863 protein-coding genes, 13 tRNA genes, 3 rRNA genes and 9 pseudogenes (2 of these 888 only partly in view) are annotated in these 922746 nt (G+C 64.5%); 562 read left to right on the forward strand and 326 right to left on the reverse strand.

Annotated elements, in window-relative coordinates; all coding sequences use genetic code 11:
* Positions 1-427, reverse strand: partial view of a mechanosensitive ion channel family protein gene (locus GMOLON4_RS00535; protein ID WP_051266943.1) — the start only. The gene continues 557 nt to the left of window position 1, outside the view; only the first 427 of its 984 coding nucleotides appear in the window; its start codon is at positions 425-427; its stop codon lies off the left edge, out of view.
* 146 nt (positions 428-573) lie between these two features.
* On the opposite strand from GMOLON4_RS00535, the gene GMOLON4_RS00540 reads away from it, so the two are divergent.
* Both GMOLON4_RS00540 and GMOLON4_RS00545 read left to right on the forward strand, forming a co-directional pair.
* The gene (locus tag GMOLON4_RS00540) at positions 574-753 is read left to right on the forward strand and encodes a hypothetical protein (RefSeq protein WP_035732962.1); all 180 of its coding nucleotides are present in this window, start codon (positions 574-576) and stop codon (positions 751-753) included.
* Positions 753-1976, forward strand: a complete 1224-nt coding sequence (locus tag GMOLON4_RS00545) for a YeiH family protein (RefSeq protein WP_051266941.1) — start codon at positions 753-755, stop codon at positions 1974-1976. The genes GMOLON4_RS00540 and GMOLON4_RS00545 overlap by 1 nt, the downstream gene beginning before the upstream one ends.
* 128 nt (positions 1977-2104) lie before the next feature.
* Here the strand turns inward: GMOLON4_RS00545 and pepN are convergent, their stop codons facing one another.
* Complete coding sequence (pepN, locus tag GMOLON4_RS00550) at positions 2105-4654, reverse strand: aminopeptidase N (protein WP_026937135.1); 2550 nt, start codon at positions 4652-4654, stop codon at positions 2105-2107.
* A 154-nt stretch (positions 4655-4808) separates the two neighbouring features.
* Here pepN and GMOLON4_RS00555 point away from each other — a divergent pair, with 154 nt between their 5' ends.
* On the forward strand, positions 4809-5360 hold the full coding sequence (locus tag GMOLON4_RS00555) for a ribose-5-phosphate isomerase (protein ID WP_026937134.1): 552 nt from the start codon (positions 4809-4811) through the stop codon (positions 5358-5360).
* Complete coding sequence (locus tag GMOLON4_RS00560) at positions 5353-6306, forward strand: Fpg/Nei family DNA glycosylase (protein ID WP_026937133.1); 954 nt, start codon at positions 5353-5355, stop codon at positions 6304-6306. Before GMOLON4_RS00555 ends, GMOLON4_RS00560 begins: the two co-directional genes overlap by 8 nt.
* 16 nt (positions 6307-6322) lie before the next feature.
* Here the strand turns inward: GMOLON4_RS00560 and GMOLON4_RS00565 are convergent, their stop codons facing one another.
* On the reverse strand, positions 6323-10996 hold the full coding sequence (locus GMOLON4_RS00565; RefSeq protein WP_146137453.1) for an SCO7613 C-terminal domain-containing membrane protein: 4674 nt from the start codon (positions 10994-10996) through the stop codon (positions 6323-6325).
* Positions 10997-11357: 361 nt separating this feature from the next.
* Between GMOLON4_RS00565 and GMOLON4_RS00570 the strand changes: the two genes are divergently transcribed.
* A tRNA-Gly gene (locus GMOLON4_RS00570) sits at positions 11358-11431 on the forward strand.
* Positions 11432-11522: 91 nt separating this feature from the next.
* Here the strand turns inward: GMOLON4_RS00570 and GMOLON4_RS00575 are convergent.
* The gene (locus tag GMOLON4_RS00575; RefSeq protein ID WP_169516520.1) at positions 11523-12158 is read right to left on the reverse strand and encodes an MBL fold metallo-hydrolase; all 636 of its coding nucleotides are present in this window, start codon (positions 12156-12158) and stop codon (positions 11523-11525) included.
* Between the two features lie 148 nt (positions 12159-12306).
* Between GMOLON4_RS00575 and GMOLON4_RS00580 the strand changes: the two genes are divergently transcribed.
* A tRNA-Pro gene (locus GMOLON4_RS00580) sits at positions 12307-12380 on the forward strand.
* A 62-nt stretch (positions 12381-12442) separates the two neighbouring features.
* Here GMOLON4_RS00580 and GMOLON4_RS00585 read toward each other — a convergent pair.
* Genes GMOLON4_RS00585 through GMOLON4_RS00600 form a run of 4 tightly spaced genes read right to left on the reverse strand, consistent with a single transcriptional unit; the run spans position 12443 to position 15362 of the window.
* Positions 12443-13759 carry a tyrosine-type recombinase/integrase gene (locus tag GMOLON4_RS00585; protein WP_051266937.1) on the reverse strand — a complete coding sequence of 439 codons (1317 nt, stop codon included), beginning with the start codon at positions 13757-13759 and terminating at the stop codon, positions 12443-12445.
* A gap of 1 nt (position 13760) precedes the next feature.
* The gene (locus tag GMOLON4_RS00590) at positions 13761-14474 is read right to left on the reverse strand and encodes a hypothetical protein (protein WP_026937131.1); all 714 of its coding nucleotides are present in this window, start codon (positions 14472-14474) and stop codon (positions 13761-13763) included.
* A complete protein-coding gene (locus GMOLON4_RS00595; RefSeq protein WP_035732961.1) occupies positions 14471-14860 on the reverse strand; it encodes an ImmA/IrrE family metallo-endopeptidase in 390 nt (129 codons plus the stop codon). Before GMOLON4_RS00595 ends, GMOLON4_RS00590 begins: the two co-directional genes overlap by 4 nt.
* 28 nt (positions 14861-14888) lie before the next feature.
* Positions 14889-15362, reverse strand: coding sequence for a helix-turn-helix domain-containing protein (locus tag GMOLON4_RS00600; protein ID WP_035732959.1), 474 nt, complete (start codon positions 15360-15362; stop codon positions 14889-14891).
* Positions 15363-15490: 128 nt separating this feature from the next.
* Between GMOLON4_RS00600 and GMOLON4_RS00605 the strand changes: the two genes are divergently transcribed.
* From GMOLON4_RS00605 to GMOLON4_RS00755, 31 genes are all read left to right on the forward strand, one after another.
* Positions 15491-15742 carry a transcriptional regulator gene (locus GMOLON4_RS00605; protein WP_026937130.1) on the forward strand — a complete coding sequence of 84 codons (252 nt, stop codon included), beginning with the start codon at positions 15491-15493 and terminating at the stop codon, positions 15740-15742.
* Positions 15743-16041: 299 nt separating this feature from the next.
* Positions 16042-16236 (forward strand): hypothetical protein, encoded by a 195-nt coding sequence (locus GMOLON4_RS00610; protein ID WP_026937129.1) that lies wholly within the window; start codon positions 16042-16044, stop codon positions 16234-16236.
* Positions 16233-17171, forward strand: coding sequence for a ParB N-terminal domain-containing protein (locus GMOLON4_RS00615; RefSeq protein ID WP_051266935.1), 939 nt, complete (start codon positions 16233-16235; stop codon positions 17169-17171). Before GMOLON4_RS00610 ends, GMOLON4_RS00615 begins: the two co-directional genes overlap by 4 nt.
* Positions 17171-17677 carry a hypothetical protein gene (locus GMOLON4_RS00620; protein WP_026937128.1) on the forward strand — a complete coding sequence of 169 codons (507 nt, stop codon included), beginning with the start codon at positions 17171-17173 and terminating at the stop codon, positions 17675-17677. The genes GMOLON4_RS00615 and GMOLON4_RS00620 overlap by 1 nt, the downstream gene beginning before the upstream one ends.
* Complete coding sequence (locus GMOLON4_RS00625; RefSeq protein ID WP_026937127.1) at positions 17677-17910, forward strand: hypothetical protein; 234 nt, start codon at positions 17677-17679, stop codon at positions 17908-17910. The genes GMOLON4_RS00620 and GMOLON4_RS00625 overlap by 1 nt, the downstream gene beginning before the upstream one ends.
* 58 nt (positions 17911-17968) lie before the next feature.
* Positions 17969-18217 carry a helix-turn-helix transcriptional regulator gene (locus tag GMOLON4_RS00630; protein WP_035732958.1) on the forward strand — a complete coding sequence of 83 codons (249 nt, stop codon included), beginning with the start codon at positions 17969-17971 and terminating at the stop codon, positions 18215-18217.
* Positions 18218-18298: 81 nt separating this feature from the next.
* Complete coding sequence (locus GMOLON4_RS00635; protein ID WP_026937125.1) at positions 18299-18727, forward strand: hypothetical protein; 429 nt, start codon at positions 18299-18301, stop codon at positions 18725-18727.
* A gap of 194 nt (positions 18728-18921) precedes the next feature.
* Positions 18922-19335 (forward strand): RusA family crossover junction endodeoxyribonuclease, encoded by a 414-nt coding sequence (locus tag GMOLON4_RS00640; RefSeq protein ID WP_051266933.1) that lies wholly within the window; start codon positions 18922-18924, stop codon positions 19333-19335.
* Complete coding sequence (locus GMOLON4_RS00645; protein ID WP_026937123.1) at positions 19335-19703, forward strand: hypothetical protein; 369 nt, start codon at positions 19335-19337, stop codon at positions 19701-19703. Before GMOLON4_RS00640 ends, GMOLON4_RS00645 begins: the two co-directional genes overlap by 1 nt.
* Positions 19703-20512, forward strand: a complete 810-nt coding sequence (locus GMOLON4_RS00650) for a hypothetical protein (RefSeq protein WP_026937122.1) — start codon at positions 19703-19705, stop codon at positions 20510-20512. The genes GMOLON4_RS00645 and GMOLON4_RS00650 overlap by 1 nt, the downstream gene beginning before the upstream one ends.
* Entirely contained in the window at positions 20509-21408 is a 900-nt protein-coding gene (locus GMOLON4_RS00655; protein WP_051266930.1) for a hypothetical protein, read from the forward strand. The genes GMOLON4_RS00650 and GMOLON4_RS00655 overlap by 4 nt, the downstream gene beginning before the upstream one ends.
* Positions 21405-21752 (forward strand): hypothetical protein, encoded by a 348-nt coding sequence (locus GMOLON4_RS00660; RefSeq protein ID WP_026937121.1) that lies wholly within the window; start codon positions 21405-21407, stop codon positions 21750-21752. Before GMOLON4_RS00655 ends, GMOLON4_RS00660 begins: the two co-directional genes overlap by 4 nt.
* Entirely contained in the window at positions 21752-22402 is a 651-nt protein-coding gene (locus GMOLON4_RS00665; RefSeq protein ID WP_026937120.1) for a hypothetical protein, read from the forward strand. The genes GMOLON4_RS00660 and GMOLON4_RS00665 overlap by 1 nt, the downstream gene beginning before the upstream one ends.
* A gap of 134 nt (positions 22403-22536) precedes the next feature.
* Positions 22537-22800 carry a hypothetical protein gene (locus GMOLON4_RS00670; RefSeq protein WP_026937119.1) on the forward strand — a complete coding sequence of 88 codons (264 nt, stop codon included), beginning with the start codon at positions 22537-22539 and terminating at the stop codon, positions 22798-22800.
* Positions 22797-23033, forward strand: coding sequence for a hypothetical protein (locus tag GMOLON4_RS00675; RefSeq protein ID WP_026937118.1), 237 nt, complete (start codon positions 22797-22799; stop codon positions 23031-23033). The genes GMOLON4_RS00670 and GMOLON4_RS00675 overlap by 4 nt, the downstream gene beginning before the upstream one ends.
* Positions 23030-23782, forward strand: coding sequence for a helix-turn-helix domain-containing protein (locus GMOLON4_RS00680; RefSeq protein WP_026937117.1), 753 nt, complete (start codon positions 23030-23032; stop codon positions 23780-23782). Before GMOLON4_RS00675 ends, GMOLON4_RS00680 begins: the two co-directional genes overlap by 4 nt.
* 19 nt (positions 23783-23801) lie before the next feature.
* On the forward strand, positions 23802-23969 hold the full coding sequence (locus GMOLON4_RS00685; RefSeq protein ID WP_156892045.1) for a hypothetical protein: 168 nt from the start codon (positions 23802-23804) through the stop codon (positions 23967-23969).
* Positions 23966-25129 (forward strand): AAA family ATPase, encoded by a 1164-nt coding sequence (locus tag GMOLON4_RS00690; protein ID WP_169516517.1) that lies wholly within the window; start codon positions 23966-23968, stop codon positions 25127-25129. Before GMOLON4_RS00685 ends, GMOLON4_RS00690 begins: the two co-directional genes overlap by 4 nt.
* Complete coding sequence (locus GMOLON4_RS00695; protein WP_265415384.1) at positions 25126-25272, forward strand: hypothetical protein; 147 nt, start codon at positions 25126-25128, stop codon at positions 25270-25272. Before GMOLON4_RS00690 ends, GMOLON4_RS00695 begins: the two co-directional genes overlap by 4 nt.
* Before the next feature lie 149 nt (positions 25273-25421).
* Positions 25422-25898 (forward strand): hypothetical protein, encoded by a 477-nt coding sequence (locus tag GMOLON4_RS00700; RefSeq protein ID WP_026937114.1) that lies wholly within the window; start codon positions 25422-25424, stop codon positions 25896-25898.
* The gene (locus GMOLON4_RS00705; RefSeq protein ID WP_026937113.1) at positions 25882-26148 is read left to right on the forward strand and encodes a hypothetical protein; all 267 of its coding nucleotides are present in this window, start codon (positions 25882-25884) and stop codon (positions 26146-26148) included. Before GMOLON4_RS00700 ends, GMOLON4_RS00705 begins: the two co-directional genes overlap by 17 nt.
* A gap of 393 nt (positions 26149-26541) precedes the next feature.
* The gene (locus GMOLON4_RS00710) at positions 26542-27090 is read left to right on the forward strand and encodes a hypothetical protein (RefSeq protein WP_026937892.1); all 549 of its coding nucleotides are present in this window, start codon (positions 26542-26544) and stop codon (positions 27088-27090) included.
* On the forward strand, positions 27083-27340 hold the full coding sequence (locus GMOLON4_RS00715; RefSeq protein WP_026937893.1) for a hypothetical protein: 258 nt from the start codon (positions 27083-27085) through the stop codon (positions 27338-27340). The genes GMOLON4_RS00710 and GMOLON4_RS00715 overlap by 8 nt, the downstream gene beginning before the upstream one ends.
* A 335-nt stretch (positions 27341-27675) precedes the next feature.
* Positions 27676-28092 (forward strand): ead/Ea22-like family protein, encoded by a 417-nt coding sequence (locus tag GMOLON4_RS00720; protein ID WP_106486593.1) that lies wholly within the window; start codon positions 27676-27678, stop codon positions 28090-28092.
* Positions 28085-28384 carry a hypothetical protein gene (locus GMOLON4_RS00725; protein ID WP_245575568.1) on the forward strand — a complete coding sequence of 100 codons (300 nt, stop codon included), beginning with the start codon at positions 28085-28087 and terminating at the stop codon, positions 28382-28384. The genes GMOLON4_RS00720 and GMOLON4_RS00725 overlap by 8 nt, the downstream gene beginning before the upstream one ends.
* Positions 28374-28748, forward strand: a complete 375-nt coding sequence (locus GMOLON4_RS00730; RefSeq protein ID WP_026937882.1) for a hypothetical protein — start codon at positions 28374-28376, stop codon at positions 28746-28748. The genes GMOLON4_RS00725 and GMOLON4_RS00730 overlap by 11 nt, the downstream gene beginning before the upstream one ends.
* The gene (locus tag GMOLON4_RS00735; RefSeq protein ID WP_026937881.1) at positions 28738-29037 is read left to right on the forward strand and encodes a hypothetical protein; all 300 of its coding nucleotides are present in this window, start codon (positions 28738-28740) and stop codon (positions 29035-29037) included. Before GMOLON4_RS00730 ends, GMOLON4_RS00735 begins: the two co-directional genes overlap by 11 nt.
* Entirely contained in the window at positions 29034-29171 is a 138-nt protein-coding gene (locus tag GMOLON4_RS00740; protein WP_156892078.1) for a hypothetical protein, read from the forward strand. Before GMOLON4_RS00735 ends, GMOLON4_RS00740 begins: the two co-directional genes overlap by 4 nt.
* Positions 29172-29235: 64 nt before the next feature.
* On the forward strand, positions 29236-29376 hold the full coding sequence (locus GMOLON4_RS00745) for a hypothetical protein (protein WP_181244098.1): 141 nt from the start codon (positions 29236-29238) through the stop codon (positions 29374-29376).
* Positions 29369-29572, forward strand: coding sequence for a hypothetical protein (locus GMOLON4_RS00750; RefSeq protein ID WP_026937860.1), 204 nt, complete (start codon positions 29369-29371; stop codon positions 29570-29572). The genes GMOLON4_RS00745 and GMOLON4_RS00750 overlap by 8 nt, the downstream gene beginning before the upstream one ends.
* 111 nt (positions 29573-29683) lie before the next feature.
* Positions 29684-29827 carry a hypothetical protein gene (locus tag GMOLON4_RS00755; protein ID WP_156892071.1) on the forward strand — a complete coding sequence of 48 codons (144 nt, stop codon included), beginning with the start codon at positions 29684-29686 and terminating at the stop codon, positions 29825-29827.
* Positions 29828-30083: 256 nt separating this feature from the next.
* On the opposite strand, the gene GMOLON4_RS00760 is transcribed toward GMOLON4_RS00755, so the two are convergent.
* Positions 30084-30248, reverse strand: a complete 165-nt coding sequence (locus GMOLON4_RS00760) for a hypothetical protein (protein WP_156892070.1) — start codon at positions 30246-30248, stop codon at positions 30084-30086.
* Positions 30249-30385: 137 nt separating this feature from the next.
* Between GMOLON4_RS00760 and GMOLON4_RS00765 the strand changes: the two genes are divergently transcribed.
* The 26 genes from GMOLON4_RS00765 to GMOLON4_RS00885 all read left to right on the forward strand — a co-directional run bounded on the left by GMOLON4_RS00765 (position 30386) and on the right by GMOLON4_RS00885 (position 50775).
* Complete coding sequence (locus tag GMOLON4_RS00765) at positions 30386-30688, forward strand: HNH endonuclease (RefSeq protein ID WP_265415385.1); 303 nt, start codon at positions 30386-30388, stop codon at positions 30686-30688.
* A complete protein-coding gene (locus tag GMOLON4_RS00770; RefSeq protein WP_146137456.1) occupies positions 30685-31338 on the forward strand; it encodes a hypothetical protein in 654 nt (217 codons plus the stop codon). The genes GMOLON4_RS00765 and GMOLON4_RS00770 overlap by 4 nt, the downstream gene beginning before the upstream one ends.
* The gene (locus tag GMOLON4_RS00775; protein ID WP_106486597.1) at positions 31335-31541 is read left to right on the forward strand and encodes a hypothetical protein; all 207 of its coding nucleotides are present in this window, start codon (positions 31335-31337) and stop codon (positions 31539-31541) included. Before GMOLON4_RS00770 ends, GMOLON4_RS00775 begins: the two co-directional genes overlap by 4 nt.
* 415 nt (positions 31542-31956) lie before the next feature.
* Entirely contained in the window at positions 31957-32160 is a 204-nt protein-coding gene (locus tag GMOLON4_RS00780) for a hypothetical protein (protein WP_026937850.1), read from the forward strand.
* A 52-nt stretch (positions 32161-32212) separates the two neighbouring features.
* Positions 32213-33667, forward strand: a complete 1455-nt coding sequence (locus GMOLON4_RS00785; RefSeq protein ID WP_026937849.1) for a hypothetical protein — start codon at positions 32213-32215, stop codon at positions 33665-33667.
* A gap of 14 nt (positions 33668-33681) precedes the next feature.
* Positions 33682-34959, forward strand: coding sequence for a phage portal protein family protein (locus tag GMOLON4_RS00790; RefSeq protein ID WP_265415386.1), 1278 nt, complete (start codon positions 33682-33684; stop codon positions 34957-34959).
* Complete coding sequence (locus GMOLON4_RS00795; protein WP_106486775.1) at positions 34956-36119, forward strand: head maturation protease, ClpP-related; 1164 nt, start codon at positions 34956-34958, stop codon at positions 36117-36119. The genes GMOLON4_RS00790 and GMOLON4_RS00795 overlap by 4 nt, the downstream gene beginning before the upstream one ends.
* A gap of 2 nt (positions 36120-36121) precedes the next feature.
* Positions 36122-36484: a capsid cement protein gene (locus GMOLON4_RS00800; RefSeq protein WP_106486774.1), complete on the forward strand. Its 363-nt coding sequence runs from the start codon at positions 36122-36124 to the stop codon at positions 36482-36484.
* 12 nt (positions 36485-36496) lie between these two features.
* Positions 36497-37429, forward strand: coding sequence for a phage major capsid protein (locus GMOLON4_RS00805; RefSeq protein ID WP_265415387.1), 933 nt, complete (start codon positions 36497-36499; stop codon positions 37427-37429).
* Positions 37429-37710 (forward strand): hypothetical protein, encoded by a 282-nt coding sequence (locus GMOLON4_RS00810; RefSeq protein WP_106486736.1) that lies wholly within the window; start codon positions 37429-37431, stop codon positions 37708-37710. Before GMOLON4_RS00805 ends, GMOLON4_RS00810 begins: the two co-directional genes overlap by 1 nt.
* Before the next feature lie 13 nt (positions 37711-37723).
* Positions 37724-38071, forward strand: coding sequence for a hypothetical protein (locus GMOLON4_RS00815; RefSeq protein ID WP_106486737.1), 348 nt, complete (start codon positions 37724-37726; stop codon positions 38069-38071).
* Between the two features lie 23 nt (positions 38072-38094).
* The gene (locus GMOLON4_RS00820) at positions 38095-38418 is read left to right on the forward strand and encodes a hypothetical protein (protein WP_146137583.1); all 324 of its coding nucleotides are present in this window, start codon (positions 38095-38097) and stop codon (positions 38416-38418) included.
* Positions 38418-38687 (forward strand): HK97 gp10 family phage protein, encoded by a 270-nt coding sequence (locus GMOLON4_RS16350; RefSeq protein ID WP_169516550.1) that lies wholly within the window; start codon positions 38418-38420, stop codon positions 38685-38687. The genes GMOLON4_RS00820 and GMOLON4_RS16350 overlap by 1 nt, the downstream gene beginning before the upstream one ends.
* A 128-nt stretch (positions 38688-38815) precedes the next feature.
* On the forward strand, positions 38816-39100 hold the full coding sequence (locus GMOLON4_RS00825; RefSeq protein ID WP_211222718.1) for a hypothetical protein: 285 nt from the start codon (positions 38816-38818) through the stop codon (positions 39098-39100).
* 27 nt (positions 39101-39127) lie between these two features.
* A complete protein-coding gene (locus GMOLON4_RS00830; RefSeq protein ID WP_026937856.1) occupies positions 39128-39718 on the forward strand; it encodes a hypothetical protein in 591 nt (196 codons plus the stop codon).
* Positions 39719-39777: 59 nt separating this feature from the next.
* A complete protein-coding gene (locus GMOLON4_RS00835) occupies positions 39778-40131 on the forward strand; it encodes a hypothetical protein (RefSeq protein WP_026937857.1) in 354 nt (117 codons plus the stop codon).
* A gap of 20 nt (positions 40132-40151) precedes the next feature.
* A complete protein-coding gene (locus GMOLON4_RS00840) occupies positions 40152-40487 on the forward strand; it encodes a hypothetical protein (protein WP_146137584.1) in 336 nt (111 codons plus the stop codon).
* A gap of 51 nt (positions 40488-40538) precedes the next feature.
* Positions 40539-43562 (forward strand): hypothetical protein, encoded by a 3024-nt coding sequence (locus GMOLON4_RS00845; RefSeq protein ID WP_265415388.1) that lies wholly within the window; start codon positions 40539-40541, stop codon positions 43560-43562.
* Positions 43559-44341, forward strand: a complete 783-nt coding sequence (locus GMOLON4_RS00850) for a phage tail family protein (RefSeq protein ID WP_265415389.1) — start codon at positions 43559-43561, stop codon at positions 44339-44341. The genes GMOLON4_RS00845 and GMOLON4_RS00850 overlap by 4 nt, the downstream gene beginning before the upstream one ends.
* A gap of 10 nt (positions 44342-44351) precedes the next feature.
* The gene (locus GMOLON4_RS00855; RefSeq protein ID WP_265415390.1) at positions 44352-45485 is read left to right on the forward strand and encodes a hypothetical protein; all 1134 of its coding nucleotides are present in this window, start codon (positions 44352-44354) and stop codon (positions 45483-45485) included.
* Positions 45485-46534: a M23 family metallopeptidase gene (locus GMOLON4_RS16295; protein WP_106486767.1), complete on the forward strand. Its 1050-nt coding sequence runs from the start codon at positions 45485-45487 to the stop codon at positions 46532-46534. The genes GMOLON4_RS00855 and GMOLON4_RS16295 overlap by 1 nt, the downstream gene beginning before the upstream one ends.
* A gap of 178 nt (positions 46535-46712) precedes the next feature.
* On the forward strand, positions 46713-47054 hold the full coding sequence (locus GMOLON4_RS00865) for a hypothetical protein (protein ID WP_146137592.1): 342 nt from the start codon (positions 46713-46715) through the stop codon (positions 47052-47054).
* Entirely contained in the window at positions 47051-48439 is a 1389-nt protein-coding gene (locus GMOLON4_RS00870; RefSeq protein ID WP_265415391.1) for an SGNH/GDSL hydrolase family protein, read from the forward strand. The genes GMOLON4_RS00865 and GMOLON4_RS00870 overlap by 4 nt, the downstream gene beginning before the upstream one ends.
* Before the next feature lie 132 nt (positions 48440-48571).
* The gene (locus tag GMOLON4_RS00875) at positions 48572-50017 is read left to right on the forward strand and encodes a peptidoglycan-binding protein (protein ID WP_265415392.1); all 1446 of its coding nucleotides are present in this window, start codon (positions 48572-48574) and stop codon (positions 50015-50017) included.
* Between the two features lie 3 nt (positions 50018-50020).
* Entirely contained in the window at positions 50021-50461 is a 441-nt protein-coding gene (locus GMOLON4_RS00880) for a hypothetical protein (RefSeq protein WP_026937367.1), read from the forward strand.
* Entirely contained in the window at positions 50458-50775 is a 318-nt protein-coding gene (locus GMOLON4_RS00885) for a hypothetical protein (RefSeq protein WP_026937368.1), read from the forward strand. The genes GMOLON4_RS00880 and GMOLON4_RS00885 overlap by 4 nt, the downstream gene beginning before the upstream one ends.
* A gap of 2 nt (positions 50776-50777) precedes the next feature.
* Here the strand turns inward: GMOLON4_RS00885 and GMOLON4_RS00890 are convergent, their stop codons facing one another.
* The 4 genes from GMOLON4_RS00890 to GMOLON4_RS00905 form a co-directional block, all read right to left on the reverse strand.
* Positions 50778-51512: a MucR family transcriptional regulator gene (locus tag GMOLON4_RS00890; RefSeq protein WP_026937369.1), complete on the reverse strand. Its 735-nt coding sequence runs from the start codon at positions 51510-51512 to the stop codon at positions 50778-50780.
* Positions 51509-51838 carry a helix-turn-helix domain-containing protein gene (locus GMOLON4_RS00895; protein ID WP_026937370.1) on the reverse strand — a complete coding sequence of 110 codons (330 nt, stop codon included), beginning with the start codon at positions 51836-51838 and terminating at the stop codon, positions 51509-51511. Before GMOLON4_RS00895 ends, GMOLON4_RS00890 begins: the two co-directional genes overlap by 4 nt.
* 51 nt (positions 51839-51889) lie before the next feature.
* Positions 51890-52108, reverse strand: a complete 219-nt coding sequence (locus GMOLON4_RS00900) for a hypothetical protein (protein ID WP_026937371.1) — start codon at positions 52106-52108, stop codon at positions 51890-51892.
* A gap of 409 nt (positions 52109-52517) precedes the next feature.
* Positions 52518-52862, reverse strand: coding sequence for a hypothetical protein (locus tag GMOLON4_RS00905; protein WP_146137474.1), 345 nt, complete (start codon positions 52860-52862; stop codon positions 52518-52520).
* A gap of 449 nt (positions 52863-53311) precedes the next feature.
* Between GMOLON4_RS00905 and GMOLON4_RS00910 the strand changes: the two genes are divergently transcribed.
* From GMOLON4_RS00910 to GMOLON4_RS00945, 8 genes are all read left to right on the forward strand, one after another.
* Positions 53312-53827 (forward strand): methylated-DNA--[protein]-cysteine S-methyltransferase, encoded by a 516-nt coding sequence (locus GMOLON4_RS00910; RefSeq protein WP_026937373.1) that lies wholly within the window; start codon positions 53312-53314, stop codon positions 53825-53827.
* A 51-nt stretch (positions 53828-53878) separates the two neighbouring features.
* A complete protein-coding gene (locus GMOLON4_RS00915; protein WP_035733210.1) occupies positions 53879-54376 on the forward strand; it encodes an RNA polymerase sigma factor in 498 nt (165 codons plus the stop codon).
* A complete protein-coding gene (locus GMOLON4_RS00920) occupies positions 54373-55017 on the forward strand; it encodes a methylated-DNA--[protein]-cysteine S-methyltransferase (RefSeq protein WP_035733179.1) in 645 nt (214 codons plus the stop codon). Before GMOLON4_RS00915 ends, GMOLON4_RS00920 begins: the two co-directional genes overlap by 4 nt.
* On the forward strand, positions 55014-55745 hold the full coding sequence (locus tag GMOLON4_RS00925) for a 2OG-Fe(II) oxygenase (protein WP_026937376.1): 732 nt from the start codon (positions 55014-55016) through the stop codon (positions 55743-55745). Before GMOLON4_RS00920 ends, GMOLON4_RS00925 begins: the two co-directional genes overlap by 4 nt.
* Complete coding sequence (locus tag GMOLON4_RS00930) at positions 55732-56025, forward strand: Ada metal-binding domain-containing protein (RefSeq protein ID WP_026937377.1); 294 nt, start codon at positions 55732-55734, stop codon at positions 56023-56025. Before GMOLON4_RS00925 ends, GMOLON4_RS00930 begins: the two co-directional genes overlap by 14 nt.
* Positions 56022-56693, forward strand: coding sequence for an alpha-ketoglutarate-dependent dioxygenase AlkB family protein (locus tag GMOLON4_RS00935; protein WP_026937378.1), 672 nt, complete (start codon positions 56022-56024; stop codon positions 56691-56693). The genes GMOLON4_RS00930 and GMOLON4_RS00935 overlap by 4 nt, the downstream gene beginning before the upstream one ends.
* 47 nt (positions 56694-56740) lie before the next feature.
* On the forward strand, positions 56741-57376 hold the full coding sequence (locus GMOLON4_RS00940; protein WP_026937379.1) for a DNA-3-methyladenine glycosylase I: 636 nt from the start codon (positions 56741-56743) through the stop codon (positions 57374-57376).
* A 114-nt stretch (positions 57377-57490) separates the two neighbouring features.
* Positions 57491-58507, forward strand: coding sequence for a hypothetical protein (locus GMOLON4_RS00945; RefSeq protein WP_146137475.1), 1017 nt, complete (start codon positions 57491-57493; stop codon positions 58505-58507).
* Between the two features lie 12 nt (positions 58508-58519).
* Here the strand turns inward: GMOLON4_RS00945 and GMOLON4_RS00950 are convergent, their stop codons facing one another.
* Genes GMOLON4_RS00950 through GMOLON4_RS00965 form a run of 4 tightly spaced genes read right to left on the reverse strand, consistent with a single transcriptional unit; the run spans position 58520 to position 63396 of the window.
* Positions 58520-59371: an NADPH-dependent oxidoreductase gene (locus tag GMOLON4_RS00950; protein WP_084147577.1), complete on the reverse strand. Its 852-nt coding sequence runs from the start codon at positions 59369-59371 to the stop codon at positions 58520-58522.
* 28 nt (positions 59372-59399) lie between these two features.
* Positions 59400-60572: an acyl-CoA dehydrogenase family protein gene (locus GMOLON4_RS00955; protein ID WP_026937382.1), complete on the reverse strand. Its 1173-nt coding sequence runs from the start codon at positions 60570-60572 to the stop codon at positions 59400-59402.
* A 35-nt stretch (positions 60573-60607) separates the two neighbouring features.
* A complete protein-coding gene (locus GMOLON4_RS00960) occupies positions 60608-61867 on the reverse strand; it encodes a beta-ketoacyl-[acyl-carrier-protein] synthase family protein (RefSeq protein WP_026937383.1) in 1260 nt (419 codons plus the stop codon).
* A complete protein-coding gene (locus tag GMOLON4_RS00965) occupies positions 61864-63396 on the reverse strand; it encodes a class I adenylate-forming enzyme family protein (protein ID WP_026937384.1) in 1533 nt (510 codons plus the stop codon). The genes GMOLON4_RS00960 and GMOLON4_RS00965 overlap by 4 nt, the downstream gene beginning before the upstream one ends.
* A 144-nt stretch (positions 63397-63540) precedes the next feature.
* Between GMOLON4_RS00965 and GMOLON4_RS00970 the strand changes: the two are divergent.
* The 4 genes and pseudogenes from GMOLON4_RS00970 (at position 63541) to GMOLON4_RS00985 (ending at position 70454) form a co-directional block, all read left to right on the forward strand.
* Positions 63541-65033, forward strand: a pseudogene (locus GMOLON4_RS00970) (DHA2 family efflux MFS transporter permease subunit).
* Between the two features lie 41 nt (positions 65034-65074).
* Positions 65075-65395, forward strand: coding sequence for a putative quinol monooxygenase (locus GMOLON4_RS00975; RefSeq protein WP_026937386.1), 321 nt, complete (start codon positions 65075-65077; stop codon positions 65393-65395).
* A 146-nt stretch (positions 65396-65541) separates the two neighbouring features.
* The gene (locus tag GMOLON4_RS00980) at positions 65542-67950 is read left to right on the forward strand and encodes an ADP-ribosylglycohydrolase family protein (protein ID WP_051267061.1); all 2409 of its coding nucleotides are present in this window, start codon (positions 65542-65544) and stop codon (positions 67948-67950) included.
* Between the two features lie 284 nt (positions 67951-68234).
* Positions 68235-70454, forward strand: a complete 2220-nt coding sequence (locus GMOLON4_RS00985) for a metallophosphoesterase (protein WP_026937388.1) — start codon at positions 68235-68237, stop codon at positions 70452-70454.
* A 125-nt stretch (positions 70455-70579) separates the two neighbouring features.
* On the opposite strand, the gene GMOLON4_RS00990 is transcribed toward GMOLON4_RS00985, so the two are convergent.
* Entirely contained in the window at positions 70580-71479 is a 900-nt protein-coding gene (locus GMOLON4_RS00990; protein ID WP_026937389.1) for a TIGR01777 family oxidoreductase, read from the reverse strand.
* Positions 71480-71486: 7 nt separating this feature from the next.
* Positions 71487-72521, reverse strand: coding sequence for a fatty acid desaturase family protein (locus GMOLON4_RS00995; RefSeq protein ID WP_407648501.1), 1035 nt, complete (start codon positions 72519-72521; stop codon positions 71487-71489).
* A 321-nt stretch (positions 72522-72842) separates the two neighbouring features.
* On the opposite strand from GMOLON4_RS00995, the gene GMOLON4_RS01000 reads away from it, so the two are divergent.
* On the forward strand, positions 72843-73223 hold the full coding sequence (locus GMOLON4_RS01000; RefSeq protein ID WP_051267064.1) for a hypothetical protein: 381 nt from the start codon (positions 72843-72845) through the stop codon (positions 73221-73223).
* A 31-nt stretch (positions 73224-73254) separates the two neighbouring features.
* Here GMOLON4_RS01000 and GMOLON4_RS01005 read toward each other — a convergent pair whose 3' ends face one another.
* Complete coding sequence (locus tag GMOLON4_RS01005; RefSeq protein ID WP_245575497.1) at positions 73255-74286, reverse strand: FUSC family protein; 1032 nt, start codon at positions 74284-74286, stop codon at positions 73255-73257.
* A gap of 559 nt (positions 74287-74845) precedes the next feature.
* Here GMOLON4_RS01005 and GMOLON4_RS01010 point away from each other — a divergent pair.
* From GMOLON4_RS01010 to GMOLON4_RS01050, 9 genes are all read left to right on the forward strand, one after another.
* A complete protein-coding gene (locus GMOLON4_RS01010; RefSeq protein ID WP_035733190.1) occupies positions 74846-76123 on the forward strand; it encodes a quaternary amine ABC transporter ATP-binding protein in 1278 nt (425 codons plus the stop codon).
* Entirely contained in the window at positions 76123-77046 is a 924-nt protein-coding gene (locus GMOLON4_RS01015) for an ABC transporter permease (protein WP_051267066.1), read from the forward strand. The genes GMOLON4_RS01010 and GMOLON4_RS01015 overlap by 1 nt, the downstream gene beginning before the upstream one ends.
* An 81-nt stretch (positions 77047-77127) precedes the next feature.
* The gene (locus tag GMOLON4_RS01020; protein ID WP_026937392.1) at positions 77128-78024 is read left to right on the forward strand and encodes a glycine betaine ABC transporter substrate-binding protein; all 897 of its coding nucleotides are present in this window, start codon (positions 77128-77130) and stop codon (positions 78022-78024) included.
* Between the two features lie 190 nt (positions 78025-78214).
* Complete coding sequence (gene tig / locus GMOLON4_RS01025; RefSeq protein WP_026937393.1) at positions 78215-79573, forward strand: trigger factor; 1359 nt, start codon at positions 78215-78217, stop codon at positions 79571-79573.
* A gap of 160 nt (positions 79574-79733) precedes the next feature.
* Entirely contained in the window at positions 79734-80360 is a 627-nt protein-coding gene (locus GMOLON4_RS01030) for an ATP-dependent Clp protease proteolytic subunit (RefSeq protein ID WP_106486619.1), read from the forward strand.
* A gap of 29 nt (positions 80361-80389) precedes the next feature.
* Positions 80390-81061 (forward strand): ATP-dependent Clp protease proteolytic subunit, encoded by a 672-nt coding sequence (locus tag GMOLON4_RS01035; protein ID WP_035733227.1) that lies wholly within the window; start codon positions 80390-80392, stop codon positions 81059-81061.
* 158 nt (positions 81062-81219) lie between these two features.
* The gene (gene clpX / locus GMOLON4_RS01040) at positions 81220-82515 is read left to right on the forward strand and encodes an ATP-dependent Clp protease ATP-binding subunit ClpX (protein ID WP_026937395.1); all 1296 of its coding nucleotides are present in this window, start codon (positions 81220-81222) and stop codon (positions 82513-82515) included.
* A gap of 36 nt (positions 82516-82551) precedes the next feature.
* Positions 82552-83175, forward strand: a complete 624-nt coding sequence (locus GMOLON4_RS01045; RefSeq protein WP_146137476.1) for a hypothetical protein — start codon at positions 82552-82554, stop codon at positions 83173-83175.
* Between the two features lie 144 nt (positions 83176-83319).
* Entirely contained in the window at positions 83320-84003 is a 684-nt protein-coding gene (locus GMOLON4_RS01050; RefSeq protein WP_026937397.1) for a lipoprotein LpqH, read from the forward strand.
* Here the strand turns inward: GMOLON4_RS01050 and GMOLON4_RS01055 are convergent.
* Complete coding sequence (locus GMOLON4_RS01055) at positions 84000-85667, reverse strand: MBL fold metallo-hydrolase (RefSeq protein WP_084147579.1); 1668 nt, start codon at positions 85665-85667, stop codon at positions 84000-84002. The two genes, GMOLON4_RS01050 and GMOLON4_RS01055, sit on opposite strands and share 4 nt — an antisense overlap.
* Positions 85668-85774: 107 nt before the next feature.
* Between GMOLON4_RS01055 and GMOLON4_RS01060 the strand changes: the two genes are divergently transcribed.
* From GMOLON4_RS01060 to GMOLON4_RS01075, 4 genes are all read left to right on the forward strand, one after another.
* Positions 85775-86158: a GntR family transcriptional regulator gene (locus GMOLON4_RS01060; RefSeq protein WP_026937398.1), complete on the forward strand. Its 384-nt coding sequence runs from the start codon at positions 85775-85777 to the stop codon at positions 86156-86158.
* Positions 86155-87030 carry an ATP-binding cassette domain-containing protein gene (locus GMOLON4_RS01065; protein WP_051267070.1) on the forward strand — a complete coding sequence of 292 codons (876 nt, stop codon included), beginning with the start codon at positions 86155-86157 and terminating at the stop codon, positions 87028-87030. The genes GMOLON4_RS01060 and GMOLON4_RS01065 overlap by 4 nt, the downstream gene beginning before the upstream one ends.
* A complete protein-coding gene (locus GMOLON4_RS01070; protein WP_026937399.1) occupies positions 87027-87788 on the forward strand; it encodes a hypothetical protein in 762 nt (253 codons plus the stop codon). The genes GMOLON4_RS01065 and GMOLON4_RS01070 overlap by 4 nt, the downstream gene beginning before the upstream one ends.
* Before the next feature lie 110 nt (positions 87789-87898).
* Positions 87899-89254: a dihydrolipoyl dehydrogenase family protein gene (locus GMOLON4_RS01075; protein ID WP_245575498.1), complete on the forward strand. Its 1356-nt coding sequence runs from the start codon at positions 87899-87901 to the stop codon at positions 89252-89254.
* A 78-nt stretch (positions 89255-89332) separates the two neighbouring features.
* Here GMOLON4_RS01075 and GMOLON4_RS01080 read toward each other — a convergent pair whose 3' ends face one another.
* The 12 genes from GMOLON4_RS01080 to GMOLON4_RS01135 form a co-directional block, all read right to left on the reverse strand.
* Positions 89333-89755 (reverse strand): VOC family protein, encoded by a 423-nt coding sequence (locus GMOLON4_RS01080; RefSeq protein WP_026937401.1) that lies wholly within the window; start codon positions 89753-89755, stop codon positions 89333-89335.
* 140 nt (positions 89756-89895) lie between these two features.
* A complete protein-coding gene (locus GMOLON4_RS01085) occupies positions 89896-91977 on the reverse strand; it encodes a M3 family metallopeptidase (protein WP_051267073.1) in 2082 nt (693 codons plus the stop codon).
* Between the two features lie 19 nt (positions 91978-91996).
* Positions 91997-92254: a hypothetical protein gene (locus GMOLON4_RS01090; protein ID WP_026937402.1), complete on the reverse strand. Its 258-nt coding sequence runs from the start codon at positions 92252-92254 to the stop codon at positions 91997-91999.
* Between the two features lie 6 nt (positions 92255-92260).
* Positions 92261-92767, reverse strand: a complete 507-nt coding sequence (locus GMOLON4_RS01095; RefSeq protein ID WP_146137477.1) for a GNAT family N-acetyltransferase — start codon at positions 92765-92767, stop codon at positions 92261-92263.
* A 284-nt stretch (positions 92768-93051) separates the two neighbouring features.
* Positions 93052-95649, reverse strand: coding sequence for a valine--tRNA ligase (valS, locus tag GMOLON4_RS01100; RefSeq protein ID WP_035733197.1), 2598 nt, complete (start codon positions 95647-95649; stop codon positions 93052-93054).
* Between the two features lie 109 nt (positions 95650-95758).
* The gene (locus GMOLON4_RS01105) at positions 95759-96328 is read right to left on the reverse strand and encodes a TetR/AcrR family transcriptional regulator (RefSeq protein WP_026937405.1); all 570 of its coding nucleotides are present in this window, start codon (positions 96326-96328) and stop codon (positions 95759-95761) included.
* A gap of 49 nt (positions 96329-96377) precedes the next feature.
* Complete coding sequence (locus GMOLON4_RS01110; RefSeq protein ID WP_051267077.1) at positions 96378-97832, reverse strand: NCS2 family permease; 1455 nt, start codon at positions 97830-97832, stop codon at positions 96378-96380.
* A 100-nt stretch (positions 97833-97932) separates the two neighbouring features.
* Positions 97933-99768 carry a phosphoenolpyruvate carboxykinase (GTP) gene (locus tag GMOLON4_RS01115; protein ID WP_026937407.1) on the reverse strand — a complete coding sequence of 612 codons (1836 nt, stop codon included), beginning with the start codon at positions 99766-99768 and terminating at the stop codon, positions 97933-97935.
* A 126-nt stretch (positions 99769-99894) separates the two neighbouring features.
* Positions 99895-101478: an ATP-binding cassette domain-containing protein gene (locus GMOLON4_RS01120; RefSeq protein ID WP_026937408.1), complete on the reverse strand. Its 1584-nt coding sequence runs from the start codon at positions 101476-101478 to the stop codon at positions 99895-99897.
* On the reverse strand, positions 101475-102290 hold the full coding sequence (locus tag GMOLON4_RS01125; protein WP_035733199.1) for an ABC transporter permease: 816 nt from the start codon (positions 102288-102290) through the stop codon (positions 101475-101477). The genes GMOLON4_RS01120 and GMOLON4_RS01125 overlap by 4 nt, the downstream gene beginning before the upstream one ends.
* On the reverse strand, positions 102287-103234 hold the full coding sequence (locus tag GMOLON4_RS01130; protein WP_026937409.1) for an ABC transporter permease: 948 nt from the start codon (positions 103232-103234) through the stop codon (positions 102287-102289). The genes GMOLON4_RS01125 and GMOLON4_RS01130 overlap by 4 nt, the downstream gene beginning before the upstream one ends.
* Positions 103235-103360: 126 nt before the next feature.
* The gene (locus GMOLON4_RS01135; RefSeq protein WP_035733201.1) at positions 103361-104983 is read right to left on the reverse strand and encodes an ABC transporter substrate-binding protein; all 1623 of its coding nucleotides are present in this window, start codon (positions 104981-104983) and stop codon (positions 103361-103363) included.
* A 131-nt stretch (positions 104984-105114) separates the two neighbouring features.
* On the opposite strand from GMOLON4_RS01135, the gene GMOLON4_RS01140 reads away from it, so the two are divergent.
* From GMOLON4_RS01140 to GMOLON4_RS01170, 7 genes are all read left to right on the forward strand, one after another.
* Complete coding sequence (locus GMOLON4_RS01140; protein WP_026937410.1) at positions 105115-106344, forward strand: sensor histidine kinase; 1230 nt, start codon at positions 105115-105117, stop codon at positions 106342-106344.
* Entirely contained in the window at positions 106332-107003 is a 672-nt protein-coding gene (locus GMOLON4_RS01145; protein WP_026937411.1) for a LuxR C-terminal-related transcriptional regulator, read from the forward strand. The genes GMOLON4_RS01140 and GMOLON4_RS01145 overlap by 13 nt, the downstream gene beginning before the upstream one ends.
* The gene (locus GMOLON4_RS01150) at positions 107000-108034 is read left to right on the forward strand and encodes a hypothetical protein (RefSeq protein ID WP_026937412.1); all 1035 of its coding nucleotides are present in this window, start codon (positions 107000-107002) and stop codon (positions 108032-108034) included. Before GMOLON4_RS01145 ends, GMOLON4_RS01150 begins: the two co-directional genes overlap by 4 nt.
* Before the next feature lie 103 nt (positions 108035-108137).
* Positions 108138-108701 carry a TetR/AcrR family transcriptional regulator gene (locus GMOLON4_RS01155; RefSeq protein WP_051267079.1) on the forward strand — a complete coding sequence of 188 codons (564 nt, stop codon included), beginning with the start codon at positions 108138-108140 and terminating at the stop codon, positions 108699-108701.
* 527 nt (positions 108702-109228) lie between these two features.
* Positions 109229-112507, forward strand: coding sequence for an isoleucine--tRNA ligase (gene ileS / locus GMOLON4_RS01160; protein ID WP_026937413.1), 3279 nt, complete (start codon positions 109229-109231; stop codon positions 112505-112507).
* A gap of 19 nt (positions 112508-112526) precedes the next feature.
* Positions 112527-114152 carry a bifunctional folylpolyglutamate synthase/dihydrofolate synthase gene (locus tag GMOLON4_RS01165; RefSeq protein WP_084147582.1) on the forward strand — a complete coding sequence of 542 codons (1626 nt, stop codon included), beginning with the start codon at positions 112527-112529 and terminating at the stop codon, positions 114150-114152.
* On the forward strand, positions 114146-114562 hold the full coding sequence (locus GMOLON4_RS01170) for a DUF4233 domain-containing protein (RefSeq protein WP_051267081.1): 417 nt from the start codon (positions 114146-114148) through the stop codon (positions 114560-114562). Before GMOLON4_RS01165 ends, GMOLON4_RS01170 begins: the two co-directional genes overlap by 7 nt.
* Positions 114563-114707: 145 nt before the next feature.
* Here GMOLON4_RS01170 and speB read toward each other — a convergent pair whose 3' ends face one another.
* Positions 114708-115679, reverse strand: coding sequence for an agmatinase (gene speB, locus GMOLON4_RS01175; protein ID WP_026937414.1), 972 nt, complete (start codon positions 115677-115679; stop codon positions 114708-114710).
* Between the two features lie 169 nt (positions 115680-115848).
* On the opposite strand from speB, the gene ndk reads away from it, so the two are divergent.
* Positions 115849-116271 carry a nucleoside-diphosphate kinase gene (gene ndk / locus GMOLON4_RS01180; protein WP_026937415.1) on the forward strand — a complete coding sequence of 141 codons (423 nt, stop codon included), beginning with the start codon at positions 115849-115851 and terminating at the stop codon, positions 116269-116271.
* On the opposite strand, the gene GMOLON4_RS01185 is transcribed toward ndk, so the two are convergent.
* Entirely contained in the window at positions 116268-116747 is a 480-nt protein-coding gene (locus GMOLON4_RS01185; RefSeq protein WP_026937416.1) for a DUF3237 domain-containing protein, read from the reverse strand. The two genes, ndk and GMOLON4_RS01185, sit on opposite strands and share 4 nt — an antisense overlap.
* Before the next feature lie 357 nt (positions 116748-117104).
* Between GMOLON4_RS01185 and GMOLON4_RS01190 the strand changes: the two genes are divergently transcribed.
* From GMOLON4_RS01190 to rsfS, 7 genes are all read left to right on the forward strand, one after another.
* On the forward strand, positions 117105-119975 hold the full coding sequence (locus tag GMOLON4_RS01190; RefSeq protein WP_051267083.1) for an Rne/Rng family ribonuclease: 2871 nt from the start codon (positions 117105-117107) through the stop codon (positions 119973-119975).
* Between the two features lie 184 nt (positions 119976-120159).
* Entirely contained in the window at positions 120160-120468 is a 309-nt protein-coding gene (rplU, locus tag GMOLON4_RS01195) for a 50S ribosomal protein L21 (protein ID WP_026937417.1), read from the forward strand.
* An 18-nt stretch (positions 120469-120486) separates the two neighbouring features.
* The gene (rpmA, locus tag GMOLON4_RS01200; protein WP_026937418.1) at positions 120487-120741 is read left to right on the forward strand and encodes a 50S ribosomal protein L27; all 255 of its coding nucleotides are present in this window, start codon (positions 120487-120489) and stop codon (positions 120739-120741) included.
* A gap of 171 nt (positions 120742-120912) precedes the next feature.
* Positions 120913-122430, forward strand: a complete 1518-nt coding sequence (obgE, locus tag GMOLON4_RS01205; RefSeq protein WP_026937419.1) for a GTPase ObgE — start codon at positions 120913-120915, stop codon at positions 122428-122430.
* A 10-nt stretch (positions 122431-122440) separates the two neighbouring features.
* Positions 122441-122686, forward strand: coding sequence for a hypothetical protein (locus GMOLON4_RS01210; protein WP_035733203.1), 246 nt, complete (start codon positions 122441-122443; stop codon positions 122684-122686).
* Positions 122687-122771: 85 nt separating this feature from the next.
* The gene (gene nadD, locus GMOLON4_RS01215) at positions 122772-123344 is read left to right on the forward strand and encodes a nicotinate-nucleotide adenylyltransferase (RefSeq protein WP_026937420.1); all 573 of its coding nucleotides are present in this window, start codon (positions 122772-122774) and stop codon (positions 123342-123344) included.
* Positions 123345-123389: 45 nt separating this feature from the next.
* Complete coding sequence (gene rsfS / locus GMOLON4_RS01220) at positions 123390-123803, forward strand: ribosome silencing factor (RefSeq protein WP_026937421.1); 414 nt, start codon at positions 123390-123392, stop codon at positions 123801-123803.
* On the opposite strand, the gene GMOLON4_RS01225 is transcribed toward rsfS, so the two are convergent.
* Together GMOLON4_RS01225 and GMOLON4_RS01230 are read right to left on the reverse strand one after the other, a co-directional pair.
* A complete protein-coding gene (locus tag GMOLON4_RS01225; protein WP_026937422.1) occupies positions 123800-124672 on the reverse strand; it encodes a DMT family transporter in 873 nt (290 codons plus the stop codon). The two genes, rsfS and GMOLON4_RS01225, sit on opposite strands and share 4 nt — an antisense overlap.
* 8 nt (positions 124673-124680) lie before the next feature.
* Positions 124681-126048: an FAD-binding oxidoreductase gene (locus tag GMOLON4_RS01230; RefSeq protein WP_026937423.1), complete on the reverse strand. Its 1368-nt coding sequence runs from the start codon at positions 126046-126048 to the stop codon at positions 124681-124683.
* A gap of 77 nt (positions 126049-126125) precedes the next feature.
* Here GMOLON4_RS01230 and GMOLON4_RS01235 point away from each other — a divergent pair, with 77 nt between their 5' ends.
* Positions 126126-126923, forward strand: coding sequence for a sulfite exporter TauE/SafE family protein (locus tag GMOLON4_RS01235; RefSeq protein ID WP_026937424.1), 798 nt, complete (start codon positions 126126-126128; stop codon positions 126921-126923).
* Between the two features lie 43 nt (positions 126924-126966).
* On the opposite strand, the gene GMOLON4_RS01240 is transcribed toward GMOLON4_RS01235, so the two are convergent.
* Entirely contained in the window at positions 126967-128115 is a 1149-nt protein-coding gene (locus GMOLON4_RS01240; protein ID WP_106486788.1) for an ISAs1 family transposase, read from the reverse strand.
* 184 nt (positions 128116-128299) lie between these two features.
* On the opposite strand from GMOLON4_RS01240, the gene GMOLON4_RS01245 reads away from it, so the two are divergent.
* Positions 128300-128372: transfer RNA gene (locus GMOLON4_RS01245), tRNA-Ala, on the forward strand.
* A 139-nt stretch (positions 128373-128511) separates the two neighbouring features.
* Here the strand turns inward: GMOLON4_RS01245 and GMOLON4_RS01250 are convergent.
* Both GMOLON4_RS01250 and GMOLON4_RS01255 read right to left on the reverse strand, forming a co-directional pair.
* The gene (locus GMOLON4_RS01250; RefSeq protein WP_051267375.1) at positions 128512-129099 is read right to left on the reverse strand and encodes a DUF1990 family protein; all 588 of its coding nucleotides are present in this window, start codon (positions 129097-129099) and stop codon (positions 128512-128514) included.
* 23 nt (positions 129100-129122) lie between these two features.
* A complete protein-coding gene (locus GMOLON4_RS01255) occupies positions 129123-129500 on the reverse strand; it encodes a nuclear transport factor 2 family protein (RefSeq protein ID WP_026937787.1) in 378 nt (125 codons plus the stop codon).
* A 324-nt stretch (positions 129501-129824) separates the two neighbouring features.
* Here GMOLON4_RS01255 and GMOLON4_RS01260 point away from each other — a divergent pair, with 324 nt between their 5' ends.
* From GMOLON4_RS01260 to GMOLON4_RS01280, 5 genes are all read left to right on the forward strand, one after another.
* Complete coding sequence (locus GMOLON4_RS01260; RefSeq protein ID WP_146137569.1) at positions 129825-131027, forward strand: sensor histidine kinase; 1203 nt, start codon at positions 129825-129827, stop codon at positions 131025-131027.
* Entirely contained in the window at positions 131024-131683 is a 660-nt protein-coding gene (locus GMOLON4_RS01265; protein WP_026937785.1) for a response regulator, read from the forward strand. Before GMOLON4_RS01260 ends, GMOLON4_RS01265 begins: the two co-directional genes overlap by 4 nt.
* Before the next feature lie 88 nt (positions 131684-131771).
* Positions 131772-133421: an MDR family MFS transporter gene (locus GMOLON4_RS01270; RefSeq protein ID WP_245575557.1), complete on the forward strand. Its 1650-nt coding sequence runs from the start codon at positions 131772-131774 to the stop codon at positions 133419-133421.
* A gap of 480 nt (positions 133422-133901) precedes the next feature.
* On the forward strand, positions 133902-134243 hold the full coding sequence (locus GMOLON4_RS01275; protein WP_051267373.1) for an LppP/LprE family lipoprotein: 342 nt from the start codon (positions 133902-133904) through the stop codon (positions 134241-134243).
* A gap of 85 nt (positions 134244-134328) precedes the next feature.
* The gene (locus tag GMOLON4_RS01280) at positions 134329-134781 is read left to right on the forward strand and encodes a hypothetical protein (RefSeq protein ID WP_026937783.1); all 453 of its coding nucleotides are present in this window, start codon (positions 134329-134331) and stop codon (positions 134779-134781) included.
* Positions 134782-134867: 86 nt separating this feature from the next.
* Here GMOLON4_RS01280 and GMOLON4_RS01285 read toward each other — a convergent pair whose 3' ends face one another.
* The gene (locus GMOLON4_RS01285) at positions 134868-135242 is read right to left on the reverse strand and encodes a YccF domain-containing protein (RefSeq protein ID WP_026937782.1); all 375 of its coding nucleotides are present in this window, start codon (positions 135240-135242) and stop codon (positions 134868-134870) included.
* Between the two features lie 35 nt (positions 135243-135277).
* On the opposite strand from GMOLON4_RS01285, the gene GMOLON4_RS01290 reads away from it, so the two are divergent.
* Positions 135278-136015 carry an EI24 domain-containing protein gene (locus GMOLON4_RS01290; protein ID WP_245575554.1) on the forward strand — a complete coding sequence of 246 codons (738 nt, stop codon included), beginning with the start codon at positions 135278-135280 and terminating at the stop codon, positions 136013-136015.
* Between the two features lie 72 nt (positions 136016-136087).
* Here GMOLON4_RS01290 and GMOLON4_RS01295 read toward each other — a convergent pair whose 3' ends face one another.
* Positions 136088-136522 carry a helix-turn-helix transcriptional regulator gene (locus GMOLON4_RS01295; protein WP_026937780.1) on the reverse strand — a complete coding sequence of 145 codons (435 nt, stop codon included), beginning with the start codon at positions 136520-136522 and terminating at the stop codon, positions 136088-136090.
* A gap of 41 nt (positions 136523-136563) precedes the next feature.
* Entirely contained in the window at positions 136564-136974 is a 411-nt protein-coding gene (locus tag GMOLON4_RS01300; RefSeq protein WP_026937779.1) for a VOC family protein, read from the reverse strand.
* 144 nt (positions 136975-137118) lie between these two features.
* On the opposite strand from GMOLON4_RS01300, the gene GMOLON4_RS01305 reads away from it, so the two are divergent.
* A complete protein-coding gene (locus tag GMOLON4_RS01305; protein WP_051267371.1) occupies positions 137119-137412 on the forward strand; it encodes a 4a-hydroxytetrahydrobiopterin dehydratase in 294 nt (97 codons plus the stop codon).
* A 77-nt stretch (positions 137413-137489) separates the two neighbouring features.
* On the forward strand, positions 137490-138245 hold the full coding sequence (locus tag GMOLON4_RS01310; protein ID WP_026937777.1) for a MerR family transcriptional regulator: 756 nt from the start codon (positions 137490-137492) through the stop codon (positions 138243-138245).
* Positions 138246-138294: 49 nt separating this feature from the next.
* Here GMOLON4_RS01310 and GMOLON4_RS01315 read toward each other — a convergent pair whose 3' ends face one another.
* Positions 138295-138984, reverse strand: a complete 690-nt coding sequence (locus GMOLON4_RS01315; protein ID WP_211222712.1) for an SRPBCC domain-containing protein — start codon at positions 138982-138984, stop codon at positions 138295-138297.
* Between the two features lie 75 nt (positions 138985-139059).
* On the opposite strand from GMOLON4_RS01315, the gene chrA (GMOLON4_RS01320) reads away from it, so the two are divergent.
* Positions 139060-140277, forward strand: a complete 1218-nt coding sequence (gene chrA, locus GMOLON4_RS01320; RefSeq protein ID WP_051267369.1) for a chromate efflux transporter — start codon at positions 139060-139062, stop codon at positions 140275-140277.
* Between the two features lie 69 nt (positions 140278-140346).
* On the forward strand, positions 140347-140925 hold the full coding sequence (locus GMOLON4_RS01325; protein ID WP_026937773.1) for a DNA-3-methyladenine glycosylase: 579 nt from the start codon (positions 140347-140349) through the stop codon (positions 140923-140925).
* Between the two features lie 107 nt (positions 140926-141032).
* On the opposite strand, the gene GMOLON4_RS01330 is transcribed toward GMOLON4_RS01325, so the two are convergent.
* Both GMOLON4_RS01330 and GMOLON4_RS01335 read right to left on the reverse strand, forming a co-directional pair.
* On the reverse strand, positions 141033-142007 hold the full coding sequence (locus tag GMOLON4_RS01330; protein ID WP_245575552.1) for an MsnO8 family LLM class oxidoreductase: 975 nt from the start codon (positions 142005-142007) through the stop codon (positions 141033-141035).
* Positions 142008-142181: 174 nt separating this feature from the next.
* Entirely contained in the window at positions 142182-142796 is a 615-nt protein-coding gene (locus GMOLON4_RS01335) for an Lrp/AsnC family transcriptional regulator (protein ID WP_146137570.1), read from the reverse strand.
* A gap of 139 nt (positions 142797-142935) precedes the next feature.
* Between GMOLON4_RS01335 and GMOLON4_RS01340 the strand changes: the two genes are divergently transcribed.
* Positions 142936-144177 carry a DDE-type integrase/transposase/recombinase gene (locus GMOLON4_RS01340; RefSeq protein ID WP_181244158.1) on the forward strand — a complete coding sequence of 414 codons (1242 nt, stop codon included), beginning with the start codon at positions 142936-142938 and terminating at the stop codon, positions 144175-144177.
* On the opposite strand, the gene GMOLON4_RS01345 is transcribed toward GMOLON4_RS01340, so the two are convergent.
* A complete protein-coding gene (locus tag GMOLON4_RS01345) occupies positions 144174-144524 on the reverse strand; it encodes an Lrp/AsnC family transcriptional regulator (RefSeq protein ID WP_026936963.1) in 351 nt (116 codons plus the stop codon). The two genes, GMOLON4_RS01340 and GMOLON4_RS01345, sit on opposite strands and share 4 nt — an antisense overlap.
* Before the next feature lie 171 nt (positions 144525-144695).
* Positions 144696-145592 carry an Lrp/AsnC family transcriptional regulator gene (locus GMOLON4_RS01350; protein WP_026936964.1) on the reverse strand — a complete coding sequence of 299 codons (897 nt, stop codon included), beginning with the start codon at positions 145590-145592 and terminating at the stop codon, positions 144696-144698.
* 244 nt (positions 145593-145836) lie between these two features.
* On the opposite strand from GMOLON4_RS01350, the gene GMOLON4_RS01355 reads away from it, so the two are divergent.
* The 3 genes from GMOLON4_RS01355 to GMOLON4_RS01365 are packed head-to-tail and all read left to right on the forward strand — an operon-like array spanning position 145837 to position 147349.
* Complete coding sequence (locus GMOLON4_RS01355; RefSeq protein ID WP_146137445.1) at positions 145837-146658, forward strand: oxygenase MpaB family protein; 822 nt, start codon at positions 145837-145839, stop codon at positions 146656-146658.
* 8 nt (positions 146659-146666) lie between these two features.
* The gene (locus GMOLON4_RS01360) at positions 146667-146903 is read left to right on the forward strand and encodes a trimeric intracellular cation channel family protein (protein ID WP_265415393.1); all 237 of its coding nucleotides are present in this window, start codon (positions 146667-146669) and stop codon (positions 146901-146903) included.
* Positions 146882-147349: a trimeric intracellular cation channel family protein gene (locus GMOLON4_RS01365; protein ID WP_265415394.1), complete on the forward strand. Its 468-nt coding sequence runs from the start codon at positions 146882-146884 to the stop codon at positions 147347-147349. The genes GMOLON4_RS01360 and GMOLON4_RS01365 overlap by 22 nt, the downstream gene beginning before the upstream one ends.
* A 92-nt stretch (positions 147350-147441) precedes the next feature.
* Here GMOLON4_RS01365 and GMOLON4_RS01370 read toward each other — a convergent pair whose 3' ends face one another.
* Complete coding sequence (locus tag GMOLON4_RS01370; RefSeq protein ID WP_026936965.1) at positions 147442-147789, reverse strand: histone-like nucleoid-structuring protein Lsr2; 348 nt, start codon at positions 147787-147789, stop codon at positions 147442-147444.
* A gap of 838 nt (positions 147790-148627) precedes the next feature.
* Between GMOLON4_RS01370 and GMOLON4_RS01375 the strand changes: the two genes are divergently transcribed.
* The 5 genes from GMOLON4_RS01375 to GMOLON4_RS01395 are packed head-to-tail and all read left to right on the forward strand — an operon-like array spanning position 148628 to position 152063.
* Positions 148628-149431 carry a cupin domain-containing protein gene (locus GMOLON4_RS01375; RefSeq protein ID WP_084147514.1) on the forward strand — a complete coding sequence of 268 codons (804 nt, stop codon included), beginning with the start codon at positions 148628-148630 and terminating at the stop codon, positions 149429-149431.
* Positions 149428-149598 (forward strand): helix-turn-helix domain-containing protein, encoded by a 171-nt coding sequence (locus GMOLON4_RS01380; protein WP_169516511.1) that lies wholly within the window; start codon positions 149428-149430, stop codon positions 149596-149598. Before GMOLON4_RS01375 ends, GMOLON4_RS01380 begins: the two co-directional genes overlap by 4 nt.
* Positions 149599-149654: 56 nt before the next feature.
* The gene (locus tag GMOLON4_RS01385) at positions 149655-150587 is read left to right on the forward strand and encodes an AEC family transporter (RefSeq protein WP_026936966.1); all 933 of its coding nucleotides are present in this window, start codon (positions 149655-149657) and stop codon (positions 150585-150587) included.
* A 60-nt stretch (positions 150588-150647) separates the two neighbouring features.
* Positions 150648-151139: a beta-class carbonic anhydrase gene (locus tag GMOLON4_RS01390; RefSeq protein WP_026936967.1), complete on the forward strand. Its 492-nt coding sequence runs from the start codon at positions 150648-150650 to the stop codon at positions 151137-151139.
* Positions 151140-151166: 27 nt separating this feature from the next.
* Entirely contained in the window at positions 151167-152063 is an 897-nt protein-coding gene (locus GMOLON4_RS01395) for an esterase/lipase family protein (RefSeq protein ID WP_026936968.1), read from the forward strand.
* On the opposite strand, the gene GMOLON4_RS01400 is transcribed toward GMOLON4_RS01395, so the two are convergent.
* The gene (locus tag GMOLON4_RS01400; RefSeq protein ID WP_026936969.1) at positions 151993-155448 is read right to left on the reverse strand and encodes a DNA polymerase III subunit alpha; all 3456 of its coding nucleotides are present in this window, start codon (positions 155446-155448) and stop codon (positions 151993-151995) included. The genes GMOLON4_RS01395 and GMOLON4_RS01400 overlap by 71 nt on opposite strands.
* A 1-nt stretch (position 155449) precedes the next feature.
* Positions 155450-155770 carry a DUF6504 family protein gene (locus GMOLON4_RS01405; protein WP_026936970.1) on the reverse strand — a complete coding sequence of 107 codons (321 nt, stop codon included), beginning with the start codon at positions 155768-155770 and terminating at the stop codon, positions 155450-155452.
* 192 nt (positions 155771-155962) lie between these two features.
* Here GMOLON4_RS01405 and GMOLON4_RS01410 point away from each other — a divergent pair, with 192 nt between their 5' ends.
* Together GMOLON4_RS01410 and GMOLON4_RS01415 are read left to right on the forward strand one after the other, a co-directional pair.
* Positions 155963-156691, forward strand: a complete 729-nt coding sequence (locus tag GMOLON4_RS01410; RefSeq protein ID WP_026936971.1) for a response regulator transcription factor — start codon at positions 155963-155965, stop codon at positions 156689-156691.
* Positions 156688-158196 (forward strand): sensor histidine kinase, encoded by a 1509-nt coding sequence (locus tag GMOLON4_RS01415; protein WP_051266842.1) that lies wholly within the window; start codon positions 156688-156690, stop codon positions 158194-158196. The genes GMOLON4_RS01410 and GMOLON4_RS01415 overlap by 4 nt, the downstream gene beginning before the upstream one ends.
* Here GMOLON4_RS01415 and GMOLON4_RS01420 read toward each other — a convergent pair.
* Genes GMOLON4_RS01420 through GMOLON4_RS01430 form a run of 3 tightly spaced genes read right to left on the reverse strand, consistent with a single transcriptional unit; the run spans position 158173 to position 160868 of the window.
* The gene (locus tag GMOLON4_RS01420; RefSeq protein WP_245575450.1) at positions 158173-159450 is read right to left on the reverse strand and encodes an App1 family protein; all 1278 of its coding nucleotides are present in this window, start codon (positions 159448-159450) and stop codon (positions 158173-158175) included. The genes GMOLON4_RS01415 and GMOLON4_RS01420 overlap by 24 nt on opposite strands.
* Positions 159451-159454: 4 nt before the next feature.
* The gene (locus GMOLON4_RS01425; RefSeq protein ID WP_035732840.1) at positions 159455-160129 is read right to left on the reverse strand and encodes an SOS response-associated peptidase; all 675 of its coding nucleotides are present in this window, start codon (positions 160127-160129) and stop codon (positions 159455-159457) included.
* 52 nt (positions 160130-160181) lie between these two features.
* Positions 160182-160868, reverse strand: a complete 687-nt coding sequence (locus tag GMOLON4_RS01430; RefSeq protein WP_026936973.1) for a DedA family protein — start codon at positions 160866-160868, stop codon at positions 160182-160184.
* A gap of 158 nt (positions 160869-161026) precedes the next feature.
* On the opposite strand from GMOLON4_RS01430, the gene GMOLON4_RS01435 reads away from it, so the two are divergent.
* From GMOLON4_RS01435 to GMOLON4_RS01485, 11 genes are all read left to right on the forward strand, one after another.
* Entirely contained in the window at positions 161027-161845 is an 819-nt protein-coding gene (locus tag GMOLON4_RS01435) for a DUF3800 domain-containing protein (RefSeq protein ID WP_026936974.1), read from the forward strand.
* A 105-nt stretch (positions 161846-161950) separates the two neighbouring features.
* The gene (locus GMOLON4_RS01440; RefSeq protein WP_026936975.1) at positions 161951-162847 is read left to right on the forward strand and encodes a dihydrodipicolinate synthase family protein; all 897 of its coding nucleotides are present in this window, start codon (positions 161951-161953) and stop codon (positions 162845-162847) included.
* Positions 162848-162986: 139 nt separating this feature from the next.
* Positions 162987-165500 carry a leucine--tRNA ligase gene (leuS, locus tag GMOLON4_RS01445; RefSeq protein WP_026936976.1) on the forward strand — a complete coding sequence of 838 codons (2514 nt, stop codon included), beginning with the start codon at positions 162987-162989 and terminating at the stop codon, positions 165498-165500.
* Between the two features lie 120 nt (positions 165501-165620).
* On the forward strand, positions 165621-166154 hold the full coding sequence (locus GMOLON4_RS01450) for an SRPBCC domain-containing protein (protein WP_106486584.1): 534 nt from the start codon (positions 165621-165623) through the stop codon (positions 166152-166154).
* A 191-nt stretch (positions 166155-166345) separates the two neighbouring features.
* Complete coding sequence (locus GMOLON4_RS01455; RefSeq protein WP_245575452.1) at positions 166346-167098, forward strand: helix-hairpin-helix domain-containing protein; 753 nt, start codon at positions 166346-166348, stop codon at positions 167096-167098.
* Between the two features lie 68 nt (positions 167099-167166).
* Complete coding sequence (locus tag GMOLON4_RS01460; protein WP_169516513.1) at positions 167167-169395, forward strand: ComEC/Rec2 family competence protein; 2229 nt, start codon at positions 167167-167169, stop codon at positions 169393-169395.
* Between the two features lie 116 nt (positions 169396-169511).
* On the forward strand, positions 169512-170417 hold the full coding sequence (locus GMOLON4_RS01465; RefSeq protein ID WP_026936979.1) for a LysR family transcriptional regulator: 906 nt from the start codon (positions 169512-169514) through the stop codon (positions 170415-170417).
* Positions 170418-170463: 46 nt separating this feature from the next.
* Entirely contained in the window at positions 170464-171963 is a 1500-nt protein-coding gene (locus tag GMOLON4_RS01470; RefSeq protein WP_265576763.1) for an MFS transporter, read from the forward strand.
* 34 nt (positions 171964-171997) lie between these two features.
* Positions 171998-172909, forward strand: coding sequence for a CoA transferase subunit A (locus tag GMOLON4_RS01475; RefSeq protein ID WP_026936981.1), 912 nt, complete (start codon positions 171998-172000; stop codon positions 172907-172909).
* Positions 172909-173718 (forward strand): CoA-transferase subunit beta, encoded by an 810-nt coding sequence (locus tag GMOLON4_RS01480; RefSeq protein WP_051266846.1) that lies wholly within the window; start codon positions 172909-172911, stop codon positions 173716-173718. The genes GMOLON4_RS01475 and GMOLON4_RS01480 overlap by 1 nt, the downstream gene beginning before the upstream one ends.
* Before the next feature lie 66 nt (positions 173719-173784).
* Positions 173785-174288 carry a VOC family protein gene (locus GMOLON4_RS01485; RefSeq protein ID WP_026936983.1) on the forward strand — a complete coding sequence of 168 codons (504 nt, stop codon included), beginning with the start codon at positions 173785-173787 and terminating at the stop codon, positions 174286-174288.
* A 141-nt stretch (positions 174289-174429) separates the two neighbouring features.
* On the opposite strand, the gene GMOLON4_RS01490 is transcribed toward GMOLON4_RS01485, so the two are convergent.
* A complete protein-coding gene (locus GMOLON4_RS01490) occupies positions 174430-175608 on the reverse strand; it encodes an acyl-CoA dehydrogenase family protein (protein ID WP_026936984.1) in 1179 nt (392 codons plus the stop codon).
* Positions 175609-175812: 204 nt separating this feature from the next.
* Here GMOLON4_RS01490 and holA point away from each other — a divergent pair, with 204 nt between their 5' ends.
* The gene (gene holA, locus GMOLON4_RS01495) at positions 175813-176841 is read left to right on the forward strand and encodes a DNA polymerase III subunit delta (protein WP_026936985.1); all 1029 of its coding nucleotides are present in this window, start codon (positions 175813-175815) and stop codon (positions 176839-176841) included.
* A 30-nt stretch (positions 176842-176871) separates the two neighbouring features.
* Entirely contained in the window at positions 176872-177561 is a 690-nt protein-coding gene (locus GMOLON4_RS01500; RefSeq protein WP_026936986.1) for an NUDIX hydrolase, read from the forward strand.
* A 193-nt stretch (positions 177562-177754) separates the two neighbouring features.
* Here GMOLON4_RS01500 and rpsT read toward each other — a convergent pair whose 3' ends face one another.
* The 4 genes from rpsT to GMOLON4_RS01520 form a co-directional block, all read right to left on the reverse strand.
* On the reverse strand, positions 177755-178021 hold the full coding sequence (gene rpsT, locus GMOLON4_RS01505; RefSeq protein ID WP_026936987.1) for a 30S ribosomal protein S20: 267 nt from the start codon (positions 178019-178021) through the stop codon (positions 177755-177757).
* Between the two features lie 137 nt (positions 178022-178158).
* Positions 178159-179670, reverse strand: coding sequence for a PTS ascorbate transporter subunit IIC (locus GMOLON4_RS01510; protein WP_026936988.1), 1512 nt, complete (start codon positions 179668-179670; stop codon positions 178159-178161).
* Between the two features lie 51 nt (positions 179671-179721).
* On the reverse strand, positions 179722-179997 hold the full coding sequence (locus GMOLON4_RS01515; RefSeq protein ID WP_026936989.1) for a PTS sugar transporter subunit IIB: 276 nt from the start codon (positions 179995-179997) through the stop codon (positions 179722-179724).
* Positions 179998-180019: 22 nt separating this feature from the next.
* Positions 180020-180463 (reverse strand): PTS sugar transporter subunit IIA, encoded by a 444-nt coding sequence (locus tag GMOLON4_RS01520; protein ID WP_026936990.1) that lies wholly within the window; start codon positions 180461-180463, stop codon positions 180020-180022.
* Positions 180464-180587: 124 nt separating this feature from the next.
* Here GMOLON4_RS01520 and lepA point away from each other — a divergent pair, with 124 nt between their 5' ends.
* Positions 180588-182429: a translation elongation factor 4 gene (gene lepA, locus GMOLON4_RS01525; protein WP_026936991.1), complete on the forward strand. Its 1842-nt coding sequence runs from the start codon at positions 180588-180590 to the stop codon at positions 182427-182429.
* Between the two features lie 121 nt (positions 182430-182550).
* Here lepA and GMOLON4_RS01530 read toward each other — a convergent pair whose 3' ends face one another.
* Positions 182551-183558 (reverse strand): M56 family metallopeptidase, encoded by a 1008-nt coding sequence (locus GMOLON4_RS01530; protein ID WP_026936992.1) that lies wholly within the window; start codon positions 183556-183558, stop codon positions 182551-182553.
* A gap of 6 nt (positions 183559-183564) precedes the next feature.
* Positions 183565-183978 (reverse strand): BlaI/MecI/CopY family transcriptional regulator, encoded by a 414-nt coding sequence (locus tag GMOLON4_RS01535; RefSeq protein WP_051266848.1) that lies wholly within the window; start codon positions 183976-183978, stop codon positions 183565-183567.
* A 235-nt stretch (positions 183979-184213) separates the two neighbouring features.
* Between GMOLON4_RS01535 and GMOLON4_RS01540 the strand changes: the two genes are divergently transcribed.
* Genes GMOLON4_RS01540 through GMOLON4_RS01555 form a run of 4 tightly spaced genes read left to right on the forward strand, consistent with a single transcriptional unit; the run spans position 184214 to position 192093 of the window.
* A complete protein-coding gene (locus tag GMOLON4_RS01540; protein ID WP_051266884.1) occupies positions 184214-185773 on the forward strand; it encodes a cytochrome ubiquinol oxidase subunit I in 1560 nt (519 codons plus the stop codon).
* 27 nt (positions 185774-185800) lie between these two features.
* Positions 185801-186829, forward strand: coding sequence for a cytochrome d ubiquinol oxidase subunit II (gene cydB / locus GMOLON4_RS01545; RefSeq protein WP_026936995.1), 1029 nt, complete (start codon positions 185801-185803; stop codon positions 186827-186829).
* Between the two features lie 2 nt (positions 186830-186831).
* Positions 186832-190572: a thiol reductant ABC exporter subunit CydC gene (cydC, locus tag GMOLON4_RS01550; protein WP_051266850.1), complete on the forward strand. Its 3741-nt coding sequence runs from the start codon at positions 186832-186834 to the stop codon at positions 190570-190572.
* 30 nt (positions 190573-190602) lie between these two features.
* Positions 190603-192093, forward strand: a complete 1491-nt coding sequence (locus tag GMOLON4_RS01555) for an Hsp70 family protein (RefSeq protein WP_026936996.1) — start codon at positions 190603-190605, stop codon at positions 192091-192093.
* A gap of 145 nt (positions 192094-192238) precedes the next feature.
* Here the strand turns inward: GMOLON4_RS01555 and trmB are convergent, their stop codons facing one another.
* On the reverse strand, positions 192239-193147 hold the full coding sequence (gene trmB, locus GMOLON4_RS01560) for a tRNA (guanine(46)-N(7))-methyltransferase TrmB (RefSeq protein ID WP_035732842.1): 909 nt from the start codon (positions 193145-193147) through the stop codon (positions 192239-192241).
* A gap of 137 nt (positions 193148-193284) precedes the next feature.
* Between trmB and dapA the strand changes: the two genes are divergently transcribed.
* The 10 genes from dapA to GMOLON4_RS01610 all read left to right on the forward strand — a co-directional run bounded on the left by dapA (position 193285) and on the right by GMOLON4_RS01610 (position 204945).
* Entirely contained in the window at positions 193285-194208 is a 924-nt protein-coding gene (gene dapA, locus GMOLON4_RS01565; RefSeq protein ID WP_051266852.1) for a 4-hydroxy-tetrahydrodipicolinate synthase, read from the forward strand.
* Between the two features lie 40 nt (positions 194209-194248).
* Complete coding sequence (locus GMOLON4_RS01570; RefSeq protein ID WP_084147517.1) at positions 194249-195961, forward strand: ribonuclease J; 1713 nt, start codon at positions 194249-194251, stop codon at positions 195959-195961.
* Between the two features lie 163 nt (positions 195962-196124).
* Positions 196125-198935 (forward strand): DNA translocase FtsK, encoded by a 2811-nt coding sequence (locus tag GMOLON4_RS01575; RefSeq protein WP_026936999.1) that lies wholly within the window; start codon positions 196125-196127, stop codon positions 198933-198935.
* Between the two features lie 16 nt (positions 198936-198951).
* A complete protein-coding gene (gene pgsA, locus GMOLON4_RS01580; RefSeq protein ID WP_051266856.1) occupies positions 198952-199554 on the forward strand; it encodes a CDP-diacylglycerol--glycerol-3-phosphate 3-phosphatidyltransferase in 603 nt (200 codons plus the stop codon).
* A 16-nt stretch (positions 199555-199570) separates the two neighbouring features.
* Positions 199571-200296: a CinA family protein gene (locus tag GMOLON4_RS01585; protein ID WP_051266858.1), complete on the forward strand. Its 726-nt coding sequence runs from the start codon at positions 199571-199573 to the stop codon at positions 200294-200296.
* Between the two features lie 93 nt (positions 200297-200389).
* Positions 200390-200722 carry a helix-turn-helix domain-containing protein gene (locus GMOLON4_RS01590; RefSeq protein ID WP_026937001.1) on the forward strand — a complete coding sequence of 111 codons (333 nt, stop codon included), beginning with the start codon at positions 200390-200392 and terminating at the stop codon, positions 200720-200722.
* A gap of 85 nt (positions 200723-200807) precedes the next feature.
* Complete coding sequence (locus GMOLON4_RS01595) at positions 200808-201038, forward strand: DUF3046 domain-containing protein (RefSeq protein ID WP_026937002.1); 231 nt, start codon at positions 200808-200810, stop codon at positions 201036-201038.
* Positions 201039-201296: 258 nt separating this feature from the next.
* Positions 201297-202352, forward strand: coding sequence for a recombinase RecA (gene recA / locus GMOLON4_RS01600; protein ID WP_026937003.1), 1056 nt, complete (start codon positions 201297-201299; stop codon positions 202350-202352).
* A 9-nt stretch (positions 202353-202361) separates the two neighbouring features.
* Positions 202362-203186, forward strand: a complete 825-nt coding sequence (locus GMOLON4_RS01605) for a regulatory protein RecX (protein ID WP_051266860.1) — start codon at positions 202362-202364, stop codon at positions 203184-203186.
* A gap of 130 nt (positions 203187-203316) precedes the next feature.
* Positions 203317-204945, forward strand: coding sequence for a SulP family inorganic anion transporter (locus GMOLON4_RS01610; RefSeq protein WP_245575455.1), 1629 nt, complete (start codon positions 203317-203319; stop codon positions 204943-204945).
* Here GMOLON4_RS01610 and GMOLON4_RS01615 read toward each other — a convergent pair.
* Positions 204942-206648 (reverse strand): ABC-F family ATP-binding cassette domain-containing protein, encoded by a 1707-nt coding sequence (locus tag GMOLON4_RS01615; RefSeq protein WP_035732844.1) that lies wholly within the window; start codon positions 206646-206648, stop codon positions 204942-204944. The genes GMOLON4_RS01610 and GMOLON4_RS01615 overlap by 4 nt on opposite strands.
* 433 nt (positions 206649-207081) lie before the next feature.
* Between GMOLON4_RS01615 and GMOLON4_RS01620 the strand changes: the two genes are divergently transcribed.
* From GMOLON4_RS01620 to GMOLON4_RS01645, 6 genes are read left to right on the forward strand one after another with little or no spacing between them, the layout of a single operon-like run.
* The gene (locus tag GMOLON4_RS01620; RefSeq protein ID WP_026937005.1) at positions 207082-208974 is read left to right on the forward strand and encodes a beta-glucoside-specific PTS transporter subunit IIABC; all 1893 of its coding nucleotides are present in this window, start codon (positions 207082-207084) and stop codon (positions 208972-208974) included.
* Positions 208975-209003: 29 nt separating this feature from the next.
* Entirely contained in the window at positions 209004-210449 is a 1446-nt protein-coding gene (locus GMOLON4_RS01625; RefSeq protein ID WP_026937006.1) for a glycoside hydrolase family 1 protein, read from the forward strand.
* Complete coding sequence (locus GMOLON4_RS01630; protein WP_026937007.1) at positions 210446-211327, forward strand: Cof-type HAD-IIB family hydrolase; 882 nt, start codon at positions 210446-210448, stop codon at positions 211325-211327. Before GMOLON4_RS01625 ends, GMOLON4_RS01630 begins: the two co-directional genes overlap by 4 nt.
* 23 nt (positions 211328-211350) lie before the next feature.
* Positions 211351-212904: a tRNA (N6-isopentenyl adenosine(37)-C2)-methylthiotransferase MiaB gene (gene miaB / locus GMOLON4_RS01635; RefSeq protein WP_026937008.1), complete on the forward strand. Its 1554-nt coding sequence runs from the start codon at positions 211351-211353 to the stop codon at positions 212902-212904.
* The gene (miaA, locus tag GMOLON4_RS01640; protein WP_035732845.1) at positions 212901-213821 is read left to right on the forward strand and encodes a tRNA (adenosine(37)-N6)-dimethylallyltransferase MiaA; all 921 of its coding nucleotides are present in this window, start codon (positions 212901-212903) and stop codon (positions 213819-213821) included. Before miaB ends, miaA begins: the two co-directional genes overlap by 4 nt.
* A 59-nt stretch (positions 213822-213880) precedes the next feature.
* The gene (locus tag GMOLON4_RS01645; protein WP_026937010.1) at positions 213881-214759 is read left to right on the forward strand and encodes a diaminopimelate epimerase; all 879 of its coding nucleotides are present in this window, start codon (positions 213881-213883) and stop codon (positions 214757-214759) included.
* Between the two features lie 64 nt (positions 214760-214823).
* Here the strand turns inward: GMOLON4_RS01645 and GMOLON4_RS01650 are convergent, their stop codons facing one another.
* Positions 214824-215429 carry a class I SAM-dependent methyltransferase gene (locus GMOLON4_RS01650; protein WP_051266866.1) on the reverse strand — a complete coding sequence of 202 codons (606 nt, stop codon included), beginning with the start codon at positions 215427-215429 and terminating at the stop codon, positions 214824-214826.
* A gap of 38 nt (positions 215430-215467) precedes the next feature.
* On the opposite strand from GMOLON4_RS01650, the gene hflX reads away from it, so the two are divergent.
* Positions 215468-217126 (forward strand): GTPase HflX, encoded by a 1659-nt coding sequence (gene hflX / locus GMOLON4_RS01655; protein ID WP_084147518.1) that lies wholly within the window; start codon positions 215468-215470, stop codon positions 217124-217126.
* 140 nt (positions 217127-217266) lie between these two features.
* Here hflX and lexA read toward each other — a convergent pair whose 3' ends face one another.
* A complete protein-coding gene (gene lexA, locus GMOLON4_RS01660) occupies positions 217267-217905 on the reverse strand; it encodes a transcriptional repressor LexA (protein ID WP_026937012.1) in 639 nt (212 codons plus the stop codon).
* Positions 217906-218202: 297 nt separating this feature from the next.
* Between lexA and GMOLON4_RS01665 the strand changes: the two genes are divergently transcribed.
* From GMOLON4_RS01665 to GMOLON4_RS01695, 7 genes are all read left to right on the forward strand, one after another.
* Positions 218203-218565, forward strand: a complete 363-nt coding sequence (locus GMOLON4_RS01665; RefSeq protein ID WP_026937013.1) for a LysM peptidoglycan-binding domain-containing protein — start codon at positions 218203-218205, stop codon at positions 218563-218565.
* A gap of 114 nt (positions 218566-218679) precedes the next feature.
* Positions 218680-219792: a histidinol-phosphate transaminase gene (locus GMOLON4_RS01670; protein WP_026937014.1), complete on the forward strand. Its 1113-nt coding sequence runs from the start codon at positions 218680-218682 to the stop codon at positions 219790-219792.
* Positions 219789-220394 carry an imidazoleglycerol-phosphate dehydratase HisB gene (gene hisB, locus GMOLON4_RS01675; RefSeq protein ID WP_026937015.1) on the forward strand — a complete coding sequence of 202 codons (606 nt, stop codon included), beginning with the start codon at positions 219789-219791 and terminating at the stop codon, positions 220392-220394. Before GMOLON4_RS01670 ends, hisB begins: the two co-directional genes overlap by 4 nt.
* A complete protein-coding gene (locus tag GMOLON4_RS01680; protein WP_026937016.1) occupies positions 220391-221131 on the forward strand; it encodes an imidazole glycerol phosphate synthase subunit HisH in 741 nt (246 codons plus the stop codon). Before hisB ends, GMOLON4_RS01680 begins: the two co-directional genes overlap by 4 nt.
* 69 nt (positions 221132-221200) lie before the next feature.
* The gene (gene priA, locus GMOLON4_RS01685) at positions 221201-221956 is read left to right on the forward strand and encodes a bifunctional 1-(5-phosphoribosyl)-5-((5-phosphoribosylamino)methylideneamino)imidazole-4-carboxamide isomerase/phosphoribosylanthranilate isomerase PriA (RefSeq protein ID WP_407648505.1); all 756 of its coding nucleotides are present in this window, start codon (positions 221201-221203) and stop codon (positions 221954-221956) included.
* Positions 221957-221959: 3 nt separating this feature from the next.
* Positions 221960-222814 carry an SseB family protein gene (locus GMOLON4_RS01690; RefSeq protein WP_051266869.1) on the forward strand — a complete coding sequence of 285 codons (855 nt, stop codon included), beginning with the start codon at positions 221960-221962 and terminating at the stop codon, positions 222812-222814.
* Between the two features lie 9 nt (positions 222815-222823).
* Entirely contained in the window at positions 222824-225283 is a 2460-nt protein-coding gene (locus tag GMOLON4_RS01695; protein ID WP_051266871.1) for an HAD-IC family P-type ATPase, read from the forward strand.
* A 153-nt stretch (positions 225284-225436) separates the two neighbouring features.
* Here the strand turns inward: GMOLON4_RS01695 and GMOLON4_RS01700 are convergent, their stop codons facing one another.
* The gene (locus tag GMOLON4_RS01700) at positions 225437-225772 is read right to left on the reverse strand and encodes a DUF1844 domain-containing protein (protein ID WP_026937018.1); all 336 of its coding nucleotides are present in this window, start codon (positions 225770-225772) and stop codon (positions 225437-225439) included.
* Between the two features lie 320 nt (positions 225773-226092).
* On the opposite strand from GMOLON4_RS01700, the gene infC reads away from it, so the two are divergent.
* From infC to pheT, 10 genes are all read left to right on the forward strand, one after another.
* A complete protein-coding gene (infC, locus tag GMOLON4_RS01705) occupies positions 226093-226725 on the forward strand; it encodes a translation initiation factor IF-3 (protein ID WP_084147519.1) in 633 nt (210 codons plus the stop codon).
* Positions 226725-226919, forward strand: a complete 195-nt coding sequence (rpmI, locus tag GMOLON4_RS01710) for a 50S ribosomal protein L35 (RefSeq protein ID WP_026937020.1) — start codon at positions 226725-226727, stop codon at positions 226917-226919. Before infC ends, rpmI begins: the two co-directional genes overlap by 1 nt.
* Positions 226920-226983: 64 nt before the next feature.
* A complete protein-coding gene (gene rplT / locus GMOLON4_RS01715; RefSeq protein WP_026937021.1) occupies positions 226984-227370 on the forward strand; it encodes a 50S ribosomal protein L20 in 387 nt (128 codons plus the stop codon).
* 90 nt (positions 227371-227460) lie between these two features.
* On the forward strand, positions 227461-228285 hold the full coding sequence (locus GMOLON4_RS01720; RefSeq protein ID WP_026937022.1) for a TrmH family RNA methyltransferase: 825 nt from the start codon (positions 227461-227463) through the stop codon (positions 228283-228285).
* Between the two features lie 130 nt (positions 228286-228415).
* Positions 228416-229186, forward strand: a complete 771-nt coding sequence (locus tag GMOLON4_RS01725; RefSeq protein WP_051266873.1) for an amino acid ABC transporter ATP-binding protein — start codon at positions 228416-228418, stop codon at positions 229184-229186.
* A 148-nt stretch (positions 229187-229334) separates the two neighbouring features.
* Positions 229335-230105 carry a glutamate ABC transporter substrate-binding protein gene (locus tag GMOLON4_RS01730; RefSeq protein ID WP_245575456.1) on the forward strand — a complete coding sequence of 257 codons (771 nt, stop codon included), beginning with the start codon at positions 229335-229337 and terminating at the stop codon, positions 230103-230105.
* 76 nt (positions 230106-230181) lie between these two features.
* The gene (locus tag GMOLON4_RS01735) at positions 230182-230829 is read left to right on the forward strand and encodes an amino acid ABC transporter permease (protein WP_026937025.1); all 648 of its coding nucleotides are present in this window, start codon (positions 230182-230184) and stop codon (positions 230827-230829) included.
* A complete protein-coding gene (locus GMOLON4_RS01740) occupies positions 230826-231797 on the forward strand; it encodes an amino acid ABC transporter permease (protein ID WP_026937026.1) in 972 nt (323 codons plus the stop codon). The genes GMOLON4_RS01735 and GMOLON4_RS01740 overlap by 4 nt, the downstream gene beginning before the upstream one ends.
* A gap of 26 nt (positions 231798-231823) precedes the next feature.
* Complete coding sequence (gene pheS / locus GMOLON4_RS01745) at positions 231824-232876, forward strand: phenylalanine--tRNA ligase subunit alpha (protein WP_026937027.1); 1053 nt, start codon at positions 231824-231826, stop codon at positions 232874-232876.
* A gap of 2 nt (positions 232877-232878) precedes the next feature.
* Positions 232879-235452 carry a phenylalanine--tRNA ligase subunit beta gene (gene pheT / locus GMOLON4_RS01750; RefSeq protein WP_026937028.1) on the forward strand — a complete coding sequence of 858 codons (2574 nt, stop codon included), beginning with the start codon at positions 232879-232881 and terminating at the stop codon, positions 235450-235452.
* Positions 235453-235556: 104 nt separating this feature from the next.
* On the opposite strand, the gene sufU is transcribed toward pheT, so the two are convergent.
* Entirely contained in the window at positions 235557-236012 is a 456-nt protein-coding gene (sufU, locus tag GMOLON4_RS01755; RefSeq protein WP_026937029.1) for a Fe-S cluster assembly sulfur transfer protein SufU, read from the reverse strand.
* The gene (locus GMOLON4_RS01760) at positions 236009-237316 is read right to left on the reverse strand and encodes an aminotransferase class V-fold PLP-dependent enzyme (RefSeq protein ID WP_084147520.1); all 1308 of its coding nucleotides are present in this window, start codon (positions 237314-237316) and stop codon (positions 236009-236011) included. The genes sufU and GMOLON4_RS01760 overlap by 4 nt, the downstream gene beginning before the upstream one ends.
* A gap of 69 nt (positions 237317-237385) precedes the next feature.
* Between GMOLON4_RS01760 and argC the strand changes: the two genes are divergently transcribed.
* The 16 genes from argC to rrf all read left to right on the forward strand — a co-directional run bounded on the left by argC (position 237386) and on the right by rrf (position 260068).
* Positions 237386-238432 (forward strand): N-acetyl-gamma-glutamyl-phosphate reductase, encoded by a 1047-nt coding sequence (gene argC / locus GMOLON4_RS01765; protein ID WP_026937031.1) that lies wholly within the window; start codon positions 237386-237388, stop codon positions 238430-238432.
* Positions 238429-239592, forward strand: coding sequence for a bifunctional glutamate N-acetyltransferase/amino-acid acetyltransferase ArgJ (gene argJ, locus GMOLON4_RS01770; protein WP_026937032.1), 1164 nt, complete (start codon positions 238429-238431; stop codon positions 239590-239592). The genes argC and argJ overlap by 4 nt, the downstream gene beginning before the upstream one ends.
* A gap of 26 nt (positions 239593-239618) precedes the next feature.
* Positions 239619-240542 (forward strand): acetylglutamate kinase, encoded by a 924-nt coding sequence (argB, locus tag GMOLON4_RS01775; protein WP_026937033.1) that lies wholly within the window; start codon positions 239619-239621, stop codon positions 240540-240542.
* 19 nt (positions 240543-240561) lie between these two features.
* Positions 240562-241512 carry an ornithine carbamoyltransferase gene (gene argF, locus GMOLON4_RS01780; RefSeq protein ID WP_026937034.1) on the forward strand — a complete coding sequence of 317 codons (951 nt, stop codon included), beginning with the start codon at positions 240562-240564 and terminating at the stop codon, positions 241510-241512.
* Positions 241513-241603: 91 nt separating this feature from the next.
* Complete coding sequence (gene argH, locus GMOLON4_RS01785; RefSeq protein ID WP_026937035.1) at positions 241604-243025, forward strand: argininosuccinate lyase; 1422 nt, start codon at positions 241604-241606, stop codon at positions 243023-243025.
* A 256-nt stretch (positions 243026-243281) separates the two neighbouring features.
* Entirely contained in the window at positions 243282-244721 is a 1440-nt protein-coding gene (locus GMOLON4_RS01790; RefSeq protein ID WP_026937036.1) for an APC family permease, read from the forward strand.
* The gene (locus GMOLON4_RS01795; RefSeq protein ID WP_026937037.1) at positions 244718-246016 is read left to right on the forward strand and encodes a type I glutamate--ammonia ligase; all 1299 of its coding nucleotides are present in this window, start codon (positions 244718-244720) and stop codon (positions 246014-246016) included. The genes GMOLON4_RS01790 and GMOLON4_RS01795 overlap by 4 nt, the downstream gene beginning before the upstream one ends.
* Positions 246006-247178 (forward strand): amidohydrolase family protein, encoded by a 1173-nt coding sequence (locus GMOLON4_RS01800; protein WP_026937038.1) that lies wholly within the window; start codon positions 246006-246008, stop codon positions 247176-247178. Before GMOLON4_RS01795 ends, GMOLON4_RS01800 begins: the two co-directional genes overlap by 11 nt.
* The gene (locus tag GMOLON4_RS01805) at positions 247175-248356 is read left to right on the forward strand and encodes a M20 metallopeptidase family protein (protein ID WP_026937039.1); all 1182 of its coding nucleotides are present in this window, start codon (positions 247175-247177) and stop codon (positions 248354-248356) included. Before GMOLON4_RS01800 ends, GMOLON4_RS01805 begins: the two co-directional genes overlap by 4 nt.
* Complete coding sequence (locus tag GMOLON4_RS01810; RefSeq protein WP_051266875.1) at positions 248353-249291, forward strand: MurR/RpiR family transcriptional regulator; 939 nt, start codon at positions 248353-248355, stop codon at positions 249289-249291. The genes GMOLON4_RS01805 and GMOLON4_RS01810 overlap by 4 nt, the downstream gene beginning before the upstream one ends.
* On the forward strand, positions 249269-250600 hold the full coding sequence (locus tag GMOLON4_RS01815; RefSeq protein WP_051266877.1) for an aminotransferase class III-fold pyridoxal phosphate-dependent enzyme: 1332 nt from the start codon (positions 249269-249271) through the stop codon (positions 250598-250600). The genes GMOLON4_RS01810 and GMOLON4_RS01815 overlap by 23 nt, the downstream gene beginning before the upstream one ends.
* Positions 250601-250642: 42 nt before the next feature.
* Complete coding sequence (locus tag GMOLON4_RS01820; RefSeq protein WP_026937040.1) at positions 250643-252883, forward strand: Orn/Lys/Arg family decarboxylase; 2241 nt, start codon at positions 250643-250645, stop codon at positions 252881-252883.
* A gap of 20 nt (positions 252884-252903) precedes the next feature.
* Positions 252904-254238 (forward strand): tyrosine--tRNA ligase, encoded by a 1335-nt coding sequence (gene tyrS / locus GMOLON4_RS01825; protein WP_051266886.1) that lies wholly within the window; start codon positions 252904-252906, stop codon positions 254236-254238.
* Positions 254239-254861: 623 nt separating this feature from the next.
* A 16S ribosomal RNA gene (locus GMOLON4_RS01830) occupies positions 254862-256389 on the forward strand.
* 361 nt (positions 256390-256750) lie between these two features.
* Positions 256751-259827, forward strand: a 23S ribosomal RNA gene (locus GMOLON4_RS01835).
* Positions 259828-259951: 124 nt separating this feature from the next.
* Positions 259952-260068, forward strand: a 5S ribosomal RNA gene (rrf, locus tag GMOLON4_RS01840).
* The 16S, 23S and 5S rRNA genes sit together here, the layout of an rRNA operon.
* A gap of 124 nt (positions 260069-260192) precedes the next feature.
* Here the strand turns inward: rrf and GMOLON4_RS01845 are convergent.
* Positions 260193-261209, reverse strand: coding sequence for a hypothetical protein (locus GMOLON4_RS01845; RefSeq protein WP_265415418.1), 1017 nt, complete (start codon positions 261207-261209; stop codon positions 260193-260195).
* A gap of 84 nt (positions 261210-261293) precedes the next feature.
* On the opposite strand from GMOLON4_RS01845, the gene GMOLON4_RS01850 reads away from it, so the two are divergent.
* From GMOLON4_RS01850 to xerD, 9 genes are read left to right on the forward strand one after another with little or no spacing between them, the layout of a single operon-like run.
* Complete coding sequence (locus tag GMOLON4_RS01850) at positions 261294-262466, forward strand: hypothetical protein (protein ID WP_181244143.1); 1173 nt, start codon at positions 261294-261296, stop codon at positions 262464-262466.
* Positions 262467-262490: 24 nt separating this feature from the next.
* Positions 262491-263534 carry an HAD-IIA family hydrolase gene (locus tag GMOLON4_RS01855; RefSeq protein ID WP_026937923.1) on the forward strand — a complete coding sequence of 348 codons (1044 nt, stop codon included), beginning with the start codon at positions 262491-262493 and terminating at the stop codon, positions 263532-263534.
* Positions 263531-263680, forward strand: a complete 150-nt coding sequence (locus GMOLON4_RS01860) for a hypothetical protein (RefSeq protein WP_156892079.1) — start codon at positions 263531-263533, stop codon at positions 263678-263680. Before GMOLON4_RS01855 ends, GMOLON4_RS01860 begins: the two co-directional genes overlap by 4 nt.
* Positions 263681-263683: 3 nt before the next feature.
* Positions 263684-264514, forward strand: a complete 831-nt coding sequence (locus GMOLON4_RS01865; RefSeq protein ID WP_026937922.1) for a TlyA family RNA methyltransferase — start codon at positions 263684-263686, stop codon at positions 264512-264514.
* On the forward strand, positions 264511-265440 hold the full coding sequence (locus GMOLON4_RS01870; protein ID WP_026937921.1) for an NAD kinase: 930 nt from the start codon (positions 264511-264513) through the stop codon (positions 265438-265440). The genes GMOLON4_RS01865 and GMOLON4_RS01870 overlap by 4 nt, the downstream gene beginning before the upstream one ends.
* Positions 265440-267170 (forward strand): DNA repair protein RecN, encoded by a 1731-nt coding sequence (gene recN, locus GMOLON4_RS01875; RefSeq protein WP_026937920.1) that lies wholly within the window; start codon positions 265440-265442, stop codon positions 267168-267170. The genes GMOLON4_RS01870 and recN overlap by 1 nt, the downstream gene beginning before the upstream one ends.
* 16 nt (positions 267171-267186) lie before the next feature.
* A complete protein-coding gene (locus GMOLON4_RS01880; protein WP_026937919.1) occupies positions 267187-268896 on the forward strand; it encodes a CTP synthase in 1710 nt (569 codons plus the stop codon).
* Between the two features lie 3 nt (positions 268897-268899).
* Entirely contained in the window at positions 268900-269595 is a 696-nt protein-coding gene (locus GMOLON4_RS01885; protein WP_084147726.1) for an NUDIX domain-containing protein, read from the forward strand.
* Entirely contained in the window at positions 269529-270521 is a 993-nt protein-coding gene (gene xerD / locus GMOLON4_RS01890; protein WP_084147724.1) for a site-specific tyrosine recombinase XerD, read from the forward strand. Before GMOLON4_RS01885 ends, xerD begins: the two co-directional genes overlap by 67 nt.
* Before the next feature lie 74 nt (positions 270522-270595).
* On the opposite strand, the gene GMOLON4_RS01895 is transcribed toward xerD, so the two are convergent.
* Positions 270596-271960 (reverse strand): hypothetical protein, encoded by a 1365-nt coding sequence (locus GMOLON4_RS01895; RefSeq protein ID WP_146137563.1) that lies wholly within the window; start codon positions 271958-271960, stop codon positions 270596-270598.
* A gap of 200 nt (positions 271961-272160) precedes the next feature.
* Between GMOLON4_RS01895 and GMOLON4_RS01900 the strand changes: the two genes are divergently transcribed.
* From GMOLON4_RS01900 to scpB, 3 genes are read left to right on the forward strand one after another with little or no spacing between them, the layout of a single operon-like run.
* Positions 272161-273141: a ParA family protein gene (locus tag GMOLON4_RS01900; protein WP_245575578.1), complete on the forward strand. Its 981-nt coding sequence runs from the start codon at positions 272161-272163 to the stop codon at positions 273139-273141.
* Positions 273128-273976: a segregation and condensation protein A gene (locus GMOLON4_RS01905; RefSeq protein ID WP_026937914.1), complete on the forward strand. Its 849-nt coding sequence runs from the start codon at positions 273128-273130 to the stop codon at positions 273974-273976. Before GMOLON4_RS01900 ends, GMOLON4_RS01905 begins: the two co-directional genes overlap by 14 nt.
* Positions 273966-274613, forward strand: a complete 648-nt coding sequence (gene scpB, locus GMOLON4_RS01910; protein WP_026937913.1) for an SMC-Scp complex subunit ScpB — start codon at positions 273966-273968, stop codon at positions 274611-274613. The genes GMOLON4_RS01905 and scpB overlap by 11 nt, the downstream gene beginning before the upstream one ends.
* 13 nt (positions 274614-274626) lie before the next feature.
* Here scpB and GMOLON4_RS01915 read toward each other — a convergent pair whose 3' ends face one another.
* A complete protein-coding gene (locus GMOLON4_RS01915; protein ID WP_265576784.1) occupies positions 274627-275661 on the reverse strand; it encodes a hypothetical protein in 1035 nt (344 codons plus the stop codon).
* A gap of 93 nt (positions 275662-275754) precedes the next feature.
* Here GMOLON4_RS01915 and GMOLON4_RS01920 point away from each other — a divergent pair, with 93 nt between their 5' ends.
* From GMOLON4_RS01920 to GMOLON4_RS01955, 8 genes and pseudogenes are all read left to right on the forward strand, one after another.
* Complete coding sequence (locus GMOLON4_RS01920) at positions 275755-276540, forward strand: pseudouridine synthase (protein ID WP_407648506.1); 786 nt, start codon at positions 275755-275757, stop codon at positions 276538-276540.
* On the forward strand, positions 276537-277643 hold the full coding sequence (locus GMOLON4_RS01925; RefSeq protein ID WP_026937912.1) for a prephenate dehydrogenase: 1107 nt from the start codon (positions 276537-276539) through the stop codon (positions 277641-277643). The genes GMOLON4_RS01920 and GMOLON4_RS01925 overlap by 4 nt, the downstream gene beginning before the upstream one ends.
* Positions 277640-278326 carry a (d)CMP kinase gene (gene cmk, locus GMOLON4_RS01930; protein WP_026937911.1) on the forward strand — a complete coding sequence of 229 codons (687 nt, stop codon included), beginning with the start codon at positions 277640-277642 and terminating at the stop codon, positions 278324-278326. The genes GMOLON4_RS01925 and cmk overlap by 4 nt, the downstream gene beginning before the upstream one ends.
* Positions 278323-279885 (forward strand): ribosome biogenesis GTPase Der, encoded by a 1563-nt coding sequence (der, locus tag GMOLON4_RS01935; RefSeq protein ID WP_084147720.1) that lies wholly within the window; start codon positions 278323-278325, stop codon positions 279883-279885. The genes cmk and der overlap by 4 nt, the downstream gene beginning before the upstream one ends.
* A gap of 117 nt (positions 279886-280002) precedes the next feature.
* Positions 280003-281459 (forward strand): annotated as a pseudogene (locus GMOLON4_RS01940) (glyceraldehyde-3-phosphate dehydrogenase).
* A 139-nt stretch (positions 281460-281598) separates the two neighbouring features.
* On the forward strand, positions 281599-283377 hold the full coding sequence (locus tag GMOLON4_RS01945) for a SulP family inorganic anion transporter (RefSeq protein WP_245575574.1): 1779 nt from the start codon (positions 281599-281601) through the stop codon (positions 283375-283377).
* Positions 283378-283554: 177 nt separating this feature from the next.
* Positions 283555-284976, forward strand: coding sequence for a hemolysin family protein (locus GMOLON4_RS01950; RefSeq protein WP_026937908.1), 1422 nt, complete (start codon positions 283555-283557; stop codon positions 284974-284976).
* Between the two features lie 3 nt (positions 284977-284979).
* Positions 284980-286044, forward strand: coding sequence for a CNNM domain-containing protein (locus GMOLON4_RS01955; protein WP_026937907.1), 1065 nt, complete (start codon positions 284980-284982; stop codon positions 286042-286044).
* 94 nt (positions 286045-286138) lie between these two features.
* Here GMOLON4_RS01955 and GMOLON4_RS01960 read toward each other — a convergent pair whose 3' ends face one another.
* Both GMOLON4_RS01960 and GMOLON4_RS01965 read right to left on the reverse strand, forming a co-directional pair.
* Positions 286139-286408: a hypothetical protein gene (locus tag GMOLON4_RS01960; RefSeq protein ID WP_026937906.1), complete on the reverse strand. Its 270-nt coding sequence runs from the start codon at positions 286406-286408 to the stop codon at positions 286139-286141.
* A 24-nt stretch (positions 286409-286432) separates the two neighbouring features.
* A complete protein-coding gene (locus tag GMOLON4_RS01965; RefSeq protein ID WP_181244134.1) occupies positions 286433-287173 on the reverse strand; it encodes a 3-methyladenine DNA glycosylase in 741 nt (246 codons plus the stop codon).
* A gap of 296 nt (positions 287174-287469) precedes the next feature.
* Here GMOLON4_RS01965 and GMOLON4_RS01970 point away from each other — a divergent pair, with 296 nt between their 5' ends.
* Entirely contained in the window at positions 287470-288018 is a 549-nt protein-coding gene (locus GMOLON4_RS01970; RefSeq protein ID WP_169516554.1) for an NUDIX hydrolase, read from the forward strand.
* Positions 288019-288059: 41 nt separating this feature from the next.
* Here the strand turns inward: GMOLON4_RS01970 and GMOLON4_RS01975 are convergent, their stop codons facing one another.
* Both GMOLON4_RS01975 and GMOLON4_RS01980 read right to left on the reverse strand, forming a co-directional pair.
* Positions 288060-288764 (reverse strand): DUF4386 family protein, encoded by a 705-nt coding sequence (locus GMOLON4_RS01975; protein WP_026937905.1) that lies wholly within the window; start codon positions 288762-288764, stop codon positions 288060-288062.
* 80 nt (positions 288765-288844) lie between these two features.
* Positions 288845-289351 carry a SixA phosphatase family protein gene (locus GMOLON4_RS01980; RefSeq protein WP_026937904.1) on the reverse strand — a complete coding sequence of 169 codons (507 nt, stop codon included), beginning with the start codon at positions 289349-289351 and terminating at the stop codon, positions 288845-288847.
* Between the two features lie 245 nt (positions 289352-289596).
* Here GMOLON4_RS01980 and GMOLON4_RS01985 point away from each other — a divergent pair.
* Positions 289597-289670 (forward strand) — tRNA-Pro (locus GMOLON4_RS01985).
* Between the two features lie 197 nt (positions 289671-289867).
* Here the strand turns inward: GMOLON4_RS01985 and GMOLON4_RS01990 are convergent.
* The 13 genes from GMOLON4_RS01990 to GMOLON4_RS02050 all read right to left on the reverse strand — a co-directional run bounded on the left by GMOLON4_RS01990 (position 289868) and on the right by GMOLON4_RS02050 (position 304653).
* Positions 289868-291097: a tyrosine-type recombinase/integrase gene (locus tag GMOLON4_RS01990; RefSeq protein ID WP_026937903.1), complete on the reverse strand. Its 1230-nt coding sequence runs from the start codon at positions 291095-291097 to the stop codon at positions 289868-289870.
* Positions 291081-291296 (reverse strand): helix-turn-helix transcriptional regulator, encoded by a 216-nt coding sequence (locus GMOLON4_RS01995; RefSeq protein WP_026937902.1) that lies wholly within the window; start codon positions 291294-291296, stop codon positions 291081-291083. Before GMOLON4_RS01995 ends, GMOLON4_RS01990 begins: the two co-directional genes overlap by 17 nt.
* Positions 291293-291862, reverse strand: a complete 570-nt coding sequence (locus GMOLON4_RS02000) for a hypothetical protein (protein ID WP_026937901.1) — start codon at positions 291860-291862, stop codon at positions 291293-291295. Before GMOLON4_RS02000 ends, GMOLON4_RS01995 begins: the two co-directional genes overlap by 4 nt.
* Before the next feature lie 14 nt (positions 291863-291876).
* Positions 291877-292335, reverse strand: a complete 459-nt coding sequence (locus tag GMOLON4_RS02005) for a single-stranded DNA-binding protein (protein WP_026937900.1) — start codon at positions 292333-292335, stop codon at positions 291877-291879.
* An 82-nt stretch (positions 292336-292417) separates the two neighbouring features.
* Positions 292418-294193, reverse strand: a complete 1776-nt coding sequence (locus GMOLON4_RS02010) for a type IV secretory system conjugative DNA transfer family protein (protein WP_026937899.1) — start codon at positions 294191-294193, stop codon at positions 292418-292420.
* A complete protein-coding gene (locus GMOLON4_RS02015) occupies positions 294190-294768 on the reverse strand; it encodes a hypothetical protein (protein WP_245575573.1) in 579 nt (192 codons plus the stop codon). Before GMOLON4_RS02015 ends, GMOLON4_RS02010 begins: the two co-directional genes overlap by 4 nt.
* A 156-nt stretch (positions 294769-294924) precedes the next feature.
* Positions 294925-297882, reverse strand: coding sequence for a hypothetical protein (locus GMOLON4_RS02020; RefSeq protein WP_026937897.1), 2958 nt, complete (start codon positions 297880-297882; stop codon positions 294925-294927).
* A gap of 138 nt (positions 297883-298020) precedes the next feature.
* Positions 298021-299034, reverse strand: coding sequence for a DNA-processing protein DprA (dprA, locus tag GMOLON4_RS02025; protein ID WP_051267446.1), 1014 nt, complete (start codon positions 299032-299034; stop codon positions 298021-298023).
* A 158-nt stretch (positions 299035-299192) separates the two neighbouring features.
* Entirely contained in the window at positions 299193-300692 is a 1500-nt protein-coding gene (locus GMOLON4_RS02030; RefSeq protein ID WP_026937896.1) for an ATP-binding protein, read from the reverse strand.
* Positions 300689-301471: a hypothetical protein gene (locus GMOLON4_RS02035; RefSeq protein ID WP_026937895.1), complete on the reverse strand. Its 783-nt coding sequence runs from the start codon at positions 301469-301471 to the stop codon at positions 300689-300691. The genes GMOLON4_RS02030 and GMOLON4_RS02035 overlap by 4 nt, the downstream gene beginning before the upstream one ends.
* 10 nt (positions 301472-301481) lie before the next feature.
* Positions 301482-302945, reverse strand: coding sequence for an SCO6880 family protein (locus GMOLON4_RS02040; RefSeq protein WP_035734029.1), 1464 nt, complete (start codon positions 302943-302945; stop codon positions 301482-301484).
* A gap of 3 nt (positions 302946-302948) precedes the next feature.
* Positions 302949-304355, reverse strand: a complete 1407-nt coding sequence (locus tag GMOLON4_RS02045) for a conjugal transfer protein TrbL (protein ID WP_265415395.1) — start codon at positions 304353-304355, stop codon at positions 302949-302951.
* Positions 304356-304383: 28 nt separating this feature from the next.
* Positions 304384-304653 (reverse strand): DUF6112 family protein, encoded by a 270-nt coding sequence (locus GMOLON4_RS02050; protein WP_024355940.1) that lies wholly within the window; start codon positions 304651-304653, stop codon positions 304384-304386.
* Between the two features lie 102 nt (positions 304654-304755).
* Between GMOLON4_RS02050 and GMOLON4_RS02055 the strand changes: the two genes are divergently transcribed.
* On the forward strand, positions 304756-305841 hold the full coding sequence (locus GMOLON4_RS02055) for a hypothetical protein (RefSeq protein ID WP_265415396.1): 1086 nt from the start codon (positions 304756-304758) through the stop codon (positions 305839-305841).
* Between the two features lie 307 nt (positions 305842-306148).
* Here the strand turns inward: GMOLON4_RS02055 and GMOLON4_RS02060 are convergent, their stop codons facing one another.
* From GMOLON4_RS02060 to GMOLON4_RS02125, 14 genes are all read right to left on the reverse strand, one after another.
* On the reverse strand, positions 306149-306415 hold the full coding sequence (locus GMOLON4_RS02060; protein ID WP_026937851.1) for a DUF6112 family protein: 267 nt from the start codon (positions 306413-306415) through the stop codon (positions 306149-306151).
* Positions 306412-307596, reverse strand: a complete 1185-nt coding sequence (locus GMOLON4_RS02065; RefSeq protein WP_106486789.1) for a M23 family metallopeptidase — start codon at positions 307594-307596, stop codon at positions 306412-306414. Before GMOLON4_RS02065 ends, GMOLON4_RS02060 begins: the two co-directional genes overlap by 4 nt.
* A 7-nt stretch (positions 307597-307603) precedes the next feature.
* Positions 307604-308299, reverse strand: a complete 696-nt coding sequence (locus tag GMOLON4_RS02070; protein ID WP_026937589.1) for a hypothetical protein — start codon at positions 308297-308299, stop codon at positions 307604-307606.
* 78 nt (positions 308300-308377) lie between these two features.
* Complete coding sequence (locus tag GMOLON4_RS02075) at positions 308378-309445, reverse strand: ParB N-terminal domain-containing protein (RefSeq protein WP_051267222.1); 1068 nt, start codon at positions 309443-309445, stop codon at positions 308378-308380.
* On the reverse strand, positions 309442-310308 hold the full coding sequence (locus tag GMOLON4_RS02080) for a hypothetical protein (protein WP_035733489.1): 867 nt from the start codon (positions 310306-310308) through the stop codon (positions 309442-309444). The genes GMOLON4_RS02075 and GMOLON4_RS02080 overlap by 4 nt, the downstream gene beginning before the upstream one ends.
* A gap of 78 nt (positions 310309-310386) precedes the next feature.
* Positions 310387-310818 (reverse strand): hypothetical protein, encoded by a 432-nt coding sequence (locus GMOLON4_RS02085; RefSeq protein WP_051267223.1) that lies wholly within the window; start codon positions 310816-310818, stop codon positions 310387-310389.
* Complete coding sequence (locus GMOLON4_RS02090) at positions 310815-311507, reverse strand: DUF2637 domain-containing protein (RefSeq protein ID WP_026937590.1); 693 nt, start codon at positions 311505-311507, stop codon at positions 310815-310817. The genes GMOLON4_RS02085 and GMOLON4_RS02090 overlap by 4 nt, the downstream gene beginning before the upstream one ends.
* A complete protein-coding gene (locus tag GMOLON4_RS02095; RefSeq protein ID WP_051267225.1) occupies positions 311504-312409 on the reverse strand; it encodes a bifunctional DNA primase/polymerase in 906 nt (301 codons plus the stop codon). Before GMOLON4_RS02095 ends, GMOLON4_RS02090 begins: the two co-directional genes overlap by 4 nt.
* Positions 312409-313404, reverse strand: coding sequence for an ArdC-like ssDNA-binding domain-containing protein (locus tag GMOLON4_RS02100; protein WP_245575524.1), 996 nt, complete (start codon positions 313402-313404; stop codon positions 312409-312411). The genes GMOLON4_RS02095 and GMOLON4_RS02100 overlap by 1 nt, the downstream gene beginning before the upstream one ends.
* A gap of 313 nt (positions 313405-313717) precedes the next feature.
* Positions 313718-314488 carry a helix-turn-helix domain-containing protein gene (locus tag GMOLON4_RS02105; RefSeq protein WP_265576764.1) on the reverse strand — a complete coding sequence of 257 codons (771 nt, stop codon included), beginning with the start codon at positions 314486-314488 and terminating at the stop codon, positions 313718-313720.
* A gap of 332 nt (positions 314489-314820) precedes the next feature.
* Positions 314821-315216 carry a hypothetical protein gene (locus GMOLON4_RS02110; protein WP_026937592.1) on the reverse strand — a complete coding sequence of 132 codons (396 nt, stop codon included), beginning with the start codon at positions 315214-315216 and terminating at the stop codon, positions 314821-314823.
* Between the two features lie 22 nt (positions 315217-315238).
* Complete coding sequence (locus GMOLON4_RS02115) at positions 315239-315931, reverse strand: response regulator (RefSeq protein WP_026937593.1); 693 nt, start codon at positions 315929-315931, stop codon at positions 315239-315241.
* Positions 315928-317235, reverse strand: a complete 1308-nt coding sequence (locus GMOLON4_RS02120; protein ID WP_051267229.1) for a sensor histidine kinase — start codon at positions 317233-317235, stop codon at positions 315928-315930. Before GMOLON4_RS02120 ends, GMOLON4_RS02115 begins: the two co-directional genes overlap by 4 nt.
* A gap of 29 nt (positions 317236-317264) precedes the next feature.
* Entirely contained in the window at positions 317265-318290 is a 1026-nt protein-coding gene (locus tag GMOLON4_RS02125; RefSeq protein ID WP_026937594.1) for an agmatine deiminase family protein, read from the reverse strand.
* A gap of 381 nt (positions 318291-318671) precedes the next feature.
* On the opposite strand from GMOLON4_RS02125, the gene GMOLON4_RS02130 reads away from it, so the two are divergent.
* The 3 genes from GMOLON4_RS02130 (at position 318672) to GMOLON4_RS02140 (ending at position 321646) form a co-directional block, all read left to right on the forward strand.
* Complete coding sequence (locus GMOLON4_RS02130; protein WP_026937595.1) at positions 318672-319028, forward strand: cupin domain-containing protein; 357 nt, start codon at positions 318672-318674, stop codon at positions 319026-319028.
* Positions 319029-319267: 239 nt separating this feature from the next.
* Positions 319268-320764 (forward strand): APC family permease, encoded by a 1497-nt coding sequence (locus GMOLON4_RS02135; protein WP_026937596.1) that lies wholly within the window; start codon positions 319268-319270, stop codon positions 320762-320764.
* A gap of 102 nt (positions 320765-320866) precedes the next feature.
* Positions 320867-321646, forward strand: a complete 780-nt coding sequence (locus tag GMOLON4_RS02140; RefSeq protein ID WP_026937597.1) for a gamma-glutamyl-gamma-aminobutyrate hydrolase family protein — start codon at positions 320867-320869, stop codon at positions 321644-321646.
* A gap of 138 nt (positions 321647-321784) precedes the next feature.
* Here GMOLON4_RS02140 and GMOLON4_RS02145 read toward each other — a convergent pair whose 3' ends face one another.
* Positions 321785-322243, reverse strand: coding sequence for a flavodoxin domain-containing protein (locus GMOLON4_RS02145; protein WP_026937598.1), 459 nt, complete (start codon positions 322241-322243; stop codon positions 321785-321787).
* Between the two features lie 66 nt (positions 322244-322309).
* Positions 322310-323587 carry an FAD-dependent oxidoreductase gene (locus GMOLON4_RS02150; protein ID WP_026937599.1) on the reverse strand — a complete coding sequence of 426 codons (1278 nt, stop codon included), beginning with the start codon at positions 323585-323587 and terminating at the stop codon, positions 322310-322312.
* 252 nt (positions 323588-323839) lie between these two features.
* Between GMOLON4_RS02150 and GMOLON4_RS02155 the strand changes: the two genes are divergently transcribed.
* From GMOLON4_RS02155 to GMOLON4_RS02175, 5 genes are all read left to right on the forward strand, one after another.
* Entirely contained in the window at positions 323840-325078 is a 1239-nt protein-coding gene (locus GMOLON4_RS02155; RefSeq protein WP_026937600.1) for a cytochrome P450, read from the forward strand.
* 121 nt (positions 325079-325199) lie between these two features.
* Positions 325200-326636, forward strand: a complete 1437-nt coding sequence (locus GMOLON4_RS02160) for a glutamine synthetase family protein (protein ID WP_084147633.1) — start codon at positions 325200-325202, stop codon at positions 326634-326636.
* Entirely contained in the window at positions 326633-327358 is a 726-nt protein-coding gene (locus GMOLON4_RS02165; protein ID WP_026937602.1) for a substrate-binding periplasmic protein, read from the forward strand. Before GMOLON4_RS02160 ends, GMOLON4_RS02165 begins: the two co-directional genes overlap by 4 nt.
* Entirely contained in the window at positions 327358-328083 is a 726-nt protein-coding gene (locus tag GMOLON4_RS02170) for a gamma-glutamyl-gamma-aminobutyrate hydrolase family protein (protein WP_026937603.1), read from the forward strand. Before GMOLON4_RS02165 ends, GMOLON4_RS02170 begins: the two co-directional genes overlap by 1 nt.
* A 124-nt stretch (positions 328084-328207) precedes the next feature.
* On the forward strand, positions 328208-328933 hold the full coding sequence (locus GMOLON4_RS02175) for a type 1 glutamine amidotransferase (protein ID WP_035733492.1): 726 nt from the start codon (positions 328208-328210) through the stop codon (positions 328931-328933).
* Positions 328934-329102: 169 nt separating this feature from the next.
* On the opposite strand, the gene GMOLON4_RS02180 is transcribed toward GMOLON4_RS02175, so the two are convergent.
* The 3 genes and pseudogenes from GMOLON4_RS02180 to GMOLON4_RS02190 all read right to left on the reverse strand — a co-directional run.
* Complete coding sequence (locus GMOLON4_RS02180; protein ID WP_035733496.1) at positions 329103-329822, reverse strand: cache domain-containing protein; 720 nt, start codon at positions 329820-329822, stop codon at positions 329103-329105.
* Positions 329819-330472 (reverse strand): FadR/GntR family transcriptional regulator, encoded by a 654-nt coding sequence (locus GMOLON4_RS02185; protein WP_245575529.1) that lies wholly within the window; start codon positions 330470-330472, stop codon positions 329819-329821. Before GMOLON4_RS02185 ends, GMOLON4_RS02180 begins: the two co-directional genes overlap by 4 nt.
* A 114-nt stretch (positions 330473-330586) precedes the next feature.
* Positions 330587-332314, reverse strand: a pseudogene (locus GMOLON4_RS02190) (multifunctional oxoglutarate decarboxylase/oxoglutarate dehydrogenase thiamine pyrophosphate-binding subunit/dihydrolipoyllysine-residue succinyltransferase subunit); the annotation flags it as partial.
* Positions 332315-332326: 12 nt separating this feature from the next.
* On the opposite strand from GMOLON4_RS02190, the gene GMOLON4_RS02195 reads away from it, so the two are divergent.
* The gene (locus GMOLON4_RS02195; protein WP_211222709.1) at positions 332327-332536 is read left to right on the forward strand and encodes a hypothetical protein; all 210 of its coding nucleotides are present in this window, start codon (positions 332327-332329) and stop codon (positions 332534-332536) included.
* Between the two features lie 82 nt (positions 332537-332618).
* Here GMOLON4_RS02195 and GMOLON4_RS02200 read toward each other — a convergent pair whose 3' ends face one another.
* Positions 332619-334535 (reverse strand): heavy metal translocating P-type ATPase, encoded by a 1917-nt coding sequence (locus GMOLON4_RS02200; RefSeq protein WP_181244124.1) that lies wholly within the window; start codon positions 334533-334535, stop codon positions 332619-332621.
* Entirely contained in the window at positions 334532-334891 is a 360-nt protein-coding gene (gene cmtR, locus GMOLON4_RS02205; RefSeq protein WP_017883886.1) for a Cd(II)/Pb(II)-sensing metalloregulatory transcriptional regulator CmtR, read from the reverse strand. Before cmtR ends, GMOLON4_RS02200 begins: the two co-directional genes overlap by 4 nt.
* A 404-nt stretch (positions 334892-335295) precedes the next feature.
* On the opposite strand from cmtR, the gene GMOLON4_RS02210 reads away from it, so the two are divergent.
* From GMOLON4_RS02210 to GMOLON4_RS02255, 10 genes are all read left to right on the forward strand, one after another.
* Positions 335296-336375, forward strand: a complete 1080-nt coding sequence (locus GMOLON4_RS02210) for a tyrosine-type recombinase/integrase (RefSeq protein ID WP_026937607.1) — start codon at positions 335296-335298, stop codon at positions 336373-336375.
* A 3-nt stretch (positions 336376-336378) separates the two neighbouring features.
* Positions 336379-336708: a helix-turn-helix domain-containing protein gene (locus tag GMOLON4_RS02215; protein ID WP_026937608.1), complete on the forward strand. Its 330-nt coding sequence runs from the start codon at positions 336379-336381 to the stop codon at positions 336706-336708.
* Between the two features lie 389 nt (positions 336709-337097).
* A complete protein-coding gene (locus GMOLON4_RS02220; RefSeq protein ID WP_051267231.1) occupies positions 337098-338468 on the forward strand; it encodes a hypothetical protein in 1371 nt (456 codons plus the stop codon).
* A gap of 73 nt (positions 338469-338541) precedes the next feature.
* Positions 338542-339510 carry a thioredoxin-disulfide reductase gene (gene trxB / locus GMOLON4_RS02225; RefSeq protein ID WP_026937609.1) on the forward strand — a complete coding sequence of 323 codons (969 nt, stop codon included), beginning with the start codon at positions 338542-338544 and terminating at the stop codon, positions 339508-339510.
* Complete coding sequence (gene trxA / locus GMOLON4_RS02230; RefSeq protein WP_026937610.1) at positions 339507-339833, forward strand: thioredoxin; 327 nt, start codon at positions 339507-339509, stop codon at positions 339831-339833. The genes trxB and trxA overlap by 4 nt, the downstream gene beginning before the upstream one ends.
* On the forward strand, positions 339830-340933 hold the full coding sequence (gene arsB / locus GMOLON4_RS02235; protein WP_026937611.1) for an ACR3 family arsenite efflux transporter: 1104 nt from the start codon (positions 339830-339832) through the stop codon (positions 340931-340933). Before trxA ends, arsB begins: the two co-directional genes overlap by 4 nt.
* Positions 340930-341934, forward strand: a complete 1005-nt coding sequence (locus tag GMOLON4_RS02240) for a metalloregulator ArsR/SmtB family transcription factor (RefSeq protein WP_026937612.1) — start codon at positions 340930-340932, stop codon at positions 341932-341934. The genes arsB and GMOLON4_RS02240 overlap by 4 nt, the downstream gene beginning before the upstream one ends.
* Positions 341931-343145, forward strand: a complete 1215-nt coding sequence (gene chrA, locus GMOLON4_RS02245; RefSeq protein ID WP_026937613.1) for a chromate efflux transporter — start codon at positions 341931-341933, stop codon at positions 343143-343145. The genes GMOLON4_RS02240 and chrA (GMOLON4_RS02245) overlap by 4 nt, the downstream gene beginning before the upstream one ends.
* A 27-nt stretch (positions 343146-343172) precedes the next feature.
* Positions 343173-343595, forward strand: coding sequence for an arsenate reductase ArsC (locus tag GMOLON4_RS02250; RefSeq protein WP_026937614.1), 423 nt, complete (start codon positions 343173-343175; stop codon positions 343593-343595).
* A complete protein-coding gene (locus GMOLON4_RS02255; RefSeq protein WP_026937615.1) occupies positions 343592-344011 on the forward strand; it encodes an arsenate-mycothiol transferase ArsC in 420 nt (139 codons plus the stop codon). The genes GMOLON4_RS02250 and GMOLON4_RS02255 overlap by 4 nt, the downstream gene beginning before the upstream one ends.
* 92 nt (positions 344012-344103) lie before the next feature.
* On the opposite strand, the gene GMOLON4_RS02260 is transcribed toward GMOLON4_RS02255, so the two are convergent.
* Complete coding sequence (locus GMOLON4_RS02260; protein ID WP_026937616.1) at positions 344104-345609, reverse strand: SulP family inorganic anion transporter; 1506 nt, start codon at positions 345607-345609, stop codon at positions 344104-344106.
* Positions 345610-345727: 118 nt separating this feature from the next.
* On the opposite strand from GMOLON4_RS02260, the gene GMOLON4_RS02265 reads away from it, so the two are divergent.
* Positions 345728-346093 (forward strand): helix-turn-helix domain-containing protein, encoded by a 366-nt coding sequence (locus GMOLON4_RS02265; protein ID WP_035733502.1) that lies wholly within the window; start codon positions 345728-345730, stop codon positions 346091-346093.
* 113 nt (positions 346094-346206) lie between these two features.
* On the opposite strand, the gene GMOLON4_RS02270 is transcribed toward GMOLON4_RS02265, so the two are convergent.
* Genes GMOLON4_RS02270 through GMOLON4_RS02290 form a run of 5 tightly spaced genes read right to left on the reverse strand, consistent with a single transcriptional unit; the run spans position 346207 to position 351678 of the window.
* On the reverse strand, positions 346207-347682 hold the full coding sequence (locus GMOLON4_RS02270; RefSeq protein WP_407648509.1) for an ATP-binding protein: 1476 nt from the start codon (positions 347680-347682) through the stop codon (positions 346207-346209).
* Positions 347683-347711: 29 nt separating this feature from the next.
* The gene (locus GMOLON4_RS02275; protein WP_026937619.1) at positions 347712-348494 is read right to left on the reverse strand and encodes a hypothetical protein; all 783 of its coding nucleotides are present in this window, start codon (positions 348492-348494) and stop codon (positions 347712-347714) included.
* A gap of 10 nt (positions 348495-348504) precedes the next feature.
* Positions 348505-349968, reverse strand: coding sequence for an SCO6880 family protein (locus tag GMOLON4_RS02280; protein ID WP_265415397.1), 1464 nt, complete (start codon positions 349966-349968; stop codon positions 348505-348507).
* A 3-nt stretch (positions 349969-349971) separates the two neighbouring features.
* Entirely contained in the window at positions 349972-351378 is a 1407-nt protein-coding gene (locus GMOLON4_RS02285) for a conjugal transfer protein TrbL (protein WP_265415398.1), read from the reverse strand.
* Positions 351379-351408: 30 nt separating this feature from the next.
* A complete protein-coding gene (locus GMOLON4_RS02290) occupies positions 351409-351678 on the reverse strand; it encodes a DUF6112 family protein (RefSeq protein ID WP_024355940.1) in 270 nt (89 codons plus the stop codon).
* An 86-nt stretch (positions 351679-351764) separates the two neighbouring features.
* On the opposite strand from GMOLON4_RS02290, the gene GMOLON4_RS02295 reads away from it, so the two are divergent.
* A complete protein-coding gene (locus tag GMOLON4_RS02295; protein WP_146137601.1) occupies positions 351765-352670 on the forward strand; it encodes a hypothetical protein in 906 nt (301 codons plus the stop codon).
* Between the two features lie 25 nt (positions 352671-352695).
* On the opposite strand, the gene GMOLON4_RS02300 is transcribed toward GMOLON4_RS02295, so the two are convergent.
* From GMOLON4_RS02300 to GMOLON4_RS02350, 11 genes are all read right to left on the reverse strand, one after another.
* A complete protein-coding gene (locus tag GMOLON4_RS02300; protein ID WP_026937873.1) occupies positions 352696-352962 on the reverse strand; it encodes a DUF6112 family protein in 267 nt (88 codons plus the stop codon).
* On the reverse strand, positions 352959-354143 hold the full coding sequence (locus GMOLON4_RS02305) for a M23 family metallopeptidase (RefSeq protein ID WP_265415399.1): 1185 nt from the start codon (positions 354141-354143) through the stop codon (positions 352959-352961). The genes GMOLON4_RS02300 and GMOLON4_RS02305 overlap by 4 nt, the downstream gene beginning before the upstream one ends.
* A 7-nt stretch (positions 354144-354150) precedes the next feature.
* Positions 354151-354846 carry a hypothetical protein gene (locus GMOLON4_RS02310; protein WP_035733555.1) on the reverse strand — a complete coding sequence of 232 codons (696 nt, stop codon included), beginning with the start codon at positions 354844-354846 and terminating at the stop codon, positions 354151-354153.
* A 79-nt stretch (positions 354847-354925) separates the two neighbouring features.
* A complete protein-coding gene (locus GMOLON4_RS02315; protein WP_026937642.1) occupies positions 354926-356002 on the reverse strand; it encodes a ParB N-terminal domain-containing protein in 1077 nt (358 codons plus the stop codon).
* Positions 355999-356865, reverse strand: a complete 867-nt coding sequence (locus tag GMOLON4_RS02320; protein ID WP_035733550.1) for a hypothetical protein — start codon at positions 356863-356865, stop codon at positions 355999-356001. The genes GMOLON4_RS02315 and GMOLON4_RS02320 overlap by 4 nt, the downstream gene beginning before the upstream one ends.
* Positions 356866-356940: 75 nt before the next feature.
* A complete protein-coding gene (locus tag GMOLON4_RS02325; RefSeq protein ID WP_051267263.1) occupies positions 356941-357363 on the reverse strand; it encodes a hypothetical protein in 423 nt (140 codons plus the stop codon).
* Positions 357360-358052, reverse strand: a complete 693-nt coding sequence (locus GMOLON4_RS02330; protein ID WP_051267264.1) for a DUF2637 domain-containing protein — start codon at positions 358050-358052, stop codon at positions 357360-357362. Before GMOLON4_RS02330 ends, GMOLON4_RS02325 begins: the two co-directional genes overlap by 4 nt.
* Positions 358049-358945: a bifunctional DNA primase/polymerase gene (locus tag GMOLON4_RS02335; RefSeq protein WP_026937643.1), complete on the reverse strand. Its 897-nt coding sequence runs from the start codon at positions 358943-358945 to the stop codon at positions 358049-358051. Before GMOLON4_RS02335 ends, GMOLON4_RS02330 begins: the two co-directional genes overlap by 4 nt.
* Positions 358945-360027: an ArdC-like ssDNA-binding domain-containing protein gene (locus tag GMOLON4_RS02340; protein WP_026937644.1), complete on the reverse strand. Its 1083-nt coding sequence runs from the start codon at positions 360025-360027 to the stop codon at positions 358945-358947. Before GMOLON4_RS02340 ends, GMOLON4_RS02335 begins: the two co-directional genes overlap by 1 nt.
* A 223-nt stretch (positions 360028-360250) precedes the next feature.
* The gene (locus GMOLON4_RS02345) at positions 360251-360760 is read right to left on the reverse strand and encodes a helix-turn-helix transcriptional regulator (RefSeq protein ID WP_169516540.1); all 510 of its coding nucleotides are present in this window, start codon (positions 360758-360760) and stop codon (positions 360251-360253) included.
* 615 nt (positions 360761-361375) lie between these two features.
* Positions 361376-362308 carry an alpha-isopropylmalate synthase regulatory domain-containing protein gene (locus GMOLON4_RS02350; RefSeq protein ID WP_245575536.1) on the reverse strand — a complete coding sequence of 311 codons (933 nt, stop codon included), beginning with the start codon at positions 362306-362308 and terminating at the stop codon, positions 361376-361378.
* Here GMOLON4_RS02350 and GMOLON4_RS02355 point away from each other — a divergent pair.
* Positions 362280-362978: an ABC transporter ATP-binding protein gene (locus GMOLON4_RS02355; protein WP_245575537.1), complete on the forward strand. Its 699-nt coding sequence runs from the start codon at positions 362280-362282 to the stop codon at positions 362976-362978. The genes GMOLON4_RS02350 and GMOLON4_RS02355 overlap by 29 nt on opposite strands.
* Positions 362979-362984: 6 nt before the next feature.
* Here the strand turns inward: GMOLON4_RS02355 and GMOLON4_RS16305 are convergent, their stop codons facing one another.
* The 4 genes from GMOLON4_RS16305 to GMOLON4_RS02370 form a co-directional block, all read right to left on the reverse strand.
* Complete coding sequence (locus GMOLON4_RS16305; protein WP_322745127.1) at positions 362985-363119, reverse strand: YbaK/EbsC family protein; 135 nt, start codon at positions 363117-363119, stop codon at positions 362985-362987.
* Positions 363109-363474 carry a YbaK/EbsC family protein gene (locus tag GMOLON4_RS02360; RefSeq protein ID WP_322745128.1) on the reverse strand — a complete coding sequence of 122 codons (366 nt, stop codon included), beginning with the start codon at positions 363472-363474 and terminating at the stop codon, positions 363109-363111. Before GMOLON4_RS02360 ends, GMOLON4_RS16305 begins: the two co-directional genes overlap by 11 nt.
* A 19-nt stretch (positions 363475-363493) precedes the next feature.
* Positions 363494-364012 (reverse strand): helix-turn-helix domain-containing protein, encoded by a 519-nt coding sequence (locus GMOLON4_RS02365; protein WP_026937646.1) that lies wholly within the window; start codon positions 364010-364012, stop codon positions 363494-363496.
* A 96-nt stretch (positions 364013-364108) separates the two neighbouring features.
* Complete coding sequence (locus tag GMOLON4_RS02370) at positions 364109-365206, reverse strand: DNA cytosine methyltransferase (protein WP_051267268.1); 1098 nt, start codon at positions 365204-365206, stop codon at positions 364109-364111.
* 296 nt (positions 365207-365502) lie between these two features.
* On the opposite strand from GMOLON4_RS02370, the gene mobF (GMOLON4_RS02375) reads away from it, so the two are divergent.
* The 6 genes from mobF (GMOLON4_RS02375) (at position 365503) to GMOLON4_RS02400 (ending at position 375632) form a co-directional block, all read left to right on the forward strand.
* A complete protein-coding gene (mobF, locus tag GMOLON4_RS02375) occupies positions 365503-369039 on the forward strand; it encodes a MobF family relaxase (RefSeq protein WP_035733575.1) in 3537 nt (1178 codons plus the stop codon).
* 171 nt (positions 369040-369210) lie between these two features.
* Complete coding sequence (locus GMOLON4_RS02380) at positions 369211-369543, forward strand: hypothetical protein (RefSeq protein WP_026937649.1); 333 nt, start codon at positions 369211-369213, stop codon at positions 369541-369543.
* Positions 369544-369743: 200 nt separating this feature from the next.
* Positions 369744-371567 carry a DNA cytosine methyltransferase gene (locus tag GMOLON4_RS02385; protein WP_084147646.1) on the forward strand — a complete coding sequence of 608 codons (1824 nt, stop codon included), beginning with the start codon at positions 369744-369746 and terminating at the stop codon, positions 371565-371567.
* Positions 371564-373813 carry a sensor histidine kinase gene (locus GMOLON4_RS02390; protein ID WP_035733553.1) on the forward strand — a complete coding sequence of 750 codons (2250 nt, stop codon included), beginning with the start codon at positions 371564-371566 and terminating at the stop codon, positions 373811-373813. The genes GMOLON4_RS02385 and GMOLON4_RS02390 overlap by 4 nt, the downstream gene beginning before the upstream one ends.
* Positions 373813-374910, forward strand: a complete 1098-nt coding sequence (locus tag GMOLON4_RS02395) for a response regulator (RefSeq protein WP_026937651.1) — start codon at positions 373813-373815, stop codon at positions 374908-374910. Before GMOLON4_RS02390 ends, GMOLON4_RS02395 begins: the two co-directional genes overlap by 1 nt.
* A gap of 20 nt (positions 374911-374930) precedes the next feature.
* A complete protein-coding gene (locus tag GMOLON4_RS02400; protein ID WP_146137540.1) occupies positions 374931-375632 on the forward strand; it encodes a hypothetical protein in 702 nt (233 codons plus the stop codon).
* Here GMOLON4_RS02400 and GMOLON4_RS02405 read toward each other — a convergent pair.
* Positions 375520-376269, reverse strand: coding sequence for a tyrosine-type recombinase/integrase (locus GMOLON4_RS02405; protein ID WP_322745129.1), 750 nt, complete (start codon positions 376267-376269; stop codon positions 375520-375522). The genes GMOLON4_RS02400 and GMOLON4_RS02405 overlap by 113 nt on opposite strands.
* Before the next feature lie 66 nt (positions 376270-376335).
* On the opposite strand from GMOLON4_RS02405, the gene GMOLON4_RS02410 reads away from it, so the two are divergent.
* The 10 genes from GMOLON4_RS02410 (at position 376336) to GMOLON4_RS02455 (ending at position 389163) form a co-directional block, all read left to right on the forward strand.
* Positions 376336-376833: a PIN domain-containing protein gene (locus tag GMOLON4_RS02410; RefSeq protein WP_146137541.1), complete on the forward strand. Its 498-nt coding sequence runs from the start codon at positions 376336-376338 to the stop codon at positions 376831-376833.
* Positions 376834-376887: 54 nt separating this feature from the next.
* Positions 376888-377619: a hypothetical protein gene (locus GMOLON4_RS02415; RefSeq protein ID WP_146137542.1), complete on the forward strand. Its 732-nt coding sequence runs from the start codon at positions 376888-376890 to the stop codon at positions 377617-377619.
* Between the two features lie 664 nt (positions 377620-378283).
* Positions 378284-378511: a helix-turn-helix transcriptional regulator gene (locus GMOLON4_RS02420; RefSeq protein ID WP_051267274.1), complete on the forward strand. Its 228-nt coding sequence runs from the start codon at positions 378284-378286 to the stop codon at positions 378509-378511.
* A 16-nt stretch (positions 378512-378527) separates the two neighbouring features.
* On the forward strand, positions 378528-379709 hold the full coding sequence (locus GMOLON4_RS02425; protein ID WP_026937656.1) for a tyrosine-type recombinase/integrase: 1182 nt from the start codon (positions 378528-378530) through the stop codon (positions 379707-379709).
* A gap of 468 nt (positions 379710-380177) precedes the next feature.
* Entirely contained in the window at positions 380178-382958 is a 2781-nt protein-coding gene (locus tag GMOLON4_RS02430) for a type I restriction endonuclease subunit R (protein WP_026937657.1), read from the forward strand.
* Positions 382955-384217, forward strand: coding sequence for a restriction endonuclease subunit S (locus GMOLON4_RS02435; protein WP_026937658.1), 1263 nt, complete (start codon positions 382955-382957; stop codon positions 384215-384217). The genes GMOLON4_RS02430 and GMOLON4_RS02435 overlap by 4 nt, the downstream gene beginning before the upstream one ends.
* Positions 384214-385119 (forward strand): GIY-YIG nuclease family protein, encoded by a 906-nt coding sequence (locus GMOLON4_RS02440; RefSeq protein ID WP_026937659.1) that lies wholly within the window; start codon positions 384214-384216, stop codon positions 385117-385119. The genes GMOLON4_RS02435 and GMOLON4_RS02440 overlap by 4 nt, the downstream gene beginning before the upstream one ends.
* Before the next feature lie 77 nt (positions 385120-385196).
* Entirely contained in the window at positions 385197-386159 is a 963-nt protein-coding gene (locus tag GMOLON4_RS02445; RefSeq protein WP_026937660.1) for an Abi family protein, read from the forward strand.
* The gene (locus tag GMOLON4_RS02450; RefSeq protein WP_026937661.1) at positions 386156-387631 is read left to right on the forward strand and encodes a class I SAM-dependent DNA methyltransferase; all 1476 of its coding nucleotides are present in this window, start codon (positions 386156-386158) and stop codon (positions 387629-387631) included. The genes GMOLON4_RS02445 and GMOLON4_RS02450 overlap by 4 nt, the downstream gene beginning before the upstream one ends.
* Before the next feature lie 194 nt (positions 387632-387825).
* Positions 387826-389163 (forward strand): ApeA N-terminal domain 1-containing protein, encoded by a 1338-nt coding sequence (locus GMOLON4_RS02455; RefSeq protein WP_146137543.1) that lies wholly within the window; start codon positions 387826-387828, stop codon positions 389161-389163.
* A 357-nt stretch (positions 389164-389520) separates the two neighbouring features.
* On the opposite strand, the gene GMOLON4_RS02460 is transcribed toward GMOLON4_RS02455, so the two are convergent.
* The 4 genes from GMOLON4_RS02460 to GMOLON4_RS02475 form a co-directional block, all read right to left on the reverse strand.
* Positions 389521-390668, reverse strand: a protein-coding gene (locus tag GMOLON4_RS02460; RefSeq protein WP_106486790.1) for an IS3 family transposase whose coding sequence is annotated in 2 segments (ribosomal slippage) — positions 389521-390398 and positions 390398-390668 — 1149 coding nt in all. Because the reading frame shifts where the segments join, the coding sequence is not laid out codon by codon here.
* Between the two features lie 56 nt (positions 390669-390724).
* Complete coding sequence (locus GMOLON4_RS02465; RefSeq protein WP_026936109.1) at positions 390725-392215, reverse strand: nucleobase:cation symporter-2 family protein; 1491 nt, start codon at positions 392213-392215, stop codon at positions 390725-390727.
* Positions 392212-393549, reverse strand: coding sequence for a glycosyltransferase (locus tag GMOLON4_RS02470; protein WP_051266239.1), 1338 nt, complete (start codon positions 393547-393549; stop codon positions 392212-392214). Before GMOLON4_RS02470 ends, GMOLON4_RS02465 begins: the two co-directional genes overlap by 4 nt.
* The gene (locus GMOLON4_RS02475; RefSeq protein WP_035731876.1) at positions 393524-395413 is read right to left on the reverse strand and encodes a glycosyltransferase; all 1890 of its coding nucleotides are present in this window, start codon (positions 395411-395413) and stop codon (positions 393524-393526) included. Before GMOLON4_RS02475 ends, GMOLON4_RS02470 begins: the two co-directional genes overlap by 26 nt.
* Positions 395414-395644: 231 nt before the next feature.
* Between GMOLON4_RS02475 and GMOLON4_RS02480 the strand changes: the two genes are divergently transcribed.
* The 7 genes from GMOLON4_RS02480 (at position 395645) to GMOLON4_RS02505 (ending at position 401570) form a co-directional block, all read left to right on the forward strand.
* Positions 395645-396382, forward strand: coding sequence for a VIT1/CCC1 transporter family protein (locus GMOLON4_RS02480; protein ID WP_026936107.1), 738 nt, complete (start codon positions 395645-395647; stop codon positions 396380-396382).
* 120 nt (positions 396383-396502) lie between these two features.
* Positions 396503-398164 (forward strand): MFS transporter, encoded by a 1662-nt coding sequence (locus GMOLON4_RS02485; RefSeq protein ID WP_322745130.1) that lies wholly within the window; start codon positions 396503-396505, stop codon positions 398162-398164.
* A gap of 71 nt (positions 398165-398235) precedes the next feature.
* The gene (locus GMOLON4_RS02490; protein ID WP_035731874.1) at positions 398236-399231 is read left to right on the forward strand and encodes a patatin-like phospholipase family protein; all 996 of its coding nucleotides are present in this window, start codon (positions 398236-398238) and stop codon (positions 399229-399231) included.
* Between the two features lie 84 nt (positions 399232-399315).
* The gene (locus tag GMOLON4_RS02495; RefSeq protein ID WP_026936104.1) at positions 399316-399720 is read left to right on the forward strand and encodes a DUF1622 domain-containing protein; all 405 of its coding nucleotides are present in this window, start codon (positions 399316-399318) and stop codon (positions 399718-399720) included.
* Between the two features lie 47 nt (positions 399721-399767).
* Entirely contained in the window at positions 399768-399905 is a 138-nt protein-coding gene (locus GMOLON4_RS16310; RefSeq protein ID WP_322745131.1) for a hypothetical protein, read from the forward strand.
* Positions 399906-399932: 27 nt separating this feature from the next.
* Positions 399933-400862, forward strand: coding sequence for an ABC transporter permease (locus tag GMOLON4_RS02500; RefSeq protein WP_322745132.1), 930 nt, complete (start codon positions 399933-399935; stop codon positions 400860-400862).
* 9 nt (positions 400863-400871) lie between these two features.
* Positions 400872-401570: an ABC transporter ATP-binding protein gene (locus tag GMOLON4_RS02505; RefSeq protein WP_026936103.1), complete on the forward strand. Its 699-nt coding sequence runs from the start codon at positions 400872-400874 to the stop codon at positions 401568-401570.
* A gap of 7 nt (positions 401571-401577) precedes the next feature.
* On the opposite strand, the gene GMOLON4_RS02510 is transcribed toward GMOLON4_RS02505, so the two are convergent.
* The 5 genes from GMOLON4_RS02510 to GMOLON4_RS02530 form a co-directional block, all read right to left on the reverse strand.
* Positions 401578-402159: a TetR/AcrR family transcriptional regulator gene (locus tag GMOLON4_RS02510; RefSeq protein WP_026936102.1), complete on the reverse strand. Its 582-nt coding sequence runs from the start codon at positions 402157-402159 to the stop codon at positions 401578-401580.
* A gap of 78 nt (positions 402160-402237) precedes the next feature.
* Complete coding sequence (locus GMOLON4_RS02515) at positions 402238-403224, reverse strand: zinc-dependent alcohol dehydrogenase family protein (protein ID WP_026936101.1); 987 nt, start codon at positions 403222-403224, stop codon at positions 402238-402240.
* Between the two features lie 82 nt (positions 403225-403306).
* The gene (locus tag GMOLON4_RS02520; protein ID WP_322745133.1) at positions 403307-403897 is read right to left on the reverse strand and encodes a DUF6320 domain-containing protein; all 591 of its coding nucleotides are present in this window, start codon (positions 403895-403897) and stop codon (positions 403307-403309) included.
* A 71-nt stretch (positions 403898-403968) separates the two neighbouring features.
* Positions 403969-405411, reverse strand: coding sequence for a hypothetical protein (locus GMOLON4_RS02525; RefSeq protein WP_026936099.1), 1443 nt, complete (start codon positions 405409-405411; stop codon positions 403969-403971).
* Positions 405408-406379: an alpha/beta hydrolase gene (locus GMOLON4_RS02530; RefSeq protein ID WP_026936098.1), complete on the reverse strand. Its 972-nt coding sequence runs from the start codon at positions 406377-406379 to the stop codon at positions 405408-405410. The genes GMOLON4_RS02525 and GMOLON4_RS02530 overlap by 4 nt, the downstream gene beginning before the upstream one ends.
* A gap of 121 nt (positions 406380-406500) precedes the next feature.
* Between GMOLON4_RS02530 and GMOLON4_RS02535 the strand changes: the two genes are divergently transcribed.
* Positions 406501-407679 carry a TRAFAC clade GTPase domain-containing protein gene (locus GMOLON4_RS02535; RefSeq protein WP_026936097.1) on the forward strand — a complete coding sequence of 393 codons (1179 nt, stop codon included), beginning with the start codon at positions 406501-406503 and terminating at the stop codon, positions 407677-407679.
* Entirely contained in the window at positions 407676-408020 is a 345-nt protein-coding gene (locus GMOLON4_RS02540) for a hypothetical protein (RefSeq protein ID WP_026936096.1), read from the forward strand. The genes GMOLON4_RS02535 and GMOLON4_RS02540 overlap by 4 nt, the downstream gene beginning before the upstream one ends.
* Positions 408021-408075: 55 nt before the next feature.
* Here the strand turns inward: GMOLON4_RS02540 and GMOLON4_RS02545 are convergent, their stop codons facing one another.
* Together GMOLON4_RS02545 and GMOLON4_RS02550 are read right to left on the reverse strand one after the other, a co-directional pair.
* On the reverse strand, positions 408076-409461 hold the full coding sequence (locus tag GMOLON4_RS02545; RefSeq protein WP_026936095.1) for an MFS transporter: 1386 nt from the start codon (positions 409459-409461) through the stop codon (positions 408076-408078).
* Positions 409454-409888: a MarR family winged helix-turn-helix transcriptional regulator gene (locus tag GMOLON4_RS02550; RefSeq protein ID WP_051266236.1), complete on the reverse strand. Its 435-nt coding sequence runs from the start codon at positions 409886-409888 to the stop codon at positions 409454-409456. The genes GMOLON4_RS02545 and GMOLON4_RS02550 overlap by 8 nt, the downstream gene beginning before the upstream one ends.
* Before the next feature lie 242 nt (positions 409889-410130).
* On the opposite strand from GMOLON4_RS02550, the pseudogene GMOLON4_RS16355 reads away from it, so the two are divergent.
* Positions 410131-410418 (forward strand): annotated as a pseudogene (locus tag GMOLON4_RS16355) (cyclase family protein); the annotation flags it as partial.
* A 138-nt stretch (positions 410419-410556) separates the two neighbouring features.
* Here the strand turns inward: GMOLON4_RS16355 and GMOLON4_RS02560 are convergent.
* The 7 genes from GMOLON4_RS02560 to GMOLON4_RS02590 are packed head-to-tail and all read right to left on the reverse strand — an operon-like array spanning position 410557 to position 416327.
* Positions 410557-411477 carry an ABC transporter substrate-binding protein gene (locus GMOLON4_RS02560; RefSeq protein ID WP_026936092.1) on the reverse strand — a complete coding sequence of 307 codons (921 nt, stop codon included), beginning with the start codon at positions 411475-411477 and terminating at the stop codon, positions 410557-410559.
* 33 nt (positions 411478-411510) lie between these two features.
* The gene (locus GMOLON4_RS02565; RefSeq protein WP_051266233.1) at positions 411511-412215 is read right to left on the reverse strand and encodes an ABC transporter permease; all 705 of its coding nucleotides are present in this window, start codon (positions 412213-412215) and stop codon (positions 411511-411513) included.
* Positions 412212-412886 carry an ABC transporter permease gene (locus tag GMOLON4_RS02570; RefSeq protein WP_026936091.1) on the reverse strand — a complete coding sequence of 225 codons (675 nt, stop codon included), beginning with the start codon at positions 412884-412886 and terminating at the stop codon, positions 412212-412214. The genes GMOLON4_RS02565 and GMOLON4_RS02570 overlap by 4 nt, the downstream gene beginning before the upstream one ends.
* Entirely contained in the window at positions 412883-413695 is an 813-nt protein-coding gene (locus GMOLON4_RS02575) for an ABC transporter ATP-binding protein (RefSeq protein ID WP_026936090.1), read from the reverse strand. Before GMOLON4_RS02575 ends, GMOLON4_RS02570 begins: the two co-directional genes overlap by 4 nt.
* A 54-nt stretch (positions 413696-413749) precedes the next feature.
* Complete coding sequence (locus tag GMOLON4_RS02580) at positions 413750-414550, reverse strand: ABC transporter ATP-binding protein (RefSeq protein ID WP_051266230.1); 801 nt, start codon at positions 414548-414550, stop codon at positions 413750-413752.
* Positions 414547-415362 carry an ABC transporter permease gene (locus tag GMOLON4_RS02585; RefSeq protein WP_245575356.1) on the reverse strand — a complete coding sequence of 272 codons (816 nt, stop codon included), beginning with the start codon at positions 415360-415362 and terminating at the stop codon, positions 414547-414549. Before GMOLON4_RS02585 ends, GMOLON4_RS02580 begins: the two co-directional genes overlap by 4 nt.
* A complete protein-coding gene (locus tag GMOLON4_RS02590; protein WP_051266265.1) occupies positions 415359-416327 on the reverse strand; it encodes an ABC transporter substrate-binding protein in 969 nt (322 codons plus the stop codon). Before GMOLON4_RS02590 ends, GMOLON4_RS02585 begins: the two co-directional genes overlap by 4 nt.
* Positions 416328-416677: 350 nt before the next feature.
* On the opposite strand from GMOLON4_RS02590, the gene GMOLON4_RS02595 reads away from it, so the two are divergent.
* The 5 genes and pseudogenes from GMOLON4_RS02595 to GMOLON4_RS02620 all read left to right on the forward strand — a co-directional run bounded on the left by GMOLON4_RS02595 (position 416678) and on the right by GMOLON4_RS02620 (position 419934).
* Positions 416678-417322 (forward strand): YkoF family thiamine/hydroxymethylpyrimidine-binding protein, encoded by a 645-nt coding sequence (locus GMOLON4_RS02595; RefSeq protein WP_026936089.1) that lies wholly within the window; start codon positions 416678-416680, stop codon positions 417320-417322.
* 66 nt (positions 417323-417388) lie between these two features.
* Positions 417389-417793, forward strand: coding sequence for a hypothetical protein (locus tag GMOLON4_RS02600; protein WP_146137443.1), 405 nt, complete (start codon positions 417389-417391; stop codon positions 417791-417793).
* Positions 417794-417902: 109 nt separating this feature from the next.
* Positions 417903-418744: pseudogene (locus GMOLON4_RS16480) on the forward strand (metalloregulator ArsR/SmtB family transcription factor).
* A 21-nt stretch (positions 418745-418765) separates the two neighbouring features.
* Positions 418766-419200, forward strand: coding sequence for an arsenate reductase ArsC (locus tag GMOLON4_RS02615; protein ID WP_026936087.1), 435 nt, complete (start codon positions 418766-418768; stop codon positions 419198-419200).
* Between the two features lie 14 nt (positions 419201-419214).
* Positions 419215-419934 (forward strand): aquaporin, encoded by a 720-nt coding sequence (locus tag GMOLON4_RS02620; RefSeq protein ID WP_245575355.1) that lies wholly within the window; start codon positions 419215-419217, stop codon positions 419932-419934.
* Here the strand turns inward: GMOLON4_RS02620 and GMOLON4_RS02625 are convergent.
* Positions 419931-420743, reverse strand: a complete 813-nt coding sequence (locus tag GMOLON4_RS02625; RefSeq protein WP_026936086.1) for a methyltransferase domain-containing protein — start codon at positions 420741-420743, stop codon at positions 419931-419933. The genes GMOLON4_RS02620 and GMOLON4_RS02625 overlap by 4 nt on opposite strands.
* A 147-nt stretch (positions 420744-420890) precedes the next feature.
* Between GMOLON4_RS02625 and GMOLON4_RS02630 the strand changes: the two genes are divergently transcribed.
* A complete protein-coding gene (locus GMOLON4_RS02630) occupies positions 420891-421823 on the forward strand; it encodes a DNA topoisomerase IB (RefSeq protein ID WP_245575354.1) in 933 nt (310 codons plus the stop codon).
* Between the two features lie 12 nt (positions 421824-421835).
* Here the strand turns inward: GMOLON4_RS02630 and GMOLON4_RS02635 are convergent, their stop codons facing one another.
* The gene (locus GMOLON4_RS02635) at positions 421836-423197 is read right to left on the reverse strand and encodes a M20/M25/M40 family metallo-hydrolase (RefSeq protein WP_051266227.1); all 1362 of its coding nucleotides are present in this window, start codon (positions 423195-423197) and stop codon (positions 421836-421838) included.
* Positions 423198-423345: 148 nt separating this feature from the next.
* Here GMOLON4_RS02635 and GMOLON4_RS02640 point away from each other — a divergent pair, with 148 nt between their 5' ends.
* From GMOLON4_RS02640 to ppk2, 4 genes are all read left to right on the forward strand, one after another.
* The gene (locus GMOLON4_RS02640) at positions 423346-424449 is read left to right on the forward strand and encodes a carboxylate-amine ligase (RefSeq protein ID WP_026936083.1); all 1104 of its coding nucleotides are present in this window, start codon (positions 423346-423348) and stop codon (positions 424447-424449) included.
* Between the two features lie 80 nt (positions 424450-424529).
* On the forward strand, positions 424530-425954 hold the full coding sequence (gene argG, locus GMOLON4_RS02645) for an argininosuccinate synthase (RefSeq protein ID WP_026936082.1): 1425 nt from the start codon (positions 424530-424532) through the stop codon (positions 425952-425954).
* Between the two features lie 155 nt (positions 425955-426109).
* The gene (locus tag GMOLON4_RS02650) at positions 426110-426466 is read left to right on the forward strand and encodes a VOC family protein (protein WP_026936081.1); all 357 of its coding nucleotides are present in this window, start codon (positions 426110-426112) and stop codon (positions 426464-426466) included.
* A 43-nt stretch (positions 426467-426509) separates the two neighbouring features.
* Positions 426510-427346: a polyphosphate kinase 2 gene (gene ppk2 / locus GMOLON4_RS02655; RefSeq protein WP_026936080.1), complete on the forward strand. Its 837-nt coding sequence runs from the start codon at positions 426510-426512 to the stop codon at positions 427344-427346.
* A 12-nt stretch (positions 427347-427358) separates the two neighbouring features.
* On the opposite strand, the gene GMOLON4_RS02660 is transcribed toward ppk2, so the two are convergent.
* The gene (locus GMOLON4_RS02660; protein ID WP_026936079.1) at positions 427359-427874 is read right to left on the reverse strand and encodes a bifunctional nuclease family protein; all 516 of its coding nucleotides are present in this window, start codon (positions 427872-427874) and stop codon (positions 427359-427361) included.
* A gap of 252 nt (positions 427875-428126) precedes the next feature.
* On the opposite strand from GMOLON4_RS02660, the gene GMOLON4_RS02665 reads away from it, so the two are divergent.
* Both GMOLON4_RS02665 and GMOLON4_RS02670 read left to right on the forward strand, forming a co-directional pair.
* A complete protein-coding gene (locus GMOLON4_RS02665; protein ID WP_106486583.1) occupies positions 428127-428825 on the forward strand; it encodes a helix-turn-helix domain-containing protein in 699 nt (232 codons plus the stop codon).
* A 9-nt stretch (positions 428826-428834) separates the two neighbouring features.
* Positions 428835-430010, forward strand: a complete 1176-nt coding sequence (locus tag GMOLON4_RS02670) for an aminotransferase class I/II-fold pyridoxal phosphate-dependent enzyme (RefSeq protein ID WP_026936078.1) — start codon at positions 428835-428837, stop codon at positions 430008-430010.
* Positions 430011-430022: 12 nt separating this feature from the next.
* Here GMOLON4_RS02670 and GMOLON4_RS02675 read toward each other — a convergent pair whose 3' ends face one another.
* Positions 430023-430361, reverse strand: coding sequence for a P-II family nitrogen regulator (locus GMOLON4_RS02675; RefSeq protein ID WP_026936077.1), 339 nt, complete (start codon positions 430359-430361; stop codon positions 430023-430025).
* A complete protein-coding gene (locus tag GMOLON4_RS02680) occupies positions 430358-431692 on the reverse strand; it encodes an ammonium transporter (RefSeq protein WP_026936076.1) in 1335 nt (444 codons plus the stop codon). The genes GMOLON4_RS02675 and GMOLON4_RS02680 overlap by 4 nt, the downstream gene beginning before the upstream one ends.
* A 185-nt stretch (positions 431693-431877) precedes the next feature.
* Here GMOLON4_RS02680 and GMOLON4_RS02685 point away from each other — a divergent pair, with 185 nt between their 5' ends.
* The 5 genes from GMOLON4_RS02685 (at position 431878) to GMOLON4_RS02705 (ending at position 436028) form a co-directional block, all read left to right on the forward strand.
* Positions 431878-432303, forward strand: coding sequence for an RNA-binding S4 domain-containing protein (locus GMOLON4_RS02685; RefSeq protein ID WP_051266224.1), 426 nt, complete (start codon positions 431878-431880; stop codon positions 432301-432303).
* A gap of 42 nt (positions 432304-432345) precedes the next feature.
* A complete protein-coding gene (locus GMOLON4_RS02690) occupies positions 432346-433863 on the forward strand; it encodes a CYTH and CHAD domain-containing protein (RefSeq protein ID WP_026936075.1) in 1518 nt (505 codons plus the stop codon).
* A gap of 90 nt (positions 433864-433953) precedes the next feature.
* Positions 433954-434316 carry an ArsR/SmtB family transcription factor gene (locus GMOLON4_RS02695; protein WP_051266220.1) on the forward strand — a complete coding sequence of 121 codons (363 nt, stop codon included), beginning with the start codon at positions 433954-433956 and terminating at the stop codon, positions 434314-434316.
* A 71-nt stretch (positions 434317-434387) separates the two neighbouring features.
* Positions 434388-435323, forward strand: a complete 936-nt coding sequence (locus tag GMOLON4_RS02700; protein ID WP_322745134.1) for an SRPBCC family protein — start codon at positions 434388-434390, stop codon at positions 435321-435323.
* Positions 435324-435461: 138 nt separating this feature from the next.
* Positions 435462-436028 carry a CDP-alcohol phosphatidyltransferase family protein gene (locus GMOLON4_RS02705; RefSeq protein ID WP_051266215.1) on the forward strand — a complete coding sequence of 189 codons (567 nt, stop codon included), beginning with the start codon at positions 435462-435464 and terminating at the stop codon, positions 436026-436028.
* Here GMOLON4_RS02705 and GMOLON4_RS02710 read toward each other — a convergent pair.
* Positions 436025-436657 (reverse strand): DNA-3-methyladenine glycosylase I, encoded by a 633-nt coding sequence (locus tag GMOLON4_RS02710; protein WP_106486582.1) that lies wholly within the window; start codon positions 436655-436657, stop codon positions 436025-436027. The genes GMOLON4_RS02705 and GMOLON4_RS02710 overlap by 4 nt on opposite strands.
* Before the next feature lie 102 nt (positions 436658-436759).
* Positions 436760-437656: a VOC family protein gene (locus tag GMOLON4_RS02715; protein ID WP_026936072.1), complete on the reverse strand. Its 897-nt coding sequence runs from the start codon at positions 437654-437656 to the stop codon at positions 436760-436762.
* 166 nt (positions 437657-437822) lie between these two features.
* On the opposite strand from GMOLON4_RS02715, the gene GMOLON4_RS02720 reads away from it, so the two are divergent.
* Entirely contained in the window at positions 437823-438446 is a 624-nt protein-coding gene (locus tag GMOLON4_RS02720) for a TetR/AcrR family transcriptional regulator (protein WP_084147329.1), read from the forward strand.
* Positions 438447-438528: 82 nt separating this feature from the next.
* On the opposite strand, the gene hpaD is transcribed toward GMOLON4_RS02720, so the two are convergent.
* Positions 438529-439524 carry a 3,4-dihydroxyphenylacetate 2,3-dioxygenase gene (hpaD, locus tag GMOLON4_RS02725; RefSeq protein ID WP_026936071.1) on the reverse strand — a complete coding sequence of 332 codons (996 nt, stop codon included), beginning with the start codon at positions 439522-439524 and terminating at the stop codon, positions 438529-438531.
* A gap of 151 nt (positions 439525-439675) precedes the next feature.
* On the opposite strand from hpaD, the gene GMOLON4_RS02730 reads away from it, so the two are divergent.
* Both GMOLON4_RS02730 and GMOLON4_RS02735 read left to right on the forward strand, forming a co-directional pair.
* Positions 439676-440602, forward strand: coding sequence for a LysR family transcriptional regulator (locus tag GMOLON4_RS02730; protein WP_051266209.1), 927 nt, complete (start codon positions 439676-439678; stop codon positions 440600-440602).
* 30 nt (positions 440603-440632) lie between these two features.
* The gene (locus GMOLON4_RS02735; RefSeq protein ID WP_026936070.1) at positions 440633-441037 is read left to right on the forward strand and encodes a RidA family protein; all 405 of its coding nucleotides are present in this window, start codon (positions 440633-440635) and stop codon (positions 441035-441037) included.
* A 56-nt stretch (positions 441038-441093) separates the two neighbouring features.
* On the opposite strand, the gene GMOLON4_RS02740 is transcribed toward GMOLON4_RS02735, so the two are convergent.
* The 3 genes from GMOLON4_RS02740 to GMOLON4_RS02750 form a co-directional block, all read right to left on the reverse strand.
* Complete coding sequence (locus GMOLON4_RS02740) at positions 441094-443442, reverse strand: excinuclease ABC subunit UvrA (RefSeq protein WP_035731872.1); 2349 nt, start codon at positions 443440-443442, stop codon at positions 441094-441096.
* A 67-nt stretch (positions 443443-443509) separates the two neighbouring features.
* The gene (locus tag GMOLON4_RS02745) at positions 443510-444619 is read right to left on the reverse strand and encodes a hypothetical protein (protein ID WP_026936068.1); all 1110 of its coding nucleotides are present in this window, start codon (positions 444617-444619) and stop codon (positions 443510-443512) included.
* 46 nt (positions 444620-444665) lie between these two features.
* Complete coding sequence (locus GMOLON4_RS02750; RefSeq protein ID WP_146137441.1) at positions 444666-445832, reverse strand: MFS transporter; 1167 nt, start codon at positions 445830-445832, stop codon at positions 444666-444668.
* Positions 445833-445910: 78 nt separating this feature from the next.
* Between GMOLON4_RS02750 and GMOLON4_RS02755 the strand changes: the two genes are divergently transcribed.
* The 3 genes from GMOLON4_RS02755 to GMOLON4_RS02765 all read left to right on the forward strand — a co-directional run bounded on the left by GMOLON4_RS02755 (position 445911) and on the right by GMOLON4_RS02765 (position 449121).
* On the forward strand, positions 445911-446993 hold the full coding sequence (locus GMOLON4_RS02755) for a pirin family protein (RefSeq protein WP_051266203.1): 1083 nt from the start codon (positions 445911-445913) through the stop codon (positions 446991-446993).
* A complete protein-coding gene (locus tag GMOLON4_RS02760; RefSeq protein ID WP_084147328.1) occupies positions 446986-448119 on the forward strand; it encodes a heparan-alpha-glucosaminide N-acetyltransferase domain-containing protein in 1134 nt (377 codons plus the stop codon). Before GMOLON4_RS02755 ends, GMOLON4_RS02760 begins: the two co-directional genes overlap by 8 nt.
* A 129-nt stretch (positions 448120-448248) precedes the next feature.
* Complete coding sequence (locus tag GMOLON4_RS02765; RefSeq protein ID WP_106486581.1) at positions 448249-449121, forward strand: VOC family protein; 873 nt, start codon at positions 448249-448251, stop codon at positions 449119-449121.
* A gap of 111 nt (positions 449122-449232) precedes the next feature.
* On the opposite strand, the gene GMOLON4_RS02770 is transcribed toward GMOLON4_RS02765, so the two are convergent.
* The 3 genes from GMOLON4_RS02770 to hrpB form a co-directional block, all read right to left on the reverse strand.
* On the reverse strand, positions 449233-451026 hold the full coding sequence (locus GMOLON4_RS02770) for a DEAD/DEAH box helicase (RefSeq protein WP_035731870.1): 1794 nt from the start codon (positions 451024-451026) through the stop codon (positions 449233-449235).
* A 38-nt stretch (positions 451027-451064) separates the two neighbouring features.
* A complete protein-coding gene (locus GMOLON4_RS02775; RefSeq protein ID WP_026936066.1) occupies positions 451065-452204 on the reverse strand; it encodes a baeRF11 domain-containing protein in 1140 nt (379 codons plus the stop codon).
* A gap of 81 nt (positions 452205-452285) precedes the next feature.
* A complete protein-coding gene (gene hrpB, locus GMOLON4_RS02780; protein ID WP_035731868.1) occupies positions 452286-454817 on the reverse strand; it encodes an ATP-dependent helicase HrpB in 2532 nt (843 codons plus the stop codon).
* 150 nt (positions 454818-454967) lie between these two features.
* On the opposite strand from hrpB, the gene GMOLON4_RS02785 reads away from it, so the two are divergent.
* Both GMOLON4_RS02785 and GMOLON4_RS02790 read left to right on the forward strand, forming a co-directional pair.
* Positions 454968-456434 (forward strand): SPFH domain-containing protein, encoded by a 1467-nt coding sequence (locus GMOLON4_RS02785; RefSeq protein WP_026936064.1) that lies wholly within the window; start codon positions 454968-454970, stop codon positions 456432-456434.
* Positions 456435-456620: 186 nt separating this feature from the next.
* Positions 456621-457280 (forward strand): alpha/beta hydrolase, encoded by a 660-nt coding sequence (locus tag GMOLON4_RS02790; RefSeq protein ID WP_051266197.1) that lies wholly within the window; start codon positions 456621-456623, stop codon positions 457278-457280.
* Here the strand turns inward: GMOLON4_RS02790 and GMOLON4_RS02795 are convergent.
* The 4 genes from GMOLON4_RS02795 to GMOLON4_RS02810 all read right to left on the reverse strand — a co-directional run bounded on the left by GMOLON4_RS02795 (position 457277) and on the right by GMOLON4_RS02810 (position 463005).
* Positions 457277-460420 carry an AAA family ATPase gene (locus GMOLON4_RS02795; protein WP_026936063.1) on the reverse strand — a complete coding sequence of 1048 codons (3144 nt, stop codon included), beginning with the start codon at positions 460418-460420 and terminating at the stop codon, positions 457277-457279. The genes GMOLON4_RS02790 and GMOLON4_RS02795 overlap by 4 nt on opposite strands.
* Positions 460417-461583, reverse strand: coding sequence for an exonuclease SbcCD subunit D (locus GMOLON4_RS02800; protein ID WP_026936062.1), 1167 nt, complete (start codon positions 461581-461583; stop codon positions 460417-460419). Before GMOLON4_RS02800 ends, GMOLON4_RS02795 begins: the two co-directional genes overlap by 4 nt.
* Before the next feature lie 34 nt (positions 461584-461617).
* Positions 461618-462079 carry a hypothetical protein gene (locus tag GMOLON4_RS02805; RefSeq protein ID WP_026936061.1) on the reverse strand — a complete coding sequence of 154 codons (462 nt, stop codon included), beginning with the start codon at positions 462077-462079 and terminating at the stop codon, positions 461618-461620.
* Between the two features lie 80 nt (positions 462080-462159).
* The gene (locus GMOLON4_RS02810; protein ID WP_051266194.1) at positions 462160-463005 is read right to left on the reverse strand and encodes a DUF3097 family protein; all 846 of its coding nucleotides are present in this window, start codon (positions 463003-463005) and stop codon (positions 462160-462162) included.
* Positions 463006-463152: 147 nt separating this feature from the next.
* Here GMOLON4_RS02810 and GMOLON4_RS02815 point away from each other — a divergent pair, with 147 nt between their 5' ends.
* The 6 genes from GMOLON4_RS02815 (at position 463153) to GMOLON4_RS02840 (ending at position 470742) form a co-directional block, all read left to right on the forward strand.
* Positions 463153-463653 (forward strand): FHA domain-containing protein, encoded by a 501-nt coding sequence (locus tag GMOLON4_RS02815; protein WP_035731865.1) that lies wholly within the window; start codon positions 463153-463155, stop codon positions 463651-463653.
* 5 nt (positions 463654-463658) lie between these two features.
* The gene (gene ftsR / locus GMOLON4_RS02820; RefSeq protein WP_035731862.1) at positions 463659-464378 is read left to right on the forward strand and encodes a transcriptional regulator FtsR; all 720 of its coding nucleotides are present in this window, start codon (positions 463659-463661) and stop codon (positions 464376-464378) included.
* Between the two features lie 327 nt (positions 464379-464705).
* On the forward strand, positions 464706-465251 hold the full coding sequence (locus GMOLON4_RS02825) for a MerR family transcriptional regulator (RefSeq protein ID WP_026936058.1): 546 nt from the start codon (positions 464706-464708) through the stop codon (positions 465249-465251).
* Positions 465252-465361: 110 nt separating this feature from the next.
* Positions 465362-468790, forward strand: a complete 3429-nt coding sequence (locus tag GMOLON4_RS02830) for a pyruvate carboxylase (protein WP_026936057.1) — start codon at positions 465362-465364, stop codon at positions 468788-468790.
* Between the two features lie 42 nt (positions 468791-468832).
* Entirely contained in the window at positions 468833-470254 is a 1422-nt protein-coding gene (locus tag GMOLON4_RS02835; protein ID WP_035731859.1) for a mycothione reductase, read from the forward strand.
* On the forward strand, positions 470251-470742 hold the full coding sequence (locus tag GMOLON4_RS02840) for a peptide deformylase (protein ID WP_026936055.1): 492 nt from the start codon (positions 470251-470253) through the stop codon (positions 470740-470742). The genes GMOLON4_RS02835 and GMOLON4_RS02840 overlap by 4 nt, the downstream gene beginning before the upstream one ends.
* A 38-nt stretch (positions 470743-470780) precedes the next feature.
* Here the strand turns inward: GMOLON4_RS02840 and GMOLON4_RS02845 are convergent, their stop codons facing one another.
* Entirely contained in the window at positions 470781-472634 is a 1854-nt protein-coding gene (locus GMOLON4_RS02845) for an AMP-dependent synthetase/ligase (protein WP_051266191.1), read from the reverse strand.
* A gap of 228 nt (positions 472635-472862) precedes the next feature.
* Here GMOLON4_RS02845 and GMOLON4_RS02850 point away from each other — a divergent pair, with 228 nt between their 5' ends.
* Entirely contained in the window at positions 472863-473555 is a 693-nt protein-coding gene (locus tag GMOLON4_RS02850) for a lysophospholipid acyltransferase family protein (RefSeq protein WP_035731856.1), read from the forward strand.
* Between the two features lie 86 nt (positions 473556-473641).
* Positions 473642-475039: a class II 3-deoxy-7-phosphoheptulonate synthase gene (locus GMOLON4_RS02855; protein WP_051266189.1), complete on the forward strand. Its 1398-nt coding sequence runs from the start codon at positions 473642-473644 to the stop codon at positions 475037-475039.
* Positions 475040-475182: 143 nt separating this feature from the next.
* On the opposite strand, the gene pknB is transcribed toward GMOLON4_RS02855, so the two are convergent.
* On the reverse strand, positions 475183-477210 hold the full coding sequence (gene pknB, locus GMOLON4_RS02860; protein WP_035731929.1) for a Stk1 family PASTA domain-containing Ser/Thr kinase: 2028 nt from the start codon (positions 477208-477210) through the stop codon (positions 475183-475185).
* 90 nt (positions 477211-477300) lie between these two features.
* On the opposite strand from pknB, the gene GMOLON4_RS02865 reads away from it, so the two are divergent.
* Complete coding sequence (locus tag GMOLON4_RS02865; protein WP_026936052.1) at positions 477301-477645, forward strand: Rv2175c family DNA-binding protein; 345 nt, start codon at positions 477301-477303, stop codon at positions 477643-477645.
* Positions 477646-477698: 53 nt separating this feature from the next.
* Here the strand turns inward: GMOLON4_RS02865 and GMOLON4_RS02870 are convergent, their stop codons facing one another.
* Complete coding sequence (locus tag GMOLON4_RS02870; protein WP_026936051.1) at positions 477699-478787, reverse strand: polyprenyl synthetase family protein; 1089 nt, start codon at positions 478785-478787, stop codon at positions 477699-477701.
* Positions 478788-478872: 85 nt separating this feature from the next.
* On the opposite strand from GMOLON4_RS02870, the gene GMOLON4_RS02875 reads away from it, so the two are divergent.
* The 24 genes from GMOLON4_RS02875 to GMOLON4_RS02990 all read left to right on the forward strand — a co-directional run bounded on the left by GMOLON4_RS02875 (position 478873) and on the right by GMOLON4_RS02990 (position 505663).
* On the forward strand, positions 478873-479277 hold the full coding sequence (locus GMOLON4_RS02875; RefSeq protein WP_026936050.1) for a DUF3040 domain-containing protein: 405 nt from the start codon (positions 478873-478875) through the stop codon (positions 479275-479277).
* A 261-nt stretch (positions 479278-479538) separates the two neighbouring features.
* The gene (gene mraZ / locus GMOLON4_RS02880) at positions 479539-479970 is read left to right on the forward strand and encodes a division/cell wall cluster transcriptional repressor MraZ (protein ID WP_026936049.1); all 432 of its coding nucleotides are present in this window, start codon (positions 479539-479541) and stop codon (positions 479968-479970) included.
* Between the two features lie 102 nt (positions 479971-480072).
* Entirely contained in the window at positions 480073-481041 is a 969-nt protein-coding gene (gene rsmH, locus GMOLON4_RS02885) for a 16S rRNA (cytosine(1402)-N(4))-methyltransferase RsmH (protein ID WP_026936048.1), read from the forward strand.
* Positions 481038-481577 (forward strand): hypothetical protein, encoded by a 540-nt coding sequence (locus tag GMOLON4_RS02890; RefSeq protein WP_051266180.1) that lies wholly within the window; start codon positions 481038-481040, stop codon positions 481575-481577. Before rsmH ends, GMOLON4_RS02890 begins: the two co-directional genes overlap by 4 nt.
* A 48-nt stretch (positions 481578-481625) precedes the next feature.
* Positions 481626-483422 carry a peptidoglycan D,D-transpeptidase FtsI family protein gene (locus GMOLON4_RS02895; RefSeq protein ID WP_084147327.1) on the forward strand — a complete coding sequence of 599 codons (1797 nt, stop codon included), beginning with the start codon at positions 481626-481628 and terminating at the stop codon, positions 483420-483422.
* Between the two features lie 69 nt (positions 483423-483491).
* The gene (locus tag GMOLON4_RS02900) at positions 483492-484547 is read left to right on the forward strand and encodes a Mur ligase family protein (RefSeq protein WP_026936045.1); all 1056 of its coding nucleotides are present in this window, start codon (positions 483492-483494) and stop codon (positions 484545-484547) included.
* A 3-nt stretch (positions 484548-484550) separates the two neighbouring features.
* On the forward strand, positions 484551-485969 hold the full coding sequence (locus GMOLON4_RS02905) for a UDP-N-acetylmuramoyl-tripeptide--D-alanyl-D-alanine ligase (protein WP_026936044.1): 1419 nt from the start codon (positions 484551-484553) through the stop codon (positions 485967-485969).
* The gene (gene mraY, locus GMOLON4_RS02910; protein ID WP_026936043.1) at positions 485966-487075 is read left to right on the forward strand and encodes a phospho-N-acetylmuramoyl-pentapeptide-transferase; all 1110 of its coding nucleotides are present in this window, start codon (positions 485966-485968) and stop codon (positions 487073-487075) included. Before GMOLON4_RS02905 ends, mraY begins: the two co-directional genes overlap by 4 nt.
* The gene (murD, locus tag GMOLON4_RS02915; RefSeq protein ID WP_026936042.1) at positions 487075-488583 is read left to right on the forward strand and encodes a UDP-N-acetylmuramoyl-L-alanine--D-glutamate ligase; all 1509 of its coding nucleotides are present in this window, start codon (positions 487075-487077) and stop codon (positions 488581-488583) included. Before mraY ends, murD begins: the two co-directional genes overlap by 1 nt.
* Complete coding sequence (ftsW, locus tag GMOLON4_RS02920; RefSeq protein ID WP_084147325.1) at positions 488552-489889, forward strand: putative lipid II flippase FtsW; 1338 nt, start codon at positions 488552-488554, stop codon at positions 489887-489889. The genes murD and ftsW overlap by 32 nt, the downstream gene beginning before the upstream one ends.
* A gap of 8 nt (positions 489890-489897) precedes the next feature.
* Positions 489898-490980 (forward strand): UDP-N-acetylglucosamine--N-acetylmuramyl-(pentapeptide) pyrophosphoryl-undecaprenol N-acetylglucosamine transferase, encoded by a 1083-nt coding sequence (locus tag GMOLON4_RS02925; protein WP_026936041.1) that lies wholly within the window; start codon positions 489898-489900, stop codon positions 490978-490980.
* A 34-nt stretch (positions 490981-491014) separates the two neighbouring features.
* A complete protein-coding gene (gene murC / locus GMOLON4_RS02930; RefSeq protein ID WP_026936040.1) occupies positions 491015-492424 on the forward strand; it encodes a UDP-N-acetylmuramate--L-alanine ligase in 1410 nt (469 codons plus the stop codon).
* Positions 492425-492429: 5 nt separating this feature from the next.
* Positions 492430-493218 (forward strand): FtsQ-type POTRA domain-containing protein, encoded by a 789-nt coding sequence (locus GMOLON4_RS02935; RefSeq protein WP_051266172.1) that lies wholly within the window; start codon positions 492430-492432, stop codon positions 493216-493218.
* A gap of 226 nt (positions 493219-493444) precedes the next feature.
* Complete coding sequence (ftsZ, locus tag GMOLON4_RS02940; protein WP_026936039.1) at positions 493445-494791, forward strand: cell division protein FtsZ; 1347 nt, start codon at positions 493445-493447, stop codon at positions 494789-494791.
* A 15-nt stretch (positions 494792-494806) separates the two neighbouring features.
* Positions 494807-495529, forward strand: a complete 723-nt coding sequence (locus tag GMOLON4_RS02945; protein WP_245575352.1) for a YggS family pyridoxal phosphate-dependent enzyme — start codon at positions 494807-494809, stop codon at positions 495527-495529.
* Between the two features lie 40 nt (positions 495530-495569).
* The gene (locus GMOLON4_RS02950; RefSeq protein ID WP_026936037.1) at positions 495570-496091 is read left to right on the forward strand and encodes a cell division protein SepF; all 522 of its coding nucleotides are present in this window, start codon (positions 495570-495572) and stop codon (positions 496089-496091) included.
* A gap of 174 nt (positions 496092-496265) precedes the next feature.
* Positions 496266-496562: a YggT family protein gene (locus GMOLON4_RS02955; protein WP_026936036.1), complete on the forward strand. Its 297-nt coding sequence runs from the start codon at positions 496266-496268 to the stop codon at positions 496560-496562.
* A 180-nt stretch (positions 496563-496742) separates the two neighbouring features.
* Positions 496743-497477 (forward strand): DivIVA domain-containing protein, encoded by a 735-nt coding sequence (locus GMOLON4_RS02960; RefSeq protein ID WP_035731853.1) that lies wholly within the window; start codon positions 496743-496745, stop codon positions 497475-497477.
* 60 nt (positions 497478-497537) lie between these two features.
* Positions 497538-498110: a signal peptidase II gene (gene lspA / locus GMOLON4_RS02965; RefSeq protein WP_035731845.1), complete on the forward strand. Its 573-nt coding sequence runs from the start codon at positions 497538-497540 to the stop codon at positions 498108-498110.
* Positions 498107-499036 carry an RluA family pseudouridine synthase gene (locus tag GMOLON4_RS02970; RefSeq protein ID WP_035731843.1) on the forward strand — a complete coding sequence of 310 codons (930 nt, stop codon included), beginning with the start codon at positions 498107-498109 and terminating at the stop codon, positions 499034-499036. Before lspA ends, GMOLON4_RS02970 begins: the two co-directional genes overlap by 4 nt.
* 80 nt (positions 499037-499116) lie before the next feature.
* Positions 499117-502623, forward strand: a complete 3507-nt coding sequence (gene dnaE / locus GMOLON4_RS02975) for a DNA polymerase III subunit alpha (RefSeq protein WP_026936034.1) — start codon at positions 499117-499119, stop codon at positions 502621-502623.
* Positions 502624-502645: 22 nt separating this feature from the next.
* Entirely contained in the window at positions 502646-503965 is a 1320-nt protein-coding gene (gene hisD / locus GMOLON4_RS02980) for a histidinol dehydrogenase (protein WP_084147324.1), read from the forward strand.
* A gap of 8 nt (positions 503966-503973) precedes the next feature.
* Complete coding sequence (gene nrdR / locus GMOLON4_RS02985) at positions 503974-504483, forward strand: transcriptional regulator NrdR (protein ID WP_035731841.1); 510 nt, start codon at positions 503974-503976, stop codon at positions 504481-504483.
* Positions 504484-504610: 127 nt separating this feature from the next.
* On the forward strand, positions 504611-505663 hold the full coding sequence (locus tag GMOLON4_RS02990) for a quinone-dependent dihydroorotate dehydrogenase (protein WP_051266168.1): 1053 nt from the start codon (positions 504611-504613) through the stop codon (positions 505661-505663).
* 110 nt (positions 505664-505773) lie between these two features.
* On the opposite strand, the gene GMOLON4_RS02995 is transcribed toward GMOLON4_RS02990, so the two are convergent.
* Positions 505774-506373, reverse strand: coding sequence for a DUF3043 domain-containing protein (locus tag GMOLON4_RS02995; protein WP_035731837.1), 600 nt, complete (start codon positions 506371-506373; stop codon positions 505774-505776).
* 296 nt (positions 506374-506669) lie between these two features.
* Between GMOLON4_RS02995 and GMOLON4_RS03000 the strand changes: the two genes are divergently transcribed.
* The 13 genes from GMOLON4_RS03000 (at position 506670) to GMOLON4_RS03060 (ending at position 522813) form a co-directional block, all read left to right on the forward strand.
* The gene (locus GMOLON4_RS03000; RefSeq protein WP_026936031.1) at positions 506670-508268 is read left to right on the forward strand and encodes an ABC transporter substrate-binding protein; all 1599 of its coding nucleotides are present in this window, start codon (positions 506670-506672) and stop codon (positions 508266-508268) included.
* 3 nt (positions 508269-508271) lie between these two features.
* Positions 508272-509216, forward strand: coding sequence for an ABC transporter permease (locus GMOLON4_RS03005; RefSeq protein WP_026936030.1), 945 nt, complete (start codon positions 508272-508274; stop codon positions 509214-509216).
* A 13-nt stretch (positions 509217-509229) separates the two neighbouring features.
* Positions 509230-510135: an ABC transporter permease gene (locus tag GMOLON4_RS03010; RefSeq protein WP_026936029.1), complete on the forward strand. Its 906-nt coding sequence runs from the start codon at positions 509230-509232 to the stop codon at positions 510133-510135.
* A complete protein-coding gene (locus tag GMOLON4_RS03015) occupies positions 510132-511820 on the forward strand; it encodes a dipeptide ABC transporter ATP-binding protein (RefSeq protein WP_051266165.1) in 1689 nt (562 codons plus the stop codon). Before GMOLON4_RS03010 ends, GMOLON4_RS03015 begins: the two co-directional genes overlap by 4 nt.
* Complete coding sequence (locus GMOLON4_RS03020; RefSeq protein ID WP_026936028.1) at positions 511817-513025, forward strand: LLM class flavin-dependent oxidoreductase; 1209 nt, start codon at positions 511817-511819, stop codon at positions 513023-513025. The genes GMOLON4_RS03015 and GMOLON4_RS03020 overlap by 4 nt, the downstream gene beginning before the upstream one ends.
* The gene (locus GMOLON4_RS03025; protein WP_026936027.1) at positions 513022-514359 is read left to right on the forward strand and encodes an LLM class flavin-dependent oxidoreductase; all 1338 of its coding nucleotides are present in this window, start codon (positions 513022-513024) and stop codon (positions 514357-514359) included. The genes GMOLON4_RS03020 and GMOLON4_RS03025 overlap by 4 nt, the downstream gene beginning before the upstream one ends.
* On the forward strand, positions 514356-516437 hold the full coding sequence (locus GMOLON4_RS03030; RefSeq protein ID WP_051266162.1) for an FAD/NAD(P)-binding protein: 2082 nt from the start codon (positions 514356-514358) through the stop codon (positions 516435-516437). Before GMOLON4_RS03025 ends, GMOLON4_RS03030 begins: the two co-directional genes overlap by 4 nt.
* A 46-nt stretch (positions 516438-516483) precedes the next feature.
* Positions 516484-517926 carry a M20/M25/M40 family metallo-hydrolase gene (locus GMOLON4_RS03035; protein ID WP_035731829.1) on the forward strand — a complete coding sequence of 481 codons (1443 nt, stop codon included), beginning with the start codon at positions 516484-516486 and terminating at the stop codon, positions 517924-517926.
* Between the two features lie 71 nt (positions 517927-517997).
* Positions 517998-518363, forward strand: a complete 366-nt coding sequence (gene erpA / locus GMOLON4_RS03040) for an iron-sulfur cluster insertion protein ErpA (protein WP_051266159.1) — start codon at positions 517998-518000, stop codon at positions 518361-518363.
* A gap of 185 nt (positions 518364-518548) precedes the next feature.
* Entirely contained in the window at positions 518549-519469 is a 921-nt protein-coding gene (gene ctaC, locus GMOLON4_RS03045; protein ID WP_026936025.1) for an aa3-type cytochrome oxidase subunit II, read from the forward strand.
* An 11-nt stretch (positions 519470-519480) separates the two neighbouring features.
* Positions 519481-521199 carry an aa3-type cytochrome oxidase subunit I gene (gene ctaD / locus GMOLON4_RS03050; protein WP_035731819.1) on the forward strand — a complete coding sequence of 573 codons (1719 nt, stop codon included), beginning with the start codon at positions 519481-519483 and terminating at the stop codon, positions 521197-521199.
* 9 nt (positions 521200-521208) lie between these two features.
* Positions 521209-521628: an aa3-type cytochrome oxidase subunit IV gene (ctaF, locus tag GMOLON4_RS03055; RefSeq protein WP_026936023.1), complete on the forward strand. Its 420-nt coding sequence runs from the start codon at positions 521209-521211 to the stop codon at positions 521626-521628.
* 63 nt (positions 521629-521691) lie between these two features.
* A complete protein-coding gene (locus tag GMOLON4_RS03060; protein WP_035731809.1) occupies positions 521692-522813 on the forward strand; it encodes a winged helix DNA-binding domain-containing protein in 1122 nt (373 codons plus the stop codon).
* A 121-nt stretch (positions 522814-522934) separates the two neighbouring features.
* Here the strand turns inward: GMOLON4_RS03060 and qcrB are convergent, their stop codons facing one another.
* The 4 genes from qcrB to ctaE are packed head-to-tail and all read right to left on the reverse strand — an operon-like array spanning position 522935 to position 527169.
* Complete coding sequence (gene qcrB / locus GMOLON4_RS03065; protein WP_026936021.1) at positions 522935-524545, reverse strand: cytochrome bc1 complex cytochrome b subunit; 1611 nt, start codon at positions 524543-524545, stop codon at positions 522935-522937.
* A complete protein-coding gene (gene qcrA / locus GMOLON4_RS03070; protein ID WP_026936020.1) occupies positions 524529-525611 on the reverse strand; it encodes a cytochrome bc1 complex Rieske iron-sulfur subunit in 1083 nt (360 codons plus the stop codon). Before qcrA ends, qcrB begins: the two co-directional genes overlap by 17 nt.
* 53 nt (positions 525612-525664) lie before the next feature.
* Positions 525665-526501, reverse strand: a complete 837-nt coding sequence (qcrC, locus tag GMOLON4_RS03075; protein ID WP_026936019.1) for a cytochrome bc1 complex diheme cytochrome c subunit — start codon at positions 526499-526501, stop codon at positions 525665-525667.
* Positions 526502-526533: 32 nt separating this feature from the next.
* Positions 526534-527169, reverse strand: a complete 636-nt coding sequence (gene ctaE, locus GMOLON4_RS03080) for an aa3-type cytochrome oxidase subunit III (RefSeq protein ID WP_026936018.1) — start codon at positions 527167-527169, stop codon at positions 526534-526536.
* 104 nt (positions 527170-527273) lie between these two features.
* Between ctaE and trpD the strand changes: the two genes are divergently transcribed.
* From trpD to paaZ, 8 genes are all read left to right on the forward strand, one after another.
* The gene (gene trpD / locus GMOLON4_RS03085) at positions 527274-528344 is read left to right on the forward strand and encodes an anthranilate phosphoribosyltransferase (protein WP_026936017.1); all 1071 of its coding nucleotides are present in this window, start codon (positions 527274-527276) and stop codon (positions 528342-528344) included.
* 69 nt (positions 528345-528413) lie between these two features.
* Positions 528414-528674: an HPr family phosphocarrier protein gene (locus GMOLON4_RS03090; RefSeq protein ID WP_026936016.1), complete on the forward strand. Its 261-nt coding sequence runs from the start codon at positions 528414-528416 to the stop codon at positions 528672-528674.
* A 15-nt stretch (positions 528675-528689) separates the two neighbouring features.
* Entirely contained in the window at positions 528690-529199 is a 510-nt protein-coding gene (locus GMOLON4_RS03095; RefSeq protein WP_026936015.1) for a hypothetical protein, read from the forward strand.
* Entirely contained in the window at positions 529189-530319 is a 1131-nt protein-coding gene (locus GMOLON4_RS03100; protein WP_026936014.1) for an MFS transporter, read from the forward strand. The genes GMOLON4_RS03095 and GMOLON4_RS03100 overlap by 11 nt, the downstream gene beginning before the upstream one ends.
* A gap of 195 nt (positions 530320-530514) precedes the next feature.
* A complete protein-coding gene (locus GMOLON4_RS03105; RefSeq protein WP_026936013.1) occupies positions 530515-530790 on the forward strand; it encodes a GlsB/YeaQ/YmgE family stress response membrane protein in 276 nt (91 codons plus the stop codon).
* 204 nt (positions 530791-530994) lie between these two features.
* A complete protein-coding gene (locus tag GMOLON4_RS03110; RefSeq protein ID WP_026936012.1) occupies positions 530995-532209 on the forward strand; it encodes a thiolase family protein in 1215 nt (404 codons plus the stop codon).
* A gap of 18 nt (positions 532210-532227) precedes the next feature.
* Entirely contained in the window at positions 532228-533088 is an 861-nt protein-coding gene (locus GMOLON4_RS03115; RefSeq protein WP_026936011.1) for a 3-hydroxyacyl-CoA dehydrogenase family protein, read from the forward strand.
* Between the two features lie 122 nt (positions 533089-533210).
* Complete coding sequence (gene paaZ / locus GMOLON4_RS03120) at positions 533211-535319, forward strand: phenylacetic acid degradation bifunctional protein PaaZ (RefSeq protein ID WP_245575349.1); 2109 nt, start codon at positions 533211-533213, stop codon at positions 535317-535319.
* Positions 535320-535436: 117 nt separating this feature from the next.
* Here paaZ and GMOLON4_RS03125 read toward each other — a convergent pair whose 3' ends face one another.
* From GMOLON4_RS03125 to GMOLON4_RS03135, 3 genes are all read right to left on the reverse strand, one after another.
* Positions 535437-536045 carry a TetR/AcrR family transcriptional regulator gene (locus GMOLON4_RS03125; protein WP_026936009.1) on the reverse strand — a complete coding sequence of 203 codons (609 nt, stop codon included), beginning with the start codon at positions 536043-536045 and terminating at the stop codon, positions 535437-535439.
* Between the two features lie 85 nt (positions 536046-536130).
* Complete coding sequence (locus tag GMOLON4_RS03130; RefSeq protein ID WP_084147335.1) at positions 536131-537435, reverse strand: AMP-binding protein; 1305 nt, start codon at positions 537433-537435, stop codon at positions 536131-536133.
* 111 nt (positions 537436-537546) lie between these two features.
* Complete coding sequence (locus tag GMOLON4_RS03135) at positions 537547-538008, reverse strand: PaaI family thioesterase (protein ID WP_026936008.1); 462 nt, start codon at positions 538006-538008, stop codon at positions 537547-537549.
* 219 nt (positions 538009-538227) lie between these two features.
* Between GMOLON4_RS03135 and paaA the strand changes: the two genes are divergently transcribed.
* The 6 genes from paaA (at position 538228) to GMOLON4_RS03165 (ending at position 543001) form a co-directional block, all read left to right on the forward strand.
* Positions 538228-539220 (forward strand): 1,2-phenylacetyl-CoA epoxidase subunit PaaA, encoded by a 993-nt coding sequence (gene paaA, locus GMOLON4_RS03140; protein WP_026936007.1) that lies wholly within the window; start codon positions 538228-538230, stop codon positions 539218-539220.
* 69 nt (positions 539221-539289) lie between these two features.
* On the forward strand, positions 539290-539607 hold the full coding sequence (paaB, locus tag GMOLON4_RS03145) for a 1,2-phenylacetyl-CoA epoxidase subunit PaaB (protein WP_026936006.1): 318 nt from the start codon (positions 539290-539292) through the stop codon (positions 539605-539607).
* Complete coding sequence (gene paaC, locus GMOLON4_RS03150) at positions 539604-540434, forward strand: 1,2-phenylacetyl-CoA epoxidase subunit PaaC (RefSeq protein WP_026936005.1); 831 nt, start codon at positions 539604-539606, stop codon at positions 540432-540434. Before paaB ends, paaC begins: the two co-directional genes overlap by 4 nt.
* A gap of 6 nt (positions 540435-540440) precedes the next feature.
* Positions 540441-540977: a 1,2-phenylacetyl-CoA epoxidase subunit PaaD gene (gene paaD / locus GMOLON4_RS03155; RefSeq protein WP_026936004.1), complete on the forward strand. Its 537-nt coding sequence runs from the start codon at positions 540441-540443 to the stop codon at positions 540975-540977.
* Entirely contained in the window at positions 540977-542161 is a 1185-nt protein-coding gene (paaE, locus tag GMOLON4_RS03160) for a 1,2-phenylacetyl-CoA epoxidase subunit PaaE (RefSeq protein ID WP_051266152.1), read from the forward strand. The genes paaD and paaE overlap by 1 nt, the downstream gene beginning before the upstream one ends.
* Before the next feature lie 69 nt (positions 542162-542230).
* A complete protein-coding gene (locus GMOLON4_RS03165; RefSeq protein ID WP_026936002.1) occupies positions 542231-543001 on the forward strand; it encodes an enoyl-CoA hydratase/isomerase family protein in 771 nt (256 codons plus the stop codon).
* A 22-nt stretch (positions 543002-543023) separates the two neighbouring features.
* Here the strand turns inward: GMOLON4_RS03165 and GMOLON4_RS03170 are convergent, their stop codons facing one another.
* On the reverse strand, positions 543024-545513 hold the full coding sequence (locus tag GMOLON4_RS03170; RefSeq protein ID WP_026936001.1) for a DNA gyrase/topoisomerase IV subunit A: 2490 nt from the start codon (positions 545511-545513) through the stop codon (positions 543024-543026).
* An 88-nt stretch (positions 545514-545601) separates the two neighbouring features.
* On the opposite strand from GMOLON4_RS03170, the gene GMOLON4_RS03175 reads away from it, so the two are divergent.
* Positions 545602-546729: an alkaline phosphatase family protein gene (locus GMOLON4_RS03175; RefSeq protein ID WP_026936000.1), complete on the forward strand. Its 1128-nt coding sequence runs from the start codon at positions 545602-545604 to the stop codon at positions 546727-546729.
* Positions 546730-546760: 31 nt separating this feature from the next.
* Here GMOLON4_RS03175 and sepH read toward each other — a convergent pair whose 3' ends face one another.
* Positions 546761-547996 carry a septation protein SepH gene (gene sepH, locus GMOLON4_RS03180; RefSeq protein WP_051266149.1) on the reverse strand — a complete coding sequence of 412 codons (1236 nt, stop codon included), beginning with the start codon at positions 547994-547996 and terminating at the stop codon, positions 546761-546763.
* A gap of 191 nt (positions 547997-548187) precedes the next feature.
* Between sepH and GMOLON4_RS03185 the strand changes: the two genes are divergently transcribed.
* Complete coding sequence (locus tag GMOLON4_RS03185; RefSeq protein WP_026935999.1) at positions 548188-548484, forward strand: DUF4193 domain-containing protein; 297 nt, start codon at positions 548188-548190, stop codon at positions 548482-548484.
* Between the two features lie 37 nt (positions 548485-548521).
* On the opposite strand, the gene GMOLON4_RS03190 is transcribed toward GMOLON4_RS03185, so the two are convergent.
* Positions 548522-548926 (reverse strand): DUF3093 domain-containing protein, encoded by a 405-nt coding sequence (locus GMOLON4_RS03190; RefSeq protein ID WP_051266146.1) that lies wholly within the window; start codon positions 548924-548926, stop codon positions 548522-548524.
* Between the two features lie 122 nt (positions 548927-549048).
* On the opposite strand from GMOLON4_RS03190, the gene dut reads away from it, so the two are divergent.
* The 5 genes from dut (at position 549049) to dxs (ending at position 556120) form a co-directional block, all read left to right on the forward strand.
* Complete coding sequence (gene dut, locus GMOLON4_RS03195) at positions 549049-549483, forward strand: dUTP diphosphatase (RefSeq protein ID WP_026935997.1); 435 nt, start codon at positions 549049-549051, stop codon at positions 549481-549483.
* 11 nt (positions 549484-549494) lie between these two features.
* On the forward strand, positions 549495-550265 hold the full coding sequence (locus GMOLON4_RS03200) for a DUF3710 domain-containing protein (protein WP_084147322.1): 771 nt from the start codon (positions 549495-549497) through the stop codon (positions 550263-550265).
* 3 nt (positions 550266-550268) lie between these two features.
* On the forward strand, positions 550269-551096 hold the full coding sequence (locus GMOLON4_RS03205; protein ID WP_245575348.1) for a DUF3159 domain-containing protein: 828 nt from the start codon (positions 550269-550271) through the stop codon (positions 551094-551096).
* A gap of 34 nt (positions 551097-551130) precedes the next feature.
* Positions 551131-553947: an aconitate hydratase AcnA gene (gene acnA, locus GMOLON4_RS03210; RefSeq protein WP_026935996.1), complete on the forward strand. Its 2817-nt coding sequence runs from the start codon at positions 551131-551133 to the stop codon at positions 553945-553947.
* Positions 553948-554122: 175 nt separating this feature from the next.
* Complete coding sequence (gene dxs, locus GMOLON4_RS03215; RefSeq protein ID WP_051266143.1) at positions 554123-556120, forward strand: 1-deoxy-D-xylulose-5-phosphate synthase; 1998 nt, start codon at positions 554123-554125, stop codon at positions 556118-556120.
* Here dxs and GMOLON4_RS03220 read toward each other — a convergent pair.
* Together GMOLON4_RS03220 and GMOLON4_RS03225 are read right to left on the reverse strand one after the other, a co-directional pair.
* Positions 556068-557222, reverse strand: a complete 1155-nt coding sequence (locus GMOLON4_RS03220) for an SPFH domain-containing protein (RefSeq protein WP_051266140.1) — start codon at positions 557220-557222, stop codon at positions 556068-556070. The genes dxs and GMOLON4_RS03220 overlap by 53 nt on opposite strands.
* Positions 557222-557671, reverse strand: a complete 450-nt coding sequence (locus GMOLON4_RS03225; RefSeq protein ID WP_026935995.1) for an NfeD family protein — start codon at positions 557669-557671, stop codon at positions 557222-557224. The genes GMOLON4_RS03220 and GMOLON4_RS03225 overlap by 1 nt, the downstream gene beginning before the upstream one ends.
* A gap of 96 nt (positions 557672-557767) precedes the next feature.
* On the opposite strand from GMOLON4_RS03225, the gene GMOLON4_RS03230 reads away from it, so the two are divergent.
* Positions 557768-558400 (forward strand): GyrI-like domain-containing protein, encoded by a 633-nt coding sequence (locus GMOLON4_RS03230; protein ID WP_322745135.1) that lies wholly within the window; start codon positions 557768-557770, stop codon positions 558398-558400.
* A 75-nt stretch (positions 558401-558475) separates the two neighbouring features.
* Here GMOLON4_RS03230 and GMOLON4_RS03235 read toward each other — a convergent pair.
* The 4 genes and pseudogenes from GMOLON4_RS03235 to GMOLON4_RS03250 all read right to left on the reverse strand — a co-directional run bounded on the left by GMOLON4_RS03235 (position 558476) and on the right by GMOLON4_RS03250 (position 563738).
* Positions 558476-560625 (reverse strand): annotated as a pseudogene (locus GMOLON4_RS03235) (3-hydroxyacyl-CoA dehydrogenase NAD-binding domain-containing protein).
* Between the two features lie 14 nt (positions 560626-560639).
* Positions 560640-561782 carry a thiolase family protein gene (locus GMOLON4_RS03240; RefSeq protein WP_245575358.1) on the reverse strand — a complete coding sequence of 381 codons (1143 nt, stop codon included), beginning with the start codon at positions 561780-561782 and terminating at the stop codon, positions 560640-560642.
* A 158-nt stretch (positions 561783-561940) separates the two neighbouring features.
* Entirely contained in the window at positions 561941-563134 is a 1194-nt protein-coding gene (locus GMOLON4_RS03245) for an HRDC domain-containing protein (protein ID WP_026935991.1), read from the reverse strand.
* Complete coding sequence (locus tag GMOLON4_RS03250) at positions 563121-563738, reverse strand: DUF3000 domain-containing protein (RefSeq protein WP_265576766.1); 618 nt, start codon at positions 563736-563738, stop codon at positions 563121-563123. Before GMOLON4_RS03250 ends, GMOLON4_RS03245 begins: the two co-directional genes overlap by 14 nt.
* Before the next feature lie 56 nt (positions 563739-563794).
* On the opposite strand from GMOLON4_RS03250, the gene GMOLON4_RS03255 reads away from it, so the two are divergent.
* Positions 563795-564973: an alpha/beta hydrolase family protein gene (locus GMOLON4_RS03255; protein ID WP_051266134.1), complete on the forward strand. Its 1179-nt coding sequence runs from the start codon at positions 563795-563797 to the stop codon at positions 564971-564973.
* A gap of 13 nt (positions 564974-564986) precedes the next feature.
* On the opposite strand, the gene GMOLON4_RS03260 is transcribed toward GMOLON4_RS03255, so the two are convergent.
* Genes GMOLON4_RS03260 through GMOLON4_RS03270 form a run of 3 tightly spaced genes read right to left on the reverse strand, consistent with a single transcriptional unit; the run spans position 564987 to position 567103 of the window.
* Complete coding sequence (locus GMOLON4_RS03260) at positions 564987-565739, reverse strand: dihydrofolate reductase family protein (RefSeq protein ID WP_051266131.1); 753 nt, start codon at positions 565737-565739, stop codon at positions 564987-564989.
* A gap of 21 nt (positions 565740-565760) precedes the next feature.
* Positions 565761-566201, reverse strand: coding sequence for a SufE family protein (locus tag GMOLON4_RS03265; protein WP_026935989.1), 441 nt, complete (start codon positions 566199-566201; stop codon positions 565761-565763).
* Entirely contained in the window at positions 566198-567103 is a 906-nt protein-coding gene (locus GMOLON4_RS03270) for a sulfurtransferase (protein ID WP_026935988.1), read from the reverse strand. Before GMOLON4_RS03270 ends, GMOLON4_RS03265 begins: the two co-directional genes overlap by 4 nt.
* Before the next feature lie 203 nt (positions 567104-567306).
* Here GMOLON4_RS03270 and zapE point away from each other — a divergent pair, with 203 nt between their 5' ends.
* Positions 567307-568329 carry a cell division protein ZapE gene (gene zapE / locus GMOLON4_RS03275; RefSeq protein WP_245575357.1) on the forward strand — a complete coding sequence of 341 codons (1023 nt, stop codon included), beginning with the start codon at positions 567307-567309 and terminating at the stop codon, positions 568327-568329.
* Positions 568330-568551: 222 nt separating this feature from the next.
* On the opposite strand, the gene aqpZ is transcribed toward zapE, so the two are convergent.
* Both aqpZ and GMOLON4_RS03285 read right to left on the reverse strand, forming a co-directional pair.
* Positions 568552-569322 carry an aquaporin Z gene (aqpZ, locus tag GMOLON4_RS03280; protein WP_035731793.1) on the reverse strand — a complete coding sequence of 257 codons (771 nt, stop codon included), beginning with the start codon at positions 569320-569322 and terminating at the stop codon, positions 568552-568554.
* 303 nt (positions 569323-569625) lie between these two features.
* Positions 569626-569700, reverse strand: a tRNA-Val gene (locus GMOLON4_RS03285).
* A 214-nt stretch (positions 569701-569914) separates the two neighbouring features.
* On the opposite strand from GMOLON4_RS03285, the gene GMOLON4_RS03290 reads away from it, so the two are divergent.
* The 3 genes from GMOLON4_RS03290 (at position 569915) to GMOLON4_RS03300 (ending at position 570241) form a co-directional block, all read left to right on the forward strand.
* Positions 569915-569987 (forward strand) — tRNA-Gly (locus GMOLON4_RS03290).
* Between the two features lie 63 nt (positions 569988-570050).
* Positions 570051-570121: transfer RNA gene (locus tag GMOLON4_RS03295), tRNA-Cys, on the forward strand.
* A gap of 48 nt (positions 570122-570169) precedes the next feature.
* Positions 570170-570241: transfer RNA gene (locus GMOLON4_RS03300), tRNA-Val, on the forward strand.
* Positions 570242-570366: 125 nt separating this feature from the next.
* On the opposite strand, the gene GMOLON4_RS03305 is transcribed toward GMOLON4_RS03300, so the two are convergent.
* Both GMOLON4_RS03305 and GMOLON4_RS03310 read right to left on the reverse strand, forming a co-directional pair.
* Complete coding sequence (locus GMOLON4_RS03305; RefSeq protein WP_051267421.1) at positions 570367-571842, reverse strand: HNH endonuclease signature motif containing protein; 1476 nt, start codon at positions 571840-571842, stop codon at positions 570367-570369.
* A 496-nt stretch (positions 571843-572338) separates the two neighbouring features.
* The gene (locus GMOLON4_RS03310; RefSeq protein ID WP_106486788.1) at positions 572339-573487 is read right to left on the reverse strand and encodes an ISAs1 family transposase; all 1149 of its coding nucleotides are present in this window, start codon (positions 573485-573487) and stop codon (positions 572339-572341) included.
* 198 nt (positions 573488-573685) lie between these two features.
* Here GMOLON4_RS03310 and GMOLON4_RS03315 point away from each other — a divergent pair.
* From GMOLON4_RS03315 to GMOLON4_RS03330, 4 genes are all read left to right on the forward strand, one after another.
* A tRNA-Gly gene (locus GMOLON4_RS03315) sits at positions 573686-573758 on the forward strand.
* Positions 573759-573821: 63 nt separating this feature from the next.
* Positions 573822-573892: transfer RNA gene (locus tag GMOLON4_RS03320), tRNA-Cys, on the forward strand.
* Positions 573893-573940: 48 nt separating this feature from the next.
* A tRNA-Val gene (locus tag GMOLON4_RS03325) sits at positions 573941-574012 on the forward strand.
* A gap of 263 nt (positions 574013-574275) precedes the next feature.
* On the forward strand, positions 574276-575367 hold the full coding sequence (locus GMOLON4_RS03330) for an IS630 family transposase (RefSeq protein ID WP_265415400.1): 1092 nt from the start codon (positions 574276-574278) through the stop codon (positions 575365-575367).
* On the opposite strand, the gene GMOLON4_RS03335 is transcribed toward GMOLON4_RS03330, so the two are convergent.
* Together GMOLON4_RS03335 and GMOLON4_RS03340 are read right to left on the reverse strand one after the other, a co-directional pair.
* Entirely contained in the window at positions 575364-576773 is a 1410-nt protein-coding gene (locus tag GMOLON4_RS03335) for a glutamate decarboxylase (protein WP_026936595.1), read from the reverse strand. The two genes, GMOLON4_RS03330 and GMOLON4_RS03335, sit on opposite strands and share 4 nt — an antisense overlap.
* A gap of 59 nt (positions 576774-576832) precedes the next feature.
* Positions 576833-577699: a helix-turn-helix transcriptional regulator gene (locus GMOLON4_RS03340; protein WP_026936596.1), complete on the reverse strand. Its 867-nt coding sequence runs from the start codon at positions 577697-577699 to the stop codon at positions 576833-576835.
* 158 nt (positions 577700-577857) lie between these two features.
* On the opposite strand from GMOLON4_RS03340, the gene GMOLON4_RS03345 reads away from it, so the two are divergent.
* Together GMOLON4_RS03345 and GMOLON4_RS03350 are read left to right on the forward strand one after the other, a co-directional pair.
* Positions 577858-578445 carry a protoglobin domain-containing protein gene (locus tag GMOLON4_RS03345; RefSeq protein WP_026936597.1) on the forward strand — a complete coding sequence of 196 codons (588 nt, stop codon included), beginning with the start codon at positions 577858-577860 and terminating at the stop codon, positions 578443-578445.
* Between the two features lie 418 nt (positions 578446-578863).
* A complete protein-coding gene (locus tag GMOLON4_RS03350) occupies positions 578864-579703 on the forward strand; it encodes a Cof-type HAD-IIB family hydrolase (protein ID WP_026936598.1) in 840 nt (279 codons plus the stop codon).
* Positions 579704-579743: 40 nt separating this feature from the next.
* Here the strand turns inward: GMOLON4_RS03350 and GMOLON4_RS03355 are convergent, their stop codons facing one another.
* Entirely contained in the window at positions 579744-580442 is a 699-nt protein-coding gene (locus tag GMOLON4_RS03355; RefSeq protein ID WP_026936599.1) for a response regulator, read from the reverse strand.
* Between the two features lie 38 nt (positions 580443-580480).
* Positions 580481-581743 carry a sensor histidine kinase gene (locus tag GMOLON4_RS03360; RefSeq protein WP_026936600.1) on the reverse strand — a complete coding sequence of 421 codons (1263 nt, stop codon included), beginning with the start codon at positions 581741-581743 and terminating at the stop codon, positions 580481-580483.
* A gap of 157 nt (positions 581744-581900) precedes the next feature.
* Here GMOLON4_RS03360 and GMOLON4_RS03365 point away from each other — a divergent pair, with 157 nt between their 5' ends.
* The 14 genes from GMOLON4_RS03365 to GMOLON4_RS03430 all read left to right on the forward strand — a co-directional run bounded on the left by GMOLON4_RS03365 (position 581901) and on the right by GMOLON4_RS03430 (position 598480).
* Complete coding sequence (locus GMOLON4_RS03365) at positions 581901-582665, forward strand: ABC transporter ATP-binding protein (RefSeq protein WP_051266643.1); 765 nt, start codon at positions 581901-581903, stop codon at positions 582663-582665.
* The gene (locus GMOLON4_RS03370; RefSeq protein WP_026936601.1) at positions 582662-585121 is read left to right on the forward strand and encodes an ABC transporter permease; all 2460 of its coding nucleotides are present in this window, start codon (positions 582662-582664) and stop codon (positions 585119-585121) included. Before GMOLON4_RS03365 ends, GMOLON4_RS03370 begins: the two co-directional genes overlap by 4 nt.
* Positions 585122-585236: 115 nt before the next feature.
* Positions 585237-585653, forward strand: coding sequence for a hypothetical protein (locus GMOLON4_RS03375; protein ID WP_146137431.1), 417 nt, complete (start codon positions 585237-585239; stop codon positions 585651-585653).
* Between the two features lie 221 nt (positions 585654-585874).
* Entirely contained in the window at positions 585875-587794 is a 1920-nt protein-coding gene (thrS, locus tag GMOLON4_RS03380; protein WP_051266680.1) for a threonine--tRNA ligase, read from the forward strand.
* The gene (locus GMOLON4_RS03385) at positions 587794-588429 is read left to right on the forward strand and encodes an HIT family protein (RefSeq protein ID WP_407648513.1); all 636 of its coding nucleotides are present in this window, start codon (positions 587794-587796) and stop codon (positions 588427-588429) included. Before thrS ends, GMOLON4_RS03385 begins: the two co-directional genes overlap by 1 nt.
* Positions 588430-588503: 74 nt before the next feature.
* Positions 588504-589772 carry a M18 family aminopeptidase gene (locus GMOLON4_RS03390; RefSeq protein ID WP_026936604.1) on the forward strand — a complete coding sequence of 423 codons (1269 nt, stop codon included), beginning with the start codon at positions 588504-588506 and terminating at the stop codon, positions 589770-589772.
* A 61-nt stretch (positions 589773-589833) separates the two neighbouring features.
* Entirely contained in the window at positions 589834-590589 is a 756-nt protein-coding gene (locus tag GMOLON4_RS03395; RefSeq protein ID WP_026936605.1) for a YebC/PmpR family DNA-binding transcriptional regulator, read from the forward strand.
* Positions 590590-590597: 8 nt separating this feature from the next.
* Positions 590598-591224 carry a crossover junction endodeoxyribonuclease RuvC gene (ruvC, locus tag GMOLON4_RS03400; protein WP_026936606.1) on the forward strand — a complete coding sequence of 209 codons (627 nt, stop codon included), beginning with the start codon at positions 590598-590600 and terminating at the stop codon, positions 591222-591224.
* 4 nt (positions 591225-591228) lie between these two features.
* Positions 591229-591852, forward strand: a complete 624-nt coding sequence (gene ruvA, locus GMOLON4_RS03405) for a Holliday junction branch migration protein RuvA (protein WP_026936607.1) — start codon at positions 591229-591231, stop codon at positions 591850-591852.
* Positions 591849-592853, forward strand: a complete 1005-nt coding sequence (ruvB, locus tag GMOLON4_RS03410; protein WP_026936608.1) for a Holliday junction branch migration DNA helicase RuvB — start codon at positions 591849-591851, stop codon at positions 592851-592853. The genes ruvA and ruvB overlap by 4 nt, the downstream gene beginning before the upstream one ends.
* A gap of 50 nt (positions 592854-592903) precedes the next feature.
* A complete protein-coding gene (gene yajC / locus GMOLON4_RS03415; protein WP_051266646.1) occupies positions 592904-593335 on the forward strand; it encodes a preprotein translocase subunit YajC in 432 nt (143 codons plus the stop codon).
* Positions 593336-593442: 107 nt separating this feature from the next.
* A complete protein-coding gene (gene secD / locus GMOLON4_RS03420; protein WP_245575415.1) occupies positions 593443-595137 on the forward strand; it encodes a protein translocase subunit SecD in 1695 nt (564 codons plus the stop codon).
* Positions 595134-596147 carry a protein translocase subunit SecF gene (gene secF / locus GMOLON4_RS03425; RefSeq protein ID WP_026936610.1) on the forward strand — a complete coding sequence of 338 codons (1014 nt, stop codon included), beginning with the start codon at positions 595134-595136 and terminating at the stop codon, positions 596145-596147. Before secD ends, secF begins: the two co-directional genes overlap by 4 nt.
* 83 nt (positions 596148-596230) lie before the next feature.
* The gene (locus GMOLON4_RS03430; protein WP_026936611.1) at positions 596231-598480 is read left to right on the forward strand and encodes a RelA/SpoT family protein; all 2250 of its coding nucleotides are present in this window, start codon (positions 596231-596233) and stop codon (positions 598478-598480) included.
* Here GMOLON4_RS03430 and GMOLON4_RS03435 read toward each other — a convergent pair.
* The 3 genes from GMOLON4_RS03435 to GMOLON4_RS03445 all read right to left on the reverse strand — a co-directional run bounded on the left by GMOLON4_RS03435 (position 598477) and on the right by GMOLON4_RS03445 (position 601196).
* A complete protein-coding gene (locus GMOLON4_RS03435) occupies positions 598477-598950 on the reverse strand; it encodes a hypothetical protein (protein WP_146137432.1) in 474 nt (157 codons plus the stop codon). The two genes, GMOLON4_RS03430 and GMOLON4_RS03435, sit on opposite strands and share 4 nt — an antisense overlap.
* Positions 598951-599055: 105 nt before the next feature.
* The gene (locus tag GMOLON4_RS03440) at positions 599056-600288 is read right to left on the reverse strand and encodes a DUF349 domain-containing protein (RefSeq protein ID WP_026936613.1); all 1233 of its coding nucleotides are present in this window, start codon (positions 600286-600288) and stop codon (positions 599056-599058) included.
* A gap of 119 nt (positions 600289-600407) precedes the next feature.
* Positions 600408-601196, reverse strand: coding sequence for a peptidylprolyl isomerase (locus tag GMOLON4_RS03445; RefSeq protein ID WP_026936614.1), 789 nt, complete (start codon positions 601194-601196; stop codon positions 600408-600410).
* Positions 601197-601274: 78 nt separating this feature from the next.
* Between GMOLON4_RS03445 and GMOLON4_RS03450 the strand changes: the two genes are divergently transcribed.
* The 39 genes from GMOLON4_RS03450 (at position 601275) to pyk (ending at position 640508) form a co-directional block, all read left to right on the forward strand.
* Positions 601275-602594, forward strand: coding sequence for a replication-associated recombination protein A (locus GMOLON4_RS03450; protein ID WP_026936615.1), 1320 nt, complete (start codon positions 601275-601277; stop codon positions 602592-602594).
* 269 nt (positions 602595-602863) lie between these two features.
* Entirely contained in the window at positions 602864-603493 is a 630-nt protein-coding gene (rpsD, locus tag GMOLON4_RS03455) for a 30S ribosomal protein S4 (protein ID WP_026936616.1), read from the forward strand.
* A gap of 109 nt (positions 603494-603602) precedes the next feature.
* Complete coding sequence (locus tag GMOLON4_RS03460) at positions 603603-603971, forward strand: DUF948 domain-containing protein (RefSeq protein WP_026936617.1); 369 nt, start codon at positions 603603-603605, stop codon at positions 603969-603971.
* A gap of 38 nt (positions 603972-604009) precedes the next feature.
* A complete protein-coding gene (locus GMOLON4_RS03465) occupies positions 604010-604216 on the forward strand; it encodes a hypothetical protein (RefSeq protein WP_026936618.1) in 207 nt (68 codons plus the stop codon).
* An 80-nt stretch (positions 604217-604296) separates the two neighbouring features.
* Positions 604297-606966: an alanine--tRNA ligase gene (gene alaS, locus GMOLON4_RS03470; protein WP_026936619.1), complete on the forward strand. Its 2670-nt coding sequence runs from the start codon at positions 604297-604299 to the stop codon at positions 606964-606966.
* Positions 606966-607427, forward strand: coding sequence for a Holliday junction resolvase RuvX (gene ruvX / locus GMOLON4_RS03475; protein WP_026936620.1), 462 nt, complete (start codon positions 606966-606968; stop codon positions 607425-607427). Before alaS ends, ruvX begins: the two co-directional genes overlap by 1 nt.
* Positions 607428-607440: 13 nt before the next feature.
* Positions 607441-608886 carry an endolytic transglycosylase MltG gene (mltG, locus tag GMOLON4_RS03480; protein WP_169516495.1) on the forward strand — a complete coding sequence of 482 codons (1446 nt, stop codon included), beginning with the start codon at positions 607441-607443 and terminating at the stop codon, positions 608884-608886.
* Positions 608879-609823: a shikimate dehydrogenase family protein gene (locus GMOLON4_RS03485; RefSeq protein WP_051266648.1), complete on the forward strand. Its 945-nt coding sequence runs from the start codon at positions 608879-608881 to the stop codon at positions 609821-609823. The genes mltG and GMOLON4_RS03485 overlap by 8 nt, the downstream gene beginning before the upstream one ends.
* Positions 609824-609889: 66 nt before the next feature.
* On the forward strand, positions 609890-611161 hold the full coding sequence (gene aroC / locus GMOLON4_RS03490) for a chorismate synthase (RefSeq protein WP_026936621.1): 1272 nt from the start codon (positions 609890-609892) through the stop codon (positions 611159-611161).
* Complete coding sequence (locus GMOLON4_RS03495; RefSeq protein WP_051266650.1) at positions 611158-611727, forward strand: shikimate kinase; 570 nt, start codon at positions 611158-611160, stop codon at positions 611725-611727. Before aroC ends, GMOLON4_RS03495 begins: the two co-directional genes overlap by 4 nt.
* Positions 611720-612808 carry a 3-dehydroquinate synthase gene (gene aroB, locus GMOLON4_RS03500; protein ID WP_026936622.1) on the forward strand — a complete coding sequence of 363 codons (1089 nt, stop codon included), beginning with the start codon at positions 611720-611722 and terminating at the stop codon, positions 612806-612808. Before GMOLON4_RS03495 ends, aroB begins: the two co-directional genes overlap by 8 nt.
* 58 nt (positions 612809-612866) lie before the next feature.
* Entirely contained in the window at positions 612867-613430 is a 564-nt protein-coding gene (efp, locus tag GMOLON4_RS03505; protein ID WP_026936623.1) for an elongation factor P, read from the forward strand.
* Entirely contained in the window at positions 613430-613846 is a 417-nt protein-coding gene (gene nusB / locus GMOLON4_RS03510) for a transcription antitermination factor NusB (RefSeq protein WP_026936624.1), read from the forward strand. Before efp ends, nusB begins: the two co-directional genes overlap by 1 nt.
* A gap of 71 nt (positions 613847-613917) precedes the next feature.
* A complete protein-coding gene (gene pyrR, locus GMOLON4_RS03515; protein WP_106486569.1) occupies positions 613918-614553 on the forward strand; it encodes a bifunctional pyr operon transcriptional regulator/uracil phosphoribosyltransferase PyrR in 636 nt (211 codons plus the stop codon).
* A complete protein-coding gene (locus GMOLON4_RS03520) occupies positions 614550-615605 on the forward strand; it encodes an aspartate carbamoyltransferase catalytic subunit (protein WP_084147447.1) in 1056 nt (351 codons plus the stop codon). Before pyrR ends, GMOLON4_RS03520 begins: the two co-directional genes overlap by 4 nt.
* On the forward strand, positions 615602-616951 hold the full coding sequence (locus tag GMOLON4_RS03525) for a dihydroorotase (RefSeq protein WP_051266652.1): 1350 nt from the start codon (positions 615602-615604) through the stop codon (positions 616949-616951). The genes GMOLON4_RS03520 and GMOLON4_RS03525 overlap by 4 nt, the downstream gene beginning before the upstream one ends.
* Positions 616952-616953: 2 nt before the next feature.
* Entirely contained in the window at positions 616954-617484 is a 531-nt protein-coding gene (locus tag GMOLON4_RS03530) for a PH-like domain-containing protein (protein WP_026936625.1), read from the forward strand.
* Entirely contained in the window at positions 617481-618635 is a 1155-nt protein-coding gene (gene carA, locus GMOLON4_RS03535) for a glutamine-hydrolyzing carbamoyl-phosphate synthase small subunit (RefSeq protein WP_026936626.1), read from the forward strand. The genes GMOLON4_RS03530 and carA overlap by 4 nt, the downstream gene beginning before the upstream one ends.
* Before the next feature lie 15 nt (positions 618636-618650).
* The gene (gene carB, locus GMOLON4_RS03540; protein ID WP_026936627.1) at positions 618651-621983 is read left to right on the forward strand and encodes a carbamoyl-phosphate synthase large subunit; all 3333 of its coding nucleotides are present in this window, start codon (positions 618651-618653) and stop codon (positions 621981-621983) included.
* Complete coding sequence (gene pyrF, locus GMOLON4_RS03545) at positions 621980-622870, forward strand: orotidine-5'-phosphate decarboxylase (protein ID WP_245575406.1); 891 nt, start codon at positions 621980-621982, stop codon at positions 622868-622870. The genes carB and pyrF overlap by 4 nt, the downstream gene beginning before the upstream one ends.
* The gene (gmk, locus tag GMOLON4_RS03550) at positions 622867-623781 is read left to right on the forward strand and encodes a guanylate kinase (protein ID WP_026936629.1); all 915 of its coding nucleotides are present in this window, start codon (positions 622867-622869) and stop codon (positions 623779-623781) included. The genes pyrF and gmk overlap by 4 nt, the downstream gene beginning before the upstream one ends.
* A complete protein-coding gene (rpoZ, locus tag GMOLON4_RS03555) occupies positions 623778-624116 on the forward strand; it encodes a DNA-directed RNA polymerase subunit omega (protein ID WP_026936630.1) in 339 nt (112 codons plus the stop codon). Before gmk ends, rpoZ begins: the two co-directional genes overlap by 4 nt.
* Positions 624117-624122: 6 nt before the next feature.
* Positions 624123-625373, forward strand: coding sequence for a bifunctional phosphopantothenoylcysteine decarboxylase/phosphopantothenate--cysteine ligase CoaBC (coaBC, locus tag GMOLON4_RS03560; protein WP_051266654.1), 1251 nt, complete (start codon positions 624123-624125; stop codon positions 625371-625373).
* 92 nt (positions 625374-625465) lie between these two features.
* A complete protein-coding gene (gene metK / locus GMOLON4_RS03565) occupies positions 625466-626656 on the forward strand; it encodes a methionine adenosyltransferase (protein ID WP_026936632.1) in 1191 nt (396 codons plus the stop codon).
* A gap of 2 nt (positions 626657-626658) precedes the next feature.
* Positions 626659-628692: a primosomal protein N' family DNA-binding protein gene (locus GMOLON4_RS03570; protein WP_051266656.1), complete on the forward strand. Its 2034-nt coding sequence runs from the start codon at positions 626659-626661 to the stop codon at positions 628690-628692.
* 34 nt (positions 628693-628726) lie between these two features.
* On the forward strand, positions 628727-629641 hold the full coding sequence (fmt, locus tag GMOLON4_RS03575; RefSeq protein WP_026936634.1) for a methionyl-tRNA formyltransferase: 915 nt from the start codon (positions 628727-628729) through the stop codon (positions 629639-629641).
* Positions 629638-631107 (forward strand): RsmB/NOP family class I SAM-dependent RNA methyltransferase, encoded by a 1470-nt coding sequence (locus GMOLON4_RS03580; protein ID WP_035732531.1) that lies wholly within the window; start codon positions 629638-629640, stop codon positions 631105-631107. The genes fmt and GMOLON4_RS03580 overlap by 4 nt, the downstream gene beginning before the upstream one ends.
* Positions 631108-631118: 11 nt before the next feature.
* Entirely contained in the window at positions 631119-631781 is a 663-nt protein-coding gene (gene rpe / locus GMOLON4_RS03585) for a ribulose-phosphate 3-epimerase (RefSeq protein WP_026936636.1), read from the forward strand.
* 35 nt (positions 631782-631816) lie between these two features.
* Positions 631817-632080: a phosphoribosyl-ATP diphosphatase gene (locus GMOLON4_RS03590; RefSeq protein ID WP_026936637.1), complete on the forward strand. Its 264-nt coding sequence runs from the start codon at positions 631817-631819 to the stop codon at positions 632078-632080.
* Positions 632081-632157: 77 nt separating this feature from the next.
* On the forward strand, positions 632158-632997 hold the full coding sequence (hisG, locus tag GMOLON4_RS03595) for an ATP phosphoribosyltransferase (protein ID WP_026936638.1): 840 nt from the start codon (positions 632158-632160) through the stop codon (positions 632995-632997).
* Between the two features lie 5 nt (positions 632998-633002).
* The gene (gene hisF / locus GMOLON4_RS03600) at positions 633003-633794 is read left to right on the forward strand and encodes an imidazole glycerol phosphate synthase subunit HisF (RefSeq protein WP_026936639.1); all 792 of its coding nucleotides are present in this window, start codon (positions 633003-633005) and stop codon (positions 633792-633794) included.
* Entirely contained in the window at positions 633787-634188 is a 402-nt protein-coding gene (hisI, locus tag GMOLON4_RS03605; RefSeq protein WP_026936640.1) for a phosphoribosyl-AMP cyclohydrolase, read from the forward strand. The genes hisF and hisI overlap by 8 nt, the downstream gene beginning before the upstream one ends.
* On the forward strand, positions 634178-634837 hold the full coding sequence (locus GMOLON4_RS03610; protein ID WP_026936641.1) for a Trp biosynthesis-associated membrane protein: 660 nt from the start codon (positions 634178-634180) through the stop codon (positions 634835-634837). Before hisI ends, GMOLON4_RS03610 begins: the two co-directional genes overlap by 11 nt.
* Before the next feature lie 45 nt (positions 634838-634882).
* A complete protein-coding gene (locus GMOLON4_RS03615) occupies positions 634883-635116 on the forward strand; it encodes an HGxxPAAW family protein (RefSeq protein ID WP_026936642.1) in 234 nt (77 codons plus the stop codon).
* Positions 635117-635118: 2 nt separating this feature from the next.
* On the forward strand, positions 635119-635892 hold the full coding sequence (trpC, locus tag GMOLON4_RS03620; RefSeq protein WP_026936643.1) for an indole-3-glycerol phosphate synthase TrpC: 774 nt from the start codon (positions 635119-635121) through the stop codon (positions 635890-635892).
* A 1-nt stretch (position 635893) separates the two neighbouring features.
* Entirely contained in the window at positions 635894-637117 is a 1224-nt protein-coding gene (gene trpB / locus GMOLON4_RS03625) for a tryptophan synthase subunit beta (protein WP_026936644.1), read from the forward strand.
* Entirely contained in the window at positions 637114-637908 is a 795-nt protein-coding gene (gene trpA, locus GMOLON4_RS03630; RefSeq protein ID WP_026936645.1) for a tryptophan synthase subunit alpha, read from the forward strand. Before trpB ends, trpA begins: the two co-directional genes overlap by 4 nt.
* Before the next feature lie 3 nt (positions 637909-637911).
* The gene (gene lgt, locus GMOLON4_RS03635) at positions 637912-638946 is read left to right on the forward strand and encodes a prolipoprotein diacylglyceryl transferase (protein ID WP_035732533.1); all 1035 of its coding nucleotides are present in this window, start codon (positions 637912-637914) and stop codon (positions 638944-638946) included.
* Positions 638947-639050: 104 nt separating this feature from the next.
* Positions 639051-640508 (forward strand): pyruvate kinase, encoded by a 1458-nt coding sequence (pyk, locus tag GMOLON4_RS03640; RefSeq protein WP_026936646.1) that lies wholly within the window; start codon positions 639051-639053, stop codon positions 640506-640508.
* Positions 640509-640594: 86 nt separating this feature from the next.
* On the opposite strand, the gene GMOLON4_RS03645 is transcribed toward pyk, so the two are convergent.
* From GMOLON4_RS03645 to GMOLON4_RS03655, 3 genes are all read right to left on the reverse strand, one after another.
* Positions 640595-641641: an iron chelate uptake ABC transporter family permease subunit gene (locus GMOLON4_RS03645; RefSeq protein ID WP_051266658.1), complete on the reverse strand. Its 1047-nt coding sequence runs from the start codon at positions 641639-641641 to the stop codon at positions 640595-640597.
* Positions 641634-642626 (reverse strand): ABC transporter permease, encoded by a 993-nt coding sequence (locus GMOLON4_RS03650; protein WP_026936648.1) that lies wholly within the window; start codon positions 642624-642626, stop codon positions 641634-641636. The genes GMOLON4_RS03645 and GMOLON4_RS03650 overlap by 8 nt, the downstream gene beginning before the upstream one ends.
* A 92-nt stretch (positions 642627-642718) precedes the next feature.
* Positions 642719-643708 (reverse strand): siderophore ABC transporter substrate-binding protein, encoded by a 990-nt coding sequence (locus tag GMOLON4_RS03655; protein ID WP_026936649.1) that lies wholly within the window; start codon positions 643706-643708, stop codon positions 642719-642721.
* A 212-nt stretch (positions 643709-643920) separates the two neighbouring features.
* On the opposite strand from GMOLON4_RS03655, the gene GMOLON4_RS03660 reads away from it, so the two are divergent.
* Positions 643921-644802 carry an iron ABC transporter ATP-binding protein gene (locus tag GMOLON4_RS03660; RefSeq protein ID WP_084147453.1) on the forward strand — a complete coding sequence of 294 codons (882 nt, stop codon included), beginning with the start codon at positions 643921-643923 and terminating at the stop codon, positions 644800-644802.
* A gap of 102 nt (positions 644803-644904) precedes the next feature.
* Here the strand turns inward: GMOLON4_RS03660 and GMOLON4_RS03665 are convergent.
* Positions 644905-644987, reverse strand: a tRNA-Leu gene (locus GMOLON4_RS03665).
* Between the two features lie 36 nt (positions 644988-645023).
* On the opposite strand from GMOLON4_RS03665, the gene GMOLON4_RS03670 reads away from it, so the two are divergent.
* Positions 645024-645650: an ANTAR domain-containing response regulator gene (locus GMOLON4_RS03670; RefSeq protein WP_026936650.1), complete on the forward strand. Its 627-nt coding sequence runs from the start codon at positions 645024-645026 to the stop codon at positions 645648-645650.
* Between the two features lie 23 nt (positions 645651-645673).
* Here the strand turns inward: GMOLON4_RS03670 and GMOLON4_RS03675 are convergent, their stop codons facing one another.
* The gene (locus GMOLON4_RS03675) at positions 645674-646153 is read right to left on the reverse strand and encodes a PaaI family thioesterase (RefSeq protein WP_084147448.1); all 480 of its coding nucleotides are present in this window, start codon (positions 646151-646153) and stop codon (positions 645674-645676) included.
* Positions 646154-646268: 115 nt separating this feature from the next.
* Here GMOLON4_RS03675 and polA point away from each other — a divergent pair, with 115 nt between their 5' ends.
* The 5 genes from polA (at position 646269) to coaE (ending at position 653652) form a co-directional block, all read left to right on the forward strand.
* Complete coding sequence (polA, locus tag GMOLON4_RS03680) at positions 646269-648905, forward strand: DNA polymerase I (protein WP_026936652.1); 2637 nt, start codon at positions 646269-646271, stop codon at positions 648903-648905.
* Positions 648906-649071: 166 nt separating this feature from the next.
* The gene (exaC, locus tag GMOLON4_RS03685; RefSeq protein WP_026936653.1) at positions 649072-650598 is read left to right on the forward strand and encodes an acetaldehyde dehydrogenase ExaC; all 1527 of its coding nucleotides are present in this window, start codon (positions 649072-649074) and stop codon (positions 650596-650598) included.
* An 89-nt stretch (positions 650599-650687) separates the two neighbouring features.
* Positions 650688-651128, forward strand: coding sequence for a DUF779 domain-containing protein (locus tag GMOLON4_RS03690; protein ID WP_051266661.1), 441 nt, complete (start codon positions 650688-650690; stop codon positions 651126-651128).
* Between the two features lie 195 nt (positions 651129-651323).
* The gene (rpsA, locus tag GMOLON4_RS03695) at positions 651324-652790 is read left to right on the forward strand and encodes a 30S ribosomal protein S1 (protein WP_026936655.1); all 1467 of its coding nucleotides are present in this window, start codon (positions 651324-651326) and stop codon (positions 652788-652790) included.
* Between the two features lie 184 nt (positions 652791-652974).
* Positions 652975-653652 carry a dephospho-CoA kinase gene (coaE, locus tag GMOLON4_RS03700; RefSeq protein ID WP_084147449.1) on the forward strand — a complete coding sequence of 226 codons (678 nt, stop codon included), beginning with the start codon at positions 652975-652977 and terminating at the stop codon, positions 653650-653652.
* A 46-nt stretch (positions 653653-653698) separates the two neighbouring features.
* On the opposite strand, the gene GMOLON4_RS03705 is transcribed toward coaE, so the two are convergent.
* Entirely contained in the window at positions 653699-654379 is a 681-nt protein-coding gene (locus tag GMOLON4_RS03705) for a YigZ family protein (RefSeq protein ID WP_026936656.1), read from the reverse strand.
* Positions 654380-654511: 132 nt separating this feature from the next.
* Here GMOLON4_RS03705 and uvrB point away from each other — a divergent pair, with 132 nt between their 5' ends.
* The 10 genes from uvrB to secG all read left to right on the forward strand — a co-directional run bounded on the left by uvrB (position 654512) and on the right by secG (position 668026).
* Positions 654512-656584, forward strand: a complete 2073-nt coding sequence (gene uvrB / locus GMOLON4_RS03710; RefSeq protein ID WP_026936657.1) for an excinuclease ABC subunit UvrB — start codon at positions 654512-654514, stop codon at positions 656582-656584.
* Between the two features lie 33 nt (positions 656585-656617).
* Positions 656618-657559: a hypothetical protein gene (locus tag GMOLON4_RS03715; RefSeq protein WP_026936658.1), complete on the forward strand. Its 942-nt coding sequence runs from the start codon at positions 656618-656620 to the stop codon at positions 657557-657559.
* 99 nt (positions 657560-657658) lie between these two features.
* Positions 657659-660553 (forward strand): excinuclease ABC subunit UvrA, encoded by a 2895-nt coding sequence (gene uvrA, locus GMOLON4_RS03720; protein ID WP_051266684.1) that lies wholly within the window; start codon positions 657659-657661, stop codon positions 660551-660553.
* Complete coding sequence (gene uvrC, locus GMOLON4_RS03725; RefSeq protein ID WP_026936660.1) at positions 660550-662490, forward strand: excinuclease ABC subunit UvrC; 1941 nt, start codon at positions 660550-660552, stop codon at positions 662488-662490. Before uvrA ends, uvrC begins: the two co-directional genes overlap by 4 nt.
* Positions 662491-662554: 64 nt before the next feature.
* Complete coding sequence (gene rapZ / locus GMOLON4_RS03730) at positions 662555-663457, forward strand: RNase adapter RapZ (protein WP_035732536.1); 903 nt, start codon at positions 662555-662557, stop codon at positions 663455-663457.
* A gap of 78 nt (positions 663458-663535) precedes the next feature.
* Entirely contained in the window at positions 663536-664513 is a 978-nt protein-coding gene (whiA, locus tag GMOLON4_RS03735) for a DNA-binding protein WhiA (protein ID WP_026936662.1), read from the forward strand.
* A 127-nt stretch (positions 664514-664640) separates the two neighbouring features.
* On the forward strand, positions 664641-665645 hold the full coding sequence (gene gap, locus GMOLON4_RS03740) for a type I glyceraldehyde-3-phosphate dehydrogenase (RefSeq protein WP_026936663.1): 1005 nt from the start codon (positions 664641-664643) through the stop codon (positions 665643-665645).
* A gap of 53 nt (positions 665646-665698) precedes the next feature.
* Complete coding sequence (locus GMOLON4_RS03745; RefSeq protein WP_026936664.1) at positions 665699-666910, forward strand: phosphoglycerate kinase; 1212 nt, start codon at positions 665699-665701, stop codon at positions 666908-666910.
* Positions 666904-667695 (forward strand): triose-phosphate isomerase, encoded by a 792-nt coding sequence (tpiA, locus tag GMOLON4_RS03750; RefSeq protein WP_035732538.1) that lies wholly within the window; start codon positions 666904-666906, stop codon positions 667693-667695. Before GMOLON4_RS03745 ends, tpiA begins: the two co-directional genes overlap by 7 nt.
* Positions 667696-667768: 73 nt before the next feature.
* Positions 667769-668026 (forward strand): preprotein translocase subunit SecG, encoded by a 258-nt coding sequence (secG, locus tag GMOLON4_RS03755; RefSeq protein ID WP_026936666.1) that lies wholly within the window; start codon positions 667769-667771, stop codon positions 668024-668026.
* 97 nt (positions 668027-668123) lie between these two features.
* On the opposite strand, the gene pgl is transcribed toward secG, so the two are convergent.
* The 6 genes from pgl to tkt all read right to left on the reverse strand — a co-directional run bounded on the left by pgl (position 668124) and on the right by tkt (position 676321).
* On the reverse strand, positions 668124-668876 hold the full coding sequence (gene pgl / locus GMOLON4_RS03760; protein ID WP_051266663.1) for a 6-phosphogluconolactonase: 753 nt from the start codon (positions 668874-668876) through the stop codon (positions 668124-668126).
* Positions 668877-668890: 14 nt separating this feature from the next.
* On the reverse strand, positions 668891-669826 hold the full coding sequence (locus GMOLON4_RS03765) for a glucose-6-phosphate dehydrogenase assembly protein OpcA (protein ID WP_026936667.1): 936 nt from the start codon (positions 669824-669826) through the stop codon (positions 668891-668893).
* Positions 669823-671361, reverse strand: a complete 1539-nt coding sequence (gene zwf / locus GMOLON4_RS03770; RefSeq protein ID WP_026936668.1) for a glucose-6-phosphate dehydrogenase — start codon at positions 671359-671361, stop codon at positions 669823-669825. The genes GMOLON4_RS03765 and zwf overlap by 4 nt, the downstream gene beginning before the upstream one ends.
* 68 nt (positions 671362-671429) lie before the next feature.
* A complete protein-coding gene (locus GMOLON4_RS03775) occupies positions 671430-673031 on the reverse strand; it encodes a hypothetical protein (RefSeq protein ID WP_026936669.1) in 1602 nt (533 codons plus the stop codon).
* A gap of 45 nt (positions 673032-673076) precedes the next feature.
* On the reverse strand, positions 673077-674186 hold the full coding sequence (gene tal / locus GMOLON4_RS03780; protein ID WP_026936670.1) for a transaldolase: 1110 nt from the start codon (positions 674184-674186) through the stop codon (positions 673077-673079).
* 41 nt (positions 674187-674227) lie between these two features.
* The gene (gene tkt, locus GMOLON4_RS03785; RefSeq protein WP_026936671.1) at positions 674228-676321 is read right to left on the reverse strand and encodes a transketolase; all 2094 of its coding nucleotides are present in this window, start codon (positions 676319-676321) and stop codon (positions 674228-674230) included.
* A 162-nt stretch (positions 676322-676483) separates the two neighbouring features.
* Here tkt and GMOLON4_RS03790 point away from each other — a divergent pair, with 162 nt between their 5' ends.
* Positions 676484-677440, forward strand: coding sequence for a heme o synthase (locus tag GMOLON4_RS03790; RefSeq protein WP_106486571.1), 957 nt, complete (start codon positions 676484-676486; stop codon positions 677438-677440).
* A gap of 17 nt (positions 677441-677457) precedes the next feature.
* Here the strand turns inward: GMOLON4_RS03790 and GMOLON4_RS03795 are convergent, their stop codons facing one another.
* Positions 677458-679308 (reverse strand): pyruvate kinase, encoded by a 1851-nt coding sequence (locus GMOLON4_RS03795; RefSeq protein ID WP_051266665.1) that lies wholly within the window; start codon positions 679306-679308, stop codon positions 677458-677460.
* A 14-nt stretch (positions 679309-679322) separates the two neighbouring features.
* On the reverse strand, positions 679323-680294 hold the full coding sequence (locus GMOLON4_RS03800) for a COX15/CtaA family protein (RefSeq protein WP_026936673.1): 972 nt from the start codon (positions 680292-680294) through the stop codon (positions 679323-679325).
* Positions 680295-680485: 191 nt separating this feature from the next.
* Here GMOLON4_RS03800 and sufB point away from each other — a divergent pair, with 191 nt between their 5' ends.
* The 6 genes from sufB to GMOLON4_RS03830 all read left to right on the forward strand — a co-directional run bounded on the left by sufB (position 680486) and on the right by GMOLON4_RS03830 (position 685718).
* Positions 680486-681904, forward strand: a complete 1419-nt coding sequence (sufB, locus tag GMOLON4_RS03805; protein ID WP_026936674.1) for a Fe-S cluster assembly protein SufB — start codon at positions 680486-680488, stop codon at positions 681902-681904.
* 4 nt (positions 681905-681908) lie between these two features.
* A complete protein-coding gene (sufD, locus tag GMOLON4_RS03810) occupies positions 681909-683087 on the forward strand; it encodes a Fe-S cluster assembly protein SufD (protein ID WP_035732542.1) in 1179 nt (392 codons plus the stop codon).
* Positions 683087-683419, forward strand: coding sequence for a non-heme iron oxygenase ferredoxin subunit (locus GMOLON4_RS03815; RefSeq protein WP_026936676.1), 333 nt, complete (start codon positions 683087-683089; stop codon positions 683417-683419). The genes sufD and GMOLON4_RS03815 overlap by 1 nt, the downstream gene beginning before the upstream one ends.
* Positions 683420-683421: 2 nt before the next feature.
* Positions 683422-684189, forward strand: a complete 768-nt coding sequence (sufC, locus tag GMOLON4_RS03820; RefSeq protein WP_026936677.1) for a Fe-S cluster assembly ATPase SufC — start codon at positions 683422-683424, stop codon at positions 684187-684189.
* 11 nt (positions 684190-684200) lie between these two features.
* Entirely contained in the window at positions 684201-684533 is a 333-nt protein-coding gene (locus GMOLON4_RS03825) for a metal-sulfur cluster assembly factor (protein WP_026936678.1), read from the forward strand.
* Between the two features lie 111 nt (positions 684534-684644).
* On the forward strand, positions 684645-685718 hold the full coding sequence (locus tag GMOLON4_RS03830; protein ID WP_026936679.1) for an NADH:flavin oxidoreductase/NADH oxidase: 1074 nt from the start codon (positions 684645-684647) through the stop codon (positions 685716-685718).
* Positions 685719-685773: 55 nt separating this feature from the next.
* On the opposite strand, the gene GMOLON4_RS03835 is transcribed toward GMOLON4_RS03830, so the two are convergent.
* From GMOLON4_RS03835 to GMOLON4_RS03845, 3 genes are read right to left on the reverse strand one after another with little or no spacing between them, the layout of a single operon-like run.
* Positions 685774-686370, reverse strand: a complete 597-nt coding sequence (locus GMOLON4_RS03835) for an energy-coupling factor transporter transmembrane component T family protein (RefSeq protein WP_026936680.1) — start codon at positions 686368-686370, stop codon at positions 685774-685776.
* The gene (locus tag GMOLON4_RS03840; protein WP_035732544.1) at positions 686367-687059 is read right to left on the reverse strand and encodes an energy-coupling factor ABC transporter ATP-binding protein; all 693 of its coding nucleotides are present in this window, start codon (positions 687057-687059) and stop codon (positions 686367-686369) included. The genes GMOLON4_RS03835 and GMOLON4_RS03840 overlap by 4 nt, the downstream gene beginning before the upstream one ends.
* A 19-nt stretch (positions 687060-687078) precedes the next feature.
* Positions 687079-687687 carry a biotin transporter BioY gene (locus GMOLON4_RS03845; protein WP_026936682.1) on the reverse strand — a complete coding sequence of 203 codons (609 nt, stop codon included), beginning with the start codon at positions 687685-687687 and terminating at the stop codon, positions 687079-687081.
* Positions 687688-687826: 139 nt separating this feature from the next.
* On the opposite strand from GMOLON4_RS03845, the gene GMOLON4_RS03850 reads away from it, so the two are divergent.
* Together GMOLON4_RS03850 and abc-f are read left to right on the forward strand one after the other, a co-directional pair.
* Complete coding sequence (locus tag GMOLON4_RS03850) at positions 687827-688363, forward strand: helix-turn-helix domain-containing protein (protein ID WP_035732546.1); 537 nt, start codon at positions 687827-687829, stop codon at positions 688361-688363.
* Positions 688364-688401: 38 nt separating this feature from the next.
* Complete coding sequence (abc-f, locus tag GMOLON4_RS03855) at positions 688402-690003, forward strand: ribosomal protection-like ABC-F family protein (protein ID WP_026936684.1); 1602 nt, start codon at positions 688402-688404, stop codon at positions 690001-690003.
* Here abc-f and GMOLON4_RS03860 read toward each other — a convergent pair.
* The 3 genes from GMOLON4_RS03860 to GMOLON4_RS03875 all read right to left on the reverse strand — a co-directional run bounded on the left by GMOLON4_RS03860 (position 690000) and on the right by GMOLON4_RS03875 (position 692819).
* Complete coding sequence (locus GMOLON4_RS03860) at positions 690000-691274, reverse strand: glutaminase (protein ID WP_026936685.1); 1275 nt, start codon at positions 691272-691274, stop codon at positions 690000-690002. The two genes, abc-f and GMOLON4_RS03860, sit on opposite strands and share 4 nt — an antisense overlap.
* 14 nt (positions 691275-691288) lie before the next feature.
* Positions 691289-692164, reverse strand: coding sequence for an SURF1 family cytochrome oxidase biogenesis protein (locus GMOLON4_RS03865; protein WP_245575409.1), 876 nt, complete (start codon positions 692162-692164; stop codon positions 691289-691291).
* Between the two features lie 268 nt (positions 692165-692432).
* Complete coding sequence (locus GMOLON4_RS03875; RefSeq protein ID WP_169516496.1) at positions 692433-692819, reverse strand: DUF3099 domain-containing protein; 387 nt, start codon at positions 692817-692819, stop codon at positions 692433-692435.
* Between the two features lie 88 nt (positions 692820-692907).
* On the opposite strand from GMOLON4_RS03875, the gene fabG reads away from it, so the two are divergent.
* Positions 692908-693621, forward strand: coding sequence for a 3-oxoacyl-ACP reductase FabG (gene fabG, locus GMOLON4_RS03880; RefSeq protein ID WP_026936687.1), 714 nt, complete (start codon positions 692908-692910; stop codon positions 693619-693621).
* Between the two features lie 96 nt (positions 693622-693717).
* Here the strand turns inward: fabG and serB are convergent, their stop codons facing one another.
* On the reverse strand, positions 693718-694386 hold the full coding sequence (serB, locus tag GMOLON4_RS03885) for a phosphoserine phosphatase SerB (protein WP_051266671.1): 669 nt from the start codon (positions 694384-694386) through the stop codon (positions 693718-693720).
* Between the two features lie 26 nt (positions 694387-694412).
* A complete protein-coding gene (locus GMOLON4_RS03890) occupies positions 694413-695660 on the reverse strand; it encodes a glucose-1-phosphate adenylyltransferase (protein WP_026936689.1) in 1248 nt (415 codons plus the stop codon).
* A 61-nt stretch (positions 695661-695721) separates the two neighbouring features.
* Between GMOLON4_RS03890 and glgA the strand changes: the two genes are divergently transcribed.
* The 3 genes from glgA to GMOLON4_RS03905 all read left to right on the forward strand — a co-directional run bounded on the left by glgA (position 695722) and on the right by GMOLON4_RS03905 (position 698196).
* On the forward strand, positions 695722-696909 hold the full coding sequence (glgA, locus tag GMOLON4_RS03895) for a glycogen synthase (protein WP_026936690.1): 1188 nt from the start codon (positions 695722-695724) through the stop codon (positions 696907-696909).
* An 80-nt stretch (positions 696910-696989) separates the two neighbouring features.
* Positions 696990-697775, forward strand: a complete 786-nt coding sequence (locus GMOLON4_RS03900; protein WP_026936691.1) for an ABC transporter ATP-binding protein — start codon at positions 696990-696992, stop codon at positions 697773-697775.
* A gap of 163 nt (positions 697776-697938) precedes the next feature.
* Positions 697939-698196: a type B 50S ribosomal protein L31 gene (locus GMOLON4_RS03905; RefSeq protein WP_026936692.1), complete on the forward strand. Its 258-nt coding sequence runs from the start codon at positions 697939-697941 to the stop codon at positions 698194-698196.
* Between the two features lie 109 nt (positions 698197-698305).
* On the opposite strand, the gene GMOLON4_RS03910 is transcribed toward GMOLON4_RS03905, so the two are convergent.
* Entirely contained in the window at positions 698306-698992 is a 687-nt protein-coding gene (locus tag GMOLON4_RS03910; protein ID WP_026936693.1) for an exonuclease domain-containing protein, read from the reverse strand.
* A 64-nt stretch (positions 698993-699056) separates the two neighbouring features.
* Here GMOLON4_RS03910 and GMOLON4_RS03915 point away from each other — a divergent pair, with 64 nt between their 5' ends.
* Both GMOLON4_RS03915 and GMOLON4_RS03920 read left to right on the forward strand, forming a co-directional pair.
* Positions 699057-699965, forward strand: a complete 909-nt coding sequence (locus GMOLON4_RS03915) for an alpha/beta fold hydrolase (protein WP_026936694.1) — start codon at positions 699057-699059, stop codon at positions 699963-699965.
* Complete coding sequence (locus GMOLON4_RS03920; protein ID WP_211222687.1) at positions 699958-700677, forward strand: NAD(P)H-binding protein; 720 nt, start codon at positions 699958-699960, stop codon at positions 700675-700677. Before GMOLON4_RS03915 ends, GMOLON4_RS03920 begins: the two co-directional genes overlap by 8 nt.
* Positions 700678-700688: 11 nt before the next feature.
* Here the strand turns inward: GMOLON4_RS03920 and GMOLON4_RS03925 are convergent, their stop codons facing one another.
* The gene (locus tag GMOLON4_RS03925; RefSeq protein ID WP_026936696.1) at positions 700689-701531 is read right to left on the reverse strand and encodes a Sir2 family NAD-dependent protein deacetylase; all 843 of its coding nucleotides are present in this window, start codon (positions 701529-701531) and stop codon (positions 700689-700691) included.
* A gap of 82 nt (positions 701532-701613) precedes the next feature.
* Between GMOLON4_RS03925 and GMOLON4_RS03930 the strand changes: the two genes are divergently transcribed.
* The 3 genes from GMOLON4_RS03930 to GMOLON4_RS03940 all read left to right on the forward strand — a co-directional run bounded on the left by GMOLON4_RS03930 (position 701614) and on the right by GMOLON4_RS03940 (position 705695).
* Entirely contained in the window at positions 701614-702465 is an 852-nt protein-coding gene (locus GMOLON4_RS03930) for a TrmH family RNA methyltransferase (protein ID WP_051266675.1), read from the forward strand.
* Between the two features lie 50 nt (positions 702466-702515).
* On the forward strand, positions 702516-704315 hold the full coding sequence (locus tag GMOLON4_RS03935) for a DEAD/DEAH box helicase (protein ID WP_026936697.1): 1800 nt from the start codon (positions 702516-702518) through the stop codon (positions 704313-704315).
* Between the two features lie 165 nt (positions 704316-704480).
* Entirely contained in the window at positions 704481-705695 is a 1215-nt protein-coding gene (locus tag GMOLON4_RS03940; RefSeq protein WP_026937887.1) for an IS4 family transposase, read from the forward strand.
* Positions 705696-705907: 212 nt separating this feature from the next.
* Here GMOLON4_RS03940 and GMOLON4_RS03945 read toward each other — a convergent pair whose 3' ends face one another.
* Together GMOLON4_RS03945 and GMOLON4_RS03950 are read right to left on the reverse strand one after the other, a co-directional pair.
* Complete coding sequence (locus tag GMOLON4_RS03945; RefSeq protein WP_026937711.1) at positions 705908-706588, reverse strand: DedA family protein; 681 nt, start codon at positions 706586-706588, stop codon at positions 705908-705910.
* An 89-nt stretch (positions 706589-706677) separates the two neighbouring features.
* Positions 706678-708165 (reverse strand): RNB domain-containing ribonuclease, encoded by a 1488-nt coding sequence (locus tag GMOLON4_RS03950; RefSeq protein ID WP_051267316.1) that lies wholly within the window; start codon positions 708163-708165, stop codon positions 706678-706680.
* A gap of 244 nt (positions 708166-708409) precedes the next feature.
* On the opposite strand from GMOLON4_RS03950, the gene GMOLON4_RS03955 reads away from it, so the two are divergent.
* Both GMOLON4_RS03955 and GMOLON4_RS03960 read left to right on the forward strand, forming a co-directional pair.
* The gene (locus tag GMOLON4_RS03955; RefSeq protein WP_051267318.1) at positions 708410-708757 is read left to right on the forward strand and encodes a helix-turn-helix domain-containing protein; all 348 of its coding nucleotides are present in this window, start codon (positions 708410-708412) and stop codon (positions 708755-708757) included.
* 29 nt (positions 708758-708786) lie between these two features.
* Positions 708787-709239, forward strand: coding sequence for a recombinase family protein (locus GMOLON4_RS03960; protein ID WP_051267320.1), 453 nt, complete (start codon positions 708787-708789; stop codon positions 709237-709239).
* A 108-nt stretch (positions 709240-709347) separates the two neighbouring features.
* Here the strand turns inward: GMOLON4_RS03960 and GMOLON4_RS03965 are convergent, their stop codons facing one another.
* From GMOLON4_RS03965 to GMOLON4_RS03980, 4 genes and pseudogenes are all read right to left on the reverse strand, one after another.
* Entirely contained in the window at positions 709348-709704 is a 357-nt protein-coding gene (locus GMOLON4_RS03965; protein WP_035733657.1) for a hypothetical protein, read from the reverse strand.
* A 202-nt stretch (positions 709705-709906) separates the two neighbouring features.
* Complete coding sequence (locus GMOLON4_RS03970) at positions 709907-712417, reverse strand: ATP-dependent DNA helicase (RefSeq protein WP_265576767.1); 2511 nt, start codon at positions 712415-712417, stop codon at positions 709907-709909.
* Entirely contained in the window at positions 712357-713445 is a 1089-nt protein-coding gene (gene mobF, locus GMOLON4_RS03975) for a MobF family relaxase (RefSeq protein WP_265576768.1), read from the reverse strand. The genes GMOLON4_RS03970 and mobF (GMOLON4_RS03975) overlap by 61 nt, the downstream gene beginning before the upstream one ends.
* Before the next feature lie 482 nt (positions 713446-713927).
* A pseudogene (locus GMOLON4_RS03980) lies at positions 713928-714149 on the reverse strand (MMPL family transporter); the annotation flags it as partial.
* Between the two features lie 70 nt (positions 714150-714219).
* Between GMOLON4_RS03980 and GMOLON4_RS03985 the strand changes: the two are divergent.
* Entirely contained in the window at positions 714220-714564 is a 345-nt protein-coding gene (locus tag GMOLON4_RS03985) for a nuclear transport factor 2 family protein (RefSeq protein WP_026937716.1), read from the forward strand.
* 233 nt (positions 714565-714797) lie between these two features.
* Here the strand turns inward: GMOLON4_RS03985 and GMOLON4_RS16370 are convergent, their stop codons facing one another.
* Positions 714798-715088, reverse strand: coding sequence for a winged helix-turn-helix transcriptional regulator (locus GMOLON4_RS16370; RefSeq protein ID WP_051267322.1), 291 nt, complete (start codon positions 715086-715088; stop codon positions 714798-714800).
* A gap of 192 nt (positions 715089-715280) precedes the next feature.
* Entirely contained in the window at positions 715281-716363 is a 1083-nt protein-coding gene (locus GMOLON4_RS03990) for a Zn-dependent alcohol dehydrogenase (RefSeq protein ID WP_026937717.1), read from the reverse strand.
* 209 nt (positions 716364-716572) lie between these two features.
* Between GMOLON4_RS03990 and GMOLON4_RS03995 the strand changes: the two genes are divergently transcribed.
* Positions 716573-717190, forward strand: a complete 618-nt coding sequence (locus GMOLON4_RS03995; RefSeq protein ID WP_169516541.1) for a TetR/AcrR family transcriptional regulator — start codon at positions 716573-716575, stop codon at positions 717188-717190.
* Positions 717191-717411: 221 nt separating this feature from the next.
* Here GMOLON4_RS03995 and GMOLON4_RS04000 read toward each other — a convergent pair whose 3' ends face one another.
* Entirely contained in the window at positions 717412-719712 is a 2301-nt protein-coding gene (locus tag GMOLON4_RS04000) for an MMPL family transporter (protein WP_026937719.1), read from the reverse strand.
* 189 nt (positions 719713-719901) lie between these two features.
* Here GMOLON4_RS04000 and GMOLON4_RS04005 point away from each other — a divergent pair, with 189 nt between their 5' ends.
* The 7 genes from GMOLON4_RS04005 to GMOLON4_RS04035 all read left to right on the forward strand — a co-directional run bounded on the left by GMOLON4_RS04005 (position 719902) and on the right by GMOLON4_RS04035 (position 727373).
* The gene (locus GMOLON4_RS04005) at positions 719902-721062 is read left to right on the forward strand and encodes a thiamine pyrophosphate-dependent enzyme (RefSeq protein WP_245575546.1); all 1161 of its coding nucleotides are present in this window, start codon (positions 719902-719904) and stop codon (positions 721060-721062) included.
* 143 nt (positions 721063-721205) lie between these two features.
* Entirely contained in the window at positions 721206-721754 is a 549-nt protein-coding gene (locus tag GMOLON4_RS04010) for a TetR/AcrR family transcriptional regulator (RefSeq protein ID WP_265576769.1), read from the forward strand.
* A 36-nt stretch (positions 721755-721790) separates the two neighbouring features.
* Entirely contained in the window at positions 721791-722537 is a 747-nt protein-coding gene (locus GMOLON4_RS04015) for a patatin-like phospholipase family protein (protein WP_051267326.1), read from the forward strand.
* Entirely contained in the window at positions 722524-723732 is a 1209-nt protein-coding gene (locus GMOLON4_RS04020; RefSeq protein WP_265415402.1) for a glycosyltransferase, read from the forward strand. Before GMOLON4_RS04015 ends, GMOLON4_RS04020 begins: the two co-directional genes overlap by 14 nt.
* Positions 723733-723962: 230 nt before the next feature.
* The gene (locus GMOLON4_RS04025) at positions 723963-724859 is read left to right on the forward strand and encodes a helix-turn-helix transcriptional regulator (RefSeq protein ID WP_169516542.1); all 897 of its coding nucleotides are present in this window, start codon (positions 723963-723965) and stop codon (positions 724857-724859) included.
* 311 nt (positions 724860-725170) lie between these two features.
* The gene (locus GMOLON4_RS04030; protein WP_051267329.1) at positions 725171-726235 is read left to right on the forward strand and encodes a DNA-methyltransferase; all 1065 of its coding nucleotides are present in this window, start codon (positions 725171-725173) and stop codon (positions 726233-726235) included.
* A 256-nt stretch (positions 726236-726491) separates the two neighbouring features.
* Positions 726492-727373: an MFS transporter gene (locus tag GMOLON4_RS04035; protein WP_051267331.1), complete on the forward strand. Its 882-nt coding sequence runs from the start codon at positions 726492-726494 to the stop codon at positions 727371-727373.
* Between the two features lie 16 nt (positions 727374-727389).
* On the opposite strand, the gene GMOLON4_RS04040 is transcribed toward GMOLON4_RS04035, so the two are convergent.
* Positions 727390-728579 (reverse strand): IS3-like element ISGmo1 family transposase gene (locus GMOLON4_RS04040; RefSeq protein WP_156892064.1). Its coding sequence is split into 2 segments (ribosomal slippage): positions 727390-728321 and positions 728321-728579, totalling 1191 coding nucleotides; the frame shifts between segments, so codons are not numbered across the junction.
* A gap of 87 nt (positions 728580-728666) precedes the next feature.
* On the opposite strand from GMOLON4_RS04040, the gene GMOLON4_RS04045 reads away from it, so the two are divergent.
* The 7 genes from GMOLON4_RS04045 (at position 728667) to GMOLON4_RS04065 (ending at position 733894) form a co-directional block, all read left to right on the forward strand.
* Positions 728667-728948, forward strand: coding sequence for a hypothetical protein (locus GMOLON4_RS04045; protein WP_156892063.1), 282 nt, complete (start codon positions 728667-728669; stop codon positions 728946-728948).
* 23 nt (positions 728949-728971) lie between these two features.
* The gene (locus tag GMOLON4_RS16375) at positions 728972-729580 is read left to right on the forward strand and encodes an AraC family ligand binding domain-containing protein (protein WP_407648552.1); all 609 of its coding nucleotides are present in this window, start codon (positions 728972-728974) and stop codon (positions 729578-729580) included.
* Between the two features lie 9 nt (positions 729581-729589).
* The gene (locus GMOLON4_RS16380; protein ID WP_407648553.1) at positions 729590-729823 is read left to right on the forward strand and encodes a helix-turn-helix domain-containing protein; all 234 of its coding nucleotides are present in this window, start codon (positions 729590-729592) and stop codon (positions 729821-729823) included.
* A 72-nt stretch (positions 729824-729895) separates the two neighbouring features.
* Entirely contained in the window at positions 729896-730396 is a 501-nt protein-coding gene (locus tag GMOLON4_RS04050; RefSeq protein WP_146137585.1) for a hypothetical protein, read from the forward strand.
* Between the two features lie 176 nt (positions 730397-730572).
* Positions 730573-731928, forward strand: a complete 1356-nt coding sequence (locus GMOLON4_RS04055) for a hypothetical protein (protein ID WP_146137586.1) — start codon at positions 730573-730575, stop codon at positions 731926-731928.
* Positions 731929-732176: 248 nt separating this feature from the next.
* The gene (locus GMOLON4_RS04060) at positions 732177-733064 is read left to right on the forward strand and encodes a bifunctional DNA primase/polymerase (RefSeq protein ID WP_051267335.1); all 888 of its coding nucleotides are present in this window, start codon (positions 732177-732179) and stop codon (positions 733062-733064) included.
* A 2-nt stretch (positions 733065-733066) separates the two neighbouring features.
* Complete coding sequence (locus tag GMOLON4_RS04065) at positions 733067-733894, forward strand: DUF2637 domain-containing protein (protein ID WP_084147670.1); 828 nt, start codon at positions 733067-733069, stop codon at positions 733892-733894.
* 78 nt (positions 733895-733972) lie between these two features.
* Here the strand turns inward: GMOLON4_RS04065 and GMOLON4_RS04070 are convergent.
* The 3 genes from GMOLON4_RS04070 to GMOLON4_RS04080 form a co-directional block, all read right to left on the reverse strand.
* Positions 733973-735159, reverse strand: a protein-coding gene (locus GMOLON4_RS04070) for an IS3 family transposase (protein ID WP_265415403.1) whose coding sequence is annotated in 2 segments (ribosomal slippage) — positions 733973-734889 and positions 734889-735159 — 1188 coding nt in all. Because the reading frame shifts where the segments join, the coding sequence is not laid out codon by codon here.
* Between the two features lie 385 nt (positions 735160-735544).
* Positions 735545-735964 carry a hypothetical protein gene (locus tag GMOLON4_RS04075; RefSeq protein ID WP_026935831.1) on the reverse strand — a complete coding sequence of 140 codons (420 nt, stop codon included), beginning with the start codon at positions 735962-735964 and terminating at the stop codon, positions 735545-735547.
* Positions 735938-736023 (reverse strand) — tRNA-Leu (locus tag GMOLON4_RS04080). The genes GMOLON4_RS04075 and GMOLON4_RS04080 overlap by 27 nt, the downstream gene beginning before the upstream one ends.
* Before the next feature lie 146 nt (positions 736024-736169).
* Between GMOLON4_RS04080 and GMOLON4_RS04085 the strand changes: the two genes are divergently transcribed.
* Genes GMOLON4_RS04085 through mshC form a run of 3 tightly spaced genes read left to right on the forward strand, consistent with a single transcriptional unit; the run spans position 736170 to position 739656 of the window.
* Positions 736170-737486: a M20/M25/M40 family metallo-hydrolase gene (locus GMOLON4_RS04085; RefSeq protein ID WP_026935830.1), complete on the forward strand. Its 1317-nt coding sequence runs from the start codon at positions 736170-736172 to the stop codon at positions 737484-737486.
* A gap of 47 nt (positions 737487-737533) precedes the next feature.
* Positions 737534-738379 (forward strand): undecaprenyl-diphosphate phosphatase, encoded by an 846-nt coding sequence (locus GMOLON4_RS04090; RefSeq protein ID WP_026935829.1) that lies wholly within the window; start codon positions 737534-737536, stop codon positions 738377-738379.
* A gap of 20 nt (positions 738380-738399) precedes the next feature.
* Positions 738400-739656, forward strand: coding sequence for a cysteine--1-D-myo-inosityl 2-amino-2-deoxy-alpha-D-glucopyranoside ligase (gene mshC, locus GMOLON4_RS04095; protein WP_026935828.1), 1257 nt, complete (start codon positions 738400-738402; stop codon positions 739654-739656).
* Positions 739657-739760: 104 nt separating this feature from the next.
* On the opposite strand, the gene GMOLON4_RS04100 is transcribed toward mshC, so the two are convergent.
* Complete coding sequence (locus tag GMOLON4_RS04100) at positions 739761-740681, reverse strand: PAC2 family protein (protein WP_026935827.1); 921 nt, start codon at positions 740679-740681, stop codon at positions 739761-739763.
* 76 nt (positions 740682-740757) lie between these two features.
* On the opposite strand from GMOLON4_RS04100, the gene GMOLON4_RS04105 reads away from it, so the two are divergent.
* Genes GMOLON4_RS04105 through lnt form a run of 11 tightly spaced genes read left to right on the forward strand, consistent with a single transcriptional unit; the run spans position 740758 to position 752225 of the window.
* Entirely contained in the window at positions 740758-741441 is a 684-nt protein-coding gene (locus tag GMOLON4_RS04105) for an HAD family hydrolase (protein ID WP_026935826.1), read from the forward strand.
* A 56-nt stretch (positions 741442-741497) separates the two neighbouring features.
* A complete protein-coding gene (locus GMOLON4_RS04110; protein WP_084147287.1) occupies positions 741498-742613 on the forward strand; it encodes a tRNA (adenine-N1)-methyltransferase in 1116 nt (371 codons plus the stop codon).
* Entirely contained in the window at positions 742610-743551 is a 942-nt protein-coding gene (locus tag GMOLON4_RS04115) for a hypothetical protein (RefSeq protein WP_026935825.1), read from the forward strand. The genes GMOLON4_RS04110 and GMOLON4_RS04115 overlap by 4 nt, the downstream gene beginning before the upstream one ends.
* Positions 743552-743601: 50 nt before the next feature.
* Positions 743602-744576: an FKBP-type peptidyl-prolyl cis-trans isomerase gene (locus GMOLON4_RS04120; RefSeq protein WP_026935824.1), complete on the forward strand. Its 975-nt coding sequence runs from the start codon at positions 743602-743604 to the stop codon at positions 744574-744576.
* A 9-nt stretch (positions 744577-744585) separates the two neighbouring features.
* Complete coding sequence (locus tag GMOLON4_RS04125) at positions 744586-745614, forward strand: helix-turn-helix transcriptional regulator (protein ID WP_026935823.1); 1029 nt, start codon at positions 744586-744588, stop codon at positions 745612-745614.
* Positions 745615-745618: 4 nt separating this feature from the next.
* Positions 745619-746593: a helix-turn-helix transcriptional regulator gene (locus tag GMOLON4_RS04130; RefSeq protein WP_026935822.1), complete on the forward strand. Its 975-nt coding sequence runs from the start codon at positions 745619-745621 to the stop codon at positions 746591-746593.
* Between the two features lie 11 nt (positions 746594-746604).
* Entirely contained in the window at positions 746605-746970 is a 366-nt protein-coding gene (locus tag GMOLON4_RS04135; RefSeq protein ID WP_035731483.1) for a hypothetical protein, read from the forward strand.
* Positions 746971-746973: 3 nt separating this feature from the next.
* Positions 746974-747273: a Sec-independent protein translocase subunit TatA gene (gene tatA / locus GMOLON4_RS04140; RefSeq protein ID WP_035731480.1), complete on the forward strand. Its 300-nt coding sequence runs from the start codon at positions 746974-746976 to the stop codon at positions 747271-747273.
* Positions 747274-747278: 5 nt separating this feature from the next.
* Complete coding sequence (gene tatC, locus GMOLON4_RS04145; RefSeq protein ID WP_245575332.1) at positions 747279-748115, forward strand: twin-arginine translocase subunit TatC; 837 nt, start codon at positions 747279-747281, stop codon at positions 748113-748115.
* A 1-nt stretch (position 748116) separates the two neighbouring features.
* The gene (locus tag GMOLON4_RS04150) at positions 748117-750546 is read left to right on the forward strand and encodes a DEAD/DEAH box helicase (protein WP_026935820.1); all 2430 of its coding nucleotides are present in this window, start codon (positions 748117-748119) and stop codon (positions 750544-750546) included.
* Positions 750543-752225, forward strand: coding sequence for an apolipoprotein N-acyltransferase (gene lnt, locus GMOLON4_RS04155; protein WP_051265970.1), 1683 nt, complete (start codon positions 750543-750545; stop codon positions 752223-752225). The genes GMOLON4_RS04150 and lnt overlap by 4 nt, the downstream gene beginning before the upstream one ends.
* A gap of 323 nt (positions 752226-752548) precedes the next feature.
* On the opposite strand, the pseudogene GMOLON4_RS04160 reads toward lnt, so the two are convergent.
* Positions 752549-752902, reverse strand: a pseudogene (locus tag GMOLON4_RS04160) (RNA polymerase-binding protein RbpA); the annotation flags it as partial.
* Between the two features lie 114 nt (positions 752903-753016).
* The gene (locus GMOLON4_RS04165) at positions 753017-753754 is read right to left on the reverse strand and encodes a glycerophosphodiester phosphodiesterase family protein (protein ID WP_035731477.1); all 738 of its coding nucleotides are present in this window, start codon (positions 753752-753754) and stop codon (positions 753017-753019) included.
* A gap of 84 nt (positions 753755-753838) precedes the next feature.
* On the opposite strand from GMOLON4_RS04165, the gene GMOLON4_RS04170 reads away from it, so the two are divergent.
* Positions 753839-754615, forward strand: a complete 777-nt coding sequence (locus GMOLON4_RS04170; RefSeq protein WP_026935817.1) for an SDR family oxidoreductase — start codon at positions 753839-753841, stop codon at positions 754613-754615.
* A gap of 238 nt (positions 754616-754853) precedes the next feature.
* On the opposite strand, the gene GMOLON4_RS04175 is transcribed toward GMOLON4_RS04170, so the two are convergent.
* Together GMOLON4_RS04175 and GMOLON4_RS04180 are read right to left on the reverse strand one after the other, a co-directional pair.
* Positions 754854-755285: an SRPBCC family protein gene (locus GMOLON4_RS04175; protein ID WP_084147284.1), complete on the reverse strand. Its 432-nt coding sequence runs from the start codon at positions 755283-755285 to the stop codon at positions 754854-754856.
* A gap of 142 nt (positions 755286-755427) precedes the next feature.
* Positions 755428-755607, reverse strand: coding sequence for a hypothetical protein (locus GMOLON4_RS04180; protein WP_026935815.1), 180 nt, complete (start codon positions 755605-755607; stop codon positions 755428-755430).
* A 237-nt stretch (positions 755608-755844) separates the two neighbouring features.
* Here GMOLON4_RS04180 and GMOLON4_RS04185 point away from each other — a divergent pair, with 237 nt between their 5' ends.
* Positions 755845-757947: an acyltransferase family protein gene (locus GMOLON4_RS04185; protein ID WP_026935814.1), complete on the forward strand. Its 2103-nt coding sequence runs from the start codon at positions 755845-755847 to the stop codon at positions 757945-757947.
* Between the two features lie 23 nt (positions 757948-757970).
* Here GMOLON4_RS04185 and GMOLON4_RS04190 read toward each other — a convergent pair whose 3' ends face one another.
* Positions 757971-758717 (reverse strand): M50 family metallopeptidase, encoded by a 747-nt coding sequence (locus GMOLON4_RS04190; RefSeq protein ID WP_245575331.1) that lies wholly within the window; start codon positions 758715-758717, stop codon positions 757971-757973.
* A gap of 106 nt (positions 758718-758823) precedes the next feature.
* Here GMOLON4_RS04190 and GMOLON4_RS04195 point away from each other — a divergent pair, with 106 nt between their 5' ends.
* Positions 758824-759750 (forward strand): DUF4031 domain-containing protein, encoded by a 927-nt coding sequence (locus tag GMOLON4_RS04195; protein WP_026935812.1) that lies wholly within the window; start codon positions 758824-758826, stop codon positions 759748-759750.
* A gap of 189 nt (positions 759751-759939) precedes the next feature.
* Here the strand turns inward: GMOLON4_RS04195 and GMOLON4_RS04200 are convergent, their stop codons facing one another.
* Positions 759940-760191: a hypothetical protein gene (locus GMOLON4_RS04200; RefSeq protein ID WP_051265964.1), complete on the reverse strand. Its 252-nt coding sequence runs from the start codon at positions 760189-760191 to the stop codon at positions 759940-759942.
* Positions 760192-760290: 99 nt separating this feature from the next.
* Between GMOLON4_RS04200 and GMOLON4_RS04205 the strand changes: the two genes are divergently transcribed.
* From GMOLON4_RS04205 to GMOLON4_RS04220, 4 genes are all read left to right on the forward strand, one after another.
* Positions 760291-760575 (forward strand): hypothetical protein, encoded by a 285-nt coding sequence (locus GMOLON4_RS04205; protein WP_026935811.1) that lies wholly within the window; start codon positions 760291-760293, stop codon positions 760573-760575.
* Between the two features lie 47 nt (positions 760576-760622).
* Entirely contained in the window at positions 760623-762038 is a 1416-nt protein-coding gene (locus GMOLON4_RS04210) for a S1C family serine protease (RefSeq protein WP_245575330.1), read from the forward strand.
* A 41-nt stretch (positions 762039-762079) separates the two neighbouring features.
* Positions 762080-763003: a cation diffusion facilitator family transporter gene (locus GMOLON4_RS04215; protein ID WP_026935810.1), complete on the forward strand. Its 924-nt coding sequence runs from the start codon at positions 762080-762082 to the stop codon at positions 763001-763003.
* Positions 763004-763109: 106 nt separating this feature from the next.
* Complete coding sequence (locus GMOLON4_RS04220) at positions 763110-763733, forward strand: HAD family hydrolase (protein WP_026935809.1); 624 nt, start codon at positions 763110-763112, stop codon at positions 763731-763733.
* Positions 763734-763807: 74 nt separating this feature from the next.
* On the opposite strand, the gene GMOLON4_RS04225 is transcribed toward GMOLON4_RS04220, so the two are convergent.
* Together GMOLON4_RS04225 and GMOLON4_RS04230 are read right to left on the reverse strand one after the other, a co-directional pair.
* Positions 763808-765907: a DNA gyrase/topoisomerase IV subunit B gene (locus GMOLON4_RS04225; protein WP_026935808.1), complete on the reverse strand. Its 2100-nt coding sequence runs from the start codon at positions 765905-765907 to the stop codon at positions 763808-763810.
* Positions 765908-766062: 155 nt separating this feature from the next.
* Positions 766063-767766, reverse strand: coding sequence for an alanine racemase (locus GMOLON4_RS04230; RefSeq protein WP_026935807.1), 1704 nt, complete (start codon positions 767764-767766; stop codon positions 766063-766065).
* A 123-nt stretch (positions 767767-767889) separates the two neighbouring features.
* On the opposite strand from GMOLON4_RS04230, the gene GMOLON4_RS04235 reads away from it, so the two are divergent.
* Positions 767890-768909, forward strand: coding sequence for a sugar-transfer associated ATP-grasp domain-containing protein (locus tag GMOLON4_RS04235; protein ID WP_026935806.1), 1020 nt, complete (start codon positions 767890-767892; stop codon positions 768907-768909).
* 98 nt (positions 768910-769007) lie between these two features.
* On the opposite strand, the gene GMOLON4_RS04240 is transcribed toward GMOLON4_RS04235, so the two are convergent.
* The 4 genes from GMOLON4_RS04240 to GMOLON4_RS04255 form a co-directional block, all read right to left on the reverse strand.
* A complete protein-coding gene (locus tag GMOLON4_RS04240; protein WP_026935805.1) occupies positions 769008-769700 on the reverse strand; it encodes a coenzyme F420-0:L-glutamate ligase in 693 nt (230 codons plus the stop codon).
* Between the two features lie 47 nt (positions 769701-769747).
* A complete protein-coding gene (locus GMOLON4_RS04245; protein WP_026935804.1) occupies positions 769748-771187 on the reverse strand; it encodes an RNA polymerase sigma factor in 1440 nt (479 codons plus the stop codon).
* Positions 771188-771318: 131 nt separating this feature from the next.
* Positions 771319-772662 carry an MFS transporter gene (locus tag GMOLON4_RS04250; protein ID WP_051265953.1) on the reverse strand — a complete coding sequence of 448 codons (1344 nt, stop codon included), beginning with the start codon at positions 772660-772662 and terminating at the stop codon, positions 771319-771321.
* A gap of 38 nt (positions 772663-772700) precedes the next feature.
* Positions 772701-773618: a proteasome assembly chaperone family protein gene (locus GMOLON4_RS04255; RefSeq protein WP_026935802.1), complete on the reverse strand. Its 918-nt coding sequence runs from the start codon at positions 773616-773618 to the stop codon at positions 772701-772703.
* Between the two features lie 104 nt (positions 773619-773722).
* Between GMOLON4_RS04255 and GMOLON4_RS04260 the strand changes: the two genes are divergently transcribed.
* The 3 genes from GMOLON4_RS04260 (at position 773723) to sucB (ending at position 778611) form a co-directional block, all read left to right on the forward strand.
* Positions 773723-775201 (forward strand): leucyl aminopeptidase, encoded by a 1479-nt coding sequence (locus GMOLON4_RS04260; RefSeq protein WP_035731474.1) that lies wholly within the window; start codon positions 773723-773725, stop codon positions 775199-775201.
* Between the two features lie 188 nt (positions 775202-775389).
* A complete protein-coding gene (gene lpdA / locus GMOLON4_RS04265; RefSeq protein ID WP_026935801.1) occupies positions 775390-776763 on the forward strand; it encodes a dihydrolipoyl dehydrogenase in 1374 nt (457 codons plus the stop codon).
* Between the two features lie 39 nt (positions 776764-776802).
* A complete protein-coding gene (gene sucB, locus GMOLON4_RS04270) occupies positions 776803-778611 on the forward strand; it encodes a 2-oxoglutarate dehydrogenase, E2 component, dihydrolipoamide succinyltransferase (protein WP_026935800.1) in 1809 nt (602 codons plus the stop codon).
* A 208-nt stretch (positions 778612-778819) separates the two neighbouring features.
* Here sucB and GMOLON4_RS04275 read toward each other — a convergent pair whose 3' ends face one another.
* Together GMOLON4_RS04275 and GMOLON4_RS04280 are read right to left on the reverse strand one after the other, a co-directional pair.
* On the reverse strand, positions 778820-780745 hold the full coding sequence (locus tag GMOLON4_RS04275) for an FAD-dependent monooxygenase (RefSeq protein ID WP_026935799.1): 1926 nt from the start codon (positions 780743-780745) through the stop codon (positions 778820-778822).
* A 153-nt stretch (positions 780746-780898) separates the two neighbouring features.
* The gene (locus tag GMOLON4_RS04280; protein WP_146137486.1) at positions 780899-782455 is read right to left on the reverse strand and encodes a hypothetical protein; all 1557 of its coding nucleotides are present in this window, start codon (positions 782453-782455) and stop codon (positions 780899-780901) included.
* Positions 782456-782570: 115 nt separating this feature from the next.
* Here GMOLON4_RS04280 and GMOLON4_RS04285 point away from each other — a divergent pair, with 115 nt between their 5' ends.
* Positions 782571-783278: a DUF4191 domain-containing protein gene (locus tag GMOLON4_RS04285; RefSeq protein WP_026935797.1), complete on the forward strand. Its 708-nt coding sequence runs from the start codon at positions 782571-782573 to the stop codon at positions 783276-783278.
* A gap of 30 nt (positions 783279-783308) precedes the next feature.
* On the opposite strand, the gene GMOLON4_RS04290 is transcribed toward GMOLON4_RS04285, so the two are convergent.
* A complete protein-coding gene (locus tag GMOLON4_RS04290) occupies positions 783309-783731 on the reverse strand; it encodes a hypothetical protein (protein WP_026935796.1) in 423 nt (140 codons plus the stop codon).
* 166 nt (positions 783732-783897) lie between these two features.
* Between GMOLON4_RS04290 and glnA the strand changes: the two genes are divergently transcribed.
* Positions 783898-785322 (forward strand): type I glutamate--ammonia ligase, encoded by a 1425-nt coding sequence (gene glnA, locus GMOLON4_RS04295; RefSeq protein WP_026935795.1) that lies wholly within the window; start codon positions 783898-783900, stop codon positions 785320-785322.
* Positions 785323-785999: 677 nt separating this feature from the next.
* Positions 786000-786242 carry a hypothetical protein gene (locus GMOLON4_RS04300; protein WP_146137485.1) on the forward strand — a complete coding sequence of 81 codons (243 nt, stop codon included), beginning with the start codon at positions 786000-786002 and terminating at the stop codon, positions 786240-786242.
* A 138-nt stretch (positions 786243-786380) separates the two neighbouring features.
* Here GMOLON4_RS04300 and GMOLON4_RS04305 read toward each other — a convergent pair whose 3' ends face one another.
* Positions 786381-786692 (reverse strand): hypothetical protein, encoded by a 312-nt coding sequence (locus tag GMOLON4_RS04305; RefSeq protein ID WP_051265950.1) that lies wholly within the window; start codon positions 786690-786692, stop codon positions 786381-786383.
* 270 nt (positions 786693-786962) lie between these two features.
* Between GMOLON4_RS04305 and GMOLON4_RS04310 the strand changes: the two genes are divergently transcribed.
* A complete protein-coding gene (locus tag GMOLON4_RS04310; protein ID WP_026935793.1) occupies positions 786963-787403 on the forward strand; it encodes a hypothetical protein in 441 nt (146 codons plus the stop codon).
* 14 nt (positions 787404-787417) lie between these two features.
* On the opposite strand, the gene mobF (GMOLON4_RS04315) is transcribed toward GMOLON4_RS04310, so the two are convergent.
* Both mobF (GMOLON4_RS04315) and GMOLON4_RS04320 read right to left on the reverse strand, forming a co-directional pair.
* Entirely contained in the window at positions 787418-790945 is a 3528-nt protein-coding gene (mobF, locus tag GMOLON4_RS04315; RefSeq protein ID WP_051265998.1) for a MobF family relaxase, read from the reverse strand.
* 100 nt (positions 790946-791045) lie between these two features.
* A complete protein-coding gene (locus GMOLON4_RS04320; protein WP_146137483.1) occupies positions 791046-791780 on the reverse strand; it encodes a hypothetical protein in 735 nt (244 codons plus the stop codon).
* Between the two features lie 225 nt (positions 791781-792005).
* On the opposite strand from GMOLON4_RS04320, the gene GMOLON4_RS04325 reads away from it, so the two are divergent.
* The 9 genes from GMOLON4_RS04325 to GMOLON4_RS04365 all read left to right on the forward strand — a co-directional run bounded on the left by GMOLON4_RS04325 (position 792006) and on the right by GMOLON4_RS04365 (position 803588).
* The gene (locus GMOLON4_RS04325) at positions 792006-795056 is read left to right on the forward strand and encodes an RHS repeat domain-containing protein (RefSeq protein ID WP_035731471.1); all 3051 of its coding nucleotides are present in this window, start codon (positions 792006-792008) and stop codon (positions 795054-795056) included.
* A gap of 211 nt (positions 795057-795267) precedes the next feature.
* A complete protein-coding gene (locus GMOLON4_RS04330) occupies positions 795268-795435 on the forward strand; it encodes a hypothetical protein (RefSeq protein WP_156198513.1) in 168 nt (55 codons plus the stop codon).
* Positions 795432-795521, forward strand: a complete 90-nt coding sequence (locus GMOLON4_RS04335) for a potassium-transporting ATPase subunit F (RefSeq protein ID WP_035731468.1) — start codon at positions 795432-795434, stop codon at positions 795519-795521. The genes GMOLON4_RS04330 and GMOLON4_RS04335 overlap by 4 nt, the downstream gene beginning before the upstream one ends.
* Positions 795521-797194, forward strand: a complete 1674-nt coding sequence (gene kdpA / locus GMOLON4_RS04340) for a potassium-transporting ATPase subunit KdpA (protein ID WP_026935790.1) — start codon at positions 795521-795523, stop codon at positions 797192-797194. Before GMOLON4_RS04335 ends, kdpA begins: the two co-directional genes overlap by 1 nt.
* A gap of 3 nt (positions 797195-797197) precedes the next feature.
* The gene (kdpB, locus tag GMOLON4_RS04345) at positions 797198-799345 is read left to right on the forward strand and encodes a potassium-transporting ATPase subunit KdpB (protein ID WP_035731465.1); all 2148 of its coding nucleotides are present in this window, start codon (positions 797198-797200) and stop codon (positions 799343-799345) included.
* Positions 799346-799371: 26 nt separating this feature from the next.
* The gene (gene kdpC / locus GMOLON4_RS04350; RefSeq protein WP_026935788.1) at positions 799372-799986 is read left to right on the forward strand and encodes a potassium-transporting ATPase subunit KdpC; all 615 of its coding nucleotides are present in this window, start codon (positions 799372-799374) and stop codon (positions 799984-799986) included.
* Between the two features lie 2 nt (positions 799987-799988).
* Positions 799989-802484, forward strand: coding sequence for an ATP-binding protein (locus GMOLON4_RS04355; RefSeq protein WP_026935787.1), 2496 nt, complete (start codon positions 799989-799991; stop codon positions 802482-802484).
* Positions 802481-803173, forward strand: coding sequence for a response regulator (locus GMOLON4_RS04360; protein WP_026935786.1), 693 nt, complete (start codon positions 802481-802483; stop codon positions 803171-803173). Before GMOLON4_RS04355 ends, GMOLON4_RS04360 begins: the two co-directional genes overlap by 4 nt.
* Positions 803174-803192: 19 nt before the next feature.
* Complete coding sequence (locus GMOLON4_RS04365) at positions 803193-803588, forward strand: hypothetical protein (RefSeq protein ID WP_026935785.1); 396 nt, start codon at positions 803193-803195, stop codon at positions 803586-803588.
* A gap of 250 nt (positions 803589-803838) precedes the next feature.
* Here GMOLON4_RS04365 and GMOLON4_RS04370 read toward each other — a convergent pair whose 3' ends face one another.
* From GMOLON4_RS04370 to GMOLON4_RS04385, 4 genes are all read right to left on the reverse strand, one after another.
* On the reverse strand, positions 803839-805458 hold the full coding sequence (locus tag GMOLON4_RS04370; protein WP_026935784.1) for an amidohydrolase: 1620 nt from the start codon (positions 805456-805458) through the stop codon (positions 803839-803841).
* A gap of 104 nt (positions 805459-805562) precedes the next feature.
* Positions 805563-806738, reverse strand: coding sequence for a thiolase family protein (locus GMOLON4_RS04375; RefSeq protein ID WP_026935783.1), 1176 nt, complete (start codon positions 806736-806738; stop codon positions 805563-805565).
* Positions 806739-806854: 116 nt separating this feature from the next.
* Positions 806855-808057, reverse strand: coding sequence for an acyl-CoA dehydrogenase family protein (locus GMOLON4_RS04380; RefSeq protein ID WP_026935782.1), 1203 nt, complete (start codon positions 808055-808057; stop codon positions 806855-806857).
* Complete coding sequence (locus GMOLON4_RS04385; RefSeq protein WP_051265948.1) at positions 808054-809274, reverse strand: CaiB/BaiF CoA transferase family protein; 1221 nt, start codon at positions 809272-809274, stop codon at positions 808054-808056. The genes GMOLON4_RS04380 and GMOLON4_RS04385 overlap by 4 nt, the downstream gene beginning before the upstream one ends.
* A 200-nt stretch (positions 809275-809474) precedes the next feature.
* Here GMOLON4_RS04385 and GMOLON4_RS04390 point away from each other — a divergent pair, with 200 nt between their 5' ends.
* Positions 809475-810359, forward strand: a complete 885-nt coding sequence (locus tag GMOLON4_RS04390) for a LysR family transcriptional regulator (protein WP_026935781.1) — start codon at positions 809475-809477, stop codon at positions 810357-810359.
* A gap of 39 nt (positions 810360-810398) precedes the next feature.
* Here the strand turns inward: GMOLON4_RS04390 and GMOLON4_RS04395 are convergent, their stop codons facing one another.
* Both GMOLON4_RS04395 and GMOLON4_RS04400 read right to left on the reverse strand, forming a co-directional pair.
* The gene (locus GMOLON4_RS04395) at positions 810399-811802 is read right to left on the reverse strand and encodes an APC family permease (protein ID WP_026935780.1); all 1404 of its coding nucleotides are present in this window, start codon (positions 811800-811802) and stop codon (positions 810399-810401) included.
* A 74-nt stretch (positions 811803-811876) separates the two neighbouring features.
* Positions 811877-812986 carry an alcohol dehydrogenase catalytic domain-containing protein gene (locus GMOLON4_RS04400; protein WP_026935779.1) on the reverse strand — a complete coding sequence of 370 codons (1110 nt, stop codon included), beginning with the start codon at positions 812984-812986 and terminating at the stop codon, positions 811877-811879.
* A gap of 142 nt (positions 812987-813128) precedes the next feature.
* On the opposite strand from GMOLON4_RS04400, the gene GMOLON4_RS04405 reads away from it, so the two are divergent.
* Positions 813129-814574, forward strand: coding sequence for a PucR family transcriptional regulator (locus GMOLON4_RS04405; RefSeq protein WP_035731460.1), 1446 nt, complete (start codon positions 813129-813131; stop codon positions 814572-814574).
* Positions 814575-814630: 56 nt separating this feature from the next.
* Here GMOLON4_RS04405 and GMOLON4_RS04410 read toward each other — a convergent pair whose 3' ends face one another.
* Together GMOLON4_RS04410 and GMOLON4_RS04415 are read right to left on the reverse strand one after the other, a co-directional pair.
* The gene (locus tag GMOLON4_RS04410; protein ID WP_026935778.1) at positions 814631-816274 is read right to left on the reverse strand and encodes an amidohydrolase; all 1644 of its coding nucleotides are present in this window, start codon (positions 816272-816274) and stop codon (positions 814631-814633) included.
* A 40-nt stretch (positions 816275-816314) separates the two neighbouring features.
* A complete protein-coding gene (locus GMOLON4_RS04415; protein WP_026935777.1) occupies positions 816315-817643 on the reverse strand; it encodes an MFS transporter in 1329 nt (442 codons plus the stop codon).
* 228 nt (positions 817644-817871) lie between these two features.
* On the opposite strand from GMOLON4_RS04415, the gene GMOLON4_RS04420 reads away from it, so the two are divergent.
* Entirely contained in the window at positions 817872-818951 is a 1080-nt protein-coding gene (locus tag GMOLON4_RS04420) for a PucR family transcriptional regulator (protein ID WP_169516440.1), read from the forward strand.
* Between the two features lie 5 nt (positions 818952-818956).
* On the opposite strand, the gene GMOLON4_RS04425 is transcribed toward GMOLON4_RS04420, so the two are convergent.
* A complete protein-coding gene (locus GMOLON4_RS04425) occupies positions 818957-820549 on the reverse strand; it encodes a PucR family transcriptional regulator (RefSeq protein WP_084147282.1) in 1593 nt (530 codons plus the stop codon).
* A 142-nt stretch (positions 820550-820691) separates the two neighbouring features.
* Here GMOLON4_RS04425 and GMOLON4_RS04430 point away from each other — a divergent pair, with 142 nt between their 5' ends.
* The 5 genes from GMOLON4_RS04430 (at position 820692) to GMOLON4_RS04450 (ending at position 826419) form a co-directional block, all read left to right on the forward strand.
* Complete coding sequence (locus tag GMOLON4_RS04430) at positions 820692-821642, forward strand: ABC transporter substrate-binding protein (RefSeq protein WP_245575327.1); 951 nt, start codon at positions 820692-820694, stop codon at positions 821640-821642.
* 86 nt (positions 821643-821728) lie between these two features.
* Complete coding sequence (lysA, locus tag GMOLON4_RS04435) at positions 821729-822985, forward strand: diaminopimelate decarboxylase (protein WP_265576770.1); 1257 nt, start codon at positions 821729-821731, stop codon at positions 822983-822985.
* Entirely contained in the window at positions 822978-823952 is a 975-nt protein-coding gene (locus tag GMOLON4_RS04440) for an amino acid ABC transporter permease (protein WP_026935772.1), read from the forward strand. The genes lysA and GMOLON4_RS04440 overlap by 8 nt, the downstream gene beginning before the upstream one ends.
* Positions 823949-824749 (forward strand): amino acid ABC transporter ATP-binding protein, encoded by an 801-nt coding sequence (locus GMOLON4_RS04445; protein ID WP_051265939.1) that lies wholly within the window; start codon positions 823949-823951, stop codon positions 824747-824749. Before GMOLON4_RS04440 ends, GMOLON4_RS04445 begins: the two co-directional genes overlap by 4 nt.
* Positions 824750-825000: 251 nt before the next feature.
* Positions 825001-826419, forward strand: a complete 1419-nt coding sequence (locus tag GMOLON4_RS04450) for an aminotransferase class I/II-fold pyridoxal phosphate-dependent enzyme (protein WP_035731574.1) — start codon at positions 825001-825003, stop codon at positions 826417-826419.
* 57 nt (positions 826420-826476) lie between these two features.
* On the opposite strand, the gene GMOLON4_RS04455 is transcribed toward GMOLON4_RS04450, so the two are convergent.
* The 10 genes from GMOLON4_RS04455 to GMOLON4_RS04500 all read right to left on the reverse strand — a co-directional run bounded on the left by GMOLON4_RS04455 (position 826477) and on the right by GMOLON4_RS04500 (position 837113).
* Positions 826477-827394: an AEC family transporter gene (locus tag GMOLON4_RS04455; protein ID WP_026935769.1), complete on the reverse strand. Its 918-nt coding sequence runs from the start codon at positions 827392-827394 to the stop codon at positions 826477-826479.
* Between the two features lie 145 nt (positions 827395-827539).
* Positions 827540-829171, reverse strand: coding sequence for a thiamine pyrophosphate-binding protein (locus tag GMOLON4_RS04460; protein ID WP_035731454.1), 1632 nt, complete (start codon positions 829169-829171; stop codon positions 827540-827542).
* The gene (locus tag GMOLON4_RS04465) at positions 829168-830202 is read right to left on the reverse strand and encodes a C-terminal binding protein (RefSeq protein WP_106486668.1); all 1035 of its coding nucleotides are present in this window, start codon (positions 830200-830202) and stop codon (positions 829168-829170) included. Before GMOLON4_RS04465 ends, GMOLON4_RS04460 begins: the two co-directional genes overlap by 4 nt.
* An 18-nt stretch (positions 830203-830220) precedes the next feature.
* A complete protein-coding gene (locus tag GMOLON4_RS04470) occupies positions 830221-831318 on the reverse strand; it encodes an ABC transporter ATP-binding protein (RefSeq protein ID WP_035731451.1) in 1098 nt (365 codons plus the stop codon).
* Positions 831315-832151 (reverse strand): ABC transporter permease, encoded by an 837-nt coding sequence (locus GMOLON4_RS04475; RefSeq protein ID WP_026935767.1) that lies wholly within the window; start codon positions 832149-832151, stop codon positions 831315-831317. Before GMOLON4_RS04475 ends, GMOLON4_RS04470 begins: the two co-directional genes overlap by 4 nt.
* The gene (locus GMOLON4_RS04480; protein ID WP_211222667.1) at positions 832148-833029 is read right to left on the reverse strand and encodes an ABC transporter permease; all 882 of its coding nucleotides are present in this window, start codon (positions 833027-833029) and stop codon (positions 832148-832150) included. Before GMOLON4_RS04480 ends, GMOLON4_RS04475 begins: the two co-directional genes overlap by 4 nt.
* A 2-nt stretch (positions 833030-833031) precedes the next feature.
* Entirely contained in the window at positions 833032-834105 is a 1074-nt protein-coding gene (locus tag GMOLON4_RS04485) for an extracellular solute-binding protein (protein WP_026935766.1), read from the reverse strand.
* 85 nt (positions 834106-834190) lie between these two features.
* Positions 834191-835444 carry an aminotransferase family protein gene (locus tag GMOLON4_RS04490; RefSeq protein ID WP_026935765.1) on the reverse strand — a complete coding sequence of 418 codons (1254 nt, stop codon included), beginning with the start codon at positions 835442-835444 and terminating at the stop codon, positions 834191-834193.
* Positions 835445-835502: 58 nt separating this feature from the next.
* Positions 835503-836309: a 3-hydroxyacyl-CoA dehydrogenase family protein gene (locus GMOLON4_RS04495; protein ID WP_245575325.1), complete on the reverse strand. Its 807-nt coding sequence runs from the start codon at positions 836307-836309 to the stop codon at positions 835503-835505.
* 45 nt (positions 836310-836354) lie between these two features.
* Complete coding sequence (locus GMOLON4_RS04500; RefSeq protein ID WP_026935763.1) at positions 836355-837113, reverse strand: enoyl-CoA hydratase/isomerase family protein; 759 nt, start codon at positions 837111-837113, stop codon at positions 836355-836357.
* Between the two features lie 266 nt (positions 837114-837379).
* On the opposite strand from GMOLON4_RS04500, the gene GMOLON4_RS04505 reads away from it, so the two are divergent.
* Positions 837380-838810, forward strand: coding sequence for an NAD-dependent succinate-semialdehyde dehydrogenase (locus GMOLON4_RS04505; protein ID WP_265576771.1), 1431 nt, complete (start codon positions 837380-837382; stop codon positions 838808-838810).
* Between the two features lie 77 nt (positions 838811-838887).
* On the opposite strand, the gene GMOLON4_RS04510 is transcribed toward GMOLON4_RS04505, so the two are convergent.
* On the reverse strand, positions 838888-840024 hold the full coding sequence (locus tag GMOLON4_RS04510; RefSeq protein ID WP_026935761.1) for a tyramine oxidase subunit B: 1137 nt from the start codon (positions 840022-840024) through the stop codon (positions 838888-838890).
* 307 nt (positions 840025-840331) lie between these two features.
* Between GMOLON4_RS04510 and solA the strand changes: the two genes are divergently transcribed.
* From solA to GMOLON4_RS04530, 4 genes are all read left to right on the forward strand, one after another.
* The gene (gene solA, locus GMOLON4_RS04515; RefSeq protein ID WP_265576772.1) at positions 840332-841435 is read left to right on the forward strand and encodes an N-methyl-L-tryptophan oxidase; all 1104 of its coding nucleotides are present in this window, start codon (positions 840332-840334) and stop codon (positions 841433-841435) included.
* Between the two features lie 99 nt (positions 841436-841534).
* Positions 841535-842926, forward strand: coding sequence for a flavin monoamine oxidase family protein (locus GMOLON4_RS04520; protein WP_026935759.1), 1392 nt, complete (start codon positions 841535-841537; stop codon positions 842924-842926).
* Between the two features lie 8 nt (positions 842927-842934).
* The gene (locus GMOLON4_RS04525; protein ID WP_084147291.1) at positions 842935-844563 is read left to right on the forward strand and encodes an APC family permease; all 1629 of its coding nucleotides are present in this window, start codon (positions 842935-842937) and stop codon (positions 844561-844563) included.
* A gap of 889 nt (positions 844564-845452) precedes the next feature.
* A complete protein-coding gene (locus tag GMOLON4_RS04530) occupies positions 845453-846202 on the forward strand; it encodes a GntR family transcriptional regulator (RefSeq protein WP_026935757.1) in 750 nt (249 codons plus the stop codon).
* Between the two features lie 6 nt (positions 846203-846208).
* On the opposite strand, the gene GMOLON4_RS04535 is transcribed toward GMOLON4_RS04530, so the two are convergent.
* Genes GMOLON4_RS04535 through GMOLON4_RS04570 form a run of 8 tightly spaced genes read right to left on the reverse strand, consistent with a single transcriptional unit; the run spans position 846209 to position 855206 of the window.
* Positions 846209-847720: an FGGY-family carbohydrate kinase gene (locus GMOLON4_RS04535; RefSeq protein WP_106486670.1), complete on the reverse strand. Its 1512-nt coding sequence runs from the start codon at positions 847718-847720 to the stop codon at positions 846209-846211.
* Positions 847621-849051 (reverse strand): FGGY family carbohydrate kinase, encoded by a 1431-nt coding sequence (locus GMOLON4_RS04540; RefSeq protein WP_026935755.1) that lies wholly within the window; start codon positions 849049-849051, stop codon positions 847621-847623. Before GMOLON4_RS04540 ends, GMOLON4_RS04535 begins: the two co-directional genes overlap by 100 nt.
* On the reverse strand, positions 849048-850490 hold the full coding sequence (locus GMOLON4_RS04545) for an FGGY-family carbohydrate kinase (RefSeq protein WP_169516438.1): 1443 nt from the start codon (positions 850488-850490) through the stop codon (positions 849048-849050). Before GMOLON4_RS04545 ends, GMOLON4_RS04540 begins: the two co-directional genes overlap by 4 nt.
* A gap of 30 nt (positions 850491-850520) precedes the next feature.
* A complete protein-coding gene (locus GMOLON4_RS04550; protein ID WP_322745140.1) occupies positions 850521-851447 on the reverse strand; it encodes a class II fructose-bisphosphate aldolase in 927 nt (308 codons plus the stop codon).
* Between the two features lie 35 nt (positions 851448-851482).
* Complete coding sequence (locus GMOLON4_RS04555) at positions 851483-852523, reverse strand: ABC transporter substrate-binding protein (protein ID WP_026935752.1); 1041 nt, start codon at positions 852521-852523, stop codon at positions 851483-851485.
* 42 nt (positions 852524-852565) lie between these two features.
* Positions 852566-853654, reverse strand: coding sequence for an ABC transporter permease (locus GMOLON4_RS04560; RefSeq protein ID WP_026935751.1), 1089 nt, complete (start codon positions 853652-853654; stop codon positions 852566-852568).
* A complete protein-coding gene (locus GMOLON4_RS04565; RefSeq protein WP_026935750.1) occupies positions 853651-854415 on the reverse strand; it encodes an ATP-binding cassette domain-containing protein in 765 nt (254 codons plus the stop codon). Before GMOLON4_RS04565 ends, GMOLON4_RS04560 begins: the two co-directional genes overlap by 4 nt.
* Positions 854415-855206 (reverse strand): class I mannose-6-phosphate isomerase, encoded by a 792-nt coding sequence (locus tag GMOLON4_RS04570; RefSeq protein WP_265415405.1) that lies wholly within the window; start codon positions 855204-855206, stop codon positions 854415-854417. The genes GMOLON4_RS04565 and GMOLON4_RS04570 overlap by 1 nt, the downstream gene beginning before the upstream one ends.
* A 982-nt stretch (positions 855207-856188) precedes the next feature.
* On the opposite strand from GMOLON4_RS04570, the gene GMOLON4_RS04575 reads away from it, so the two are divergent.
* A complete protein-coding gene (locus GMOLON4_RS04575; protein WP_026935748.1) occupies positions 856189-857259 on the forward strand; it encodes an IS110 family RNA-guided transposase in 1071 nt (356 codons plus the stop codon).
* Between the two features lie 270 nt (positions 857260-857529).
* On the opposite strand, the gene GMOLON4_RS16385 is transcribed toward GMOLON4_RS04575, so the two are convergent.
* Both GMOLON4_RS16385 and GMOLON4_RS04580 read right to left on the reverse strand, forming a co-directional pair.
* The gene (locus GMOLON4_RS16385) at positions 857530-857958 is read right to left on the reverse strand and encodes an alpha/beta fold hydrolase (RefSeq protein ID WP_407648554.1); all 429 of its coding nucleotides are present in this window, start codon (positions 857956-857958) and stop codon (positions 857530-857532) included.
* A gap of 7 nt (positions 857959-857965) precedes the next feature.
* Positions 857966-858331, reverse strand: a complete 366-nt coding sequence (locus GMOLON4_RS04580; RefSeq protein ID WP_026935747.1) for a DoxX family protein — start codon at positions 858329-858331, stop codon at positions 857966-857968.
* Between the two features lie 488 nt (positions 858332-858819).
* Here GMOLON4_RS04580 and GMOLON4_RS04585 point away from each other — a divergent pair, with 488 nt between their 5' ends.
* A complete protein-coding gene (locus GMOLON4_RS04585; RefSeq protein ID WP_211222665.1) occupies positions 858820-859296 on the forward strand; it encodes a LysE family translocator in 477 nt (158 codons plus the stop codon).
* A 107-nt stretch (positions 859297-859403) separates the two neighbouring features.
* A complete protein-coding gene (locus GMOLON4_RS04590; RefSeq protein WP_265415406.1) occupies positions 859404-859850 on the forward strand; it encodes a phenylalanine--tRNA ligase beta subunit-related protein in 447 nt (148 codons plus the stop codon).
* On the opposite strand, the gene GMOLON4_RS04595 is transcribed toward GMOLON4_RS04590, so the two are convergent.
* The 3 genes from GMOLON4_RS04595 to GMOLON4_RS04605 all read right to left on the reverse strand — a co-directional run bounded on the left by GMOLON4_RS04595 (position 859803) and on the right by GMOLON4_RS04605 (position 861983).
* Positions 859803-860615 (reverse strand): SDR family oxidoreductase, encoded by an 813-nt coding sequence (locus GMOLON4_RS04595; RefSeq protein WP_035731445.1) that lies wholly within the window; start codon positions 860613-860615, stop codon positions 859803-859805. The two genes, GMOLON4_RS04590 and GMOLON4_RS04595, sit on opposite strands and share 48 nt — an antisense overlap.
* Positions 860616-860776: 161 nt before the next feature.
* A complete protein-coding gene (locus tag GMOLON4_RS04600; RefSeq protein WP_156892030.1) occupies positions 860777-860947 on the reverse strand; it encodes a hypothetical protein in 171 nt (56 codons plus the stop codon).
* Between the two features lie 4 nt (positions 860948-860951).
* Complete coding sequence (locus GMOLON4_RS04605; RefSeq protein WP_211222663.1) at positions 860952-861983, reverse strand: LLM class flavin-dependent oxidoreductase; 1032 nt, start codon at positions 861981-861983, stop codon at positions 860952-860954.
* A 381-nt stretch (positions 861984-862364) separates the two neighbouring features.
* Between GMOLON4_RS04605 and GMOLON4_RS04610 the strand changes: the two genes are divergently transcribed.
* On the forward strand, positions 862365-863039 hold the full coding sequence (locus tag GMOLON4_RS04610) for an SDR family NAD(P)-dependent oxidoreductase (protein WP_026935744.1): 675 nt from the start codon (positions 862365-862367) through the stop codon (positions 863037-863039).
* 157 nt (positions 863040-863196) lie between these two features.
* Here the strand turns inward: GMOLON4_RS04610 and GMOLON4_RS04615 are convergent, their stop codons facing one another.
* From GMOLON4_RS04615 to GMOLON4_RS04630, 4 genes are all read right to left on the reverse strand, one after another.
* Positions 863197-864099: an SDR family NAD(P)-dependent oxidoreductase gene (locus GMOLON4_RS04615; RefSeq protein WP_051265921.1), complete on the reverse strand. Its 903-nt coding sequence runs from the start codon at positions 864097-864099 to the stop codon at positions 863197-863199.
* Positions 864096-864776, reverse strand: a complete 681-nt coding sequence (locus tag GMOLON4_RS04620; RefSeq protein WP_026935743.1) for an SDR family NAD(P)-dependent oxidoreductase — start codon at positions 864774-864776, stop codon at positions 864096-864098. Before GMOLON4_RS04620 ends, GMOLON4_RS04615 begins: the two co-directional genes overlap by 4 nt.
* A gap of 100 nt (positions 864777-864876) precedes the next feature.
* Complete coding sequence (locus GMOLON4_RS04625; protein WP_181244110.1) at positions 864877-865371, reverse strand: MarR family winged helix-turn-helix transcriptional regulator; 495 nt, start codon at positions 865369-865371, stop codon at positions 864877-864879.
* Positions 865372-865439: 68 nt separating this feature from the next.
* Positions 865440-865853, reverse strand: coding sequence for an ester cyclase (locus tag GMOLON4_RS04630; protein ID WP_084147277.1), 414 nt, complete (start codon positions 865851-865853; stop codon positions 865440-865442).
* A 263-nt stretch (positions 865854-866116) separates the two neighbouring features.
* Between GMOLON4_RS04630 and GMOLON4_RS04635 the strand changes: the two genes are divergently transcribed.
* Positions 866117-866794 (forward strand): metal-dependent transcriptional regulator, encoded by a 678-nt coding sequence (locus GMOLON4_RS04635; protein ID WP_084147276.1) that lies wholly within the window; start codon positions 866117-866119, stop codon positions 866792-866794.
* On the opposite strand, the gene GMOLON4_RS04640 is transcribed toward GMOLON4_RS04635, so the two are convergent.
* Genes GMOLON4_RS04640 through GMOLON4_RS04665 form a run of 6 tightly spaced genes read right to left on the reverse strand, consistent with a single transcriptional unit; the run spans position 866695 to position 872999 of the window.
* Positions 866695-867480 (reverse strand): metal-dependent transcriptional regulator, encoded by a 786-nt coding sequence (locus GMOLON4_RS04640; RefSeq protein ID WP_026935741.1) that lies wholly within the window; start codon positions 867478-867480, stop codon positions 866695-866697. The genes GMOLON4_RS04635 and GMOLON4_RS04640 overlap by 100 nt on opposite strands.
* A gap of 10 nt (positions 867481-867490) precedes the next feature.
* Positions 867491-868375: a metal ABC transporter permease gene (locus GMOLON4_RS04645; RefSeq protein ID WP_026935740.1), complete on the reverse strand. Its 885-nt coding sequence runs from the start codon at positions 868373-868375 to the stop codon at positions 867491-867493.
* A complete protein-coding gene (locus tag GMOLON4_RS04650; protein WP_051265915.1) occupies positions 868372-869322 on the reverse strand; it encodes a metal ABC transporter permease in 951 nt (316 codons plus the stop codon). Before GMOLON4_RS04650 ends, GMOLON4_RS04645 begins: the two co-directional genes overlap by 4 nt.
* The gene (locus tag GMOLON4_RS04655) at positions 869319-870119 is read right to left on the reverse strand and encodes a metal ABC transporter ATP-binding protein (RefSeq protein ID WP_084147290.1); all 801 of its coding nucleotides are present in this window, start codon (positions 870117-870119) and stop codon (positions 869319-869321) included. Before GMOLON4_RS04655 ends, GMOLON4_RS04650 begins: the two co-directional genes overlap by 4 nt.
* A 2-nt stretch (positions 870120-870121) precedes the next feature.
* Positions 870122-871081, reverse strand: a complete 960-nt coding sequence (locus GMOLON4_RS04660) for a metal ABC transporter substrate-binding protein (RefSeq protein WP_245575320.1) — start codon at positions 871079-871081, stop codon at positions 870122-870124.
* A gap of 55 nt (positions 871082-871136) precedes the next feature.
* Entirely contained in the window at positions 871137-872999 is a 1863-nt protein-coding gene (locus tag GMOLON4_RS04665) for a phosphoenolpyruvate carboxykinase (GTP) (RefSeq protein WP_026935738.1), read from the reverse strand.
* Positions 873000-873269: 270 nt separating this feature from the next.
* On the opposite strand from GMOLON4_RS04665, the gene nrdI reads away from it, so the two are divergent.
* From nrdI to GMOLON4_RS04690, 5 genes are read left to right on the forward strand one after another with little or no spacing between them, the layout of a single operon-like run.
* The gene (gene nrdI / locus GMOLON4_RS04670; protein ID WP_026935737.1) at positions 873270-873740 is read left to right on the forward strand and encodes a class Ib ribonucleoside-diphosphate reductase assembly flavoprotein NrdI; all 471 of its coding nucleotides are present in this window, start codon (positions 873270-873272) and stop codon (positions 873738-873740) included.
* A complete protein-coding gene (gene nrdE, locus GMOLON4_RS04675; protein WP_026935736.1) occupies positions 873737-875914 on the forward strand; it encodes a class 1b ribonucleoside-diphosphate reductase subunit alpha in 2178 nt (725 codons plus the stop codon). The genes nrdI and nrdE overlap by 4 nt, the downstream gene beginning before the upstream one ends.
* 33 nt (positions 875915-875947) lie before the next feature.
* Positions 875948-876973, forward strand: a complete 1026-nt coding sequence (gene nrdF / locus GMOLON4_RS04680; RefSeq protein WP_084147273.1) for a class 1b ribonucleoside-diphosphate reductase subunit beta — start codon at positions 875948-875950, stop codon at positions 876971-876973.
* Complete coding sequence (locus GMOLON4_RS04685; RefSeq protein WP_026935734.1) at positions 876954-877262, forward strand: hypothetical protein; 309 nt, start codon at positions 876954-876956, stop codon at positions 877260-877262. The genes nrdF and GMOLON4_RS04685 overlap by 20 nt, the downstream gene beginning before the upstream one ends.
* Before the next feature lie 48 nt (positions 877263-877310).
* Entirely contained in the window at positions 877311-877889 is a 579-nt protein-coding gene (locus GMOLON4_RS04690) for an NADPH-dependent FMN reductase (RefSeq protein WP_026935733.1), read from the forward strand.
* Positions 877890-877917: 28 nt separating this feature from the next.
* Here the strand turns inward: GMOLON4_RS04690 and GMOLON4_RS04695 are convergent, their stop codons facing one another.
* Both GMOLON4_RS04695 and GMOLON4_RS04700 read right to left on the reverse strand, forming a co-directional pair.
* Positions 877918-878316 carry a hypothetical protein gene (locus GMOLON4_RS04695; RefSeq protein WP_026935732.1) on the reverse strand — a complete coding sequence of 133 codons (399 nt, stop codon included), beginning with the start codon at positions 878314-878316 and terminating at the stop codon, positions 877918-877920.
* A 67-nt stretch (positions 878317-878383) separates the two neighbouring features.
* Positions 878384-879262 (reverse strand): SDR family NAD(P)-dependent oxidoreductase, encoded by an 879-nt coding sequence (locus GMOLON4_RS04700; RefSeq protein WP_211222662.1) that lies wholly within the window; start codon positions 879260-879262, stop codon positions 878384-878386.
* 228 nt (positions 879263-879490) lie between these two features.
* Between GMOLON4_RS04700 and GMOLON4_RS04705 the strand changes: the two genes are divergently transcribed.
* Positions 879491-880168 (forward strand): Pr6Pr family membrane protein, encoded by a 678-nt coding sequence (locus GMOLON4_RS04705; protein WP_051265910.1) that lies wholly within the window; start codon positions 879491-879493, stop codon positions 880166-880168.
* Positions 880169-880385: 217 nt separating this feature from the next.
* Here GMOLON4_RS04705 and GMOLON4_RS04710 read toward each other — a convergent pair whose 3' ends face one another.
* From GMOLON4_RS04710 to GMOLON4_RS04825, 24 genes and pseudogenes are all read right to left on the reverse strand, one after another.
* On the reverse strand, positions 880386-881114 hold the full coding sequence (locus tag GMOLON4_RS04710; protein ID WP_146137502.1) for a hypothetical protein: 729 nt from the start codon (positions 881112-881114) through the stop codon (positions 880386-880388).
* 23 nt (positions 881115-881137) lie between these two features.
* Positions 881138-881455 (reverse strand): hypothetical protein, encoded by a 318-nt coding sequence (locus GMOLON4_RS04715; RefSeq protein ID WP_026935729.1) that lies wholly within the window; start codon positions 881453-881455, stop codon positions 881138-881140.
* A 65-nt stretch (positions 881456-881520) separates the two neighbouring features.
* Positions 881521-882600: a hypothetical protein gene (locus GMOLON4_RS04720; RefSeq protein ID WP_026935728.1), complete on the reverse strand. Its 1080-nt coding sequence runs from the start codon at positions 882598-882600 to the stop codon at positions 881521-881523.
* Positions 882601-882620: 20 nt separating this feature from the next.
* Positions 882621-882824, reverse strand: coding sequence for a P-loop NTPase family protein (locus tag GMOLON4_RS04725; protein ID WP_245575333.1), 204 nt, complete (start codon positions 882822-882824; stop codon positions 882621-882623).
* A pseudogene (locus GMOLON4_RS04730) lies at positions 882825-883223 on the reverse strand (ATP-binding cassette domain-containing protein); the annotation flags it as partial.
* Positions 883214-884329, reverse strand: a complete 1116-nt coding sequence (locus GMOLON4_RS04735; RefSeq protein ID WP_026935727.1) for a peptidoglycan-binding domain-containing protein — start codon at positions 884327-884329, stop codon at positions 883214-883216. The pseudogene GMOLON4_RS04730 and the gene GMOLON4_RS04735, both read right to left, overlap by 10 nt.
* A gap of 156 nt (positions 884330-884485) precedes the next feature.
* Positions 884486-885679: a sensor histidine kinase gene (locus GMOLON4_RS04740; RefSeq protein WP_026935726.1), complete on the reverse strand. Its 1194-nt coding sequence runs from the start codon at positions 885677-885679 to the stop codon at positions 884486-884488.
* Position 885680: 1 nt separating this feature from the next.
* Entirely contained in the window at positions 885681-886343 is a 663-nt protein-coding gene (locus tag GMOLON4_RS04745) for a response regulator transcription factor (RefSeq protein ID WP_035731441.1), read from the reverse strand.
* A gap of 255 nt (positions 886344-886598) precedes the next feature.
* Complete coding sequence (locus tag GMOLON4_RS04750; protein WP_026935724.1) at positions 886599-887366, reverse strand: DNA alkylation repair protein; 768 nt, start codon at positions 887364-887366, stop codon at positions 886599-886601.
* Positions 887363-887842, reverse strand: coding sequence for a MarR family winged helix-turn-helix transcriptional regulator (locus tag GMOLON4_RS04755; protein WP_051265907.1), 480 nt, complete (start codon positions 887840-887842; stop codon positions 887363-887365). The genes GMOLON4_RS04750 and GMOLON4_RS04755 overlap by 4 nt, the downstream gene beginning before the upstream one ends.
* Positions 887843-888158: 316 nt before the next feature.
* Positions 888159-888965, reverse strand: coding sequence for a Fic/DOC family protein (locus GMOLON4_RS04760; RefSeq protein WP_026935723.1), 807 nt, complete (start codon positions 888963-888965; stop codon positions 888159-888161).
* A 15-nt stretch (positions 888966-888980) separates the two neighbouring features.
* Complete coding sequence (locus tag GMOLON4_RS04765; protein ID WP_026935722.1) at positions 888981-889178, reverse strand: hypothetical protein; 198 nt, start codon at positions 889176-889178, stop codon at positions 888981-888983.
* A gap of 77 nt (positions 889179-889255) precedes the next feature.
* Complete coding sequence (locus tag GMOLON4_RS04770) at positions 889256-889741, reverse strand: DUF192 domain-containing protein (RefSeq protein WP_245575317.1); 486 nt, start codon at positions 889739-889741, stop codon at positions 889256-889258.
* Between the two features lie 54 nt (positions 889742-889795).
* A complete protein-coding gene (locus GMOLON4_RS04775; protein WP_146137501.1) occupies positions 889796-890158 on the reverse strand; it encodes a hypothetical protein in 363 nt (120 codons plus the stop codon).
* A gap of 40 nt (positions 890159-890198) precedes the next feature.
* Entirely contained in the window at positions 890199-890540 is a 342-nt protein-coding gene (locus tag GMOLON4_RS04780) for a hypothetical protein (protein WP_026935719.1), read from the reverse strand.
* A gap of 2 nt (positions 890541-890542) precedes the next feature.
* Positions 890543-891199 (reverse strand): DUF6349 family protein, encoded by a 657-nt coding sequence (locus GMOLON4_RS04785; RefSeq protein ID WP_051265904.1) that lies wholly within the window; start codon positions 891197-891199, stop codon positions 890543-890545.
* Complete coding sequence (locus tag GMOLON4_RS04790) at positions 891196-891519, reverse strand: hypothetical protein (RefSeq protein ID WP_026935718.1); 324 nt, start codon at positions 891517-891519, stop codon at positions 891196-891198. The genes GMOLON4_RS04785 and GMOLON4_RS04790 overlap by 4 nt, the downstream gene beginning before the upstream one ends.
* Positions 891516-891905, reverse strand: coding sequence for a hypothetical protein (locus GMOLON4_RS04795; protein WP_051265901.1), 390 nt, complete (start codon positions 891903-891905; stop codon positions 891516-891518). Before GMOLON4_RS04795 ends, GMOLON4_RS04790 begins: the two co-directional genes overlap by 4 nt.
* Positions 891902-892258 (reverse strand): hypothetical protein, encoded by a 357-nt coding sequence (locus GMOLON4_RS04800; protein WP_026935717.1) that lies wholly within the window; start codon positions 892256-892258, stop codon positions 891902-891904. The genes GMOLON4_RS04795 and GMOLON4_RS04800 overlap by 4 nt, the downstream gene beginning before the upstream one ends.
* Before the next feature lie 2 nt (positions 892259-892260).
* On the reverse strand, positions 892261-892494 hold the full coding sequence (locus tag GMOLON4_RS04805) for a hypothetical protein (RefSeq protein ID WP_026935716.1): 234 nt from the start codon (positions 892492-892494) through the stop codon (positions 892261-892263).
* A gap of 26 nt (positions 892495-892520) precedes the next feature.
* Complete coding sequence (locus GMOLON4_RS04810; RefSeq protein ID WP_035731439.1) at positions 892521-892832, reverse strand: hypothetical protein; 312 nt, start codon at positions 892830-892832, stop codon at positions 892521-892523.
* Between the two features lie 13 nt (positions 892833-892845).
* The gene (locus tag GMOLON4_RS04815) at positions 892846-893103 is read right to left on the reverse strand and encodes a thioredoxin domain-containing protein (protein WP_026935715.1); all 258 of its coding nucleotides are present in this window, start codon (positions 893101-893103) and stop codon (positions 892846-892848) included.
* Between the two features lie 317 nt (positions 893104-893420).
* Positions 893421-894608 carry a DNA-processing protein DprA gene (locus GMOLON4_RS04820; protein WP_051265897.1) on the reverse strand — a complete coding sequence of 396 codons (1188 nt, stop codon included), beginning with the start codon at positions 894606-894608 and terminating at the stop codon, positions 893421-893423.
* A 74-nt stretch (positions 894609-894682) separates the two neighbouring features.
* Positions 894683-895063 (reverse strand): hypothetical protein, encoded by a 381-nt coding sequence (locus tag GMOLON4_RS04825; RefSeq protein WP_026935714.1) that lies wholly within the window; start codon positions 895061-895063, stop codon positions 894683-894685.
* Positions 895064-895564: 501 nt separating this feature from the next.
* On the opposite strand from GMOLON4_RS04825, the gene GMOLON4_RS04830 reads away from it, so the two are divergent.
* From GMOLON4_RS04830 to GMOLON4_RS04945, 24 genes are all read left to right on the forward strand, one after another.
* Positions 895565-896446, forward strand: a complete 882-nt coding sequence (locus GMOLON4_RS04830) for a helix-turn-helix transcriptional regulator (protein WP_146137500.1) — start codon at positions 895565-895567, stop codon at positions 896444-896446.
* 206 nt (positions 896447-896652) lie between these two features.
* Positions 896653-897582 carry a bifunctional DNA primase/polymerase gene (locus tag GMOLON4_RS04835; RefSeq protein WP_026935712.1) on the forward strand — a complete coding sequence of 310 codons (930 nt, stop codon included), beginning with the start codon at positions 896653-896655 and terminating at the stop codon, positions 897580-897582.
* Positions 897579-898508: a DUF2637 domain-containing protein gene (locus tag GMOLON4_RS04840; RefSeq protein ID WP_051265894.1), complete on the forward strand. Its 930-nt coding sequence runs from the start codon at positions 897579-897581 to the stop codon at positions 898506-898508. Before GMOLON4_RS04835 ends, GMOLON4_RS04840 begins: the two co-directional genes overlap by 4 nt.
* Positions 898505-898927 carry a hypothetical protein gene (locus GMOLON4_RS04845; protein ID WP_026935711.1) on the forward strand — a complete coding sequence of 141 codons (423 nt, stop codon included), beginning with the start codon at positions 898505-898507 and terminating at the stop codon, positions 898925-898927. Before GMOLON4_RS04840 ends, GMOLON4_RS04845 begins: the two co-directional genes overlap by 4 nt.
* A gap of 93 nt (positions 898928-899020) precedes the next feature.
* Entirely contained in the window at positions 899021-899854 is an 834-nt protein-coding gene (locus GMOLON4_RS04850) for a hypothetical protein (RefSeq protein ID WP_026935710.1), read from the forward strand.
* Positions 899847-900890 (forward strand): ParB/RepB/Spo0J family partition protein, encoded by a 1044-nt coding sequence (locus GMOLON4_RS04855; RefSeq protein WP_026935709.1) that lies wholly within the window; start codon positions 899847-899849, stop codon positions 900888-900890. The genes GMOLON4_RS04850 and GMOLON4_RS04855 overlap by 8 nt, the downstream gene beginning before the upstream one ends.
* Positions 900891-900935: 45 nt before the next feature.
* Positions 900936-901598 (forward strand): hypothetical protein, encoded by a 663-nt coding sequence (locus GMOLON4_RS04860; protein WP_026935708.1) that lies wholly within the window; start codon positions 900936-900938, stop codon positions 901596-901598.
* A gap of 4 nt (positions 901599-901602) precedes the next feature.
* Positions 901603-902775, forward strand: coding sequence for a M23 family metallopeptidase (locus GMOLON4_RS04865; protein ID WP_035731436.1), 1173 nt, complete (start codon positions 901603-901605; stop codon positions 902773-902775).
* A 28-nt stretch (positions 902776-902803) separates the two neighbouring features.
* Complete coding sequence (locus GMOLON4_RS04870) at positions 902804-903067, forward strand: DUF6112 family protein (RefSeq protein WP_026935707.1); 264 nt, start codon at positions 902804-902806, stop codon at positions 903065-903067.
* 138 nt (positions 903068-903205) lie between these two features.
* Positions 903206-903520: a DUF6112 family protein gene (locus tag GMOLON4_RS04875; RefSeq protein ID WP_026935706.1), complete on the forward strand. Its 315-nt coding sequence runs from the start codon at positions 903206-903208 to the stop codon at positions 903518-903520.
* Between the two features lie 36 nt (positions 903521-903556).
* A complete protein-coding gene (locus GMOLON4_RS04880; RefSeq protein ID WP_026935705.1) occupies positions 903557-904990 on the forward strand; it encodes a conjugal transfer protein TrbL in 1434 nt (477 codons plus the stop codon).
* Positions 904991-905003: 13 nt separating this feature from the next.
* The gene (locus GMOLON4_RS04885) at positions 905004-906452 is read left to right on the forward strand and encodes an SCO6880 family protein (protein ID WP_026935704.1); all 1449 of its coding nucleotides are present in this window, start codon (positions 905004-905006) and stop codon (positions 906450-906452) included.
* 573 nt (positions 906453-907025) lie between these two features.
* The gene (locus tag GMOLON4_RS04890) at positions 907026-907880 is read left to right on the forward strand and encodes an AAA family ATPase (protein ID WP_051265891.1); all 855 of its coding nucleotides are present in this window, start codon (positions 907026-907028) and stop codon (positions 907878-907880) included.
* Positions 907881-907890: 10 nt separating this feature from the next.
* Positions 907891-908412 (forward strand): hypothetical protein, encoded by a 522-nt coding sequence (locus GMOLON4_RS04895; RefSeq protein ID WP_026935703.1) that lies wholly within the window; start codon positions 907891-907893, stop codon positions 908410-908412.
* Positions 908413-908426: 14 nt separating this feature from the next.
* Positions 908427-908975: a TIR domain-containing protein gene (locus GMOLON4_RS04900; RefSeq protein WP_051265887.1), complete on the forward strand. Its 549-nt coding sequence runs from the start codon at positions 908427-908429 to the stop codon at positions 908973-908975.
* Positions 908976-909016: 41 nt separating this feature from the next.
* Positions 909017-910228 carry a TIR domain-containing protein gene (locus GMOLON4_RS04905; RefSeq protein ID WP_026935702.1) on the forward strand — a complete coding sequence of 404 codons (1212 nt, stop codon included), beginning with the start codon at positions 909017-909019 and terminating at the stop codon, positions 910226-910228.
* A complete protein-coding gene (locus tag GMOLON4_RS04910; protein WP_026935701.1) occupies positions 910225-911049 on the forward strand; it encodes a hypothetical protein in 825 nt (274 codons plus the stop codon). The genes GMOLON4_RS04905 and GMOLON4_RS04910 overlap by 4 nt, the downstream gene beginning before the upstream one ends.
* Before the next feature lie 747 nt (positions 911050-911796).
* Entirely contained in the window at positions 911797-913272 is a 1476-nt protein-coding gene (locus GMOLON4_RS04915) for an ATP-binding protein (RefSeq protein WP_026935700.1), read from the forward strand.
* 71 nt (positions 913273-913343) lie between these two features.
* On the forward strand, positions 913344-913811 hold the full coding sequence (locus GMOLON4_RS04920; protein WP_265576773.1) for a hypothetical protein: 468 nt from the start codon (positions 913344-913346) through the stop codon (positions 913809-913811).
* Positions 913808-915565: a type IV secretory system conjugative DNA transfer family protein gene (locus GMOLON4_RS04925; protein WP_026935698.1), complete on the forward strand. Its 1758-nt coding sequence runs from the start codon at positions 913808-913810 to the stop codon at positions 915563-915565. Before GMOLON4_RS04920 ends, GMOLON4_RS04925 begins: the two co-directional genes overlap by 4 nt.
* 95 nt (positions 915566-915660) lie before the next feature.
* Positions 915661-916185 carry a single-stranded DNA-binding protein gene (locus GMOLON4_RS04930; protein ID WP_181244109.1) on the forward strand — a complete coding sequence of 175 codons (525 nt, stop codon included), beginning with the start codon at positions 915661-915663 and terminating at the stop codon, positions 916183-916185.
* A gap of 402 nt (positions 916186-916587) precedes the next feature.
* Positions 916588-917109: a hypothetical protein gene (locus GMOLON4_RS04935; RefSeq protein WP_026935697.1), complete on the forward strand. Its 522-nt coding sequence runs from the start codon at positions 916588-916590 to the stop codon at positions 917107-917109.
* A gap of 56 nt (positions 917110-917165) precedes the next feature.
* Entirely contained in the window at positions 917166-922250 is a 5085-nt protein-coding gene (locus GMOLON4_RS04940; RefSeq protein ID WP_156892029.1) for a helicase, read from the forward strand.
* A 115-nt stretch (positions 922251-922365) separates the two neighbouring features.
* Positions 922366-922746: the 5' portion of a hypothetical protein gene (locus GMOLON4_RS04945; RefSeq protein ID WP_051265884.1), read on the forward strand. It continues 216 nt past the right edge of the window; only the first 381 of its 597 coding nucleotides appear in the window; its start codon is at positions 922366-922368; the stop codon falls past the right edge of the window.

A 922746-nucleotide genomic window follows, 5' to 3' on the forward strand; every position in this document is an offset into this window, starting at 1 on the left:
CAACCACCATGAGGAGGCCGTTCAGCACGTCGCCGACGATCTTCTGCGCGCCGAAACCGAGGCCGGCACCGACCGCGGCGGATAGCACCGTGAGGGATGCGAGGAAGTTCGCGTTGATGATCCCGATCGCCCACAGGGTCGCGACGATCCAGATCGTTGCCTTCAGAATGACGGTCAGTACCTGGCCAATCGTGCGCGTTCGTTGCACGGTTCGCACCGAGGCGAGTGGCGATTTGAGCGCGAGCATTTGCGTGTCGTCGACGCCGCGCTTCTTCTTCACGCCCTGCACGATTTGGTCGGCGGACCGGCGAATGACCCAGGACAGGAGCTTGGTGAGGAGCCATGCGCCGATGAGAACGAGCGCTGCTTCAACGAAGGGGAGGAAGGGGCCGAGGAAATCGGCCACAGAATCAAAAAATGCCTGCATATCGCAGCCGAGTGTATTGAGCGTCGCCGAACGCTAGCTGTTCACCTGTGGGATGCTACCTGTGGTTACAATTCCACCCTGTTGGGTCACCGTGTTTTGTTGTAACTAATGACCCGACTCCATAGCAGCTGATTTTGAGGATGCACATGTCTCACTCTGACGCGCGGGATCGCGATTATGTCGACATTCCGCCCACTGATGTTGAAGCACCCAATGAACACGGCAAGTTCTCACTGAACGAGGACTGGTGGGCCACGATCGTCGGTACCGCGCTGATGCTTCTGTGCCTCGCAGGCATCATGCCCAACATTGGCGGGTGGTTCTGATGGCCTCGCAACCGCAACCGCAACCGCAACCGCAACCGCAACCGCGACCACAGGCGCAAGCCGCGACTACAACCGCGGCCGGGAACGCGCAGCCGACCTCGCAAAGCACCGGCTGGTGGACCGCCGCGGGACTTCTGATCCTGCTCGGGCTCGCGATCGTCGTGCAGATCCTTACCTCGAACATGCCGGACTGGACCGAGGGCACCTGGTTCGGCCCGCTCGCGAAATCCGTGGAGTTCCCCGTCTACGCGATCGCGCTCGGCTTCCTCTTTAACGGCGTGCTGTCGCTACTCGGCGTGCGCGACAAGATGTCCGCCGGGTTCCGCACCGAGTTCTTCATCAAGATCGGCCTCGTGCTGCTCGGTACGACCGTGAACATCAATGTGATCCTCGAGATGGGCCTGCCCGCGATCATCCAGGCACTCCTGCTCATCACGATCGTGTTCTTCTTCACGTGGTGGTTCGCGGGCATCCTCGGCCTCGAGCCGCACCTGCGTGCCCTGCTCGCATCCGCGCTGTCGATCTGTGGTGTCTCGGCGGCCGTGGCCGCAGCAGGTGCCGTGCACGCGAAAAAGGAGCAGCTCGCCTACGTTGCAGGGCTCGTGATCGTCTTCGCCCTGCCGGCGATCTTCCTGCTGCCGTGGCTCGCGAACCTCATGGGTCTGTCGCCGGTCGTTACCGGTGCGTGGATCGGCGGCAACATCGACACGACCGCGGCCGTGACCGCTGCCGGTGCGATGGCGAGCGACGAGGTGCTGCAGTATGCGTCGGTGGTCAAGATGATCCAGAACGCGCTGATCGGATTCGTCGCGGTTGCTCTATCGGTGTACTTCACGCTGAAGGTGGATCGCCCGGCCGCTGGGGTGGACGGCAAGGTCGTCGCGAAGGCGAGCTGGGGTCAGGTCTGGGATCGCTTCCCCAAGTTCGTGCTCGGTTTCCTCTTCGCCTCGATCCTCGTGTCGGTGCTCGCCGCGATCTTCCCTGCCGCGATGGCCGATGACGGCTGGCTCGACAGCGGCGTGAGCGCGGCGAAGTCGCTGCAGACAATGTTCTTCACCCTCGCCTTCGTGTCGATCGGGCTCGAGTTCAAGTTCGGCGCGCTCCGCGAGGCGGGCTGGAAGCCGGTGCTCGTCTTCTTTGCCGGGACGATCGTCAACCTCATCGCCGGTCTGCTGCTGTCCTGGCTGCTCTTCGGCGTACTCTTTGCGGGGAACTTCTCGTAGCGATTGGGCACGAAAAAGGGCGTGGATTCGGTTCGAATCCACGCCCTTTTCTCATTTCGATACGCGCGTCGCGCTGCTCAATGAGCGAAGCGCTCCTCGAGTAGGCCAGAGGCCGTATCGAGAGGCGCCTAGTCGGCGTCGCGCTGCTTGACGGCGAGCGCTCGGGCGGTGTCGTCCAGGCCCTCCGCGATCAGGCGACGGAGCGCATCCGGTGCATCCTGGTTCTGCTCGAGCCAGGCGCTCGCCGCATCGGCAACCTCCTGCGTCACGATGCTGCGCGGGAAGAAGCCCTCGACGAGGTACTCCGCGATGTGGAAGCTGCGCGAGTCCCAGATTTCGCGCAGCCCCTCGAAGTACGGCGCGATGTATGGGCGGACGAGATCGTCATCGTGCGTCGTCCAGAACCCGGCGAACGTCGCGCGGACGATCTCGTTGGCGGCGCCGGAGGTGGTCCACACCGAGTCCCACGCAGCGCGCTTGCCCTCCACGGTGGGGATCGCGGCGCGGGCGTGGGCTGCGGAGCGCTCGCCATCGGACGTACGGTCCTCCTCGAGGCGCGCGGCGATCTCGGCCTCGCCCGCACGACCACCGGCGACGAGCGAGAACAGCAGCTCCCAACCGAGGTCAGTGTCGATGTTGAGGCCGGGCAGCGTTCGTGCGCCCGTGAAGAGGTCCGCGACGACCTGCAGTTGGGCGTCGGTACGGGCGAACTGCGCGAACGAGCGCACGAACGCGAACTGCGCATCCGAGCCGTTCTCTGCCTCGGTCGCGAGCACGAGCAGCTCGTCGCCGACGACCTCGAGAACCTCGTCGCGGTCCTCGTCCGAGACGTAGCGCGTTGCCGCGGTGGTGAGCTGGCCGAGCAGCTGGCGGCGGGTCGTCGACTCGGTCTCCGGCGCGATGTGTTCGAGGATGAGGCGCACGTAATCGCGGGCGCGGTACTCCCCGTCACGGGTCGCATCCCACAGGCTCGCGAGCACGAGGCCGCGCGCGAGCGGATCGGCGATCCGGCTCGCGTGGCGGGTCGCGGTGGCGAGCGACTGCTCGTCGAGTCGGATCTTTGCGTACGCGAGATCCTCGTCGTTGATCAACACGAGGTCGCCGCGGTGCTGGCCGATGAGCTCGGGCACCTCGGTACGGGCGCCGTCGACGTCGAGCTCAACCTTGTGCGCGCGGGTGAGGTTCTCGTCGGCGTCGAGCGAGTAAATGCCAACCGCGAGGCGGTGGGGGCGCAGCGTCGGGTACTTCTCCGGCGCATCCTGGGTGATGGCGAACGCGGTGAAGCGACCCTCCGCATCTACCTCGAACTCGGGGCGCAGGGTGTTGACGCCCGCGGTCTCGAGCCACTGCTGCGACCACTCGCCGAGGTCACGGCCGGACGCCGCCTCGAGCTCCACGAGCAGATCGCGCAGCTCGGTGTTGCCCCACGCGTGCTTCTTGAAGTACTCGCCGACGCCCTTGAAGAACGCCTCGCGACCGACCCAGAAGAACAGCTGCTTGAGGACGGATCCGCCCTTCGCGTAGGTGATGCCGTCGAAGTTGACGAGGACGTCGTCCAGGTCGCGGATCTCGGCGACGATCGGGTGGGTCGAGGGGAGCTGGTCCTGGCGGTAGGCCCACGTCTTTTCGCTCGCGAGGAACGTGACCCAGTTGTTCTGCCACTCGGTCGCCTCGGCGGTCGCGATCGTCGAGATGAACTCGGCGAACGACTCGTTGAGCCAGAGGTCGTTCCACCACTTCATCGTGACGAGGTCGCCGAACCACATGTGGCCGAGCTCGTGCAGGATCGTGACGACGCGGCGCTCGCGAACCGCATCCGGAACGCGCGAGCGGAAGACGTAGTTCTCGGTGAACGTGACGCAGCCCGCGTTTTCCATCGCGCCCATGTTGTATTCGGGCACGAACAGCTGGTCGTACTTCTCGAACGGGTAGGGCACGCCGAAGTGCGACTCGTAATACTCGAAGCCCTGCTTCGTCGTCGTGAAGACGTTGTCCGCATCCATGAACTCGGCGAGGGAGGAGCGCACGAACACGCCGAGGGGAATCGTGCGGCCGTCGATCGAGGTGAGCTCGTCGCGGTACTCGACGTAGGGGCCGGCCACGAGTGCCGTGATGTAGGTCGAGATGCGCGGGGTCGCGGGGAACGCCCACGTCGACGTCTTGTCATCGACCGGCTGCGGCTGCGGCGTCGGCTCGTTCGAGACGACCTGCCAGTGACTCGGCGCGGTCACGGTGAACGCGAACGTCGCCTTGAGATCCGGCTGCTCGAAGCACGGGTACATGCGCCGCGCATCCGGCACCTCGAACTGCGAATAGAGGTAGACCTCGCCATCGGCGGGGTCGACGAACCGGTGTAGCCCCTCGCCGGTGTTCATGAAGTGCATGTTGGCATCGATCTCGAGGGTGTTCTCGGCCTGCAGCTCGTCGAGCTGGATGCGCGAGTCGGCAAATACCTCGGCCGGGTCGAGGGTGCGGCCATTGAGGACGACCGAGTGAACCTCGCTCGCGATCGCATCAATGAACGTGCTCGCACCGGGGATCGCAGAGAAGGTGACCTTCGTGGCGGAACGGAACACCTCGGGTGACACGGTCAGATCGAGCGCGATGTCGTAGTGGTCCACGTTGATGATGCCGCTACGCTCTTGCGCCTCGACTCGGGTCAGGTTCTCTCCCGGCATGCTGCTCCTGTACTCGTGACTATTTCAGCGCCGCCAGTGTTGACGGTGACTGTCGCAGCCTAGCGCCGCAGCGGTGAGGATCAAGGCGCGACATGGTCTTTTCGGGCGCGGAGGCCTTCGCTGGGCGCGAACGAAACGCGGTAACCTGGTCCTTATGGCTGAGAACACCGCTAGCAACGTAACGCGCATCCACATCGCCACTGACCACGCGGGGCTCGAGTTCTCGCAGCAACTTCAGGAGCACCTGGCGAAGGCGGGCCACGAGGTCATCGACCACGGGCCGCAGGAGTACGACCCCGTCGACGACTACCCGTCGTTCTGCATTAACGCGGCGCAGGCCGTCGCGAATGACTGGGCCGACGGCATCGAGTCCCTGGGCGTCGTCTTTGGCGGCTCGGGCAATGGCGAGCAGATCGCGGCGAACAAGGTCGAGGGCGTGCGCGCCGCGCTCGTGTGGAGTGACGCGACCGCGAAGCTCGCGCGCGAACACAACAACGCAAACGTGATCTCGATCGGCGCGCGCCAGCACGAGCTCGAGGAAGCCATCCGCTTCATCGACCTCTTCATTGCCGAGCCGTTTCCCGGCGACGAGCGCCACGTGCGCCGCATCTCGCAGCTGTCGGAGTACGAGCGCACCGAGAAGATCGCGGGCAAGGATTTGCTGGCCGCCTCGGGAGCAGAGGTGCCGGTGACGCTGAATGCCTGAGGGGCATTCCGTACACCGTATCGCAAGGCAATTCCAGACGAATTTCGTCGGCCACGTCTGTGAGGCGTCGAGCCCGCAGGGGCGCTTCTCGGATGGTGCCGTCGCGCTCACCGGCCGCGTCATGGAGGAGTGCTTCGCGGTCGGCAAACACATGTTCGCGCAGTTCGAGGACGACTTCTGGCTTCGCGTGCACCTCGGCATCTACGGGGCGTGGGATTTCACCGGCCAGGTGACGACGACGCTCGGGCAGACGGGGGAGTACTCCCGGCCTAAGATCGAGGATTCCCGGGGCGAGAATTCGCTCACCTCGATTGGTGCGCCGCGCCTGTCCCGGGTGCGCATGGCCGAGCAGGAATCGACGAGCGACATTGGCGAACAGTGGCCTCCCGAACCGGTCGGCGCGGTGCGCCTGCGGCTCCTTACCGACACGATTTGCGGCGATCTGCGCGGACCGACCGCGTGCGAGCTACTCGATCGCACCGGGGTAAACAAGGTGCTCGACCGCCTCGGCCCCGATCCGTTGATCGTCGACTACGACGATGGTGAGCGGGCATTCATCGAGAACATCCAGCGCCGCAACGTGCCGATCGGTCAGCTCCTGATGGACCAGTCCGTCGTCGCGGGCATCGGCAACATCTATCGCGCCGAGATCCTCTACCGGGCGGGCCTCGACCCATACACCCCGGGTAAGCAGGTGCCGACCGACACGCTCCGTCTCATCTGGGCGGACTGGTGGAAACTGCTGCGCATCGGCGTCGAAGTGGGCCAGATGATGACCATCGACGGGCTCGAGGGCGAGGCCTACGATCGCGCGCTGCTGCACCGCGAGGACCGGCACTGGGTGTACGGCCGCGCGGGCGAACCGTGCCGGACGTGCGGCACGCCGATCATGATTGCGGAGATGCAGAACCGCAAGCTCTACTGGTGCCCCACCTGCCAGAAGTAGCGGCGATGCCGGCGAACTAGCGCAGCTGCGCGATGGAGCGCACGAGCAGCTTCGCGTTGCGCAGCCGCGACTCGTAGGTCGCGGCCACGAAGATGAGGATCGCGCCCGCGGAGCCGAGCCACACCCACCACGGCACTGAGAGCTCCGGCAGCATCCAGCGAATCGCGACGATGACGTGGGCGATGGCCGCAATCGTGCCAAGGAGCAGCGGCGCCTGGAGTTTCCCGAGCGCACCCACGAGCACGGCCGCGAGTACGAGCACGGTGTAGATGCCGATTCGCGTTGCCGTCGGTGTGCTCGCCTCGAGGTACCACAGCGGCAGGAGCGTGAGGATAAGCCCCGGGCCGAGCGCCGGGAAACTGCGCAGTCGTGGCCGCGCGCGCATCCAGAGTGCTCCGGTTGCGGTCGCGGCGAGACCGAACGCCACGTAATAGACGTCGACCGGAACGTCGGCATCGCCCACGACCGCGGCAACGAGGTGAATGATGGCCGCGATCGCGCTGCTGGCGGACAAAAGCAGCAGCGGCAGTTGGGCCGCATGGCGTTGGAGCGCACCCGAGGTCACCCCGGCGGTAGCGAGAACGGAGAGGACGAGCATCCCGACGAGGGCGACGACGTGGGTCGTCCCCGGCACTGCATCCGCGGCCGCAATCGCGATCGCCGCGAACCAAAGCGGGATCGCGGCGGCGTAAGCGCCCGTTTCGATGCGACGTGAGTCCGCCGTGCTTCGAGCCGTCGCGATGGCCATGCCCGCGAGCACCGCGCATCCCGGAATTGAGACGAGTAGCGCCGCCGCGGACGACTCGGCAGGCCACAATAATGTCGCCGAGGACACGAGCGCGAGCAGCGTGCCGGAACCGCGCATGATCGGGCCGAGGATGCCACTCACAGCGAAACCGAGGGCAAGGAGAGCCACGCCGATCGTGAGCCAAGTGTAGGGCCACACGCGGATTGAGTCATCGGCGACGAACAGCGCAGTGACCAGGGGCAAGACGACGGTGTCGCCCGCCGCGATGCGCATCGCGAGATCGGCGCGTCGGGGAAGGATCGCCGCGCCGAGCGTTGCCGCGACCGTGATGGCGCTCGTCGCCACGAGCATCCACCACGGCCAAGCGACCGGGGCGGCGAGGAGTGCCGCCCAGATCGCGACCGGCACGGTCACGAGGGTGAGGATGCGCGCGGTGAGCAGCCGGGCCGTGGCAGGATGCGCGGTGCGGCGTTCCTGGTACGCCAGGATGCAGCCGACCGCGATGCCGAAGACTGTCACGCCGAGTGCGACGATCGGGGTTTCGAGTTGCTGGCCGGATGTGGTCGCGGCGAGGGTGCCACCAGCGGCGATCAGCACGGTGGCCGACGTGACCGAGCGCGACACGATTGCATCCACGATCGCCGGTAGCTTTTGAATGGTGAGCACGAGCACCAGCCCGAAGACCCACGCCGCGAGGCTCAGGTCGAGTGCTCGTGTCGAGAGCGTGAGCGCCGCGAAGGCGACTACCGCGATGACGCTCAGACTGATTCGCTGGAGAGTACGGATCGGTGCGCTTGCTGTCGCGAGCGCGCCGCGCTGCGCGAAGAAAACCCCCGCGGCGGTGGCCACTGCGATGGCGATGGCGAGGGCGTAAGCCTGAATTTCGAGGCCGAGGGCGGGCGCTCGGCCCAGCCCCTCGCCACCCAACCCGTATCTCGCTGCAGTGATGAGGGCATAGCTGCCGAATGGTGCGAGCACGGTGGCAAGGAGCGCACGCGTCGGTAGCCAGTGAACCGAAGTGCGCGTGAACGTGGCGGTCGCGAGGAGGAAGATCGAGAGGGCAGCGCCGAGCGCCGCGAGCATCCAGCCCTGGGTGACTCCCGCGGCACCACGGCTGGCGACGAGTGTGACGAGTGCCAGCGCAGCGCCGATCGTGACGAGCGCTGCGAGAACCCATGCGCCTCGTGGCATGCGGCTCGCCTGCCCCGAGAGCTGGAAAACAGCGGCCGCGATCGCGAATGCGAGGGCAGCGGGGGCTGCGACGAGTACGGGCCACGCTTGCTCGACGATGATGAACACGAGCAGCGGCCCGAAGGCCGCGAGCGTCGCCGCGGCGAGCCAGGGGAAGGCGCCGCGGATGCGTCCGGCGGGGACCGCGGGTTTTGAACGGACCGACGCGGTGAGCGGCACGGCGATGGCAATGGCGAGCGCGACAAAGGCGAACGGACGCACTGCAATTTCGTCGGCCGCGACGAGAAGCACGTGCTGCGTCATCGCGAGCCAGGCGGCGACGATCGCGAGTGCCTCGGAGGTCGTCGTCCACGGCTCGGGCACTGACAGTCGTCGCAGCAGGAGGACGAGTCCCGCGCTCGTGAGGGCGGTGAGCACGGGGGCCCAGGCAAAGAGGACCTCGGATGTCTCGACGATGGTTTGGCTCGTGGCGGCTTGCAGCAGCGGGTTGATAACGATGTACGTGAGCGGCAGGATCGCGACGAGTGAGACCGCGCGGGCCAGCGCATCCGCCCAGCCCTGGGCATCCGGCTGCGGAGTCGCGCCGCGCGCTGCGACGAGCGTTCCGATCACGAGGGCGACGAGGCCGACAAACGCGATGGCGAGGGCGAGATACATCGCGCCTGTGCTTTGCGGTGCGACGGCACCGTCCGTGAACGACAGCGGCAGTTGCTGGAGTGCGCTGAGGAAGAGGAGTGGCGTCGCGGTCCATGTGAGGATGCGGCGGTCGGTGCATTCGATCGCGCGCCACCAGGTCGACACGAGCAGGAGCAGCAGCGGCGCGATCAAGGCGACCGCCGTGTGAACCGTCGGGTAGTTGCCAGGCAGCCAGCCCAACACTGTGGTCGTGATTGCGGCGATGGCTGTGGCCAGCGTGAGCGGGATGGAACCCGCGTCACCACGAAGCAGGCGCAGGGTGAGGAATCCGGCGGTGACCGCGAGGAAGCTCACGGCTGCGTGCGGCGTATGGAGGACGGTCGTGAGCACGAGCGCGATTGCGGTCGCGACGTATGCCGCCTGCAAGACGAAGCGAAGCGACTCGCTGCTTCGTCGACGGAACACGCCAACGGCGACCGTGCTCGTGACCATCAGCAGGCCGAGGGCGATGACAGCGGGAACGAGCGGCAGCGCCATGGCAATGACGGCCAGGCCCGCGGCGCCCACGACCCAGGCGATCACGCTGCGACGTGCGACCCCGGATTGCGAGCTGGCGAGCCACTGGTAGACGGCAACCGCGATTCCCGCGGCGACGGTGAGGGAGAGGCCCGCGATGAGGACCGGAAGATCGATTTCGTCGGTGCTGCGGTCAATCGTTGCCGAGCGGAGGTAGGGCAGCCGGAATACCTCGGTGAGGAGCCAGAACGCGGGCGCGAGTGTGAGGGCGCCCGTCGTGACGAGCCCCGTGAGCCATCGGGGGCGGTCCCGACGATTCGAGCGAAGGTAGAGCACATCCCAGGCCACCGCGGCGAGTGCGATGAAGGGCGCCACGTTCCAGAACCGAGTCGCCGTGTCGGCCGTGTCGCCGGCGATTGCCGCGGGTAGATCCACGAGGCCGATGACGATCGCGAAGCCCCACAAGACGGTCGCGAGAATCGTGGCGCTGATGCGCTGCCAACGGATCCGTTGCAACGTACCGTCGCGCTCGAGCTGCCGCAGTTGTCCGATCAGGGCGGTGACCGCGATGAGGCATGTCGCGAGTCCTGCTGTCGCCTCTTCGATGGACTTCCCGCTGCCGGTAATGACCGTTGATATCGCGAGTAACAGCGCCGCCAGCTGACCGAAGCCGAACACGAGGCCGACCTCGAGCGCATCCGACCGTCCGTTCCGCCGATGCACGATCGGAGCGATGAGCGATGCCGTCGTGACGCCGGCGAGTCCGATCAGGATGCTCGAGTATTCCCCGAGCCCCCAGTCGAAGATCCAGCGCGCGAGGGCGAAGACTCCGGGGCCAAACGCGAATGTGCTCGCGATGCGGGGCGCCCGAACGTTGGCGAGCCTGCCCCAGATCAGCAGTATGGCCGTGAGGAGGAGCAGGCCGACGCCCCAGAACAGGGTGCCATCGATGCGTTCGAGGCCGAACAGGTTCATCGCGCGGGCTGCCCAGAGATCGAGCCCGAGCAGGACGGCGCCGAGGATAGCGACGCCCTCAGCCGTCGAGGTGAGCCGTCGTCGCTTCAGCCAACTCGCGAGCGCGATCACGGCCGCGGTGACGCCGACGGTGATGATCGACTTGACCGTGAGATCGAACAGCACGAACGCGACGGTGAGGAACACGATCGCCGCGATGCTCACGAACGAGACGCCGATGGCGAGCAGCAAGACCTGGATGCCCGAGCGGCGTGGCGTCGCCTCGGGCGCAGGGCCCGGGGGAGTGGATGCGTGGTCTACTTGGCCGTTCGGCTCGCCAGAACTCTTGGCGGGTTGCGGCGGCGCGGGTTGTGGGGGTGCTGGCTGCGACGGTGCAGGTTGCCAGGGATGCTGGGCTTGTTCGGCCTGCAACGGCTGCGGGGCCTGCGCTTGGGCCACTTGGGGAGCATCCGGAACTGCCGGAGTTCGAGCATCCTGCCAGATCGTGGCGAGGAGCGTTCCGCGGGTCACCAGCGCATCCGCCGCGATGATCGACTGTTCGAAGACGGCGCCGAGAGCAGGGTTTGCGAGGTCGAGTCCGCAATTTGGGCAAACTCGCGCGTGGCCGGTCGGTTCAAGACACATCGGGCACTTCTCGGTACTGCGCAAGTCGTCGAGCCCGGCGGGGAATTTCGGCACGCGCGTGGAATCCCAAATGGGCGAATCCGATGGGTGATTTTGCGCATCCACGGTGGCTCCCTTTGCTGGTTCAACTCTTGGCCTGGACTTGGCTCCCAGACAATCAGAGATCGCCTCATCGTCCGGGGGTTATGCACAGAATTGCAACCTGGGGATCACTCGGCACTATCCGGTAAGCGCAGCGCGGAAAGAAAAAATTGAGCGGTGTGCGCGGGAGCAGCGATCGTCCGCTACAATTGCTAAGTCCTGTTCAACCAGGGCGACCGAACGGCCACGTGCTTCTCAGAACGAAGTACTCCGGCGGCTCGGGGGTGTAGCTCAATGGTAGAGCCTCAGTCTTCCAAACTGATAGTGCGGGTTCGATTCCCGTCACCCCCTCCATTTCGAGCGACGAACGAGAGCCCGGAACAGTGCGTTCCGGGCTCTCGTTGCGAAACCGTGCTCGGCTACGAACCGAAGCTCCGCCCCGAGGCTAAGTCCAGAGCGTCTCGTCCTTGCGAATCCGTCGATAGGCGCGCTCTTCGAACCGCGAGCGAAGCACGCCGTCGGTGATGCCGATGCCCGCATCCGAGAGGATCGCATCGTGAATCGGCACGATATCCGCGTCGGGATGCGCGTGGATGAAGTCCATCGTCTCGGCGAGTTTCAGCCATGGCGCGGCGATGGGGGTGAATAGGACCTTGACCAGTGCGGGGTCGGGCGCGGTCGTGAATGAGTCGCCCGGATGGAATAGCTCCTCGTCAACGAGGTACGCGTTGTTCTGCAGCACCTTCATGCCCGGGAACACAGCGGCGTGCTGTCCGCCGAACGCCGTCACACTGAATCCCGCGGGGGAGAAGGTGTCGCCCGGGGCAACCACGTGAATCCGCGTCGTCGCGATGCCGTCCCGAACCAGCACATCCGCGACCTCCTGCGGGCCCCAGACCTCCGCAGCGCTGCCATCAAGCGCATCCACCACGATGTGATCAGGATGCGCGTGTGTCACGATCACAGCTTCAGCATCGCGAACTCGATCGTGCGGGCTGAGATTCCCGGGGTCGATGACGAGGATGCGCTCGTCTTTCTCGAGCGCGATGGATGAATGGCCCAGTTTCGTTATTGCCGTCACGATGATTCCTTTCGTCCCTGGTGCCACACCGTATGCGTCGTGCGTGCAAGGGACCTCCGCGTCGATCTCGTGAAGGTTGCGATTGAGCGTGTGTCCGACGTCGGCCAAAATCCGGGCTAGACTTGCACAGGTCGATTTAGTTCGACGCCGGGAATTAGCTCAGCTTGGTAGAGCGCTCGTTTTGGGGGCGAGAAGTCGCAGGTTCAAATCCTGTATTCCCGACAAGCAATGCCCCGACTTGCCAGTAAAGCACTGGTGAGTCGGGGCCTTTTCTGTTTCCCAGGTTAGGAGCCGATTTGCTCCGAGTATCCATTCGGTATCGGTGGCACGGCAGATATGAGCGCGCGGCGTCGCTGTCTCGTGAGTGCGTCCGCTACCTCGTCGAGGCGATCGGGCCAGAGGTGGCCGTAGACGTCGAGGGTGATTGATGCTGATTTGTGGCCCGCCATGCGTTGAATCAGTTTCACGTCCGCACCTGCTGCGATCGCGAGCGAGATGCCGGTGTGGCGTAGGCCGTGGATCTTGAAGCCGTCCAGGCCGATTGCTTTCGTCGCGGGTGACCAGACTCGGTTGCGCCAGTTCTTGTCGTCCATCGCCCCACCGCGGGACGCTTTGAACACCCAGCCTGGACTCTCGATGGATTTGAGGAGGGGGATGAGGAAGTCGGGGATTGGGACTTCTCGGCGTTCCCAGGTCTTCGGGTAGTCGAGGGTTTTCTTTCCTTCTCGATCGACAGTCCATGTGCGGTTTACTTTGATGCGTTTCTTGCGGAGGTTCACGTCACGTCCCCAGTCGAGCGCGAGTGCTTCGTTGATGCGGAGACAGGTGTAGGTGAGGGTCTGCACGAGCACGAAGCTGGTGAGGCCTTCGGTCTCTTTGCGTGCCCGCTTGGGGTTGGGTACCGCTTGGACGGCTTTGGCGAGCGCTTCGATTTCCTTGTGGTTGAGGAACTCCATGTCTTCGGGGAGGTCCTCGGGTGGGAGCTCAACGTTTTGGAGGGGGGATTTTGCGAGCCAACCTTCCTGGACCGCGAAGCGGAGGGGTGCACCGAACGCGATCGAGACAATGCCGTGGATCGTTTTCGGGGCGAGCCCACCTTTGTGGATGCGTTCGGCGTCGTCTGTGATTGTCGCGGTACCTTCGATGAGTTGTCCTACCCAGTCGTCGATAGCGTCTCGGGTGATTGACGAGATTGGTTTGTGGCCCCATTGTGGGAGCACCCACCGGTCGAGGTCGCGTCGGTATCGCCAGATGGTTGCGCCTTTGAGTTTGCGTTTCGATTCGAGCCAGCGTTCAGCGGCCGTCTTGAAGAGCTTGTCGCCGTTCGAGGGGTCGATGTAGCGGCCTGAACGGATGTCGTCTTCGAGGGACGCTTTGAGTTCTTCGGCGTCGGCTTTCGTGGCGAAGCTTCGTGTTTTTCGTTTCGAGGTTTGCGGGTCGTCCCACGACACTCGCCACCGGTTGCCCTTGTCGAATCGACTGGTGCGGAACTCTTCGGGGAGGGAGCGGAGCTTACGAAGCTGCGTGGCGGTGGGTGACACTCTCTCGCCGTTGACGATGGTGTCTTTCGTCCAGAGGTCGGTGATCCAGGCTTTCGGCATTTTAGGCCCGGTCTCTGATCGCAAACCACCTGTTCGCGGCGGTCTTGAACGCTTCGATTTCCGACGCGGGAAGTTCGTTCTCTTCGGCGTGCTTGTAGATCCTCCACCAGCCGCGGCCATAAGCATCCGCTGCGGTGGGGTCGGCGTCACCCGTCGCAGGAGGAACCACCGGGTAGCCCTCCGGGAATGGGCCTACGTCGCCCACTGGGAGGCCGACAGCGAGACGAGCGTGGTCAAGCCAGGCTTCTTCTTCTGCGGCTCTCTCGGCGGCGGCTGCGATCATCTCTTCATCGGTAATTTTGCGGAGGACGGATTTGAGTTCGATTCCCTCGGGGGCTTTGTCGAACCCGACGATCATCGCGAGCTTGGGTTCTTCACCTTCGACGGGGGCGAGCACGAAGTCACCCACCTTTGGGAGCTCGCTCAATCCCCACGTGTACGAGTACCCCATTCCGCCGGTCGACTGGTCGGTGACGCTCTCGACGTAGGTGACCTGGACAACGTTCGGCTTCTTTGTGTAGCCGTACTCGTCGAGCATGACCTGTCGACGTTTTTGCCGCGCCGGGATCCAGATCATGCACCAGAGGATGATCGCGGCGAGACCGAGTATCCCCATGACTGGGTCGAGGAATGGCGGGTTGCCGGTGAGGTTGCTGATGATGGCGACCAGGATGGTGAGGCCGGTGAAGATCCAGGCGAGGGTTTTCTTGGTCATGGTTCTCTCGTTTCAGTTAAGGCGCGCCAGAGGAATTCGGCGCGGTCGTAATTGTGGGGGTTGGTGAGCCACACCTTGAGCATGCGGGGAATTACTCGCAGCTGGTCGGCCCAAGTCTCTGGGTGGTCGGGGAAGTCGAGTGCGCACTGGGCTACGCGCTCGGCGGTGATCAGAAAGCCTGCAGCCCACTCGTCGGCTCTCGCCTCGCTCGACCCCCTGTAGTGGTGGCCGAGCTCGTGAGCGAGCGTGCAACGCTCTGTGACGGCGTGGAGGCCGTGACGGAGGACGATGAGCCGATGGCCGGGGTAGTAGCGACCACGCTCTTCGATGTCGGCGTGAACGACTTCGAGGCCGAGGTCGGCGGCGTGATCGTACGGGCTCCACATGCCTGCATGATCACGCCAGCCTCCGACATCAGTCCTCTATCGGGTCGTCTTCGTGGTCACGTCGGGTGTCGGCGGCGTACGGTTCGCCCTCGAGGTCGGCGAGCACGGACACGGGCATCGAGAAGCGAGAGTCGGCGGGGATCACGTTGCCGTCATACTCCGACCGAGCGCGTGCAGCCTCGCTCACAGGGAGGCCCATCTGCTCAGAGTCTTCGGCGCGGCGAAGAATCTCGCGCGCGATCTCCACGTCGGAGGCCGACTCGAGTGCCGCGGCGATTGGTGGAATGTTCGCTTCTTCGGAGGTGATGAAGCCTGCCGCGACGAGCGCATCGAGGACGCTGAGGTTGTATGCGCGAGCGATCTTGACGACGAGGGCTGCGTCAAGCGAGGACGAGCCGGAGAGTTGGCGGCTGAGGGTGCTCTGGGCGACGTCTGCCTTGGCGGCGATATCGCGGGTGGATGCGCCATTGGTGTGGATGCTGAGCCATGTGTTGTAAGTCACGCCTCTAGTGTGACTCACTTTTGCATCAGTAGCAATAGTGATTCACTACTTGCAAACTTGGATCAAGTGATGCACTATTGATTTCACCGATCCGAAACCGGGTCGAGGAACTTAGCCAAGGAGGCGATATGCCAAAGCTCAAACTGCGAGTCGGGGTGATCGACCGCGTGAAGGAACTGCGGAGCATCCCGTCCGATGCGGTTATGGCTCGCATGATCGGCGTTGACCGCGCAACTCTCAATCGAGTGCGGAACGGGCAGGAGCCCACCGGCCGGTTCGTGGCTGGCGCGGTGGATGCGTTCGGTATGGGCATCGGAGAACTGTTCGAGGTTGTCGCTTCTGACGACGCAGACCAGGTCGACGACGACCTCGCGGCCTAGCCGCCACCGGCACCTCTGAGCGTGCCTCTCTCGCTGCCCCTATCGGGGCGGTAATCGTCGCGCCATCGCGACCCCTACAACTCCATAGCTCGCACCAGGCGGAAACGCTGACCGGACACCACGCCGGTCGGTGGTCATAGCCACAGCAACTGCTGGCAGGTAGCGGAAAGCCCCGAAGACGGTAGCGAGCTCACAAATCCCATCCCCGGTAGGTCCCGGAGAGATGGAACACAGACGCAAGAGAACGGCCCCGCGCAGGTGCAACTGCCGGGGCCACGAACGAATTGAAAGGACTCGTCATGACGAATCTTACCGAGCGCGACCTACGCGCAATCAACCAGCGCAATCAGAAAAACCCGATCCAGGCAAACGCTGACCAGTTCCCCGACAAGGGCGACGGGCTCGGGCGAGGCCTTCAAGACATCCGTGCAGACCTCTCGACTCGCAAGGATCGCGGGCTCAGCTCGCTCATCCCGAACGGAGAGACGAAGTGACGGTTGCTGAAATAATCGCGCACCCACTCGCTGACCGGTTCCCGATGCTCCCTGACGATGAGCTGCATCGGCTCGCTGATGACATTCGAGAGAACGGTCTACAGAATCCGATCATCGTGGATGACTCAGGTCGCATCCTCGACGGCAGGAATCGCGCGGCAGCGTGCAAGCTCGCCGGGGTTGAGCCGAGCGTTGAACCGTTCGAGGGTGCAGAGGACGAGGCCGCGGCGTTCGTGCTTTCGCAGAACGTCTCACGCAGGCACATGACCACGGGCCAGCAGGCGATGAGCACCGCGCTCGTGCTCGCTGACACCGGCAAACGTGAGAACGGTCGGTGGGCGCGTAATGCGGTTCCATCCGATACTTCCGGATCCGGAAGTAGGCAGTGGGCGCAACGCATGGCGGAGGCTGGCGCGATCCTCGACCACGCTCCCGACATTGCAGAGCAGGTTGTCAACGGTGGCATGGCGCTCGACGCTGCCTATAAAGAGGTCGAGCGTCGCCGTGACGTGGAGCGTCGCAACCTCGAAGAGCAGGAGCGGATGGAGGCCGAAGAGGCTGACCGGCTCGCTCACCTGCTAGAGGCCGCTCCCGACTACGCGGCGCGCATCGGCACCGACTTCCCCACGGCACGGCAGGCATACGCGGCCTGGGAGGACGACCACAAGCGGGAAGCTGCGCAGCGTCGCCGCGAGCAGATGGAGCGCGAGCAGCAGGAGCGCGAAGCTCGCAAGGGCCGCATATCCCTGTTCACTTCCATTGCCAAATCAATCGCGACCTGTTCGGGATATGGCAATTACGCGAACCTCGACAAGCTCAGGGCTGAATACAGGCCGGACGAGCTTGACCGGAATATCACATCCGAATTTTCAAACGGTCAGCTCGATAAGGGGATTCGGTTCCTCACCTTGCTGAAGGAATGGAACGAAAGCTAATGTCCAATTTTTTTGAGAACGTTTACGACAACATCGTCTTGGGTGCGAACGGCGCGATAAGCAAGGCCGCGGCACGGGAAGCGTTTCAGGCCGAACTTGCTCGGATCGTTCGCGATGGCGAATTGCCGGGCACCGTAGAGCTTGAGATGAACGCCGACATCTGGGCGACCTATATCTACCACGAGCGGATCACGAAGATGCGCGACCGACGTAGAGCGAGTCTCCTGCGTGAGTGCCAAAACATTGGCTCTGCACTGTTTGGCCGCGAGATCGACCCGACGACACTCAACCAGGCATACCCGGACGGCTACGGCAATGATCTTTCGCTGCGGTATTGGTCGCGCGAAACGTATGCCGGGTCGAAATCGACACGTCAAGAAAAAGCGCTTGAGGCTACTGAGAAGGCGAATGAGTTCGCTATGGCCGTGCAGCCAATCCTCGACGCATTCGACAGGTCGGGGGCCGTGTTCACGTGGCAGCTATTCGAGAAGGCGGAGGTCAAGTAATGCTCGTCAAGGAACTTATTGCAGAACTGCTCGAGCACGACGGTGATGACGAAGTGCAGCTCGGTCTTACGTTTGGGCCTGGCGTGCAGTACGTCGGGTTCGGCGTATCGAGCGAGCTAGACGGGTTCTACGGAAACATCATGCAGCTCGCGCTCCGGTCGAGTATCGAGATCGATGTGGCGCAGATGAAGGCCGATCACGCATTCAAAGCCGACTTCGGAGGGCACCTCTAATGCGCACCCTCGACAAGCTCTACTTCCTCCTGACCCGCAAGCAGGGGAGGCGGGGCAAATGACTGTCATCCCAATCGGCACATTCGCGGAACCCGAAGAGCACCAGCACATTAACCGCCCGCTCGTGGTGTCCCCGGAAACCCTCGGGAAGCTGATCGAAGTATCCCCGCAAACCCTCTCCGACTGGCGCAAGACATGGCGTGACGGGAAGACAGGGGAGGGGCCGCGGTTCTTCAAAGTCGGTCGACTCGTGAGGTATCGACTCGAGGTGGTGGAGACGTGGCTGAGCGACCTCGAGAGCAAGTGAACGACGTAATCGGCCACCTCTGCGAAGACGAATACGACTCCCTCGACGAGGCCCTCGAAGCATTCAAGGAAAGGATCCGTGATGCCGAGCTATTCGATTGAGCACTGCGAGGAACAACTCGCGAAGGTCGACGCCGATCTTGCGGCGCTCGAAGATCGCCCGCGGTTCGACCACGGGATGCTCAACATCCCCTTATCCAAGCGGGTCGACATCAACGCCCAACTCGACAAGTACAAGAAGCTGATGGAGCGCCGGAAGTATTGGGCGAACCGCCTGTCGATCGAGAAGGCACGCCTCGCGGCACCCGTCAGGCAGGCGGAGAAAGAACGCGACGCGGCGGCCTATCGAGCACTTGACTTGCGGGCCCTGCTCGAGGGAAAGACTGAGGTCCTTTGGTCGTTCATGACGGATAAATGGCTGCCGATCGTGAAGATCAATAAGAAAACCGTGCGAGTGAAAGGCGCGAGCGACTTTCTTATTCCGGCTGACCAGATTTACCGGGCTCGTTAGAAAGGGCATCGAATGGAGGATCGTTTGGCGACGCTGAAAACAATCCAATTGATATTGATTTGGGTGGCGGTTATCGCAATTGCAATTCTCGGGATGGTTGGGCTTTGGTTCAATCCAACGAATTTGTTTTGCACGCTGCTCATGTGGCCGGTCGTCTTGTGGGCTGCGATCGCTCCTAGCGGGAGCGAGCCACGGTGATCACGTTCAGAGTCGACGGCGTGCCAATCGCCCAAGGCTCGAAGAGTGCGTATATCGCGGGCAACAGGGCGGTGATGTTCGACCAGAAAGCCTCTCGCTTGAACCCGTGGCGCAAGAAGGTTGCGGACGCTGCGAGAGCTACCGGAGTGACTCATGAAGCGCATGCCCCCCTGGTAGTTCAGATCGTGTTCATTCTCCCGCGGGGGAAGACGGTAAAGCGAGAGCACCCAACGACAAAGCCGGACGGGGATAAGACCGAGAGGGCGATATGGGATGCGCTCACACAATCGGGGTTGATTCACGACGATGCGCAGATCGTCGAATGGTCTGGGCGAAAACGCTATCAATTGGCAAATGAAGAACCGGGCGTGGTTATTCGCGTCTATCGGATTGAGGAAAAGGAATTGTAATGGGAACTGAATTTCAACTAAGTGGCCGTCTCCCGAAGGCGGAGCGGAACGGGCTGGATGCGCACGCGGAGGAATTCCTCGATGTCGCTGCACCTGCATCTCTCATCGGGATTGTTCGTATCGACCGGAAGTTTCGGAAGGTCGATGACGACACCGAAGAGGTCTCGGCTATGGCGAAGATTTCGCACATCGAGATTGTCGGGGATGAGGTGGAGGCTGATCGGCTCGCGGAGTATATGACCGCGCTGGCTGATTCTCGTTCGGGTGACACTCCACTCCCGGTGGTGGTCGAGGGTGAGGTTGATTTCGATGCGCCTCTCAACGAGGGGTTCGCGGAGTTGGACGATTCGTTTGGGGCTGAGAAGTAATGGCCGACAAGCCTCGCTTCAAGCGAAGGAATTACGGGAAGGGTCACGGCTACCAGTACCTCGATGAGGCTGGGCAGTACCAGAAGATGGACGGCGTTACGACGCTGCTGTCGAACGGCCTGCCGAAGCCAGCACTGATCAACTGGGCGGCGAACACCACAGCTGAGTATGCCGTAAACATGTGGGACGAGCTGGGCGAGATGCCGATCGCGACTCGCCTCAAGGAGTTGAAGAACGCACGCTACGCCGATAGAGACGCTGCAGCTAAACGAGGTACGGAAGTTCACGACCTCGCGGAGAAGCTCGCACACGGCGAAGAGGTAGACGTCCCGGATGAGATTCGGGGGCATGTTGAGTCGGCGGCGCAGTTCTTGGATGACTTCGAAGTTGAAGTGATTCTCACTGAAACCCCGTGCTTCCACGATCAGGCCCTGTACGGCGGCACGTTCGACCTGCTGCTTCGCAGTGGGAAGTTTCCGGACAAGGTGATTCTCGCGGACTGGAAGACGAACCGCTCGGGGATCTACCCAGAGACCGCCCTACAGCTCACCGCTTACGCGAAGAGCACGCACTACACGGCAGCGAATGGCGAACTTGCCTTGACTGCGGATCTCGGCATCACGGATCTCTGGGCGATCTGGATTCGCTCGGACGGCTTCAGCGTGTTCCCGATGGAGTTTTCGCCCGTGACTTGGTCGGCCTTTGGGCACATCGCGACGGTCGCGCGGACTGCATCTAACCGCGATGTCGCGGACACATGGAAGGGGCCGGAGCTGCACGCACCGGCGAGCAAGGAGGAAGCAGCATGAACGAGCAAGAACCGAACTGGGACGAGATTGAAGCGCAGGCTAAGGCGAATGCTGAGGCGATGCGTGAAGACGAGCTAGACGGCGAGGTCGTCGAAGAGCCAGAGCCCGAGAAGGTGGAGCAAGCCGTTGAGCGTCGACGTGAACCTGAACAGGGCGTCGCGCCGTCAAGGGATCAGGCGGTGGAGCGTGGGAGTGAAGAGCTTGTCCGCTTCGTGTCTGATCTTCGACTTGCCTACAACGCTTCGCTGAGTCTGACGACGACGAACTTCGTGCCGGGGTCGTTCAAGGGCCGACCTGATCAGGCCGCGGCCGCGATTGTCACGGGCCTGGAACTTGGCCTAACCCCGATGGCTGCACTGCGGTCGATCGACATCATTCAGGGCACGCCAGCACTTAGGGCGAACACTCTCCGAGCTATCGCCTTGGCGAAGGGTCACGAGGTGTGGATCGAAGAATCCACCTCACAGCGAGCAATCGTGAAGGGCCGTCGACGTGGGTCTGATCGCATCCAAGAGTCAGTGTGGGACATGGACCGGGCTCGGCAGCTTGGGCTTGTCAGTAAGGACAACTGGAAGAAACAGCCTCAAGCGATGCTGATTGCTCGTGCAACGACAGAGCTTGTGCGGTTGATCGCTGCGGACGACATCCTCGGTCTCTCGTACACCGCCGAGGAATTGGACGACGACGGGCCGACTTCAGAGGCGGCACCGGTGAAGCGTTCGACCTCGAAGGTGCAGCGCAAGTCGCGGAGCGTGACGCCGAAGCCAACCGAGAAGCCACAGGAGCCCGCACAAGAGGCCGAACAGTCCGGGGCTGACCAATCACCAGCCGAGGAAGTTTCAGTCGCTCCTGAGGGGCTTGACGGTTTCGCCGATCTGCCGGATGGCTTCCAGTGACCAACCCCGTCGAGGTCGAGCAGCAGATTATCGCGCTGTCGAACGAGCTCGATAACGGGGTGGGGATCGTGTCCGGTCGGCAAGCAACCTACGAGAAGTTGCAGCGCGAGTACGACCGCGAGTACGCGAAGGAGTACTTGAAGGCGGACGGCCCCCAGCAGGAGAAGAAATATCGGGCGGAGCTTGAGACGGCTCAGTTGCGCTCGGACATGGAGATTGCTCGCTTGGCGTGGAAGCACGCTGAGCGGCAACTCCGATCACTTGAGACACGCCTTTCCGCGTGGCAGTCACTCAACAAGTCAATGACTGCCGCGTATGGGGCGACGACGGGAAGGGGCCGGTAATGGCCGAGATTCATAACCACAGCAGCGTCGAGTCTGTCGCGGAGATTGCAGGCGCGGTGCGAAAGCTACTCGAGCGCAACACCGAGATCATGACTGACCTTGAGAGCGAGCGACAGCGGAACGAAAGGCTCGACCGGGCGTTCGACCGGAAGTTCGTGGATTGCGAGGAGGCTCTGGAAGAGCGAGACCGCGCACGGAACACTGCCGTACTGCTCGAGCAGGCACTAGCCGATTCGGAACGCGAGGTCGACAAGTGGAAGGCGATCTATAACGCCTCGAATGCTGATCAGGATGACCAGCGGGAAAGGATCTTGGATCTTGAGGGGAAGATCAGCGAGTACGACGACCTGCTGATCAAGGCAGAGCTGGAACTCGAAGCGCTGCGAGGCAAGCCAAGCGATGCGTTCAAGGACATCGAGTTTGTGTCGGAGCTAACCACTCTGCACCTCGGCGCGCTCGTGATGGTCGACATCTCCGACGAGGTGGTGGTGACTGATCGAATCCAGTTCCTCGAGTCGCGGAGGGATGCATTCGGAGACATCAAGATCGGCATCAGGTTCGATCGCATCGGTAGGGCATTTGAGCTTTCAGCCGACGCCGCGGTGAAAGTAGTCGGGGAAGCGCTCGAGGTCGAAAGCGCACCGTTCTAGTGGCTGCTCCAACAACGCTCGAGCGGGAGAGAACTTATACCCGCGATGAGTCCCGGTGCGCTGCATGCGGAACATTCAACGGCCTGTCGTTTCAACATCGGCAGGCCGTTGGCATGGGTGGCTCGAAACACCGCGTGCCACTCACCGGCGCACTCACCATGTGCACGGTCTGCAACAACATGGCCGAGGCCGAGCTACAACGTTCGGCCTTGGCGTGGGGCTGGAAGGTTCCCCGCTGGGTGAAGAACGCCGCAAACGTCCCGGTGTTCTACCGGTGGAAGAGAACTTGGTGCCTGCTCGACGGATTGCAGGCGATTGAGATTACGGCTCGTGAGGCGATGGCGTTGATGCGTCAGTTGTACGGCGAGCAGTACGAGAAATGGAAGGAAGAGGAATGAAGAAGCTCAACAACATGAAAGTCGCATCGGCGGTCCTGGATCTTCGCTCGCAAATCGCACACGAGCACGGGCACCCTGATGAGGCTGGACACCTCGAGAGGTTCAGCCAGATCGCCGCGCATCTCTCTGGCGCTCCGTATCTCTTCAAGGATTCGCCGGTGATTGAGATCGCCGAAATCCTGATGGAGGTAGCCGAGCTCGGGGATCTTGCCGACGAGGTGGAGGGGAGATGAGCTTCCACACGGTCCCGTGGGCGTGGTCGGTCGACGGGATCACGCCCACCCAGAAGCTCGTGCTCATGGGCCTCGCGAGCTACGCCGATGAGCGCAACTCTTGCTTCCCAGGACAGCAGCTCTTGGCGGACCGTGCGGGGGTATCGACTCGCACGGTCCGCCGAGCCCTCGACGACCTCGAGGACAAGGGGCTGATCCAACGTGAACAGCGGCGTGACAACAGAGGGATGCGCACCTCTGACCGGTATGTGCTGAACGTCAGCAGAAAGCAAGTGGACATATTGGCCGCTAGTGAATCTCACCGGACATCTGAGACAACCTCACCGGACATTGACGACAGCCTCACCGGACACCCATGTCCTGGTAACTATCCAGAGAACAGTAAGAGTGAACTACCAGTAACCCCTATAGTCCCCACGTTCGACGACTTCTATTCGATCTACCCATTGAAGAAGTCGAAGGACGCTGCGCGTAGGGCATGGGATAAGGCGATCAAGCGGGAGTCTCCCGACGTAATCATGGCCGGTGTTCGTCGGTTCGTTGCTGACCCGAACATTCCCGACAAGCAGTTCATGAAGCACCCATCGACGTGGCTGAACGGGGGGTGCTGGGCGGATGAGCCAGAAGCGCCACGCAACAACACCATGTCGCCGCTCGAGCGGAACATGCAGGCGTTCAACGACATCTACGGAGGTGGTGAACTTGCAGGCTCAGGAAGCATTCAAGCTCTTGACGCTGGCGTCCGCTAGAGACGGGCGCACTGTCGACATGGGTACGGCGAGAGTGTGGGCTGACGACCTCGAGGACATCACCTTCGAGGAAGGCGTCGACGCCCTCAAGCGTCACTACCAGGAGTCGAGTCTGAGGGTGATGCCCGCGGACATTCTCCGCCATGCGCGACCTCGCATGTTCGACGAGTGGGGGTGGGCGAATTGATCGAACACGAACGCACTGTGATTGGTGCCGTCCTGCTCGACTCGAGGTATATCGGGGATGCGATGCAGGCCGTGACGGGGGGTGACTTCCAAGACGAACGTCTCGGGAGGATCTTCTCCGGCATGGTGGACATGCATGGTCATGGTGAGCCGATCGACGTGCTGACGGTCACGCCGAAGTTGAAGGCGTGGGACATTCGAGGGATCGACCCGGCCGAGCTGCACGAGATGGTGGGTGAAGTCCCCACTGCATCGAACGTGAAGCATTACGCGGAGCTCGTTTCTCAGGAGTCGCTACAGCGCGGCGTGGTGAAGGTCGCTACTTCCATGAGAGACGCGGCGGAGGGTGACCCGGCGCAGGCTATTCGCGAAGCGATGCAGTCTCTCGAGGGATTGCAGAAGCGGAAGTCTGACGACTACGAGATGCTCTCGGTCGACGATCTGCTGAAAGTGGATGTGTCGCATGACTGGCTCGTCCCTGGGCTGATCGAACGGCAAGACCGTCTGATGTTGACGGGCTTCGAGGGGCTCGGAAAGTCGACTCTGCTGCAGCAATTGCTTTTCGCTGTCGCTGCGGGGGTGCATCCGTTCCGGGATTGGCAGAGCATCACGCCTCGGAAGTGTCTGGTGATTGACGCGGAGAACACGAAGCGTCAATGGTCGCGCAAGACCAGGGGTTTCGTCTCGGCGGTGTCGAACCTCTCGGCAGGTGGGGCGCTATCGGAGAACCTCACGGTGGTTCCTGTCCCTCGTTTCGACATCACTCGACCGGATGAGCTGATGCGCTTGCACACGATGGTCGACAAGGTGAAGCCGGACGTGATCATGATCGGCCCGCTCTACCGACTGACTGCTGGTGCGATTCAGACAGACGACGAGGCCGCCCCGGTACTCGCTGCGCTCGACACGCTTCGAGACAGAGGCATTGCTCTGCTGATTGAGGCGCACGCGGGCAAGGCGACATCGAAGTCAGGCGAACGCAAGTTGTCACCTCGAGGTTCATCCGCGTTGCAGGGCTGGCCTGAGTTCGGCCTTGGGCTTGCACCTGGGAAAGGCAACGAAGTGGAACTTGTCCGCTGGCGTGGCGACCGCGAAGAGCGCATGTGGCCGAAGCGTCTCGTGAAATCAACTACTGGTCTGCCGTTTCAGGAGGTGTCATGAAGTGGAAAATAGCCCGCCTGCCCTTGTGGGTGGATACCAGGTTCCCCTGGTTCGCGGTCGGCCATGACGCAGAGATCAATCTGACTGTCATGGCCGTCTTTGCTTCGCACGCTGACGCGATCAAACACACGGAGGCATGGTGAGTGAAGGGTGTGTCAGACGATGCGTCTACGGGCCTCCTGAGGCTCTACGGGTACGCCCTGCCATGTACGGGAGGTTGTGCACGACCTGCTACCGGCGACTTCGAGATCATCTCGCGGTCGCCGGACCTGTTCTCACGCTCATGCAAAGCATGGTCGGCAAATCCTTGCAGGCAGTGGCGTACGGCGACAAGGTGCAGACATCGCGGAGTCACAGTCTGCCGTTTCACGTGGAGCAGGCCGAGGCAGTCGACGAGCTCGAGCAGGCTTTGAAGGGCTGGGCGAAGGAAGCGTTTCGAGTGCTGCCCTTGAACCTCAAGGATGACCTGCCTGATGTGGACTCGGGTCAAGGCGCGGTCGAGTACATGCGGCATCGCCTCGACGACCTCGTTGGCCTCCCGTTCATTGCGGAGATTCACGACGAACTGATTCCACTCATCCGCGCTGGCCTGAAACGTACAGGCCAGGAGCGGATGCCACTCGAGGCCCTGGACGCGATGTGCCCAATCTGCCTCGAACGCACTACTCAAGTCGACTGGGTTGGCGACGATTCCGACCCGCAACTACTGGTGACATGCAAGAAGTGTCGCCTCGTGATTGATGGAGGAACCAATGGCAACCACAACTGAAATGGAAACGACAATCACGTACGACCATGCGGAGCAGAAGTACCGCGTTTGGTCGTCCTATCGCCCGCATATCTCTCGTTTCAAAAAGGACGAGCGCGCGCGCCTAACTGGAGAGGGCGAGGACTGGGCGTCTTTTGAAATCCCTGCATCGCAATACGACATTCGGAATGCGTTCAAGCGCAAGGTCACGATGTCGGACGAGCAGCGTGAGGCCGCGGCGGAACGTCTACGGAAAGCGAGAGCCGCGTGATGGATAACGACGACTACAACGACTATCGAATCAAAGCGCAGAAAGAGCGCGACGACGCCGACCTTCGGGATTGGACGATCCCGGAGCTACATCCCCGTTCCCGCATGTGCGAGCTGGACAATCACCGGCCCTGCACGGGGCGCATACAAGGGCTGCACGCGAGGGCTTGCGGGTGCTGGTGCCATGACGAGGCGGTGGCGGCATGAGTGACCAGAGGGGGTGTGCGCGGGAGGCGAATCGGCGCTACTACGAGCGGACGCGGGGCGAGAGGCGGTCTTCGTATCAGCGGGTGTGTAAGCGCTGCGGTGGCGATTTCTATAGCGAGCGGGCGCTCGTCTGGTGTCGGGATTGTCGGGACGTGTACCCGGCTGAGTACAAGGAAGCGAGAGCGGCGTGAGCGGCTATATCGAATTGGAAGAGGGAGAGATGAACAACGTTGAGGTCGAGGTGCACCCGAGTGGTGTGATTACGGTAAACAATGCAAAAGACAACGTGAGCACGGCACTTGACTCAGAGGAGGTCACTGCCCTCCGAGCGTATTTCCAGGCGGAGCGTGACGAGCAGCTCGGGCTATGGCATGACCCGGAGGATGCCCACAAGGTCGTCTACCGAGTGCCTGGCGAGGACGACGGCGACGGGCGTGCGATTGGAATCCTGGATCTGCGCACCGGAGAGACTGAGTGCTTGTGGGAACACCTGTCGACGGATATCGGAGCCGCTGACCGCTATTTCGCTGCGCATCCCCCGGCGCGTGAGCTACCGACCGCGCTGGGCGCGATTGTGGAGGGCAATGGGCTGCGCATGCATCTTGTCGCGCCTGGCGCTGAGGACGGTGACGCTTGGGTCACGACGAGTGGCTATTGGCGGTCGCCGAGCGAGACGTTGAAGGTACTCGGCCCTGACTGGAAGCTCGTACACGAGGGGATGCAGAGCGATGAGTGAGTTGTCGATATTTCAGGATCAGCAGCTCGCGGCGACATCGATCGTCCCGGCTGCGGCGGTGCGTGAAATCTATCGGGTTCGGGACGCGTATCAGGCTGACCTTGATAAGGCGTTGCGGGAGATTCGTGCGGGCGGCAGCTTGCAGGACATGGAGCGGTGGACGCGAGTCGCGCGGCAGTTCGTGGAGCTGATCATTTCGTTGAACATGGCGGCGGAGCGACTAGTCGAGACAGGAGACGGCGATGAGTAACCCATTACGAGAGCAGATCGCGCGGGCGGCGGAGGCAATGGTCGCGCACCGTTTGCCCTGGGCATCGACGCAATGCAGGTGTGGTGAAGCTTATCCGACCGAGTCGTTCGGGTCAGCCCACGCGGAACATCGTCTCAGGGCCATGTTCCGGGCCGCGTTCGGAGGGGAGCGAGACGATGTTTAGGCGTGACCCGAAATCGTGCCGCTGGTTCCACTCGTGGGCGGACACGGACAAGTTCTACGACATTTTCAGCATCGTGGATCAATGCCGGAAGTGCGGCTTGTACCGCATCACGAACTTGTTTACCGAGCAGACAACTTTCAGGAGGTAGGCCATGTCTGATTTTGATTTGTCTGGGCTGCGAGAGATCGCGGAAGCGGCGACACCAGGACCGTGGAGGCAGTGGAACCCTGCTACGGGGCCATCACACATCACTATCGGCGGCAAAGTTGCGTTCGAGTCTTTGCAGAGCGCTACACGGTTCGCTGACGACGAGGTGATCCCGCATTGGTGCGACGCCACACATATCGCCGCGTTCGATCCTGAAACCGTGCTCGCCATGCTTGACCTCATCGAAGAGCAGGCCGCGGGCTTCGAGACACTACGGCAGTTGCATCGCCCTGTCGAGATTGAGCCAAGCGGAACAATCTGCGGAGAGTGCTCCATGAGGCTCCCCAACGGCAAGTATTTCGGGCGGCTAGAGGAATGGCCGTGCCCTACCCTGCAAGCGATAGGAGAGAGCGATGACTGAACCAATGAAGTTTCGCAAGAAGCCGGTAGTGATCGAGGCGATGCATTTCGACAGAGGGGCCGCGTCTGGTGTCGGATACGAGATCGCCAGGTGGTGCGGTGGCAGGTTCAACACGGACGTAAAGCCGTCTGACCGTACCGACGTGCGCTACTCGATCAGCATCCCGACGTTGGAGGGCGTGATGACCGCGAATGAGGGCGACTACGTGATTCGCGGCGTGGAGGGCGAGTTCTATCCGTGCAAGCCGGACATTTTCGAGGCGACCTACGAGGTGGTGTCTGATGTCGAGTGAACGCATTACCGATGAGCGGCTCGCGGAGTGCATGGAGTATGCGACGCACGAGGCGGACATGGCGGGGAATGCCGCGCGTGTGAACCCGGATCATGTCGACGATGCGCGGTTCTACCGGAACCTCGAAGCGGCACTGGCCGAGCTGCAAGCGTTCCGGGCGCGGGAGGCAGGCCGGGATGAACACGGTCTGCCGACCCGGCTCGGTGCCGCGATCAAGTTCGAGGGGCTGGCGAACGTGTTTGTTCGGCATTCGACGTATCAGCCGTACCCGTGGACTGATGGGCAGGCGTTCTTGGACTCGGAAGAGGTGCTCGAAATTGGAGAGGGCTGTGGCCCGTGGAAGGTGGTGCAGGATGATGACTGAGCTAGAGCTGACCGATGCCGAGTGGCGTGAGTTCCAGGCGATTCCAGAGCAGGGTTTCTCGCATCGTGATTGGGTGAACGCGCGGATTCGTGACCGTGCGGCTCGGCAGCATGCCGACGAGTCGGACACGCTCAAGGTCGCGGGCAAGCGGATTGCGGAGCTTGAGGCGAAGCTTGCGGGGGTACGAAAGCACTGCGTTGAGCGCATCCAAGATTACCCGGACGACCCGTTTGACTATGCGTTTCAGGAATGCAAGCGCATCCTCGCGATTCTGGACGGTGGCTCGTGACCCGGGATGAGGCGGCTCGTGAGGCCGCACAGAGGTACGTGGAGTCGGGTGCACCGTCGTCGGAGCAGCAGGAGCTGTTGCAGGCCGCGTATATCGAGAAATGCGGGCTGATCGCGGAGGTTGGAGATGAGTAGCGGTCAGAGGCCTCGCACGCGGGAGCACTTCCCGAAGATGAAGGATCGAGCAGGGAGACGGCGGGTGAGGCGTGCGGAGCAGTTCGGTTGGAAGCTCGTCGCGTTCACGGAGGCCGCAATCGGGGCGAGCCTCTCGGTCCAGCAGCTAGCGCTATCGATGGCCGCATTCCAGGCCGCATACGAAAGGAGCCACGAGCGTGACTGAGCGTGTTATCTGGGAGGCATCGAGTCTGCCGTACCTCGTGCAGGAGCGGCGGTTGATTCCGACGCGGCTGGCGCGGCCGAAATATGACATCGAATGGGAGACCGTCGCGCGGTTCCAGTTCGAGAAGCTCGCAGAGGACGACGCGATCAGCAGGGCGAAAAGCGGGGCGTATACGAGAGTCATCCGAGAGGAATAGCTGGGACAATAGACGCGGGAGGTCACAGTGTCAGAAACGCTCACCACACGACAGGCCGCCAGGCGAGTCAACCGGCACATCCGCACAATCCACCGATGGCGATCAGAAGGCATGGAAGTCGACTTCGACAAGGTAGGTCACATGCACGTCGACCTCGACGAACTACTCGACTGGTACCGCCACAAGACCGTCGCGAATCCCGTACACAAATACCGACTCCGAAAAAAGATTCAGAGTATGGAGTTGACACCCTAGCGTTGTCAACCCGAATATAAGAATCGGCACCAAAGACAAGCGCCCCGGCACTCACGTGCACGGGGCGTTCGTCGTTTTCGGGGTTACTGATCTCGGTGGAGCGACTTAGCCAACTCCTCAACCGCATTCGCTAGGTTGCCGAGGGCACGAGCCATCTCCTTCTCGTAATCCGACTCGGCATACACCTCAGACTGAATTGCCTGAGCATGAGCACGTCCTGCAAGTTCACTCACCCGCGTGTACGACACGATTCCCCCTAGCTCTGCTTAACCGTGACACTTGGCGACGCAGTTCCCGACGCGAGCGCATACGCCTCAGCGAGCGCGCGTAAAGCCGGGACGCCGTTGTAGCCATGCTCCTTCGACTCATACCCAGCAAGCTCCACCTTCGCTGCGGCGTGTATCGCTTTGTACAAAGTCACGGCAGCATCCCTCTGCGCATCGAACACATCTCTATTACTCGGTGCAGTACTCACTGCGCTCCTTCCTGCCACCGACCTTCGGCAGCACTCGCATCATCACACGAGCCTGCGACATTGACTCGAAACCGGACCAGATCATGACCCGTGAAATTCGCAACGGCAAAGGCCACCGAGCCTACCGACGCAAACAAGCAGCGTTGAAACGCCGCACAGCACGCGAAAACCTCCCCTGCGGATGGGGCTCAGACTTCGGCTGCGGGCAACCAATCGACACCACACTGCCGTGGAAGGACAGGTTGGCGTTCACCGCCGACCATCCAGTAGCGCTCGCCAACGGTGGGCACCTCGTCAAACAAGACCTAGTGCCGTTCCACCGCGGATGCAATTCGCGCAAGGGCGACGCGGAAGAACTCGACATCGAACTATGGGGGGCAACATGAACAAGTACATCGTCTACACCGAAACAGGCGAGGTCCGGGCGGAAGCGTCGACGCATTCAATCCACGACGGTCACCTACACCTCGAAGACGACAATGGCACCACGGCACTATTTGCCGCATACAGCTGGACACACTTCGTCGTCCAGCGCGAGCGGACAGTTAGCGGCATCCAGGAGAGAGTGAAGAAACTCGAAGTCAACCTGCCAGCAGTGGCCGACACGATCGACTTCGGCACCCTGACGATCCGCGAGGGTGGCAGCGTAAAGGTTGCGCGGAGCGATGAAATCCGCGAAACACTGGCTGCGCCGCTATCAGGCAACATCAACACCACCGGGCAATTCAAACACGCCGTTGAAATCGCATCCAACGGCCACACAGTTGCCGTCACCGGGGACGGGTACCTCCATGGTTTCAGCGACGCCATTGCCGAAGCCAAAGCGGCTGGCCTTGAAATCGCAGTGAACCGAGCTAATGGGGAGAGAGAGATCCGTTTCCACGGCGGCGGGCGCATCCTATTCCGACCAGCCAGCGAGTTCCGAGGCGTCACCGTCGAAGTGGCATACCTCATCGGTAAGTGGGACCAGGACGTTGCAGACACGATAGCCCCATGCTTCGGCAACAGGCCTAAGCGAATCGGAGTCCTGCTATGAGCACCATCGGAACACTCACGGCCACCATCCTCGTCAAGGTCGGAGACCAGACCACCGATGTCGGTTCGATCACAACCGACATCGACGGCACGCTCACCGAACACGACAGTGGGTACGCCGTGCGGGCAGAAGTCAAACGATACCGCTGGCGACTCGCACGCCTCTTCCTCACCGCCGCATGGGCCGCGGTCACCTCAAAGTAGGGGTCGAGCGCGAAAAGCCGCGCGACGAGCGCGAGAGGCCGCGCGAAGTCGGTCGGAGGCTCGAGAGGGTCGAAAAAATCCAGAAACCTTGATCCGATGCCAGTCTCCCGCTCGCTGTCTGGCATCTCTCTCTCCCGGCTTTTTGAAGAATCTGCGCAATTTGCGCGGCGCGTGAATTGGGGTCAATTCGATGGCACGTCAAAAGGCTCCCTGCGGCACGTATTCGGCCTACCGTCGTCATCGGCGGGAGGGGTCGGAGCCGTGCGCGGCGTGTGTCCGCGCGAAGAATAAGCACAATGCGAGCCGGTCGGTTTCGGCGTCTGCGCGGGAGCGTTCGGAGCCGGTTGTTCGGGCTCAAGAGTCGGTTCCGGTTGAGGTCAATTCGTTTGATCGTCATGCCGAGTTGCTGCGGACGTTGGAGCTTGTTGATACGGCGATTGATGCGGCGATTGATGACGATCCGGTGAAGCTTGCGCCGTTGATTCGTGAGCGGCGCGAGTTGATTGCTGAGCTTGGCCCGGTTGAGGTTGTCGAGGAGGTTGACCCGTTCGATGAGTTCCTCGCTGGAGAAGGAAATGTTGTTCGGTTCGACTCGGCCAAGGGTCGAGAAGCGTCCTAAGGCGGCGGGGTCTCATGCGGATCGCGCGCTTCGTTTTCTTGATGCGTGCGGGTTGACGCTTGACGAGTGGCAGCGGTATGTCGTGTCGGCGCTTGTTGAGGTTGATGATGAGGGTCGTTGGGCGTCGTCGGAGTTTGGCCTGCTGGTGGCTCGGCAGAACGGTAAGGGTGAGATCTTGCTTGCCTACGATTTACTGCACCTGTTCATGTTTCCGCGCGCGGACAAGAAGCGTAAAACGATCTTGCATTCTGCGCATGAGGTGAAGACTGCCGTGGATGCGTTTGAGCGTCTGGCGGGCGTTGTCGAGTCGGTGCCGCAACTTATGAGCCGCGTGGACAATATTTATACGGCGAACGGCAAAGAGGGTATTGTCCTGAAGCGTCGTGAGGGTCAGCGCAATGGCGACCGGCTGCGGTTTATTGCTCGGACGAAGAAGTCTGGGCGTGGTTTTACGGCTGATATTCGGATTGACGATGAGGCTCAGGAAGAGTCGTTGCAGGCGAATAACGCTTTGGCGTATACGCAGTCGCAGATCACGAATCCTCAGGCGTTGTTCACTGGGACTGTGCCTGAGGATGGCGTGAATGATTCCGAGGTGTGGGAGGCGTTGCGGGATCGTGGCCGCAAGGGTATCGGTGCGCGCACGGGCTGGATGGAGTGGTCGCCGGAAGGGTCGGATGATCCAGACATTGCGGATGCGATCGAGCCTGGTGATCTTGACGCGCTTGTCGAGTCGAATCCGTCACTTGGCTGGCGGATGCCGATCGAGACGGTGATTGATCAGCTCGAGCGGGCAAACACTGACCCGGACGGGTACTTGCGCGAGCGGTTTTCTGTGTGGCCGAACCGTCGCCCTGTTGAGGCGCAAGCGTTGTCTGAACTGGATCTTGACCGGTGGCGGGATAGTGAAGAGCCTGACGCGTCTCTTGGGGATGTTTCGGTGATTGCGATTGCTGCGGCTCGGAACGCGGCGTATTGCTCAGTGTCGGCCGCGTCGAGGTTCGACGATGACACGATCTTTGTTGAGCACGTTCGTACTGATCGCGGAACGATGTGGGTCGCGGAGTTCGTGAAGTCGTTGAAGGCGGATCTTGGCGATGCGCTTGTGGTGCTCGACTCAAAGAACGCGGCGATGATCCTTGTCGATCTTGAGCGCGCCGGGGTGAAGTTCCTTTCGATGGATATGAACGAGGTTGCTGCGGCGCATGCGATGTTCGTTGAGGGCGCGAATCTTGGCCTGATTGTCCATCGTGGGCAGGAAGAGCTCACGCAGTCGTTGTCGTCTGCGACGACTCGGAAGATTGGGCAGGCGGGGATGACGTGGGATGCGTCCGATCCAAAGGTGCCGGTGTCTCATGCGCAGTCTGTGACGTGGGCTGCGTGGGGTTTGCGGAAGCAGGAGGCAAGGCCGAAGCGTGAGCCTGCCCCACCGCCGCCGAAGCCTGCTGTGTTGACTCGCGATTCTGTCGCTCGGGATGAAACGAATTTGAACCATGTGAGGTTCTAGAAGAGGGGTCTGTCTTGGTTGAGATTGGTTACCAGTCGGGCTCTGGCGTGAGCGGTTGGGGTGCGCTTGCTGCGGAGACGCATGAGACGAATCCTGATTTGCAGTGGCCGAATTCGATTGACGTGTTTGATCGGATGCGGCGCGAGGATACGCAGGTCAAGTCTGTTCTTCGTGCGGTGACGTTGCCGATTATGCGTACCGAGTGGGTGATCGACGGGACGGGTTGCCGGCCGGAGGTTGTGGAGCATGTTGCGCGTGATCTTGGTCTGAAGGTGAAAGGTGAGGCGTTCCAGGCTCCTGTTCGCTCGAAGGGTCGGTTTTCGTTTCAGGAGTTTCTTCGTCTTGCATTGCTCGAGCTGGTGTATGGGCACTCGTTTTTCGAGCAGGTGTATGACCAGTCGGATGGCGAGACGCACCTGCGGAAATTGGCTTGGCGTCCGCCGCGGACGATTGCGGATATTGAGACTGCCCCTGACGGTGGTCTTGTCGCGATCAAGCAGTTTGGGGCGAACGGCAAAGACGATGTTGTGATTCCGGTTGACCGGCTTGTGGTGTTCACGAATGAGCGTGAGGGCGCGAACTGGCTCGGTGAATCGCTATTGCGTTCGGCGTACAAGATGTGGGTGTTGAAGGATCGTGTCTTACGCATCCAGGCACTCACGGCGGAACGTAACGGCCTCGGTATGCCGGTGGCGACGTCTGCACCTCCTCCTGAGGATGCGTCGTTTGACGAGCTGAAGGCGTGGATGGATGAGCAGATCGCGGCGAATCTTGAGCTGGTGAAGAACGCTCGAGCGGGTGAGTCTGCTGGTGCGTCGATCGCGAATGGCGCGAAGTTCGAGTTCGTTGGGGTGTCGGGTGATCTGCCTGATACGGATAAGCCGATTCGGTATTACGACGAGCAGATTGCTCGTGGTGTGCTGGCGCACTTCTTGAACCTTGGTACTGAGACGGGTTCTTGGGCTTTGGGGTCGACGTTCGCGAATTTCTTCACGGACTCGTTGAATGCGGTGGCGCAGCATATTGCTGAGGTCACGAATCAGCATGTGATCGAAGATCTTGTGGATCTTGCTTTCTCGGAGGATGAGCCCGCGCCGAAGCTAGTTCCTGCGGCGATTGGTGAGCAACAGCCGGTGACGGCGGAGTCGATTCGCGCGCTCGTGGATTGCGGCGCGATTGAGGTTGATGAGCGTCTTGAGGCGTGGCTGCGTGAACGTTTTGGCGCGCCGGTGAAAGACAGCGCCACAACGAGAGTGAGACCTGCACAAGTGAGAGCCGAGGGGGCTGCATGAATGAGAAATCGCGGCCTTGGTTCCGCATTGAGATGAAGGCTGAAGTTGAGGATGCTCCGGCGTCGGCTGATGTGTATATCTATGACGAGATTGGCGAGTCCTGGTGGGGCGGCGTGTCCCCGAAGGCGTTGATTGATGAGATCCAGGCGCTCGAGGTCGATGACCTGAATGTCTACGTCAATAGCCCTGGTGGTGCGGCGTGGGATGGGATCGCGATCATGAATGCGCTTCGTCGGCATAAGGCGAAGGTGCATGTGACGGTTGATGCTCTTGCGGCGTCGGCGGCGTCGATGATCGCGATGGCGGGCGACCGGATCACGATGAATCGTGGCGCGCAGTTGATGATTCACGACGCGTCGGGTTTCGCGATGGGTAACGCGCAGACGATGGACGAGACTGCGCAGGTGCTCAACAAACTGTCTGACAGCTATGCGGACGCGTATGCGGCGCGCGCTGGTGGCTCGCGTGAGCATTGGCGTGAGCTGATGCAGGCGGAGACCTGGTATACGGCGGAGGAGGCTGTTGAGGCTGGCCTGGCTGATGACTGGGTGGATGCCGAGCCTGAGGCTACCGCGGCGTTTGATCTGTCGCGTTTCAAGTTTCGAGGTCGAGCGATGGCCCCAGCGCCGGTGCTCGCCCGAATAGACCTCTCGGCCAACCGGTCGGGTGAAAGTTCCGCCGAGGCGGACGTACAGAAGGAGGGCCTTGTGGCTTATCTGGACGATGTAATCGAAGCTCTCGGCATGGACGAGGGCACGACTGAGGAAGAGACGATCACTGAGATTAACCGTCTGGTGGATCTTGCGACGACTCCTGTAGAGCCGGAGTCGAAGCTCCCTGCTGGTGTGCAGGCTGTGGACGCGAATGTGTTCGCGCAGCTCCAGGCTGATGCTGCTGCTGGCCGTGAGGCGCTCGAGGCGCAGGCTGAGGCTCGCCGGGAGGGCATCGTGAAGGCCGCGATGGCTGATGGCCGCATCACTGCCGCATCGAAGGCCACTTGGCTTTCGGCGCTCGAGAAGGACGAAGAGGGCGCGAAGGCGCTCATCGAATCGTTCCCGAAGAACACTATTCCGGTGGCTGAAATTGGCCACTCGGACGACATTCAGACCGCCGAGGACGCGCTCCTTGACCGGTTCAACGGCAAGACTCAGGAGGTCTAGAAATGGCTGACTACATCCCCAAGTTTCCCGCTGGCGCGGTCGTGACGCTCACTACGTCGGCAGATGTTACCGGCGGTCACGTTGTCGAGCTTTCGGCGGCTGGCACGGTCGCTCACGCTGCGGCTGATTCGGCGAAGGTCGTCGGTGTTGCTGCGCGTGACTCGAAGTCGGGCGAGCAGGTCGCTGTTTTCGTCGGCAAGGGCACTGTCCACCGTCTTGTTGCGTCGGCTGCAATTGCTGCGGGCGCGAAGGTCATCACCGCCACTGGCGGGAAGGTCGCGACCATCGGCGCTGGCACTAATCCTGTCGGCCTCGCACTCACCGCGGCGACTAACGCCGATGACGTCATTGAAGTTCTGGTCTAGGAGGATCGAAAAATGGGCTACACATACCCTGTGCGTCACCAGACTGGGACGCTTACTACGGAGCAGCTTCACCTGCTGCTGAAGAATCCGCGGCTGATTGCGCGTCAGGTTGCGTCGCTCACGAACGAGAAGTTCCTCGCGGACTATCTCCTGAGCGGCCGCTATGACGCTGCTGGTGGCGGGGTCTACTACGAGACCGAGACTGGTGACCTGTACACGGGCACTGACCCGGAGGCGATTGAGCCTGCTGGTGACTACCCGCTGATTCAGCTTGACGAGGGTGTGCCGTCTGCGGCGCGCACTGTGAAGTTCGGTCAGGGCTCGGTCATCACGGATGAGAAGATCAGCCGCGAGGGCAATCAGTATGTGCAGAAGGCGCTCATGCGTGTCGGTAACCAGATGGTTCGCTACGTCGACACGGTTGCGTGGGGCGTTATCGCGTCGCGTGTCTCGTCGACCTCGGCTGCGACCTCAGATGGCGTTGGCGCGTGGACTACCGCGGGTAACGTGCTCGGGCACCTCATGACGGTTCGTGAGGCTCGCGCCGAGCTCGCTACGGGTCTTGACCTGGACACTGTGGTGCTGCCGTCTGCGAAGTGGGCGAAGCTTGTCGGCATGCTTGTCGACGACGGCGCTCTTCCTCGCGAGCAGGGCAATATCGCTCTCTCGGGCACTGCACCGGTGAGCGCGTTCGGTATGACGTGGCTCACGTCGCCGCACATCACCGGCACGGACCCGTGGCTTTTCGACACTGCGCAGCTTGGCGGTATGGCGGACGAGAAGCTTCTCTCGGAGGAGTTCGCGGCTGCTGGACAGACCGGTGTGGAGGCGTCGACTACTCGTATCTCGGATAACGACTCGTACCTTGTGCGTGGTCGCCGCGTCACGGTGCCGATTGTCACTGAACCTCAGGCTGGCGTGAAGCTCACCGGGACGGGGCTGTAATGGCTGACGTGAAGCCCGGTGAGGGTACTTATGCGGTGACTGCTGCGGTGGCCGTGGTGCGCCTGCTGGACGGCTCGGAGCGTTACGTGTACCGAAACGGTCGTTTCGATGCGGCTGGCGCTGACGCGGCGAGCGTCGCGCACCTCGAGTCGGTTGGTCTCGTGCGCAAGGAGCCCGTCCCGGTCGAAGAGGCGGAGACTACCGAGACTCCTAAGGAGCCAGAGAAGTCCGAAGCGCCTGAGGATCCGAAGCCAGCGACTCGATCGCGCACGACGAAGTAAGGGGTAAGGGGCGATGATTCTTCCAATCGAGATTGGCGAGGATGATGATCTTGCTCGCGAGATTCTTGTGATCGGTCGAGTCATTGCCCCTTGCATCTCGTCGCTTGAGGGTGAGGGTCGAGCGGATGCGCTCGCGATCCTCAAGCGGGTCTATAAGGACACTCGTACTCGTGGGCAGCGGTTCGTGAAGTCGCAGTCGATTGGTCCGGCGAGGGTGGATTACACGGATGTGCAGTCCATGTTTGACGGCGCTCCGACGATGGCCCTGCGGGCGCTGTGCGGCGGATCTAGTGTCGGTGGGCTGTCCAAGGGGAGCTTCCCGAAGGATCGCCCTGTGGGCAAGATTTGGCCGGAGGAATGATGGATTTTCCGTTCGGTAGGTCTGTGACGAGACTTCGGGCTGGGGTGCAGGTTGACCCGTATTCGGGTGAGGAAACGTTCTCGGATTGGTCTAACCCGTCCTCGCTCGTGATCGAGGGCGCGTTTGTCGCGCACACGTCTACTTCGATGCTTGCCACGGCGACTCGCGAGCAGGCGCTTGAAGCGAAGTCGCTGTTTTGTGGCGAGGCGGATATTCGTAAGGGTGACCGCATTGTCGACGGTGACTATACGTACACGATTGACGGGATTCCCCCGGCTGCGGACACGAACCCGTTCACAAATTGGACGCCGCCGCGGGAGATCCCGTTGACGAGATACGAGGGATGATGGCGAAGAACTACGTCAATAGTCCGGGGTTCATTGAATCCTTGTATGACGATCCTGGTTTGAACGCTGAGCTGCAAGCCGCGGCTGAACGTGTCGCGGCGAGGGTTCGCGCTACTGCGCCTGTCGGGGATAGTGGCGAGTACAAGGGTTCAATCCATGTCGAGAAGTCCCCTCGAGGGGGTAGGCCGGTCTATCGTGTGGTTGCTGACGCACCTCACGCGATGCTGGTCGAGTCTCGCACCGGGAATCTTGCTCGGGGCGTCCGATGACCTATATACGCCCGGATATCGAATTGTGGTTGACCGGGTATCTGCGGGGGAAGTTCCCGCACTGCACGGTCACGAATAAAGAGCCGCCTGAGCTTGGGCGGCTCTTGCCGTTAACGAAGCCTTTGATCGTGGTGCGGGACGATTCCGGGCCGCGGCTGGATTTCATGCTGTTTCAGAACGCGGTCGGCGTCTCTGTGCTTGCTGGCACGAAGGCGAACGACAAGCCCGCGAATGACCTTGCTCGTGAGGTTGCCGCGGCCCTGTTCGATGACGGGATTACCGGTATCGGGCAGTCACCTGTCACTCGGGTTGAGTGGGACGGATGCAACGGACCGTATGCCGTTGATGAATCAAGTGATGTTGCTCGCCGCTATATGACGGTCGAGTACGTAACCGCGGCTGTCGGCTATTAGACAGCCCTATTTTGGATGGAGTAAATAATGGCCGACGTAGATTTTGATGTTGAGAAGGCGAAGGTCTACCAGACCGGGCTTGCGTTTATCAACCGGTCACCGAGCGCGACTCTCCTTAGTGAGAGTGAAATGAAGGCGATGGTCGGCAGTGACGGCAAGATCACTCCACCTACAGGATACGAAAGCCTAGGGCTGTGGGCGAAGGATAGCGGCCCGGAGTTCGCGCGAGAAGCTGGCGATAGCACCGAGTTCTATCAGCCCGGTTTCGAGCTCGTGGGCGAGGTGTCGCGCACCGTGGGCCTGACGCTCGCGGAGGATCGCGAGATCGTGCAGTGGCTTGACCACGGCAAGACTCCGGGCGCCGAAGGTGCGGTTACTGTAGGCGGTGCTAATGGCGAACGATTCCCACTACTGCTGATTATGAAGCGGCGCGATGGCCTGATTGACGCGACAAACGGGTTTGCCCGCGTGCAAGAGTTCGCGCCTGGATCGGCGGAGCGCGGGACGCTCGAAACATCGGTATCAACGTTCAAGTGGTCTGCTGCCGACGAGCTTGGCGGCGACCTCTATCGGCGCGTGCCGATCGTTCCAGCTGTTCCGACTCCGCCGGCTGGCTAGTCGTGTTGTTGAGGGGCAGGTGACCGCCTGCCCCTTTTTCGTTGTATTGAGAGGGAATTGTGACCAGCACTGATCTGGATAAGTTTTTTGAGGGCGCTTTCGATGAAGAGGAAGCGCTTGCGGAGATTGCCGAGAATCCCGGCATTGAGACTCGGTTTAGCCGCGATTTTTTCGCGGCCGAGTTCGAGGACGGCACTCGTATCGGTGTTCCGTTGAAGCTCACTCGCGAGCTTTACGCGGATGTGACCGAGCGGTTCGATGACCCGTTCGACCAGCTCGAGGCGCTGCTCATTGCTCTCGGGCTTGAGGATGAGCTTGGCAAGATCCCTGATGACATTCGCCTGCAAGCCGTATTCGTTGAACGCTATTTCGATGCGCTCACGAAGGTGCAGAACGCTTCACTGGGGAAATAGCGTACGTCGCCAACGTCAGCTTGGAGCATCCGGCCGCGTTTGCGGCGACGATGCGCAAGTACGGGGTTTCCCCGGGTGATATTGGCGACGGTGTGACGTTCGGTGAGGCATATGACCTTGTGGTTGCGGCGATGGGCGACACGGCCACGCCACTCTATGCGGCCGTGCAGGGGTGGGCTTTCCCGGCGTCGTTCCCTGAGTTGGTGCAGTTGGCGTCGTCGGCTGGGTCGCCTGATGCGGCGAGGAAGCTGATGCCGTGGACGTTGGGGGCGGAGAACCGTCGCCGTGAGGCGTTGTCGGTGTCTACGGCTGAACGGGCTGAGGCGTTGGCGGAGTTGCAGGCAATGTTTGCGTAGGGGCTGAGAGGCCCCTTTTTTGCGCTCTGAGCGCGGAAGGTGGTGTCTCTCGTGAAGCAAGTCGGCGCGGGTTTCGTGATGGTCACGCCCCGTTTCAGCGGTTTCCGCAAGGCGGTCGCTGCCGAGTCCACCGCCGCGGGCCGCGAGGGTGGCCGCAACTTGCAGTCCTCGATGGGCGGGGCCGGTCGGTCGGCTGGGTCGAAGCTCGGTAAGGACATGAAGTCGGCGTTTTCGTCGGCGTCGGCTGGGCTCGGTGGTACGTCGCTCAAGACGCTTACTCGTGAGGTGCAGTCGGCGCAGGACAAGCTGACGGCGGCGCGGTTGAAGCAGCAGGACGCTGCGGGGACCGTGCGGACGGCTGAGGCGAAGCTAGCTGAGGTTATCCGTAAGTCGGGTGAGGATTCGGCGGCTGCGGTTGCTGCGAGCGAGAAGCTCGAGTCGGCTCGTCGTAAAGAGAAGGTCGCGGCTGACAATTTGGCGACGGCTTCGACGAAGCTGAAGGATGCCCAGTCGGCGGTGAAGGACGCGTCGAAGGATGCCGGGGATTCTGCCGCTAGCTCGGTGACTGGGTTCGACCGCCTGAAGGACGCTGCTGGGAATGCTCTTACGGGCATCGGGGATAAGGCTGGCAGTGCCGGTAAAGCCATCCTGGATGGTATCGGTGCTGGTATCCAGGCGGCGTCTCAGATGGCCGCTGCGGGGCTTGCAGCGCTCGCTACGCAGGCTGTTGCGATCACGAAGTCTGCCGTGTCGGAGTATGCGACGTGGGAGCAGGTCACTGGCGGTATCGACACGCTGTTCAAGGATGCATCGGGAACCGTGCAGGGGTTTGCAGACGAGGCGTTCCAGACCGCGGGTGTGTCCGCGAATGAGTACATGACGCAGGTCACGTCTTTCTCGGCGTCGCTGATTTCGTCGCTTGATGGTGACACGACTGCTGCTGCGGGTGCCGCGAATCAGGCGATGATCGACATGTCGGACAACGCCAACAAAATGGGTACCGACATTGCTTCGATTCAGAACACGTATCAGGGGTTCGCGAAGCAGAACTACACGATGCTTGACAACCTCAAGCTGGGGTATGGCGGCACGAAGCAGGAGATGGAGCGCCTGCTTGAGGATGCCGCGAAACTGTCGGGTGTCGAGTACAACATTGACTCGTTTGCGGATGTGACTGAGGCGATTCACGTTGTGCAGACGGAGCTTGGGATCACTGGGACGACTGCCGAGGAGGCGGCGTCCACGATCGAGGGTTCCGTTGGCGCGATGAAGGCATCGTGGTCGAACTGGCTCACCGAGTTGGGTAAGACCGATGGTGATGTTGAGGGGATGACGGACAATCTTGTCCAGTCGGTTGGCACGGCGCTGAGCAACATTGTTCCGCGTGTGGGGCAGATCCTTCAGAGTCTCGTGCAGTCGATCCCATCGTTCCTGTCGAGCATCGTCACGATTCTTCCGCAACCGTTCCAGGATGGTCTTGACAAGATCAGTGAGTCGGTTGGCGGGTTGGATAATCTGCTCGGCCCATTGGGCGCTTCGTTTGGTGCGATTGGTGCGATTGGTCTCGTGCCGTTGCTGTCGAAGCTGCCGATTGTGGGGAGCCTGTTTTCTGGGCTCGCGACGAAGCTGCCGATTGTGGGGAGCCTGTTTTCTGGGCTCGCGACGAAGCTGCCGTTGCTGACGAATCCGTTGTTTATTGCGGCGGCAGGTCTTGGCGCTTTTGCTGCGGCTGGTGGGGATTTCGGGCAGATCGGTGACCTCGTGTCGGGGTTTGTTGACACGATCGTTTCAGCCCTGCCGGGTGTGATTGATGCGATTGTGTCGGCAATCCCTGAGCTGGTGGACGGCATTCTGTCGGCGGTGCCTCAGCTGCTGGAGGCGGCGACGCAGATCGTGCAAGCGCTGATTGACGGCATCGTTGTTGCGGTGCCGCTGCTGGTTGAGGGTGCGGTGACGCTGGTCACGGGGCTGCTGGATGCGATCGTGGCGAATCTGCCGATGATCATCCAAGCTGCGCTGACGCTCGTCACGACACTGCTGCAAGGAATCATCCAAGCACTACCGGTGCTGATTCAGGCTGGCATTTCACTGCTGATGGGGCTGATTCAGGGCATCATCGAAAACCTTCCGATGATTATCGAGGCGGCACTGTCGCTGATCAATGGCCTACTGACGGCGATTGTCGAGAACCTGCCGCTCATCATCCAGGCTGGTATTGATCTGCTGATGGCGCTCGTCACCGGTCTGATTGATGCGCTGCCGATGCTGCTCGATGGCGCGCTGCAGTTGCTTATTGGGCTGGTGACGGCGATCACGGAAAACCTTCCGTTAATTATCGAGGCCGGTATTTCGCTGATCATGTCGCTGATCCTCGGCATCATCGGGGCGCTGCCTGACCTGATCACGTCGGCGGTGGGCATGATTTCGACGATTGTTGAAACGCTGCTCGAAAACCTGCCGATGATTATCGAGGCGGCGATTCAGATCATCCTCGCGATCGTGGAGGGTCTTGTTGTCGCGATCCCTGACCTGATTGCGGCGATTCCTCAGATCATTGAGGCGATCTGGAACGCGATTACTGAGGTCGACTGGCTCGAACTCGGAAAGACCATCATCCAAGGACTGATCGACGGTATCGCGTCGATGGTGTCGGGCGTGGGTGACGCAATCGGCGGTGTTGTGGATGAGATCTCGTCGTGGCTGCCTCAGTCCCCGGCGAAGAAGGGCCCGTTCTCGGGCCGTGGTTGGACTCCGCACCGTGGTAAGTCGCTCGTTGAGGGGTTCGCGGATGGCATGCGGGATTCGCAATCTGACGTTGAGTCCGCTGCTGACCAGCTTGCTCGCGGTGCGGTGATTGACCCGCAACAGTATGCGTCGGATGCGGCGAATGCTGTTGAGGCGCGTGCGCGGATGGCGGTTGATGCGTCGTTTGCTGCTGCACCTCAGCAGACGGCCACGGCGGTCATGGAGCGGCCTGCGGTCGGTGACGTGCGTATCACGATCAACGCGACGGATGGTCAGTCTGCGCGGGATATTGCGCTTGAGGTTGACAAGATTCTGAGGGGTGGCTTGTGAGTCAGATCTATGTGGAGATGGATGGGCTCACGGTGTGGGGTCGCGGGAAGGCGACTCCACATGACCTTTCAGGGTTCGGTATCAAGCGGAACGGGCTCGAGCAGTTTGACGATTCTGCGAGCCGTTCGGGCGAGGTCGCGAAGCGCGATGTTGGTGACGGCTCCTATTGGGGTGATTCCTCGCTTGATGGGATTGTCCGCACGTTGCAGGGTGTCGCGCACGCGCCGACTCATCGTGAGCTGGAGGCGATGCACGACCGGCTGATGGCGTTGAACGCCTCGTCTGCGTACCGGCCGCTCACGTACCGGTCGGAGCGTGGCTACCGGTATGCGATGGCTCGCGTTGAGGGCGCTGTCACGTGGCTGCATGACCGGTGGATCAACAAGCCTCGCGCAGAGTTCACGATTGCTTTCCGATGTGCGGATGCGCATTGGAATGGTGAGTCGCGAAAGTACACGCTCACTCCTGGGCAGACGGTCACGGTTGAGAATCGCGGCACTCTCCCCGCTTGGCCGATGGTAGACGTTCGCGGCCCGCTCGGGGTGAACTGGGGTCTCGGTGTCGGCTCGTCCCGGCTGTATGTCGATCGTGCGGTTGGATCTGGCGAGACGGTGACAGTCGATCATGAAAACGGCTGGGTCAAGTCGTCGTCTTCGGGGTTCATTACCGAGGGCATCAGCGGGTACGAGTCGAATCTTGCGCCTGGCGTTGGCACGGTCACCTTCACCGGGTCGGGTTCGGGCTCGGCGACGGTGACGTTTACTGACCGGTTCGTGTAGGGGGGGTTTGATGGTTGAGCGCATTGTCCCCGTGCATACGGTGACTGGGGAGCGGATCTTCACGAAGATCGGCGGCACGGTCGGTTCGTGGACTACTTCACTCACGACGCCGGGGACTGGGTCGGTGACGATCTACGCGCGGGATCAGAAACGCAAGCTCGACTTCGAGTCGGTGCGCTTGCTGCGGCGTACCGCCGCGACAACGATCGTCATCGAAGAAGTCAAGCACGAAGTGTTTTCCGGGCCGGGGCATATCCAATATGCCGGGTATGTGACGGACTCGGAGTGGGACGACTCCACGGGAATGCTGTCGCTGAATCTCGTGGAGATCAAGAAGCTCGGCGATAAACGTCAAATGTGGGTGCCTGGTGAGGGCGGCGCGAACGAGCTTACGATCACGGGTGCGTCCATGTATCGGATCGTGCGTGAGGTGCTGTGGCGGGCGTTTGGTCGCGAGATTGGCACCAGGTATGCGTTGCCGTTCTTGTGGCCGGAGGAGAAGCCTGGGCAGCTCACATATGAATTGTTTCGGTACCACTACAAGAGCCTCACTCAGGTCATGTCTGATCTTGATGCTACGGGCGGCCCGGACTGGAACCTTCGCCCGCGGTGGGTCGGTGGCCTACTGAAGTGGGATGTGCATATTGGTTCGCCCACGTTCGACTGGGGCGAGGTGCGGATGCGTGCAGCGACGCCCGAAAATCCTGTCCGCACTCCCGTATCGAAGCTGAAAGAGCTACAGGATGGTTCGGAGCAAGCATCTGACGTGTGGGTGATCGGCGCTGGCTCTGAGGCTTCCATGCGCGTTGGCTGGGCTGGGCCGGACCAGCTGCCGATGATCGAGGGCGTTCCGCGGCAGATCGTCACAGAGTCGCACAAGCACGTGGACGTCAATACACAGTTGAATCAGATCGCGTTGACAACACTGTTGGACAGTCGGGGGCCCCGCCGTCAGTTCTCGTTTGAGCTGCAGTTTGAGCAGGGCGGCTGGCTTACGCCGGACATGGTGCGTATCGGGATGCGGATCAGGTTGGCGCATCCGGGCTCGGAGGGTATCTCTCGCGGCGAATATCTGCTGTATGTGCTGTCGGTTTCGCGTGCCGGTAAGGGCCGGGTCCGAGTGGAGACGCAGGAGGTCGAGTAATGGCGCGCTGGCGGAATTTGAAAGACCCGGCGATCCCGGACACGAATCGGCGTGTGCGCGACCTCGAAGCTGGCTCGCCGATCGGCTTTAGCTCTGTGGAGCGTGGCGGGCTGCGAATCGCGTCAGATCAGGGTCTGCTCATCGAAGGTCAAGGGCTCGTGACGGGGCTGTTCGATGTTACGGGCACGCTGTCGGGGTCGGGCACGCTCGACTGGTCGGGTACGTCGAAGTTCACTGGGCAGACGAATGTTGTCGGCCCGCTCGACGTGTCGGGGCTGTCGGACTTCACGGGCAACATGGGCATATCCGGCGACATGGACGTGTCTGGTGACGCGGACTTCACGGGTGCAGTTCACGCGCGGAGCTTCGTTGTCGAAGGCTCGGACTCGTATGTGCAGATGGGTGAGTCTGGATTCGCGCTCATGAATGGCAGTCTTTCGGGTGGTGGTGCGACGTTCGCCATCACGCTGAATAAGAACGGCGTGTCGTTCAATGAGGGCACGATCAAGATGGGTGCGCTCGAGCTTGCAGCGAGCGCAAACAACTACCACGTCCTCGTGCTGAACGAAGCCGATAACAAGGTGTACCTCGGGCCAACCGTTGGTGGTATTGGTACCGGGCCGGGGCCGATCAACCCTGGCGACCCGGAGGCCACTGGCCTGATCACGCCGTTCCCGTGGTCGACGGTGACAAGCGAGTTCGGGCCGCGTGAATCACCGGGCGGGATCGGGTCAACCGACCACTTGGGAATCGACTACGGCTGGTATCCCGCCGTGAACGGCGCACCTATCCCAGCATCGGGAGCTGGCACGGTCGATTTCGCTGGCTGGGCTGGTGGCTACGGCAACGCAGTCCAGATCGATCACGGCGACGGGATTAAGACCTACTACGCCCACCAGTCGAGCATCATCGTTAGTGCCGGGCAGACGGTGAATCAAGGCCAGACGATCGGCTATATCGGCTCTACCGGAAACTCGACGGGGCCGCACCTGCACTTCGAAGTGATCGTGAATGGTGTGCCGCAAAACCCGCGTAACTGGGTAACCTAAGCGATATCTCGCTCATCCCCTAAATCACTCCATCAGGGGTGGTTTTTCTCGTTAAGGAGACTCTTTTGGTTGTCTATTCCGGTTATGTTGCGACTCCGGCGAATGAGGTGCATCCGACGTCGCTCAAGCCTCGGTTGGAGGTGCGTTTGTTGGAGGCGTGTCACCACGGGGGACGCTCGTGAATACGGATACGAAGCTTGTGGATGTCACGTCGTCGGGTGCGTATTCGGTGGATTTGATTCCTAGCGATCAGTTGCGTTCGCGGTCGGGTGCGCTCGCCCTGTATGAGGTGGTTGAGTCGTGGTTTGGTGAGGGCGGTCAGCCGGTGAAACGGTCGGATTGGGGCACGTTCTTTCTCACCTCGTCGGGAGGTTCGTTGTCTGATCATGCGACGCTCCCGGCAACAGTCGGGGGCGTGTTCGTGGTCGAGACTGCGGCGGAGATTCCCGAGACGCTGAAAACGGGCGACATCGTAATTATCACCTCGACGGGGGAAATCATGCAGGAGGTAGCGGAATGACACTCGTAACTATTGGGATGCTGCCGGTTGCAACGGTGGCGTGGGTCGCGAGCCAACTGTCTACTTCAACGGCTGCGCGGAACGCGGTGGATGCGCGTATTCGTGTCCAGGCTGAGGGCATGGTGGGTGATGTGATCGCGTCGAATCCTGAGGTGACTCAGGCGGTGATTGACGGTATTAATGACGATCCGCTGCTGCTTGGTGAGTTGTCGTATTACAAGGGTCAGGCGACGGCAGATAGCCTCGATTCTCTGCCGGGTGGTACGCATTGGATCTCTACCGCAAAGGCGACCGAAATGGGCCTCCCAGCCGCGGGCTCGTTACTGCTCGTCAACCGGGATAGTTCATACAAAACAGCGGTTCTCGTCGCGCTGAACCCGACTCGGGTTTGGGCTGCGGATCGTAACGGCGCCGCTGGATGGTCCATCTTCAGTGAAGTCACATCTCGTGTTCGGCAACTCACCACTGAGAATCTGGATACGCTCACGACAACCGGAAGTTTTTACCAGAACTCGCCAACGTTTGCGACAAGCGAACGCAACTACCCGTTCCCAACGATGTGCACCATCGACGTGAAACCTTGGTCTGCAAACAATGCTCACGTCACTCAGGTCGCGATCCCGGACGCGACGGGCTACAGCGCGTTCGCGATCCGCTCACTGCTACAGGGGACCTGGTCAGACTGGGACCACTACTTTTCGGACGCGGCGAATGCCCAGAAATATGCGTTGAAGAGTGAGCTCTCGGGTCGTGTCAGCGTATGGGCTGGTGGATCATTCATCGTGCTTGGTGATTCGGTCATGGCGAATGGCGCGGCCGCGCTCAATGCTGTCCGTGACGAACTTGGGTTTTCCTCGGTTGAGAACGCAGCAGTAGCGGGCCGCCCCATGTCGGATGGTTCCGCAAACGGTGTCGGGACAGTAACGACTGCTCTGACGAAAAGCTTTGTTGGTCATGACCTTGCGATTGTCGCGGCGGGCACTAATGATTTCCGGCTGGACATGCCGGTCGGAACGCTCGGGCAAATCGGTGACGCATCGTTCGATCGAGCTACGTTCTTGGGCGCCTACCGCACAACGATCGAGCACATTCTGACTCAGAACCCGACTATCCGCATCATGCTTTCCACACCGCTGCAGCGCGATAACGCGTCGTATGACGTGAACCACGTCAACGCGGTGGGGCACAAGCTTTTGGATTATGTCGACGCGGTGAAGGAGGTAGGCGGCCTGTACGGCCTCCCGGTGTACGACGCGTACGCGAACTCGGGGTTCACAAAACTCACTCTGGCCACGCTCACCTCGGATGGTCTCCACCCGAACGCGGCTGGGTATGAGCGTCTCGCATCAGCATTCTCTGGGTTCCTCTGGACGGTAGGGAGTTAGCCGAGTAAGGCGCAACTTCGCGCACAACCTGATCCACGAGATTTCCAGCCGCCTCTACCGGGGTGGATTTTTCTCCGCCCTTTCGCCAATACCGGTGGGGGGCTTTTTTATGCCCAAAAGGAGGGCAAAGAAATGGCTTACGAGTACACGAATATTGACGGTCACCGGGTCGAGGTGAACGTTGCAAAAGCGTTCCGCGAGATGGCCGCAGATTTCCAGAAGGCGACCGGCTATTCCCTGCATGTCTCGGATGGGACGCGCACGTGGGATGAGCAGCTCGACTTCTGGGAGGACTACCAGGCAGGCAAGGGGAACCTTGCACTGCATCCGTCGTCACCGTTGGCGTACCACGTGGAGACGAATCCTTCTGGCCCTCGAGCTCTCGACATTCATGACAGTGGGGATGACGCGGGCGTGACCGTCGCCGGGAATGTCCGCTCGCACTGGATCAAGGCGAACGCGTCGAAGTACGGTTTCGATCCTGCTGGGTATGGGTTCTCGCAGGTGGAGCCGTGGCACATCGAGTACCGCGGACAGATCGGCGGGAAGGTCGATACACCGAAGCCCTCGGCGGCGCAGGTGCTTGAAGCTGGCGGGCTGGTCAACTCGACCATCATCGTGAAGGCTGCGTCTGCGGTCGGCCTGGATCTCGCGATCGCGGCCGCGGTAATTCAGAAAGAGTCCGGCGGTCGCAACGTGTTCGGTCACGACGCGGGCGGCGCGTATCACGGCGGCGGCGAGGTCACCGAAGCGAAATACAAAGACTTCATCAAGCAGGTGCGAGGCGGCAAGACATCGAACGGCGTCGGCCCTGCACAGATCACGTGGCCAGCGTTCTTCGATGAGATGGAGAAGGCTGGACTCAAGCCGTGGGTGCCGCTGGACAACATGAAGTACGGCTTCCGGTTGATGGTGGATTACCTCGGCGGTAAGACCACTGACGCGGCGATCCGTAACGCTGGCAAGCGCTACAACGGCAACGCTTCGTACGGTGACGACTTGCTCGTGAAGGTCAAGGAGTGGCGTCAGCGACTCGCGGGCCGGAACGTTTCGTCGGCGCCCGCGCAGGGCGACGAGCGCATGGCGTCGCGCCAGCGGTTCCTCAGGCACGACCGCGGCGAAGACATCACTGTGGACGGTTGGGACGGTCCCGAGACTCAGGCTGCGGTGAAGCGCTACCAGACGTTCCTTGGCGTGACCGCGGACGGTATTTGGGGCGACGCGACCGAGGCTGCGCACCTGGTGTTCAAGCAGACCGGGAAGAGTCCGAAGGTGTCGAGCTCGAATCCGTTCGGCATCGTGAACGTTGAGGGCTTGCAGAAGATCGCGGCGCTCTACGGCTACACGGGCCGGATCGACAACATTTGGGGATCGGGTTCAGCTGCGGGGTTCGCGAAGTTCCTGCGAGGAAATCACGGCTACCCGGCGAACCAGAACGACGTGCTCGGCCCGGTCATGTGGGCCGCTATCGCCCGCTGGCTGCGTGGCCGTTGGGGCTACGTCGGGAATGATGTTCCCGGCCCGGTGATGCGTGCCGCGCTCACGAAGGCGAACGACGCGAACAAGCGGGAACTGTAGGGCATGACCGAGTTCGATCCCGCCCCGTGGCTCGCAGCCCTGGGGCTAACCGGTACGGGCACGGGCGCGATCGGGTTCTTCGCGGGGCGTCGCAAAAGCAAAGCGGATGCCGCGCTCGCTGAGGTGCAGGTTGTCGCCGGTGCCCTCGAAGTGTGGAAGTCCACCGTGCAGCAGCAGGATCAGGACATGCGGGAGATGCGCGCCGAAATCGTGGAGATGCGTGGAGAACTCCGGGAGCTGCGGCTTGCGGAGCGTGTGCACGCGAACGCTAACGCCGTCCTTGTCGAGTATGTGCGGGAGGGCTGGCGGTTCAAGCGGGATAACCCGGGGAAGCCGTGGCCGCTCGCTGTGGAGGGCGGTATCCCGTCGCACGTGTACGCGATCGTGCACCCGGAATTGGCGAAAACGTTGACATCAGAGATACCGATCCAGGAGGAATCATGACCGACAATCCAGGCGAGCGTTCGGCAGCCATCGAAGCGGAGCGTTCCACTCAATCCCAATTCCCGTGGCGTGCCGCGATCCGTACCGGCACGCAGGTAGCGGTCTCGCTCATAGCGGTGCTGCTCGTCGCCATCCCGATCCTCGTAGACACGGTGGGGGTGTATTTGCCCGACGCGTGGATTGCGTGGCTCCTCGGCGCATCAGGTGTGCTGACGGCACTCTCCACGTTCCTCGCGCGACTCATGGCCGCGCAGCCCGTCGTCGATTTCGTGGCACGGTTCCTGCCGTGGCTCGCACCGGACTCGCACCCCTAGACTCACGCCCCGTCCCGGCTTCGGCTGGGGCGGGGCGCATTTCTCGTTTCCTGCGCGAGGTAGCGCCGCCTCCACCTCGTGACGGTGGCCTGCCCGATGCCGAGCGCGCGGGCTGCACCGCGGATAGTCAGGTGGGCAGTGGCGCGGATCGCAGCCTCAAAGTCCGTATACCCGAGCGCCTGCACCAGCTCGTCCATGACGCGACGCTTGCGGGCGTGCATCGCGGCAACACCTTTCGCCTGCCCTGGCGCGCGAACCTCGGGCACTCCTGCGCGTTGGTGCGCGACGCGGGTGTGCTCGGCAGCTTTCTTCGACCGCGCGGCCTGATCACGATGGGAGAGCTGCGCGCGGCCTTGGGGCGTGAGGGCGCGGCCGTGCGCCGAGCGAGCATGACGCGACTGCAGCGCCGTCGTTCTGGGGAGATTGTGCCGCTCAATGTACTCAGGGGCGGTCAGCCCGTGCATGCGCTGGAGGTGCTGCGCGAGTGACTGCCTGCGTGCTCCGCATTCGAGGCAGGTGATCGCGGCGCCGTCATCGTGACGCTCAGCGCGCTTGTTTGAAACGGCGGGCGCCTCGTCCCGGCGCAGGTACGCGCGGAGTTCGTCGAGGTTGTAGAGCATCGCGTCGCCCCGCATTTTGACGTGAGCGGGAAAGTCTGCGCGCCGCTGCCGGTAGGTGAGGAGTGTGCGGTGAGAGAAGCCGAGCTCGTCGGCAGCCTCGCGGAGGGTGACGATCATTCCTCGTACCAGGCGAGCATCGCGTCCGGTACGGCGTCGAGCACGCGTGCACCGAGTGCGAGGTACCAGCCTTGTGGTTTCGGGCCTCGGGGTAGCTCGATGATCACGCCGTCCTCGGCACCGCCGATCAGCCGCGAGGTTTCCTGGTCATGCTGGGCGCGGATCGCGAGGAGCTCGGTGATCACGCCTTCACGGGCCTGGAATTTCCCGGCCTCCCAGTCTTTGATGGTGTGCGGGTTCACCTTGAGCATCCCAGCGAGGTCGGTGCGGGTGAGGCCGAGCAGGTGGCGGGTCGCGGCGATCTCGGCGCCGGTCATAGTCGTCATTTCGTCTCCTAAAGATGAGAGTGCCCCGACACTTGGCCGGGGCACTTGGGGTTAGAGGGCGTGCTTCTGGACGATGGCCCAGAACTCTTCGGTGTCGGGCTTGATGTAGAAGCCCTGGCGGTCGAGGTGGTAGACGTTCTTCTCGGCGTCGTATGCGTCGTCGTACTCGATTACCTCGTCGGCGATGGCGTCGATGTCGTGCTCGTCGGCGAACTCTCCGAGGGCTTCGATGATGGACTCGATGGCTTCGGTGCGGGTGGTGTAGAACATTTGCTTGCCTTCCTGGCGGTGCTGGGAGCTGGTCTCCCTTGCTTGTATCTATAGCTTAGCACCCAAAAAGTGGGGGCGCAACCTCCGGGGGAAACTTTCCTCAAAACACTTTCCCCACCCTTATCCCGCCGCTTCGGTATCCCTCGGGTATCGACGGCACGCAACCCTAGCCAATTCTCGCCGTATCTCACCGGACGAGATTTGTGAGCGATTTACCTGGTCAGGCTCTCATTCACCGCATTCACCGATGCTCACCGCATTCGCCCGTATCCACGCCCTGTTGATCGAGAAGTCGCAGGTTCAAATCCTGTATTCCCGACCATGTGAAGTCTCGGAACATCGTTCACGCGATGTCCCGAGACTTCTTTGGTTTTGGCGCGGGGGTCCAAGAAACCTGTCGAGGGGCCGATCATCGCGGCATGGCGCCTGTCATCTGGCTGGTGGCCGGGCCTTGTTGACCGGTCGCACTCCGAAAAGATTGTTCGAGCAGCTTGGTCTGGCGTCGGTTCCAATCGTGCTGCTGCTCGAAATGCGCCGCGACTCCATACAAGACAAGTGCAACGGCGACGACGAACAACAAGATTGACACGACGCTGGTCGCCATCACCACAATGAGTAGAACGTTCATGCTCTCCGGGTCGGTGTTCGGCGGCACCACGAAGTTCAGCACTAGGGCGAGCGCAGCCAAGATGAAGTCGAGCACGAACAAAGCAGCGGCGCTGCGAAGCTTTCCAGAAGCACGATTTTCAGGCATGAACGTACATTAACCGCGCTGACGACGGCCGTCGGGAACCTGCGGACGAACGTTGTGTACCTGTAATGCTGCCCATTGAGCATGTTGGCGATATCGCACCGCGTTGCGGAGAAGTTGCAAACCTTGGTGTGGATGTTGTGAACCACGAAGTGGACGGCAGCGAACCATGGTGCGAGTTCGTTCCATCTGGGTGAACGCGACGAGCCGTGGTGACGGGACTCCCTGGTTCGTCAGGGCCACCTTGGAGGGTGCCGGAACTACCCTGGTTCACGGTAGAGGTCCCCTCAAACGCGACCGCAGCAATTTGGTCCGCATCTCAAACACCTCACAGCGACATGCAGCGGGAGCTGCCGTGGTCCGGCACTTGAGCGGAACATGGAAGAGTCGAGCGCATCTCACGTTTCGCCACGCTGGTGCGTCTTCATAGCGAGCAAGAAGAGGTGATGATCATGACTACGGTTCGACATGCACTGGTCGAGACAACGTTGGGAGAAGTGACGCTGGTCGCTGACGGCGATGATCTTACGGGGCTGTATTTTCCGGAGCATTGGCACCTACCCGATGAAACGACCTTCGGCGTTCGTGTGGATGCTGAGGAAGACGATGTGCTCGCGCGAGCGAAGGCGGAACTCGACGAGTTTTTCGTGGGCGACCGCGAGTCGTTCGACGTGTCGGTCCAAACTTGGGGGAACGAGTTCTCCGAGCGTGTGTGGGCAATGTTGCGTGAGATTCCTTATGGGCAAACCACGACATATGGCGCGCTGGCCGAGAGGCTTGGGGATCGGAGACTTGCACAGCGCGTGGGGCAGGCGGTCGGGAGGAACCCGGTGTGCGTGTTCATTCCGTGTCATCGCGTCGTCGGTGCCGATGGATCGCTGACGGGGTATGCGGGTGGTCTGGACCGCAAGCGATTCCTACTGGAGTTGGAAGAGCCAGCCGAGGCGTCAGGCTCGCGGCTGTTTTAGAAAGTCTGATCTCACGTTTGAACCGACTGATGCGTTTACCGTGTGATGAAGATGAAGCATCCATTCGAGCAGGCGGTCAAGCGGCACGGGGAGACTGTGCTGCGGGTCTGTCGCGCCGTGCTGGGGCCAGGCGCGGATGCTGACGACGCGTGGTCTGAGACGTTCCTCGCCGCACTGAAGTCTTGGCCGGACCTGCCGGAGGACACGAACGTTGAAGCGTGGTTGGTGCGCGTGGCCCGTCGAAAGGCGATCGACGTAACCCGAGCGCGCGCTCGGCGCGCGATTCCGAGCGATTCCCTCCCAGAACAGGTCTCGACGTTGGGCATCCCCGGCCGTGACGAGTACGGGGTGTGGGCGGCGGTCGCCGTGCTCCCGGAACGACAGCGCCTCGCGGTCGCCTATCACTATCTCGGCGGGCTGCCGCACGCCGAGACCGCCGAGATCATCGGCGGCAGCCCGGATGCGGTGCGCCGCGCCGCGGCCGACGGTATGAAGACCTTGCGACAGATCTATCACTCGGGCGAGCACACGAAGGGAGCGCCCCGATGAGCGACATCACACCATCCGGCCTGAACCTCGCGGCCGATCGTAACCAGGGGGCCGAGCACGCCGCACTATTCCCGATCGAGCCCGGCACGATGACCGACCTGCACACGCGACTGGCGGCCATTGCCGGTGAGCACGGCTTGCTCGACGTCGCCTACCGTACGATCGACACCCCAGTCGGCCCGCTGCTGTTGGCTGCGACCGAGAAGGGTCTCGTGCGCGTCGCGTTCGAACGCGAAGGCTTCGACACGGTACTCGAAACCTTGGCGAAGAAGATCAGCCCTCGCGTGTTGGAAGCCCCGCGTCGCTTGGATGCGGTCGCCGAGGAAATCGAGGAGTACTTCGCCGGTACGCGGCACGCGTTCGATCTGCCGCTCGATTACGCGATGTCCTCGGGGTTCCGGCAGATCGTGCAGCGTTACTTGCCGCACATCGGCTACGGGCGCACCGAGTCGTACAAGGAGGTTGCGGAGCACGTCGGCAATCCGAAAGCGGTGCGGGCTGTGGGTACGGCGTGCGCGACGAACCCGTTGCCGGTGGTGGTGCCCTGCCACCGGGTGCTGCGCACCGACGGCAGTCTCGGCGGGTACATCGGCGGCCTGGACGCGAAGACGACGCTACTGACATTGGAGAAGGCAGCATGAACACGAAACAAACCAAGCCAGACGTCTACGCTCAGCGCGTGGACTCCGGGAACTGGGAGGCGATCACCGCCGAGGTGAACGAGTACGGCGGGGCGCTGCTGCCGCAGTTGCTCACACCGGAGGAGGCCGAGGAGATTCGTGGCCTCTACGAGGTGGATGCGATGTTCCGGCAGACGGTCAACATGGGGCGAGTGCGTTTCGGCGAGGGCCAATACAAGTATTTCCATGCCCCGTATCCGGAGCCGATCGAGCGACTCAAACAGGCCCTGTACCCACATCTGCTGCCCATCGCGCGCGACTGGTGGGGGAAGCTTGGCCGAGACGCGATCTGGCCGGACACCCTGGACGAGTGGCTTCAGATGTGCCATGAGGCGGGACAGGACAAGTCAACCGCGATCCTGCTGAAGTATGGCGAAAAGGACTGGAACGCGTTGCACCGCGATCTCTACGGGGACCGGGTGTTTCCGCTGCAGGTGGTAATCAATCTCAATAATCCGGGTGTGGACCACACCGGTGGTGAGTTCTTGTTGTTGGAGCAGCGGCCCCGGGCGCAATCGCGTGGCTCGGCGTTCTTGTTGCCGCAGGGGCACGGGTACGTGTTCACGACGCGGGACCGGCCCGTGGAGTCTAGGCGGGGCTGGTCGGCGGCGCCGGTACGCCACGGAGTGTCCGCAATCCGTTCGGGGGAGCGGTTCACGCTTGCGCTGGTCTTCCATGACGCCGCGTGAGGGCATGATGACCGGTAAGACGTATACGCTCCTCGGCGCGGACCGCAGCCCGTATGAGAGCGTGACTCCCGGGATCCTGGGCGGGCACCGTGGCGGACGGATCTATGGCCGACTGGATTGCCCGGCGGCGCTGCGGGCGATCGCGAAGGGCGGTTACGTGAAGAACCGGGTGTTCTTCGCCAACGAGGCCATCGCGATCGCCGCGGGGTTCCGCCCCTGCGGCGCGTGCCTGCCGGAGAAGTATGCCTTGTGGAAACGGTCACGCGAGGCGGCCCGATGAGCACTCTCTTCGGAGACGACATGCTGGACCGGGCTGCACCCGAGCTGCCCGAAGGGGCACACTTTGTGCCAAGCTGGCTCACACTCGAGCAGCAGCGGTGGATCGTGGCTCGCTTCCATGAGTGGACCAAGGGCCCCGTTCCTATCAGGGCCGCGAAGGTTCGAGGGCACGAGATGAGCGTGCGCACGGTGTGCCTTGGTTGGCATTGGCGACCCTACGAATACACCCGAGAGGCCGTTGATGTGAACGGTAACCGGGTACTCGATTTCCCAGACTGGATGGTGCGCCTCGGCCGCAAAGCGCTTGTCGCCACGTCGGGCGACCCGCACGCGGGCGATGACTACACGCCGGACACGGCGCTGGTGAACTACTACGACGACACCGCGCGGATGGGGATGCACCAAGACAAGGATGAACGCGCCCGGGCCCCTGTGGTGTCGCTGTCAATCGGCGACACCTGTCGATTCCGATTCGGCAACACCGAGACGCGGGGCAGGCCTTATCAGGACATCGACCTGGCATCCGGCGACCTGTTCGTCTTCGGCGGCCCGTCGAGGCTGGCCTACCACGGCATCCCGAAGGTGTACCCCGGCACCGCACCTGCGGGCTGCGGGCTCGAGACCGGACGAATCAACATCACGATGCGGGTTACCGGCCTCGACGGTTGAACTGAAACACGCATCCGCACCGAAGCAGCGAAAGAAGCAGATTGAGCATACCGACCACCGCAGCATCCAAAACCACCGATGCCACCGATGATCCAGGCATTGTCGTCGGTGATGACGGACTGGCCCGTCCGGCATGGGCGAGCGTCGACCCGATGCTTCGGGAGTACTACGACACCGAGTGGGGCATGCCTATCCGCGACGAGCAGGGCATGTACGAGCGAATCAGTCTCGAGGCGTTTCAAGCGGGCCTGTCCTGGGCCACGATCCTGCGCAAGCGGCCCGCCTTTCGCGCCGCATTCAACGACTTCGAACCGGAACAGGTCGCTGGCTACGGTGAAACAGAGATAGAACGGCTCATGGCCGACACCGGTATCGTGCGAAACAAGGCGAAGATCCATGCCGCGATCACCAATGCGAATGCGACCATTCGGCTTCGCGAACGAGGGGGTCTGGTTAGCTTCGTGTGGTCGTTCCAGCCCGCTGAGACACCGATGCCGCGCACGTTCGCGGAGATTCCCACGAAATCACCTGAATCCTTCGCTTTGTCAAAGGCACTTCGCAAGGAAGGATTCTCGTTCGTCGGCCCCACGACGATGTACGCGCTGATGGAGGCGGTGGGGATCATCGACACGCATCTGCTCGGCTCGCACCGCCGTGGCTCGTCGGGTGTCTGGCCCGCATGAGATAAGCGGCAGCACGGATGCCTCTGTGCACGCTCGCGCTGGATTAGCGCACGAACGCCGAAAGCGAACCGCTCACCACCCCGATCTCAGGGTTCGGCTGAGATAATTCTTGAAATGGATGCGCTGGGATGGAACTCGACCGGAAGTGACGGGGCTATTGAGCGCGCCCGTCCAGGATCAGGCGTGCAGTGGCGCCGCCGCGGACCGGCGCTCGAACTGAACTTTGAGAAGCCCATCGGCGACAAGATGTGGCGCAAGAACGCGTTCTCCCCGGGCGCGATCCCGTGGCTGTGGGGCATCGGCTGGGGTGTCGCGGGCATCGCCGGATACGCCGCACTCGCGGTGATCGGCGGCGTCATCTCGCTGTTCGCGGGCGCGGCCATCCTGCCGCCGCTCGCGGTACTCATCGGCGGCCTCGTGGTCGGCCCCGCCGCGGGCATCGCGGGATTCCTCGCGGGCCGGAAGAAGCAGGATTCCGTCCGTGAACGTCAGGCCACCGAATACCGCTACACGGAGGCGATCACTGACGCCGTCGGCAACGAGTATCGCGGGGCCGGCGCCAAGACGTTCCTGAACAAGATCGCGGAGGTCATGCGCACAGGCAGGCCGCTGCGCGCAAACGTGCTGTCCGTCAACGGCTACGCCGAATTCAGCATCGAGCCGATCGGTCCGTCGAGCATCCGCATCCAGCCGCTCGAAATCCCGGCCGAGGGCAAGCTCTACAACAAGCTCGCGCGGCAATTCGTGAGTAAGCCGGTCGATGAATCGCTCGTCACCGCGCCGGTCGACAAGAAGATGGCCGTACTCGAGGAGCGGCTCGAGGCCATCCGTAAGGTCGGCAACATCGACTCGCGACACCAGGCATACCCGCAGTTCTCGATGCTCCAGGTCGATCGCATCAGCGAGTATCGGCAGCTCGCATCGCGCGCCAACCGGGTCGCGTCGATCAACAGCCCCGAGGCACAGGCAACTGCGATGGAGCTGCTCGAGAACCTCGACCACGTCGTGGACCTCATGAAGGTCGGCGTCGATGAGCTCGAGGTCAACGTCCTCAAGGACGCCGAGATCCGCTCAGACGCCCACCTCATCTTCCTGCGCGACAAGTACAACCGCCTCGAGCGCGAGGAATAGCTCGCAGCGCAGTTACTCCGAGTCGAAGCCCTTCGCCGCGAGCCACTCGCGGATCTGGTGCCGGCCGTGCATCCCCTCGACCGAACCGATGCGGCGGTTGAGCGTGAACGCCCAGCTGTAGTTCTCGCGACCGTAATCGGCGTAATAGTCGGCGAGGTGCTGTTCGTACTCGCGCGAGGCCGATTCCCACGCTCCGGCGTCGTATTGCTCGTGGTGCAAGACCGCGCGCTGCGGCAGCCGGGGCTTGGTGGATGCGCGCTCGGTCGGGTCGGGGACGCCAACCGCGAGCCCCACAACGGGAAAGACGTACTCCGGTAGATTCAGCTCGCGCGAGAGCTCGAGCGGATTGTTACGCACCGAGCCGACGAACACCCCGCCGAGGCCGAGCGACTCGGCGGCAAGCAACGCGTTCTGCCCCGCGATCCCGGAGTCGACGAACGACACGAGCGTGTTTTCGAGATAGCCGACCGAATCCACCTCGGTGCCGTGCGCGGCCTCGACGATGCGGGTGTTGCGGTTGAAATCGGCGGTCCACACGAGAAACACCGAGCAGTGCTCGATATAGGGATGCCCGCCGAGCGCCGCCGAGATCCGGTCCTTCCGCGCCTGGTCGCGCACCGCGACGACGCTCCAGACCTGCAGATTGGAGGACTGCGAACCCGACTGCGCGGCCGCGACGATCAACTCGAGCTGCGCATCCGTCACCTCTGCCGGCAGAAACTTGCGCACCGAACGGTGCCGCAACTGCAAGTTGATGGTCGCGTTGCCGTCGGCAAGCGGGCCAGGATGCGCAGCACCGTATCGGCGCTCTACCAGCTCGTTGGTCGAAGGGTCGGACTCGCGGGCGGCGTCGTGGTTCGTCATAGAACGAATCTACTTGCTTGGTGCCTGACTATTGATCCAGGTAGGCCCCGGCGAACAGCGGCCGCGCGCCGTCCCAGCCGGAGGGGTGGAACATCCCCGCGAGCGCGTCGCGGTAGAGCCGGTTCAGTTCCGAGGAATTGTCGAAGGCCGCGCCGCCAGCGCACCGGAACGCATCCTCGACCACCCGCCGCGCCATCTCGGTGGCCCGCAGCTTTGCGCCGACGAAGCGTCGCGGCCAACCCGCGCCGTGGTCGACGAGGTCGTCGAAGTCGCGCGTGTAGCTGTCGAGCTGGGGCGGCACCGACTCGTAGAGGATCGCGGCGTCGGCGACGCGGTCGCGGAACTCGGGCAGCTCCGCGTAAGTCACCTCGTTCTTGCGCGACGCCCGCTTGTGGAGCGCCTCGCCCGCCAGCTCGAGGGCGCGGGCGGCGAGACCGGTGTAGACCGAGGCGATGAGCAGCTGGAAGTGCGCGTTGATCGCGAACGTGAGCGAGTCCGGGGTCATGCCGTCGGGGATGCGCCGGGTCACGCGGTCCGCGCGCATCGGCACGTCGGTGAGGGTAGTCGAGCGGCTCTGCGTGGCGCGCATCCCCATCGGGTCCCAGTGCTCGGAGACCGCGATGCCGTCCTCGCCGCGCTCGATGAAGCCGTAGACGATCCGCTTATCCTCGGGGTCGATCTCGTCGAGGCCGTGGGCGCCGAGCCGCGTCCAGACGGGTGAGAGCGACGTGAAGATCTTCTTGCCGGTGAAGCGGTAGCCGCCATCGCCGGTGGGGACGGCGGCGGTGGTCGAGCCGTAGAGCACGAGGTCGTTGCCGGGCTCGCTCACGCCGAACGCGAACACCTCGCCGGCCGCGGTCTCCTCGAGCACGAACCGGTGCGAGTCGTCGCCTCGCTCGAGCAGGGCGCGGGCGACGCCGGTCCACACGAGGTGCATGTTAATGCCCAACGCTGTCGCGGGCGCCGCCTTCGCGAGCACCTGCTGGAGCCGCGAGACCTCGTTCATGCCGAGCCCCGGCCCACCCATGTCCTTCGGCACGAAGAGCTTCAGGTAGCCGTGCTCGACGAGCTCGTCGAAGTCCTCCTGGAAGAAGCGGTTCTCGCGGTCATACGCCGCGGCCCGCCCCCGGATGCGCTCGAGCAGGTCGTCGGGAAGAAACTCGGCTTGGATCTCGGCGAAGCGGATCTCGCGGTCGGTCATGGGGCTCCTTCTATGGTGAAACCGGTTGGGGATGGTCAGGAGATCGCGCGCAGCAGCACCGAGGCGTTGTGCCCGCCGAACCCGAAGGAGTTCGACAGCACGGCACGAACGCGGGCTTCGCGCGGCTCGGTCACGAAGTCGAAGCCGAGGAATTCGGGATGCTCGAGATTAATCGTCGGTGGAAGCACCTGGTCGCGCAGCGTCAGGGTCGCGATGACCGCCTCGAGCACTCCGCCTGCGCCGAGCATGTGCCCGGTCGAGGACTTCGTCGCGCTGATGGGAACGGCGCGCGCGTGGTCGCCGAGGGCGCCTTCGAGCGCGCGCAGTTCCATCTCGTCGTTGAGTTTCGTGCTCGTGCCGTGCGCGTTGACGTGATCGACGTCGGCCGACGATACCCCGGCATCGGCGAGGCATTCGGCGATCGCCGCGATCGCACCCCGGGCCTCGGGATGCGGCGCGGTCGCGTGGTGCGCGTCGCTCGCCGCGCCGAACCCCGCGAGTTCGGCGAGCGGGGTCGCACCGCGATCGCTCGCGACCTCCTCGGCCTCGAGCAGGATCGCGCTCGCCCCGGCCGCCATCACGAATCCCGACCGATCGCGGTCGAAAGGCCGGGATGCGCGCTCCGGCATCGACTCGTAGCCGCTCGCGAGCGCGCGCATGTTCGCGTTCGAGGAGAAGTTCACCGGGTTCACGCAGTCCTCGTAGCCGACGACGAGCGCGGCATCGGCGTATCCGTGGCGGATCCGCCGCATCGCCTCGCCGAGCGCAACGGTGCCGCTCGCGCACGTCGCCGAGATCGCGAGGGCGGCGCCGTGGGCGCCATACCGCTGGCTGAGCAGCGCGCCCGCCGCATCCGGTGCTCCGTGCATCGAAAGAAACGGCGTGACGCGGCGCGCGCCCTGTTCGTCGAAGGTGCGGGTCGCATCCTGCATCGCCTCGATCGGGCCGGAGCCCGAGCCCGTCACGATCGCGAAGCGGCTGGATGCGACCGGCAGTGGCCAGCCCGTCGCCGCGTCCGCAAGCCCCGCGTCCCGCATCGCCTCGTCTGCGGCGCCGATCGCGTACCAGAGCACGCGGCTGAGCCGCCGCGATTCGCGCGGCTCGAGGACGATATCGGGATCGAAGCCCCGCACCTGGCCGCCGATCCGCACCGCAATACCGTCGAATTCCTCCCCGTCGAGGAGCCGAATTCCGCTGCGACCGTGACGCACCGCATCCCAGGTGCTCGGGGCATCGAGCCCCGAGGGAGTGACGGCACCGAGTCCGGTGACGACGACGCGGCGTAGCCTGGTCATAAGCGAATCAACCCTTCTGCATCTGCCTCGCCGTCAGACAATAGCGCGGCGGTCTCGGCTCGGCGAATCTTGCCGCCAACCGTGCGGGGGAGACTGTCGATGCGATAAAAGCGGCGCGGCACGAACTGGGGCGCGAGCTGCTCGCGAGCGTGCGCGAGCAGCTCGGCCTTGCCGGGCACCGCATTCCCCTCGAGCACGAGCGCGACGACGGCGCCGAGCCGTTCGTGTGGGACGCCGACGGCGCAGCAGACCTCGGCACCAGGCAAGGAGTGGAACGCGCGCTCCACCTCCGGCAGCGAAATCTTGTGGCCGCCCGACACGACGATGTCGCCCGAGCGGCCGACAAGCGTGAGCTTCCGGCCATTCAGGCTGCCCTGGTCGTGCACGGTGGCCCAGCCGTGCTCGCCGCGCAGCTGCGCATCCGTGGTCGAGGCGACGTAGCAGAGGGCGGTCGAGGCGACCCGAATCCACAGCGTGCCCACCTCGCCGTCGGCAAGCGGCAGACCCGCGCCATCTCGAATCTCGGCCTCGACGCCGTCGTACAGCGTTATCTTGGTGCCGTCGCTGTCGCGGCTGTCGCCGATGAAACCGATCTCGGCCGCGCCGTAGTAGCTAATGAGCCGCGAGCCGGGCAGCTGCGTCGCGAACGCATCCCGAATCTGCGCCGACAGGTTCGCGCCGCCGGTCACCGCGAGCTTGAGCGAGCTGAGTCGCTGCGGATCCCGCTTCGCCGCCTCCGCGAGCCCCTGGATAACGGCCGGCACAGCGACGACGCGAGAGATGCGCTCCTCGCCAATGCGGCGGGATGCGCGCAGCACGTCGAACTGATCGGCCACGTGGCACGTGCCGCATGAATAGAGGCATTCGACGAGAGCGAAGAGGGTGAGGCTATAGGAGAGGGGGCCGGGGGCGAGCGTCGCGACGCCGGGGCTCGCCTCGAGGTAGTGGCTCGAGGCCTTCGCGTTGTACCGGTACTCGTGGCGCAGCCGCATGAAGGCCTTCGGGGCGCTCGTGGTTCCCGAAGAAAAAAGGAGTAGGAAGGCCTCGTCCGGATCCCGCACCTCCGGCGCACCTGCCGGTGGCAGTGCATCCTCGAGCGCGAGGAACTCGGCGAGGGTCACGATCGTGCCCGTCCAGCGAGCCTGCGCGAGCGCCTCGCGCAACTCGACCGAGTCGCTGATCACGAGGCCGATGCCGACCTTTAGGATGATCCCGACCTGGTGCTCGAGCGGCCAGCGAGGGTCGATCGTCGCCGAGACAGCGCGGAATCCCGCGAGACCCGCGAGGATTCTGGCGGTGTGGAACGCATCCGTGAGGCTGATTGCCGTGATGGGGATGCCCTGTGCCTCGGGTGCCGGGACGGGTCGCGCATCCTTCGGTTGCCTCGCCTGCAGGTGTTCGACCGCCGCACGCACGCGCGCACCGTCGGCCACCAAGTCGCGGTAGGTGAGCCGCTCATGATCACCGACAATCGCGAGCCGGTCCGGATGCGTTGCCGCCACCTCGAGAATCGTGCGGGTGATCGGCATGGTTGCGCTCCTCCAACGGGGATTATTGGATCTCGGGTAAGTATATGCGGCGCCGGAATATCGCTACACTGGACCGTTCGCATTCGCGGCCACCGGACTACAATCGCGTGTTCCGTCACCTTATTGCCTCTTCAGGAGACCTTCTTGTCGTCCCCGGATACTGCTCCCACTCGCCCCGGTAATTCCGGAACCAGCGCCGACTCACTTCCTCCCGGCGCGACCCCCGTCATCTGGCTGCTGATCGTCGCCGCGTTCGTCGCGATATTGAATGAGACGACGATGGCGATCGCGATCCCGCACCTCAATGCGGATCTTGGCATCCCGCCCGAACTCGGGCAGTGGTTCACGAGCGCCTTCATGCTCACAATGGCGGTCGTTATCCCGACGACCGGGTACATCCTCCAGCGATTCACCACGCGGCAGATTTTCCTCGCCGCGATGACGGCGTTCGCAATCGGTACGCTCGTGTGTCTCGTCGCGCCAGGGTTTACCGCCTTGCTCGTCGGCCGCGTGATTCAGGCGGCAGGCACCGGCGTCATGATGCCACTACTGATGACCACGCTCATGAACGTCGTGCCGGCGAGCCAGCGTGGGCGCTGGATGGGCATGGTCAGCATGGTGATCTCGCTCGCCCCGGCACTCGGGCCGAGCCTCTCCGGCGCCGTGCTCGACTCGCTCCACTGGCGCTGGCTCTTCGGCATCGTGCTGCCAATCGCGCTCGTGTCGCTCGCGATGGGCGCCAAGTGGATGACTAACCTCGGCGAGCCGTCCAAGGCGCCGTTCGACCTGCTCTCGGTAGTGCTCGCAGCGCTCGCGTTCGGCGGGCTGGTCTTCGGCCTGAGCCAGTTCGGGGCGGATACGTCGCAGCCGTCGGCCGGGCAGCTCTCGCCAGTCGTGCTCGGCACCATCGTGACGGTGGCGGGTGCCGTGATGCTCGGCCTGTTCGTCTGGCGACAGCTGGCGCTGCAGCGGGATGATCGGGCGTTGCTCGATCTTCGCACGTTCAAGTCGCGGAACTTCACGATCTCGGTCATCACGATGACGGTCATCGCGATCGCGATGTTCGGCACGCTCACGCTCCTTCCTCTGTACCTGCAGAACGTTGCGGGCCTGGATGCGCTGCAGGCCGGCCTCGTGCTGATGCCGGGTTCCCTGCTGATGGGTCTGCTCGGGCCGTTCATGGGACGGATCTATGACGCCAAGGGGCCCCGCGCGCTGCTCGTCCCCGGGACGATCCTCATCTCTGTCGCGCTGTTCGTCTACTCGACGGGGGGGAGTCGACCCCGGTTTGGCTGCTCGTGGCGGTCCAGGCCGTGATGTCGGTTGGGCTCGCGATGTCCTTCACGCCGCTGTTCTCGGCGTCCCTCGGCTCACTGCCAGTGAAGCTGTACTCGCACGGTTCCGCCGCGCTGAACACGATGCAGCAGGTCGGCGGCGCAGTCGGTGTTGCCGTCCTCATCGCCGTGTACTCGAGCATCCTGCACCGTGGCGAGGCAGCGGGGATTGCGACCGCGGCCGCTGGGGCGCCCGGAGCGCGAATGGCATTCCTAATCGCGGCGCTCATCGGCCTGGTGCCCGTGGTGCTTGCCTGGTTCGTGCGTAAGCCCGCCGATCAGGAGGTCGCGCCGGCTCCGTGACGCGTTGACGTTCGGACGAATTGACGTGAAAGGATCGGGCCATGATTTTTATCGTGGTCAAGTATGACGTCAAGCCCGAATTCGCCGACACATTCATCGAACTCACCCGCGAGTTCACGCAAGCGACCCGGGCGGAGCCCGGCAACAAGTGGTTCGAGTGGAGCCGCAGCGTTGAGAACGCGAATGAATTCGTGCTCGTCGAGGCGTTCGACGACAACGCGGGCGAAGCTCACGTCAGCTCCCCGCACTTCAAGCAGGGGCTCGATGCGATGCGCCCGGTGCTCGCTAGCACGCCCAAGATCGTCAGCCGCTTGATCGAGGGCGAAGACTGGGATGAGATGGGCGAACTCAAGATCGACTAGTTCGACGCACTCCGGCGGATCCGGCTCTTCGACTGGCTGTACTGGCCAGTTGACGGGTCGGATTTCTGCATGTCGTAGGCTCCGGATACTTTGTCCTGGTTCCGAAACGGTGGATTTCGGGTTGGTTGAGACAAAGGAGCCTGCAGATGAGTGAGCAACGAATTGCAGACCGATTTACCTTGCAGCAGTCATGGTGGATCGCGAGCGAGATGACGCGACGGCACCCCGAGATCCTGATTTCGCGTGTCGACGTGGAAGACCTCGGGCCGCTGTTGATCGCGAACGACCGACGTTCGGACGTCCAGATCCTGTTCCACGCCGAGGGCGGTATTCGAATCACCACCGCAACTGGCGAAAACACCGCGTTGCCCTGGAATACGGTGTTCTCGTTCCAGAACGCGCACAAGGCAGTCAAGCTGATGGAGATCGCGACTGACCTCGGCCAGCCAGTGACTTCCCCCGAAACGACTGAGCGAACGATCGTCTACCGTCTCATCGCCCGCTGGCTCACTCGCGAGCTCGACGGCCGGCACACCTGGGAGGCACTGCCAGTGGCCAATCCCGGGCTTTCCGCCACGAAGGCCGAGCGGAACGCGCAGAGACTCCTGTCGCCCTTTCCGAGTGCAGTGCGAGCCGCGCAAGATCGTACGGTCAACGAGCACGGCGGCCACAGCGTTCGCATCACCGACCACGGCTATGAGCCCATGTGGTATTTCTTGCGCGACTCCGAGCCGATATTCGTCCTCGACGACGCCGGATTCGCGCACCTGCAGTCGGACGCGCAGATCGATCTCCTTCGCCTCTATCGCGTGTTCGGCCACAGAATTGATGCCGTCGTGGATGTCCTTTCGGCGTCGCCACCACGCGTCATAGAAATTGCGAAGCAGCACGACGCATTGGTCGAACCGGGGCCCGACTTTCGCATTGGTCTGGCGCCGAATGGGGGAGTAGCGGTGATGACAAAGGAAGCCTTTGAGCGATGGATGAGCGAAGCAGAATCTGTAGCCAGCGCGTCTGCAGCAAGCACGCCTGCAGCAGGCAGCTCGGTCGACGCACCTGAAACGCCGGAGGTACCCGTCTACAGATCGGACGACACGCGAGCCGTCACACACGACAATGGGCGGCTGCGGCTCTCGAACGCACAGCGCGATCGAGCAATCGGCACCATGATCGGATCCGCCGCGGGTGACGCGCGCGGCTCGCAGTACGAGTTCGGCACCGCAATACCCCAAACCACGGAACTCGAGTTCGGTATCGGTGCCTTCGGGCACGAGGTTGGCGAATGGACCGATGACACCTCCATGGCAATGCCCATCCTGGATGCGCTGGCCAGGAACGAGAGCCTCAACGACGCTAAGACGCTAGGCAAGATTGTTCAAGAGTGGAAGACCTGGGCAAGGCATTCGAAGGACGTCGGAGCGCAGACGCACACCATCCTCAGCGCAGTGGGGGCACACGCGACGGAGGCGGACGCGCGTACGGCATCGGAGGAGCTCCACGCGCGATCTGGCCGGAGCGCTGGCAACGGTTCGCTCATGCGCACGAGCCCCATTGCGCTCGGCTACCTCGCTGAGGGCAGGGAGCCTGCGCTCATCGACGCGAGCAGCCGAATCGCCCAGCTGACCCACTGGGAAGAGGACAACATCGACGCGTGCGCGCTCTGGAATCTCGCGATTCGCCACGCGATTCTGCACGGCGAGCTGAACCTGCACGACCAGTTGCAGTGGTTGCCAGAGTCCCGTCGCGACAAGTGGCGGGGCCTGATCGGTGAGGCGCTCAGCCCGGACAAGAATCCGGTCGACTTCGCGCACAAGAATGGCTGGGTCGTCCTTGCGTTCCAAGCCGCACTGAGCGCGGTGGCGCAGAGCTCGAACGCGGCCGACGCGATCGACCGCGCGATCCGCGGTGGTGGCGACACCGACACCGTGGCCGCTATCGCTGGCGCGCTCGCGGGTGCGCGCTACGGGAGCACCTCGGTCCCCGTTGACTGGCAGGTGAAGCTGCACGGTTACCCCGGAATCGATGCGGCTGAACTGGCGCGACGCTCAGTTCGCGCGTTCGCGGGCGCTGACGATCAGGGATGGCCGAATAGTGCGCGCCAGGATCCGGTGGGCTACGTGGACTACATCGCGCAACACCCGCACGATGACGGGCTGTGGATCGGTTCGCTCGCTGGGCTCGACCGGCTGACGGACGTCGTACCCGAGGTCAGCGCGGTGGTTTCCCTCTGCCGCGTCGGCACCGAGCAGGTGCCCGAGGGCATGAAATCGGTACAGGTGCGGCTCATCGACTCGAGCGATGCCAACCCCCAGCTCGACACCACGTTGCGCAGTACGGCGATGGCGATCGCAGACTTGCGCGCCGCGGGGCACAAGGTCTACCTGCACTGCGTCGAGGGCCGCTCGCGCACGCCGTCCGTCGCCGCGCTCTACTCGGCCCTGCATCGAGGAGTTCCGGTGCAGGATGCGTTCGCCGACATCGAGCGGGCGATTCCGGTATTTGGCCCGCAACGCTTCCTGGTGTCGGCCGTCGAACGGATCGCTGCCGACCGCTAGTCAAACCTTCAGGCGATGGCCGCAGAACCCCCTGGGATCTGCGGCCATCGCCTTTCCGCACTGCAGTGGTGCGGCAGCGAATCTGGGGTTCCACACACCGACTGACAGCGCGGTACACCAAATTTGTGTCAGTTCACCGGGGATTTACCGCGAGTTGTCCTCGAGGCCCCCCAGGCCTCGCCTCGGGGCAATGAGGGCGACATATGTTACCGAATTGTGTCCTCCCCGCGGGCACCGAACTGACACGGATACGCAAACGAAGGTGAATCTTGAAGAAACGTCATTTGTACACTCCGCTGGCGGCCAGCCTGATCTGCGGCAGCCTGCTACTCGGCGTTGGCCCGGCCATGGCCGTCACGACGACGCCCGAGGTCGCATACTCCAACATGGTGCTCAACGTCGGTGCCACCCCCACTGACCGCAACTTCGTCTGGTACACGGACGCCGACTCGACGCAGCCGACGCAGATTCGCCTCACCAACACTGCCACCTCGGAAGAGGCCCTGCTGGACGCGACCGCATCCGGAACCTCGCTTGACCAGCCTGAACTCACCTGGAACCAGGCATCCGCAACGGGGCTCGAGCCCGGCGCGACCTACGAGTGGCAGGCCGGTTCTGACGCGCTTGGTTGGTCGGAGCCCTACAGCTTCACAGTTCAGAGCGACAACAAGCTCGACGTGCTCGTCTTCGGTGACACGCAGATCGGCTCGGGCGGCGGCGTCCCCACTGACGCTGGCGCGTGGGACAACACCCTCGGCACCGCGCTGAACCAGGTTCCGAACCCCGACTTCCTCCTGTCGGTCGGAGACCAGGTCGACAACCACGACTCGGCGAGCGAGTACACCGACTATCTCGCTCCCGACGGGCTGCGCGAGAACGCCCTCGCCACGAACATCGGTAACCACGACGATGGTTCGAGCGATGACGCTCAGCACTCCTACGCCGAGCACTTCAACATGCCCAACCGCACCGCCAACCCCGGCTGGAACAACGAGATGGGTAACTACTGGTACATCCAGAACGACACCCTCTTCGTCTCGCTGAACTCCAACGAGCAGGACCCGGATGCCCACTCGCAGTGGGTACGCGACGTCGTCGCCGCACACGGTCAGGACGTGACCTGGAAGGTCGCAACCTGGCACCACTCGCTCTACTCGACCGCGTCGCACGCGACCGACCGCGACATCGAAGAGCGTCGCGAGTGGTTGCCGCCGCTCATGAGCGAACTCGACTTCGACCTCGTGCTTTCCGGCCACGACCACGTGTACAACCGCACGCACCTACTCAACGCAGGTCACCCGGTGGGTGACCTCACCGCGCCTTCGGAGCTCACGAAGTACGAGGACGAGGTGCTCTACATCACGAACCAGTCGTCGACCGGCTCGAAGTACTACGAGATTCAGAGCGGACCGAACTTCACGTTCAACGCGGTGGAAGTACAGAACCGCGTCCCCGCATACTCGCACCTCGAGATTGACGGCGGTGAGCTCACCGTCACGACTCACCAGACCGACGGCGCGGTCATCGACACCGTGACGCTCTCGAAGGCCGAGGCGGGCGCCACGAAGCCTGCGGCAAACGAGATCCCGGCGGAGCCGGCGCAGACCGTCTTCCGTAACGAAGGCCCGCTCGTGTACGACACACCCGTCGACACCGTCTACCGCGAAGAAACGGACGACTACCTAGTTGAGGCGCTCGTCCTCAACGAGAACGACGACGTCGAGGAAGGCCTCTCGAACGGTGGTGCCCTCGACATGACCTCGTCTGACCTTGAGCTCACCGATGAGAGCCCGGGCGAGGAAGACCTGGATCCGCAGAACGTCGGCATCCGCTTCTCGCTGCTCGACATCCCTGCCGGTGCCAAGATCACCGGTGCCTACCTGCAGTTCACCACGGACGAGCCGGACAAGACCAGCGACCACTTCAATGTCGCAATCAGCGTCGAGGACTCGGGCCACGCGGAACAGTTCGACGAATTTGAGGACTACAACGTCTCGAACCGTACGTACGTCGACTCGAACGTGTCGTGGGTGGATGCACCCCAGTGGACGACCGCGGGTGAAGCTGGCGAAGCACAGCGCACCCCGGACGTATCCTCGCTCGTGCAGGCCGTCGTCGACCGTGACGACTGGCAGGCTGGCAACTCGATGGTCTTCATGCTGAACGGCGAAGGCACCCGCACCGCGGAGTCCTACAACGGCGGCGGCTCGGCCGAGGCGCCGAAGCTGATGGTGACCTACGAGCTCGTTGAGGACGAATCTGCCGCGACCGAGACCGAGGCTCCCGTCGACACCGAGGCTCCGACCGACACCGCAGCACCTGTTGACACGACCGCTCCGGCAGCGACCACCGCCGACGGCGGCACCACGACCGACGGTGGCACGGACGCTGGCGCAGACAACCTGGCACAGACTGGCTCCGCTGGTCTCATCGCCATGCTTGTGGCTGCCCTCGCCGGTATCGGCGCAGGTAGTGTGTTGCTCGCGAAGCGACGCCGCGCATAGCACTCGCTAATCGCGTCGGAGCATGAGCCGACACGCGATACTGACACAAACCGGCCTCCCACAGTGTTCCTTACTGTGGGAGGCCGGTCTGTTCGAGGGGACGGTTCGGAACCGGCACCAAGGAGCTACCGCAGGGCTGCAGCGACCGCTTCGCGCACAGTCGGATGCCGGAATACGTAACCCGAGTCGAGGAGCCGCTGCGGGACGGCCGTGACATCGCACGTGAGCAACGCTTCGGCGGGCTCTCGGCCAATGACGAGCTTCACCGCGAATCCCGGTGCCGGTGCGAAATACGGCCGCCGCAGCCCCTTCGCCAGCCAGCGCCCGAGTTCATTCGAGCTTGCGGGGACCGGGGCGACGAGGTTGAACGGGCCGGTCAGCTGATGATCGATGATGTGCCGAATCGCGCCGACCTCGTCGGCGAGGGAAATGATCGGCCAGACCTGTTTTCCGCCCGCGATCGGCCCGCCGAGGCCGAGTTTGGTGAGCAGGATGAGCGGCTTCAGTACGCCGTCGCGGTGGATGACAGGTGAGGTGCGTAGGAGAGCGACCCGTGCATCCTTGCCCGACGAACGGGCTGCCGCTTCCCAGTCCACGCAGAGCTCAGGCAGAAATCCGTCGCCTGGCAGAGACTGCTCGTCAACCGGGCCAGGCACCGTCGTCCCGTAATAGCCCACGGCCGATGCCGAGACAAAGAGCGGGGCATCAGCGCCGAGTGCTCGAATCGCATCCGCGAGCTGTTGCGTCGGTTCCAAGCGCGAGGAGCGAAGGACGCGTCGGTACGCCTTAGTCCAGGGGAACTTCCCGATGCTCGCCCCGTTTAACCCCACGACGGCAAGTGCGCCGCGCAGCACTTCTGGGTCGAGCGGGCCGTCCTCAGCGCGGAGCCAGGCAACCTCATCCGGGCCGTGCGGTTGGCGTCGCACGAGCTGGATGACGCGGTAGTCGTCTTCGAGGAACGACCGCCGAAGCGCGCTGCCGATGAGCCCTGATGCACCCGCGACGACGATCGTTCCCTTAGCCATCCCTGAGCTATACGCGACGCAGCTGGGAAGCAGCGGGGCAGTCGAACGGGTCACGGGCCGAGAGGCCGACGCGATTGAGATATTCGATGACGATTGCGTACGACTTGATCAGCGAAGTTTCGGTGTAGGGGATGTTGTGGGTCGCGCAGTACTCTCGCACGATGCTGCTCGCCCGTCCGAGGAAAGGGCGTGCCATGCTCGGGAACAGGTGGTGTTCGATTTGGTAGTTGAGGCCACCCATGAGCGCGGTCGCCCACCAGCCGCCCCGGATATTTCGGGAGGTGCGAACCTGTTTCGAGAAGAAATCTAGCTTCGCGTCCTTGGCGATAACGGGCATGCCCTTGTGGTTTGGGGCGAAGGATGCGCCCATGTAGACCCCGAAAACCGCAAGTTGGACGCCGAGGAACGCGAAGCCCATGCCGATCGGCAACACACTGAAGATGGCTGACAAGTACAGGGCGTGCCGCGTCGTCATGAGGGCCAGCTCGACCCAGCGCTTCTTGGGCTGCTGGTTGCGGGAGAGCAAATGGCGGTAGCTGTGCGCATGCAGGTTCAACCCCTCGAGGGTGAGGAGCGGGAAGAACAGCCAGCCCTGCTTGCGCGTGATGAGTCGCCGAAGCCCGCGCGCGGTGGCCGCATCCTCACTCACGAACGAGATGGTGTCGATCTCGATGTCGGGATCCTTGCCGACGCGGTTCGGGTTGGAGTGGTGGCGGGAGTGCTTCGAATCCCACCATGCGTAACTCAGCCCAACGACTCCGGCAGCGAGGATGAGCGCCAGTCGTGCGTTTTTCGTGTTGCCCAGGAAGATTTGGCGGTGGGCGGCTTCATGGGTGATGAACGCGACCTGCGTCAAGATGATGCCCAAGGCTCCGGCGATGAGCAGCTGGAACCAGCTGTTGCCAAGGAGGATGAAGCCAGCCACGGCACCGCTGAAACACAGTGCGAGGACGATGCCAAGAATGAGGTAGAAGCGGGTCGCGCGTCGGAAGAGTCCCGACTCCCGCGTCACCCGGGTAACTTGCTGAAATGCCTTCGCCATCGGCGGGAAGGTGTCACTGCTGGCGTATGTCGTGCGCAACGCACCCATGGTGCCGCCAAATGGATTGACGGTCTTTTCGGTGATCGGAATGGTGCAACCTGTTTCCCTTGGGCGGGGAGCAACAGCCCCTAGCCGCGAAAGCCAAAGGCGGGCGCCGATCGCTCCGGTCACAGTATCGGCCGAACCTGGGCGCCGTTCAGGCTCCGATGCGACACGACCCTTCACCGAGACTCGTGGGTCGACTAAAGTAGGGGACGCTCCCGCTCGCACTCGGGCCCGAGCACGAGGGCACCGCGGGAATCGCCCGCGAATGGAGTACGAATGCAGAAATCACTCGCGGAACTGAGAGAACTCGCGCAGATCGAGCGTGACTCAATTATCGAAGGCCGCGTCCGCGGGGGAGAAGACCCCGCACAGGTTTTCGAGGAAATTCCCGACACCGACGAATACCTCGTGTTGCTGCTGCGGGACGAAGAACTCGACCAACGCGGACTCACCGCCGAATATGCACTTGCACGACTCGCAGAGCAAACCCAGCAAGAGGGCGCAGCGGACCTGCGCCGAACCGCAAACGGGATCGACGCCAAGCTCTTCCGTGGCATTGCCCGCGAATACCCGCAACTTAGCCGCGCCGTGTGGCGGATGCTTGGCGACGTCGAAGAGGTCGGCTCGCTCGTCGAGCCCGCAAAGTCTGCGGACTAAACCCGTAGCCTCGGTTCCGGGGGGTCGGCCCTCAGTCGTCGTCCTCGATCGCGCGCAGGTCGATCGACCGCGTTGGGTGTTCGCTGCGGAGCACCCACTTGCGCCACGCCCACGGCAGCAGCACGCAGATCACGCCAACCACCGAGCCAATGATGGTCTCGATCGCACGGTCTTTCAATAGCTGCCAGTTGTCGATGACCACGCCGCCAGCCGTCGTCGCAAGCACGGTCGACATCAGCGCAAGCGGGGTCGTGACAAGCTGCGCGAGCATGTATGAGCGGCCGACGAGCATCTCGGCGCCGAACTGCAGAACGGCGATGATCAGGATCATCTGCCAGGGCTCGAGCGGCACGAGGAGTAAGAGGGCGACGAGGGCGACGCCGAAGAAGGTGCCGATCGTGCGCTGGAGCCCCCTACTGATGCGGTAGCTCGTCGAGTGCCCCACGATCGGCACAACCGCCGCGACCATCGCCCAGTAGTTGTGCTCCATCCCGAGCACCGGACCGAGCGCGGTCGCGATCGAGCCCGCGGCACCGGCGGCGATAAAGTGCCAGGCCCCGTCCACCCAGAATTGGATGCGCTGCTCACGCTTGAAGATTTGGCGTTCGGGCCAGCGAAACGGCTTTCGGCGCCACGGGAAAAGTACTCGAGAGCTCATCCCCACCAACAGTGCGAAAATGACGGTGCTGACGGTGACCACCATCGAGTCGAACAGCGGGGGCTGGGTGGGCACCGAGGCGACCGCGGCAAACGCGAAGATCTGGAACAGTGAACCGGCCGGACGAAGCTGCCAGTACCCCGCGAACACGGCGACTGTGCCGGCGACGATAGTCGTGGCTGCCACAAGCGCCCAAGGATTGTCCTGCTCCGAAACGCCATTTCGACCCGCGAGCGTCGCGAGGAAGAGAATCACGATCATGAGGAGCCCGACGCGCAGCTGCATTTGTAGCCGTTGGCCGTGCTCGAGGTTGCGCCCATACAGTGCGGTGAAGGCGGCAAAGGACGCGAAGATCGCGAGATCGATCCGGTCTAGGAGAAGGAGCGTCAGGAGCGGGACAAACACCGTGATTCCACAGCGAATTGCGACTTCGTGATCGCGATTCCCGGGCCCGATGGTAAACAGGTGCGGGAATGGATTGATTTCAGAAAAGCTCTGGTTCGCTCGACCTGTGCTCACTCGATTCCCTTCGCGTTCGATGTGTCAATAATGCGCCCCGATGCCATCGAGCGCGCGCCTAAATGAGGCAATTGACAATCCAAGGATAACGATCGTGCAACGGTGGACGATAATCCGCGGTCTCGCCCAGCATCATGCCGATCCCCGTTGTCGAGGCTTGTCCAAATTGGGGCGCGCAGCGGCGGAAAACCGCCAATCTTGGCCGAAAATCATTGACCCGACCCGGTAGGGTGGGTTTCTGGCGCTTCCCTTGGCCCGATGATTTTGGGCCCACGGAATGCGCAGTAAGTACGCCAGCTTGAAAGTAGGTCGTGCGTGTGTGTTGCTGTTTAATTTGCCCCTTTGCGTAGCCAGACCGAGTGTTATCGCAATTTCACACGACCTCTCGGCTGGGAATATGTGACACCTCTACTCGAGCGTTTCGAGATATCGAAGGAGTCTTCTTTTGACGACTACTGCAATTACGGTCGAGCACCTCTACAAGGTGTTCGGCAGAAATCCGCGCGAGGGCGTTCGACGCCTGAAGAATGGCGAAAGCCGCGCAGATCTCGCGCCTTCCGCCACCGCCGCGGTAATTGACGCCTCTTTCGAGGTGAAGACCGGCGAAATCTTCGTCGTTATGGGGCTCTCGGGATCGGGTAAATCGACACTCATTCGAATGCTGAATGGGTTGCTTGAGTCCACGGCGGGTTCTATTAAGGTGCAGGGCACCGAAATTATTGGCGCAACGCCCGTGACGATTCGTGAAGTGCGCCGAAATCACATGTCCATGGTGTTTCAGCACTTCGCGTTGCTGCCGCACCGCACCGTTCTTGAGAACGTCGCGTTTGGCCTCGAAATTCAAGGCGTCGACCGTGCCGACCGCGAGGCTCGAGCACGCGAGGTGCTCGAGACGGTGAGCCTCGACCAGTGGGCGGACCACTACCCGAACGAGCTGTCGGGCGGTATGCAGCAGCGCGTTGGTATTGCTCGCGCGCTGTGCGCCGAGACCGAGATCCTGCTCATGGACGAGGCGTTCAGCGCGCTCGACCCGCTCATCCGGCGTGAGATGCAGGAAGAACTCGTCGAGATGCAGCAGAAGTTTGGCAAGACCATCGTGTTCATCACGCACGACCTCAACGAGGCGATGTTCCTCGGCGACCGGATCGCCGTCATGCGTGACGGCGAGATCGTTCAGATCGGCAGCCCGGAAGAGATCCTGACAGAGCCCGCGAACGAGTACGTCGAGCAGTTCGTACAGGATGTCGACCGTTCCCGGGTGCTCACCGCTTCGGCCGTCATGCAACCGGCGCGTGCGGTCTTGCCGGTGTCGGCGGGTATCGCCGGAGTCGAGAAGATGATGCGCGAACTGCAGATCAACGGGGTATTTCTCATCGAGCAGGGCAAACTCGTGGGCAGCGTCAACGAGGTGCAAATTGGTCGAGCCCGCCGGAGTGGCAAGCGCGACTTGAGCGCCATCATTGACCGCGACATCCTCACTGTCGAGCCGGACACCGTGCTCAGCGAGCTCTTCGAGCCGTCGGTCGATAACACCATGCCGCTGCCCGTCGTCAACGACGCGGGGCGCCTCCTCGGCGTCGTGCCGCGCGTCGCGCTGTTGAGTTCGATGACGACCACCACCGGCACAATCGACCTGCCCGCTGACGCGGGCGTCGCCGACCCCCAGGTGCCGCTCGAACTCACAAATAATGAGCCTGTCGTCGAAGGGAGCGCTGCACAGTAATGCTTGACATCAACTTCTCAATCCCATTCGGCACTTGGGTCGAAACCGCGACGCGCTGGGTCGTCGACGTCTTCGGCGTCTTCTTCGACATCGTCGGCGCGATCCTCAAATTCCCGTACGACTTTTTCTACCTGATCCTCTCCTCGGTGCCGAACTGGGTCGTCATGCTCGTCATCGTCGCCCTCGCGCTGCTCGCGAAGGGGCGAAAGGGAATTGTGCTTGCGGTCGGCAGCCTCATCGGACTCCTGTTCATCGTTTCGGTGGGGCAGTGGGACAACGCGATGCGGACGCTTTCGCTCGTGCTCGTCGCGAGCATCCTCTCGCTCGTCATTGCCATCCCGACGGGAATCTGGGCTGCAAAGTCGGAGCGAGCATCACGCGTCATCCGACCCATCCTCGACTTCTTCCAGACGATGCCGGCGATGGTCTACCTGATCCCGGCGCTGCTGCTGTTCGGCGTTGGCGTCGTCCCGGGTATCTTCGCGACGGTCATCTTCTCGCTCCCGCCGGGAGTGCGAATGACGGAGTTGGGCATCCGCGGCGTGGATAAGGAAGTCGTCGAGGCAGGTCGCGCGTTTGGCGCGACGCCGGGCCGCATCCTGCGCCAGATCGAGTTGCCCCTCGCAATGCCGTCGATCATGGCCGGTGTGAACCAGGTCATCATGTTGTCGCTGTCGATGGTCGTTATCGCCGGTATGGTCGGCGCGGCTGGCCTCGGCCAGCAGGTGACGCAGGCGCTGCAGAGCATCGACCTCTCGCTTGGCTTTGAGGCTGGACTCTCAGTTGTCGTCCTCGCGATGATCCTCGACCGACTCACCGGCGGCATCGGCTCGCGCAAGGTCCGCAAAGCCGCGAGCACGAAGGCGGCGAGCGACGAAGAAACCGACCAAGAGACCAAGTCGTTGCCCGCGGTAGCGAACTAGCTCACAGGTTCGCCTTCCCGGTCACCGCAACACCAATCTCTCACTACAGAACCGACTGAATACAAAACGAAGAAGGAACGAATGCGTAAAGGAATTCTTACGAAGGCAATCGCCTTGGCCGGAGTCGCCGGCCTGGCTCTGACTGGCTGCTCCGCATCCGGCGGCGGCTCGACGGTTGAAAACGGCGACGAGGCCGACGTTACGATCGCCGTATTCAACGGCTGGGACGAGGGCATCGCGGTGAGCGAGCTCTGGAAGCACGTCCTCGAGAACGAGGGCTACTCAGTCACCCTCGAGTACGCCGACCCCGCTCCGGTCTTTACCGGTGTTGCCGATGGCGACTATGACCTCACACTCGACACGTGGCTGCCACTCACGCACGCCTCGTATGTCGAGGAATACGGGGACAACATGGTTGACCTCGGTGCGTGGAACGATGAAGCCGCGCTCACCATCGCGGTGAATGAGGATGCGCCGATCACCTCGCTGGCGGAGCTCGCGGACAACGCGGACCAGTTCAACAACCAGATCATCGGTATTGACCCGGGCGCTGGCCTGACGAAGACGACCCAGGAGCAGGTCATTCCGACCTACGGACTCGAAGATATGGAGTTCGTCATCTCCTCGACCCCGGGCATGCTCTCGGAGCTCGAGTCGGCGACCGCCGCTGGTGAAAACATCGTCGTGACACTGTGGCGTCCGCACTGGGCCTACGACGAGTACCCGATTCGAGACCTCGAGGACCCGGAGGGCGCGCTTGGCGGTGCAGAGGGAATGCACACCTACTCGAGCACTGACTTCGGCACGACGCACCCGACCGCGGCGCAGTGGCTGAGCAACTTCAAGATGGACTCGGAGACGCTGTACTCGCTCGAGAACGCGATGTTCAACGAGAACGACACGACCGACTACGGTCCGATCGTGGAGCAGTGGGCATCGGAGAACCAGGAGTTCGTGGACGGCCTGACCACCGAGTAGTCCCACCCACGCAATTTCACGCCCCGGGGCCTGACAATTTCGCCGCGAATTGGCGACTGTCGGGCCCCGGGGCGTATCGTTAAGGTTTGTTTGTGTCTTGTCATGCCGTTTTTAGGCTGATAACCATCGCCACAACTGATCGTCCGGTCGCCAAGATGTGGCGCCACCCAACCCGCAGGAGTACCCGCACGTGAAGACTTCGGTCGAAAAGATCAACCCGACCCACGCCAAGCTGACCATCAACGTGGCGCCGGAAGACCTCAAGCCCTACCTCGATGGCGCCTACCGCACCATCGCGAACCAGGTTCAGATTCCTGGCTTCCGCAAGGGTAAGGTGCCCAACCAGCTGATCGATCAGCGCGTTGGTCGCGAGGTTGTCCTCGACCAGGCCATCTCGGACGGTCTCGACACTTTCTACCAGCAGGCGCTGGCCGAGAATGAGCTGCAGCCGCTCAGCCGCCCCGAGGCAGACGTCACCGAGACCCCGGACGTCAAGGACTTCTCGGGCGACGTCGTTATCGTCATCGAGGTCGACATCCGCCCCGAGGTCGAGATCAAGGACTGGAAGGGCCTCAAGATCGAGGTCGAGGCAGCAGAGGTTACCGACGAGGACCTCGAGGCCGAGCTGCAGTCGCTCCGTGAGCGCTTCGGCACCCTCACAACCGTCGACCGCGCCATCCAGAACGGTGACTTCGCCACCATCGACCTTATTGCCAAGGTCAACGGCGAGACCGTCGACGAGGCAAACGGCATCTCGCACGAGGTTGGCTCGGGCGAGCTCCTCGAGGGCACCGACGAGGCGCTGCTCACGCTGACCGCCGGTGAAGAGACCACCTTCAACTCGACCCTCCTCGGTGGCGACCACGCCGGCGAAGAGGCTGAGATTACCATCACCGTCCAGTCGGTTAAGGAGCGCGAACTTCCCGAGGTGGACGACGACTTCGCGCAGCTCGCGAGCGAGTTCGACACCGTCGACGAGCTTCGCGACGACCTGCGCGAGCAGGCCGCCAAGTCGAAGACCTTCGCGCAGGTCGACGAGGCCCGCCAGAAGGTCGTTGACCAGCTGATCGAGGCGAACGCGATCCCCGTCCCCGAGAACATGGTTGAGGATGAGGTCAAGCGCCACCTCGAGCAGGAGGGCAAGGAACTCGACGACCCGCACGGTGATGAGGTGCGCGAAAGCGCGCAGCGTTCGTTCCAGCAGCAGGTCATCCTCGACGAGATCATCAAGGTCGAGGACGTCCAAGTTGAGCAGAACGAGTTCACCGAGTTCCTGTTCCAGCAGTCGCAGCAGTACGGCATCTCGCCGCAGCAGTTCGTCGAGGTCATGCAGCAGAACAACCAGATGCCGCAGATGATCGGCGAGGTTGCCCGCTCGAAGGCGATCCTCTACGTCCTGGAGGACGCCGAAGTCGTCGACACGAACGGCAACGCCGTTGACATCTCGGAGTTCACGGCCGTCGTGAAGCAGGCCCGCGAAAAGGCCACCGAGGAAGACAACGCCGAGGAAGCAACCGAAGCTAAGGAAAGCGTCGAAGACGCGAAGTAACCAGCCTCGAAACGGGCGGCCGGTTGGATGCGCGAAATGCGCATCCAACCGGCCTCTCTCATCTCACGCCCAGGGCGAACAGTACCCGCAATCCAAGCTTCCCTCGGATAGATTCATTGCGACACCTGACGAAGGAGAAGTACCCGTGGCTGAACAGCAAATGCCCAATAGTGTCTTCGACCGACTCCTCAAGGACCGAATCATTTGGCTCGGCGAGGAAGTTCGCGACAACAACTCCAACGAGATCTGCGCGAAGATGCTTCTGCTCTCGGCTGAAGACCCAGAGGCAGACATCTATCTCTACATCAACTCTCCGGGCGGTTCGGTGACGGCTGGTATGGCCATCTACGACACCATGCAGCTCGTGCCGAACGACATCGTAACGGTGGGCATCGGTATGGCCGCCTCGATGGGGCAGCTCCTGCTGACCTCGGGCGCACCGGGCAAGCGCTACATCACTCCAAACACGCGCGTGCTATTGCACCAGCCGCTCGGCGGCTTCGGCGGTACGCAGTCGGACATTCAGCGTCAGGCGCAGCTCATCCTCGACATGAAGCAGCGCCTCGCCGAGATCACCGCATCGCGTACCGGTAAGACCGTCGAGCAGGTCAACGAAGACGGTGACCGTGACCGCTGGTTCAGCGCCGAGGAGGCGCTCGAATACGGCTTCGTCGATCACATCTCCGAGTCGGCAAGCACCGTCGTCGGTGGCGGTGGCACCGACCGTCGCATTTCGAATAGGCCGGATGAGGCAGCCGGCAACGGCTCAGAAAATTCGGACAACTAGGCGTCGAGGAACGAAGGACAATCACTATGATGAATCTCCCCACTGGCATGCCCGCGGGCATCTCGCTCGACCCGGCCGCCGAATCGCGCTACATTCTTCCGTCGTTCGAAGAGCGCACGGCCTACGGTTTCAAGCGCCAGGACCCGTACGCGAAGCTGTTCGAAGACCGCATCGTCTTCCTCGGCGTGCAGATTGACGACGCATCGGCGGACGACGTCATGGCCCAGCTGCTCGTGCTCGAGTCGCAGGACCCGGACCGCGACATCACGATGTACATCAACTCGCCCGGTGGCTCGTTCACCGCGATGACGGCGATCTACGACACGATGCAGTACATCCGCCCCGAGGTGCAGACCGTGTGCCTCGGCCAGGCCGCGTCGGCAGCCGCCGTGCTCCTCGCCGCCGGTCAGCCAGGTAAGCGCCTTGCGCTGCCGAACGCTCGCGTGCTCATCCACCAGCCCGCCGCTGGCGGTCAGGGCCAGGGTCAGGCTTCGGACATCGAGATCCAAGCCCGTGAGATCCTGCGCATGCGTGAGTGGCTCGAAGAAGCACTCGCAACCCACTCGGGTAAGGACGCTGCGGAAATCTCGAAGGACATCGAGCGCGACAAGATCCTGTCGGCGCACGAAGCCCTCGAGTACGGACTGATCGACCAGGTGCTCACGAGCCGCAAGGGCGCGACGCCCGTTATCGTCGACTAATCGGCCGCGATTCGCTGACGTAATCAAAGCCGCTCGGATGCTGACCCCAGCAACCGGGCGGCTTTGCTTTGCAGGCGTAGGCGTCACAAAGCGTGCGTCACTGGGGCGTATGTCGGTGGGGGACGTTAGGCTGTATCGAACTCGCTTAAGGAGGATCCATGGCACGCATCGGTGAAAGCGGCGACCTACTGAAGTGCTCATTCTGCGGAAAGAGCCAGAAGCAGGTGAAGCAGCTTATCGCTGGCCCCGGGGTGTACATCTGCGACGAATGCGTCGAGCTCTGCAACGAAATTATTCGTGAGCGGATGGATGAACAGGCTCCGGAGGAGGTGCTCGGCTTCGACCTGCCGAAGCCCCGCGACATCTTCGAGTTCCTGCAGCAGTACGTGGTCGGCCAGGAAGACGCGAAGCGCGCACTCTCGGTTGCCGTCTACAACCATTACAAGCGCATCCGCGCCCACGGCGAGCTGAGCGCCGTCGAAAGCAAGGATGAGGAGTCTGACGACGACGTCGAGATCGCGAAGTCGAACATCCTGCTCATTGGTCCGACGGGTACTGGCAAGACCTACCTCGCGCAGTCCCTCGCTCGACGCCTGAACGTGCCGTTCGCGGTGGCGGATGCGACCTCGCTGACGGAGGCGGGGTACGTCGGTGAGGATGTCGAGAACATTCTGCTGAAGCTGCTGCAGGCTGCCGACTACGACGTCCAGCGTGCCGAGACGGGCATCGTCTATATCGACGAGATCGACAAGATCGCGCGCAAGGCCGAGAACCCCTCGATCACGCGCGACGTGTCGGGCGAGGGCGTGCAACAGGCACTCCTCAAGATCCTCGAGGGGACGACAGCGTCCGTGCCGCCGCAGGGCGGGCGCAAGCACCCGCAGCAGGAATTCATCGAGATCGACACGACTAACGTCCTGTTCATCTGCGCTGGCGCATTTGCGGGCCTCGAGGACATCATTTCCTCACGCGCAGGGAAGAAGGGCATCGGCTTTGGGTCCCCGCTCAGCACCCCGGGTATCACCGAGGACGTGTTCGCGGATGTCCAGCCGGAGGACCTGCACAAGTTTGGCCTCATTCCGGAGTTCATCGGCCGTCTGCCGGTGATCACGACGGTGGAACCGCTCGACCAGGATGCCCTGGTGCGCATCCTGACGGAGCCGAAGAATGCGCTCGTGAGCCAGTACAAGAAGATGTTCGAGCTCGATGGCGTCGAACTCCACTTCGAGCAGGATGCGCTCGATGCGATCGCGGAGCTCGCGGTGGAGCGCAAGACCGGTGCGCGTGGCCTCCGCGCGATCCTCGAGGAAGTGCTCGGCCCGATAATGTTCGACATCCCGTCTCGCGATGACGTGGAGCGAGTGGAGATCACGGCGGACGTGGTGCAGAAAAACGCGGCCCCGAGCATCCTGCCGAAGAAGGCCAAGCCGTTCCGAAACGAGAAGACCGCGTAGCGGGTATTCGCTAGCGGGCAACGGGTAGGAACCCTCTTGCGGGTAGGGGTCAAGCTGACGCCACGGCACGTCATCGTTTTGGCGGTCGTGCTCGTCACGTTGACGGGGTGCCAAGCGGGTGCTGGCCCGGCGGGGGAGGGAACGCCAACCCCACCGACGCAGACCGCTCCGGCGGATACCGGGACGTTTGGACCAAACGAGGGCCGCCCGGTGCCGACGGGCGGCGAACCATCGACCGAGCCTGCGCCCACGGCGACGCCGTCGCCGACCGAGGCCTCGGTCGCACATGCGATTGAGGTGCGAATTGGCGATGTGGACCACTCGGCCCTCGACTGGACGGTGAGCTGCTCTGGTTTGGATGCGAGCCCTACCGTGATTGCGACCGCCTCGGATGACAAGGCGACCGATTACGTCGTCGTCGTGGTCGGATCCGGAACCAGCGCCCTCGCGAGCTTCACCTTCACGCAGACCTCGGACACCAATGCTGGTCGCGAACGATCGGGCCTCACGGTGAATCCCGGTGCAGACCAGGGCAACGGCTCGCTGTACGTGACGGAGACGACCCTCACCTCGACCGGGCGGGGAATCGCGTATGACGCGACCACGGTGCAACCCAAAGCGGACACGACCTACGCGGTCCAGTTCGATTGCGGGGGTTAGGCCTCGGTTACCGCTGAGGATTACCGTTCGCGGAAGTCATTCCGCGGTTGCAGATGGGGTAGCGTGCATAGGGATGAACCGAGGCGCGAAAGCCAATACGCTGGTGACGTCCTCCCCGCCCCTCTCTGCAGAATCGAGCCGTAGATGCCTAGCATTCCTCGTGTCCTTCGCAAGGGATTTGCCCTTGCCGCGATTCTCCCGATCGCGATGGTTGGCCTGGCGGGCTGCGCCAGCGGTGGCGACAGCTTGACCGAGCGGACCCGCGAGCCGAAGGCGACGAGTCCCGAGGTGGAAAACTCGCCGGAGGCGGATGGCGGCGGGTTGCCGTTCCCGTTCCCCGATGGCAACGAGGACGGTTCCGCGAACCCGACCGAGACCTCGGCCCCGAGCCCGAGCTCGAGCCCGAGTGCCACGACGGAGAACAACTCGGGTACCGGCAACTCCGGTGGCAGCTCGGATGGCACGAGCGTCGTGAAGTATGACGATGTCGATCTTTCGAGCGTGAACTGGTCGACGATTTGCTCGACGACCTCTGGGGCGAAGTACATCATCGCGTCCGACGACGATGTTGCGGCAGGCGAGACTGGGCCGACCCTCATGGTTTCCTCGGACGAGTCGGATAAGCCCGACTATCTCTTCATCAGCCCCGGCGGCTCCGATTCCTCGAAGTCGCTGTACTGGTCGGACACCTCCACCGCGGGTTCGGTCAGCATGAGCTTCAACGGCGACGAATTCACCGCGACGGGCGAGGCGTTCACGTTCAACGATTACAACTACGAGAACCCCATCTCGTTCGAGGTGAAACTCACCTGCGACATCACCTACTAGTGGCGCCGCACGACCGCCTGCAGATACACGGCTGAACCGTCCACAGTGCCCACGCTTGGTGCGCCGAACGGGGCGAAGCCCTTGGCCAGCGCATCCGTGACGTGCTGTGACAACTGGTCGGGAGACTCGCCCGACAACAGTTCGTAGCTGCCGATGGGCTCGCTGGTTTCCGGGTGTCGCGCCGTTGCGGTGACTGCAGGCGCAGGCACGTGACGCTCGACCGGCCGCGCGGTCTCGGGCCTCGCGACTGGCACGGTACCCGAGTCGAGCACGATCACTTCGCCCTGGGTCGGGACGATCGCGTCGATGCCGGGATAGTGCTCTTCGATACGCTTCGCGAGGGCGTTCGCGGCCTGGACCTCGCCGTGCACACAGAATACGACCTCGGGCCTCGGGTCCAGTTCACCGATCCATTCGAGGAGATCGCCGCGGTCGCCGTGGACCGAAAAGCCGTGGTCCTGGTAAATCTCGGCGTTGACGTGGATGTATCGCCCGCGCATCTTGAGCTTGTCGGCGCCCTCCGCGAGCTGTCGTCCGCGGGTCCCGATGGCCTGGTACCCGGTGAGCACGACCGAGTTCTTCGCATCCGGCAACATCGCCTCGAGGTGGTGAACGACGCGGCCGCCGGTGGCCATCCCGGATGCCGCGATGATGATTGACGGCTCGCGACGACTCGCCTGGGTCAGTGCCTTCGACTCGTCGACGGAGCGGATCGGGCGTAGCCCCGGGAACTCGAGAAAGTCCTCGGGATGCATGTCGGAGCGGAGCTCCTCGGGCATAGACAGATAGGTCTGCAGCGCGGCGTTTGCCATGGGGGAGTCGATGTACACCGGTACGTGCGGGATGCGGTCGGCGCGGCGGAAATCGCTCAGCGTCTTCAGCACGACCTCGGTACGGTCCACCGCGAAAGCGGGGACGAGGACGCTCCCGCCGCGTTCGATCGTGCGGCGAATGATGTCGGCGAACTCCTCGTGCGGGCGGCCATCCTCCTCCGGGTGATCGCGGTCGCCATAGGTCGACTCGATCAGCGCGAACGGCGCGCCCGGAGGCGCCTCCCTGCTGCGCAGGACCGGGTGCTCCTTCGAACCGATGTCGCCGGAAAACGTGACGGACGCCTGTTCCGTCCAGACAGTGATCGAGGCGGAGCCAAGAATGTGTGCGGCTCGCGTGAATCGCGCGACGATGCCGTCATCGAGGTCGATGTCCTCGTCATAGGGGACGGAGACGAGCAAGGGCAGCGTGTTCTCGACGTCCTCGGTCGTGTAGAGCGGCAGCGCGGGGTGGTGCTTCGAGTAGCCGTGCTTGTTCGCATCCTCGGCATCTTGCTCCTGAATCTTCGCGCCGTCGCGAAGCACGATCTCCGCGAGGCGTGCCGTGCCCTCGGTGCAGAGCACTGGCCCCCGGAACCCCTCGCGCACGAGCCGCGGGAGAAGACCGACGTGATCCATGTGCGCGTGGGTGAGCAGCACATCCGAAATCTCGGCGGGGTCGAACGGGAAACGCTCCCAATTGCGATCGCGGAGCTCCTTACGCCCTTGGAACATGCCGAAATCGACGAGGATGCGCCGCTCGGCAACTCGCAGGAGGTACTTAGAACCGGTTACCGTTTCGGCCGCGCCCAGGAACTGCAGTGTCGTGTGGGCCTCGGATGTATAGCTCGCCATGGCCTAACACTGCCAGGTCGGAATGTGGGAACTCCGAGGAAGACCCTATTGAAGCTTCGCTGCATATGTGGTTCATTAGTAAAGTAAAGAACCAAGGGGGTGCAGCGGTGGAGTTCAACGATCGCGAACCGATTTATCGACAAATAGCGAATGACCTCCGGCGGCAGATCGTCGCGGGGGTGCTCGCGGAAGGGGATCGCATCATGTCAACAAATGAGTACGCGGCCGCGTATCGCATCAATCCGGCCACAGCGGCGAAGGCGTTCGCCGAACTCGTCGCCGATGGCCTCGTCGAACGGCGGCGCGGGATCGGCATGTTTGTGGCGCCGGGCGCTCGCGCGCAGCTGCAGTCAGAGGGCCGCGAACACTACCTCGCCGACACACTCAAGCCCGCCGTTGAGGCCGGCGTCGCCCTCGGCCTTAGCGAAGACGAGATCCTGCGGCACATCAAGGCGATTCTCGCTGCCGCCCAGCGGAAGGAAGCGAAATGATCACCATTCAGAACCTGACGAAGAAGTACCGCGGGGGAGATGAGTTGGCGCTGAACGGTCTGACGGCCAAGATCCGGCCCGGCAGTATCACCGCGGTGCTCGGACCGAACGGCTCGGGAAAGACCACGCTCTTCCGACTCCTCGCCGGCCACGATTTCGCGACCGATGGCGATATTCGCATCGGCGGTCGGTCGATCGCGACGGATGCGCGCATCCCGTACTTTGCGGTCGCGCACGAGGGCAATAATTTCGGTGAGGCGAGGATGCGCGACTACCTCGCGTTCGCGCGCACTCGGCCGGGCTGGAACGAATCGGAGTACGGCCGGCTCGCAGAGCGGTTCTCGGTGCCCGCGCCTCGGAAGCAAGTGAGCAAGCTGTCGCTTGGGCAGCAGTCGAGCTTCGCGATCGCGGTCGCGCTTGCCTCGGGAGCGCCCATCGTGCTGATCGACGAGGCCCACGCCGGTATGGATGTGCCGAAGCGGAATGCCCTTTACGAGGAACTCATCCGGGCGAACGCCGAGCAGGGTCGCACCATCGTCATCGCGTCGCACCACGTGGGTGAGCTCGAGCGGGTTGTCGAAGACGTGCTCATCATCGATCGCGGCCGGATTGCTGAGGCAACGACGGCGGAGGCCGTGTCACGTCGCTTCGCTCGGGTTCTCGGCCCTCGCGAGCAAGTCCTCGCCGCCGTTGGCGCGCGACCCGTTCGCTCGACGCGTCAGCTCGGCCCGACCGAGGAATGGGTCGTGGATGTCGCGGCGGAACCGCTGACGCAAGTTCCCGGCGGCGTGATGGTCTCGCCGGTTGATTTTCAGGATGCTTTCGTCGCTCTCATCGAGAGCGGCAACGATCTCAAGGAGGAATCACGATGACCGACACCATGGCAATTCAGCCGCCATCATCGACGTTCGCGACGCGGCTGCGGGCCGCAATGCGAATCGACATTGGTCCGACACTTGTGGGCGGCGCGATTGCGATAGTGCTGCTCATTGCGGCGCAGATCTTGCTTCCGCTCGTACTGTCGGCAATCGACGGTATGGGCTCGGCCAATGTGATCAACCCGCCCACCGTCGCCGCATCCGTTCTCCTCGTGTTGACGATCATCATGACCGGTGAAGCGGCGCCTGGCCGACGAGAGGGCGTCGCTGGCGGGTGGACTCGAGCCGAGCGGTTACAGATGGTCACGGCAATCGGTGCCGGGATGGGCGTGCTCAATGGTGTCGTGTGGCTCGCCCTTGCTGCAGCTTCACCGGCACTGCAGCGGCTGGCGGATGGCATCTCTTACGGGTCGGGATTCGCCGTCTCGCTCGGAGGCGCCACACCTTCGGTCGTCGCAGCGCTGATGGTCGCACTCATGACCTTCGGTGCGGCGTTCGTCCCCGGCTTTTTCGGCTGGCTCGCGCGAGTCCACTGGTCGCTCGTCGTGCTGGGTGCGGGGCTACTCTATGTCGTCGCCCAGGTGGCGTTCATCCCGTACGCGCTGTTCGCTGAACCCACCTGGACGCTCTTCGACAACGTCGCACATACCCCGGTGCTGTGGGCCGTACTCGCGGTAATTGTGGTGGGTCTCTTCGTGGCCGGATGCGCGTGGCTGGCACTGCGCGCCCCCGTGAGCCGATATCGACCGTAAGGGAACGCAATAGGTAAGAGAAGGATGACGATGACGCGCTCGCGCAGATCAGAGGGTTCGTACGGGAATTTGTCATCCCCGCGATCATTGCCGAGGACTAAAGTTCGAGCGTGCAAAACAATCGAGTGGGGGACAACGTGGAGCAATTGCAGACGGACATTCTCGTCATTGGCTGGGGTAAAGGCGGCAAGACGCTCGCGAAAACCCTTGGGGCATCCGGACGAGACGTGACCATGGTGGAGCAATCGGACGAGATGGTTGGTGGTACGTGCATCAACGTCGCGTGTGTGCCGACCAAGTCGCTCGTGACGAGCGCCTCGCGTCGTCGGGAAGCGGATGATGCCGATACGTGGTTCGCCGAGTCGGTCGATCGCCGAGACACGCTCATCGAGAAGCTCCGTGCCGCGAATCACGCGATGCTCGACACGCTAGCTTCCGTCTGCCTCGTTTCGGGACGAGCCACGTTCGTCGGTCCGAAGCGCATCCTGGTTCAAGCCGGCGAAGACCAGCTCGAGATCTCCGCCGAGACGGTCCTCATCAACACTGGCACCGTCCCGGCGGTTCCGGACATCCCGGGTGTGGACGATCCGCGAGTCTTTGACTCGACCACGATTCAGCACGCCGATCCGATGCCGAAGCACTTGCGCATCATCGGCGCGGGTCCGATCGGCCTCGAGTTCGCGGGCATGTTCCGCGGATTCGGCGCGGAGGTCACGGTGGTGAACTCCCGCGACGTGCTCCTCCCCAAGGAGGACCGCGACGTCGCCGAGGCGCTCGAGGCCGCGATGGCGGCAGACGGCATCCGATTCGTGCACGGGACGCGCGCCGACAAGATCGCGTTCGAAGACGGCGAAGACGCGGTCTTGCTCGCCGCCGGCCGCACCCCGACGACTTCCGGACTCGGCCTCGAAACCGCCGGGGTCGAGCTCGATGAGCGCGGCTATATCAAGGTGGATGAGCGACTCCGCACGAGCGCGGAGGGCGTCTGGGCGATTGGCGACATTCACGGCGGGCCGCAGCAGACCTACCTGTCGCTCGACGACTCGCGGATCATCGGCGCGCAGCTAAGCGGGGAGGATAGCCGCACGACGACCGACCGCGTCGCCGTCCCCACGACGGTGTTCACCACGCCGCCCTACGCGACCGTGGGGATGACCGAGGCCGAGGCGCGCGAGGCGGGGCACCGCATCCTCGTGGCGAAGAAGGAAGTCGCAAAGATCGCGGCGGCACCGCGGCCGAAGATCGTCGGTGACCCGCGCGGCATCGTGAAGTTCATCGTGGATGCGGACACGGACCTGATTCTGGGTGCCCGGCTCATCGTCGTCGATGCGCAGGAACTTATCAACCTGATCGCGCTTGCGATGCGCGCGGGTGTGACCGCGACCGAGCTGCGCAACGGCATCTGGACGCATCCATCCACGACCGAGCTGCTCAACGAGGTGCTGGGCGAGCTCAGCCTCGCGTAGGCGAACGAGCCGGGCCGCGAGTAACAGGAAGGAGCCGGCCGCGAGGACTTCGCGGCCGGCTCCTTGGGCTTGGTGAGACTACTGCGCGGCAGGCACATTCAACGCCCACATGACGCCGAACTTGTCGAAGACCTGCCCGTAGTGGTCACCCCAGGGGGCCTGCTCGAAGGGCATCCCGACGCGGCCACCCGCGGCCACGAACTTGTCGATGATCGCCTGGGCGTCTTCGACGGTGTCGACTTGGTAAAGCAGCGAGTACGCGCTGCCCTCGATGTTGTAGGTCTCGTCGTCCATCGCGTCGCCGCCGGCGAGGTGCCCGCCTGGGAGGTCAAGCGTGACGTGCGCGACGGCGTTCGGGTCGGGCTCAAACGGCATGCCCGGCATCGGGGTGTCGCCGTACTTCTGCATCTTGAGCTCGCCGCCGAGCACCTCGTGCCAGTGCTCGAACGCTTCAGCGGTAGTGCCGGGGAGAGCGATGTAAGTCGCGAGGATCTGGGCCATTGGGTTCTCCTTCATCGAGGACAGATTGTGTGCCGCAATGTGCGTACGCTGCAGTCTGTCGCAGCGACGTTGGCGTTACCAGGGAAACCCGCACGAGGTCCTTGAGTAGGCGGGCGTAGCCCGGTGTATCGAAAGGCCGGTCAGCCCCACCCGGTAAGCCCGCGCCTGCGTAGCAGCGGCTCGATCCGCGCATCCTCACCGAGGAACTCGCGCACGAGCTGCTGCGGTGGGCGGGAGCCTCCCGGCTGAAGGATTGCGAGACGGAAGCGCTCACCGGTGCCTCGAACTTCATCCGATGCCTCGAAGACCTCGACCGAGGCCGCATCGAACACCTCGCTCCAGATGTAGCCGTAGTAACCGGCCGAGTAGCCGCCGCCGAAGATGTGCTGGAAGTACGTGGACGAGTACCGCGTGGGCACCGTCTCGACGAGCAGTCCCGCGCGCTCGAGCGCATCCCGCTCGAAGGCGACGACGTCGGTGACGGCGTTAGCCTCAGCTGCGGAGAGCTTGTGCCAGGCCATGTCGAGCACGGAAGCAGCCAGATATTCCGTGGTCGAGAACCCCTGATTGAACAGGCCGGCGGCCTTCAGCTTCTCCCGCTGGGTCTCGGGGAGTGGCTCGCCGGTTTCGTAGTGGCGCGCGTAATTTGCAAGTACGACCGGATGCGTGAGCCACATTTCGTTGACCTGGCTCGGGAACTCGACGAAGTCGCGCAGGACGTTCGTGCCGCCGAAGTGCGGGTAGGTGACGTGGGCGAGCAGTCCGTGGAGCGCGTGGCCGAACTCGTGGAACAGCGTCTCGACCTCGTCGAGCGTGAGGAGCGTAGGCGCGCCCGCGGGCGGCTTCGGCACGTTGAGCACGTTGAACACGACCGTCGACTCGCCGCCCAGCTCGTTCTGCTGCCGATAAGTCGACATCCAGGCGCCGCCGCGCTTAATATCGCGCGTGTAGAGGTCAAGGATGTAGAGTCCGAGCGCGCTGCCATCGGCGTCGAAAACCTCGAAGACCTGAGCATCCGGGTGGTGAGCGACGAGCTCCTCGCGCGGCGCAAAGGTGATCCCGTAGACGAGCTCCGCCGCATGGAACACGCCGTCGTGAAGCACCCGCTCGGCCTCGAAATATGGCCGCAGCGCCGCTTCGTCGACGTCGTAGTCGCGTGCTCGTACCTGCTCCGCATAGAACGCCCAGTCCCAGGGCTCGAGTGCGAACGGATCAGCGCCGCTCGCACGCTGCTGCTCTTCCGCGAGCCGTTGGAGAACCTCAAGCTCTCGACCCGCATTGCGAACCGCAGGGCCCGAGAGGGTCGCGAGCCGCTCGTCGATTGCGGCGACGGAGCCTGCGGTGGAGTTGGCGGCCACGAGCGCGGCGTGGCTCGAGAACCCGAGCAGCTCTGCGCGTTCGGCCCGAAGCCGCACCGATTCAAGCACCGTCTCTCGGTTGTCGTGCTCGCCTCCGCGGGATCCGCGCGCCCGGGATGCGGTGAAGATTCGTTCGCGCAGGCCCCGATTGCGAAGTTGGGCGAGCCAGGGATGGCCGGTGTAGAGCGGGAGGGTGATGCGATACTTGCCGTCGAGCCCCGCTTCGGTCGCGGCGGCGCGAGCCGCAGCGATCTCGGATTCGGCGAGCCCGTCGAGTTCCCCGACATCGTCGACCACGACGGCGAGCGCATTTGTATCGCCCTGGAGATTGCGCACGAACAGCGAGTCGAGGCTCGCGAGCTGCTGGTTGAGTTCCTTCAGCCGGGCCTTGCCGGACTCGTCAAGGCCAGCACCGTCGAGCCGGTACTCGAGCTCGTAGCGCTCCACGAGGTAGCGCTGCTCCTGCGTGAGGTCCTGGCCTTCGCGCTGGTCGAACACCGCACGGATGCGCGAGTACAGCGCCGAGTTCAGGCTGATCGCGTCGTAGTGGGCGGCGATGCGGGGCGAGAACTCTTCCTCGAGCGATTCCATTTCCTCGGTCGCATCAGAAGAGGTGAGCGCGAAGAACACCTCCAGCACTCGGTCGAGCAGCCGTCCCGAGCGTTCGAGCGCCTCGATCGTGTTGGTGAAGGTCGCGGGCTCGTCGTTCGCGGTGATCGCGTCGACCTCGGCGAGATGTTCGGTAAATCCCGCCTCGATGGCGGGCGCGAAGTGCTCGGTCCGGATGCGCGCAAACGGCGGGAGGTCGTGGGGGAGCGAAGACGGGGATGCGAAGGGGTTATCGGGAGCAAGCGAACCGGTCATCGGCTCAGCCTACGACGCCCTAGCTGAGCCAATCGTCGTCGTCATCGGTGTCGATGGCACTTGAATCGGATTCGGTCGACACCGTGCCATCGGCGCGCAGCGCGACGCGAACTCCGCCCGGATGCTCGGCAACCGGGCGTCCCTCGAGCCACGTGAGCGTCCACGCACCCAGGGTGAGACCGTGCGCATCCTCGGCCAACGAAACGGCCTTGACGAACGGCTCGGACAGTGTGGCGGGCGCGGGGCCTCCAACAGGCCACCGGGTTCCGATTTGCACGGTGACCTAGTTGTGCACCGGCATCGCAAACGTGCCGTCTTCGGTCAGCGTCCCAAAACTCCGGCTAATCCGGGTGTACAGCCCGTTCGCGGAAGGGGCGCGCCACAACAACCTCGAAGCGCCGATCGACGCGGCGTGGTCGTTCAGCGACTCGAAGAGCGCCTCGAGCGAAGCACCGTCGGCCTCCATTTGCTCGACGTAGATCGCACCAATTTCGAGCTGGAGAAATCCGTCAAGGGCATTGAGATGCGGGGTCGCGAACGCGAATCCGCCGATGTGACCGGAGCGCTCGACCACGAGCGACTTGAGGTCGGTAATCCGGTGCATGGACTGCCAAGTCCGCAGCGCGCGTTCATCCGTGAATTTTGCGCCCTGATCCTGGAGATACTGACTATAGAGGCCCACCCACGTGAAGAAATCGGAGTCGGACAGCGGCCGAACCGTGGGCGTCGGGCGGGATGGAGCCGTCGCACGCGCGCTTCGGCGGGAGGAGCGTGAAAGTGATTCAGTCATACCTTGCCGTAGTCGTAGTGAGATAAGAATTCTACGCTGTGGTCTGTGAGATCACCGAAGAAATTTAGGTGATACCTCATCGCCTGGGTGTACGGGTCGTCCTCATTGGGATGCACGTGAGGTGGCCGGATGGACGACGCGCGTTAGGTACACATCCCATAGTCTTTCGATGCGCACGTGGCTTTCCGCCACTGCGCTCCCGGAATTTTCTTACCGGGACCCTGGGGAGGGAATCCGCGGGTGACTGGTTCGGGGGATCCAGTCACCCGCTACCCCGGCAGGAACTAGTCCTGCTTCTTCTGCGGTGGCTCGCCGAGCTCGACGTCGCGAATCGCGAATGCCTCACCCTCGGCGAGATTCATCGCCTCGACGCGGCCGACTGCCTTCAGGTCCTCCGCGATACCGCGCAGCTGCTCGAGCTGCTCGGCGGGTGCCTCGATCGTCATGCCCAGGATCGGCGTCTTCTGCGAGACCTTCTCGGTCGTCTTCGCGCCGCGGATCGAAATGAGGGCCTGGGATGCGAGGGCGAGCACGGCAGGCACGCCGCACTCGGGCAGGTCGGCGACCTGCGGCCACGCGGCCTCGTGTACCGAACCGTCCTGCCACCACGACCACACCTCTTCGGTCGCAAACGGGATTACCGGCGCGAACAGGCGCAGTAGCACCGAGGTGGCCAGGCGCATTGCCGCGACGGCCGACTGACGGCCAGCCGTATCCTCTTCGCTGTAGGCGCGGTCCTTCACGAGCTCGAGGTAGTCGTCACAGAACGTCCAGAAGAACGTCTCCGAGACCTCGAGTGCGCGGGCGTGGTTGTATTCGTCGAGGGCCGCGGTTGCGGTCTCGACGACCTGGCGGAGCTCGGCGAGCATCGCGAGGTCGAGCGGGTTGGTGATCGACGCCACCTCGGCACCCGACGCATCGAACCCGAGCACGAGCTTGGCCGCGTTCAGCACCTTGATCGCGAGGCGTCGACCGATCTTGATCTGCGTGGGTCGCTGCGGGTCGAAGGCAGCGTCGGTGCCGAGGCGGCTCGACGCTGCCCAGTACCGAACCGCATCCGAACCGTGCTGGTCGAGCAGGCCCGCGGGCGTGACCACGTTGCCCTTCGACTTCGACATCTTCTTGCGATCTGGGTCAACAATGAAGCCCGAGAGCGTCGCGTTTTCCCAAGGCAGGGTCTGTGCCTCGAGCTCGCTGCGCAGCAGCGTCGAGAATAGCCAGGTGCGGATGATGTCCTGACCCTGCGGGCGCAGGTCGAACGGGTAGACGAGCTCGAAGAGCTCGTTGTCGCGCTCCCAGCCGCCGACAAGCTGCGGGGTGAGGGACGAGGTCATCCAGGTGTCCATGACGTCGACTTCGCCGAGGAAACCACCCGCCTGGCCGCGCTGCGATTCCTCGTATCCTGACGGCGCATCCGAAGACGGGTCGACGGGGAGCTGGTCTTCGGCAGGGATGATCGGGGTCTCGTACTGCACGGTGCCCTCGGCGTCGATCGGGTACCAAACCGGGATCGGCACGCCGAAGAAGCGCTGACGCGAGATGAGCCAGTCGCCGGAGAGGCCCTCGACCCAGTTCTCGTAGCGCACGCGCATGAAGTCGGGCCAGAACTTGAGGTTCTTGCCGTGCTCGAGGAGGCGAGCGCGGAGGTCCTTGTCGTTCGCACCGTTCTTCACGTACCACTGGCGGGTCGAGACGATCTCGAGCGGCTTGTCGCCCTTCTCGAAGAACTTTACGGGGTGGGTAATCGTCTTGATCTCCCCCTCGAGCTCGCCCGACTCGGTCAGCGCATCCACGACGATCTTCTTCGCCGAGAACACGGTCTTGCCCGCCATCTCGTCGAAGATGGCCTTGCCGGTCTCGCTCGTGATGACCTCGGGGCGCTCGGCAATGATGCGGCCGTCCTCGCCGATGATCGAGCGGTTCGGGAGCTTCAGCTCGCGCCACCAGATCACGTCGGTGACGTCACCGAAGGTACAGATCATCGCGATACCCGAGCCCTTGTCCGGCTGCGCGAGCTGGTGGGAGAGCACCGGCACCTCGACGTCGAAGAGCGGGGTGCGCACGGTCTTGCCGAAGTAGGGCTGGTAGCGCTCGTCGTCAGGATGCGCGACCAGGGCCACACACGCCGGCAGCAGCTCGGGGCGCGTGGTTTCGATGTGGATGTCGCCGTCCTCGGCGTGGAAGGCGAGGCGGTGGTATGCGCCGGGCTGGTCGCGGTCCTCGAGCTCGGCCTGGGCCACGGCCGTGCGGAAGGTCACGTCCCACAGCGTCGGCGCCATGTCCTGGTACGCCTCGCCGCGGGCGATGTTGCGAATGAAGCCGAGCTGGGATGCGCGGCGCGAGTTATCGTCGATCGTGCGGTAGGTCTGTTGCCAGTCGACCGACAGGCCGAGCTGTCGCCACAGGTCCTCGAAGGACTTCTCGTCCTCCTGTGTCAGCTCGAGGCACAGCTCGATGAAGTTCTGGCGCGAGATCGGCTGCTGGTCGGCGGCCTTGATGCTCTTGCCCTCGCCACCGCGGTGCGGCGGTTCAAAACCCTCGACGTAGGGGAGCGACGGGTCGCAGCGAACGCCGTAGTAGTTCTGCACACGACGCTCGGTCGGCAGGCCGTTGTCGTCCCAACCCATCGGGTAGAACACGCGTTTTCCCTGCATCCGCTTGTAGCGGGCGACGACGTCGGTGTGCGTGTACGAGAACACGTGGCCGATGTGTAGCGAGCCGGATGCGGTCGGCGGGGGAGTGTCGATCGAGTAGACGTCCTCGCGCGTCGCGCCCTCGCGCTTGAAACGGTACGTTCCCTGGTCTTCCCACACCTCTTCCCACTTGGCTTCGAGCCCTTCGAGGGCCGGCTTGTCTGGGATGTTTGCGGGCGTGGCCGTCATGCATACTCCGTTTCAATATGGGCGGCACCGAGTCTGGGGTGCCTGCTGTGACCCAGCCATGGTACCCGTTTCCCGCGCCAGAAGACACCCGAGGAAACGGCGATGCTCGCTAGTCCAGCTCTCCCCACCAGCCGGGCATCGAGGCGAGCACCGACTCCAATAGCGCTTTCTCGCTGACGTTGTCGTTCATCACCCACACCTCGATGGCACCGACGAGCGCGTATGCGACAAAGTGGGCCGCGATATCGCGGTTGAGTTCCTCTGGGAATGCTGGCTGTCGGTCGATGACCTGGCGGATCGACACCGTGAAGTGCTTCGTGAGAACGTTCTGCGAGACTCCGTCGGAAGTGTTGTCGAACGAGCGGCGGTAGATCGGTTCGAACTTGCGGATGTGTGCCACGACGCCCTCGAGCGAATCGCGCAGCACGTCGAGGCGAGGTCGCGAGCGGTCGGCGCGACGCTCGATGTCGAGGTAGCGAAGCACATCCAGATCCCTCGTTAGGGCCGCGAACAACACATCCTGCACCGAGGAATAGTGATCGTAGAAGGTCGCGCGGTTGATGCCGGCGAGCTGGGTGATAGCGGCGACGTTGAACGACTTCGCTTCGTCGCCCATCGCGAGCTCGAGCGCCGCGGCCTGCATCGACTCGCGGGTCCGCAATACTCGCGGATCAGTCATGGCGTCCTCGTTTCTATCTGACCAGTAAATGTACCGCTATTGCCTGCAGCTAGCCGAGCAGCGACTCGAGTGGCGTCCTCGCGAAGAAGATGATGAATCCGGCGGCAACCACCCAGAGCAGCCAGTGCACCTGACGGGCGCGCCCGGAGAACGCGTGGATGATGACCCAGGAGACGAAGCCCACGCCGATGCCGTTCGCGATCGAGTAGGTAAGCGGCATCGTGATGATCGTGAGGAAGGTGGGGATGGCCACGGCGATGTCGTGCCATTCGATGTCCGAGACTCCGGCCATCATCATGGCGCCGACGACCACGAGGGCGGCTGAGCCGACCTCCATCGGGACGACGACGGCGAGCGGGGTGAAGAACATCGCAATCACGAACAGCAACCCCGTTACAACCGACGCCAGACCGGTGCGAGCACCCTCACCGATGCCCGACGCGGAGTCGACATAGATCGTGTTCGAGGAGGTGGAGGTCGCGCCACCGACCACGGCGCCGAGACCCTCGATGATGAACGCCTGGCGGATGCGCGGGAACGTGCCGTCTTCGTTCGCAAGTCCGGCGTTTCGGGCGAGGCCCGTCATCGCCCCCATCGCGTCGAAGAAGTTCATGAACACGAGCGTGAGGAGCAGCATGAGGGCGGCGACCGGGCCGATGCGCGCGAACGAGCCGAAGAGATCGAACTCGCCGATGAGGCCGAGATCGGGCACCGAGACGATCGTCTTCGGCAGTGTCGGGACGGTGAGCCCCCAGCCACCGGGATTCTCCGCTCCAGCGGCGCCGATGTGCCAGATGGCTTCGACCACCAGCGCGATGACGGTGCCGACGACCATACCGATCAGGATGGCGCCGGGCACTTTTCGTACGAGCAGGATCGCCATGAGCAGCAGGGTTACGACGAAGATGACCGTGGGAACGGTCGTGATCGAGCCACCGAAGCCGAGCTGCACAGGTGTGCCCTCGGCGCGCGTGACAAAGCCGGAATTGACGAGCCCGACGAACGCGATGAACATGCCGATGCCGACGGTGATCGCGGATTTCAAGGCGGCCGGCACGGCATGGAAGATCGCGGTGCGCGCCCCGGTGGCGCCGAGAATCACGATGATCACGCCGTTGAGGAACACGAGCCCCATGGCCTCCGGCCACGTGACCTGATGGACCATCGAGACCGCGAGGAACGAGTTGATACCGAGACCCGCGGACAGCGCGAACGGCAGGTTGGCGACGAGGCCGAACAGGATCGTGAGGAGCCCGGACGCGAGTGCCGTCGCGGATGCAACCTGGACCGCGTCGAGGAAGTTCCCCTCGACGTCGGGGGAGGAGCTACCGGCGAGGATGATCGGGTTGAGCACCAGGATGTACGAGATTGTGATGAAGGTGACGACGCCACCCCGGATCTCGCGGCTCACGGTCGAACGTCGATCACTCAGCTGGAATAGCCGCTCGAGGAGACCCGGAGTCGAAGGATTGGGCGTACGCGTGGATGCCGTCTGGTTGCTCACGGCGCAATGCTACTCGCAATGCTACGCGGGTTTGCGCGACAGAAAAGGCGGTGGCCGGGGGATAAACCCCGACCACCGCCTTCTCTAGGTTGCCGCGTGGTTACTTCGTGAAGCCCTCGCGAACCTGCTTGAGCTGCTCGTGCAGCTGCGCGGGCACCTTGTCGCCGATCTTGCCGAAGTACTCTTCGGTGTCGTCGAGCTCGGCGAGCCAACCCTCGGTCGGCACGTCGAAGATCGCCTCGAGCGTGGCCTGGTCGATGTCGAGGCCGTCGACGTCGACATCCTCGAGCTTCGGGAGGTTACCGATCGGCTGCTCTACGGCATCGACCTTGCCCTCGACGCGCTGCGTGGCCCACTCAATCGCGCGGATGTTCTCGCCGAAGCCCGGCCAGAGGAACGAGCCGTCGGCGCCGCGACGGAACCAGTTCACCTGGAAGATCGCGGGCGCCTTGTCGCCAAGGACCTCGCCCATCTCGAGCCAGTGGCCCCAGTAGTCGGCCATGTGGTAGCCAGCGAACGGCTGCATCGCGAACGGGTCGCGGCGAAGCTCGCCGACCTTGCCTTCGGCTGCCGCGGTGCGCTCGGAACCGAGCGTTGCGCCGAGGAAGCAGCCGTGCTCCCAGCTCTTCGACTGGTAAACGAGCGGCACGTTGGTGCGGCGGCGGCCACCGAACAGGATGATGTCGACGGGAACACCGTCGGCTGCCTGCCAGTCATCCGAGATAGTCGGGCACTGCTCGGCGCGCACGGTGAATCGTGCATTCGGGTGCGCGGCCGGGGCGTCGGACTCGGGCGTCCAGTCGTTGCCCTGCCAATCGATCAGGTGCGCGGGTGCCTCGTCGGTCATACCCTCCCACCACACGTCGCCGTCATCGGTGAGCGCCACGTTGGTGAAGATGGTGTTCGAAGCGATGGTTTCCATCGCGACGGGGTTCGTCGAGTAGCCGGAGCCGGGCGCGACGCCGAAGAACCCGAACTCGGGGTTGATTGCGTACAGGCGGCCGTCGTCGCCGGGGCGCATCCACGCGATGTCGTCGCCGAGGGTCTCGACCTTCCAGCCCGGAAGCTTCGGACGCATCATCGCGAGGTTGGTCTTACCCGTCGCCGACGGGAACGCGCCGGTGATCGTGAACTTGCGACCCTCCGGGTTGGTGGCCTGGATGAGCAGCATGTGCTCGGCCATCCAGCCCTCGTCGCGTGCCATTACCGAGGCGATGCGCAGGGCGAAGCACTTCTTCCCGAGCAGCGCGTTGCCGCCGTAGCCCGAGCCGTACGAGATGATCTCGAGGTCGTCGGGGAAGTGCGTGATGTACTTGTTGTCGTTGCAGGGCCACTCGACGTCCGGGCGAGCGTTGCCTTCCGCATCCACGAGCGGGTAGCCGACCGAGTGCAGGGCCTTGACCCACTCGCGGCCGGGCTTGATGTAGGAGAGGGCCTCGCTGCCCGAGCGGGTCATGATCGCCATCGAGAGTACGACATAGGGTGAGTCGGTGATCTCGACGCCGTACTGCGTGATCTTGCCGCCGAGGGGGCCCATCGCGAACGGCACGACGTACATCGTGCGGCCGCGCATCGAGCCCTCGAACAGGCCGTTGAGTTCGGCACGCATCTCGGCAGGTGCGCGCCAGTTGTTCGTGGGGCCAGCGTCCTCTTCCTTCTCCGAGCAGATGAAGGTGCGGCTCTCGACACGGGCGACGTCGGCGGCGTCCGAGCGGGCGAGGAATGAGTTCGGGCGAAGCTCGGGGTTCAGGCGAATGAGGGTTCCGGCCTCGACCATTTCGTTGGCGATGCGGTTGTATTCTTCTTCGCTGCCATCGCACCAAACCACCTCAGCAGGCTGAGTGAGCTCTGCGGTTTCCACCACCCAAGCGTTGACTTCCGCATTTTCGGACAACTGTGGGATGTCTGTAGCGTTCACGGGCGAGGGTGAGGTCATTGCGCAGCTGCTTTCACGTCTTCGATATGGATGGAGCTATCAGCCCTGGGCCAATTAGCACGCGGCTAAAGTCCCGGTGAATTAATTGTTGCACTCCCAGTATTCCATGGGTATTGGCTCGAAGCCTCACGAAGCTTCAAGATCACGACCGAGAAGGAGTGTCCGGGAGGCGGGATGTTGGGGGTTGGTGAACAGGTCGAGGGTCAGGGCGGTCTCGACGATGCGGCCGGAGTCCACCACCGCAACGCGGTCGGCGATCTCGCCCACGACATCAAGGTCGTGCGAGATGAAGATGCATGCAAGGGCACGCTCTCGCCGGATTTCGTCGATGAGATCGAGTACCGAGCGCCGTACGGTGGCGTCGAGGGCAGACACGGCCTCGTCACAGATCAGCACGCTGGGGCTCCCCGCGAGGGCGCGGGCAATCGCCACGCGTTGGCGTTCACCGCCGGAGAGCGCGATTGGTCGCGCGGTGAGGTGCTGTTCGCCAAGACCTACCTCCTCGAGGAGCTCGATGAGCCTCGGCCGGAGTTTGTTCGAACTGCGCACGCGTCCGCCAGAAACGGCGTCGGCAAGAATGGCCCCCACGCGTAGTCGCGGGTCGAACGTCGACAGCGGATCCTGCGCCACCATGCCCATGAGGTGTCGACGGGGTCGTCGCGCCGATTCTCGAGCGGGGGACCACTGGGCGCCATCGAAGGTCACGCTGCCCGCATCGGGTGGGTCGAGCGCGAGCAATAGCCGGGCCAGCGTCGACTTGCCGGAGCCGGACGCACCGACCACGCCGAGTGTCTCGCCCGCACGGAGCTCGAGCGACGCATCCTGCAAAGCGGTGAATTTGCTCCCGTCGGGCCGCCGGTATTTCCGCTCGAGTCCCTCGGCAGCCAGCAAAATCGGGCCCTCGTGCGGGGGACGCGCCCGGGGCGGCTGGGGCAGGGCCTCGACGAGGGCCTTGCCCGCGGCAGAATCCGGGGCGGTCAGGATGCGCTCAGTCGCGGCCGTCTCGACGATGCGGCCGTCGTCGATCACCGCGACTCGATCGCACAGGATGCGCACCGACGCGAGATCGTGCGAGACGAACAGGATGCCGAGGCCGTCGTCCGCCAGGGATCGGAGGAGTGCGAGGAGGTCACGTCGGGCACCCGCGTCGAGCGCGGTCGTGGGCTCGTCGGCAATAAGCAGCTCGGGATCGCCAGCGAGCGCGATGGCGATGAGCGCGCGCTGCCGCTGTCCGCCCGAGAGCGCGCCCGCGCGCTGTTTCATTCGCACCTCGGGTTCGGGCAGCCCGACCCGGGTGAGCAGTTCGAGGGCGCGTTCGCGACGCTCGCTGGTGGATGCGCGGCTGTGCAGTTTGATGGCGTCGTCAAGCTCGGCGCCGATCGTGCGGGCCGGATCGAGGGAGACGAGCGCATCCTGCAGCACAAGACCGATTCGCCCGCCACGGACCTTGCGCAGCTGCCGCTCCGAAAGCGCGAGCAGGTCGGTTTCCCCGAGGCGCATCCGCTCGGCGTCAACGGTCGCACCCTCACCCGCGAGGCCCATGAGCGCGCGGGCGGTGAGCGACTTGCCCGAGCCGGACGATCCGATCAAGCCGAGCGCCTCGCCCTTGGCGATCTCGAGGTCGAGGCCGCGGACGACGTGGTCGCGGCCGAACCGGATGCGCAGGTCACGTACCTCGAGTAACTGCAATTGTTGTTCGCTGGCAGTCATCGGGCCTGCCTCCGTTCGGCGTTATAGAGGCGACCGAGGACTGTGCCGGTGACCGCGACAAGCGCGATCGCGCTGCCGGGGAAGACCGACATCCACCAGCCGCCCGTGGAGAGATAGGTCGCACCGGCATTCAGCATCGCGCCCCACTCGGGGCTGGGCGGCGGGGCGCCGAGGCCGAGGTAGCTCAGCGCCGAGGCCCAGACCACGGACTGGCCGATGCCGAGGGTCGCGAGCGCGAACAGGGGCTGGAACGCGTTGGGCAGGATCGTGCGAGTGAGGCGGAACCAGGCGCCGCGGCCCATGACGCGATCGGCCTCGATATAAGCGGACTCCTTGACCCGCAGGAACTGGGTGCGCAGCAGCCGCGCGTATCCAGGGGCGGTCGAAAGTCCCACGGCGATCGTCGTCGGCAGGATGCCCGGTCCGGTTAGCGAGAGCAGCAAGAGTGCGAGCAGGATGCCAGGGAAGGCATAGAGCGTCTCGACGATTCGCGTCGATACCCAGTCGCCAATTCGGCCGCCCACTCCCGAGACCGTTGCAAGCAGCACGCCGAGGACGAGCCCGATCGCCGTTGCGGCGATGCCGATCGTGAGCGAATCGGCGGCGCCGTGAACGATGCGGGTGTAGATATCGCGGCCGGACTCGTCCGTCCCGAAAACGTGGGCCAGGCTGGGGGCTTGGTACGCATCCGCCGGTGAGATGGCGAACGGGTCGCCCGGGGCAAGGATGCGCGGGAACAGGGCCGCGCTGAGGAACCAGGCGGCAACGCCCAGGCAGACGAGGATGCCGATGCGTCGGAGTCTGCGGCTCATACTGCGGCCTCCGTGCGTGGCGAGAGAGCCTGCTCGATGACGTCGGTCACGAGGGTGATGAGGACGTAGGCTGCGGCCACCACGATGAGCACGCCGATGACGAGCGGCACATCCCGGGCGACGACCGCATCCACGAGCGAGCGGCCGAGGCCCGGCCGGGCGAAGAGCTTCTCGACCACGACCGCGCCAGAGATGAGCGAACCGAAGGCCCAACCGGTGAGTCCCACGGCGGGGAGTGCGGCTCGGCGAAGCAAGTGTTTGCGGAAGACCCCGTTTGGAGACTCGCCGCGGGCGCGAGCGGCCAGGACGAATGGCTTGTCGAGCGCATCGAGGGTCGAGTCGCGCATCACCTGCGCGAGGTAGCCGCCGAGCGGAATCGCGAGGGTGAGGGCGGGGAGGATGAGCCCGGTGAATCCGGGGCCGGAGAGCGCGACCGGGAGCCCAAGGCCGGTCGCGAAGATCGTGATGAGCACCGCGCCGAGCCAGAAGTGGGGGAGCGCGGCACCGACGATGCCGAGAAAGTCGGTGACGACGCCAGCGACGCGACCGCCGCGGGTCGAGAGCCAGACGAGCAGGAGCGCGATCGCCCACCCGAGCACGAGGGCTGCACCCGCGAGCTGCAGCGTATTCGGCAGCAGGTCGCCGATGATCGTCGTGACGTCGTCGTGGAGCCGGTAGCTCACGCCGAGGTCGCCGCGCAGCAGCTGCCCGAGGTAGGCGAAGTACTGCTCGCCGAGGGGGCGATCAAGCCCGTAGTCGGCCCGGGCCTGGGCGACCGCCTCGGCGGAGGCCTGCGAGCCGGGGCCGCCTAGGATCGCCTGCACGGGGTCACCCGGTACGGCGCGCACGGCAAAGAAGGTGATCGTGGCGACGACCCAGATCACGGTGATGGCGGCGCCCAGCCGTGACAGTGCACGGAGGGCGACGCGCCTTACCTTTGACATACAAGCTTTCTTTGAAGTCGCTCGCTGAGTGTGTGTCGATCCGTGAGTAGCGGCAAAGCCGTGTATCGAACGGTGGTGCTCATTTCGATACACGGCCTGCAGCCGCACTCAATGAGCGGGAGTGACCTACTTGAACGAGGCGTTCGTGAACGTGATCAGGTTGAGCGACGGGTCGAGGCGCAGGCCCTCGAGGGTCGGGGTGTAGGCGAACTGCACCATCTGATCGTAGAGCGGCACGATGAGGTGCTCGCTCACGATGAACTCCTGCGCCTGCGCGTAGAGGTCCGCGCGCTCGGCCCGGTCGGTCGTCGTGCCGGCCTGCTCGAGCATGGCGTCAAGCTCGGGGCTTTCGATGCCCGTGTTGTTCGCATGGTAGCCCGACGGCGCGGGAACGTTGCCGGCCGAGTGGTAGACGATGCGCAGCACGTCGGCGGAGGACTTCGAGTACGGCGCGATGATCGCGTCGAACGCCCACTCGCCCGAGGCGGCGTACCAGGAGCCGATGTCGAGCAGCTCGATCTGTACGTCGAACCCGACCGCGCCTGCACTCGCGGCAATCTGCTCGACGAGCGAGACCTCGGCGGGGATCGACTGGTTCGTCGAGAGCGGGAAGACGACGGTGAGCGGCTGGCCGTCCTTGATGCGGATGCCCGCGTCGTTCCGCTCGGTCCACCCGGCCTCATCGAGAAGCTGATTCGCCTGGTCGACGTCGACGCCCAGCAGCTCGGGGAACCCGACCGACTCGGGAAGCGCGGAGGACAGGGGCGAGTAGGACCGATCGAGGGTGCCGAAGTAGAGCGACTCGACGGCCGCATCGATGTCGGTCGAGCGCGTGAATGCCTCGCGCACCAGCGGGTCATCGAACGGCGCGCGGGTCGTGTTGAGCTCGATGCGCGCGGTCGTGCCGGGGCGCGGGCCAACAAGCGTCGAGAACTCGTCGGTCTCCTGGAAGCCTGAAAGCGCATCCGGCTGCACCTGGTCGATCACGTCGACCTGGCCGGACTGCAGGGCGGCTGTGCGGGTCGCGGCGTCGGGGATGAAGCGCCACTCGATGCGCTCGATGCGCTCGCCCTCGGGTGGGGTCGCCTCGCCGGGCATTGCCTCGGTGTGGGTCTCGTTGCGAACGAAGACGATGCGATCCTGCTTCGTCCACGAGTCGACCTGGAACGCACCGGTACCGATCGGCGCCTCGCAGTTTGCCTGCTCGCCGCGCTCGAGGCCGGCGGGCGACATGATCGCGAGCCAGGACTGTGCGAGCGACTCGAGGAGGGCCGAGTCGGGCGTGTTCAGCTGGAACTCGACGGTGTGATCGTCGGTCGCCACGATCGCGTCGACCTTTTCGAGGGCGAGGATGCCGGTCGAGGACTTCGTATTCGGGTCGCGCACGTGCTCCATGTTGGCGACCACGGCAGCCGCATTAAAAGGAGTGCCGTCCGAGAACTCGATGCCTTCCTTGAGGCCGATCGTCCAGGTGAGGCCGTCTTCGCTCACCTCGCTCGAGTCTGCGAGCCACGGCACAATCTCGCCGCTGTCGTCTCGAGCGAAGAGCGATTCGAGGAACTGGTGGGCAGACTCGGCCTGGGGCCAGTTCCCGCCGACGTGCGGGTCAAGGCAGTCGGGCTCCGACTGGCCGGTCGCGAACGTGAGTGTGGTCTTCGATTCGGCGGGGGTTGCAGAGCATGCGGCGAGGGGCACAAGAAGTGCGAGGCCAGCGACTGCTCCGACGAGCCGGAGTGATTGCTTAAGCATTCAACCAATATAGCCTTGTTGAACGCTGTCGAACAATGAGCCGCGTGCCGGCCAACATCCGGGGGAAAACCACCGTAAGCGCTCGTGACAGCTGCGTCGTTTTGGCTGATTGTGCCGCGTAACTTGAAAGTATGAAATCCAAAGCACTCCAAATCGTAGCCGCGATACCGCAGCTAGTGCTCTACGGCATCCTTGCCCTGCCGATGTTCGGGCTGTTCGTCGCCACGGTCGCCACCGGCATGGGGCTGATGTTCGTCTTCCTGATCGGCATCGTCGTGTTCGCGCTGCTCGGTGTCGTCATGTATCTCCTCGCACGCTTCGAGGAGGCGCGCGCCGGGTGGACGTTCGACCTCGACATACCGCGCCACGAGTTCCGGCAGTCGCCCCGCACCGACGGGTGGAAGTTCTTCCACACCCTCGCGTTGCAGTGGGCCGACTCGCGAACCTGGATCGGCATCCTGCACGGCGCGGTCGTGTCGCTGCTCGGTCTGATCGCCGTGTTCGCACTCCACTGGTTGGCTACCGGCATCGCCTGGCTCTTCGCGCCACTCCAGGGGCCGACCTACGTGCTTGGCGACTTCTGGCTGGGGGAGCAGCCGAGCTGGCTCGCACTGCTGCTCGGACTCGCCCTCATCGTCATCGGCGCGATCGTCATCGTCAGCCTCGCCTTCGCCCACCGCGCCTTGTCAAAGCAGTTGCTCGTACCGAACCGCGAGGCCGAGTTGCAGTCGGAGGCGCGGGTGCAGTCACAGCACCGCCAGCAGGCGATCTCGGCGGCCGACATCGAGCGGGCCCGCATCGAGCGTGACCTGCATGACGGCGTCCAGCCGCGGCTCGTTGCCGTGGGCATGACCCTCGGCATGGCCAAGCGCAAGCTGAAGACCGACCCGGAACGCGCATCCGAACTCATCGACGAGGCCCACGAATCCACGATGGTGGCGGTCACTGAGCTCCGTCAGCTCGTGCGTGGCTTCCAGCCCGCCGTGCTGCAGGACCGCGGTCTTGACGCCGCGCTCTCGGCACTCATCGGTCGCAGCGCCATCCCGGTTGATATTCAGGTGAACCTCCCGAACCGCTACAGCGATCGGGCCGAAGCGACCATGTACTTTGCGGTCGCCGAGGCAATGACGAATGCCGCGAAGCACGCGGGCGCGACCCACATCCTGGTGCGCATCCACGAAGAAAACGGCTACCTGTTCGCCCACATTGAGGACAATGGCCGAGGCGGCGCGAATCGCAGTCCAGGCGGCGGAATCGACGGCGTCATGAACCGCGTGACCGCAGCGGGCGGCACATACAACTTCTCCAGCCCCGAGGGTGGACCTACCGTGATTGAGGTGACCGTGCCATGCGCATCGTGATCTGTGAAGACAATGCACTGCTTCGAGCCGGGCTCAGTCGCCTGCTGAGCGACGAAGGTCACGAGATCGTCGCGGCGCTCCCCGACGCCATCGAGCTGCAGGACAGGGTGACCGAAACATCCCCGGACCTCGTGCTGCTCGATGTCCGACTCCCACCCACCTTTACCGACGAGGGAGTCCGCGCCGCGATCTCGCTCCGAGAGCAGACCCCGGGCCTGCCGATCCTCGTGCTCTCGCAGTACGTGGAGGAGCGGTACGCGACCGAGCTCATCGCTCGCAGCAAAGGGGCGCTTGGCTACCTGCTGAAGGATCGCGTCGCGGATGTCGCAGAGTTCCTCGACTCGGTCGAGCAGGTCGCCGACGGCGGCACGGTCCTCGACCCCGAGGTGGTCGGCCAGCTGCTCGGCCGCCGCTCGCGCGATTCGCAGTTGGATGCGTTGACCGAGCGTGAGCGCACCGTGCTCGGGCTCATGGCTGAGGGCAAATCCAATGCGGCAATCGCATCCCAGCTTTATATCTCTGAGGGTTCTGTCGAGAAGCACATTTCGCAGGTGTTCCAGAAGCTCGGCCTCGGTGCCGAGACTGGTGGCAACCGACGCGTGCTCGCAGTTCTCGCCTACCTCGGTGTCGAGATTGACGAAACAGGAGACGCGCGATGAACACGACAAATGACCACGACACGCTGCCGGTGCAACCGGCAACCGACGCGGGCTCGGCCCCGCCGCCCACGTCCCCGCCATCCAACCGGGCGCCCGAAGGCCCGAAGTCCGCGCCAGGAGCGCGCCGATACAGCTGGGTAGGCATTGTCGCGACCGTCATCGGCGGCATCCTGCTGATCGGCCTGCTCGTCTCGACGATCTTCACACAGGTCTGGAGCGGATCGGTCAAGCCCTTCTCGGAGGAGTTCTCGGCTCCAGCGGTCAGCAATGTCAGGGTGGATGCAGACTACGGCCAGTACACGATCCAGTTCAGCGACAGCGTGACGGAAGCTCAGTTGGCGGTCGAGGGCAATTGGGCAGGCGGTAACTCGCCCGTGTCGCTCGAGACGAGCGGAGACGAGCTCGTCGTTGAGAGCAGCGTGCGAGTGCCCTGGTACATGCGCGACCCGCAGGTGCGCGGCACCTTGACGCTGCCCAGCTCGCTCGAGGGCGAAGTCGATCTCACGGCCCACGTGGGTGTCGGCTCGCTCAAGATCGACGGCGACACGAACTCGATCGATGGCAACGTCAGCACCGGCGAACTCATCGTCAACGGTCGCTTCGAAACTGGCGAATTCCGTGGCGACGTCGGCCAGGTGGTCCTGAATGGCGACGGCGGCAGTGCCATGCTCACGAGCGGGGCGGGACAGATTGAGGCCTATGGCAGCTACGACTCGATCGTCATGAGCTCCGACGTCGGGACCCTGTCGTTCGCGGGGAACGTGAAAGACTCCGCTGAATTCACCGTCGACGCGGGCGGTGGGACAATCCGGTACGAGGAAATCATGCCGGCGAATACCGTCGTCAATGTCAGCTTCGGCGACGTCGAATTCCAGCTGCCTGGCGAGCCGTTCCAGCTCAATGCGCCGAACGATGTGCGCGATTCTGCGGAGCGCGCCGGCTACGACACGAGCGGCGGCGCAGGCGCGCCGCAGGTCTCAGTGTCGGTCGAAATCGGCGACGTCAGCTTCGCTCCGAACACGGGCAACTAAGTTCCGCTAAGGCCCGCTAAGTTCCGCGGCCACAGACCCGGCGTGCCAGAATGAACACGGATCATTTTGCATGCCGGGTCTTTGGCGTGCCGGGAGGAAATACATGACCGCGTTAAAGCGGAGGGCGGGCGCGGGGCGCCCCGCGGCGTCGAGCCACACGGCGCTCGAGGAAGCGGCGTGCGAGCTCGCGCTCGAGCAGGGCTGGGACAACGTTTCGGCGAACGACATCGCCCAGCGCGCGGGCGTGAGTCGCTCATCCTTCTTCAACTACTTCGCCTCGAAGGCGGATGTGCTGTGGCGCAACGTGGATGTCGCACTCGATTCCGCGGCGTCGCTGCGCGAATTCGTCGCGCGACTCGAAGAGATCGGGCCGCCGACCGCGCTCACCTACATCGACGCGATGGGCGCGCGCGGGGCGGCCGAGGAATCCTCGGTCGCGCGCGCAAACCGCCTCGCCGCGATGCTTCGGGGTGGGCCGACGCTCGGCACGGTTTCGAGCCAGGTTGATGCCGACCAGGCCGCGGCTCTCGCGACGTCGATTCAGCGCATCCGGTCCGCATCCCTCGCCTCGGGCACCCTCACCGCGATCGTGGATTGGGCCGCGTCGGGCCTCGGTCGGGCTCCTCTGCATCGCTACCTCGACGCCGCCTTCGGCGACAACTGGTAGCCCGCGCATCCGCTGCGCCTGCGCATTTCCGCTAGCGCTCACCATTGTGGCTGGCGCGCGCAATTGTGGCTGGCGCGCGCAATCATTGCCCGCAGCGCTTGTCATGGCCTGTGCTCCGGCAGGGGTGTGCGTTAGCGGCAATGGCTGCCGCAGTGTGTGGAGCTAATCATTGCCCGCAGCGCTTGTCATGGCCTGTGCTCCGGCAGGGGTGTGCGTTAGCGGCAATGGTCGCCGAGAGCGCGGCCCGCAACAACGCGCCGCTGTTCGCTCAGAGCCACCCAAAGCGGCCGCGGGAGAGGTTCCACGGCTTACCGAACCGCGCTACGATTGGGCCATTGACAACGATCCGCCATCAACGGGGAGTCTTCGGAAGAACGGTTCGCGAAAGCGCGCTCATTAGACCCGAACGGGTACGCCCGTCACAGCGTTGAATGAGTGGTGATCCTAGCGGGTTGCAATCGGGGTGGTACCGCGTGAAAGCGTCCCTGAATATTCCAACGAGCCGCATATCTCCAGGAGACCACCGCATGTCCTACCCGAAGTCCGCCTTCGGCCCCGGGGCCGAGTCCGTTCCGGCCAGCCCTTCGTTTCCGAATCTCGAGACGCAGGTGCTCGACTTCTGGCGAGAGGACAACACGTTCCAGGAGTCGATTGACCAGCGCGAGGGCTCGCCCGAGTGGGTCTTCTATGACGGCCCGCCGTTCGCGAACGGCCTGCCGCACTACGGTCACCTCCTCACGGGCTACGCGAAGGATGTGTTCCCCCGCTTCAACACGATGCGCGGCAGGCAGGTCAATCGCGTCTTCGGCTGGGACACCCATGGGCTACCCGCCGAGCTCGAGGCGATGAAGCAGCTCGGGATCTCGACGAAGGAAGAGATCGACGAGATGGGCATCGGCAACTTCAACGCCGCGGCCAAGAAGTCCGTCCTGCGTTATATGGACGAGTGGCAGGAATATGTCGAGCGTCAGGGCCGCTGGGTCGACTTCGAGAACGGCTACAAGACGCTCGATATCACCTACATGGAGTCGGTGATCTGGGCGTTCAAGACGCTGTACGACCAGGGCCTCGCGTACGAGGGCTTCCGGGTCCTGCCGTACTGCTGGAACGACGAGACGCCGCTGTCGAACCACGAGCTGCGCATGGATGACGACGTCTACCAGATGCGACAGGACAACACGGTAACCGTGACGTTCCCCCTGACCGGCGAAAAGGCTTTCAACCTCGGCCTCGACGGCGTGCGCGCACTCGCCTGGACGACCACGCCCTGGACCCTGCCGACGAACCTCGCGCTCGCCGTGGGCCCCGAGGTCGAGTACGCCCTCGTGCCAGCCGGCCCGAACGGTGCCGCCGACGGTGCGGCCGAGGCCCTCTACCTGCTCGCGACGGCGCGCATCCCCGCCTACGCGAAGGAGCTCGGCTATTCCGAGCTCAAGGATGCGGAGGCCGCAGTCATCCGCACGTTCACGGGCGAGCAGCTGCGCGGCGTGCGCTACGCGCCGCTGTGGGATTACTACGCCGATACCGATGCCTATGGCACCGAGAACGCCTGGCAGATTCTCGTCGCCGACTACGTCACGACCACCGACGGTACCGGTATCGTCCACCAGGCTCCGGCCTACGGTGAGGACGACAAGGTCGCGTGTGACGCGGCGGGCATCCCGACGATCCTCTCGGTGGATGCGCACGGTCGCTTCCTCGACAACATCACGCCGGTGGCGGGCCAGCAGGTCTTCGACGCGAACCGCACGCTCATCCAGCAGTTGAAATCGGATGGCCGTCTGCTGCAGCAGAAGTCGTACGAGCACTCGTACCCGCACTGCTGGCGCTGCAAGCAGCCGCTCATCTACAAGGCCGTTTCGAGCTGGTTCGTGAAGGTCACCGACTACCGCGACGAAATGCTCGAGCTCAACGAGCAGATCGAGTGGGTTCCCGAGAACGTCAAGCACGGCCAGTTCGGCAAGTGGCTCGAGGGCGCGCGCGACTGGTCGATCTCCCGCAACCGCTATTGGGGCAGCCCCATCCCGGTGTGGAAGAGTGACGACCCGAACTACCCGCGCGTCGACGTCTACGGTTCACTTGAGGAGCTCGAGCGCGACTTTGGCGTGGAGGTCACCGACCTCCACCGCCCGTTCATCGACGAGCTGACCCGCCCGAACCCGGACGATCCGACGGGGAAGTCGACGATGCGCCGCATCGAAGACGTTCTCGACGTGTGGTTCGACTCGGGCTCGATGCCGTTCGCGCAGGTGCACTACCCGTTCGAGAATCGCGACTGGTTTGACACGCACTCGCCCGCGGACTTCATCGTCGAGTACATCGGCCAGACCCGCGGCTGGTTCTACGTGATGCACGCGCTGTCGACGCCGCTGTTCCACCGCCCGGCCTACAAACGAGTCGTGTCGCACGGCATCGTGCTCGGTTCGGACGGCCGCAAGATGTCCAAGTCACTGCAGAATTACCCCGACGTGAACGAGGTCTTCGATCGCGACGGTTCGGATGCGATGCGCTGGTTCCTGATGTCGAGCTCGGTGCTGCGTGGCGGCAACCTCATCGTCACCGAGGAGGCCATTCGCGAGTCGACGCGTCAGTTCCTCCTACCGCTGTGGTCGACGTACTACTTCTTCACGACGTATGCGAACACCGCGAACGGCCCCGACGCGGCCGGGTACGAGGCGAAGTTCCGCACCGACTCGACGAACCTCCTCGACCGCTACATCCTGGCGAAACTGCGGGAGACCGTCGAGGCCTTCACGAACGACCTCGAGGCACTGGATGCATCCAACGCGACCGCGCGCCTGCGCGACTTCGCCGACGTGCTCACGAACTGGTACGTGCGCCGCTCGCGCGACCGCTTCTGGGTGGGTACGACGGATGCGCAGGGCGAGGTTTCCGACGCCGGTCGCGAGGCCTTCGACACGCTCTACACCGTGCTCGAGACGGTCTGCCGCCTCGCGGCACCCCTCGCCCCGTTCACGACCGAAACGGTGTGGCGCGGGCTGACCGGCGAGCGCTCGGTGCACCTGACGGACTTCCCGGAAGCCGCGGACTACCCGGCCGATGAGGCGCTTGTCGTGTCGATGGATGCGGTGCGCGAGGTCGTCTCGGCGGGCCAGAGCCTGCGCAAGCAGCACCACCTGCGTGTGCGCCTGCCGCTCGGCAAGCTCACGGTGCTCGTGACCGATGCCGCGACGCTGAGCGACTTCAGGCCGATCATCGGTGACGAGCTCAACGTCCGCGAGGTCGAGCTTCAGGAGCGCACCGAGGAGGCCGCCTCGCAGTACGGCGTCTCGCGCGTGCTGCGCGTCAACGCCCGTGCCGCCGGCCCGCGCATCGGCAAGCAGGTGCAGCAGGTCATCAAGGCGTCGAAGTCGGGCGACTGGACGGAAGAAGACGGCCAGGTCGTGGCCGGCGGCGTGCCGCTCGAGCCCTCGGAGTACGAGGTCGATCTCGAGATCAGCGAGGGGGAGGGCGACGACGTGCTCGGCCTTCTGCCGAACGGCGGCATCCTCGTGCTCGATACCGAGATCACGCCCGAGCTCGCCGCGGAAGGCGCCGCTCGCGACGCGATCCGCGCGGTACAGGATGCGCGCAAGGCCGCGGGGCTCGAGGTGAGCGACCGCATCCACCTCACCCTCGCGACCGACGCGGCATCGCTCGCCGCGCTGCAATCGCAGGCCGAGCTCATCGCGGGCGAGACGCTCGCGACCGATATTTCGATCACCGATGGTCTCGAGCCGGATGCGGATCGCGCGTCGATCCCGCACAGCTACGGGGCACTCGACATTCAGCTGCGAAAGGCATAGGGCTCGAAAGGGCAGAAGCATGAGCAACGAACGCGAAAATAACCTCGACGACGAGTTCGATCCGAACGAGGAACTCACCGCTGAATATCTCATCAAGATGTTTGGCGGGGCCCCGTTTGATGAGGGGCACGAAGAAGAGGGCGTAACCGACGAAGAACTCAGCGAGCGCGAACTCGCCGAGCGCGAGCGCCTCGATAACACCGACTGGCGGGCCGAGGCCGACGAGGTCTACGAGGAGCTGATGACCCGCGTCGGCGAGGCCCAGCCCGAACCCCGGCTGGGACCGACGCGGCGTGCCTGCCAGCTGCTTGGTGACATTCACGAGGCGTGGCCGATGATTCACATCACCGGCACGAACGGGAAGTCGTCGACGGCCCGGCTCACCGAGTCGATCCTGCGCGCGCACGGCCTGCGCACCGGCCTGCTCACGAGCCCGCACCTGATTCGCCTCAACGAGCGGATAGGCATCGACGGCGCCCCGATTACTGACGAGCGACTCGTCGCGAACTGGCGCGACATCGAGCCATTCATCGCGATCGTCGACAACGAACTCGAGGTTGCGGGGGAGCCGCGGCTCACCTTCTTCGAGGCACTCACCGTGCTCGCATTTGCGTGCTTCACGGATGCGCCGATCGACGTCGCGGTGGTCGAGGTCGGGATGGGCGGCGAGTGGGATTCGACGAACGTGGCCGACGGTTCGGTCGCGGTATTCACGCCGATCTCGCTCGACCACCAGGACCGCCTCGGCAACACTGTGGCCGAGATCGCGTCGACCAAGGCGGGCATCATCAAGCCCTCCGCTGCGGTTGTGACCGCCGCCCAGGTGCCGGAGGTCATGGACCAGCTGCGTCGCGCAGCCCAGCTGCAGGAAGCCACGCTCTACTCGGAACCCGAGAAGTTTGCCGTGACCGCGGACCAGATGGCGGTTGGCGGCCGACTCGTGTCGGTGCGCGGCATCGCGGGCCAGTACGACGACCTGCCGGTGGCGCTCGCGGGCGACTACCAGGCGCATAACGCGGCCCTCGCGATCGCGGCGGTCGAGGCCTTCTTCGGCGGCGAACGCCAGCTCGACTACGACACGGTCGCCCAGGGCACCGCGTCGGCGGTCTCGCCCGGACGCCTCGATCTGATCGGCACCGACCCCGCCGTCATCATCGACGCCGCGCACAACCCGCACGGCGCCGCGCACCTCGCGCAGGCGATGACGGAGACGTACAACTTTGACGAGCTGACCGTCGTGCTGGGCGTCCTGCAGGGCAAGTCCGTCGCCGGCATCATCAAGCCGCTCGCGAGCATCGCGAGCCGCCTCATCATCACCGAGTCGGATTCGCCCCGTGCGATTCCCGCGTGGGAGCTTGCGGACGAAGTTCGCGAAATCATCGGCGAGGAGGCATCGGCGCAGAAGCGCCTCGAGATCATCGAGCGTGCTCAGGATGCGTTCGACACGGCTCGGCGCGAGGCTACGGATGCGGCCGTGCTCGCCGACCGTGAGGGGCGGCCGCTGTCGGCAGGCGTGCTCATCACAGGGTCGATCACCCTCGTTGGTGAGGCCGCCGCGCTCGCGCTCGAAGACGGCTGGAAAGCGCAGGCAACGCCACCCGACGACGAAACAGAGCAGCTCGACGAGCAGGAGGATGAGTGGTGAAACAGCGCCGATACCGGACGATGACCGAGCAGCTCGGCACGATCCTCATCGCGTTCGAAGTCATCGTGGTGTTCCTCGGGGCGCTCGCGCTCTTCGGGCTCAAGGTGCTGCCGCCGATGGTGGCCCTGGGTGGGGGCGCGATCTTCATCGTGCTGTTCTTGGCGGGAATCTACGCGCTTCGCAAGCCGTGGGGCGTCTGGTACGTCCTCGCGCTGCAGATCGCGCTCACGTTGACGGGGTTCATCCACGGCGCGATGTTCCTCGTGGGCGGGCTCTTCCTCGCGCTCTGGATCTACTGCCAGTACCAGGGCGGCAAGATCGACGCGGAGCGCGCGCCGGTCATCGAGGCCTACGAGCGCGAGATGGCCGCGCGAAAGGAAGCAGAGGAGCGCGGCACGGTCGCCGAGTAGTCGCGGAGGTGCGGCACCATACGGTCGCCGAGTAGGTGCGGAGGTGCGGCACCATACGGTCGCCGAGTAGGTGCGGAGCACCGTATCGAGGTGCGGCGCGCTTCGATATGCGCGTTCGGCGCAACTCACCGCGCGAGCTGGCGACTCACCGAGCGGTTTGGTCGGCGAGCGCAGTGACGATTTCGTAGACCACGTGCGCGGCGGCGATCCCCGTGATCTGCGCGTGGTCATACGCCGGGGCAACCTCGACGACGTCTGCCCCAACGAGGTTGAGCGCCGAAAACTCCCGCAGCATCCGCAGCAGCTCGCGGCTCGCGAGGCCGCCAGCTTCTGGCGTGCCGGTGCCCGGCGCGAAGGCGGGATCGAGCACATCGATGTCCACCGAAAGGTAGACCGGGCGCGTGCCAACCCTGGTGCGCATCCGCGCGATTGCCGCGGGTACGCCCTCGTCGGCAATCTCGTTGGACGTGATGATCGCGAAACCGAGCCGTTCGTCATCGCGTAGGTCCTGGCGGTTGAACAGCGGCCCGCGGATGCCGACGTGCAGGCTCGCCTGGCGATCGATGAGCCCCTCGCGAGACGCAACGCGGAACGGATCGCTGTGCGTGATCGGTGCACCGAAGTCGGTGTCCCACGTGTCGAGGTGGGCATCGAAGTGGATGACCGCGACGGGGCCATGCTGTTTCGCGACCGATCGCAGCATCGGAAGCGCGATGGTGTGGTCACCACCGATGGTCACGAGCCTCGCGCCGTCCGCCCGGAGCGCATCCGTACCCCGCTCCATCTCGGCAACCGCGGTCGCGATATCGAATGGCGTCACGGCGATATCTCCCGCATCTACCACCTGGGCCTGGGCGAACGGATCCGAGTCGGTGGCGGGGTTGTGCGGCCGAAGTAGCCGCGAAGACTCGCGCACGTGCGCGGGGCCGAAGCGCGCGCCGGGACGGTAACTCGCGCCGCTATCGAAGGGGATGCCCACGATCACGATGTCGGGGTGCTCCACCTCGTCGAGCCGAGGGAGGCGTGCGAACGTCGCGATACCAGCGAATCGCGGAGTCATGCTCGCGTCAACAGGTCCGACCGTCCCCGATTCGAATCGCTCATACTCCGCGCTCATATCCACCGCCTCCGCTCCAGTGCCGAATGCCGCTTGAAGGAAACTATGACGGATCAACTCGGGCAACAGCTTGGCACATGCCGGTGCGCCGAAACTTGGCACCGTCGAGCCGCGAGCGAATGGGAACCGAGTAACGTTGTCATCAACCCAACACGAAGGAGCCTTCAGCATGTCCTCGCAACAGGAACAGACCCTCGTCCTTGTTAAGCCCGATGGCGTTCGCCGCAACCTGATCGGCGAGGTCCTCGCACGAATCGAGCGCAAGGGCTACGTCGTCACCGGCCTCAAGCTGGTGCAGGCAGAGCGCGCGACGCTCGAACAGCACTACGAGGAGCACGTGGGGAAGCCCTTCTACGAGCCGCTCGTCGAGTTCATGATGTCCGGCCCCATTGTCGCGGCGCGCGTCGAGGGTAACGGTGTGATCGAGGGCTTCCGTTCACTCGCCGGTGCGACGAACCCGACCTCGGCCGCCCCTGGCACCATTCGCGGTGACCTCGGACGTGACTGGGGCGCGAAGGTCATGGAGAACATCGTCCACGGTTCGGACTCCGTCGAGTCAGCCGAGCGCGAGCTCGGCATCTGGTTCGCCTAGTCGACCGCGAAGAAATCGAGGCGGACGGTATCCGGTTGCCGGGTACCGGAGCCAACGAACACGCGCGAGTTCACCCACGCAAAGGGTGAGCTCGCGTCGGTGCTTAACCGTGCCGCGAACCGGAAATAGATGCGCGCCGGGTCGACCTCTTTGCCGCTGACGAGGGCCTCGAGGTCCTCGGCAGATCCGGTGCGAATCGCATGGTTGTCGACGAATATCTTGGTGCCGTCCTCGGCCTCGATGACGTACATCGCCGAGAGCTCGGCGACATGCGGGCTCGGATAAAGCTGGAAGTCTGCGCCGGCGTCGAGCAACTTTCCGGACCAGCCGTCTCCGGTGACGGTGCCACCCCGAATTGGGATGATCTTGCGTGCACCGTGCAGGGTCTCACCGACCGTGATCGGGTCGTCGACCTCGACGGTGAGGGATGCGAAGAACGTCAGGGCGGGTGGTTCCGGAATGGGGTGAGCGGCCATGTCAGCCACGATAGGGGCTAGTTCTGACCGGCCCTGTGAGGTGTCGGCGTCCCAAGAAACCTGTCCAGGAGTGCGGCCAAGACACGCGCGGGCGTCTGGCGTAAACCGTCGTGCGGAGTAATGCACACTCCACTTGTAGCGAAATCATTCTCGGGAAGTCTGGCCTGCGTGCCATACTGTACGAGTGCGCGAGAGCGCATGAAGACTTTTTTGAGTGTCGCCCAGGCGAAGACTCAGCACTGCCGCACCGTGCGGCGACGCCACACCAAGGCGAGAAGGATTTCCCGCGTGCAATATTGCCGCGGACAGATTACCGGCCAGGACCGCACCGCGACTGGCTGGGGCAGGAGTACCCACGTGACCGTGGAAAACGAACAGCAGAACACCCCCGAAGCGCAGTCCAACGAGAACGCGGAGGCGGCCGAAAACGTCGAAGCGACCGAGCCCGAAACGACCGAGTCGGAAGCGACCGAGTCAGAAGCGACAGAGGCGGAAGAAGCCGAGGCCGACTCCGATCAGCCGAAGCGCGACCCGCGCATCCCCGAGGTCATCACGACCCGCACTCTGTTCTTCCTCGCACCCGACCTGCCCCCTGCATCCGAACGCCAGGCGCCGAGCCGCCGCCCGCGTGAGGAACCGGAAGAGGACGACACCGATGAAGAGCAGGAGTACGGCGGCCGCCGCTCTGGTCGTGGCCGCGGGCGTTCGCGCCGGGGGAGTCGCGGGCAGGAGCGCCGTGACGGTCGTGACTCGAACCAGCGCGACAACGGTCAGCGCGAAGATGACCGCGTCGAAGAGGTAGAAGAGAAGGAACCGATCACCGAGCCGCAGAAGGTTCAGGGATCGACCCGTCTCGCCGCGAAGCGTGCGCGCCGACGCGAGGGCCGCGACTCCGGTCGCCGTCGCGTGGCCGTCACCGAGAGCGAGTTCCAGGCACGCCGCGAGTCGGTTGACCGCAAGATGCTTGTCCGCTCGAAGAACAACCGCGTGCAGATCGGCGTGCTTGAGGACGACATCCTCGTCGAGCACTACGTCGCACGCAACGAGGACGTCTCGCTGATCGGCAACGTCTATGTCGGCCGCGTGCAGAACGTGCTGCCGAGCATGGAGGCCGCGTTCATCGACATCGGCGGCGCGCGCAACGCCGTGCTCTACTCGGGCGAGGTCGACTGGGCCGCCGCCGAGATGGGTGCGAACCAGCCGCGCAAGATTGAGAACGCGCTGAAGTCCGGCGACAAGGTGCTCGTCCAGGTCACGAAGGACCCGGTCGGTCACAAGGGCGCCCGCCTAACGAGCCAGGTCTCGCTTCCCGGCCGCTACCTCGTGTACGTCCCCGGCAACACGATGAACGGCATTAGCCGCAAGCTCCCCGACACAGAGCGCGCGCGCCTGAAGAAGATCCTCAAGGAGGTCCTGCCCGAGGGCGTGGGCGTCATCGTGCGCACCGCCGCGGAAGGCGCCACCCAGGAGCAGCTGCAGCTTGACGTCGAGCGCCTCACCAAGCAGTGGGAGGACATTCAGCGCAAGGCGAAGAACTCCGCGAAGGCGCCGCAGACGCTGCACGCCGAGTCGGACATGCTCGTGAAGATCGTCCGTGACGTGTTCAACGAGGACTTCGACAAGCTGATCGTCCAGGGCCAGTCGGAACTCGACACGATCAAGACCTACCTGGGCCAGGTTGCCCCGGACCTCGTCGACCGGGTCGAGCGCTACAACGGCGGCAACGACGACATCTTCGGCGAGTACCGCGTCAACGACATGATCGACAAGGCCCTCGCGCGGAAGGTCTGGCTGCCCTCGGGCGGCTCGCTCGTGATCGACCGCACCGAGGCGATGACGGTCGTCGACGTCAACACCGGCAAATTCGTCGGCACCGGTGGCAACCTCGAAGAGACCGTCACCAAGAACAACCTTGAGGCGGCGGAAGAGATCGTTCGCCAGCTGCGCCTGCGCGATATCGGCGGCATCATCGTGATCGACTTCATCGACATGGTGCTCGAATCGAACCGCGACCTCGTGCAGCGGCGCCTCGTCGAGGGCCTCTCGCGAGACCGCACGAAGCACCAGGTAGCGGAGCTCACGAGCCTCGGGCTCGTGCAGATGACGCGAAAGAAGATCGGGCTGGGCCTGCTCGAGACCTTCTCGGAGCCGTGCACCCACTGCGACGGCCGCGGCGTCGTGATCCACGGCGAGCCCGTGAGCAGCAACAACAATGGCGGCCAGTCCTCCGGCGGCGGTCGCAAGGGCCGTGGCTCCCGCAACCGCGGCAAAGGCCAGCAGCAGAACAGCCAGCAGCAGGACTCGAAGCCGCAGAATGGCCACGAGCACCACCACAACAATGGTGCGACGCACGAGATCACCGAGGACACGCGCAACGCGCTGACCAAGATTGCGTCGTCCACCATCGGTGGGGCCGGCGAAGCACACGCGCAGGCTCCCGAGGTGCAGGAAGTCGTCGACGCCGCGACGAAGGAAATCGTCAAGGTCGTCAAGGAACTCGAGTCGAACAAGTCGGCTCAGCGCGACAACGAGCGCGATGGCCGCTCGAAGGATGCTGGGGCTAGGTCGAAGCGCCAGCGCGGCGAGTCCTCGGGGTCGTCGGACGAACAGCGTTCTTCGGAAGGCCAGGGTTCGTTGAAGGGGCAAGACCGTGACAAGGGCCAGCGCTCTGAGCAGGGCCAGGGCCACGAGGATGGTCAGGGCTCTGAACGGAGTCACGGCTCGGATCGGGGCCAAGGCAGCGAGAAGGGCTCGTCGCGTCGTTCGCGCCGGAACCGTCGGGTTCGCACCGAGGCACCGAGTGCGCGAGTCGAGGCCGGTGGCGATGACGCAAAGGGTGACGAGCAGCCGCAGCAGGAGCGCTCCGATCGCGCGTCGGATGCATCCCTCACGATCGATCTCCCGGCACCCGTCGAGCACGAGGCAGACGCGCCGCGTGACCCGCAGCAGGTTGAAGCCGCGCTGAGCTCGCTTGACGCCGCACTCGACTCGCTCATTAGCCCGAGCGGTGACAGCCCGCGCGATGACTCCGCGGATGCGAAGTCGACCGCAGAGGCACCTGTCGAAGCGGAAGCACCTACCGAAGCGCAGGCCCCTGTCGCGGAGGCCAAGCCGGAATCTGCTAAGCAGGAAACCGCATCCTCGTCGACCAGTTCGCGCCGGAAGCGCGGGGCGCGTCGCCGGATCACGACCGGGCCGATTTCGACCGGGTCGGGCGAGGAATCCTAAAGAGTGCGGTGACGCTTGACGTCACTGTAATTTCTCGAGTAGGATAAATCGCTGTTGCACGTTACTCATTGCATGCGGCATCTGTCGCGTAGCTGAGTTTGAATGTGTGTTGTTCTCTCCGGTGTTACGCCGGATCAATCCGCTCTGGACGACCGTCCAGAGCACAGAGAAAAAGGTAGCTGAAGTGGTATTCGCAGTTGTGCGCGCCGGTGGCCGGCAAGAAAAGGTCGAAGTCGGCTCGGTTGTCACGATGAACCGTGTCGTCGCAGACGACAAGGGCAACGTGAACCTTCCCGCCGTGCTGCTCGTTGATGGTGACAAGATCACCAGCGACGCAGACAAGCTCGCGAAGGTGACCGTGACGGCCGAGGTCGTTGAAGACCTGCGCGGTCCCAAGATCCGCATCCAGAAGTACAAGAACAAGACGGGGTACAAGAAGCGCCAGGGTCACCGCCAGGAGCTCACCACCGTCAAGATCACTGACATCAAGTAGTCCGAGGAGCGATTCAGGATGGCAAGCAAGAAGGGCGCAAGCTCAACTAAGAACGGTCGTGACTCGAACGCGCAGCGCCTCGGCGTCAAGCGCTTTGCTGGTCAGGACGTAAACGCAGGCGAGATCCTCGTGCGTCAGCGTGGAACTAAGTTCCACCCGGGCGTCAACGTGGGCCGCGGCGGCGACGACACCCTCTTCGCACTCGCCGGTGGCACCGTCGAGTTCGGCAACAAGGGTCGCCGCAAGGTCGTCAACATCGTCACTGGTGAGTAATCACCGAGTCGAGACGACTTCACACCCCGCATCGGCGTAAATACGCTAGCTAGGGGCACATAGGTTCCGAAGAGGGGCGGAGAATTCTCCGCCCCTCTTTGCTACTTACAGAACAGGGCTAATCACCCGTAGGCGCACGAAACACTGGGCGCAAGAGTAAATGGAGAATCGATGACCACGTTTGTTGACGAGGTAAAGCTGTATTTGCGTGCCGGAGACGGCGGCAATGGCTGCATGTCGATTCGCCGCGAAAAGTTCAAGCCCCTCGCCGGCCCAGACGGCGGCAACGGGGGAGACGGCGGCGACATCACGATCGTGGCCAACCCTGACGTCACCACGCTGCTGAGCTATCACCACTCACCCCACCGCCGCAGCGAGTCGGGTGAGTTTGGCATGGGTGACTACCGCCATGGCGGCAAGGCCGTCGATCTTGAGCTGCCTGTGCCGGTCGGCACCGTGGTTCGCGACGCCGACGGCGAGGTGCTCGCCGACCTCAGTGAGCCCGGGATGACCTTCCTCGCGGCCGAGGGCGGCCAGGGTGGCCTGGGTAACAACGCCCTCGCGAACAGCCGCCGCAAGGCGCCCGGCTTCGCGCTGCTCGGCACGCCCGGTGACGAGGTGGAGATTCACCTCGAATTGAAGACGGTCGCCGACGTCGCGCTCGTGGGCTACCCGTCCGCGGGGAAGTCCTCGCTGATCGCGGCGATGAGCGCCGCGCGTCCGAAGATCGCCGACTACCCGTTCACGACGCTGCACCCAAACCTCGGGGTGGTCGATTCCGGTAACACCCGCTTTACGATCGCGGATGTGCCCGGGCTGATTGAGGGCGCAGCCGAGGGCCGCGGCCTCGGCCTCGAATTCTTGCGCCACGTCGAGCGCTGCTCCGTGCTTGTGCACGTCCTCGATACCGCGACGCTCGAGCCGGGCCGTGACCCGCTGAGCGACCTCGACATCATCCTGAACGAACTTAACTCATACGACGTGCCCGAGGGGCAGGTGCCGCTCACCGAGCGTCCGTCGCTCGTCGTGCTCAACAAGGTGGACATCCCGGACGGTCGCGAACTTGCTGAGTTCGTGAAGCCCGAGCTCGAAGCGCGAGGATTCCGCGTGTTCGAAATCTCAGCCGTCGCCCACGAGGGTCTGCGCGAGCTTGGCTTCGCGCTGGGCCAGATCGTCGAGGAGGCACGTGCCGAGCGGGCAACCGAGCTCGAGAATCGTCCGCGCATCGTGATCCGCCCGAAGACAAAGCGCGAGGAATCGTTCCAGATTCGCGTCGAGGGTGGCACGTGGGGCAATATCTACCGCATCCTCGGTCGCAAGCCCGAGCTGTGGGTCAAGCAGTGCGACTTCACGAATGACGAGGCCGTCGGCTACCTCGCCGATCGGCTCGCGAAGCTCGGCATCGAAGAGGCGCTCGTCAAGGCGGGTGCGCAGGCCGGCTCGATGGTTGTTGTCGGTGAAGGTGACGGGCAGATTTTCGACTGGGAGCCGACTCTGTCCTCGGCCGCCGAGGTCATGACCGCGCACGGCACCGACCCACGTCTCGACGAGAGCACTCGCGCCACGCGCAAGGAGCGCAAGGAGGCCTACCACGAGTGGATGGACGCCAAGGCGGCCGCTCGTGCCGAGCTCGAAACCGAGCGCGAGGCGGGCATCTGGACGGAAACCGCCGACGAAAAGAACGGCTAGGATAAAGACTATGTTTGAGCTTCCGACCGTTATTCAGGCTGCCGAGGAAATGATCGTGACCCCCGGGCCGATGATCTTCCCGCCGATCGTTTTCGGCATCGCAATGTTTGCGCTCCTCATGGTGGTCGCGCTGATCACCTTCTCGTTCCGCAACATGTCGGCACGCCACGACTCGCCGGGACGCGTCTACCGTCACGACCCCGTCGGTCACCCCGGTCAGCCCATCCTTGAGTCGGGGCACAACGACACCCACTAGGGTGCCGCTGTTTCTTTAGTACCTCGTGACGCCACCGAATTCGGAGCCGGACTTCAGCGTCCACCATCGGCGTCGAATCGGGATCATGGGTGGCACCTTTGATCCCATTCACAATGGTCACCTCGTTGCAGCGAGCGAAGTTGCGCAGCACTTCCTCCTCGACGAGGTGTACTTCGTTCCTACCGGAACGCCCTACATGAAATCCGGCGTGAGCGACGCCGAACACCGGTACCTGATGACGGTTATCGCGACCGCCTCAAATCCGCGGTTCAAGACGAGCCGCGTCGACATCGACCGGGCCGGTCCCACGTACACGATCGACACGCTTCGGGACATCAACACGCTCGCGCCGAACGCCGATCTCTTCTTCATCACCGGTGCGGATGCCGTGACGCAGATCCTCGAGTGGAAAGACTCGAGCGAGCTGTTCCGGTACGCCCACTTCGTCGCGGTATCGCGGCCCGGCCATGAGATCGACCTCGAGGGGCTGCCTCCAGAGCACGTCTCGACGCTCGAGATACCGGCACTTGCGATCTCATCCACCGACTGCCGCGCGCGCGTGCGCAAGGGGTACCAGGTCTGGTACCTCACGCCCGACGGGGTGCAGCAGTACATCGCGAAAAACCAGCTCTATCGCCAATCCGAAACCAATCAATAGGCTGCTCCGAGCATCCACCTCACACTCACTAGGAGAACCTTCTTTATGACGGCAAGCGAGCTCGCTCTCGAACTCACCCAACTTGCGGCCAAGGCGGCCGACGAACGATCTGCCTTTGACCTCGTCGCCCTGGATGTGAGCGCGAACATGCCGTTCGCCGACGTCTTCCTCCTCGCTTCTGGGCGCAACGAGCGGATGGTGCTCTCGATTGCCGAGGAGATCGAGGATCAGCTCCGTGAGGAGAAGGACCTCAAGGCGAAGCGCCGCGAAGGCACCGACAACGGTCGCTGGGTGCTCATCGACTTCGGCGATCTCGTCGTGCACGTCTTCCACGAAGAAGATCGCGTCTACTACGGTCTCGAGCGGATCTGGGCGGATGCGCCGGTCGTCGAGCTCGACGTGCTGACGCAGGCTCCGGCCGAGGATGCATCGGCAGAGGATGCGCCTGCCGAAGACTAGCTCGCTGGTTGGGTCCCTGATCGCCGCTGCGACAGGGTAACCAGCACCGCACCCAGGAACACGAGCGCGCATCCACCCGCCTGCGGGAGGGTGAACCGCTCGCCGAGAAACGCGACCCCCGCGATGACCGCCACGATGGGTGCCGTGTAGGTGATGAGCGAGGCGAGGGTCGGACCCGCCGCCTTGATCAGCCCGAAATACGCCACGAACGCGAGCGAGGTGCAGAGCACCCCGAGCACGGCGATGGCGATGCCGGTTGGCGGCGAAATCGACGTGACCGGACCTTCGGCGATGAACATGATCGCCGCGAGGACGGGCGCCGCCGTCAGCAGCATCGCCGCGGTCAGCACGAGCGGATCGGTGTCGGCAAACCAGCGGGCGATCAGCACCGTGCTGAATGCATAGGACAGTGACGCGCCGATGAGCATGTAGACGCCCGGCCCCGCCGACTGCACGCCGAGAATACCGGCGACCCCAGCCAGGCCGATCACGAGCCCCACCCAGCCGAGGGCGCGCATCCGCGGTTTCTTCGCGAGGAGCGGGGCGAGCACCGCGATGAACATCGGCTCGGTGGCGATGAGGATCCCGGCGGTACCCGATGGGACGGTGAGCTGGCCGGTCGCGATCAGGATGAACGGGATCACGACCTGCAGGAGCGCGATCGCGGGCAGATGGATCGGATGCCGCTGGAACACGCGCCACCGACCCTTGGTGAGCAGCACCGGCGCCAGTACGAGGGCAGCGAGAACGACGCGCAGCGTCGCGACCGAAATTGGTCCCAGCTCGCGCAGCGCTACCTCATTGAAGAGGTAAGGGATGCCCCAGAGGATTGAAACGGTGAGGAAGAGCGCAATCGCGGTGCGGTTCAAGTCGGCGCTCAGAACACTTTGCCGGGGTTGAGCAGGCCCTGCGGGTCGAACACGGCCTTGATCTGCCGCTGCAGGTCGAACTGATCCTGGCCCAGCTCATCCTTGAGCCAGCGCCGCTTCAGCAGGCCGATGCCGTGCTCGCCGCTGAGCGTCCCGCCGAGCTTCAGCGCGAGCGCGAACACCTCGCTCGCGGCCTCCCAGATGTGCACCGGCACCTCCTCACCCTGAAACACGAACGTGGGGTGCAGGTTGCCGTCACCGGCGTGGCAGGACGTGGCAATGATCACGTCGTACTTCGCCTCAATCTCGCGGATCGCGGAGAATGCGGCGACCGTCTGATCCCGCGGCACCGCGATGTCCTCAATGAGCAGCGTCCCCTTTGCCTCGAGGGCGGGGAACGCATTGCGGCGGATGTTCACGAGCCGGGCGCTCTCGACCGGATCCGTGGTGGTCTCGACGATCGACCCCGGCATTGTGAGGAGCTCCGCGACCCGCGCCGCGGTCGCGTGCGAGTCCGGGCCGTCGCACTGCACGAGCAGGTAGGCGTCGCTGCCGCGACTGATCGACTCCCCGAAGAAGTCGTCGAGGGCCTCGAGCGTGCGGAGGTCGACGAGCTCCATGATCGCGGGCACGAGACCGTCGCGCGTGATCGCAGCCGCGCCGGCCGCCGCATCCTCGAGCCGCTCAAAATAGGCGCCCAGCGTCACCGTCTCGCCGACCACGAGCGGTTGCAGCTTGAGTGTGCATTCGACGATCACGCCGAGCGTGCCCTCGGAACCGATCATGAGCGCGCACAGGTCGTATCCCGTGACACCCTTGACGGTGCGGTGGCCGACCTCGATGAGTCGCCCGTCGCCGAGCACGACCTTGAGCGCGAGGACGGCCTCGCGGGTCACGCCGTACTTCGCGCAGAGCAGTCCGCCCGCGTTCATCGCCACGTTGCCGCCGACGGTCGAGATGTCCTTGCTCGCGGGGTCGGGCGCCCACCACATCCCGTGCTCCTGGAGCGCCGCGTTGAGTGCGCCGTTCAGGATGCCCGGCTGCACAACCGCGAGCCGGTTGTCTTGCGAGATTTTAAGGATGCGATTCATCCGCATCAGCGAAAGCACTATTTCGCCGGGGCCGGCGACCGCGCCACCGGCAAGTCCAGTGCCTGCGCCACGGGTCACGATCGGCGTGTTCGTTTCGGAAGCGATGCGGCAGACCGTCTGCACCTCCTCGATCGACTCGGGGTAAACGGCGATGAGGGGGAGACCTGCGGATTCGTGCCCAGAGCGGTCAACCGTAAACTCGGCAATGTTCGTGGCCTCTGACTCGACCCGTCCGGGGAGCGCTTCGGTCAGGGCGGTGACGACGTCGTCAGTGGGCAGCGGCATTGGTTCCTTCTTTGCGAGCGAAAGCCTGGTGGTACCGTCATCCTATTCGCCCACGAATCACCCGATCGGAAGAGCCTTTGAATACGACTGCCCCCGCACCCCACCGAAACTGGCTCGGCCTCATCATCACCGGCCTCGTGGTCGGCATCGCTTCGGGACTGTTCGGGGTCGGCGGCGGCATCCTCATCGTTCCGGTGCTCGTGTACCTGCTCCGTTACGACGCGAAGATCGCCTCCGGAACGTCACTGCTCGCGATCGTGCTTCCGTCAGTTGTGGGTGTGACTTCGTACGCGCTCCAGGGCAACGTGGATGTGCTTCTCGCGGCACTGCTCGCCGTCGGGTCGATCGTCGGGGCCCCGATCGGATCGTGGCTCTTGACGAAGGTGAACCGGCGCGTATTGCAGTGGATCTTCATCGGGTTCCTCATCATCGTGATCGTCTCGCTCTTCCTGGTGATTCCCTCGCGTGATGCCATCGTCCACATCAATGTGTGGACCGGAGTGCTGCTGGTGCTCGTCGGCCTCTTCACCGGCGTCGCCTCGGGGCTGCTCGGTATCGGCGGCGGAGTCATCGTCGTGCCGGTCTTGGTCTTGTTGTTCGGCGCGAGCGACCTCGTCGCGAAGGGGTCGTCGCTGCTGATGATCATCGCGACCGGCATCTCCGGCACTGTCGCAAACGTCCGCAACAAGAACGTCGACCTGCCCGGCGCGCTCGCGATTGGGCTCGGCGCCGCGGTCGTCACCCCGCTCGGGGTGTGGCTCGCCGGGGCACTGAGCCCCCAGGCCGCGAACATCACGTTCGCTTGCTTCCTCGTGCTCGTCATCGCTCGCATGGCGGTGGATGCGTGGCCACGCAAGAAGGGCCGCGGCGCGTAATCGGGTTTGGCTGCGTCCGCGTGGCTGGATTTGCAGGGCTCTTTCAAAGTCCGGTGATGGTTCTGATCGTGTTCGGGCGTGTGCCAGCATGGCGCAGGGCCGCGGTGATGTTCGTCGCGCCAGCCAAACGGTGCACGGTGATCGCTAGGTTTCGGATCGTGGCCATCAAGTGCGCGGCGTTGCCGGTACGGACCTGGGAAGCATCTTCGCGGTAGGCGGTATCGCGGATCCAATGCAACCGGTTCTCGATACCCCAATGCCCGCGAATGTAGCTCGCTAGGGCGGCGGGGCTGGCCTGTTCGGGTGGCAGCGAGGTGATCACGAACACGTGCTCGCGCGTGGACTCGCGGGTGCGGGGGTTGGTGCGGTCGCGCGTCAATCGCATTGTTTGTGCCGCGTGCGGGAACCTGATTCGCGTCGGGGCGGGCAGGCAGGTCGCTTCCCAGCGAGTGATCCTGCCGTGTTTCTTCTCGGTGTCGAGAAAGCCGGGTTGGTGGTGGGCCCAGTTCTGCTGCATGATCCGATCGCGCAGTGCTCGCTGGTTCGATTTCACGGTGAAGACATAGTGTGCGCCGTGCTCGTGTAACCAGTGTGCGTGGGATGTTTGGGTGTGGAGCGCGTCCGCAGTGACGATCATCCCCTGCAGGTCACCGAGCCTGGCGAGCAGGATCGGGAAGTGCGGGATCTCGTTCGTTTTCTCCGGGATGGGTTCTTGCTCGATCACACAGCCGGTACCGTGATCGAACGCGGCCATCAGGAACACGCGTTGCCCGTTGGCGTGTTTCGCGCCGCGGACTTCTTTGCCGTCGATGGCGACGACCTTGCTGGTGACGGAGTGCTGGTTGCGGGTCCACGCGCCTAAGTGTTCGTCGAGCCAGACCGGGTCGGCGCTGGTCGCGACGCGGTGCATCGTGGCGAGGGAGGGGGTTCGTCCTGATGGGAACGGCCGGGTTTGGGCTTGGTGGGCGGCCCATTCGGTGATCATGGTGAGGGATTTTGCGCCGCAGAGTACCGCGGCCACGAAGATGCTGAGGAGTTCCGCGAATTCGTACCGGCAGCCGCGTCGGGAGCGTGGGTCTGGGGTGGTCGCGAGGAGATTGCGGAGGGCCTCGAAATCGATTTCGGGGACAGCCTCGAAGTCGGTCGGAGCAGTGGTGGTGGCGCAAATCAGGTCGATCAACGATGATGACATGTGAGAACTCCTGTGTTCCAACGGTTGTGGTAACCACCGGATTAACAGGAGTTCTCATCGGTTAAAAGCGGCCACGCCGCGCGCACGCCTCATCCAGGACTTTGAAAGAGCCCTGCTGGATTTGCGAGCTTTGCAGAAAGTGGGCTATAGTCGTTGAGTTGCTCGCCTCCGGGAGAGCGAAATTGGGGCTATGGCGCAGCTGGTAGCGCACCTGCATGGCATGCAGGGGGTCAGGGGTTCGAATCCCCTTAGCTCCACAGTGGACAATGACCCCGACTTCGGCACTACGGTGAGGAAGTCGGGGTCATTCGCCGTTTTCAATATTTAGCTCCGCTCGCGGCCGCCCACGTTCTGCGTTCCACTCCCGTGAGCAGGCGGGGCGTTGGAACTGTCGCGTCAGCAGAGCGGTCCCGCGAGCGATTCGAGGTAGGTGTTTTTGAGCCCGCCACGAAAGAGCAAGACGATCGGGTAGGCGAGTGCCCAAATGCCCTTGCCCGGTCCGCTGTAGGTGCGGAGCAAGAAATGCACGGAATCGTCCGCCCTGTGTTCGACGATAAAGGCGACTTCGCCGCTCACAGGGTGCCCGCTCAGCGTCCCGAAGGCGAAACCCTTTCGATGCGGCTCATCGACAACGTAAACCACGCGAACTGGCATCGTCATGATGAGTGGGCCGAATCGACGTCGTAACCGGACGGTCATCCCTTGCTGCATTTGAGCGTAAGGCTCTTCAGCGTCACCAAGACTGACGTCGCCTCCTTCGGACGTATCCGGAACGGGAAGAATTGCGTATCCCGCGTGCCGCTGGATGCCCCAGGACAGCGTCTGCGTCCACGCATGTTTCCAGCGTGCCTCACCGCGGCCGATCTGCACGACCTCGTCGGTGACTCGCCCACGACGACTCCGATCGGCCGTGGTGTCGCGACCTCCGGTGATGCCAACTTCAGCGTAATTAAAGCGCTTCTCGTGAATCCGTCGCTGTCGCATGATCGGCCTAGTTTTCTTGCGGGCTAGAACATGCCGTTGTCGTTGGCTGCTTCGGCCGGGACGTCCTGGATAACGTCCCAGTGCTCGACGACCTTGCCGTTTTCAAGGCGGAAGATGTCAGCGAGTGCGCGGCCTGGTTCGCCCGCGCGCAGCACGAGCTGGGAATGGGTGAAGACGAGGTCGCCCTCCGCCATGACGCGCTTGATGTTCAGCTGCAGCTCGGGGTTATCGCCACGGAGCCACTCGACAAAGCCGATGAATGCCTCAGGTCCATCCGGGGCCTGCGGGTTGTGCTGGATGTACCGGTCGCCAATGTGGTCGGCCACGGCCTTCGCGGGGTCACCGTCGAAGGCAGTCTGGTAGAAGTCGACGACAATCTGCTTGTTCTGTTCGAGATCCATTTTCCTCTTCCATTCTCGTTGTGAAAGGGGCCTGTTAGCGATGTGGAATCACCATCTAGGGACATCCGAGGCCCGGTACTGCTGGAGTGCCACGTGCTTCGTGGCATGTGCAAAATTACGACCAGGGCAAATGCGTCAACAAGGTGCCAATGCGCCTTGGTACGGTGAAAAACGGACAACTTCAGATTTCGTCGGTCTGGGTCCGTAATCCTCACAGCGCCGTCCTCCGTGTGGTGGAATGCATCCCAAGCACTGCGATCGCAGTACACGCCGATACTGCGACTGGAGGACACAGCTGGGAAGCAGCACTGCGACAATGGATGAGTGACCTCTCCCGCCAGCTCGACCGATATACCTTCGGATCCGCACGCTCGGATGCCCCGCTGGCTGCCGGATGCGTTGGTGACGCTACTGATCCTGGGCACCCCATTCGTCCAGGCACCGGTTCAAGAATTTACGCCCGCGAACCCAGCGGGTTGGGTGCTCTCCCTAATCCCCGCGGCGATCTTGCCGTTTCGAAGGAAGTGGCCGCACACTATCCTCGTGGTGCTGCTGGCAATCTTCGGTGCCGCGGCGGCGACGGGAACGCTGTCGCCGGGTGCCGGCGTCGCCGTGGCCGTGGCGATGTACCACGTCGCAAGTCGCACCTCGCGGCGCCGGGGGTTCATTATTGTCGCGATGGTAGCGCCAGTCATTGTTTTGCTCGGTCTGCTCGCGACCAAGGGGAGCGTGTTTGACCCGAGGGTCCTCCAATTCGGCTTCATCGTGGCCTTCGGTGCCGCCGCCGGGGATGGGTCGCGGTCGCGCCGTGAGTACATCGCCGCGATCGTCGAGCGAGCGCAGCGTGCGGAAGAGACCCGCGATGCCGAAGCGAAGCGGCGAGTGAGCGAGGAACGATTGCGGATCGCCCGCGACCTCCACGACGCGGTCGCGCACCAGATAGCCGTGATCAACCTCAACGCGGGTGTCGCATCCTCGGCCATCGATACCCGACCTGAGAAAGCCAAGCACGCCCTGGCCACGATCCGCACCGCGGGACGCGCCGTACTCGGCGAGATCGGTGATCTCCTCTCGATGCTGCGTTCGGCGGATGAGCCGCCCGCCATCGCGCCGCAGGCCAGCCTCGACCGGCTCGATGACCTCGTCACCCAGTTTCGTGCCGTCCGGATGGAGACCACCGTGCACGTCGACGGCGACCTCGCCCGGGCCGGGGACGCAACGAGTCGGGTCGCGTATCGGGTGATCCAGGAGTCCCTGACCAACGCGCACAAGCACGGCACCGAACACCGCGCGCACGTGCTCGTCGAGGTGGGCGTTGACGTGCTCACCGTGGTGGTCACCAATCCCGTCGCGCCGGACGGCGTTGAACAAAAGGATCCGGAGTGCGCAGTTAACGGCTCGGGGTTTGGGCTTGCCGGACTGCGCGAGCGGGTTGCGAGCGTCCGCGGCAGTATTGAGGCGGGACCGGATGCCGAGGGCTGGAAGGTCACCGCCCGGCTCCCAGTGACGAAGGACACCACCGTATGATTACCGTTCTCGTGGTCGACGACCAAGTCTTGATCAGGCAGGCCGTCGTGGATCTCTTCGATGCCGTAGACGACATTACGGTCGTTGGTCAGGCCGAGAACGGCCGTGAAGCGGTCGAGCTCGCCCTGTCGCTGCGCCCCGACATCGTGCTCATGGACATCCGGATGCCTGAGCTCGACGGTATCTCGGCGACCGAGCAGATCTGCGCCGAACCCGCGGCAGGAAAAATCCGGGTGCTGATCCTGACCACATTCGAGGAGGATGAATACGTGGTCAGCGCGATGCGCGCCGGGGCCAGCGGCTTTATCGGCAAAGGTGCGGAGCCCGAGGATATCGTCCGGGCAGTCCAATCCATTCACGCGGGCGACTCGCTGCTATCCGCAACCGCGACACGGGCGCTGATCGCTCGGCACGTGCCGCAATCGGTCGACCTCGACGCAAGCGAGCTCGCGAATCTTACCGACCGCGAGCGGGAAGTGCTCCTGTTGGTCGCCCGGGGGAAGACCAATCAGGACATCGCCGAAGAACTGTTCATCTCTCCGTTGACGGCGAAGACCCACGTGAACAGAATCATGGCAAAGCTCAACGCGCACGATCGGGCGCAGTTGGTGATCGTGGCCTACGAAACCGGCCTCATCTCGCCTGGTGTGCCGTAGGTTCGGGCCGCCGCTACTGCGATCGCAGTACGCCAAAATGCTGTGGCTGCAGGATGTGCCGGGCACCCCGGGCGGGAAATATAGGAAGGTGACTACTTCGACTGCCTCCCCAACGAACCTGGATGTTGACAACGCATCCACGCCAACCGACAAGCGCCGCATCCTGCTCGTCTTTGCGGGCCTGCTGGTGGCGATGCTGCTCTCCTCGCTCGACCAGACGATCTTTTCCACGGCCCTGCCGACGATCGTCGGTGAGCTGAACGGTGTCAACCACATGCTGTGGGTGACCACGGCGTATCTGGTCGCGGCAACGATCATGATGCCGATCTACGGCAAACTGGGCGATCTGATCGGGCGCAAGGGACTCTTCATCGGGGCCCTCTCGGTCTTCCTCGTCGGCTCGGTGATCGGCGGGCTCTCGCAGGACATGACGTGGCTCATCATTGGTCGGGCAGTGCAGGGTATCGGTGGCGGCGGACTGATGATCCTGTCGCAGGCGATCATCGCCGACGTCGTGCCCGTGCGGGAACGCTCGAAGTACATGGGCGTGATGGGTGCCGTCTTCGGTATCTCGGCAGTTGCTGGCCCGCTGCTCGGTGGCTGGTTCACCGAGAGCATCGGTTGGCGGTGGGCGTTCTGGATGAACATTCCCCTCGGCATCATCGCGATCATTCTCGCCGCGGTATTCCTGAAGCTCCCGAAGCACGACACCAAGGTGAAGTTCGATATCTGGGGAACCATCACGATGGCAATCGCCGTCACGGCCGTCATTCTCGTCGCATCCTGGGGCGGCACCGAGTACGAGTGGAACTCGCCGACCATCATCTGGCTAAGCGTGATTGCGGTGATATTCAGCGCACTGTTCGTGTTCGCCGAGTCCAAGGCAGCCGAGCCGATCATCCCGCTGTCGCTTTTCCGCAGCCGTAACTTCGTGGCTGCTACCGCTGCCGGGCTGTTCATCAGCGTGGCCATGTTCGGCGCCGTCTCGTACCTGCCCACCTACCTGCAGATCGTGGCTGGTGTCAATGCGACCATCTCCGGTTTCATGCTTCTTCCAATGATCCTTGGACTCACGCTGACTGCCATTGTCACCGGGTTCATCGCGTCAAAGACCGGCCGGTATAAGTGGATGCCGATCGCGAGCATGATTGTCCTTGGCATTGGGCTGTGGCTGCTGTCGACACTCACCGTGGAGACCCCGACGTGGGTGCTTCTGAGCTACCTGTTCGTCCTTGGTGCGGGCGTTGGTCTGGGCATGCAGATCCTCGTGCTGGTCGTGCAGAACTCGTTCCCCGACAGCCAGGTTGGCACGGCGACCGCAGCCAACAACTTCTTCCGCGAGATCGGCGCATCCCTGGGTGGTGCGGTCGTCGGCGCGCTGTTCACTTCTCGACTTACCGACTTGTTTGCGGAACGGATGCCCGCCACGGGTCAGGTCGGCGACGTGAATTCGTTCACCCCCGAGAGCGTTAGCGACCTGCCGACCGCGCTCTACGACATCGTCGTCGGCGCGTACAACGACGCGCTCACCCCGGTGTTCGCGATGCTCATCCCGATGGTGGTGCTCGGCCTCGTGATCGTGCTGTTCATCAAGGAAGTACCGCTGCGCGCTGCGCTTGAGCCTGGTGAGGTAACGGCCGACGGCGAGGAGGCGTACGCCGAGGGGTCTGCCTTGGGTGCCGCTGACGCCGTCGCACCGGCTGACGCAACCGTGAATAAGGGCGCTGCCCAGTCCTAGCAAATCCCCGGCTTCGGCACTCCGGTGCCGGAGTCGGGGATCTTTGTTCTGCGCTACATTTGGTGACGCGCGCGGAGAATTCCTGGTTTCATCATCACTACGAATGGGTGACACAAGGCCAAGACTCCATAGGGTGAAATCATGCGAAACACGAGCGGTAGAAATCTCTTGTTACTCCCCGCCATCGTTCTGGCAGGCACGTTGCTTCTAGCAGGGTGCACCGGCTCGAGCAGTGGAGCAGGGCCGACGAATTTCGCCAGTCAGTCAGCTCAATCGACGGGGTCCGACGAGAACCGATCTGGTACGGGCTCCACCTCGGAACCGGAGCCGGACGTCGCCCCAGCGCCTGAGCAGGAATCAGCGACTGCCGCACCTTCAACGCCAGTCGCTGAAGAAACGTCGAGCGATGCCTGTGCGGATTCGAGTCCCGAGGTCGCCCTCGACTCGGCGATGCCCTACCTGCCTCCCGTGGTTGAAGGGATGGATTTCGAGTGGGCGCCCGAGCAGGCCGAACTCGAGAATTACGACAACTGTGCGGCGCTTTCCTGGATTCTGATTACCGCCCGAGGCGGCACGGTTTCGACGCCGTGGCAGATCATCCTGTTTCACCAAGGCGAGTTCATCGGGACTGCGACCTATACCTCGTTCGGGTTCTACCCGAACGTCTCGCGAATCGACGACGCGTCGATCGAGGTCGACTACCGGTATCCGCTCGAGGGCGAAGGCAATGCCGGTGCGTCAGGAAGCGCAATCTCGACGTTCACATACGACGAAGCCACCGGTGAGGTCATTCACGCGGGGGAGTTCCCGCCGACTCAGTAGCGAAACGGTCTTATGAAGCGCCGCTTGCTCATAGAATTGTGACTTTGCATGATTTTGTACGGCAGCCACTCGGGGATAGGACCACATGAACAGCACAGAAACGGACATCCCCGCGGACGCGGACGAGGCGAAGACCGCGAACCGTCGGTATGCCAACCTCGACGAGGCACTGCAAGCGCAGGGCGTGCCCGAGTCGAACCACGAGTTCATTCGCAAGTTCGTCGACGGGCTCGACGTGATCGGGTTCTACGCTCGCAGCGGCTACATCAAGGCGATTCGGCGATCGCTGGGTCCAGCCATTCAAATCCATTCGGGATACTCGACCGGTTTTCGATCGGAGATGGAGATTTATGCGGTGCTCGGCGACGTCGAACATTCGGAGGGAAAGCGCGGCTGGACGGTCACGCATCCACGCCGAAAGGTGCCGGTGACCGACAGCGGCAAGGCACCCAAGCAGCGCGAGATCGAATATCCGATCTGCCCCGAGTGCTTCATGACGCTGCCCGCCACGGGAAAGTGTGACGACTGTGACGTCTGAGTAGTTCTAGAAAGGCTGGGGAGCTCAACGTAGCCCCGGCACGACGTCGGCGTGCTCAGCAGGTAACGAAAAACGGGAAGAGCTCGCTAGCGACGCTCCACAATCTCCTTGCCGAGCGGCATGAGAGAAACGGGTACGAGCTTGAAGTTCGCGATGCCGAGCGGAATGCCGATGATCGTGATGCACAGCGCGATGCCGGTGACGATGTGCTCGAGCGCGAGCCACCAGCCGGCGAGCAACACCCAGATAATGTTCCCCAGCAGGGCACCGACGCCAGCGCCGGGCTTCTCCACCACCTCGCGGCCGAACGGCCACAGGGCATAGACGCCGATTCGCGCGGCGGCGATGCCCCACGGGATCGTGACGATCAGGATGCACATGATCAGCGCCGCGAGCATGTAGCCGAGGAACAACCAGAACCCGGAGAGCACGAGCCAGATGATGTTCAAGAGCGTCTTCATAGCCCTAGTTTGACAGGGTTTGAAATAATCGCCGGATGCGTGGCTTTTGGCAGGGTGTTCGGATGCTCCTTCGCGGCTTCGGGTGGTGGAAGATCAACCCGGGGGTCATGGCGGCGGGGCTGATCCCCGCGCTCATCGTCGCGATACTGCTCACTGCGGCGCTCGTCTGGCTCGGGTTTTCGCTCCCCGACATCGTCGCGTGGCTCACGCCCTGGACGAGTGGCTGGGTCGATTGGCTCGCGAACGTCACCCAATTCGTGGTCGGCGCGGCAGTCTTCATCGGTGCGCTCATCATCGCGGGATTCACGTTCACCGCAGTCACCCTCGTCGTTGGCGAACCGTTCTACGACCGCATCTGGAAGAGCGTCGAGCGGCACGAATTCGGTACCGTCCCAGAGAGCGGATACAGCTTCTGGGGGAGCGTTGGCGATTCGCTCCTGCTGATCCTCAAAGGTATTGGGATCGCGATCGTGACGGCGCTCTTGGGCCTCATCCCGGTCGTCGGTGGCTTGATCGGCGCGGCCGTCGGCCTCCTGCTCGGAGGCTGGGTCTTGGCGGATGAGCTCACTTCGCGGGCACTCACGGCGCGCGGCATCGAGCCGGGCGATCGAGCGCAGCTGCGGGGTGCGAAGCGAGGCAAGACTCTGGGCTTCGGTGCCGCGACGAGCGCGTGCTTCCTCATCCCGCTCGGCGCGGTGTTCACGATGCCCGCAGCCGTCGCCGGCAGCACGCTCCTCGCGCACGACCTGCTGCAACCAGAACCTGAGGCCTAGCCGAGAACGCCAGACGCGGTGCTCCGAGGCAATTTGCTCCGGGGCAAAGCGCTCCGCGCGTCAGGTCGATTGCTAGCGCATCGATTCCGAGCGCTGCCGAATCGGGCGCGTGACCTGCTTCGCGAGGCAAGACGGGATGCCGACCACCGCATCCGCATCCTCCGCGGCATATGCGCTCGGTGACTTACCGACGAGCTCCGAGAAACGCGTGCTGAAGGTGCCGAGGGAAGAGAACCCGACCTCGAAGCACACCTCGGTGACGCTGAGGTCGCCACGACGCAGCAGCGCCATCGCGCGCTCGATACGACGGGTCATGAGATAGGAATACGGCGACTCGCCAAACACGCGCTTGAACTCGCGGCTGAGGTGGCGGCCGGACATGTTCGAGCCGCGCGCGAGCGCCTCGACGTCGAGCGGCGAGGCGTACTCGCGATCAATGCGATCGCGCACGCGGCGGAGCGTCACGAGGGTCTGACGCTTCTCTTCGTCGCTGCGAGAACTGGGCACTACCCGATTCTCCCACGCGGCGCTCCACCACGGGTCGCACATTAGGCGTTCTGGTTGATACGGATGAGGTTGCCCGAGGGGTCGCGGAAGGCGCAGTCGCGCACGCCGTAGAACTGCTCCGTCGGCTCCTGCACGACCTCGGCACCGGCGGCCTCGAGCTTCGCGAACAGCCCGTCGAGGTCGTCGGTCGCGAGGGTCAGCGCAGAGTACGCGCCCTTGGCAATCACGTCGAGGATCACTCGGCGCTCGTCGTCGGTCAAACCCGGGTCGATGGCAGGGGGAGTGAGCACGATGCTGGTTTCGGGGTGGTTGGCGGGGCCGACGGTGAGCCAGCGCATGTTGCCCTCGCCAACATCCTGGCGAACCTCGAATTCGAGGGCGTCGCGGTAGAACTTCAGCGAAGCCTCTGGGTCAGTGTGGGGCAGAAATGCGTAGTGAATGGTGATATCCATGACGCCAACGCTAGGCCCGCGCGATGGGTATCGCTTCTTGATTCCTGCCAAGTCGGCGAGAGCACCTCGACACCATTTGGCTGCGGTGTGAGACTGGCGTCAGCACCGCACCCGATACTGCCGCACTCGACGAGGAGAGAAGTCATGTCTGAAATCACGGAAGCCGAGGCCGCGAACGCATTGCCGAACTGGCGAGTCGTCGACGGCGGACTCGAGGTCGACCTCAAGGCGAAGGATTTCAAGGCCGGGTTCGCGTTCCTCACGCAGCTCGCCGACCTCGCGGAGGCGCAACAGCACCACCCAGACTTCGACGTCCGCTACAACCGCATCCACCTGCGCGTGTCGAGTCACGATGTCGGCGCAATCACCGACCGCGACGTGAAATTCGCGACCGCGGCGGACGCGCTCATCGACGCGGCTGGCCTCGAGCGTAGCTAGGCCAAAGCCGCTTACAAAAACTGCTCGCAAAACTACCGCTTGACATTGACGTTGCGTCAACCTCTAGCGTGGAACGCATGGAGTGGTCAATACAGGAACTCGCGCGGCTGGCCGCGACGACGAGCCGCACGCTGCGGCACTACGACAGCATCGGGCTGCTTCCGCCGAAGCGAATCGGCGGGAACGGGTATGGCTACTACGGCGAGGCCGAGCTGGTGCGGTTGCAGCGCATCCTGCTGCTGCGCGAGCTCGGACTCGGGCTCGCGCAGATCGGCGAGGTGCTCGAACGCGAGACGAACGAGGCCGAGGTCCTGACCACCCATCTCGAGCTGCTCCGGCAGGAGCAGCGCAGGCTCGACCGGCAGATCGCCGCCGTCGAGCACACGATCCATGCGTTAGAGGGAAAGGAAGCGCTCATGGCCGAGCAGATGTTTGATGGTTTCGACCACACGCAGTATCAAGAGGAGGTCGAGCAGCGGTGGGGCAAGGATGCGTATGCCCGCGGAGATTCGTGGTGGCGCAAGTTGAGCCAGGCCGAACAGGACGAATTCAAGGCGAGCACCGCATCCCTGATGGCTGAGTGGAAGGCGGCCGCCGAGGACCCGTCGACCGACCCCGAGTCAGAGGCCGCGCAGGACCTCGCGCGCCGGCACGTGGCGTGGCTCGCGGGCGTGCCCGGTGCGAAGTCGGGCACCTCCGAGGCCGACTTCGAGGCCTACGTGTTGGCGCTCGCCGACATGTACGTGGCCGACGAACGATTCGCCGCAAACTTCGGCGGTGCTGAAGGCGCGACCTTCGTTCGGGAAGCGCTGCGCAAGCGCGTGCAGGTATAGCGGCTGGGCAACCGCAAGGTCAACGAGACGAGACGGCGGCGGCACGAAGTCACTCGTGCCGCCGCCGTCTCGTGACTTCAGGCCTGGTTAGTCTTGCGCCGGTGCCTCGGATGCGCCGGTGTAGAACGCGTAGGTGTTCGCGGCCGCGGCCTTGGCCTCCTCCGGATCCTCCCCGGCGGCGATCGAGGCATCCGCCCAGCCGTCCGCCATGTGTTGAATCATCGGGTGTGCCTCCGCGCTTGCACTCCACGCGCCGACGTCCTCCGGATCGATTACCGAGGTCGCATCCACATACACGCTCAGCGCGAGCAGCCCGAGCTCCCCGGCCCACGCCGGTCGCGCCCGGGCCGTACTGCTTCCAGAACGCGCCGTCGCCGATGGGTGCCTCGTGAATGAGCGCGAGTTCGGTGCCGTCTTCGGCGGGGGAGAGCTCGACCCGAACCCACGAGGACTGCCCACCGAACTCCCACGTGATCGCGTAAGAGTTCGGCGCGTCGCAGGCCTCGATCGTGCCGCCCGCGTTTCCCTCGGTCTGGTAGTGACCGCCGACCTCGAGGTTCCCCGTGATCGGCAAGAACCATTCGGGGATGCGCTCGCTCGAGGAAACCGCATCCCACACCTCTGCCTGCGACGCCGGGAACACGCTGCGGATCACCGCGGTCTTGGTGGCGACGCCGTCGCGCTCGCTGGCATGCAGCTCACGCACGGTGTTAGCGAAAACCTGAGGGTCGATGGACATGTGCAGCTCCGATCGGGTCGGCGATTAGTTGAGAAGTTAAGCAAACTGTAACCCCGACCGCTGAGACTCGGGTTCATGTCGCAAGAGTCCACGATCGAGCCCACGACCGGTCAGGCTCGACGCACCGGTGAAGTGTTCGCCGCGTTCCTCAGGCTCGGCCTGACGTCCTTCGGCGGACCGACCGCCCACCTCGGCTATTTCCGCGAGGCGTTTGTCGAAAAGCGAAAGTGGCTCTCCGACCGGGCGTACGCCGACCTCGTTGCCCTCTGCCAGTTCCTTCCCGGCCCAGCCTCGAGCCAGGTGGGCATGGCACTGGGGCTGCACCGCGCGGGTCCGCTAGGGATGCTCGCGGCCTGGCTCGCATTCACCCTGCCGTCGGCGATCGTCCTCGTCATCTTCGCATTCGGCGCCGATGCGCTGCTCGGCCAGGGCGCAACCGGCTGGCTCGACGGGCTGAAGGCTGTGGCCGTCGCGGTCGTCGCGCAGGCCGTGTTCGGCATGGCGAAATCGCTGACTCCGGATGCGGCGCGCGCGACCATCGCGGTCGGTGTTGTCGTCGCGGTGCTATTGCTGCCAAGCGCCCTCACCCAGATCGGCGTGATCATCGTCAGCGGGCTCATCGGGCTCTTCTTTCTCCGAACCGAGGCGACCACCGCGGGGGACGATGCCCTGCACATCCGCCTGCCGAAGTGGTTTGGCGTGGCGTGCCTCGTGGTTTTCTTCGTGCTGCTGTTCGGGCTCCCGGCCCTGTATCTCGCGACCGGCGATAGCACCTTGCGCCTGGTCGACATGTTCTATCGCGCGGGCGCGCTCGTGTTCGGCGGCGGTCACGTCGTGCTGCCACTGCTCGAAGCCGAGGTCGTGCAGGGCGGCCTCGTGGGTCAGGATGCATTCCTCGCCGGCTATGGCGCGGCGCAGGCGGTCCCGGGGCCGCTGTTCACCTTCGCGGCGTACCTCGGTGCCGTCACGAACGAGCCGCCGACCGGCGTCACCGGAGCCGCAATCGCGCTCGTCGCGATCTTCCTGCCGAGCGCCTTGCTGCTGCTCGGGGTCCTGCCGTTCTGGGAGCAGCTGCGCGCGAACCCGAAGATGCGCCGGGCGCTCACCGGAGTGAATGCGGGCGTCGTTGGCCTGCTCGGGGCGGCGCTGTACTCGCCGGTGTTTACGTCGGGCGTGACGTCAATCATGTCGTTCTGCATCGCGCTCGTGGCGTGGCTGGCGCTCGCGAAATGGAAGGTTCCGGCCTGGGCGGTCGTCATCGGTGGCGCGCTCCTCGGTGCCATCCTGTTGTAACCGGCTGGCCTCTCTGACCGGCATCGTCCGGTAACCGACCAGTCGGCCGACCACAGATAGAGTGGCGAGATGCTGCACCTTCACGACTCGGCCATCGAAACGGCGCCACTGCTGCTCGGTGCCGTGCTGCGTCGCGGGCCCGTCGCCGTATCGATTACCGAGGTTGAGGCGTACGAGGGTACACGCGATCCGGCGTCGCACGCCTATCGCGGACCCACCGCGCGCAACCGGGTAATGTTCGGCCCGGCGGGTCACCTCTACTGCTATTCGATGCACGGGCACACGTGCTGCAACGTGGTGTGCAGCCCGGAAGGCGACGCGGCCGCCGTCTTGGTACGCGCGGGGCGGGTCATCGACGGTCTCGAACTCGCGCGCGAACGACGCCCGGGCGTGAAGGATGCGTGGCTCGCGCGAGGCCCGGGCTGCCTCACGCGGGCCCTCGGCATCACGATGGCCGATTACGGGACGCCGCTGCTGAACCCCACGAGCGAGGTCACGCTCACGATGGGAGACGAGGCCGTCGCCGAGATTGCGAGCGGACCGCGCGTTGGGGTATCGCGGGCGCACGACCGGCCCTGGCGGTTCTGGGTCGCGGGCGACGCATCCGTCTCGGCATACAAGCGCGCCCGCGTGCTGCGCGACGACTAGCCGCTAGCAGCGAGTGCCCACCCGGGCGCAGTCAGCCGAGAGCCGTCAGCCGAAGACCCCGGTAGCAGCCAGCGCTCGGCCGGTAGCCAGCCCTCAGCCAATAACCATTAGCCGAAGAGTCCGGCCAGGAGTTCGTCGGAGCGCTGCTGGCCCTCGAGGTCGTGCATCCCCCCGCTCGCCAAGACCTCCGTTGAGCCGGTGTAGCCAAGCAGGGTCAGGATGCGCTCCCGCACCTTGTCCGGGGTGCCGTAGATCGCCGATGCAAAATTCGCTTCGACGCGCTCGCGCTCGCGATCACCGAGTAACGACTCGTCGAGGTTCGCCGCGGGCTGGAGGGGATCGAACGATCCTGTCGTCCGGGAGACCGCCAGCGTCCAGGCCTCGGGCAACAGCAGCTCGCGGGCACGCTCGGTCGAGTCGGCAATTGCGATGGGGACGGAGACCACCACCGATGGCTCGGCAAACCAGCGGGACGGCGCGAACGTGCGACGATACCGCTCGAGTCCGGCATGCTTATCGCCAGGCTGGGAGTGCAGCAGCGACGGTCCGCCGACGACAACACCGAGACCCGCGGCGGCGGCGAAATCGAGGCTCGCGCCGTGGGCCAGCACGTAGAGGGGAGTGGCCGCGTTATTGGGCGGCTGCATCGTGATCTCGGCTCGGCCCGCAAGGTACCCCTGCACCTCGGCGAGGTCCTCCGGGAAGCTGCTGCCCGCATCCTTTCTCTGGCGGAGCGCCTCGCGCACCGACTGTGTGAAGCCGACCGAGCGGCCGAGCCCCACGTCGATGCGTCCGGGGTAGAGCGCCTCGAGCGTCGAGATTCGTTCGGCGACCGAGAGCGGCGAGTGCGCGGGCAACATGAAACCGGCCGAGCCAACGCGAATGTCGCTCGTGCTCGCGCAGATCGCGCCCATCAGCAGCGCGGGCTCGGAGCCAACGATGCCCGGCACGCCGTGATGTTCGGCGACCCAGATCCTCGAATAGCCGAGTGACTCGAGGCGCTGCGCGCGGGCGATCACGTCCCACATGACTTCCGATTCGTCAGCGCCCGCCCGGGCGTTTGCGCGATCGAGGACTGACACTCTGACTACTTCTGCGGATGGGGACATAGCCCCATTGTGACGAATAGACACGAGGATTCACCGAACGTACAGAATTCCGTAACGTGCGCCGAATGTGGCGCTGATCAGAGCCGTCGCGTAAGAGCAGTCGAGCCAGGACACCCGCGTCAGGACAGTTACGTCAAGAAAGTGGCGTCAGAGCAAACGCGCGAATACTTCCTTCGGGTGCTGCAGTTGGCTACGGGTCTCGAGCTTTGTTACGCCGGGGACTGCGCGAATTCGTTCGAGCAGCTCGAACAGCGATCCCTGCGAGCGGGCTCGAATGACGATGACCGCATCACACTTGCCGATCGCCGTGAGCGCAAATTCGATCTCTTCCTCGGCTGCGATCGTCTCGAGCACCTTTTCGCTCTCCTGACTGAGCGTCAGGGTGGCCGTGATCGAAATAATGCGACCGTACTGCCCGCCACGTTCCATGACAACGATCCGCAGCGCGTTGGCGTCGAGGAGGCGATTCACACGGGTGCGGACCGCCGAGGGCGATAGATTTACGATGTCCGCGAGATCCTGCCACGACATGCGGCCGTCCTCGCCGAGCGCGGCAATGAGCTGGTGGTCCTTGTCATCGAGGGCGATTTCCTCGAGCACCTTGTGGGAGAGGTAGCCCTTGATAACGCGGCCGTAGGTGAGCGTCTCGATCTTCGCGACCGAAGAATGCGACCGGACCTGGTCGAGAATTTCGAGCAATTCCGCCTGCGTCGAAACGCGCACCTCCATCACGATCTCGAAGGGGCCCGTGACCGTTGACACATACACAGCCTGCTTGATCGGGGTCACGAATTCGAGGACGCGACAAGACTCACTTCAAGTGCCCGCGAAACACCCTCGATGCCTCACATAAAAAGGCCCGTGAAACGGTGACGCTCAAGGCATGGGAAGTGAGTTGTCAATGGCCGCCCGAATAGAGATCACCCGGAAGTATGCCCGGCAGTACGCCAACGCCTCGAAAAAGGACCGTGGCCGGCTGTTGGACGAGGTCGTCGCGGTCACGGGCTGGTCCCGCGATAACGCCCGACGCCGACTCGCGAAAGCCTCCAAACCAGGACCACGGGCCGTTACGACCGAACGCAAACCACGGCCACGGAAGTATTCCTACGACGCGACCAAGGTACTGCAGCGGGTGTGGGCCGCGACCGGCGGCCAGTGCGGCAAATACCTCGCCGTCTCCATGCCACTACAGCTCGATGCCCTCGAACGCCACCACGAACTCGTTCACGGCCAGCAGCGGTACTCGCCCGACGTACGCGAAGAGTTGCTCGCGATGAGCGCGGCCACGATCGACCGGTACCTCGCCCCGGCCCGCGCCAGCGACCCGCTGCGCGGGATCAGCACCACAAAACCCTCACCCTTGCTGCGTTCCTCGATCCAGATCCGCAAAGCCGGTGACGAAGTCGAGGACGAGCCCGGGTTCTTCGAGGGCGACACCGTCGCGCACTGCGGCCCCACGCTGAAGGGCGAGTTCGCACGGACATTGAACCTGACCGACATGCGCACGGGGTGGGGGTTCACCCGCTCGATCCGGAACAACGCGACTATCCACATCCTCGCCGCGCTCGACGCAGGTGTCACCAGCATCCCGTTCGAAGTCACCGGCTTAGACTTCGATAACGGCAGCGAGTTCATCAACCACGAAGTGATCGGTTGGGCCGCGGACCGGAAGATTTTCTTCACCCGCTCACGCCCGTATAAGAAAAACGATCAGGCCACGATCGAGTCGAAGAACAACCATCTCGTGCGGCACTACGGCTTCTACTGGCGGTATGACACCCCCGAAGCGCTGACGCTACTGAACCAGCTGTGGCCGCTGGTCAATGACCGGTTGAACTATTTCACACCCACGATCAAACCCACCGGCTACAGCACCGACCGCGTCGGCCGCCGCAAACGGGTGTACGACGACCCGCGAACCCCGTTCGATCGGCTCCTGGACGCGGAAGTGCTCGCTCCCGCGCAGATCGCGGAATTGACCGCGTACCGCGACAGCCTGAACCCCGCCGAACTCGCCCGCCGGATCGTGTCCCTCCAACGCCGGTTGACCGGCCTCGCGCAGCGCCCGACGCTGGAGTTGGAAGCCGCGACCGTGAAGCCACTGCCTGACACCAGTCGTGGGGTGCGTCGCAAAGCGAGCTAACCCGTGCCCGCGAAACCCTGGCCCGGGTTGGGCACGATTTCGCGGGCATTCACAAGTGAGGCATGGAGATCATTTCGCGGGCATATTGACATGAGGCATCTCGGGACGGGGGCGATCGGGCCCTGCACCGAGATCGACACGACCGCGACGGTCTGTGTGTTCGAAAGCTCCGGATGTGTCGCGCCGACGATGCGCAGGTCGTTCGATTCCTGCAGGTCCTTCAGCCTCGTTGCGACGACCGCGCGCGGAAAGCCGGTCGACTGTGCCAACGACAGGACCGTTGCTCTTGGTTCGATTTTCAGCGCGGCAATGAGCCGATCATCGAGCTCGGTCCGGGATTCTGGCATGGTGACACCTCAATGGATTAGTTCCGTCTCGGTACGGACCACGTACCAGAACCGGCCTTGCTGGGAGCGCAAGGGACTCGAAAATGATACTCGGTCATTTCTCCCTGGCAACCTTATCGACGAGTGGCGAGTTTTTTGGGGCCTCCGCGGCGGACGCGCGGGCGATCTTCCTTAATCGATCCGGCGGGCGAAATTTTCCTTGATGGTGTGGAGGTGGGCCCACAATTCGAGGCCAATGATTTCGGGATGTGCACGAACGGATTCAATCGCTTCGTGGAGCGCGCGTGGCGTCACCGCTCGGAGGGTAAGCAGCGCGTCGTAGCGCCCGATGGTGGACACCGCGAACTCCACAAACGGCTCATCGCTCAGCCGCGGCAGCACGACCGCTGCCGAATCGCGCAGCGAAAGCCCGACCCCGCAAGTGATCGCGGAGCCCTGGGAGTCGCGTTCGCGAAGCAGTACAATTTGGGCCGCCCCGGCTTCCAGCATTCGACGCACCCTGGTGCGAACCGCAGACGGTGACAGCCCGACGACCTCGGCGAGTTCTTGCCAACTCTTGCGACCGTCCGTCTCGAGCTCGTGCAAGAGCCGCTGATCCAATGCATCCAGGTGGATGGGCGTAAGCGCGTCGTGCTCGAAATACCCCTTATAGACCTGCGCGAACACGAGCGTGTCTGTGTTCGCAACATCGGGGCGGATCCGAATCTGCGTCAGCACCGCTCGCAGGTGATCCCGGTCACGAACACGCATTTCGATAATGAGGTCGTGTTCGCCGGCGACGCTGGCGACAAAAACTGTCTCGGGAATTCGCGCGGCGAATTCCGCAACCGGTCCGACAATGTCGTCTGTCGATACTGAGACGTGCGCGAGCAGGGTTAGGCCGGTCAATTGTGGATGCACGACGCTGACGATCCGAATGAATTCTTCGTCGAGCAGTGCCTGTAGACGCGTCGAAATGAGTGCCCGCGGGAAACCGATGGTGCGCGCGAGCGACAATACGCTGGCTCGCGGCTCCGTCTGCAGTGCAGAGATAAGCGGTTCGTCAATATCGACGCGAAAACGGGACATGGTGCTCCTCGAAACGCACTGGAGAAGCGCAACTTTGCGCCGACAGATGAGTTTCTACGCGCACCAATTGTCCCATGAGGCCACCGTTATGTCGGGTATTTGCGTCGAGTCGTGCGCGCTGGTGAATCAATCCGGTCGGTGATTTTGAAGCGCATACCCATCGGCAGCTCGACTCTTGGTTTACGCAGCGAGTGCGGTGCCGAAGCTGCGCATCGCCGAGGTTCGTCAGAGTAGTGTTCATCGGGTGACGGGAACTTCGCTTACTGCAGGTCGCCGGATGTCGGCGGAAGCGATCGTGTTGATCGGCGGGGGAGCGGCGATTCTGTTGCAAATTTCGCATCCCGCGGTCGCCGCCGGGGTCGCCCGACACAGTGATTTCGCGGCGGCGCCATTACGGCGGCTCGAAGGCACGCTCGATTTTGTGATTGCGGTGGTGCACGGAAACGAATCCGAACGCCAATTCGTGACGAAGCGCGTAAACACAATTCACCGCTCTGTGCGTGGTCGCTCGGGCGATATTCGTTATGACGCGCGAGATCCCGAATTGCAACTGTGGGTTGCATCCACGCTGTATTACGCGGCCCGCGCGGCACACGAGCGAGTTTTTGGGAAAGCTTCGTCGGCCGACGAGGAAAGTCTGCTCGCATGCTTTGCGGCGATTAGCGAGGTGCTGCAAGTTCCGGCGGCAAGGTGGCACGGAAGCGTTAGAGAATTTGATCGCTGGTGGGATGCCGAACTCGCGTCGAAGCGGGCCGGTCAGGATGCGCGTGTGATCTTTCAGCAGCTTCGATATGCCGCGGGCGCCCCGGCATATCTTCGAATCCTGCTGCCGGTCGTTTGGCGTATTGCACTCGCGATGTTACCGGCCCGACTGCGGAGGGAATTTTATCCCGAATGGTCGAAACGCGACCGGTTCGTGGCAGAGCTGTATTGGGCCATGGTCGTGCTTGTATATCGGCTGCTTCCCCGGCGTGTGAGGACGCTCACCGTCGCGTGGCAGCTCCGTCACGTGCGAAAGACTATGCGGCGAGAGCGCGAGTCTAATCGGCAAGAGAACGGCTGGTGACAACACTAATGACGGGCCCTGAAATCTTCGTGTTGGTCATTGACCTGCTCGGCACATTCGCCTTTGCGCTGAATGGCTCGCTCACGGCAGCGAAAATCGTTCGTCTCGATATTGTCGGTGTCGTTGTGCTCGGGCTAATCACGGCTGTGGGCGGCGGCATCGTCCGTGATGTCTTGCTTGGGGATATCCCCCGGTTGCGTTTACGAACTGGTATTACCTCACGGTGGCGCTTGCGGGTGCGCTGATCGCTTTCTTCATCACACGACCCCACCGGGTATTCAATCGCTTGGTGATGCTATTCGACACCGTCGGGCTGAGCCTCTTTTGCGTCGTCGGGGCGGTGAAGGCGCTGGACTACGGGCTTGGCCCGTTCGCGGCGATCTTGCTCGGCACAATTACCGCGGTGGGTGGCGGCACGATTCGGGATGTGATGACGGCGAAGGTGCCAACAATCTTGACAAGTTCAAGCGGGCTCTACGCGATTCCGGCGCTACTCGGAGCCGGGCTCGTGGTCGGCCTAATACTGCTGACCGGCGGGGCCAGGTCGGTGATCGGCATCCCGTTTGAGCTTCTCGGAGCAGCGCTCTGCTTTGCTATTCGTGCCATCGGGATTCGATTCAATATCAATGCCCCGGCCTCGAGGTTGATCGCCGAAATCGGCGATGGCGGCGGCAGTAATAGCCAGAAATAAGGGCAATCGGTACGGAAAACGCCACATCGCGCAGACTCTATTGCTGTGTCTGCGCGATGCGGTGGTTCTGGATTGAAGGGGGCTAAAGAGATTTAGCTGTTTGCCTCGTCGTATGCCTCGAGGATCGAGTGCGGGACGCGACCGCGGTCAGCGACGTCATATCCGTTAGCGTTTGCCCACTTGCGAATAGCGGCGAGATCGCGCTTTGGGCCGGTGGCGGGAAGCTGGGTGCGGGTGCCACGCTGTGCGCGGCCCCCAACGCGGCGTGCAGTGCGAATGTACTGACCGAGCTGTTCGCGAAATTCTTCCGCATTTTCGCTGCTCAAGTCGATTTCGTATTCCACACCGTCAAGGCCAAACTTGACGGTTTCACCGAGGCCGTCCGGGAGGACGGAGCCGTCGAGGTCGTCGATAATCTGATACACGACTTTGCGCGCCATATTGAACTGCTCCTAAGCTAGATTCGCTTGATAGATTCGAAGTCTCTGCACCACGAAAGATTCTCGTGTTGGCTTCGTTATATTCTTTGCAATTCCTGGCGTAATTGCAAATCGAAACGCAGTGAACATCCTGAGACTGGCCGATTGAATTATTGATTCATGGTCCAGAAATTCGCTCGATACTCGATCGCGTGGCGGTTGATGCTCTATTTCAGGTGCTCCGACTGTGGTGGTGACTCCTATGGTGGGACGCGGATCTGCACGCGTCCCGGTGCAAGGCTGAATCTGGGGTGGTCGCGCGATTCAAGGTGAATTGGGGCGCTGATCGACCAGGGATTAAAACCTACAGTTGTTGTAATAGCTTGTCGGCTTTGTGTGCGATGGCGTTGGTCTGGTGCTTCGCGTCATTGGCGTTCTGCTGGAATATGGCGTCACGCGGGTGGTGCTAAGCGTTTCGCTCCGGGTGTTCATGAGCTGGGGCGCGCATCCTCAACTATGGATTCGGGTGAAAGTGGTGACAAAAGCGCAGTCAGGTTGGTGCTCGTACCTGGCTCGATGGCGCGATACTTTGCGGCCAGCGAACCGTTTGGTGCAAGTGTTGCGCGGTTGGTCGGCGGTTGGATCGCGGTGAAGTCACGCAACGAGCCGATCTTGGAATTTTCGCAACCACCTGATGGGGGTGACCGTAGACGCACGGTTGATGCGATAGGGCGCTAACGTCGGTATGCTTTTCCGGCATAGTGGGACCGGGTTCAGTTTGGTTTTTGACTGTGGTGGCGCCTGCGTTTTCAACGAAGTTTTTCCTACAATGGACTAATGCCCCAGCAAGGGAGGCGCTATGTCAGAACAATCGAAATTGGTCGAGCTTGATATCCACAGCGTGGAGGATTGGCGAGTAGCAGCAACGTCGCTGCGGCTTCCGCTTGCAATCGAGTCGACGAACGGGAAATTCCGCGCGCGGATGCGAAGCCTCACGGTTGGCGGAGTTCGTTTCTTCACCATGTCGGCCACGGAGCACCGGTCGGCACCACTCGAGCAGCTGACGCAGCAGGGCGGCGAGCCCTATTACGTCGTCGTGCATCAGGTGACTGGCCGTTCGCGGCTGTTCCAAGCGCAGCGATCCGCCGACCTCGAACGTGGTGACGTGGCGATCTTCGACACGCTGATGCCGTACCGCCGGGAATTCTTCGAGGGCAACACCCTGCTCATGATGGTTCCGCAGCAACTCATTTCTCTGCCGCCACACGGATTCGCGCAGATTGGCGGACTCCACATTTCGGGTCACGCTGGGCTGGGCGCAATCATCTCCCCACTCTTGACCGGCGTATCCGCAAATCTCAGTGCGCTTGAAAAGCCGGGCGGCATTGTGGTCGTGCAGTCGATAATCGACATGATCTCGGCCGCTGTAATGGAGCGCCTGAATTTGCGTGTCTCGGGTCGCTCGAATTCGCAAGTCGAATTGCTCATGAAGATTCGCGAGTACATCATGGCGAACCTCGGGGACCTCGACCTCAACCCACAGCGAATCGCGGATGCCCACTATATTTCGGTGCGGACCCTCCACGCGCTGTTCAAGGAACAGGGCGCGACCGTGTCAACTTGGGGCGTGAACGCAGGCTTGAGATGGCCAGGCGCGATTTGATCGATCCGCTGTGCAAAGACCCGATTCGGCAAATCGGGCTGCGCTGGGGATTCGCGGATGCGACCCACTTCTCGAACGCATTCCGCCTCGCCTACGAAAAGTCGCCGCGCGAGTACCGTAAGTTTGCTCGCGAGGCTGCTCAATCAGCAGACCTGCAGCGGGGATAATTCGCGCGGTCGCTGACTTCACTCGGTAGCCTCGGGCGAGTGGAGCGGAGGCGTGCGTGCTAGGAGTGCTCGAGGGCTTTAGCGTCATCGGCATCATCATCGTGATCGGTGTGCTGATCGACCGCACCGGGTGGCTCGGGCCCCAGGGGCGCCAGGTGCTGAACGGGCTGGCCTTTCACGTCGCGACTCCCGCGCTGCTCTTCGGCCTCATGTTTCAGGCCGAGCTCTCCGTGCTGTTTAGCGATCAGTTTGTCGCGACTGCGCTCGGCATGCTCATCGTCGCTGGCATGTATTGCGTGCTTGGCGTGATTTTCAAGTGGGGCGTTGGGCCGACCACGATCGGCGCGATGAACTCGAGCTACGTCAACTCCGGCAATCTGGGAATCCCGATCGCGGTGTACGTGCTGGGTGACGGCTCCCTTGTGGCGCCGGTCATGCTGGTCCAGCAGCTCATCATGGGGCCCGTCATGCTTGGGATTCTCGACGTGACCTCCGCGACTCGTAAGGGTCGGAAGCTCAAGTGGTGGCAGCTGGTGGTTCGACCGTTCACGAACCCGGTGGTGATCGGCGCGCTCTCAGGCCTGCTCCTGAACATCCTGAACGTGAATCCGCCGAGCTTCATTCTTGAGCCGATCGCGCTCGTCGGCGGGATGAGCGTGCCGGCGGTGCTGCTGGCGTTCGGCATGTCGCTGCGCGATAACGCGCTGCCGTTTCGGGGCGAGGACAAGTGGCAAGTGGCGGCGGGCACGGTGCTGAAGTCGTTCATCCACCCGGCCATCGCGTGGCTGCTCGGGGCGTTCGTGTTTCACCTCAACGACGCGATGCTCCTCGCCGTCGTCGTCACCGCGGCACTCCCGACGGCGCAAAACATCTATACCTATGCGGCGAATTATCGCGTGGGGGAGTCGCTCGCGCGCGAGACCATCCTCGTCACGACGATCCTCTCGGTGCCGGTCATTTTCCTCGTGACGATCTTGCTGCATCCATAACCGCGCCGTGAGAAGTTGTACGGCGGTTTACACTCGAGAGAAAATCGAAAGGGGCAGCGAATGTCAGAGACCGACATCATGCTTGATGCCAATAAGCAGTACGCCAGCACATACCCGGGCCCGATGGATCTTCGTCCGTCCCGCAAGGTCGCGGTCGTGACGTGCATGGACTCCCGCCTGCGAGTATTCGGCTTGCTCGGCCTCGAGCTCGGTGACGCGCACATCATTCGTAACGCGGGCGGCGTCGTGACGGATGACATTATCCGTTCCGTGACGATTTCGCAGCGCATGCTCGGTACCGAAGAAATCATCCTGATTCACCACACCAATTGCGGCCTGTCGACGTTCTCGGAGGACGAGTTCGACGACCTGCTGATGAGCGAGACCGGGGCTCGCGCACACTGGAAGGCCGAGTCCTTCAAGGATGTGGATGCGAGCGTTCGCGAGTCGATCCGCCGCATCGCGCAGTCGCCGTTTATTGAGCACAAGAACGTGCGCGGTTTCGTGGCGGACGTGGACACTGGTCTGCTCCGCGAGGTGCTCCCCGCGTAGTCCACGAGCCGAAAGGGAGCCCGCGGAATGGCGAAGCCGAAGCGCCGGAGTGTGCGTCACGAGGCGAAGCAGTGGTATCGGTTCGTGCGGTGGCAGGGGTTCCAAGTCCTGAAACAGGTGCCGAAGTGGCGGCGGCAGGCTCGCGGTCAGGCGATCCGCGCGTGGACTTCGGTCGCCGATAGCAGCTATTGGGTGGTGTGGCAGGTGCGCGCGCACGAGATGCGCGTGACTCGGCAGCTGTTTGGCCGTCGCGCCACGCTGCTCGCGCGCCCCGAGGAGGCCGATCCGGCCAAGCCCGTGGTCGTCTCGCTCGCCGGGCTCTTGACCTCGTGGGAGTTCCTCACACCGCTGAACGACGCGCTCGTTGAGCGTGGCTTTCAAGTGGCGGTCGTGCCGCAGCTTGGTCTCAACACCAAGTCGGTGCAATACCTCGCGGAGCACGTCAAGCGGTTCTTGCGCACCCACGGCGACCTCACACCCGTGGTGTTTGTGTCGCACTCGAAGGGTGGGCTGGTTGCGAAGCGCGTGCTGCTCGATGACCCGGACTTTCGCTACGCGGTGGGCGCGGTGACCCTGGCCGCGCCGTTCGCCGGCGCGACGACGGCGAAGTATGTGCGTGGGCTCACGCCGTTGACCCGCGAGGTCGTAACGCTGCGGCCGGGCACTCCGGCGCAGCTCGAGCTTGAGCACATGGATGCGCAGGACCGCCGAATCTCTGCGATCTCGCCGATCTACGACGAGATCGTGGGCCTGCGCGGCAAAGTGCGTGGCGGTTCGAACCGCGCGGTGAGCACGCTTGGCCACAATCGGCTCTTGAGCGATCCGCGCATCCACGGGCTGGTGGAGCGAGAAATCATTCGCCTGTGGGATGAGTGGCAAGCACACTCGAACGCATCGAAGACCAGTCCTCCCACACCCGCTTGAGATCCTGCGCGGCATCGGCCTGCACCGAGACACCGCGGTCGCCCGTGCGGCGCACTTTCCCCTGAATCAGGAGGAGGGGCGTGCCGAAGAGCACGCTGCCGCTGCGCTCTTGCGCATCCTCGAAGAAGGTCGCGTCGGCGCAGCCCGTGCCGTCGTCGACGCTGATGAACACGACCCGCTTGCCCGAGCGCATCGGCGGGGTCTGGGTCGCGACCCGCACGCCGGCGACGGTCACCTCGGTGCCCCCGCGCATCCCGAGCAGCTCGCCCGCGGGGGTGACCCCGAGTTCGTCGAGCAGCGGCCGATAGCTGTCGATGACGTGCTCGGAGAGGTCGAGCGCGAGGACATCGAGCTCGGCCTGCATGCGTTCGCGCGACGTGAGCTCGGGCTCGCCGGTGTGCTCGACCGGCGCGTGGCCGTGGTGTCCCAGCGTGAGTGGGAGCTCGAGCGCATCGGGGGCCGCGGGCTTCGGGCGGATGCGGGGCCGGCGGCGGATCGCGGCGAGCAGCTCGCCCCTGGTCGGGTGCCCCGGCTCGAGCGTGTCGAGCGCGCCGATGAGCGCGAGCCGCTCCGCGAGCGGGCGCGACGGCCTCGCCCGGGTGAGGAAATCGCCGAGGCTCTCATAGGGCGCCTCGGCGATGATGCGCTTGCGCTCGGCCTCATTCATCCCCCGAATCTCCGCGAGGGCGAGGCGGATGCCGAGGTCGCCTGTGCGCGTCGCCCACCCCGGCGGGGTGTTCCGGACGCGCTCGACGACGAAGTGTTCGGTTGAGACCTGCACGTCGACAGGCAGGATGGGCACCCCGATTCTGCGCGCGTCGCCGAGTAGCAGCCGCTTGGGATACATCCCCGGATCGTGGGTCAGGAGCCCCGCGAAGAACTCGGCGGGGTAGTGCGTCTTCAGCCACGCGCTCTGCCAGGTCGGCAGCGCGAAGGCCGCGGCGTGCGCCTTGCAGAAGCCGAAGGAGCCGAAGCCCTTCAGCACATCCCAGATCTCGTCGATCTGCCGGTCGGTGAACTTCCGCTTGCCCGACGCATCCAGGTTCCGAGAGGTCTTCGCGCGGAACTGTTCCTCGATGCCCTCGGCGGAGCGCTCCATGCGCCGGCGCAGCTCGTCGGCCTCGGCGAGGCTGATGCCCATGCACGCGTGGAAAATGCGCAGCACCTGCTCGTGATAGACGACGACGCCGTAGGTCTCGTGCAGGAACGGGCGGAAATCGGGGTGCAGCCACTTCGGCGAGGCGAAGCCGTGCTTCACGTCGAGGAAGGGTCCGACCATGTTGCCTTTCATCGGGCCGGGCCGGAACAGCGAGATATCGGCGATGAGGTCCTCGTACACGTCGGGCTGCATCTTGCCGATGAGCTCGCGCTGGCCGGGCGACTCGATCTGGAACATCCCGAGCGTGTGGGTCGAGCGGATCGCCTCGAACGTGCGCTCGTCGTCCTTGGGAATCTCATCGAGGACGATGTGGCCGGTCGGGGAGACGTAGGACACGTCGGGGCTGAGCCCGCCGCGCACCGCGGCCTGGGCGCCGTGCACCCGCTCGACCTCCTTGACCGCGTACGCGAGGGAGGACTGCATCCGCACCCCGAGCACATCGAGCTTGAGCAGGCCCATGTCGTCGATGTCGTCCTTGTCGTACTGGCTCATCGGCAGGCCGATGCCACTCGGCTGCACCGGGGTGGTCGAGAGCATAGTCGCGTCGCCGAGCAGCACGCCGCACGGATGCATCGAGAGGTGGCGGGGGAGGCGATCGAGCCGCTCGGCGAGGTCGATGAGTAGGTTAAGGTCGCGGTCGGTCTGCGCCTTCTCGGCGAGCTCGGCAAGCTCGGGCTTCTCGGCGAGCACCTCGCGGAACTGGCCCGCGTTGAAGCGCCAGAGCGACTTCGCGATCTCGTCGACGCGGTGGTCCTCGAGCCCGAGCGCGAGGCCGGCGTCGCGTGCCGCCCCGCGCGCTCGGTAGGTCGAGTGCATTGACAGCAGCGTGACGCGCTCGCTGCCGTAGCGGTTGAAGATCGCGCGGTAGATCTCGTGGCGGCGGTCGGACTCGACGTCGATATCGATATCGGGCAGGGTCGAGCGCTTGTTGCCGAGGAAGCGCTCGAACACGAGGTCATGCTCGATCGGGTTCACGTTGGAGACGCGCAGGAGGTAGTTCACGAGGCTCGAGGCGCCCGAGCCGCGCGCCTGATTGCGGATGCCCATGTCGCGGATGAGCTCGGAGACGTTCGCGACCGCGAGGAAATAGGTCGCGAAGCCGAACCCCGAGATCGTGTCGAGCTCCTGGTAGAGCCTGCGCTCGAGCGTCTCGCGCTGGGCGCCGACGGGGGAGTCGAAGCGTTCGTTGAGCGCCGCGAGGCAGCGGTTTCGCAGCACGCGGTCGCTATCGCCGGTGATGCCGAGCACGCCCTGCTCGGGCACCTTCGGCTGGCGCCAGCGCACATCCAGCTCCGGGTCGAGCCGGCAGCGGGCCGCGAGCTCGGCGGTCTGCCCGAGCAGGCGTTCGCGCGCGGCCGAGCCGAGGGATGTGCGGGAGACGATGAGATCGGCGAGGGCGCGCATCCGCTCGGGCGGTTTGAGCCACGCCTGACCGTTTGGCTGGGGCTGAAATTCGCCGAGGGGCTTGAGCGCCTCGGCGGCGTCGAGGACATCCCCGGTGACCGCGTCGTCGGGCTCGAGATAGCGCGCCTGATTCGTGAGGACGGCGGGTACCCGCACGTCGTGCGCGAGCTCGAGCATCGCGGCGGCGTGCGAGAGGGATGCGCTCGTCCCCGGCTCGGTGAGGTGGCAGACGATCTCGACGGCGATCGCGCCGCGCAGGCGCCGCTGCCACTGCCCGAGGCGCTCGCGGGCGCGCTCCTTGTGGCCTGCGGCGAGGGCGCGGCCGACGTCGGAGTGCGGCCCGAGCAGGACGGTGCCGAGCTGCTCGCTACCGTCTCGCCCTGCACCTTGCTGTTCGGTCTCGGCAAGGAGGAAGGGCGCGAACCGCCTCGGCTCGAGGGAGGCGCGGTGCTCGCGCTTCGCCGTCGCGCTCGCTTTGCGCGGCGGCACGTGCGCGGCCGAGATGAGTCGGCACAGGGCCGCCCACCCGAGCCCCGCGTTCGAGCCCAGCGCATCACTGCCGTGCGCGAGCACCGTGACCCGGGCATCCGTCGTGATTCCCTCAGCCGAGCGCAGCGCGAGGTCGACCCCGACGACGGGTGCAATTCCCGCACTGATGCAGGCACGGATGTGCCGGACCGCGCCGTAGAGGCCGTCGCGATCGGTGATCGCCGCTTCGGTCGCACCCCATTCTGCGACCCGGGCGACGAGCTCTTCGGGCCGTGCCGTGCCGTAGTGGTTGGAGTGCGCCGAGGCGACGTGCAGGTGCGGGAACACGCTCATGTCAGGCGAATAACCTCATTTCCAATTCGTCATCCCACGCTTCGGCGAGCTGCCAACTGCCGTCGGGCAGGCGCGTGAGATCGAAGCTGCCGTCGAGCCGAACCCGCGTGCCCTGCAGCGGCACGGCATCCACCCGCCACATTTCGCGTTCGAGCGGGACACCCCCGCCGCGTGGGGCGCGGGCGGCCGAATGCCACCACGCCGTGCGCCCGAGCCACGGCTCAGGCGCGCTCGTGACGCCGTACCAGACGCTCCGCCAGATGAAGCGCACAGGCGCCCCGTCCGACGAGAGGTCGACTTCAATGGGTTCGCTCACAATCATGGTCAAGCCCCTCCATGGTTCTCGAATGGATGTTCGAGAAAGAAGCTAGGTTGAGCCTACGACATACTCGAAAAAGTCACCAGTACCGGTTGCTGTGGACTCGGTTTCAACCGTGCCGATCGCGTTCACAGCCCGGCCATAGCGCAGTCATAGGAAGAGGATGCGCAATGGCACATGATGTTGAATAAGGCCATGAGTCCCGTACCCACGCCCATGAGCAGACCGGACGGCACCCCGATCCGAGCGCTCGTGGCTGACGATGAGGAATACCTCGCCGACCTCCTGCGGATGACGCTCCGCGCCGAGGGCTGGGAGGTGCGCGTCGCGGCCACCGGCAGGCAGGCGCTCGACGCGGTGCGGGAGTTCGTGCCCGACATCATCGTGCTCGACATCATGATGCCCGGCATCGACGGTATGGAGGTGCTGCGGCGGCTCCGAGATGCGAAAGATGACACCCCGGTGCTCTTTCTCACCGCGAAGGAAGACCTCGATGACCGGATCGCGGGAATCGCGGAGGGCGGGGACGACTACGTCACCAAGCCGTTCAGCCTCGAAGAGGTGGTGGTGCGGCTTCGGGCCCTCGTGCGTCGCCACATCAAGGTGCTGTCGGCAGAAGACGAGCACATCCTGCGAGTCGCCGATCTCGAGCTGAACGAGGACACCTACGAGGTCTTCCGCAGCGGTGAGCGGATCACGCTTACCTCGACCGAGTTCGAGCTGCTGCGTTACCTCATGAAAAATCCCCGACACGTGCTCTCGAAGAGCCAGCTGCTTGACGAGGTGTGGGGCTACGACTTCGGCGGGAAGTCGAGCATCGTCGAGCTCTATATTTCCTATCTTCGCAAGAAAATCGACTCGAACGGGGCACCGCTCATCCACACGGTTCGCGGCGTCGGATACACGATCCGCGAGGAAGCATGAGCCAGTCGCCGAAGCCCCCGAAGTCCGAGAAGTCCGAGAAGCCCGCGAGGCGGCCGATGACGCTGCGCCGCAAGCTCGTGCTGAGCTTCGTCGGGCTGCTCGCGCTGTTTGCGATCGTCGTGGGCGCGTTCTCGGTGACGGCGCTGCACCGGGATCAGTTCGATCGGCTCGACGATCAGCTTGCGCAGTCGCTGCGGGCGCAGTTCACGAACCCGCCGCCGGACGGTAATTTCGGGGATGCGGTGGGCGGCAGCCAGCACGAATCGAGGCTCGGCACGCTCGTGCTGATGGCGCTCGACGGCCAGGTGATTCGCGCCGAGTACACCGGCGAGGATGGCGCGGTCACGACCCTCACACAGTCACAGGCGGTCGCCGTGGTGAAGCAGGTGGAGGCCGCGCCGAAGACCGTCTCGGTGCCGGGACTCGGGGCGATGCGCGTGCAGTCCGAGACGCTGACCGATGCGAGCGGAACGCGACTTGTAGTGATCGCCGGGCTGGACGCATCCGACGCCCAAGCAACCACGCGAAACCTCATGATCGTGTATGCGATCGTTGCCGCCATCGCGATCGCCCTGTTCGCGCTGTTCGCATCCAACCTCGTGAGCCGGGCGCTGCGCCCGCTCGGCCGGGTGGCATCGACCGCAGTGAAGGTGTCCGCGCGGCCGCTGGCGGCGGGCGAGGGCACGATCCCAGATCGGGTGCCCGAGGTCGACACCGATCCTCGCACCGAGGTCGGGCAGGTCGGTTCCGCGCTCAATCACCTCCTCGATAGCGTCGAGGATGCGCTGGTCGCCCGCGAGCAAAGCGAACGGCGGCTGCGGCAGTTTGTGGCGGATGCGAGCCACGAGCTTCGTACGCCGCTCGCCGCAATCCGTGGCTATTCCGAGCTGGTTCAGCGCGGGGACGCGAACCTCGACGAATCGCAGCAGCGCTCACTCGAGCGGATCAACTCGGCGTCGGTGCGGATGACCGACCTCGTCGAGGACCTGCTGCTCCTCGCGCGGCTGGATGCGGGGCAGCAGCTACGGCTCGATGAGACGGATCTCACCCGAATCGTGCTGGATGCGATCGCAGATGCGCAGGCCACGCATCCAGACCACGAGTGGGTGCTCGATGCTGAACCCGAAGAACTCCTGGTGCACGGGGACGCCCTGCGACTGCACCAGGTGCTCGCAAACCTGCTGCGCAATGCCGGCACCCACACCCCCGCGGGGACGACCGTCACGGTGTCGACGCGGCGCGACGAAGGCGCGCTTGAGGTCAGTGTGACCGACAACGGGCCGGGGATCGATCCCGACGTGATGCCGAGCATCTTCGGGCGCTTCGTGCGCGGCGACACCGCGCGCGAACGAGGGGCCGAGGGGTCTGGCGGCACTGGGTCGACCGGGCTTGGGCTCGCGATTAGTCAGGCGATCGCGACGGCGCACGGCGGCGAGATTCGCGCGGAGAGCGAGCCCGGGCAGACCAGGTTTACGCTGCGGCTACCGGGCCTCGGTGGCGCCTGACGCGTGGTCCGGCTCGTGCGCCTGGTCGAGCTCCAGCTTGTACTCGTGCTCAACCTCGGCTGGCGGGAAGGGGACGGCCCGTGACGTGTTCGCGAGCGACTCGGAGAGGCCAACCAGCTCGGCGGCCGCGGGGTCCGGATCAAGGATGCCGATGCGTGCGAGTTCTTGGATGAGTTTCGCGCCGTTCGGGCCGTGCACCCACGGCACGTTGCGGTGGTGCCGACGCCAGCGCGCCGAGGTGCTCGCGCGGCCACCGGCGAGCACCGACTCGGTGTTCGACAGCTGGCGAATCGCGATGGCGAGTACGGAGTCGGGAAAGTCGCGGGCGAACTCGCCGTAGAGCTTCTCATCGTGCTGGCCGTCATCGCCGATGAGCAGCCATTTCACGTCGGGGAAGTCTTCGGCGAGGCGGCGCAAGTTCGCGCGCTTGTGGTCGGTGCCCGAGCGGAAAAGGCGCTGCGGTACCGGCCCCCAGTCGGTCAGCAGCAGCGGGCCGAACGGGTAGAGATTTCGTCCGAGAAAGCGATTGAGCGTCGGCGCGACGTTCCACGACCCGGTCGAGAGGTAGACGACCGGCGTGGTCTCTTGCCCGAATTTCGAGACGAGGCGCTGGTACAAAACGTTCATGCCAGGCACCGCCACACGCGCGTGCTCGTCGAGCACGAACGTATTCCACGCCGCGAGGAGCGGGCGGGGAAGCGAGGTCACCATCACGGTGTCGTCGATATCCGACACGATGCCGTAGCGCTGTTCCTTTGGCTTGATGAACACCGGCGCCTCGGAGATTTGCCCGTCGACGCTCTCGAGATGGATGGTGTGCCAGCCCGGTTCGAGGTTCACCTCGATCGTCTGGTCGATGATGCCGCCGCGGTCCGACTCGAACTGGTGGGTTGAGCCGTTGATGTGCACGGTCACCTGGCTATAGGGCACCGCGACACGCACGAAGCTGCGCCAGCCGCGCACGAGCTGTTCCTTATTCCGCCGCAAGAGGAGCGTTGGGAAACGCCGCCGGCCGGTGCGTCGGAGGGCAGCCGGGATCATCTGCACGCGGCCGAGTACCCGCACTCGCGTGTTCGAGCCAATGCCCGTGTACGTCTCGACAACTTCGAGGTGCCCGCGTTCCCGTGCCCGACGCATCCGAAACCGCTTGATCGAGTCCTCGACTCGGAAAGCATTATTGACGAAGACACGAATGAACGGGATGCTCGCGATGAGCTCGCCAAGGGTGCGGCGTGGGCGGTGCTTCGGATTCACCCAATCAGTCTTCCACGACTGGGGAAACCAAATCTTGGCCAGACTCCCGAACGTTCCCAACTCGACGGTCTACGGGATGCATCGTGAGCGACCGCGCGACCGTTGCGGCCCGATCGGCAAAGTCCGACACGAGCTGCTGATCGCCCGGAGTGTCCTCGGCAAGCCACGTCGGCACATCCTGCTTCGTCATAAAGACCGGCATGCGATCGTGCAGATTCTTCATCTCGTCGCCGGCGGAGTCGCGGGTGAGGATGGTCGCGGAAAGCAGCCACTCATCCTCGGGCGTGCGCCACCACTCGTAGAGCCCGGCGAACAGCATCAACGAGCGGTCCTCGGGGTAGATGAAGTACGGCTGCTTGGTGCCGTCAGCTCGCTTGCGCCACTCGTAGTAGCCGTCGACAGGGATGACCCCACGGCGCTTGACGACCGCATCCCGAAACGTCGGCTTCGACGCGGCGGTCTCGCTGCGCGCGTTGATCGCCCGCACGCCCACCGAGATGTCCTTTGCCCAGCGCGGGACGAGCCCCCAGCGCGCGAGCTCGAGTCGGCGGATGCCCTTTGACTCGACGACGAGGGGGATGCGGTTGGTCGGCGCGACGTTATAGGACTCCGGGATCGGTTCTTCCGGAACCTGCTCAATGTCGAGCTCCACCGCGAGATCCGCGCTCGCCCTTGCCACTACAAACCTGCCGCACACACGCTCAGGTTAGACCGCGATCTCGAGAGGGCGCTTAGTGGTCCGACTTCTCGATGCCGTCGGACTTCTCGATGCCGTCGGACTCCTCGATGTCCTCGGAGAAGCGGCGGCCGAGCCACCGTTTGCCGAGCCACACGATGAAGAGGAAGACACCGATGATGGCGATGAAGATATAGCCCGCCCAGCTCAGCTGCGAGCTGAGCTGCTGGTAGCTCGCGGTCGCCGCGGCGCCCACCGAGACGTAGGCGAATGCCCAGATGATGCACGCTGGCGCGGTCCATTTCATGAACGTGCGATACCGCATCCCGGCGATGCCGGCCGTGGCCGGCACGATCGAGTGCAGCACGGGGAGGAAACGGGATACGAAGACCGCGAGGCCACCGCGATTCTGGAGGAAGTTCTCCGCGGCCTGCCAGTTCCTCGCGCCAATCTTTCGGCCGAGCCAGGATTTCTTGATCGGCTCACCGAGGAGCCGCCCGAGCCAGTAGCCGAGCGATTCACCGATGAGCGCACCGACAATCGCCGCCGCTACAAGTCCACCCCACATGCCCCAGCTCGTGACCGCGGTGGAGGCGACGAGCAGCACGGAGTCGCCAGGAATGACGAGCCCGATAAGGATGCTCGTCTCGAGCATGATCGCGAGTCCGGCCACCAATACGACGAGAACCGGGTTCATCTGCTGCACGGCGCCAATCAACCAGTCGAGCAGATTATTGACCATCCCTGCAGCTTAAAAGCGAAACCTGAACAGTTTCGGTGGCTCGGGGCCGGGTGGCTCGGTGGCTGGGGCCGCGGTCGACGCGCGATGTCGGAGGCCGCTGGCAGACTTTCGATAATTCGTTCGAATGTTGCTCGTGCGGCTCGCTCCGGAGGTATCCCGTGGTCACCAGCTCAGCTCGTGAAGTCCGTCGGCCGCTACTGGAGCGCGCGTATGCGCAATCGAAGTCCTCCCACGTCGCATTCGTCGACGAGAGCTACCTCGCCCCTGCCGCACTGGAGCGTCGCGGGTGGGCCGGGAGCCAGCCGTTTTATTTGCTCACCGCCTTCGTCGCGCCATTCGCCGAGGCGGATGCGATTCGTTCCGGTCTCCGCGAGCTGGTCGGCGGCGACTTCTGGCGCTCTAGCGAGGCGAATCGCAGCCCGGCGGGGCGAGCGAGGCTGCGTCGGCTCATCGAGCATGTGGCGCATGGTCCGCGCGGCACGGTTTCCTTGGTCGCGGTGAAGGCGCCGGTGTCGGCGGAGGATGCGAATGCGGAGGTGGCGCGGTCGGAATGCATGGCGCGACTCTTCGCGACGCTGTTTGCCGGCACCCACGCGCCGCAACTTGACCTCGTCGTGGCTGAGGAACGCCACCGGGCGTCGGTGCGATCTGCCGATGAGCGCACCGTCAAGCAGCTGCGCAAGGCGGGGCACATCGGTCGCAACGATCGCGTGTTCTGGGCGTCTCCCGCCGACGAGCAGCTCCTGTGGGCGCCAGACATCGTCTCCTACGCCCTCTACCGACAGCTCACGGTCGGCGGTGGTGAATACCTCACCCGCGCCCTGCACTCCAGAATCAAGACGGTGACCGTCGACGGTATGCACGGCCGAGAAGAGGCGGCGGAGGTGAGAGCGGCCCCCGCGTGCCGTAGCACTCAAGGCGGGGGCCACATCCGTAGTCGGGCCGAAACGACTGGAGCACGGACGATTGCTCAGTGACAGCCTATTCGAGGGGAAAACGCGGTGCAAGCAGCCGAGCCGCGCCGGCCAGCGTTGTGCGGGGAAACAGTTCGCTTGGCAGGCCTGCCTGCCAGGATGTGACGCATGTTCACCGGAATGATTGCCTTCCCACTGACGCCACTTCGCGAAGACTCGATCGACGAGGATGCATACCGTCGCATCATCTCGCGGCTCGCGGCCGCCGGGGTGGATGCCATCGGCGCCCTCGGGTCGACCGGCTCCTATGCCTACCTTGACCGTGAAGAGCGGCGGCAGGTGGCAATAGCCACGGTCGAGGAGGCGGGGGAAGTCCCAGCCATTGTCGGCATCGGCGCGACCCGCACCTCACACGTGCAGGCGCTCGCGGAGGATGCGCAGGAGGCGGGCGCCGACGCGGTGCTGTTGGCTCCCGTGAGCTATCAAGCGCTCACCGGGGACGACGTGTTTGCACTTTATGAGCGGGTCACGGCCGGGCTCTCGGTGCCGCTTGTCGTGTACGACAACCCCGGCACCACGCACTTCACCTTTTCGACCGACCTCTACGCGCGAATCGCCGCGCTGCCGAACGTCGCCGCGATCAAGATTCCACCGCCACCCGCCGACGAGGTGGCAGGCCGGATCGCGACGATTCGCGCGGCCGTGCCCGAACACATCCGTATTGGTATCTCGGGGGACAACCGTGCCGCCGCGGCGATGAACGCGGGCGCCGACTCCTGGTTCTCGGTGATCGGCGGCACCCTGCCGCAGCCTGCGCTCGAGATTACGCGTGCCGCGCTCGCGGGCGATGCCGCTCTCGCCGAGGTCGAATCCGCGCGCCTGCAACCGCTGTGGGACCTCTTCGGCGCGCACGGCAGCTACCGCGTCACGGCGGCGCTCGCGGAGCACCTTGGCCTCGTCCCACAGCGCAGCCTCCCGCATCCGATCCTGGGGCTCGGGGATGCGGATCGTGCCCGACTCGGGGACGTGATTGACGAGCTTGACCTCGGGACGCGCATCCGCTGACCCCACCCGAATCTGGGCCCCGCGCATCCGCTGACCCCACCCGAATCTCGGCCCCGCGCATCCGTGTCGCCTCCTCGCTAAACTGGGGAGGTTGCATCCGCACCTGCCGAAAGCCGCTTTCGTCGAAAGAAGAACCGCAGTGACCGTTGAACGAGACGACGTCCAGCCCGAGGACACGTACGATTTCCGCCGCCTCGAGGCAAAATGGCGTCCGATCTGGGACGAGCTCGACCCCTTTAATACCTCGAAGAACGAGGACGACCGCCCCCGGAAGTACGTGCTGGACATGTTCCCGTACCCCTCGGGCGATCTGCACATGGGGCACGCGGAGCAGTACGCGCTCGGCGACGCGGTCGCGCGCTACTGGCGCCACCGCGGCTTCCAGGTGCTGCACCCGATCGGCTGGGACTCCTTCGGACTGCCTGCCGAGAATGCCGCGATCAAGCGTGGCGGCGACCCCCGAGAATGGACCTACGAGAACATTGCCCAGCAGCGTGACTCGATGCAACGCTATGCCGCGAGTTTCGACTGGAGCCGGGTGCTCCACACCTCCGACCCCGAGTACTACAAGTGGAACCAATGGCTCTTCCTCAAGATGTACGAGAAGGGCCTCGCATACCGCAAGGAATCCAGCGTTAACTGGGACCCGGTCGACCAGACCGTGCTCGCAAACGAGCAGGTCCTCGCCGACGGCACGAGCGAGCGCTCGGGCGCGATCGTCGTCAAGAAGAAGCTGACCCAGTGGTTCCTGCGCATCACCGACTACGCCGACCGGCTGCTCGAGGACCTCGACGCACTCGAGGGCAAGTGGCCGCACAAGGTCCTCACGATGCAGCGCAACTGGATCGGTCGCTCGTACGGCGCCGACGTCGAGTTCGCGATCGAGGGCCGCGACGAACCCGTCTCGGTCTTCACGACCCGCCCCGACACGCTCTATGGCGCGACCTTCATGGTGGTCGCTCCGGATAGTGACCTCGCGGAGGAACTCGCTGCCACCGCATCCGCCGAAACCCAGGAGCGCTTCCGCGAGTATCTCGTCGAGACGCAGTCGATGGGTGCGATCGACCGCCAGAACGCGGATCGTCCGAAGACTGGCGTGTTCCTCGAGCGCTACGGCATCAACCCGCTGGACGGCTCGCGGCTGCCGATCTGGACCTCCGACTACGTGCTCGCCGACTACGGCCACGGTGCGATTATGGCCGTGCCCGCGCACGACCAGCGCGACCTCGACTTCGCGCGCGCCTTCGACTTGCCGATTCAGGTTGTGGTCGAGCCGGTCGACCCCGAAGAGGGTGTCGAATACGACCCGGCCGTGACCGGCGTGGCGCTCGCGGGCGACGGCCAGCTCAGCAACTCCGGCGAACTTGACGGGCTCACGAAGGATGCGGCGATCGCGAAGGCGATCGAGCTCCTCGGCGAGCGTGGCACCGGCCGTGCGGCGAAGAACTACCGTCTGCGCGACTGGCTCATCTCGCGCCAGCGTTACTGGGGCACGCCCATCCCGATCGTCTACGACGAGGATGGCAACGAGGTGCCCGTGCCCGAGTCGGAGCTGCCGGTGCGCCTGCCCGACGGTGCTGGCCTCGACCTCAAGCCCAAGGGCTCTTCGCCCCTCGGCGCCGCGACCGAGTGGAAGACCACGACGACGCCCGATGGCCGCCCCGCGGTGCGCGACACCGACACGATGGACACGTTCGTCGACTCGTCCTGGTACTTCCTGCGCTTCCTATCACCGAAGAACGACGAGGTGGCGTTCGACCAGGAGGAGCTCGCGAAGTGGGCTCCGGTTGACCAGTACATCGGCGGTGTGGAGCACGCGATCCTGCACCTGCTTTACGCGCGCTTCATCACGAAGGTGCTCTACGACCTCGGCTACGTCTCCTTCACCGAGCCGTTTACCGCGCTGCTCAACCAGGGCATGGTCGTGCTGAACGGCGCGAAGATGTCGAAGTCGAAGGGCAACTTCATCAAGCTCGGCGACGAGCTCAACGAACACGGGGTGGATGCGGTGCGCACCACGATGCTCTTCGCCTCGCCTCCTGAGGAGGACGTCGACTGGGCGGATGTGTCGGTCTCGGGCTCCGGGAAGTTCCTCGCCCGCGCGTGGCGACTCGCGGACGACGTGACCTCTGAGCCCGGCGCTGATTTCGCATCCGGCAACAGCGACCTGCGTCGCGTCACCGCGCGTGTGCTCGATGAGGTGCCGAAGCTCGGCGAGACGTTCAAGTACAACGTGATGATTGCGCGCCTCATGGAACTCACGAACGCGACGCGGAAGGCGATCGACGGTGGTGTTGGTGCGGCCGATCCCGCCGTGCGCGAGGCGACCGAGACGGTCGCGATGATGCTCGACATGTTTGCGCCGTACGTTGCCGAGGAGATGTGGGCGAAGCTCGGGCACGAGCCCTCGGTCGCCCTGGTCGAATGGCCGGTGGCCGACCCGGCGCTGCTCGTAGAGGACTCCGTCACCGCCGTGGTGCAGATCAACGGCAAGGTGCGCGACTCGTTCGATGTCGCGCCCGACATCGACGAGGAGACGTTCAAGCAGCTCGCGCTCGAGACGCAGGGCGCGCAGCGCAACATCGAGGGCAAGGAGATCGTGAAGATCATCGCGAAGGCGCCGAAGTTCGTGAACGTGGTCGTGAAGGGTTAATCGGGCTAATCGGCCGACGCTTCTTGGCGTGGCAGCGGGTCGCTTTCGGCTCACTACCACGCCGTTTGCGTATCGTGGCCGGGCCGGATATTTCGGCGCCAGACAGACGATGGAGGGGCCATGATCGACGATCACACACGCGAACGAGTGTCCGAAGCGATCGGCTCGCTGCCGGTGACGGCGACGATTCAGGATGCACCGAACGGGCTATCGCTCCACATGACGCTGCCACTTGCGCACACGCGAGACGAGGTCTGGGCCGCAATCACGGAGCCGGCCGTGCTCGCGGGCTGGTCGCCGATCGTGCCGGACCGGCCGCTATCGGCGGTCGGACCCGCGGTATCGCACGAGAACCCGGAGGACGAGCCGGTTGATGCCTCGGTGCTTAGCGTGGTCGCGGGCGAGGAACTCCGGCACCGCTGGGGCGACGGGCAGGTCAGTTGGCGCGTCGATGCGGTCGAGGGCGGCGTGACGCTCGTCTTGGAGCAGGAATTCGACTCCCGCGAAATGGCCGCGATGACGGCCGCGGGCTGGCACGTGTGCTTCGCCGTCCTCTCGCTGCAGCTCGACGGCGAGGCCGTCGGCCGGGTCGTCGGGATGGATGCGATGGCGGTCGGTTGGGAGGGTCTGCGGGATCGGTACGCCGCGGTGTAGGTGCGCGCCGCGTGGGTGCCTAGGTCTGCATATGTGCGTGTCGCGTGTGACTGTGATGGCGCATCCTGCCGGATTTGCTGGAGCGCGCTCGTTGGCCTGGGTGGTCGCGATGACGGCTGTGGATAGCGGGTTACGCACAGCCATGACGTGATCCCGACGACCTTCACCGCACGGCTCGCTACATTGCCCGCGTGGAAGAGATCACGAAGGCGAGTGACGAGGAGCTGGCTCGGCTCTTCGCGGAACCGCAGCGCCCGCGGATCAAGGTCGGCGCTGGCGCCGCGGTGGTGCTCGGGCTCGTCGCCTGCGCCGTGGTCGTGCTCATGCTGGCGCTGCAGCCCCGTTCAGCGATTGGCGTGCCCTCGGACGCGGCGATGCCGACGCCTTCCCCGACGTCGACTGCGGCACCCGAGTCGGCGGCTGAGACTGCAGTCGAGGTGCCGACTTCCGGAACGCTCGTCCACGTGCTCGGGGCCGTCGTATCGCCGGGCGTGTACGAGCTGGGGCCGAACGCTCGCGTGGTCGATGCGATCACGGCGGCCGGTGGACTGCAGGATGAGGCGGATACCGCCCAGATCAACCTCGCCCGGCCCGCGATTGACGGCGAGCAGATCTACGTGCCGAAGGTGGGGGAGACGCCGCCTGCAGTCTCCGACGTGGCTGCCGAGCCGGGTGCCGGGGATGCGAGCGGGTCCGGGGGAGCTGTTGGCGGTTCGAGCGGTGGCGGCGGCTCGAGCGGCGGTTCCAGCGGCGGCCTGGTCAACATCAACACCGCAAGCTCGGCGGAGCTCGAGACACTCCCTCGCATCGGCCCGGCAATGAGTCAAAGGATCATCGACTTTCGCGAGCTCAACGGCGGCTTCACCTCGATCGAGGAGCTGAAGCAAGTCAGCGGCATCGGGGATACGACGTATGAACAGCTCGCACCGCTCGTCACGGTATGAACGCGGCGCCGAGGCAGGCCGACTGGCGCCTGATTTTGCCGGCCGTTAGCGCGTGGTGCGCGGGCTGGGTGGCGACGGAGTTTCTGACCGCCGCGGCCGGTATTGCGTTGGGACTCCTCGCCGCGACACTCGTGGCGGTGTGCTTCGTTCGGCGCGCCGCCTGGGTCGCGATTACCTGCGTGCTCCTCGCAGCCGCTGCCCTCGTGGCGGCGTCGGCCGCGGCGCGAGGTGACTCGCGCGTCCCCGAACCTGTCGCTGTGGCGATCGATGGCGGCGAGCGAGTGACGCTGGATTTTGTGCTGGCCGGACTGCCGCGCGAGGGCGCCTACGGCCATCGACTCCCGGCGACGCTCACGGCGATTGACGGTGTTCCCGCGACGGCCCCGGTACTCGTGTTCGCCGACCTCCCGGAGGGCTCCCCGGGGATTGGCGTTGCGATGCGAGTCACTGCCGCCCTCGAGCCCACAAGCTCGGGCGACGACGTCGTCGCGCTCGCGTTCGCGAAGGGACCGGTCGAGCTCGTGGCGGGTGCGCATCCCGTACTGGAGGTTGGAAACCACTTGCGCGCGAAGTTCATCGAGACTGCGAGACAGCTGCCCGGTTCTGGCGCGATGCTCGTTCCGGGCCTCGCCGTCGGGGACGAGTCCCTTGTCGACGACGAACTGGATCGCGCGATGAAGGCGAGCTCGATCACACACCTGACGGCAGTTTCTGGCTCAAACATCGCGATCATCGTCGTGGGGGTGGTCGGCCTCGGGCGACTGTGCGGGTGGTCAAGGCCGGTGCGAATCGCCGCGGCGGGGTTCGTGCTCGCCGGATTCGTGCTGCTCGTCACGCCGCAGGGCTCGGTGATTCGCGCCGCAGCAATGGCCGTGATCGTCCTGGCGCTCGAGGCGGTGTCTCGGCCGGTCGCCGGGGTGCCGGTGCTCGCACTCGCGGTGATCGTGTTGTTGGTTGCGGATCCGTGGTTGTCTCACGATTACGGCTTTGCACTCTCCGCGGCGGCCACTGGCGGACTCCTCATCGGCACGCGCCCGGTTGCGAAGTGGCTCGAGCTGTGGCTGCCACCGCCGATCGCGCTGCTCATTGCGGTGCCGATGGTGGCGCAGCTCGCGTGCCAACCCATCCTGCTCATGCTGGATGCGACGCTGCCGGTCTATGGCGTCGTTGCGAATCTCCTGGCCGCACCAGCCGCGCCGATCGCGACGGTGGTGGGGCTCGGCGCGTGTCTCATCGGCGCCATCGCACCGCCGGTCGGGCTCGCGATCGCGTGGGTCGCGTGGCTACCGGCGCAATGGATCGCGCTGATCGCCGAGACCGTGGACCAACTGCCGGCGGCGAGCGTGCCGTGGCTTGCGGGGCCGTTTGGCGTGCTCTCGTGGGTCGCGCTGTGCGTTGCGGTCTGGCTGGCCTTGCGACGCCGCACGCCCCTGCCGGTGAGGAAGGCTCTCGCGGTCGGACTCGCATTTGCGCTCCTCTTCGCGACGACGCAAATCACGCTGACCAATTTGCGGCGTCCCGTCGACTGGCGGGTCGTCGCGTGCGATATCGGGCAGGGGGATGCGCTGCTCGTGCGCAGCGGCGATGCCACGGTGTTGATCGATACCGGCGAGGATACGGAATTGCTCCACGCTTGTTTCGCCGAGTTCGGCATCGACCGAATCGATCTGCTTGTGCTGAGCCATTTCGACATCGATCACTCAGGAGCGGTGGGGGAGCTGCGCATCCCGGTGACGGCCGCGTGGCTGCCGGACACAGAGGAGGCTCGCCGGGAACCCGTCACGACGTTACTCGAGGGCGCAGGCATCGCCGTGTACTTCGGCGCGCGCGGCGACTCGCTCGAGCTGGGCGACCTGCAGTGGCGGGTACTGAGCCCGAAACGCAGCAGCGACGGCGGCCCGTCATTCGCGGAAGGTAATGACTCCAGCCTGACGCTCCTGGCTGAACCCACCGCATCCTGCGTGGCGTCTTGCCTCAGCCTGATCGTCCTTGGCGACCTGGGGGAGTCAGCGCAATCGCCGCTGCTCGGCGAACCCGTCGCTGCCGACATCGTCAAGGTCTCACACCACGGCTCGCGGGACCAGAACGCCGCGCTCTATGCCGAGATCTCCGCGGCGGTCGGCCTGATTTCAGTCGGCGAAGGAAACGGTTACGGCCACCCCACTGAAGACGCACTCGGGATGCTCGCCACCTCTGGCACTGCCTCGTTCCGTACCGACACCCAGGGCCACCTCGCGGTCTTCGGCGACCGCGACAACATCCAGATCTGGACGAGCCGCAGCGAGCTGTCTAGGTGACCTAAATTCGGCGTCACCCGTGGTCGGGTGAGTCAGCTGACGAAATTGCGAGCTCTCCGCGCTACGCGAACGCGACGGTCCCGGTGGGCTGATGACTCGCTTGTAGGATCCCGGACATGGAGATACGGCATATTCGAGCCTTTGTGGCCTTGGCCCAGGAGCTACATTTCGGTCGCGCGGCGGAGCGCTTGCACCTCGCGCAGCCTTACTTGAGCCGACAGATTTCCCAACTCGAACGCTCCCTCGACGCGACACTGTTTGACCGTTCGACTCGAACGGTCACGCTTTCCTCGGTTGGCGAGGCCTTCTTGCCTGCCGCGAAGCAGGCGCTCAACAGCTTTGATGCGGCGAAAGCCATCGTCGCGCAAGCAAGGGACGGCGAGATCGGGCTTGTCCACATTGGTATTGGTGGAATCGCCATGCAATCGCTCCTTCCGATCGCGGCCTCATCCCTGCGGGAACGGAAGCCTGGTATCACGCTGTCCATTACGTCGGGGGTATTCTCGCGTGACGGACTGCACCGCGTCCTGGACGGCGATCTGGATATCGCATTCGTTCGCGGGCCAGACCAGATCGAAGGGGTTTCGAGTCGGGTGGTTGAGAACGAGCGACTTGTCCTGGCTGTTCCGCCTAATCACCAGCTTGCCAGTAGCGAGGGAGTGCCACTTACTGAACTCGCAAACGAAGAATTCGTCGGCTATCCGCAAAATGAGTCATCGACTACGCTCCGAGATTTCGTTAATTACGCGTGCATGGACAACGGTTTTACTCCGAAGTACGTGCAGTTTGGTTCCGAGACAAGCGCCATCCTTTCGATGGTCGCCGCCGGTCTGGGAGTGGCACTGACGGTGAGTTCAGTGGTTGGTCACGTAGCGCACAACGTGAAGTTCGTGCCGCTTGCAGGGAAACAGTATGTGAGCCCCTCCACGATTGCTTGGAATCCCCAGCGGCTGACGCCCGCAACGAAAGCTGTCTTGGAAGTCCTCAATGAGGTGATGCCGACGCCGGATGAAGACTTATAACCAATGTCTTCTAAATATTCGCACAACTAGGTATTGGCATGCATAGGTGGAGTCGGGTGACTATGGATGCAGGTCCCCAAACCGGTCACTCTCGTCGCGAAGTTGCGGCCTGTGCCAACGTCCGGGACCGTCCTGGAACCTGATCTACCTGGAGAATCCAAAGACGTCTATATCGAAGGCGGAGACAGTGCAGTCACCGCACTCTGAACAATCGAATTCCTCGTCGGTGCAGGCATTGCCCAAAAAAGAGATGCGGCGAACCTCGTGGTCGACCTGGCTGGGAACGTCGATGGAGTACTACGACCTGACGCTCTACGGTCTCGCCGCGGCGCTCGTGTTCGGGCCGCAGTTCTTCCCCGAGCAGGATCCAGCGGTAGCGCTCCTATCTAGCTTCGCTATTTATGGCTCCGGCTTCCTCATCCGTCCGCTTGGTGGGATCTATTTCGGCTACCTTGGCGACAAGTTGGGCCGCAAGTTCGTGCTCGTCGTGACAATTGCCATGATGGGAATCGGGACCGCCGCAATCGGCCTGCTGCCGACGTATGCGCAAGCCGGACTCTGGGCGCCGGCCCTGCTCGTTGTGCTTCGACTCGTTCAGGGATTCGGGTCCGGCGCGGAGCTCGCCGGCGCTTCACTGCTCATGGTCGAGTCTGCGCCCACACACAAGCGCGGTCTCTTCGGCGCGATCGTCGGGCTCGGTACCAATTCCGGTACTCTGCTGGCTACGGCGAGCTGGACTGCCATCAGCCTCTTGCCTCAAGACGTGTTGATGGACTGGGGCTGGCGAATCCCATTCGTCGCAAGCATCATCACCACCGCTGTTGCGATGTATCTGCGAGTCGCAGTGAAGGAATCGCCGGTTTTCGTCGAAATTCGTCAAAATCGAGCCGAAAACGTCGCGGCAACGAAAGCACAGACTTCGCTCTGGGCCGACGTCAAGGCATCGAAACGAACCTTTATTGTCACGCTCGCGATCCGAATTGCCGAGAATTCCGGTCCCTATCTCATCAAGACCTTTCTCGTCGGGTACGTTGCAGCGACCATCGGGATTCATGGCAGCGCCGCGACCACAGGCATCCTCATCGGTACTCTGTTGGGATTCGCCGTCATACCTCTGACTGGCCACCTCACTGACCGCTTTGGTCGCAAACCCGTGTATCTCTTCTGGACAATCTTCCAGTTCCTCTTTATCGTGCCTGCCCTTGCGCTGATCCACACGGAGAACGCGTTCTGGATTTCAGCGGTGTTCGTAGTCTTTATCTGCGGCTCGACGCCCGGCCCATTCGTCGTGGAAACGTCTTGGTTTGTCGAAATCTTCGGGGCAAAGCGCCGCTACACCTTCATGTCGTTGGTGAAGGAAGTGGGTTCAATCTTTGCAGGGGGTCTTGCTCCCTTCATCGCCGCTGCAGTTGTGGCAGCGAGCACGGATAGCTGGCTGCCTATCGCAATCGTGATGATGGCCTACCCACTGATCGGCATCATCGGCGCAATCTTCGCGCCGGAAACCCGCGGCCGCGACCTGACCCTCGAGCAGGATGCATTCTGACGTCGGTAGTTCTGCTACTCGAAAGGACACCATCGTGGATAAAACCACTTCACTTCATGACGCAATTGCCAAGTATGTTCGCCCGGGAATGACCATCGCGCTGGAAGGATTTGGACACCTCGTCCCGGTCGCCGCCGCGCACGAAATCATCAGGCAACGAATCCAAGGACTCACGCTTGCGCGCATGTCCGGCGAATTGTTCATCGACCAATTACTGGCGGGCGAATGCCTTGACAAGATCATCATCTCGTTCATGGGGAATAGCTCTGCCGGGTCGCTGCAAGAAGTGCGCAGGCGGGTTGAAAAGCAGTATCCACGATCGCTTGAGATTGAGGAATACAGCCATGGTGGCCTCGTTGCCCGTTACCTCGCTGGTGCGTCGAAACTACCGTTCATGCCGACCAAGTCCTATCGCGGTAGCGACATGGTTGTAGGGCACGAAGGTATTCGCGAGGTCATCGACCCATTCACGGGTGAGTCTTTCTATGCGGTAGCGCCGTTGAACCCGGACGTGTCGATAATTCATGCGCAGCGCGCGGACCGCCACGGGAACGTGCAGGCCTGGGGCATCCTCGGTATGCAGCAGGAAGTTGCGTTCGCCGGACGCAAAGTGATTGTGACCGTGGAAGAGATCGTGGATGACGAGGTCATCCGATCCGACCCGAATCGCACGATTGTGCCAGCCACGATTGTCGATGCCGTTGTTGAGGTGCCGTGGGGCTCCTTTCCTTCGTCCGTCCAGGGCTACTACAGCCGAGACGATGCGTTCATCCGCCAATGGGCAGAGCTCGCGCGCGACCACGATCAGATTGTGGAGTGGCTTGACACGAACATCCACGCGACGGCGTCATATGCGGAGTGGGTCGCGCTACAAGAACCGCAGCGCTGGCGTGAACTCGCCGTCACGCCCCAATACTCGCAACCAGTCAATTACGGGAGTCGATAATGAGCACAATCGAACTTCAGGAGCATCCTGACCTGGCCGTTTCGAGGCCCTATACGAACACCGAGCTGTTGTCGGTCGTGGCGGCCCGTGAGCTCGCCGGTCGTCGCGTCGTATTCGCGGGGCACGGCCTGCCAACATTGGCCGTTGCTCTCGCCCAACAGACCGTTTCGCCCGAGGTCGAGATCGTCTACGAATCCGGCATCACGGGCGCTCATCCGCAAGAACTCCCGCGGGCCGTATCGGACTCGGTTCTCGTGTCAGGCGCGGAATGCGTCATGGGGATGCCCGCCCTGTTCAATTACATGCTGCAGGGAAACCGGATTGAAGTCGGGTTCCTCGGCGCCGCCCAGGTCGACCGCTACGGGAGTCTCAACTCATCCATCATCGGTTCCGATGTCGACGCTCCTGCGGCTCGCTTGCCGGGATCAGGGGGAGCGGTCGAGGTAATGGCGAATTGCGGGGAGGCGTTCCTCGTCATGCGTCGACACACCGCGCGAACCTTCGTCGAACGACTGGACTATTGCACGTCACCGAGTCCACATCGCGCAGCGGAGCACGCGACTGGACCGATGCCATCCGGCCGGGGTGTGACCCGGGTCATCACCGATCTGGGAATCATGTCGAGAGAACCTCCGGACGAGGAACTGCGGCTTACGAGCATCCACCCCGGTGTGCAGGTCGAAGAGGTGCGGCGCGCAACGGGCTGGGACCTACAGATTGCAGCGGACCTCGTCACAACACCGGAACCCACAGAAAGCGAACTCGCCATTCTGCGAGAGCTTGACCACGACCGAGTTTATTTGCGCTAGCAACACAACGAGCCAATTGTTTCGGACACCATTTTTCAACCTACTCACTCATCTATGGAGGAACTCATGACTAGCACTACGATCGATCCACTTGCCACCGCCGAGCTGGAATATCCGCGCGAACGCTATCCGCACAATTCACCAGCTCGATATCACCTCCAGCACGCGCATCTTCTTTCTCACGACCTCGACGCAGCAGTTGAATTTTGGACCAAATGGTTTGACGCCGAGGTCAAATGGGACGGTGGATATGCCGGCGCACGAAATGTCTTCATGAAGATCGGAATCGGTGCGCTGCATTTCTACGAACAGCCCCCGAAAGACGAAGGCAAAGGGGCGATTCACCACCTTGGGGTTCAGGTTGTCGGGATCGAGGACCTATTCGCTCGCATGTCGGCTGCCGGGCTCGACATGGGACCGAAACCTGGAATCCGCGAATCTGTTGGGTCGAAGTACTTCATGTTTATGGCGCCGGACAATATTCTCTTGGAACTCTTTGAAGTGAGCGCGGGCCGAGACGATGCCGTGCTCGAGTATTACGGAATGCCGAAAACGGACGCCGCTGAATAACCGCGCGCCGATTCGCAGCGCCATCAGGCACCGCTCGAGAACCGCGCATGGTGAGAGGTCTGGTCGAACACACACGAGGATGTTGGTTCGGCCAGACCTCTTCGCAGTTGGTGGATCACGAGATGATCAGCGCGTGACGCGCTATACGAACGCGCCCATCCCGGTGAGTTGGCGGCCGACGATGAGCGACTGCATCGTGTCGGTGCCCTCGTAGGTGTGGATCGCCTCGATATCGACCATGTGGCGGATCACATCGCGCGTCAGCAGGATGCCGTTGCCGCCGAGCATGTCGCGGGCGTCGGCCGCGATCGCCCGGGCAAGGCGGGTGTTGTTCACCTTCGCCATGGATGCCTGAGTCGCGTCGAGCTTCCCGGCCGACTCGAGTTCGGCGAGGCGACGGCAGTGCAGCTGCATCGTGGTGATCTGCATTGACATATTCGCGAGCCGCTGCTGGATGATCTGCGACTTCGCGAGCGGCCGACCGAACTGCACGCGGGTCTTGGCATGCTCGAGCGCTTCTTGGTAGCAGGCGAGTGCGTGGCCGAGCGCCGACCAGGCGACGCCGACTCGGGTCGCCGACAGGACGGCGGCGGTGTCCTTGAACGAGGTCGCGCCGGGTAGCCGCGCCGAGTCGGGCACGCGCACGTCGCGGAAGGTGATCGCGGCCTGGTGAATCGCGCGCATAGCCGCCTTGTCTTCGATTACTTCGGCTTCGTATCCCGGGGTGTCCTGCTGAACGATGAATCCGCCGACCTCACCGGTGTCGGACCTTCGCGCCCACACGACGGTGATGCCGCCGGATGCGCCGTTGCCGATCCAACGCTTCTCGCCGTTCAGTATCCAGCTGTCGCCATCGCGTACGGCGGTGGTCGCGAGGCTCACCGAGTCGGAGCCGTGGTCGGGTTCGGTCAGCGCGAATGCCCCGAGCACTTCACCCGTGGCGAGCGGCTCGGTCCAGCGCTCTCGCTGCTCGTCGCTGCCGTAGAGCACGACGCAGCGGAGCGCGAGCCCACCCTGCACCGCGAGCGCGGTACTGATGGAGCCATCGATGCGCGACAGCTCCATGTTGACCAGGCCGGCGCCGAGCGGCGAGAGCTTGGCATGCCCAGGGACGTCGAGACCGTCGGTGAAGAGATCCAACTCGCCCGCGCGACGCACGAGGTCGAGCGGGTACTCGGCGCGCTGCCAGTAGTCGTTGATCTCGGGGAGTACTTCGTCACCGAATGCGCGGGCGCGCGCCCAGGCCTCCGCATCGGCGCCCGAGACCTCGGAGAAGAGCTCGTAGTAGTCGCTGGCCGCATTGAGTAAGGGATCGGTCACTGTGTTTCGCCTACCTTCATTGGTCGGAAGTTGCCTGCGTTCGGGCCGGTGGTGAACCGGTCTCGAGCAATGTCCATCACCGTAGCGCCGAATCCTGGGTCTCTCGATTTCGAGAGACCGGATTTTCGGGAACGCACAATCGGTGCGGCACCGAGCGCCGACATCTCCCACCTCCCGTACGATTGAGGTCGGCTAGGAGGTCGTGTGGCAGCTACGAAGGGGCGCGCTAAGGCGAGCGCGAAATCGCGCATCCCGCAGGTGCATTGGCGCGAGGTCCGACCGGCACCGGTGGTGCTCGTTTCGGGGGCTGAGGACTTCTTCGCATCGGAGGCCATCACTGGCCTGCGCACGATGCTCCGCACCGAGGACCCGTCGCTCGAAGTCCACGACCTCGATGCATCCTCCTACGCGCCGGGCGAGCTGACCACCCTCGTGAGCCCTTCGCTGTTCATGGAGCCGCGGCTCGTGGTCGCCGAGCGGGTGCACCAGACGGTCGACGCCTTCTTGCAGGAGGCACTCGATTACGTCGCGGCACCCATCGAGGGCACGACCCTCGTGCTGCGTCACGCCTCGGGGGTGCGCGGGAAGAAGCTGCTCGACGCCGTGCGCGCGATGCCCGACGCGATCGAAATCGCATGTGTGCCGCTCAAGGCGAACGAGTACTTCGGCTTCGCGATGGCGGAGTTTCGGATGCAAGGTCGCCGCGCGCAGCCACAGGCGGTGCAGGCGCTCGTCGCCGCATTCAGCACCGATATCGCCGAGCTCGCGGCAGCGTGCCGGCAGCTCATGAGTGTGTCGGGCGATGAAGAAATTTCTCCCGAACTCGTGGAGCGCTATTACGGCGGCCGCGTCGAGACCACCGGATTCAAGATCGCCGACAGCGCGATCGCGGGTCGCTTCGCCGAGGCGATGCTGCTCGTGCGCTCCGGGCTCGACACCGGCCTCAACGCCGTGCCGATTGTCGCGGCGTTTGCGATGAAGCTGCGGATGATGGCGAAGGTGTATGGGCTCGCGGGGTCGGATGCGCAGCTCGCTAAGACCGTCGGCGGCGCACCCTGGCAGATCGGTCAGGCGCGGCGTGAAACTCGCGGCTGGAGCGAGCTCGAGCTCGCGAGCGCGATCATGCTTGTCGCGGAGACCGATCACCTCGTGAAGGGTGGCTCGCGCTCGCCCGAGTACGCGGTCGAGCGGCTCGTGCGCTGCGTGGCCGCCCGCGACTTCAGCGGCGTCTAGCCTCTCGGTAGCGAGCATTAGGGTGGGGGAGTGACCACCAGCAGACCCGAGGCCCGCATCCAGCTCGAAGACGCGCTGACGCGCGGGTTCGACATCAACTTCTCGATTCCGAAGAAGCCGAGCGACGTGCCGCCACGGAACTCCGCGGTGCTCATCCTCTTTGGCGAGCTCGACGACGTGCCGGCGGATGCGCAGATCAGCGCGGTCTCGGATGGCCTCGACGTGCTGCTGACCCGGCGATCGGCGAACATGCGGCACCACCCCGGACAGATTGCGTTTCCCGGCGGCGGGGCGGAAGCGGGGGACCGAGACGAGGCCGCCACGGCGCTTCGCGAGGCGAATGAGGAGACGGGGCTCGACCCGGCGGGCGTGGACGTACTCGGATCGCTGCCCGCGATCTACATGGAGGTCAGCAATAACCTCGTCACGCCGGTCATCGGGTGGTGGCGCGAGACGAGTGCTGTGCGGGCAGACGGCACCGAATCCAACGAGGTCATGCGTGTGCCGGTCGCCGATCTGCTGACGCCCGAGGCGCGCGGTGTCTCGGTGTTGCGGCATAAGAGCATGACGTTCCGCGGTGCTGCGTTCGAGCTGCCCGCACGCTTCGGCGGCGACCTCGTGTGGGGCTTCACGGGAATGCTGTTGTCGAGCGTGCTCGACGGGGTCGGCTGGACTGTGCCCTGGTCGCGAGAGCGCGAATTCCCACTACAGCCGCGCTAGCCAGCCGCGCAGCGCCTTCGCGCGCCGGGACCGCCTGCGAATTCCGGCACGGGTAGCGAACCAGGAGGGAAATATAACCTCGAAGAGTGCTCGGCGTGCTCGGTATTGCGGGGCAGCCAGCAAACCGGCCGCGCTAGCGGGAAAACGAATGGGGCCCGATCACCGAAGTGATCGAGCCCCATTGACGTATCGGTTACTTGCTGAGCGAAGCAACCTGCTTGCCGATAGCCGACTTGCGGTTCGCGGCCTGGTTCTTGTGGATGACGCCCTTCGAAACTGCCTTGTCGATCTTCTTCGACGCGAGGGCGAGAGCCGACTGTGCCTTCTCGGCGTCGCCAGCCTCAACGGCACGGCGGACGTTGCGGATGACGGTGCGGAGCTCCGACTTGTAAGCGCGGTTACGCTCGGTTGCCTTGCGGTTGGTACCGATGCGCTTGATCTTCGACTTGATGTTTGCCAACGTTAAATCTTTCCTGGAAGTGAAATATGAACTTCACGCCGTGCGGGTAGAGGGGCCGCCAGGCGCATCGCGTCGAGTGGGGTACGCGTAAGCCAAAGAGAAATCTTACCAGTACCCCAGCCCGATGCAATGCTTTCTTAGGCCTGAGTTTTCTTTGCTGCTGCCACAGCGGCCTTTTCCGCTTCCTTCGCCGCCGCGCGCTGCTCATCCACGAACTTCTGGTGCTCTTCGCCAGGGACCCAGCCCTTGTCGACGACGCGCACCTGCCAGAGGATCGCGAGCACGAGCAGCACCACGCCGATCGCGATCGCGAGGACCGCGCCGACCGCCGTGGAATCGACCTGCACCGAGAGACCGATGAGCGAACCGAACCAGCCGAAGTCGGCGTCGCCGAAGGTGGAGCCGGACAGACCCACGCTCGCCATGACCTGGTAGAGGATCGCCGGGAGGATCGTGATCAGCAGGCCGTTCACGAAGCCGCCGAGCATCGCACCACGTCGACCGCCGGTCGCGTTGCCGTAGACGCCGGCGCCACCACCGGTGAAGAAGTGGGGCACCATGCCGGGCAGGATGAGCGCCAGGCCGAAAGCCGGGCCGAGCCAGAGCGCGAGCACGAGCAGCATGACGAGTCCGCCGACGAACGAGGAGATAAATCCGATCAGCACCGCGTTCTGGCCGTAGGGGAACACGATCGGCACGTCGAGGGCAGCCTTCGCGCCCGGGACGACCTTCTTCGCGATGCCCTGGAAGGCGGGGATCAGCTCACCAAGGAACGTGCGCACACCGTAGAGGATGATCGAGACACCGACACCAAACATGAGGCCCTGCATGAGCGCGTTCATGATGAAGGCGCCGCCGTCCTCTGAACCCGGCATGTACTGGTATGCGTCCGGTCCGAGTGCGATGAGGCCCCAGATCGCGAACACGAGGTAGATCAGCACCATCGAGAGCGCGGTGGCGACCATCGAATCGCGCAGGAACGAAAGCCCCTTCGGGAACTTGATGTCCTCAGTCGACTTCGAGTGCTTACCCACGGCCTGACCAACCGCACCCGCGGCGATGTAGCCGACGGTGCCGAAGTGGCCGATCGCGACCGTGTCATTCCCAGTGACGCGTTTCGTCCACGGGTGCGCGAAGGCCGGCATGACGACCATCATCACGGCGAGGAGGAATGCGCCAACCAGCACCGTGAGCCAGAGGTTCTGATCGCCGAAGCCGATCGAAAGGAGCACCGCGAGCATCATGGCCATGAAGACCATGTGGTGGCCCGTGAGGAACACGTAGCTCAAAGGCGTAAATCGCGCGATCACGAGCATGAGTACGAAGCCGATCGCGAGGATGTAGGCGCTCGCCGCACCGAACTGGTCGGCCGCCATGGCGGTAATGACCTCGTTCGTGGGCACAACGCCTTCCGCGCCGGTCACGGCGAGGACGAGGCCACCGAGCGGATCCAGGGCTGCAACCACGACGCCCGCACCGGCATTCAGAATCAGGAAGCCAAGTGTGGCCTTGAGAGCGCCGCCAATCACCTGGCCCGCGCTCTTCTTCAGCGCGATCAGACCGATGGCGACGATGATGCCGACGAGGTACGCCGGCACGTTGAGAATTTGTTTACCGATGAAATCCAGGACTACGACTAGCCAGTCCATCCCGATCACCTTACTTTCCGGCGCGGGCGCCCCGCGCCGCTAGACGCGGAGTTAGAGTTCGAGCCCCTGCTGGAGCTTTTCTTGCACCTCTGCCTGGTCGACGAAGTTATCGACGACGATGACGGGGGTGTCGATGTCGCCGAGCTGTTCAACCAGCTCTGCGCTCGTCATCACGAGGTCGGCGCTCGCCGCAGCCCCTCGTGCCGACGAGATGTCGGCGGCCTCGACGTCACCCTCGAGTCCGAGGTTGTCGAGCGCCTGGTCGATGTTCATTTTGAGGAGTACCGAGGTGCCGATACCCATGCCGCAGACCGCGATGATCTTCATTAGTTCTCCTTTTGCTGTCCCGTTAGTCACCGAGCAGGGCTGCGCGGATTTCTTCCGGGTCGGTGGATGCGCGTAGTTGCGCAAGGACTTCGGCGTTCGCGAGGACGCCGGCAAGCTTTGACATCACCTGGATGTGCGAGTCGTGGTCGAGGGCCGCAAGGCCGACGACGAGATCGACCGGGTCGTTCGCCTGACTGCCGAACTCGACCGGCTCGGCCAGCGTGACCCAGCTCAGGCCAGTGCGCTTCACGGCCTCGGAAGGGCGGGAGTGCGCGAGCGCGAAACCGGGAGCGATCACCATGTAGGGGCCGAGCTCCTCGACGGTTTTCACCATCGCTTCGGTGTATTCGTCGGTCGTGGCGCCGCTCGCGACGAGCAGGTCACCGCTGATCGTTATTGCTTCGCGCCAGTCGGCGGCCTCCGCCTTGAATCGAATTGCGGATACGGGAAGAACATCGTTGGACATGACGGTCCTATTCGCCGTTGATCGGGGGTAATTAACACCAAGTGTACGCCGTTCATACAGTTTCAACCCGGCTTATGGCGCGATGATTTCGCGCGCGTCAGTTCGTGGGACAATGGCAGGCACCATGCCGAACACGCCGAAAATCTTGCAGCCGCTCGAAACACCCGCCGAGCGCATCCGTAACTTCTGCATCATCGCCCACATCGACCACGGGAAGTCGACGCTGGCCGACCGGATGCTGCAGTTAACGGGTTCCGTCGAGGACCGCGTGATGCGCGCCCAGTACCTCGACAAGATGGACCTCGAGCGCGAGCGTGGCATCACGATCAAGTCGCAGGCCGTGCGCATGCCGTGGCACATCGACGGCGAGGACTACATCCTCAACATGATCGACACTCCGGGCCACGTCGACTTCTCATACGAAGTTTCGCGCTCGCTCGCAGCGTGCGAGGGCGCGATTTTGCTCGTGGATGCGGCGCAGGGCATCGAGGCCCAGACGCTCGCGAACCTCTACCTCGCGCTCGAGAACGACCTCGAGGTCATCCCGGTGCTGAACAAGATCGACCTGCCCTCGGCCGACCCCGAGCGTTACGCGGCCGAGATCGCGAACCTGATCGGTGGCGAGCCCGAAGACGTGCTTCGTGTGTCGGGCAAGACCGGCGACGGCGTCAAGGAGCTTCTCGACGTGATCGTCGACCGCCTGCCCGCGCCGAAGGGTGACTTGGATGCAGCCCCTCGCGCGATGATCTTCGACTCGGTCTACGACACCTACCGCGGCGTCGTGACATACGTGCGCATGGTCGACGGCAAGCTGCGCAATGGCGAGAAGATCCAGATGATCTCGACCGGCGCATCCCACGACCTGCTCGAGATGGGTGTCTCGGCTCCCGAGCCGCGCACGGCGAAGGGGCTCGCGGTGGGCGAGGTGGGCTACCTCATTACCGGTGTGAAGGATGTGCGCCAGTCGCGTGTGGGTGACACGGTCACCTCCGCGAAGAACCCGGCGACGGATGCGCTCGAGGGCTTCGTTGAGCCGAAACCAATGGTGTACTCGGGTCTCTACCCCATTGACGCGGGCGACTACCCCGAGCTTCGCGAGGCGCTCGACAAGCTCAAGCTCGAGGATGCGGCGCTCCACTACGAGCCCGAGACCTCCGTCGCGCTTGGGTTCGGTTTCCGCGTCGGCTTCCTTGGCCTGCTTCACCTCGAGATCATCACCGAGCGACTCTCGCGCGAGTTCGACCTCGACATCATCACGACCGCGCCCTCGGTGACCTACGACGTCGTGACCGAGGACGGCAACGTGCACCACGTCACGAACCCGTCCGAGTTCCCCGAGGGCAAGATCGAGGAGGTTCGCGAGCCAATCGTGCGCGCATCCATCCTCGTGCCGAAGGAGTACATCGGCAAGGTCATGGAGCTGTGCGAGTCCCGACGTGGCAGCCTCATCTCGATGGACTACCTCTCGGAGGAGCGCGTCGAGCTGCGCTACACACTGCCGCTCGGCGAGATCGTCTTCGACTTCTTCGATCAGCTCAAGTCGCGCACGCAGGGTTACGCCTCGCTCGACTACGAGCCGATCGGTGACCAGGCGGCCGACCTCGTGAAGGTCGACATCCTGCTGCAGGGCGAGAAGGTGGATGCATTCAGCGCGATCGTGCACCGCGACAACGCGTACTCGTACGGCACGATGATGGCCGAGCGGCTGCGGAAGCTGATTCCGCGGCAGCAGTTCGAGGTGCCCATCCAAGCCGCGATCGGCGCGCGCATCATCGCGCGCGAGAACATTCGGGCGATCCGTAAGGATGTGCTGGCCAAGTGCTACGGCGGTGACATTTCCCGTAAGCGCAAGCTGCTCGAGAAGCAGAAGGAAGGCAAGAAGCGCATGAAGATGGTCGGCCGCGTCGAGGTGCCGCAGGAGGCGTTCATCGCGGCCCTGTCTGGCGACGTCGAGACGAAGAAGTAGGTCCCGTTCGTGCCGGTCGGTGAGTAGCCGCGCAGCGGCCCTTTCGATACGGGGCTTCGCCGCTACTCAAGGTCCTTTGGACTTTCGATACGCGGCTTTGCCGCTACTCAAGGTCCTTGCGCTAGAAGATGGCGAGGGGCGGCAGCACGAGCAGCAGGCCCGAACCCGCAATCGCGCTCACGCGAGCCGGGATGCTGAGGGGCCGCGGCGCATCCAGCAAACGCCGCACGCGAGCCTCGACCGGGTTGGTCTTTGGGACAGCCGAGCCCCACAGAAAATCGAACGTGCGACGGAACCAACCGGCACGAGGGGCCGGCACAGAGGCCGACATGACAGCCCCGACCGGCGCGCCCGGCGCATCCTGCTGCCCGAGCGCGGTGACGCGAATGGCGGCGACGAGGTCGTCGCGCGACACGCTGCGCAGCGCGAGATCGTCGGCGAGCATCTCGATGAGCACCGCGACGGAGGCTTGCGCGCGGCTCGCGATGGGGAACCACGGCAGGGCGCTCGCCCAGGCCTCGAACACCGTCAGCACCACGGTGTGCTTCTGCGTGAGGTGCGCCTCTTCGTGCGCGATGACGGCACCCAGCTGCCCGGGAGAAAGGCGACGCACGAGGCCCTCGGAGACGATCGTCATGTCCGACATGAGGCCGGGGAGGCAGTAGGCGAAGGGCGCGTCCACGGCGATCTGGTGCGTGTGGCGCCTGCCAGGCACGGGCGTGCTCAACAGCTCAATGAGCTGGCGGTGCCGGTGATGCTGCCGCACGGTGCGCGTCGTCGTGACGGCGAGGTTCAGGATGAGGTGGGCGAAGAGCATCGCGGCGAAGCACAGCGCGAGCGCGTCGAGGATGCCGAAGCCTGCGGGAAAATCGCCGACCCATAGGCGCCCGTCGAACGTCCTCGCGAGGAAGTTTGCCGCCGCGCCCGAGAGCGAATCGCCGAAGCTGCGCAGGCCGAACAACAGCAGCGAGCTGATCATCGAGAATCCACCGGCGAGCGCGATGGCCTGCCAGAGCACGAGCGTGAAGACGGGGGAGCGGCGCGTCCACTTCGCGCCTGCCAGCGAGATCGGTACCGGCCACGCGAGCGCGACCGCGAGTGAGGCGAGTCCGAACGAGAGCGCGAGCAAGCGGCGCTACTTCGAGAGCAGCTGTCGGAGGGTTTCAGCCTCACTGGGGTCGACGCGGCCGATAAATCGCGCGAGCACGGCATCCCGCTGGCCGCTGGCGGAGAGCGCCTCGTGCATGAGGTCGGCGACGTAGTCGGCCTGCGAACGCACGGGCTGGTAGCGGTGGGGGCGGGTGTCGCGTTCGCGCTTCACGAGCTGCTTCTTCTCGAGGCGGCTCAGTACGGTCAGGACGGTGGTGATTGCGGGATACGGCTTGCCGTTGGCGCCGGGCTCGCCGGTGTCGAGCCCGGCGCGCAGTTCGATCGCCGTTTGCGGGCCGTCCGCCGCCCAGAGCAGCTCCATCAGCCGCTTCTCCAACTCGCCCAAGTGTGCCTCCCGTGTTCCTCGGCGCCTTGCTTGTGGCGCGCCGAGGTAATTCATCCCAACAGCCCCGCTATCGGGCCGCAGCTGCATATCTCAATTCTACGTGTTGTAGAAAAAAGGTGCCAGATGCGGTAGAAAAGAATCTGTCTTCGACAAAGCGTAGAACAAATCCCGTTCGTGGCCAAGGGCTTCGGGCGGGTTCCGACGCATTCTTGAGAGGAAGCCCGTGGAGCTCGATCCCGTTCTCATTGCCCGGTGGCAATTCGGCATTACTACCGTCTACCACTACTGGATGGTGCCGCTGACGCTCGGGCTGGGCCCGATTCTCGTGTTCATGCAGTGGCGTTGGCTGCGTACCGGGAACGAGTTGTTCCTGCGCATGACGAAGTTCTGGGGCAAGATCTACGTCATCAACTTCATCATGGGCGTGGCGACCGGGCTCGTCCAGGAGTTCCAGTTCGGGCTCGCGTGGAGCGAATACTCCCGCTTCGTCGGCGACGTGTTCGGCGCGCCGCTCGCGATGGAGGGACTGCTCGCGTTCTTCTTCGAGTCGATCTACCTCGGGATGTGGATCTTCGGCTGGAAGCGGCTCAATAAGCACGTCCACCTGTATGCGCTCGCGAGCGCGGTCGTCGCGAGCATGCTCTCCGCCTTCTTCATCATCGTGGCGAACTCATGGATGCAGCACCCGGTCGGTGTCGAGCTCATTGACGGCCGGGCCGTGATGAATGACGTCTGGGCCGTGCTGACCAACAACACCGCACTCGCCGCCTACGCGCACGCGATCTTCGGCGCGCTCTCGGTGGCCGCCGGCGTGATTGTCGGCGTCTCGTTCTACCACCTCTGGCGCCGCCGCCATGACGGCATCGACACGGTGGATGCGCAGGGTCGCGTTGTCGTCGGCGAGGCACCCGAGATCGCTGGTCGCGACAAGCTAGACCACCGCGTGTGGCTGAAGTCGCTTCGGATCGCCGGTGTCGTGAGCATCGCGGCGTTCATCGGACTCGTCGGTACGGGTGACGGGCTCGGCAAGCTGATGTACGAGCAGCAGCCGCTCAAGATGGCGAGTGCGGAGGGTGCCTGCCACACCGGCACGTCGTTCTCGGTGCTCAGCGTCGGCAGCCTCGGCTCGAAGGACTGTGAAGACATCGTCCCGATCCTCGAAATCCCCGGCGTGCTGTCCTTCCTCGCGAAGGGCGATTTCACGACCGACGTGCCGGGCATCAACGAGCTGCTGCCCGTGTACGAGGAGCTCTACGGCACCAACCTGCCCGACGACCCGATGTACGGCGACCGCGCGGGCGAGGAAATCGAGTACCTGCCGATCGTCGAGGTGACGTACTGGGGCTTCCGCATCATGATCGGCTTCGGCGGCGTCGCGACGTTCGCCGCCGTCCTCGCGCTCTGGCTGACGCGCAAGGGCACCGTCCCGAAGTCCAAGCTGCTCATGCAGGCCGCCGTCGCATCCATCGCCCTGTCGTTTATTGCGAACTCGAGCGGTTGGGTGTTTACCGAAATGGGGCGCCAGCCGTTCGTGGTCGTGCCGAACCCCGAGGCACTTGACGGCGTGTTCATGTTCACGGCGGCCGCAATCTCACCGGGAGTTAGCACGGGCGAGCTGCTGTTCAGCCTGATCTCGTTCACGGTCCTGTACGGCGTGCTGCTTCTGGTCGAGCTCTTTCTCATGCGCAATTACGTCCGTGGCGGCGTCGCGAGCGCGATGCCGGAGCTCGCGCACCGTGACGACGACACGGATGAGGATGCATCCGGCGAGGACTCAACGGACGAGACCGGCAGGACGAAGACGGCCCGCAAGACGAGCGAAGACGACGTCCTCGACTTCGCCTTCTGACCCGACTGAGATTCGAGGAGACAACTAATGGATCTGCCAACTCTCTGGTTCGTAGTCATTGCCGTGCTTTGGTTCGGGTACCTGATGCTCGAGAGCTTCGACATGGGCGTGCTCATGCACTTCTTCGGCATCGCGCGCACGCCCACTGAGCGTCGCGTGCTGCTCAACACGATCGGCCCGGTCTGGGACGGGAACGAGGTGTGGCTCATTGTTGCGGGTGCCGCGACCTTCGCCGCCTTCCCGTACTGGTACGCGTCACTGTTCTCGGGCCTGTACATCCCGCTGGTCTTCGCGCTATTCGCACTCATCGTGCGCGCCATCGCGATCGAATACCGCAGTAAGCACCACACCGAACGGTGGACGGCGACGTGGGACCGGCTCATGGCCATTGCGTCGCTGCTCGCATCCTTCCTCGTGGGCGCGCTCCTCGCAGTCACCACGACCGGCCTGCCGCTCAACGAGAACGGCGACCGCGTCGGGGGACCCTGGGCCTGGTTCAGCTGGCCCGCGGTCATCGGGGGACTCGCACTGGTCGGCTTCAGCCTCATCCACGGCGCCAACTTCCTCGCGCTGCGCACCGAGGGCGAGCTGCGCGAGCGGTCGCGCGCGTTCGTGCTGCGGTGGACGCCGCTGCTCATCCTGCCGCTACTCGCCTGGGTCATTATCGTGCAGGTGCAGTCCGGCAGCGCGTTCACCTGGACCCTCGTGGTGCTGGCCGCGATCGCGCTCGTGGCTGCCTACCTGCTGATTCGTGCCAAGCGACAGAAGGCCGGGTTCATCACGATGGGGGTCTTCCTCGCATTCGGTGTGGCGGCAATCTTCGCGGCGGTGTTCCCGGTTGTGTTGCCGTCGACCATCGACCCGGCATTCAACCTCACGGTGTGGAACGCGGCGAGCGGTGACTACACCCTCGGGGTGATGACGGTGATCGCGCTCCTGGGCCTGCCCGCCGTGATCATCACGCAGGCCTGGAGCTACCGCACGTTCTCGAAGCGGCTCGCGACGAAGCACATCCCCGAGATCCACGAGATCGTGCCGGCGGTTCGCAAGAAGTGAGCATGAAAGAGCGCCGTCGGCGGTCACCGATCGCCGGCCTCGGCACGGAGGGCAAGCGCGCCCTCGGTGTCCTCGCCGTCGTCGCAGCCATGAACGCGGCGGGCCTCGTGCTTGTCGCCGAGGCACTCGCGCGCTCGATCGCCACGGTGTTCCATCAGGAAAGCCTCGAGCTGTCGTTCCTCTGGGTCGGTCTCCTCGGCCTCGCGTTGCAGGCCATCGCGACGTGGGCGAACCGAACCTATTCGGCGCGCGCAGTCGCTGCGAGCAAGATTGAGCTGCGGCAAGGGCTCGTGCGCCGGGTATTGCGCGGCAGTGACGCGCCGACGGGCGCGATGGGCACGCTCGGAACGCGCGGGCTCGACGACCTCGACGAGTACTTCACCACGTTCCTGCCCGCGATGGTCTCGGCCGCGATCATCCCGCTCACGCTGATCATCCGCATCCTCTTCGCCGACTGGCTGAGCGCCCTCATCATCGTGCTTACGATCCCGCTGGTCCCGCTGTTCATGATCCTGATCGGCCTGACGACGCGCGACGCGGTCGACAAAGCGCAGGATGCGCTGCTGCGGATGTCGGGACACCTCGTCGAGCTCGCTCGCGGCCTCCCGGTGCTCGTCGGCCTCGGCCGGGTGCGCGAGCAGGTGGGCGCGCTCGATAAGCTCTCGGACGACTATCGCTCGCGGACGATGCAGACGCTGCGGACGGTATTCATGTCGTCCCTTGCGATGGAGCTCATTTCCACCATTTCGATCGCGGTCGTCGCGGTCTTCATTGGCGTGCGGCTCGTGTACGGCGGCCTCGACCTCGAGGTCGGTCTGCTTGTGCTCATCCTCGCGCCCGACTGCTACACACCGTTCCGGCAGGCCGGCTCTGCCTACCACTCCGCCGAGGACGGCGTTGTGGCGCTGCAGCGGGTCGAGGAAGCGACCAGCGAGCCAGAGGCGCGGCCGCTGTGGCGCGTTGACGAGGCCACGCGTGCTTCGACCGAGCCGCAGCCGGTGGCAGTCCGGGGGCTGCACGTCGCCTATCCGGGGCGAGAACCGGTGTTCGATGAGTTCGAGTTCACGGCAACCGCGGGGGAATCGACGCTCCTCGACGGCCCGAGCGGCGCGGGCAAGACGACCCTGCTCGCGGCGCTCGCGGGCCGGCTTGGCAGCGGGCAGGATGCGCGCGGCGGCGCCGATCAGGTTGGCGATGCGGATCGGGCCGATGCTGCCGATCAGGTCGAGGTTGCCGGACAGAGCGACGCTGCTGATCAGGCCGAGGCTACTGGTCCGGCCGAAGCTCTGGTTTCGGGCGCGGTTACCGGCATCGATCCCGATCGGCTGGCGTGGCTGCCCCAGCATCCGCATGCCTACGGTGAGACCGTCATGGATGAGCTGCTGCTGCATGCCCGCGTCGCGCCAGCAGCAGGATTTTCGACCGCGGAGGCCGCAGGGTCGGTCGGCGAAGCAGACCCGGCAGCAGACACTGAAACTGACACGGGATTCGACGTGGATGCGGCGGCGCGCCGGGCTGTGCTGCGCGTGTTGGGGGAGCTCGGGCTCCTCGAGTCGGTCACAGACCCCGCAAACACCCCGCCCCACGCGCTGAGCCCGGGCGAGCTTCGCCGACTGGGGGTGGCCCGCGTGCTGCTGCGCATCGATGGCGGCGCGACCACCGCGCTGCTCGATGAGCCGACGGCGCACCTCGATCCACGCTCGGCCGAGCTCGTCCGCCGCGCACTCCGAGCGCGGCGCGGCAAGGCGACCATGCTGTTTGCCTCCCACGACCCGCTTGTGCACGCGATGTGCGAGCACCGGGTGAACGTGGTCGGCGCGTCGACGAGCGGTTCGATGGCGACGAGCGAAGCGGCGAATAACGTGTGGAGCGACCTAACCGCCGTGGCGGCACCAGACCGGGGCATGCATCCGGAACCCGGAGACGACGCGGCACGCGCCGACGACTCGGTCACCGAGGACTTCGGCAGCGGAGACTCCGGCACGCCGGACCTCGCCGACCTGCGGGCAGGCAAGCGTCGGCCGATGCTTCCGCAGTTGGCGCGACTGCTGCGTCCCGCCGGTTGGGGCTTCGCGTTGGGCATCCTGCTCGCGCTCCTCGCCGTCGTCTTCAGCGTGACGCAGACGTCCATCTCGGGATGGCTGATCGTTCGCGCGGCGGAACAGCCGCCGATCTTGCTGCTGATGGTCGCGATCGTCGGGGTCCGATTCTTCGGCATCGGTCGCGCGGTGTTGCGCTACCTCGAGCGCTTGCAGGTGCACGACGCGGTCTTCCGGCTCGCCGGGCGCCTGCGCCACCGCCTCTGGACGACCCTCGCCACCACGGCGCTGCGCTTCAAGAAGCTTCGCACCGGTCCCGCCGCGCTCGACCTGCTCGTGCGCGAAGTGGATGCGATCCGCGACGAGGTGCCGCGTGTGGTCGTGCCGCCCGTGGTTGCGTTCCTCACACTCGTGCTCGCAGTGATCGCCGCCGCGATCTGGCTCCCCGCCGCGATCGCGCCGCTCATCCTGCTTGGGATCCTGTCGCTCGTCGTGGCTCCGGCCCTCGCCTTGGTCGCCGATCGCCGCGCGACCAGCGAAGAAGAGCGGCTGCGCTCGCGACTCTCGCAGCGCTTCACCGCGCTGCTCGAGGCAGGGCGCGAACTCTCGGTGCACCGCGTCGAGGGCGAGCCACTTCGCGAACTCTCCGCCCTCGAATCCGATGCAATGCGGCTGACCCGTCGCGCCGCGTGGGCCCAGGGCGCGGCGCACGCGCTCGTGATCGTCGCAACAGTGGGGAGCACGCTGTGGCTCGTGGCTAGTGTGTGGGCCTCAGCCTCAGCGCCGCTCGGCGCCGCGGTGGATGCGAAGCTCCTCGCGGCGTTCGCGCTCGGTATGCTCGCGCTCGCCGAGCCCCTCACCGACGGCGTCACCGCGATTCAGCGCTGGCCGCGGCTGCGACTGCTGCTCGAGTCGGTGCAACGGGTGCTCGGTGCGGACGTCTCCGCGGATCTGTCAGCCGGAGCGGACATCGCGGACACCGTGGACCGCTCGTACGAGCAAGCAGACAATGGCAAAGTTGGTGCGGCTCTCGACGAGAGCGCGCCCGCCCTCGAGTTACGCAATGTCAGCGCGGGCTGGCCCGACCAGACACGTCCCGTCTTCGAAGACCTCAGCCTCACGGTTGAGCGAGGCGAATGGCTCACCGTTACCGGGCCATCCGGATCGGGGAAATCCACGATGCTCGCGACGATGATGGGGCACCTGCCACCGCTCTCGGGCGAGGTGCTCGTCGGCGGCCGTCCGGTGCTTGCCGACACTGTGGGGCGCATCGCCTGGTGCCCGCAGGAGGGACACCTCTTCAACTCGACCCTCCGCGGAAACCTCATGCTCGCGCGTTCGGTCGACGACAGGCCGACCGATGTCGAATTCGAGGCGGTCCTGCGTCGAGTCGGCCTCGGCGAATTCCTCGACTCCCTCGACGGTGGGCTCGACACGCGCATCGGCGCCGACGGCAGTTGGCTCTCCGGCGGACAGCGCCAGCGCGTGGCGATCGCGCGGACGCTGCTCACGAGCGCGCCGGTTGTCCTGCTCGACGAGCCGACCGCGCACCTGGACGAAGAGGCGGCCGAGTCCTTGCTGCGGGATTTGCGTGCCGCGCTCGCGGACCGCGCCGTCGTCTGCGTCACGCACCGGGCTGGGGATCGCGCCGCAACCGATCGGGAGTTGCGGCTGCCTGCGCGCGCCGCGCTCGTGGCTGGTTAGTCGTTTCTTCGTCTTGCTAGCGTTTGCGACATGCGATTTGGCATTGATTTCGGGACCACACGCACGATCATTGCCGCGGCAGACCGCGGCAACTATCCGGTATTGACGGTTGACGACAGCGAGGGGGACACGCAGGACTACATTCCGACGCAGATCGCCCTCGACGGCGACCGGATCGTCGCCGGGTGGGATGCGGTCGAGCTCGCCCGGGCGGGTGTGCCCGTCGCTCGCTCGTTCAAGCGCCTGCTCGCAGCTCCCGGCAGTACTGCCGCGACGCCGGTGCGCATCGGCGAAGAGCAGATCACCCTGGGCGAGGCCATGTCCGCCTTCGCGAACCACATCGCCGAGGTGATTCGCCGCAGCGAGCTTGCGACCGGTCCACTGCAGGCGGTCGTTGGCGTGCCAGCGAACGCGCACTCGGGGCAGCGGCTGCTGACGCTCGACGCGTTTTCGCGCGCGGGCATCGAGGTCCTCGCCCTCGTGAACGAGCCGAGCGCCGCGGCGTTCGAGTACACCCACCGTCACCCACGCGGAATCAACTCAAAGCGCTCGACCGTCGTCGTCTTCGACCTCGGCGGCGGCACCTTCGACACTTCGATGGTGCAGATTGCCGGTACCCGGCACGAGATCGTCCGCTCGCTCGGCGTCAACCACCTCGGCGGCGACGACTTTGACGAGGTCCTCGCGCTGCTCGCGCGCCGCGCCGGGGATTTCGAACACGACGCGATGGGGGAGCGCGCCTACGCGCGGCTACTCGACGAGGCCCGCAGCGCGAAGGAACGCATCGCCCCGCAGTCGCGCCGCATCTTCCTCGAGTTCGGGGATCAGGACATCACCGTGCCCGTCGATGAGTATTACGAGGCGTCGAGTGAACTCGTTGAGCGCGCGATCGCGACGGTCGCGGAGCTCCTCGGCGACGACTCGATCGAGACCCTCGCTGGCACCGACATCGCCGGGATCTACCTGGTGGGTGGCGCATCCGGCCTGCCGCTCATCCCGCGCCTCCTGCGCGAGCGCTTCGGCCGGCGCGTGCATCGCTCGCCGCACCCGGGCGCATCCACCGCGATCGGTCTCGCGATCGCGGCCGACCCGGATTCGGGTTACGCCCTGCGCGACCGGCTCGCGCGAGGAATCGGCGTGTTTCGGGAACACGATGGTGGCCGCGAGGTCACCTTCGACCCACAGATCGCGCCGACCGAAGCGCCGGATGCGAACGGCGAGATCATCGTGCGGCGTCGATACCCGGCCGCGCACAACGTGGGTTGGTTCCGGTTTGTCGAGTACTCGGCCCTGGATGCCCAGGGCGAGCCGACCGGCGATCTCTCGCCACTCGTCGATATCGTCATGCCGTTCGACCCGGAGCTGCAGGGTCGCGACGACCTGCGCGACATGCCCGTCGTGCGCCGTGAAGGCGGGCCGCTGATCGAAGAGACCGTGCGCGTGGACACGAACGGCATCACCTCGATCCGGATCGCGGACCTCGACACGGGCTTCGCGGTAGAGGCCACCGCGACCCGCTGAGGACCCAAATGGTCGTTGAGTAGCCGCGAAGCGGCGTATCGAAATGACCGGCACACCCCCGATCCGTGAGTAGGTGACGGAGTCGCCATATCGAACGGTGCTGACCTCGATACGCCTTCGGCTACTCGGCCATCGGCGTGCTTCGCTACTCGGCGAGCGGCTCCGGGCGGCGGATGCCGACGATATCGTGCGGGGGACGCCCGGCGTTGTGGCCGCGCTCCTCGAAGTGCGTGAGCAGGCGCCCCTCGTAGCGCGGCGCAAACCCGCCGCGCTCGGGCTCGCGGTCGTCGGGGTCGGGCCGCTCACCGAGGTGCGGGTTATCGAACCACGCCGAGTCTTCGATGACGTCGCGCATCTGCCACGCGTAGTTCTCCCAGTCGGTCGCCATCCGCCAGATCCCGCCCGGCTCGAGCACGCCCGCGGCGGTGTAGGTAAAGAGGTCGCTCACGAGGCGGCGCTTGTGGTGGCGAGCCTTACGCCACGGGTCGGGGAAGAACGTCCAGAGCTCGTGTGCGCGAGGATTCCCCGCATTCGGATGTGACGCATCCACCCGACCGGTCGCGACGCCCGTGCCGTCGACACCGACGCCTGAACCACCCTGCACAGCGCGCTCGTCGTGGGCCACCTCGAGCCCGAAAACGATCGGCAGTGCCTGCGCGACGTCCGCCTCGATGATGCGCACATTCTCGAGCCCCGCGCGGGCAAAGTTGCCGACGCACTTTGCCACACCGGGATGCCATGCCTCGAACGCGAGGAAGTTCCACTCCGGATGCGCGGCGGCGGCGTGGGTGAGCTGCTCGCCATTGCCCGGACCAATCTCGACGACGAGGGGCGCCTCACGGCCGAACTCCTCGTTCAAATCGATCACGGCGTCAGGTGAGATCGTCGCGGTCGCGGGTCCCTCATCCGCGTAAATGATGTACGTGCCGCCGTGGTATTCGAGGACGTCGTCGTAGTCCTTGGCCATTCGATTGTGGCCACGCATCGAAAACGAACGGATGCGGTACTTCGCCCGTGACTCGGGGTTCGAGCGGGACTCCTGCGGATTTTCCATGGCTACTATCTTCGCAGCCGCACGCGGGCGCGCCGAATCGATTGGCCGCGAATGCCGTTCCTCGGTATCAGCGGTACGCTGGGGGAGTGACTCTAGAGAATCCATTTGGCCAGGTGCTCGTTGCCCTCATTACTCCCATGGACCACGAAGGCGAGGTCGTGTGGGAGGACGTCGAGCGGCACGTCGACTCACTCGTTTCGCAAGGCGTTGACGGCATCGTCGTCTCCGGTACGACCGGTGAGACCTCGACGCTGACCGACGAGGAAAAACTCAAGCTCATCAAGGTGGCGAAGTCGGTCGCAGGTGACCGCGCGAAGATCATCCAGGGTGGCCCGTCGAACGAGACCGCGCACGCGATCAAGCTCGCGAAGCAGTCGGCCGAGGCCGGCGCCGACGCGATCATGGCCGTCACTCCGTATTACAACAAGCCGACTCAGGCCGGCCTCCTCACGCACTTCCGGATGGTCGCCGACGCGACCGATCTGCCGATGATTGTCTACGACATTCCCGGCCGCGCCGGCGTGCCCGTCAAGTACGAAACGATCCTGCGGCTCGCGAAGCACCCGAACATCCTCGCGGTGAAGGATGCGAAGGGTGACCTCGCCGAGGTCTCGCGCGTGCTCAACGAGACCGATCTGCTGTATTTCTCGGGTGACGACCCGATGGTTCTGCCCGCGCTTTCCATCGGCGCGATCGGCCTGATCGGTGTCACTGCAAACATCGCTCCGCAGCCGTACCGTACAATTGTGGACGCAGTCAACCGCGGCGACCTCGCCGCAGCCACCGCTGAACACAAGCTTCTCGAGCCACTTGCCCGTGCGACGATGACACATATCCCGGGTACGGTGTCGACCAAATACATCCTTCACGGACTCGGCCGAATCTCGACTCCTCGCGTGCGTTTGCCGCTCGTTGGGCCGGAAGAGTCGGAGGCGACGCTCATCGAAAATGACGTCGCTCAGGTGCGTGGACTTGCGGGTGTTGACTTCTCAAACTTCCGCCCAGACCGGAACGCCGCCGCCGGCGGCGCACTCCCCAAGGTCGCGGGCACCACTCGGTAGCCACCGCTAGCGGGTGTTATCGCCAAATGACAGGTACTGAATGACCGATACTTCTACCCAGGCCGCACCCGCGGTAAATCTTCCTAAGCTGAAGCGCGACACCATGCGCATCATCCCGCACGGCGGGCTCGGCGAGGTTGGCCGCAACATGACCTCGTTCGAGGTCAACGGCAAGATCCTCATCATCGACTGCGGTGTGCTCTTCCCCGAGTCCACCCAGCCGGGTGTGGATCTCATCCTCCCGGACATCGAGTCGGTCATGGACCGCCTCGACGACATCGTCGGCATCTTCCTGACCCACGGTCACGAGGACCACATCGGCGGTGTCCCGTATCTCCTGAAGCGCAAGCCGGACATCCCCCTCATCGGGTCGAAGCTGACGCTCGCGCTCGTCGAGGCGAAGCTGCGCGAACACCGCATTAAGCCTTACACCCTGACCGTCGCCGAGGGCGACATCGAGGAGTTCGGCCCGTTTACCTGCGAGTTCATCGCGATCAACCACTCGATCCCGGACTCGCTCGGTGTGCACGTCTCCACGGCGGCCGGTAACTTCATCCACACCGCCGACCTCAAGATGGACCCGACGCCGATGGACGGTCGACTGACCGACCTCCGCGCGTTCGCGCGCCTCGGTGAGCAGGGCGTCGACCTCTTCCTGTGCGACTCGACCAACGCCGAGGTCAAGGGACACTCCGGCAGCGAGATGAGCGTGGGCCCCGCGATCCACGAGGCGGTGCGCACGAGCCGCGGCCGCGTCGTCGTCTCCAGTTTCGCGAGTCACATCCACCGCATCCAGCACGTGGTGAATGCGGCCGTCGCGAATCGTCGCAAGGTCGCCCTCGTTGGCCGCTCGATGACCCGCAACATGGGCATCGCGATGGACCTCGGTTACCTCGATGTGCCGGACGGGACGCTCGTCGACTACAAGAAGGCGCTCGGCATGCGCCGCAACGAGGTCGTCTTCATCTGCACGGGCTCGCAGGGTGAGACGCTCGCGGTGCTCAACCGCATCGCGCAGCACGACCACGCGATCGAGGTGGGGGAGGGCGACCGCGTCGTGCTCGCATCCAGCCTCGTCCCCGGCAACGAGGTTGCTGTGTCGAATATGATCAACAACCTCATGAAGGCCGGCGCCGATGTCGTGCACAAGGGCAACGCCCACGTGCACGTGTCGGGCCACGGCTTCGCCGACGAACTGCTCGCTTGCTACAACGTCATCCAGCCGAACTTCGCGATGCCGGTGCACGGTGAATACCGCCACCTCGTCGCGAACTCCAAGATTGCGCTGAGCTCGGGCGTGCACGAAGACAATCTGATCATCACCGAGAACGGTGGGGTCATCGACATGTTCAAGGGTGTGCCACGCAAGGTCGGCGAAGTGCCGGTCGGCTTCGTCTATGTCGACGGCAAGACCGTCGGTTCGGTGACCGAGGACGACATCAAGGACCGTCGCGTGCTCTCGGAGGAGGGCTTCATCTCGGTCTTCGCGGTGATCGACCCGACCGACGCCACGATCGTCGCGGGCCCGGAGATCCACGCCCGCGCCTTTGCTCCGGACGACCAGGTTCTCGAGCCGCTCATCCCGCAGGTGCGCAAGGCACTCGAGGATGCGCTGGACGACGGTGTGCGCGACAAGTACCGTCTCTCGCAGGCCGTGCGCCGCGTTGTTGGCCGCTGGGCTGGCACCAAGCAGCGCCGCCGGCCGATGATCGTGCCGGTCGTGACCTTCGCGAACCCCTCGGAAACCGAGTAGCTTGCACTGAGTTTCAAGGCCGGGGCCGCATCTCCACACGGGGATGCGGCCCCGGCCTTTCGCGTGCCTGGCGGGTCCCGGCCGTGATCCGATTGAGACGGTAGTTTCGGGCACTCCGGCGGATGTTGCGGCCAAGTCGGAGCCGCCGGGTACCGTTGTAGCCATGTCTACCTCGACGCCGAAGCGTGCCCAAAACCGGAGCACGGGCTCCAATTCAGGGTCCCGTGGCCGGTCGGCGAAGTCTTCCTCCAAGCAGCAAGACACAAAAGTTCAGCTCACGATCGAAGAGCAGGCTCTCGGCACTCGTGCCTGGAACGGCCTCGCGCACGCCGTGGGCGGTGCCGTTCGCGCGGTCGGCCCCGAGCGGATTGCCAAGGAAGATCGCCGCGACACGTTCCCGATGATCCTCTTCCTGCTGGCCATCGCCGGCGCAGTGACCGTGTGGTTCTTCCCTGGAAACGTCGTCGCGATGAACCTCAACGCGTACACCTTCGGTGGCCTGTTCGGCCTCGTCGCATACGCGCTACCGGTCGTGCTCATGGGGCTGTCGTTCTGGCTTTTCCGTCACCCCGCCTCCGTGGACGACAATAACCGGGTAATGCTCGGACTCGCGATGGCACTGTTCAGTGCTTGCGCGATCTGTCACCTGCACGCGGGCCAGCCGCAGCCGGCGATGGGCATGCCGGAGCTCGCCAAGGCGGGTGGCGTATTTGGGTGGATGATCGGGGCACCCCTCGGGTTTCTCATCACGCCGATTCCCGCGACCGTTCTGCTCGCGCTGATTTTCATCCTTTCCCTCTTTGTCATCACGAAGACCCCGCCCAGGCAGCTGCCGCGGCGCATCCGCGACGGCTGGAACTGGCTCGTGGGCGTGGACCATGCCGACACCAAGGGCTCATCGAAGGCTTCGGGCGAGGGCGAGGAGGACGCCGCGCGTCCGGATCGCGAGCGAGAGCAGGTGCCCTGGTGGCGCCGAAACGAATCGGGCCGCGAAGTCGATCCTGCCTACGACACCCCGCTGGTGGACCCGGACAATCGCGAGGGCGCCGACGAGCTCACCGATCTGTTCGGCGCCGACGACGCGGCGACCAGGGTCATGCCGAGCGGCAAGGGTCGCGGCAAGAAGCGCAAGCAGCAGCCTGAGTCGGAGCCGACGCTCGATTTCCAGGCCGAGCAAGAGCAGCCGACCGAGGTGCTGTCGACCTCGGCGCAGACCCTCGCGCAGAGCCCAACGGACACGGCCGAACTTCCGCCGCGACCTGCGGAGGCGGCAGGTGGAAGCGCATCCGGTGAGCCGAGTGAGGCCGACGCCCTCGCCGCGGTTGAAGAAGACGAGACCGCGAACTGGGACACCCGCGCCGAGGAAGCGGACGACGAATACGAGCTGCCCGAGACGCAGCAGTTCCTCAAGCGCGGCGAGCCCGCGCGCACCCGCACCGAGGCGAACGATGAGACGATCGCCGCGCTCAACCAGACGTTCCAGTCCTTCAAGGTGGATGCGAAGGTCACCGGCTTCTCTCGCGGACCGACGGTCACGCGCTATGAGGTCGAGGTGGCGCCGGGCACCAAGGTCGAGAAGGTCACCCAACTGACCAAGAACATCGCGTATGCCGTGCGCTCGAATCAGGTGCGCATCCTCTCGCCGATTCCGGGGAAGTCGGCCATCGGCGTAGAGATCCCGAATAGCGACCGCGAGGTTGTCCGGCTCGGTGACGTGCTGAGCTCGCAGAAGGCGATCAAGGCGACGCACCCCATGACCATCGGCGTGGGTAAGGATGTTGAGGGCGGGTTTGTGCTCGCGAACCTCGCGAAGATGCCGCACTTGCTCGTCGCCGGTTCCACAGGTTCCGGTAAGTCGAGCTTCGTGAACTCGATGATCGTGTCGCTCCTGACGCGATCGAAGCCCTCCGAGGTGCGCATGGTGCTGGTCGACCCGAAGCGCGTGGAACTTACGCCGTATTCGGGTGTGCCGCACCTTATTACTCCGATCATCACGAATCCCAAGAAGGCCGCGGAGGCGCTGCAGTGGGTCGTGAAGGAAATGGAGATGCGCTACGACGACCTCGAGAACTTCGGTTTCCGCCACGTCGACGACTTCAACGCCGCGATTCGCGCGGGCGAGGTTCAGGTCCCGGAAGGCTCGAAGCGAAAACTCAAGCCGTACCCGTACCTCCTCGTGGTCGTCGATGAGCTTGCCGAGCTCATGATGGTCGCGCCGCGCGATGTTGAAGACTCGATCGTGCGCATCACGCAGCTCGCGCGTGCGGCCGGAATCCACCTTGTGCTTGCGACGCAGCGCCCGTCGGTCGACGTCGTCACGGGTCTGATCAAGGCCAACGTGCCGTCGCGCCTCGCGTTCGCGGTGACGAGTTCGACCGACTCGCGAGTCATCCTCGACCAGGTCGGCGCGGAGGCGCTCATCGGTCAGGGTGACGCGCTGTTCTCGCCCGCGGGCCAGAAGCCGATCCGTGTGCAGGGTGCGTGGGTCGACGACGACGAGATCAACAAGGTCGTCCGCCACGTCAAGGAGCAGGCACAGCCCGAGTACCGCACCGATATCAACGCGCCCGCCGAGAAGCGTGAGATCGATTCGGACATCGGCGACGATCTCGAGCCGCTGCTCGCCGCAGCGGAGCTCGTGATCACCTCGCAGTTCGGGTCGACATCGATGCTGCAGCGGAAACTGCGCGTTGGCTTCGCGAAGGCCGGCCGACTCATGGACCTCATGGAATCCCGCGAGATCGTCGGGCCCTCCGAGGGCTCGAAGGCGCGCGAGGTTTTGCGCACGCCCGAGGAGCTCCCGCAGGTGCTCGCGATGATTCGCGGCGACGAGCCGCCGGCGAGCGCTGCCGAACCCGAGTACGAGGGCCCCGAGGATCTCGTGGCCGCCCAATACGAGGGTCTCGAGGAGGTTGAGGGCGGTTCGGATTCGGAAGACAACGAAGACGCCTGGGGCCTCACGGGACGCGAATAGCGCGAGGAGCAGCGCATTGACTAGGCGCGTGTGGAGCCGTGGCGAGGGCCCGGTCAGTGTGTGGGCCGTGCCCAACATCATCACGATCGTGCGCATCCTCTTTGTGCCCGCCCTCGTGTGGGCCATGGTCGCGGATGCGGGTGCTGGCGGTCCGTTGCGCTGGGTCGCGCTCGCCCTCTTCGTGGTTGGCATTGGGTCGGATGCGATCGACGGGCACCTCGCCCGCAGCCGGAACCTGATCAGTGACTTCGGCAAGATCCTCGACCCGATCGCGGACAAGGCGCTCACCGGGGCGGCGCTCATCGTGCTGTCCTACCTCGGCGAGCTGCCCTGGTGGGTGACCGGGCTCATCCTGCTGCGCGAGATTGGCATCACGATCTGGCGCCTGATCGAGGTGCGTCGCATCGTGCTCCCCGCGGGCCGCGGCGGCAAGCTCAAGACGGTCGTCCAGGCGGTCGCGATCTCGCTCGCGATCGCGCCGTTCCCAGCGCTGCTCGGCGACTGGATGCACTGGGTCAATACGGCCCTCATGTCGCTCGCGTTCATCCTCACGATTTGGTCGGGAATCGACTATCTCGTGCGGGCATACTTTCCCAAGAAGTCCAACGAAGTGAACTGAGCCGAGAGGGATTGCCTTGACATCAGACCACGCATTCGAGCCGAACGCGGGACACTCCGAAGAAGCCAAAGTTATACCGGCGATCACCACCGATGACATGGCCGCCGAGGGCGATGCCCAAGCGGCTGCCGACGCGAGTGGGGTTGAGCCCGTCCAGGAAGCAGCGGGGGAGGTCACTCCTCCCGAGCGTCCGACGCACAGCACCGTGAATGAACCGTCTGCGCAGACGCTCGAGCTCGCGAAACTCCTGCTCGAGGCGAACCTGACGATCGCGGTCGCGGAGTCGCTGACAGGTGGCGCCCTCGGTGCTGAGATCGTCCGCGTGCCGGGCATTTCGGGGTCGTTTCTCGGCGGCATCATCTCGTACCAGGACGACATCAAGCACGACCTGCTCGGCGTGGACAAGCGGTTGCTCAAGGAACACGGCGCGGTGCATCGAGACGTGGCCTTGCAGATGGCGCAGGGCGTGCGAAAGAAATTCAAGATGTTTGGTCGGAACGCAGACATCGGTGTCTCGACTACTGGCGTTGCAGGCCCCGAACCCTCGTCGAAGGATCAGCCCGCCGGAACCGTGTTCGTTGGCGTGTCGTCGCTGTGGGGCGATCACGTCTCCCAGCTGGACTTTTCTAATCTCGTGCGCGAGAACGATCCGGTCGGCTCGCGGCAGCGCATCCGCTTCGCCACGATCGAGTCCGCGATCTTTAACGTCATCGAGCATCTTGCGAATCAAGCAGAACTCTGAACATTCGCCGGTGGCAGGGAATGTTTTTTGTCGGGGCCCCGTTGTACACTCCATGAGCCTCAGCAATGCAACTTCGAGAAAAGGAGGTTCCGCATGGTGCTAGTCCGTCATGAAATGGGAGAGGTGCTCCGGAACGTCCGTCTGCGTAAGGGCGCAACACTCCGGCAAGTCGCTGGTCGCGCATCCGTCGCGCTTGGGTATCTCTCTGAGATCGAGCGCGGTCAGAAGGAAGCGTCGAGCGAGATTCTTGCTTCGGTAGCGAGCGCGCTTGACACGCCCCTGTCCCAGATCTATCACGAGGTAGGTAACCGCCTCCTCGCGCACGAGGAACACGAGCTTCGCGAGCAGCGCCTCGCCGGTGTCATCCCTGACACCGTGCCCGACGACCTCCTCCGTTCGCACAAGGAACCCGTCGGCGCTCACTGAGAGCGACGCCGGTCCTAATGGTCGAAAGCGCTTCGTTGCGATTCCCGCAACGGAGCGCTTTCGCGTTTCCCAGTACGATGGCTGGATGCGATTGAGCGAGTTCCAGCGTGCCGTCACCGACGAGTTCGGTGAGGTTTACGGCGCGAGCGTGGTCCGCGATGTCGTGCTCGATCGGCTCCAGGACCGCACCGCGAAGGAAGCACTCGACGAAGGCGTCGACGCACGCACGGTCTGGGAGGCGCTGTGCGCTGGCATGGGCGTGCCCAAGGAGCGCTGGTATGGCGTCGGTCGGTTGGATCCGCGGGGCCGCGGCTAGCGCTGACCAGTCACTTATCAATTTCGACACGCCTGCCGAAATTCATCGAACAGCTGTTCGAGTAGGTGTAGTGTCATGCGTGTGGTTTGTGGATGACGTGTTCTCCACAGCGGCGGATCCCGCAGACGGAAATGTCGGTGGCTAAATCTACGCTGTGGGCACAGGTCGAAAGCGGACCGCCCGCCTTGTCGGAACGCTCTCTATCAGCGAAAGACAGCCTGTAGGCGACAACACCGAAAGCCCTTAAGGAGCAAGATCATGGCCGCAGCAAAAGATCGTGAAAAGGCACTCGAATCCGCCCTCACCCAGATTGACCGCCACTTCGGCAAGGGATCGGTGATGCGCCTCGGTAGCGAGGAACGCGCCCCGGTCGACGCGATCCCGACTGGCTCGATTGCGCTGGATGCAGCACTCGGTATCGGTGGTCTGCCGCGGGGCCGCGTCGTGGAGATCTACGGACCGGAATCCTCAGGTAAGACGACGGTCGCACTCCACGCGATCGCGAATGTGCAGCGCGAAGGCGGCATCGCGGCGTTCATCGACGCCGAGCACGCGCTCGACCCGGAATACGCCAAGAAGCTCGGCGTCAATATCGACGAACTGCTTGTATCGCAGCCCGACACGGGTGAGCAGGCGCTTGAGATCACCGACATGCTCGTGCGCTCCGGGGCGATTGACCTCATTGTCATCGACTCGGTGGCCGCGCTCGTGCCCCGCGCCGAGATCGAGGGCGAGATGGGTGACTCGCACGTTGGCCTGCAGGCACGCCTCATGTCGCAGGCGCTGCGTAAGCTCACCGGTGGCCTCAACACCAGCAAGACAACCGCGATCTTCATCAACCAGCTCCGTGAGAAAATCGGTGTCTTCTTCGGCAGCCCCGAGACGACGGCCGGTGGTAAGGCCCTCAAGTTCTATGCTTCGGTGCGCCTCGACATTCGTCGCATCGAGACGCTGAAGGACTCGGGTGACGCCGTCGGTAACCGCACCCGCGTGAAGGTCGTGAAGAACAAGATGGCTCCGCCGTTCAAGCAGGCCGAGTTCGACATTCTGTTCGGCCACGGCATCTCTCGCGAAGGTTCGCTAATCGACTTCGGCGTGGAACACGGCATCGTGCAGAAGTCGGGCTCGTGGTTCACCTATGACGGCGACCAGCTCGGGCAGGGCAAGGAAAACGTGCGCCGCTTCCTGGTTGAAAACGCGGACGTTGCCGACGAGATCGAGCACAAGATTCTCGTGCAGCTCGGCATCCGCGAGGGCGAGGCCGAGCCCATCGTGGATAGCGAGACCGGCGAGATCGTCGAACTCGGCGCCTAATCGTCCGCGATGCGAAACGAACAAGACGGCCTCGCCGAGGTCATCGCGTTCCCCGGCAACAAAGCTGCGTCAGGCGATCGACAGGATCGCCTGGCGCAGCTGCGTGCTCGGATGCTCGAAACCGAGAACGATTTTGTGCCGAACGCCCCCAAGGATGCGCGTGACGGTGCCCCTGAGATCGGGCCGGAGTCGAGCGAGACAAGTGTCACGCCAGAGACGCGCGACAAAAGGGACACGCGCATCACGCGCGACACGCGTCCGGCCAGTCCGGGCCCGCGATTCGTGCCCACCAGCTCGCTGCGCGCAGACTCGTCTCCGTCGGCTTCACGCCACTCAAACGTCGCGCGAATGCCGGGTGTGTCAGAGCACGACGAGATTGATGCTGATGCCGCGAACGACCTCCTCGTGCGCGCGCTCGCGCGCAGCCCGAAATCGGTGAGTGAAGCGGACCGCTTCCTGGCCGAACGGACCGAGCTTGGGGCTCGTGAACGCGAAGCGATCATCAACCGGATGCTCGACCTCGGTTACCTTGACGACGCGCGACTTGCCGAGCAGTTGGTGTCGGGTTCACTGAGCCGAAAGGGCCTTGGGCACGGCGGCATGACCCGCGAGCTGCGCAAGCGCGGCATCGACGACGGCATCATCCGGGAGGCCCTCGGCAGCATGGACGGTGACGAGGAATTCGAGCGCGCGCTCGAGCTCGCACGGGAGCGCGCGGGACGGTTCCGAGGGCTGGATTACGAGACGGCCGAGCGCAGGCTCTACGGCTACCTTGCCCGACGCGGTTTCGGCGGCGAGATTGTTCGTCGTGCGGTAAACGCCGCGCTCACGTAGTTTGGGCCGTCGATGCCGCGGGTCGGTCCTATGCTAGGGGTCTAACACCTTCGAGCGACGGATTTGAGGCGAAGCTGAATTGGCCCAGCGTGCGGCAGGCAATGTTTTTGGCACGATAGCGCGGAGAATCTTGCCCCGCGCATCCGACTACAAGGGCCTTCGCCACAGCTGGCGATTTGACCTGACCGCGGGACTCACCGTGGCCATCGTGGCGCTCCCGCTTGCCCTCGCGTTCGGGATCAGCTCGGGACTTTCGGCATCGGCAGGGCTCGTGACCGCGGTAGTGGCGGGCTTCGTCGCAGCCATCTTCGGCGGTTCGAATGTCCAGGTGTCGGGGCCGACCGGGGCGATGGCCGTGATCCTCGCGCCCGTCGTCGCGACGTACGGGGCCGAGTCGGTCCCGCTCCTCGCGATCATGGCTGGCGGGATGCTCGTGATCCTCGGTCTCTTCGGCCTCGGCCGCGTCGTGTCGCTCATCCCCTGGACGGTCGTCGAGGGGTTCACGCTCGGTATTGCGATTATCATCTTCATGCAGCAGGTGCCGATGGCCTTCGGCATGACGGCGACGGTGGGCATGAACCCGGTTCTTGCCGCGGGCGAGGCGATCGGCAACGCGGACTGGTCGGTCGCGTGGCAGACGCTCCTCATCGTGGCAATTACCTGGGGGCTCATCCTGGTGCTGCCGCGCATCCACCCGTCGATTCCCGCGAGCCTGATCGGCGTGGTCGTCGCGACCATCGTCGTGCTGCTCTTCAACATGGGCATCCCGCGCATTGGTGAGCTCCCCTCGGCGCTTGCAGCACCATCACTTCCCGTGGTTGACGCGGCAACACTCAGTTCGTTGGCCGGGCCCGCCGTGTCCATCGCACTGCTCGCCGCGATCGAGTCGTTGCTCTCTGCGCGCGTCGCGTCGCGCATGGCCGACACCGGTCCATACGACCCCGATCGAGAGCTGAGCGGTCAGGGGCTGGCGTCCATCGCCTCAGGTCTGTTCGGCGGCATGCCAGCCACGGGCGCAATCGCGCGCACCGCGGTCAACGTCCGAGCTGGCGCGAGAACGCGAGTGAGCGCAGCGGTCCACGCGCTCCTATTACTTGTCGTGATCTATGTTGGCGCGAGCCTCGTTTCGATCATCCCGCTGGCGGCGCTCGCAGGCGTGCTTATGGCGACCGCGTCGCGAATGGTTTCGGGGAAAACGATCCGTTCGGTGCTGCGCGCGAGCCGGAGCGACATCGTTATCTTCTTCATTACCGCGGCCGTCACGGTCGCTTTCGACCTCATCATCGCCGTCTGGATCGGGCTCATCGCCGCGGCCGTGGTGGCACTGAAGCACGCAGCCGACCAGGCGGGCGTCCGCCGGGAAGAACTCCCGGGCGAACGGGTTGAGGGCGACGAACGAATCGCGCTGGTGCGCATCGACGGCGCGATGTTCTTCGGCGCGGCCGAGAAGCTGCAGCACGAGTTCGATCAGTTCACGGGCATCGAGGTTGTCATTATCCGGCTCTCGCACCTCGGTGGACTCGACTCGACGGGCGCGAACGCCCTCGTCGAAATCATCGAAACCTTCGAGAAACGTGGCGTGACGGTACTGCTGAAGGGACTGCAGCCGCGGCACAAACAGATGGCTGGCGCATTTGGCGTGTACGAGGCGCTGCGCGACGGCAGGCACGCATTCGACACGCTCGAGGACGCGGTCGAACACGCGCGCAGCCACATTCGTCGTGGCCCGTGGCGGGGTTCTGTGGCGGCCGTCGACTAAGCCCCGAGCCGCAGCACCTCGCCCTGCCAGCGCTCCCGCAGCCACCGGTCGTGGCTCGCGATCACGACCGCCCCGGGGTAGTCGGGGATGGCGCGCTCGAGTTCCTCAGCGAGGGAGAGCGCGAGGTGGTTCGTGGGCTCGTCGAGCAGCAGCAACTCGGGAGGGTTCGCCACCAGCGCGGCGAGCGCGACCCGGCGGCGCTGCCCGTACGACAGCTCCGCAAGCGGAAGGCGCGCGGATTCCGCATCGAGGAGCCCCAGCTCGGGGAGTGTCGGAGCACCGCCAGCCGAACCCGCCAAGCCCGTCGAACCCTCCACACGCGCCGCGCCTGCCGCATCTGTAGAACCCGCCGCACGGCCGCCGAGCCGCGCCCGGTACGCCTCCTGCGCGGGCATCGAGAGGTCCTCCCACTCGTCGTCCTGGGTGAGCATTCCCACCGTGCCGCGTCGGGTCACCGAACCCACATCGGGGTCCACCATCCCGGCGATAGCCCCGAGCAGCGTTGACTTGCCCGCGCCGTTCGGTCCCTCGATCAGGATGCGCGATCGCGGCTCGATCTTGAGCGATACCTCCTCGAGCCGCCCGGTGACCGCGACGTGCTCGAGCACGGCTACGGGGTCCTTCTGCCGACGCCGTGCCTCGCCAAACCCTGCGAATTGCAGCGGCCGGGGTGGCGCCTGAACGGGGGAGCGGTCGAGCTCGGCAAGGCGATTGCGTGCCTGCCGCAATCGGCCACCGACCGTCTTCGCCGCTCGATCCGCCTCAAACTTCGCGGCGATCCGCGACTCGCCGCGCGGCCGAGACGTGTGGAACACGTTTCGTGCGTCGACCTCGAGGATGTGTTCGAGGCGGGCGCGCTCATCCTCCTGCGCCTCGTAGCTACGCTGCCACAGGAGTCGGTCGGAATCGCGAGCCGAGAGATAGTCGCTAAACGATCCCGTGTAGCGCCGTCCCTGGATGAGTCCATCGCCAGGGCCGCCCGGCCCAAACGCGACGTCGAGATCGACAATGCCGGTGACCACCGCATCCAGGAAAGCCCGATCGTGGCTCGCGACGAGGACGGGCCCTCGCCAGCGCGCGAGTTCGCCCTCGAGAAACGCGACTGCGTCGTCATCCAGATGGTTCGTGGGCTCGTCCAGGATGAGTGCGGTCGGGCGCGTGAGTAGCAGCGCGGCGATCGACAGCCGACGCCGCTGACCGCCCGAAAGCTCAGAGAGCACTTGCGTCCGGTCAATGCGGTCGAGCCCGAGACCGGCGAGGACGGCCTCGATGCGCGCGTCCAGCTGCCAGAGGCCCTCGCGCTCGGCGTCAATGAGCGCCCGCTCGTATTCGTCGGCGGCCTCGGGCTCATCGAGCCGCGCCGCCGCAGTTTCGATGCGTGCGCCGATGGCGCGAACGGGGGCCACGGCGTCTTCGATGATGTCGTGGAGCGTGATCGACGCCTGCGGCTCGAGCTCCTGCGTGAGCGCGCCGAGCGAGCTCGGCACGGCAATGTTGCCGGTGACGGACTGCGCATCGAGGGTGCCGGCAACGAGCGAGAGGAGCGTCGATTTCCCGGAACCGTTGGCACCAATGAGCCCGATGCGCTCACCGGGCGAGACGGTGAGGGAGACATTGTCGATGACTCGGCGAGTGCCGCGAAGGACGCTCGCGCCGTCAAGACGAATATGGGCAGCGGAAGTGTACTGAAGTGTGTGGGTCAAGATGATTCCTCGTTGGAGCGCGCGCCGGTGCGCAGAAAAACCGCTCCGATAGTTGAATCACCCGCCGGGCAAGAGAACGCCGCACCAAGAAAGGGCGGCGGCCGCGGACGCGGGTGGGGGACCTAGTACAACTTCATGCGCTCCATCGTACGCACAAATTCGGGCCGGGCCAAGTGGCCGCCAACCATGAACCATTCTTCGCCCAAACTTGGACTGACTCACTCAGATCGAATCGACTACGCTAATTTCAGAGACGAACTGGCATAGTTTTTCTCCCGTACCTAGTACTCCGATAGTTCCGCGTAGTTGCCTTTATCGGCAGCATGAACACTCCGTGTTACTGCAATTGCCGAGTGGATTGTGGGCGTTTTCTTTCCGGTGACCCGCGGCAGCGGTGTCCAGGCTGTATCCAAACGGCAGTGAGGAAAAGAAAATGGACTACAAGAAGACCGCCGATGAGATTATGGCGGGCATCGGCGGTGAAGAGAACGTCAAGTCGCTCGTGCACTGCGCGACGCGGCTTCGATTTGTCTTGCACGACGAAACAAAGGCGGACGACGCCACGGTAAAGGGCGTTGACGGGGTCGTTACGGTCAACCACGCGGCTGGTCAGTATCAGGTCGTGATCGGCAACGAAGTCCCGCAGGTCTACGCCGCGATTACCGAAGACTCCAAAGTCGGCGAGTCAACTGGGGACGAGGAACCCGGCGAAAAGGGGAATCTCTTCGACCGGTTCGTGCGGATGGTGTCGGCCATTTTCCAGCCCATTCTGTGGGCGCTGGCGGCGACTGGTCTGCTGAAGGCATTTGTCTTTGCCGCCGCTACCTTTGGCTGGCTCGATACCACGTCATCCACATACGCCGTCCTTGACGCGCTTTCGGGTGGATTCCTCCACTTCCTGCCGATGGCAATTGCCATTACCGCCGCGAGATTCTTCAAAGCCAAGGAATTTACTTCTCTCGCGATAGCGGCGGCGCTTGTCTACCCGTCAGTCGCGGCGCTTACTTTGCAACCCGATCTCGACTTCTTCGGAATTCCGATGACGATGATTAGTTATGCATCGAGCGTGATCCCAATCATCGTGGTGGTCTGGATTCAGAGCTACCTGGAACGCTGGCTCGACAAGGTCCTGCCCGCGTCGCTGCGAAACTTTACGACGCCCGCGATCGTGGTGCTCCTGCTGGTGCCGTTCACCTTCCTCGTGGTTGGGCCACTATCCAACTGGGTCAGCCAGCTCCTGGCCGGTGGCATTGGCTGGCTGTTCGAAACGGTGCCGTGGATCGGCGGCGCGTTCATGGGTGGCCTCTGGCAGGTGCTCGTCATGCTCGGCCTCCACTGGGGCTTCGTCCCGCTCTTTCCGATTGAGTTCGAGGCACGCGGTGCCGTTTACCTCACTGCTCCGATTTATGCAGCGGTCATCGCCCAGGCCGGCGCGGTCGGTGCGGTCTGGCTGCGTACGAGAAACGCAGAGCGACGCAAGCTCGCCGCACCCTCGACGATTTCCGCATTCTTTGCCGGTGTGACCGAGCCCGCCGTGTATGGCGTGAACCTGCCGATGAAGCGCCCGTTCGCCTTCGGCATCGTCGGTGGCGTCGTTGGCGGTGCGATTATCTCGGCCGCGGGCGGCGCCGCGAACAACGCTGGCGCGCTGCCATCGTTCCTGGCACTGCCATCGCTGATCGGCAACGGCAATCTCACCTGGATTCTGATCGGCGTCGCGCTGGCGTTCATCGTCGCCTTCATCCTGACGCTCCTGTTCGGCGTCAAGCAGGTAGAGGATAAGGAGGACGCCGAGGCTGCGTCGGCCGCCGCATCCGGACCGGCCGGTGCGTCGCCGAGTGAAATGAACGACGCGCTCATCTCGAGCCCGCTCGACGGTAACGTCATCCCGCTTTCGGAAGTGAAGGACGAGGCCTTCGCTGGCGGTGCGCTCGGCAAGGGTGTGGCCATCCAGCCGACAGGCAATACGGTCCAAGCGCCGTTCAATGGCACCGTCGTAATGGTGTTCCCGACCGGCCACGCCATTGGTCTTCGGGATGCGAACGGTGCGGAGGTGCTCATCCACATCGGACTCAACACCGTCGAACTCGACGGCGAGCACTTCGAGGCGCTGGTCGAGCAGAACCAGGAGGTGCAGGCTGGCGATCCGCTCATCCGCTTCGACCGCGAAGCGATCGGTGCGGCCGGTTACGACCTGACGACCCCTGTGCTTGTTACCAATCAGGCTGACTACCCTGAGGTCGCAAACGAGGCCCGCGGCGAGATCAAGTCGGGTGACCCGCTCTACATGGCACTCCGTTCCGACGTCGCTGAAATCGCTAGCTAACCACCGAAGCACGCACGAGAGGATTAAAGATGAAGTATTCGCAGCTCGACCCATTCCCCGAGGGATTCCTCTGGTCCGGATCCACCTCCGCGTATCAGGTGGAAGGCGCCACGCTCGAAGACGGGAAAGGCCCGTCAGTAGTAGACCTCCGCACGCAGTTTCCCGAGGGCACGAGCGACTACAAGGTTGCGAGCGACCACTATCACCGCTTCCGCGAGGATGTCGCACTCTTCGGCGAAATGGGACTCAAGGCATACCGCTTCTCGGTCTCCTGGAGCCGGGTCATCCCGGATGGCGATGGTGAGGTCAACCCGCAGGGAATCGAGTTCTATCGCAACCTGATCGGCGAGCTGCGGTCGAAGGGCATCGAGCCCATCGTCACGCTCTATCACTTCGACCTGCCGGCCGCCCTGCACGAGCGCGGCGGCTGGTCGAACCGCGAGACGATCGACGCCTTCGAGCGGTACGCACGCATCCTGTTCGAGGAGTTCGGCGGCGAGGTGAAGTACTGGCTCGGCATTAACGAGCAGAACATGATGATCCTGCACGGCGATGCGATTGGCACGAGCGGCGAAGACCACGACGATTCGGATCCGCACAAGGACCTGTACCAGCAGAATCACCACATGATGCTCGCGCAGGCGAGGGCGTTCAACGCCTTGCACGAGATGCTCCCGGAGGCGAAGATCGGCCCGGCACCGAACATCGCGATTGTCTACGCGGCGACGTCGAAGCCGGAAGACATGCTCGCCGCGGACAGCTACAACGCGATTCGCAACTGGCTATATCTCGACATGGCGGTGCACGGACGCTATAACTCCACGGCCTGGGCGTACCTGCGCGCCCACGGTTGGGAGCCGAAGATGGAGGACGGCGACCTCGAACTGCTCGCCTCCGCCAAGGCCGACTACGTGGCGTTCAACTACTACAGCTCCATGACGGTGCAGGCCGATCACCGTTCGATGACGGAGACTAAGTCGAGCGCGGGGGACCAGCAGCTCGGTGCATCCGATCCGGGGGTTCAGGAACCGGCGGACAACCCGAACCTGGAGAAGACCGCCTTCGGCTGGGAGATTGACACGGTCGGCTTCCGAATCACGTTCCGACAGATCTGGGAGCGGTACCACCTGCCGCTGCTCGTGACCGAAAACGGGCTCGGGGCTCCGGACACCCTCGAGGCCGATGGCTCGGTGCACGACGGCTACCGGATCGACTACCTGCGTAGCCACATCCACGCGATGCAGGAGGCGATCACCGATGGGGTCGAGGTGATGGGCTATTCGCCGTGGTCGGCGATCGACCTGATCTCGACGCACAGTGGCGTGACGAAGCGGTACGGCTTCATCTACGTTGACCGCGACGAGTTCGACCTGCGCACGCTGGATCGCTTCAAGAAGGACAGCTTCTACTGGTATCAGAGAGTCATCGAGGCCAACGGGCTGCCGGATGAGGACGCGGACAAGGTGACTGCGTGACGGCGGACGCTAACAACCGGAGCGTGCCGCGGCGGGCGATCTTCATCGACGCCGACGGCACGCTCCTGAACGACGCGGGCGTGCTGCGCGAATCCTCCGTGACCGCCGTCCGCGAGGCGCGGGAGGCCGGACACCTGTGCTTTCTCAGCACGGGCCGCTCGCGCATTGAGATTCCGGATGCGCTCGGTGCCATCGAGTTTGACGGCATCGTCACCTCGAATGGGGGCTTCGCGTTCATCGGCGGCGAGCTGGTCGAGTCGCGAACGATGCCGGAGGCGGTCGTGGGTGAGCTCATCGCCTACTTCGAGGCGGAGGGATACGACTATTACCTGCAGGGCATTGATTTCCTCGACGCGAGCCCAGGCGTCCAGATCCGGATCCAGAAAGGGCTCGAGGAGCTTGCCCTAAAGCACGGCGACGACATGGCGGGGGCTAGTCAGGATCTCATCCCCAAGGCGGCCCGGGAGGCCATGGCGGCGCATCGTCCAGTACGGCGCCAGGGCATTGCCAAGGCGATGTTCCTCGGCAACGATGCGGGCGCGTTCGAGCGCGTCAACGCGGATCTCTCCGAGCGGTTCGAGGTCGTGACCGGCACGATTCCGCAGTACGGCACCGCGAGCGGCGAGGTGACGCCCCACGGGATGAACAAGGGCACGACGATGCTTCGGGTGCTGAAGCGAGTCGGCATCGAACGCGCCAATTCCGTTGCGATCGGGGACAGTATGAACGATCGCTACATGCTGGAGGTTGCCGGGCTCGGGATCGCGATGGGAAACGCATCCGCCGAACTCAAGGCGCGGGCCGACTCGGTAACCAGAACAATCGATGAGGACGGTGTGTGGGCTGCGTTCGTGGAACACGGGCTGATTGCTGGCTGAGGAACCCGTAGAATTGGGGGATTATGACCGATTCCGCCACCATCATTAAGCCCTCGCCTGCCGCCATCGGACCAGACGGTGCGCCTCGTAGCTTCTACGTGCGCACGCTGGGCTGCCAGATGAACGTGCACGACTCCGAGCGAATCACCGGTTCGCTGCTCGCGGCTGGGTACGTCGAGTCGGACACTGAGGACGCGGACGTCGTGGTCATCAACACGTGCGCGGTGCGAGAGAACGCCGCGAACAAGCTCTACGGCAACCTCGGCCAGCTCGCGAGCCGTAAGCGTGAGCACGAGGGGATGCAGATCGCCGTCGGCGGCTGCCTCGCGCAGATGGAACAGCGCAAGATCGTCGAGAGGGCGCCGCAGGTGGATGTCGTGTTCGGCACCCACAATATGGGCTCGCTACCGACGCTGCTCGAGCGCGCCAGACACAACGCCGAGGCCGAGGTCGAGCTCCTCGAGGCGCTCGAGACGTTCCCCTCGACCCTGCCGACCAAGCGCGAGTCGACCTATTCGGGTTGGGTCTCGATCTCGGTGGGCTGCAACAACACGTGCACGTTCTGCATCGTGCCCGCGCTTCGCGGCAAGGAAAAGGACCGCCGACCCGGCGAGATCCTCAACGAGGTGCAGGCGCTGGTAGACCAGGGCGCGATCGAGGTCACGCTGCTCGGCCAGAACGTCAACTCCTACGGCGTCGAGTTCGGCGACCGCCAGGCGTTCTCGAAGCTGCTGCGAGCGTGCGGCGAGATCGAGAGCCTCGAGCGGGTTCGCTTCACGAGCCCCCACCCGGCCGCATTCACCGACGACGTCATCGACGCGATGGCCGAGACGCCGAACGTCATGCCGCAGCTCCACATGCCGCTGCAGTCCGGCTCCGATCGGGTGCTGCGCGCAATGCGCCGGTCCTATCGCTCGAAGAAGTTCCTCGGCATCCTCGAGCGCGTGCGCGACAGGATGCCGCACGCATCCATCACTACCGACATCATCGTGGGCTTCCCTGGCGAGACCGACGAGGACTTCGAAGACACGATGCGCGTCGTCGAGGCCTCGCGGTTCTCGAGCGCCTTTACGTTCCAGTACTCGATTCGGGAGGGCACGCCCGCCGCGACGATGCCGGATCAGGTCCCGAAGGAAGTCGTCCAGGAGCGCTTCGAGCGACTTCTCGAGCTGCAGAAGCGTATTTCGCTCGAGGAAAACCAGGCGCTAGTCGGGACGACGCAGCACGTTCTCGTCGCGGCCGACGAGGGCAAGAAGGACGAGGCGACGCACCGACTCACGGGCCGCGCCGAGGACAACCGGCTCGTGCACTTTGCGGTGCCCGAAGGTTCTGACCTGCCTCGCCCGGGCGACGTCGTCACGGTCGAGATCACCCGCGGAGCCCCGAGCCACCTCGTTGCCGACGGGCCGACCGGCGCGCCCCTGCGCATCCGCCGCACCCGCGCTGGGGACGCTTGGGATGCAGCCCAGGCCGCATCCTGCGGCGCGCCGACTGACGCTCCGGCCGGCGGCGCGGTAAGCCTTGGGTTGCCGACGCTGCGCATCGGCGCGCCGTCCTCGCCCTCGAAGTGGCAGTGACGAGCGAACTGATCGTCATCGGTGGGGCGACGGGAACCGGGAAGACTGGCCTGTCCCTCGCCGTCGCGGAGCTGCTTCGTGCACAGGGACGGGACGCCGAGATCGTTAACGCCGACGCGATGCAGTTCTATCGCGGCATGGACATCGGCACCGCGAAGCTACCGCCCGAGCAGCGCCGGGGCATCCCGCACCACCTCTTCGACGTGCTCGACGTGACCGAACCGGCGACGGTGGCGTGGTATCAGCCGCTCGCGCGGGAGACGATCACGGCGATCATCGATCGCGGTGCCGTGCCGATTCTCGTCGGCGGCTCGGGGCTCTACATCGCGTCCGTGGTGTTCGACCTGCAGTTCCCCGGACGCGACCCCGAGGTGCGCGCCGAGCTCGAGCGCGAACTCGAGGAGTGGGGCGCCGGCATGCTCTACAAACGGCTGCGGGAATTCGATCCCGAGGCCGCGGCAAGAATCGATCCCAAGAACGGTCGACGCGTTGTCCGGGCGCTCGAGGTGATCCGCGTCACCGGCGAAAAATTCTCGGCGCAGCTCCCCGAGCAGGATGCGTGGTGGCGGCCGACCACGATGGTGCTGGCCGAGATGCCGCGCGAGGAACTCGTGCCGATTCTGGATGCGCGGGTCGTGACCATGTGGCGCGACGGTCTCGTGGGCGAAACGGCGGAGCTCCTCGAGGAAGGACTCGTGGAGTCCTCGACCGCGGGAAAGGCCATCGGCTATGCCCAGGCGGCCTGCCAGCTGCGCGGCGAGTTGTCCGAGGCGGACGCGATCGCGCAGGCGCAGCTGCTCACCCGAAAGTACTCGCGTCGTCAGGTTTCGTGGTTTCGCCGATACGACACCGCGGTGCGGGTTCGCGGCGACGACCCGTGGGCCGCGAACCTGGTCATCGAGCACTTCGAGCGCTAGCAGCCGCGTTCGTTCGCTGGCTGGACAAGCGCGACGCCCGCGCCGAATACGATGGCGGTATGCGGCACATCCAGTTCACGAAAGTCCACGCGCTCGGAAACGACCTGCTTGTGATCGTTGATCCGAGTAACTCGACCGAACTGACCTCGGAAGACATCGCGCACTTGTGCGACCGTCACACCGGCATCGGCGCCGATGGCGTCGTCAGGGCGGTGCGTAGCGTGTCGATTCCGGAGGGCGAGCGCGCGCTTGCAGAGGTGCCGGAGGCCGAGTGGTTCATGGACTACGTCACCGCGACCGGGGCGACCGAGGCCTATAGCGCGAACGGACTTCGCGCGATGGCGAGGGTGCTCACCGAACTCAGCCTCGCGGAGCTCCCGACGGGCGAGACGCTGTCGATCGGCACGAGGGTCGGGGTGAAGGATGTGCAGCGCAATTCTACGGGCGGGTTCCAGGCCGACATCGGCCGCTGGCGACTCGTCGGCGGGGAGCCGCTCGTGCATGCGGCCGGCCTGCAGGTCGCTCGACCCGGGCTTGGCATCGAGGTGGGCATCCCCTACGTCGTCGTCGCGCTCTCGAGCGCCGAAGAACTCGAGACGCTCGACCTGCGCGAGGCCCCGGAAACGGAACCCGCGCATCCTGCCGGGCTGAGCATCGCGTTCGTGGTGCCCGAGGACCCGCTCGTCAAGAACGGCGTCGGGCAGGTGCGGATGCGCGTGTTCGAACGCGACCTCGGGGAGACCCAGTCGAGCGGCACGGGTGCGGCGGCCGTCGCGCTCGCGGTGCGCCACTGGGCCGGCGAAGGCGCGCCCCACCACTGGCGCGTGGCGTCGCCGGGCGGCGCAATGCAGGTGCGCATGTTCCCGACCGAGGAGGGCGAGCATCTCGGCGAGGCGGGGCCCGCCATGGTTGTCTTCGCGGGGACGACGACGCTCTAGGAGATTTGGCCAGGGTTTCTACGGCCGGGGTACGCACTACCGGGTCGCACGCAAATTTCGCTCGCTAGAAGCGGGTGATGCGCAGGATACGGAAACCACCCGAGGTCGAGTGGCGTTCGACCTCGTAGTCGTCGCCGAGGGATGCGGCGAGTCGCTTTTGCAGTGAGTCCGCGCCGAGGTTCTTACCCACGACGAGCCAGGCCTCACCGCCCGGTGCAAGGCGGGGGAGCCAAGTCCCGAGCAGCTCGTCGAGCGCGGCCTTGCCGATACGGATCGGTGGATTCGACCAGATCACGTCGAAGGTGATGTCCGCGGGCACATCCTCGGACCTGCCGGCGTGGATGTTGTCGAGCGAGTGGCGCTTCGCGTTCTGCGCGGTCAGCTCGATCGCGCGCTCGTTGACGTCGATCGCCCAGACATCGAGGTCGGGGGACTCCAGGGCGAGGGCGAGGGCAATCGGGCCCCAGCCGCATCCAAGATCGAGCGCGTTGCCGCGGGTTGGCGGGGCCGGCACATCTTCGAGCAGGATGCGCGTGGCACGGTCGAGATGCTCACCCGAGAACACCGCGTTGGCGGTCGTGACCGTGAGCTCCCGCCCGCGTAGGTTCACGTCGATCTCACGTTTGCGCTCCTGGGCCTGCGGGTTCTCCGCAAAATAGTGTTCCGCCATGTCTAGAAAGGTATCGCAGCGGCTAAGCTTGATCGAACATGCTCAATGATCCAAACGACACACTGAACCCCACTTTCCACGAATCCGACGACCGCAGCGAAGCAATCGTCGATCGCGTTCTTTCTCGCGGGGAATCACGGCGGGCGAAAACAACGCTCTTTAGCGAAGGCCGCGCCGAGGCATTGCAAGACGACCGCGACACATCCTACGACTTCGACGTCGACGGTCTGCAGCTCGAGCGCGAGGAGCGCCGCTCGCTCCAGTTCGTCGAGAGCCTCTCGACCGAGCTCGAGGACGTCACCGAGGTCGAGAACCGCCAGATTCGACTCGAGAATGTCGTGCTGATCGGCGTCTACCCGGCTGGCTCGCAGCAGGACGGCGAGACGTCGCTGCAGGAGCTCGCCGCGCTGTGCGAGACGGCGGGCGCCCGCGTACTGGAAGGCCTGCTGCAGCGCCGCCCGTACCCCGACCCCGCGACCTACCTCGGTCGAGGTAAGGCCGGGGAGCTCGCCGAGATCGTCGCCGAGACCGGCGCGGACACGGTCGTAGCCGACACCGAGCTCGCGCCCTCGCAGCGACGCGCGCTGGAGGATGTCGTGAAGGTCAAGGTGATCGACCGCACCGCCGTGATCCTCGACATCTTCAGTCAGCACGCGAAGAGCCGCGAGGGTAAGGCCCAGGTCGAACTCGCGCAGTTGTCCTACCTCCTGCCGCGACTTCGCGGTTGGGGTGACTCGATGTCCCGCCAGGCCGGTGGCCAGGTTGGTTCCGCCGGAGCCGGTATGGGTTCCCGAGGCCCCGGTGAGACGAAGATCGAGCTCGACCGTCGCCGCATCCACACCCGCATGGCAAAGCTGCGCCGGGAAATCGCGGGGATGAAGACCGCGCGTGACACGAAGCGTGCGCGGCGCGACCGCAACGCGGTTCCTGCGGTGGCGATCGCTGGCTACACGAACGCCGGCAAGTCCTCGCTGCTCAACCGCATCACGCGCGCGGGTGTGCTCGTCGAGAACCAGCTATTCGCGACACTGGACGCGACCGTGCGCCGGACCGAGACTCCGGATGGCCGCCCGTACACAATGGCAGACACCGTGGGATTCGTGCGGAACCTCCCTCACCAGCTCGTCGAGGCGTTCCGTTCGACGCTCGAAGAGGTCGCGGATGCTGACGTGCTCGTCCACGTAGTAGACGCGGCGCATCCCGATCCCGCAGGGCAGATTCAGACCGTTCGCGAGGTCATCGGCGAAATCGACTCGCGGCACATACCCGAGCTGATCGTGTTCAACAAGGCCGACCTCATCGACCGCGACACGGAGATTGCTCTGCGGGGGCTCGAGCCGGATGCGGTGTTCGTGTCGGCGCGAACCGGCAGGGGCATCGACGAGCTGCTCGACCGCATCGCCGAGCTGCTGCCGATAGCCGAGATCGAGGTCGACCTCGTCGTGCCCTACGACCGCGGCGATATCATCTCAATGCTGCACGACGCTGGTGGCGTGGTGCGCGAGTCGCACGAGGCCGACGGCACGCACGTGCGCGCCCGGGTGCATCCTGACCAGCTCGGCTCGATCGAGCCGTTCCGCGTGGGTGGCAAGGGCGCGCCCGACCGACGCCGCCCAGATGTTCGGCACAAGCCGAACCTCGGTGCGCCGGAGCCCGCGCCGCGGAAGCTCGAGCTGCCGCGCCGCGAGCAGGCGTAAGCGACGGCCGCGACGCGGGTGAAAACGCGGCGAGGTCCTTGAGTAAGCGGGCGAAGCCCGCTGTATCGAAAGGGCCGGTTGATTCGACACATATCGCTTCGCGATTCACGTGGCGACTTCGGGCATTTCTCGCCGGACTGCTACACCGAGCGCATGACGGCGACGACGCGGCCGAGGATCTCCGCCTCGTCGCCGAGGATGGGCTCGTACGCGCTGTTGCGCGGGAGTAGCCACGTGTGGCCGTCGCGCTGCCGGAATACCTTCACCGTAGCTTCGCCGTCGAGCATCGCGGCCACAATTTCGCCGTTTTGCGCGACCTTCTGCTCGCGGACGACGACCCAGTCGCCATCGCAGATGGCAGCATCGATCATCGAGTCGCCCGAGACTTCAAGCATGAACAGGTCGCCGAGGCCGACGAGCTGTCGGGGGAGCGGGAGGACCTCTTCGACTTGCTGCTCAGCGGTGATGGGAATACCCGCGGCGATGCGCCCCACGAGCGGCACGAGGGCAGTCTCGGCGGGAATCCGTTCCTCGGTGGTGTCTGCCTGCTGAGGCTGGTAGAGCAACTCGATTGTTCGAGCCTGATTCGAATTGCGCCGCAGGTAGCCGTGTTTCTCGAGCTGGGCCAGCTGGTGCGAAACCGAGGATGAACTTGCGAGGCCGACCGCGTCGCCGATCTCGCGAATTGTGGGCGCGTAGCCCTGGCGATCGAGGTGATCGGCAATGTAGCCGACGATCGCTTCTTGCTTCTGCGTGAGGGGCTTAATCGTCGGTTTCATTTCGGGCTCCTCGGCTCAATTGCAGGGAAGGGCCGCCGAATGTCGGAGGCTCATGGTCTTCTCCTTATGTTGCTTCCGACTCTAGTTGCGAAGCCGACGTAGTTCAAACAGATATTCGAGCGTGTCGCCGATTGGTATTCGAAGAAAACCTTGCGGGGTCGAATCTTCGAAGCTAGGCTTAGAACAGAAGTTCGGATCATTTGTTTGAAACGTTGGTTCGAAGGCGGAGTTCGAACGCGGCAGACAAGCTCAGCTCGAACAAGTCGGCCACTACGGCCTCCCGAAGGGGGAAACACCATGACTGCGATCACACTCAACAGCACGAAGCGTTCGGCGGCCGGCCGGGCGGGTCTCACGCTTACGTTGCGTGGGCGTCGCGTCCTCGCCGCGCTCCTGCTCGCGCCGGTGGCGCTTGGCGTCGGCATCGGTGTGGCACAGATCCCCGCGGCCTTCGCCGACGACGAAGCGTCGGCCTCGGGTGGGGTGTACGAGCAGTTCGAGACGCACACCGTGCTCGCGGGCGAGTCGCTGTGGGACATCGCGGCGGGCATCGCTGGCAACCAGGACGTCCGCGATGTCGTTGTGGAGATCCAGCGGCTCAACGGCCTGTCGGGTTCGTCGCTCCAGGCCGGTCAGCAGCTGGCGCTCCCGAACCTCTAGTCGCAGCCTCGCACCGAGTCGGTTCATGCGGTGGGGCGAGTTCGTTCGCGCAAGGGTTAATCCGTGGCGGTGCAAGGCCGCTCGTGGGGGAGGAAGGCTGTCTAAGATAGAGCGGTGACTTCCCTAGATGAGCTTCCGATTCGTGATGACCTTCGCGGACTCTCCCCGTACGGGGCGCCGCAAGAGCAGGTTCGAGTTTCGATCAACGTAAACGAGAACCCCTATCCGGTCCCCGAAGAGGTCGCGACGCATGTGATCCAGCAGATCGCACTCGCGCTGCCGGGCCTGAACCGGTACCCGGACCGCGAGTTCGTCGAGCTGCGCGAAAAGCTTGCCAACTATCTCGGGCACGGCATCACCGCAGACCAGGTGTGGGCCGCCAACGGCTCCAACGAGGTGCTGCAGCAGCTGCTGCAGGTTTTCGCAGGGCCTGGCCGCTCCGTCATGAGCTTCGGCCCGACCTATTCGATGTACCCACTTCTCACGCAAGGAGTGGGAAGCACCTACTTCATGGCCGAGCGTGACGCCGACTTCGAACTCTCGCCCGAGACCGCTCGCCGCGCCATCGAGGAACACCAGCCCGATGTGCTCATCCTCTGCAGCCCGAACAACCCGACAGGAACTGCACTCTCGCTCGAGACCATCGAGGCCGCATACGACGCGACCGAGGGCATCCTGATCGTCGATGAGGCGTACACCGAGTTCCGGCCGGACGGCATGCCGTCGGCGCTCGAGCTCCTTCCGGGCCGTCCACGGCTCGTCGTGTCGCGGACGATGTCCAAGGCCTTTGCCTACGCCGGCGCGCGGCTCGGCTACTTCGCGGCCGACCCGGTCATCACGGATGCGGTTCGTCTGGTCCGGCTGCCGTATCACCTCTCGGCCATCACGCAGGCCGCGGCGTGCGGCGCGCTCGACTACAGCGACGTCATGCTCTCGCAGGTCGATCTCATCCGCACCCAGCGAGACCGTCTCGTCACCGAAATCGCGGCACTCGGCTACCGCGTGTACCCGTCGGCGTCGAACTTCGTGCTCTTCGGCGGCGTCGCGAACCCGCACGAGATGTTCGAAGAGTTCTATCGCCGCAGCATCCTCATCCGCGATATCGGCATTCCCGGTTGCCTGCGCGTGACGGCCGGCACCGAAGAAGAGACCACCCTATTCCTTGACGCGCTCGCCGAGATCACTCTGGCGCGCCCCGAACTGCAAGCCCAGGAGGCAGCACGATGACCGCGGCACGTATCGCCACGAAGACTCGCAAGACGAGCGAATCCACCGTCGAGGTGACCGTCAACCTTGACGGCACAGGCAAGTCCGACATCAGCACCTCGGTGCCGTTCTACGACCACATGCTCACCGCGTTCGCGAAGCACTCGCTCACCGACCTCACGGTGCGCTCAACCGGCGACGTCGAGATCGATGAACACCACACGATCGAGGACACCGCCATCGTGCTCGGCGAGGCGATTCGCGAGGCCCTCGGCGACAAGCGCGGCATCGGTCGCTACGGCGATGCACTCGTGCCGCTCGACGAGGCACTCGCGCAGTGTGTCGTCGACGTCTCCGGCCGCCCGTACCTCGTGCATTCGGGGGAGCCGGAGGGCTTTGAGCTACACCGGATTGGTGGGCACTTCACCGGTTCGATGGTCCGCCACGTCTTTGAGGCGATCACGTTCCACGCCGGGCTGACTGTACACCTGCGCGTGCTCGAGGGCCGCGACCCGCACCACATCGCCGAGGCCGAGTTCAAGGCGTTCGCCCGCGCTTTCCGCGCCGCGAAGCGACTCGACCCCGAGGTCGATGGCGTGCCGTCCACGAAGGGTGCCCTGTGAGCCGTCCGAATGTCGTCGTTTTCGACTACGGGTTTGGCAACGTCCACTCCGCGGCGAAGGCCCTGGAATACGCCGGTGCCAACGTCACACTGACGAAGGACTCTGAGACCTCGCTCGCGGCTGACGGCCTACTCGTTCCTGGCGTTGGCAGCTTCGCGGGCGTCATGGAGGGGCTCAGGGAAGCCCAGGGACCGCGCATCATCGACCAGCGACTCGCGGGTGGTCGCCCCGTCATGGGCATCTGCGTCGGCATGCAGGTGATGTTCGAGCGGGGACTCGAGGGCACCGATCCCGAGGCGTCGCCCGTCGTGGTGCATACCGAGGAGACCCGGCGCGTCCACGCGCCCAACGCCGACGCGTTCTGGTGGGACGAGGAAACGACGGTCGAGGTGCCGGGTACCGAGGGTCTCGACCAATGGCCCGGTGTCGTGCACGAGCTGCGCGCCGAACGCCTGCCGCACATGGGCTGGAACAAGATCGAGGCGGCGGAGGGCTCGAAGCTCTTCCAGGGGATCGAGGACGAGCGCTTCTATTTCGTGCACTCGTTTGCCGCGACCGAGCTGGTGCTCGACGAGACCATCCCGCACGCGATTCCGATCAAGCTGACCTATTCGACGTACGGCGAGCGATTCCTCGCGGCGGTCGAGAACGGCCCGCTTACTGCGACCCAGTTCCACCCCGAGAAATCTGGCAGTGCGGGCATCCAGCTGCTCCGCAACTGGCTCGGGACGCTTTGACCCTCGCTGACCGCCCTATTACGCTAGGGCGGTCAGCGCACTCGCTGCCGCAATTTTTTCAAGCAAGGAATGTCCGTGAGTGAATTTAATGACTCGCCAACGTTGACCCTCTTCCCCGCGATCGATGTCGCGAACGGTCAGGCGGTTCGTCTCGTCCAGGGTGAGGCCGATTCGGCCACCTCCTACGGTGACCCGGTGGATGCCGCGGCCCAGTGGGTCGAGCAGGGCGCCGAATGGATTCACCTCGTTGACCTCGACGCGGCGTTTGGGCGCGGAAACAATCGCGCGGTCATCCGCCGCCTCGTCGAGGCATACGGTGAGGCCGTCCTCGTTGAGCTCTCCGGCGGTATTCGCGACGACGAGTCGCTCGAAGACGCGGTCGAGATGGGCGTCAAGCGCGTTAACCTCGGCACCGCGGCGCTCGAGAACCCCGAGTGGGCCGCCAGCGTGATCAACACCTACGGCGACCTCATCGCCGTCGGACTCGACGTGCGTGGCACGACGCTCGCAGCTCGCGGCTGGACGAAAGAGGGAGGCGACCTCTGGGATGTCCTCGAGCGCCTCGAGCAGGCCGACTGCACGCGCTACGTCGTGACCGACGTCACCAAAGACGGCACGCTCAAGGGCCCGAACCTCGACCTCCTGCGCAGCATTACCGACCGTACCGACCGACCCGTCATCGCCTCCGGTGGCATCTCGAGCCTCGACGACATCGCCGCGCTGCGCGAACTCGTGCCGCTCGGCGTCGAGGGCGCCATCATCGGCAAGGCCCTGTATTCGGGTGCCTTCACGCTCCGCGAAGCACTCGACGTAGCTGGTCACTAGCTCGTGGTCGAGATTCCTCCGCACCTCCACGGCGGCCTGTCCGACTCGGCCGGGCAGCCGTGGGAGGGCCGCACCTTCAGCGACAACCCGTGGCAGAATGACGACGGCACGGCGCCGAAAGAACTTGGGGAGGCGCTCGAAAATTTTCGCGCTGGCAGCGGAACCCCGGTCGAGGTCGTGGATGCGCTCCGCGAGACCCGGCTGCTCGTCCCGCTCGTCGCCGAACTCGGTGACGAGGGCGAGAACGACCAGGGCGTGAAGGTCGACAAGTCGGCCGAGCTCTCGATCGTGACGGTCAAGGCACCGGATGGTCGCGGCGTCGTTCCCGTGTTCTCCTCGGTGGAGGCAATGAAGCGCTGGGACGAGACCGCCAGGCCGATTCCGGTCGATTCGCGTCGAGCTGCCCTCGCCGCCGTCGAAGAGCGAAACGACCTGCTCATCCTCGACCCGGGGAGCCCAGACACCGAGTTTGTCGTGCGTCGGCCCGCGGTCTGGGCCATCTCGCAGGCCACCGGGTACGAGCTCCCGTGGCGCGACCCGCGCGTGCTCGAACACGCTCAGGGGCTGCTTGCGGCCGAGCCTCGGCTGCTCGGTATCGACCTCGTCCCGGGGGATCCGGGCGCGCGATTCGCAGGGCCCGAGCTCGTGATTGCGCTGCACATTTCGGCGGACCTCGATGAGTCGCAGCAGCAGTCGGTCCTGCAGACCGTCCAGGCGTCCCTCGCCGGAAATACCGACCTTGTCGAGCGCGTTGATTCCCTCGCGCTGCGCGTCGACCGCGTCGAATCCTCGGCTGGAGCCGGTGCAGAGCAAACCCGGCGGAAAACCCGATTGTTCCGCCGCCGCCGCGCTCGGTAGTCTCTCGGAATGACATCAGAACGACCGGTTCGACTACCCGTCGAAAACACCGACGTTGAACCGGGTCAGGTTGAAAAGTTCGGCCTCTCTGCTCGCGAAGTCGAGCGGGCTCGCGAGCAGCACGGGCGCAACATCATCCCGAACGATTCGAGCCGCTCGATGTGGGCGATCCTGCGCGCGAACGTCTTCACGCTCTTCAACGGCATCGTGGTGGCCTGTTTTGCGCTGCTCGCGGTGATGGGCCGCTGGCAGGATGCGATTTTCGGGTTCTCGGCGGTCGCCAACTCGATCATCGGGGTCTGGCAGGAGTATTCCGCGAAGCGGGAGCTCGACAATCTCCGCGTTCTTCACGCGCCCCACGCTCGCGTCTACCGCGACGGCGAGCTCATCGAGACCCGTCGCGAGGACCTCGTGGTGGGGGACCTCATCAGCCTGAAGGCGGGCGACCAGGTTCCGGCGGATGCTCGGGTCGCGACCTCAGCGGGGCTCCAGCTTGACGAGTCGCTTTTGACGGGCGAGGAGGATGCGGTCGACAAGTCGGTCGGCGATGAGCTGCTCTCGGGAGCGAGCGTGGTCGCGGGCTCCGGGACCGCGACCCTTGAGCGCGTCGGCGCGGATTCCTTCGCAGCGAAGCTGACGGCCGAGGCCAAGCGCTTTTCGCTCGTCAACTCCGAGATTCGCAACGGCCTCAATCGCGTCTTGCGCATCGTCGCGTTCGCGCTGCTGCCGGTCATGCTCATCGTGGTCAACGGCCAAATGCAGGCGTTCGGCGGCTGGGAGCAGGCCATCGCGTCGGGCCAGTGGAAGGATGCAGCGGTCGGGGCCGTCGCCGCGGCGATCGCCATGGTGCCGCTCGGGCTCCTGCTCATGACCTCCGTGGCGTTCGCGGCGGGTGCGCTCAAGCTCGGCAAACGCAACGTGCTCGTCCAGGAGCTGCACGCGGTCGAGGGGCTCGCGCGCGTCGACATGCTGTGCTTCGATAAGACCGGCACGCTCACCGAGGGCGGGGTCACGTACGACGAGACCCATCTCGGGCCCGAGCCGCAGGCAGGCTGGGAGCGAGCCCTCGCATCCATCGCGGCCTCGGAGGGAGCGAACGAGACCGCCGTGAGCTTCGGCTCCGCGTATCCCGCGTCGCTCGCCTCGGGAATTTCTCGCGAGATCGCCTTCACCTCGCAGCGGAAGTGGTCGGCCTTTTCGTTCGTGGATGGTGCGCCCGGTACCTGGGTGCTCGGCGGCCCGGACGTGATCCTGCAGCAGGGAATCGACGACGAGCTGCTCGAGGCGGTCGAGCGGCACGCGAATCGCGGGCTGCGCGTGCTCGCGCTGTGCCACGCGCAGGGCGAGCTCACCGAGGAGCAGGTCAAGGCGGAAGCGCTCCCGGCTGAGCGTCGCGGCGTCGTGATTCTCACGCTCCGCGAGCGGCTCCGCTCGGATGCGCCCCAGACGGTTCGCTACTTTCGGGAAGAGGGCGTCGATCTCCGCATCATCTCGGGTGACGACCCACGAACCGTCACGGCGGTGGCGCGCGAGGTAGAGCTCATCGGCGCATACGAGCACGGCGTGGATGCGCGAACCCTCCCGACTGACCGCGAGGAACTCGCCGAAATGGTCGAACGGCATCGCGTCTTTGGCCGGGTGAGCCCGTCGCAGAAGCGCGACATGGTGCAGGCGCTGCAGTCGCGCGGACACGTCGTCGCGATGACCGGCGACGGAGTGAACGACGTCCTCGCGCTCAAGGAGGCCGACCTCGGGATCGCGATGGGGCACGGATCGGCCGCATCTCGCGCAGTCTCCCGCATCACGCTGCTCGACAATCAGTTCCAGGCGCTGCCCGACGTCGTCCTCGAGGGGCGCAAGGCGATCGCGAACGTCGAGCGGCTCTCGATGCTGTATCTCTCCAAGACGGCATGGGCAATCCTGATCGCCGTTATCTTCGGCCTGTTTCTGTGGGCTTATCCGTTCGAGCCGCGCCAGATGTCCTTCCTCGACGGCATTTCGATCGGCCTGCCGGCCTTCGTGCTCGCGCTGCTGCCAAATACCCGCCGCTACCTGTCTGGATTCTTCCGGCGAGCAGTGTCGTTCGCGCTGCCCGCGGGCATCACGATCACGATCGCCATCGTTGCGATCAGCATCGTGAGCCGAATGCACGAGCAGACGGTCGAGCAACAGCAGACCGCCGCATCCCTCGTGCTCGCGGTGCTGAGCCTCTGGATTCTTGGGCTCGTGTGTCGCCCGTTCCGGCCGGTCCTTGGGCTCGTGATGCTCGGCAGCGTGTCCGTCCTCATCCTCGCCCTCTTCTGGCCGGTGACCGTGTGGTTCTTCGGCTTCGCGTGGCCGGATGCGCCGGTCCTGTGGGCGGTCGGCATTCTGTGCGTGGTCGGTTGCCTCGTCCTCGAGGCGCACGGCCAACTGCGGATGCGCGCGTCGCGGCGCGAGCTCGCGCAGAGCGAGTCCATTCGGCCATAGGCCACGCCAACGGGGTGACGGCCGCTCGAGAAATCGCGTGCGACTTATACCTCGGCGGAAACCTGCGCAGGTGATAGCGCGCCGGAAAACGATCGCGCCCAGACCGTAAGAGGTCCGGGCGCGATTGCGTTCGGCGGTGACTAGGTGCCGCGACTAGAAGACGGGGCCGGTGAGGTCCTCGCCCGGGCCCTTGCCGACGGGGTCGGGCACGGCCGATGCCTCGCGGAACGCGAGCTGCAGCGACCGGAGGCCGTCCCGCAGCGGACGCGCGTGGTGGTCGCCGAGGTAGGGGAGCGAGGCGGTGATGAGGCCAGCGAGTGCCGAGATGAGCTTGCGGGCCTCGTCAAGGTCGAGGGTTTCGTCGCCCTCTTCGCCAAGCCCCAGGTTGACGGCGGATGCGCTCATGAGGTGGACTGCGAGGGTCGTAATGAGCTCGACGGCCGGGACCTCGGCAATGTCGCGCAACTGTTCATCCAACTGGTCAGACATGAATGCGTACTTCGGTGCGGCGTCCACGGGCTGGTCCTCGGGATGCGTGTGCGAGTCGGTCAAGGGGTTCCTTTCGGGTGAAACTCTGATAAGCTGGGCGCTGGAGTTTGCGATGCAGGCTCCGAATGACAAAGAGGATTCGTCCCACCCGCGCTTACCGCTCAAGGTTACCGGGTCTACCGCCAGATTATTTTCGGTCTGGCAGCCGTGTGTGTTGACGTCGGTATTTGACGGTCAGCGCCGGTGAGGTGAGTTCTTTTGTCCACCCCGGTGACACGTTCACAGCCGTGAACGGACACACATGAGCAAAGGAGTCATCCATCAGCGAACCCCGCACCAACGACCGCATCCGCGCACGCGAAGTCCGACTTGTCGGGCCGAGTGGTGAGCAGGTCGGTGTCGTCAAAATCGATATGGCACTGCGCCTTGCGCAGGAGGCCGAGCTCGATCTCGTCGAGGTTTCCCCGAACAGCAATCCTCCCGTTGCCAAGATCATGGATTACGGCAAATTCAAGTACGAGGCTGCGCAGAAGGCGAAGGAAGCTCGTCGCAACCAGGCAAACACTGCCCTCAAAGAGGTGCGCTTCCGTCTGAAGATTGACGAACACGACTACGAGACCAAGCTCAAGCGAGCTGTTGGCTTTCTCGAGTCGGGTGACAAGGTGAAGGCAATCATCCAGTTCCGTGGCCGCGAGCAGTCGCGTCCAGAGATGGGTGCCAAGCTCCTGCAGAAGTTCGCTGAGGATGTTGCCGAGTACGGCCACGCCGAGAACCGCCCAAAGCTTGACGGTCGCAACATGGTGATGATCGTCGCCCCGGAGAAGAACAAGGCCGAGGCGAAGGCGCAGCAGAACGCGCGACGTAACGAGCAAAAGCAAGCGGCACGTGCCGCAAAGCATTCCGCACCAGATAACACTGATGCGGCCGAAACAGAAGAAACCAAGGAGAACTGATGCCGAAGCAGAAGACCCACTCGGGTGCCAAGAAGCGCTTCAAGATCACCGGTAGCGGCAAGATCCGCAAGCAGCAGGCCGGCATGCGCCACAACCTCGAGGTCAAGAGCGCTCGTCGCAAGGCTCGCCTCAACCAGGACCAGGTCCTCGCACCGCAGGACGCCAAGGTAATCAAGAAGCTGCTCGGCAAGTAGCGTCAGCACTTCGGCTCACGCCGAAACATTTTTAACCCGAGATTTTTTTTAGGAGAACACTGCAATGGCACGTGTGAAGCGGGCGGTCAACGCCCAGAAGAAGCGTCGCGTAATCCTCGAGCACGCGTCCGGTTACCGTGGACAGCGCTCGCGCCTGTACCGCAAGGCAAAAGAGCAGGTCATCCACTCGTTTGTCTACAACTACGACCACCGTAAGGACCGCAAGGGTGACTTCCGCCGCCTGTGGATCCAGCGCATCAACGCTGCGTCACGTGCGAACGGCCTCACCTACAACCGCTTCATCCAGGGCCTAAACCTGGCTGGCATCGAGGTTGACCGCCGCATGCTCGCTGAGCTCGCCGTGAACGAGCCCGCGACCTTCGCCGCGATCGTTGAGCAGGCCAAGGCAGCGCTTCCGGCCGACACCTCGGCTCCGAAGAACGCCGCGTAGTTCAGCTTTGTCGCTCTGGGGGCGGCCAGCCCATCGGGCCGGCCGCCCCCAACGCGTTTCCATCACCCACTTAGCGAGGAGAATCCCTGCATGATCGAATCCGCCCGCAACCAGAAAGTTCGTGACGTCCGTCGCCTTGCGCAGAAGGCCGAGCGCACCGAGCGCGCCGAATTCGTGCTCGAGGGCCCGCAGGCGGTGCGCGAGGCACTCATGGCGCGGCCAGACCTCGTCGTCGAATTCTTCGCGACGCCCACCGCGTACGAACGGCACCGGGATGTTGCGGCACTCGCCGAGGACGCCGGGCTCGAGGTGCTGTTTGCGAGCGAGGAGGCGGTCGACGCGATGTCCGACACCCGCAACCCGCAGGGGATTGTGGCCGTCGCGAAACAGTTTCCCACCGCGCTGAAGCGCATCTTCGACGGCGAGCCAAAGCTCGTCGCGATTCTCGAGGAAGTTCGGGACCCGGGGAATCTCGGCACGATTATTCGTGTCGCGGATGCTGCCGGTGCTGACGCGGTGGTGCTGACCGGCCGCTCGGTCGATCTCTACAACTCCAAGGTCGTGCGCTCGACGACCGGCTCGATTTTCCACATCCCGATTGCCGTCGAGGCCGAGTTCGAGGATGCCGTGGTGCGGGCCCGGAACGCCGGCCTTCGGGTAGTGGCCGCCGACGTTCGCGGCGACGACCTCTTCGAGGCCCGACAGTCGGGCACGCTCGTCGAGCCGACCGCGTGGGTCTTCGGCAACGAGGCTCGGGGCCTGACGCCCGAGCTCGTGGCGCAGTGCGACGCATCCCTCGCCATCCCGATTTACGGACAGGCGGAGTCGATGAATCTCGCGGCCGCCGCGAGCGTGTGCCTCTACGAAAGCGCATTCGCGCAACGTGCCGCGCAGTCTATCGATCAGGATGCGTAACTAGCAATCTGCAGAGAAACACGCGAATTGCGCGACGCAATTCGCGTGTTTTTTGTATCGGGGTAACGAAATTGTAACCAGCCCGCGCCATTGCGCCAGAAACTGGCTGATAAACCATAGGCTTGAGCTTATGCAGCAAGAGAATGGCAATGACGCCAAAAGCGATCGACCACTCGTCGAAATGCGCGGCGTGAATAAGTGGTTCGGTGAGAACCACGTGCTCAAAAACATCGATACTTCTGTTGCGCGCGGAGAGGTGGTCGTCGTAATCGGGCCGTCGGGTTCGGGCAAGTCGACGCTTTGCCGTTCCATTAACCGACTCGAAACGATTCAGGAGGGCGAAATCCTCATCGACGGGGTTCGTCTGCCTGAAGAGGGCAAGGGCCTTGCCAAGTTGCGCAGCGATGTCGGCATGGTCTTCCAATCCTTCAATCTGTTCGCGCACAAGACAGTGCTCGAGAACGTCGCGCTCGCGCCGATCAAGGTGCGGAAGCAGTCGAAGCAAGAGGCCAACAAGCGCGCCATGGAGTTGCTCGAGCGCGTTGGCGTCGCTGAGCACGCGCACAAGATGCCGGCCCAGCTCTCGGGTGGGCAACAGCAGCGCGTCGCGATTGCGCGATCGCTCGCGATGAACCCGAAGCTCATCCTGCTCGACGAGCCGACCTCGGCGCTCGACCCAGAGATGATCAACGAAGTGCTCGACGTCATGATCGGGCTCGCCCGCGCGGGCATGACCATGGTGGTCGTGACGCACGAGATGGGCTTCGCGCGTAAGGCGGCGGATCGCGTGATCTTTATGGACCAGGGCGCGATTGTTGAGGAGGCGACCCCCGAAGAGTTCTTTACCGCGCCGAAATCCGACCGAGCAAAAGACTTCCTCTCGAAGATTCTGACCAACTAAGCCAATTTCTTCTCACCACAACAATAGATCGACACAAAACATAGGAGTTTTCGTGAAGTTTCGAAAAGCAATATCCGGATTGGCCCTTGCCGCAGCCGCGGCTCTCGTATTGAGTGGCTGTTCAGGCGGCGGTGGCGGAGAACCAGAGGTGGTGGAGAACCCGGAATTCGCCGAAGGCACCACGATGGCGGAACTCGCGGCCGCCGGCTCGATCACGGTCGGTACGAAGTTCGACCAGCCGCTGTTCGGCCTCGCAGGTCCCGACGGCACCCCCGAGGGCTTCGACGTCGAAATCGCGAAGATCATTGCGGCAGAGCTCGGCATCGCACCCGAAAACATTAATTGGAAGGAAACGGTCTCGCAGAACCGCGAGCCGTTCATCCAGGATGGTCAGGTCGACATCGTCGTCGCGACCTACACGATCAACGACGAGCGTAAGGAAGTCATCGACTTTGCTGGCCCGTACTACGTTGCCGGCCAGTCATTCCTCGTGCCGACCGGAAACCCGAAGGGCATTACCTCGGACCCATCGACCCTCGGTGACGCGACGGTCTGCACGGTCACCGGCTCGACCTCGGAAGACAACATCCGGGAGTACACGGACAACATCATCACAGTCGACAAGTACTCGGACTGCATCGAGCCGATCCGTTCGGGCCAGGCGGACGCGCTGACCACTGACAACGTGATCCTCGCTGGTCTTGCCGACCAGAACGACGGAGAGTTTGAGGTCGTCGACGGCACCTTCACCGAGGAGCCATACGGTATCGGCCTCGCCAAGGGTGACGACGAGTTCCGCACCTTCATCAACGACACCCTCGAAGCCGCGGAGGCGGACGGTCGCTGGGAAACGGCCTGGACCTCGACGGTTGGCGACAACCTCGCCCTGCCGGAACCGCCCGCGGTCGACCGCTACTAGCGAGCATCCTCGGGTGGCGCCGAGTGATCACTCGGCGCCACCCGTTCCACCACCAACTCCGACGAAATAGGACGCAATGACTGCGATCTTTGAGAATTTCGACCTGGTGTTGCAGGGCTTCTTGATGACCCTGCGACTGCTCGCCGTCGGCGCGATCGGCGCCGCCGTGATCGGCATCGTCATCGCCTTCCTTCGCATCTCACCCGTGCCAGCGATGCGCAACATCGCGACCGTCTACACCGAGCTGGTGCGAAACACCCCGCTGACGCTCGTCTTCTTCCTCATCATCGTCGTCCTCCCGGTGCTCGATTTCGGCGTGGATTCCACGATCGGCGCCTACATCGCCTTGTCGGTGTACACCTCGCCGTTCATCGCGGAGGCGCTACGTTCCGGCATCAACGGTGTGCCGCTGGGCCAAGCCGAGGCCGCCCGATCCCTGGGGTTCAATTTCGGGCAGACGGTGTCGCTGATCATCATGCCGCAGGCGATGCGCATGGTCGTCCCGCCGCTCATCAACGTGATTATCGCGCTCGCCAAGAACACTTCGGTCGCATCCGGCTTCCTCGTGGTCGAGATGGTCGCGATCTCGAAGACGCTCGCGAACCGTCACGGTGACCAGGTCATCGGAATCCTCTTCGGCATCGCCTTGCTATACCTCGTGATCACTATCCCGCTCGGGCTGATTGCCTCCTACGTCGAGCGAAAGGTTGCGGTGCTCCGATGAGCTCTTCAGTTCTTTACGATGCGCCCGGTCCCCGCACGCGCGCCCGGTCCCGCGTTATCTCGTTCATCTCCACCGCCGTTATTGTCATCCTCCTGGGCTGGTTCATCTTCGCCCTCGGGCAGCCGCGCGAGACCGCTGGCGGCGCGACACTGGCCGGCCTGTGGGATCCTTCGCGCTGGGACATCGCCCTCGAGCCCGTGCTCTGGCAGGGGTTGCTGTGGCGCGGACTAGTCTTGGGAACGCTGCGTGCGGCAGGCCTCGCGGCGGTGCTCGCGATCATCATCGGCGTGCTATTCGCGCTCGGCCGGATGGCGAAAAATCCGTTCATCCGCATCCCCACCACGGTGTTGCTCGAGTTCTTCCGAGGCATGCCGGTGCTGCTGATGATGCTGTTCATCCTGCTCGGCCTGAAGGTCGGCGACTACTGGGCGGTGGTCTGGGCACTCGCGGTCTACAACGGCGCGATCATTGGCGAGGCGCTTCGCTCCGGCGTGGCATCGCTGCCACGCGGTCAGTCGGAGGCGGCCGCATCCCTCGGGTTCACTGGCATGCAGACTCGCTTCATTATCGAGCTGCCGCAGGCCTTCCGCCAGATGCTGCCGATCATCGTGGCGCAGCTCGTCGTACTGCTCAAGGACACCTCGCTCGCGTACATCGTTGCGTACCCCGAGCTGCTGCGCGTGTCCTACCAGCTCAAGGACTTCTACGGCTCGGGACGATACTCGTTCACGCTGTTCTTCCTCACGCTCATCATTTACCTCATCGTGAACCTGTCCCTCAGTGCCTTCGCGCGCTGGCTGGCTCGGCGCTCGGGTAGCCAGGCCGTCGGCGCAACGCGGAAGGGTAATAAGAAGGACGGACCTGCAGCCACTCCACCACCGGGGCAGACCGGAATCGACACGTCGCTGCTCTCCATCGGGCAGCCGGACGGGCTCACCGGGCGGACGCGGGGAGAGAACGCACCCTAGCTCCCAAGTGACTAGACTTGGGCTTCGTGTCTGCAACCAATTCGACTGAAAATCCGATCACCCCGGAGGCCGTATCGGCCGCGGTGAGTGACGCCCTCGAGGCGATCGCACAGGCTCCCGACGCGCAGGCGTTGAAGCAGGTGCGCTCGCAGCACGTCGGCGAAGGCTCGCCGATTGCCAAGCTCAACTCCATGATGCGCGAAGTGCCCAAGGAGTTTAAGAAGGATGCGGGCAAGCTCGTCGGCAGCGCTCGCGGCGAGATCAACCAGGCGTTTACGGCCCGCGAGGAAGAGCTCGCGGCCGCGGAGGAAGCCGCACGTCTCGAGGCCGAGACCGTCGATGTCACCGCTGCGCCCATCCGTGAGCGAAATGGCGCACGCCATCCGCTGACGATGCTCCGCGACCGCGTGAGCGACATCTTCGTCGGCATGGGCTGGGACATCGTGGATGGCCCCGAGCTCGAGAGCGAGTGGTACAACTTCGACGCGCTGAACTTCGACCCGGACCATCCGGCTCGCGAAATGCAGGACACGTTCTTCGTCGAGCCCGCGGACCGCCACATGCTGTTGCGCACCCACACGTCGCCGCTGCAGATGCGTTCGATGATCGAGCGCGGCGCGCCCTTGTACATCCTCGCGCCGGGCCGCACGTTCCGCACCGATGAGCTGGATGCGACCCACACCCCGGTCTTCATGCAGTTCGAGGGCCTTGCGATCGACAAGGACCTCACGATGGCGCACTTGCGCGGCACGCTCGAGCACTTCGCGAAGGCGATGTTCGGCGAGGAGGCGAAGATTCGCCTGCGCAATAACTTCTTCCCGTTCACCGAGCCGAGCGCCGAGATGGACATTTGGCACCCGCTCGCAAAGGGCGGGCCGCGCTGGATTGAGTGGGGCGGCTGCGGCATGGTCCACCCGAACTTGCTTAAGGCCGCGGGCCTCGATCCCGAGGAATATCAGGGTTTTGCATTCGGCATGGGGATCGAGCGGACGCTTATGTTCCGCAATGAGCTCACCGACATGCACGACATCGTCGAGGGCGATGTGCGATTCAGCGAACAGTTTGGAATGGTGATTTAGGGATGCGCGCCCCAATTTCTTGGCTCCGCGAGTACGTCGACGTACCGGAGGATGCAACGCCTCGCGAGGTGCTCGACGCGTTCGTCCGGATCGGTCTCGAGGACGAAGCCATTCACGCCGCCGGCGTGTCCGGACCGGTCGTAGTCGGCGAGGTGCTTGAGCGAATCCCCGAGCCGCAGTCCAACGGCAAAACGATCAACTGGTGCCAGGTGCGCGTCGCGCCCGAGGGTGAGCAGTTGGCCGATGGTGGCGCGGATGTGCGCGGCATCGTGTGCGGTGCCCACAACTTTGAGGCGGGCGACTTTGTCGTCGTAGCGCTGCCGGGGGCGGAGCTGCCGGGCGACTTCCACATCTCGGCGCGCAAGACCTACGGGCACGTCTCGGACGGCATGATCGCCTCCGAGCGTGAGCTAGGCCTCGGCGACGACCATGCCGGCATCATCGTGCTCGGCGAGCGCGGCATCACCGCGGAGCCGGGCACTCCCGCGCTGCCGCTACTCGGCCTGAACGACGTCGCGGTCGAGGTCAACGTGACCCCGGACCGCGGCTACGCGATGTCGATGCGCGGACTCGCGCGCGAGTATGGGCACGCGACCGGCGCATCCTTCCGGGACCCGGCCCTGCGCCAAGAGCTTGCCGACATCGCCCAGGGGGGCGTCGCATCCGACCCCGCCGCCGTGCGCGTGCCGGTGACGATCGCCGACGAGTCGGCCGTGCGTGGTCAGCAGATCAGCGAGATGTTCGCGGGCTTCGTCGTGACCGGCGTCGACCCGGCCCGCGCGACGCCTTCCTGGATGGCGCAGCGCCTGCGCCTTGCGGGCATTCGCTCGCTTGGGCTGCTGATCGACATCACGAACTACGTGATGCTCGAGCTCGGCCAGCCGATTCACGGCTACGACCTCGACAAGCTGCAAGGCGGAATCCACGTGCGACGTGCCGCGGCGGGGGAGAAGCTCACGACCCTCGACGGGAACGAGCGCAAGCTGTCGGACGAGGACATCCTGATCACCGACGACCGCGGCCCGATCGGTCTCGCGGGCGTCATGGGTGGTGCCGAGACCGAGCTTTCCGATACGACGACCAACGTGTTCATCGAGGCCGCGAACTTCTCGTCCATCTCGATCGCGCGTACCGCGCGTCGCCACAAGCTGCCCTCCGAGGCCTCGCGCCGCTTCGACCGCGGTGTTGACCCCGCCGTGACGGTGCCTGCGGGCGCGCGAGTCGCCGAACTGCTCGTGTCGCTCGCGGGCGGCACGCTGCAGCCTGTCGGCAGCGTCATTGGCGAGGTTCGGGAGCGCGAGGCGATCTCGTTGCCCATCGGCTTCCCTGCCCAGCTCATGGGCATCGACTATTCGCGTGCCGAGGTACTCGATTCGCTCGAGGCCGTGGGCTGCGAGATTCGCGGAGACCGCGACGCGGACGTCCTCTCGGTTGTTCCGCCGACGTGGCGTCACGACCTCACGAGCGAGGTCACCCTCGTGGAAGAGGTCGGCCGTCTGCAGGGCTTCGACCGCATCCCGGCGATCCTGCCGCAGTCGCCCGAAGGTCACGGCTTCACGCGCGAGCAGACGCTGCGCCGGCAGCTGAGCGACGTGCTCGCCGCGACCGGCAAGGTCGAGGTGCTGAGCTACCCGTTTCTGTCCGACACCGAGAACGCGCTGTTCTCGTCGCCCGACGGTTCTCCGGTCTCGCAGATGAAGTTGCAGAACGCGATGGATGCGAAGGCCGCGTGGATGCGCCGCAGCATGCTTCCCGGCCTGGTTGGGGTCGCGCACCGCAACGAGTCGCGCGGCATGACCGACCTCGCGATCTTCGAGCTCGGGCGTGTGTTCCTCCCCGTTGCCGGAGTGGAGTACGGCGTCGACGAGCTGCCGCCGCTGGCCGAACGCCCGTCTGACGAGAAGCTCGCGGAACTGAACGACGGCATCCCGCCGCAGCCGTACCACCTCGGCGCGTTGCTGATCGGTGACCGCACCGCGAAGCAGCCCGGGGTCGAGGCGGTTGACTACGGCTGGGAGGATGCGATCGAGCTCGTGCAGCGCGTCGGCCTTGCGACCGCGGGCGACCTTCGGGTGCGTCAGGGCTCGCACCAGGCGTTCCACCCGGGCCGCTGCGCCGAGGTGTACATCGTTGACGCCGCCGGGACCGAATCCTCGGTTGGCTTCGCTGGCGAACTGCATCCTGCAGTGACCGAAGAGCGCGACCTGCCTCGCGTTGTTGCTGCGGTCGAGCTGAATGTCGACCTCATCCTGGAGAAGTCGGAGCGCCACGTATCTGCAGGCACTATCGTCGGGTTCCCCGCGGCGACGCAGGACCTCTCGCTCGTGGTGCCCGTTTCGGTGGCCGCTGGCGACGTGCTTGCGGCCGTGCAGAGCGGTGCCGGCTCGTTGCTTGAGGCGATCTACCTCGTTGACGACTACCGCGGTCGCGGACTCGAGGACGACCAGAAGTCGCTGACGTTCGCGCTGCGATTCCGCGCGACCGACCGCACGCTAACCGCAGCTGAGGCGACCGAGGCCAAGGAAGCGGGTGCGGCGCGTGCCGCCGAACTCTACGGGGCGACCATCCGCGCGTAGGGTTGCTGCAATTTGAAGCACGTATGGGCTATTAGGAGGGACTATTCGGCTCCTGATAGCCCATACGTGCTTTTTGTCGTGGCGACTCCGGCTACACGAGCGAACTAGCTCGCGTCGGCCTCGCGGAGCGCTGCCTCGAGCGCGACCCAGCTGAGCATCGCGCACTTCACGCGCATCACGTACTTGCCGACGCCCTCCAGCGCGATCGCGTCGCCGATGAGCTCGCCCTCGTCCGAGTCCGGGGCGACCGAGGCCTTGCCGCGGGAGCGCAGCATCGTGCGCATCGTGTCGATGCCGAGCCGCGCATCCGCAACCGAACGGCCGACGAGCTGGGTCACGAGGATAGAAGTGGACGCCATCGAAATCGAGCAGCCGTCGCCGACCCAGCCGATCGACTCGATGCGATCGCCGTCGAGGCGCACGCGCAGGCGGATCTCGTCGCCGCAGGACGGGTTCTTCTCGAAGTGCTCGGCGTCGAACGGGTCGATCTCGCCCTCGCCGACGCGCTGGCGCGCCTGGTCGAGGATGATGTCCTGGTACAGCCCGTCGAGGGCGCTCATCGGTTCGCTCCGAAGTAGGCGCGGATTCCCGAGACGGCCTCGATAAGCGCATCGATTTCGTCGTCGGTTGTGGTGAGGTAGCTCGAGGCTCGCGTCGACGCGGTCACGCCGAGGCGGCGGTGCAGCGGTTGCGCGCAGTGGTGACCGGCGCGCACGGCGATGCCCGCCGCATCCAGGTACTGCGACACGTCGTGCGCATGTACGCCGTCGATGATGAAGGATGCGAGGCCCGAGCGAGGTACCGAGGCGTCGTTTCCGATGACGGTCACGCCCTCGATGGCCGAGAGCTCGGCAACCATGCGAGCGCCGAGCGCCTCCTCGTGATCCCGGATCGCCGACATCCCAACCTCGGCGAGGTAGCGGCAGGCCGCGGCCAGCGCGACCGCTTGCGAGACGGGCTGCGTGCCGGCCTCGAAGCGCGTCGGGGGAGCCATGAAGGTGGTCGCCTCCATCGTGACGACCTCGATCATCGAGCCACCGGTGCGCGCCGGCGGCAACTGCGCGAGACGCTCGCGGCGGCCGTACAGCACGCCGATGCCGTTGGGACCCGCCATCTTGTGGCCCGAGAACGCGGCGAAGTCGACGCCGAGCGCGTGAAAATCGACCGGGCGATGCGGCACCGACTGGCACGCATCGAGCACCGTGACGGCACCGACCGTCGAAGCCAGAGCCACAATTTCCTCGACCGGAGCGATCAGCCCGGTGACGTTCGACACGTGCGCGAACGCGATCACGCGAGTGCGGTCCGAGACGAGCGGGCGAAGATCGTCGAGGGCCCAGGTGCCGTGGTCGTTCACGGGCACGTAGCGCAGGGTCGCGCCGGTGGCGAGCGCGAGTTCCTGCCAGGGCACGAGGTTCGCATGGTGCTCGGCCTCGGTGATGAGAATCTCGTCGCCGGCCTCGAGTCGCAGCGGTGCGGATGCATCCCCGCCGCGACCGCGCGACGCCGCCGCGATGCCGTTTGCGATGGTGTTGAGCGCATCCGTAGCGCCTGCCTGCCACGCGATCTCGTCGGCGTCGGCGCCGACGAAGGCGGCGACCGTCTCGCGAGCGTCCTCGTAGTCGCCGGTTGCGAGAGCGGCGAGCTCGTGCGAGCCACGGTGTACTGCCGAATTGTGCTCCGTGACGAACGCGCGTTCGGCGTCGAGCACCGCCTGCGGGCGCTGCGCCGTTGCCCCGAAGTCGAGGTAGACGAGGGGGGTGTCATGCACCCGCTGGGCGAGGATCGGGAAGTCGGCGCGCAGTTCGCGGGCTCGCTCATCGGTCAACGCCGGGACGGATGTTGGTGCGTGGGTGTCAGTCAAGGGAGTCCTAGGTTTATGAAGGTGTACCTAACAAGGGTACGACTTCGCGCCGGGCGTAGGATGGTGGGTATGACGTTTTCTGTAGCAGTTGCGGGTGCGTCGGGCTACGGCGGGGGAGAGCTCCTCCGCCTGCTCGCGACGCACCCCGAGTTTGAGGTCCGCACCGTCACCGCGCATTCGCAGGCCGGGGAGCGACTGCGATCCGTGCACCCGCATCTCGCCAGCTACGGCGACCTCGTCCTCGAGCAGACGACCCCAGAGGTCCTGGCCGGTCACGACGTCGTTTTCCTCGCGCTGCCGCACGGCAAGTCCGGTGCGCTCACCGAGGCCCTGCCAGCCGACACCCTCGTGATCGATGCCGGTGCTGACCACCGCCTCGAGCGCGAGCAGGACTGGACCGACTATTACCCGGGCGATTGGGCTGGCACCTGGACCTATGGGATGCCCGAGCTGATTCTGGAAGACGGCGGCAAGCAACGCCGGAACCTGACTGACACGCGTCGTATCGCGGTACCGGGGTGCAACGCCACCGCGGTCACCCTCGCGCTCGCCCCGGCGCTGCGAGCGGGCATCATCGGCACGGACGACATCTCGACAGTGCTCGCGGTCGGCCCGTCGGGCGCTGGCAAGAAGGCCTCGGTCTCGATGCTCGCGAGCGAGCTGCTCGGTAACGCCGCCCCGTACAACGCGTTTGGCGGCCATCGCCACAACCCGGAGATCCGTCAGAACCTGCGCAACGCATCCGGCAAGGATGTGCGGCTCAGCTTCAGCCCCGTCCTCGTGCCGATGGCGCGTGGGATTCTCGCGACCAGCACCGCAAGCATCGCCGAGGGCGTCGATCTCGCCAAGGTGCGAGAGGTGTTCGAGGATGCGTACGGCGACGAGACCTTTATCGAACTGATGGAAGACGGCGCCTACCCGCGCACCGCGGATGTCAACGGCTCGAACCGCACGCAGATCGCGTTTGGCATAGATGAGCGTGCCGGACGCCTGATCGTCATCAGCGCCCTCGACAATCTTGGTAAGGGCACCGCCGGCGCGGCCATCCAGTCGGCCAACATCGCCCTTGGCATCGAAGAATCCCACAGCCTGCCGATCAATGGAGTAGCACCGTGACCGTAACCACCCCGAAGGGTTTCCGAGCAGCTGGCGTAGAGGCCGGACTCAAGAACAGCGGTGGATTGGACGTCGTGCTCGTCGTGAACGACGGACCCTCGGCCGCGGCGGCCGCCGTGTTCACCGAAAACCGCTGCGAGGCGCACCCCGTGACGTGGTCGCGCAAGGTCGTCGGCGACGGCACCGTCTCGGCGATTGCCCTCAACTCCGGCGGCGCGAACTGCTTCACCGGCGAGTTTGGCGCGGAAACGACCCGGCTCACGGCCGAGCGTACGGCCGAGCACCTCGGCATCGGCGCGGGCGACGTCCTCGTGTGCTCCACGGGCCTCATCGGGATGGGCGACCAGGGGTGGCGCGACAAGCTCCTGGCTGGCCTCGACCAGGCATACCCGGCACTCGCATCCGACGAGCAGGCGGGCAGCAACGCGGCCGACGGCATCCTGACCACCGACTCGGTCCGCAAGGTCTCGACCCGCGAAGGCTCGGGCTACTCGATCGGCGCGATGGCGAAGGGTGCGGGGATGCTCGCGCCGGGCCTCGCGACCATGCTCGTCGTGATCACGACCGACGCCGACCTCGAATCCGCGCAGCTCGACGCGGCGCTGCGCCAGGCCACGCGACTGACCTTCGACCGCGTCGACTCCGACGGCTGCATGTCGACCAACGACACCGTCGCGCTGATGGCCTCGGGCGCATCCGGCGTGACCCCCGAGATCGAGGAATTCACGCGCCTGCTCACCGAGGTGTGCGCGGCCCTGTCGAAGATGCTGCAGCAGGATGCCGAGGGTGCAAGCCACGACATCACCATCATCACGACGGGCGCCGCGAGCGAGCAGGAGGCCGTCGACGTCTCCCGTGCGGTCAGCCGCTCGAACCTCTTCAAGGCCGCGATCTTCGGCAACGACCCGAACTGGGGCCGCGTGCTCGCAGCGATCGGCACGACGAGCGCGCAGTTCGACCCGCAGGCGATCGACGTGTCGATGAACGGCATCATGGTCTGCAAGGCGGGCACCCCGCACGCGCCGGTCGATAGTGTCGACCTCACGCCGCGCGCGACCGAGGTGCTCATCGACCTGCACGCGGGAGACGCGACCGCGACGATTCTGACGAACGATCTCACCCACGATTACGTGCACGAGAACAGTGCCTACTCCTCGTAGCCACGGTGAGTAGTACGAAAGGCAACATGACAACCGAATCGGAAGTCCCGGCCGATCCCCGCTACGCGCAGTCCGCGGGGAAAGTAGAAACCCTCATCGAGGCTCTGCCCTGGATGCAGCGCTATCACGGCGAGATTATCGTCGTGAAGTTCGGCGGCAACGCGATGATCGATCCGGAGCTGATCGAGGCGTTCGCCTCGGACATCGCGTACATGCGCTACGCGGGCGTGCAGCCCGTCGTCGTGCATGGCGGCGGCCCGCACATTTCGCGGATGCTCGACCGGCTCGGCATCGAGTCGGAGTTTCGCGCGGGCTATCGCTACACGTCCGAAGAGGCGATGGAGGTCGTCCGCATGGTGCTCGGTGGCCAGGTGGCCCGCGAGCTCGTGTCCGCGATCAACGACCTCGCGCCAGTCGCCACCGGCACCTCGGGCGAGGATGCGGGGCTCTTCCAGGCGAAGCGCAAGACCACGGATGCGGCGGGGAACCCCGTCGACCTCGGTCTCGTTGGCGAGATCGTCGCGGTGAACCCGAACGTCGTCCTGGCCGATATCGCGGCCGGGCGCATCCCCGTGGTCTCGACGATCGCGAGCGACATCGACCAACCCCGCAAGGCGCTCAACATTAACGCCGACCGGGCCGCGGCGGCGCTCGCGGTGGCGCTCGGCGCGAAGAAGCTCGTCATGCTCACCGATGTCGAGGGCCTGTACCGAAACTGGCCCGACAAGAGCTCGCTCGCGGCATTTATTACGGCCGACGAGCTGCGCGGCATGCTTCCGACGCTCGAATCGGGCATGATTCCCAAGGCACAAGCGTGCATCGAGGCCGTCGACGGCGGGGTGAAGCACGCGACAATTATCGATGGGCGAATCCCGCACTCGACGCTGATTGAAGTCTTCACCAAGGAGGGCTTCGGCACCGAGGTGACGGATTGGTATCCCAATTCCTAATAACCATGAAAGAGACGGAATGATTCGCCATTTCCTCCGCGACGACGATGTGACACCAGCCGAGCAGTCCGAGATCCTCGATCTCGCGGCCGCGCTCAAACAGGACCGCTTTGCGGCTCGACCGCTTGAGGGGCCGCAGACCGTCGCGGTCATCTTCGACAAGAGCTCGACCCGCACGCGCGTGTCCTTCCACGTCGGCATCTCGGAGCTCGGCGGTAGCCCGCTCATCTTCACCACCGCATCCAGCCAGCTCGGCGGTAAGGAGACCCCTTCCGACACCGCTCGCGTGCTCGAACGTATGGTCTCGGCTGTCGTGTGGCGCACCTACGCGCAGTCGGGCCTCGAGCAGATGGCGGATGGCGCGCGCGTGCCCATTGTCAACGGGCTGAGCGACGACTTCCACCCGTGCCAGCTCCTCGCCGACCTCCTGACGATTCGCGAGCACAAGGGTGACACGAAGGGCCGCAAGCTCGTGTTCGTTGGCGACGGCCTGTCGAACATGGGCCACTCGTACCTGCTCGCCGGCGCGGTCGCGGGGATGCACGTGGCCGTGGTTTCGCCTGAGGGTTACCTCCCGCGGCAGAACGTGGTGGACGACGCCACGAAGATCGCCGCCGAGACCGGTGGCTCGATCGCCGTGGGCACCTCGATCGAGGAACTCGCGGTCGACGCCGACGTCATGGTGACCGACACATGGGTGTCGATGGGGCTCGAGGCCGAGCGCCAGGAGCGCATCGAGGCCTTCGAGGGCTATCGCGTCACGACCGACGTGATGAAGCTCGGCAAGCCGGATGCGATCTTCATGCACTGCCTGCCCGCAGATCGCGGCTTCGAGGTCGACGCCGACGTCATCGACGGCCCGCAGTCGGTCATCTGGGACGAGGCGGAGAACCGCCTCCACGCGCAGAAGGCGCTGCTCGCGTGGCTGCTCGCGAAGTCCCGTAACGAGCCCGTCGCGCTGCGCGGCTAACGCTGCGCGGCTAGCGCTGTGCAGCTAACACTGCGCGGCTAGCGCTCGGCGCATCCCAGACCTCACCGATTCGACAACACGGAGTATCGCTATGGCCAACTCATCACAGTCCCGCGCGAGCGAAGACGGCGCCCTCTGGGGTGGCCGCTTCGCTGGCGGTCCCTCGCCCGAACTCGCACGCCTTTCGAAGTCGACTCACTTCGACTGGAAGCTCGCGCACTACGACCTCGCCGGTTCCCGCGCGCACGCCCGCGCGCTGAACAAGGCCGGTTATCTCACCGACGCCGAATTCGACGGCATGGTTAGCGCGCTCAACGAGCTCGAGCGTCGCGTTACCGACGGCAGCTTCGTCGCGGCGGAGGCCGATGAGGATGTGCACTCGGCTCTCGAGCGCGGCCTCATGGAAATTGCGGGTCACGAGCTCGGCGGCAAGCTGCGCGCGGGCCGGAGCCGAAACGACCAGATCGCGACGTTCATCCGGATGTACATCCGCGACACCGCGAAGGACCTGACCGGCCAGATCGCGGCGCTCGCGGGCGCCATCGCGCAGCAGGCGGAGACGAACTTCGACGTCATCATGCCGGGTCGCACGCACCTGCAGCACGCGCAGCCGGTGCTGCTCGCGCACCACCTGCTCGCACACGCGTGGCCGCTCGTGCGCGACCTCGACCGCATCCGCGACCTGCTGCGTCGCCTCGACGAGTCGCCATACGGCTCGGGCGCGCTCGCGGGCTCGACGCTCGGGCTGGATGCGACCCTGGTCGCGAAGGATCTCGGGTTCTCGGCGTCCTCGCCGAACTCGATCGACGGCACCGCGTCGCGCGACCTCGTCGCCGAGTACGCGTACGTCCTCGCCCAGGTCGCGATCGACGTCTCGCGCCTCAGCGAAGAGATCATCCTCTGGAACACGAAGGAGTTCGACTTCGTCACGCTCGACGACTCGTACTCGACCGGCTCCAGCATCATGCCGCAGAAGAAGAACCCGGACATCCCCGAGCTCGCGCGCGGCAAGACCGGCCGCCTGATCGGTAACCTGACTGGCCTGCTCGCGACCTTCAAGGCGCTGCCGCTCGCCTACAACCGCGATCTGCAGGAGGACAAGGAGCCGCTGTTCGACTCGGTCGAGCAGCTCGACGTTGTCCTGCCGGCATTCACCGGGATGATCGCGACGATGAAGTTCAACGGCGAGCGGATGCGGGAACTCGCGCCGCAGGGCTTCTCGCTCGCGACGGACATCGCAGAGTGGCTCGTGAAGCGCCACGTGCCGTTCCGCGACGCGCACGAGATCTCGGGCGGATGCGTCAAGCTCGCCGAGTCTAAGGGCGTCGACCTCGACGGACTGACCGACGACGACTTCGCGAGCGTGTCGCTGCACCTCACGCCCGAGGTGCGCGAGGTCCTCACGATCGACGGTTCGGTCGCGACGCGCGACGGCCGCGGCGGGACCGCCCCGTCGAGCGTGCGCGAACAGCTCGCTGAGCTGCGCGAGCGGCTCGAGGGGTACACCGCCTAGCGCCCGCACCGCCTAGCGCCGTAAACAGCTATACGCGCGCCCACGCGGCTGCAGCCAGGCAGCCGCGACCGCGATGCCCGCCCGGGAGAGATCCCGTGGCGGGCATCCGTCGTTTTCCGCGCCCGGACCGGCCGCCTAACGAGACAAATGTTTCAAGTAATGCTAATTTTGCCGATATTGAAACGTTTGGTTCATAGTCAAACGTGCGCGCACAGCGGCGCGTATCCCACTCCTGCATGAGCGAAGGCTGACGCAATTGAGCAATGATCCCGTGGCAGAGGCCGCGACCCCCACGACCAAACGGCCGCTCGGCACGTTCGAAGTCACCGCAATCGGCATCGGGTTCATGGGCCCGGTCATGGCGATGTCGCTCAACGGCATCGGCGTCGCGGGGCTCGTCGGCAAGTCGGTCCCGTTCACCTTCCTCGTCGCCTTCATCGGCACACTCTTCGTCGCGTACGGCTTCGTGCGGCTCACTCGTCGAATCTCTCACGCGGGCTCGGTCTACGCGCTCGCCGGCTCGACCCTCGGCCCGCGCGCAGGCTTTTTCGGCGGGTTCGCGCTGCTCGGCACCTATATCTTCTTCGCGGCCTGCATCGTGGGCGCGTGCGCGGTCTTCTTCGAGGCGATGCTGGGGGAGATGGGCGTCGTCCTCGCACCCGGCATGTGGATGATCGTCGCGGCCCTCGTCGGCATCCTCGCGCTTGTGTTGACGCTGCGCGAGTCCGCGATCGTCGCGCGCACCCTCCTCGGCATCGGCTTCGTCGGGATCGCCGCGATGCTCATCCTCGCGATCGTGATCATCGTGAAGATCGCGGCGGGCTCGGCCCCGGTAACCACGGGCATCGACTTCACGACGCTTACCCCGGGGGATGCGCCGATCACCGCCATCATGACCGCCGCGGTCTTCGGCTTCCTCTCTTGGGCAGGCTTCGAGTCGGGCACGTCGCTCGCCGAGGAGTCGGCCGACCCGAAGCGCGTCATCCCTCGCGCCGTGCTGCTCGCGGTGATCGTCGGTGGCCTCGTGTACGTCTTCATGATGTTCGCGCAGACGATCGGGTTCGGCACCGACCAGGCTGGCATCGATGCGTTCGCGAACGCATCCTCGACCCTCACGACGCTCTCATCCACCTATATCGGCCCGTGGTTCGCGATCCTCATATCGATCATCGCGTTCCTCGTCGCGTTCGGCGCGCTGCTGAGCTCCACGACCGCGGCCTCGCGACTGCTTTTCGCGCTCGCGCGTGACGGTTTCGGCCCGAAGTCATTCGCGAAGCTGAACCCGACTACGCAGGTGCCCTCGATCGCGGTCATGTTCGTCGTCATCCTCACGACTCTCATGGCGCTCGCGCTCGGCGCCTTCGGTGCCACGAGCGTGGATGCGTACTACTGGTACGCGACGATGGGCACGTTGTGCATGGTGGTCGCCTACGGGATGACCGCCGTCGGCGTGATCCGCTTCACCTTCACGAAATCCTCCGGCATTCCCAAATGGGAGCTCATCTTCCCGGTGCTGGCGCTCGTTTTCCTTGTGTACGTGTACGTCATTCAGATCGTCGGTCAGGAACCGCCGTACACGTATTTCCCATGGCTGGCCGGTGCGTGGTGCATCCTTGGTCTCATCATTGTGCTGAGTAGGCCGTCGCTCGCGAAGCGAATCGGCGCTCGCCTGACCGTGGAGGACACCGACCTATGAATGAACGACCCGACGAACTGATTTTCCTCGCGACGACGGATATTTCCGCGCGAACCAAGGGTCGTGCCGTGCCCGCCGAGGACTTCCGCGATGACACGACGGTGGGCTGGGTACCCGCGAACCTCGGCATCGGGTCGCTCGGCCACATCGTCGACGATATTCCCTACGGCTCCTCGGGTGATCTGCGGCTCAAGCCCGATCTCGACGCGCGCTACCGGATCGATGGGGTGCCCGGCCGCACGCCGCTCAACATCGTCTTCTCCGACATCATCAACACCGACGGGACGCCGTGGGAATCGTGTTCCCGCAATTTCCTCCGCGAGGCCATCGCGGACCTCGGTAGGCACGGGCTCGAGATGTCCGCGGCGTTCGAGCACGAGTTCGTCGATCTCTCGGCGACGACCGAACCGCATCCCTTCTCGCTACAAAGCTTCCGCGCGGCTGATCCGATCGGCGCGGAGCTCGTGACCATCCTGCGTCGCGCCGGCCTCGAGCCCGAGAACTGGCTGCCCGAATACGCGGAGCACCAGTACGAGATCACCGTCAAGCCGAGCGACCCGATGCGCGCCGCGGACCGCGCGATTCTCGTGCGCGATGTCGTGTATGACCTGTATCAGGCGCACGGTCGGCACGCGAGCTTCTCGCCGGTCGTTCGCCCCGGCGCGGGCGGCAGCGGCGTCCACGTACACATGGGTATCACGCACGACGACGGTTCGCCGGCCCTGTGGGACGCGGCCGCACCCGGTCGAGTCTCGGAGCTCGGCGCGAAGTTCGCCGCGGGCATCGTTAAGTACGCGCCGGAGTTCACCGCGCTCTTCGCGCCGCTCGTCACTAGCTACGATCGCCTCGCCCCGCACAACTGGTCGACGGCCCGCGCCTTCTTCGGCCTCCAGAACCGCGAGGCCCTCCTGCGCATCTGCCCGACCAACGAGCTGAACGGGCGCGACCCGTCGAAACAGCTGCACTTCGAGTTCCGTGGCAGCGATATCGGGGCGAACCCGTGGCTGCTGCTCGGCGTGCTTATCCGGGCCGGACTTGCCGGAATCGACGAGGATCTCGAGCCGGCCGAAGTGATCGAGGGGGAACTCGACCTCGACGGCAAGCACCGCGACCTGAAGCGACTTCCAGAGAGTCTCGAAGGCGCGCTCGATGCGCTCGAGGCGAGCGATGCCATCCGCAGGTGGTTCGTGCCGAACTGGATCACGACGTTCCTGGCCGTCAAGCGCGAGGAGGTCGCGCAGCTGCGCGACAAGACACCAGCCGAGGTCTGCGAGGTCTACGCGAATGTCTACTAGGACTCTCGACTCGCTCGACTTGGGCGATGTGCCGCTGTTCGACCACCACTGTCACGGCGTCATCCCCACCGACGTCGATCGCGTGGAATTCGAGGCGCTGATCTCCGAATCCTCGCGCCCTGCCACTGCGGGCACGACCCGCTTCGACTCGCAGGTGGGATTCCAGGTGCTCGCGAACTGCGCGCCGATCCTCGGGCTCGAGCCGTTCTGCGAGCCGGACGAGTACATCGCCCGCCGCCGCAAGCTCGGTGCCGAAGAGGTCAACCGGCGGCTGCTTCGCGCGGCGCACATCACGGTGTACGGGATCGAGACCGGTCACGGTGCGGACCGCATCCTCGGCCCCGAGCAAATGGCCGAGATGGCGAAGGCCCACCAGTGCGAGATCGTTCGACTCGAGCGGCTTGCCGAGGACGTCTTCGAGCGGCTCCGGGACACGGGTACCGCGACGAGCACGGAGGCGGTCGCCGAGATCGCATGCGAGCTGGATGCGCGGCTCGAGACCGCGGTCGGCGTCAAGACGATCGCGGCCTACCGCATCGGCTTCGATTTCGAGGATGCGCGCCCCGAGCGTCGCGAGGTCGAGGCCGCCGCGGCCCGGCTGCTCGCTGCCACCGGGAGCATCCGGCTCGACGATTCGGTAATGATTCGCCACCTCATCTGGCTCGCGATTGATCGCGCGTGCGTGATTCAGGTCCACGTCGGATACGGCGACGACGACGTCGACCTGCACCGCTGCAACCCGCTGCTGCTGACGCGGCTGCTGCGCGCGAGCATCGACAGCGGCGCGCGGTTCACGCTCCTGCACTGCTATCCGTTCCACCGCGAGGCGGGCTACCTCGCCGACGTTTTCCCGCACGTCTATTTCGACGTGGGGCTCGGAATCAACTACACCGGCTCTCGCAGCGAAGAAATCATCGCGGAGTCGCTCGAGCTCGCACCGTTCGGGAAGATCCTGTTCAGCAGCGACGCCTGGGGTGCGGCGGAGCTCTACTATCTCGGCGCGATGCTGTTTCGTCGCGGCTTGACGGCTGCGCTCACGCGGTTTGCGAAGCTCGACCGCTGGCCGGTCGAGCAGTGCGAACGCGTCGCGCGCATGATCGGCTACGACAATGCCGCGCGCCTGTACGGGTTCGACCCGCTCGGGCTGATCGGAGGGGAATGACGCACGCATACGACACCCTCGCAAGCGAGTGGCTCAGCGCGCTCGCAACTGAACTCGCGGGCGCGCGTGAACTACGCCGGGCACTCCACCTCGAGCCGCGCGTGAGCGGCGACGAGCGGGAGACGACCGACCTCGTCGCGAAGGCGATGGAGCTGGACATGGAGCGCACCGCCGATACCGGCGGCATCGGCAGAGTCGGGCCGAGCGCCGGGCTCGCGATCGGGCTTCGCGGCGAGCTGGATGCGCTGCCGGTGACCGAGGCGACCGGGCTCGGGTGGTCGGCAACAAACGGCGCGATGCACGCGTGCGGACACGACGTGCACCTCGCGGCACTCGCCGCGGTCGTTCGCGCGGCAAAGCATCTCGAGTTGCCATACGGCCTCGTCCCGGTACTGCAGCCACGCGAGGAGGCGTATCCCTCGGGCGCGCGCGACATCGTGCGGGAGGGGCGGCTCGAGCAGTACGGCATCGCGCACATGATCGGCGCCCACGTCCATCCCGGGGTTCCCGTCGGGAGCGTCGCGACTGGCGCTGGCTTCGTCAATGCCGCGGCGGGCGAGCTCGATATTCGGGTTTCGGGGCGCGGCGGTCACGGCGCGTATCCGCACCAGGGTGCGGACGTCGCAACCGCAGTCGCCCAGATCGTGACGGGCCTCCCCGAAACGCTGCGCCGTAACTCGGACCCGATGGCTCCGGCGGTCGTGAGCGTCGGCACGATCACAGTGGGCTCGGGCGCGTCGAACGTCCTGCCCGGGGAGGGCCGAGTCTTTGCGACCATCCGCACCACCTCATCGGCCGAGGGTCGCAGACTCGCGCAAGTTCTCGCATCCTTCGCCGAACACCAGGCGCTAGCATTCGGCTGCACCGCCGAGCTGACCCACACCGAGGGCGAGCCGGAGCTCGCGAACGACGCGATGCTCGCGGCCGAACTCGACTCGGTGCTCGAATCCCTCGGCCTCGGGCACACCGAACCGATGCGCTCGCTCGGGGCGGACGACTTCTCATTCTTCAGCGAGGCGGTCCCGAGCGTGATGTGCTTTGTCGGGGTGCTCGGTGACGGCGTCTCGCTGCACGACCCGACGTTCCTGCCGGACGAGGACGCGATCGAGCGCGTCGCGAAGACTCTCATCGCAGGGTACCTTGCCGGCGCGCGGAGAATCGACGCGGAGCAGGCATGATCGAAGCAGCCGCCCAGCACTCCAGCGAGAGCGTGACCGAACGCATCAACGTGCGGTTCTCGGCGCTGACGAATGCTGAGCGGCGCGCCGCCCGGACGCTGCTGAGCGACTATCCCGTGGCGGGGCTCACGAGCGTGCATCGCTTTGCCGAGGCGGCCGGGGTGAGTGCGGCAACGATCGTGCGGTTCACGAAGACCCTGGGCTTCGACGGCTATCGAGAATTCCAGGACAGCCTCCGCGGCGAGATGCAGGCACGAGAGGACTCGGCACTATCGATCGCCCAGCGACGCGCTCCGAGCGGCGCAGCGGCGGGCGCGCTCGAGCAGCTGCGCGCATCCGAATCGGTGTATCTCGCTGGCATCGACAAGACCTTCACGGCCCTGCGGGAATCTGAGGTCGAGCAGCTGCTGCAATGGCTCTCGGATGCGCGCACCGGCATCGTCTCCGTGGGCGGCGCCTTCTCCGGATTGCTCGCGGAGTATCTCGTGCGGGAGCTCTCGATGTATCGCCCCGGGATGCGCCTGTGTCCGCAGGATGCGATTGGCCGCGTCGACCTGTTGGCGGACTCCGGACCGCGCGGGGATGTCTGGATCGTGTTTGATTTTCGGCGGTATTCGCCCGCGACCGAGCTCATCGCCGAGCAGGCGAAGCGCGCCGGGGCCCGGATCACGGTGATCACCGACCGCTGGCTGTCGCCGATCGCGAAGTTTGCGGATGCCGTACTGAGTTGCCGCGTCGAGGCACGAGGTCCATCCGACACACTCGTGCCCGCGATGGCGCTCGTCGAGGCGCTGTGCGAAAGCGCCGTCGCGCGTATCGGCGAGCCCGGCCTGGCGCGGCTGAATCGAATGGATCCGCTGCGCACCCAACTGGAAGCGCCCGCAAGGATGCGGGACCACGAAAGGAATGCCATTGCCCAAGCCGATCACGAATGACCAGCGCGAGGCGGAGCTTGCCGCGTATGCGCGCGACCAGCAGGCGGTCGCCGGGGTAGAGCACCTGCGATTCTTCCCGCAGTCGATCTCGGGTGGGCTAGGGGCGTGGCTGCGTACTTCGGCCGGCCGTGAGGTCCTCGACTTCTCGGCGAGCTGGACGGCGGCGGCCTTCGGGCATGGGAACGAAGCCGTCGCAGAGGCCATCTCGGCCGCCGCACGGAACGGTGGCGGCGCATCCGTGCTCTCGAGCGCGATCGACGAAACCACGCGACTGGCCGAGGGCCTCATCGACCTCGTGCCGCTGCGCGAGACCGATCGGGCAGAGAAGCGCGCCTACCTCGGTCTCGGCGGGACCGACGCGAACACGGTCGCGATTGCCGCCGCCCGTCACGTTACTGGGCGAAGCGGGATCGTCGCGTTCCGCGGCAGCTACCACGGCGGGCATGGGCCGTCCGAGCAGGTCTCGGGTATCGGCATCCCTGTGGGGCAGGATGCGCCGCAGTCGCGGCTGGTCGAGTATCCGGTGGCCCAGAGCGACCTCGACCACACGCGGGCCCAGCTCACATCGCTGCTCGCAACGGAGGACTTTGCGGCTGTCATCGTCGAGGCCGTGCAGTGCGACGGCGGAGTCCTCGTGCCGCCCGCCGATTTCTTGCCGCTCGTTCGTGAGCTCTGCGATGCACATGGCGTGCTCCTCGTCGTGGACGAGGTCAAAGCTGGGCTGGGCCGCACCGGGCAGCTGTTGGCGTACCAGGCCACCGATGTGCGGCCCGATCTCGTTACGCTCGGGAAATCGCTCGGCGGCGGACTCCCGGTCTCGGCCGCCGTCGGTCCCCGCGACGCGCTTTCCGAACCCCGCGCATCCGCGCTGTTGACCACCGCCGGTGCGCCTATCCCGGCCGCCGCGGCCAATGCCGTGCTCGACCTGCTCGAGGACGGATCGCTCGCGCGGCGGACCGCACGCCTCGGGGAAATCGCGCGGCAGGCGCTCGAGACCTATCGGGCAAGCGACCGGCCGGGGCACGCAGCTGTGGTGGATGTGCGGGGTCGCGGCCTGTTGCTCGGCCTCGAGCTGGGCAGCGTGGCCGGGTTCTCGCCCGATCAGGTCGCCGCGCTCGCGGTGTACCGCGCGTGGGAGCTCGGATGTGCGCTGTACGTCGTGCGCGACAACGTCCTCGAGATCACCCCGCCGCTCGTCATCGGCGAGGCGGAGCTGCTCGAGGGGATCGAGTGCATCCTCACAGCGATCGATGACGTCGCGGCGAAGCACGTGCCGCTCGACACCATCGCCCAGTACGGCGGCTGGTAGCCGCACTTACCAACACGAATCGAACAACGAAAGGAGACCCGGGTGAAGAACACCGGCTTCTCAATTGCTGTCCTGACCGATCGACGCGATGACGCGTTGCGCCTCCGGCATCCAATCGATGACCTGCTGCCGGAACTCGAGCAGCGTGGCGCGAACGTGGAGACGCTGCAGCGAACCGGCCACGCGGGATCGTACGGACGCGTATTCACCGACTCGTCGACGATCATTTATCACGTCGATCAGGCAGCGCTCGACGACGAGGCAGCCAACGACGGCTCCGAGGCGTTGCAGCGATTCGTGCGCGAGGTCCGGGCCGAAAACGCCGAGATTCCGGTGTACCTATACGGGGAACAGCTCACCGCGCGGCGCATCCCCGACGACGTCTTGGGCGAAGTCGCGGGTGTCATCAATGCGTTCGAGGACACGCCCTCGTTCGTGGCACGGCTGATTCAGCGCGAGGCCAACCGCTACGTCGAACGCCTCGCGCCGCCGTTCTTCCGCGCACTAATGCACTACGCCAACGACGGCGCGTACTCGTGGCACACGCCCGGCCACTCCGGGGGCACGGCGTTCCTGAAGTCGCCGGTCGGCACGCTCTTTCACGACTTCTTTGGCGAGAACATGTTGCAGGCGGATGTGTGCAACGCGGTCGAGGAGCTCGGCCAGCTGCTCGATCACACCGGGCCGGTCGCGGAATCGGAAGCGCGAGCGGCGGAGACCTTCGGCGCCGACCACCTCTACTTCGTGACGAACGGCACCTCGACGTCCAACAAGATCGTCTGGAACTCGGCGGTCGCTCCCGGCGACGTAGTCATCGTGGACCGCAACTGCCACAAGTCGATCCTCCACGCGATCATGCTCACGGGCGCGATCCCGATCTACCTCAAGCCCACGCGCAACCGCGCCGGCATCATCGGTCCGATTGCGCGCGCCGAATTCAGTCCCGAGTCGATCCGCGACAAGATCGCCGCGCATCCGTTCATTGACGACCCCGACGTGACCCCGCGCATCCTGACCTTGACGCAGAGCACGTACGACGGCATCGTGTACAACGCCGAGGAGATTAAGCGCACGCTCGACGGGGCGATTGAGGTTATGCACTTCGACGAGGCATGGCTGCCGCACGCGCGGTTCCACGAGCTCTACCGCGGGATGCACGCCGTCGATGAGCGCTTGCCCCGCACGACGGAATCGCTCGTGTACTCGACGCAGTCGACGCACAAGCTCTTGGCAGGACTCTCGCAGGCTTCGCAGATCCTGGTGCAAAACGCCGAGAATCGGCAGCTCGACCCGAACATCTTCAACGAGGCGTATCTCATGCACACCTCGACGAGCCCGCAATACTCGATCGTCGCGAGCTGCGATGTTTCGGCCGAGATGATGCGGGGCGTGGGCGGCCATGCCCTCGTCGAGGAGACGATCATGGAGGCGATGGAGTTCCGTCGCGCGATCATCCGCATCGCGGAAGAGACCGAGAACGACGACTGGTGGTTCAGCGTGTGGGGTCCCGACACACCGGCGCGCGAGGGCCTCGCCGATCGTGCCGAGTGGGAACTCACGAACGACCAGCACTGGCACGGTTTCGAGCACGTCGACGAGGGCTTCACGATGCTCGACCCAATCAAGGTCACGCTGATGACCCCGGGGCTCGACACCGACGGCACCTTTGATAGGACGGGCATCCCCGGGCTCGTGCTCACGAAGTACCTTGCCGAGCACGACATCGTGGTCGAAAAGACCGGGCTGTATTCGCTGTTCGTGCTCTTCACGATCGGCATCACGAAGGGCCGCTGGAACACGCTGATTGCGGAGCTACACCGGTTCAAGCGCGCCTACGACCGCGATGCGCCGCTGCGCGAAGTGATGCCAGAGTTCGTCGCCGTGCATCCGCTCTACAACAACTTCGGACTGCGCGAGCTTTGCGATGCGCTGCACGGCGCCTATCGGGCGGGGGACTTCGCGAACCTCACGACCGACGTCTACCTCGACGAGCCCGAGGTCGCGATGCTGCCCTCGGATGCGTGGGCCGCGATGACCACGGGTCGCATCGAGCACGTCTCCCTGGACGAGCTTGCGGGGCGAATCACCGCGGTGTTGCTCACGCCCTACCCGCCGGGAATCCCCCTGCTTGTGCCGGGCGAGCGCGTGACCGAAGGAATCGTCAACTACTTGCGCACAGAAGCTGAACTCGCGACGCGCTTCCCAGGGTTCAAGGGCATCACGCACGGCCTCGGCACGGGCGAGGATGGCCGCATCACCGTCGCGTGCGTCCGCGAGAGCTAGGGATCCGGGCGATGCCATCGATGCACCACAGAATTGGTACTGTTAGCGGCGTGACTTTACGTGATCTCTCTTGGCAACAGAACGATGCATCGTTCGACCACATCCTCGATGAACTCGAGTGGCGCGGTTATATTCACGTCTCGACCGACCTGGAAGAGCTCCGTGCCCGGATGAACGAGGGCCCGATCACGTATTACTGCGGCTTCGACCCGACCGCGCCGAGCCTCCACCTCGGCCACCTCGTGCAGCTGCTGCTCCTGCGCCGTCTCCAGCTCGCGGGCAACAACCCGATTGGTGTGGTCGGCGGCTCGACCGGCCTCATCGGCGACCCGCGTCCGACTGCGGAGCGCACGCTGAACTCGCGCGAAGTGGTCGCCGACTGGGTTGGGAAGCTCCGCGACCAGATCGAGGGCTACCTTGACTTCGAGGGTGACAACGGGGCGCAGATGGTCAACAACCTCGACTGGACGGCCGAGCTCTCGGCGATCGACTTCCTCCGCGACATCGGCAAGCACTTCCGTGTCGGTGCGATGCTTAAGAAGGATGCGGTTGCCGCGCGCCTCAACTCGGATGCGGGTATTTCGTACACCGAGTTCAGCTACCAGATTCTGCAGGCATATGACTTCCTGCAGCTCTACAAGCGCTATGGCCTGGAGCTGCAGACGGGTGGTTCGGACCAGTGGGGCAACCTCGTTGGGGGAGTGGACCTCGTTCGCCGCGCCGAGGGCGCAAGCGTGCACGCACTCGGTTCCCCGCTCATCACGAATTCTGACGGCACGAAGTTCGGCAAGTCCGAAGGCAACGCCATCTGGATCAATGCCGAACTGACTTCGCCGTACGCGTTCTACCAGTTCTGGCTCAACACCGACGACGCCGATGTCATCAGCCGCCTCAAGGTATTCACGTTCTACTCGCGCGAGGAAATCGGCGAATTCGAACGGAAGGTTGCGGATGAACCGTTCCGTCGAGAGGCGCAGCGAGCGCTCGCCCGGGCGGTGACGGTGCTCGTCCACGGCGAAGAAGCGACCGATAACGCGATTGCGGCATCGGAAGCGTTGTTTGGTCAGGGCGACCTGTTGGCGCTGAACGCCGAAACGCTGCAGCAGGCGATCGCGGAACTGCCGAACACCGAGTCCACCGTCGGCGCCGAACTTTCGCAGGTGCTTGTCGATACCGGAGCGGTGGAATCGCTGAGTGCCGCGCGCCGCGCGATCAAGCAGGGCGGGGTTTCGCTCAACAACGCTCGCATCGAGGATGAACACCGCGTCATCGAATCAGGCGACCTGCTGCCCGGTAGCGTTATCGTGGTGCGCCGCGGTAAAAAGACGCTGGTCGGCGCAACGATCAGCGAGTAGACCGAAACGGTTGCTCTCGCAGACAGGCCCGAAGCTCGGGGCGTGACACGCCCGGGTTTCGGGCCTGATTTGCACCAACCCCCGGATGGCCGTAATGTTTTCTCTTGTCGCCGCGAGGTGCGAAACACTGCAGAGTGGTTCGGCCCCAAGGCAGCGACCAGATCGGCGGAAACGCACAGGAATAGCTAAGCTAGACCTGGAAGCTTCCTGACTCACTTGCTAACTGAGGTTGGCTGGGTCTAGACTCGAGACCTACGGTTTCGATCTACCGAAACTGGGTTAACGGAGCGGAAACGCCGAGTTGACATGCCGAGAAAATTCGGTAATCTAATCAAGTTGCTCCCGAGGCAACGCCCACAGTCTTGTGAGGCAGAGCGCGGGGAGCATCCGATCCTTGAGAACTCAACAGTGTGCACTTTTATTGTCTAATGCCATTTTGGACCCTTTTGTGGTTCCTTATTTTGGATAAAAGTAAAGCCAGTACATGCCCCGTGTGGGTGTGTGTGGTTTGTTTTGTCAGTTGATTGAACTCAGCCTGTCGGTGTCGCCTTTTGGGTGGTGCGGGGTTGGTTTGTGAATAAAGTTTGCCGATGCCTGGTTTTGCTGGGTGTTGGTGTTGTTCATTTACGGAGAGTTTGATCCTGGCTCAGGACGAACGCTGGCGGCGTGCTTAACACATGCAAGTCGAACGATGAAGCTGGAGTTTACTTTGGTGGATTAGTGGCGAACGGGTGAGTAACACGTGAGCAACGTGCCCAGGACTCTGGAATAACGTCGGGAAACCGTCGCTAATACTGGATAGGTGCCATGGCCGCATGGTCTGTGGTTGGAAAGATTTATTGGTTCTGGATCGGCTCACGGCCTATCAGCTTGTTGGTGGGGTAATGGCCTACCAAGGCGACGACGGGTAGCCGGCCTGAGAGGGTGACCGGCCACACTGGGACTGAGATACGGCCCAGACTCCTACGGGAGGCAGCAGTGGGGAATATTGCACAATGGGCGCAAGCCTGATGCAGCAACGCCGCGTGAGGGATGACGGCCTTCGGGTTGTAAACCTCTTTTAGTAGGGAAGAAGCCTTTTGGGTGACGGTACCTGCAGAAAAAGCACCGGCTAACTACGTGCCAGCAGCCGCGGTAATACGTAGGGTGCAAGCGTTGTCCGGAATTATTGGGCGTAAAGAGCTCGTAGGCGGTTTGTCGCGTCTGCTGTGAAAGCCCGGGGCTCAACTCCGGGTCTGCAGTGGGTACGGGCAGACTTGAGTGCGGTAGGGGAGATTGGAATTCCTGGTGTAGCGGTGGAATGCGCAGATATCAGGAGGAACACCGATGGCGAAGGCAGATCTCTGGGCCGTTACTGACGCTGAGGAGCGAAAGCATGGGGAGCGAACAGGATTAGATACCCTGGTAGTCCATGCCGTAAACGTTGGGCGCTAGATGTGGGGACCATTCCACGGTTTCTGTGTCGTAGCTAACGCATTAAGCGCCCCGCCTGGGGAGTACGGCCGCAAGGCTAAAACTCAAAGGAATTGACGGGGGCCCGCACAAGCGGCGGAGCATGCGGATTAATTCGATGCAACGCGAAGAACCTTACCAAGGCTTGACATATACCGGTAACGGCCAGAGATGGTCGCCCTGCTTGCAGTCGGTATACAGGTGGTGCATGGTTGTCGTCAGCTCGTGTCGTGAGATGTTCGGTTAAGTCCGGCAACGAGCGCAACCCTCGTCCTATGTTGCCAGCGGGTTATGCCGGGGACTCATGGGATACTGCCGTGGTCAACACGGAGGAAGGTGGGGATGACGTCAAATCATCATGCCCCTTATGTCTTGGGCTTCACGCATGCTACAATGGCCGGTACAGTGGGTTGCGATACCGTGAGGTGGAGCGAATCCCAAAAAGCCGGTCTCAGTTCGGATTGGGGTCTGCAACTCGACCCCATGAAGTCGGAGTCGCTAGTAATCGCAGATCAGCAACGCTGCGGTGAATACGTTCCCGGGCCTTGTACACACCGCCCGTCAAGTCATGAAAGTCGGTAACACCCGAAGCCGGTGGCCTAACCTTTTGGGGGGGAGCTGTCGAAGGTGGGATCGGTGATTAGGACTAAGTCGTAACAAGGTAGCCGTACCGGAAGGTGCGGCTGGATCACCTCCTTTCTAAGGAGTATTTTTGAGCATCCAGTACAGCGCGAATGTCGTTGTTGGGTGTGGGTGGAACGTTAGACGTGTGCACGCTGTTGGGTCCTGGGGGACCGGACACAGCAATTGGTTGCCCCTTGAGTGTGGGTGGCGGGTTGGTGTGATGGTTTTCTTCGGGCCAGTTCCCGCCAGGTTGGTTGTGACCAAGTTGGTGGGGTTGGGTTCGACTGTATGTTGAGAACTACATAGTGGACGCGAGCATCTTAGAAGCATCGCTGGTGTTCCCTTTCGAGGGGGTGCTGGTTGGTGTCTTCATAAGTAGTTTCTGAAAAGTTCAATGATTCTTTGATTGTTGATTCTTTTTCGATTTCTATTCATGTATCAAATTTCTAAGGGCAAATGGTGGATGCCTTGGCATCTGGAGCCGATGAAGGACGTAGTAATCTGCGATAAGCCTCGGGGAGTCGATAAACGGGCGTTGATTCGAGGATTTCCGAATGGGGGAACCCGGCCGCATTGTGTGTGGTCACTCCGGTCTGAATATATAGGGCTGTGAGGGGGAACGTGGGGAAGTGAAACATCTCAGTACCCACAGGAAGAGAAAACAATAGTGATTCCGTTAGTAGTGGCGAGCGAACGCGGATGGGGCTAAACCGGTTGTGTGTGATACCAGGTAGGGGTTGCATGATCGGGGTTGTGGGACATGCGTGGTCGTTCTATCTGGCGGCTGGCGTTTGCGCATTGTGTAGGTGAACAGGTTTGAATGCCTGACCGTAGGGGGTGCGAGTCCCGTAGCTGAAACATGGTGTGTGCGTTTGTGTGTATCCCAAGTAGCGCGGAGCCCGTGAAACTCTGTGTGAATCTGTCGGGACCACCCGATAAGCCTAAATACTTCCAGGTGACCGATAGCGGACGAGTACCGTGAGGGAAAGGTGAAAAGTACCCCGGGAGGGGAGTGAAATAGTACCTGAAACCATTTGCTTACAATCCGTCGGAGCCTTTTGGGGTGACGGCGTGCCTTTTGAAGAATGAGCCTGCGAGTTAGTGATGTGTGGCGAGGTTAACCCGTGTGGGGTAGCCGTAGCGAAAGCGAGTCTGAAGAGGGCGTTGAGTCGCATGTTCTAGACCCGAAGCGAAGTGATCTATCCATGGCCAGGTTGAAGCGAGGGTAAAGCCTTGTGGAGGACCGAACCCACCTAGGTTGAAAACTGGGGGGATGAGCTGTGGTTAGGGGTGAAAGGCCAATCAAACTTCGTGATAGCTGGTTCTCTCCGAAATGCATTTAGGTGCAGCGTTGCGTGTTTCTTGCTGGAGGTAGAGCTACTGGATGGCCGATGGGCCCGACAAGGTTACTGACGTCAGCCAAACTCCGAATGCCGGTAAGTGAGAGCGTAGCAGTGAGACGGTGGGGGATAAGCTTCATCGTCGAGAGGGAAACAACCCAGACCACCAATTAAGGTCCCTAAGCGTGTGCTAAGTGGAAAAGGATGTGGAGTTGCAGTGACAACCAGGAGGTTGGCTTAGAAGCAGCCATCCTTGAAAGAGTGCGTAATAGCTCACTGGTCAAGTGATTCCGCGCCGACAATGTAACGGGGCTCAAGCACACCACCGAAATTGTGGAATTCAATTTTTTGTTGGATTGGTAGGAGAGCGTCGCGTGTTGGGTGAAGCGGTAGTGTGAACTGATCGTGGACGGCACGCGAGTGAGAATGCAGGCATGAGTAGCGAAAGACGGGTGAGAAACCCGTCCTCCGAATGACTAAGGGTTCCAGGGTCAAGCTAATCTTCCCTGGGTTAGTCGGGTCCTAAGGCGAGGCCGACAGGCGTAGTCGATGGTGAACGGGTTGATATTCCCGTACCGATGGTGTGACCGCCCAATGCGAGCGGGTGATGCTAAGCAAGTGAAGTCTTCTTGTGGCCTTCGGGTTGCTTGGGGGTGGAGGTTGTGAACCGAATCCGTGAGTGTAGCGTATTAACAGGTGTGACGCAGGAAGGTAGCCGAGCCGGGTGAATGGTTGTATCCGGGCAAGGATGTAGGGCCAGTGATAGGCAAATCCGTCACTGAATAGCCTGAGATCTGATGCGGAAGTCTCTTTTGGGACGTAGTCGGTGATCCTATGCTGCCAAGAAAAGCATCGGCGTGAGGTTGCAGTGTTGCCCGTACCCATAACCGACACAGGTGGTCAGGTAGAGAATACTAAGGAGATCGAGAGAATCGTGGTGAAGGAACTCGGCAAAATGCCCCCGTAACTTCGGGAGAAGGGGGGCCATCCACTTATACGGATTTACTCCGGACAGGGTGTGGTGGCCGCAGAGACCAGTGGGACTCGACTGTTTATCAAAAACACAGGTCCGTGCGAAGTCGCAAGACGATGTATACGGACTGACGCCTGCCCGGTGCTGGAAGGTTAAGAGGAAGGGTTAGCTTTGGCGAAGCCTAGAATTTAAGCCCCAGTAAACGGCGGTGGTAACTATAACCATCCTAAGGTAGCGAAATTCCTTGTCGGGTAAGTTCCGACCTGCACGAATGGCGTAACGAATTCCCAGCTGTCTCCACCGCGAACTCGGCGAAATTGCAGTACGAGTAAAGATGCTCGTTACGCGCAGCAGGACGAAAAGACCCCGTGACCTTTACTATAGCTTGGTATTGGTGATTGAAATGGCTTGTGTAGGATAGGTGGGAGACTGTGAAGCATTGACGCTAGTTGGTGTGGAGTCGTTGTTGAAATACCACTCTGGTTATTTTAGTTATCTAACTTCGGACCGTGATCCGGTTCAGGGACAGTGCCTGGTGGGTAGTTTAACTGGGGCGGTTGCCTCCTAAAGAGTAACGGAGGCGCCCAAAGGTTCCCTCAGCCTGGTTGGTAATCAGGTGGTGAGTGTAAGTGCACAAGGGAGCTTGACTGTGACACTGACAGGTGGAGCAGGGACGAAAGTCGGGACTAGTGATCCGGCAGTGGCTTGTGGAAGCGCTGTCGCTCAACGGATAAAAGGTACCTCGGGGATAACAGGCTGATCTTGCCCAAGAGTCCATATCGACGGCATGGTTTGGCACCTCGATGTCGGCTCGTCGCATCCTGGGGCTGGAGTAGGTCCCAAGGGTTGGGCTGTTCGCCCATTAAAGCGGTACGCGAGCTGGGTTCAGAACGTCGTGAGACAGTTCGGTCTCTATCCGCTGCGCGCGTGGGAAGTTTGAGGAGATCTTTCTTTAGTACGAGAGGACCGAGAAGGACGAACCTCTGGTGTGTCAGTTGTTCTGCCAAGGGCATTGCTGATTTGCTACGTTCGGGATGGATAACCGCTGAAAGCATCTAAGCGGGAAGCCGGCTTCGAGATGAGACTTCCTTCCCTATTTTGGGGTGAGGTTCCCAGTAGATGACTGGGTTGATAGGCCGGGTGTGGAAGCGCTGTAAGGTGTGGAGCTGACCGGTACTAATAGACCGAAGATTTGATATGTAATGTTGTTCGCGTCCGCTTTGTGGTTCTCGATATATAGTCGGGCATCACGCTGTCACTAGGGCTACTGACTTGTTTGGTTGGTGGTGTTGGTGGGGTGTGGTGGTTGATAATTCGATAGTGTTTCGGTGGTTATAGCGAGATGGAAACGCCCGGTTACATTCCGAACCCGGAAGCTAAGCGTCTTTGCGCCGATGGTACTGCATGGGGGACTGTGTGGGAGAGTAGGTCACTGCCGGACTTCTTTTTGAGGGGGACACTCGTTTTGGGTGTTCCCCTCTTTTTTGTTTCCGAAACAAATGCCCAAAGGTCTGCGAGCGCGTAGACTTGCAGGTGATAACTCCACAGCGCACCGACGAAGGGAACTAATAATGGCTGAAGACCGCCGAGACGGCCGAGACAGGCGAAACGACCGCAATCAATCTGGCGACGGTCGGCGAAACAGCCAGGACCGAGGTCGGTCCGGAAGCCAAGATTCCCGCGACGGTGCACGTGGCAATAGCTCGCGCGATGGCGGATACCGCAAGCGCAACGAATCGTACCGTTCTCGGGACGATCGCGATGGTGGCGGTCGCGGAGAGCGGCGCTCCTATGGGCGCGACGGTGAACGCAAGCAGTACGGTCGTGATGACGACCGTCGCAAGTCGTACGGCGGCAGCGATGATCGTCGGAAGTCTTACGGGCGCGACGGCGAGCGGAAGCAGTACGGTGGCGGCGACGACCGTCGGAACTCCTATGGTCGTGATGGTGAGCGGAAGCAGTACGGCGGCGGGGACGACCGCCGCAAGTCGTACGGTCGTGACGGTGAGCGCAAGCAGTACGGTCGCGATGACGACCGCCGCAAGTCGTACGGTCGTGACGGTGAGCGGAAGCAGTACGGCGGCGAGGATCGCCGCAAGTCGTACGGTCGTGACGGTGAGCGGAAGCAGTACGGCGGCGAGGATCGCCGCAAGTCGTACGGTCGTGACGGTGAGCGCAAGCAGTACGGTCGCGATGATGACCGCCGCAAGTCGTACGGTCGTGACGGTGAGCGCAAGCAGTACGGTCGCGATGATGACCGTCGCAAGTCGTACGGTCGTGACGGTGAGCGCAAGCAGTACGGTCGCGATGATGACCGTCGCAAGTCGTACGGTCGTGACGGTGAGCGAAAGCAATACGGTCGCGATGACGATCGTCGCAAGCCGTACGGTCGCGATAGTGAGCGGAAACAGTATGGTCGCGATGATGACCGTCGCAAGTCGTACGGTCGTGACGGTGAGCGGAAGAGCTATGGTCGCGACGGGGACCGACGCGATTCCTATGGCCGTGATGGCCGATCGGGTCGCGATCAGCGTGACGAGCGCGAGCAGAACAGTGCTCGTCTTGTCCCCTCGCGTCCGCAAGAGCTGCGGTCTGTCCGGTCTGAGCACATCGACCCGCCGATTCCCGATGAGATCACTGAGCGCGACCTTGACGGCAAGGCACGCATGGAGCTCAAGACGCTCTCGAAAGAGAATTCTGAGTTCGTTGCAAAGCACCTCGCGATGGCCGCAATCCTTATCGACGACGACCCCGAGTTGGCTCACCAGCACGCGCTGAGTGCATCGAGGCGAGGTGGTCGAATCGCGATGGTTCGAGAGTCGCTCGCGATTACCGCGTATAACATCGGTGACTTTGCGCTGGCGCTCCGCGAACTTCGCACCTACCGACGGATCTCGGGCAAGGACGACCAGCTTGCGCTAATGGTCGACTGCGAGCGTGGCCTCGGTCGCCCCGACCGAGCACTCGAGCTCGGTCGCTCGGTCGAGAAGTCCACGCTTCCCGTTGAGCAGCAGGTGCAGCTCGCGATCGCCATGTCAGGTGCGCGACTTGACCAGGGTCAGGCCGAGCTTGCACTCGCCGAGCTCGAGATTCCGCAGCTCGACCGGAGTCGCGCATTCTCGTACAGCCCCGCGCTGTTCACCGCGTACGCGACCGTCCTCGAAGACCTCGGCCAAAATGAGGAAGCTCGTCGCTGGCACTCAGCAGCAAAGCGCGCGACGACCGCCCTCGAGGCCGTATCCCACAACGAGTTCGAAACCATCGAGGTGATCTCGGAGGCTATCGAGCTCGACGAAGAAGACGATGATTTTGCTGATGCTGATGCTGATGCTGATGCTGATGCTGATGCTGGCACCACCGAAGAAGTCGCCGAATCCACCGTCCCGGACGCGGTGGTTACTGACTCCGAGGATGCCGCAGATGAGGATGCCGCAGATGAGGTTGCCGCAGATGAGGTTGCCGTAGACGAGGCCGCCGAAGACGAGTTTGCGGCTGCCGAGAGCGACATCGAACTCCCTGAGCTGACGGAGTCGGTCGAAGCCCAGATTCAGGCGGAGTATGAGGAGATCCTCGCGGAAGTCGAGGCAGCAGCGGATGCCGCTGCGGCCGAAGCTGACTCCGACACGGTCGATGCTGGCGACGACGAATCTCCCTTCGAGCTTCGCGTTCTTGCAGAGGACACCCTGGAGCCTATTGACGGCGACGACTCGGCAGAATCCGACTCGGCAGCGACGTCGGAGGATGGGAGTACCGTCGAGGGAGAATCGAAGGCGAAGAAGGATGGCGATCCGGACGGCGAGTCGGACGACGACTCGCAGCTTTCACTGTTCGACATTTGACGCGCTAGCAATTTAGGAGAGACGTTGGGACTGTTCCGTTCGAGCACCGGACTCGGGGCCGCTCCGATCGAGGGCGTGGATGTAATCCTCGCCGACCTCGATGGCGTGGTGTACAAGGGCAAAGACTCTGTCGTTCACGCGGTGGATTCGCTGAATGCGTACGCACACGACGGAATTCGTGTCGGTTACATCACGAACAACGCGGCGCGGACCGACGAGTCCGTGGCCGAGCAGCTCCGTGGTTTCGGCCTAGAAACCAACGCGTCCGACGTGGTCACGAGTCCGCAGGCAGCGGTTGAGATGCTGCGCGGTCTCGTGGACCCGGGGGCCCTCGTCCTTGTCGTCGGCGGCGATGGGCTGACTGATGAGCTCGCGAAGGCCGGGTTCCGCATCACGCGTTCCGCCGAGGACTCCCCAGACGCGGTCGTGCAGGGCTTCGCGCCGGATGTGTCCTGGACGCACCTGGCCGAGGCTTCCTACGCCCTGGCGCGCGACATCCCTTGGGTTGCGACCAACCAGGACTGGACGATTCCGCGCGAACGCGGGATCGCCCCGGGCAACGGCACGCTCGTCTCGGCAGTGCACACCGCGGTTGCCAAGCTACCGCTCGTCGCGGGCAAGCCCGAGACGCCGCTGTTCGAAGCCGCACAGGTCCGCTTCGGGGCAACCAACCCGATCATGGTGGGCGACCGTCTCGATACCGACATCAAGGGCGCACGCGCTGCCGGTTTTCGTTCGGCACTTGTGCTGACCGGAGTCGACGGCCCGAAACAGCTGATCGCGGCGAGCCCGCTCGAGCGACCGGACTTCATCCTGGCCGACCTCCGCGGTCTGCGCGAGCCGTACCCGAACGTGACGGTGACGCATCCGGCCGCCGAGGTCATCGACGCGCGAGTTGGCGACGAGCGATGCGTCCTCGAGGGGATTGAGCTCAAGATTCGTTCGAAGGGCAAAAACCAGCTCGACCTGCTTCGCGCCGCCTGCGCCGCGATCTGGAACTCGGACAAGCTCATCTATGCCCTGCAAATTCCGGAGTCGCTCTACCAGCAATGGGACGCGCAGTCGTGAGCGACGCATCCGAGTCGAACAACCCTGACCGACACCCGATCGAGGACTTGCCCTTGAGCGAGCGCTCCGCCGCGTACGAACGCGAGCTCGAACAGCTCCGCGAGCGACTCGACGGTACCGACACCGAACTCGATTTCGGAGCCTAACGCGTGGCGGAACGACTTGACCGGGCCTTGCCCAGCAGAGGACTTGCGCGGAGCCGAACGGCGGCCGCACGGCTCATCGACTCCGGGGCGGTCGCGGTCAACGGCGTTACGACGACGAAGGTCGCTCAGCAGGTCGATGACTCCGACCGAATCGAGATCACCGAGCCGGAGCGTTACGTGTCACGCGCCGCATACAAACTCCTCGCTGCACTCGAGCAATTCGAGATTCAGCCGCGAGGACGCGTGGTGCTTGACCTCGGGGCATCCACGGGTGGGTTCACCCAGGTGCTGCTCGAGCGCGAGGCGAGCGAGGTCATCGCACTCGACGTGGGGCACGACCAGCTCGACCCGATCATCCGCAGCGACACCCGCGTGACGGTGATCGAGGGCGAGAACGCGCGATTTCTTAATGAAGATCGCCTGAACGCAGTCATTCAGCAGAATCGGGATGCGCGACCACCAATTCGCGCGGGTGAGATCTCGCTCGTGGTTGGCGATCTCTCGTTCATCTCGCTGCGCCACATTCTGCCGGTGTTCCTGGCGTCGGCACCAAACCTCGAACACGCCATCCTCCTCGTAAAGCCACAGTTTGAGGTTGGGCGAACGCACGTCAAGGGCGGCATCGTGATGGACCCCGAGGTTGCCGCCGAGGCGGCCATTGATATCGTGCGTGAAGCAATCGAGCTGGGATGGATCCCGCGCAGCTACGTGCCCTCGCCGCTCACCGGGACGCACGGCAACCAGGAATTCCTCCTGTGGCTCTCACGCTCAGGTGACACTGCGCGACAATGGGAGGATCACGTTCGAACGGTCACGATGAAAGGTGCGACATGACAACCTCCGATCAGGCACCGGCCAGGCGAATCCTTGTAGTCAGCCACTTCGCTCGGCAGGAGGCGATCGACACCAGCGTCAACGTCATCCGACGTCTCGACAACGCCGGCATCGTTGCCGTCCTGGAACCGCAGACCGCAGCAGAACTGGATGCTCGGGCCGGTGTGCGGCTACCGTCCTCGGTGGAACGACTCGGCGTCGAGTGCGCGGTCGACCAGTGCGAACTCGTTGTGGTCCTCGGCGGAGACGGCACAATCCTGCGCGGTGTCGAAGTCGCCCGCCCAGGCGATGTGCCGGTCTTGGGCGTCAACATGGGCCACGTCGGCTTCCTCGCGGAAAGCGAGAAGGAGGCCCTGCCCGACGTCGTGCGCGGCATCATCGCCCGTAATTACGACGTGGAAGAGCGACTCGCGCTGCAGATCGAGGTGGAGGATGCGGCCGGCAACCTAACGCGCGAGTGGGCGCTCAACGATGCCGCGCTCGAGAAAGGTAACCGCGAGCGGATGCTCGACGTGATGATCTGGATCGACGGCGAACCGCTGTCGAGCTTCGGCTGCGACGGCGTGCTGTTCTCGACGCCGACCGGCTCCACCGCATATTCGTTCTCCGCGGGCGGCCCCGTGGTCTGGCCGCAGGTCGAGGCGATCCTGCTCGTGCCGGTATCGGCACACGCGCTCTTCGCGAAGCCGCTCGTCGTCGGCCCCGATTCGGAGCTCGCGGTCGAAGTCCAGCCGCGCGATGAGGGTTCGGCGGTGCTTTGGCTGGATGGTCGACGTTCGATCGAGCTGCCGGCGGGGGCGCTCGTGAAGGCAACGCGATCGCCGCAATCGGTGAAGCTCGCGCGCTTGCACCAATCGCCGTTCACGACCCGGCTCGTCAATAAATTCCAATTGCCAGTGATCGGCTGGCGAGGGAAAGCAAACTAATGCTGGAAGACATCGAGATTCGTGGCCTCGGCGTCATCGAGCAGGCCCGGCTGCCGCTCGGACGCGGGTTCACGGCGATTACCGGTGAGACCGGCGCCGGTAAGACGATGGTCGTCACGGCGCTCGGACTCGTCCTCGGTGGCCGCTCCTCCGCAAGCGCGGTGCGGAAAGACGCCGAGCGAGCGAAGGTCGAGGGCAACCTTGTCATCGACCCCGCGGGCACGTTCGCAACGTTCGTGGATGAGGCCGGCGGCGAGGTCGAGGCGTTCAAAGATGAGGACGGCGAGGACCGCGGGGCCGTCGTTATCTCGCGGCAGATCGCGAAGAACGGTCGCTCGCGGGCGTGGCTCGGCGGCCAGTCGGTCCCGGCGAGCACGCTCGTCGAGGGCGGCGAGCTCCTCGTGGCGATCCACGGCCAGTCGGAGCAGCTGCGACTGACCCAGGAGGGCGCCCAGCGCACCGCGCTCGACGAGTACGGCGGCGAGGATGCGGCGGCCGCGATCGCGACGCTCGAGGAACGATACGACACCCTCGCGTCGCTCCGAGCCGAGCTCGAACGCCTGAGTACGAGTGCATCCGATCGCGAGGCCGAGCGCGAGCAACTTCGCGAGCTGATCGACGCCGTCGAGGCCGTGAACCCGGAGGTCGGGGAGGACGAGTCGCTGCTCCAACGCATCGAACGGCTGAGCAACCGCGAGCAGCTGCGCGCGGATATCGGCGGCGCGCACACGCTGCTGGCCGGTGAGGTTCCGGGCGGTTCGCTCAGCGATCGCGTGCGGGATGTGCGTACCAGCATCGATCGCGGCCTCCGCTCCGACACATCCCTCGACCTCGCGGCCGAGAACGCGGCCGACCTCGAGTACGCGATTGACGAGCTCGCCGAAACGCTCGCGCGCTATCTCGCGGATCTCGACACTGACGGCGTGGGCGAACTCGAAGCGCTCAACGATCGGCTCGCGACCCTCGAGAACCTCAAGCGGGACCACGGCAAGGACCTCGCGGTGATCCTCGCCGACTACGAGCAGGCGGGCATTCGCCTCCTCGAGCTCGCCGGTGACGACACCCGCCTGCCTCAGCTGAAGAGCGACGTAGAGGATGCGCAGCAGGCGCTCGAGGATGCCGCCACCAACCTGAGCGAGGTGCGCGCTCGGGCGGCCGAAGCGCTGCAGGCCGAGGCGACCGAAGAGCTGCGTGCCCTTGCCATGCCTCACGCGAAGCTCGTCGTCAGCGTGACGCCCGAAGCGAACATCCGCCGCCACGGACGCGACCGGATCGAGTTCCTGCTGGAGCCGCATCCCGGCAGCGATCCGACGCCGCTGCGAACCGGCGCATCCGGGGGTGAACTCAGCCGCGTGATGCTCGCCCTCGAGGTGGTGCTCGCGAGCGCGAACCCGGTGCCGACGCTCGTGTTCGATGAGGTGGATGCGGGAGTCGGCGGCGCGGCCGCACTCGAGATTGGCGCGCGGTTGCAACGACTGGCGCGTTCGAGCCAGGTCATCGTGGTGACGCACCTCGCGCAGGTCGCGGCGTTTGCGGATCACCATGTGCGCATCGAGAAGTCGACCTCCGGGGGAGTCACGAGCTCGTCGATCCGCGAACTCGACGAATCCGGGCGGGTCGAGGAGATGACGCGACTGCTGAGCGGCCTCACGGATTCCGAATCGGGACAGGCCCACGCCCAAGAATTACTGCGGCGTGCCGAAGAAGCGGGCGCAAGAGTCGCAAGGTGAGATAGGATCGAAATCCGTGAATGACGCAACTGCACCAGCCCCATCCGCGCCGACCGATACTCCGGTCAAGCAAATCTTCGTGACGGGCGGTGTGGTCTCCTCGCTCGGTAAGGGGCTTACCGCTGCCAGCCTGGGTAACCTGCTCACTGCTCGCGGTCTGCGCGTAGTCATGCAGAAGCTCGACCCTTATCTCAACGTCGATCCGGGCACGATGAACCCGTTCCAGCACGGGGAGGTATTCGTCACCGAGGACGGTGCCGAGACCGACCTTGATATCGGTCACTACGAGCGGTTCCTTGACGTCAACCTGACGCAGGCTGCGAACGTCACGACCGGGCAGATCTACTCCACAGTGATCTCGAAGGAACGCGCGGGCGAGTACCTCGGCGAGACCGTCCAGGTGATCCCGCACATCACCGACGAGATCAAGCGCCGCATGCGGCTGCAGGCCACGGAAGAGCCGCGCCCCGACGTGATCATCACCGAGGTCGGCGGCACGATCGGTGACATCGAATCGCAGCCGTTCATCGAATCGGCCCGCCAGCTGCGTCACGAGCTCGGCCGCAACAACGTCTTCTTCGTGCACGTCTCGCTCGTCCCGTTCATGGGTGCGTCGGGCGAGCAAAAGACGAAGCCCACGCAGCACTCGGTGGCGGCCCTTCGCTCGGCGGGTATTCAGCCAGATGCGCTGGTCCTTCGCAGCGACCGACCGGTGACCGAGGCGAACAAGGCCAAGATCGCGCTGATGTGCGACGTCGAGTCCGAGGCCGTCGTGAACACGCCGGACCTGCCCTCGATCTACGAGATTCCCCGCACGCTGCACGAGCAGGGGCTCGACTCGTACATCATCGAGCAGCTGCGCCTGCAGGTGGGGGAGTTCGAGTTCACCGACTGGGAGCGACTCCTCGACGTCGTACACGAGCCGAAGCACACCGTGACCATCGCGCTCGTCGGCAAGTACGTTGATCTGCCGGATGCCTACCTCTCGGTCACCGAGGCGCTCCGTGCGGGGGCCTTCGCCCACGGTTCTCGCGCCGAGATCCGCTGGATTCCTTCGGACGAGTGCGAGACCCCCGAGGGCGCCGCGGCGAAACTTGCGGACGTCGACGGGATCTGCGTGCCCGGTGGCTTCGGCATCCGTGGCATCGAGGGGAAGCTCGGCGCCCTGCGCTTCGCCCGCGAGAACCGCATCCCGGCCCTCGGTCTCTGCCTCGGCATGCAGTGCATGGTGATCGAGGCGGCTCGTAATCTCGCGGGGATCGAGGACGCATCGTCCTCTGAATTTGACGAGCAATCGAAGCACCCCGTCATCGCGACGATGGCGGAGCAGGTCGACATCGTCGAGCGCGGTCAGCTTGGCGGCACGATGCGCCTCGGGTCATACCCGGCAACGCTCGAGGAGGGCTCGGTCGCGGCCTCCGCGTACGGCACCGTCGAGGTGACCGAACGCCACCGCCACCGCTACGAGGTGAATAACGCGTACCGCGAGCGGATCGCGGATGCGGGGCTGCGCTTTTCGGGCACGTCGCCCGACGGCCAGCTCGTCGAGTTCGTGGAATTGCCGGAGGATGTGCATCCCTTCTATGTCGGGACGCAGGCTCACCCCGAGCTCAAGTCGCGTCCGAACCGCGCACACCCGCTGTTCAGCGGTCTCGTTGGGGCTGCGCTGGATCGTCAGGCCGCGAGCCGACTGGTCGAGGTCGACGCTGAAAACGGACAGGCCTAGCTAATGACTGTGGCGGAGGGCAAGGGCGTCGAGACGGGCATCCCGGAGTTCAAGGACATTCCCGAAGACCACGAGGTCCTCGAAAGCTCGACGCCGTATCGCGGCTGGGTGTGGAACCTGCGCGCCGAGACGGTTCGTTACGGCGACGGCGAGCTGCAGCGTGAATTCATCGACCACACCGGGGCGGTGCAGATCATTGCGCTCGATGAGGAGGACCGCGTCCTGTTCATCCGGCAGTATCGTCACCCGGTGCGTTCGCGAACGTGGGAGATCCCCGGCGGGCTCCTCGATGCTCCGGGCGAATCGGCGCTCGAAGCCGCGAAGCGTGAGCTCGCGGAGGAGGCCGACTACAGCGCCTCGCATTGGGCCGTGCTGGTGGACTTTTGGACCACTCCGGGCGGCTCGAGCGAGTCGATCCGCGTCTACCTCGCCCGCGGACTGAAGCCCACAGGCGAGACCTTTGCCCGCACGCACGAGGAGGCGGACATCGAGGTGGCGTGGATTCCCCTTGAGGATGCGGTCGACGCGATCCTTCGCGGCGACATCCACAACCCTGCGGTCTCGGTCGGCATCCTCGCGGCCAACGAGTCGCGGAGACGCAACTGGGAAACACTCCGCGACGAAAACGCCGAATGGCCGACTCGGCCGGAATTCCCGAAGGTGACGCCGAAGGCGCTCGCCAGCGGCAACCGGGCGTGACGGAGACGACGCCACTTCGCCAGTCGATCGACCGGTATTTGCGCTACCTCACGATCGAGCGGGGACTCTCGCGCAATTCCCTTCAGGCATACGAGCGCGATCTCGAGCGGTACTGCGAATTTCTCGCGGGCCGCGAGGTCGGCTCGCCCCGCGCGATCACCTCGGAGCACGCCCGCGAATTCGTGGCGTGGCTGCGCGCTCCGCAATCGGAGGATGGCTTGGGGCTGGCCGCGTCTTCGACGGGCCGCGCCGTGTCCAGCGTGCGCAGCCTGCACCGGTTCTTTGAGGAAGAGGGCGAGATCGAGGAGGACGTCACCCGCGATCTGCGCGCACCCAAGCTGCCGAGCCGCCTCCCAAAGGCCCTCACGATCGACGAGGTGCAGCGGCTGCTCGACGCCGCGGGTGGTGACGAGCCGCAGCAGATTCGTAATCGGGCGCTGCTCGAGTTGCTCTATGCCACCGGTGCGCGCATCAGCGAGGCAGTGTCGCTCGACGTCGACGACGTCATCGATCGGGATTTCGTGCGCGTTCGTGGCAAGGGCGACAAACAGCGCATCGTTCCGCTCGGCTCCTATGCGCAGGATGCGCTGAATGCATACCTTGTTCGGGTTCGGCCGTTATTCGCCTCGAAAGGGAAGGGGAGCCCCAGGCTCTTCCTCGGCGTCCGTGGGGCACCGCTCTCGCGACAGTCGGTCGGGCTCATCCTGCAGGAGATCGCGAAGAACGCGGACCTGCAGAAATCGGTATCGCCGCACACCCTGCGCCACTCGTTTGCGACGCACCTCATGCAGGGCGGGGCGGATGTGCGGGTTGTGCAGGAGCTGCTCGGCCACGCGTCGGTCTCGACGACGCAGATTTACACCAAGGTCACGCAGGATGCGCTGCGCGAGATGTACGCGACCTCGCATCCGCGGGCGCGCGGCTAGGTACCCACCAGGCACGAGCCACAATGTCGCCGGACTCGCTGGTCGCGGGATCCGCGATTCCTGACCGAGCGCGACTACTCGGTGGAGGAACCAGTCGTGCCCGTCGACTCCGAGGTCGAGTTCTGCGGGGAATTATTCTTGTCGGGAGTGAAGTTGGGCCGCGCGCCGCTGGAATTCGGCGCGGTTCCTTCGTTGTCGGGAGCTACGGTGTTCGGGCCATTGGTTGATCCGCCATTGGGACTGCTCGTCCCGCCGGTGCCGCCGCCGGTAGTGCCGCCGCCGGAGCCGCCATTAGTCGTGCCGGCATCGGTGCCGCCGCCATTGGAGCCGCCGCCATCGCTGCTGCCGCTCCCGACGTTGCCGCCGCCGGACGTGCCGCTATCAGGGGTCGTACCGCCCTGCCCGCCGCCATTCGGGACGCTTTCGTTGGGGGTGGATCCGGTGTCAGGTGTGGCGCTCGTTCGAGGCGTGTCGGAGCCCTGGTTCGAGGGCGATTGGGGCGTTGCGTCAGGCGTTGTGCCGGAGCCGCCGGGAGCGGTGTCGTCTCCGGTCGAGCCGGGTCCGCTCCCGTTCGGTCGTTCATCCTTGCCCTCGGGCTCGCCCGAGGGCAAGTCTTCCGTCGTCGGGTTGGCGCTATCGCCGGGCACGGGCTCACCCGTGCCGTTGCTGAGCGGCGAAGTGATGATGCGCATTTCAAACTCGGCCGCATCGCCACCGAGCTCCACGTGCATCTTCAACTCGTAGTTTTCGCCCTCTTTGAGGCTTGCCGCGAGTTCGCGCTCCAGCGTACGAAAGGTGTCCAGCTCGTCGCTCGTCACCTCGCGCCCCGCGCTGATCCCCAGCGACGGCCAAGAGCCGGGCGGCGTGGCGAGGTCGACCGTGCCATGGGTGAGCCATTCGGGCCGTTCAAGCGTCTGGATGCGCTCATACTCCGTCGCGGGATCGGCCACGAAGCTCGTCATGTTGAGCCAGTAAGTCGCTTCTTCCGCGGGACCAACCTGATTCACCGACGCAGTCGCCGGGCCCGCGCTCGTGACGTGTTCAATGAGCGCGCCCCACTGCGACTCGCTGCGTTCGAGTCGCGTTGTATTCAACTTGTGCTCGTTCGCGAAGGTGAGATCCACTTTCGCGACAGACTCGATCTCGCCGTAGAGCGACTGCATCAATGCGCCGACCGATGTGGGAGCAGCACCTTCACATATGTGGATCTCGAGCGTGAATCCCGGCTTGCCTTCGGCGACTTTGAGAACCGTGTAGCCAGTGACGACATCGGAGTCGTCGACTGCCGCGCGAATCAGTTCTTCTTGCGCGACGGCTTTGGTGTTCGTCGCGGAAAAATGGACGACGAGCCAAGCGACCACAAGCGCGACAACCACTGCGATCGCGATTGCTCCACCGAGGCGAAAACCTCGCCGCGCCGTTAGTTCCGCGAAAGACACATAGACCAGAATACTGGGAATGAGCGAAAAGCCACGTTAATAGTTGGTTTAAATAATTCGCGTCCAGATATTAAACCCTCAAGTAGCGCTTGAGGTGCCTTCTCGACACCCCCCTCTCGCCCATCCAAAATGGCCGGTCCCCGGGGATAGCATCGGGGAACGCGCGAAAGACTAGGAAGAGGAGGCGGTTGCCAATGGCCATTTCGGAAGCCGACCTGCCCGCACTGCCGGGCCTCGAAGTTCCCAAGGACCTGCTGAAGCCGACGAAGAAGCAAGAGCCTCGCACCGATCCCAACTTCGTGCCGGAGCCTGCGAAGGGTACCGAACCCGGGGTGCAGCGCTCCGCCGAAGCAGTATCGACGCGCCTCTACAACAAGTTCCCTGTTCCTGCACCGCTTACGAGTCACGGCCCGGCCCGAGTCATTGCGATGTGCAATCAGAAGGGTGGTGTTGGGAAGACCACGACGTCGATCAACCTCGCCGCCTCGCTCGCCGGGTATGGGCGTCGCGTCCTGTGCGTCGACTTCGACCCGCAGGGCGCACTGTCCGCGGGGCTTGGCGTCTCGACGCATAACGTCCCCACCATTTACGACCTCCTGATCGGTCAGATTAATGACCCCCGCGAGGCTATCCAGGAGACGGAGTTCGAGGGGCTCGACCTCATCCCTGCGAACATTGATCTCTCCGCCGCCGAAGTGCACCTCGTGACCGAGGTCGCCCGCGAGCAGATTCTCGCGTCGATCCTGCGTAAGGTCAGCGACGACTACGACGTCATCATCATCGACTGCCAGCCCTCGCTCGGCCTGCTTACGGTGAACGCGCTGACCGCCAGTCACGGCGTGATGATTCCACTCGAGTGCGAGTACTTCGCGCTGCGCGGCGTGGCGCTCCTCATCGAAACCATCGAGAAGGTGCGCTCGCGACTCAACCCGTCGCTGGAGCTCGACGGCATCCTGCCGACGATGTTCGACGGTCGCACCCTCCACTCCCGTGAAGTGCTTGACCGCGTCTTCGAGGTCTTCGGTGACAAGGTCTTCGACACCGTGATCGGCCGCACCGTCAAGTTCCCAGATGCGTCGGTCGCGGGTGTGCCGATCGTCGAGTTCGCGCCCACGCACCCTGCCGCGCAGGCCTATCGGCAGCTAGCCCGCGAGCTGGTGGCGCGCGGTGCAGCCGCCTAGCGAGCCCGACGCCGTCGAGCCTGATCCCGCTGAGCCTGATCCCGCCGAGGAAGACGACGATTTTCGCGTCGATCTCGACGTGTTCCAGGGCCCGTTTGATCTGCTGCTGCAGCTCATCTCGCGTCGCGAACTCGACATCACCGAAGTCGCGCTCTCCGACATCACGGATGAGTTCATCGCCTACGTCGCCCAGATCGACTCGACCGAGGACCTGAACCGGGCGACGGAGTTCATCGTCGTCGCGGCGACTCTCTTGGATATGAAGCTCGTGAGCCTGCTGCCGCAGGGCGACTATGTGGATGCGGAGGACGTCGCGATCCTCGAAGCGCGAGACCTGCTCTTCGCGCGACTGCTCCAGTATCGCGCCTACAAAGAGGCGGGGCTGTGGTTTGCGGAAAGATTCGTGGTGGAGGAAACTCGGCACGCGCGGACGGTGCCGCTCGAGGCGAAGTTTCGGGAGCGCATTCCCGAACTCGTGTGGACGACATCGCTCGAGGACTTCGCGGCGCTCGCGACGCTCGCCCTCACACCCAAGGCAATACCGACCGTCGGGCTCGACCACCTGCACGCACCGCTCGTCTCGATCCGGGAGCAGGCAAGCATCCTGGTGAATCGACTTCGCGAGAGCGGGCCGATGACGTTTCGCGAGCTCGTCGCGGACGCGGACGGCAAGGGCGTGCTCGTCGCACGGTTTCTCGCGATTCTTGAGCTCTATCGACGCGCCGCGGTCGAGCTCGAGCAGGGGACTCCGCTCGGCGAGCTCACCGTGACGTGGGATGCCGAGGATTGGCACGACGAAGAATTAACGACCCTGGGAGCGGACTATGACCGATGACGTGACCGACGCGACGCTTGCGGAGCGTGCGCTCGCCGCGAACGAAGCGACTGAGACCGAGGCAAGCTTCGAGGCCGCGCGTGAGAACACTGAGCTCGATCTCGACCGGGCTATCGAATCGATCCTGTTCGTGAGCGACGAGCCCGTTCCGCTCGTTTCGCTCGCCACGGCGGTGTCCGCGCCGGTGCGAAAGGTTCGGGATGCTGTGCTGCGGCTTGTTGACGACTATGATGGAAAGCTTGACGGGCCAATTCGAGGCTTTGAGCTTCGCGAGGTTGGCGGGGGATGGCGAATGTACGTGCGCGAGTCCTTCGACGAAATCGTGGGCGACTACGTCTCGGTCCGGCAGCCCTCGAAACTTTCGCAGGCAGCACTCGAGACACTAACCGTGATCGCGTACCGCCAGCCGGTCTCGCGATCACAGGTCGCGCAAGTGCGAGCCGTGAATGTCGATTCGGTTGTCCGGACGCTGCTCGCCCGCGGTCTGATTACTAAGGCGGGCCACGAAGAAATAACGGGCGCCACACTCTACGTGACGACCGAGCTGCTCCTGCAGCACCTAGGAATTAATTCACTCGAAGAACTGCCGAAGATCTCGCCACTTCTCGAGGACGGACGGGATGGATTTGATGCGTAACGAGCAGCCGAGATCAGGCCGCGGGGGTTCTTCGCGACGCCAATCGCAGGGTATACAGCGCTCGCGGAACACGCGCTGGGATGACCAGCGGGACCGTCCGGACTCGGAGTCGCGCGATGGCCGCGGCGGTAAGCGCGGCGCCCCTCGCAGCGGTGTGAACGGCGGCAGCCGGGGCGCTGCGGGCCGTGGCGGCCACCAGCGTCGTGACCAGGACGAGCGTGGTGGTTACCAGCGCAGTGACCGGGACGAGCGTGGCGGCTACGAACGTCGTGAGCGTGATGAGCGTGGCGGTCAGCAGCGTCGTGACCGGGATGAGCGTGGTGGTTACGAGCGACGGGATCGCGGCGAGCGTGGCGGCTATGAGCGTCAAGAGCGCGGCGAGCGCGGCGGGTACCAACGTCGCGACCGTGATGACCGCGGCGGCCAGCGCGGTGACCGTGATGAGCGTGGTGGTTACCAGCGACGGGATCGTGACGAGCGTGGCGGCTACCAACGTCGCGACCGTGATGACCGCGGCGGCCAGCGCGGTGACCGTGATGAGCGTGGTGGTTACCAGCGACGGGATCGTGACGAGCGTGGTGGTTACCAGCGACGGGATCGTGACGAGCGTGGCGGCTACGAGCGCCGCGACCGCGAGGACCGGGGCGCTCAACGTAACGATCGCGGTGGTTACGAGCGTCGCGATCGTGGTGAGCGTGGTGAGCGTGGCGGCTATGAGCGTCAGGAGCGCAGTGACCGGGGCGGTTACCAGCGTCGCGACCGCGATGAGCGCGGCGGCAACGAACGTCGCGAGCGCAGTGACCGTCGCGGCTACCAGCTCGAGGGGCGAGACCAGTCGCGCCCGAACCGTCGCCGGGCAGAGCCGACGCGTGGAAGCTGGCAGGACACCCGCAGCTACGAAGAACGTCAGCAGGCGCGGCAAGCGTCGCTCGAGGCCCGCGAAGACACCGAGCAAGGGCGCGCCGCAGTCCGGAAGGCCGCACAGCAGCGCCCCGACGGTGGTTACTCGCTCGCTGACTTCGACGACATCCCGTTCAACCCCGACCACCGACCCGAGGGCGCGGCTCCCGCATCAGACCGCAGCACCGAGGGCGTTCGCCTGCAGAAGGCGCTCGCGAACGCCGGCGTCGCATCGCGTCGCGTGTGCGAGCAGCTCATTACCGAGGGTCGGGTTGAGGTCAACGGCGAGGTCGTCACGGAACTCGGCAGCCGCATCCAGCCCGAGCAGGATCGCGTGACGGTCGACGGCACGCCCGTCCAGTTCGACCAGACGAAGCGGTACATCATCCTGAACAAGCCCGTCGGCGTCGTGTCTTCGTTGCACGACGAGGAGGGGCGCCCAGACCTGCGCCAGTACACGCAAGAATTCGAAGAGCGCGTGTACAACGTTGGCCGCCTTGACAATGACAGCTCGGGGCTGCTCATCCTCACGAACGACGGTGAGGTCGCGCACATCTTGTCGCACCCGTCGTATGAGATTTCGAAGACCTACGTCGTGAAGGTTAAGGGCAAGCTCACGGAGCGCGACCTCAACAAGCTGCTCGAAGGCGTCCGCCTCGAGGACGGCTTCGTCAAGTTCGACTCCGGGCACGTCATCGCGAAGGGCTCGACCTCGCGGGCAACGCTTGCCGAGGTCACCCTGCACTCGGGGAAGAACCGCGTTGTCCGTCGCATGTTCGACAGCATCGGGTTCCCCGTCGAGGAACTCGTGCGGCGTAGCTTCGGTCCGCTGCGGCTCGGCACGCTTCGCGCGGGGGAGATGCGCGAGCTCGACTCGCAGGAACTCGGCCGACTCCTTCGCCTCGCGCGCAAGGCAGAGGCCGCAAAAGCTCACCGCGAAGGCAAGGGGCAGGACAAGCCGACCGACGCATCGGATCGAGACCGTGGCCGGAACGACTCGAACCGAGACGGAGGATCACGTCGATGACACCCACGCGCACGAATTCCCCGGTGCTGGTCGTCGGCACGGGGCTGCTCGGTAGCTCGGTGGGCCTCGGCCTGCGGCGGCTCGGGGTGGATGTGCTGCTTTCCGATGCCTCGCCCGTCGCGCTCGGTCTCGCGGCCGATTATGGCGCGGGCCGGATCGCGCCGGCGAAATCCATCGCGACGGCGGCGCCCGAAGACGTACCCCAGATCGTGGTCGTGTGCGTGCCGCCCGATGTGGCCGGCGAGGTTGTCGTCTCGCAGCTCGAGGCATGGCCGGACGCGATCGTCACCGATGTCACGAGCGTCAAGGTCGCGCCCCTCGAACATGTCATCGATGCAGGTGCTGACCTGTCTCGCTACGTTGGTTCGCACCCGATGGCCGGACGTGAGACAGGCGGTCCGCTCGCCGGCCGCGCCGACCTCTTTACCGGGCGTCCGTGGGTCGTGGCCTCGAACGAAAAAACCACCGTGTTCGGCCTGCAAGAGGTCGAGGGCCTCGCGCTCGACCTCGGCTCGAGCGTCGTGAGCATGACGGCCGAGGAACATGACGACGCGGTTGCCCTTATCTCTCACGTGCCGCAGCTGCTGTCGACCGCAATGGCCGAGCGACTCCTTGAGGACGAGACCGACGCCACCGCGCTCGCGGGCGGCGGGCTGCGCGACGTGACGCGCATCGCCGCATCCGATCCGACCCTGTGGAGCCAGATTCTTGCCGCGAACGGGCCGCGCGTCGCGCGCATCCTGCGCCTGCTGGCCGACGACATCGTCGACCTCGCCGAGGCGCTCGAGGACATGAATCAGCCGGGTGCGCGTCGCAAGGTCGCCGAGCACATGCTCGCGGGCAACGAGGGCGTCGCGCGGATCCCGGGTAAGCACGGCTCGCGCCGCACATTTACGAACGTCACCGTCATGGTGGACGACCGTCCGGGCCAGCTCGCGCGACTCTTTCACGAGATCGGCGAGGCGGGCATCAACGTGGAAGAACTCGACATCGAGCACTCGCCGGGCGCCAACATTGGCCTCGCGACAATCGGCGTGTTGCCTGAGGTTCGACAAAAGCTCCTCGACGAGCTCGACGCACGCGGATGGAAGGTGGCGCAGTGACGGCGCGGGATCAAGCAGTGGTGGTCGCAATCGACGGGCCCTCGGGCTCGGGCAAGTCAACCGTGTCAAAGGCGGTCGCAAAGCGCCTGGACTGGCAGCTGCTCGACACGGGATCGGTCTATCGCGCCCTGACCTGGTATTCGCTGCAGCGGGGTGTTGACCTCGACGACAAGGATGCGGTCATCGCCACCGTGCCCGGTTTTCTCGAGGCGTGGTCGCTCTCGCTCTCACCGGATGAGCGCTGGGTCCGCGTCGGGGACACCGACGTGACCGATCGCATCCGCGAGACCGAAATCTCTGCTGTCGTCTCGAAGGTCGCGGGCATCCCAGAGGTGCGCGACGCGGTGAACCAGCGGTTCCGCGAGATTCTCGTGGGCACGGATGCGGACGGGATCGTCGCCGAAGGCCGCGACATTACGACGGTAGTTGCCCCGGATGCCCCCGTGCGCATCCTGCTCACCGCCGACGAGGACGTGCGCATCGCGCGCCGCCTCGCCGAGAAATCGGGGGAGGATGCGGCGCGCGTCGCCGCGACCGTCACCGAGCGGGATAAAAAGGATTCTCGCGTGACAAACTTCACCGCGGCAGCCGACGGGGTTGTCGTGCTTGACTCAACCGATCTCGGGCTCGAGGCGACCATCCAGGCCGCGCTCGACCTGATCTCAGCCAGGAGCGCCCAATGACAGACGCAACCAATACCCCCGGGTACGAACCCGAGTTCGTCGCTGGCGACGAATCCTACGAGGAAGCGTACGAAAGTCAGGCGGAGTCGTTCCAGGAGACTGTCGACGGCATCGACGACGAAACGGCCGAGATGCGCGCCGACGTGCTGCGTCGCGCACTGCTCGAGTACGACCTCGACGCCGATGACCGGGATGTGCTCGAGGGTCGCTTCGCTGACGACGGCACGTTCCTCATGCCGGCGCTTCCCGTGCTCGCGATCGTGGGTCGTCCGAATGTCGGTAAGTCGGCGCTCGTGAACCGCATCCTGGGCCGCCGCGAGGCGGTCGTCGAGGATGTGCCGGGCGTGACGCGCGACCGCGTCTCGTACCGCGCGCAGTGGGGCGATCGTCACTTCACCCTCGTGGACACGGGCGGTTGGGAACCCGACGCCAAGGGCATCGACCGTTCGGTGGCCCAGCAGGCCGAGATCGCGATCGAGCTCGCGGACGCGGTGCTCTTCGTGGTCGACGCAAACGTCGGGCCGACCTCGACCGACGAGGAGGTCGTGAAGCTGCTGCGACGGAGCGAACGCCCGGTGTTGCTCGTCGCCAACAAGATCGACGACCCGGTGCACGAGCCGAACGCCGCGATGCTCTGGAGCCTCGGACTCGGCGAGCCGCACGCGGTATCCGCACTGCACGGCCGTGGCGTCGCCGACATGCTCGACGAGGCCATGCGCATCCTGCCGACCGTCTCGAAGGTCGCGAAGGAAGAGGTTGGCGGACCGCGTCGCGTCGCGATTGTCGGCCGACCCAACGTCGGCAAGTCGAGCCTGCTGAACAAGGCCGCGGGGGAGACCCGCGTCGTTGTCAACGAGCTCGCCGGCACGACCCGCGACCCCGTCGACGAACTCGTCGAGCTCGGTGGCCAGACCTGGCGCTTCATCGACACCGCGGGCATCCGCCGTCGCGTGCACCTGCAGCAGGGCGCCGACTTCTACGCCTCCCTCCGCACCGCGACCGCGATCGACCGCGCCGAGGTCGCCGTCGTTGTGTTCGACGCCACCGAGCCGATCGGTGTGCAGGATGTGCGCATCGTCGAGATGGTGCTCGAGGCGGGCCGCGCGCTTGTGCTCGCCTTCAACAAGTGGGACGAGATCGACGACGAGCGGCGGTGGCTGCTCGAGCGCGAGATCGAGCAGGACCTCGGCCACGTGGACTGGGCGCCGCGCGTCAACATTTCCGCGAAGACCGGTCGACACCTCGACAAGCTCGTGCCGCGACTCAACACCGCACTCGAGTCGTGGGACACCCGAATCGCGACCGGCAAGCTCAACGCGTTTCTCACCGAACTCGCGCAGGGCTTCCCGCACCCGCTTCGCGGCGGCAAGCAGCCCCGCGTGCTCTTCGCGACGCAGGCGCAGACCCGCCCGCCGACGTTTGTCCTGTTCACGACCGGGTTCCTCGAGCCGGGGTACCGACGCTTCATCACGCGTCGACTCCGTGAGACGTTCGGATTCGAAGGCAGCCCGATTCGCGTAAACATGCGTGTACGTGAACGCAGATCAAAAAAGAAGTAGTCGGCGAGCCGTCCTGCGGTAACCGGGTGCGGAATATCGGTATCTAGTTGGGTAAGCTGGGAAGACGCAGGCAATTGCGTGTTTGACCCAGCCTTACCCACTGGAGGGAAACCCCATATGACCGATTTGCACGCTCAGTCTCAGGCGGACTGGTTCGATCGCGTCGAGACGGCGGAGAAGATGATCCCGCTCATCTCGAAGCTGTACCGCGAGCGAAACATCGTGACTTCGATTCACGGCCGCCGACTGATCAATCGATCAGCGATTGAAGTGATTAAGGCTCACCGCGCCGCACGGCGAAACCACGGCCAGGACCTCGAGCTCGAGCAGTCCATCGCGATCCTTGAGGTGCTCGGCGACCTGAGCATCGAGACCGCGTCGGTAGACATCGCGACGCTTGCGTACCTGTACTCGCAGGAGGCCGAGGGCACCGACCTCACCGAGTTCATCAAGGACCAGCTCAAGGAAGTTGGCCCCGTCGAGACGACGAACAAGTCGGCCAACGTAGTGCTCTATGGCTTCGGCCGTATCGGCCGCCTCCTCGCACGCATCCTGATCGACCAGGCGTCGACCGGCCCCGGCCTCCGCCTGCGCGCGATTGTCGTTCGTAAGAATGGCGAAGACGACATCGAAAAGCGCGCCTCGCTGCTGCGCCGCGACTCGGTCCATGGCCCGTTCAACGGCACGATCAAGGTCGACAAGGAAAACAACACGATCCTGGCGAACGGCACGCTGATCCAGGTCATCTACTCGAACGACCCGACCACGGTCGACTACACCGCGTACGGCATCGACGACGCGATCGTCGTTGACAACACCGGTCGCTGGCGCGACGAGGCTGGCCTCAGCCAGCACCTCCAGGCCAAGGGCACGAGCCGCGTGCTGCTCACCGCGCCGGGTAAGGGCAGCATCCCGAACATCGTGTTCGGCATCAACCAGGACGTCATCACCGACGAGACGAAGATTCTCTCGGCCGCATCCTGCACGACGAACGGCATCACCCCGGTGCTCGCCGCGCTCGACCGCAAGTACGGCGTGAAGCACGGTCACGTCGAGACGGTTCACTCGTTCACGAACGACCAGAACCTCATCGACAACTTCCACAAGGGTGCACGCCGCGGTCGCGCCGCGACGCTCAACATGGTGCTGACCGAGACCGGTGCCGCGAAGGCTGTCTCGAAGGCGCTGCCGCAGTTCGAGGGCAAACTCACCGGTAACGCGATCCGCGTTCCTACCCGGATGTCTCGATGGCCGTGCTCAACCTCGAGCTCGAGCAGGATGTCACGCGTGAGGACCTCAACGACTACCTCCGCAACGTCTCGCTGCACTCGAACCTGCGCCAGCAGATCGACTACGTTGAGTCGCCCGACATCGTCTCGACCGACTTCGTGGGCAACGACCGTGCCGGTGTCGTCGACGGTCTCGCTACCATCGCCACCGGTAACCGCGTCGTCCTCTATGTCTGGTACGACAACGAGTTCGGCTACTCGAAGCAGGTCGTTCGCACGATCGAGCACATCGGTGGGGTACACCCGCTCGTCGTGCCGGTTCGTCGCGAGGTGACCGCGGTCTAGTCCATGTTGCCGTTCACGTGAATCGTCGCGGAACTGAGATGGGGCACTCCGGAAGGAGCGCCCCATCTCACGTTTTCCGGGGGACAGGATTAAGGTTGGACTTGTGAGCGGTGGGGAGCCATTGGGGAGACGACCGGGATTGCAGCGGGCAGTTCGTGCGGTTCTTCCCGGTGTGCACACGGCGATGGGGTACCAGCGAGCGTGGTTGTGGTCCGACTTGCGCGCGGGCGTCGTATTGTCGGCGCTGCTGATTCCAGCGGGCATGGGGTATGCCGTCGCGTCTGGTCTGCCCGCCTACACCGGCCTTTACGCAACCATTGTGCCGCTGATTGCCTACGCCATTTTTGGGCCTTCGCGCATCCTGGTGCTTGGACCGGACTCGTCCCTGGCGCCAATCATCGCTGCCGCGATTATCCCGCTGGCGGTCGGGGATTCAGATCATGCGGTGGCGCTCGCCGGGCTACTGGCGATCATGGTCGGAATCCTGCTGTTCGTCGGCGGACTCTTGCGCCTAGGATTTCTGACCAGTCTCCTGTCGAAGCCCATACAAATCGGCTACCTCAACGCGATTGCGCTCATCGTGCTCGTGTCGCAGATCCCGGGGCTGCTCGGATTCTCGTCTTCCGGCGCTGCGCTTGCTGAGCGTGTCACTGGCATTGTCAGGGCGGTCACGAATGGTGAGGTGCAGGTGATTCCCGCACTGATCGGTTTCGGCTCGATCCTGGTGATGCTGTTTTTCAAGTGGGTCATTCGCCAAGCTGGACTCGGGATTCTCCTGGCCGTTCTGGTTGCGAGTGTGATTACCGCCGTATGGCAGCTCGGGGGCGTGATCCCCGTGGTCGGGCCGATGCCGGGCGGACTGCCGACTCCCGCGCTAGGAGGGCTGGCCTGGGGTGACGTCGGCATGCTGGTAGCGCCCGCCCTTGGTCTTGCGTTGATTGCGTTCGCTGATACCTCGGTCCTCTCTCGAACGATGGCCGCTCGGAGAGGCGAGTCGGTCGATGGAAGTCGCGAAATGATCGGTCTTGGAATTGCCAATGCTGCAGGTGGGGCCTTTGGCGGCTTCCCGATCTCGGCCTCAACCTCGAGGACCCCGGTCGCGGAGCAGGCCGGATCCAAGACTCAGTTCACGGGTGTGGTCGGGGCGGTGGCCGTGTTGCTCTTCATGCTCGTCGTGCCGGGCGTGACCGCCTACCTCCCCAATGCGGCGCTGGCCGCAGTCGTGATCGTGGCGGCCTCGAGCCTCATCGACGTTCCGGCCTACGTACGTCTCTGGCGCAATGATCCACCCGAGGCGGTGCTGTCGTCGTTCGCGTTCGTCGGGGTGTTCCTCGTTGGGGTGCTCGAAGGCATCGTGCTGGCGATCGTGCTTTCGTTTGTCGCCATGGCGTGGCGGGTGAGCCGGCCATATCGGGCCGAGCTCGGCCATGTGAGAGGACTGCGCGGATACCACGACGTCACGCGCCACGAAGCCGAGCGCATCGATGGCGTGGTCATCGCTCGGTTCGACGCACCGCTGTTTTTTGCCAACGCGAGTCTCTTCACGGACTTCATGCGGCGCACTGTTGATGCCGCGGTGAACGCAGCCGCCTTGGAGGGACGCCCCGCGATCGAGACCGTCATCCTGGCTTCGGAGCCGATCACCGATATCGACTCCACCGCGATGGACGAGATTCTGACCCTCGATACCTACCTTTCAGCGCGCGGCATGAAGTTGATCTTCGCCGAAATGAAGGGTCCCGTGCGCGATCACTTTGCCAACTATGAGCTCGTGCAGCGTTTCCCGCCCGATCGATTCGCGCCCACGGTCGGGGCAGCAGTCGACGCGATCACGGGTCAGCTACGCACGGACATCGCTGGCCCGGATGTTCTCGGAACGGATGGTAGCGATCGCGACCGCAGGCTGCCGGAGGGTTAACCGAGGGTTCTCAAATCCGCGTGGCAATAGGTCTGTAGACTCAGCTCTGTTTTCTGCCCGGCCATCCCGTCGGCGCATCCCGATCTCAGAAGTGAGGTATTAGCTCCGCATGGAGTCCCCCGAACGATCTATCTGGCCCGCCCTGCTCACTGACGACGCGGTGAGGCGGGTGGGCTCATGATCACAGCAGTGGGAACATTGTTGCTCGGGCTGCTTGTCATCGCCGTCATCATTGTCGCGAACGGGTACTTCGTTGCTCAAGAGTTCGCATACATGTCGGTGGATCGCACGCAACTTCGGGCTCGCGCTGAAGGCGGAGATAAGAGGGCTGCTCGGGCATTAGCGATCACCGATCGCACATCATTCATGCTCTCAGGGGCCCAGCTCGGCATCACTGTCACAGGACTTCTGGTCGGTTTCGTCGCTGAGCCGCTCGTTGGAGAATCACTCGGAATGCTGCTGGGCGGCGTTGGCGTTCCAGCCGGGGTGTCGGTCGCCGTTGGAACCGTACTGGCGTTGGCGTTGTCGACGATCGTGCAGATGATTTTCGGTGAACTATTTCCGAAGAACTACACCATTGCGGCGCCCATGAAATCCGCACTGGCCTTGGCGCGTTCGACATCCATGTACCTCGCGGTCACGGGCTGGCTAATCAAGTTCTTCGATGTGTCCTCGAATGCGGTGCTGCGGTTGTTTCGGATCGAACCGATTGAAGACCTCGACTCGTCTGCCACAGTTGAGGATCTCGACCACATTGTGACCAGTTCCCGGCTGAGCGGCGCCTTGGATGACCACACATACATGGTGTTGGACCGACTTCTGGACTTTCCCGACCGGAATGTCGGCCACGCGATGATTCCTCGCTCGCGTACGGATGTCCTCTCGGCGGGGGACACCGTCGGCCACGCGCGGGATCTGATGGCCACCGGTCACACGCGATACCCGATCATCGACGATGACCACGTGCCGGTTGGGGTCATTCACCTCCTCGACGTCCTCTCCACGGAGCTGTCAGAGACCTCGCTGGTGACTGAGCTGATGCGCCCCGCGTTGGTCGTTCCTGAATTGATGCGGTTGCCTGACACCGTTGCGAAGTTGCAGCAAGAGGACGAGAAGCTCGCCTGTGTAATTGACGAATACGGTGGGTTCATCGGCGTCATCACTCTCGAGGATCTGGCCGAGGAGATCCTTGGCGACGTCACCGACGAGCACGATCTTCCTCCCTCGCCGGACATCGCCGGGACGAGTCAAAATGAGTGGCTGGTCGACGGTGACTCTCCCCTTGATGAAGTTGAACGCGCGATTGGGCATGACCTCCCCGAAGGTGACTTTGAGACCGTCTCCGGGCTGGTGCTTGCCCACGCGGGGGGTCTCGTTGAAGAGGGCGAGACCTACGACATCCAGTTGGCCGCCCAACCCGAGGACTTCATCGACGCGAAACGTGCTGCAGTGCGGATTGTGCGCATCCATGTGGAATCCATTGAGCGCAACGTGCCAGCGGCCGTGCGATTGACGTTGATTGACGACAACTCATCATCGGGCGAGACGCAAGCCCGATCGGCCGGCGATGATGAGACTCAGGCAGAGGAAGGTCGCTAGCTCATGACCGAATGGTATTTCGCTCTTCCCGCAACGCTGTTGCTGATTGCGTTGTCGGCTTTCTTCGTCATTATCGAGTTCGCTCTCCTGGCAGCTCGACGGAACCGGTTAGAAGAGACCGCCGAAACTTCGGCATCTTCTCGCGCCGCACTACGCAGCCTCAACGAACTCACATTGATGTTGGCCGGTGCTCAGCTCGGTATCACCGCGTGCACGTTTGCTCTGGGAGCTATTACGAAGCCCTGGGTGCATGATGCACTGATGCCGGGGTTCGAGGCAATGGGGATCCCAATGGCTGTGGCCGAGGTCGCATCCTTCGTCCTGGCTCTCTTTGTCGTCACGTTCTTACATCTTGTCATCGGCGAGATGGCGCCCAAGTCCTGGGCGATCACTCACCCGGAATCAGCAATCAGGTTGATTGCGCTACCGGCCCGAGGGTTCATCAATGTATTCCGACCCCTGCTGTCGTGGATCAACCGAATCGCCAATCGATTGGTTACGGCGACGGGTGAAGAACCAGTGAATCGGGCGGCGGCGCGAGGTTACGATGCGGACACGCTGTACATGCTCGTCGAACACTCGAGGAACACCGGTGCTCTGGACGATGCCGCAGCGACGCAGATAGCCGGAGTCATTGAACTTGAACGCGCCACGGTCGGCCAAGCGGTCGATGCACCCGGCAACGATCCCAGCACATTACCGGCCACGGCCACGGTAGCGGATGTCCAGGCGGCTGCGCGGAACTCCGGGCACCTTCGGGTGTTGCTCTCAGATGACGAGTGGGCGACCCCTCGGGTGGTGCACGTACGCGACACGCTTCGGGCCGACAAGACAGAGCTGGCTAGGACCTGGTCGCGACCTGCCTTGACGCTGACGGACACAACTCCCATTCAGGAGGCACTGGAAACGATGCGGGTGGCGCGTGAACAACTCGTTGTGATCGTGTCCGCCACAAATCAACAGTCCGTCCGTGGCGTCCTGACCTGGGACTACATCTTGGACCATTTGTGGCCGAACATTGAAAAGGAACTCGACCGCGCCCAGGCGCGTCGTGAGAGCGAGAGCTAAAGCTCGCTCTCACGATGAAAAGGGGGCATAGCACCCGACAAGCTGCGCCGACGGTTTTCAGTGCATCGCCTGAGCCCCCGACACCTAGCCCGACCTAGGAAATCGGCAGCCAGCGATTCCTGACGCGCTTCGTCACGGCCGCGTGTTCGACCACGCAAAAGTTCGCAGCGCTGTCGCGCGTGTGCACACCAACGGACACGGCTTCGGCGTCGGAAAGTCCGGTGAATCGCGTCACGACCACAGGCATCCCGCGTTCGAGCGCGATGTCGCACGCCTCGACAGTGGCTACTTCGGCGCAGGCTTCGCGGATGCGTGGCTGCACATCCTGAGGGGCGATCGGCGCAATGAAACGGCCAAGCCTCAATGTGACTCGGTAGGACGGCATCGGTTACTCGCCGTGGTTGAGCGCAGAAGGCATTGCCGAGGCGATGCCTGACACAGATCGGGCTCTCGCGATCACAGCGAGGAGGCGCTCACGCAGCGCTTGCCCTCGCACCGCGTACTCCCGCTGCAGTCGCACATACTCGGCCTTGCCCTCTGCCGTTTCGATCGCAATCGGCGGCACGCCGTAGTCCGTCACCTCATAAGGTGAGGCCCGCATGTCCGTCCATCGGATCTCCCGCGCCAACGCGAAGGCGTCGAGCAGCAACTCACCGGGCACCAATGGCCCGAGCTTGATACACCATTTGTAGAGATCCATATTGGCGTGCAGGCATCCTGCCTGGTCCACAGCGCACTGCGACTCGCGGGTGGGCTGTTGGACGTTGAGCGGCCGCGCCTCCTCGGTGAAGAACCGAAACGCGTCATAGTGAGTGCAATTGATCTGATGCGACTCGACGACAGCATCCGTTCCTCGCTGCCCTAACCGAAGCGGCACCCGATGCCGGCGCTCCTCCTGCTTGTAGACCATCGCCCACTCGTGCAGGCCGAAGCATCCGAACCTTGCTGGCCGAGTCGCAATCGATTGGGTCAGATCCTCGATGCTTCGAACGAGGTCAGCCTTCGCCGCAAGAAACGCGACCACGTCCACCTGGACGCGACCCGACTCATCCACCCGATACCAGCGCTTGTCGCGCCAGGTCGGGGAGTCTTCGAGGCGACGACCGACGCCGGGGTGCCAGCGCCGCAAGACCGCGGGTTTGTAGGAGTAGTAGGTAAAGAGGAAGTCGTCGATCGCGTGCTTTGACCGGCGGCGCGGAAGTCTCGATAGACCTGCGTGAGCGCGTCTGCACGGACCCGGTGCTGCTGCTCGTGCCGCCGCCAGTCGCTCTCGGTGAGTGCGCGACCGTCGTCGAATGCGGATGCGCGGGCGGCGCGATCGACCAGTTCAGAAGGCACGTGGAGCATGATGACAACCAGTGTATTGCCTGCCTCGGTCGGCGGCTCGGTTTGCGAACGTCGGGGATGAGCAGCATGCTGGACTGCGTGAATTCGACTCCAACGCACTGGCACACCGATCGCGAAGCCCAGGAAATCTGGGATGTCGTCGACATCAACGGGCGCTCGGTGGGGCGCACGACGAAGCGAGGCGCACCCAGTTTTGCTCCAGGCGAGTTTCACATCGTCGTCGGTACGTGCGTGTTCACTCCACGCGGCGAGGTGCTCGTGACGCGCCGAGCGCCGAACAAGACCCATCCGGGAAAGTGGGAGTTCTCGGCGGGCAGCGCGCTCACCGGCGAATCAAGCGTTGAGGCGGCGCGTCGTGAGCTGGCCGAGGAGACGGGGCTCGAATTCGGGATTGAGGAGTTCCAGACCGTTGGGCGTCTCGTCGAGCCGATCGCGCTCTTTGATATCTATGCGGTGCAGATCCCCACCGTTGCCAGCGTGACCCTGCAGGCCGGCGAGGTGGACGACTACCGCTGGGTCGATCTGGATGCCGTGCTCGAGCAGCCGCGCGAGGTCGCCTTCACGGGGCCATGGAACCGACGCATTGACCAGATTCAGGATGTTCTGCGAAAGCTTGTCGAGGGATAGCGACGGGTGTAATTAGAGGTGAGGATGCTCGACCGGGCACGCTAGCGAGCCTCGGCTAGAAGCGAAGAGAGCCTGCGCGCAACCAGCACCGCAAAGACCGACCAGGGGAGTAGCGACGCCAGCGCGAACACGAGGCCCACTGTGCCGAAGTTCGAAGGCACAGCCATGAGTATCGCCGCGAGCAGCCCCCACACGGCGGTTGGCCGGCCGAAGACGGGGCTGCGGAACATCAACGACGCGAACACCAGCAGCGCCGCGAAGTTGAGAACGTAGTAGACGTCAAACGCCGTTCCGGTCCAGGTGGCGAGCATGCCCTCGGCGACAGCAAGCAGTGCCGTCTGCTCGGTCGGGCCTGCCGCCGAATAGAGCTGCGCGAGCTGCAGCATTTCGACCGGACGTGGGGAAGCCATGTACGCCGCCATGCCGAGAGTTCCAAACGCGAGGGCGACGGCCACCGCCGACCGACTGACTCGCCACAGCACCACCGCCAGCGCGAGGTAGACGAAGAACGTCAGCAGATTGCTTAGCGGGTAGAGAAGGTCGAGCGCAAGGAGACCCTGCACCGGCTCTTCAGTGAGCAGCTCGAGGAACTCGGCGGCGGTCTCGGGTGGCGGCCAGATCACGTAGAACACGATCTGCAGGGCGATGAGCGCGACGCTCACCACGGCCGACCAGATGCCGACGCGCACCAGCCCCGACCACTTTCGGATGTCGTTCAGGAGCTCATCCTCCTGAGATGCGTTCATTGGCGTGGCCTTCCGTGAGAGCAGCCTGTTGTTCTTGCGAGTTGGGTGACGGAGCCGGGGCGAGTCGACGGATGCAATGGTCAGCCCCGCGGCACGACGAAATCGACCAGCGTGCACGTCTCGCGGCCAAGGTCCCGCCAGTCGACGTCGAACTCGAGGGTCGCGATGGCGCTCGTTGGGAATTTCTCTGCCATGCGCATCCACCCGGGATTGGAATCGGGAACCCCGAGGGTCACGACGAGATCCTCGACGGTGGGGAAATGGCCGATCCAAAGGACGGACTGCGTCTCAGGGACGACCTCGCGAAGGATGCGCAGCGCCTGCGGTGTCGAGGCCTCGTAGATTTCGTCGAGGAAGTCGACTTGGCGGGCCTCGAGACCCTGCTTTTCAACCCGTGCCCACGTCTGGCGAGTGCGAGTCGACGACGAGCTCAGCACGCGCTCAATCGGTTGACCGAGAGACGTGAGATATTCGCCTGCCGCAAGCGCGTCTCGGCGCCCCCGCGCATTGAGCGGTCGCTCGTGGTCTGGGTCGCCGGTAGACCAATCGGACTTCGCGTGCCGCATGACGTGCAAGATTCGAGGCATGGCCTCAAGCGTAGGAGTTGCGAAGCGTAAATGGTGCGGATGCTCGTGGCTGTGGATAAATCCGCGGTGCGCTACCGTCTGTGGATGATTTTGACTGCCGAGATTTTGCGTTAGGATAGTGAGGTTGCTTCGGCAGCAGCCGGTAAACCGGCATCGGGCTGTGGCGCAGTTTGGTAGCGCACTTGACTGGGGGTTAAGGGGTTTACCCCCCCGGACGGCCCAAATACAACTGAAAATCGATGCCACGGGCTGTGGCGCAGCTTGGTAGCGCACCTGACTGGGGGTCAGGGGGTCGCAGGTTCAAATCCTGTCAGCCCGACAGAAAAGCCCTGATGAGACGCAAGTTTCATCAGGGCTTCATCGTTTCTGCCGACGGGTTTTTGTTGGTCCCCCTCTGGTCCCCCTGGCCGATTCCGAGCTGGCGCTTGGATACCGGGGACCGGGTCGAAATGGGCTGGCCTGTGGATAAGGGGACCAAAAGGGGACCAGAACCGCTCCGAGCATCGTTTCCGCCTCTCACAGCCGTCGCATCGACGACCCGGTGCGGCCGTTCTGGCGCTTCTGCCCCGACGGTGAAAGGAACGCATTCGCCTGCTCCGCAGCGGACGCAAGGTGTCGGTCGTCGGGGTGGAGATACCCGCGCGTGGTCTCCATCGATGCGTGCCCGAGGATCTCTTGGAGCACGTGTAGTGGGACACCGGCGTCGGCCATCCACGTCGCGCCCGTGTGGCGGAGCCCGTGACGGGTGAGATCGGGCAGGCCGAGGTTCGCGACGATCTTGTCCCAGTTCGTCGCATCCCGCACCGTCGCCGTCGTCAGCACACCGCCCTTCGGCCCGACCAACAGCTGCGCCTCGGGCTCTTTGCTTTCAGTAAGTCGTTCGAGCACCGGGCGCAGCGGCTCCAAGATCGGCACGCGCCGTTCTTTACGGCTCTTCGTGGGTTTGGTCACGAGGCCGCCTTTGCCGGGGAAGATCTGACGGGCGATGACGACGAGATTCTTGTCGAACCGCACATCCCCGACCTGCAACCCGGAAACCTCGGAGGAGCGCGCGGCGAGGAGGGCGGCGAGCATGACGAAGTCGCTGTAGGACTGGTCGATCTTCCCGCACGCCTTCGCGAGCCTGTTCAACGTCTTCATGTCCGGGATCGCGTGCGCCCGTGGTGATGCTTGCTCGGCTGACTGAGTGCGGAACGCGTTGCGATTCAGGCTGCGCTTGGCGCGGTTCTTCGCGGGGTTGATGGTGAGGAGCCCATCGCGTACGGCCTCGTCGAGCACGCGCACGAGGGGTGCGATGGAGTTCTTGATCGTGGATGCCCCGTAGCGCTGCTCCCATTCATCGATCGTCCGGTCGATGATCCCAGCCGTGATCTGCGTCACCGGCAGATGTCCCAGCGCGGGCAGCACCCGCAGCTTGAGCCCGAAACCGTAGGTCTCGCCGGTGGAGGTCGGATCAAGACCGCGCGCCCAGCGGTCGCCGATAGAGGTGACGAACTCCGTCAACGTCATGGCCGTGTCCATGCCCTTGACGGAGGAGTTGCGCAGTTGATCGAAGAACGCGTGTGCGGCGGCTTCGTCGGTGACGATCTCCGAGCGGATCACTCGGCGTTTCGTGATCGGGTCTGTCCACCTCGCCCGGGCACGGATGCCGTAGGAACGGCGCTCCATGTCGGTCGAGACCTTCACACCGATGGGCGGCACCGGCTTCGGATCAGCTTTCGGGAGCGGTTCACCCTTCCGCGGCATGATCTTGTTCCAACTCGACAAGCCACGCCTCGACCGCCTCAAGCCGGTAGCGGGCGATCCCACTCATGCGGATGAACGGCGGCCCGGTCCCCGCAGACCGCCACCGCGACAGGGTAGATTCCGACACCTTCAGATAGGTGGCAACATCGCGACTGTGCAGCAACGGAGACTGCACGACCGGTACCGTGGTCTCGTTCATGAGATCTCGCCCGTACGCGGATCGAGGGAACGATAGAACTGGTCCTCTTCCTCACGCCGCTTCTCAACCTCGGCGAGCACGAACTCGATGAACTCGGTCTCCCGGTCATCGATGATCACGTCCTCGACCTGAGGTGCTGGTGCTTCGCCGGGCCAGGCCGTCTGACGGGTGGGGCGATCACGGTCAAGACGCGTGCCGTTCGTGGCGACCCAGTCGCGAAGACGGAGCCGTGCGTCGGCGAAGTCTCGATGCCACGCCAGCGGTGCCGAACCACTCTTCTCCGCATCGAAGCAGCACAGCCAGTGCAGGTGCAGCGCGGACAGCTCCCACAGCAGTTCCGGGTGGTGGTGCCAGAACGGCGGGACAACTGCCGCCGGGAGTCCATAGGTACGGCGAAGCCAGTGCACCCAGCGGTTCAGTTCCAGCCACTCCGCTTCCAGGTCTTCGGGCCCGAGCAGGTTCCAGTTGATCGGATGCGGGGGCTCAACCAACAGTGGCCCTTCGAAGTCGGCATCGAACTCGACTTCTTCATCGACAGTGTCGTCTGCGGTGGTGTTCTCGTCCATGACGATCGCCACCGTCAGACGCTTGCGCGTGTCGGACTGGTGGGCTGAGCGCGGGTCGCCGCATCGTGGCCGAGATCATCATGGCTCGGCGCATCGTGATCGACGCTGGGGCGTCGGGGTGTGCGGTCGACCTCGTAGCGGGTGCGGGCGAGATCGTGGCCGATCCGAGAAGCGATGAACTCCTCCGCGGGCACCTGCTGCCCATCCTTCTCATACGTGTACTCGTGGATGCGTCCGGAGGCGACGAAGCGGTCGCCCTTGCGGAACCGTGCTGCAGCTTCCTCTGCGGTCTTGCGGAAGATCGCGAGGTCATGGAACGTCGGCTCCAACTGCGTGAACGACCCATCAGGCTCCTGCCGAGCATGCTCAATGCCGACACGGGCGTGAAACCTCGACACCCCATTCTCACCGACACTCAGCCGGGGCTGTGTGGCAATGAATCCTGAGATGGACTGCTGCGTATCGATGGTCATGGGGTACTCCTCTCAAAGACGGTGACCGCGGTGGTCGCCGTTCATTGGAGAGGTGCGCGGCACGTTCCCGCTCTTGACCTGGTTACGGGCGTTGACGCAAGGATTCTTCGACCACGGCCCGCTGTGCGCGGAGTTCGCCGCTGTCCCGCCTGCCCGTCCATGCGCGCAACTTCGCGACGATGGGTGGGGCTGCGCGAAGCAGGATGAGGCCGGTGCCGAATGGCAGGGTGCGAATCACGTCGGGCGGCATGATCGCCACCCGCCGGATCGAGCGCTGCGCGGTACGGGAGCCGTGGTCGCCGATGGTCGTGGAGTCCGTGATCTCATCGCGTTCCCCGATCAACGTGGTGAGGTCTTGGAGGTCGCGACTATTGGATGCCCCACCGAGGATGATCTTCACGATCGAGGCGTCCCAGATCGCGCCGGCAGCGTTCTCCGACCACTTCTCCCGTGCTTGGGCGAGTGACTGCAGCACCGGCATTGTCGTGATCCCCGTACCCCCGCCTTCCGCCATCAGCGTCGGTAAGGACGGGAGTGGGGCGAGATTCCCGATCTCATCGAGGGCGAGGAGCAGGGGCGGGTCGAGGCGCGCGGATGGTGATCTTGCGGCGAGGCGTCGGGCAGCTTCGACGAGGTCTTCCACGAACGCCGACACCAACGCCGCACTGTTATTCGCCCCAGCCCCCGTCGCCAAGAGATACACAGTGCCGCGTTTGCGGAGGAACTCTTCCGGGTCGAACCGCTCGTCTGGGCCGGGGCTCACGGCGTCGAGGACGCGCGGGTCGGCGAGGGCTGCGAGTGAGAGGGAGACGCCTTGCCAGATTGAGTCACGGGTGCGGGGGTCGGAGTCGATCATTGCTTGCAACGAGTCCGCCCACCCTGTTGCAGCGTTCGGGTTGGCGGTGAGGATCGCGACGGCATCGGACGCTGCGGCGGGGTCGAGGGTCCACCGGAACAACTCGGCTGGGGTGCGGTGGTCGAGGGCTGCTGCGTGGAGGAGGGCTTGGAGTGCGGTGCGGGTTTTCCCTTCCCAGAAGTCACCGCCCTCAACACCACCCGCGGACAGGCCGGTGCCGGCTGCGAGGCCGGTGGCGCGGATCATCGCCGTCAACGGGTCCTCACATCCCCGAATCGGCGACCACCGGAGCCCCGCCGGAACACCTTCGGCGAGGTGTTGCGGGTCGAACACCGCCACCGGCCGCCCCTCAGCACTGCGGGCGGTGAGAGTGGCGGTCAGGTTATCCGGGCGGGTGGAGGTCGTGACGACCGCACCGGGTGCGTCGAGGATCGCATTGATCACGACGTGCAGGCCCTTGCCTGAGCGCGGTGGCCCGATCAGCAGGATCGAGTCCTCGACACTCGCCCACACGTTCACGCCCCGCGATGCCCCGAGCAGATAGCCCACGTCTTGCGCTTCGGGCTTTGGCAGTGAGGGGCGGAGTTGCCCGCCGCGGCGCAGCAGCGCCTTCTCCGACGCAGCGGTGGTGACATCGGTGCGGGTCGCGATCCCGACGATCCGATACGGGTCGATCTTCGTGCGCCGGGTGTGCTCCCGGAACGTGCGCCACACCCACCAGCCCGCGGCACCAACCGTGATGATCAGGAGCCCCGCGACGATCCAGTAGACGACGGCGTTGAGCCCATCGGCACCAAGCGCGGTACCCGGGTCGGCGGGGTGCAAGAGTACGCCGAGACCGGATTCGATGCCACCGCTCGGCTGCGCGGCCCCTGTCGCCCACGCGGCGATCGTGCCGGTCATCCGGAGGATGACGGCAAGGGCCGCGGCCGCGATGAGGGCGATGATCCCGAGGTTCGCTAGCTCATCACCGAGCGCCCCGCCCTGCCTCGGGGTGCTCATGCGAGCCTGCTGACGACGAGGGTGCCGGAGATACGGCCGAGGAGAATCACTTCACCCGTCACCGCGGCCGCTGCTTGTTCCGTGGTGAGAAGCGCGCGGGCGGTGCCGTCGGGACTGGCATCTGAGTGGGCGTGGATGACCGCGACCGCGACATCCTCACCCGGCACGAACCCAGAACCCGCGACCTGATGCAGCACCGGCGGCACCGCTGCCACCGGAGGCCTCACCACCTCCGGTGCCGGTGCCTCCCAAGGTCTCGCGGTGGGTCGTTCTCGTGGTGGGGTGATGATGTCGGTGAACGTAGACCCGTCCGCTTCCCGAACCTGCACCCGCAGCGGCGTCCGGTGCCGGGCTGCGAGGGTGTCGAGAATCGCGGGGAACGATTCGCGCCGCCACCCGGGTGCGAATGGCTGCGGCAGATACGGTGCTCCGTCGACGGTGACACTCATGACGCCGTCCACGCTGATGGTGAACTCCACCACCGGCACCACCACCGGCCCACCACTCTTGGGTGCAGGTGCTGTCGGGGGCTGAGTGTCGGGGTTGGTGCGGCGGTAGCGGGGCTTCGGGGTCACAAGCGGGTCCTTCCAAGACGAACAGCGGTCGCCATGCAGGTGCACCCGCACCGCCTGAGCGCAGAAAAGGCGGGATGGCACGAACCTGGGGGTTGGTTCGTGCCCTCCCGTGCTGACCCACCATGTGGGGGGCGCCAGCGGATCAGCAGCCTGTGGTTAGTCCTCCTTTGCTCCCTCGAACTGGGCCTTGAACTCCTCGAACGCCTCGTCCTCCTCACGGACGTACCCAGTGCGTTCGCGGGCGATCGCGAGGCGGCGACCGAACAGCAGCACCCCGCCGGTTACGGCGGCGATCAGGCCACCGGCGAGCCCGAGCGGCCACCAGTTGCCATCCGCGCCGGTCTGCGCCAACTCACCCGGCGTGCCGGGCTCCTCGGGCGTCTCCGGCACGGGGGTGACGATGGTGGTCTCATCCGGTGCGCCGCAGAGGCCACGGTGCAGGATCAGGCCGTCCTCGTCGATCACCGTCTCCACCCAGTAATAGGTGCCGACCTCATCGAAGATCACCTCATCCGAGGTGTAGTCGCCGGGACCGTCGAGGTCGATCGCGGCGGAGGTGAACACGAGCTCTTCCGCGGTGCACAGCGCCTCATCGGTGTGCTGCCGGTACGCCTCGAACACGAGCCGTGCCCCCTCCGGCACGGTGCCGGTGACGGTTGCGACATCATGCGCCGCCTCACCCAACACGACGGTGGGCACCGCGTTCGTCTTCACCCGCAGTTCTTCCGGCTGCTCGGTGACGACGGTCGTCTCGCCCGGTGCTCCACACTTCCCTTCAGCGATCACATCGCCGTCGGTCGCATAGAGGGTTTCGACCCAGTACACGTTCCCAGGCTCCGCGGCGATGGTGGTGCCGGAGTGGTAGATGCCGGCCTGGGTGACGGGGATCTCGTCGCTGACGAAGAACGGCGACTCACACACCGCCCCGACCTCTGCCGGGTGCGGCCCGTAGGCGCGGAACACCAGGTACGCGCCGTCGGGAATCTTCGTGCCCTGCACCAGCGCGGTGTCCGAGAACGGTTCCCCGACAGCTGCTTCCGGGGTTGCCTGCGTGATCACCGACACCGGCACCTCCGTGCCTGTCGGTGGGACGTAGAAGCGTTCCAGTACATCCGCCGGAGACGACTGATAGGGCTGCACCCGGTCGTCGCCCTCGAACGTCGTCACGAGCACATAGAACCCCGGCTCGGTCGGCACGATCTTGTCGTCATCCGTGTAGCCGAGCTTGTAGACCCCATTCCTCGCCGGCGTCGTGAGCTCCGCCAGTACCGGTGCCGTGGTCAGGTCGAGATCATCCGTGAGTTCGGTATCGGTGGCGAAGGGGCCGTAGACGGTGTGTCGGAGCACGTCGAGGTCGGGGCTCCAGTAGCCATCGCCGGTGAAGTCGCCGTGGTTTGCCGGGAACCCCGACACGGTGGCGACATCGAAGGCGCGGCCGTCGGGGTGCACGTTGTACTCGCGCATCAGCGAGGTCACCGTGATTGGCCATCGCACGGATGTCGTCTCGACGTTGATGCCGTAATCGTCGGCCCAGTCGTTTGCGAGGTAGTCGCGCACCCACTCCGGCTGCGAGGACTTCTTAACCTCCCACACCCAGGTCACGAACCCGCCCGACGGCGCCACCACCGACGGTGACGTGTAGACGCCAGGGCCATCCGCAGTGACCGTCACCGTGCCGAGAGGAACCGCGTTCGAGTCGATCGCCGTGTTCTGTGCCGGGGGCAGGGTTCCGGGGACTTGGTAGGCGGTGCCCTCGAACACCACCGGAATGTGTGCGCCGTCCTTCTTCAACCACACACCGTTGCTGCTCGATACGGTGATCGTGTCCCTCAGGGCATCACTAGGGACGGCGAGGCGCTGGTCGGCTTCGGAGACGGTGACGGGCTGGAACGGCACCACCGAGGTCTCAGCGACCTGCCCGAACCGGTCGGTGAACGAGTCGGTCAGGTACTTCGCGTTCTCGCCGTGCGCGGCCTTGTCGATCGACCACACCCACGTGTAGAACCCCGATTCCGGGGCGATGATCGTGCCAGGCGACGAATACGACCCCGCACCCGTCAACGTCACCGTCTCGGCGCCCGCGACAGGGGCGCCAGCTGGTGGGGTGTCCGATTCGGTGGGCTGCTCATCGAACGGCCCATACAAGGTGCCGGTCGCGGTCACCTCGACAGGGTTCCCGTCGAGGTGAATCCAGGTGCCCTTCGACACCGACACCGTCAGCCCGTCCACGAACGCATCACCTTCAGCGACGAAGCGGGACGCAACCTGGGTGCTGATCTCCGGCTGGAAATCAAGGTCGATCACCGGAGACTCCACCGACGCCGACAACCCCGTGGAAGAGCCCGCGACAGCGGCGACAAGGCGCTGCGCACCGGGCGTCGTGTAGAGATCGAGCGCGGCCCCATATCCGGCGGCGGCGATGTTCATCGACGCGCCGATCTTGTACGACGGAACTCCATCAGCGGGGGTGCCGGTGATCGGGTGCGCACCGACGGCGAGATTCCGAGTCGAGGCCCCGTCCGCGAACACCGCATTCGTTAGCGACGCACTCCCCGTGAGAGAGTCCGGATGCGCTGCAACGGTGAGGGTGCCGTTGTACTGATCCGTCATGTCCAGCGCTAGGGACAACGACGGGTCCGTGACCGCGTTCACTGCTGCCTGCTGCCGCATGGTCGAGAGGTTCGCGAGGATCGTGCCCCGCTCCGACGCCGGCGCGCGGCCGACGTAGTAGGTGTCACCGGACATGCCGTGGGAGTTGTAGGTGCCAGCGCTGGTGACCGACCACACATACAAGGCGACCGCGGAGGTCACATTCGCATCGCCCGACTGCCCCCACCGGTCCAGGACATAGTTCAACTCCGCGAGTTGCTGCCTCGACAACGAATCCAGCGACGTGATCGTCTCCGGGCCGGAGGTTTGCGCGAACGGAGAATCAGCATCCAAGTCAGCGCAATACGCCTGCCGGCCATCGACATCGGTGTTGTAGGCGCCGAGGAACCCCATCCCGATGTCGTACCCGACGCCAAGACTGCCCGCATGAGCTGCCGGTGCATTCAGCGCGAGCGACCCGGCGAGAAGGAACAGGGCCAGCAGCACCGACAACCAGCGCCGCACCCCTCTCCTTGGTGGCGCAGCTACCGGCTGCGGAATGTGGGTGAGTGATCCTGACACGAGATGCCTCCTGACGTTCTGGTGAGCAGCAACCCGGCACGGGTCGCCTTCACAGCAGGTGCACCGCCCAGGCCATCGACCTCACAACCCCGGACCCTGCGGCCTCCGGCCGAGACCGGGCTTCTCCTGATCGAGCGGCTCGGCCTCGAGCCCTGCCCGCTCCCGCACCGCACGATGCGCACCGTCACGTACTCCGTGGAGGAGTTCGCGGATGTCGTCGTAGCCGGTGATGATCGACCCGAGCCGGTCACGCAACAGGCGGTGACACCCCGCAGACGCGGCACTCGTCAGCGGCCCAGGGACCGCACCGACCGGACGACCCAGTTCCATCGCACGGGCGGCGGTGTGGAGGGAGCCCGAGCGGTAGCCGGCCTCGGTGATGACGACGGTGCCGGAGAGCGCGGCGAGGAGCCTGCCGCGTTGCAGAAACCGCCACCTCGTCGGCGCAGCACTGGGCGGCAACTCACTCAACAACACGCCGTCGTTGGCGACCTGGCCCAGGAGTTCGGTGTGCCCTGCCGGGTAGGGGCGGTCCAGGCCTCCGGCGAGCACCGCGATCGTGGAACCATCAGAGGCGAGCGCGGCACGGTGTGCGGCGCCGTCGATCCCGTAGGCCCCACCGGAGAGCACCGTGCGGCCATCCGAGACCGACGCCTGCACCAACTCCGTCGTGACGTGTTCCCCGTACCCGGTGGACGCCCGCGCCCCGGTGACGGCGAGGCGATCCCACACCGGCCCTACGAGCAGGCTGGTGTCGCCTTTCGCCCACAGGGCCACCGGGGCATGATCTCCGAGCGCGTTGGCCGATGCCGGCCAGTCCGGATCACCGGGGATCAGCACCCGCAGCCCGTGCCGCTCAGTCTCCGCAATCACCCGCCGCACCTGGGCCGCGTCGAGGCGCGGGGCCAGACGCCGCTGCCAGGTGTCACCATCCGGCCCGACCGGCACCTCATCGGCGACGGCACGGGCCACAGTCTCGGATGCGCCGACGGTGCGGATCATCCGCCCCGTCACCGCATCACCGGGTTCAGAGACAGTCGCGAGGATGATCCTCGCGGTGCGCTCGTCGGTGGCGAGCTCGTTGATCGTGTCCATCGGTTCTGCTCCCTCGGTCGTGGCGAATCAATCGAGAGATAGGTACGAACCTGCACGCCACGCTGGTCACCGAGAGCAAGCCGGTCGCGGCGGGAACTTACAACCTCACAGCACCCCACAGATCGGCGAAAACTGTTGGAATCACGCGGAAAGAGGCTTCAGAATTCCTGAACCCGAGCGTTTTGTCTCATCCGCGCGGTCGTATCGAACGCGGCGAGCTCTGCCGGGTGGAGCTGGTGTTGCACGACGAAGGATCGTTCTTTGATCCGCCACAGCCCTTGCCCGGTGCCGAGGCCTGGGAGGAGTTTCTGTTCGGTGTCGGTGAGGCCGAGGGCTGCGGCGGTGGCTCCGAGTTGGTCGGGTTCTTGCCGATAGATAATCCGCGTCTCCGCATTCGCCAGCAGTGAATTGGCGAGGGCTCGCATGGCGGAACCTTGGTCGCCGACGTTGTCGAGGTCGGTGAGTTTGTGAAAGATCAGCATGTTCGCGATCCCGTAGTGCCTTGCCAGCCTCCATTGCGCATCCATGCGTTTCAGGAGGGCTGGGTAGGCCATGAGTCGCCAGGCTTCGTCGTAGATCACCCACCGGTGCCCACCATTCGGGTCCATCAGCGCTGACTCCATCCATGCCGACGAGCACGTCATCAGCACCGAGATCAGTGTCGAGTTCTCCGCCACCCGCGACAAGTCCAGGCTGACCATCGGCAATGACGGGTCGAACCGCACCGTCGACGGCCCATCGAACAGCCCGGCGAGGTCACCAGCGACGAGGCGACGGAGGGCGTGTCCGACGAGGCGGCCATCTTCCGAGAGCCGCCCGTCGGTGTCGGTTGCGGGGTCAGGTGTGAGGATGCGGTCGACGACCATCGGCAGGATCGGCACCTCGGATGAGCGGACAGCGTCTTGGAGGGCGAGGTCAATCGCGGTGTGCTCCAACGGTGACAGCACCCGATCCAGCACCGTCTCCGCAAGAGCGCCGATCAGCTCACGGCGGCGAGAGGCAACCTGCGCCGCCCATTCGGCGTCTGAGAGGCCGCCGGGGCGGTGGCCTTCATCGAGCGGGTTGAGACGGTTCCGCAGCCCATGGCCCAGGACGATCGCACGCCCGCCGACCGCTTCCGCAACAGCAGTGTGCTCGCCCTTCGGATCGCCGGGGACGTAGACGCGGCGGCCGAACGGGATCGACCGTGTGTAGAGGGATTTCGCGAGGGACGATTTGCCGGAGCCGACGATCCCTGCGAGGACGATGTTCGGCGCGGTGATGACACCTCGGGCGTAAAGCGTCCAAGGGTCGTAGACGAATGAACCTCCGGAGTAGAGGTCCTGCCCGATGAACACCCCGTCAGCACCGAGACCACCTTCAGCGAGAAACGGGTACGCCCCCGCGAGCGTCGCGGAGGTGTCCTGATGACGGGGCAAGCGAAACCTGCCCGGAGTCCGAAGCGCCGCCGCCCCGGGTTCGCCTGCTGCGGGGAGGTAGTTGGTGTTGCGGCGTTCGGCACGCTCCGCCGCCACCCGCTCACGTTCGACCGCCTGGCCGACCTTACGGGCGTCGGTCTCGATCTTCACCGCGGCATGCTTGCGCGCCTTCCGGTATTTGCGGTGTTCCCCGGCGGGTTCCACCAGTGCCGCGGTGTGGAGCTTCTGCCGATCGCTCACAGTGCTCGCCCCCGCGACAGCGAGGACGAGCGGGACGGCGCGAACGGGTCATCCTCATCCTCGACCATTTCGGTTTGCCGACGGGCTTTTGGACGTGCCGGTGTGCGCTTGGCCGCCGGAGCCTCGGCAGCGGGTTCCGGTGGTTCGGGGTGCGTGCGCAGGAGGGAGACGTGTCCGTGGTCGTGGTTGTACGTCAGCATGTACTCGCCGCTGCGGGTGGTGCGGTCGAGGAGGCCGGCAGGGATGGCGTCATAGACGTACCCGTTGACGAGCGCCGCCTGAGTGGTCTCATCTCCCATGTCGAACCCGGCCAGATGCTCGATCGCCGTATTGGCCCCGTCGCGGTCGATGATCGCCAGCACCTCATCAGCGTCCTGCCCTTGCAGGAACACCACGCTCACCCACCGCGACACCGACGGCGGGTCTGTGGGTTCGGGGTGCCAGGCGATCCGCCCAGACGCGGCCATTGCCGCATCCACCCGATCATGCACCGCATCCACCAGAGCGGCCGCCTGCTGCAGTTCAGCGGTCGCGGTCAGCGCGTTCGTCGCGCCGGCGGCTTGATCCCCGGCATCGTCATACGCGCGAACTCGGTGGGTGACGTGCACGGTCGCGACCTGATCGAACACTTGGCGAAGCGATCGCACCCCGGCGAGGAGATCACCCAGCACCGCATACGTGTCGGCAGGGTCCTCGAAGACACGGGTTGCGTGCGCGAGGCCACGGAGGGCTTCGGAGGCATCTGCCGCATCCGCGGTCGGGTTCTGAAAGGTCGGCATCGGTTACTCCTCAGACGGTGCGGCACAGCGGCAGGGCTGCGACGGTGAAGGCTTGGGCTTGCTGCCCGACAAGACGGCGGGTCTCACAAGACGCTTGGATCGCGGCCTGTTCGATCGCCGCGACCGCGGTGTCGAGCTCTTCCGGCGTGGGCGCGCTGATCGAGATGAGGCCGGTGTAGCGGAGGACGCCGTGGCCGGCGGTGAGGTCTGCTTCTTGTTGGAGGACATCGCCGTATTCGGCGGTTTGGGAGGCGTCTTCGATCTGCCCCATCTTGGAGCGTTGCGCCGCATCCGAGATCAGCTCGGTCTTCTTCTTCCGAATATCCCTCGCCGCCTGATCCGAACGGATCGGCGTGCACACCAGCGAAAACGAGCGCTGAATCCCCGACGACAGCAACACCGGGGCGAGGAACCCCGGATACACCTGAGACCTCGGCCACTCGCTGATCCACAGCACCGCGTGGTGTGCGGAGTCCGACCGCAACCGATCCCACGACTCCGTCACCGCCACGGGTCCCGCAGTCGCAAGGCTCCGACCGATGTCGCCGTGACGTTCAAGAAGCGCAGCGGTGGCGGGGTCATACGCGGATCGGAGGATCACGGCGACCTCTGCTGGTGTGAGCCAAGCACCGACGGTGAGTTCCGCGGCGCGCAGCGCGGTCACGAGCGTCGTCATCTCCTGACGGAGCACTGCCGCAGCCCCCTTGATCCCGCCACCGTTGGTTCGCACCTGGCGTGCTGCGGCGCGGAGGTCGAGGGCGAGACTGATCGTCGTCGCGTGACGTTCCCCGGCGGGGCCTGCGCGGTCGATGAGTTCCCGGTAGACCGTCGAGGTCCACGAGCCGTCATCCGTGCCGTGACTGCGCCACCACTCAACGAGACCAGAGCCTCCGTCGGGGAGAGTGCGTTCGCAGACCTGGAGACGCGCGATCCTGCCGGAGCGGCAGGTCGTGGCGAGCACGCGCCCCCAGGTGGCGACGCGGCGTTCTTGTTCGCTTGGGTCGAGGAGCACGAACGCGGGATGCGACACCGCGATGATCGCCGTGAGCGTCTGATTGTGGGGGTCGTGGATCATCGCCGCCCACGTCTCGGGGTCTTCCCACTCGCGGAGCGCGGCGGCATCGCCCGGGAGTGCGAGGGTGCCTGCGGGGCGGGGTTTCACGATCCTGCGCCGGAACACGGTCTGCCGTGCCTGTGTGCGTGCGACCCACCGGAAGGTGACGGGCACCCACTCGATGAGCTTCCTGCCCCCGACCGGCGTCCACGCGAGGGCTGCGCTGAGGAGCCAGATGGGTGCGGTCCAGGTCAGGAGGATGCCGCCGCCGGCGTAGAGGGCACCGACGATGGAGAGCACTCCGACGGCGAGGACGATGAGTTGTGGGAGGGAGAGGCCGAGGAGGATACCGCGGCGGGTGAGGCGGGAGAACTGCACCGCCCGCAACCCAAACTCCACCGTGCTCTGCTGGTTCGACATCGGCTAGTCCTTTCCGGTCGTCTGCTTCGGAGCCGGTGGTGGCGTCTGCTTCGCCGGTGGCACAGACGGCGACGTGGGCGGTGCCGTGGGCGTGTGGTTCGGTGCGGGAGACGGTGCCGGCTGGACGGTTTCACCCGCACCGGCCGCGTGGCCTTCCGCAGCCCCACCGACAGCGCCGCCGAGTTTCGGACCCGCGGTTGCGGCGGCTTTGGCGACTTGCGCGCCGATCACGACCGCAGCCGCAGGCCCTGCAGCGGCTGCACCAGCACCTGTCCCAGCACCGGCCGCACCAGCTCCACCTCCCGCGCTCCCTGCGCCAGCACCAGCGGCGGCGCCGGAACCACCGCTCGCCGCTGATCCACCACCAGCACTGGGCGCCGCTGTCGATGCTGGTGACGTGCCACCACCAGACGGTGCCGCGCCCCCACCCTTGTCGCCGGCGCCGTCGAGGACCTTCTTGGCGCCGTCGGCCTTCGGGGCCGAGGGCACGGGGACGGGGCGGTTGAGAGCGGATTTCGCTTCTTGTTCCGCGCTCATCGAGTGGTACATATCGAACCCGACGAAGCTGACGAACTTGTACGTCATGTAGGGGGCGAACGCGGCGATGAACATCAACACGACCCCAGCGATGGGATCACTGATCGACGCGAGATCGAGTTCGATCGGTGCGGAGACTTGGGTGATGGCGACGAGGAAGATCACCACGAGCACGAGCTTCGACAGGATCAGGGCGATCACGAACGTCGCCCACTTCCCGAACCATCCCTTGGTGGCGTCCCAGGAGAAACCGGCGAGAGCGATGGGAGCGAACACGATCGCGACGAGCAGGAGGGCTTTGCGGATCAGGAGCGAGAACCACACGATCGCAGCCGCGCTAATGGCGAGGCCGGCGAGGAAGATCGTGACGATCGCCCCGACACCGGGCGCGGCGATGTTGATCCCCGCGAACCCTGCGGCAAGCAGCGTGATGCGGTCGCCGATGGATTCCATCGTGTTCCCGGTGGCTTGCGCGATCCCGACCGCGAGCTGGTCCGTGATCTCCAACAGGAGCCCGGTGAGGCCGATGGCGACGAAGGAACCGAGGATGCTCTTCGCAGCCCCCGTAGCGGCGCGGGTGAGGGCGGTGGGGTCGCGGTGGATGAGGCCGGTGATCAGTTGCAGGCAGAAGAAGATCAGCACCACGAACACCGCCACCCCGAACAGGATGTTGTAGACCCCGACGTAACCTTCGTCGGTGACATCGACGAGGGTGGTCGTGTCGAACACCGCCCACACAGCCTCGAAGAGCCAGGCGGCGGCGCCTCCCATGGCTTGGGCGAGCCAGTCGAACGGCGCCGCGATCAACGTGGCGGCGCCTTGGCCGACGGTGTCGCACACGGCCGAGATGACCGGCACATCACACACACTCATCGCATCCTCCTTCCCTCACGCGGTGGGGCTAGACGGCTTGGCCTACGCCCCAGAAGAAGTTGATGAGCGTCACCGATGCGCCGCAGATGATCGCCGCTCCACAGGACACGAGTACCCCGACCTTCCCGCGCGACGCGAGATGTGGGTTGCTGCTGTTCGCGCCGAATCCCCACACGATCGCGGAGACGATCAGGGCGAGGACGGAGAGGATCAGGCCGACGGTCATCACCGCGCCGACGATGATGCGCAACTGCTCGATACCCGGAAGCCCGGTACCGTTCGGATCAATATCAATCACAGGGTGCTCCTTCAGCTCACACCGCCACCAAGGAGGCGGACTTGCCAGCCAGGTGCACCCACTTGCCCACGGCGAATCTAGGAGCTCTCCTAAAATGAGGAGATGACGGGAAATACCGAGACAACGAGGCCTCTGGTGATGTACGTCGTGCACGCGAAGGGCGCGAACCGAATCAGTTACCTGAGCGTTGAGAAGATCAGCGAAGCCTTCGATAAGGAATCCACTCCGACCGTCGGCTCCCTCTGCGCTATCGTCCGCGAAGGAGATGAAGAACTCGGCACCGGGGACTACCTGATCGGGTTAGCCGTCACGCGCGGTGTCGCAGGCATTGCGAGTGGCACGCTGCGTGCGACCTTGTCACCAATCCTCCGACTGCTCGCACCACTCGAACTTGAGCAGTTGCGAGAACAAGCAGTTTCAATGCCAGCAATGCCGCAACACTTCTATTCGCGCCGACTCGACGGCCCTACAGCGACGGCCTTGTTGAACCATCTCCGACAAGTCGACCCGACAGTCGGCCCCTGGCTGGACTCCGTGTTCAGAGAACCGCGCACGTTCGACGATGAAGTACAACAGTCGAGAGTCGAAGCGCGAGATGCGGTCCTGCTCGCATCACAGATTGCGGAGGTTCCGTTGCCCGCAGATGCCTTTGGCGAGCCGCCCAGCGTCGAGGAGAAAGAGACGCTTCTCGACACGGTACTGAACGCCGGCTACGAGCGAGACATGGAAGAGGAACTACTGCCACTCGATCTTCAACGTTTTGACGGCAAACTCATCGCCGACCAGCGAGCGGCAAGCCTCGCCGTTTTCGAGGATCGAAACGGCCAACGGAAGCTCCTGGTCATGTCAGTGAACAAGAAGCCCATCGAAGAAGAACTTGGCGTCGACCTCCTCTACTGGGACCAGGTTCACGATGCCTTCACCTTCGTCCAGTACAAGCGACTCGAACGAGCTGACAGCGGCGACGGACACGGCACCTACGAGTGGGTCTATCGGCGCAGGAAAGAGATAGAGAAGCAGCTCGACCTCATGCCGAAAGGTCGCGAACTGCCGAAGATGGCTGCGGACTGGCGAGCTTTCGATACCCGTTCTGGTTCAAGTTCGTGCGCGGAGACGCTGGACGAAAACTCGACGGACAGACACTCAAAGGCATGTATGTCTCGGCTGACTGGCTGCGGCTCGCCATGACTGATTCGACATTCAAAGTCGGGCCGCGAGGCGGTTTCCGAGTCACTTACAAGAACGCGAAGTATCTGGGCGGAGAGTCTTTACGCAACTCGTCTCGCGCGGATTCACTGGAACTGCAAGCACGCGTTCCAAGGCGTTCAAGAAAGCGATGGAAGAGCTGGCTCTGACCGAGAACTCATCATCGCGATCAAGGCCGAGTGGCAAGAAGACGCTGAACCCGAGCCATCAACTGCATCTTCCGACATACCCTCAGCGGCGCTGCCGTTCTAGGAATACTGCGACCTCAGTACTTCCCGCGGTTCCGCGTCTACAGGTTCTCGCCGACGCCGAGGAGGAAGTTCACCCACGCGACTCCGGCACCAGCGAGAGCTGCCGCGCCGAGTGCGACCCACGCTCCGATTCTGGCTTTAGTGGCGGTGTGGGCGTTGCCGGTAGAGGAGGCGATGGCCCAGATGATCGCGGAGACGACCAGCATGAGTACGGCGATTATGAGCACGAACATCAGCAGCGCACCGATCACCGCACGAAGTTCGCTGTCGGCGCCGACACCGCCGAAGTCGGGGAACACCATCAGCGCCCACCCCCGCCCAGCGTGCACGACGCGCGAGAGGTGGTGCCGCCGGTGATGCCTTCCGCGCCCTGATCAGTGAGCCACTGGTCGGCGTCGATCGCGGGCTGCCCGGTGCCGCCGGGGCGGATTTCAAGGTGGAGGTGGGGCCCGGTGGATTTCCCGGAGGAGCCGACATCGCCGATGTGTTGCCCGGCGGTGACGGTCATGTCTTCGGTGACGTGGATGCCGTACTCCCACATATGTGCGTAGTACGACGCGATGCGTTCCCCGCCGACGGTGTGCTCGACGATGATGAGCCCGCCCCAGTTGCCGGTGTATCCGGCGTGGGTGACGATCCCGTCTGCGACGGCGTAGATCGGGGTGCCGTCTGCGGCGGCGAAGTCGCTGCCGGAGTGGAATGCCTGCTCGAAGGTGATCGGGTCGGTGCGCCAGCCGAACGGACTCGTCCGCACCCACATACCCTCCGGCAACGGGAACACCACCCGGGTCGTCTCCGGCACCACAACCTCACCACCGTTGCCACTGCCGCCGTTTGATGCTGCGGGCTTGGTGAGGGCGGCCAGTATTGCTTCGGCGACGGGCTGATAGTTCTGATACCTGTCCGGGTACGCCGACACCTCGACGGCCTGCGCTGCTTCGCCGGGGTCGAGCTGCTGCCAGCCCGGAATGTCCAACAAGCCGCGCGGTGAAGGGTAGTTGGGGCCGGTGGGTCCGCCGTAGAACGCACGGGCTTGATAGTTCGGGTCCATGAGCTCAGCGACGGTGCCCCATCCGGCTTGTGGGCGCATCTGGAACAGGCCGAGTGAGTCGTGGTCGGAGGCGTCGCCGTCGTTGGGGTAGTTCGCTGATTCGGGGTAGGTGCCGGTGTTGGCGAGCATCCGTAGATGCGACTCCGTGAGCGCCGCCATCAACGCAATCACCACACCCGGACGCCCCACCCCATCGGTTTGACTACCGACAGTGATGATCGTCGCGGCGTGGGTGAGCTGCTGACGATTCAGCGTCACCGTCTCACTGTTCTTCGCCGTTGCGGTGAGCGAGTCCGGGATCGGCCCCACGATCAACGACCCCGGCGCGCACGCGGCGACCGCAGGATTCGCTAGAACAGCAACGGACAGGAGTGCGGTCGCGGGGCCGAAGCAGACCGCGGCGATGGCGAGGGTGGCGAGGAGTTTCTTGAGCATGACCGGGTCACCGCAGCGGGGTGTCGAGCTGCGAGAGCCGCAAGAGCGCGCATGTCTCGGTGATCGGATCGGCAGGGGCTGGTGCGGGGTTTCGTTCGGGTGTGCAGGTGAGGAACACGGTGAACGCCACGTCGTGCGTGGTGGTGATGGGGTCGGTGCCCCAGTAGCCGGTGCGGTGGCGGGTGCCGGTGATCGTGTACGCGGTCGTGCCGTCGGGCAGTTGTCCCGGCGCCGCCTGCACGACCGCGTCCTCCCATACGGTCGGGATCTCGATCGTGTCGATAGTGAGCCACTGCTTCGTCTGATGCGTGCGCAACTGTGCCCACGCCTCCGGTGCGGGCAGGTAGGCGCGCATGTCGGTGGCTGCGGCGTCGGCTTCCTCATCAGCGGTGACATCGGCGAGCATCTGCGCATAGTCCGTGGGTCCGTATCCGCTGGTGGTATCCCAGGTGAACAGCGCCTCCGCGACCGCGGCCGCGAACTCCTCCGGCCCGCCAACAGTGACTACCGGCTCCGGACCCGTAGGTGTGTCGGCGGGGTGCGTCGCTGCTGGGCTGTCCGTTGCGACTACGTCTGCGAGTTCGGTGGTCTGGGGTCCGCGGATGAGTCCGTAGACGCCGACGCCGACGAGGATGAGCAGGATGATGGCGCCTGCGATGGCGGCGATCAAGAATGTGCGGTGGCGGCGAGCAGTGGGGTCCATCCTGGTGTCCTTCCCGACATGTGCGGATCACCAGACAGGTGCGCTCAGGCGTTCAGGCGACGGAACCGACTCGGCGAGTCAGGCGGTGTGCCGGTGTGCGTCCCGTGCGGCGCGGGCGAGATCCAGGAACGCGACTGTCGCGGCGACGGCCTGCTCGAACATGACCCACTGCTCCTTCGAGAGGGCGAGGCCGATAGCTTCGGGGTCGTAGCGTTCCGTCCAGGTGGAGAGCTCGTCCCAGAGATAGACGAACGACCGCACCGGCAGGAACTCCCGTCCTGGTTCTTCGACGGCGTGGAGGCGTGCGGACGCGAGCTGGTTGGGGCGCTTTTTCGTCGCGGTCTTCGCCCGCTCGACCGCAATCTCAGCCAGTCGTTGCAAGTCCGCGGGCCTGGCGGTGTGTTCGAGTTCCCGCAGGCGTGCTGCGCCGGACGCGGCAGTATCGCGGATGCCTGCCGGCTGTGCGGGATCGGCGGCGAGGGTGTCGAGCTCGGCCAGGCATTGTGCTGCCCGGATACGCTGTTGTGCCCCGGTGATCGACCCGCCTGCGTCGATCCGGTCAAGCTCGTGGGACGCCCGTTCCCGGACATCGTCAGGCTGGGAGAGATCGGCGGCGATCTGCTGCAACTCGTTGATGCGTTCCAGCGAGGTGTAGGCGTTGCGTCCGGTCACCATGAGTGCGGCTTGCTGGCGGGTTTCGCCTTTCTGCGGTGCCGCCACGGTGGCGGCACCGTTTGACCTGGAGTTTTCTTGTTTCGAGGTGAACCGTGACGCTTCCTGTCGGCCTGCCGCGTCCTCGGCCATGAGGGCTTTCAGCTCGGCGTAGAGCGTGGCTTCTTCCGTGCGGGTGAGGGGCTTGTGGAGCAGGTTGTCGTCCTGTTCGGCGAGGAGCTGCCCGAGGGTGGTAGAGATGCCGGAGCGCACCCACACATTCACGGTCTTCCACCCGAGTTTGCGGATGGCGGCAAGGCGGCGGGCGCCGCAGATCAGCATCCCGTCCGGGGTGATCGTGATCGGCTGCAAGAGTCCCTCGCGCGCGATCGACTCCACCAGCGGGTAGAGGTCGCCAAAGTCTTCCCGGTGGCGGCGTCCGGACCAGATCGAATGGACGGCCCGCTCCAGCTCGATATGCCCCGGCTCGCTCATGGCCGGCCCCGCATGATGCCAGGGGCGGCGACCTTGATCGCGGCCCCCAGTTCGGTGTCATCCATGAGATGCCAGAGGGGTTCACCGATCAGGAGCCGCAACAGCAACCCGCGGCCCGCATTCGTTCCGGCCAGGTGCGTGTCGGGAGAACCGAGGATGATCCGCAGCAGCCGATACCAAGACGGGGCAGGGATGTCCAGGAGCGCGCGGGCGTGACGATCCCGCCGCAGCGACTCATATGCCCCGGCGCGGGAGACGGATTCCGCCAGGCGGGCGCAGATGCACTCCACCGCAGCCCGCGCCACTTCTGGCTCCCACCCATGCCAGCACAACAGTGCGATGGTGTCCTCCACCGCGGACTCCACACCCGTCGACCCAGTGTTTTCGGTCGTGTGGTCAACGTCGTCCTCTTCGTCAGTGAAGGGGTCGGCGCGGAATGCGGGGTGGTAGTCGGTGAGAGGGTTTTCGCGGTCGGAGAAGCGTTCGGCGTCATGGAAACTCGAGTACCGAGGCCGGCGTGCCTGATGCACCGAACAGAGCAGCCCGTTAGCGCGGTTCTCTGCGATGCAGGTGATCTGCACGGCGCGGGTGATGGCTGCCCACGGGTCATCGGCTCGGCGGACGGCGGCGGTGCGCATCGCCTCGAACGCCGCCGTCGCCGCCTCCCACGGATCAAGCCCATGCTTGCGCGCGAGAGCCGCGTACTTCTGGGCGGCGTGCCGCATGAGCGCTGCCGCTTCCGCGTCTGTTCGCCAGGCGTCTGGTCCATCGTCGTTCAGGCGGGTGAGGAGTTCGCGGAGTCGTTCTGAGTTCTCGAAACCCTGCCCGCGGCGGTTGGGGCCTGTGTTGTGATGTTGTGGCATGGTGGCACCTCCTGACAGGCAGGTGCGCGCCGGCTCCCCACCGACCCTGTCGCGCCATCGTCTTCTGCGCATGGCGGTTCACCCCAGCCCGATCCCGGCCGGCCGCACCCACGACGACGAGCGCGGCCGATCCTGCGGCTCGAACACATCGAACGACTCGAACACCGACGCCTCATCGGTAACCGTTCGTTCAGCGCGGCGATCCCGGATGCTGCGAACACCGTTACGAGTTGCTCGGTAGGCGTGGCCTGGTGCACGGCGGGCACGGTGTGCGAGTTCGGTCTGGAAGTTGATGCCGCGGCCAGCGATCCGGGCGGTGCTCGACGCGATCAGATCGGTGGGGCGTACCCACGCAATCCCACGCCCCACCCGCGAACCAGGACCAGTGCTGGTGGTGAGCGAGGGGTCGCGGTGCACAGCGAACGCCGAACGCTCCGCCTCTGACCCCTCCACCGACTCCAGCCGAACATCCAGTGGCTCAGTCCGGTTCGTCTCTGCAACGTCGTTCACGATGTCTCCTCCTTCACTTCAGCGCCGAACCAGCGGCCCACAGTCGACGGGTGCACGCCCAGGTGCCGGGCGATCTGCTTGTTCGACCACCCCTCCACCTCCCGCAGTTGCGCCGCCTCCTCCCGCCGCTCGCTTACCGGCACCACCGGGACCGGCGGCTTGGACGTCGGTGCGTCTTCCAGCCCCGGCACGGCATCACCTGTTGTCGCCACAGCGCGCACGACCGGCGCCAGGTCCGGCACGGTCTCGTTTGCTTTCGTGATCGGCGCGACGGGGCGGGTGAGCATGACGGTCAAATGAGTGATTGCGAGCAGCACGAGCGGTGGGATCGCGGCGACCGATGCGGCAAGGACGCTGGGAACGTCGGTGTCGGCGGCGATGATCGCGTGGATCGCATTCGCAGTCACCGACACCACAGCCCCCGCAGCAAGCAACGTCCAGGGATACCAAGTAGGTCGGTGCTGGCTGGCGAGAGCGACGACGGCGACGGTCGCGACGACGATGATGCCGTCCACGATCAACGGCCACGCCCACGCCTGCCGCGCATCAATCCCAGACCGCCGAGCCAGATCAGCAAGCGCCGTGAACGACAACCAGAACGCCCCCGCTGCGATGAACACCGTGCCCGTGATCGCCGTGACCACTGCCAACTGGCGGCCCCGCGGCATCACCGTCTCCGCAGTGTTCATGAGAGCACCCGCCCCGGTGATTCGCGCACGAGATGCCGCCGATCCGCCACGGGCTCTGCGTCAGCACGGTGCATGGGGTAGGTGGTGCGGTAGGCGGAACGGATCGTCGCCATGATCTCCCGTGACCTCAGCCCCGCGTGTTCGGCCGCAGGCCCGAGGGCTTCGAGAGTCGCATCGGGAGGGGTGCCGGCTTCGGCGAGACGACACGCAGCCCAGAACAGGCCCCGGTTCCGCTCACCCTCGCCACGCCCAGCCACCCAACCGGCAAGCACCTTCGCATCCGAACCCCGCGGCTCGAACCGTGACGCACGGGCACGGTCGAACGGCACCGGGGTGCGGGTGTCGAGGAAGTCGCGCAGCCGCGCTGCATCCACCGGTGCCGGGGTGTTGCCTGCGACGATCAGCCGGTACGGGGTCCGTACCCCGCCGGGGCGGAGCACGCGGGAGGGCGGGGCGATGATGTATCCGCCGTCACCCCGAAAATCGACGTGCGCCCGTGCCGCTTGCCACGACGACTGCGACCGATCTGGGTCTGCCGGATAGTACGCGTGCAGCCCGCCGGAAGGCGTGCGCACCAGCGACGCCCACCCCGCAGCGAGGCCTTCACGATGTGCGGTGCGGAAAGCGGGGAATCCGGTGCCGGTGGAGTGGACGTCGACATCGACGACCTCCACTCCAGACGGGGTGCCGGTGGGGACCCCGATGTTCGCCGCCGGCCACCTCGACCACCAGTCCGCAACCTGGGCTGGATCGCTGGTGGCGTCGTGGAACCCGCGACGCACCAGCGGCCGCTTCTCACCCGGCACACACGGGAACACCGGAACCCCCGCCGCCGCGAACCGCGCCGCAGCTTCGGGGAGCGGCATCCGGCTGACTTCGGAAAACAGATCAAAGGCACCCATCAGAGGCTCCTCGCTGAGGATGCGACCGGGCGGCGCGGCTCCTCGCTCAACGGATCAGCCGCCGTCTCGACCGCCGTCTCGGGTGGCTTCTTCGCTGCGGTGTCGCGACTGAGGCCGGGAGGGTCACCGTTGCCGATCTGCGCAGTGGGGAGCTGATCGAGAATCGCAGCGGCACTCTTTCGGACTCGTTCGCCGGTGGCTTGGACGACTTCAACCGGGGACTTCTCCGGCACCGTCGCTGCCCACCACGACACATACGGCACCGTGTAGTCACTCGTGTCCATGCCGTGAGCTGCGGCGACCATCAACGCGACCGAGTCCGCCTCCACTTCACCAATCCCGCGATGCCCGGTCGCATCGGCGTTGTCTGGTCCGTGGAGGAGCACGTGGGCGAGCTCGTGCACGAGAGTCTTCACCTGTGCCGCCTCGGGCATGTTCTCCCGCACCGCCACCGTCCGCGCACCGAAATCGGTGAGGCCGTTCGCGCCACGGATCATGCCCTCGTGCGACACCCGCAACACCGTGAACCCCTGCGCCTCGACTTGCGCGGCGATGCCCTTCCAGAGCCCATCGGGTGCTTCGCCTTCGAGCAACCGGGGTGACGGCGGGACAGGTATCGGATCACCCGCGGTCTGCGAAACATCCCACACATAGGCGGGGCGAACACCGACCATGCGGGACCGCACCGCCTCACCCGGCTTCGGCTTCTCGAACCGGCCAAGCCTTCGCCACGACTCCGCCACCTTCGGCGTGAACGACGCGAAACGGCCCGTGACGGGCGCGAGGATCATGTACCCCGACTGGCCCTTCTCCACTTGCCGGCCGAGCGCCTGCCACTGCTTGAACCCCGCCACATACGACGGCACTGGCTCCGGCACTCGGCCTGCCTCGAACGCTGCCTGATGCTGCACGAAGATCAGCAGCGTGTTATTGAACGAACGGGCACGGAACCGGGCCGCGAACTCTAACGCCTGCTTCCAGTCCTCACCCGACACCAACGACTCGACCGCGCCGGTGAGCTGTTCATGGAGGGCATCGAGCTTCGCATCTCGCGCACCCGCGCCTCTTCGCTGGTCGCCATCGTCGTGCTCCTTCCGCAGGTACCCGCAACACGGCGGGTGACCTCTGCGACCAGAAGGTGCGCGAAGGGACTCAGGAAACGCAATCGAGACGGACGACGGACAGAAAGTGAGCGACCGCCAGGTGCATCACTGAACCCGACGTGGTCAAACTCGGTCTAGCTCATTCGGGAGAGTCCTGGTGATCCGTGCGCAAAAAGATGAGCGTTTCACCCGGCAAGACGCGCGTTCACTCAGGGTTGAAGGGCGCCGGGACAACCTCGCTGATTCTGCGGTACTCGCTGGGGGAAACGCCGATACTCCGGCGGAACTGAAGTGCAGCGAAGTCAGGATCCCCCCAGCCCACCTGGGCTGCGATCTCAGAGATGGGCGCGTTATCCACACGCAGTAGGTGAGCCATGCGCTCGGCACGAAGCATCGTCAAGTAGGAGATCGGCGACTTACCAAAGGCCTCGACGAACACCCGCCGCAACTGAGACACGGACAAGTGCGCTCGGGCTGCGAGCTCAGTCACAGTCCAGTGCCGATCCAACTCCGCACGCAGGACCTGCGCGACCTCAAGAACCTCTGGACGTACCGGACGGAATTGACGATGACGTGGCACGGTGGGCGCCGATGCACTTCGCCGCGCGCCAGCTGTCCCTTCATTGGCAACCACAATGAACGGAACCAGAATGTCGAACACGGCGGAGACGAGCGATTGCGCTCGATAGAACCGATCAGGAGGAATGCCGTCTACGCTCAATGCAACCAACTCATCGAGCCATGGCATCATCAGTCCCGCCCTGTGCCTACCGATACGGACCACCTGGGTGGGTTCTGCGTAATGGGCGTCAAGGAACTGACTGGCGTCGAGCCGCTCATGGAACCGGGACGCGTACTGCCAGAACACTTGATCGATGACATAGTCTCGGTCAAGGTAGAGCGTCGTGGTCGAAATCCACCCCTCGGGCTCAGCGCCACAGAGAGTGTTCGCGGCCAGAATCACGACGTCACCCATGCTGACGAAGTGCACGCCAAACTCACTGAACAGTCGAGCTCTGCCCGCGCGAACGACGATGAACTTGAGACAGTCAAAAGCGATCGGGTCAACCGGGGCGTGTGCGACCTGGGTTCGGGCGAGGAGTGGCGAAAACGTGGCCACCGGCGCCAACGACACACCGTTGGGCCTCGTGAATACGTCCTGTCGACCATCGACCGTCACACTCGCTAATCGAAGGCTAGTCGCCGCCGAGAATCGAGTACCCCTAACGGTACCCATACGATGCGGGCCGAGAACCCTAACGCTGGCCTCGCACTGGACTCACAGAATCGAAGGTTGAGTCGGGTCTGTCACCAGAACATCGGTAGAAGTGACGCAAGGAACCCTACTACTGCGGTGCTGAGCATGGTGATCGCGAGAGTCCAGCATAAGCGCTCAGCGTGGGAGCGCTTATGAAGTTCAAGTCTCTCTGGATCGCGTTCTGATACGAAACCTGTGACGCTTGTCGATTCGCGGTCACGGATCTCGTCGCGTGCTGTCAGGGGGCGCGTGTAGGTGCGGTCCTGCACGCTCCACATCGCGATCGGTCTCTGGTCGAGGTCCTCGACGATGGTGACGTTCGTGGTGAGGCGGGGCCCGTCGATGGCGCGGATGATGAGGGCGGCGATGGCGAAAGGGACGCCGATGATCGCACCGATCCAGGACAGCAGCTCACCGATGATGCCGATGGTGTCGAGGATACTCAAGGTCGCGTCGGGTTTCCGAAGGTCAGGTGGTCATGCCGTCGAGACGGTAGCCCATACCCGGCTCGGTCAGGATATGCACCGGACTGGTGGGGTCTTCTTCGAGCTTGCGTCGCAGTTGGGAGACATAGAGGCGGAGGTAGCCAGTGTCTTCGGCGTGTTCGGTGCCCCAGATGGTGGTGAGGATTGTTTGGCGAGTAACGAGCTTCCCGGCGTTGCGGATGAGGATGTCGATGAACTGCCATTCCGTGGGGGTAAGGCGTATTTGCTTTTGCCCGTCGGGAGTATCGCGGGTGACGCTGTGCGCGGCGAGGTCGATGGTTACCGCACCGAGGTGGACGACGGGGGTGGCGTCTTCTGGGGGGACTCTGCGGGTAAGGGCGCGGATACGGGCGAGGAGTTCTTCGACGGCGAAGGGCTTGGTGATGTAGTCGTCCGCGCCAGCGTCGAGCGCTTCGACTTTGTCAGCGGCGCCGGCACGTCCGGAGACGACGAGGATGGGTGCCTGCGACCAGCCGCGGATGCCGTGGATGACTTCGATGCCGTCGAGTTTGGGCATGCCGAGGTCGATGAGGAAGATGTCGGGGTGGTGGTCGATCGCGGCTGCGATAGCTTCGGCACCGTCTGCTGCGGTGAAGATCTGGTAGCCCTTGGCGGTGAGGGTGATGCGCAGGGCGCGGAGGATCTGCGGGTCGTCGTCGGCGATCAGGATTCTCATGATTGCTCCTGGCTGGTGCTGGTGGTGTTGAGGGAGATGACCATGGTGAGCCCGCCACCGGGGGTGTCCTCGGGCGTGAGGGTGCCGTGCATTGCTTCGATGAACCCGCGGGAGAGGGCCAGGCCGAGACCGAGGCCGGTGGTGTTGTCGGTGTCGCCGAGGCGTTGGAAGGGCAGGAAGATGTCGTCCAGTTTCTCGGGCGGTATGCCGGGGCCGCGGTCGATGATGCGGATCTCGAGCCGGTCACCGAAGGTGCTGGTGCTGACATGGATCGGTGTGCCGGCCGGGGTGTAGCGGTGGGCGTTGGCGAGGAGGTTCACCAGGACTCGTTGCAGGAGTACGGGGTCGCCGTGGGCGAGCGCGTCGCCGTGGGCGAGATTGAGGGTGACGTCGGTCGGGCCGAGGTGGAGTTCGTCGAGGGCGGGAGCGATGGTTTCTGCCGGGTCGGTGGGGATATCGGCGATCGTCAGGACCCCTGCTTGTAGGCGGCTGACGTCGAGGAGGTCGGTGACGAGAGCCGCGAGGGCTGCGAGGCTCTCATCGGCGGTGTCGAGGAGTTCCTTCTTGTCTGTCAGCGCCAGGTCGGGGCCCGCCGCCTTCAACCCTCCGACCGCCGCGGCTGCGGCTGCAAGGGGGCGGCGCAGATCATGGCTGAGAGCGGAGAGGAGGGCGCCGCGTACCCGATCCGATGCCGCGATCGGTTCGATCTGCTGCGCCGTCTGGGTAAGGTGCTGGTGTTCGAGTGCGGCGGTGAGTTGGGCGGTGACGACCGCGAGGAGGCGTTGTTCCGCCGCAGCAAGGTCGGGGCCGTGCAGTTCCAGAGTGGTGTCGTCGGTGACGCGAATGCTGGTGTGGTGATTGTCGGGCAGCGGTTCCCCCGACCGGGCGAGCACGTCTTCGCCGCGCATGAGGCGGACGCCGGGAAGTTGGAAGGCTTCGCGGGTGCGGTCGATGAGCGCTTGGATCGCGTTGTCTGCGCGCAGGACGCTGCCGGCGATGGTCTGGATGAGTTCGGATTCGGCGGCGGATCTGCGGGCGGCGCGGGTGTAGCGGGCGGCACGGTCGACGATGAAGCTCACCAGACTCGCGATCACCACATACAGGATGAGAGAGAGGAGGTGGTGGGGCTGGTGGATGTGGATCGTGTAGAGCGGCTCGATGAACAGAAAATCCAGGGTGATCCCGGACAGCACCGCGGCGAACAGGGCCGGCCAGATCCCTCCGACCAGGGCGACGATGACGACGAGGAGCTGATACGCGAGGACGTCGGTGGTGATGGAGTCTTCGCTGCGGAACAGGGTCAAAAGTGCGGTGAGCGCGGAGTGCAGGCTGCTTAGGCGACCTTGGGCTGCTGCTGCGTGATGCAGTGAATGCCACCGCCGCGCGCGAAGAGCGGGCGGGCGTCGATGCCGACCACGGTGCGACCCGGGTAGACCTCGCGCAGTGTGGCGAGGGCGCGATCGTCTGCGGGATCGCCGAAGGCGCAGGCGAGCACCGCGCCGTTGAGCACGACGTGGTTGATGTAGCTGTAGTCGACGAAGCCTTCTTCGTCGCGCAGCGTCTCAGGTGCGGGCATGTCGATGATCTCGAAGCCTGCGGAGGTGTCGGTGCGGTACTCCTCGGCCACGGCGCGGTTGGTCTTTGCGATGACGTGATCGGGGTGCGATTCGGCGTCCTGGCGGTGCATGAGCAGCACCTCGGGCGTTGCGAATGCGGCGAGGATGTCGGAGTGCCCGCGAGTGCCGAAGGTGTCGTGGTCGCGGGTGAGGCCGCGGGGCAGCCACATGGCGCTGGTGGTGCCGATGGTGCGTGCGAGTTCGGCTTCGACCTGCTCCTGCGTCCATCCGGGGTTGCGGCCCGGATCGAGCTGCACGGTCTTGGTGAGGATGACGCGGCCGGTGCCGTCGACCTGGATGCCGCCGCCTTCGTTCGTCATCTCGGAGTTGATGAGTTCGGCGCCGGCGGCTTCTGCGACGATGCGGCCGATGTGCTGGTCTTTGTCCCACTGGGCCCAGTCCTGGCCGCCCCAGCCGTTGAAGATGTAGTTCACGGCACCGAGTCGGCCGTCGTCACCGATGACGAAGCTGGGCCCGATATCGCGCATCCAAGCATCGTTGAGGGGCGCGGTGATGCGGTCGATCTGCGCCGAGAGGTACTTCGCTGCGATGTCTTCGTCGCCCGGGTTGACGACGACGGTGACGGCTTCGAACTCGCTGGCGGCGTTCGCGACGGCTGCCCAGGTGGTGCGGGCTTCTTCGACCTCGGCCTCGGTTTCGCCGAGGGTGTAGCCGCTGGTCGGCCACGCGAGCCAGAGCCGCTCCTGCTCGTGTCCCTCGATGGGCATGCGCCAAGTAGTCATGTGGTTGCTCCTTGAATCTCGCGGCGCCACCTCAAAGCAGGCAAGCAGGCCGCTAGCGTGCCAGTTTACCTGGCGCGTGAGGGCTGTGTCTCGGTCGGCGCGGTGACGGGGTGCCGGGTTGCGGGACCGTGGGGTCGTCCCTCACCGTTCGCGAACCGATCGACGTTCATGCACAGATTTCTCGGGGATCGGGGTGTTTGAACCTCGATCGGTGCGGGAAGATGGCGCGAGGGGGACGAGGGGGCGAGGGGGTGGGGTGGCGAGAGGGTGGGGCGGCGGATCGCGATCCGCCCCTTCCGCATAAATCATCTATCACGCTAAGGTTTAGTTGGCGGGCGCAGCTGCCCACCGTTTGACGAACATCCAACGATGGAGATTGCAATGACGCAACACGTTTCCGTGACCGAGGTTTTCGAGCGCATCGCCGATGCTGGGCCGCTGGGCGCTCCGTTGGGCACCTCGACGACGGGCCCCACGCAGACCTGGCTTGAGGAGTTCACTTCGGATTCCGAGAAGGGCGTGCACACCGGTTTCTGGCGCTGCGACCCGGGTGTCTCGGAGTGGGACTTCGCCGATATGGGTGAGGTGATCCATGTGCTGCGAGGTCGAATGGTGGTGACCGAGCAGGGTGGCGAGCCCGTCGAACTCGGCCCCGGCGATGTGGCGTCGTTTCCTGTCGGTTGGAAGGGAACGTGGGAGATTACCGAGGCGCTTGAGAAGTTTTACGTGATGCTCTGAACTGTTGTGCGGGCAGGGGCCGGGGTCGTGAGATCCCGGCCTTTGTCGTCTCGGCGACATCTGCTCGATAAATTCATGCATCTGTGCATGAATTTGTTTCCAATGTGTTGCGATATCGATTTCGTTGCCGCGCATCGCTTGCGATTCAAAATCATCTACATGTAGTTTGTATTTGGCGATCCCGTTGGCGACGGCGGGTGCGCCACTACCAGCAGACGTACAAGGGAGTACTTGCGACCATGTCAGACAATACAACCGTCGTGGAGCACGACGAGGACGCGGCTCATCTCGCGTCCCTCGGCTATTCCTACGACACCACCTTCAAACGAGACATGACCTTCTGGGGCAACGTCTCGCTCGGTTTCACCTACTTGTCACCGATCGCCGGCGTCTACTCGATGTTCGCGATCTCGCTCGGCACCGCCGGGCCTCCCATGGCGTGGGCTGTGGTGATTGCCCTCGTCGGTCAGTTCCTCGTTGCGCTGGTGTTCGGCGAGGTTGTTTCGAACTATCCCGTCTCGGGTGGCGTTTACCCGTGGTCGCGGCGCTTGTGGGGTCGCAAGTGGGCGTGGATGAACGGCTGGATCTACGTGGTCGCGCTCGTCGGCACGATCGCCGCGGTCGCCTACGGCGCGGCTCCCTTCGTGGGTGCGGTGTTCGGTGCTGAGGTGAGCGCCGGCACGACGGTGGCGATTGCGCTGGGCACGCTCGTGGTGGCGACGCTGCTCAACTTCTCGGGCACGAAGGTGCTGAGCTGGGCTGCGACTGTCGGCCTCATCGCCGAGATGATCGGCGCGCTCGTGATCGGCGGCTACCTGCTGCTCTTCGGTCGCCAGTGGGACTTCTCGATCTTCTTCGACAACATGGGGATCGGTCTCGACGCCCCCGGTGGCTACCTCGGGGCGTTCGCGGCTGCAGCGCTGATCGGTATGTACGCCTACTACGGCTTCGAAGCCAATGGTGACGTGGCCGAGGAGATCAAGAACCCGAGCTCTGTGGTGCCCCGGGCGATGCGTATGACGCTCTACATCGGCGGTTTCGCGACGATCCTGCTCACCTTCTCCCTGACGCTCGCGGTTCCGAACTTCATGGCGGTCGCCGACGGCGAGGTCGCCGACCCGATCGCGGATCTGCTGCAGCAGGCTTTCGGCCCGGTCTACCCGGTCGCGATGGCGGTCATCGTGATCGCGTTCGTGTCATGCATCACCAGCCTGCAGGCCGCTGCGACCCGTCTTGTCTACTCGATGAGCCGCGACCACTTCCTGCCGGCGTCGAACTTCCTGTCGAAGTTCAACGAGCGCCGCCACGTACCGACGAACTCGCTGCTCACCGCGGCTTTCTTCCCGGCCATGATCTTGCTGCTCTCGCTGCTGCTCGAGGACGCCCTGACGGCGATGGTGAGCTTCGGCACCGTGGGCATCTACATCGGCTTCCAGATGGTGGTCTTCGCGGCGCTGCGAGCCCGCATCCTCGGCTGGCAGCCGGCGGGCAAGTTCCGGCTCGGTGCTTGGGCGTACCCGGTCAACATTCTCGCGCTCGTGTGGGGGTTGGCTGCGGTTGTCAATATCCTCTGGCCGCGTCCCACGGGCGGCGGCTGGGGCGAGGACTACCTGCTCATCATGACGACCGTCGGCGTTGTCGGCTTCGGCTGGATCTACATGCTGGCCTCGAAGGCGTACGCCAAGGGCGACGCGCCCGCCGGTGACGCGAGCGGGCCGATCCGCACCACGGTCTGATCCCGATTCGCCTCGCAACACACGACGGGAGTCCCGCCGCCCTGCCCCACAGAAGTCGGGGCAGGGCGGCGGGACTCCCGTCTCTCACTAGAAAGGACCCCGATGACCGACCTCGTCGTCGACCCGACCCCCTTCCTCGCCGTGGGTGAGGAGGATCCGGATGGCCCGCTGATCCCGATGGTGGTGTCACTCACCTTCCCAGGGATGGATGCCCTGTCGCACAGGCTGCAGGACGAGTTCACGCGGATCGCGTTCGACGCGGTGCGCGCGGCGGGCGGCAGGCCGCGGCTCGTCGATTCGGCCGGCGCGCGTCTGGCGTCAGCGGAGGAGGTGCTGGGCGGTGCTGACGGGGTGGTGTTCCTCGGTGGCGGAGATGTCGATCTCGATTGTTACGGCCACGGCGGCCCGCCGCCGGCGAATCTGTACGGTGTGGATCGTCGCGCCGACGATTACTGCATCGGGTTGATCCGCGACGCGGTGGATCGTGATCTGCCGACGCTTGCGATCTGCCGCGGCTCGCAGTTGCTCAATGTGGCGTTCGGAGGCACCTTGATTCCTGACATCGGCAACTGGCCGATGCATAAGGGCGGTCCCGGTGAGGAGCTCTTCATCGACGAAGAGGTCATACTCGAACCCGGCTCAGAGATCGCGCGCATTCTGGGGCGTTCGCGCGCCGTCGTGCGCAACGGCCACCACCAGGCCGTCGCGGAGGTCGCGCCCGCGCTGCGGGCGACGGCACACGCGCACGACGGCATCGTGGAGGCGACGCAGCATCGCGAAGCGGCTTGGGTGCTCGGGGTGCAGTGGCATCCTGAGGAACCGGATGCGGATGCGGCGGATCGGGCGCTGATCTTCGGCGAGCTCGTGCGTCGGGCCGCCTGAGCGCGTTCGGCGGTGCGGCTTCCGTTGTGGCCAACATGCCTTCGCAGGGGTGCACTATGAGTGAATAGTGCACCCCTGCGAAGGCGTGTGCAGGAGGCGGGGACCCTGAGGCCGAAAGCCAACGGTCGCCCGGGTCGGCTACACCGTGGCGGAGGCCGCTTCGAGCACGCCGGGCAGCCACTCGAGCGCGACATCGCTGCCCATGTCCCATGAAGAGGCGTCGTGGCGGCCGTAGTCACCCACCCGTTCGGCGCCCTGCTGCGCGAAGCGGCGGTCGATGTGCTCGCTGCCCTGGCTGTACGTCTCTTCATAGAAGGTGTCGCCGAGCCCGAACATGGCGTAGCGCACACCGGTGAGATCGGGCAGCGCAGCATCGAAGGCCTCGGCGAACGGGATCGCCGTGTTGGGTAGATCTCCCTCGCCGTGCGTGGAGCACACCACGATGGTGAAGCGCTCGGGGGTGAGCTCTGCCGGGTCGAAGTTCTGCAGGTCGAAGACCTCCACATCGTCGTGGGTCTCGCGCAGCTTCGCGCCGAGATCCTCGGCGATGAGCTCGGAGTTGCCGGATTCGGTGCCGTAGAGAACCGTGAACTTCACAGCTGGTTTCCTCTCAGAAGGAGCGTTGTGCTCGGTGGTCGGGGGTCGAGCCAGGGGCTCGGTGGTCTACGCCCCGCGGGCGATGTCGATCATGCGGTCGTGGTCGGGAAGCTTGCGTCTGACCCGGTCGGAGGCGGCGAGGGAGCGCTCGTGCTCATCGAGCCTGAGCCACTGCTCGTAGCCGATGGCGCGATCGCGCACCTCCGCGGCGAGCCCGTCGAAGCCGAGTGTAGACGGCGAGGCCGACAGCGAGCCGTCCGCCAGGTCTGCCACGATCTCGTCGGAGACGGCCTTCGCGCACGCGCGGTTCTCGGGGATTGCACCGCGCGGTCCCCGCTTTGCCCAGCCGGTGCGATAGAGGCCGGGCTCGACGCGGCCGGTCTCCGCGCCCGCGGCGGTGAGAGCCGCAAAGGCGTGGTCGGGGTGCGCCGCGAAACCGATCGCCGTGACCACAGAGCTTGCGGGCACCACGATCACCTCGTCGCCGGCTGCGAACTCGACGCCCTCGACACGGTGCTCGCCGAGCACCCGCAGCGGGGTCAAGCCGAAACGCAGCGTCACTTCGGGCCCGGTGCTGCGGGGGCGATCCGCTGCAATCAGTTCGCGGATCGCGGCAACGCGCCCAGCCGCAGCTCTGTCGAGCGCCTCGCCGGCATTGCCTGCCTCGATGGGATCGGGTGAAGAGTAGACGGCGCGGGGGAGTGCCGCGAGTTCTTTCAGCATCTGCGGGTCGCCCTTCGAATCAGGGGCGGCGGAGCGGCTGACAAGGGTGACGCGCTCGGCGGGGGCTGCAAGGTAGGCGTCGAGCGCCTCATCGGCGACGTCGCTGCCCTCGTAGGCGGCGCGATCCTTCACCAGGAAGCGCAGCACATCGAGCGCCACGTTGCCGCCGCCGATGATCACCACATCGGAGCCCAGCGCGGGCAGCGGCGCGGCCGCATCGGGATGGGCGTTGAGGGTGCGCGTGATGGCACCCGCGCCGATGACGCCCGGCAGCTCGGCCCCCGGGATGCCGAGCTCGCGGTCGGCGGTGAGGCCGGTCGCGATCACGACCGCGTCGAACAGTTCGCGCAGCTGCGCGAGGGAGACGTCGCGACCTACCTCGATGCCGCCGGCGAAGCGCACCGCCTCGTGTTGAAAGAGCCTGTCGAACTGCCGCGTGATGGCCTTGGTGTGCTGGTGATCGGCGGCGACGCCGTAGCGCACCAGCCCGAAGGGCGACGCGAGGCGGTCGAAGATGGTGAGTTCGCAGCCCGGCACGGCGCGAAGCAGCGACTGAGCGAGATAGCAGCCCGCGGGGCCGCTGCCGATCACGGCGATCTTCGGGGTCGTGGATGACGACATCGCAGCTCCTTTGCGGTGCGGTGCGGCAGGGGGAGTTTTGGCACAGTGCCACGATCCGGTGCTTCGTTGCAATCCGGTCGATGCCATCAGTGTAGCGCTAAAGATGTGTTGAGTGAATGATTTTTCCTGATATTCCCCAATTGGCCCACAGATTCCACCGACGGGCTTGCGGAATAAAACATTCACAGGTAACTTATTTACCACCGGCCGCTCGTGAAACTGAGCGGATCAGAATTCGACAAAGGAGTACGGATGACCGGAGAGACGATCCAGGCTGACGTCCCGTATCTCGACATCGCCTCGCCCGAGTTCGCCATGAACTCGGAAGCGGTGCGAGACGCCCGCGAACGCAGTTGGTACGCGAAGACCAACTACGGCTACGGTGTGCTGCGCTACAAGGAGGTCACCGAGTTGCTGAAGCACCCGAGCCTCAACCAGGGCAGCGCGAAGTGGCCCGACCACCACGGTGTGCACTCCGGCATCTTCTATGAGTGGTGGGCGAAGAATCTGCTCGTGCTCGAAGGAGAAGAGCACCACCGCATCCGCCGCCTGCTCAACCCCGCCTTCTCGCCCAGCGTCGCGCGCAAGCTCGAACCCGAGTTCGCTGAGATTGCGAACGAGCTCATCGACGGCATGAAGCAGAAGCACGCCCGCGGCGAGCAGGTCGAATTCGTCGCCGACTTCTCCGAGCCCTTCGCCACCCGTGCACTCTGCGCCATGATGGGCCTCGACCACGACCACTGGCCCTTCATCGCCTCACGCGCCAACACCGTCGGCTACGCGCTCAGCGTGACCATTAAAGAAGACATCGACCGCGTCGACGAGGCCGTACAGGAACTCTACGACTTCGTGGGCCGGCTCATCGACGAACGACGCGAACAGCCCGGCGATGACGTCGTCTCGCGCCTCGTGCAGTTCTCGCAGGCCGACGACAAGCTCAGCGACGCCGAACTGCGCAACGCCCTCGTGGTCATGCTGTTCGGCGGCATGGACACCACGCGCAACCAGATCGGCCTGCTGCTGCAGACCTTCATGCGCAACCCCGAGCAGTGGGAACTGCTCGCCCAGGATCCCGCGAAGTACGCCAAGCCCGCCCTCGAAGAAGGCCTGCGCGTCAACCCCACCACCCGCTGGGTCACCCGCGAAGCCAACGAAGACTTCGAGTTCCACGGCCTCGAAATCGAAAAGGGCACCACTGTGCACCTCTTCACCATGTCGAGCGGCACCGATCCCGAGGCCTTCCCCGACCCCGACATCGACCTCAACGCCGGCAGCGAGCCCGGATCCGAACGCCGCAAGCAGCACCACACCTTCGGCGGCGGTGTGCACCACTGCCTCGGCCACTACATCGCCCGCGCCGACATGAGCGTCGCCCTGCCGCTGCTCGCCCAGGCCTTCACCGACATCTCCTGCCCCGGCGGCGACGAGTGGCTACCCGACTCCGGCAACCACGGCCCCGTGCGCCTGCCGATCACCTTCACGGTGCGCTGACACCGCGCGCCCCGCAGCGGCAACGCCCGCATCGCGGCCCGGGCACCTGATCCGCTCTCATGAACGCGGCCGGGGCACCCGATCCGCACCAGACAGACCTTGCAAAGACGAAAGGAACCACATGTCCGACCTCACAACAGGAGGGCGCTTCGGCGCCGCCCTGCGGGAGATCCTCGCCGACGACACCGCATTCTCGCGGCACCAGGCGGCGAACCTGCGACCCGAGACCGTGCAGGCGCTCGGCGACCGCATCCGCGAGTCCGGCGTCAAATACATCTACTACATGCTGCCCACCCTTGGCAGCCGCACCGTTGCCAAGGTGGTGCCCGCTGAACTCTACGAGCGCATGCTGAAGAAGGGCATCGCTTTCCACCGCACCGCCCTCACCGATCTGCAGACCAGCCGCGAGGGCGAACTGATCGGCGGCGGCGTCGATGCGCACGAGTTCTGGGGCCTCCCCGAACCCGAGACCTTCCAGGTGCTGCCCTGGGATACCGAGGTCGGCCGCATCTTCTGCACCGCCTACGATCCGCCCCACCTCGGCGAAGGCGGCGGCCGGCTCGTCGCGCTCGATACCCGTGCCCTCTTCAAGGCCGCGCACCGCGGCTTCACCGAGCGCACCGGCCTCGAACTGCGCAGCGGCCTCGAACCCGAGATGACCTGGATCGGCCCCGGTATCGAACCCATCAGCAAGCAGGATCAGAGCCCCGCCTATCAGGTCGAGAACCTCGAGAAGATGCGCCCCGTCTACAAGAAGGTCATCAGCTACGGCCAGGCGCTCGACTTCACCATGATCCAGGGCGACTACGAAGACGACGGCCAGATCGAACTCAACTGGGACTACGACCGCGCCGACCTCACCGCCGAGCGCATGACCACCTACCGCCAGATCTGCAAGCAGGTGGCACGCGAACTCGGCCTCGAAGCGAGCTTCATGGCCAAGCCCTACAACGGCAAGATGGGCAATGGCTGCCACCACAACCTCAGCCTGTGGCGCGTCTCGGAAGACGGCCCCGCAGAGAATGTCATCGAAGACGGCCGCGTCGAACTGCACGCCACGCAGACTGCGCGCCACGCGATCGGCGGCCTGCTGCTGCACACGCCCGGCTCGATGCTCGTGATGGCCTCCACGGTCAACTCCTACAAGCGCTACTGGGATGCGGGCCAGTTCGCACCCTCAGGGGCCGACTGGGGTCTTGACACGCGCGGCGTCGCGATCCGCATCTCCGCGAACGGTCGCATGGAGTACCGCCTGCCCGATGCGAGCGTGAACCCTTACCTGTCGCACCTCTACCTGCTCGCCGCCATCGAGTACGGTCTCGAAGCGCAGATTGACCCGGGCGACCCGGGCCAGCTCAGCGAAGCCGCGCAGGGCGGCGCAGTGCCGAACACCCTCGGCATGGCCATCGAATCGTTCGAGGCCGACGAGTACCTCATGGGCGCCATGCCCGAAGAGCTCACCCGCATCTTCTTGCAGCTCAAGCGCGACGAATGGGCGCGCTACTGCGGCATCATCACGCAGTGGGAATTCGATCAGTACTGGGAGGCAATTCCGTGACCACCGACAACCGAACCATCAAGCTCGCCTGCATCGACTCAGAGGCGCTGCCGCTCTCCTCCAAGAGCACCGACGGCCGCACCCGAGGCGGCTACGAACCCGAAGCGGCCGCCCTCGTCATGTCGCGGCTCGCCGGAGGATCTGCCGACATCGAATGGGTGATGGTGCCCTGGGAAGAGATGATTCCCGCCGTGCGCCGCGGCGACGCCGACGCCGTCTGGTGCGGCCAAGGCATCACCCCCGAACGCGCAGCGCAGGTCGACTTCACCAAGCCCTACGCCGTGTTCAATGAAACCCTCATCGTGCGCGCCGACGATCCCGCCCGCTCACCTGAGCAGCTGGCAGGCTACAAGATCGGTGCGATCGCAGGCTCCACCAACATGAAGCTCGCCGAGACCTTCTCCGGCGTCGAACTCGTCAGCTTCGGCGCGAGCGACGACGTCTTCAGCGACATGATCGAGGCCACACGATCAGGCGAGATCGACGGCTTCGTCGACGACGACGTCGTGATGATCCCGCTCGGCCAAGAAGACCCCGACTTCGTCGAGGCCTTCACCGTGCAGACCGGCAATCGCTGGGGGATCGGCGTCGCACCCGGCAACGACGCGCTGCGCCAGGAGATCGACCGCGCCATCGAGGATGTCATCGCCGACGGCTCGCTCGAAGCGGTCTGGCGCAAGTGGATGCCGCTGCTCGACTTTCCGCTAGTAGGCGAGGCGTAATGGCGGCCCTCCGCGGCGATCGGATGCCGCGCATCGGAGTGACGGGGATGTGGTCGAACCAGATCCACGGCCTGCGCTTCGACGGCAGCGCGGTCGCCGCGGCGGTGCTGCGTTCCGTGATCCGGGCGGGCGGCGAACCGCTCACCCTGTTCGCCGAAAGCGCGCTGCCGCCGGAGGAACGGCTGCGCGGCCTCGATGCGCTGCTCGTGCCGGGCGGATCGGACATCGACCCGCGCCGTTACGGGCAGGAGCCCGTCGCCGCCGTCTCGCCCGCCGACTTCGCCGAGCAGGACGACTTCGAAGCCGGCATGCTGGCCGCGGCGATCCGGATCGGGGTGCCCGTGCTCGCGATCTGCCGTGGCTTCCAACTGCTGAACATCGAATACGGCGGCACGCTCGTGCAAGACGTTGAAGCCGACAGCCCCCACCGCAACTCAGTGCACGACGTCGAACTCGAAGCAGACTCAGCGCTCGCCGCAGCGATCGGCGCCTCAAGCCTGCCCGTGTCGTCGTACCACCACCAGGCGATCGACCGCGTCGGGGAGGGGCTGCGCGTCACCGGGCGCGCACCCGACGGCGTGGTCGAAGCAATTGAGCACCCCGACGCGCCGCTCATCGCCGTGCAGTGGCACCCGGAGGACAACGCCGCGGCGGACGAGCGCCAGCACGCGCTCTTCGCCTGGCTCATCGAGGAGGCACGGGCGAGAATGGGGCGAGACGCATGACGGCGGCACCGGCAGCCGGGTCGCCCGCCCCGGGGTCGCGGTGCCGCGTGCTGCGGAGCGGAGATCTCGCTCGGCAGGTGGCGGCGGATCAGAAGCAGGCGGTTGAGAACAGAAGGGAAACGGAATGCGCAGTGCACGAGTGCTGGTGATCGAACATCAGCAGAACGCGGGGCTGGGACAGCTATCGGATCGGCTCATCGAACACGGCTTGAACCTCGAGACCGTGGGGCCCGACGCCGGCGCCCCCGTGCCCGAAACGCTCGACGGCTATGACGCGCTGATCGTGCTCGGTGGGGCCATGGGCCCCACCGAAGACGAGCAGGCACCCTGGCTGCCTGCCACCCGCAAACTGCTGCGAGACGGCGTCGAACAGGGAGTGCCGACCCTCGGCATCTGCCTCGGCGCGCAGCTGCTCGCCACCGCCACCGGCGGCCACGTGCGCACCATGCCGGCGGGCCCAGAAGTGGGGCTGCTCGATGTCGGCTTCGCCGCTTCGGCTGCCGGCGATCCGCTCTTCGGAGACCTCGCAGGCACCTCGGTGCCGGCCGTGCAGTGGCACTGGCTTGAAGCCGACAGCCTCCCAGAAGGCGCCCAGCTGCTCGCGTCGAGCCCCGCCTGCCGCAATCAGGCGTTCCGCATCGGAGCTGCGGCGTGGGGAGTGCAGTTTCATCCCGAGGCGCTCGGAGGCACCGCGCAGGACTGGGTGGACGAGGATCGTCAGAGCATCGACGACCTCGGCCTCGAGGAGGCCGTGCTTGTGGGCGACGTGCGCGCGGCCGAACCCCGGCTCGGCGCCGTCTGGCTGCCGATCGCCGATCGCTTCGCCGAGCTCGCCCAGCGCAGCGCCTGATCCGCCCCCCGCGCCGCCCCCCGCGCCGCGCCCCGGCCCACGCGCTCCCGTTGAGTCGGTCCCTTTGTGCCGAGCCGGCCTGCAATTCACGCGAATAGCAGGCCGGCTCGATACATTTGAGCCGACTCGGTGAGGCACGAAATGGAGAGGCCGGCTCGACGCGCGAGTTCTAGGCCTCGGCGCGGTAGATCAGGTGCACGTCGGCACCCTCGGGGCCGATCCGCTTGCGGGTCAAGCCATCGAAGCCACCGCCCGTCTCAGGCACAAACACCCCAGAGAGCAGCCGCGACGAGTTGCCCACCAGCACATTGCCGTGACGGCCCACAAGCGCCATCTCGGTGCCGCTGCGCTGCAACAGCGGCAGCAGCTCGGTCTCAAGATCAGCCACCTGAATGTCATTGCCGATCGCGCCCACCCGCACGCCGCCAACACTTGCCGGCACCGTCAGCGTCAGCACGTAGGCCTCAACACCCAGATAGTCGATATAGGGCCCCACCAGCGCCGGGGTGCCCTCGTGGAACGCCCTGATAAACCACTCATGGTGTTCGTAGTCGTAGTAGCGGTCGGCACCGGGCACCACACCGAACGAGTAACGGGCAAAGCGCGTCTCATCCTCGCGCACCCACCACTCCAGATGACCACGCTCGAAGCTCAGCACCGAACGCGCAAAAATCAGCCCGCAGCCATCGACAACAGCATTGTCGGCGAGATAACGCACGGCAAGCCCACGCAGCCGACGCCGCACCGTCTCACCCAGGTCGAGCCGGCCCGCCTCATCGAGCGTCAGCAGCGCCGTAAAATCATGCGACAGCTTCTCAAGGTGGGCGAAGCGGTCATGCAACCAGCCGTCAACCCCGGCGATCGCCGCCGAAAGCTCCGCCGCGGTCACGACAGCTCCTCCGAAGCGTCGAGCGCCAGCTTGCCATCAACGATGAGCTGCATGTTTCCCCTGACGTGCTCCACGGCGAGCCGTTCGGCCTCATCGGCCTGCTGCTGCTCGATCGCCATCGCGATCGCGAGATGCTCCGCGAAAGCCTGCTGCACCGAAGCGCGGCAGATCGCATCGCACCACAAGAACGGAGCCAGCTCCGAGTGCAGCCGCTGCTCACCCGACAGCAGCCGGCGCGAATGGCTGAGCACCGCGATCTCGAAGTGGAAACGGCTGTCGGCCAGTGAACGCTCACGACCGTTGCGCCCCTCCCGAGCCTCGAATGCGAACTCCGCGAGCCTCGTTCGCATCCCCGGCTGCGTGCGCTCAGCAGCCAGACGCGCCGCCATCCCGGAGATCGCCGCGTGCTCATCGAAGAAGTCGCGCAACGCCACCAGACTCGTGCGCGCCAACGACGACCGCAGCTCCTGCGGTGACGGAAACGGTGCCTGCACCACAAAGGTGCCGCCGTTGCGGCCCCGTCGGGTCTCGACAATGCCGTGCGCGCGCAGTTCGGCGAGCGCCTTCCGCAGCGTCGCGACCGCAACCCCGAACTGCGTGGCGAGCTCAGCCTCGACGGGCAGGCGCTCGCCTACGGTGAGCACGCCCATAGAGATCGCCGCAGCGATCCGCTGGGCGATCCCGCCGACACTCGGGCCGCCGGGATCGCTCTCGCCGTGCTGAGGGGTTTGCCCCAGCGGGGGTTTCTGCGCCCGTGCCCCCGATCAGGATTCGTCGTCGAAGCGGAGCGCGCGCGCGATGAGGCGCTCCTGCTCGACGGCGTGCACCTTCGCCGAACCCGTCGACGGGGCCGCAGAAGCGGGGCGGGAGACCACGCGGATACGATCGTTCGCCAGATGCTTCGAGAGCTCAAGCGAGATGAACGGCCACGCGCCCTGGTTCTCGGGCTCGTCCTGCACCCACACCAGCTCAGCGCCGGGGTACTGGGTGAGCACGCGGCCCAGCTGTACGTTCGGCACCGGGTAGAACTGCTCCACCCGCACCAGCGCCACCCGCGGGTCGGGTCGCTTCTCGAGCGCGGCGCGCAGATCGTAGTAGACCTTGCCCGAGACGAGCACCACCCGCTCCACCGCCGCGTGGTTCTCGATCGTGGGATCGTCGAGCACGGGCTGGAAGGTGCCGGTGGTGAAATCTTCGACGGCGGAGGCCGCGCCGCGCAGGCGCAGCATCTGCTTCGGCGTGAATACGATGAGCGGCTTGCGGGGACGCGCGTAGGCCTGACGCCGCAACAGGTGGAAGTAGTTCGCCGGCGTCGAGGGGCGGGCGACGATCATGTTGTCTTCGGCGCAGAGCTGCAGGTATCGCTCGATGCGCGCCGAGGAGTGATCCGGCCCCTGACCCTCGTAGCCGTGGGGGAGCAGCATGACCACCGAGGAGCGCTGACCCCACTTCTGCTCGGCCGCGGCGATGTATTCGTCGATCACCGCCTGCGCCGTGTTGGCGAAGTCACCGAACTGGGCCTCCCACAGCACGAGCGCGTCTTCCCGCTGCAGCGAGTAGCCGTACTCGAAGGCGAGCGCCGCGTACTCGGAGAGCAGCGAGTCGTAGATCCAGAACCGAGCCTGATCGTCGGAGAGGTTGAGCAGCGGGATCCACTCCTGGCCGTTGGCCCGGTCGTGGAACACCGCGTGCCGCTGCGCGAAGGTGCCGCGGCGGGCATCCTGGCCTACGAAGCGCACCGCGGTGCCCTCCATCAGCAGCGAACCGAGCGCCAGCAGCTCGCCGAAGCCCCAGTCGATCCCGCCCTCACGGCTCATCTCGACCCGCTTGTTGAGCAGCTGCTGCAGCTTCTGATGCACCGTGAAGCCCTCGGGCTTGTTGCCGAAGGCGTCACCGATGCGCTCGATCACGGCGCGATCCACCGCGGTCTCCAGCGGTGCCGGCCCGGGGCCGCCCACCTCGGCGACTTCACCGATGCCGCCGGAGCCCACGATCGGAATCGACCCGGTCTGCGCGGCGTGCGTCTCCTGGAAGGCGACCTCGAGGCGATCCTGGAAGTCTTGCTTGGCCTTCTCGTACTCTTCCTCGGTGATATCACCGCGGCCCACCAGAGCGCTCGTGTAGAGACGGCGGGTGGATCGCTTCGCCTCGATGAGGTCAGTCATGAGCGGCTGCGTCATCGAGGGATCGTCGCCCTCGTTGTGACCGCGGCGGCGGTAGCAGACGAGGTCGATGATGACGTCGATGTGGAAGCGCTGGCGGAACTCGTAGGCCAGCTTCGCGACCCGCACCACCGATTCTGGGTCGTCGCCGTTCACGTGGAAGATCGGGGCCTGCACGACCTTGCCGATCTCGGACGAATACACACCCGAGCGCGAATCGAGCGGCAGCGTGGTGAAGCCCACCTGATTGTTGATGATGATGTGGATCGTGCCGCCCGTGCGGTACGCACGCAGCTGCGACATCTGCAGCGTCTCGTAGACGACGCCCTGGCGGCGCCCAGGATGATGGCCGCGAACCGAACCTACCCCTGGCAGCAGGCCGGCATCCGCCCGCAGGCCCTCCGCGAAGACCGCATCCTCGCCGAAGCCCACGCCACCCGCGGCGACGCCCGCGCGATCAGCGACCTCTTCGGCCTCAGCATCGCCGGCACCGACCGCTACATCGACACCCTCGCACACCCCGACCTCACCACCAGCGACCAGCCAGGGTGACGCCGCCGCGCCGGGTCGATTCCGGCCCCAGGGTCGTGCTCTCGCGGACGGTCAGGAGCCAGGTGCAACGGTGGCCGATCCGTCACAGATCTGCGGTGGCGCGGCTCGTGCGGGCGGCGCGGAGCCCGTTGAGGATGACGATCACCTCAGCGATCTCGTGCACCAGCACCACCGCGGCCAGACCCAGGACACCGAACAGGGCGAGCGGGAGCAGCACGACGATGATCATGAGCGACAGGATGATGTTCTGGTTCATGATGTGCCTGCCGCGGCGGGCGTGAGCGAACGCGCGCGGCAGGAGGCGCAGGTCGTGACCGGTGAACGCGACGTCGGCGGACTCGATCGCGGCATCGGAACCTGTCGCGCCCATCGCGATGCCGATATCCGAGGCGGCCAGTGCAGGGGCGTCGTTGATGCCGTCACCGATCATCGCGACCGAGCCGTGCCTGCCCAGCTCGCTGATCGCGGCGGCCTTGTCCTCCGGGCGCAGCTCGGCGCGCACGTCCTCGATCCCGGCCTGCGCGGCCAGCGCGCGGGCGGTGCGGGCGTTGTCGCCGGTGAGCATGGTCGCCCCGACACCCTGGGTCGCGAGGGTGCGCACGACCTCGGGGACTTCGGGGCGCAGCTCGTCGCGGACCCCGATCGCGGCGACCGGGAGTCCGTCGCGGTGCACGATGACGACGGTCATGCCCTGCTCCTCCAAGCCGGCGACCTGGTCCTTGAGCGTCCCGGCGTCCAGCCAGCGGGGGCTGCCGACGGTGACCTGGGCCCCGTCGAGGGTGCCTTCGATGCCGTGCCCGGCCTGCTCGGTGACGTCCAGGGCGGCGGGGGCTCCGGGTGAGGCGGCGGTGATCGCGGCGGCCAGCGGGTGGGTGCTGTGCTGCTCCAGGGATGCCGCCCAGGCCAGGGCCTGCGCCTCGTCCACCCCGTCGGCGGTGAGGATGGCGGTGACGGCGGGCTCGTTGCGTGTGAGGGTGCCGGTCTTGTCGACGGCGACGTGGCGGATCACGCCGAACCGTTCGAACACGGCACCGGACTTGATGATCACGCCGAACCTGCTCGCTGAGCCGATCGCGGCGACGACGGTCAGCGGGACGGAGATCGCCAGCGCGCACGGCGACGCGGCGACGAGCACCACGAGGGCGCGGGTGATCCACAGCTCCGGGTCGCCCAGCAGCGAGCCGATGACCGCGACGAGGGCGGCGAGGATCAGCACGCCGGGCACGAGCGGGCGGGCGATGCGGTCGGCCAGGCGGGCGCGGTCGCCCTTCTCGGCCTGCGCCTGCTCCACCAGCTCCACGATCGTGGTCAGCGAGTTGTCGGTGCCCGCTGCGGTCGTCTCGACCTCCAGGGCACCGGCGGTGTTGATCGCCCCGGCCGACACCGCGTCGCCGGGCTCGACCTCCACCGGGATCGACTCCCCGGTGATCGCCGAGGTGTCCAGGCTCGACCGGCCCGTCCGGACGATCCCGTCGGTCGCGATCCGCTCACCCGGACGCACGAGCATCAGCTGACCAACGGCCAGATCCTTCGCGGCGACCTCCACGGGCGCGCCGTCCTGCCGGATGGTCGCGGTCTCCGGGACCAGCTTGAGCAGCGCCCGCAGCCCGCCGCGGGCGCGGTCCATGGCCTTGTCCTCCAGCGCTTCGGCGATGGAGTACAGGAACGCCAGCGCCGCGGCCTCCTCGACGTAGCCGAGGATGACCGCGCCGACCGCGCTGATCGTCATCAGCAGCCCGATGCCCAGCTTGCCCGTGAACAGCTTGCGGATCGCGCCGGGCGTGAACGTCGACGCACCCAGCAGCAGGCCGATCCAGAACGCCACCAGCGCCGGGATCTCCGCACCCGTCCATTCCAGGACCAGGCCCGTACCGAACGCTACGCCGGAGAGCACCGGGACCATGATCCCGCGGTCACGCCACCACGGACGCTCCCGCTCCTCCTCGGCCTCCTCGCCGACCCGGGTCTCCGGCTCGTCGCAGCCGCACGCCGCGCTCACGCGCCCGCTCCCGTCCCACAGCAGCCCGGCACCGTGCACTCGGCGTCCATGCACGGCGCGTGCTCGTCCACGGCCAGCGTCACGTCCACCAGCGCCGTGAGCGCCGCCGCGAGGTGCGGGTCGGCGATCTCGTAGCGCGTCTGCCGACCCTCCGGCTCGGCGACCACGATCCCGCAATCCCGCAGGCACGTCAGATGGTTCGACACGTTCGACCGCGTCAACTCCAGCTCACGCGAGAGCACCGCCGGGTAGCTCGGCCCGTCCAGCAGGGTCATCAGGATCCGGGAACGCGTCGGATCCGCCATCGCCCGACCCAGCCGGTTCATGACATCAAGACGCGAAGCAATAGTCAGCATGTACTGAACTATACAGTAAGCACTGAACTTTTGTCGATGATGGCGAACCATGCACCCGCGACCCAGCAGCGGCACTCCCGCCCCCGCGGAGCCCTCACGACACCCGCACCGGCGGGCGCGGTACAGTCGCAGAGGAGGCAGTTCCTCGAACATCCACCCGCACCCACACCAAAACGACGGCACGGGCGGAAGTTCCCGCCAAAACCGTCAATATTCACCGGAACATCTAGGTTTTTTGTCTCTATTCCCGCGTCTTCGTGAGTTGCTTCCGTGTGGTTCAGGTGCGTCCTGCCCGCTGTAGCAACGAAGCCACGCCGGATCAAGATTCCTGACAAACCATCACGATTCCTGACGATTCGGGCGTATTCTTGATGCATGGTCAGGATTGCTGAAGTAGCGGGCTGATGAACCTCGCTGTCGTTCGGAGTATCGGGACCGCTCGCGGGTGGCGGTCCGAGGAAGATGCTGCGGACTTCGAGCAGGAGATCATCGACCAGTACGCGCTCGCGATGGCCGCAGCTGGGCTCAGCGACGCTTACATCTCGCACTCACGTACAGCGATCTTCGAGCTCCGTTCGCACGTGAATATCCCGCTGTGGCAGGTCAAGCCCGCCGACGCGGACGCGTTTCTTGCCGGGCTTCGCCGAGCGGGTCTTGCGGCTTCGACGCGTGCGGGCAAAGCGGGCGTGATCGCCCAGTTCTTCGACTTTGCGATCAGCCGGTATCAGGCCGACATCAACGCGCTTACCGGGTGGGTGATCGAGCAGCCCATCGATGAGTACAACCGGCAATCGGGTTCGTCGCTCGGCAAAGTCCGCGTCCCGCCCTCGGACGCGGAGGTCGACCGACTCTTCGGCGGCTGGGCGGCTTCGTTGCAGGATGAGCGGCGATTTCTCCCGGCGGCGCGGAACTACTTCGCGGCGTCGTTGTGGCGGCGAGTCGGGCTGCGGATCACGGAGAGCACGAAACTCGATCTTCGCGACTGGCGGCCCGATCTCGGCACGCTCGGGAAACTGCATGTCCGATTTGGGAAAGGCTCGCGCGGGCGCGGCTCGAAGCAGCGCCTGGTTCCCGCGATCAACGGTGCCGACAAGCTCATGGATTGGTGGCTCGGCGACGTGCGGCACAGGTTCGGCCCGGATTGGGATGACCCGGATGCGCCGCTGATCCCGTCGGAACGGTTCGATCATGAGCTCGGCCGCACGGGGAGGGCCAGCGACGATGTGCTCCGGCGCGGGCTGGTGCGTGCGACCGAGCGGTTTCTGCCTGCGTGGTCGGGTGATCTGACTCCGCACGTGCTGCGGCACTATTGCGCGTCGTCGCTGTATCTGGCGGGTATGGACTTGAAAGCCCTCCAAGAACTGCTCGGGCATCAGTGGCTGTCGACGACGACGCAGTACATCCACGTCTCGAGCCAGCACATCGAGGATGCGTGGGCGCACGCGAACAAGAGCGTTGAGGAACGATTCGAAGGGATGGCGTGACTGATGAAGTGGAACCTGAGAGTCCAGGCCGCTGAGCGCGGCATCTGGAAGTCTGCGGAGTTGCGGCGCATGCTCGCCGCCGCTGGGTTGGAGATGAGCCAGGGCAAGATGTCGGGGCTGTGGACGGGCACTCCGACGACGATCCGCCTCGATGATCTCGACGTGATCTGCCTCGTCCTGGACTGCCAGCCGACAGACCTCCTCGTGCCCGAACCGGAAAAGGTCAGCGCGCGCACGCGAAGGCTCGAGCAGCACAGCGAGGCCAACGGTTCGACACCGCGAGTGACGCCACGGTTGGGCGCGAAGGATGACCGGCCCGCCCCGCCGCTATGAGTCCGGCACGCGGTCCGAACGGGCCGCTGAGCCCGCCGCTGCCCTGCACGGGGTGCGGCGTGAAACCGGCCGCGTGGCTCCAGCCTCGCGTCGACTACTGCTACGACTGCATCCCCGGCGGCCCCTTCGCTCCGCCGCTATGCCGCAGATGCGGATCGAGCGAGTACTACAGCCAAGGATTGTGCGCGCATTGCCATCCGGGAAGTCCCGGCTTCATGGGGTCCTGCCGTGATTGCCTGGCCTGGGGCGTCTACCGGAATCGCAACTGGCGGTGCCCGAAGTGCCGCTGGTGGTTCAAGCACTACCCGCAAGGCGAATGCGTCTCGTGCCATCGCGACGTCACCATCGGTGAGCAGGGCTACTGCCGCCTCTGCCTGGAGACCGCCCGGATGCTGCAAGTACTCGGCGAACCGCTCGACCTCGACGCACCGCGAAAGTTCGGGGCGCAACTGTTCTTCGCCGTGATGAACGATCCCCGCAGGCCTGCCGAGAAGCACCGGCCGATGGCGATGAGCCTGCGCCAAGCGATCCGGCTCGTCGCCGCGCCGCCGCCGGTCGCCGAGAGCACCCAGCCGGTGCTGTTCGATCTGGATCCCGACCCGGAACGGGTGCGGCAGCGCTCGAACGAGATCCGGCTGCGCGACATCACCTCCCGCACCGATCACTTCCTGTACGCCCGCGCCGCCGAGTATGCGTGGAGCAAACGGCAGACGAACCAGGTGCGGCGCACGTTGAAGATTCTCCAGCTCGTGTTCCCCGGCGCGAATCTGCACTTCTGTGCTTCCGACATTCTCGCGATGCGCCGCTACGACGATGACGGCAACATCCGCTCCACGATCGAAGTCCTGGGCGACGCCGACCTCCTCATCGACGACCGAGTGCCGACGTTCGAGCAGCTCTTCGCCCGTAAGACCAGGCATCTGCCCGAGCCGATGCGCTCCCAGCTCGAACTCTGGCGCGACATCATGGCCGACGGATCGAAGACCACGCCGCGCCGTCAACCCCGCGACACGATGACCGTGAAAGGGCAGATGTACGGCATCCTCCCCGCGATCACCCGCTGGGTCGAGGAAGGCCGCACCAGCCTGACCGGGATCAGCACTGAAGACATCCTCGACGCGCTCCCGGATGATCCGAGCCGCCAGCACACGATGATGCTCGGCTTCCGCACCCTGTTCACGATCCTGCGCGGCCGCAAGATCGTCTTCGCCGACCCGACGAAACCGATTCCGCTGCGCGGCCCCAAACGCACGATCCCGCTCCCGATGGAGAAGTCCGCGATCCGTGACGCGCTCACCAGCCCTGACCCCGCAATCGCTCTGGCCGTCGCCCTCGTCGCTTTCCACGCCCTCACCACGCAACAGGTGCAGCACGTCCAGCTCACCGATATCATCGACGGCAGACTCCGCATGCCCGACGGCCGTACGATCCCGCTCGCCGAACCCGTGCGGGTGCGCCTGGCCGCCTGGCTCGACCATCGCGCCACGCGTTGGCCCGAGACGAAGAACCCGTACCTGCTCGTCACGATCCAGACCGCGCCGCGCCTGTCGCCACCGGGCCGGAACTTCCCCTGGAAGAAGGCCGGAGTCACCGCGCAGGCGCTGCGCACTGACCGCATCCTCTACGAGGTCGAACAGACCGGCGGCGATGTGCGACGCATCTGCGACCTGTTCGGCATCGGCATCGACACCGCCCTCCGCTATGCGCATCCCGCCCGAGTCGACCGTCCTGTAGATGACGGCGGCGACTCCGCCGGGTGAACACTCGGCGAACAACCTCCCGAACGCACCTACCCGACTTGCCGCTTGGTTCGATGAATGTCAATATAGAGACATGTCGATGCAACAGATGGTGATCGTCGGGTCTGGTCCGGCGGGGTATACGGCCGCGGTCTACGCGGCCAGGGCGGGGCTTTCTCCCGTCGTGGTCGCTGGCTCGGTGACCGCCGGCGGTTCGCTCATGACGACCACCGAGGTCGAGAACTTCCCGGGCTTCACCGACGGGGTGCAGGGCCCGGACCTGATGGACGCGATGCGTGCGCAGGCCGAGCGCTTCGGGGCGCGTATCGTCTACGACGACGCGACCCGGCTCGACCTCGCAGGCGAGGTCAAGACGATCGAGACCGGCTCGGGCGAAACGTTCGAGGCGCGTAGCGTGATCCTCACCACCGGTTCCGCTTACCGCAAGCTCGGCCTCGCCGAGGAAGCTCGGCTCTCCGGTCACGGCCTGTCATGGTGCGCGACCTGCGATGGCTTCTTCTTCCGCGAGAAGGAGATCGCCGTCGTCGGCGGCGGGGACTCCGCGATGGAAGAGGCACTGTTCCTCACGCGCTTCGCGTCGAAGGTCACGATCGTGCACCGGCGTGATGACTTCCGGGCGTCGAAGATCATGGCCGAGCGGGTGCGCGCCGATCCGAAGATCGAGGTCGCCTGGAACAGTGAAGTCGCCGAGCTCGTCGGTGAGAACGCCGTCGAAGCGCTCCGCCTGCGCGACACCGTCACCGGTGACGAGCGTGCCCTTCCGATCTCTGGCGTGTTCGTTGCGATCGGGCACGACCCGCGCTCGGAGCTGCTGACCGGGCAGGTCGATCTCGACGACGACGGCTACGTGCTCGTCGACCATCCGTCGACCGCGACGAACCTGCCTGGCGTGTTCGCCGCGGGTGATCTCGTCGACCGCCGTTACCGGCAGGCGATCACGGCATCGGGCACGGGCTGTGCCGCGGCCCTTGACGCGCAGCATTTCCTCGCCGGCCTGCCTGCCGACGAGACCGTGACCGAACTTCTGGAGGTGTCCGCATGAGCGCGACCATCACCGTCACCGACGCCACGTTCGAGGCCGAGGTGCTGCAGTCCGACATCCCCGTCGTGGTCGAAATCTGGGCGACCTGGTGCGGGCCGTGCAAGGCGATCGCACCGATCCTCGACGATCTCGCCGGCGAGTACGACGGCCGCGTGAAGATCGTGAAGCTCGACGCGGACGCCAACCCGCAGACCGCGATGGCTGCTGATGTCACGTCGATCCCGACTCTCGGGTTCTACCGGGGCGGTGAGCGCGTCGACGTGCTCATCGGCGCACACCCGAAGCCGATCATCGCGGGCAAGATTGACGAGCTGATCGTATGAGCACCGCAACCCAGACCCGCGCGATGCCGGCGAAGCTGTCCACCCTTGACCGGTGGCTGCCGCTGTGGATCGGGCTCGCCATGGTCGCGGGCCTCCTCCTCGGCCGCTTCATCCCCGCACTGTCCGACCTGCTCGCGCATATGGAGGTCGGTGGTATCTCGGTGCCGATCGGTCTCGGACTGCTGGTGATGATGTATCCGGTGCTGGTGAAGGTCCGCTACGACAAGGTCGCCGCTGTCACGGGAGACAAAAAGCTCCTCGTCTCATCGCTGATCCTGAACTGGATCGCAGGGCCTGCCGTGATGTTCGCCCTCGCGTGGCTCTTCCTGCCCGATCTGCCCGAGTACCGCACCGGTCTCATCATCGTGGGGCTCGCGCGTTGCATCGCGATGGTGGTGATCTGGAACGACCTCGCTTGCGGCGACCGTGAAGCGACCGCGGTGCTGGTGTTCATCAACTCCGTGTTCCAGGTCGTCGCGTTCTCGCTGCTCGGCTGGTTCTACCTCACCGTGCTGCCGGGCTGGCTCGGCCTCGACTCCCAAGGCCTGGATGTCTCGATCGGGCAGATCGCGATCAACGTGCTCGTATTCCTTGGCGTCCCGCTCGCGGCTGGGTTCCTCACTCGCTTCTTCGGTGAGAAGGCGAAGGGCCGCGACTGGTACGAGGCGAAGTTCATCCCCTTTATCGGCCCGTTCGCGCTCTACGGCCTCCTGTTCACGATCGTGCTGCTATTCGCGCTGCAGGGTGAGGCGATCACGTCGCAGCCGTGGGACGTCGCCCGGATCGCGCTGCCGCTGTTGGCGTACTTCGCGATCATGTGGTTCGCAGGCCTCCTGCTCGGGAAGGGCATCGGCCTCAACTACGCCCGCTCGACGACCCTCGCGTTCACGGCGGCAGGCAACAACTTCGAGCTCGCCATCGCCGTCGCGATCGGCACCTTCGGCGCGACCAGCGGTCAGGCCCTCGCAGGCGTCGTCGGACCGCTCATCGAGGTGCCCGTGCTCGTGGGTCTGGTCTATGTCTCGCTCTGGGCCGCCCGCACGTGGTTCCACACCGACCCGTATGCGGTTCCCGCCGTCACCAAATCGAGGGCATCATGACCACCACCGAGCTCTGCACACCGACCCCGACGCACGTCATCGGCGAAGACGCCGCCGATGCTGTCGCTTCAACGCTCAAGGCGCTGGCAGATCCGTTCCGGCTGCGGATGCTGTCGGCGATCGCGACGGACCCGCGCGGCGAGGCCTGCGTGTGCGACCTCGCCGAGCTCGCCGACGTCTCCCAGCCCACCGTCTCGCATCACTTGAAGAAGCTCAAGGACACCGGGCTGCTGGCCTCCGAGCGGCGCGGCACCTGGGTGTACTACAGCATCCTGCCGGCGCGGAAGCAGGCCGTGACCGCGCTGCTGGACGCGTTCGCGCCCGCCGCGATCGCCGACGCGCAGGCCGAGCAGGAAGACCGCGCGACGGCACTGGCCGCCCTCGACGCGAAGGTCGAGCACCTCGCCGCCGAGCTCGCCGACGAGATGACGCACCTGAACCGCAACCTCGTCGTCACGATCGTGCGCGAGTCGTTCGCGGGTCTCGTCCGCTCGGCGAAGCTCACCCAGCATATGATCCCGCTCACCGAACGTTTCGCCCGTCAGCGTCTCGCCGACCTCACACGGGATCGCGAAACGGGGATGCCGCAGGTGCTGTTCGTGTGCGTCGCAAACGCGGGCCGTTCTCAGCTCGCCGCCGCCCTCGTCAATCAGCTCTCCGGCGGTGCGGTTGTTGCCCGGTCGGCCGGGTCGACGCCAGCGGCCGAGGTGCACCCGCACGTGCGCTCGATCCTCGCCGACATCGAAGGCGAGCAGGACGCCGCGGCCGCGTTCCCGAAGCCGCTCACCGACGACGCCGTCCGCGCCGCGGACGTCGTGGTCACGATGGGCTGCGGGGACGTATGCCCGATCATCCCCGGAGTTCGCTATGAAGACTGGACGGTCGGTGACCCCGCCCTCGCCTCCGAAGACGGCGTTGCGGCGATCGCCGCTGACATCGAGGCCCGCGTCCGTGGCCTGCTCGCCGAGCTGTGCGTTCCCGTCGACGGTGACGGCGCATGACAAGCGAGACGCGACGTGCGCCGGTGCGCGGGTCGGCGTGGGAAGTGTTCCGGGTGTTCCTGCGCCTCGGGGTGACCTCGTTCGGCGGGCCGATCGCGCACCTGGGCTACTTCCGCACCGAGATCGTGGAACGCCGACGCTGGATGGACGACCGCGCCTACGCCGACCTGGTCGCGCTGTGCCAGTTCCTTCCCGGCCCGGCCTCGAGCCAGGTCGGGTTCGGCATCGGCCTGCACCGCGCCGGATACCGGGGCGCGCTGGCCGCATTCATCGCCTTCACGCTCCCGTCCGCGGCCCTCATGCTCGCCTTCGCCTCCGGCGCCGCCCTGTTCACCGGCACCATCGGGGAAGGCATCCTCGCCGGGCTGAAGATCGTGGCGGTCGCGATCGTCGCGCAGGCCGTCCTCGGCATGGCGAAGACACTCACCCCGGACCGGCAGCGCGCCGCGATCGCAGCCGTCGCAGCCCTCGCCGCGCTGCTGCTGGCCGGATCGCTCGGCCAAATCATGGCGATCGTCCTCGGCGGGATCGCCGGATACTTCGTCTGCCGCGCACCCGCCGCGAACACGGCGACAGCGGTGCGGTTCCCGGTGACCCGGGCCGCGGGGATCGCCGCGCTCACCCTGTTCGTCGCAATCCTGGCCGGGATGCCGATCCTCGCCGCCGTCACCGGCAACGACAGCGTCGCCCTGTTCGATGCGTTCGCGCGGGCCGGAGCGCTCGTATTCGGCGGCGGGCACGTCGTGCTCCCGCTCCTGCAATCCGGCGTCGTCGATCCCGGCTGGGTCACGAACGCGGACTTCCTCGCCGGATACGGTGCAGCCCAGGCCGTGCCCGGCCCGCTGTTCACCCTCGCCGCTTTCCTCGGCGGCGCCGCCGACGTCGGCCCGGGCGGGGCGGCGGGGGCGGGCATCGCGCTGGCCGGGATCTTCCTGCCCGGCTTCCTCCTCCTCATCGGCGTGCTGCCGTTCTGGAACCGCCTGCAGCACCACGAGCGGGTGCAGGCCATCATGCGGGGCGCGAACGCGGCCGTCGTCGGCATCCTCGCCGCCGCCCTCTACACACCCGTGTTCACCACCGCGATCCTCACCCCGCACGCCTTCGCACTCGCGCTGGTCTGCTTCGTGCTGCTCGTCGCGTGGAAGCTCCCGCCCTGGATCGTCGTGATCATCGGAGCCGCAGGCGGCATCCTCGCCACCACCCTCACCTGACCGACCCGATCGGAAACGAGAACCCTCATGTCTACTCCCACCGTCCTGTTCGTCTGCGTCCACAACGCCGGCCGTTCCCAGATGGCCGCAGGCTACCTCCGCCACCTCGCGGGCGACCGCATCGAGGTCCGTTCGGCAGGCTCGATCCCCGCGGACCAAATCAATCCCGTCGCCGTCGAGGCGATGCTCGAAGAGGGCGTCGACATCCGCGGCGAGGCACCGAAGATCCTCACCACCGACGCCGTGCAGGACTCCGATGTCGTCATCACGATGGGCTGCGGCGACGCCTGCCCGTTCTTCCCCGGCAAGCGCTACGAGGATTGGAAGCTCGATGACCCCGCGGGCCAGGGCATCGACGCTGTCCGTCCGATCCGCGACGACATCAAACGCCGCATTCAGGAACTCATCGCCTCCCTCGAGCCCGCGAGCACCGAGGCGGCCAGCGCATGAGCGCGTCGGTGCTGTTCGTCTGCAAGAAGAACGGCGGCAAATCGCAGATGGCCGCCGCGCTCATGCGGCAGCACGCCGGCGACGCCATCACCGTCTATTCGGCCGGTACTGCGCCGGGCGATACGCTTAGTGCCCTCGCCGAGGAAGCGATCGTCGAGGTCGGTGCGTCGATGGAGGGCGAGTATCCGAAGCCCATCGATCCCGAGATCCTCCGCAGCGTGGATCGGGTCATCGTGCTCGGCGACGAGGCGAAGGTCGCCCCGGTCGACGGCATGGCCGGAACGATCGAGACCTGGACCTTCGAAGACCAGGCTGCATCCGACGTCGGCGGCGGCGACCGCACGCGGGCGATCCGGGATCAGATCGCCGAACGCGTCCTGCGCCTCGCCAGCGAGCTCAGCGCCGCGATGTCGTAACTTTGAACGGGAGGGCAGGAGTAGTCGCTGGCCCTCCCGTCCAGCGCGGCGGACGGCCGATGAGCCTTGCATGAGCCGAGCACGCAGTCGGGTCAGTGTGAGGGCAGGTTCCCGCTCAATCGTGCGTGGAAGGTTCCGCTCGCCTCGTTCAAGCCGATGATCTCGACCTCGATGTCGTGTTCGCGGTACTTCTGCTCGATTCCATCGAGCGCTGCGACGGTCGAGGCGTCCCACACGTGCGACTTCGACATGTCGATCACGACACGCTTCGGGTCGTCGGCGTACTCGAACTGGGTGGTCAGGTCGTTCGAGGACGCGAAGAACAGCTCGCCATCGACCTCATAGTGCGCCGTGTCTTCGTTAGCGCTGAAGGTGCGGGTGACGGTGGTGAAGTGGGCGACGCGGCGCACGAACAGGATCGCGGCGACGAACACGCCGATGATGACCCCGACGGAGAGGTTGTGGGTGATGAGCACCGGGATGACGGTGACGAGCATCACGATCGTCTCGCTCTTGGGCATCCGCTTCAGCGTGGAGGGTGCGATGGAGTGCCAGTCGAAGGTGAGGAACGCGACCATGAACATGATCGCCACCAGCGCCCCGATGGGGATCAGGTTCATTATTGGGCCGAGGAACCACACCAGGATCAGGAGGAACACGCCGGCGGCGAACGTGGAGACGCGGGTGCGGGCGCCGGAGGCGCGCACGTTGATCATGGTCTGCCCGATCATCGCGCAGCCACCCATGCCACCGAAGAGGCCAGAGAGGATGTTCGCGCCGCCTTGCCCCATCGCCTCGCGGGTCTTGTTCGAGTGCGTGTCGGTGATGTCGTCCACGAGCTTCGCGGTCATCAGTGACTCCATGAGCCCCACCGCGGCCATGCCGAGGGCATACGGGGCAATGATTTGCAGTGTCTCGAAGGTGAGCGGTACATCGGGGAAGAACGGCATCGGCGGGCCGCCGGGCAGTTCGCCGAGACCGCCGACGGTCTTCACATCGAGGTTCAGCAGCCACACCGCGAGGGTCATCACGATCACGACCACCAGAGGCGCGGGCACAGCCTTCGTGAGCTTCGGGAAGAGCCATAGGATCAGGATGCTGACGATGATCATCGGGTACATCAGCCAGGACGCGCCGGTGAAATGCTCCAATTGGGCGACAGCGATGAGGATCGCGAGGGCGTTGACGAACCCGACCATCACGCTGCGCGGGATGAACCGCATGAGCTTGCCGACCCCGAGCAGGCCGAGAACGATCTGGAAGATGCCGCCGAGGATCACGGTCGCGATGAGGTAGTCGAGGCCGTACTCGTCGGCGACCGGCCGGATGACGAGCGCGATCGCTGCGGTCGCCGCGGTAATCATCGCGGGCCGCCCACCGAGGAACGCGATCGAGATTGCCATCACGATCGAGGAGAACAAGCCCACCTCGGCCGGCACGCCTGCGGCGATCGCGAACGCGATGGCCTCCGGGATGAGCGCGAGGCCGACCACCATACCCGCGAGGACTTCCTTCGTCAACAGCTTCGGCGAACGGAACACATCCATCACGGTCGGCCGAGGCCAGTAGCGTTCCTTGTCGCGTGCGGGCGCGCTCATTCTGCCTCCCAGAGAGGTGCGGGAAAATAGGGTGACGGCGGTCGAGGTCGGAGCCCGCCAAATCCAACTCTACCGTTACGTGAGGGTTGGGTGCCAAATCGAGGCAGAGGAGTACCCGATGGCAGGAACGATCCATATCGGCGAGGTCGCTGAGCGCACCAGCCTGTCGCTGCGCACCCTCCGCCACTACGACGAGATCGGGCTCGTCTCCCCGAGCGACCGCACCAGTGGCGGGTTCCGCCTCTACACCGACGCCGACGTCGAGCGGCTCCTCCTGATCCGCCAGATGAAGCCGCTCGGGTTCTCCCTCGACCAGATGGGCGAAGTCCTCGCCGCTGCTGACGCACTGGCGGATGATCCGTCAGACAGCGCCGCGCGCGCAGCGCTGGATACGTTCGTGACCGACGCAGAGGAGCGTCGCGAGAAACTCGCGAAACAACTGGACGCCGCCGACGAACTCATCGCGCGCCTCCGCGACGTATAAGCCTGCGGCAGATGCACGCCCGGCCCAAGTGTTCACCGGTGGGGTTGCATGTTCGCGGAACATGCAACCCCACACCTCAGAAACCATGGCCTGAACCCGCATCTTCCGGCGATTTAGCCTTCAGGAATCGTGAACTTGCGGGTTTCGCCCTTCATTCGCGCGGTCGTGTCGAACGCGGCAAGCTCTGCCGGGTGGAGTTGATGTTGCACGACGAAGGAGCGTTCTTTGATCCGCCACAGCCCCTGCCCGGTGCCGAGCCCTGGGAGGAGTTTCTGTTCGGTGCCGGTGAGGCCGAGGGCTGCGGCGGTGGTTCCGAGTTGGTCGGGTTCTTGTCGGTAGATGATCCGTGTCTCCGCATTCGCCAGCAGGCTGTTGGCGAGGGCTCGCATGGCGGAGCCGGAGTCGCCGACGTTGTCGAGGTCGGTGAGCTTGTGGAAGATCAGCATGTTCGCGATCCCGTAATGCCTTGCCAGCCGCCACTGCGCATCCATCCGACGGAGCAATGCCGGGTAGGCCATGAGTCGCCAGGCTTCGTCATAGATCACCCACCGGTGCCCACCATTCGGGTCCATCAGCGCCGACTCCATCCACGCACTTGAGCAGGTCATCAGCACCGAGATCAACGTCGAGTTCTCCGCCACCCGCGACAGGTCCAGGCTGACCATCGGCAGTGACGGGTCGAACCGTACCGTCGACGGCCCATCGAACAACCCTGCAAGATCGCCAGCGACCAGGCGGCGGAGGGCGTGACCGACGAGCCGGCCGTCCTCCGCGAGGCGACCATCCGTATCGGTTGTCGGGTCGGGGGCGAGGATGCGGTCGACGACCATGGGGAGGATCGGCACCTCCGAGGAGCGGACAGCGTCTTGGAGAGCGAGGTCGATCGCTGTGTGCTCCAACGGGGAGAGCACCCGATCCAGCACCGTCTCCGCGAGAGCCCCGATCAGTTCTCGGCGGCGGGACGCGACTTGCGCCGCCCATTCCGCATCCGAGACACCGCCGGGGCGGTGTCCTTCATCGAGCGGGTTGAGACGGTTACGGAGCCCGTGCCCGAGAACGATCGCCCGCCCACCCACGGCTTCGGCGACCGCCGTATGCTCACCCTTCGGGTCACCGGGCACGTACACGCGGCGCCCGAACGGGATCGACCTCGTGTAGAGGGACTTCGCGAGTGAGGACTTGCCGGAGCCGACGATCCCGGCGAGAACGATGTTCGGGGCGGTGATGAGGCCGCGGGCGTAGAGGGTCCAGGGGTCGTAGACGAAGGAGCCGCCGGAGTAGAGGTCTTGCCCGATGAACACGCCGTCGGCGCCGAGGCCGCCTTCGGCGAGGAACGGGTACGCGCCCGCGAGCGTCGCGGACGTGTCCTGATGCCGCGGCAACCGAAACCTGCCTGGCGTCCGCAACGCCGCCGGCCCCGGTTCGCCGGTGGCGGGTAGATAGGTGGTGTTGCGGCGTTCGGCACGCTCCACCGCGACACGTTCACGCTCCGCCGCTTGCTCGGCGCGACGGGCGCTGGTCTCGATCTTCGCGGCCGCGTGCTTGCGCGCCCTCCGCTGTCTGCGGCGTTCCCCGGCCGGTTCGACCAACGCCGCAGTATGGAGCTTCTGGCGTTCCCTCACAGTGCCCGCCCCCGCAGCGCGGAGGATGACTGCGATGGCGCGAACCAGTCGTCTTCCTCCTCGACCACCGCCGCTTGGCGCCGCGCCCGTGGAAGGGTCGGCGTCGTCCGCGCAGAAGGGGCCCCAGCATCCGGCTCTCGTCTTTCCGGGTGGGCGCGGAGCAGGGAGACGTGCCCGTGGTCGTGGTTGTACGTCAGCGCGTAACTGCCTGCGGTGGTGGTGCGGTCGAGCGAGCCGGTGGGGATGGTGTCGTAGACGTATCCGTTGATGAGTGCGGCTTGCGTGGTTTCCTCGCCCATGTCGAACCCGGCCAGATGCTCGATCGCCGCATCCGTACCGTCACGGTCGATGATCGCCAGCACTTCGTCGGCGTCCTGGCCTTGCAGGAACACGACACTCATCCACCGCGGCACCGACGGTGTCTCTGTGGGTTCGGGGTGCCAGGCGATCCGCCCGGAGGCGGCCATTGCCGCATCTACCCGGTCATGCACCGCATCCAGCAGCGCGGCGGCTTGCTGCAGCTCTGCGGTCGCGGTCAGCGCGTTCGTCGCGCCGGCTGCCTGATCCCCGGCATCGTCATGCGCACGCACTCGGTGAGTGACGTGCGCGGTCGCGAGCTGATCGACCACCTGCCGCAGCGATCGCACCCCAGCAAGCAGATCACCGAGCACCGCATAGGTGTCGCCAGGGTCCTCGAACACGCGGGTCGCGTGCGCAAGCCCCCGGAGCGCTTCGGAGGCTTCCGTCGCGTTGGCGGTCGGGTTGTTGAACGTAGGCATGACTCACTCCTCAGACGGTGCGGCACAGCGGCAACGCTGCGACGGTGAAGGCTCGAGCTTGCTGACCCACGAGACGCCGGGTCTCGCAGGAGGCTTGGATCGCGGCCTGTTCGATCGCCGCGACCGCCGTGTCGAGCTCGTCCGGGGTGGGTGCGGACACGCTGATGAAGCCGGTGTAGCGGAGGACGCCGTGGCCTGCGGTGAGGTCGGCTTCTTGCTGGAGGACATCGCCGTATTCGGCGGTTTGGGAGGCGTCTTCGATCTGCCCCATCTTGGAGCGTTGCGCCGCATCCGAGATCAGCTCGGTCTTCTTCTTCCTGATGTCCCTCGCCGCTTGATCCGAACGGATCGGCGTACAGATCAGCGAAAACGCCCGCTGGATACCGGACGACAGCAGTACGGGTGCGAGGAACCCCGGATACACCTGAGACCTCGGCCACTCGCTGATCCACAGCACCGCGTGGTGTGCGGAGTCTGACCGCAGCCGATCCCACGACTCTGTCACCGCGACCGGCCCCGCTGTCGCGAGTGATCTGCCGATGTCGCCGTGACGTTCGAGGAGCGCGGCGGCGGCGGGGTCGTAGGCGGAGCGGAGGATGACGGCTACCTCGCTGGGGGTTAGCCAGGTGCCGACGGAGAGTTCCGCTGCGCGTAGCGCAGTCACGAGCGTCGTCATCTCTTGCCGGAGCACTGCCGCTGCACCCTTTATCCCGCCACCGTTCGTGCGCACTTGCCGGGCTGCGGCGCGCAGGTCGAGGGCGAGACTGATCGTTGTCGCGTGACGTTCCCCGGCGGGACCTGCACGGTCGATGAGTTCCCGGTACACGGTTGAGGTCCACGATCCGTCATCGGTGCCGTGATTGCGCCACCACTCGACGAGGCCGGAGCCTCCGTCGGGGAGGGTGCGTTCGCAGACTTGGAGGCGGGCGATCCTGCCGGAGCGGCAGGTGGTGGCGAGCACGCGCCCCCAGGTGGCGACGCGGCGTTCTTGTTCGCTTGGGTCGAGGAGCACGAACGCGGGATGCGACACCGCGATGATCGCCGTGAGCGTCTGATTGTGGGGGTCGTGGATCATCGCCGCCCACGTCTCGGGGTCTTCCCACTCGCGGAGCGCGGCGGCATCGCCCGGGAGTGCGAGGGTGCCTGCGGGGCGGGGTTTCACGATCCTGCGCCGGAACACGGTCTGCCGTGCCTGTGTGCGTGCGACCCACCGGAAGGTGACGGGCACCCACTCGATGAGCTTCCTGCCCCCGACCGGCGTCCACGCGAGGGCTGCGCTGAGGAGCCAGATGGGTGCGGTCCAGGTCAGGAGGATGCCGCCGCCGGCGTAGAGGGCACCGACGATGGAGAGCACTCCGACGGCGAGGACGATGAGTTGTGGGAGGGAGAGGCCGAGGAGGATACCGCGGCGGGTGAGGCGGGAGAACTGCACCGCCCGCAACCCAAACTCCACCGTGCTCTGCTGGTTCGACATCGGCTAGTCCTTTCCGGTCGTCTGCTTCGGAGCCGGTGGTGGCGTCTGCTTCGCCGGTGGCACAGACGGCGACGTGGGCGGTGCCGTGGGCGTGTGGTTCGGTGCGGGAGACGGTGCCGGCTGGACGGTTTCACCCGCACCGGCCGCGTGGCCTTCCGCAGCCCCACCGACAGCGCCGCCGAGTTTCGGACCCGCGGTTGCGGCGGCTTTGGCGACTTGCGCGCCGATCACGACCGCAGCCGCAGGCCCTGCAGCGGCTGCACCAGCACCTGTCCCAGCACCGGCCGCACCAGCTCCACCTCCCGCGCTCCCTGCGCCAGCACCAGCGGCGGCGCCGGAACCACCGCTCGCCGCTGATCCACCACCAGCACTGGGCGCCGCTGTCGATGCTGGTGACGTGCCACCACCAGACGGTGCCGCGCCCCCACCCTTGTCGCCGGCGCCGTCGAGGACCTTCTTGGCGCCGTCGGCCTTCGGGGCCGAGGGCACGGGGACGGGGCGGTTGAGAGCGGATTTCGCTTCTTGTTCCGCGCTCATCGAGTGGTACATATCGAACCCGACGAAGCTGACGAACTTGTACGTCATGTAGGGGGCGAACGCGGCGATGAACATCAACACGACCCCAGCGATGGGATCACTGATCGACGCGAGATCGAGTTCGATCGGTGCGGAGACTTGGGTGATGGCGACGAGGAAGATCACCACGAGCACGAGCTTCGACAGGATCAGGGCGATCACGAACGTCGCCCACTTCCCGAACCATCCCTTGGTGGCGTCCCAGGAGAAACCGGCGAGAGCGATGGGAGCGAACACGATCGCGACGAGCAGGAGGGCTTTGCGGATCAGGAGCGAGAACCACACGATCGCAGCCGCGCTAATGGCGAGGCCGGCGAGGAAGATCGTGACGATCGCCCCGACACCGGGCGCGGCGATGTTGATCCCCGCGAACCCTGCGGCAAGCAGCGTGATGCGGTCGCCGATGGATTCCATCGTGTTCCCGGTGGCTTGCGCGATCCCGACCGCGAGCTGGTCCGTGATCTCCAACAGGAGCCCGGTGAGGCCGATTGCGACGAAGGAACCGAGGATGCTCTTCGCAGCCCCCGTAGCGGCTCGGGTGAGGGCGGTGGGGTCGCGGTGGATGAGGCCGGTGATTAGTTGCAGGCAGAAGAAGATCAGCACCACGAATACCGCCACCCCGAACAGGATGTTGTAGACCCCGACGTAACCTTCGTCGTTGACATCGACGAGGGTGGTCGTGTCGAACACCGCCCACACAGCCTCGAAGAGCCAGGCGGCGGCGCCTCCCATGGCTTGGGCGAGCCAGTCGAACGGCGCCGCGATCAACGTGGCGGCGCCTTGGCCGACGGTGTCGCACACGGCCGAGATGACCGGCACATCACACACACTCACAGTCCGCTCCTTCTCTCGTGCGCGGTGGGGTTAGACGGCTTGGCCGACGCCCCAGAAGAAGTTGATGAGCGTCACAGATGCGCCGCAGATGATCGCCGCCCCACAGGACACGAGCACCCCGACCTTCCCGCGCGACGCAAGATGCGGATTCGAGGAGTTCGCGCCGAAGCCCCACACGATCGCCGAGACGATCAGGGCGAGGACGGAGAGGATCAGGCCGACGGTCATCACCGCGCCGACGATGATGCGCAACTGCTCGATACCGGGAAGCCCGGTACCGTTCGGATCAATATCAATCACAGGGATGCTCCTTCAGCTCACAAGCGCCAGAGATGGCGGACTTGCCAGCCAGGTGCGCTCTGGTACCCCGTGAGTAATCTGAAGGAATGGCAGAACTGATTCCTCCGAGCGCGACAGGGACGCCTCAGCACGCGGGTGCGCGCGATCTGTCACGCTGGTTGGTGCATCTGACTCGAACGCCCCAAGACCTGGCAAGTGCGCTGACACAGGGACGAATCGAGGCGCGGAATCCCTTCGGGATCGCCAAGAACCTTGAGGCCTTGCTCGGAAATCAGAAGGCAGTGTGCTTCACGGAAACGCCGCTGACCGAATTGCGTCGCATGACCAGCCGAGGTCGAAGATGGGGCGTCGTTTTCGACAAAGAGCTGCTCCGTGAAAGGTATGGTGCCCAACCGGTCTGGTACCTCAGCGATCCTTCGCCTCAGTGGGATGCCGCGAATCAACTTCTATCACAGTCCCTCGGTCCGCAACGACGGCCGCGTGACGCGAATGATCCCTACTGGAAGCTGACGCCATTCCTCGACCCGGTGCGTCCAACAGGCTCCGATCGACCTCACGATTGGCGATGGGAACGGGAATGGCGTGTGATCGGAGACGTCAGGTTCGAACTCTCAGACATATCGTTCATCGTCTGGCCTGAAGGGAATGATCTCCTTTGGGAGAGCGACCTGACTCTAGGGTCCCTGTTCGTCGGACATGATGGCGACGAATTCTGGTCAGGATCGCTGCTTGAAGAACTCGACCTGAAACTGGACGAGATGCTCGAAACGATCTCAAACGCGTACATTACGGTTGACGACGCGGGCCTCCCGTGGGACTCAGAAGACCAACAGTATGTGGCGATCGTGGAGATTCTCGACGCCTACGACGTCGTCTCCGAGGTCTTTGACGATCTCCCCGTAGCAGTTCTCGATGCACTCGCAGACGCTCTCTGGAGACGCAACGGCGACATGTGGTGCCGTAGCTCTGATCTGGAGACCATTCACGAGTAGATCGTTCCGGCACCAGGCCGTGTCATCAAAGATGCTCACCGACGCCGAGGAGGAAGTTCACCCACGCGACCCCGGCTCCGGCGAGGGCTGCGGTGCCGAGGGCGACCCAGGCTCCGGTTCTGGCTTTGGTGGCGGTGTGGGCGTTGCTGGTGGATGAGGCGATGGCCCAGACGATCGCGGAGACGATCAGCATGAGGACGGCGATGATGAGCACGAACGTCAGTAGCGCGCCGACGATGCTGCGGAGGTCGTCGGCTGCTCCGACGCCGCCGAAGTCGGGGAACACCATCAGCGCCCACCCCCGCCCAGCGTGCACGACGCGCGAGAGGTGGTGCCGCCGGTGATGCCTTCCGCGCCCTGATCAGTGAGCCACTGGTCGGCGTCGATCGCGGGCTGCCCGGTGCCGCCGGGGCGGATTTCAAGGTGGAGGTGGGGCCCGGTGGATTTCCCGGAGGAGCCGACATCGCCGATGTGTTGCCCGGCGGTGACGGTCATGTCTTCGGTGACGTGGATGCCGTACTCCCACATATGTGCGTAGTACGACGCGATGCGTTCCCCGCCGACGGTGTGCTCGACGATGATGAGCCCGCCCCAGTTGCCGGTGTATCCGGCGTGGGTGACGATCCCGTCTGCGACGGCGTAGATCGGGGTGCCGTCTGCGGCGGCGAAGTCGCTGCCGGAGTGGAATGCCTGCTCGAAAGTGATCGGGTCGGTGCGCCAGCCGAACGGACTCGTCCGCACCCACATACCCTCCGGCAACGGGAACACCACCCGGGTCGTCTCCGGCACCACAACCTCACCACCGTTGCCACTGCCGCCGTTTGATGCTGCGGGCTTGGTGAGGGCGGCCAGTATTGCTTCGGCGACGGGCTGATAGTTCTGATACCTGTCCGGGTACGCCGACACCTCGACGGCCTGCGCTGCTTCGCCGGGGTCGAGCTGCTGCCACCCCGGAATGTCCAACAAGCCGCGCGGTGAAGGGTAGTTGGGGCCGGTGGGTCCGCCGTAGAACGCACGGGCTTGATAGTTCGGGTCCATGAGCTCAGCGACGGTGCCCCATCCGGCTTGTGGGCGCATCTGAAACAGGCCGAGTGAGTCGTGGTCTGAGGCGTCGCCGTCGTTCGGGTAGCTCGCCGATTCTGGGTAGGTGCCTGTGTTTGCGAGCATCCGCAGATGCGACTCCGTGAGCGCCGCCATCAACGCAATCACCACACCCGGACGCCCCACCCCATCGGTTTGACTACCGACAGTGATGATCGTCGCGGCGTGGGTGAGCTGCTGACGATTCAGCGTCACCGTCTCACTGTTCTTCGCCGTTGCGGTGAGCGAGTCAGGGATCGGCCCCACGATCAACGACCCCGGCGCGCACGCGGCGACCGCAGGATTCGCTAGAACAGCAACGGACAGGAGTGCGGTCGCGGGGCCGAAGCAGACCGCGGCGATGGCGAGGGTGGCGAGGAGTTTCTTGAGCATGACCGGGTCACCGCAGCGGGGTGTCGAGCTGCGAGAGCCGCAAGAGCGCACAGGTCTCGGTGACCGGATCGGCAGGCGGCGGTGCAGCGGTGTGTTCGGGTGTGCAGGTGAGGAACACGGTGAACGCCACCGCATGCGTCGTGGTGACAGGTTCGGTGCCCCAGTAGCCGGTGCGGTGACGGGTGCCGGTGACCGTGTACGCGATCGCGCCGTCGGGCAGTTGCCCTGGCGCCGCCTGCGCGACCGCGTCCTCCCACACGGCCGGGATCTCGATCGTGTCGATGGTGAGCCACTGCCGCGTTTGATGCGTGCGCAACTGCGCCCACGCCTCCGGGGTCGGCAGGTAGGCGCGGACATCGGTGGCTGCGGCGTCGGCTTCCTCGTCGGCGGTGACATCGGCGAGCATCTGCGCGTAGTCCGCGGGTCCGTATCCGTTGGTGGTATCCCAGGTGAACAGCGCCTCCGCCACTGCGACCGCGAACTCCTCAGGTTCGCCAATCGTGACCACCTGCTCCGGCCCCGAGGACGTGTCTGTGGGGTGCGTCGCCGCTGGGCTCTCCGTCGCTACGACATCCACAGGTTCGGTGGTTTGGGTTCCGCGGATGAGGCCGTAGACGCCGATGCCTACGAGGAGGAGCAGGATGAGGCCACCGGCTATGGCGGCGATGAGCATGGTGCGGCGGCGGCGAGCGGTGGGGTCCATCCTGGTGTCCTTCCCGACAATGTGCGGATCACCAGACAGGTGCACCCACGCACCCAGAGAGGAACGGAAGAAAGAGAGGTCAGGCGGTGTCGCGGCGCGCGTTCCGTGCAGCGCGCGCCGCATCCAGGAACGCGATCGTCGCGGTGACGGCGTGCTCGAACATGAGCCATTGCTCGTTCGAGAGGGCGGGGCCGATGGTGTCGGGGTCGTAGCGGTCGGCCCAGGTGGAGAGTTCATCCCAGAGGTAGACGAACGACCGTACCGGCAAAAACTCCCGTAGCGGCTCCTCCACGGCGCGGAGCCGTGCGGAGGCGAGCTGGTTGGGGCGCTTCTTCGTCGCAGTTCTCGCGCGCTCGACCGCGATCTCCGCCAGCCGCTGCAAGTCCGCCGGCCGTGCCGTCTCTTCCAGTTCCCGGAGGCGTGCGGCACCCGCCGCGGCGGTCTCGCGGATACCCGCTGGCTGTGCGGAGTCTTCGGCGAGGGTGTCGAGTTCGGCGAGTGCTTGCGCGGCGCGGATGCGATGCTGTGCCCCGGTGATCGACTCACCCGCGTCAATCCGCTCAAGCTCACGAGATGCCCGTTCCCGGACATCCTCGGGCTGGGAGAGATCGGCGGCGATCTGCTGCAACTCGTTGATGCGCTCCAACGAGGTGTACGAGTTGCGGCCAGTGACCATGAGCGCTGCCTGCTCTCGGGTCTTCCCAGCGCTCGTTGATGACGGTGGGGCCACGGTGGCCCCACCTTTTGACCTGGGATTTTCTTGTTTCGAGGTGAACCGTGACGCTTCCTGACGTCCCTCCGCATCCTGGGCCATGAGCGCTTTCAGCTCCGCATACAGGGTGGCTTCTTCGGTGCGGGTGAGGGGCTTGTGGAGCAGGTTGTCGTCTTGCTCGGCGAGGAGCTGCCCGAGGCTGGTGGAGATTCCGGAGCGCACCCACACGTTCACGGTCTTCCACCCGAGCCGGCGGATCGCGGTAAGGCGTCGGGCGCCGCAGATCAGCATCCCGTCTGGGGTGATCGTGATCGGCTGCAACAACCCATCCCGCATGATCGACGCCACGAGCGAGTCGAGGTCGCCGTAGTCTTCGCGGTGGCGGCGGCCGGCCCAGATCGAATCGACCGCTCGCCCCAACTCGATATGTCCCGGCCCACTCATGGCCTGCCCCGCATCGTGCCGGGAGCGGCAATCTTGATCGCCGTCTCCAACTCCGCATCTGCGATGAGGTGGCGGAGGGAGTCACCGATCAGCAGCCGCAGCAGTACCCCTCGGCCCGCATTCGTACCCGCCAGGTGCGCATCGGGGGAACCGAGAATGATGCGCAGTAAGCGATACCAGGACGGTGCAGGGATGTCGAGGAGGGCGCGGGCGTGACGATCTCGCCGCAGCGACTCGTAGGCGCCTGCGCGGGAGACGGATTCGGCGAGGCGTGCGGTGATGCACTCGATGCTTGCGCGGGCGATTTCTGGTTCCCACCCATTCCAGCACAACAGGGCAATGGTCTCCTCAATCGCCGACTCCACACCCGTTGACCCCGGATCTTCGGTCTCGCCGTCGCTGTCGTCCTCATCATCGGTGAAGGGGTCGGCGCGGAACGCGGGGTGGTAGTCAGTGAGCGGGTTCTCCCGATCAGAGAAGCGCTCGGCGTCGTGGAAACTCGAGTACCTCGGCCGGCGTGCTTGGTGGACGGAGCACAGCAGCCCGTTCGCGCGATTCTCTGCGATGCAGGTGATCTGCACGGCGCGGGTGATGACTGCCCAGGGGTCATCGGCGCGTCGGACGGCTGCGGTGCGCATCGCCTCGAACGCTGCGGTCGCTGCCTCCCACGGGTCGAGGCCGTGCTTGCGGGCGAGGGCTGAGTATTTCTGGGCGGCGTGATGCATGAGCGCTGCCGCTTCCGGGTCGCCGCGCCATGAGCCCGGCCCGTCGTTGTCGAGGCGGGTGAGGAGTTCTCGGAGTCGTTCAGAGTTTTCGAAACCTCGCCGTCGATCGCGCCGATCGTGATTGTGGTGTTGTGGCATGGTGGCACCTCCTGACAGGAAGGTGCGCACCTCATCCCCGTCAGCCTGGCCACCCGCTTTCCGGAACACAGATCCTCACCCCAGCCCGATCCCAGACGAACGCACCCACGACGACGCGCGGTGACGGTCCTGCGGCTCGAACACATCGAACACCGACGCCTCATCGGGCGCTGTCCGTTGGGCACGGCGATCTCGGATGTCACGCACGCCGTCGCGGGTCGCACGGTAGGCCTGCCCTGGTGCCCGGCGGGCACGATGCGCGAGCTCTGCCTGGAAGTTGATGCCGCGGCCGGAAATCCGGGCGGTGCTCGACGAGATCAGATCAGTTGGCCGTACCCACGCGATCCCACGTCCCACACGCGAACCAGGAGCAGCAGCGGTCGTGGCGAGTGAGGGGTCCCGGTGCACAGCGAACGCCGAACGCTCTGCCGCCGCCTCAGCCGGCTCGGGTCGTACCTCGGGTACTTCGGCCCGGCTGGTTTCTACAGCGTCAATCATGATGTCTCTCCTTTCGTTTCAGTGCCGAACCAGCGCCCCACGGTCGAGGGGTGCACACCCAGGTGCCGGGCGATCTGTTTGTTCGACCAGCCGTCCAGTTCCCTGAGCTGCGCCGCCTCCGCACGTCGCGCACTCACCGACACCACCGCGACCGGTGGCGTGGGCGTCGGTGCGCCTTCCAGCCCCGGCACGGCATCATCCGCCCCCACCTCAACGTGCCTGACCGGCGCCAGGTCCAGCACTGTCTCGCTTGCCTCCGTGCCTGGCGTGATGGGGCGGGTGAGGATGACCGTGAGGTGCGTGATCGCCAACAGCACCAGCGGCGGGATCGCCGCGACCGACGCGGCAAGCACGCTGGGGACATCGGTGTCGGCGGCGATGATCGCGTGGATCGCGTTCGCTGTCACCGACACCACCGCCCCCGCGGCAAGAAGCGTCCAGGGGTACCATGTCGGGCGGTGCTGGCTGGCGAGGGCGACGACGGCGACGGTCGCGACGACGATGATGCCGTCCACGATCAGCGGCCACGCCCATGCTTGCCCCGAATCAATCCCTGACCGCCGCGCGAGATCAGCAAGAGCGGTGAACGATAGCCAGAACGCCCCCGCGGCGATGAACACCGTGCCCGTGATCGCCGTCACCACTGCCAACCGGCGCCCTCTCTGCTGCCCAACCTCGACGACGTTCATGAGAGCACCCGCCCTGGTGATTCACGCACGAGACGCCGCTCATTGGACACGGTGTCGACAGCGCGGGGTGCGGGGTGGGTGGTGCGGTAGGCGGAGCGGATCGTCGCCATGATCTCTCGCGAACCCAACCCCGCGTGTTCTGCCGCTGGCCCGAGTGCTTCGAGGGTCGCATCGGGTGGGGTGCCGGCTTCGGCGAGACGGCAGGCAGCCCAGAACAGACCCTGGTTCCGCTCACCCTCGCCACGCTCCGCCACCCACCCCGCGAGCACCTGCGCATCCAAACCCCGCCGCTCAAACCGTGACGCACGGGCAAGCGGGATCGAAGTGCGAGGGTCAAGGAAGTCGCGCAGCCGTGCCGCATCAACCGGGGCCGGGGTGTTGCCTGCGACGATCAGCCGATACGGGGCCCGCACCCCGCCGGGACGCAGCACACGGGAGGGTGGGGCGATGATGTAGCCGCCGTCCCCACGGAAATCGACATGGCTTCCGGGTGCCTGCCATGACGACTGTGACCGTCCCGGGTCTGCCGGGTAGTAGGCGTGCAGCCCACCGGAAGGCGTGCGCACCAGCGCCGCCCACCCTGCGGCGAGGCCTTCACGGTGCGCAGCACGGAACGCCGGGAATCCGGTGCCGGTAGAGTGCACATCGACATCGACGGCCTCCACCCCAGAGGCGACACCGGTGGGGATGCCAATGTTCGCCGCCGGCCACCGCCGCCACCACTCCGATACCTGCGCAGGGTCGGCAGTGGCGTCGTGGAAGCCGCGGCGCACCAGCGGACGCTTCTCACCCGGCACACACGGAAACACCGGCACCCCCGCCGCCGCAAACCTCGCCGCAGCCTCCGGGAGCGACATCCGACCGACCTCAGAAAACAGATCAACGGCACCCATCACAGGCCCCTCGCCGAGGACGCGACCGGGCGGCGGGGCTCCTCGGCGGACAAGTCAGCGGCAGCCTCGACTGTCGGCGCGGACTGCTTCTTCGCTGCGGTGTCGCGGGTGAGCCCGGGAGGGTCACCGTTGCCTATCTGCGCGGTCGGGAGCTGATCGAGAATCGCGGCAGCAGTCTTTCGGACGCGTTCGCCGGTGGCTTGGACGACTTCGACCGGGGACTTCTCCGGCACCGTCGCCGCCCACCCCGACACATACGGCACCGTGTAATCACTGGTGTCCATGCCATGAGCGGCAGCAAGCATCAACGCCACCGAATCCGCCTCCACCTCACCGACTCCGCGATGCCCGGTTGCGTCGGGGTTGTCGGGGCCGTGGAGGAGGACGTGGGCGAGCTCGTGCACGAGAGTCTTCACTTGCGCGGCGTCGGGCATGTTCTCCCGCACCGCCACCGTCTTCGCCCCAAAGTCAGTGAGGCCGTTCGCACCGTGGATCATGCCCTCGTGCGGCACCCGCATCACCGTGAAGCCCTGCGCTTCGATCTGCGCGGCGATGCCCTCCCAGAGACCATCTGGCGCGTCACCTTCCAGCAACCGTGGAGACGGCGGGGCCGGGATCGGATCGCCCCCGGTCTGCGAGACATCCCAGACATAGGCGGGACGAACACCGACCATGCGGGACCGCGCCGCCTCACCCGGTTTCGGTTTCTCGAACCTGCCAAGCCTTCGCCACGACTCCGTCACCTTCGGCGTCGCAGACGCGAACCGGCCGGTGACGGGGGCGAGGATCATGTACCCCGACTGGCCCTTCTCGACTTGCCGGCCGAGTGCCTGCCACTGCTTGAAGCCCGCCACATACGACGGCACCGGCTCCGGCACCCGGCCCGCCTCGAACGCAGCCTGATGCTGCACGAAGATCAGCAGCGTGTTGTTGAACGAACGGGCACGAAACCGCGCCGCGAACTCCAACGCCTGCTTCCAGTCCTCACCCGACACCAGCGACTCCACCGCGCCGGTGAGTTGTTCGTGCAGTGCGTCGAGCTTCGCATCCCGCGCAGCGCGCGCTTCCTCAGTGGTTGCCATCGTCGTCTTCCTTCCGCGAGGCTCCGCACACGGCGGGTGACCTCTGCGCCCAGAAGGTGCGCGAAGGGACTCAGAGAAGACAATCGAGACGGACGACGGACAAGTTTGTGAGCGACCGTCAGGTGCATCGCTGAACCCGACGTGTCTCATCCGGTCTACCTGTCCGACACCTCACCGTCGAGCAGCAGTGACCCATTCCGCGTCACCGGACGAGAAACATGAGTCACTTGCCGAGTCCGCGCGTCGGATGCGCGCTGAACTTGGTGACAGCACAGTGATCGCAGCGGTCGCGGTCGGTGAGATGTGGATGCGGGTTGAGACGGTACTGCAATGGTGTGAGCCCGAAACGACGGCTGAACCAGGCCGATGCGATCCGCGGATCGGGCCAGCCGACCTTCTGCGCGGCATGGGTGACCGACAGCTCGGTCTCCTCGATGAGCCGGGTGAACTCCGTCAGCCTGACCTCAGTGAGAAAGCGGATCGGTGACAGGCCCGTGTGCGCAGCGAACAGGCGCGTCAGGTGTGCGCGTGACACCGCCACCGATTGTGCCAGTGATGCCACCGTCCATGGCTCATCCATCCGCTCTTTGAGTAGCCACACAGCCCGCCCCACATGGCCGAGAGTCGCGGTATCCGTGAGCCGTCCCTGAATCGGCCTCAGCACTGACTCCGCCGGTTCGCCGAGGCCTTCCGCGAGTTCCGGTGTGAGGAAGGTGGGTGCGATGACGCTCACCCATCGCGCGAACAATTCCACCGCACGAGCGCGGACTACCTCTGTGACAGGAGCGTCATCGCGAAGGACGCTTATCTGGCGCCAGAGAGGTTCGAGAAGCTGCAGTCGTGAGATTCCCGGAGTGAGTGACAGTGGTCTGCCATCCCATTCATGCGGGTGAAGTCCTGGTCGCACACGGGTTGCATCGGGCAGGAGGAACGCCATCTGCGTGCGTAGAAAACCCTCGTCGATGTACATCGTCCACGTACGCACGTGCGGGCGTGGACGCATCAGGCACCAGCGTCCTGCGCCGACTGCAAGCGAGGTGCCAGGTGTGAGAGTGAGTACACCACCGGTTGTCTCGATCTCAACCGCACCATCCATGACGTGCATGATCTTGGCGTCGTGGAACACGACTCGGTTGGTTGGGAGGGTGCGCGTCGACTCTATAGCGATCAGCGGTGCCACCGACACCACAGATCACCGTTTGCGACGCGCACCATCCAGCTGCGGCGCCCGCTGCTCCGCCCGCCATTCTCGCAGCGGCGGACACGGTTCATGCGAGCATGGGGCGTTGGAGCTCGGTGATGGAGCCCCGATCGTCGCCGACTTGCTCGGTGATCTGCGCGACGGTCTTCACCGTGTCACCACCTCTCGCGCAGCGCCGACGGCGTTTGCGGCGCGGATGACCGCATCGAGCGTGGCAGTGAGGGTGGAACGATCGCGTCCGGCAGCCCAGGCGGAGCCGTCGGGAGTGCGGTGTTCGATGAGGGTCAAGGCTTCGGCATCCGCACCCGACCGCATCGAGCTCTGATGCAACGAGAGGATCTCCACCGTGATCCCCTGGGCGTCGAGGGCGTCGACGAGGGCTTCGACCGGGCCCGTGCCGTCGTGCGTGGAGCGGCGTTCGACGCCAGCGACCACGACGGTGACGTCGGTTCTGGCGGTGGCCTCGTCAACGCGCAGCGCGCCCAGACGCACGGTGGCGACGGGGTTCTCAGGCAGGTACACCGAGGCGAAGATGTTCCAGATATCGTCGGCGGTGACCTCATCGCCGGTGGTGTCGGTGTGCTGCTGCACGTGGCGGGAGAGGTCGATCTGGAGGCGGCGGGGCAGGTCGATGCCGTACTCGGTCTCCAGCAGGTAGGCGATGCCGCCCTTGCCGGACTGGGAGTTCACGCGGATGACGGCGTCATAGCTGCGGCCGATGTCTGCGGGGTCGATCGGCAGGTACGGGACCCGCCAGGCGATCTCCTGCTCCTCGCGTCCTTCGGCCGCAGCGCGGACACGGTGCTCGGCGAAGCCCTTCTTGATGGCGTCCTGGTGGGTCCCGCTGAACGCGGTGTGCACGAGATCGCCGACATAGGGGTGTCGGGGGTGAACGTCGATGCGGTTGCAGTACTCGACGGTACGGCGGATCTCGTCGATGTCGGAGAAGTCGATCATCGGGTCGATACCCTGCGCATGCAGGTTGAGTGCGAGCGTGGCGATGTCGACGTTGCCGGTGCGCTCGCCGTTACCGAATGCCGGGGAGCACTGGGTGCTGATCGGCCCGAACGGGGCGGGCAAGAGCACGGTCCTCGGTTTCTGCGGTGCCCGCACGTTCCCCACCGCTGGCACCGTAGACCTTTTGGGCCATCGGGTGGGTCGTGTCGAACTGCTCGCGCTGCGTCGCCGCATCGGACACGTCGACCCGCGGCATCCGCTCGAATCCCCGCTCACGATCACCGACGTCGTCCTCACCGGTGTCACCGGCACCACGGAGCTCATGATGCGCTGGCAGCCCACCACTGCCGAGTGCCGCCGCGCCGCCGAGCTGATCGACCTGCTCGGCCTCGACGGGAAAGCCGAAGAGCGATGGCCGACTCTCTCGCAAGGTGAGCGGGGGCGGGCACTCATCGCCCGCGCACTGATGAGCGACCCAGCGCTCCTGCTCCTCGACGAGCCCTCGACCGGACTCGATGTCGCCGCAAGAGAGCAGCTTCTGGAGACGATCGACCGGCTCTCCACGAGCCATCCCGATCTCGCGTCCGTGCTCGTCACTCACCATCTCGAAGAGATCCCCGAAGCAGCCACCCACGCCCTCCTGCTCGCCCATGGCACCGTCGTGGCCGCAGGTCCCGTGCACGATACGCTCACCACCGACCTCGTTAGTCAGACCTTCGAGCACCCCATCGCCGTCGACCACAGCGAAGGGCGATGGCGTGCCCGAAGCCTGCGCTCCTTCCCTAGCGTTTGAGCGTTCTCAGTCTTCGGCGACGCGGATCGGAGTACCGCCGGTGATCGCGACGAGGTCGGCGAAGGTGAGCGGGAACACGGTGCGCGGCGTTCCGCCCGCAGCCCAGATGACCTCGTAGTCCTCAAGGGCTTCATCGATCACGGTCCGCACCCGCGCCGGGTGACCGACGGGGGGAGACACCACCGATCGCTTGCCCGGTGATCTCGCGGACGAGCTTGGCGGGCGCCATCGTCACCGATGCCGCGCCGAGCCGCTGAGCAAGCTGGTCGGTGTCGACGCGATGCCGACCGCTGGTCATCACCAGAACCGGTTCGTCATCGGCGAGGAAGAGCAGGCTGCTCGCGATCGCACCTACCTCGCAACCGAGCGCGGATGCGGCGTCCGCCGCGGTGCGAGTGGAATCCGGCAGCTCGCGCACCCGCCCGGCAAGTCCGGCCTTGTTGAGGTGCTGCTGCACGATCTGGCTGCGCTCTGGCAACGGCTGCTCGATGGTCATGATGTGCACCTTTCTGGTTTTACAGGTGGGGATAGTGCATGAGGAGGATCACCTCGGCGTCGTCGTCGACAGCAGCGAAGGTGTGAGGCAGCTCACCGGGGTAGCGGATGCTCTCGCCGAGTCCGAGTTCGCGTTCGTCTCCTTCGACACCTGCGTGGACTCGCCCACGGACGACGGTGACGGTTTCCTCCACGCCGGCATGGTGCGGCGAGGAATGCTGTCGCTGCGGTGAGATGGTCGCCCGGTAAGCCTCAATCATTCCCGCGTCAGTGGTCCACGTCCCAAGGGGGATCGCGGAGACCGATGCGCCCGACACCGCGGTCAGCGCCTCGCCCGCTCGATCGGGGACCAGCGCGCCAAGCGGAACCTCGAGCGCAGTGGACAGAGCGAACAACGTGTCCAATCGCGCGCCGCGCAAGCCGTTCTCCAACTCGGAAACGGTTCCCTTCCCTATCCCGCTCCGGCGCGCCAGCTCGGAGAGGGACATGCCGCGCTCCGCGCGCGCGTGCCGCAACCGTACGGCGAGAGAATCGCCCATTGCGCACCCCTTCGTTCTGATAACAGAACGATAGCAAGAACTGTCGAGATCCGGCTCCTTCAGGAGAGGAGAACCGCTTCATTGGGAGGTGGCAAGCTAACTGCGCAACTGACTCAGTGCGATTGCCGCCTGGCGCGGAACCACACCGTTGCCCAGCGCCGCGAGTTGTTGGTTCACGCTGAGCTCTAGCATGGGCGTTGTAACCCAACCGAGCTCGAGGCCCATGAGCCATTCCACGAACGCTGGCGCGGGGCGCGGTCCAACGTCGTTGCCCAGAAGGGCGGGCGACGGTGCAGCACGGCCAGTGATCTGCTCCCATCGAGTCACGGCTTCGGCGTATCGTCCCCATCGTCGAATAGCTGCCCGATCAACGACCACAGGCTCTCGGGTTCCTCGGCACGCGGGTACCCGCTCGGCCCGTGGAGGGCGAGGTCGATGATTTGATGACTCAGCGCGATCGTGCCCCGGCGCGCCTTCACCTGTTGCAAACTCTCCCCACCCCGAGAAGCGTCCGACGCGAGCGGCGTTCGGAAGAGCGCGGTGGGCGAGGATGAAGATGCGGTATCTGGGGTGGGGTGCGCCGATGGCGGAGGCGGGTAGGCCGATCCATTGCGCGTCATACCTGAGGTCGGCCAGGTCTCCCAGAACTGCTCCTGCTGCCCGAAGAGGTCGAGTTGCGGTTTCTCCCAGATGCCACGGCCCGGGTTCCATACTGCGAGGGGTTGCATCGTCGGGGATTGCGTGCTCGGGGTTGCCTTGCTCATCGTCGTCTCCTTCCAGGTTTGCGCGGATCGCGGGTGCGGATAGCAGCCCGCGGACGTTCTCGATCACGACCCACTCGGGTTGCAGTGCATCGATCGCTGCCGCCATGTGCGACCAGAGGCCGGAGCGGGTGCCGGGTTTCAGACCGGCCTTCTTCCCGACCGTCGATACGTCCTGGCAGGGGAACCCGCCGCAGAGGATGTCCACCGGCGGCACAGTGTTCCAGTCGATAGTGGTGATGTCGCCAAGGTTCGGCGCATCGGGCCAGTGGTGGGAGAAGACGCGGGCGACGGGTTCGTTGATCTCGGAGAACCAGATTGTGCGGGCGTTGAAGACTTCTTCGACGGCGAGGTCGAGCCCGCCGTAACCGGAGAACAGTGACCCAACGCGCAGCGGCGCGGCCGGGCTTGTGAGGGGCTGCTGGTTTGCCACGGGTGAGCCTCCTGGAACGGTGATCCCGGAGCCGTACTGCTGCCCCGAGCTGGTCACCAAACAGGTGCACCGGCCTCCCACGGCTCGGCACTCAGCCAAGGCACCCGACCCGCACACAGACAGCCGTCGCCACCGGTCGCCGCTCAGTACTTCGCGGTTCGCTCGCACGAGTTGTCACGCCTCTTGCAAGCGAGGCCCAACAGCCGCCCGAAAATCGGACGTCGGAAAGCATGCGTCGCGAGGCATCGAATGCTCACCTCGCCCATAGGAAGAGGCGGTGTGCGGTGACGGTTTCGATGCGGGTGATGTCCGCCGGTGACGGCTACAAGTACCTGCTGCGCACCGTCGCATCCGGTGACGGCGACCGGACACTCTCGACCCCGCTTACGAGGTACTACACGGAACAGGGCACCCCGCCCGGGCGCTGGATCGGTTCAGCGGTCACCGCTCTCGGTGGTGGCGCGCTCGCCGTCGGCGACGAGGTCACCGAGGAACAGCTTCAACTGCTTATCGGGCAGGGCTTCGACCCGGTGACGAAGAAGGCCCTTGGTCGCCCGTATCGGAAGTACCCGACGACGGCGGAGCGCATCGAGCGGCGTACCGCGAAACTCGATACGAAGCTCCCCGTGACAGAGCGCGCGGAAGCGGTCGCCGCAATCGAGTCGGATGAAGCTGCACGGGATACGCGGAAGGCGGTTGCGGGGTTTGATTTCACGTTCTCGGTTCCGAAGTCCGCGTCTGTGCTGTGGGCGGTGTCGGATGCGGGCACGCAATCACTGATTGCGGACGCGCACCATGCGGCGGTTGCGGAGATGGTTGCGTTCATCGAACGCGAACTCGCTGCAACCCGCGTCGGTGCCGCAGGACGCAACGGGGCGGTTGCGCAGGCAGAGGTCTCGGGGGTGATCGCAACCGCGTTCGATCACTACGACTCCCGTGCAGGCGACCCGCATCTGCACACGCATGTCGTGATTTCAAACAAGGTGCAGACCGTGCACGACGGCAAATGGCGTTCCCTCGACGGGCGGCCCCTGCACGCCGCGACCGTTGCCCTCTCTGAACTGCACGAGGCAGTGTTCGCCGATCACCTCACTCGCGCCTTCGGAGTCGAGTGGGAAGCGCGTCCGATGGGGCGTGACCGCAACCCCGCATGGGCTGTGACCGGCGTTCCGGAAGAACTGGTGGCTGAGTTCTCAACCCGTGCCCGTCACATTGATGCTGAGACGGATCGCCTCATCGCTCGATACGTCACAGAGCATGGGCACAGACCATCGCCGGCGGTGATCGTTCGGTTGCGGGCGCAAGCAACGCTCTCAACCAGACCGGAGAAGCAAGTACGCTCTCTCGCGGATCTCACCGGGGAGTGGCGCGAGCGTGCGTCTCACCTTCTCGGTGAAGACGCCACCCGCTGGGCAAACACCATCACCGCGAACACTGCTCCCTTGCTGTTGCGCGCCGACGACATTCCGCTCGACGTGATCGACTCGCTCGGGCGTAGCGTCGTTGAGGCGGTCGGTGAGAAGCGTGCGACGTGGCGCAAATGGAACCTCACCGCTGAAGCTGCACGCCAAACCATGCAGTACCGGTTCGCCGGCACCGAGGATCGCGAAGCGATCGTGGGCATGGTCGTTGACGCTGCCGAACGAGTATCCCTTCGGATCACGCCACCGGAGCTCGCATCGTGCCCCGAAGTGTTCCGCAGGCCGGATGACACGAGCAGGTTCCGGCCGGTGGGATCAACGGTGTTTACCTCCGAAGAGACCCTCGCCGCAGAGGCGAGGCTCCTCGAACGCTCCCGCACCACCACGGCACCGACGGTGCCGGTCGAGGTGATCGAGAAGATCACACGCCGTCCTGACCGTGAAGGCAGACTCCTGGGCGAGGATCAATCCGCAGCGCTCGCGAAGGTCGCTGTCTCTGGTCGGGCGGTCGATGTGCTGGTTGGCCCCGCAGGCGCGGGGAAGACCACTGCGATGAGCGCACTACGCACCGCCTGGGAACGAGAGCACGGGCGCGGCAGCGTCATCGGGCTCGCCCCATCAGCGGTCGCTGCGCAGGTGCTGTCTGATGATCTCGGCATCCGGGCAGAGAACACGGCGAAGTGGTGGCAAACCCACCAGGAGACCGGTGCGACGTTTCGCAAGAACCAGCTCGTGATCGTCGACGAAGCATCCCTCGCGGGCACTCTCTCGCTCGACCGCATTACCGCGCACGCCGCGCAGGTCGGCACGAAGGTCCTGCTCGTGGGTGACTGGGCGCAACTGCAATCCGTCACCGCCAGCGGCGCCTTCTCCCTCCTCGTCAACGACCGCGACGACGCCCCAGAACTGGTCGACGTGCACCGCTTCGTCAACGAGTGGGAGAAGACCGCATCCCTCGACCTCCGACACGGACGCACCGAAGCAATCGACACCTACGCCGAACACGGCCGCATCACAGGTGGTGCCACCGAGGCGATGATCGACGCCGCCTACACCGCCTGGCGCACCGACACCCTGGATGGGCTTGCGGCGGTGCTGATTGCGGACTCCAACGAGTCGGTGCACGCGCTCAATCAGCGTGCCCGGGCTGACCTGATCCTCGACGGCACCGTGAACGCTCTCCGAGAAGTCGCCCTCCACGGTGACACCCGCGCGGGTATTGGGGACGTGATCATCACGCGCAAGAACGACCGCCGCCTCGGCGCTGGGCGCGGGTGGGTGCGAAACGGTGACCGCTGGACCGTCACTGATGTGAGAGATGACGGATCACTCACGGTCCGCCGTCAAGGAAGCAGGGGCATGACGATCCTGCCCGCCGCCTATGTCACCGAGCATGTCGATCTCGGATACGCCGTCACCGCCCACCGCGCTCAAGGCATCACGACCGACACCTCGCACGTACTCGCCGACCCATCCACCACGCGCGAGAACCTCTACGTTGCGATGACCCGCGGACGGCACGCCAACCTCGTCTACGTCGCCACCGACCGCCCCGACGATAGCCACACAACACCGCACCCCGCGGATGATCCGGATGCGACCGCGAAAAGTGTGCTTTACGGGGTACTGCAGCACGGCGGCGCGGAACTTTCCGCGCACGAGACCATCACCGCAGAACAAGAGGCATGGGGTTCGGTGGCGCAGCTCGCGGCGGAGTACGAGACGATCGCGCAAGCCGCCCAACACGACCGATTCGCCGCCCTCATCCGCCAATCTGGCCTCACCTCGGACGAGGCAGAAGACACGATCCACTCCGAAGCATTCGGGGCACTCTCAGCCGAGATGCGCCGAGCGGAAGCGAACCACCACAACATCGAGGACCTCATACCGCGCCTGGTGGCCGCTCGCGGGTTTGGCGACGCTGACGACATTGCCTCCGTGCTTCACCATCGCCTCGCACGAGCCACCGTACGACCGGCAGGCTCAGGCCGAACTCGTAAGGTGCCGCAGCTGATCGCGGGCTTGATCCCCGAAGCCACTGGTGAGATGAGCGCCGAGATGCAGGATGCTCTCACCGAGCGCCGGGATCTCATAGAGAAACGTGCTGACGCGATCCTCGACCGTGCCGTCAGCGAGAACCAAGACTGGGCGGTCGCGCTCGGGGAGCGACCCACCGACCCGAGAGCAGTCGCACCATGGAACCGCCAAGCGTGCACGGTCGCCGCATACCGTGACCGCTACGGGATCACCGCGAAGACGCCCCTCGGCCCAGCCCCGGATAGTGATGCGCAGAAGATCGATGCCGCACGAGCAGCCGCGGCGCTGGCGCGACTCCGCGACATTGTCACGCAGACGTCAGAGCCAGAGGCACGCCGGTCGCAGGGACGCGACCGATCCGGACTCGTGCGTTGAGTCGAGGCCGGCGGGCTCTTCCCGATGTCTGACGTGCGACGTACAGTGGAAGGACAAGTAAGGCGACTTTCAAATGTGTGTCGCCGTCACCCCGAGCGTGACGGTATGACGGCCTCCGGGTAGTCCTTCAAGGTTCTTTGTCGCCAGACCCCTGAGAAGAGGACTGCCGTCATGATCCGCCAACTCTGGACCCTCAGTATCCACACCCGCGCATTCCTGCGCCGCTACATGCCCACCAACATCCTCCTCGACGCCATCCGCACCCGCCGAGGACTCAAATGGGGCTTACCCACGATGCTCCTCGCCGTGCCGTACTTGCTCGCCGCGAGCATCTGCACGAACCTCATCGACAACGGCGCGCCTGGATGGCTGTACCTGGTCGTTCTGCTGTGCGTATGGAACGCGTTGAAGCTCCTGTGGATCGGGCCGGTCAATGTAATTCATTGCTTGTGCGACCGAGCGCGAAAGATAGCAGTTCATAGGAAGAATCGAACGGATAGCTGATCAGGCGGCACATGGATCGAAGCCGCTGACGCAAGGCGCGTGGTCAAGCTTGGACAGGCGACCGCTATTCAGCAGCGGAGTCTTTCTGGATGGCACTCGGCTCCCGGTAAGATTGATTTGGGGTGTGTCCTACCCCGAATCGGCATTGATCGTGTTCTCCTGGAGGTGAACGACGAGAGTCCAGAAGGGGGTGGTGCTATATGGCAACGTACGCCGTGAAACTGGAGCGTTCCGCACCCTTAGCCCTTCCTCGGCATGTGGAGGCTGCGGATGACGAGAACTTCGTCGACTGGTGTGCCGCGGAACGCAGGTCAGGGCGCCCACTCGCAATCGACCTGTTTTCTGGGGCAGGAGGACTTGGCGCCGGCGTTGAAGCTGCGGGGTGGACCGTGGTCGCCGCAGTCGATCATGACAAAGCCGCACTCGAAACCCATCGTGCGAACTTCCGTGGACAGGCACTTGAAGTTGACATGTCTGACCCCGAGCAAGTCGACCAACTGGTTGAAAAGCTGCGTCCGCTTGAGATCGATCTTGTCTCAGGCGGACCACCATGTCAGCCATTCAGTCGTGCCGGCCGGGCGAAAATTCGAAGCCTTGTGAGAGATGGGGTCCGCGAGGCTGTAGACGCTCGAAAGGAGCTTTGGCGTGCCTTCATCGACGTAGTGCTCGCACTCAAACCTCGAGCAGTTCTGATGGAAAACGTACCGGATATGGCGATCGGTGACGATCTAGCCGTGATCCGAGAGATCGCGGTTCTCCTAGAAGATGCCGGCTACACCGTGGATTATCGTCTCCTCGACGCATGGCGACACGGGGTTCCCCAGCACCGCAAGCGGTTTATCCTTCAGGCTCGCCGAGACGGAGCGGTTCCGGTGTGGCCTTCGCTCAGCGAAGAACGTCCAACCGTTCGAGATGCAATCGCAGACCTCCCTGCGTTGAACGAAACGACGGGTGCGCGAGAACTCCCGTACTCCGGCGAACCGACCAGCGTTCTCGCAAGGACGCTACGCGACTCTTCTTCACCCGGGATAATACACGATCATATGACTCGTCCGGTTAGGGATGACGATCGCGAAGCATTCGAGCTGATGACTTCAACGACGCTTTACTCGGACCTACCGGACCGCCTCAAGCGCTATCGCTCTGACACGTTCACGGACAAATACAAGCGCCTTGATTGGGACGACCTAAGCCGCACCATCACAGCGCATATCGCAAAGGATGGTTACTGGTATATCCATCCGTCAGAACACCGGACGCTGACTGTTCGGGAAGCGGCCCGTATACAGACATTTCCTGACAGCTTTAGGTTTGCAGGTACGCGAAGCGACGCTTTTAGGCAGATTGGGAACGCTGTCCCACCGTTGCTAGGTCGAATCGTTGCGGAGGCGATCCTTCCGCTAACTAACCCTAAAAGCGATGTAGCGCCCCTGCCACTGATGAGAGACCGGCTCACAGCTTGGGCAAGAACTGCGCGAGAAGCGACTTGGTGGCTCTACCCCGGGGTCAACATGACGGCAGCTGCTGCGACTGTAGCTGCATTGCTCGACGTGCATCGGCTTCCCCGGGAACGGGCCGCTGCAATTATGGAGCCGTTGAAGAGGGCAATGGAACTCACTCCCAAGTCGCTTCAACATATCGAGGTTAAAGCGCTGAGCCCGACGCGGAAGGTGGCTCTCCGAGACCTCCGAGAGGCTTTACGCGGCGACGAGGCAGTCGACTGGACCGTTGTTGCAGCTGCCTCTCTTAGCACTACGCAACACAAGCTGTTTTCGTTGCTGCGCGGAAGAAACGAACTAATTGTCAACGCACACGTGAGTAGGGTAGTCACTCTTCTCATGGGCCTTCCTGAAGCGCAGACGGGTCTGCACACGGACATCAAAGTGGCGCTTGCCCAACTCGTTTCTAGCGGCGATGAAGCTGCTCTCCGAATGAGCGCGTTGCGCGCGGTCACGGTCTCAGAGGCACGTGCTCACATCAAAGTAACCTCGAATTCTATGCTTGGTCAGGAAGCCGCATCATGAGCACAACAAATTCTACAAGTCGTGCTGCTCCGAATGGGAAAGGGGCCTTACGGCCACGTGCGCGTCTTCTCAGGACGCTCGGCAATGACCTCATCAGTAGCGATAAAGTCGCCCTGATTGAGTTGGTGAAGAACTCATATGATGCCGACGCGACAACTGTCCTCATCCGTTTTCATGGTCCCCTGGACGAAGGTGCCGGGCGAATAGAGGTCTGGGATGACGGTCACGGCATGGATGTCGAAACCCTTCAACGATCATGGCTCGATATCGCAACCGACACCAAGCGTCGTAAGCCCAAGAGTAGCGGTGGCCGACGCGTGCTCGGCGAAAAGGGAATCGGGCGCCTGGCAGCTGCGCGATTGGGTAGCGAACTACTGCTCATTACTCGTAGAGAAGGTTCGAGTGAGGTCAGCCTTCTCATGGACTGGACGCAGTTCGACCGAGAAGACGCATACCTAGACGAGATTGAAGTTGCATGGGAAGTAAATGCAGCTGATGTGTTCTCTGATGGGGGTAGGTCCGTTAGAGCTTTCTCTGGAGCTGGCATTGATGCATGGAAATCGGGACATGGCACTTTGCTTCAGATTGAAAAACTGACCCACACCTGGACGCAACAAGACTTCATAGAGCTCCGTACCGCACTTACCCGTTTGATCCGCCCCCGGCCTATAGAGCAAGACTCACAGGGGCTCTCGAATGCACCAGAATCGGCCCCGGCTGACTTTCAGATCATCCTTGAACTGGAAGAGGTTCAAGAAGACCTCCAGACCTTCGCTGGCCCCATCGACCCATCTGCTGAGCTTCGAGTACCTCACTATCAGCTTCGAGGTTCAGTCGACTCGAACGGTTCAGCGAAACTCCATTTCAGGCAACAAGATCCATCGATTGATGAAGACCTTGGAATAAAGACACTCTGGAATAACAACAAGCGTGGGCCTCAGGCGGGACCGTTCCAGTTCGAGATCAATGTATGGGATCGGGATAATGACGCGATCCAGCGTACGTTAGCCTCCAGGAGCGCGGAATCGACACCTTCAACGTCGAAAGAACTCAAAGGCTTCCGCGAGGCGCTCGATGATCTTGCTGGGGTTAGCATCTACAGAGATGGCTTCCGGGTCCTACCATTCGGCGAGAAGGGCGACGACTGGTTAGGACTTGACCTTAGGCGAGTTCAGAGCCCGACCCTGCGCCTATCTAACAACCAGATCGTTGGTCACGTCTTCATCGAAGCCGACACCAATCAAGGACTCAAAGACCAGTCAAACCGCGAAGGTTTTCTCGCTGGAACGGCATACGCCGATCTGCAAACCCTCGTTCGAGCCGCGTTGGCCGAACTGGAAACTCGCCGCTACAAGGCGCGTCGTCCTGAGAAGTCCCCAACAGAACAAAAGGGTGGGCTGTTTGAACGGTTCAATCTCGGCGAGATTCGAGAAGCGCTTTCCACCCAGTATCCAAGAGACTCTCGAATACTCGACCTGATCGACGTCAAGAATCGAGATATTCAAGAGGGTGTCGCGGAAGTCCAACAGGTGCTCTCTCGTTACTCCCGCCTTGCCACCCTCGGGTCTCTCATAGATCGCGTCCTCCATGACGGACGGACAGTTGTTACACGTCTGAAGAACATCGCAAGGTTCGGTGAGCGTGATCTTAAGAAACCCGCTCTCTCAACGGATGAGAAGATTGCGGCTTCCCAGAAAGCTATGGAGCAAACTGCCGAGCAAGCCGAAATGCTGTCCTCTCTTTTCAACCAAATTGAGCCATTTGGCGGGCGGAAGCGTGGTCGGCCAAAGCAGTTGCACACACAGGACCTAATTGAAAAAGCAGTATCCATAATGCAAGTTGAAGCGGATGATCGGGGAGTTCAGCTAATAACTGGGGACACCGACATCTCAACCCACCTAGATGAAGCAGAGGCTCTGCTTGTTCTCGTCAATCTCATCAACAACGCAATCTACTGGACTGCAACACAACCGCAGGATGTTGAACGCAAGGTGATGGTGGATGCGCGTAGCAATTCTGATTCCTCGCTGACATTCATCGTTAGTGATTCGGGACCTGGCGTTCCCGACGACCTTCGCAACCGTATCTTCGACCCATACTTCTCCAGCAAACCCGACGGAGTCGGGCTTGGTCTGACAATTGTGGGAAACATGGTTGAGGACGTGTACGCCGGCGAACTTGCACTCGTTCAAGAAGGACAACTCGGCGGGGCGACCTTTGAGGCAACATTCAGGAGGCGCGTCTGATGACAGAGAAGATCTGGCAGGTTCTTATCGTTGAGGACAACGCGGCGCTGGCAGCGGACGCACAGCGGGAGATCATCGAAGGCTTCGAACAAAACCCCGATATCAATGTCGAGGTAACCTTCGAGACAAACTTCGATACTGGTCTTGAGAAGGTTCGCAGCGGACACAGTGACGTTGTGGTCCTCGATGTCCGCCGCGACACGCCGAATCCAACGCCGGCCGACGCAGTCGCCGGTCACACGGTGTTTCAGGAAATCAAAGAAGCACGATTCGCACCGGTTATCTTTTGGACAGCTCTCCCTGATCAGGTCGAAGACGAGTCGATGCTCCCACTCGTCGCCGTGATCAAGAAGGACGACATGGACCAGTTGCCAGGCGCCGTTGAAGCAGCCATCACTAGCAACGCGCTCGAAACCATCACAGGGATCGAGAAGCATGTATCTTCGGTTCTCAAGAAGCACATGTGGACGGAGCTCGGCCCCCACTGGGGCGAATACACCGATAGCGCAGACTCCGCGACAATCGCGCAGGTGTTGATCAGTCGACTGGCGAGAATCTTGGACGAGGATCGAGAGCGCTCCTTTACCGCTCACCCTAGTCACAGGTATGTATACCCGCCGGCATCTGAGTCGAGGGCTCCCGGGGATGTTCTTCGTGAAGGCACTGATGATTGGTGGGTTGTGCTGACCCCAGCATGTGATCTCGAACAGAACAAGGCGGAGTTTGTTCTCGTCGCGCATGCAGGGGCATTGGAGGAACACGCCAAGTACACTGCTTGGGTCGCATCAAAGTCGAATGGCAACGGAATCGGGAAGTGGAAGGAGCTGCATAAGGATGTATTGAAGGCCACTCAAGGTCGTTTCCACTACCTGCCAGCCTTCCGCGACATACCAGACCTCGTAATTGACCTTGAGAACGTGAAGTCAGTCGAGGCTGAATCGCTTTTGGAAATGCATCCCGTAGCTTCCTTGGTTAGTCCTTTCTCCGAAGCGCTACTCGTTCAGAACAGTCACTTTCGCGGACGAATCGGTGTCCCCGACTTCGACCCGAGTATCGTCAAAGCGCGTCTTGAATCGACTCAGAACACTGGCGACTAGAGGATGGCAGAGTAGACCCGATGAGTAACTCCAGCCTCGCAAATGCAACGCGTGAAGAGGAAATTGCATTCCTAGCAATGGAGCGCATCCTCGGGGTAAACATTGAGCTTGCAGACGCCGGCGCCGGCGCAAAGATGCCCGACGGTCGTTGGAAGCCCATTCCCTCCGAGGATCAGCACTGCGTAGTGGAAGTAACCTCACCGCCAGCCTCGCAGCTGATGCGCGAACGGGCGCAAGCGAAGATGGCTGGTAGCTCCCACGTTGAAACGGGGTCGTATGCGCCGCGATTGAACGAGATTTCGCAAGTGTGCGCTGAAATGCTGGCTACAGAGTGGGCAACAGAGAACTTTGACAAGCTTCTCGCTCAGCCAGCGCGGGAGCGACATCTTTTCTTGTTTGCACGCAGGCATTCGGACGAATCATATTTTCGGAGACTGTCCGGGGATCGAGAAGGCACGCCGGACGAAGATCTTCAACCCATCCATCTTCCGCACGGTATCTCAGACGTGTGGTTCCGTGGCCAAGCTACTCGTGTTGGCGGAATTCAAGGTCGCTGGCTAGTCAAAGTAGCGAGATACCAAGCTGCAAGTGGTTGGCACAGTTACACGGTCACTTTGCAGGAGCAGGAGTTGCCGGCGCCGGCAGGAGGGATTGCGGACGATCAGGTGGAGCCTTGTTGGCGCCGCCCGAAAGACCGCGGCCCGCTCCCGGACACGGAATGAAATGCATGCGAGCCTCGGGCATGCGAGAGGCTGCAGAGTCGTCAATCGGACACCGGGATGGAGGCCCGTACAACTGACGCACTGTAGAGAGGGAGTCGGCAGCGGGTAAGCCGTTGCCTTCATGCCTGAGAGCGTGCGTCGTTGGGTGCTGTGAAGAGCATGTGAAGGTCCGCGAGCGACTTGTCAGCCTTCGCCAAGATCTCGGAAGCACAAAGAGTGCGGCAGGTCGTCTGGCTTTGCGTGCCGTCGTGTAAGACCAGACATGGTGCGAGGTTCGAATTCCTGGGGGGGAACATAAGGGGACCAGAACCGCTCCGAGCATCGTTTCGACCTCTCGCAGGCGTCGCGTCGGCGACGTGCTGCGGGTGTTCTGGCGCTTCTGCCCGGACGGTGAGAGGAACACGTTCGCTTGCTCCGCGGCAGAGGCCAAATACCGATCATCGGGATGGAGATACCCGCGCGTGGTTTCCATCGATGCGTGCCCGAGAATCTCTTGAAGCACGTGCAGCGGGACACCCGCGTCGGCCACCCAGGTCGCTCCGGTGCGGCGGAGTCTGTGGCGGGTGAGGTTGGGGCCGAGGCCTGCGACGCTCGAGTCCCAGTTGGTGGCATCCCTGACAGCCGCCGTGGTGAGCACATGTCATCGATGGCCGCGTACCGATGAAACTCCTGCCCTGAGACCTGTAGCGTCCAGGGCAGAAACGTGTCGTCTGATGATGCACGGTCGATGGGCTTACGGCATGATGGGGGCATGTTCTTCGTCGTCTTGGACACCAATGCGTTGTTCCGAGACCCGTGGATGACCCGCGATGCGGCGCCGAAGCTGGTCGACCTAGCCGCCGCCGGTGCGTGCGAGATCGTGTATCCGCAGGTCGTCATCGACGAGTTGCGGCGTCAGCGCGTGGAGTCGGCTAGGGGCGCTCACGAGGATGCAGCAGCCAGTGTCCAGCAGATGCGCGCGGCCGGCAGTGATGTCACCCAGACAGCCAACGATCTCAGCGCAGCCCATGACCGCATCGAAGCTAACATCGACAGCACGTTCCATGCAGTGTTGGCACGCGACGGCGTCCATGCAGCGCCGGTGCCGAAGGTGCCGACGTCGGATCTTCTGCTCCGAGATTTGGGTCGACGCCGCCCGTTCCTCGAGATCGAACAGGGGAAGTCGAAGAAGTCCCTCGGGTTCCGCGATGTGCTGATTTAGGAGAGCGTTATTGAACTCCTAGTCGGCGCTGAGCTCGACGACAAGGTTCTGTTCGTGACGTTCGACAACGGCTTCCGGGCCGAGGATAAGAAGTCCCTTCATCAGGATTTGATGGACGACGTTGATCGACTCGCGATCGCGCGGAATCGCATCTCCTGGTCGCGAAGTATCGTTGAGGCGATCGCCATCGTGGAAGCGCAGGTACCCGCGTCGTCCCCGGTGGAGGAGGCTCCCGAACCGAAATCCTCAGCATCAAGGCCGTCAATGAATCCCATCGACGTGGCCGTGAACGAGCTGAAGCAGATGCGTTCTCCCGTGGCGAAGGTCGACCTGGTCAAGGCGGCGACGGACGCTCTCTACGACCTCATGAACGAGAGCGTTTCCGAGCAGCTGATCTACGGCGGCGACTACGGCTACCCCTCGTTCGTGAAGTTCAGCGTGCCAGCTATTGAGGACGCCGCCATCGTGGGCATCGACCAGACGACGGAGTTCTCCTTCAAGGAGGACCCTGCGTCGCCTGACGTGATCATCGCAACCGCAGTAGCTGTCGTGACCCTCGAAGGGGGGCTCTACCGAGGGGACTGGCACTCTGGCGACGGCGAGGTAAGCATTATCGGGGAACTCAACGACCACTACCTCGAGGCCAGCGCGGAGGTCGAGGTTAGGGTTGTCGTCCAGCTCAACATCGAGGGCGGATCCGTGATCCCGATCGATGTGGTTCTTGAAGACCCGCGGCCTGCGGTTGGCATTGCCGATGACGTGCTGGACTTCGCACTCGAAGACTGACCGCATGTTGCTGGGAACAGCGAGGCTCTGCCCATGTCGGGCAGGGTTGCTTCTCGAGGAGCATGACAACATTCCAGGATTCCGTGAGCACGACGTAAAGTTCATGTGCGATGTGTGCCGCGAAGAGTGAGACTTCGTCTCCGGACTTTCAGTGCGGGGGTGGCGGATCGGGCCCGTTCTCGCGCCGGCTGCCGCCTGATGACTTCTTGTTCCGACCCCGCAGTGGCGTGCAAGTATCACTGCGGGGTGGGGATCGGTCTCCGTCCAGCTTCTGCCGGAACTCCTGCTCTGGTGATCTACGGAGGGGGACCAGAAGGGGACCAGAATCATGCAAATCATGCATTTCGTGACGTGCTCTGCATGATCTGATCCGCGGAATTACGCGGTTTTTGGCGAGATTTGAACCGTTTGGACGCCTGGGGGTCAAGGGGTCGCAGGTTCAAATCCTGTCAGCCCGACCAAAAAATCGCGGAAACTCAACGGTTTCCGCGATTTTTTCGTAGGTGAGATTTGATCCGGTCATCACAAACCCATCACTTTGACACGCCGAGCGCTGTCTTTTCGTGGCTCCTTCGCGCACTCCTCCCGCGACTCCAGCGTGTTGGTGCAGGATCAAGCGGATCCTTCACGGTCGTTCTGTGGTGCAGGTGCGCACCTCGTGAGCATGGACACCTCTCACCACCCTTCCGACACTCCCTGGGGGCTGGAGCCTCTGATCGACATTGGCGAGCTGGCCGCCTACCTTGGTGTGCCGGTCTCGACGATCTACGACTGGCGCACTCGCGGCCTCGGCCCGCCCGCGTACCGCTTCGGCAAACACCTGAAGTTCGCAGTCGGCGATGTGCGTGCCTGGGTCGAGCGGCAGCGCGAGACCGACACGGCAGGGTCCTGAGCGGTGAGGTGACGCGATGAGCCGCCCACGTCTCACTATTGGCACTTTCGGTGACGTCGGCTTCCAGACCGCGCCGAACGGCCGCGTCACCGCCCGCGCCAGATATCGCGACTGGGATGGTAAATCGCGACTCGTGCAGGCCACCGGCGACACCAAGCGCGCTGCCGAACAAGCACTGAAAGCAAGACTGGCCGAGCGCAGCCTGTTCCAGCAGTCAGGCATCGGGCTCAGTCCTGACAGCACATTCCCCGATCTTGTTGCGTACTGGCTCGAAGATCTCGACCTTGAAGGCCGCCTCTCGAAGACCACCCGGCAACTGTACGAGCGCAACATGCGCACTCTGGCGCTGCCCGTTTTCAAGGACCTCACTCTGCGCGAGATCGGCGTCGCCCGCTGTGACCGCTTCTTGATGCAGCTCGCGAAGCAGAGCTACAACCGCGCGAAGCAAGCCAGGGTGGCGCTGCGGCTGGCGTTCGAGCTCGCGGTGCGACACGAGGTGTTGCCACGCAACCCAATGGATCACGTCTCCCGGTTACGCAAACCGCCGTCGACACCGAACGCGTTGACACCTGCCGAGGTGAATGCGATCCGTGCGGCGATCACATATTGGGAGGCCGGGCGCTCCCCGTCGGGCCCGAAACCAGACGGGCAGCTCGGGGCGATCGCCGAGGTGATGCTCGGCACCTCGGCTCGCATTGGAGAAGCGCTCGCGATCCGGAGGCGCGACATTGACGTGGCGAGCGCGACCCCGTCGATCCGCATCACCGGCACAATCGTCAGTCATCGTGGTGAACCCACGATGCGACAGGATCACCCGAAGACGGCGAAGTCGCGACGCACGGTGGCGATCCCGTCATTCACCGCCGAAGCGGTGCGGAGACGGCTCGCGCGGCTGGATGATGCATCGCTTGATGCGTTTCTGTTTTGCAGCCGCGAGGGCACGCCGGTTACCACCAATAACGTGCGCAGGCAACTACGGCACGTGCTCGATCTCGCGGGCATCGAGGGTGTGACGCCGCACATGTTCCGGCGCACAGTCGCAACCGCGATCAGCAACGAGGCCGGGGTCGATCTCGCGGCTGAGCTGCTCGGGCACACCGACCCGAAGATCACGATCCAGCACTACATCCGTCGCAACGAGATGGTCGACCCGCGCACCGCAGCGATGCTCGACCGCGCCTTTGGTAAAGAGGGGTGACGATCGGAATGTCAGGGATGGGCTCGCGCCCCTGATTCCACAACCGCCCGGGTTCTCTTCCAGGAGCAGTCGAGTCTCGATTCACCGACGAATTATTCGACGACTTCTGGTTTCACGGTCCTGCCGAATCGGCATGACCTCAATTTCCGGCAAGTTCGAAGGTGGGCGCTTGCAGCAGCAGCAGGGGGAACCGCGACCGCCACGAGTTCCCATCGCTGTTCAAACACGCCAACGCCTCCTTCTGCACTCTGCAGAGTCTTCATGAGGTAGGTGCGCACGCATTCCCAAAATGCGCATTGCCCCGTCACTGGCGCGGCCAAGGTACCTTGTCGTCTCACTTGGTCAAGCGCCACGCCTCTGGCAGATCGAGGATCTGGTGATCGAATCCTCGATCTGCCAGAGGCGTGGTCCTGACAATCGCAGAACGCTCTATCTGTTGACGCACGCCATGAAGATAGAATCTATGAGATGGCTGAGAACGAAGACGATCGCCTGGCGGCGGAGCAGCGAGCTCGGGTAATGATCGACCGGCAGCTCGTTGACGCGGGTTGGGCCGTGCAGGACCGCAAAGGTCTCAACCTGTTCGCCCCGCAGCGCGGCATCGCTGTTCGCGAGGTCATCATGAAGCCAGGCCACGGCCGCGTCGACTACCTGCTCTACGTCGACAAAGTTGTCGTGGGAGTAATCGAGGCGAAGCCAATGGGTACGCCCTTGTCTGGGGTGGAGTGGCAATCGGCGATGTACGCCACCGGGCTACCAGATGATGTGCGTCGCAAGGCCCTCGACCCGGAGGGACGCCTTCCGTTCGTCTTCGAAGCATCCGGCACCGAGACCCATTTCACGAATGGATTCGATCCCGCACCGCGCGCACGCCGCATCTTCCACTTCCCGAGGCCCGAGACACTCACTGAGGCGGTTCGAGCAGCATCCGATCGCCCGGGCGAGGCGCCGACCTGGCGGGGCAAGGTGCAGAGCATGCCGCTGCTCGATGAGGCGCCGCTGCGCCCCGCGCAGATCGATGGGGTGAAGGGCGTCGAACGCAGCCTGGCAGAGCAGCAGTACGGTCGCTCCCTCGTGCAGATGGCGACCGGTGCGGGCAAGACATTCATGGCAGTGACCGAGACGCATCGGCTGCTCAAATGGGGCGGTTTCAAACGTGTGCTGTTCTTGGTCGACCGCAACAACCTTGCCGACCAGACCATGGGTGAGTTTCAGAACTATCGTACCCCTGACGATGGCCGCCGCTTCACCGAGCTGTATAACGTCACCAAGCTCACGCGCGGCGGCATGCCCGACTCGACGAAGGTCGCAATCTCGACGATCCAGAGGGTCTTCAAAGCGATCAAGAACGAGGAAGTGCCCGAGGGCGACGACCCGAGCCTCGACGATTTCGCCCCTGACGAGCCGGTGACAGTGGCCTACAACCCCGACCTGCCGCCCGAGTCGTTTGACCTGTTGATTGTGGACGAGGCGCACCGTTCGATCTATGGCGTCTGGCGTGGGGTGCTCGAGTATTTTGACGCTCATATAGTGGGGCTCACAGCGACGCCGAACAAGCAAACGTTTGGGTTCTTCCAGCAGAACCTGGTTTCTGAGTACACCTACCAGCAGTCGGTCGCAGACGGGGTGAACGTCGACTTCGACATCTATCGCATCAGAACCGAAATCACCGAGGGTGGATCCACCATCGAAGCGGGCACCTACGTGCCGATGGTGGATCGCAGCACTCGCGAGCAGAAGCTCATCCGACTTGAGGCAGACCTCGACTACACGCCGGGCCAGCTCGACCGTGCAGTGACGGCGAAGCATCAGATCAGGCTGGTGCTCGAGACTTTCCGCGACCGGCTCTTCACCGAGATCTTCCCCGGGCGACGCACGGTACCGAAGACGCTGATCTTCGCGAAAGACGACAACCACGCGGAAGAGATCGTGCAGACGGTGCGCGAGGTGTTCAGCAAAGGCAATGACTTTGCTGCGAAGATTACCTATTCCGCGAAAGACCCGAAGGGGCATCTCAAGGCGTTTCGCACGAGCCCGGTGCTGCGCGTCGCGGTGACGGTCGACATGATCGCGACCGGCACCGACGTGAAGCCGCTGGAGTGCGTGTTCTTCATGCGCGATGTGCGCAGTGGGCAGTACTTCGAGCAGATGAAGGGCCGTGGCGCGCGCACGATCGAGCCCGCAGATTTTCAGGCCGTGACCGAAGATGCGGAAACGAAAACCCGGTTTGTGATCGTTGACGCAGTGGGAGTGACCGAGCACGATTTTGTCGAGCCGCCACTGAACCGTGACAAGTCGATCAGCTTGAAGAAGCTGCTCGATAAGACTGCGTCGCTCACCCTCACCGAAGACGAGACCGCGACACTCGCAAGCCGCCTCGCGGCGCTTGACCGGCAGCTCACCCCGGCCGAACGTGTAGAGCTCGACGAGGTGGCGCACACTTCGATGCATGCGGTGGTGCGCGCGCTGGTTGACGCGGTGGATCCCGAAGTGCAGGCGGCAACGGTTGTGGCGCAGCCCGATCGCGAACCGGGCGACGTAGTGCAAGATCTGCTTGATGCGGCTATCGAACCACTCGCATCAAACCCCGAATTGCGGGCCCGCATCATCGAGTTGCGACGTGCGAAGGATCAGGTCATCGACGAAGTGAGCCGCGACCAGGTGCTCGCGGCCTATGGTGTGGTCGATCCTGACAAGGCGAAGAACACGGTCGCTTCGTGGCGCGAATACCTTGCTGAGCACCGAAGCGAAATCAGCGCGATCGAGTTGATGTTTGAGGCGAAGGGGCGGGGCATTCGCTTCGACCAGGTGAAGGAGCTCGCCGAGCGAATCGCCCGACCGCCATACAACTGGACGGTTGACATCATCTGGAACGCCTATCTGTCACTTGAGGTTGAGTACCAGGGTCGCCCCGAAAACAGGAATCGGCACACAGCGACGGATCTGATTTCGTTGCTGCGGCTGGAGGCTGGGGTTGACGATGCGCTCGTGCCCTATGCCGAGCAGGTTGAGTCGCGCTACGAGAACTGGTTGGCGCGGCAACAAGTCAATGGTGTTGAATTCACCGAGACGCAGCGATGGTGGTTGGATCGAATGATGCGCATCGTGTCATCTTCTGCGGGAATAGAGCCCGCCGACCTCGAAAACGCCCCCTTCGACGAGCGTGGCGGCATCGACGGAGCCCTCCGTGACCTCGGCGATCGGGCCGGCGCATTGATTGAGGAGCTCAACCGGGAGTTGGCAGCGTGACGTGGGAATACACGACGCTTGGTGAGGTTGCAGAGATCCTTCGTGGAGTCACATACAAGAAGGACCAAGCGAGTGACAGCACGTTTCCTGGCGCTATTCCGCTCTTAAGAGCGACAAATATTGGTTCGGGTCTGAATCTTCGGGAGGGCCTTGTATATGTGCCTGAAGACCAAGTACGAGCTCACCAAATCCTTGTAAAGGGTGACATCGTGTTGGCTTCCTCAAGTGGGTCGTTGAACGTCGTTGGGAAGAGCGCACGTCTCACTGAAGATTGGCGTGGCACATTTGGCGCCTTTTGCGCGACGATTCGCCCAAATCAGCTTGTCGACTCGAGATTTTTGGCGTTTTTCCTGCAGTCACCGAAGCTTCGGGCTAGGTGGAGTGAAGCGGCACGCGGAACGAACATCAACAACTTGAAACGGGATGATCTGACGTCCACACCGCTTCCACTGCCTCCGCTGGAGGAGCAGCGCCGCATCGTCACGATCCTCGAAGACCACCTCTCCCGGCTCGATGCCGCGGATGAGCTCCTTGAACATTCAGCCAGGCGTGCGGAGGCTCTCTGGTGGAAAGCTGCGACGGAGCAATTGTCACGCGTTCAAGGTGAGGAGACTCGCCTCGGAGAGATTGGGGCGCTCAAGAATGGCATCTATGTGTCCAGGCCCGGAGTCGCTCCAAACGGTGCACCAATTCTTCGCATTGGAGCAGTGCGCCCCATGACTCTCGACCTCGAAGATCTGAGATATACGGGAATGGCTGAGCAAGCGGTTGAGAAGTTGGACGGCAGGGCGTCCCCGGGAGACTTGCTCTTCACGCGCTACAACGGGAATGCTGAGTACGTTGGCGCGTGTGCAGTTGTACCAGGTTCGGCACCATTCTTGACGTATCCGGACAAGCTCATTCGTTTGAGAATTGAAAACCGGAACGCTCTCCCGGAATATGTTGCACTCGCCTGTTCTTCCGGTGAAACTCGAGCACAGATTCGCCAAGCGCGAAGAACGAGCGCAGGTCAGGTTGGAATTGCCGGGAGAAGCTTGAAGCAGATCAGTTTTCATCTGCCTGATATTGATACGCAAAGGAGAATTATCTCCGAAACGCGTGAAATTCGGCAGGAGGCCTCTCGCTTGAATGATGTGCTTCAACGCGCCCTCCGCCGCTCCGCTTCCCTCCGCCGCTCGCTGCTTTCGGCGGCGTTCTCGGGGCGGCTGACGGGGTCGTCGCCTGAAATGTCTGCGGTCAGTGAGATGATCGGCGCATGAACGGCAAGCAGGTCAAGCTCTTTCTCGTTGACGGCACCCCCGGCGGCCTGACAACCGCTGAAATCACGAACTGGACGGGCAGTGTCGTCTCGGCGCGCCGGTCAGATCTCGCCGAACTTCTGAGCCGTGAAGAGGTGGAGCGAACGGGTATCTACCTGCTGCTCGGAGACGACGAGGACGCCATCGGTGATACTCGCTGCTACATCGGTGAGGCCGACACGGTTGCGACGAGGCTGCGAAGCCACGCCAAAGACAAAGAGTTCTGGAACCAGGCAGTTGTTGTCACTTCCAAAGACACGAACCTCACCAAGTCACACGTGAGATACCTCGAATCACGTCTGATCGAACTGGCGACAAAGGCAGGTCGTGTCACTCTCGAGAACGGCACGAACCCGCCACGCCCAAACCTGCCCGAGGCAGATGTTTCCGACATGGAGTACTTTATCGGGCAGCTGCAAATTGTTTTGCCGGTGCTGGGCGTCAACGCAATTCGAATGCGCGCCGAGCGCACGAACGCAGTCGCCCCCGCCGCTTCTGAGTCTCCGATCTTCTCTCTCGTGATGCCGAAACGAGGAGTTGACGCCCGCGCACAGCAGGTTGATGGCGAGTTCATCATGCTCGAAGGCTCCCACGTCATCGCTGAGTGGGTGGGCGTCGGCAAGGCCGATACGAGCCGCCGCGCCTACGACAGCTACCGGGCGCAACATCAAGGGCTCATCGCAGACGGGTCGATCATCATTGAAAATGGTGTCGGCCGCACGACTCGCGATATCGTGTTCGGCTCGCCCTCAACAGCTGGCGCTGTCGCGCTCGGCCGGTCCTGCAACGGCCGAAGGGAGTGGGTCTCACCGGAAGGCACGTTCGATCAGTGGGAGAGCCGAGGTGTCGACGATGCGACGTAGGGGTGATAAGCTGAGTTCAATCGTTCAGCCCGCCCAGACTCGTTCTGGTGTGGGCTGGATCTCTTTTCGGAGGTCACATGAGTGAGATCAAGCCATACACAGATCTCTACGAACGAATCGCGATGCTGGAGCGTCGAGGCATGTCGATCGATCGTGCTTTCGCTCAGCAGTGGCTGGAGAACGTCGGGTACTACCGGCTGAGTGGCTACTGGTATCCATACCGGGAACTCCGGCACGGGCTCCGCGCCGACAGATTCGTAGCAGGTACCGCGTTCGCAGATGTCGCTGCGCTATACGAATTCGACCGCAAGCTTCGCACTCTCGTGCACGACGCCGTCGAGCGCATCGAGGTCTCGCTCCGTGCGCACCTCAACGAATCGCTGGGCGCAATTGATCCACTGTCGTACCTAGACCCGAGCAATTTTCGCCCGACATTTGCTCATGACCTTTGGCTGCAAACGACCATGCGGCGGGTCGAACGTGCAAGAAAACGCAGCGAAGCCATCAAGCACCATGACGCGAAGTACGACGGGTCGCTGCCGATCTGGGTGCTCACCGAAGTGCTTGACTTTGCCGATGTGTCCAAACTCTACGAAGCATTGCCGTCAAAGATGCAATGGTCAATTGCCGAAGCTATGGGTGTTGAAGTAGATGTGACGGCACTCTCCAAGAATCAGGCTCAAAAAGCGGTGAAGCTTCATCCGCTCGTGCGTTGGTTCGAACATCTCGCTGTGATCCGAAACACGAGTGCACACCACGCCCGCCTGTGGAATCAAACGTTTACCCCCGTTGGAACGGCGGGTTTGCGGACCGACGCCAGGATGTCGGGGCTGCCCGTTGGGCAGAGCGAACGTGTCTTCGGTGCGCTCACTGTGATGGGGGCACTGCTCGAGACGACGTCGCCCGGGACCACCTGGCTCACCAAAGTGGCAGATCTCATCGAGGACTCGTTTCTGCCCATTGCTGGCCGAAGCGTCAAAGAGATGGACTTTCCTGCTGAATGGAACAATGATCCACTGTGGTCAAGAAGGGCAACATGACTGACTCCCGCAGGCTAGTCGATAAGCTCGACTCATTTCGCAATCTGTTGCGAGACGATGGTGTCGGTGTACTCGACTACATTGAACAACTCACCTACCTGCTCTTCTTGAAGATGGCTCATGAGCGTGCCACGCGAACGCTCATGCCGCAGCAGATCGTGCCCGCGGAGTACTCATGGCAGAAATTGCTCGACGCAGAGGGAACTGCGCTCGAACACGAATACACGTGCATCCTTGAGGGCCTTGCGGGGTACCCCGGTACCCTTGGCGTGATTTTCCGCAAGGCGCAGAACCGCATTCAAGACCCCGCGAAACTGAAGCGGCTTATTGTCGACCTGATCAACAAAGAGCAGTGGTCTGCTACGGGTACCGACCTGAAGGGTGATGCCTACGAGCAGCTGCTCGCCAAGGGGGCATCCGACAAAGGATCTGGGGCGGGGCAGTACTTCACTCCGCGTGATCTCATTCACGCGATCGTCGACGTAATCAAGCCCACCCCGGACGACACTGTGGTGGACCCGGCTTGCGGCACCGGGGGCTTTCTGCTCGTTGCACACGACTACGCCTCGCAGCACGCCGCAGACCTCACGCCGACGCAGCGCGAACATTTGCGTGACGGTTTCGCGCACGGCACCGAACTGGTTGATGGCACCGCACGGCTCGCGGCCATGAACTTGCTGCTGCATGGCATCGGCACAGCCGAGGGCGAATCGCCGATCGATGTGCGCGACGCGCTCATCTCTGACCCGGGCAAGCGCTACTCAGTGGTGCTATCGAACCCGCCGTTCGGCCGCAAGTCATCCATGACGATGATCGGTGCCGACGGGCGGGAGTCGAAAGAAGACACCGAAATCGAGCGCGCCGACTTTGTCACTACCACGTCGAACAAACAGCTCAACTTTGTGCAGCACATCATGACGATCCTCGAGATCAACGGCCGCGCAGCCGTCGTGCTCCCCGACAACGTGCTCTTCGAGGGCGGTGCGGGTGAGGTGCTGCGCCGCAAGCTTCTTTCCGATTTCGACCTACACACGATCCTGCGCCTTCCCACGGGAATCTTCTACGCGCAAGGTGTGAAAGCCAATGTCTTGTTCTTCGACAAGAAGCCAGCGAGCGAGACACCGTGGACGCGAAAGCTGTGGGTCTACGACCTGCGCACCAACCAGCACTTCACCCTGAAACAGAACCCGCTGCGCCGGGCACACCTCGACGAGTTCGTCGCGGCCTGCAAGCCTGGTCTGCCTCATGACGAGCGATCGGAATCTGAACGGTGGAAGCCATTCGACTATGAGGAACTCATCGCGCGCGACAAGGTGAATCTCGATATCACTTGGCTTCGAGACGACTCGCTCGAGGACCTCGATTCGCTTCCCGCACCTGAAGTGATTGCGCAAGAGATCGTCGACGACCTTTCGGCGGCACTCGCAGAATTCGAGGCTGTCGCTGCTGCGCTCAGCGCCGAGGGCAAGTAGAGCGCTATTGGGAAGTCGAGAACCAAGCTGAGAGCAGGTACGGGGCGAAAGCACAGGACAATGGGACAACCGGGAACAGGCCAAGTCATGCGTTCACGCCGAGTAGTAGCTCTCCGCCGAGCAGAGCAAGCGGTAGTTCAACGATGACAGCCAAAAACAACACCCTTGAAATCGGTCAGTCGAGGATCGGCCTAATGATTGACGGACTCCAAGAGACTCCTCGGGTCGCCGCAAAACTTGAGCGAGACGAACTTGGGGTACAGCTAACCATTCCGTTTCTTGACGGGCACGATGATATTTACTCTTACTGGTTTTCCTCCGGCATCATGTTTGGCGACGACCCGGATCGAACAAAAAGACGCTACAATCCGCCGAGTTCGTTAAGCTTCTACGACTCCGCTGGCAAAGTTGGTCTAGTAGGAAGTCGTGTGTCCGGCTCGAAACGTGTCATGGGAGGAACGGGTATTGGCGAAGGGCGTCTTCGCTTCGATTACACGATCCTCGGGGCGATGTCCGGGCCAACTTACGAGCAAATCAACGGACTTCGCTCGGAGATCGAGGGGCTGGGCACTTGGGTGGGCCTCCGGTCGCTCAGCACTGAACCGGAGCTAGAGGCCGGTCGAGTCAAGGCTGTTGACCTTAGGTTGGAATCCCCTCCGAACATCCCTGTAGCCCGTCGACTAAACGCGGAGTTCCGAGCGAACTGGCGATATGGGCCAGGAACGGCTCCTGACGAGATAACGATCAGCGAGCGCCTTCAGGTCCAAACCAATGTGAAGCGAGGCGTCGACTGGGACGATCATCTTCGGGTGCACTTCTCAATACGGAACCTATTGCGCTTAGTCGCCTGGAGGGAGCTGAAGTTTGCCAGCCATGAGGTGACGAGAGCAACTGACGGTGTACGTACACTGGACGGTAAGCGGCACGGAGATATATGGCTTCCGGTACTCACCCAGCGAACTGGTATGACGGTGGGACCGCCGACCAAGCTGAGGCAAAACGACTTCCTCTTCAACTTCACGGACGTTGGAGGCAAGGGTGTGGGTCGTTGGCTCCAGCTCGTGACGAAATTCGAGCGCGGTCTCTCGCTATTAATTGGGGTTCTTGACTTGGATGGTGCGTCCTTGGAGGCTCATATTGCCCAAATTGGCATCGGGTTCGAGATGCTGGGTTACGACCTCCTGGTGGAGGCCGGAATTAGTAGAACGCAGGCGTCAAAAAGATCATATGCCGAGCTCGTTGCTGTCGTAACCGCTGCAGTAGAAGATGTGCTCCCTTTCTCTGGGGCCGGTTTCCCTGACTTGCTTCGAAGAACTTACATCGGGGTCAAGCACGCTGACCGCGCCCGGCCTGACGTAAATGAGGGTCTACTTGCTTACCTTCAAGCAGTACAAGTAGTTCGGGCATGGGTTGGCTCTCGTCTCGGTGTGTCAAAAGGTCGATTGCAACAGGCTCTGCGTGACGACGCCCGGTCACTCCGAATCCAGGAGCTTTATGGTGAGCTGGCATTGGCGGGCTCGAAGAAAGCCTGATAGTCGGTTGTGGCTCATGGGAAGTGTTATGTCGACGTGAACGCACCAATAACCCGACAAATTCATCCGTGGCCAACGGCCACCAACCGGGTACACTCGGAGCAGGCGGAACGCCTATTTCCCAGTCCACACTAGGGAACCCGAGACAATCCGAGATTTCCGGAGAGACCCGCTCTGATCAAGGATTTTTCAAGGGGTCGCAGGTTCAAATCCTGTCAGCCCGACAAAAAAATCGCGGAAACTCAAGGGTTTCCGCGATTTTTTCGTTGGTTGGAAATTCGGAAGCCTTGGTGATGCAAGGGCACGGAAGCCTGTGCCTGGCCGCTGGCTAGCGGGTCGTGTGGGCCGCCCCCGTTGTTAGGTCCGCTCAGTATGCGAGTCGATTTCTTCTAACTGGTGGGTGCAAGATCGAGCGTACTCGACCGGCGACCGGTATCCGAGCGAGGAATGCCGACGCTCATGGTTGTACTCGTGTTTCCAGTCGCTGATCACGACCCGAGCATGAAGCAGCGAGTAGAAACTGTTGATGTTCAAGCACTCGTCACGGAGCCTCGAGTTGAACGACTCTACATATCCGTTGCGCCAGGGCTGGCCCGGTGGAATGTACGACAATCCGGTTCTTGTGCCTGCCCACTCTGCTACGGCGTCGGAGATGAACTCCGGCCCGTTGTCACTGCGCAGCACCATTGGTGCCCCGTGTACGGCGACGAGTTCCTCGAGATGCCGGATGAATCGCTCGGCGGTGATCGACCGCTCCACGAGACCGCCCAAACATTCGCGGGTGTGTTCGTCTACGATCGAGCAGATCTTGATCGCTTTGCCGCGCTCATCGACATCGAACTGGAAATCGACCGCCCAGACAACGCCCGGCGCAGTCGCGGCAGGCGCTTCGATAGTTGAAGCCCCGATGCGCTTGCGCCTGCGCTTCTGTGGCACGCGGAGCCCTTCTTCACGCCATAAACGCTGCACCTTCTTGTGGTTCACGTCCCAGCCCTCGCCGCGGGCATCGTGATACGCGCGACGGTACCCCCACCTCGGGTGATTCTTCGCAAACATCCGCAGCCAGTCGCGAAGCGCCCGGTCGGGATCTGCTGGAGTATCACCTTTGAGTGGCCGCCGCCAGGCGGAGCGGGAAAGCCCGGCCAGACGGCACGCCCTACGCTCACTGATCTGCAGGGTGCGAATCAGGTGCGCGATCGCGGCACGCCGTCTACCCGGGCCTAAAAGTTTCCCTCAGCCAACTCCTTGAGCGCGGCCTTCTCGAGCTCAGCCTCAGCGAGCAACCGTTTCAAGGTCGCATTCTGCTTCTCGAGTTCTTTCAACCGTTTCGCGTCTTCGGCTTTCATGCCGCCGTACTGGTTTCGCCACCGAAAATAGGTTTGCTCCGTGACGCCGAGCTCGCGGCAGGCATCGGCGACGGTATTGCCCTCGCCAAGGAGCCGGTCGGCTTGCCCCAGTTTCCGGACGATTTGCTCCGGGGTGTGACGTTTTCTTTGCTTGCTCATCGTGTGATCCATTCTCCCCATGATCGCGGGGTGTTGGACTCACATAACGAATGGACCTAGAAAGAGGGGTCAGCCCACGTGCCTTCCACCGACAACGGCTGGTCCGCCCGCTTCGACCCGTTGAAGATGGCGTTGAGGGCAACCGCCGAGAAGGCAGCGAGCAGGATCCCGGAGTCGATCAGGGGGCGAAGTTGCTCTGGCATCCACTGGCTGAAGTTGGGTGCGACCAGGGGGATCATGCCAATGCCCAACGAGACCGCGACGACGAGCAGGTTGTTGCGGTTCGCCGCGAAGTCGACGCCGGAGAGGATCCGTATCCCGGTGCCAGCGACCATCCCGAACATCGCGAGGCCGGCGCCGCCGAGGACAGCCGTGGGGAGGGACTCGACGAGCGCGCCCATCTTCGGGACCAGCCCGAGAATGATCAGGATGACGCCACCGGCTACGCAGACGAATCGGCTGCGTACCCCGGTCACGCCGACCAGCCCCACGTTCTGGCTGAAAGACGTGTAGGGGAAGGTGTTGAACACCCCGCCGAGGATGGTGCCGAGCCCGTCGGCGCGCAGCCCCGCCGAGAGCGACTTCTTGGTGATAGGCCGCTCGGTGATCTCGCCGAGGGCGAGGAACATGCCGGTCGACTCGATTAGCACCACCACCATGACCAGGCACATGGTGGCCACCATGATCGGGTCGAACAGCGGCGTCCCGAAGTGGAAGGGCATGACCAGCGCGAACCAATCAGCCTCGGCGACCTTGGCAAAGGAGATCTTGCCGGCCAGCGCTGCGATGATGCCGCCGACCACGATGCCGAGCAGCACCGAAACGTTGACCAGGAAGCCCTTGCCGAAGCGAGCGATGAGCACGATGGCGACCAGGACGGCGGCCGAGATAGCGAGGTTGCCGAGCGAGGCGTAGGCCGGATTGGGTACGGTCGGGGCCGCGACGAGGTCGGGTGGCAGCGGCGGGATGGTGCTGCCGGGCGTGGAAGCTGCCTCGCCCACTTCCGTCAGCCAGGCCGTGTGGTCGGGGTCGACGACGGATGGGGCGGTCGGGCCGACGGGGTTGCCGAAGATCCAGTTGATGCCGATCCGCATCAGCGACACACCGATCACTAGGATGATCGTTCCGGTCACCAATAGTGGGAAGAAGCGCAGAAGGCGACCCATCAGGGGCGCGATTAGGACCGCGAACACGCCGGCGGCTATCACCGCGCCGAACAGTTGCCGCGCGCCCTCCTGACCGGGGTTGCCGGTAGCGATCGCCACCATCGGGCCGACTGCCGCGAAGGTGACGCCCATCATCACCGGGAGCCGGATCCCGAACCACTGGGTGGCACCGAACGACTGCAGGATCGTGACGATTCCGCAGACAAACAGGTCGGCCGAGATGAGGAAAGCGACGTCCTCCGGTGAGAGCGCCAGCGCCCGTCCCACGATGAGCGGCACGGCGATCGCGCCCGCGTACATCACCAACACGTGCTGCAGGCCTAGCGCCAGCAGCTTAGGGGCGGCCGGAATCTCGTCGACCGGATGGGTGGTCGTGCTCATCGTGCGCCGCCTTGCTTGGTGTTTGGAGGGCCGTCTGGGGCCAGCATCGCCGCTCGGGCACGCTGGGCGCCCGGCGTCGCGGTCAGCCGGTCGGCCAGCGCCGTGAGCCGGGCTCGGGCGTCTGGCTCGAGGCTGAGCAACCGGGATGCCGCGGCCGCCAGCTCCTCCGGGGTGGCCGTATTGGGGTCGAGCGCTTCCCCGAATCCGGCCTCCTCGAGCGCGGCCGCACCCGCGAACTGGTCGGTCGATAGCGGCAGGAGGAGCAACGGAACGCCGGCGGTCAGTGACTCGGTGATGCTGTTGTTGCCGCCGTGGGAGACCGCTAACACCGCGTGATCGAGTAGCGTCACCTGCGGCAGGACCTCGCGGACCAGCCAGGATTCCGGGACGGGGCCCAGCTCGTGCGCCGGTGTGGAGCCGCATGCGAAGGCGACTCGTACGTCGAGTCGGCGCAGCGCTTCGGCGATGCGGGCGAGCAGATCCGAACGCACCGACAGGAAGCTGCCGAGGCTCACATACGCGACCGGCACATCGCTGGCCGCCAGCCAGGCTTCCACCTCGGCATCGGGTTCCTCTGTCCGGACAGCGGAGCCGAGGAACGCGTGGCGGCCCAGCAGGGCAGTCCGTTCGGGTGGGTGCAGCTCGTCGGGGTAGTTGAACAGCAGCACGTCGCCGGTCTCCGCGAAGGCGTCCGCGCTGGCGGGGGCCGCCGGGTTGAGGGCTGCCAGGGCTTGGTTCCACTGGGCGGTAAACGTGTCGCGCACCTGTTCGCAGAGCCGATGCAGGTCGGCGAGCGCCGCGGCGTCTGGCTGCATGCAGCGCGGCCACGCGGGCGGGTGGCCGTACACCTCGTTCCCCACGGTGAGTGCCGACGGATGCCCGAGCACCACGTCACCGTGGGGCACACCCGCTGCGCTCAAAGCGAGCCTGGCACTGAAGGCGAGGTGATCGACGATGATCTGGTCGGGCCGCACGTGGTCGACCACGCGTTGCACCTCGCGGGCGACGGTGAGGGGGTCCCACAGCAGGTCGTCGCCTCGGGCGGCGGCCTGGACCGTGAGTGTTTCGACGGCCCCGCGCCGGGTCGCCTCGAAGAAGCCGCGAAGCGACTCGTCCTCCCCGCGCGGCTGGTCCTCTGCGCGGATCACGCCAGGGTTCGACCCGCGGCCTAGCTGCAGGTGCTCGCGCTCGAAGCCGAATCGACGGACGATCGCATCCGTCGCCGGCCCGGTCGCCACGACGACCCGCTCGCCGGCATCCCGCCAGGCAGTGGCCAGCGTCGCCATGGGGTAGATATGGGAGGCGTAATCAGGACTGATTACGAGAAGTGTCATGAGTGACCTCGCTGTAGATGGTGGCGAGGGCCGAGGCCATCGTCTGGATGCTGAACCGTTCGGTCACCAGGCGCCTGGCTTGTTCGGCGCGCTGGTCCGCACCGGGGGCGGAAGCCAGGTCGAGCGCGGACGCTATCGCCCCAGCCAGCGCGGGCGGGGAAGCCGTGTCGACCAGGAAGCCCGTCACCCTGTCGTCCACGTACGTCGCCGGGCCGCCCTCGACCGGCGCGACGACCACGAGGCCGGATGCCATCGCCTCCAGGATGGCGATCCCGAACTCTTCCTTGAGGCTCGCCGACACGTAGATACCGCCGGGGGCGGCATATCCCGGTCGGCCGTGCCGGATCGCCGCGAGCCACACCGCGACCGTCCCGTTGGGGCGGTGACCGGCGAGCAGCAGGCCGCGCGACGGTCCTTCGGCACGCGGGATCACGGCATCAATCCGAGTGAGCTGGTCGGCCTCGTCGTCGGTCGGGTTGGTCAGGTCCCCGCCGACGACGAGGAGGTTGCATCGGTCGGCCAGCGCGGGGTCGTCAGCCCAGGCCTGCACCAGGGTCGCCATGCCCTTGACGCGGTGCAGCCGACCGACGGTGATCACCAGCGGCAGCCCGCGGCGCTCCGCCGGCAGCGCCGCAAGGACGGCGTCCAACGACATCAGGGCGTCGGCGGTGCCAGCGGGGACGGCGATACCACGCATGTCGTCCGGGACGTCCCGCGCCGCACGCTCCAGGGGTGCCAGGTCGATCCCCTCGGGCACGACGCTGACCCCACTTGCGATGTCGTCCGGGTCGAGGTGCAGCAAATCGCGAAGGTCGCTCGCCAGGTCAGGCCGCGGAAACACCACCAGATGGGCCGCCTGGCGGGCCAGATCGCGCAGCAGCCGGACCCGGAACGTCAGGTGTTCGGCGAAGTCGGCAGCCCCGAAGTTGGCGCGGCTGAGGGCGCCGGATGCTTCGCGCGCGGCGATCAGGGCATGCGGATCGGGGGCCAGGGTGAGGACTGTCGGGATGCCGAGCTCGCGCGCGACCTCGGCCGCGGCCCAGGATCCGACGTCAGCCATCCGCAGGTGCAGGACGTCGATTCGCCCCGCCGCGCTGAGGATCCGGCGCAGACCATTGCGGACCGGAAGGCGCAGGGGCCAGGCGTCTGGGGCGTGCAGGATCGGACCGGGAAGCGGCACGGTCAAGTAGTGATGGCCGGGCCGGTCCAAGTCGTCCCGCTGCAGGTCGGAGCCCGGACGACCGCGGGACAGGGTGAGCACTCGGCCGACCGCTTGCTCGGCCAGGAGCGCGTCACCCAGATGCACAAGCAACGTCGCAATGCCGCCGGTGTCTCCCTGTCCGGCATACAGGAGGCTGCCGTCGATGTCGGCGTGCAGGAAGAGCTGGGCGACGGTCAGGCCGGTAGCGCCGTCGCTGTCGGTGACACGCTCCGGGTGGGAGTGGCGTGGCGCCCGTGGTTCGGCGGCCTCGACTCGCAGGTCTCCCCAGGCCTCCAGGGTCGCTTCGGCCAGCGTGCCGGTGAATCCGCCGTCAGCGGCCAGCGACTCCAGTGTCGTCACGGCCTGGGGGAGACGCGGCGAGGCTGCCAGCGCCCACGCGGCGTGCTCGCGCAGGAACGCCGGGCCCGACTCGAGGAGGGGTAGAACGAGTTCTGCTGCCGAGGCCGGCCCTGCTGCGGCCGCCGCGTGCACGGCGGCGATCGCCGTCAGCTGGTCATCCGCATCGTCGATCGCCGCGCTCAGCGGCGGCGCGGCCTTCGGCCCCGCTGCCTGTGCGGCCATCGTCAGCGACTCGATTCGTTCCAGCCCCGCCAACAGTGTCGGGGCCTGGCGTACGGCCTCGAGGGCCTCTTGAACGCTCACTGCAGAGTCCGTACTCACTCTCGAAATCCTAGGTGTCACGGATCCGTCGCGCAATCGTAAGGCCAAGCGCGATCAGCGCCCCACACAGTGCAACCCGGTGGTGACACGCAGAGTCATCTCAAGGGAGTGGGCATCGTGCCCCGACGGGTAGATAATGGACGTGCTCCGCGGAGGCTCTGGGGTTCAGAGATCGGGTCGGAGCTCGCCGAATAGACCGGAATGGTGGCTGGAATGAAACCTGAAAACTCGGATGTCGAAGCGGCGTATGCCCACCTCCACGAACCGCATAACGCCGCGATCGGGCAACGACTCAACTGGCTGCGAGCCGGCGTCCTGGGTGCCAACGACGGCATTGTCTCCGTGGCCGGTGTGGTCGTCGGTGTGGCCGCGGCGGCTCCAGGCAACGTGGCGGCGATTGCAACGGCGGGTCTGGCTGCGCTCGTGGCAGGTGCGTTCTCGATGGCGGGCGGCGAGTATGTCTCGGTGAGCACGCAGCGCGACACCGAGAAGGCGCTGATCGCGAAAGAGATTCGTGAGCTCGAGGAGATGCCAGAGGAGGAACTCGCCGAGCTGGCCGACCTCTATCGTCAACGAGGGCTCTCGCCCGAACTGGCACAGCAGGTCGCCGTAGAGCTCACCGCGCACGACGCGCTAGCCGCTCATGCCGAGGTCGAACTTGGCATCGATCCGGAGGAATACACGAGTCCCTGGGTTGCGGCCTTCTCGTCGTTTGTCGCGTTCACGATCGGTGCGTTGCTGCCGTTCTTGATGATTCTGATTCCTTCCGGTATTCCCATGCTCAACACGGCTGCGGCCGTGGTGCTCGGTCTCGTCCTTACTGGCTGGATCAGCGCACGTTTGGGTGGGGCGCCCATCCTCCCGGCTGTCGTGCGGAATGTCGTGATGGGTTCGGCCACGATGGCGGCGACGTACTTGATCGGACTGGCGTTCGGCGTAGCGATGGCGTAGCCCGTTCGGGAGTGCGGGGTCGCGCGAAGGAATGTCGCTGTGCAACGTCAGCGGGCGTACACTTCTGACACCGGTGTCGGCATCTTGTGCCGGACCCCTCGCTGAGCCCGAAGGACGCCCGTGACCGAGCAAACAAATACCGCCGCTCCCGTGGAGCTCGACCCGAAACGATGGCTCGCGATGTGCGTCGTTTCGCTCGCCGTGTCGATCATCATCATGGACGCGACGATCGTCAACGTGATCCTGCCGGTTCTCATTCAGGACCTCTCGCTGAGCGTTTCTGAGGCGGAATGGGCGAACTCGATCTATGCGCTCGTGTTCGCCGCGCTGCTCATCACGGTCGGGCGGATGGGCGACCTGTACGGACGGCGGCGGCTCCTGCTGATCGGCGTCGTAATTTTCGTGGTGGCGAGCGGGATCGCCGCGGTCGCCCAGGACGGAACGTTGCTCCTGACGGGGCGCTTATTGCAGGGCGTCGGCGGTGCCATGATTCTGCCCTCGACGCTCTCGACTGTGAATGCGCTGTTCACTGGCCGGGAGCGCGGCATCGCGTTCGCCATTTGGGGTTCCACGATCGGCGGAATGGCTGCGGTCGGACCGCTCCTCGGCGGCTGGCTGGCGACGGACTTCAGCTGGCACTGGGCATTCCTCATCAACGTGCCGATCGGCATCCTGATCGTCGTCGGCACCCTACTCTGGGTCCCGGAGACGCGGGATCCCGCGGCGGAGCGAGGCGTGGATATCGCCGGCATCACGCTCTCCGTAGTCGGCCTCTCCGCCATCGTGTTCGGCCTGATCGAGGGCCAGCGCTACGGCTGGTGGCGGATCCAGGATGCTCCGCGCATCGCTGATTGGACCTGGCCGTGGTCGGTGTCCCCGGTCCCGTTCGCATTCGCTCTCGGTGTTATCGCGATGGTGACATTCGTGGTTGTCGAGCGGACCAGGGGTGCTCGCGGACTGCCCGTGCTTCTCGATCTCGCGCTCTTGCGCATTCGCAGTCTCCGCTACGGTGCGATCGCCGCCCTGATCGTCGCTCTCGGCGAATTCGGCATGCTGTTCGCACTGCCGCTTTACGTGCAGGGCGCGCTCGGATTCTCGCCCCTAAGCACCGGATTCCTGATCCTCGCGCTGGCTATCGGTACGTTCTTGATCTCGGGAGGTACCGCTCAGCTCGCGGCCAAGCTCGGCAGCCGCAGTGTGGTTCGCCTCGGACTCCTGCTCGAAGTGATTGCCGTCGCCGGCCTTGCCTTTAGCATCAGCCTGACGGCCAACGCGTGGACGCTCGCGGCATGGCTATTCCTGTATGGCGTCGGCGTAGGCTTGGCCACCGCGCAGCTCACGAACGTCATCATGGTCGACGTGCCGGTGGCCCAGAGCGGCCAGGCCTCGGGTCTGCAGAGCACGGTTCGCCAGCTCGGTTCGGCCCTCGGTATTGCGATTCTCGGGACCGTGCTGGTGACCTCGCTGGCGACTGCCACGGCATCCAACCTCTCGAATGTCGATGGCGTCGACTCGTCAAGCCAGGAGCAGTTCGTGGCCGTGGTGAAACAGTCGGCCGGTGCGGCAATCCCGCAGCTCGACTCACTCCCAGGCGCGACTCCCGAGGTTCGTGCCGCGGCGGAGGAAGCGATGGTCACGGCGGCGCGAATCACCACGTTCAGCGCCTCGGGAGTGCTCCTCGTCGGGCTCCTAGCCACGATGGGCCTGCCGGCGACAGACCCGCGTCGAGACGAGGAGGCCGCGCTCCGCGCGAAAGCCGGGGAGCTGCCTGCGGGCACTTAGGCGCACCCAGCGATGCCGGCGAATGGCCCGGCTCCACATGAACCCAAGTCGCGTTGCCTACCATTGACCACGTGAGAACTGCACCCACGAAGGTTTCGATCGCGCTCGGCGGTGGCGGGGCACGCGGCTACGCGCACATCGGTGTCCTGGAAGAGTTGACCGCGCGCGACTACGAGGTTGTCCAAGTTGCTGGTACATCGATGGGTGCGGTCGTCGGCGCACTGTTCGCGTCCGGCAACTTGCCCGAGTACGTCGAGTGGGTGCAGGGCCTGCGTCGGCGCAGTGACGTGGTGAAGCTGGTAGATCCCAACTTTGCCGGGCCGAGCGCGATCAAGATCGAGCGTGTGCTGTCGCGGGTCAACGAGATAATCGGGATACAGCGAATCGAGGACATGCCGATCGACTTCACAGCCGTGGCGACCGACCTTTGGGCACGCCGCGAAGTGTGGTTCGACTCCGGCCCGATCGACACGGCCATTCGCGCCTCCATTGCGATCCCGGGCGTATTTCCACCGATCGCACTTAACGGGCGCCTGCTCGTAGACGGAGGCGTAGCTAACCAGGTGCCCGTGAGCGTCCTGGCCTCGTCTGCGGCAGAGCTGACCGTCGCCGTCACGCTTGATGGGCAGGGCTCCGTGACCCAGCGAGGCAAGGGTATGCCAGTGCACGCATCCTCCGATGAACAGGAAGCCAGGGCGTGGTCCGACCGACTGCGTTCGAGAATGGGCAAGCTCATAGAGACCGAGCCGATGCGTTCCATCGCCGCGCGCATGGCCGTTCGAGCCCAACATGAGAACACGGGAACCTCGGTCGCCGAGCTGTTCGACGAGCTACCGATCGGCTTGCGCACGAGCGACGTGGCGACCCAGTCACTCGAAGTCCTGCGAGCGATCGTGCAGCGCTACCAGTTGGCAGCTTTCCCGACCGACGCGCTCGTCGTCGTGCCGAACGACTCGATCGGGACCATGGACTTCCACCTCGCTGTCGAGCAGATCGAGCTGGGCCGCACATTGGCGGCAGAGGCATTCGACCGGGCCGGTATGGTCTCCGGCCTCCCGAATAGCTAGGAAGTGCATCCCCTCGCTTCCTGGACCCGCGCTCCAGTCCGCGGTCAAGCAAGCTACTTGAGCTAACTCGGCTACGCTGATCGCATGACGGACGAACTCATCTTCCAGAGCGTCCACACTGTCGTCGTCATCTTCGAGGGGCTCGGTATCGCCGCCATGGCGCTGGGATTTCTCACGGCCGCGTTGTTCGCCATTCGCGCCCTGGTAAAGGGCCGCGGGGGAGCGGCAGCGTTCGGCACCCTGCGGCGGATGATCGGCGCCTCGATCCTCCTCGGGCTCGAGATTCTGGTGGCGGCTGACCTCATCCGCACGATTTCGGCGCCCACGCTCGAAGAGGCGGTCACGCTTGGTCTGATCGTGCTCATCCGAACCATCCTCAGCATCTCGATTCAGATCGAGATTGAGGGCGTGCTCCCTTGGAAGCGTGCCCTGCTCACGAGCGGCGGTCAGGTGCTCGCGGACACCGTCGCGAAAGAAACGAAGTGGTAATCTCTCACTGACGGTTTTACCAACACCACTGTCAGTAAAGGTTCAACGTGTTCGTTGCATGGCGCGACCTCGGCTTCGCCCGGGGCAGATTCGCACTCATCGCCTCCGTAGTGTTACTCATCACACTGCTGGTCGGCTTCCTCGGTGGATTGACTCAGGGGCTCGCGAACGCGAACATCTCGTAGATCACCCCCTTCCAGGCGGACAGGGTCGTGCTATCCGCGCCTGACGAAGGGGACACCCTGAGCTTCTCGGAATCCAAAATCACCGATGAAGCCGCCGCCCACTGGTCGGAGGCGGAGGGGGTCGAGTCGATCGACCCGCTCGGGATTCTCACGAGCCGCGTGACCGCAGCCGGCGATCGCGAGCAGACGGCGTCCCTCTTTGGTGTCGCCGAGACGTTCACCGAAATCTCGCCGAATCAAATGATTCCGACGGAGCCCGGCACGGTCGTGCTCTCGGAGCGCTCGCACGAGGCGCTGCTTGCGGATGTGGGCGACGAAATCAGTATCTTCGGCGACAGCTTCACCGTCGTCGGCATTTCGCAGGATGCGGAGTACAGCCACACGGGTGTGATCTGGACGACGATCGACGACTGGCGCGACACGGTCACAAAGCAGACCGCGGGAGAAGCGCCGTTCGCCACGGCGCTTCTCGTCCAGGGATCACCGGCGGACGCCGGTGCCCTCGACACTGAGGCCGCTACCGAGTCGAGTTCGGTCCTGATGTCGCTGATGGCGATCGAGGTGTTCAAGAGCGAGATCGGTTCGCCCGCGCTGATGCTCGGGTTGCTGCTCAGCATCTCGGCGCTCGTGATCGGTGCTTTCTTCACGGTGTGGACGATCCAACGGAGCAAGGACATCGCCGTCTTGAAGGCCCTCGGCGCCTCGACCCCGAGCCTGGTGCGCGACGCGCTCGGCCAAGCACTGGTGGTGCTCGTCATCGGGGTGGGGCTCGGAATCGGGCTCACCATCGCCGCGGGAGCGGCCCTCCCCGCCGCTGTGCCGTTCGTGATCAGCCCGCTCACCACCGTCGTCCCCGGTGTCGCGATGGTCGTCATGGGGTTGATCGGCGCAGCGTTCGCGCTCAATAGCGTCGTCAAGGCTGACCCCCTTTCTGCCCTCAACGCGCAGAACAGCTAGGACAGAATCATGATTGAACTTCGCGACGTTACGCTCACGTATCCCGACGGCGACGGCGTGGTGACCGCCGTAAAGCGGGCCAGCCTCACGGTGATGCCGGGGGAGATTACCGCCATCACCGGCCCCAGCGGCTCGGGAAAATCCAGTCTCCTGGCGGTGGCCTCGACGCTCATCGGCGTGCAGGAGGGTGACGTGCTCATCGACGGCAAGTCGACGGCGGGGCTGTCAAAGTCAGAGACGGCTTCGCTTCGCCGCGACAAGATCGGCATCGTGTTCCAGCAGCCGAACCTGCTGGCATCCCTCACGGCTCTTGAACAGCTTGAGCTGATGAGTCATCTCGGCGGCCGGAAGCTGCGTTCCAAGCGCGAGACGCGCGCGAAGGCGCTCGAGCTCCTCGAGTCGGTCGGCCTCGGCGGCAAAGCGCATAAGCGCCCGCACGCCCTGTCGGGAGGCGAGCGTCAGCGAGTGAACATCGCCCGGGCCTTCATGAACGATCCTTCGGTGCTGGTGGTCGATGAACCGACCAGCGCGCTCGACCAGGAGCGCGGTGCCGCCATCATCGATCTCATCCTCGAGCTGACTCGGTCGCGCAACGTGGCCACTCTGCTCGTGACGCACGACCGGTCGCACCTGCCGCTCATGGACGCGGTGATGGTGATGCTCGACGGCAATCTCGAACAGCGCGCCGAGGCGGCGGTCGCGGTCTAAAGCCGGGTCACTCTTGCGGGCGAACCGCGGCATGCACGAGTGCGATCGTGGTTCGGGCGACGGCATCGGGATCGGAGCCCGACTCGATCGCGCGCATTGCCGCTTCGAGCATGCCGCCGAGAAGCTGCGCGGTGATCATGAGGTCGGGCACGTTGAGTTGGCGAAGAGCACTCATGAACGGAGCAATCTGTTCGTGGTGAAGTTCGGCGACTCGAGCGCGGCATTCGTCCGGCAGCTCCGCCTCACTGAGCGCCGTTGCGGGCCGATGGGCACCGGCGGCGGCCTGGCGCAGCGTCTCACGAACGTAGGCATCCATGACCTTGAGCGGGTCGGAAAGCCCCTCGAGAGCGGCGAGCAGCTGCGCGTTCGAACGCGCGAACGAATCCTCGGTGATCGCCGCGAGGATGTCGGCGGCAGACTTGAAGTACTGGTAGACGCTGGGACGCGACAGTCCGACCGCGGCACCAACGGCCGCGGGGGTGACGGCGGACACTCCGCCCGAGACGAGTAGCTCGGTTGCGGCGGCAAGGAGCGCGTCTCGTTTCCGCTTACGATGCTCGACGACCGTCGGCGCGGAAATCTTTGGCATGGCCTCGGACACTCCTCAACTTGCAATTGATCCCGCCAGTCTAGCCGCGGTGCCGCCAGAGGCCTCGCTGATCGAGGACTACACAGTGACGACGAGTGAGCCGGATGCGCGGCCGCTTCGCAGGTCGTCGAGCGCAACGGCGACCTGGTTGAAGTCGTACGTGGTCACAGTGGCGCGCAGCCCGAGGTGTTCAGCCACGCGCAAGAACTCGATGCCGTCTGCGCGAGTGTTCGCGGTCACGGTTCGCAGGTCTCGTTCGTCAAAGAGATGGTCTCGGTAGGTCATGGTGGGTATATCGCTCATGTGGATGCCAGCGAGGGCGACCGTGCCACCCGGCGTCGTTGCGCGAAGGGCAATTGGCACGAGCTCGCCAGCCGGCGCGAAGACGATCGCCGAATCGAGTCGGACTGGCGGGCTGCCGTAGGCGTCGCCGACGAACGTCGCGCCGAGGTCGCGAGCCAGCTGCTGGTTCTGCGTGCCGCGCGTCATGACGAAAATCTCGGCACCCGAGGCGGCGGCGAGTTGCGCTGTGATGTGACCACTTGACCCGAAGCCGTAGATGCCGAGCCGACCGCCCGGCGGCAGAGCGGCACGCTTGAGTGCCCGGTAGCCAATAATTCCGGCGCAGAGCAGGGGAGCGAGCGCAGCCGCGTCCACCGTTGAAGGGAGCCGATACGCATACGCCTCAGGAACGGTCGCGTACTCCGCGAACCCGCCGTCGGCATCCCACCCCGTATACGCGGAACTGGGACACAGATTCTCGCTACCCGACCTGCACCATTGGCAGACACCGCACGTGTGTCGCAACCAGGCGATGCCGACCCGGTCGCCCAAGCGCAGCTCGAGCACGCCGTGGCCAACGGCATCCACGACGCCGACGACCTGGTGTCCCGGCGTCACGTTCGGCCGATGGACGGGCAGTTCCTGATCGACGACGTGGAGGTCGGTGCGGCAGACGCCGCAGACTTCCACCCTCACGCGAACCTCTCCGGGCCCCGGCTCTGGTTCGGCCACCTGCGTCAATGCCAGTTCGCCCGGACGTGGGCCGGTCTTCCACGCTCTCATGGCTCTACTATCGGCGCGCGCACGGCGCAGTGGCAAGCTGCTCGGCTGTGAAGTCCTCGGTCCATCGCAGCGAGGCCATGACCTACAGGTGTAGCCGCTTGCCGAGCTCGTGCCGCATCATTCTGGCTCGGGCGAGTTGCAGGGGCAGCAGCACGATCAGACTGAGGATCCCACAGACTATCGACGGCACGGGGCTCGTGACCCACCCGAGCGCGAGAAACGCGATCGGCGCGAGGCCGAAGAGAACGGTCTGACTGCTGTAGACGATGTGGTCGCCAAGCTCGATGCGCATGAGCCGCACGATGATCGCCAGACCGAGTGCGGCCGCGGCGCACACCGCGGGCACGGCGTAGGTCAGTGACCAGGCGTCCCAGCCGGTGAGGTAATCCCAGTAGACGCAGACGAAGCTGACGAGGAGTACGACGTACACGGTCGTCTTCGCGAGATTGTGTCGCTTCTGCACCGCGGTGAGCACGACAAGCCACATCGCGCTGATTCCGAGCCAAATCGAGCGGGCAACGCCAAGTCCGTCCGCGGTGTTACTGAACAGCAGTTGGGCGGCAAAGGATGCCACGACCAGGGCCAGCGAGAGCAGGAGCAGTGTGCGCCAGACGCGTCGCCTCGAGAACGCGAGGGGTACCGCGGGGAGCGGGCTCGCGGTCGGCTCACCCAAGAGGGGTGATTCGCAGAGCGGGCAGCGAGCCCACGCCCCTTCCACCGTGACCTCGCAGGCGGGGCAGCGGCTCACGGCGACACCTCCGCGAGTTCGAGCTCGGTGACCGCGGCCGCTGCGACGTTGACGTCAATCCCGCGATCACTGAGCAGGCGAGCAAATTCCTTGACGTGCCCAGTCTCGGTGAATGGCGAGCTGAAGACGATCGCGAGGATTCCAGCGTGCGTCATCGCGCAGAACTGGGGGCGCACCGCTGAGACGTGAAAGAGCATCCGGCCCACGTGCGAATCGACCCGCCGGGGGAGGCTCACGCGTCCGAGGTTCGAGACAGCGACGGTGAGGCCGCGGTTATTGCCCCAGTTGACCACCCGCAGGATGAGGTCCTTGAAGGGTCTTGGCAGGATGCGCAGCACGGCAAGTCTCTCGAGACGGATGAGGCGCCGCAGCTTGGCCTCGAGCGCCTCGGGGCTGGCCTTGGGTCGGAACTGCTTCTCGAGTTGGCGCGCAATGGCACCGAGCTCCTCGGGCTCGTCGCCGTAGGTGTGCTCGACGCGGACCGTGGCGAAGAAGTTGCGCGCAGAGGTGGATGGGAAGAACTGCCGCAGGTTCACGGGCACTGAGGCGGACAGGGTGCGCGCCTCGCCGAGTCCGTTCGACGCCTGTCGGATCGACTCAAGGAACATCGCCGTGAGGTACATCGTGGGTGAGACGCCCTCCGCCCGGGCCAGGTCGAGAACGTCGGAGGCCGGCATCGTGAGTTCCACCGCCCGCGTGCGGTTGTCCGGCGATCGCGTGCCGCGGACCCGAAACACCGTCGAGGTGGAGCCGCGCCGCTTCCGCGCCGAACGCGCGACGTCCTGGGCGTGATCCTGGGCGTGATCCTGGGCGTCGTCAGTCAACGACACCTCGGTCGCCGGGGCCGCGGCACGGCCGAAGTCCGTCTCCGGAGCGGGCAGGTCGTGTCGACGCTCGCGCCGGAAATGGTGACCGAAGCTGTCAGCGACGAGCCCCCGCGTCAACTCAGTCTGCCCGTCTTCCTCGGTCAGCGAAGCCACCCGTTCGTCCCCCGCGAGCGGCTCGTGGTAGCGCATCCGCAAGTAGGCGGTGACGAGATCCGAGAGAAACCAGAGCGCGCCGGTACCGTCCGAGAGGGCGTGGAACGTCTCGAGGCTGATTCGCCGTCGATAGTAGACGACGCGAAAGAGCAGCGCGCGGTGGTCTCCTTGGTAAATGGCGGCGCACGTCGGCAGAGACTCTTCGGCGACCACGGGGCGAAGATCGCTGTCTTGAAGGTAGTACCAGAAGATCCCGCGACGGAGGACCGCGTGGAAGAGCGGATACCGATCGAAGGTCTCGTCGAGCGCGCGCTGCAGCATCTCGGGTTCGACGTCGTGGTCCACCTCGGCACTGATTCGAAACACCTTCGGGTCGGACTCGGTGCGGGCGGCGAGGAAGATGTTGGAGGCGTTGTCGAGCCGAACCCAGTGGCGTCGGGTTCCACTGTCGCGGTTCACGACGAGGCCAGACCGCTGCTGGGGGCACACTGCCCCGCGGCGAGCTCCGCGTCCAAGAACTCGTTGATCACCTCGTACGCATCCCGCATCTGCCGGGATATCTTCGGCAGCTGGATGAACCCGTGAAGCGCTTCCGGCACGCGGTAGATCGTGACCTCATTGCCGGCATCGGCGAGGGCCTGGCCGTAGGCCTCACCCTCATCCCGGAGCAGGTCTTGCTCGGCGGTGATGACGAGGGTTTTCGGTTGACCCGAGAGATCGGATGCCAGGAGCGGCGAGACGTGCGGGTTGCGTCGCCGCTCAGCATCCGGAACGTAGAGGTCGAAGTAGGCGTCGATCTCGGCGTTGGTGAGCCGCAGCCCTTCGCCGTGTTCGCGCACCGAGTCGAATGGCGAGGTGCTCGGATTGTGGTCCCAGTGCGTCACCGGATAGAGCAGAATCTGGCGGTCCGGGCCCCGGTGGCCGCGTTCGCGCAGGACTAGCGAGACGGCGGCGGCCAGGTTTGCCCCAGCCGAGTCGCCGACCAGCACAATGTCCCCCGCGTTGTCGATGCCGGCCCGGCGCGGATCGTCGAGGAGCTGTTGCGCGACATTCACGCAGTCCTCGAGGCCAGCGGGGAACGGATGCTCCGGGGCGAGTCGGTAGTTGACGGACGCGACCGTGCAGCCGGTGAGGTCCGCCATCGCCGCGCAAGCCGGCGTGTACGTGGCGATGTCGCCGGTGACCCAGCCGCCGCCGTGGAAGAACACCAGGATGTCGTTTCGACGTCGATCCGTGGGCTGGAAGATCCGGACGGGGATCATCCGGTTTCCGACCTGAGCGGCGGTTTGTCGAAACGGGACGCGGCGCAGGGGACGCCACAGCGAGACGAGGCGGCGCTGTACGCGGCGAACCTTGCCGTAGTCTTCGCGCATGTTGACCCGGGGAGCGGCGAACATTCCCAGCATCGCGCGGGTAAGGCCGTTCACAGACGGGCCAAGTCGGCGGAGGCGAAAGGGAGCATACTTCCAGCCTAGAGGGCGGAGCTGCGCGAGCGAGAGCGTGGCCTCAGGCCGGAAAACGCTCGAGTTACCCACGTAGGGTCGGGGCATGAGCACAACGAGGAAGTTCGAGCAGCACATTGCCGTGTTCGGCGAGAGCGGCAGTGGCAAGACGGTGCTGCTGTCATCCTTCTATGGCGCCACGCAGCAACCTCAGTACCTGCAGAAGAGCTTGTTCAACATCGTCGCTGACGACATCGGCCAGGGCAATCGGCTCCTGCAGAACTATCTCGGGATGCGCGATGAATCTCGCCTGCCACCCCCGACGCAGTTTGCCGCGACCTCGTACTCCTTTTCGGTCAAGCTCAAAGACAGCGCCGACCGCAAGGCGAGACGAACGCGCCCGTTCGATGCGCTGCGGCTCGTGTGGCACGACTATCCCGGCGAGTGGTTCGAGCAGGACGTGAGCGGTCCGGAAGAGGCGAAACGCCGGGTCGACACCTTCCGGTCACTCTTGGTCTCGGATGTCGCGGTGCTGCTCGTGGACGGGCAGCGGCTGCGTGACCACGCAGGTGAGGAGGAGCGCTACCTCAAGTCGCTCCTGACCAACTTCCGAAACGGCCTGCTGTCGCTCAAGGATGAGCTGCTCGAGGATGGCAGGCAGCTCGTGCAGTTCCCGCGCATCTGGGTCATGGCGTTGTCCAAGGCCGACCTATTGCCGGATATGGACGTCTTCGGCTTTCGAGATCTGCTGATCGCCAAGGCGGGGGACGACATCACGCTCCTTCGCGAGGCGATGGAGGGGATCGTGCAGGGGGATGACGCGCTCGCGGTGGGCGAGGATTTCTTGCTGCTGTCGTCGGCGAAGTTCGAAGCGAATCGGATCGAGGTGACGGAGCGGATCGGAGTCGAACTGATCCTGCCGCTCGCCGCCATCCTCCCGTTCGAGCGCCACGTGCGCTGGAGCCAGGCGAAGCAGATCCCGGGCAAGGTGGCGGAGAATCTGCTCGGCGGCGTCGGCGCGCTGGGGTCAAACGCGCTCGCGGCTGCGTTGCTCGGAAGCAAGTTCAGGATTCCGGGCCCGATCGGCCGCATCCAGTCGGTTGTGGGACTGGTGCTGCCGGGCGGGATGCTCAACGACGCGGCCGGCATGGCCGGGGCGAAGCTGACGGCGGCGAACGCTCACGCGCTCGCGAAGCACGACACGCTCGCCGCGACGCTCACCGGGTTCAAGCTTGACCTCGAGAAGGGCGAGGAGCGGCACGTGCTGCTGCGGAGCCGTCGATGAGTTTCATCTGGGTGACTCGCGGCCGCACGTGGGGCTTTCGGTTTCTTCGCAATGGCGAATTCGCCGACCCGCTGCCCGAATACGAACGGGCATTCTCAGGTGTGGGGAGCGACGCGGAGGTATGCCGAAGGGTTGGCGAGTGCGTAGCGCTGCGATTCCCCGATCCGGAGGGACGGAAAGACCGAGCGGGCAGGGTGATTCCCCACGAGTTCGTGCTGATGGGGACTTTCGCGAGTGGGACGCGCACCGTGAGCGAAGGGCGTCAGCGCGTCTGGCCGCTGGTCGCAGACGAGTATGAGCGGATCTGGAAATCGGCGAAATACCCGTCAACCCCAGCGTGAGACCAGTGACGCATCCTCATCGAGGCTGAACAGCCCGGAGCAAAGGCCGACGCGTTCACGCCCGCAGCCCGCGTCCAGGCGAAGCGACCATGGTTCGCACGATGAGGGCGGCGAACACCGTGAAGCAGACGATCGCGCCGACCGCGAAGACCGCGGTGATTCCGGCGTCGGTCGTGTTCTCGCCGACGCCCGGATGCGCCGCCATGATCGCTGCCGCGATCGCCGTTCCGAACGAGCTCCCCGCGGTGCGCAGCACCTGGTTGAAGCTCACCGATGCGCCAAGCTCGGCCACCGCGACACTCCGTGCGATGAGCGCCGGCGTTGCCGCGTATGCCGCGCCGATGCCGACACCGAAGAGAAATATCCCCACGAGCAGGCCCCAGAGCTGCGAGTGTGCGAGCCAGAGCATGACTCCTGCGGCGGCCATGACCCCCGTGCCGAGTGGAAGCAGCGCATCCGTCGACACGCGCTTGGCGACCCGGCGGACGACTCGATTCGCCGCGAAACTCCCCACCGAGAGCGGGGCGATCACAAACCCCGCCCAGACGAGGGGAAGCTCCATACCGTAATCCGTCGTGACCGGCGCCTGCACCACCAGGCTCGCCACGGACAACCCGATGTACGACGCGACGCCGAGACCGATCGCGGTGCCGTTGGCGAGCAGGACGTCGCCGTTCCGCAGCGTGCGAAGGTTGATCAACGGGTGATCGGAACGCACCTCGATGAGTGACCAGATGGTCAGGCACACGGCAGCGAGGGCCAACGCGCCGATCGTCCAAACCGATCCCCAGCCCCACGTCGTGCCTTCGCTGATTCCGAGGAGGAGGGAGCCCAGACCGACCCCGAGGAAAAGCGCGCCCCAGAAGTCGAATTTCCCCCCGGGCGCCTGCGGGTCCGGCCCGTCGGGAACGGTGGTCCACACCACCACGGCGGCCGAAATGATGAAGAGCGCGGCGAACCAGAACGCGGAGCGGAAGCCGAGGAAGTCCGCCAGGATTCCGGTGAGCGGGTACCCGAGGCCGAGCCCCGTGGCGACCGTGACCGACAGAGATGAGATGGTCGAACGGACGTGCTCGGGGGCGACGTAGCGCCGCGCGAGCGAGATCGTGGCCGGGACGATTCCGTAGGTCAGCCCTTGCAGCGCGCGACCGATGAGGAAGACGGTGAAGTTCGTCGCGAGCGCGGCCATCACCGAGCCGATCAGGATGAACGCGAGGGCAACAAAGAGCGCCCGTTTCTTGTAGGGACCGTCGCTCAGCCGCCCCATGACCGGGGTCGCCACTACCCCGACCAGGAGGTTGATCGTCAGCATCCACTGCGCCGTTGCGACCGAGACGCCCATTTCCTGCGCAATGGTTGGCACGAGCAGCATGCCGAGGGAGCTGACGACGGCGGTCGAAAGCGCGGCGTAGATGAGGCCGGGAACGAGTCGCTTACTCATCGAGGATGCTCGCTCCGAGCTTCGCGAGGACCGGGATCGCGGCCGCGAGTGTGGCGCGTTCCTCGTCATCGAGGGTGTGTGCGACGGCCGTCCGGAGCAGATTCGCGGAGGCCGATGACTCCGTTGCGAGCGCCTCTCGGCCCGAGTCAGTGATCGCGATCCACACCCGCCGGCGGTCGGTCTCGTCGCTTCGTCGCTCGACGCATCCGACGGTTTCAAGGTCGCGCACACCGAGCGATGCCCCCTGCGCGCTCACGTGAATGGCGGCAGCCAGCTCCGAGACCATCGCCGGACCGTGGGCGGCGAGATGTCGTAGGATTCCGACCTTGCCCTCCGAGAGCGTCCGTCGCGCGCGCAGCGAGAGAGACAGCGGCCGCAGGGCGCTCAAGAATTCTAGGGCGAGGTCTTCTGCGTGTTTCTCGGTCACGATTGGAATAGTACGGCAACTTGATCAAGTTGCTTGACTAAATTCGCGAGCGGCATGTCGGCGGCGCGCGAAACGTGCGCGAGTTCAAGGTGCAGGTGGGTGCCAGGACGCGGTGGCACGCTAAACGACGGGCGCATCACTGCTTGCGTTTCGCAACCCTTCTCACGACAGGCGGATTTCGCGTGATCGACCTTAGCCATCCAATAGAGCCCGGAACCCCCGTCTATCCGGGGGACCCAGCTGTGGCGATCTCGAGGGCGCTCGACATCGCGGCTGACGGGGTCGCGGTTTCCGCCATCGCCATGGGCAGCCACACCGGCACGCACCTCGACGCGCCGGCCCACTGCATCCCCGGTGGCAGAACCGTTGACCAGATTGCGCTTGATGAACTCATCGGTGACGCGCGAGTGTTTCATGTGGCCGAATCGCTTACCGGCGGTGAGGCGATTTCGAGCGACATGCTCGGCCTCGATCGACTGGCGGAGGTACCCCGCCTGGTCGTTATTCACACCGGTTGGGATGGGTTTTGGGGCAGCGAACGGTACCTGGAATCGCCCTATCTTGAGCCGCGAGCAGCGCGGGCACTCGGCACGGCTCGCGATCTTTCCGCTGCCGATGATTGGTCTCGATGCGGCGCCGTCCCGAGTGGTGGCGTACTAGGACAGCGTCTACACGAGTCCCTTTTCGGTCAGCCAGTCGGCCGCGATGTCTGCCGCAGGGAGTTCCTCTTCGACGCTGCGGACGTTGAGTCCGATGAGATCCTCCGGAACCATCGCCGCGCTGATCTCGTCAATGATGGCCGCGGCCTCGTCACTGACGTTTTCGCTCGCGAGCGGCACGACGTGCGAGGCGAGGAAGAGTCCCTCCGGGTCCTCGAGCGATACGAGGCCGTTCTGGGCAATGGAGGGGTCGGCGGTGTAGATAATGGCGAGCTGGATGTCGCCGTCCTTGAGCGCCTGTACCGTCAGCGGGCCGCCGCCATCCTCAATAGGCGTGAACTCGGCATCGACGCCGTACACCTCCTTGAGACCGATCGGACCGTTCGGGCGGGTCTCGGCCTCGGAATTGGCACCAAGGGTGAGCGGCTCGGTCACGTTCGCCAGGTCGGCGATCGTCTCGAGGTCCCACTCGTCTGCGAACTCCTGGGTGACCACGTAGGAGTCCTGGTCGGTCGCGGGGGACTGGTCGAGGACGCGGAGCCCCTCTGGCACAGTCGCTTGGAGCTCGGCGTACACGTCCTCGCTCGTGCTCGCGTCGGCCTCACCACCCCAGTACTGAAGCAGGGGTCCCGAGTACTCGGGGAACAGATCAATTGAGCCAGCCTCGATCTCCGGCAGATACGCCTCTCGCTGCCCAATGCGGAACTGACGATCGACAGTCAGGCCCTCCGCCTCGAGCGCTTGGGCGTAGATCTCGGCGATGATCTCGTTCGAGTAGTAGTCCTGCGAACCGATCACAATCGAGTCGCCGCTCGAAGACTCGGCGTCGGTCTCTGACGTCGAGAGGGGATCAGCGGATGCGCAGCCAGCGAGCGCGATGAGGCCGGCGGTAGCCAGAGTGGCGGATGCGGTGCGAAGGAATCGTGACATGGCGTCTCTTTCTCGTGGTAATCGATAACGGAGTTAGGCGTGCGGGATTCGGTTGGGGATGCTGGACTTGGCTGACGAGCTCGGCGCCGCGCGAGCCTGCGCCGCGCTTTGCAGTGCGGCGAGCGAGAGCTCGAGCACGAGGGCGATGACGATCACGATGATGGCGCCGCCGAGCATCTGCGCATAGTCGCGGGTCTTGAGTCCCGCGAACAGGTATCGACCGAGCCCAAAGTCGGCCGTGTAGGCAGCAAGCGTCGCGGTGGCGACTACCTGCAGGGTCGCGGCGCGGATGCCGCCGAGGAGAACGGGAAGGGCGAGCGGCAGTTCGACGTGGCGAAGCAGCTGCCCTGTGCTCATGCCCACGGCGCGGGCGGCGTCAATCGTCGTCCGGTCGATCGACTGGATGCCCGCGTAGGCGCCGGCGAGTAGCGAGGGAATTGCGAGGATGATGAGCGCCAGCAGCGGTGCTTGCAGCCCGATGCCGAGCGCTAGCGCGAAGATCGTGAGCAGACCGAGCGTCGGAATCGCGCGCGCGGCGCCGGTAACGGCGCCGACCACCCCGGCGCCGCGGCCCGTATGCCCGATGAGCACCCCGGTCGGGAGTGCAATGAGCGATGCGGCTGCGAGGGTCCCGGCGGTGATGAGCAGATGTTCACCGGTTCGAGCCGGAATTCCGGAGGCGCCGGACCAGTTCACCGGGTCGGCGAGCCACGCGATGGCGTCGGCGAACAGTGTCATGCGGTCACCTCGAGCTTCCGCGTGGCAACCGGGCGGTGGCGGGCCCGCGACCAGGGAGTGACGGCGCGGCCGAGGAGGAGCAGCAGGCCGTCGGCGATGAGCGCGAGCGCGACTGTGGCAATGATCCCTGTCGCCACTTCGGCGCCGATGCCGCGCTGGAAGCCGTCTGTCAGCAGCATCCCGAGACCGGGCACGCCGATGAGCGCGCCGATGGTGACGAGGCTGATGGTGGACACCGTCATGACGCGGATTCCTGAGAGCAGCACCGGGAACGCGAGCGGCAAGTCGACGCGCCAAAACATGCCCATGCGGGAGTGCCCAATGGCAATGGCTGCCTCTCGCACCCTGCTATCAACCGAGGTGAACGCGTCCGCCGCGGTGCTCGCGAGCAGCGCGGTGCCGTAAATACTGAGGGCGATGATCATGGTCGCTTCGGAGCGCAGCGGAACGTTGAAGATCGCGGGGATGACGATGAGCAGCGGGAGGGCCGGGATGGCGTACATGAGCATCGCGGCCACGAGAACGGGCCGACCGAGTCGCGGACGGCGCCACGCCAGGCGGCCGATCGGGACCGCCACGAGGATGCTCACGAGGATTGCGGGGAGCGACAGCAGCAGGTGGTCGATGGTGAGGCTGACGACCTGCGGCCAATTCGCGCTCAGCCACGTCACGGCTCGATCACCCCGACCGGCGTGCCTTGTCCGTCGACCGCGACGTCGCGCCCGTCGACGTGCTCGATGCGCAGCGCGCGAGCAGCCCGATCGGCGCCGATGAATGCGCGGACGAAGTCGTTTGCTGGGCTTGCGAGAATGCTCGCCGGAGTACCGCTCTGGGCGATGGCCGCGCGCTCGCGGAGCACGACTACCTCGTCGCCGAGGCGAAACGCCTCGTCGACATCGTGCGTGACGAACAGGATGGTCTTGCCGAGATCGGCCTGGAGGGACAGGAGCTCGTCTTGCAGGTCTCGGCGAACGATCGGGTCTACGGCGCCGAACGGCTCGTCCATGAGCAGGATGTTCGGGTCGGTCGCGAGCGCCCGCGCCACCCCGACGCGCTGCTGCTGGCCGCCTGAAAGCTGCGCGGGAAACCGTGTGGCAAGCTGCGGATCGAGGCCGACGCGCTCAAGGAGCCCTACTGCAGCCGACCGTGCTTCTCGGCGAGAAACTCCCTGCAGCATCGGGACCGTTGCCACGTTGTCTACGACCGTGCGATGGGGGAGGAGGCCGCCGTTCTGCAGCACGTAGCCGATGGATCGACGCAGCGCGACCGGGTCCATCTCCCGCACGTCGCGGCCATCGATGAGTACCCGACCGCCGGTCGGCTCGACCATGCGGTTGACCATTCGGAGCAGCGTCGTCTTGCCGCATCCCGACGACCCGACGAGCGCGACGACTTGGTGCGATGGAATCTGAAAAGAGAATGATGAGACAGCGATCGAACCGTCCGGGAAAGTCTTCGTGACGCCTTCGTACTCGATCATGTGTGTGAGTGTAATGGCCTCTCATCTGCGGAAAGCGATAGGGACATCCTCACGTCATGCAACTCGTCCTGCCCCGGCAGCCTGCCGGAGCAGGTCGTGCAGGGCGGCCTCGAGCTCCGGCACCCGCGGGTCGGTGATGAAGCCATCGAGCCGTGGGATGTCTCGACTGACGCGCACGTCGCCGAGGAGTGGTCCGGGCACAGACGGGAGAATCAGGACTCGGTCGGAGAGACGCACCGCCTCGCGGATGTCGTGGGTGATCAGCAGGATGCTCCACGCGTGGCGCCGCCAGATCTCGAGCAGCCAGCGCTGCAGTTCGTCGCGGGTGATGGCATCCAGTGCGCCGAACGGCTCGTCGAGCAACAGCACGGGCTTGCGCTGCACGACTGTGCGGAGGAACGCGACGCGCTGACGCATACCCCCGGAAAGCTGCTGCGGATACAGGTGCTCGGTTCCCGCCAGCCCGAACGGAGCGAACAGCCCGCGGGCCTGTCTGCGCGCATCCGCCCGCGACTGTCCGGCGACCTCGAGGCCAATGCCGGCGTTGTCGAGCACGGTGCGCCATGGCAACAGCACATCGCGCTGCGGCATGTACGCGAATGGCCGATGGCGCTCGGGTACCGGCGCGTTCGCGAATCGGATGCTCCCGGCATCGGGCTCCACTGCACCCGTGAGGATGCCGAGCAGCGTCGATTTCCCGCTGCCGCTCGGTCCCACCAGCGAGACGATCTCACCCGGGGCGACGGTGAGAGTGATGCCGTTCAGGACGAGCCGATCGCCGAACGCTTTGCGCACACCGCGGACCTCGAGTTGCTCAGTCGGGTTGGGGCTGGCGTGGTCGGCGGTTCCGGTCATCGGGCTACCTCCACGGGGCGCTTCGTTCGTGGTGCGCTCGAAGTCTCGGCTTCCACATCGTCAGCGAGACGGAGCCAGGGTACGCACCGCCGTTCTATCAGGACGACGATCCCGTACAGCGTGAGCGTCAGGATGGTGCTCACCAGAACCGCCGCGAGGACGAGGTCGGTGCGAAACACGTGTTTGGCCGACTGCATGTAGACACCGAGGCCCGCGACCGCGCCCGCGTACTCGGCGAAGATCGCGCCGACCACGGCGTAGGTGATTGAAATCCGCAATGACGAGAAGAAGGACGGCGTCGAGGCTGGCAACCGAAGCATCCGAAACACGGTGAGGCGCGACGCTCCCATCGATCGCAGCAAATGCTCGGCCTCCGGGTCTGCTGAGGCGAACCCGCGAAGCAGCCCCACGACCATGGGGAAGAACGTGACGAACGCCACGAGCAGGATCTTCGGGAGCAGCCCGAAACCGAACCACAGCACCACCAGCGGTGCGAGCGCGATGAGCGGAAGGGTCTGGCTCATGATCAACAGGGGCAGCAGCGCGCGTCGCAACGGTCCCGAGAAATCGAGCGCGGTCGCGACCCCGAACGCGACCGTGAGCGAGAGCGCGAAGCCAGTAATGGTCGCGAGCAGCGTGGGAAGCGCGTGACGGAGCAGGGCCTCGCTTTCCTGCGCACCCGATGTGGCGATGCGGGTCGGAGAGGGCAGGATGTCCGCGGGAACCAAGCCCGCCGCCGCGACGACCTGCCAGATCAACACGAACGCCAGGAACGCGATGACCGGGGGCGCCACGGTGCGAAGGAGCGTCAATTGAGGTACTCGTCGGTGTAGTACTCGTCCCAGTCGGGTTCGGTCTCGACGGGTTCGCCCGCGGAGTCGACGAGGAAGCCGTTGTCGAAGAGGAACGAGCCGAACGCATCCCATGTGTCTGGGTTGGCCGCACCGATCGGCCGCTCGTCGACGGCGAGATAACCCGCTTCCGCCAGCAGCTCGGCGCTCGCGTGAACGAGGTCGTCGGCGGCTCCGAGGGTGTCGGGGTTCGCGGCGATGAGAATGTCGGCGGCGTCGGTCGGGTTCTCGACGGCGTATTCGTATCCGCGGGCGACGGCCTGGACGAATGCCTCGGCCTCTTCCGGATGCTCGGCGAGGTAGGCGTCGCTCGAGACGATGCCCGTGGACTGCTGGTCGGGCACGCCGTAGTCCTGGTAGCGGAACGACTTGTAGGGGTGGCCGTCCAGCTCGGTTTGCAGACCCTCCCAGGTCGCCACCGAGAGCGTGAAGTCAATGCGCCCCTGCGAAAGCGCGTCGTAGGCACCGGTGTCGAGCACGACCTCCTCGAACTCGCCCTCGCCCCCGTCTCCGCGGATGGTCGATGCGGCGAGTGCCGAGTAGAGGGGTGCACCGAACCCGCCAAAGGTCTGGCCATCGAGGTCGGCGGGGCGATTCACGTCATCCCGATCCCCGAGGACGACGAGCTGACCGGTGTCGGTCTGCGTCACGCGGTAGACCGAGACGAGGTCGAGTCCAGAGGTGCGGGCCATCTGCACGCTCGACTGGCCGCCGATGCCGAAGTCGGCGACGCCGGACGACACCAACTGAGTCGCCGCAGTCGAGCCGTAGGGGAGGATCTCGACGTCGAGGCCGGCCTCTTCGAAGTAGCCGAGCTCCTCCGCGACGTACACCCCGATGTGGTTGGTGTTCGGGGCCCAGTCCAGTGCGAACGTGACCGGCATGAGGTCGCCGTTGCCCGTGCCGCCCGGTTCAGCATCAGTCAACTCGGCGGCACCCGACGTCACACAAGACGTCAGGGCGAGGCCACAGAGTGCTGCCGCTGCGGCGACCGTGAACCGGGCGCGACCTGCGCGGGCTCCGGAGAATCGATTGGTTGGAAAAATGACGTGGCGCTTCACAGCGTGCCCTTTCAGTCGTCGATGGGCACGGGTTCGTCGAGTGTCCTCCCTGCGCTGGCATGATCCAGATCAGGTTTGACGGTCGAAGGTTCAGAACCTTCCTCTCAGCCCGGTCCACCGGACTCCCGTGTTGGCGACCACCATAACAACATTTGGCCTACGCCTCAGCCGGCCACGGACTCGTGCGACGTGAGGACGCCCTATGGTGGTCAACCATGACCAACCAGATTGATCCCGCATCGACGCTCTCTGGCGTTTCGACAATCACGCCGCAGCAATATGGCGTCGGCGCGCGATTCACTCTCGCCGTCTACGACTCCCGCTATGCCGAGATCATCGTCGGCGCACTCGAGCGCGCCGACGCATCCGGGCTCACCGTCGACACCGACGACATCTCGACCTTCATCGGCGGAACCGAGCAGCGCATCCTGGAGTACCTCCGCGACGTGATTGCATTCGCGGCAGACAGCGGCGCGCACGTCTCTGCGTCGATCCTCCTGTCTCGCGGCTGCCCCGGAGAGCTGCAGTGCGAGCTGCCGCAGGGCGTCGCGGCGCTCGGAGCCGAACCGGTCTCGCTCAAGCCAGCCACCGTGCGCGCTCGTGCGCACTGGTCGCTCTACCCGCTACTCGACGGCGGCGCGACCATCGATCACATGTCCCCGATCTACGAGGCCATCGAGCAGGCCCGGGCGGATGGAATCTACTCCGGGTCGGACCATTTCGCGACTCGACTCGACGGTGATCTCGCGGGCGTCCTGACCACCGCGGCGAACGCGTGGATCGCGGTCGGCCACAAGGTGCAGCACGTCACGACCCACCTCTCGGTTTCAATGAACAGTCCCTCGCTGATGAGCGACTAAGGATGCTCAACGAGGACCGTGCTCATCGACCTCGTCTCGCTGCCCCTCCGGCCTAAACTTGTCGCTATGAAGCCAACGGATGCGCCGCGAATCCAGTCTCAGCGTCGAGGGCCGGGATCTGGCTGGGCCATTGCTGCGTTTGTCGTAGCGCTCGTCTCGACGCTCGCGGGCCTGGTGATTGCTCTCTTAGGGGCTCTTTGGGGTGGCATGGCTGTCACCACAGGAGCTCCCGAGCTAGTACAGGTTTCGATCCTGCGGCAGATGTACCTCGTGGCACTGCCGCTCCTCGGCCCGCTGGGGCTGGTCACGATCATCCTCGGGATTCTTGCGCTGGTCCGAAGGGCCCGCGGCGCCGCGCTGGGGCTGGCGATTACGGCGCTCGCGCTCGCGGCCGCATTCTTGATCGCGCTCGCCGTTGGCGTCCCCTTACTTGAGATCGAACCGTGCTTCGACGCGGGATGCGCGACGTGACAGTCCGATAGTCGGGCCAGTCGATAGACTCGCGTCTATGAAAACTGGGTCGGAGGCTTCGGAGATGGCGGTGATCGCGGATCCCACGCGGGCGCGCATGCTGCGACTGATGCGGGATGCCCCCGGAGGCAAGGCGCTTGTCGGTGCCCTGGCGGACTCGCTAGAACTGCGTCAGCCTACGGTCAGTCATCACATGAAGGTGCTTCGAGATGCGGGGATCGTGACGGGCAGGCGTGAGGGCCGTCGAGTCTGGTACTCGATCACGCCTGAGTACGGCGAACGTGTCGACGCGCTGCTCGGGCCAGCTTTGCACGGCGCTGGCTCGCGACCCGACCTCGAACGCATCATCGACGACCTCGTGCAGCGCTACGAGGGGGTGCTGAGTCGGGAAACGGTCGCCCACTATGTTCGCGAGAGCTACGGGGTTCTCACCGCCGAACGCGACATCCCGAGGGCGGCATCCCGGACGGCAACCTTCGCCGCGCAGCGCCTCGATGACTTGCTCCGGCAGGAAGGTGAGCCCGTGGGCCCGCCCGAAGTGCTCTTCGTCTGCGTGCAGAATGCAGGCCGCTCGCAAATGGCGGCCGCAATTCTGCGGCAACTGGCGGGGGATCGCGTCGTGGTTCGGACCGCCGGTTCCGCGCCCGGACGCGAGGTCCGAACTCCGGTCGTTGCGGCGCTCGACGAGATCGGAGTCCCGGTTGCGGGGAGTTCCCGAAGCCGCTCCTCGACGAGTCGGTGCGAGCCGCCGACTTTGTCATCACCATGGGTTGCGGGGATGCCTGCCCCGTGTTTCCGGGTCGGACGTATCTCGATTGGCCGCTCGACGACCCCGAGGGCAAGTCGATCGACGAGGTGCGCGAGATTCGCGACGAGATCGAGGCCCGAGTGCGGTCGCTGCTGCCGCTGCTGAGCGCTCCTCGATCAGAACTCCGTTCGCGAAATGCATAGATATTGGTCTATGATTTAGGTATGAAGAAGAATGAGCCGGCCGCCGCGCCGAAGCCGACCGTACTGTTCGTGTGCGTCCACAATGCTGGCCGATCCCAAATGGCCGCTGGCTACCTCGAATCCCTCGCGAAGGGGCAGATCAACGTCCTCTCCGCGGGATCCGCACCGAAGGACTCGGTGAACCCCGTCGCCGTCGCCGCGATGGCGGAGGAGGGAATCGACATTGCGTCGAACGTGCCGAAACCGCTCACCGAAGCCGCTGCGCAGGAGGCCGACGTGGTCATCACGATGGGTTGCGGCGACGCCTGCCCGTACTACCCAGGCAAGCGCTACGAAGACTGGGTGCTCAACGACCCCGCGGGTCTTGGCATTGACGACGTTCGCCCCATCCGAGACGAGATTCGCGGTCGCGTCGAAGAGCTCGTGACAGATCTCCTCGGGGACCGCGTCGCGTGAGCGAGGCCTCTTCGGTGACTGAACAGCAGCGAGTGACCGCGCCCGGCGAAGGGCCCGCGCCGCTGTGGCGACGGGCCCTCGCCGAGGCCATCGGGACGGCCGCGCTCGTTGCCGTTGTGGTGGGTTCGGGAATCGCTGCCGTGCAACTGTCGCCGGGTGACGTCGGTCTCCAGCTGCTCGAGAACTCGCTCGCAACTACGCTCGGTCTCGCGGTGCTGATCGCGATGTTTCAAAACCTGTCGGGCGCCCATTTCAACCCGGTCGTGACTCTGGTTGATCGGCTGCTCGGCTCGACCGCGCGTCCTCTCGACCTGTCGGTCTACATCGGCGCTCAAGTTCTCGGCGGAATCGGCGGCGCAATACTGGCGAACCTCATGTTCGAGGTGCCGACCGCGATTGGAACGAACGACCGGGCGACTGCCGGAAATCTGCTCAGCGAGGTGGTCGCCACCGCCGGACTCGTGCTTGTGATCTTCGCGCTCGTCCGCACCGGTCGCAGCGCGGTCGTCGCGCCAGCGGTCGGCGCGTACATCGGTGCCGCGTATTGGTTCACGGCGTCAACGTCGTTTGCCAACCCGGCAGTCACGATCGGGCGAGTCTTCACCGACACGTTCGCCGGCATCGCTCCGACGGCCTCGCTGTGGTTCGTCGGTGCACAGCTCGTGGGCGGCGCGCTCGCCATCGTGCTCGTGCGCGTGCTGTTCCCGCGGCCCGGTGCGGCCGCGGGTCGCTAGACGCGCGCGAGCAGCTCGACGTTCGGGATCACGTAGGTCGCGTCAGGGTGCGCACCCCAGGCTCGCCAGGCAGCCACCATCGCGTCGACCGCGTCGGGCCCGACTCCCTGCGCCTTTGCCTGCGCTCGGAACGTCGGGCCTCCGACGCGGTTCGCTTGGCTCTCGCCCCAGCCTCGACATGCCTCTGTCGTCGCGTAACACCAGTTCGAGCTGCTGATCGTGACGTTGTGCAGACCGGCGGCACGCGCCCAGGCGCGAAGGTGACGACCGGCATCCGGCTCGGCACGATTCGACCGCGCAATCTGTCGATAGGTCTGGCGCCAATGCTCGAGCTCAGGCAGCTCGGGGAACCAGTGCGTAGCGAGGTAGTCGGCGTCCCGAACGGCAAGTTGCCCGCCGCGGCGGGTGACGCGCGCCATTTCCCGCAGCGCCCGCACCGGGTCGGTGAGGTGCTGCAGCACCTGGTGGGCATGCGTCACGTCGAACGTGTCGTCCGCGAACGGAAGATTGAGGGCGTCACCGCGCACAAACGCGGTGCGCTCGTCGCCACGGGCCGCGGCGTTCTGCCGAGCGGTTTCGAACGGCGCATCCGTATTCTCGACGCCGACAACTTCGCCCGGCGCGACGGCCTCCGCCAAGTCGAGCGTGATCGTTGCCGGCCCAAACCCCACATCCAGCACGCGCATCCCGGGTTCAAGGAAGGGGAGCAGGTACGCGGCCGAATTCGCCGCCGTTCGAGCGGCGTGGGAGGCGAGCACCGCCGACTCGTGGCCGTGGCTGTACTGGGGTGACGAACGCGAGTGGCTCATCGCTGCATCGTACGCCCGTCGGGTGTCGTCGAAGATTCTCAACGACGCGGGCGTGTTTCGTGCGAGAGTTGCGGGATGCGGTCGAAGTCGGCAATGCGCACGAGGTCACGAGCCCCGATTACTCGCGAAACACGAGGTGGCGAATTCGTGTACGTCCGCGACGGACGCATCATCACGAATGAGCGGGAAATCGAGCGAATCCAATCGCTCGCGATCCCGCCCGCGTGGACCGACGTGGAGATCGCGCGTTCGCCGCGCGCCAAGGTGCTCGCTCGGGGCAGGGATGCGGCTGGCCGCACCCAGCGCCTGTATCGGCCGGGCTTTCGGCGGCAGCAGGAGCTCGCAAAGTTCGAGCGAATCGTCCGATTCGGGCAGGGGTTGCCGCGACTCAGACAACAGGTCGAGCGCGACCTGCGACGTCGGACGTTTTCTCGAGACAAGACCGTCGCGTGCGTCGTTCGGCTCATCGATCAGGAGTTTTTCCGCGTCGGCAATCTCGAGTATGCGAAGAAGCACGAGAGCTACGGAGTCACCACGCTGCGACGACGACACGTGCGCGTGACCGCGACGAGCGTGACCATGGAGTTCGTCGGCAAGAGCGGGAAGTTTCACCGGTACGTCGTACGCGATCGCCGTCTCGCCAGGTTGATCGGTGAGTTGCGAGACATGCCGGGCTACGAGGTGTTTCGTTTCCTTGACGAGGATGGCTCGCTGCGGACCGTGAGGAGCCGCGACGTCAACGAGTACGTCAAGGCCGCGCTCGGAGAGGAGTTCTCGGCCAAGGATTTCCGCACCTGGGGAGGCTCCGTGCTCGCGCTCACGCAGTTCCTGGCGATCGACCCGAGCGAGGACCGGGCCAAGGCCGTCCGCAAGGCAGTTGTTGCCGTGGCCGAGCGGCTCGGGAACACACCCGCCGTGACCCAATCGTCCTATATCGACCCGCGAGTCATCGAAGCGTTTGAGGATGGCACTGTCGATTCGCTCCGTCGCGGCATGTCGAGGATGAAACCCAGGCCCTACCTGAGCCGCGAGGAGCAGTGTCTGCTGCGGCTGTACAAGCGCAAGCGTGGCGCGGCGTAGCCGACCCGACGCTCAGCCGCCGAGAACGATTTCGGCGAGCGCCCGCGTGGTGAGGTCGATCGACTCGACGTCGACGCGCTCGTTGTGTGCGTGCAGGCGATTTCGAAACTCGTCGAGCGGTAGTCGCGGCGAGAACAGTCCAAAGCCGTAGACGTGGGTTCCCATTGCCCGCAAGAACCGACCGTCGCTCCCTCCGGGGCCGATCCCCGCGGCGGGAATCGCTTCGGGGTAGTGCTTGGCGAACACGGCCAGGATGCGGTCGTACAGCCAGGTACCGACAGGCGAGACGTTGCCCGGAGTGAACACCGAACCGCTGATGCGGACGATGTCTCGCCACGGTGCAAGGGCCTCATCCAGCCACCGGTCGAGGTCCTCCTCCGTCTGTCCGGGCAAGACCCGGATATCGAGATCGATGGTCGCCTCGCCCGGGATTACGTTGAGTTTGTCGCCAGCGCGGACGATGTTGGGCGACACCGTCATGTGGGTGAGCGCATGCCCGAGGCCGGCGAGAGACCCGAGTGCCGGCAGCGCGGAGTCCAGACGCTCCGGATCGGTGAGCGCCTCGGTGGCCTCGGGATCGAGGTGCAGTGCTCGCACGAAGCTGGGCCAGTAGGGGAGGACCACCGGCGGCGCGGGGTTTCGGGAGAGCTGCAGCACGATCTCGGCGGCGGCCTCGGCGGCGCTTCGGGAGCCCCACGGCACGGCCGCGTGTCCGGGTACGCCGGTGATGTGGATGCGCCGAGGCGCCCTGCCCTTCTCTCCGATACCGACCGTGATCCCGGAATCGGGTCGAGTGGGATCCAGGAGCACCCCGCCCTGCTCGGTCAGCGCGTAGTCGGCCCGTAAAAGGTCGGGGCGATGCTCGGCCATCCACGCGGTGCCGAAGTCACCCCCCGCCTCTTCGTCGGCGACCGCGACAAACACGAGGTCACCGTCGAGCATGGTTCCCGACTCGATCGCTCGCTTCGTCACGACCGCCATCGCGGCGGTCAGCGTCAGCATGTCGATCGCGCCACGACCCCAGACCTCGCCGTCGACGACCTCTCCACTGAACGGTCCGTGCGTCCACCCCGACTTCTCGACGGGGACGACGTCGAGGTGACCGAGCAGCAGCAGCGAATGAGCTGAGGGGTCTCGTCCCGCAACTCGGACGACGAGCGAACCTCGACCCGGGTGCGGCTCGACAACTTGGACCGTCACCCCAGCGGCCTCCAGCGCGTCACCGAAGAACGATTGCAGCGTGCGTACGCTGAGGATCTCATTGCCCGAGTCTGGGGTGCCATCGTTCACGGCAGCGTTGCGGATCAGCGCCTGCAAGAGGCTCGTGGTATCGGCGGTGAGGCGCGAAATCCGCTGGATTGGTGGGCGTGTCATGAGTGCCACGGTACTCACTCCGATGAAAGGTTCATGCGAACGTTCGCCATCACGCGGCGGGCTCGCACCCTTTCAGTTCGGTGGTTTTTCGGTGAACTCGTGGCATGCTCGTTCAACATCGAGGGCACCGGCGGGCGAAAGGCGTGTCATGGGAGCTTCAGCGCAGCGATTTGGCGTGGAGGAGGAGTATCTCATCCTCAATCCCGAAACGGGACAGCCCGAAAATCGCGCGACCAAACTCATCCACATGGCCCCGCACGTTCGCGATCGAGCCGATCGTGAGTTCTTCGAATGCCAGTTAGAGACCGCGACGCCGGTCTGCGAGGACCTGTCCGAGGCGACGGAGTCCCTCAACAGTTTCCGACGCGAGATGATGGCGGCTGCCAGGGAAGACGGAGTGCTGCTCGCGGGAGTCGGGATGCCTCCGGCGGGTGGAGAAGTTGCGGGCCTCATCACTGCCAAGCGTCGATACCGCGAGATCAAGGCCGCGACTCGACAGGTGTCACGTCAAAAATACGTCACTGGGACCCACGTCCATGTCGAGATACCGTCTCGCGACGCTGGCGTTGAAGTTCTCGCGCGAATGACCCGCTGGGTTCCCGTGTTGCTCGCGCTGACCGCGAATTCACCGATCTGGGCCGAGCATCCGACCGGCTTCGCGAGCTGGCGGCACGTACACGACCTTTCATGGCCGGTCTCGGGCTACCCGCCTGCGCTCGCGGACGCCGCCGACTACGATCGCGTGCTCGAGCGACTCGTCCAGAGCGGCATCATCCGCGACAGCGGGCTCGTCAACTGGTCGGCGCGGCTTTCCTCGGACTATCCGACCGTCGAACTACGGATCGCGGACGCGCAGCTGTCCGCCAGCGACGCTGTCTCGTTCGCGGGGATCGTTCGCGCGCTCGTCCGGCACGAAATCGCCGAGTTCGAGGCGGGCGTTCCTCGCGTCGACATTTACCCGGCCCTAGTGAGTGGAGCGACCTGGCTCGCGGCTCGTGACGGGCTGCTAGGTGACCTCGTTGATCCGCTCACCGGCGTCAGCCAACCGGCATTCAACGTCGTCGACATGCTCGTCGAGCGGATAGAAGAGGAGCTGAACGATGCTCGAGATTACGACCGCGTGACACGGTATATCGCCGAGCTTCGGCGGGACGGAGGCCCGGCCGCCCAGCAGGTCAAGGCCTACGAGACCGACGGGATGCTTGGGCTCTTGGAGCTTTTTCGCTCGAGATTCGTGGCCGAAGACGAGTGACGGCGACGGGTCGGCGGCGGTCGCCGCTCGCCGCTGCGACGTGGCAATTCGGCGGTCCCCGTCGCGATAGGCTTACCCCTATGTCCAAGGTTCTTTCTCAACTTCCCGTCGGCGAACGCGTCGGCATTGCCTTCTCCGGTGGCCTCGACACCTCGGTTGCCGTCGCATGGATGCGCGAAAAGGGCGCCATTCCCTGCACCTACACCGCCAACATCGGCCAGCCCGATGAGCCAGACATCGACGCCGTTCCCGGCCGCGCCAAGGAATACGGTGCGGAGATCGCCCGACTCGTCGACGTGCAGGAATTGCTCGTGCAGGAAGGCATCGTCGCGCTGCAGACCGGCGCGTTCCACATCCGCTCGGGCGGCAAGACCTACTTCAACACGACGCCGATCGGCCGCGCGGTGACCGGCACCATGCTCGTGCGCGCGATGAAGGAAGACGGCGTCGACATCTGGGGCGACGGCTCGACCTACAAGGGCAACGACATCGAGCGGTTCTACCGCTATGGCCTCATGGCCAACCCGAACCTGCGCATCTACAAGCCGTGGCTCGACGCGCAGTTCGTCGAGGAGCTCGGCGGCCGCAAGGAAATGTCGGAGTGGCTCGTCGAGCGCGGCTTCCCGTACCGCGACGCGACCGAGAAGGCGTACTCGACCGACGCGAACATCTGGGGCGCAACCCACGAAGCGAAGGATCTCGAGTTCCTCAACAACGGCGTCACGATCGTCGAGCCGATCATGGGCATGGCACCGTGGGACGAATCGATCGAGATCAAGACCGAAGACGTCACGATCACGTTCGAGGCCGGTCACCCCGTCGCCATCAACGGAGTCGAGTACACGGACAGCGTTGCGCTCGTTCGCGAGGCGAACGCCATCGGTGGTCGCCACGGTCTCGGCATTTCAGACCAGATCGAGAACCGCATCATCGAGGCGAAGTCGCGCGGCATCTACGAGGCGCCGGGCATGGCCCTGCTGCACGCCGCCTACGAACGCCTCGTGAACGCGATCCACAACGAGGACACCATCGCGACCTACCACAACGAGGGTCGTAAGCTCGGTCGCCTCATGTACGAGGGCCGCTGGCTCGACCCGCAGTCGCTCATGCAGCGCGAGGCCATCGTGCGTTGGGTCGCATCGGCCGTGACCGGCTCGGTCACGCTGCGCCTGCGCCGCGGTGACGACTACTCGATCATGAACACCGAGGGCCCCAACCTCTCCTACCACCCTGAGAAGCTCTCGATGGAGCGCGTCGGCGACGCCGCGTTCGGTCCCGACGAACGCATCGGCCAGCTCACGATGCGCAACCTCGACATCGCGGACTCGCGTTCGCGCCTCGAGCAGTACGCCGCGCAGGGCATCATCGCCGGCGACACCGCCGAGCTCGTTGGCAAGATGGAAGAGGGCGGCGCGCAGGCCATCGTCACCGGTGGCGAGCAGGAGGACCTCGAGGACCTCAACGCGGTATCGAACCTCGCAGCGTTCGAGGCTGGCACCGACTAACCGCCGCACCCTTGGCTAGACGGGGCCCTCGACGAGAGATTCTCGGCGAGGGCCCCGTCCATGTGTCTGAGACTCAATACTCAGCAAATCGGTTACCCAGCAAACCGTTCGATGGGATAGAGCCGGACACAAGGTTGTATCCCTAACTTTAAGTCATGAAACACATCCATCACGCAATCGATTACATCGAGCTGTTCTCGGTCGATCTCGATTCCGCGCGCACGTTCTACGAGGACGTCTTCGGGTGGCAGTTCACCGAGTATGGTCCCGACTATCTCGGTATCAAGTCGCCCTTAGGTAAGGGCGAGATCGGCGGAATCGCCGGCGGGCGAAAGCCCACCCACGGTGGACCGCTCGTCCTGCTGTTCTCCGAAGACCTCGACGCGACCGAGACCAACATCGTGGCGAACGGCGGCAACATCACGAAGGCACCATACGAGTTCCCTGGCGGGCGCCGCCTCCACTTCCGTGACCCGTGCGGGAACGAACTCGGGGTCTGGTCCGAGCGGTAGTCGCGCATCCCGCCGCCAGGAGCCTTAATTTAGGCTTGCACGCATGTCGAAATTCGATCACGTCAATGAAGCCGCGAAACCTCCGAAGCTCAACAAGGCCGCCTATGAGACCGAGCTGAAACGGCTCCAGGCCAAACTTGTCGAGCTGCAGCAGTGGGTGATCGAGAACGACGAGCGCGTCATCCTCATCTTCGAGGGACGGGATGCGGCGGGCAAGGGTTCCGCGATCAAACGCATCAACCAGTACCTCAACCCGCGTCATGCCCGCATCGTCGCGCTGCCGAAACCGACCGATCGGGAGCGCTCCCAGTGGTACTTCCAGCGTTATGTCGAACACCTGCCCGCGGCGGGTGAGATCGTGATTTTCGATCGCTCCTGGTACAACCGTGCCGGGGTCGAGCGAGTCATGGGGTTCTGCACCGAGAAGGAGTACCACCGGTTCCTGCGCCAGGCGCCGATATTCGAGCGGATGCTTACGGAGGATGGGATCCACCTCGCGAAGTACTGGTTCTCCGTATCGGACGCGGAGCAGGAGCTGCGGTTCCGGTCACGAGCCGACGACCCGATGCGCCGGTGGAAGCTCTCGCCGATGGACGTCGAGTCGATCAATCGGTGGGAGGACTACTCGCGGGCGAAGGACAGCATGTTCGCGGCGACTGACCTGCCCGGAATCCGCTGGGTCACCGTCGAGAGCGAGGACAAGAAGCGCTCGCGCATCAACGTGATCAACGACATCCTGAACCGCATCCCGTGGGAGCGGGTCGAGCCGCGCGAAATCGAAATCCCGGAGCGGCCGAAGGAGCGCGAGACGGCATACGAGCGCCCCGACCGCAGCGATTTTGAGTACGCGGAGGATGTCGCGGCAAAGCTCGAGGCTTAGCGAACAGTCTCGCTACTTGTCGCCCTCGTCCTCTTCGGTTTTGAAGTCGTCGGGGTCGAGGTGCTCGACGAAGTCTCGGAACTCCGCGATCTCCTCCTCCTCGGTGGGCTGCGGTGCGGCGTCCGTTTCGACGGCGACTTCGTCGAACACGTCGTCCGCGACCCACACTTCCGCGCCGACCCTCACCGCGAGCGCGATCGAGTCGGAGGGACGCGCATCCAGAATGTGCTTGCCCTTCGAGGTCACGAGCTCGACCTCCGCGAAGAACGTGCCTTCTTCGAGCCGGGGAATCGTCACGCGTTCGATCCGGCTCTCTGTGACTTCGAGCAGCGTCGCCATGAGGTCGTGTGTCAGCGGCCGCCCGATGTTCGTTCCCTGTACGGCGGCGACGATGGATGCGGTTTCCTGCGCCCCGATCCAGACCGGCATGGCCTTGTCGGAACGAGCGGGATCGTCGATCGGTCCCAGCAGAATCACGGGGCGCTGTTGCACGTCGATCGCGAGGCCGAGTACAGTCACTCGAATCATGGGGATCCTCCAACGACGTTAGATTGGCGGCCATCTTATCGAGCCAGGCAGGGAGAATCCTTGCCGCGATTCGAGCCGGATGCGTCTGGGCGCCGGGCCCGCGCTGGATAATTAGGTGCGCATCCTGCAACTCACAGTAGAAAAATGCCGTTGTTTTCGGTCGACTCCGACTAAGATGGAGAGTTCTGGATTGAGCAAATTCGGTGCGATCGGCGATGTTGAGATCGCGCAATGCTGAAATGGGGTGACCGAATGACGTCTGTCGATAGCGTTCCGGGTGGGGAGATTAGCCCTCCCGTTGAGGGTGGGCGGCCGCTCGGTACTCCGCCGATGTCGCTCGAGCAGTCGATCGCGCAGAGCGCCCGGCAGATGCGGCTCGCCCGCGGGCTCACGCTCGCCGAGCTCGCCGCGAAGGTGGGCATCAGTCGACAGATGCTCTCGAAGATCGAAAACGCGCAGACCTCCTCGAGCCTCGGGACGATCGACGCGCTCGCGAAAGGCCTCGAGGTACCGGTCACGAGCCTCTTCCGCGCGGCCGACAACGAGGCGCAGGCCGTGTACGTCAAGGCCGGCCAGGCGCCGGAGACGGTCCGTCGAGGGAGCAATCTCGGCCACAACTATCGGCTGCTGGGAGCCCTCACGGGTCGCAACAGCAACCTCGAGCCGCTCCTTGTGACGTTGACCGAAGACAGCCAGGTGTTCCCGCTGTTCCAGCACACCGGCACCGAATTCGTCTACGTCCTCGAGGGCAAGATGGAGTACCAGCACCAAGACCGTACCTACCTCTTGGAGACGGGCGACAGTGTCTTGTTCGACGGCGAGGGCGTGCACGGTCCGGCGAACCTTATCGAGACCCCGGTGCGATTCCTGTCGATCTTCGCCCACCAGGACAAGGTGCTCGATTCCTTCAGCGATTCGCACCCGCACGTGTCCGCGAAGCGATCCGAGTAGGGCAAGCCCGTGAAGATATCCCGTCGTGCCATCGAGACCGAACCGTTCCACGCGCTCGCGTTTGGCCAGCGTGCCTCCGAGCTGCAGGCCGAGGGACACCGCGTTGTCAAGCTCTCGGTCGGGGAGCCCTCCTTCGGTGCGCCGGCGGCGGCGCGCGAGGCGATGCGCGAGGTAATGGATGGGCGGCCCATGCCCTACACATCCTCGCTCGGCCTGCCCGCGCTGCGCGAAGCCATCGCCGGGTTCTATCGCGACCAGCACGGCGTCGAGGTCGATCCCGCCCGGATCGTGATCACCTCCGGGGCCTCGTCGGCGCTGCTTGTAGTGGCCGCGGCCACGATCGACCCCGGCGACGAGGTCATCATGGCCGACCCCTCGTATCCGAGTAACCGGGAACTCGTCGGGGCCTTCGGCGGCAGGGTCGTTTCGGTGCCCACCTCGGCGCAGACCAGGTTCCAGCTGGATGCGCGCTCCGTCGCCTCGGCCTGGACCGAGATGACCACGGCGATCATGATCGCGTCGCCGTCGAACCCCGCGGGGACCTCCGTGCCGTTCGACGAACTCGCGGAGATCTGCCGGTTCGCGAAAGACCGCGACGCGTGGCGGATCGTGGACGAGATCTACCTCAACCTTGCCGACCCGCAGCCCGACGGTTCGCCGGCGCGGACGGTGCTCGCGACCGACCCGGATGCGATCGTCATCAACAGCTTCTCGAAGTACTTCGGGATGACGGGGTGGCGCCTCGGATGGGCCGTGCTGCCCGAAGCCCTTTTGCCGGCGCTCGAGTGGCTCGCGATGAATTTCTTCCTCTCAGCCTCCGCGCCGATTCAGCAGGCCGCGCTCGCGTGCTTCACCGAGGAATCCCTCGCGGAGTACGAGCGTCGCCGCGTCGAACTGGTCGAGCGGCGGCAGTTTGTGCTCGAAGGCCTGGCGGAAATTGGCCTCCCGGTCCCCGTGCCGCCCGACGGTGCGTTCTACGTCTACATCGATGTCAGCGGCACCGGGCTCGACTCGTGGACGTTCTGCGAGCGCGTGCTCGAAGAAGTCCACGTTGCATTGACACCGGGCCGGGACTTCGGAACGGTGACCGCGGACACCCATGTGCGGTTGTCCTATGCCGCGGAACGCGAAGAACTGGCCGAGGGCATCCGCCGGCTCGGCCAGTTCTTGACGCGACTGGGGTAGGCGCGCGTCTGCCTAGAGCGCCGCGTCGCCGCGCTCGCCGGTACGGATGCGCACAATGTCATCCGCGGGGGTTGACCAGATCTTGCCGTCGCCGACGTTGCCCGTGTGGGCAGTGTCGGTGATGACTCGGATTACCGCCTCCGACGCCTCATCGGTGACGAGGAGCTCGAGCCGCGCCTTTGCAACGAAGTCGATCGTGTATTCGGCCCCGCGGTAAACCTCGCGGTGGCCGTTTTGGCGGCCATAGCCAGCGCACTCGCTGACGGTCATACCGGTGATGCCGTGTTGTGCGAGGGCGACCTGAACCTCTGTCAGGACGGCGGGCTGGAGGATCGCGGTGATGAGTTTCACTTGCTGGCCTCTTCTTTCTGTGGGGCGGGGATGACGATGGTGCTCTTGATGTTCTGTGCGGAGTAGGGGACCTGCGAGAAGTCGTAGCCCGACTCGGCGTGCTCAGCGACATCGATTCCGGCAGACTCGGCCTTGGCACTGACGCGAAGGCCCATGGTCTTCTTCAGCACGATCGCGATGAGGCCGGTGACAAGGAAGCTATATGCGAGCACGATGAAGGCGCTGACCGCCTGGGTGCCGAACAAACCGAGCCCACCGCCGTAGAACAGGCCTGCTGCGCCGGTCGGGGTGGCCGGGTCGGCGAGGAAGCCGATCGCGAGGGTGCCGATGAGGCCCGCAACGAGGTGGACGCCTACGACGTCGAGGGAGTCGTCGTAGCCGAGCTTCGTCTTGAGGCCGATGGCGAGCGCCGAGCCGACACCGGCGAGAATGCCGATGACGATCGCCCCGAGGGGGCTCACCGAAGCGGCGGCCGGGGTGATGCCCACGAGGCCCGCGACGATACCGGAGGCGGCGCCGAGCGAGGTCGGCTTCCCGTCGCGGATCCGTTCGGCCAGCAGCCAGGCCAGCAGCGCCCCTGCCGGGGCGGCGAGGGTGTTGACCCAGGCCAGCGAGGCGGTGCCGTTCGCGCCGAGCGCCGAGCCCGCGTTGAAGCCGAACCAGCCGATCCACAGGAGCGCGGCGCCGAGCATGACGAGCGGCAGGTTGTGGGGACGCATCGGGGTCTTGCCGAAGCCCATGCGCGGGCCGAGCACGAGACACAGCGCGAGGGCTGCCGCACCGGCGTTGATGTGGATGGCCGTACCGCCGGCAAAGTCGATCGCGCCGAGCGTGTTCGCGATGAAACCACCGTGTGCCGAGACCGAGTCGTCAAAGGCGAAGACCCAGTGGGCGGCGGGGAAGTAGACAAGCAGCGCCCAGACGATCGCGAAGACGACCCACGCCGAGAACTTCATACGATCGGCGACTGCGCCGCTGACGAGGGCGACCGCGATGATGGCGAACGCTGCCTGGAACCCCGCGAAGATCAGTACGGGAACGCCACCAACGACGGCGTCGGGACTCATGATTGCCGTCAGACCGGCGAAGTCGAACGGGTTGCCGATGACGCCGCCTATCGATTCGCCGAAGACGAGCGAGAAGCCGACGAGCACCCAGAGGACCCCGATGAGGCCCATCGTGACGATCGACATCATCACCATGTTCAGCACGCTCTTCGCGCGCACCATTCCGCCATAGAAGAATGCGAGGCCGGGGGTCATCATCAACACGAGCGCGGCGCTTATGAGCACCCACGCGGTGTCTCCGGCAGATACATCTGCTGCGGTCATTTCATCCTCCTTGTTCGTGAACAGTCGGGAACTCACCGAAATGCGGCTGTCCCCTCAGGTGAGACAAAAGTATCTGCCAGGCGACAGTCGTGTCAACTGTAAATTGCGTGGAGAATCTGACAGTGGATGCATGGATCGTGCAACTTTGCTCCTGAGCGTGGGGTAGCCCCTACGATTGGGGCACGATGAGTGATTCCGTTCGCCTAGATGTGTGGTTGTGGTCCGTGCGAGTCTTCAAGACCCGGTCGATGGCGACGAGCGCCGTCCGAGGGGGCAAGGTGCGCGTGAACGGCGAGCATCACAAGGCCTCGTATGGCGTCAAGATTGGCGACGAGGTCCGAATTCGAATCGAGGGGTTCGATCGGGTCCTCGTTGTCAAGGAACTGCTGTCGAAGCGCGTCGGTGCGCCACTCGCGGCCACGGCCTACGAAGACAAGTCGCCGCCCCGACCGCCGCGCGAATTCAGCGCCCCGATCGCCCGTCGCGATCGCGGCCTCGGTCGCCCAACAAAGCGTGATCGGCGCGAGATCGATCGACTCCTCGGGCGCAGCGAGCGGGACGGTCGTGATGACTGGCCTGGGCTCGATCAGCTCCGGGACAGAGGCGAGTAGCCGGTGTCGTGACCGTGCAGGATGCTGGCGTAGCGTTGAGGCATGACGTCGTCGAACGCATCCACCACCGGGCAATTCTCTGCCGAAGATATCGACCGTCAGGTCGAAATTGAGCGGAAGTACGCCGTACCGAAGGGTGTCCGTGTTCCAGAGCTCGACCAGCTCGGCGCGGCCTCGCCCGAGCGATTCGACATCCTCGTGGCCGACTATTACGACACGCCTGACTTGGCACTCTTGAACGCGCACATCACGCTCCGCCGACGTACCGGCGGCGATGACGCGGGGTGGCATCTTAAGACACCCGGCACGGGTGATGCACGGCACGAGACGCGCATGCCGCTCAAGCGTGGTCGGCGCATCCCGATTGCACTGCGCGCCGAGGTTGCGGAAATCGTGGGGGAGAAGCCGCTCCTCCCGGTGGTGCGGATTCGCACCGAGCGAACGACAACGGAGCTGTACGGCGAAGACGGTTCCGCGCGGGCGGAGATCGTCGCCGACGTCGTCGACGCCACCGTCCTGCGCAGCGACGTGAACGTGCACGAGGTCTGGGCGGAGGTGGAGGTCGAACTCGCCGCATCCGAGCCCGAGTCGACCTTTGGCGGCATCGAGGAACTTCTCGGCGCCGCTGGCATCGAGCGATCGCCATCCGCCTCGAAGCTCGGACACATCCTCGCAGATGTGCCGCCGCTCGAGCGACCGGATGCGGATTCGGCGGCTGTCGAGGTCGCACTCGCGGCCCTCGCCGAACACTTTGGGCGATTTCAGGCGCTCGAGGGTGCGGTCGCGAACGACGAGCCCGACGCCGTCCACCAGGCGCGAGTGGCGTTGCGTCGGATGCGGAGCATCCTGCAGGTCTATCGCAAGGTGTTTGACCGGGGTGACGCGGACAGACTTCGGGATGAGCTCCGCTGGGCGGGCGAGAAGCTGGGTGGTCCGCGCGATGCCGAGGTTATCCAGTCCGAGCTGATCGAGCTGCTCGACTCGCTTGAACCGGAGCAGCTCGTCGGGCCCGTGCGGGCGCGCATCCAAACCGAGCTTGCCGAGCGGCACGACCGAGAGTTCGGCAAGCTGCTTGTGGCCATGGCGTCGCCGCGCTGGGACTCGGTCTTCGCATCCGCCACCGAGTTCATCGTCGAGGTGCCAGCGACGAGCGCCGGGCGGCGGCCCGCGCGCGTCACGCTCGACCGGCTCGCGGGGGAGTCCGTCGCGAAGACTGCGCAGCGGAACAAGGCGGCCAAGAAGCATCCCGAGGCGCTCGAGGGGTGGCACGAAGTGCGGAAGGGCGCCAAGGGCGCACGCTACGCTCACGAGGTGCTGGCCGGGATCGGGTCGAAAGGTGCTGAGCGTCGGCGTGAGAAATGGAAGAAGGTCACGAGCGCCTTCGGCGAGGTGCAGGACTGCGTGATTTTGCAGGAGCAGCTCGGCACGTTCGAGTCGGCCGCGCGTCGTACCGATGAGCCGGTAGACACGTATGTGCTACTGCGGGCAAAGCTCGGCGAGAAGCGGGATGCGGCGCTCTTGCGGGGGCGCACGTTGCTTGCCGAAGTGCTCGACGATTAGTCCGAGGTTTCTGGGGGTTGGCTGCGGTTCCGGTGTGAGCCGCAGCCGGGCTATTGACCCGCGCTTGCACCGGGCGTAACGTACAACCAAATGGTTTCATATCAATCTGTTCCGGATGCATCCCGCTACGACGCGGGGTCGCTGAGCGAGGCGGAGATCGACCGGGTATTCCGGGCGCTCGCCGACTCGACTCGGCGGGACATCGTGCGCCGGACACTCGCGGCGGCGTTGACCGTCTCCGACCTCGCCGCGGACTACGACATGTCGTTCGCGGCGGTGCAGAAACACGTGACCGTGCTCACCGGAGCCGGGCTCGTGACGAAGCACCCCCAAGGCCGCGAGCGACTCGTTCGCGGTAATCCCGAAACCATCCGCCAAGCTCAGTCACTCCTCGAGCGATACGAGGCGCTGTGGCGAGGACGCATTGACCGACTCGATGCCCTGCTCGACTAAGACTGACACGCACCAGATTGGACAAGACCATGCCAGTAACCAGCATTTCTAAAGATACCGACGCACTCACTATGACCATCGTCGCCGAATTCGCGGCGCCCGTGAGCAGACTGTGGGAGGCCTACGCCGACCCTCGTCAGCTCGAGAGGTTTTGGGGCCCAGTCGGCTGGCCCGCGACTGTCACCCGCCACGACATGTACCCGGGCGGGATCACCAATTACTACATGAGCGGCCCGGAGGGCGAGATTTCGCGGGGCTATTGGGAGTTCCTCAAGGTCGACCCTGGGCATTCGTTTGAGGTGCTCGACGGCTTTGCGCTTGAGGACGGCGCGCCGAATCGCGAGGCGCCCTCGATGCGCATGGTCTTCGAGTTCTCTGAGACCGCCGCTGGCTCCCGCTTGGATATGACGACGCACTTCAGCAGCCTGGAGGAACTCAAGTCGCTCGTGGAGCAGGGTATGGAAGAGGGGACCGCTTCGGCAATGAGCCAGATGGATGCGGTCATCACCGACCTGCGCTCCTACGCGGCCGAGATGCCTGCGTCGATTGCGCTTGTAGGTGACACGCAGGCCCGCGTGAGCCGGATCATCCACGGCTCGGTCGACCAGGTGTGGGCCGCGCACCACGAACCCAGTCGGCTCAAGCGTTGGAACCTGGGTCCCGACGGTTGGGCCTTGGTCGTCGCCGATATGGCCGAAGAGGTTGGCTCACAGTATCGCTTCGAGTGGGAGCCGACGACAGCGGAGGGTGAGCGATTCGGCTTCGAGGGCGAGCTACTCGAGATCAATGCGCCCTACCGCGAGGTAACGACCGAGAACATGATCGGGATGGCTGGTCCACCGGCTCGCAATGAGCTGACGCTGACGCCGGTCGCCGATGGGACGCTCCTCACCCTCCACATCACCTACCCCTCCGCCGAGCTGCGTGAGATGGTCATTGGCACCGGCATGGTGGATGGCATGGAGATTGGCTACCAACGCCTCGAGCGCGAGGTGCTCGCGGCATAACGAATCGTGGCCCGCTTGGCTAAACAACGAGTGTCGTTCAACTACGGGTGATGTTCGATCGATACGCTGGCGAGAACATATGACTCGCTCGCCGGCCGTCGGTTGCCAAGCGGGCCCACGCATCGCACAAGGAGCACTATGGCGCGCAAGCTACGGGTTCTTACCGTTCCCAACCTGATCACCGTCTCCCGGATGGCCCTGCTCGTGCCGGTCGTAAAAGGCATTCTTGCGCCAGAGCCGAAGCACAGCACGTTCACGCTGACCGCGCTGTGGGCCTCGACCGACTGGGTCGACGGCTGGTTCGCACGGCGCTTTGATCAGCAGTCGCGGCTGGGAGAGATCATCGATCCGATCGCGGACCGTACCGGAATCGCCGCGGTTGCGACGGCATTGACCGCCTCGGGCTCGCTGCCGGCGGTGGCCACCGCGACGATCGCCGGCACGGATGTCGTGGCTGCCCTGGGCGCCGGAAAAGCGGCGCTCGAGGGGCGCATCCACGTGAGCAAGGTAGGCAAGCTCCGCAGCCTCGTCATGTTCGTGGGGATGACTGCGCTCGTGGCGGAGCGAAGCGGGTACCCGGAGCTCGGGAAATTCGGTCGTGCGACGACGCTCGTCGGCGTGGTCCTTCACGTCTACTGCGGCGCCAAGTATGTCGTCGACGCCTTCCGGACCCGTCCGAGGCGACAGCGGGCGGTCCGCGGCTAGCCGCGCTCGATGCGCTCGGGCTCCTGCGCGCGCCAGCAGCCCTCGACGTGATCATCGACCATTCCCGTCGCCTGCATGAGCGCATACATCGTCGTGGGGCCGACAAACTTGAAGCCGCGTCGACGCAGCTCCTTGCTCAATGCGATCGACTCCGGGGTAGTTGCGGGGACCTCACCCGCGCTCAGCGGGCGCTCGCGGGGCTCGGGCGCGAATGACCACAGGAGCGCATCAAGCTCCCCGGGCGCCATCGCATTGACGAGCCCCGCGTTGTGAATCGTGGCCTGGATCTTTTGTCGATTGCGGATGATTCCGGGATCGCCCATGAGCTGCTCCACCTCGTCGTCGCCAAATGCGGCGACAATCGCGGGGTCAAAATCGGCAAACACCTCACGAAATCGCGGCCGCTTATTGAGGATCGTGATCCACGACAGGCCGGCCTGAAAACCCTCGAGCGCGATCCGTTCGAAGAGATCGCGATCGCCGTGGAGTGGCACGCCCCACTCTTCGTCGTGGTACTCCGTGTAGGTGAGCGTTCCGTTTGCCCATTCGCATCGGACGCGGTCCACCGTCGCGGCTCCCGGAGCATCCTGTGCACCCTGTGCGTGCTGTGCATCCTGTGCGTCATTCATCATGCAGCCAAGGCTAGGTCCAATATTGCGACCGCGCGGCAGCCCTCCACAGCCAGCGGAACTGTGGAGAACCGTGAACTTCTTCGTACCTACTATTCGTACCTACGAGCCGAACTGGTCGATCTCGATCTTCTTCATGGCCATAAACGTCTCGTAGCCCCGCGGCTTGGCCATGAGTTCGGTCAGGTTCGTGGGAATGATCTGCCAGCTCACCCCGAACTCGTCTTTGCACCAGCCGCAAACCTCCGACTCGGGGACGCGAGAGAGCCCATCCCAGTAACGGTCAATCTCGGCCTGGTCCGCGCAGTTCACCTGCAGGGACACACCCTCGGTGAAGGTGATATTTGACTCCACGCCACTGTCCATCGCGGTAAACCACTGACCACCAAGCGTGAACTCGCTAAACATGAGCGATCCCGCCTCGGCTGGCCCCGTCTGCTCCGGGTATTCGGCAGTGGTACCGAGCTTCGAGTCCGGGAACACTGACGTCCAGCGCTCGACCGCCGCGCGGGCGCGATTCACGTTTTCGCCGCCGAAGAGGAAACTCGGAATGATGTGCGGCCGCGGTTCACCCTCCGGATTTGTGAGGATTAATTGCCAGTTGACGCCATATTTGTCTTCGACCCAGCCATAAAGCTTGCTAAAAGGATACGAGTCGAGTTCCATAAGGATTTCGCCGCCGTCGACCAGTCGAGCCCACAGCGTGCGGAGCTGCTCCTCGGCGTTTGACGTGATCGAGGGATCAAAATTCACCATAAAAGAGAGCGCGGGATTCGGGCGGAATTCATCACCCGCATTAATCGCGACGAAGTCGAGACCGCCGAGGTGGAATTCGATCGATAGCACTTTGCCGGCCATATCCCGCTGAAAATCGAGGAGGTTCTCGGACGGGTAGTAGTGGGTTGCGAGCACTCGCGAATCGGAAAAGGCCTCGAGATAATCCTCCACCGCCTCACTCGCATTGCCGTTGAACCATAGGCTTGGGGTAATGAATTGCATGGCTGCTCCCAACACTCAAGCGGCGGATCGCTGGCTGCGATCGGTACGCTGCGAGGACTTCAGCCTAAGAATTCCGCATGGATTTTGGGGCGAGGAACCTGGGAGAGCGTTCGCCTCGCGCCCAAGTTGTGGCATCCGGTCAGCAAAGTCGTGATTGTCTAGGGGCATGGAACAGACGAGAGGCCGCGGCCGGCCCCCGGTGACGACCCGAGACGCTGTCGAAGATGTCGCGATGACACTCTTCGAGGAGCGTGGGATTGAAAACACGACCGTGGTTGATATCGCCGAAGCATGCCAGATGAGCAAGACCAGCTTCTTTCGATACTTCACCTCGAAGAATGACATTCTTTGGGGCGCGTTCGAGGGGCACGTGCAAGCGATGAAAGAGATGCTGCGCAGCCAACCGGCGGACGCACCCATCTTGCCAACGCTCCGTGAGGGCATTCGTGAGCTTATTGTGGCGGAGACAGAGCACGTGGAATCGTGGTTGCGTCGGTTTAGATTTCAGAATACGGACGAGCAGCGCGCCCTCACGCTCATTCACTGGGGCGAGTGGGAATCGACCGTGGCGGAGTACATCCGGGATCGCTCAAAAGCCCCGGCGGCGAGCTTGATTCCCGATGCAATGGCGGGCACGTTACGTGGCGCATTCCGTGCGTTCCTACGCCACTGGGTATTGAGCGGGAATACCAACATCGAGGACCTCTTGAAGGGCTACGACGAGGCGCTCGCGCCGGTATTCGGCGGGCTAGAGATGTACCTCGCGAGGATTCCGAAAGCACACGCCTAGCCTTCGCCCGGAGGCCAAAACTCCCGAAAAGCCCAGGCACCCAAAGCTCGAAGGCTCAGGCGCCCGGGCAGACTACCTCGGACTAGTGAATGCCGAGATAGTCCTCGAGCGTGTCCGGGGTCGCCTGGAGAACCGGTTCATGGACCTCCTCGCCGGGGAATTCGCTCGCCTCGAAGAACCACCGGCGGGATGCGGGCATCCCCCAAAGCTGCGCGCGGCGGGGGTTCGAGATGTCCCAGCGGATCGGCGGGGTCTCGAGGTCGATGAACTGGTAGTGGGTGTTGAAGAGCTCGATGCGGTGCTGGTCCGGGTCCCGGAGGTACAGGAACAGCGCGTTGCTGATGCCGTGGCGTCCAGGCCCACGGTCAATCTCGTCGCCCGCGCCGAGCGCTCCCGCGACATCCGCGGCATGGATCAGCGATGCACCGTCCGGAACCGCAAACGCGTAGTGGTGGAGGCGCGGGCCGCGACCGTTCGTGAATACGAGGTCGTGGGTGTTTCCCTTGACCTCCATCCAGCTGCCCCAGAGCTCGTCCGTGCCGTCCTTGGCGGTGTACTCGGACATCCGCATCCCGAGGCCGGTCCAGAAGTCGGTGGCCTTCTGCACGTCGTAGGTCACGACCTGGTAGTGGTCGAGGCGCTGCGGCGCGCCCGCGACGAACTCGTTGAAGTTCTGCATCTTGCGCTCGACCACGTCCATCGACGAGGTGAATTCCATGTGCGTCCCGACCGGGTCGCGGAACTGGATGGTCGGCCCCTGGTGGTCCTTCTCGATGCGCTGGTAGTCGAGGTTGTTGTCCTTGCAAAACTGCTCGGCGGCCACGATGTCGTCGTCGGTGCGGACGCGGAAACCGACGTGGAGGGCCTTGGGCTGGTCGGCAAGTTCGAGGACGAGCGAGTGGTGTGCCGCCTCCTCGAGGCCGCGGAAGTAGACGTGAGTGTCAGTTTCGGCGGTGACGACGAGGCCGCAGACGTCGCGGTAGAAGTCGCGGCTACGCTCGAGATCCGTGACGGCGAGTGAGACGTGGCTCGCCCGCGTGATGTTGAACGCGGGGTTGTGGTTGGTGGTCGGCAGCATTGGTGACTCCAATTTCGTGATTCGCTTGGTGGTTCTGTCACTGAGCATTCCAACGAAGCGCCTCGCGCGGAACTATTAACTGCATGGGTGGGGCATACCGGATGGCTATAGCTAACAGGTATGAAACTGCTTATTCGCTAGTGTTATCGCTATGGAGCTGCGTCACCTGCGATACTTCACCGCCGTCGTTGAATCGGGCTCGTTCACGGCCGCGGCGGCCGCGCTGCATATTTCGCAGCCGCCCCTCAGCGTCGCAATCGCCAAGCTCGAGGCCGAGGCCGGGGTGCAGCTGCTGCAGCGCTCACACCGCGGCGTCGAGCCGACAAGCGCGGGGCGATACCTCCTCGACGCCGCCTCGCGAGTGCTCGCCGAGATGGATGACATGGTCGAGACACTCGGCCGGTTCGGTTCCGGCATGGCGGGGACACTGCGTCTCGCCGTCGTGCCGGTGCTCATGTGGCACCGGCTGCCGCGGGTGCTTCGGGCCTTCGCGGATGCGGCACCGCAGGTCGAGGTGTCGATTGTCGACCCGCCCCCGTGGACGGCGGTCGAGATGCTCGAGCGCGGCACGGTCGATCTCGCGGCGATCATGGTTGCGCAACCCGAGCGCTTCATCGCCCGCCATCGGGGGAGTTACGACATCCTTGAGTGGGGCGAGATCCCCCTGGTCGGAGTCCTGCCGCCGAGGACCAGGGCGCAATCGCCGCTGCCACTAACGTGGTTCGAAGGTCGAAACCTCGTCCTCCCGGACCGCACTGCCGCAGTGCCGAGCCTCCCCGAGTCGGTCGAGGCCGCGCTGCGGGCGGAGGGCGTGCATCCGAGCTCGATGCGCACGAGCGAGACGATTCAGACCTGCCTCCCGCTCATCGAGGCGGGACTAGCAGAGGCCATCCTGCCCGATCCGGATCGAGCGAGCCTCGCGAGGTTCGACGTCGAGATTCGAGAGCTCGATCCGGCACCGGTGCCGCTGACGGCACTCGCGCTCACGCGGAAGGGAGCGGCAGGCGCGAACTCGGCCGTGGCCCGGATTCTTCGCACGCTCGAGGGCGATTCGACACACGACTTCGACCAACACTGAATTGATTTCAAAATTTCAAAGGAGTACCGAATGATGCAAGACGCAGCCGACTACACGCGCACCAGCATCTACGCACCGGGGTTTAGCCATGAGAACCCGATCCCGGCCGCGAGCCGGATCGGGCCGTTTGTGTTCTCGGGCGTACTGACCGGACGAGACCCTGGGAGCGGGGAGATGGGCGAGGATCTCGCCGCACAGTGCCGCAACGCGTTTCGCCACGTGCGGAACGTGATGACTGCGGCTGGTGGGGGACCGGAGCACATCATCAAACTCAACGTGTCGCTGGTCGACTACCGAGATCGAGCCGCGCTCAATGAGCAGTGGCTCGAGATGTTTCCGGACCCCGTGAGCCGACCGGCGCGCCAGGTGATGGCCGCGCAGCTGGACCGGGGGTCGCTCATCCAAGTGGATCTAGTTGCGGTGCTGCCGGAGTAGGGTTCGCTCGGGCCCTTTCGATACGCGGCTGCGCCGCTACTCAAGGTCCGCGAGCGTTACTGCACGTATTCGGCGAGGTGTTGCCCCGTAAGGGTGCGTGCATCCTCGACGAGGCCGCGGGGAGTCCCCTCGAACACGACGCGGCCACCGTCGGAGCCGGCGCCCGGGCCGAGATCGATGATCCAGTCGGCGTGGGCCATGACCGCCTGGTGATGCTCGATCACGATGACCGACTTCCCCGCATCCACGAGGCGATCGAGCAAGGCGAGCAAGTTCTCGACATCGGCAAGGTGGAGCCCGGTCGTCGGCTCATCGAGCACGTAGGTGCCCCCCTTCTCTCCGAGCTTCGTGGCGAGCTTGATGCGCTGGCGCTCGCCGCCCGAGAGCGTCGACAGGGGCTGGCCGAGCGTCAGGTAGCCGAGCCCCACATCCACCAGGTGCCCGAGCGTCTTCGCCGCGGCCGGGGTCTTGGCCTCGCCGTCCGCGAAGAATTCGCGCGCCTCCGCGACCGGCAGGCTCAGCACCTCGCTGATATCGAGGCCGCCGAGCTTGTACTCGAGCACTGACGCCTGGAAACGCTTGCCCTCGCACTCGTCGCACACGGTCGAGACGGTGGCCATGAAGCCGAGTTCGGTGAAGACGAGGCCGATGCCCTTACAGGTCGGGCAGGCTCCCTCGGAGTTCGAGCTGAACAGGGCGGGCTTCACCCCGTTCGCCTTCGCGAAGGCCTTCCGGATCGGCTCCAGCACGCCCGTGTAGGTCGCGGGGTTGCTGCGCCGCGAACCGCGGATCGCGCTCTGGTCGATGAAGACCGCCTCGTCCTTCGGCATCGAACCCTCGATAAGGGAGCTCTTCCCCGAACCCGCCACACCGGTGACGACGCAGAGTACGCCGAGCGGCACATCCACATCCACGTCTTGCAGGTTGTGGGCGCTCGCGCCGCGAATCTCAATCTGCCCGGAAGGCTCGCGCACCGTGTCTTTGAGGTGTGCGCGGTAGCCGAAGTGCTTGCCCGTGAGCGTGTCGCTCGCGCGGAGCTCCTTGACCGTGCCCTCGAACGTGATCTCGCCACCCTTCGTGCCCGCAAGCGGGCCGAGGTCGACGACGTGGTCAGCGATCGCGATCGTCTCGGGCTTGTGCTCGACCACGAGCACCGTGTTGCCTTTGTCACGCAACTGGAGCAGCAGTTCGTTCATTCGCTGAATGTCGTGGGGGTGGAGGCCGATCGTCGGCTCGTCGAAGACGTAGGTGACGTCTGTGAGGGCCGAGCCGAGATGGCGGATGAGCTTCGTGCGTTGCGCCTCGCCGCCCGAGAGCGTGCCCGCCGGGCGGTCGAGCGACAGGTACCCGAGACCGATGTCGACGAAGGCGTCTAGCGAGTCCGAGAGCGATTGGATGAGCGGGGCGTAGGTGGGCTCGTCGAGGCCGCGGATCCACTCCGCGAGGTCCGTGAGCTGCATGGCGCACGCATCCGCGATGCTCACACCATTAATCTTCGAATTGCGCGCACCCTCGGCGAGTCGAGTGCCGTCGCAGTCCGGGCACGTCTGGAAGGTCACCGCGCGGTCGACGAACGCGCGAATGTGACTCTGCATCGCATCCCGATCTTTCGACAGCATCGACTTCTGAATCTTCGGGATGAGCCCCTCGTAGGTCATGTTGGCGCCCTCCATCTTGACCTTCACGGGCTCCTTGTACAGGAAATCGTGGAGTTCGCGCTTCGTGAACTTCTTGATGGGCTTGTCCGCGTCGAAGAAGCCCGCGCTCGCGAACAGCTTCACGTAGTAGCCATCGGCGGTGTAACCGGGCACCTTGATCGCGCCCTCGCGGATCGAGAGGTTTTCGTCGTAGATCTCGGTGAGGTCGACGTCATTGACGACCCCCATGCCCTCGCAGCGGGGGCACATGCCGCCGGTGACGCTAAACGTCGCCTTCTCGGCGATCTTGTTGCCACGCTTGACGGTCAGCGCGCCGCTGCCACTCGCCGACGGCACGTTGAACGCATACGCCTGCGGCCCGCCGATGTGCGGCTCGCCGAGTCGGCTGAACAGGATGCGCAAAAGGGCATTCGCGTCCGTCGCGGTCCCGAGGGTCGAGCGGGGATTCGCGCCGAGCCGCTCCTGGTCGACGATGATGGCGGTCGTAAGCCCCTCGAGGTGATCGACCTCGGGGCGCGCAAGCGTGGGCATGAATCCCTGCACGAAGGCGCTGTAGGTCTCGTTGATCATCCGTTGGGACTCGGCGGCGATCGTGCCGAACACGAGCGAGCTCTTGCCCGAACCGGAGACGCCGGTGAACACCGTGAGGCGGCGTTTCGGGATATCGACGCTCACGTTCTTGAGGTTGTTTTCGCGCGCACCCTGCACACGGATGAGGTTATGGTTATCGGCGACGTGATCGTTCACAGTGGCTCCTCGAGTCGTCAGACCTCACAGTCTAGATGCGCGGGCACCGTCGCGAATTGACGTTCGCCTAACCGAGCAGCACACCTTCTGCGCTGATCGCACACGAGAACGTGCCGTAATCACCGCTGTAGTAGGCGGTCCAGAGGATTTCACCATTGTGCGCCGCGCCGGTCACGTTTTCTCGGGATGCGGACGGATCCTCGTAGTGCCGCTCGCATTCATCGAGTGCCTCGGGCAGCACATCCCAACGGACGCTTTCGAGTCGAACGAGGTTCTCGTCGGCAATGGCATCGGGCCGGAATGCCTGTGGGGACGGGCCGTAGATGCGGTCCCCGCGCAGCGTGACGGTGTCTACCTTCGTCGTGCCCGGCTCCGCCTGGTCTGAGAGAGTGAGGATGTAGTTGCCGTCGATCTGGATGCGATAGACGTCGTCTTCGACGTAGGGCGCGAGCCGGTCCGCAGCATCCTCGAGCCCGCCTTCGGCGAATAGCCCCTGCTGGTTCTTGCTCTCGCTGCCCACGCCGCCGAACATCGACTCGGCAATCATCGGGAGAAAGCGGGGGAACGCCAAGAATGATGCCGCCAGGCCGAGCGCGACCGCAACGAGAACGACGGCGTTGGCGCCGCGGGTTCCTTCGCGTGACGGCGCCGGCGTTTCGACCTCGAAGCTGCGCACCTCGACAGTCCTTCGATCCGCGAGTGTCGGATCATTCTGGATGCGTGCCTTCGTCAGCGCAGACGGCGACTTATCGATCTCCATTGTGCCCTTGCCACCGTATATTCGGCGCACGGCAACGACTTTCCCTGGTTTCCACTCGCGCTGTTGGTCGGCGTTCAGGATGCGCTGGTGTCGGTAGTCGTAGCTTGGCTGCCCGTCGGGATGCACGACAAAGTCGATGTTGAAGTACCTGCCGTGATCGTCGTCTTCACGGGCGAAGGTGACGGCCGCCACAGTAGCAGGGGCGCTGAGCGCGGGATACTTCTCATCCACGATGCGCGTCGTCTGGCGGCTTGCGATGCGGATGAGGACAATCCCCGCAACGAAGACGAGCGACCAGAGGGGGAGATACCAGGCTGGCATTCGTTCGACGCGGAATGCGCCGATGATTTCGATGACGAAGCAGGTGAGTCCGGCTACAACGAGGGCAATGCCGACAAATCCCAGAATGCGACGCATGCGAGGAATGCTAAGGCGCGATGGTTACCGGTTTTCGGTGCCGCGTTCAGGATTTCTTCGGCCGCCACAGCATTGCCGCGAGCGCTGCTGCCGCGAGCAGCGACATCAGGGAAATAGCCGCGGGAAGCGACGTCAGCGCGCTTATCCCACCAATTGCGGGCGTCAACCCAATCGTCGCCACGCGCATGATCCAGGCGAGGAGCGTCACACCCGAGTGGGCGCGCATGCCGGGGATGCCATCCGCGAGCGAATAGGCGAGCGGAACCGTCACCGCGCAGCTCACGCCGGCGAGCGCAAAGCCGAGCAGCGTCAGCCACGGTTCGGTCGCCCAGGCGATGAGATTGAGACTCGCGAGGATGCCGACGAGGCTCGCGATGAGCGTGGGGCGACGTCCGAACCGATCGATGGCCGCATCCCCGAACAGTCTGCCAACGAACTGCGCACTGAGGAGCGTCGTGAGTGCGACGCCGGATTGCGCCGCGTCGACGCCGCGCTCGGTGTTGAGCAAGACCGCCGACCAGTTGTTGCCGATGTCCTCGACCAGGATGCCCGCGATCGCTACGAGGAGGATCGGGACGAGATATTTCCAGACCGAGGCGGGGATGCGTCCGGGAGCCTCCTCGTCCTCGCCGCGGTGCACGGGGAGGAATTGGGAACCGGCGAGCGCCATCGCGGCGGAGCAGACGATGGCCCAGATCACCAAGTGCACGACGAGTGGCACGCCGAGCGTCGCCGCGAGCGTCCCGACCGCGCCGCCGACCGCGGCGCCGACGCTCCAGCCTGCGTGCATTGAGGTGAGCACGGACTTGCCCAGCGCCGCCTGGACCCGTAGACCCTGCGCGTTTTGGGCCACATCCACCGTCGAATCGCAAAAGCCGGCGACGAGGAGCCCGAGGGCAAACAGCCACACGTTGCCGGTCATGACGCCCACGCCCGCGAGGACGAAGGCGAAGGTAGTCGCGACCGTGCCGGACACGGCGATCGTCCTGCTGCCGAATCGGCGCAAGAGGACACCCGGCACGCTGAACGTGAGGGCGGCGCCAACCGTGAGGGCGGCGATGAGAATACCGAAGAGGCCCGTCGAGACATCGAGCGCGCTTCGCACCTCGGCGTAGCGTGCCAAAAGCGTCGCTGGCATCGCGCCATTCACCGCGAACGCGACGGTCGCGGCCACCCGGGCACGGCGTAGTCGGACGCGTTCTGGGGTAGCCATCACAGTCGAGTGTAATCATGGTCGGGTGTCCTGCAGTCGAGGCGCCTGCCCCGACTCCGCCCCGGGAAGTGAGCGACGATGAGTAATACGGAACACGATCCGGAAGAACGGGTCTGTGAGAACCGCAGTTACACCACGGCGGGCCTGCGCACGGGCGTGATCGAGGCTGGCGAAGCTGTCTCTTTCCTCGAGCCGCGATTCGTGCCACTGGGCGGTCCGCGGGCGATGACCGTGAAGCGATTGCTCCCGCAGCGGGCACGTTCGCTCGTGGGGCCGTGGTGCTTCCTCGACTTCTATGGGCCGGATGACGTCTCGAAGACTGGTGGCATGGCGGTGCCGCGGCACCCGCACACGGGACTCGCGACGGTGTCGTGGCTATTCGAGGGCGCCATCGATCACATCGACTCGGCGGGGAACTGGGCGACCGTCACGCCCGGAGACGCCGTGTTCATGAACGCGGGGCGCGGCATTACGCACTCCGAGTTCTCGACCGAAGAGACGACGGTGCTGCACGGAGCGCAGCTGTGGTACGCGTTCCCGCACGAGAATCGCTTCGTCGAACCCTCGCTCGACAACCACCGCCCGGAGCCCGTCCAGGGCAAGGGCTGGGTCGCGCGCGTCTTCGCGGGGGAGCTGCTCGGCGCGGCGTCGTCGCTGCGCACCTACGCGGAGCTCTCCGGCGCCGAGCTGCGCCTGGAGCCGCGCACGGTCCTTGAGATCGCGGTGCCCGCCTCACACGAGCACGCGCTGCTGCCGGTGTGGGGCGAGGTTTGGGTGAGCGGACAGCCCGTCCTCGCCGACCATCTCGCGGTCGTCGACGCGGGCCAGGAAATGATCCGGATCGAGGCGGGCGATGCTCCCGTCCTCGCACTCTTTATCGGTGGCGAACCGCTCGGCGAACCCATCGTGATGTGGTGGAACTTCATCGGTCGCGACCACGACGAGATCGTCGCGTTTCGCGAGGAGTACCAGCGCGAGATGGGCTTTGAACGAGACGGCGAACCAGGCACTGAACGGGACACCGAGCAAGAGCTCCGCTTCGGCACGTTCCCACCGCGACAGCCGGACCCGCTTCCGGCGCCGGAACTACCCATCACGCGCATGAAACCGCGGTCGCAGCCCTCGCGGACGACCGGCACCGAACCGTCACGGGATGACTAATGTGACGCCGTGGCAGCGGCTGCGCGACTACGGGCAACCACCCCGCATCATGGGCCTGGACGTGGCCCGGGCGCTCGCGGTCATCGGGATGGTCGGTGCCCACGTGGCCACGTTCGGCGAGGTCAATATCTGGGAACCCGAGACGTATCCCGGCATCGTGAACGGGCGCTCGTCCATTCTGTTCGGCGTGCTCGCGGGCATCTCTATCGCCATCATGACGGGTCGAACGAGCATCCCGGATCGGGCGTCGATGCCGCGATACCGGCTCATGCTCTTCGCCCGCGGTTCGATGATTTTCCTCTTCGGCCTCTTCTGCGAGCTGCTGACGGTGCCGGTCGCCGTGATTCTCACCTTTTACGGCATCCTGTACGTCATCGCGATTCCATTCGTTCGAATGTCGATCCCAGCGCTCCTCGTGACTGCCGGGGTGATCGCCGTGTTTGGGCCCATCTGGACCGATCTGCTCGAATACACGGTCGGCGACATCGCGGGGCCCGGCGCACAGCTCGTGCTCTTCGGTACCTATCCGCTGAGCGTTTGGCTGCCGCTCATCCTCGTCGGCCTCGCGATCGGTCGCCTGCCGTTGGCGGACAAGGGCATCGCGGGCGTGCTCGTCGCCTTCGGGGCGGGGATCTCGGTATTGGCCTACTCACTCTCGGCGGCGCTTGGCGGCGCCGAGGGTTCTCAAGTGCATGGTCCTTTCAACAACCCGGATGCGGAACTCACCGAGGCTGGAGAGCTCATGACGCGGAGCCTGGTCGCCAGCTATCCACACTCGGGTGGAACGCTCGAGACCCTGGGCTCGGGCGGGTTCGCAGTGGCGGTGATTGGCCTCTGCCTGCTCGCCGCGGGGCCGTTGCGGGTGCCGTTCATCCCGATCGCCGCGCTCGGCGCGATGCCACTGACCGCATACACGGGGCACCTTGTCGTCATCCTGCTCGGGTGGGGGCCCGCGGCGCTGCCGCACGACACCGCGGTGTGGGGCTGGCTGACACTCGGCCTTGTTATCGGATGCACGATCCTCGCCGCGCTCTTCGATCGCGGCCCGCTCGAGCGGGTCGTGAAGCTCGTCTCGGATGCGGCCCTGGGCGGCTACGAGAAAATGGTTGCAGCTACAACTAAATAGGCGTATCTTAATGGTTGTAGGCGCAATGAACGATTGCGCGAATGTTCAACGCTTGGAGGCGTCGTGGCTGACCACACCCAACAGATCCAGTCTCAGGTCAATGAGCGCATCCTGAACCCGGCAACGGGGATGGATGCGGTCACGTTACGCGTCGGCGACCTCGAGAACATGTCGAGCTACTACGAGAGCGCGCTTGCCCTCGTGCCGATCGAGGAACGCGCGAATCGTGAGGGAGTGCAGCGCGTGCTCGGCCGCGGCGACGTGCCGCTCATCCGGCTGGTTGAAACGAAGGGGCTGCCCGAGGTGAATCTTCGCTCGGCGGGCCTCTTCCACACGGCGTTCCTGTTCGACACCCACGCCTCGCTCGCCGCGACCGTCTACAGCGCCGCATCTGATCAGCGCAGCCGCTTCGCGGGTTCGAGCGATCACTCGGTGAGCGAAGCCTTCTACTTCCAGGACCCGGAAAACAACGGCATCGAGCTCTACATCGATCGCCCGCGCGACCAGTGGCACAGGAACGCCGCTCACGAGATCGACATGACGACGACCTACCTCGACCCGAATGCTTACCTGCGCACCCACCTCGACGAGAACGTGCTCGCGAACGCCGCCAAGCAGGTCGGCGTCATCGGCCACGTGCACCTGCAGGTTGGGGACCTCGCGACCGCTCGCGACTTCTACGTGGATGCGCTCGGTTTCGAGGCGACGCTCGCAAGCTATTCGGGCGCGCTCTTTGCATCGGCCGGTGGCTACCACCACCACGTGGCCATGAACGTGTGGAACAGCGCTGGGGCCGCCCCTCGCGCCGCGACGCTCGGCCTCGGTGACGTCGCGGTGACCGTCCCAGCCCGCGAGGACCTGGATGCGCTCGTCGCCCGACTTCGCGCCAAGAACATCCAGTTCGAGGACTCGGGGAATGCCGTCGTGGCGCGCGATCCGTGGAACACCCAGGTAACCGTCGCGCTGCCCGCGGCCAGCGCCGAGGATCTGCTGGCCCGCTAGCCCTCGGGGAAGCGCCAATAGAGAACGCCGCCAGGATTTCGATCCTGGCGGCGTTCTCTATTGGCGCTTCGCGGGAGCCGGAACTCGGAGCCGAGACTACGGCGAATACCGCTAGTACCGCTTGAACGGCTTGCGCGAGCCGCGGTCGGAGTTGTTCCAGCCGCCGCCGTGGCCACGACCTCCGCCTCCGCCACCGCCGCGCTTACCGCCGCGGTCCGGCTTGATCTCGATCGGGCGGCCGCCGACGCGGGTGTTCTGCAGCTTGTCGAGCACCGAAGAGTCAATGTTTGACGGGAGCTCTACGATCGAGAAGCTCGGGTAGATATTGATCGCGCCGATCTCGTCGCGCGAGAACCCGCCCTCGTTCGCGATCGCGCCGACGATGCGTCCCGGCAGTGCGCCGTCGCGCTTACCGACCTCGATGCGGTAGGGGGACATGCCCTCCGAGGAGCGGCGACGCGGCCCGCGGTCATCCCGATCCCGGTCTCGGTCGCGGCCTCGACTATCCCGATCGCGATCGTTGTGTTGGCGCTTGAAGAGGCTGTCGTCGTTGGGGTCGAGGAGCAGGGGCTGGTCGCCCTGCGCGACCACGGCGAGGGCCGCGGCAACGTCCGACTCCGGCACGTCGTGGTGACGCACGTAGTGGTCGATGATGTCGCGGAAGGCGGTGATGCGTTCGGTCTGCTGCAGCGCCTTGGAGATCTCGTCGTCGAAGCGCGCCAGGCGCGTCTCGTTGACATCCGCCGCGGTGGGCAACTGCATTTCTTCCATCGGCTGGCGCGTCGTGCGCTCGATGTGGTTGAGCAGGCGACGCTCGCGCGGGGTGACGAAGCTGATGGCGGCGCCCGTGCGGCCTGCGCGACCGGTGCGGCCGATGCGGTGCACGTACGACTCGGGGTCGGTGGGAATGTCAAAGTTCACGACGTGCGTGATGCGGTCGACATCGAGACCTCGGGCCGCGACGTCGGTCGCGACGAGGATGTCGAGCTTGCCGGTCTTGAGATTGTCGACGAGCCGCTCGCGCTGTGCCTGAGGAACGTCGCCATTGAGCGAGCCGGCCGAGAACCCGCGCGCCCGGAGCTTCTCCGCGAGCTGCTCGGTCTCACTCTTGGTGCGGACGAAGACGATCATGCCCTCGAACTCTTCGACCTCGAAGATGCGGGTGAGCGCATCCACCTTCTGCGGGTACGAGACGACGAGGTACCGCTGCGAGATGTTGGCCGAGGTCGTGGTCTTCGACTTCACCGTGATCTCGGCCGCATCGTTGAGGTACTTCTGCGACATACGGCGAATCTGCGGCGGCATCGTCGCTGAGAACAGCGCGACCTGCTTGTCCGATGGAGTGTCGGCGAGGATCGTCTCAACGTCCTCGGCGAAGCCCATTTTGAGCATCTCGTCGGCCTCATCAAGCACGAGGTACTTCAGCTGGGAGAGATCGAGGGTGCCGCGCTTGAGGTGGTCCATGATGCGGCCCGGGGTGCCGACCACCACATCCACGCCGCGACGCAGCGCGGACAACTGGCCGCCATAAGCCTGGCCGCCGTAGATCGGCAGGAGCTTGACCTCCGGCATCTTGGAGGCAAAGCTCTCGAAGGCCTCGGCGACCTGGAGCGCGAGCTCACGTGTGGGGGAAAGTACGAGCGCCTGTGGCACCCGCGCCCCGGGTTCCATGCGCGACAGGATCGGAAGCGCAAAGGCTGCCGTCTTTCCCGTACCGGTCTGGGCGAGACCAACAACATCCCGACCCTCGAGGAGGGTCGGGATGGTCGCGGCCTGGATGGGCGACGGGCGCTCGTAACCGATGGCCGTGATGGCTTCGAGTACGGGAGCGCTCAGTCCGAGTTCTGCAAACGTAGGGGTGGCGTCTTGCGCCTCTGATTCAGGGCCATTCGATTGAGGCGTCATACGCTTAAGGCTACTCGGTGATTGTCGCTCTCGGATGCCTACGCGTTAATCGTCGCTCGGAAAGTGGCTGCAACTGGCGAGTCTTCCGGCAGATCAGCCCGACGAACCGCGACGACACGTCCTCCGGTGCGAAGCACTCGCGCGGCGATCTCGTCGACGAGCCGATACGTCGTCGGCCCGGGTTCAGGTACGTTGAAGATCTCCCCAAACTCGTCGATCACGCCCTCGTCGTTCGTGTCGATATCGAAGAGGAGCGACTCGACCTGTCCGGCACTCGCCGCCTGCGCCACCGCCTCGAGGTTTGCGCTCGCGCGCTGCTGCGGCTGCCGGTTCCCGAAGGTCTCGCACCATTCCGCGAGCTTCGCCGCGTAGCGACGGTCAAGCACTTCACGCCCACGCTTCTCGAGGTCGGCGAGCGACAGGGAGGCCGGGTTCGCCTCGATGCCCTCCTCGACGAGATTGTCGCTCGTGTTAATCGCACGGTAGGCGGATGCGAGATCGGGGCCCGCAGCGAGGACGAGCGGGCTCGTGTCGTCCCCGATTTCGTGACGAACCGCATCCTGCACGATCGAGCAATAGCGGCGCAGCTCGACCTTCGGCCCGAGTGTGCCGTCGGCTTTGTGCCGATCGGCGCGACCGCCGTTCACGTCGCGACCGAGCACATCCGCGGCATCGTCGGGGAGCGTCGAGAGCGCCACCTCGCGACGGTTCGCCTGCGCGTCGAGGTACAGCAACCGCACGTCGCCAACCGTCAGCGCGAGGACATAGCCGGTGTGGCGAAAGCTGGCGGAGCGCACGAGCGGCCCGACATCAAAGCGGTCGCCGACGGCCGTGAGGTTCGCGAGGTGATTCATGAGCCGGAAGGCGCTGAGCCCCTCGGGCGACACGAAGACCGCGACAGTGCGGGCCTGCGAGGCCCAGAAATCGCGGTCACTCTCGAGCGTGTGGACGTGCGCGGCAATCGCGTCGCGATCGGACTTTGGCACGTCGATCTGCGCAAGCTCGCGCAGTGCTTCACTCGTCGCTGATCGCAGCGCGAGTCGGACGGCTTCGGTGTCGTGGACGACAGCCCCACCGTCGCCATTCGCAGCAGCGCTGACATAGATCGACACACTCGCGACGTTGCGGTGCTTCGTGAGATTGGCGAATTCTTCTGCAGAGGGAATATCGATGCTCATCTCCGCATACTACGCACCGATCGTTGGAACTCAATCAATGCGCACCGATCGGAAAATGCCGATCGTTGCGGGAAACGATGCCTAGTGCGCGGAACGCTTCGTTCCGCGTTTCGGGGGCGCGGTGAGCGGGTCCGCGGGCCACGGATGCTTGGGGTAGCGGCCGCGCATCTCGGCCCGTACCTGCGCGTAGGCGTTCGCCCAGAACGACGCGAGGTCATCCGTCACAGCGAGGGGCCTGCGGGCTGGGGAGAGCAGATGGAGGAGTACGGGCACCCGGTCGTCGATGATGCGTGGGGTTTCGACCCAGCCGAAGCACTCCTGCAGCTTCACGGCGAGAATGGGCTTCGCATCCGGCTCGTCGATGGCCGGGTAGTCGAGGCGAATCTGCGACCCGCTCGGCACCTCGATTCGCTCCGGCGCGAGCGCCTCGAGTTGCGCGGCCTCGGGCCACGGCAACAGCCTTCGCACGGGGTCGAGCAGCGGGATGCGGTTCAGGCTTGTTCCGGATGCGATCCGGTCGAGTTCGGGACCAAGCCATTCCTCGAGACGCTCGAGTAACGCCGCGTCCGAGACGTCGGGCCAGGGTTCGCCGAGCTCGCGGTGAAGGAGGCCCAGGCGCGCCCGCAGTTCTGCGGCCTCGTCAGACCAGGTGAGCGCGCCGAGTCCGCGTTCTTTCAGCATGGCGATCACAGCCGCTCGGGCCTGCGCCGGGTTGGGCGCCACCGCGACGCTCGAGAGCTCGATCGCCCCGATCGCGCGGATGCGCCGCCCGACCACGCGATCGTCGCGCCAGACGGTGTGGACTCGCTCACCGGCGAGCGGTCCCGCCACCAGCAGCGCGGTGTCGACGGATACGGGCACGGCGGTGCGGATAATCGTGCCGCGGGGAGTTCTTGCGAGGTCGGCGATGGCGAGCCACTCTTGGCCGAAGAGTGCGGAGTCGGCGGGGAGCGTGGCACCCGTGCCGCTCGCGAGGAGATAGTCACCCGCGGCGCCCCGCTGCCTCGCGATGCGGTCGGGGTAGGCGAGCGCCACGACGAGCGCGAGGGAGTCGTCTGAGGCGGGTGCTGGCGATGCCTGGTTAGTCGGCGCCTTTTCGGCCCGCGCCTTCTCGCGAGTGGGGAGCAGCGCGGTGAGTCGGCGCACATCCTCCTGCCAGCGGCGCGTCGCCGGTGTCCCGCCGCGACGCAACTGCCTTACGAGCGCGGCGAGGTCGGCTCCCGGAGCGCGCGCATCCGACTCGATCGCGGCGACGGCCTGCGCGGCGCTCGTTGCGCCGACGAGCTCGGCCGCGTCGACCAGGGCGCGCGCGAGGCGCGGATGCGTCGGGATGCGCGCGAGCAACCGCCCCCGTTCGGTCACAGTGACGCGATCCTCGACCAACTCGATCGCCCCGAGCGCGGCGAGTGTTTCGTGTGCGCGAGCGAGGGCGCGCGGCTCTGGCGCGTCGGGGAGCGCCATGCCCTCGCCGCCGGGCGCGCCCCAGACCGCGAGCGTCAGCGCGGCGCTCGTGAGGTCGGCCGTCAGGATCTCGGGTCGCGCGTGCTCCGGGAACGTCGCCCACTCGTGTTCCGCCACGAGCCGGACGGCGGCGCCTGGGCCAGTGCGGGCCGCACGCCCGGCCCGCTGATCGCCCGAGGCGCGGGCGACGGGAACCGTGACGAGTCCCGCGATATTGCGCTCAACATCCAACCGCGGCTCCCGCGCGAGGCCCGAGTCAATCACGAGCCGCACATCCGGGACGGTGAGCGAGGACTCCGCCACCGACGTCGCGACGACCGCGCGCCGACGCAGGTTCGGATCGGGACGAAGCGCCGCATCCTGCGCCGCCGGGCTCAGCGATCCGGTCAGCGGCAGGGCGTCTACGCCGAGGTCTCGCAGCCGCGCGACCACCGTGTCGACCTCCCACGCGCCTGGAACAAACACCAGCGCCGCGCCCTCATCGAGCTTCGCCAGTTCGGCTGCGGTGGTGTGGGCCACGTGCTCGAGGAACGGCCTGCTCACCCCGCGCTGATCGAGTCGCGGGCCGGGTGCCGGGGCATAGCTAATTTCGAGCGGGTGGGGCTGCGCTGGCGTGCGCACGATCGGGACGTCCTCGCCGAGGAGGCGGGCCCAGCGCTCCGCGTCGATCGTCGCCGACATCGCAACGAGCGCGAGGTCATCGCGAAGCTCCGCGACCTCACACAGCATCGCGAACGTCAGATCGGCATCGAGATCCCGCTCGTGGACCTCATCCATGATGACGACGTCGACGCCCTCGAGTTCAGGCGAGGCGAGCAGCCGCCGCAGCAGTAACCCCGCCGTCACGAATTCGATCCTCGTCGATGCGCTGGTGCGCGAGTCGCCTCGAACCGAGTAGCCAATCTCGCGACCGAGCTTCGTGCCGGTCAGGGATGCGAGGCGCGCCGCCGCTGCCCGGGCCGCGATCCGCCGTGGCTGGGTCACGATGACCCGGCCGAGCGCGTTTGCCGCGACCGGCGGCACGACCGTGGTCTTCCCGGAGCCAGGTGGGGCCTCGACCACCACGCGCCCGCGCCCCGCGAGCGCACGCTCGAGATCGGGCACCATCGCGGCGGCGGGGAGCCCGTGGGAGATCGCACTGAGATTGAACATCGGTGTGCCAGATCGTACCCGGGGCACGCGAATCGCCGAACTCCGCGATCGGATGCAACCAGTGTTGGATGCACCGGGCGTCAGAAGCCGGGAATACTGGAGACACAGAGGGGTCGGATCGGCCGGCCCACAGGGAAAGGCCACAGCCACATGGATTTCTTCGCCACGCCGCTTGTCATAGTGGGCGTAGTCGTCGTCATCGTTGTCCTCGTGGTGCTCGCGATCATCTTCGCGATCATCACCCGAACCTGGTATCGGACCGCCGCGGCTGACGAAGCGCTCGTCATCACCGGAAAGGCAAAGCGGGGTGCCGAATCCTCAAAGATCGACGTGGTGTCCGGTGGCGGTCTCTTCGTCAATCCCTTCACTCAGCGCTCGTCGAAGCTCTCGCTGCGCTCGCGGTCGATCGAGATTAAGCCGACCGCGCAGGCCGCGAACGGCGTGACCGTCGACGTCGAGGGAATTGCGCTCGTCAAGATCGGCTCGCAGCCGGACTTCATCCGCCGTGCCGCCGAGCGATTCCTGTCGCAGGACCGCGCGATCGAAGCCTTCACGACCGAGGTGCTCGAAGGTGCGCTCCGTGGCGTCGTTGCGACGCTTACCGTCGAGACACTCATGAAGGACCGCAAGGCACTCGCCGCGCAGATCGCGGAGGGTATCGAGGGCGACCTCGAGCGCCAGGGCCTCGTGCTCGACTCGTTCCAGATTCTCGGCATCACCGACCAGGGCGGCTACATTGAGGCGCTCGGTGCGCAGGAGCTCCAGCGCGTGCACCGTGAGGCGGACACCGCGCGGATCGACGCCGAACGCGCCGTCGCGAAGCGCCAGATTGAGACCAATGCGGAAACGCTCGTCGAGCGCACGCAGTTCCAGGAGTCCGAGGCGGACGCGAAGGCGCGAGTGGGCCGCGCCAACGCCGAGGCAGAGCAGGCAGAGGCGCTGCGCCGTGCCGAGCTGCAGCAGGCCGTCCTCGAGCAGGAAGCGAACAACAAGCAGTCGCAGCTCGATGCTGAGGTGAAGAAGGTCGCGGATGCGAGCCTCTACGAGCAGGAGCGTCGCGCCGACGCCCGCGCGTACGAGCAGGCCAAGGAAGCAGACACCCGCAAGCAGGTTGCAGAGGCGGATGCGCACGCGCGCACGACCGCGGCCCGCGCCGACGCGAGTGCCCGCACTACCGCGGCCGAGGCCGAAGCGGCCGCGCGTCGCGCAGAGGCAGACGCCGAGGCACACGCGCGTCGAGTCCAGGCTGAGGCCGACGCAGAGGCGATTCGCCAGGCCGGTGAGGCCGAGGCGGCCGCCCAGCTCGCGATCGGTGAGTCGATCGAGAAGCACGAGCAGGTGCTCATCACCCAGAAGCTCATCGACCAGCTCGTACCGATGGTTGCCGAGTTCGCGAAGGCACAGACCGCCATCGGCGGCTACACGGTCATCTCGACCGAAGGCGCTGCCGAGCACCAGGCCGCGCAGTCCGCCGCGACGCTGAAGGCACCGTTCGACGCGGTGGAGGCCGCGACCGGCATCGACCTCGGCGCCATCATCCAGTCGAGTATCCAGGGTGAGCGCACCGGCAGCGCACTCGGTGAGGCGCTGCGCGGGAAGACCGAGTCGGGGGAGTAGATCCGGCGGAGTAGATCCGGCTCACAGCCTGCGTCGCCCGCGGAACTGTCCTGGCCCCGAAAGCATGCGCTTTCGGGGCCAGAACGGTTTCCGGGCCAACTGTGGTCGTCGTGCCCGGCTTGGATTTCAGGCAATCGTGTCAGGTGGCAGCGTCTCGTGACACCGTCTCGTGAAAAACTGTCTCCCATGACTCAAGAGATCAGCCCTGCCCCGAGCTCTGCCCCGATCCCGGCCGCGGTCGGCCCGCGCGAATCCGGCCCCGACGGTCGGCCGCTCCTGCTGTTCATCCACGGCTTCGGATCACACGAGCGCGATCTGCCGGGCCTCGCCCCGCACCTCGGCGACGGCTGGGACTGGCTCTCGGTGCGTGCGCCGTACGCACTGCCGACCGGCGGCGCGGCCTGGTTCCCGCTTTCCGAAGGCGGACCCATTGATCGCGGGGCAATCGACGCGGCGCTCGCGGGGCTCGAGGGGTTCATCGAGAGCCAGACTTCGGGCCAGCCGATCGTGCCGATCGGTTTTTCGCAGGGCGGGCTCATGACGACCGAGCTGCTGCGCTCGGGACGAGTCGAGATTGCCGCCGCCGCGATCCTTTCCGGGTTCGTCGATCCGACTCCCCGAGAGTCGGATGCGCGGCTGCTCGAGGAGCACAAGCGCGTCTTCTTCGGGCGAGGCACGGCGGATCCGATCATTCAGGAGCACCGGTTTGCTGCGACGGAGGAGTGGGTGACTGAGTTCACCGACGCCACAGTCAAAGTCTATCCGGGACTCGCGCACGCGGTGTCGCAAGAGGAGCTCCAGGACCTCCGCGTCTTCCTCGACGGACTTGGCATCACCGGCGCTTAGACCTCGGCGCTGATTTCGCTCGATCCGTCGGCGCGCACGCTCACCTGCACGTGCGCCGGGATGCGCTCCTGCATTGATCCCACGTGGCTGATCACACCGATCGTGCGGCCGCCCTCGCGGAGTTGGTCGAGGGTGCGCATCGCGACCTCGAGGGTGTCGCTGTCGAGGGAGCCGAAGCCCTCGTCGATGAACAGCGTGTCGAGGGAAATGCCGCCGGAGTTGGCCGAGACGACGTCCGCCAGTCCGAGCGCGAGCGCCAGCGAGACGAGGAAAGTCTCGCCACCCGAGAGCGACTTCGGCGGCCGAGACTTGCCGTTGTACACGTCGAAGATTTTCAGCCCGAGGCCGGACTGTCGGCCGTGGCCCGCGAGCTCGTCGTCGAGTTCGAGCTCGTAGCGGTTCGCGGTGATGTCGCTGAGGCGCGCGTTCGCCGCCGCGAGCACCTCCTCGAGGTAGGCGGCCAGCACGAACGCTTCCAGGTTCTGCTTCCGCTCGTTCTGACCGCTGAGCGCCTGGGCGAGGTCCTGCTCGGCCTGGGCGCGCTCGCCGAGGTTGTCGATCTCGCGGAGCACGTCGTTCGCGGTGTCGACGGCAGTGCGAACGTCGGCGAGCTGGGTCTCGGCCACGCCCAGGGTGCGATTCGCCTCGTCGAGCAGGTCTTGCGCCTCGCGGGCAATGCGCTCGGGTTCGTGAACGTCCACCGGTGCGTCCGGGAGGCCCTGGAGCTCGGGGGAGCTTAGGGTCTCCTCGGTGGCATGCAGATTCTTGTTGTAGGTCTCGCGCTCGGCCTTCAGTTGCTTGCGGACCGCATCCGTCAGTCTGGCCTCGACAACTTCGGAGTCGGTGGAGAATTCGCTGTCCTCAAGCGCCGCATCGAGTTCCGCTTTGGTCGCATTCGCAGTCTCTCCCGTGCGGCGGGCTTCGGCCTTGGCGTCGACCACGGATTGGCTCTCCGCCTGGATCGCGGTCGCACGGGCGAGCCGCTCGGCGACGCTCGGGTAGTCCCCGCGAAGTTCGACCTCCCGGTTGCGGAGGTCGGTCAGCTGGGTGCCGAGCGTCGTCAGTTCGGTCTGGGCCGCCTCGCGCGCGGCGGTGAGTCGGGTGGACTCCTCGGTGTCTTGTGCTGCTGCGCGCTGGAGTGATTCGAGCGACTCGGTCATTGTGGCTATCTCGCCGGCAGCGGCCCGGATGCTCTTGAGCGTCGCCTGCGCCTTGACAAGGTTCTCGGTTGCCGCATCTTCGCCGAGCCCGCCAGCCTGGGTACGGACGCCCTCCGCCTTGCTTTTCGCGGTCGCGAGGGCGTCGTGGGCTTTATTTGCCAGGTCCTGGGCCGCGCGCGATGCTGCTTTCGCAGAGTCGAGGGCCTGGTCGGTCACCGGCTCGACTTTGCGGATGGCCGGCGCGGGATGCTCGACCGAGCCGCATACTTGGCACGGCTCGCCGGGCACGAGCTGCTCGGCGAGGCTCGACGCGGAGCCAGCCAAGCGTTGGGTCCAGAGGTCGCTTTCGTGCTGGCCGGCCTGTACCGAGGCGGTCAGCGCAGCAGACACCGCCTCTTGCGCTTTCTCGATCGCGGCATCGCATCCGGGCAGCGCGCGAGCCGCGTTGAGCTGCGCCTGCGCCCGAGCGACGGAATCCTCGGCCGCCTCCGCGCCCTTGGCGCGCTCACGAGCGGCCGACAACTCGCCGGAGAGAGTGTTTCGCTGCTCCGGTCGCTGCGCGATTCGCTCATTGAGATCCGCCAGCTCTTGTTCGGCGCGTTGCGCGGCGGCGGTGCTCAGGTCGATTTCGCGCTGCTTCTTCGTGATGAGCGAGTCGATGTTTTCGGACTGCTTCAGGATGCCGATCTGTTCAACGAGTCCACGGGCCAGGACCTCGGCGTCGTCGATGCCCGGATGCGGCCGATTCGGCAGCGGGGTTCTGGTCGCGGCGGTCTCGACGTCGAGCTCGCGCTCCAGCCGATCGACCGCGCTGAGCAGCGCCTTCTGCGCCGTTTCACGAGCGTCGACGGCGCGTCGATACGTGTCCACACGCGGTGACAGACGAGCGGCCTTCTCATCCACGACCAGCTTGGCGATCACGTCTCGCTTAAGCCGCTCTTCGTCAGCGAGGAGCGCATCCCGCTGCCGCAGCGCCCCGTCACGTCGCGCCTGGCGTTCCTGGACCTCGCGGATCTTTCGGAGCGACTCGTCCGCAGCCTTGCGCGTCGCCGATCGCTCGTCTCGGATCGATTCGCGTCGGAGCTTTTCGGCTCCCGCGTGCTCGACGAACGCCGCGAGCCACGCGGCGGTGATGTCGCGCGGGGCTGGCAGCTTCTCCCCGGTGGCAGAGCCTTCGGCGGTTGCCGAGTGCTCGCCAGCCGCCGAATCTTCGTCCGCTGCGGTACCGTCCACCGTCGTGCCGTCGTCAGCAATGACCTCGCCAGCTGCCACCTTGCCTGCCGCACCGACTTCGCTCGCCGCATCGATCGCATCCCGGCGCGCCTCGAGCGAGTCGGCGATCTCCGTCAGCCGCTCGCGCAGCCGATCGAGCGCGTCGCCCGAGACCTTGGCGCGTTCCGAAATTCGGTCGGACAACGTCTTGTATTTCGCGGTGCGGAAGAGCGTCCGGAGTACCTGCTGCCGGTCCTTCGATTCGACGTGCAGAAACTCCTGAAACTTGTTTTGCGCGAGCATGACGACCTGGAGGAACTCGTCCGCGTTGAGGGGAAAGACCTCGCGCAACTGTTCCGCGACGACATTTGCCTTGGTTCCCGTGCTGACCCATGTCTCGCCGTCGAGGTACGCGAATTCCTGCTTCGGTTGCTGCGGCGTCGTCCCCTCGCCGCGCTTCTTGGGCACCTCATAGCCGGGCGAGCGCGAGATGCGAAAGTGCCGACCGCCGTGCTCGAACTCGAGCGTGACCTGGGTGGCATCGCCCACCTCGGCGAAGTCGCTGCGCACGCTCTTCGGCGCTTCGGCGTCGTAGCGCGGGGTCCGGGCGTAGAGCGCGAACGTGATGGCGTCGAGGATGCTCGATTTCCCGGCTCCGGTCTTGCCGCCGATGAGGAACAACCCCTCCTCGCTGAACTGCGTGAAGTCGACGACCTGTCGTCGGTGGAAGGGGCCGAAGCCCTCCAGCTCCAGATTGAGGATCTTCATCGGGTCGCTCCTTCCACGGTGATCTGCTCAAAGACCTCGGCCAGAATTTCCTGCTCGATGGCGGTCGGGCCGACGCCGTTTCTCGTGTGTTCGAGGAAGCGCGCCACCCGCTGCTCGTCCGTGACCGCGGCAGCCAGCTTCTCGGCGTAGGTCTCCGCGCTCTTGTCGGCTCGCGTCAAGGGCGTGTGCTCGACATGGATCGCGTGCGGAAAACGGCTCCGTAGCCGCGCCATCGCGTCGAGGGGGCGCGCCTGGTCGGTGAGGGACGCGGCGATCCAGTGATCGCGATACTTCGCGTACGACTCGTGCCCAAGCAGCTCGTCGATCTCTCCGCGTAGCCGCGTGAGCGGGCGCGGCACGGGCAATTCGAGCCACTCGGCGCTCGAGAAACCCGCGCCATCGAAATCGATGAGCCAGGCACCGCGTGGCGCCCCCGCCTCCGAGAACGAGTAGTGCAGCGGTGCCCCCGAGTAGCGGATGTTCGCGCGCAGCTCGGCGCGGCCATGGATGTGGCCCAGCGCGACGTAATCGAAGCCGTCGAAGGTCTCGAGGGGGACGACGTCGAGGCCGCCGGCCGTGAGGTCGCGCTCGATGTCCTCGGCATTTGCCGAGGCGGGTACGCCGGCCGCGAAGCAGTGACCGATGAACACTGAGCGGGCCGGGTGTGTTGCCAAGTGTTCCCGAGCCCGGTCGGCGGCCCATTGCATCACCGCGGCCTGTGCACAAGTCTGCGGGGCGCCGTCAAGATGCCGTAGGAGGGCCGGTTCGAGGTAGGGGACTCCGTAGAAGGTGACCGGACCAAACTCATCCTCGAGCGTCACCGTCTCGAATATCGCCTCCGGATCCGCGATCACGTGGATGCCCGACTCGCGTGCCCAGCGTGACTGGAATCGCAGCCGCGCGGCGGAGTCGTGATTACCGCTCGTCAGAATGACCACCGCGCCCGTTTCGTGCAACGCGACGAGGGCTTCAGTGAGGGCGTCATAGGCGCCCGCGGCGGGCACCGCGGTGTCGAAAATATCGCCCGCCACGACAACGACATCGACGTTTTGCGCGCGCACGGCCTCCGTCAGCGAGGCCAGTACGGTGCGGAGATTCTCGCCAACCTGCTCGCCGAAAAAGGTTCTACCGATGTGCCAGTCGGAAGTGTGCAAAATCCTCATGCCCGAAGGCTATCGGCAGCCACCGACTCGGTCGCTATTCCACGACGACGGGCACCTTCGGCAGGATGCGTCGAACCTGCGCCACGAGGAACCAGACAAGCAAGATGCCGATCACCGCATCGGCAGCAATATAGAAATAGTGCGTCGTCGATCCGCCGGTCGACTCGCCCGCAAGCACCGCGTTGGTGTGCTGCGCGAGGAGCGGGCGGACCACGAAAAGCTTGATCGCAAGCACGAGGGCGAGCCCACCAAACAACATCCAGGTGCGGCGGTCGCTGCGGGGGTGCCATAGCGCGACGGCCAGTGTGATCGCAATGATCAGCTCCACGATGTTCATTGCGAGGAACACGAGTCGCCCGATTCCGAGGCCAAGGGGAATCGTGATGCCGGGCGCCTGAAACTTCAACGGTGCCTCGATCAGATCGATGGCGATAATCATGCCGATCCAGATGGCGGGAAGGATGATGCGCAGCGCGTAGGCAACTCGAGGGGACATGCGCGTAAGCCTATGGCTCCGACGCGGCAGCGTGCTTTCCTTGGGCCGTGTTTATTCGCCCGATCGCTGCCAGGCCCGCGTTATTCGCCCGGCGCGGTCACGAAGTCGATGAGCTCCTCGACCCGACCGATGACCGATGGCTCGAGGTCCTTCCAGTCACGCACTCGATCCAGGATGAGTCGCCACGCGTTCGCAATGTCGGCCTGGTCGTCGTGGGGGAGACCGAGGGCCGCGCAGATCCCGTGTTTCCAGGACTGCCCCTTCGGGATCACAGGCCAGGCCTCCCGGCCAAGGCGCTGTGGGCGCACGGCCTGCCAGACGTCAACGTAGGGGTGGCCGACGACGAGCACCGCATCCGCGCCGAACTGCTGGGTAATGCCCTGCGCAATCCTGGTCTCTTTCGAACCCTTAACGAGGTGGTCGAGGAGCACACCCACCCGGCGCGACGGCGTCGGGCCGAACTCGCTCAGGACGGCGTCGAGGTGGTCGGCACCCTCGAGGTACTCGACGACGACGCCCTCGACGCGCAGGTCGTGACCCCAGACCTTCTCGACCAGCTCGGCGTCGTGCTTGCCCTCGACGAAGATTCGCCCGGCGCGCGCGACGCGGGCGGGCGCGTTCTGCACCACGAACGATCCGGATGCGCTCCTCGCGGGGCCCTTTTGCGTCGGGGCACGGAAGGCGAGCTTCACGGCGCCCTCGTCGTCCATGAAGGTGCCGTGCCGCGGAAACGACCGCCGCTGCCCATCCGCATCCGCGAGCGTCACCGTCTCACGATCGGCCGCGACGAGCTGCCCATAAAACTGTGTCGGCGCATCCTCGAGCCACATCCCTCGGCGGGCGGTCACCTCGCGAGGCTTGCGGGGGCGCTTGCTCTCGCGGAAGGTCGTTAGGGGATCACGGTCGTAACGGTCATCGAAGCTCACGCGCTGCAGTGTAGCCCGGAGGCCTACTCAGGGGCGGCCTCGACACCTGCTTTAGAGTTGTCCCAGGAAACCCCGGCACTATTGGGAGAGATTGCCATCGCCGTGGGTGCGGTAGGGTTGACAGTCTTGACCAAGCAGGAGGAATAAATGGCGCAGTTCGACGAGCGAGATTCTGATCAGAGCTCAAACGCCGGCGCCACCCCGGAGCCGGAAACATCTTCGACGATGTCCTTCACCGGGGACTTTAGCGCGCAGCTCGCAGCGCTGATCGCCGGTGGAGTATCCAAAGAAGAGATGGACTCGATTGGCGCTCTGCCGTCCGGGTCTGCGCTCCTGATCGTCCGCCGCGGGAACAACGTCGGGGCTCGATTCTTGCTTGATACCGATCTGCAGATTGCCGGGCGTCACCCGAACGCAGAGATCTTCCTCGATGATGTCACGGTCTCGCGCCGCCACGCTGAGTTCACCCGCCAAGGCCGCAATTTCCAGGTTCGTGACCTGGGCTCGTTGAACGGTACCTACTACAACGGGGAGCGCATCGATCAGGTGCAGCTCGCGAACGGTGGCGAGGTACAAATTGGTAAGTACCGCCTCACGTTCTATGCGTCGCCGCTCGACGCGAGTGCGCCGGCAATGGGAGCCGAGTAGTCCCTATGGGATTGGGTTCTGCCGCGTCTCGAAGCTCCGGGGCGCTCCCAAAGCTGTCCATCGGTCAGGTCTTGCAGCGCCTCGGCGCCGAACATCCAGAGCTCACACCCTCGAAAATTCGTTTCCTCGAGGAACAGGGGCTGGTGCATCCTGCCCGGACGAGTTCGGGATACCGGAAGTTTTCGGATGCGGACGTCGAGCGAATCCGGACCATCCTCGCGCTGCAGCGTGACTACTATCTCCCGCTGAAGGTCATCGCGGAACACCTCGAGTCGCTCGATCGTGGCGAGCGTCCGGAACTGCCGACGCCCGTCGCGCCGCGACCGAAAGCGAATGGCGGTAGCATCTTCTCGAGCGAGGCCGAGTTCAGCCGCGAAGAGCTGCTGCGTCGTTCGGGCGCATCCCGAGAACTCCTGGAGCAGGCGCAGGCGGCGAGCCTATTGCCGCGGGCAACGACATTCACCGCCGACGACCTCAACATGCTCACGGCACTGATCGAGCTTGAGCGAAGCGGCATCGGCCCGCGCCACCTGCGCCCGTTTCGCACCTCGGCGCAACACGAGATCGGCCTCATCGAGCAGGCACTGACCGGAATTTCCCGCAAGCCGGACTCGACACATCGGCACCGCACCGAGGCTAAGGCGGAGGAACTCGCGGATGCGTTGGAGCGGGTTCGGCGGGGTCTCGTGCGGCAGTCGCTGCGCGATCGCCACAATGGTCGCTGATCCGCTCGGTCTCTGAGGCGAGGTCTCTGGACCGCTCGTCGCCAAGTCATTCGAGCGGCAAGTCGAGACGCGGCAAGATTACGGTTTGGTCTCAAGCTCTACTTGAACGTTAGATTTTTCGGCGTGGCTCCCACAACTCCCGCTCGCCGATGAAACGATCACATCGTTGTATTTCGACCCTCGAGGTATGGCGCGGCCTCACCTAGACTGAGTGTGGCCTAAGAGTTCGCCTGGCGGCGAAAACTTCAGCGGGCGCGCCTCCTACGAGTGTCGCCGGTGGAAGTTAGCGTTAGTACAGGCATTGCGACGGGCAAGAAAGGTGGCGTCATGAGTGTGCAGAACGATGGAGGCTCGAGCGGGCCTCAGCAAGAGCTGCTATTTACCGACGGGCTTCCCGATCTCGACCCCAATCTCGGTTATCGGGGTGCCGTTGCCGCTCGGGTAGCGGGCATCACGTATCGGCAGCTCGACTACTGGGCACGCACGAATCTTGTCGAGCCGAGCATCCAGGATGCGTCTGGCTCCGGGTCGAAGCGCCTCTACTCGTTCCGCGACATCCTCGTGCTGAAGCTTGTGAAGCGTCTGCTCGAAACGGGAATCTCGCTGCAGCAGATTCGGGTCGCGGTTGAGCAGCTGCACGACGCGGGAATCACCGATCTTGCGCAGACGACGCTGATGTCGGACGGCGCGAGCGTGTACCTCTGCACGTCCAACGACGAGGTCATTGACCTCGTGCAACGCGGTCAAGGAGTGTTCGGCATTTTTGTTGGACAGGTACTACGAGAGGTCGAAGATAACCTCGTAGACATCGAAACCGACGAGGTTGACCCCATGGATGAGCTCGCCGCACGCCGGAAAAACCGCGCCAGCTAGGAAATCCACCTTCCGCTTTGTAGATATCGCCTAATTCGAGTCGCTCGGATTTGTGCCCCCTTCGGCTATATTCATGAGAACACTTGTGAGCCAGCCAAAGGGGGCATCGTTTGTTCAAGAAGATCCTTGTAGCAAACCGTGGCGAAATCGCGATCCGAGGATTTCGCGCCGCAGTTGAATTGGGAGCCCGCACAGTTGCGGTTTACCCGTTCGAAGACCGTAATTCGCTTCACCGTCTGAAGGCAGACGAGGCGTATGAGATTGGGTCAGAGGGGTCTCCGGTACAGGCGTACCTGAACATCGACGAGATCATTCGCGTCGCGCTCGAGAGTGGCGCGGACGCGATTTACCCGGGATACGGATTCCTCTCCGAGAACGCCGACCTGGCGAAGGCGTGTGCCGACAACGACATCACGTTCATCGGCCCGTCGGCAGAGGTCCTCGCGAACGCGGGGAACAAGGTGCACGCGAAGCAGCAGGCGATTCGCGCGGGCGTGCCCGTGCTCAAGTCGTCCGATCCGTCCACCGATATCGACGCGCTGATCGCGGCGGCCGACGAGATCGGTTTCCCGGTCTTCGCTAAGGCCGTCGCGGGCGGTGGTGGGCGCGGGATGCGCCGCGTCGAGACACGTGACGACCTCCGTGGGGCGCTCGAGTCGGCCATGAAGGAGGCGAAGTCCGCGTTCGGTGACGACACGATGTTTATCGAGCAGTGTGTGCTTCGCCCGCGCCACATCGAGGTGCAGGTCCTTGCCGACAACACCGGCGAGGTCGTTCACCTGTTCGAGCGCGACTGCTCGGTGCAGCGCCGACACCAGAAGGTTGTCGAGATAGCGCCGGCCCCGAACCTCGACCCCGAGCTCGCGCAGGCCCTGTACCGGGATGCGGTCGCGTTCGCCAAGTCGATCAACTACGCCAACGCCGGCACCGTCGAGTTCCTCGTGGACACTGCCGGAGAGCGCGCTGGCGAGCACGTGTTCATCGAGATGAACCCGCGCATCCAGGTCGAGCACACCATCACCGAGGAGATCACCAACGTCGACCTCGTGCAGTCGCAGATGCGCATTGCCGCGGGAGAGACGCTCGCCGACCTCGAGCTCGAGCAGGACAACATCTCGATGCGCGGCTTTGCCCTGCAGTGCCGCATCACCACGGAGGACCCGGCTCACGACTTCCGCCCCGACTCTGGCACGATCACGACCTACCGCTCGGCCGGTGGCTCGGGCATCCGCATCGACGGCGGCACGATCTCGACCGGTGCCGAGGTTCTGCCGTACTTCGACTCGCTGCTGCTCAAGCTCATTTCCTACGGCCGCGACTTCGAGACCGCGGTGCAGCGCGGCCGCCGCGCGCTCGCCGAGTTCCGCGTGCGCGGTATCGCGACGAACATCCCGTTCCTTCAGGCCGTGCTCGCGGACGACTCCTTCCAGCGTGGCGACCTGTCGACCGGGTTCATCGAGGAACGCCCCGAGCTGTTCCACTACAAGAAGTCGGGCGACCGCGCGACCAAGATGCTGAACTGGCTTGCCGACGTCACGGTTAACCAGCCGAACGGCGAGCGACCCACCTCGACTCGGGCGCGCCTCAAGCTGCCGCGCGTCGACGAACTCGAGGTACCGCGTGGCGAGCGGGATGCGCTGCTCGAGCTTGGCCCTTCGGCCTGGGCTCAGGCCCTGCGCGCAGACAACCGTCTTCGCGTCACGGACACCACCTTCCGCGATGCGCACCAGTCGCTGCTCGCGACGCGCGTCCGCACGAAGGACCTCACGATCGCCGCGCCGTACGCCTCGAAGAAGCTCCCCGAACTGCTCTCGGTCGAGGCCTGGGGCGGCGCGACCTACGACGTGGCGCTCCGGTTCCTTGGCGAAGATCCCTGGGAGCGCCTCGAGAAGCTGCGTGCGGCAATGCCCAACGTGCCCATCCAGATGCTGCTGCGCGGCCGCAATACTGTCGGCTACACACCGTCACCGACCGGGGTGACGCAGGCATTCGTCCGTGAGGCAACGGCAACCGGTGTCGACATCTTCCGTATCTTCGACGCGCTGAATGACGTTGAGCAGATGCGTCCCGCGATCGAGGCAGTCCTCGAGACCGACACCGCTGTCGCCGAGACGGCGATGTGCTACACCGGCAACCTGCTCGACCCGAACGAGGACCTCTACACGCTCGACTACTACCTCCGACTCGCGGAGCAGATCGTCGACGCGGGCGCGCACGTCCTCGCGATCAAGGACATGGCTGGACTCCTGCGTCCGGCCGCCGCGGGCAAGCTCGTCACGGCGCTGCGCGAGCGATTCGACCTGCCCGTGCATGTGCATACCCACGACACGGCCGGTGGCCAGCTCGGCACCCTCCTCGAAGCGAGCCGCGCGGGTGCGGATGCGGTGGACGTCGCCTCCGCGCCGATGGCGGGCACGACCAGCCAGGTTTCGATGAGCGCGCTCATCGCGGCGCTCGAGGGCACCGATCGCGACACCGGGCTCGACCTGAACGCGGTCACCGACTTCGAGCCCTACTGGGAAGCGGTCCGTCACATCTACCACCCGTTCGAGTCGGGCCTACCCGGCCCCACCGGACGTGTCTACCGTCACGAGATTCCCGGGGGTCAGCTCTCCAACCTGCGTCAGCAGGCGATCGCGCTTGGCCTCGCGGACCACTTCGAGCGCATCGAGGACATGTATGCCGCAGCGGACCGCATCCTGGGACGCATCCCGAAGGTGACGCCGTCGTCGAAGGTGGTTGGCGACCTCGCGCTGCACCTGGTCGCGGTGAACGCGGACCCGGAAGAATTCGAGCAGAATCCTGACCGCTTCGACGTGCCGGACTCGGTCATCGGCTTCCTCGCGGGCGAGCTCGGAAACCTCCCCGGCGGTTGGCCCGAGCCTTTCCGCACGAAGGCGCTCGCCGGCAAGAACGTCAACATCGAGATCAAGCCGCTTACCGAGGCCGAGGAGCAGGGGCTCGCGGGCGATTCCGCGACTCGCCGCCAGACGCTCAACCGCTTCCTCTTCTCGCAGCCGACGGCGATCTACGAGGACACGAAGGAGCTCTTCGGCGACCTGTCCGTGCTCGACTCGATCGAGTACCTCTACGGGCTCGAACAGGGCGACGAGAAGCGCGTGCGCCTGGGCAAGGGCGTCGACATTTTCGTCACGCTCGAGGCGATCGGCAAGCCGGATGACGAAGGTAAGCGCACAGTGATGACCACGCTCAACGGTCAGCTCCGTCCCGTCCTCGTACGCGACCGCCACGTGCAGGTCGACACGGTCACCCGCGAGAAGGCGGATGGCAGCAACATCGGCCACGTCGCCGCGCCATTCTCGGGCGTGGTGACGGTTCGTGTCGAGCCGGGCGCCCACATCGCCCAGGGCGACCAGGTCGCGACCATCGAGGCGATGAAGATGGAGGCGTCCATCACCGCGACGACCGCGGGTATCATCGAGCGAGTGGTGCTGAGCGCACCCGAGGAAGTTGACCACGGCGATCTGCTCGTCGTGATCCGTCCGGACGACAACATCGGAGCCATCGGCGGTGAGTAGCAAGCACGCTGGCCATGGCTCCCTAACTTGACAGTGAGGGCCATGGCCAGCAACACCGCGAACGATCGCGTCGAGACGTTTGACCTCATCATCATTGGTACCGGCTCGGGAAACAGCATCCCGTCGCCAGCACTGAGCGACCTGAAGATCGCGATTGTCGACGACGGTCGCTGGTTCGGGGGCACGTGCCTCAACGCTGGCTGCATCCCGACGAAGATGTTCGTCCGCCCGGCCGACCTCGCGCGAAATGTGCGCGAGGCCGGCCGGCTCGGTGTTTCCACGGCTGGCGTTGACTTGGATTGGAACGCGGTCCGGGACCGGGTCTTCGGGCGAATCGACCCGATTTCGCAGGGCGGTGAGGCTTACCGTGACTCGGGGGAGCCCAATATCTCACTCGTACGCGAGACAGTCCGCTTCACGGGCACCCACGAGATCACGACGACCTCGGGTCGCGTGCTGCGCGCATCCCAGATCGTCATTGGCGGTGGCTCGCGGCCCCGCGAGCTCGAGGTCCTGCCATTCGGCGACACCGTGTTCACGAGCGATGACGCGATGCGGCTCGAGTCACTGCCGGGCCGTATCGTCGTGATCGGCGGTGGCGTGGTCGCCGCCGAGTTCGCCGCGATTTATTCCGGGTTCGGCGCTGAGGTCACTCAGATCAACCGGTCGCCGCTGTTCCGTGATCTCGACCGCGATATCCGCGCGACCTTCACGAGTGCGGGATCGCGCAACTGGACGATCCGCACCGGCGTGGAAGTCGCCGAGGCGACCCACGGGGATGCTGGCTGGACCTTGACGCTGACCGATGCATCCACGCTCGAGGCGGATGCGGTGCTCGTCGCCGCCGGCCGCAGGCCCAATACCGACCGACTCGACACACCGGCCGCGGGCTTCGACCACCACGAGGATGGTCGGCTGCAGGTCGACGAGTACCAGCGCGTGCTCCTGGGCGGCCAGCCCGTCGGGGGAGTGTATGCACTCGGCGATATTTCCTCGCCGCATCAGCTCAAGCATGTCGCGAACCAGGACGCGCGCATCGTCGCGAGTAACCTCGTCGCCGAGCGGGCGGATGCGCCGCTCACCGCAAATACGCTTGGTCCCGTTCCGTACACGGTCTTTAGCGCTCCCGAGATCGCGGTGTTCGGCGCGACCCTCGACGAGGCAAAGGCGGCTGGCAAGGATGCGATCGAGGTGCGCCAGGACTACGGCGGCACCGCGTGGGGCTGGGCGCTCGAAGACACCGAAAGCTTCTGCAAGCTCGTGGTCGAGCGCGGTTCGGGCAAGCTTCTCGGCGCCCACATCATCGGGCCGGATGCGCCTATCCTGCTGCAGCCGCTCATTCAGGCGGCGAGCTTCGGCCAGTCCGTCAAGGGGCTCGCGCGTGGCCAGTACTGGCCGCACCCCGCCGCCACCGAGATTATTGAGAACGCGCTGCTCCACGCAGAGGAGGAAATCCAGAAGTGACCGTCCGCGACATCCGCTACTACGGCGACCCGGTGCTGCGCACCCCGGCCGACCCCATCACCAAGATTGATGACAACGTGCGCAATCTCGTCCGCGACCTGCTCGACAGCACGGCACTCGAGGGGCGCGCGGGGGTCGCGGCTCCCCAGATCGGCGTTGGCCTGCAGGCGTTCAGTTGGCACATCGACGGCAAGACCGGCTACGTGCTGAACCCGGTGCTCGAAGAGGTGCGCGGGGAACCGACCGAAATCGACGAGGGCTGCCTGTCGGTGCCCGGCCTGTGGTTCAAGACCAAGCGCTACCCGTTCGCGCGGGTGCGCGGCATCGATCTCGACGGGAACGAGGTCGTGCTCGAGGGCGAGGGCCTCATGGCCCAGATGCTGCAGCACGAGACGGACCACCTCAAGGGGAAGGTGTATATCGACACCCTCGCCAAGGACGAGCGAAGGGCGGCGATGCGCCAGATCCGCGAATCGGACTGGTTCTAGCGCTCGCCGCCCTGGCGGCCGGCCTGACCGCTGGCCGCCTACTCCTTGGGGGTGCTTGTGCCCGCGTACATGCCCTCAATGACGTCCGCGTAGCGTTCGAGCGCGACGTGACGCTTCAGGGAGAGCTTCGGCGTCAGCGTGCCGTCCTCCACCGTGAACGGCTTGTCGAGGATTTCGAACTTGCGAATCGACTCGGCGCGCGACACCGAGCGATTGGCGCGGTCGATGAGCGACTGGATGTGCTCGCGAACCGTCGGGTGCTTCGATGCCTCGGTGAGCGACATATTCGGGTTGAGCCCCTGCAGCTCGAGCCACTTCGGCAGCATCTCGGGGTCGAGAGTGACGATGGCCGCGACGAACGGGCGGCCGTCGCCGACCACCATGCACTCGCCGACGATCCCGTCCGCACGAACCTGGTCCTCGAACATTGCAGGGGCGACGTTCTTGCCGCCCGCGGTCACGATGATGTCCTTCTTGCGACCTGTGATCGTGATGTAGCCCTCGTGATCGAGCTGACCAATGTCGCCCGTGTGGAACCAACCGTCCTCGGTGAACGCATCCTTGGTGGCCTCGGGGTTGTGCCAGTACTCGCGGAAGACGTTGACGCCCTTGGTGAGGATCTCGCCGTCCTCGGCGATTCGGACGCCGCAGCCGGGCAGGGGCGGTCCGACGGTGCCAATCTTGAACGCGCCCGGCAGGTTGACCGACACCGGCGCGGTCGTCTCGGTCAGGCCGTAGCCCTCGAGCACCTGCACCCCGAGCGCACGGTAGAAGTGGCCTAGGAACAGCCCGAGCGGAGCCGAGCCGGAGACAGCATGGCGCACGTTGCCGCCGAGCGTCTCGCGCAGCTTCGAGAACACGAGCTTGTCGAAGAGCTTGTACTGCAGCTTGAGGCCGAGGGGCACCTTGCCCTCGTCCGTTGCACGCGACCACGCGACGCCCACCTTGACCGCGCGCATGAAGATCTTCTCCTTGCCACCCGAGGCAGCCTTCTGCAGCGCCGAGTTGTAGACCTTCTCGAAGACGCGCGGGACGGCGAGAAGGAATGTCGGCTTGAACGAGCCAAGCGCGGGCACGAGCTGGGTCGTGTCGCCCTGGTGGCCGACTCGGACGCCGTAGGCGACGCCGATGACGGAAATGAGGCGCGCGAAGACGTGGGCGAGCGTCACAAACATCAGCGTGGATGCGCCCTCCCAAGCGACAACATCACGCAGCGGGTGCTCGATGTTGCGAGCGAGCTCGACAAAATTGGAGTGGGTGAGGACCGTGCCCTTGGGGCGACCAGTGGTGCCCGCGGTGTAAATGAGTGTCGCGACATCGTCGCCGTTCGCGTGCGAGCGCGCGGCCTCGAGCTGTTCGTCCGAGACTGACTTGCCGTCCGCGATGAGCTGGTCGAGTGCGCCGTCCTCAAGCACCCAGTGCCAGCGCAGTTCGGGCTTCTCGCCCTCGATCTCCGTATAGCGGGCGTCAAGTTTGTGTGTCTGTGTGATGAGTCCCTGGGCACTCGAATCGCGCAAAATCCAATCAAGCTGCGAAGACGAGTTGGTCTCGTACACGGGCACCATGACCGCGCCGGCGTACCAAAGTGCGAAGTCGACGAGGGTCCATTCGTAGCTCGTCGAGCAGATGAAGGCGATGTGGGTTCCCGGCGTCACGCCGGCATTAATAAAGCCCTTGGCGATCGCGCGAACGTCGGTGGTGAACTGCTGTGCCGTGATATCGCGCCAGCCTTCACCCTCCGGAACGGCGAAGAGCGCTCGATTCGGAGTGCGCTCAACACGTGATTCCAGCAAGTCGGTCACGTTGAGCTGCGGCGCGGGCTCCGCCACAGCCGGTGTGATCCACTCGCGAACGGCGCCGTCAGTGTGTGCGGTGGCCTGCGATTGGGTCATGAGTAGGGGCCTTCCATCGTTGGATCCTTAGAGGACGCGACATCCTTGTCGCAAGTGAGAACCATATGCGGGAGTGTGCGCTCACCGCGGTATTTCTATCTTAGATGTCCAATTTTGCAGGAGCCGTGTATTGCCAAAATCGTAGTGAATGTGTCATAAGGCGCAACTGAGCACTGGCCGGTGCATTCGCTAGGTATGATGTGAGTCGCTCGACTGGAGGATTCGCGTATGTTCTATTGGCTGCTCAAGCACCTCGTTGCTGGACCGGCGGCGCGGCGACTCTTCCCGACCGTCATAGAGGGCGCCAAGAACATCCCTGACAAGGGCGCGGTGATCCTCGCATCCAATCACCTGTCGGTCATCGACTCCTTTATCCTTCCCCTCGTCATCAAGCGGCGCGTGAACTTCCTCGCGAAGTCGGAATACTTCACGGGCAAGGGCTTCAAGGGCGCCGTCAGCCGCTGGTTCTTTACCTCGACCGGCATGATCCCGATGGATCGCTCAGGCGGCAAGGCGTCGGAGAGTTCGCTGCAGACGGGTCTGGAGGTGCTCGAGCGCAAGGGCTGCCTCGGCATTTATCCCGAGGGTACCCGCAGTCCGGATGCGCGGCTCTATCGCGGGCGCACCGGCATCGCACGCATGGTGCTTGAGGCCAAGACGAACATCCTGGTAGTGCCCGTCGTGATGGTCGACACCGAGAAGATCCTGCCGATTGGTGCCAAGCGCCCGAAGATCGGCACGGAGATCGGCATCCGGATCGGCGAGCCGATCGACTTCTCGCGATATCGTGGGATGCACACGAACCGGTTTATCCTCCGCTCGGTCACGGACGAGATCATGTCCGAGATCGCGGCACTGTCGGATCAGGAATACGCCGACGTGTACGCTTCGAAGCTCCGTAAGGCACTCCCGAGCAATTAGGGGAGCGCAATTACGGTCAGGAATAACGCTGGCGTCTGCCTGCGTTAAGACAACGACAACTACACCACCACAGAAGTACGAGAATTATGACTATTACCCAGCAGCTCCAGCAACAGGTGAGTGCGGCAGCAGGTCTCGATAACTGGCGCGAACTTCCGATCCGTCAGCAGCCGACCTGGCCCGATCCTGAGGCTGCGAACTATGTGGTGAATGAGCTGGCCAAGCGCCCGCCGCTCGTATTTGCGGGCGAGGTCGACCGCCTTCGCGATCGCCTCGCGCAGGCCGCAGCCGGAAACGCGTTCGTGCTCCAGGGCGGCGACTGCGCCGAGACCTTCTCTGGCGCAACCGCGGACAAGATTCGGGGCCGGGTTTCGACCATCCTGCAGATGGCGCTCGTGCTGACCTACGGCGCATCCATGCCGGTCATCAAAATGGGTCGCATGGCTGGCCAGTTCGCGAAGCCGCGCTCGAAGGACACCGAGACGCGCGACGGCGTGACGCTTCCCGCCTACCGCGGCGACATCGTGAACGACTTCGCGTTCACCGAAGAGGCGCGCACGCCAAACCCGCAACGCATGATGGACGGCTACCACGTATCGTCCTCGACGCTGAACCTGATCCGTGCCTTCACGACCGGGGGATTCGCCGACATGCGCGAGGTGCACTCGTGGAACAAGGGCTTCGCGGCGAACCCCGCGAACGCTCGCTACGACCTCATGGCGCGCGAGATCGACCGCGCGCTGAAGTTCATGACGGCCACCGGTGCCGACTTCGAGGCGCTCAAGGAGGTCGAATTCTACATTGGTCACGAGGGGCTGCTGCTCGAATATGAGCGGGCCCTGACCAGGATCGACTCCCGCACGCAGCTGCCGTACGACACCTCGGCACACTTCATCTGGATCGGCGAGCGCACCCGCGACCTCGACGAAGCCCACATGGACTTCTTCTCGCGTGTTCGCAACCCGATCGGCGTGAAGCTCGGCCCGACGACCGACGTCGAGACGATGAAGCGCATCATCGACAAGCTCGACCCCGAGCGCGAGCCGGGTCGCCTGACGTTCATTACCCGCATGGGTGCGCAGAAGATCGGGGATGTGCTGCCCAGCCTCCTCGAGGCCATCAAGGCAGAGGACGCCACCCCGCTGTGGATCACGGACCCGATGCACGGCAACGGGTTCACGACCGAGCGCGGCTACAAGACGCGTCGTTTCGACGATGTCGTGACCGAGGTGAAGGGATTCTTCTCGGCGCACAAGGAAGCTGGTACCCACCCGGGCGGCATCCACATCGAGCTCACGGGCGACGATGTCACCGAGTGCCTGGGCGGTTCGGAAGAGATCGACGAGGCGGCGCTCGAGACCCGTTACGAGTCGCTGTGCGACCCGCGACTCAACCACATGCAGTCGCTCGAGCTCGCGTTCCTCGTGGCTGAGCTCTTGCAGGAGTTTCCGAAGGCCGAGGTCGACGGCCAGGACAACTGGTAGGCCTGTCTAGACCAGCCTGGCTAGGACAGCCTGACTAGACCAGCAACGAATTTGCCCTCCGGCGCGCAATGCGCCGGAGGGCAAATTCGTTCGTGAAGCAGGATGCAGGATGCGCTACGGCGCCTGTGGCTACGTGGTCTGCGCTACGGCGTCTCTGTCGGTGAGCGGACGATGGTCACGGTGCACTTGAAGCTAACCGTGCTGCTGCGCTCCGCCTCGGTCCCCGCACTTGGAGACTGCGAGGTGACCTTGCAGGTGTCGAGCTCGTCATTATTGACGCTGTGCGAGACCTCAAACCCGGCACTCTCCAGGGAACCGATCGCCGACTTTGCGGTTGCACCCACCACGTTCGGAATCTCGATCATCTCTGGGCCGAGGGACGTGACGAGGTCAATCGTGTCGCCCGGGCGAACGGGATCGGTGGTCGGGGTCTGACTCATCACGACGCCGGCGGGGACGCTGGAGGAGTAGTCGGACCACGCCACGTTGGCGACGAGACCGGCCGCATCCAGTTCCTCAAATGCGATCGTCTGCCCGAGCCCCGTCACATCGGGAACCGGGCCAGCGGAGACGACGAGTCGGATTGGCTCCTGCTCGGCCATCGTAACGGGCAGTGGCTCGCCGGACTCATCCGTGCCGTAGAGGACGGTGCCCGCTTCCGACTCATCAAACTGCTGGACGTTCGTCGCCTCGTCGTAGGTGAACCCGGCCGTTTCGATCGCGGCCGCGGCATCCTTGACGGTCATTCCCGACAGACCCGGCACGGTGAGAATCTGCGGGCCGGAGGAGATCACAAGATTAATCACCGAATCAGGCGCGAGACGCGTACCGGGGCCCGGGCTGGTCGACATGACCGTGCCCGACGGAATCTCGAGCGAACTCTCCTCAGTGACATCGCCGACGACGAAGCCCTGGGCCGCGATCTGCGCGGCGGCTTCGTCTTGGGTCGTGCCTTCGACAGCCGGTGCGGCGAGGTAGGAACCGGGGCCGTAGCCCTGCCACCAGCCGAGGAATCCGGCGAGTGCGACCAGCAGGGTGACGACGAAGGCGGCCACGAGTCCGGAGCGACGCTTCTGTCGGTTGATCCTCTCGAGTCGAACGGCCGCGAGCGGCGCGGGCGTGGAGTCCTCGGCCGCGTCCTCGCGAATCGTCTCGACCGCATCCGCGCCGAGGACCTCGCCCACGGTAGAGGGATCGGTCGGGGTCGTGAGCTGTTCCCAGCCGGAATTCGTCGCGGGGTTGTGCGTCTCGGCGAGCAGCTGCGTGCCGGGCTCGGCCGGCGTGGGGACGAGGCGTGTCACGGGCGGCGCGGTGACGCCGTCCGATGCCGCGATGTCGCGCTCGGCCTGGCGGAGCGCCGCGAGCATCGCGCCGGCGTCGGCCGGGCGATCCTCGGGGTCGCGCTCGGTGGACCACACCACGAGGTCATCGAGCTCGCGGGGGAGATCGGGTTGCTTTTCGCTCGGCGGTGGCACGTTGTCGTTCGCGTGGCGGTAGGCGATGTTGACCGGTTCCTCGCCGCGGTACGGCTGCTCGCCAACGAGCATCTCGTACATCATGATCCCGGCCGAATAGATGTCGCTGCGGACGTCGGCCGTCCCCTTGGTGACGAGTTCCGGAGCGAGATATGCGATGGTGCCGAGCAGCACCGAGCCGGATGCGGTGTTCGAGGTGGCCGCGCGGGCGAGCCCGAAGTCGGAAAGTTTGATTCGGCCGTCGTCGGCGAGCAGCACGTTCTCGGGCTTGATGTCGCGGTGGATGATGCCCTGGCGGTGGGCGACCTGGAGCCCCGCGAGGAGCGCATCCATGATGTCGATGGTTTGCTCGACTGTGAGCCGGTGGTGATCGTGGAGGAGATCGCGCAGGGTGATGCCCGGGACGTACTCCATGACGATGTAGGCGAGGCCCTCATCCTCACCCTGGTCGTACACGTTCACCAGGTTTGGATGCGCGAGGCGGGCGGCAGCGCGGGCCTCGCGAATGAATCGCTCGCGGAACGCGTCATCCGCGGCGAGGTGGTCGTGCATGATCTTGATCGCGACTCGACGCTCGAGCCGCAGGTCGGTTGCGACGTACACGGTCGCCATGCCGCCTCGAGCGATAAGCGAGCGCACTTGATAGCGGCCGTCGATAAGACGTCCGATCAAAGTGTCCGGGTTGGCTGGGCTCACGGATTGCAGGTTAGCCGGTACGGCCACAAATAATCGACTGAAACTCCGAGGGTGCACGCAGGAGAGGCATTGATCTGCGAATATTGAAGGGTGTCAACGCAATACTCAACCACTGAATGGTTCACCCTCCCCGAAGCAGCGAAGGAGCTAGCAGTTTCTTCGGGACGACTCCACCGCCTCCTTGAAGAGCGGTACCTTCTCGCGGTCAAACACGAAGGCGAGCTTCGCATCCCGCAGGCGTTTATTCGAAACGGCGAGCCGCTGGCCGGCCTGCGCGGCACCTTGACGCTGCTCGCCGATCACGGCGTCGTCGACCACGAGGCAATGGAGTGGCTCCTCAGCGAGGACGACGTGTTGGGCGTTACCCCGACGCAGGCGCTGCAGGAGGGTCGGAAGTCTTCCGTGCGCCGCTCGGTGCAGCTCCTCGCGATCTAGCCGGATCGCCGTGCAGCTCCTCGCGATCTAGCTGCTATCGAGCCGCTCGAAATCTAGTGCTCGCGGCGGGCGGCAGCGGTCGCGAGCTTGCGGAAGTGCTCGCGGGTGCGCTCGTCCAGGTCGATCTCGGCCATGGCAGCGAGCGCCTCGTCGAGCCAGCGCTGGATGTGCGCCTCGACGGCATCCAGCGCGCCGGTGTCGCGAATCGCATCCTGCATCCGGGCAATCTCGTCGGCGGTAAGGTCTGCCGCACCGAGCCGTGCTTCGAAGAACGCGCGCGTCTCGTCGTCGGCGCGCTGATCAACCTCCGCGATGATGAGCGTCCGCTTGCCTTCGCGCAGATCGTCACCCGAGGGCTTGCCCGTGATGCTTTCGTCGCCGAAGACGCTGAGCACGTCGTCGCGGACCTGGAACGCGAGGCCGAGGGGGAGTCCCATCGCGCGGATGTGCCCGACGAGTTGGTCGTCTGCCCCCGCCAGCCGGGCGCCGATGACGAGCGGCGCCTCGACCGAGTAGCTCGCGGATTTTGCGGCCGCGATCGCGATGGCACGGTCGGCTCGTTCGTCACGCGCGATCTGCTGCCAGGCGAGTTCGGCCACGACGTCAAGGTACTGTCCGGCGGTGACCTCGGTGCGCATCCGCGAGAACTCCGCGATCGCGGCCTGGCCTCGACTCGTGCGCACGTGGCTGGCCGCCTCGAGGCGGAGGTCGTCGCTCCACATTAGGAGGAGGTCGCCCGCGAGGATTGCGGCGGACAGACCGAAGTGTTCGGGGTCGCCGACCCAGCCTGCCTCGTGGTGCTTTCCCTCGAAGGCGCGATGCATTGAGGGCTTGCCCCGTCGCGTGTCTGATCGGTCGAGAATGTCGTCGTGAGCGAGCGCCGCCGCGTGGAAGAGCTCGAGCGCGGTCGCCGCGTCGACCACGGCGCGGCCGAGATCTGGGTCGGTCGCCGTGCGGGGCATCCGTGCACCCGCCGCAAGAAATCGAGCTCGCGTACGCTTTCCGCCCGCAGTGAACGCCACAAGCTGGTCCATCAGCGCGTCGAGTTCAGGGTTCAGAGCACGCAGCTGCGGGCGACGTTCGGCAAAGAGCGCGTCGAGTCGGGCGGACACAGATTCTACGAGGGGCAGACTTTCAGGCACTCCCTAACCTTATAAGGGTGGGAGGCCTACAATAGAGAGTCAGGGTTATTACCGCGGGAATCATCCCGCAGAGTGCGAGGGAATCATGGCACTGTCGGAGCAGGAACAGCGTTTGCTGGAGGAGATGGAGCGCAGTCTCTATCAAAACGACGCAGATGTGGTGTCCACCACGCCCAAGGGTGGTCCCGTCGTGTCCGCGAAGGCAGTGACGATCATTGTTCTCTCCGTGGTCGTCGGGCTCGGCATTGTTATCGGCGGCATGGCCTCCACGTACTGGTGGATCGGCCTTATCGGCTTCGTCGTAATGATCGCCGGCATCTTTTGGGCACTACGCGGCTCGAACAGCAGTGGCAAAGGGATGACGAGTGGTTCGTCCGCCGCCGGTCCGAGCGCTAGCAAGGGTTCGAGCGCCAAGCCGAGGAAGACTGGCGGCTCGTTCATGGACCGCGTTGAGGACCGCTGGGAGCGGCGCCAGGACGGCGAACTCTAGCTCCTCCACATCCCTCCCTTTCGCCTCGGGGTCGATCGTTTGATCGGCCCCGAGGCTTTTTTGTGCCCAAGATCCGACCCACCGAGGCCCGCGCCCGCGATTTCCCCTCCACATCCCTCCCCACTCTCTCAGCCAAGTGTTTTCAAGGGATTGTCAGGAAAAGCTTGGCCAAAAGGCGCGCAGACCCCTAGCGTGTGGGGTGATGTGGAGTAAAGTGGGGGTACGTGGTAGCCCAGGGAGATGAGAGGGAGGGCGAGTGCGATGTTTCTTGGCACGTATTCGCCCAAGCTTGACGAGAAGGGGCGCCTGATCCTGCCAGCGAAATTTCGTGACGAGCTCGCTGAGGGGGTCGTGCTCACCCGTGGCCAGGAGCGGTGCATCTACGTGTTCTCGAACACCGAGTTCGAGGGATTTCACGCGCAGATTCGGCAGGCGCCGGTGACGAGTAAGCAAGCACGCGATTACCTTCGACTTCTTCTGAGTGGCGCGCACGCCGAAACTCCGGACAAACAGGGCCGAATTACGATTCCCGCCCAGCTTCGCCAATACGCGGGGCTGGACCGGGAACTCGCGGTCATCGGGGCCGGAACGCGCGCCGAGATCTGGGATGCCACCGCTTGGAACACATACGTGGAGGCCAACGAAGCGGCCTTCTCCGAAACTGCCGAGGAGGTGATTCCGGGATTGCTTTAGCTCCCTGTTCTGAGACCCCCAGTCGTTTAGCTCTGAGGCACCTTCCCCGGCAGCAGAACGAAATGGCTTGGGATCTGGGAATAGGGAGACTCCCGAAAAACTATGAATGATTCGAAAGATTTAGGTGAGATCCATACCCCGGTGTTGCTCGACCGGGTGGTGGAACTGGTCTCGCCGACGCTCGAGGCGCAGGGGTCGATCTACGTCGACTGCACCCTCGGGATGGGCGGCCACGCCGCGGCCGTGCTCAGGGCGTGCCCGAACGCGCGGCTCATCGGCTTCGACCGTGACGCCGAAGCGATTGCGATCGCCAGCAAGCGCCTCGCGGCGTTTGGCGATCGAGTGCAGACCGTGCATGCGGTCTACGACGAGTTCGCGGATCGGCTTGACGACCTCGACGTCGACGAGGTGGATGCGGTCTTCTTCGACCTCGGCGTCTCGTCGCTCCAACTCGACGAGGCCGAGCGCGGGTTCTCCTATATGCAGGATGCGCCGCTCGACATGCGCATGAATCGAAGCGAAGGCATCACGGCGGCCGAACTCATCGCCGAGCTCTCCGAGACGGAGCTCCGGGACCTGTTCTATCGCTACGGCGATGAGAAGCTCGCGCCCCGATATGCCCGCGCGATAGTCGCGGCAAGGGGAGTGTCGTCGATCGACACGACGGGCCAGCTTGTTGACATCCTCCAGGATGCGACCCCGGCCGCGAAGCGGAACGCCGGGCACCCGGCAAAGCGGGTCTTCCAGGCGCTGCGCATCCGCGTGAACGGCGAACTCGACGCGCTGGAGTCGGCGCTGCCGCAGGCACTCGCGCGAACCCGCGTGGGCGGACGAGTCGTGGTCGAGTCCTATCAATCTCTCGAAGACCGCTTCGTGAAGCGCACGTTCAGCGAGGTCACCGAGTCCCGTGCTCCTCGTGACCTGCCGTTCATCCCCGACAACCTGCAACCCGAGTTTCGCCTCCTCACAAGAGGAGCGGAGCAAGCCCCGGCCGAGGAGGCCGATCTCAACCCACGTGCAAAGCCCGTTCGACTGCGGGCAGTCGAGAAAATTCGGAGCCACGCCGCATGAGTGCAGCACCACAGTCAGCCCCGTTCCGCCGCCCAGACCTGAGCGGGCCACGCCTGCGCCTCGTGACGGGCCTCAAGAACGCGACCAAGGTGTCGCCGCGCGGCGTCTGGGTCGCCGTCCTGATCGTCGTCATGGCGTTCGGCATCCAGCTGTTCCTCTCGACCATCATTGTGGAGGACGCCTACCGCACGAGCGAACTCGAGCAGCAACACCTCGAGCTCGAGCGCGCGCACACCGCAGCCCTCGAAAAGTCGGATGCGCAGGATTCACCGCAATACCTCGCGGCGCAGGCGACCGATCTCGGCATGGTGCCAGCCAGCAGCAGCGCGTTCCTCGACCTCGAGAGCCAGAGCATCGTGCATGGCGAGGGATGGGTGCCCGAGCGCGAAAAGGTCGACGCAAGCCTCGTCCCGAACGCGGTGCTCGAGCCCGCCGAGGAAGAGCAGCCAGCGCCGAAGCCCGGTGAGTCAACCAAGAAAAAGGAGGAACCTGCCGTACCGTCGGAGTTCGAAATGAGCTCGCCAAGCACCCGCTAGTGCGCGCCGTCCAACTCGGCGTCGTGGCGATGCCACACCACCAACCGCATGAGGGGAACTGACTTGGCCAAGCGTCGGAAAGCGAACGTGCGGGCAGTACTCCCGACGATTGCGCTCGCGCTGGTTGTCATCGCCTTTTTCCTCCGCCTCGTGACGCTGCAGGTTGTCGAGGCTTCCGCGATCAACTCGGAGGCCGACGGCCGTCGCGGAGTCGTCCAGACGCTGTGGGGGACGCGTGGGTCGATCGTCGATACCAACGGTGAGGTGTTGGCCTCCTCGGTCGACCGCTTCGATGTCACCTTCGCGCCCGTGAATATGAGCGATTTCCCCGTAATCGATCCTGAAACCGGGCAAGAGGTCACCGTCACCGTGCAGGACTCGATCAAGCAGATTGCCGAGATCACCGGTCAGGACCCCGCGGCGCTGCAGACGAGCGTGGATGCGACCGTCGCGGCCGACCCGGAAGCGAACTTCGGTTATCTGGCCAAGATGGTCACGCTCGAGGAATACCAGAAGGTGCGCGAGCTGCAGATTCCGTGGGTGTACTTCGAGCGGCATCCCGAGCGGGTCTACCCGAATGGCACGGTCGGCGGCAGCATCACCGGCTTCCTCGGCAGCGATGGCACACCGCTCGCCGGGCTCGAGCTGCAGTATGACCAGTGCCTTGCAGGCTCCAACGGCGAGGAAACCTATGTGCGCTCCCGTGACGGGGTGGCGATCCCTGGCTCGATCGTGACGCTGACCGAAGCCACGCACGGCGGCACCCTCCAAACCACGATCGATCTCGACACCGACTGGATGATGCGACAGATCCTGGCCGAGAACGTCGAAGCCATGCAGGCCAAGTACGGCACGCTCACGGTCGTTGACGTCAAGACGGGGGAGATTCTTTCCGCGGCCGAGTACCCGGCGGTCGACCCGAACGATCCCGCATCCGTTGACGCCGAGTACCGCGGTTCGCTCACGTTCTCGGGGCCCTACGAACCCGGTTCGATCATGAAGCCCATTACGGCCGCGATCGCTTACGACCAGGGCGTCGTCGATCCGAAGGAAACGATCAACGTGCCGGACACCTGGCAGGGCTCCGACGCGAACTTCAGCGATGACTCGCCCCACGATGATCAGGACATGAACATGAACGGGGTGATGGCGGAGTCATCGAACGTCGGCATCGTGCTCTACGGCCAGCGCGTGGATGCGGCGACCAGGTATCAGTACATGCTCGACTTCGGCTTCGGGAACCAGACCGATGTCGGATTCATCGGGGAAGAGCCGGGGCTGCTCTATTCTCCGGATGACTGGGACTCGCACACGTCGCTCAGCGTCATGTTCGGCCAAGGCTTCTCGGCCACCGCCGCCCAGATGGCGAGCGCCTATCAGGCCATCGGCAACGGCGGGAAACAGACGTCGCTGCAGCTCATTAAGGGCTGCCTGCAGGAAAACGGCGAACTTACCGATCAGCCGGAGATAACGAGCAATCAGGTCGTCTCGCCCGAGGCCGCGGATCTCACATTGGAGGCGCTCGAGGCGGTCGCGACGGGCGGTCATTTGTCCGAGAAAGTCGCTATTCCCGGGTACCGGGTCGGGATGAAGACCGGTACCGCCCAGGTGGTGAATCCCGAGACCGGGCTCTACGAGGACGGCAGTTATATCACCTCGATGGCGGGAATCGCCCCGATCGATGATCCAAAGTACGTCGTGATCGTGACCCTTGCGAACCCGGTTAAGATCACTAGTAGTGCCGCGACGGCCGATGCATGGCAGCAGGCGATGTCTTATATGTTGACCTCGAATGACGTGCCTCCATCACCAACGCCGTGGCCGAGCATCTCTACAACACCGTAACCACCACAGGAAGTCATGCCCGAATCTAGTCTTCGCCCGCACCATCCCAGGGCGCGAATTCTCTCCGAGATGTGCGCCCAATTTGGACTCGAACCAACACAATCTGACTTCGACACGGAGCAGATCGAGGTGACGGGCGTCGTGAGTGATGCGGATCGGGTGGAGTCGGGCGACATGTTCGTGGCGATCCTGCCGCAGGGCGTGGATCGGGCGCAGGGTGTCGATCGGGCGCAGCAGTTTGAACTCGCGATTGATCGCGGGGCCTCGAGCATCATGGCGAACGAGGCCGATGCCCGCTTGCTCCGGGATGTGGACGTTCCGGTGCTCGCGGTCGAGGATCCGGGCCTCGCGCTCGGGCACATTGCCCAGTGGGTGTACCAAACCGAGCCGGATTCGCCCAAGTTGCTTGGCGTCACGGGCACGCACGGCAAGACGTCGGTCGTCTACCTCATCGACCACCTCCTCGAGACGCTGGGCATCAAGTCCGGCACCTCCACGAACCTTGAGCGGCACATCGGCGACGAATGGGTCGACGCGCACGGCGTCGCCGCGGACGCCGACGAGCTGCACGCGATGATCGCGCGCATGCGCGAGGTCGGCATCCACGTCGCGAGCGCCGAGCTCACGAAGGATGCCGTCATCGGCCACAATTTTGCTGGCCTGTATTTCGACGTGGCCGGGTTTAACACGTACGACCCCGCCTCGGCGCCGTTGGTCGACGCCGAGGCGGGGTTTGAGGCCCTGATCGAGTTGTTTTCGCCCGAGCAATCGCGTCGCGGCGTGATCAATATTGACGTCGAGGATGGCCGCCGCCTGGTGGAGGAGACCCGCATCCCGATCACTACGATTTCGGCGCGCCGCGAGTCTGGTGCAGACTGGTGGGTCTCGGAGACTCCCGCCGACTCGGGAACGCAATTTTCGATGTACGGCCCCGACGACCGCGAGCTGCACAGCTGGTCATCGCAACAAGACGCCTACAGTGCGATAAACGCTGCGATGGCGATCCTGATGATCGACAGCGCGGGCTGGGACGTCGAGCAGATTCAGGATGCGCTCGGTCGCGTCGGCGGAATTCACCTGGGTTCCGTAGATGGCCGTCCAGCGCGGGAAGAGGTAGGTCAATAGAGCATGATTCCAATGACGTTGGGCGAGATTGCAGATCGGATTAACGGTCGCTTGGTGCTCGTGGAGGGCGCGAGCGCGGACGACGTGATTCGTGGCGTGAGCGACACCGATTCGCGGAACATTGGGCCGGGGAACATTTTCTTCGCGAAGCCGGGGGAGGCGACCGACGGTCACCTGTTCGCTCCGAAGGCGGTCGAAAATGGCGCGGCCCTCGCGGTGGTCGAGCGGGAACTTGCCCTCACAATCCCGCAGATCGTGGTGGAGGACGTCGTGCTGTCCCTCGGCCAGCTCGCCACCGAGGTCGTCGAACGTGTTCGCGGCCTCGGCCGGATGCGAGTGATAGCCGTCACCGGATCAAACGGCAAGACCACGACGAAGAACTTGCTCAAGGCAATCTTCGAGCGGCAGGGCAACGTCGTGGCTCCCATCGCATCCTTTAACAACGAGGTCGGCGCGCCGACTACCTTCCTGCAGGTGAACGAGGAAACCGACACCCTGATCGCCGAAATGGGTGCGAGTAAGGTCGGCGAGATTCGCTACCTCACGGACATGGCTCGGCCGGATATCGGCATCGTGCTAATGGTCGGCCTCGCCCATGCGGGGGAGTTCGGCGGCATCGACATGATCGAGAAGGCCAAGTCCGAGATGATCGAGGCGCTCACCGAGGACGGCATCGCGGTCCTCAACGCAGACGACCCGCGCGTCGCGCGAATGGCGTCGAAGGCCCCCGGCGAGATCGTCTGGTTTGGTCGCGGCGAGGATGCGCAGGTGCGCGCGACCGACGTCGCGGTGTCCCAGGACGGCACGACGTTCACGCTGCACGCCCCTGGCAATGAGCCGATCGAGGTGGTCTTCCCGGTCATCGGCGAGCACCACGTCATGAATGCGCTCGCCGCAGCCGCTGCGGCCCATGCCGCGGGGGTCGCGATGACCGAGGTCGTCGAGGCTCTCACACAGGTCACCCGCGCCGAGCGCTGGCGGATGGAGGTGCTCACGCGGGAGCCCATCACCGTGATCAATGACGCGTACAACGCCAACCCGAATTCGATGGCGGCGGCGCTTCGAACCCTGGCGCAGATTGCGCGTCCGGGCCAGCGCACCGTTGCCGTCCTCGGGCAGATGTCCGAGCTCGGCGAACAGTCCGTGGCCGAGCACGACAAGCTCGGTGAGCTCGCGGTGCGCCTCGGAGTTTCCCAAACCGTTGTAATCGGTCGTGACGCCAGGCCGCTCTACCTCGCGGCCGTTGCGCAAGGCAGCTGGGATAATGAGGCGACCTTTGCCGAGGATGCGGACGACGCGTTGGAATTCCTACGCGGATATCTGCAGCCCGGTGACCTCGTGCTCGTGAAGTCTTCCAACTCGGCAGGCCTACGATTCCTGGGTGACCGACTTGGCGACTATGTGAAGGGAACTCTCGCTTGATCGCAATTCTCATGGCCGGCGCGATCGGCATGATGTTCACGCTGTTTCTGACGCCAGTCTTCATCAAGATGTTCAACCGGCTCCGCTGGGGCCAGTACATCCGCGAAGACGGCCCGAAGGAGCACTACGCGAAGCGAGGCACCCCCACGATGGGTGGCATCGTTTTCGTCCTGGGCGCGACGGTCGCCTACTTCCTCGCGGTCTGGCTCTCCGGTGAGGGGCCCACGGCGGCCGGCCTCATCGTGATTTTCATGATGCTGGGGCACGCAGTCATCGGCTTCATCGACGACTTCCTCAAGGTGCGCAAGCACCAATCGCTCGGACTCGGCGGGTGGCAGAAGATCCTCGGCCAGGTGATCGTCTCGTCGATCTTCGCGCTCGTCGGACTCCAGTTCACGAACGAGCAGGACATCCCACTCGTCTCGAGCGCTGTCTCGTTCATTCGCGATACTTCCTTCGACTTCATGATGTTCGGGGCGATCGCTGGCACGATTCTCGTCGTGATCTGGATCGTGCTCATTACGACCGCGACGTCGAACGCCGTCAACGTCACCGACGGCCTCGACGGACTGGCGACCGGTGCATCTATCTTCGCGATCGGTACCTATGGCGTCATCGGCTACTGGCAGTTCAACCAGGCCTGTGGCACGGAGCGACTCAACTCATCCGTAGTGCAGGCCTGCTACGAGGTGTACGCACCGCTTGACATGGCCATCGTCGCCGCCGCAATCGTGGGCGCGCTCGTCGGCTTCCTCTGGTGGAACACGTCGCCCGCCCAGATCTTCATGGGTGACACGGGCTCGCTCGCCCTCGGTGGCGCGCTCGCCGCCTTCGCGATCCTTTCGCGCACCGAGTTGCTCCTCGTCGTCATCGCCGGACTGTTCGTGATCGACACCGGTTCGGTCATCGTCCAGCGCCTCTACTTCAAGGTCACCGGCGGCAAGCGAATCTTCCTCATGAGCCCGATCCACCATCACTACGAGCTCAAGGGCTGGGCCGAGCAGACGGTCGTGGTTCGATTCTGGATCGTCGGCGGACTCTTCGCAGTGATCGGTCTCGCCCTCTTCTACGCCGAATGGTCGCTGCTGAGCGGAGTGCTGACCTAATGACGAATCGACTTGACACCCTGACCAGCTGGCACAGCGATTGGCAGGGGCTGCGCGTCGCGGTCTTCGGGCTCGGCATGACCGGCTTCTCGGTTGCCGACACGCTGGCGGAGCTTGGCGCCTCGGTGCTCGTCGTCGCTGGTGCGCACGACGAAGACCGTGAGCGCATCCTGCAGGTGCTCGGCGTGCCGGTGGTCGTCGCCGAGTCGAAGGATGACGTGCCCGAGCAGCTGCGCTCGTTCGGGGCCGACCTTGTGGTCACCTCGCCCGGCTACCCGCCGCATCACCCGCTGCTTCGGTGGGCGACTGAGTCGGGCGTGCCGGTCTGGGGCGACATGGAACTCGCTTGGCGACTGCGCGACAAGGTTGGCGAGCCCTCGAAGTGGCTCCTCGTGACCGGCACGAACGGCAAGACGACCACGACCCAGCTCGCCGCGCACATGATTGCAGCAGGCGGGATTCGCGTCGCGCCCGCGGGGAACATCGGTATCCCGGTGCTGGATGCGGTTCGCGACCCCGAGGGGTTCGACGTCCTCGTCGTGGAAATCTCGAGCTATCAGCTGCATAACACGCACACCGTCGAGCCGTGGGCATCCGTCGTGCTCAACATCGCGAACGATCACCTCGACTGGCACGGCTCCTTCGAGGCATATCGGGATGCGAAGGGCCGCGCGTATGAGCGCACCAAGGTTGCGTGCGTGTACAACCTCGGCGACCCGGAGACCCTGCGCCTCGTCGAGCAGGCCGACGTCCAGGACGGCGCCCGAGCAATCGGCTTCGGCACCGAAGTGCCCGCTCGGAGCAATTTCGGTGTCGTCGACGGCGTTCTCGTCGACAGGGCGTTCCACGAAGATCGCGCCAACAGTGCGCTCGAGCTCGCGACGCTCGACGAGCTGCGCCAGCGCGGGATGGCCTCGAAACACCTCGTCGAAGACGTGCTCGCCGCCGCCGCACTCGCTCGCTCGCTCGACGTCTCACCCGCCGACATTCACCGAGCGATTCTCGACTTCACCCCCGATGACCACCGGAACCAGCTCGTGCTCGACACGGACGAGGTGCTCTGGGTCGACGACTCGAAGGCCACAAACGCGCACGCGGCGGATGCGTCGCTGCGCTCTTACCGCTCCGTCGTTTGGGTGCTCGGTGGGCTGCTGAAGGGCGTCAATATTGCCCCACTCATCGCGGCGCACGCCGAACGAATCAAGGGCGCCATCGTGATTGGCGAGAAGCGCGAAGAGATTCTCGAGGCGTTCGCTCAACACGCGCCCGGGGTGCCGGTGATCGAGATCGTGGTGGAGGACACTAGTGCGGTGATGCCGCGCGTCGTCGCCGAGGCAAAGCAGCTCGTGAGCTCGGGAGACACCGTCCTCCTCGCTCCAGCAGCCGCCTCGATGGATCAGTTCGAGAGCTACTCGGATCGCGGCAATAAATTCCAACAGGCAGTTCGGGAAGCGGCACAGGAGGGGACAGACACAGATGCAGACCTCCCCGACGAAACCCGCGACTAGGCAATCGCGCACCGGTACGTCCGGGCACGCGTTTCGCATCCGACTACCCAAGAGCGAATCGCCAGCGAGCCTGAACGCCACGCTGCTTCTGGCAGTCGTGGCGTTGCTCGTGGGCTTCGGGCTCATCATGGTGCTGTCGAGTTCCGCGGTCGAAGAGTATGCCGCTGGACGCTCGTTCTCGACGAAGTTCCTGAAGCAGCTGCTATTCGCGGTACTCGGGGTGCCCGTCATGTTCGCCATCTCGCGCATCCCGCTGAGGTACCTCACCGGGAACCTCGCTTGGGTCGCGCTCGGCGGTGTGATCGTGCTGCAGCTCCTCGTTTTTACTCCACTTGGCCTTGAGATCAACGGCAACCGCGCCTGGCTGAACTTCGGCGTGACGACGGTACAGCCAGCCGAGTTCGCCAAGCTCGCGCTCTGCATGTGGCTTGCCATGATGGTGACACGCCTTGAGCCGCGCCTCGAGGACTGGCGCAAGTTCATCGTGCCGCTCGGCGTGCCGGTTGTCATCGTGCTCGGGCTCGCCCTCGGGGGCAAAGACCTCGGGACAGTGATTGTGCTCGGCGCGCTCGTGCTCGGCGCACTGTGGTTCGGTGGGATCAAGGCCAGATACCTCGCCGTCGCGGCGATTGCTGCCGTGGCGGGCGCGATCCTGATGGCCATCATTTCGCCGAACCGCGTTGCTCGCATCACGAGCTTCTTCTCAGGGGACTGCGATTACGAGGGCCTGTGCTGGCAGACCTCGCACGGTTTCTTCGCGCTCGCACGCGGCGGCGTCTTCGGCGTTGGTCTCGGCAACTCCACGGCGAAGTGGTCGTGGCTGCCCGAGGCAGACAACGACTACATCTTCGCGATCATCGGCGAGGAGTTTGGCCTGGTCGGCGCGACCGCGGTCATCCTGATGTTCGGGGCGCTCGGCGTCATCCTGTTGCGAATCTGGCGGCAGACCGAATCCCGCGCCGGACGCGTCATTGTTGGCGGCGTCTTTACGTGGTTCACGTTCCAGGCCTTCGTCAACATCGCGGTGGTGATCGGCCTGCTGCCGGTTCTCGGCGTGCCTCTGCCGTTCCTCTCATCCGGCGGCTCCGCACTCGTGACGACGCTCGCGGCAGTCGGCCTGGTCCTGTCGGTTGCGCGCGAAAACACGGCGCGAGAGGCGGCAGCGGCGAGTAGCCCGAAATCGAACGCGAAGCCCCTGGTCAAGCCCGAGCCCGAGCCACTGGCAAAATCGAATGCGGGCGCAAGTACGAAGTCGAAGGCGCGACCCAAGGCGGGCGCACGCACTCATCCCAAAACGAGGAAGTGAACCTAGGTATGACCACCTATCTCCTGGCCGGCGGCGGAACCGCGGGACACGTGAATCCGCTGCTGGCGACGGCCGATGCGATCGTCGCCGCACATCCCGGCGCCGAGGTCATTGTGCTCGGCACGAGCGAGGGGCTCGAGACGCGTCTTGTCCCGCAGCGAGGGTATGAGCTCGTCACGATCGAGAAGGTGCCCTTCCCTCGTCGCCCGAACGGCGCCGCGCTACGATTCCCTGCGAAATTTCGCCGCGCGGTCAAGCGGGTGCGCCGCCTCATCGCGGAACGAGGGGTGGATGTCGTGGTCGGGTTCGGCGGGTTTGCCTCAACTCCGGCCTACGTCGCGGCGCGCGGGCGCGTGCCCGTCGTAGTGCACGAGGCGAACTCGATGCCGGGCCTCGCCAACAAGCTCGGCGCTCGCTGGGCCGCGGCGAGCGCGATCGTCTTCCCGAATACGCCGCTGCGAGGCGGACAACTCATCGGGATGCCGCTGCGCCGAGAGATCGCCCAGCTCGATCGAAGCGCGGCTCGTCCGGAGGCGATCGAGTACTTCGGTCTGGATGCGAACCGAAAGACCCTCGTCGTGACGGGCGGCTCGCAGGGCGCCAAGCGTATCAACGAGACAATTCGCGAGCTCGCACCGCGGATCGTGGGCCAGTCGCACGGCGCCAATGAATGGCAGATCCTGCACATCGTGGGCCGCCTCTCTCCGTTTGAGGACCCGCAGATCCCTCACTATCACGTGATCGAATACTGCGACCGCATGGAGCTCGCCCTCGCGGTCGCCGACCTCATCGTCTCTCGGGCGGGCGCATCCACGGTCTCCGAACTCGCCGCCCTCGGCCTCCCCGCGCTGTACGTGCCGTACGCCGTTGGCAACGGCGAGCAAGCGAAGAACATCGCCTCGCTGCTTGACGCCAACGCGGCCCTGACCGTCAAGGACGGGGAGTTCACCCCGGACAATGCCGCGGCGCAAGTCTTCCCACTGCTCGCCGACGACGAGGCGCGCGAGGCCCTCGGCGAGCGCGCAGCGAAACCCGGTATTCGTGATGCCGCGGAGCGTATGGTCACGCTCATAGACGGCACACTCCGCTAGGCTAGAACGCTGCACAAGAACGAGGAGCAACCAGTTGATTAGTCCCGACGTAAACGCGCAAATTCCGGAAACCATTGGGAAGGCACACTTCATCGGTATCGGTGGCTCCGGAATGAGCGGCATCGCTCGCATGTTCCTCGGCCAGGGCGTGAAGGTCAGCGGTTCCGACCGCTCCGGCAACTACGCAACGGATCAGCTGCTTGAGCTCGGTGCGGACGTCAGGATCGGCCACGCGGCCGAGAACCTCGCCGACGACGTCGACACGGTCGTCGTGACCTCGGCGCTGTGGCCGGATAACCCGGAGCTGGTCCTCGCCAAAGAGCGCGGGCTCAATATCCTGCACCGCTCGCAGGCGCTCGTCTGGCTCACGCGGGGTTCGCGCGTCATTTCGGTGGCAGGCGCGCACGGGAAGACGACCTCGACCGGCATGATCGCGAGTGCCCTGCTCGAGCTCGGTGCGGACCCGAGCTTCGTGAACGGCGGCGTCATCCAGTCGCTGGGCACCAACGAGCACGACGGCCAGGACGTCGAGTTCATCGTGGAGGCCGACGAATCGGACGGCTCGTTCCTCTTCTACGACACCGCCATCGCCCTCATCACCAACATCGACAACGATCACCTCGATCACTACGGGACCGCGGAGGCGTTCGACGCGGCGTTCCGCGCGTTCGCGGATCGCGCATCCGAGGCGGTCATTATCTCGTCCGACGACCCACAGGCGGTCGCGCTGACACCCACGCTGAGCCATGAGAACATCATGACGTTCGGCGAGGCCGAGACCGCGGACGTGCGGGTCTCGGACATCGCCCCGACCGGAACCGGCGTGCGGTTCACCATCACCGCGCGCGGGGAGAGTGCCGACGGCGAGCTGTCGGTGCCGGGGCACCACAACGCCCTCAACGCGGCCGGTGCAGTGTCGGTGCTGCTGATGCTCGGCTACGGTCTGCAGGAGTCGGTTGCCGCACTCCACGCGTTTGGCGGTACCAAGCGCCGCTTCGATTTGCAGGGTGTCGTCGGGGGAGTTTCGGTCTACGACGACTACGCTCACCACCCTGCCGAGGTGGAGGCAGCGCTGAGCGCAGCCCGCACCGTGGTTGGCGAGGGGCGCATCATCGCGGTGCACCAGCCGCACCTGTACTCGCGCACGCAGGCGATGAGTGATGAGTTTGCCGAGGTATACGAGCGACTCGCAGATCACACGATCGTGCTCGACGTCGATGGAGCCCGCGAGGACCCGGTTCCGGGCGTCACCGGAGAATACGTCACGCGCGAGTTCAAGAACGCCGAGCTCGTCGAATATCAGCCTGAATGGCCGAACGCGGCCGCGGCCGCTGCCGCCTGGGCACAGCCTGGCGACTTCATCATCACGCTCGGCTGCGGCAACGTGTACCGCATTGTCCCGCAGCTGCTCGAAGCCCTTGAAGACACCGGCGAGGATGCATAGGTCGGGTGCCTGAGACGACGGACCGCGAACCGCGCGTCGGACTGTTTGCAGTCTGGCGCGCGGCCCTTGCGCGCCGACGCCTCGAACGGCGCGAGGTACGTCGGTTCACCCGCAGCCGTCGCCGCACGCTCACGGCGTGGCTCATCGGAGCTGGGACGGTGCTCTTTCTCGCGGCATTCGTTGCGGTCGGGATGCTCTCGCCGATCATGTCGGTCCGGCAAATTCGCGTCGAGGGCACGCAGAACTTGGATGCGGCCGAGGTCGAATCAGCGCTGGCAGGGCTCGAGGGTACCCCGCTCGCGCAGCTGGAGTCCGAGGACGTCGGCGCACTGCTCGAAGGATTTGTGCTCGTCCAGAGCTATTCGATACAGCGGCTCCCGCCCTCCGAACTCGTGGTGAACGTGGTCGAGCGGGTACCCGTTGGTGTGGTCCTCACCGACGACGAGACCGCCGTTGTCGACGCCGCCGGGGTCACACTCTGGCACGACGCGAATGCCGTGGACTCGCTGCCGATCATCGAGGTATCGGGCGGCACGGACACGGCCGGCTTCTCTGGCGCGGCCATGGTTTCGCTGGCTCTGCCTGCCGAGCTTCGCGCGGAGGTGGAGAGCATCTCGGCGAACTCCACAGAGGACGTGAATCTCACGCTGCGCGACGGCACGGAGGTGCTGTGGGGGAGTGTCGAGGAGAGCCCACGCAAGGCCGAGGTATTCGCGGCGCTTCGCGCGGCGACGGAGGGCAGCAGCGTGAGCCTGTACGACGTCTCGAGTCCGAACCATCCGGTCACTCGATAGACTTCTTCCGCTCGAAAGCATCCCGGCGTGCCAAAACGGCCCCTAGCACCGACTCGCAAAGTTTCAACCCCTAGTTGAAGCGATCTCTGAGAGTCATGCAACACGCGGACGCGAGCGGCGTCGCTGCGAGAGATGCGCCATAACGTTGCGTGCAGATCAACCACCGACCGAAGTCTCTTACCTTTATCCGCAGGCAGAGCACCGACCACGACAAGGGGACTGTCACGTGTCGAATAACACCTCACAAACCAACAACTACCTAGCCGTCATTAAAGTTGTCGGTGTCGGCGGTGGCGGCGTCAACGCCGTAAACCGAATGATCGAAATCGGTTTGCGCGGCGTTGAGTTCATCGCCATTAACACCGACGCGCAGGCGCTTTTGATGTCGGACGCCGACGTCAAGCTCGACGTCGGACGCGAACTCACGAAGGGTCTCGGCGCCGGTGCCGATCCCGAGATTGGTCGCCGCGCCGCCGAGGACCACGTCGAAGAAATCGAGGAAGCTCTCGCTGGCGCCGACATGGTGTTCGTGACCGCGGGCGAGGGCGGTGGTACCGGTACCGGTGGTGCACCGGTCGTCGCCCGTATCGCCAAGTCGATCGGCGCGCTCACCATCGGTGTCGTGACCAAGCCGTTTAGCTTTGAGGGCCGTCGTCGCATGGACCAGGCCGAGCAGGGTGTTGCCGCGCTCAAGGAGCAGGTCGATGCACTCATCGTCGTCCCCAACGACCGACTGCTGGCCATCAGCGACCGCGGAATCTCGATGCTTGAGGCCTTCTCGACGGCCGACCAGGTGCTTCTCGCCGGTGTCCAGGGCATCACCGACCTCATCACGAACCCGGGCGTGATCAACGTCGACTTCGCCGACGTCAAGTCGGTCATGCAATCGGCCGGTTCCGCGCTCATGGGTATTGGAACGTCTCGTGGCGCGGATCGTTCCGTGAAGGCGGCCGAACTCGCCGTGGCGTCGCCGCTCCTGGAGTCCTCGATCGAGGGCGCGCACGGCGTGCTCATGTCGGTGCAGGGTGGTTCGAACCTCGGCATGTTCGAGGTTGCCGAAGCGGCCCAGCTCGTCCGGGATGCGGTGCACGAAGGCGCGAACATCATCCTCGGTACCGCCGTCGACGACACGCTCGGCGATGAGGTTCGCGTCACGGTCATCGCCGCAGGATTCGACGGCGGCGCGCCCAAGGCGCGCACCGACGAAGCGAGCGCCGATGTCACGCTCGAAGACACACTCGGTGCATCCGTGTCGAAGAACAACGACCTGCCCACGCTCGAGGAGGCGACTTCGCGCAACACGTCGACCTCGGCACCGGTGGGGGCCGCACCGGCACAGCCCCAAGCGCCACAGTCCCACGCACCGCAGCAGCAGGCACCCGCGCAGCAGCAGGTGCCGACTGCGCCCGAGGCCGCCGCAGACAAGAAGCCCTCTCCGGCAGAAGAGGCACCCAGACTCGGCCAGAGCCCGGCATGGTCGACTGCGGAGGCACCGACGATCTCTCCGCGAGGCGGCGAGCCCCGTTACGTCGACGAGGACGCCGACCTCGATATCCCCGAGTTCCTTCGCTAGAGCGGTGATGCGTTCTTGAACGAGAACATTTCTGGGCTGGCGCCCCTTGAGGATTCCCTTGAGGGGCGCCTCGCTCGTGTGCGGACTGAGATCACCGACGCGGCTCGGGCGGCCGGTCGTGCGCCGGAGGAGATCACCCTCATCGCGGTCACGAAGTACCATCCCGTCGAGCTACTCGACGAGCTGTATGCACTCGGCGTGCGAGACTTCGGCGAGAACCGGCACCCCGAGTCGCGCGATAAGGCGAATCACCTGCACGAGCGATACTCGGATGCGCGGCTCCACTTCATCGGTCAGCTGCAGCGCAACAAGGCACGGCAGGTTGGGCGGTATGCCGACTGCATCCAATCGATCGATCGACTCGAGCTCGTGGATGCGCTTGCCAAGCTGGAGCGAGGGGACCACGGACCGCTCGAAGTCGCCATCCAGCTCTCGCTCGACGGCGATTCGGCTCGTGGCGGGGTTGCGCTCGACGAAGCCACGGCGCTGGCCGAGGCGATTGCGGCGGTGCCGACGCTCAAGCTGGCGGGCGTCATGGCTGTCGCGCCGCTCGGTGCAGAAACAGAGGAGGCCTTTGCCACCGCCCGATCGGTGGGGGAACGCATCCGCGATATCGTGCCTGACGCGACCATGGTCTCGATGGGGATGAGCCATGACTTCCGTTCAGCAATTTCACAGGGAGCGACACACCTACGAATCGGCACGGCAATCACCGGAAATCGGCCGGACCGGCCGTAACGTAGGTGCACAGCACGCATAGTTCATAGGAGGCAGCAGGATGGCCAACCCACTTCGCAACGCCATGGTGTATCTCGGGCTCGCAGAAGAGCAAGAGGAAACGATGGCTCAGGCAGAACCACGTGAGCGCAAGCAGTCGATGACGACGGAGACGGTCGAGCCGACTCTCCGGGAAGAACAGCCTGCGCCCGTCACCCCGATCAACCGGGCTGCGGCCGAACGCCCAGAGCCGAAGCCGGTACACAAGCCGACACCCGTCCCTACCCCCAGCCCAGTTGGAGCGATGAACGAAATCCTGACCGTCCACCCGAAGGCCTACGACAAGGACGCGCAGCTCATCGCTGAGTCGTTCCGCGACGGCGTTCCGGTGATCATGAACCTTTCGCAGATGACCGACGCCGACGCCCGCCGGATCATTGACTTCGCTTCTGGGCTCACCCAGGGCCTGCTCGGCAAGATCGAGCGTGTGACCAATCGCGTGTTCCTGCTTACCCCGGAGCACGTGAACGTTCACGGCGAGGACAGCGTCTCCTCGGACGAAGACCCCACCTTCTTCGCCTAGATCATCCGGCTGCCGGGCTATCGGCGACACCGCGTGCTCACGCCATGAGCGTATCGATGGATACGCTCATGGCGTGATTTTCATTACACATGATCAGACACGGGCTGGAAGAATAGGACTTGATTTTCCCCGCTCACACCGGCAATGCCGGGCTCACCAGAAAGACCGCACAGGTTGGCCATCATCGGACACGCGCTCCTCTTCCTCATCAATGCCTACACACTCGTGATGTGGGGAAGGTTGATTCTCGACTGGGCACAGGTGCTCGTGCCGTCGTTCCGGCCCAAAGGCCCGATCCTCTTGATTGCCGAGGTGGTGTACTCGCTGACGGATCCGCCGTTGAAATTCATCCGTCGCTGGATCAAACCGCTGCGAGTCGGTCAGGTGGCGCTTGACCTCGCGTGGATTGTCCTGATTATCGGGCTGTCGGTGCTTTCGTGGATTGTGCGTATCCTGTTTTTCGCGGTGTAACGCAACAGCGAAACACCGTCCCCGGGTTGTAAAACTGGGATATCAATGTGACGGACGGGGCAATTGTGCCGTAATGTGAACGGTACGTTGATTCTAGGCATCGCCTATTACCACGCCCTACACGGAATCCTCGCGATAGGGTTTTGACCATTGACCGCAAGCCGCAAAGAAAGGGCCGCCATGGCACTGACTCCGGAAGACGTTGTCAACAAGCGCTTTCAACAGACCAAGTTCCGGGAAGGCTACGACCAGGACGAGGTAGATGACTTTCTCGATGAGGTCGTCGAAGAACTTCGCCGTCTGACCACTGAGAACGAGCAGCTCCGTGCTGAGAACGAGCAGCTCCGTGCTGGCGAAGGCGCCGCGGCCGCGCCCGCCCCTGCCGCAGCAGAGCCTGCTCCGGTCGCTGCAGAGCCCGCGCCCGTTGAGCCCGAGGCTCCCGCCGAGCCCGTCGCCGCGGCAGCGCCCGCACCCGTTGCCGCCGAAGGCGCCGACGAGGCGGAAAGCTCGCAGTCGCTCCTCGTTCTTGCCCGTCGTCTGCACGACGAGCACGTTGCCGAGGGTTCGAAGAAGCGTGACCAGCTCATCGCCGATGCCGAGGCACGTTCCTCGCAGCTCGTGCGCGACGCCGAAACTGAATCGCGTCGCCTCCAGGAAGAGTCGGAATCGCGCGCGCAGAAGATCGTGTCGGATGCCGAACAGCACGCCCAGAAGGTCGTCACCGACGCCGAGACCCGCGAGCGCGAGATCACGACCGCGCTCGAGACCTCGAAGTCGAAGCTTGAAGAGCGCATCGAAGAACTGCGCCTGTTCGAGCGTGACTACCGCACGAACCTGCGCAGCTACATTGAGAACCAGCTCAACGACCTCAATGCGGCGAACAACGAGTTCGACAGCGCTTCGGGTGCTCAATAGACCCGAGTGAGCGCTTCAACTAATACATCGCGACCGCGGTCGACCGTTCACCTGCCCACTGTGGCACTGCTGACGGCGATCGCGGTCGCGATCTTTGCTGCCGACCAGATCGTCAAGCAAATCGTCGTCACGAATATGTCCGAGGGTGAAACGATATCGGTCATCGACGGCGTGCTCCAGTGGCATTTCGTCCGCAACTCCGGTGCGGCCTTCTCGATGGCCTCGGGCCAGACCTGGCTGCTGACGATCGTTGCCGTTGCCGTGGTCATTGCCGTCGCCGTCCTGGCGCGGAAGATTCACTCGGCGCGATGGGCCACCGTATTCGGACTCGTGCTGGGCGGCGCGCTCGGTAATCTTTTTGACCGCCTCTTTCGCGAGCCCGGGTTCTTCCGCGGTCACGTCATCGACTACATTTCGACACCGTGGTTGATCCCCGCAATCTACAACATCGCCGACATGGCCATCGTCTTCGGCATGATCGCGTTCGTGCTTCTCACGATCCTCGACGTGCAGCTCGACGGTACTCGCCCGAAGCGGCTAAAGAAGGGCGAGGCTGAGGCCAGCAGCGAGACTGAGGCTGCGAAAGCGACCGACACTGAGGACGACCGCAAAGCTCGGGGCGAAGCGGCATGACCGAGACCCGCATGCTACCCGTGCCCGATGGGCTCGACGGCGCGCGCGTCGACTCGGGCGTCTCGAAGCTCCTGGGGCTCAGCCGCAGCAAGGTCGCGCAGATCGCCGAGCAGGGCAATATCCACCTTGATGGCCGCCCCGTTGGGAAGTCCGAGCACCTCGTTGCGGGTGAGATGCTCATGGTCGAGTGGGAGCCCGATCGGCCGGTCACGATTGAACCCATCGAAGTGCCGGAACTTGAAATCGTGCACGACGAGCCTGGCTTTGTCGTGGTGATGAAACCCGTGGGCGTGGCCGCGCATCCTTCCGTGGGATGGACCGGACCTACCGTCCTCGGAGCCCTGGCGGCCGCAGGCTTCCGGATTACGACCTCGGGCCCGCCCGAGCGTCACGGGATCGTGCACCGACTCGACGTTGGCACGTCCGGACTCATGGTGGTCGCCAAGATGGAGCGCTCGTACTCCGTCTTGAAACAGGCCTTCCGCGACCGCACTGTCGAGAAGAAGTATCACGCCGTCGTGCAGGGGCTCCTCGACCCGCTCGAAGGCACCATCGATGCGCCAATCGGGCGTGCGCCGGGCTCATCCTGGAAATTTGGCGTCGTCGCCGACGGCAAGCATTCGGTCACGCACTACGAGACACTCGAGGCTTTCCGCCGGGGATCACTCGTCGAAATTCATCTTGAAACGGGGCGAACCCACCAGATTCGCGTGCATATGTCGGCTCAGCATCACCCCTGCATGGGAGATCCGCTGTATGGCGCAGACCCAAAGCTCGCGGCGGCCCTCGGCCTCGAGCGCCAGTGGCTGCACGCGGTCGGGCTCGGTTTCGCGCATCCCTACACCGGCGAGTGGGTCGAGTTCTCCTCGAACTATCCGGCAGATCTCCAGCACGCACTCGATCTGCTACGCGCCGGGAGCGTCTAGCCTGGGTCTGGCACAAGCCGAGGATCACTAGACTGGTCCTTTCGTCGAGGTCTCGACGGTGACCGGCATGGAGGAAGATTTTGGGCTCGACCGACTCATTCGTACACCTGCACAACCACACCGAGTACTCGATGCTCGATGGCGCGGCGAAGATCGAGGAGCTCATCAAGACGGCCGCCGAAATGGGCATGCCCGCGATCGCGACCACCGACCACGGCAACATGTTCTCGGCGTACGAGTTCTATAAGACCGCCAAGAAGTACGACATCAAGCCGATCATCGGTACCGAGGCGTACCTCGCACCGGGCACGCACCGCAGTGACAAGACGCGTGTGAAGTGGGGCAACGGCGGTGGCGACGACGTCTCCGGCGGTGGCGCCTACACGCACATGACGATGGTCGCGGAGACGACCGAGGGGATGCACAACCTCTTCCGGCTCTCGAGTTACGCCTCGATAGAGGGCCAGTACTTCAAGCCCCGCATGGACCGCGAGCTGCTCCAGCAGTATGCGAAGGGCGTGATCGCGACGACCGGCTGCCCCTCGGGGGAGATCCAGACCCGACTCCGCCTCGGCCAGTACGATCTCGCGATCAAGGCGGCATCCGAGTTCCAGGACATCTTCGGCAAGGAAAACTTCTTCCTCGAGATCATGGATCACGGGATCAGCATCGAGCGTCGCGTGCGCGACGACCTGCTCAAGCTCGGCAAGGATCTCGGCATCCCGCAGCTCGTCACGAACGACCTCCACTACACCCACAAAGAGGATGCGGTGCACCAGGAGGCGCTGCTTTGTGTGCAATCGGGCTCGACGCTCAACGACCCGAACCGCTTCAAGTTCGACGGTGAGGGCTACTACCTCAAGTCGGCCGAGCAGATGCGGCACGAGTTCGCGGACTTCCCAGAGGGGCTCGACAACACGCTCGCGATCGCGGAGCGCTGCAGCGCGGAGTTCGACGAGTCGGCGAACTACATGCCGGTATTCCCCGTCCCCGAGGGCGAAACGGAGGCGAGCTGGTTCCGCAAGGAGATCGAGCGGGGACTGAACTATCGCTACGGCGACACGATCCCCGACAACGTCCAGGAGCGCGCCGAGTACGAGCTCGGAATCATCACCCAGATGGGGTTCCCGGGCTACTTCCTCGTCGTCGCCGACTACATCAAGTGGGCGAAGGAGAACGGTATTCGCGTGGGGCCGGGGCGTGGCTCCGGTGCCGGGTCGATGATCGCGTACGCGCTGCGCATCACCGACCTCGACCCGATCGAGCACGGCCTCATCTTTGAGCGCTTCCTGAACCCGGACCGCGTCTCGATGCCCGACTTCGACATCGACTTCGACGACCGCCGCCGCCTCGAGGTGGTGAAGTACGTCACCGAAAAGTATGGCTCGGAGCGCGTCGCGCAGATCGTGACATACGGCACGATCAAGTCGAAGCAGGCGCTCAAAGACGCATCCCGCGTGCTCGGCTACCCGTTCTCGGTAGGTGACCAGCTCACGAAGGCCATGCCAGCCGCGGTCATGGGCAAGGACATCCCGCTCTCGGGCGTCTATGACCCCGACCACCCGCGCTTTAAGGAAGCGAACGAGATGCGGGCGGTCATCGACTCGAACCCGGATTTCCAGAAGGTGTTCGAGACCGCGCGCGGTATTGAGGGCCTGAAACGCCAATGGGGCGTGCACGCCGCGGGCGTGATCATGTCCTCCGACCCGATCATCGATGTGATCCCGCTCATGAAGCGCGAGCAGGACGGTCAGATCGTCACCCAGTTCGACTACCCGGCCTGTGAGTCGCTCGGCCTGATCAAGATGGACTTCCTGGGGCTGCGAAACCTCACGATCCTCTCGGACGCGCTCGAGAACATCGAGTCGAACCGCGGCGAGACGATCGACCTCGAGCGGATGACCCTCGACGACGCGGAGACGTATCAGCTGCTGAGCCGGGGCGACACCCTCGGCGTGTTCCAGCTCGATGGCGACGGCCTGCGAAGCCTCTTGCGGCTCATGAAGCCCGACAGCTTCAACGACGTTTCGGCGACGATCGCGCTCTACCGCCCGGGCCCCATGGGCGCGAACTCGCACACGAACTACGCGATGCGCAAGAACGGCCAGCAGCCGATCACACCGATCCATCCAGAGCTCGAGGAGCCGCTCAAGGAAATCCTGGGGGAGTCCTACGGTCTCATCATCTACCAGGAGCAGGTGATGGCGATCGCCCAGAAGGTCGCCGGGTACACGCTTGGTCAAGCGGACCTTCTGCGCCGCGCGATGGGCAAGAAAAAGAAGTCCGAGCTCGACAAGCAGTTCGGTAACTTCAAGTCCGGGATGAACGCGAACGGCTTTTCGGATGCCGCGGTGAAGGCGCTCTGGGACATCCTGCTGCCGTTCTCGGACTACGCCTTCAACAAGGCGCACTCCGCCGCGTACGGCGTGGTGTCGTACTGGACCGGATACCTCAAGTGCCACTACGCGCCCGAGTACATGTCTGCGCTGCTCACCTCCGTGGGTGACTCACGCGACAAGCTCGCGGAGTACCTCAACGAGTGCCGCCACATGGGCATCGCCGTCCTGCAGCCCGACGTGAACGAGTCCACGCTGCGTTTCCGCGCAGCTGGCAAGGACATTCGCTTCGGCCTCGGTGCGGTGCGCAACGTGGGCGCGCAGGTCGTCGCCGACATCGTGGAGGAGCGCGAGGCAAACGGCTCGTTCTCGTCGTTCCACGACTTCCTCAAGCGCTGCTCGCTGAACGTGTTGAACCGCCGCACGATCGAATCGCTCATTAAGGCCGGCGCGTTCGACTCGATGGGCTACTCGCGTCGTTCACTGGTAGAGATCCACGAGGATGCGATCGACGCGGCGGTCTCGCGAAAGCGCAACGAGGCACACGGGCAGGTCGACCTCTTCGCCGGGCTCATGGAGTTCGAGGAAGAAGAGTCCGTGGTTCCGGAGCGGCCGGAGTTCACCCGGCGCGACAAGCTCGCGTTCGAGCGGGACATGCTCGGACTCTACGTCTCCGACCACCCCCTCAAGGGCCTCGAGGCGGAACTGTCAAAGCTGGGTGCGACGCCCATCCTGAGCCTGCTCGGAGATTCGAGCATCAAGGATGGCGAGCAGGTGCAGATCGCGGGCCTGCTCACCACGGTGCAGCACCGGATCGCGAGGAACTCCGGTAATCCTTACGCCATGGTGTCGATCGAAGACTTCGGGGGCGAGATGACGGTGATGTTCCTCGGGAAGACCTACGCCGAGTACTCCGCCGATCTCGTGAGCGACACGATCGCGGTGATTCGCGGCCGCGCGCAGCACCGCGACGACGGCATCAACATCACGGCGCAGGGCATCACGATTCCGCATCTCAGCGTGGGTGAGGAGAGACCCGTCACCCTCACGATCGCGGACACGATTGCCACGGAAGGCCTCGTCGAGCGGCTCGATCAGCTGCTTCGCCGCAACGCGGGTGAGTCGGAGGTGCGCCTGAACCTCCAGACCGCGACGGCGATCCGAAAGTTCGAATTGCCGCATCGGGTCGAGGCGGGTTCGGCGCTGTACTCGGAGCTGGCCGCGCTGCTCGGCCCGGGAAGCGTCGACTAGCTGACCTATAATTGACTGCATCATGATGCAGACCATTGATCTGCGCGGCAAATCGCTTTCCGCGAGCGAGCTGCGCACCGCTGTCCCACGCCCCGAGCTCGACGTCACGGAGGCACTCGCGGGTGCCACCGCACTCATCCAGCAGGTGCGTGAGCATGGCGAAGCCGGTCTGCTGGACCAGGCGGAGCGCTTCGACGGCGTGCGCCCGAAGGCGATTCGGGCCACCGCGGCGGAGATCGAAGCCGCTGTGGCGAACCTCGATTCGGCAGTTCGCGCCGCACTCGACGAAATGATTCGCCGCGTGCGCCTCGCGTCGGCAGCCCAGGTTCCTGCTCCCGCGACCACGGTGCTCGGAGACGGCGCCATCGTCGAGCAGCGCTGGGAGCCGGTTGAGCGAGTCGGTCTCTACGTACCGGGCGGCAAGGCCGTCTACCCGTCGAGCGTCGTGATGAATGTGGTGTCGGCTCAGGCCGCGGGCGTGAAGTCGATCGCGATCGCATCGCCGCCGCAGAAAGACCACGGGGGAGCTATCCACCCCACGATTCTCGCGGCTGCGGGGCTCCTCGGCGTCGCCGAGGTGTACGCGATGGGCGGCGCCGGTGCCATCGGCGCGCTCGCCTATGGCGTGGAGTCGCTCGGACTCGAGCCCGTCAATGTCATCACCGGGCCGGGCAATGTCTGGGTTGCGGCCGCCAAGCGGGCGGTGACCTCGGTTGTGGGTATCGACGCCGAGGCGGGCCCGACCGAGGTGCTCATCATCGCGGACGGCTCCGCTGACCCCGAGCTCGTCGCGGCGGATCTCCTCGGCCAGGCCGAGCACGACGAGCTCGCCGCCGCGGTACTCGTGACCGACAGCGAGGCACTGGCGGAGGCGGTACAGCCGATCGTCGAGCGCCGCACGCTGGCGACCAAGCACGCCGACCGTGCTGGCGTCTCGCTGCGCGGGCAGCAGTCGGCCATCGTCCTCGTCGACAACATGGCCGAGGCCGCGCGCGTGTCGAACGCCTATGGCCCGGAACACTTGCAGATTCAGACGGCAGACGACGACGCGGTGCTCGAGCAGATCACGAACGCCGGAGCCATCTTCATGGGGCCATACGCGCCGGTGCCGCTCGGTGACTACATCGCCGGCTCCAATCACGTCTTGCCCACGGGCGGCCAGGCTGCCCACAGCTCTGGCCTCGGCGCACACACGTTCCTGCGCGCCCAGCAGATCATCCGCTACAACCGCGCGGCTCTCGACGAGGTTCGCGACCGACTACGCGCGATCGCCACCGACGAGGATCTCCCCGCCCACGGCGAGTCGGTGGATGCACGCTTCGGCACAGGTCGGGAGGTCTAAGGCCGAGGATGCATTGCCCATTTTGTCGTCACGATGACTCGCGGGTCATCGACTCACGCACGACCGACGACGGCTTCGCGATTCGCCGTCGTCGGCAGTGCCCCAATTGTTCAAAGCGCTTCTCGACGCTCGAGACCGCGAGCCTCAGCGTGATCAAGCGCGCGGGCGTGGCCGAACCGTTCTCGCGCGACAAGATCGTCTCCGGCGTGCGCAAGGCCTGCCAGGGCCGCCCCGTGACCGACACCGACCTCGCCCAGCTCGCGCAGAAGGTCGAGGAAACGATTCGCGCCTCGGGCAGCTCGCAGGTCGAGGCCAACGACATCGGCCTCGCGATCCTGCCGTTCCTCCGCGAGCTCGACGATGTCGCGTACCTTCGCTTCGCCAGTGTCTACCGCGGCTTCGCGTCGGTCGACGACTTCGAGGCCGCGATCGCGCAGCTAAAGACGGACGGCGTGACACCGAAGTACGCTAACGAGGATGCGGATGGCGAGGCTGTCTCGGCGTCCGCGGCCGAGTAGTAATCCAGAGCATCCGTAACCCCGCGCATCCGCGACCACACCCATCTGCGACCAAAGGACCCGATTCGTGCTGACCAATATCGCGCGCTGCGCCTACCGAGCTTTCTTCAACGTCGTATTTCGACCGATGGATGCGGAGAAGGCACACGGAGTCGGCGCGTGGGGGATCGGGTGGCTGGGCCGGACGGCACCCCTGCGCAAGCTCGCGTACGAGTACTGCAAGCCGGATCCGAGCCTGCGTGTGCGGGCGATGGGCCTCGAGTTCCTCTCACCGTTTGGCCTCGCCGCGGGTTTTGATAAGAATGCATCGATGATCGACGGGCTCACCGCGCTTGGCTTTGGTCACATCGAGGTCGGCACGGTGACGCCGCTCGCGCAGCCGGGGAACCCGAAGCCGCGCATGTTCCGCCTCCCCGAGGACCGGGCCCTCATCAACCGGATGGGCTTCAACAACAAGGGTGCCGAGAACGCCGCGGGCAACATCGCCGTCCGGGAAACGCGCGACGCGATCGTCGGCGTCAACATCGGCAAGAACAAGGACACCCCCGCCGAGGACGCGGTCTCGGACTACGTGAAGTCGGCCAAGGCCGTGCTCGAGTTCGCCGACTACCTCGTTATTAATGTCTCTTCGCCGAATACTCCGGGACTGCGCGGGCTGCAAGAGCTCGACGCGCTCGAGCCGATTCTGCGCGAGACGAAGGCCGTGACGGGCGAGACCCCGCTGCTCGTCAAGATTGCTCCTGACCTCGAGGAAGACGCGATTCGCAAGATCTGCGAACTCGCCGCCGAGGTTGGTCTCGCGGGTGTCGTCGCGACCAACACGACGATCGCTCGGTCGCCACTGTCGACGAGCAAGCGCGTGGTCGAGGCCTATGGCGCGGGTGGCCTGTCCGGCAAGCCCGTCGCGGAGCGCTCGCTCGCGGTACTGAGGATTGTTCGGGATGCGCTGCCCGAGGACATGTGCGTCATTTCGGTTGGCGGCGTCACGAGCCACTACGACGTGCGGGACCGGCTCGACGCCGGGGCGACGCTCGTGCAGGGCTACACCGCTTTCCTCTACGAGGGGCCGCTGTGGGCCGCGAGTATCAATCGCGGGCTCGTCGCGCCGAAGTACAACGGGAAGACGAAGCTCGACGCAAAAGCAGAGGCGGCCGCCAAGAAGGCGGCCGCCAAAAACTGACGCTCGTTGAGTTGTTGAAGGTCGTTGAGTAGCGAAGCGTATCGAAACGCCGCGGTGCCTCGAGCTCGCTTCGATACGCCGCTTCGCCGCTACTCACCGACCGTTCGGGCTTAGCGCCCGGTGAACTCGACCTTGCTAAAGCGCTTGACCTGCGGCTTCGGCATCCGGAGGAAGCGCATCTGCATCGAGCGACCGACAGAGGCGAAGTAGAAGCCCTTCTCGACCTTCGCGGGGCCAACGACGTCGGCGATCTTCTTGCGGATGATCCGGCCGTAGAGGATGCCCTCGAGAACACATACCGCGAGGTAGACCCAGATGAAGCCCATGGCCCAGAACGCGGCGCTCGTCGAGGGGAAAAACGTCGCGATGATGACGAGGAACATCATCGGCACGAGCAACTCGCCAAGGGTGAAGCGCGAGTCGATGTAGTCGCGCATGAAGCGCTTCTGTGGGCCGCGGTCGCTCTCCCGGAGGTAGCGGTCGTCACCCCGCGCCATGCCCGCACGAGCCTCGGCCTGGCTCGCACGGAGCTTCTCGTTCGCCTGGCGCTTCGCCTCTTTGCGGTCCTCGGGCACGAGCGGGCGGAAATTGGCTGCCTGGGCGTCGCTGCGGCGTGGAGTTGGGCCCTTCTTCCCGTGAGTCTTCGAGTCCTGTTGCTTCGAAGACTCCTGCGGAGTGCTTTCCTCGCTTGCCGGTTGCTGCTTGGCCATGGTGTCCTTTGTCGTGAAGCGGATGCGTAAACGCGTAACGTCCATCTTAAGGGGAAGTGGCCCGCCGCACACGAATTGGTGTCTACGGCGACAATCGAAATAGTTCCTTTACCAAAGAGTCACAGCTATTGCCACGTTTATGACGCGAAGACCGCGATGTGACGCCGTGTGACGAGATGCGTCGAGTGTGACGTCATAATTCGGCGCACGGGCGGGGAGATTCCTAGTCTTCATAGGTCCCATTCTTTTTCAATCACCCGCTCTGGCCTCCGCGCCAGCACAACGGAGGACCCTCGATGACTACTCGCGCGCGCATCCTTGCCACACTGGCGACCGCATCCGTAGCTGCACTGGCCCTGGCCGGATGCGCAGGTGGCGGAGGTGGCGCCTCGAGCGGAGCGACGGGGGAGCCGGTCCAGGGTGGCAGCCTCGCCTTCGGCATTCCCGACGACATGGGCTGCGTCGACCCGCAGCAGGTCAGCAGCAACGACAACATCAACATCGCGAAGCAGACCGTCGCGAGCCTCACCGCGCAGAACCCCGAGACGGGTGAGATTGAGCCGTGGCTCGCGCAGGAATGGACGGTTAGCGAGGATGCGACCGAGTTCACTTTCACGCTGCGCGACGGCGCGACCTTCTCGGACGGCACCCCGATCGACGCGGAGGCCGTCAAGCTCAACTTCGAGGGCATCGTGGAGCTCGGCAGCGTCGCGCCGCTCGGCGGGAGCTACCTCACTGGCCTCGACTCGATCACCGTGGTCGACCCGTCGACCGTGACGATCAAGTTCTCGCAGCCCTCGGCGCAGTTCCTGCAGGCGACCTCGACTCACGCGCTCGGGCTTATCTCGGCAGACTCTGTCGCGCTGAGCCAGGAAGAGCGTTGCGCGGGCGACTACATCGGGTCTGGCCCGTTCGTGCTCGACAGTTACACCCCGAACTCGGGAGCCGAGCTCTCGGGCCGCGAGGACTACGCGTGGGCGCCTGCGTTCTCGGAAAACCAGGCTGCGCCGTACCTCTCGACGCTTTCCTTCACGGTTATCCCGGAGTCCTCGACGCTCACCGGTGCGCTGCAGTCGAACCAGATCCAGGCATCGGCAAACATTTCGCCGCTCGACCAGACAGTGCTCTCCGACGCGGGCTTCCCGCTCGAAAACCGCGCCAACCCCGGCGTGGTCTACATGTGGCAGCCGAACATTGATCACCCGATTGCAGGCGACGAAGCCGTGCGTCAGGCGATGCTGCACGCGCTCGACCGTGATGCGATCGCGGACCTCATGACCGAGGCCGACCGCCCGGCGACCTCGCTGCTCTCGGACTCGACGCCGAACTACAGCGACCAGTCTGACCTGCTGACCTACGACCCCGAGGGCGCCAAGCAGACGCTCGACGACGCCGGCTGGGTCGAGGGTGCCGACGGCATCCGCGAGCGCGACGGCGAGAAGCTGTCGTTCACGCTCGATTACTGGCAGCCGACCACCGACCAGCTCCAGCTCATGCAGCAGCAGCTGCGCGCGGTCGGCATCGACATGCAACTGCAGCAGGTCACCGTCGCAGACATGTTTTCGACCATCAACGATGAGGGCAACACCGGCCAGTGGGCGAACCTCACCCGCGCCGACGCGGATGCGCTCAACTCCATTCTCGGCCCGAACGCGCTGTACAAGAGCAACCGCGACACCCCCGAACTCGACGAGCACCTCGCCGCGCAGGCTACGCTGCTCGACCCGGCCGAGCGTCAGGCCGAGGTGGACGCAACCGTGAAGGCCTTCCTCGAGGATGCGGTGGTCATCCCCGTCTTCCAGCTCTCGACCACGATCGTGACGACCCCGACCACCCACGGCGTCAACTTCGACGGCCAGTCGCGCATGGACTTCCAGAACGCCTGGACGGAGTAGCGCTTGGGGCTGTATCTCCTGCGTCGAATCGGCTTCGGCATCTTCGTGATCTGGGCCGCATTCACGATCGTCTACTTCATCCTCTACCTGCTGCCCGGCGACCCGGTCGCCGCGGCAGCAGGTGCCGCTGGAATCGGTAACGAAGCGGAGCTCGAGCAAAAGCGCGAGGAACTCGGCTTCAACCTCCCGTGGTACCAGCAGTATTTCGCGGCGCTCCTTGGCCTCGTGACTGGCGATTTCGGGAACACGATCGGCTCGGGCGAACCGGCGATCGACGTCGTGCTGCGGGCGCTCCCGAACACGCTGAAGCTCGCGGGGCTGGGCCTCGTGTTTACCGTAATCATCGGCCTCGGCGTCGCCCTCCTCGCGACGCTGCCGCGAGCGGGATGGTTGCGTCGCTTCATCGCGAGTCTGCCGCCCATTGCCGTCGCGATCCCGTCGTTCTGGCTCGGCATCGTGCTGCTGCAGGTGTTCTCGTTCGGGCTCGGCTGGTTCCCTGCCTTCGACATGGGAAACTTTGCCTCGCTCGTGCTGCCCGCGCTCACGCTCGGAATCTTCACCGGCTCCTACCTCGCACAGGTACTCATCGCGGGCCTACGGACGGAAATGTCATCTGCTTATGCGGACCAGGTCCGTTCCAAGGGCGCGAGCCGCAGCTACACGGTTTTCCGGCACGCACTGCGTAACGCATCACTGCCTGGGCTCAACATCGCGGGTGTGCTCGTCGGTGGCCTCCTCGGCGGCACCGTCGTGACCGAGAACGTGTTCTCGCGCGACGGGCTCGGCGGGGTGCTGCTTGACGCCGTGACGAAGCAGGAGATCTCGGTGGTACTCGCGGTGGTCGTGCTTGCCGCCATTGCGTTCGTCATCATCACCCTGATCGTTGACTTCGTCACACCACTCATTGACCGTCGAATTCTGGTCCGAAGCTCGCGGGCGAGCGCCTAGAAAGGAGCGAAACATGACCGAATCAATCGTCGTTACCGCTCAGGCGGGCGCCCCCGGGCCGAGCGAGACCAAACCCCCCGCCGCGAAGGGCGTTGTCCGCGGTGGCCGGCTCGGCGGCATCGTGCGCAATCTCGGCCTCGTGATCGCCCTGCTGATCATTGCGGTCGTGATCGCCTGGGCGATCTGGCCCGAGGCGTTCGCGAAGTATGGCCCCAACGAACCGATTCCTGACGCGCGCCTGCTGCCGCCCTCGGCGGCGCATCCCTTCGGCACGGACAACCTGAGCCAGGACGTCTTTTCGCGCATGGTGCACGGCACATTCACCTCGGTGACGGCAGCGGCCCTCGCCGTCCTCGGCGGTTTCGTCGCGGGCAGCCTCATCGGCCTGCTCGCGGGGTACCTCCGCGGCTGGGTCGACGAGGTCCTCATGCGCATCGTGGATGTGCTGCTCGCCATTCCCTCCATCCTGCTCTCGCTCGCGATCGTCGCGTCGCTCGGCTTCGGGATCGTCAACCTCGCAATCGCGGTGGGGGTGACCTCGACCGCGGCGTTCGCGCGCGTGATGCGTTCCTCGGTGTTGCGCGAGTCCGAGGCCGTGTACGTCGAGGCTGCGCGGATGAGCGGAGCGCGGTGGCCCGCGGTGATCTTCCGCCATGTACTGCCGAACTCGATCGCTCCCGTCCTGGCCATGGCGGCCCTCGAATTTGGCACGGCGCTGTTGGCGATCTCGGCACTCAGCTACCTCGGCTTCGGCGCGCCGCCGGACGTTCCTGAGTGGGGCTCGCAGGTTGCGCTCGGCCGTGACTACATTGCGACGGCTTGGTGGCTCACGACCTTCCCCGGTCTCGTGATCGTGACAGTCGTGCTCGCGGCCAACGTCATCTCAAACCGGCTCAATCGAGGAGTGCGACGCGCATGACCACTGAAGCTGCTGAAAGCCGGGAGGCGCGACCCGTGCTGCTCGAGGTCGAGGACCTGCACGTCGACTACGTCGTGCGCGGGCAGGAAGTTCCGGCCGTGCGCGGGGTCGACCTCACGATGCGTGAGGGCGAGATCGTCGCGATCGTCGGCGAGTCCGGTTCGGGCAAGTCGACGTTTGCCAAGGCGGTGCTCCACCTGCTCGCCGATAACGGCCGTGTGCACGCAACGCGGATGGCATTCGCCGGGCGCGACCTCACGAGCCTTAACCGACGCGAGTGGCGGAAAGTCCGCGGCGCCGAGATTGCGCTCATCCCGCAAGACCCGACGCTGTCGCTCGACCCGCTGATGTCCGTGGGCAAGCAGGTCGCCGAGACCCTGCGCATCCACAAGCTCGCAACGAAGGACGAGGCGCAGGCGCGCGCGGTCAAGCTGCTGGCCGAGGCGGGCATCCCCGATCCCGAACAGCGGGCGTGGCAGCTGCCCTCCGAGTTCTCGGGCGGGATGCGCCAGCGCGCGCTGATCGCATCCGCCCTCGCAGGGGAGCCGCGACTGCTCGTGGCAGACGAGCCGACCTCCGCGCTCGATGTCACCGTGCAGCGACAGATCCTCGATCACATCGAGCGCCTGCGCGATGAACTCGGCATCGCCGTGCTCCTCATCACCCACGACCTTGGCGTTGCGGCCGATCGCGCCGACCGCATCCTCGTGATGCAGCACGGGCAGGTTGTCGAGTCCGGCGCGGCGGCGACCGTCCTCGCGAATCCCGAACACGACTACACGCGCCGGCTCGTGGCCGCGGCCCCGGGGCTCTCGGGCACGACCGTCACCTCACGAACCCCGGCTCCGGCGCAGGACGCCGAGGTGGTGTTGCGCGTGCGCGACCTGCGCAAGGAGTTCAAGCTGCGTGGTTCGGGCGAGACCCTCGTCGCTGTAGACAATGTCGCGTTCGACATTCGTCGCGGCGAAACCTTTGGCCTCGTGGGGGAGTCCGGTTCGGGCAAGTCGACAACCGCACGCGTTGCCCTGCAGCTCGAGCGCGCGACGAAGGGCACGGTCGAGTTCGACGGCGTCGACATCACCGAGTACCGAGGCGAATCGTTGCGCCAATTGCGGCGTCGCTTCCAGCTCGTCCACCAGAGCCCCTACGCCTCGCTCGACCCGCGTATGACCGTCGGCGAGATCATCCGTGAGCCGCTGCGGTCTTTCAAGATCGGCTCCCGAAGCGAGCAGAAGGCTCGCGTGGCTGAGCTCCTCGACTCGGTCGCGCTGCCGAAAGACTACGCCGAGCGCCGCCCGGATGAGCTCTCGGGCGGCCAGCGCCAGCGCGTCTCGATCGCGCGGGCCCTGGCGACGAAGCCCGACTGCGTCGTGCTTGATGAGGCAGTATCGGCCCTCGACGTCTCGGTGCAGGCGCAGGTGCTCGAGCTGCTCGCACAGGTGCAGCGAGACACCGGCGTCGCGTACCTCTTTATTAGCCACGACCTCGGCGTCGTCGGCGAGATCTCGCACCGGATCGGGGTGCTGCAGCGCGGTGCGCTCGTCGAGACGGGCACCAGTGAGGCAGTACTGAAGAATCCGGAGCACCCTTATACACAGGCCCTCATTGCGGCAATCCCCGGCGCGCAACTTAGCGAGGCGCGCCAGGCAACGAGCAACGTGGACACGCAGGAGAATCACTCATGACGCAAAACGCATTCGGACTGGCACTTGGCACAGACGGAGTCGGCTGGCACCCGTCGGCGGAGCGATTCGATTCGGAGTCGCGAGCCGCGGACCCCGCCTTCTGGAGCCGGACGGCACAGCGCGCGGAGGCCGCGGGCTTCGACCTCTTGACCTTCGAGGACCAGCTCGAGCTGCCGAACGATGGCGGACACTCTGCCCGCTTCGACTCGTTTTCGCTCAGCAGCTGGCTTGCGCCACAGACCAAGGCGATCGGCCTCGTGCCCGCGGCGACGACCGCGACGCAGGAGCCCTTCCACGTCGCGACCGCGACGCAGACGCTCGACTTCGCCTCGAACGGCCGCGCGGGCCTCCGACTGCGAATCGGCCTGTTGCCCGAGGAACTCGCGGCGGCCGGGCGCGAACCCGTCTTCACGAGTCTCACGGAGTTTCAGGCGCTGACGCCGCAGGAGCAACAGCGTGCGTATTACGCGGGCTTCGCCGAGGGCTGGGAATTCGCGCAGATCGTGCGCCTGGTTTGGGACTCGTGGCAGGATGACGCCGAGATTCGGGATGCGGCGACCGGTCGCTTCCTCGATGGCTCGCGCATCCACAACCCCGAGTTCAAGGGGAAGTACCTCTCGGTCTACGGTGCCTCGATCACCCCGCGTTCGCCCCAGGGCCAGCCGCCGGTGTTTGCGCTCGCGCACCAACAGGTGCCGTATGACTTTGCGGCCGCAACCTCCGACGTCGCCTTCATCACGCCGTTCGGGGAGGCTGACCTCGCGGAGCGTCGTGTGGGGGCCGAGGGCGCCTCGGAGCGCGTGGGCCGTGCCGGCTCGGCGCTCCAGCTGTGGCCTGACATCGCGGTGTCCGTCGGCACAGAAGGGCGCAGCCGGTTGGCTGAGCTCAACGAGCTCCACGGCGCCGAATTCGTCACCGACACGGGAATTTTCGCAGGCACTGCGGACGAGCTCGTCGACCTCGTGGTGTCGTGGCACGAGCAGGGTCTCCAGGGTGCGCGACTGCGCCCGCTCGTGACGAGCGCTGACCTGGCCGTCCTCGCCGATGAGGTGCTCCCGAAGCTCCGGCGTGCCGGAGTCGCATCCGCGGCCCCGGAGGCAACCACGCTGCGTGAGCGGCTCGGGTTGCCCGTAGCGCAGAACCGGTTTACCGATTCGGCTCCCTTTACCGCAGACTTCACCGCAGCCGAGGAGGCAATCGCATGACCCAGCATCGTCAGATTCACTTCGCCGCGCACTTCCCGGGCGTGAACCAGCAGACCGTCTGGTCGCATCCTGATGCCGGTAGCCAGATCGAGTTCGAATCATTCAGGAAGTTCGCGCAGATCGCGGAGGCCGGGTTCATGGACTACCTCTTCCTCGCGGAAGGCCTGCGCCTGCGCGAACAGAAGGGTGCCTTGCACGAGCTCGACGTTGCGGGCCGACCCAACACCGTCGGTGTGCTTTCGGCGCTCGCCGCCGTCACCGAACACATCGGTCTCGTCGGCACGATGTCCTCCACGTTCAACGAGCCGGCGGATATCGCCCGCCAGCTGCAGACGCTGAACGTGCTCTCAGACGGTCGTGCCGGGTGGAACGTGGTCACCACGTCCAACGCCTTCACCGGGGAGAACTTCCGTAAGGGCTTCTACCTGCCGCTTGACCAGCGCTACAACCGCGCACAGGCGGTCGTGGATGCGGCCCGCCAGATCTGGCAGACCGCTCCCGGCGACCGCGAACACCTCGTCGCCCGGCACGACGAGCTGCTCGATTTCGAAACCGCGGGGACAGTGCCGCCGGAGGGACTCGGCGCGGAATCTGGCCGCTCCCCGATGCTCGTACAGGCCGGCATGTCGCCGCAGGGCCGCGACTTCGCCGCGAAGAATTCGGATGTCATCTTCTCGCACTACGCCTCGTTCGAGAAGGCGCAAGCCTTCCGCGCCGACATCACCGAGCGCCTGGCAGCGAATGGTCGCGCGCCGGAGTCGCTCAAGGTGATGCCCGCAATGGCGATCGTGCTCGGCGACACCGAGGCAGAGGCACAGGAGCGTTCCCTCGAGATCCGTCGCGCCCAGGTGAGCCCGCAGACCGCGATCTCGTTCGTCGAGCAGGTGTGGGGACGCGACCTCTCCGACCACGACCCCGACGGGCCGCTGCCGAGCTTCGAGCCGACTGAGGGCCTCGCGGCCGAGGGCTGGGTTAATACGTACGAGGATCGCTTCGAGCGCGTTGCCAAGTGGCGGGAAATCTCGGCGCGCGAAAACCTCTCGATTCGCGACATTGCCGTGCGTGAGTACAACTACGACCAGTTCATCGGCACCCCCGAACAGGTCGCGGACTCGATCATCGCAGCGGTAGACGGCCGCGCGGCGGATGGCTTCACGCTCGTTGGGCACCTCGTTCCCGGGGGCCTCGCCGAGGTCGTCGAGAAAGTGATCCCAATCCTGCAGGAGAAAGGCGCGTACCGCACCGAATACCGGCAGGGCGCATCCCTGCGCGAGCTCATGGGCACGACCGCAGCGCCGCTGCGCGAGCAAGAAACTGCGCGGACCTCAGCATGACCGGACCGACTCGTCGCGCGGCCAGGCTCGTCGACCACGACGGCCACCTCGCCACGCGCTGCATTACCTTCGTCGGCGCCGGGCCCCGCACCGCGGGCATCGTCGAGCGGCTCATCGCGAGTCAGCCGGAGATTGACGACCGACCGCTGATCCTGCACCTCATCGACCCGTACCCGCCCGGGGCGGGCCGCATTTGGCGAGACAACCAGTCCGGTCTCCTTACCCTTAACTCGATGGCGGGCGACGTCACGATGTTCACCGACGAGTCCTGCTCGATTGAGGGCCCTGTCGTAACCGGTCCCGACCTCGCCACGTGGGCGAAGGAGGTCCGCGAGGGGCGCATCCGGAACATCGATATCGACCCGGTGAGCGATCCGCAGCTGGCCGAAGAGCTCGAGCACCTCACGCCTACGAGCTTTCCGACGCGACGACTCCACGAGCGCTACATGACGTGGTTCCTCGAGCAGGCGGTGGACGGCCTCAGCCCCGGGTCGAAGGTTATGTGGCACCGGGATGAAGTGATCAAGGTCTCGGATGATCCCTCGGGCGCGCAGGTGGTCACGCTCGCAAGCGGTGACGAGCTCACGACCGACCTCGTGATCTATTCATTCGGGCACCTCGGCAGCGAAGTGACCGGCGAGGCCCGCTACTTCAGCGACTTCGCGGCGCTCAAGGGCTCGCAGTATCTGCCGCCGTCGTACACGGCGGATGTGGATCTCGGCGGCTTCGAGGCTGGCTCGGAAATCATCGTGCGTGGCCTCGGCCTCGTCGCAATCGACCTCATCGTGTTGCTCACGCTTGGACGCGGGGGGAAGTTTGTGCGCGAGAAGGATGGCAAGCTCCGCTACCTTGCCTCGGGGCACGAGCCAAAGCTACTGCTCGGCTCGCGCCGCGGTGTGCCGTATCGCTCGAAGGTCTCATCCACGCCGCGCGGCGAGAGGTATGTTCCGCGCTACTTCGACGGCGAGGTCGCGAAGCGCATTGCCGAGAAGACTCCCGGACTCGACTTCAGCGACCATCTGTATCCGCTCATCCGACGCGAGGTGCTGCACGCCTACTATCTCGAGCTGTTCACGGGCTCGCCCGACCGAGTCGCGATGGAGTGGCTCGAGTTCCGCGACGGTCTCGACCGGCTCGACCTCGACGGGGATGCATACACCGACCTCGTGGCGCGCGCCATACCGGATCCGGAGGATCGCCTCGACCTCGCCGTGCTCGACCGCCCGCTGGCGGGGGTCCACCTCGAAAGCAGCGAGGCGCTCCAGGAGTGGTCGCGGGACTACATCGCGCACAATCTCGAGCGCAGTACGGATCCGCGCTACTCCGAGATGCAGGCTCTATTTAATGGAGTCCTCTTCGCATTCATGGCCTCGGCCGAGATCGCGACGTCCCCAAATTGGGATCCCACCTCGTTCATCCGCGAGTACCAGCGACGCTGGTTCAAGTTCTTCAGCTACATCGCGTCCGGGCCGCCGCCCGGACGGCTCGAGCAGCTGCTCGCACTGTCCGAGGCGGGAGTCATCGAGTTCCTCGGCGCGGGCGTGATCGTCTCGGCCGACAACGTGTCAGGCGAATTCGTCGCGAAGAGCGCGACGATTCCCGGCGAGCGCCGCACCCGCGCGCTCGTCGACGCGTGGCTGCCCGAAGCCAGCACGGACCACACCGACTCACGCGCGCTACGGGACCTTCTCGATAGTGGCGCCGGACGCGAGCAGCAGGTCGGTTCGATCTCGAACGGCCTCGTCGAGGTGCGGATGTCCGACTCGCGCCTGATCCGCAAGGGCGGCGGAGTGCATCCCCGCCGCTTCGCCGTCGGGCCGGGGACGAGTCGGCCGAATACCGGCGCGTTCTCGCGCCCCGGTATCGATGCGCTCGCCTTCCGCGAGTGGGATTCGGTCGCGCGCGCGGTCCTCAAGGAGCTGCGCAGCATTCGCGAGGCCGCGGGCACGCCGGAGCAGCCGCCGCGCGATGACGATCGCCTCGAGACCGAATCCTCGGATGACAGTCTCGCGTCGGCGTTCGACTCCGCCGCGTATTACAGCCCGGAGGACGGCGTCGAGGACCTGGTGGGCCGCTAGGTCCCGCGTGCGGTTCGCGCAGGTCGCCGGTCGTAGGCTTGAGGGTATGAGTGATTCTGAGACCCCGCCGATTGGCGACCAGATCGGCGACCAGCTCCGCGACCGCGTGCAGCTGGGCATGCCGAGCGTTATTCGTCGACTGAGCGAGCTGGTGCGCATCCCGTCGGTGAGCTGGGACGAGTTCGACCGCGACGAGGTGCGGCGCAGCGCGGAGGCCACCCGCGAGCTCTTCGAGGCGACTGGGCTCTTCGACTTGATCGAGGTGCAGCAATACGAGGATGCGGCCGGTCGCCTCGGCCAGCCCGCCGTGCTCGCCCATCGGCCGCCGCTTTCGGGCTATCCCACCGTGCTGCTCTATGCGCACCACGACGTTCAGCCTCCCGGCGACGACGCGAAGTGGCGCACACCCGCATTCGAGCCAACCGTCATCGGCGACCGCCTGTACGCGCGCGGCGCGAGCGACGACAAGGCCGGGGTACTCGTGCATGTCGCCGCGCTCGAGGCGCTGCGGGATGTGCTTGAGGCACGGCGTGAGCCGTTCGGCCTCGGTATCTCGATCCTCATCGAGGGCGAAGAAGAGAACGGCTCCCGCAGCTTCTCGCGTTTCCTCGACGAACACCGGCCGCAGCTCGAGGCCGACTACATCATCATCGCGGACAGCGACAACGCGGGGGTGCGGACGCCCTCGCTCACCGTGGCGCTCCGCGGTAACGTGACGTTCAACCTCACCGTGCGCACGCTCGAGCACGCGTCTCACTCGGGTATGTATGGTGGCCTCGCCCCGGATGCGATGCTCGCGACGGTGCGCCTGCTCAACACGCTCTGGGATGAGGGTGGCGCGGTCGCCGTTCCCGGCCTGCGTTCGCACGACGCCGAGGTGCCGGAGGCCGACGAGCGGCAGCTCATCGAGGAGGCCGGCGTCCTCGGCGGCAAGCTCATTGGCCGCGGCCCCCACAACGCGCGGATGTGGTACCAGCCGGCCATCACGATCACTGGTATCGACGCACCCAACGTGGCCAACGCATCCAACACCCTGCTGCCGGAGGTGCGCGTGCGGATTTCGGGCCGCGTCGCCCCCGGGCAGTCGGCGAAGGAGTATGCGGATGCACTACTCGAGCACCTGCGCGACAATGCGCCGTTCGGCGCGGAACTCGAAGTCGACTCGCTCGACTGCGGGGAACCCTTCCTCGTCGACCTCGGTGGCCAGGGCACTGCCCGGATGTTCGACGCCATGGGCGAGGCCTGGGACACGCACCCGACGCTTGCGGGCATCGGTGGCTCGATCCCGATGATCTCCGAAATCACGGAACGATTCCCGGACGCGGAGGTACTCGTCACCGGCGTCGAGGATCCGGGCACGATGGCACACTCGCCGAACGAGTCCCAGCACCTCGGCGTACTGCGGCGGGCCATCGAATCGGAGGCCCGATTCCTTGCCGCGACGCTCGATGCGCAAGTCAGTGACGCAACGCGCGCGGGCGTGGAATAATTTACAAACACTTGGCGTTGAGCCAAATACGGCGCAGACTGGCGTCACGAAAAGTTTTTTCAGGAGGAACCATGACGACAGCGCTCACGGGCATTACCGTCACCGAGAACGGCCACAACGTCTCGCTCACGCAGACCGCGGTGGACAAGGTGAAGTCGCTGCTGAACCAGGAGGGGCGCCCCGACCTGCGCCTGCGCGTGGCAGTGCAGCCGGGCGGATGCTCGGGCCTGATCTACCAGCTCTACTTCGACGAGCGCGAGCTCGAGAACGACGCGAGTGTCGATTTCGACGGCGTCGAGCTCATCATTGACGAGATGAGCGTGCCCTATCTCGATGGCGCATCAATCGACTTCTCCGACACGATTGAGAAGCAGGGTTTCAATATTGATAACCCCAACGCGCAGGGCAGCTGCGCGTGCGGTGATTCGTTCCACTAAGGCTCAAAACGCCACAAGGGGCGCACGTATCCGGGAGGATGCTCGCGCCCCGTTGTGTTTTTCCGCGGCGATCGCGGTTATCAATCTCGTGAAACACGCCACGCGGGCCCCCTCGATTGGCAAGCCGATGACCGAATAGGGCTACACTGGGAATCGTCTGTATGCGTCTTCTCGAAAGGTCCAACGTGCGGAAGAACCACCGTAAAAAGTGGACAGCGCTCTCGCTGAGCGGTGTCCTAGCGCTCGTGCTCTCAGGTTGCACGGCACAGGAACTCAATGGCTACATGCCGGGCCTTCCGGGGACCACCGACGTGGGAGACATGACCGCGACGTTCTGGGTGAACTCCTGGGTCATCCTCCTCGCCATCGGTTTCTTCGTCTGGGGGCTCATCATCTGGGCAACCGTCGTCTACCGTCGCCGGAAGAACGAGACCGGCCTCCCCGTCCAGATGCGCTATCACATGCCCATCGAGATGCTCTTTACGATCCTCCCAATCGTTCTCGTTGGCGGCTTCTTCGCGTTCACCGCGCGTGACCAGGCCATCATCGAAGACAACTACTCAGCAGAAGACCTCGACGTTCACATCGAGGTCTACGGCAAGCAGTGGGCGTGGGACTTCAACTACCTCGACGTTGAGGGGTCGCAGTATGACGGTGGCGTCTTCTACCAGGGTGTGCAGGCCGTCGAGCTCCGCGACGCAGAGGGTAAGACCACTGGCGAAATTGACTACGGCCAGCTGCCGAAGCTGTACGTTCCCGTCGGTGCGAACGTCACGCTCGACCTGAAGTCGCGCGACGTCGCGCACTCATTCTGGGTCCCCGAATTCAACTACAAGGAAGACACCATCCCCGGCAAGACGAACCAGTTCTCGTTCGTCGCTGAGCGCGAGGGCACCTACATGGGTAAGTGTGCCGAGCTATGTGGTGAGTTCCACTCGATGATGTTGTTCCAGGTAGAGGTTGTCTCGGAAGCCGAGTACAACGACTACATCCAGTCGCTCCGCGACCAGGGCAACGACGGCGCACGCGGTGACGACTACAACCGCGAACTTGACAACCCGGGAACCAGCGTCCCGGTCATCCAGCATGAAGAAGAAGAGCACTAGGGCAGGGCGAAATGACTTCGACACTGAATAGGCCCGCTGCCGCCGGCGATAAGCCGGTCGCAGAGCAGGATCTTGGGACAAACAAGACCGGCAACAAGGGCAATCTGATTTTGAAGATGCTTACGACCACCGACCACAAGATGATCGGGTACATGTACCTCGTCTCGTCGGTCGTCTGGTTCTGCATCGGTGGTGTGATGGCACTGCTCATCCGCGCTCAGCTGTTTGAGCCGGGCATGGAGCTCATCGCAAACAAGGAGCAGTACAACCAGCTGTTCACCATGCATGGCACGATCATGTTGCTGATGTTCGCGACGCCGCTGTTCTCGGGCTTCGCCAACGTCATGGTTCCGCTGCAGATCGGTACGGCGGATGTCGCCTTCCCGCGTCTGAACGCCTTCGCGTTCTGGCTCTACTCGTTCGGTGCGATCATCGCGGTGATGGGCTTCCTTACCCCGCAGGGTGCGGCTTCGTTCGGTTGGACGGCATATACGCCGCTGTCGCTGTCGACATTCTCGCCGGGAGTCGGTGGCAACCTCTGGATCGCGGGCCTGGCTCTGACCGGTTATGCGACGATCTTCGGTGCAGTGAACTTCATCACGACGATCGTCACGATGCGTGCGCCGGGTATGACCATGTGGCGCATGCCGGTGTTCACCTGGAACATCATGATCACCTCGATCCTCGTGCTGTTCGCCTTCCCCGTCCTGACCGTCGCCTGGTTCGCGCTCCTCATGGACCGTGTCTTGTTGACGCACATATATGACGTGGATGCGGGAGGCACGATCCTCTACCAGCACCTGTTCTGGTTCTTCGGTCACCCAGAGGTGTACGTCATCGCGCTACCGTTCTTCGGTATCGTCTCGGAGATCTTCCCGGTCTTCAGCCGCAAGCCGATTTTCGGCTACAAGACGCTCATCCTGGCAACCATCTCGATCGCCGCTCTGTCGGCTTCGGTGTGGGCGCACCACATGTACGTGACCGGCTCGGTACTGCTGCCATTCTTCGCGCTCATGACGATGCTGATCGCAGTTCCGACCGGTGTGAAGATCTTCAACTGGCTCGGAACCATGTGGCGCGGCTCGATTACCTTCGAGACTCCGATGCTCTGGTCGCTCGGCTTCCTCGTGTCGTTCCTCTTCGGTGGTCTGACCGGTGTCATCCTCGCGTCGCCGGTGCTCGACTTCCACATCTCCGACACCTACTTCGTAGTGGCTCACTTCCACTACGTGATCTTCGGTACCGTCGTGTTCGCAATGTTCGCCGGATTCTACTTCTGGTGGCCGAAGTGGACGGGCAAGATGCTCAACGAGGGCCTCGGCAAGATTCACTTCTGGTTGCTGTTCATCGGTTTCCACCTGACGTTCCTCGTCCAGCACTGGCTCGGTGTCATGGGTATGCCGCGTCGTTACTACACGTACCAGCCCGAGGACAACTTCACGTGGATGAACCAGGTCTCGACGATCGGTGCGATCGTGCTCGCGATCTCGATGATCCCGTTCTTCCTCAACGTCTTCCTCACCCACACCCGTGGCAAGAAGGTAACCGTGAACGACCCGTGGGGATACGGCGGCTCGCTCGAATGGGCGACCAGCTGCCCGCCGCCGCGCCACAACTTCACGTCGATTCCGCGCATCCGCTCGGAGCGTCCGGCGTTCGACCTCAATCACCCCGAGTATTCGGCTCCGGGCTCGCACGACGAGCCGGTCACCGTAGGCGGAAAGGCATAGAGCAAGACCATGCGCTCAACTAGAAATATTCTTTGGGGTCTGACCGTTTTCTACGTGATCGTGGCACTCGGTTACACGATCTGGACCGGACCCATTGAAGGCAACCCAGAGTGGGTCGGTATCGTCGCCTTCTGGCTGATGGGTCTGTTCACCGCGTTCATCGCGTTCTACATGGGCTTTGAGAACAAGCCGTTCGCGAAGAAGCCGCTACCGGAAGACCGCGAAGAGGCCGAGATCTCGGATGCGGATGAGGACCTCGGGTTCTTCTCGCCGGGCTCGATGTGGCCGTTCATCACTGCCGCCGGTGTCGGCGCAGTGTTCGCGAGCATTGCGTTCGGTTGGTGGCCCGCATTCTGGTTCGCCCCGGTCGCCATCGTCGGCCTTCTCGGCTGGATGTTCGAAACCTACCGTGGCAAGTTCGGTCACTAAGACTTTGCGCTAGCCACACCTCGTAAGGGAGCCTGCTCGGGCTCGTCGCATACACTGTGCGACATGTCTGAGCAGGCTCCCTTGTCATTTCCCGCGCTCTCGGCGCATCGGTTCGTCGCCCAGGGGCTCTTACCTGCGGAGGCCGCCACGAGCCCGCAGGAGGCCGCTGAGCTGCTCTCCTGTGCACAGGGGCAGCACCTCGGCGGGGTCATCGCGGCGCTCGCGCTTCGCTCTGGAACAACGGCCGCCGAGGTCGTGGATGCGTTCAACGCGGGCGCTCTCGTTCGTGGGTATCCGATGCGTGGCACAGTGTTTGCGATGTCGGCCAATGACGCGGGGTGGCTCACCTCGCTCGGTGGACCCCGGTCGGTGCAGGGCGCTACGCGTCGCCGCGAAGAGCTCGAGCTATCGGATGCGCGGATCGCGCAGCTCACGGAGGCTATTCTCGAGCTACTGCGTGACGAGCCCGGTGGGGCGCTCACGCGCAACGAGCTCGGGGATCGGCTCGCGGAGCGGGGACTGCCGCTGACCTCTCCGCAGCGATATCACACGCTGTTCACGCTGATCGCCTCCGGCGTGCTGCTCTACGGCCCGATCTCGGGCTCCGAGCACCTGGTGGTGTCAGCAGCTGACTGGCTGCCCGCCTCGGGGTCGTTGGAAGCGAGGTTCAACGGTGATGAGCTCGCCGCGACCGCCGAGTGGCTTCGCCGGTACCTGATGGGCCACGGTCCCGCAACGCTGCGGGACTTCTCGTGGTGGACGAAACTACCGCTCGGACAGATTCGCAAGGCGAAGGATGCGTACCTCACGGAATCCGAACTCGAGCACTATGGCCTGAACGGCGCTCGCGAGGAGCTGTGGGGGCCTCCGGGGCTAACGGCAACCGTGAGCGCGACCGAGGCTAAGCTCGCGTCTCCTAGGCTCCTGCCGCCGTTTGACGAGCTGCTGCTCGGGTACCAGGATCGCTCGGCGCTCGTGCACGACGATCATCACTCCAAGATCGATGTTGCGCGCAACGGGGTGTTCAAACCAGTTGTGTACGTCAAGGGTCGGCTCGTCGCGACCTGGGCGAGCGTTGGCAGCGGTAAGAACCGGCGACTCGAGGTAACGCCGTTCGAGAGGCCGCTGTCGCAGCGTGCGATTGCTGCGCTCGCACGGGAGTTTGCGCGGTATCCGCATCGCTAATCCCGCAGCTAGTTGCTTAACCGGAAACGCAGTCGGGCCCCGAGAATAATTCTCGGGGCCCGACTGCGTTACTGCTTGCTGGGCGGCGGTTGCTGATCAGCGTGCAGCGGTGGGGGAGCGACTAGTGCAGCTCGCCGTGGTGGTGTTTCGCGGCCTCGACCTCGGCCGGCGTGGTGGCCTCGACACGGTCGGCGAAGAACCAGCGCGACAGTCGCGAACGCGCCTTGCCCTTGGTCTTGCCCGTCTTGGGGTCGACGTAGGGCTTGACCGGTGCGTAGGACTCGTAGGTGTTGATCGAGTACTGCTCTTCCTCCGTGAGCGGCACGTGGATCTCCTGGAACTCGCCGTGTGGGAGGCGAATGACGCGTCCCGACTCGTGGCCGTGCAACGCGGTCGCGCGGTCCTGCTTCTGCAGCGCGATGCAAGCGCGGTGCGTAACGAAGAAGACGATGATCGAACCGATGATCAGCCAGAACTGCAGGAAGTGAATCACGTGCTCCATCGCGAGGTGGAAGTGGGTCGCGATGAGGTCGGAAGATGCCGCCGCCCACATCGCTGCGTAGAAGTTCATCCACGCTGCACCGAGTGCGGTACGGAACGGCACGTTGCGCGGGCGGTCGAGGATGTGGTGCTCGCGCTTGTCGCCGGTGACCCACGCCTCGAGGAACGGGTATACGAACAGGCCGATAACGAAGAGACCCATGAACAAGAACGGCACGAGGACCGCGAGGGAGAGCGTGTAGTTCCCGAGCGGGATCTCCCAGCCCGGCGGAATAAGCCTGAGCATGCCGTCACCGAAGCCGATGTACCAGTCAGGCTGGGTACCGGCGGAGACGGGGGAGGGGTCGTACGGGCCGTAGTTCCACACCGGGTTGATCTGGAAGAGCGACGCGATGAGGAAGATGAAGCCGAGGATGATCATCATGAAGCCGAGTGCCTTGCCCGCAAAGACGGGAAGGACAGGGTTACCGACAACGTTCTGCTCGGTACGGCCTGGGCCTGGGTACTGCGTGTGCTTGCTGACGACCATGAGCACGAGGTGCAGGGCCAGGAAGACGATTAGCAGCGCCGGCAGGATCATGATGTGCAGCGAGTAGAGGCGACCGACGATGTCGGTGCCAGGGAACTCGCCACCGAACATGAGGAACGAGATCCAGGTACCGATGAGCGGAATTGCCTTGATCATGCCGTCGACGATGCGAAGACCGTTACCCGAGAGCAGGTCATCCGGAAGCGAGTAGCCCGAGAAACCTTCGAGCATTGCGATGATCCAGAGGACGAGACCGATGAGCCAGTTCAGCTCGCGCGGCTTGCGGAATGCCCCGGTGAAGAAGACGCGGGCCATGTGCAGCATGATCGACGCGACGAACAACAGAGCTGCCCAGTGGTGCACCTGGCGCATGAGCAGGCCACCGCGAACGTCGAAGGAGATGTCCAGCGTCGAGGCCATGGCGCCCGACATTCCGACGCCCTTGAGCGGGACGTACTGACCCTGATAGGTCGTGTGCGTCATCGTGGGGTCGAAGAAGAACGTCAGGAAGGTACCCGACAGAAGGATGGCGATGAAGCTATAGATAGCGACTTCACCGAGCATGAACGACCAGTGGTCAGGGAAGATCTTTCGACCAAATTCCTTGACCGCACCCGAAAGGCTGGTGCGCTCCTCGATCCAAACGGAAGCCTTGGCAATAGCGCTGTCTTCTGCGACAGGTGACTTATACGTTGTAGTCATTACGACGCTCCCAGAAGGTCGGGCCAACAGGTTCGTGGAAGTCGCTCTGAGCCACCAGGTAGCCGTCGTTGTCGACGGTGATCGGCAGCTGGGGGAGCGGACGACCGGCCGGTCCGAAGATGACCTCACAGTGGTTGGTCACGTCGAACTGCGACTGGTGGCAGGGGCAGAGGAGGTGGTGGGTCTGCTGCTCGTAAAGCGCGACAGGGCAGCCGACGTGCGTGCACACCTTCGAGTAGGCAACGATGCCGTGGTACGACCAGCCTTCGCGCTCGGGACGCTCGTTGAGCTTCTCCTCGGGCAGACGCATGAGCAGCACGATGGCCTTTGCCTTGGCGTTCAGCAGTTCGTCGTGGCCGAGGTCGTTGAGTCCCTCGGGGATGACGTGGAATGCGGAGCCGACGGTGACGTCCGAGGCCTTGATCGGCGTGCCGGACGGGTCGCGAACGAGGCGAACGCCCTCATCCCACATCGTCTCGTGGAGCAGCTTGACCGGGCTTTCGTTGTTGCCGTTGTAGAGGTCACGCAACAGCACGATGCCGGGAAGCGGCAGCGCGAGAACCGCAGTGATCATCGAGTTACGCAGGAGCTTGCGGCGGCTGAAGCCAGATTCCTCGTCAGCCTGCGCGAAGATTTCGACAGCACGCTTCTGCGTCGCGGGGGTTCCGGCCGTCGTGTGACGGGCCTCCGCCATCTCCTCGTCCTTCATGAGGTACTTCGCCCAGGCGACCATACCGATACCCACGGCGAGCATCGCAAACGCGATGCCGATGCCGATGAAGAGACTGTTCCAGCGAACCGACGTGATGTCTTCGCGGTCGATAGGCCAGATGAAGTAGGCGGCGATCGCGAAGATCGATGCGACCAGCGAGAACCAGAAGAGACCTACAATCCAACGCTGCGCGTTATTGGACTTCTGCGGGTCGCTGTCGGTCACTCGGTGTCCGTGTTCCGGATGCCCCGGGTCTTCGAAACTGTCTGCGGCGATAATCGCCGTTCCGGAGTTCCCCGAGCGATCGGACGAATTGGCGGTACGGAGCTCCCCGCCGTGTTCGTCTTCAGCCATGGTTGTCCCTTTCTGGGTTGAAATGCGAAGTAAAAACTAGTTCTTGGGAAGTGTTAGTTCGGGCGCGAGGTCAGCCAGATGGCAAACGCAACAGCGCCACCGATGCCGAATACCCAGATGAAGAGACCTTCAGCAACCGGGCCCACACCACCGAGGTTGTAGCCACCAACCATGTTGGTGTTCTCGGTCATCCAGCTGATGGCCGTGATGATGTCGGCCTTGTCCTGCGGCGTGAGGTTCGTGTCGTTGAAGACCGGCATGTTCTGCGGGCCGGTCTGCATGGCCTCGTAGATGTGGACGGGGTCGACCGTCTGAAGCTCCGGCGCGAACTTACCCTCGGTGAGGGCACCACCGGCAGCGGCCACGTTGTGGCACATTGCGCAATTGATGCGGAAGAGTTCGGCGCCGTGCGCCGCGTCACCGTCCGCCTGCGTGTACTGCGCGTCCGGAATGGCGGGTCCGGGGGCGAGGGATGCGACATAGGCCGACATCTGCAGGGTCTGCTCTTCGGTGAACTGAACAGGCTTGACCTGTGCCTGGGGGCCGTTCATCTGCATCGGCATACGACCAGTGCCAACCTGGAAGTGCACCGAGGCGGCGCCGACACCGATGAGGCTCGGACCGTTGTCCGAGCCGACCGCGTCCATGCCGTGGCAGGTCGCGCAGTTCGCGTTGAAGAGCGCCTCACCCTCGGCGATGGTCTCCGTGGCGGTCATGTCGACCTCGACAGCGTCCTCTGCCGCATTCGCGACGAGCGTGTCTACGGCTCCGTAGGCACCGCCCGAGAGGAGGAGTCCGACGCCGAGCAGTGCGGCAGTTGCAAGCGGGGTCCGGCGTGAACGTTTACGTGACTTCTTCGCAGACGACCGGGACTTCGTGGCAAGTGACATTGAAAAACTCTCTCGACTGGGGCTTGTCGCCGTTAGGCGATGAACGGAAGAAGGTAAATGACGAAGAAGAGGCCTACCCAGACCACGTCAACGAAGTGCCAGTAGTACGAAATGGCCATGGCGCTCTGCATTTCGCGCTGACCCATCTTCTTCACCGCGTAGAGGCGCACGATGACCACGAAGAAGGCGAGGATTCCGCCAAGCACGTGGAGGCCGTGGAAGCCGGTTGCCATGAAGAAGGAGCTCGTGAATGCGTTGAGGTTAAGGACGTAGCCCTCGCTCACCAGCGTCGCGTATTCCCAAACCTGGCCGCCCATGAAGATCGAGCCGAGAACCGCCGAGAGGTAGTACCACTCAATCGTTCCCCAGCCCTTGCCCTTAATGCGGCTCTTCTGGCCACGCTCGGCGGCCATGACGCCCAGCTGACAGGTCACCGAGCTCGAGATCAGGATGAGCGTGTTAATGACGGCGAAGGGGATGTTCATGATCGCGTGGCCTGCGGCGAACTGCTCAGGCGCCATCGCGCGGAGCGTGAAATAGATCGCAAACAGGCCTGCGAAGAACATCACTTCCGAGCCAAGCCACACGATGGTGCCAATGGCTACGGTGTTTGGGCGGTGCACTCTCGGTGCTGAAGATGCAGGATTTAGGGAAGTCACAGTTCCCATTATGACCGATTTCCCAGGTTCGCAAAGTTCGCGCGCCGTGGCGAGTCTCGATAGTGGGAATTGGTTCGTTTTCCCCGGGGGATCTGGGGGATACACTTCTTGCTATGACGGATCTGCTCACTTGGCCACAAATGCTCGAATCCCTCCTGAACGGCGAGAATCTCTCGGTTCGTCAGGCCACGTGGGCGATGGAACAGGTCATGCAGGGGAACATCTCCGAGGCCAAATTGGCCGCCTGGTTGATCGCACTTCGCGCGAAGGGCGAGAGCGTCGAGGAGCTCGTCGGTTTCCGTGACGCCGTGCTCGCGCACGCACTGCCGATCGACATCACGTCCTGGGGCCTCGACATCGTCGGCACCGGCGGCGACATGATCGGGACGGTCAACGTCTCGACGATGTCCTCGTTCGTGATTGCCGCATCCGGTGTGCCCGTGATAAAGCACGGTGGCCGTGCGGCGTCGGCGAAGTCTGGGGCATCGGACGTCCTCACCGCACTGGGTGCGCACCACAGCTCGGTTCCGGGTGCGCTTAAGCAGACGTTTGACGAAACTGGCATGACGTTCCTCTATGCGTCGCTGTTCCACCCCGGTTTCGCGCATGCGGGCCCCGCGCGTAAGGAACTCGGTGTTTCGACGGTGTTCAATTATCTCGGGCCGCTCACGAATCCCGCTCGCGCCGAGGCTTCGGCAGTCGGAGTTGCCAAGCTGGAAGCGATTCCGCTCATCACGGGCGTGTTCCGTACCCGCGGGGCAGCGGCACTGGTGTTCCGTGGTGATGACGGGCTCGACGAGCTCACCGTGACGGGGTACTCACACATCTGGGAAGTTGCGCGCGGCGATATTGCCGAGCACGACATCCACCCGCGTGACCTCGGACTCGGCACCTATGAGATCGAGGAGCTGCTGGGTGGCACGCCCGAGGAAAACGCGGCGATCGCGCGCGAGACACTCGGCGGTGGCGGCAAGGATGCGGTGCGCGACATCGTCCTCTTGAATTCGGCGGCCGGTATGGTCGCGTTTGACTTGGCGAAGGATCCGGACTCGGTGGAAAGACCAATTCGTGACCGGCTGACTGAGAAGATTGAAGTGGCTCGCGAGACGATTGCGTCCGGAAGGGCGCTGGCGCAGGTCGATACGTTCGTGGAAACGACGAATCGCCTCAAAGACGACGAGTAGGCCGCGGCGCAAGCGGTATTTATTGCTACCAATTGAACGACCACCGAACAGGGAGAAAGAGGAACAACCATGTCGAATGAAATCCGTAGCACGGTCACACTCATCAACGAGACCGGTCTGCACGCCCGACCCGCCGCAGAGTTCGTGAAGACCGCGAGCGCCTACGACGCGCAGATCAAGGTCAACGGCACCGACGCCAAGAGCTTGCTCGGCATCATGGCGATGGGTGCCAAGAAGGGCACCGAGCTCGAGCTGGTCGCAACGGGTGCACAAGCACAGGAGGCCATCGACGGCCTCGTCTCCCTCGTGGAATCTGGGTTCTCCGAATAGGCATACACTGCTGGAATGGCCAAGCCGCGAGATTTAAGTCAACCGACAACACGCGTAGTTGCGTGGGAATTTCGTACACCGGTTCGCAGCACCACACTCGCGATCATTGGCACCACGTTTGCGGCCTGGGTCGTCTCGTTCTTTCTCTTTACGTACGGGACCGACCTGGGCCGTTCCCAGCTCGACACGAGTGGTTTTCTCGCCATTTTCGTAAGCTGGCTCATCATCGCCGCGCTCGTGTGTGGCGGATACGGGCTCGGCTATATCGTGCTTCGCAAGGTTTCAACTGGACAGCGTCCGTTCGCGGAACGGGAGTTGCTCAAGCTAGCCCTCGCCGAGTCGTTTTCGGCAACTTGCGGCGGCTTCGCGGTCGGGTTCTTGCCGATCACGCTCATGTCGAACATGTTCACGATGTTCCTGTGGACCTTCGCGATTGGTTTCCTGTTTTCCTTTGTGGTGATCATGCCGCGCTATACCAAGGCGTGGCAGCAGGCGGTCGTCGACGGTCGCGCCTATGAGGGCTGAGTCCTCGCAGCCCGAACCGCGACTCTGGACCGCGCCGTTCGTCGGCGTCATGGCGGTCAACGGGCTGACCTCACTGAACTTCCTGCTGCTTATGACGTTCATGACCGGCTACGCCGTCGAGCGGTTCGGCGTGGGGGAGGCGCAAGCCGGGTTAGCGGCCAGTTCCTTCGTCATCGGGGCCCTCGTGACGCGGGTCTTTGTTGGCAAGTACACCGACATCTTCGGGCGAAAGCGGATGCTCGTGCTCTCGGCAGTCGTCCTGCTCGCGGGCTCGCTTGGCTATTTTGTGGCCGACAGCTACGCGGTTCTTGTGGTCGTCCGTCTCGTCCAGGGTGCGGCGTTCGGTGCAGTGAATAACGTCACGAACACGGTCGCGATGGCGCTGATGCCGAAAGACCGTAAGGGCGAAGGGACGGGCTGGTTTACGCTCTCGCTCACGATTGGCCAGGCACTCGGGCCCGCGCTCGGGCTCTGGCTCGTTGCCAACGGCAGCATCAACGCGGTGTTCCTCACCGGCGTCGGGTTGTGTGCGGCTGTGGCGCTCATTTCCGCGGCACTTCCAGTGAAGCAGCCAAAAATCTCGGCGGCCGAGCGCGCCGAACTGACGAGCTGGCGGTTCGATCGCATCCTTGAGCCGAAGGCCCTGCCGATGGGGCTCATGGCCTTCCTGCTCATTTTCCCCTATTCCGGCATCCTGACCTTCATGTCCGGATACGCGGCGGAAGTTGGGCTGACGGCGTACTCGAGCCTCTGTTTCATCGTGTATGCGGTCACGCTCGCGGTCAGCCGGCCACTCGTGGGGGCCCTGCTTGATCGCTTCAGCGACAACGCAATCGTGGTCCCCGCGTTTATCCCGTACTTATTAGGCGTGGCGCTCTTGGCCCTCGACCTCGGGGTGGCGGGCTACTTCGGTGCCGCCATTTGCCTCGCGGTCGGTTACGGCAGCCTGACCTCGCTGATGCAGACGATCGCGGTTCGGGAGACGCCGGCGCGCCGCGAACCTCGATGGGGATTTCGACGTTCTTTATCGGCATGGACTCGGGGATGGGGCTCGGTCCGATCGTGCTCGGGGTCATCGTCGGCCTCGGGTTCGCGTTCACCGAATTGTTTGGCCTCATGACCGGCTGGATCGCGGTCGTCTTCATTGTTTATTTCCTATTGCACGGTCGGAAACCTTCCGCCCGGGCGCCGCGACACCGGGGCTGAATTGGCAAACTTCGCCCGTTTTTCGCGCTGATCACCAAGTTTTCGCTAGGCTCGGAGCGATACGGGCTTCGTATCGAGACTCTGAGCTTCACCGAAAAGGGAGGACACTATGTCACTCAGTTGGATTAGCTGGATCATCATCGGTCTTATCGTGGGCCTCATCGCTCAGGCGATTACGAAGGACAAGCGCAAGCACCCGCTGTGGTTGACCATTATTCTAGGGATCGTTGGCGGCATTCTCGGCGGATGGATTGGCGGCTTGATCATCGGCCCAGAGTCACTCCAGGGCTTCTTTAACATCTGGGTGTGGTTGTTCGCACTCGTTGGTGCCCTTATCGTCACCGCTATTTACGAGGCCGTCACTCGCGGTCGCAAGGCACCGTAACAATAATTGACATGGGGGTCGGGCGTTTGTGCGCCCGGCCCCTTTATTATTTCCGCAAGGGCGTGCCGGATTCGTAACCAGGCGGGCCGGATTACAAACAAAACTGACCGATTGCACAGTAATGTAGGCGAGGGAGCCTGGTCGTCGAGTCTTCGGCGAAGGGCCCCGACACACACGAGCACCGACAAACAAGGGAGTTGTCCTATGCCTGAGGCATACATTATCGATGGAGTTCGCACACCGGTTGGCCGATACGGTGGTGCGCTTGCGGGCGTTCGTCCCGATGACCTCGCGGCGCTCGTGATCGGCGAGGTGGTAAAGCGCTCGAAGATTGACCCATCGAAGGTCGAGGAAGTCATCTTCGGCAACGCGAACGGCGCTGGCGAGGAGAACCGGAACGTCGCCCGTATGGCGTGGCTGCTCGCCGACCTGCCGCGCGAAGTGCCGGGCTTCACGGTGAACCGGCTGTGCGCATCCGGCATGACGGCGATCATCAGCGCCTCGCAGATGATTCGCTCCGGGGATGCCGACATCGTCGTGGTGGGCGGCGTCGAGTCGATGACGCGCGCACCCTGGGTGGTCGAGAAGCCGGGGAGCGCGTGGGCCAAGCCCGGTGCGTCTTTCGACACCTCGATTGGCTGGCGATTCACGAACCCGCGGTTCGAGTCGGGCGACCTCGCGCGCGATGGCAAGATGACCTACTCGATGCCCGAGACGGCGGAGGAGGTTGCCGAGCGGTTTAACATCTCCCGCGAGGATGCGGACGCGTTCGCCGTGCAATCGCACGAGCGGTCGTTCGCGGCCATTAACGCTGGGCGCTTTGACAACGAGATCGTTCCGGTCGAGGTGGTTGGTCGCAAGGGCGCCGTTTCGGTAGTCGACACCGACGAGGGGCCGCGCGAGGGCACGACCGCGGAAGTCCTCGCCAAGCTGCGACCGGTCGTCAAGCCGGGCGGCGTCGTGACCGCGGGCAACTCGTCCTCGTTAAACGACGGCGCCTCGGCGCTCGTAATCGCATCCGAGGACGCGCTTAAGAAGTACGACCTCGTCCCCCGCGCGCGCGTGGTGCGCGGGGCATCGGCCGGTGTCGACCCCGAGATCATGGGTATCGGTCCGATCCCCGCGACGCGCAAGGTGCTCGACCGGGCCGGCTGGAACATCGATGACCTCGGTGCGGTCGAGCTCAACGAGGCGTTCGCGACGCAGTCGCTCGCGACAATTCGCGAGCTCGGTCTCGACCAGGAGATCGTCAACCGCAACGGCGGCGCGATCGCGCTCGGTCACCCCCTTGGTTCCTCCGGCGCGCGCATCACGATCACGCTCCTCAACCGGATGGAGCAGGAGGGCGTCGATCGAGGCCTCGCCACGATGTGTGTCGGAGTCGGGCAGGGCACCGCGATCGCCCTGGAACGCGTCTAACGGAAAGTTGAAGAGAACATGAGCGCAACAATTCCTTTCCCCAGCAATGTCGGTGTGATCGGCGGCGGTCGCATGGGCGGCGGTATCGCCCACGCCTTCCTAATGGCGGGTTCAAGCGTCACCGTGATTGAGCGCGAGCCGATCGCGGCAGAAGCTGCCCGAGAGCGAATCGAGAGCTCGGTCGCGAAGTCGATCGAGCGCGGGGCCACGGATGCGAACCTCGACGAGGTCGTGCAGCGGCTTCGCGTCGAGATCGACTACGGCGCGCTCGCCGAGGCGAACCTCGTGGTCGAAGCGGTATTCGAGGACTTCGGCGCGAAGGTTGAGGCGCTGAAGAGCGCCGAGCGCGTGCTGGCGGCCGACTCGGTGCTCGCATCCAACACCTCGTCTATTTCGCTCGCCACCCTCGCTGCGGAACTCGAGCGTCCCGCTCAGTTCCTGGGGCTGCACTTCTTCAACCCGGTGCCCGCATCCACTCTCATCGAAGTTGTGATTGCACCCGGTACTCGGCCCGATGTTGCCGCATCCGCGCCAGCATGGGTCGAGACGCTCGGCAAGACCCCGGTTGTCGTTAAGGACTCGCCGGGATTCGCGTCCTCTCGCCTCGGCGTTGCCATCGCTCTCGAGGCCATGCGGATGGTCGAGGAGGGCGTCGCGAGCGCGAAGGATATCGACGCGGCGATGGAGCTTGGCTACAAGCATCCGACCGGGCCGTTGAAGACGACCGATATCGTCGGGCTGGATGTGCGGCTCGGCATCGCGGAGTATCTCGCGGAGCACCTGGGGGAGCGATTCGCCCCGCCGCAGATCCTGCGGGATAAGGTCGCTCGCGGCGAACTTGGTCGGAAGTCAGGCAAGGGCTTCTACGACTGGGAGTAGGCCCCGATCGGGGTGAGCGTGTACCCTGGACGTGGATTCCCGACCCATCGGTCAGGAAACATGTTCACCCCGACCGTGCGGCGCTGCACGGAAAAGAGAAACGGACAAGGATGACCGACACGATGTCAGAGTCGAAGACCGCAGAATTTGTTCCCAGCTACGTGAGTGGCGCTTGGTGGACCCCCGCTGCAGGGGTGAATGCAACGCCCATCCGCGACACCTCGACCGGTGAGCAACTCGCACTCGTCTCGAGTGAGGGCCTGAACATCGCCGAAGTAGTCGATTACGCCCGCGCCACCGGTCGCAAGGGCCTCGGCGAACTCACGATTCACAAGCGTGCCCTCAAGCTCAAGGAACTCGCGCTCTACCTCAACGATCGCAAGGACGTGCTGTACGAGCTGTCGATGGCCAACGGCGCAACGAAGGGCGACTGCTTCTTCGACGTCGACGGTGGCATCGGCGTCCTGTTCACGATGAGCTCGAAGGGTCGCCGCGAGCTGCCGAACACGAACGTCATCGTGGATGGCGCGGTCGAGCCCATGTCGAAGGACGGCTCGTTCATCGGTGAGCACATCTACAGTCGCATCCCCGGCATCACGGTCGAGATCAACGCGTTCAACTTCCCGGTCTGGGGAATGCTCGAGAAGTTCGCGCCCGCATTCGTTGCCGGTGTGCCGACGATCGTGAAGCCCGCGACGCCCACGAGCAATATCACGGCGGCGCTGGTTCAGCTCATCGTCGAATCCGGCATCCTGCCCGAGGGCTCGCTGCAGTTCATCGCGGGCTCCGCGCGCGACCTCATCGACCACCTCGACTACCGGGACATGGTCACCTTCACCGGTTCCAAGGCGACGGCCGACCGCCTGCGCCAGCACCCCAACGTGCAGCAGGGCGGCGTGCGCTTTACCGCCGAGGCAGATTCGCTCAACGCGGCCATTCTTGGCACCGACGTGACGACCGACTCGCCTGAGTTCCCCGCGTTCATCCGCGCGGTCGTGAACGAGATGCAGGTGAAAGCGGGGCAGAAGTGCACCGCGATTCGCCGGGTCATCGTGCCGCACGCGCTTGTCGAGCCGGTCGTGGATGCGCTGGCCGCGCGTCTCGACGAAAAGGTCACGGTCGGCGACCCGCGCGTCGAGGGGAACACGATGGGCGCGCTCGCCTCCTTCGACCAGCTTCGCGACGTGCGCGCCGCCGTCGACTCGCTGGTGGATGCGGGTGGCAGCATCGCGTACGGCAGCAACGACTGGGACGACGACCAGCAGGGTGCGTTCCTGTCGCCGGTTGTGCTCAAGTGGGACGACAACCGGGCCGAGGCGCTGCACGCGACCGAGGCGTTCGGCCCAGTATCGTCGGTGCTCGGCTACGAGACAACCGCAGAAGCGATCGAACTGGCCGCGCTCGGTGACGGCTCGCTTGTGGCCACGGTGTGCACGTACGACATGGAGCAGGCGGGCGAGCTCGCTCGTGGGATCGCCGGGTACCACGGCCGCATCCACATGCTCAACCGCGATAACGCCCGTACCTCGACCGGCCACGGCTCGCCGCTGCCGACGCTCGTGCACGGTGGCCCCGGCCGCGCAGGCGGTGGCGAGGAGCTCGGTGGTGTCCGTGGCATCAAGCACTACATGCAGCGCACCGCGGTGCAAGGCACCCCGGACCTTCTCACCGCGGTCACGGGCGAGTGGCATCGCGGCGCGGCACAGGAACGTGTCGGCGACCCCGAGTACGGCGGGGTTCCCGAGGGCGAGAACGGCGCGGTGCACCCGTTCCGTAAGTCGCTCGAGACGCTGAAGATCGGTGACGCGTTCGTGTCCGGCCTGCGCCAGGCGACGGAGCAGGAGATCACCGACTTCGCCAACTCGACCGGTGATGTGTTCTACGCGCACACCGACCCGGCTGCTGCGGAAGCGAACCCGTTCTTCCCGGGCATTGTCGCGCACGGCTACCTGCTCGTGAGCTGGGCTGCGGGACTGTTCGTCGCCCCGGGCCGCAGCGCGGTGTATGCGAACTACGGCATGGAGAACCTGCGGTTCCTCACGCCGGTTGGGATTGATGACTCCATCCGCGTCGAACTCACGGCCAAGCGCATCACGCCGCGCGAGACCGAGGACTACGGCGAAGTCGTATGGGATGCTCTGCTGCTGAACCAGAACGACGAGATCGTCGCTACCTACGATGTCATGACTCTCGTCGCGAAGCGCGAAGAGCAGGCGCTCGGCGGTAACTAGCGAGAACGCAAACGAGGCCCCGAAACAACTCTAAGCCGAGTTGTTTCGGGGCCTCGTTTGCGTAGGCGTGTGGCTGGTCTGTGGGGCTGCGAGGACTTGGCCTCGCCAGGAACGCGGCTACGACCTCGGCCGCAGGCCGTCGAAGACAACTCCCACGATATGGTCGCCGATCATGTCGGCATCCAAAGGTCCTCCGGGCCGATACCAGTCGATGATGGAGTTGACCATGCCGAAGACGAAACGGGTGGCAACGCCGGGGTCAATATCGGTGCGCAGCGACCCGGTCTCGTCCGCCTCGTTCATGAGTTCCGCCACGGAGACGTTGAACTTACGCCGCCGATCGAGCGCGGCGCGTTCAAGGTCGGTGTTGCCGCGTAGCCGGAGCAGGAGCGTGACCGACTGGAGCTCCTCGATCAAGACGGTGACTGTGCCGCGAATCGTCCGCTCCAGCCGGTCCACCGGCGTCGCCCCCGATTCCTTGGCCTCGGCGAGCATCCCCTCGAGCGAGGAAAGCGCGCGGTCGAGGGCGCTTGCGAGGAGATCCTCCTTGCTCGTCACGTGGTGATAGATCGCGGATTTTGAGACCCCGAGTTGCTCGGCGATCATCCCTACGGTCGTTGCCTCGTAGCCGTGCTGATTAAACAGCGCGACCGCGGCGTTGATGACGTCGCTTCGGTCATTGCCGGGGCGGCCTCGTCGTGCTGCGGTCGTGGTCTGTTCAGGCAAGGTTCCTCCTGCGCTGTGGGTTAACGTCATCCGCGGGTGGCCGACAGAATCGACCACCCGCGGACCTGGACCGATCCTTCGCGTGTTAGCGGTGAATCGGAAGGTGGTGGGCGGGGTACTCGCTAAAGTCGCGATCCCGATAATCGTAGATGCGCTTTGCTTTGCCCTCCGAGCGTGCCACGGTGTTCGGGTCAACAACGTGGATGCGCACCGAGGATCCGATGCGAATCTTGATGTCCGACTGGAGCGCGCGGCCGCAGGCCTCGGCCTCCTCCATCGTGAACTCGGGACGACGCTCGATCACGACAGTGAGCTCATCCATTCGCTTCGGCTTCGTGAGCTCGAGGTGGTAGTAGGGGCTGAGCGCTTTCTGGTTGAGCGCGAGTTCCTCGATCTGCGACGGGAACATGTTCACGCCGCGGAGGATGATCATGTCGTCGGTACGCGAACGGACCTTGCGCATCCGACGCATGCCTGGGCGCGCGTCGCCCGGCAGCAGCACCGAGAGGTCCTTCGTGCGGTAGCGGATGATGGGCATCGCTTCCTTGGTGAGCGACGTGAAGACGAGCTCGCCCTCCTCGCCGTCGGGCAGCACCTGGGTGAGGTCATCCTTGTTAACGATCTCGGGGCGGAAGAAGTCCTCCCAAATCGTGGAGCCTTCCTGGTGCTCGACCGATTCGCCGGCCATGCCGGGGCCCATCAGTTCTGAGAGCCCGTAGATGTCGACTGCCTTGAGGTTGAAGCCCTCTTCGATCTCGCGGCGCATCTCCTCGCTCCAGGGCTCGGCGCCGAGGACCGCGATCTCGATCGGCGTGTCACGCGCATCCATGCCGTGCTGGCGCATGTAGTCGAGGATCGTGAGGAGGTACGACGGTGTGCACATGATGATGCGCGGGCCGAAGTCATGCATCATCTGCACCTGGCGGGCCGTCTGGCCACCCGACATCGGGATCACCGTGAGGCCGGCGCGCTCGACGCCGCTGTGCGCGCCGAGACCGCCCGTGAAGAGTCCGTAGCCGTAGGCGTTGTGGACGAGGTCGCCCTTGCGCGCGCCCGAGAGGCGAAGGACTCGAGCGACGCCCTGCGCCCAGACATCGAGGTCGCGGTCGGTATAACCCACGACCGTCGGGCGACCGGTGGTACCGGAGGATGCGTGGATGCGGCGAACCTGCTCCATCGGCACGGCGAAGGTCTTGAAGGGGTAGTTCTCGCGCAGGTCGTCCTTCGTGGTGAAGGGGAACTTCGCGAGGTCCTCGAGCGTCTGGAGGTCGTCGGGGGAGACGCCGTGCTCGTCAAACTTCTTCGTGTACATCGGCACGTTCTCGTACGCGTGTCGCACGGTCCACTTGAGTCGCTCAAGCTGGAGAGCCTCGATTTCCTCGCGGCTCATTTGTTCTTCGGGGTCGAGCCGGTCGAGGTCAAATGCGGTGGTCACAGGTTTACCTTCATCTTTGGTCGTCGTTGACGCTCTGGGAGCGGTTAGTAAATATTGGGAGGGGGACTAGGAGCGGGAAGCGGGCTTCGGGATGGTCCGACTGCGGCCACGGAAGATCATGATTAAGATCGGCTCGGGGTCGTTCGGCCCCTGCGCGGTGACCTCGATGTCGTAGACACCGCTACGACCTTCGTGGACCGCGCGGGCCTTGGCGCGAAGGGTCTGCCCGACCTGAGCTGGGCGTAGGAAGTTCACGTCAACGCCGGAGGCGACGGTCATCGTGCCGTTCTCCTCGTGCGAGTTGCACGCCATCGCAAAGGCGCTGTCTGCAAACGCGAAGACCATGCCGCCGTGAGCGATCGCGAACCCGTTGAGCATCTCCTTGCGGAGATCCATTTCGATCTCGACGTCGCCATACTCGGCTTTGACGACGCGGATGCCCATCCACTCGCTCGCGAAGTCATCCTTCAAGATCGGGTGGTGATCAGCAAGCTCCTTGTAGGCGACTGTGTTCTTCGTTGAATTCATAGTTTTTCCACTCCTTCGTGAATTCCTGAACAGTCTTACAGAAAAGTTTGGATCGTGGGGAAAGTCAAGTCAAATTCCAGCGAGGTCACAGTTCGTGATTCTCTGATGAAACCCGGTGAGAATGACTTGACGTGCCTCGGAAATTGCATAAACTGAACGCACGGTCTGTAATGTTGAGGCAGTGCTGCTTCACGCTGCGAGAGTTAAGGAGACCCCCGCATGACGAACAACGTAACCGAGATGCCACATCGCGACGAGGCTGACCAGGAGCGCGCTCAGGCGTACTTCGACGGCATCATCGCGAAGGACTCCCGAATCGAGCCCGCCGACTGGATGCCCGACGCCTACCGCAAGACGCTCACCCGACAGATTGCCCAGCACGCGCACTCCGAGATCATCGGTATGCAGCCCGAGGGTAACTGGATCACCCGCGCCCCCTCGCTGAAGCGCAAGGCTATCCTCACCGCGAAGGTGCAGGATGAGGCGGGTCACGGCCTTTACCTCTACTCGGCCGCCGAGACCCTCGGCACCTCCCGCGACGAGATGACGCAGCAGCTGCTGGACGGCCGTGCGAAGTACTCGTCGATCTTCAACTACCCCGCGCGCACGTGGGCGGACATGGGCGCGATCGGCTGGCTCGTCGACGGCGCCGCGATCGCCAACCAGGTGCCGCTGTGCCGCTGCTCCTACGGCCCCTACGGTCGCGCGATGGTGCGAATCTGTAAGGAAGAGTCGTTCCACCAGCGCCAGGGCTGGGAGATTCTGTACACCCTCTCGAACGGCACCCCAGCGCAGAAGCAGATGGCGCAGGAAGCGGTCAACCGCACCTACGGCCCCGCGCTGCAGATGTTCGGTCCGCCGGACGACCAGTCGCCTAACTCAAAGCAGTCGATGGCGTGGAACATCAAGCGCTTCTCGAACGACGAGCTGCGCCAGCGCTTCGTCGACATGATCGTGCCGCAGGCCGAGGCCCTCGGGCTGACGCTTCCGGACCCGGACCTCAAGTGGAACGAAGAGCGCGGTCACTACGACTATGGAGAGCTCGACTGGGACGAGTTCTTCGGCGTAATCAAGGGCCACGGCCCCGCGAACGCGCAGCGTCTCGCACACCGTCGCGCCGCACACGACAACGGCGCATGGGTTCGTGAGGCCGCCGCAGAGTATGCGCGCAAGCAGGCCGACGCGCAGTCGCAGTCCGCGGCCGTCGCCTAACTAGAAACAAATTTTGCGGGCCAATCCGCATCCGGATTGGCCCCATGATCCTCAACGGAGAGAAACGCAATGAGCGAACAGTCCAATACCGCTGCGACCCCGCCGCGTAACCAGTGGCCGCTTTGGGAGGTCTTTGTCCGGTCCTCGCGCGGCCTCAGCCACGTGCACGCCGGTTCGTTGCACGCCCCGGACGCCAAGATGGCGCTTCGCAACGCCCGCGACCTTTACACGCGCCGCAACGAGGGCGTGTCCCTCTGGGTCGTCCGTAGCGAAGACATTGCTGCTTCGGACCCGGACAACAAGGACTCGTTTTTCGAGTCCTCGCAGGGCAAGAACTACCGTCACGCCACCTACTACACGAAGTCTGAAGGGGTGAAGCACCTGTGAGCGGCGGTAGCGGTTTTGATTCGGCCACCCTCATCTCGGCGGGCTACGCGCTCACCTCGGAGGAGCTCGCCTCGAGCGGCGTCCAGGCCTCGGATGACGTTGCGGAATACGCGCTTCGCCTCGGCGATGATGCGCTGATCCTCGCGCAGAACATGCTGTGGTGGGTCTCCCGTGCACCCGAACTCGAGGAAGACATCGCCCTCGGTAACGTGGCCCTCGACCTGCTCGGTCACGCTCGCGTGCTGCTCACGTTCGCCGGTTCGGCGTCGGGCAAGAGCGAGGATGACCTGGCCTACTTCCGCGAGGAAGAGGAGTTCCGGTGCCTGCACCTCGTGCAGTTCCCCGGCCACGACTTCGGAGAGACGATCGCGCGCCAGCTCATCTTCTCCCACTATGCGTTCGAGCAGTGGAAGCGGCTCGAGAACTCGGCGGATGCGACCATCGCGGCGATCGCGGCGAAGGCATCCAAGGAACTCGATTATCACGTCGACCACGCCGAGCAGTGGACGCAGCGACTCGGTCTTGGCACTGAAGAGTCGAACCGCCGCCTCCAGGCCGGCCTCGACTACTTCTGGCCCTACATCGACGAGCTGTTCGAAGACGATGAATTTATCGAGAAGCTCGGCCCCGTCGCGGTGCGTCCGTCCGAGCTGCGCGAAGACGTCATGGCCCGCATCACAACCGCGATCGAGGAGGCAGGCCTCCGCGTTCCCGAGGTCAAGCAGGCGGTCACCGGCGGCCGCCGCGGCGAGCACCGCGAGGCCCTCGGCCACCTTCTGGCCGAGATGCAGGTGCTTGCGCGCAAGCACCCCGGCGTCACTTGGTAGGAAATCATGATTGAACAGATCGACAAGAACCTCGCGCAGCGGCCGAAGGACCCTGAGGCCGCCCGTGTGTGGGACATCGTCGGTAAGGTGACCGACCCGGAAATTCCGGTGCTTTCGATTATCGACATCGGCATCCTGCGGGATGTGCTGGTCGGCTCCGACGGCACCCCGCAGGTGATCATCACGCCGACCTATTCGGGCTGCCCGGCGATGGACACGATCAAGGCCGACGTCGAGCAGGCCCTGCGCGACGCGGGGTATGAGCGGTCCGAGGTGACGCTCGTGCTCGCTCCCGCATGGACGACCGACTGGATGACCCCCGAGGGCAAGAAAAAGCTCGAGGAATACGGCATCGCGCCGCCCACCGGCAGCGCGGCGGTGGGGATGCAGCGCGGCCCGAAGCGACTCTCGCTCGCGGTGCGCTGCCCCCGCTGCGGATCCATTAAGACTAATGAACTGAGCCGATTCGGCTCGACCTCCTGCAAGGCGCTGTATCAGTGCGCCAACTGTCAGGAACCGTTCGACTACTTCAAGGTGCACTAGTGACTGAAGCAACGATTGAATCCAACGCCGACAACGGGGCCGGCACGGGCAAGCGGCGGGCCGTGTTCCACACCCTCGAGGTGAGTGGCGTGCGCAAGCTGACCGAGAAAGCGATCGAGGTCTCGTTCGCCGTCCCGGAAGACCTCCAGAGTGAGTACGACTACGCCGCCGGCCAGTATGTGGCTCTGCGCGCAACTATCGACGGCCAAGAGGTGCGTCGCAGTTACTCGATTTGTGAGGCCCCGACTCCCGGGACCATCAAGGTGGGAATTAAGCGCGACCTCGGTGGACTCTTCTCGAACTGGGCGAACGACAACCTCGAGGCCGGTTTCGAGATGGACGTGATGAGCCCGCAGGGCGTGTTCGTCTCGAAGCACCAGCTGACCGGGATGAACGACGCGGACAAGGTGAGCGCGGAGGCCGTGGCCGACGGCGCGAGCCACTTCGTCGCGGCGGCAGCAGGCTCCGGCATCACCCCGGTGATTGCCATTGCGAAGTCCCTCCTCGAACATCCGAACACCCAGGTCGACCTGATCTACGCGAACCGCGCGGCGTCCGACGTGATGTTCCTCGAGGACCTCGCCGATCTCAAGGACCGCTATCCGACTCGACTCGCGGTGCACCACGTGCTTTCGCGCGAGCAGCGCCAGGCACCGATCTACTCGGGACGACTCGACGCGGAGAAACTCTCGCAGCTGTTTGAGTACATCATCGACGTGCCAAACGTCGACGAGTGGTTCCTGTGCGGTCCGTTCGAGCTCGTGCAGCTCGTGCGCGACGAGCTCTCCAGCCGCGACGTTCCGGACGAGAAGGTGCGCTTCGAGCTCTTCTCGACCGGCCAGCCGGGTGAGGGCGCGCAGTCGAGCGCGGGTCGCCCTGTTGAGGTCGACCCGGAGGGCGACAACTTCGAGATCAGCTTTGTCCTCGACGGGCTCAGCGGCGAGGTCAAGTCGCCGAAGGATGCGCGCGAAACGGTCCTCAACGCGGCACTCCGCGTGCGTCCCGATGTGCCCTTCGCGTGCGCGGGTGGTGTGTGCGGCACGTGCCGCGCCAAGGTCACCCTCGGCAGCGTCGACATGGCCGAGAACTACGCGCTTGAGAAGGACGACGTCGCTAACGGCTACGTCCTGACGTGCCAGTCGCGGCCGACCACCGACAAGGTCGCGGTCGACTTCGACGCGTAATTCGTCGACGCTGAACTTGTCGACGCTGAATATCCCGACGTACAACCCGAAAGGCAAGCCCCCATGGGAATGATTGAGCTGAGCATCGTCGACGGCGCCGCCGAGATCGTCCTGAACGCACCGAAGAAGCTGAACTCGCTCGGCGAGGCTGACCTCGCCGAGCTCAATGAAAAGCTGGACGAGGCCGCTGCGGCGAGGGCCAAGGCGCTCCTGCTGCGCGGCGAGGGGCGCGCATTCTGCGCGGGCCGCGACATCTCGGGCGTCGACCCGAAGACGGATGATGTGGCCGACTTCCTCGGGAACCGAGTGACCGGTGTCCTCAAGAAGATCAGTGAGTTTCCTGCGCCGACCTTCGCGGCCGTCCAGGGCGCGTGCCTCGGTGTCGGTCTCGGTCTCGCGATCGCGGCGGATGTCGTGTACGTGGCGGAGAGCGCAAAGATCGGCTCGCCGTTTGCGAATCTTGGCGCGACGCTCGACTCGGGCGGGCACTGGCTGTTCACCGAACGACTCGGCGCGCACCGCACGCTCGACCTCATCTATACGGCCGAGTTCATGTCCGGCCGGGAAGCGGTCGAACAGGGTCTCTTCAGCCGCTGGGTCGCCGACGACGAGCTGCTCGAGTTCACCCGGGAACGCGTCCAGCGTGTTGCCGCGGGCGCGCAGCTCGCCTTCGCGACGTCGAAGAAGCTCGTGCAGCAGATTCGCGATGAGCGAATTGGCATGTGGGAGTCGATCGACGCGGAAAACCGCGCACAGGGAGACCTTTGCCTAAGCGAGGACTACGCAGAGGGATTCAAGGCCTTCCAGGAGAAGCGCAAGCCTGAGTTCCGCGGGCGCTAGGCACCCACCACGAACCAAGCCCCTAGTCGGATTCGCTGGGCGCGTCACCCATGGCGCAGCCCAGCGCATCCACGGGGGCTTCAAGCTGTGTGCCCGACGCATCCCGCTTCGCGAAGCCATCGGGGAGCGGCCGTACCGAACCATCCTTTGATGTGGCCCGCACCGGAGTCGGGCCGACCCACGCGAGCGCGAGCGCCGTCTCGGAGCGGACGAAGCGTTGCGCGCGCACGCCTCCCGTGGCGCGGCCCTTGGCCGGGAACTCGCCAAACTCGCTGATCTTGGCGCTGCCGAGCACGTCGCCAAAGAGCGCCTCATCGGCAGGTGGCTCCGCGATCGTGACGACGACCGCGTGGTCGATCTCCTCGGCCTGGAGCACCGAGAAGCTGATGACTCGCGCATCCTCACCGAGGCGGATGCCAGCCATGCCGCCAGCACCTGCGCCCTGCGGACGCACTAGCGACGCCGAGTAGTGGAGGAGCTGCGCGTCGCTCGTGACGAACACGAGCTCGGCATCGTCGTTGGCACGCGCGGCACCGACCACCTCATCGCCTGGCTTGAGCGCGATCGCGCTCATCTCGTGCTGCGCCTTCCACTCGGCGGGGTTGACGCGCTTGACCACGCCCTGCTTCGTGGCGAGGGCGAGTGGCGTCTCAACGCCGAGGGGCACGAGGCCCACGATTTGTTCCTTGCGGTCGGTGATGCCGAAGTACTCGCGCGCCGACACACCCGCGCTCATCAGCGCGGATGCGGCGGGGGAGGCGGGGAGGGACACGGGAGTCGCGCGATACACGACCCCCGTATTCGTCACCGCGCCGATGTCGGAGAGCGTCGAAGTCGGGACATCGGCGAGGATCGCGTCGTGCTTCGAGCGTCGTCGCGGCCGCGGGAAGCTGCCGTCCTCCTCGAGCTCGACGCGCAGGATCTTGCCGGTGGTCGACAGCAGCACGCGCGTCGGCACGTCCGGCATCTGAAGGGCGTCGGCGCTCGGAGCCTTCGCCGAGCGCGAGGTCGCCTGCACCTGCGCGTCGCCCTCGATGAGCACCGTGCGGCGGGGCGTCGAAAACTGATCTGCGGCTTCCCCGAGCTCGCGGCTGACCTGCATGCGCAGCAGGTCTTCCGAACCGAGGAGCGCCTCGAGTTCCTCGATCTCGCGACGCAACTGGTCTGCCTCGGCCTCGAGCTCGATGCGTGAGAACTTGGTGAGGCGGCGCAGCCGCAGCTCGAGGATGTATTCCGCCTGACGCTCCGAGAGGTCGAAGACGATCTGGAGCCGGCCGCGGGCCTCATCGGCGTCGTCCGAGGAGCGAATGATCTGGATGACCTCGTCGATGTCGAGGATCGCGATCAGCAGACCCTCGATGAGGTGTAGGCGATCGCGACGCTTGCCGAGGCGGAACTCGCTGCGGCGACGCACGACCGAGATACGGTGGCGCAGGTAGACGTCGAGCAGCTCGCGTAGCCCAAGGGTCTGCGGGGCGCCGTCGACGAGGGCGACGTTGTTGATGTGGAACGACTCTTCGAGCGGCGTGTGTCGGTACAGCTGCTCGAGCACGGCCTCGGGCACGAATCCGGTCTTGAGCTCGATGACGAGCTTCATGCCGTGCTTACGGTCGGTGAGGTCGGTCACCGAGGAAATGCCAGTGAGCTTCTTCGACTGCACGCCCTGCTTGATGCGCTCGATGACCTTCTCGGGACCGACGAGGTAGGGGAGCTCGCTAATCACGATGCCCTTGCGCCGCGCCGTGACGTTCTCGATGGCCGCCGTGGCGCGCATCCTGAACGACCCTCGCCCGGTCTCGTACGCCTCGCGGACGCCGTCGAGGCCGATGATCCTCGCACCGCCAGGTAGGTCCGGCCCTGGCACGTGCCGCATGAGCTCGGCGAGCGTGGCGTCCGGATGCTCGAGGAGGTGCTGCGCGGCCGAGATCACCTCGCCGAGATTGTGCGGGGCCATGTTGGTCGCCATGCCGACGGCGATTCCGGATGCGCCGTTGACGAGCAGGTTGGGCCACGCCGCGGGGAGGACCTCGGGCTGCTGGAGCGAGTTGTCGTAGTTCGGGACGAAGTCGACGACGTCCTCGTCGAGCGATTCGGTAAGGGCGAGGGCCGCGGCGGTGAGTCGTGCCTCGGTGTAGCGGGGTGCGGCGGGGCCGTCGTCGAGTGAGCCGAAGTTGCCGTGCCCGTCGATGAGCGGCACGCGCTGCGTAAAGGGCTGCGCGAGGCGAGCCATCGCGTCATAGATTGCGGAGTCGCCGTGCGGGTGCAGCTTGCCCATCACGTCGCCGACGACGCGGGCAGACTTCACGTGGCCCCTGTCGGGGCGCAGCCCCATCTCGGTCATCTGGTACAGGATGCGTCGCTGCACCGGCTTCATGCCGTCGCGCGCGTCCGGGAGCGCGCGCGAGTAGATCACCGAATACGCGTACTCCAGGAAGGAGCCGCGCATCTCTGTGGAAACGTCGACGTCCTCAATCCGGTCGAACTCGGAGTGTGAAGAGGGGGTCGTCGCCATGCGTCTCGCTTCGTGTCTGGTCTAGATTCGTGCCTGTAGCGGGGCCGGGCGTCGGAACGCGCCGGTCCGGCTGTGGAAAGATGGTCGGATGGAGCCAATCGTATTCAACCGCCCGGAAAACGTGCCAACGCTCGCCGACGTGTTGCCGAACTGCATCGCCGCGATGAACGGCCAGCCGAACTGCCTCGGGCTCCCGGCAGTGCGCGGCGTCGTGGTGGTGCTCGTGGACGGACTCGGTGAGTCGCTGCTGCGCACGCGCGGCGGTCACGCTCGTCACACAGTACGCGGTTGGCAGCCCGAACACATCGCGGTGAGCTTCCCATCCACGACGGTCGCTGGGATTACGTCGCTCATGACAGGTGCCTACGCGGGGGAGCACGGGCTGGTTGGCTACTCGATCTGGGATCGTCGTGCCGACGAGTACCGCAACCAGCTCTCGGGTTGGGGCGACGGCATGGATCCCGCGACCTGGCAGCTTCGCAGCACCGTGTTCGAGTCGATCGTCGCCGAGCGCTCGCCGATCACTCCCGTCATCGTGTCGACCGAGGACTATCGCAGCTCCGGGCTCACGCAGGCATCCCTTCGCGGTGGCGACTATCACGGCGCAGAGACGATGACCGACCGCGCCGAGCTTGCGGCCACACTGTGCCGAAAGGTCAAGCGGCCGCTCGTGTATCTCTACCACGCCGAGCTCGACCAGGCGGGGCACAAGCACGGCTCGGAGTCGGGCAACTGGCTCGAGAAGCTCGAGGAACTCGACTACTCGATTTCGCAGTTGCTCGATCAGCTGCCCGCCGATATCGGCGTCCTCGTCACCGCCGACCACGGCATGATCGACATCCCGCACGAGGAACAGATCGACTTCGAGGGCGACCTGCTCCAGGGTGTGCTCGCCGTCGCGGGCGAGCCTCGCCTGCGGCACATTTACCTCGACGAGGCGGCAGACGCCCGCGCGCTCGCGCGTCGGTACGAGGATGCGGAGGGCGAGCGAGCCTGGGTCTTCACGCGTGAGGAACTCCTCGCCACCGGGCTCTACGGCTCGAATGTCGCTGAGGCCGCCCGCGAACGCATCGGGGACCTCGTGGTCGCCGCTCGTGACCGCGTCACCTACTTCACGCCCGGGATGCCCGCGAGCATGCGGCTCATGATCGGCCAGCACGGTTCGCTCACGAACGAAGAAACGATCGTGCCGCTCATTCGACACGGTGCCTTTTAGCTGGGACTAAGTCGGCGCGATAATGCGTCGTCTACTCGTCGTCGCCTTTGGTGCCGAAGACGATCTCGTCCCAGCTCGGCATTGAGGGACGACCGCCGCGCTTGCGGCCCGCCTTGCCCCGTGCGCCGCGTGGCGCCTCGGCCGGCTCGAGGGTGTCGAGCGGCACCTGCGCTGACTTGTCGGATGGCTCGGGCTTGTCTGCGCGGTGGGCGCTGTTCATGTGGCCGGTGGCGTCATCGGCAGTGCTGTCGCCCGACACGCTGTCTCCGGTCGCGCTGTTGCCGGACACACTGGCCCAGGGCGCACGGTCGCCTGACGCGCCGTCGCCTGACGCGCTGTCCCCGGACGCGCTGTTGCCCGGTGCAGCTGCGTTGCCCCGGTCGGCGCCAGCATCCGCCGCAGTGGTCCGCGGGCGCGCGAACGGGGTTACGCGCTCTGAGCCGGAGCCTGAGCTCTCGACGTCAGCGGCCTCATTCGAGCCGGAATCGGTGACGCTGAACTCGGCCTCTTCCTCATAGGTTGCGTGCTGGCGTTCCCCCCGCCGGCGTCGTAGTGCCTCGAGGAGGTCGGCCGTCTCGTGCGTCGTGAGGTCCTGATCGGTCGGGGTGCTGAGCTCTTCGGTGGCAGTCTCGAAACTGTCGAGGGGGATGACCCGGTCGGTGGGGTCGCGCTTGACGGCCCGCAGGTGGGGTCCCATGAGCGAGGACGGTTCGCCCTGCTGCGAGAGCGTTACAGCGGCGGGGGAGGATGGGTGGAGCGAGTGAGCGCGCGAGTCGAATGTCCAGAGCGCGTTGCGGGACACATCCTCCGTGACGAAGTTGAGCCCGACGTGCCAGCCCGTCTCCGGGTCTTTCCATGCATCCCAGCGGACGTCTTTGGCGCCGAGCTGCTCGAGGCGGTCATCGATCGTCGTCCCAAAGGTCGCGCCCTCGCGGGAGAGTGGGTCGATCTGCGATTGCAGGCGGACCGCCACTCCACGTGCCTGTTCGACGATGTATCCGCGTTCCGCGAGGATCGGCCCCTCGAAACGTTCGACGGTTTCGGAATCGGCGCCGGTCAGTTCGACGACTTCGTCAACTGTTCGCCCAGCGCGGATAAGCTGCTGAATCTGGCGGGGTGGGACGCGCGGCCCCTCCGGGCGAGCGGCAGGACGAGGTCGCAGGGCTTCACGAAGCGATTCGTCCGCGCGCAGCCGAAACCGCTCACCGTTGTCGTTCGTGGCGATGAGCCAATCGTCTTCGAGGCCGACGAAGCGTAGTTCCTGCATATGTGCCTCCTCCAATTTGGATCTTGCCAAGCTTCACAGATGCAACCGGATGCGACCGCAAAGCGCTCCGCGTGCCGCCGAATCTGTGCGCTCAAATGCTGGGACTTGCGGAATCGCAAAAGTTGGTGCAGAATAGCGCGCCGATGGGGGTAAATAATCCTCCTTACAGATCTCGACATATTTGGACGGTTATGGCCACCGACTACGACGCTCCGCGTAAGACAGAAGAAGACACCGACTCGATCGAGGCGCTCAAGGAACGCGTTCCGGCTTCCGGCTCGCCCAACGTCGATATCGACCAGGGTGACGGCGTGCACGGGTTCGATCTCGAGGCATCCGACCTCAGCGATGTCGAGATCGAGACCGTGGTGATTCCGCGTCAGGAAGACGAGTTCACCTGCATGGAGTGCTTCCTCATCAAGAATCGTTCGCAGCTGTCGCCGGACTCCACTCCGGACAACCCGATCTGCAACGACTGCGCGGCTTAGCCAAAGTCTTTGACGCCCCGGCTCCTCGGAGTCGGGGCTATTTAGTTTCCGGCAGCTGCGAGCGCGCCTCGCGAATCGCGGCGACCACTTTGTCGGGGTGGCGCGTCGAGAAGAGCCAGTACGGAATGGGGTCGTTTTCGTCCGCGATCTCGACGCGCGCGGAGGTCGAACACCAGCCCCGCAGGCACGTCCAGGCGCGCGCATCCAGCTTCGGGCCGGCCTGCATCCGCGCTTCCTCCGCCGTCGCATGTGCGTGCGCCTCACCGACGTGTTGCAGGGGCACCTGAGCGGAACCCACGCGCAGCGTCGTTCGATCCACCTCGATAATCGGGGAGCCGGTATAGAGCGCGATGAGGTAACCGCCGTAAAGGGCCAGACCCAGGATCGTGCCGACGAGCATGTTGATCGGCATGAACACAACAAAAACGGCCGGGACGATCATCGCTCCGGCAGCATAAACCCAGATAGACGGAGAGACTCGTTCGCGGTAAATCACTAGTTCATTTCACCACCTCCGTTCTGGAGGATCCTGAGTCTTCAGGCCAGTTCGGCTAGCCTTTCAGAGTGACCGCACCGATTCAGATTCCACACACTGGCCAGGCCCCCACGCACGCAAATCCGGGGGATGCAGGCGCCGATCTTTATGCATCCGAAACCGTGACGCTTGAGCCGGGTGCCCGAGCCGTCGTTGGCACCGGAACGGCGATCGCGTTGCCCGAGCGCACTGTGGGCCTCGTTGCCCCTCGCTCCGGACTCGCGGCCAAGCACGGCATCACGATCGTGAACGCGCCAGGTGTCATCGACTCCGGTTACCGGGGCGAACTCAAGGTCACGCTGCTCAACACGGACGCATCCGAGCCCTACACCATCACGGCTGGTGACCGGATCGCGCAATTGCTCGTGCTGCCCATCCCGGCAGTCGAATTCGTCACCGTTGCCGAGCTGCCGGAAGGCGAGCGCGGCGAGGCCGGATTCGGGTCGACCGGCTACGCGGGCTAGGGAGGTAAGTCATGGGACTGTTCGACATTTTCAAGCGCAAGGAAGAAACCATCAAGGCCGATCGACTCGTCGTCGAAGACGAGGACGCGGAGGCGACCGCCGAGGAGGCCGAGGCCGTCGAGGAAGAGGACTTCGAGGACTTCGCGAAGGAAGCCCCGGAGGACCGAGCCGAGAATGGGCCGTTCGACCGCGGCGAGATTGAGGCCGAGGGCGCGTATCTTGACCTCGGTGCCCTGCGTATCCCGATGCGCGAGGGGCTCGCGCTTCGCCTCGAGTTCGAGGACAAGACGCAGCGCGTGATCGCCGTGGGGCTCGACTACGAGGGTTCGACGATGCAGGTGCAGGCCTTCGCCTCGCCGCGCTCGAGTGGGCTCTGGCGGGATGTGCGCACCAAGCTCGCTGCGCAGGTCAAGAAGCAGGGTGGTCGCGCCGAGGAGAAGGTAGCCGAGGTAGGCACGATGCTGCGCACGTCGGTGCCGATCGTGCAAGGTAGCGACAAGCTTCGCGTCGTGCAGTTCCTCGGCGTTGACGGGCCCCGCTGGTTCCTGCGCGGGGTTGTCTCGGGCCAGGCGACGAGCGACGAGGCGAAGCTCGAGCAGATGATCGAGATCTTCCGCGGCGTGATCGTCGACCGCGGTGACCGCCCCGTGCCTCCGCGCGATCTGCTCGCGTTGACGGTGCCCGAGGCGATGGCCAATCAGATGGCCGCCTCGGCCGCGCAGCAGCGCGCACAGCGCACCGCGATGGCCGCGAAACAGCGCGAGCAGCAGGCCGGTCAGTAGCCAATGACGCAGGACACGGGTGCGGGCGAGGATGGTGCCGAGCCGATGAATGCTGAGCGACAGGCTGAGCGACAGAGCGTCGAGGACGAGCAGCTGCAGGAACGGCTTCGTGCAGCTGCGGAGAGTTCGGCGATCGGCAAGGTCGCGGACTCCGACTCGACCGGCGAGGCGCTGCTCGTCGCGATGGGCGGCTGGCGGGGGATTATCGAGGCACTGCTTCCGGGCATCCTGTTCCTCGTGCTCTACGTTGTGACCGGGCGGGTGACGACGAACGGTGGGACACTCCCATTCGGACTCGACCCGCTCGTCGTGTCCGTGGGCGTACCCGCGATCGCTGGCCTCGTGTTTCTGCTCGTGCGATTCGTGCGGAAGGAGCCGAAGGCCTCCGCGCTCGGTGGGCTGATCGGCCTGATCGTGAGCGGCTTCTTCGCACTGCGAAGCGGTGACGGAGCCGACTACTTCCTGGTCGGGTTCTGGACCAATTCGGCGTATGGGCTCGCCCTGCTTATTTCCATGGTTGTCGGCTGGCCGCTCATTGGCATCGTCTCTGGCGCGCTGTACGGGTCATGGAAAGACTGGCGACAGCACCCGCGTGTGCTCGTCTGGATGCAGGTCATTACGGGAGTGTGGGTCGGCTTCTTTTTGGCGCGACTCGCGGTCCAACTCCCGCTGTACTTCGCCGGTGCCGTAGAGGCACTCGGCGTTGCTCGCCTCCTGATGGGGGCACCACTATTCGCCGTATTGGTGGTGATCACGGTGCTCTTCGTGCGCGCGGTGTTCGCCCCGATCGTCGAAAGTAACCAAGAAACCGAAAAGGGTAAGGTATCTTGATGTCGAGAGACTTTTCCCGATCGTTAGGAGCACCGTGAGCGCAGTAAATAGCTTCGGGGCCAAAGACGTCCTAAACGTCGACGGCACCGATTACGAGATTTACCGAATCGACAAGGTTGAGGGCTACGAAAAGCTGCCCTTCAGCCTCAAGGTCCTGCTTGAGAACCAGCTTCGCACCGAGGACGGGGCGAACGTAACGGCCAACCAGATCCGTAGCCTCGGCAGCTGGGACCCGAAGGCAGAGCCCAACACCGAGATCCAGTTCACCCCGGCACGCGTGGTGATGCAGGACTTCACCGGTGTTCCCTGTGTCGTTGACCTCGCGACCATGCGCGAGGCCGTCAAGGAGCTCGGTGGCGACCCCGAGTCGATCAACCCGCAGGCTCCCGCAGAGCTCGTGATCGACCACTCCGTGATTGCCGAGCTCTTCGGCAACTCGGACGCATTCGAGCGCAACGTTGAGATCGAGTACCAGCGCAACGGCGAGCGTTACCAGTTCCTTCGCTGGGGCCAGGGCGCGTTCGAAGACTTCAAGGTTGTTCCCCCGGGGACCGGTATCGTCCACCAGGTCAACATCGAGTACCTCGCGCGCGTGACCTTCGTGCGCGACGTCGACGGCGTCAAGCAGGCATACCCTGACACGCTCGTTGGTACCGACTCACACACCACGATGGTCAACGGCCTCGGCGTCCTCGGTTGGGGCGTTGGCGGTATCGAGGCAGAGGCCGCTATGCTCGGCCAGCCCGTCTCGATGCTCATCCCGAAGGTCGTCGGTTTCAAGCTCAAGGGTGCGATCCCCATGGGCGTCACCGCGACCGACGTCGTGCTCACCATCACGGACATGCTCCGCCAGCACGGCGTCGTCGGTAAGTTCGTCGAGTTCTACGGCGACGGCGTCGGCCAGGTGCCGCTCGCAAACCGCGCCACCATCGGTAACATGTCGCCGGAGTTCGGCTCGACCGCCGCAATGTTCCCGATCGACGAAGAGACCCTCAACTACCTCCGCTTCACGGGCCGCTCGGAAGAGCAGGTGAAGCTCGTCGAGGCCTACTCGAAGGAGCAGCACCTCTGGCACGACCCGTCGATCGAGCCCGAGTTCTCGGAGTACCTCGAGCTCGACCTCTCGACGGTTGTACCGTCGATCGCTGGTCCCCGCCGTCCGCAAGACCGCATCGAGCTCACCGAGGCCAAGTCGCAGTTCGCGACCGACCTCGGCGACTACGCCGACACCCCGATGGACTTCGTCGACGTCATGAGCGAGGCGAGCTTCCCCGCATCCGACCCCGGCAAGATGCTGGATGAAGACGCCGAGTCGCTCCACTACGAGCGCCCGGCGCACCCGCACAACCGCGCATCCAAGCCCGTTACCGTGAGCAACAACGGCAGCGAGTTCGAGATCGACCACGGCTCGGTCGCCATCGCCGCGATCACCTCGTGCACCAACACCTCGAACCCGTCGGTCATGATGGCGGCCGGTCTTCTCGCCCGGAACGCGGTCGAGAAGGGCCTCGAGACGAAGCCCTGGGTGAAGACCACGCTCGCACCGGGCTCGAAGGTTGTCACGAACTACTACGACAAGTCGGGTCTCACCGAGTACCTCGACGAGCTGGGCTTCTACCTCGTCGGCTACGGCTGCACCACCTGCATCGGAAACTCGGGCCCGCTCGACGACCCGATCTCGCAGGCGGTCAACGACAACGACCTCGCTGTGACCGCGGTGCTCTCGGGTAACCGTAACTTCGAGGGTCGCATCAACCCCGACGTGAAGATGAACTACCTCGCGTCGCCGCCGCTCGTCGTCGCCTACGCGCTCGCTGGGTCGATGGACTTCGACTTCGAGAACGAGGCGCTCGGCAAGGGCAAGGACGGCGAGGATGTGTTCCTCAAGGACATCTGGCCCGCCGCGGACGAGGTGCAGAAGGTCATCGACGAGTCGATCGACACCGACATGTACACCAACGAGTACGCTTCGGTCTTCGAGGGTGACGAGCGCTGGCGTTCGCTGCCGACGCCGACCGGCGCGACGTTCGAGTGGGACGAGAAGTCGACCTATGTGCGCAAGCCCTCGTACTTCGACGGCATGACGCTCGAGCTGACCCCGGTCGAGGACATCAAGGATGCCCGCGTGCTGGCAAAGCTCGGCGACTCGACCACGACCGACCACATCTCGCCGGCCGGTTCGATCGCCGCGAATAGCCCCGCGGGTAAGTACCTCGCCGACCACGGTGTCGAGCGTCGCGACTTCAACTCGTACGGCTCGCGCCGTGGTAACCACGAGATCATGATCCGCGGTACCTTCGCGAACATCCGCCTGAAGAACCTGCTGCTTGACGGCATCGAGGGTGGCCACACCCGCGACTTCTCGCAGGATGGCGGCCCGCAGTCGTTCATCTACGACGCAGCGCAGAACTACGCCGAGCAGAACACCCCGCTCGTTGTCCTCGCGGGCAAGGAGTACGGCACCGGTTCGTCGCGTGACTGGGCGGCCAAGGGCACGAGCCTCCTCGGTGTCAAGGCCGTCATCACCGAGAGCTTCGAGCGCATCCACCGCTCGAACCTGATCGGTATGGGCGTCGTGCCGCTGCAGTTCCCGGCGGGCGAGTCGGCAGACTCGCTCGGCCTCGACGGCACCGAGACCTTCTCGATCGAGGGCCTCACGGAGCTCAACGAGGGTCGCACCCCGAAGACCGTCAAGGTCACCGCAACCCCGACCGAGTTCTCGGCCGAGGGCCGCGAGCCTGTCGTCTTCGACGCGGTCGTCCGCATCGACACCCCGGGTGAGGCCGACTACTACCGTAACGGCGGCATCCTGCAGTACGTGCTGCGCTCGCTCGTCGAGAAGCAGAAGTAATTCGCTCGAACAAGCGCCCCGTCGAACTTCGGTTTGACGGGGCGCTTGTCGTTTCCCGGCCTACTGTCCGGCGGGCCAGATCGAGTCCCGCAAGCCAGCGTCGTTCACGTGGCGTTAGGATGGGGCACTATCGGGTGACCGCTTGAGTCGCCAGCCGAGGGAGTGAGGGGATGCAGTGGGTAGCTCGATCCTTCCGAATATTCACGGGCCCGAAGATCTCCGGTCACTCAGCTCGCGCGAGCTTCGCATGCTGGCCAGCGAGATTCGCGAATTCCTGATCGAGCATGTCTCCCGCAGCGGCGGGCACCTGGGTCCGAACCTCGGGGTCGTCGAGCTCACCCTCGCAATACACCGCGTGTTCGAGTCGCCGCGCGACGCGATCATCTTCGACACCGGTCACCAGTCGTACGTGCACAAGCTTGTCACGGGCCGGCAGGACTTCGACGGACTCCGTGAGCGCGACGGCCTCGCGGGCTACCCGCAGCGCACCGAATCGGAACACGACATCGTCGAGTCCTCGCACGCATCCAGCTCGCTGAGCTGGGCCGACGGCATCTCGCGCGCGTGGCATATCGCGGGGGAGGACGATCGCACGGTCGTCACGGTGATCGGCGACGGCGCGCTCACCGGCGGCATGACGTGGGAGGCGCTCAACAATATCTCGGACGACAACAGCCGCCGCATGGTCATCGTCGTGAACGACAACGGTCGTTCATACGCACCCACGATTGGCGGAGTCGCACGCTTCCTCAACCGGGTGCGCACCGACCAGACCTATACCGACCTGCAGCGGCGCTCCGGCGAGGCTTTTTCGCGGGTAGGCGGCAAGCTTGGACGCAGCGTGTTTCGCGCGGTCCGGGGCGGGATGCACGGCTTCCTCTCGCGCTTTTCAAACGTCGACCGGCTCTATTCGAACCTCGACATCAAATACCTCGGGCCAATCGACGGTCACGATCAGCTCGCACTCGAGGAGGCGCTGCAGCAGGCGAAGCGCTACCCGGGCCCGGTCATCGTGCACGCGATCACGGAGAAGGGGCACGGATACCGCCCCGCGACCGAGGACCGAAACGACCAGTTCCACGCTGTCGGGCAGATCGACCCCGCGACGGGTTCGCCGCTGCGCGCTGCGACCGGCGAGTCGTGGACAAGCGTATTCGGCGCGGAAATGGTCCAGCTCTCTCACGAGCGAGAGGACATCGTCGGCGTCACCGCGGCGATGCTGCGGCCGGTTGGCCTCGCGCCGATGAAGGCCGCGTTTCCCGATCGTGTCTTGGATGTGGGCATCGCCGAGCAACACGCGGTCGCCTCGGCCGCGGGCATGGCCTACGGCGGGCTACATCCAGTCGTCGCGATCTACGCGACCTTCATGAACCGCGCGTTCGACCAGGTGCTCATGGACGTCGCGCTCCACAAGGCGCCCGTCACTTTCGCGCTCGACCGGGCCGGGGTCACCGGTCCGGATGGTCCGAGTCATCACGGGATGTGGGATCTCGCGCTCTTTCAGATCGTGCCGGGGATGCGCGTTGCGGCTCCGCGCGACGCCACCCGGCTGCGCGAGGAACTTCGCGAGGCCGTGGCCGTCGATGATGGCCCGACGCTGCTGCGCTACTCGAAGGGTCAGGTGGGCAGCGAGATCGAGGCGGTTGTACGGCTCGCGGACGGCGTCGATATTCTGCGTGCCGGCTCGAGTCCCGACGTGCTGATCGTGTCAGTCGGGTCGATGGCCGAAATCGCACTCGAAGTCGCCGAGTTCGTCGAGGCGCAGGGGATCAGCGTCACCGTCGTCGACCCACGCTGGGTCGTGCCCGTCGCCGCATCAGTCATCGACCTCGCCCGCGACCACCGCCTCGTCGTGTCCATCGAGGACGGCGTGAAGGTCGGCGGCGTCGGCACGCGCATCCGGCAGTCGCTTCGCGAGGCCGAGGTCGACACGCCCGTGACCGAGCTCGGGCTGCCCGATGCCTTCCTCGAGCACGCTTCGCGCGGGCAGATTCTCGAGGATGCGGGACTCACCTCCCGGCAGATCGCTCGCGACGTCGTCGACCAGGTACTCGGCACGCGCATCCCACACGCTCGGCCCGAGGTGCCGAGCGTGGACAAGTTCGCCGACGAGGCAGTGATTACGGATTTTGATCAGGTATCGCAGCTGAATCGGAGCCGGCCGCTGGAGTAGTTGCGGCGGTCGGGCGAGCGCCCGAACCCGGCGCGGACCGCTCGGCGACCTCTGCCTCCTCGGTCGCGGTCGCCGCATCCTTGTGCGCCTTTCGGAGCGCCTCATCCGGGTCCTCGAGCCCGTGTTCCTCGAACCGGATGTCGGTGTGCTCGCCCTGCCGGTTTTCGCGAAGTCCGCTCGGCGGGGCATCGAGGTCGGATTCCCTCCCCGGCACCTGCGTGCCGAGCGCATCCGCGACTCCCTGGAGCGCCTTCGCGAGCTCGCTCGGGACGATCCACATCGTGTTCGAGTCACCCTTCGCGATCTCGGGCAGCGTCTGCAAGTACTGGTACGCGAGGAGCTTGGAGTCGGCGTTCCCGCGGTGGATCGCGTCGAACACCTGCAGGATCGCGCGCGCCTCGCCCTGCGCCTCGAGAATCTGCGCCTGGGCGTTACCTTCGGCGCGGAGGATCTGGGCCTGCTTGTCACCCTCGGCGCGGAGGATCTCGGATTGCTTGATGCCCTCGGCATTGAGAATCGTCGCGCGCCGGTCACGCTCGGCGCGCATCTGCTTCTCCATCGACTCCTGCACGCTCGGCGGCGGATCGATCGCCTTCAGCTCGACGCGATTCACTCGGATGCCCCAACGTCCGGTCGCATCGTCGAGCACCCCGCGCAGCTGGCTGTTGATGCGATCGCGGCTCGTCAAGGTCTCCTCGAGATCGAGCGAGCCGATGACGTTACGGAGCGTCGTGACGGTGAGCTGCTCGATACCCTGGATATAGCTGGCGATTTCGTAGGTCGCGGCCTTCGGATCGGTCGGCTGGAAGAAGATCACGGTGTCGATGCTCACGACCAGGTTGTCGGAGGTAATCACCGGCTGCGGCGGGAACGAGACGACCTGCTCGCGAAGATCGACATTGGCTCGCGCGCGGTCGATAAACGGGATGATGAAGTGAAGTCCGGGATGCAGGGTCCGGTTGTAGCGGCCGAGTCGCTCGATGATGAGCGCGGTGGCCTGTGGCACGATTCGCACAGCCCGTGCAAGAACGACCACGGTGAACAAGATAACGAGTAGCAGGACGACGAACAGGACAATGTCGCCCACGGTAAATCCGGGCATCAGGATGCCTCCTCAACGATCGCGGTCGCGCCGTCAATGCGGACGATGCGAATCTTTTGACCGACGGCCACGGTCTTGTCTGGGTCGTAACTGCGCGCGCTCCAGGTCTCGCCGATGACCTTGATGAGACCGTCGCGGCCGGTCACGGTCTCGAGTACTTCGCCGTCGCGCCCCACGTACGCGTCGGCGTTCGTGAGCTCGCCAGGTCCCGCCGGCTTGAGCTTGCGCAGCGCGATCGGTCGCACGACCATCAGCAGGAGCGCCGAGACCCCGGCGAACACGAGCACCTGGGCGACGAGCGTGCCGCCGAAGAATGCCGTGCCCGAGGCGGCCAGCGCACCAACCATGAGCATTACGAACACGAAGTCGAGCGACGCGACCTCCACGAGGCCGAGAAGGAGCGCGGCGCCGATCCAGGCGAGCCATGCGAACTCGCGTAACCACTCCATCCGCGCCTCCCGTCATCTCCTTGACATCCGTCTCCGCGGCTTCTCAGTCGCCGGGCGCGATTGCTTTCATGGTAGGTCGGCAAGGTGTGTGACAGCATGGCAAACATGGACAACCTCGACCTCAAGCGGGTCCACCGCGAGCTGTACACGGCCAAGCGCGGACAGTTCACGCTCGTCGAGGTGCCGGAGCTGGTATACCTGCAGGTTGACGGCCACGGTGACCCCAACTCGTCGGCCGAGTACGGGGCGGCACTCCAGGCGCTATACACCGTGAGCTACGGCGCACGGAGAATCTGTAAGACTCGTCTCGAGCGGAAGCACACGGTCGCGCCACTCGAGGGCTTGTGGACGGCCGCAGACATGTCCTCGTTCGTCGATCGCCGGAAGGACGATTGGGACTGGACCATGATGATCGCCCAGCCCGATTACGTCACCGCGGAGATCATCGCCGAGGCGATCGAGGATGCGCGGGCCAAGTCGCTCGCGGCGTTAGATCGGCTGCGATTCGGCTCGTTCGAGGAGGGACTCAGCGTGCAGACCCTCCACGTCGGGCCATATGACGATGAGGGCCCGGTGCTGCAGCGAATGCACGAGGAGTTCATTCCGGAGCAGGGGCTCGAGATGACCGGGTCGCACCACGAGGTCTATCTCTCGGATGCGCGAAAAACGGTGCCGGAGAAGCTGCGGACGATCTTGCGGCAGCCGGTTCGGCGACGGGAAAACGGCTAGGGCGAGAGCCTTTGGATATGCGACCTGCGGTCGCTACTCAAGGTTCTCGCCCCTCGCGCTAGCGAAGAGAGCTCGCTATTGCTGGGCCCCTACGCCGCGGATCTGCGGGGTGTGGAACGTGCCGCCGAAGGTCTTCTCGCTCGCGCCGACTCGGTCGAGGTACGGCGTGATGCCGCCCGAGTAGAGCGGGAAGCCCGCACCGAGGATGAGGCAGAGGTCGATGTCCTCGACGCCGGCCACGACCTGCTCCTCGAGCATGATGTGGATCTCTTCGGCGAGGCCCGTCTCGACCCGGTCGCGGAACTGCTCGGCGGTCATGGGGGAGTTGCCGTCGGTGCCGACGATCTGCTTGAACTCCTTGGTGTACCCCGTCTTCTCGCCCTTGCCGTTGCGCTCAATGAGCTTCGCGCCGGCGTCGGCGAGCTTGTCCAGGTTGGCCGACTCGAAGAAGCGCTCCGGGAACGGCGCGTGGTGGGACTCGAGCACGTGCACCCCGACCTTGAGCCCCACGAGTTCGAGGAGTTCGAACGGCGTCATCGGCAGGCCCATCGGGGCGAGCGCGGAGTCAACGACCTCGATCGGCGTGCCCGTGTCGACGGCGTGCATCGACTCACCGAGCACCTTCGCGAGCACGCGGTTCACCACGAAGCCCGGACGGTCGCGGGTGATCACGACCGTCTTCTTCAGGTTCTTCGCAACCGCCATTGCCGTGGCCACGGTTGCCTCGTTCGTCTTAGTGGCGTTCACGACCTCGATCAGCGGCATCACCGCGACCGGGTTGAAGAAGTGGAAACCGACGAAGCGCTCGGGGCGCTGGAGGACGCTGGCAATCTCATCCACCGAAAGCGAGGAGGTGTTGGTCGCGAGGATCGCATCCTCGGCCACGATCTTCTCGAGGTCGATGAACACATCCTGCTTGACCTTGACTTCTTCGAACACGGCCTCGATGACCCAGTCGCAGTCGGCGAATTCGCTGCGGTCGGTCGTACCCGACACGAGGCCCTTGAGGCGGTTGTGCGTGTCGGAGTCGAGGCGACCCTTCGCCGCGAGATTGTCGAGCTCGGCATGGACGCCGGCGACGCCCCGGTCGACGCGCTCCTGATCGAGGTCGGTCATGACAACCGGAACCTGCAGGCGGCGCACGAAGAGGGTTGCGAACTGCGTCGCCATGAGTCCCGCGCCAACGATTCCGACCTTGGATACCGGCCGCGCGAGGGACTTGTCGGGAGCACCCGCGGGGCGCTTCGCCCGCTTCTGCACGAGATCGAACGCGTACATCGACGCGATGAACTGGTCGCCCGTGATGAGCTCGCCCAGTGCGTCGTTCTCGGCTTCGAAGCCCTGCGCGAGGTCGTTGTGCTTCGCGAGTGCGAGGATGTCGAGCGCGCGGAACGGCGCGACCGGTACGGTGCCGAGCTTCGATTCGACCGACTTGCGGGCGATCTTGATCGCAATGTCCCACTTCGCGACGCGCTCGAGCTTGCCCGGCTGGTTCGGTCGCGAGACCTTCTCCTTGCCAGTGAGCACGGCATCGGCGAACTTCAGCGAGTCCTCGAGGAAGTTGATCGGTTCGATAAGGCGGTCGACGATGCCGAGCTCCAGCGCCTGGGCCGCCTTGAGCGTCCGGTTCATCTTGAGCGGGTTCTCGATGATGACCTTGAGGGCGTTCTCGATGCCGATCAGGTTCGGGAGGATGCTCGCGCCACCCCAGCCCGGGACAAGCCCGAGGTAGGCCTCGGGAGGGCTATGGCCGGGCAAGATGCGTCGATCGTGCGGTAGTTCGAGTTCAGCCCGATCTCGAGGCCACCACCGAGCGCGAGTCCGTTAATGAACGCAAAGCTCGGGACGCCCATGTCGCCCAGCATCCCGAGGGAGTTGTGGCCGAGCTCGGCGAGGAGCCGACCCTCGCGGGGGCTCGCAATCTGGTTGACAAGCGAGAGGTCGGCGCCCGCGGCGAAGCTGAAGCGCTTGCCGGTGATCGCGACGGCGTCGATTTCCTTCGCCTTTGCACGGGTGCGCAGGATCTCGAGGGTCGTGCCGAGGCCGACGAGCGTGTTCGGTCCGAGGGTGTTCGGACGCTTGTAGTCGTGGTTGTTGTCGAGCGTGATGAGGGCGATCACCTTGCCGGAGGGCAGCGTGATGTCGCGCACCTTCGCCTCGGTGATGACCTCACCCTCGACGGGCTTGACGAGCGCGTCGTAGTAGCTGGGATCGAATGTCTGAATCTTCAAGGCCGTGTCTACTTTCCTGCTCGTGCGTGCTTCTTGCGGTTCCAGTTCGGGTTTTCCCAGATCATCGTGCCGCCCTGGCCGAGGCCGACGCACATTGCGGTGACGCCGTAACGGACTTCAGGGTGCTCTTCGAACTGGTTGGCGAGCTGCATCATGAGGCGCACGCCGCTCGCGGCGAGGGGGTGTCCCATCGCGATCGCGCCGCCGTAGGGGTTCACCGACGGGTCGTCATCCGCGATACCGAAGTGGTCGAGGAACGAGAGCACCTGCACGGCGAAGGCTTCGTTGAGTTCGAAGAGCCCGATGTCGTCGATCTTGAGTCCGGCACGCTCGAGCGCGCGCTCGGTCGACGGGATGGGCCCGAGGCCCATGACCTCGGGCTGGACGCCCGCGAAACCGAAGGAGACCAGGCGCATCCGGGGCTTGAGGCCGAGTTTCTTGACGGCCTGCTTCGACGCGAGGATGGATGCGGTCGCCCCGTCGGTGAGCGGCGAGGCGTTGCCAGCGGTTACTTTTCCGTGCGGGCGGAACGGGGTCTTCAGGTCGCGCAGCCCCTCCATCGTGGTGTCGGGACGCAGATGCTCATCGCGCGTCGCGAGGCCCCATCCGTTCGTGGATTCGAGGGCCACCGGCACGAGATCGCGCTCGAACTTGCGGGCGCCGTAGGCCGCGGCGACCTTCTGCTGCGAGCGCATCGCGAAGTGGTCGGCGCGCTCCTTCGTGAGCTCCGGGAAACGGTCGTGGAGGCGCTCGGCGGTCTTGCCCATGTTGAGGGCGTCGGCTTCGACGATTCCCTCCGAGACGAAGCGCGGGTTCGGATCGGCGTCGAGACCCATCGGGTGGCGGCCCATGTGCTCAACCCCACCGGCGATGGCGACGTCGTACTGGCCGAAGCCGATCGCACCGCCCATGAGCGACGCTGCGGTCATCGCACCGGCGCACATTCGGTCGATTGCAAGCCCAGGAACGCTGTTGGGCAGACCCGCGAGCAGCGCCGAGGTGCGGCCGAGAGTTAGCCCCTGGTCACCCTGCTGGGTGGTCGCGGCGATCGCCACGTCGTCGTATCGATCGGTGGGGATTTCGGGGTTTCGCTCGATCAGGGCGCGCATTGCCTTGACCACGAGGTCATCGGCGCGCGTCTGCCAGTACATCCCTTTCTCTCCGGCTCGGCCGAACGGTGTGCGAGCACCATCGATGTAATAGACCTCGGATCCGGTCACGTATCCTCCTTAGCCAGTTTTAGCCCGCATCCTCGCGGGCAACTCAAGTCACAATCTTATGCATGGTGTACTAGTTGAGCAACGCGTATTTATTGGGCGTCAACAAATGCGTCGGCAATGATCGGTGCAGTGATGTTGATTTGCCACTCGCGCGCTCCAAGCCTAGCGAGCTGACGAGAAATCGATTCAGCGCTCTCGCCGGAGGGCTCCCAGCACACCTGCCTAAGGAATGCGGGGGTGAGGAGGTTGTCCGTGGGAACGTGCAGTTCCTCGGCACGTGCAGCCACGGCGGGACGCGCCGCCTTGAAGCGTTCGGCGGCCTCGGGCCGCTTGTGTTCCCAACTCTTCGGATGCGGGATCCCGTTGCCGGTCCTCGTTGTTCGCTTTGGTAGATCGGTGGTCTCAAGGCCTCGCTCGACGGCGGCCCACCAGCGATCGAGCTGTGAGCGCGATTCCCGCCCGTTGAATTCCTTCAGCGCCGCGAGCTGTCCGCGAGTGCGGGGGAGCGCCGCCGCTGCGGCGGTGAGCGCGCGGTCAGGCACGATCCGCCCCGGAGCCGTGTCGGTCTCGCTTGCGTACTCGTCGCGCGCGAACCACAGCTCCCGTGCCACCGCGAGCTGCCGCGGTTGGCGCAGCGTCGTGCCTCGAGCGAGGCGTCGCCAGCGTTCGGGATCCTGCGGCTTCGGCCGGAAGTTGAGGAGGTACTCGAACTCCTGTCGCGCCCACTCGTCCTTGCCCGCATCCACGAGCTCCTCCGCGATGCGGTCTCGCACATCCACGAGTAGCTCGACGTCGAGCGCAGCATACGCCAGCCACGAGGTCGGAAGGGGCCTGGTCGACCAGTCGTCTGCCGAGTGCGCTTTGGCAAGCTCGATGCCGAGCTGGTCCTCGACGACCGCGCCGAGGCCGACCCGGTCTTTCCCGAGGAGGCGCGAGGCGAGTTCGGTGTCGAACAGGTTCGTGGGGTTGAGATCGATCTCGCGCATGCACGGGAGATCCTGCGTCGCCGCGTGGAGTATCCACTGCTCGCCCTGAATCACCTCGGCGACATTCGCGAGTGAGCCGAACGGGATGGGGTCGATCAGTAGCGTGCCGGTGCCGCGGCGGAAGATTTGCACGAGGTAGGCGCGGTCGGAGTAGCGGAATCCGGAGGCTCGTTCCGTGTCGATCGCGACAGGGCCGTGGCCCGATTGGAGCCGGTCGATTCCGGCTGCGAGCTCGGCCTCGGTGTCGATGACGTCGAGGTCGCCTCGCGCCTCGCGGCGGGCATCAACCGCGGCCATGGTTCCTGGCGATGTGTCGGATGGCGGGGACCTCTTTAGAATCGACGGGCGGCAGGCCACTCAGCATACAGAGCAGGGTGCTCCACGCCGCGACGTGCGGTGCGAGGTCGTCCGACTGCGGAGACCAAGATGCGCGCATCTCGATCTGCGAGCCCTCACCCTGCTCGGTGAGTTCGCCGAAGCCCTTCGAGTTCACGACAGTTACTGTGCCCGACGCGAAGTCGTAGTCTGCCTGCTCCTCCTCGAGCGCATCCATGAGCCAGGACCACGCGACATCGGGGAGCATCGCATCCGCGCCGATATCGGTCTCGAGCGGGGCCTGCGCGAAGCACACGACCCGAAACTGTCCGCGCCATGCCTCCGGTTCAGACAGGTCGTGCAACATGATGAATCGGCCGGTGCCGAAATGTGAGTCGCCTTCAAGCTGACCAGGGCTAACATCGGCGGCGAGCGCCAATGAATTTGGCGCGAGATCTTCGGGCGGCCGAATTTCTTGCACGCGTAGGTCGCTCCGGAACTCGACCGCCCGGATTGACTCTGCGGCGCGATCGAACTCCGCCGGTACTGGATGCAAACTGACCACCACGAGACCGAGGGTAGGCAAGCGCTGGGGAAGCATTTCGCAGGCGCGCCGATGACGAAGGGGACGGAACGGAAAGTATGGCTCGATCGATCAGGTGGCCGCTCAACCTTTGCGCGTTTCTCGCGGGATCCGCGGGCCTCACCTATGCGGGCCTCGGCGGGCTCGGGGTCTTGCTCGCGCAGAATGTCGTGACGAGCCGCCCAACCGCACCGGAGAACGTGCACGTGTATGCGGTCAACGAGGATCCGAGCACGCCCGGTTCAGGCACGATTGAGCTGCAGCGGACGCTCGAGTCCGAGCAGGCCGGCCAGTACACGCTCTCGTGGGCGCACGGCCTCGGGCGTGCCATCCTCGACGAGACCGTCGACGCGACTGCGACGACCGTGACGCGAAGGTTTCACGGGGTGGACGGCATCCCGATTCGGGGCACGAAGCGGCTGCGCGTGATGTCGGCGCCGCAGCGGGGCATCAAGGATCTCGGTCTGCCGTGGGAGGAAGTCACCTACCCGACCGAGCTTGGCCCTGCGGTTGCGTGGCAGATCCCCGCGACCGAGCCGAAACCCGGCCACTGGATCATTCACGTGCACGGCCGCGGCGCAACCCGAGTCGAGCCGCTGCGCACCGTGCCGCTGGCCGCGGCGCGCGGCTGGAACTCGCTCGTCATCACTTACCGAAACGACCGCGGGGCGCCCTCCGCGCCCGGAGGTCACTACGGCCTCGGGCTCACCGAGTGGCGGGACGTAGATGCGGCGATCGAGTGGGCGGTCGGTCGTGGCGCGCGGCGCATCCTGCTTGTCGGTTGGTCGATGGGCGGGACGATCGTGACCCAGACGTATTTCCGTTCGCGATACAGTCCGCTAGTGGAGGGCATCATGCTCGAGTCGCCCGGCGTCGACTGGCGCGCGACGCTCGAGTATCAGCCGATCGTGCGCCGGGTCCCCGATGAATCGAAGCGATTCGCGAACTGGCTGCTGAGTTCACAGGCCGGTCGGCTGTTTCTGCAGCTGAAGGAGCCGATCAACCTCGACGAGGTCGACCTCGTCGCCCGTGCCCACGAGGTCGATGTGCCGGTGCTCCTGCTGCACTCCGCGGGCGACACCGTCGTGCCGGTCGGCCCCAGCCGCACGCTCGCGAAGACAATTCCCGAGTTCGTCGAGTACGAGGAATTCGCGGGTGCCCGGCACGTTCGGCTCTGGAATCGCGAGCCACAGCGATGGGAGCGCGTGGTCGGGCAGTGGTTGGATGAGCGGGGCTGAGTCGGATGCGGGGCTAGAGCGTCGTGACCAGTCGCTGGTAGATGAACTCGGCCGAGTCCTCGAGGAGAAGCTCGCGCTCGAATTTCGTGCCCGCGACCGACCCGGGAAGCGAGGTCGCCTCATTGGGCGCGAACACGGGGGCCTGCGTGAGGCAGATCTCGTTGAGGCGCCCCTCATCGAGGAACTGGCTGATGAGCCGATTGCCGCCTTCGACCACGATCTGGTGGAGATCGCGCTCGCGGAGCGCTGCGATTACTTCCTCGAGCGCGATGCGCCCGCCCTGCGGCTCGAGCGCCTGAATCTGTGCCCCGGGCATGGTGCGCTCGACCTCTCCACGCGCATCCGGAGGGCAGCACACGAGTACTGACTCCGCCGCATCCGCCTCGGAGATGCGATGGCCCGTGAGATTCCCGGAAGCGGTGACCACGCACAGCCACGTCGGCTTGGTCGAGAGGTGCCGCTCGTTGCGGACCGTCTCGGCGCCGACGACGATCGCGTCACTCATGCGCCGAATCACCGAGAGGATGCGACGGTCGGCGCGATTCGAGAGCGAGTCGGAGGTACCGTCCGACCCCGTCACCCGACCGTTGAGGGAACCGATCATATTCATCCGCACCCAGTGCGGGCGCGGCGGGGAATAGAGCTCGCGGATGCGCTCATCAACCGCAGGATCGCGGAGGTCGAGTTCCTGCGGTGCAGTACCGCTGCGCGACGCCAGCACCCGCAGGCGCTCCGGGTCTGGCATCGCGTCGATTGCAATCGCCACGGGTGGTTCCTCGTTATCTGATTATTGGGATGCTTGGCGGTCGAGGTGTTCCTTGACCTGGCGCTTGACTCGGCCGAGCATCCCGACCATACCGCGAAGGCGCAGGGGTGAAACCTGCTTCGTGATGCCGAGGTCGAAGGGGAAGTCGGCAGGGACGTCGAGGATTTCCTCCGTGGTGAGGCCGCTCAAACCCTGCACGAGAATCGACGCAAAGCCGCGCGTGGTCGGTGCCTCGGCGGGCGCCTTCGCGAACATCTGCACGCGACCGTCGTCCGAGACCTCCGTCGTGATGAACACCGGTGACTGGCACTCAATCACCTGCTCGAACTCGACATCGGCATACTGCTCGGGGACTTCGGGCAGCTCATCCGAGAACTCGAGGAGGAGCGTGAGCTTGTCGGCATCAGGGACGGCGAGGAAATCCTCGCGAATCTCAGCGAGTTGCTGGGGGAGTGCGCTCATCGGGTCTTCAGCTCTCCCGGCTCTTCGCCCTTCACGATCGGCACACCGACGAGCGAACCCCACTCTGTCCAGGAACCGTCGTAATTGCGCACATTCTCGAAACCGAGGAGGTGCTGCAGCACGAACCACGTGTGGCTCGAGCGTTCGCCGATGCGGCAGTATGCGATCAGGTCTTCTTCGGGCTTGTAGCCGAGCTCGTCCTGGTAGATGGCCTCCAGCTCGGCACGAGTCTTGAACGTACTGTCCTCGGCCGCGGCGCGTGCCCACGGCACGCTCTTCGCGGTCGGGATGTGGCCGCCACGGAGCGCGCCCTCGTCGGGGTAGTCCGGCATCGTCGTGCGTTCGCCCGAGTATTCGAGCGGGCTGCGGACATCGAGAAGCGGGCCGCTCGCTTCGAGGTGCTCGAGCACGTGCTCGCGAGTAGCGCGAATGGGTGCGTCGTTGCGCTCGATGATCGGATACTCGACGAGCTCGCGGCTCGGTACCTCTCGGGTCAGCTCGCGACCCTCCGCGATCCACTTGTCGCGGCCGCCGTCGAGGAGTCGCACATCCTCGTGGCCGAAGAGGGTGAACACCCAGAGCGCGTACGCAGCCCACCAGTTCGACCGGTCGCCGTAGATCACGACCGTGTCGTTACGGGCGATGCCGAGCCCGCCGAGGAGCTTCGCGAACGATTCACCGTCCACGTAATCGCGCACGACTTCATCGTTGAGGTCGGTGTGCCAGTCGATCTTCACCGATCCCGGGATGTGACCGGTGTCGTACAACAGCACGTCTTCGTCGGACTCGACGACGACGAGGCCCTTGCGGTCGAGGTTTTCGGCCAGCCACTGCGTCGACACGAGCCGCTCGGGGTGCGCGTACTCGGCAAACTTCGGGTGCGGATCAATTTCAATGCTCACGAAAACTCTCCTGGGTCGGTGATAACGCGCTCCCAGGCTAGACGAGCCTGCGAGCCGCAAGCCGGAATATGTCGGCCGGGTTATCTGAGAGCTTAATTCTCGCGCGATTCCCGCGTACCCTGGAGTGTCCGAGTTTTGAGATTACGCAGGAGCGTTTCGTGGCATCAGGTGGCATCGTCCAGCTAACCGACCGGGTCCCTCACATGACGGCCGACGACATGGTCAAGGCACTCGTCCCGCCACCTCAGTTCAAGACCGCGAGCTTCGACTCGTATATTCCTGATGACGATTACCCGTCGCAGGCCGAGGCGGTCGAGATCTCTCGTGCCTTCGCGAACGACGTCAAGGGCTCGAGTTCGAGCGGCCGCGGTTTCTTTTCACGGATCCTGTTCAGCAAGAAGTCGAGCACTTCGAAGCCCGGCGTGTACCTCGACGGTGGCTTCGGTGTCGGCAAGACCCACCTCCTCGCTTCGACCTGGCACGCGTATCCCGGCCGGAAGTACTTCGGCACGTTCATTGAGTACACCGCGCTCGTCGGTGCGCTCGGCTACCAGAATGCGGTTAAGGCATTCACGGGTGCGTCGCTCATCGCAATCGACGAGTTCGAGCTCGACGACCCGGGCGACACGATGGTCATGTCGAAGCTCCTTGGCGAGCTGGTCGCGACCGGAACGTGCGTCATGGCGACCTCGAACACCCCGCCTAACGCGCTCGGTGAGGGTCGCTTCGCCGCGCAGGACTTTCTTCGGGAGATCACAAAGCTCGCGGATGTGTTCGAGACGGTCCGGATCGATGGTGTCGACTTCCGTCGTCGTGCGGTTGAGGGTGCGGCCGTCGTCACTCCTGCCGATGAGATGGATGCTGCGGTTTCGGCGCGTGCGGAGGCCGGTGAAACCGTGAGTCGTGACTCGTTCCGGGAGATCGTGGACCACCTCGCGCAGGTGCATCCCTCGAAGTACGTGCGGATGCTCGACGGCATCGACACGATCGCGATCGACGACGTCAAGGAACTCACGAACCAGGCAGAGGCGCTCCGCTTCGTCGCGTTCATCGACCGCGTCTACGACGCGCAGATTCCGGTCATCGCTTCCGGTCACCCGCTTGACCAGATCTTCGGTGGCGGGATGATCGAGGGCGGGTACCGCAAGAAGTACCTGCGCTCTGTGTCGCGACTCATCGCATCCACCGGTGCCGCAGCCACGACGCTGGTTAAGAACCCCGCCTAGGCGCCTGCGAAAGAACGTGCCCGTCGAGTGCAAACTCGTCGGGCACGTTTTTTTATGAGTGGGGTGTGAGTGGGAGCGAAATCTGGGTGACAGCGAGATGTCGCTAACGGTGTGGCGTTTCGCTCTGTGCTTGTTAGTTGTTGGTTGTTGGTTGTTGGTTGTTGGTTGTTGGTGTTAGTTGATAGTTGTTTTAGTTGCTGGCCTCTTTAGCTGGCGTTTGCTCTAGTTGTTGTCCTCGACTTCGCCCGAGATGTCGAGCGCCTCGCGCTTCACACCCGTGATGATGGCGTAGGTGAGGCCGGCGATTGCCGCGCCGATGAGCGGTGCGACCCAGAACATCCAGAGCTGGCCGAGGTACTCGCCGCCGCCGAACAGCGCGGTTGCGGTCGAGCGTGCCGGGTTCACCGAGGTGTTCGAGACGGGGATCGAGATTAGGTGGATGAGGGCGAGGCCGAGACCGATCGCGATCGGGGCGAATCCGACCGGGGCACGGTCGTCGGTCGCACCGAGGATGATGAAGAGGAAGAAGGCGGTCAGAACAATCTCGGCGATGAGTACGGCGACGAGGCTGAAGCCGCCGGGCGAGAGTTCGCCGTAGCCGTTCGAGGCGAAACCGCCGGGTTCGAAGCCTGGCTGACCCGATGCGATGAGCCACAGCACGGCTGCGCCGAGCGCACCGGCGATGACCTGCGTGATCACGTAGGGGAGCACGTCGCGCCACTCGAAGCGCTTCGCGACCGCGAGGCCTAGCGTGACTGCAGGGTTGAAGTGCCCACCGGATACGTGCCCGACAGCGTAGGCCATGGTCAGGACAGTAAGGCCGAAGGCGAGGGCGACACCCAGGTGTCCGATTCCGACGGAGATTTGGTCGTCACCGACGAATTTTGCGGCGAGTACCGCTGAGCCAGCACCGCCAAACACGAGCCAGAAAGTTCCAAGTGCTTCGGCGCCGAGTCGATGTGCGAGCCTCGGTGTTGCGGGTGAAGTTGACATGAGGTCCTCAGTTCGTTGCGATTTGAGACTAGAGACCGGAGACGGTCCGGCTTCACGCTACTGCGCACTATCACCAAGGCCGGCGTTGTTACGCGAAGTGTCGCTTACGAGACATCAACGAGAAGGTGACGATCTCGCGGATTCAGGATGCGTGAGGGTTAAGAGCAGGACGCTCAGGCCCGCGGGGATGGCTGCGCTGGCGCGGGCAGCGATGGCGGTGCCGGCGGCCGCGCGGATTGCGGTGCTGGTGGCCGCAGAAATGGCTCTCCGAGGCCGACATGGACGGCTGACCGAGTGATCTGATGGTGGGCCATACTGGGTTCGAACCAGTGACCTCTTCCGTGTGAAGGAAGCGCGCTACCACTGCGCTAATGGCCCATAACGAAGATTTATCTTGCCACAAGGCGGTGCGGTTTGCGAATTGGGACGCGCGCGACACGCCGAGTCTCTTCCGGTGTCTGCGCTGTAATTGCGCCGATGCAGTGCTGAGTTGAGGAAAAAACTCCGGTTTTGATTTGGTATTCGCCAGACGAGTGCTCTACTGTAGTTCGAGTGCTGAGGCGCCCGTGAGGGGTTATCGCCACGGTGCAGTGCGGATGTAGCGCAGTTGGTAGCGCATAACCTTGCCAAGGTTAGGGTCGCGAGTTCGAGTCTCGTCATCCGCTCGAGTGTGATTGGGGCTGGCCTTTGGGTCGGCCTTATTGCACGGGAATGAGAATCCCACACACGGTGACGTGGCCGAGAGGCGAGGCAGCGGCCTGCAAAGCCGTCTACACGGGTTCGAATCCCGTCGTCACCTCGGTTGCTCCACTTGTGGGGTGATTGTTTGCAGGTCTCGTGGAGATTTGCGCGATTGGCGCAGCGGTAGCGCGCTTCCCTGACACGGAAGAGGTCACTGGTTCGATCCCAGTATCGCGCACTAGAGAGTGGAACCCTGGTGGTGGGTTCGGTGCCCGATGGAGTGACCTCGCGAGTGGACCCCCGGATGGTGGGTTCGGCCGAATGTCTCCGTCGCCTATTCTCACCGCCTAGAACGCTCACCGCCTAGAACGGCGGTGTTTCGTCCTCATCCCCGGTTTCGGGCAGACTGGCAGAATTTTCTTCTGCCCCACTTTTCGGTGGTGCCTCCTCCGCAAGACCGGAGCCAGCGGCCTGGTCCGTCGGCACGAACTTCGGCCCCATTGCGACCGGCTCGGTCGTGACGACCTGCCCCAGCGGCGTCCGCCACTCGAGAACCCCGCCACCGAGGTTGGTGACGGTCCAAGGCTTTTCGTGCTTCTGCACGTGGTGAGATCGACATAGATGAGCCATGTTTGACTCCGAGGTACGGCCGCCCTCGCTGAAGGGCTTCGTGTGGTCCGCCTCGCACTGCATCGCGGGGCGGACGCACCCGGGGAATCTGCAGGTGCGATCACGCACCTGCAGGAAGCGCCGCAGGCTCGCGTCCGGCGTGTACGCCTCCACACTCCTCGTGTGGCCCGTGACCGGGTCCGTCAGGACCCGCCGGAACGCTGTCGCCTCGCCCGCCAGCTGGCAGGCCTCATCAAAACTGATGGGGTGCATCCCGTTCAGGAGCGCCGGCTCGCTCCCATCCGCCCGGCCTGTCAGCAGGCTCAAAGCGGGAACCACGATGCTCACAACCGCCTTCACCTGCGACTCACCGGGAGTCGCACACAGAAGCGTCTCCGCAAAGATATCGGCGCGGATCTGCGCCGTGGTCCGCGTGTCCGGCGCGAACTCCGCCGGGGGAGTCTCGCCGCGGGCCTCCGCCGCCCCAGCCTGCCTGCGATGGTCCTCGGCCGCGGCTCGGTCCGCCTCTCGAGTCTCACGCGCCCGAACATCGAGCAGCTTCGCGATGGGGCTGGCGAGCTCCGTCGGGAGGTACGCCGTCAGCATCGACATGCCGAGGCCGTCGTGACGGAGGCTCACGAACCTATCCGCGCGGGCCAACTTGTGCGACTCCTCAAACGACTTCGCCGCGATCGTCGCGGCCAAACGTTCCGCCTGTGTATCAGTCTGGCCAGCGGTGTGTCGCCGCCCGAACTCCAGCACCTGGGCCGAGTACTCGGCGAAGTGCTCGGGCTCCAGGACTCGCGTGTGCTTCAGCATCGCGCGAGCGTGACGGATATCTACGAGGCCAGCCTCGATCTCATCCACCCATTCCGCGAACTCGGTCACGAGCCGGTGGGCGTCGTGTGCCCGACCGCGTAGCGATCGCTCCGAGTCATGCGACCCCAGCGCGAACTCGCCCAGGATCGAAGAGAAGTGCCACTCGAACACTTCCTCCCGCGTGCCCGGATGGTACTCATCCGGCGCCGCGACCGCGGCCGATGACCGCTCCCAAGCGATCTTGTACGCGGCAGCGAGTGCCCGGAGCATCCGCGCCTCCTCGGCGCCTCGCGCCACGTAGGCCTCGTTGTACTCGGTCAGCGCGGACTTCAACTCTTTGTTGAAGAGGTCATCAGCCGAGGTGAAGCGTCCTCGTGCTGGCTGCGGCTCTTCCTTGGCGTTCGTGGTCACGGGACAGTTCACCTCCTCGGAAGGTGCTCGCTGAATCGTTTCTGGCCGACTAGTTGAGGCTCCGACGAGCCTTTGACGTTGGCTCATCAACGGTGATGGATCTTGAGTCAAGGGGGGACGAATTGCCGTGAGGCGAGGGAGACGATTGTTGCTTCGAATCTACTTCCAGCCTCCGACATTTCCGGCTGGGTGGTTGTCGGCGGCGATGTGGATTCGGGAGGTGATTTTTGAACTTGTGACTACGTTATGTCGACCCTCCGACATTTCCGTCGCGGCCGTCGTTTGCTCGGAGGGAGGTGGGTTGAGAAATCGTGAACCGGAGGCTCACCTGCTCGATCTGGATGATGTTACGACGAGCCTCCGACGTTTCCGGCCCGCCGGATAATGTAGGTGCGGTGGTCCAGCCCGCAGCGTGACCAGACGCCAAAACGAAAAGTCGAGCCACCGACATCCACGACAAATGACCCAGCGCATCCGCCCGAGTTGCAGGGCTCTTTCAAAGTCCGGTGATGGTTCTGATCGTGTTCGGGCGTGTGCCAGCATGGCGCAGGGCCGCGGTGATGTTCGTCGCGCCAGCCAAACGGTGCACGGTGATCGCTAGGTTTCGGATCGTGGCCATCAAGTGCGCGGCGTTGCCGGTACGGACCTGGGAAGCATCTTCGCGGTAGGCGGTATCGCGGATCCAATGCAACCGGTTCTCGATACCCCAATGCCCGCGAATGTAGCTCGCTAGGGCGGCGGGGCTGGCCTGTTCGGGTGGCAGCGAGGTGATCACGAACACGTGCTCGCGCGTGGACTCGCGGGTGCGGGGGTTGGTGCGGTCGCGCGTCAATCGCATTGTTTGTGCCGCGTGCGGGAACCTGATTCGCGTCGGGGCGGGCAGGCAGGTCGCTTCCCAGCGAGTGATCCTGCCGTGTTTCTTCTCGGTGTCGAGAAAGCCGGGTTGGTGGTGGGCCCAGTTCTGCTGCATGATCCGATCGCGCAGTGCTCGCTGGTTCGATTTCACGGTGAAGACATAGTGTGCGCCGTGCTCGTGTAACCAGTGTGCGTGGGATGTTTGGGTGTGGAGCGCGTCCGCAGTGACGATCATCCCCTGCAGGTCACCGAGCCTGGCGAGCAGGATCGGGAAGTGCGGGATCTCGTTCGTTTTCTCCGGGATGGGTTCTTGCTCGATCACACAGCCGGTACCGTGATCGAACGCGGCCATCAGGAACACGCGTTGCCCGTTGGCGTGTTTCGCGCCGCGGACTTCTTTGCCGTCGATGGCGACGACCTTGCTGGTGACGGAGTGCTGGTTGCGGGTCCACGCGCCTAAGTGTTCGTCGAGCCAGACCGGGTCGGCGCTGGTCGCGACGCGGTGCATCGTGGCGAGGGAGGGGGTTCGTCCTGATGGGAACGGCCGGGTTTGGGCTTGGTGGGCGGCCCATTCGGTGATCATGGTGAGGGATTTTGCGCCGCAGAGTACCGCGGCCACGAAGATGCTGAGGAGTTCCGCGAATTCGTACCGGCAGCCGCGTCGGGAGCGTGGGTCTGGGGTGGTCGCGAGGAGATTGCGGAGGGCCTCGAAATCGATTTCGGGGACAGCCTCGAAGTCGGTCGGAGCAGTGGTGGTGGCGCAAATCAGGTCGATCAACGATGATGACATGTGAGAACTCCTGTGTTCCAACGGTTGTGGTAACCACCGGATTAACAGGAGTTCTCATCGGTTAAAAGCGGCCACGCCGCGCGCACGCCTCATCCAGGACTTTGAAAGAGCCCTGCCCGAGTTGGCAATCAACCCCGAATTGCAGTAATGTAGTTCGAGTGCTGAGGCGCCCGTGAGGGGTTATCGCCACGGTGCAGTGCGGATGTAGCGCAGTTGGTAGCGCATAACCTTGCCAAGGTTAGGGTCGCGAGTTCGAGTCTCGTCATCCGCTCGAGTGTGATTGGGGCTGGCCTTTGGGTCGGCCCTATTGCACGGGAATGAGAATCCCACACACGGTGACGTGGCCGAGAGGCGAGGCAGCGGCCTGCAAAGCCGTCTACACGGGTTCGAATCCCGTCGTCACCTCGGTTGCTCCACTTGTGGGGTGATTGTTTGCAGGTCTCGTGGAGATTTGCGCGATTGGCGCAGCGGTAGCGCGCTTCCCTGACACGGAAGAGGTCACTGGTTCGATCCCAGTATCGCGCACTAGAGAGTGGAACCCTGGTGGTGGGTTCGGTGCCCGGTGGCTTGACCTCGCGAAAACAGGTCGAACGCGTTGCGTTCTTCCCTGAAGTTTTCGCGCTGGTTCGATCCCAGTATCGCGCACTAGAGAGTGGAACCCTGGTGGTGGCTCGGTACCCGGTTGGTGCCAGTCATGGTCCCAGTCACGCGAACCCGCCGCAACGTCAATGGGAAGAACACCTAGTGTGTTGCACCGTTAATTCGTTGCTAGTTTTGTAGAATGGAGTATGGCAACACGTGGACCTTCTCTTCCCGAACTGAAGCTCTCTGAAACTGAGCGTGACCAACTGGAACGGTGGGTGCGTCGCCGGAAGTCAGCGCAGGATCTCGCGTTGCGTTCTCGGATCGTGTTGGAATGCGCGACTGGGGCTTCGAATTCCGAGGTGGCCAATCGTATGGCGGTGTCGTTACCGACGGTGCGCAAGTGGCGTTCGCGGTTTCTGGAGCGGCGGCTGGACGGGCTCGTTGACGATCCGCGGCCGGGTCGCCCCGCGCTGATCAGTGTGGACCGTGTGGAACAGGTGGTCATCGACACGCTGGAATCGACGCCGCAGAACGCGACGCACTGGTCACGGGCGAAGATGGCGGAAAAGTCGGGGCTGTCGAAATCGACAGTGGGGCGGATCTGGAAGGCATTCGGGTTGAAGCCCCACCTGGAGGAAGGGTTCAAGCTCTCCAACGACCCGCTGTTTACTGAGAAGGTCTACGACATTGTTGGCCTCTATCTGAACCCACCCGAGTCGGCGGTGGTGCTCAGTGTGGATGAGAAAAGTCAGGTGCAGGCTTTGGCCCGCTCGCAACCGGCGTTCCCGATGATGCCGGGAGTCCCCGAACGGCGCTCACACGACTATGTCCGGCATGGCACCACGAGTTTGTTTGCCGCGCTGAACGTCGCTGACGGGACGGTGATCTCCTCAATTCATCGTAAGCATCGCTCGATCGAGTTCAAGAAGTTCCTCCAGAAGATCGACAAGAACGTCCCCGAACACCTCGACGTGCATGTGATCTGCGATAACTACTCCACACACAAGCACCCCACCGTTAAGGCGAGGCTTGCCAAGCACCCTCGGTTTCACATGCACTTCACGCCGACTTACTCGTCATGGATCAACCAGGTTGAACGGCTCTTCGCCGAAGTTACTCGTGATCTTTTACAGCGTTCCGATCATCGCAGCGTGCAAGCGCTCGAGAGAGACCTCCGCGGTTGGGTGAAGGCGTGGAACGAGAACCCGAAGCCGTTCATCTGGACCAAGACCGCCGAGGAAATCCTCGAATCCATCGCCAAATACCTGAAACGAATTAACGGATCAGGACACTAGTGCGCGAAGCTACGCCCGGAGGCTTCGGCATCACGGGGGAGCGGCACCGTGAGCGACTCCAGAAACGTAACCTCCTCCTGAATCGCCTGGAGCAGATGGCCCGCGAGGTCTCTACTCAGGCCGAGACGAACCACAATGCGCTGCACAACGAGGTCGGACAAATCATCCGGCATGGGATAGGCCGGTACGAGCCAGCCGCGCATGCGAAGTCGATCGGCGAGGTCATAAAGGTCCCAGTTCTTCGCACCTCCGTCACGAAGCCGCCAAGTAAACACCGGGATCGTGTCGCCCCTACTGATGAGGTCGAACGGCCCCATCGCCTCGATCGCTGAGGAGAGATACTGGGCGACGTCAAGCGACTCCTGTTGCACCATTCGATATCCCTCGCGCCCGAGCCGCAGGAACTGGTAGTACTGCAGCAATACCTGCGCACCTGGCCGGGAAAAGTTGAGGGCAAGGGTCGGCATGTCGCCGCCGAGATAACTGACGCGGAAAATAAGGCTCTCGGGGCAGACCTGTTTGTTGCGCCACACGACCCAACCGACGCCGGGATAGACGAGTCCGTATTTGTGTCCCGATGTGCTGATCGAGTTCACCCGGTAGATCGCAAAGTCCCACGCAAGCTCAGGCTGACAGAAAGGCGCAACCATCGCTCCCGAGGCGCCGTCCACGTGGATGCGCACGTCGATTCCCGTAGCAGCCTCGATCTCATCGAGCTTCGTCGCAATCTGCGCCACGGGTTCGTACAGGCCCGTGTAGGTCTGGCCGAGGATGGCGACGACGCCGATGGTGTTCTCGTCGACGTACTTCTCGAGCTCGTGACCATCCAGCACGAGGTGGTCAGAAGTTACCGGCACGTAGCGCGGTTCGACTTCCCAGTAGTTGCAGAATTTCTCCCACACCACCTGGACCCCTGCGGATAGCACGAGGTTCGGATTCGCGGTCGACTCGCCCTTTGCTTTTCGGCGCTCCTGCCAGAGTCGTTTGAGCGCGAGGCCACCGAGCATGCACGCTTCCGACGACCCGATGGTGGACGTGCCGATGGTGTCTTCCGGGTCGGGCACGTGCCAGAGGTCGGCGAGCATCCGCCAGCAGCGGTCCTCGATGTCGGCCGTGGCCGGGTACTCATCCTTGTCGACCATGTTCTTGTCGGCGGCCTCGGCGTAAATCCGCTTCGCGTTGTCATCCATCCAGGTCGACACGAACGTTGCGAGATTCAGCCGCGAATTACCGTCGAGCATCGCGGTGTCGTGGACAATCTGATAGGCCGTGTCAGACTCCATCATCCCTTCGGGCATCGCGTACTTCGGCAGTTGCGTCGCTTCGCCCGGTCGTACGAATACCGGATTCACATTGAGGCGCGCATCAAAACTCTGCTGTGACGGGTCGCTGAATAAATTAGGCATGCGAATCTTCTCCTACTGTCAGACCTCGAGCGGTCGTCTCTTGTCTAGTCCTCGCACCATCAAGACACGTGGGATGCGGCCCAGTCCCGCGGCGATACGCCAATTCGGCGCGTGAAGGCTCGCGAAAACGCGGGCGTCGTCCCATAGCCAACATTCTGGGCGACCTGGCCCACTGAGTCGCCGCGCAGCAGCAGTTCCTGGGCCACGAGCATCCGCCACTCGGCGACATAGTCGGCAGGCGGCTGGCCGACCACCGCGGCAAATCGCTCGGCGAACGTGCTGCGGGCCATGCGTGCCTCGCGCGCGAGCGCCTCGAGGGTCCACGGCCGAGAAGGATGCGCGTGAATCGCGGTGACCGCTCGGGAAAGATCCGGGTCGGAGAGTCCGGCGATCAGCCCTGCGGGTAGTTGGAGCTCTGATGAGTGATCCACAACCCACCGAAAGAATTGAATAAGTACGACGTCGAAGAGCCGGTCGATCAGTAGCCGGTCTCCGCTGAGGCCCTCATCGACTTCGGCAAAGAGGAGGTCGAGCGCGGGCTGCAGCCGGTTGACGGAGGTGAGCGGCAACACAATCACGGGCGGGAGCGCCCGAAGCAGCGGGTGATCGTGGCCCTCGGGAACCTCAAGCGTCGCGCACGCAAAGTCGGAATCCTCCGTCGGCGCGTTGTGGAAGGCGTGCTCGAGCGGCCGCGGGTACACCAACATGCTCGGCTCGGTGACCTCGATTCGGTGCAGTGCCCCAGCCTCATCCCGGTGGGTCACGGCCATCTCGCCCTGGCGAAGCACGTGTAAGAAGCCACGGCCAGGATGCGCGGCAAAGGTCGTGACGCCACAGAGCGGCCCTTGGTAGAACAGCCTCGCGCGAATATGAAACCGCTCGAGGATCGGTCCCAGCCGGTCAGCATCGCGTTCCTCGTTCGCCATGCCATCAGCGTGGCAGACGAATAGGTAAAAACCATGGACGAAATGAACCATCTCTGAGCCATCACCCCGCGATGCTTGAACCGTGAGGCAGGATGCGCATCCCGGCAACGCGCGCTCCTGTCGTTGCGAGCAACTCACGAAGGTTCAAGGAGGAACTCATGTCCGAGACAATCCCTGGCTACACCTATGACAGCCCGGATCTCGCGCCGTCACCGGTGACGTTGGACGATCTTCGCAACCTACAAACCACGCTGCTCTGGAGCGACGCCGACACCGAGGCGTTGAGACGCGCGGGCGAGATCCTGATCCCGCAGACCGATGCCATCCTTGACGTGTGGTACGGCTTCGTCGGCTCGACACCGCATCTCGTCGCGACGTTCGTGGGGGAGGGCGGCCAGCCAGACGGCGAGTATCTCGATCGAGTCCGCGCGCGCTTCGGCCAGTGGATCGCCGATCTCACGACGCGGGACTTCGATGAGCATTGGCTCGCGTACCAGAACGAGATCGCGAGGCGACACCATCCAACCGGCAAAAACGAGACCGACGGGGTGAAATCACCCTCGACGCACGTGCCGCTGCGTGACCTCATCGGGTTCGTGGTGCCGCTGACCGTGACGATTCGCGACTTCCTCGCGAAGGGTGAGTCGGATGCGGGTCGGCTGGATGCGCTGTATCACGCGTGGTTCAAGGCGGTCACCTTGACCGCGGCGCTTTGGGCGCGGCCCTACGCCCCGGACACCTGGTGACAATAAGAGTTCGAGACAATGCGCACAATTCGGGACTTGTGGCGCGCTGGGACGTATCGCGACGCAGATTAGGTAAATGGAAGTGGACCTTCTGAAGGTTTTCTGAGGCCTATCTCGGCATGATTCTCGCGACGACCCCGCTGGATGAGCAGTAAGCGTTCTTTGCGACCATCCCGCTGCCGATTCGACTCGCGTGCCAATTCGTCGTCGAGCGCCTCTGCAGGAAGCAGTAATCGACGCTGTTCCCCGGGAGGGAGATCCCGCTGACGATCTAGCGCGCTCGCCGAGTAGTCTCCGCTTACCGAGTAGCCCCGAAGGGGCGTATCGAGGTCGAACGCTGGCTACAAACGGATGCTCCTGCAAGTATGGAAGGGTCTCGCCTCCAACGAGCGCGCACCGTCCTGCACAGGAGACCGCCATGCCAAAGATCGTCTTCCTTGATATCGACGGCACGATCGTCGACTACGACAACAGCATCCCCGAATCAGCCGTCGCGGCGATTCGGGCTGCCCGCGAAGCCGGCCACCGCGTGTACCTCAGCACGGGCAGGAGCAGGGCCGAGATCTACGACGAGCTGTGGGAGATCGGCTTCGACGGATTCATCGGAGCGAACGGCGGCTACGTCGAGGACAACGGCCAGGTCGTGCTGCATCAGCATCTGACGTCGGACCAGTGCCGCCGCGTCGTCGACTGGCTCCACGGGCGCGGCCTCGAGTTCTATCTCGAGTCCAACGCGGGCCTGTTCGGGAGCGAACACTTCGAGTCGGCGTCACAGCCCGTGATTCGCAAGTACGTCGCGGGCAAGGGGGAGCCCGGCGCCGACGCGACGATGGTTCAAGACGTCTTCCCTGACATGGTGTTCGGCGCGAACCTCTTCCGCGATGACGTGAACAAGATCAGCTTCATATTGAGCTCGTGGCAGGACCACCTCGACGCCACGGCCGAGTTTCCGGACCTCGAGTCGGGCAGCTGGGGCGGCCGCGGCGCGGAGGCACTGTTCGGTGACCTCGGCGTCGCGGGCATCACGAAGGCGCACGCGGCGGATGCATTGCTGGAGTACCTCGGCGCCGACCGTGCCGACACGATCGCGTTTGGGGATGCGCGGGTCGACATCCCGATGCTGGAGTACTGCGAGGTTGGTGTTGCGATGGGCAACAGCAGCCCAGACGTGCTCGCCGTCGCCGATTACGTCACCGGCGATGTCGCCCACGATGGCCTCGCGGCGGCCTTCAAACATCTGGGTTTGCTCGAGCCATGACGAGACGAAGTCGCCCCACGCGATGCTAGCTAGCGACCAATCACGAACGAAACCCCGACTCGAACGCCCAGATGACCACGTGCACGCGGTCGGGCAAATCGAACTTCTCGAGGATGCGCCCGACGTGCGACTTCACCGTCACCTCGGCGAGGAAAAGCTCCGCCGCGATCGTCGCGTTCGACTCGCCAAGCACCAGGTGCTCGAGAACGTCGCGTTCCCGCGCCGTGAGCCTAGTGAGCATCCGCTCTCGCTGCGCATCCCGCTCGGCAGCCTCCGCAGACGCCTCGCGAGGCACGCCAGAAGTGAACCGCCCGAGCAAGGTTCGCGTCATCGAAGGATCGATAATCGCGTTCCCGGCGTGCACCGTGTGAATTGCCCGCACGAGTTCCTCGCCCGGCGCATCCTTCAGCAGGAAGCCGGATGCACCGGCCTCGAGCATCCGCACCGCGAAATCCTCCGAGTCATACGTCGTGAGCGCGATCACGCGAATCGCCTGCGCTTCGGCCTCTCCCGCGAGAATCCGCGCGGTCGCCTCAATGCCGTCCATCCGCGGCATCCGCACATCCATCAGCACGATGTCGGGGCGCAGCCTGAGCGCGGCTTCGACGCCCGCGCGACCATCCTCGGCACGTCCGACCACCTCGATCTGCGGGTCCGAGCCCGCGATGAGCGAGAGCCCCTCGCGAACGAGCGCCTGGTCATCCACGATTAGGACGCGAATCTGTTCGGATTCCGGCATACCTATCCTTTCAACGTCTGAGGGACGCTCCGTCGCGCTCACGCGTAGGGCCATTCGGCGCGCACCTCGAAGAGGTGGTCGGTCTGCCGGACCGTAAGATCGCCATCGAAGAGCTCGGCCCGCTCGCGCATCCCGAAGAGCCCCCGCCCCGAGGTCGTGCCCGATTCGGATGCGAGGCTCAGCGTTCCTGAGCCCACCGTTCCTGAGCCCACCGTTCCTGAGCTCACAGGCCCGGTACTCGACGGCAGAGAATTTCTGGCTACCAGCGAGACGCCACGTTCGCCCCAGGACAGGGTCAGCTCTGCGCGCTGCCCGGGGGCGTGTTTCAGGATGTTCGTGATCGATTCCTGCGCGACCCGATACAGCGCGAGGGACTGGCCGCTCGGCAATTCGCGAGGCTCGCCCTCCTCGGCGTATTCAAGCGGCAGTCCCGCGAGCTTGGCGCTCTCGGCGAGGTCCGGAATGTCGGCGACGCCGTAGGCCGGGGCCTCGGTCTGCGCGCCATCGACCTGATGCAGTAGCACCTTGACGTCGCCGAGCGCGGTGCGGGCCGCGCCAGATATTTCGTTGAAGAGTGCGTACGAGGTCTCGTCACCGGGACCCTTGGTGCGCATCCTGCCGCCCTCGGCGAGCGTCAACACCGACGCGAGCGAGTGCGCGATGATGTCGTGCATCTCGCGCGAGATACGGGTGCGCTCCTCGGTCACCGCGAGCTGCGCTAGGCGATGCGCATCGCGTTCCAGAAGGTCGGCGCGTTCGCGCTGGCGGACGACGTCCATGAGCTGGCTGCGCCGGAGCATCCCGAGGGCCCAGGCTGCGACGAACGCAATGGTGGACACGACCGCCAGTGACAGCAACGAATTGAGTCGCTCCTCCGGGCGGAGTTCGGCCATATAGAAGAAGTTGTTTCCCGCACTCGGGAAGAGCCCCAGCCAGCCGTCCAACACCGTCATGAGGAGGGCGAGGACGAGGGGTACGAATGCGACGAGTCGCAGTCTTCGCGGCGCGAACGCGGCGACTCCGTAGGTGCCGACGAGGACGATCAGGTAAACGAAGAGCTCAAAGCGGAGCCCCATGGCGTAGCTCGTTCCGGCGAGCACGGTCGCGAGCCACAGGAACGTGATTGGCGAAGACCTTCGGATGGCGAAGAGCAGCACGGCGGGGACGAAAGCAATCGACGCAAAAACGTTCCCACCGACTGCGCCGAGCAGCGATAGCGCGAGCAACACGCCGCCCGTGACCCCGTCGAGGAGCAGGACCCGCATGGGTCGCTCGTGGGTCGCGATGAAGCTCTCGTGCATGCACCCATGGTAGGAGCACTCGTTCGCCTCGACCCCATCCAAAGGTATGGGTTTCCCCACCGCAATTGCCCCGCTCGCACCATGTGCCAGCTCCCGTAATCGCCATAAGTTCAACAGCGTCGGGCTCACACGGAGCCCCGAGGACGGGAGCGAAGAAATGACACAGCATCAGGCACAAGCGGTCAGGACACCGGGGCAGAGCGTCGCGGTCGAATGCCGAGGCCTCACCCGCGTCTACGGCCAGGGCGACTCGCTCGTCTACGCGGTCAACGGACTCGACGCCACTTTCCGCACCGGAGAATTTACCGCGATCATGGGGCCATCCGGCTCGGGAAAATCCACGCTGATGCACCTGCTCGCGGGGCTCGACAACCCCACCTCGGGGGAAATCACGATCGAGGGTCGCTCGATCATCGGGATGCGCGACCGCGAGCTCACGACGCTCCGTCGCGATCGTCTCGGCTTCATCTTTCAGTCCTTCAACCTGGTGCCGACGTTGACGGCGCGCGAGAACATCTCGCTGCCGATCCGCCTCGCCGGCGGGCAGCCGGATAACGGCGAGATCGACATGCTCGCGTCGCGGCTCGGCATCCTCGAGCGCCTCGGGCACCGTCCCCACCAGCTCTCGGGCGGGCAGCAGCAGCGCGTCGCGGTCGCGAGGGCCCTCATTACGCGGCCCGCGGTGATCTTCGCCGACGAACCGACCGGCGCGCTCGATCTGCGCACCGGCCGCGAGCTCCTCGAGAGCCTGCAGTCAGCCGCGCGCCAGCGCCAGCAGACGGTCATCATGGTGACCCACGACCCGGCCGCGGCCGCCTTTGCGGACCGGGTGCTCATCCTGGTGGATGGCCGGATCGCCCACGAGCTCCATGACGTGAACTACGAGGCGATCGTCTCGACCATGGCGGGGGTCGGAGCATGAGCGCGACGCTAGAACTCGCGGATAAGCAGATCCGCCGCAGCCCGCGCCGCGTGCTCGCGATCGTGCTCGCAGCACTCCTCAGCGCGATGGCGATCACCGCAACGGGGACATTCATCACCTCGCTGAACGAGTCGCTGCAGAACCAGCTCGCCGCGCCCACATCCCGCGCGGATGTCGTGGTCACTTCGCCGACCGAGGCTGCGCTCGCGGAAGTCGCCGCGCATCCGGATGCCGTGGCACAGGAAATCTTGCACGCCGGCTTCGGCGCCGCGCAGGTCGATCGCCGCGAGGTGTGGTTCGACATTCAGCAGGTGCCCGCGACGGAGTCGTTGCGGTGGATGACGCTCACGTCAGGCGAGTGGCCCGGGGCCGGGGAGATCGTCCTCACCCAGAAGGGACTCGACGCGCTCAAGGTCGGCGTGGGCGACACAGTGACGATCTCGGTGTACTCGGACGCGCAGACGCAATCGGAATTCACGGTCGCCGGCATGATCGAGCTTGCTCCGGGCGCTGATGGTTCGTCGCCGATCGTGTACGCCTCGGCGGCGGATGCGGCGACGCTCGGTAGCCCGACGGAGCTCATCGTGCAGACCGCGGAGGGCGCCGACACCGCGGCGCTCGTAGCCGACCTGAATGCATCCTTCGGTGATGCCGATGGCGCGCCCGAGGCCTATACCGCCCAGCAGTATCTTGCGCTGCTAGTCGACGGCTTGGCCGGCGGCACGGATCTCCTCGCGACGCTGTTCATGATCTTCGTCGTGATTGCGCTGCTCGCCGCATCGATGGTCATTCGCAACACCTTCCAGGTCCTCCTCGCGCAGCGCCTTCGCGAGAACGGCCTGTTGCGCTTGATCGGTGCCTCCGGCAGGCAAGTGCAACGGACCGTGCTCGCCGAGGCTCTCCTGCTCGGCGCGATCGGCGCGATCGCCGGGCTCGTGGTCGGGGTCGCGCTCGGCTGGGGCATCGCGGTGCTGGCAGGGTTCTCGACCGGCAGCGTGCCGTTGGCTTGGGGATGGCTAATCGCGGCACTGCTCGTGACCGTCGCGCTGACCGTATTCTCGGCTTGGGCACCGGCCCGCTCGGCAAGCACTCTGTCGCCGATGGCCGCGCTCAGCGCATCCGCCACGACCGACGAGACCACCTCGAGCCGGCGCACGTGGCAGTGGGTCGTAGGCCTTATCCTCACCGCGGCTGGAATCGCCGGCGCGATCGTCAGCGCGGTTCAGGCCTGGTTCCCGCTCCTCATCCCGGCCGGCATCGTACTCGCGATCGGGCTCATCATCGTGGTGCCGCTCCTCGTGCGCGCGATCATGCCGCTGATCGCGCGAGTGATCGCGGGGGCCGGGAGCGTGTCGAAACTCGCGGGGGAGAACCTCTCGCGCATGTCGCGCCGGACCGGGACGGTCGTGCTCGCGATCGCGCTCGGCGGCAGCCTCATCATCGGGATGCTGACGGCCCTGCAGTCCGCATCCGCGTCGCTGCAGAAGACACTCACGGAGGACTTCCCGATCGACCTCGTCGTCGCGACGAACGACGGTGGGGCGATCTCGAGCGACGTGATTTCGACGCTCACCGATTCTGACGCCACGTCGAACGTGGCCGAGGTCACGGAGGCGCCGCTCGAATCGCTCAGCGACACGTTGGGGATCACGTCCGTGGCCGCTGTCCCGGAGGCGTGGAACGGGGGAGTCCTGGATGCGGTGTCGAATAGCGAGCTCATCGTCCCCACCTGGCTGGCCGAGCAGAACGACACCCTCGAGGGCTCAACCGTGGAGGTTGTAGACGCCGGAGGCGACACGCTCACGCTGACGGTCCGCGCATCCCCGCTTGCGGATGCGATCCAGAACGATTCCGGATTCGAGGTTGCCGCAATCGCGAGCGAGGGCACGGTTGATCGCCTCAGCGGGGCGCAGGCCGGGACACAGGCCTGGGTCATCGCGGCCGACGGCAAGTCCACCGAGCTCATGGATGAGGTCACGGAGCTGCAAGACAGCTACGCCACGCTCGACGCCTACGGCTCACTGCCGATGGTGCAGATCTACGAACAGATCTTCGCGATGGTCGCTGGCTTCGTCGTCGGGATGCTCGGGCTCACCGTGGTGATCTCGGGGATCGGCCTCGCGAGTGTCATGGCGCTCGCGGTCGCCGAGCGGGGGCGCGAGATCGCGCTGCTTCGTGCGCTCGGCCTGACGCGGGGCAACACTCGACGGATGGTGCTGATCGAATCGGTCACGCTCGCGGGCATCGGCGCGGCGTTTTCGCTAGTGATCGGCATTCCGCTCGGCATCGCCGCGGCGGTGAGCGCGCTGGGATGGAGTTCCACCGTGATCGCGCTGCCGTGGACGGGCATTGCACTGGCCATTGCCATCGCGCTCGCGCTCGGGGTGATCGCGGGGCTCGGGCCGGCGCAGCGCGCCGTGCGGATCGCCCCGGCGCAGGGCCTCGCCGCCGAGTAGCCGCATACCGCGTGGCCATTGCCGCTAGCGCTTGCCCTGGCCAGTACTTCGGCAGGGGTGAGCGCTAGCGGCAATGCGCGCCGTGAGTCTTCCCGCGGACCGGTATCGTCGTGGTGTGACTACACGACGACTTCCCAAATCGGCGACCGGGCTCCTCGCAACCTTCGGCCTCGCATCCCTCGCGCTCGCGGGATGCGCCGGAGGTGGCGGAGACGCGACGCCGAGCGTTACGGGTGAGCCCACCTCCTACGAGAGCGTCGAGGAGTTGCGCGACGCGTATGTCGCGGCGGGCGGCGAGTGCCCGAACTGGGAAGAGCTCGATCCCGGCGACTACGACGCGGTCGCGGGGCGCTGCAGCGACCAGGTCGTGATCTCGGTCTACAACGACCCCTCGCAGATCGAGGGCGTCGTGCAGAGCGCGCTCGACCTCGCGATTCCCGCGCACCTCCTCGTCGGCGAAAACTGGATCATCAACACGCCGAACCCCGAGGACTTCGTGGATGCGCTCGGCGGGGGCGTCGTCACCGGTTAGCCGGGCCTAGAATAGAGGTCTGTCTCGCGGCACACGTCGCGAGACGGCGATGTATCCCGACATCGCATCCAAGCAATTCACTCCAAAGCAATCAACAAGGAGCCGATGTGAGCCAGTTCGACGTCAAGCAAGAAGCCGCACCGCTGCGAGTGGAAGCGACGACGACGACAGACGGCTTCACGCTGTTCCAGGATGCGCCCAAGACTCCCGCGGTCGTGGCCATGCGCGTAGACGGCCAGCTGCTCGACCTCTTCCGCGAGGTCGAGGCAGGGCAGGTCGCCGAAGCCGTGACGATCGAGAGCGAAGACGGGATGAACATCCTGCGTCACTCGGCCGCGCATGTGACCGCGCAGGCCGTGCAGAAGCTTTTCCCCGGCACGAAGCTCGGCATCGGCCCGTTCATCAAGGACGGTTTCTACTACGACTTCGACGTCGACAACCCCTTCACGCCTGAGGACCTCAAGGCGATCGAGAAGGAAATGAAGAACATCGTCAAGCAGGGCCAGCGCTTCGCGCGTCGCTCGGTGAGCGATGAGGCCGCACGCGAGGAACTCGCGAACGAGCCGTACAAGCTCGAGTTGGTATCGCTCAAGGGCGGCGCGGGCTCGGCCGACAACGAGAACGTCGAGGTGGGCGAGGGCGAGCTCACGATCTACGACAACGTGGACGCGAAGTCGGGGGAGACTTGCTGGTCGGACCTCTGCCGCGGGCCGCACCTGCCCTCGACCCGACTGCTCGGCAACGGCTGGTCGCTGCTGCGCAGCTCCGGCGCATACTGGCGCGGCAGCGAGAAGAACCCGATGCTGCAGCGCATCTACGGTACCGCCTGGGCCACGAAGGATGAGCTGGTCGCGTACAAGACCCGCCTCGAGGAGGCCGCGAAGCGCGACCACCGCAAGCTCGGCGTCGAGCTCGACCTCTTCTCGTTCCCCGACGAGATCGGTTCGGGCCTCGCGGTATTCCACCCGAAGGGCGGCATCATCCGCCACGAGATCGAGACCTTCATGCGTGAGCAGCTGCTTGCCCACGACTATGAGCTCGTGAACACCCCGCACATCACGAAGAGCACGCTCTTCGAGACGAGCCAGCACCTCAACTGGTACAAGGACGGCATGTTCCCGGCGATGCATCTCGACGAGGTCACCGACGACGAGGGCAATGTCACGAAGCCGGGCCAGGACTACTACCTGAAGCCCATGAACTGCCCGTTCCACAACCTGATCTTCCGCTCGCGCGCCCGCAGCTACCGCGAGCTGCCGCTGCGCCTTGCCGAGTTCGGCACGGTGTACCGCTACGAGAAGAGCGGCACGCTCTCGGGCCTCACCCGCGTGCGCGGCCTGACGCAGGATGACGCGCACATCTACGTGACCGAAGACCAGGTCAAGGACGAGATCAAGCGTCAGCTCGAGTTCGTGTTTGAGACCCTTCGTGCCTATGGCCTGAACGACTTCTATCTCGAGCTGTCGACGCAGGATCCCGAAAAGTCGGTCGGTACGGATGCGCAGTGGCGCGTCGCCGAGGACACCCTCCGTGAGGTCGGCGAGGAATCGGGCCTCGAGCTCGTGGATGACCCGGCCGGCGCCGCCTTCTATGGCCCGAAGATCTCGGTGCAGGCCCGCGACGCGATCGGCCGCACGTGGCAGCTCTCGACGGTGCAGCTCGACTTCAACCAGCCGCAGCTGTTCGAGCTCGAATACGCTGCGGCCGACGGTACGCGCAAGCAGCCGCTGATGATTCACCGCGCACTACTCGGCTCGATCGAGCGCTTCTTCGCGATCCTCCTCGAGCACTACGCCGGCGCGTTCCCCGTATGGCTCTCACCGGAACAGGTTGTGGGCATCCCCGTCGCGGACGAGTACGCCGAGTACCTGGGCGGGGTCATCCAACAGCTCAAGGGCAAGGGCGTGCGCGCCAAGCTCGACGACTCGGACGACCGCATGCCGAAGAAGATCCGCACCCACACGAAGTCGAAGGTGCCGTTCCAGCTCATTGCGGGTGAGGAAGACCGCTCCAACAACGCGGTCTCGTTCCGCTTCCGCGACGGCTCGCAGCGAAACGGCGTCCCAGTAGCGGAGGCGATCGAGCTCATTACGGGCGCGATCGAGGAGCGCAAGAACGTCAACGCGGCCGAGGACCTGTAGTGCCGGGTTACCTCGGTTTCCCGGAGGGCGAGCTCGACGGCGTGGAGTTCGCGCCCGCGGAGGAATTCGCAGGCGTGCCGGACGAGGTGCAGCGCACATGGGTGCCGCACCGGATGACGTACATCCACGACGGCGAGGAACGCCAGAAGCCCGGCTCGAGCTGCGCGTTCTGCGAGGTACCGAAGAAGTCCGACGAGGATGGCCTCATCATCCACCGCGGTGAGCACGCATACGTTGTGATGAATCTCTACCCCTACAACTCCGGCCACCTGCTCGTGTGCCCTTACCGTCACGTCGCGCAGTACGACGAGCTCACCAATGAGGAGCTGTTCGAGATCGGCAAGCTCACGCAGCGCGCGATGGGCGTCCTGCGGCGCGCGACGAGCGCCGCAGGCTTCAACATCGGGATGAACCAGGGCTCCGTCGCGGGCGCCGGCATCGCGGAGCACTTCCACGAGCACATCGTGCCGCGCTGGTTCGGCGACTCCAACTTCATGCCGATCATCGCCAAGACGAAGCCGATGCCGCAGCTGCTCGGCGACCTCCGCAAGCTCATCGCGGACAGCTGGGATGAGGGCAGCTGGGATGCGGGCAGCGAGCCAGCAGGCAGCGAGCCAGCGCCCGCGTCGGAATAACCCCGCACCGAGCCGCGACGGAAGCAACGTAAAGCGGAAGCAGCAGACAGCAGAAGCAGCAAGAGGAGTCACCCATGGTCTCGTCCGAAACGACATTCCAGCAGCTTGCCGCGCTGGTCTCCGCATCGCCGACGTCGTATCACGCGGCGCGCGAGGTCGCGTACCAGCTCACCGAGGCCGGCTTCACCGAGCTTGATGAGGCGCAGCCCTGGCCGCACGGCCCCGGCTCCTACGTCGTCGTGCGTGACGGTGCGGTCATCGCGTGGCGCATCCCGGAGGACGTGGATGCGCTGACGCCATTCGGCGTCGTCGCTGGCCACACCGACTCGCCAGGGTTCCGGATCAAGCCTGTCCCCGAGACGAAGCGCTCGGGCTGGCAGAGCCTGAACGCCGAGGTCTACGGCGGACCGCTGCTCAACTCCTGGCTCGACCGCGACCTGCGGGTCGGGGCCCGGCTCATCCTGACCGACGGCAGCGAGGCGCTCGCCGTCACGGGTGCCGTCGCGCGCATCCCGCAGCTCGCCGTGCACCTCGACCGCAAGGTGAATGCCGAGGGGCTCAAGCTCGACGCTCAGCAGCACACGCATGCGGTGCTGGGGCTCGAGGATGCGCCGGGCATCCTCGAGCTTCTGGCGCAAGATGCGGGGGTCGGGGCCGAGGAGGTACGCGCGTTCGACGCGTTCTTTACCGACTCGCAGAAGCCCTCGCGGCTCGGCTCGAATGGCGAGCTCATCGCATCCGGCCGACTCGATAATCTCGTGAGCATTCACGCGGGACTGCGCGCGCTCATCGCCGCGGAGCCGCTCGGCATCATTCCGGTGCTTGCGGGCTTCGACCACGAAGAGGTCGGCTCGAGCACGCGCACCGGTGCTGGCGGCCCGTTCCTCGAGGACGTGCTTGCGCGCATCCGCGAATCACTCGGCGCGAGCGTGAGCGAGGAGCGACGGGCCGCGAGCCAGAGCTGGGTGATCTCGAGCGACGTCGGCCACGCCGTGCATCCTAACTACCCCGAGCGCCACGACGAAGACGTCAGGCCGATCGCGGGCCTCGGGCCAATCATCAAGATCAATGCCGACCAGCGGTATGTGACCGACGGGGCGGGCGAGGCACTCTGGCGGCAGCTCTCCGAGGATGCGGGCGTGCCCGCGCAGGCCTTTGTGTCGAAGAACACGATGCCGTGCGGCTCGACGGTCGGGCCAATAATGGCGACCAGGCTCGGCATGCGAACGGTCGACGTGGGCATCCCGATCCTCTCGATGCATTCGGCGCGCGAGCTCGCCGTGATCAGCGACGTCAGCGCGCTGCAGCAAGTCCTGACGGAGTTCTTCAGTCATGCGCACTAATATGGGACGCCGCGGAATTTTCGCGAATCACTAGTTCGACACGAAAGGGTGCGGGGTTTATATGTCCGGACACTCCAAATGGGCGACTACAAAGCACAAGAAGGCCGTCATCGACGCCAAGCGTGCAAAGTCGTTTGCCAAGCTCATCAAGGTCATCGAGGTGGCCGCACGCGCTGGAGGCCCTGACCCAGAAGGAAACCCGGCCCTCGCGGATGCGATCCAGAAGGCGAAGAAGACTTCCGTCCCGAACGACAACATCGACCGCGCCGTCAAGCGCGGCGCAGGCATCGGCAGCGAAGCCGTCAGCTACGACCAGATCATGTACGAGGCGTACGCCCCGGGCGGCGTCGCGATGCTGATCGAGTGTCTGACCGACAACAAGAACCGTGCCGCGGCGGAGACCCGCCTCGCGGTGACCCGTTCGGGCGGCAACATGGCCGACCCGGGCTCGGTGTCGTTTAACTTCGAGCGCAAGGGCGTCATCGCGGTGCCCAAGGCCAACACGACCGAAGACGACATCCTGCTCGCTGGACTCGACGCGGGCCTTGAAGAGGTCGTCGAGCACGACGAGGTCTTCGAGCTTCGCACCGAGGCGAGCGACATGGTTGCCGTGCGCTCGGCGCTTCAGGAATCGGACATCGACTACGACTCGGCCGACGCCGAATTCGTCGCAAACGTGCTCGTTCCGGTCGACCTCGAGACGGCCAAGAAGGTGCTCTCGATGATCGACAACCTCGAGGACCTCGACGACGTGCAGGAGATCTACACGAACATGGAGATCCCCGCCGACGTTCAGGCAAAGCTCGACGAGGACTAGTCACCTCCTTGTCTGCAGCCGCGTCTCGCCGAATCATCGGCATCGATCCCGGCCTCACGCGATGTGGGGTCGGGATCATTGACGTCGCGCCCGGCCGCAAGCTGCGGTTCGTGCACGTGTCGGTGATTCAGACCCACGCTGACCAAGAGCTCGACCAACGCCTGCGCATCATCGGCGACGGCATCGAGGAGCGGCTCGGCGAGTACGAACCCGACTCGATGTCGCTCGAGCGCGTGTTCGCCGAGCAGCGAAACCTCAACACCGTGATGGGGGTCGCCCAGATCTCCGGCATCGCGCTGCGCGAGGCCGCTATCCGGGGCATCTCGACGCAGATGCACACCCCCTCCGAGGTCAAGGCCGCCGTGACCGGGTACGGTCGCGCCGATAAATCCCAGGTGGGGGAGATGGTGCGTCGTCTCCTCGGCCTCAAGCAGGCGCCGAAGCCCGCCGACGCCGCGGATGCGCTTGCCCTTGCGATCTGCGCGGCCTGGCACAATACGGTGCCGACGGTGCGCTCCTCTGAGCGGATGCACGGCTCGGCCCGCGCCGAGAACGTCGCGGCCCCGACGAAGGCGCAAGAAGCATGGCTCGCCGCCGAGCGTGCCGCACGCACGGGCCGTGGCCGCCTAGGCTAGCCGAGTGATTGCCTCGCTTACCGGAACCCTGACGCACCTCGGCGCGAATTACGCCGTTCTCGATGTCGGGGGCGTTGGCTACCAGGTTCAGGTCACGCCAACCCACTCGCTCGAACTCCGGATGGGAACCGAGACGACGATCATCACCGCGCTGATCGTGCGCGAGGATGCGCTGACGCTGTTCGGATTCCGGTCGTTCGACGAGCGACAGATCTTTGAGCAGCTCACGACAGTGAGTGGCGTCGGGCCGAAATCGGCCCTCGCCGTCATCACCCACCTGTCGCCGAACGAGCTCGCGCGCGCCGTCGAGACCGAGGATGTGAACGCGTTCAAGCCGGTCTCGGGCGTTGGCCCAAAGACGGCCAAACTGATCATCCTGCAACTCAAGGGCAAGCTCCTCGTGCACAGTGAACCGGCCACGGCGCCGGGGGAGCCGGCGGCTCTGCCCGCATCCGTCGTGAAGTCTGCCGACCAAGTCATCGACGCGCTGGTCGAACTCGGCACCAAGCAGCCCCAGGCGCAGGCCGCCGTCGAGGCCGCGGCAGCCGAGCTCGGCGAGGATGCGGATGTCCCTTCGCTGCTTCGCGCCGCGCTTCGTGAGCTTGGTCGGGGCGGGGTGCGCCGATGAGCGATCAGCCGCGCCTGCCCGAGCTCGCCGAGAGCGAGTCGGAGCTCGAGTTCGAGTCGACCCTCCGGCCGAGCCGCCTCGGCGATTTCATCGGCCAGGAGAAGGTGCGCAACCAGCTTGACCTACTGCTGCGCGCCGCCGAGATGCAGCACCGCACGCCCGACCACATCCTGCTCGCAGGCCCTCCCGGTCTCGGTAAGACGACGCTTGCGATGATCGTCGCCGAGGAGACCGGGCAGGCGCTGCGCCTCACCTCCGGACCGGCGCTGCAGAATGCCGCCGATCTCGCCGCGGTGCTGTCGAGCATCGTGCCGGGGGAGGTGCTCTTCATCGACGAGATCCACCGCATGGCCCGCACCGCCGAGGAAATGCTGTACCTCGCGATGGAAGACTTCCGCATCGACATTATGGTCGGCAAGGGCGCGGGAGCGCAGTCCGTGCCGCTCGAGCTGTCGCCCTTCACCGTCGTCGGCGCGACGACCCGTTCGGGCCTCCTGCCCGCGCCGCTGCGTGACCGCTTCGGCTTTACCGCGCACCTCGAGTTCTATCAGGATGAGGAACTCGAGCGGGTACTCGAGCGCACCGCCGCGCTCCTCGACCTGGAATCGGAGCCTGGCGCGCTCGGCGAGATCGCGAGCCGTTCGCGCGGCACGCCCCGTATTGCCAACCGACTGCTGCGCCGAGTGCGCGACTACGCGCTCGTGCACGGCACCTCGATCAGCCACGAGGCAGTGGCCGCGGCGCTCAAGCTCTACGACGTTGATGAGCGAGGCCTTGACCGCCTCGACCGCGCCGTACTCGACACCCTCATCCGCCGTTTCCGCGGCGGACCCGTCGGCGTCCGCACACTCGCGGTAACTGTCGGGGAGGAACCCGATACTGTAGAGGCTGTTGTGGAACCATTCCTCGTGCGGATCGGCATGATGGCACGGACTCAGCAGGGCCGCATCGCCACTCCGGAGGCGTACGAGCACCTGGGCATTCCACTTCCTCCTCTATAATCATGCCTTTGTCACCGTTCGGTGGCTGCTAACCAAGCTTTGGAGCACTTTTGGATCTCACTCTCCTCCTTCCCCTCGCCCTGCTCGTGCTCATGATGGTCTTCATGTGGCGCAGCAACAAGAAGCGCACTGCCCAGCAGCAGGAACTCCGCGCGAAGATTCAGCCTGGGGCGGAGGTCATGACGCAGTCCGGTATCTTCGGCACGCTGCTTTCGGTCGACGAGGCGAGCAATGTCGCAACCCTCGAGACCTCGCCCGGCGTGGAAATTCGCGTGCACAGCCAGACGATCGCGCACGTCGTCGAGCCCAAGATCGAGGTCCCGGACGACGCATCCGAGCTGACCGGCGACACCGAGCTGACCGGCACCGAGCCGTCCATCGACGAGACTGACGTCCGAGACACTGACGTCCGCGAGAACGACGCAAACGACGCAAACGACAACGACGGCGACACCTCGAACGACGAGCGTCCCAAGGCCTAGTTTCCCTCCGCGGGTACAACAGGGCCCCTCGGGGCGAAAGGCAGTACAAACTCTTGGCGAAATCATCTCGCGTCTCTCAGGCCGTTCGATCGGCCCGTAACACCCTGGTGTGGTTGGTCGTAGTCCTGGCCGCACTCGTCGGGCTGAACTGGGTGGCGGTTGCCTTCCAGGGCGGTGTCTGGACACCCAAGCTCGCGCTTGACCTCGAGGGCGGCACGCAGGTTGTCCTGCAGGCACAGCTCCCCGAAGGCGCTTCGCCGAGCGGCGAGCAGATGAGCCAGGCCGTCGAGATCATCCGCCAGCGTGTGGATGCATCCGGCGTCTCCGAGGCCGAGGTCACCACCCAGGGCGGCCAGAACGTCGTCGTGTCGGTGCCCGGAGAGATTGATGCGGAGACTCGCGCGCGCATCGAGTCGAGCGCGATGCTCGAGTTCCGTCCCGTGCTCTTCGCAGAAGCATCCAACGTCATCCAGGAAGTCACCCCCGAAATGATGGGGATGGAGCCCGGCGCGACGTTCAGCCCGGACCCCGCCGGGGAGCCGGCGGACGCATCCGACCCGGTGCAGGTCTCGGAGCAGACCATGGCCGACTTCTACGCCTTCAACTGCGCTGACCTTTCCGCCCGCACCGAGCCGGCACCCAAGGACCAGCCGATGATCACTTGTGACTCGACCGGCACGGAAAAGTTCGTGCTCGGCCCCGTCGAGATCACCGGCAGCAACATCAAGGACGCATCCAACGGCCTCGTGACGACTCAGCAGGGCGCGACGACCGGGCAGTGGGCTGTAAACCTCGAGTTCGACGCGACGGGCACCGAGCAGTTCCGTGCCGTGACCGAGCGTCTCTACGCGATCGGCGCGACGCCTGACGCGAACACGGGAATGCCCGACACCAACCGCTCGCGCTTCGCCGTGACGATGGATGACGTGGTGATCGTGGCGCCGACCGCAAACGCGGTCATTACCGACGGCAAGGCGCAGATTACGAACTCCTCGGGCTCCTTTACCGAGGAATCCACGAAGTCGCTTGCGGACCAGCTCAAGTTCGGTGCGCTGCCGTTCAGCTTTGAGACGCAGTCGGCGCAGACGATCTCCGCGACCCTGGGTACGTGGCAGCTGCAGGCCGGTCTGATCGCGGGTGCCATCGGTATGGCCCTCGTGCTGATCTACTCGCTGCTGCAGTACCGCACGCTCGGCCTCGTGACGATGGCATCGCTGACACTGCTCGGCGGCATCACCTACCTCGTCGTGACGTTCCTGTCGAACCAGGAGGGCTACCGACTTTCGCTCGCGGGCGTCGCCGGTCTGATCGTCGCGATCGGTATTACGGCAGACTCGTTCATCGTCTACTTCGAACGAATCAAGGATGAGCTGCGCGAGGGCAAGACGCTCGTGACCGCGGTCGAGCACGGCTGGACTCGTGCCATCCGAACGATCCTGGCCTCCGACACGGTGAACCTCCTCGTCGCGATTGTGCTTGCGATGGTGGCCGTCGGAAACGTGCGCGGCTTCGCGGTGACGCTCGGTATCACCACCCTGATTGACCTCTTTGTGGTCGTCATGTTTACGCATCCGTTGATGCGCCTGCTCGCGACGACCAAGTTCTTTGGCGGCGGCCACCCCGCTTCCGGCCTCAACCCCGAGGCGCTCGGCGCCGTCTACCGCGGCCGCGGCGAGTTCCGCACGTCGGCCACCGCGAAGAAGGCCAAGTCGGGCGCATCGAGCGAGGCGCAGCGGCGCCAGACGATTGCCGAGCGAAAGGCGGCCGATCTCGCGGCTGCAGGAAAGAGTGACGAGTCGTGAAAAAGTTCGGCCAGCTAGGCAACGACCTCTACACCGGCGAGCGTTCGTTCGGGTTCGTCAAGAACCGGAAAATTTGGTTCGGGATTGCGGCGCTATTGATTGTCGCGTCCGTGCTTGTGCCGGTCCTTCGTGGAGGGTTCAACTTCGGCATCGAGTTCACGGGTGGCTCGGAGTTCCAAATTTCGAACCCCGCCTCGACCGAGCAGCCTATCGCCACGGAAGCGGTCGCGGCGTATTCCGACGCGGCCCCGCGCGTGCAGCAGCTTGGTGACGGATCGATCCGCGTCCAGACCGATGCCCTGTCCGACGCGGACAACACTGCGCTGCGCGCCGACCTCGCCGAGGCGTACGGTACATCCGTTGAGGAAGTCACCGTCTCGACCATCGGCCCGTCGTGGGGTGCGGACATCACGCGCCAGATGCTGATCGGTCTCGGCGTGTTCCTCGTGCTCGCGTCTGCGTTCATGGCGTTCTATTTCCGCACCTGGAAGATGGCACTGGCAGCCATCCTGACGCTCTTCCATGACCTCATCCTCACCGCAGGCATCTACGCGCTCACGGGGGTTGAGGTGACCCCCGCGGCGGTGATCGGCTTCCTCACGATCCTCGGCTATTCGCTCTACGACACGGTCGTGGTCTTCGATAAGATCCGCGAGAACACCGCGGACTACTCGGAGAAGTCGAGCCGCACGTTCGGCGAGCAAGTGAACCTCGCGATCAACCAGACCCTGGTCCGTTCGATCAATACCTCCGTCGTGGCGCTGCTGCCGGTCGCGGCGATTCTCTTCATCGGCGCGTTCGTGATGGGCGCGGGCACGCTCCGCGATATTTCGCTCGCACTGTTCATCGGCATCATCGTCGGTGCGCTGTCGACCGTCTTCATCGCCGGACCGCTCTACGCTCAGCTGCGGACGACTGAGCCTGGCATCAAGGACATCGACCGCGAGATTCTCGAGGCCCGGGAGAAGGCGGCGGAGCGCGATTCTGCTGCCACCGCTGCCGCGGTATAGACTCCTTTTTCTAGGCAGTTCTTGATCGCCTAGTTGGATCTTCCGGGAGCTGTACTCCCGCTGGGCGAGGGGGTGGCGCGGTAATGAGCGATCAGAGTTCAATCTCCATGCGCCGCCTCGTGCCGCGGATCTTCACGAAGTCTCCCGCGAGCCCCGAAATCTCGCCGCTCATCCGGACGATTCGCCGGCAGGATCCGAAGGCCGACACGGCGCTCGTCGAGCGCGCGTATGCGACCGCGAAGAAGTGGCACGAGGGCCAGTACCGCAAGTCGGGTGAGGAGTACATCACCCACCCGGTCGCCGTCGCCACGATTCTCGCCGAGCTTGGCATCGGCCCGATCACGATCGCTGCGGCACTACTGCACGACACGGTCGAGGACACGGACTACTCCCTCGACGACCTTCGCGCCGAGTTCGGCGACGAGATCGCGATGCTCGTCGACGGTGTCACCAAGCTCGACAAGGTCACGTACGGGGATGCGGCGCAGGCCGAGACCGTGCGCAAGATGATCGTCGCGATGTCGAAGGACATCCGCGTGCTCGTCATCAAGCTCGCCGACCGCTTACATAACGCGCGCACGTGGGGCTTCATGCCAGCGGCGAAGGCGAAGAAGAAGGCCCGCGAAACCCTCGAAATCTACGCTCCGCTCGCGCACCGCATGGGTATCCAGGCGATGAAGAACGAACTCGAAGAGCTCTCGTTCGCCGTGCTGCAGCCGAAGATCTACTCCGAGATCGAACACCTCGTGAGCGAGCGCCAGCCGCAGCGCGAGCGGTATCTCAACCGAGTCATGGGGGAGATCCGCGGCGACCTGCGAGACATGCGCGTGCGGGGCGAGGTCGTTGGCCGACCAAAAGAGCTCTACTCGATCTACCAGAAAATGGTCGTGCGTGGACGCGAGTTCGATGAGATCTACGACCTCATCGCGATCCGGGTAATCGTCGACACGGTCCGCGACTGTTACGCGGTGCTCGGTGCAATCCACGCACGCTGGACGCCGATGCCCGGGCGGTTCAAGGACTACATCGCGACCCCGAAGTTCAACCTCTACCAGTCGCTCCACACGACAGTGATCGGGCCCGACGGTAAGGCCGTCGAGATTCAGATTCGTACCTACGAGATGCACCAGCGCGCCGAGTACGGCGTTGCGGCGCACTGGATGTACAAGCAGAACGTCAACTCGGGCCGACAGGAGCTCGCGAATGACGGCAAGAACGAGATGGCGTGGCTCAAGCGCATCAACGACTGGCAGCAGGAGACGAGCGACTCCGATGAGTTCCTCGACTCCCTTCGCTTCGAGATTGGCGCGAAGGAGGTCTACGTCTTCACGCCGCAGGGCAAGGTGATCGGCCTCCCGCAGTCGGCGACGCCGGTCGACTTCGCCTACGCGATTCACACGGACGTCGGCCACCGCACGATGGGTGCGAAGGTCAACGGCCGCCTTGTCTCGCTCGACACGAAGCTGAACACGGGCGACACCGTCGAGATCTTCACCTCGAAGAACCCGGACGCGGGTCCGAAACAGGACTGGCTCTCGTTCGTGTCCTCGCCGCGTGCCCGCAACAAGATCCGCCAGTGGTTCACGAAGGAGCGCCGCGACGAGGCGATCGAGATCGGCAAGGACCAGATTGCCAAGGCGATGCGCAAGCAGCAGTGGCGCTACTCGGCCGATCAGGTCCAAGAGGCATTCGCCACGGTCGCCTCGCGACTTCGCTACGTTGATGTCTCCGGGCTCTTCGCCGCGGTGGGCGACGGCAACGTCTCACTCCAGTCGGTCATGGAGAAGCTCAGCGGCGAACTGAGCGTCGACAGCGATAGCGTCGAGGAAATCTCCGAGCCACAGCACATTACCGGCACGGAGGTGACGCAGGATGCGGTCAGCGACTCGGGCGTGCTGGTGCGAGGTGCCCCGGACATCCTGGTCAAGATTGCCAAGTGCTGCACCCCGGTGCCGGGCGACGAGATTGTCGGCTTCATTACTCGCGGCCAGGGCGTGTCGGTTCACCGCAGCGATTGCCGGAACGTGACCGAGCTTGAGCGGCAGCCCGAGCGCATGATTGACGTCGAGTGGGCGGAGCGGTCGAAGGCGCTGTTCCTCGTGAACATCCAGGTCGAGGCCCTTGACCGCGCGGGGCTGTTGAGCGACATTACCCGCGTGCTGTCCGAGTACCACGTGAACATCCTTTCGGCGTCGGTGCACACGTCGAAGGCGCGCGTCGCGATCTCGAAGTTCTCATTTCAGATGGGCGACACGGTGCACCTCGACCGACTCCTCGCCGCGGTGCGCCACATCGACGGCATCTACGACGTCTACCGCGTCCACAACACCTAACTCGCCGCGCTGCCCGGCCGCACCGCGTCAACGAGCGGGTCGAGCATCCGGGCCTCGGTCTCGAAGCCTTCTCGGCGCAGGTCGAGCGCGGTGCGGCGCGGCGTCGTGAGCACGAGGCCGCCGAGGCGCATGACATCGGATGCCTTGAGTCGGCGAAAGCGGCAGCGCACGGCCTCGTCGACCCGCAGGGGAGTGCCGCTACGGCGCGAGAGCTCGACGTGCGGTGGTACCGGGCCCCCGACGTGCACCCAGCGCGCTGAGCGTCCGGTGATGGTGCGTCCCGGACGCATGAGCGTCTCGAGGCTCGCGGCCCGAGTCTCGAGGCTCGGGAACTCGCCGACCGGGAGATAAAACTCGAACCCTGGGATGCCGTGGCGGGTGAGTTCTCCCGCGAGGTGCATCGCCTGCAGCTCGCCGACGGCGAAGTTTCGGTTTAGCTCTTCGGGCCGAAGCGCGGTCACTGTAGTCATGCGCGCATCCTGCCGGATGAGTTCGAGAAGGGTGAGGAAACGCGGCTGGGGTTGGGGATAACCGCGTTATCCCCAACCCCAGCCGCTCCTCTTGCGCCGAACCGGCTAGCCGCCGATCACCTTCAGCCACGAGCGGCGCGCGTCGAGCGCCTCCTGGGCTTCCTTGATCTTCTTCTCGTTGCCGCCTGCCTTGGCTGCCTCGAGCTCGTCCTCAAGCTTCGAGATCGCATCCTCGAGCTGCGAAGCCATGCCGTTCTGGCGGGCCTGCTTCTCCGGGTCCGACTTCTGCCAGTGCTCGTCGTCGAGCTGACGCACGTGCTGCTCGACCTTGCGGAGGCGATCCTCGATCTGACGGAAGTTGTCGCGCGGCACCTTGCCGATCTCGTCCCAACGCTCCTGGATGCTGCGCAGCTTCTCGCGGGCCTCTTGGCGGTCGGTCACCTTGAGTAGCGGCTCCGCCTCGTCGAGCAGCGCCTGCTTGGCGACGAGGTTCTCGCTGAACTCCTCGTTGTCCTTCGCGTCGATCTCGGCCTTGGCCTGGAAGAGCACGTCGCCCGCGGCCTTGAACTTGTCCCACAGCGCGTCGTCGTGCTTGCGGCCAGCGCGGCCTACCGACTTCCACTCGTCGAGGAGCTCGCGGTATTCCGGCACGCCGTCGGCACCCTTAGGGGCGAGAGCCTCGGCACGCTCGATGATGCGCTGCTTGGCGTCGCGGGCCTCCTTGTGCTTCGAGTCGAGGTCGGCAAAGAACTTGCGACGCTCGGTGTCGAGGTGGGTGCGTGCCGTGCGGAATCGCTTCCACAGGGCGTTCGCGTCGTTCTTCGGGAGGCGCGGGCCATCCTTCTGGTGCTGCTGCCACTGGGCGAACAACTCATCGACCTGCGCCGAGGTCTTCTTCCACTGGATGGATGCGGGGTTCTGCGCAGCGAGCTTCTCCGCCTCGACGACGATGGCTTCACGGTGCGCGAGCGCCTCGGTGAGGGCGGCCTGCTGGGCCTCCTTCTGCTGGCCGCTCAGTTCCTCGACCTCGGTGTCGAGCGCATCGAGCCGGGTGCGCAGCGCGGCGAGGTCGCCGACGGCGTTCGCGCCATCGAGCTGCTCGCGAAGGTGGCGAACCGACTTCGCGACGTCGGCGGCGTTGGCGCCGGCACGGGCGCGCTGCTCGAGCAGCGTGACCTGGCCCGCGAGGTCATCGAATTTGCGGACGAAGTAGGCGAGTGCCTCTTCGGGGGAGCCGTCGGGGTACTGGCCGACGGAGCGCTCCGTGTCGCCCTCGGTGACGTATACGGTGCCGTCCTCGTCGACACGACCAAAGGGATGTACGGGGAGACCAGACATGGATGTTCCTCAGTGCTCATCAGAGCGGTATCGCTCATCATGGGTGAAGCGCGGGCGGACCCGCGCTGGCAGACGTATCCCACATGCTATTGCATCGGATCGACGCGCCGAGTCAGGAACTACTGCAGCGTGATGTCCGTGATCTGCACGGGCACCATCGGAGTGCCGTCCATGGTCGAGCCCGAGGTGGTCGGGTCCACCCCCGCGTCGATGACGGCAGTCTTCAGTTCGTCGAGGCCGCTCGTGACCTGTCCGAACACGGTGTAGCCGGGTGCGGGCAGCTGGGTGTCCTCGTACACGATGAAGAACTGCGAGCCCTGCGAATCCTCGGCCTGAGCGCGCGCCATTGCGATCGTGCCGGCGGGATAGACGCCGTCCGCAGGAACGTTCTCGAGGGGACCAAACTGGTATCCGGGGCCGCCGGTACCGGTGCCGGTGGGGTCGCCGCACTGCAGCACGAAGATGCCCTCGGTGGTGAGGCGGTGGCAGCCGACGTTGTCGTAGAACCCGGTTTGCGAGAGGTCGATAAAGTTGGCCGCGGCCTGCGGCGCGTTCTCGCCGTCGATCGTGATGCCGAGCGGGATGTCGTTGAGGGTCATCGTGCCGGTCCACTCGCGGTCCTCGGCGATGGCTGGGGCAGGCGGTGTGCCGGTCGGTTCGGCCTGCGCGGGGTCCGTCGGTACCGCCTCGGTCGGGGTCGTGGTCGGATCTGCGACGGAGGTGCTGCCGCCCGTGAAGCTAAACCCGAGCTGGGCGCCGACAGCGAGAACGGCCACCGCCACGAGCGCGATGATGCCGATGCGGTTGTCCCGACGGCGACGATCCTTCTGCACGTCGTTCACCACCATGTGAGCCTCATACTGGCGTGCGCGACGACGCTCTTCTCGGGTCTTGGCGGAGTCGGCCACGGTGTTCCTCTCGGCGTTCAAACACGCCGCCGGTTGCTCCGGGGCGATCAACCAGGGCAGTTTACTAACATTCATCTGATGACTGATCAGGCGACACTGGGTGGGGGCGGCACGGCACCGCTTGCCGCGCGGATGCGACCGCGAAACCTCGACGAGGTCGTCGGGCAGCAGCACCTGCTTCGCCCCGGCTCCCCGCTGCGGCGGCTTGCGGATGCCGAGGCGAAGAACACGGCCGGCATCTCGGTGATTCTGTGGGGCCCGCCGGGCTCAGGCAAGACGACGATCGCGCAGGCCCTCGCCGGCTCCGGGAAGCGGCGCTTCGTGCAGCTTTCCGCCATCTCGGCCGGCGTGAAGGACGTCCGCAAGGTTATGGACGACGCGCTGCGAGAGCGCGACTTCTACGACGAACAGACGGTGCTGTTTCTCGACGAGATCCACCGCTTTACCAAGGCTCAGCAGGATGCGCTGCTCCCAGGCGTCGAACAGGGCTGGGTCACGCTCGTGGCCGCGACGACCGAGAACCCCTCGTTCTCGGTCATCTCGCCGCTGCTGAGTCGCTCGCTGCTGCTGACGCTTCGCCCCCTCGAGGATGCGGATGTCGGGGAGCTGGTCGATCGCGCGATCGAGGCGCCCCAGGGTCTCGGCGGCGCCGTGACGATCGAGCCGGAGGCACGCTCCGCGATCATCCGCCTCGCGAGCGGGGACGCGCGCCGCGCACTGACGACCCTCGAAGCATCCGCCTCGGGTGCCCAGGCCGACGGACACACCGCGGTAACCCCGGAGGACGTCGAGGGCGCGAGTGACCAGGCCCTGCTGCGCTACGACCAGAACGGGGACGAGCACTACGACGTCATTTCCGCGTTCATCAAGTCGATTCGAGGTTCGGACCCGGACGCGGCCGTCCACTATCTCGCGCGAATGATCGTCGCGGGCGAGGATCCGCGATTCATCGCCCGCAGGCTCATCGTCCACGCCGCCGAAGACATCGGCATGGCGGATCCCCAGGCGCTGCTCGTCGCGGAGGCCGCGGCGAGCGCCGTGCAGCTGATCGGCATGCCCGAGGGCCGCATCCCGCTCGCCGAGGCGACCATCTATCTCGCGACCGCACCGAAATCGAACTCGACGATCGTCGCGATCGATTCGGCGATCACCGAGGTCAAGGCCGGAGGGATCGGCCGCGTGCCGCCGCCGCTGCGCGACGCACACTATGCGGGCGCCGCCAAGCTCGGGCACGGCAAGGGGTACCGTTATCCCCACGATGACCCGAGCGGTGTCGTCGAGCAACAGTATCTGCCCGACCCGCTCGTGGGGCGGGAATACTACTCGCCAACCGAGCACGGCTGGGAGCGCGAGATCTCAAGCCGGCTCGAGAAGCTGCGGCGCATCACGCGCCAGTAGTGCTGGGTGGCAGCGGGACAACAGTGCTGCGCGAGCTCGGTCCCATAGTTCCGCGTGACATCGGGCATTGCGCCGTGCTAGGCTTTCTTGGTCCTGCATTCAGTGGTGTGCGGCTGCACCCCGGACGCAGAAGATGCAAGTTCTTTAGCCGGACGCATCGGACGAACACTCGCGTTTGACGCCCTGAATCCAAGACAGGGGCGGAGAGCACAACACATCTGCGCGCTCACGCGCGCCAATTGCGATTATTACTGAAAGGATGTCTTCTCTTGTCTAAGAAGACCCGTACCCGCTCGAAGGTGCGCCTGTCGCGCGCCCTCGGCGTTGCCCTGACTCCGAAGGCCGCCCGCGCCCTCGAAAAGCGTCCCTACGCACCCGGCCAGCACGGCCGTACCCGTCGTCGCACCGAGAGCGACTACGCCGTTCGTCTGCGCGAGAAGCAGCGTCTTCGCGCCCAGTACGGCCTGCGTGAGAAGCAGCTGCGCATCGCGTTCGAAGAGGCTCGCAAGACCCCGGGTCTGACCGGTGAGAACCTCGTCGAGCTCCTGGAGATGCGTCTCGACTCGCTCGTGCTGCGTGCCGGGTTCGCCCGCACCACTGCACAGGCTCGTCAGCTCGTCGTGCACCGTCACATCCTCGTCAACGGCAAGATCGTTGACCGCCCGTCGTTCCGCGTGAAGCCGGGTCAGCTCATCCACGTGAAGCCGCGCTCGGAAGAGCTCGAGATCTTCCAGGTTGCCGCCGCCGGTGGCCACGCCGAGGTTCTCCCCGCAGTTCCGGGCTACCTCGAGGTTGAGCTCGACAAGCTCCAGGCGAAGCTCGACCGTCGCCCGAAGCGTGAAGAAGTACCCATCCAGTGTGAGGTACAGCTCGTGGTCGAGTACTACGCAGCACGCTAGTCTGCCACGCAGTATTTCTGTGTGACGCTAGCATTGGGGGCGGGTTGCCAGCAGGCGATCCGCCCCTCATGCGTTAATCCGCAAGTTCCCCGTAATCCAGGAGTGTTTCATGTCAGGTGGTGACATCGCCGGTCTCATCGCGGCAGGTGTGTTCCTCGTTCTCGTCGCGCTGCTCGCGGTGCCCATCATCAAGCTCGGTGGCGTGTTTGATGAGTTGCGTCGCGGCATTCGCGAATCGGTAGACGAAATCACGCCGACGCTTGCGGAGACGCAGGTCACCCTGCAGGAGACGAACAAACAGCTCGCGAAGGTCGACTCGATCACGACGAACGTGCACGAGGTGACTGACAACGTCAACTCGCTCGTCGCCCTGACGGCCTCGACCGTGGGCGGCCCGCTGATCAAGCTCGCTGGCTTCTCGGCGGCCGCGGTGGCCGGGTTCAAAGCGCTTCGCCCGGAGCGCGGCAAGCGCCGCTAGCTGTTCGTCCCTCTCATACTTCTCGATCAAGGATTTCCATGCGCAATTTTCTTCGTTCGGCCGCCCTCGTCGGCGGTGGCATCGTCGCGGGCTTCACACTCGCGCACTTCGTGAACTCCACCGAAAAGGGTCGCGAGTTCTTCGGCCAGGTCAACGCTCGCATCGACGACGTGAAGGAAGCGGTCCAGCAGGGCTACCGCGCCCGCACCGAGGCCATCTACGCGGCCATCGAAAAGAACCAGTAGCGACTCGCGCCGCTGCCCGAGCGGCGGACAACAGAGTCCCCACCCCACGCATCCACTAGGAAAATCGGTACCACTTCGCCATGCAGACTGCAGAAATCAAGCGTCGATTCCTCAATTTCTTTGAAGAGCGCAACCACACGGTCGTGCCCTCCGCGTCGCTCGTCTCCGACGACCCCACCGTGATGTTCACGATCGCGGGAATGGTCCCGTTCATCCCATACATGACCGGCGTCGTGCCGGCACCGTGGCCGCGGGCAACCAGCGTGCAGAAATGCATCCGCACCAACGACATCGAAGAGGTCGGCCGCACTCCGCGTCATGGCACCTTCTTCCAGATGTGTGGCAACTTCTCGTTCGGCGATTACTTCAAGCGCGAGGCGATCGAATTCGCGTGGACCTTCCTTACCGCCTCGCAGGATGACGGTGGCCTCGGCTTCAACCCGCACGACCTGTGGGTAACGGTCTATCGCGGCGACGAGGACGCGTACCGCTACTGGCGCGAGATCGCGGGGATTCCTGAGGAGCGCATCCAGCGCCTCGGGGAGGACACGAACTACTGGTCGGCCGGTAAGCCAGGCGGCCCCGCGGGCCCGGACTCGGAGATCTTCTTCGACCGCGGCCCGGCGTACGGCATCGATGGGGGACCTGCGACCGACGACGACCGCTACGTCGAGATCTGGAACCTCGTGTTCATGCAGTACGAGCGCGGTGCCGATAAGGGCGATGGCACGTTCGAGCTGCTCGGCGAGCTGCCGCAGAAGAACATCGACACCGGCATGGGCCTCGAGCGCATCGCGTTCCTGCTCCAGGGCGTCGAGAACATGTACGAGATCGACCAGGTGCGCCCGGTGCTCGACCTCGCGGCAAGCCTGTCGGGCAAGGCCTATGGCGGGCGCGACGAAGATGACGTGCGGATGCGCGTCATCGCTGACCACGTGCGCTCGGCGCTGATGCTGATCGGCGACGGCGTGCAGCCCGGCAACGAGGGTCGCGGCTACATCCTGCGCCGCCTCCTGCGCCGCGTCGTGCGCAACATGCGCCTCCTCGGCGTCGAGGAAGCCACCTTCCCGCAGCTTTTCCCCGCCTCGATGCGGGCGATGAAGGATGCGTATCCCGAGCTCGAGCGCGATTTCGACCGAATCTCGCGCACGGCCTACGCCGAGGAGGAGGCGTTCCTGCGCACCCTCGCACAGGGCACGACGATCTTCGAGGAGGCGGTTTCGGGCGCGAAGAGCAGCGGCTCGGCACAGCTCGCCGGTGATGTCGCGTTCAAGCTGCACGACACCTACGGCTTCCCGATCGACCTGACGATGGAGATGGCCGAGGAGGCCGGGCTCAAGGTCAACCGTGACAAGTTCAACGAGCTCATGACCGAGCAGCGTGAGCGCGCGAAGGCGGACGCAAAGTCGCGCCGATCCGCGCTCGCCGACCTGTCGGTGTACAAGGACTTCCGCGCGCTTGGCGAGACCGCGTTCGTCGGCTACGACGAGCTGCGCGCCGAATCCGAGGTGCTCGGCATCATCGTTGACGGCGAGAGCTCGCCGGTCGCGCGCAGCGGCCAGGTGGCAGAGATAATCGTCGCCGAAACCACGCTCTACGCGGAGGCCGGTGGCCAGGATGCGGACCAGGGGTGGCTCATCGCGCCCTCGGGCGGGTTCGAGGCCCGCGTCGATGACGTCCAGAAGCCGGTCGCCGGGCTGATCGCGCACACCGTGACCGTCACCGAGGGCGAGATCGCCGTCGGGGAGCGAGTCGAGACTGTGGTCGACGAGGTCTACCGCCGCCAGGCGAGCGAGGCACACACCGCGACCCACCTCATCCACGCCGCACTGCGTGACACCCTCGGGCCGGATGCGCACCAGTCAGGCTCGTACAACAAGGCCGGCTACATGCGTCTCGACTTCACGTGGAGCCAGCCGCTGAGCAAGGAAACGCGCATCGAGCTCGAGGAAATCTCGAACGCTGCGGTGCGTGCGGACTACGAGATCATCACCAAGGAAATGGCACTCGCAGACGCGAAGGCACTCGGCGCCCGCGCGCTGTTCGGCGAGAAGTACGGCTCGGTCGTGCGCATGGTCGAGATCGGCGGACCTTGGTCGCGCGAGCTCTGCGGAGGTACGCACGTGGCTGGCACGTCCGAGGTTGGCCTCGTGAACCTCATTGGCGAATCGAGCGTCGGTTCGCAGAACCGCCGCGTCGAGGCGTTCGTCGGCCGCAACGCCTTCGCCGATTTCGCGACGGAACGCGCGATCGTGCGCGAGCTGTCGAGCGGGCTCAAGGTGCCGCGCGAAAAGGTGACCGAGCGCGTCGAGGACCTGCTTCAGGGCCTCAAGCGTGCCGAGAAGAAGATTGCCCAGCTCGAGGCCGCGGCGCTCCGTGGCCGCGTCCCCGAACTCGTCGGCGGCGCAGCTCAGGTCGGCTCGATCGCCTATGTCGGCGGTTCGCTCGGCACGGTCGGCTCGGCCGACGATGTGCGCCAGCTGGTGCTGGATGTGCGGGAGCGGCTCGGGAGCGAGGCCTCGGTCGTCGCGCTCGGCGGCGAATCGAACGGCAAGCCGATCATCGTGATCGCGACGAATGAGGCCTCGCGCGAGCTCGGCGTCAAGGCTGGCGCGCTCGTCAAGCTCGCTGCGGGCATCCTCGGCGGTGGTGGCGGCGGTAAGCCGGACGTCGCGCAGGGCGGCGGCCAGGATGCTGCCAAGTTGCCCGAGGCGCTCGAGGCAGTTCGTCGCGAACTGCAAAACATTTAATGCGCCGCGGCATTCGCTTCGGTGTTGACGTCGGGAAAGCACGGATCGGCATCGCCCGTTCCGATCCCGACGGCCTGCTCGCAGTTCCCCTCGAGACCGTCAAGCGCGATCTTGAGGGGGACGGCCACGTGCGACGCATCGTCGAGCTCGTTGAGGAATACGAGGCGTTCGAGCTCATCGTTGGGCATCCGCTGAATATGCGCGGTGAATCGACCCCCTCGACTGAGGATGCGGTGGGAGTCGCCCAAGCATTGGCCGCTATTGTCGGTGTGCCGGTCCGGCTGTTGGACGAACGCCTCACTACAGTGAGTGCGGCCAAGCAGTTTCGGGCCGCCGGGAAGCAGGCCTCTCGCTCGCGCCAGGTGATCGATCAGGCCGCTGCGGTGGTGCTGTTGCAGGATGCGCTGGACCGCGAACGCCAGCACGATCAGCCGCCCGGAATCGAAGTTTCGACCTCCTAGGAGCCCCAACGCAATGGATTTCACGTCCAACGACAAGGAACCCGAGCGTCCGCTCACCCGCCGCGAAATTCGCGAGCAGCAGCGTCAGCGCGAGCGCGAACAGGCGGAGTCAGAGTTGGCTGCGGGGGCGGGTGCGGATGCGGATGAGCCCGAGCAGACGCCCGAGCCGGTCGCTAACGCCGAGCCCGCGTCGCGTGCCGAGGCTGCAGCGAGCGCCGAGCCTGCCCCCGAGGGCGCGCCGGAGCGAACCGCTATGGCGTTCGACGACGCGGTACGACCCGATGCTTCGGGCAGCGAGTCTGCGGATCCGTTTGACACGATCTTCAACGACGCGATCGACGGGGTCGGCGAGGATGCGCCGCCCAGCGAGGTCACGATGGCGCGTGCGGCAAAGCGCAAGAAGCGGCGCCGCGGCGGCTGCCTCATCATCGCGCTCGTTGTGATTGCCGCGCTCGTCGGCGGCGGGCTGTTCGTATGGAATCAGTTTGGCGATCGAATCACCGATTACCTCGGCATCACGCAGACGGACTACGAGGGCGAGGGGAATGGTACCGAGGTCGAGTTCACGATCCTCCCGGGTGACACGGGCACATCCATCGGTCAGCGACTGCAGGAGCAGGGCGTCGTGCTGACCGCCGACGCGTTCGTAAGCTCGATTCTGGCGATGCCGGCGGAACCGACCTTTATCCCGGGTACCTATGTCCTCCAGGAAGAAATGAGTGCCGCATCCGCCGTCGTGGCACTGACCGACGAGAAGAATCGTGTCGAGGCGAGCGTGACGATCCCGGAGGGGACGATCATGCGGGACGTCTTCACGCTTGTCGAGGAGTCGACCGGCATCCCGGTCGCCGACCTCGAGGCCGCGGCAGCCGATCCGCAGAGCTTCGGTCTGCCCGCGCAGGCGCAGTCGCTCGAGGGATTCCTGTTCCCAGCGACCTACATCTTCGCGCCCGACGACACCGCCGAGACCGTTCTCACGACGATGGTCGACCGCACGTACGAGTCGCTCGCGTCCCACGGCGTACCCGAACAGGACGTGTGGGATGTCATCCGCCTCGCGTCGCTCATCGAGAAGGAAGCTCGTTTCGAAGAGGATTTCTATAAGGTCTCGCGCGTGTTCCTCAACCGCATCGACATCAACATGCCGTTGCAGTCGGACGCGACGGTCACGTACGGCACCGGCAAGTATGACCGCGCCGCGACGACCGACTCGGAACGAGGGGACGCCAGTAATGAGTACAACACGTACGAACACAACGGCATGGTCATCCGGCCGATCTCGAACCCGGGCGACCTCGCGATCGATGCGGCAATGCATCCGGCCGACGGGCCCTGGCTCTACTTCGTGACGGTCAACCTCGAGACGGGGGAGACGGTCTTCAGCGAAACCTACGACCAGCATCAGGCTGCGGTCGACGAGTGGTTGAAGTGGCTCGAGGAGAACCCGGACTATGGCTAGGCCGAACACCGACGGGGCCAGCACCGGAGGCACGAGCGTGCCCGAAGGGTTTTTCACGCAAGAGCCGCCGCGTGGTGTCGGCGCGCGACGATTCGCGGTGCTCGGAAGTCCGGTCGAGCATTCGCGCTCGCCGCAACTGCACATCGCCGCCTATCGAGCGCTCGGACTCGATTGGGACTATTCCCGCTGGGAGATCCCGAAGGGCGGCGTGACGCAGGCTCTCTCGGCGCGCGGGGAAGGATGGGGCGGTTTCTCGGTGACCGCGCCGCACAAGGCCGAGGCGCTGCATTTCGTGCGTTCCGCAAGCGAGGATGCGCTGCGATCCGGTGCGGTGAACACCATCGTGTTCGACTCCCTCGACCCTGCGAGCGACGCTATCGGCGAGAACACCGATATCCCGGGCGCCCTCGATGCATTTGGCGAGCGGGGGATCGAGCGGCTCGACGGGCCGGTGGATGTGCTCGGTGGCGGAGGCACCGCGGCATCGCTCTCGATCGCGGCGCAGCGCTTGGGCGCAACGCACGTGCGTATCTGGGCGCGCCGGCCTGAGGCGGCTGCCGAACTTGCCGAGCGCATTGGCGAGGGTGCGAGCGCGCACGATCTTGCGGACTGGGCGCTGTCGGACGGCGTTGCGGGCGTGATTGACACCATCCCTGGCGGCTTTGACGCGAAGGGGAAGACGTTCGACGACGGCCGCATCCGTTTCGCCGCGCTCTTTTCGGCGGCGTACTCGCCCTGGCCGACGTCCCTCGCCGAGCGCTGGCTCGCAGCGTCGGGCACGATCGTGACAGGGCTTGACCTGCTGCTGCATCAGGCCGTCCGCCAGGTGCGGCTGTTTACCGGGCTCGGTGTCGACGAGGCGCTGCCCGACGAGGGTGCGGTCGTCTCCGTGATGCGTGCGGCCCTCGATACGGCTTCGCCTACTCGGGAATCGTGACGGTCGGTGAGTAGCCGCGCAGCGGCGTATCGAAGCGAGCGCCCTCGTTCATGAGACAATAAGCGAATGCTTCGTTGGCTTACTGCGGGGGAATCACATGGCCCCGAACTACTCGCACTCTTAGAAGGCGTTCCCGCCGGTGTTCCGATCTCCATCACGGAGATCCAGGCAGACCTCGCCCGGCGAAAGCTCGGCTACGGTCGCGGCGGCCGAATGAAATTCGAGCAGGACGAGATCACGCTCTCGAGCGGCATCCGCCACGGCTATACCATCGGCTCGCCCGTGGGCATCCGCATCCAAAACACCGAATGGCCGAAGTGGACCGAGGTCATGAGCCCCGAGCCCGTCGGCGACGAGGTCTTCGAAACCGGTCGCGGCCGCCGACTCACACGCCCGCGCCCGGGCCACGCCGACCTCGTCGGGATGCAGAAGTACGGCTTCGACGAGGCACGCCCCGCTCTCGAGCGTGCGAGCGCCCGCGAAACCGCCGCGCGCGTGGCGCTCGGCGCCGTTGCCAAAAAGCTGCTCGCCGAGCTCGGCGTCCGCACGGTCAGCCACACGGTCGCGATCGGCGACGTGCACGTGCCCGAGGACGCATCCTGGCCGGTCGCCGACGACGTCGAATACCTTGACACCGATCCGGTGCGCTGCCTCGACGCCGAGACCTCGGCCGCAATGGTCGCGAAGATCGACGAGACGCGCCACAACGGCGACACGATCGGCGGAGTCACCGAGGTGCTCGTGTATGGCCTCCCACCGGGAATCGGCTCGTACGTGCACTGGGATCGCCGCCTCGACTCGCGCCTCGCCGGTGCGCTCATGAGCATTCAGGCGATCAAGTCGGTGGAGATCGGCGACGGCCTCGAGACGACCCGCCGCCCGGGTTCGCAGGCCCACGATCCGCTGTACGCCGTGGACGGCAAGATCCACCGCGCCGCCGACCGGGCCGGTGGCATCGAGGGGGGCATGACGACCGGCACTGTGTTGCGTGCGCGCGTCGGCATGAAGCCCATTGCGACCGTCCCGCACGCGCTCCACACGGTCGACGTTTCGACGGGCGAGAACGCCACGGCGTTCCATCAGCGCTCCGACGTCTGCGCCGTGCCCGCTTCCGGCGTCGTCGCCGAGGCGATGACCGCACTCGTGATCGCAAACTCGCTGCTCGAGAAGTTCGGCGGTGACTCGCTCGAGGAAGTGCGCCGAAACATCCGCGGCTACCTCGACGCGATTCCCGCGACTCTGCAAACGAGCGACGAGCTCGTCGACCCGAGCGACCTCGACCTCGATACGCTCGACGACGAGTCGATGGGCGACTCGCGAAGTGAGTGGAAGGTATGAGCCTCGTCTTTATCGGCCCGCCCGCGGCGGGAAAGTCGCGCGCGGGCAAGCGCATCGCGCGTCGCCTTGATGCGACCTTCGCCGACACGGACAAGCTGTTCGCGCGCGACCACGGCGCGATTCACGACTTCATTCCACGCGAGGGCGAGGCCGAGTTTCGGCGCATCGAGCGAGAGGTCGTGGCGAACGCGCTGCGCGAGTATGAGATCGTCTCGCTCGGCGGAGGCGCGATCCTAAACGCGGACACCCAGGCCGAGCTCGCATCCGAAGACCACAATGTGGTGCTGCTCGTCGCGAGCCCCAAGGCCATCGAGGAGCGCATCAGCGGCAAGACGAACCGACCGCTCCTGAGCGGGATTGACTCGTGGGTTGAGACCTACAACTCGCGCAAGGAAATTTACGACCGGCTCGCGGACATCACGATTGACACGAGTTTCCGCCCGATGTGGCAGGTCGTGAATGACGTGCGCCGATTTCTCAAGAACATCGACTCGCCGCTCGTCGCGAAGGCGAGCGACACCGAACTGACCGCAGAAGACACCGAACCGGGGGAGCTCGTTGACTGACTACGTAACGCTTGAAGCTGGCGGCGATCACGGACCCGTGCTCGTCGGGCGAGGCCTGATCACCTCGCTGGACACGATCCTGCCCGAGCTGCTCGGTGACGGCGTGGACCAGCTGCTCATCGTCCACCAGCCGACGCTCGGCGCGATTTCGGAGGAAGTGCGGGCGCTACTCGCCCCCAAGTTCCGACGCGTGCTGATGGCAGAGGTTCCGGATGCTGAATCTGCGAAGCGAGTCGAGGTTGCCGAGTTCCTCTGGCAGATCATGGGGCAGTCCGACTTCACCCGCTCCGACGCGATCCTCGCGATCGGCGGCGGCGCCGTGACCGACCTCGCGGGATGGACCGCCGCATCCTGGCTTCGTGGCATCAAGGTCGTGCAGGTCCCGACGACCGTACTCGCGATGGTCGACGCTTCCATCGGCGGCAAGACCGGCGTGAACACCAACGAGGGCAAGAACCTCGTCGGCGCGTTCTACCCGCCGACCGGCGTCGTGGTGGACCTCGACTCGCTGGCCGCGCTGCCGCGCAACGAGCTCGTGACGGGCTTCGCCGAGGCCGTCAAGGTCGGTTTTATCCACAGCCCCGAGATCCTCGACCTGATCGAGGCGGACCCCGATAAGGCGACGGACCCGAACTCGGATGAGTTCCGGCGCATCCTCGAAATCTCGATTCGCTACAAGCTGGAGGTGACCGCCGATGACCTGAAGGAAGCCGGCGGCCGCGAGATGCTCAACTACGGCCACACCCTGGGGCACGCGATCGAGCACGGCGAGCGCTATCAATGGCGTCACGGTGCGGCCGTCGCGGTGGGGATGCACTTCGCCGCGGAACTTGCACGGCTCTCGGGCAGGCTCTCGGACGCGGATGCGGATCGTCACCTGCGCATCCTCGAGCTGCTCGGCCTACCGACGCAGTATCCCGCGGGCCGCTGGCAGACGCTGCTTTCCGTCATGAAGCGCGACAAGAAGGCACGGGGTTCGATGCTTCGCTTCGTCGTGCTTGATGCGATCGGCAAGCCCGCGATCATGCAGGCGCCCGACGAGTCGCTCCTGTTTGCGGCCTATCAAGAAATCGCGTCCTAAGCGGCGAGAACTCGCGCCGCGCTAAGCTAAAACGTCTTAAATCGAAAGGACCATACTCATGGCATCAACTGCCGACATCAAAAACGGTCTCGTAATGATCATCGATGGTCAGCTCTGGCAGGTCATCGAATTCCAGCACGTTAAGCCCGGTAAGGGTGGCGCGTTCGTTCGTACCAAGCTGAAGAACGTCGTCTCGGGCAAGACCGTGGACCGCACGTTCAACGCCGGCGCAAAGATCGACACCGCGACCGTCGACCGCCGAGACTTCCAGTACCTTTACCAGGACGGCGAAGACTTCGTGTTTATGGACGTCAAGGACTACGACCAGCTCACCGTGTCGGGAACCATCGTTGGTGACGCCGCGAACTACATGCTTGAGCAGCAGCAGGTCCAGATCGCGATGTACGAGGGTGCTCCGCTCTACATCGAGCTGCCGCCGTCGGTTGTCCTCGAGATCACCTACACCGAGCCGGGCCTGCAGGGCGACCGCTCGAACGCCGGCACGAAGCCCGCGACCCTTGAGACCGGTGCCGAGATTCAGGTGCCGCTGTTCGTTGATCAGGGCACCCGCGTGAAGGTCGACACTCGCTCGGGCGACTACCTCGGTCGCGTGAACGACTAGTGAGCGCCAGGACGAAGGCGCGCAAGCGCGCGCTCGACATGCTGTTCCAGGCCGACCTCGTAGAGCGCCCGCTCGCCGAGGTCCTCGCCGACGAACAGGTTCGTGCGGCAGGCGAGCCCGAGCGCGAGGCATCGTGGCGCTATGCGCGCCAGATCGTCTCGGGCGTCGCCGAGCACTTCGATGATATCGACACCGAGATCGAGGCGACCTCTCGCGAGTGGCGCCTCGAGCGGATGCCGCGCGTTGATCGTGCCATCCTCCGCATCGGCGTGTGGGAGATTCGCTACAACGAGGAAGTGCCGAATGCGGTCGCGATTGCCGAGGCAGTTTCGAGCGCGACCGAATACTCGACCGAAGACTCGAGCCGTTTCATCAACGGCGTGCTCGGTCGCATCGCCGATCGGCACACCGCCTAGCCAGTGCTAGGCTCAATCCCATTCAGACTCATCCTTTAATGCCGTCCAGAGAGGCGGGGAAGGGGGTCACCGTGGCAGAGCGCATCGTGCTCCAACCCGGCGACATTTCGCGCGCGCTTATGCGCATTGCCCACCAGATCATCGAGGCGAATCAGGGCACCGAAGACGTCGTGCTGCTCGGCATCCCCACTCGTGGCGTGCCTCTCGCGAAGCGACTCGGTGAGAATCTGCACGCGATCGGCGCCCTCGAGGGTGACGATTTCGACCCCGAGGCGTCGGTCGGGATGCTCGACATCACGATGTATCGGGATGACCTTCGGCGGCGTCCGCTGACCGAGTCGCACCCGACATCCATCCCGGTGAGCGGGATCGATGACAAGACGGTCGTGCTCGTCGACGACGTGCTGTATTCCGGCCGGACGATCCGGGCCGCCCTCGACGCGATTAGCGACATCGGCCGCCCCCAGCGGGTTCAGCTCGCCGTATTGGTCGACCGTGGCCACCGCGAGCTGCCGATTCGCGCGGACTTTGTCGGCAAGAACCTGCCTTCGGCGCGGAGCGAGCGGATCTCGGTCGAGCTCACGGAGATCGACGGCGGCGAGGACCGCGTCATCATTCGGGATCAGGCGGGCGAATCCGGCCAGCCAGGCGACACAGGCGATATAGGCGGTACAGGCAATACCGAGCGGGGGAGCACCACCCGATGAAGCACCTCATCTCGACGGCCGAACTGAGCCGTAACGACGCGCTGCTCCTGCTGGACACGGCCGAGGACATGGCCGCGACCCAGGAACGCGCCGTGAAGAAGCTTCCGGCGCTGCGCGGCATCACCGTCGTGAACCTGTTTTACGAGGACTCAACGCGCACGCGGATCTCGTTTGAGGCAGCCGAGAAGCGACTCAGCGCCGACGTGATCAACTTCGCGGCGAAGGGCTCCTCGGTCTCGAAAGGCGAATCGCTCAAGGACACGGCGCAGACGCTGCACGCGATCGGTGCGGACGCCGTCGTGATCCGTCACCCGTCCTCCGGCGCACCGCAGATGTTGGCGGATCGCGGCTGGATTGACACGCCCATCCTGAACGCCGGTGACGGTCAGCACGAGCATCCGACCCAGGCCCTGCTCGACGCCTTCACCCTGCGTCGCCGCATTCACGGCAACGACTCCCGCGGCAAGGACCTCGACGGCTTCCACGTCGTGATCGTCGGCGACATCCTGCACTCGCGCGTGGCTCGCTCGAATGTCTGGCTCTTGCACACGCTCGGCGCGAAGGTGACCCTCGTGGGGCCGCCGACGCTCATCCCATCCGACACGCAGCGTTGGCCCGCCGAGACGAGTTACGACCTCGACGCGGTGCTTGCCGAGCAGCCCGATGCTGTGATGATGCTGCGCATCCAGGCCGAGCGGATGGACGATGCCTTCTTCCCGCACACCCGCGAGTACGCGCGTCGCTGGGGACTCAGCGAGGCGCGCCTCCGGATGCTGCCGGAGCGATCCGTGGTGATGCATCCAGGCCCAATGAATCGCGGCCTCGAGATCTCCGGCGCCGCCGCGGACTCGCCGCAGTCGACCGTCCTCGAACAGGTCGCGAACGGGGTGAGCGTGCGCATGGCGGCGCTCTACCTGCTCTGCTCGAACGAGTACAAGTCGAACCAGAATTCCACCACCAGCGTCGCGGCAAAAGACTCCGCCACGAACAACACGGCTATGAAAAACACCGCCACAAACAACGCCGCCACAAACAACAGGGGACGCGCATGAGCACCATCTTGATCCGCGGGGCCCGCCCCTATGGCGAGGAACCGAGCGACATCCTGATCGATGGCGAACGCATCGCACAGATTGCGGCGGCCGGGACCCTCGCGGCGCCCGAGGGCGCCGAGGTCATCGACGCCGAGGGCCTCATCGCGCTGCCCGGTCTCGTCGACCTCCACGTGCACCTGCGCGAGCCCGGCTTCGAATCCTCCGAGACGGTACTCACCGGCAGCCGCGCTGCGGCGAAGGGTGGCTTCACCACGATCTTCGCGATGCCGAACACGAGCCCCGTGCAAGACACCGCGGGCGTGGTCGAGACGGTCTGGGCGCTCGGCCGCGAGGCGGGGTATGCGGATGTGCACCCGATCGGCGCGGTCACGGTCGGCCAGGCGGGGGAGCACCTCGCGGAGCTCGGCTCGATGGCCGACTCTCGCGCGCACGTGCGGATGTTCTCGGACGACGGGCACTGCGTGTTCGACCCGCTCATCATGCGCCGCGCGCTCGAGTATGTGAAGGCCTTCGACGGCGTCGTCGCCCAACACGCGCAGGACCCGAAGCTCACGATTGGCGCGCAAATGAACGAGGGGTCGCTGTCTGCCGAGCTTGGCCTCGGCGGCTGGCCCGAAGTTGCGGAGACCTCGATCATCGCCCGGGATGCGCTGCTCGCCGAGCAAGTCGACTCGAGGGTGCACGTGTGCCACCTTTCTACGGCAACCGCAGTGGACATCGTCCGCTTCGCGAAGGCCCGCGGGATCAAGATCACGGCGGAAGTCACCCCGCATCACCTGCTGCTCACCGAGGAGAAGGTGCGCGGCTTCGACGCCCGCTTCAAGGTGAACCCGCCGCTGCGAACCGAATCCGACGTGATGAAGCTGCGCGCGGCGCTCGCCGACGGCACGATCGACGTCGTCGGCACCGACCACGCCCCGCACCCGGTGGACAGCAAGCAGAAGGAATGGGACCATGCCGCGATGGGCATGGTGGGTCTGGAATCCGCGCTGCGCATCGTGCACGCGACGATGGTTAACACCGGATTGCTCGACTGGCGCGGTGTCGCGCGGGTCATGAGCGAGACACCTGCAAAGATTGGCTCGGCCGCAGAGGCGGGCCGTCCGCTCGAAGCGGGCGAACTCGCAAACGTCGTGCTGTACGACCCCGAGGCATCGAGCGTCTTCACCGAGGCCGATCTCTCCGGTAAGTCGACGAACTCGCCGTACCTCGGCCTCGAACTTCCCGGCTCGGTGGAATACACCGTCTACCGGGGAACCCCAACGCTTCGTGCCGGTGTACCGGCCGCCGAAGAAGAAGTGGCGCGTGCAAATCGCACCCGCCTCGCTGAAAGTGAGCTCTAGTCATGGGACCGTTCCTGTTCACCGTCGCGATTCTGCTAGTTTTCGCGATCCTCATCGGTGCGATGTGGCTTGGCTGGAACCGACGACGTCGACGACAGGCGTACATCCCGGTAGCCCCCGAACTTCCCGCCGGCCTCGGTCAGCCGACCCTCGCGGTCGAGGATGCGCACTACGTTGCCACTTCGGTAACGGGTGATGCGCTCGACCGCATCGCGGTTCGCCCCTTGGCATACCGCGGTCGGGCGGAAGTCGAGGTGCATCCGGAGGGCGTCGCGATCGCCATCACCGGCGAGCGTGCATTCTTCATCCCAACCGACTCGATCACGCTCGTGGCGCTCGGCCAGGCCACGATCGACCGGGCGGTTGAGCCGAACGGCCTCACCGTCATCCAGTGGAACCTCGGTGAGGGCGAGAACACGACCTCCGTTGAGACCTACCTTCGCGTCCCGTCGCCCGCCGTTCGCCGTGAGCTGCTCGACGCACTTTCGCAAATTTCTGAACTTTCTAACGCAACCCGTGAGGAGCACAAATGATCCGCACCGAACCCGCCGTTCTTGTCCTTGAGGACGGCACCCGCTACGACGGCTTCGCCTACGGTGCCACCGGTGAGCGTCTGGGTGAAGTCGTCTTCACCACCGGTATGACCGGCTACCAGGAGACTCTGTCGGACCCGAGCTACGCCGGCCAGATCGTGGTGCAGACCGCGCCGCACATCGGCAACACGGGTGTGAACGCCGCCGACATGGAATCGGACAAGTTCTGGGTCGCGGGCTACGTCGTGCGCGACGCAAGCCGCGTCGTGTCGAACTTCCGCGCCGAGGGTGACCTCGAGACCGCGCTGCGCGATGGCGACATCGTGGGCATCCGCGACATCGACACCCGTGCACTCACCCGCCGCATCCGCAACGCGGGCGCAATGCGCGGCGGCGTCTTTTCTGGCGAGGCGTACGGCGAGAGCGCCGAGGCACAGCTTGAGAAGGTGAAGGCGCAGCCCTCGATGGCGGGCCAGTACCTCTCGGACCTCGTCACGACGAACGAGCCGTATCTGCTGAAGAGCACCACCGAAGAGCCTGCTATCGGCTCGGTCGCGCTGCTCGACCTGGGCGTGAAGCGTGCGACTCCCGCGAACCTCAACAGCCGCGGCTTCGACGTGCACGTGTTGCCGGCGGATGCAACGGCCGAGCAGGTGCGCGCGCTCGGCGTCGACGCCGTGTTCTACTCGAACGGCCCCGGTGACCCCGAGGCGAACGACGCGCAGGTTGACCTGTTGCGCGATCTGCTGCGTGAGGGCTACCCGTTCATGGGCATCTGCTTCGGCAACCAGCTGCTGGGCCGCGCACTTGGCTTCGGCACGTACAAGTTGCCGTTCGGCCACCGCGGCGTCAACCAGCCCGTGCGTGACACCGCCACGAACCGCGTCGAGATTACGTCGCAGAACCACGGCTTCGCCGTTGACCTGCCGCTCGATGAGACCGTCGATTCGCCCGAGGGCTTCGGCCGGGTCGAAGTGAGCCACATCGGCCTGAACGACCAGGTCGTCGAGGGACTGCGCTGCCTCGACATCCCGGCGTTCTCCGTTCAGTTCCACCCTGAGGCCGCATCCGGCCCGCACGACGCCGCACCGCTCTTCGATCGCTTCCGCGACATGGTGCTCGAAGCGTCCGCCAAGAAGTCCGAGAAGTAGTAGGAGCCCTCACAAATGCCAAAGCGCTCAGATATCAACAGCGTCCTCGTCATCGGTTCCGGCCCGATCGTGATCGGTCAGGCGGCGGAGTTCGACTACTCCGGTACACAGGCCTGCCGCGTGCTCCGCGAGGACGGCGTGAGAGTGATCCTCGTGAACTCGAACCCGGCGACGATCATGACCGACCCGGACTTCGCGGACGCAACCTACGTCGAGCCGATCACCCCCGAGGCAATCGAGGCGATCATCGTCAAGGAAAAGCCCGACGCGATTCTCCCGACGCTCGGTGGCCAGACCGCGCTGAACGCCGCGATGAAGCTCGATGAGCTCGGAATCCTCGACAAGTACGGCGTCGAGCTCATCGGTGCGAAGGTGGATGCGATCCGCCGCGGCGAGGACCGCCAGGAGTTCAAGGAAGTCGTCGAGAAGTGCGGTGCCGAGTCGGCACGCTCGTTCATAGCGAAGACCCCCGAAGAGGCGAAGATATACGCGGCCGAGCTCGGCTACCCGCTGGTCGTCCGCCCGTCGTTCACGATGGGTGGCCTCGGCTCGGGCTTCGCCTACACCGAGGAAGAGCTCCTGCGCATCGTCGAAGACGGGCTGCTCTCCTCGCCGACGAGCGAGGTCTTGCTCGAGGAATCCATCCTCGGGTGGAAGGAATATGAGCTCGAGCTCATGCGCGACAACTCCGACAACACGGTAGTGATCTGCTCGATCGAGAACGTTGACCCGGTTGGTGTCCACACCGGCGACTCGATCACTGTCGCGCCAGCACTCACGCTGACCGACGTCGAGTACCAGAACCTCCGCGACATCGGTATCGCGATCATCCGCGAGGTCGGCGTCGACACCGGTGGCTGCAACATCCAGTTCGCCGTCAACCCCGAGAACGGTCGCGTCATCGTCATCGAGATGAACCCCCGTGTCTCGCGCTCCTCGGCGCTTGCCTCGAAGGCAACGGGCTTCCCGATCGCGAAGATGGCCGCGAAGCTCGCGCTCGGTTACCGACTCGACGAGATCTCGAACGACATCACGAAGGTCACCCCGGCGAGCTTCGAGCCTTCGATCGACTACACCGTCGTCAAGGTGCCGCGCTTCAACTTCGAGAAGTTCCCCGCCGCCGACCCGGTGCTCACCACGACCATGAAGTCGGTCGGCGAGGCGATGGCCCTCGGCCGCAACTTCACCACGGCGCTGCAGAAGGCACTGCGCTCGCTCGAAAAGCGCGGCTCGTCGTTCACCTGGGTCGACAACGGCCGCTCGGTCGACGACCTGCTCGAGACGATGAAAATCCCGACCGACGGCCGCATCATCGAGGTGCAGCAGGCGCTCTGGAAGGGCGCGACGGTCGAGCAGGTCTTCGAATCGACCAAGATTGACCCCTGGTTCCTCGACCAGATCGTCCTGATCAACGAGGTCGCTGACCTCATCAAGGACGCCGAGGGACTAGACGCGACGACGCTTCGCGTCGCGAAGGGTCACGGCTTCTCGGATGCGCAGATCGCCGAGCTTCGCGGCCTCGAAGAGGGCGAGGTGCGGGCGATCCGTCGCAACGCGGGCGTACGCCCCGTCTACAAGACGGTCGACACCTGCGCGGGCGAGTTCCCGGCCTTCACGCCGTATCACTACTCGAGCTACGACCAGGAGACTGAGGTCGAGGCATCGGATCGCCAGAAGATCATCATTCTCGGTGCGGGACCGAACCGCATCGGCCAGGGCATCGAGTTCGACTACTCGTGCGTGCACGCATCCTTCGCGCTGTCGGACGCCGGTTTCGAGACGATCATGATCAACTGCAACCCCGAGACCGTGTCAACCGACTACGACACCTCGGACCGCCTCTACTTCGAGCCGCTCACGCTCGAGGACGTGCTCGAGGTCGTCGACGTCGAGCGCGCGAACGGCGAGCTGCTCGGCGTGGTCGTGCAGCTCGGTGGCCAGACCGCTCTTGGCCTCGCAAAGGGCCTGGAAGCCGCTGGCGTACCGATTCTCGGCACGAGCCCGAGCGCGATTGACCTCGCTGAGGAACGCGGGCTCTTCTCGAAGATCCTCGATAACGCGGGGCTTGCCGCGCCTGCGAACGGCACCGCGACCGACCGCGACAGCGCCCAAGAGATCGCCGAGAGGATCGGCTTCCCCGTGCTCGTCCGTCCTAGCTTCGTGCTCGGTGGCCGCGGTATGGAAATCGTCTTCGACTCGGCCCAGCTCGACGACTACTTCGTCCGCAGCGAGGGCGAGGTCATCATCAACGCGACTCACCCGCTGCTCGTCGACCGCTTCCTCGACGACGCGACCGAGATCGACGTGGATGCGATCTACGACGGCACCGATCTCTACATCGGCGGCATCATGGAGCACATCGAGGAGGCGGGTATCCACTCGGGCGACTCCGCGTGCACCCTGCCTGCGATCACGCTCTCGAACAAGGTGCTCGGTGAGGTGCGCGAGGCGACCCGCAAGATCGCCGAGGGTATCGGCGTCAAGGGCCTACTCAACGTCCAGTTCGCGATTGGCGCGGGCCGCCTCTACGTGCTCGAGGCGAACCCGCGCGCATCCCGCACCGTGCCGTTCGTGTCGAAGGCGCTCGGCGTCCAGCTCGCCAAGGCCGCAAGCCGCGTGATGGCGGGTGCGAGCATCGCGGAACTCCGTGGCGAAGGTATGCTGCCCGCGACCGGTGATGGCACGATCCAGCCGCTCGACTCGCCGGTCGCGGTCAAGGAAGCGGTCCTGCCCTTCAAGCGCTTCCGCACGAAGGACGGCTCGATCGTCGACACGCTGCTGTCGCCCGAGATGCGCTCGACCGGCGAGGTTATGGGCATTGACCGCGACTTCCCGCGCGCATTTGCGAAGAGCCAGCTCGCCGCATACGGCGGACTTCCCACTTCGGGCAACGTCTTTGTCTCGGTCAACGACCGCGACAAGCGCGTCATTGTCGCGCCGGTATTGCGCCTGGCCGAACTCGGCTTCAAGATCTTCGCGACCGAGGGCACCGCACTCGTGCTCGCACGCCACGGGGTCTCGGCCGAGCTGGTCGCTAAGTTCACCTTTGAGGGTGACGAAGGGTTTACCGCGACCGCGAATACTGACGGTGAAGGAACCGAGCACAAAAACATCGTGGACATGATTCACAGCGGGGAGATCGACATGGTCGTGAACACGCCGTCATCCGGCGGCTCCTCTCGTGGTGATGGCTACGAGATCCGGACCGCCACAGTGGCGGCCGACCTGCCTATCTTCACGACGATGTCTGAGCTGCAGGCAGCGGTTGCGTCGTTTGAGGCAATGCAGGGAGACTTCACGGTTACTTCGCTCCAGGAATACCACGCCCAACGGAAGGCAAGCGCGTGACATTTGCAGGTGCTCCATTTAGCGATCGCTCCTTCGGAGATCGACTCGCCGACACGATGACCGAGTACGGCCACCTCTGTGTCGGGATTGACCCCCACACCTACCTGCTCGAGAAGTGGGGCCTACCGGTTTCGGCGGTAGGCGCCCACGAATTCGGGTTGCGCATCGTCGAGAAGCTCAAGGGACGGGTGGGCATCGTCAAGCCGCAGGTCGCGTTCTACGAGCGGTTCGGCGCATCGGGCTTCAAGGTGCTTGAGGATGTGTTCGAAGCGGCTCGCGCGGCTGGTCTCATCGTCATCGCCGATGTCAAACGCGGGGACGTAGGGTCGACCCTCGAGGCATACTCCGAGGCGTGGCTCACGCCCGGGCTGCCGCTCGAGGCGGATGCGATGACGATCAACCCGTACCAGGGATTCGACACGTTCAAGCCGCCGCTCGAGATGACCGAGAAGTACAACAAGGGGCTGTTCATCCTGGCCGCGACGTCGAACCCGGAGTCGGCGTCGGTGCAGACGGCACGCCGCGTACGCGGCTCGCAGGAGGGACGCACCGTTGCGGGCGGTATTGCGGCGCGCGCGGCGCTGTGGAACCGCGAACACTCGGCTGGCCGATCCAAGGGATCGGTTGGCGTGGTGATCGGCGCCACCGTCGACCTCGAACTCCTTGACATCGACGTGGACGACCTGTCGACCGAGCCGGATACGCCCATTCTCGCTCCGGGATTCGGCCACCAGGGTGCCAAATTTGCTGATGTTCGGCGTATTTTCGGCAAGTCGGCCGACAATGTCATTGTCACATCGTCTCGGGGAATGCTCGAAGACGGATTGGACGGCCTCGATCGGGCCATTGACACACAACTCGCGACACTACAGACAGCATTTGAATGAACCAGAAACCGCCACCCGTTGACCGCGTCGCCGCATCTCGTGCGGCGGTCGCGGCTCGACGAGCGCGGGCCGCAGTAAAGGCGAGAATCGCGAGCGGCGCCGCGAGGCCACTTGACGTTCTCGCCGCATCCGAGGACCGCGACAGCGCGGCCTCGACCCTCCGAGTGACTCAGTTCCTCCGCTCCATCCCGCATATTGGGGTGACGAAGACAGACCGCATCCTGACCGACCTCGGGATCGCACCGGTCAAGCGACTGGGGGGACTCGGGCGCAACCAGCGCACGCGCCTCGCGGAGTTTCTGGACCAATGGGAGAAGTCTTCGCCCGACGCCCCGCGCGTGGTCGTGCTCGCGGGGCCCACGGCCGTGGGCAAGGGCACGGTATCGCGCTACATCCGCGAGAACTACCCCCAAGTACACATCTCGGTGTCGGCGACCACTCGGAAGCCCCGCCCCGGCGAGGTTGAGGGCCGGGACTATTACTTCGTCGACGACAAGGAATTTGACCGGATGATCGACGAGGGCGAGCTGCTCGAGTACGCCACGGTGCACAATTCCTACCGCTACGGAACGCCGCGCGGACCGATCCTGGAGAAGCTCGCCGAGAGCCAGCCGGTGCTCCTCGAGATTGACATCCAGGGCGCTCGACAGGTGAAGGAACAAATGCCAGAGGCTAGAATGGTGTTTCTGTTGCCTCCGAGCTGGGATGAGTTGGTAAATCGACTCGTCGGCCGAGGCACCGAGTCTCCCGAAGAACAGGAGCGCCGCCTCCAGACCGCCAAGGTCGAGCTGGCCGCGCAGGATGAGTTTGACGCTCGCGTCGTGAACGATTCCGTTCCGCAGGCTGCGCAGCAACTGGTGCACCTGATGGGATTCAGACAAGACGTGAATAAGCGAGAGGAATCAGCATGATTGACAAGCCCAAGGGCATCATTGACCCGCCCCTGGACGACCTACTCGAGAAGGTCGAAAACAAGTACCAGCTCGTAATTTTTGCGTCGAAGCGTGCGCGGCAGATCAACGACTACTACACCGACCTGCAGGACGGTGCGATCTACAACAACGTGGGCCCGCTCGTGGACTCCAACGTTGACGACAAGCCGCTCTCGATCGCGCTGCGCGAGATTAACGACAACAAGCTCGTCATGCGCGAGCCGCAGGAAGAGGCGATTATCCTCGACGATGATGCGTCGGAAGACCTGCTCGACTTTGGCGAGGACACCGTCAGCCCGACAGAGGCTGAATAACACGCAATGTCGGTAGAAGAAGCGCAGTCGCCTGCGTGGCGCATTGTCGTGGGCGTCACCGGTGGAATAGCGGCGTATAAGGCGGTTTCCGTAATCCGCTCGCTCGTACTCCTCGGTCATCACGTTGACGTCATCGCCACGAAGGAGGCGCTGCGTTTCGTCGGCGCTCCGACGCTCGAGGCGATCAGCCGGAATCCGATTCGCACCGACATCTACGAGAACGTCGCGACGGTCCAACATGTCGCGATTGGGCAGGCCGCGGATGTTATCGCGGTCGTGCCCGCAACGGCGAATACGATCGCGAAGCTTTCGGTTGGGCTTGCGGATGACCTGCTCACCAACACGATTCTGGCCTCGCTCGCACCGGTCGTTGTCGCGCCCGCGATGCACACGGAAATGTGGCAGCATCCCGCGACTCAGGCGAATGTGCACCGGCTGCATGAGCGTGGCGTCACCCTGGTCGGCCCCGACTCTGGCCGGCTGACCGGCAAGGACGAGGGCCCGGGTCGCCTCGCGGAAACCGACGAGATCGTCAACGCGATTCTGGCCGCAGCGCGCCGCGGTGCTCGTGAGCGGCACAACGCCGAGCTCGAGCGCGATCTCGTTGGACGGGACATCCTCGTTACCGCTGGCGGCACCCGCGAGCCGATCGATCCCGTGCGCTTCCTCGGCAATCGTTCCTCGGGCAAGCAGGGCGTGGCCCTCGCGCAGCGCGCGGCCGAACGCGGCGCCGATGTGACTCTGCTCGCGGCAAACATCGAGGTGCCGGTGCCCGACAACGTGCACGTGGTGCGGGTGTCGAGCGCCGAGCAGCTCGCCGCGGCGTGCGCTGAGCTGGCGCCCCGACACGACACGATCATCATGGCCGCAGCCGTTGCGGATTTCCGGCCCGAGCACGTGCAGACCGGCAAGATCAAGAAGGAATCGACGGGGGAGGAACTCACCCTCACCTTCAAGAAGAATCCGGACATCCTGCGCAACATGGTCGCCACGCGCGTTCCCGGTCAGACCATCGTCGGGTTCGCTGCCGAGACCGAGGAAGACGACGCCGCGCGCCTCGAGATCGCCCGCGCGAAGATCAAGCGCAAGGGTTGCGACTATCTCGTCCTCAACCGAGTCGGTTGGGACCACGGATTTGGCCGCGAGGAGACCGAAGTTCAGGTCCTCAACCTCGAAGGCGACGTTGTCCAGGAAGCGGTCGGAGACAAAACGTCGGTGGCCAATGCGATCCTCGACGTAGTGCGGGCGCGCGACTAGTTCGCGGGCGAGCACGCCCCATCACAACAGTCCTCCCACGCGCTGCCGGGCACTTCCCGTCGGCGCGCACTCCTAGGGAAAGTGAGATATCCATGTCCGAACTCCGTCTGTTCACATCAGAGTCCGTCACCGAAGGCCACCCCGACAAGATCTGCGACCAGATCTCCGACGGCATCCTCGATAACCTGCTCGCGCAGGATCCGGATGCCCGCGTTGCGGTTGAGACCTTAGTCACGACCGGGCAGGTGCACGTCGCCGGCGAGATCCGCACCGAGGGCTACGCCGACATCGCGGGCATCGTCCGCAAGGTCATCACCGACATCGGGTACATCTCGAGTGACTTCGGGTTTGATGGCAACCTCTGCGGCGTGTCCGTCTCGGTCGGGGAGCAGTCGGCTGAGATCGCCTCGGGCGTCGAGACGTCGCTCCAGCACCGGGACGAGCTCGACAACGACGCGATCGCCAAGCTCGGCGCTGGTGACCAGGGCATCATGTTCGGCTACGCGAGTGACGAGACGCCGGAGCTCATGCCGCTGCCGATCTGGCTCGCGCACAGGCTCTCCGAGCGGCTCTCCGAGGTGCGCAAGCAGGGCATCCTCGAGTACCTGCGACCCGACGGCAAGACGCAGGTGACCATCGGCTACGAAGGGGATGCGCCGCGCACCGTCGAGACGATCGTGATCTCGACCCAGCACGGCCCGGAGATTTCCCGGGCCCAGCTCGAGGCCGATATCAGGCTCGAGGTCATTGACCACGTCCTCGAGCGCGTGTCGCTCGATGCGAGCTCGCTACGGGTGTTCATCAACCCGGCCGGACCGTTCGTCCTCGGCGGCCCCGCTGCCGATGCCGGGCTCACCGGCCGAAAGATCATCGTCGACACGTACGGCGGCATGGCCCGTCACGGTGGCGGCGCGTTCTCGGGCAAGGACCCGTCGAAAGTCGACCGCTCGGCGGCGTACGCGATGCGCTGGGTCGCCAAGAACGTGGTCGCGGCGGGCTTCGCAAAGCGCGTCGAGTTCCAGGTGGCCTATGCGATCGGTTCCGCGGAGCCCGTCGGGCTGTACTGCGAGACGTTCGAGACGCACACGATCGACCCCGAGCAGATCATCGCCGCGGTCAAACAGGTCTTCGACCTGCGTCCGGGCGCGATCATCCGCGACCTCGACCTCAATCGGCCGATCTATTCGCTCACGTCGGCCTATGGTCACTTCGGCCGCGAGCTGCCGGAATTCACGTGGGAGCGCACCGACCGGGTCGAGGCGCTGCGCGCGGCAGTCCAGTAACGATGTCCGGCGAGTCGGTAGCGGCCGGGCTCGGCACGCCGCCTGAACCGTCGAGCGAGCACCGCATCGCCAAGGTGGTGCTCGACTCGCCGCTGCCGCAGCTCGACCGCATCTTTGAGTACGAGATCCCACCAATCCTGCGCGGCAGTGTCGAGGCAGGGATGCGCGTCAAGGCACCCCTGCGAAGTGGCGGCCGGATCGTTCGCGGCTATGTGCTCGGCACGAGCGAGCATCCCGAATACTCCGGTCGGCTCGCGACGCTCGACGCCCTCGAATCGCCTGCCCGCGTGCTGACGCCAGCGATTGCCGAGCTCGCCCGAGCTGTGGCCGATCGCCAGGCGGGCACGATGTCCGACGTCTTAAGGCTTGCGATTCCGGCCCGGTCGGTGAAACTCGAGACCGAGTGGCTAGCGGATGCCGAGGGCGAGCGCGCGGCCCGGGCGGAGCATCCCGAACCGCTCACCGACACGGCCTCGACGCTCGCGGCCGCCTATGGCGACGCGGCCGCGGAACTCGCCGTGGGGAACGCGGGTAATCGCGCCGCGTTACGCGTCGCGACCGGCGTTATCGAGGGCGTCCCGCGCCCGCTCGTGACGATCGCCGACATCGCGGGGGAGACCCTCGCGACTGGGAAATCGGTGCTGATATTGCTGCCCGATTTTCGCGATCTCGACCTCGCGCTGCGGCCGCTGAACGAACGCGTGCCGGCCTCGCGCATCCGGCTCTTCGACGGCCGACTCAAGCCGAAGCCGCGCTACGACGAGTTCCTGCGCGCCCTCGAACCCGTGCCGCAAGTGATTATCGGAAACCGCGCCGCCGTCTACGCTCCGGCTCACGACCTCGGGCTCATCGTGGTGTGGGAGGACGGCGACGAGTCGTTCCGCGAACCGCACGCGCCATACGCGCACGCGCGCGAGGTCGCGCTCATGCGCAGCCAGTTCGAGGATGCGGGGCTCATTTTCGCGAGCCATTCGCCCTCTCTCGAGGTGCGTCGGCTCGTGCGCACCGGCTGGCTGCGCGAGGTCGGTCTGCGGGTGCCGCACCGGCCGCGGATCATTCCGGCCGTGGCAACGATGAGCGACGATCCGCACGCGCAGGCCGCACGCATCCCGGAGGCCGCGTGGCGTGCGGCCAGGTCGGGTGCGGAAGAGGGCCCGGTACTCATTCAGGTGGGCCGCGCGGGCTATCGCCCGGGCCTCGCGTGTGCGCGCTGCCGGACGCTCGCGCGGTGCTCGAACTGCCAGGGTCCGCTCGGGCAGCGGAGCGCCCACGCCGTGCCGAGCTGCACGGTCTGCGGCCACGTGCACGCCGCGTGGCGGTGCCCCGAGTGCGGTTCGGATCAGCTTCGCGGCACGAGCGTCGGACACGAGCGCACGGCCGAGGAACTCGGCCGGGCGTTTCCGGGCGTCAAGGTGCTTGTCGCGGACGGTGAGAAGCGGCTTGTGGACGTTCCCGACGAGCGCGCGCTGGTGATTTCGACGCGGGGTGCGGAGCCGGTTGCCGAGCGGGGCTATCGCGCGGTGCTGCTCCTCGATACCGAGGGGGCACTCGCGCGCGAGTCGCTCGACGCGGTCGTGTCGGCGCTGCAGGCGTGGTCGAATGCGGCCGCGCTGGCCGCCGATGGCGCCCCCGTCATCGTGACCGGCGCCGCATCCGCGCCACTCGAGGCTCTGCGCGACTGGCAGCAGCAGCGGTTCGTGGACTTCGAACTCGACGAGCGGCTCGCCCTCGAGTTCCCGCCCGCGGTACGTATCGGCACGATTCGCGGCAGCGAGGACGAGGTCGACGGCGCGCTTCGCCGACTGCAGGATCTCGCCATCGAGGGATTGCACGTACTCGGTCCCGTCCCGGACGAGGAGGATGCGAACCTCCAGCGCGCGGTCATACGTTTCCCGTATCGGGTCGGCGCGGAGGTCGCGGCTGCGCTCAAGAGCGAGCTGGTCTCGCGGGCGGCGGCCTCGAAACGCCGGAGCGCCGGGCGGCCGGTGCACGCATCCACACTGCGCGTGAAGCTCGACGCGAGCGACGTGTTCTAGCGCCGCGTACCATCATTTCAATCCAGGAGGTTTCATGCGTATCGCGTTTGCCGGTACCCCCGATGCGGCGGTGCCAACGCTCGAGGAGCTCGTCGAGGCTGGCCACGAACTCGTGGCCGTCATTACTCGAGAGGATGCGCCGGTCGGCCGGAAGCGCCGACTCACGCCGTCTGCGGTGGGGGCTCGGGCGCAGGCGCTTGGCCTCCCCATCATCAAGGCGAATCGCATCGACGACGCGGTGATGGCCGAGATTAGCGCGCTCGAGCCCGAGCTCGGAGTGGTCGTCGCATACGGCGGGCTCATCCGCGAGCCGCTCCTTTCTGCGCCGAAGCACGGGTGGATCAACCTGCACTTCTCGCTCCTGCCGAAGTGGCGTGGCGCCGCACCCGTGCAGCGCGCGGTGATGGCGGGGGATTCAGAGACCGGCGTCGCGGTGTTTCAGCTCGAGGCTGGCCTCGACACGGGACCGACGTTCGTGAACCGTCCCGTCGCGATCGAGGCTCACGAAACCGCGGGCGACCTCCTCGAGCGGCTCTCGACACTTGGGGTCGCGGACGTCGTCGCGACCGTGGCGGGGATCGCCGACGGGAGCGCGGTTGCCTCGCCGCAGCAGGGAGAGCCGAGCCACGCCGCGAAGCTCGAGACTGCCGACGGCGTCATCGATTGGCAGCAGGATGCGAAAGCCCTCGACGCGCAGATTCGTGGCGTGACGCCAGATCCGGGCGCTTCGACGACGTGGCATGGCGAACGGTTTAAGATTCACCGAGTTGCGCCTGGACCGGACGCCTCACTCGAACCCGGGGCTGTTGCCCTGCAAGAGAAGCGAGTGCTCGTCGGTGCTGGCGCTGGCACCCTCGAGTTGGTCGAAGTACAGCCCGCCGGCAAGCGCGCCATGGCCGCGGGGGACTGGTTCCGTGGGGTACAGGAAGACGAGGTGCGTTTCGGATGAGCGAGCAACGAGACGGAGTCAACCGCACGCATGGCGGGCGCGGCAAGCGATCGGGAGGGCAGCGACGCCAGGCCAGGCCCACGAAACCGGGCGCGAGGGACGTCGCGCTCGACGTGCTGCTCGCCGTCGCGGAGGACGACGCATACTCGAACCTGCTGCTGCCACACCGCATTCGCGAGGCACGACTGAGCCACGAGGATGCCGGGCTCGCGACCGAGCTGACCTATGGCACCCTGCGGCGATCGGGCTACTACGACGCGATCATCGAGATGGTCGCAAAGCGGCCGATCGACGAGGTCGATACGCTTGCGCGCGCGGCTCTCCAGCTCGGCGCGCACCAGCTGCTCGCGACGCGCGTTGCCACGCACGCGGCCGTCAACGAGACGGTGAGCGCGGTCCGGCGCCGTGCCGGGCAGGGCCCGAGCGGATTCGTGAATGCAAACCTGCGGCGCATCTCCGAGGCGGATGCGCAGACCTGGCACGAGCGCGTCGCCGACAGCGCGAACGACGAGCTTGAGCGGCTCGCGCTCGTCGAGTCCCATCCGCTGTGGATTGTGCGTGCCCTGCGCGAGGCCCTCGCTCTCGAGCACCGCGAGGCCGAGCTCGAGGAGACCCTGCGCGCGAACAACGAGTCGCCTCACGTGCAGCTCGCCGCTCTCCCGGAGCTAGCCGAGCGCGAGGCGGTCATCGCCGCGCATCCTGAACTGCTCGAGCCCGAGCCCGCCTCGCCCGTGGCGATGCGACTTTCGGGCGGCGACCCGAGCGATCTCGAAGAGGTGCGTTCCGGACGCGTGCGGGTGCAGGACGCGGGCTCGCAGCTCGTCGCGCTTGCGCTTAGCCGCGTGGAGCCTCTGCGCGCGGGGGAGCGCATTCTCGACCTGTGCGCGGGCCCCGGCGGTAAGTCCGCGCTCCTCGCAGCCGAAGTACTGGCGGCCGGCGCCAAATTTCAGGCGAACGAGGTCGTGCCCGCGCGCGCCGACCTCGTGCGCAAGGCCCTGCGTGCCGTCGCCGACGGGGATGCGCTGAGCGTCACCGAACTCGATGGTCGCGAATACGCGAACCAGCCGGATGCCTACGACCGTATCCTCGTCGACGCACCCTGCACGGGGCTCGGCGCGCTTCGCCGACGCCCGGAGGCGCGCTGGCGGAAGCAGCTCTCGGATGTCGCCGACCTCAGCGCACTCCAGGAGGAGCTTCTCGATGCCGCCGTCACGGCGGTGAAGCCCGGCGGAATCGTGGCCTACGTGACCTGCTCACCGCATCCCGCCGAGACGGTCGGCATCGTGCGCCGCGCCGCACGTGCCGGCGGCCTCGACGTGCTTGACGCGACTGCGATCTACCGCGATCTCGCTCCCGACCTCGACATCACTGGGATCTCCGTCGGCGACGGCAATGCCGTGCAGTTGTGGCCGCATCGCCACGGCACCGACGCGATGTTCCTCACGCTCCTGCGAAAGACCGACTAGAAAGCTCACGTATGACTGCCGCACGCATCAACCCATCGATTCTCGCCGCCGACTTCGCCAACTTTGAGCGCGAGCTCGGCCGCATCAGCACGGCGGACGCCGCCCACGTCGACATCATGGACAACCACTTCGTCCCGAACCTCACGTTCGGCCAGCCGATGGTCGAGCGACTGCAGGCGGTCTCGCCGATTCCGCTTGACCTGCACCTCATGATTCAGGATCCGGACCGCTGGGCACCGCAGTTCGCCGAGATGGGGGTGTTCTCGGTGACGTTCCACCTCGAGGCGGCGACCGCACCGGCGACACTTGCCCGGCGCATCCGCGAGCGAGGCGCGCGTGCGGGCGTTGCCCTGCGCCCGGGCACGCCTTTCAATCAGATCGAGGAGCTGCTCGAACACTTCGATCAGCTGCTCATCATGACCGTTGAGCCGGGGTTCGGTGGTCAGAAGTTCATGCCGGAGACCATGCCGAAGCTCCGCCAGGCGCGCGAGTGGGCGCGCAAGCACGACTCCGAGATCTGGCTGCAGGTGGACGGCGGCGTCTCCGCAGACACGATCGGTATGGCCGTGGAGGCCGGGGCCGACACGTTCGTGGCAGGTTCCGCGGTTTTCCGCGGGGAGCCCGCCGATGAGATCGCGAAGCTGCGCGGGCTCGCGGCGCAGCATCAGCACTGAATCGGTCGGATGGCGGCACGCACTATGCTGGACGGGTGAAGACCTTCGAATCACTGTTTGCAGAACTCTCTGACAAGGCGGCTACCCGCCCAGCCGGATCCGGCACCGTCGAGGAGCTCGATCGCGGCGTCCATTTCATTGGCAAGAAGCTCGTCGAGGAGGCCGCCGAGACGTGGATGGCCGCCGAGTACGAGACCGATGAGGAATGCCAAGAAGAGATGGCGCAGCTGCTCTACCATCTGCAGGTCATGATGATCGCCAAGGGCTACACCCTCGAAGACGTCTACAAGCACCTGTAGATCGCCGCACGCGCAATTCGCCGCAACCCCGGCAACCAAGATTTTCAGTTCATCCCCGAACACCACAAAGGGAACTAATGCTTCGCATCGCAGTGCCAAACAAGGGCATGCTTTCTGAGACGGCCAACGAAATGCTGGTCGAGGCGGGCTATCGTGGCCGCCGAAACGACCGCGAACTCGTCGCGCTCGACCCCGACAACGGCGTCGAGTTCTTCTACATTCGTCCGCGTGACATCGCGACCTACGTCGGCGAGGGTGTCCTCGACATCGGCATCACCGGCCGCGACATGCTGCTCGACTCCGAGTCGAAGGCGCAGGAAATCCGCGCGCTCGACTTCGGCGACTCCACCTTCCGGTTCGCGGGCCCTCCGGGTGCCTTCAAGGAGGTCTCGGACCTCAACGGCAAGCGCGTCGCGACGAGCTACACCGGACTCTTATCGCAGTACTTCAGCGAGCACGGCGTCGACGCCGAGCTCGTCAAGCTCGACGGCGCCGTGGAGTCTTCCATCCAGCTCGGTGTGGCGGATGCGGTGGCCGACGTCGTTTCGACCGGCAACACGCTTCGTCAGGCGGGCCTCGAAATCTTTGGCCCGGCCATCCTTGAGTCGACGGCGATCCTCATCTCGACCCCCGAGAAGGTCGGCGCGGCCAAGACGCTCATCCAACGGCTCGAGGGCGTGCTCGTCGCCCGCCGCTACAGCATCATGGACTACGACATCCCGACCGACCAGCTGGAGCGGGCGATGGAAATCACCCCCGGTTTCCAGTCGCCGACGGTGTCGCCGCTGCACGACGAAAACTGGGTCGCGGTGCGCTCGCTTGTGCCGCAGAGCGACCTCAACGGCACGATGGACCGGCTGTCGGCGATCGGCGCCCGCGCGATTCTCGTGACGGCGCTGCAAGCCGCGCGGATGTGAGCGCGATGACGGACAAGTCTTCCCTCGCCGTCCGCGTCATTCCCTGCCTCGATGTGGCCGATGGCCGCGTCGTCAAGGGCGTGAACTTCCTGAACCTTCGCGATGCGGGTGACCCGGTCGAGCTCGCCGCCAAGTACGCGGCCGACGGCGCCGACGAGATCACCTTCCTCGATGTCACGGCAACGAGCGACAACCGCGCGACGACCTATGACCTCGTCACCCGCACCGCGGAGCAGGTGTTCGTGCCGCTCACGGTTGGTGGCGGCGTCCGCTCGGTCGAGAACGTGACGAAGCTCCTCGCCTCGGGCGCGGACAAGGTCGGCGTCAACTCCGCCGCGATCGCGCGGCCCGAGCTGATCGACGAGATCGCGCAGAAGTTCGGCGCGCAGGTGCTCGTGCTCTCGCTCGACATCAAGCGCTCCGAGCGGATGCCGTCGGGCTTCGTCGTGACGACGCACGGCGGGCGCAAGGAATCGGATCTCGACGCGATCGAGTGGGCTCGCGAGGTGTGCGAGCGTGGCGCGGGCGAACTACTCGTGAACTCGATGGATGCGGACGGCACGAAGGACGGCTATGACCTCGAACTCACGCGGCTCGTGCGCGAGGTCGCCTCGGTGCCCGTGATCGCATCCGGTGGCGCCGGCGCGATTGCGGACTTCGCCCCGGCGATCGAGGCGGGTGCGGATGCGGTGCTCGCCGCGAGCGTGTTCCACTACGGCGAGATGACGGTCTCCGACGTCAAGCAAGCGCTCTTCGAGGCGGGCATGCCCGTGCGGATGGGGGCGCGAAATGCGTAGCGTCACGGCGCTCGAGCCCGCCGAAATCGACGAGATCGTCGGCGCGCTGACGTTCGACGACCGCGGACTCATCGCCGCGATCGCCAAGCAGTGGGACACCGGCGAGGTGCTGATGCTGGCGTGGATGAACGAGGATTCCGTGCGCGAAACGCTCGCGACGCGCCGGGCGGTCTACTGGTCCCGCTCGCGGGGCGAGCTGTGGCGCAAGGGGGACACCTCGGGCCACACGCAAACGGTGATGAGCTTCCAGGCCGACTGCGACGCGGACACGATCCTCCTCGGCGTGGACCAGGTCGGCGCCGCGTGCCACCTGAACACGCGCACGTGCTGGGATTCCGACCCTCTCGCGGTGGCCTTCGCCGAACCCACGGCAGAGGAATCACTTGACCGCTAAGCGACTCAAGCAGCTGTGCATCCTCGGTACCCTGCTCGCTGCGGGACTCGCGATGCTCACCCTCACCCAGCCATGGGCGGCGCTTTCGCTGCACACGAGCGAGTTCGAGCGCGACTTCACACACTCGGGTGGCGACGCGGGGACTGCGATCATGGGCCTCGCGATCGCTGGCCTCGCCGCCGGGGGTGCCCTCGCGATCGCGGGTCGATTTTTCCGCTACGTGATCGCGATCCTCGTCGTGATCCTCGGGGTTGGCATCACGATCGCGGCGGCCGTCGGGATGGGCGACCCCGCCCTTGGCTTCTATCCCGAGGTGCGGCAGTTCAGCGGCATCACCGACGCCGCTGGCGTGCGCGAGATCGTCAACCAGGGCACGATGACCACGACCGGCTGGCCCGTCGTGGCCGTTGTCGCGGGCATCCTCCTCACCCTGGCGGCCGTCGCGACGATTGTCACGGCTCGCCACTGGCCCGAAAGCTCGCGGAAATACAGCCGCACGAGGTTGGTGGCCGAGGACGGCACCACCGTGATTCCCGAAGACGATCGGGTGTCGCAGTGGGATGCGCTGTCCGCCGGAGACGACCCGACCGACGGTGACGAGCCGGGCGAGCACGACGACCCGCGCGAAACGACAGCAGAAGGTAAATAGGCCGGTAGACTAGAGCGGTACATCCGCCGAGTAAGGAGTCATGGCATGTCAGACAAGCAGGTTGTCCTGTCCCGTTACCACGTCGAGGATGAGGGCAATTCCGTTGCCGGGTGGATCGGAGTCGCAGTAATGGTCATCGGCGCCATCGTCGGCACGATCGGACTCTTCATCGCGAACGACGTCGTCACCTGGGTCGGTGTCGGGCTCCTCGTTCTCGGCGCAATCCTTTGGCCCATCCTCAAGGCAGCTGGCCTCGGCCCGAAGGGCCACGGTCAGTAAGGATGCTCGACGACCTATTACAGGGGTCGCTGGAGGATGCAGCTCGCCGCCGAGCCGAGGCACCAACCGTAGAGGTTGAGCGGCTCGCGCTCGCGCAGGCGCCGGCACTCGATGCCGTGGCCGCGCTGTCGCGCGGTGAACAGGTCAATATCATCGCCGAGGTGAAGCGCGCGAGCCCCTCGCGCGGTCGCCTGGCGAACATCCCCGACCCCGCGGCGCTCGCCTCGCTCTATGAGTGCGGCGGCGCTGCCGCAATAAGCGTGCTTACCGAGGAGCGCAAGTTCCTCGGCTCGCTCGACGACCTTCGCGCGGTTCGCGAGGCTGTCTCCATCCCGGTGCTCCGCAAGGAGTTCATCGGGGAGGAGTACCAGATCCTCGAAGCACGCGCGGCTGGCGCCGACCTCATCCTGCTGATCGTCGCGAGCCTCGAGCAGCCGCTGCTTGCCAGGCTCAAGACCTTCGCCGAGCAGCTCGGGATGACCGTGCTCGTCGAGGCCCACACGCGCGAAGAGTTCCAGCGGGGTCTCGACGTCGACGCTAAGGTGCTTGGCGTGAACGCGCGCGACCTCAAGACGTTCGAGATGCATCCCGAACTCTTCGGCGAACTCGCGCCAGAATATCCAGCGGGCGTCGTCCGCGTCGCCGAATCCGCAGTTCTCAAGCCCGAGCACGTTCGCGCATATCGCGACGCCGGTGCGGACGCGGTGCTTGTCGGCGAAGCCCTCGTGACGGGCGACGATCCCGAAGCAACCATCAAAGAATTTTTGCAGGCATAACGTGACTCATTATCGCAACGCACAGGGTCCCTACTTTGGGGAGTTCGGCGGACGCTTCGTCCCCGAAAGCCTCATTGCCGCGCTCGACCAGCTCGACACCGAGTGGGAAGCGGCGAAGAAGGACCCCGCCTTCGTCGAGGAACTCGACGACCTCCTCAGAAACTACGCCGGCCGCCCGTCGCTGCTCACCGAGGCACCTCGCTTCTCGCAGTACGCCGGTGGCGCGAAGATTTACCTCAAGCGCGAGGACCTCAACCACACCGGCTCGCACAAGATCAACAACGTGCTCGGTCAGGCGCTGCTCACGAAGCGGCTCGGGAAGACGCGCATCATCGCCGAGACCGGCGCGGGACAGCACGGCGTCGCAGCGGCTACTGCCGCGGCGATGTTCGGGTTGGACTGCACGATCTACATGGGCGCAGTCGACATCGAGCGACAGGCGCTCAACGTCGCCCGGATGCGGCTGCTCGGCGCCGAGGTCGTTTCGGTGGCCTCCGGTTCCCGCACGTTGAAGGATGCGATCAACGAGGCATTCCGCGACTGGGTCGCGAACGTGGTCGAGACCAACTACATCTTCGGTACCGCGGCCGGGCCCCACCCGTTTCCGGGCATGGTTCGTGACCTCCAGAAGGTCATCGGTGAGGAATCCCGCGCGCAGATTCTCGAGCAGACCGGCAAGCTGCCGGATGCCGTGGTCGCGTGTGTGGGCGGCGGGTCGAACGCCATCGGCATGTTCGAGGCGTTCCTCGACGATGAATCGGTCGCGCTTTACGGCGTGGAAGCGTACGGTGAGGGTCTGCAGACCGATCGCCACGCCGCGACCATGAACCGCGGCCGCACCGGCGTGCTGCACGGTGCCAAGACCAAGCTGCTGCAGGATGCTGACGGCCAGACTATTGAGTCGCACTCGATCTCGGCGGGGCTCGACTACTCGGGCGTTGGCCCGGCGCACTCGTGGCTGCAGTCGATCGGCCGCGTGGAATATCGCGGCGCGACGGACGCCGACACCATGACCGCGATGCGCCTGCTCTCGCAGTCGGAAGGCATTATTCCCGCGATCGAGTCGGCACACGCGCTTGCGGGCGCGATTGATCTCGGTCGCGAACTCGGACCTGACGCGACGATCATCGTGTCGCTATCGGGCCGAGGCGACAAGGACATGGAGACCGCCATGAACTACTTCAAGCTCGGAGACGCATCGCGCGTCGTAGGTGGTGAACTGTGACGAACGCTGCTTCTCAGGTCGAGACGACGCTCGACCGCATCAAGGGTGAGCGCCGCGGCGCACTCATCGGCTACCTGCCGGTCGGTTTCCCGGACCTCGATACCTCAGTTGAGGCGGCCATCACGATGGCGCGCAACGGCGTGGACATCATTGAGTTCGGCGTGCCGTACTCCGACCCGGTCATGGACGGCCCGGTGATCCAGGCCGCGTGCCAGCAGGCGCTTTCGGCCGGATTCCACGTCGACCAGATCTTCGAGGCGATTCGTCGCGTCCGAGCCGAGGTCGACGTGCCCGTCCTCGTGATGGGCTACTACAACCTCATCCTGCAGCACGGCGTCGAGCAGTTCGCGGCCGACCTCGCGGCGGCCGGGGGAGCCGGTGCGATCACGCCCGATCTCATCCCCGACGAGGCTGGAGAGTGGATCGCCGCGGCCGAGAAGCACAACCTCGACCGCGTCTTCCTCGCCGCGCCGACCTCGAGCGATGAGCGGCTCAAGGCGATCATCGAGTCCTCTCGCGGATTCGTGTACACGGTCTCGACGATGGGTGTCACCGGTGCCCGCCGTGATCTCGACCGTGCTGCACGCGTGCTCGCGGACCGACTCCACGACCTCGGCTGCGAACACGCCTGCGTCGGCATCGGCATCTCGACCGGCGAACAGGTTGGTGCCGTGCTCGATTATGCCGAAGGCGCTATTGTCGGTTCCGCGCTCGTGCGCGCCCTTGCCGAGGGTGGCCTCGAATCGCTCGCTGAAACCACTCGTTCACTCGCAGAAGGCACCAGGAACTAAGAAGTGACTCTCGCTCCCGCGTCCATCCCGTCACCCCCAATCGAATGGTCGTCCTTTACTGTTGGGCCATTCACCTTCCACGTATACGCGTTGATCATCGTCGTCGGCATGATCGTCGCGATGATCTGGACCAATCGACGGATGGTCGCGCGGGGCGCTGAGCCCTGGGTCGTTATCGACATCGTCATCCCGACCGTCATTCTCGGCCTCCTTGGCGCGCGGCTCTACCACGTGTTCACCCATCCGGCAGACTACTTCTATGAGGGCGCCGAGTGGTGGCGAGTGTTCGCGATCTGGGAGGGCGGCAACGCCATCATCGGCGCTCTCATCGGCGGTGCCATCGGTGCCTACTTCGCGTGCCGGTTCAAGGGCATCCGCTTCCTCAGCTTCGCGGATGCGCTGGCTCCCGGCCTCCTGCTCGCGCAGGCGATCGGTCGCCTCGGTAACTGGTTTAACCACGAGCTCTTCGGCTGGCCGACGGATCTGCCGTGGGGCCTCGAGATTCTCTCGACGAACCCTGCCGTTCCGGAGGGTCTGCCCGCGGGCACGCTGTTCCACCCCACCTTCCTGTACGAGCTGCTGTGGAACCTGCTCGGCGTAGCCGTCATCCTCATCCTCGAGCGTATGTTCCGGATGCGCTGGGGCAAGACGATCGCCGTGTACCTCATCTGGTACGGCCTTGGCCGCATGGCGATCGAGTCGATCCGCGTTGACTACTCGGAGGTCATCCTCGGGATGCGCTCGAATGTCTTCGGCGCCCTCGTGATGGTCGTCATCGGTGTCGTCCTCTTCATCGTGCAGACTCGGAAGCACAAGGAGCCTGAGCTCTCGGTCTACGGCGACGGCCACGTCTGGACGGAAACCGAGGCCGAGGACGACAAACAGAAGTCTGTCGAGTCGAAGGCCGACGCAGACGAAGACTCGACCGACGAAGTCCCGAACGACGAAGAGTCAAGCGACGAAGACCCGAAGGGCGACACGCCCGCTGGGGCCGATGATGCGCCGGAGCAGGCTTCGGCCACCAAAGCTACGGACTAGTTCCGTCAATCCGCCGGTAACCCGCGCTTGGCACAATGACAGCGCGGACCTGGAATCGATCTTTGGACCGCAGGTTACCTGCACAGAACGGAGAACCTATCTTGTTGCGACGCGCGAAAATTGTGGCCACACTTGGCCCCGCAGTTTCGAGCCCCGAGGGCATTCGCGGAATTATCCAGGCTGGTGTGAACGTTACCCGTTTCAACATGAGCCACGGCGACCACGAAGTCCACTCCGCCAACTACCAACTTGTCCGTCAGGCGTCTGAGGACCTCGGTGTCCCGATCGCCGTCCTGTGCGACCTCCAGGGCCCCAAGATTCGGCTCGGCCGCTTCGAGGACGGCCCCTACGAGCTCGCCGACGGCGACATCTTCAAGATCACGACCGATGACATCATCGGCAACAAGGACATCGTCGGCACGACCTTCAAAGGCCTGCCCGCGGACGTCCGCCCCGGCGACCCGCTCCTCGTCGACGACGGTCGGGTAGCGCTCCGCGCCATCGAGGTGTCGGACACTACCGTCACCACGCGCGTCGAGGTGGGCGGGCCGGTCTCGAACAACAAGGGCATCAACCTTCCCGGCGTCGCGGTCAACGTTCCGGCGCTCAGCGAGAAGGATGAGGATGACCTGCGCTGGGCGATTCGCACCGGTGCCGACGTCATTGCGCTCTCGTTCGTGCGAAACGCGGAAGACATCCACCGCGTGCACGAGATCATGGACGAAGAAGGCGTTCGCCTTCCCGTAATCGCGAAGATCGAGAAGCCGCAGGCGGTCGACAACCTCGCGGAAATCGTGGATGCATTCGATGGCATCATGGTGGCCCGCGGCGACCTCGGCGTAGAGCTGCCGCTGGAGGCCGTGCCGATCGTGCAGAAGCGCGCGATCGAGCTCGCTCGCCGTCGGGCAAAGCCCGTCATCGTTGCGACGCAGATGCTTGAGTCAATGATCACGAGCCCGCGGCCGACCCGCGCCGAGGCATCCGACTGCGCGAACGCCGTGCTCGATGGCGCTGACGCACTCATGCTCTCGGGCGAGACGAGCGTGGGTCAGTACCCGATCGTCACCGTGGAGACGATGGCCCGCATCATTGAGGCCACCGAGGAACACGGCATCGAGCGGATCGCCCCGCTCGGGACGAAGCCCTTCACCCAGGGCGGCGTCATCACCCTGGCTGCGACCGAGGTCGGCGAGTTCCTCGGGGCCAAGTACTACTGCGTGTTCACCGAGTCGGGCGACTCCGTGCGCCGCATGTCGCGACTGCGTCCGAAGATCCCGATGCTCGGGTTCACCCCGCGCGAGTCGATTCGCCGGCGCATGAACCTGTACTGGGGCGTGCAGTCGATTCTCGTGGAGCGAGTGACGCACACGGATGAGATGTTCATCCAGGTTGATGAGCACCTGCTCGGAAGCGGCAAGGCCAAGCGTGGCGACAAGGTCGTGATCGTCGCTGGTACCCCGCCAGGGGTCCCAGGGTCCACGAACGACCTCCGCGTGCACCGTGTCGGCGACGCTATCGACGCCCTCGCGCCCGCCTACGAGGCGCGACACATGCGGAAGTAACACTTCGAGCATCCACCCGAAATGGCTCTGCCCGCAGCAATCGCTGCGGGCAGAGCCATTTTCCGTGCGGCACTGCTTCGCCGCGTCTAGAGCCTGCCCCGCTTCATGATGACCGCGAGGAACACGACGCCGCCGACGAGCTCAATGATGATCGAGACGACGCCCTGGGCGTAGAAGACGTGGTTCATGATGAAGTAGGCGCCGGTCAGGATCAGGAATCCGAGGCCGAACGCCATCGGGAACACGTATCGATGGTCGTAGGTATTGGCGAACTGATAGGCGAGCGTCGCCACGAGGAATCCGAGGAACGTCATCGGGCCAACCAGCGCGGTCGAAGTCGCCATCAGGATCGTGATGAGCACGAGCGAGCGGATCACGAGCGCCTTGTGGTTGATGCCGAGGCCCACGGCGATATCGTGTCCGAGCGCCACGATGTTGAGCTTGCGGGAGCTCATGTAGAGGAGCGCCCCCGCGACGATCACGAGCGGGATCGCGATCGGAAAGTAGGCCGGATCTGCGTTCTTTACCGAGCCGAACAGACGCGCGGTGAGCAGGTCGAACTCGCTGGGCGTCAGCAGTCGCTGCATGAACGTCGAGATCGACCCGAGGCCGCCGCCGACGATGATGCCTACGAGCAACATGATCTGCATATTGCCGAAGCGGCCGGACAGCAGCCACCCGTAGAGGATGCTTGCGAGCAGGACCATGACGGCCAAGAGCACGAGGAACCTCGGGATGCCGGTGAACGCCACGAGACCGGCCACACCGAAGAGGTAGAGCGCGCCGGTGTTGATCGCGGTGTAGAGCGACTCGAAGCCGAGCAGCGAGGGCGTGATGATGCGGTTATTGGTGATCGTCTGGAACGCCACGGTGGCGGTGGCATGACAGAACGCCACGATCGCCATCGCGATGACGCTCGTGAACCTTCGCTCCGCGATCAGCCAGAACTCGCGCGTGCCGAACGGCATCGGGTTGTCCCAGGCGAGCAGGAGAATCGCGAACGCGAGGGACACGACGACGATGATGGCCATCGTGACCCAGTAGCCGCGCTTGGCCCGAGCATCCTTAAACGGCCCGCGCAGGAGCGCCAGGTTGCCTGCGTTCGGGGCTGGGGTGGTACTCGTCTTAGCCATATCGACGCTGCCTCAGGATCAGAAGGATGAACACGACCGCTCCGAGGATGCCGAGGATGAGCGACACGGGGATCTCGAAGGGCATGATGATGACGCGGCCGATGATGTCGCACACGGTGACAATGCCGATGCCGAGGAGACATACCCAGGGCAGGTTGCTGCGCAGGTTGTCGCCGCGGAACATCGAGATGATGTTCGGGACGATGAGCCCGAGGAATGGCAGGTTGCCGACGATGACGGTCACGACACCCGTCGCGATCGCGACAAGGCCGGTGCCGATCAGGATTATGCGGTTGTAGTTGATGCCGACGTTGGTGGCGACATCCTCGCCGAGCCCTGCGACGGTGAGTCGGTCCGCGAGGATGAAGACCACGAGGACGACGACGGCAACGATCCAGAGGGCCTCGTACTGGCCGCGAATCGCGGACGTGAAGCTGCCCGCAAACCAGATGCCGAGGTTCTGGAGGAGATCGGTCTGCAGCGCGATGAACGTCGAGACCGAGCTGACCACCGCGCCGAGCATGATGCCGACGATCGGCACGATGAGAGATGAGCGAAGCGACACCCGGCGAAGGAACGCAAAGAAGATCATCGTGCCGACGAAGGCGAACACGATGGCGCCCACGGTGCGCGCGAGGAGACTCGGTGCGGGCACGAGGATCATGACCGTGAGGAGGCCAAGGCCGGCCCACTCGGTCGTTCCGGTCGTGGTCGGTTCGACGAACTTGTTCTGCGTGAGGAGCTGCATCACGAGCCCACACATCGACATCGCTGCACCGGCAAGGACGAGCGCAATCGTCCGGGGAATGCGCGTGATGAAGAACATTTCCGCACCGTCCTCCTGCCCGACGACGTCATAGACGCCCACGAAGAGTGAGAGGACGAGCAGCGCCAGCACGACAATCGTGCCGATCAGGAGTTTCCAGTCGAAGAGCCGCTCACGCGCGGCCCTCGGCGGGGATTTTTTGTTGAGGACTGATGTCATAACACCGTTACGGGTAGGGGAGGCGCGCAGGAAGTGGTGGGTTTCGGACCAAGTCCAAGACCCACCACTTCAGCGCGTGAATTGAGGCGAAATTACTTTGCCGCCTCGAATGCGTCGGCCATGCCGTTGTAGATCTCAGTGTAGGTCTGGATCGACTCGTTCGTGTAAGTGTCGGAAGGAACGTAGTAGATGTGGCCGTCCTGGACCGCGGTCACATTCGCGAGTGCGTCGGAGTTCGCGATGACCTCTTCAGCGGGCTGGTAGCCGTCTTCCTGGACGGTGAGTCCCGCATCGCGGTCGAGAACGAGGATCCAATCGGGGTTGGATGCGGCGATCGCCTCGACCGAGATGTCGTCGCCCTGGTGGTCGCTCGAGCTGTCGGACACCTCGAGCGCGGGGGTGAAGTCGAAGATGCTGTAGAGCGGGCCGAAGGTGCGGCCGGAGCCCGGCGCCGAATAGCCGATCTCCCCGCCCGAGACGATGACCGACATGACGGTCTGCGCGGGGTCATAGGCTGCCGTCACGCGGTCGCGCGCAGCCTGGAAGTCGGCGACGAGCTGTTCGGCCTCGGTCTGCTTCCCGAAGATCTCACCGAGGGCGAGCGTCTGGCGCTCGAGTTCGGCGCCGAAGTCCTCGCCCTCGCGCGGCTCGAGATCGATGATCGTCGCGTCGGGAACGAGCTTCGCGATCTCCTCGTCGTGCTCGGTGAAGCGCTGACCGCTGATGATGAGGTCAGGCTGGGCGGCGACGATGAGTTCCAGGTTCGGCTCGCGGTGGTTCCCGATGTTGGCGATGTTCTCATCCGAGGAGTAGGGGACCGTCGTCGGCATGATGTCGAGGGGGGCTGCTGCTACCTCGATGCCCCAGCTGCTCAGGGTCTCAAAGGTGCGGTTGTCGAGGGCGACCACCGTCCCAACGGGGGTCTGGATCTCGTGGCTGCCCGTGTTGTCCCCGATCGTGACGGAACCCGCGGCTTCGGTGCTCGCGGTGTCAGCGGTGGAGGCGCCGGATGCGGAGCAGCCGGCGAGGGCAAGGGCGGAAACTGCGGCGAGAGCGAGAAGCCGGAACTTGGGAGACTTCATGGCGCCTTTCTGTAGGGCGGGTCGACCAGCGGATGCCGTGGTCGGGTTGATTAGGTAAACCTAACCTTAGTGCAAACTTGGCGTGCGGTGGGCATCGCATGCGAAACTGGAGTGTGTATGCCGCACTCGGCGGCGGGGCAGGCGCTCGTGAGGGCGCGCCGAACGAAATTCTGGATGGCCGGCTTGGCTATCAGCGTTGGAGGCAATTTCTCGTGATCACAGTCGAATCGGTGGCAAAGCGGTACGGCGATTCGGTCGTCGTAGACGACGTCTCGCTTGAGATCCCCGCCGGTGGTATCACGTCGATCATTGGGCCCAACGGAGCAGGCAAGTCCACGCTGCTGTCGATTGTGAGCCGCCTTGAGCCGATGAGCGCGGGCGTTGTGACCGTGGATGGCATGGATGTGTCGACTACGAAATCCCCGATCCTGGCAAAGCGACTCGCGATTCTTCGGCAAGAGAACCACCTCACCGTGCGACTTTCGGTGCGCGACCTCGTGGCGTTCGGACGCTTCCCGCATAGTCAGGGTCGGCTAACTAAAGACGACGTCGAGTTCGTCGACAAGGCCCTCGACTACATGGGCCTCACGGAGCTGCAGGATCGGTACATTGATGAGCTTTCCGGCGGCCAGCGGCAGCGCGCGTACGTGGCCATGGTCATCTGTCAGGACACCGACTACGTATTGCTCGACGAGCCGCTAAACAATCTCGACATGAAGCACTCCGTGAACATGATGCAACACCTACGGCGCATCGCGACCGAGCTCGGCAAGACGATCCTGTTCGTTGTGCACGACATCAACTTCGCGTCGGTGTATTCGGACCGAATGATCGCGATGCGTGATGGTCGCGTGATTGTGCAGGGCACGCCCGAGGAGGTCATGGACTCGCGGAAGCTCGCGGCGATCTATGACATGTACATTCCGATTCACGAGATCGAGGGGGAGCGGCTCGGTATTTACTACTGGTCGCCGGCTCTGCCGACCGCGGCGAAGCTGCCCGCGGACTACCGCACGGAGGTGCAGGTGCACGTCTCGCCCGATCATCCGGGCGAAGAGGCCGTCCCGAAGACGGTCGCGGAACTCAGCGAGTGAACCGCGCAGCTCATTGAGTGAACTGCGTAGCGGTTCGTATCGAACTGAGCGGAGGCCTATCGATACGGGCCTTTGGCCCTACTCAAGGACCTCAAGCAAGTGTGCCGGCTGTGGGACTCGAACCCACACGCCCTCTCGGACAACGCATTTTGAGTGCGTCGCGTCTACCATTCCGCCAAGCCGGCAAGCTTTCGAGGATTACAGTACAGTAATCTTCTATCGTGACTGAAAACGAATCATCTACTGCTCCCCGTCGGGTCGTCGTTGCTGAAGACGAGTCCCTGATCCGCATCGACATTGTCGAGACCCTCCGTGACAACGGTTTTGAGGTTGTCGGCGAGGCGGGCGACGGCGAAACCGCTGTCGCGCTCGCTCGCGAGCTGCGACCGGATCTGGTGGTGATGGACGTCAAGATGCCGAAGCTCGATGGCATCTCCGCAGCGGCTCAGCTGACCGAGGAGAACATCGCGCCCGTCGTGCTGCTCACCGCCTTTAGCCAGAAGGAGCTCGTCGAACGAGCTACCGAGGCCGGCGCGCTCGCCTATGTCGTGAAGCCGTTTACGCAGAACGACCTGCTCCCGGCGATCGAGATCGCACTTGCCCGCCACCAGCAGATCATCGCGCTCGAGAACGAGGTCGCCGACCTTAGCGAGCGCTTCGAGACCCGCAAGCTCGTTGATCGCGCGAAGGGCCTGCTGACCGACAAGATGGGTCTGAGCGAGCCCGAGGCGTTCCGCTGGATCCAGAAGGCGTCGATGAACCGCCGCCTGACGATGCACGAGGTCGCCCAGGCCGTCATCGACCAGCTCGCTCCTCCCAAGAAGAAGCCAGCGAAGGCCGACGACTAACCCGAGCGCAGCCTGCGCCTGCGCTAGCGGCGAGTGCGGATCATATTCGTGATCCGCACCGTCGAACAGCGCTTACCCGCCTCATTGGCGATCACGATCTCGTGCACCGTGAGGCTTCGCCCAAGATGAAGGGCACGGCATTCCGCCGTGACCCAGCCGCGCGTAGCCGATGCCGTGTGGGTCGCATTGATATCGATCCCCACGGCAGAATTGTTTTTCCCGCCGGTGAGCGTCGCCGCGTGAAGGGCTGCGGATACAGACCCGAGGCTCTCGCCGAGCACGCAGTATGCGCCGCCGTGTAGGAACCCGTAAGGCTGCTCGTTTCCGGCTACTGGCATTACGGCCACCGACCGTTCCGGCGACAGCTCGATGAAGAGCACACCCATCTTGGCGCCGAGGTTACCCGCGCCATTACCGTGCGTGACGGTTTCCTGATCAGGCACGACCAACCCGTTAATCACGAGAGGCTCGGCGGGCTCATGCTGGGCGGTGTTGGACGTCATCGTCTGTGGTTCCTCCTGGTGCGTGGCCGGTGCGCATCCTTTCGATGCACACGCAGTGGTGAGTGACCCCGCGTAGGCTAGCGGGGTGACTGAGAATCAGCCAAAGCCTACCCTCATGGTCATTGATGGCCACTCGCTTGCGTTCCGAGCCTTTTTCGCGCTGCCCACGGACAGTTTCGTGAACTCGGAGGGACAGCACACGAACGGAATCCACGGATTCATTTCGATGCTGCTGAGCCTGTTGCGCGACCACAACCCAAGCCACATCGCCGTGGCATTTGACGCGGGCGCGAAGTCTTTCCGCAACCGCGAATACGAGGACTACAAGGGCGGCCGCGACGAAACCCCGCCCGAGTTCAAGGGGCAGATCGAGCTGCTGCAGGAATCGCTCACTGCGATGGGCATCACCTGGATGCAGAAGGACGACTACGAGGCCGACGACATCCTCGCGACCCTCGCCGCCGAGGGCGAGCGCGATGGCTACGACGTGCTGGTGGTGTCGGGCGACCGGGATGCCATCCAACTCGTCAATGACGAGACGACGCTCCTCTACCCGTCGGTGCAGGGTGTCTCGAAGCTGACCCACTACACGCCCGAGACCGTGCACGAAAAGTACGGCGTGTACCCGCAGCAGTACCCCGACCTCGCCGCGATGGTGGGTGAGAAGGCCGATAACCTCCCGGGTATTCCGAAGGTGGGCCCGAAGACGGCGGCGAAGTGGATTGACAAGTACGGTTCGCTCGACGGAGTCCTTGAGCACGAGGACGAGCTCACCGGCAAGGTCGGCGAATCCTTCCGCGAGAACCGCGAGAACGCGATCCGCAACCGCAAACTGAACCGCCTCCTCACCGATGTGGATCTTCCCTATGAGCCCGATGACCTCACGATTCGGCCGATCGATGTGGATGCGGTCCGCGACGTCTTCACGCGCCTCCAGTTCCGGACCCTGCAGGACCGCGTCTTGAAGCTCGCAAGCGAGCGCGACGGCGCCGTCGTGACCACTGACACGTCGAGTGTGCTCGACGACGTCAAGATTCTGGATTCGCTCGCCGGCGGCGACTTGAAGTCGTGGCTCGATCAGGCCGTGGTGGATGCGCCGGAAGGTCTCGGTCTCTCGCTGCAGTTCGTGGAAGGCGAGTTTTCCGAGGCGGGCGTGGCATCGAAATCGGAGGCCGTTCGGGTCGTCGCGGGGGATGACGCGCAGCCATTCCTCGACTGGCTCGCGGGCGAGACCCCGAAGATCACCTTCGAGGGCAAGGAGCTCTACAAGCAGGCGATGCGCGCCGGTGTCGGCTTCGGAGGCGAGATTCTCGACGGCAAGCTCGCCGCGTTCCTCGTTAACCCGACGGGCGTGCCGAAGCGGTTGTCCGAACTCGTGCAGCAGTATCTTGGCGAGACACTTCCCGAGGCAGACCCGAACCAGCTCGTGTCGCTCGAGGACGAGCAAACCAACTTCACCGCATCCGACGCGTGGTTCACTAAGCGCGCGACTGAGGCGGCTTCCGGTCGCCTGCCGGATGTGACGAAGCCCGTCTTCTCCGACATCGAGACGCCGCTACTGCGCATCCTCGGAGACATGGAGCACACGGGTATCGCGACCGATCGCGACCTGCTCAAGGAACTGTCGACCGCCCAGGGCGAGCAGATCGCCAAGTACGAGACCGAGGCGTTCGACGCAGTCGGCGGCGAGCGGTTCAACCTCGGCTCGCCGAAGCAGTTGCAGACGGTGCTGTTCGACCAGCTCGACATGCCGAAGACTCGCCGCACGAAGACGGGGTATTCGACCGACGCGCAGGCGCTCGAGGAGCTCGAGCAAAAGAACCCGCATCCGTTCCTCGGCGCGCTGCGTCACCACCGCGACGCGACCAAGCTCAAGCAGATCATGGACTCGCTGATCAAGGCGATTACCCCTGACGAGCGCATCCACACTACGTATCAGCAGACCGCGGCGGCGACGGGCAGACTCGCGTCGACCGACCCGAACCTGCAGAACATCCCGATCCGCTCCCCAGAGGGGCAGCGCATCCGCGAGGCGTTCGTCACGCACGGCGACTACGTCGAACTGCTCACCGCCGACTACTCGCAGATCGAGATGCGCATCATGGCGCACCTGTCGGGTGACGAATCGCTGATCGACGCGTTCAACCGTCACGAGGACACGCACCGCTTCGTCGGTTCGCAGGTCTTCGGCGTCGAGCCCGAGGATGTGACGCCCGAGATGCGCACGAAGGTCAAGGCAATGTCCTACGGCCTCGTCTACGGGCTGTCGGCGTTCGGCCTCTCGAAGCAGCTCGGCATCTCGCAGGGCGAGGCGAAGGACCTCATGACGCAGTACTTCGAGCGCTTCGGCAAGGTGCGCGATTACCTTCGCGACTCGGTCGCGAGGGCCAAAGAAGACGGCTACACGGAGACGATCTTTGGGCGCCGCCGGCCGTTCCCCGATCTCAACTCAACGAACCGCGTCGCCCGGCAGAATGCCGAGCGTGCGGCGCTTAATGCGCCGATTCAGGGGTCGGCTGCGGACATCATCAAGCTCGCGATGATCAAGGTCGACGACAGGATGCGCGAGGCTGAGATGCGGTCGCGGATGCTGCTCCAGGTGCACGACGAACTCGTGTTCGAGGTCGTCGACGGCGAGTTCGATGACCTCGAAACGCTGGTGCGCGACGCAATGGCGAACGCGGCCGATCTCTCGGTGCCGCTCGACGTTTCTGTCGGTCGCGGCGCGAACTGGCAAACGGCCGGGCACTAACCGCAGCCCGCGAGACGGCGCGCCTGGAGTTGCGGGCCACACAAGGGGAGACCTGCCACCGCGTTAGGTACGGTGGCAGGTCTTTCGCAAGTCCATGACATTGAATGGCCCGTACGCGATCGTTCGCGTAGTTGAAATCCACGACAAAGACGTCTGAGGGAGCACAATGACTGTGTATGCAAACCCCGGCACCGATGGTGCCATCATGAACTATCGCTCGCGCTACGAGCACTACATCGGTGGTGGGTGGGTCGCCCCCGTCAAGGGGGAGTATTTCGAGAACGTCACCCCGATCACCGGTCAGGTCTATTGCGAGGTTGGCCGCGGCACTGCCGAGGACATCGAGGCCGCACTCGACGCTGCCCACGCGGCGAAGGAATCTTGGGGCAAGACCTCGGTAGCCGAGCGTGCGATCATCCTGAACAAGATCGCCGACCGGATGGAGGAGAACCTCGAAAAGATCGCCGTCGCCGAGACCTGGGAAAACGGCAAGGCCGTCCGCGAGACGCTCGCCGCCGACATCCCGCTCGCGATCGATCACTTCCGCTACTTCGCTGGCGTGATCCGTGCGCAGGAAGGCACGCTGTCGCAGCTCGATGAGAATACGACGGCGTATCACTTCCATGAGCCGCTCGGCGTCGTGGGCCAGATCATCCCGTGGAACTTCCCGATCCTCATGGCCACGTGGAAGCTCGCGCCGGCCCTCGCCGCCGGTAACTGTGTGGTGCTGAAGCCCGCGGAGCAGACGCCCGCATCCATCCTGTATCTCTTCGAACTCATCGGCGACTTGCTTCCGGCTGGTGTCGTCAACATCGTCAACGGCTTCGGTGTGGAGTGTGGCAAGCCGCTCGCGTCGAACCCGCGCATCGCTAAGATCGCGTTCACCGGCGAGACGACGACGGGCCGCCTCATCATGCAGTACGCCTCGCAGAACATCATTCCCGTCACGCTCGAGCTCGGCGGCAAGTCACCGAATATCTTCTTCGAAGACGTGATGATGCACGACGACGCGTACTGGAACAAGGCCCAGGAGGGCTTCGCGATGTTCGCCCTCAACCAGGGAGAGGTGTGCACGTGCCCGTCACGGTCACTCGTGCAGGCATCGATCTACGACGACTTCATGGATGCGGTCACCGAGCGCACGAAGCGCGTCAAGCAGGGCAACCCGCTCGACACCGAGACGATGATTGGCGCCCAAGCCTCCAACGATCAGCTCGAGAAGATTCTGAGCTATATCGACATCGGCAAGCAGGAGGGCGCGAACGTTCGCCTCGGCGGCTCACGCGCGGAGCTCGGCGGCGAACTCGAAGGCGGCTACTACGTGAACCCGACCATCTTCGAGGGCCAGAACAAAATGCGGATCTTCCAGGAGGAGATCTTCGGACCGGTCGTGTCGGTTGCGAGGTTCACCGATTTCGACGATGCAATCAGCCAGGCCAATGACACGCTCTACGGGCTCGGCGCCGGCGTGTGGTCCCGACTGCAGAACACCGCGTATCGCGCGGGCCGCGCAATCCAGGCGGGCCGCGTATGGGTGAATCAGTACCACACGTATCCCGCGCACTCCGCATTCGGTGGCTACAAGTCCTCGGGTATCGGTCGTGAGAACCACCTCATGATGCTCGAGCACTACCAGAACACGAAGAACCTTCTCGTCAGTTACGACGAGAACCCCGCGGGATTTTACCTGTAGAAGGCTCGCGAGCGCGGTGGATGCGTCGGGTCGCGACGCGATTGCGGGTCGCGACCCGACGCATCCACCGCCAAACCGAAGGAAAACCAATGGTTGAAATAGACAATGCGATGCCCCAGTCGGTAATCGAATCGCGGGCGGCAATCGAGGGGGAGATCAAATCGCGCGTCGCGCTGACTGCCGGCGCGGTGGAGCTCCTGCAAGAACTTGCTGAACGCAATGGCCCGCTCATGTTCCACCAGTCGGGCGGTTGCTGTGACGGCTCTTCGCCGATGTGTTACCCCGCGGGGGAGTTCCTGACGGGTGGCGCGGATGTGCTGCTCGGAACGTTCACGCTGCCGGGCCGAGGCGAGACCGCGGCGAGCGAGCTGGAGTTCTGGATGTCCAAGGAACAGTTCGAGTACTGGCGCCACACGCGACTGCTCGTCGACGTCGTTCCAGGGCGCGGTTCGGGGTTCTCGCTCGAGGGCCCAACGGGGAAGCGATTCCTGATACGTTCGACGCTCATGTCAGATGACGAGGTGCTTTAGCGAAAACGGCACGCTCGACCTAGACAATAGTCAGTGAACTGCCAGGTGAAATGGAGTTCTCATAACTTTTCGGGTAGGGTGGTGACGCACTCTTGTGCGCATTAACTATCCGTATTCCTGGCTAGTGTGCTCCGTCGTTATTCGTCTCGAGCCATTGGCTGGGCCGATTATCCATCCAGCTGGAGCACTAACTACATGACGAACATCACGACCGATTCGGCAACAAAGCAGATCGCCGTCAACGACATCGGCACTGCAGAGGACTTCCTCGCCGCGGTCGAAGAGACGATGAAGTATTTCAACGACGGTGACCTCATCACCGGTACCGTCGTTCGCATCGACCGCGACGAGGTGCTCCTCGACGTAGGTTACAAGACCGAGGGTGTTGTTCCCTCGCGCGAACTCTCTATCAAGCACGACGTCGACCCCAACGAAGTTGTTGAGATCGGCGACGAGGTTGAGGCACTTGTCATCCAGAAGGAAGACAAGGAAGGCCGCCTTCTGCTGTCGAAGAAGCGTGCGCAGTACGAGCGCGCTTGGGGCGATGTGGAGAAGGTCAAGGAAGAGGACGGCGTCGTTACCGGTACCGTCATCGAGGTTGTCAAGGGTGGTCTCATTGTTGACATCGGGCTCCGTGGCTTCCTCCCCGCATCGCTCATCGAGTTGCGTCGCGTTCGCGACCTGACCCCGTACCTGGGTCAGGAGATCGAGGCGAAGATTCTCGAGCTCGACAAGAACCGCAACAACGTCGTGCTCTCGCGCCGTGCGCTCCTCGAACAGACCCAGTCGGAGACCCGCGCAAACTTCCTCAACGACCTCCAGAAGGGTCAGGTTCGGAAGGGTGTCGTTTCGTCGATCGTCAACTTCGGTGCGTTCGTCGACCTCGGCGGCGTTGACGGCCTCGTCCACGTCTCGGAGCTCAGCTGGAAGCACATCGACCACGCCTCCGAGGTTGTCGAGGTTGGCCAGGAAGTTACCGTCGAGGTGCTCGAGGTAGACCTGGACCGCGAGCGCGTTTCGCTCTCGCTCAAGGCAACGCAGGAAGACCCGTGGCAGGTGCTCGCACGCACCCACGCGATCGGTCAGATCGTCCTGGGCAAGGTCACCAAGCTCGTTCCGTTCGGTGCGTTCGTTCGCGTCGTCGACGGCATCGAGGGCCTCGTGCACATCTCGGAGCTCTCGCACCAGCACATCGAGACCGCCGACCAGGTTGTCTCGGTGAACCAGGAGCTCTTCGTCAAGATCATCGACATCGACCTCGAGCGTCGCCGCATCTCGCTCTCGCTGAAGCAGGCGAACGAGGGCGTCGACCCCGATGGCACCGACTTCGACCCCGCCACCTACGGCATGCTCGCCGAGTACGACGAGCAGGGCAACTACAAGTACCCCGAAGGCTTCAACCCGGACACCAACGAGTGGATGGAAGGCTTCGAAGCACAGCGCGAGGCATGGGAGCAGGAGTACGCCCAGGCTCAGACCCGTTGGGAAGCACACAAGGAGCAGGTCCGCACGACCCTCGAGGCCGAGGCGAACGCCCCGGTCGAGGAGACTTCGGCAGCTTCGGGCGCATCGAGCTTCTCGAGCGAGTCGAACGACTCGAGCGGTACCCTCGCTGACGATGAGGCTCTCGCGGCACTGCGCGAGAAGCTCTCGGGCAACTAAGCGAAGCGCGTAGCGCGAATTACGGCGACGGCCGCGTTGGGAGAATCCCGACGCGGCCGTCGCCGTTTCCCATGCTGCGACACGTGCGGACATCCAGCCATCTGCGCGTAGAGGTGAGTAGTCTGGCAGCAAGACACAAACCACTTTCGCGGCGTCGCGGGAGTCTCGGATTGGAGGTACCGAAGTGATCACCATTGCACTAACCGGAGGTATCGCCTCGGGTAAGACGACCATTTCGACACGACTTCGTGAGCTTGGTGCCGTCATCATCGATGCGGATGAGATTGCCCGAAAGGTGGTCGAGCCGGGAGAGCCGGCCCTCGGCAAGATTGCCAAGCGATTCGGCGAGTCGGTCATCAACGCCGACGGCACGCTCGACCGCAAGGCGCTCGCCGATATCGTCTTCAATGACGAGGAAGCGCTCAAATCCCTCAACGAGATCACGCATCCCGAGATCGGGAGGTACACGCAGCGGATGATCGCGGAGGTCAGCGCGGAGGACCCGAACACGATCATCGTGCACGACATCCCGCTGCTGGCCGAGAACCGCACCAACTACGACTACGACTTTATCTGGGTCGCTGACTCACCGGCCGACGTGCGCCGAGAGCGACTCATGGAGGACCGCGGGATGAGCGCGGAGGAAGCGCAGGCGCGGATCGACGCGCAGGTGAGCGACGAGGAGCGGCGCATGATCGCGGATGTGGTGATCGACACCACGCGCGCGATTCCGGAGACCCTCGACCAGGTCGACGAGCTCTTCGCCCGCCTCGACTTGCGGCACAGCAGTAACGAGGATGAGGTGCACTACGACACGGCGCCGATCACGGTCCCGGTCGAAGAACGCAGTATGGACAACTAGGAGCCGCGACAACTAGCGACATCGACAGCTAGTCGTTCGCGGTCGGTCAGGGCGTGAGATCCACCCACGACACGCCCGCGTCACCGAGGGTTCCGCGTCCCTGCGTGAGCGCCGCGACACGATGGGCGACGGTCTCGATCTCCTGCGCCTCGTCGGTTACCGCGAGGCGCAGGATGGCATCCGCGGCTTCGTAATCGGTGCCGATCACCTCGATGTCCGCGGCGCGAAGCTCGTTCTCCCACCGGCCCGCGTCGGCGTGCGGCGCCGGGAGGGTGAGCAGGCGCATCCGCTGCCGGGTACGAAACTCGGCGACACCCAGGGCCTGGGACACCGCATCCGAATAGGCACGCACGAGGCCACCGGCACCGAGCAGCACCCCGCCAAAATAACGCACGACGACGGCGATCGTGTCCGAGAGGTCCGCGGCCGATTCGCCGGGCCGGGTGAAGAGCGTGAGCGCCTCGAGCATCGGGAGCCCGGCCGTGCCGGAGGGCTCGCCGTCGTCGTTTGATCGCTGCACCATGCGGTCGGCACCGATCACGAATGCGGTGCAGTGATGACGCGCGAGGCGATGCTCTGCGCGGACGAGTCCGACGAAATCCCTGGCCTCGGACTCATCCTCGACACGCGAGAGATAACAGATGAATCGCGAGCGCTTGATCTCAATCTCGTGGTCGGCGTCAGCGGCCAAGACTCCGTATCGGGTTGCTCGGGTGACGTCGGACATAGGGGAGAGTGTAGGTGGATGCGCGGCGCAATTCCAACGGGCGAGCAATTCCACGCGCGTGCAATTCCAGCACGATTGCGCTGCCAGCGTCCTAGCCGCCGAAAGCCGCGCATCCCTGCCTAAGCTAGAGCAATGGAACCTACTCGAATCGTCAGGCCGTTCGAGGTCATTAGCGAATACCAGCCGGCGGGTGACCAGCCGCAGGCCATTGCGGAACTCGCGAAGCGCATCAACGCGGGTGAGACCGATGTGGTGCTGCTGGGCGCAACCGGTACGGGCAAATCGGCGACGACGGCGTGGCTGATCGAACAGGTGCAGCGGCCGACGCTCATCATGGCGCACAACAAGACGCTCGCGGCGCAGCTCGCGAACGAGTTCCGGCAGCTCATGCCCAACAACGCCGTCGAATACTTCGTGTCGTACTACGACTACTACCAGCCCGAGGCATACGTGCCGCAGACCGATACCTTCATCGAGAAGGACTCGTCTATCAACGACGAGGTCGAGCGCCTGCGGTATTCCACGACGAACTCACTGCTTTCGCGCCGCGACGTCGTCGTGGTCTCGACGGTGTCCTGCATCTATGGCCTCGGCAAGCCCGAGGAATACTACGACTCGATGCTTGCGCTCCACGTGGGCGACATCATCTCGCGGCAGGACCTCATCCGGAAGTTCGTCGCCATGCAGTATTCGCGTAACGACGTCGCATTCGAGCGTGGCACCTTCCGGGTCAAGGGCGACACGATCGAGATCATTCCGGTCTATGAGGAGCTCGCGGTGCGCATCGAGCTGTTCGGCGATGAGGTCGACGCGATCTCGATGCTGAACCCGCTCACCGGCGAGGTCGTCCGCGAGGCCGACTCGGTCTCTATCTTCCCGTCCTCGCACTATGTGACGAGCCAGGACGTCATGCAGCGCGCCATGGATGACATCCGCGATGAGCTCCGCTGGCGACTCGAGCAGCTGCGCAGCGAAAACAAGCTGCTCGAGGCGCAGCGACTGGAAATGCGCACGACCTTCGACCTCGAGATGATGGAGCAGCTCGGATTCTGCTCGGGCATCGAGAACTATTCGCGCCACCTCGACGGGCGCAAGTCGGGGGAGCCGCCGCACTGTCTGCTCGACTATTTCCCGGACGATTTTCTGCTCGTGATCGACGAATCGCACGTGACCGTGCCGCAGATCGGCGCGATGTACGAGGGTGACGCGTCGCGCAAGCGCACGCTCGTCGACTTCGGATTCCGGCTGCCCTCCGCGCTCGACAACCGACCCCTCACGTGGGACGAGTTCAAGGAGCGCATCGGGCAGGCCGTGTACCTGTCGGCGACACCCGGCAAGTACGAGCTCTCGCAGGCCGACGGCGTGGTGGAGCAGATCATCCGCCCGACCGGTCTCGTCGACCCGAAGATTGTCGTGAAGCCCTCGAAGGGGCAGATCGACGACCTCCTCGAGGAGGTGCAGGCACGGGTAGAAAAGAATGAGCGCGTGCTTGTCACGACGCTCACGAAGCGCATGGCCGAGGACCTCACCGACTTCCTCGGCGAGCACGGGGTCCGCGTGCGGTACCTGCACTCCGACGTCGATACGCTCAAGCGCGTCGAGCTCCTCAGCGAGCTGCGCGCGGGCGTGTTCGACGTGCTCGTCGGCATTAACCTCCTCCGGGAGGGCCTCGACCTGCCGGAGGTCTCGCTCGTGGCGATTTTGGATGCGGACAAGGAAGGGTTCCTGCGATCGGCGACCTCGCTCATCCAGACCATCGGCCGTGCCGCCCGTAACGTGTCTGGCGAGGTCCACATGTACGCCGACAAGATGACCGCGGCGATGACGCAGGCGATCGATGAGACAGAGCGCCGACGCGAGAAGCAGATTGCGTATAACGAGGAGCACGGCATCGACCCGCAGCCGCTGCGCAAGAAGATCAACGACATCACCGAGGTCCTCATGCGCGAGGGGCGCGACACTGACCAGCTGCTGGCCGGCAGCGATCGGAACAAGAAACGGCAGCCGACGCCAAAGCTCACGCGCGAGGGCATCGGGGCCGAGGGTGCGGCGACGCTCGAAGAAATGATCGCGGACCTCAACGAGCAGATGCTGGCCGCGGCCGCCGAGCTGAAGTTCGAGCTGGCGGCGCGGCTGCGAGACGAGCTCGCCGACCTCAAGAAGGATCTCCGCGCGATTCAGACTGCGGGACATGTGACAAAGTAATCCCGTGGCTCTGGCAGTTGGGAAGGCAACCCGATGACGATAAGCGGATTCAACGGCGTGCAGCTCGGCGCGCTCAACGAACGAGGCGGGTCGATTAGGGGCGCGTTACGTGAGCGTCCCGGTCAAGTGATCTTTACCACGCTCGTCTGCGTGGTACTCGGGGTCATGGGGATCGGCATGCTCGTGGCCGCCGGGAGATACCTTGTCACGTTGCCTGAGATCCTCGGCGGACTCCCCGCTGAGGATCAGATGCAGTCAGCGCCCGTGACCATCCTGCGGATATTCACGGCAGGTCTCGTCTCCTTCGGCCTCATTTTCCTCGGCACCGCGATCTTTATGCTGCGCCGATTCGTCAAGCGATGGTTTGCGTCGCAGCGGATGGCGAAGTTTGCCCAGGAGAACGGGTTTGCTTACCAGGGGGACCTTCCGGGGCCGCGATTCCAGGCCGTGGTCATGAAAATCAACGCGGACGACATCGACCACCACCGGGTCGTGACCGGGCAAGTCGATGGTCGACGCATCGAGTTCGGGGATTTCGAGGCGACTCGCGATTCCTCGGATGCGGGCGACAGCAATACTCGCACCACCGAGGTGCTCGCGCGATACGCGTATATCGCGATTGATTTGGGGGTGCGCGCGCCCCACTTCGTGCTTGATTCGGTCAGCAACAAGCGACTGTTCCGCGGCTACGGCAGTCTCAAGCGCTGGGACCTCGAGGGTGACTTCCCAGAACACTTCACGACCTGGGTCGAGGAAGGTAACGAGCCGGCGATGCTCGAGCTGATGACTCCCGATTTCATGCACGAATTCTCGGAGTACGGCCAGGAGTTTGACTATGAGATTCAGGGAACGCTGCTGCTGATTATCGCGAATCGGCGCAGTATCGGGAACGCGCACGTCGCCGAGGGGATGCTGCGGGTTGCGGATCGAATCGTCCCGGGCATCCGGCAGAAAGCGATGCGCGGGAACTGGTAGTCGCGACCGCGTGAAGCGCTCAGACGGCGGTATTTGTGGCGCTGTTCGCTCGTTGAGAGATTCGAAGAAAATGTCGGAGGTGCGGAGTACCCTGGCGTGGTGAGTCCCCAATCTACGAGCCAGTCCATCGGCCAGTCAACGCTTCGTGTTCAGCATGCGCGCGTGCACAATCTGAAGAATGTTGACCTCGAAATTCCGCGCGACAAGATGGTCGTGTTCACGGGGCTTTCAGGCTCGGGAAAATCTTCGCTCGCGTTCGACACCATCTTCGCCGAGGGCCAGCGACGCTACGTCGAGTCGCTTTCCGCGTACGCTCGTCAGTTCCTCGGCCAGGTGGATCGACCCGACGTCGACTTTATCGAGGGCCTGAGCCCGGCCGTTTCGATCGACCAAAAGTCGACGAACCGCAACCCGCGTTCGACGGTCGGCACGATCACCGAGATCTACGACTACATGCGCCTGCTTTGGGCGCGCATCGGCATTGCCCACTGCCCGACGTGCGGTGAGCGAATCACCTCGTCGACGGTGCAGCAGATTGCGGATGAGCTCATGGAGCTCCCGGAGGGCACGCGCTACCAGCTGCTCGCGCCGGTCGTGCAGCAGAAGAAGGGTGAGTTCGTCGACCTCTTCTCGTCGCTCTCGCAGCAGGGCTTTGCGCGCGCGCTCGTTGACGGCGAGCGGGTTCAGCTCAGCAACCCGCCGAAGCTCAAGAAGTCGTATAAGCACGACATCGCGGTGATCGTCGACCGCCTCGTCGCGAGCGAGGACCTCCTCGACCGGCTGACCGACTCGGTCGAGACCGCGCTCGGCCTCGCGAACGGGCGGATGCTCGTGCAGTTCGTCGACCGCGAGGGCGAGGATGAATACCAAAGCTTCTCGGAGCAGCTTTCGTGCCCGAATGGGCACCAGCTCGAGCTCAGCGAGATCGAGCCGCGGACGTTCTCCTTCAACGCGCCCTTCGGGGCGTGCCCGACTTGCGACGGCCTCGGCATCCGCATGGCGGTTGACGAGGACCTCATGATCGGTGACCCGGATGCGTCGATCAACGAGGGCGCGATTCTCCCGTGGTCGACCCAGGGCAAGTCGTTGTACCAGTACTACGAGCGGCTGCTCGTGGCGCTTTCCGAGGAACTCGGTTTCGACCTCAACACCCCATGGCGGAAGCTGCCGAAGTCCGTGCAGCAGGCGCTGCTGCACGGCAAGGACTACAAGGTCAACGTCCGCTACCGAAACCGGTTCGGCCGGCAGGTCACCTATGCCTCAGGGTTCGAAGGGGTCGTGCCGTACATCGAGCGTCAGTACGCCGAGGCGGAAAGCGATGCGAAGCGTGAACGCTGGGTCCAGTACCTCCGCGACGTGCCCTGCAAGAGCTGCAACGGCGCGCGACTGCGCCCCGAGGTGCTCGCGGTCACCGTGAACGGGCAGTCCATCGCCGACGTCACGTTCATGTCGCTCGAAGACAGCAAGTCGTTCTTCGAGGAGATCGACCTGACGCCGCGCGAGGCCAAGGTGGGCGCGCAGGTGCTCCGCGAGCTCCGCGCGCGGCTCACCTTCCTCACCCAGGTGGGGCTTAACTACCTCACTTTGGCTCGAGCGGCGGGGAGCCTCTCCGGCGGCGAAGCCCAGCGCATCCGCCTGGCCACGCAGATTGGTGCGGGTCTTACCGGCGTGCTCTATGTCCTCGACGAGCCCTCGATCGGACTCCACCAGCGCGACAACCGCCGACTGATCGCGACACTCGAAAACCTTCGCGATCTCGGCAACACGCTCATCGTCGTCGAGCACGACGAGGACACGATCCGCACCGCCGACTGGCTCGTCGACATCGGGCCGGGCGCGGGCGAACACGGCGGCGAAGTCGTGCACTCGGGCAGCTACGCGGAACTCCTCTCCAACGAGCGCTCGATCACGGGCGACTATCTCGCGGGACGTCGCAGCATCCCGGTGCCGAGCAAGCGCCGAAAGTTCGACAAGAACCGCAAGATCACCGTGGTCGGCGCGCGCGAGAACAACCTGAAGAACGTTACCGTAGATTTCCCGCTCGGCATCATGACCGCCGTCACAGGCATCTCGGGCTCCGGCAAGTCTTCGCTCGTCAACGACGTGCTCGAGCGCACCCTCGCGAACAAGCTCAACGGCGCGCGGGGCGTCGCGGGCAAGCACACGCGCATCACCGGCATCGAGCAGCTCGACAAAGTCGTGCACGTCGACCAGGCGCCGATCGGGCGCACCCCGCGCTCGAACCCGGCCACCTACACGGGCGTGTTCGACCGCATCCGGAATTTGTTCGCCGAGACCCCCGAGGCGAAGGTGCGCGGCTACCAGGCCGGACGCTTCTCGTTCAACGTCAAGGGCGGCCGCTGCGAGGAGTGTCGCGGTGACGGCACGATCAAGATCGAAATGAACTTCCTGCCCGACGTCTACGTCAAGTGCGAGACCTGCGACGGTAAGCGGTATAACCGCGAGACCCTGCAGGTGCACTACAAGGGCAAGACCATCGCGGATGTGCTCGAGATGCCGATCTCGGAGGCGTCGGAGTTCTTCAAGCCGATCTCGGCGATTTACCGCTACCTCGCGACGCTCGTCGACGTCGGGCTCGGCTATGTCCGACTCGGACAGTCGGCGACCACGCTATCGGGTGGCGAGGCACAGCGTGTAAAGCTCGCGACCGAGCTCCAGCGCCGCACCAACGGCCGCACGATCTACGTACTCGATGAACCGACCACCGGGCTGCACTTCGAGGACGTCCGCAAACTCCTGCTCGTGCTCGATGGTCTCGTCGAGAAGGGCAACACCGTCATCGTGATCGAGCACAATCTCGACGTGATTAAGAGCGCCGACTGGGTGATCGACATGGGCCCCGAGGGCGGGTCGGGTGGCGGCACCGTCGTCGCCACCGGCACGCCCGAGCAGGTCGCCAAGGTGCCCGAAAGCGCAACGGGGGAGTTCCTCGCCGAGATCCTGGGCAGCCGGGAGCTTGCGGGAGCGAAGTGAGTACCTACCTGGAATGGCGACCGAAGACGGGCGACATTCCGACCGGCCCGGGCGTTTACCGGTGGCTCGGGGCGAACGGGAGACTGCTCTACGTCGGCAAAGCAAAGAATCTTCGGGCTCGCCTGTCGAACTACTTCGCGCCGCTCGAAACACTGCCCGAGCGCACTCGGCGGATGGTGACGAGCGCAGTCGACGTGACGTGGACTGTCGTGAACACCGAGCGCGAGGCGCTTCAGCTCGAGTACACCTGGATTCAGGAGTATTCGCCGCCCTATAACGTGCGGCTCAAGGACGACAAGTCCTACCCGTACATGGCGGTAACACTCGCGGACGAGGCGCCGCGCGTGCTCATGACGCGCAATCACCGCATCCGCGGCGCCCTCTACTTCGGCCCGTTCCCCAAGGTCTATGCGGTGACCGAGGCGATGAACCTGATGCTGCAGGTGTTCCCGATTCGCACGTGCAATGACACGAACTATCGCCGTGCGATGGATACGGGGAAGCCGTGCTTCGCCGGGCAGATTGGCAAGTGCGGCGGGCCGTGCTCGCAGAAGGTGACGATTGCTGAGCACCGCGCCGTCGTCGACGACTTCGTGCACTTCATGGAGACCTACGACCGATCCGTGGCGGAGGAGCTCACCGTTCAGATGAACGAGGCCGCGGCCGACTTCCGATACGAGGATGCTGCTAAGTTGCGAGACCGCGTCCGGGCCTTGGAGACGCTGCTTGAGAAGTCCGTCGTCGTCTTGCCCGATTCCGCCGACGCGGATGTCTACGGGATCGTCGAGGATGAGCTATCCGCTGCTGTGCAGCTCTTCGCCGTTCGTGGCGGCCGCGTTCGCGGCGTTCGTGGCTGGGTGCTCGACAAGGAACTCGACGTCGATCGCGGCACGCTCGTCCAGCAGGTGCTGCAGGATGTGTACGGCGAGCAGAGTCAGCGGCCCGCGCGCGAGGTGATCGTGCCAACGCTGCCGGACGATGCCGAGGCGCTCGCCGAAGTGCTCACCGAGATCCGGGGCAGCAAAGTGCAGCTGCGCACCGCGCAGCGGGGCGCCAAGGCCGATCTGCTGCGCACCGCCGGCATCAACGCGATGGAGGCGCTCAAGCAGTACAAGCTCAAGCGCACGGCCGACTACGTCGCACGCACCGACGCGCTCAACGATTTGCAGGAGGCGCTCGGGATGCCCGAGGCACCGCTGCGGATCGAGGCGTACGACGTATCGCACCTGCAGGGCACCGGCATCGTCGCTTCGATGGTCGTGTTCGAGGACGGCCTGCCGAAAAAGCGCGACTACCGACGGTTCAATATCGCGGACTCGACCGACGACACGGACTCGATCTACCAGACACTGATGCGCCGACTCGCGCGCCTTGACGAGGACGAGCAGGCGGAACAGCCGGCCCAGGATGCGCTGGCCCACGCGAGCGCCGAAGGCGACGAGGGTACAACGGTCGTGCAGGAAAAGCGTCGATTCGCGTATCGTCCGCAGCTGCTGCTGATTGACGGCGGCCAGCCCCAGGTGGCCGCGGCGGCCAGGGCGCTGCGAGACAGCGGTCATGAGGGCGAGATCACGATCGCGGGCATCGCGAAGCGACTCGAGGAGCTTTGGCTCCCGGACGACCCGTTCCCGGTCATCCTGCCGCGTTCCTCCGAAGCGTTGTTTCTCGTGCAGCGGCTTCGCGACGAAGCCCACCGTTTCGCGATCGTGGCCCAGCGCAAATCCCGGAAGACCGATATTCATACCCAGCTCGCGGAAATTCCCGGCATCGGACCGGCAAGAACGAAGTCACTCATCCGCCATTTCGGCTCGGTGAAGCGACTGCGCGGCGCGAGCGCCGAGGAACTCACCGCGGTACCCGGAATCGGCCTCGAGACGGCGAAGCTCATCGAGCGGACGATTGGAAACGCGCAGCGTTCGGATGGTTCGCTTGAGTAGGCTTGCCAGGTGGAGCACGAGGTAGCTCGATCACGGCTTTCATCGACCAGAAACGGGGGCGACGATGTACACACCAGACGCGGTTAGTGCTGAACCGGACGGGGGCGAGCGACAGCAGCTCGTTATTGTCACTGGGATGTCTGGCGCCGGACGGTCGACAGCCTGTAAGGCATTCGAGGACCTTGACTGGTTCGTCGTCGACAACCTGCCGCCGCAGATGATTCGGCCGCTTATCGAGGTTGCCAGCAAGGCCCGGGACTCGCTGCCGAAGCTCGCCGTGGCCATCGACATTCGCGGCGGCCGCCTGCTCGAGCACTTTAACGAACTCATCGAGACGCTGCGCCAGACCTATGACGTCCAGGTGCTCTTCCTCGACGCGAGCGACGAGTCCCTCGTGCGTCGCTACGAGCAATCGCGCCGCCCGCACCCGCTGCAACAGGACGGCACGATCGTGGATGCGATCGCGACCGAGCGCAACCGCGTGCGGGAGCTGCGCAGCCTCGCGGACGTGGTCTTCGACACATCCGAGCTCAACGTCCACCAGCTGAATCAGCGCGTTACCGAGCGTTTCGGTGAGCCCGACCACCAGCGTGTGCAGATCACCGTGATGAGCTTCGGCTTCAAGTACGGCACCCCGACCGACGCGGACATGGTGCTCGACATGCGCTTCCTGCCGAACCCGTTCTGGCAGCCCGAGCTTCGTCCGTTCAACGGCCGCGATAAGCGGGTCAGCGATTACGTGCTCGAGCAGCCCGGCGTGGATGACTTTATCGAGCACTTCGACGGCCTGATTGCGCCCGTCATTGAGGGCTACTTGCGCGAAAACAAGCGTCACGCACTCATCGCGGTGGGCTGCACTGGCGGCAAGCACCGCTCGGTGGCGATGACCGAACGGCTCGCGGGGGAGCTGCGCGAGCGCGAGGACGTCACGGTCTCGGTGCGTCACCGCGACCTCGGTCGGGAGTAAGATTCTAGTTTCGCCCAGAGATGATGGGCCGGTGTAAGACGGGCAGCCGCGCGCGGATGCCCTCGAGATGGAGGAACAGTGTCGCTTACCGCCCAGGTAAAACAGGAAATCGCTGGCGTTAGCCCGGGGACGAATCAGGCCCGTGCTGCCCAGGTCACGAGCATCCTGCGATTCACTGGTGCGCTACAGATGATCTCGCATCGCTACATCATCGAGGCGGAACTCGAATCCGAAGAGTTGGCACTGCGACTTGGCCGTGAGATTGGCGCCCTTTATGGCGTACGGGCCCGCCTCGGCCGGTCTTCGGCAGGCAAGCAGGGGCACACGAGCTACTTCGTGCGGGTAATCGAGCAGGGCGACACCCTGGCCCGGCAGACCGGCCTGATGGATGGGCGTAATCGGATCGTGCGGGGTCTGCCCAACCGGCTCACACTCGGCACCGCGGATATCCTCGCCGCGATTTGGCGGGGTGCCTTCATCGCAGCTGGCACGCTATCGGATCCCGGCCGCTCCGCATCCCTCGAGATCACCTGCCCGAATCGCGAGACCGCAATGGCACTCGTCGGCTCGGCCGGCCGTCTCGGAATCACGGCGAAGGCGCGCGAGGTGCGCGGGGTGAACCGCGTCGTGCTCCGCGAGGTGGAGGCGATTAACGCGATGCTGGGCACGATCGGCGCCAAGCAGGTGCTGACCGAGTGGGAGAAGCTTCGCCAGCGCCGGGAAACCCGCGCGACGGCAAACCGGCTCGTGAACTTTGATGACGCGAACCTGCGCCGCTCCGCGCGGGCCGCAGTGACTGCGTGCGCGCGCGTTGAGCGGGCGTTTGAAATTCTTGGCGATGACGTTCCCGAACACCTGCGGTACGCGGGGGAGCTGCGTCTGCAGTATCGCGAAGCTTCATTGGACGAGCTCGGCCAGCGCGCTGACCCGCCGATGACGAAGGATGCGGTGGCTGGCCGAGTGCGACGACTCCTGTCGCTGGCCGACCGAAGCGCGAGCGATCGCGGCATCCCGGGCACGATGGAAAGCGTTCCTGAAGGCGAAGACCTCGATTAGGTTACTCCGGTTACGAATCTGCAGGATTCACGTAACCGAGTATGGGTAGCGTGAGTCTCGGAGATTACTCCTGTGATTGGTCCATCCCGAACCACTTCACAGCCGCACTTCACTAAAGGAGCACCCCTTGACGAAGATCGCTATTAACGGCTTTGGTCGCATCGGTCGCAGCTACGCTCGTGCGCTGCTTGACGGGAGCCACCCCCAGCTTGAATTGGTCGCCATCAACGACCTCACGGACAACCTCACGCTTGCTCACCTCCTGAAGTACGACTCGACGTCCGGCGTGCTGCCGAACCGCGTGTCGCACGATGACGAGAATATCTACGTGGATGAGCACCAGGTCCACGCGCTCGCCGAGCCGGACCCCGCGAAGCTGCCGTGGGCGGACCTCGGCGTTGAGCTCGTGCTCGAGTGCACCGGCCGCTTCAACGACCCCGAGAAGGCCAAGGCCCACATCGCCGCGGGTGCCAAGAAGGTGCTCCTGTCGGCTCCCGCAAAGGGCCCGGCCCCGACGTTCGTCTACGGCGTGAACCACACCACCTACAACCCCGAGACCGACCACGTCATCTCGAACGCGTCGTGCACCACGAACTGCCTCGCCCCGATCGCGAAGGTCTTCAACGACCGCTTCGGCATCATCTCGGGCCTCATGACGACCGTGCACGCCTACACGCAGGACCAGAACCTGCAGGACGCTCCCCACAAGGACCTCCGCCGCGCCCGCGCCGCAGCACTCAGCATCATCCCGACGACGACCGGTGCGGCCAAGGCCGTGTCGCTCGTCATGCCGGAGCTTGCCGGCAAGCTCGACGGCTTCGCGCTGCGCGTTCCGGTTGAGACCGGTTCGATCACGGACCTCACCGTTCAGACCGAGCGCGAGCTCACCGTCGAGGAAGTCAACGCGGCATTCAAGGAAGCCGCGGAGGGCGAGTTCAACGGAATCCTCAAGTACAACGAAGACCCAATCGTGTCGCGCGACATCATCGGTGAGCACCACTCGTCGATCTTCGACGCACCGCTCACCCGCGTGCTGGGGAACCAGGTCAAGATCTCGGCGTGGTACGACAACGAGTGGGGCTACACCGAGCGTCTCATGGACTTCTCGGCCTACGTCGCAGACCACCTCTAGTCCGCGTCCCTAACCCTTATCGCCACTGCAACAACACAAGGTAGGTAACACGAATGGCACTGCGTACGCTCGAAACTCTCGGCGATCTTTCCGGCAAGCGGGTGATCGTCCGCTGCGATCTCAATATGCCGCTGAACAACGGTGAAATCACGGACGACGGGCGTGCGCGTGCCTCGTTGCCGACCCTGCAGTCGCTCATCGACCAGGGTGCAAAGGTTGTGGTGATCTCGCACCTCGGTCGCCCAAAGGGCGAACCCAACCCCGAATTCTCCCTCGCGCCCGCAGCAGAACGACTCGGCCAGCTCCTTGACCAGGATGTGCCGCTCGCCACCGACACGGTAGGCGAAAGCGCCCGTCAGCTTGTCTCGGAACTGCAGGACGGCGGCGTCGTCGTGCTCGAGAACCTGCGTTTCAACAAGGGTGAGACGAGCAAGGATGAGGCCGAGCGCGAAGAATTTGCGAAGCAGCTCGCCGAGTTCGGCGACGCATACGTCTCGGATGGCTTCGGGGTCGTACACCGCAAGCAGGCTTCCGTCTTCGAGCTCGCAAAGCTCCTCCCGTCGGCTGCTGGCCTGCTCGTCGCCAACGAGGTGGAGAAGCTCGGCCGCGTCGTGACCGACCCGGAAAAGCCCTTCACGGTAGTGCTCGGCGGCTCAAAGGTGTCGGACAAGCTCGGCGTGATCCAGAACCTGCTACCGCGCGTCGACCGCCTCGTCATCGGTGGGGGAATGCTCTTCACCTTCCTCGCGGCCCAGGGTTACTCCGTGGGCAAGTCGCTCCTCGAAGAAGAGCAGCTCGAGACCGTTCGCGGCTACATCGACGAGGCCAGGGAGCGCGGCGTTGAGCTGCTGTTGCCCACCGACATCAACGTCGCCGAGAAGTTCGCGGCAGATGCGGCACACGAAATCGTCCCCGCGGATGCGATCGAGTCGTCCTCGTTCGGCGCCGAGGGGATCGGCCTCGACATTGGTCCGGACAGCGAGAAGGCCTACGCCGAGGCGATTCGTTCGTCGAAGACCGTGTTCTGGAACGGCCCGATGGGTGTGTTCGAGTTCCCCGAGTTCGCGTCGGGTACCGCAGCGATCGCGCAGGCACTCACCGCGGTGGACGGCCTCTCGGTCGTCGGCGGCGGAGACTCGGCCGCGGCTATCCGTACCCTCGGATTCGCGGACGACGAGTTCGGCCACGTCTCGACCGGTGGTGGCGCGAGCCTCGAGCTGATCGAGGGCAAGCGTCTGCCCGGCCTGGAGGTGCTCGGATGGTAGCCTCGCGCACTCCGCTCATGGCGGGCAACTGGAAGATGAATTTCAACCATCTCCAGGCGATCGCCTTCGTACAGAAACTCGCGTGGACGCTCAAGGACGTCAAACACGACTTCGACGACGTCGAGGTGGCGGTGTTCCCGCCGTTCACCGATATCCGGAGCGTCCAGACGATTACGCAGGCGGACAACCTTGACGTGGCGTACGGCGCGCAGGACCTCTCGGAGCACGATTCGGGCGCATACACGGGCGACATCTCTGGGGACTTCATCGCGACTCTCGGTGCACGCTACGTGCTGGTAGGCCACTCCGAGCGCCGCACCATTCACGGCGAGGGCGACGACGTGTGCCGGGCCAAGGTCAATGCGGCGCTGCGCCACGGCCTCGTCCCCGTGCTCTGCGTAGGGGAGAGCCTCGAGGAGCGCGAAGCAACGAGCAACCCGGCCGAGGTGTCGATCGCTCAGCTCAAGGCGGGGCTCGCCGACGTGAAACCGGGAACCGATATCGTCATTGCCTACGAGCCCGTGTGGGCGATCGGCACCGGCAAGGTTGCGACCGCCGAACAGGCGCAGGAAGTCTGCGCCGCGCTTCGTGTGGCTCTCGCCGAACAGCTCGGTGACGAGACGGCCGCGGCCACGCGCATCCTCTACGGCGGATCCGTCAAACCCGACAACGTCGCGAGCATCATGCGCGAACCCGATATCGACGGCGCGCTCGTCGGCGGCGCGAGCCTGAGCATCGAGGATTTCTCCTCGATTATTCGGTACCGCTCGCACGTCGGCGCATAGCGTAAGCTGTATCGCCTATACTCGGACGGGGTCTTCGGGCCCCGTCCGATACTTTTTCCGCTGAAAGGCCCTCGTGGAGATTTTCCTCGTCATCCTGCAGGTGGTGCTCGCAATCACCAGCGTGCTCCTCATTCTGTTCATCCTGCTGCACCGGGGCAAGGGTGGTGGCCTCAGCGACATGTTTGGTGGCGGCATCACGTCAAGCGCGTCTTCGTCCGGCGTCGCCGAGAAGAACCTCAACCGCATGACTACGTGGACCCTCGTGATCTGGGCGATCTCAATCGTCCTCATGGGCGTTATCTCCAAGTTCATGACGCCGGGTGTGATGTAGGTCGCTACGGCAAGAAAGCGTCAGGCCCCGAACCAAATGGTTCGGGGCCTGACGCTTTCCGGACAGCTATGTCGCGGCGGGTCAGCGCAGTCGCGCGCTACTCACCGAGGGCGGCAGCATCCGCGAATAGTGCCACCTCGTCGATCGCGGTGACGTGACCCACGGGAGAGTCGGAGCGGGAGGCGGTGCCACTGCGAGCGAGCTTGAGGGCATCGCGTTTGCCCTCGCCCGTCGCATAGATCCAGCAGCGCATCGATTCCGCGAGCATGGGGAAGGTCAGCGAAATACGCTCGTCCGGCGGCTTTGGGGAGTCCCGCACGGGGATGACAATCTCGTCATCGACTTCGGTGCCGGGCAGGCCGGGAAACAACGAGGCCGTGTGGCCGTCTGGCCCCATTCCGAGCAGGACGAGGTCGAGAGACGGGAAGCGATTTCGGCTCGAGATCCCGATGACGCGCGTGAGTCGGGCGGCGTAGTCGGCCGCTGCCTCATCGAGTGTCATACCGGAATCGCTCCCGGCGGGAATGTGCAGGTTCTCCGCCTGGAAGCCGGTCGCGACCCGCAGCGCGGTCACAACCTGGCCAGCATTGCGTTCCGGCGTGCCGCGGGGCACGAAGCGCTCGTCGGCGAACCAAATGTGCACCTTCGCCCAGTCGAGGCCCTGGTCGTTTGACACCTCGATGATCCGGGGGAGCGCGCGCTCCGCGAGCGATCCACCCGAGAGCGCGACGTGCGCAACCTTGGCTTCGTGGACGCGGTCGAGCAGATAGGAGGCAGTCGCGTCTGCGAGCGCCTCGTCAACGGCAGCGGTGTCATCCCCGCGTACCACCCGAGCAGTGGTGATGTCCATATCCCCTCCTTGAGCTACTGCAATTCTTCGAGATTGAGTTCGACCGTGCCACCCATGAGGGCCGCTTCGTACACGGGATCGTGTGCGAGCGACCGTAGCTCTTCGGAGAGTACGTCGTATCGGTCTCGCAGCATTAGCGGAACGATCTGATCAGGGTATCCGGTCTGACGCAACCGCGCCGTGTCTTGTGCGAGCCGCTCGAGTTCTATGGTGCCAGATTCCCGGATCAGGCGGACCGTGCGGAGGTTGCCCGGCAGATTGTCTTCTTGCGTAGTGATTGTGACGGGTACGCCGAGATAGTGTTTGAGCCATCCCGCCATGAGCAGTACGCCGCTCGACACTCGACCGCCCACGACCTCGACCGACTGCACCTGCTCGTACGGGGGCTGGTCAAGCACTGCGGCAATCTGCGCGCGCCAGCGGGTGAGCCTCGTCCAGGACAGGTTCGTGTCGCCCTCTTCGTACCCAGCACGCAGTTTCTCGATGGAAGCGACGCCGTCGGGGTCGTCGTGCGTGTCGACGATTCGCAGTTGCGCGAGCTGGCCGAGCGCGGTCTTCGAGGGTGCATCGCAGTCAGAGCCTGGCCACCACACGACGACGGGAGCGTCGGGGAGCAGCAGTGCCTGGACGAGCGTCTCGGGGTCCTCGGCCGTGGCGCCGGTGGCGTGGAGGATGATGACCTCGCTTGCCCCCGCGTCGGAGCCGATGCGAATCTCCGCATCCAACCGCGCTTCGTCGCCGTTTGGGTAAGTGTGGATCACGATCACGCGCATCGGGTGTTCGCCGGATGCGTGATTCGCCGCCTTGATCGCTTCCTCGTTCAGCCGCTCATCGGAGATCACGACGAGGGTGAGCACGCGACCGAGCGCGACGGCGCCACCTTCCTCACGAAGTACGACCATCTCACGCGCGACTTTGCTGGTCGTGGTGTCATGCAGTTTGGTGATCACGGGCGCCTCCAGGTCCTGCCATCACGGCGAAGTAGTTCTTCCGCAGACTCGGGGCCCCACGTGCCCGGCTTATACGTCTCGGGGGCGCCGTTCGCACCCCAGAATTCCTCGACCGGGTCGAGGATGCGCCACGACTGCTCGACTTCTTCGTGTCGCGGGAAGAGGGGTGGGTCGCCAAGCAACACGTCGAGGATGAGGCGCTCGTAGGCCTCGGGACTCGACTCCGTGAACGCGTGGCCGTAGCCCATGTCCATGGTCACGTCGCGCACGCGCATGCCGGCGCCGGGCACCTTAGAACCGAACCGGAGCGTGACGCCCTCGTCGGGCTGGACACGAATGACGAGCGCGTTGGGACCGAGCGACGCGCGCTCGGAAGGCGCGAAGAGATACTCTGGGGCCTTCTTGAAGGTGACCGCAATCTCTGTCACTCGGCGGCCGAGACGCTTGCCGGCACGCAGGTAGAAGGGCACGCCCATCCAGCGACGGTTATCGATCTCGAGCCGAAGCGCCGCGTAGGTCTCCGTCGTGGATTCGGGGTTCATCCCGTCTTCTTCGAGGAAGCCGCGCACGAACTCGCCGCCCTGCCAGCCCGAAACGTATTGGCCTCGAGCTGTCGTGGTGGTCAGGTCATCCCCGAGCCGCACTGCGGCAAGCACCTTCTCCTTCTCTGCCCGAAGATCGCGGGCACCGAAGGTGAGGGGCTCTTCCATCGCGGTGAGCGCGAGCAGCTGCAGCAGGTGGTTCTGGATGACGTCGCGGGCGGCGCCGACGCCGTCGTAGTATCCCGCACGGCCCGAAACACCGATGTCCTCGGCCATCGTGATCTGCACGTGGTCGACCCAGTTGGCATTCCACAGCGGTTCGAACATCGTGTTGGCAAAGCGCAGCGCCAGGATGTTCTGGACTGTTTCCTTGCCGAGGTAGTGGTCGATGCGGAAGATCGAGTCGCTCGGGAAGACAGACTCGACGATGTCGTTGAGCTCGCGGGCCGACTGCAGGTCGTGGCCAAACGGCTTCTCGATGATCACTCGACGCCAGGCATCATCGGACTCCTGCGCCAGGCCCGATCGGCGCAGCTGGGACGTCACGATCGAGAAGTCACGGGGCGGGATCGAGAGGTAGAACGCGTGGTTACCGCGCGTTCCGTGTGACTGTCGAAGCTCGTCGAGCGTGTCGCTCAGCTTGTCGAAGGCCTCATCCTCATCGAATTCACCGCTGACGAAGCGCATCCCGGCCGAGAGCTGTTTCCAGGCTTCCTCGCTCCAGGCGGTGCGGGCGTGTGCGCGCGCATTTTGCTTGAAGAACTCGCGGAACTCATCGTCGGTCCAGTCGCGGCGCCCAAATCCGACGAACCCGAAGGATGGCGACAGTAGGCCGCGGTTGCCGAGGTCGTAGATCGCTGGCAGCAGCTTCTTCCGACTGAGATCGCCCGTGACGCCGAAGAGCACGACGCTTGAGGGCCCGGCGATGCGTTCGAGGCGGCGCTCGCCCGCGGGGCGGAGAGGGTTATGGCCCGGTGAAATTGTTTGCGGCAATGGTTCACTTTCATTGCAGGTGGGCGGAGGCGAATCGGCTCCGCCCACCAATCGTCAATGGTGTCGGGTTAGACGTTGCGCAGAGCGGCGATGAGCTGCTCGGCACCGGCGACCGGATCGGTCAGCTCGAGTCGCAGCACCGGCATGCCGTGGCCCTCGAGGACGTTCGCGTCGCCCGCGGCCTGGGCCTGGATGAGCTCGCCGAAGGTGAACGGACGGTCCTCGATCGCAAGATCGACCGATTCGCGCGTCGTGATCTGCAGGAAGACGCCAACCCGCGGGCCACCCTTGTGGAACTGGCCGGTCGAGTGGAGGAATCGCGGAGCCCAGCCGAAGGTCACCGGGCGGCGGGCGCGGTGCGCGACGAACTCGCGAATCTCGGCGAGCTCCGGTTGACCGATGCGGTCGGCGTAGGCCTGGATCGCGACGTAGCCGTTCTCCGGGAGCTGCGCGAGCAGCGACTCGATGGCCTCGAGCACCTCGGTGTGGCCATCGACGACGGAAGCGGTACCGCGCACGGCAATCGCGTCCTGCTGGAATACCGGTGCCTCGGGCTCGGGAGTCGCGTCGAGAAGCTCACGTGCGGCGGCCTTCGCCGACTCCACGTCGGGCTGATCGAACGGGTTGATCCCGATGATCTGCCCGGCTACCGAGACGGCGACCTCCCACAGGAGCATCTGCTCGGCGAGCCCACCGGAGACGTTGATCTCGTCGCCCACGGCGGGCGTCTCGGCGGCATCCGCCACGAGGCGAGCGATCTGCAGGTCGGGGATCGGCAGGCCGATCTCCGGCGAATCCGTGTCGAGCACGACCGGAAGCAGGCCCTTGCCCTCCTTGCCGGTCGACTCGGCGATGAGCTGTTCGGCCCAGTCGCCGAAGCCGACGATGGACGTGCCATCGGCAACGACGCCCAAGAACGTCTTGATCGGGTCCGTGCCCGCGATCGCGGCACCGAGCAGGAGCCCCGGGTTCTGGGTCGAGTCCTCGGCAAGCTCCGCGGCAACCGAGCCCGCCTCGGCGAGGAACGCGTCGATGTCGAGTCCCGCAAGTCCGGCCGGAACGAGTCCGAACGCGGTGAGCGCCGAGAACCGTCCGCCAACGTTTGGATCGGCAAGGAATACCGTGTAGCCCGCCTCGCGGGAGGCCGTCTCGAGCGGCGAGCCCGGGTCGGTCACGATCACGATGCGCTCGGCCGGGTCAATTCCCGCCGCCTCGAACGCGGTCGCGAAGGCGCGTCGCTGCGAGTCGGTCTCCACCGTCGAACCCGACTTCGAGGACACGACAATCGCGGTGCGCTCGATGTCCTGCTCGACGGCGCGGCGGACCTGAGCCGGGTTCGTGGAATCCAACACGTCAAGCTCGACCCCAGCAGTGCGGGTCATGACCTCGGGCGCGAGCGAGGAACCGCCCATGCCGCACAGCACGATGCGGTCGATGCCCTTGGCACGGAGGGAGTCGCGCAGCGCGATGATTTCGGGAACGAGCGGCTGCGAAACCTTGGCGGCGTTCGTCCAGCCGAGCCGCTTCGACGACTCATCCTCTGCCGCGGGTCCCCAAAGGGTGGGGTCTTCGGCGAACAGGCGGCTTGCAAACTTGGCTTCAACGAGGCTCTCGAGGTGCCGCTTGGCGGCATCGGTGGCGGATCCAGATGTGGAGACTTTGATGGCCATGGTGACTTCTTCCTTGCAGGGCGTTCGAGTGGTTTCCGACAGTGGCTAGCGGGCCTGCTCGAGCTGAGCCGAGACCGTCCCCTTGAGTTCGTTCCAGGCGACGACGAACTTCTCGACGCCCTCGTCCTCGAGCAACTGGGTCACCTCCGTGTAGGAAATGCCCTGGTCGTCGATCGCGTCGAGCAGCTTGTTCGCCTCGTGGTAGGAATCGCTCACGACGTCGCCGCGGATCTCACCGTGGTCGGCAACGGCCTCGAGCGTCTTTTCTGGCATCGTGTTGACGGTGTTCGGCGCGACGAGATCGACGACGTAGAGCGTGTCCGGCAGCGACGGGTCCTTGACACCGGTCGATGCCCACAGCGGGCGCTGCAGCCGGGCACCGGCGGTCTCGAGACTCTTGGCTCGCTCCGAACCGATCGCATCCTCGAATACCTGGTAGGCGAGGCGGGCGTTTGCAACGCCAGCCTTGCCCTTGAGCGCGGTTGCCTCGTCGGTGCCGAGCGCATCCAGTCGCTTGTCGATCTCGACGTCGACGCGCGAGACGAAGAACGACGCAACCGAGTGCACCTTCGAGATGTCTACGCCACGCTCGAGCGCCTGCTCAAGGCCGGTGTAGTAGGCGTTGATGACCTCGCGGTAGCGGGGGAGCGAGAAGATCAGCGTGACGTTCACCGAGATTCCGGATGCGGTGGCCTCGGTGATTGCGGGCAGACCAGCCTCGGTCGCGGGAATCTTGATCAGCACGTTCTCGCGGTCGACCTTCTCGTGCAGCAACTTCGCTTCCGCGATGGTGCCTTCGGTGTCGTTCGCGAGCAGCGGCGAAACCTCGATCGAGACGCGGCCGTCAACACCGTCCGTGGCGTCGTACTGCGGACGCAGCACGTCGCACGCGCGACGCACATCCTCGGTCGTGATTTCAATGATGGCCTCGTCGACCCCGGTGCCATTCGCCGCGAGCTCCTTCACCTGATCGGCGTATGCGTGTCCGGCGGCGAGGGCGTTCGAGAAGATCGAGGGGTTGGTCGTGACACCCACGACGTTTCGCTCCGCAATGAGGTCGCTGAGGGAACCGGAGTCGAGGCGCTCGCGCGAGAGGTCGTCGAGCCAGATGCTCACGCCGGCTTGGGCCAGCGCCTCGGTGTTGTTATTGGTCATGATTTCTCCTGAGAAATTAAGCGGGACCGGCCCGAGGATGCTTAGTTGGCGGCGAGGGTTTCGCGGGCTGCGGCGACGACCGCGTCGGTCGTGATGCCGTAGTGCGTGAGCAGATCGTTTCCGTCGGCGGATGCGCCGAAGTCTTCGACCGACACCGAGCGTCCTCGCGAACCAAGGTACGGTGCCCAGGTCAATGCAAGCCCAGCTTCGACCGAGACTCGAGCGGTGACTGCGGCGGGGAGAACCTGCTCGCGGTATTCGTCGCTCTGCTCCGCGAACCATTCCTGGCTCGGCATCGACACGACGCGGGTCGCGACGCCCTCGGCCTCAAGAGTTTCGCGAGCGGCGAGGGCGAGCTGCACCTCGGAGCCGGTCGCGATCAGGATGAGCTCGGGCGCGCCATTGCGAGCCTCCGCGAGAACGTAGCCACCGCGCGCGGTGAGGTCTGCCGTGGCGAGCTCGTCGCCGGCGGCCTCACCCGCGCCGCGCGTCAGCACCGGAAGGTCCTGCCGCGAGAACACGAGGCCGATCGGGCCGCCGTGACGCCGCAGGGTCTCGAGCCATGCCCGGGCGGTCTCGTGTGCATCCGCCGGGCGGACCACGGTGAAGTTCGGGATCGCACGCAACGTCGTGAGCGTCTCGACCGGTTGGTGGGTCGGGCCGTCGCCACCGAGCGCGATGGAGTCGTGCGTCCACACGAAGGTCGTGGGGATGTTCATCAGGGCCGCGAGGCGAACCGCGGGGCGCATGTAGTCGCTGAAGATGAGGAAGGTGCCGCCGAAGGCGCGCGTGCGGCCCGACAGCGTAATGCCGTTGAGGATCGCAGCCATGGCGTGCTCACGGATACCGAAGTGCAGGACGCGCCCGTAGCGGTCACCCTGCCAGCTCGAGGTCGAGTGCTCGGCGGGCACGAACGACTTCGCGCCGTCGATCGTCGTGTTGTTCGAGCCCGCGAGGTCGGCCGAGCCACCCCACAGCTCGGGCAGCTGCGCCGCGAGCGCGTTGATGGTCTTGCCCGATGCCTTGCGGGTCGAGACCTTGGCGACGCCCTCGAAGGTGGGGAGCGCATCCTCGATACCCTCGGGAAGTTCGCCCGCGCCGAGGCGGTCGAACAGCGCCTTGCGCTCGGGCTCGCGTGCCGCCCACGCGTCGAAGGAGGCCTGCCACTCATCGCGCACGGGACGCATCCGGTCGGCGAGGCCGCGCGTGTACTCGAGGACGTCATCCGCGACCGCGAAGTCCTCGTCGGGGTTGAAGCCGAGGATTTCCTTCGTCGCGCGAATCTCGTCGGCGCCGAGGGCGGCACCGTGGGATGCGCCGGTGTTCTGCGCGTGCGGGGCCGGGTAGCCAATGTAGTTCTTGAGCACGATGATCGAGGGCTGGTTCTTCACGGCCTTCGCCGCCTCGATCGCGTCGGCCAGCGCGGGCACATCTTCCTTGACGACGCCGCCGTCGAGCCAGTCGACGGTGCGAACATCCCAGCCGTAGGACTCGTAGCGCTTCGCGACGTCCTCGGTGAAGGCGATGTCGGTGTCGTCCTCAATCGAGATCTGGTTGGCGTCGTAAATGACGATCAGGTTGCCGAGCTCCTGGTGGCCGGCGAGCGATGAGGCCTCGGAGGTGATGCCCTCCTGGACACAGCCATCGCCGACGATCACGTACACGTAGTGGTCGAAGGGGCTCTCACCCTCGGGCGCCTCCGGGTCGAACAGACCGCGCTCGAAGCGCTGCGAGTAGGCAAAGCCCACGGCGGATGCGAGGCCCTGGCCGAGGGGGCCGGTGGTCATCTCGACGTGGTCGACGTGGCCGTACTCGGGGTGACCCGCGGTCGGCGAGCCCCACGAACGAATGTTCTTGAGGTCGTCGAGCTCGAGACCAAAGCCGCCGAGGAAAAGCTGCGTGTACTGCGTCAGCGAGGCGTGACCGTTCGACATGATGAAGCGGTCGCGACCGATCCAGTCCTTGTCGGTTGGGTCGACCCGCATGACGTGCTGATAGAGCAGCGTTGCGACCGGGGCCAAACTCATCGCGGTACCAGGGTGTCCGCCTTTCGCCTTCTCTACGGCATCGGCGGCAAGCAGGCGGGCAGTGTCGGCCGCGCGCTTGTCGAGTTCGGTCCATTCAACGTTGGTCACTATCGACTCCTTTTGGGGATGGGCATTGCCAGTTGGCACCGCGAATCAGCCTACAACGGCAAATCCGCGACCGGCCAGCGCGCGGGCTTATTACTTCGCGGGCGTCACGGTACAGTAGTAGGGATTTGGTCTTAAGGAATGGTGACATTGTCGATCCACGAAATGACGGGTACCTCTACGCAGGCTAACGCCGTGGATGTGAGCGGGAATTCTCCCGCGGAACGTTCGAAGCTCAAGCGCAAGATCGCCGCTTACGTCTCGCTGACGAAGCCGCGAATCATTGAGCTGCTTTTGGTGACGACACTGCCGACGATGTTCCTTGCCGCGGGTGGGCTCTTCTCACCGTGGCTCGCGCTTGGCGTCCTGCTCGGCGGCACGCTCTCCGCCGCAAGCGCGAACGTGTTCAACTGCTATCTCGACCGCGACATCGACAAGCTGATGCGCCGCACGAAGAACCGCCCCCTCGTTACCGGGGAAGTGAGCCCGCGCGAGTCGCTCGTGTTCGCCTGGATCTTGGGGATCGCATCCACCGTGGTGCTGTGGCTCGTCGCGAACCCGCTCACAGCGGTGCTGAGCGTCGCCGCGATCCTGCTGTACGTGGTCTTCTACACGATGATCCTCAAGCGCCGCACCGACCAGAACATCGTCTGGGGCGGTATCGCCGGTTGTATGCCGGTGCTGATCGGTTGGGCCTCGGTCACCAACAGCCTGTCGTGGGAACCGCTCATCCTGTTCGCGGTGATCTTCCTCTGGACCCCGGCACACTACTGGCCGCTTTCGGTGAAGTACGCGGATGACTACGAGAAGGCCGACGTGCCGATGCTGTCCGTCACCATGGGCGAGGGTGCGGTTGCGATGCAGTCGGTACTCTACGCCTGGGCGACGGTCATCGCGAGCCTCCTACTCATCCCGGTGGCTCCGATGGGCTGGATCTACACCATCGCCGTGGTCGGCGCCGGTGTCTGGTTCATCGCCGAGGCGCACCGCCTCTACCACGCCGTGGTCACCAACAACGGCGAGGCGAAGCCGATGCGCGTGTTCCACCTCTCGATCACCTATCTCACGCTCGTGTTCATCGGCGTCGGCCTCGACCCGATCTTCTACTTCCCGCTGGGCTAGCCCCTAGTCACTCGCGGCTAGTCCCGCTTCGCGTTCGAGTCGACCCGCGAGCTGAGCTCGTCGAGGTCGAAGGACTCGAGCGGGCGCAGGAGCGAACGCTTCTTGGAGATATGGCCGCCCATCCGCTCGAGGATCGAGGTCAGCGCCTCGATTGCCTCGACGATGAACGGCCCCTTGTTGAGCATGACGGCCTCGGCGCGGCGGCCCATCGCGGCGTCGGTCACCTCGGCGCGCGACGGCAGTCCGGTGCGTGCGAGGGTGTCGAGCACCTGCGTGGCCCAGATGACGGGCACATGGGCGGCCTCGCACAGCCAGAGGATCTCCTCCTGCACCTCGGCGAGCCGCTCGAAGCCGAGCTCTACCGCGAGGTCGCCGCGGGCAATCATGACGCCGACGCCGCCCCAGCGCATCGCTTCGAGGAGCATGCGGGGCAGGTTCTCGAATGCCTGCTGGGTCTCGATCTTGAGCGTGATGCCGATCTCCTCGGCATCGAGGCGCTCGAGCTCGGCGATGAGGTCCGCCACGTCTTCGTGCGAGCGCACGAACGAGATGTTCACTGTGTCGGCGTGGGCTGCGACGAACGGCAGGTGCGAGCGGTCCTCTTCAGTGAGGGCTGGGATGCGCAGCGTTGTGTCGGGGAGGTTGATGCCCTTCTCCGCGCGAAGCTTGACGCCGTCAACGCCCGCGCGGGTCACCCGCACGGTGATGACGTCCGGCGTGATGTCCTCGATGATGCCCGAGATCTTGCCATCGTCGAACAGGATGCGCTCGCCGTGCGAAGCATCCGTAAAGGCAGCGTCGAGCGAGCAGCCGATGCGGTGGGGCCCGACCTGGGTCGCAGGCTGCGGCGACATATCCCGGACCACTTCAATGCGATCGCCCTCGCGGACATAGAGGTGCTGCCGGACTTCGGGGAGCGCACCGACGGTGATGACGTCGCCGGCCTTGGTGTCGAGCTCCATCTCGGCGACGAAGTAGGTCGTCTGCTCGCACGAGACTTCGGCCTGTCCTGGCGCAAGATCCGTGACGGCCAGCTTTCGCGAGCGGCCACGCGCATCCTCAGTCTTCAGCTTGTCACCGATCTGCAGCGACAACGCGCCAAGTCCGGTGACGGGGATGATGACGGGGGTCGCCTCGAAATCGGGGTTTTCGGGGAGCTGGTCGGCCTCGACCAGTAGGATCCGCGCTGGCGTGGTCACTCGACCGCAATCGTCGCGGGTCGGCTTGACCTTCAACACCTGCGGTCCTGCTACCAGCGGGCCCGTGCGCAGCTTGGGTCCACCGAGGTCCATCGCGACGAGTACGTCGTCGGGGAGGGCCCGCACCGATTCGATCATGGCCGCCCACTCGGCCTCGCCGTCGTGCGCGCAGTTGACGCGGGCGATGTCCATGCCGGCCCGTCCCATCCGCTGCACAAGCGCGGGGTTGGTTGCCGCCTCCGAGGGCATGGTCACCATAATCCGGGTGCTGCGCCGATCACTGTGGGCCTCGCCGAGTACCTCGTCGCGGTTTCGCGTGAGGATTCCGTCGCCCTTGTCGAGGGGCCCCCAGATTTCCTTGCGGTGGCGCCCCTCAGCGAGCGCCGAGACCGTTTCGAGTACCGTGAGTAGCCACGAGCGCACCATCGATTCCATGCGCCCGAGCGAAGACAGCCCGTACGCGGCGAGCGAGCGCTGCAGGGGACGCAGGTCGCCCTGCCGGATCGCGACATAGTGGACGAGATTGCGCGCGGAGGCACGGTGTTCAGGCAGAACGGCCTCGATGAGCATGGTCGCTGCCTGCTCGGCCTCTTCGAGCTGCTGTAGCAGGGAACGAATCGTCCCGGCGATTTCCGCCAGGCTCAGGATGCGGTCTTCGGGATGCGCCATAGCGCCAGATCTTGTCAGACCGAAGCGACAGGAAGGTGAACGGTGCCCGCACCGTTTTTGCCATCCTCGCGCGTGAGGCGCGCAGCGCTGTCGCGCCGGGCATTGACGAGCGTCACGCTCAGGATCGCGATCACGACCACGGCGAGGACCATGTGGGTCGCGACCGACCAGATGGGTAGGCCTGTGCGCGCCTGGAAGACGCCGATCCCGATCTGCAGGAGCACGGCCAGCGTCAGGCTCACCGAGATTGGGCGGGTACGCGGGTAGTCGCCACGGAAGACGATCACGAGGAACACCACCAGCGAGACGACAAGGGCGTAGCCCGGCCACGCGTGTACGTGCTGCATGATCACGGGATCCAGGCCATTGCGCGCCGCGATCGTGTCGCCGGCGTGTGGACCGGCACCGGTGGTGAGGACGCCGACGATCTCAGTGATCCAGGTGAGGATGCCCACAGCAACCGCGGATCCCCAAAGCGCTGGAGCACCCTTCGTCGGGCCGCGCGCGGGCAGCGGTTCGGCGAGGCGCACGCGCTGCAGCAACAGCGCCGCGATGGCAACGATTAGCGCGGAGAACAGGAAGTGCACACCGACGATGCGCGGGTCGAGGTCGACCAGCACCGTGATGCCGCCGACGACCGCCTGCACGATGATGAGCGCGCCTACCCACACGGACGGGCCGACGAGGCCCATGCGGCTGCGGCGGGTGTTCAGCACCGCGAGGAACGTCAGCAGCGCTGCCACGACGACAACGCCTGTCAGAGTGCGGTTGCCGAACTCGATAATGCCGTGGATACCCATCTCCCGCGTCGGCACGAGCGAATCCTCGGTGCACAGGGGCCAGGTCGGGCAGCCGAGCCCGGAGCCAGTGAGGCGAACGAGCCCGCCGGTGCCGACAATGATGATGTTCACGACGAGGTTTATCCAAGCGATCACCCGCGTCCAGGCTGTGACGTGATCGGGCATCAGGGCTTTCGCGACAGACAACAGTTACCTCTTACTTGGCATTTATTTCAGTGCGGTCGGTGGCATAGACTAGAGAACGCTGTTCATTGCCAGCGGGCCATCGACCTGACCGGAGCGGTTGGGAACAAACCATGGCTCGCGGTCGTTCCATTCTATGTGCGCTTTCTGCCGGATGGTGGCGACGAACAATCACGACGAGAGAAGAGGTAGCGATGTCAGACGTGCTCATCGACCGCCCCGAGCTCAATGACCTCGGTCATTACGAGTTTGGTTGGTCAGATCCCGACAGTGCGGGAGCGACGGCAAAACGCGGCCTAAGCGAGGCAGTCGTTCGCGATATTTCGCGAATCAAGGGCGAGCCCGAGTGGATGCTCGAGCGCCGACTTAAGGGATTGCAGATGTTCGACCGCAAGCCGATGCCGACTTGGGGCGCAGACCTCTCGGGCATCGACTTCGACAACATTAAGTACTTCGTGCGTGCTTCGGAGAAGCAGGCACAGACCTGGGAAGACCTCCCGGACGACATCCGTAACACGTACGAGAAGCTCGGCATCCCTGAGGCCGAGCGCCAGCGCCTCGTCGCTGGAGTTGCCGCGCAGTACGAGTCCGAGGTCGTGTACCACCAGATCAACGAGGAGCTCGAGAAGCAGGGTGTCATCTTCATGGACACCGACACCGCCCTGCGCGAGCACCCGGAATTCTTCGAAGAGTACTTCGGCACCGTTATTCCGGCTGGCGACAACAAGTTCGGCGCGCTGAACACCGCAGTGTGGTCGGGTGGCTCGTTCGTGTACGTCCCCAAGGGTGTGCACGTGGAGATCCCGCTCCAGGCATACTTCCGTATCAACACGGAGAACATGGGCCAGTTCGAGCGCACGCTGATCATCGCCGATGAGGGCAGCTACGTCCACTACATCGAGGGTTGCACCGCGCCGATCTACAAGACCGACTCGCTGCACTCCGCCGTCGTCGAGATCATCGCGAAGAAGGACGCCCGCGTTCGCTACACGACCATTCAGAACTGGTCGAACAACGTGTACAACCTCGTGACTAAGCGCGCGATCGCCGAAGAGGGCGCGACCATGGAATGGGTCGATGGCAACATCGGCTCGAAGGTCACGATGAAGTACCCCTCGATTTACCTGACTGGCGAGCACGCCAAGGGCGAGACGCTCTCGGTTGCGTTCGCGGGCCCCGGCCAGCACCAGGATGCGGGGGCGAAGATGATTCACCTCGCACCGCACACGCAGTCCTCGATTACCTCGAAGTCGATCGCCCGTGGCGGCGGTCGCGCCGGTTACCGCGGCGAAGTTCGCATCGATGAAAAGGCACACCACTCGAAGAACTCGGTGATCTGTGACGCACTGCTCATCGACACCGAGTCGCGTTCCGACACGTACCCGGCGATCGACATTCGCGTCGACGACGTCGAGCTTGCACACGAGGCAACGGTCTCGAAGGTATCGGCAGACCAGCTCTTCTACCTCATGAGCCGCGGTCTCGAAGAAACCGAAGCTATGGCGATGATCGTGCGCGGCTTCATCGAGCCAATCGCTCGTGAGCTGCCCATGGAATACGCGCTCGAACTCAACAAGCTCATTGACCTGAGCATGGAAGGATCGGTGGGCTAACCACATGACCGCGACTCAGACTCCGGCCGCTGTGCCGGCTGACAAGACCATCCCGGTACAGACGCGCTCGGAGCGACCCGCTTCATTCAAGCGCGATGACTTCAAGGCCGTGACCGGTCGCGAAGCCGAGTGGAAATACACCCCGGTCCGCGACATCAAGGACCTCCTCGACGACAAGCTGTCGGCGGAACTCCCGAACGTCGTCGACCCGCAGGTAGACGGTGTCAAGACTTCGTTCATCGGACGCGATGACGAGCGTCTCGGTTCGATTCACGCGCCCGAAGACCGCGCCGCGGCGAACGCGTGGGAGTCCTTTGAGAAGGCACTCCTCGTGGAAATCTCGGGCGAGGAAGACAAGCAGGCGGTCATTCGCCTGAACGGCTACACCGGTACGGCCCAGGCCGCGCACACGTTCATCGACATCGCCCCGCACGCCCGCGGGCTCGTCGTGCTCGTGCAGGAGGGCAAGGGCCGCGTCGCCGAGTCCGTCGAGATTCGCGTCGGTGACGGCGCAAACGTGACGCTCGTGACCGTCGGGGAGTGGGACGACGACGCTGTCGACGTCTCCGCGCACCACGTACGAGTCGGCCGTGACGCTTTCCTCAAGCACATCGTGGTTTCGCTTTCGGGCAAGCTTGTTCGCCTGAACCCGTCGATCGCCCTCGCCGAGAACGGCGCGGATGCAGAGTTGTACGGCCTCTATTTTGCGGATGCCGGTCAGCACCTCGAGCACCAGGTATGGGTGCACCACATCGCGGAGAAGACTCGCTCGCGCGTCACCTACAAGGGTGCGTTGCAGGGCAAGTCCGCGCACTCGGTGTGGATTGGTGACGTGCTCATCGACGCAAACGCGGTCGGCACGGACACCTACGAAGAAAACCGCAACCTGCTGCTGTCTCGTGGGCCGAAGGCAGACTCCGTGCCGAACCTTGAGATCAAGTGCGGCAACATCGAGGGTGCGGGCCACGCATCCGCGACGGGTCGTTTCGAAGAAGACCAGCTCTTTTACCTCATGGCGCGCGGTATCGACGAGAAGGCGGCCCGCCACCTCGTCGTGCACGGCTTCCTTAACGAGATCATTCAGCAGATCGACAACGAGGAAATCACCGCCGAGCTTAACGCGCGACTCGAAGAGGAACTCGAGATCGCAGACCAGGCATTTGCCGCAGAGGTGAATGCGTAGTGGCTTTTGAACGCGCCTGCGCGGCTTCGGACGTGCAGGTAAATACTCCTGTGCGTCTCGAACTCGGTGATCAAGTGATCGCCGTGGTTCGTGATTCCGCGGGGGAGGTGTTCGCCATTGGTGACCGGTGCACGCACGGCGATATCTCGCTTTCGGAGGGTTTCGTGGAAGACGACACCCTCGAATGCTGGGCGCACGGCTCGCAGTTCTCGCTGCGCACCGGCTGGCCGAAATCCCTCCCGGCATTCGAGCCGGTTCCCGTCTTCGACGTCAAGATCGAGGGCGACGACATTCTTATTGACCCGACTCCGATCTACAAGGAGAACAACTAACCATGAGCACGCTTGAAATTAAGAACCTCCACGTTTCGGTTGAAACCGAACAGGGCACCAAGGAGATCCTCCGCGGTGTCGACCTCACCATTGGCTCGGGCGAGATCCACGCCATCATGGGCCCCAACGGCTCGGGCAAGTCGACCCTCGCGTCGACCATCGCGGGTCACCCCGCCTACGAGGTGACCGAGGGTTCGATCACGCTCGACGGCGAAGACGTCCTCGAGATGTCGGTGGATGAGCGGGCCAAGGGCGGGCTCTTCCTCGCCATGCAGTACCCGGTCGAGATCCCTGGCGTGAGCATGTCGAACTTCCTGCGCACCGCGAAGACCGCTGTCGACGGCGAGGCACCCGCGCTTCGTCCGTGGCTCAAGGAAGTCAAGGGCGCACTCGAGAACCTCCGCATCGGCGAAGAGTTCCTGCAGCGAAACGTCAACGAGGGCTTCTCGGGTGGCGAGAAGAAGCGCGCGGAGATCATGCAGCTCGAGCTGCTGAAGCCGAAGTTCGCGCTCCTCGACGAGACTGACTCGGGCCTCGACGTCGACGCGCTGCGCATCGTGTCGGAAGGTGTCAACCGTGCTCACCAGGAGAACGGCCTCGGCATCATGCTGATCACCCACTACACCCGCATCCTGCGCTACATTAAGCCTGACTTCGTTCACGTCTTCGTGAACGGTAAGGTTGCCGACCAGGGCGGCCACGAGCTTGCGGACAAGCTCGAAAACGAAGGCTACGACAGCTACCTTGCTGCCGAAGCGGCACAAGCATAGGGAGACCCCACATGTCACTCGTCTCACTTACTCCCGAGCGCTACGACTCGGTTGAAGAGGCGCTGAAGGACGTCGTTGACCCCGAGCTCGGGGTGAACATCGTCGACCTCGGTCTCATCTACGACCTCAACTGGGAGGACGAGCTCGACGCACTCGTGGTGTCGATGACGTTGACCTCGGCGGGCTGCCCGCTCACCGATGTCATCGAAGATGAGATGGCGAAGGCGCTCGACGGCCAGGTTGAGCGATTCAAGATCAACTGGGTCTGGATGCCGCCATGGGGCCCCGAGAAGATCACCGATGACGGCCGCGAAATGATGCGCGCGCTCGGCTTCAACATCTAATCGGGTTCTCGACCCGCATGACACTCGAATTGCCCGATCCCGCTTCTGGGGTCGGGCAATTCGCTCTTTGCCCGCACAATCAGCCGCATCGACTACGAAGAAGGAGCGCCGTTGGCGTCGAAACTGTTTAGCCCCATCACGCTGCGTCAAACCGAGATCCGCAACCGACTCTGGGTGTCGCCGATGTGCCAGTATTCCGCGACGGCGCGCGACGGAATGCCAACCGACTGGCATCTCGGGCACTACGCGGGGATGGCCCGCGGGGGAGCGGGACTCGTCATCGTGGAGGCGACCGGTGTTGTGCCGGAAGGACGAATCAGCCCCGAGTGTCTCGGTCTTTGGAACGATGCCCAGCGGGATGCGCTCGGTCGCGTCGTCGAATTGGTGCACGCCGCCGGGGCCAAGATCGCGGTGCAGCTCGGCCACGCCGGACGCAAGGCGTCGACGTATGCGTGGCTTCCCGGGGCCGTCGAGGGTACGGTTCCGGAATCCGAGGGCGGCTGGGCGACGGTTGCGCCGTCGGCGAGGGCCTTTGGCGACCTCGCCGAGCCGCGCGAGATGACGCAGACGGACATCGATGCCGCGGTTACCGCGTTTGTTTCCGCCTCGACCCGCGCGGTGGAGGCCGGGTTTGACGCGGTCGAGATCCACGGTGCGCACGGCTATCTCGGCCACCAGTTCCTCTCGCCGCTGAGCAACTTGCGCACCGACGAATACGGCGGCGACCTGTGGGGCCGCTCGCGCTTCCTCCGCGAGGTTGTGGCGGGGGTACGGGATGCGCATCCCGTCCTGCCGGTGCTGGTGCGGCTGAGCGCGACCGACTGGGTGGAGGGCGGGCTCACCGCCGAAGACGTGACGCAGGTCGCCGGCTGGTTGCAGGATGCGGGAGCCGACCTCATCGACGTCTCGAGCGGTGGCAACGTCGAGCGGGCGCAGATTCCGGTCGGAGCCGGATACCAGGCGCCACTCGCGGCGAAGGTCAAGGATTCCGGTGCGCCGGTCGCCGCGGTCGGCATGATCACGAGCGCTCAGCAGGCTGAGACGCTCCTGCGGCTGGGTTCCGTCGACGCGGTCTGCGTCGCGCGTGAGTGGCTGCGCAACCCGTACCTCGGTCTGCACTGGGCGAAGGAGCTGCGCGGCGACCTCGACGCGATTCGCCCGGCGCAGCTCTGGCGCGCGTTTTAGGAGCCGCCGCGCTCGGTGCCTGACCTAGTCGGTGCCCGACCGAGTAGGCCTTGGTCTAGTCGATGCCTCGGGCGCGTAGCGCATCCGCGAGCTGGTCGCCGTGCTGGAGCGCGGCGACCAGCAGCGGGAGGACGAGCCGGAAGCTCATCCTGGGGCCGCCGCGAGCCATCATGGCCTCGCGCAGCTGGCCGAAGATTCCCGCGATGACGGGCACGGTCGTGATGGTCAGCGTGAGCAGCAGGCTGACCTTGGTCGGGGAGACCCCGAAGATTCGCATTGGTGTGACGAGCCGTTCGACCACGTCGAGGAGCGCCGCGGTCGGGGTCGTCAGCGTCACGAGTGCCGCGAGGAGCACCACGATGCAGACCCGCGCGGTGTTGATCACCGCATCCTCGGGGCCGAGAAAAATGAGCTGCGGGATGATCATGATCACCACGAGCCAGCGGAGCGTGTACAGCTGTCGCCACAGTTCGCCGAGCCCGAATCCGGTCGCGAGGAACCCGAGTACGGTGACGATCGCCGCGCCGGCGAGCACCGGCCAGCTCCGCCCCGCAAGAGAGACCGCGAGCGCGAGTACCGCCAGCCCGATCAGCTTCCAGCCCGCTGGCAGCCGATGCAGGATGCTTCGTCCCGGGCGGTAGAGGGAGATCACGCGTAAGTCCGCCGGTAGCGCTCTACGACCGCGGCGGGCTCGCCCGCGTCGGCCAAGCGACCGTCCGCGAAACACAGCGCGTACTCACAACGCTTGGCCAGGTCGAGGTCGTGGGTCACGAGGACGACCTGCGCGTCGAACTCGTCGAGCAGGATGCGCGAAATCGCCTTGGCGTTCCCGAGATCGAGCAAGGCGGTCGGCTCGTCCGCGACGATCAGGGACGGCTCTCCGATCAGCACCGCGGCGAGCGCCACGAGCTGTTGCTGGCCACCCGAGAGCGAATAGACCGAGCTGTCTGCGAGCCCGGCCATCCCGACTTTCTCGAGTGCCGCATCCACCCGCGCGGAAATCTCGTCGCGCGAGAGCTTGCGACCCCGCAGCGTAAAGGCGAGGTCCTCGCGAACCGTCGGCATGATGACCTGCGCCGCCGGATTGCTGAACACCATGCCGACGCGTTGACGCACCGCTTTTCCGTCACGGCTGGGATCGAGCCCGTGAACGCTCAGGATGCCCGAGCTGATCGGGACCAACCCGTTCAGCGTTCGCGCGAACGAGGACTTGCCGGAGCCGTTCGCGCCGACGACGGCAATTGATCGCGCCGTGAGCGAGAGCGTGATGTCCCGCAGGACGGTTCGCCCCTCGCGCACGACAGAGACACCGTCGAATGCGATGTGTCCGGCGTCCTGCATTCGATCAAGCGTAGTCGGGCTAGCGTGCGGCATTGACCGACGCTTGCGTGGGTGAAGTCGACCACGCGAAGGCGCGCGGGTAGGCACGCCACAGCGCCATCGTGATGACGACCGTGAGTGCTGCCTTGATGAGGTCGCCCGGAAGGAACACCGCGCTCGCAATGATGGTCTCGCCGAGGGGGAGCTGCGTGAGCGCCGACTGCACGGGAATGCCGAAGAGGTAGATGACGAGGATGCCGCCGACCACGGCGCCGAGCGCGACGCGCCACCAGGTCGGGCGGTTCGCGCCCGCCCGGACAATGAGCCCGATCACGAATGCGCCGAAGACCCAGCCGATCAGGTAGCCCGCGGAGGGGGCCACGAAGACGCCGAGGCCGCCGCGGCCGCCGGACAGGAGCGGCAGTCCGATCGCGACGAGGGCGAGCACCACGATGACCGAGAGCGCGCCGCGCCGCGCGCCGAGGACGGCCCCGGCGAGCATGACGCCGAGCGTCTGCGCGGTAATGGGTACGGCGCCCACGTTGATGGCCCCGGGCAGACCCAGCACGGCGATTAGCGCGGCGAAGATTGCGATGCGCGCGAGGTCGCTGGCATCGAGCCCCCTGGCTCGGGTTACGGCTGCGTTCATGTGTGCTCCTTTGGACAAGACGTGGGACATCGCTCCTACCTGAACACCGTCCAGGTTGTATGCTGGGAACAGTAATACACGCTTGCCGGAAAGGGCAACATTGGCGACACAACGCGATTCCCGTGCGCGACACTCTCGTATGGACGTGCTCGAGACCGCACTGCGGCTGCTGGATGAGCGTGGCCTGCCCGACCTTTCGATGCGCGCGCTCGCGCGGGAACTCGACGTGCAGCCGAGCGCGCTGTACTGGCACTTCAAGAACAAGCAGGAGCTCCTCGCCGGCGTCGCGGATGCGATCCTCGCGCCAGTCGCGCAGCTCCCGGAAGGCACCGGCGCGGCCGAGGCCGCCGCCGCATTCCGCGAGGCGATGCTTTCGGTGACGGACGGCGCCGAGGTCGTCGTCAGCACAATCGCGCTCGGGCTCGGCGCGGATCGCGCGTTCGAGCGCCTGCGCATAGCGCTCGAGGCGGACGGCTACGAGCGAAATGCGGCGGTGTCGGGCGCCACCACGCTGCTGCACTATTGCATCGGGCACACCTCGCACGAGCAGCAGCGCGCGCAGGCGTTCCGAATCGGGGTCGATCTCAACGAGAGCCCGATCACTGCGGACGCGAGCTCGTTTGCGGAAGGCGTGGCGCGCATCCTTTCGCCCGGCTTGGTAGACTCGATCGGTTGACCAGCAACCATCACCACCATGCCTGAGGAGAACGCCACGTGCTAGCTGTCCACGATCTCGAGATCACGGTGGGAGCGCGCACCCTCATGAGCGACGTCAGCTTCCGCGTGCAAGACGGCGACAAGATTGGACTTGTCGGCCGTAACGGCGCAGGCAAGACCACCCTCACCAAGGTCCTGGCCGGATGGACGCTGCCCTCGGACGGCAAGATCGATCGTGTCGGCGAGATTGGTTACCTCCCGCAGGATCCCCGCAGTGGCGACCCGACGCAGACCGCGCGCAACCGCATCCTGGATGCGCGCGGCCTCGGTTCGGTGCGTACCCGACTCGCGAAGGCCGCAACCGAGATGGCGGAAGCCGCGACCGACGCGGAGCGCGACAAGGCGATGCGCCGGTACGCGCGGCTCGACGACGAGTTCGTCACGCTCGGCGGCTATGCCGCCGAGTCAGAGGCCGCCGCGATCGCCTCGAACCTGAACCTGCCCGACCGCATCCTGGACCAGCAGCTCGAGACCCTCTCGGGCGGTCAGCGACGCCGCATCGAGCTCGCGCGCATCCTGTTCTCGGATGCGTCGACCATGATCCTGGACGAGCCGACCAACCACCTCGACCTCGACTCGGTAGTGTGGCTGCGCGAGTTCCTCAAGGGTTATCGGGGCGGGCTCATCATGATCTCGCACGACGTCGAGCTCGTGGGGGAGACCGTCAACCGAGTCTTCTACCTCGACGCCAACCGGCAGGTCATCGATATCTACAACATGGGCTGGAAGCAGTACCTGCGCCAGCGTGAGGCCGACGAGGAACGCCGCAAGAAAGAGCGCGTCAACGTCGAGAAGAAGGCCTCGGCGCTGCAGCAGCAGGCTGCCAAGTTCGGGGCCAAGGCGACCAAGGCCGCGGCGGCGCACCAGATGCAGCGGCGCGCCGAGCGGATGCTCGGGTCACTCGAGGATGTTCGGCAACAAGATCGCGTCGCGAAGCTCCGGTTCCCGACGCCCGCCCCGGTCGGCAAGACACCGATCAAGGCCGAGGGACTCTCGAAGTCCTACGGCTCGCTCGAGATCTTCACGGGCGTGGACCTCGCGATCGACCGCGGGTCTCGCGTCGTGATCCTCGGGCTCAACGGTGCCGGCAAGACGACCCTGTTGCGCATCCTCGCGGGGGTGGATGTGCCGGACACCGGCGAGATCATTCCCGGGCACGGCCTGCGCGTGGGCTACTACGCGCAGGAGCACGAGACCCTCGACGTCAACGCCTCGGTGAAGGACAACATGGTGCGGGTGTCGCAGCACCTCACCGAGACCGAAGCGCGCAAGGTGCTCGGCTCGTTCCTGTTCTCGGGTGACGACGTCAACAAACCGGCAGGCGTGCTCTCGGGTGGGGAGAAGACCCGCCTCGCGTTGGCGATGCTCGTCGTCTCGAGCGCGAACGTGCTGCTGCTCGACGAGCCCACGAACAACCTCGATCCGGTCTCACGTGAGCAGATCCTGGATGCGCTCGCGCACTACGAAGGCGCGGTCATCCTCGTTTCGCACGACGAGGGTGCGGTCGAGGCGCTGAACCCCGAGCGCGTGCTCATCATGCCCGAGGCGATCGAGGACCACTGGAACCCCGAGTACTTCGAGCTCATCGAAATGGACTAGGTCTCGGCGTCCTCGAAGGTCGCGAAATCATCGATGACGGGGATCCGGCGCCGGTCGTGGTCCATCGGGCGCGGAATGCGCTCGTGCGGGTCGACCAGCGTCACCTGGTGACCGTCCTCGCCGAGCCGTCGGAGGCCCTCACGGAGCATCCGGTCGCCGACGTGGTTGATCTGCGGGACGGCAGTGAGATCCACGACAACCTCGGACTCGTCCTCGGGAATCTCCTCGAATCGTCGCAGCGCGAGCTCCGCGGTGGGGAACGTCAGGGCGCCCTGGATGCTCACGAGAACGGCTCCCGATTCGGTGCGGGACTGCTGTCCTATCGCATCGATCGAAGGCGCCGGCATCGCCATGATGTGCAAGCCCATGTCCCTCGAGACCCGTTCGCACGCCTCGACGCCTCGCACGCTGTTACCGTGCGAGTCGAGCCTCGGCGAAAACGTTCCGATTCCGACCTGCCCCGGCAGCGAGCCAATGATGCCACCGCCCACGCCGCTCTTGGCCGGGATGCCCACGCTCGAGAGCCAGTCGCCGGCCGAGTCGTACATCCCACACGTGGTCATCACGCTGAGCACCTGGCGGCACACCCACTCGGGCACCACGCGCTCGTGCGTAATCGGGTTGACCCCGCCATTGGCGAGCGTCATCGCCATCACCGAGAGGTCGCGCGCCGTGACGTTCAGCGCGCTCTGGCGGGTGTATCCCCAGACCGCGTCATCGGGTTCGATACTGATGAAGCCGTTGCTACGCATCATCGAGGCGAGGGCAACGTTGCGGTAGCGGTTGGCAAATTCGCTCTCGAGCACGGCCTCGTTGACCTCTAGCTTTCGGCCCGCGAACTTGCATAGCGATTCGATAATGAGGTCGGAGCGTTCCTGCGGGGTCGCATCCGCTGGACCGACGAGGCAGTGCGTCACAATCGCGCCCATGTTAATCATGGGATTGCTCGGCTTGCCGGACTCCGGGTCTACCGACATGGCGTTATACGGATCGCCACTCGGCTCGACGTCGACGTGCGCATCCACGATCTGCAACCCTCGCTCAACGAGGGCCATCGCATACACGAATGGCTTCGAGACTGATTGAATGGTGAACTCGTTCTCGGCGTCACCCTCGGCGTAGATGGTGCCCGCCGGGGTGCACAGCGCGATCCCGAACTGGTCTGGGTCGACCTCCGCGAGCTCCGGGATGTAGGTCGCAACCTCGCCCTGCGAGTAGTAATAGCAGCTGTCTCGGATCTCGGCGAGGTATTCGTGGACCGGAGTTCGCATGCAATCGCCCTTCGCTAGTGCTGAGAATCGATAAGTTCGTCCTCGTAGTCTGCCTGAGACTTCTTAGCGCGAGCCTTGCGCTCGGCCTCACGCTTTTTCGCTGCGAGCACGCGGGGGTCGTCCGCATTTCGCTCGCGGAACTCTTCGCGCACCCCGTAGACCAAGCCAACGAGAGCGATGATCGCGAAGATGATCCACTGGAACGCGTAGCTCAGGTGGTTGCCCTCGGTGAGCTCCGGCTTGGGGACCAACGCGCCAGTCTCGCCACTCGGCGTTTCGCTGCGAAGCAGGCCGTACGCATCCGAATAGGTGCGATCTTCGCCGAGGTTTGCAGCGAAGGTCTCGACGTGAATCGTGGCGATCTGCCCCTCGGGAGCACTTCTTCCGGGAATTTCGGGTTCACTCGGTTTAAGCCTCGCGGTGACTGAAACCTCACCCGCGGGCGCTGCGGGGACGCTGTCGGGGTGATCCTGCTCGGCACCGGTGGGAAGCCAGCCGCGATTGACGATGAAGATTCTGCCGTCGGAAGTCTCGAGCGGTGTCAGGATTTCGAAGCCGGGGAGGCCATCGCGAGGTCGACCACGCACCAGGAGCTGCTCATCCTCGAGATACTCACCCTCGACCAAAACGGAGAGCCACTCCTGGTCGGCATTAAACGAGTCGACCGTGGGGAGGACCTCTTCGATTGGCCGCGCCTCGGCATCGAAGTTGGTCTGAACGAGGTGATTGGCATCAACTCGCTGCTCGCGCCGATCGAATTGCCACGAAGAGAGAAATCCACACACCGTCGCGAAGACGACGAGGAGTGCGAAATAACCGAGCCAGCGACGGCTCAGGAGAAACCGCAGACCCTTCCTATTCTTGGATGCTTGCGGAGTCGAACTAGTCACTGAATCGGGGCCTCATTCACGGGATCGTGTACGTCGTGCACTCGGACCGGGAACTCTCGGCTGTTCAGGAAGCCGAGTAAGTAATCCTTGTGGTCCACGCACGCTAACCAAATCTTAACCCGGTCGAGGCCATGGATGCGGGGGTTGCGCCACTCGATGCGCACAACAGCATCGTGGTCGCACCCCGCGCGCGAGCACTGAGGCAGCCGAGTGCGTTCTGGGAGCGCGCCCGCGAGCCTGCCGCGAAGATCGAACTCTCCGGAACTCATTAGGGCTTCTCCTCCCGATGCGAAGCATTCGTTGCCCCGCCATCCTTCGCCTCGCTGCTTGGTGCGTCATCGTTTGCCGAATCGCGGGGCTCATACCACTCGTTAGATCGTACCGGTTCTGCGTACTTTACGACGGCAGCCGCGTCGGGGCGTTCGACGGGTCGAATCTTGCGTTCGCGAACGTGATTTGCGATCACGACCGCGATCCACGGCAAGAAAATTGCTCCCGCGGCGACAACGAACAGCATCGGCCCACGCACGAACACCATGAGCAGCACGCAGACACTGCGGAACGCCATCGTAAGTAGATACTGGCGAGTCCGATGCCGACGCTCTTCCTCTTCGGATTCTCCGATGGAGGTGATGTTGGGCACCTGCCTAGACATGAGTGATACTCGCTCCATTCGACAGCTCAAGCCTACTCCTCGGCCCAGTACGATGGGCCAGATATCCCGCTTTCGACCAAGGAGCTTTATGACCACGCAGCGGACCGTGCTGATCACTGGAGGCAACCGCGGCATTGGCCGCGCCATTGCGGAAGAATTCCTCGCGGCGGGGCACCGTGTCGCCGTGACTTCGCGCTCGGGCGAGGGCGGCCCCGAAGGCGCCCTGACCGTCGCGGCCGACGTCGGAAACGCCGCCTCGATTGACGAGGCCTTCAAAGCGGTCGAAGCAGAGTATGGCCCGATCGAGGTCGTGGTGGCCAACGCTGGCATCACCAAGGACGGCCTGCTGCTGCGCATGACGGAGGATGACTTCACGAGCGTCGTCGACACGAACCTCACGGGTGCCTTCCGGATCATCAAGCGGGCGTCGAAGGGGATGCTCCGGGCAAAGTTTGGCCGCGTGGTGCTGATTTCTTCGGTCGTCGGACTCTACGGCTCGCCGGGGCAGATCAACTATGCCGCCTCGAAGGCCGGGCTCGTCGGCATCGTGCGTTCGCTGACGCGCGAGCTCGGCGGCCGGGGGATCACGGCGAACGTGGTATCGCCCGGATTCATCGAGACCGAGATGACCGCGGTGCTGCCCGAAGAGACCCAGAAGGAGTACCTGAGCGCGATCCCCGCCGGGCGGTTCGGCAAGGTGGATGAGATCGCCAAGACGGTCCGCTGGCTCGCGTCGGACGATGCCGGGTACATTTCCGGCGCGGTTATCCCCGTGGACGGCGGCCTCGGGATGGGGCACTAGGTCGACCAAGGACCTTGAATAGCGGTGGAGCCGCGTATCGAAAGGTGTCGGTGAAACGGCCTTTCGATACGACGCTTCGCGTCTACTCAAGGTCCGTTAGCCGCGCAGGCCGAGGAGGGGGAGGAGCTGCGTCATATCGCGGTCGCGGATGACGACCGAGGCCTGTTCACGAACGATCGGCTTCGCGTCGAACGCGACCGACAGACCGGCGATTTCCATCATCCCAAGGTCGTTCGCGCCGTCGCCGACAGCAACGGTCCGATCCATCGGCACATCGAGCGACTGCGCCCAGCTGCGCAGCGTGTGGGCCTTCGCCTGGCGGCCGATGATCGGCCCCGTGACGTTCCCCGTGAGGAGGCCCGCCGCATCCACCTCGAAGCGGTTCGCGCGCCAGAGGTCGAGTCCCAGGTCGGCCGCGAGCGAGTCGAGGATCTCGTGGAATCCGCCTGAGACGGCGCCGACGCGACCGCCGCCCGCGTGCACGGCCTCGATCATTTCGGGGACGCCATTCGTCACCGTGATCTGCTGCCGGACTTCGGCCACCTGCGTCAGCGAGACGCCGCGCAGGAGGGCGACTCGCTCGCGCAGGCTGCCTTCGAAATCGAGTTCGCCCCGCATCGCGCGCTCGGTGACCTCGGCCACCTGCTCGCGGACTCCCGCGTACTCGGCGACAAGCTCGATGACCTCGTCTTCGATGAGCGTCGAGTCGACGTCGAGCACGACCAAAAAGCGCGCGCCTGGGGTGATGGTGCCCTCACCGTGCATCGGGGTGAGGGTTATCGGGGCACTGCTCAACGCTCGATCACCGCGTTCTTCGGAACGACGGTGATGCCCGAGTCTGTGACGGTGAAGCCACGGGCGCGGTCAAGGTCGGGGTTCTCGCCAACCGAGGCGCCCTCGCGTACGACGACGTTCTTGTCGAGAATCGCGCGGCGCACCACGGCACCGGGTTCGACCTGCACGCGATCGAACGTGATCGAGTCCACGACGAGCGCACCCGACATGACGCGCGTCCAGGGCCCGAGGACCGAACGCTCGATGTGGGCGCCGCTGATCACCGAACCGAGCGAGATGATCGAGTCGATCATGGTGCCGGTGGTGCCACGGCCGTCGCGCACGAACTTCGCGGGCGGCGAGTTCAGCTGCTGCGACATGATCGGCCACTGCTCGTTGTAGAGGTTGAAGATCGGGAGCGTCGCGATGAGGTCCATGTGGGCCTCGAAAAAGGAATCGATGGTACCGACGTCGCGCCAGTAGTCGCGGTCGCGCGCGGTGGAACCGGGCACGTCGTTCTGGATGAAGTCGTAGACGCCGGCATCGCCGTTCGCCACGAACGCGGGGATGATGTCGCCACCCATGTCGTGCTTCGAGTCTTCGTTCGCAGCGTCGCGGGTGACGTATTCGATCAGCTTGTCGGCGTCGAATACGTAGTTACCCATGGACGCGAGAATCTCGTGCGGGCTGTCCGCCAGCCCCTCGACGTGCTCTGGCTTTTCAAGGAACTCGCGAATGTGGCCGGGGCGCTCCGGATCGGTATCGATCACGCCGAACGAAGTCGACATTTCGATGGGCTGGCGAATGGCGGCAACCGTGGCGCCGAGGCCCGACTCGATGTGCTGCTGCACCATCTGCGAGAAGTCCATGCGATACACGTGGTCGGCACCGACGACGACCACGATGTCTGGCTTCTCATCGTGAATGAGGTTGAGCGACTGGAAGATGGCGTCGGCCGAACCCGAGAACCAGTGCTTGCCGCGACGCTGCTGCGCGGGAACGCTCGAGACATACGCGCCGAGGATGGCGGGCATGCGCCACGTCTGGGAGATGTGACGGTCGAGCGAGTGCGATTTGTACTGCGTCAGGACGACGATCTGGTTCAGGCCCGAGTTCATCAAGTTCGCGAGTGCGAAGTCGATGAGTCGATACTGTCCCGCGAAGGGGACAGCGGGCTTTGCCCGGTCTGCCGTAAGCGGCATGAGGCGTTTACCCTCGCCGCCAGCCAACACGATTCCGAAGACTTTTTTCTGCGCCTGTGCCATGGCCCCATCGTAGACATGAAAGTGAACGGGTTCCGTCGGATTGCTCGCGTACTCTGGCCGCATGAAAATCGACGTGATTTCCCGGGAGTATCCGCCGCAGGTCTATGGAGGGGCGGGGGTGCATGTCACCGAGCTCGTCCGTGCAATGCGCGAGGACATCGATGTCCGAGTCCGTTGCTTTGGTGAGCCGCGTGAGGAACAAGACACTTATGCCTATCCTGTGCCGGAAGAGCTCAAGGACGCGAATGCTGCGCTCGGATTTCTCGGCACCGATCTCCTGATCGCCAAAGATGTCGAGGGTGCAGACCTCGTCCACTCCCACACTTGGTATGCCAATCAAGCGGGAAACATTGCCAAATTTCTGCACGGAATCCCACATGTGATCTCCGCGCACTCGCTCGAGCCACTCCGGCCGTGGAAAGCCGAGCAGCTCGGCGGGGGATACCGGCTTTCGAGCTGGATGGAGCGCGACGCGTACGCGAACGCCGACCGCATCATCGCCGTTTCCAACGGCATGCGCGCCGACATCCTGCGCAGCTACCCGGACCTCGACACCGACAAGGTCGTCACGATCTACAACGGCATCGACATCGATGAGTGGAAGCCCACGGACGATCCCGAGACCGTTCGCGAGCTCGGCATCGACCCGGATGCGCCCACCGTCATCTTCGTCGGTCGCATCACCCGACAGAAGGGCCTGCCATACCTCCTGCGCGCGCTGCGCGAGCTGCCCAAGGAGGTGCAGATCGTCCTGTGTGCCGGGGCACCGGACACCAAGGAAATCGAAGAAGAGGTCCGCGGCCTCGTGAGCGAGCTGCAGTCCGAACGCGAGGGCGTGCACTGGATTTCCGAGCACCTCCCGCGGCCGAAGATCATGGCACTCCTTACTGCGGCCGAAGTGTTCGTGTGCCCATCGATCTACGAGCCGCTTGGCATCGTGAATCTCGAGGCGATGAGCTGCGGCACGGCCGTGGTCGGCTCTGGCACCGGCGGGATTCCCGAGGTCGTTCAGGATGGGGTCACCGGCCGCATCGTGCCGATTGAGCAGGTGCAGGACGGCACGGGCACTCCGACGGACCCGGACAAGTTCGTCGCGGACCTCGCCGCCACGCTGAACGAGGTGCTTTCGGATCCGGAGAAGGCGGCGGAATACGGCCGCGCCGGGCGCGAGCGCGTCGAACGTGAGTTCACTTGGAAGCAGATTTCCACGCAGACGCAGGAGCTCTACCGCTCCTTGATCGAGGCTTAGCCGAGATTTCCGGCGGGCGTACACGTCACACGCCTGCGCGTACGCAGCGTTTTTGTGTCGCCCGCCGGTAGCCTTGCCGCATGGCTGAAGTCGTGAAATTCGAGGACGTCCGAGTGATTCGCTCCGGGCGTCCAATTCTTGATGGTGTGAATTGGTCCGTAGATGAAACCGACCGCTGGGTGATCTTGGGGCCCAATGGCGCGGGGAAATCCACGCTGTTATCGATCGCGTCCGCGCAACTGCATCCGACTTCTGGCCAGGTGACCATCCTCGATGAGCAGCTCGGACGCGCCAACGTGTTCGACATCCGCCCGCGCATCGGCTTCGCGTCGAGTGCCATGGCGAAGCTGATTCCCGAGGATGAAACCGTGCGCAACACGGTGCTGACCGCGGGATACGCCGTGGCGGGACGCTGGAACGAGTCCTATGACGAGATTGACAACGAGCAGACTGACCGCGTTCTCGCGGAGTGGCAGCTCGAGAATCTTGCAGAGCGCACGTTCGGCACGCTCTCGGACGGCGAGCGCAAGCGCACCCTCATCGCGCGCGCCGTCATGACCGACCCGGAGCTGCTGCTGCTCGACGAGCCGAGCGCATCCCTCGACCTTGGCGCCCGCGAGAACCTGCTCGCGTCGCTCACCGACTACGCCGCCAGCGACTTTGCCCCGGCGATCGTGATGGTGACGCACCACGTCGAAGAGATTCCGGTCGGCGTCACCCACGCCCTGCTGATCCGCGAGGGTAAGATCGTGACGGCTGGGCCGCTCGCGGAGTCACTCACCGCGGCAAACCTCACGGAGACGTTCGGGCTTCCGCTCGATCTCACGTATCACGGCGGCCGCTTCGCGGCGCGCGCCGCCAACTAGGCGCGACACGCCCGAACCGCAGGGGGGAATTCTGCTGCGCTAATCGCTAGTAGCGTGCTAGACTTTCTCCTTGGCTTGCCGTGGGGCGGCCGCGCAGGCGTACTGCTGAGCTGCATACCCCGGCACTTGTACTTGTACCCGACTTTTCGCAGAAGGAAACCCGATGAAGGCAGACATCCACCCCGAATATGACTACGTGGTGTTCAACGACCTCGCTTCGGGTGAGAAGTTCCTCACCCGTTCGACGGTGAAGTCCCAGAAGACCATCGAGTGGGAAGACGGCACGACCTACCCGGTCGTCGACGTCGAAATCTCGAGCGCGTCGCACCCGTTCTACACCGGTAAGCAGCGCATCATGGACTCGGCCGGTCGTGTCGAGAAGTTCAAGAACCGCTACGCAAAGTTCGGTTCGAAGAACTAGTCCTCGAATCTTCAAAACTGCCCGGGCTCGCAACGAGCCCGGGCAGTTTTTTCGTCACGGCGTGTGGTGCCACCGAGGTGGCACCACACGCCGTGGGCGACTGCGCGATCTACGCCCGCACCGGCCAGCGGCCGTCGGCGCTGAAGTTTGGGTCCTTGGTGCGGCGCATGTACGCCTCGAAGTCTTCGGCGGATGCGCGCGACCACTCGATCTGCTTGGCGTGGAGGTCCGCAAGTGGAATATCGACCTCGGCCGGATACTTGCGCGCAATCGCCTGGGCGATGTGGCCGGCCGCGATCGCGTCGGCCGCGGCGTCGTGGGCGTCGAGGAGGTCGACCCCGTAGACGGCGGCGGTGTCGGTGAGCGTGCGCTTACCCTTGCGGTAGCGATCCACCGCGCGGTCAATCACGAGCGGGTCCACGACCTGCTTGCCGAGCTGAGGTGGCGTGACGCCATAGCGGCGGCACTCGGCGTCGATGAGCGTGAGGTCGAACGGCGCGTTATAGATCACGAGGGCGAGGCCGTGCTTCGCGATCCAGTTCAGCGAGGCGACGACCTTCTCCAACACCTCGGCGATCGGTTCGCCCTCGGCGCGGGCCATTTCCGTCGTGATGCCGTGCACGGCGGCCGCCTGCTCCGGGATCTCAACCCCCGGGTCGGCAAGCCAATCGGTGCCGCGCTCCATGTCACCGCCCGCGTCGAGCATCCCGACGAATGCCGTCACCAGCCGAGCCTCGGTCGGGTCAACTCCCGTCGTCTCGGTATCGAATACGGCGACTTTCTCGGTCCAGCTCACGCCAGCTCCTTCGTGTTCCACGGCTAATGGGTCTCTTGCGGTTCGTCGCATACACTCTTCCACGATGCGCCCTCAGAACCCACTGCAAGCCCGGCTTGGCGAAATTCCCGTCGTAACTCGACTGCGCAGCATTCGAGGCAGCGAGACCAAGATCTGGGTGTTCGGCCCAGAGGATGCACTGCAGACGGTCGTGCTCGTCCACGGCTTCCGCGGCACCCACCACGGCCTAGCCAACCTCGTGGCGCTGCTGCCGGAGGTACGCTTCATTGCGCCGGACCTGCCCGGATTCGGCGAATCCACGCCGATGCCTGACGAGCACTCGGTTAATCACTACGCCACGTGGCTGCTCGAACTGCTGCGCGAAGAAGACCCGGATCGGGCCGCGAGCGTGCTCGGTCACTCGTTCGGGTCGATGATCGTCGCACGAGCGGCGGCGGACCTCGAGGGCCGCGACGTCATCCTGGTGAACCCGATCGCGGAAAACGCGCTCGAGGGGCCAGCGCGGATGCTCACGAATCTCGGCGTGTTCTATTACTGGGCCGGCGCGGCGCTGCCCGCGCCGGTTGGCCAGGCACTCCTCGCGTCGCCCGTCATCACGCGCGTGATGAGCGAAGTCATGGCCGTGACCCGAAGTCGCGCCCTGCGCACGTGGATTCACGCCGAGCACGAGGAGCACTTCTCCGAGTTCGCGAGCCGGGATGTCCTCCTCGAGGCGTTTCGCGCATCCGTCTCGACCGATGTCAGCGCCTTTGCCGCGGAACTTCCCGCGGGCACAACGATGATCGCGGGGGAGCGGGACCTCATCGCGCCGCTGGATGCGACCAAGCGACTCCACGCGAAGTCACCAGGCTCGGAACTGCACGTGATCGAAGGTGTCGGCCACCTCATCCACTACGAAACCCCAATCCCGCTCGCGCGACTCGTCCGCGAGCACCTCGACCGCAAAGCACTGCAAGGAGCATCCATTGACTGACCTGTCACTTTCCCTCGCGGGCCGTCTCCCCTCGGAAGTCGCGATCGTCGGTGGAAACGGTCAGATCGCGCGGGCGCTGGCGGCGCTGCTTGCGGAGGACGGCGGCAGAGTCCGGTCGATCATCCGCAGTGAGGCCCAGGCGGATGCGCTTCGCGAGCTCGGAGCGGAGCCTGTGGTCTGCGATATCGAGACGGCCTCGGCCGACGAGATTGCGAATGCCTTTGGCGATGCGGAGGCCGTCGTCTTCGCGGCCGGCGCCGGACCCGGTTCGGGCGAGGCGCGGAAGTGGACCGTGGATCGGGGCGGTGCCATCAAATCGGCGGACGCAGCCCTGTTGTCTGGAGCGATGCGGTTCTTGCAGATCAGCTTCATTGGCGCCGAACAGCAGGCCCCGGCGGGCGGCGATCCGGTTTTCGCCGCCTACTGGGATGCGAAGCGCGAGGCTGACGAGTACCTCCGTTCCGTGGCGCTTGATTGGACGATCGTGAAGCCGGGCGGCCTCACCAATGAGCCGGCCACCGGCCGAGGGACTGTTTCGGTCTCGACGATGGAGCGTGGCGGGAAAACGCGACGCGCCGATGTCGCGCATGTCATCCGACTCGCGCTTGCGCACCAGGGGACAGTGTGGCGGGACCTCAGCGTAGTCGAGGGCGGGACCCCGCTCGACGAGGCCATTGACCACGCGCTTGCCGAGGCACAGAAAGCGCTTTAGGCGGCGCGGCGCTAGATGCCGAGGATCTCGGCCGCGCCCGCGACGACCTCGCTGATGCCCGCATCCACCCGGAAAGCCGCGAGGTGATCGAGCGGGGTTTCGCCGCGGTTGACCATGGCGATCGGCTTGCCCTGGCGGTGCGCGCGGTGGAGCAGGCGCACGGCGGTATTGACCGCGAGCGATGAACCAACCACGACGACCGAGTCGGACTCGTTGACGAGCTGCTCCGCGGCGCGAGCGTCTTCGGGGCGGACAAACTGGCCAAACATCACGACGTTGGGTGCGAGCATCCCGCCGCACACGAGGCACTTGGGGATATTGAAATTGGCCACGACCTCGTCTGACACCGAAGCGTCGCCGTCGGGGTTGTGCTCGGCCTCGGCGGCGATGGCCGCGACGTCGGGATTGTCCCGGCGCATCCGCTCGACGATTTCGTCACGCGACACCTCGGTGCCGCAGTTGAGGCAGCGGACGCTGCGGAGGTGGCCGTGGAGCTCGATGACGCGCTGGGAACCCGCGCGCAGGTGCAGGCCGTCCACGTTCTGCGTCGCGACCCCGAGCACGTTGCCCGCGGCCTCGAGCCGTGCGAGCGCGAAGTGGCCGACGTTCGGCGAGAAGGAGTCGAAACGGCGCCAGCCAATGGCCGCACCGGCCCAGTAGCGGGCCTGGCGCTCGTCGCTGCTTTCGAAGTCCTGCCAGGTCATGGGCGTGCGCTTCGGCGCGCCCGGGGAGCGGTAATCGGGGATACCCGAGTCGGTCGACAACCCCGCGCCGGTAATCACAGCGGCGTTACGCGTCGCGAGAAAATCGGCGAGCTCCTCGGCTCCGGCTCGAATGTATCCGGCTTCATCCATTCCTCACACCTGACCTTCGATCTCGTGAACTGCATGACAACCTACCTGCATCGAGGCAGCCACGCCGTGAGAAAATCTCAGGATGCGCATTATTCCGATTACCTCGCTCGACCAGTCCGAGGCCGAGGTGTCCGGCATCGAGGACTATGCGAACCTCACCGATGTCGCGCTGCGGCGCAAGCTCGAGCCCGCGGGCGGCCTCTACATGGCGGAGTCGGAGAAGGTGATTCGACGCGCGCTGGCAGCAGGGCATCGACCGCGTTCGCTCCTGACGCAAGAGAAGTTTCTGGCGCAGGCGGAGGCGCTCTTCGCGGACTTCCCCGACGTGCCGGTCTTTCTCGGGAGCGAGGCGCTCCTCGAGCAGCTGACGGGATACCGGATGCATCGGGGCGTGATGGCGGCCATGCATCGTCCCGAGCTGCTCGATCCCGCCGAGATTCTCCGCACCTCGAAGACGGTGCTCGTGCTCGAGGACATCGTGGACCACACGAACGTGGGCGCGGCCTTTCGCAACGCGGCGGGCCTGGGCGCCGACGCCGTGTTCGTGACCCCCGAGTGCGCCGATCCGCTCTACCGGCGCAGCGTCCGAGTCTCGATGGGGACGGTCCTGCAGGTGCCGTGGACGCGGCTGCCCGCCTGGCATGAGGCCGGGCGGCTGTTCCGTGAGCACGGGTTCGAGCTCGCGGCGCTCGCCCTGGAAGAGGATGCGGTCACGCTCAGGGAGTTTGCCGCGAAACGCCCGGAAAAAGTCGCGTTGCTGTTGGGAACAGAGGGGAACGGGCTCAGCCGTGCCGCGCTTCGGGAATCGAGGCATAAGATTGTCATTCCCATGCACCACGAGGTCGACTCGCTCAATGTCGCGGCCGCCTCGGCAGTGGCGCTCTATGCTCTGCTCGATGACGTGTCGGTGGCTGGGAGTACGGTCGAAAAGTAAGTGTTGAGTTCACGAAAGCGAGATGTAGCAGCTGCATGAGTAGCGTTCCGATGGCATCGAATCGTACCGCTCATCAGGTCGGCACCTATGCCGCCGAACACCTCTCACCCGCGTTCCCAAACCGCGCTCCGCGCGGCACCGCGGGGAGCCTGCGTGCCTGGCAGCAGGAGGCCCTCGACCTCTACATGGAGAAGCAGCCGCGCGACTTCCTCGCGACGGCGACGCCCGGCGCTGGCAAAACGACCTTCGCGCTTCGCATCGCGACGGAGCTGCTCGCTGACTCGACCGTGAACCGCATCATCGTGGTTGCCCCGACCGACCACCTCAAGACCCAGTGGGCCGAGGCTGCCGCCCGAGTGGGCATCCGCCTGGACCCGAAATTCAGCAACAATCAGGGTGGCATTTCTCGGGAGTATCACGGCGTGGCGGTGACCTACGCGCAGGTCGCGATGAAGCCGTACCTGCACGAGCACCTGTGCGGTTCGGCCCGCACCCTCGTGATCATGGACGAGATTCACCACGGCGGCGACAGCCTCACGTGGGGTGACGCGCTCCATGACGCGTATGAGCACGCCGATCGCCGGCTCAGCCTCACCGGTACGCCGTTCCGTTCCGACACGGCGGCGATTCCGTTCGTGCGCTACGAGCGCGATGGCGACGGCATCCGCGTCTCGAAGGCCGACTATTCCTACGGCTACGGGCACGCGCTGGCCGACGGCGTCGTGCGCCCGGTGATGTTCATGGCCTACTCGGGCAACGTGCGCTGGCGGGACACCTACGGCGAGGAGATGGCTGCGGGCCTCGCCGACGACAACACGAAGGACATCGTCTCGCAGGCCTGGCGCACCGCGCTCGACCCGAATGGTGACTGGATCCAGCAGGTCATTCAGGCCGCGGATCGTCGCCTCTCAGAGATCCGCGAGGAGGTGCCGGACGCGGGCGGGCTCGTCATCGCCACCGACCATGAGGCGGCACGCGGCTACGCGGCGCTCATCGAGCACCTGACCGGCACGAAGCCTGCACTCATCCTCAGCGACGATAAGGGCGCATCCGACCGAATTTCGAGCTTCGCGGCATCGGATGAGCGCTGGATGGTGGCGGTGCGAATGGTGTCCGAGGGCGTCGACGTGCCCCGGCTCGCCGTGGGCGTGTATGCCACGAGTTCCTCGACGCCGCTGTTCTTCGCGCAGGCCATCGGGCGATTCGTGCGCGCGCGGCGCAAGGGGGAGACGGCGACGGTCTTCATCCCCTCGGTGCCGAAGCTCGCCGCGCTTGCCCACGAGCTCGAGCTCGAGCGTGACCACGCGCTCGATCGCCGCACGAAAGAGGAGGAAAACCTCGGCGCGGGAATGACCCCGGAAGAGCGCGAGCTCGCCGAGGCACAGCGCGAGGAAGATGCCTCGAGCGAGCTGACGAACTATCAGTTCGAGGCGCTGTCCTCCGAGGCTCGCTTCGAGCGAGTGCTCTACGACGGGGGAGACTTCGGCTATGCCGCCGAGGTCGGCTCTCTCGAGGAGCTCGAATACCTGGGGCTGCCGGGAATCCTCGAGGCGGAGGATGTGTCTGCGGTTCTCGAGGCGCGGGCGAAGAAGCAGGAGAGCATCCAGGATGCGCGGGCCAATCGGAAGCTTCATGACGGGCACGAGACGGTGCAGCCGCTCCACCGCACGCTCAAGGAACAGCGCTCGGTGCTGAACTCGCTCGTGGGGCTCTACGCCCGGCAGAAGGACATGCCCCACGGCAAGGTGCACGGATGGCTGCGCGCCGCGTGCGGCGGCCCGGCGGTGGCTCAGGCCACCTCGCACCAGATTCAGCAGCGGATCGACATGCTGCGCAAGAAACTGCACTAGCGGGGAGCGCGAGCGGGCACTCGGTAACAACGAAGCGCCGTGCGAGCCAGGGTGGCTCCGCACGGCGCTTCGTTGTCGAGGGGATTCTGCGTTGAGTGAATTCGGCGCGGAGGGACCTAAGCCCAATACCGTTCAGTTAGGGTTACAGCGGTGTAGTTTGGTGGTATGCCAAGAGCTGGGTGGAAGAAGTCGGAGTCCGAACGTCGGTTGTCGGATTTGGTGTCGGTCGGTGTGCTGACGCGGGTGTTCCCGCCCGGCGTGGTCGATGACGTGATCGCCGAGACAGGTCGTACCGAGCAACGTCATCGCTCGCTACCGGCGCGGGTGATGGCGTATTTCTCCATCGGAATGGCGCTGTACTCGGAGGGGTCGTACGAGGACATCTGGTCGCAATTGACCGATGGCCTGTCCTGGGCCTCTGGCTGGACCGAAACCTACACACCACCGAGCAAGTCTGCGATCTTCCAAGCTCGGGCCCGGTTGGGGTTCGAACCGTTGGCTGCGCTGTTCGAGCGAGTCGCGAACCCGATCGGTGACGCGAGCACGCCGGGTGTCTGGTTGGCGGGCCGTCGGCTGGTCGCGATCGATGGAATGTGCCTCGATGTTGCCGACACTGCGGTGAACCACGCGCACTTCGGTCGACCTGCGACCAGCAAGGGCGAGCAGTCCGCGTTCCCCCAAGCCCGGGTCGTGGCGTTGGCGGAGTGTGGCACCCACGCCATCTTCGCTGCTGAGATCGGCCCCTACCGCGAATCCGAAGCGACCCTCGCTGCGCGGCTTGTGCCGAAGCTGCAACGGGGGATGGTGCTCACCGCCGACCGCGGGTTCTTCTCCTACGCCCTGTGGCGGAAGGCTACCGCGACCGGCGCGGACTTGTTGTGGCGGATCCGCACCGACAAGAGCGCACCGAAGCCGGTCCACGTCGCGGATCTACCCGACGGGTCGTGGCTGGCTGACCTGCGCCAGACGCACTCGGCCGCAGCCCGGCGGGCCGAGCCGATGCGCGTGCGCGTGATCGACTACACGATCGATGACGGCCGCGAACATCCCGAGCGATACCGTCTGTTCACAACCCTGCTTGATCCGGATGAGGTGTCTGCCACGCAGCTGGCCGCCGGTTATTCCCAGCGGTGGGAGATCGAGCTGGCCTTCGACGAGCTCAAGACCCACCAACGAGGGCCGCGTACGGTGCTGCGTTCCAAGTCTCCGGATCTGGTGTTGCAGGAGATCTGGGGACACTTGTGCTGCCACTTCGCGATCCGGTCCTTGATGGGCGAGGCTGCCGCCCATCAAGGGCATGATCCGGACCGGGTGAGTTTTGTTGCTGCGTTGCGGATCACTCGTCAAACCCTCGCCCATCCGGGCGCTTTTTTCCCCTGACCAGCATGACCGCGACGGTCCCGGCTGGCTCGGGTTCCTTCGCCGGCTCCTTGCGCGGCTCAATCCCGTGCGTCGACGCCGTTCTGCTCCCCGGGTGGTGAAACGGAAGTACGTGAAGTGGCACGTCAAACGTGCCGAGCACGCCGACTGGCCCCAGCCTGCTAAGCAGACGACGATCAGCGTCAGTCGCTGCTAACTGAACGGTATTGGACCTAAGCCTCGGTACGTTTGCTCTTTCGCGCCTGCACGATCTTGTGCACGATGTACCAGATCACGAGCGCGGCGACGACGGCGATCACGAGGTACTGGAGCCAGCCCGCGGCCTGCTCGAGGACACCCCAGTTTGAGCCGAGGGCGTACCCGCCATAGACAAAGATCGTGTTCCAGATTGCGGAGCCGAGGAATGTGAAGATGCCGAACCGCCACCACGACATGCGTTCGATGCCCGCGGGAATCGAAATCAGCGAGCGGAAGATCGGGATCATTCGGCCGAGGAACACCGTCCAGTAGCCGTACTTGTTGAACCACGCGATGGTTTTCTTGATGTCGTTCTCGTCGACGAGGGGGAGCTTGCCGAGGAGCCAGACCGTGCGGGCGTGGCCCAGCCACGCCCCGAGCCCGTAGAGCGCGTAGGCGCCGATTACGGAGCCTGCCGTCGCCCAGATGAGCGCCTCAACCCACGTGAACTGTCCGTCAGGGCTGCCCGCGGTAAACCCGGCGAGTGGCAGGATGACCTCGGACGGAATCGGCGGGAAGAGGTTCTCAAGGAATACGAGGAACGCAACGCCGGGAGCGCCGAGGAAGTTCATGATTGAGATGGCCCAGTCGCCGATCGCCCCGAAGGCGGACGTGTTATTCGTCGACTGCGCGGCGAGCGCGAGAATGGTGTGCATTTGCAAAAGCCTATCCAGGGGTGGTGAATCCGTCCCGGGGGAAAACCCGAATGGGTGCCGGTGGGACGCCGTGAATCGCGAACAGCGCCCTATGCAGGGTAGGCGAATCGCACCTTTCGCGTCGCAGCATCCGCCTCGACCAGCCTGACACGCGCTTGCTCGCCGACGGGCACATCGCCGCGGCACTGCGCGATCACGGGAGGGTCGAACACGAAGATTTCCGCGTGGTGGTCGCCGTCACCCGCACGAAGCAGACCCGCATCGAACTCCTGGCCGACTCGGTCTTGGAGGGCGACGGCCTCCGCGAGGTTGATCGCTTCGTTGGCCACGGCACCGGCCCGCTGGCCGGACTGCTGCAGGAGGCCCGGCAGCTCGGGGAGCGCCTCGAGGATTGCCTTGGGCACCTCGCCCTGTAATTGAAGCGAGTGATCACGAAGTTCCACCCAATCCGCGTCGAATGACAGACACACCTCGCTGACGAACCGATCGCCGAGCCTGCGGATCGGCGCGGTCGCGTGCGCGTACTCACTCGCGACTCCGGCGTGCCACGTCTTCCCGTTTTCCGGTTCCCCCTCGAATGCGAGATAGCCGGAGCCCCGCAGGAGTCTTGTCGCCGCCGAGTTGAGCGCCATGGTCGAGGGATGCGCCGGATCGAGCGTCGAGAGCAGCTCGCCCGGGGACTGCGCTCCATCCGGTTCGATACCGAGCGCGCGGGCGGCGCGGAAAAACTGCGCGACGGTCTCTTCATCAGGCGCGGGTAGGGTCCGCAGGAGTCCCACCCGGCCCGCGAGCATCATTCGCGCGGCAGCGAACCCGGTGGCGAGGGAGCATTCGGCATTCCAGCCGTCCATCTGTGTGCGCGGCTCGAGCCGGAGGTGCCAGCTGCCCTCATCAAAGTGGAGGTCCTGCTCGGGAAGCTGGAGCTCCACGGCACCGCGGGTGCGCCCGAGCGCCTCGCGAAGCGCGCCGAACTCGGGAAGCAGTGTGACCGATTCCGGGAGTGGTTCGCCGCGATCGACGGACGATTGCAGCGTCACGTAGTCGAGGCGCTCTCGCACCTGAATCGTCGCACGGCGCACCCGCGCGCGAGTCAGTGCCCCCGTGTCGTCGCACTCGAGCTGCCAGAGCACCGCGGGGCGGTCCTGGCCCGCGACGAGGCTCGCGACATCCTCGGTCAGGATGCGCGGGTGCAGCGGCACGTTGCCGTCGGGGAGGTAGATGGTCTCGCCACGCTCTCGCGCCTCGACATCGATCGGGCTGCCGGGCGCCACGAACGCGCCCACGTCCGCGATCGCGTAGTGCAACGTGAAGCCGGTCTCGCCAGCCTCGGTGCCGCGCTCGATCAGCACCGCCTGGTCCAGGTCTTTCGAGCCGGGCGGGTCGATCGTGACGAAGGCGAGGTCGCGCGCATCCACACGGGAGCCGGCGAACGCATCCTTGGCGTTCTTTGCCGCTGACTCAACCTCGGCGGGGAACTCCTCGCGCAATTCATACTTCTCGCGAATCGGCGTGAAATCTAGATCGGCCATCGTCATCGGCGACGAGGGCGCCGAAGTGCGGGGTTCGTGCTCGCTCATCCGGCGAGGCTACCGCAGCCCGGCTTGGCCCCGACTGTGTCAACCCTTGGCGAGCGTGCAACCGGCAAATCGAAAAAGGCCCCAGAGAGACAATCTCTCCGGGGCCTTCACTCCGTGCCCCAACCGGGAGAAAACTGTATCCTCGTTCGTCACTCTGAAATCGTTGATTTCACGCGGATCTTCCGAAGGTCAGGGCGTGTCGGTTTCCAGTCTAGCTGCGCCTCGAAGTGATGTTCGTGGGCCGGTGGTGACGCCGATTGAGACGGCTGGAACCCCGGTCGCCCCTGAGGTGCTGCAGGCGATGATCTCCGCCTACGAAGCCGGGGAGTCCCTCATCTCGATCGCTACCGCACGTCGGTTGGGCAAGCAGACCGTGAGTCGTCTGCTCTCCGAGGCAGGTGTGCGGGTCCGACGACAGGGCTTGGACGAGGAGCAGGTGGCGCAGGCCGTCGGGGCGTACCTGTCTGGGAAGACGATACGTGAGGTCGCTGCCGAGCTGGGGGTAGGTCATTCGATGGTGTGGCGGGCGCTGAAAGCGGCCGGGGTGGAGCTTCGGCCGAACGTTCGGCGGGGAGGGCGACCAGCTAAATGAGAACCGGCAGAAAGGGTAAGGAGACGACGATGTCAGATCTAGCGCAGAGGGCCACACTCAGCGATAGGGCCGGATCGATGTACGGCTATGCCCGCACCAACCGGCCGGATATCGACGTGGAGCCACAGCATCGCGCCCTGCGTGAGGTGGGCGTGCGGGAGGAGGCCATCTTCACGGATCTCGTCGTGAGCGGCTTGCACATGGACGGGCAGACGCAACTCAGAACGCTACTGGGTGTGGTTCGTGCGGGTGACACGATCGTCGTCGATCACCTGTACCGGCTGGGCCGCGACGCTCGTCGCACGGGTGCGCTGCTCGCAGAACTGAAACACCGCGATGTCATGGTCTCCGCGACCGACCATGTCTCCAGTTCCCTCTTCGCCCGAGCAGGCTGCGCTGTCGGCATATGCGAGGCCACCGGCGCGCACGTCCCGAGGGCGAGGTTGCGTGAGTCGACTGGCGGACAGCGCGGGATGCGATAGGGGTTGCTCGTTGAACGAGCAGACTTCGGCCCCTCTGAGCGAGCACTGTTCGAGAACCACGTCGGTCAGATCCTTGGAGGAGGCGGGCTGGTACGGGCTGTGCGAACGTCACTGCCACAGCGCTGCGCGCGCTGAGGGCATGCGGTCTCGTTTGCGGATGCGTGCCTCTTGCGTCCGCACACGGATCAACAGGATGAGGCTCCACGGGCCGAAGAGGAGGAACTTCAGGCCGTTCCACAGTGCCCAGATGAAGGCCAGGTAGAGCCATTCGCTCCAGCCCTGGTCGATGAGTCCGGTGCAGGTGGCGGCGATGAGGAGGTAGACGACGCCGAGTAGCGTCGCCGGCACGCCCCACTTCAGGCCGCGCCGGGTGCGGAGTTTGTCGAGGAGGATGTTGGTGGGCATCCAGCGGCGCAGGAAGATGCGGGTGTGGATGCTGGCGTTCCAGAGCCGGTTCAGGAGCATGGTGTGGGCCTCACTTTCGCACGCAGGACTATCGCGGGGTGGCTGGTCCTGAGTGGTTGAGTGCCCGAGACGCTGCTCGAACGGTCTGCGTCACCCCTGAACGAAATCCGGGGCTCGGCGTGTGGTTGCTCCTGCCACCATCAGAATACCGGCGACCCCGTGACAAAGGAAGAGCAACCCTTCCTCGGACGGTCCGTGGTGCTCACAGGGTGCGGCCGCTGCGCCGCTCCTGCGCCTCGGGTGCTGTGCTCTGCGGGTCTGGCTGGTGGCTGACGAGGGATGTGCGTGCGCGTTCGTAGTCGACACGCTGCGCGTCATCGTTGGGGACGGGTCCGAGGGGGCTGGTGTAGGTGATGCCCCACCGGTCGCGATACGCGACCACCGCCCGCACCGCCGCCAGTCGCGCTTCGGGGGCCATGCCGTCGAGGGTTCTCATCCAGGGCTCGGGATGTTCGATGGCTGTGGTGGTGAGGGTGTCGAGGCGTTGCTGCATGAGCTGCTCCCGCTCCTGGAGCGCCTGGCGCATGGTTAGGTCGGTGATCCCGGTCGCGCGCGGGACGAGGCCGGCGATCAGCGACACCCGACGTGCTGACGGCGGGTAGGTGGCGGCGACTTTCTGGATCCGGTAGCGCAGCAGCGACCCGAGATCTTCCACCCCGTCGAAGCTTCCGGCGCGGGTGATGCGTGGGAGGAGGTCGTTGATGTCGTGGCCGTCGGCTTCGAGGCGTCGGAGTTCGGTGGTGAGGATCCCGAACGACTCCGTCTCCACCAGCTCGTCGACCGCCTCTGGGGTGAGGTCGCCTTGCTCGAGCAGGGCGGTCCACCGGTCCTGCTGAGCTTCCTGCGCGATGGTGTCGTACTCGGCCGCCAACTGGGCCAGCGACCCCCACACGTCCTGCTCGGCGGTGATGGTCTCGTGGGCGGACTGTTCAGCTCCGACATGCTGGAGGATGCCGTAGAGGATGCTCCGGGCGGTCATCTGCAGGTCGTCCCGGTGCTGGTGCTCCTCGAGGTGACGCTCGTCGGTCGCGATATAGGCGCGGTTGGATTCCCGTCCTCGGGTCATGGCGACATAGAGGGACTCGCGGGTCATCTCCGGTGAGTGGACGATCGCGTGCGCGGTGTCGACGGTGGAGCCTTGGGCGCGGTGTGCGGTGATCGCGTACCCGAGCTCGACATGCTCGCTCACGTACGCGGCAGGGAGTGTAATGGTCGTGCGCCATTTGGAATGGGCGCGGCGGACGGTGAGGGATCCATCATCATGCGCGCGAGTGACGGTCCATCGGTCCCCGTTCTTCACCCACCCTCGCCCGAGGGCGAGTCGGCGGTCGTTCTGCCTTGTGATGATGAGGTCGCCACGGGAGGCCTCGTTCCCGTCATGCAACCGGACGCCATCGAGGGCAACCTGCCCTGCGAGGATGCGGTCGGTGCGGGCGCGGGTGTTGAGTTCGGAGACGGTGTCGAGGGTCTCGGCAATCAACACCGACGCCTTCCCCTCTGCTTGGTCGCTACGCCACGCCTGGTACGCCTGTTCGAGGATGTCCTCGTACCCGCCTGGGGTGATGCGGTCGTGGTCGAGGTAGGTGTCGATGACGTCGGCGTTGCCGATCCGCAGGCCGAGGGACGCGTGTTTCTCCCAGTCGTTGCGGAACCGCCTGACGTCGGTGAGCTCTGGCGCATCGTCCCGGTCTCGGACGAGCATCCCGAACGCCCCACCCGCATCCACCGCGGCGAGCTGCGCCCAGTCACCCACGAGGAGCACCTTCGCGCCAGCCTGCTGGGCGTGGGTGGCGATGGTGTCGAGCGCGAGAGTGCCTGCCAGAGAAGCCTCGTCAATGATGACGAGCTGGCCTGCCTTGAGGTTCCAGGTGCCGTTGCGGTGTTCGTGGAGCCACTTCGCCGTGTTCTCCGTCGAGATCCCCAAATCCCCAGCAAGGACATCGGCTGCAGCAGCGGACGGCGCGAGACCGATTACGGAGCCGGTGCCGTGGCGTTTCTCCCACGCCCGCCGCAACGCGGACATCGTCGTGGTCTTCCCTGTCCCTGCGGGGCCAACGAGGACGTCGAGCGTCCGGGCGGAGACGCCGATCTTCGCGATCGCCCGCTCCTGATCCGGTGACAGGGCGTGCCCGTTACGGTTCTTCGTCCGTGCCGCCTGCTCAATCCACGTGAGCGGCACGGTCGGTGCGCTCCTGTCGTTCGACGCAGCAAGGAGACGATCCTCTGCCGCGAGCACCAGTTCAGACGAGAACACAGTCGCAGCCTTCGGGCGGAACACGCTCGACCCGTCCGGGCGACGGAACGTCGGCGGGCTCGACGCGAGCTCCGGCGGAGTCAACCGCAGCGACACGCGTTCTGCGGCGTCGACGATCTGCTGAGTGATCTGGTCGCGGTCGGCCGCGGACGCGAACCGGAGTCCCATCGTCTGCCGGACAGCCTCCGCATGAAGATTCCATCGCTTCCACGTCGCACGCCGATCACCCACCCGCGCCACCACGACCTCAGCAACCTGCTCGAGATCGCCGAGGGGGATGTCGTCCGCGCGCAGCAACGGCTCCCCAGCGCTCCCGGCCAAGAGCGTGGTGGCCCAGGTCGGAGCGTCCTCCCCGAGAAGCTCGGTCGCACGATCGCGCCACCCGCTGGTGAGGTCGCTCAGCGAGTGGTGCTGCTTCGGGGCCGGGTCTCCAACGTGGCCTGTTGCCGGAACTGCCACAACAACTTCGGAGACGGCTGCCGCCCATGCTTGGTCACGTAGTCAGCGACGAGGCGATCCTTGACCTCCTCGATATCCCGGGTGCGCGAAGAGAACTCGTCCATCAGCTCCTGCGGCACCCCGGCGATCTCCCACGCCGTCGACCTTCCCACACCACGCTCGCGCGCCTCCCAGCCGATGCCGAGAATCTGGGTGAGGTGATCGGAGAGGACCGCGTTGTAATGCTCCGACAACCCGGTGACCGCCGCATGGATCGCGCGAGAGTCGAGGGTCCGCCACTTCCCGTCATGAACGGCCTGGACCCGATTCGCGACCACGACATGCGTGTGCAACTGCGGGTCAGACGCACGCGAGTCGTAGTGGTCGTAGGCGGTCGCGATCACACCACGGACTTCGACCTGGGCGACCGCACCCCGCGGTCCTTTCGCACCAATCCGGGTCCTCGCGATGTCACGCTCCACCAACGCGATCACATCCTGGATCGCCGCGTGATGCGCCTGGGCGATCAACGCCTGCGTCCCACCGTCAGCAACTGCCCACAGCGTCGAGACAGACTTCGGGGCTGACAACGTCAAATCGAAGCCCGCCACCGGCACGCTCGTCGGCTTCGAAGCTTCCTCACCCTCGATCAGCGCGGCATGGGCCGCAAACTCCTCGTCGGTGAGAGTGCCGGAGAGCTTCTCGAGACGACGCTCGATACGTTCCGCAGCGGTGGCGAACTTCCGGTACGGACGCCCCAACGGTTCACCGCTGTTCGGATCCTGCCCGAACCCCATCAGCCGTCGTAGCTGCTCCTCGGTCACGGCCGCGCCCGCTGCCACGCCGCCCGATAAGTCAGGAAGACCAGAACCGATCCAGGAGCCGGGAGGTGTTCCCGACTTGAGGTAGTACCTCGTCAACGCAGAAGCGGCGTCACGGTCGCCATCGCCAATGACGACAGAGTTCAACAGGTACCGGTATCCATCACCGGCCGTCATCACCCTGATGGACACCGTCACACCCGACAGGTACGCAACTGCCCTTTCCACCGGACCCGCCAATAACGGAGCGCCTTGTCCGGTTTGACTGAGTGAGTTGGGCTTAAGAGCGTGGCTCAGGTTGTCGGGATGAGTCCTGCCCGTTCCAGATCGCCGATGAGGCCGGTGGTCAGCGGGAGACGGTCGAGTTCGTTGAGCGCGACCCAGCTAGCGTCCCGTGCGGCGCATTCCGCCAGCGTCTCGCTGGCCTCGACGCTGCCGCGAGGGACCGATCAACGGCCTTTGTCCGGCTCAGTAGCGCGCTTGACGAGCAGCACGCGTCCTTGTACATCAACGACGACGACACTTGCCGCGAGCACTATCCCATCCATGCTCTCGACCTTACCCAGCTGCCGCTACGACTTTTGCTGAGAGGAACCGGAGGGCATAGCGGCGGTGGCCGCGAACGTTCGTCCTTGCCCGGTTCTCGAGCGGCGCAAGGGCGCGGATCTGGAAGGCGGTGGCCTGTGATCCGCGCCCTTGGGTTGCGGGGCTCAATCGGTGGAGAGGTGTTTGGTGAGTTTGTCTCCTTCTATGTCGAGGTTGGGGAGGATGCGGTCGAGCCAGCGGGGGAGCCACCAGGCTTTGTCGCCGAATATGGCCATGATGGCCGGCACAAGGGTCATGCGGACGAGGAAGGCGTCGATGAGGATGCCGAATGCGAGGGCGAATCCGACTTGGGCGATCATGGGTTCGGGGTTGTAGATGAATCCGGCCCGCGGAAGCTAGTCGGGGAGAACGGGCACGGAGCTACTGTCAACAACGAACAACGGACGGAGCACGATCATGAGCACAGCGGATCAGGTGTCAGCGTTGCCGGAGCCGGTCGGGCGATTGGTCGCGGCGATCAACGACGCCGACACGGACGCGTTCGCCGCGTGCTTCACCGACGACGGCTACGTCGACGACTGGGGACGCGTCCTCACAGGTCCGCAAGGGGTGCGCAGCTGGGCAGGCTCGGACGCGATCGGCGCCGGCGCGCAGATGACCATCCTCACCGCCGATACGGATGGTGACACGGTCACGACCAGATTCTCGTGGCGCAGTCGCGTTTTCAACGGCGAATCCACCGGGATATTTACCCTCTCGGGCGGGAAGATCGCCAGCTTCACCATCCCACCGAATCACTGACCCCAGCGGTACACCGCGGAGCGCCGGTCGCGCTTGCGCTGGAACGCGATGATGCCGTTGACGATCACGACCACCGCTTCCCCCCCAGTATCAGCAGCGGACCGACGATCCCGGCCATTCAGTTCCTCCAATTCGCCAACAGTGTGAACATCACGGCGACCGTCCCGGAGCTCGTTGCGGAGCGTTCGCGACCAGGTCGCCGCGATCCTGCCGCGCTGAGCCGGCGTAGGCGTTCATGTGGACGCGGTCGCGGTGACGCTTGCAGGAAAGTACGCGACGTCCGGCCCCGCCACGACCCTGCCCTTCGAATCGAGCACCCCGGCGCGGACGTGCTCGCCTGTGTCGATGGTGACGGGCAGAACGCGCGGGCTCCGTGTCTGAGGGATGTGTGCGTCGCCCCATTGCTGCATGGCGACCATGACGACCCTCAGTTCCTCATCGGCAGGGGTGATGTCGTAGGCGTGGCGTGTGCGTTGACCCGGTTCCTGATACGGAGGCCTCTCCAGGACGCCGTGATCGATCAATGATGCGAGCCGCGCTGCGTACGTCGGAGGCGATGCCGAGCCGGTCGCGGAACTGTGCGAAGCCGCCGAGCGCCGATGGGGACGATTCGCGTTAGCGCTGGATGAACACTCGCTGCGTCGAGATGGGATCGGGTACCCTCGTGGGAGTCGACAGCGGTGTCGCCTCCCACGTGGCTGCGGTGTGCGGCGTCGTCAGAAGCTTGTGATGACGACGCGGTTGATCTTCGGGTCGCGGAGGGATGCGTAGCCTTCCTGGACTTCGTCGATCGAGATTTCCTTTGAGACGAGTTCATCGAGCTTGTATCGGCCCTGCAGGTAGAGTTCGGCGATCATCGGGATGTCACGCTTCGGGTTGGTCGAGCCCATGTAGACACCCTCGATGCGCTTGCGAGCACCGAGCAGTTCGAACGAGGAGACCTCGATGCTGTTGGCGGGGTCGAGCACCCCGATCAGGTAGAGGCCGCCGCCTGCAGCGAGCATGTCGAACCCGGAGCGAGTGACGCCGGGTGCTCCGACGAAGTCGAAGACGAAGTCGGCGCCGAGACCGCCGGTGAGGTCTTTGACGGTCTGGACGGCATCGACCTCTCGCGAGTTCACGGTGTCGGTCGCTCCGAACTGGCGCGCGTTGGCGAGCTTGTCGTCGGCGACATCGATGGCGATGATTCTGCTGGCTCCGGCGATGACCGCGCCGCTTATCGCGTTGGTCCCGACGCCTCCTGTGCCGATGATGGCCACGGTCTTGCCGGGCTGCACGTTGGCGGTGTTCATGACTGCACCGGCACCGGTGACGACCCCACAACCGAGCAGGGCGGCTTGCGGGAAGGGCAGCGCATCCGGGACCTTGGCGAGCTGGTTCTCGTGAATGACCGCGTATTCGGCGAAGCCCCCGAGCCCCATGCCCTGGTTGAGCTGGTGGCCGTTCCCGTCGATGATCCGATTGTCGCGGATGGTGGACTCAGGGTGGAGGCAGAGGTGGACGTTGCCGGTGAGGCACTGGATGCAGGCGCCACAGTATTGGACGAGGCAACCCACGACGTGGTCGCCGATGGCGATGTCTCGCACCTGGTCGCCGATCGCGGTCACGATTCCGGCGACCTCGTGGCCGAGCACCACTGGCACGTCGAAGCCCAGGTTTGTGGATTGGGCCAACTCGTCGGTGTGGCACAGCCCTGATGCCTTGACCTGGACGAGTACCTCGCGACCGATCGGGTCGGAGATCGTGACGTCTTCCGTGTGGAAACCTCCGCCGAACTCACGGACCACTGATGCTTTCATAGCTGACTTAGCCTCTCTTAGATCGACATGTTCTGGTCCAGCGGCCGTTCGGGCGATGACCGAACACGGCGGCGGTCGGCTCCGGCCCGCGTCAGGGGCCTCGCTGCCGGAACTCGGTGCTGTTTCCACGTCGTCCCAGGACCATTTGTCACGATACTCCTTCCGATAGACAGACGTCCATAAAATGGCACATGAGTCAGAATGGGCATGTGAAGACAACGGAGCAGGAGGGTCGCCGGCAGCAGCTCGCCATCGCATCCGACCCGCGCGTGGCGCGCACCCGGCAGCGAATAATTGGGGCCTGTCGAGAGCTGCTCGAGTCGGATCGGTCTGTCACCGTCGCAGCTATCTGCAGCCGTGCCGATGTCGGGAGAAGCACGTTCTATACGCACTTCGCGACAATGGGCGATGTCGCCGTCGCAGCCATCGACCGACTCTTTGACTCTTTGGCCGCGAAGGACATCGAGAGGAGGGCGGCTTCAACGCTCAGCCGCGCTGGCATCGTCCGAGCGGGCCTCGAGGAACTGCTGCGGGCCGTCTTGGCGGAGCGAGTGTTCTTTCTCTACGCTCTATCCGCTCCGGCTGCGGAACGCGTGCGCGAGCGTTTCACCAGTGATCTCGCCGCGAGCCTGCAACTCACGGTACGCACGGAACGACCGGACGCCTCCGAGGCTTTCTACCGCACTGCGGCCGACTTTACAGCCAACGGAACCATCGGTGCGCTGCTGGACTGGGTTGTCGACCCGGCGGGCCGATCGCAGAAGCAGATGATAGACATCCTCTCCGACCTCCTGCCACGCTGGCTGGTGGACGCACCGCTCAAATAGGTGGTCCGTGTTCAGCCGGGAGCCATCCGCTTGACCCGACAAGCGACGGTTAACGGCTTCTGCGACAACATGGTTCGCTACCCGGCACCCTCATCATGGCCGTTCGGGTGCCCGGTAGGTAGCCTGCTCGCTTGTACGTTGCTGCGCCCGAGCGTGGAGGTAGCGAGGGATGCGGCCGGCCAGGGGTTTGGCGGCTCGCCCTGAACCCCCGGCCGGTGGTGTCATGTCCTGTCGAGATGCTTGGTGAGTTTGTCTCCTTCGATGTCGAGGTTGGGGAGGATGCGGTCGAGCCAGCGGGGGAGCCACCAGGCCTTGTCGCCGAATATGGCCATGATGGCCGGCACGAGGGTCATGCGGACGAGGAAGGCGTCGATGAGGATGCCGAATGCGAGGGCGAATCCGACTTGGGCGATCATGGGTTCGGGGTTGTAGATGAATCCGGCGAAGACGCTGGTCATGATGATCGCTGCGGCGACGACGACGCGGCTGGCGACCGCGAATCCGCGGGTGACGGATTCGCGTCCCTTCGCTCCGTGGACGTGGGCCTCTTTCATGGACGAGACGAGGAAGACTTCGTAGTCCATGGCGAGGCCGTAGAGCACGCCGGTGATGATGATGGGCAGCAGGCTGAGCACGGGTGCGGTGGCGTCCATCCCGAAGATCGGCTGCAGCCATCCCCATTGGAAGACGGCGGTGGTCGCGCCGAAGGTCGCGGCGACGGAAAGCAGGAATCCGACGGTGGCCTTGATTGGGACGATGATGGAACGGAACACCAGCAGCAGCACGATGAGCGACAGCCCGACGACCACTGCGATGTACAGGGGGAGCACGTCGGCGAGTCGTTCGGAGACGTCGATGGCGAGTGCGGAGAACCCGGTGACGCCGATGTCCACGCCGTAGTCGTCGGCGAAGGCGGGGCTGGCGTCTCGGAGCGTGGTGACGAGGTCGGCGGTGTCCTGTGAGGTGGGCGCGGTCTCGGGGACGAGGGAGAACACCGCGGTGGTGCCGTCCTCGTCGAGACCGCCCAGGGCGACAGCGGTGACTCCGTCGAGGTCGGTGAGATCGGTGTAGATCTCCGCGAGATCCGTGGCCGGGATGGTGTCATCGTCTGGTGAGGTGGCGACGACGACGAGGGGGCCGTTGTAGCCGTCGCCGAATGCGTCACCGACGATCTCGAAGCTCTGCCGCTGCGGGGTGTCGGGGTGGTAGCTGGCACCTGTGGGCAACCCGAGGTCCATGTCGAGTGCGGGTGCGGCCAGGACGCCGGCGATGACGAGCGAGCCGATGGCGGCGAGGTACCGGTTGCGGACGAGGAAGCCGGACCAGCCGTTCGCGACGCGGTGCGAGGAACCGGCCTCGTGTGCGGTGCCTGCGTTCAGACGGGCCTTCGGAGAGCAAATGCGTTCGCCGACGAACCCGAGGAGGGCGGGTAGCAGGGTGAGCGCGGAGAGAACGGCGATGATCACGGTGGCGGCGGCGGTGAACGCCATGGTGGTCAGCAGTTGGATCTGCACGACGGTGAGCGCGAGCAGGGCGATGACGACGGTGGTGCCGGCGAAGAAGACGGCGCTGCCGGCGGTGCCGATCGCGCGTGCGGTGGCCTCCCGTGCGGTGAGGCGCTGGTCAAGGATGAAGCGGCGCTGCCGGTTGACGATGAACAGGGCGTAATCGATACCGACCGCGAGGCCCAGCATGAGGGCGAGGACCGCGGTCAGAGAGTGCATCGGCACGATGCTCGAGATCGCGAACGCCCCGCCCACACCGACACCGATTCCGGACAGCGCGGAGACAAGAGGGAGACCAGCCGCCACTAGGGAGCCGAGCGTGACGATCAGGACCAGAGCCGCGATCGCGACCCCCACGATCTCGCCGATGCCGATGAGCTCGGGGATCTGGATCATCGTCGACGAGGGCAACACATCGATGTCCTCGTCCGCGACGGCGGACTCGGCGGTCTCGATCGTCTCATCAACGGTGCCTTCGGGCAGTTCGAAGGTTTGCTCGTCGAACGCGAACTGGAACAGTGCCGTCTGCCCGTCGGCGGACACAACAACCCCGGGCACGGGCATCTGCTCCACGATCAGCGGCGTCGGCGCGTCCGCGTCCGCCGCGGAGCCCTGCACCTGTCCGATCGCGGCCGATGCCTGCAGCAGCAGACTGTCCGGCCCCTTCGCCATCTCGTCGGCCATCACCTCACGCGCATCGATGACATGCGCTTCGCCGTACACGTCGTCGACGGCGTCGAGCAGTGCGGCGAGGTTCTCGCCCTCGTCGATGCGCTCCCCGTCGGTGGAGTGGAACGCGAGGATGCCCTGACCGCCGGATGCATCAGGCAGCCGATCGGCGAGGTCATCGATCACCTCCTGCGCCGGCGTCCCATCGATACGGATCTCGTTGCTCAACTTCGGCGGGTTCACGACGATCAACGTGACGATCCCTGCGATCAACAGGAGCCACAACCCGCTGACCCACCATTTCCCCGCATACGCGGTCTTGCCCCAGCGATACAACAACGACGACATCCGTTCACCTTCCACACAGGGGCACCGCCGTACGACGACGCCGCATCAGTACGACGAGCAGGCGAACCAGCCCACCAGGATCGATAGTCATCCATCATGTTGGTAGTGCACTATCGATTCGATAGTCTGGTATCAGTTCGTGGAGCGTGTCAAATCGACACGGCTGATCAGGTCGACGAAAGGTGGGGCATGGGAAGCAACGGGATGGCCTTCGCTGCAGGAGGCGACGCCGGGAGCACAACCGGTGTCGATGAGGCGGTCAGGTTCCTCGACGAGCAGGGCCGGTGGGCGCCGAGCGGCGACGTCGCCTCCTTCCGTGCGGCCGCGGATGCGCTGAACGTGGAGGTGCTTTGCGGCTTCTACCGCGAGATGACATTGACGCGGCGGCTGGATATCGGCTCAACGGCGCTGCAGCGGCAGGGCGAGTTGGCGCTATGGATCCCGAGCTTCGGGCAGGAAGCCGCCCAGACAGGTTCCGCCCACGCACTGTCCCCGAAGGACACGATTTTCCCCTCTTATCGCGAGCACGGGGTGGCACTGGCACGGGGCATCGACTTCGTCGATGTGCTCGCCGTGCTGCGCGGGAACACCTACCGTGGCTGGGACCCCGAGGCGACACGGTTCAGGCTGTACACGATCGTCCTCGCCGCCCAGACGCTGCACGCGGTCGGGTACGGGATGGGCATCAACCTCAACCGCGCCGCGGGCGAGGCTGAAGCCCATGACGAGGCGGTCATCGTCTATATCGGCGACGGAGCCATGAGCGAAGGGGACGCCAGCGAAGCGCTCGTGTTCGCCCGCACATACGACGCGCCAGTACTGTTCTTCGTTCAGAACAACCAATACGCCATCTCGACCCCCGTCACCACACAGACCGCCGTGAGCTACGCCGACCGTGCACGTGGCTTCGGGATCCCCGGCTACCGGGTCGACGGTAATGACGTCATCGCGACCTACGCGGTCACCAAGACCGTCATGGATCACGTGCGCTCAGGCGGCGGGCCCGCTCTCATCGAGGCGGTCACCTACCGCCTTGGCCCACACACGTCCTCTGACGACCCCACCAAATATCGCGACCCTGCAACGCACGCCCAGTGGGAAGCTCGCGATCCCCTTCCGCGCCTGGAGGCATACTTGCGTGCGAACGGGACACCGGACGAGTTTTTCGAGCAGGTGCGCCAGGAGAACGAATCGACTGCGATGGATGTCCGGGAACGCCTGCTCAAGCTACCCGACCCGGCACCGTCGTCGATGTTCGATCACGTATACAGCGATCCTCATCCCATCGTGACCGCCGAGCGCGAGTGGCTGGAGGCCTACGAAGCCTCCTTCTTACAGACCAACGACTGAGAGTTCGCGTCTGACAGGAGTCTCGACCGGGATGACAGCCACCGATCGTCAAATCTGATAGTCTACTATCGAAACGATGGTTGTCGCTCAGATGTTCATGGATCTCTGAAAGGAATGAATCAATGGCCGGTAGGGCATTGCGGGTGGATGCGTACGCAAGCGTTTCCCGGATTCTGGATGCTGCGCGGCGGCTGTTCGCGTCTGGGCAAGGTTCGGCGACGTTGAATCGGATTGCTCAGGAGGCAGGTGTGGGCATCGCGACCCTGTACCGCCACTTCCCGAATCGCCAGTCTCTGGCCCGAGCCGTGTACGACCAATTGTTCGATGAGCAGCTGAAGCCGCTACTGGAACGCTTTGAGCGCTCGGATACGCCGCGTGAGGTACTGCTGGACATGGCCGAACGGCTGTTGCTGATCCTCGGGCGCGAAGGCGGGCTCGCCGGATCCGTCGGCGACATCGCCGAAGCGACACGTGAGCTGTTGCATCGCAACGGGGATCAGATCGAGGGCGCGGTACGCAGAGCGCAGGAGGCCGGGAATCTCCGCCCCGATCTGCGCCCGGCTGATATCCCGACGCTGATCACGCTGGTCGCCGCCGGATTCAGCGCCCTGCAAGACGGATCCCCCCGTAGATACGTGAGTCTGCTGCTGGACGGCCTCAACCCCGCCTTCGCGCAGCCGCTGCCCGAGTAACCCGCAATACCAACCCTTCCCAGAAAGGTCACCGCCATGTCCGCAGACGTGCTCGGTCTCGCCCTCGGCGGAGGCGGCGCACTCGGTGCCGCTCACGTCGGTGTGCTCAAGGCCCTCCAAGAGCGACACATCCGGCCTAGCGTGATCGCCGGGACGAGCGCCGGAGCTCTGGTGGGCGCGGCGTATGCGGCGGGGCTTCCCGTCAAACGCATCGAACAGCTGGTCCGCGAGGCGACGTGGTCGACGTTCGGGCGGCTGTCGATCAGTCCCAGATTCGGTCTGCTCGACAGTTCGGCTCTGCTGGATACCATCGCGCGGATCGGCGACGAGCCCGATATTGAGAACCTGCCACGTCGATTCGCCGCCGTGGCCACCGATCCCGCAGCGCGAACCGGAGTCATCATCGACCGCGGCCCGTTGGGAGCAGCACTGCGTGCCAGTATCGCCGTACCCGGCATCTTCCCTCCGATCCCTCACAACGGACGGATGCTGGTTGATGGCGGGCTCGCAGCAAATCTGCCCATCCGCGCTGCCCGACACCTCGGAGCCACGCACGTCATCGGCGTTCGGCTGCGCCCGGAATGGGACCGTCTCAAGATCGTCCCGGATGCGGCAAACGTCGCACAACTTGAATACGAAGCAGGCGTTCTGGTCATCCGACCTGACCTGACTGGCATGTCGCAATGGTCGCGCGTCGATGTCCCCCGTCTCATCGGAGCCGGCTATGACGCCGCCCACGAGGCTCTATCGCTGAATGAAACGAGCCAACGTGGTGCTGCCTGACCTCCTGGAGTCTTCCCGTCGGATGTGCGTGCTGATCGGTGTCGACACTTTTCCGCCGGACATCAATGGCGCTGCTCGTTTCGCCCGTGACCATGCTGTGCGTCTTGCCCGGCGCGGTCACGAGGTGCACGTCGTCGCCCCGGCCACCTCGATGAGGTCGACGTCGGGTGTCGAGATCATCGACGGCCAGGCCATCCATGTGCACCGGCTGCGCAGCGTGCGGTGGCCTCTGCATGACTGGCTTCGTTTCGCCCCGCCGTGGGAAGTGCGCTACCAGGTGCGAAGGATTCTGCGAGAGACGCACCCTGCGGTCGTGCATCTGCAGTCTTTCATCGATATCGGCCGTGGGCTCGCGATCGAAGCAGAGCAGGCCGGTATCCCGATCGTCGCGACCAACCACGTCATGCCCGAGAACGTCGTCGAGTTCAGCGGTCTTCCCAAACGCCTGCATCCGCGGCTGACCAGATTCGGATGGAACCTAGCCACCACCGCCTACACGCGCGCTGACATCGTCACCATCCCCACCCCGATCGCCGCCGACTACCTCGAACGCCACACCGGGCTCAGCCCGATCCATCCGATCTCGTGCGGCATCGACACCACCAGGTTCACACCCAAGACCGCTAAGCCCGCTGATGCGCGGGTCCTGTTCGTCGGACGCCTTGACCCGGAGAAGAACCTCACCACGCTCCTCACCGCGTTCTCCCTGATCCCTCCCGGCACCGGCGCGCACCTGGACATCGTCGGGCGCGGATCCGAGAGCGGCGCGCTCCGCGCCCAAGCCGCACAGTTGGGCATCAGCGGACGCGTCACGTTCCACGGGCGCGTCACCGACGAGCAACTGGTCTCGATCCACCATGCCGCAACAGTGTTCGTGATGCCATCGCCGGCCGAACTGCAGAGCATTGCCACCCTCGAAGCGCTCGCCTCCGGCACACCGGTCGTCGCCGCCGATGCCATGGCGCTTCCCCATCTCGTCAGCAACGGGGTCGAGGGGTACCGGGTGCCCACGCACAACGCCCACGACTTCGCCGACCGCATCGAGAGGATCCTCGCCACGGACGATGACGGCTACCTCCGACTCAGTACTGCGGCCCTCGCTCGCGCGCGTAAACATGACGCCGCCACGATCATCACCCACTACGAAAAGCTCTATGACACGCTCACTCCGAGTATCGCGAGCGGTGCCCCGTGAGCCGTCGCGCCCACCCGTCTCGTAAACTGCGCATTCGCTAATGCAACTGATGATCCGCAGCATCGAGGCAAAGCATCGCTATCGTCGAGGACTCACCCAACGGCCCCTCGTGTCATCGGCCTTAGCGGAAAACAGATCGGGCTCCCGATGCCATAGCGGGGCTGAGCCGCAATCCTCAACTGCAACTGGCATGGGATGGCTCATCCAAAGCGCTCGGAACTCTTATGCTCATGTCTGAAGAGCACTTGTTCGGCTCACAGGGAATCCCACTGCGCGTGCGGGAGCAGATCGCATGGCGCCCTTCGGGCCCGGTGACTGCATTCGCGATCAAGATCATTTTCACGATCTCTGGATGGGCAAGGGTCTATCTGCCCGCAGGCGAGGTCTTCCTGGACTCGGGAAGCGTGGTAACTTTCCCAGCAGGCGTCGAGGCCCGAGGGGTCCCTACCGCCCACTTGCGCACGGTGACGCTCTACATTCATCCTCAATACCTGAGCGATCAGTTGCGATGGTTACCAGCGGCTCACCCGCTCGTGCATCATTTACATCGCGCCCTAGAAGGCGATCTACCGCTGCAATCCTTACAGTTGCAGCCACCAGCGATGCGAGACCTCACCCCGATTCTCGTGCGCCTCGCGCGATCGCACGTTACTAGTCCGTTCAACGACTTCGCCCTGGTGACGACCACATCCGAACTATTCGACGTCGTCGGGCGCTTCACCGGCGCCTCTTCACGAAGCTCAGAGCTGGCATACCCCACTGGCGCGCCGCCACGGCAGGAAATTGCTGCAGCGATCGCGCTCCTGCACTCTGACCTTGCCCGCCCTTGGCGGATTGAGGATCTGGCTCGGGAGGTCTCGTTGTCGGCATCGCAACTGACGCGGCTGTTTCGTAAACATGTCGGCATCTCCCCGGCCGCGCTTCTACGCCAACTCCGTACGGACTTGATGGCTGAACTACTCGCCACGGCCAGGTCCGGCGTCGGCGAGGCCGCTGCCGCTTCCGGATGGACCGACCCGGCCGTCGCTTCACGGGCGTTCAAACAGCGATACGGAGTGACACCCCGCGCATTCGCAGGCTTCCACCGCAGCAAGGACCATCTTGCGCATATCTCGACGACCTGGTGACAAGGGGGCGGAACGACGCTGGATCAACAGTCGAGATCCGCCCAGCCAACATGTGACGAGATCATGTTAAACGCGATTCGTCATCGTCTGTCGTTGATTGCCGATCGTGTGAGGGAGAAATCTGGCACGGGGAATCAGCGAAGCGCAGACACCTCGTGGAGCTCAGATCTGGCCCGCTGGGATTGACTCTCGCTCGGCGTCGACGCTGGGGCTGTGTGCCCTCGGCTTCGTCGGTGTGGCCCGTACCTGCTGGGTGAGCCAGTTCGTCGCACACGAGCGCGAACAGGCCCCGAACAGCAGGGAGCCCCGTCATGCCCGACCCTACCCCGCCGCCCGCCGAACTCCCGGAGCCCGTATTCGCCGATGACCGGGCGACGCTTTATCTCGGTGACGCGGTCGAGCTCCTCCCACTCCTCCCGGAAGCGAGCGTCGACGCCCTGGTCACCGACCCGCCGTACGGGTTGAGCTTCAACGGGCAGAACTGGGATGACGCTTCCGGGTTCCGGGAGTCCCTTCCGCATATCGACACCAGTGCGATGAGTGCGCCGGAGGTCTTTGAGACGTGGTGCACGGCGTGGGCTGCAGGAGCATTGCACGCGTTGAAGCCGGGTGCGTATGTTGCAGCGTTCGGTGGTGCACGCACCTGGCACCGGATGGTGCGCGGGATCGAGAACGCAGGGTTCGAGATTCGCGACCAGATTGCCTGGCTGCACACCACCGGGATGCCCAAATCAATGGACCTCTCGCACGCCATCGACAAGCACCACGGCATGCAACGCACCGACCGGATCGTGCAGACCACCGATCACGACGGGGTGCTCGGCGCGACCCGCACGGTCCTATCGAAGGGAACCCCGGTGACCGAGGACGCGGCATGGTGGGAGGGGTGGGGCACGGCGCTGCGTCCCGCGTTCGAGCCGATCATCATCGCCCGCAAACCACCCGAAGGAAACGTCGTCCGCAACGTCCTTCAGCACGGTGTCGGCGGGCTCAACATCGACGGCGGCAGGTTCGCCGACGACCGGTGGCCCACGAACGTCGCCTTCGACCCGGGACAGGCCGATGCGCTGGATGTGTTGACGGGGACGTGGCAGGGCGAGTCGCTGTCTCGGAAGTTTCCGATCTTCCGCTTCGACCACAAGCCCAACGCCGCAGAACGACCCCGGGCATTCGGGGTCTCGCACGCGACGGTGAAGCCGCTGGCTCTGATGCGGTGGTTGATCACTCTCGTCACCCCGCCTCGCGGGGTCGTGTTGGAGCCGTTCGCTGGATCGGGGACGACAGTCGAGGCGGCGGCGCTTGGGGGTTATCGCGTCGTAGGAGTCGAGAAGGACGCGTCGTACGTTCCGTTGATCAGGTCGCGGATGCACTGGTGAACACCGACGAAGAGCTCTCTCAGCGAGCGGGACGGAACATGCCGCCGGTCAGGGCACGTTCCGGTAATCTTGGACGCATGGTGTCTCCTGAAACAGACAAGTCGGGGCTGCCGGCGCGCCGGTAGCCCGTGATGCACTAGTCCTCCCCGTCGTGCGGCGCGCGTTCTGAGCGTGCCGCTGTGAGCCTGCGCATCCGAAACACCGGTCGTGCCATACGCGCCCGTACTCCTTTTGTTATGTTTCGGAAAGCACGCTCATGCCCTTCTTGCTGTATCTCCTTGCCCTGGCCGTCTTCGCTCAGGGAACCTCCGAGTTCGTCCTCGCCGGCCTCTTACCCGCGATCGCCGCCGACTTCAGCGTCTCACTCGGCCAAGCCGGCCTTCTGACCTCCGCGTTCGCGGCGGGCATGGTCATCGGCGCGCCGCTGATGGCCGCGTTCGGCCGGAAACTCTCACCACGATGGACGATGACAGGCTTCCTCGCCGTGTTCGTGATCGCTCATATCGGCGGCGCGATCACCAGCAGCTTCAGCATCCTCGTGACAACCCGCATCATCGCCGCATTGGCGAACGCGGGTTTCCTCGCCGTCGCCCTGGCGACCGTCACCCGTATCGTTCCGGCCGACCGTCAGGCTCGCGCGGTGTCCGTCATCCTCAGCGGCACCACACTCGCACTCATCGCCGGTGTCCCTCTCGGATCCCTCATCGGCGAAGCATGGGGCTGGAGGGCGACGCTGTGGGCCATAGCGCTCATCTGCCTGCCCGCACTCGCCGCCGTGCTCATAGCGACACCGACCCGCCCCGCACCCGCAACGGTCACCACCATCGCCCCACAAACGCTGGGAACAGAACTGTCCGTGCTGCGCCGGCGCCCGCTGAAACTCGCCATCATCCTGGCGATCCTGGTCAACGCTGCGACGTTCTGCACATTCACCTACCTGGCCGTGATCGCCACAGCACAGGCCGGTCTCCGCACCGGCGCCATCCCTGTCCTCCTGGCACTGTTCGGCATCGGGGCATTCTTCGGCGTCACCCTGGCGGGCCGGTTCGGGGATCGCCACTGGCGACCACTGATCTCGATCGCCAGCCCGCTCCTGCTCACCGGCTGGCTGATACTTGGGCTGTGTCAAGTTTTGTAGACACTCTTCTTGTGGATCAGGCCGCGACCGCGTTCTGATGATCTGTGTTTCGTTCGTATGCGTGGCGGACCTCGACAGGGGTGCGATATCCCAGCGTTGAGTGGAGCCTGCCACGGTTGTAGAACACCTCGATGTACTCCATCACCGCGAACCTCGCACGCCCTCTGGTGGCGAAAGCCTGCCGGTGGTACATCTCGTTCTTCAACATCGAGAAGAAGCTCTCAGCGACGGCGTTGTCCCAGCACACCCCGGTCCGCCCAACCGAGAGCTTCACCTGGCACTGCTCGGCAAGCTCGGCATAGGCAGCCGAGGTGTAGACCGAGCCGCGATCCGAGTGAAACACGGCACCCTCACCGATACGACCGTGGGTATGCGCCATCGTGAGGGCATCGCTGACGAGCTCGACGCGCATGTGATCAGCCATCGACCACCCCACCACTTCACGGTTGTACAGATCAATCACGGTCGCGAGATACAGCCATCCCTCCCCGGTGCGCAGATACGTGATGTCACCGACGAACCGCTGCCCTGGCTGCTCGGCGGTGAAGTCGCGGCGCAACCAGTCCGGACGGTCCTGGGCGTCGAGTGCGGGAATCGTGGTCCGCTTCGACGCACGCGGCTGCACCCCGTGCACACCGAGCTGGCGCATCAGCTTCCGCACCAGGCCCGCCGAGGCCGTGACACCCCTGCGGGCAAGCTCGTGGAGCATCCTCCGGAACCCGTACGTCTGCTGCTTGTCCTCGTCGATCTGCTTGATCAACGCCGCCAACTCATCGCGTCGGCGACCAGATGGCGTGGTGGTGCCTTGTCGTTTCGCCCAGGCGTAGTAGCCAGCCCGAGACACCTTCAGCAGGCGTGTCATCAGGCCAATCGTGTGGTGGGCCTTCTCCTCGTGGATCAGCTGGAACTTCACGCTCACCGCTGTTCCTTCGCGAAGAAGGCCGCGGCTTTTTTCAGGAACGCGTTCTCCTCTGCCAGACGACGGTTCTCCGCCTCGAGCCTCGCATATCGCGCGGCGTCGACCGGGGCAGGCGCCGTCTGCGGGTCCGGGTTGGCTTGCCGGTAGTTCTTCACCCAGTACCCCAGAGAAGACTCGTTAATCTCGAGCTCCCGGGCGACCTGCGCGATCGGCCGCTGTCCCTGGATGACGAGTTGCACAGCGTCGGCCTTGAACTCGTCAGTGAACTGACGGCGGGGTTTCTTCATGGTCATGTCGTTCATTCAACTTCCTGGTAACGACTGTCTACCCCAAGTGTCACACCCCAACTCGCGCTCGCCCCTACCGGCCCGGTCGTGATGTGGATCCTGGCATTCACGCAGGGCGCACTGTCCTTCACCGTGGGCAGCGCGCTCGTCGCGCGAGTCATGGCCGAAGCGCACGCCGCCCCCACGATGTCGGGAGCGTTCTCCACCACAGCGCTCAACCTCGGAGCGATCATCGGCCCCATCGCCGGCGGCGCAGCCCTCAACCTCAACGGCACCCAGGGCGTACCCCTCACCAGCGCCCTCCTGGTCGCACTCGCCCTGCCGCTCTGGTGGGTCCGGACAACAACCCGCCGAGTTCTGGTCCGATAGGAAGAACGGGCATGGATGTCGCGATGCGTCACGTGTCGCGCACAGCAAGCCTCAATGGGGAACGGTTCCCGCTCCATGTGAGGCAAGAAACGCATGCGGCCGCTACCCAGCGGATCCGACACGACGTCACGAAACTCATCGTGGTCACCCGTGGAACGACAATGCTTGCTCACGAGGCGGGGGCGTTCACGATCGCGGAAGGTGGCGCGGTGCTTCTTCCTGCCGGGCACTGGTACTCAGGACATCCATTAGGTCAGGTTGTGACGTCGACGGCGTACATCGATGAGCGGTTCCTTCGCGAGAACGCACGGTGGCTTGACGTCAGAGACGAGCTCGCGCTCCCTGCTCTCTTCCGAGAGTCAGCGCCGGTCCCTGTCAATCTGACGCCGTCTGGCTGGTCGCAGTTGTACGCCCTGATGCGTGCCCTGTTGGACGGGCAACACCGTGCAGTCCCCACGTCCCGTCGGCTGTCGTACGCGATCCATCTGATCGCGCTCCTTAGCCGGCAAGACGAAGGAAGGACTTGGGAGTCTGACGTCATCCGACAAGCGACAGTCCTCCTGAACAAGCATCTCGACGCTCCTTGGACAGTCAGAGCACTGGCTGAGATCTGCGCGATATCTGTGTCGTAGCTGTCGCGGCTGTTCCAGCAACACGTTCAGACGAGCCCGGCACGATATCTTCGCGCGCAGCGGGCGCACCGCATGGCCGAACTGCTGATCTCCACCACGGACAGCATCGAGACCATCGCTCGCCACGTCGGCTGGTCCGACCCCGCCCATGCGTCGCGCGCATTCCGCAGCATCCACGGAGTGAGCCCGCAGCACTACCGGCGCACACACGGAGGAGCCGCGCTTGTACGTGCAGATTCCTGACCTCGCTGCTCCTACCTGACAGGTGCGCCGACCGCGCGATTGTGCGCGGCGAACCTCAGGGAAGGAACGATCATGAGCATCGACCCAAGCGAACCAGCAGCATTGACCGGCGCGGGCGCTGCGAGACACCGAAGCAGGGTGAGCCCGCCGCCGGGTGTCTTGTTTCTCGGAGTGATCGTCTGGACCGACGACCCGGAGGTCGATCCGACAGTGATCGCGGACCGGAACCCGGTCGTGTTGGCGCGGGTGGTCGCGATCACGATCCACGAGACGCTCGAAGACTCCGAGGCATATGCCGGGGCGACGGAGTTCCTTCAGTCGAATCCACCACCGCAGGATTGGGTGCTGCCCGAGGACGTGGATGCGTGGTTGGAGGCGCTGCGGGAGGCGACGCCGCACCCAGCGTACTCGTTCCACCACGTGCCCATGACGGGTGGCGCGGACGGGACGAACCACACGGCCGTCAACCGGTATCTGCAGCACGCGCTGCAGGAACGCGAAGAAACCCTCACCCCTGACTCGTCGCCGAGCACTGATGCTGGCCGGTCGTCAGGGCGACACCTCGCGCGCTGACCTGGTCGCGGGGTTTGACGTTTCGGCGCATGTTCTTGATGTTTCGACGCGTCATCAGCGGGACGCCTCGACCTTGGCGTCGACCTGTGCGTACCTCTGGAACAGCACCGTCGACACCCGAGCGTTCGTGTGCGGTTCTCTTTCCGCCTATCCGTCTATGAATGGAGTCCTTCATCATGTCTGACATCACGATCCCGCCGTTGGGGTATTCGCCTGAGCCACCGCGCCCGCATCGAGTGGTGGTTGAGTTCGATGTCCTCGCCCGCACCCAGGCCGGAGCGCAGCACATGGTTGATGAGGTGCTGTTCGAGGAGGTCGCTGGCCCGCCGGACCAGCTCCGCACGGACGGAGACCGGGTGTTTGGTGAGGAGTTCGGTGACGACGTCTCACACATTCGCTCCTGGATACCCGTACCCGCGGCTCCGCCCGCCGCGCGAGCGGTGCCGTTGCCGGGGTGGGAGGCGTTCGAGGAGTCGGGGATCCCGGAGATCGTGGCGGAGATGTTCCCACCCGAACCGGCCACGGGTGACTTCCTCCTCCCGGACGGCACACCCGACGCTGGAGCATTCGAGGATGCGCACGAGCGGTGGCGGGACGAGTGTCTCTCGCTCGCCGTGCAAGCATCCCGTCTCCCCGACACGCTGGAACGGGTGGAGCGGGCCGAGCGGGTCCGTGACGGCCTCGTGGATCTGCTGGAGCGGGAGCAGTTGCCAGTGGAGCCGGTGAAGGAGGACTATCTCGTCACGGTCGCCCCGTCGTTCGAGGGCGAGTACGAGGACATGCGATTCAGATCCGACCACGCCCAGTGGCGCTTCGACTTCACCGCTACTGCGCGCCACCGCGAACACGCGCTACAGGGACTCGTGGAGGAGGGTGGTCCGCGGATGATGTTCCTGCCGGAGCGGTTTCACCGTGAGTGGGTGCCGTCAGATCTGATCGCCCAGCAGACCCTCCGAGTGCTCATGGAGCGGGAGAAGGCCGGGGAAGGCAGACCATTGTTGGACCGGCGGGAGCGGGAGGAACTGGAGGCGATGCTGTTCGCTGCCGACCCCGACATTCGCGTCGTCGACCCTGACGACCCCTCTGGGGCCGAGTTCTATGCGGGGCGGGCGTCGGAAGCGCACGAGTGGATGCCGCCGGGCGTGTACGACGCGACCGGGATCAACGGAGAAGGCCAGTTCCGTCTCGTCGTGGGCCGCGTCCCGGTCGGGGATGAGGTGACGGCGTCGGCGGCGTTCCCACCCGCCGAGCACGACAGCGCTGTCGTGAACAAGATCGCCCGCATCCTGGAGCAGGACACCGAACAACACGACCCGGCGACAGTCCTTGAACGGATCAACGCCGCGGTCCTCGAAACTGGGCGGACTGCTGCCACGCCCTCGGACATTCGCTCTCCCGAGCAGGCCCTAACCAGACTCGAACGCGGGGCACTGCTGAGCGAGCTGCTCGCCGAACGAGAACAACACCTGGACACGGACCCGGACGGCCCCGAACGACCCACGTCAGACCGTGGTCCTGGCCGGAGCTTGTAGCAGAAAAGCACCCCCCGATCGGTGGTATTGGAGGTGGGCGTGTTTGACGATTTGGCGCAGGTTCTTGACGAAACGGCGCATCCTGCCCAGAAACGCTCGCGGACGCCGGACACGCTCGGGTAGGGGTTGAGGTTCAGAAGGGATGCTCAGAGCGGAGAATCTGCGCGCAGCATGGTTGCTGCCGCACCTTCCCAGTAGATACCGCGCACGAGCCCCCAGGCCCGTGCCGTGTCCTGAAGGAGGTGCACATGCCGATCACCAACCCCGATGCTTGCCCGATGCCCGCCTGGCTCCCCAGGGAGCTCGGACAGGCTGCTGCCGTCTACGCTGCCGCGGGCATCCCGGTGTTCCCCTGTGCGCCCGGTCAGAAGCATCCGCTGACCGCGCATGGGTTCCGCGACGCCACCACCGACCCCGCGCAGGTCGGCACCTGGTGGGAACGGCACCCGGACGCGAATATCGGCATCCCCACCGGGACCGTGATCGACGTGCTGGATGTGGATGTGCACGCCACCGGCACCGGATACCCAATCCTCCGCACCCTGCAACGGGAGGGGCTGATCGGCGGATGGGGGCAGGCCGTGCGCTCCCCGTCGGGTGGGCTGCACCTGTACTACCCGACCGACCCAGACCAGGCACGGGGGTCGTGGTCTCGGGGGCGGGCGCATGTGGACTTCCGCAGCACCGGCGGCTACATCATCGCCCCACCCTCCACCATCACCACCACCCGCGGGGACCGCCGCTACGAGACCATCGCCCACGGCCGTCACCCGCGCCCGGTTGATGCGGATGCGATCCGCGAGCTGCTGACACCCCAGCCTGAGTGGACACTCCACCCGGCCGGTTCGGCGGCGCTGCGGGAGCGGCCCGTAGAGGAGCTCGCGGACTGGGTCGCCGCGCTGCCGGAAGGGAACCGGAACGCGGGACTGTTCTGGGCGGCATGCCGGCTTGCTGAGGCCGGCCTGCCCGAACCCGACACCCATACGATCCTCGAACCTGCCGCGACCGCCGCCGGACTCGAGCCGCGGGAGATCGCCGCGACGATCCGCTCCGCCCACCGCGCCACGAGGGTCGCTGATGTGCCGGATGATCCCGGCGTGCAGACCGTCCGCTCGTTGTCGGGGGTCGGGAGGTAACCATGACCCGCCCGGCAGTGACAGCTCGCGCTCCGCGCGATCTGGACCTGAGCCCGGGCAAACAAGCACCCGACGCCCGGTCATCCGGTGGGGTGTCCCGGTTCGTGGTCGCGCTCGCAGTTGCCGGGACGATCCTGCTCGCCCTCGGCGCGTTCTGGCTGTCGTTCACCACGCTCCGTGACCTCGCCGTCCTTTCCGGGATCCCTGCAGGGCAGGCGTGGATGTGGCCGCTGATCGTGGACGGCGTGATCCTGGAAGCCACGATCAGCGTCGTCGCGCTGCGAGATTCTGCCCGCAACGCGCGGCGGTTCGCGTGGCTGCTGCTCGGCGCGGGTGCCGGAGTGAGCGTGGCGGCGAACATCACCCACGCCGTCGTCGCCGCCGACACCCGCGTCCCCGCCCTCATCGCCGCACTGGTCGCTTCGGTACCACCGCTGGTGCTGCTCGCGATGACGCATCTCACCGTCGAACTCACCCGCAACACCACACCCACCCCGACCATTCGAGAATCGGCCCGTCCGCTGCCTCTGGCCGAAGAGACCACCACGGTCATGGAGGTCGACGCCCCGCACCGGTCCGAACAGGTCGCGGCACTCGAGCCTCCGGAGACGACCTCCCCGACACGTTCGAAACCGAGCACCGCGGTACGGCCATTGACTGCTCGTGGAAGAAATGGGCAGCGAGGAGAAGCCCGAGTTCGGGCGCTCGCGCTGGACGCGGAGGGCGTGTCGAAACGTCAGATTGCTGCGCACCTCGGGGTGCATCCCACCACGATCGGCCGTTGGCTGAACGCACCTGACCGTCAACAGGACGGAGACCCCCATGACTGACCCCACCATCCCTGACCACCAGCACGTCGACCAACTGGGCTGCTGCGTAGATTTCGGACAGCGTTTTGATGGATTTTCTTACGCTGCTAGTGCCAGCTGTCGGTAACTGTAATGGACATCGTTGGGGTACTGGTAACCCAACGCGGAGTGGCGACGGCGACTGTTGTAGAACCCCTCGATGTAGTTGATCACATCACGTCGCGCCTGCTGTTTCGTCGCGTACACGGTGCGGTACACGCGCTCGTTCTTCAACGCCGAAAAGAACGATTCCGCCATGGCGTTGTCCCAACACACGCCAGTTCGTCCCATCGAAGACCGCATCCCCAGCCGGGCCACCAGCGCCCGATAGTCCGCGGAGGTATAAACACTTCCGCGGTCCGAATGAAAAATCGCGCCTGGCTCAATCTGGGTGGTCGCTACCGCATTCCGGAGCGCGTCCTCGACCAACTCGGTACGCATGTGATCAGCGATCGACCAGCCCACAACTTTCTTCGAATAGCAGTCAATCACGGTCGCCAAATAGATGAACCCCTGCCACGAGGGAATGTAAGTAATATCGCCCACGAATTTGCTGCCAGGCCGGTCAGCGGTGAACGCCCGCTGCACGAGGTCTGGCATGCCCTCGGCGGCCTCTCGATCCGCCAGCGTCGTCGTTCGGAACGGGCGCGGTTGACAGGCCACCAGGCCCTCGTCACGCATGATCTGTCGCACCAGCTCTGGCGAGCACTCCGTCCCCTCCGCGGTCAGATCAGCGTGAATCCGCCGGTACCCGTAGGTCTGGTCTGACGCGTCAAAGAAATACCGGACCCGGGAGGTCAGCGCCGCCCTGCGGGTCGCGGTCGCCGATAACGGGCGGCCGCGCCAGTGATAGAACCCGGAACGAGAAACTGCCAGCCACACGCACATCCGCGCGATCGATGGCGCGCCTGGCTCGCGGGCATAGGAGTCGATGAACTCATACTTCGCCACTATCGTGGCTCCCTCGCGAAGTACGCTGCTGCTTTTTTTAGGAACGCGGCCTCGGTGCGCAGTTCCCGGTTCTCGCGTTCGAGTTCTCGTAACCGGGCTCGTTCATCGAGAGTCAAATCGCCCTCCGGTTCTCCGGTGGCGTGCTCGGCCCGGTACTTCTTGAGCCAGCCGCGGAGGGTTTCGGCGCCGACACCGTATTCCTCGGCTACCGTCTTGACGGCCTTCGAGGTGGTGATCACCTCGCGGCATAACTCGTCCTTGAATTCCTGACTGAATCGTCGTCGTGTTGCAGACATTCTGCGGATTCCTCATTTCAGTGTTCCCCCGAAATGCTACGGGGCTCACTGTCCGAAATCTCCACAGCACTCCACGATCATCCACGCGAAGAACCGGCACGGGAACATATACCCGTACTTCATCTGCCTGGGCCGCAACAACAAGCGCACCACCTGTGACATGCCCTACGCACCCGTGGACCGGGTCGAGCAGCTCGTCGCCGACTACTACCAGCGCATCACCCTCACCCCAGCGATGACCGACGCGCTCCGGGGGATGCTCACCCACGAGTTCGATCAGCTCACCGCGGGCACGAACCAGTCCATCCGCGACCTCACCGACCGGCGCAAGCAGATCCTCGCCGAGCAAGACAAGCTCCTCGAAGCCCACCTCGCCGACGCACTGTCATTGGACCAGCTGAAGAAGTTCCAGACCCGGCTCCGCGCCGAGCTCGACGGGATCGAGGCGCAGATCGCCGAGCACCACAACGACTACCAGGGAGCCCGCGCCCTCATCGACGGAGCTCTCGATCTCGCACGCGACTTCGCCCAGATCTACGAGCGCTGCGACGAGCACAACAAGCGCCTCGCGAACCAGACCTTCTTCACCCGCATCTACCTGAACGAGGGCAACACCCTCACCGCCGACACCGCAGCTCCCTTCGCCACGATCCTCGACGAGACCACGAAGCAGCAGGCCCTCACCTGGGCCGAAGCACGCACGTCCACCAACGAGAAGAGCGATGCTGTAACCCAGGACCTGTTTCTTCAGGCCCGGGTTACAACATCGCTCATTGCGTGCGCGAAGGGGGACTTGAACCCCCACGACCTAATGCGGTCACTAGCACCTCAAGCTAGCGCGTCTACCAATTCCGCCATCCGCGCGAAGTGTTGTTCTCAGTTTGTTTTTCAACGCCCTGGGCACAAGGGAATACATTAGCAAGTGTTTTTGGAGATTTGCAAACTGAATTTTGTGTTTCGGCGTGTTGCGAGGAACCGCGCCAATTTCGGGGAATCACTAGGCTGTGATCATGACCGCTGATGCTGAACTTCTCCACGACCCCACGGTGATCGCCACGCGCGATCTGATCCGAATCGACACCACGAATTGGGGGAGTGGGAAGAGCGCTGGCGAGCGGGAGGCCGCGGAGTACCTGGAGGCAAGGCTCGCGGCGATGGGCCTCAAGACCGACGTGTTCGAGTCGGAGCCGCGGCGAACCTCAGTGGTCGCGCGGGTCGCGGGGCGCAACCCGGAGAAGCCCGCGCTCGTCGTGCACGGCCACACCGATGTCGTCCCCTCGAACCCCGAAGACTGGAGCGTCGACCCGTTCGGCGCCGAGGTGAAGGACGGCTGCATCTGGGGCCGTGGCGCGGTCGACATGAAGAACATGGATGCGATGATCCTCACCGCGCTCGAGGAGATCCACGCATCCGGGCGGCAGCCGGAGCGTGACCTTATCGTCGCATTCTTCGCGGACGAGGAAGACGGCGGCAAGCTCGGTGCCCACTACGCCGTCACGAAGTTCCCGGAGCTTTTTGCCGGGGCGACCGAGGCCGTGAGCGAGGTGGGTGGCTACTCGATTTCGATTGACGGCAAGCGGGCCTATCTGCTCCAAACCGGTGAGAAGGGGATGCTCTGGTTCCGCCTGAAGTCGAAGCGGCACGCTGGCCACGGCTCGCGCTACGTGCCGCGTGAGAACAACGCCGTAACCGTGCTCGCGGAGGCACTCGTGCGACTCACCCAACACGACTGGTCGATGCGCCTGACCGAGACGACCCGCGACATGATCGACGCGCTGTGCGAACTTATCGGTGAGGACGCCACCCAGATCTCGCCGGACGAGCTCGTGCTTCGCACCGGCTCGGCGTCGAGCTGGCTCACCGCATCCCTGCGCACTACCGTGAACCCGACCATGCTGGATGCGGGCTACAAGGTCAACGTGATTCCCGCGGAGGCCGTCGTCGCGATTGATGCGCGACCGCTGCCGGGGGAGGAGGAGTCGTTCCTCGAGCAGGTGCGAGAGATCGTGGGGCCCGACATTGAGGTCGAGATCGACTGGAAGTTTCTCGGCACCGAGGCACCCTCATCCGGGCCAATCGTGGATGCGGCTCGCACCGCCCTCGACCGTCACGACCCAGGTGCGTTCATCATCCCGTACCTGCTTCCTGCGGGCACAGACAACAAGTCGCTGGCGCGGCTCGGCATCAATGGCTACGGGTTCGCACCGCTGCGGCTGCCGCTCGACCTGGATTTCCCGGCGATGTTCCACGGGGTGGATGAGCGGGTGCCGCTCGAATCCGTGGTGTTTGGGCGAGAGGTGTTGCGCGACTTCCTCCTCAGCTACTGAGGCGTACACTTACCCGCTGGTATTGATGTCTTCTGAAAGCTGAGTGCATGAGCTGGTTTGACGCTATCGTCCTCGCGATCGTCCAGGGACTCACGGAGTTCCTCCCGATTTCGTCGAGCGCGCACATCCGTATCTTCGGTGAGTTGCTTGGTATTTCGGATCCGGGGGCGACGTTCACCGCGATCATTCAGATCGGTACGGAGCTCGCGGTGCTCGTGTTCTTCTGGAACGACATCGTGCGGATTATCAAGCAGTGGATTGGCTCGCTGCGCGGCAAGGTCCCGAAGAGCGATCCGGATGCGCGCATGGGCTGGTTCATCATCATCGGCTCGGTGCCGATCGTCGTCCTCGGCGTGCTCCTGCAGGACGTGATTCGCTCGCAGTTCCGCTCCCTGTGGATCATCGCGACGACGCTGATTGTCTTCGGCATCATCCTCGGTATCGCGGACGTGATCGGCAGGCGTGAGAAAACTCTCGACAAGCTCAACGCGAAGGACGGCATCCTGTACGGGTTCGCCCAGGCGCTCTCGCTGATCCCTGGTGTCTCGCGCTCCGGCGGTACGATCACTGCTGGCCGTCTCATGGGCTACGACCGCCCATCGGCGGCGCGATATTCGTTCCTGCTCGCGGTGCCGGCGGTGCTTGGCTCGGGTGGCTACGAGCTGTACAACGCGCTGACGGAATCGAGTGACGCGACGGCGGTTGCATGGGGGCCGACGATCCTCGCGACGATTCTGTCGTTTGTCATCGGTTGGGTCGTCATCAAGTTCCTCATGAAGTGGGTCGAAACCCGCAGCTTCATGCCGTTCGTGATCTACCGGATTGCTCTCGGCACGGTGCTTTTCGTGCTGCTCGCGTTCGGAGTAATTGACCCGCTGTCGGGCGCAGCGTAACCACTGCGTAAACTAGCTGGGTGATTCTTGCATCGACTTGGCAGGCCCCCGAGGTCCCTGAACTGACAGGTGACCCCGTTCCCGTCTCGCTGTACAACACGGCGACCGAGACTGTGGAGGCGGTGAAGCTCGAAGATGGCGTCGCGCGTCTCTACGTGTGCGGCATCACGCCGTACGACGCGACCCACCTCGGTCACGCCGCGACGTATCTCGCGTTCGACACGCTTGTGCGCGCGCTCGGCCAGGCCGGCGTGCCCGTCGAGTACTCGCAGAACATCACCGACGTTGACGACCCGCTCTTCGAGCGCGCGGACGCCACAAACGTTGACTGGCAGGAGCTCGCGTCGAGCCAGACGGATCTCTTCCGCGGTGACATGGCCGCGCTACGCGTCGTGCCCCCCAATTCGTACGTGCGCGTCCAAGATGTGATCGAAGAGATCGCGGATGCGGTGGGCGTGCTGCTCGATCGCGGCCTCGGTTACACGGTGCCGACTGAGGAGTCCGAGGGCGAGGATGTCTACTTCGACCTCCGCGCGAGCCAGGAGGGTGACCTCTACGAGCTCGGCGCAATGAGCCACTTCTCGCCAGAGAAGCTCGGCGAAGCGTTCGTCGAATTCGGCGGGGACCCGGACCGACCCGGGAAGCGCTCCCCACTCGACCCGCTCCTGTGGCGCGCACAGCGCGACGGCGAGCCGAGCTGGCCCTCGCGGGCCGGAGACGGACGCCCCGGGTGGCACGTCGAGTGCGCCGTGATCGCTACCGGGACCCTGGGGGATACCGTGAGTATCCAGGCCGGCGGCCGCGACCTGCGGTTCCCGCACCACGAGATGACTGCGGCACACGCATCCGCGATCACCCAGCAGCGCTTTACCGACCACTACGCGCACGCCGGGCTCGTCGCCTATGAGGGCGCCAAGATGTCGAAGTCGCTCGGCAACCTCGTGCTCGTCTCGAAGCTGACCGAGGCGGGCAACGACCCTGCCGCGGTTCGCCTCGCCGTGATCGCCCACCACTACCGCGAGGACTGGGAGTGGTTCGCAGAAGAGCTCGTGGCTGCCACCGAGCGCCTCGAGACCTGGCGTGAGGCGGCCGCACGCGCCGACGCGGAGACTGCCGAGGCCAGCGACTATGGCCAGCGCATCCGCGAGGCGATCGCGAACGACCTCGACACGCCGACCGCGATCGCGATCGTGGATGCATGGGCGGGGGAAGAGCGCCCCGACCCCGCCGTCATCGACGTGGTCGACGCGCTCCTTGGCGTCAAGCTGACGAGCTAGGCGGGCCGACGAGCTAGGCGGGCCGACTTGTCAGCCTGGCGCAGGCAATTCGCCCGAGACCCGTACGCGGGGCTCGGGCGAATTTCGCATAGCTGCGCGGTTCGTTAACTGCGCGGCTCGTTGCCCCGCTCGCCGTCCTCGTCGCGGTGGTCGTCCTTCGCGAGGAAGCGTTCGAACTCGGCGGCAATCGCGTCGCCCGTCGCGGCCTCGGAATCGACGACGTCGCGGGCCTCTTCGAGGTAGCGGATGTACGTGCGAAGGTCCTCGTCCGCGTCCACGGCCTCGGTGATCTGCTTCTCCCATGCGAGTGCTTCGGCGAGGAGCTCGCCACGGTCGAATTCGAAGCCAAGGAGCTCGCTGAGCTTGTCGAGGATCGCGAGCTGCGCCTTCGGCGAGGAGTTGTCCGCGTTACTCGTATAGTGCGGCACCGACGCCCACATCGATACGACCTGCAGGCCGGCCTCGCGCGCGGCGTGCGAGAGGACGCCCGGGATGCCGGTCGGGCCCTCGTATTTCGACTCCTCGATACCGAGGTCACGACGAACGACAGGGTCGTCGCTCGTGAGGAAGACCTGGATATCGCGGGTGTGCGGCGCATCCGCGAGGAGCGCGCCGACGATGACGATGCGGGTGATCGATTCCCGCTGAATCAGTTCGATGACCTCGCGGGCGTAGGAACGCCACCGGAGGGAGGGCTCGCTGCCGGTCAGGGTGTAGATCCGGTGAATGTCGGGGTCGAGGGCTGCGTCCTCGACCGACTGCGGGATGATCGGACCGGTCATGGTCGTGGCTGGCCAGCGGATCACGCGCTCGTTGTTTGCGTTGAACTCGGACCGGGGCCGCTGCATCGAATAGTCGTAGTAGTCCTCGTCATCGATTCTGCTGATGACTCGATTCACGCCGATGTACTGCTGTAATTCGTCTACCGCCTCACTCGCGGCCTCGCCGGCGTCGCTCCACCCGAGCATGGCGAGCACGAGCGTGCGTCCAGCGCGAAACGAGGTGGGGCGGGAGGAATCCGTCACGTGTGTACTCCTGAAATTTGCGGACAGTTCTCTCAAGCCTACGACGCCTTCTGGCAGACCAGTAGACTGGTGGGATATGACCGCGCACACTCCGGCGGCCGTTCTTTGGGATATGGACGGCACGCTTGTTGAAACCGAGCAGTACTGGATCACCGCCCAATCCGGCATCCTCGAACGCTACGGGCTCCCGCCGCTCACCCCTGAGCAGGACCTCTCTCTCGTCGGGTCCTCGCTTCCTGTCGCCGCCAAGCTCTTCAAATCGCTCGGCGTGCCACTGAGCCATGATGAGATCATCACGACCATCTCCGAAGAGGTGATCGAGCTCGTCGAGGGCGGGCTGACGCTGCGTCCGGGCGTAAAGAACCTGCTGAAAGACCTCGCGGAAAACGACGTGCCGACCGCGATCGTCACCAATTCAACTCACGATCTCGTACGGGCGGTGTTGCCACACCTCGAGGGCCACGAGTTCGATCACATCGTCACGACCGAGGACGTCACGCACGGCAAACCGCATCCGGAGGGCTACCTCCTGGCCGCCACTCGGCTAGGCGTGTCGATTCGGGAGAGTATCGTCCTCGAGGACTCCGTGAATGGCCTCGGGGGCGCGGTCGCCGCTGGGTCGGTGCCGATCGGCATCCCGTTCGAGGTGAATCTCGAGCCTGCCGATCAGTACATCCGCCTCGAGACGCTCGAGGGCGTCGGCTGGCAGGATTTGCAGTCGCTCTATGCCGAGTTTCGAAGCGCGGCCGCGCGCCGCTAGCCGTCGAGCACATCCTGCCCACCCCCTCATTTCGCGCCTCTCCAGAATCGAGTTCAATGCACGACGCCGCACCAGCATCCGGCCCCTTCCAGGCCGGTGAGCGAGTCCAACTAACCGACCCGAAGGGGCGCCCCACGACGGTGTGGCTCGAGCCCGGGGAGGCACTCCACTCGCACCAGGGCGCGCTCGAGCACGATCGCCTGATCGGGCTGCCGGACGGTTCGGTGGTCGAGAACAGCGAGGGCGTGCCGTATCTCGCGCTTCGCCCGCTGCTGTGGGATGTGGTCATGTCGATGCCTCGCGGCGCCGCGATCATTTATCCGAAGGATGCGGCGATGATTCTTGCCAAGGCCGATATCCGGCCCGGCGTGCGCGTGGTCGAAGCCGGTGTCGGTTCGGGCGGGCTGTCGATGTGGATTCTTCGTGCCCTGGCCGGGACCGGTGAGCTCAAGAGCTTCGAGCGCCGCCCCGAGTTCGCCGAGATCGCCCGCGGGAACGTCGTCAGCGTGGTCGACGATGACCCGAAGAACTGGGAGATCGTGCTCGGTGATCTCGCGGATGCGCTGCCCGAGACCTATGCAAATGGCACCGTCGATCGCGTCGTGCTCGACATGCTCGCGCCGTGGGAGTGCCTCGACGTCGTGGCCGACGCGCTCGTGCCCGGTGGCGTCGTGCTCTGCTATGTGGCGACCGCAACGCAGCTCTCGCGCGTGGCGGAGGAAATCCGCGCGACTGGCAAGTTCACGGAGCCGCAGGCCGACGAGACCATGGTGCGAGGCTGGCACGTGCAGGGGCTCGCGGTGCGACCCGACCACCGCATGGTCGCGCACACCGGATTCCTGATCACCGCGCGACGACTCGCCCCCGGCACCGTTCTGCCCGCGAAGCAGCCCCGTGGCTCGAAGACCCCGGCCTCGCTCGAGGACACGGAGGCGTGGACGCCGAGCGAGGACGAGGCCTGGACGCCCGAGGCTGTGGGGGAGCGATACCCGAGCGACAAGATCCTGCGAAAGCGTGGCCGCGAGGCCCAGCGCGGCGCAGACCATCGCACAGCCGCGGCCGAATCGGGCGCGGCACAGACAGACTCAGCGGCCGCGTCACCCTCGGACGACATAATGGACGCCGACCCCGCGCAACACCCGAACCTCAACGAAGGGAAGGCGACCGAGTGACCGTCGCACGATTCCGTAAGCCAGCCATCGCCGCTCTCGGCGCCGTATCGATGATGGCACTCGCCTCATGCGCGCAGATTCCTTCGAGTGATCGCGTCACTACTTGCGAGCCGGCGACGGCGTTTCAGACGGAGCGCACCGGTGAGGGCACGGGTCCTGTGGTGGACGAGAATGCCATCACGTCGTTCGACCTGCAGGTGGCGCTCGAAGACGGCAGCGAGCTGATTCCGCAGACCACCGTGCTCGACATGGGCGACGGTGTGGCCACGCCGGTCAACCTGAACTACCTTTCGTCGTTCCCGATGGCCGCGTTCGGTGGCATGCCGGTCAACCTCTCCGCGGTCGGCGAGGCGCTGACGTGTGCCCAGGCGGGCGAGCAGGTCACCGCGACGATGCGGATGGACCAGCTGTTCCCCGAAGAGCTTTCGGCCTCCCTTCCTGAAGAATTGAAGAGCCAGAACGTGACGGTCACGGCGAACATCGGTTCTGTGTACCACTCGGCCGCCACGGGCCGGATCAACCCGCAGCACAACGGCATTCCGGCCGTCGTGACCGCGCCGGACGGTACCCCCGGCGTCACGATGCCGAAGGAGCCGGCGCCGACCGAAGAGCGTGTCGCCGTCACGATCGACGGCTTTGGCGCGCCCGTGAAGGAGGGCCAGCTCGTTACGATGCACCTCAGCGCGTTCAGTTGGACGGATTCGACGCAGCAGCTCACGACCTGGGGCAATGCCGGTCCGGCCCTGCAGCTTCCTGCCGGCGCCGGCGACGGGATGTTCGACATCACGTCCCAGCTCGTCGGCAAGAGCGTCGGCTCGCAGGTCGTCATCGTGCTTCCGGCCAGCACGATCGCCGCGTCCCCGGACGCCGCAACCTGGTCGCAGCTGAACTCGAGCGACGCGATCGTCTTCGTCGTCGATATCCTCGGCGCGGAGTAGGCAAATCCGCCTTCTTGTTCGATTTCACTTCTCCACAGAAACTGGTCTTCATGCGTCTTCGTCGTTATTCCGTCCTCACCGGCGTGGTCAGCCTCGCGCTGCTGCTCAGTGGTTGCGCGAGCGGATCGCCCGCGGCGGACTCCACGGCCGCCGAGACCCAGGCTGTCGGGGAGGCGCCGAGCTACGAGGTCGTGGACGACGGCGAGGCAATCGCGGCCGCAACCATCTCGGAGAACTACGGTGACACGCCTGAGGTGACACCCCCGGCGGCCGACCTGGTCGGTGACCTGATGGAGCGGACCACCGTCGTCGACGGCGACGGTGAGCCAATTACCGCGGAATCTTCGGTGGTGTGGAAAGAGCAGATCTACGACCTCGGCACCGGGCAGCCCGCGACGGAGTTCACCGCGCAGGGGCCGGTCGACCTCAGCAATCCCGAGCTGCCCGAGTACGTGGCCGCGGCGCTCGTTGGCGTGCCCTCCGGTTCCCGAATCGGGCTCGTCATCCCGAGCGCGGTCATGCTCGGCACGACCACGGGCGCGGAGGACGTCGCGCCGATGCTCCTCATCCTCGACGTACAGACGATCGAGGATGGCGCGGCGGCAAACGGCGAGCCGCAGGAACCCACCCAGTCGCTTGTCACGACCTCCGCGAACCCGGGCGAGGCGCCCGAAATCACGGTGCATTCCGATCAGCCGGAGCCCACCGAGCAGGTCATCGACGTCACCATGAAGGGCGACGGCGCGGTGGTCGAAGCCGGCGACAGCGTGACGGTTCAGTACACGGGCTTGCTCTTCAGCGACGGCACCGAGTTCGACTCGAGCTGGTCGCGCGGCGGCGTACCCGCGACCTTCCCGACCACGGGTGTCGTCGAGGGCTTCGCGAACGCGCTCGTCGGCCAGACGGTCGGCTCGCGCATCACGACGGTGTTCCCGGCGGAGCTCGGCTACGGCGACCAGGACAACGGCACGATTCCGCCGGGCTCGACGCTCGTGTTCGTCGTCGACATCATCGCCACGATGTAGCGTCAATACATGGCCGGATCGTCCACTTCTGCGCGCGCCCTGTCGCCCAACCACGAGCGACAGGTGCGACTGCTCCTGCGCATCCTCGAATCGGAGCGCCCGCTGACAGCGGCCGAGATCTATCAGTCGGTGGATGAATACCGCGCTCGTTATGAGCGGGACGGCAATAACTCCTCGCTCGAGAAGATGTTTGAGCGCGATCGGAATGCGCTGGCCCAGACGGGGATCGAGATCGGCACGGTGCCCGACCCGACCGCGCCGGGGGATAGGGCGCGCTGGCGCTACCAGGTTTCCGAGGACGTGGCGGGTGGTGCCGTGGTCGAGCTGACCGCGGACGAGCTGCTCTTGGTCGACCAGGCGACGACCGCCTGGCTCGACCCGAGCCTGAAGGCCGGGGCGCGCCAGGCCTTCGTCAAGCTCCTCGGCCAGGCCGACTCCGGGGGCGAGACCGCCGCATCCTCGCCCCGCACCGTGGTATCGACCCACCCGCTGTTTGGGGCACTCCGCGACGCGGTCGCCCACCGAAAGACGATTCGGTTCGAGTATCGCAAGCTCGGCAGCATCGAGGTCGAATCGCGTGTCATCGATGCGCTCGGCCTGTTTAGCCATCACGGCAGGTGGCTCATCAACGGCTTCGACCACGCGCGGCAGGCCCCGCGCAACTTCCTGCTCGCGCGCATCCTCTCCGATGTCACCGAGATCGACACACACGATCGCGCCTACGCGGACCAGGCGGCGATCACGGCCACGCTCGACGAGATCGCGCGGCAGCAGCCGGTGACCGTTGCGGTCAAGGCGCGTAGCCAGGCGGAGGCGAGCCTTCGCGCGCGGGCACGGACGGAAGCGCTCGGCACGAGCGACGTTGCCGCGGGCGACTGGTACGAACTGGTCATCACCGACTGGGATCTCGGGGTGCTCGCGGATGAGCTCGCCGGTTACGGCACGATGATCCGCGTGATCGACCCGCCCGAGGTGGCTGACGGAGTGCGCGCGCGGCTGCAGCGGATGCTCGATGCACACCAGGATCGTCAGGAGTAGGTCGATGGCTAATCAGGAAAAGGTCGATCCCGTCCTCATCACCTCGATACTCGATTTCCTTCGTCGCAACGAGCACGGCTACGACCTCGCTGAGATGGCCGACCACTTCGGGCTGAGTCCCGAGCGACTGCGCAGCGTGATCGAGTTTCTCTGGACGCTCGAGTTCCCGGCAACCGGCCTCAGCGGCCACGAGCACATGTTCGACTTCGACGCGGACGGGCTCTACGCCGCCGAGCCCTGGGTCAAGCTCACGCATGATCCGGCTGCCAAGGTCACCCGACGCTTCGAACCGCACGAGCTTGCGACCGTGATCACCGGGCTCTCAACGCTGCGGCAGTTTCGCAGCAGCGAGGAAATCTCGACCCTCGACGGTCTCGTGGCAAAGCTGCTGGGGACGGATGCCGCCGCCGAGGGGCCGGCGCCGGACGAGAATCAGACGGTTGCCGCGCTGCGGCGCGCCATTGACCGCGGCACGCAGCTCGAGATCGATTACTACACCGAGAATGCGGATGCGCCGGAGCGGCGCGTTGTCGACCCGTTACGCCTCGAGGTGCACGGCGCGATGGTCTACCTTCGCGCATACTGCCGGCTTCGCGAGGGGATGCGCTGGTTCCGACACGACCGAATCGTCGCGATTCGCGAACTGGACGACCCGATCGGGGAGTATTCCGAGGAAGAGATTGGGGCCGCGCTGGAGGTGCGCGGCCAGTCGTTCCCGCGCCTCGAGGTCGCAGTCGCCCCGAGCGCATTCGCGGCCGTGCGGCCCTACCTCGACGGTCGCGATTTTCCCCGTCTCGACGACGACGGTTTCTCGCGCTGCACGATTGTGTTCCGCTCGCTCCACGTCGCCGCCAGGATTGCTGCCGAGAACGCGGGCGCCTTCGTGATCGAGGGCCCGGAGTCGGCAAGGGAATTTCTGCGGGGCTGGGCCACCGACGCACTTGAGAACTACGGCGCGGTTCACGACGCGAACGCGTAGACTGGAGCATTATGCCGTGGTGGTCGTGGGTACTCATTTGGGGCGGACTTGTCGTCTTGCTCCTGGCGGTGCTCGTCGTCGGCGGATTCTGGCTCTGGCGAAAGCTCGCGGCAGTCATGCCCGAGATCGATCGGCTCGGGCTCATCCAGCAGGAGCTGGCCGATCTCGCCGAACAGAGCACCGTGCCATACGAGCCGCGAAAGACCGCCGTGCTTCGGCCCGCCTACGCTGTGGCCGCTGAACGCGAAGCTTTCCTCGAGGCTCGCGAAGATCGTCGTGATGCGCGTCGCGAACGTAAGCTCGAGCGCGCGAACGCACTAATCCATGCCGATCCGATGCAATTCCGGCATCTGGTCGACAACCCCAAGAAGGGATAGTTCATGATTGGCAATATGGGTGGTTGGACATTCGTAATCATCCTCGTAATCATCCTTTTGCTCTTCGGTGCCCCGAAACTCCCGCAGCTCGCCAAGAGCCTCGGCGAGTCGATGCGCATCTTCAAGGGCGAGATGAAGACGATGAAGAAGGAGTCGTCGACCGACGACGCAGGGACGGCCAAGTCCGCAGGAACCGCCGCGGGCCCCGCGCCGACGCAGTCATCGGGCGACGCGACGCCGAACCCGAACGAGCCCAGGGCATCCGACACCCCATCGGATAGCAACGACACCACTAACCGATAGTGTCGATGGCGGTTACGCCGGGGAAGCAGTCTGGACGCAAGAAGAAACGTGACCCCGAAGGGCGAATGCGGCTCGTCGAACACCTCGTCGAGTTTCGAAATCGCCTTTTCAAATCAGCGATCGGCATCGTCATTGGCATGGTCGCGGGATACTTCCTCACCGACCCTGTACTCGACCTGATTCGACAGCCGATCGAGATACTCGAGGCGACCCGCGAGGGTCGAGTGTCGATCAACTTCTCGAACGTCACCACGGGCTTCGACTTGCGCATGCAGATCGCCCTCACGCTCGGCATCGTAATTTCCTCGCCCGTCTGGCTCTACCAGACGTGGATGTTCTTGATGCCCGGCCTCAAGAAGGGCGAGCGTCGCTACATCGTCGGCTTCCTCGGCTCGGCGATCCCGCTCTTCCTCGGCGGTGTCGTGCTCGGCTTCATGCTCATGCCGCGCATGGTGCAGGTAATGGCGATGTTCGTGCCGGAGCAGGACACCGTGTTCTACGACGCGAAGACGTATTACACGTTTGTACTCACGCTGTGCCTCGCCGTGGGCGTCGCGTTCGTCGTGCCGGTCATCCTCGTGATGCTCAACTTCGCCGGGGTGCTCAGCGGCAAGGCGATCCTCTCCGGTTGGCGCTGGGCGATCCTCATTTCGGCGCTGTTCGGCGCGATTTCGACACCTGCTGCGGATGTTCTCAGCATGGTTTTGCTTATGCTGCCGATGATCGCCCTGTACTTCATCGCGACGGGAATCGCGCTGCTGCACGATAAGCGGCAGGCGAAGCGCGACGCGAAGCTGCGCGAGAACCTGTTGCCTTCAACCGAATTGAGTGAGGAAAACTAACTTGGCTGAGCCGAGCGCTGCCGAACGATTTGCTCGCGCAAAGAACCGCGCGAAGTACCCAGAGTTCGAGCTCTTCCGGAGCCTGCAGCGCTTCGACCTGGACGAGTTTCAGGCGCACGCGTGCCAGTCCCTTGAATCGGGCAGTTCGGTGTTGGTTGCCGCGCCGACCGGCGCGGGCAAGACGATCGTGGCGGAGTTCGCGGTGTTCCTCGCGATGCGCGACGCCAACGCGAAGATCTTCTACACCGCGCCGATCAAGGCGCTCTCGAATCAGAAGTATCGCGAGTTCGCCGCCGACTACGGTGCGAGCGAGGTGGGGCTCCTCACTGGCGACGTCAATATCAATTCGCAGGCGCGGATCGTCGTCATGACGACCGAGGTCCTGCGCAACATGATCTATGCGGGCAGCGATCTGATGCACGATCTCGCGTACGTCGTGATGGATGAGGTGCACTATCTCGCCGACCGGTTCCGCGGCGCGGTATGGGAAGAAATTATCATCCACCTCCCGAGCGAGGTGCGGCTCGTCTCGCTGTCCGCGACGGTGTCGAACGCGGAAGAGTTCGGTGACTGGCTCCAGGCGGTTCGCGGCGACACCGACGTGATCGTGTCCGAGATTCGCCCGACGCCGCTCTACCAGCACGTCTTGGTCGGCTCACAGCTGCACGACCTCTTTCGCACCAAGCGCGAGCAGCTCACGGACCAGGTGAACCCGGAGCTCGTCCGAGCCGTGCAGCAATTCCGCGGCACCGGCGGGCACGGTCGCTCGCGCCGCGGCGGCAGGGGCGGCACGGTGCGGCACGCGCCGCGGCTCGATCGCGGCCCGTTCGTCGAGATGCTCGACGAGTACGATCTCCTACCGGCCATCTTCTTCATCTTCTCGCGCGCGGGATGCGATGCCGCGGTGCAGCAGGTCGTTCGCTACGGCGTGCGCCTCACGACGCATATCGAGGCTGACGAGATTCGTTGGATCGTCGAGGAACGCACACGGAACATTCTCGACGAGGACCTCGCGGCGCTGGGCTTCTGGGAATGGAAGGATGCACTCGAACGCGGTGTCGCGGCCCACCACGCGGGGCTCCTGCCCGCGTTCAAGGAAATCGTGGAGGAGCTCTTCCAGCGCAAGCTCGTGAAGGTCGTGTTCGCGACGGAGACGCTCGCGCTCGGCATCAATATGCCCGCGCGCACCGTGGTGCTCGAGAACCTCGAGAAGTTCAATGGCGTCTCGAGAGTGCCGATCACGCCGGGGGAGTACACCCAGCTCACGGGTCGCGCTGGCCGCCGCGGCATCGATGTCGAGGGCCACGCGATCGTGCAGTGGCGCGAGGGCGTGCAACCCGAAAACGTGGCCTCGCTCGCATCCAAGCGCTCCTACCCGCTGAACTCGTCGTTCCGTCCCACCTACAACATGACCGTCAACCTCGTCGACCGGTTTGGGCGGGAGCAGACGCGCGCGCTGCTGGAGTCGTCGTTCGCGCAGTTCCAGGCGGACCGGGCCGTCGTCGAGATCGCGCGGCGAGTCAAGCAGCAGCGCGAGGCGCTGGACGGCTACGCCGAGTCGATGCACTGCGATCGCGGCGACTTCTACGAATACTCCGAGATTCGCCGCAACCTCAGCGACTTGGAGAAGCAGCGCATCCTGAAGGACGACCCGCGGTTCCATGAGCTCCGCGAGACACGGAGCTCGCAGCTGCAGGAACTGCGTGAGCAGCTCAAGCGGCACGGCTGCCACAGCTGCCCGAAGCGCGAGGATCACGCCCGCTGGGCGGAACGGTATTGGAAGCTCCAGCGCGACACCGACAAGCTGGCGGGCGAGATCTCGCGCCGTACCGGGGCTGTCGCGCGAACTTTCGACCGCCTGACCGACCTGCTGCTCGAGCTCGGCTATCTGCGGCACGGCGAGACCGAGGACGAGGTGCACACCACCGCGCACGGTCAGCGTCTCAAGCAGATCTTCGGCGAGCGCGACCTGCTCGTCGCGGAGTGCATCCGCCGGCAGGTCTGGCTGAACCTCGAACCCGCGGCCCTCGCGGCCATGGCGTGCGCGCTCACGTACGAGCCGCGTCGGGATGAGGAGAACCCGCCGATCGGCCATTTGCCGAAGGGCGGATTCCGCGAGTCGCTTGAGCAGACCGAGGAAATCTGGGCGAAGCTCGACGAACTCGAACACACTCACCGCGTGCCGCGCACGAATCCGCTCGCGACCGGTCTCGTGCCCGCGATGTTCCGCTGGGCGAGCGGGGCACCGCTCGATCGCGTGCTCGAGAAGGCCGATCTCGCGGCGGGCGACTTCGTGCGCTGGTGCAAGCAGACGCTCGACCTCCTCGACCAGATCTCCCTCGTGGAATCGGGCAAACTCGCAACGGCCGCCCGGCAGGCCGGCGACCTGATCCGGCGCGGAATCGTGGCGTACTCCGGGGCCGAGTCTTGACGCATACCGCCGCCGTGCAGGTCACGGTGCTGCCGCCTCACGCCGGCGAGCGGATGACGGGCCTGCCTCGCCACACCGCGATGACTGCGAGCCTCGCCGGCGCGCTCATGCTGCCGCTCGCGTTCCCCGATCGTGGCTGGTGGCCGCTTGCGTTCGTGGGCGTGGCCCTCATCCTGTGGGGCGTACGCGGACAGAAGCCCGGATTTGCCTCGCTCCTGGGCTTCGCATCCGGATTCGCGTTCTATCTCGCGCACGTGTTCTGGACGTCTCTTTTCCTTGGTCCTGTGCCGTGGATCGCGCTATGCACGCTCATGGGGTTCTGGTGGGCGGCGGCGTTCCCGCTGATCGCCCTCGCGTACCGACGCCTGCCCTCTCGGCCCGGACCGCTGCGCGCGTACGGCGCGCTGCCACTGGCGGTGGCTTCGATCTGGACGCTGCGCGAGGCACTGTCGTCGACGGTGCCGTACGGCGGATTTGCGTGGGGGAGACTCGCGCAATCGCAGTCGGATTCCCCGTTCGTGGAGCTCGTCTCGTGGTTCGGCCTGAGCGGGCTCAGCTTCGCGATGGTGTGGGTATGCGCGTTCGCAATTGAGCTGCTGGCAGGGGCATTGTCGGCCGCGCGACCGCTTGAGGTTGGTGGGCGACGCGGGGAGCCGCGCGCTGCACGGTCACGGGGTGCGGAGTCGCGTGCCGTCGAGCCGCTTGTTCGTGTCGGCATCATTGCACTTACGCTGTCGCTGCTGGCCACCTGGCCGCTGTGGCCAACGCAATCGACGGGGAGTGTGCGCATCCTGGCGGTTCAGGGGGACACGCCGGGGGCGAGCTACTTCATCCCGTCGGAGCGTGGCGAGATCCTCATGGCGCACGCCGACGAGACATTCGCCGCGCAGGATCGCGAGCGCATCGATCTCATCCTGTGGCCTGAGGGCTCGGTGGATGTGAGCCCGTGGTACTCGGAGACGGCCGCCGAGGTACTCGATCAGGTTTCGGAGTATATCGGCGCGCCGCTGCTCGCCAACACCGTGACGATGGACGGCGAATTCGATGCCCCGGGCACCCACTACTTCAACACGCAGTTCCTTTGGGAGCCAGGAGCCGGCGCGGTCTCGGGCTACGACAAGGCGCACCCGATTCCATTCGGCGAATACGTTCCGGACAGGGAGTTCTTCATGGCGCTCGCCCCGGATCTCATCAGGCTCATCCAGCGCGAATACACGCCCGGCACCCGCAGCAATGTGATCGAGGCCTCGGGCACGAAGTTCGGCGTCTTCATTTGCTACGACATCGTCGACGACGCGCTCATCCGCGCGGCCATCGACGACAGCGCCGAAGTGCTGCTCGCGCCCACGAACAACGCGGACTTCGGGATGACCGACGAGTCCGGGCAGCAGATCGCGACGGCGCGACTGCGCGCGGTCGAGACGGGCCGATCCGTGGTGCAGGCGTCCACCGTCGGGTGGTCGGCTGCCTATCTGCCGAGCGGTGAAGAGATTGCGGCGCTCGACTGGTACGAGCCCGGTTCGTTCACGGCGGAGGTGCCGACCGCATCCGGCACGACCCTCGCGATGTCGGCCGGTCGCCACTTCGAGATTTTCCTCGCGGGGCTTGGCCTCGCGTTCGTGCTCGCGTCGCCTCGCGCGACGCCACGCGAAGAGCGCCCGCGCCGATACGTCTGGTGACGATCGGCGCGGGCGCCGGCTGCTAATCAGTTAGGTCCCTGGTGCAGCCGAAGGTCCTTGAGTAAGCGGGCGGAGCCCGCTGTACCGAAAGGACCGGTCGTTTCGATACACCGCTTCGCGGCTACCCAACAACCGAGTACGAGCTACTTCTTCTTCGCTGCCGCGGCCTTCTTGCGCTTGGCCGCCTTCGCGGCTTTCTCTTCGGCTTCCTTCTCAGCCGCGGTGAGCGCGCGGGCTCGGTTCGCGAGCTCGGGAACCTGCGTCGGGTCAGTCGCGCGGCCGCTGGTCTGCGGCGCACCCGCGGTCGGCTCACGGCGGTCTTCGCGCTGGGTGCCGCGACGCTCGCGGAGGTAGTCGAGACGAATCTGCAGCACCTCTTCGAGTTCTTCGGCGGTGCGACGCTCGAGCAGCATGTCCCAGTGCGAGCGCTGCGCCTTCTGCTCGGGGGCTTCGTAGGGAACCAGGTCGCCCTCGTCATCGAGCAGGCGGCCCTCGTCGCCGGTCTTCGGGTTGACCCAGACCTCGGGGGCCTCGGCGTCGGCCGCGAACGTCACGACGAACCGCTGGCCGTCTTCGGTCGAGTAGGTACGGAGCTGGTGGTCAACGAGAACCACGCCCTCGTCGCTCTGCAGGCTCTGCGATCCGAGTCGCATGCCGCGCAAGCTGCGATCTGCCATTGCGGAACTCCTTTCAAATCAAAATGTGCGGCCTAGAACGGTGACCGCACACACATCTACCCATTCTAAACGCTTTCACTGGGCGCGATATTCCGCAGCAGGCGGATGCGCGGTTCAGGTGACGAGCGGAATCGCGCGATCCGCTCGGTCGGTCACGATCCCATCCACGCCGGCGTCGAGCCACTGCTGCATCTCGGCGGGGTCGTTGATCGTCCACACGTGAACCTCGCTCACGTGTCGCTTATACGCGGCGAGGCGGCGCGGCGTAAGCAGATTGATGCGGGCCATCCGCGGTGGCAACTGGACGACGTCGCAGTCGCTCAGCGCCTTCGCGAGGGCGCGCTCGTTCTTGCGGGCGATCGCGAGCAGTACCCGGATCATTCGCTCGGTCGAGGCGCCATGGTAGGCGAGGGGGAGTAGCCGCCGTAGATCGCGGCAGGTTCGCTCGCTGAACGCGGTGAGGAGCACTCGCTGCTCGGCCTTCACCCACGCTATGCCCTCGCAGACCGCGGCGACCGCGCTCGGGTCCTTCACGTCGATGTTGAATCTTGCCTCGGGGAGCGCCTCGAGCGCCTCGGCCACGGTAGAGATATGGTGGCCCTGCCGCTCGCGCTGCTGTAGCTCGCCGAGGGTGAGATCGCGGATGCGGGTCTTCGTGCCGTCCCAGCGTTCGAGGGTCGGGTCGTGCCACAGCACCGCGACGTCGTCTTTCGTGACGTGCGCGTCGGTCTCCATGTGCGTGACGCCGACATCGAAAGCGGCGCGGAATGCGGCGAGGGTGTTCTCCGGAACATCGATTGCCAGGCCACGGTGCGCGAGGATGCGCGGCGGTGCCGGCTCGAAGTAACCCATGGTCATAGTCTGCCCCGGATTCGCGGCGGATGTGAGCCGACGCGCCTCCGGATGCGCACTCGGCGGCCAAGTAAGATCGTGCCTATGTCTGAAGCTACTGATAATCCGCTCGAGCCCGGTTCGCTCGCGGGAAAACGCGTCCTCGTTACCGGTTCGTCTCGCGGCGTGGGTGCCGACACCGTGCGATACTTCGCGAACGCCGGTGCGAGCGTCGTCGTCAACTACCGCAATAAGGAGGCACGCGCGCTCAAGCTTGTCACCGAGATCACCGAGGCCGGGGGAACCGCCATCGCCGTTGGTGCCGACCTCACAGACCCTTCCTCGGTCAAGTCGATGATCGACGTCATCCGCGACAAGTTCGGTGGCCTCGACATCCTCGTGCTGAACGCCTCGGGCGGTATGGAATCGAACATGGGGGAGGACTACGCCCTTCGCCTCAACCGGGATGCGCAGGTCGGGATGCTCCAGGCCGCTCGCGAGATCCTCACCGAGGGATCGCGAGTCGTCTTCGTCACGAGCCACCAGGCACACTTCATTAAGACCACGCCGACCATGGACGAGTACGAGCCCGTCGCGCGTTCGAAGCGCGCCGGTGAGGATGCGCTGCTCGAGCTCGTGCCCGAGCTGAAGGCCAACGGTATCGAGTTCGTGGTTGTCTCGGGCGACATGATCGAGGGCACGATCACCGCAACGCTGCTGAACCGCCTGAACCCGGGCGCGATCGAGCAGCGACGCGAGCAGGCCGGCAAGCTCTACAACGTCGCCGAGTTCGCCGCGGAGGTTGCGAAGGCCGCGGTTGAGCCCGTGCCCGCCGACAACGTGCGCCTCGTCGGCGACGTGTCGAGCTTCAACGCCGAATAGTCTGGCGAGTACCCCTGAGGTTCCCGCGTACCCCCGAGGTTGGCGAGTACCCCCGGGGTTCCCGGTTACCCCGAGGATTGCGAGTACCACCGAAGTTCGCCCCTGATGACCCCCGAGATTGCGCATTGCCACGCTCAGAAGAGCAGTAGACCGCAATTTCGGGGGTCAACTGGTTGATGGAGGCTGAAGACCCGGCGTCAACTGGTTGTGGGGAGGTGCGGGGAGGCGTGGAGAACGGCTAGTCGTCGAGGTAGTCGCTCAGGGCGCTGAGCACGTCGCGCCAGCCGTCGCGGCACTCGGCGACGATGCGATGCCCGGCACCATTACTGGGCAGCCCGGACTCGAGGACGCGAACGCGCGTCTTGTTCTTGAGCTCGGTGATGTAGATGCGCAGCTCGGAATCGAAGTCGCCTGGTTCGCTGTGCAGGCTGAGGCGGATTTCTTCGCGCTTGTCGACCTTCGTTATCTTGAGCTTGACCTGCCTGCGGGCTTTTCCATCGAAGCGCTTGCCGGCGGGCACGGCGATCTTGTCGCCGTCTTGAGTCTTCAGGCGCAGGTCGAAACCCGGCCACCAGCGTTTGAGGTCGCGCTCACTGGTAATCGCGTCCCAAACATCGTGGGACGACACCTTAAAACGGATAGAGATATCCAAAGACGGGTCGTATGGCATTCATGCGGGGTGGAGCGGTCGGAGGTGGAGAGTGCGGCGATGGTGCCGGGAACTCGGTAGCGCAGGGAGGGGTGTTTCGGGGTAAAAAGTAATGCGCCACAGGCTGGAGCAAGTGACGCATTTGAGAAGTGAGCTGGCGAACCTATTTGCGGCTTCGCCCAACCAACTGCCACGGGATGAAGAACGCGAGGCTGTTGAGCAGCACACCGGAGATGAAGACCAGCAGCGACAGCGTGTCGTTATCCATCTGGAATGCGAGCGGGTAGCAAGCAATACCAGCGGCGAAGACGATCATGCAGCCAATGGCGATGAGGACGCTCACAGAGATTCTCCCAACGTGACGAAAAAACACTTGTCCGCCAGCAACTGGCGATAATGGACATACTACGCGATTTCACAGGAACGACGCGCACGTAGGGGTCGCGAGCCGCGTGTCTCAAACCGATATCCAACATCCGATAATGCACATTATGACAATCCAATATTCCGTCCAGGATCGACTGGAACACTGGCCGCTTCCCCGTTCCCTGTGAACGACATGACCTTCGTGCGAATTGAGATGTCAGTAGCTACAACCGAGAAAACCCAAGTCGTCACCCCGACGAAGCCGTTCGCGCCAGCCAATCACGCGAACTCGTCGTTCCGTCCCGATATTCAGGGACTGCGGGCCATCGCCGTGGGCGTTGTGTTGCTGTATCACGCTGGCGTGCCGGTATTTGGCGGCGGCTTCATTGGCGTGGACGTGTTCTTCGTGATCTCCGGCTTTCTCATTACCGGCGGTCTCCTGCGCTCGAGCTTGCGCGACGGTCGCATCGACCTGGCGGACTTCTACGCCAAGCGGGTGCGCCGCATCCTGCCCGCCGCGACCGTGGTGTTGCTGTTCACGGCTGTCGTTACTCTGACGATCCTGCCCATGACGCGCTGGCGGGACATCGGCCAGGACATCTTCTCGAGCGCCTTCTACGTTGCGAACTGGAACTTCGCCGCGGCAACCAATTACCTCAATGCTGACAAACCGGCCAGTCCCCTGCAACATTTTTGGACTCTGTCCGTTGAGGAACAGTTCTACGTCCTGTGGCCGCTGATCATGATTCTCGCGCTGTGGCTCGCGACCCGCAGCGCGGCCGGTGAGGATGCGACCCGTGAGCCGCGCATCCGCCGCAACCTCGAGATCGGCGTCTGGTTCGTCATCGCGTCCTCGCTGGCGGCGTCGATCTCTCTCACCGCGACCGATCCATCCCCCGCATACTTCGTAACGACCACGCGCCTGTGGGAGCTTGGCATCGGCGCCGCGATCGCAATTTACGCAAATCGGCTCGAGCGAATTGGCGACCGCCTCGGGTATCTCCTCGGGATGCTCGGCATCGGGGCGATCCTGCTCGCCGCCGTGTGGTTCACGGCCGACACGCCGCCGTTTCCTGGCACGGCGGCACTCCTCCCCACGCTTGGCGCCGCCGCCGTGATCGTTGGCGGCATGTCGGGCCGAGCGACGCGCGGCGTCGGCGCGTTCCTCAGCGTTCGGCCAATGCGCTGGGTCGGCGACCTCTCGTACTCCCTTTACTTGTGGCACTGGCCGCTCATCGTGCTCGGCACGTACCTAGCCGGAGGCACGTTGAACCCGTGCCTCGGCATCGGAATCGTGCTCGCCTCGTTCGTGCCGGCGTGGCTCAGCTATCGTGTCGTCGAGTCGCCGTTCCGCGAGTGGTCGCTGCTCAAGCGACACGTGTCCGCCGCGCTGCAAATTGGCCTCGCGCTGATGCTGACCGCGGCGCTCGTCGGGGCGATGTTGGTGTCGCTCCCCCGCCAATTCAGCGCTGGCGTCGAGGAACCGGAGGGCGCGCAGGCGCTCATGGAGGATCCGGCCGCCGGCGCACCGACCGAAAAGGCATCCCCGTTCGTGCCCTCGCTGAGCGAGGTGGACGAGGATCTCCCCCAGATCTACGCGGACGGCTGCACCGACAGCTCTCAGACCGATCCCACGGACCCGTGCGTCTACGGTGACGTCACGTCCGACACGACCGTCGCGCTCGTCGGCGACTCGCACGCGGCCCAGTGGTTCCCGGCGCTCGAGAAAATCGCCACCGAGCACGGCTGGCGGCTCGAGATCTATACGAAGTCCTCGTGCCCGTTCGTGACCACTCCCCTGCTCGATAAGCACGACCGCCCCAACACGGACTGCTCCGAGTGGAATGCGCAGCTGCGCGAAGAGCTCACGGGTGAGAACAAGCCGGACTACGCCATTGTGAGCTCCTACGGCTATGACGATGCCGCGGAGAAATCGGTCGCGGACGGCCTCGCCGAGACGTGGCAGGCCGTGATAGATGCCGGAGTCGATCTGACGGTGCTCGTTGACCCTCCCGCGGCCCGGCTGGATGTGCCGGAGTGCGTCGCGACCAACCTCGATTCCCTGAGCGAGTGCACCCTGCCGGGTGACAGCGGGAATCCGGGCGGCGCGCCGGCGCAGCTGGAGGCCGCGGCCAAGGTGGATGCGACGACGGTCGACATGAGCGAACTCGTCTGCCCGGATGAGGAGTGTTCGCCCATCATCGGCGATGTCTTGACGTTCCGCGATCGGCAGCACCTCACCGCCACCTACGTCGAGACTCTTACGGAACCGCTCGAGGATGCGCTGCGGCAAGAGTCCTCGCTGCCGCTCGACTAACCGTCGCTTGCGGGCACGCCGGACTAGCCGGCGCTTGGCAGCAGAGCCACGAACTGGGCACCCACCACCCAGGTCCCAAGCGCGCAGACGACGACGAAGCTCAGGTTCCAGAGGAACTTGGGCACGCCGGTCAGTTCGGCCAGCACACCCGGGTCGCTTGCGCGCCCGCCGCGCAGCATCACGGCGCCGAGATGACGCCACGCCCCCACCACGAGCACCGCGCCGATGCCGAGCAGCACCGCGGTCTGCAGCGCATCCGCCCGAAACCACCACAGCGTGCCAGCGGCGATGAGCGTGACCACCATCACGAAGCCTGTGAGGAACGACCGCACGCGGAAAAGGGCGATGAGCAGGATGACGAGCACCGCGGTGATCACCGGCGCGCCCCAGCCCGCGCCGCCGAGCCATGCGAACGCGGCGCCGATGATCGCGGGCGCCGGATACCCGGCCCACGTGGTGATCACCCGACCGAAGCCTTTCGCCGGCCCGGCCGTCACTGCCGCGCCCGACATATCGCCGCGCAGCACAAATCCGGTGAACTTGCGCCCGACCAACATCCCAACGACGGCGTGACCAAGCTCGTGTACGAGCGTGATCAGCAGCCGCACGCGAACCCACACGAACGGCACGCCGACCGCGATCGCGGCGAGGCCCAGGACGAGCCACAGCGTCTCGGTGGAGAGCTCCATTCCGGCGGCGGCGGGCTGGATGCGCGACCACAGGGCCTGGAGCCAGTCGGCCTGCAGCGCGGGAGTTGAAAAGACATTCACGATGTCACGACGGTAGCGAACCCGCCTGCGCGATGTTCGCAGCCGTTCGGAACGCCGCACGGTAGCACCACGCACGCTACGCAGCCGGGGCGAATAAGCTTGGTTGATGGCGATACTGATAGACCCGCCCCGGTGGCCTGCCCACGGCATACTTTGGAGCCACCTGATTTCGGACTCGAGCCTCGATGAGCTGCACGAGTTCGCGCGGCTGCTCGGACTCCCCCGGCGCAGCTTCGATCTCGACCACTACGACATCGCCGACTTCAATCACGCCGCGGCCGTCGCCGCCGGGGCGCGTCCCGTCTCAGGACACGAACTCGTGCACGCCCTGCACGCCTCGGGCCTTCGCATTCGCAAGGCCGACCGCGCCCTCGCGAAGGCGGCGCTTCGGCGCGACTTCCTCCACGAGGAGTGGCGCAGCCTCGGCGCACGACTGCAACCGGCTGTGCCTGCGCAGTGGGATGCGCTGGGTCTCGACCTCGTCCGCCGGTGGGATGAGCCGCAACGCGTCTATCACGACCTGCGGCACCTCGAAGACGTCCTGCTAGCGCTTGACCATCTCGAGAAAACCGGTGAGCAAATCCCCGAATCAACGCTGCTCGCGGCGTGGTTCCACGACGCCGTCTACGCGGGGCAAACGGGCGAGGATGAGCGGGACTCCGCCGCCCTCGCTCGGGATGCGCTTTCCCGGCTCGGATTCGCGGAATCGCTCGCCCGAGACGTGAGCGAGCTTGTGCTGGCGACCGCGCCGGGAGCCGACGTCGCGAACGCGGCGCGCCCCCTCGCCCAACTCCTCGATGCCGATCTCGCGATTTTTGGCTCGACGAGTAAGCGCTATGCGGAGTACGCTACTGCGGTTCGTGCCGAATACGCGCACGTCCCCGAGGCAGACTTTCGCCGTGGCCGCGCGCTGATTCTCCGCGGCTACCTCGACCGGCCGCGAATCTACCGGCTCGAGAGCGCGGTTTCGCTGTGGGAGGCGCGGGCTCGCGAGAATCTCCGGGCGGAAATCGCGAGCCTCACGGCCGCGTAACGAGTAGCCGCGTTACCGAGTAGCCGCACCCGCGGCGAGCCGGGACAATCGCGCCGAAGTCGGCCGGGCATCCGGGAACCGCATCCAGGAAAAGCACTCGACAAGACGCACCCGGAAAAGGAAACCGGAAAAAGCAGCGGCCGGCACCGATTTCGAGATCGGTGCCGGCCGCGGCGGTTGTGCGAAGTGCTACTTCTTGTTCTTCTTTTTCGACTTCGCCTTCTTCGAAGCCTTGGCCTTGGCGCCCTTCTTAGCGGCCTTGACCTTCTTCGAGACGGCCTTGTCGGCCTTCTTCGCCGACTTCTGAGCGGCCTTCTTGGCAGCCTTGGCCTTCTTCTCGGCCTTCTTCTCTGCCTTTGCCGCGAGCTTCTCGGCCTTCGCAGCCTGCTTCTTGCTGAGCTTTGCGGCCTTGTCGTCCTTCTTGGACTTCTTGTTTGCCATTCTTCACGCCTTTCGGTGAGTGGTGATGAACGAGATGAGTCAACCAACTATTGACGAAAGTGTCAACTCTTCGTTGCCGCCTGTTGCTAGGCTGGCCTCGTGGCTGACACCGAAACCCCCTCCCCAGATGAACTGCGGCGGCGCCTGATCGAGGCGCTCATTGCCTACGAGCGTGCCGAGACCGAACTTGAACAGCTGACCGCTGCGCGTGACGCACGCGAACTCGCCGACGCGCTCGAAGAAGGCGTTATCAGCGAGGCCCGCGCAGCCCGGGTCTCCTGGGCCAAGATTGGCGCCGTGTACGGCCTGACGAAACAGGGCGCGCAGCAGCGTTTTAGCGCCAAGACCGGACCCTCGGCCGAACCGGACATAGCCGATTCATAAGCGCGCCCCAGCCTTTCCCTAATCTGGTGGGAGTAGTTTTGCGTCCTATGACCGCTGACGAATCTCGCTCGGGCGACCGGAATCCGGATATGCCACCACTCCCCCCGCTCCCGTCGCAGTACGGGATCCCCGCCCGCCCGTCCGAGGGCGGGAACCAGTCGGAGGATGCGCTGCCGACGCAGTCGTTCGCGCAGCAGCCAGCGGATGCGAGCCAGCACCAGGGCGCTTACCAGTCGCCGTCGACAGGCCATTACTACGGGGCGCCGCAAGGTGGTTACCAGGGTTCGCAGGGTCCAGGTCAGGGTCCAGGTCACGGGTCAGATCAGCAGTATGGCTACGGCCAGGGCGGCGGCCAGGCCGGCGGGTCGACTCGCGCCCGTAAGCCCCGCGGGGCCGTGGCCTGGGCCCCGGTGATCATCACCGCTGCGGTCGTCGGGCTCATTGCCGGCGGGGCGGGCGCGTATGCGACCAATCTTGCCCAGCCGATGATCGAGGGCTCTTCGCCCTCGGTCGTGCAGGCGGAGGCGGCGGAGATCGACTGGACCGCGGTGTCGGATGCGGTGTCCAACTCGGTCGTTTCGATTCAGGTTGCGAGCCAGGACGGTGCCGGGCAGGGCTCGGGTGTCGTGTGGGATGACCAGGGGCACGTCGTCACGAACCACCACGTCGTTGAGTCGGCGGCGAACGGCGGCCAGATCGCCGTCACGATCGGCAACCGGGCTTACCCGGCGACGCTCGTGGGCTCGGATGCGGCGACCGACCTCGCGGTCGTCAAGCTCGACGAGATACCCGAGGGCCTCGCCGCGATCACTCGGGGCGATTCCACGGCGCTCGAGGTTGGACAGGATGTGATGGCTGTCGGTAACCCGCTCGGCCTTTCCGGCTCGGTCACAACCGGCATCGTCTCGGCGCTTGACCGGCCGGTCTCGACGGGGCAGATCAAGAACAGCCTGGTCGTGACGAACGCGATTCAGACGTCGGCGCCGCTGAACCCCGGAAACTCGGGCGGTGCGCTCGTCGATTCGACCGGTGCCCTCGTTGGCATCAACTCTTCGATCGCGACGATCGGCGGCGCCGAGGGTGCCTCGGGCAGCATCGGCATCGGCTTTGCCATTCCGGTGAACCTCGTCGACAACATCGCCGGCCAGATCATCGAGAACGGTGCGGTGCAGCACGCGTATCTCGGCACATCCACCACCACGGGGCAGGCCGCACTTTCCGACGGCTCGGCGGTCCTCGGTGCCGAGGTGCAGGAAGTGGTTGGGGACGGCCCGGCCGAAGCCGCCGGCATCAAGAAGGGCGATCTGATCGTCGCAATCAACGACGTGTCAATCACGAGCTCCGAGCACCTGGTCGGCACAGTCCGAGCGCTCAAGGTGGACGAGACCGCGAGCTTCACCGTGATTCGCGACGGTAAGGAACAGACGTTTGAGGTCACGATGGGCGTCTCCCCCGATCTCTGAGCCCCACTCACCGGTTCCCGACCTGCTAAGGTGGCTTAGCGATGAGCCACGATCACTCCCACCATTCCGCGAATAGGACTCGCCTCGCGATCGCGTTCGCGATTACGGCGACGATTCTTGTCGCCGAGGTGATCGGCGCAGTTATAACCGGCTCGCTCGCCCTCCTCGTTGATGCCGGTCACATGGTCGTCGACGCCGGCGGGCTCCTCACCGCGCTCGTCGCGGCGTCGCTCATGCTGCGCCCCGCGACCGAGCGGCGTACCTGGGGGTTCCGCCGAGCCGAGGTGATCGCGGCGGCAGCGCAGGCAGCGGTCCTGCTAGTCGTCGGGCTGTACGCGGTCTACGAGGGCATCCGCCGCCTCTTTGAGCCGGTCGAAGTGCAGTCAACGGGGCTGCTCATTTTCGGCATCGTCGGTCTCGTCGGAAACGTTGTCGCGATGCTCGTCCTGTCCGGCGGCCGAGGCTCGTCGCTCAACATGCGCGCGGCGTTCCTCGAAGTGGTCACGGATGCGCTCGGCTCCGTCGCGGTGATCATCTCGGCGATCGTGATCGCCACCACCGGGTGGGTCGGGATCGACGCCGTCGTCGGTCTCCTCATCGCGGCCCTCATCATCCCCCGCGCGCTGAAGCTGCTGCGCGAATCCGGCGGGGTGCTGCTGGAGGAGACGCCACCGAATCTCGACCTCGCCGACGTGAGGACGCACATCCTCGAGGTGCCGCACGTGGTCGACGTGCACGACCTGCACGCATCCCGCATCTCGACCGACCTGCCGGTGCTCACGGCGCACGTCGTCCTCGAGGACCAGTGCTTCCACGATGGGCACGCGACCGAGATCCTGCACGACCTCCAGCAGTGCGTGGCGACCCACTTCCCCGTGTCGGTCAAGCACTCGACGTTCCAGCTCGAGCCGGTTGGCATGGTCGATGTTGAGGATGCGTGCGCTCCGTCCCACGATCACCACTAAACGGGTGTTTTGATCGGTCGTCACTGGTCACGTACGGCCAGCGGGTCTATGGGGATCGCCCGAAAGCGTGACCCGTCGCGGTGGATTATCGGTCAGAATTGAGGACATGACAGTCCGACACGTGTTCTGGGACCTCGGCGGGACGCTCGTCGATTCTTATCCGTCGATCCGCAAGGCATTCCTTTCGGTACTGGATGGTACGGGGACCCGCATCTCCGAGTCGGAACTGCAGCGGATGCTCAACGTCTCGATCCAGAGCACCATCGACACGCTGTCGACCCGATTCGGCATCGAGGCGCACCGCTTCGACGACGCCTACTCCGCGCTCAAGGAGCGCTGGGCGCTCGGGGCTGCGCCGCTCATGCCCGGTGCCATTAGCGTCATGACCGAGGTCACCAGGATGCGGGGGCTGAATCTCATCGTGACGAATCGGGATCAGCGCAGCGCCGACCTGCTCGTGCGGGTGACGAAACTGCGCGTCGATGACATGATCTGCGCATCCGACGAGATGCCGCGAAAGCCCGACCCGACGATGCACCGCACGCTGCTCGAGCGGCACAATCTCGACCCGCAGGACTGTCTCGGTGTTGGGGACCGCGATATCGACACGCTCGCGGCGCAGGCCGCCGGGATGCAGGCCGTGCAGCTTGCGACACCGGGCGCGCGCGTGCCGGTGGGCGTCGACACGATCGGCTCGCTCGTCGACCTCCACGACTACCTCCGCCCCTAACGCTCCCCGAGTAGCAGAGCGTATCGAGGGGCGCTTCGATATGCCGCTGCGCGGCTACTCACCGTCGGCAGGGACTACGTGTCGATGAGCTGCGAGTCGATGTGGTCGGCGCCCTCGACGATGAACTCGCGGCGCGGCGCGACCTCACTGCCCATGAGCATCTCGAAGACCGACTCGGCCTCGGCCGCATCCGTCATCGTCATCCGGCGCAGGATGCGGTGCTCGGGGTTCATGGTCGTGTCCCACAGCTGGTCCTCGTCCATTTCGCCGAGACCCTTGTAACGCTGGATCGGCTCGACGTACTTCTTGCCCGACCGCTCGAGCTTTGACAGCAGCTGCTGCAGCTCGTTCTCGGAGTACGTGTAGATCGTGTCGTTGGGCTTCTTCCCGGGGTTCTGCACGACGACGCGGTGCAGCGGGGGCACGGCCGCGAACACGCGCCCATCCTCGAGCATTGGCCGCATGTACCGGAAGAACAGCGTCAGCAGCAGCGTGCGGATGTGCGCGCCGTCGACGTCCGCATCCGACATGATGATGACCTTGCCGTAGCGAATCTGCGAGAGATCGAACGTGCGCCCCGAGCCCGCGCCGAGCACCTGGATGATGTTCGCGCATTCGGCGTTCTTCAGCATGTCGGCGAGCGACGCCTTCTGCACATTGAGAATCTTTCCTCGAATCGGGAAGAGCGCCTGGAATTCGGAGTTGCGGGCGGGCTTGGCCGTACCGAGCGCCGAGTCACCCTCGACGATAAACAGCTCCGAGCGCTCGACCTCGTTCGACCGGCAGTCGACGAGCTTCGCCGGCAGCGAGGAGTTCTCGAGCGCCGTCTTTCGGCGCTGCGTCTCCTTGTGCGCACGAGCCGCGATGCGGCTCTTCATCTCGGTGACGACCTTCTCGAGGAGCATCGACGCCTCGGTCTTGTCCTGCCGCTTCGTCGAGTTGAAGCGCTCCTTCAGCCCGTCCGTGATCGTCTTCTGCACGATGTTGCGGGCCTGGGGCGTGCCGAGGACTTCCTTCGTCTGCCCCTCGAACTGCGGCTCGGGGATGCGCACCGTCACGACCGCGGTCAGGCCCGCGAGCACGTCATCCTTCTCGATCTTGTCGTTGCCGACCTTGAGTCGGCGCGCGTTCTTCTGCACCTCGTCGCGAATCGTGCGGAGCATCCCCGCCTCGAAACCGGCGACGTGTGTGCCGCCCTTCGGCGTCGAGATGATGTTGACGTAGCTCTTCTGCACGGTGTCGTAGCCGATCCCCCAGCGCAGCGCGAGATCGACCTGCATCGTGCGCTCGACCTCGGTGGAAACCATGTGGCCGCTCTTGGGGTCGAGCACCGGCACCGTCTCGGAGTAGTTCCCCTCCCCCTCGATGCGCCACACGTCGGTGAGCGGACCATCCGGGGCGAGGTACTCGACGTACTCGGAGATGCCGCCGTCGTACTTGAAGGTCTCGGTGGTCGGCGCCTCGGGATCGCGCAGGTCTTGCAACTCGATCTCGAGCCCTGGCACCAGGAACGCGGTTTGGCGCGCCCGATCGCGCAGCTGCTCGACCTGGAAGTCGGCATCGCGCACGAAGATCTGCGGGTCGGCCCAGTAACGCACCCGCGTCCCGGTCACACCGCGCTTCGTCTTGCCGAGGATGTGCAGCTCGGCCTTGCCTGGCTCCTCGGTGAACGGGGAGTCGGGTGATGGCTGCGCTTCGCCGCCGACGACCGGATCCTTGAAGATTCCGGCGTGGCCCCGCTGGAAGCTCATCTTGTGCGTCTTGCCGCCACGGTCGACCTCGACGTCGAGTCGCGAAGAAAGCGCGTTCACGACGGATGCGCCGACGCCGTGAAGACCACCTGCCGCGCCGTAGTTGGCCGAGCCGAACTTACCGCCGGCGTGCAGCTTGGTGTAGACGACCTGCACGCCGCTCCAGCCGGTGCGGGGCTCGACGTCGGTGGGAATACCGCGGCCCTGGTCGCGAACCTCGACGGAGGAATCCGCGTGCAGGATCACGTCGATGCGGCTGCCGTACCCGGCGAGCGCCTCATCCACCGAGTTATCGATGATTTCCCACAGGCAGTGCATGATGCCCCGGGAATCGGTCGAGCCGATGTACATGCCGGGACGCTTGCGGACCGCCTCGAGCCCTTCAAGGACCTGCAGCTGTGTCGCCGAATACGATTCCGTCAAGGTTCCCCCTCATGTCAAGCTATAAGGCTATTGCATCCGCCGTGCGCGGTCGCGCACCACACCGGATGCGTTCGCGGTCGGCACCAGAGGCGAGGTCGAGTCGGATCGAGATGCGCTGAATCGAGATACGCCTGATGCGGGCCCTACGGATCCCTCTACGGCAGCGAGACCCGCGGGAGGGCCGGGTCGATTCGGCACGTGATCTCCTCGCCGATCGTGTCCATCGCATCCTGGAGCTCCTGCAGCACCGGGGCATTCGGGGTGTCGGCGCGTCCCGGATTGCCGACCAGGACGGCGCGCTGGCCGAGCGCATCCCCATCGCCTGCCTCGACGAAAGTGCGGTTCGCCTCCACGCGCAGGATCGCGCGCCGCTCACCGCCGAGCATCAGTGAGGTGCGGCCCGCGGCCCACTCGAGCACTCCGTGGCTGCTGCCGATCCCGATCGCGGTTGCCGAGGCGCCGTCGAGGTTGAGGTTGGTGGTGACGACCGGCGCGGTCACCGTCATGACCGGCCGCAGCCCGAGCTCCTGCGGCCCGATCCCGTCGCCCGGGGCGACACCGTAGAGGAACGCGCCGATGCGCACGAGGTCGAGCCGACCATCCTCGCGCGTGTATGACGCGGCCGATGCCTGGGCATGGCGCAGGAAGCCCTCCCCCACGAGCCCCGCAGCGTCGAGGCTTGCGATGACATCGGCAAACCGTGCGAGTTGCTCGCTATCCGACTCGTAGGTCGTCTCGGCGAGGTGCGTAAATGAGCCCATCACGCGGATGCGCCGCGCCTCGGTATCGGACGCGAACTGCGGGATGTGTTCGGCGAACGAGCTGTACAGGAAGCCGTCGCGGTGGAGTCCTGTGTCGATCGACAGATGAATCTGCGTTGGCTGACCGAGTTCGGCGGCCGCGTCGACGACGCGCCGGTACACGTCCAAGTCGGTGACGCCGAGCTCCACACCCGCGGCGATTGCGGCGCGGAAATCGGCGCCGCTACCCAGCATCCAGGCAAGGATGCGGGCATCCGGCGCGAGTTTCCGAACGCGGGCGGCCGTGGCGAGATCGGCGACGGCGAAGCCCTCGATACCGCCGGCAAGCATCACGGGGATGACGATGTCGAGGTCGTGCCCGTAGGCATCGGCCTTGACCACTGCCCACAGCTGCGAGGGCGCGACGCGTTCGCGCATCAGCGCGATGTTCGCGGCGAGCGCGTCGGTGTCGACCTCGACAATCGGGCCGGCCGAACCGGCGGCAGGCTCCCCGGCGGCAGATGCCCCAGCCTCAGGCAACCCAGCCTCGGGTGCCCGGGCCCCGAGCCTCTCGATATCGAGGATGCGCGTCTCGACGAGATTCGCGAGCCCGGCGATCAGGGCCTCGGCGCTCATGTCGGTCCAGCGGGTCCACTCAGTAAGCGAAGTCGCCGGGCCAATAACCTCGACGAGGCTCCCCGTCTCAGGTCGAATCGAACCGAGGTCAAGCACCGCCGCGTTCATTGCAACGCGCCCCACGATGGGAACGAGCACGCGCTCCTCGCCCACCGTCACAGCAACCGACGCGGCTCCCCCGGCGCAGCGAGGTAAACCGAAGCCGTAGCCGATGCCGATCAGTCCGAGGCTCGTCGGCTCAGCCGTGCGATACCGGTGCCCGTACGACACGCCCGCGCCCGCGGCAACGGCCTTGGTCGTCAGCAGCTCGGCGCTGAGCCTGACCCGCCCATCCCACCATTCCGTGGGTACAGCCGGGAGTTCCCCGGAGCGCCAGGCCGTCAACTGCACTGCTGCTTCGCGGGTGAGTTCGAGAAGTCGGAAGCCGCCAGAGTCTTGCACGCCCGTCGACGCGGTACTGAAATTGGCAAGGGATTCGCTCATTTGGTGAGCGACTGTAGCACGGATGCTTGCCCCGACGGCGCGGCCCACGGTGCGGCTTAAGAGGCCGCACACTAAACTGGCGCTTTAGCGTAATTGCCAATCACGATGGATGGAGCACACCTAGTGTCAACTACGAACTGGATTGGAGCACGGCTCGAGTTCCTTACGCGCCGACTCCGCGGGTTCAAGCCGGACAACTTCATTGAGCGCGTTAACGCGGTCAGCGAGCAGCACAACAAGCCTAAGCCCGTGATTGCCTTCGACATGCTGTGGTCCGCCGCGTTCAAGGACACCGCGTTCCAGGACTACGTTGACTGGGACTACGCGATGCTCACGAAGAACGAGCGCAAGACGTTCATGACGCATCCCCTGTCGAACCACCTCGCGGTTCAGTTCAACCAGGAAGGTCACCGCGAGATCTTCCAAGACAAGATCGACTTCAACCGCAAGTTCGACAAGTACCTGCGCCGTGCCTGGGCCGATATCCGCGAGCTCGATGACGACCAGCTGCGCGCTTTCCTCGAGCCCTTCGACGCGATCATCGGGAAGGTGCCGTTCAGCAACTCGGGCCACGGCGTTTCGCGCTATGAAAAATCGGAGTGGCAGGACATCGCCGCCTTCCGCAAGCGGCTCGAAGAGGCCGGCGAGCTCCTCCTCGAAGAGCAGATTCAGCAGCACGTGGATCTCGCGGCAGTCTGCCCCGGTACGGCCAACACCACCCGCGTCACGGCGTTCTTCGATGGCAAGGACGTGCACATCATTACGATGGCGCAGAAGTTCGGTCGCGGTCAGGTCAGCGACCAGCAGACCTTCGGTGGCTTCTACACGATGCTCGATCTCGACGGCCACGCGCTCAGCCGCGGCTACGACTCGCACGACAACGTGTACGAGACGCACCCCGAGTCCGGCGCGTCGATCGTCGATTTCCAGCTACCCGACGTGGACAAGCTCAAGGAAATGGTCGACGAGGTAGCCCGCGTCGTTCCCGAGGTCCCCTACGTTGGCTGGGACTACGTCATGGGCCCGGATGGTCCGATCCTCGTCGAGGGGAACTGGGGCGTTGGCGTCTACGAGAACAAGCCCTCCGTTACGGGCGTGCGCCACGGCAACCGCGCACGATTCCGCCGTTTCATGAACTTCTAGAAGCGCGAGTTTTCGTAGCAACGGGAATGGCCCGGTAGAACCGAAGTTCTACCGGGCCATTCGCCTGTCAGTGTCATTTACCCGTTTGGGCGGCGAACCTACACCTGGCGCAGGATGCCCATCGGCGTCGACTGGTGCCCCTGGCCGAGCGGGTTGTCCTTGAGGACGCGCACCCAGTGGTCGTTCTGTCCCTCATCGAGCGTGGTGCCGAGGATATTGCCCCCGATGTCGTTGATGTCGACGATGAGCACATCCACCTTGTTGCCGAGGAGGATCTTGAGATCGCGGGCGACGAGCATCGGCTTGTCCGGCCCGAGCACGACCGACTTGTTGTACGGCGGGATCGTGCCATCGGTCGGACCGTCGATCGCACGGGCCTTCTCGCCCGCGATGCGGTAGAAGTCGCCCTTGCGACCCATGGGCTTCGTCACTGCTGCGGCTGCGGCGGCGAAGAGGATGCGCGGCGTACCGCATTCCTGCAGGGCCATCTCCATGGTCTCCGGCATACCGAGACCAATGCCGTGCGGCGTCTTCGTGACGTACTTCGCGAGGAAGTTCGCGAGCGGGCGCGGCTCGATCTCTTCGAGCAGCATCGAGCGGCCCTGGGTGATCGCGACAATCTTCTCGGTGACGAACAGGACGTCGCCGTCTTGTACTACGGGCTCGGCGTACTGGCGGACGACCTTGCGCAGGTCGTCATCCGCCATCACAACGTGAGTCTTGATGGGGATGCGCTGGTACGTCTTCCCGTCCACGGTCGATTCGAGCGTCTTGCCGTCGTTCGGCTGCATAGTCCTACTTTTCTTTCGAGCTTGTCGGATGAGAGCTGAGCGAGAGACTACTCGAGGTAGTCGCGCAGCGATTGCGAACGCGACGGGTGTCGCAACTTCGCCATCGTCTTCGACTCGATCTGGCGGATGCGCTCGCGCGTAACGCCAAAGGTCTCACCAATCTGGTCGAGGGTCTTCGGCATGCCGTCACCGAGGCCGAAGCGCATCCGGATGACGCCGGCCTCGCGCTCCGAGAGCGAATCGAGGAGCGACTCGAGCTGGCGCTGCAGCATCGTGAAGCTGACCGCGTCGGCGGGAACGACCGCCTCGGTGTCCTCAATGAGGTCACCGAATTCCGAGTCCCCGTCTTCACCGAGCGGGGTGTGCAGCGAAATCGGCTCGCGGCCGTACTTCTGCACCTCGACGACCTTCTCCGGGGTCATGTCGAGCTCGTGGGCGAGCTCTTCCGGAGTCGGTTCGCGGCCGAGATCCTGGAGCATCTGGCGCTGCACGCGGGCGAGCTTGTTGATGACCTCAACCATGTGCACGGGGATGCGGATGGTGCGGGCCTGGTCCGCCATTGCGCGGGTGATCGCCTGGCGGATCCACCAGGTCGCGTAGGTCGAGAACTTGAAGCCCTTGGTGTAGTCAAACTTCTCGACCGCACGGATGAGACCGAGGTTTCCCTCCTGAATCAGGTCGAGGAACTGCATCCCGCGGCCGGTGTAGCGCTTCGCGAGCGACACGACGAGACGGAGGTTTGCGCCCAGCAGGTGGCTCTTCGCGCGGCGACCGTCGCGCATGATCCACTTGTACTCGCGCTTGAGCTTCGGCTCCATCTCCGGGTTACGCAGCAGCTTGTCTTCGGCGTAGAGGCCCGCCTCGATGCGCATCGCGAGGTCGACCTCCTCGGCTGCGTTAAGGAGCGGCACCTTACCGATCTGCTTGAGATAGTCCTTCACCGGGTCCGCGGTGGCGCCCGTAATCTGCGCGGAGTACACCGGGGTGTCGTCGTCGTCCGTGTTCTTCAGGACGAGCGCACCAGCGGCCTTCACCGCTGACTCGGCCTTGACGACATCCTCTTCGGGGTCTTCCGACTTCGCGTCACGCTTGCCGAGGTCGTCGTCCTCGTCTGCTTCGGCCAGCTTCTCGTCGGCCTCAGAGGCCTCGATGTCATCTTCGTCGACCTCGTGGTCCTCGTCGAGGTCGATGACGATGTTCTCGTCGTCCTCGTCCGCTGCGTCGACGTCATCCTCGCCCTTGGCGGCACTCTGCTTGGCAGGCGTCTTTGCCGCCGAAGCCTTCGTGGCCGCGGCGGGTGCTCCGCCATCCTGGTTCGCGATGATCGCGGCAATGAGATCGGGCTTCCGCACACCGGAGGTGCTGAGGCCGGCTTCAGTCGCGATTTCGCGAAGGTCTGCAACCTTCATCGCGTTCAGCTGGGACTTCGTGTAGGTCATTGATTCTGCTGCCGGCGAGCCGGCAGCACCCTTCTTCATCGTTGCCATAGTGAACCCCTTCGCGTGGTCTGGGCAAAAGGAATGCCCAAGTCAAGTCCTGCACTGCGCGGGACCTGTTGGGACAGACACCAAGTATTACACGTGGCGGCCTTGTTTTATTCCCGACGCGGTGCGACGATCTAGTTTTTCCGTCGCATCTGGCGGCGAATCGCGTGCGGCAGCGAGTCGACGCGGACTCCCTCTTCATTCTCCATCCGTGAGCGCGACTTGTGCCGTTCCACGAGAAGCCCGATCACGCCGACCGCAATCACGATCGGCACGGCCCAGTAGGCGAGCTGGAATGCCGACCAATCGCGGGTGCCGCCAGCGAGGTGGGTGCCCCAGTCGACGCCGATGCCGACGAGGAGGAACGAGATCGCACTCGCGCTGAAGCCGCCGACGTTCACGATTCCGGAGGCGGAACCGTAACTCGAGGCAGGGTTGAAGGTGCGCGCCAAGTCAAAGGCAATGGTCGACGCAGTTGAGCCAAGGCCCATGAGTACCAGCACGATGATGAAGTACCACAGCGGCGGTTCGCCGGGCCACAGGATCGTGATGATCCACGCGATGGCGATCAGCACCGACACGGTGATCACGATGTCCGAGCGGCGCATCGGATAGCGACCCGTGACTACCCCCATGATGGGACCGGTCACCATCCCGGCGATGACGGGTACGAGCAGCAGCGAGGACGCGAGCGTGGGGCTGTACCCGAGGCCCTCGACCATGAGCGGGTATCCCCACAGGAGCGCGAAGATCGTCGCCGCGAACTGCGTCGTGAAGTGCGTCCAGAACGCGAGTCTCGTGCCCGGGCGCGCGAACGCCTCTCCCAGCTTCACGAACGCGCCGCGCAGCGACACCGGGCGCGACTCAAAGCGTCGCCGCGGCGAGTCCTTCACGAATATCGCGATCGCAATCGCGACGATCAGCGACAGCCCCGAGAGTGAGAGGAAGGACGAAGTCCAACCGGCCCAGCCCAGCAGGACCGCGAACGGAATCGACGAGAGAAACTGACCAAGCTGACCCGCGGATGCGAACATCTGCTGCATGACCGGCACCTTGCGCGGGCGGAACCACGCGCCGATGACGCGCAATCCGGAGACGAACGTCGTGGCATCACCGATGCCAACGAGGACGCGAGCAAGCACCGCCCACTCGAGCGTCGGGGCGAAGGCGAGCAACGCCTGGGCTGCCGCCATGAGCGCCGCACCGATGAGGATGAGTCTGGTCGCGCCGAAGCGGTCGAGGAGCATCCCCACCGGAATCTGCATGAGGGCATAGACGCCGACCTGGACTACCGCGAGGGTCGACAGCGCCGTTGCGCTCGAGTCAAATCGCTCGGCCGCGGCAACCCCCGCGACGCCGAGCGAGGAGCGCTGCGTGACCGAAATGATGTACGCAATGAGGACGACCGTGAAGATGATTCCCGGCAGGCGCTTCGGGACGAGGCTGAGCGACTCAGTAGTCGGAATGGCGTTGGTCACCCCAACAGTCTCCCACCGAAATCAATTGTGGCGACGCGTCATTCGTCGTGATCGCGGTCGCGGCGAGCCGAGAGGTATCGCTCGAGTTCGGCCGCGATTTCATCGGCGGTCGGCATTTCTCCGTCCGCATCCGCGAAGGGGTTCTCCTGGGGCGTGCCCTTCAGGAAGCCGTCGTGCTGATTCTCGAGCACGGCGATGAGTCGCTGTACTTCCTCGTTCGACGCGATCTGTTCGTCCACCTCCGCGCGGAAGGCGCGATCCTTCTCGCGCAGATCCTCGGTGGGTATGAGCAGACCGGTCGTGGTGCCGAGGGCCTCGAGCAGCTTGAGCGGGCCGGCTGGTACGACGCCCTCAGCGAGGTAATGCGGCACGAGCACCACGAGGCTCGCGACCGGTTCGTCCTCGACCATCAGCTCGTGCTCGAGGAGGTGCAACGCGTGCGCTGGCGCCTCGACCTTGGCTTTCCACACCGAGAGCTGGTCGACGATGTCCGAGCGATTGCCGGTCGCCGTCAGCCGAAGTGGTCGCGTGTGCGGCACGGGCATCGGAATCGCGTGTGCCCACGTCGTGGTGCCAACGCGGAAGTGATGCACGAGGGACACGACGATCCGCGTGAACTCTTCCCAGCGGAAGTCGGGTTCGTAGCCGCTCAGCAGGAGGTACTGCTGCCCGATCGAGTCCTTGAGTAGGCGCAGGTCGAGGCGCGGGATGCGGTACTCGCGCACCTCGGAGCCATCAATCGTCACGATCGGTCGGCGCGCGCGATAGTCGAGCAGCGCATCCGGACTGAACTGCGCGACGATCTCGCCGCCGCCGTGTTCGATCATGGTCTCCATCGTCTGGCGAACCGTCGCCCCAGAGTCGCGATAGCCGGTGAGCAACACGACGAGTGGCAACCCCGTGGGCACGTCCCCCCACGCGTCGCCCGGTCGAAACAGTGCACCCTGACCACCCATGTCGTCCATCCTACGGGGGACGCCGGATGAATCCCGTGACTGTTTCGCTTTGGGCGTGGTAGTCGGTGGCGGATTGGCAGACAAGTCTCGATAGGCTCCAACTCATGACCAACGCTGACTTTGAACTCGACGCGAAACCGTATTCCTCGGACACGCTGACCGTCGTCCCGGTGCTTGCCGGCGACGAACCGACGCTCCTTGGCTCCTCTGATCTTGGCCTCGATGCCGCACGCCTGGATGCGCTCGGCGTGACGGGTAAAGCTGGCGCGACCCAGCGCATCCTCGTTGCCGCAGAACACGGCGAGGGCGAGGCGCCGGTGCTACTCATCGGTATCGGCGAAGAGCGCGACCTCGAGGCGCTTCGGCGCGCGGCAGGCGTCGCGGCTCGCGCCCTCGCGAAACTTTCCGATGTGACCTATGACCTCGCGGAGGCGAGCGCCGAGGAAGTCGCCGCCCTCGCGACGGGCCACGCGCTCGGCGGCTACGTGTTCGATCGCTTCAAGTCTGCCGCTGAGGAGGATGCGGACGAGCCGAGCGTTCAGAAGGTCGGGATTGTCTCGAGCGATGAAGGCGCCGAAGCCGCGGTCGCGAAGACGCGCGTGATCATCGACGCCGTGCGGTTCACGCGTGACCTCGTCAACACGCCACCGAACGCGCTCGTGCCCGAGGAATTTGCCGAGATCGTCACGGCCGTGCTCGAGGACAGCGCAATCGCGGTCGAGGTCTGGGATGAGCCCCGACTCATCGACGAGGGCTGTGGCGGCATCACCGGTGTCGGTCAGGGCTCGGCCAACCCGCCGCGTCTCGTTCACCTCGAATACGCGCCCGAGGATGCGAAGGCCCACGTCGCGCTCGTCGGCAAGGGCATCACCTTCGACTCGGGCGGCCTGTCACTCAAGCCGCCGGCGTCGATGGTCGGCATGAAGTTCGACATGTCGGGCGCGGCATCCGTCGTCGGCGTGATTCGGGCAGTCGCCGCTCTCGAGCTTCCCGTGCGGCTGAGCGGCTGGTGCGCGCTCGCCGAAAACATGCCGTCGGCAACCGCGCTCAAGCCCGATGACGTCATCACGATGCGCTCGAAGACGACGGTCGAGGTGACCAACACGGATGCGGAGGGTCGCCTCGTGCTCGCGGACGGCCTCGCGCTCGCTTCGGAACAACAGCCCGATGTCGTGATCGACATTGCGACGCTCACCGGGGCGCAGGTGGTTGCCCTCGGTGACCGCACGACCGGACTCATGGGGAACAACGAGGAATGGCGGGAGCGCATCTTGACCGCAGCGGAGCGTGTCGGCGAGCCGACGTGGGCGATGCCGATCCCGGAGGAGATTCGCGAGAAGCTCGACTCGAACGTCGCGGATATCGTCAACGCCAAGCCCGGCGACCGCTCGGGTGGGATGCTCTTTGCCGCGGCCTTCCTCGAGAAGTTCGTGGGCGACGGCGAGGATGAGAATGCGATCCCCTGGGTCCACCTCGACATCGCTGGTCCCGCCGACACGAAGTCGGCCTACGGGTATGTGCCGAAGGGCGCGACCGGTGTCCCCGTCCGGACGCTAGTTGAGGCGATCTCGTCCCTGGCCTAATCACCGCACTACAACCACCCGCAGTTTTTCGTGGTTAAGCAATAGACGGCGGGAGGGCGCGCGGTATTCGGGGTCAGGGCTATCTCGAATACTGCGGTGTAGGCTTGCCTTTGGCTTATGCCGCGCCAATGCACCAGGTAATCCCTGATGCAAGCGAACTGTTCGACTCTTATAGGGGAGCTTTCCGGGTGTCAGATCACAATTTTGACCTTGTTGTCCTCGGCGGTGGTAGCGCAGGCTACGCCGCCGCCATTCGCGCGAAGCAGCTGGGCCTGACGGCCGCGGTTGTAGAAAAGGACAAGCTGGGTGGCACCTGCTTGCACCGCGGCTGCATCCCGACGAAGGCGATGCTGCACAGCGCAGAACTCGCCGAGACGGTGGAAGAAGGTGCACGCGTCGGCGTCAACCTCACCCTCGACGGCGTCGACGCCGAAAAGGTGGGTGCTTTCCGCGACGGGATCGTCTCGGGCAAGTTCAAGGGCCTCCAGGGTTTGCTCAAGGCGAACAAGATCGACATTTTCGAGGGCGAGGGCCGTCTGACCTCGCCGACCACCGTTCAGGTGGGCGGCGACACCCTCACCGCTAAGAACGTCGTTCTCGCTACCGGTTCGTACTCGCGCACCATCCCCGGTCTCGAGATCACCGGCAACGTGATCACGTCCGACCAGGCCCTCCAGATGAACTGGATCCCCAAGCGCGCGGTTGTGCTCGGTGGCGGCGTCATCGGCCTCGAGTTTGCGAGCCTCTGGCGCTCCTTCGGCGCCGAAGTGACCATCATCGAGGGTCTGCCGCACCTCGCCCCGGCTGAGGACGAGGCGATCTCGAAGCAGCTCGAGCGTGCGTACCGCAAACGCGGCATCAACTTCCAGACGAACACGAAGTTCGACTCGGTCACCCAGGACGAGTACGGCGTGCACGTCAAGACCGAAAAGGGCGAGGTCATCGACGGCGACGTCCTGCTCGTCGCAATCGGTCGTGGTCCGGTCACGAACGGCCTCGGCTACGAGGAAGCGGGCATTGAGCTCGACCGTGGTTTCGTCAAGGTTGACGACACCCTGCAGACGACCGTTCCGGGTGTTTACGCAATTGGTGACATCACCCCCGGTCTCCAGCTTGCGCACCGCTCCTACCAGCACGGCATTTTCGTCGCTGAGCAGATCGCTGGCCAGAACCCGGTGCTTATCTCGGACGCCAACATCCCGAAGGTGACCTACTGCGAGCCGCAGATCGGCTCGGTCGGTCTCTCGGAAGCCAAGGCGAAGGAAGCGCACGGCGCCGACGCTGTCGAGTCATACGAGTACAACCTCGCCGGCAACGGCAAGAGCTCGATCCTCGGTACCGCGGGCATCGTCAAGGTCGTTCGCGTCAAGGACGGCCCCGTCGTCGGCATCCACATGATCGGTGGCCGTATTGGTGAGCTCATCGGTGAGGCACAGCTCATCGTGAACTGGGACGCATACCCCGAGGACGTCGCGCAGCTCGTCCACGCGCACCCGACGCAGAACGAGTCCATCGGTGAGGCAATGCTCAAGCTTGCCGGCAAGCCCCTCCACGCGCTCTAAACCGAGCCCACGAAGTTTCAGGATTTAGGAGAAATACGTATGAGTCAGGAAGTTACGCTCCCGGCCCTCGGTGAGAGCGTCACCGAAGGCACCGTCACCCGTTGGCTGAAGGGTGTCGGCGACACCGTCGAGGTTGACGAAGCACTGCTCGAGGTCTCGACCGACAAGGTCGACACCGAGGTTCCTTCGCCGGTTTCCGGCGTCATCGAGGAAATCCTCGTGCAGGAAGACGAGACCGTCGAGGTTGGCGCCGTACTCGTTCGCATCGGTGACGGCAGCGGCGCTGCCGCGCCGGCGAAGGAGGCGCCCGCAGCCGAGGCCGCACCGGCACCGGCACCGGAGGCTACCGCTCCTGCACAGGAAGCCCCCGCACCCGCCGCGGCTCCCGCAGCAGCAGCAGCACCCGCAGCAGCAGCACCCGCAGCAGAGGCTCCAGCTGCTGGCGGCGACGCCGTCGACGTCACGCTTCCCGAGCTTGGCGAGAGCGTCACCGAAGGCACGGTCACCCGTTGGCTGAAGAGCGTCGGCGACTCGATCGAGGTTGACGAGGCACTGCTCGAAATCTCGACCGACAAGGTCGACACCGAGGTTCCCTCCCCCGTCGCTGGTATCGTCCAGGAAATCCTCGTGCAGGAAGACGAGACCGTCGAGGTCGGCGCCGTACTCGCACGCGTTGGTTCCGGCGAAGCACCCGCTGCGGCTCCTGCCGCTGCTGCACCCGCTGCCGAGGCCGCTTCGGCTGCCCAGGCACCTGCAGCGCCCGCGGCCCCGGCTGCACCTGCAGCACCCGCGGCCCCGGCTGCCCCGGCTGCACCTGCTGCTCCATCGGCACCGGCCGCTCCCGCCGCCGCACCTGCTGCTCCGGCAGCCCCCGCTGCACCGGCTGCTCCGGCCGCACCTGCGGCGCAGTCCGGCACCAAGAGTGACCCGCGCTACGTCACCCCGATCGTTCGCAAGCTTGCCAACGAAAACGGCATTGACCTGACGCAGGTCTCGGGCACCGGCGTCGGTGGCCGTATCCGCAAGGAAGATGTCCAGGAGGCCATCAAGGCGAAGGCTTCGGCTGCCCCTGCCGTAGCCGCCGCACCGGCCGCTGCTGCTGCAAGCCCCGCTCCTGTCCAGGTGTCGGAGCTCCGTGGTACGACGCAGAAAATGTCGCGTCTGCGCAAGGTGATCTCCACTCGCGCAGTCGAGTCCATGACCACCACCGCGCAGCTCACGACCGTGGTCGAGGTGGATGTGACCAAGGTCGCGAACCTGCGTCAGGCGAAGAAGGCAGAGTTCCAGCAGAAGACTGGGTCTAAGCTCTCCTTCCTGCCGTTCTTCACGCTCGCCGCGATCGAAGCGCTGCAGACCTACCCGATCATCAACTCGCGCGTCGAGGACGACTCGATCGTCTACCCGGCGACGGAGAACATCTCGATGGCGGTCGACACCGAACGCGGACTGCTCACCCCGGTGATCAAGAACGCAGGCGGCAAGACCATCGCCGAGCTGGCAACCGAGATCGATGACCTCGCAACCCGCAGCCGTGACAACAAGCTCAAGCCGGACGACCTCGCTGGCGGTACCTTCACCGTCACGAACACCGGTTCGCGCGGCGCACTGTTCGACACCCCGGTCGTCTTCCTCCCGCAGGAGGCCATCCTGGGTCTCGGCGTGGTGGCCAAGCGTCCGGTCGTCGTGAAGACTGCTGAAGGCGAAGACAGCATCGCGATCCGCTCGATGGTCTACCTCGCCCTGAGCTACGACCACCGCATCATCGACGGTGCGGATGCATCCCGTTACCTCGGCCAGGTGAAGCAGCGCCTCGAAGAGGGCGCGTTCGAGGGCAATCTCGGCATCTAGTCCGATTGGAACCGCGAAGGCGGGGTGTGACGCGCTTCAGCGCCACACCCCGCCTTCGTCGTGTCTGTTCTTCTTCTTCTTCTTGGCGAATGTCCTCGGAGCAGGATGCGTGATTTCACCGCGCACCTTCGAGGGAAACGAATCAGGCGAGCACCGCATCCGGTGCTCGCCTGATCCGTTGGCTAGCGTGGCTGACCGGGGTTAGCGACTAGCGCTGCTCCAGCATCGACTGAGCAAAGAACTCGGTGAGCTCTTCACGCGCTTCGAGGGGCAGGATGTTCGCGACGTACTGGTCGGGGCGAACGATCACGATCGCGCCGTCACGGCTGATCTCTCGCAGGTCGTAGATGTCCTGCTCATGCTGGGCCGCGGCCATGTCGTTGACGTCCGTGATCGTGCCGATGGAGTGCACGCGGAAGTAGTCCTGCAGCTGGAACGGACCGTGATCCGGGCGGAACGCCTTGTGGATGTCCGAGAAGTCAAACTCGGTGTAGCGCTGCTGGTAGACCACGTTGACCTCGAACCGCGAGTTGCGGTCGTCGCCGATCGGGGTGAACTTGTTGATGGGCGACTCCGGGGACGTTTGCAGCCACTCGGCAAGGCGCTCGGTGGGCGAGTCCTCCCCCGCCTTCGCGGGGTCGGCGAACACGTAGATGCGGTAACGCCCGTCGGCGTAGGCCTGGTGACCCAGGTAGATCGGGTTCACGTCCGCCACACGAATCACCGGTGCCGCCTTGAAGCGCTTGCCAATCGGGAAGCCCTTGGCGAGATCCTGGTGCGTCGCTTCGCCGGTCAGGATCGTCGGGGTGTACTCGGTCATGAAGCCTGCGGGGAACTCAGCCGTCTTGACGTAGAACTCTTCAACTTCACCCGGGCTCTCGAACTCCTCCGGCTTCTTCGCCATCAGCGTTGACCACTGCTTGTCGAAGTTGATGAGGTCGACCGCGACGGACTGACGTTCGGCCGAGTAGGTGTCGAGCAGCGACTCGGGGGCGAGCCCGCTGAGCACCTGGCCGAGCTTCCAGGAAATGTTCCAACCGTCCTGCATCGACACGTTCATGCCCTGGCCTGCCTTCGCGCTGTGCGTGTGACAAGCGTCGCCGGTGATGAACACGCGCGGCGTGCGCGTGCCGACCTCGGACTCGTCGACGTTGTCGAACTTGTCGGTCACGCGGTGGCCAACCTCGTAGACGCTGTGCCACGGCACATCCTTCACGTCGAGGTTGTAGGGGTGCAGGATGTTGTTTGCCTTCTGGATGATCTCGTCCAGCGGAGTCTGGCGGATCGCGTGGTTGTCGTCTTCGGGAACCACACCGAGGTCGACATAGATTCGGGTCAGGTGACCACCCTCGCGCGGGATGTGCAGGATGCTACCCGCGGTCGAGTGGATGACGGACTTGATGCGGATGTCGGGGAAAGTCGACTGGCTGAGCACATCCATGACGCCCCACGCGTGGTTCGAGACGTCGCCGACGAGGCGGCGGCCGATCGACTTGCGAACCTTGCTCGCGGCACCGTCGGAACCGATGACGTACTTCGCACGGATTGTGCGCTCTTCGCCCGCGCGCTCGCCCGTGGTGTGGGCAACGGTGACGGTGACCGGATACTCGTCCTCGTCATTTATCTCGAGGCCGACGAACTCGTAGCCGTAGTTGGGGGTGATACGCCCGGGCGCGCGCTCGGCGAACTCGATGAAGTAGTCGAGCACGCGGGCCTGGTTCACCACGATGTGCTGGAACTCGCTGATGCCCCGGGCGTCGTCAGCAGTACGACCGGTGCGGATGATGTTGGCCGGGTTCTCTGGGTCGGGGTTCCAGAACGCGGTCTCGGTGATTCGGTAGGCCTCGGCGACGATGCGCTCCTCGAACCCGAAGCACTTAAAGGTCTCGACCGTGCGGGCCTGGACGCCATCGGCCTGGCCAAGCTTCAGGCGGCTATCACGACGTTCAATCACGTGGGTGCGGATATCCGGGTACTGCGAGAGCTGCGCGGCAGCGATGACGCCAGCGGGACCCGAACCAACGATCAGAACATCAAGCTCGTCCGGCAGGTCGCTCGGACGGTTCAGTCCGTAGCCTGCGGCTTCGTGGACTCGCGGCTCCTGCGACACGTATCCGTGGTGGTGAAACTGCATGTGAAGTAATCCTCCTCGATTCGCCTCACGCAGCTGGGATCGGACGCGCGTGGGCTCCCGGAAAGGCTATCCCTTCTACGGGATACGCGGTGAACTTTCACGGAACTTCCGTTATAGGAATCGTGCGAGCTCCGTTTCTCCGGATTATTGGCCTCATTCGGGCAACCAAATTTCCCTTAAGCGCCAGCCGTCGGGAGTGCGTTCGAGCGACACGGAGCCAGACACGCTGCCGGAGAACAACTCGATGTCGCCAAGGTCGGCAGCGAGCACCCAATCCTGCTCGCCGCTTAGTGGAGCCCATGCGGCGTTACCGTCGCTCAGGAGTTCCCGATCGGTCTGCAGGCCCGGAGCATTCGGCGAGTAGAGAGGGGCCAGGCAGTCTGGCGCGGCCGCCGCCAGGCACTCTTCACGCGCGGCGAGGAGGTCAGGAAGTGCATCCAAGGATTGCGCGGACGACGCGGAGGTAGTGACGTCGGCGCCATCTTTCTCGGGTGGATGGTCGCCCGCGGGCACTGCCCCGGCTTCGAACCCCACGGGGGCGTCGGGCGCGGAGTCAATTTCGGAAGCGGTATCCGCATCCGCTCCCTCGCTCGCACCCTCGCTCTCACCTTCGCTATCCGCGGAGTTTCCAGTCACGACGAGCACTCCCCCGAAAACCGTTAAGGCTCCGACGAGCCCGAAGGCCGCCCAAATGCGGGGTCGAACGCGGGAAGCCCACGCGGTAGCGGGTGCTGCAGCGGCGCGGACTCGGGCAAGCGCGCCCTTGGCGGGACGGTCGTCCGGTATCGGCAGGAGTGTCTCGACCGGGTCCTTGCCGGACTCGCGTTGCTTCGGGCCGCCGTTCACCGACGCCCCCAGAATCGCACCGCCTGTCACCTTGCCGCCCTCGTGCGACGCTCCGCCCGGTTCAGTCGAGTGACGCGGCAGGACGGCTTCGGGCAGTGGTCCGGGTTCTGACCACTGGAACAGTGCATCGGTCAGTCGGTCGACCGCGTCAGTTGGCGTCACACCATCCCGCAGGGCGTCGATGAGCCTGCGAAGCTGCCCATCCGCATCCTGCGTTGACAACCCGAGGACGGTGTCGCCGAGCCGCCCGAGAGCGCGCAGATCATTGGACCTCGCGAGGTCGGCCTTGAGTGCGGTGAGGCCCTCCAGCCGGATCGCGCTCCCCCACGCATCCAGGCTCGGGCGGCCCTCTTCGTCGAAGCGACACGCGCCGACGCCGATCGCGCCATGCGCGATCCCGTTGCGATGCGCCAGTCCCACGGTCTCGACGATCGGCACGAGGGCGGTGACGACTGCCCCGGGGTCGAGTTCGGTGCCCGCGGCGACAACGTCGCGCCAGCTCCGCACCCGCTGAATGGGAAAGATCGCGATCCGAGAATCACCGTCGGTGAGGATTTCCTCGGCGAGCTCGACGAACTCCGAACCAACCTCGTCACGGAGGGCGCATTCGGTCGACAGTCGCATCCCGGCATCCGCACCGCTCGCGACCACGAGTCGACGGTGCTGCAGTTTTGGCAATGCCCGATCAGTAAATCCACTCCAATGTTCGCTCCCGATCTCGACCACCGTGCTCGCGAATTCGGCCACCGCGATGAACTCGCGCCCGTCTGCGGTCAGGGGTCTCACGAGCCGCCAACCGGCGATCGTCTCGCCCACCGCTGGGCATGCCGACTGAGCCGTCTTCGAGCCTCGATCCGTGAACATGAGGGAATCCTGCAACACGGTGCGATCCGAGACCTGCAAAGGAGGCGTTACCTGTTGATAACTCTTGAATTGTCGACGACTGTGGACAGTTGGAGACGGGTATTGTAGAAGCACTATGGCGAAAACTTCCGACGCATCTACAAAGGAGCCGGGCCGCATCCGGCAGCTCATTGACGTCTTCAAGATGACCGCGAAGTACGACAAGGCGGGTGTCGTCATGATCATCGCAGGATTCGTCCTGCCGATCATCCTCGCGGTCGTACTGTGCATCGTGACGAGCCCGAACTGGATCATGTGGATCCTCTACATCGTGCTGGGCATCGTATTCGGCCTGCTCATCGCAATGCTGCTGCTCAACTGGCGGGCCGAAAAGGTCGCGTTCGACCAGCTCGAGGGCCGACAAGGCGCATCCGGCGCGGTACTTTCCTCGGCGATGCGCGGCACCTGGCGCACGAGCGACGAGCCGGTCGCGTTCAACCCGAAGACTCAGGACTTCGTGTTCCGTGCCGTGGGCAAGCCCGGCATCGTGCTCGTGACCGAGTCGACGAGCGCCGCGACCAAGCGACTGTTGAACGATGAGCGCCGCAAGACAGAGCGCCTCGTCCCCACCGTCACCGTGCATCACGTGCTGGTCGGTAAGGAAGCCGGCGGTGTCCCACTCACCAACCTCAAGAAGACGCTCAATAAGCTTCCGAAGCAGCTCCGACGCGAAGAGATCCTCGCGGTTGAATCGCGGCTGGCGTCCCTGCAGCAGCACCAGCTGCCGATCCCCAAGGGCGTGGACCCGAACAAGATCCGCCCCTCCCGTTCCAAGATGCGCTAGTCGCGCATCCCCGCTCTTTCGGGCCTCCTGCTAGCGAAACTTTCGCAGCACGAGGCCCGAAAGTGCTTCATGGCCCCCGCGCCGGTCCTGATCCATGATCAGCGCAGGAATCACGAACACGAGCAGAATCTGGCGCACCCAGGGCCGCCACCATCCGGGGGCATCGCCCTGGACGGTCGTGTTGCGCATCCCGAATACCGTGTGCCCGATCGAGCCGCCGATGAGCGCAATGGACAGGCTCGTGATGACGACAAAAAGCGCCGACACAGCGATGGGATCGTAGTTGAACAGCCACCACGACAGTAGGCTGGCGATACCCCAGTCCACGATGAGTCCAAGGATGCGCGTACCGAAATTTCCGACCGAACCAGGCCCATCCTCGGGTAGCCCAAGTCGCTCCCCCGGATAGCTGCTGTCAGGAACAGAGGAGCTTGAGTCCGAGGATTTCGTCATTGGGCAAGTCTAACTTGCGAATAAAGTCCACTGACAGGCGCGCAATGCCACCGCCATCAGACAAACGTGCGTATACTTCACATGTATGCCGTGATTTAGTGAACGCTACTGGGACGCGGCACCGGGTGAAAGGCCCGGACCACCACACCGAGGAGGAACTCCCAATATGTTTACCGAGCCAGCCGAACTGCTCTCTTTCATCAAGGAAAAGGGGATCTCGTTCGTTGACATCCGCTTCACCGATCTTCCCGGTACGCAGCAGCACTTCAACGTGCCAGCGTCCACGATCGACGACGATTTCTTCAGCTCAGGCCAGCTCTTCGACGGTTCCTCTATCCGTGGCTTCGCATCGATCAACGAGTCGGACCTGCAGCTGATCCCGGATGTGACCACCGCGTACGTGGACCCGTTCCGCGCCGAGCCGACCATCATCATTTCGTGTGACATCTTCAACCCGCGCACCGGTGAGATCTACCACCGCGACCCGCGCCAGGTTGCGAAGAAGGCCGAGAAGTTCCTCGCCTCGACCGGGATCGCCGACACGGCAATCTTCGCCCCCGAGGCCGAGTTCTACGTCTTCGAGGATGTTCGGTTCGAAAACAAGCCGAACCACTCCTACTACAAGGTCGACTCGGACGAGGGCTTCTGGAACACCGGTCGCGAAGAGGTTGGCGGCAACCTCGGGAACAAGACTCCCCAGAAGGGTGGGTACTTCCCGGTGTCCCCGGTCGACAAGCAGGCAGACCTGCGTGACGCGATGAGCATGACGCTGATCGAGAGCGGATTCCACCTCGAGCGCGCGCACCACGAGGTCGGTTCGGGCGGCCAGGCGGAGATCAACTATCGGTTCAACACGCTCGTCCACTCGGCGGATGACGTGCTCAAATTCAAGTACCTCATCAAGGGTGTCGCGAACGACTGGGGCAAGACGGTTACCTTCATGCCGAAGCCGATGTTCGGCGAGAACGGCTCGGGCATGCACACGCACATGTCGCTGTGGCTGGACGGCGAGCCCATCTTCTACGACGAGGCGGGCTATGCATCGCTCTCGGACACCGCTCGCTGGTACATCGGCGGCATCCTCGCGCACGGTAAGTCACTCGCGGCGTTCACCAACCCGAGCACGAACTCATACCACCGTCTGGTCAAGGGCTACGAGGCGCCGATCAACCTCGCATACTCGGCGGGTAACCGATCGGCCGCGGTGCGCATCCCGATCACCGGTTCGAACCCCAAGGCCAAGCGCATCGAGTTCCGCACCCCGGACGCGACGGCGAACCCTTACCTCGCGTTCGCGGCTCTGCTGATGGCGGGCCTCGACGGCATCCAGAACCGTACCGAGCCGCTGGCCCCGATCGACAAGGACATCTACGAGCTGCCTGCAGAAGAGGCAAAGGCGATCCCGCAGATGCCGCAGTCGCTCGCAGAGGCGCTCCGGGCCCTCGAAGAGGACCACGACTACCTCCTCAAGGGTGGCGTCTTCGACGAGGAACTCATCCAGACCTGGATCGAGTACAAGACGAAGGCCGAGATCCAGCCGATGGCTGAGCGTCCGCACCCCTACGAGTACGAGCTGTATTACGGCGTCTGATTCCGAGGGGTCTGAGGCACCGCTCTCCCGGTCTCTGAGCCCAGTGATTTACTGAGCCCCAGGCAGCTGATACTGCCTGGGGCTCAGTCTACCTCTGGACGTTTACGGACGTCCACGGGGAGTAAACGGACGGGTTTTCGGACGCCGCTTTTACCTTGCCGCGCCCGGCTCAGATGCGAGTTGTGTTTAGCGCGGGGAGATCGCTGATCTTCGCTCCTGGCAGATCCCCGACGCCAGGACTTAGGACAGCAGATCATGTTGGAACACCCCCGGACACGTCATAGCGAGCCAGCCGAAGCAAGTCGAGGTGCCGCCGCGGAATCAAGAGGTAGGGAGCGTGAACTGGTACTGGTCAGTTCCTGCCTCGCGGGTGTTCAGTGCAGGTACGACGGCCGTGCCCGACCTGACCCGTCCTATTAGCGGCAGTCCAATAAGGCCGCGCACAGGTTCGCGACGCCTTGGATGTCGAGCCGCCCCGCACCCCGAAGCGCACCCCGCCTGGGCGGCGCAGGCAGCAGCGCGCCGAGCCCAGGGCGCCCCCTCCTCAACACTGCCGACTGCGTCGTCGAGGCAGCACAGCCGAGCAGAAGGCGACCCGGCAACGACACCAGCATGACCGCACGGCGTTGCTGCTCGACAAGTTCGGGGCCGAGCACGCCCGCCGCGACTAGCTCGGCATGCGCACGATCAACCCGCACCGCACCACCGCCGATGCCCGCACACGAGCCGACCTTACCCACGCCGAGTCCGACGAACTCTGCAACCTCCCGGTGGCCGATGCCGCCCGGCGCATCGAGGCCAAGCGCAACCAGCAGGAGAGAACCCGGCGGCAGGCTGCACGGCGGGCACGGCAACTCGACCCGTTCGACCGCGGATCCCGTCGCACCGGCCAGTACGCAGCTTTGGGATGCCCCTTTTGAGTGGTAGCTATCAGGTCGTGTGTGGTGCTCTCCGCGTGAGCGGTTGTCGGCTACTCTCCGTCGTGGATGGCACCTCCAGGCGATTCGTCGCCGAGGGAAGGAATGTAGATCGATATTCCGTCGAGTACCTCACAGAACCTAGCTCCGTGCGCGACGACGGTTGATCACTCTCCGCAGGATACTGACTGGGGTGAGCAGGAACACCCATCCGAACTTGCACGCGTTCCAGAACATCAAGAATCCGAGGAACGCGAGCCATAAAGGTCCGCCGCGATCAAGAAGCGTGAAGCAGATACCGAAAGCGAAGAAGTAGGTTGCGGCCAGAACGAGTGCGATAGCTGCCCGTGACAGGCTGTGCGCGCCGCGCAGGCGGCGGATGATTAGATTCGTGGGGGCGTGCTGCAGGAATGTATGAATGGAAACGCCGATGTTCCATGCGGCTCTGATCATGGGACACGCAACCTCTCGCTGACCAGGTTTGATGGTCGGTAGCGGCTAGGAGAGTGTTGTCCTCGGCTGAGGCCGGGGGACGTTGGCTGTCTGTACACAGCCAACCTGAAGTGTGGTTGCTACCACTCTCATTTTACTCTTCGTTCCATTTTCGACAAGGGCTCAGGGTGCCGCTCCCTGCTGAGGTCGTGCCTGGCTTATCTTGACCGTTGGGCATGACTGCTGATCGTCTTGCTTGCCTGTCCGGTGAAGTCGCTTCATGCTGGAGGTATGAACGAAGCGCGGGGAGATGGTGCCATCGAGTCAGGTGTGTTCCATGTCACGGTGTCGTTCGAGGGCGAGTGGTGGATGGCGAGGGTCGCCGAGCTGCCGGGCGTAGTCGTGCCAGCAACATCGTTGCCGGAGCTTGATGAGATGGTGCGCGGTGCGATCATGATGAGCATTGATCCTGGCGGGGTACGTCCTCTGGATTCGATGGTCGTCGCGTATGACTATGGCGGGTTGTCGCGTCTGCTGCAGTTAGCGGCGAATGCAGGAGCTCAGCGCGCGCGCATCGTCGAGGCGGGTGTCGGGCTGAAAGTGCTGTTGCGGGCGGCGAAGACTGCGCTGGTAGATGAGGGGTACTCGTTCGCAGATATCAGTCGCCTCCTGGGATTATCAACGGCCGAGGTAGCACGACTGCGCGAGCTGCGGGACTCAGACGGCGACTGACCGCAGCCGCCTGTTTAGAGCCGCGGGCCGCTCTGCTGTTGAGCAGGTGCAGTGCGGGCTCCAGGTGCCGTGGCGAGTCGGGCAGCGTTCGCGACAGCTTGCTGAGCGCGGATGGCGTCCAAGCTCTGGTTGCGGTTCTGCGGAGGGTCACCGACAGGTCGATACGGATCGGTGACGCCATGTCGGTCTCGATAGGCAGTGACGGTGCGCAGATTCCGCATCCACTGGTCTTGTACCGCGGGCTGCACGGGTGGCGTGCCGAGGGATTCGAGCCAGCGTGGCCGGTCGCGCACCGCGTGCTCGGCGAGGGCCTGGGCTCGTTGTTCGATAAGCACGCGCCGCTCCTCGAGCGCCTGCTGGGTGAGCGGGTCTGTGCCGCCAGTGAACTCGTAGATGAGTCCTGCGATCATCTTCGCGGGTTGGCGAGCTTGGGTGCTGCCGGTCTGGCTGGTGGTCGCAGCCCTGAGACGGTGGAGAATCACGGCGGCGAGGTCGTCGGCACCGGCCAGAGGGCGAGACGCGATGAGTGCGGGTACCAGGCGTGCGATGTCATAGTTCTCCGCCTCCGCACGGCGCAGCTCCGCGGCAAGCGCCCCGTAAACGTCGGATTCGGTGATCGCCTCGACCTGGTCCGTGGTGAGGGGGGATGCTTCGAGGATCTCGAGCCAGTGGTCGTGCTGTGCGTGGGTGACGATGGTGTCGTATTCTCCGGCGAGCTGCGCGATGGAGGACCAGTGTTCGTGTTCGGCGCGGAGAAGCTCGTGGGCGGAGCGTTCGGCGGTCTCGTGTGCGAGGACGCCGGCGAGGACGCTGCGGGCGGTGACGTCGAGTTCGGGGTTCTTCTGGTGTTCTTCGAGGGGGAACTGGTCGATCGCGACGTAGGCGTGGTTGGCGTCGCGGCCGCGGGTCATGGCGACGTAGAGGCTTTCGCGGGTCATCTGGGGTGAGTGGACGATCGAGTGTGCGGTGTCGACGGTGGCTCCTTGTGCGCGGTGCACGGTGATTGCGTAGCCGAGGTCGAGGTTGTGGGTCGCGTAGTCGGCGGGAAGGCGTATGGCGCTACCGAATCGGGTTCCCGCACGGCGGACGGTGACAGATCCGTCGCCGTGGATGTTGGTGATGCGCCAGCGGTCGCCATTTCTGACCCAGCGAGGTCCTCCTGTGCTGAGTCGGCGATCGTTCTTCCGGGTGATGACGAGGTCACCTTCGCTGGCTTCAGTGCCCGAGGAGAGAGTGATGCTGGCTCCTGCGCTGGTGTGGCCGGTGAGGATGCGGTCGGTGCGTGCCCGGATGTTCAAGGTGGTGACCGTTTCGAGGGTCTCGGCGACGAGGATGCTCTGTTTACCGCTTCGCATGTCGCTCTGCCAAGCGAGGTAGGCGCGTTCGGTGACCTCCTCGTAGGTGCCTGCCGTGATGCGGTCGTGGGCGTCGTATTCGTCGATGACGGATGCTTCACCGAGGCGCAGACAGAGGGAGGCGTGCTTCTCCCACGGGTTTCGGAATCGTCGTACGTCGTGGAGTTCAGGGGTCTGATCGAGGTCACGGGCGAGCATGCCGAGCGCTCCCCCGGCCTCAACGGCACCGAGTTGCGCCCAATCGCCGACGAGGACGAGTTTCGCACCCGCTTGCTCAGCATGGGCCGCGAGGCGTGACAGCGCGATCGTGCCAGAGAGCGAGGCTTCGTCGACGATCATGAGCTGCCCGCGGCGCAGCCGCCATCTGCCCGCGTGGTGTTCGTGGAGCCACTTGACGGTGTTCTCGGTACGAATACCGAGGTCAGCGGCGAGCACCTGCGCGGCATCGGCGGAGCTGGCGAGCCCGACGACACTGTTTTTACCGTGTGCGAGCTCCCACGCGCGGCGCAAGGATGCGAGCGTGGTGGTTTTCCCGGTGCCTGCGGGGCCGATGAGCACGTCGACGGTGCGCGCGAAAGTGGCGATGAGGGTTATCGCTGCAGCTTGGTCGGGGCCGAGCCTGCGGCCTTTGCGGTCGGTTCTGCGGGTGACGCGCTCGAGCAGGTCATGTGGCACGAGAGGGGCGGTGTGGGTGTGGGCGAGACGCAGGAGGAGGTCTTCGGCGTCGAGCATCTGCTGGGAGGTGTACAGGGTGCCGTGCTTGATGCGGAACGTGCTGCTGCCGTCAGAGCGCTGGAAGTGTGTGGGCGAGACGGCCAGTTCTGGCGGGGTGAGCCGTACGGATGCGGCTTCCGCCCGATCGGCGATCAGGCCAGTGACGGCTTCCCGATCGGTGATCGATGCGAAGCGGATCCCTTTGAGAAGCCTCGAGGCTTCGGAGTGAAGGTTCCATCGTTTCCAGGTCGATCTGGACTCCCCGACGGTTGCGACCACGCGCTGCGCGATGTCATCGATGGTATCCAGCGGGATGTCGTCTGCTCGAAGGAGCGGCTGCGGCGCGGTACCGCTGAGGACGTCTTGCACCCAGTTGCTGGCGTCCTGCCCGAGCACACTGGTGGCGCGGGCCCGCCACCGTTCGGTGAGTTCGGCGAGCGCGTAGACCTGCTTGTCGGGGCGGGTAGCGAGGGTGGCTTGTGCGCGGAGCCGGATGATGGTCTTGCGTGAGGGGCGGCGGCCGTGCTGCTGCTCGTAGTCGGCGATGAGTTCGTCCGTGCGGGCATCGATCGCTTGGGAACGGGAGGAGAACTCCTCGATGAGGGTGTCGGGGATCCCGGTGATCTCCCATGCCGGTGCGCGCCTGGGGCCACGGTCTCTGGCTTCCCACCCGATACCGAAGTCACGGGTGAGCTGATCGGCGAGGGCATTGTTGTAGTGCTCGCTGAGGGCGACCACAGCGGCGTGCATGGGTCTGCCGTCGATCGCACGCCATTTCCCGTCGTGGACGCCCTGGACTCGGTTCGCGATGACGAGATGGGTGTGCAGCTGGGGTTCGTTGGAGCGGGAATCGTAGTGGTCGAACGCGGTCGCGATCACGCCGGTGACTTCGACCTGGGCGAGACCGTTGTGCCCGACTCTGGTCATCACCACTTCTCGTTCGAGGAGATCCAGAACCTGTGCCATCGCGTGGTGGTGGGCTCGGGCGATGAGCGCTTGGGTGCCGCCGTCGGCGACCGCCCACCACACACTCACCGACTTCGGAACGGAGAAGGTGTAGTCGTAGCCGGCGACCGGATGCCGTGTCGACCGTTGCCGCTCTTCCGTCTCGATGAGTTCGAGTTGCTGTTCACGTTCCTCTCCCTCGAGGGTGTCGGGGAGGGCCTGAACGCGGCGATCGATGCGCTCCTGCCGGGTCAGGAACGATCGGTAGGGCGATCCGAGCGGTTCCCCGGTGACCGGGTGCCTGCCTTGCCCAATGAGGAACCGCAACTGCTCCTCGGTGACTTCCGCATCGGCCGTGATCGCGGATGCTTCCAGGCCGGTCAATGCTGACCCAGCCCAGAACCCGGGCGGGCTGCCTTTCTCCTGGTAGTAGCGAGTCAACGCGTCAGTGAGATCACGATTGCCGTCGCCGGTGACGACGGACTTGAGGAGATAGCGGTACCCCTCCCCCGCGGACATCACACGCATCGACACCGTCACACCTAGAGGTGTCCCGCGCCTTCCCCATTGCGTTCCTCATCGGATGCTGAGGGCGTGACTCGGGGCGACGACCTATCGTTCGTGCGATTCAGAGCCCAAGACCAGTGCCCGTGGACGAAGCATAGCCGGTTCGCGTGATCCCCGTGCGGGTCACGGTCACATGAGAGCGAAGCTGAGGGGCGGAACCCCCGGCACCGGCCTGCCTCGCCTCTCCGCCGGGCGCTGCTGCGGAGTCTTCAGGGGCGTGTTGCGGGAGGAGCCATTGGCGGATCAGGTCACGGTCGTCTCCGTAGGCATCACCGATCGTGTCGGCGTAATCGCGCCGCCTCTGCCAGTACGCGAACTGTTCGGGTGCTTCGGTTCTCGCCCGGGTCTTCGCTCGTTCGAGACGTTCCTCACGGACGGCGAGGAGTGTTGCGAAGTATCGTTCGGTGTGGTCAGGTACGACGTCAAGGTCGCGCCCCTGACGCCAATGGGTGAGCAGGGTTTCCTGGTCTTGGGCGATCTCCTCGCTGGTGACGGCCAGGCTGTGCGCCTCTCGTGCCGTTTTCTCGGTTCCAGGTTCCAGCCACGCCATCGCCTGCGTGATCTCCGAGAGACGCTGGACGTGCGCGGGGAGTGGAATGTCGCGCTCGTCGAGCCAGCGTTCAACGACAGCTTGGTCGATTTGTTGTTCCGCAAGGATGTTCCGCTCCTGCCAAAGGATTTCTGCTCGCATCTCCTGGCGTAGTGCGTCTGCCGGGTGTGCGGCCTTGAGCCATGCCCGTGCTTGGCGCCGCCATGCTGCTCGCAGTTCTCCAGGCCCGGATGCATCAGATGTCATGCCGCTGAGGTGCCTGACGCCATCCACCAGGCACCCAAGTAGACAGATAGTGCCTGGCACGCACGGTCTCCTGCGGCTTCGGCCCGGCGTCGTTCTCGACGGGAAGCACGGTGACGCCCCTGAATCAGTCCGGTGGGAGGTGCGGGGCACCTGCTCCTGATGGTGCTCTGCCATCACCCCAAGGAGACGGGCTGCCTGTCTCGTACAGCACGCAGGAGGAAACGGATGAGCGTCGAAGTGCTCCATACGGATGCCGCACACGAACCAGGGGCGGGGTATCCGCCGGGGAGGGCGCTGGCCCGGTGGGTGGCGATGCTGCTCACTGGGCTGCTCATGATCACCGGCCTCGCCCTCGGCTCAGCCTCCCCCGCGCAGGCGGCGACCCCCGGGCCTGGTTTCGGCGACCCGTACGGGCCGAACGGGTCGATCGGGGCGTTCATCGCGAACGACGGCACCCAGGTGTACTGCATGGACCTCAGCGCGGTGCCCCCCTGGGGGAACACCACCGGCCCGGTCACGGTCGAGGAACTGAACTCGCACAGCGGCTTCAACCTCACCGCGACGGAGCTGGCAAAGCTGAACTATGTCATGGCGATGTGGGGGCAGTCCGGCGATCCGCATGTCACCGCTGCGGTGCAGCTGTATGTGTGGTCGGTCGCAGATCCTGTCCCCTACAACTCGCACGGCATGTCCGGTGACGACTACTACGTCGCTCGCGCTCCTGCGGCGAACCGTCCGCAGATCCTCGCGAACCTCGCCCAGATGCGGGCGCAGGCCGACGCGAACCATGCGGTGAACCCGCAGGTGTCGGTGGCGATCGACATGGCCGACCAGTACCAGGGAACGCTCACCGTGTCGGCGTCGCCGTCGAGCCTGTCCGGGACGGTAACGCTTACGAATGCGGTGTTTGCGAACGGTGAGTCCACCAGGGCTCTCGGTGCTGGCAGCTTCCCGATCACGGGCACCCCCGCCGATGGGGTTCCCTCGTACCGGATCGAAGCATCCGCAACCGTGCCGGCTGCGGGGCTCGGCGCGCGGGTGAACCTCTACGACACTCCCGGACAGCAGCGGTTGCTCGGCGGCGCTTCCCCGATGGGGCTCGATGCGCACACCCGCACCCCGGTGATCGAGCTGGACTTCCAGCCCACGATCACCACTCAGGTGTCCTCCCGCTACGTTGCGGAGGGCGACACGTTCGCCGACCAGGTCACCGTCGGTCTGTCCAAGGGCACCTGGATCCACCTTGATGGCACCCCGGTTCCGGTGAACGCGGTCGGCACGTTGTATGGGCCGTTCGATGAGCAGCCTGCCGAAGCTGACACCGCCCCTGCGGGTGCGCCGGTGGCGGGACAGGTGGAGCTGACGCTCACCGGGACGGGGGTGTACGACGCCCCAGCGACGATCACTGCCCCCCAGTCCGGGTTTTACACCTGGGTGTGGGAGATCGACAAGGACACGCAGGGACAGTACGCGAAGTACCTCACCGACTCGGTGCGTGACCGCTTCGGTTTGGTGCCGGAGACCAGTGTCGTGCCGTTCCAGCCGGTCGCGGTGTCCGAGGCCGATCAGCGGCTCGTCATTCCCGGCGACGCGGTGACCGACACGATCACCGTGTCCTCGAGCAACGGCGCCTGGCTGAAGATCGGTGGAGAGCACATCCCGGTGGTCTTCGAGGGCACCCTGTACCAGGTGCCGGGCACGCTGCCTCCCGCCCAGTCCCCTACCGTCGACCCGGCCGCCGTGCCGGTCGGTGAGGTGACGATCACCGCGGACGGGCCCGGCGTGTACACCTCCCCGGAGGTGACCGTCCCGAATGCAGGATTCGTGACCTGGGTGTGGCAGGTGCGTCTCGCCGCGCAGCCGGAAGAGCTGCGGGACTACCTGGCGGGTGACTGGATCGACGAGTACGGCATCCCCGTGGAGTCGACCAGCGTCCGGCATCCGATCGAGACGACGAGCCAGTTGCGCGAGTACAACGTCCACGAGGGTGGGCGCGCGTTCGACACGATCGTCGTCTCCGGGTTCCCCGACAACCACCCCGACTTCGCTGGTGACGGCTACTGGGGGGCAGACACCAAGACCATCACGCACACCGTGTACGGGCCGTTCGCTTCCGATACCGTCCTCACCGACGACCTCGATCTCACGGACGCCCCGGTGCTGACGCGCGTGGACACCCCGGCAAGAAACGGGGTGTACCAGATCGGGTACACCGACGAGGACCGGATCACACCGACCGAGCTGGGCTACTACGTGATCGTGAGCTCCTTTGACGGTGACGACCGGGTGCAGCCGTACCAGTCGTCGCCGGCGGACATTCGGGAACGGTTTTTCGTCCCGGAAGAGCCCGAGTATGAGGCTCCGGTATCGGTGATCACGCAGGCGACGCCGTCGGCGCTCGTCGGGGAACCGTTCGAGGACACCGCCCTCGTGCAGGGCACGATCCCCGAGGGCGCGTACCTCATGTTCCGCGCCTACGGGCCCGTGCCCGCCGATGAGGCACCGCTGTGCGAGGCGGACCCGTTCTACGTCAGCGACGAGATCCCGGTCACCCAGCCAGCCGTCTACTCCTCCGGCACCACATCGGTGGAGTCGGCGGGGAACGTGTACTGGATCGAGACGCTCTACGACGCCGACGGTGAAGTGCTCTCCGAAGGCAACTGCGGGGCGCCCGGTGAAACCACCGTCATCACCGAAGGCGAGAAGCTCGAGGTGACCACGAAGGCGGTCGCGAACGTGGTGCTCGGTGAGCCCGCGCACGATGTCGCGATCATCACCGGCCCGGTGCCCGAGGGCACCACCCTCGTGTTCGAGGCGTACCGGCAGGACGGCAACGAGACGGTGTGCGAGGCGGACAACCGCGTGTTCGACACCTGGGAGTCTCCGATCACGGTGACTGGGCCAGGCGAGTACGCCTCTGCCGAGGTCGTGTTCGACAAGGTCGGCACCTACTTCTGGATCGAGACGTTGCTCGACGCTAACGGGGAGAGCATCCACCGTGGGCACTGCGGTGCTCCGGGCGAGACGACCGTCGTCAGTGAAGTGCCGGTCACTCCCGAGCCTCCTGTTGAGGACACTCCGAAAAGGGAGCTCGCGCAGACCGGGGCCGACGGGTGGCTGATCGGAGTCGGTGCCGCTGCGGCGCTGAGCCTCCTCGCCTCCGGCGCGGTACTGCTGTTCGGGCGCCGCCTCGCGCAGCGCCGCGAAGCAGCCGAGAACGCGGAAGGGGGTGAAGAGCCCGAGTTCGTAACAGTCGACGAACTACTCAATGAATAGCTTCAGCTAGAGGTAGAAGAGTCTGCTGCGGCGGCCGGACACCAGAAAGGTGTATGGCCGCCGCAGCAGACCTCTCTCTACCTCGCGAAGGAAGGCGACCTCATCCGTGCCGGTAGAGCGCAATGGGCGCCTGTCGTGTTAGCGGCTCGTCAGAGTCCGCCCGATCCTCGTATGGGTTCTGTTAGGACGCCTGTTTCGGGGGTGTGGGCGGGTGTTTGATCGTGAGTTGCGCCCGCTGTTTCGGGTTGCGCGGCTAGTGGTACTGCTGTCGCTTGTTATCCGGATGGAGCTTGTTGTGCTTGACATCGTCTACGTGCTGGGCGTGATCGCCTTGTTCGTCGTCGTCGGGCTGCTGGGGAAAGCGGTGGAGAAGCTGTGATCGTCTTTGAGCTTCTCGCCGCCGGTCTCGGGGTCGCGGCGATCGTGTATCTCGTGTTCGCTCTCGTGAAACCGGAGCGCTTCTGATGACCTGGGTGTACGCGCTTTTCGCCCTTGCCCCCGTCGCCATCATCCTGGGCGTGCTGTACCGCCCGTTCGGTGACTACATGGCCTGGGTCTATACGTCCCGCAAGGACTGGAAAGTCGAACGCGGGATCTACATGATCATCGGCGTCGACGCGAAGGCCGAGCAGACCTGGCAGGCCTACCTGCGCAGCGTGCTCGCGTTCTCCGCGATCGGCCTGCTGATCGTCTACGGTCTGCAACGCTTCCAGCAGTGGCTGCCGTACTCGCTGGGCTTGGAGGCCCCGTCGGAGCATCTGTCGTTCAACACCGCGGCATCGTTCGTCGGCAACACGAACTGGCAGTCCTACTCGCCGGAGCTCACCGTCGGCTACACGGTCCAGTTCGCGGGTCTCGCGGTGCAGAACTTCGTGTCCGCCGCAGTCGGCATCGCGGTCGCCATCGCCCTGGTGCGCGGGTTCGCCTACCGGCGCTCGGGCACGATCGGGAACTTCTGGGTCGACCTGATCCGCGGCACGCTGCGCATCCTGTTGCCCATCGCAGTGGTCGGCGCGATCGTGCTGATGATCGGCGGGGTAATCCAGAACTTTAACGGCTTCACCACCGTCACCACGCTCACCGGCGCCACCCAGACGATCCCCGGCGGACCTGTCGCGTCCCAGGAGGTCATCAAGCTGCTGGGTACCAATGGTGGTGGATTCTTCAACGCGAACTCCTCCCACCCCTTCGAGAACCCCACAGCGTGGACGAACCTGTTCCAGGTGCTGCTGATGCTCGTTATCCCGTTCGCCCTGCCGCGCACCTTTGGGCGGATCGTGGGTGACAACCGCCAGGGCTACGCGATCCTCTCCGTGATGGCGATCCTGTACGTGGCGTCGTTCAGCATCCTCACCGCACTGGAATCCGCAGGCATGGGCACCGCCCCCGAGCTCGCGAGCGGTGCGATGGAAGGCAAAGAGCAGCGGTTCGGGATTCTCGGATCGACCCTGTTCGCCACCACCAGCACGGGCACGTCCACTGGCGCGGTAAACTCGATGCACGACTCGTACACGGCGCTGGGCGGGATGATGCCGATGCTGAACATGATGCTCGGCGAGGTCTCTCCCGGCGGTGTCGGTTCCGGGATTTACGCGATCCTGGTCCTCGCGGTGATCGCGGTGTTTATCTCTGGTCTGCTGATCGGACGTACCCCGGAGTACCTGGGCAAAAAGATCGGCCCGCGCGAGATCAAGCTCGCCGCGCTCTACATCCTCGTCATGCCAACCCTGGTGCTGGCCGGGACGGCGCTGAGCTTCGCGATCCCCGGTGTCCGGGAAGAGGTGGAGAGCACGTCGATCTGGAACCCCGGCATCCATGGCATGTCCGAGGTGCTGTATGCGTTCACGTCCGCGGCGAACAACAACGGTTCCGCGTTCGCGGGTCTCACCGCGAACACCCCGTGGCTGAACACCGTGCTGGGGCTTGCGATCCTGCTGGGCCGGTTCGTGCCGATCGTGTTCGTCCTCGCCCTGGCCGGTTCCCTTGCCGCTCAGGACAAGGTTCCGACCACTTCCGGAACCCTCCCCACGCACCGCCCGATGTTCATCGGGCTGCTGACCGTGGTCACGATCCTGGTGACCGCACTGACCTTCTTCCCCGTTCTCGCGCTAGGTCCGCTAGCGGAAGGGCTGATGTAAACCATGTCCACTATCACCCAACCCCGCCCGAAAACGGCGGGCACCCCTGCCCGGAAGGGCGGGTTCACCTGGGAACAGGTCCGCGCAGCCCTGCCCGGCGCGTTCCGCAAACTCAACCCGAAAGAGCAGTGGCGCAACCCCGTCATGTTCCTCGTCTGGCTCGGTGCCGCGCTCACGACGATCCTCGCAGTCACGGAGCCGTTCGTCGGCGGACCTGCCGATTCCGGCGGGACGGTCGTGCCGTGGTCGTTCACCTGGGCGATCGCGGTGTGGCTGTGGCTGACCGTGCTGTTCGCGAACCTCGCCGAGTCTGTCGCCGAAGGCCGTGGCAAAGCACAGGCGGAAACGCTCCGCAAGACCCGCACCAGCACCATGGCCAACCGCGTCAGCAGCTACGACCCGAAGGCCGACCCCGCTGCGGAGCGGGCCGCAACGACGCAGGTGTCATCCTCCGACCTCACGCTCGGTGATGTGGCAGTTGTGACCGCGGGCGAGCTGATCCCCGGCGACGGGGACATCGTGTGGGGTATTGCGTCGGTGGACGAGTCAGCCATCACGGGCGAATCCGCCCCGGTGGTCCGCGAGTCCGGCGGCGACCGTTCCGCGGTCACCGGCGGCACCCGGGTGCTGTCGGACCGGATCGTGGTGCGCATCACCTCCAAGCCGGGTGAGACATTCGTGGACCGGATGATCTCCCTCGTCGAGGGCGCGGCACGGCAGAAGACGCCGAACGAGATCGCGCTGAACATCCTGCTCGCGTCCCTGTCGATCATCTTCGTCGTTGTCGCGCTCACCCTGAACCCGATCGCGTCTTATGCGGCCGCCCCCGTGAGCGTCACGGTACTGGTGGCGCTGCTGGTGTGCCTGATCCCGACCACCATCGGGGCGCTGCTCAGTGCGATCGGTATCGCCGGGATGGACCGGCTCGTGCAGCGCAACGTGCTGGCAATGTCCGGGCGCGCGGTCGAGGCTGCGGGCGATGTGACTACGCTGCTGCTGGACAAGACCGGCACCATCACCTACGGCAACCGGCGCGCCAGCGCGTTCGTCCGCCTCGGCGGTGTACGGGAGCAGGAGCTGGTCCGGGCCGCCGCGCTGTCATCGCTGGCTGACCCAACTCCGGAGGGCGTATCGATCGTCGAGCTCGCCGAGCAGGAGCACGGAGAGTTCGACCGGAACACGACTGGGGAAATCGTCCCGTTCACGGCACAGACGCGCATGTCGGGCCTGGACCTGCCCGACGGCACTCAGATCCGTAAGGGCGCCGGCTCGGCCGTCACGGCCTGGCTGGAAGAGGGCGGTGAACGTCTTCCGTCATCGCTGGCAGCGGAACTCGATGAGTATGTCGAGCGCATCTCCCAGTCCGGTGGCACTCCGCTCGTCGTCGCCACCAAGGATGCCGCCGACCGGGGGCACCTGCTCGGTGTGGTGCACCTCAAGGACGTCGTCAAGGAAGGGCTGCCAGCGAAGTTCGCCGAGATGCGAGCCATGGGTATCCGCACGGTAATGATCACAGGCGACAACCCCCTCACCGCGGCCGCCATCGCGAAAGAGGCCGGCGTGGACGACTTCCTCGCTGAGGCCACCCCGGAAGACAAGCTCGCCTACATCCGTAAGGAGCAGGAGGGCGGGAACCTGGTCGCGATGACCGGTGACGGCACCAACGACGCCCCCGCACTCGCACAGGCCGATGTCGGGGTCGCGATGAACTCCGGCACGTCGGCGGCGAAAGAGGCCGGGAACATGGTCGACCTCGACAGCGACCCGTCCAAGCTCATCGACGTGGTACGGATCGGGAAGCAACTGCTGATCACCCGCGGGGCCTTGACGACGTTCTCCATCGCGAACGACATCGCAAAGTACTTCGCGATCATCCCGGCCATGTTCATGGGCGTGTTCCAGCAGCTCGCCGCGTTGAACATCATGGGGCTGCACTCGCCGGCCTCGGCGGTGCTGTCGGCGATCATCTTCAACGCGATCGTGATCGTATTCCTCATCCCGCTCGCCTTGCGTGGAGTGAAGTACCGGCCCGGGAACGCGTCCAGCATCCTCGGCCGTAACCTCGCCATATACGGGCTTGGCGGTGTGATCGCCCCCTTCATCGGGATCTGGCTGATCGACTTGGTCGTCCGCCTCATCCCCGGCTTCTGACACACCTTCAGAAAGATGAGAACATCATGAACACACAAGCTCGTGGAGTCGGGCGCACCATCTGGGTCGCCACCCGCGCGATGGCGCTACTCACCCTAGTCCTCGGCGTCGGATACACCCTAGTGATCACCGGGATCGGGCAAGTGGCCTTGCCCGCCCAGGCGAACGGGTCGATCCTCACCGACCAGGACGGCGACGAGGTCGGGTCGTCGCTGATTGGCCAGTCCTTCACCGATGCGGATGGTAACTCGCTGCCGGAGTACTTCCAGCCGAGGCCTTCCGCCGCAGGCGACGGGTACGACGGTGGCGCTTCCTCCGGGTCGAACTACGGGCCGGAGAACGAGGATCTGATCGCCGCGATCACCGAACGCAAAGCCCAGATTGCGGAGTTCAACGGCGTCACCGAGGCCAAAGTCCCCGTGGATGCGGTCACCGCGTCGTCGTCGGGACTGGACCCGCACATCAGCCTTGCCTACGCGCAGATCCAGATCGACCGGGTCGCCGACGCGCGCGGGATCTCCGTGGAGCAGGTGCGGGAACTCGTCGCGGCACACACCCAGGGCCCGGACGCCGGGTATTTGGGAGAATCGAGGGTGAACGTGCTGGAACTGAACCTCGCCCTGGACGAGTTGGAGGACTGATTATGCCGAAACGGGGGCAGCTTCGGGTATTGCTCGGCGCTGCCCCCGGCGTCGGCAAGACCTTCACCATGCTCGAAGAAGGACGCCGCCTCCTCGGAGACGGGAAAGATGTCGTCGTCGGGATCGTGGAAACCCACGGCCGGGCCGCAACGGCGGCGATGACCGCGGGAATCCCGGCCGTCCCGCGCACGCGCATCGAGCATCGCGGGGTCACGCTCGAGGAGATGGACCTGCAGGCGGTGCTGGACCGTCGCCCCGAGATCGCCCTCGTCGACGAGCTCGCGCACACTAACGCGCCCGGCTCGAAGAACGACAAACGGTGGCAGGACGTCGAAGAGCTCCTCGCTGCGGGGATCGACGTGGTCTCCACCCTCAATATTCAGCACATCGAATCCCTCAATGACGTCGTCGAGCAGATCACCGGCGTCCCCCAACGAGAGACCGTCCCCGACAGCTTCCTGCGCGGTGCGGAACAGATCGAGGTCGTCGACCTCGCCCCGCAAGCGCTCCGCGACCGGCTCAGCAGAGGATTCGTGTACCCGGCCGAACGCATCGACGCGGCCCTGTCGAACTACTTCCGCCTCGGGAACCTCACCGCGCTGCGCGAACTCGCCCTCATTTGGCTCGCGGATGAGGTCGACCAGGCGCTGAAGGGATACCGCAAGGATCACGGCATCGACAGCACCTGGGAAGCCCGCGAACGCGTTGTCGTCGCCCTCACCGGCGGTCCCGAAGGCGAGACGCTGTTGCGGCGTGGAGCGAGGATCGCGGCCCGCTCCGCTGGCGGGGAACTTGTCGCCGTGCACATCACAAGCCAGGATGGGCTCCGCTCCGCGAACCCCGCCACGCTCGCCGAACAGCGCGCGCTCGTCGAAAAACTCAACGGCACCTACCATCAGGTCATCGGGGAAGACATCCCCACCGCGCTGGTGGAGTTCGCTCGCTCCGTCAACGCCACCCAACTCGTCTTGGGTGCCAGCCGTCGCGGACGCGTTACCGCCGCGTTCACCGGGCCCGGGATCGGCGCGACCGTCGTCCGCGAATCCGGCGACATCGACGTGCACATGGTCAACCATGCCGCCGCCGGCCGGAGCTTCACGCTGCCGCCGCTGACCGGAGCACTCACCCGCAAACGCCGCGTCCTCGGCTTCATCGTCGCACTCCTGGGCGGCCCCGCACTCACCGGCTTGCTGAGCCTGTTCCACAGCGAAGACTCCATCACCACCGACGTCCTCAGCTATCAGCTCCTCGTCGTCATCGTCGCACTCGTCGGCGGTATTTGGCCTGCCCTGTTCGCCGCAGTGCTCTCGGGGATCACGCTTGATTTTCTGTTCATCGAACCGCTGTATACAATCCACATCCACCAGCCGCACCATCTGCTGTCCCTAATCTTGTACGTCCTCATCGCGAGCCTGGTGAGCTTCGTCGTCGACCGCGCCGCCCGCTACACCCGCGCCGCCCGCCGATCTGCCGCCGAATCCGAACTGATCCAAACCATCGCTGGCAGTGTGCTGCGCGGGGATAACGCGATCCAAGCGCTCGTGGATCGCACCCGTGAGGCCTTTCAACTCCCCGGGATACGGCTCATGCGCGGCGAAGACGTCCTCGCCCGCTCCGGAGAGCCGACCCCTGACAACCATTACGCCAGTATCCGGATCACCGACGACACCACCCTGGAACTGCACGGCCCCGACCTCGCCGCCTCCGAACAACGCCTCCTCGCCGTAGTTACCGCGCAACTTACAGCCGCCCTCGAACACGAACACCTCACCGAAACAGCGAAACAGATCGAACCGATCGCGGCATCAGACCGGGTTCGCGGCGCACTCTTGTCCGCGCTCAGCCATGATCTGCGTCGCCCGCTCGCAGCCGCCTCCGCTGCCGTCGGGGGGCTGAAAGCAGCAGGACCCGACCTGGCGTCCGCAGACAAGAAGGAACTGCTCGACACCGCCGAAGAAAGTCTGGGCGCTCTCGCAGCCCTGGTCACCGACCTCCTCGACGTCAGCCGTCTGCAAGCCGGAGTCCTCACCATCGCAGAGATCCCTACCGATCCTGCCGAGACCATCGCGCCCGCCCTCGACGAACTACATCTCGGTCCCACCGATGTCACCCTCGCGCTTGATCACGGTGACGCTCTCGCGTATGCGGACCCGGTTCTACTCCAACGCGTCCTCGTAAACCTCCTCATGAACGCACACCGTTATAGCCCCACCGGCACGCCGATCCACGTTGGCACCAGCACATTCGAGAATCGGCTTGAGATCCGCATCGTCGACCGGGGACCCGGTATCCCACCAGAGAAGATGGACGATATCTTCCTGCCCTTCCAACGCCTCGGTGACACCGACAACACTACCGGCCTCGGCCTAGGGCTTGCCCTTTCGCGCGGCTTCATCGAAGCCATGCACGGCACCCTCACCCCCGAAGACACTCCCGGCGGTGGACTCACCATGGTCATCTCCCTCCCCACGATCCACACGAGCCAGGAGCCGTCATGAAAATCCTCATCGCCGACGATGACCCACAGATCCTCCGCGCCCTGCGCATCACCCTCGCCGCCAAAGGGTATGAGATATTCACCGCAGCCGACGGCGCGCAGGCCATCGCCGCTGCCATTGACCACCATCCGGACATCTTCCTCATCGACCTCGGCATGCCGAAGCTTGACGGCATCGAAGTCATCCACGGCATCCGCGGCTGGTCTGGGGCCCCCATCCTCGTCGTGTCCGGCCGTACCGGTGCGGCCGACAAGGTCGAAGCCCTGGACGCTGGCGCCGATGACTACATCACCAAACCCTTCGCCGTTGAAGAGCTCCTCGCCCGCATCCGCGCCCTCACCCGCCGCGTCCCGCAAGAAGAGACCACCCCTGTCGTACACCTCGGCAAGGTCACCATTGACCTCGCCGCCCACAGTGTCACCCGCGACACTCCCGACGGGCAGAAACAGATCCGGCTCACCCCCACTGAATGGCAAGTCATCGACATCCTGATCCGCAACGCCGGGAAACTCGTCACCCGTCAGACCATCCTCACCACCATCTGGGGCACTGAACACGCTGAAGACACAGGATACCTTCGCCTCTACGTCTCACAACTCCGCCGCAAACTCGAAGACCACCCCAGCAACCCGACACATTTGCTCACCGAACCCGGCATGGGCTACCGGCTCGATGGCATGACCACATGATGCTCAGTACTCCGCAGCGATGAGCATCATCGATACGATCGGCATCATCGGAGAGATGCTGTCCTGGATCGGAGCCATCATTGGCATCCCCTTTCTGATCACAGCCGTCATCATCAACGCCATCGACGGTCCCCGCAGTGTCACGAAAGTCACAATCGTTGAGGATCTCGATCAGCAGCGGATCGCAATATGGAGCGTGAAGGAACGCACCTATACGCGTCACCTCACCTCCCACGATGATCTTCGCGACCACGATTCGACCACCGTCACCGGATACGTTCCCGAACGCCGGCCCGACAGGCTTCACCTGCATAAACGCTCTCATGCAGAACGTCTCTGCCGCACCCTTGCGATCACCATGCTCAGCACCGCAGCAATCGGGTTCGTCGCATCTCTCCTCCCGATATTCTGGTGACCTTCCATCAGCGCAACCTGCACTCATGCAGTGCCGCGTGCGGTAGCCGTTAGGGTTCTGGCAAGCGTCATATGGGTACCGTTAGGGGTACGAGATTCTCGCTGGGAAGGGCGTGCGAAGTCCGGCGAGGGAAGTCAGATACAGTGGCCACTTTTTCAATCCTGCTCACCAAAACACGGGTTACGCACACTCTCGGTGAAGCGATCGACTTTGATTGTTTTGAGCTCTGAAGCAGAGCAATTTGGCCAATTCAGCCAGAGACTCTCTTACCCGAGAGCCAGGTGCCTTGAATCGCGAGTGTCGGTATTTGACTGGCCTCAGTTTGCAGGGGATCTTCCGAGAGCCACATCGCGTCTGCGACGTTCCCAAGGCGTAACGAACCTCGCGTAGCGGCAAATGCTTGAAACGATGTGCCCTCGGTGAAGGCCGCGAACGCAGTTGCAGCATCGACTCGCTCTTCAGGGATGAGCCTCTCAGCACCCTCATCAAATGGATCGCGCCTGGTCACCGCCGTAGCGAATGCGAGTCGCCAGTCCATTGATGAGACGGGCCAGTCGCTGCCGAACGACACTTGCGCTCCCGCAGATCGGACGGAATGGATGAGGTACTGCCACTTACCTCTGATCTCACCGATATAGGGAATCGTCTGTGACACCGTGACGTGATCGCATTGCGCCCAACATGGTTCGAAGTTCGCAATGACACCGAGTTCAAAGAATCGGTTCACGTCAGCGGGACGAACGAGAATCGCATGTGCGATGACCGGCCGTCGATCCCAGGCATCGTTGGCTTGCTGTGCATACTCGATGGCGTCGAGAGCGCTCGTCACGGCCGCATCGCCAATGGCATGAAGGTGGATTTGGAACCCCAGTGCGTCGATCTCACGCACCGCGCGGGCCAATTCGTCCGGAGCCCAGTTGGGTGTTCCTCGCTCGTCTGGTCGCACAGCGTAAGGCTCGGTGAGGAAAGCGGAGAAATTTTCGATGATGCCGTCCACAAAAAACTTCACCGTTCGCGCGGTGAGCATTTCCGTGTCGAGTTCCTCAATTCGGCGCCGTGCAGCACCGAATTCGACTAGTTGCGATCGCCAGTCGCCTGGGTCCGCTTTGAATGCCAGATTGACCCGGGCGTGAAGATGGCCTGCTTGTGCTGCCACGCAGTAGACATCTACATCAGCTGGTTCCACCCATGCGTCTTGAACCCAGGTGATGCCGTGTGCAATGTATTGCTGAGTAGCGGCATCGAGTGCGCGAAGTTGTGCATCCTCAGGGTGGCGAGGCACCACACGTTCGATGAAGTCGTTGGCTGCTGCCTCGCGCAGGGTGCCGAGTGGTGTGCCGTCAGGGCGACGGACGATTTCTCCGCAGGTGGGGTCGGGTGTCTCGCTGGTAATGCCGGCCGCCCGGAGGGCGGCAGTATTTACCCACGCAGTGTGGTAGTTCCAACCGCGCAGAATCGTGGGCGTATCTCCTGTGACCTCGTCGAGCCATTTGGCATCGAATAGGCCGTCGTCCGTCAGCGACCCGTCATAGCTCCCACCCACGATCCAATCATCATCGGGGTGTGAGGCTTTCCACTCTTTCACGATCCGGAGGAGAGCATTCAGGCTGGAGGCCCCGCGGACCTGCGGGCCCTCCGCTTCAAGCCCAGCGAGCAAAGGGTGCGCGTGACCGTCTCCGAATGCTGGAACCAGTGTTCCGCCCTCAAGATCCACAACCTCACCGTTAGGGTCTTCCGACAAAACGTGCGCGTCTTGACCGAGTGCAGCAACCACACCGTCCCGGAATGCAATGGCATCCGAGTAGAGAGGACGATTATCAGAATCTAGCCCGATCAGCACCGAGCCACCTCGAAACACGGTATCGCGCATTCGTGCCCCTCCTTTTCACTTGATTGCTTCGGACGCCTCTTGCGCATCTACTTCGCTAGAGTTTCGCCGCTTCTGGTAAGGCAGACCCGACCTGCGAGGTCGGCTTACCGCTCGAGAACGACCGCGAGCCCTTGCCCTACGCCAATGCAGATTGCGGCGACTGCGACGCCACCTCCCCGACGTTTGAGTTCGTGAGCTGCGTGCCCGATAATACGGCCGCCCGAAGCGCCAAGGGGATGACCGATCGCGATTGCACCACCGTGGATATTCAGCCTCTCCGGGTCGAGTTCCGGCCAGCCTGCAAGACACGCCAGACTTTGAGAGGCGAAGGCCTCGTTGAGTTCGACGAAGTCGACTTCTGCCCACGTCTTTCCTGCCCGTGCGAGCGCCTTGTTTGCGGCCTCGATCGGGGCAATGGGGAAGTCATCAGGGTCGACGCCGTGTGCGCCTCGGCCAGTTATCCGTGCCAGAGGCTCAGCCTCAAGCGCCCCTTCGCGCCCGAGCAGCACTGCTGAGGCGCCATCATTGATGGATGAGGAGTTACCGGCGGTGACTGTTCCCTCTCCCTCGGGCGCGAACAATGGTTTGAGTCCAGCCAACTTATCCACAGTGCCGCCATCACGGATTCCCTCGTCCCGAGCGAGTTCCGCGCCGGGCACCTGCACGATCTCAGCGGCATAGAGTCCCGCAGCCCAGGCTTCAGCCGCGAGCCGGTGCGATCGAACCGCGAATTCGTCCTGCGCTTCACGAGTGATGCTCCACTCGCGCGCAATCTTTTCAGCCGATTCGCCGTTCGAGACAGTCCATTGCTTCGGCAGCGCGCGATTCGTCATCCGCCAGCCAATTGAGGTGTTCCAGAGTGTCTGGTTACCGACCGCAGGCCACGGCTTCGCTGCCTTCTCGACAACGAACGGCGCGCGCGACATCGACTCGACCCCGCCTGCAAGGATCAACTCGGCATCCCCCGACTCGATGGCGCGGGAGCCCTGGATCACCGCCTCGACCGACGAAGCACACAGACGGTTGACCGTAACTCCCGTCACTGAGGTCGGGAACCCGGCAAGAAGTGCACCAAACCGGGCCACATTGCGGTTGTCCTCGCCGGCCTGGTTAGCGTCACCGAAGATCACGTCCTCAATACGGGCTGGATCGATTTCTGTACGCTCCACTGCGGCGCGCATCACAACGGCCGCGAGATCATCGGGCCTGATCCCGGAGAGCGATCCTGCTGCTCGCCCGAATGGTGTGCGGACCGCGTCATAGATGAATGTTGTGGTCATGAGGTCGACCGTGACCTTTCTTTTAAGTGCTAGACATTCGAGTCCGGGCAGGCTGCGTGTTGTAGGGGCGGACCAGCCCAACCGGCAATGCGGTACTTACTTATTGTGAGTTCGTCCTAGCTTTTGAATGCCGAGACCCCGGTGATCTCTCGCCCGATGATCAGAGATTGGATGAAGTCCGTGCCTTCGTAGGTGTGAACGACTTCCATGTCGGTGAGGTGGCGGGCAACGTGGTTCTCAAGCAGCAGGCCGTTTCCTCCGAGCAGATCCCGTGCGTCTCGGCACAGTTGACGTCCTCTGTCGCCGGTGAGCATTTTCGCGAGTGATGCCTGTTCGTTGCTCAGTCGGCCTTCGTTCTGCAGCGCACCGGCACGGAAGCACACGAGCTGCATCGAGGTAAGGTCAGCGAGCATGTTCGCAAGCTTGTTCTGGACGAGCTGATAGTGCGAGATCGGGCTACCGAACTGTACCCGTTCAGACGTGTATTGCACGGCTGCTTCGTATGCCGCGGTGGCATGTCCGAGCGACTCCCAGGCCACGGTACTGCGCGTCCGGTTGAGCACCGCTCCCACGTCGCGGAAAGACTGTGACTTCTCGAGCTTGTTTTCGACCGGAATTCGTAGGTCTTCAAAGGTGATTTGTGCCTGCTGGATCGCTCGCTTCGCGATTTTGCCCTGGATCGCTTCTGCCTGGTAGCCCTGCGGGTAGCTGCCATCCTCATTCTTCTCCAGGATGAACGCTTTGACCTTGTTGTCCGCGATGTCCCGCGCCCAGATAATCACGAGATCCGCAACGTGGCCGAGGCCGATCCAACGCTTCGAACCGTTGAGGACGTAATGGTCACCGTCGAGCCGTGCAGAGGATTCGAGAGCAACAGAGTCCGAGCCATGATCCGGCTCGGTGAGCGCGAAAGCACCGAGCTTTTCAAGCTTCGCCATCTTCGGCAGCCACCGCTGCTTCTGCTCTTTACTACCGAGCAGATTGATCGTGCCCATCGCGAGACCGGAGTGCACCGCGTTGAAAGTGTTTACGCTGCCGTCTCCGCGGGAGAGTTCCATGGCGACGAGTCCAGCCTGCAGCCGTGTGAGACCTGGGCACCCGTATCCCTCAATGGCCGTTCCGATGATGCCGAGTTCCCCGAGCTTCGGAAGGAGATGATAGGGGAAGTCGGCCTGTTCCCAATAGTCATTGATGACAGGAGTGACCTCAGCATCGACGAAGGCACGCACCTTTGCAACGAGCGCACGATCCTCGTCGTTGAGGTAGTCGGCCACCTCATAGAAATCGACATTCACGTTTGAGCTATTGAGTGCACTCATGCTGTTGCTTCCTTTGCTGCGGTCAATGTGGGTGCCAGCGGGCCTGCAAGCCAACGACGGACTAGGTCTGTGTCAGCTCCTAGCCCCGGAGGCGCCTTGTCATAGGTAGCTGGGGTTCGCGAGAAGGCGATCGGATGGCGAATGCCGGGCAGCGACTCCGCCTCGTGTCCTGCGTGAATGATCGGGTCGAGACCGATGCGCTCTGCGAACTGCACGCCGGCGGCGATGTCTTGAATCGGGGCGCAGGGTATGCCTGCAGCAGTAAGACGTTCGAACCACTCTGATGCTGCGGCTTGTGCGAGCGCCAGTTCTAGCAATGGCCGTAACTCGAGCCGATTTCGGCTGCGGTCTGGAGCCGCAGCGAACCTGGGGTCTTCTGCGAGTTCGGGAATGCCTAGTTCTCGGCACAACCCTCGGAACTGCCTGTCGTTGCCGATTGCGAGGACGATTTCACCCTCCCCGGTAGCGATCGGCTCATAGGGGTAAATGCTCGGATGCTCATTGCCCATGCGAGTCGGAACGACACCAGCAATGGCGTACGCACCAGTTTGGTTCACGAGGCCAGAAAGGGCCGAGCTCAAGAGGTTTACCTCAACCCGCTGCCCTTCACCGGTCGCCTGTCGATGGTTGAGCGCCGCGAGAATACCGATGCAAGCGTGCATCCCCGTAAACACATCCACGACGGCGACCCCCGCACGGAATGGTTCCGTATCTGGAGCGCCGGTGAGGCTCATCAGTCCTGAGGCAGCCTGTACAAGCAAGTCGTACCCTGGCAGGCCTGCGCCTCCGGCCGTGCCGAATCCGGTGATCGACGCGAAGATCACCGTGGGGTTGATCGATGTCACGCTCTGATAGTCCAGACCGAACTTCTCCAACCCCCCCGGTTTGAAGTTCTCAATGACAACATCCGCCCGCCCAGCAAGGTCACGGGCAACCGCGAGGTCATCAGGATCGCTGAAGTCGAGCTTGATCGAAAGCTTGTTCCGATTGATTGAGAGGTAGTAGGTGGACTGCCCCTCGTGTTCCGGGGGCATCCAAGCGCGAGTCTCGTCTCCGGCGGGGCTCTCGACTTTGATCACTGTCGCCCCCATGTCCGCTAGAAGCATGGTGCAGTATGGGCCTGCCAGCACCCTCCCAAAATCTGCGATGACTATGCCGCTCAGCGGCCCCTTCGACGAACGCGCGAGGAGTTCTTCGAGTCTGCTGCGATCTTTCACCGTCTACCTCAGGACCGTTCTTCCTTCGAGCCGTACATGATGCCTTTACTCTCCCAGCAGTCATTAGTGACAGTCAAATACCTATTCTCTCCAAATAAATACCCCTGACGCATATATACGCCAGCAACTGCCGCTCCACACTTAGACCAGAGAGGGAGGAAATCAAGGGTTATATATGCGTGTGGTGTTATCATTGCGGGATGGAGATCCAAGACCTTCGTGCGTTCGTCGCGGTCGCTGAGGAACTGCATTTTGGGCGCGCCGCCGACCGCCTCCATCTTGCTCAGCCTCCGGTCAGTCGAACCATCAAGGCGCTTGAGAAGGAACTCGGCGCCGAGCTGTTCCGCCGCACGACTCGTTCCGTGGAGATCACGGCTGCGGGAGAGGCTCTGCTCGGACCTGCTCGTCGGATCCTCAGCGATCTGCAGCATGCGGCACATGATGTTCACGCAGCCCAAAGCGGGGAGCTCGGACGCGTCAGCATCGCGTTTGCTGGCGCATCGACCCAGGTCCTCGTAGGTCAGCTCTCGCGCGCGTCGAGGCAACGTTACCCCAAGCTGACGATCGAGCTTTCGAGCCAGAACTTTGCCCAGCCTGCAATCAACCGGCTCCTGAACGACGAAGCCGACATCTCTATCGGAAGGTGGGATTTCGTTCCTGAAGGGATCATGTCACGGGTGCTGCTGAATGAGCAGTTGGTGGTTGCGGTCCCAGCGACACACCCACTTGCTGGCTCCGACTCGGTTCGTATGGATCAGCTCTCCACCAGCTACTTCGTGACGCTCCCTGCACACCCCGGTTCAGTACTCACCGACCGGCTGCTACGGCTCAGCCACGCCGCCGGCTTTGACCCCCTGATCGCACAGGTCGCCCCAGACACTTGGACGGCGCTCTCGCTCGTCGCGGCAGAAGTCGGCATCCACCTCACCATCTCCTCTGTCGCGGAGAACACGCATACCTCAGGCTTCTCTTTCTTGCCCGTGGCAGATCCCTTCGAAAAGGTGCTTTTAAGGATGGCATGGCGATCCGATTCGCGTAATCCTGCTCTCTCAACGGTGCTTTCATTGGCAGCGGAGGTCCTGTAGCCCGATCCGCCGAGAGTACCTCGGCGGATCGGGTCCGGTTCAACGGGGTGCAGAAGTTTCCCCGAGTTGATCGATCTGCGTAGTCGTCGGGCTTTCTCCGGAGAAGTCCAACTTTGGTACAGGTCGCCGAAAGCCGCGCGTGACAATCCCGATAATCACGACACCCAAGAGGCTCCAGATGCCCCCGACGATCCATGTGAAGGGGTCGAGGGAAGTCCACAGCCAAACGGTCAGCCCGAAGGCGATGAGTGGGCATACGAGATGCACCAGCACCGTCCGAAGAGTGCGTCGTTCCCTACCTTGTCTGCTGAAGAAGAGATCTTTCATCACGGAGAGGTTGACCATCGCGAACGCTGCGAGCGCTCCAAAGCTGATCATGAACGCCGCCGTATTGAGGTCCAGCACCAAACTGGACATTGCAAGAAGTGAGACCACGATGACCGCAATGAATGGAGTCCCGAAGCGCGGATGCAGCTTGGCTAGGGGCCTTGGGAGAACCCCGTCTCTTCCCATTGCGAACAAGAGCCGAGAAACTGAGGCTTGGCCCGTCATTGCGCTGCCGAAGCTACTGACCACGTAGACGGCGATGAAGAATGCGGTGAACGGTGCGCCACCAAGTTCACCCACCAGCGTGACTCCGGCAGCATCCACGTCTTCAGTTGAAAGCGTTGCCCAATCGGGCGAGTACGCAAGTCCCCCGGTCCAGGCCACAAGGACGAATAGGAGCCCGCCGACCAGGGTGGAAGCGAAAATCGCACGGGGTATGTCTCGCCGAGCATTCTTCGCTTCTTCAGAGAGCGTGGAGACTGCGTCGAACCCGAGGAATGAGAGCGAAAGGATGGCGGCCCCTGAGGCGATCGCGCCGATACCTCCCTCACCGAAACTGAAGGGCTCGAGAAGTCCGACAGAGGTATCTCCTCCAAGGACTTGCTTGAATACCAGCAGCATGAAGACGAGTACAAGTAGTACGGATAGTGCGATGATCGCGAAGTTCGCGCGGTTCACAAAGGAAATGCCGAGCAGATTAAACACGAGCACGAGCAGGAGTGCGGCAATGGTGAATACCCATTCCGGCACGCTTGGATACTGTGTGTGCAGGTAGATGCCGATCACCATGAAGTTGATCATCGGAATGAAGAGATAGTCGAGAAGGATGACCCAGCCGGTGATGAACCCGGCGAAACCTCCGAACGCCTGCTGGGTATACGTGTAAGCGGATCCGGCAACGGGGTACTTCCGTGCGAGGGTGGCGTAACTGCTTGCGGTAAAGAGCATCGCGACAATGGCGAGCGTGTAGGCGGCGGCGAGGTGCCCATCGGTGACCTGGTTTACCACGCCGTATGTGGTGAATACGACCGCGATGGTCATGTAGGTCACTCCAAATAGGGTGAGTCCTACGGGGCCAAGGGTTCGTCGGAACTGCGGTTTGCTGGTATCGGACATTGCATTACCTCTCTGTAATGGCTGGTTCGCGGATGGAGGCGCCTCATCTGGGCGCCACATGTAAGGGGCTGTGATCAGGCTGGCGGGATGAGGAGTGTGCGTAGCGCTTTGCCTCCGGCCAGGTCATCGAAAGCCTGGCTCACTTCCTCGAGCGGTCGTCGTCCAGAGATCAGCGGATCGAGTTTGAGTTGACCATCCATGTATCGATCGACAAGAGCTGGGATATCGATCGAAGGGCGTATGGAGCCATAGTTGGAGCCCAGAATGCGCTGCTCAGCGTCAGCAAGCAGCAACGGTTCGAACGACGCTCGGGAACCGTTCGGCGGTAGACCAACAAGGACAGCACTACCTCCGAGACCGAGCATCTGAATCGCTTGCTCAGTCGTCTTCGTGTGCCCGATCGCATCGAACGCATAGTCAACGCCATCGGGGAGAAGATCGAGGAGACTCTCGACGGCTCCGCCGTCGGGAGTCACGATCGTGTCCGTCGCACCGAATTGCCGCGCAACCTCCACCTTCTCAGCTATCACATCGATAGCGACGATGCGCTCCGCTCCAGCGAGCACGGCGCCTTGAATAACGTTCAACCCGACACCCCCGCAGCCGATGACCGCGACCAACGAGCCTGGCTCCACTCCGGCAGTGTTCAGCACAGACCCCACTCCGGTCGCCACCGCACAACCCACCAACGCGACCACATCGAGCGGCGCGTCATCGCGCACTTTAATCGCCCCGGATGCTGGGACAACCACCTCCTCAGCGAATGAGGAGACGCCGAGGAAATGATGGAGTGAATCTCCATCAGCGGCCCGTTTCAGACGACTTGTCTCATCAAAGAGCACCCCCTTGGGGGTGATGATCTTTGCGACCTTTTGACAGCGCACTTCGTGTCCTTGCCGGCAGTACCGGCAGCGTCCACAAGGTGGAACCCAGCTGAGTACAACATGATCCCCCACCGCCAAAGACGTCACACCCTCACCAAGCTCGACTACGATACCGGCCCCCTCATGACCCATCACGAGCGGAGCAGGAGACTCCCACTCTCCACGCTTGACGTGCAAGTCGGAGTGGCACACCCCCGCGGCAGCGATTCGAACCCTGACCTCACCAGCCTTGGGCGGATCGAGCGTGACATCTTCATAGCTGAGTTCCTCATCTGGGTTGCGAAAGATGACTGCCTTCATGAATGTTCCTACTTCCGCCCGTTCAGCAACGGGATTTTATGAATCCCTTGGTGACGCCAAAGTAGTAGCATTCTGGATCGATTGTCATTGACATCTTTGGCATGTCTAGCCAGTCATCTGTACCGTGTGGTACACATGAGTGGTGACAGTTGATCTGGACGCAGTCGCACGGGCCGCGCAAGGAACCTTGCATTTACTTAATGTCGACCGATTGACAAGGGTCGAAGGGCTCCTCACCACGCAAGACGACTATGTGCCTCCGAATCGGGAGAACGGCGTCATTCTGGTACTCGATATGGGCAATCTCCCAGATTGGCTAAAACGAGAGCGAAAACGAGACGAACCACGCGAAGGAGCGGTAATCGTAACGCCTCGATCGCTCGTTTCTCTAGGAGAGCTTCTCGAGGAGGAGGAACAACAGCCAGCGATCGTTAGGGCGTCCCTCACCGGTGATTCACTGCGGTGGAGGATCCAGTCCCTCCTTGCGGAGGACGCCGCGGCACACGATCGCATCATCGTGCATGGCCTTCGTGCAATGACACGAACGGCCCGGATCGGAGGGGTGCCAGCCGTAGTCAGCGAACTCGCGAACAGGATCGAAGGGTGGGCCGTTCTGCTGGATGCGCAAGGTCACCTCATGGCGAGCGCGAGAGCAGGAAGGCTTCACATTGATGATGCGCTCGCCGTGGCCTTCGGTCGCCAAGTTCGCGTCAGGCACAAGAGCATACAGACGCACCAGGTCGGCACAGATGGTGATCTCGCCGGTTATCTCGTCGTAGCGTCTCGAGAGCATCATGAAAGCAGTCATAAGCGAGATCTAGCAGCGCATGCGGCGGGACTGCTTGATCTCATCGTCAGGAAACAGCGACCTAAACAATCTGAAATGATCGGCAGGGAACTGTTACTCGAGTCGCTCCTGAATGGCAGAACCACTGCAGAGCCGATACTCCAGAGATGGGGCATCCCGACTACTCCCCTGGCAGCGTTCGCACTGAGCTCTCGTGCCCGCATCAGTGACCTCAACCGGCTCTTGCATGAGTGGATTGAAGAGACCAACGGCGAGGATATTTTTGCGCTCACTCAGGGCGTGATGCTCGGTTTCGTCCGTGAAGATCTCATTCCTTCGTTATCAGCGTTTGTCACCGCACAAGCCCGCGAGAGGTTTGAGGACGTACATCTCGGGGTGGGAGAGCCCGTCCCAGTCGAGCATCTCCGCCGGAGCGCCGGACAAGCAATGCACGCTTTACAGGTTGCCAGAAATGAACGAGTTCCGGTCCGGTCATATTCGGCGTTGCCGTCGATCACCTACGTGGTCAACTCGCTAAACCAGTTGCAACTCACTCAGTTGTCCGGCGTACTTGGCCGCCTGGTCGATTCCACCGCTGAGAATCAAGAGCTCCTGAGAACGCTGGAGTTCTATCTCTTACATCATGGCGTGCATCGTGTGACCGCTGCCGCGTTAGGAATCCACCGTCAGACACTGGTCGGCCGACTCAGCGTGATCGAAGAGGCCACCGAAGTGAATCTTGATACCGCTGATGGCAGAGCCACATTGTGGTTGGCATTGCGCGCGCTTCCGGTTAAATGAACTTTGGCCGAGGCACCCACCACTCCACGGTCCGCTCCTTTCGCAGGCGATGGCGTCTACTTTGCGTATGTCTCTTTGCCGCCCACGAAGGTGGCGAGAATCTCTAGCTCTTGCATGGTCGATGAAGTCAAGGGGTTTCCTGAGAACACGGTAAAGTCCGCCAGCTTGCCCCGTTCAAGGGTGCCTCGATCATCGGATAGCCCCATAGCGTGTGCCGCCCACACAGTATGCATTCGGAGAGCCTCAGATCGATCGATACGCTCTGCACTATTCAACACACGCCCTGATGATGTCGTCCGCTGCACAGCTGCGTCCATGGCCATCCGGATGTTGTTGCCAATGACCGGAAGGTCAGATGACCCGATGAGGCCGGCTCCTGCGTCGATTACTGATCGGCCCCGGTACAGCCACGATTCTCGTTCCGGATCGACGCTGGCGATGAGTTGATCACCCAGGTCACGGATGAAACCCATCTGGGGCACGACGGAGATACCCAACGCTCCTGCGCGCTCCACCTGTTCAGGACGCGATAGCCCGAAATGCTCGATACGGTTGGGAACCGACAGGAGCCCATACTTCTCCTGCGCCTCGGCAATGAGATCCAGGGCAAGATCTATCGCGATGTCCCCGATCGCATGGAGCGCGAGCGGCCAACCTGCCCGATACGCCGCGAGCGTTCGCCTTCGATACTCAGCTGGCTCTCCCAGGAGGTACCCGTGTCCGGAACCGTGCGAGCACATCACATCGCTCACTGCAGCCGTCTTTGACACCAGTGCCCCGTCCAGGAACACCTTGACATGCCCCAGACGCAGCGAGGCGTTTCCGAAACCTGACCCGATTCCGAGCGACAGACCGATGCTCTCCTCAGCCCCGAAGAAGTCGCTTTGATGAGCTGATAACGGCTGCAAGGCGTCAAGCACTGGCATGAGTTGTGCGCGCGCATGTAGTCGCCCCTCGCTTACCGCCTGCTGGTACGCGGCGAACTCGACGGGGCTATGGCTAATCCAACCTGCACCGATCCCCGCTTCACCGAAACTGGTGATGCCCTGTGCTGCGAACCTATTGGTCGCTTCGTCTAACGCATCGACGAGTTCGCTCAAGGGGAATGGCAGGATGTGCGCTTGCGCGAGCGCTTGCGCAGCCTCTTCGAGGAGTCCGGTGGGGCGGCCAGACTCATCCCTGCAAACAACACCTCCGGTCGGATCTGAGAATCCGGGCTCGAGTGCGCCGATCATTCTCAACGCGGCAGAGTTGACTATCGCGGCGTGACCGGAGGCATGCCGGATGTACAGGGGCACATTGCCTGTGATTCGGTCGATCTCTTCCAACCGCGGATACTCGGAACCGCTGCTGTACTGGTTGAAACTGTGCCCGAGCAGCCAGCGTCCAGGGTCAGGCTGAGCTGGGATCCGTGACACCTGCTCGGACAGAACCTCGAAGAAGTCTTCCAGTTTTCGGATATGCGAGTAGTCCGCCTGAGCAAGGTTGAGGCCCCACCAAATTGCATGACAATGTGCATCGATCAGTCCCGGTGTGATCGTTCCAGATCCGAAATCGACCGTACGCGCAGCCTCCAGGCCATCAATTTCTTCATCGAACCCGACAATCCGACCGCCGAGGACACCAACCCTCTCGGCAGTGGGACGGTCAGTGTCGAGTGTCAGAATAGTGCCCGCGCTGAGCAGCAGATCCAGTTTCATGCCGGGTTCTTCATCTCCAGTTGTAAGGCGGGATCAGGGTTCAGTGTTTGAAGCCCGGAATGGCAACGCTCATACGGGGCGCCAGGAGTCCAGAAATTCCGGTGAGCACCGCCAGCAAGACGAGCATGGCCACTGCGGGCCACCAGTGTCCCCCGACGGCGGCGACCCAGCTGGTCGTGAGCACAGGAATGAAACCTGAGATCATTCCTGCGAAGTTGTTCGCCAAGCTAGTGCCGCTGTTTCGAGTTTTCGCTGAGAAAAGTCCGGTGATGACGGCACCGGAGGCTCCGAACGGAAGCGCAAGTACGCTGACCGCTACGACCATTGACGTGACCACGAGGGCAGGAACCCCCGAACTGAACATGAGGAACACAGGGAGGGAAAGGAGTATCGCAGCTGATGAGCCCCAGATCACCACGCGGCTGGCACCGTGCTTCGAGCCGAAGCGTCCTGCCAGGATAAGCACCGGGATTTCGACCGCGGCCGCGATGAGACTTGCGAGCAGCATCAATCCAGCTGAGTATCCGAGCATATTGACGCCGTACCAAACACAGAAGGTTGTCACAAGGTAGAAGCCCGCTAAGCCCAGCGTCCCCGTCATCGTTGCGACAAGGATCTGCCTCCACTGCTCTTTGAAGGCGGTTTTGATCGGAGAAGTCAGAATCTCATTGCGTTCCTCCAGCTCTCGGAAGACGGGAGACTCGGAGAGCTTAGTGCGCACATAGAGGGCGACCAGAAGCAATGGAATTGCAGCCAGGAACGGGATCCGCCAACCCCAGGAGTCGAAGCTCTCTTGCGAAAGCGTCAACGTGAGCAGGAAGAATCCCCCCGATGACAGGATTGTGGCGATGGGAGAACCGAGCTGGGGAATGGCAGCGTAGAAGGCTCGTCGTTCCAAGGGTGCGTTCTCGACCACCAGAGTGATGGCGCCTGACCATTCGCCCGCCATGAAAAGCCCCTGCACCACGCGGAGCAGCACCAGGAGCACTGGTGCTGCGATACCGATGGCTGCATAGGTCGGCAATACGCCGATGAGTCCTGTCGCGATCCCGATGCCGACGATTGTGATCAGAAGCACCTTTCGGCGTCCGACACGGTCGCCCATCCTTCCGAAGATGAGCGCACCGATGGGACGGGCAGCGAGGCCGACACCGAAGGTTGCAAAGGATGCGAGTGCCGCGGAAGTGGCATCGCCCACCGCAAAGTACTGGATGTTGAACACGAGTGCCGAGGCTGCGCTGAAGAGGAAAAAGTCATACCATTCCATCGCGGTGCCCAGAAGCGCTCCGAATGTGACTTTGCGCGCTTCGGCATCAGTCATATGCCGAACAGCGTCCGTTTCTATTGCCGTGGTCCCGGGGTGGCTCATGGTCTACTCCTCATCATTGAGTACCTGTGCTGATCATCACGCCGCAGTTAGCGACACAGTCATGCAATCATGTAGACAAGACAAAATAAGCGGGCATTCCACGCGGTCTTTCGTGGAAAATTGTGCTCCATGCCTGGTTTGGTGTTTGATTCCTATCGGAGGTTCGGTGTGGACAGCTCAGCAGAGGATAGATGGACCGTACTACTCGGGTCGTTGGATCCGAGCGCATTGGCTGACGCCTTCATGGCGAATCTTGCAGAAGTTCCTGGATACGATCCCCCGCCGCTCCCTCGGGAGGAAATGGCCTTGCACGCCCGTGCAGCCTTTTCAGCACTCATCGCAGCGGTCCGTTCTGAAGACCCACAGCGTACGCGTGCTGTGGCACGTGAGATAGGGGTCACACGGGCCAGGATCGGTATTCCGCTCGCTTCGTTGATGGCGGCAATGCGTATTGACTTTATGCTGATCTGGGAGTCAATCGAGTCTGCGTCGTGTCCGGAAGACGCTCGGCTTATCCTGATAAAGACGCGGCTCATTATGCGCGTAGTGGATTCCTTCTCTGCGGAGCTCGAACAGGCGTATCTCTCGGAGCGGCATCGAATAGAAACCGATCAGGCCTCAGAAAGACACCGTCTCGTGGCGAGGGTGATCGGAGGAAACGAACTGCAACCCATGGAGGCGGCGGATATCTCCCACCAACTCGGACTTCCCCCTTCGAAACCAATACGCGTCTATGCAGCTTCACCTGATCATTCGTTGGCCATACAACGTATCCTGGGTAATATGAGCCGCCTCGGCTACCCGTTCCATACTCAACACCGAGGTGCCGGCATCGTTGCGTTCGGGTTCGCCCCAGACCTTCCAGGGAGTGAGGTGGAACGCACTCTTTTTGATTTGCACCAGCTCGCTATCGGCGTCGACATCTCGCCGAATGGAATCGTGGGCGTGAAGGCTGCTGCAGCTATTGCAAGCGCGTTGATGGAGTCGCGCAGGCCGGAGGATCTCGGAGCGCTCGATTGGCGGGCGGGCTGGCACAGAGTCGTAAGCATGTCCACAACCCAACCGCTCCGCCAACGCCTGGCTCGCGATGCAAACGAGGCACTTGACCAGTGCCGATTGACCGAGCGATCACGGCTCATGGAAACCGCTGTAGCTTTCCTGCGCACGGGCAGCCTCACTGCTTGCGCTGAAGCCCTGTACTGCCATCGAAACACGGTCTCGAACCGTTTGCAAAGATTCCGCGAAGTCACCGGCATCGACCTGTCGTCCCCCCGTGACGCGGCAGCGCTCGTACTCGCCTGGTGCTGACGGAATCATTTGAGGTTCAGAGTCAACTGCAACCAGATGGCAAGCACTTCATCCGGATCTTTGAGGTTGAAACCGAAGTGTTCCTGAGCTTTCCGCAGCCGGTATCGGACAGTGTTCTTGTGCACTCCGAGTTCCTCTGCCGCGTATGTCACGTTCTGTCCTGAAGCAATCCAGGCAAGTAGCGAGTCTGCAGTATCCGGGTCCGTCGACACCATTCCTGCTATCCCCGGGAGCGTCAGGTCAGAATCCGCCGCGACTAGTTCAGCTACGCTTGAGAGAAACAACTGGGTTCGCATCGAGTCGATCGTGAGAACCTGGCGTTTCACGGGTAGAGGACGTTGGCTTGCTGCCCGGAGGAGACGTTCCACCAAGCGGCGCTGGGCAATTAACTCAGCTGCTTCTCGGACGATATTTGATGCAGCAACCGTTGTGTGCAGCCCGAGCGACCGCTCGAGCAACAATTGCACCTTCGAAGCGTTGGCCGCAACCATGTCAGCCGACCCGCTTTCAACGAGCGCGATGACCTTGGTGCCTTCGATTGCGGTGAGCGCCTCAGCATGCAAGAGGCGCAGCTGCTGTTGCACCATGGCGCGGCAAGCGTCCAGCTCCCCTGGTTGCGGTTGACTCCCAGCATCAAAAGCGATGAAGGCGAGACCTTGGGTAGCGCTGAGCCCAAGCTCCGTCAGGTCCGAGTCTGAGACAGTATTCGCACGAAGTATTCGACGAAGGCGTTGTGCACGGTCTTTGACGCCCATTTCACTTGAACGGAGCAAGTCAAGCATGACGCCTGCGGCACGCGATGCCGAAGCACTCATTCTGTCCGCGATATCAGGCCACTGCGCGCCTGGATCGGCAGGAAGGATGGCCCACATGCTTCCTAAAGGGCGGGTGCCGGCACGAACCGCTACCGCTGTCCTCAACGCCTCTCTGGGCAATTTCGGTTGCAGAATTGGGACCGGAGATTGTAGAACGGCCTGATACTGCTCCGAGTCTTGTGGCGAAGGCGGTGTGGAGCGGCTCAAGATCGTTTGCGTTCGAAGCGCATCGATCAATTGTCCGGGGACCGTCGAATGCACCACAGGCCGTCTGCCCAGATCCTCGATTACGACCGATCCTCCCAGGTATCCGGCAAGTTCATTCACGATTCCGGATAACAGGTCGAGAGGACTCCCCGCAAGGTAGTCGATGTCCCCTACTTGTTCGCCCGCCGCATATGCCAGCATCGCTTCGAACGTACGCCAGGAAAGCGTGATGTTCACTTTCATGAGCACGAGACCGAACTCTTCAGCGATACCCTTCCAGTACTCGATACCCCTAGGTTCCCCTTTAATTGCGACCCCTGAGTATCCGAATCTCGAGGCTGCGGAGAGCACCTCTCTCGCTTCGCCCATATGATCCTCTGCGCGCACTCCATAGAGCAGCAGTGTGCCTGGGCTGTCGGGAAGCTCACCGACGGACTCGAAGAACTCGATATGTTTGACAACTCGATCGCCGCCGGCCTGTGTCACTCGCGCAACGGAGTCGGCGCCAAGCAACCCGATCAGCTCATCAATGTGCTGCTGACGCTCCCCACCACTTAGACCATCCTCTAACTGCATATCCGAATTTTATCCGTTTTGCACAAGATACCAACTCCCCCTCGTTCCTATTCTGACTCGTAGGCACCTGTCCGAGGTGCCTCGCGTTACCGGTTTCACCTACACCTTCAGTGGTGCCGGAGAGTCAAAGGAGACACATCACATGATGCGCAAGAGGATCATTTCCGTCGCTGCCTTGGCAGTATCCGCAAGTTTGCTGTTCAGCGGATGTGCGGGCGGTTCGGGCGACGCCGATGCTGCGGCAGGCGGTTCCGCTGGTGACAGCGAACTGGGTCTCCCGATCGGCGAAGAGCCGTCGACCGAAGCGAACCCAGAGCTTACCGCCCTCCTCCCGGAGGAGATTCAGGAATCGGGCGTGTTGAAGATGGGATCAGAGTTCCCCTATCCCCCGATGGCCGACCTCAACGAGGACAACCGAGCGGTCGGATACGACCCCGAACTCGTTCGCGCTTTGGCGCAGAAGCTGGGCGTCGAGGCAGAGATCATCAAACAACCGTTCTCTACCGCAATTCCCGGGCTGCAAGCAGGCAAGATCGACGTCTACATGGGCGGCATGACCGATACTCCCGAGCGTCAAGAAACCCTGAGCTTCGTCAACTACCTCTTCGGAGGTTTCAAGACCGTCGCGATGAAGGGCAACCCGGAGGGGTTAAGCACGCTCGACGATCTTTGTGGCCTGAACGTTGCCGTTGGTGCATCGACCGTGCAGGGTGATATTTTGCGCTCACACGATTGCGGGGACACGCCAGTTAATGTGGTCGAGTACCCCACGGATGCTGATGTGCATACTGCTGTTCGAGCCGGCCGTGCCGTGGCATTTGTCACCGATGGCTTCGTCGCAGAATGGCTCGCCGAGAACACCAACGACGGCGAGGTCTTCGAGGTCGTGCGAGACCCGGAGGCACCTGCAGGCTTCAGCCCGGTCTACGCCGGCATCGGAATCCTGAAAGAGGATGAGCAGCTGGTCGAGGCCCTGCAAGCAGCACTCCAGGAACTGATCGAAGAGGGCACCTACCAGGAGATCCTGGATCGGAACGGTTTGAGCGACTTCGCTGTCGAGAGCGCTGAAATCAACCAGGGCAAGGCTCTGTAGTGCAGTATCCCGTGGGAGTGGTAAGTCCTGAAGTACGGGCCGGTAGTTGCACTGGGACCGATGTGATCGATTCAGAAACTTGGGAGGTGCTTCCTGAGTTCTCCACGGTTGATCAGTTCGGCATGCTTCACCTCGGAGGTTGTTCGGCGCAGGATCTGATCGCGGACTTCGGTAGCCCGTTGCACGTGTACGACGAGGCAGGACTCCGGGCCCAAGCGCAACGGTTCGTTCAAGGCCTGCGGCAGAGATGGCCGAATTCGGAGGTGCTCTTCGCGTCAAAGTCCTTCCCTGTTCCGGCGATGTATCGACTCGCACAAGAGGAAGGCGTCTCCATCGACGTCGCTGGAGCCGGTGAGCTGCTCCTCGCGATCCGGGCGGGCTGCGATCCTTCCCGTATCTACTTCCATGGAAACGCAAAGACCGACGAGGAGCTTGAGCTCGCCCTGGAACATCGTGTCAGCACGATCATCGTGGACAACTTCGACGAGATATCCCGCCTTGAGCGTCTGCTTACACGTCCGCAACAGGTGTTGATCCGTCTGATCCCTGACATCGACGCTGACACGGATGCCGCAATTCAGACCGGAGGCTCTACCTCGAAGTTTGGGCTGCCCTACGATCAGGCACTTCGTGCTGTTGCACGCATGGAGGCTCACCCGATGTTCGATGTCGTCGGCGTCCATGTCCATATCGGCTCGCAGATCTTCAACACCGCACAGCTCGCCGAAGCAGTGCGGAAGGCTGCTGCGCTCGGCTCGTTTCCGATCTATAACGTGGGAGGAGGGCTCGGTGTGAAGTACGCTCTCGGGCAGTCGGCCCCCGGGGTCGAGGAATACCTCGATGCGATCACCGACGAAGCCAGACAGCATCTCCCAGCGGATGCGAAACTCATCATCGAACCAGGAAGATCACTTGTGGCACGCTCAGGCGTGACGCTGTACCAAGTAGTGAGCGTCAAGCACACAGGACGTCACTTCGTCGCCATCGACGGCGGGCTCGCTGATCAGCTTGACATCTCGGTCGCCGGTGAGCCGCACGAAGTCATCGCCGCAAACCGGATGAATGACCTCGCAGCCGATGTGGTTGACGTCGTCGGCCGACAGTGCGAATCCGGTGACGTCTTTGCCCGAGACGCTCGCCTCCCCGGGATGCAGATCGGTGACGTAGTTGCCTACACCGGTTCCGGGGCTTACTCGTACACGACATCAAACAACTACAACGGTGCACTGCGTCCTGCGATCGTCTTCGTGGGGGCCGGACATGCGCGTCTGGTGACGCGTCGGGAGACCTTCGACGAACTCCTCGCGCTTCACCTCTACGAGGAAGGACACCCGAATGAGTAGCACACCGATCCTTTCGGGAGCGGCCGAGGACCTGAACGGCAACGATGATGTCACCGCCTTGCCGCTGCGGCATCCCTGGCGATGGGTTGCGGCGACGCTGATCCTCCTGATCGTCGCCTGGTTTGCGTACATCATTGTCACGAATCCGAACCTTGATTTCGCAACAGTGGGTGAATTCGTCTTCGATCCTCGCATCATCTCCGGGATCGGGTTGACGCTCCTCATCACCGTCGTTTCCATGGTGGTCTCTACCGTGCTGGCAGTGATTATCGCGTCCATGAGGCTTTCGGAGAACCCGGTGTTTTACAGCCTGGCTTGGTTCTACACCTGGGCTTTCCGCGGAACACCGATCCTGGTGCAGATCGTGTTCTGGGGATACATGGGACTGCTCTTTCAAAACCTCACTCTAGGAATTCCTCTCACAGATGTGGTGTTCTGGCAGGTCAACACCAACTCACTGATCACACCGCTCATGGCAGGTATCATCGCTCTGACGCTGAACCAAGCTGCCTACTCATCCGAAATCGTCAGAGCCGGAATGCTCTCGATCGACGAAGGCCAACGTGAGGCTGCGTTCTCTCTGGGCATGTCGCCGGTGTACACGCTACGACATGTCGTCTTACCCCAAGCAATGCGCGTGATCATTCCTCCGATGGGCAACGAGCTCATCTCCATGCTGAAGAACACCTCACTGCTGTCAGTCATCGCTGTGCTGGAACTGTACACGCAGGCAATGATCATTTCTTCCTCGAACCTGAAACAGGTCGAGCTCCTGATCGTAGTGAGCTTGTGGTATCTCGCCATGACAAGCATCCTGTCGATTCCTCAGTACTATCTCGAGCGTCACTTCGGCCGAGGGGCCACCCGGAACCAGCGGGTGACGCCCCTTGGAAAGCTTCGTGCTCGTTTTTCCAAGAAGGAATACCCGCAGCCTGCCCCGCAGACCGAAGTAGTGGAGATCCCATGACACATCACCTCAGCGAGCGTCCAGACGCCGCACATCTCTCACCGCTTGTCGACATTCGTCGAGTCCGGAAGAGTTACGGCTCTCACCAGGTCTTACGGGACATCAGTTTGCAGGTTCCGCGAGCCACGGTCACCGTCCTCCTCGGCCCCTCCGGGTCTGGGAAGTCCACCCTTCTTCGGTGCGTGAACCATCTTGAGAGTATCGATGGAGGCAGGATCATCGTCGACGGCGATCTGATCGGTTACCGTCAAAGCGGCCAGGTCATCCACGAGATGACCCCGAAACAGATCGCTAAGCAACGGCAGAGCATTGGGATGGTCTTCCAACGTTTCAACCTGTTCCCTCACATGACAGCGCTTGAGAATGTCGTGGAGGCGCCGGTCGGTGTCGCCCGACGTCCCAAGTCGGCTTCGCGCAAGCGTGCCCTCGAGCTTCTGGAGCGCGTGGGCTTGTCCGATTTCGCCAAGCATTATCCAGCGCAATTGTCTGGTGGGCAGCAGCAGCGTGTTGCCATCGCCCGCGCGCTGGCAATGGAACCGAAACTCATGTTGTTTGATGAGCCCACATCAGCACTCGACCCGGAACTTGTGGGAGATGTGCTCGATGTCATGAAAGAACTCGCCCGAGATGGCATGACCATGATCGTGGTCACGCACGAGATCGGGTTCGCGCGCGGAGTTGCCGATCAGGTCGTGTTCATGGATGGCGGTGTCGTCGTTGAGTCGGGCTCACCCGAAGAAGTCATCGGAAACCCACAGCGTCAGCGCACACGATCCTTCATCGACAGCGTCACCTAACGCCAGGATTCCTCGATGGTGCGCAGTGCAGGTCCCGCGTCGCGGCACCTGCACTGCGCACCATCTCTCTGACCCCAGTGACGCGGCGCTCGACCTTCTGTTCCCCTACTGGGATCTGCAATACCTTACGGTTTAACCCCGAATCATCGAAAGGAATACCGATGAAGACTTCGATAGCTCCCCAGCCAGAGGCATCTGGGACGCCGTACGCAGATGCCGTACGTTGGTATGCCTTCACCCACCCACACAGTATGCAGATCCCAGGACACGGTATGACTCCTGAAGGGCTCGCAGCCAACCTCGCTGACTTCGTTGGAGCTGAGGCGTTGTCCTGTGATCTCACTCGGGTACTGGACGGCGTGGATCTCGGCCCGCACTCCCCGGAAGTTGAAGCCCAGAAGCTCGCTGCTCGTGCATGGGGTGCCAGGCGGACGTGGTTTCTCACGAACGGTGCCTCACAGGCTAACCGCATGGCTACACTCGCCGTTCGCGGACTGGGCACCCGCATACTTGCTCAACGAAACGCACATTCAAGCCTGAGCGATGGCATCATTCTGGCAGGACTCGAGCCCAGGTTCATGCTTCCCAGCATCGATCACGAGCACGGGATCTCCCACGGCGTGCACCCTGTCACTCTTGCGAATGCACTCAAAGAAGCTGAGGAGCAGGGTGCGCCTGTGCACTCGATCTACCTCGTGTCGCCGAGCTACTTCGGCACGGTTGCAGACATCAGACAACTCGCGGATATCGCGCACGACCATGGAGTGCCCCTGATCGTTGATTGCGCGTGGGGCGCACATTTCGGGTTCCATCCAGACCTCCCCGAGACACCCACCCGTCTCGGGGCCGACCTCATGGTCACGAGTAACCATAAACTCGGCGGCAGCCTTTCCCAGTCAGCCATGCTGCACCTCGGAGAGGGAGAATTCGCCGATGTGCTCGAACCCCTCGTCGATCGCGCGTTCAGCATGACAGCCTCCACTTCGCCCAGCTCACTACTACTCGGATCGCTAGATATCTCGAGACACTCGCTTGAAACGGGTACCGAGCAGATCGGCCGGTCAATCGACAGTGCGCGCAGGCTCCGCGAGGCAATCGAGCACGACCCCCGCTTCTCGCTCCTCGACTCAGGGTATAGCCAGTTCGCCGATATCGTCGCCCTCGACCCGTTGCACGTCGTGATCGACATCAGCTGCACCGGACAGGATGGCAACTGGGTAAAGTCCCACATGAACGATGTTCATGGCATCGGCTTCGAGATGGCCACAGACAACACGGTCGTAGCGATTCTCGGGGCGGGCCAAGTCATCGACCATGACCTCATCCTCGCTGCGCTCAATGAAACTGCGGATGCTGGCACCACCGAGGCAGCCGCTTCAGGGCGACGTGTTGAGGCCCTGCCTCTCCCCGTTCCCGGAACGCTGAAGATGCTTCCTCGAGACGCTTACTTCGCCGACACAGAGGTGGTTTCGTGGCAGGACTCGATTGGCAGGATTGCTGCGAGTGCTCTCGCTGCGTATCCGCCAGGCGTGCCGAATATGCTGCCGGGCGAACTGATCACCACTGAGGTAATCGACTATCTCCGAGCAGTCGCCGCGACTCCCGACGGCTATGTGCGGGGTGCCCCTGATCCGTTGGTTGACACAGTTCGAGTCATCACGGGCGGCTAAACCCATACTCGTGGCGACCCCTCGACGCCCGTAGAGCGCGTCGGTGGGTTGCCTTCTTTACTGTACGAGGGTGAGTATGAGCGGAATCGTGGCTGCAGATACGAGGGTCTGTACGCCGGTAATCGATGCCATGAGTTTGGCATCTCCACCCATTCGCATGGCGAGCATGTAGGTTCCCGGGCCCGTGGGTAGTGCACAGACGAGCGCAATCATGGTCACCTCTAGCCCGTGTAGGCCCATCGTTCTTGCCAGGAGCACCGCGGCGACCGGAAGCACAAGGAGCTTCACCGCAACTGTGAACAGTATCGCCAAGCTCTCCTTGAAGTCGAAGGTGAGCACGATTCCCGCCCCGGCGACAATCGTCCCGCACGCGAGAGCAGGTGCTGCAAGCAGATTGACGGGTACCGCTAACGCATCGGGCAGATCTATGTTCAAGAGGTTTAGCGCGATTCCGATCGCACACCCCGCGATCAAAGGATTGGCAAACACCTCTTTCGCGAGCCGTCTCGCCCAGAAACCGGCAGCGTCCGGATTCAGTACAGTCAGGGTGGCGACCGCGACGAGGTTCACGAAGGGGGCAAGAATCGCTGCTGCGATGGCGAATACTGCCACGCCAGTGCTGCCGAATCCGACAGAGGCGATCGTGAGTCCAATGAATACGTTGAATCGAATCCCACCCTGGGTCATCGACGACAGCCGTGACCTCGAAATCCGCAGGAATTTTCCCGTGATGAGTATCAGGGCTACCACGCCCAGACTCACAATGACCAGCACGGAACCCATCTCGAGCACCGGTGCGCCGGCGAGATCGGTTTCCATGATCGAGGTGGCGAGGATTGCGGGCGCGAACACGAAGTAGCTTAGCCACTCGAGCGCTTTCCATGAGCCGACGTCAGGGAGCGCGAAGCGTTTGATCAAATACCCGAGGACTAGCAGCGCCGACACTGGCAGTATCGCTTGTAACAGGATGCTCACGGCAACCATTCCTTTCTCGCGAGCATGTCCGAGTAGCTGTGCGCGCACGCGTGAGTGCGTGCACAGCTACGTGCCCAGGTCCTGTGTCACCAGTCGGAGCCGGGCATCACCTGCTACGTGACCTCGTGCAGTTCCCCGTTCCTGTTCAGGGCTGGAACAGGTCGAGGGGCACATGGACGAGGGTGACACCTTTCCTTGCGACGGCTTCGCGGATCGTGTCTTCGAGGTCCACGGGATCCGTCACTGCGAAGCCGGATCCGCCAAATGCTTCAGCGACAAGTGGCCAGTCGGGTTGCGATAGCTGCACGCCAACGGGGGCAATGTCCCGGTCGGTTTCGTTCTGCTTGATCTCGCCATATCCGCCGTTGTCGACGCAGATGACAAAGATGTCGAGACCTTGCTCTTTGGCGGTCTGTAGTTCTTGGATGGAGAACATAAGGGCACCATCGCCGACCACCGCGCCGACAGTTCGGGATGGTTCGGCGATCTTCGCCCCGATGGCAGCTGGGAGCGCATATCCCAGAGTGCAGTACGTTCCCATATAGATGAGCGAAGCGGGTTCTTCAACACGGAATCTGCTGCCGATGCCGTTGTACACGATCTGGGAGGAGTCACCCCCGAGGATTACGTCAGCGGGAAGCGCGGATATGATGCGTGCGGCGACCGCGGCAGACACGGGATCATGCTCCGCGGCCTCACGAGCCAGCAGATTTCGCATTTCGTCTGTGGCTTGAGGTGCAGCTTGGAGGGTTCGTGTATGCAGTTCCTCAGCGAGCGTCGCGAGTGTCACTGCTGAGTCACCGATCAGCGCGTGGGCGGCCTGCAAGTTCTTGTCGCGTTGGCTGTCGAGAATATCGATCCGGACGACTGGGCCGTTCGCCACAAGTTCCATTCCGGCGCGCTCTGCGACTCCGAGCTTAGATCCCACCACCAGAACCGCGTCCGCTGCTGCGACCAGTTCGAGTGCGCCTGCGAGCCGCAGTTCTGATCCAATACTGAGCGGGTGGGATTCTGGGAGCACCCCCTTTCCGTTCATGGAGGTCAGGACTGGTGCATGCAGAAGTTCTGCGACCTGTCGAAGCTCGCTTCGTGCTCCGGTTGCTCCGCCTCCTGCGAGGATGATCGGACGTCGAGCGCTGGCGAGCAGGTCGGCTGCGCCGAGAATCTCTTCACGTGCCGGCATGTCCTTGTCTCGGGGGGCCCTTGGCACCTCTTGGAGAACACGGGAATCGACTTCGGCTTCGAGAAGGTCGAGGGGGACTTCCAAATACACTGGGCGAGGGCGGCCCGAACTGCCGAGTTCAAACGCCTCGTGGACCGTCTGCAACGCCTCTTCCGCACTATTGGCTCGTCGCGCAATCTCGAAGACGCCCTCTGCCGAGCGGAGCTGATCCTTAGTCTCATGCAAGGTACCGATATCGCTGAACTCAGATCCCCGAGGAGCACCAGGCGAGAGAACGAGCATCGGACGTGATTCGCAGTAAGCCGTGCCAGCAGATGCGAGTGCATTCAGAAGGCCTGGGCCAGAGGTCGTGATGACCACTCCAGGCAGTCCGGTACGCTGAGCCCAAGCATCCGCGGCGTACCCTGCCCCTTGTTCGTGACGTGCAGTGACGGGATGGATCCCAAGACGCCCCAAGTGCCTGTAAAACTCAAGGTTGTGTGTGCCAGGAATCCCGAACACCGTCTCGACACCGTACTCCCTGATGAGCTTCAGGATGGCGTAGCCAAGGTTGTTACGATCGATGGTTGGCCGTGCTGCGGAGAACTCGGTCATGAGTGTTCCTTTCCGAATGGGTGAGGTGTTACCGGCGCCTGCCTGAGGGTGTTCACCGGATGAACTGCTTGGCCATGAGTGAGGTAGTTCACGGCTTCTTCAGCCTGCACTCGCACATACAACTGCTCTGTGGCATTAGAGAGGTAGCCGATATGGGGGGTGACTATGAGTCGCGGGGCATCAGCCAAAGCATGTCCGATGGAGGGCGGTTCTTCATCAAGCACGTCAAGACCCGCACCTGCTAAGTGCCCCCTGTCAAGGGCATCGCGTAGCGCCTGGGAATCGACGAGCCCGCCGCGACTCACATTGATGACGTAGCTGCCAGGCTTCATCGAGGCAAGAAACTCTGCATTGACTAGGTTCCTTGTGGTGTCGATCAGCGGCATATGCAGGGAGATCACATCCGCTTGAGCAATCACCTCACGCAGCGTGGCGAGTTCCACGTTGCGGTCTGGGCTTTCCGAGACAAATGGGTCGTATCCGAGGACCTTCTTGAAGGACGGGCTGGCAAAGTCGATGAATCGGCGGCCGATATTACCCAGGCCGAGTACTCCGAGAGTGAGTTCCGTCGTTCGTGCAGGCTTCCAGTCAGAGCGAACGTCCCACAACTCGGGTACTGCAGAACCTTGATAGGACGGAAGCTGGCGGATGAGGTGGAGGGTGAGTGCCAGAGCGTGACTCGCGACTTCATCGGTTGAGAGCGGCGGGAGATGGGTGACGACGATACCGAGTTCGGTCGCCCGCTCGACGTCGACGCAGCTCACTCCCATTGCACCAACGCAGATCAAGCGCAAGTTAGGGAGAGACTCAAGAGTCTCCCCTCGCAGTTCAGCGAAATCGATGAGCAGCACTTCTGCATCGAACGCTTCCCTGATGATCTCGTCAGGATCCCGCGTGGGGACGTGCGTAACGACATAGCCGGCTGCGCGCAGCATCTCGATACCAGGCGCAATATCAAGACCCTCGATCTCGGTGTAGACCGCCTTGGGCATTCTGCCTACTGCGCGAGCTTCAGCCAACGGTACATCCATCGGTCGATGCTTGCGGGTTCATGCCTGTGTTCCGTCCTCATGAATGAGATGCTGCCGCGCCTGGTCCCAGGACACCGAGACCGACTGCCCTACCAAGAGGGCTGCAGCCTCTGTCGCAGGCAGCTTCGCAACCCCTGGCGTGCCATCGGAGAATTCCATGTAAACGGTGACGTTTGAACCGGTGAAGACGATCTCACGGATAGTCGCAGCGAAGCTGCCAGTCGAATGGTCCGTGTGCGGTGACACCGTCAGCGCTTCAGGGCGAACGATCAGGACGTTCGCGGCCGACTGTTGAGCTTCCTCGGGGAACAGCGGCGCGGTCCCCGACTGTGAGACGAATGTGCTTGACGTTGAGTCAACGCTGCCCGTGAACACATTCGAATCGCCCAGGAAGCGGGCCACGAACAACGATTCAGGCTGGTAGTAGAGCTGCTCGGGTGTGCCCACTTGCTCGATACCGCCGTGGTTGAACACGGCGATACGGTCAGACAGGACCAGAGCTTCCTCCTGATCATGTGTGACGAAGACGAATGTCATCCCGAGTTCGCGATGGATTCTCGCGAGTTCCCGCTGCATCTCGCCACGAAGATTCTTGTCAAGCGCTCCGAGCGGTTCGTCCATCAGTAGCGCTCGGGGATCAAAGACGATTGCTCTCGCGAAGGCCACGCGTTGCTGCTGGCCCCCAGAGAGTTCCTTCGGAAGACGCTCTGCATAGGCGTCGAGTTGCACCAGCGCCAGCGCCCGTGCGACCCGTTCTCGAATCTCGGCCTTCGGCAGCTTGCGCTGCCGAAGCGGGTATGCGACATTCTCAAACACCGACATGTGTGGAAACAGCAGGTAGTTCTGGAACACCACGCCAAGGTCCCTGCGATGCGGTTTGAGACCGTCAATGGGTTCTCCACCGATGCTGACCGTTCCTGCTGACGGGTTGACGAACCCTGCGATCAGAGAGAGTAGGGTCGTCTTTCCTGAACCGCTGGGTCCGAGAAACGACATGAACTCGCCAGGCTGGATGTCTAGGGAGACGTTGTTGAGAGCGGGAGACGGTGCGGAGGGATACTGCATCGTCACGTTGCTCACGGTGATCGCTTGCCCGTGGTCTGGTTTCTGCGTCATTGCTGATTTGCTTTCTTCTTCTTGAGTCCAGGCAACACCTGAACCAACACGACCACTGTGGTTGTCGCCAAGATGACGAGAGTCGCAGCGGCGGAGACGGTCGGATCGATCTCCGTAGCGATTGCGTCGTACATGTTCGCGGGGAGGGTCTTCAAGTACGGCGTTTGCAGGAACAGTGACACGACTGATTCATCGAATGAGGTCACGAAGGCGAGGACGAACCCGCTGACAACACCGGGGAGGATAAGTGGAAGCGTGACGGTCAAAAATGCTTTCAACGGGCCAGCGCCGAGAGATGAAGCCGCTGTGGTGAGGCCGGAATTGTAGCCGCTAAGACTTGAGGAAACCGACGTGATCACGAACGGCAACGCAAGGATTGTATGTGCAGCTACAAAACCGAAAAGGTTCCCGACCAACTGCCAGCGCAGGAACACCGCATAGATTGCTACGGCGAAGATCACGCCGGGAACAATCATCGGGGCCATGTAAATGCTGGACAGGAAACTGCTGAGTTTGGGCGACATTCGCGCGATCGCAACTGCCGCGAGCGTGCCTAGCACGGTGGCCAACACTGCGGCGAGCAGCCCGACCTGCAGAGACGCGAACAACGAATCCATCCACTTCGGCGAGGTGAAGAAGTTCTCATACCAGCGAAGGGAGAAACCTTTGGGCGGGAACGAAAAGTTCCGGGCGTCGGAGAAGGACATAGGGATGACCACCAACACCGGGAGGATAAGCAGGGCGATCACTACTACGTTCCAAGCACGCAACCAGATCGGGAGGTTCCTCTGCCGACTCGGCCGAACTGTGCCGACTTTCACGTTCTCAGTCATGATTTGCCTCGCTTCATGAGAGGGTTAGCCTGCCGCACGAGCCAGTTCACAACGCCGAGGATCACGAGTGTGACAACGAGCAACAGCATGCCGGCTGCACCTGCACCTGGGAAGTCGAGCAGTCGTTGTACCCTCGTGGCGATGATCTGGGATAGCAGCGCCTGGTCGGGTGAGCCTAGGAGGGCGGGGGTGATGTAGAAGCCGAGGGTCACCACGAACACGAGGGAGAACCCGCTCACCACCCCAGTCAGGCTGAGTTGCAGGTAGACCTTGCGGAAGGATGTGATCGGTTTTGCGCCGAGGCTGGCCGAGGCTTTGACCAAGCCCCGATCGATAGTGCTCATCTGGTTGTAGAGAGGGAGCACCATGAATGGCAGCATGACCTGCACCATCGCTACAGCCACTCCTCCCCAAGTGTTCAACAGAACGACCCCTTCAATGCCGAGAGCCTGGAAGAACTGGTCGATGGGGCCACCACGGTTCTGCAGAATGAACCATGCGAAGGTACGTGCGATGATGTTCACCCAGAATGGCAACATGACCATCGTCATCATCACAGTCCGCCAGGCCGGGGACACTACAGTCATCGAGTACGCGTACGGGTAACCGATGATGAGCGTAGCCACGCCGACGATCAAGCCGACTGCGAGTGTGCGCAACATCACTGTCACAGTGACACCGTCGGTGAACAGGCTGATGTAGTGGCCCAGCCCGATCTCAGGGCTCGTGAAAGACAGCCAGACGATCAGCGCGAGCGGGTAGATGAAGAACACGCCCAGGGCGATGAGTGCCGGAAGCGCAAGGCCTCCGGCACTCATTTTGCCTGTGCGTGCCCGGGACTTGGAAGAGTCCGGGATGCTCAGGATTTGCGTGGTCACGACTATCCGACCTGCCACGCAGTGTACTGCTTGGTCACCTGCTCCAGGTTCTCACCCCACCATGCGCCATCGAAGTAAATGGCGCGACCGCGGTTATCGAGATCAGCGAAAATGACGGCCTGCTCCTGGTTCTCATCGAACTGGGGTGCAGCGTCGGCCACAACCGCGCCGCGACCGGTCAGTTCAGACACGGTTGCCTGCCGCTCGGGGTCGAGCGTGGACTTCAGGAACTCAAATGCCTGCTCGGCGTTCTTGGAGCCCTTGGGGACGGCAAGCTGATCGGCTGAAATCACTGTCGCATCCCATACTGCGGACCAGTCCCCACCATCGCGCAGCAGGTATCCGAACCGTGATTCCGGCGTCAGTGCCATGTCGACCGATCCGTCGAGCATCGACTGGCCAAGCTGGCCGTAGCTCTCCGCGAATACGAGAGAGTCACGGATCGTGTCGTACTTCGCAAGAGCCCGATCAATATCGAGAGGATAGAGGTCCTCCGCCTCGACACCATCAGCGAGCAGTGCAAGTTCCATCATTCCGGTATCGAACTCGGGCGGCAGCAACCGTTTCCCGGGGAATTTGTCCGTGTCGAAGAAGTCCGCAATGCTGCTCGGAGCGCCTTCCGAGTAGGTTTCGTTGTTTGCGATGAACATCAGCTGCGAGAAGTAGAACGGAACGGTGCAGTCTGTTCCGCTGGCTCCCTCTGCGAAGGTCACCCCGTCGGTCAACCCTTCCGGAAGCTCTTCAAGCAGCGTGCCGCAGTGTTGGTTCGACCCAGCGGGAGTCATGATCACGGCGTCCCAGGTGACGCTACCGGAGTCCACCATCGCTTTGAGCTTGGCAAGGTCGGTGGGCGAGTCACCCAGCACCTCGACACCAGTGTCCGCGGTGAACGGATCACCGAACGCTTCGAGTTGGTAGTCCTGAGTCTCGTTCCCGTATCCGACGAAGGTGATCGTCCCACCGCCTTCGTTCTCATCGGATTGGCCAGTGCTGCAGCCGGTGCCAGCGAGCAGCAGGCCTGTCACTCCAGCGATCGCGAGCACCGTCTTTGGTCCGCGAGCATTTCTTTTCATCATTTCTGTTCCTCTGGTGATAGTTTGCCTCCTAGATGCGGAGGACACTGGTACCCGTCGTGGTGGGAATGCGAGTCGACGATCGGTCCTAACTCGCAAGGACCGTGTCAAGCGCGGCCCGTATGCTTCCCACGATGAGACGGAGCTCGTTTTCGGTGATGATGAATGGGGGCGAGATCTGCAGAATATTGTTGGGTAGATTCCGTAGGTGCACCCCGTGACGTTCGAGTTCGGCGACTACTGCGAGTCCAGCAACATCGTCGGCGAGGTCTACGCCCCCCATCAGACCAATGTGTCGGACAGCTTTCACCCCTGGGTGAGAGCGCAGCCCTTCGAGCTCTTCGGCGAGAATCGGCTCGAGGTCTCGTACATGGGCGAGAAGTCCTTCGCGCTCGATGATCTCAAGGTTCTTCAGTCCGACAGCAGCCACTGTCGCGTGGCCTGAGTAGGTGAGGCCTTGATGCAGGATGGGCGCATCGGCGCCCTCGTAGAACTGTCGGGATACGCTTGGGGCTACGATCACACCACCGAGGGGCAAGTATCCGGAGGTGATGCCTTTCGCGAAAGTGATCATGTCTGGTTCGAGGTTGAACCGCTCCGAGGCTGTCCAGGTCCCGAGGCGGCCGAAAGCGGTGACGACCTCATCAGCGATGATGAGGAAGCCGAACTCCTTCGCAAGTTCCTTGATCCGCTCGAAGTATCCAGCAGGCGGCGGAACGACACCACCGACTCCCATGACGGGCTCGGTGATGAGCGCAGCGATCTTCTCCCCGCCATGTGCCCGGATCGTTCGCTCCGCGGCTTCGATGTCCCACTGATCGATGAGCAGCGTTTCGGGAATGAGAGTGCCAGGGCCGAACCCGTCACGATTGAAGGAGAGCCCGGCGACACTCGTTCCGTAGGCGTGCAGTCCGTGGTAGCTGTCGTTCCGGGATACCACTGTGAGTTTCTCGGGCTGGCCCTGCAGTTGCCAGTGACGCCTGGCGAGCTTCAGCGCCATATCTACGGAGTCTGAGCCGCCGCTGGTGAAGATGACCTTGGCGTCCTCGAACGGCGCCAAGGTGGCGATCTTGTTCGCAAGATCCAGTGCAGGCTGGTTCGCGTAGCGTCCGAAGATATGCCAGGTCTCGAGCGTGCGAAGCTGCGCTGCGGCGGCTTCCGCGATCTCCTCACGCCCGTGACCAACATTTGCGTACCAGAGGCCGCCCGCCGCATCGAGTAGGCGTTGACCGTCGGCAGTTACAATGTATGCGCCGTCGCCCTTGACGATGACCGTCTGCGAGCCGGCGAGCACAGTGGGCATGTGCGCCTGTGCGCTCCACATTGCATTGTTCTGGGGCATCTGTTTCCTTCTGAAATTCGAATGTGAGTGACGGGGCGATGTGCAGTTCCACGCCCCTTCAGCTGTAGTTGAAGAATCCCTTGCCGCTCTTACGCCCGAGTTCACCAGCGGCGACCTTCTCACGCAGGATCTGTGGGGGCTCGAATCGCTCTCCGAGAGTGGATGCAAGGTACTCGGCGATGCCGAGCCGAACGTCAAGCCCGACGAGGTCGGTGGTACGGAGCGGTCCCGTGGCGTGCCGGTAACCGAGCACCATCGCCGCGTCGATATCCTCCGCTGAGGCCACACCTTCTTCGAGCATCCGCATCGCTTCGAGTGCGAGCGCGACACCGAGCCGGGAGGACGCGAACCCCGGAGCATCTTGCACGACCACAGGAGTCTTACGCAGACTTTCAGTCCATTCACGAGCCGACGAAACAAGGCTCTCATCAGTGGCCTCGCCGATCACCACCTCGATCAGCGTGGAAGCGGGCACCGGATTGAAGAAATGCAGACCGAGGAACCGGGCAGGGTGTGACAACTCGGCAGCGAGTTTCGTTACCGACAGCGAAGAGGTGTTGGTCGCGATAGCCGTATGCTCGTCGATGCGTTCCTCGATCGAGCGGAGCGTGGCTACTTTCACCTCGAAATCCTCCGGGACCGCTTCGACCACCAGGTCTGCGGCACCGAGGAGCCCATAGTCTTCAGATACGACCAGTCGCGCGAGCAGGACGTCGATGGCGGGTGCTGCAGGATCTTTCGCGACCGCTTTCTGCGCGATGTCCGTTAAGCGAGCCTGCGCAGCATCAACTGACTGTGTGTCCCGCTCGAGTACAACAACCTGCGAGCCGTTGACCGCGAAGCTGAGCGCGATGCCTGCGCCCATCCGTCCGCCTCCAACGACTGCGACATGTTTCGGCAATCCCATGATTCAGCGTCCCTTCCGCGCATCGCGCTTCTGTATGAAGTCATCCATTCGCTGTGCCTTTTCTGGAGACTCGAAAAGGAGCGCTTGCGCAAGATTGTCGATGACCGGATGCGCTGCCCGTGGCGCATGGATCACCTGTTTGGTGACCTGAACCGCGAGCGGGTCGAAGCCCGAAATCCGGTCAGCGAGAGCATTCGCCCGGTCGAGGAGTTCGTCCGGCTCGCACACCTCGCTGACCAGCCGGATGGAGAGCGCCTCGTCAGCCGAGAGGACGCGACCTGCGAGCAGAATCTCCTTCGCGACTGGCTCTCCGACGAGCTCCATAAGCCGCCAGCAGCCACCGGCAGCAGCGATGATTCCGAGATTAGGTTCAGGATTGCCAATCTTTACTCGCGTCGTCGCGATCCGGAAATCGGCTGCATACGCGAGTTCCGCACCTCCCCCGAGGGCATACCCATCAATCGCCGCGATCACCGGCATGGGTAACGCGGCGATCCGCGCAAAGATGCTCGAGTTGATGCCACGGAGCGCGTCATGTCGGCGGCGATCTCGGAGCTGCGAAATATCTGCGCCAGACGCAAAGATACCGCCACGCTCAGTTCGCGTTCCAGTGACAATCAGGACGCGGGGCTCCAGCTCGAGCTGGGCACAGACCGTGTGGAGCTCATCGACCATTGTCTGATCGATCGAGTTCAGAGTGCGGGGACGCTCCAGGCGCACGATCGTCCGATCAGTGCCGTGCTCGACAATGAGCGAGTCCATCAGACCCCCGTCTCTCTCGGATAGCGTCTCCGCTGTCCTCCGCAATTCTGTGATTTAGTCCCAGTTTCGCCGGAAATTCCATAACACACAAATACCTAATCAGGCAGCTTTTTTGCCCATTGCGTCATAAATGGAGGGTGGCGGTCCCGCTCACCCATTGAAAACTCTTGCCATCCCTGCATGAATTGGGGGGCACTTTGGTATTTGACTTGTCATGAATCCCGATGTCACAGTGATGAACAGCGCTTTGTGCGCACAGGTGCGCAATGAGTGATCCGCGTTCACACATCGATCTTTTGAAGGAGCGTCGTCGCATGGGTGTATATACGACCGTGAATCCAGCCACCGGAGAAAAGGTGGCAGAGTTTTCCGAACTCACCGACGAGGAGGCTACTGCCGCACTCGACCAAGCAGGGAGCGCCTACACGAGTTGGAAGCAAAGGGCGCTTCAGGAGCGTGTAGCTTTCGTCAAGCGCATCGCAGAAATTCATCGTGAACAGCGCGAAGATCTGGCCTCACTGATCACCTTGGAGATGGGCAAGCCCATCACACAAGCACGTGGCGAGGTCGACCTGGTCGCGAGTATCTACGATTACTACGCTGACCATGCGGAGGAGTTCCTCGCTGACGAGCCGCTCGACATCGCGGGGCCGGGTACTGCAGTGGTGAAGACCGAGCCGGTAGGTGTTCTGGTAGGCATCATGCCCTGGAACTACCCTTACTACCAGGTCGCACGATTCGCAGCACCGAACCTGATCCTGGGAAACACGATCCTCTTGAAGCACGCACGGAACTGTCCGCAGTCCGCCCTGGCTATCGCGCGCGTGTTCAGCGAGGCCGGCCTGCCCGAGGGCGTATACACGAATCTGTTTTCCAATAATGGACAGATCGCCGACATGATCGCCGACCCTCGCGTACAGGGCGTTTCCCTCACCGGTTCTGAGCGAGCTGGCTCAGCGGTCGGAGAAGTCGCCGGTCGCCACATGAAGAAGTACGTGCTGGAACTGGGTGGGTCTGACCCTTTCATCGTGCTCGATGATGCTGACCTCGATGCGGCGGCTGCCGCAGCAGCGGTCGGTCGCTTCTCCAACGTCGGTCAGGCCTGCACCGCCTCAAAGCGCTTCATCGTGCTCGATACGGTATACGACAGGTTCCTCGAGAAGTTCATTGAGCAGAGCGGCACCTATGTGGCGGGTGATCCTGCCCTGGAGTCCACGAAGCTGGGCCCGCTTTCCTCCGACTCGGCTCGGCAGGACTTCGTGGATCTCGTCGATGACGCCATCGAGCGCGGGGCGTCAGTCCACTTGGGTGGTGAACTTCCAGATTCTCCCGGGGCCTTCTATCCGGCCACGGTACTCTCGAATGTCACCAAGGAGATGCGCGCCTACACCGAAGAGCTGTTCGGCCCCGCCGCAGTAGTACATCGCGCAACTTCCGATGAAGACGCGATCTCGATCGCGAACGACTCCCCCTTCGGGCTCTCAGGATCGGTGTTCTCCCTGGATCCCGAACGTGCGCTGCGCGTCGCTAATCAGATCGAGACTGGGATGATGTGGATCAACAGCACAAGTAAGACTGCCCCAGATCTTCCGTTCGGTGGCATCAAGGCGTCGGGCGTGGGACGCGAGTTGGCACGATACGGCATTAACGAGTTCGCCAACAAGAAACTCATTCGCATTCCACACGCGGAACAGTAGCCCGAACTACTCGAGGGGACGTTATCTTGATCGCTCAGATAGCGTCCCCTTCTGTTTCCTGCAGACCCCCGGTGCCTCTACAGCAGGGTTGGTTGATCCCAGATGGGCAGTACCGTGCCGACACCTCGCCGCTCAGCCTCCCAGAGGAGCTCGGTCGCCCAGGCAACGTCCTCGGCTGGTATTCCTCCGATTGAGAAGAATGACGGGCGGGTCGAGTCATACCCTGGCGCACGGCCGTCAACGACATCCCCGAACTCGACGATGTCGGCAGATGTCAGCTCGCCATCCAGAAGCATGTCCTGGTACTTGACGCCGAGTGCACCGAGCCGCTCATGGTACGGGCGAGTAAAGTTCGCGACGTATGCTTCGTAGAGCGGGGTGTGGTCCACAACGTTGCGAGAACCTGTCCGCAAGAAGGCTGTATCGACTTCGATGTTCGATGTCGCCGCGACGTAAGCGCCTGGTCGCAGCCAGGATCCCTCGAATGTTGGGTAGTTCTCTGCACCCGCTAATCCGGTCGCCGCCACAGTGACGATGTCGGCCGCGGCGACTGCCGACCGGATCGAGTCGACGACCTCGATCTGCTCGACCTGCGGATACTCAGAGCGGATCATCTGCACGAACTTCTGAGCATTTTCACTCGCGGCTGACCGTGCTGCAATGAAAACCCGAGTAATGCCGGGCCGCGCCGCCAAAATCGCTCGAAAGGCAACCTGGTTGATAACCCCCGGCCCAATCACGGCCACCGAATCCGCATCTGGTCTGGCAAGATATCGCGCTCCCGCACCCACAACCGCTCCTGTGCGATAGGCGCTGATGAGATTTCCCGGCATCACCGCAATCGGAGCACCTGTATCGGTGTCGTTCAGGACCACAAGGTGCATCGACCGAGGCAGCGCCCTCTGCGCATTCTCGATGTTTGAGCCATACCACTTGAGACCAGTCGCACGATACTTGCCACCGACGTAGGCTGGCATCGCCATGAAGCGTCGATCGGACGTATGCTTCGGCATGCCTGGGAACACCGGGTCCAAGGGAAAATCAACTTTGATCCCATGCGAGCTGTGGTTGGGCCCGCCCATCCGGTAGTCCCCAGTCGCCAGAAGAGAAAAGACCTCGCACATTACGTCCGTGCACCGCGAAATATCCGTCGCGCCAAGCCCGATGAGTTCAGGCTCACTGAGGTACCGCAACTGGAGAGACGTGTCGCGCATCGTCACCCTTCCTCTATTCGTTCTCTACTCGCTGTTTCGACGCGAGAAATCTGTATCCGCTAGAGCGATGCTAGCCCCGGATAGGGCGACCCAAACGCAAAAGAATGGCAATCGTTCATACCAATAGAGCATAAATCTCTCGTTAACCGGTATCGCGCACCCCTTCGCTTACCTTCGCCGACCTGGAACACTGAAGCGATAGGCCACCGTCACAACGGCCACACAGTGTTGTGCCACAGGAGGAGGGTCGATGTCTCACGTCGAGCAGGCATCGGTAGTCATCATCGGGATGGGGACCGTTGGATCAATGGTTGCGTGGCAGCTGTCACAGCGTGCAGGCGGCCGTGTCATCGGAGTCGAACAACATGGCATTGCTCATGCCTACGGCGCTTATGCCGGTGAATCACGACTGTTCCGCACCGCCGCTTACGAGGGCGACCACTACACCCCCTTGCTCATGCAGTCGCAGCGGCTGTGGCGCGAACTCGAGCAGGAATCTGGCCAGGACATCTATCTGCAGGTCGGTGCGCTCACGATCGCTCCAAGTGGGTCTCCGAAGATCAACAGTACGCTTCAGGCCGCAGAGCGTTTCTCTCTCCCCCACGAGTATCTGGAGGGTAGGGAGCTTCGCAATCGGTTCCCTCAGCACGACTTTGACGACGACGATGTTGCCGTCCTTGACCTCGGTGGCGGTGGCCTGCGCCCGGAACGAGCAGTCCTGTCCGCTACCGAGGCCGCCACGCAAGCCGGCATCGAGGTCTGGCAACACACCACGGTCGTCAGCATCGAAGAGCATCACGGGCGTCACCTTGTCAGCACGACTCGCGGTGAAATCCTCGCCGAAAAAATTGTTCTCACCGCGGGGCCTTGGGGACAGCAGTTATTACCCGAACTGAAATCTTTCACCCGGGTGAAAAGCGTCCCGCTGACCTGGTTCATGCCCAAGCAGATCGAGCACTTCCTCCCGGAGCGTTTCCCTGTCTTTGTGCGTGATCGAGGAACTACCCACCTCTTTGGTGCACCGAGCCTCGAAGGCTATGCCGTGAAGATCAGTCGGGCTGCATTCCCTGACTGGCCGCTCGTAGACGATGTCGCTGATATCCAAAAGGAGCACACCCGTGCCGAGCTGGCCGAGACTTCACAGCTCGCGACTTCCTACTTCCCGGGGCTTCACCCGGAGCCGGTCCGGCACAGCATCCATCCGGACAGCTACACGGCCGATCTCACTCCAATCATCGACTTTTCTGCCGACGGCAGTCGCGTGATCATCTCGGGTTTGTCGGGACGAGGCTTCAAATTCGCCCCGGTGCTTGGCAGCATCGCAGCCGACCTTATCCACACCGGGACAAGCAATCTGTTCGAGCCTGAACGATTCAGCCTCGCAGCGCACTACCGCAAGCTCGATCACTAACCCTGTCGTCGCGCATGGCGTCCTCCTGAGGCCCACCGTGCGCCAAAAGAATCATGCCACGCCAACAAACACCCGAGGAATCGAATTTAAGGAGAATCCATGCAGGAAATCACTCGTGACGTCGTCATCATCGGAGCAGGCCCGGCCGGTCTCACTGCAGCCCGGCGCCTGCAGCAGGCAGGCAAGTCTGTAGTGGTATTGGAGGCCCGCGATCGTGTCGGCGGCCGAACCTGGTCCGACACCATCGACGGCACCTTCCTCGAGATTGGCGGCCAGTGGATCGCCCCCGAACAGACAGCAATCCAGGATCTTGCGGCCGAACTCGGACTCGAGCTGTTCCAGCGGCACCGCGACGGCGATTCCGTGTTCATCGATAAGGAAGGCACCCGCCACGTCTTCACCGGCGAGTTCCCCGTAAACCCCGAGACGCTCAAGGAAATCCACAAGCTCCGCTCAGAGCTGACCCGCCTCTCACTCGAGGTTGACCCCGCAGCACCCTGGAATCATCCCCGCGCCTCGGAGTACGACGAGATCACCTTTGACGCATGGTTGCGGACACAGAGCGACGACGCCGAAGCACGACTCATCGTCGGAAACTTCATCTCCGGCGCGATGCTCACGAAACCCAAGCACAGCTTCTCCCTGCTGCAAGCAATGTTCTTCGGCGCATCAGCAGGCTCCTTCGAGAACCTGGTGGATGAGGACATCTTGCTCGACAAGCGCGTCGTGGGCGGCATGCAAGGCGTCTCCATCCGCATGGCACAGGAACTCGGTTCCGACACGGTGTTCCTCGAGAATCCCGTCCGCGAGCTGCACTGGAATGACTCCGGCACAGGCGCCCCTGCCGCAGTGACAGCGATTACTGACAGCATGAAGGTCACAGCCTCCCACGCCATTCTCGCGGTACCGCCGAACTTGTACTCGCGTATCCAGTACGTGCCCGCTCTCCCCCGCACCCAGCAAGTCGCGCACCAACATCACTCGATGGGTCTCGTCATCAAGGTTCACGCCTCTTACGACCGTCCTTTCTGGCGCGAACAAGGCCTGGCCGGTACCGGCTTCGGATACTACAACGTCGTCCAGGACATCTACGACAACACGAACCACGGAGACGAACGGGGCACCCTCGTCGGCTTCATCGTCGAGCGTGACGCAGAGAAAGTCTGGGCGATGCCGGAAGACGAGCGTCGAGCCACGATCCTGAACTCACTCGCTGAGTATCTCGGGGACGAAGCCCTCAGCCCTGTTGCGTTCTACCTCTCCGATTTTGGGGCAGAAGAATGGACTCGCGGCGCCTACGGCTGCAGCTATGACCTCGGGGGCCTGAGCCGCTGGGGCGCCACTCAGAATCAGCCCGTGGGACCGATCTTCTTCGCAAGCTCCGATATTCAGGGGTTCGGGTACCAGCATGTCGACGGTGCGGTGCGCATCGGTCAGGACACCGCGGCACGAATTGTCGAGTCCACAAATTCAGCCGCAGTAGGTCGGTGAGCATCACAATGCGAGAACCCACGACCACGACGAAGAGCCTCACGCTCAAAGGACTACAAAAAGGCAAGATCGGCGCATTCGCAGGTGCGATCATTGGTATCGCGAGTATCGCACCTGCATACACGATGACCTCAGGCACTGGCCCCGCGATTTCAGTGGCAGGGCTCCAGACCCCTTTCATTCTTCTCGTGGGCAGCATCCCGATGCTGTTTGTGCTCATGGGGTACCGGGAGTTGAACAGGTCGATGCCGGACTCTGGATCGACGTTCACCTGGTCCTCACGCGCGTTCGGCCCCTGGATCGGCTGGCTTGGCGGATGGGGACTCGTCGCTTCAACGGCTCTCGTGTTGTCAAATCTTGCTGCTGTCGCAGTGGACTTCCTCTTCATCGCGTTATCGCAGCTCTTCAACGCACCGGAGATTGCAGATCTCACCCGTAACCTGTGGATCAACATCCCAGTGGTCGCCCTGCTCACCGGACTCGCCGCCTACGTCGCCTACCGGGGTCTTGAAGAGACGAAACGTCTTCAGTACGCCCTCGTCGGGCTGCAAGGTATTGCTCTTGGCTGGTTTGTGATCGCGGCGATCGTGAAGATCGCGAACGGAGACGCCTACGACTACACCCCCGTGAGCCTGGACTGGTTCAACCCGGCCTTGCTCGGGGAGAACGGATTCAGCTTCTCTGTACTCATGGCGGGTCTCTCGCTTTCGATTTTTATGTTCTGGGGCTGGGATGTCATCCTCACCATGAATGAGGAAACAAAGGATCCACGCCGCACCCCGGGACGGGCAGCGCTACTCACCATCGGCATGATCATTGTCACCTATCTCGTCGTGTCAATCGTCCTGCTCAGCTTCGCGGGCATCGGCACCACAGGCCTGGGCACAGGTAATCCAGATATTCAGGAATCGCTTTTCGCAGCCATCGCACCAGAGATCATGGGGCCGTTCGCGCTACTCATGTCCACTGCCATCTTCGCTAGTTCGACAGCCGCGCTCCAAGCAACACTGGTATCTCCGTCCAGGACCCTCCAAGCGATGTCGCACTACGGTGCAGTGCCGAAAACCTTCGGTCGACTCTCCAAGTACAAGACTCCCGGCGCCGCGACACTCTGGGCTGCGACGGCCTCGGTCGTGTTCTACGTCATCATGCGCATCATCTCAGAGGACGCACTTTGGGACACGATTACTGCGATGGGAATCATGGTGTGCTTCTATTACGGCATCACCGGCCTTGCAGCCTTCTGGTACTTCCGCGGAACCTGGTTCGTAAACCTGGGCAACTTCTTTCGGCGGTTCCTTCTGCCGCTGCTGGGAGGGCTCTCACTCCTCACGATGTTCGGAAAAACGCTCTACGACTCCGCCACCGACCCAGATTTCGGCTCCGGCAACATGCTTTTCGCTACAACCCTTGCTGACGGCAGCACCGAGGGCGGCGTCGGAGTTGTCTTCGTTGCCGGTGTCGTGATTCTTGGCGGCGGCGGGCTCCTCATGCTGATCTATTCTTTCGTGAACCCTGGCTTCTTCCGAGGCAAGCAAATCGAAGTCGGGTCAGTGCTCCAAGAGACAGAGATGACTCCATTTATGGGTGATTCGCACGGGCCTGTCAGAGAGAAGCAGGCACTCCAGGCTGATTAAGGACATCTCGCCCACCCCCGCGGTTCCCGCAGGTGCATGAGGTTCCGGCGCCTTCCACTACTGAAGGCGCCGGACCTCGCGATAGATCAATCCGGTTACCTCAAAGGGTCCGAAACTATCCGTCTGATTGCTTCGATTGCGGTTTGGGTCAGTTCCTGTGCTTCCGCGTCAGTAGGTATGCTGTCCGGCCAGAGCCCGGCAAGGTAGTGGATGAGAGCAGTGCCGAGGGTAATCACCAGACGGGCCTCTGACTGCCGCGTCATCCCCGTGGCGGGTTCGTAGCGCTGCGCGTCGAAACGGGCGAGAATAATGGTGATGTAGTGTTCTTCGTGCGCAGTGATCCAAGCCTGTTCTTTCGACGCAAGCTCGGGGGCGATTGTGCTCCTTCCCTGCTCTCCTATTCCCAACGAAACTTGAGGCCACGGTGGCAAGAAGCGCACATCGGGTCAACGTCCGCCCCGTCGGCTCCTTCCTTATCTCCGTGTCCACTCAACGGTGAGTCGCGGATCACGGATGCTTCGTTCGCCCGCACAAGAGCGAAAGGGAGGTTGCGATCTGAATCCCAGAGCCACATCTTCGCCCTGCAATCGACGCGTAACCATTCGTACTTGAACCCTGATCTGAACTTAACGTAACTCCTATCGCCCGCTCGCACTCTTCCACGACACCCGGCGCCTTCTAAATCTCGAGGCTCCGCCCTCGGACAGTAGTGGGATGCACGACCGTGTCCTTCTTGTTCCCGACTTCGACGTTTACTACTGTGATGTCTCTGATCGCGCGCTGTCATGCTGATGCGCGCATGTCTGCCTTGTCTAGTATGTATAGACTAACGAGCATGCCTGGCTAGAAGACCAGGCAGGGTAGCATGATAGACAAGGAGAGAAGCGCGATGCAGACGATCGAACGAACCTCTCCCATCCCCTACTACGAGCAACTGTTCGACATCCTCAAGGCGCGCATCGAGGGCGGCGACTTTCCCGCCGAAGAGCGGCTGCCGAGCGAGCTGGAGTTGTGCCGCGAGTTCGGCCTTGCCCGTGCCACGGTGCGTCAGACCCTCGCGAAGCTGGAGACCGAAGGCTACGCACGCCGGGTCGCGCGGCGCGGCGTGTTCGCGACGACACCGGAGCCGGCGTCTGGCTGGATCGTGCAGGATGCTGAGGGCTTCCTGGAGTCACAGATCCGCCACGGCCGCACCGGAATTGAGACGACGGTCGTAGACGCAGGATTCCGCGCCGCGCCCGAACATGTCCTCGAGGAGCTGAGACTAGCGGAAACCGACCGGATCTTCGCGATCGATCGGATTCGGCGTCTCGACGGGGAGATCGCGATGTTCAGCACGAACTGGTTCCCTCCGGATGCCGGCGCGGTGATCGCCGATGCCCATGACGTACTCGATGGTACGGGATCAGTCAACAACACGTTGCGACAGGCGGGATTCATCACGGAGGCCGCGCGCCGAGTCATCCACGCGACCGCTGCACCGCCGGACGTCGCCGAGCATCTCGATGTTCCGACCGGTCACCCGGTCATGCGGATTCGCTCGCTTTCATGGGATCAGAGCGGCCGCCGCTTCGACTATTACGAAACGTGGGTACTCACGGACACCGTGCCCCTTGAGGTGAATGTCACCGCGGCCTGAGGCCCTTCAGGCACCCAGCGCGATGGCGGGGTCGGGATCCCATCCGCGCGCCGTCGCGGCAAGCATCGCCGCCCCCACTGCAGTCACCTCGAGTTCCCCAACGCGCTCGGTACGGTAACCATTCACGCTCTCCTTAATCGCCACCCACCCCTGCGACCTGGCCCACCCGCCAGCAAGGCGCACGCCGCTGTGCGCGGCAGATCCGCGGCTAACCGCGTCCACCGCGTCCCTTCCCAGGTGCGCCAAGGCGCCGAGCACGGCTGTCGCCCGAGCCCGCGGATTCCGCGGCGCATCGAGTACATACGACGGGCTCCCCCCTCCCCGAGTGCCGGGCAAGAAGTAGGCGCTGTCCAGGCTCCCCGCCGGTGCCGTGTGACCGGCGAGGATCTCCTGGATCGCTGCAGCCACTTCCGGATCCTGTGAGGCCCAGGCCACGTTGCGGCTGAGCTCCTCCACGCGCAAGAGTGTCGTTCCTGCGGACTGGATCCCCGGTGCAAGATCGACGTCGACCGTGGAGTCCCGCAACGCTGGCGGTTCGGGACGTTGCGCTACCACAACCTCCGCTGTCCCCATCGAGTCCAGCACCGCTCCCGGAGCCATCTGTTCCACACCCCATCCCCCGACCGGATGGTCATGCCCACCCACCACGACAATCGCATCCCTCGCGACCGCGTCTGGTGCAAGCAAGAAGGCGTGATCGAATGATCCGACAACGTCGCCGGCGGCCAGCACCGGGGGCAGTAGTGAGAATTCCCCCAACGTCGGAGCCACCCGCTCTGTCGCCCAAGCGCGGTCCCACGCACGCCACGCGCCGGTCCGGGAGGCGAGGGTATCACTGAGGAAGGGCCGCTTCGTCCAGTGGGCGCTAGGAAAGTCGGCGACCGCCAACCAACTGTGCGCCCGGCGCACACCGATCTGCCGGCGCGCCCACGCCCAACCGGCCAGGGTACGTGCCGCGTCCTCCACGGTGTCGAAAGTTTCGTCGGCAGGCAGGTCCGGGCGGAGACTGTGCAGCACTCCCTGTCGCCGCGGGTCGAACCATGCCAGGGCTGGCGTCAAAGGCACCAATCGCTCGTCGACCAACATGCCGTCCTCCCCCATGCCTGCTACGCAAACAGCGTGCACTTCGAAGCGGTCGGCGCACGCCTCGGCCATCATGCTCTCCACGGTCGATAGAAGCGTAGCCCCCTCGATACACAACCCCTGCGCATCGCGTGGAGTGAGCCGGCCGACCCGAGCTACCACCTCACCATCGGGGGCGAGAAGGACGACCTTGACATTAGTGCTGCCGACGTCCACACCACACGCGACACGATTCCGTCGGGTGCTGTGCACAGATCTTGCCTCCTCCGCGGGTGGTTGACGAGCCGCGACAGTCACAAATCTACCGACGCGACCCGCGCAGCGGGTGAATCGGCTCAGTCGGTGTAGCCGAGCGCCGACATCGCCGCCGCGTGCTGCATGATTACCTGCCGGTCCATGGGCGCGGGCGGCATCTCTTCGACGGTGACGGGCCATGACGGGAAGTCGCCCTCCAGGGCGCAGGCCGCCTGGAGGGCGGCTCCCCTGGTGACGTACTCGTCGACGGCGGGCAGCACGACAGGCATGTCGACCATCTGTGTGAGGATCGTCTGCACTGCAGGGCTGGGAGCTGCGCCGCCGATGAGGAGCAACCGGTCCGCAGATAGCCCGCAGGATGCCAGGGCATCGAGCATCGCCACCTGGCTGACCAGGGTTCCTTCGATGATGGCGCGGGCCATGTTCTCTCGGGTGAAGTTGAACAACGATGCCCCGTGCAAGGACGCGCGTACGGTCGGCAGGTCCGGTGTGCGCTCACCTTCGAAGAAGGGCAGCATAGTCAGGCCTTCGGCGCCGGACGAGGAGTGAAGTGCGAGCTTCGACAACTCGGCATGCGTGCATCCCAGCATCGTGGTTCCGGCATCGAAGTTCCGTCCCGCATTGAGCGTCGCCACCAAGGGAAGGTGGCCTCCGCTCGCATCGGCATAGTTGCTGACATAGCCGGACAGGTCGTGCACGGGTTGCGTCGAGCGCAGGTAGACGACCCCTGATGTGCCCAGCGACATCACGGCGTCACCTTCGGCGATCCCCAGCGCCAGAGCTGCCGCCGCGTTGTCACCGCTGCCCACCCCGATGGGTATGCCTGCCGGGACGCCGGGGATCCCATCTGCAGTCACTCCGGCCCGCTCATGCGGCCCAAGGATCCGTGGAAGGACGGCGCTTCGTCCTAAGGCGTGCTCGACAAGATCCATACAGTACTGGCCGGTGTCGGGCGACCAGTAGCCGGTGCCGCTGGCCTCCGAGCGATCCGTGGTCAACGTGGTGAGGTCGGTGGCGCCCTCGCCGTAGCCCAGCAGTCGCCACGTTAGCCAGTCGTGCACCACCGCGACGGCGGCTGTCCGCGCTGCCGATGCGGGGTCTGTGTCGCGCAGCCAGCGGAGTTTCGAGACGGTGTCGGACAGTGTAATGGGCAGGCCGGTGCGCTTGATCCACTCTTCCTTGCCGAGCTCGTTGTTTAGGGCGACCATGTGGGCGTGTGAGCCGGTGTCGTTCCAAAGCGGCGACTCACGCACTACATGACCGGTCGTGTCAAGGAAGATCGGTGTGTGCTGCTGCCCGCTGACGGATACCGCGAGGACATCCTCGAGACCCCCTGCACAACGCACGGCCGCTAGTAGGGCGCCCCACCATCGATGGGGGTGAACGATCGTTCCTGTGGGGTGAGTCGCCTTTCCCTCGCGCACCTGTTCGCCGGTGGCAATATCCCGAACGGTCACTTTGCAGCTCTGGGTTGACGAATCGATCCCCGCGACGAGTCCGCGGCCCCTCACTCCGAAAGCCCCTTCAGCCGATGCCGCTGCAAACGCCTCTTCCCGAGCCAATCGGCCAGCCCGTCGTGTCGGACGTCGTGCGGATCGATATCGTGCGGGTCGTTGCTTTCCCAGAGCCATCCTGTCCCGGACGCGAGTGCCTGCGCCCCGCGGGAGACGACTTCCGGAAAGGTGGATGCGGTGAGCGGCATACCGAGAACGTCAGCCTTCAGTTGCAGCCACAAGTAGTTACCACTGGCGGGACCGATCACTTTCACCCGCGAAGGCGGCGTGTGGAACAGTTCGAGCACATCCTGGAACTGCACGGCCATCCCGAGGAAGGTGCCGAACACGATCTGCTCGAGAGTTGTGTCGCTGCCGATCCCTGCGATCACCCCCCGCGCCGAGGACCGCTTGGCTGGCGGGGGGCTCCCCCGAAACTGCGGTAACACCAGCGGAACCCCCTCGAGGTCGAGGGCACCGGCCACATACTCTTCGTGAAGCGACCTGACGATGGCGGCGAGCTTCCCCGCCTTGAGGCCAAGCATCCGCTGCAGGGTTGCGAACGCCGAGCCGCCGGTCGGTATGGAGGCGAACAGCGTGTATCCGGATCCTGCACAATCGAGTCCGCTCGCCAGCTTGGACCGCTTCGCAACCGAATCCAAACGCGGTTCCAGGGTGCGAAACAACAACCCCTCAGTCGTACCGGTGGAGTTCAGCAGCTCCCCCCGCTCCAGCCCCGCGCCGACACTTCCCACCATGTGGTCGTGACCGGCAACGTGCACCCGCACCGCGCCGTCCAGCCCCGTTGCCGCCGCGAAGGCATCCGTGACTACTGCTCCCGCTGGAGCGGAGCGGATCTCGGGAAGGACCGTGGTGTCGAGACCGACGAGACTCGTGGCTTCGTCCGACCAGGCTCCAGTGGTGAGGTCCAGTGCCATGGTGCGGCTGGCAAGCGACGGCTCGGACCATCGCTCACCGGTCATCGTTGCGGCAAGGTGTTCGGCGATGTTCAGCCACTGCGCGTCGCCGAGATCAGACGTGTGCTCGGCAGCCCAGGCGATCTTTGAGAGTCCGTAATTGCCGCTCATAGGGAGCCCCGTAATCCGATACAGCCGACTGCGCTGATCATCGGTGAGCCGGTCGAGGTAGCGGGTACCGCGCTGGTCGTGCCAGAGGATCATCGGTGATGCCAGAGACAGATCGCTCCGGACAAGACCCCCCGATTCTCCCACCCCGGTGATAGCGATCCGACGCACGCTCGAACGTGCAGGACCGTCAAGCCTTCGAATGAACGCCGCGATCCCGTCCCACAGGGCTTCCAGGTCATACACCTCGCCGTACTCGTCCTGAACGGTCGGCGTGGCGTACTTTGCGGTCGCGACGAGGTGGCTGTCCGCGTCGAACTGGCACACCTTCACGCTGGTCGTACCCACATCGATCGTGATCGTTGGGGACACCGAGGATCCGTTTTGCATGGACGCTTGTCGTCAGTTCGCGGCGGGGTTGAACTGACGGATGCGCCGTTCCACCGCCTCGGTGATGGCTGTGACCGCGTTGCGCGACACCCTGATCAGAGAGTGCTCGTGCGGATTCGCTGCATACGCTTCGCCGAACGAGCGGATCATCGCATTGCGCAGGTCGCTGGCGATGTTTACCTTCACCACGCCGTACTCGTGCAGGCGCGCGAATTGCTCGACCGGCAGACCCGAGCCGCCGTGGATGACAAGAGGAACACTGCTCTGCTCCTGCACGCGGCGTAGGACGTCGAAATCGATGCGCGCGTCGGGTGCGTACCCGTGTACGTTGCCGACGGACACGGCGAGCATGTCGCATCCGGTCCGGGCGACGAAGTCGGCAACCTGAGAAGGATCAGTACCGGAGGCCTCGTCCGGTCCGACCTCGTCCTCCTTGCCACCGATCGCACCGAGCTCAGCCTCCACTGAAATGTCAGCGGGAGTGATCTCGCGCGCCTTAGCGGAGAGGCGCACGTTCTCCTCGTAGGCCTCCTCAGAAGTGTCGATCATCACCGAAGTGAACTGGGCAGCAAGGGCATCCTCCACCGCCTGCAAGTTCTTGCCGTGGTCAAGATGCAGGGCAACGGGAACCGGGCACGCGGCCAAACGCCGTGCGACCATATCGTAGATGTACTCGAAGCCGGAGAGCACAGCGTTGGTCGGTGCGCACTGGATGAACGTTGGAATACCGGCGCGCTCGATCGCGTCGATGATCCCCATCGTCGTCTCAATGTTCGTAGTGTTGAAAGCGCCAGCAACGAGACCTCGTGAGGTGCACTCGGAGATGACGTCGTATCCGCTGACAAGGGGCATGTGTTGTCCTTCCGTGGTCTCAGAACGACTGTCCGAGCACTGGTCGTTTGCTGTAACAGTCGCCGACGGGGCGGGTACGGGGCGCATCACGCGTTGACCCGCCCCGTCATGTTGGAACTGATCTAGCAGCCGGTCTTATATGCGGCCGCTCTACCCTCCTCAGCATCGACATTGTCTCGAGTAATCACCGTAATCTTTGTCGCAACCTTATTTGGGACGTCTACCCCATCGAGCGCGCTCACGACGGCGCGAACACCATTGATGCCGATAGCTCCCGGATCCTGTGCGATGAGTGCCTGAACGGTGCCTTCACGGAGCGCAGCGAGCTGGTTCTCGCCGGCGTCGACAGCGACGATCTGCACTTCTCCGCTCTTTCCAGCCTGCTTCACTCCGGTCGCAGTGCCCTCCGCAGCGAAGATGTTCGCAGCGAAAACGCCGACGAGGTCAGGGTCCTTTTGTAGCCGTGCACCGATGATGGAAGCGGCAGTGGCCGGGTCGTTTCGGCTGTACTCCACCCCTACATATGTGAAGCTCGGGTCGGATGCAACCGCGTCTTCAAAGCCCTTCGTGCGGGCGTCCGTGGCGGAGACACCCGCCTCAAGGCCCATAACCATAACCTTGCCGCCCTCGGGATGAAGCTGCTTGATCGCGTCGAAGGCAGCGGCACCAGCAGCCTCATTATCCGTCGAGATCTCGGAGACAGCGAACGAAGGATCTGATGTCGTTGTATCGAGCAACGCCACCTCGATCCCCGATGCCACTGCCATCTCCAGCGGCTGCTGCAGTGCTTGAGCATCGGTCGGAACCATCAACAGAGCATCGGGCTTGCTGGCGATAATAGAGTCGAGGATAGGTCGCTGCAGGGTGGGGTCGTACTTCTGCGGGCCCTGGACATCTACTGTGACGCCCAAACGCTCGGCTTCCTCCTGAGCCTGGCAGCCCATAGTGATGAAGAACGGATCACCGACGACACCGATCAATAGTGAGATATCGTACTCACTTCCCGCCCTATCTGGTGCGGCGATCTCTACCGCGGTTTCTGCAGACGTCTTGGGTTGGTCCTCCTTCTCTTCCGAGGCAACCGGCTTACTGGACGTACACGCCGCGAGCGACGTCGCCAGCGCGATGGCGACAAAGCTCACCGCAATCTTGTGAGTTTTCATATGACTTCCTTCTATGTAGATGGAACGGTTACTGCGGATACGTCAAGAACTGGATTTGCGCGACCGGAAGAGCGACACGCCTCCGCGTTGTGCTGCAGCCCGGCGTGACTGGTCTACAAAGACGGCCGCGATCAGTACGGAACCGACCGCTACTCCCTGCCAGAAAGGTTGGACACCGATGATCACGAAGCCGGACTGGAGTACTGCCGGGATGAAAAGGCCGATGATTGTGCCCACTACACTCCCCTGGCCACCGAATATCGATGTACCACCGATCACGACAGCAGCAATGACGTTGAGATTCGTCAACGATTGACCGGAAATCGTCGTTGTCCCGAATTGCGCAAGCGAAAGCAACGCCCCCACTCCAGCAAGGGCGCCAGCGAGCGCGTAGACCAGGATCAGGTGCCGCGTGACCTTGATGCCCGTTCGGCGAGCGGCCTCTTCATTCGACCCGATCGCGTAGGTGTACCGACCGAATCGTGTCTTGTGAAGAAGCACGGCGCCGAAAACCACGACAAGCAGGGCCACAAAAGGGAGGCCGGGAATACCGAGAATACGGGTATAGGCACTGAAATCGGTAAGAACGAGCGGCACCGAACGGATGTCAATTCCGTTTGTGACCACCTGCGCCAAACCCAGCGCGACCGATAGTGTTCCCAGAGTCACGATGAGTGCCGGCACGCGAGCTTTGGCAACCAAGAAACCGTTAATCAACCCCCAGAACACTCCCGCGCCTACTGCTGCCAGCAGTCCCAGCAGAGCGACGCCTAAGCCTTCACCCCCAGTTGCCTGCATCACTTTCGCAGAGATCACGGACGCGAAGACGAGGACGGAGCCGACCGAGAGGTCGATGCCGGACGTGATGATGATGAACGTCATGCCAACACCGAGCACCGCCCACACTGCAACATTCTGTGAGATTAGTGAGAAGTTTGACGCGGATAGGAAGCGATCACCTGCCACAACGCTGAAGAACACGCAGATGACAACGAGCACCATAAAGATCCAGAAGGCCTGCACTCCTCCAATGCGTGACAGGATCGACTTCTTCGCGGCCATGGCATCGAGCGTGCGAGTCGGTGTCGTTTCCGGCGACGGCGAGTCGTCCGCGTTTGCTGCGTTACTCATTTTGTGCCTCCGTCCATGTCCAGTGCACCGGTCATAGCCCCCACGAGCGTTTCTGCGGTCGCTTCGCCACGTTCGTACGCCGCGACGCGGCGCCCGAGACGAAGCACTTGCACACGGTCACACACTTCTAATACGTGCGGCATGGTGTGGCTGATGAAGATGACGGCGATGCCTCGGTCCTTGACTCGACGAATGGAATCCAGAACGTTCTTGGTCTGCACGACACCAAGTGCAGCAGTTGGTTCGTCAAGAATGATGACCTTGTCAGCCCAGTTCATAGCACGAGCAATCGCAATTCCCTGGCGCTGACCACCTGACATCGCCCCTACGGGATCACTCAGCGAACGGACTGTCGCGCCCAGCTCGAGAAACGCATCTGCTGCTTCGCTCCGCATGCGTTTCTCGTCCATGAAACCAAGCTTGCCAAGCAGACCGGGCCGCGGCTTTTCCCTGCCGAGAAAGACATTATCAACAGCATTCAGATGCGGTGCTAACGCGAGGTCTTGGTAAACAACTTCGATGCCAAGCGCAGTCGCTGCGCCAGGGGAATCAAGATTCACTCTGTTGCCGTCGAATGTAATCTCACCCTCATCGAGCGCAAGGTTCCCGGAGAGCGCTTTAATGAGAGTCGACTTTCCGGCCCCGTTATCTCCGATTAGTCCCACGACCTCGCCAGGATTGATATCGAAATCGGCACCGTCGAGTGCTCTTATATGACCAAAGCTTCGGCGCAGTCCGCGCGCTGAAAGTAGCGCTTTCATCAGGCGACGAGCCTGGGCGGCCAAGATGTACCCGGGCGACAAACGATCAGGCGCACCTTTCCCGTGACATGCCAGGAACCTGCTGCCGCGGGGACGATAAACGGTTGCCGCGGCACAAGTGGCAGCGGGTCGCCGTTCTCCGGAACAAGTTCCCCTTCTCCGTCGAGAACGATACCAACCGCGAAAGCAGCAGGCACCGCTCCTCCCGCCGTCACCTGGTGCATGAGAAAGAACGGGTCTGCCTCGGGAGGAAGCACGGCCCGGAGTCCTACGGCGTCGCTAGGCACCGTCCGACATAGCGAATCGGGATCGGGCAACGCGACCATGTTGAGTGCGCTGAGCGCCAACGAACGCTCGAGACCGATAAAGCGCTGTTCCTCCGTTGTGGATGTATTGACATGTTCCATTAGCACCGACTGATCGACAGGCTCCTGTACTTCTAGGAGGAACACACCTGCTCCGATCGCATGAGGAGTGCCTCCGGGAACGAGAATCCCGTCGCCCGGCTTGACTGGGATGCGATTCATCAGGGCAAGCATCGACTCAGCGTCCTGGGAGTCTATAAGATCATTCAAGACAGCCGGGTCAACGTCCTCGCGCCAACCGATCCACACTGCGGCGTCACCCTGCGTCTCGAGCACATACCACGCTTCGGTTTTCCCGTAAGGGCAATCGAGGTGCGTTACCGCGAACTCGCGGGTCGGGTGCACATGGACCGGGAGACGTTGTCCCGCATCGAGTAACTTCACCAGCATCCCCGAATCGCCCGGCTGGCCGTCGGACGTTCCCATCCAGGCAGTTGGGTCGTCGGTGATGGCATCCACCACAAGACGCCCGTCAGCCAGGAGAGAAGGTCCCGCCCCGGGAATGCCAAAGCGGCTCACTGTTGAGCCGAGCCATTCTTCCGGAGCATCGAAACCGGCGAAAGGTAGACCACGCCACTCCGCGAGAGTATTGCCTCCACGGTACCAGTACCCATGGATTGTATTGGCAGGAAGAATCTGAGCACGGACCGAATCGAGCGGCCTTCCCAGAGATGAGTTCCACGGCTCTGCCGCGGAACTCTCGGACTGCGGAACTGGTTTAGGCATGGGCCGCCCTCTCGCTTCTTCATTGAATCTTTCCGCTGCCCACAGGAAGTTGGCGAGAACCTCTCTCCTACTGCAGTGCTGCGGTGTGCGTTATCACATTAGCCTTAACTGTATAGGTTGTCTAGACCGAGCAGACAAACTGTACAACTCTTTAGGTAGCTTCGAGCTGCTATTGCGGGCAGTCTCGCTAGCCCCAGAGCCAGAACGAGCGGACTGCTCCATCGAACCCTTGGCAAGACAGCACCGCGTTCCTCGGAGCAGCGCTAGCCTTACCCGCGGTAGTCCCGACAGCCCTGGGAGACACCATCATCGCGTTCATGGGCTCCTTTACTTGGCCTTATCGAGCGATGGCCAGGCATGGCCACCTCGTTGGAGATACGAATACTGTGAGACTTCTTCTTGGCTGGTCTGGGACTGGCTGGCAGGGTAGGCATCAGCCGTTCTCTACCGATCGTGGCTCGCCGAATACTTGGCCCCCGGGGTGCCTTTCGTGAGACTTGCCCGGTCGGTAGAGACGGCTGACGCTCCCGGCCCATTCCGAATGGCCTGATTAGAAGCCTGCCCGATCTCACACGTGAGCCCGTGGCCCATCACAGTAGTGCCTCGAAATGACTTCCTCCCGGAACAGCGCCAGCCGCCCAACGGTTGCCCCTGGTTACCCGTTCAGGAAGGAACACACCGCATGACTATCGTCGCGCATACAAGATCGTTTGTCATCGGCGTCGACACGCACGCCAGATCACATACCTACGCCGTCCTCGACGCTTCCAACGGTCAGATTCGCGGCTGTCAGAAGTTCCCGACCACTCCCAAAGGCATCGCTCGAGCGATCGCATGGGCTGGCCGGCTCTCCGCGGGCGAAGCCAACACGCTCTGGGTTATCGAGGGCGCCGCCAGTTATGGTGCAGTGCTTGCGAGGACGGTGTCTGACACCGGATACGTCGTCGTCGAGGCTCCTCGCATGAACGCGAAAGCTCGCACCGGCATCGGCAAATCAGACCCGCTCGACTCGCAGGCAATCGCGGCAGCAGTCCTGCCGCTGTCGGAACATCAACTGCGGCAACCGCGAGCAGATTCAGGGACGCGTCAAGCGCTGCGTGTGCTGGTCGCAGCCCGTGAGCAGATGACGCAGCAGAAGACGATGAACATGAACGCGCTCAACGCGCTGATGCGTGTCAATGTGCTTGGTGTTGATGCCCGGAGCGCCCTCACCCTCACACTGATCCGAGAGGTCTCCCGGTGGCGTTCCAGGGAAGAACCGCTCGCGCTGTCGGTCGCGCGAGAAGAAACAGTCCGGTTGGCCAAAGAAGTGCTGTCCTTGCATGATGCATTGGCGGCGAACCAGGCCCGACTGACTGAGCTTATTGCAGCGAGCGAGGCAGCCCCGCTGCTTGAAGAGCCAGGTATCGGCGCGTATACCGCTGCGGTCGTGATCGCGGCGTGGTCTCATCCAGGGAGGGTCCGCAGCGAGGCCGCGTTCGCTGCCCTCGCGGGGGTCAACCCGATCCCCGCCTCGAGTGGGAACACTGTCAGGTACCGACTCAATCGTGGCGGCGACAGACGGTTAAATCACGCTCTTCACGTGATCGCGATGTCAAGGATGACCTATCATCCGGAGACCAAGACGTACGTTGAGAAACGCCTCGCCGAGGGAAAGAGCAAACGTGAGATTCGGCGGTGTATCAAACGCTATCACGCCAGGCATCTCTATCGAACGCTCAACGCGTTAAACGCTGTACCGGCTGCGACTTGACAAACATAGAAGCGTCTCTCATGACCATGGAAGTAGCCACGTGCGTCTCATTCGGTGCCGTAAGCGCACTGACTCAGTACTCTCACCTGAAGACCGCGCTCAAACTCTGGAGACCGGGGCATCACAGCCAGCACGGAGTTTGCCGTCACATTCGGTGCCGACATCTTCTGCCTCACCAGAATGATGTCGCATCAGTGCCCCTCACGGGCACCGCTGCCGTTTCCGTGCCGGTGTTCGCCATCGATGACACGTTAACCGGCGGGCAGACCTCTAGATCGTCACCGGTCGGGCAGGATGCAGCGTCATTCCGCGCCTCACCACCCGTAACAGCGGGGTCGTCTCGTCCGCGACTGTCTGTCCTTCTGCTGGAACAAAACACGATAGGAAGACCAGGTGTGCGACGCGGTCGGGCCGACGGGAGGCGATCTCCGGGATCAGTGTTCCAGCGAGGGAGTGCCCGATCAAAACCACCCGTTCGGCCCGATCAAAGGCGTCGAGATCAGCAGCTGCCGAATTCACCAGGTCATGTATCCTCAGCGTCGCCAGATCCCCTGCTTTGTCTCCTCGTCCAGGAAGGTCAACCGCGAGAGTAGCTCCGTTCAAATGCGGGAGCAACGGAGCCCAGCAACGAGAATCATGCCCACCGCCGTGGACAAGCACGTACCCCACCGTACCCGCCAGGTGGGCGGCGCCTTTCACCAAGGTATCAGGAGGCGAGGCGAGCGATTGCCACGAAAAGCGCCAGGGCAAGGAGGATCGCGTTGACGGCGATCATGCTCCATTCCTTGCGGCGCGCGTGGGTGACGATTGCACCGACCATGATCACTGCGAGCCCGAAGCTTGCTGCGGGTGCCGCCCACGCCAGAACCGGAACGAGGCCCCCGACGAGCACGCCGACCGCGCCGAGGACTTCGGCCGCTCCGATCAACTTCACCCAGCCGCCGCTGAAGTTTTCGGTCCAGCCCATCCCGGATGCGGCGAGTTGCTCTTTCGTGCGTGCGATCTTCATCGCCCCCGCAAGCAGGAAGACAAGGGCGAGCAGACCAGCTGCGATCCAGATTACGATGTCCAACGCGGACTCCTTTACGAAAGGGATATGAGGAAGGCAACGAATCCTGGGGTGACGATCACCTCAGTCAATGACTTCATGCGTGAACTCCAAGCGTAGCAGCAAGCCGCGTTCAGTTCACGCTTGAAGCACGGTGATCTAGCTTCGAGATCGTGCGACAGCCACGGGTTTCTGGTGCCAGGAACTCATTTCATTGACGCTGGCCACCTCGAAGAGAGATTCGCAGATGCTGCTCCGCGGTGAAGATAAGTGACTGGGTACCGGGGATGAGTAGGGAAGAATTGGCTCAGCTATAGCGCCGGGTCTTGGTACTTCTCGTCACGTCAATCCGGGGGACGCTGGAGGTATGACGTGGGAGTTCTGGCTGACCTCAATCGTGGTGACGGAAACCCCGGCACGGGTGCCTTGTTCACGGTCGAGGACGGGATCGCGCGGGGTGCTCGGGCGGGGGTGGTTGCGGCGGTCGGTGCACACTCGGCATCGTGCCTCATATGGTCCTCGCGCTCGCGGGGGTTGCGGCGCTGATGGCCACGAGTCCAGTGGCTTTAGGGATCGTGAAATGGCTCGGCGTCGCGTATCTGCTTTACTTGGGATGGGGCACCTGGAGGCAGAGCAGCGTGCTCTCCATGCCCAACGATGCGCACGGGGACCAGGCCCCGCCCACCGCAGTCAGAACGATCAGCAGTGCGGTGCTGGTGAACCTGTTGAATCCGAAACTGACGGTGTTCTTCTTCGTATTCCTGCCGATGTTCGTCGCCCCGGACGAGCCCGGCGCGTTCCTGCACATGGCGGCGCTCGGTGCGGTGTTCATGGCGATCACCCTGGCCATCTTCGCCGTCTACGGTCTTGGTGCGGCATGGTTACGCGGGTATGTGCTCGGCAAACCGATCGTGATGCGCTGGCTCAATCGGGGCTTCGCGGCTTCGTTCGTCACGCTCGCAGTGGTAGTGGCGTTCACCCGCCAGTAGGCAAGGGGCGCTCTTGGTGCAGGAGTGTGCCGAGGGTTGCGACGGCTTGTTCGAGGTGGGTGAGGTCGAAGAGGGCGAGCTGGGGCAGGGCGGGCGAACCGAGATCAGTGGCCCTCGCCGTGCTCATCGCCGTCTTCGACCTCACCCACATCGATGGTGCCCTCACCGTCCGCCAAGCCGCAGGGTCAGAACATTACCTGGCCTTCAACGAGACCGAGCAGCCCGAACCGGGAGAGGTCATCTTCGCCGACAACGCGGGTGAAGCCCACGCCCGCCGCTGGACGAACCGACAGAGCGCACGCTCCGCGATCCGTGAAACCAGCAGCGACGCGCTGATCGTTGCCGAGGCTCTCTATGATGACGCGCACGACTCCCTTTCGATGCTCCTGACGATGCTGACCACAGCGATCCGAGAGACATGGGGGTCGCATATTGAGGGCGAACTGATATTTGAGAGCGAACGTCAATCGATGCCAGGCACACCTCACAGGCTCCTTGAGTACGAGTCAGTTCATGTGCGCACGGACACCGGCGACGGCGCCACCATCGACTAGAAGATCTGTCCCGGTGATATAGCTGGCGTCCGGACCGGTGAGGAAGGCGACCGCGGAGGCGATGTCGTCGGGGGTACCGATCCGCCCCGTGGGGGCGGTGTCGATCATGGCGCGCATCTGGGCCCCGGATTCACCTGCGAGCTCTTGCTGCCCCATCGGAGTTGATATCACACCGGGACTGACGCTGTTCACCCGTGCCCCGCGCGTGCCCCAGGCGAGGGCGGCGGCTTGGACTCGGAGTTGATTGGCGCGCTTGGCGATCCCGTAGGCGGTTCCCGGATCCGTGATTGCGGCCAGGAACGGGAGGTTGAGGAGAGCGGAGGTAGGGGTGGTGGCTAGTTGGGATTCTAGGGTGTCAGGAAGGCGCCCGGCGGACATGGTTCCCGCCATGCTTGCAATCACCACTCCTGCCCCACCGCCGGCGATCACCTGCCCGAAGGCGTCGAGGAAGTGTGCGACTCCGACCAGATCGACGCGCAGGATCGCGTCCGTAGATGCCTGAGCCGGTGACAATCCCGCGGTGTGTACCGCAGAGACCACCGGACCCAGGTTCGCGGCCTGTTCCGCCAAGGCGTGCATGGATTCAGCATCGGTCACATCGACGTGCAGCCGTTCTACCGTAAAACCTTCCCCGGCAAGGGTGTCCGTGGCTGCGGCGAGGAGATCCTGGTTGATATCGGCAAGTACGATGGTCCGATCGGTGCCGCCGCGGCGTGCGATCGCTTCACCCATTCCTCCGGCACCGATAACGACGTGAACATTCATGCGTGACTCCTTCAGACTCGTGATGCTTGTCTCTTGACTAGTTTCTCAACGGCACTCGTGGACCTGCTGAGTGCGTGTTTACGGGAGGATGCAGTAGTCGCGGGCAACCACCAGTCGATGATCCCCGATAGGAGTCACGGAGAGGATGGCCCCTTCCATCGCTAACTGGTTTCCATCGGCCGTCCGTCGATCTCTGCCGCCGCGAGGACGTGCGGGGCGAACATCCGTCGCACGGCTATCGGATCCGCGAGCTTCGTCGACGCCTCCGTCGCTGCTGGCTGCATCCCCTTCTGGATCAGGTTGCTTCCTGCCTTCGCCGAGTCCACCCGCACGGGTTCATTTCCCCGCGAGGAGGCGTAGGGTCTGTTCCCGAGCGGGGCTGCGACCAGGCTCGGCCCCGGCAAAGGTGCCAGCACCAGGGTTGATCATGATCTCGTCAACCTCATGCTCTTTCGCAAACGCCTCCAGCTGGGCTCGCGCGTAGTCGGGAGTGCCGATAACCCAATGCTTGAACTGCTGATCGATAAACGGCTGCTGCTCGTCGGTGATTGGTCGTAGTTCCGCTTCTTCCACCAGGGGTTGCGGGATTAGAGTGCCGCCGGTGGCGAGCGACAGCATGGTGTGTTTTGAGGGCAGTGCGAGGCGGTGCGCCTCCTCATCGGTATCGCCGACTACGACGTTCATGGTGAGGAACACTTCGGGTTTGTCGAGGAACTCTGACGGGCGGAATTCGGACCGGTAGATGTCAAGCGCTTCCGCGGTGCCCGCACCAAAGAAGTGATGCCCATACACGTACCGTGCACCCAGTTCTGCCGCCGTCCGCGCCGAGGAAGGGGAGGTTCCCAGCACCCACATGCGCGGGGACGTCACAGGCTTCGGGGTAGCGGTCAGGGTGATGGTCTGCTCCCCTGCCTGCACGTCAACGCCTTCAGGACGGAGCATCAGTGCGAGGGTGTGCGCGTCCTGCGGGAATCGAACCGCCGCCCCATCGTCGCCGCGACCTCCGCGGAGCATGTGGATCGCGACAGGATGTCCGCCTGGCGCACGCCCGAGCCCGAGATCAACCCGTCCAGGGAACGCCGCCTCGAGCATCGCGAACTGCTCCGCAACTTCATATGGAGCATGGTTAGGCAACAGTACCGCCCCAGACCCGACGCTGATCTGCGTCGTGGCCGCCGCGATGATTCCCATGAACAGGGCCGGGCTCGTTGATGCGAACGGTTCCAGATGATGCTCCGCGACCCAATATCGTCGGTATCCGAGTTCGTCAGCAACCGCAGCTAGCCGCCTCGACGCGGTGATCGTGTCCGGGCTGGACTGGTCGGTCCGCAACGGGATCAGGTCAAGAACAGATAGGGCGGGCATCATCAGCGAACTCCTTCACAAGCAACGACCCAGGCGCCTTACTGAGAGGCCTGGCTGAACATACTCCGAGCAACGAGCACTCCTTACGCGCCAGTCCACAAACGACCTAGCACTTCAAGAATGACTTCACTCATGGAGTCAATAATAGTCCGTCACACGGCCGCGATCTCCAGCAATCTTCAGGATTACGCTTCAAGCGTGAACTCATGAAATGACTTCATGCTTGAAGTATTGTCAGTTGTGGTGAGCGAGTCTCATCCACGTTCGGGAGGCCCGACGCCCACCGAAGATCAGGCGCAGAGGTCGGGCATGTGCGATGCATTGCTAGCTCTGACCCACTGTGCCGATTACGTGTTCAGCAGTTCGTGAAGGAGCTTTCTTCTAATGTCCACCATCGCTATCGTCGGAGCCGGTCGCGGCCTCGGCTTGTCTATTGCCAAGGTCTTCGGTCGCAACGGATTCGACGTCGCCCTTATCTCTCTGTTTCCCGACGAGCTCGACGAGCTGGTCTTGACGCTCAAGGAGGAAGGGATCACTTCAGCCGGATTCCCCGCCGATGTCACCGATCGTGACCAACTGGTGATGGCATTGGAGGCGGCGAAGGAGCGGTTCGGACGGATCGACGTCCTCGAGTATTCTCCGTATGCAGGGCTCGATATCTCCGATCCGACCCAGCTGACCGTTGACGCGGCCCGCGGCCACATTGAGACGATCTTGTACGGCGCGATCGCCGCCGTCGAAACGGTACTCCCAGAGATGCGGGCGTCCGGCTCCGGTACGCTGCTGTTCACCACCGGCGGCGGGGCCATCAATCCGTACCCGTTCCTGGCCTCCACCAACATCGCTCAGGCCGGGCTGCGGAACTGGGTGTACAACCTTCACCAGGTGCTTGCTGAGCATGGCGTCCACGTCGGTAATGTCGCAATCAACGTCGCGATCGGCGATCACCACCCGGACGATGTCCCCCACGCGCACCCGGACCAGATCGCTCCACTCTACTGGGAGCACCACACTACGCGCACGGCGCCGGAGGCGCTCTTCCCCGCACAGAGGGCTTAACCGGTAAGAGAGTAGGGGGTGGGGTGGCACGATGCCACCCCACCCCCTACTCTCTTCCAGCATGACACATGGATGAAGCCGCGGAAGTACTGACCACTGGGCTGATCCTGCTCACGGGCGTATCGCCACCCCGTGGGATCAGTTTCCTGGGCGGCGACTACGCGTGTCGGCTCACTCGTTGAGTAACCGGCGCCATTCCGGGGCGTGTTCCGACAATGTCGGCTGAACGCCGGACTGTCTCGTCAGTGATCGTCGCCTCGAGGTCGATTGGGGTACGCTGGTCGAAGTTGCCGGGTCTATTCCAGTACGCCGCGGTGTTCCAGGCCGCACCGTCGACGGCTTCGACCACGTTGTACGCTGACTTCTCTATGGAGTTCAGCACCAGAGGGCCGAGCACGGCGGTGCCCGCACGCATATACCAAGGTGATTCGCGCATGATGTCGGTCTTTGCCGCGCCGGCGTTGATCACAGCGGTGGAGAATCCTGACTCGGTGCGTGCCAGGTGCGCCGCATAGTGGTGGTTGGCGACCTGGATTGGCAGCCGCATCTTCGCAAAGTTGAACGGCTCATACTGGGGGAAGTCCGAGTAGTCGATCACCGTATCTACCGGTACTTTTGCGGTCATCATGACCACCCGGGGGTCATCCGACTTACGCAGGGCCGGCAGCAGAAGTTCGGTGAGGTGATAGCGGCTGAGGTAGCTGACCGCGAACATGGGGTGCAGCCCATCAGCAGTTCGCTCGTCACGAGTCATCAGCACGCCGGTGGTGTGCACCACCGCGTCCCACCGGTCGCTAAGCTCTCCCAGGGTCGCTGCTGCTTCGCGGACTCCGACGTGGGTGGATAGGTCGGCCTTCACGAACCTCACCTGGCCCCGCTGCCCGGAGGGGAATGAGCCGAGGGCCCGGTTCCCTTTTTCTGCATCTCGTCCAAGCAGGGTGAGATGGTGTCCGCGCGAGGCGAGGGTGCGGGCGACATGCAGACCGATGCCGCTGTTGCCGCCCGCAATGAGAATGCTCTTCGACACGCAAGTCCCTTCGATTAAGTTGCCGTCGGTCACTGACCGTCAGGGTGACTGGTGACGAGTTCCTCGACACGGTCGCGATTGCGATGCAGGTTCCAGTACACCTGGGCGATGTCGTCGGGGTCGCGGTGAGGAACCCCTTCGGGAGCAACAGCACCAATGAACACGTTGATCGCAACGGTGGCGACATGGACGCCCTTGTCCGCGATCACGTTATGGAGGTTGTGTGCAAAGTTCCGGAGCCCGGCCTGCGCTGCGTTAGTCGCGGCCAGCATCGGATAGGGATTGATCGCGCCGCCGCCGGTGGTGAACAGGATCGTCCCGCTGCCGCGCTCCACCATGCCAGGGAGTACCGCTTGGACGGCGGCGATGCCACCGATCAGGTTCGTCTCCAACTCCGGGATGAGGTTTTCGACGGTGACCTGGTCGGGGTGAATCTGCTGCAGCCCGCTGTAGGGGGAGAATTCCAGTACGTCAATCCCTCCAAACTCGGCGCCGGCCGCAGCGAGCGCTGCGCTAAGGGCGTGCGTATCGCGGACGTCGGCCGGGAACGCGGCTGCACTGATGCCTGCTGCTCCAAGCTCGCCGACGAGGTCGGAAAGCTTGTCCGGGTTGCGGGCGATGAGCGCCACGTCGAACCCTTCGCGTCCGAAGGTGAATGCGAGGGAGCGGCCGAGGCCGGGGCCCGCACCGATGATTGCAATTGTGGGCATAAGAGAGTCTCCTACTCATGAAACGGGTGGATTATGGCGTGCGGGCGCACGCCAGGAACCGGCCGACTAGGTATCGACCGGAAGATAAGAGAAGAGGAGCCTATTCCGCGGTGTGTGCGGGCAGGCTCGGGAGTCGACCCTGAGCGCATGCACCGTCGGGGTCGATGACGCTGAGGATGCGGCGGGAGATCTCGCCCGCCTGTTTCTGCTGGCCCTTCGTCAATGGGGAGAACACTGAGCGACGTACTTCATCGGTGTATGCCGGGGCGGCCTCGATGACTTTCCCAGCGCCTTCGCTGGTCAACTCCGCAAGGGTGTAGCGACCGTCGGCAGGGTCAGGCCGGCGGGTGATCCATCCTTTCCTCTCAAGCCTGCCGGCCGCGTTTGACAGTCGCGTGAGACTGCTCGCGATCAGGTCGGCGACTTCACTCATCCGGCGGGTGCGCTCCGGGGAACGAATCAGGGTCGCGAGCACCATGAACTCGAAGTGACTGATACCCGCGTCTCGCTGCATCCGCGCGTCCAGCACCGCGGGCAACCGGATCAGCAGATAAGCCAACGCATCCCAGGTGTCCTGTTCGTCTGGTTCAAGCATCTCGAACCCCTGACCGCACTCCACATCCATGGCTTCGCTGTCCCTCCGTTTTCGCGTATTGATCGCTGTCATCCTTGCATGGGTGGGATTGCTCCGAGCTTGTTCATGAGACCGAACACGTCTGCCTCCACCCACCGTTCCTCGATCCGCCCGTCAACTACACGGTCGATCACGACTGCGGTGAAAGCAATATCGGCGCCCGTGGGTTCAAGACCCATCCAACTGTTCTGGAAAGTACCCCGCCAAGACCACCGGGTCGCGACTTTCTCGCCCTCGGCAATCTGCTCCTCAACGGTAATCCGCGCATCCGGAACTGCGGCGATCAGCACCGACTCCGTCTGTTGGAAATCATCTGCAGTGCTCACCGATCCGCCTGGACCGTGCAGCACAAATCCGTCCGCGAACAGTTCCACTGCGGCACCCAAGTCCGGGTATCGAGCATAGAACTCCCGGACTACACCTTTGCTTGGACTTTCAGCCATCACAGCCACCTCTCCAGGTTGACATCACTCTCTTCTCCCACGACTGTATCACTTCATCAGTGAAGTAACCTGAGCGTACAAACCCGGCACCTTGAGCAATGCGCGTGTGCCGCCCTCAGAGTTCAACAAGGAGGCAACTAGGAAGAGAAGCGCACCCTCGCCCAGAACCACCGAAACTGGCTGGCTCGTGGCGATCAGAGCGGATTTTTTCCAGAGACCTCAGGGCTCGATCGTGGTTGCCCCAGGCGGGCTAGTCTGTTGTCATGTCGGTCTCCGAGTTATCCGCTAGCACTCAGGACTATCTGAAGGCCGTGTGGGCGTTGGCGGAGTGGTCGGAGACCCCGGTGACGCCGAAGCTGATGGCGGATCGGATGGGGTTGAAGCTCTCCTCGGTGTCGGATGCGGTTCGGAAGCTCACCGAGCAGGGCCTTCTCGAGCACGCTCCGTACGGTGCGGTGACGTTGACCGAGGAAGGGCAGGTCCATGCGATCGCGATGGTGCGTCGGCATCGTCTGATCGAGACGTTCCTCGTGGAAACGCTCGGGTACCGGTGGGATCAGGTGCATGACGAGGCCGAGACGCTCGAGCACGCCGTGTCCGATTTCATGATCGACCGTCTCGCCGAGCTTCTCGGGCATCCTGACCGTGATCCGCACGGTGACCCCATCCCCTCTGCGGACGGCAGAGTGACACGCCCCAACGCGATCCACTTGACCAGGCTGATGCCGGGGCAGCGGGCGCGGGTGGAGCGGATCTCCGACGATGATCCGCAGTTGCTGCAGTTCTTCGCGGAGAACGGGATCCGATACGGCACCGTGCTCGAAGCACACCCGAGCACCCCCTATTCAGAGGCGATCGAGGTGCGTGTCGAGGGTCGGACAGAGAGGCTCGCGCTGGGGCGCGCAGCTACCGATGCGGTCTGGGTGGAGGCACTGGCCTGAGCCGGGTTCTGGTGTTCCTTCCCGTCCGATCTTGCGGTGAAGATTCGGTAGGCGGCCTGGACTCCGATCGTGTGCGCCGTGTTGTTGCATATCAAGCTGATCACCCCGGTCGCGTGATCCATCTGCTCGACGCGAACAACTCGCCCTGGGGTGAGGCCGAGGGCATCGAAGCGGTCGAGTAGTGCGGGGTCGGTATCGGAGACGCGCAGGATCTCAAGCTCCACACCGCTGCGCTGTTCGCTCAACGGACGGCCCTGCCGTACGGTCGATTCGCCGGTTCCGGGTATCGGGTTACCGTACGGGTCGGTCTGCGGTGAGCCCGCGACCGCGTGGAGGCGGTTCGCAAGGTCGTCGTGGAGCACCGGCAGGAGCCCATCGGCTTCTCTGGCGACCTCCGGCCAGGGGTAGTCGAGCACCTGGTACAGGAACGCGCGGGCGATGCGGTTGTGTCGCACCACTGCGAGGGCGAGCTGTTCACCCTTGAGGGTGAGTTCGATCGGCCCGTAAGGTTTGTGCCGGATCAGCCGCGCGTCCGCGAGCGAGCGAACGGTCTGCGAAACCGTCGCGGGCGCCTTCGCGAGCCGCTCGGTGAGCGCCGTGACGCCGACGCGGACGCGTTCTTCATGCTGCAGGATCCAGATCGCCTTGAGATAGGGAATGATCGTGGCACCACGCGGGGTCGGCACGGGGGCTCCTTCACTGTGACGCCGCCACTGCATGTTCACGCACGTTGCGATTGCGCCGCTGCCGCAGCCGCGTGGCCACAAGCACGACGCCGAACACGAGTCCGTAGAACACCGACATGCCTGCGCTGGTGGCCGCGTCGAGCACGTACGCGAGCCAGAATCCGGCGAGTGCTCCGGCGACGGCGATGCCGGTGGTGAGGGCGATCATGACCGACAGCCGGGTGCTGAGTAGGTAGGCGGTCGCGGCCGGTACGACGACGAGTGCGATGACGAGGATCGCGCCTGCCGCGTTGAACGCGGCGGTGACGGTGACCGAGACGAGGAACATGAATGCGGTGTTCAAGAGGCCTGATCTGATGCCGAGGCTGGTCGCGAACTGGGCGTCGAAGGTCGTGACTTTCAGCTTCGCGTAGAACAGGCCGAGGAACGCCAGGTTCACGAGGAGCACGGCGAGCATCACGTACAGGTAGACGGGCCCCCAGGATGCTCCGCCGATGATGAGTTGCTGCCAGGCTGCGAGGTTGAGGTCGCCCACGAGCACGGCATGGGTGTCGAGGTGGACGTTCGCGAAGTTCAGGGTGACGAGGATTACGCCGCCGCTGAACAGCGCCGGGAAGATCAGCCCCTGCGAGGCGTCGCCGGTCAGGAGCCCGGTGCGGGAGAGCCACTCGCTGCCGAGCACCACGATGAGGCCGGCGAGGGCGGCGCCGAGGATGAGCAGCGGGGAGTCGAGGTTGTGGGCGAAGAAGTAGCCGACGACGATACCGGGGAGCACGGCGTGGCTGATGGCGTCGACGAGCATGGAGTTTTTGCGCAGGACGACGAACACGCCCGGGAGGGCGCAGGCGAGGGCGGTGACGACGGCGAGTAGCGTGGTGCCGAGGACGAAGCTCATCGGAGGGCTCCTTCCGCGGGTGTCGACGCGAGTAGCAGTTCCCGCTTCAAGGCCGCGCGTGCGCGGGTGCGGGAGATGGCTCGGGTGATGATGCTGCGCCGGGGCGAGAACAGCAGCGAGACGAGGAAGATCGCGAACAGTGTGAGCACGATCAGCGGGCCGGTCGGCACCTTGCCCAGCACGATCGAAAGGTACGCGCCGACGCCGCTGCCGACCGCGCCGAACAGGCCGGAGAGCGCGACCATGCCCGGCAGGGTGCGGGTCCATTGCCGGGCGGCGGCCGGCGGGGTGACGACGAACGCGACCATCAGCACGAGTCCGACGGCCTTCACCCCGATCACGGTGGCGATGACGATCGTGGTGAACATGAGTGTGTCGATCGTGCGCGCCCTGAACCCGAGCACCGTGGAGTGGTCCGGGTCGAAGGTGCGCAGCGAGAATTCCTTCCAGAACAGGAGCATGAGCGTCAGCGCGAGCGCGCCGACGGTGATGCTCGTCGTGAGGTCGGCGATCGTGATCACGGAGGCGTTGCCGAAGAGGTAGTCCTGGATCCCGCCCTTGCCCGGGAAGGCTCCGTTCGCGATGATGCGCATGAGCAGCATGCCGGCGCCGAAGAAGACCGTGAGCGACACTGCCATCGCGGTGTCGATGCGGATCTTCGAGGCCCTGGTGATGCCGTTGGCGAAGAGCACCGCGAGCGTGCCGACGATGACCGCGCCGATGATCAGTGCGATCATGTTGCGGCCGTCCGCGCCCAGCACGACGACCGCCGTCAGGAATGCGAGCAGCGTCCCGGGGAGCGCGGCATGGGAGATCACGTCGCTGATGAGCGACTGCTTCCGCAGATAGGCGAAGCTCCCGAGGGCGCCGGCGACGAGCCCGATGGTTATGGTGCCGAAGAGCACCATCCGGTAGGTGTGGTTGCCGAGGAACTCGATGAGGCTCATGACGCGAACTCCAGGAACGCGTCGTCGCCCGCCGTGACTTCGTACGCGGTGCGGATGTTCGCGCGCGTGAACGATTCATCAGCAGGCCCGGAGGCGACGACGCGGCGGTTGAGCAGGGTGACGTGGTCGCAGTAGTCGCGCACGGTCGCGAGGTCGTGGTGCACGATCACGACGGTCTTCCCCTGCTCCCGCAGGGTGTGGAGTACGGAGACGATAGCCTGCTGGCTCTTCGCGTCGATGCCCTGGAACGGCTCGTCCATGAAGTACAGATCCGGAGCCTGCACCAGCGTACGGGCGAGGAACACACGCTGCCGCTGCCCGCCGGAGAGCTCCCCGATCTGCCGGGATGCGAGATCCGGAATCCCTGTCTGCTCGAGGGCCGCGATCGCGCGGGCGCGCTCGCGCTTCCCGGGGCGGCGGATCCAGCCGAGCGATCCGTAGGTACCCATCGTCACCACGTCGAGCACCGTCGTCGGGAAGTCCCAGTCGACGCTGGTCGACTGCGGCATGTAGCCGACCCTCTTCCGCGTGCGTGCGAGGGGCTGACCGAAGAACTCGGAAGTGCCGGTGAGGGGCTTCACGAGGCCGAGCATGGCCTTGATCAGGGTCGATTTCCCGGCCCCGTTCGGGCCGACGATCCCCATCACCACGCCCTGGGGCACGGCGAAGTCGACGCTGCGCAGCACGGGTTCCGCCCGGTAGGCGACGGAAAGGCCGCGGGTGCTGCAGGCGAGGGCGGCCTCCGGGGAGGCAGGGGCTCCGGTGGGAGCCCCTGCCTCGTGAACGGTGTCGGTCACGGTCACTGCCCCGCGGTTCCGAGGGCCTCGGCCACGGCTTGCGCGTTGTGCGAGAACGCGCCGATGTAGGTGTTCACCGGGTCCTCCGCGCCGAGCGAGTCAGCGAAGAGCTCCTCGCCAGAGACCTCGACCTGCCAGCCGCGCGACTGGACCGCTTCCTTCAGGCTGGTGATGGCCTGCGGATTGGCCTGGTTGTCCTGGAAGATCACGGGAACCTCGTTGTCTGCGATGAGCTGCGCCAGCTCCGACAACTCACCCGCGCTGAGCTTCGCCTCAGTGGAGACGAAGTCCGTGGCGTGCACCTCCAGGTCAAAGGTCTGCCCGAAATAGTTGAACGCGTCATGCCCCGTGATCAGGATCCGCGGCTCGATCTTGCCGTCGCCGAGGAGCTCGTGCGCCTCGGCGACCACCGCATCGATCTCCTCGACGTACGCGTCGGCGTTCGCCGTGTACTCGGCCGCCCCCTCCGGGTCGATCTCGCCGAGCTTGTCGGCGACGTAGCCGACCACGAGCGACCAGGCTTCGGGGCTGTTCCAGACGTGCGGGTCATGCAGCGGGTTGCCCTGATCGTCGGTCTCGGGCCAGTCCAGCAGCAGCTCTGCGGGGAGCTGGTCTCCGACGGCGAGCTGCGTGTCTCCCAGGCTCTCGAGCTGGTCGATCATCTGCGCTTCGAGGTGCAGGCCGTTCCAGAACACGACGTCGGCGTTCTGGATCGTCTCGATGTCCTTCGTCGAGGGCTGGTAGGTGTGCGGGTCGCCGCCCGGGCCAACCATCGTGGTGACCTCGGCCTCGGGGGCGATGTTCGCGACGGCGTCGGCGAGATAACCGGTGGTCGCGTAGACCTGGAGCGGGTCGCCGTCACTGCCGGGCTCGGGGGTGCCGGTGCTCGCGCAGGCGGTGAGGCCGAGTGCGGCGATCGCTGTGATCGTGACTCCGGTGAGGAACTTCCTGGTGATCTTCAAGAGATGCAGCCTTCCTGTATCAGTGGGTGTTGAGATGGGTCGATCCAGTACCGGATCAGGGATGCTCATCGTCGGCCGAGGTCGCCTGTGCGGTGAGGGCGGCGCTGAGGGATTGGTGGGCGTCCCAGATCTCGCGCGGCACATCGGGCAGGCCCTGGAGGTGCTCCTGCCGATGCTGTGCTTCCTCGATCCAGCGCTTCGTTTCGATTCGTAGCAGCCTGTCGAGATCCTCTGCCGTGATGTCGAGGCCGGCGAGGTCGAGTTCCTCTGCCGTGGGGATGACCCCGACTGGTGTGGGCTGTCCGTGGGCGTCGCCTGCGCGGTAGCGCATGAGCCAGTTCAGGGCGCGGAGGTTCTCACGGTAACCGGGCCAGAGGTAGTGGCCGTCTTCGGGGTCGCGTTGGAACCAGTTGACGTGCGCGAACACCGGAAGCTCCGCAAGCTGTCCGAGCAGGGTCAGCCAGTGCTGGGCGTAGCGGCCCTCGGAGTAGGAGAAGAAGGGGCGCATCGACATCGGGTCGTAGCGGAGTTGCCCGTCGACGCCCTCCGCCGCGAAGGTCGCCTCCGCCCCCAGGGTGAGCCCGTCGTAGACCCCGGCGGCGAGGTCGTCGATGGCTCGGATGAGGGGTTCGCGGTCGCGGGTGCGTCCGCCGAAGATGATCGCGTCGATCACCACTCCGGCAGGGTCTGCGGCGTCGGCGGCGAGATTCGGGATCCGCTCGAGGGGGATCGTGAAGCGACTGTTCGGGTGCGCCCACGGAGCGCCCTGCTGGTCGGGCCCGCGGTCGGCGATCGGGGTGCCGGTCCAGTCGAGCCAGCCGTCGAGTGCCGCGGGAGGCTCGGGGGTGAGTCCCTCCCACCAGACCTCGCCGGTGAGGTGGTTGTAGGCGGTGTTCGTGAAGATCGTGCCGGAGCCTTCCGCGATCGCGGCCATCGCGGTCGGGTTCGTGCCCTCGTTCGTGTCTTTCGCGACCCCGAACGCACCGTTCTCAGGGTTGATGGCGCGCAGACGCCCCGCATCGTCGACCCACATCCAGGCGATGTCGTCGCCGTAAAAGTCGACTCGGTACCGCTCGCCGAGCGCGTCCGGTGGAAGGGTCATAGCGAGGTTGGTCTTGCCAGAAGCGCTCGGGAAGCCGCCGCAGACGTGATAGCTGTCGCCGGTTTCGAGGTCGCGGATGCCGAGGAGCAAGAACTGTTCCGCGAGGAATCTCCCGGAGGTGTAGCCGTCGTAGGAGGCTTGGCGCAGGCCGTGGGCGATCTTCCCGAGCAGTGCGTTGCCGCCGTAGGCGGAGCCGTAGTGGAGGATCGTGCGCTCGTCGGCGATGGTCGCGAACAGGCGAGCATCCTCGGGCGTGCCATGTCTGAGCGAGTCGGGATCTCCGGTGACCTGCACGCCGCGCACGAAGAAGTCCGGGTCGGTGAGCCCGTCGAAGTGCTCGAGGCCGACGCGGGCCATGCGGATCATCTGCAGCACGACCGTGCGGTCATCGGTGAGTTCCACACCGGCCGCGTAGGCCGCGAGCGGAGTGCCTGTCGGAGCCATCAGGTACGGGACGACATACATCGTCTTCCCGCGAGACGCGCCACGCATCCGCTCGGTGATGACCGGCTTCACCTCGCTTGCGGACTGCCAGTTGTTGTAACGGCCACGATCGGCGGGATCAGAGGTTGCGACGACCGTGCGTTCCTCGGAACGGGCCGTGTCCTTCGGGTGGGATCTGGCGTAGTAGCGGCCCTCGCCTGCGGGCAGCAGTTCGCCTGCGGTGAGGGCTTCGCCGAGGAGCCGAGCGTCATCGGTCGCGGAGACGAGTTCGATCCGGTCGGGTTCGGTGACCCCGCCCCACTCCTCCACGAACGTCCGGATGCTCTCGTTCCGAATCTCGGCAGGAATCTGGATCCTGGTCGGATCGCTCATTGCACAACCTCATTCATTCTCGATGGGCCGGTCTCGGCCCACATGGACTGGTGACGTGCCCTGCCCGCACCCCACCATGATCTGTAGGTCTAACTCTAATGTTCGGTATGTCGTAGTCGCAAACATGGGCGTGTCGTAGTCGATCAACCGCATTTCGTGCTAACACTAGATGTAGTGCTCCGCACAACAATCACGCACTACATATTGTGCTCAAGTTTCAGAAGGGGGCGATACGCGGTGAACGTGAACCACCTAGCAGCAGGCCGCAGCATCCGGGAAGTGCGGGTGCTCGCGGGGCGGGAGTCGCCGGATCTGGTGTTCTTCTCGAGCGTGTCCGAGAACACCAGGCGCTTCGTCGAGCGTCTCGATCGAGGAGCGGCGCGGATCCCGTTACGACCCCGCGTGGAGGGCATGATCCGCGTGACCCGTCCGTTCGTGCTCGTCCTGCCCACTTACGGCGGGGGCGAACAGGCCGGGGCCGTACCGAAGCAAGTAATCCAGTTCCTGAACGACGCCGCGAACCGGGCACTCATCCGCGGGGTCATCACGGCCGGCAACACGAACTTCGGCGAGCACTACTGCATCGCCGGCGCCATCATCTCAGCCAAGTGCCGGGTGCCGGAGCTGTACCGCTTCGAGCTCCTGGGCACTGACCGCGACGTCGCCCGCGTGAACGAGGGGCTGCCCGAGTTCTGGGCGCAACAGACTATTTCACCACTGAACGAGAAGGACATCGCATGACCATCACCGCACCACCCACCACCGACACCACCCCGGCTCCCCCGAAGCGTGCCGGGATCGGCGAGCGCAAGGACTACCATGCCCTGAATGCGCAGCTGAACCTATTCGCCGCAGACGGGGCGATCCAGTTCGACAAGGATCGTGAGGCCGCAGACGCTTACCTCGCGCAGCAAGTCGCCCCGAACAGCATGCGGTTCGGCTCCGTGTGGGAACGGCTAGAGTGGCTGATAAAGCACGACTACTACGAAGAGGCGTACCTGCGTGCCTATGACGCGGATTTCGTGGAGCTGCTGCACGAGCGGGCTTCGGGCTTCGGGCACCGTTTCCAGACGTTCCTCGGCGCGTTCAAGTTCTTCACTTCCTACGCGCTCAAGACCTTCGACGGCGGCAGCTACCTGGAGGGCTTCGAGGAGCGCGTCGTCGCGACGGCGCTCTTCCTCGGCCAGGGTGACGCCGATCTCGCGGCGCGGCTCGTCGAGGAGATGCTGTCGGGTCGTTTCCAGCCGGCGACCCCGACGTTCCTGAACGCGGGCAAGGCACAGCGCGGCGAACTCGTCTCCTGCTTCCTGCTGCGCCTCGAAGACAACCTCGAATCCATCGGCCGCAGCGTGAACTCCGCGCTGCAGCTCTCCAAGCGCGGAGGCGGGGTTGCCCTGCTCCTCACCAATCTGCGGGAGACAGGAGCCCCGATCAAGCAGATCGAGAACCAAGCCTCCGGCGTGGTACCCGTCATGAAGATCCTCGAAGACAGCTTCAGCTATGCGAACCAGCTCGGCGCCCGGCAGGGCGCGGGAGCCGCATATCTGCATGCGCACCACCCGGACATCATGCGGTTCCTCGACACGAAGCGTGAGAACGCCGACGAGAAGATCCGCATCAAGACCCTCTCGCTCGGCGTCGTGATCCCGGATATCACCTTCGAGCTGGCGAAACAGAACCGCGAGATGCACCTCTTCAGCCCCTACGACGTACTCCGCGAGACCGGGATCCCGCTGTCGGATCAGTCGGTGAGCGACCGGTACGAGGAGTTCGTCGCGAACCCGCGCATCCGCAAGACCACGATCAGCGCCCGCGACTTCTTCAAGACCCTCGCCGAGCTGCAGTTCGAATCCGGCTACCCGTATGTGCTGTTCGAAGACACCGTGAACCGCGCAAACCCGCTCCAGGGGTGGGTGAACATGTCGAACCTCTGCAGCGAGATCCTCCAGGTCAATACCCCCTCCACCTACGATTCGGCAATCGGCTACGCGGAGGTCGGACGGGATATCTCCTGCAATCTCGGCTCGCTGAACGTCGCACAGGCCATGGCGTCTCCCGATTTCGGGGCGACGGTGGAGACTGCGGTGCGGGCGCTCACGAGCGTGTCGGATCAGACCGATGTCGACGCGGTGCCCTCTGTTGCGGCGGGGAACGCGGCGTCGCATGCGATCGGGCTCGGGCAGATGAACCTGCACGGCTACCTCGCCTCCCAGCGCATCTACTACGGCAGCGAGGAGGGCATCGACTTCACGGACGCCTACTTCCGTGCTGTCGCCTACCATGCGCTGCGCGCCTCGAACCGGCTCGCGATCGAACATGGTGAGGCCTTCGCGGGGTTCGAGCAGAGCGACTACGCCGACGGCGGCTACTTCGACCGCTACGTCGCCGAGGAATGGCGGCCCGGCACCGAGCGCGTACGAGACCTCTTCACAACCGCCGGGATCACGCTGCCGAGCGTCGCCGACTGGGAGCAGTTGCGCGATTCGATCCGGGAGCACGGCACCTACAACGCCTACCTTCAGGCGGTGCCGCCAACGGGATCGATCAGCTACGTCAACCATTCGACGGCGTCGATCCACCCGATTGCGGCGAAGATCGAGATCCGCAAAGAGGGCAAGCTCGGCCGCGTCTACTACCCGGCCCCGCACATGACCGACGACAATCTCGAGTTCTACGAGGATGCCTACGAGATCGGCCCCGAGAAGATCATCGACACCTACGCCGCAGCCACCCAGCACGTCGATCAGGGGCTATCGCTGACGCTGTTCTTCAAAGACACGGCCACGACACGCGATATCAACCGGGCACAGATCTACGCCTGGCGGAAAGGCATCAAGACGCTCTACTACATCCGCCTGCGCCAGCTCGCCCTCGAAGGCACCGAAATCGAGGGCTGCGTCTCCTGCGCCCTCTGACCCCAACCGACCTCGCTCAGAAAGACCAACAGTATGACCAGCATCTCCTCAGATCTCTCGCTCACCGAGCTCTCCATCACCCCGCCCGCCTACCGCCACGACCCCGCAGCACGCCTCAGACCAATCAACTGGAACCGCGTCACCGACGACAAAGACCTCGAAGTCTGGAACCGACTCACCGCGAACTTCTGGCTCCCCGAAAAAGTGCCCCTCTCCAACGACATCCCCGCCTGGCAGAAAATGAGCCAGGAAGAACGCACCCTCACCATGCGCGTCTTCACCGGGCTCACCATGCTCGACACCGTGCAGGCGACCGTGGGGGAGATCTGCCAGATCCAGGACGCCCGCACCGAGCATGAGGAGGCCGTCTACACGAACATCGCCTTCATGCAGTCCGTGCATGCCCGCTCCTACTCCTCCGTGTTCTCCACGCTCACGTCCACACCGGAGATCGACGACGCGTACCGGTGGGCGGTCGGCAACGACCTGCTGCAGGAGCGTTGCAAGAAGGTGCTGCAGCACTACTTCGGGCCGGATCCGCTCAAGCGTAAGGTCTCGTCGACGCTGCTCTCCTCGCTATTGCTCTATGCGGGGTTCTACCTGCCGTTGCACTTCTCCGTGCACGCCACGCTCACGAACACCGCCGACATGATCCGACTCATCCTGCGCGACAAAGCCGTGCACGGCTACTACTCCGGCTACAAGTACCAGCGCGGCCTCGAAACCCATTCGCAGGCCGAGCAGCACGAGATGCGCGACTTCACCTTCGAGCTACTCGAAGAGCTGTACGAACTGGAACTGCAGTACTCGGGTGAGCTGTACGAACCGCTCGGGCTCATGGACGACGTCGCCGTCTTCGTGCGCTACAACGCGAACAAGGCTCTCATGAACCTCGGCTACCCCGGGCGATTCTCGCCCGAGGAAACCGAGGTAAACCCCGAGATCCTCGCCGCGCTCTCCCCCGGTAGCGATGAGAACCACGACTTCTTCAGCGGTTCAGGGTCGAGCTATGTGATGGGCAAGGGAGAGGACACGACCGATGCCGACTGGGATTTCTGAGCCTGGCACCGGGCCGATGCCACGCCCTAACGACGGTGCCTGGCTCGAGACGATCGCACTGTTCGAGACGATCCGCGAAGGCAACCAGCCCGCCGCTCACCGACTCCTGAGCAGCAGCGCAAAACAAGCTGCCGTGCTCGGAGGCCTATTCTCCATGCTCGGCGTGTTTCTCCGCGGCGAGGACGCCTCAGACCGGGCAAAGCTCGACCACTTCATCGAGGCCTCTCACCGTGCGGGGCCTCCGCCAGCATTCGGAGCGCGCCCGTTCCTCCCACCCACCGACTCCTGAACCGCCGACAGGCGTTGCCAGCTGAACCATCGAAAGAGAGCACCACCCATGACCCAGCACATCAGCGTGATCGTCGGGAGCCTGCGCCGCGGCTCCTTCGCCCGCAAGATCGCACAGAACGTCCTCCCGATGTTCCCCGAAGCGCACGAGGCCCGGATCGTGGAGATCCGCGACCTCCCCCTCTACGACTTTGACTACGATGACCCCGATGTCACCGACAAGCCGGTACCGGCCGAGTACACGGCGTTCCGGGAGACGATCACAGCCTCTGCCGGGGTGCTCTTCGTCACGCCCGAGAACAACCGCACCATCCCGGCATGCCTGAAGAACGCCATCGACATCGGCTCCAAGCCCAACAGCGAGGTCGCCTGGAAAGGGCTACCGGTCGGGATCATCAGCCACTCCGTCGGACGCATGGGCGGCTACTCCTCCCAGAAGAACCTCCGCCTCGCACTGTCCTACTTCGACATGCCCACCGTCGGACAGCCGGAAGTCTTCCTCTCACAATCACCGGATCTCTTCGACGGCGGGGAAGAGATTGTTCGCGGATCCACGATGACATACCTGCAGGACTACATAGACCGGCTTTCCAATGTGGTCAAGGAACACGGCCAAAGCTCAAGATGATATCCCCGCGCCGAGCTGCTGCAGCAGATCAATCCCGAAGGGCGGTCTGCTCGGAGGGTTTCCAACGGCGAGCCACGATAAAGGATCTGACACCGAGCACCATGTAAACCAGCAACAAGACGAACGTGAGGGTACTCACAATCACGGCCAGGGGGCGCTCGGCAATTCCCGCGAACAATTGCCCAAGTTGGAGCACATTCATAAAGGTGCCCGCGACACCGACCAGCGCGACGACGAGTGCGGCATGAACACCGATACGCACTCTTCGCAACGCGATCAGACCGCATAGCAGCAAGATCGCACCAAGAATCGAGGGAATCAGCGCTGTCCAACTAGCAAGCCCGGAAACGAGAAAGGCGAGCACCCCTGCCACGATTAGCACCGCCCCGAGAACAATTGTGATCCTGGGCATCGTCGAGTTCTCCATGGATTTTCCTCTCAGAAAATGTTCGCTACCGGTTCGGGGCGGATGCGCTACTCCCTGATCTTCTCGGTCACATCGCGGTTCCGCCGTTGACACCAAGCACCTGCCCAGTAACGAACCCAGATTCCTCTGAACATAGGTACTTGCAGGCCGCTGCGATCTCATCCACTGTGCCAAGGCGTCCCACCGGGATAAACGCGCGCAGTGCGTCCTCGCCGATCACATCACCACGGGCCTGCGCCGCTCGAGACATAGGAGTATCGATCGCGCCAGGAGCAATAGAGTTGGCGGTGATCCCTGACTTACCGTAGTCCCAGGCAATCCCCTTGGTCAGTGCTATTACGCCACACTTGGACGCAGCGTAATGTGCCTGCTGCGGTGCCCCGTGCTGACCTGCCTGGGAGGAGATCGTTACGACCCTCCCCCACCCCTGCTCGACCATGTCGGGCATCGCGGACTGGATAACGTTGAAAGTCCCCGTCAGGTTGACAGCCAAGGTCTTCTCCCATAGCGCCTGTGAGATGTCTTGGAAGTGATCATGCGGAGCGATTCCTGCGCTCGTGACCACGATTCCGACTCCCCCAAGTTCGGCTCGGGCCGTTGCCAAAGCGGCATCAACAGCCCCACGGTCTGACACGTCAACTCCTATTCCAACCGCTTGCGCTCCGATACGCCGTATTGCTTTCGCCGTCGCGTCAACCGCTTCTGCGTTGAGGTCAAGGGCTATGATCCTGTGTCCGGCATCCGCGAGTGAGTGTGCGATAGCCAATCCCATCCCTGATCCGGCACCCGTAACAACTGCAACTCGATTCACTACTCTGTCCTTTCGAAAACCTGGCTTACTCAGGAACCGATGCCTAACCCGCTGCACCACGCAGCCGAAAGCCCGATACATCCTGAGTCCTCGTTTAATGCTGTACCGCTTCACATCCCAGGTTACTTCATTCATGAAGTTGAGGAGCTGAGGATTCGGCTTCTTCAGCAACCATCGGTCAGCGCAGATTGGGATGGTGGAATCAGCGTGGCTGAACGGGTTGATAGAAGCGTAAGCGCCGCCCTGAACCCGCCTGACCCGCCGCCTGTCCACTTGTACCAAAGTTATACAGCGTAGGCCCAGGGCGGCACACCCATGGCACCCGAATCTCACAGGTCAGGATCGGCAGGACAGAATAGGAACATGCAATCAGAGACCCCTCGTGCGCGTGTCCTGCCCGTCACTGCCCGCGTTTGGTACGCCCTGGTCGCAGCGGTGGTGCTCGCGTCGATCACGATCCAGGTGGTGCTCCTGTTCACCGGCGGCGCCGACTCCAACTCCGGTGAGACCGGGGACGTTGCGAGTGTCGGTACCCGGCTGGTCCGGCTGTTCATGTTCTTCACCATCGACAGCAACATCGTCGTCTTCATCACCTCTCTCCTCCTGATCGAAAACCCGTTGAGGGGCGGCTTCTGGTGGGAGGCCTTGCGGCTCAACGCGCTCATCGCGATCACTGTGACCGGCATCGTCTACGCGGTGCTGCTCGCGCCGAACATCCACATCGACGGATGGGCATTGGCGACCATGATCGGCCTTCATATCGTCTCCCCGATTGGATTCGTAGGAGCTTGGCTTATCTTCGGGCCGCGCCCGCGCATCAGCTGGGCCGTTGTGCCAGCAGCTTTCGTTCTCCCCGCAGTGTGGATCGCCGTCACGTTCATCCGCGGGGCGATCGTCAGCTGGTATCCCTATCCGTTCCTCGACGTCGGACAGATCGGGCTTCCCGCCGCGCTGTTGAACGCCCTCCTCATCCTGGCCGCGGCCGCGCTGCTCGCCGTCCTCTATCGAGTCATCGACGCGAGGATCCGGAGTGTGTTCTAGTCTCCGGAACGCCCGATGCGGCAGCGGAGTCCGCGCGCGACGATCTGCCCGTGTGCAGTGTCGAGGTTTGAAGCTCGGGTGGAGCACTCTCTACCTCTCTCGAGGATCAAAGTGCGCCCTGGCTTCCACAGCCGATGAAATGGATCCTTCATAGGGGGGCGGACCGGAACGTATTGGACACCGTCCGCCCCTCCTTCTTCTGATGGCCCTGTCAGGGTCAGGTGTTCTCGACCCAGCATGCGGCGATGTCTTCCTCGTTCTCCTGCCCGTTTGGCGTGAACTGCTTGCCACCGTTTTGTTCCAGATCAGCGAGGAACCCGTCGTAGCTGGTGTCTGAGGGGACAAGGTCGCGGTCGATGAGGCAGGCGAGCACGGCGCGCTGCACGGTGTCACCGTCAAGCCCCCCTGCCTGCTGTCCACCGTTGAGATAGGAGTAGATCTCATTGATGAAGGCGCTGGTCTTCTCGTAGCATTCCCGATCGGCTTGCTGCCGCAGTTCGCCTGCGGCTTTCTGCTCGTCTACGGTGCCCTCTGTCTCCGCTTCGCCTTGAATGAGGACGTCGGTTCCGTTGTAGATCACTTCGACTTCATAGCCCTTCGCGACCAGGCAGGCTTTGTACTGGTTGTTGGCTTCTTTCCAGTCGTCCTCGCTGATCTGACCGGACTCCCGCGCCTCTTGGAGGACTTCTCTCTGGAAATCCGACTGCGCGTTCGCGAGACCGTCAGAGATGAGCAGATCCAGGGTGCTCGTGTTGCCTCCGTCGATTACGTTGGCATCCGGCGATGCCGGCGCAGGGTCTGTCTCTGTGCTCGCGCACCCGGTGATCAGCAGGGCACCGGCAAGCGCGAGGATGGTCGCGAAGCGACGGCGGTAATGGGTTTTCATCAGATTCCTCCAAGACGAGTGGGGCTGGCGCGCTGCTGAGGTGCGTTGCACCAGCCCCACTCATGCGAATGGTCGGCTGCGGCCTACCAGCGGGCGGTGACTTCGTAGGCGCGCGTTCCGGCGGTGTAGTTCACGGACACGGCCCGCTTGTACACCTGGCCCGAGACGTAGTACTTCTTGCCGCCGATGTACCGATCGACCTCCGCGTACGCGTACCCGCAGGGGTTGTTCGCGTAGGCGTAGCCGCTCCACTGCGACGTCGAGCCGCACGTCGCGGCCTGCGCGGCCGGAGCCGCAACGAGCTGCGCGGTAGCGACGCCGCCCGTCGCGAGCGCCCCGGCCAGGAGGACGGTGCTGAGCTTGCGGCCGATCTTGGTCTTGTTGATGCTCAAAGAGGACATGGGTTTTCCGTTCCTTGTTTTCAGCGACTCCACGGTGGAGACGCCGCCCGCTCGTTGCCCATCGGCTACCGGCCCTTGAAGTACGCGAATAGTCGCTCTTCGCGCACCACAAGGGCTGCCGCTAGTGCTCCGAGAATCGCCCCAGACACTGTCAGGGCGGGGGTCAATGAGGCGGTAAGAATCACTGGGAGGTGATCTGTGTACGCCAGATTCCGCGTGATGTAGGCGATCACGGGAATGGAGGTCACCGCTCCGGCTGCTGACCAGGCGAGAGTCTCCAGAAGCAGGACGGAGGCCTGGTCGAGTCTGCGGACGCCTGCGTGGAGAGCGGCGGCTGTCTCAAGTCGTCGAGTCCACCCGGCGATGAACCCGATGACGAAACTGAGGAGGAATGCGGCAACAGGAAACAGCGCGCTGATCCGTTCCGCGTACCCGATGGTGGGATCGCCCGCGACGCCGAGCACGGTGTTGTGTTGCGATATCCTCGGTCCGCTATCTGGAAGGGAAGAGTCAGCGGCGATGGTCGTGTAGAGCAGATCCCGTGTTGCCTGGGTTACGGGGTAGGCGTCGATCCAGCACTCATCGAACAGGGTCTGCTCCGGGGAGGTGGGGGTGATCGCCGCGTACCCCATTCCGCGGGGTCTACCGTCGTCGGGGAACTCGTATGTGCCGCCAAGCACGGTCGGCCCTTGAGCGGTGTGAAAAGGATCGCCCGTGTTGAGACCGAGGGAAGATGCGAGTTCCGCAGGCAGCAGAAGGCCTGGATATTCTTGTCCGGTCGCATCGGGAAGCATCGTCGCAAAGCCGGGGGTCGACACGAAGGCTGTGAGCGGGTTTTGCGGGATTCCAGCAACAGCTAACGGTGTCTCTTCCTGCGTGATCGCGCCCGCAGCTCTGATCCCTTCCACTTCGCTGAGTGCGTCGCAGACTCGTCCGTCGATGCTGTGTTCTGCGGTGAGGATCGTTATGGAGGCTCCGCGAACTCGAAAGTCGTTTGCTGCGGTGATCGCTCCGGTCATTGCAGTCGTATCGAGCGTGGCGAGCGCCCCGGAGATCGCCGCGATGACGACGGCGAGGATTCCGGCTTTCGCGGTGCCTGATGCGAGGTTCCGGCCTGCTTCCCGGACGATCTCACGAAACCTCATCCGGCTCCAGCCCCGGGTCCTCACGCGGCCCGCCCGAGGTCGATGATGTCGGTGCAGGCATCGCGAGTGCGCGCATCGTGGGTGGCAACCACGATGATGGTTCCCTCAGTAGCGATGTTGGCGAGCGCGTCGCTCACCGTTGCCGCGGTGCGCTGGTCGAGTTGCGCCGTCGGTTCGTCCACGAGGAGCAGTGCAGGGGCGGCAGCGATGCCGCGCGCCAGCATGAGACGCTGCCCCTCACCACCGGAGAGTTCCCGGAACTGCCGGCGTCAGGCATGGGTGAGGCCGAACCGGGCAAGTAGCGCATGAGCCTTTTCGTCAGCCACCTCGCGCGTATCTCCTCGCGCAAGGAAAGCGAGCGCCACATGGTCGAGTGCGGTGCGTCGGGCGACGCCGTGCGGGTTCTGGAAGATCCACCCGATGCGTTCGATGTCGTCGCGCTCGATCGTTCCGGTGGTTGGGGATATCCATCCAGCGATGATCCCGAGCAGGGTTGACTTCCCCGAGCCGGAGGGTCCGGTCAGTGCGTACACCCGTCCGGGCTCGAGCTTTGCTGTGACGCGCTCAAACAGGAATGGATGCCCGTCAAAACGGTGGCCGAGATCGCTGAGCGTTACGAGCATGATGATCCCCTCGGCGCTCGTGCAGCGATCGCTTCACTGGTGGGGGTCTGTTCAAAGGTGATGTAGCTGCGCCCCAGTTTCGACGCGACGACGGTGACCGGGATGCTGTCTTCAGCGGAGGCGTCTGCCTCAGATGCGCTGAAGAGCACACAACCTGTGTTCTCGCCAGTCATTGCAACCGCCGCAGGCGGAACCGGGTACACGGTGACGGATGATACGAGGACGAGGTCGGCCTGCAAAGAGGAGTCGTCCGGGCTCTGCGCGTAGCGTTTGAACTCATCGGTCTCGGCGAGTGCGGCGAGCCCATCGGAAGTGATCTGCCCGGACTCGTCGATCGGGATATCCGTCGCGCCGACGATCAGTTTCCGTTCGCCGGGCACCAAGTCTGCGGGATAGCTCTTGACGGCTGCGCGCAGCAGCGGGTTCGCGAGGGTCACCAGCGCTTCGCCCTGGGCAACAGATTGTCCGAGACGGATGGCACAGGTGTCCGACATGATCTCGATAGCGGGCAGCCAGAGCACCTGCGCGAGCGACAACTCGCCGTACACGGTGTCGCCGCCGAGGCTCTCCACGAGCGCATCCCACGCGGTCCAGGTCTGCCAGTCGAATCGTCCTGTCTCGGTGACCTCGTAGCCCAGTCTGGAAAGTTCTCGTTGCAGCGCCGCGACGTCTGTTCCTGAGTTGTCGAAGGCCAGGTCGCGCCAGAGCGGAGTTTCTGTGCGGAGGTTTACCAGCAACGTACGATCTACTACGAAAGTGCTGGTACCAGAGCGGATTGCAGTGCCGGCTCCGCATGCGGTGCTTGTGAGTATGCCCGTGGCCGGAGAATTGATCGAGGTATCTTCACCGAGGGTTGCAGAGAGGTCGACTGATCGTGTGTCGGTCATCTCCTCGGCGATCAGGGTCACCTCCGTGGGCTCCTCCGCTACCGCAAGAGACGCCGGGATCGGTCGGTACAAGGCGAACGAAACGATCGACGCCACCACCGCCGACATCGCAAGGCACAGCAGCAACAGTGTCGCGCCGAGCCTCGGGCCCGTACGCCGATTCGTCTCGGCCGGTACGGTGCCTTCCCCCGTCGTGGGGTCAGCGGTGACGTCGGGCATGCCGGTTACTCCTCGTCCGCACCGTCAGAAGGGTGCCTACTGCGACTATGGAGCGAAGCCGGTCACGTCAGTGTGACGCCGATTGTCACCTTTCTGTCACCAGGCGAGCAGGGGTTGCAGAGCCACCCGTGCCGCCGGAACGAGCGGGAGCCGGAATCAATGCTGCGGGAGCAACAGCAGGACGCGTAGCCCGCCGCCTGTGCGCGGAATGAGCTCGAGAGAGCCGCGGTGTAAGGATGTGATGCTCTCGACGAGCGCAAGCCCAAGCCCTGTGCCTGCTTCGCTGCCGTCGTCGTTGCGGAGCCGGGATCGTTCACCTCGGTGGAACGGCTCAGTCAACCGTCCGACGGTCGTCGAGTCGAAGCTGTCGGCACCGGAGTTTGTGATCTCGAATCGGACGCACTCGGAATCAGCACCGAGTTCGATACGCACGAAGCCGCCGGGAGTGTTATGGCGAATCGCGTTACCCACCAGATTCGCAAACAAGGTGCGCAGCAGCGGCTTGTTCGCGTTCATGACCAGGGGGCGTTCCGGCAGCAGGGTCTCAACGGTGAGTTGGGTCTGCTCTCCCAAGCTGGAACTCTCACGCACCACCTCGGGTATGAGCGCCACGATATCGACCTCTTGCTGGGGCAGCTCCGCGTCGGCACGACACTGCGCCACAATCAGTAGCGCTCCCACGAGTTCTTCCATGCGTCGGTTCGATGCCAGTACGCTTTCGACCTCAGGCAGGAGGTCCTCCGGTACGCGTTCCTGTCTCACGGCAAGCTGCAGTGCCATCCGCGATGTCGCCAACGGTGTACGAAACTCGTGCGATGCGTTGGCGATGAACGCTTCCTGCCGAGTGAACGCGTTCTCCAACCGTGCGACCATGCTGTCGATGGCGGTGCCAAGCTGCTTGATTTCATCATCTGGTCCGGGAAGAGCGAGCCGTTGTGACAGGTCACGCTCCGTAATCGCGTTCGTTGCCTCCGTCACGCGCGCGATACGTCTACTTGCCTGCCGTGACACCAGCCATGCTCCGAGAATGGCGAGCACTACGAACACGAGCAGCAGCGCACCAGACCACAGCTGAACTCCTCTGAGTACCTCTGCGACGATCGGATCAGCCTGCATCCATCGCGGCCCGTGCTGCAATACAGCAGTGCCGTCGTCGTCGGTCGGAGTGCCACCGGATACCTCGCCGACATCGGAAATCATGTTGTCTTGCACCGTCACCGCTTCTGAGAGCAGTGCTTGGAGCACGACATACTGCACAACAAGCAGCGTGACGCCGCCGACCAGCATCACGGTCGCGATCATGACGGTGAGCTGCGTCCGGTAGCTCAGTTTCGCCCACAGCTTGCGCACGTCACACCACCCGATATCCGACGCCGTGCTCCGTGGCGATCCGCTCGTGTCCGAGCTTTTTTCGCAACGAATGGATCACTGTTTTCACCACGGCTTCATCGGTGCCGTGCTGGTCACCCCATACCGCGTCGAACAGTGAGACGGAACGCACGGCCTCGCCTCTGGCTTTGACGAGTTCCGCGAGCACTGAGAACTCTTTCGGCCGCAGATGCAGCGGAAGCTGGTCGCACCAGACGCGCCGCGATCCTGGTTCCAGTCTGATTCCGGCGTGCTCGTAGCCACCGCTGGGAGAGCGCAATCGCCGCCGGATGGCTGTGAGGCGCGCAAGCAGTACCTCGTAGTCGAACGGTTTGGCCAAGTAGTCGTCGGCTCCGAGATTGAGTCCAGTGACCTCATCGGTGATCTCGGCGGCTGCGGTGAGCATGAGCACCCGCACTGGGCTCCCTCGATCCCGCAAGGTGCGCGCCACGATATCACCATGCAGAATCGGAAGATCCCGGTCAAGGACAAGGATTTCGTAGCAGCCAGCTTCCAGATAGTTCAGCGCGCTCGCCCCGTCGTGCACGACGTCGACCAGGTAGCCTTCCCCTGTCAGCCCACGCTGTAGCAGCTCAGCCAGTCTCACCTCATCCTCCACGACGAGGATCCGCGTGCCGCTACCCATTGTCACCGCTCCTCGAAGTCCAACACCCATTCTCCCGAGTCTTGGTGACAGAAAGGTGACAGTCGGCGGATCAAACCCGGCGCTCGGCTGCTGGGGTGGGCTGAACTGCCCCGACGCTCACGCATCTGCGTGCACATGCCGCTCGCTCAGGTCGCGGTCTGGCCGGGCCGTCCGAGCCCGTTCCTTCATCCTCATCGCGGCGGTGCTCATCGCCGCTTTCCCCCGAGTCATCATCACGAGAATCCGGAGTGTTTTCTAGTCGCCGGAATGTCTGCGGAGTGAGCGGAGGCCGCGCGACACGATGCGCTCGGTAGGCGGTGTCGGGCTTTCAAGGCGCCATCGTTCGGCGAGTGCGATCGCCCAGTCTGGGCGGGTCTTGGATGCGTCGTTGATCCAGTTCGCGACGGAGTCCTGTACATAGCGTGAGGGGTCGGATCGCAACGGTTCCAGGATCACGAGTCCAAGGTCGGGGTCAGTTTTCAGAGTGTCGATGCGCTTGGCCCACACGCCCCGGGGCCGGAGGGTTTCGCTCGCAAACCGACGGATGCGCTCGGACGGGTCGCCCGTGAGCTCGGCGAGCGCGTGCAGGCTCGCGTGCAGTTGCTCGGCGAGCGCGGGCCGGATCGCCATCCATGCCCATTCGCGCACGCCGAAGTGCGGGTCGTCCGCGGCGGGCCGCATGATGCGGATCAGCGCACCTGGCTTCTCCGCACGGTGCGCTGCTGCAAGCGCGAACCAGCCCCAGCCGCGGACGGTGTCCGAGGGGTGCCGGGTAAGTTCGACACACGCGTCGTGCGTGAGGTGCGATTGGAGTGCGGCGCCGATGGTTTGCATGCGGGTGAGGATGCCGAGCGATCCCGCTTCCTGCGCCGCATCGCGCAAGTCCGCTGGCGCGGATGGGAGGACGTGTTGCAGGAGCTGTCCGTGGTCGACCTTGAGGATCTCGGTGAGGGTGCGCGCCTCGGCGCGTCCTGATTGCACGGCTTCGGCATGCGCATCGTCTGGGCTTGCTTGCGTCGTCATGGGATCGCCGCGAGGTTGCGTTGCATGGCGGTGAGGGTCGTGATCGTTGCGGAGGTGTCGTCGCGCGCAACGCCCCGCACGATGTCGGTCAGCCAGCTCGCGTATTGCGGGGCGAGCGTGTCGATGAGCTGTTGCCCCGCTGTGGTGATGTGCAAGGTGAGCGATCGGCGGTCGCGCTGGTCTGCACCGCGGGAGAGGAGGCCGGCGGTGACGAGTCCGTCGGTCAGGCCGGTGATGGTCGCGCGGGTGACGCCGATGCGGTCTGCGATGCGGGCGGGTGTCGATCCGGGTGTCTCGGCCACGGCGAGGAGGACCGCGAGGCGTCCTTCTGAGAGGCCGTACTCGTTCAAGAGGGCGGCGCAGGCGGTGTCGATCATGCGGGCGGTGGTGAGCAGTCCGAGGACGAGGTCAGCGGATCCTCCTCCCCCGGTTCGGTCGTGGAGCAGTTGATGCTTCGCATCCAGTACACTTGTCATAAGGCACCATACTATCAGGGGCCATACCACCTCGGATGCAAGAGGTGTGGGCGAGCTGGTTGGCCTCGTGAGAGGCATGCGGGAGCTGCTCTGGGCTGCGCTGCGGGCTGGCTGTACGGGGCTCTGAGTGTGGGCGCTGCGAGAGGTCATGCGTGGGGCGGGCGGTGAGTGCTGGATTCGGGTAGCGGGCTGCGTCCGAGGGCTGACGGTACGCTGGGCGCGGTAGGAGGGGTCTCCCGGGGTCCGGCCGCCGCGCGGGGCGGCTCTGCTCCGGCATGCTCCCACCGTCTGCCGGGTTCCCTGTGATCGGGCCGGCTCAGAATCCGAGGGTGTGGTCCTCGGGGCTGCCGTGGTCGTAGGGGCGGCGGGTCGGGGTGGGGTACGCTCCCCCGCCGGGCTGCTGCGGGGGTTGCATCGGTGGCGCGTGCGGGGCGGGAGTGCCGGGCGGCGGCATCTCGCGCATGCGCTGCCGAAGATGCTCTGCGGGGTCGGTGTCGTGCAACGGGTGGACGATGTTGCGGAGGACGTGTTGCAGGGCGTCGGGCTCGAGCCGGAACGCGTCGATGGTTGCATCGACGAGGACGGGTGCAAGTACTTGCGTCCATTCGATCTGGTATCCGGCGCGCGCCGCAATCTGTTGCAGGTAGAGGCGGCTCGTGCGTCCGTTCCCCTCGAGGTGGGGGTGGATCATGAGCAACCCGGTGAAGGTCTGAGTGAGCGCGTCCAGGAACTCGCCGCGCGGCGCGCCCTGGAAGCGTGCGGGGTCGCCGAGGTTGTCGTGCACGAGCGCGAGGAGCCTGTCGATGTCTTCCGGATCCGCGAAACGGCTGTCACCTTTGAGGGTCGTGACGACTCTCGGGAGGCCAGCCCATTCGTAGACGCCTTGGAACAGCCAGCGATGCAGTGCGTGATAGTGGCCGGGGGTGAAGGTCTGGTCGACGTGGGTGGGGTCGTGGATGAGTTGGGCGGCGCGGATGGTGGTCAGGCGGCGTTCGATGCGTTCGAGTTCGTCGGGGTCGTGGATCTCTCGCCCGGCGGTGGTCGTGTCGTGGAGGATGTTGCGCAGGCACTCTTCGTACTGGCCGGGCCACCAGTAGTCGCCCCAGTTCTCGAACAGGGTCACCGCGTGCCGCCCGGGTCAGCTGTGCGCGGGGGCGTCCTGCTCGTGCATGAGCGTGTACGCGGTATGAGGGTCGAGTTCTCCGGTGGCGACGCGTTCGAGGACGTCCATCTCCGTAGCGGTGACGTGCTGTCCTTCAACGGCCCAGGACGCGCGGATGTTCGCCAGCTCTGCCCGCTGCGTGGCGGTGAGCGCGGTGCGCGCGGTAGTGGCCATGATCAACTCCTCGGTATCTATTCTACTGTTCGGTACTGACACTGGGAAGGTGCCCGGAGTTCTCCGCCGATGTTCGGTCAGTCTGTGGTGCGGACAGGGGTGCCCGGTTCGATGGCGTCGAGCGCACCTGCGATCGTTTCGAGGAGTGCGTCGACGTCGCCCGGCGAGTCCCAGCGGGGGCAGTCGTCTGGGTCGGGCGTGATGCAGACGGAAAGGGTGTCCGTGGCGAGGATGCGACCGTCTCGGATCCAGGCGATATCGATGGGGAAGCTCATGCCTGCCATCCATACTCGCTGCGGGCCCGCCGGGTCGAAGGGGAAGAGCATCCCGGTGCCGGGTTCAAGGCTCGCGCGCCCTGCGAGGCCGGTGCGCTGCTGCTCTGACGTCTCCGCGAGCTCGACGGTGAGCTCGAGATCGCCGCCGATATCAAGGCGAGCCTGGTTCGGGGACGAGACCGAACAGCCTATGGTGACCATCACGACCCCGCAGATGACGGTGGCGGCGAGGAGCGCGGCCGGGAGCGTTTGCGGGCGAAGGCGGGCGGGGCGGGGCGAGCGGTACATGTACGGTTCTCCTCAAGGTTGTGCGGAGAGGTGTCCTCGCCCCGCCACCGTCACTTATTCGGTGACGTCGTGCTCGACCCATTCCTTGGTGCCGGAGCGGATGCGGCGTCCGGCACGGTAGGTGTGGGTTTCGGCCCAGAAGTCGTCGTGGAGGCCTTCTTCCTCGATGCGGACCTCATCCGGGATCAGGCGGGAGAGGATGCGGGCGAGGGTCGCGAGCCCCTCGATCTGGTAGGAGTGGTGGTAGCAGCCCAGGCGGATATCTCCCAGGGTGCCGCTGTCGTCGACCCAGACGCTGATATCGGGATCTGGCAGGTCGAACGCTTCGGCGAGCCGCTGCAGTTGCGCGGCGATGCGTTCGGCCTCGGCGTGGCTTTCGGGCAGACGGTCGACGGTGATGATGGTGTCCATGCTCACGGGTGTGTTCCTTTCGCGGGCGCGTGCTGGGGTGGTGGGGTTATCGTGCGGCGGGGCAGTCGTGCAGGCGGGCCTGTTCGGTGATCCAGGCGGCGACGATGGCGGGGTCGGCGTCGATGGTGAGGCCGGAGCAGATCGTCTCGCAGCCTCCGTCGATGTCGAGCCACCAGTCGAGGGGGCCGTTGTCTGGGTCGGGGTCGACGCCTGCGGTATCGGCCGGGTCGCCGGGGTCGGTGCCGCGGGTGCCGAGTTCGATGTGGAGGGCGAAGGTGCCGCCCATGTCCGCTTCGAGTTCCACGGGGAACGGGAGGAGGGCGGCGACGGCGATGGTGTGTGCGTCGACGCGGGCGATGTTGTCTTCGTGGTCGGTGGTCGTGGTCATGATTACTCCTGGGGTTCGGTGGTGAGGGCGGTGTGGGAGAGGTCGAAGCCTTGCCAGGGGCTGCGGCCGGGAACGTGGCGGGTGCCGTACGGTTGGCGTTCGGTGATGATCGGGGCGCCGGGCAGCTGCCACTCGGCGGGATAGTGCTCGTCGATCCATGCCCGGTACTTCTTCGTCGGCCGGTTCTGGTCGTCGGTCTTCGCGATGCTGGCGGGGATGACGGGGAGGGTCCGCCAGCCGGGCCAGGCGTGGTCGTGCCAGGCCTCGACGATGGTGGCTTCGTTGCCGTCGAGGTGCCAGCGGCACGGCGCGCAAATCCCGCGCGTGAGGAGTCCGCCGACGCAGGAGCAGTCCTCGCGGTAGTGAGTGCAGCGCAGGTCGACGTCGAAGATACGCAGTTCGTGCCCGACGGTGGCGGTGTTGGCCTCAGCTGTCGTGTAGCCGGGGTGCCACATGTGGGAGCGTTGCAGGCATCCGAAGTTCCCGTGCTCGAACACCCATCGCTCGAATGCGGCGGTGAGGTCATCGGGTGCGTAGTAGTCGGCGGTGAAGTGCAGGGGCGCGCCTTCCCAGGCGGGAGCCTGCTGTACGTCGGCCTCATGGATCATCGCGTCGAGGTCAAAGGCGAGTTGCCCGCCGGGAGCTGTCCGGGCGTTCATGCTGCCGCTCCGGTCTGGGTGAGCGCGTGCCGGGCGGCGGCTTCCAGCATCGACAGCAGTTCCGAGGTGCCGGTCAGGTCGCGGATCGTCTCGACGTCGTAGCGGAGCATCGTGTCTCTCGCGATCTGCGCGGCTCGCTCTTCCCGCACGGCGGCATCGGCGAGGTGGGTGAGGTAGGCGCGGATGCCGTCTTCGATGAACGCGGCGAGCTGCTCGTAGTCTTCGATGATCGGTTCGTACGCGCCGGTGTCGGGGCTGGGGTGGTCGGCGAGGTAGGCGGTCTCGGCGACCTGCCGGGCGATAGCGGTGGTGCTGGTCATGGCTGCTCCTGGAACAGGTGGTCGAACAGGGTGGTCGGGGCGTTGTGGAAGTGGTCGGCGAGGTAGGTCTTCACATCGCCCCAGAGGTCGTGCCGGTCGCTGTCGTATTCGCGTTCGCATGCCCAGGTGAGGTCGGTGAGGAACTCCTGCTGGCGTGCGGGGGTGGAGAACTTCTCGTCGTAGAAGCCGTGCCGGTTGTAGTGGGCGATGAATCCGAAGTAGCCGTGGTTGTGGAGGCCTTCGTAGAGCGCCTGCGTGAACTGGTGTTCGGGGTATCCGGCGTCGATGAAGCGGATCAGGGCGTTCACGAAGTGGGCTTTCTTCTCGGGGGTGCCGGTGGGCCAGCCGGAGTCGGTGAACTGTTCCGGCTGGTAGCGGGCGGTCATCGTGCCGCCTCCGCACGGCTCGCGGGGTGGATGGTGAAGTCGAACGGCATCGTGGTGGTGCTGTAGATGTCGTAGCCTTCGCTGCCTTCGGCGGACTCCCAGTGGTCGATGCTCAGTTCCCCGTCGAGGTAGAGGACGGTGACGAACAGGCCGAGTTCGCTGTAGCTCCAGGTGCGGCGCACATCATCGTTCCCGTCCGGGGAGAGGTCAGTGGGGGCGTCGCACCAGGCCTCGATCAGCTTTTGGGCGTCGTCGTGGGCGAGGAGCCAGCCGTCAGCGAAGATGTAATCGTCGATATCGGCGTCGAGGGTGATCGGTGCGGGGAGCGGGTAGCCGCTGATGGTGATCTTCATGGTCAGTTGCCCTCCTGTTCGGCTTCGTCGGCGGCGATGAGATCGGGCACGGAGACGGTGAGCGGGTTGACGGGTTCCCACTGCTGGGTGGCGGGGGTGAACTGGCCGAGTTCGATGCGCGGGTTCCCGTCGATGGTGTAGGAGAACAGCTGCCCGTACTCGACGCCGGTCTGCTCGGACGTGTCGCCCAGGTCGAGGTCGGTGGGGCGTCCGCCGTGGTCGAGAGTGAGTCGCATGAGAAAGTTCCTTTTCTTGAGGGGTGTTAGAGCGCGGTCCACGCGCCGGTGGCGGGGTCGCGGTACTGGATGGTGACGGCTCCGGCGTTGGGGGTGCCGTAGCAGTCGAGGGGCTGGAAATCGGCCTCGCCGACGTAGGCTTCGGCGTCGCTGTCGTCGAGGAAGCGGCCGTGATAGTAGACGTAGCCGTCGTCGTCGAGCATCCGGAACGCCTCCCCCTCCCCCGCTTCCAGACGGGTAAGGATGCTGGAGCGGGCGGTGCGGGGGCCTTGGACGTCCACGCCGTAGCCTTCTTCGTGCTTGCCGGTGATGAAGTCGCGGGTGATGAGGAACGCCATCGGGGTCTCCTGTTCAGCGGGTGGTGGATTTGAGGGCGAGGATGCGGTCGGGGCGCAGGCCTGCCCAGTGGTCGATGAGCTTCCCGGTGTCGTCGGTGACGGTGACGATGGGGGCGCTCTGGTAGCCGTGCTCGGTGATGAGGTCTCGGATCGGGCCGGTCTCGGGCAGTGGGGTGCTGTCGTGGGGGATGCCGGAGTGGGTGAGGAACTGCTCGGTTCGCTCGCAGTTCACACAGTCCGGGAGGGTGTGGATCGTGACGGTGAGGTTCATGGTGGGCTCCTGTGTTCCTTTCACTGCTTCTCGGATCCGAGGGGGCGGGGGTGACTTGTCAAGGCCGAAGAACGAAAAGTCTCCGAACCACGGCCACGCCCGCTCGTGATCTGCTCAGCGGAGAGTTTTCGTGTGCCTTGACAAGGTGCGCCCGGCCCCGCACACTCCCCTCCGTTGGGTGCCGGCGAAGCCGACGCCCGTGATCTGGTCGTGGCCGCGCAGCGGCCTCCGCTGAACCGGCCACGCTTCCCGGATGCGGCTCCTCGCCCGCACGAACCCAGGGTGGCCGCCGCACCGCACGGCGACCACCCTGCGGCTCAGGTGTCTGCGCCGTGGCGGGTGAGCAGCGTCTGGGTGGTGTCGCTGCGGACGCTGTCGAAGAGGGAGTAGAAGGCGTCCTGGACGGTGCGCGCCGCCTGGGTGAGGGCGTCCTGGACTTCCTCGTCGCTGAGCGCGAGCAACATGCGCCGCTGCGCGGGGGTGAGGTGCGGGTCGTCTTCCCAGTCCGCTTTGAGCGCGGTCAGACTGTCCAGCGCGGGATAGTCGCTGCGCTCCGGAGTCACAGTGTTCGTGTGCTCGAGGGCGATCACGTCAGCGGGGCCGGTGACGAGGCTCGCACCGTGGTCGCGGATCAGCAGGTGGCATCCGGTGGAGGCGGCGCTGGTGACCGGGCCGGGAACGACGCCGAGGGGCGTGCCGAGTTCGGCGGCGTACTCGGCGAGGCGCAGGGTTCCGGAGCGGGCACCGGCTTCGACGATCACGATGCGGTGCGTGAGGGCTGCGAGCAGACGCGAGCGGCGCTGGAACCGCCACCGGGTCGGCGCGAGGGTCGGCGGGGCTTCGGAGAGGAGGAGACCTCCGGCTCGCACGATCCGGTCGAACAGGTCGTGATGCCCTGACGGGTAAGGGCGGTCGAGGCCTCCGGCGAGTACCGCGATCGTCTTTCCGCCTGCGGTGAGGGCCGCGCGGTGTGCGTCGGCGGCGATGCCGTAACTGCCGGAGGCGACGATCACATCCCCGTGAGCTACAAGACCTTCCGTGAGTTCCGTGGCGACGTACGCTCCGTAGCCGGTGGCGGCACGGGCACCGCAGATGCCGGTGAGCCCGGGCTCGGTGAGGAGCTCGTGGTCGCCGCGTGCGAACAGAACGATCGGGGCGGCATCTCCGAGATCATTCACCTGGTGCGGCCAGCAGTGGTCTGCGGGGGTGATGACAGAGAGGTCGGCGTCGCGTATCGCCTGGAGGATCCCGGTGGTGTGCTCGGTCGTGAGCAGAGGAACGGCGCGGTCTCTGAGGCGGGTGAGGACGGCGAAGTCCGTGTGCGGGAGGCTTGCGGCGTCGGTGAAGAGGAGGCGCAGCAGGGTGATGGCACCGTGGGTGCGGATGAGCCTGCCGAGGTCAATGTTTCCAGGTTCGATAGCGGCGGCGAGCAGAACGCGGGCGGTGCGCTCGGGGTCGACGCTGAACGGGATGCTGGCCGGGTCGGGTGCGGGTATGGAGGTCATGACGGTTCCTGTCTGTCGGAATGCTGGTGGGGCGGGCCGGGGCGGTGTCGCCACGGCCCGGGAATGGTGCGGGGTTAGTCGCGGGCGGCGGCGCAGTCAGCAGCCCACGACGTCCACTCGGCAGCGGCTGCGGCGACCTCCTCGACCACTCGGGCGTGGAGGTCGGCGAGGACGTTCCGGTTGAAACGCGCGGTGGAGGCCGGGGCACCGTCGATGGCGGGGAGGGTGCGGGTGTCGCTGTCGGCTCCGAAGCTGAGCGACATGCGGCGGGTGTACCCGTCGGCGTGCTGCCGGGTCGCGGTGGCTCGGTAGCCTCGCCCCTTCCAGTGGCTGGTGGAGATGTCCAGCTCGATCCGGGAGCCGTCCTCCCGCTCCACGACGGTCGTGGTGCTGTGGAGTGTGCGACCGTCTGCGGAGGGGGTCGGGCGGGTGAACGCGATCGTGGTCGTGGTCATGGTGGTTCCTTCGATTCCGGATTGGGGCCGGGCGGCTGGTTCCGCCTCGTGGTGCCCCTTCCTGCTTTTCCGGACTCGTGGGCGGGGGTGCTGTGTCAAGGCCGAAGAACGAAAAGTCCTCGTTCAACGGCCACGCCTGTGGGGTGAGACTCGGGGAGGAGTTTTCGTGTGCCTTGACGCGGCGCCCACGGCCACGAACACTGGCATCCTCGGACGCTCACCGCGATGATTGGGGTGGCGCGTTTACATTCATCCGCTGGCCTGTTCCATACCAACAAAGTCATAATCCTGCGCCGCGTCACCCGCGATCGGTAGAGTCGGTGGGGTGACGTTTCCCTCCTTCATCGATCTGCTGAGCTGGCTTGAAACGCGTCGCGTCTCCGACGTATCGCTCGGCTATCTGATGGGGCTGAGCCGGCGGCCACGGTCGCGGTGCCCCTCCGTTTCCTGACGGAGCAGCACTTCTCAGCGCACACCCGCAGACTTGGCAAAGTTGTCACAGTGGTGCTGGTCGAGCGGGGTGCGGGAACGCTGACACATCGGCATGGCCGTCATGAAGTGCGCGCAGGAGACATGGCGGTGTTCGAGCCTGAGGCGGAGTTCCATTACACCCCTTCTCGCCCGTTACGCATCAGCATGATGATGATCGATCAAGACCTGTTGCTGGATGCAGTGGCGTGGCGGCACGCACGCCGTTCTCTGGCAGGACGGGCGCGGGTACGAGCGATTGCGGTGGCGCTGAGCCGACCGATCATTGTCCTGCACCCCAGCAGGTCAGAAGCGGGCAGAGTGAAGCGAATCTTCCATGCCGCGATGCGTCTCCAAGGCCAGGACGGGCAGAGCCTGGATCGGAATCCGTTTCCCCGCATGCTGACACTCACGACACAGCTCATGGAAATCGTCGACCCGCTGGTAGTCCGCGACCACCCTCATCGCCTGTTCGCTGAACAGCTACGGGCGGCTGCCACCCTGGAGATACCTGACGCACAACATCCCGGTGTGCGTCGGGCCCTGGAGTTCATCGCGACGCGCCCGCCCGCGGAGTGGACGTTGCCGCGCTTGGCAGAAGCAGCGATGTTGTCGCCGGGCTACTTCGCACGGATCTTCGCTGAAGAGGTGGGCACCTCACCACGGCAATTCCTATCTGAACGGCGCCTCACGGAGTTCATCGTTCTCATCCACTCGTCCACACTCACGGTGAGTCAAGCGGCTCGGAAGGTGGGGTGGGCCTCCCCCAGCCATGCCATCGCCGCCTACCGAAAACACGCCGGCGCGACACCGGCGAAAGCACGTGCAAAGAGGGAATCGGATGCCGGTGGAGCGACAGTTCTTCCCGATGAGTCGTCAATTCCGCCGCCTGGTATTGAGCTGCCGCAACTCTGACCGATAGTGGTGAGTATCCCCCACCAGTGTCTACCGGGGCGGATCACCGCAATACGACACCGAGTGGAATAGCCGGTGCACCTGACGGGACAGGGAGGACGCGGAAGTTCGTGCTCCGGCCTACCGGAAGGACGATGTAATGACTCTCTGGCTTGAAACGCCGCCGTTCAGACGGTTTACGGTCGTGTGCCGAGGGGGCAGGGAGCGTGTCGAACATCTCCTTCATCCTGGCACAGGCTGCAACGTTCGGAGCAGCCGTGAGTGAGCAGGCGCGGGGACCGGATCTATTGGGCGCGGCTCTCGACTACGCGCGCGCCGGGGTTCCCGTGTTCCCGTGCGTGCCGTTGGGGAAAGCGCCGCTGACCCATCAAGGGTTCAAGGATGCCAGCACGAGTCCGGCGCAGATCCACCGCTGGTGGCAGTGGCAGCCGGAGGCGAACATCGCCCTGGTCACTGGGGCGGCACGATCCCGTATCGACATCCTCGACATCGACGTGCATCCCGGCGGTGACGGGTTCGCGGCGCTCGAGCAGGTGGAGCAGGCGGGGCTGATCGACTCGTGGCAGCGGATCGTGCGCTCGCCGTCTGGGGGCCTGCACGTCGTGTTCCCCTCGAACCCGTCGCCCGAGCAGCGCAGCTGGGCGGTGCCGACCGCGCACGTCGATTTCCTCGCGAACGGCAGTTACGTCCTCGCTCCCCCGTCCCGGGTACGTACCCGTGACGGGTCGGTGCGCTCCTACGAGGTGGTCGCCACCGGAGCGCGTCCGGCTCCAGTGGCGGGGTGGCGGCTGGAATCGGTACTCCGGCCCGCCCGCACGGTGCAGCTCGAGGCGACAGCGGGGCCGCAGCGCTCCGGGCAGGGGCCGCGATGGGATGCGGAACGTTTGGCGGACTGGATGGCAGGGCGGCCGGAGGGGAATCGGAACCGGTCGCTGTTCTGGGCCGCGTGCCGCCTCGCAGAGACCGGGACGGTGTCGACGCAACAGTGGGAGACCCTCGCGCAGGGCGCTGTCCGGGCGGGGCTGCAGGAGCTTGAGGCGGTGCGCACGATCCAGTCCGCGCAGCGCTCCACCCGACTCGCGGCCCCCGTAGCCAGCGGCGGGGTGGGTGCCGGAGAGCAACGGATCGCGTTATGACCGCGGTGGTGCAGGGGCAGCAACCATCCGGGAGGTGGGCGGTCGGTGTCGCCCGGGCTGGCACCGCGCTGATCGACGTGTGCGCGTTCTGGCTGTCGGCGACCACGCTCACCGATCTCGCCCGACGTGCCGGGATCGACCCGGTGCAGGCCTGGATGTGGCCGGTGATCGTCGACGGCATGATCGTCGTCGCCACGGTCGCGATCGTCGCCCTGGCGCGGCACGGCCCCCGCGCGACCCTGTACCCGTGGGCGCTGTTGATCGCGGGGGCTGCGGTGTCGGTGACCGCGAACTGCATGCATGCGCTGGTCGCCACCGATTCCGACCTTCCGCCGATCCTGGCCGCATCGGTCGCCGCGGTGCCACCGCTGGTACTGCTGGCTGCCACGCACCTCACGGTGCAGCTCGGCCGACGCCTCACCACCGCACCGTCAACCACCACACCCGACCATCCGGTATCGCCGACAGGTGCGGTCGCTCTGTCTGTCGAGAGCACGAGCAAGGTGGCACCTCCCGTGAACGCCTCGGTAGCAGTGAGCGCTGACGCCCGCGGAGCGAGGCCCGATCACCCTGTATCTGCGGCTGCAGCAACGACTCCGCCCGCATCCGGCCCAGGAGCTGACTCGCTCACGGCGACCGAGCCTGCCGCCGACCGCGAGAGCCCCGAGACGCCACCACCTGCGCAGGGAGCGACTGCCGACGCGACGCGCCCCGGCGGCGGGTCGGGCTCGGATGCAAGAGACCAGGCCGTGGAACAGGCGATCCGATGGTCTCGGGAGGGGATCTCCAACCGGACGATCGCCTCCCGGCTCGGCGTGCATCCCTCCACCGTCGGCCGATGGCTGGCCCCCGCCACCGCGCCCGATCCCGCAGAGGAACTACGACCCGACCCCGATCCGCCCGCCCCGACTGAGGAGGAACCATGACCGACCCTGACATCAACGACCCCCACGCGACCCGGCCCGCGGAGACCGCAACCTCTCCCCCTGCTGCAGGTGAGAGGCCGGAGCAGGACCCGGAGAGCTCATGGATGCTGCGACGCCACTTCGATCCATCGCTGAACCCGGACGATCCCCTCGAGGAAACGGTGGCCGGTACCGCTGGCGACGATCCGCGCGCCCGCATCGAGTGGGTTCGCCCCACCGACTTGTTCGCACGAGTCTCCGCACGGGTGGGCGAGCGCGGGGTGGAGTGGAACAAGCGCGCGCACGAGTGGGCACGGGAGAACGCCCGCGCCACCATCGCCGACTCTCGCGCAGCCGGTGCGCGACTTGGCCACTCGATCACCGCGCGTCTGACCCGCACCGGGGCAGAACCTGCAGCACCGGAAACGGTTCGCCTGTGAACGGCACCTGACCCCGCCCCTCCCTGGCCCGGCACTCTCGCAGGGCTTGGGAGGGAGCACCGGGGCACCTCCCCGCAAGGGAGGAGCGAGACCATGACCACGACACAGCACCCACCGCACCTGGAGCCGCACCCGCCGGAGTTCACCACCCCGGAGGGGCTCCGACGCCTGCTGCTGCGGCTCCACGAGGCCGGCCCCCACGCGTGGCAGCAGGATCGTGAGGCGGCGGCACTGCTGGAGTATGTGATCGAGAAGTACGGGCGGCTGGCCCGCAAATGGCACCGTGACCCCGCCGACGCCGGGTACGCGGCGTTCGTGGCGATGCGCTCTCGCGGCGTGATCACCGCGACCGACCCGTGGGGTGTGATCACCCGGGCTGTGCAGCGCAGTATCGTGTCCGAGACCATGGGCGACCGGCTGCTGATCTCCGCCGCACGCGCCCGCAAGGGCGGCACCTTCATCGATGCACCCACCCGCGCCGGTGACCGCGACTGGCTCTACGACCGGGCACCACTCCCCGACGAAGACGAGTCCGAGGATCCCTGCGACGAGGAGGTGCTGCGGCTCCGGGAAGCGATCGCCGACATCGTCGACCTCCTGATCGGTCTGGGCTGGCCGGGCGAAGCGACCGACATCGCCGTCGACTACATCCTGTCCCGCACCGGAGATGCGGGCAGCCTCAAGAACGCCCGCGAGATCCTCCGCAAAGAGACGGACATGCCCGCCCGATTCGGGCTCCCCACTGCGTGCTGGCCAGGACTCCTCCGCGTCCTCCTGGGAGGAAAGACGCAGCCCGGGCGGCCCACCCGCAAAGGAGTCCTCATCCGGCTCCTCAACTACGACACTATCGACACCCTCCTCGAGGACGATGACCTCATCGTCGAGATCGCCCTCGCCGCCCCCGGATCAGGGGGTCGAGATGGGTGAGAACTACTTCGAGACCGCCCGCGACATCAATGATCTCGTGCTGGGGCACCGTATCCGCAGTGACTACGGCGACCTGCGTGCGCTCACCGAGTCGATCCGGCTGATCGGGTTCGTGCAGCCCATCACGATCACCCCCACCGGCGCGGTCGTCTCTGGAGGTCGACGCCTGCAAGCCGCCCGCGCCCTGGGGCTGCGCACCGTGGATGTGTGGGTGCGCACCGATATCACCAGCGAGCTCGAGCTGCTGCTGGCCGAGCAGCAGGAGAACGAGAACCGCAAGCCCTACACCCGCATCGAGCAGGCCCGGTTCTTCGACCAGTTGCGGCGGATCTTCGCCGAGGACGCGGCACTGCGGCAGCAGGCGACCCGCTTCGGCGCACCACCTGGTGCACCAGATTCTGGTGCACCGGCACCATCTGCCACTGGGCGGCGCACGCACGCGTCCGAGCGGGCGGCGCTGGTGGTCACCGGCCGCCGCTCCGACTACACCCTCGGGCATATCGTGGAGCTGCTGCAGTTGCAGGCCGACCCGGACCAGTCGGAGCGCGTGCGGCGAGCCGTCGAGGAGGCGATCTCCCGCATCGACCCGTACGGGCCGGTCGAACCGAACTATCTGCGGGTGAAGACCGTGCAGGACACCGAGCGGCTGCAGCTCATCGCAGGTGACGACTCACTCCCGGCACCAGCGCGGGATCTCGCGCATCGGGAGCTGCAGGCTCTGCCTGTCACCGGGAAGCCGTCACAGGTGAGAGAAGCAGCCCGGCAAGCCCTCCGCCGGGTCACCGCCGCCGAGCAGTCGCCACCTGGCGAACCAACCAGGGTGGTCGATGGGCGCCGCCAGGCGGCGATCCGCATCTACTCGCCGCGCGCGCTGACGGGGATGGTCGCCGAGCTGGACTCCTGGTGGCTGCACTACGACCCGTCCGAGGTGGCGCGGACCCTCACGGACGAGCAATGGGAGCAGCTCACCGACTGGGTGCAGCACACCGTCGGCTTCCTCGAGGAAGCCACCCGGCTTCGTAGCGCCGCCGCCTGACCCGTCCGCCGCTCGCCGGGTGGAAGTGGCCGGGCACCTGCGGGTATGGAACCCTCAGCTCGACGCCGCTTCATGATCGTCGTCATCACCGCAGGCACGATCGGCCTGCTGCTGATCGGCGTCGGCATCTACGGGCTCATCCGCGGCCCCGGCACCTCCGCTGACCCTTCCGACCCTTCCGAGACCTCCGCACCGCGAAGCACCGACCCCGGTAGGGGGTCGGATGCGCTCCCCATGGTGAGAGGGTCTGCGGATCCGGTCGACTACGCGCGGGAGATCGCTCAGGCATTGTTCACCTGGGATACCTCCTCCGGCATCGACCACTCCGACTACCTCCAAGTGCTCGCCGACGAAGCCGCACCAGCCGGAGAAGAGGGCAATGGGCTGGTCGCTGACCTGGGCAACTACTTCCCCACCCAGGAGCAGTGGCGGCAGCTGCTGGGCTACGAGACCCGGCAGCAGCTCACCATCGACAGCGCCGAAGTACCGGGATCGTGGGCGCAGATCCTCGAGGACGCCTCCGGCCAGTTGGCCGAGGGAACGGTCGCGGTGACCATCCGCGGAGAACGGCACCGCTCCGGGGTGTGGAACGGGGAAGACGCTTCCTCGAGTCACGAGGTCGCGTTCACCGTGTTCGTGCTCTGCCCGCCCGAGGCCGACCGCTGCCACCTGCTGCGCCTGTCCGGCCTGGGCACACCTCTGGAGTAGGGCGATGAAGAAGCTCGCGCTCCTGCTCGCCGGGGTCCTATTCGCGGGCCCGGTGACGGTGCTGGTCGCTCCCGCGCTGATCGCGAACCCTGCCGTGCTGCAAGCTGCGGCCTGCACCGTATCGTCGCTGACCGTGGTCGCCGAGGTGCCCGACGAGCTCGTGGCGACCACCCGTGACGGTGTCCAGGTCGTCCTGAACAAGACGCAGCTCACCCACGCGCGCACCGTGATCCAGATCGGCGCGAGCATCGACGAGGTGGGCCGAGAGGGCGTGATCATCGCGCTGATGGCGGGGCTGACGGAGTCCCGGATGCGGATGCTCGCCAATACCGTCTACCCGGAATCGGCCGACTACCCGAACGACGGGGTGGGGTCGGATCATGACAGCCTCGGGATCTTCCAGATGCGCCCGCAGGCCGGGTGGGGCACTGTCGCACAGCTGATGAGCGTCACCTATCAGGCGCAGGCGTTCTACGGCGGCCCGAACGGCCCGAACTATCCCTCCCCGCGGGGGCTTCTCGACATCCCGAACTGGCAGCAGCTCACCCGGGGCGAGGTCGCGCAAGCGGTTGAGGTGAGTGCGTTCCCGGATCGGTACGCGAACTGGGAGCCGGTCGCCGAGGCGATCCTCACCGCTCTCACGGTTCCCTCCTCCGGCGGTGGCGGGGAGGCTCCGGCGTCCGGGGATATCGCACCCACGACGCGGATCGTGGTGCCGATGCCCGAGGGCAGCTACGTCAAGACCAGCCCGTTCGGGATGCGCGAGGATCCGCTGCAGCCGGGCCTGTTCCGTATGCACTACGGCATCGACTTCGCCGCGCCCGACGGCACGCCGATCTTGTCGATGGCCGATGGGGTGGTGCTGTGGGCCGGGAACCGGCCCGGGTGGAACAACATCCTCGTCATCGAGCACAACATCGCGGGCGCAAAGGTCGTCACCCTGTACGCGCACATGTGGGATCACGGCTATCACGTCCGCACCGGGGACCGCGTCAGCGCGGGCCAGCACGTCGCCGACGTCGGTTCCGAAGGCTACTCGACTGGCCCGCACCTGCACTTCGAGGTGCATCCCGGCGGGTGGGAATCCCCCGCGGTCGATCCGGACGCGTGGCTTTCCGAGCACGGCGCCGAGGGCGTCACCGACCCGTCAACGAGTGTGCGGAGCTGCACCCGATGAACCCCGACCACGAATACGGAGGGCGCTGATGGACGTGTACCCGGACTTCAGCGCGACCAGCGGCGCCGGCCTCCAGGCCGTTCTCGGCGCACTGCTGACGGTCGTGCTGGTCGTGGCCGTGCTGATGATCCTCGTCAGTGCGATCGCCTGGGCCGTCGCGTCCTCCCACGGCAGCCACACCGGTGTCGCGAAAGCGAAAGCCGGTCTCTTCGTGGGGATCGCCGCGGCCGCCCTCGCAGGGGCGGGTGTCGCCTGGCTGAACTTCCTGATCCGCGTCGGCAGCAACCTGTAGCCCGCACCCTCCGGGTTCCCTTCTGCAGGCAGCGGCGCTCAGCCCGAGCACTCGGCCGGGTGGAAGCGGGAGGGCACCTCTCGGCATGCGGCCCCGACCAGGGGCACGCACGCTCGATCCCACCGCCCGGAGGCACCCATGACTCTTACCGAATCCGCCCTGTTCCTCGCATCCCTGCCCGCGCAGGTCGACATCACCCCGAACGACTCCGGCCTGCCGGGGATCGCGCAGCTGCGCACCATCGTCGGCGCGGTGATGACCATCGGACTGGTGCTGGCCGTGCTTGCCCTCATCATCTCCGCGATCGTGTGGGCCGTCGGCTCGAACTCCTCCAACCCCCACCTCGCAGGCCGGGGCAAGACGGGCGTGCTCATCGCCTGCGCGGCCGCGGTGATCTGCGGCGGCGCAGTCACCTTCGTGAACTTCTTCTGGAACGTCGGCCAGTCCGTATAGCACCGCACACCCGAACGAAACGGAAGGAGAGGGCGGATGAGCCTGTGCGATGTGCCGGTGCTGTCGACGGTGTGCGACGTCGTCGGCGACACGGCAAGTTCCCTGGTGACCGCACCGTTCGAGTGGCTGGCGCAGGCCATCGGCTCCACCGCGGCCCTCATGTTCGAGGGCGTGTGGGCGGTGTTCGACCAGACCACCCTCGTCGACGTCAGCAGCCCAGGCTACGTCGGCGTGTACAACATCCTCTTCGGAGTCGCGGTGTTCTTCATGCTCGGCTTCTTCCTCATCCAGCTCATCACCGGACTCGTCCGCCGTGACCCGGGCGCGCTCAGTCGCGCAGCGCTCGGGCTCGCGAAATCCGTGCTCGGCAGCTTCCTCGTGATCGGCCTCACCGGGCTACTGCTGGAGATCGTCGACCAGCTGTGCATCGGCATCATTCACGCCACAGGCAACACCCTCGAGGACATGGGCCTCAAGATCGGGGTCCTTGTCGCCGGGCTCACCGGCCTCACGATCGCCTCCCCCGGTGTGGGTGCGATCGTGATGATCTTCTTCGGGGCGCTCGCGATCGCTGCCGCCGCGATCGTGTGGTTCTCCCTCCTGATCCGCAAAGCCCTCCTGCTCGTCGCGATCGTCCTCGCCCCCATCGCCCTGTCCGGGGCGGCATGGGACGTGACGCGCGGCTGGTTCGGGAAATGGATCGGGTTCGTGATCGCCCTGATCGCCTCCAAGCTCGTCATCACCGTCGTGTTCCTCGTCGCGATCACTCAGGTCAACGCCCCCATCGACTTCGACCTCGCCGCCCTGTCAGATCCGATCGCAGGGATCGTGCTCATGGCGATCGCCGGATTCGCGCCGTACATGACGTACAAGTTCGTGTCGTTCCTCGGCTTCGACCTGTACCAGTCGATGAGCGCCGAGCAGGAAGCGAAACAAGCTCTCAACCGCCCAGTGCCCCTTCCCACCACGCCGAAGAACGCCTCACCGGACTCCGTGCTGAATGACAACGGCGGAAGCCCACCGCCGGGCGGAGGCCCACCAGGTGGAGGCCCACCGGGAGGCGGCCCTCCACCACCAGGCGGTGCGGCGCAGGGAAGCGCCGCAGGGACCGGGACGGGAGCAGCTGCAGGCAGCGGGGCTGCAGGCGGAAGTGCCGCAGCTGGTGGAGGAGCGGCGGCGGGCGGTGCCGCAGCAGCCGGACCTGCCGCCGCGGTGATCGTAGGCGCACAGGTCGTCAAGGCCACCGCCGAAGCCGGCCCAAAGCTCGGCAACGCGATCGGCGGAGCCGCCACCAACCATGCCGGGGCCGCGCAAGAATCCACGACCCCGCCACCGCCGTCAACACCCACGGTGCCTGCCGCTCCGCCAGCACGACACGGAGATGCCCCGGGCGGGCAGCAGCCCCCGCCACCACCGAAAACGTCCCCGCCGCCGGAGACCCCACCGCCAGCACCGTCCGTGAAGCCGTGAGAGAGGAATCGTGATGAGTGACGAGTTCGAGCTCCACCCCGTCAAGTTCTCCCGCGTCTCCCGGCGAGGCATGCTCCTGGGCCTGACCGGGCCGCAGCTAGTGACCGCAAGCATCGCGGTGACGATCCTCGTGTCAGCCCTCTACTTCGGCGGCGGCGAAGCAATCACCTGGACAAGCCCCGCCTGGGCATCGGTCGTGGCACTCACCTGGGTACCCGTCGCGGGCAGGCCCGCGATCGACTGGCTCCCCGTCACCGGGCACTGGGCGGCACGCGTCGCCGCGAAGCAGACCGTCTACCGCAAACGCGTCACCAAACCCCGGCCCGCCGGAACGCTTGCGCTCCCCGGCGACGCAGCGAGCCTGCGCATGCACTTCGACCCAGACAGCGGAGCCGTCATGGTGCACGATCCGCACCGGGCGACCCTCACCGCCGTGCTCGAGGTCAGCCACCCCGCGTTCGTGCTCCTCGACCCCGGCGAGCAAGAGCGCCGCGTGCACGCCTGGGGTCGCGTGCTCGCCACCGCGTGCCGGTCAAACCACGTAGCCAGACTGCAAGTTCTCGAGCGGACGCTTCCCGACTCGGGCACCGGGCTCACACAGTGGTGGAGCAGTCACGGTCATAACGACGGTTCCTGGGTCGCGGGCGTCTATCAAGACCTCATCGACCGTGCAGGCCCGGCTGGGGAACGCCACGTCACCACCATTTCCCTCGCGCTCGATATGAAGGCTGCCGCCCGCGCGATCCGCTCCGCCGGGCGCGGAATGAAAGGCGCTGCCGCGGTCCTCCGGCAGGAGATGACGACCCTCACCAGCGCCCTGCGCACTGCGGACCTGCGCCCCTCCCTCTGGTACGGGCCCGGGCAACTCGCCGTGATGCTCCGCACGGCCTACGACCCGCAAGTCGCGGCCGCACTCGATCGCTCCGGCGATCTCGGCCAGGACCTCGCCACAGCGGGCCCGGTCGCTGTCGATGAGCGCTGGAGCAGGCTCCGTACGGACAGCGCTTTCCACGCCGTGCTCTGGGTGTCAGATTGGCCCAGATCCCAGGTCTACCCAGGTTTTCTTGCTCCGCTGATGCTCTCCAGCGGGATCCGCCGCAGCTTCTCCCTGATCTGCGACCCGATCCGCTCGGACCAGGCCGCTCGGAGCATCCGTAAGCTCCGCACCGAGTATGTCTCCGACGCCGCGCAGCGCGCGAAGGTCGGGCAGATCGAAGATGCTCAGCAGACCGCCGAGTACCAGGACGTGCTGCGGCAGGAGTCCGACTTGATCGCCGGTCACGGCGTCCTCCGCTACACCGGCCTCATCACTGTCTCCGCTGACTCCGAAGCGGAACTCGAGCGCGCCACCGCTGCGATCCAGCAAGCGGCGATCCAAGCTTCCCTTGAGACCCGACTCCTCGTGGGCCAGCAGGCCGGAGCCTTTACGGCCTCGGCGCTGCCGCTGTGTCGCGGCATCTAGGGAGAGAACAACCAGGGGCGTCTCGTCTACGAATTCGTAGCCTGCGTTCATTCGGAAGAAAACGAGTGGTCTTCCGTGAGGGAATCGGGCTGACTGTCAGGTTCTGTGTCATTGTGGACAGCCAAAAAGGGGAGAAGTTCCGCAATTACCAGACACCTAGGGTAAGCGTGGGGTGTGATTCCTTGAATGTTGGCGGCTTTCTGGGATTCTGAGAGTGCTGGTGGGTCTTTTTACGCCTGAGCGCTCTCTCTGGGGTTTGGTGGCTTCGGGTTACCATTCAGAACAAAACGCGGCGGTGCGCGGGGTACTGCCTGGGGAGAACGGTGTGCGGAAGCTAGCGAACCTTTATCAACTGTCGTGAATGAGGAACATGAGAGTCTCTTCGTGTCACCTGGTCAGCGTGTCTTGGGCATCGGGAATTCGTTCTAGTCGGGGTGTGAGATCGCTAGGCTGAACAGAGTAGAGATGTGAGGCTCCGATGTACTGGGTCGTGTTGAGATCGGTGCCGCGCATGTCGGGAATGTCAGTGGTGTGTGGTTCCCTCAGAGTCCACGAAGTGTAGAAGGAGAAGGCATGGGTTCCACAGTTCAGGATGTGTGCATTCCGGAACGGTTTTCATACGCGATAGACCAGCACTTGGTCTTTAACTACACCGGCGTGCAAGCGTGGCCGCTGGTGCTCGGGATTTTCGGGCGTCCTGGTGACGGGAAAAGTTTCCAGGTTCGCACGCATCTCGAACGTCGAGGCGTCCTCCCAGTTTCGATTAATGCTGCCGATCTGGAAAGCGACCGGGCGGGGATGCCGGGAAAGCTTGTCCTTGAAACGTATGAGGATGCTGGCCATCGGATCGACGAGGGCACACCGACGGTATTGGTGGTCGATGACTTTGATACGACCGTCGGCGAGTGGGCGCAGAGCACCACGACGGTGAACCATCAGCAAGTATTGGCGCAACTCATGCACCTGGCAGACAGCCCTACCCGTGCAGGTGATCGGTCGCTGCGCCGGGTGCCGGTGATCATCACAGGTAACGACCTCTCAAAAGTGTATCCGCCATTGCGTCGCCCCGGCCGGATGCGTGCATTCCCTTGGCTCCCGACCACAGAAGAACGTGCCCACATCGTCACGGGCATCTTAGGAACCATGCTCTCGCCGTCTGAGATCAGCGAGCTGTTGGGAGAGCTGGAGGAGGCTCCGATCGCGTTCTTCTCCGATCTGCTCGTGGAGATTCTCGCCGAGTCTTCGGACGCGGAGGTACGCCGCCATGCTGCTTCTCTACCTCGTCTGATCCTCCCGAGGAGTGCGGAACGTGAGGAGCTTGAACGTGTGCTCCCCACGGGGCGCTTGGAAGGGGCGCAGGTGAAGGCTCTCGCTTTGCATGTCTGGCACCAGCGCATGCTTGCCACCCAATCGTACGTCGGGGAATGAGGAAGCGACGATGAGCACGTTCACCTACTCATATGCGTACACGCGTTCGCAGGCGCTGGTCGACCAAGTGGAGGTCTTGTTTTCGGGAGCGGGAATTCCGTCGGGTTCTACGGCGAAAGTCTGTCACGGGGTGCAGGAGAAATGGCTTGCCGCCGTCGGCCTCTACCTCTTGAAGAATGGTCAGCGCGTGTACGAGATCGAGGCCGTAATTAACTGGTCGGCCCATTCGGGGAACCCCACACTGAACTTCTCGACTGATCTTCCCGGATGGGAGGGCAAAGCCTCGCCTGAAGCTGCAATCTTAGGGGCTAGGTTCGCAGCAAAAGCCCAATCAGAAGGATTGGACCCACGATACTGGGTGCGATTTATCCCTGCGATCCAGAACGATCCTGCCCTTCATCAGCGTTTGTGCCCGGAGGTAGGGGTCAGCTATGGAAGTAGTGTGCCGGGATGGGCAAAGTCTCCCACGGAAGTGAAGCTGAGTCTGCAAGACCTCAGCGAAGTCGGTATGGCCGAACGTAGCGCCCTTTAGCGGAAGGAAACGTCATGGCACGCAAGATTTTCATCTCATTCCACCAGGCAGATGAGATCCAAGCGAACATCTGGATTCGGCGGTTCAGCCAGTACTTTAGTGAGATACGAAGTCTCGGATTACACGAACTCGGGGACGACTTCACTGAGCACATCGAAAGCGGTGACAGTGAGTACGTGATGCGTCGAATTCGAGAGGACAAGATCGCCGGCACTTCCTGCACCGTGGTGCTCCTGGGCCAGTGCACTTGGGCGAGGAGATATGTGGACTGGGAAATCGCTGCCACGCTCCGCAATTTCACGGACAGCCAGCGTGGAGGTTTGATCGGAGTGCAATTGCCCGGTACTCAGAACTTGGCAATGCCGAAGCTCCCGCCAAGGCTCGCATTGAATCTGGCGCAAGAAGACGGCGTCGACACTGGGTACGCGAGGGTCTACCCACCAGCTCCGAGCGATGGCACGATTGTGCGATGGGTGGATGACGCTGTCGCCAGGCGCAACGACATGGATCCGGCTACCGGGTCGACCTCTGATCTGATGATCAACAACCGTTCCTGCCCCTAGTCGCTTCACACTTGGCCGAGTCCTGATTGAAGGAGAGTTTCATGGCTGTGGCACCGCCCATCCTCGACGTTTTCGCGGTCTGGCACCCCGAAGAGTTCGGTGGAGAGCAACTCTTCACGCGACTTGATGACCATTACCATTCCCCGGCGTTTTCCGGTCTCGCTGGCGGTGCGGTAGAAGTGTATGCGCGGAGCGCACCATGGGGCGCGGACGGCGCTCCGCGCCCGTTGGGGATTAGTGACGAACTCGCCCCCGGTATTGTGGCCGCCCACCGCAACGTCATCATCGTGTACGTCGGTGCCGAGCTCGCGACCGCATTCAAGAATGATCCAGCATGGGGGCGCTACATCAGGGAGATTGTCGAACTGGGCGCGCGTGAACAAGTCAAGGTCTACACCGTCCTCAAAGAGGGTTTCGACCTGGCGAGTTCGAGGATCGGGGAACTCCTCGGTGATACACAAGCGCTTACCGGAGCGTTGCTCCACGAACAGGGAAGTCTCGGCCGGGAAGTGAGCCAAGCGATCACGCAGTGGATCACCGGTACGTCTCAGATTCGCGTGTTCATTAGCCACACGAAACACTCCTCACTGGTTGAAACTGACGCAAATAGTGGCGCGAACATCGCTCAGAGAGTACGTGATGTGATTCGCAGGACGCATTTGGATGATTTCTTTGACGCGCAAGACATCCAGGCTGGTGATGATTGGGAGGCTGTTCTCGATGGCAACGCTGAAGGGTCCGCACTGTTGATGGTTCGTACCGATAAGTACGCGGGGCGTGAATGGACGCAACGGGAAGTACTTACCGCGAAAACCGCTGACGTGCCGATCGTGTGTCTCCATGCGCTGACCGGTGGGGAAGACCGCGGCTCTTTCCTCATGGATCATGTTCCCTCGGTGCCCTGCAGTCTTGAAAGCCCAGAAGGGGGAATCGTTGCCGCTCTAAATAGCCTCGTTGATGAAGCCCTGAAACGTGCCTTGTGGGAAGCTCAACGGGTGTACCACGAGAGCGACGGGTTTGATTGGCTGCCGGTGCATGCGCCGGAACCGGTGACACTCACGCAGTGGCTCCGCGTGCATCAACGAGAAGACCCAGGGGACGAGCACGTCTGGATTATGCACCCGGACCCACCCTTAGGGCCGCAGGAACGTGACGTGGTGAAATCACTCTGTTCTCTTGCCGGGTTTACCGATTCGGTCGAGATTCTCACACCGAGGACTTTTGCCACCCGAGGAGGAGTACTGCCGTCGTGAACGAACCCTCCCTGATCGCCCGCGACGCTCTCGCCCACCGACGCATCGCCCTCTCTGTCTCTGAGAGCGCAGACCTTCCCGCTTTAGGACTCTCCGAACGACATTGCCGCATGGTCGTCGCTGAAACCGCGAGGGCCGTGTTCCTTGGCGGTGGCACCATTGTCTACGGCGGACACCTGGAAGAGACCGGGTATACCCAGATCCTGCTCGATGAGATTCAACGATTCAGAGACCGGACGGCCTCATTGGAAATCGTGCTTGCAGAACCAGTCGCCCGACACACTCCAATAGAACGGCTCGAACAGGTCGTACAACGCCTGGGCGAGTTCGGGAAGCTGACATGCATCGACCGCGCCGGGAACCCTCTCTCGCTTCGAAATATCGAACAGGCGCATGATGCTGCTGGCGACGCAGCCGCTTTCACCGCGATGCGGACGCACATCGCTGAAAACACTGATGCGCGGGTCGTTGTTGGGGGCAAACTACAAGGCTATGCGGGGCAAGAGCCGGGGACAATCGAGGAAGCGCGGCTGAGCATCGCAGCGGGCGCAGAGCTATTCGTTGCTGGAGGGTACGGGGGTGCTGCGGCGCTACTGGTGACGGAAATACTCGGCGAGAAACCGACTTGGATGCCAGAACGCTTCCCCGCAAATTCCGAGAACGCTGAGGTGCAGCGCGCGCTGGCACGGTTCCGCTCCGAATGGGACAAGCGGCCCGCATCAACACATCAGGTAGATGCTCAGGTCCTGTCCGCCACCCACCGTCCGGCAGACATTGCAACGGTCCTGTCCCGGGCGCTGGCCCGCAGGTCGACAGCGTGAAGAGCTCGTCGTCGACGACGTGTTGACGAGGTTCAGGCGCAAGGCCTCGCCGTGACTCGATGCGTGAAAGGGCCCGTGGCGTATCAGGCTATGGCGGGCTAATCGGGGTGATAGCGTCGAACGATCTCGCAGGCGCGTCTTGTGCTGCTTGGTTATCGCCCCGTTCGTAATCATGATACTCACAAGCCTGCTGGTCGAGAGAGCGTTAGCCAGTTCGTGGCATGTTGAACCGACAATTTATCGATAATTCCTCCATGCCAGAGATGACCGCGAACTTACCCGTTTTGGAGGGTAGCGCGGAAGCCGCGAACTTCATTGATGCTCATGCCGTGTGCTAACTCATGTGCTACCGACGCTGTGGAGTCGAGAATCACGGTGTAGTCATCCACAGGTGGGCCTCGCAGAAATGGCGGAATCACGCGGTGGAACGCTGGTTCACGATCCCAATCGCGAGGGAGAACGGATCAGTTCAGGTCCCCTACTTGCCGGAGCTCGACGGCTTGCTAGAACGCGTCCGGATACCGGCCTCAGAGATCCACTCAGCACTCCTCAGTCCCGTGACATGCATCGACATGCGTCGACTCAGATCGAAGTGCTTCTGGATGCGAGGTCTGTCCGCCAAGTCAAAGTCGCAGCTAGCTCAGTTCGCAACTGCGCCCGCTTCGACGTATACGTGAGCTGGCCAGGATAGAGGGAGGCCGGGGGCACCTCGTGTGAGCACTTGTTGTTCTCACGGAAGGCCCTTGTATGCCACTCCCCGATTCTGGTCCGCTGCACGCGTCACCCTTGATCTCTCCCCCAAAGGAGCGGCGCCGAGTTCGTTCGGCCCGTCGACGGGCTGCAGCTCAGATACGTCTGCAGGCCGACAACTCGCGTCGAGCTGCGGCGCGCGCTCAGGCCGAAGCGGAACGTGAAGAAGCTCGCTCCACTCAGTATCTGCCTCGCGCCGGCGACCCGGGCCCGGCGGCGTTACGGTCCTGGGGCCGTTTCAATGTTCCAACGCATCAAGACACGTCCGCAGCGCTCGCGGGCGCGTACCCGTTCCTCGCGGAAGGTGGCCTGGGCAGCGAGGGGGTGTTCGTTGGTCAGGATTTGTACTCGGCAGCGTCGTTCGTGTTCGACCCGTGGCGGCTGTACCAGCAGGGTCTGATCACCGCCCCGAACACGGTGCTGGCGGGAATCGTCGGCTCAGGGAAGTCAGCACTAGCGAAGAGCCTCTACACGCGCTCGATCGCGTTCGGGCGGCGCGTGTATGTGGTGGCAGACCCGAAAGGTGAGCACACGAACGTCGCCGAGGCGGTCGGGGGCCGGGCGATCCGGCTCGGGCATGGACTCCCGGCACGGCTGAACCCGCTGGATGCGGGCTACCGGGCGGCGGGCCTCTCAGATGCCGAGTGGGTGACCCAGGTCTCGGCTCGCCGCCGGGATCTCGTCGGCGCGCTCGCGGAGACGGTGCTGGATCGTCCGTTGTCGCCGGTGGAGCACACGGCGATTGATATCGCGTTGCGTGCTGCGGTGGCGTCATCGGAGGTGCCGATCCTGCCGATGGTCGTCGAGCGCATGCTCACACCCGACACGAGAGAAGATACGCGTCTCGAGGAAGACGGGCGGATGGTCGCCCACGCGCTCCGGCGGCTCGTCTACGGGGATCTGAAGGGCATGTTCGATGCCCCGTCGACGGTGGTGTTCGATCCGTCGCTGCCGATGCTGTCGCTGGATCTGTCACGGGTGTCGGAGTCGAACACGTTGATGTCGGTTCTGATGACGTGCTGCTCAGCGTGGATGGAGTCCGCGCTGCAGGACCCCGCGGGCGGGCAGCGGTGGATGGTGTACGACGAGGCGTGGCGGCTGATCGGGCACGCCGCGCTGCTGCGGCGGATGGATGCGCAGTGGCGGCTGGCACGGCATTTCGGGATCGCGAACCTGCTGATCGTGCACAAGGTCACCGATCTTGAGACTGGCGGGGATCAGGGGTCGATGCTGCGGGCGCTCGCGTCGAGCTTGCTGGCGAACTCCGAGACCAGGATCGTGTACCGGCAGGAGTCGGATCAGATCGAGGCGACCGGGCGGCTGCTCGGGATGACCGGAACAGAGCGTTCACTGCTGCCCGGGCTCGGCACCGGGCAGGGCCTGTGGAAGATCAAGGAGAGATCTTTCGTCGTCCAGCATCAACTGCATCCAGCGGAACTGGAGATGTTCGATACCCGCGCCAGGATGGGCTGACCGCGATGCCGAGGAAGCGGAGAAATCCGCAGAAATCCGGGCCTCTGCCCGTACCTGTGACTCTACCCCTGGTGGTCGCTGCTGTCCAGGAAGACGGGAGCATCATCGTCACTGTCGACGGGGTGATGCTCATGCAGGGCCCGATCGAGAGGGATGCGCTCGGGCGGGTGCTGTCGGCGATCGCGGAAGACAAACGGTCTCCGATCCGGGCGGAGGTGCACGAGGCGGACGGTCGCGTGTTCGCGGACATCATCACCCCGCCGCCGCCCAGGTCGCGGTTCGCGCCACCGCCCGCCACGTCTCCGGTGCCGCCGCCGGTGCCTGCGGTGCGGCGCCCAGCCCTGGTGGAGGTGGCCGGGCAGGGATTCGTGCCTGGTGAGGATGTGGCGGTGCTGGTGATCGTCGCGCATACCTCTGCCGCAGGTAACGGGCTCGCGCGGGCGATCCTGGAACAGGAGCGGCTCCCCGACGACGTGCGGGATGTGCTGCTGTTCGGGGAGGTGTCGGGAACGATCGTCCGGCAGGGAGTGCGGCCATGAACCGGGCTCAGGCGAGACCGGCCAACGATCATCTCCTGAACATCGGGATCGGACTGATGGTGGCCGGGTTCGCGTTCGCGCTGATCCTCCGCGCAGCCGGCACCGTCGCGGCCTGGCTTTCGGGTCTGCTGCTTCCCGAGGTGGGGTTGGCTGCGGGCTTGGGCGTCTTCACCGACCCCCTGCATCCGGGACTGGCGTTCGGAGTTGATGAGCTGCATCCTGTGGTGTTCTGGCTCGTCGCTGCCGTCATGCTGACCGCGGTGATCTGGCCGGCGGTGTGGGGGTGGCTGCGGTGGCGGGCGAGAGCTGAGCACACCGACCCGCGACGCCTCAAGGGAACCGCGACCGGGGCCGAGGTCGCGCAGGCGGCGTCAGCGAAGTCGCTGGTGAAGCGGGCATCCACGTTCCGCCCCTCGCTGAAAGAGGCGACCGCGGCGGATGTCGGCTACCTGCTGGGCACGTCGCGGGGACGGCAGGTGTGGGCGACGGTGGAGGACTCGATGCTCGTGATCGGGCCGCCGAGATCCGGGAAAGGCATGCATCTGGTCCTGAATGCCATCTTGGATGCGCCCGGCGCAGTGATCACGACGAGCACCCGCCCAGACAATCTCACCGCGACGCTCACAGCCCGGAAAGAGAAGGGCCCGGTGGCCGTGTTCGATCCGCAACGGCTCGCACCCGGTATCCCGTCGGGGCTGCGATGGTCGCCGGTGCGGGGCTGCCAGGACCCGTTGACGGCGATGATCCGGGCGACCGGGCTGGCATCGGCGATCGGGTTCGGCGGGGTCGACAACGGTGGCTTCTGGGAGGGCAAGGCGCGCATGGCGATCCAGGCGCTCTTGCACGCCGCCGCCCTCGACGGGCGGGACGCGCGCACGGTCGCCCAGTGGGCGCAGTCTCCGACCACGGCCGGGGATGCGGTGCGGATCCTGCAATCCCATTCGGGGGCGGCGGATGGGTGGGCGGACTCGCTGGATTCGATGATCCAGTCCGATCCGCGCACCAGGGACTCGATCTGGCAGGGCGTCTCCCTCGCGTTCGGTGCCCTCGCCGACCCGCGGGTGCTCGAAGCGGTCACTCCGGGAGAGGACGAGCAGTTCGATCCGGAGAAGTTCCTCCTCGCCAAAGGCACCCTCTACCTCCTCGCCACCGGCGCCGGGGCGGGCGCCTCGGCTGCATTGGTCGCCGCGTTCATCGAGGACTTGGTGGAGACGGCGCGACGTATCGCCGCCCGCTCCCCCGGTGCGCGCCTGGATCCGCCGATGCTGATGGCGCTGGACGAGATCGGAAACCTCTCCCCCTTGCCTTCGCTGCCGACGCTGATGGCGGAGGGTGGTGGTACGGGGATTACGCCGATGCCGGTGCTGCAGTCGCTCGCGCAGGCGCGGGAGAAGTGGTCGGAGAACGCGGCGAACGCGATCTGGGATGCGTCGATCGTGAAGATCGTCCTCGGGGGCGCATCGAACAGCCGCGACCTGCACGACCTGTCGCAGCTGGTCGGGGAACGTGACGAGGAGACCGACTCGGTCACCCAGGACGCCTATGGCGGGCATTCCTCGCAACGGTCGATCCGGCGTGTGCCGATCCTGCCCCCAGACGTGCTGCGCACCCTCCCGTTCGGGACCGGGGTGATCCTGCTGCGCACGACCCGCCCCATCGTCGCAGACCTCCGCCCCTGGACCGCACGGCCGGATGCGGCTGAGCTAAAGGCGGATCGCGCGCGCCTCGAAGAGCAACTGCAGCAGGGGGCCTGACCTACTCTCCTGTTTCCGCGGTGCGGGGTGGGAGGTGCGGGGCACCTGTGGGTGACGGCAGGTGGTGCCGTTTGATCTTGTGAGGAGTCCCCCTGATGTCCGATCTTCATACCCAGCAGTCCTTGTCCGGGTTCATCGCGTCCGACCCGATACGCACTTACACCCGAAAAGGCGACGCCCGTTTCTACGCGAAGATCGGGCAGGAGCACTTCCGGGCCGAGACAGACGGGTCGTTCACGAAGCTGGAGACCACGTTCCACGACATGGTCCAGTACCGCAAGGCCGCCGAAGAGGCGTACGCGAGGTTCCGCAAGCATGACTGGTTCATTGCCGAGGGCTATGTGAAGACCTACCGGGACAAGCTGGGCGCGGAGAAGGAGGAGTTCGTGGCGAAGAAGCTCGGCCACGACACCGCCCGCACCGACTACGAGGTCGTCCGCAAGGAACCCACAAGTGCGGAGAAGGCGACCACGATCGCCGCCGCACTGCAGGCCGCGCAGGAATCCACGGATCAGGTTGTCGGCCACACCGACTCCGGGCCGGCGGTAGCGCCCACGGCGACGACGGCAACCATGACGGGGCCTCGGGAGCCTGCCCCTGCGGCCGCGGTCGGCCTCTGACCGTACGCGGCCACGGCCTCTTCGACTGCTGGTGGCGGTGCTGCTCCTCCCCGCACCCCGGGCCGCACCGCCACCAGCTGCCTTCCTGCCGGTTCTGTGATCCGCGAGGTGATCATGCGCTCTCTGAATGCGTTTCCCCTGACGGGTGCCCCTTTCTGCGTGTCGGGGCGCCCGCGTACACTGGAAGTGTCTAGTCCGCTCCCGCATACCGGGAGCAGTTGCTGATGGCGCGTCGCAAGCGTCTCGACCCGGCCCTGTACGGTCAGGTCGAACTCGATCTTTGGGGGCTGGACGACACCACTGCGCAGGAGACCGTCACGGTCGGCGCAGCCACCCCCGACCCTGTTCCGCCCGTATCGGACACGGCGGAGATGCCGGGGCAGATTGAGGAAGGAGCAGACGATGACGCACTATCAAACGCTCGCACGCACCCATTGGACCCGGTACGCGCCGACGAGAGTCGAAGCGATCCCGAACCCGGACGAGTTCTTCCAGATGCTGGGCCAGCAGGTGCACGAGCAGGTGACCGAGCTGACCGTCCAGTTGGCGGGGCAGGACCGGGCCGGGGAGAGCTACCTGGAGAAGGTCGGACGGCTGGGCGCGGCGAGACTGCGGGCGGAGGAGATCGTCTTGACGGAGCTGGTGTGGATCAGCTCCCCGGAGACGAGCCCGGCCGAGGCGCGGGAAGCGTGGGAGCTGGATCGGACCTCGGACTCCTGGCTGACCTCCTGGGCGGAACGGATTCAAGAATCCCCGGAGGATCAGATGCCCGCGACCGAGGAACTGGTCGACCTGGCAGCGGAGTGGATGCTGCCGGTGACATTCCTGCAGGCACTCCTGGAAGCGGAGTACCCGGCCCAGTTCCTCCGCGAGCACCAGGAGACCCTCGCCCAAGCGGCGGAACGCCGCTACCACCGCTCCTAAGCACCACCGCGGAACCCGCCACCCCAGGCACACCTGCCGGGGCGGCGGTATCCGCGGTGGCGTTTCAGCCTGGTACGCAGGAGGATCTCGCGCCGTCGGGCGCGAAAGCCCGGTTCGAGGCCAACATCCATGCGATCCGCGTCGTCCGCACCCTCACCACGGAAGAGCGTCCAGCAACCGTAGACGAGCAGCAACGGCTGGCTCGTTGGTCCAGCTGGGGTGCGATCCCGCAGGTGTTCGATGAGGAGAACACGGACTGGGTGACCGAGCGTGCCCTGCTGCGTGGGCTGCTGGACGAGCAGGAGTGGCGGGCTGCAGCGCGCACCACGATCAACGCCCACTACACCGATCCCGCCTATGTGCAGGAGATCTGGGATGGCGTCGCTCGGCTCGGGTTCCAGGGCGGCACGGTGCTCGAGCCCGGGTCGGGGGCGGGCACGTTCATCGGGCTCGCCCCGGCCTCTGCCCGCATGGTCGGGGTCGAACTCGACCCGCTCACGGCCGCGATCTCTCAGGGCCTCTACCCTGGCGCGGATATCCGTGCCGAATCGTTCGCGGACACCAAAGCTCCGGCCGCATCGTTTGATGCTGCGGTGGGGAACGTGCCGTTCGCGGACGTCACTTTGCACGACCCAGTACATAATGCGTCGGGGCACTCGATGCACAACCATTTCATCGTCAAAGCCCTGCACCTGACGCGGCCTGGCGGGGTGGTCGCGATGCTCACCTCGCATTGGACGATGGACGCGCAGAACCCGGCAGCGCGGCGGGAGATGAACGAGCTCGCCGACCTCCTCGGCGCCGTGCGACTCCCCACGGGCGCGCACCGGCGCGCAGCCGGCACTGAGGCACTCACCGATCTGCTGCTGTTCCGTCGCCGCGACCCCGGACAGGAGCCCGCGAGCGACGTGTGGGAGATGGTCACCCCCGTGACCATCGACGGGGAACGGGTGAAGATCAACACCTACTTCGCGGACTACCGGCCCGATCATGTGCTCGGCGAGCTCCGGGTCGGGCAGGGCATGTACGGGAACCAGACGCTCCGCGTCACCGCCGACCTGACCGGCGTGCCCCGCCTGCTGCGCGACACACTCACCGAGATCACCACCTCCGCGACCGAGCGCGGCCTGACCTTCACCCCGCCCACGGCGGCGCAGGAGCAGGAACGTGCGGCCAGAGTCGCCGCCGACCCCGCCCTGTTCGACGGCTCCATCCAGACCACCCCCGACGGCGCCTTCCGGGTCGTGTCCAGTGGGGAGTCGCTGCCACTGAAAGTGCCCAAGTCCGCCGCCGTCGAGCTGCGGGCGCTGCTGACGTTGCGGGACGGCGCGATCGAGCTGCTCGAGATGGAGGCAGCCACCCGGGACGACACCGACGAGATCGAGACCGCCCGCGCCCGGTTGCGTGACCAGTACGAGAGGTACGTGGCCCGGTATGGGCCGCTGAACCGCTACACGCTGCGCCGCACCGGCCGCACCGACCCCGACACCGGGGAGGACACGCACGCGAGGATCGTGCCGACTCCGCTGCGGATTCTGCGCGGCGACCCGTTCGGGCCGCTCGTCGTCGCGCTCGAGGTGTTCGATGAGCAGGAGCAGACCGCGGCCGGCGCATCGATTCTCTCCGGCCGGGTCGTCGCCCCGACCCCGCCTGTGCGCGGTGTCGAGAGCCCGGCGGATGCGATCTCGGTGAGTCTCGACCGCACTGGCAGGGTCGATCTGGAGCTCATCGCCGAACTCCTCGGCACCGACGGGCCCGATGCGCGAGCCGCTCTTGCCGGGCATGTGTTCGAAGACCCCGCCACCGGGGACCTCATTCACGCCCCGGAGTACCTGTCGGGGAACGTGCGCATCAAGCTCGACGCCGCAGAGTCCGCGGTCAAGGAGCGTCCGGAGTTGCAGGGCAACGTCGACGCGCTGAAAGCGGTGCTGCCTGAGCCGTTGGGGGTGGATGAGATCGCGGCGCGGCTCGGAGCGGTATGGATCAGCGCCGCCACGCATGAGGAGTTCCTGCGGGAGATCCTGAAAGCCCCGGACGTGAAAGTGGAAAACCCGCTGCCGGGCATGTGGGAGGTGCGCGGCGGCAGACAGGGCATCCTCGCGACCAGCGAATGGGGCACCCAGCGGCGCCCCGCACCGGATCTGGTGCAGTCGGTGATGGAGCAGAAACGCATCCAGGTGTACGACGAGCACCGAGACCCAGACGGCACCACGGTGCGGATCTTCAACCCCGTCGAGACGACCGCGGCGCAGGAGAAGGCCGACCAGCTGCAGGAGCGGTTCTCGGAATGGGTGTGGGAGAACCCCGAACGCGCCCGACTCCTCGCCGATGAGTACAACCGCCGTTTCAACTCGATCGTGCTGCGCGATTACAGCAGCGCCGGCGAGTACCTCACCTTCCCCGGCATGGCCCGCAGCTTCACCCCGCGCCCGCATCAACGTGCTGCGGTCGCCCGCATGATCGCCGAGCCCGCCTGCGGCCTGTTCCACGAAGTCGGGGCTGGGAAGACCGCAGAAATGGTCGCCGGCGTCATGGAGATGCGGCGGATGGGCCTCATCCAGAAGCCCATGCTGGTCGTCCCGAATCACATGCTCGAGCAGTTCTCCCGCGAATGGTTACAGATCTACCCGCGGGCCAGGGTGCTCGCCGCGTCCAGTCAGGACCTCACCGCCGACCGGCGACGCCTGTTCGTCGCGAGGGCCGCCGCGAGCGACTGGGACGGCATCATCCTCACCCAGGGCGCGTTCGCGCGCATCCGCGTCGACCCCGCCACCGAACGCGACTACATCGAGCAACAGGTCATCACCCTGAAGGCCGCCTACGACTCCGCGAAGGGTGAGGATCGGATGAGCGTGAAGCGCATCCAGAAGCGGCTCTTGCAGGCCGAGAACAAGCTCAAGGGGCTCGTGGACCGCGCCCGCGATCCGGGGATCACGTTCGAGGCGACCGGGGTGGACTATGTCGTCGTCGACGAGATGCACATGTACAAGAACCTCGCCACCGAGTCCAATATCCGTGACGCCGCAATCGACGGTTCCGAGCGTGCCAGCGACCTGCACTTGAAGCTCGAATCGCTCCGGGGGCGCGGCCGCGACCGGGTTGTGACCGGGGCGACGGCGACCCCGATCGCGAACAGTGTGACCGAAGCGTATGTGATGCAGCGCTACCTGCGCCCTGACCTGCTGGAGGAAGCGGGCCTCGGGCACTTCGATGCGTGGGCGGCGACGTTCGGGGAGACCGTCACCGAGATGGAGATGTCTCCCACCGGCTCCTCGTTCCGGCTCAAGACCCGGTTCGCGCGTTTCCAGAACGTGCCCGAGATGCTGCGCCTGTGGTCGGTGTTCGCGGACGTGAAGACCGCCGAAGACCTCCAGCTGCCCGTGCCGGATATTCATGAGCGTGCCGATGGGAAGCGCGCCGCCGACACGGTGGTGCTCGCCCCCACCCGGGAGCTGCAGGCGTACATCGACGACATCGCTAAACGTGCCGCACGGATCCAGCACAAGCAGGTGCGCCCGGATGAGGACAACATGCTCAAGGTCTCCACCGACGGGCGCAAAGCCGCGCTCGATGTGCGCCTCGTCATCCCCGATACCCCGTCCGGGCCGTCCAAGGTCGATGTCGCCGCCGACATGGTCTACCGCGTCTGGGAGCAGCACCGCGGCCGGGAGTTCCTCGACCCCGCCTCCGGTGAGACCTCCCCGGTCCAAGGCGGGCTGCAGCTGGTGTTCTGCGACCTCGGCACCCCCAACAGAGACCGCTGGAACGTGTACGACGAACTCCGCGCCCAGCTCGGCGCGCGGGGCCTGCCCGACGGCGCTGTCCGGTTCATGCACGAGGCGAAGACCGACACCGACAAGGCGCGCCTGTTCGCCGCCGCACGCTCCGGCCACATCGCGGTACTTGTCGGCTCCACCGAGAAGATGGGCGTCGGCACGAATGTGCAGTCGAGGGCGGTCGCTCTGCACCACCTCGACTGCCCGTGGCGGCCGAGCGATATCGCGCAACGCGAGGGGCGGGTGATTCGGCAGGGCAATCAGAACGCTGAGGTGCTCATCACTCGGATCGTCACCGAGGGTTCCTTCGACTCGTACATGTGGCAGGGCATCGAACGCAAAGCGCGATTCATCGGGCAGATCATGCGCGGCAGTCTCGACGTGCGTGAGATCGAGGAGATCGACTCCGCAGCCCTCTCCGCCGCTGAGGCGAAAGCGATCGCGTCAGGGAACCCGCTCATGCTCGAGAAGTCCATCGCGCAGAACGACTACACGAAGCTGCAACGTCTCGAACGCGCCCACTCCCGGAACCAGTCGATGCTGCTCCACACCCGCTCTCGCAGTATGGAGCTCATCATCAGTGCGGAGAGCGACGCTTCGGAACTCGAACGTGCGCTCCCCGGCATCCAAGACACCAGCGGCGACCGATTCCAGATGACCGTGAAGGACCGCGCCCACACATCCCGCGTCGACGCGGCAGAAGCGATCGCGTACTGGGCGCGCGAGCACAACCTGCAGTACCTGTCGAACTACGCCGAACGGAACCTCGGCTCTCTCGGCAGCATCTCCGGGTTCACGATCAATGGCCGCGCCGTTTCATCACTCGGGCATGTCCAAGTGCAGTTCACGCTCGAACAGCTCCCCCGCACCAGCTTCTCCCTGCCCCGCGACCAAGTCCTCTCCGCCACCGTGGGGCTCGTGCAACGACTCGAGAACCGGGTCTCGCAACTTCCCAGCATCGTCGAAGGTCTCTATGAGGAGATCCGTCAAGAGCGGGAATTGCTCGACGAAGCTGAGCAGCGCATCGGCCAGCCTTTCAAGCACACGGCCGCGCTCGAGGCCGCGAAAGCGCGACTCGACCGGGTCGAAGCCGAACTCACTGAGCTGAGCACCGAAGCACAGAGCGAGGCCACCGAAGCGGACGCGCACACGGACGCCCTCCAGCCCGATCCTCCTCAGGCTGCGCAGAGCGGAAGCGAGTCGCCTCGCGTGCTCACCAAACAGGCAGTCCGGGACTTCCAGCCCTCCTTCGGTCCTCCCGCCACACCTCACACCCCGCCCGCCTCGGCGAGCGTCACGGTGACATCGCTGCTGCGAGAGGCATCGCGACCACCTAACACCGAACCCCCTGTGCCGTCGCTGTGATCCAACCCCCGTGGGGCGATATGGGCCTGGTGACTGTGCGAGGCGCCGTAGGCGATGTCGTTGGGAAGGACGGGGCACCTTCCTGCGTATCCGCTTGTGTGCGAGGAGGACCGGCATGACTGACGACGCGTTCGACCCAGACGATATCCCGGAGCTTGACCAGCCCGAGCCCGAACCTTTCAAGCGGGCTGAGCCGCCGGTCCCGGAACCGACATTTCAGCCGCCGGCTCCTCCGCCATCGCCCGTGAACTGGAACCTCATCACCGCGCACCAGGCCGAAGAGGAATGGATGCTCCTGAACGGGTGGGTGAACTGGCTCCGAGCCAGTTATGGACTCCCCGCGGCGACGATCCCTCCAATGTGGCACCGGCACTGGGAACTCATTTGGGAGCTCTCCGCTCTCCACACGCATTGGCTCACCTGCTACCATCCGACCCGGGATGGTTCGGCACCGCTGCTGTGGCACGCTGACTTCGCCGCAGCGTGCACCCGACTG

It is taken from the genome of Gulosibacter molinativorax, from assembly GCF_003010915.2.
In the GTDB taxonomy this organism is placed as follows: Bacteria; Actinomycetota; Actinomycetes; order Actinomycetales; family Microbacteriaceae; genus Gulosibacter; species Gulosibacter molinativorax.

Excerpts from the sequence above, each read along its gene's own strand:
- GMOLON4_RS04245 (WP_026935804.1), bottom strand. The coding sequence starts at position 771,187 with ATGGCAACGATGAAGAAGGGTGCTGCCGGCTCGCCGGCAGCAGAATCA.
- GMOLON4_RS01310 (WP_026937777.1), top strand. The coding sequence starts at position 137,490 with ATGGAGTGGTCAATACAGGAACTCGCGCGGCTGGCCGCGACGACGAGC.
- GMOLON4_RS03395 (WP_026936605.1), top strand. The coding sequence starts at position 589,834 with ATGTCCGGACACTCCAAATGGGCGACTACAAAGCACAAGAAGGCCGTC.
- polA (WP_026936652.1), top strand. The coding sequence starts at position 646,269 with ATGGTCATTGATGGCCACTCGCTTGCGTTCCGAGCCTTTTTCGCGCTG.
- GMOLON4_RS03840 (WP_035732544.1), bottom strand. The coding sequence starts at position 687,059 with ATGCAGGACGCCGGACACATCGCATTCGACGGTGTCTCTGTCGTGCGC.
- GMOLON4_RS01700 (WP_026937018.1), bottom strand. The coding sequence starts at position 225,772 with ATGTCTGACCAGTTGGATGAACAGTTGCGCGACATTGCCGAGGTCCCG.
- argH (WP_026937035.1), top strand. The coding sequence starts at position 241,604 with ATGGCCAACTCATCACAGTCCCGCGCGAGCGAAGACGGCGCCCTCTGG.
- GMOLON4_RS04535 (WP_106486670.1), bottom strand. The coding sequence starts at position 847,720 with ATGGCCCGTCACCGTCGAAGAGATGCCGCCCGCGCCCATGGACCGGCA.
- GMOLON4_RS03845 (WP_026936682.1), bottom strand. The coding sequence starts at position 687,687 with ATGAACGCAGCCGTAACCCGAGCCAGGGGGCTCGATGCCAGCGACCTC.
- GMOLON4_RS01130 (WP_026937409.1), bottom strand. The coding sequence starts at position 103,234 with ATGTCAAAGGTAAGGCGCGTCGCCCTCCGTGCACTGTCACGGCTGGGC.
- rsfS (WP_026937421.1), top strand. The coding sequence starts at position 123,390 with ATGACGGCAAGCGAGCTCGCTCTCGAACTCACCCAACTTGCGGCCAAG.
- GMOLON4_RS01185 (WP_026937416.1), bottom strand. The coding sequence starts at position 116,747 with ATGGCCGCTCACCCCATTCCGGAACCACCCGCCCTGACGTTCTTCGCA.
- GMOLON4_RS04000 (WP_026937719.1), bottom strand. The coding sequence starts at position 719,712 with ATGTCGTCGTTGTTGTATCGCTGGGGCAAGACCGCGTATGCGGGGAAA.
- GMOLON4_RS02340 (WP_026937644.1), bottom strand. The coding sequence starts at position 360,027 with ATGGCAACCACTGAGGAAGCGCGCGCTGCGCGGGATGCGAAGCTCGAC.
- GMOLON4_RS01695 (WP_051266871.1), top strand. The coding sequence starts at position 222,824 with ATGACATCAGAACGACCGGTTCGACTACCCGTCGAAAACACCGACGTT.
- GMOLON4_RS01485 (WP_026936983.1), top strand. The coding sequence starts at position 173,785 with ATGACTAGCACTACGATCGATCCACTTGCCACCGCCGAGCTGGAATAT.
- GMOLON4_RS04695 (WP_026935732.1), bottom strand. The coding sequence starts at position 878,316 with ATGGAGAACTCGACGATGCCCAGGATCACAATTGTTCTCGGGGCGGTG.
- GMOLON4_RS04690 (WP_026935733.1), top strand. The coding sequence starts at position 877,311 with ATGACCCAGCACATCAGCGTGATCGTCGGGAGCCTGCGCCGCGGCTCC.
- GMOLON4_RS02470 (WP_051266239.1), bottom strand. The coding sequence starts at position 393,549 with ATGACACTTCTCGTAATCAGTCCTGATTACGCCTCCCATATCTACCCC.
- GMOLON4_RS02770 (WP_035731870.1), bottom strand. The coding sequence starts at position 451,026 with ATGACGCCTCAATCGAATGGCCCTGAATCAGAGGCGCAAGACGCCACC.
- GMOLON4_RS04895 (WP_026935703.1), top strand. The coding sequence starts at position 907,891 with ATGAGCACGTTCACCTACTCATATGCGTACACGCGTTCGCAGGCGCTG.
- GMOLON4_RS04820 (WP_051265897.1), bottom strand. The coding sequence starts at position 894,608 with ATGACCTCCATACCCGCACCCGACCCGGCCAGCATCCCGTTCAGCGTC.
- GMOLON4_RS01810 (WP_051266875.1), top strand. The coding sequence starts at position 248,353 with ATGATCGAAGCAGCCGCCCAGCACTCCAGCGAGAGCGTGACCGAACGC.
- GMOLON4_RS02510 (WP_026936102.1), bottom strand. The coding sequence starts at position 402,159 with ATGCCAAAGATTTCCGCGCCGACGGTCGTCGAGCATCGTAAGCGGAAA.
- GMOLON4_RS01995 (WP_026937902.1), bottom strand. The coding sequence starts at position 291,296 with ATGAACGAGACCACGGTACCGGTCGTGCAGTCTCCGTTGCTGCACAGT.
- GMOLON4_RS02465 (WP_026936109.1), bottom strand. The coding sequence starts at position 392,215 with ATGAGCACGACCACCCATCCGGTCGACGAGATTCCGGCCGCCCCTAAG.
- GMOLON4_RS02925 (WP_026936041.1), top strand. The coding sequence starts at position 489,898 with ATGACCACCTATCTCCTGGCCGGCGGCGGAACCGCGGGACACGTGAAT.
- GMOLON4_RS03365 (WP_051266643.1), top strand. The coding sequence starts at position 581,901 with ATGACACAGCATCAGGCACAAGCGGTCAGGACACCGGGGCAGAGCGTC.
- GMOLON4_RS00795 (WP_106486775.1), top strand. The coding sequence starts at position 34,956 with ATGAATGAGAAATCGCGGCCTTGGTTCCGCATTGAGATGAAGGCTGAA.
- GMOLON4_RS02705 (WP_051266215.1), top strand. The coding sequence starts at position 435,462 with ATGGCGCGCAAGCTACGGGTTCTTACCGTTCCCAACCTGATCACCGTC.
- hisF (WP_026936639.1), top strand. The coding sequence starts at position 633,003 with ATGACGGACAAGTCTTCCCTCGCCGTCCGCGTCATTCCCTGCCTCGAT.
- gmk (WP_026936629.1), top strand. The coding sequence starts at position 622,867 with ATGAACCAGAAACCGCCACCCGTTGACCGCGTCGCCGCATCTCGTGCG.
- GMOLON4_RS02900 (WP_026936045.1), top strand. The coding sequence starts at position 483,492 with ATGTGCGCCCAATTTGGACTCGAACCAACACAATCTGACTTCGACACG.
- GMOLON4_RS02115 (WP_026937593.1), bottom strand. The coding sequence starts at position 315,931 with ATGAGAATCCTGATCGCCGACGACGACCCGCAGATCCTCCGCGCCCTG.
- GMOLON4_RS04105 (WP_026935826.1), top strand. The coding sequence starts at position 740,758 with ATGACCGCGCACACTCCGGCGGCCGTTCTTTGGGATATGGACGGCACG.
- fabG (WP_026936687.1), top strand. The coding sequence starts at position 692,908 with ATGACCACGCAGCGGACCGTGCTGATCACTGGAGGCAACCGCGGCATT.
- GMOLON4_RS00715 (WP_026937893.1), top strand. The coding sequence starts at position 27,083 with ATGAGTGAGTTGTCGATATTTCAGGATCAGCAGCTCGCGGCGACATCG.
- GMOLON4_RS04555 (WP_026935752.1), bottom strand. The coding sequence starts at position 852,523 with ATGAAAACTCACAAGATTGCGGTGAGCTTTGTCGCCATCGCGCTGGCG.
- GMOLON4_RS01650 (WP_051266866.1), bottom strand. The coding sequence starts at position 215,429 with ATGGCGGAACACTATTTTGCGGAGAACCCGCAGGCCCAGGAGCGCAAA.
- GMOLON4_RS00675 (WP_026937118.1), top strand. The coding sequence starts at position 22,797 with ATGAAGAAGCTCAACAACATGAAAGTCGCATCGGCGGTCCTGGATCTT.
- GMOLON4_RS04415 (WP_026935777.1), bottom strand. The coding sequence starts at position 817,643 with ATGAGCCACCCCGGGACCACGGCAATAGAAACGGACGCTGTTCGGCAT.
- GMOLON4_RS01805 (WP_026937039.1), top strand. The coding sequence starts at position 247,175 with ATGACGCACGCATACGACACCCTCGCAAGCGAGTGGCTCAGCGCGCTC.
- GMOLON4_RS02990 (WP_051266168.1), top strand. The coding sequence starts at position 504,611 with ATGGATGCGGAGAAGGCACACGGAGTCGGCGCGTGGGGGATCGGGTGG.
- GMOLON4_RS00555 (WP_026937134.1), top strand. The coding sequence starts at position 4,809 with ATGGCTGAGAACACCGCTAGCAACGTAACGCGCATCCACATCGCCACT.
- GMOLON4_RS00655 (WP_051266930.1), top strand. The coding sequence starts at position 20,509 with ATGAACGAGCAAGAACCGAACTGGGACGAGATTGAAGCGCAGGCTAAG.
- GMOLON4_RS04090 (WP_026935829.1), top strand. The coding sequence starts at position 737,534 with ATGAGCTGGTTTGACGCTATCGTCCTCGCGATCGTCCAGGGACTCACG.
- GMOLON4_RS00545 (WP_051266941.1), top strand. The coding sequence starts at position 753 with ATGGCCTCGCAACCGCAACCGCAACCGCAACCGCAACCGCAACCGCGA.
- GMOLON4_RS02640 (WP_026936083.1), top strand. The coding sequence starts at position 423,346 with ATGGGAGCTTCAGCGCAGCGATTTGGCGTGGAGGAGGAGTATCTCATC.
- GMOLON4_RS01870 (WP_026937921.1), top strand. The coding sequence starts at position 264,511 with ATGACAACCTCCGATCAGGCACCGGCCAGGCGAATCCTTGTAGTCAGC.
- GMOLON4_RS02515 (WP_026936101.1), bottom strand. The coding sequence starts at position 403,224 with ATGAGAGCGTGGAAGACCGGCCCACGTCCGGGCGAACTGGCATTGACG.
- GMOLON4_RS03825 (WP_026936678.1), top strand. The coding sequence starts at position 684,201 with ATGTCACTCGTCTCACTTACTCCCGAGCGCTACGACTCGGTTGAAGAG.
- GMOLON4_RS04530 (WP_026935757.1), top strand. The coding sequence starts at position 845,453 with ATGCAGACGATCGAACGAACCTCTCCCATCCCCTACTACGAGCAACTG.
- GMOLON4_RS02855 (WP_051266189.1), top strand. The coding sequence starts at position 473,642 with ATGACTATTACCCAGCAGCTCCAGCAACAGGTGAGTGCGGCAGCAGGT.
- erpA (WP_051266159.1), top strand. The coding sequence starts at position 517,998 with ATGACGACAGCGCTCACGGGCATTACCGTCACCGAGAACGGCCACAAC.
- GMOLON4_RS02310 (WP_035733555.1), bottom strand. The coding sequence starts at position 354,846 with ATGGACCCCACCGCTCGCCGCCGCCGCACCATGCTCATCGCCGCCATA.
- GMOLON4_RS03170 (WP_026936001.1), bottom strand. The coding sequence starts at position 545,513 with ATGGCGACGACCCCCTCTTCACACTCCGAGTTCGACCGGATTGAGGAC.
- GMOLON4_RS03935 (WP_026936697.1), top strand. The coding sequence starts at position 702,516 with ATGGCATCGAATCGTACCGCTCATCAGGTCGGCACCTATGCCGCCGAA.
- GMOLON4_RS02815 (WP_035731865.1), top strand. The coding sequence starts at position 463,153 with ATGGCGCAGTTCGACGAGCGAGATTCTGATCAGAGCTCAAACGCCGGC.
- GMOLON4_RS02685 (WP_051266224.1), top strand. The coding sequence starts at position 431,878 with ATGAGTGATTCCGTTCGCCTAGATGTGTGGTTGTGGTCCGTGCGAGTC.
- GMOLON4_RS02960 (WP_035731853.1), top strand. The coding sequence starts at position 496,743 with ATGGCACTGACTCCGGAAGACGTTGTCAACAAGCGCTTTCAACAGACC.
- GMOLON4_RS02445 (WP_026937660.1), top strand. The coding sequence starts at position 385,197 with ATGAGTGAGATCAAGCCATACACAGATCTCTACGAACGAATCGCGATG.
- cydC (WP_051266850.1), top strand. The coding sequence starts at position 186,832 with ATGAAAGAGCGCCGTCGGCGGTCACCGATCGCCGGCCTCGGCACGGAG.
- glnA (WP_026935795.1), top strand. The coding sequence starts at position 783,898 with ATGTTTACCGAGCCAGCCGAACTGCTCTCTTTCATCAAGGAAAAGGGG.
- ctaF (WP_026936023.1), top strand. The coding sequence starts at position 521,209 with ATGCGCTCAACTAGAAATATTCTTTGGGGTCTGACCGTTTTCTACGTG.
- GMOLON4_RS04625 (WP_181244110.1), bottom strand. The coding sequence starts at position 865,371 with ATGCTTGAACCAGACGAACAGGACACCTGGGATGCGTTGGCTTATCTG.
- mobF (WP_035733575.1), top strand. The coding sequence starts at position 365,503 with ATGCGGGTGATGTCCGCCGGTGACGGCTACAAGTACCTGCTGCGCACC.
- GMOLON4_RS03200 (WP_084147322.1), top strand. The coding sequence starts at position 549,495 with ATGGGACTGTTCGACATTTTCAAGCGCAAGGAAGAAACCATCAAGGCC.
- GMOLON4_RS02565 (WP_051266233.1), bottom strand. The coding sequence starts at position 412,215 with ATGACACTGTTCGCCGACGCCATCGCGTGGCTCGCCGACCCGGTGAAC.
- GMOLON4_RS04525 (WP_084147291.1), top strand. The coding sequence starts at position 842,935 with ATGCGAGAACCCACGACCACGACGAAGAGCCTCACGCTCAAAGGACTA.
- GMOLON4_RS02690 (WP_026936075.1), top strand. The coding sequence starts at position 432,346 with ATGACGTCGTCGAACGCATCCACCACCGGGCAATTCTCTGCCGAAGAT.
- GMOLON4_RS02430 (WP_026937657.1), top strand. The coding sequence starts at position 380,178 with ATGGCTGAGAACGAAGACGATCGCCTGGCGGCGGAGCAGCGAGCTCGG.
- GMOLON4_RS04280 (WP_146137486.1), bottom strand. The coding sequence starts at position 782,455 with ATGTTCACGGATCGAGGCTCGAAGACGGCTCAGTCGGCATGCCCAGCG.
- GMOLON4_RS04220 (WP_026935809.1), top strand. The coding sequence starts at position 763,110 with ATGACAGTCCGACACGTGTTCTGGGACCTCGGCGGGACGCTCGTCGAT.
- GMOLON4_RS04805 (WP_026935716.1), bottom strand. The coding sequence starts at position 892,494 with ATGCGACTCACTCTCGACCACGGCGGACGCCCCACCGACCTCGACCTG.
- GMOLON4_RS01350 (WP_026936964.1), bottom strand. The coding sequence starts at position 145,592 with ATGTCCCGTTTTCGCGTCGATATTGACGAACCGCTTATCTCTGCACTG.
- GMOLON4_RS04065 (WP_084147670.1), top strand. The coding sequence starts at position 733,067 with ATGACCCGCCCGGCAGTGACAGCTCGCGCTCCGCGCGATCTGGACCTG.
- GMOLON4_RS01255 (WP_026937787.1), bottom strand. The coding sequence starts at position 129,500 with ATGGATCTCGAACAGAACAAGCAGATTGTCGTCGACTTCTACCAGACT.
- GMOLON4_RS04905 (WP_026935702.1), top strand. The coding sequence starts at position 909,017 with ATGGCTGTGGCACCGCCCATCCTCGACGTTTTCGCGGTCTGGCACCCC.
- zapE (WP_245575357.1), top strand. The coding sequence starts at position 567,307 with ATGACGGCCGACGACATGGTCAAGGCACTCGTCCCGCCACCTCAGTTC.
- GMOLON4_RS01085 (WP_051267073.1), bottom strand. The coding sequence starts at position 91,977 with ATGACCGGTTCGCTTGCTCCCGATAACCCCTTCGCATCCCCGTCTTCG.
- trpC (WP_026936643.1), top strand. The coding sequence starts at position 635,119 with ATGCTCGACGACCTATTACAGGGGTCGCTGGAGGATGCAGCTCGCCGC.
- GMOLON4_RS00540 (WP_035732962.1), top strand. The coding sequence starts at position 574 with ATGTCTCACTCTGACGCGCGGGATCGCGATTATGTCGACATTCCGCCC.
- hflX (WP_084147518.1), top strand. The coding sequence starts at position 215,468 with ATGCTCAATGATCCAAACGACACACTGAACCCCACTTTCCACGAATCC.
- GMOLON4_RS00890 (WP_026937369.1), bottom strand. The coding sequence starts at position 51,512 with ATGATCGTCACCCTCCGCGAGGCTGCCGACGAGCTCGGCTTCTCTCAC.
- GMOLON4_RS02505 (WP_026936103.1), top strand. The coding sequence starts at position 400,872 with ATGATTGAACTTCGCGACGTTACGCTCACGTATCCCGACGGCGACGGC.
- GMOLON4_RS02765 (WP_106486581.1), top strand. The coding sequence starts at position 448,249 with ATGGATGCGGTCACGTTACGCGTCGGCGACCTCGAGAACATGTCGAGC.
- GMOLON4_RS03465 (WP_026936618.1), top strand. The coding sequence starts at position 604,010 with ATGCGCAATTTTCTTCGTTCGGCCGCCCTCGTCGGCGGTGGCATCGTC.
- GMOLON4_RS02695 (WP_051266220.1), top strand. The coding sequence starts at position 433,954 with ATGGTTTCATATCAATCTGTTCCGGATGCATCCCGCTACGACGCGGGG.
- GMOLON4_RS02280 (WP_265415397.1), bottom strand. The coding sequence starts at position 349,968 with ATGTCGAACCAGCAGAGCACGGTGGAGTTTGGGTTGCGGGCGGTGCAG.
- GMOLON4_RS04505 (WP_265576771.1), top strand. The coding sequence starts at position 837,380 with ATGAGTGATCCGCGTTCACACATCGATCTTTTGAAGGAGCGTCGTCGC.
- GMOLON4_RS01975 (WP_026937905.1), bottom strand. The coding sequence starts at position 288,764 with ATGAACGCATCTCAGGAGGATGAGCTCCTGAACGACATCCGAAAGTGG.
- GMOLON4_RS01095 (WP_146137477.1), bottom strand. The coding sequence starts at position 92,767 with ATGACTGAATCACTTTCACGCTCCTCCCGCCGAAGCGCGCGTGCGACG.
- GMOLON4_RS04800 (WP_026935717.1), bottom strand. The coding sequence starts at position 892,258 with ATGAAGATCACCATCAGCGGCTACCCGCTCCCCGCACCGATCACCCTC.
- GMOLON4_RS01140 (WP_026937410.1), top strand. The coding sequence starts at position 105,115 with ATGAAATCCAAAGCACTCCAAATCGTAGCCGCGATACCGCAGCTAGTG.
- GMOLON4_RS04305 (WP_051265950.1), bottom strand. The coding sequence starts at position 786,692 with ATGATCAGAGCCGCATGGAACATCGGCGTTTCCATTCATACATTCCTG.
- GMOLON4_RS02890 (WP_051266180.1), top strand. The coding sequence starts at position 481,038 with ATGAGTGCAGCACCACAGTCAGCCCCGTTCCGCCGCCCAGACCTGAGC.
- GMOLON4_RS02790 (WP_051266197.1), top strand. The coding sequence starts at position 456,621 with ATGACTCAAGAGATCAGCCCTGCCCCGAGCTCTGCCCCGATCCCGGCC.
- GMOLON4_RS00770 (WP_146137456.1), top strand. The coding sequence starts at position 30,685 with ATGAACAAGTACATCGTCTACACCGAAACAGGCGAGGTCCGGGCGGAA.
- nadD (WP_026937420.1), top strand. The coding sequence starts at position 122,772 with ATGGGTGGCACCTTTGATCCCATTCACAATGGTCACCTCGTTGCAGCG.
- GMOLON4_RS00700 (WP_026937114.1), top strand. The coding sequence starts at position 25,422 with ATGGTCGGCAAATCCTTGCAGGCAGTGGCGTACGGCGACAAGGTGCAG.
- GMOLON4_RS01290 (WP_245575554.1), top strand. The coding sequence starts at position 135,278 with ATGCGTGGCTTTTGGCAGGGTGTTCGGATGCTCCTTCGCGGCTTCGGG.
- GMOLON4_RS03430 (WP_026936611.1), top strand. The coding sequence starts at position 596,231 with ATGAGCGATCAGAGTTCAATCTCCATGCGCCGCCTCGTGCCGCGGATC.
- dapA (WP_051266852.1), top strand. The coding sequence starts at position 193,285 with ATGGACCACGAAGGCGAGGTCGTGTGGGAGGACGTCGAGCGGCACGTC.
- pgl (WP_051266663.1), bottom strand. The coding sequence starts at position 668,876 with ATGGACATCACCACTGCTCGGGTGGTACGCGGGGATGACACCGCTGCC.
- GMOLON4_RS04445 (WP_051265939.1), top strand. The coding sequence starts at position 823,949 with ATGACACATCACCTCAGCGAGCGTCCAGACGCCGCACATCTCTCACCG.
- GMOLON4_RS01240 (WP_106486788.1), bottom strand. The coding sequence starts at position 128,115 with ATGTCATCATCGTTGATCGACCTGATTTGCGCCACCACCACTGCTCCG.
- GMOLON4_RS00950 (WP_084147577.1), bottom strand. The coding sequence starts at position 59,371 with ATGACGAACCACGACGCCGCCCGCGAGTCCGACCCTTCGACCAACGAG.
- lepA (WP_026936991.1), top strand. The coding sequence starts at position 180,588 with ATGCCGAACACGCCGAAAATCTTGCAGCCGCTCGAAACACCCGCCGAG.
- rpoZ (WP_026936630.1), top strand. The coding sequence starts at position 623,778 with ATGATTGACAAGCCCAAGGGCATCATTGACCCGCCCCTGGACGACCTA.
- GMOLON4_RS04025 (WP_169516542.1), top strand. The coding sequence starts at position 723,963 with ATGTCTGAAGAGCACTTGTTCGGCTCACAGGGAATCCCACTGCGCGTG.
- GMOLON4_RS01360 (WP_265415393.1), top strand. The coding sequence starts at position 146,667 with ATGACGGGCCCTGAAATCTTCGTGTTGGTCATTGACCTGCTCGGCACA.
- priA (WP_407648505.1), top strand. The coding sequence starts at position 221,201 with ATGTCCGTGAGTGAATTTAATGACTCGCCAACGTTGACCCTCTTCCCC.
- tatA (WP_035731480.1), top strand. The coding sequence starts at position 746,974 with ATGATTGGCAATATGGGTGGTTGGACATTCGTAATCATCCTCGTAATC.
- GMOLON4_RS04400 (WP_026935779.1), bottom strand. The coding sequence starts at position 812,986 with ATGAAGGCAGTCATCTTTCGCAACCCAGATGAGGAACTCAGCTATGAA.
- GMOLON4_RS02660 (WP_026936079.1), bottom strand. The coding sequence starts at position 427,874 with ATGATTCGAGTGACTGTACTCGGCCTCGCGATCGACGTGCAACAGCGC.
- GMOLON4_RS03985 (WP_026937716.1), top strand. The coding sequence starts at position 714,220 with ATGAGCACAGCGGATCAGGTGTCAGCGTTGCCGGAGCCGGTCGGGCGA.
- GMOLON4_RS00935 (WP_026937378.1), top strand. The coding sequence starts at position 56,022 with ATGAGCACTCTCTTCGGAGACGACATGCTGGACCGGGCTGCACCCGAG.
- GMOLON4_RS03130 (WP_084147335.1), bottom strand. The coding sequence starts at position 537,435 with ATGAGCCGCGAGGAAATCGAGGCTCTCCAGCTTGAGCGACTCAAGTGG.
- GMOLON4_RS03790 (WP_106486571.1), top strand. The coding sequence starts at position 676,484 with ATGACGGGTACCTCTACGCAGGCTAACGCCGTGGATGTGAGCGGGAAT.
- GMOLON4_RS04785 (WP_051265904.1), bottom strand. The coding sequence starts at position 891,199 with ATGAACGCCCGGACAGCTCCCGGCGGGCAACTCGCCTTTGACCTCGAC.
- GMOLON4_RS00705 (WP_026937113.1), top strand. The coding sequence starts at position 25,882 with ATGGCAACCACAACTGAAATGGAAACGACAATCACGTACGACCATGCG.
- GMOLON4_RS03185 (WP_026935999.1), top strand. The coding sequence starts at position 548,188 with ATGGCCACCGACTACGACGCTCCGCGTAAGACAGAAGAAGACACCGAC.
- GMOLON4_RS02480 (WP_026936107.1), top strand. The coding sequence starts at position 395,645 with ATGAAACCTGAAAACTCGGATGTCGAAGCGGCGTATGCCCACCTCCAC.
- rpmA (WP_026937418.1), top strand. The coding sequence starts at position 120,487 with ATGGCAAGCAAGAAGGGCGCAAGCTCAACTAAGAACGGTCGTGACTCG.
- GMOLON4_RS04850 (WP_026935710.1), top strand. The coding sequence starts at position 899,021 with ATGACCACGACACAGCACCCACCGCACCTGGAGCCGCACCCGCCGGAG.
- GMOLON4_RS00910 (WP_026937373.1), top strand. The coding sequence starts at position 53,312 with ATGACTACGGTTCGACATGCACTGGTCGAGACAACGTTGGGAGAAGTG.
- GMOLON4_RS01735 (WP_026937025.1), top strand. The coding sequence starts at position 230,182 with ATGACTGCGATCTTTGAGAATTTCGACCTGGTGTTGCAGGGCTTCTTG.
- GMOLON4_RS03485 (WP_051266648.1), top strand. The coding sequence starts at position 608,879 with ATGGCTAGGCCGAACACCGACGGGGCCAGCACCGGAGGCACGAGCGTG.
- GMOLON4_RS04325 (WP_035731471.1), top strand. The coding sequence starts at position 792,006 with ATGAGCGTCGAAGTGCTCCATACGGATGCCGCACACGAACCAGGGGCG.
- recA (WP_026937003.1), top strand. The coding sequence starts at position 201,297 with ATGGCCGCAGCAAAAGATCGTGAAAAGGCACTCGAATCCGCCCTCACC.
- GMOLON4_RS00560 (WP_026937133.1), top strand. The coding sequence starts at position 5,353 with ATGCCTGAGGGGCATTCCGTACACCGTATCGCAAGGCAATTCCAGACG.
- aroC (WP_026936621.1), top strand. The coding sequence starts at position 609,890 with ATGCTTCGTTGGCTTACTGCGGGGGAATCACATGGCCCCGAACTACTC.
- GMOLON4_RS04825 (WP_026935714.1), bottom strand. The coding sequence starts at position 895,063 with ATGACCACGACCACGATCGCGTTCACCCGCCCGACCCCCTCCGCAGAC.
- GMOLON4_RS02420 (WP_051267274.1), top strand. The coding sequence starts at position 378,284 with ATGGACACCTCTCACCACCCTTCCGACACTCCCTGGGGGCTGGAGCCT.
- ruvX (WP_026936620.1), top strand. The coding sequence starts at position 606,966 with ATGCGCCGCGGCATTCGCTTCGGTGTTGACGTCGGGAAAGCACGGATC.
- hrpB (WP_035731868.1), bottom strand. The coding sequence starts at position 454,817 with ATGTTCAATCTCAGTGCGATCTCCCACGGGCTCCCCGCCGCCGCGATG.
- GMOLON4_RS04900 (WP_051265887.1), top strand. The coding sequence starts at position 908,427 with ATGGCACGCAAGATTTTCATCTCATTCCACCAGGCAGATGAGATCCAA.
- GMOLON4_RS02710 (WP_106486582.1), bottom strand. The coding sequence starts at position 436,657 with ATGAATGACGCACAGGATGCACAGCACGCACAGGGTGCACAGGATGCT.
- GMOLON4_RS03095 (WP_026936015.1), top strand. The coding sequence starts at position 528,690 with ATGGCCAAGCCGCGAGATTTAAGTCAACCGACAACACGCGTAGTTGCG.
- GMOLON4_RS02155 (WP_026937600.1), top strand. The coding sequence starts at position 323,840 with ATGACCGGAGAGACGATCCAGGCTGACGTCCCGTATCTCGACATCGCC.
- GMOLON4_RS03245 (WP_026935991.1), bottom strand. The coding sequence starts at position 563,134 with ATGGCCGCGGTTGATGCCCGCCGCGAGGCGCGAGGCGACCTCGACGTC.
- GMOLON4_RS04215 (WP_026935810.1), top strand. The coding sequence starts at position 762,080 with ATGAGCCACGATCACTCCCACCATTCCGCGAATAGGACTCGCCTCGCG.
- GMOLON4_RS00895 (WP_026937370.1), bottom strand. The coding sequence starts at position 51,838 with ATGACGACTATGACCGGCGCCGAGATCGCCGCGACCCGCCACCTGCTC.
- GMOLON4_RS02185 (WP_245575529.1), bottom strand. The coding sequence starts at position 330,472 with ATGGGCGTGCTCACCGTAGGCGAGCGCCTGCCCGTCGAGGCTGAGCTC.
- paaZ (WP_245575349.1), top strand. The coding sequence starts at position 533,211 with ATGTCAGAGTCGAAGACCGCAGAATTTGTTCCCAGCTACGTGAGTGGC.
- alaS (WP_026936619.1), top strand. The coding sequence starts at position 604,297 with ATGCAGACTGCAGAAATCAAGCGTCGATTCCTCAATTTCTTTGAAGAG.
- GMOLON4_RS01345 (WP_026936963.1), bottom strand. The coding sequence starts at position 144,524 with ATGCCAGAATCCCGGACCGAGCTCGATGATCGGCTCATTGCCGCGCTG.
- GMOLON4_RS01800 (WP_026937038.1), top strand. The coding sequence starts at position 246,006 with ATGTCTACTAGGACTCTCGACTCGCTCGACTTGGGCGATGTGCCGCTG.
- ndk (WP_026937415.1), top strand. The coding sequence starts at position 115,849 with ATGTCCTCGCAACAGGAACAGACCCTCGTCCTTGTTAAGCCCGATGGC.
- GMOLON4_RS03890 (WP_026936689.1), bottom strand. The coding sequence starts at position 695,660 with ATGGCACAGGCGCAGAAAAAAGTCTTCGGAATCGTGTTGGCTGGCGGC.
- GMOLON4_RS01080 (WP_026937401.1), bottom strand. The coding sequence starts at position 89,755 with ATGGCCCAGATCCTCGCGACTTACATCGCTCTCCCCGGCACTACCGCT.
- GMOLON4_RS03025 (WP_026936027.1), top strand. The coding sequence starts at position 513,022 with ATGACCCAGCATCGTCAGATTCACTTCGCCGCGCACTTCCCGGGCGTG.
- GMOLON4_RS01570 (WP_084147517.1), top strand. The coding sequence starts at position 194,249 with ATGACCGATACTTCTACCCAGGCCGCACCCGCGGTAAATCTTCCTAAG.
- GMOLON4_RS04135 (WP_035731483.1), top strand. The coding sequence starts at position 746,605 with ATGCCGTGGTGGTCGTGGGTACTCATTTGGGGCGGACTTGTCGTCTTG.
- pheT (WP_026937028.1), top strand. The coding sequence starts at position 232,879 with ATGCGCGCCCCAATTTCTTGGCTCCGCGAGTACGTCGACGTACCGGAG.
- mraZ (WP_026936049.1), top strand. The coding sequence starts at position 479,539 with ATGTTTCTTGGCACGTATTCGCCCAAGCTTGACGAGAAGGGGCGCCTG.
- ftsR (WP_035731862.1), top strand. The coding sequence starts at position 463,659 with ATGGGATTGGGTTCTGCCGCGTCTCGAAGCTCCGGGGCGCTCCCAAAG.
- GMOLON4_RS03240 (WP_245575358.1), bottom strand. The coding sequence starts at position 561,782 with ATGTACTGGCAGACGCGCGCCGATGACCTCGTGGTCAAGGCAATGCGC.
- GMOLON4_RS04815 (WP_026935715.1), bottom strand. The coding sequence starts at position 893,103 with ATGAACCTCACCGTCACGATCCACACCCTCCCGGACTGTGTGAACTGC.
- trmB (WP_035732842.1), bottom strand. The coding sequence starts at position 193,147 with ATGGAAAATCCGCAGGAGTCCCGCTCGAACCCCGAGTCACGGGCGAAG.
- GMOLON4_RS00685 (WP_156892045.1), top strand. The coding sequence starts at position 23,802 with ATGGGTACGGCGAGAGTGTGGGCTGACGACCTCGAGGACATCACCTTC.
- serB (WP_051266671.1), bottom strand. The coding sequence starts at position 694,386 with ATGCACGGTGAGGGCACCATCACCCCAGGCGCGCGCTTTTTGGTCGTG.
- GMOLON4_RS02335 (WP_026937643.1), bottom strand. The coding sequence starts at position 358,945 with ATGGGTGCCGTTGATCTGTTTTCTGAGGTCGGTCGGATGTCGCTCCCG.
- GMOLON4_RS04390 (WP_026935781.1), top strand. The coding sequence starts at position 809,475 with ATGGAGATCCAAGACCTTCGTGCGTTCGTCGCGGTCGCTGAGGAACTG.
- GMOLON4_RS02395 (WP_026937651.1), top strand. The coding sequence starts at position 373,813 with ATGACAGAGAAGATCTGGCAGGTTCTTATCGTTGAGGACAACGCGGCG.
- GMOLON4_RS01950 (WP_026937908.1), top strand. The coding sequence starts at position 283,555 with ATGATCACAGCAGTGGGAACATTGTTGCTCGGGCTGCTTGTCATCGCC.
- GMOLON4_RS02755 (WP_051266203.1), top strand. The coding sequence starts at position 445,911 with ATGAGTAATACGGAACACGATCCGGAAGAACGGGTCTGTGAGAACCGC.
- GMOLON4_RS03960 (WP_051267320.1), top strand. The coding sequence starts at position 708,787 with ATGTCAGATCTAGCGCAGAGGGCCACACTCAGCGATAGGGCCGGATCG.
- GMOLON4_RS04550 (WP_322745140.1), bottom strand. The coding sequence starts at position 851,447 with ATGCGCCCCGTACCCGCCCCGTCGGCGACTGTTACAGCAAACGACCAG.
- GMOLON4_RS04185 (WP_026935814.1), top strand. The coding sequence starts at position 755,845 with ATGTCAGTAGCTACAACCGAGAAAACCCAAGTCGTCACCCCGACGAAG.
- GMOLON4_RS01150 (WP_026937412.1), top strand. The coding sequence starts at position 107,000 with ATGAACACGACAAATGACCACGACACGCTGCCGGTGCAACCGGCAACC.
- GMOLON4_RS03450 (WP_026936615.1), top strand. The coding sequence starts at position 601,275 with ATGACTGATCAGGCGACACTGGGTGGGGGCGGCACGGCACCGCTTGCC.
- clpX (WP_026937395.1), top strand. The coding sequence starts at position 81,220 with ATGGCACGCATCGGTGAAAGCGGCGACCTACTGAAGTGCTCATTCTGC.
- GMOLON4_RS03520 (WP_084147447.1), top strand. The coding sequence starts at position 614,550 with ATGAAGCACCTCATCTCGACGGCCGAACTGAGCCGTAACGACGCGCTG.
- GMOLON4_RS00585 (WP_051266937.1), bottom strand. The coding sequence starts at position 13,759 with ATGCCGAAAGCCTGGATCACCGACCTCTGGACGAAAGACACCATCGTC.
- GMOLON4_RS00930 (WP_026937377.1), top strand. The coding sequence starts at position 55,732 with ATGACGCCGCGTGAGGGCATGATGACCGGTAAGACGTATACGCTCCTC.
- metK (WP_026936632.1), top strand. The coding sequence starts at position 625,466 with ATGTCCGAACTCCGTCTGTTCACATCAGAGTCCGTCACCGAAGGCCAC.
- GMOLON4_RS04700 (WP_211222662.1), bottom strand. The coding sequence starts at position 879,262 with ATGAATGAAGTAACCTGGGATGTGAAGCGGTACAGCATTAAACGAGGA.
- GMOLON4_RS03340 (WP_026936596.1), bottom strand. The coding sequence starts at position 577,699 with ATGGCGAACGAGGAACGCGATGCTGACCGGCTGGGACCGATCCTCGAG.
- ileS (WP_026937413.1), top strand. The coding sequence starts at position 109,229 with ATGTCCTACCCGAAGTCCGCCTTCGGCCCCGGGGCCGAGTCCGTTCCG.
- GMOLON4_RS01020 (WP_026937392.1), top strand. The coding sequence starts at position 77,128 with ATGCGTAAAGGAATTCTTACGAAGGCAATCGCCTTGGCCGGAGTCGCC.
- GMOLON4_RS02750 (WP_146137441.1), bottom strand. The coding sequence starts at position 445,832 with ATGGCTACCCCAGAACGCGTCCGACTACGCCGTGCCCGGGTGGCCGCG.
- GMOLON4_RS04035 (WP_051267331.1), top strand. The coding sequence starts at position 726,492 with ATGCCCTTCTTGCTGTATCTCCTTGCCCTGGCCGTCTTCGCTCAGGGA.
- GMOLON4_RS01555 (WP_026936996.1), top strand. The coding sequence starts at position 190,603 with ATGCGATTTGGCATTGATTTCGGGACCACACGCACGATCATTGCCGCG.
- GMOLON4_RS03255 (WP_051266134.1), top strand. The coding sequence starts at position 563,795 with ATGGCTCGATCGATCAGGTGGCCGCTCAACCTTTGCGCGTTTCTCGCG.
- GMOLON4_RS01480 (WP_051266846.1), top strand. The coding sequence starts at position 172,909 with ATGAGCACAATCGAACTTCAGGAGCATCCTGACCTGGCCGTTTCGAGG.
- GMOLON4_RS01070 (WP_026937399.1), top strand. The coding sequence starts at position 87,027 with ATGACCGACACCATGGCAATTCAGCCGCCATCATCGACGTTCGCGACG.
- GMOLON4_RS04490 (WP_026935765.1), bottom strand. The coding sequence starts at position 835,444 with ATGCCCCAGAACAATGCAATGTGGAGCGCACAGGCGCACATGCCCACT.
- GMOLON4_RS03220 (WP_051266140.1), bottom strand. The coding sequence starts at position 557,222 with ATGCCCGGATTTACCGTGGGCGACATTGTCCTGTTCGTCGTCCTGCTA.
- carB (WP_026936627.1), top strand. The coding sequence starts at position 618,651 with ATGCCAAAGCGCTCAGATATCAACAGCGTCCTCGTCATCGGTTCCGGC.
- GMOLON4_RS02260 (WP_026937616.1), bottom strand. The coding sequence starts at position 345,609 with ATGAGCGCGCCCGCACGCGACAAGGAACGCTACTGGCCTCGGCCGACC.
- GMOLON4_RS00590 (WP_026937131.1), bottom strand. The coding sequence starts at position 14,474 with ATGACCAAGAAAACCCTCGCCTGGATCTTCACCGGCCTCACCATCCTG.
- GMOLON4_RS01065 (WP_051267070.1), top strand. The coding sequence starts at position 86,155 with ATGATCACCATTCAGAACCTGACGAAGAAGTACCGCGGGGGAGATGAG.
- GMOLON4_RS02595 (WP_026936089.1), top strand. The coding sequence starts at position 416,678 with ATGACCAACCAGATTGATCCCGCATCGACGCTCTCTGGCGTTTCGACA.
- GMOLON4_RS01055 (WP_084147579.1), bottom strand. The coding sequence starts at position 85,667 with ATGGCGAGCTATACATCCGAGGCCCACACGACACTGCAGTTCCTGGGC.
- GMOLON4_RS02150 (WP_026937599.1), bottom strand. The coding sequence starts at position 323,587 with ATGTCGTCATCCACGACCCCGAAGATCGCCGTGATCGGCAGCGGCCCC.
- GMOLON4_RS04595 (WP_035731445.1), bottom strand. The coding sequence starts at position 860,615 with ATGAATGTTCACGTCGTTATCGGTGCCGGAGGAATGGGTGAAGCGATC.
- GMOLON4_RS02390 (WP_035733553.1), top strand. The coding sequence starts at position 371,564 with ATGAGCACAACAAATTCTACAAGTCGTGCTGCTCCGAATGGGAAAGGG.
- GMOLON4_RS01395 (WP_026936968.1), top strand. The coding sequence starts at position 151,167 with ATGGCGAAGCCGAAGCGCCGGAGTGTGCGTCACGAGGCGAAGCAGTGG.
- GMOLON4_RS03105 (WP_026936013.1), top strand. The coding sequence starts at position 530,515 with ATGTCACTCAGTTGGATTAGCTGGATCATCATCGGTCTTATCGTGGGC.
- GMOLON4_RS01280 (WP_026937783.1), top strand. The coding sequence starts at position 134,329 with ATGAACAGCACAGAAACGGACATCCCCGCGGACGCGGACGAGGCGAAG.
- GMOLON4_RS03570 (WP_051266656.1), top strand. The coding sequence starts at position 626,659 with ATGTCCGGCGAGTCGGTAGCGGCCGGGCTCGGCACGCCGCCTGAACCG.
- GMOLON4_RS02575 (WP_026936090.1), bottom strand. The coding sequence starts at position 413,695 with ATGATCGAGTACGAAGGCGTCACGAAGACTTTCCCGGACGGTTCGATC.
- GMOLON4_RS04585 (WP_211222665.1), top strand. The coding sequence starts at position 858,820 with ATGGTCCTCGCGCTCGCGGGGGTTGCGGCGCTGATGGCCACGAGTCCA.
- GMOLON4_RS04630 (WP_084147277.1), bottom strand. The coding sequence starts at position 865,853 with ATGGCTGAAAGTCCAAGCAAAGGTGTAGTCCGGGAGTTCTATGCTCGA.
- GMOLON4_RS04125 (WP_026935823.1), top strand. The coding sequence starts at position 744,586 with ATGGCCGGATCGTCCACTTCTGCGCGCGCCCTGTCGCCCAACCACGAG.
- GMOLON4_RS02075 (WP_051267222.1), bottom strand. The coding sequence starts at position 309,445 with ATGAGCGAGCCGGGGCATATCGAGCTGGAGCGGGCCGTCCATTCGATC.
- GMOLON4_RS01410 (WP_026936971.1), top strand. The coding sequence starts at position 155,963 with ATGAGTCCCGTACCCACGCCCATGAGCAGACCGGACGGCACCCCGATC.
- kdpC (WP_026935788.1), top strand. The coding sequence starts at position 799,372 with ATGAACACACAAGCTCGTGGAGTCGGGCGCACCATCTGGGTCGCCACC.
- sufU (WP_026937029.1), bottom strand. The coding sequence starts at position 236,012 with ATGAGCGCCCTCGACGGGCTGTACCAGGACATCATCCTCGACCAGGCG.
- GMOLON4_RS03190 (WP_051266146.1), bottom strand. The coding sequence starts at position 548,926 with ATGATCGTCCCGGCCGTTTTTGTTGTGTTCATGCCGATCAACATGCTC.
- tatC (WP_245575332.1), top strand. The coding sequence starts at position 747,279 with ATGGCGGTTACGCCGGGGAAGCAGTCTGGACGCAAGAAGAAACGTGAC.
- GMOLON4_RS01000 (WP_051267064.1), top strand. The coding sequence starts at position 72,843 with ATGCAGAAATCACTCGCGGAACTGAGAGAACTCGCGCAGATCGAGCGT.
- GMOLON4_RS00610 (WP_026937129.1), top strand. The coding sequence starts at position 16,042 with ATGACGAATCTTACCGAGCGCGACCTACGCGCAATCAACCAGCGCAAT.
- GMOLON4_RS01050 (WP_026937397.1), top strand. The coding sequence starts at position 83,320 with ATGCCTAGCATTCCTCGTGTCCTTCGCAAGGGATTTGCCCTTGCCGCG.
- GMOLON4_RS03850 (WP_035732546.1), top strand. The coding sequence starts at position 687,827 with ATGGACGTGCTCGAGACCGCACTGCGGCTGCTGGATGAGCGTGGCCTG.
- GMOLON4_RS02210 (WP_026937607.1), top strand. The coding sequence starts at position 335,296 with ATGAACCTCGCTGTCGTTCGGAGTATCGGGACCGCTCGCGGGTGGCGG.
- GMOLON4_RS02760 (WP_084147328.1), top strand. The coding sequence starts at position 446,986 with ATGACTAATGTGACGCCGTGGCAGCGGCTGCGCGACTACGGGCAACCA.
- GMOLON4_RS04395 (WP_026935780.1), bottom strand. The coding sequence starts at position 811,802 with ATGTCCGATACCAGCAAACCGCAGTTCCGACGAACCCTTGGCCCCGTA.
- GMOLON4_RS04780 (WP_026935719.1), bottom strand. The coding sequence starts at position 890,540 with ATGACCACGACCACCGACCACGAAGACAACATCGCCCGCGTCGACGCA.
- thrS (WP_051266680.1), top strand. The coding sequence starts at position 585,875 with ATGCGCGTAGACGGCCAGCTGCTCGACCTCTTCCGCGAGGTCGAGGCA.
- GMOLON4_RS03010 (WP_026936029.1), top strand. The coding sequence starts at position 509,230 with ATGACCGAATCAATCGTCGTTACCGCTCAGGCGGGCGCCCCCGGGCCG.
- GMOLON4_RS04845 (WP_026935711.1), top strand. The coding sequence starts at position 898,505 with ATGACCGACCCTGACATCAACGACCCCCACGCGACCCGGCCCGCGGAG.
- GMOLON4_RS01515 (WP_026936989.1), bottom strand. The coding sequence starts at position 179,997 with ATGAAGATCATCGCGGTCTGCGGCATGGGTATCGGCACCTCGGTACTC.
- carA (WP_026936626.1), top strand. The coding sequence starts at position 617,481 with ATGATCCGCACCGAACCCGCCGTTCTTGTCCTTGAGGACGGCACCCGC.
- GMOLON4_RS03035 (WP_035731829.1), top strand. The coding sequence starts at position 516,484 with ATGAGTGATTCTGAGACCCCGCCGATTGGCGACCAGATCGGCGACCAG.
- GMOLON4_RS03230 (WP_322745135.1), top strand. The coding sequence starts at position 557,768 with ATGGCAAACATGGACAACCTCGACCTCAAGCGGGTCCACCGCGAGCTG.
- GMOLON4_RS03650 (WP_026936648.1), bottom strand. The coding sequence starts at position 642,626 with ATGACATCAGTCCTCAACAAAAAATCCCCGCCGAGGGCCGCGCGTGAG.
- GMOLON4_RS01115 (WP_026937407.1), bottom strand. The coding sequence starts at position 99,768 with ATGACCTCACCCTCGCCCGTGAACGCTACAGACATCCCACAGTTGTCC.
- GMOLON4_RS02215 (WP_026937608.1), top strand. The coding sequence starts at position 336,379 with ATGAAGTGGAACCTGAGAGTCCAGGCCGCTGAGCGCGGCATCTGGAAG.
- GMOLON4_RS04005 (WP_245575546.1), top strand. The coding sequence starts at position 719,902 with ATGGGAAGCAACGGGATGGCCTTCGCTGCAGGAGGCGACGCCGGGAGC.
- GMOLON4_RS00915 (WP_035733210.1), top strand. The coding sequence starts at position 53,879 with ATGAAGCATCCATTCGAGCAGGCGGTCAAGCGGCACGGGGAGACTGTG.
- GMOLON4_RS02365 (WP_026937646.1), bottom strand. The coding sequence starts at position 364,012 with ATGGGCGATTCTCTCGCCGTACGGTTGCGGCACGCGCGCGCGGAGCGC.
- GMOLON4_RS03310 (WP_106486788.1), bottom strand. The coding sequence starts at position 573,487 with ATGTCATCATCGTTGATCGACCTGATTTGCGCCACCACCACTGCTCCG.
- GMOLON4_RS01440 (WP_026936975.1), top strand. The coding sequence starts at position 161,951 with ATGTTCACCGGAATGATTGCCTTCCCACTGACGCCACTTCGCGAAGAC.
- recN (WP_026937920.1), top strand. The coding sequence starts at position 265,440 with ATGCTGGAAGACATCGAGATTCGTGGCCTCGGCGTCATCGAGCAGGCC.
- GMOLON4_RS01275 (WP_051267373.1), top strand. The coding sequence starts at position 133,902 with ATGGATTTCGAGTGGGCGCCCGAGCAGGCCGAACTCGAGAATTACGAC.
- GMOLON4_RS02785 (WP_026936064.1), top strand. The coding sequence starts at position 454,968 with ATGGATTTCTTCGCCACGCCGCTTGTCATAGTGGGCGTAGTCGTCGTC.
- GMOLON4_RS00565 (WP_146137453.1), bottom strand. The coding sequence starts at position 10,996 with ATGTGTCTTGAACCGACCGGCCACGCGCGAGTTTGCCCAAATTGCGGA.
- GMOLON4_RS02495 (WP_026936104.1), top strand. The coding sequence starts at position 399,316 with ATGACGGACGAACTCATCTTCCAGAGCGTCCACACTGTCGTCGTCATC.
- GMOLON4_RS01740 (WP_026937026.1), top strand. The coding sequence starts at position 230,826 with ATGAGCTCTTCAGTTCTTTACGATGCGCCCGGTCCCCGCACGCGCGCC.
- GMOLON4_RS04885 (WP_026935704.1), top strand. The coding sequence starts at position 905,004 with ATGAGTGACGAGTTCGAGCTCCACCCCGTCAAGTTCTCCCGCGTCTCC.
- GMOLON4_RS02095 (WP_051267225.1), bottom strand. The coding sequence starts at position 312,409 with ATGGGTGCCTTTGATCTGTTTTCCGAAGTCAGCCGGATGCCGCTCCCC.
- GMOLON4_RS00960 (WP_026937383.1), bottom strand. The coding sequence starts at position 61,867 with ATGACCAGGCTACGCCGCGTCGTCGTCACCGGACTCGGTGCCGTCACT.
- GMOLON4_RS01105 (WP_026937405.1), bottom strand. The coding sequence starts at position 96,328 with ATGACTGATCCGCGAGTATTGCGGACCCGCGAGTCGATGCAGGCCGCG.
- GMOLON4_RS02295 (WP_146137601.1), top strand. The coding sequence starts at position 351,765 with ATGGCAGAACTGATTCCTCCGAGCGCGACAGGGACGCCTCAGCACGCG.
- GMOLON4_RS01015 (WP_051267066.1), top strand. The coding sequence starts at position 76,123 with ATGCTTGACATCAACTTCTCAATCCCATTCGGCACTTGGGTCGAAACC.
- GMOLON4_RS00830 (WP_026937856.1), top strand. The coding sequence starts at position 39,128 with ATGGCCGACGTAGATTTTGATGTTGAGAAGGCGAAGGTCTACCAGACC.
- GMOLON4_RS04560 (WP_026935751.1), bottom strand. The coding sequence starts at position 853,654 with ATGAGTAACGCAGCAAACGCGGACGACTCGCCGTCGCCGGAAACGACA.
- GMOLON4_RS02400 (WP_146137540.1), top strand. The coding sequence starts at position 374,931 with ATGAGTAACTCCAGCCTCGCAAATGCAACGCGTGAAGAGGAAATTGCA.
- GMOLON4_RS03355 (WP_026936599.1), bottom strand. The coding sequence starts at position 580,442 with ATGCCGGAATCCGAACAGATTCGCGTCCTAATCGTGGATGACCAGGCG.
- GMOLON4_RS02385 (WP_084147646.1), top strand. The coding sequence starts at position 369,744 with ATGGCAACGTACGCCGTGAAACTGGAGCGTTCCGCACCCTTAGCCCTT.
- GMOLON4_RS02615 (WP_026936087.1), top strand. The coding sequence starts at position 418,766 with ATGAAGAAGAATGAGCCGGCCGCCGCGCCGAAGCCGACCGTACTGTTC.
- GMOLON4_RS03100 (WP_026936014.1), top strand. The coding sequence starts at position 529,189 with ATGAGGGCTGAGTCCTCGCAGCCCGAACCGCGACTCTGGACCGCGCCG.
- GMOLON4_RS04470 (WP_035731451.1), bottom strand. The coding sequence starts at position 831,318 with ATGACGCAGAAACCAGACCACGGGCAAGCGATCACCGTGAGCAACGTG.
- GMOLON4_RS02600 (WP_146137443.1), top strand. The coding sequence starts at position 417,389 with ATGAAGCCAACGGATGCGCCGCGAATCCAGTCTCAGCGTCGAGGGCCG.
- GMOLON4_RS01850 (WP_181244143.1), top strand. The coding sequence starts at position 261,294 with ATGGAGCTCAAGACGCTCTCGAAAGAGAATTCTGAGTTCGTTGCAAAG.
- GMOLON4_RS02775 (WP_026936066.1), bottom strand. The coding sequence starts at position 452,204 with ATGAGCATCGATATTCCCTCTGCAGAAGAATTCGCCAATCTCACGAAG.
- GMOLON4_RS02175 (WP_035733492.1), top strand. The coding sequence starts at position 328,208 with ATGCGCAGTGCACGAGTGCTGGTGATCGAACATCAGCAGAACGCGGGG.
- uvrB (WP_026936657.1), top strand. The coding sequence starts at position 654,512 with ATGGAACCTACTCGAATCGTCAGGCCGTTCGAGGTCATTAGCGAATAC.
- GMOLON4_RS00625 (WP_026937127.1), top strand. The coding sequence starts at position 17,677 with ATGCTCGTCAAGGAACTTATTGCAGAACTGCTCGAGCACGACGGTGAT.
- GMOLON4_RS02055 (WP_265415396.1), top strand. The coding sequence starts at position 304,756 with ATGACGGGAAATACCGAGACAACGAGGCCTCTGGTGATGTACGTCGTG.
- hisG (WP_026936638.1), top strand. The coding sequence starts at position 632,158 with ATGCTTCGCATCGCAGTGCCAAACAAGGGCATGCTTTCTGAGACGGCC.
- GMOLON4_RS04575 (WP_026935748.1), top strand. The coding sequence starts at position 856,189 with ATGACTATCGTCGCGCATACAAGATCGTTTGTCATCGGCGTCGACACG.
- scpB (WP_026937913.1), top strand. The coding sequence starts at position 273,966 with ATGACCGATGACGTGACCGACGCGACGCTTGCGGAGCGTGCGCTCGCC.
- GMOLON4_RS02440 (WP_026937659.1), top strand. The coding sequence starts at position 384,214 with ATGAACGGCAAGCAGGTCAAGCTCTTTCTCGTTGACGGCACCCCCGGC.
- qcrC (WP_026936019.1), bottom strand. The coding sequence starts at position 526,501 with ATGTCACTTGCCACGAAGTCCCGGTCGTCTGCGAAGAAGTCACGTAAA.
- GMOLON4_RS04605 (WP_211222663.1), bottom strand. The coding sequence starts at position 861,983 with ATGATGCCCGCCCTATCTGTTCTTGACCTGATCCCGTTGCGGACCGAC.
- exaC (WP_026936653.1), top strand. The coding sequence starts at position 649,072 with ATGACTGTGTATGCAAACCCCGGCACCGATGGTGCCATCATGAACTAT.
- GMOLON4_RS03495 (WP_051266650.1), top strand. The coding sequence starts at position 611,158 with ATGAGCCTCGTCTTTATCGGCCCGCCCGCGGCGGGAAAGTCGCGCGCG.
- xerD (WP_084147724.1), top strand. The coding sequence starts at position 269,529 with ATGGCCGACTCGGCCGGAATTCCCGAAGGTGACGCCGAAGGCGCTCGC.
- GMOLON4_RS01165 (WP_084147582.1), top strand. The coding sequence starts at position 112,527 with ATGAGCAACGAACGCGAAAATAACCTCGACGACGAGTTCGATCCGAAC.
- GMOLON4_RS03015 (WP_051266165.1), top strand. The coding sequence starts at position 510,132 with ATGACCACTGAAGCTGCTGAAAGCCGGGAGGCGCGACCCGTGCTGCTC.
- GMOLON4_RS02125 (WP_026937594.1), bottom strand. The coding sequence starts at position 318,290 with ATGACTACTTGGCGCATGCCCATCGAGGGACACGAGCAGGAGCGGCTC.
- GMOLON4_RS02010 (WP_026937899.1), bottom strand. The coding sequence starts at position 294,193 with ATGAGCACCCCGAGGCAGGGCGGGGCGCTCGGTGATGAGCTAGCGAAC.
- GMOLON4_RS03715 (WP_026936658.1), top strand. The coding sequence starts at position 656,618 with ATGACGATAAGCGGATTCAACGGCGTGCAGCTCGGCGCGCTCAACGAA.
- trpD (WP_026936017.1), top strand. The coding sequence starts at position 527,274 with ATGACGGATCTGCTCACTTGGCCACAAATGCTCGAATCCCTCCTGAAC.
- GMOLON4_RS02005 (WP_026937900.1), bottom strand. The coding sequence starts at position 292,335 with ATGACCATCGATACGCAGCAGTCCATCTCAGGATTCATTGCCACACAG.
- ctaE (WP_026936018.1), bottom strand. The coding sequence starts at position 527,169 with ATGGGAACTGTGACTTCCCTAAATCCTGCATCTTCAGCACCGAGAGTG.
- GMOLON4_RS04410 (WP_026935778.1), bottom strand. The coding sequence starts at position 816,274 with ATGAAACTGGATCTGCTGCTCAGCGCGGGCACTATTCTGACACTCGAC.
- coaBC (WP_051266654.1), top strand. The coding sequence starts at position 624,123 with ATGTCGGTAGAAGAAGCGCAGTCGCCTGCGTGGCGCATTGTCGTGGGC.
- GMOLON4_RS04795 (WP_051265901.1), bottom strand. The coding sequence starts at position 891,905 with ATGACCGCCCGCTACCAGCCGGAACAGTTCACCGACTCCGGCTGGCCC.
- kdpA (WP_026935790.1), top strand. The coding sequence starts at position 795,521 with ATGACCTGGGTGTACGCGCTTTTCGCCCTTGCCCCCGTCGCCATCATC.
- GMOLON4_RS04300 (WP_146137485.1), top strand. The coding sequence starts at position 786,000 with ATGCGCACGATCAACCCGCACCGCACCACCGCCGATGCCCGCACACGA.
- GMOLON4_RS00695 (WP_265415384.1), top strand. The coding sequence starts at position 25,126 with ATGAAGTGGAAAATAGCCCGCCTGCCCTTGTGGGTGGATACCAGGTTC.
- GMOLON4_RS03000 (WP_026936031.1), top strand. The coding sequence starts at position 506,670 with ATGACTACTCGCGCGCGCATCCTTGCCACACTGGCGACCGCATCCGTA.
- GMOLON4_RS04565 (WP_026935750.1), bottom strand. The coding sequence starts at position 854,415 with ATGAAAGCGCTACTTTCAGCGCGCGGACTGCGCCGAAGCTTTGGTCAT.
- GMOLON4_RS04460 (WP_035731454.1), bottom strand. The coding sequence starts at position 829,171 with ATGACCGAGTTCTCCGCAGCACGGCCAACCATCGATCGTAACAACCTT.
- aqpZ (WP_035731793.1), bottom strand. The coding sequence starts at position 569,322 with ATGTCAACTTCACCCGCAACACCGAGGCTCGCACATCGACTCGGCGCC.
- GMOLON4_RS04085 (WP_026935830.1), top strand. The coding sequence starts at position 736,170 with ATGACCGCTGATGCTGAACTTCTCCACGACCCCACGGTGATCGCCACG.
- GMOLON4_RS00800 (WP_106486774.1), top strand. The coding sequence starts at position 36,122 with ATGGCTGACTACATCCCCAAGTTTCCCGCTGGCGCGGTCGTGACGCTC.
- GMOLON4_RS02380 (WP_026937649.1), top strand. The coding sequence starts at position 369,211 with ATGATCCGCCAACTCTGGACCCTCAGTATCCACACCCGCGCATTCCTG.
- GMOLON4_RS04110 (WP_084147287.1), top strand. The coding sequence starts at position 741,498 with ATGCACGACGCCGCACCAGCATCCGGCCCCTTCCAGGCCGGTGAGCGA.
- argB (WP_026937033.1), top strand. The coding sequence starts at position 239,619 with ATGACAACCGAATCGGAAGTCCCGGCCGATCCCCGCTACGCGCAGTCC.
- GMOLON4_RS01575 (WP_026936999.1), top strand. The coding sequence starts at position 196,125 with ATGTCTACCTCGACGCCGAAGCGTGCCCAAAACCGGAGCACGGGCTCC.
- tpiA (WP_035732538.1), top strand. The coding sequence starts at position 666,904 with ATGGTAGCCTCGCGCACTCCGCTCATGGCGGGCAACTGGAAGATGAAT.
- murD (WP_026936042.1), top strand. The coding sequence starts at position 487,075 with ATGACGAATCGACTTGACACCCTGACCAGCTGGCACAGCGATTGGCAG.
- glgA (WP_026936690.1), top strand. The coding sequence starts at position 695,722 with ATGAAAATCGACGTGATTTCCCGGGAGTATCCGCCGCAGGTCTATGGA.
- GMOLON4_RS02045 (WP_265415395.1), bottom strand. The coding sequence starts at position 304,355 with ATGAGTGTGTGTGATGTGCCGGTCATCTCGGCCGTGTGCGACACCGTC.
- GMOLON4_RS01795 (WP_026937037.1), top strand. The coding sequence starts at position 244,718 with ATGAATGAACGACCCGACGAACTGATTTTCCTCGCGACGACGGATATT.
- cydB (WP_026936995.1), top strand. The coding sequence starts at position 185,801 with ATGGATCTGCCAACTCTCTGGTTCGTAGTCATTGCCGTGCTTTGGTTC.
- GMOLON4_RS02135 (WP_026937596.1), top strand. The coding sequence starts at position 319,268 with ATGTCAGACAATACAACCGTCGTGGAGCACGACGAGGACGCGGCTCAT.
- GMOLON4_RS04430 (WP_245575327.1), top strand. The coding sequence starts at position 820,692 with ATGATGCGCAAGAGGATCATTTCCGTCGCTGCCTTGGCAGTATCCGCA.
- GMOLON4_RS04015 (WP_051267326.1), top strand. The coding sequence starts at position 721,791 with ATGTCCGCAGACGTGCTCGGTCTCGCCCTCGGCGGAGGCGGCGCACTC.
- sufD (WP_035732542.1), top strand. The coding sequence starts at position 681,909 with ATGACCGCGACTCAGACTCCGGCCGCTGTGCCGGCTGACAAGACCATC.
- qcrB (WP_026936021.1), bottom strand. The coding sequence starts at position 524,545 with ATGACTACAACGTATAAGTCACCTGTCGCAGAAGACAGCGCTATTGCC.
- nrdF (WP_084147273.1), top strand. The coding sequence starts at position 875,948 with ATGACCAGCATCTCCTCAGATCTCTCGCTCACCGAGCTCTCCATCACC.
- GMOLON4_RS03225 (WP_026935995.1), bottom strand. The coding sequence starts at position 557,671 with ATGGAGTGGTTACGCGAGTTCGCATGGCTCGCCTGGATCGGCGCCGCG.
- GMOLON4_RS02835 (WP_035731859.1), top strand. The coding sequence starts at position 468,833 with ATGGCCAGCAACACCGCGAACGATCGCGTCGAGACGTTTGACCTCATC.
- GMOLON4_RS04735 (WP_026935727.1), bottom strand. The coding sequence starts at position 884,329 with ATGCCCGACGTCACCGCTGACCCCACGACGGGGGAAGGCACCGTACCG.
- trxB (WP_026937609.1), top strand. The coding sequence starts at position 338,542 with ATGTCGATGCAACAGATGGTGATCGTCGGGTCTGGTCCGGCGGGGTAT.
- GMOLON4_RS02825 (WP_026936058.1), top strand. The coding sequence starts at position 464,706 with ATGAGTGTGCAGAACGATGGAGGCTCGAGCGGGCCTCAGCAAGAGCTG.
- GMOLON4_RS04290 (WP_026935796.1), bottom strand. The coding sequence starts at position 783,731 with ATGACGAAATCCTCGGACTCAAGCTCCTCTGTTCCTGACAGCAGCTAT.
- GMOLON4_RS00720 (WP_106486593.1), top strand. The coding sequence starts at position 27,676 with ATGTCTGATTTTGATTTGTCTGGGCTGCGAGAGATCGCGGAAGCGGCG.
- GMOLON4_RS01375 (WP_084147514.1), top strand. The coding sequence starts at position 148,628 with ATGTCAGAACAATCGAAATTGGTCGAGCTTGATATCCACAGCGTGGAG.
- GMOLON4_RS01035 (WP_035733227.1), top strand. The coding sequence starts at position 80,390 with ATGAATCTCCCCACTGGCATGCCCGCGGGCATCTCGCTCGACCCGGCC.
- GMOLON4_RS03950 (WP_051267316.1), bottom strand. The coding sequence starts at position 708,165 with ATGAGCGAGCACGAACCCCGCACTTCGGCGCCCTCGTCGCCGATGACG.
- GMOLON4_RS01990 (WP_026937903.1), bottom strand. The coding sequence starts at position 291,097 with ATGCCGCGGAAGGGTGAACCGCTCCCGAAAGCTGATCCGAAGCCGGTG.
- GMOLON4_RS01450 (WP_106486584.1), top strand. The coding sequence starts at position 165,621 with ATGATCGACGATCACACACGCGAACGAGTGTCCGAAGCGATCGGCTCG.
- GMOLON4_RS02970 (WP_035731843.1), top strand. The coding sequence starts at position 498,107 with ATGACCGAGACCCGCATGCTACCCGTGCCCGATGGGCTCGACGGCGCG.
- arsB (WP_026937611.1), top strand. The coding sequence starts at position 339,830 with ATGAGCACCGCAACCCAGACCCGCGCGATGCCGGCGAAGCTGTCCACC.
- GMOLON4_RS00665 (WP_026937120.1), top strand. The coding sequence starts at position 21,752 with ATGGCCGAGATTCATAACCACAGCAGCGTCGAGTCTGTCGCGGAGATT.
- GMOLON4_RS04790 (WP_026935718.1), bottom strand. The coding sequence starts at position 891,519 with ATGACCAGCACCACCGCTATCGCCCGGCAGGTCGCCGAGACCGCCTAC.
- GMOLON4_RS03900 (WP_026936691.1), top strand. The coding sequence starts at position 696,990 with ATGGCTGAAGTCGTGAAATTCGAGGACGTCCGAGTGATTCGCTCCGGG.
- GMOLON4_RS01405 (WP_026936970.1), bottom strand. The coding sequence starts at position 155,770 with ATGATTGTGAGCGAACCCATTGAAGTCGACCTCTCGTCGGACGGGGCG.
- GMOLON4_RS02545 (WP_026936095.1), bottom strand. The coding sequence starts at position 409,461 with ATGAGTAAGCGACTCGTTCCCGGCCTCATCTACGCCGCGCTTTCGACC.
- der (WP_084147720.1), top strand. The coding sequence starts at position 278,323 with ATGACAGACGCAACCAATACCCCCGGGTACGAACCCGAGTTCGTCGCT.
- GMOLON4_RS01030 (WP_106486619.1), top strand. The coding sequence starts at position 79,734 with ATGCCCAATAGTGTCTTCGACCGACTCCTCAAGGACCGAATCATTTGG.
- GMOLON4_RS01125 (WP_035733199.1), bottom strand. The coding sequence starts at position 102,290 with ATGAGCCGCAGACTCCGACGCATCGGCATCCTCGTCTGCCTGGGCGTT.
- GMOLON4_RS04175 (WP_084147284.1), bottom strand. The coding sequence starts at position 755,285 with ATGCCATACGACCCGTCTTTGGATATCTCTATCCGTTTTAAGGTGTCG.
- GMOLON4_RS03915 (WP_026936694.1), top strand. The coding sequence starts at position 699,057 with ATGCGCCCTCAGAACCCACTGCAAGCCCGGCTTGGCGAAATTCCCGTC.
- GMOLON4_RS00955 (WP_026937382.1), bottom strand. The coding sequence starts at position 60,572 with ATGACCGACCGCGAGATCCGCTTCGCCGAGATCCAAGCCGAGTTTCTT.
- GMOLON4_RS04310 (WP_026935793.1), top strand. The coding sequence starts at position 786,963 with ATGAACGAAGCGCGGGGAGATGGTGCCATCGAGTCAGGTGTGTTCCAT.
- GMOLON4_RS01300 (WP_026937779.1), bottom strand. The coding sequence starts at position 136,974 with ATGGATATCACCATTCACTACGCATTTCTGCCCCACACTGACCCAGAG.
- GMOLON4_RS00730 (WP_026937882.1), top strand. The coding sequence starts at position 28,374 with ATGTCGAGTGAACGCATTACCGATGAGCGGCTCGCGGAGTGCATGGAG.
- GMOLON4_RS03135 (WP_026936008.1), bottom strand. The coding sequence starts at position 538,008 with ATGAATTCAACGAAGAACACAGTCGCCTACAAGGAGCTTGCTGATCAC.
- GMOLON4_RS02845 (WP_051266191.1), bottom strand. The coding sequence starts at position 472,634 with ATGACCCAATCGCAGGCCACCGCACACACTGACGGCGCCGTTCGCGAG.
- GMOLON4_RS03675 (WP_084147448.1), bottom strand. The coding sequence starts at position 646,153 with ATGACGTCCAACACCGCCCAGCATGAGCCCGCCGAGCCTCTCGTGATT.
- GMOLON4_RS04255 (WP_026935802.1), bottom strand. The coding sequence starts at position 773,618 with ATGGGTGGTCAGGGTGCACTGTTTCGACCGGGCGACGCGTGGGGGGAC.
- ruvB (WP_026936608.1), top strand. The coding sequence starts at position 591,849 with ATGAGCGATCAGCCGCGCCTGCCCGAGCTCGCCGAGAGCGAGTCGGAG.
- GMOLON4_RS16375 (WP_407648552.1), top strand. The coding sequence starts at position 728,972 with ATGCGTCACGTGTCGCGCACAGCAAGCCTCAATGGGGAACGGTTCCCG.
- GMOLON4_RS04620 (WP_026935743.1), bottom strand. The coding sequence starts at position 864,776 with ATGCCCACAATTGCAATCATCGGTGCGGGCCCCGGCCTCGGCCGCTCC.
- GMOLON4_RS04865 (WP_035731436.1), top strand. The coding sequence starts at position 901,603 with ATGAAGAAGCTCGCGCTCCTGCTCGCCGGGGTCCTATTCGCGGGCCCG.
- GMOLON4_RS03530 (WP_026936625.1), top strand. The coding sequence starts at position 616,954 with ATGGGACCGTTCCTGTTCACCGTCGCGATTCTGCTAGTTTTCGCGATC.
- GMOLON4_RS02730 (WP_051266209.1), top strand. The coding sequence starts at position 439,676 with ATGGAGCTGCGTCACCTGCGATACTTCACCGCCGTCGTTGAATCGGGC.
- cmtR (WP_017883886.1), bottom strand. The coding sequence starts at position 334,891 with ATGCTGACTATTGCTTCGCGTCTTGATGTCATGAACCGGCTGGGTCGG.
- GMOLON4_RS04610 (WP_026935744.1), top strand. The coding sequence starts at position 862,365 with ATGTCCACCATCGCTATCGTCGGAGCCGGTCGCGGCCTCGGCTTGTCT.
- GMOLON4_RS01725 (WP_051266873.1), top strand. The coding sequence starts at position 228,416 with ATGCAGCAAGAGAATGGCAATGACGCCAAAAGCGATCGACCACTCGTC.
- mobF (WP_051265998.1), bottom strand. The coding sequence starts at position 790,945 with ATGCGTGTGATGTCCGCGGGGGAGGGGTACCGCTATCTCCTCAAGTCC.
- hisI (WP_026936640.1), top strand. The coding sequence starts at position 633,787 with ATGCGTAGCGTCACGGCGCTCGAGCCCGCCGAAATCGACGAGATCGTC.
- mltG (WP_169516495.1), top strand. The coding sequence starts at position 607,441 with ATGGATTTCACGTCCAACGACAAGGAACCCGAGCGTCCGCTCACCCGC.
- GMOLON4_RS04170 (WP_026935817.1), top strand. The coding sequence starts at position 753,839 with ATGTCTGAAGCTACTGATAATCCGCTCGAGCCCGGTTCGCTCGCGGGA.
- GMOLON4_RS01230 (WP_026937423.1), bottom strand. The coding sequence starts at position 126,048 with ATGCCGCTGCCCACTGACGACGTCGTCACCGCCCTGACCGAAGCGCTC.
- GMOLON4_RS04860 (WP_026935708.1), top strand. The coding sequence starts at position 900,936 with ATGGAACCCTCAGCTCGACGCCGCTTCATGATCGTCGTCATCACCGCA.
- GMOLON4_RS16350 (WP_169516550.1), top strand. The coding sequence starts at position 38,418 with ATGGCGAAGAACTACGTCAATAGTCCGGGGTTCATTGAATCCTTGTAT.
- tal (WP_026936670.1), bottom strand. The coding sequence starts at position 674,186 with ATGACCAATAACAACACCGAGGCGCTGGCCCAAGCCGGCGTGAGCATC.
- GMOLON4_RS04840 (WP_051265894.1), top strand. The coding sequence starts at position 897,579 with ATGACCGCGGTGGTGCAGGGGCAGCAACCATCCGGGAGGTGGGCGGTC.
- GMOLON4_RS02160 (WP_084147633.1), top strand. The coding sequence starts at position 325,200 with ATGTCCGACCTCACAACAGGAGGGCGCTTCGGCGCCGCCCTGCGGGAG.
- sepH (WP_051266149.1), bottom strand. The coding sequence starts at position 547,996 with ATGCAGGAACTACGCTTCGTCGGCCTCGAAGACGATTGGCTCATCGCC.
- GMOLON4_RS00810 (WP_106486736.1), top strand. The coding sequence starts at position 37,429 with ATGGCTGACGTGAAGCCCGGTGAGGGTACTTATGCGGTGACTGCTGCG.
- tyrS (WP_051266886.1), top strand. The coding sequence starts at position 252,904 with ATGCACCACAGAATTGGTACTGTTAGCGGCGTGACTTTACGTGATCTC.
- GMOLON4_RS00815 (WP_106486737.1), top strand. The coding sequence starts at position 37,724 with ATGATTCTTCCAATCGAGATTGGCGAGGATGATGATCTTGCTCGCGAG.
- hisB (WP_026937015.1), top strand. The coding sequence starts at position 219,789 with ATGACCGCGGCACGTATCGCCACGAAGACTCGCAAGACGAGCGAATCC.
- GMOLON4_RS02035 (WP_026937895.1), bottom strand. The coding sequence starts at position 301,471 with ATGCCGACCTTTCAGAACCCGACCGCGGATGCGGCAGATGCCTCCGAA.
- qcrA (WP_026936020.1), bottom strand. The coding sequence starts at position 525,611 with ATGGCTGAAGACGAACACGGCGGGGAGCTCCGTACCGCCAATTCGTCC.
- GMOLON4_RS04720 (WP_026935728.1), bottom strand. The coding sequence starts at position 882,600 with ATGAGGTTTCGTGAGATCGTCCGGGAAGCAGGCCGGAACCTCGCATCA.
- GMOLON4_RS03875 (WP_169516496.1), bottom strand. The coding sequence starts at position 692,819 with ATGTCTAGGCAGGTGCCCAACATCACCTCCATCGGAGAATCCGAAGAG.
- GMOLON4_RS02795 (WP_026936063.1), bottom strand. The coding sequence starts at position 460,420 with ATGAAGATCCTCAATCTGGAGCTGGAGGGCTTCGGCCCCTTCCACCGA.
- GMOLON4_RS01885 (WP_084147726.1), top strand. The coding sequence starts at position 268,900 with ATGACTGTGGCGGAGGGCAAGGGCGTCGAGACGGGCATCCCGGAGTTC.
- GMOLON4_RS02560 (WP_026936092.1), bottom strand. The coding sequence starts at position 411,477 with ATGTCACGATTCCTTCGCACCGCATCCGCCACTCTGGCTACCGCCGGC.
- GMOLON4_RS03945 (WP_026937711.1), bottom strand. The coding sequence starts at position 706,588 with ATGCACACCATTCTCGCGCTCGCCGCGCAGTCGACGAATAACACGTCC.
- GMOLON4_RS02905 (WP_026936044.1), top strand. The coding sequence starts at position 484,551 with ATGATTCCAATGACGTTGGGCGAGATTGCAGATCGGATTAACGGTCGC.
- GMOLON4_RS04275 (WP_026935799.1), bottom strand. The coding sequence starts at position 780,745 with ATGCAGTTTCACCACCACGGATACGTGTCGCAGGAGCCGCGAGTCCAC.
- GMOLON4_RS02250 (WP_026937614.1), top strand. The coding sequence starts at position 343,173 with ATGTCTACTCCCACCGTCCTGTTCGTCTGCGTCCACAACGCCGGCCGT.
- obgE (WP_026937419.1), top strand. The coding sequence starts at position 120,913 with ATGACCACGTTTGTTGACGAGGTAAAGCTGTATTTGCGTGCCGGAGAC.
- GMOLON4_RS00870 (WP_265415391.1), top strand. The coding sequence starts at position 47,051 with ATGACACTCGTAACTATTGGGATGCTGCCGGTTGCAACGGTGGCGTGG.
- GMOLON4_RS04890 (WP_051265891.1), top strand. The coding sequence starts at position 907,026 with ATGGGTTCCACAGTTCAGGATGTGTGCATTCCGGAACGGTTTTCATAC.
- GMOLON4_RS04870 (WP_026935707.1), top strand. The coding sequence starts at position 902,804 with ATGGACGTGTACCCGGACTTCAGCGCGACCAGCGGCGCCGGCCTCCAG.
- GMOLON4_RS01720 (WP_026937022.1), top strand. The coding sequence starts at position 227,461 with ATGATCGAATCCGCCCGCAACCAGAAAGTTCGTGACGTCCGTCGCCTT.
- rpe (WP_026936636.1), top strand. The coding sequence starts at position 631,119 with ATGACTGCCGCACGCATCAACCCATCGATTCTCGCCGCCGACTTCGCC.
- GMOLON4_RS04200 (WP_051265964.1), bottom strand. The coding sequence starts at position 760,191 with ATGGCAAACAAGAAGTCCAAGAAGGACGACAAGGCCGCAAAGCTCAGC.
- rpsA (WP_026936655.1), top strand. The coding sequence starts at position 651,324 with ATGACGAACATCACGACCGATTCGGCAACAAAGCAGATCGCCGTCAAC.
- GMOLON4_RS00650 (WP_026937122.1), top strand. The coding sequence starts at position 19,703 with ATGGCCGACAAGCCTCGCTTCAAGCGAAGGAATTACGGGAAGGGTCAC.
- GMOLON4_RS01590 (WP_026937001.1), top strand. The coding sequence starts at position 200,390 with ATGGTGCTAGTCCGTCATGAAATGGGAGAGGTGCTCCGGAACGTCCGT.
- GMOLON4_RS02130 (WP_026937595.1), top strand. The coding sequence starts at position 318,672 with ATGACGCAACACGTTTCCGTGACCGAGGTTTTCGAGCGCATCGCCGAT.
- GMOLON4_RS04725 (WP_245575333.1), bottom strand. The coding sequence starts at position 882,824 with ATGCTGGCGCGCGGCATCGCTGCCGCCCCTGCACTGCTCCTCGTGGAC.
- GMOLON4_RS03435 (WP_146137432.1), bottom strand. The coding sequence starts at position 598,950 with ATGACTACAGTGACCGCGCTTCGGCCCGAAGAGCTAAACCGAAACTTC.
- paaB (WP_026936006.1), top strand. The coding sequence starts at position 539,290 with ATGAGCGAACAGTCCAATACCGCTGCGACCCCGCCGCGTAACCAGTGG.
- rsmH (WP_026936048.1), top strand. The coding sequence starts at position 480,073 with ATGAATGATTCGAAAGATTTAGGTGAGATCCATACCCCGGTGTTGCTC.
- GMOLON4_RS02715 (WP_026936072.1), bottom strand. The coding sequence starts at position 437,656 with ATGCAATTCATTACCCCAAGCCTATGGTTCAACGGCAATGCGAGTGAG.
- GMOLON4_RS02745 (WP_026936068.1), bottom strand. The coding sequence starts at position 444,619 with ATGCGTCGCATTCTGGGATTTGTCGGCATTGCCCTCGTTGTAGCCGGA.
- GMOLON4_RS01250 (WP_051267375.1), bottom strand. The coding sequence starts at position 129,099 with ATGCGACAGCGACGGATTCACGAGAAGCGCTTTAATTACGCTGAAGTT.
- GMOLON4_RS00755 (WP_156892071.1), top strand. The coding sequence starts at position 29,684 with ATGGAAGTCGACTTCGACAAGGTAGGTCACATGCACGTCGACCTCGAC.
- GMOLON4_RS01210 (WP_035733203.1), top strand. The coding sequence starts at position 122,441 with ATGTTTGAGCTTCCGACCGTTATTCAGGCTGCCGAGGAAATGATCGTG.
- GMOLON4_RS01620 (WP_026937005.1), top strand. The coding sequence starts at position 207,082 with ATGGACTACAAGAAGACCGCCGATGAGATTATGGCGGGCATCGGCGGT.
- GMOLON4_RS02875 (WP_026936050.1), top strand. The coding sequence starts at position 478,873 with ATGGCACTGTCGGAGCAGGAACAGCGTTTGCTGGAGGAGATGGAGCGC.
- ftsW (WP_084147325.1), top strand. The coding sequence starts at position 488,552 with ATGCAGACCTCCCCGACGAAACCCGCGACTAGGCAATCGCGCACCGGT.
- GMOLON4_RS01645 (WP_026937010.1), top strand. The coding sequence starts at position 213,881 with ATGCGGCACATCCAGTTCACGAAAGTCCACGCGCTCGGAAACGACCTG.
- GMOLON4_RS02735 (WP_026936070.1), top strand. The coding sequence starts at position 440,633 with ATGATGCAAGACGCAGCCGACTACACGCGCACCAGCATCTACGCACCG.
- GMOLON4_RS01535 (WP_051266848.1), bottom strand. The coding sequence starts at position 183,978 with ATGAATTACCTCGGCGCGCCACAAGCAAGGCGCCGAGGAACACGGGAG.
- GMOLON4_RS03390 (WP_026936604.1), top strand. The coding sequence starts at position 588,504 with ATGGTCTCGTCCGAAACGACATTCCAGCAGCTTGCCGCGCTGGTCTCC.
- rpmI (WP_026937020.1), top strand. The coding sequence starts at position 226,725 with ATGCCGAAGCAGAAGACCCACTCGGGTGCCAAGAAGCGCTTCAAGATC.
- GMOLON4_RS02140 (WP_026937597.1), top strand. The coding sequence starts at position 320,867 with ATGACCGACCTCGTCGTCGACCCGACCCCCTTCCTCGCCGTGGGTGAG.
- GMOLON4_RS04380 (WP_026935782.1), bottom strand. The coding sequence starts at position 808,057 with ATGAGTGCACTCAATAGCTCAAACGTGAATGTCGATTTCTATGAGGTG.
- GMOLON4_RS01465 (WP_026936979.1), top strand. The coding sequence starts at position 169,512 with ATGGAGATACGGCATATTCGAGCCTTTGTGGCCTTGGCCCAGGAGCTA.
- GMOLON4_RS03110 (WP_026936012.1), top strand. The coding sequence starts at position 530,995 with ATGCCTGAGGCATACATTATCGATGGAGTTCGCACACCGGTTGGCCGA.
- GMOLON4_RS04060 (WP_051267335.1), top strand. The coding sequence starts at position 732,177 with ATGCCGATCACCAACCCCGATGCTTGCCCGATGCCCGCCTGGCTCCCC.
- GMOLON4_RS04130 (WP_026935822.1), top strand. The coding sequence starts at position 745,619 with ATGGCTAATCAGGAAAAGGTCGATCCCGTCCTCATCACCTCGATACTC.
- GMOLON4_RS04030 (WP_051267329.1), top strand. The coding sequence starts at position 725,171 with ATGCCCGACCCTACCCCGCCGCCCGCCGAACTCCCGGAGCCCGTATTC.
- GMOLON4_RS01980 (WP_026937904.1), bottom strand. The coding sequence starts at position 289,351 with ATGCCTCGAATCTTGCACGTCATGCGGCACGCGAAGTCCGATTGGTCT.
- GMOLON4_RS04360 (WP_026935786.1), top strand. The coding sequence starts at position 802,481 with ATGAAAATCCTCATCGCCGACGATGACCCACAGATCCTCCGCGCCCTG.
- paaA (WP_026936007.1), top strand. The coding sequence starts at position 538,228 with ATGACGAACAACGTAACCGAGATGCCACATCGCGACGAGGCTGACCAG.
- GMOLON4_RS00735 (WP_026937881.1), top strand. The coding sequence starts at position 28,738 with ATGATGACTGAGCTAGAGCTGACCGATGCCGAGTGGCGTGAGTTCCAG.
- GMOLON4_RS03645 (WP_051266658.1), bottom strand. The coding sequence starts at position 641,641 with ATGGCTAAGACGAGTACCACCCCAGCCCCGAACGCAGGCAACCTGGCG.
- GMOLON4_RS00945 (WP_146137475.1), top strand. The coding sequence starts at position 57,491 with ATGGATGCGCTGGGATGGAACTCGACCGGAAGTGACGGGGCTATTGAG.
- GMOLON4_RS02995 (WP_035731837.1), bottom strand. The coding sequence starts at position 506,373 with ATGGCCAAGCAGCAACCGGCAAGCGAGGAAAGCACTCCGCAGGAGTCT.
- GMOLON4_RS03175 (WP_026936000.1), top strand. The coding sequence starts at position 545,602 with ATGGAGCCAATCGTATTCAACCGCCCGGAAAACGTGCCAACGCTCGCC.
- GMOLON4_RS02805 (WP_026936061.1), bottom strand. The coding sequence starts at position 462,079 with ATGTCCCCTCGAGTTGCCTACGCGCTGCGCATCATCCTTCCCGCCATC.
- GMOLON4_RS02425 (WP_026937656.1), top strand. The coding sequence starts at position 378,528 with ATGAGCCGCCCACGTCTCACTATTGGCACTTTCGGTGACGTCGGCTTC.
- lexA (WP_026937012.1), bottom strand. The coding sequence starts at position 217,905 with ATGAAACCGACGATTAAGCCCCTCACGCAGAAGCAAGAAGCGATCGTC.
- GMOLON4_RS00880 (WP_026937367.1), top strand. The coding sequence starts at position 50,021 with ATGACCGAGTTCGATCCCGCCCCGTGGCTCGCAGCCCTGGGGCTAACC.
- GMOLON4_RS03460 (WP_026936617.1), top strand. The coding sequence starts at position 603,603 with ATGTCAGGTGGTGACATCGCCGGTCTCATCGCGGCAGGTGTGTTCCTC.
- GMOLON4_RS04260 (WP_035731474.1), top strand. The coding sequence starts at position 773,723 with ATGACCAACGCTGACTTTGAACTCGACGCGAAACCGTATTCCTCGGAC.
- GMOLON4_RS01370 (WP_026936965.1), bottom strand. The coding sequence starts at position 147,789 with ATGGCGCGCAAAGTCGTGTATCAGATTATCGACGACCTCGACGGCTCC.
- argF (WP_026937034.1), top strand. The coding sequence starts at position 240,562 with ATGATTCGCCATTTCCTCCGCGACGACGATGTGACACCAGCCGAGCAG.
- GMOLON4_RS02580 (WP_051266230.1), bottom strand. The coding sequence starts at position 414,550 with ATGACCGGAACCGCCGACCACGCCAGCCCCAACCCGACTGAGCAACTC.
- rplT (WP_026937021.1), top strand. The coding sequence starts at position 226,984 with ATGGCACGTGTGAAGCGGGCGGTCAACGCCCAGAAGAAGCGTCGCGTA.
- GMOLON4_RS03370 (WP_026936601.1), top strand. The coding sequence starts at position 582,662 with ATGAGCGCGACGCTAGAACTCGCGGATAAGCAGATCCGCCGCAGCCCG.
- GMOLON4_RS01665 (WP_026937013.1), top strand. The coding sequence starts at position 218,203 with ATGACTGCGATCACACTCAACAGCACGAAGCGTTCGGCGGCCGGCCGG.
- GMOLON4_RS03965 (WP_035733657.1), bottom strand. The coding sequence starts at position 709,704 with ATGCTCCTGAACCGGCTCTGGAACGCCAGCATCCACACCCGCATCTTC.
- GMOLON4_RS04375 (WP_026935783.1), bottom strand. The coding sequence starts at position 806,738 with ATGACCACAACATTCATCTATGACGCGGTCCGCACACCATTCGGGCGA.
- GMOLON4_RS04645 (WP_026935740.1), bottom strand. The coding sequence starts at position 868,375 with ATGAGCTTCGTCCTCGGCACCACGCTACTCGCCGTCGTCACCGCCCTC.
- GMOLON4_RS02305 (WP_265415399.1), bottom strand. The coding sequence starts at position 354,143 with ATGCTCAAGAAACTCCTCGCCACCCTCGCCATCGCCGCGGTCTGCTTC.
- GMOLON4_RS01510 (WP_026936988.1), bottom strand. The coding sequence starts at position 179,670 with ATGGACTGGCTAGTCGTAGTCCTGGATTTCATCGGTAAACAAATTCTC.
- GMOLON4_RS00595 (WP_035732961.1), bottom strand. The coding sequence starts at position 14,860 with ATGTGGAGCCCGTACGATCACGCCGCCGACCTCGGCCTCGAAGTCGTT.
- GMOLON4_RS03115 (WP_026936011.1), top strand. The coding sequence starts at position 532,228 with ATGAGCGCAACAATTCCTTTCCCCAGCAATGTCGGTGTGATCGGCGGC.
- GMOLON4_RS04240 (WP_026935805.1), bottom strand. The coding sequence starts at position 769,700 with ATGCAGCCGAACGACGGCAAGACGCTCGAATCGACCGTGGACGGGAAG.
- GMOLON4_RS01430 (WP_026936973.1), bottom strand. The coding sequence starts at position 160,868 with ATGGTCAATAATCTGCTCGACTGGTTGATTGGCGCCGTGCAGCAGATG.
- GMOLON4_RS03795 (WP_051266665.1), bottom strand. The coding sequence starts at position 679,308 with ATGGCGCATCCCGAAGACCGCATCCTGAGCCTGGCGGAAATCGCCGGG.
- GMOLON4_RS04510 (WP_026935761.1), bottom strand. The coding sequence starts at position 840,024 with ATGCGCGACACGTCTCTCCAGTTGCGGTACCTCAGTGAGCCTGAACTC.
- GMOLON4_RS04475 (WP_026935767.1), bottom strand. The coding sequence starts at position 832,151 with ATGACTGAGAACGTGAAAGTCGGCACAGTTCGGCCGAGTCGGCAGAGG.
- GMOLON4_RS04930 (WP_181244109.1), top strand. The coding sequence starts at position 915,661 with ATGTCCGATCTTCATACCCAGCAGTCCTTGTCCGGGTTCATCGCGTCC.
- GMOLON4_RS04770 (WP_245575317.1), bottom strand. The coding sequence starts at position 889,741 with ATGTACCGCTCGCCCCGCCCCGCCCGCCTTCGCCCGCAAACGCTCCCG.
- GMOLON4_RS02275 (WP_026937619.1), bottom strand. The coding sequence starts at position 348,494 with ATGCCTACGTTCAACAACCCGACCGCCAACGCGACGGAAGCCTCCGAA.
- GMOLON4_RS01625 (WP_026937006.1), top strand. The coding sequence starts at position 209,004 with ATGAAGTATTCGCAGCTCGACCCATTCCCCGAGGGATTCCTCTGGTCC.
- GMOLON4_RS04685 (WP_026935734.1), top strand. The coding sequence starts at position 876,954 with ATGCCGACTGGGATTTCTGAGCCTGGCACCGGGCCGATGCCACGCCCT.
- GMOLON4_RS02000 (WP_026937901.1), bottom strand. The coding sequence starts at position 291,862 with ATGGACGAGAACACCACCGCAGACGACACTGTCGATGAAGAAGTCGAG.
- GMOLON4_RS03345 (WP_026936597.1), top strand. The coding sequence starts at position 577,858 with ATGTCCGAGACAATCCCTGGCTACACCTATGACAGCCCGGATCTCGCG.
- GMOLON4_RS04705 (WP_051265910.1), top strand. The coding sequence starts at position 879,491 with ATGCAATCAGAGACCCCTCGTGCGCGTGTCCTGCCCGTCACTGCCCGC.
- GMOLON4_RS00635 (WP_026937125.1), top strand. The coding sequence starts at position 18,299 with ATGCCGAGCTATTCGATTGAGCACTGCGAGGAACAACTCGCGAAGGTC.
- GMOLON4_RS04875 (WP_026935706.1), top strand. The coding sequence starts at position 903,206 with ATGACTCTTACCGAATCCGCCCTGTTCCTCGCATCCCTGCCCGCGCAG.
- GMOLON4_RS04880 (WP_026935705.1), top strand. The coding sequence starts at position 903,557 with ATGAGCCTGTGCGATGTGCCGGTGCTGTCGACGGTGTGCGACGTCGTC.
- GMOLON4_RS00765 (WP_265415385.1), top strand. The coding sequence starts at position 30,386 with ATGACCCGTGAAATTCGCAACGGCAAAGGCCACCGAGCCTACCGACGC.
- GMOLON4_RS03030 (WP_051266162.1), top strand. The coding sequence starts at position 514,356 with ATGACCGGACCGACTCGTCGCGCGGCCAGGCTCGTCGACCACGACGGC.
- GMOLON4_RS04210 (WP_245575330.1), top strand. The coding sequence starts at position 760,623 with ATGACCGCTGACGAATCTCGCTCGGGCGACCGGAATCCGGATATGCCA.
- GMOLON4_RS02650 (WP_026936081.1), top strand. The coding sequence starts at position 426,110 with ATGAAACACATCCATCACGCAATCGATTACATCGAGCTGTTCTCGGTC.
- GMOLON4_RS00725 (WP_245575568.1), top strand. The coding sequence starts at position 28,085 with ATGACTGAACCAATGAAGTTTCGCAAGAAGCCGGTAGTGATCGAGGCG.
- GMOLON4_RS01400 (WP_026936969.1), bottom strand. The coding sequence starts at position 155,448 with ATGAGCGTGTTCCCGCACCTGCACGTCGCCTCGGCGCACTCCAACCAC.
- GMOLON4_RS04500 (WP_026935763.1), bottom strand. The coding sequence starts at position 837,113 with ATGGACTCGCTCATTGTCGAGCACGGCACTGATCGGACGATCGTGCGC.
- sucB (WP_026935800.1), top strand. The coding sequence starts at position 776,803 with ATGAGTCAGGAAGTTACGCTCCCGGCCCTCGGTGAGAGCGTCACCGAA.
- GMOLON4_RS00805 (WP_265415387.1), top strand. The coding sequence starts at position 36,497 with ATGGGCTACACATACCCTGTGCGTCACCAGACTGGGACGCTTACTACG.
- GMOLON4_RS02950 (WP_026936037.1), top strand. The coding sequence starts at position 495,570 with ATGGCCAACCCACTTCGCAACGCCATGGTGTATCTCGGGCTCGCAGAA.
- GMOLON4_RS01955 (WP_026937907.1), top strand. The coding sequence starts at position 284,980 with ATGACCGAATGGTATTTCGCTCTTCCCGCAACGCTGTTGCTGATTGCG.
- GMOLON4_RS02195 (WP_211222709.1), top strand. The coding sequence starts at position 332,327 with ATGATGGCCGCGAACCGAACCTACCCCTGGCAGCAGGCCGGCATCCGC.
- GMOLON4_RS02625 (WP_026936086.1), bottom strand. The coding sequence starts at position 420,743 with ATGAGCCACTCGCGTTCGTCACCCCAGTACAGCCACGGCCACGAGTCG.
- GMOLON4_RS01595 (WP_026937002.1), top strand. The coding sequence starts at position 200,808 with ATGCGATTGAGCGAGTTCCAGCGTGCCGTCACCGACGAGTTCGGTGAG.
- GMOLON4_RS02330 (WP_051267264.1), bottom strand. The coding sequence starts at position 358,052 with ATGAACGTCGTCGAGGTTGGGCAGCAGAGAGGGCGCCGGTTGGCAGTG.
- GMOLON4_RS03745 (WP_026936664.1), top strand. The coding sequence starts at position 665,699 with ATGGCACTGCGTACGCTCGAAACTCTCGGCGATCTTTCCGGCAAGCGG.
- GMOLON4_RS01605 (WP_051266860.1), top strand. The coding sequence starts at position 202,362 with ATGCGAAACGAACAAGACGGCCTCGCCGAGGTCATCGCGTTCCCCGGC.
- GMOLON4_RS04425 (WP_084147282.1), bottom strand. The coding sequence starts at position 820,549 with ATGCAGTTAGAGGATGGTCTAAGTGGTGGGGAGCGTCAGCAGCACATT.
- GMOLON4_RS04120 (WP_026935824.1), top strand. The coding sequence starts at position 743,602 with ATGCGTCTTCGTCGTTATTCCGTCCTCACCGGCGTGGTCAGCCTCGCG.
- GMOLON4_RS01305 (WP_051267371.1), top strand. The coding sequence starts at position 137,119 with ATGTCTGAAATCACGGAAGCCGAGGCCGCGAACGCATTGCCGAACTGG.
- miaB (WP_026937008.1), top strand. The coding sequence starts at position 211,351 with ATGACCGATTCCGCCACCATCATTAAGCCCTCGCCTGCCGCCATCGGA.
- GMOLON4_RS03350 (WP_026936598.1), top strand. The coding sequence starts at position 578,864 with ATGCCAAAGATCGTCTTCCTTGATATCGACGGCACGATCGTCGACTAC.
- GMOLON4_RS00645 (WP_026937123.1), top strand. The coding sequence starts at position 19,335 with ATGGGAACTGAATTTCAACTAAGTGGCCGTCTCCCGAAGGCGGAGCGG.
- GMOLON4_RS04635 (WP_084147276.1), top strand. The coding sequence starts at position 866,117 with ATGTCGGTCTCCGAGTTATCCGCTAGCACTCAGGACTATCTGAAGGCC.
- GMOLON4_RS04370 (WP_026935784.1), bottom strand. The coding sequence starts at position 805,458 with ATGCGCGATACCGTGTTTCGAGGTGGCTCGGTGCTGATCGGGCTAGAT.
- GMOLON4_RS00605 (WP_026937130.1), top strand. The coding sequence starts at position 15,491 with ATGCCAAAGCTCAAACTGCGAGTCGGGGTGATCGACCGCGTGAAGGAA.
- GMOLON4_RS04935 (WP_026935697.1), top strand. The coding sequence starts at position 916,588 with ATGACGCACTATCAAACGCTCGCACGCACCCATTGGACCCGGTACGCG.
- GMOLON4_RS00680 (WP_026937117.1), top strand. The coding sequence starts at position 23,030 with ATGAGCTTCCACACGGTCCCGTGGGCGTGGTCGGTCGACGGGATCACG.
- chrA (WP_051267369.1), top strand. The coding sequence starts at position 139,060 with ATGTCGCAAGAGTCCACGATCGAGCCCACGACCGGTCAGGCTCGACGC.
- GMOLON4_RS04195 (WP_026935812.1), top strand. The coding sequence starts at position 758,824 with ATGGCGATACTGATAGACCCGCCCCGGTGGCCTGCCCACGGCATACTT.
- GMOLON4_RS03265 (WP_026935989.1), bottom strand. The coding sequence starts at position 566,201 with ATGAGCGCACTCCCCCAGCAACTCGCTGAGATTCGCGAGGATTTCCTC.
- ctaD (WP_035731819.1), top strand. The coding sequence starts at position 519,481 with ATGACTTCGACACTGAATAGGCCCGCTGCCGCCGGCGATAAGCCGGTC.
- GMOLON4_RS01390 (WP_026936967.1), top strand. The coding sequence starts at position 150,648 with ATGTCAGAGACCGACATCATGCTTGATGCCAATAAGCAGTACGCCAGC.
- GMOLON4_RS04715 (WP_026935729.1), bottom strand. The coding sequence starts at position 881,455 with ATGTCCTCTTTGAGCATCAACAAGACCAAGATCGGCCGCAAGCTCAGC.
- rapZ (WP_035732536.1), top strand. The coding sequence starts at position 662,555 with ATGTACACACCAGACGCGGTTAGTGCTGAACCGGACGGGGGCGAGCGA.
- argG (WP_026936082.1), top strand. The coding sequence starts at position 424,530 with ATGTCCAAGGTTCTTTCTCAACTTCCCGTCGGCGAACGCGTCGGCATT.
- GMOLON4_RS01340 (WP_181244158.1), top strand. The coding sequence starts at position 142,936 with ATGGCCGCCCGAATAGAGATCACCCGGAAGTATGCCCGGCAGTACGCC.
- GMOLON4_RS03990 (WP_026937717.1), bottom strand. The coding sequence starts at position 716,363 with ATGAAAGCATCAGTGGTCCGTGAGTTCGGCGGAGGTTTCCACACGGAA.
- GMOLON4_RS03655 (WP_026936649.1), bottom strand. The coding sequence starts at position 643,708 with ATGAAGTCTCCCAAGTTCCGGCTTCTCGCTCTCGCCGCAGTTTCCGCC.
- GMOLON4_RS03335 (WP_026936595.1), bottom strand. The coding sequence starts at position 576,773 with ATGCCTAATTTATTCAGCGACCCGTCACAGCAGAGTTTTGATGCGCGC.
- GMOLON4_RS02040 (WP_035734029.1), bottom strand. The coding sequence starts at position 302,945 with ATGTCGAACCAGCAGAGCACGGTGGAGTTTGGGTTGCGGGCGGTGCAG.
- GMOLON4_RS04915 (WP_026935700.1), top strand. The coding sequence starts at position 911,797 with ATGCCACTCCCCGATTCTGGTCCGCTGCACGCGTCACCCTTGATCTCT.
- paaD (WP_026936004.1), top strand. The coding sequence starts at position 540,441 with ATGATTGAACAGATCGACAAGAACCTCGCGCAGCGGCCGAAGGACCCT.
- GMOLON4_RS04570 (WP_265415405.1), bottom strand. The coding sequence starts at position 855,206 with ATGGGAACGTCCGACGGCCAGCCGGGCGATTCGGGGATGCTGGTGAAG.
- ppk2 (WP_026936080.1), top strand. The coding sequence starts at position 426,510 with ATGTCGAAATTCGATCACGTCAATGAAGCCGCGAAACCTCCGAAGCTC.
- GMOLON4_RS03905 (WP_026936692.1), top strand. The coding sequence starts at position 697,939 with ATGAAGGCAGACATCCACCCCGAATATGACTACGTGGTGTTCAACGAC.
- GMOLON4_RS02090 (WP_026937590.1), bottom strand. The coding sequence starts at position 311,507 with ATGAACACTGCGGAGACGGTGATGCCGCGGGGCCGCCAGTTGGCAGTG.
- hpaD (WP_026936071.1), bottom strand. The coding sequence starts at position 439,524 with ATGCTGCCGACCACCAACCACAACCCCGCGTTCAACATCACGCGGGCG.
- GMOLON4_RS03860 (WP_026936685.1), bottom strand. The coding sequence starts at position 691,274 with ATGCGAACTCCGGTCCACGAATACCTCGCCGAGATCCGAGACAGCTGC.
- sufC (WP_026936677.1), top strand. The coding sequence starts at position 683,422 with ATGAGCACGCTTGAAATTAAGAACCTCCACGTTTCGGTTGAAACCGAA.
- GMOLON4_RS02265 (WP_035733502.1), top strand. The coding sequence starts at position 345,728 with ATGGCAGGAACGATCCATATCGGCGAGGTCGCTGAGCGCACCAGCCTG.
- GMOLON4_RS02665 (WP_106486583.1), top strand. The coding sequence starts at position 428,127 with ATGACGTCTGTCGATAGCGTTCCGGGTGGGGAGATTAGCCCTCCCGTT.
- GMOLON4_RS02080 (WP_035733489.1), bottom strand. The coding sequence starts at position 310,308 with ATGCCACAACATCACAACACAGGCCCCAACCGCCGCGGGCAGGGTTTC.
- GMOLON4_RS04285 (WP_026935797.1), top strand. The coding sequence starts at position 782,571 with ATGGCGAAAACTTCCGACGCATCTACAAAGGAGCCGGGCCGCATCCGG.
- speB (WP_026937414.1), bottom strand. The coding sequence starts at position 115,679 with ATGAGCGCGGAGTATGAGCGATTCGAATCGGGGACGGTCGGACCTGTT.
- GMOLON4_RS03775 (WP_026936669.1), bottom strand. The coding sequence starts at position 673,031 with ATGGCCATCAAAGTCTCCACATCTGGATCCGCCACCGATGCCGCCAAG.
- GMOLON4_RS03205 (WP_245575348.1), top strand. The coding sequence starts at position 550,269 with ATGACGCAGGACACGGGTGCGGGCGAGGATGGTGCCGAGCCGATGAAT.
- GMOLON4_RS03060 (WP_035731809.1), top strand. The coding sequence starts at position 521,692 with ATGTCTGAGCAGGCTCCCTTGTCATTTCCCGCGCTCTCGGCGCATCGG.
- GMOLON4_RS00905 (WP_146137474.1), bottom strand. The coding sequence starts at position 52,862 with ATGCCTGAAAATCGTGCTTCTGGAAAGCTTCGCAGCGCCGCTGCTTTG.
- GMOLON4_RS02450 (WP_026937661.1), top strand. The coding sequence starts at position 386,156 with ATGACTGACTCCCGCAGGCTAGTCGATAAGCTCGACTCATTTCGCAAT.
- GMOLON4_RS04320 (WP_146137483.1), bottom strand. The coding sequence starts at position 791,780 with ATGACATCTGATGCATCCGGGCCTGGAGAACTGCGAGCAGCATGGCGG.
- fmt (WP_026936634.1), top strand. The coding sequence starts at position 628,727 with ATGCGTATCGCGTTTGCCGGTACCCCCGATGCGGCGGTGCCAACGCTC.
- GMOLON4_RS04495 (WP_245575325.1), bottom strand. The coding sequence starts at position 836,309 with ATGGGCGCAGGCATCGCGCTCAGCTTCGCGGTCAACGGCTCGCAGGTT.
- GMOLON4_RS02170 (WP_026937603.1), top strand. The coding sequence starts at position 327,358 with ATGGCGGCCCTCCGCGGCGATCGGATGCCGCGCATCGGAGTGACGGGG.
- GMOLON4_RS03360 (WP_026936600.1), bottom strand. The coding sequence starts at position 581,743 with ATGCACGAGAGCTTCATCGCGACCCACGAGCGACCCATGCGGGTCCTG.
- GMOLON4_RS01925 (WP_026937912.1), top strand. The coding sequence starts at position 276,537 with ATGACACCCACGCGCACGAATTCCCCGGTGCTGGTCGTCGGCACGGGG.
- nrdE (WP_026935736.1), top strand. The coding sequence starts at position 873,737 with ATGACCATCACCGCACCACCCACCACCGACACCACCCCGGCTCCCCCG.
- GMOLON4_RS00900 (WP_026937371.1), bottom strand. The coding sequence starts at position 52,108 with ATGTTCTACACCACCCGCACCGAAGCCATCGAGTCCATCATCGAAGCC.
- GMOLON4_RS01265 (WP_026937785.1), top strand. The coding sequence starts at position 131,024 with ATGATTACCGTTCTCGTGGTCGACGACCAAGTCTTGATCAGGCAGGCC.
- kdpB (WP_035731465.1), top strand. The coding sequence starts at position 797,198 with ATGTCCACTATCACCCAACCCCGCCCGAAAACGGCGGGCACCCCTGCC.
- GMOLON4_RS04050 (WP_146137585.1), top strand. The coding sequence starts at position 729,896 with ATGAGCATCGACCCAAGCGAACCAGCAGCATTGACCGGCGCGGGCGCT.
- GMOLON4_RS01120 (WP_026937408.1), bottom strand. The coding sequence starts at position 101,478 with ATGACTGCCAGCGAACAACAATTGCAGTTACTCGAGGTACGTGACCTG.
- pepN (WP_026937135.1), bottom strand. The coding sequence starts at position 4,654 with ATGCCGGGAGAGAACCTGACCCGAGTCGAGGCGCAAGAGCGTAGCGGC.
- GMOLON4_RS01325 (WP_026937773.1), top strand. The coding sequence starts at position 140,347 with ATGCTGCACCTTCACGACTCGGCCATCGAAACGGCGCCACTGCTGCTC.
- GMOLON4_RS00995 (WP_407648501.1), bottom strand. The coding sequence starts at position 72,521 with ATGGCGAAGGCATTTCAGCAAGTTACCCGGGTGACGCGGGAGTCGGGA.
- GMOLON4_RS02700 (WP_322745134.1), top strand. The coding sequence starts at position 434,388 with ATGACCATCGTCGCCGAATTCGCGGCGCCCGTGAGCAGACTGTGGGAG.
- GMOLON4_RS04355 (WP_026935787.1), top strand. The coding sequence starts at position 799,989 with ATGCCGAAACGGGGGCAGCTTCGGGTATTGCTCGGCGCTGCCCCCGGC.
- GMOLON4_RS16295 (WP_106486767.1), top strand. The coding sequence starts at position 45,485 with ATGGCGCGCTGGCGGAATTTGAAAGACCCGGCGATCCCGGACACGAAT.
- GMOLON4_RS02800 (WP_026936062.1), bottom strand. The coding sequence starts at position 461,583 with ATGAGGATTTTGCACACTTCCGACTGGCACATCGGTAGAACCTTTTTC.
- GMOLON4_RS02635 (WP_051266227.1), bottom strand. The coding sequence starts at position 423,197 with ATGACACGCCCACCAATCCAGCGGATTTCGCGCCTCACCGCCGATACC.
- GMOLON4_RS04650 (WP_051265915.1), bottom strand. The coding sequence starts at position 869,322 with ATGAGCCTCATCGAGTTCCTCGGCAACCACACCTACCGGATGGTGCTC.
- GMOLON4_RS02320 (WP_035733550.1), bottom strand. The coding sequence starts at position 356,865 with ATGCCACAACACCACAATCACGATCGGCGCGATCGACGGCGAGGTTTC.
- GMOLON4_RS03165 (WP_026936002.1), top strand. The coding sequence starts at position 542,231 with ATGATTGAGCTGAGCATCGTCGACGGCGCCGCCGAGATCGTCCTGAAC.
- GMOLON4_RS04750 (WP_026935724.1), bottom strand. The coding sequence starts at position 887,366 with ATGACGACGCAAGCAAGCCCAGACGATGCGCATGCCGAAGCCGTGCAA.
- GMOLON4_RS02315 (WP_026937642.1), bottom strand. The coding sequence starts at position 356,002 with ATGAGTGGGCCGGGACATATCGAGTTGGGGCGAGCGGTCGATTCGATC.
- GMOLON4_RS00920 (WP_035733179.1), top strand. The coding sequence starts at position 54,373 with ATGAGCGACATCACACCATCCGGCCTGAACCTCGCGGCCGATCGTAAC.
- argC (WP_026937031.1), top strand. The coding sequence starts at position 237,386 with ATGACGTTTTCTGTAGCAGTTGCGGGTGCGTCGGGCTACGGCGGGGGA.
- GMOLON4_RS02220 (WP_051267231.1), top strand. The coding sequence starts at position 337,098 with ATGCTGCAAGTACTCGGCGAACCGCTCGACCTCGACGCACCGCGAAAG.
- GMOLON4_RS03330 (WP_265415400.1), top strand. The coding sequence starts at position 574,276 with ATGGCAACACGTGGACCTTCTCTTCCCGAACTGAAGCTCTCTGAAACT.
- valS (WP_035733197.1), bottom strand. The coding sequence starts at position 95,649 with ATGACGGCCACGCCCGCAAACATCCCAGACAAGCCGGCCCTCGAAGGG.
- GMOLON4_RS00925 (WP_026937376.1), top strand. The coding sequence starts at position 55,014 with ATGAACACGAAACAAACCAAGCCAGACGTCTACGCTCAGCGCGTGGAC.
- GMOLON4_RS00965 (WP_026937384.1), bottom strand. The coding sequence starts at position 63,396 with ATGCCGATCACCCGCACGATTCTCGAGGTGGCGGCAACGCATCCGGAC.
- GMOLON4_RS00630 (WP_035732958.1), top strand. The coding sequence starts at position 17,969 with ATGACTGTCATCCCAATCGGCACATTCGCGGAACCCGAAGAGCACCAG.
- GMOLON4_RS04810 (WP_035731439.1), bottom strand. The coding sequence starts at position 892,832 with ATGGCGTTCCTCATCACCCGCGACTTCATCACCGGCAAGCACGAAGAA.
- GMOLON4_RS00775 (WP_106486597.1), top strand. The coding sequence starts at position 31,335 with ATGAGCACCATCGGAACACTCACGGCCACCATCCTCGTCAAGGTCGGA.
- efp (WP_026936623.1), top strand. The coding sequence starts at position 612,867 with ATGGCATCAACTGCCGACATCAAAAACGGTCTCGTAATGATCATCGAT.
- trxA (WP_026937610.1), top strand. The coding sequence starts at position 339,507 with ATGAGCGCGACCATCACCGTCACCGACGCCACGTTCGAGGCCGAGGTG.
- GMOLON4_RS01155 (WP_051267079.1), top strand. The coding sequence starts at position 108,138 with ATGACCGCGTTAAAGCGGAGGGCGGGCGCGGGGCGCCCCGCGGCGTCG.
- GMOLON4_RS04485 (WP_026935766.1), bottom strand. The coding sequence starts at position 834,105 with ATGATGAAAAGAAATGCTCGCGGACCAAAGACGGTGCTCGCGATCGCT.
- GMOLON4_RS00855 (WP_265415390.1), top strand. The coding sequence starts at position 44,352 with ATGGTTGAGCGCATTGTCCCCGTGCATACGGTGACTGGGGAGCGGATC.
- GMOLON4_RS01415 (WP_051266842.1), top strand. The coding sequence starts at position 156,688 with ATGAGCCAGTCGCCGAAGCCCCCGAAGTCCGAGAAGTCCGAGAAGCCC.
- GMOLON4_RS02105 (WP_265576764.1), bottom strand. The coding sequence starts at position 314,488 with ATGGGTGACGTCGTGATTCTGGCCGCGAACACTCTCTGTGGCGCTGAG.
- GMOLON4_RS02540 (WP_026936096.1), top strand. The coding sequence starts at position 407,676 with ATGAGTTTCATCTGGGTGACTCGCGGCCGCACGTGGGGCTTTCGGTTT.
- GMOLON4_RS00975 (WP_026937386.1), top strand. The coding sequence starts at position 65,075 with ATGATTTTTATCGTGGTCAAGTATGACGTCAAGCCCGAATTCGCCGAC.
- nrdR (WP_035731841.1), top strand. The coding sequence starts at position 503,974 with ATGCATTGCCCATTTTGTCGTCACGATGACTCGCGGGTCATCGACTCA.
- dprA (WP_051267446.1), bottom strand. The coding sequence starts at position 299,034 with ATGGACACGATCAACGAGCTCGCCACCGACGAGCGCACCGCGAGGATC.
- GMOLON4_RS03440 (WP_026936613.1), bottom strand. The coding sequence starts at position 600,288 with ATGTCTGGTCTCCCCGTACATCCCTTTGGTCGTGTCGACGAGGACGGC.
- GMOLON4_RS00620 (WP_026937128.1), top strand. The coding sequence starts at position 17,171 with ATGTCCAATTTTTTTGAGAACGTTTACGACAACATCGTCTTGGGTGCG.
- GMOLON4_RS02535 (WP_026936097.1), top strand. The coding sequence starts at position 406,501 with ATGAGCACAACGAGGAAGTTCGAGCAGCACATTGCCGTGTTCGGCGAG.
- GMOLON4_RS04230 (WP_026935807.1), bottom strand. The coding sequence starts at position 767,766 with ATGAGCGAATCCCTTGCCAATTTCAGTACCGCGTCGACGGGCGTGCAA.
- GMOLON4_RS01285 (WP_026937782.1), bottom strand. The coding sequence starts at position 135,242 with ATGAAGACGCTCTTGAACATCATCTGGCTCGTGCTCTCCGGGTTCTGG.
- GMOLON4_RS04365 (WP_026935785.1), top strand. The coding sequence starts at position 803,193 with ATGAGCATCATCGATACGATCGGCATCATCGGAGAGATGCTGTCCTGG.
- GMOLON4_RS02720 (WP_084147329.1), top strand. The coding sequence starts at position 437,823 with ATGGAACAGACGAGAGGCCGCGGCCGGCCCCCGGTGACGACCCGAGAC.
- GMOLON4_RS03940 (WP_026937887.1), top strand. The coding sequence starts at position 704,481 with ATGCCAAGAGCTGGGTGGAAGAAGTCGGAGTCCGAACGTCGGTTGTCG.
- GMOLON4_RS02255 (WP_026937615.1), top strand. The coding sequence starts at position 343,592 with ATGAGCGCGTCGGTGCTGTTCGTCTGCAAGAAGAACGGCGGCAAATCG.
- GMOLON4_RS01145 (WP_026937411.1), top strand. The coding sequence starts at position 106,332 with ATGCGCATCGTGATCTGTGAAGACAATGCACTGCTTCGAGCCGGGCTC.
- GMOLON4_RS02455 (WP_146137543.1), top strand. The coding sequence starts at position 387,826 with ATGATTGACGGACTCCAAGAGACTCCTCGGGTCGCCGCAAAACTTGAG.
- GMOLON4_RS03690 (WP_051266661.1), top strand. The coding sequence starts at position 650,688 with ATGGTTGAAATAGACAATGCGATGCCCCAGTCGGTAATCGAATCGCGG.
- chrA (WP_026937613.1), top strand. The coding sequence starts at position 341,931 with ATGACAAGCGAGACGCGACGTGCGCCGGTGCGCGGGTCGGCGTGGGAA.
- GMOLON4_RS03580 (WP_035732531.1), top strand. The coding sequence starts at position 629,638 with ATGAGCGAGCAACGAGACGGAGTCAACCGCACGCATGGCGGGCGCGGC.
- GMOLON4_RS02065 (WP_106486789.1), bottom strand. The coding sequence starts at position 307,596 with ATGCTCAAGAAACTCCTCGCCACCCTCGCCATCGCCGCGGTCTGCTTC.
- GMOLON4_RS03615 (WP_026936642.1), top strand. The coding sequence starts at position 634,883 with ATGTCAGACAAGCAGGTTGTCCTGTCCCGTTACCACGTCGAGGATGAG.
- GMOLON4_RS04520 (WP_026935759.1), top strand. The coding sequence starts at position 841,535 with ATGCAGGAAATCACTCGTGACGTCGTCATCATCGGAGCAGGCCCGGCC.
- GMOLON4_RS03925 (WP_026936696.1), bottom strand. The coding sequence starts at position 701,531 with ATGGATGAAGCCGGATACATTCGAGCCGGAGCCGAGGAGCTCGCCGAT.
- solA (WP_265576772.1), top strand. The coding sequence starts at position 840,332 with ATGGTTGCGTGGCAGCTGTCACAGCGTGCAGGCGGCCGTGTCATCGGA.
- GMOLON4_RS01540 (WP_051266884.1), top strand. The coding sequence starts at position 184,214 with ATGGTGCCGCTGACGCTCGGGCTGGGCCCGATTCTCGTGTTCATGCAG.
- GMOLON4_RS02360 (WP_322745128.1), bottom strand. The coding sequence starts at position 363,474 with ATGACCATCGAGCAGCCGTTGCCAGAGCGCAGCCAGATCGTGCAGCAG.
- GMOLON4_RS04855 (WP_026935709.1), top strand. The coding sequence starts at position 899,847 with ATGGGTGAGAACTACTTCGAGACCGCCCGCGACATCAATGATCTCGTG.
- GMOLON4_RS02070 (WP_026937589.1), bottom strand. The coding sequence starts at position 308,299 with ATGGACCCCACTGCTCGCCGCCACCGCACATTCTTGATCGCCGCCATC.
- GMOLON4_RS04765 (WP_026935722.1), bottom strand. The coding sequence starts at position 889,178 with ATGGCCACTACCGCGCGCACCGCGCTCACCGCCACGCAGCGGGCAGAG.
- GMOLON4_RS02895 (WP_084147327.1), top strand. The coding sequence starts at position 481,626 with ATGAGGGGAACTGACTTGGCCAAGCGTCGGAAAGCGAACGTGCGGGCA.
- GMOLON4_RS00885 (WP_026937368.1), top strand. The coding sequence starts at position 50,458 with ATGACCGACAATCCAGGCGAGCGTTCGGCAGCCATCGAAGCGGAGCGT.
- hisD (WP_084147324.1), top strand. The coding sequence starts at position 502,646 with ATGATGCAGACCATTGATCTGCGCGGCAAATCGCTTTCCGCGAGCGAG.
- GMOLON4_RS02680 (WP_026936076.1), bottom strand. The coding sequence starts at position 431,692 with ATGACCGCAGCAGATGTATCTGCCGGAGACACCGCGTGGGTGCTCATA.
- sufB (WP_026936674.1), top strand. The coding sequence starts at position 680,486 with ATGTCAGACGTGCTCATCGACCGCCCCGAGCTCAATGACCTCGGTCAT.
- GMOLON4_RS04465 (WP_106486668.1), bottom strand. The coding sequence starts at position 830,202 with ATGGATGTACCGTTGGCTGAAGCTCGCGCAGTAGGCAGAATGCCCAAG.
- GMOLON4_RS04925 (WP_026935698.1), top strand. The coding sequence starts at position 913,808 with ATGAACCGGGCTCAGGCGAGACCGGCCAACGATCATCTCCTGAACATC.
- GMOLON4_RS03705 (WP_026936656.1), bottom strand. The coding sequence starts at position 654,379 with ATGTCCGACGTCACCCGAGCAACCCGATACGGAGTCTTGGCCGCTGAC.
- GMOLON4_RS02850 (WP_035731856.1), top strand. The coding sequence starts at position 472,863 with ATGTTCTATTGGCTGCTCAAGCACCTCGTTGCTGGACCGGCGGCGCGG.
- GMOLON4_RS04665 (WP_026935738.1), bottom strand. The coding sequence starts at position 872,999 with ATGAGCGATCCGACCAGGATCCAGATTCCTGCCGAGATTCGGAACGAG.
- GMOLON4_RS03525 (WP_051266652.1), top strand. The coding sequence starts at position 615,602 with ATGAGCACCATCTTGATCCGCGGGGCCCGCCCCTATGGCGAGGAACCG.
- GMOLON4_RS00990 (WP_026937389.1), bottom strand. The coding sequence starts at position 71,479 with ATGGCTAAGGGAACGATCGTCGTCGCGGGTGCATCAGGGCTCATCGGC.
- GMOLON4_RS04745 (WP_035731441.1), bottom strand. The coding sequence starts at position 886,343 with ATGGGTAGCGGCACGCGGATCCTCGTCGTGGAGGATGAGGTGAGACTG.
- GMOLON4_RS03090 (WP_026936016.1), top strand. The coding sequence starts at position 528,414 with ATGTCGAATGAAATCCGTAGCACGGTCACACTCATCAACGAGACCGGT.
- GMOLON4_RS04450 (WP_035731574.1), top strand. The coding sequence starts at position 825,001 with ATGCAGATCCCAGGACACGGTATGACTCCTGAAGGGCTCGCAGCCAAC.
- GMOLON4_RS00980 (WP_051267061.1), top strand. The coding sequence starts at position 65,542 with ATGAGTGAGCAACGAATTGCAGACCGATTTACCTTGCAGCAGTCATGG.
- GMOLON4_RS04165 (WP_035731477.1), bottom strand. The coding sequence starts at position 753,754 with ATGGGTTACTTCGAGCCGGCACCGCCGCGCATCCTCGCGCACCGTGGC.
- GMOLON4_RS04055 (WP_146137586.1), top strand. The coding sequence starts at position 730,573 with ATGTCTGACATCACGATCCCGCCGTTGGGGTATTCGCCTGAGCCACCG.
- GMOLON4_RS01135 (WP_035733201.1), bottom strand. The coding sequence starts at position 104,983 with ATGCTTAAGCAATCACTCCGGCTCGTCGGAGCAGTCGCTGGCCTCGCA.
- GMOLON4_RS00875 (WP_265415392.1), top strand. The coding sequence starts at position 48,572 with ATGGCTTACGAGTACACGAATATTGACGGTCACCGGGTCGAGGTGAAC.
- GMOLON4_RS02325 (WP_051267263.1), bottom strand. The coding sequence starts at position 357,363 with ATGATTGACGCTGTAGAAACCAGCCGGGCCGAAGTACCCGAGGTACGA.
- GMOLON4_RS01520 (WP_026936990.1), bottom strand. The coding sequence starts at position 180,463 with ATGTCCAACGATGTTCTTCCCGTATCCGCAATTCGATTCAAGGCGGAG.
- GMOLON4_RS04440 (WP_026935772.1), top strand. The coding sequence starts at position 822,978 with ATGAGTAGCACACCGATCCTTTCGGGAGCGGCCGAGGACCTGAACGGC.
- GMOLON4_RS03020 (WP_026936028.1), top strand. The coding sequence starts at position 511,817 with ATGACGCAAAACGCATTCGGACTGGCACTTGGCACAGACGGAGTCGGC.
- GMOLON4_RS04755 (WP_051265907.1), bottom strand. The coding sequence starts at position 887,842 with ATGACAAGTGTACTGGATGCGAAGCATCAACTGCTCCACGACCGAACC.
- GMOLON4_RS02240 (WP_026937612.1), top strand. The coding sequence starts at position 340,930 with ATGACCACCACCGAGCTCTGCACACCGACCCCGACGCACGTCATCGGC.
- GMOLON4_RS01315 (WP_211222712.1), bottom strand. The coding sequence starts at position 138,984 with ATGTCCATCGACCCTCAGGTTTTCGCTAACACCGTGCGTGAGCTGCAT.
- GMOLON4_RS03930 (WP_051266675.1), top strand. The coding sequence starts at position 701,614 with ATGCGCATTATTCCGATTACCTCGCTCGACCAGTCCGAGGCCGAGGTG.